This window comes from Enterobacter pseudoroggenkampii, from assembly GCF_026420145.1.
Taxonomy (GTDB): Bacteria; Pseudomonadota; Gammaproteobacteria; order Enterobacterales; family Enterobacteriaceae; genus Enterobacter; species Enterobacter pseudoroggenkampii.
Window position 1 is genome coordinate 1,024,517 of the sequence record NZ_JAPMLV010000001.1, and the last position, 917,930, is coordinate 1,942,446.

The window sequence follows — 917,930 nt, forward strand, 5'->3', positions numbered from 1 at the left end:
TTTCTTCGGTGAGCTCGGCTTTACCGTGGCGACTGGCCCGGAAATCGAAGATGATTACCACAACTTCGACGCCCTGAACATTCCAGGCCATCATCCGGCACGCGCTGACCACGACACTTTCTGGTTCGACGCTACGCGTCTGCTGCGTACCCAGACCTCCGGCGTTCAGATCCGTACCATGAAGGATCAGGAGCCGCCAATCCGCATTATCGCGCCGGGCCGCGTCTATCGTAACGACTACGATCAGACTCACACCCCAATGTTCCACCAGATGGAAGGTCTGATCGTTGATAAAAACATCAGCTTTACCAACCTGAAGGGCACGCTGCACGATTTCCTGAACAACTTCTTTGAGGAAGATCTGCAGGTTCGTTTCCGTCCGTCCTACTTCCCGTTCACCGAACCGTCTGCAGAAGTTGACGTGATGGGTAAAAACGGCAAATGGCTGGAAGTGCTGGGCTGCGGCATGGTGCATCCAAACGTGCTGCGCAACGTGGGTATCGATCCGGAAGTTTACTCCGGCTTTGCCTTCGGCATGGGTATGGAGCGTCTGACTATGCTGCGTTACGGCGTGACCGACTTACGTGCATTCTTCGAAAACGATCTGCGTTTCCTCAAACAGTTTAAATAAGGGCAGGACAGAACAATGAAATTCAGTGAACTGTGGTTACGCGAGTGGGTGAACACCACGCTGGACAGCGACGCGCTTTCTAACCAGATCACCATGGCGGGTCTGGAAGTGGACGGCGTTGAGCCGGTTTCCGGTGCCTTCAACGGCGTGGTCGTCGGCGAAGTGGTAGAGTGCGGCCAGCACCCTAACGCTGACAAACTGCGCGTAACAAAAGTGAACGTGGGCGGTGACCGTCTGCTGGATATCGTCTGCGGTGCGCCAAACTGCCGTCAGGGCCTGAAGGTGGCCGTGGCGACCGTCGGTGCGGTGCTGCCGGGCGATTTCAAAATTAAAGCGGCTAAGCTGCGCGGCGAGCCGTCTGAAGGCATGCTGTGCTCCTTCTCCGAGCTGGGTATTTCCGACGACCACAACGGCATCATTGAGCTGCCGCTGGATGCGCCAGTCGGCACCGATATCCGTGAGTACCTGAAGCTTGATGACAACACCATCGAAATCAGCGTCACGCCAAACCGTGCCGACTGCTTAGGGATCATCGGCGTGGCGCGCGATGTTGCCGTGCTGAACCAGACCGAACTGAACGCGCCGGACATTGTGCCGGTTGAAGCGACCATCAGTGACGTGCTGCCTATTCAGGTTGACGCTGCGGATGCCTGCCCGCGCTACCTCGGTCGCGTGGTGAAAGGCATTAACGTAAAAGCGGCAACCCCGCTGTGGATGAAAGAGAAGCTGCGTCGCTGCGGTATCCGCTCTATCGACGCCGTGGTTGACGTGACTAACTACGTTCTGCTGGAGCTGGGCCAGCCAATGCACGCGTTCGATAAAGATCGTATCGACGGCGGCATCGTTGTGCGCATGGCGAAAGAGGGTGAAACCCTGGTTCTGCTGGACGGCAGCGAAGCGAAACTGAACGCCGACACCCTGGTGATTGCTGACCACAGCAAAGCGCTGGCAATGGGCGGTATCTTCGGGGGCGAGCATTCAGGCGTGAACGACGAGACGCAAAACGTCCTGCTGGAATGCGCGTTCTTCAGCCCGCTCTCTATCACCGGTCGCGCACGCCGTCACGGCCTGCACACCGATGCCTCTCACCGCTACGAGCGCGGCGTTGACCCGGCGCTGCAGTACAAAGCGATGGAACGTGCGACTCGCCTGCTGATCGACATCTGCGGCGGTGAAGCGGGCCCGGTTATCGACGTCACCCACGAAGCGACACTGCCGAAGCGTGCCACCATTACCCTGCGCCGCAGCAAGCTGGATCGCCTGATTGGCCATCACGTTGCCGATGCGCAGGTGACCGACATCCTGACGCGTCTGGGCTGCGAAGTGACCGAAGGCCAGGACGAGTGGAAAGCCGTTGCGCCATCATGGCGTTTCGACATGGAAATTGAAGAAGATCTGGTGGAAGAAGTGGCCCGCGTTTACGGCTATAACAACATCCCTGACGAGCCTGTCCAGGCAGGTCTGGTGATGGGCACCCACCGTGAAGCCGACCTGTCCCTGAAGCGTGTGAAAACCATGCTGAATGACAAAGGCTACCAGGAAGTGATCACCTACAGCTTTGTGGATCCAAAGCTGCAGCAGCTGATCCACCCGGGCCAGGAGGCGCTGATCCTGCCAAGCCCAATCTCCAGCGAAATGTCCGCGATGCGTCTGTCTCTGTGGACGGGCCTGCTGGGCACTGTCGTTTATAACCAGAATCGTCAGCAAAACCGCGTGCGAATTTTCGAAAGCGGTTTGCGCTTTGTACCGGATAATCAGGCAAATTTAGGCATCCGTCAGGATCTCATGCTGGCTGGCGTCATCAGCGGCAACCGCTATGAAGAGCACTGGGACCTGGCAAAAGGCACGGTTGATTTCTACGATATGAAGGGCGATCTGGAAGCAATTCTGGATCTGACCGGTAAATTATCTGAAATTGAATTCCGCGCAGAAGCCATCCCGGCACTGCATCCGGGCCAGAGCGCAGCTATCTATTTAGACGGCAAACGCGTTGGTTTTATTGGAGTTGTTCACCCTGAGCTGGAGCGCAAGCTGGACCTGAACGGCCGTACCATCGTGTTCGAGCTGGAATGGAACCCGGTGGCTGACCGCGTTATTCCTCAGGCTCAGGACGTCTCCCGCTTCCCGGCAAACCGCCGTGATATCGCGGTTGTGGTCGCGGAAAATGTGCCCGCAGCAGATATTTTGGCCGAATGTAAGAAAGTTGGCGTAAATCAGGTAGTTGGCGTAAACTTATTTGACGTGTACCGCGGCAAGGGCGTAGCAGAAGGTTTCAAGAGCCTCGCTATTAGCCTTATCCTTCAGGATACCAGCCGTACACTCGAAGAAGAGGAGATTGCCGCTACCGTCGCCAAATGTGTAGAGGCATTAAAAGAGCGATTCCAGGCATCATTGAGGGATTGAACCTATGGCGCTTACAAAAGCTGAAATGTCAGAATATCTGTTTGATAAGCTTGGGCTTAGCAAACGGGATGCCAAAGAGCTGGTAGAGCTGTTTTTCGAAGAGATCCGTCGTGCTCTGGAAAATGGTGAGCAGGTAAAACTCTCCGGTTTTGGCAATTTTGATTTGCGAGACAAAAACCAACGTCCGGGCCGCAACCCGAAGACGGGGGAAGATATTCCCATTACAGCCCGCCGCGTGGTGACCTTCAGACCCGGCCAGAAGTTAAAAAGCCGTGTCGAAAACGCAACGCCCAAAGCAGAGTAATATGAACTAACTAAAAAGGCCGCCCACGCGGCCTTTTTTCTTTGCGCTCTCCGGCAAACCCGCCGTAAAATCAATTACATCTCACGCTACTAAAACCGTACACATGCTTGATTATGCCCATCGCCAGCACCGTTCCGATAAGCGTCGCCTGCTTTTGCTGGTGCTATTGCTCATTATCGCCGCGGCCGTGAGCCTCTGTGCCGGAGACCGATGGATAGGGCCTGAAAGCTGGTGGGGGCCGGACGGGCAGCTCTTCGTCTGGCAAATTCGCCTGCCGCGCACCGTCGCGGTGGTTCTGGTGGGTGCCGCGCTGGCGCTGTGCGGCACCATTATGCAGGCGTTGTTCGATAATCCGCTGGCGGAGCCCGGGCTGCTTGGCGTGTCGAACGGGGCAGGCGTGGGGCTGATTGCGGCGGTGATGCTGGGCGGGGGAGACCTCTCCGGATGGAGTATTAGCCTGAGCGCTATTCTCGGCGCATTGCTGATCACAGCGATCCTTCTTCGCTTCGCCAGACGGCACTTATCGACCAGCCGTCTGCTGCTTGCCGGCGTGGCGCTGGGGATCATCTGTAGCGCGTTGATGACCTGGGCGGTCTACTTCTCAACATCTTTTGACTTGCGTCAGCTGATGTACTGGATGATGGGCGGCTTTGGGGGCGTTGACTGGCACCAGGGCTGGCTGATGGCGCTGCTGGTACCGGTCATCGTGTGGGCTGCCCTTCAGGCGCAGCCGCTGAATATGCTCGCGCTGGGTGAAACCTCTGCCCGCCAGCTCGGCATGCCGATTGGGTTCTGGCGTAATGTGCTGGTGATCGTCATTGGCTGGCTGGTTGGCGTCAGCGTGGCCCTGGCGGGCGCGATCGGTTTTATCGGGCTGGTTATTCCGCACATGCTGCGTCTGTGTGGCCTCACGGACCATCGGACTCTGCTTCCGGCCTCGGCGGTCGCCGGGGCCGTCACGCTGCTGGTGGCCGATATCATCGCCCGGCTAGCCCTGACGGCCGCAGAGCTGCCGATTGGCGTGGTGACCGCCACGCTGGGCGCGCCGGTCTTTATCTGGCTACTATTAAAAGCTGGACGTTAAATCAACTAGCCGTAAGACAACCTGAGGGAATGCTATGCAGTCAACTATCCTGAATACTGAAGTGACCACCATTGACGGCGAGAAAACCACGCTGGAAGGCTACAAAGGCAACGTGTTGCTTGTCGTCAACGTGGCATCCAAATGTGGCCTGACGCCGCAGTACGAGCAGCTGGAAAACATTCAGAAGGCCTGGGAGAAAGACGGTTTCACCGTTCTGGGCTTCCCGTGCAACCAGTTCCTCGGCCAGGAGCCGGGCAGCGAAGAGGAGATCAAAACCTTCTGCAGCACCACCTATGGCGTGACGTTCCCGATGTTCAGCAAAATCGATGTCAACGGTGAAGACCGCCATCCGCTGTATGCGAAGCTGATCTCTGCCGCGCCGAAGGCCGTTGCGCCGGAAGGAAGCGGTTTTTATGAACGCATGGCCAGCAAAGGCCGCGCGCCGCTTTACCCGGACGATATCCTGTGGAATTTTGAAAAATTCCTGATTGGTCGCGACGGCCAGGTCGTTCAGCGTTTTTCACCGGATATGACCCCTGAAGATCCGATCGTCATGGAATCTATCAAGCTGGCGCTGGCGAAATAATGTCGTTGCTGATGCAGCTCACGGACGTTGCCGAGAAGGGGCGTCTGGAGGCGATATCCGGTGCCGTCAATGCGGGAGAAATTCTGCATCTTGTCGGGCCAAACGGTGCGGGGAAGAGTACGCTGCTGGCACGGATGGCAGGCATGACCGACGGAGAAGGGCAGATAACGCTGCTGGAGCATACGCTCGCCGACTGGTCGCCGGTCTCGCTGGCGCATCGGCGCAGTTACCTCGTGCAGCAGCAGATGCCGCCCTTTGCGATGCCGGTCTGGCACTATCTGATGCTGCATTTGCACGACAAACAACAAACGTCACTGCTGACGGACGTGGCCGCGGCTCTTGGGCTGGAAGATAAACTGTCCCGGCACGCCAGCCAGCTTTCCGGCGGAGAGTGGCAGCGGGTTCGCCTGGCGGCTGTCATCCTTCAGATCCACCCGGCCGGCAATCCTCACGGGCGGATGCTGCTTCTCGATGAGCCCATGAGCGGTCTGGACGTGGCGCAGCAGGCGGCACTGGATACGCTGTTAAGCACCCTGAGCCGAAAAGGCATTGCCGTGGTGATGAGCAGCCATGACCTCAACCACACCCTGCGTCATGCCCACCGGGTATGGCTGCTCTCGAAGGGAAAGATGATCGCCAGCGGTGCACGGGATCAGGTTCTTACGCCACCCCATCTTGCCCGCGCATACAACATGTCGTTCCGCAGGCTGGATATAGAAGGACATAAGATGCTGATTTCTACCGGGCAGGCGTAACCGTTTCTTGCCTGTGAGCACAATTGCACGCTAAATTACGAAAAGAACAATAAAAGCAGAGGATTCGTCTGAAAATGCGATTCTGGTTTCTCCTGATGGCCACACTCTTTCTTGCGGGATGCAGTAGCCATCGTGCGCCGCCGCCTAACCCACGGCTTTCAGATTCGATCACCGTTATTGCCAGCCTTAACGATCAGCTGAGCAACTGGCGCGGCACGCCTTATCGCTACGGCGGCATGAGCCGCGGCGGTGTGGATTGCTCCGGCTTCGTTCTGATGACGTTTCGCGATAAGTTTGATTTACAGCTTCCGCGCGAAACGCGCAAGCAGGCAGAAATCGGCACTGAAATTGATAAAGACGATCTTCTGCCCGGAGACCTGGTTTTCTTCAAAACTGGTTCGGGTGAAAGCGGTCTTCACGTGGGCATATATGATACAGACAATCAGTTCATTCACGCCTCGACCAGTCGCGGGGTGATGCGCTCCTCTCTTGATAATGTTTACTGGCGTAAAAATTTCTGGCAGGCACGACGTATATAGTCTTTGTCGGATACTTCTCTTATGACGGCATGGTAAGAATAAATCATGCCGTTTTTTCTCAAATAAGATGCTTAAAGTTAAATTTACCTAAAATTAGCGAATCCTGCATGTGTCTGTTTTATCTAAAACTGGCTATTATTCTGCAACCAGGATAAAATTATTTTAGATTCAGGGATAAATCTGAAAATTAATACGGAACTAATGAAATTAATCTTATTAAAATCAAGACAGTGGAATTGTGTCGGCAATTGCTCCAGGATGTCCTCTCTCATCTTTAATGCGGGGCGAGTGCAATGATTATTACGCTAGATAATGCTTACCAGTCTGAACTGCTGCTTCTGCCTGCCCGTAATAGCGCAGGTGAGCTGAAAGGTTTAGAAATTCTGGTTAACTTTACTGGCGTCGGCAGCAATGTGCGGATCCCCACTGAGCTTGTTATCCCTCGGCTTTCAGCGGCTGAAGAGTTAGCGCTGTTTGACGAAAAACTGCAATTGCTTGATACCTGTAAACTGTTTTTTATTCAGCATCAGTTAATTGCATGGATCAATATTACACCTGCAATAGTTGAATTTTTATTAAGTAATGGAAACGCTGTTTCAATCCTTGAGCGTTATCCGTTTCTTGAGTTTACTGTTAATGAGAATTATCCAGGTTTAAATAACGGAAAGGACGACCTGCAGCTGGCGAGAATGGCAATCCATTTCCCGTTGGTCCTGGCAAACTTTGGTGCAGGCGCCGCCTCGCTCAAAGCGGTCTATGATGGATTATTTAAACGGGTCATCCTTGATAAAGGATTCATTCAGCAGCGTGCCCTGGAGCTCTCCTTTGAGCCTTTTATGCGCGCAATCCTCTGGCAAATCACGCCGCACTGCCAGTCAGTGATTGTCTCGGGTATTGACGACCACGGCCTGTTGCAGCGCGTTTTGTCCTTCAATTTTGGTGCAATGCAGGGGGCTCTCTGGCCAGCCGTCTCTGCAGAACACGTCACTACGCTGGTTCAGCAGCGATAACCCTTGCTTTCGCCCGTGTTTAAGTCCGGGTAAACCCTCTACACTAAAAGCAGGAGGACCTATGACCCTGTCTTTTACTGCTCACTGGCATGATGAGTTGCCTGGCTTTTATACCGCACTCAAACCTACACCGTTACACAATTCACGCCTTATCTGGCATAACGATTTGCTGGCTGAAGAACTGGCTATTCCGCCTGAGCTGTTTCAGCGTTCAGAGAGCGCTGGCGTCTGGGGCGGTGAAATGCTTCTTGCCGGTATGCAGCCTCTGGCTCAGGTCTATAGCGGACATCAGTTTGGCGTCTGGGCGGGACAGCTGGGCGACGGCAGGGGGATCCTGCTCGGGGAACAACAGCTTCCCAACGGGGAGACGGTTGACTGGCACCTGAAAGGCGCGGGCCTGACTCCCTATTCGCGGATGGGCGACGGGCGCGCGGTACTGCGTTCAACGATTCGCGAGTGCCTGGGCTCCGAGGCGATGCATGCCCTGGGTATTCCCACCACCCGCGCGCTGTCGATCGTTACCAGCGATACCCCGGTTATGCGTGAAACCGTGGAAAAGGGCGCAATGCTGATGCGTATCGCGCAAAGCCATTTGCGCTTCGGTCATTTTGAGCATTTTTACTATCGTCGCGAGCCGGAAAAGGTGCGCCAGCTGGCTGACTTTGCCATTCGTCACCACTGGGCACATTTGCAGGACGAGGCGGATAAATACGTTCTCTGGTTCAGGGACGTGGTGGCTCGTACCGCAACCCTGATTGCCCGCTGGCAAACGGTAGGCTTTGCCCATGGCGTGATGAATACGGACAACATGTCGCTTCTCGGGTTGACCTTTGACTACGGTCCTTTTGGCTTCCTGGATGATTATCAGCCTGGGTACATCTGCAACCACTCCGACTATCAGGGGCGCTACAGTTTTGACAATCAGCCCGCGGTGGGCCTGTGGAACCTGCAGCGGCTTGCACAAACCCTGTCGCCGTTTATCGACGTTGATGCCCTGAATGATGCCCTCGACAGCTATCAGGAGATCTTACTGCGGGAATATGGCACGCTGATGCGCAACAAGCTGGGGCTGGTGACGCAGGAGAAGGGCGATAACGACATCCTCAATGGCCTGTTTGCCCTGATGGCGCGCGAGGGCAGCGATTACACGCGTACCTTCCGGATGCTGGGGCAGACGGAGCAGTACAGCGCCGCCTCGCCGCTGCGCGATGAGTTTATTGACAGACAGGCGTTTGACGACTGGTTTGCATCCTACCGCACGCGGCTGCAGCAGGAGCAGGTGGATGACGCCGCCCGCCAGACGCAGATGAACGCCACGAACCCCGCGATGGTGTTGCGCAACTGGCTGGCGCAGCGGGCGATTGAGCAGGCAGAGCAGGGCGAGTACGACGAGCTACACCGTTTGCACGTGGCGTTGCGCACGCCGTTTGCCGATCGGGACGACGACTACGTCAGCCGCCCGCCCGACTGGGGCAAGCGGCTGGAGGTCAGCTGCTCAAGCTAGCGATTTTTGCCGGGCGGCGGTGTCGCCTAACCCGGCCTGAACATCACTGCGCGACCCAGCCGCCATCCATATTCCACGCGGCGCCGCGAACGTTCACGGCGCTGTCGCTACACAAAAACAGCGCCAGTTCGCCCAGCTGCTCCGGGGTGACAAACTCGCCCGAAGGCTGTTTTTCTGCAAGGAGCAGATCGCGAGCCTGCTCCGGCGGTACGCCCTCAGCGATACGTTTATCGATCTGCTGCTGCACCAGCGGCGTCAGCACCCAGCCGGGACAGATCGTATTGGCGGTAATGCCGGTGCGCGCGGTTTCCAGCGCCAGCGATTTCGTAAAGCCCACTACGCCATGCTTGGCGGCCACGTAGGCGGACTTCTCTTTTGACGCGACCAGCCCGTGAACGGAGGCGATATTAATGATGCGCCCCCAGTTTTTCTCGCGCATGGCGGGCAGCGCCAGCCGGCTGGTATGAAACACCGAGGAGAGATTAATGGCGATAATGTCGTTCCATTTCTCCACCGGAAACGCGTCAACCGGGGCGACATACTGTATCCCGGCATTGTTGACAAGAATGTCCACGCCGCCAAACTGCGATTCGGCGTAGCGCATCATGGCTTCAATTTGCAACACGTCACGCAGGTCTGCATCGTGATAGCCCGGCTTTTTGCCCAGTTGCGCAATCTCTTCTCGTGCTGATTCGCTGTCGCCGAAACCGTTGAGGATCAGCTGCGCCCCGGCCTTCGCCAGCACGCGGGCGATCCCCAGACCAATGCCGCTGGTCGAGCCGGTCACCAGTGCGGTCTTACCGTTCAGATTCATCTTTCTCTCCTTACACAATGCCGGTCAGATAGAACACGGCAATGACAAAAAGCACTGCCAGACTTTTAATGATGGTGATAGCGAAAATGCCGCCGTAGGCCTGGCGATGGCTCAGGCCGGTAATCGCCAGCAAAGTAATCACCGCGCCGTTATGGGGCAGCGTATCCATACCGCCGCTCGCCATTGAGGCCACGCGGTGCAGCACCTCAAGCGGGATATTGGCGGCGTGGGCGGCGGCGACAAACGAGTCGGCCATGGCGGCGAGGGCAATACTCATCCCGCCGGACGCCGAGCCGGTGATCCCCGCAAGCACCGTCACGCTGATGGCTTCATTCAGCAGCGGATTCGGAATGGCCGCCAGCGCGTGGGATAACACCAGAAAACCGGGCAGGGCGGCGATAACCGCGCCGAAACCGTATTCCGAGGCGGTATTCATCGCCGCCAGAATGGCACCGCTCACCGCGGTCCGGCTGCCTTCAGCCAGACGCCCCCGGATATTGCGAAAGCCAAAAATCAGCACCAGCACGATACCTGAGATCAGTGCCGCTTCCACGGCCCAGATGGCGGTGATCTTGCTCACCTCGGTCACAATCGGTTTCGCCAGACCTGGCAGCGTAAGCTCGTGGGTCGTGCCGTACCAGCCGGGGATCCAGCGGGTAAACAGCAGATTCAGTATGCCCACTACCAGCAGCGGGGAGATAGCAATCAGCGGGTGAGGGAGATTGATGTTGTCCGGCGTCTCCGGTTCATTTTTCAGTTCCGTGCCGTAACCCTCGTTGTTGCTGAGCGCCTTACGACGCTGGCGCTCCAGCCAGAGCAGGCCAAAACAGATAATAAACAGCGAGCCAATCAGCCCCAGCCACGGCGCGGCCCAGGCGTTGGTACCAAAGAAGCTGGTGGGGATAATGTTCTGGATCTGCGGCGTGCCGGGCAGGGCATCCATGGTAAACGAAAATGCCCCCAGCGCCACGGTGGCCGGTATCAGCCGTTTAGGAATGCCGCTCTGGCGGAACAGTTCCGCGGCGAACGGATAAACCGCAAACGCCACCACGAACAGCGACACGCCGCCGTAGGTTAACAGCGCGCACACGAGAACAATTACCGGGATCGCGTGGCGACGGCCGAGGATCTGAATCGCCGCAGCGACGATGGACCGTGAGAAACCGGAAAGCTCAATCAGTTTGCCAAACACCGCTCCCAGCAGGAACACCGGGAAGTAGAGCTTGACGAAGCCGACCATTTTTTCCATAAACAGGCCGGTAAACGTCGGGCCGACGGCGCCCGGGTCGGTCAGCAGCACGGCGCCGAGCGCCGCAATCGGCGCAAACAAAATCACGCTGTATCCGCGATAGGCCGCCAGCATCAGCAGCGCCAGCGCCGCCAGGGCAATTAATACACTCATCACGACTCCTCACTGTCATTATTATTCGGGTACCAACGAGATGTTTAACGCTCAACGGTCAGGGCAATGCCTTGCCCGCCGCCTACGCACAGGGTGACGAGCCCTTTTTTAACGTCACGGCGCTGCATTTCGTGCAGCAGCGTCACGAGGATGCGGCAGCCGGAAGCGCCAATCGGATGACCGAGGGCGATCGCGCCGCCGTTAACGTTCACCCTGCGTTCATCCCAGCCGAGCTGCTGGCCCACCGCCAGCGCCTGGGCGGCAAAGGCTTCATTGGCTTCAATGAGGTCCACGTCATCGAGCGTCCAGCCCGCCCGCGCCAGCGCCGTCTGGCAGGCGCTGACCGGCCCGATGCCCATCACCGACGGGTCAACGCCCGTCACGGCATAGCTCACGATGCGCCCCAGAATCGGCAAACCGCTCTCCCGCGCCTTTTCGCCGCTCATCAGCAGCACCGCCGCGGCGCCATCGTTGAGCGTAGAGGCATTTCCCGCCGTGACCGTGCCTTGCTCCTGCAAAAAGGCGGGGCGCAGCTGCGCAAGCTGCTCGGCGCTGGTGCCTGGCCGGGGCTGCTCGTCACGGCTGACAATAAGCGGCGGCTTTTTACCCTGCCTCACCGTCACCGGCGCTATCTCGGCATCAAACCGGCCCGCTTCGGCGGCGGAGGCCGCTTTTTGCTGCGACCGGGCGGCAAAGGCGTCCTGCTGCTCGCGGGAAATATCATTCTCACGGGCGACGTTTTCAGCGGTGATCCCCATGTGGTAACCGTTGAACGCGTCCCACAGACCGTCCGTAATCATGCTGTCCTGCAGGCCAGTATGGCCAAAACGCAGCCCTGAACGTGCGCCGTCCAGCAGATAAGGGGCATTGCTCATGCTCTCCTGACCGCCAGCGATAACCACATCCGCGTCGCCGCAGCGGATCGCCTGCGCGGCGAGCTGCACCGCTTTCAAGCCCGCACCGCAGACCAGGTTGACCGTTGTCGCTGGAGTGCAGACGGGCAATCCGGCGTTGATGGCCGTCTGGCGCGCAGGGTTTTGTCCGCATCCCGCCGTCAGCACCTGACCGAAAATCACCTCATCTATCGTCTCAGCTGGAAGACCGCTGTTCTCCAGCAGACGACTCACCGCTATGGCCCCCAGCTCAACCGCTGAAAGGGAAGATAGCGATCCGCGAAAACTGCCAATGGGGGTTCGCGTTGCCCCGACAATCATGACCTCTTTCATCGTGAGTCCTCAGCTGAAGCGCATCTCGCGAACGTCGTCCGCCACAATTAATTTCCCGGCGGTCTTAGCCGCAATGTCGTCGATACTGACGCCGGGGGCGTATTCCCGCAGGATGAACGCGCCGTCCGCGATCTCGAGCAGCGCGAGGTCGGTTAAGACCCGGCGGATGCAGCCCGCGCCCGTGAGCGGCAGCGTGCAGCGCGACAGCAGCTTTGATTCACCGTTTTTTGACGCATGGGTCATTACCACAATGATGTTCTGCGCCCCGGCGACAAGATCCATCGCGCCGCCCATGCCCTTCACCATCTTTCCGGGGATCATCCACGAGGCGATATTGCCCTCGACGTCCACCTCAAACGCGCCCAGCACGGTCAGGTCAACATGGCCTCCGCGGATCATGGCAAACGACTGGGCCGAGTCGAAAATGGCCGCGCCTGTCCGTGCGGTCACGGTCTGTTTACCGGCGTTGATCATGTCGGCGTCGAGGCTCTGCTCGTCAGGAAAAGCCCCCATCCCCAGCAGTCCGTTTTCCGACTGGAGCATCACGTCCATTCCTTCCGGAATGTAGTTCGCCACCAGGGTAGGGATACCAATCCCCAGGTTGACGTAATACCCGTCGCGCAGCTCGCGGGCGACGCGCATGGCCATCTGTTCACGGGTTAACATCGTCACACTCCTTCCGTGCGCAGCGTGCGCTGTTCAATGCGTTTTTCAAACTGGCCGACAATCAGCCTGTCGACGTAAATGCCCGGTGTATGAATGGCCGACGGGGGCAGCTCGCCCGGGGGAACAATCTCTTCCACCTCGACGACCGTTATCCAGCCCGCCGTTGCCATCAGCGGATTAAAGTTTTGCGCGGTATGCCGGTAGACGACGTTGCCGTACCAGTCCGCTTTCCAGCCCTTGATCAGCGCGAAATCACCGGTAATGGCCTCTTCAAGGATGTAATGCTTACCGGCAAACTGGCGCACGTCTTTGCCGGCAGCCACGGGGGTGCCGTAGCCGGTGGCCGTGTAAAATGCCGGAATACCCGCACCGCCCGCGCGCACCTTTTCCGCCAGCGTGCCCTGAGGCGTGAGTTCAATCTCCAGTTCACCGCTCAGCACCTGCCGCTCGAACAGCGCGTTCTCGCCGACGTAAGAGGCCACTACTTTGCGAACCTGCCGCGTTTCGAGCAGGAGCCCGAGACCGAAACCGTCCACGCCGCAGTTGTTTGATACCACCGTCAGATCTTTCACCTGACGGCGTTTGACCTCTGCAATCAGGTTCTCCGGAATCCCGCACAGGCCGAAGCCGCCCGCCAGCAAAGTCATCCCGTCCGTCAGCCCATCCAGCGCCTGCGCATAGCTGTCGACGCGCTTATCCAGTCCCGCCATCGTCATTCCTCCTCTTAACCGTGGCGGTATCATTAGGGGCGGCGACTCATTTGTTAATTTTGAATTTGTGACCCACTCATTTGGTTTTTTTATTAATTTCCTGTTAACTAAATTTTTTCAATTAGTTAACAGGATGAAAAATGAGAATGAGTGTCAAACAGTTACGCGCGTTTTTAGCGGTAGCTCACACTCTGAATTTCGCCCACGCCAGCGAACGGCTGAATCTCTCCCAGCCGGCCCTGAGCCTGACGATTAAAGCGCTGGAGGATGCGCTGGGCGGACCGCTGCTGCAGCGGAGCACGCGCAAGGTCGCGCTGACGCAGGAGGGCGAGACGTTTTTGCCGATGGCGCGGCAGCTGCTTGCCGACTGGGATAACGTCGAAGAGGCGATGCACCAGTGCTTTACCCTGCAGCGCGGTAAAATCTCGGTCGCGGCGATGCCGTCGTTTGCCGCGAATGTTCTGCCCGAGGTGCTAAAAGCGTTTCGCGATCGCCATGCCGGGATCAACGTCACCGTGCATGACGTGATTAACGAGCAGGTGATTGAGATGGTGCGGGAAGGGCGGGTCGAGATGGGCATCGCCTTTGAGCCCGCGCCCACGCACAACCTGCTGTTTACCCCGCTGGGCCTCGACCGGTTTGTGGCCATTGTGCCGAAAGATTCCCCGCTGGCGGGCAAAAAACGCCTGACATGGGAAGCGCTGCTGACGCTGGATTTCATCACCCTGCAGCGCCCCTCTGCGGTGCGTCTGATGATGGAAGAGGAGCTGGCGCGAAGCGGCAGAAAGCTGGACGTCGCGCTGGAGAGCCATCAGCTGGTGACGGTCGGGCGGATGGTCGCAAGCGGGCTGGGCGGCAGCGCCGTACCGGCACTATGCAAGACGCAGATGGCGTCGCTGGGCGCGGTCTGTATTCCGCTGGACAGTCCGCCCATTGAAAAGTGTATCGGAGTGATCCATCCCGGGCACACGCAGCTTTCAAAAGCGGCGCATGCCCTGCTGGAAACGCTGAAGGATTTTTACCAGCCCGATTAAGGGGCGAGAAACACCTGCGGCGCGGCGTGAGCCGGATGCCTACCGACGTGAACCTGTGCGCCGTACCAGCGTGCCAGCGTGTCGGCCTGCAAAACGGTTTCCGGTGCTCCCTGGGACACGATTGTGCCGCCATGCAGCAGCAGGATGCGGTCCGCCCACAGCGCCGCCAGGTTGAGGTCGTGCAGCACCGTGCACACGTGCAGATGTCCCCGGCTGGTCAGGGATTTCAGCAGGCGCAGGAGATGCTGCTGGTGATAGAGATCCAGCGCAGAGGTGGGTTCATCAAGGAACAGCCAGCCGCGCGGGGCACCGTCGCACCAGAGCTGAGCCAGCGCGCGGGCGAGCTGAATGCGCTGCTGCTCGCCGCCGGAGAGTGCGGCAAACTGCCTGCCCGCCAGCGGTAAACAGCCGGTGATGGCCATAACCTCCTCAACAACCGACGCTTCTGGCGTGCGGGTCCAGGGCGCTCGCCCCATACCGACCACCGCCTCAGCCGGCCAGTCAAATCCGAGCTGCGTGTTCTGGCGCATCACCGCCCGGTAGCGGGAGAGCCTGTCCGGCTGCCAGGCCGCAAGCGGTGTGCCCGCCAGGCTGCACCGTCCGCCCGCAGGTTTAAGGTAGCCGGTCAGCAGCCGCAATAGCGTCGATTTTCCGGCGCCGTTGGGGCCAATCAGCGCCACCAGCTCGCCCTGAGATAAGGTCAGCGACACGTCGTTAATCAGCGTGCGTTGTCCGGCGCGAAAAACAAGGTTTTCTGCACAGTAGCGCTCAGCCATGCGCACCTCCGCGACGAAAGATAAGCCACAGGAACCACGGCGCGCCGAGAAGGCTGGTCAATAAGCCAACCGGCATTTCCGCCGGGGCGACGAGGCTGCGCGCCAGCGTATCGGCCACCAGCAGGAGTAGCGCACCGGCCAGCACCGAGCCGGGGAGCACGGCCCGATGGTCGGCCCCCAGCCACATGCGCACCAGGTGCGGCACCACCAGGCCGACAAAGCCGATCACGCCGCTGACCGCCACGGCGGCGGCCACCAGCAGGGCGCTGCACAGCAGCAGGATCCGCTGCACGGCGGCAACCTCCACGCCGAGGTAGTGCGCCTCTTCATCGCCCAGCTGCAGCAGGTTGAGGGGCCCTGCCAGACGCCAGATCGCCAGCAGGGTGGGGATCATCAGAGACGCGACGGCCAGCAGCGTCGACCACTGCGCCTGGCCGAGGCTGCCCATTCCCCAGAGGGAAAGCTGGCGAAGCTGGGCATCATTGCTGAGCCATGACAGCACGCCGACGGCGGCGCCGCACAGGGCGTTGATGGCAATCCCTACCAGCAGCAGGCGCGACAGGGAAGCGTCACGCTGCCGGCTGAGCAGGAAAATCACGAAGGTGGCGGCCAGCGCACCGAGAAACGCCGCCAGCATCGGGGCATACAGCATCACCAGGGCAGGCAGCGAGAGCGGAAGCACCACCCATAGCGCAACGGCGAGCGCCGCGCCGCTGCTGATGCCGAGCAGGCCCGGGTCCGCCAGCGGGTTGCGGAACAGCCCCTGCATCACGCAGCCTGCCAGCGCCAGTGAACCGCCGATCGCCAGCGCCAGCAGCACGCGAGGCAGGCGGATCGTCAGCCAGATCTGGCGCAGCGCCTCGTCGCTGCCGTCCCACAGCAGGCTGGCCGGCAGGTGTAATGCCCCAACCCCGGTCGCTGCGAGCGTCATGACGGTCAGGATCGCGGTCAGCATCCATAACGATAAGGCTATCCGCCGGGACATCAGGGCAGTTGCTCCGCTTTGGCACGTAGCTGCCGGATGGCTTCCGGCGTTCGCACGCTGAAGCCCAGCAGCGCCATATCGTCAATTGCCAGCACCTGCCTGTTCCGTCCTGCCGGGGTTTGCGCCAGACCGGGCAGTTTCCACAGATTCGCTTCACCGCCAAGGGCGTTGATCCCGTCCTGCGAAATTACCACAAGGTCAGGCTGGCTGGCGATTGTGCCCTCCTGAGACAGCGGCTGATAGCGGGTGAACCCCTGCATGGCGTTCTGCAGGCCCGCCGCACGAATGGCCGCGTCCGCGCCGGTCTGTTGTCCGGCAGCCATGGCGGTCATCCCGCCGTGGTTAAGAATAAACAGCACCCGCTTATTGAGCGATGACGCGGGAAGCGCCGACAGCGCCTGGCGCAGCGTGCTGCGCAGGACCTCTCCCTCGGCCTCTCGGTGCGTCGCTTCAGCGACGATCCGCACCTTTTCATCAATGACGTTCAGGTCGTTACCGGCAGGAATAGCGATGACCCGGACGTGGCTTTGCTCAACCTGCTTTAGCGCCAGAGACGGCTGCGCCTGGGCGCTGGCCAGCACCAGCGTGGGGCGCATGGACAAAATCCCCTCCGCATTGAGCTGGCGCAGATAGCCCACGTCAGGCAGGTCGTTCGCCGCCTGCGGCCACTGGCTGGTGCTGTCGCGGGCCACCAGCGAAGACGCCGCGCCGAGGGCGTAGACGATCTCGGTGACGTCGCCGCCGAGGGTAACGATTTTCTCCTGCGGCGCAGCAAACGCCAGCAGGGGCAGGGCGCTGAGCAGGGCAAGCCACCGTTTCATGCCGCCAGCCCTTTCGCCGTTAAGGCGTCAATCTGGCTGCGCCACTGGTTCTGCTCCGGTTCGCCTTCCGTACGCTGGCCGTACAGCTGGGCGATCTGCGTTCCATCGGCGGCAAACAGCTCCAGGCTGGTGACATGCCCGTCAGCCGTCGGCTTGCGCGTGACCCACGTCTCCGCAATGGCGTCTTCCAGCAGGTGCAGGGTAAAGGTTGGGTTAAAGATGTTCAGCCAGCCTTTCATCGGCGTCAGCTTTTCCACCGCGCCGGTGAAAATCTGCACGCAGCCGCGGTTGCCAACGAAGACCATGATTTCGTTACCGTCCCGGCGCGCCGCTTCCAGCAGCTGCGCCAGCGCGGTGTTTTCTACCCGGCAGGCCAGATCGTCACCCACCAGGCGAAACGCCTGCTGGCGGCTGAGGTTATGGCGCTTGAGCAGGCTGAAGAACTGATGAACGTCGGTCATGGCGCGCCACTCGTTATCCACGAGAGCAGCCTCCGCATTTTCCGCGTGAGCAGGCGCATCGGGGACCTTCAATGCCAGCGGCGGGTTGTCGGCAAAGATAAAGCGCGTCAGCACGTCGCCCCAGGCGGAAACGTCGGTGTTATCCGTGGCGTAGACCTTCAGCAGGGCATCGCCCTGGTGGTCGAAGAACTGAATGCTCTGCCGCTCGCCGCGGGCGGTGGCTTCACTGATGTGAAACGCGCTCGCCCACTGGTTGAGGAACAGGCGCAGATCCAGCGCGCGCGGGTTCAGCACCAGCCCGGCGTGGCCGTTCAGGTGCTGGTTGGTAAATCTCCCGACCTGTTCGTGAACGGCGTAGTCGTTGCGGCAGATACATTTGGTTTCGCCCACCGCCTCCAGCGCGCCCAGGATCTCGCGGATATCACCGCGCAGTCGCCAGGCGTCGTGACCCACGCGGGCAAAGGTCAGCTCTGCTTCACTGATGTTCATTAACCCCGCGACGTCGCGCGCGTACTTACCCGGATTGGCTTCTTTTAGCTCAAGCCAGCGCGTGTAGTGATTCATTGTCTCTTCCTTCTGAAAAGTTGCCCCGAAGGGAATTACCACTGATAGCTTACGAAAATCTTGCCGTTACGACCGTCCTGTGGAATGCCCTGAGGTGACCAGTATGCTTTGTCGAAGGCGTTGCCGAGTACCAGCGTCGTGGTCACGCCTTTGAGCCGTTCCTGGCCCTTATAGCTGACATAGAAGTCGTTGACCGCATAGCCCGGCTGCTCGCTGTAGCTGCTGCTGATATGCGTTGAGCGATCGACAAAGGTCCCAATCCAGCCGACGGAGAACCCGCTTTGCGCCACCGGAACGTCCAGCTTGCTGGTGACGGTATCCGGGTTGATGCTGGAGATGTACTCGCCCGTATCGGCGTCTTTCCCGCGCGTGCGGTTATAGGCCAGGTCGAGGCTGAAGAGGTCGGCCGAGTATTTTGCCATCATGTCCCAGCCCCAGATTTTGGCGTTCGGGACGTTATAAGACATGGTGGTTGCCGCCGCGAAATCGACGGTGGTGGAGATATAGTCTTTGGCTTTGGTATCGAAATAGCTGGCTTTAAACTCCAGCGCATCGTTGGCAAGCATCAGATCGTCAAAGCGCAGGCCAAAACCAAACTCCTGCGTTTCGTTGGTTTCCGGGCGCAGGTTCGGGTTGGGCACCCAGTAGTTGGTATAGAAGCGGCCAATGGAGAAATGTTTGGCGTCGTTATACATCTCGCCCATGGTCGGCGCACGGAAGGCCTGCGCGTAAGAGCCAAACAGCATCAGCCAGTCGGTCGGGCTGACGGTTAACCCGGCGCGGGATGACCACTTATCGGCATCCACATCGTTGTAGCCGTCGCTGCTGCCGCGGTAGTTGTCATAGCGCGTGCCGCCCAGCAGGGTAACAGGCAGATCGCGCAGGGTGATCTCATCCTGCAGCCAGCCGGAGCTGAAGTCGATTTTCGCGTCCGGGAAGCCGGTGGTTGCCCCGCCCGGATGCTGCTCCTGACGATAGTATTCTCCGCCGTAGGTCAGAAGGTGTGCTGCAACGGTGTCGCTGAACAGGCGGGTGCGGTTTTCCACCTTACCGCCTTTGGTGGTCTGCTTGCGGAACTCGCCGCTGTTGTCGATATTCTGGGCATTAATGCGCGCTTCGGACCAGTAGACCTTCGCGTCGGCGTTCAGCCAGTCGTTACCTTCCGGGGCGATGCGGTAGCCCACCTGCGCGTCACGCTGAATGGTGGAGCGATCGGTCATCGGGTTGCTGCTGTCCGCCCCGGTGGTTTGCGGGTTTTTCGGCTCCTGAGCGGCGTTATTGTAGTAGCGCAGGGAGCCGCTCAGGGTCTGGGCCGGGTCGAGTTTCCAGCTGCCTTTCGCCAGCATGTTGTTGATGGATTCGTCGTTAGGGGCGGTTGCTCCGTCGCTCTGGCGGATGTCACCGCGATCCCGGCTGGACCAGGCCACCAGACCGTCCAGGGTGTCGGTGCGGCCGTAGGCGCTGGCCCCCATCCCGAGGCTGTGATCGCCCGTCGCGCCCGTTCCAAACACGCGGTAGCCGCTGTTTTTACCCGGTTCGAGCAGATCGTTGGCGTCGGCGGTGTCATAGGAAATCACGCCGCCCAGCGCGCCGCTGCCGTACAGCAGTGCCGACGGGCCGCGAACCACTTCGATACGTTTAATCAGCGCCGGATCGAGGAAGGTGCTGTTCAGGTGGCCGGTATCGGTCCCCTGGCGCACGCCGTCAACCAGCACCAGCACGCCGCGACGGTCATAGCCGCGCAGGTTGACGTCCTGCCCGTTGGTGCGCCCGGTGCCGTCCAGCGTCAGACCGGGGACGTTACGCAGCAGGTCGGCCGCCGAGCTGGCGGTTTGTTTCTCCGGCGCGCTGGCGTCAATCACGCTCACCATCATGGGGGCTTCAAAGGCGCTGCGGGCGTTGCCCGTGGCGGTGACGGTAATGTCGTCTGCGGCGGCGAACGCGACGCCCGGCAGGGTGCTGACAATCGCCAGCGCCAGAAGTGACGGACGTAAAGATGTGGAAGGCAGGTGTGGCATAGCAACTCTCCATAAGAAGTGAAAAGTGCTGGCTGCCTGGGGGTTACCTGGGTGGCTGGAGAAGTTTTTTGTGTTGTTTATTTTGTGAGGATCAGTTTTCCGGCATGGGTCTGGCGCAGCAGATAGCGCTGACCGTCATGCTCGATAATGACCCGGCCCTCATCGCCGAGCAGGGTTTTGCTGTCAATCCGACGCTCGGTAGGGGCTGGTGCTGTGTCTGTTTTTGCTGGCGTTGCCGCGCTGTTATCCGTACGTGACATAATGTTTATAAATAACAATCAATGTAACAATGATAATCATTATCAATAAACTGCAAATTCACGGCAAGCATTTTTGTGAAAAAAGGGTGAGGGGATCAAATTTGGGGTGAGATGCGGTCTGATGCCCTCACCCCAACCCTCTCCCACAGGGAGAGGGAGAAGGACTGGATTTTAAAAGCGTGTGTCCACGGCTGCTGCGAGTTTCTCCAGCAGCAGTTCGCTGTCTTCCCAGCTCAGGCACGGGTCGGTGATCGACTGGCCGTACACCATCTGCTGTCCGGCAACGATTTTCTGCGTGCCTTCTTTGATAAAACTCTCGGCCATAATCCCTGCAACGGCGGTTGAACCGCTGCGGATCTGCTGGCAGATCTCGTCGCAGACGTCCAGCTGGCGGCGATGCTGCTTCTGGCAGTTGCCGTGGCTGAAGTCCACCACCAGATGCTCCGGCAGGTCGAACTCGGCCAGCGTTTCACAGGCCGCCGCAATATCTTCTGCATGGTAATTGGGTTTCTTGCCGCCGCGCATAATGATGTGCCCGTACGGGTTACCGCTGGTCTGGTAGATGGTCATATGACCGCTCTTGTCCGGCGACAGGAACATGTGGCTGGCACGGGCTGCGCGGATGGCATCAACCGCGATACGGGTGTTGCCATCGGTCCCGTTTTTAAAGCCGACCGGACAGGAGAGGGCGGAGGCCATCTCACGGTGGATCTGGCTTTCGGTGGTGCGTGCGCCAATCGCGCCCCAGCTGATCAGATCGGCGATAAACTGCCCGGTCACCATATCGAGAAACTCGGTCGCCGTCGGCACGCCCAGCTCGTTGACCTGTAAAAGCAGCTTCCGCGCCAGCTCGATACCGTGGTTAACGCGATAGCTGCCATTGAGGTCAGGATCGGAAATCAGCCCTTTCCAGCCCACCACGGTGCGCGGTTTTTCAAAGTAGGTGCGCATGACGATCTCAAGGCGATGCTGGTACTTATCCCGCAGTCCCTGAAGTCGTTTTGCATAATCCATCGCGGCATCCAGATCGTGGATGGAGCAGGGACCAATCACCACCAGAAGACGTTTGTCTTCACCATTCAGGATTTTTTCAATGCGGCGGCGGGAAGCCGTCACGTGTTCCGCGACGGCGGCGGAAACAGGATGCCGCTGGGCCAGTTCAGCCGGCGTGACAAGGCTGTCAATGCGCGCAGTGCGGAGTTCATCGGTTTTATTCATGGAATGTCTCAGAAAATTTTTGCTTCATCGGCAGACTACCGGGAAGTGATGGGCATCACCTTAAACCAATCCCTGCTGATTTCAAGTTCGGGGCGACACCGCCCCGTGGTTGCAGATGATGATACCTGAATCTGAGTTAATGTACTAGCATATTAGTACATGCGGCGATTAAGCCCCATGATGTCGAGAATTTTGGTGGCAATTTCTTCAACCGAATAGTTGGTGCTGTTCAGCCACGGGATCTGGTTTTTGCGGTACAGCGCTTCCACTTCGGAGACCTCCATACGGCACTGGCGCATAGAGGCGTAGCGGCTGTTCTCGCGGCGCTCTTCGCGGATGGCCGCAAGGCGTTCCGGGTTGATCGTCAGGCCGAACAGCTTGTGCTGCAGCGGCTTAAGGGCGGCAGGCAGCACCAGGTTATCCATGTCATCAGCGATAAACGGGTAGTTTGCGGCGCGAATGCCAAACTGCATCGCCAGATAGAGGCTGGTCGGGGTTTTGCCGCAGCGCGACACGCCAAGCAGGATCACCTGCGCCTGGTCGAGATTACGCAGAGAGATACCGTCATCATGTGCAAGGGTGTAGTCAATGGCGGCGATACGCGCGTCGTACTTGGTCAGGTTGCCGGGGTTCAGCCCGTGGGTGCGGTGGGCGATAGGCGTCGGATCGAGCTTAAGTTCGCTTTGCAGCGGAGCCACCAGCGCCTGCACGATATCCTGGCAGAAGCCTTCACTTTGCAGAATGATGGAGCGAATCTCGGGGATCACGATCGAGTAGAACACCAGCGGGCGGACGCCGGTCTGCTGGTAGATGGCGTCAATCTGGTCCTTCACCGCTTTGGCGCGGCTCTCGTTTTCGACAAACGGCAGCGTGATGCTGTTTATCGAAACGGGAAACTGCGACATCACCGCGTGGCCCAGGACCTCGGCGGTGATCGCCGTACCATCAGAAATATAAAAAACGTGGCGATCGACAGCACTATCCATTTTACTCACCCTGAATATCAGACCTAATTGTCTGAAAGCATAAATTAAAAAAGTAAATTACACAGCAAAGAACTTATCTTAATTATAAATGAAACGGCGTTTTTGATTTTCCTGAAAAGTGGATTTCATTTTTCAAATAGCGACTTTATTTTTGGGGTTTCTGGCTGAAAATATAGGAATCATCGGGTTAATGCCTGGTGGGAAAGTATCCGAAAAGTTGAAATTTTAAATTGCTTACACGATTCACCGTTTTTTTAGCGCTAATAAATATGCCAGTATAAATACGTAGTCAGGTGTTACTTACTCCGATCAAATATCACAAAAGGATTGTTTCGATGTCCAACAATGGCTCGTCACCGCTGGTGCTTTGGTATAACCAACTCGGCATGAATGATGTAGACAGAGTTGGGGGCAAAAATGCCTCCCTGGGTGAAATGATTACAAATCTGTCGGGTATGGGTGTCTCCGTACCGAACGGGTTTGCCACCACCGCCGATGCCTTTAACCTGTTTTTAGACCAGAGCGGTGTTAACCAGCGCATTTACGACCTGCTGGATAAAACGGATATTGATGACGTTACCGAGCTTGCCAAGGCCGGGGCGCAGATCCGCCAGTGGATCATCGACACACCTTTCCAGCCGGAACTGGAAAAAGCCATTCACGACGCGTACAACCAGCTCTCTGCTGACGATGCGCAGGCCTCCTTTGCCGTGCGTTCCTCTGCAACCGCAGAAGATATGCCGGACGCCTCGTTTGCCGGGCAGCAGGAAACCTTCCTGAACGTCCAGGGTTACGATGCGGTGCTGGTGGCGGTGAAGCACGTTTTTGCTTCCCTGTTCAACGACCGCGCCATCTCCTATCGCGTGCACCAGGGCTACGACCATCGCGGCGTCGCGCTCTCCGCTGGCGTGCAGCGCATGGTGCGCTCGGACGTGGGCTCATCCGGCGTGATGTTCTCCATTGATACCGAATCCGGCTTCGACCAGGTGGTGTTTATCACCTCCGCGTGGGGTCTGGGTGAGATGGTCGTGCAGGGCGCGGTAAACCCTGACGAATTCTATGTCCACAAGCCTACGCTGGCCGCTGGCCGTCCGTCGGTGGTGCGCCGCACCATGGGCTCGAAAAAAATCCGCATGATCTATGCCCCGACCCAGGAGCATGGCAAGCAGGTTAAAATTGAAGATGTACCGCAGGAGCAGCGCGACCGCTTCTCCCTGACCGACGCCGAAGTGCAGGAGCTGGCGAAGCAGGCGGTGCAGATTGAAAAACACTACGGCCGTCCGATGGATATCGAATGGGCGAAAGACGGGAACACCGGCAAGCTGTTTATCGTGCAGGCGCGTCCGGAAACCGTCCGCTCACGCGGTCAGGTAATGGAGCGTTATACGCTGCACGCCCAGGGCAAAATCGTGGCGGAAGGCCGTGCCATCGGTCACCGCATCGGTGCCGGTCCGGTCAAAGTGATCCACGACATCAGCGAGATGAACCGTATTGAGCCAGGCGACGTGCTGGTGACCGACATGACCGACCCGGACTGGGAACCGATCATGAAGAAAGCGGCGGCTATCGTCACCAACCGCGGCGGCCGTACCTGTCACGCGGCGATCATTGCCCGCGAGCTGGGTATCCCTGCGGTTGTCGGCTGCGGTGACGCCACCGAGCGCATGAAGGACGGACAGAACGTGACCGTCTCCTGTGCAGAAGGCGATACCGGCTACGTGTACGCCGATATCCTCGACTTCAGCGTGAAGAGCTCAAGCGTGGATACCATGCCGGACCTGCCGCTGAAGATCATGATGAACGTCGGCAACCCTGACCGCGCGTTTGACTTCGCCTGCCTGCCGAACGAAGGCGTTGGCCTGGCGCGCCTGGAGTTTATCATCAACCGTATGATCGGCGTTCACCCGCGTGCGCTGCTGGAGTTTGACGATCAGGATCCGAAGCTGCAGAACGAAATCCGCGAGATGATGAAAGGCTACGACTCGCCGAAAGAGTTCTACGTCGGCCGTCTGACCGAAGGGATCGCGACGCTGGGCGCCGCCTTCTATCCGAAACGCGTGATCGTGCGTCTGTCTGACTTTAAGTCTAACGAATACGCCAACCTGGTCGGCGGCGAGCGCTACGAGCCGGAAGAAGAGAACCCGATGCTGGGCTTCCGCGGGGCCGGACGCTACGTGTCCGACAGCTTCCGCGACTGCTTCGCGCTGGAGTGTGAGGCGGTGAAGCGCGTGCGCAACGACATGGGGCTGACCAACGTGGAGATCATGATCCCGTTCGTACGTACCGTAGATCAGGCGAAAGCGGTTGTGGACGAGCTGGCGCGTCAGGGGCTGAAGCGCGGCGAGAACGGGCTGAAGATCATCATGATGTGTGAAATTCCGTCCAACGCCCTGCTGGCCGAGCAGTTCCTGGAGCACTTCGACGGCTTCTCTATCGGTTCGAACGACATGACGCAGCTGACGCTGGGTCTGGACCGCGATTCCGGCGTGGTCTCCGAGCTGTTCGACGAGCGTAACGAGGCGGTGAAAGCGCTGCTCTCCATGTCCATCCGCGCAGCGAAGAAGCAGGGTAAATACGTCGGGATTTGTGGTCAGGGTCCATCCGACCATGAAGACTTTGCCGCATGGCTGATGGAAGAGGGGATTGATAGCCTGTCCCTGAACCCGGACACCGTGGTGCAAACCTGGCTGAGCCTGGCGGAACTGAACAAGTAACGCCGCGCTGACCCGAAAAGGCGAGGATATTATTCCTCGCCTTTTTTATTTCCCCCTCTTATTTGCTCCCCATCACAAATAAAGTAAAAAACCAAATATCATAATTTGCCTGTCAATTTAGACAATTGTTAGCGCGCAAACCGTTGCTAATACTTGAGCCTTACATGCGCATTTCCCTTCAGATGATGCGCAACTGGTTGAAATACGTTTTAACCTGATAAAAAGGCAAATAACAATGACACTCTCCTCTGTATTGCGTACCAAAGATAAAATAGGTTATGGCTTAGGTGATATGGCCAGCGCGCTGGTCTGGCAAACGGCAACGTTATTTCTCGCCTATTTCTATACGGACGTTTTTGGGCTGCCCGCCGCGATTATGGGCACCATGTTTTTAGTGGTGCGCGTGGTTGATGCGTTTGTCGACCCGTGCATTGGCGCCCTGGTGGATCGCACCCAGACGCGTCACGGTCGTTTCCGTCCCTGGTTGCTGTGGTTCGCCATTCCGTTTGGCGTAAGCTGCCTTATCACTTTCTATGTACCGGACGTGGGACCGACGGCGAAAATCGTTTATGCCTGCCTGACCTACGCGATCTTAAGCCTGATTTATTCCGCCATTAACGTGCCTTACTGCGCCATGCCCGGCGCGCTGACGTTAGACCCGCGCGAGCGTCACTCCCTGCAGTCGTGGCGCTTTGGCCTGTCGTTTATCGGCGGGTTGATTGTGACGGTCATCGCCCTGCCGCTGGTTTCATTGTTAGGCCAGGGCAACGTGCAGAAAGGCTATTTCTATGCCATGAGCCTGATGGGGCTGCTGGGCATTGTGCTCTTTTTCTGCTGTTTCCTGATGACCCGAGAGCGCTATTCGCCGCGCAATGATACCTCCGGCTCTATGCTGACCGATTTAAAACTGCTGGCCGGTAACAGCCAGTGGCGTATTGTGTTCCTGTTTAATATTTTGCTGTTAACGGCGGTGGTGACGCGCGGTTCCGCCACGATGTATTACGTGAACTACGTGCTGTTGCGTCCGGATCTGGTTTTTGCCTTTATTGTTTCCGGAATGGTCGCCTCCTTAAGCGGCGCTTTATTATCTGAACGGCTGCTGGGGAAATTTGATCGCGTACGCGCCTATCAGTGGACCATTATTTCCTTCGTCATTTTCGGCGCGCTGATTTTCTTCCTGCCGCCTTCACAGGTGTGGCTGATTTTTGGCCTCAACATTGTCTTTAGCTTTGTGCAAAACCTGACCACGCCGCTGCAGTGGACCATGTTTTCCGATGTGGTCGACTACGAAGAGCACCGCAGCGGTCGTCGCCTGGACGGGCTGGTCTTCTCCACCGCGCTGTTTGCCATCAAATTCGGCCTGGCGCTGGGCGGCGCGGTGGTCGGCTGGGTGCTTGGCATGGTGGATTACGCCCCGGGACAGGCAACTCAGGCACCCCACGTACTCTCTACGATTAACGCGCTGTTCACCCTTATCCCGTGCGCGCTGTTCCTCTGCATGGTCGCGCTGCTTGCCATCTACAAGCTCAACAGCCGGCTGGTGGATTCCATCGCCCGGGAGCTGGCCAGCAAACGTGAGGTAAGACCCGACGCGGGGCAGCTCAGCCCGGCAACCCCTTCCGCACTACAGGAGTAAAATATGACTGCTATCTATAAGGACGCGGGACGTCCCGTGCACGAGCGCGTCGCCGATTTACTGGCGCGTATGACCCCGGAAGAGAAGTTTGCCCAGATGCATGCGTACTGGCTGATCCTCGATGAAAACGGCAACCACCGCGAGCGCAGCGACCTCAGCGACGAATTCGCCGGCGTGAGCGAGCAGGCAGCGCTGAGCGAACGGCTGAAGCTGGGCGTCGGGCAGATCACCCGTCCGCTGGGCACCCACATCGTTGATGCGAAAACCGGCGTGCGCGCCGCGAACCGCCTGCAGCGGATGATGATGGAAGAGACGCGCCTCGGCATCCCGGCGTTGTTTCATGAAGAGTGTCTGGTGGGGCTGCTGTGTAAAGACGCCACCCTGTTCCCGTCGTCGCTGAACTACGGCTCTACCTGGGATCCGGAACTGGTGCAGCGCGCGGCAGAGCAGATCGGTAAAGAGGCGCGATCCGTCGGCTGCCAGCAGGGGCTGGCCCCGGTGCTGGACGTTTCCCGCGACGTGCGCTGGGGGCGTACCGAAGAGACCTTCGGCGAAGATCCGTGGCTGGTGGGGGTGATGGCGACCGCCTACGTGAAGGGCTTACAGGGCGATAAGCGCGACCTGCTGGCGACCCTAAAACATTACGTGGGTCACTCGTTCAGCGAGGGCGCGCGCAACCATGCCCCGGTGCACCTCGGGTTCAGCGAGCTGAACGATACCTTCCTGCTGCCGTTTGAAATGGCGGTCAAGCTGGCAAACGCCGGGTCGGTCATGCCGGCCTATCACGATATCGACAATCAGCCGGGGCACAGCGACAGCTTCCTGCTGACTACCGTCCTGCGCGAACAGTGGGGATTCGACGGGATTATTGTGGCGGACTACGGCGGCGTCAGCCTGCTGCACCAGCATCACGGGATTTCCCACGATGCGGCCGAATCCGCCGCGCTGGCATTCAACGCCGGGCTGGACGTTGAGCTGCCAAAAGACGACTGCGCGCGCCATCTGGCGGAAGCGGTAGAGCGCGGGCTGATCTCTATGGCGAAAGTGGATGAGATTGTCGCACGTACGCTGACCGAAAAATTCCGTCTCGGACTGTTTGAACAGCCGTACGCGGATGAAAACGGTATCGATCTGCAAAATGATTTGACCCGCCAGGCCGCGCGGGAGGTGGCGACAAAATCGGTCACGCTGCTGGAAAACAACGGCATTTTACCGCTCGGCGGCAAACCCCGCGTGGCGGTAGTGGGGCCGACGGCAGACGATCCGCTGGCGTTACTCAGCGGCTACAGCTTCCCGGTGCATCTGATCATCAGCGATATGGTGGAAGAGACCTTGCAGGTCATGACCCCGCGCGCGGCGCTGGAGCAGTATCTCGGGGCATCGAACGTCCGCTATGCCAAAGGGTGTCACATCATCGAAAAACGGATGGCGGGCGCGCCGGTCTTCCCTGGCGACAGCGGCGGCAAACCGATGCAGCAGTCGCCGGTCTCGCTGAGTACCGCATTGATCCCCGAGGCCGTGAACGCGGCGCTGGAGAGTGACGTGGTGGTTGCCTGCGTGGGCGATCTCGCCGGGCTGTTCCAGAGCGGTACCGTGGGGGAAGGTTCCGACACCGACTCCCTGAATCTGCCGGGCGTGCAGCAACAGCTGCTGGATGCTCTGGTGGCGACGGGCAAACCGGTGATTGTCGTGATGACCGGCGGCCGTCCGTACAACCTTCAGGGGCTGGAAGATAAGGTCGCGGCGCTAATAATGGCGTGGGCGCCGGGGCAGGAAGGGGGCTGGGCGATTGCGGATGTGTTAACCGGGCGTGCGGAGCCGCAGGGGCGTCTGGTGGTGAGCGTGCCGAAAAGCGCCGGGGCAATGCCGTATTACTACAATCACAAGCTCAAAAGCGGTGGTACGCCGTTTGCGTTCCACTTCGGTTCACGTTATCCGTTTGGCTTCGGCCTTGGCTGGACAACGTTTAGCTGGGGGGCTGCCCGCGTAGCTGAAAGCAGCGTGCCGGTCGACGGCGAGGTGACGCTGAGCGTGGATATCACCAATGCCGGGGAACGCAGCGGCAGCGAGGTGGTGCAGGTTTACGTCAGGGATAAGGTCGCCACCCAGGTTCGGCCGCTCCAGGAGCTGAAGGCCTTCCAGCGCGTCACGCTCTCGCCGGGCGAAACCGCCGCGCTCAGCTTTACGCTACCGGTTGAGATGTTCAACTTTACCCGCCGGGACGGGAAACGCATCGTTGAGCCGGGCGAGTTTGAACTGCAGGTTGGCGCATCGTCGGCGGATATCCGCGAGAGGGTGACGGTCAGGGTGACCGGGGAAACCCGCGTGCTGCCCGCCGAGTGGCGGATGCTCAGTACCTGTAAGGTGACACGCGCGTAGTCAGGATAAAAAAAAGCCCATCGTGGGAGATGGGCAAAGACTACACACAGCAATTCGTTGTTTCACTCAGGGGATTTCCATGCTTATAAATCAAGGTGTTGATTTATAACCGTGAGCTAATAGTAGGCATTGTGATCTTTAGCGTCGATCAGATTCGTCTCAATAGTTAAAGAGGTGTAAAGATTTCTTGAGGTTAATCGCGGGTTTAATGCAGAAACGGCGGGTCTGACCAGTGTGCAACGAATAAATACTTTAGCAGTGTTAAAGTATTGTGAGGGGGAATGTAGGCCGGGTAAGCGTTAGCGCCACCCGGCAAAAAACTTAATGCGTGTTCTTCTCTTCCAGCTCTTCCAGTTCGCTCAGAATCACGTCCGGGTCTGTTCCCGGAGGCGGAATTTCATGCACCCAGGCGGAGAACAGGCGCCAGGTAACGGCGAGCAGCACCGGGCCGATAAACAGGCCAATCATGCCAAAGGCAATCAGACCGCCAATGACCCCGGAGAGGATCAGGATCAGCGGCAGGTCAGCACCCATGCGGATGAGGATCGGACGAATGACGTTATCCATGGTGCCGACCACGCAGCTCCAGACCAGCAGCACCGTTCCCCACGTGGTGTCACCCGTCCAGTACAGCCAGATAATGCAGGGAACCAGCACCAGCAGCGGCCCCAGTTGCGCAAGACAGGTCATCAGCATGACAACGGTAAATACGGTGGCGTACGGTACGCCGGAAATCGCCAGACCGATACCGCCCAGCACCGCCTGCACCAGCGCGGTGACCACCACGCCCAGCGCCACCGCGCGCACGGCCTGCGCAGCCAGCAGTACCGCAGCATCACCGCGTTTGCCCGCCAGGCGGGTGGCAAAGTGACGAACGCCTAAAGCGACCTGCTCGCCGCGCCAGTAGAGCAGGGCGCTAAAGAGCAGCATCAGGGTACAGTGCATCATAAACCGGCCGATATGTGCCGCCTGACCGACAAACCAGGTGGTCGTGGTACCAATGTACGGGCGGACTTTTGCCATCAGCGCGCTGCCGCCCATCTCCAGCAGACTATGCCAGCCGCTGTAGAGCTTGGCGCCCACCACCGGAATGCTGTTCAGCCAGGCCAGATCCGGCAGCGTCACGTCGCCGCTGCTAATGGCGCGAATAACCGGGCCACTGGAATCCACCAGGCTATTCACCAGCAGGGCAATCGGAATAATAAACAGCAGGAACAGCAGGAGCGTCATGACCAGCACGGCTAACCCGCGGCGGCCGAACAGCAGCTTCTGCAAGCGCAGCAGCAGAGGCCACGTGGCCACGACCACGGTCGCGGCCCAGGCGAAGCCGAGAATAAAGGGTTGAACAATCCACAGACACGCAATAATCATGAGGGCCAGAAACAGCACCGACAGTAAAATTTGCGCAACATCCCTGGGCTGGCGAAGATTGACCATAAATGAAACTTTCCTTAAAAGAACGCCAGTACGACTGGCGGGAACGGAAAACCGCGTCTCTCTAATCATTGATGATCTCGGCGGTTTTTGACAGGCGGATTTTGCCTGTAATTCAGCAGAGATTATAAGAAAAAAATGTGATAAAACTTTCCAGACACAACGCAAACGATTTTATACACAAAATCATTCGAGTTGCATCAAGGCGGCAAGTCTGAGAATCCCCAGGAGCTTACTGAAGTAAGTGACTGGGGTGAGCAGACGCAGCCAACGCAGAGGCAGCTCGAAGGATGACGTGTATATACAACTCTAATTAGGGTCGACAGTTATGATCCCACAGATTTCTCAGGCACCTGGCGTCGTTCAGCTGGTGCTTAATTTTTTGCAAGCACTGGAGCAACAGGGTTTTACAGGTGATACCGCCACGAACTATGCCGACAGGCTGACGATGGCGACCGATAACAGTATTTACCAGCTTCTTCCCGATGCCGTGGTTTTCCCTCGTTCAACGGCCGACGTGGCGCTTATCGCCCGGCTGGCGACGCAGGAGCGCTTTGCTTCACTGGTCTTTACGCCGCGCGGCGGCGGCACCGGGACCAATGGTCAGGCGCTGAACCAGGGCATCATTGTTGATATGTCGCGCTATATGAACCGCATCATTGAGATCAACCCGGAAGAGGGATGGGTGCGGGTCGAAGCGGGCGTTATCAAAGATCAGCTTAATCAGTATCTCAAGCCTTACGGCTACTTTTTTGCCCCGGAGCTTTCCACCAGTAACCGCGCGACCCTTGGCGGGATGATCAACACGGATGCCTCCGGTCAGGGCTCGCTGGTCTACGGTAAAACCTCCGATCACGTGCTGGGCGTGCGTGCCGTTCTGCTGGGCGGCGATATCCTCGATACCCAGCCGATGCCGGTCGAACTGGCGGAAACGCTGGGTAAAGATAACACCGCCAGCGGACGCATCTATCGTACTGTGCTGGAACGCTGCCGCGACAACCGCCAGCTTATCCTCGATAAGTTCCCCAAACTAAACCGCTTCCTAACCGGGTACGACCTGCGTCACGTCTTTAACGACGACCTGACCCAGTTTGATTTAACCCGCGTGCTGACCGGTTCCGAAGGGACGCTGGCGTTTATCACCGAGGCGCGGCTGGATATCACCCGCTTGCCGAAGGTGCGTCGTCTGGTGAACGTTAAGTATGACTCCTTCGACTCCGCGCTGCGCAATGCGCCGTTTATGGTGGAAGCGAAAGCGCTGTCGGTGGAAACGGTCGACTCCAAAGTGCTTAATCTGGCCAGGGAAGACATTGTCTGGCACTCCGTCAGCGAGCTGATTACCGACGTGCCGGATAAAGAGATGCTCGGTCTCAATATCGTGGAGTTTGCCGGCGATGATGCGGAGCTGATTGAGCGCCAGGTCACCACGCTCTGCCAGCGTCTGGACGAGCTGATTGCGCAGGGTCAGGGCGGCGTGATCGGCTGGCAGCTCTGTAACGATCTGGCCGGGATTGAGCGTATCTATGGGATGCGTAAAAAAGCCGTGGGCCTGCTCGGCAATGCAAAAGGGGCGGCGAAGCCCATTCCCTTTGCCGAAGATACCTGCGTGCCGCCTGAACATCTGGCGGATTACATCGTCGAGTTTCGCGCCCTGCTGGACAGCCACGGCCTGAGCTATGGCATGTTCGGCCACGTCGATGCCGGGGTACTGCACGTGCGTCCTGCGCTGGATATGTGCGACCCGCAGCAGGAGATCCTGATGAAGCAGATCTCCGACGACGTGGTGGCCTTAACCGCCAAATACGGCGGTCTGCTCTGGGGAGAGCACGGGAAAGGGTTCCGCGCGGAATACAGCCCGGCATTCTTCGGCGAACAGCTCTACGCGGAGCTGCGCAAGGTGAAAGCGGCTTTCGACCCGCATAACCGCCTCAACCCGGGTAAAATCTGCCCGCCTGAAGGCGTGGACGCGCCAATGCTGCAGGTGGATGCCGTCAAGCGCGGCACCTACGACAGACAGATCCCGATTGCGGTGCGCTCCTCCTGGCGCGGCGCGATGGAGTGCAACGGCAACGGCCTGTGCTTTAACTTTGATGTGAAAAGCCCGATGTGCCCGTCGATGAAAATCACCAGCAACCGTATCCACTCGCCAAAAGGGCGGGCGACGCTGGTGCGCGAGTGGCTGCGTCTGCTGGCCGACCGCGGGGTGGATCCGCTCAGGCTGGAGCAGGAGCTGCCGGAGAAACGGGCCAGCCTGCGCTCGCTGATTGAGCGCACCCGCAACAGCTGGCATGCCAACAAGGGCGAGTATGATTTCTCCCATGAGGTGAAAGAGGCGATGTCCGGCTGTCTGGCCTGTAAAGCCTGCTCCACCCAGTGCCCGATTAAAATCGACGTGCCGGAATTCCGCTCGCGCTTCCTGCAGCTTTATCACACCCGCTACCTCCGCCCGGTGCGCGACCATCTGGTGGCGACGGTGGAAAGCTACGCGCCGCTGATGGCGCGCGCGCCGAAGACCTTCAACTTCTTTATCAACCAGCCGCTGGTGCGCAAGCTCTCCGAAAAACACATCGGTATGGTCGATCTGCCGCTGCTGTCGGTACCGTCTCTGCAGCGCCAGCTCGTCGGGCATCGCTCGGCGAACATGACCCTTGAGCAGCTGGAGGCACTCACGCCTGAGCAAAAAACGAAGGTGGTGCTGGTGGTGCAGGATCCGTTTACCAGCTACTACGATGCGCAGGTTGTGGCCGATTTCGTCCGTCTGGCGGAGAAAGTGGGTTACCAGCCGGTTGTGCTGCCGTTCTCCCCGAATGGCAAGGCGCAGCACATTAAAGGTTTCCTGAACCGCTTTGCGAAGACCGCGCAGAAAACGTCTGACTTCCTGAATCGCGTGGCGCAACTCGGGATACCGATGGTCGGCGTCGATCCGGCGCTGGTGCTGTGCTATCGCGATGAATACAAGCAGACCCTGGGCGATAAGCGCGGCGATTTCAACGTGATGCTGGTGCACGAGTGGCTGCCGATGGCGCTGGAAGATAAGGCTGTTCAGGATGTCAGCGGTGAACCGTGGTATCTGTTCGGGCACTGCACGGAAGTGACCGCGCTGCCGGGTGCCCCCGCGCAGTGGGCGTCTGTCTTTGCCCGCTTTGGTGCGAAGCTGGAGAGCGTCAGCGTCGGCTGCTGCGGGATGGCCGGTACCTACGGACACGAAGTGAAAAACCACGCCAACTCGCTCGGCATCTATGAGCTGTCCTGGCATCAGGCGATGCAGCGTTTGCCGCGAAACCGCTGTCTGGCGACGGGTTACTCCTGCCGCAGCCAGGTAAAACGGGTAGAAGGCAACGGTGTACGTCACCCATTGCAGGCTTTACTGGAGATAATTGGATGATCTGGAAACGTGCCGTGACGCTGCAGGCGCTGAACGCCATGGGCGAGGGGAATATGGTGGGGCTGCTGGATATCCAGTTTATCCGCATTGGCGACGATGAGATTGAGGCCACCATGCCCGTCGATAGTCGCACCCACCAGCCGTTTGGTTTATTGCACGGCGGAGCGTCCGTCGTGCTGGCCGAAACGCTGGGCTCGGTGGCGGGGTATCTCTGCACCGAAGGGGAGCAGAAGGTTGTCGGACTTGAGGTGAATGCTAACCACATTCGCTCGGTGCGCAGCGGACGCGTGCGCGGTGTTTGCCGCGCGCTGCACGCCGGAAGCCGCCATCAGGTGTGGCAAATAGATATCCTCGATGAGCAGGATCGCCTGTGCTGCTCGTCGCGGCTGACCACGGCGGTTGTGTAAAGTTTTCAGATGTCTTGCCTTTGGTCAAAAACTAGCCAGTACGTTGTGGTATACTGGTCAGGTTTTGTACATAAGCGAGGACATCATGGATACTGAAATAACCCCAACACAGCTGGCAATTGAATATTTACGTCGCGATAAGAGCAACCTGTCTCCGGCGCAGTACCTGAAAAAGCTGAAACAGCTTGAGCTGGAATTTACAGATTTGCTGGCGCTCTCTTCAAATGAGCTGAAAGAAGAGATCTACTTTGCCTGGCGGTTGGGCGTTCACGTCCATTGAGTACATGAGAATCAAAGGGCCGCGAATGCGGCCTTTTTTGTGTCTGACATTCAGTATCGGGCGGGGAGTTTATTGATTTTGATGAGCCTGCCTTCTTCCATTTCGATGAATCCGCCGGTTTTTAAATCCGCCAGAATGCGCATCACGCCGCTGCGGGAGAGCTGGGTTTTCTCTCTGATATACCTTTCCGCCGTCACGCTGAGCCGATAACTCTCATCTTCCTCCATCAGCTTGACCAGCTGCTGGCGAATCATCTCATACGCCGTCGGCGCGCCCTGCGGCATCACGTTGTTATAAAGACGGCTATACACAAAGATGAGCTGCTTAGAAAGCAGTCCCCATAGCGCCTTCTCTTTGATAATTTCATTCACCCGCTCGGTGGTGAGCGTCCCTATCAGACAAGGGCTGACGGTCTTAATATAATCATTGAAATAGATGTCGGTCAGGTTGGCGAGGCCGAACACGGCCGGACTGCGAGCCGTAGACAGCATCATGTCATCGCTTCTTCTGTAGATGGCGATGGTTCCTTCGAGAATTAAATAGCACATGCCCTGACCGTTAATTTGCAGGTCCAGTCGCTCGCCGCGGGCGCTATGTCGTGTTGTGCAATCAGGCAACAGGTGTGAAATAAGCTCTTGCGCGTAGGGAGAACCCCGTTGAGACTTTTCTGGAAGGGACATGGCAGCCGACAACCTTAAAAATAACCTGGCTAATTATAGCGCTTCTCCCGGGTACAGGCACGCTGGCTATCAATATTTTCGCGGCAGATGATGAATGTCAAGCAGCACCCCACGTTCCATGGTGATATACTTCCCGGTCCGCAGTTCTGCCAGAATACGCATAATTCCGCTACGTGAAAGATAGGTCCTGCTTTTGATGTACGCGGCGGCCGTCGTATTTTTCCGTATGGCATCGGGCTCCTGCATGAGTTCAACAAGCTGGAAGCGAATGATGTCGTAGGCAGACATTTGCGATATTTGCGCGCAGTGCTCATACACCCGTGAGGCCGTATAAATCAGCAGCTTTGAAAAGTGCTCCCATAAATCCTGCTGCGCAACAATCTGATTAAACGTCTCCAGCGACACGCGGGCGATTTCTGCCGTCTCCAGGGCCCTGACATAGAGATGCTCCGAAGAAAATTGACTGCTGACGCCAAGAATAAAAGGCGCTGATTCAGAGTTTAAAACAATGCCGTCGCCGCGACGATGAAGCGCCACGCTTCCCTGGAGAAGTAAAAAACACTGGCGCACATCATCTTTATAATAATGTACGGTTTCTCCCCGACAGATGACCATTCTGTCCGCAGCAGGTAGCACTGATTTAATCAGGGTATCTATATGGATAAACGGTTTTAAACCCAGAACGGTTGATTCGTGGTTATTCAATGGCGTGGTTAAACGCGTATTCATAAGATACCTCACAGCGACTACGGGTCTGATCGTTTTTTGATCTGCCTGGAGAATTATCTTAAAAATGAAGGAGTCAGGGAATATTTCGGCAAGGTCCAAAAGTAGACCGTTGAGCATCTGATATCTAACCCCTTGAATGAAAACATAAAGACGATCAAGTCTACTAATAGACCAGGAAATAAGACGTAAGCGTATCCTGAAAGAATTGTTGAAATTACGTTAAATCAGAGTCTACAGCTAGACCATCAAAAAGTTGTATTCACCAAAATGATTATATAAATTTTAATCAGCCAGTCAGAAAAACCTTATAGCGTTAATTAAAAAGAAGATGAATCCACTGTGATTTATTTATCAACTTTCTGCTGCGTACGTTTTAATAATAAATAAAGTTATCCCGTAAACAGGAAAATGAAGATTATGAAAAAGAACATTATTTTAGCGATGGTTGCGACAGGTTCTGCCTTGATGATGAGCAATGCACTCGCTGCTGCAGGAACCGTTAATTTTAACGGTAACATCCTGGATTCTGCCTGCGATGTCGCGGTTGCTTCTCAAAATCAGGTGGTGGTATTAGGCGATTACAATAAAACAGAATTTCCAGCAACAGGATCCCGCACTGCGGCAACGAAATTCGATATCGTCCTGAAGAACTGCCCGGTTACGGTCAACAGTGCCAAAGTCCGTTTTGACGGTACGCCCGATCTGACTAACGCCGATCTGCTTGCTATTGATACCTCCGTCGCCGGAGCGGCAACGGGTGTTGCTATTAATTTGATGACCGCTGATAAAGCGGATCTGCCGTTGCACGGCAGTAACAGCTATAGCTATGTGCTAAGCAGCACCGCCGATAATACGCTGAATTTCTACGCGCAGTATATTTCAACGGCTGCATCGGTGACGGCCGGTCCTGCAAACTCCGTGGCAAATTTCTCCGTTGTTTATAACTAGTCATTAAGCAGAACACGAGTTGGTTCCATGACGTTCTGCGTGGGGGCAGTCTCTGCCCCCGTGTTTCAAGAGGTGTAACATGCATTTTATTAGCAAGGCCCTGCTCATATCGGCCGCCCTGACAGCATCGTTTTCGAACGCTTATGCCGGGGTCATTATTGGCGGTACCCGCGTTATTTTTGATGGTGGGAAAAAAGAGGCATCAATCAGTATCAATAATGCTGATAGCGTGCCTTATTTAATCCAGTCCTGGGTTGACATGCCAGAGGGTAATGCTAATAAAGCACCTTTTATTGTAACGCCGCCTTTATATCGACTGGATGGCGGGCAGCAAAACATTGAACGTATTTTACTCTCGGGTTCACTACCCCAGGATAAAGAAAGTCTTTTCTGGCTGAATATTAAAGCCATACCGTCTGCCTCAAAACAGGAAAACTCACTGCAAATTGCTGTCAAAACGCGCATCAAGCTTATTTATCGCCCGTCAGGTCTGAAGGGAACAACGCCGGAAGAACAAGCGAATAAATTAACCTGGTCGCGTAGCGGGAATAAGTTCATGGTCACCAATCCAACGCAATATGTCATCAACTTTAATGAAATAAGCGTCGGTGATAAAAAACTGGATGAGGTCTCCTGGGTGGCACCGGGTGCAACGGCGGTATTTAGCTTACCCGCAGGTGCCAATGGTAACCACATTTCATTCAAAGTCATTAATGATTACGGCAGCCCCGGAAGAATGTATCAGGCCAGCTTTTAATTCATCAAAAGCGGCGATCCTCATAGCAGGTCAGGTTAATGATGATGGCAACGAAAACTAAAAAAATGCAGCCTGCGCGTCTGGCGATCTGTATCGCCTTTGCGCTGGTAAATGCAATGCAGACTGTTTATGCCCGTGATTCGTTCAACGCCGAGTTGGTTGAACTGGACAATCCGGGCACGGGTAAAGCTGATTTATCTGCTTTTGAATCAGGTTCGCAGGCACCAGGGAAATACCACGTTGACATCATCCTTGACGACCAACTCATCGAGACCAGCGATATTGATTTTACCGCAGTAAAAAGTGGGGAAGAGGGCGATAGCCTTAAGCCTTGTCTGAGTATTGAACAGCTCAACAGATGGGGCGTCAAAACCGCGCTTTTTCCCGACTTAGCCAGTAAGGACGCGTCCTGTGTCAACCTTCAGGCTATTCCTCACGCCAGCACGGATTTTCAGTTTGCCGCGCAGCGACTGATCGTCAGCATTCCTCAGGCCGCCATTGATATGCCGGCACGCGGGTATGTCTCGCCAGCGCTATGGGATGAAGGGATCGCCGCCGCCATGTTGAATTACAGCCTGAGCGGCGCAAACAGCCGGGCAAAACAAAACGGCAGTAAAAACAGCAACAGTCAATATGCCAACCTGCGCCCGGGTCTCAACGTTGGACCGTGGCGACTGCGAAATTACACCACCTGGTCGCGGGATGAAACCGGTCAGGACAAATGGGATACCGTCTACACCTATGCGCAGCGGGCCATTATTCCGCTCAAAGCGCAGCTCACCCTGGGGGATAGCTCCGCGCCAGCCGACGTGTTCGACAGTATGCCGTTTCGCGGCGGACAGCTGGCTTCGGATGATGACATGCTCCCGGATTCGCTGAAAGGCTATGCACCCGTGGTGCGGGGGATCGCGCGCACCAATGCCCAGGTGGTGGTGCGGCAGAACGGCTATCAGATTTATCAGACCTACGTGGCGCCAGGCGCTTTTGAGATTACCGATATGTACCCCACGGGCGGCGCAGGGGATCTGGACGTCACCGTTAAAGAGGCTGATGGCAGTGAGCAACATTTCACTCTCCCGTACGCGTCATTACCGGTTTTACAGCGCGAAGGACGGCTCAAGTATTCAGTAACCGGAGGGCAATACCGTTCTTATAACGGCAGCGTCGATAAGACACCTTTCGGGCAAATCACCGGGATCTATGGTCTGCCGTATGGGCTAACGCTGTATGGCGGGCTGCAGGAGTCGAGTAAATATCAGTCGATCGCCACCGGGCTTGGAAAAAACATGGGTGATTTCGGCGCTATTTCTGCGGACATGACCCAGGCCTGGTCCACCCCGCAGGGTGGTGAGAAATCCAACGGCCAGTCCTGGCGTGCGCGATACAGCAAAAACATTGTGGGGACCGGAACCCATTTCTCGATTGCGGGTTACCGCTACTCGACCAGTGGTTACTACGGTATGCAGGAGATCCTTGATTCGTACGGTGACAGCTCCGCGCTTCAGGACCGACGCCGAAACCGGGCCGAACTTACGATGAGCCAGACGCTGGGCGGTAATCTTGGCTCGCTGATGCTGAGCGCGGCCCGTGAAGACTACTGGAATTCGGGTAAAACGATGGCGTCATACAGCCTGGGCTATAACAACTACTGGCACAACATCAGTTACGGACTCACCTGGACCTACAGTAAAAACGGTAGTGCGGGTTCATATGATAACAATAAACGGTACGACAAAGATCAGCTGCTGGCCTTTAACGTCAGTATCCCGCTGGAGAAGTTTTTGCCGCAGACCTGGGCTAACTATGGCGTGAGCGCCAGCAAGAATAACGGCACCACCCACAACATCGGCCTGAACGGCGTAGCACTGGAAAACCACGCCCTGAACTGGAACGTGCAGCAAGGCTTTGGGTCGGACGGCGTCGGCTACACGGGCAATCTGAACGGTGATTATAAGGGAACCTACGGCGAAGCGACGGCGGGCTACAGCTACGATAAAAACAGCGAGCGCCTTAATTACGGCCTGCAAGGGGGCATTCTTGCTCACAGAGAGGGGATCACGCTTTCGCAACCCCTGGGCGAGACCAATGTTCTGATTAGCGCGCCGGGCGCACACGGCGTCGATATCCGCAATCAGGCGGGCGTTAAAACGGATTACCGCGGATATACGGTGGTCAGCAATCTCTCCGTATACCGTAAAAATGACATCACCCTTGCCCCGGAAAGTCTGCCGGATGATGTTGAGCTGGATATTAATACCCGGACGGTGACGCCGACGCGTGGCGCGATCGTTTTGGCCGACTATAAGGCGAAGGTGGGGCGGCGGGTGTTATTTAATTTACTGCATAACGGCCAGTTTGTTCCCTTTGGCGCGATGGCAAGCCTTAAGGGCGCCGACGGCAGCAGCGTTATTGTTGGCGATAAAGGCCAGGCTTATCTCACCGGCCTGGATACTCAGGGAACCGTCTTCGTCACGTGGGGAGCGGAAAGCGAACGGCAATGCCGCGCACCTTACGTGCTTTCCCCGCAGCCGTCGGCGGGGGGAATTACCGAAATTAACGTCAATTGTCTTTAGGGTTTTTTAACATGCGCTTAATTAACATCATATTCCTGCTGTGTATCGCAGCAGGCTGGAACAGTGCTCATGCAGGAACCTGCACGACGATTACGCCGCAGGAATCAACTTTGTCCATCGGTACAATTACGGTTCAACGTGACGTGGCAGTTGGAACCGTATTATTTTCGCGAAACGCGACAATAACCGGTTCCTATTTAACGGGGTGTGCCAATCCATTAATGCTGGGTTTTAGCATGCGGTATTTGAATGCGACACCGAGTGCTTACGGTAATCATGTTTATGACACGAATGTAAACGGTATAGGCGTGCGTTTTTCGTCGGGTAATTATTTTGAAAACCCAGCCAATACCTTTTCCTATAATGCGCAGGCAAGTTATGTCGAATGGTGGGGCGGTAAAATAGAACTTATCGTTACCGGACCGGTCTCGTCGGGGTCCCTGACGCCGGGCGTGCTGGGGGTAGTGATGCTGCAGGGCAGTGACGGCGTTTACCGTGATGGCCTGACGACCACCCTGCTGGGCGGAACCATTAATGTACTGGCCTGCAATATTACAACACCGCAACTGACATTTCCGATAGGCGATATTTCTGCCGCGCTTTTTGGCTCAACGATAGGCACCACACCGGCTGGCGCTCAAAATACGCAAAATCTCGGGCTTAACTGCGATGCGGGGGCTAACGTCAACGTATCACTCAGCGGCATTCAGAATCCTGACGTTGCAACACCCAGCGTGCTCGCGCTTACGGGGCAGGGTAATACCGGTACGGCGAAAGGGGTTGGCGTTCAGTTGCTCTATAACGGTACACCGCTCACCCTCAATGCGCGTTTGCCGCTGAAGCTTGCGGCAGGGGGGCAGGAAGCGTTCCCATTAACGGCGCGTTATTACCAGACGCAAACGACGGTAGAACCCGGTACCGCAAATGCGTCAGCAACCTTAAATTTGACCTACCAGTAAAGGGGATGACGATGCATATAATGCGCACGGCAGCGTTCATCGCGGCAGTAATAAGCGGCAATGTTATTGCAGCGGATAGCGTTAACGTCAGCGTCGCCGGCAATATTATTGCCTCTCCCTGCGTATTCAATGGGGGCAATACCAGTCTGGATATTAACCTCGGCAATATTCAGGCATCCAATATGGCCACGCCGGGGTCGACATCCGATCCTGTGTTTTTTAGCCTGCCGTTTACCCAGTGTCCGGCAGGCACGCGCAGCGTTACGGTCTCCTTTACCGGCAACCCCGATCCCGTCTCGGGGGCGAGTTACTACATGAACAGCGGTTCGGCCACGAACGTCGCGATTGCGATGAGCGAGGCCGCAACCGGTGCGTTAAAGGGCACAGGGACAAGCATTACGCAGACTATTGCGTCAGACAGAACCGCGACGATGGTCATGCAGGCATCAGTCAAATCTGTCACCGGCGGTGCGACGCCGGGGAGCATCAGTGCCGTCGTGGTCATGACGATGCAATACAACTGATAGGCACGCGCGTTGGTTGTCCTTATTGATATGCAGATGTTGGTAATTGATATGTTGAATATCCTGATTAAAGAACCGGATTCTTTTTTTAAAAATGGCCTGCAATATTTTCTTGTGGATTTTTTCCTGCATAATTTCAGGCATCACATTCATTTTGACACTGAGCTTACTTATGACAGCGTCAGTGCCGCGGATATTATTATTCTCGCTCTATGCCCCGGGGAAACGCTGACCTGTGTTCCTGAATTGAAAGCGCGAAAAAAAGGGATTGTGATTGGGCTGGTGGACGATGAGCGGCGTTTTTCCGCTTTTACATCCTGTTTTCAGGATATCATTTTTATCTCCCGCCGCGCCCCGCTTGGTCAGGTTAGCGAGATGCTCTTTATTGCATGGTACCGTACGCAACTGCCGGGATATCGCTGGCAGCATAACGGCTGTTTCGAGTGCCAGCATAAAATACTTTCGCCGCAGCAGATCCGCGTCACGGTGAATTTTTACAGAGGATTCTCGGTAGGGCAGATTGCTGATGTACTCAGGACGAGTGATAAAACGATATTCACGCATAAGTATTTGCTGATGCAAAAATTCGATCTGCGCAGTGATTATGAGCTTATGGCGCTCATTCACAGGATGGTCGAAAAAAATGCCTACCCGAACAAATTGCGTGACCATCTGATCGGTTTCGACGGATGAGCGGAAAAGACGGTGGGACTGTAGTCGTTTAGTTGCCGGGTGGCAGTGACGCCACCCGACATTTCTTCAGACATTCACCGCACTAATCAGCCGCGACTTCATGGACTGATACGCCGACGCGGCATAGTCCTCCGCCCAGCGCTGGTCCTCAATCGCCTCCAGCTGTACCGCGCAGTACTTCGTTTCCGGCGTTTTGGAGATGGGATCGAGATTATCCTGGGTCAGCTCGTTGCAGGCGCCAATCCACCACTGATAGGTCATATAAACCGCGCCCTTGTTGATACGCTCGCTGATGCTGGCGCGGGTAATCACTTTGCCGCGACGTGAACGTACCCAGACCAGTTGACCCTCCTTGATGCCCAGTTTTTCCGCATCGGCAGGGTGCATTTGCACCCGGCCCGGCTCGTCGGCCAGGCTCTGCAGCGCAGCGCAGTTCCCGGTCATCGAGCGGCAGGAGTAGTGTCCCACCTCGCGTACCGTACACAGCACCAGCGGGAAATCTTCATCCGGGGTTTCCGCCGGCGCGCGCCACGGTGCGGCAAAGAGCTGTCCTTTACCGGTTGGGGTATCGAACTGATTGTCTTTGTACAGGTAAGGCGTGCCCGGATGATCCAGCGTCGGGCACGGCCACTGCACGTGGCCCATCTCGCCCATTTTTTCATACGTCACGCCGAAGAAGAGCGGGCACAGCTCGCGCATCTCATCCCAGATCTGCTGGTTGGAGTCATAATGCATCGGGTAGCCCATCTCGGTGGCGAGCAGGCTGATGATCTCCCAGTCGCGCTTCACGTTGCCGCTGGCCTCAATGGCTTTGCCGAAACGCTGGAACCCGCGATCGGCACAGGTAAAGACGCCGCCGTGTTCACCCCAGGAGGTGGCAGGGAGCAGAACGTCCGCCACTTCTGCCGTTTTGGTCATAAAGATGTCCTGAACCACAACAAAGTCGAGCGCCTCAAAACCGCTGCGAACGAGACCGAGGTCGGCCTCGGTCTGAAGCGGATCTTCCCCCATGATGTAGTAGGCCTTGACCTTGCCTTCCAGCGCCAGATGAGGCACCTCGGTAATGCGCGTCCCGACGCGATCGTCCATTTTATTGACGTCAATCCCCCAGGCGTCGGCGAACTTCTGCCTGACCGCCGGATCGGTCACATCCTGATAGCCGGGGAACATATTCGGCAGCACGCCCATGTCGCAGGCACCCTGGACGTTATTTTGACCGCGTACCGGCCCGACGCCGACGGCAGGGCGACCGAGATTACCGGTCAGCAGCGCCAGGCTGGAAAGCCCTCTGACCACATCCACAGCCTGACCAAACTGGGTCACGCCCATACCCCACATCACGGTGGCGGAAGGGGCCGCCGCGAAGGTGCGCATCGCCTGGCGAACGTCGCGGGCGGGAATGCCGGTAAGATGCTCAACCTTCTCCGGCGCATAGTCTTTCACCGTCTGGCGGTAGGCCTCAAGCCCCTCCGTAAAGCGCGCCACGTAGCTTTTGTCGTACAACTCCTCTTCCAGCAGCACGTAGCCGAAGGCGTTCACCAGCGCCATGTTGCTGCCGTTTTTCAGCTGCAGATGCTGGTCGGCGATACGCGCCGTTTCGATGCGCCGCGGATCGCAAACGATAATTTTCGCGCCGTTTTCACGCGCTTTCAGCACGCGCCGGGCGACGATAGGGTGGGAGTCCGCGCAGTTATAGCCAAACACCAGCAGACATTTTGAGTTTTCAATATCGTTGATGGAGTTGCTCATGGCGCCGTTGCCGAGCGTTTCCTGTAAACCAGCCACGGAAGGGCCATGGCAGACGCGCGCGCAGCAGTCCACGTTGTTGGTGTTCAGCACCGCGCGGGCAAATTTTTGCATCACATAGTTTGTTTCATTGCCGGTTCCGCGGGAGGAGCCGGTGGTCATGATCGACCGGGGCCCGTGCTGCGCTTTAATGCTGCTGAGCCTGTGGGCGGTATAGCGGATAGCCTCTTCCCAGGTTACGGGGGTGAATGCCTCACCTTTGTGGTAGCGGATCATCGGCTGGGTCAGGCGTGGGGTGAGCAGACGGGTATCGTTGAGGAAGTCCCAGCCGTAAAAGCCCTTCAGACACAGGGTGCCCTGGTTTGTGACGCCCTCTGCCGCTTCGGCACGGATGATACGGTTATTTTCAACGACAAGGTTTAATTTACAGCCTGCACCGCAGTAGGGGCAGACGCTGGCGATCTTTTTCATCAATAACAGACCTGTTAAGAAATGAAGCAAAGTTGACTGGAAAACCCAGTCCCGTAAACGGTGTTAAGCAGGAACCGTGCCAGGTTGGCTTTGCTGGTTTTACAGGGTGTTAAGCGGGAAAGACGCGTGTCATCGTCAGGCAGATCGTCAGTTTTGACGATGACACGTTAGGGGCGTGGCGAGCAGGAACTTAGAGATCGTCCATCGTGTAACCCACCACGATTTCCAGCGTCTTACGAATCACATCCGCCTGAACCACGTCGTTAGTGGCTTCCAGCGTCTGAATGAGCCAGAGGATGATCGCTTTATTGGACAGATGACCTTCGGAGGCCAGAACACAGCGTACTGCAGTAGAAAAAACAGCGGACTCTTCAGCAAAACGATCGCCTGCGTGACGGAAATATTCCGACAGCGCACTGTCTAAAAAAGCAGAATGGTATTCGGGTTGAAGCTGAATATTTTGTCTCATTTGTTCTCACCGTAGCTGTTAAATTGCAGTCAATGTATTTTTTTGGGGTCGGACGGTTTTCCACTTCCAAATAACGGCACTACATTGTCTCGGTTATCGTTGAGAGGTCCCTCTCTGTTCGTTCGTCCTTGCGCGGTTCTGCGACGTGTAAAGGCGATGCTGTTTGAGCCGATATCGGCAATCACCACCGCAAGTGTCTCCCGCCGCCGGGGATCCTTTTCATGCTCTTTCATTACCCGCAGACGCTGCAGCAATCCTTCGGTTGTCACTGGTCCCCGCTCTTTCAGAAGAGAAAGAACGGCTTCACCGATAAGCGTGTCGATCAGTCGGTCTGCGTCACTGCTATTCATCACGTTACCGTTCGAAGAGCAGACCAAGCAGCATGTGGTAATGCTCTTCCTCTTCCGGGCCATCGGCCTTTTCGAGGCGGCTGAGCAGTTTGGTACAGAGCGATTTGCGATTAAGGTTTCGCCCGTCGCTGAGAATTTCTACAACCACCTGGCCAAGCGTCTCCTGCTGGGTAGGGAGCGCGGCTTTTTCGAAGTACTGTGCGATTGCTGCTGCGGAATCTGTGGCGTAACCTTTCTGCTGCATGTTTCGCTCCTGTAAAATTTTGTAATCACTAACGTTACAATTAAGGTATACACAATTTCTAAATCTGTACATATAAAATGTACAGATTTTTAATGTTTTTATGATATATTTTATAAATTACTTTGTTTTCATTGTGTTACTGGCTTGTCATGAATCGGTAATGTGACAGGATATATTGTACAAAAAGGTCGGGCGCTGGTAAGTTATACAATCGAGAAGAACGGTCCTATCAACTGCCGTAAATGATTGAGATGTAAATTATTTGTCAGGCAATTAATGTGCTATAAGTGAAAATTACCCACGTCTACTGTGGCCAAAACCCTAACCCCAGGAAAAGCATGCTCACAACCATCATTTACCGCAGTCATATCTGCGAGGACGTTCCGGTGAAAGCGCTGGAATCAATGGTCGCTGCTGCAAATCGTAAAAATCGGCAATCCAATGTAACGGGGATCTTGCTGTTTAACGGCACACACTTTTTTCAATTGCTTGAAGGGCCGGTGGAGCAGGTTTCTGCTATCTATGAGCAGATCTGCAACGACCCGCGCCACCATAACGTGGTCGAGTTAATGCGCGATCACGGCCCTGTCCGGCGTTTTGGCAACGTGGGCATGGAGCTTTTTGACTTGCGCCACTTCGACAGGGACGAGGTGCTGCAGCAGGTGCTCAATAAGGGGACGACACGCTACCAGTTGACCTATAACGACCGCCCGCTGCAGTTTTTCCGCACCTTTGTTGAGGCCACGGAAAAAGCGAACTATTTTGAACTGCCGCCTGCGGATTCCTGGGAATTCGTTCGCGAAGAAGCGCGCCTGTCCGCGCAGCCTGAGGTGGTCGCGAAAGGGGCGGATTGCAGCTTTGCGTTCCAGCCGATAGTCGACCCGTTTATGCAGCAGGTCGTCTCCTGGGAGGCGCTTCTGCGCACTCCTGACGGTGACTCGCCGCGGGCCTATTTCGCCAGCCGCCCCCATGAAGAAGTGTACACGTCTGATTTGCAAAGCAAGCAGGTGGCACTTTCTATGGCCAGCGCGCTGGGGCTACAGGACCAGACGTTATCCCTGAACCTGCTGCCCATGACGCTGGTCAACATTCCCAACGCCGTGGATTTCCTGCTCACCGCGATTGAGGCAAATGGGTTTGTACCCGAACAAATCGTGGTGGAGTTTACCGAGAGCGAAGCTATATCTCGTTTTGATGAATTCACGGATTCGGTCAGGCAGCTAAAAAGCGCGGGTATCAGCGTGACGATCGATCACTTTGGTGCCGGTTTTGCCGGGCTGCAGCTGCTGGCCCAGTTCCAGCCGGACAGAATTAAGATTAATCGCGATCTGGTCGCGAACGTGCATAAAAGTGGCCCTCGTCAGGCCATTATTCAGGCGATTATCAAATGCTGTTCGTCGCTTGAGATCCAGTTCTGCGCGGTGGGGGTAGAGAAGGCGGAAGAGTGGATGTGGCTGGAGTCCGCGGGGATTTCCCAGTTCCAGGGACATCTTTTTGCCAGCCCAAGACACGGGGGTATTCCCGCGATTGCGTGGCCGGAGAAAAAGTTCGACTTCGGATAAAGCTGTACACAATCCGGCAGACTTAACTGTACGAACGGCAAATTTTATACAACAATGTATTAACAGGTGGATGGAACAGAACCCCGTTCACCCGTTCAAAATGCGGTCTTAGTTATACAAATGATGTGTACAATCTGATAAGGTTGGTGCAGTTAGGTATGGAAGTTCTGAGCGTGAGGGAGTTAATGGCCTATTACAGTATCGGCGAAGTGGCCGAACGATGCGGTATCAACCCCGTTACGCTGCGTGCCTGGCAGCGCCGTTATGGATTATTGAAGCCGCAGCGCAGTGAAGGGGGTCATCGTCAGTTTGACGATGAAGATATCCTGCGCATTGAAGAGATCAAACGCCTGATGAAAAGCGGCGTTTCGGTCGGAAAAGTTAAAGCCTTGCTGGAAAACAAGGAAGTGCTGACGCAGGGCAACTGGGTCTCATTCCAGGAAGAGATGATGACCGTTCTGCGCTACGCCAGTCCTGCAAAGCTGCGGGCCAAAATAGGTGAATTCCGCCGCGATCACGCGATGGATGCGCTGATTGACAATATTATCTCTCCCGTCCGTCAGCGTATGAACCAGGATCAAAATACCGTGCGTCACATGGCGAGCCTGTTTGACGGCGTACTGATCGAATTTGCGATTGCAAGCCTGGCGGAGTCCCGCAAAAAAGCCGGCAAAGACGCGCTCCTGATTGGCTGGGAGTGTGATGACCGCACCCACCTGTGGCTGGAAGCCGCGCGCCTGTCGCAAAAGGGCTGGCACATTGACGTGCTGGCAGAGCCCATTGACTCGCCGCGTCCTGAACTCTTCCCGGGGCAAAAAATCTTTGTCTGGACCGGGAAATCCCCAACGCCTCGCCAGCAGGAACAGCTTGACCACTGGCGTGAGCAGGGGTTTGCTGTCTCATTTCATCACTGAGTGTAAGAGGCCTTGAGGGCCTTTTTTTGTCTTTGTCACTTTCCTTGCAAAAAGCTATCTTAAGAATAGGCATTATTCCTGCGGATGAGATTTACCCGGTTAATTTTAAACGGCATCTGCTTTTTTCTGGGGGCTTTGCTGTCGGCAACTTGTTCAATAGGGGACGGTGTCCCCTTATTAATACTCAGCGAGTATGGCGCTCATTCCATGCATCTGAAAATTGAATATTACCGTCAAGAATTCTCCAGGTGATTTTTTCATATTGAATGCTGACACTTTCTATGTGATTCATTTTATCGTTCCCCGCCAGCTTAATATTCGGGACGCTACAGTGGACTCCAGTTAATTTCACATTCTCCATAAGAACGGTGTAGTAGCAAACCTCCTGACCTGCATCATTGATGTGATAAAACCTTATTTCTGCGCTTTTCAGCGTCTGCCCAGTTGCTGCAGCCTTGTAAAGATATGGCGTAGAGCTATCCACTTCTTTCTCGATCATCATGGATGAGTGCTGGCGGGTGCCGGTGATTTTGCCGTTTGCGCTGTCAACGGGTAAATTTATACCGTGGCTCAGACCGATAATTTCAATACTACCTTCACGATCTTGTACATCAACAGATCCTTTGATATCTGCACCGCCATCGTCTTTAAGCCACATATAGGGAGGTATAGGCATTTTATTGTCTCCTTAATTTTTGATTAACTTCATTGTTAAAATATAGAGAGGGGTAGCGATAATTAGCATTGTAAGCCAGTCAATAAGTGAATAGGCATCATACATTGATTCTGCATTTTCATTTCCGGCGATAATGATTGCTGTTGTTCTGGCTACATCATAGTTAATATATAACTCCGGGCCTGGTAGCATATGACCAAGAGCGAGTAATAAAATGAGAAAGTAAATAATTTTACTTGCCCTACGAGCAAGGTTTTTTAATGTAGCCACCCGCTACTACCTCCACCCATCCTCGCTCCATGAGTGACCGCATGCATGGAACCTGAATAAGCGATGTATTCATTAGCGCGTTATGAATCATCGCAAAATCAGACATGTTGGCGATAGTTATGCATCCTTTTGAAACTGTGCCGGGGTGTAGTCGGAAATTTCCACGCTTTACACTTTCTATCCATGTGTAGTCATCTATGCCCCAGTCATCACGCCACAAAGCAAACCAGTCAGATTTACCAAAAGCATTTCGGCCAATAAATCTGTTAGCTTCATCGTGAATCTCCTCTTTTTTTTGTGAAAACCAGTTACCCTCCCTGCGATCTACAATCCAGTATTTCCCTGGGGGAATAGGGCCAGTATTGGCGACATGTCCGCAACTGGCATTGTTTCTGTTGGCCCCCAACCCGGAGTGCGCCATGAACACGCCTACCCCATACAGATTGAAAGGCGCGTAATCTGCACCGTTCAGAATCATCTTTCCCTGTAATGGCATATGCCACCTTATTTCCATTAAAAGCGTATGGTTAATGCTACAGCGATTAATAATGTGATCCAGAGTGAGTGAATGATTTTCAGAAAAAGACTCGCATTATCAGGCTGTCTATTGCTGAGAAGCGCTTTCCTGCTGCGCAACTGAAGCGTAGGCCTTCTACAGCGTGCCAAATCGCATCTGTTAAATTGAGTTTGCGGCAATCAAAGTAGCTATCTCAAAAATAGGCATTTCCGATGCATATTTTACTTTTCTCCTCTCCGTCAAAAATGCCACAACGAAATGCATTATTAATCAATGCATTGAACAATTAAATCCATCCTGCCTGCATCCTGCCACAGGGTCTATGCTTAATAAAAGTAGGCAAAAAGGGCGGTTTAGCCGAATGCCCCTGCTGACAGAGGGTTGAAGTGATAATCGTTATCACTAACATGGTGTTATGCCCTGATGGCTTATCAGATGAGGTGGACCTATGGAACTGCATTCAGAAACCTTTAATCCAGCCGATTTTGCCTGGCGCGGGTTAACGCTCACGCCAGCGGCGGCGGCACATATTCACGAGCTGGTGGCGAAAAAGCCCGAGATCCTCGGCGTGCGTTTGGGTGTCAAACAGACCGGCTGCGCAGGTTTTGGCTACGTGCTCGATACCGTCACCGAACCCGAGAAAGATGACCTGGTATTCGAGACCGACGGCGCGAAACTGTACGTCGCGCTGCAGGCCATGCCGTTTATTGACGGCACCGAAGTGGACTACGTCCGCGAAGGCTTAAACCAGTTATTCAAATTTCATAACCCGAAAGCCCAGAACGAATGCGGCTGCGGCGAAAGCTTTGGGGTATAGGCGGAACTATGTCTCGTAATACTGAAGCAACGAGTGAAGTAAATACCTGGAGCGGTGGGCACCTCAACTATAAAGAGGGGTTCTTCACCCAGCTGCAGACCGATGAGCTGGCAAAAGGCATCAATGAAGATGTCGTGCGGGCGATCTCGGCGAAACGTAACGAGCCGGAGTGGATGCTGGAGTTTCGCCTGAGCGCCTTCCGTGCCTGGCTGGAAATGGAAGAACCGCACTGGCTGAAAGCGCATTATGACAAGCTGAACTATCAGGATTACAGCTACTACTCTGCGCCCTCCTGCGGCAGCTGTGACGACACCTGCGCTTCGCAGCCCGGCGCGGTGCAGCAAACCGGCGCGGAGAACAGCTTCCTCAGCAAAGAGGTGGAAGAAGCCTTTAATCAGCTGGGCGTGCCGGTGCGCGAAGGGAAAGAGGTGGCGGTAGACGCCATTTTCGACTCCGTCTCGGTGGCGACCACCTACCGCGAGAAGCTGGCAGAGCAGGGGATCATTTTCTGCTCCTTCGGCGAAGCGATTCACGATCATCCGGAACTGGTGAAAAAGTACATCGGGACCGTGGTGCCCTCTAACGACAACTTCTTTGCGGCGCTCAATGCGGCGGTAGCCTCGGACGGCACCTTTATCTACGTGCCGAAAGGCGTGCGCTGTCCGATGGAGCTTTCCACCTATTTCCGCATCAATGCCGAAAAGACCGGTCAGTTCGAACGCACGATTCTGGTCGCAGATGAAGGCAGCTACGTCAGCTATATAGAAGGGTGTTCCGCCCCGGTTCGCGACAGCTACCAGCTGCACGCGGCGGTGGTGGAGGTCATCATCCACAAAGATGCCGAGGTGAAATACTCCACGGTGCAAAACTGGTTCCCGGGCGACGGCAATACCGGCGGTATCCTGAACTTCGTCACCAAGCGTGCGCTGTGCGAAGGGGAAAATAGCAAGATGTCCTGGACCCAGTCAGAAACCGGCTCGGCCATCACCTGGAAATACCCAAGCTGCATTCTGCGCGGGGATAACTCCATCGGCGAGTTTTACTCGGTGGCGCTCACCAGCGGCCATCAGCAGGCCGATACCGGCACCAAGATGATCCACATTGGTAAAAACACCAAATCGACCATTATCTCGAAAGGCATCTCCGCCGGTCACAGCCAGAACAGCTATCGCGGGCTGGTGAAAATCATGCCGACGGCCACCAATGCGCGAAACTTCACCCAGTGTGACTCGATGCTGATTGGCGCAGATTGCGGGGCGCATACCTTCCCGTACGTCGAATGCCGCAATAACACGGCCCAGCTGGAGCACGAGGCGACCACGTCACGGATTGGGGAAGATCAGCTCTTCTACTGCCTGCAGCGCGGGATTAGCGAAGAAGACGCCATCTCGATGATTGTCAACGGCTTCTGTAAGGACGTGTTCTCTGAACTGCCGCTGGAATTTGCCGTTGAAGCCCAGAAACTCCTCGCCATTAGTCTTGAACACAGCGTCGGTTAAGGAAAGCACATGTTAAGCATTAAAGATTTACAGGTCAGCGTAGAAGACAAAGCCATCCTGCGTGGCCTCAATTTTGACGTCAAGCCGGGGGAAGTCCACGCCATCATGGGGCCGAACGGTTCCGGGAAAAGTACGCTTTCTGCGACGCTGGCGGGGCGCGAAGATTATGAGGTGACCCACGGCTCGGTCGAGTTTAACGGCAAAGATCTGCTGGAGATGTCGCCGGAAGACCGTGCGGGCGAGGGCATCTTTATGGCCTTCCAGTACCCGGTCGAAATTCCGGGCGTCAGCAACCAGTTCTTCCTACAGACGGCGCTGAATGCGGTGCGTAAGTATCGCGGGCTGGAGGCGCTGGACCGCTTCGACTTCCAGGATCTGATGGAAGAGAAGATTAAGCTGCTGAAAATGCCGGAAGATCTGCTGACCCGCTCGGTGAACGTTGGTTTTTCCGGCGGTGAGAAAAAGCGTAACGATATTCTGCAGATGGCGGTTCTGGAACCCGAGCTGTGCATTCTGGATGAGACCGACTCCGGTCTGGACATCGATGCCCTGAAGATTGTCGCTGACGGAGTGAACTCCCTGCGCGACGGCAAGCGCTCGTTTATTATCGTCACCCACTACCAGCGCATTCTGGACTACATCAAGCCGGATTACGTCCACGTGCTTTACCAGGGACGTATTGTGAAATCCGGTGATTTCACGTTGGTTAAACAACTGGAGGAGCAGGGTTATGGCTGGCTTACCGAACAGCAGTAATGCACTCCAGCAGTGGCACCGGCTGTTTGAAGCCCAGGGGGGCACGCGCTCCGAGCAGGCGCAGCAGCATCTTCAGCAAATGCTGCGTCTCGGGTTGCCGACACGTAAGCACGAGAACTGGAAATACACCCCGCTTGATGGCCTGCTGAACGCCGAGTTTGTGACCCGTCTGGCGGATCTCACCCCAGCACAGCGCGACGCGCTGGCCTTGCGTGTCGATGCCCTGCGCCTGGTGTTCGTCGACGGTCAGTTCCGTCCGGAACTGAGCGACACGGTTCAGGAGAGCGGCTTTGAGATTGAGATAAACGACGATCGCCAGCGCCTGAGCGCCCCGGTTCAGCCTGAGGTCTTCCTGCACCTGACCGAGAGTCTGGCCCGCAGCGTGACGCACATCCGCGTGAAGCGTAACCAGCGTCCGGCAAAACCGCTGCTGCTGATGCACATCACTCAGGGACTGGACGGCGATGAAATCAATACCGCGCACTATCGCCACCATCTGGAGCTGGCGGAGGGAGCAGAGGCCACGGTCATCGAACATTACGTCAGCCTCAATGAGACGCGTCACTTTACCGGATCGCGTCTGACGATGAATGTTGCCGCGAATGCGCAGCTTCATCATGTCAAGCTGGCGTTTGAGAATGCGCAGAGCCACCACTTTGCCCATAACGACATTGTCCTTGGCCAGGATGCCGCGGCGTACAGCCACAGCTTCCTGCTCGGCGGGGCGGTGCTGCGCCACAACACCAGCACGCAGCTTAACGGTGAAAACACCACGCTGCGCATCAACAGCCTGGCGATGCCGGTTAAATCGGAAGTGTGCGACACGCGCACCTGGCTGGAGCACAACAAAGGCTACTGCAACAGCCGCCAGCTGCACAAAACCATCGTCAGTGATAAAGGCCGCGCGGTGTTTAACGGACTGATTAACGTGGCGCAGCACGCCATTAAAACCGACGGGCAGATGACCAACAATAATCTGCTGTTAGGCCGCCTTGCGGAAGTGGACACTAAACCGCAGCTGGAGATCTACGCCGACGACGTCAAATGCAGCCACGGTGCGACGGTCGGGCGAATCGACGACGAGCAGATGTTCTACCTGCGCTCGCGCGGCATCGACCAGCAGGCGGCGCAGAAAATGATTATCTACGCGTTTGCCGCCGAACTGACGGAAGCGCTGCACGATGGTCAGTTAAAACTGCAGGTGCTGGATCGGATCGGTCAGCGCCTGCCTGGAGGCGAAGCATGAGTTTTCCCGTCGAGAAAGTACGGGCAGATTTCCCGGTTCTGACCCGTGAAGTAAACGGTCTGCCGCTGGCCTATCTGGACAGCGCGGCCAGCGCGCAGAAGCCGAATCAGGTGGTGGATGCGGAAGCCGAGTTTTATCGCCACGGCTACGCCGCCGTGCATCGCGGTATTCATACCCTGAGCGCCGAGGCGACCCAGCGGATGGAAAACGTGCGTACGCAGCTGGCCGCCTTCCTTAACGCCCGCTCGCCGGAAGAACTGGTCTTTGTTCGCGGAACCACCGAAGGGATTAACCTTGTCGCTAACAGCTGGGGCAACGCTCAGGTTCACGCGGGGGATAACATCATCATCACCCAGATGGAGCACCACGCCAATATCGTGCCGTGGCAGATGCTCTGCGAGCGCGTGGGGGCGCAGCTGCGGGTAATCCCGTTAAATGCCGACGGGACGCTGCAGCTCGAGCAGCTAGACGCATTGCTTGACGATAAAACGCGGCTGGTGGCGGTCACCCAGGTCTCCAACGTGCTGGGGACGGAAAACCCGGTGGCGGAGATCGTCGAAAAGGCCCACCATGCGGGCGCGAAGGTGCTGATTGACGGTGCCCAGGCGGTGATGCATCACGCGGTTGACGTCCAGGCGCTGGACTGCGATTTCTACGTCTTTTCAGGCCACAAGCTCTACGGGCCGACCGGGATTGGCGTGCTGTATGTGAAAGAAGATATCCTGCAGGCGATGCCGCCGTGGGAAGGGGGCGGGTCGATGATCGCCACCGTCAGCCTGACGGAAGGCACCACCTATGCGCGCGCGCCGTGGCGTTTTGAGGCGGGCACGCCCAACACCGGTGGGATTATCGGTTTAGGGGCGGCGATTTCTTATGTCTCCTCAATCGGCCTTGATAGCATTCAGGAGTACGAACAGCTGCTGATGCACTATGCGCTTGAGGAGCTTGCCAGCGTGCCGGATCTGACCCTCTACGGGCCTGCCGACCGGCAAGGGGTAATCGCGTTCAATCTCGGGAAACATCACGCCTATGACGTGGGCAGTTTCCTCGATAACTACGGCGTGGCGGTCCGTACCGGGCACCACTGCGCCATGCCGCTGATGGCGTTTTACCAGGTACCGGCAATGTGCCGCGCGTCGCTGGTGATGTACAACACAACGGAAGAGGTCGACAGGCTGGTGGCGGGGCTTAAGCGCATTCATCAGCTGCTGGGCTAACGGAGAGGCGAAAGATGGCAGAACTGCCGGACAAAGATAAACTGCTGCGTAACTTCTCGCGTTGCGCAAACTGGGAAGAGAAGTATCTCTATATCATTGAGCTGGGACAGCGCTTGCCGCCGCTCAGCGAAGAGGCGCATACCCCGGAGAACAGTATTCAGGGCTGTCAGAGCCAGGTGTGGATTGTGATGGCGCAGTCGGATGACGGCACTGTCGAACTGCACGGCGACAGCGATGCGGCCATTGTAAAAGGGCTTATTGCGGTCGTCTTTATTCTTTATCACCGGATGTCGGCGCAGGATATTGTCGCGTTTGATGTCCGCCCGTGGTTTGAAAAAATGGCCCTGACCCAACACCTCACCCCGTCTCGTTCCCAGGGACTGGAAGCGATGATTCGCGCCATCCGCGCCAAAGCTGCAATCCTTAGCTAGACTTACAGAACAGCATTCATTCTGTTTCGCGAGGTGGTTCCCGCCTCGCTGGTTTTTCAGCTTTCTGGCGTTCTGTCAGTGAATAAGGAATCTCAGCATGAAGCGCGCGTCTCTAATAACTCTATTACTCCTCAGTTCGCTCGGCGCCCTTAATTCGGCCCGCGCGATGGACTATCCGTTGCCGCCCGCAGGCAGTCGTCTGATTGGGCAAAATCAAACCTACACGATACAGGAAGGGGATAATAAGCTGCAGACCATCGCCCGTCGGTTTAATACGGCGGCACAGGTGATCCTGGAAACGAACAATACCATTGCGCCGGTAAACCCTGCGCCGGGAACCGTGATTACCATCCCGTCGCAGATGCTGCTGCCGGACACGCCGCGCGAGGGCATTGTGGTGAACCTCGCAGAGCTTCGGCTCTACTACTTCCCGCCGGGAGAAAACATCGTTCAGGTCTTCCCGCTCGGCATCGGACAGCTGGGGCTGGAAACGCCGGTCACGACCACGCGCGTGAGCCAGAAAATCCCGAATCCCACCTGGACACCTACGCCGGGCATCAGAGCACGCTCTCTGGAGCAGGGAATTAAATTACCTCCGGTGGTACCTGCCGGGCCCAATAACCCCCTGGGACGCTTCGCACTGCGTTTAGGCGTGGGCAATGGGGAATATCTCATCCACGGCACCAGCGCACCGGACAGCGTCGGCCTGCGGGTCAGCTCCGGCTGTATGCGGATGAATGCCCCGGACATCAAAGCCCTGTTCGAACAGGTGCGGGTGGGTACGCGGGTACAGATCATCAATGAACCCGTTAAGTTCTCTGTGGAGCCGGATGGTAAACGCTATATTGAAGTCCACCGCCCGCTGGCGCAGGCTGAGGGAGAAAACCCACAGGTCTCGCCCATTACCCATTCCGCAGACTTTGCGACCTTTGTTTCTCAGGCGGGAAGCGACAAGGCGCTGATTGATAAAGCCCTGTCACGTCGCGCCGGGATCCCGGTTATCGTGTCGTCAGGCAGCGGCCCGTCCGTGTTGTCGGTGCAGAACAGTCGGGTGTCCGCAGCGGTAGCGGAAGATGAAGGGGAGAAGGTGACGCAGTAGTGGTTTGACGCAGACAAAAAAAATGGCGCACAATGTGCGCCATTTTATTAACAGGTACTATTACTTACGGTATTTAGTAGCCTGGTTGTCCAGACGCTGGTTAGCGCGAGCTGCGTCGTCTTTAGCAGCCTGAACGTCGGAACGCATTGCGTTCACGTCGTTGCTCAGCTGGTCAACTTTAGCGTTCAGAGTCTGAACGTCAGAAGACAGCTGATCGATTTTAGCGTTGCTGGAGCAACCAGCCAGCAGAGTAGAACCCAGGATTACCGCGCCCAGTACCAGTTTAGTACGATTCATTATTAATACCCTCTAGATTGAGTTAATCTCCATGTAGCGTTACAAGTATTACACAAAGTTTTTTGGGTTGAGAATATTTTTTTGATGGGAATACACCTATTTTTGATCGTTCGCTCAAAGAAGCATCGAATCAGCCCTTTTCGGGCAAAAATCTAAGTAAAAAAAGGCATTTATCATCGGATTCATCTTAGATAATTCGCAATTAAATAGAAAAACCCGATTTGCAATTTGAATGACTTTGGCTAATGCGAGGAATAAAAAAAGCGCCCGGCGGGCGCTTTTTATCAAAATTAATTCGTTCGGGAATTATTACAGCACGTGAACAGATGCAGTATTGGTGGTTCCGCTTGGTACCAGCGCACCAGAAACCATGACCACAACGTCACCTTTCTGTGCCAGACCACGATCCACCAGCTCCAGCGCCACTTCTTTACCCAGACGGTAGAAATCATCCGTAGACGCGATCTCTTTCACCAGGTGAGGGATCACGCCTTTGCTCAGCACCAGCTGACGGGCAGTGGTTTCGTTAGTGGTCAGCGCCAGGATAGTCGCATCCGGGAAGTATTTACGCACCGCGCGAGCAGATTTACCGCCCTGGGTGGCAACCACGATCAGTGGTGCTTCCAGTTTCTCAGCCGTCTCTACAGCACCGCGGCATACTGCTTCGGTGATGCGCAGCTTGCGGCTGTCGTTGTTGTAGTCCAGACGGCTTTTCATAACGCGGTCGGTACGTTCGCAGATGGTGGCCATGATGGACACCGCTTCCAGCGGATATTTACCTTTCGCGGATTCGCCGGACAGCATAACGGCATCAGTACCGTCGAGGATGGCGTTTGCCACGTCGCCTGCTTCAGCGCGGGTTGGGCGTGGGTTTTTGATCATGGAGTCCAGCATCTGCGTTGCGGTGATAACCACTTTACGCGCGCGCACACATTTCTCGATCATCATCTTCTGCGCGAAGATCACTTCTTCGACCGGGATTTCTACGCCCAGGTCGCCACGTGCAACCATGATGCCGTCAGAGGCTTCGAGGATTTCGTCGAAGTTGTTCAGGCCTTCCTGGTTTTCAATTTTGGAGATGATCTGGATCTTCTCGCCGCCGTGGGCTTTCAGGTGCTCACGAATTTCAACCACGTCGGAGCGCTTACGGATGAAGGAGGCAGCAACGAAGTCAACGCCTTGCTCGCAACCGAAGATCAGGTCCTGTTTGTCTTTTTCAGCCAGGGCTGGCAGCGCGATGGAAACGCCCGGCAGGTTAACGCCTTTGTTTTCGCCCAGGTCGCCGTTGTTCAGCACTTTACAGATAACCTTGTTACCTTCGATCGCGGTGACTTCCATACCGATCAGACCATCGTCTACCAGCACGGTGTTACCGACGGACAGATCGCTGGTGAAACCTTCGTAGGTCACTGCAACGATTTCGCTGTTGCCGACAACAGTTTTGTCGGTGGTGAAGGTGAAGGTCTGGCCCGCTTTCAGAGAGACGTCGTTACCGCCTTCCAGTTTGATGGTACGGATTTCTGGACCTTTGGTATCCAGCAGGATCGCGGCTTTTTTACCGGTCTTGCTCATTACGTTGCGCAAGTTCTGGATACGCTGACCGTGTTCTGCGTAATCGCCGTGGGAGAAGTTCAGACGCATCACGTTCATGCCGGCGTCCAGCATTTTGGTCAGCATCTCTTCAGATTCGGTTTTCGGGCCGATAGTACAAACAATTTTCGTCTTTTTCATGACAGTCTTAGTCTTTAAGTTGGGAAGGATATGGAAATCTCGCTCCGGGGGCGCACCGCCGCGGAGTCAAACCTGTGTTGCAAAAGAGTATATGACACGCACTAAGGATAGGAGACAACAAATGAGCGTGCAGAAGAAAGTGTGCCTGAGTGACAGCCCAACGAAGGAGTGGAGAAGTTGTACGTTGTTTTTTGTATTCCAAGCGCTGAAACCATTCACCAGGGATTTGGCGCGCATTATACGCTGATTTTAAGATAAAAGGAAAATGGAAGCGGTGTTTCAGAAATAATCTGTGCTGTTTCTCATAATATTGTTATCAAGGCGTTAAGCCATGATGACAACTTGTGGCGGCAGGTGATAGACCTGCCGCCATTTGCTTATTTCTGCAGCGCCTGGCTGAGGTCGGCAATCAGGTCTTTGGGATCTTCAATCCCGACTGACAGACGGATCAGCTGCGGCACAATGCCGTTTGCCAGGCGTTGCTCCAGCGGAATCGAGGCGTGCGTCATGCTGTAAGGCTGACTCACCAGACTTTCCACGCCGCCCAGGCTCTCCGCGAGGGTGAACAGCTTCAGGTTGCGTATCACCTCGGTGGCGCGTTGCGCATCGCCTTTGACCACGACAGAAATCATCCCGCCGGGCAGGGCCATCTGCGTACGGGCAAGCTGATATTGCGGATGTGATTCCAGGCCGGGATAGAACACCTTTTCGACCAGAGGATGCTGATCGAGCCATTGCGCAATCGCCAGCGCGTTGGTGCTGTGCTTTTCGACCCTCAACGCAAGCGTGCGAATACCGCGCAGCGTCAGGAAGCTGCTGAACGGATCCAGTACGCCGCCCACCGCGTTTTGCAGATAGCCCAGCTTATCCGCCAGTTCCTTGTTGTCCCCGACAATCGCCAGCCCGGCCACCACGTCAGAATGGCCGTTCAGGTATTTGGTGGCGGAGTGCACCACAATGTCGAAACCCGACTCCAGCGGACGATGGATCACCGGCGACGCGAAGGTGTTATCCGCCACGCTGATGACGTTATGACGACGGGCGATTGCCGCGATGGCCGCCAGATCCGCCAGCTTCAGCAGCGGGTTGGTTGGCGTCTCGACCCACACCATGCGGGTATCCGGGCGAATGGCGGCCTCAAGCCCGGCTAAGTCGTCCGGTTTAACCCAGCTGACCTGCAGGCCGGTGCTGCGCTTGCGCACGTTCTCGATCAGACGGTATGTGCCGCCGTATACATCATCAATAGCGACGATGTGGCTGTCTTTATCCAGCAGTTCGAGCACCGTGGAGATGGCCGCCAGACCGGAGGCAAAGGCGTAGCCGCGCGTGCCGCCTTCCAGTTCGGCAATCGCCGTTTCCAGCGCATGGCGGGTAGGGTTGCCGCTGCGGGAGTACTCATATCCGGTATGCTCCCCGGGCGCGGGTTGCGCAAAAGTCGAGGTGGCGTAAATCGGCGGCATGACGGCGCCGTGCTGGTCGTTAAACTCGCCGCTGTGGACGCTGAGGGTGGCCAGATTTTTCATCATTAATTCCTTTATTGCTGAAGACGGTTGCGCCAGGCGGTCAGAACGTCGCTGCGCGTAATCAGACCGAGAAAACGGTCGTTGTCATTAATCACGGCCACCAGACCGCGGTCGAAGATGGCGTTCAGGGCGCTTTCCGGGGCGTGTTTATCCAGGAACTCCACCTGACGCGTCATGGCTGCCGTCACCGGAAGCGCGAAGCGATCGCCGTCGCCGCCAATGTGCCGCAGGAGATCCCACTCGTCGATAATGCCCACCACCTTGCCGTTCTCCAGCACCGGCAGCTGGGAGATGTCATACAGGCGCATCCGTGCCAGGACGGTGGAAAGCGTGTCGTCCGGAGCGGCGGTGACGGTGGCGCCTTCATCGTGGCGAAGGGCAATGTAGTCAGAGAGATCGCCGGCCTGGGGGCGCGTGATGAGTCCCTGCTGTCGCATCCAGTCATCGTTGAACATCTTCGAGAGATATTTATTGCCGCTGTCGCAGGCGAAGGTCACCACCCGCTTCGGCGCGGTCTGCGCCTGGCAATACTTCAGCGCGGCCGCCAGCAGCGTGCCGCTGGAAGAGCCCGCCAGAATGCCTTCCGTTTTCAGCAGATCGCGCGCGGTGGTGAAGGCTTCGCGATCGGTAATGCGCCAGGCGCGATTCACCCCTTCAATGTGGGCCAGCGGCGGAATAAAGTCTTCGCCAATACCCTCAACCAGCCAGGAGCCCGCGTCGTGGTAGCGTCCGGTCTCCACCTGGTCGGCGAGAACGGAGCCGGCCGGATCAGCCAGGACAAACTCCGTGTGTGGAGAGTGCTCGGCGAACCACGCCTGGAGGCCGCCCAGCGTGCCGCCTGAGCCGACGCCCACCACGATGGCATCGATTTTGCCGTCAAGCTGTTCATACAGTTCCGGCGCCGTGGTGGTGCGGTGCGCCAGCGGGTTGGCTTCGTTATTGAACTGGTCGATGTAAAACGCGCCGGGCAGTTCGTTCGCCAGACGCTGGGCGTAATCCTGGTAATAGGCAGGATGGCCCTTGTTGACGTCGGAGCGGGTCAGCACCACCTGGGCACCCAGCGCGCGCAGGTGGAAAATCTTCTCGCGGCTCATTTTGTCCGGCACCACCAGGATCAGCGAGTAGCCTTTCTGGGCGGCGATCAGGGCCAGACCGAGGCCGGTATTGCCCGCCGTGGCCTCAATAATCGTGCCGCCCGGCTGCAGCTGCCCGGTGCGTTCCGCTTCGTTAATCATCGACAGCGCAACGCGATCCTTAATCGAACCGCCCGGATTCTGGTTCTCCAGCTTCAGGAACAGCGAGCAGGGACCGGTATCAAGCTTATGCAGCTGGATCAGCGGGGTGCGACCAATCAGTTCAGTGACGGAGTGATAAATCGTCATGATGTTTTCCTTTCTGGATGTCATGACGGGATGATAGGGCGGTGAAATTTTCTCAATAAAGAACCATTCACTGCTCTTTAGATCAGAAAGGAATATAAATGTCATTTTTGGAAGTCAGGACAGCAAGAAGTAAAGTTGTCTGGATGTGAGGATGGCTATATTGGCATGAAATGCTGAAAAAATGACCATTTTTCGCGGGCATTCGCCAGCAGATATGCATCCGGCAGATAATCATTGCTGAAATTGGTCTAAATGCATCCCACCCGGTAAATCCGCTGTTTATTTCCGAAAGTTATAACAAATTCTTTTTTGTTCATTTAAAAGCTGATAACGCCTGTTTACTATCGTTTGGACATCCATACTGCTAAACCGCCATGAGCGGCACGGATAACGAATAAGAATGATTGTACTGAGCAATATTTCGAAGGTTTTTGACAACGGAAAGGTGGCACTCACAGCCGTTGATAACGTCAATTTGACGATAGCACAGGGACAGATATACGGGATTATCGGTTACAGCGGGGCAGGTAAAAGCACGCTGATTCGTCTGCTCAACGGCCTGGAAAAACCCAGCGCCGGTAGCGTCACCATTAATGGACAGGACATTTCGGCAGCAAAAGGTGAAGCGCTGCGTCAGGCGCGCCTGAAAATCAGCATGGTGTTTCAGCACTTCAACCTGCTGTGGTCGCGCACGGTCAGCGAGAATATTGCGTTCTCGATGCAGATTGCCGGCGTGCCGAAAGCAAAAATCACCGCCCGCGTCGCCGAGCTGGTGGAGCTGGTCGGTCTGAAAGGCCGCGAGCATGCCTACCCGTCTCAGCTCAGTGGCGGCCAGAAACAGCGCGTCGGCATTGCCCGCGCGCTGGCTAACAATCCTGACGTGCTGCTCTGCGATGAAGCCACGTCCGCGCTTGACCCACAGACCACCGATCAGATCCTCGATCTGCTGCTCGATATCAACCGCCGGTTCAAACTGACCATCGTGCTGATCACGCATGAGATGCACGTGGTGCGCAAAATCTGCGACCGCGTGGCGGTGATGGAGAACGGTAAAGTCGTGGAAGAGGGCGACGTGCTGAGCGTCTTTACCCATCCGCAGCAGCCGATTACGCAGCAGTTTGTCCGTCAGGTGAGCCAGTACGCTGAAGAAGAAACGTTCAATACCGAACTGGCAAACGATCTGGAAGGCACGGTCATCAGACTGACCTTTACCGGGCACAGCACGCATAAGCCGATCGTGGGTGAACTGACCCTGCGCTATGGCCTGCCGTTTAACATCCTGCACGGGAAAATGACGCAAACCGCCCACGGCGTGTTTGGCCAGCTCTGGGTACATGTAGTGGCATCCGATGAACAACTGAACAATATCCTCGCCGACCTGAAGCACAGCGATATTGAAGGCGAGGTGATTAAACATGGCTGAGGATCTCTTTCCGCATCTCAAGTGGGACCAGCTCTGGGCGGCGACGCTGGAGACGCTGTACATGACCGCGCTGTCCGGCGTGGCGACTTTTGTACTGGGTATCGTGCTGGGTCTGGCGCTGTTTTTAACCGCACGCGGCGGGCTGTTCCACAACCGCACGGTCTACAGCGTCATTTCGATTGTGGTGAACGTGTTCCGCTCGATTCCGTTCATCATTCTGATTGTCCTGCTGATCCCGTTCACCAAGACCGTCGTCGGCACCATCCTTGGTGCCAACGCGGCGCTGCCGGCGCTGATTGTGGGTGCCGCACCGTTCTACGCACGCCTGGTGGAGATCGCCCTGCGTGAAGTGGATAAAGGCGTTATAGAAGCAACGCGCTCGATGGGCGCACGACTGAGCACGTTAGTGTTTCGGGTTTTACTGCCGGAATCATCACCTGCACTGGTATCAGGTATTACGGTGACGCTCATTGCGCTGGTGAGCTACAGCGCAATGGCGGGGGTGATTGGCGCCGGTGGGTTGGGAAATCTGGCTTATCTGGAAGGATTCCAGCGCAACCATGGTGACGTCACGCTGGTGGCAACGGTGACCATTTTAATCATCGTTTTCATTATCCAGTTCTGCGGCGATGTCATTACTTCACTGTTAGATAAACGCTAATACCCGTCATATTTCGAGCCTCAGGCGCGTTGGCTGCATTCGTTCACCCCAGTCACTTACTGTATGTAAGCTCCTGGGGATTCACTCACTTGCCGCCTTCCTGTGACTCGAACTATTTAGGGTAACAACAACACACAGGAACCACATCATGAAAAAGACACTGACACTGATCGCTGCCGCAACCCTGAGCGCCCTGAGCTTCGCTTCCTGGGCTGACACCCTGACCGTGGGCGCATCCAACACGCCGCACGCCGAAATTCTGGAGCAGGCAAAGCCGATTCTGGCGAAGCAGGGGATCGACCTGGAGATTAAACCGTTCCAGGACTACATTCTGCCGAACACCGCGCTGGCGGGTCATGACATCGACGCGAACTATTTCCAGCACATTCCTTACCTGAACAGCGTGCTGAAAGATCATGCGGGCGATAAAGACTACGATTTTGTCAGTGCGGGCGCGATCCACATTGAGCCAATCGGCATCTACTCCAAAAAATACAAGTCGCTGAAAGACCTGCCGGAAGGCGGCAAAATCATCATGCGTGACGCGGTTTCTGAAGAGGGGCGTATTCTCTCTATCTTCGAAAAAGAGGGCGTGATCAAGCTGAAGCCGGGCATCGATAAAGTGACCGCACGCATCAGCGATATCGTCGAGAACCCGAAAAAGCTGAAGTTCACGCCTAACGTTGAAGCGTCTCTGCTGCCGCAGATGTACAACAACAACGAAGGCGACGCGGTGGTGATTAACGCCAACTATGCGATTGACGCGGGTCTGGATCCGGTTCACGACCCGATTGCGGTTGAGAGCGGTGAAAACAACCCGTATGCCAACATCATCACCGTGCATCGCGGTGACGAGAAGAAGAAAGACATCGTCGCGCTGGTGAACGTGCTGCACTCAAAAGAGATTCAGGACTGGATCCGCACCAAGTACAAAGGCGCGGTCATTCCAGTAAACAACTAATTTACTGATTTTACAGATGAAGCCCGGCGAGTCTCTCGCCGGGCTTCTTTTTTGTATCCGGCTGGAGAATCATTTAAGCTCAACGTTTAACAGGCAATGGAGTGATGACGATGGGTAACGTGACCAAAGATGAAGCGCTGTACCAGGAGATGTGCCGGGTGGTCGGGAAGGTGGTGCTTGAGATGCGTGATTTAGGGCAGGAGCCAAAGCATATTGTCATTGCCGGAGTCCTGCGTACCGCGCTGGCGAACCAGCGCGTGAAACGCAGTGAATTGACTACCGAAGCGATGGAAACGGTGGTTAAAGCGCTGGCCGGGTAAGACGCCAGCGCTTCGCAAGCTGCTCAAGCGAGCAGCAGAGCAGGTAGTAGACCACGCCCGTAAAGATAAAAATGGCCGCCGGGTAGATTTGCACCCGGTTGTTGACCTGTCCCGCCACCGTGGTCAGTTCCGGGACGTTCACGATAAACGCCAACGACGTATCCTTCAGCAGGCTGATAAAAATCCCCACCAGCGACGGCAGAATGTTCCTCAGCGCCTGCGGCAGCAGCACGCGCCACAGGGTTTGCTGCGTGCTGAATCCCTGTGACAGTGCGGCTTCGTACTGCCCGGACGGTAGCGCATTAAGTCCGGCCAGTACCGAGTGCATTACGGTAGCCGCCGTAAACCAGGCCAGCGCCAGCGTGACGGTCAGCGCCCCCGGCAGATCGCCCCCGGTAATGAGCGGCAGGAGATACCACATCCAGAAAATTACGAAGATGAGCGGGATACCGCGAATCAGCTCTGCCCACAAAAAGAGGGTCTTGCGCACGAGCCCGGTAAAGCGCCAGGCCAGACACGCGAGCACTATCCCACCGGGCAGAGCAATGACGGCGGCCCCAATCGCCATCATCAACGAGAGCAACACGCCCCCCGGTTCACCCGTTGCCGCGCGTCCCCACAGCAGATAATCGAGGTTATCGGTGATGACATTAAGTCCGGCAATCATGTTTTTCACTCCCTGAGGTGGCGACGTTTGGGCGTTTACGTTTCGCTTCAGGTCCAATGCGAACCAGCACCATCCCCATGACCAGGCCGGTCAGCAGATAGAGTGCGGTTCCGAAGGTAAATGCTTCCAGCGCGTGCGCGTTATAGCTCTCAATCTGCCTGACCTGATAGGTCAGCTCGGCGAAGCCAATCCCGCTGGCGAGCGAGGAGAGCTTCATCAGATTAAGGTACTGGCCAACGACCGGCTGCCAGGCGTTGGCCAGCCCCTGCGGCAGCAGGATGTAGCGAAACAGGCGCCACGCGGAGAATCCCTGAGCGAGCGCTGCCTCCCGCTGTCCGGCAGGCACGGAACGTAAGCCCGACTCCACCTCTTCAATTAAAAACGCCGAGGTAAAGACACCCAACCCCCAGGCAGAACATAAAAATTCGGGCGTAAACCACCAGACGTCGCCGGGCAGAATTGACCAGCTGTGATCCGCGTTCACCGCGTCGCGGAACGCCTGCGGTAGACCGTTCCAGGCGGCAAAATACCAGAACAGCAGTTGCACCAGCAGCGGCGTATTGCGAAACAGCGACACCCAGCTGCTGACGACCACGTTCCCGAGGCGTCCGCCGGAAAGGCGCAGAAGCATAAAGAGCAATGCAAGCAGGCTGGCCAGCATCATCCCGGCAAGCGTTACCCACAGTGTGGTGAGGAATCCGGAGAGTATCCACTGCAGAGGCTGTCCGGTCAGTACCCCCTGCCAGTCGAGCGCGGGCATTACAGATGCTCCTGATGCAGCGGGTTGAGCACCTTTTGCAGGAACCGCTGCGCGCGCGGATGCGAGGGCCGACTGAAAAATTGCGCCGGCGGCGCAATTTCCAGAATTTGCCCCCCGTCGATAAAGACGACTCTGTCGGCAATCTCCCGGGCGAACTGCATCTCATGGGTTACGACAATCATCGTGATCCCGCTGTGGGCGAGAGCTTTCATCACAAACAGCACTTCACCAATCATCTCCGGATCCAGCGCCGATGTGGGCTCATCGAACAGGATGATTTGCGGTGAAGAGGCCAGGGCACGGGCAATCGCGACGCGCTGCTGCTGCCCGCCGGAAAGCTCTGCCGGAAAATGATGGGCTTTTTCCAGCATCCCGACCTTCTCCAGCAGGGCCAGCGCGCGCTCCTGGGCAGGCTGTGGCTTCCAGCCGTGAACGTGCTCCAGTGCCAGGGTGATGTTCTGGCTGGCGGTGAGATGGGCGTAAAGATTGAACTGCTGGAACACAAACCCCACGCGGCTACGCAGCTGACGCAGCCCGGTACCGGAGAGCTTTCCGGTAGGCTTGTTATCGATCAGAATCTCCCCGCCGCTCAGGGTTTCAAGCTGGTTGATGAGACGAATCAGGGTGGATTTACCGGAACCCGACGGGCCGAGGATGGCGACCACTTCACCGGGGGTGATGGTGAGATTAATGTCGTTTAAAACCTGATGGTCACCGTAGCGTTTGTCCACATGACGAAACTCGACGCTGGCCTGTTCCAGATGTGAAAAATCCGCGGCGCCGGCCGCGGAGTGTGAAAATAAACCTGAGAGCATAATTATCTGGCTTCTATTTTAAAGGCGCGAGGCTGCGGGGCAGGCGTGTTTGGGCCAAACCAGACATCGTAGATTTTTGCTGCCTGACCGTTCTTCTCGAGATTAACCAGCTCGTCGTTAACGGCCTTCAGCAGCGCCGTTTCACCTTTCTTCACCCCCACGCCAATCTCTTCTTTACTGAGCAGATCGGGCAGGATTTTGAAGTTCGCTTTATCCGGCGCCTGCGCCAGCAGACCGGCCAGAATGGTGCTGTCCTGGGTAATGGCCTGGACGTTACCATTGCGCAGTGCGGTCAACGCCAGGGGAATGTCGTCATAAGAGAGGACGCGGGACTGCGGGAAACGCTGGTGCAGCGCCTGCTCGCCCGTCGTGCCTTTGACCGCGCCAATGCGCGCCCGGCTATAGTCATCGAGCTTGTCCGGTGATTTCACCGGAACGAGGAACTGCTGGCCGGTGACGAAGTAAGGCGTCGAGAAATCAATCACCTGCGCGCGTTCCGGGGTGATGGTGATATCTGCCACGATCAGGTCTGCTTTCCCGGACTGCAGCAGCGGAATACGGTTGGCCGGATTGGTGGCAACCAGTTCAAGCTTCACGCCGAGCGATTTTGCCAGCGCTTTGGCGAAGTCCACGTCGTAACCCACGATCTCGTGCGTTTTGGCATCAATCGAGCCAAACGGCGGGTTGGCGTCAAACGTGGCCACTTTCACCACCCCTGCGGCCTTAATATCCGCCAGCTGATCGGCCTGTGCCTGCGCTGAAAGCAGGCTCCCCGCCGCCAGTAATCCCAGAACCAGTGTCCGTTTGGTAAACCCTTTCATGTTTGCTGCCATAGTCATACGCCATCCCGTTGTTTTTGTTTTACTCCGCTACGCTCCCATAAGCGAAAGCTATCGCCAAATAAGAAATCGTTCTTTGCTTTGAGCAAAAAAGCATTAGTGAACAAGGTGTTAATGAAGCGTGAAAAGAACGGGAGGCTATTTGCAAATCCTGCACATGGACAGTGGATTTTGGTATTTCACCCGCGCGGCATTTGAGTGCTTAACTGAGGTCAGACACGGCGAGAGAGGGTAAGGCGATGAAAAAGTGGATAAGCACGTTACGGCGGTTTTTTGCGACCCGACCAGTGAATGCGGAGAACAGCGCGCAACGTGTTCTTGAGTCAATACTGCCTGTCGCCAGCCTGTATGGCGTGGACGTTGCCAACATTGACCCGGAGTGGTTCCATGATAAAACGTCACGCTGAACTGCGCCGCACGCGCGAAACGTACTGGAACGAGGTGTGCGTGACGTTTAACGAGTGAAATAAAAAAGCACCGGTTTCCCGGTGCTTTTTTATTAGATCTTGCAGGCGTCGCCGCAGTCGTCGTCGGCGACAATCGCCTGCGCTTTTTTATCCGCGTCGTCCAGACGTTCCGCATTACGCTCTTCTGCTTCATCCAGACCGTTAAAGACTAAATTATCGAGATCAATTTCCATGTTGCACCTGCTCTGTTCAGTTTTCGATACTGGCACAGTATAGGGTAAAAAAAGCCAGCAATGTACCTCGCAGCACATAAGGATAATCCCTGCCATACTCAGTGCTTTATCGCTGAGGAGAGCACATGATTACACTCTGTAAAACCTGCGGAACGGCTTACGATACACGGCCTGAGAAATGCCCGATCTGCGAGGATGAACGCCAGTATGTCCCCAGCACGGGGCAGGCGTGGACCGATCTCGATACCGTCACCGCCACGCATAGCAACAAATGGCAGCAGCTGGAGCCGCGATTGTTTGGGATCAAAACGGTCCCGGCGTTTGCGATCAACCAGCGGGCGCTGCTGCTGCAAACGCCCCACGGCAATATTCTCTGGGACTGTATCGCCAACCTCGACCCCGCAACCAAAACGCTCATTACCGCCCTCGGCGGCATCAGCGCGATTGCGATTTCACATCCGCACTATTACACCACGATGCAGGAGTGGGCTGCGGCGTATGATGCGCCGGTGTACCTGCACGCCAGCGACAGCGAGTGGGTGATGCGCGACAGCCCGGCCATTCATTTCTGGGAGGGGGATGCGCTGGAGATTTTCCCGTCGGTCACCTTGCTGCGTCTGGGGGGGCATTTTGCCGGGGGAACGGTGCTGCACTGGCAGGAGGGGGACGGGGTGCTGCTGGCGGGCGATATTCTGCAGGTCACGCCGGGTAAAGACGCCGTCTCGTTTATGTGGAGCTACCCGAACTATCTTCCACTGCCGGCCCGCACCGTGGCGTCGGTCGTGAATCATCTGGAAGGCAGAACGTTTGAACGTCTGTACGGCGCGTTCGAAGGGCAGAACATCCTCGCTAACGCGGACGAAATTGTGCAGCGCTCGGGCCAGAAATATATTGCTTGTCTGAAGTAAACCACGATGGGTAAACTTTACGAGTGTGATCTCGATCATACCTAAACTAAAACAGATAAAAGAGACATTGCTATGCAACATATCATTGAAGGTTTTCTCAGCTTTCAAAAAGAGATTTTCCCGCAACGTAAAGAACTCTTCCGCAGTTTAGCGTCCAGCCAGAATCCCAAAGCGCTGTTCATCTCATGCTCCGACAGCCGTCTGGTCCCGGAACTTGTCACCCAGCAAGAGCCAGGACAACTCTTTGTCATTCGTAATGCTGGCAACATCGTGCCGCCGTTCGGACCCGAGCCTGGCGGTGTGTCCGCTACCATCGAATACGCCGTTGTGGCGCTGGGCGTCACGGATATCGTGATTTGTGGTCACTCCAACTGCGGCGCGATGAAGGCGATTGCCGATAACGCGAACCTGGAGCCGATGCCTGCCGTGTCACACTGGCTGCGCTATTCCGACGCGGCGAAAGCCGTGGTGGAGAAAAAAACCTGGGATAAGCCGATCGATAAGGTCAATGCGATGGTGCAGGAGAACGTGTTTGCGCAACTGAGCAACATTAAGACCCATCCTTCCGTCGCGGTGGGCCTGCGTAATAACTCCATCCGACTGCACGGCTGGGTGTACGACATTGAAAGCGGCGAAATCCTCGCCCTGAATAAAGAGACGAAAACCTTCGTTTCGCTGTCGGAAAACCCGGAAGTCTTCTTCGAGTAATCCGCGACAGCAGGGCACGGATGCCCTGTCAGTTTTCAAAATAGGGCAATCTCCGCCGCACCCCCGACGCGGGTTTTTCCGCCGCTTGCGCCATCGCCTCTGCAATCTCTGCACACTCCGCCAGCCCCTGAACGAAGGGACGATCGTGCATCAGCCACGGTATCGCACCGAAGGTGATGCGCCCGCGAACGGTGTCAGGCGCTTTTAAGGTGTAATCCTCGCCGATATCGGGTATCTCATCGCCGGTCGCTTCCAGCTGTTTTCGCAGCGTCGGGAAGGGCAGATCTTTCGTTTTGAGCGGCTTTTGCCCGCGCGCATCAATAAAAACGTCGAAGCGGTAAACGGTCTCTTTTGTGGTTATCACCGTTTGATCTCTGCCAACATCCAGCGTGTAGTCGTCACCGAGCGCGGCCACGCTGATGATGCCGGCTTCGCGAAGCGCGAGCAGCCTGCGGATAGACTGCGGAGGGATGGCGGCATAGTTGTCGATAAATACCCGAGCCAGCCCCTGTTTGAAGCGTTCAACGTCTCGATCGGTGAGATGGGGAACGATCTCCTGAACCACTTCATGCAGCCGAAGCACGGTATAGCGCCAGGCCACGGTACGGCGTTCGCGTTTATTTTTCTCAACTTCTTTCAGGTTATCTTCCGCCCAGGTAAAGGGACCGTGCCGTTTACGATCCTCAAACCATGCCTCACGAAGGGTGTCCGCATTCAGCGTATGCAGAGACATTTTCTCGCTCCACGCAGGGTCAGCGAGCTGAAGCTCTTTGACCATCAGGACAAAGATACGATCGAGCAGGCCATCCGGTCCTTTGGCAACCTCGCTTTCCACCACGCGTTCGGTCAATACCGACAGCGGCTCGTAAGGAATAGGGCAGTAAAAATCGGCTTCCGGCAGAATGCCTGTCCGGGACATCAGGACAATCTTCAGCGCCTCGCAGCCTTTATTCAGCACAAATTTATCATCGCGAAACGCACCGTGCTGCATTACGACCGCCATGGCCGCGTCGAGACCGCTTAACGATGTCCCCATAATACCGACGCGACAGGGAGGAATACTGGCGTCCATCAGACCGGACCACGGGCTGGGGAAGAACGTGCGCGTGGCTTCATCCTCCTCTGGCCAGACGTGGCCGGTGGCGATAACCGCAAGGTCGAAGCGTTCAGGAAAGGCGCTGCCGTTGACGGAAAGCGTAACGCCTTCTTTCGAGGGCACGATATCGGTGACCTGGGCGGATTCATGGACATCAACCTGAAATCCCCGTTTTTTCGCCTCTTTTACGATGGACCGAAAGCTGTCGCGGAAATACTCACCCAGCAGGAGCCGGGGCAGGAACTGTCGGTCATGCAGGCGGGCTTTATCAACCTTAAAGCGTGCCAGATGGGCTTCGCTCTGGCCCTTGAGCCAGTCGAGGTAGGTCATAAAAATGGGTGGGATTTCAATACTTGCGATATTTGCCAGCATCAGACGAGAGTTATCGTCGTCGTTATAGGGCATACCCACGCCCGCTTCATCACTTTGTTCAAAGACGGAGACCGAAAGCGGCTGCGCGTTTTTAAGAAGGGCGTAAAAGGTATAAATCCCTGTTGGGCCGGAACCGATAATGGCGATTTTCTTCATCGACGGTTGTCCTCTCTTTTTTCCATGAGAAAAGCGTAGCAGGAGAACAGTAATGAAAATGAAGGATTAGGAAAATTCAGGCTATCAGAGGAGAATTTGCACCATTTCAGGACTGAAATGGTGCGTCCGAGTGGACTCGAACCACCGACCCCCACCATGTCAAGGTGGTGCTCTAACCAACTGAGCTACGGACGCAGAATGGTGCGTTCAATTGGACTCGAACCAACGACCCCCACCATGTCAAGGTGGTGCTCTAACCAACTGAGCTATGAACGCAACGTGTTGTCGGTGACAACGGGGACGAATATTAGCGGCACAGCACCGAGGTGGCAAGAGGGAAAATGCAATTTTCTCTCTGATTTCACGCGATTGCTGTATTACCGCGCAAAGTGAAGAGAAAGTAGCCGCCGGGTGGCGGCTACTGCGTATTTAACGGGCAGCGCGTTGCAAAATGATCGTTGACGGCTGGCGCTGCAGGAAGCGCATGCGCATCATCATCATAATCGCCGCCGACGTCAGGCCAATGATAAAGCCCATCCAGAACCCCGCCGGTCCCATGCGGTCAACCACAAGGTCGGTCAGGGCCAGAATATAACCACACGGCAGACCCAGTACCCAGTAGGCGATGAAGGTGATAAAGAAAATGGAGCGCGTGTCTTTATAACCGCGCAGCACGCCGCTGCCAATCACCTGGATGGAGTCCGAAATCTGGTAAATCGCAGCCAGCAGCATCAGGTGCGATGCCAGCGTAACGACTTCCGGATTGTCGTTATAGAGCAGGGCAATCTGCTCGCGCAGCGCCACGGTGAAAAGCGCTGTGCAAATGGCCATGCAGACGCCGACGCCCAGTCCGGTCCGCGCGGCGGTTTGCGCATCGAGCGTCGAACCTTGTCCCAGGCGGAAGCCCACGCGAATCGTCACTGCCGCGGCCAGCGACATTGGCAGGACGAACATCAGGGAGCTGAAGTTCAGCGCAATCTGGTGCCCGGCCACGTTCACAATGCCCAGCGGGGAGACCAGCAGGGCAACCACGGCAAACAGGGTCACCTCAAAGAACAGCGCAAGGGCAATCGGCAACCCTAACTGCACCAGACGCGTCATGATGCTCCAGTCCGGCGTGCTGAATCTGTTCTCGTTGCGAATGTCGCGCATGGAGCGGGCGTGCTTCACGAAGGTAAGCATCGAGAAGAACATCACCCAGTAAACGGCTGCTGTCGCCACGCCGCAGCCGACGCCGCCCAGTTCCGGCATCCCGAAATGACCGTAGATAAAGATATAGTTAACCGGGATGTTGACCAGCAGCCCGATAAAACCCATCACCATCCCGGGCTTGGTTTTCGCCAGGCCTTCACACTGGTTACGCGCTACCTGGAAAAAGAGGTAGCCGGGCGCACCCCAAAGCAGGGCACGTAGATAGCCCACGGCTTTATCCGCCAGGGCCGGGTCAATGTTATGCATAGCGCGGATGATATGGCCCGCGTTCCAGAGCACGACCATGATCAGCACGGAGACAAACCCTGCCAGCCAGAACCCCTGACGGACCTGATGGGCAATGCGCTCGCGACGACCCGAGCCATTGAGCTGAGCGATAACTGGCGTGAGCGCGAGCAGCAGACCGTGGCCGAACAGGATGGCCGGAAGCCAGATTGACGTACCGATAGCCACGGCCGCCATATCGGTGGCGCTGTAGCCACCTGCCATTACCGTATCCACAAATCCCATTGCGGTCTGGGCCACTTGCGCGATGATCACTGGTATAGCCAGTGCCAATAACTGGCGCGCTTCATTCATGTACTTCTGCACGTGAACACCTTTATTTTGTTGTTATTTGAGAGACTAAAAAAGCCGCCGAAACGGGCAGCGAGAAGAAAATGCAGGGGGGTGCCAGCTATTGTAGCGGGCTTTAGCTATTTATCTAGTGAAAAAATCGCCAGAAAATGCGCTCCGCTGGCAACCTGTTTTTCCAACTGTTATTGTGGTGGGATTAAACGGTGTCACCACCGTCCGGAAAAAACAGGAGTTGTAAGCATGTTTACTGGTATTGTGCAGGGCACCGCCAAAGTGGTGTCCATTGATGAAAAACCTAATTTCCGTACTCATGTTGTTGAGCTGCCGGAATATATGCTTGAAGGCATTGAAACCGGTGCGTCGATTGCGCATAACGGCTGCTGCCTGACCGTGACCGAAATTAACGGCAACCAGATTAGCTTTGATTTAATGAAAGAGACGCTGCGCATCACCAACCTGGGCGAGCTGGCGGTGGGCGATACCGTCAACGTTGAACGCGCGGCGAAGTTCAGCGATGAGATTGGCGGCCATTTGATGTCGGGGCACATCATGACCACTGCCGAAGTGGCGAAAATCGTGACCTCGGAAAATAACCGTCAAATCTGGTTTAAAATGCAGGATCCGTCATTAATGAAATACATCCTCTATAAAGGATTTATTGGCATCGATGGGATTAGCCTGACGGTGGGGGAAGTGACGCCAACGCGTTTTTGCGTGCATTTAATTCCTGAAACGCTGCAGCGCACCACGCTGGGCGCCAAAAAACTGGGGCATCGCGTGAATATCGAAATCGATCCGCAAACCCAGGCGGTGGTGGATACGGTTGAGCGCGTGCTGGCAGCAAAAGAAGCCGCAATAATAAAGACCACTGAAGAAGAATAAAAAATAACCCCGGATATCCGGGGTTATTTTTTAGCGTGCGACACGCAGTCCGTGTTCAATCCCCCGGCTGAATACCACCTGCCAGAGCTGAATATCCCGTGCGCGAAACGCCCCCGCGCAGGCATTCAGATAATAGCTAAACATCCGTTTGAATCGTTCAGAATAGTTGCCCGCAATCTCAGGCCAGGTCTCCTGAAAACGCGCATGCCATGCCATCAACGTGGTGTCGTAATCCGCGCCAAAGTTATGCCAGTCTTCCATCACAAAATGGGATTCGCTGGCGTTGGCAATCTGGCGAACGGACGGTAAACAGCCATTCGGAAAGATGTATTTATTGATCCACGGGTCAACGTTATTGTCGGTCCGCTTAGAGCCGATGGTGTGCAGCAGGAAGATGCCGTCCGGTTTCAGATTACGATCCACCACCTCAAAATAGGTGTCGTAGTTTTTTGGCCCCACGTGCTCGAACATGCCGACGGAAACGACCCGGTCAAACTGTTCATTCAGATCACGGTAATCCTGCAGCCGGATATCCACATCGAGACCCTGGCAGCGCTCCCGCGCCATTTTTTGCTGTTCCGCTGAAATCGTGACGCCCACTACGCTGACGCCATAGTGCTTCGCCATAAAATACGCCAGCCCACCCCAGCCGCAGCCGATATCCAGCACGCGCATGCCGGGCTGTAGCTGCAGCTTCTCGCTAATCAGACGCAGCTTTGCCTGCTGTGCTTCCTCAAGCGTCGACGCGTCTTTCCAGTAGGCGCAGGAGTACTGCATGAACGGGTCCAGCATACGGCTGAACAGGTCATTGCCGAGATCGTAATGCTCTTTGCCGACGATCCACGCGCGTTTTTTACTTTGCAGATTGAACAGTCGGGCAGAGGCGACGCGCAGGGTGTCTTTCAGATTGCGCGGGAGTTGGTTTTCCAGACCGGCACGCAGCACGCTGGCAAAAAAGGTATCCAGACGTTCGCACTCCCACCAGCCGTCCATATAGCTTTCTCCCAGGCCTAACGATCCCTCCCGCAATACGCGTTTAAAAAAGTCGGGATGTTTAACCTGAGGATCGGATGGCGATGATCCATTGATAGTGATGCCTGCTCGACCTAACAGTTCACTGACGATCCGGGACCAGTTATCGTCCGGAACGCTGACTTCTTCTATACACGATGAACTCATAGCTTCTCCATCACCCTGATGTGATCAGAACCTTCAAACAGCGTAGACGCTTTTTTTGGTTTGTGAGAAATCTCACGGTAAATACCGCGAGGCTAATATCCGACGTAGAACAGAGGAAGGGAGATAACCCTTGCCGAAATGCCTTCCATGGTAAAACGGGAGCGCTCCGGCTCCCGTTAACACTTAATATTTATCGTATTTAATCGAACCAAATTTAGTATAGGCCTCAAAATTTGGTGATTCAATAGAAAATTGTTAGCAACCTAATCACTGAAATGTAACATGATTTCTGGCGCAATCAGGCATGTGAGGTTTCCACCTGAGCGCCGCTATCCTGCTCACGCTGCGCGGAGGCCTGCATGCGATAGCCCATCACCGCCAGCGCAACGGTGACCAGCATCACGCTGGTGGTGGTTAACAGCGGCGTCGCAATCAGCGCCGAGACCACCAGGCTTGCCAGGAAGCACAGACCCAACTGCAGGGTATTTTGCAGCGCGGCGGCGCGGCCTGTCGCCTGCGGGAACGGACGTAACGCTTGTGCCACCACGATCGGGTAAATCGCCCCGTTCGCCACGGCCATCACGCAGAAGGGGATCAAAATTTCAGCCAGGCCCGCGCCCGGAATAAACCCGACGGCCCAGGTGCCGATGACGCTCAGCGCATACAGCACCAGCAGCCATGGCAGCATCTGCTGACCTTCCCATTTTTGCAGCGCCGCGCGACAGCCGTACCCGCCCACCAGGAAGGCGATAGTCTGCGGAACATAGCTCAAACCGATGGCCGCCGGGCTGTAGCCCATATCGTGCAGAATGAACGGCGAGCCGGTAAGCCACGCGAAGAAGCTGGCCGAACAGGCGGCGTAAATCAGGACATTGCCGCGATACGCTTTGGCGCTCAGCAGGGAGGTGAAGGTAATCGGCTTCGCATCCGCATGCGCCTCTTTTTTATGCGCGGGCTTAAGGGCAAACGCCGGCAGCATCAGTACCAGCGTGATGGCAAACAGCGTGGCAAAAATGGCCTGCCAGTCAAAGTGCGCGAGGATCCAGCTGCCCAGCAGCGGAGCCAGGGCAGGGGAAAGACCCACCAGCGGCATAATGGTGGCGAAAATACGGTTTGTGCGGTTAGCCGGATAGTAGTCGGTCACCAGCGCCTGCCAGGTCACCGCCGCAGCACAGACGCCCACGGCCTGAATAAAGCGCAACACCAGCAGCCAGGTGGCATCGCGCACCCACAGCATCCCCAGGCAGCCCACGGCAAAAATGGCCAGACCCAGCAGCAGTACCGGTTTACGACCAAAGCGATCCGAGAGCGGTCCCCACAGGAGCTGCGCGAAAGCGAAACCGGCAAGGAACAGGCTCAGGCTGGCGCTGATGGCCGCCGCAGGGGTTTGCAGGTCTTCCTGCATCGCGGCAAACGCGGGCAGGTACATGTCGGTGGCCAAAAAGCCCAGCACGCTTAAGCCGCCGAGCCAGACTAAAAATCCTTTCCTGGGTTGCATTCTCTTATTCTCCTGAGGAGGCAGGTGTACGTTGGCGCAGAGTGTAGGGAGTGCAAAGCCGCTTGTGAAACGCTAATATTTGGCGGGTGCATTCAAATTTTTTGCAGGCAGAAAATGTGGTCAGATTATTCTCTTGAAGTGGTCGATGCTGTCGCGCGTAACGGCAGCTTTAGCGGTGCAGCGCAGGAGCTGCACCGCGTCCCTTCGGCCATCAGCTACACGGTGCGTCAGTTGGAGGAGTGGCTGGCGGTTCCGCTGTTTGAGCGGCGCCATCGTGATGTGGAATTAACGCCCGCAGGGGCGTGGTTTTTGAAGGAAGGGCGTTCTGTTATCAAAAAAATGCAGATCACCCGCGAACAGTGTCAGCAGATCGCTAACGGCTGGCGGGGGCATCTTTCCATCGCGGTGGATAACATCGTTAAGCCGGAACGTACCCGGCAGATGATCGTCGATTTCTATCGTCATTTTTCAGATGTCGAGCTGCGGGTCTCGCAGGAGGTGTTCAACGGCGTCTGGGATGCGCTGGCGGACGGCAGGGCAGAGATGGCAATCGGGGCCACGCAGGCGATCCCGGTCGGGGGACGTTACGCCTTTCGCGATATGGGGATGCTGAGCTGGAAGTGCGTGGTGGCAAGCGATCATCCGCTGGCGGCGATGGAGGGGCCGCTCAGCGATGATACGCTACGCAACTGGCCGTCGCTGGTGCTGGAGGATACCTCCCGTTCATTGCCTAAGCGTATCACCTGGCTTCTGGACAACCAGCGGCGGGTGGTGGCCCCTGACTGGGAATCGTCGGCGACGTGCCTCAGCGCCGGACTGTGCGTCGCGATGGTGCCCGTTCATTTCGCGCGTCCGCGCATCGATACCGGAGAGTGGGTTGAGCTGACGCTGGAGAATCCGTTCCCGGATGCGGCCTGCTGCCTGACCTGGCAGCAAAGTGATGTCTCGCCTGCGATGGCCTGGCTGCTGGATTATCTGGGAGACAGCGAAACGCTAAACCGGGAATGGTTACGGGAGCCAGCATAGCTGGCCCCGTAAAGCGATTAACGACGGTAGTCGCGGAACGGACCGTCCGCAACGGAACGGCGTTCGATAAGACGCGGGTGAACTTCAATGGACTGCGACTCTTCACGTTTGTTGACGATCCTGTCCATCAGCATATTGAAGGCCGTTTCGCCCAGCGAATCTTTCGGCTGGTGAATGGTGGTCAACGCTGGCGTGAAGAAACGCGCGTTACGCACGTTGTCATACCCGATCACGGAAATATCCTGCGGTACGCGCAGACCCAGCTCGTCGGCAGCGCAGAGCGCGCCCATAGCCATGATGTCACCCCCGCAGAAAACGGCGGTCGGACGGTGTGGCTGGGAGACGATCTGCTGCATTGCGCGGTAGCCCGACTCCGGCTCAAAGTCGCCCTGCACAATCCAGTTTTCCGGCACGTTGATCAGCGCTTCTTCCATCGCTTTCATAAAACCGGCCAGACGGCCCGCGCCGGTGTTGCGCTCCAGCGGACCGGGGATCACGCCAATCTCGCGGTGACCGCGTTCGATCAGATAACGACCGGCCATATAGCCGCCTTCAAAGGCATTATCGATAACGGAATCAGTGAAATCCGCGCGCGCTTCACCCCAGTCCATGACCACCATGGGAATATGGCGATACTCTTCGAGCATCGACAGCACGGATTCCGGGTACTCGGAACACATTACCAGCAGGCCATCAACGCGCTTTTGCGCCATCATCGACAGGTAGGCGCGCTGTTTTTCAATGCTGTTCCACGCGTTGCCCAGAATCAGGGTATAACCTTTCTGGAAGCAGTTTTTCTCAACCGCTTCAATGATCTCGGCAAAATAGGCCGCTTCACTGCTGGTGGCCAGCAATCCAATGGACTTGGTGTGATTAACCTTGAGGCTGCGCGCAACCGCACTTGGCGAATAGTGCAGCTCTTTGATCGCTGCCCAGACGGCGTTGCGCGTCTCTTCCGCCACAAAGCGGGTTTTGTTAATTACATGTGATACGGTTGTAGTGGAAACGTTTGCGCGTTTTGCTACGTCTTTAATTGTTGCCATTAAATGTCACTCCAGACCATATCCTAAACTCCTGAAAAACTTGAAGGTAAACGTTTGCCTTCTCTCACCCTTATCACGCAATCTTGAATTGCGGCACGCCGGGAAAACGACACGGGACGTCAGGAGGGGGTCAATGGCCGGTACGCTAATAAATTTAGCGTGGAATTTTGTCCTATCTTGATGAAAAGGGGAAGAGGTAAAGTGTTTATCAGCCTAAATCCAGGAAGATTTTTGACGTAAATTATGCAAAAATGAGCAGGCTCACTTTTCGTGGGGGGATTAAAAGGAGAAAAATTGATGAGTTCCGATCTGAAGTTTTCGCTGTTCACCACCGTTATTGTGCTGGCTCTGATTGTCGCGGCCGGTCTGACGGCTGCGCTGCACTGATTTACGTGGAGGGAGAGCCTTCTCCCTCCCGATCGACCCGATTGTTACTTCTCTGGCAAAAATCTTTTGCCATTTTGTTAACTTCTCATTTTTTGTGATTGATGTCATGCTTTCCGCTTCTTTGTTCTGTGTCACCACATGACACGGCATCCGGAGTTGACGCATGAAAATCAATTTTCCCCTGCTGGCCCTGGCGATTGGCGCTTTTGGGATTGGCACTACTGAATTCTCCCCGATGGGGTTACTGCCCGTCATCGCCCGCGGCGTGGATGTCTCGATCCCTGCGGCAGGGATGTTAATCAGCGCCTATGCTATCGGCGTGATGGTGGGGGCGCCGCTGATGACGCTTCTCCTTTCGCACCGCGCGCGCCGCAATGCGCTGATTTTCCTGATGGCGATTTTCACCCTGGGCAACGTGCTTTCGGCCATTGCGCCGGACTACACCACGCTGATGTTGTCGCGTATTCTGACCAGCCTTAACCACGGCGCGTTCTTCGGGCTGGGATCGGTCGTGGCTGCCAGCGTGGTGCCAAAACATAAGCAGGCCAGCGCCGTAGCCACCATGTTTATGGGGCTAACGATTGCCAACATTGGCGGGGTGCCTGCGGCAACCTGGTTGGGCGAGGTTATTGGCTGGCGGATGTCATTCCTGGCGACGGCTGGACTGGGCGTGGTCGCGATGGTGGCGCTGTTCTTCTCCCTGCCGAAAGGCAGCGCGGGTGAACGTCCTGACGTGCGCAGAGAGCTGTCGGTGCTGGTGCGCCCGCAGGTGCTCTCCGCGCTGCTCACCACCGTGCTGGGGGCAGGGGCGATGTTTACCCTCTACACCTATATTTCACCGGTATTGCATGACATCACCCACGCAACGCCTCTCTTTGTGACCGCGATGCTGGTACTGATTGGCGTGGGCTTCTCGATTGGCAACTATCTCGGTGGGAAATTTGCCGACCGTTCCGTAAGCGGCACGCTGAAGGGCTTCTTAACCCTGCTGATTGTCATCATGATTGCCATTCCGTGGCTGGCGCGTAATGAGTTTGGCGCCGCGATCGCGATGGTCGTCTGGGGAGCCGCCACCTTTGCCGTGGTGCCGCCGCTGCAGATGCGCGTGATGCGTGTTGCGCATGAAGCGCCGGGCCTCTCATCGTCGGTCAACATCGGCGCCTTCAACCTGGGCAATGCGCTCGGTGCGGCGGCCGGTGGGGTCGTGATTTCAGGGGGACTGGGGTACAGCTTTGTGCCGGTGATGGGGGCGATTATTGCCGCGCTCGGCCTGCTGCTGGTGATGATGTCGGGTCGTAAACAGCCTGAAGCAGCCTGCGCTGCGGAATAAACCAAAAACGCAGAAGGGCGAACCCTTCTGCGTGTCTCTTACGCGGCGAAGTTCTTCGCCACAAAGTCCCAGTTAACCAGTGCCCAGAAGTGCTCCAGGTAGTTCGGGCGCGCGTTGCGGTAATCAATGTAGTAAGCGTGTTCCCATACGTCCACGGTCATCAGCGGCTTAGCGCTGGTGGTCAGCGGAGTGCCTGCGTTAGAGGTGGACACGATAGCCAGTTTGCCATCCGCCTCTTTAACCAGCCACGTCCAGCCCGAACCGAAGTTCTTGATGGCTGCATCGGTAAATTTCGCTTTGAAATCCGCGAAGCTGCCAAAGGCGGCGTTGATAGCGGTAGCCAGTTCACCGGCAGGTTCGCCACCGGCGTTTGGCGCCAGGCAGTGCCAGTAGAAGGTGTGGTTCCACACCTGAGCCGCGTTGTTGAATACGCCACCCTCTGAGCTGCGGACGATCTCTTCCAGCGTTTTGCCTTCAAAATCGGTGCCCTTGATCAGATTGTTCAGGTTGGTGACGTACGTCTGGTGATGCTTGCCGTAATGATATTCCAGGGTTTCCGCAGAAATATGCGGTGCCAGGGCGTCTTTTGCATACGGTAGTGCAGGTAATTCGAACGACATTGCTTCTCTCCTTATTGTATTTTGCGTTGTCAAATAACCACACAGACAACAAGGACAGGATAGCAAATTGAAAGGGTATGCAAAAGAGGAACTTACCCTGCCACGGGTGTGGCAGGGCAGGGGTTAGCGAATGGTTTTCGGCGTCATCACGCGACGTGCGCCGACGTAATGGCGTACCCAGTAGTCTTCACTGAGAGAGGTGATCTGAATATCCTGGCCGCTACGCGGTGACTGGATGAATTTTCCGTTACCGACATAGACGCCGACGTGGTCAGCCGTGCCGCGACCCTGAGTGCGGAAGAACACCAGATCGCCGTTTTCCAGCTCACCGCGGTCAACCGGTGAGGCATCGCGCAGGTGGTACATCTCATTAGCGGTACGAGGAATGCGGAACTTGACCAGATCTTTATAGGCGTAATAGACGAGGCCGCTGCAGTCAAAGCCGGTACGCGGCGAGCTGCCACCCCAGTGATAGGGTTTGCCAATCTGCCCCATCAGTTTGTTCATCGCGGTTTTTTGCGCTTTCTGTACGCGCACTTTATGCACTTCCGCTATTTTCGTGACCTTCGTGCATTTCGCCTTATGGCCTTTACGCGTGATGCATTTTTCAGTAACAAGGTTAGCGGCGGTTTGCGAAGCTTTACTTTTGGCGGAGTGGGCAGTACGGGAAGGTTTGGTTTTCGTCTTGCTGGAAGCGGTCTGTTTCGTCTGAGCCGGTGTTTTTTTCTTGTCGTTCTTAGCGGTGGTTTTTTTCTTACGTTCTGTGGCTTTCACCAGATGGTTTTTTTGTACAGCAGAATGCCGCGCCTGCTGAGAGGCGTTTGCCACTGGCGTGAAAGTGAGTGAAGTAAACAGTAAAGCACAGAGCGTGATCGAGATTTTATTTATCCGCGCCACTGGGCAGTCCCCTGATAAATGCAGGTCATCAATAATACCCGCGTGTGATTTACAAAGCCCGTCGATTCTAATCTATAAAAAGCCAGAAAGTTAATAGCATTTTTCAATCTACAATCGTGTTTCGTAAGCAAGTGCAAAAAAATTCATCGTTCTGTCGCTCATTTGCCCATTCCCTAAGCAAAACCCTGACCGCCGCAGGGGTAAACACCATTTGCAATGCAACTTTTCCTGACTCGGAGTAGAATGTATAAACGTGACAAAAATGTTATTTTCCGATGCCAGTCTGAACCGCTACAATGTCAGACGAATGCCGTAACAGAAGTTAAAGGAAGCAAGACATGAGCACCACTATTGAAAAAATCCAGCGCCAGATCGCTGAAAACCCGATTCTGCTGTATATGAAAGGTTCTCCAAAGCTGCCAAGCTGCGGCTTCTCCGCGCAAGCGGTTCAGGCGCTGTCTGCCTGTGGTGAGCGTTTTGCTTACGTTGATATCCTGCAGAACCCGGACATCCGCGCTGAACTGCCGAAGTACGCGAACTGGCCGACGTTCCCACAGCTGTGGGTTGACGGTGAACTGGTTGGCGGCTGCGATATCCTGATTGAAATGTATCAGCGCGGCGAACTGCAGCAGCTGATCAAAGAGACGGCAGCGAAGTACAAAACGGAAGAGCCGGACGCAGAGTAATTTTCTGCGGAAATAAAAAAGCGACCAGATAAGGTCGCTTTTTTTTTTATTCTTCGCTGTCATCCATCGGCAGCGGCCAACCGCCCAGACGCTTCCAGCGGTTGACGATCTCACAGAACAGCTCTGCGGTACGCTCCGTGTCATATAGCGCGGAGTGCGCCTGCGTGCCGTCGAACGGAATGCCAGCCGTAATACAGGCCTTTGATAACACCGTTTGTCCCAGCGCCAGGCCGCTCAGCGCGGCGGTGTCGAAGGTGACAAAAGGATGGAAGGGGTTGCGTTTAAGCGACGCGCGCTCGGCGGCGGCCATGGTAAAGCTGTGATCGAAGGTAGCGTTATGGGCCACCATAATGGCGCGGCTGCAGTTACTCTCTTTCATACCTTTACGCACCATTTTAAAAATGGCGTGCAGCGCGTCATATTCACTTACTGCACCACGCAGCGGGTTATGCGGATCGATACCGTTAAACGCCAGCGCTTCCGGCTGTAAGTTTGCCCCTTCGAAAGGTTCAACGTGGAAATGCAGCGTGGTGTCCGGTGTAAGCCAGCCCTGTTCATCCATCTTCAGCGTGATGGCGGCAATTTCGAGCAGCGCATCGGTTTTAGCGTTAAATCCGGCTGTTTCTACATCAATGACAACGGGATAAAAACCACGAAAACGGTCGCACAGACCGCTAAATTGAGCGTTATCGGACATCAGGGTCTCTTACATGGGGAAAAAGCAGAGCGCATTATGGCAAATTTTGCGGGGGGATGCAGTAAAACTACGGGCGCACGTTGCGCCCTGAGGGATCAGTTGCCCAGACCGCGACCGGCGTCTTTGGCTTCAATCAGCTCGATTTTGTAACCGTCGGGATCTTCCACAAACGCAATCACGGTGGTGCCACCTTTTACCGGACCCGCTTCGCGCGTGACGTTACCGCCGTTGCTGCGGATGCGCTCACACGCTTCGGCCGCGTTGTCCACTTCCAGCGCGATGTGGCCGTAGGCCGTGCCCAGCTCATAGCTGTCAACGCCCCAGTTGTAGGTCAGCTCGATCACCGCTTCATCCGTTTCCGGGCCGTAACCCACGAACGCCAGCGAGTATTTGTATTCAGGGTTTTCGCTGGTGCGCAGCAGCTTCATGCCCAGGACGTTAGTGTAGAAATCGATAGAACGTTGCAGGTCGCCAACGCGCAGCATGGTGTGAAGTAGGCGCATAATTTCCTCATTAACCAATGAAATAGACTGTCTTTTTGAACAGAAACGATGTTTTAGTATAGCGGCGAAATATCGCCGCTATCAATGAACAATGGCGAGATTACAGAGAAGGGTAGTCGGTGTAGCCTTCCGCGCCGCCGCCGTAGAAGCTTTCCGGGCGCTGCGGGTTGAGCGCAGCTTTTTTCTGCAGACGAGCAACCAGGTCCGGGTTGGCGATGTAGTCGCGGCCAAACGCGACGGCATCAATCAGCCCTTTGCCGATCAGGTCTTCGGCTTTCTCCGGGGTATAGGCGCCTGCACCGATGATCACGCCGTGGAAGCGCTCGCGAACTTTCTGACGGAAAGCATCCGTGTAAGGCTTACCGCCGGCCCAGTCAGGCTCGGACATGTGCAGATAAGCGATGCCACGTTTAGCCAGTTCTTCGATCAGGTACAGAGCATCCGCTTCCTCGTTCGGGCCGTTGTCGACGTTCTGGAAAGACCCGATTGGGGAAACGCGGATCCCGATACGGTCCGGGCTCCACTCCTTGCATACCGCATCCACCACTTCCAGCACCAGACGGGCGCGGTTTTCGACGCTGCCGCCGTACTGGTCGGTGCGATGGTTAGACGACGGTGACAGGAACTGGTGCAGCAGATAGCCATGCGCGGAGTGCAGCTCAATCAGGTCAAACCCGGCTTCACGGGCGTTTGCCACGGCCTGGCGGAAGTCGTTAACAATCCCCGGGATTTCGTCCAGCTCCAGCGCACGCGGCATAGAGGTATCCACGCGGATCGCATTGCCGTTTTCATCGCGCAGGGACGTACGGGTATTGGCGCTCAGGGCCGAAGCGGAGACCGGTGCCTGGCCGCCAGGTTGAATGCTGCTGTGAGAGATACGACCGGTATGCCACAGCTGGACCGCAATGCGACCCTCTTCAGCGTGGACGCCCGCGGTGATTTTCTGCCATGCGGCGATCTGTTCCGGGCTGTGAAGACCCGGCGCACCCGCATAACCCTTCGCCTGAGCAGAAATCTGCGTGGCTTCGGTGATGATCAGGCCAGAGCTTGCGCGCTGACGATAGTATTCACCCATCAGTGGGGTTGGGATGTCACCCGGCTCAATGCTGCGCAGACGGGTCAGCGGAGCCATGAACACGCGGTTTGGCGCCGTGACGGCACCCACTTTCAATGGGGTAAACAGTTTTTCAGCTGACATAAAGACTCCTGAGTAGACCAGTCGACTAGTAATAAGGTAAATAAAAAGCGCCCATTATACGTCAGGCGCAGTAATGCTGTTTTTCACATGTGCCAGCGCGCTTTCCAGCGGCACGGCACTGCGCGAAATTTTTGCCTGCAGGTTGGCCCCTAACCAGAGGGAATAGAGCACCTGAGACTGCATCAAGGGGTCGCCGGTAAAGGCCAGCGTTTTTTCGTCGCGGCCTTTTTCCAGCGCCTGAGCCAGCAGGGCGATCACGCCGCGGGCACCTTTATCCATCGCTGTGCGCATATCTTCAGAAAGATCGCACACTTCTGCAGACAGTTTAACGGTCAGACAACCGCTGATAATGCCCTGCTGACAGAACTGGTTCAGCGTTTCCTGATAGTAGTTCAGAACACGATCCCGGTAGTTACCTTCACCCGATGCAAAGTGGGTCGCCAGACGCTGGTGGTAGCCAGCATAATGACGTTCCAGCATCGCTACGCCGAAGGCCTCTTTGGACCGAAAGTAGTGATAAAACGACCCCTTCGGTACCTCGGCGGTTTTTAATAACTCGCTCAACCCCATACCGGTAAACCCGCGATGCATGCAAAGTTGCTCGCCGGTCGCCAGTAGATGTTCGCGGGTATCGTGTTCAGTATTTCTGCTCATGGCCGCACTCTAATAGACCGTTCGGTCTAATGCAAGCGAGTTTACTGACGACATGCACTCAGTATATCCAGCTGCTGTTGATAAACCGTTGATTTCACGTCCATCATACCCAGCACGGTCGAGAACAAATTGTCCTGAGAAACCGCATTTTTTGCTGCATGGTCACGCAAACACTGTTCGTTGATGCCAAAGTTTTTCGCGTAATCCGGTGACAGCCAGAACATAAATGGAATATGCGTTTGCTGCTCCGGCGCCAGCATGTACGGTGTACCGTGCAGATAAATACCGCTTTCACCCAGTGATTCACCGTGATCGGAGAGATAAATCAGCGCGGTGTTCATGCTCGCCTGACGGGCTTTCAGCGCATCAATGGTTTTGCTGACCATGCTGTCGGTGTAGAGGATAGTGTTGTCATAGGTATTCATCAGCGCCTGATGATCGCAATCCTGAATCTCATTGGTGTCGCAGGTTGGGGTGAATTTACGGAAGTTGTCCGGGTAGCGGCGATAGTACGCTGGACCATGGCTTCCCATCAGGTGGATAACCAGCACCGTGTCCTGCTTCAGACCATCCAGCACGTTGTCCAGACGGTAGAAATTCACATCGTCAATACAGGATTTGTCTTTGCAGAATTGATCCAACTGCCACTGCGTCATGTCTGTATGGGGCACGCGATCGCAGGCGCCTTTACAGCCGCCGTCGTTGTCGCGCCACAGCAGGTTGATACCCGCATGCTTGAGCACGTCGAGCAGCCCCTCGCGATGGTGAGCCAGGTCGGCATCGTATTTGCTGCGCGTCATGCCGGAGAACATGCACGGCACGGAAACCGCGGTTTCGGTGCCGCATGAGGAAGCCTGCGGGAAGTTAATCACATCCTGCTTTTTCAGCTCCGGGTTCGTTTCACGATCGTAACCATTAAGGGAGTAGTTCGCCGCGCGAGAGGCTTCCCCAACGACCAATACCAGAACGGTTTTCTTTTGTTGACCGGTAATCAGTGGCCCTTTATGGGCATCTTCACCAATACGCACCAGCGTTTGATCGCCAGCAAACCAGCGCATTTTGCTGTACTTCACCACGGCGCTGACATAGTTCGCCGGGGTGACCATTTTGACGATGCTTTTGTTATTGCGGAACAGCGACGCGTAGTCTTTATAAAACAGCGCGGCAATCAGGATAATCACCAGCAGAGCGCCGAGCATCGCGGCCACACGCGTCAGCAGCGCGTACCACCATTTTCCGGTACGAATACGGGTCAACGCCAGCACCACGGAAGGCACGAGGCCAGCGATGACAATCCACAGAATCATCTGCGGGGTCACCAGGGCCGTCGCTTCCTGAGAGTTGGTTTCGAACACGTTCACAATCATGTTCTGATCGATCACCGCGCCGTAGGTGTACATAAAGTAAGTTGCCGCGGCGCAACCGATCGTTAAGACGATCAGCAGCGGCTTACGGATATAGGGGATATTCAGCAGGCTAAACACAATCACCCAGCCGCAAAACAGCACCAGCGGTACGGAGGCGGCAAAGAGGATGTCGTGCAGGTGCGCAGGGGCAATAATGGCCCAGCTGCGCTGGATAAACAGTCCGTTGATTAGCGTAAAGAAGAGTGCACAGCCCAGAGTAAATTTAATGTCGTTGCATTGTAACTTTTTGATTAACCACATCGATCGATGAACCTGTCATTATCATGATGGGCTGAGTATAAAGAGGGAAGATTAGTGAAACCTTAATGCCACAAATCTGTGGTACAGGCCTTGCACGTGGCGCGTTTAGCGTCTTCACTGTAGGTGAGAGTGGTTATCTGGAGGTGAGTGTGGCAGAGCAGCTGGAGTTTTTCCCCATCCAGAGCCCGTGCCGGGGGATTTGTCAGGTGGATGAACGCGGATATTGCCGCGGGTGCATGCGTACCCGCGATGAGCGTTTTAACTGGCAAAACTTTAGCGACACGCAGAAGCAGGAGGTATTACGCCTCTGCCGTCAGCGTCTTCTGCGCAAAATACGCGCAAACAAAGCCGGTGAGACCGAAGAACCCCAGCAACCTTCACTTTTTTAACACGGTAATTGCGTATACTCATGACATCACGTCCTTGAGGAAAATGTTATGGTTCAGCGAATTACCCTTGCCCCCCAGGGGCCAGAATTCTCCCGTTTTGTGATGGGCTACTGGCGCCTGATGGACTGGAATATGTCCCCCCTCCAGCTGGCGAGCTTTATTGAAGAGCATATCGATCTGGGCGTCACCACGGTCGACCATGCGGATATTTACGGCGGTTACCAGTGCGAGGCCGCGTTCGGCGAGGCGCTCAAGCTGGTCCCGGCACTGCGCGATCGCATGGAGATCGTCACGAAGTGTGGAATTGCCACCACGGCAAAACCAGAACACGCCCTCGGTCATTACATCACTGACAGCGCGCATATCATCAAGAGCGCCGAGCAGTCGCTGGTCAATCTGGCGACCGATCGTATCGATCTGCTGTTAATCCACCGTCCGGACCCGCTGATGGATGCCGATGAGGTGGCGGAAGCCTTCCTGAACCTGCACCAGAGTGGGAAAGTGCGTCACTTCGGCGTTTCTAACTTTACCCCGGCACAGTTTGCGCTGCTTCAGTCTCGTCTGCCGTTTACCCTGGCCACTAACCAGGTTGAGATCTCCCCGGTACACCAGCCGCTGCTGCTGGACGGTACCCTCGACCAGCTGCAACAACTGCGTATTCGCCCGATGGCCTGGTCGTGCCTGGGAGGCGGACGCCTGTTTAATGATGATGAATTCCAGCCGCTGCGCAACGAACTGGACACTATCGCCCGCGAGCTGAACGCGGAGAGCATCGAACAGGTGGTTTATGCCTGGATCCTGCGTCTGCCGTCAAAACCGCTGCCCATTATTGGTTCCGGCAAAATAGAACGCGTGCGTTCTGCACTGGCCGCTGAAGAGCTGCAGATGACCCGCCAGCAGTGGTTCCGCATCCGCAAAGCCGCGCTGGGTTACGACGTGCCATAAACCGCCAGAAGGTGACTTTCCGGTGAAATCTTTGCCCCTGGTATACACTTAATGGGCAAAAAATAACCCGCGGAGGTCATTATGAAGCGTTTTGCTCTGGCAATGGTCGCGCTGGTTGTTTGCGCAGGGGCGCAGGCAGCCAGCGACGAAGTGGAAATGAATCTCGTCACCTCTCAGGGTGTGGGTCAGTCCATCGGTACGGTGAAAATCACGGAAACCGACAAAGGGCTGGAGTTCGCTCCCAACCTCAAAGCACTCCCTCCCGGTGAGCATGGTTTCCATGTTCACGCCAAAGGCAGCTGTCAGCCCGCATTAAAAGAGGGCAAAGCGTCGGCAGCAGAAGCGGCAGGGGGTCACCTCGATCCGCAGCATACCGGCAAGCATGAAGGCCCGGATGGAATGGGGCATTTAGGCGATCTGCCCGTGCTGGTGGTTAATAACGACGGTAAAGCCACCGATCCCGTTGTCGCGCCGCGTCTGAAAAAGCTGGATGAAGTCAAAGGCAAAGCGCTGATGATCCATGTCGGCGGCGACAATATGTCCGATCAGCCTAAACCGCTTGGCGGCGGCGGGGCGCGCTATGCCTGCGGCGTGATCTGATCCCCAATCGTACCCGGCGGTGGGGCCTGCTCCAGCTGCGACAGCGAGCAGTGCAGCCGCCAGATTATCGAGGCCAAATCACGGGCGGCGGGAAGATGATGTCGTGCAAGCGTATCGCAGATCCGCTGCAGTTCATTCAGCGTGGCTGCCAGCGGCCGCTGCTGAACACCGCGCTCGCTCATTACATCGCGCAGCAGGGAAATACACACATCACGAACCTGCGACAGCGGATCGGAACGCGTTTCCCACGCGCGAAGCTGCCAGACCACGTGCGAGCAGTTCAATAGCACCACGCCCCAGCGCAGCAGCCAGCGTCGGGACAGCGCGTCCTGGCTGTTATTCAGCTGGCTGACGTGGTGATACACCAGCGATTCATACTCGTTTTCACCCAGATGCGGTTTACGGCTGAGCTGGTCTACAAACCCCCGGCGTAACTCCCGGATATGCCTGCGGCTCTTGCGGGCATCGGAGCCGGGACGCAACACCGCGAAAGCCAGCCACGCCAGCCCCACGCCAAGGATTTTCGCCAGGTTGTCATTGAGAAAATCGGCGTAATCGTACACCGGCGGATTGGTCACGGAGATAAACGAGCCCATAAAGACAATCAGCTGTCCCCAGAGGCCCGCCTGTTTTGGCATTTGCAGCTTAAGAAGCTGCATGGTGGTTAACAGGGGAAACAAAAACAGCAGGAACTGCCACAGATCGCTTATCTGCACCATCAGGCCAAACTTCACCACAAAACTGAACAATGACAGCAGCACCAGGGTGCGCAGCAGCAGCGTCAGCGAGTTGAACGGCGAGGCTGCGACGGAGTAAAGCACGCAGCTGATGGCGGCAAGCGTCAGGGCCGCCGTACCGGACTCCCACTGCGTGGTGATGCTCCACGCCCCCACCAACATCAGCGCGCAGAAGGTGCGAAAACCGCTCCACAGCGCTTCGAGGTAGTCGGTATGGCGGGCGAGAGCCGGGCTCCCGGGCACGTTGAACTCCGTGACCGGCGTGGCATTCTCAACCGCGTTAATCCAGCGGCTGCTGCGCAGGTACAATCGGCAAAAGTAATTCAGACGCTGCCAGAAGGCGCGATGGCGATAGTCGTATTCATCAACCGGGGCGAGCGGGGCGATGATCTTCGCAACGGTGTAGATGTCCGCATCCGGGCGCGCAAGGGCCGCGAGCAGCGTTTCGATGACGGCACGGGTGTTTTCCGGCGGCGTCGGCCAGTTGAGCAGCATCCGGCGCAGGCTGGAGATGGCGCTGGTCATACGCAGCTGCTGGTGCAGCAAATAATTTAGCAGGGTGTTCTGACGACGAAAGCGGTAGTGGCTCCAGAACGCCTGAATACGCAACAGATTCATGGTCAGAATCTGCCCGATCACCTTTTCATGCGCGAGGCGGATCTCATCGCTGGTATCCGGTTGCCACAGCAGGCTCGCGTGCTCAAGCAGCCGTGTGTGCATAGTCTTGAGGGCGGTGATAAGCGCGGTGCCGTCGGAGGTGCTGGGGAGGATCATCATCATGAAGCCGCCGCTGAGGATCCCGACAATGACTTCACAGACGCGCGCCTGCGCGATATCCCACAGCTCGGTGGTGTCGAGCACGTTGACGACCGGGAAGGCAATAATGGCGGCGGTATAGCCCGCCAGCTGGAAAGCGTAGGCGACGTTATTGGTAAAATGGGCGCAGGCCCAGGTACAGCATCCCAGCCATGCCGCCATGCTCAGCAGGAACAGCCACGGATCGTTCAGCGTATGGCCGGCGATAATTAACGCCGCGGTGGCGCCGAGCAGGCTGCCTGCGATACGGCCAAGGCTTTTACTGATTACCCCGCCGACCGTAGGAAAACTCACCACCGCGGCAGACGTCATCGCCCAGTAGGGTTCATCCAGGTTCAGGTAGTAGGCGACGGTCAGCGCCAGGCACATGGCAATGCCGTTACGCAGCGCGTAGCGCCACTGGGGACGCGTCGCTTTCATCCACGGGGTGTTGTGCCAGGAGAGTGCCGGCAGCTTCATCACCGGTTTCCGATGGAGACGGTGCAGGTGGTGCCGGAGACCAGGGTAATGTCCTGCGGTAAACGGTCAAATTCTACGCGAACCGGAACGCGCTGGGCCAGGCGCACCCAGGGAACGTTTGGCTTAATGTCCGGCACCAACCCGGAATCTGTTTCAACGCTTTGATCGTAAATGGCGCGGCCTATGCTGGATACGTGACCCTGTAACTTCTGCGAGCCGCTGTAAAGCGTAATCGCGGCGGGGGATCCCTCGCGGATATGGCGAAGCTTGGTCTCTTCGAAATAGCCCACGACGTAGAAGGAGTGGCTGTCGACGAGGGCAAAAACTGGCTGGCCGGTAGTGGCGTAGTTACCCACGCGGGCGGAGAGGTTGGTCACCCATCCATCGACCGGTGCCGTAATCACGGTTTGGGTCAGTTGCCACTGCGCCTGCTTCAGCGTCGCCTCCGCCACGTTGACGCTCGCCTGCATGGCCTTAACGTTGATATTCGCGGTGTCTAAATCTTCTGCTGAGATGTAGTTTTGCGACAGGTGACGGCGGCGGTTGGCCTCGTTGTTGGCCTTTGCCTGGTCAGACTGGGCTTTCGCCAGCTGCGCCTCGGCGTTCAGAATCGCAATGTGGTACGGGGTGTCGTCAATTCGGAATAAAACATCTCCCTTTTTGACGAACTGGTTATCCTTAACCAGTAGCGTCGTGATACTTCCCGACACCTGAGGGGTGATGCTGACCTGTTCAGCGCGAACTTTACCGTCACGCGTCCAGGGCGACTGCATATAAAAATTCCACATCCACCAGCCCGCGACCAGCGCGAGGGCGAGAACAAACAGGGTGGAAAAGTACTTTAGCGTTTTCAGAGGCATAGTCACCACACCATCAAGACAGCAAGGCCCAGACATACGGAGAGGGCAAACAGGGAAAGATCCATCAGCATGGGATGCCAGATTTCGCCGGAGTACATCCAGTCGCGAAGCAGACGATGCGCGATGAGCCAGAGAATAAAGCCCACCAGCACGGCCTTAAACAGGGGGGGAAAGTAGACTGACGCACCGAAGATCAGGTCCTGAAGGGGTAACCCCTCTGAGCGATGAAAAAACGTCACGGGCAGAAATCCTTTGCAGTGAACAGAATGCCGCGTTGGCTTGTCATAGTATGATGAAGCATCACAATTCAGTGTAAGTCATACTTTTAAGTTCGATGAATGCAGTATTGCATTTGTTTTGGCAATACAAATGCTGCACACTATTCTAAAATCAGTATAATAACTTAGCAAGCTAATTATAAGGAGATGAAATTGGAATCGCCATTAGGTTCTGATCTGGCAAGGTTGGTACGCGTCTGGCGTGCTCTGATTGACCATCGCCTGAAACCTCTGGAACTCACACAGACGCATTGGGTCACGCTGCACAATATCCATCAGCTGCCGCCCGATCAGTCGCAAATTCAACTGGCAAAAGCGATAGGCATTGAGCAACCGTCGCTGGTGCGCACGCTTGACCAGCTGGAAGAGAAGGGGTTGATCTCGCGGCAAACCTGCGCGAGCGATCGTCGTGCGAAACGGATTAAACTCACCGAAAAAGCGGCGCCTATCATCACGGAAATGGAAGCCGTGATTACCAGGACGCGCGGTGAAATCCTGTCAGGCGTTTCACCGGCGGAGCTGGAAATGCTCATCAGCCTCATTGGGCGTCTTGAGCAAAACATCCATGAACTGCAGTCGCGAGACTGACAAACAATAAGGCCTTGCAGCAGCAAGGCCTTTTTTTACTTAAAGACGACCACACGGTTACGACCCGTCTCCTTTGCTTCATACATCGCCTTGTCGGCACTTTCCACGCACGTTTCTGCGGTTATCGTTGATGACGTTGCCGTAAACACCCCCATACTGATGGTGATGGGCTCCTGCAACTGACCGCCGCTGCTGGTTTTATCAAAGCTGCTTAGCTTCAGGCGTATGCGCTCGGCCACCTGGTACGCGGAGTCTGACGACGTGTTGGCCAGCATCAGCACAAACTCCTCACCGCCGATACGGGCCGCGATGTCCTGCGGGCGCACGGAATCCATTAGCAGGTTGGCGACAAACTGCAGGACTTTATCGCCCTGGAGATGTCCGTAGGTGTCGTTAATACGCTTGAAGCGATCGAGATCGCTGACGATGACGGAAACGGGGCGATTGGGTCTGGCGATATCCAGCGCCTGGTTTAACGATTCATAAAAATAGCTGCGGTTATAAAGGCGCGTGAGCGGATCGCGGATTGAGTTCTGATAGGACTGCTGATATTTTACGTGCGAGTCGCGATACAGTCTGAAGACATCGTAAAGCAGAACAAAAATAATCAGCAGCGTGGCGACAGTTTCAAATAACCGGGCGCGGTACCAGGAGATATCTTCGGCATGTCCACCCGCTAACAGCATTGAAAGCGTGACGATATAGCAAACGCACAAAAAATTTCCGCCTACCCAGAATAAATTGCGCACGCGCGTGACAAACATCAGCGCTACTAATGTTATCACCCAGAAAACAATTAAAGATATATTAATGCAATGGCTCCAGAGGACCATAAACTGCCGGGTTTCATTATCAACCAGGTCAATGGATAACAAGGGCGAGTGGCTGGAATATATCCAGGCCAGTCCCACTGTACAGGCGGTAAAAAGAGACGCCCCGCTCACAATTGAGATATGCGCCAGCCGTGAAAGAGGGTAATCGCGCATGGGATAGAGTATTGCTGCCACGATAAACAGCACCGCCATTAAAAAGTGGCGGAACATATAGTAGATCATCGCATCGTTGTAGTTCACGACGTTGAACTGATAGAGATCCAGCCAGGCGGGGAAGCTGGTCAGCGTTCCGACCATCAGCAGTGCGGACCCGGCAAAGGCAAAGGCGATTGCGACCAGATACAATCGTCTTTTGTCACACCAGTATTTCATCGCCATAAAACAGGCAATAAACAGGTGAAACACCAGAAGAAAAATGGTGAGCGTAGGGAATAAAAGCGGTGAAAAGGACGGAACCCATTCAACGAGTTTTAAAAACAGCGCGTGTAATATCCCGATAACAACAAGGCAACCGAGACAGAACGTAATATAACGGCTCGTTAGAGCGCGACGATTCGCAAGCATAGAATTTTTACAAATTATAATGAATAAAGAGAAGGTGGTTGCGAAGAGTCTAATCAATTAGTGCAATAAATACTTTGCGCAGAAACAATATAAGGCGTGATTAATAATGGATGAGGTGAATGTATTTTGTAATTATATTTGTGAGAGTGATATATATTGTAAATGGATGTGGCCCGAGGACCACATCCACTTTTAATTAACGTGGGGAAACGGTCACCTGGCTTCCGTTGCTCGCCAGCACAACGCGCTGGCCTGCAGAGAAGCGGGTGCTGCCCTGTTTCTGAACAACCATGATAGTGCTGCCGTCGTCTTTACGGATTTCCAGCTCTACGCCCTGGGTTTTGTTCATCGCACCCTGAACGCCCTGGCCGGCTACGCCACCCGCAACGGCACCTGCGGCTGTTGCCAGAGAGCGACCCGTGCCGCCGCCGACGGTATTACCCAGGAAACCACCCAGGACGGCACCGCCAATTGCGCCCATCACGTTGTTTTCATCGCCACCCTGAATCTGTACAGGGCGTGCGTTAACAACGGTACCGTAAGTCACGTTCTGAACCTGTTTCGCTTCAGAAGCGCTGTAAACGTCGCCAGAAAGTGAACTGTCATTCACACAGCCAGCCAGAGTTAAACCAATCAGCGAAACGCCCAGTACACGTAAAATCATTTGAATCTCCTGTTCACCAAAAACGCCCGATTGAGGGCATCCGTTATGGCTAAATTATATGGCATAAGGAGCCATAGTTCATATCTTTGCATTAACAATAGGAAAATTGTACTTGAATTTGACTTAACGAGACATAAACAGGTCCGCCTGTGTTACCCGTCTGACATTGTTAAAAAATATTATTGCCGGATGGCAAAGCGGCGCCGTTTATGGTTGAGTGGATATCCTTAGCCCACGCAACGTAAGGAAAGCGCATGAAATCGGGTCGCTACATTGGTGTGATGTCAGGCACCAGTCTGGATGGGGTAGATGTCGTTCTGGCCGCCATTGACGAAAACATGGTGGCACAGCAGGCGAGCCTGACCTGGCCAATCCCCATTTCACTGAAAGAGGATATTCTGAGTATCTGTCAGGGGCAGAAGCTGACCCTCTCCCAGCTTGGACAGCTGGATGTCCGCCTGGGAGCGCTGTTTGCGGATGCGGTGCAGGCTTTGATGCAAAAAGAACATCTTCGCCCGCAGGATGTGGTGGCCATCGGGTGTCACGGACAAACGGTCTGGCATGAGCCCATCGGAGAGGCCCCGCATACTCTGCAAATCGGCGATAACAACCAGATTGTGGCGAAGACGGGCGTGACGGTAGTAGGCGATTTCCGTCGTCGCGATATCGCCCTTGGCGGACAGGGCGCGCCGCTGGTGCCCGCGTTCCATCAGGCGTTACTGGCGCACCCTTCAGAGCGGCGCATGGTGCTCAACATTGGTGGGATCGCCAATCTGTCGATGCTTATCCCGGGACAGCCGGTCCGCGGCTACGATACCGGCCCGGGCAATATGCTAATGGATGCCTGGATCTGGCGTCAGTGCGGCCAACCGTATGATAAAAATGCGGAGTGGGCGAGCGGGGGGAAAGTGATTCTTCCGCTGCTGCAGTCGATGCTAAGCGATCCTTATTTTGCTCTGCCGGCCCCTAAGAGCACGGGGCGTGAATACTTCAACCTGGGCTGGCTTGAGCGTCAGCTGGCGCCATTCCCGGCGCTCGCGCCGCAGGATGTCCAGGCGACGCTTGCTGAGCTGACGGCCGTGTCGATCTCCGAACAGGTTCTGCTCAGCGGTGGTTGTGAGCGCCTGCTGGTGTGCGGCGGAGGAAGCCGTAACCCGCTGGTGATGGCGCGTCTTGCGGGGTTACTGCCGGGTACCGAAGTGTCGACGACCGATGAGGCTGGCATCAGCGGTGATGATATGGAGGCGCTGGCCTTCGCATGGCTTGCCTGGCGCACCATTGCCGGACTGCCGGGCAACTTGCCGTCGGTAACCGGTGCGCGTGAAGCGAGCGTCCTCGGGGCGATTTTCCCGGCCAATCCTCGTCATAATCAGAGTTAACTGAAATTCAGCGCGGCGCGTCGTCGTTAGAATGGAACGAAACAGGGGGGCAGCCATGCCCTCCAGGACCAGGAAAGTCTTCGGAATACGCCCATGAAAAAACTTCTTCTTATTGCCGCCCCTTTGTTGCTGTCAGGATGCAGCGTCTATAACCAGTTCCTTGAGCGCATGCAGACCGATACGCTGGAGTATCGCTGCGACGAAAAACCGTTGACCGTGAAGCTGAATAATCCACGTCAGGAAGCCAGCTTTGTTTACGACAATAAATTGCTGACGCTGAAGCAGGGTATGTCGGCCTCCGGCGCACGTTACTCCGACGGTATCTACGTCTTCTGGTCGAAAGGCGACAGCGCCACGGTCTACAAGCGCGACCGCATTGTGCTGAACAATTGCCAGCTCGAAAACCCGAAGCGTTGAGATTTTTACAGGGGCGGCGCACAATAGCGCCACCCACTCTCAATGTCAGCTAACGCCATGTCAGATAACGATGAACTGCAGCAAATTGCGCATCTGCGCCGTGAATACACAAAAGGCGGCCTGCGTCGCCAGGATCTGCCCGCTGAACCCCTCGTGCTTTTTGAACGCTGGCTGAAACAGGCCTGCGAAGCGAAACTCGCCGATCCAACGGCCATGGTTGTCGCGACGGTAGATGAAAACGGTCAACCGTATCAGCGCATCGTATTGCTAAAGCATTATGACGAGAAAGGACTGGTGTTCTATACCAACCTTGGCAGTCGCAAAGCGCACCATTTAGAAAATAATCCGCGCATCAGCCTGCTGTTCCCGTGGCATATGCTGGAGCGTCAGGTGATGGTCACCGGCAAAGCGGAACGTCTCTCGACGCTGGAAGTGGTGAAGTATTTCCACAGCCGCCCGCGTGACAGCCAGATTGGCGCCTGGGTATCAAAACAGTCCAGCCGAATTTCCGCCCGCGGCGTACTGGAAAGTAAATTCCTGGAGCTGAAACAGAAGTTCCAGCAGGGTGAAATTCCCCTGCCAAGTTTCTGGGGCGGTTTCCGTATCCCGATTGAGCAGATGGAGTTCTGGCAGGGGGGCGAACACCGCCTGCACGACCGCTTTTTATACCAGCGCGAGAATGGCGGCTGGAAAATCGACAGACTGGCACCGTAATCCCCGAAATTTGTTGATTTAAGCGCTAGCGCACACCGCGCTTGCGCTTTATTCTATGGTCCTTTCGCATCAGGCGAAAAGTCGTGTACCGGCAAAGGTGCAGTCGTTTATACATGGAGAATTTGATGGCAAGCAGTAACTTGATTAAACAATTGCAAGAGCGGGGCCTCGTGGCCCAGGTGACGGACGAGGAAGCGTTAGCAGAGCGACTGGCGCAAGGCCCGATCGCGCTCTATTGCGGCTTCGATCCCACCGCTGACAGCTTGCATTTGGGGCATCTTGTTCCATTGTTATGCCTGAAACGCTTCCAGATGGCGGGCCATAAGCCTGTTGCCCTGGTGGGCGGCGCGACCGGTCTGATTGGTGACCCAAGCTTTAAAGCCGCTGAGCGTAAACTGAATACCGAAGATACCGTGCAGGAGTGGGTAGATAAGATCCGCAAACAGGTTGCACCGTTCCTCGACTTCAACTGTGGTGATAATGCCGCCATTGCCGCGAACAACTACGACTGGTTTGGCAGCATGAACGTGCTGACCTTCCTGCGTGATATCGGCAAGCACTTCTCTGTTAACCAGATGATTAACAAAGAGGCCGTGAAGCAGCGTCTGAACCGCGACGACCAGGGTATCTCCTTTACCGAGTTCTCCTACAACCTGCTGCAGGGGTATGACTTTGCCTGCCTGAACAAACTGCACGGCGTTTCCCTGCAGATTGGCGGTTCCGATCAGTGGGGTAACATCACCTCCGGTATCGACCTGACCCGTCGCCTGCACCAGAATCAGGTCTTTGGTCTGACCGTTCCGCTGATCACCAAAGCCGACGGCACCAAATTTGGTAAAACCGAAGGCGGCGCGGTGTGGCTCGATCCGAAGAAAACCAGCCCGTACAAGTTCTACCAGTTCTGGATCAACACGGCGGATGCCGATGTTTACCGCTTCCTGAAGTTCTTCACCTTTATGGACATTGAAGAGATCAACGCGCTGGAAGAAGAAGACAAGAACAGCGGTAAAGCACCGCGCGCTCAGTACGTGCTGGCGGACGAAGTGACCAAACTGGTTCACGGTGAAGAAGGTCTGGCCGCGGCAAAACGCATTACCGCAAGCCTGTTCAACGGTACCCTGAGCGATCTGAGCGAAGCGGACTTCGAACAGCTGGCGCAGGACGGTGTGCCGATGGTTGAGATGGAAAAAGGGGCTGACCTGATGCAGGCGCTGGTGGATTCCGAGCTCCAGCCTTCCCGCGGTCAGGCGCGTAAAACCATCGCGTCTAACGCTATTACCATCAACGGTGAGAAGCAGGCCGACCCGGAATACACCTTCGTTGACGGCGATCGTCTGTATGGTCGCTACACGCTGCTGCGTCGCGGCAAGAAAAATTACTGCCTTGTCTGCTGGAAGTAATTAACAGTCTTCAGGGGCGTGGGAAACCACGCCCCTTTTGTTTTTTCAGGGTTTGGTAAGAAAAAAATGAAGAACATCCTCGCCATTCAGTCCCACGTTGTTTTTGGACACGCTGGCAATAGCGCCGCGGAATTCCCGATGCGTCGCCTCGGCGTCAACGTCTGGCCCCTTAATACCGTGCAGTTCTCTAACCACACGCAATACGGCAAATGGACCGGCTGCGTGATGCCGCCTTCGCATCTCACTGAGGTTGTGCAGGGGATTGCCGATATCGACCAGCTCAAACGCTGTGACGCCGTGCTGAGCGGTTACCTCGGCTCAGCGGAGCAGGGGGAGCATATCCTCGGCATCGTGCGCCAGGTGAAAGCCGCCAACCCGTCGGCAAAATACTTCTGCGACCCCGTCATGGGGCATCCGGAGAAAGGCTGTATCGTGGCGCCAGGCGTTGCAGAGTTTCACGTCCGTCACGCGCTGCCCGCCAGCGATATCATTGCGCCAAACCTGGTCGAACTCGAAATTCTCTGCGAGCGTCCGGTTAACAGCGTAGAAGAGGCCGTAAGAGCGTCCCGCGAGCTTATCGCGCTGGGGCCTGACGTTGTGCTGGTAAAACACCTTGCGCGCGCAGGGCTGAGCCAGGACCGTTTTGAAATGCTGCTGGTAACGAAAGATGACGCCTGGCATATCAGCCGTCCGCTGGTGGATTTCGGCCAGCGCCAGCCGGTTGGGGTCGGAGATGTCACCAGCGGTCTGCTGCTGGTGAAATTACTGCAAGGGGCGACAATGCGCGACGCGCTCGAGCATGTTACTGCGGCGGTGTACGAAATCATGATTGCGACGAAAGAGATGCAGGAATATGAACTGCAGGTGGTCGCGGCACAGGATCGTATCGCGAAGCCGGAGCACTATTTCAGCGCTACCCAGCTTTAAACGATGCCGGGTGGCGCTGCGCTTACCCGGCCTACAAAACCCGTAGGCCCGTGCAAGCGAAGCGCCGCCGGGCGATATTAGCTAAGACCTTCCGCTTTCAGCGCCGCAGCCACCGCAGGACGCTCTGCCACGCGTTTCATATACGCTGCAATATGGTCTAACCCTTCCAGGTTAAGCTTAACCGCGCGCGCCCAGCGCAGCACGGTGAACAGGTATGCGTCGGCAATCGTGAAGCGCGGACCCGCAATCCACTGATCGTCTTTCAGCGATGCGTTAACGTACTGCAGCTTTTTCTCAAGAAGGGCGCGCAGGGTCGGTTTGAACTCCTCTGGCGTATCCGGGCGGAACAGAGGGGTAAAGCCTTTGTGCAGCTCGGTGGCAATGTAGTTCAGCCATTCCAGCGTCTTATAACGCGAAATGGTACTGACCGGCGCCAGCAGATGGCGATCGGGTACGCTATCGGCCAGGAACTGCATAATCGCCACGCCTTCAGTCAGCAGAGTACCGTCGTCCAGCAAGAGCGCCGGAACTTGTCCTTTCGGGTTGATGGCAAGAAAATCATCGCCGTTTTCCAGACGTTTTTTCATCAGGTCAACGCCATCCAGCGTGAAATCTTTGCCGCTCTCGCGCAGGGTGATATGGGAAGCAAGAGAGCACGCACCCGGTTTGTAGAACAGTTTCATCGGTAACTCCTTTTTGCTGAGGTTTCAGCTATGTTAGTGCGCAAACGGATAAAAAAAAAGCCGCTAATGCATTAGCGGCTTCTGGTCAGTCGTTTCTCACGGAAATCACGCGGTAGCGGTGTTTGTCGCTTTAGCGGTCTTGTCGTCGTCCTGAGTCATACGGTTCAGTTTCGGCGCGGTCAGCAGCATCAGAGCGGCAATTACCGCAGTCGCGATACCAATCTGCATGAACACGGTACCGTAGACGTTCAGGGAAAGCAGTGGATCGGTTACATTTTCCGGAACAGCCATCAGGTTAGCAATCTTACCCGCGATGATTGCCGCACCGGCAGTGGTCAGGAACCAGCTACCCATGATGAAGCCCATCAGACGCTGAGGAACCAGCTGCGCAACCATGGCCAGTCCCAGGCCGGAGATCATCAGCTCGCCGATAGACTGCAGCGCGTAGCTCAGGATCAGCCAGTTAACGGAAACGATACCTGCGTCGGACGCAAATTTGGTACCCAGTGGCAGTACCAGGAAGGCACCAGAACACAGCACCATACCCAGCGCAAACTTGTGTGGCATCGGCAGACGGTCACCCATCTTGTTATAGATAGCGGCCAGAATTGGGGAACCAATCATGATCCAGAACGGGTTCAGTGCCTGGAACTGCTCAGGTTCAAACGCGATACCCAGAATGGAGTGCTCTACGTTACGGATGGCGAAGAAGTTCAGTGAAGTTGGCATCTGGCTGTACAGCACGAAGAAGATAATCGCTTCCAGCATCAGAATGAACGCCACAATCATCTTGCGACGGGCCGCACCCTGCATGGCGAATGCTTCTTTTGCAAAGATGACCACGATACCCAGCGCAACCACGCCCAGAACGGCACGTGCGATACCCTGGTTGTGCAGCAGCCAGGTGGCGATGGCCGCGAGGACAACAACGCCCACGATGGTGGCCAGCAGTTTGCCCATATGCACAGGCTCGAAGTCAGGTTTTGAACCGTAATCTTTAACCCAGCTGCGGCAGAACAGGAAGTTCACCACGGTGATCAACATACCCACGAAGCTCAGTGCAAATGCCACGCTCCAGCCGAATTTCGCCGCGAGCCATGGGGTTGCCAGCATAGAGAAGAACGAACCGATGTTGATGGACATGTAGTACATGGTAAATGCACCGTCCAGGCGCGGATCGTCTTTGTTGTAGCAGGTCGAAAGCAGAGAGGACGGGTTCGCTTTGAACAGACCATTACCAACGGCAATCGTCGCCATACCCATATACACGACAGCGGCATCATGCCCTGACCATGCCACCAGACCATAGCCAATCGCCAGGACAATGGCGCCCAGCATGATGACGCGTTTAGTCCCGAGGACTTTATCGCCCAGCCAGCCGCCAATCGCGACCAGACCGTACACCAGAGCACTGAAGGAAGAGAACAGCGTGATGGAATCGGCTTCGGACATACCCAGCTGTTTTACCAGGTAAACCGCCATGATCCCTTGCAGGCCGTAATAACCAAAACGCTCCCATAACTCGATAGAGAAGATGAGATAGAACGCTTTAGGTTGTTTAAAAGCGTTAAGACTCACGCTTTCATCTGTTGGTTTATTGTTTGCAGTAGACACATATACCTCTTTTTTTACATCCCATATTAATGGGGGTGTTCATAGCGTGATGGCCGTAGTCCATACGCCTTATAGTTATATTGGGAGGAGAAACGGCGGGTAATGTTCACTATCCTGCCCCGTCTGGCAATACGTTTGTAATAATCTGTTACATATATCTGGAGTGGTATAATCGTCGGTTCATGCAAATGTTATTCAGCGTTAAATTTCATACGATGAGTAAAGGTAGTTTTTTCGACTGGTAATGACTCGTCCGGATCGGCTTTTGGCGATATGTTCTGCTATTTGTCGCTTTACGCAGTGATATAGCCCATATTCTGAAAAATAGCTGGTCTTATCTTCGGTGATGGGAGGTGAGTATCTTGTCAGACAAAGGGTTTAGGCCGATTTTGACAACAAAAATTCAACATGAAGTTATCAGGGTGATCGCGATCACAGATGTATAGAAATTTTTGGCCATGAAAAAAGTATTAACCTGTTTGAGCGTTAAACAACCGAACAAGTGATAGGTCAGAGTAAGCGAAAGACGGACAAGTAACGGCCAAAAGAAGAGCATTCGATAGCCCTTCCTTTAATATGGTATTGGGGCGATCAGGGATACACTTTTTCTTTGTATTCGCAGAGATCTTCGATAATGCAGGAGCCGCAGCGAGGCTTGCGGGCAATACAGGTATAACGGCCGTGCAGAATCAGCCAGTGATGGCAATCCACCTTAAATTCTGCCGGAACCACTTTCAGCAGCTTCTCTTCGACCTGCTCGACGTTTTTCCCGGGCGCGAAGTTGGTCCGGTTAGACACGCGAAATATATGCGTATCCACGGCGATAGTGGGCCAGCCAAACGCAGTGTTAAGCACCACGTTTGCGGTCTTACGCCCCACGCCCGGTAAGGCTTCCAGCGCAGCGCGGTCCTCCGGCACTTCGCCTCCGTGCTGTTCCAGCAGGATCCGGCAGGTCTTGATGACGTTCTCGGCTTTGCTGTTAAACAGGCCGATGGTTTTGATATACGACTTCACGCCTTCCACGCCCAACTCCAGCATGGCCTTCGGCGTATTGGCGACCGGATAGAGCAGGGCAGTGGCTTTATTGACGCTCACGTCGGTCGCCTGTGCAGAAAGCAACACCGCGATCAGCAGCTCAAACGGGGAGGTAAAATTCAGCTCCGTCGTCGGGTGCGGGTTCTCGTCCCGCAGACGGGTCAGGATCGCAATGCGCTTTTCTTTATTCATGAAGCCTTCTCGGGTGTCCCTTCCAGAACGCTACGCTCAGCCGCGCGGCGCTTACGTTTTTCATCAATCAGGTATTTTATCGCCAGCATCATGCCAAGGCCAATAAATGCGCCAGGCGGCAGCATCGCCAGCAGGAATGGCGTATCGGTGTGGAACACTTCAACGCGCAGCGCTTTGGCCCAGCCGCCGAGCAGCGCATCTGCGCCGTCAAACAGCGTACCGTTACCGAGGATCTCGCGCAGCGAGCCCAGCACGAACATGGCGCATGTGGCACCCATGCCAATGGAAAACCCATCCAGCGCCGACATGGCGGGGCTGTTTTTCACCGCGAAGGCTTCCGCGCGCCCGACAACGATACAGTTAGTGACGATAAGGGGAATAAAGATCCCGAGCGACTGGTACAGGCCAAACGCATAGGCGTTAATCAGCATCTGAACGATACTGACCACCGACGCAATGATCATGACGTAAATCGGAATACGAATTTCCGACGGCGTCCAGCGGCGCAGGGCAGAGATGGAGAGGTTGGTCAGGGTCAATACCAGCGTGGTTGCCAGACCCAGACCGAGCGCGTTGGTGGCGGTGGACGTTACCGCCAGCAGTGGGCACATGCCCAGAAGCTGTACCAGCGCGGAGTTGTTCTTCCACAACCCCTGGACAATAACCTCTTTAACCTGGCTCATGATTACTCCTCACAGGCCGGAAGATTGTTGATTTGCGCGGGCAGCGTTTCAGCATACAGCCCGGCTCGTTTTACGGCATTCACCACCGCACGTGGGGTGATGGTCGCCCCGGTGAACTGGTCGAATTCGCCGCCATCTTTCTTCACTGCAAACGCGGTGTCACCTTCGCCATGGATCACTTTACCGGCAAAGTGCAAAATCCAGTCGCTCAGGCGGGTTTCAATTTTATCGCCAAGACCCGGCGTTTCATGGTGTTCCGTCACGCGGGTGCCCAGTATGGTGCCGGAGAAATCGCTGCCCACAAGCAGCTGAATGGCGCCGGAATAGCCGTCAGGCGCCGTCGCTTCCATCACTGCGCCGACCGGTTTATCCCCTTTGCGGGCGATAAAGAGGCGGTGTGGGCCTTTCCCAAGCTGCGGCGCGTCTACCACAAAGCAGCTTTTTTGCAGGTCATTATCGTAGAAATCGGACGGGATCACCTGATCGAACAGCGCCTTTTGCTGCTTCGAGGCCTGTTCTTCGATTGTCGTTTTGGTCAGCGCATTAACCAGTGCCGTCAGCCCCGTCAGGACCGCGGCGAAGACAGCCAGCGTGACGCCGTGTTTCTGCATCGTTTTTAACATGGCGAAACCCTTAACGATGACCGTACACGCGTGGACGCGTGTAATAGTCGATGAGCGGAACGGTAATGTTGGCGAGCAGGACGGCAAAAGCCACGCCGTCCGGGTAGCCGCCGAAGCTGCGAATGAGCCAGACCAGCAGGCCTGCCAGCGCGCCGAAGATCAGGCGTCCGCGGTTAGTCGTTGAGGCCGTTACCGGATCCGTCAGGATAAAGAAGGCACCCAGCATGGTCGCGCCGGAGAGCAGGTGCATCTGCGGGCTGGCCAGTGATTCAGGAGAGAAGACCCAGCCCAGCGTGGCGCAAACCGCCAGCGTCACGAGGAAGCTGACCGGAATATGCCAGCGAATGGCTTTCTGCTGCAGCAGGAACAGGCCGCCCAGCAGATACGCCAGGTTGACCCACTGCCAGCCTGCACCCGCCAGCATGCCGCTGTAGATCGCGGACTTCATGATCTGCTCAACGCTGTGCCCGGCATGCAGGGATGTTTTAAAGGTATCGAGCGGCGTCGCCTGGCTGATACCGTCCACGCCCATGCGCAGCGCGTTCATATCCGCACCGAGCGCCGTATGGCCGGTAAAGATCACGTGCAGGGCATCCATAAAGCCCGGAACCGTGGCCGCAATCTCATGCGGAGGCAGCCAGCTGGTCATCTGTACCGGGAAGGAGATCAGCAGCACCACGTAGCCAATCATCGCCGGGTTGAACGGGTTATGGCCGAGCCCGCCGTACAGCTGTTTGGCAATGATCACCGCAAACACGGTACCCAGGACCACCATCCACCATGGGGCGAACGGTGGGATACTGATGGCCAGCAGCAGGCCGGTCAACAGCGCGGAGTTATCGGCAAGAATGCGGGAGACAGCCGCCTTGCGCAGCTTAAGCACAAGCGCTTCCGCCGCTAAGGCGCTGGCACAGCCCAGGATTATCTGGAACAGGGTTCCCCAGCCGAAAAACCAGCACTGAACGGCAATGCCCGGCAGCGCCGCCAGGCAGACCAGCATCATGATGCGCGATGTCTGGCGCTGATTGTGGGTGTAAGGGGAGCTTGCGATTCTGAAAACCATTTAATCCTCGTTAACTGCTTGCTGTGCGGCTTTCTTCGCCTGAACGCGCGCAATGGCGGCGGCGACGGCGGCCTTGCGCGGGTCATCGTTGGCGGCCTGCGGTTGCTCATCCTGCTGCGCCGCTTTACGGGCTTTAGCGCGGGCAATCGCCGCTTCGACGGCGGCTTTACGCGGGTCGACCGGCGCTTCGGGTTCTGCGGTTTGTGTCTGCTGCGCCGCTTTGCGCGCTTTAGCACGGGCAATCGCCGCTTCGACGGCCGCTTTGCGAGGGTCGACGGCTTCCTGCTCGACCACCACATTCTGCTCACCGGCTTTGCGGGCTTTAGCGCGGGCTATTGCCGCTTCAACGGCGGCTTTACGCGGGTCGATCTCCGCCTCTGCCTGGACCGTTTGCGCTTTTTCAGCCTGACGGGCGCGCGCTGCGGCCTTACGTGCTTCACGCGCGGCAATCGCTTCGCTGTTGTCCGGCTTCTCGCCGGCCGGGATCACCACAGGCTGCGCTGCAGTGGCTTTTTTCTCGCGAACGCGCGCCAGTGCGGCGTTAATCGCATCCTGATCTTTCTCGGCAGGCTGAACGGCGGCCTGCTTATGGCGCTCCTGACGGGCGATTTTTTCGCGTTCCAGTCGCGCCTGGCGCGCTTCGAAGCGCGCTTTGGCTTCTGCCGCGCGTTTTTCTTCCATGGAGATGGCATAAATTTCAGCCTTCTCCTGGCGGAAATACTGCACCAGAGGAATATTGCTAGGGCATACCCAGGCGCAGGCACCGCATTCAATGCAGTCGGCAAGGTTATGGGCTTTCGCCTTGTCGTGCAGCTGGCCTTTGCTGTACCAGTACAGCTGCTGCGGCAGCAGATCCGCCGGGCAGGCGTCGGCACAGGCGCTGCAGCGGATGCAGCCTTTCTCTTCCTGCTCCTCGCCCATTTCGGTCGGAGAAGGCGCGAGCAGGCAGTTGGTAATTTTCACTACCGGCACGTCCAGCCACGGCAGGGTAAAGCCCATCAGCGGGCCGCCCATGATCACCATCTGGTCGCTGCCCGGGCAAAACTCAGCCTGTTCCAGCAGATGACGCACCGGCGTACCCAGACGCGCCCAGACGTTGCCCGGACGAGAAATTGATTCCCCTGTCAGCGTCACCACACGCTCGGTTAACGGTTCGCCGTCAATCACCGCGCGCTTCACGGCATACGCGGTGCCGACGTTTTGCATCAGCACGCCGATATCCGAAGAGCGTCCGCCATGCGGGACCTGCTTGCCGGTGAGAATTTGCGTCAGCTGTTTTGCGCCGCCGGAAGGGTACTTGGTCGGGATAACGCGCAGGCTAATATCATGACTGCCCGCCAGCACGGCGCGCAGCATTGAAATAGCCTGCGGTTTATTGTCTTCGATACCGATCAGCACTTCCCGCGGCTGCAGAATGTGCGCGAGGATGCGGATGCCTTCCACCACCTGGGCGGCGCAGTCCTGCATCAGACGATCGTCGGCGGTGATATACGGCTCGCACTCGGCGGCGTTAATAATCAACGTCTGAATGTTATCGCCACCGCCGCGGAGTTTGACACCGGTCGGGAAGCCTGCACCACCCAGACCAGCAACGCCGAACTGATGAATGCGCTCGATAAGCGCTTCGCGACTGCGGGCGCGGTAATCGCTCCAGCCGTCACGGTCAATCCAGCGGTCTTCGCCGTCGGCTTCAATCATCACGCTCAGCTCTGAGAGCGCGGACGGATGGGCCACCGTATGGGGCGCGATGGCGACCACCTTACCGGAGGTGGGGGCGTGCACCGGCAGCATACGTCCGCGACCAAAGGTCAGCGGCTGACCGCGAAGGACGGTATCACCTTCTTTCACGCACAGCTCACCCTCCGCGCCGATGTGCTGCTTGAGCGGCATAACGAAACGGGTCGCCAGCGGAATTTGACGCAGCGGCGTGCCGTTAGACTGGGTTTTCATCTCCGGTGGATGAATACCGCCGTCAAAGTCCCAAATCTTCTCTTTTCTGAAAGCAGAAAATAATTTAAGCATGTTGTTCCACAGGAATATTGCGAACCGGAATGGCTTGAAGATCCCACTTCCAGCTTTCGGTAGTCGTTTCAACCGGGCGCAGCTCGATACATTGCGTCGGGCAGGGTGCTACGCAGAGGTTACAGCCGGTGCACAGGTCCGCCACCACGGTGTGCATGGCGCGGGTTGCGCCCACAATGGCGTCAACCGGGCAGGCCTGAATACATTTGGTGCAGCCGATACAGTTGGCTTCGTCGATCACGGCCAGCGCGCGGACCGGCTCCTGTACGTCCGCATCGCCATCAACAGGCTGCGGGTCAACGTTAAGTAGGGCCGCAATTTTCAACATCACCGCTTCGCCACCGGGCGCACAGCGGTTAATTTTTTCACCCTGAATCCCTACCGCTTCGGCATAGGGGCGGCAGCCGGGATAGCCACACTGTCCGCACTGGCTTTGTGGCAGAAGCTCATCAATTTTTTCTACAACGGGATCGTCCTCTACCGCGAAACGGCGGGAGGCGTAGCCCAGGATAAGGCCAAACACCAACCCCAGAACGCTGATAGAGGCGATGGCAATCCAGATAGCATTCATTACAACTTCACCAGACCACTAAAGCCCATAAAGGCCAGAGACATTAAACCTGCGGTCACCAGCGCAATCGCGTTACCGCGGAAGGGCGCAGGGATATCCGCTGCTGCCAGGCGCTCGCGAATGGAGGCGAACAGCACCATCACCAGAGAGAAACCGACTGCCGCAGAGAGACCATACAGCGCCGACTGCATAAAGTTATGGCCAAGGTTGATGTTCAGCAGTGCTACGCCGAGAACCGCACAGTTGGTGGTGATCAGCGGCAGGAAGATACCCAGCAGGCGATAAAGCGCCGGGCTGGTTTTACGCACCACCATTTCGGTAAATTGCACCACCACCGCGATAACCAGAATAAAGGCCAGCGTACGAAGATAGGTTAATCCCAGCGGGATGAGGATCCAGGTATCGATCCACCACGCGCAGATGGACGCCAGCGTCATCACGAAGGTCGTCGCCAGCCCCATGCCCATTGCCGTTTCCAGCTTTTTTGAAACGCCCATAAACGGACACAGGCCAAGGAACTTCACCAGAACGAAGTTGTTAACCAGCACGGTGCCGACAAAGAGCAGTAAGTAATCGGTCATTATTTAGCCTGAAATAAAAAAGCCGCCTATTATCGGACAAACCGACGCAGGCGACAACAGGTTATCTGTAGGGTTATTACGGGTTCACGAAGGTGTTTTTCACCCGCGTCGAACGTTTGAAATAGGGCACCAGCAGCGCCGCAGCCAGCAACGGGAATAGCAGCTGACGAACGGCCAGCGCGTCTGATACGGGCGAAAAGGCAAACGCTTTCACTGCCAGCAGGACCGAAATCAGCAGCCAGATAATGTAGTGCTTAGGCACACTCTTGCGGCGCTTAAAGAAGGCGATGGTCAGCCACAGCGTGTAGTACCACATTCCAATCGCGAAAACGAACGACACAAACCACAAAGCAATATTCAGCACGCTTTGCGACATCAGGGTCTGGATGGCGTGAGGGGTAATCAGTGCGGTGGTATACAGCAGCAGCGCAAGCGATGCGCTTAATAAGGCAACCAGCAGCCATGCCAGTGGGGCGATTAACCAGCCTCCAATGCGTTCTCCAGGCGTTGCGGTCATGAACTCTCCCATAATCTGCGCGAAATGTTGTACAGCCAGTTTGCAGGGCGGTGAGTATATAACATTTCGCGCGGATGGCTACTTTCTTATAAAACGTAACGCCATACAGACTTAGGCACTTCACCGACGTTGAACAAACGACCACCGGAAACCAGCTCCGCGCGGCGATGGTCTGCGGCGCGATACATATTAATGATGTCCTGATTATCCGACAGGGTGTAGTTCAGATGGTCAAACAGTTTTTCCAGGCTCTCAAGCGAATTGATCTTGCGAAATTTTAATAAATAGTCCTGAACTGTCATATTAATAAGTTTCCATATAAAAGTGAGTAATACCAGTTAAGGTAATTCGGTCGAATAATAAACGGATTAATAAAGACGTAAACAGCCCACTCAGGTAACGCGACGAAATTAGGAGTTTTCTTTGCTGAAATTCAGGCATCAGACGATGCCTGGAAGAGAAGGTTAACCGTGTTCACCAGGGCTGGCAATACGAAACTGACATATTATGTCACTCTTTATTGCAGTAACCGGTTATTTAGGTTGGGCGATGGTGACAGGCTCCGGCGGCTGGTAGTTATCGATATGGCTGGCGACGCCCAGCAAAATGACCGAAACTCCAAGGACAATCCATCCCGCTAATTCAATGATTCGATTAATAATTGACGTCATAATGCGTAATTGTACTTTATCCATAAAGACAGGGCGCAAATGTTACAGTGACGTCTCCCTGACGGCAAGCGCTTTGGGAACGGTTCCCTTAAACAAAATCAGTAGGTTAATACTATGTAACAAAAACAACCCGTACAACCTGCTATTTTAAGTCATAGTGCACATTATTAATCTGTGCTCATGCCAGGTTAGCCAGTGTGAAATAAGAATGTCATAAAAGAGGATGGCACTATGAGTGATAATATCCGCGTCGGGCTTATCGGCTACGGGTACGCGAGCAAAACGTTTCATGCGCCTCTGATAGCCGGGACGCCGGGGATGGCGCTGGCGGCGGTATCCAGCAGCGACGCTGCAAAAGTCCATGCCGACTGGCCTTCCGTGCCGGTTGTCTCAGAGCCGAAACATCTTTTCAACGATCCGAATATTGATTTAATCGTCATCCCCACACCGAACGACACCCACTTTCCGCTGGCAAAGGCCGCGCTGGAAGCCGGTAAGCACGTAGTGGTCGATAAGCCCTTCACCGTGACGCTGTCACAGGCACGCGAGCTGGATGCGCTGGCAAGGAGTCTGGGCAGGCTGCTGTCGGTGTTCCATAACCGCCGCTGGGACAGCGACTTTCTGACGGTAAAAAGGCTTCTCAGTGAAGGCACGCTAGGGGAGATCCTCTTTTTTGAATCGCACTTTGACCGCTTTCGTCCGCAGGTGAGAAACCGCTGGCGCGAACAGGCCGGTCCGGGCAGCGGCATCTGGTACGATTTAGCTCCGCATCTGCTGGATCAGGCCGTCAATCTTTTTGGTCTGCCGGTGAGCATGACGGTCGATCTGGCCCAGCTCAGGCCCGGCGCGCAGACAACCGATTACTTCCACGCGGTGCTCAGTTACCCGCAGCGGCGGATTGTGCTGCACGGCACGATGGTCGCGGCCGCAGAATCGGCCCGCTATATCATTCACGGTACGCGCGGGAGCTACGTGAAGTTTGGTCTCGATCCGCAGGAAGACAGGCTTAAAAACGGTGAACGTCTGCCGCAGGAAGACTGGGGCTATGATATGCGCGACGGCGTGGTAACGCGGGTCGAAGGCGAGGAGCTGGTCGAGGAGACCTTGCTGACGATACCGGGTAACTATCCGGCGTATTATGCCGCTATCCGCGATGCGCTGAACGGCACGGGAGAGAATCCGGTTCCTGCCAGCCAGGCGATTCAGATTATGGAGCTGATTGAGCTGGGCATCGAATCTGCCAAACATCGCGCGACGCTCTGCCTGGCATAGTTTTTTAATATTTTGTAGGCCGGGTAAGCGTCAGCGCCACCCGGCAACGGTGTTAACCGCGAGCCACTTTATCTTTCAGCGCCTGTTTCTCAGCAGGCGTCAGGAAGGCAATTTCCAGCCCGTTAATCTGTGCCTGACGGATCTGCTCGCGGCTCAGACCCGCCTGCGGTGCGGCGATGTTGTACTCGTGGATAATATCCACGCCCTGAACCGCCGGGTCGTCAGTGTTCAGCGAGGCCAGCACGCCGTGCTCGAGGAACGTTTTTAGCGGGTGATGCGCCAGCGTCGCCACGGTGCTGGTCTGAATGTTAGACGTCAGGCACGACTCAATCCCGATACGCTGCTCTGCCAGGAAATCCATCAGGGCGCGATCTTCGACCGCCTTCACGCCGTGACCGATACGCTCGGCGCCCAGCTCGCGGATGGCCTGCCAGATGCTTTCCGGGCCTGCCGCTTCACCCGCATGCACGGTAATGTGCCAGCCGGCATCGCGCGCGCGGTTGAAGTGGGAGAGGAACAGGCTGCCCGGGAAGCCCAGCTCGTCGCCGGCGAGGTCGACGGCGGTGATGGCGTCGCGATGGGCCAGCAGTGCTTCCAGCTCCTGCAGGCAGGCGGCTTCACCGAACGTACGGCTCATAATGCCGATCAGCCGAGCCTGAACGTCGAAGGTTTTACACCCTTCGCGCACACCTTCAATGACGGCTTCCACCACGCCTGCAACGGGCAGGTTGTGGGTCATCGCCATATAGCCCGGCGAGAAGCGCAGCTCGACGTAGTGCAGGCCGTTGCGGGCTGCATCTTCGATGTTCTCAAACGCCACGCGGCGGCAGGCATCCAGCGACGCCAGCATCTTCACGCCCCAGTCGAGTTTGCTCAGGAAGCTGACCAGGTCCGGTTCATTAGAGGTCACCTGTACGTGAGGGATCAAGGACTCAAGGGTCTGAGCAGGAAGCGTTAAATTGAACTGGCGGCCAAGATCAAGGATGGTTTGGGCACGAATGTTACCGTCAAGGTGACGATGAATATCAGTTAAAGGCAGGCGTGTATCAATCATGGTCGCACTCTTTTCTGGTTAAAGTGCGCCATATTATAAAAACAAAACGGGGTAAAAAGCTATTTGCGCAAGGGAATATTCCGTTGCGCAAATTGATTACAGGAGCGTGTTAATCCCGGCAATGAGGCGTTGCACGCCTTGTTCCAGCTTGCTGCGCGGGCAGCCCGCATTCAGGCGAACAAAGCCATTTCCTTCTTTACCGTAGGTATATCCCGGCATGATGGCGACTTTTTGCTGCTCGATCAGCACTTTTTGCAGCACCCGATCGTCAATGTTCAGCGGACGCAGATCGATCCAGGCCAGATAAGTCGCTTCGGGCGGCTGCCAGTTCAGTTTCGGAAAAGCGCGGTTTACTTCCTGCGCGATATACAACAAATTCTCTTCCAGATAACCCCGCAGGGCATCCAGCCACGGCTCCCCCTGCTGATAGGCGGCGATATGCGCCGTCAGCGCCAGCACGGAAGGGGAAGAGAGCCCGTCCCGGCCTTTTAGCGCGCTGAGGTAACCGTTACGGCTCTCTTCATCGCCAATCAGGCCGTAAGCGCCCGTCAGCGCCGGAATATTAAAGCTTTTCGAGCCGGAGGTGAGAAGCGCCCATTTGCCGCGCGCCACCGCGTTCCACGGCGTGTGACGATGCTCTCCCCACACCATGTCCATATGGATTTCATCGCTGATAACCGCCACGTCATAGCGTGCGCACAGTTCCGCCATCTGCGTCAGCTCATCCCGCGTCCAGACCTTGCCGGTCGGGTTTTGCGGGCTGCACAGCAGTAAAATTTTGTTTTCCGGTTTCGCCAGCGCCGCTTCGAGGGCCACCATATTGCCCTGCCAGCCTGCAGCCTGCTTTTCCATCTCAACCGCCACAACACGACGCGCGTTACCCTCTATGGCTTTATAAAACGCATCGTATGCCGGGGTGTGGACCACCACGCCGTCGCCGGTGTTTGACCAGAGACGAATCAGCTCTGACACCATGTAGATAACGGAAGGGCCATAAACGATCGATTCGGTCTCAATCTGACTGTGAAAGCGCTGCTGGAACCAGTGCGCAACGGCGGCGAGAAACTCATCGTTCTTCCAGCGGCTGTAGCCCAACACGCCGTGATTGATGCGCTGATGCAGCGCGTCGGTAATGCAGGGCGCGGTGGCGAAATCCATATCCGAGATGGTGAAGGGCAGCAGGTCGGCCGCGCCAAAGCGGTCGGCGACGTAGTCCCACTGCGTACACCAGGTGCCGTGTCGATCCACGACGGTAGAGAAATCAAACATGACGTTAATCCTTAAAGTAAAACCCCCTCATGAGAGGGGGCTGAGGCATCAGGCTTCTACTGTTCGCATCAGGGTAGCCAGCTCATCCTTCACCGACTGTACCTGCGGGCCGATAACCACCTGCAAATTGTGCTGATTTAACTGTACCACGCCGATAGCCCGGTTGGCTTTCAGGGCGTTGGTATCCACTTTTGACATATCCGCCACCGACAAACGCAGGCGGGTAATGCAGTTATCCAGCGAGGTAATGTTATCCGCACCGCCCAGCGCCGCCAGAATGGCAGGGGTGTTGTAGCCGGATTTGCCCACGGTACCGGCAACCGCCTGTTCAACGCTGGCGGCCGTATCGGTATCGCGGCCTGGCGTTTTCAGGTTAAAGCGGGTGATGGCGAAGCGGAAGATCCCGTAGTACACCACGAACCAGATTGCCGCCACGACCGGGACCAGATACCACTTGGTGGAGAGGCCGTGCAGGATGCCGAAGACCACGAAGTCGATGACGTTACCGTCGGTATTACCGATAGTGACGCCCAGCACCGCCATCACGGTAAAGCCCAGACCGGTCAGCACAGCGTGAATCAGATACAGCACCGGCGCAACGAACAGGAACAGGAACTCGATTGGCTCGGTGGTACCACCTACGACGCAGGCGATCACGCCGGAAATCAGCAGCCCTTTAATTTTATGACGGTTTTCCGGGCGTGCGCAGTGGTACATCGCCAGCGCGGCACCCGGCAGGCCGCCGAGGAAGGCAGGCATTTTACCCTGAGACAGGAAGCGGGTGGCGCTTTCGGAGAAGCCGTGGGTGGTTGGGCAGCTCAGCTGCGCCTGGAAGATGGTCAACGCACCGCTCACGTCGTGGCCGCACACCTCCATCGTCCCGCCCGCTTCGGTGAAGCGAATCAGGGCCACCAGGATGTGCTGCAGGCCAAACGGCAGGAGCAGACGCTCGCCGGTGCCGAAGATCATCGGACCGAAATCTCCCGCGCCGTTGATGATGCGGCCAATGCCGTTGATGCCCAGCGCAAAGACCGGCCAGATCAGCGGAATGATCAGACCAAACAGGCCCATCACCACCAGGGTGATAATCGGCACGAAGCGGGTGCCGCCGAAGAAGGCCAGGGCATCCGGCAGACGGATATTGTGGAAGCGCTCGTGCAGCATCCAGATAATCACACCCGCGATCACCGCCCCGAGGATCCCGGTATCAATAGACTGGATGCCAATCACGCTCTGAATGTTGTTGGCCTTCAGCACGGCAGCGTCGGTGGTCGGCAGTATGCCTTTCGCGGTCAGCCAGAAGTTAACCGCGAGGTTCATCACCGCGTAACCCACAAAACCGGCAAACGCCGCGACGCCTTTATTTTCGCGCGCCAGGCCCAGCGGGATAGCGATACAGAACATGACGGGCAGGAAGCTAAACGCAAAGGAGCCGACTTTACTCATCCAGATAAAGATGGCCTGCAGCACGGGAGTACCGAGGAACGGGATCAGCGTGATGACGTCTTTACTGCTTAGCGAGCTGCCGATCCCGAGCATGATCCCGCAGAACGAGAGGAGTGCCACGGGCAGCATAAAGGTTTTACCCAGTTGCTGGAAAAATTCCCACAGCGATATTTTTTGTGCTGCTTTCGCCGTCATAAAACGACTCCTTTATTGTTAAAATCAGTTTGTCTGCTTCAATGCTGCGAGAAGATAAAACGTTTTATCAAAGTTTAGTGCGCGCTAAATCACATTCTCAGGCTTTGACTGGTAGTATAAAGATAACGTATTGATAAAACGTTTTACCGATCTCATTTCAGGGAGTCACGCCGACACATGGCTGTAGCGAAAAAAATCACCATCAACGATGTCGCGCTTGCGGCGGGCGTTTCCGTCAGCACCGTTTCTCTGGTGCTAAGTGGGAAGGGGCGCATCTCTCCTGCCACCGGTCAGCGGGTGAACGAGGCGGTTGAACAGCTGGGCTTTGTGCGTAACCGTCAGGCGTCGGCGCTGCGCGGCGGGCAAAGCGGGGTGATTGGCCTGATTGTTCGCGATCTGACGTCACCTTTCTATGCGGAGTTAACAGCCGGGTTAACCGAAGCGCTTGAAGCACAGGGGCGGATGGTCTTTCTGCTTCACGGCGGTCGCGAGGCCGATCAGCTGCTTTCCCGGCTCGATATGCTGCTGAACCAGGGGGTGGACGGGGTGATCGTCGCCGGGGCATCGGGCGTGGGCAGCGAACTGTGCGAGCGTGCCGCTGAAAAAGGCGTGCCGCTGGTGTTTGCCTCGCGCGCCAGCTACCTCGACGAAGCCGATACGCTGCGCCCGGATAACATGCAGGCCGCGCAAATGTTGACCGAGCATCTTATTCGTCGCGGGCATCAGCGCATTGCCTGGCTGGGCGGTAAAAGCTCGTCCCTGACCCGCGCCGAGCGGGTAGGCGGCTACTGCGCGACGCTGATTAAATTCGGCCTGCCGTTCCACAGCGAGTGGGTCGCGGAGTGTGAATCCAGCCAGAAGATGGCGGCGGAAGCGATAGGCGCGCTGCTGCGAAGCAGCCCGACGATCAGCGCCGTGATTTGCTATAACGATGTGATCGCTATGGGTGCCTGGTTTGGCCTGATCCGCGCCGGGCGTCAGAGCGGTGAGGGCGGGGTGGAAACCTTCTTCGGCCACCAGGTAGCGCTCGGGGCGTTCGCCGACGTCGGTGAAAACGCCCTCGACGACCTGCCGATCGTCTGGGCCACCACCCCAGCGCGGGAGATGGGTTACACCCTGGCGGACAGGATTATGCAGCGCATCGACAATGCGGATGTGCAGGCCGGGCACCAGATTGTGGCAGCGCGGCTGGTGACGGTGAAATAATATCAGGTGTACTGCGTAAGCGGGTTGAGCAACAGTTCGGCCTCAAGTGCTTCCACAAATTTTCGTACTTTTGCCGGGATCAGGCGGGAGGTCGGGTAAACTGCCCACACTGCCAGCGATTCCGGCTGGGCATCCTCCAGGACGACCCGCACGAGTTTACCCTCTCTGAACGCCGGTTCTACGTACCAGCGAGATAAATTGGCGATGCCCATCCCTCCCAGGCAGGCTTCGTAAATTGCCTCAATAGAGTTCGCGGAGAATCGGCCAGACACCTTTTGCTTGTAGCGCTGTTCGCCCTGTTCGAATGACCAGTGGACGGTATCTGACGTGGTCAGACAGCTATGTGCCGCCAGATCGTTAAACGATTTTGGATAGCCTTTTGCGGCAAGATACGTCGCGCTGGCGCAAAGATCGCGAGGGTTGTGACACAGGCGATGAGCAACCAGCCTGTTATCGCGCAGAGGCGCAATGCGTAGCGCTACGTCTATGCCTTTTCCGACAATATCAACCTGTTCGTCGGTGGCGAGTAAATCGACCTGCAGGGAAGGATGTTGCTGCATGAACCGGGTCAGCATGGGAGCAACGATCTTTCGTCCAAACCCCGCTGAGGCGGTAATGCGCAGGCGTCCGGTAAGATGCGTCCCCTCGGGAAACAGATCGGCAAGCGCATTGTTTTTATCTTCCAGCAATGCCTGTGCATGCGGCAAAAAAACGTCCCCATCGCTGGTGGGAGAGAGAGAACGCGTGGTGCGGTGTACCAGCCGAACCCCCAGTTCCGCTTCGAGATGAGTTAGCGCGCGCGATGCTGTCATTGCGCTCATTGAGAGCCGACGCGCGGCACCGGCGAGGCTACCCGCTTTGACGGCTTCGACAAACACTTCAATATCTTCGAGTCTCATTATATCGTTTTTCGTTATGCTGCCTTATCAAATTACATATCTACATTATTTGTCGTTACGCTGCCATAGTCTCTTCACATCCTGATAAACATAAATTTGGAGTGAAGATGAAAAAGTTGAAAACGATTCTTGCGTTCAGCGGCCTGCTCTTTGCTGGCACATCGTGGGCAGATGCTCCCGCGCAGGTGAAACAGCAGGTCCCGGGCTATTATCGTCTGGCTGTAGGGGAATACGAGGTGACGGCGCTGTTCGACGGCTATAACGATCTTTCGCCAACGCTATTGCAAGGGCTTTCACCTGACAAGGTTCGCAACCTGTTGGCGCAACACAAAATCGATGCCGAACGCATGCCGACGTCTTTCAACGCGTTTCTGGTTAATACCGGTAAACATCTGGTCATGATTGACAGCGGGGGTGGCCACTGCATGTCAGAAACGGCCGGTCAGCTAATCGGCAATATGAAAGCATCAGGGTATCGCCCTGAGCAGGTCGATACGGTTTTCCTGACCCACCTGCATCTTGATCATGTGTGTGGCCTGAGCGATGCAGACGGTAAGGCGCTGTTCCCGAATGCCACCGTCTACGTACCGCAGGGGGAGGCCGACTACTGGCTTGACCCCGCAAAAGAAGCGAGCGCGCCGGCTAATGCGAAGGCGTATTTCGCTATCGCCAGGAATGCGCTGTCCGCGTATAAAGCCACCGGGCACCTAAAAACCTTCGTCCCGCCAACTTCACCCATCCCGGAGGTCCAGACGACATATGCCATTGGCCATACGCCTGGCAGTACCGTTTATCGCTTCGCGTCTCAGGGTACGGCTATTAACTTCATTGGGGATCTTATCCATGCTCCTGCCGTCCAGTTCCCGCACCCTGAAGTGTCTATTCGCTTTGATGTCGATCCGAAAAAAGCCATCTCATCCCGGGCGCAGGAGTTTAACGCGCTGGCGAAAGACGGAGAGTGGATGGCCGCAGCGCATCTGCCTTTCCCTGGTATTGGGCATATCACCTCCTGGCAGCAGGGCTATAGCTGGAATCCTGTAAATTACGGTCCTTATCAACGTGCGGCCAACGTGCCTCTGCTGAAATAAAGTGCGGTTACGAACATGAGAAGTTACACCGTAACGGCGAACGGTATCCGACAGTTCGTCGTAGAAGAGGGTGAAGGCGCACCGGTTATTCTTCTGCATGGTTTTCCAGAAACAAACTATGCCTGGCGCTACCAGATACCCGTTTTGTCCCGACACTATCGTGTGATTGCACCAGATTTACGCGGGTATGGGGAAACGGATAAACCGGCCTCCGGTTATGATAAACGAAACATGGCGCGGGACGTCCGGGAACTAATGCGAGTGCTGGGTCTGGAGAAAGTGGCGCTGGTGGGGCACGATCGTGGAGCTCGGGTTGCTACCCGCTTTGCTAAAGATTATCCCGAGTTAATCGATCGTCTGGTGGTGATGGATAACGTACCAACCCGTATTGTGGCGCGCGATCTGAATGCGTCGATTGCGCGTGCATACTGGTTCTTCCTGTTCCATCTTGTACCAGACCTGCCGGAAGCCCTGATTGCAGGTCGAGAAAACGTATGGCTGCACCACTTTTTCTCGGACTGGACCTACGATCCGTCTACCATTAGCGGCGAGGCGTTTGACACCTATGTTCGGGCGTATCAGGCGCCGGGTGCCGTGCGCGGCGCGATGGCTGACTATCGCGCCAACGCAGAGGATGTGGCGCAGGATATGGCAGACGCTGAGGTGAAAATCACCTGCCCGGTAATGTCGCTGTGGGGTAATGATTTTCATGCGGTCGGCAAGCTTTTCGATATGAAAAGCGTCTGGGCCGAAATGGCGGAAAACCTGCGGGCGTATGGTATTGATGAGTGCGGCCATCTGCCGCAGGAGGAGCAGCCAGAGAAAGTGAATGCGCTTCTGCTGGATTTCCTGGCTGGATGGAAAAGTTAGGGGGCAATAAAAAACCCCTCATGCGAGGGGTTTTGACGTTTACTGCTGCGGTGCCGCCGGTTCGGCTGGCGCTGCCGGTTCAGCCGGTTCCGGCATCCCCAGAGCAGGCATACCGAACATGCCGACGAAGTCTTCCAGCGGCATCTTGTCGCCGTTGAGCGTGACCTGGCCGTTGGCGTACTGCAGGCTGGTGGAAATCGTGTTGTTTTCCACTTTGGTGATGCGGAACATCTGGCCCATTGCCGCCAGACCTTTCACCTGCTGGTTCGCCAGCTTGCCGGCATCTTCATCGCCGTAGCCTTCCAGTTTCGCAATCTGGGTCATAAACTCGGTCGCCATATCCATCGGGATGGTCAGCTTGCTGTCGAGCGACTTCACGCTGCGATCCACTTCCTGCGCCAGCGTCTGCGGTTCACCCGTTGCGGTGGCCGGATCTTTCAGGAACAGAGACAGGTTGAAGCTGGTTTCGCCTTTGCTGTTTTTCCAGCTCAGCGGCGCAACGGTTATCACCGGCTCGCCTTTCAGCAGGATTGGCAGGTTGTTGAACAGCACCGCCATCGCCTGCTGCTGGTACACTTCCGGGTTCTGCTGCAGCGCGGTATCGGTCAGCAGCGCCTGGCTCTCTTTACTGTATTTCTGGCTAAACTCGTGCCACGCCAGGCCGTCGATATTGCCGATCTTCAGCGACAGTTTGCCGGTGCCCAGATCCTGATTCTGCACTTTCAGGCTCTTCAGCGTGTAATCCAGCTGGGTATTGATGCTCTTCCCGTCTTTGGAAACGTCGGATTTGCCGTTGACGTCCATGCCTTCCAGCACGGCCATCTCTTTCCCTTCAACCGCAATGGCGACTTTATCGAGAGACAGTTTTTGATCGCCGATACGCTCCTGGAAATCGGTCATTCGGCTGTTGCCGTCGGCTTTCAGGTTGCTGAAGGTGAGCTGAACTTTTTGGTTATATTCGTTCACGGCATTGACCAGGCCGCTCTCCGCTTCACCCGTCAGGGAGAACACGTTTCCGTCGCGGTCAGCATCGAGTTTGAAGTGGCCGCCGCTGAAGGCGACTTTTTCATTCTCTTTCTCGTAGTTCAGCGCTTTCAGCGCAATATCGGAACTGGTGTCACCGGCATAGCTAATTCGGGTATTAATGTCGAAAGGCGATTCATTCTTTGCCAGGTCAAACAGCGGTTTGGTGACGTCGTTATTCACCAGCACGGTATGAACGGACGCCATCGACGGGATCAGGTTAAAGGACTTCAGCTGCGCCAGCGGCAGCGGACCGTGGCTCACCACCTCGTCCAGCACCACGCTCTGGCCCGGTTTCAGCCAGCCGTTTTCAGCTCCGGCAACCGGCTTCACCACCAGCTGCATACGGCTGGTAAACACACCGCGGTGATAGTTCTGGTAGCTCAGTTCCAGACCTGCTTCCGGCGCGCTGCGCTTAATCTCTCCGTTAGCCTGCGCCACCATCTCAGCCAGACGGCCTTCCAGCTGTTTCCCGGTAAACCAGGAGGCACCCGTCCAGACCACGCCTAACGCTACAATCACTCCAACCGCTACGACCGATTTTTTCATTGCGACTATCCCTAAAATGAAACCAGGCGGTAAAAACCGCCTGGAGATATTAAGCCTGCAACTAGCTTAGCAAGAGTTGTTAAAAAATTCAGTAAGTGCTTAAAGCTTATTGAAAACGCGCGCCAGGCGACCGGTGCCGCTCACGCTGACCGGGGACTCATTGGCTGCAACGAATGCTGACTCACCGGGCTTAAGCACCAGACGCTGTTCGCCTTTGCGCAGCGTCGCTTCGCCTTCAACGCAGAACAGAATCGCCGCGCTCTCCTGAGCCACCGACGTTTCGGCGCTGCTCAGGTCATGCAGGGAGAAGGCAAAATCCTCAACCGGGATCGGGAAGTCCAGCTCTGCGCCGTTTTTCACCGGCTGAGTCAGCAGCTCCGCGGCAGGTTTCGCCACGAACTTCACGTTGGCAACCAGCTCAGGAATGTCGATGTATTTCGGCGTCAGGCCCGCGCGCAGCACGTTATCGGAGTTGGCCATCACCTCCAGCGCCACGCCCTGCAGGTAGGCGTGTGGGGTTTCCGCGAACAGGAACATTGCCTCGCCGGGGTTCAGCTTCACCACGTTCAGCAGCAGAGGGGAGAACAGGCCGCTGTCGTCCGGGTAGAATTCGGAAATCAGACGGATAGTCTCCCACGGTTCACCTTGCTGGCTGTCCAGGGCGGCTTTCAGCACCGCCAGCGCGTGGGATTTCTCTTCACCCTGCATATTCAGCAGGCTGGCAAACAGCTGGCTCAGCGCGTCGGCGTTCGGGTTTTCGAGGAAGTGGGCGATAGCCTTGTTGGCACCCGCGACCGGTTGCAGCAGAGAAATGATCTCCGAAAACTCGCGGAAGGCGTTCATCGCCAGGAACGGCGTCAGCGCGAACACCAGCTCCGGCTTGTGGTTGGGATCTTTGTAGTTACGCTCGGCGGCGTCTAACGGGATACCCGCCGCGTTCTCTTTCGCAAAGCCGATTTCGGAGGCTTGCTTGTTCGGGTGAACCTGAATGGAGAGCGGCTGGTCGGCGCACAGCACCTTAAACAGGAACGGCAGTTCGCCGAAGCGGCGAGCGACCTTGTCACCCAGCAGCGCGGCTTTATCGGCATCAATCACGTCGCGCAGGCTGCGTACCTGGCCGCTGGCGTCTTCAATTTTTGAGCTGATCTTCGGGTGCGCGCCCATCCACAGTTCTGCCATCGGCAGGTTGTTCGGGTTCGCGATACCGTAGAGATCCGTTAACGCAGTTTTACTTCCCCAGGCGTAGTTTTGCACTGAGTTAATGAGTTTTTGCATTATCAAGCCCTGATTCAATTGTGGAATTAACTCCGGGTATTAAAGCAATAAACCTCATGGAAGTAACCTGTGGATGTAAAAAGTCGTACTAGTCTCAGTTTTTGTTAAAAAATTGTGTAGGATAAGCTGACTCGCTTTTAAGCCGGGCAGCGGAACATCTGCCCTGAATAAACAGACCGAAGCAGTAAGTGAGAGACCAATGTCGAATAAACCCTTCCATTATCAGGATCCTTTCCCCCTCAGTAAGGATCAGACCGAGTATTACCTGTTAACCCGCGATCATGTCTCCGTTTCTGAGTTTGAAGGACAAGAGATCCTCAAAGTCGATCCGCAGGCGCTGACGCTGCTGGCGCAGCACGCTTTCCACGACGCCTCGTTTATGCTCCGTCCTGCGCACCAGCAGCAGGTGGCCGATATCCTGAGCGACCCGCAGGCCAGCGAAAACGATAAATACGTTGCCCTGCAGTTCCTGCGTAACTCCGATATCGCGGCGAAAGGCATTCTGCCAACCTGTCAGGACACCGGCACGGCGATCATCGTCGGTAAAAAAGGCCAGCGCGTCTGGACCGGCGGCGGTGACGAAGCGGCGCTGGCGCACGGCGTTTATAACACCTACACCGAAGACAACCTGCGCTATTCGCAAAACGCCGCGTTGGACATGTACAAAGAGGTCAACACCGGCACCAACCTGCCAGCACAGATTGACCTCTACAGCGTCGACGGTGATGAGTACAAATTCCTCTGTATCGCCAAAGGCGGCGGTTCAGCCAACAAAACCTATCTCTACCAGGAAACCAAAGCGCTGCTCACCCCGGGCAAGCTGAAGAACTACCTGGTTGAGAAGATGCGCACCCTCGGCACCGCGGCGTGCCCGCCGTACCATATCGCATTTGTGATTGGCGGTACCTCGGCTGAAAGCACGCTGAAAACCGTCAAGCTGGCCTCAACCAAATACTATGACGGCCTGCCTACCGAAGGTAACGAGCACGGCCAGGCGTTCCGCGACGTACAGCTTGAGCAGGAACTGCTGGAAGAGGCGCGTAACCTGGGTCTCGGCGCGCAGTTTGGCGGAAAATACTTTGCCCACGACGTGCGCGTGATCCGTCTGCCGCGTCACGGTGCCTCCTGTCCGGTCGGGATGGGCGTCTCCTGTTCTGCGGATCGCAACATCAAGGCCAAGATCAACCGCGAAGGCGTGTGGATCGAAAAACTGGAAAACAACCCGGGCAAATACATTCCGGAAGAGCTGCGTAAAGCAGGTGAGGGTGAAGCGGTTCGCGTTGACCTGAACCGTCCGATGAAAGAGATTCTGGCGCAGCTTTCGCAGTATCCGGTCTCGACCCGTCTCTCCCTGAACGGCACGATTATCGTGGGGCGCGACATCGCGCACGCGAAGCTGAAAGAGCGTCTGGACAATGGCGAAGGGCTGCCGCAGTACATTAAAGATCACCCAATCTACTACGCTGGCCCGGCGAAAACGCCTGAAGGCTACGCCTCTGGCTCGTTAGGCCCAACCACGGCAGGACGTATGGACTCGTACGTTGACCAGCTGCAGGCCAACGGCGGCAGCATGATCATGCTGGCGAAAGGTAACCGCAGCCAGCAGGTGACGGACGCCTGCCACAAGCACGGCGGCTTCTACCTCGGCAGTATCGGCGGCCCGGCAGCGGTGCTGGCACAGGGCAGCATCAAGAGCCTGGAGTGCGTGGAATACCCGGAACTGGGTATGGAAGCGATCTGGAAAATTGAAGTGGAAGATTTCCCGGCGTTTATCCTCGTGGATGACAAAGGCAACGACTTCTTCAAGCAGATCCAGTCGTCCCAGTGTTCGGCGTGTGTGAAGTAATTCTATAAATTGCCGGGTGGCGCTGACGCTTACCCGGCCTGCATTCTCGTAGGTCGGGTAAGGCGCAGCCGCCACCCGACACCAAAAAGAGCGCACAAAGCGCCATAACGTTTCTCAGAAGTCATCAATACTTATCCCTTAAGCATGTGAGCAATCCCTCTTTTGTTATCAAGGAGAAAGTAATGACCACGGTACGCCATGAGAAAGATTCGATGGGCGCCATCGACGTCCCGGCCGACAAGCTATGGGGCGCGCAAACCCAGCGTTCGCTGGAGCATTTCCGTATCTCGACTGAAAAAATGCCCGTCTCGCTGATTCAGGCGCTGGCGCTCACCAAACGTGCAGCTGCGAAAGTGAACCAGGATTTAGGCCTGCTGACGGCAGACAAAGCGACCGCCATCATCAACGCCGCCGACGAAGTGCTGGCGGGCAAGCATCCCGACGAATTCCCCCTCGCCATCTGGCAGACCGGTTCCGGCACCCAAAGCAACATGAACATGAACGAAGTGCTGGCGAACCGGGCAAGCGAACTGCTGGGGGGCGTGCGCGGCATGGAGCGTAAGATCCATCCGAACGATGACGTCAACAAAAGCCAGAGCTCTAACGACGTCTTCCCCACGGCGATGCACGTGGCGGCGGTGATTGCTATCCGCGAGCAGCTTATTCCGCAGCTCAACGTTCTGAAATCCACGCTCAATGAGAAAGCGCAGGCCTTCCGCGAGATCGTTAAAATTGGCCGTACGCACCTGCAGGACGCCACGCCGCTGACGCTCGGCCAGGAGATTTCCGGCTGGGTGGCGATGCTGGAACATAACCTGAAGCATATTGAGTACAGCCTGCCGCACCTGGCGGAGCTGGCGCTCGGCGGGACGGCGGTCGGGACCGGGTTAAACACCCATCCAGAATACGCGGTGCGCGTGGCGAAAGAGCTGGCAAACATCACCGGGCAGCCGTTCGTCACGGCGCCCAACAAGTTCGAAGCGCTGGCGACCTGCGACGCGCTGGTCCACACCCACGGCGCGCTGAAAGGGCTGGCGGCATCATTAATGAAAATCGCCAACGACGTGCGCTGGCTGGCCTCGGGGCCGCGCTGCGGCATTGGTGAAATCAGCATTCCGGAAAATGAGCCGGGCAGCTCCATCATGCCGGGTAAAGTCAACCCGACCCAGTGTGAAGCCATGACCATGCTCTGCTGTCAGGTACTGGGCAACGACGTGGCCGTCAACCTGGGCGGTGCATCCGGCAACTTCGAGCTGAACGTCTATCGCCCGATGGTGATCCACAACGTTCTGCAATCGATTCGTCTGCTGGCGAACGGGATGGAGAGCTTTAACGAGCACTGTGCGGTAGGGATTGAGCCGAATCGCGAGCGTATCAGCCAGTTGCTCAATGAATCCCTGATGCTGGTGACGGCGCTGAATACCCATATCGGCTACGACAAGGCCGCCGAGATCGCTAAAAAAGCGCATAAAGAGGGGCTGACGCTGAAAGCCTCCGCCCTGGCGCTGGGCTATCTGACGGAGGCGGAGTTCGATGCCTGGGTTCGCCCGGAAGCGATGGTTGGCAGCCTGAAATAATCAACCCGCCACATACAGGTGCAGCCGCGGAATAATCAGCTGCAGCGGCTGCGCCTGAGGTCTGTAACGGTGCTGGACATTGTCCGCATCGTAATTCAAAAGCTCACCAATATCCGGCACGATGGCCCCCTGGTCGGCATCAAAGAGCGCAATCAGCGGCGTCGGACAGGCATACTGAACCTGTTTTTGCTTACCGGAATACCAGACGCGGGCGATAGGCTGCACCTTCACCGGGCGCTTAATTTTGAGGCGCGTATCCGCCGGTAGCGAGGCGATGCTGTGGTACTCCTGCTCCAGGCGCTCAATCCACTGCTCACGCGACCACGGCGCGACGGTGCGCGGCGTCTTCAGGCTTTTTTCCAGCTGCGCCAGAATTTCATCCCGGGTGAAGTTTTTAATGATGTGCTTATTCGCCCAGCCGAAGCGCAGCGTGGCGGGGTGACGCAGTACCGTCAGCGTGCGATAGGCATTCAGGGTAATTAACCCAGGAAGCTGACGGTGCACCCATTCAAACCGGGCGGCAGGGGCGAGGCCGGACTCTTCGGTAACGATCTTTTCAAATGCCGCTTTCAGGGTGTTGATATGGGTAATCCGGGCTTCCAGCGCGTCGCGCGTTGTCGCATCGGTTTGCAGGCAGATCACGCCGGGCAGACGCACGGCCGCCTTACTGCTGCGGTTTTCAGACTGCTGCTGGATAAACAGGCGACGATAGTGTTTCAGCGCCAGCTCAAGGGCGGCGCTGCCGATGTGCTGTTCAACCTCGATGGTGTCCAGCGGGTCGTGTTCTGCCCCTTTAGCTACCTCGGGCAGGGTAAAGACGCGCGCGGCCAGCATACGGCAGGTCTGCAAACGTTCAGTCAGGGTCAGGAGCTCGTGTTCTATTTCCCGAAACGTGCTGTTCAGCCGTTCGAGAAGATCGTAAGTCGCCATAAACACTCTCATTAGTTACAACATACTTATCATATAGCACAGCACGCCGGGTCAGGCCAGCGTGCGGTTTAGGTCAGACAGGAACGGGAAGGGCGATGTTATGGTATACCGGCCAGCTAAAGCAGAAGCGCGCGCCGCCAAGCTCGCTCTCCTCGCAATGCACCGTGCCGCCCATTGCCTGCGCGATAGAGTAGACAATCGCCAGCCCCAGGCCACATCCGCCAGTAGCGCGATCGCGGCTGGGGTCGAGGCGGACAAACGGTTCAAACACGGTTTCTCGCGCTTCCGGAGCTATCCCCGGGCCGTCATCCTCCACCGTCAGGCTTGCCTGACTGCCCTGCAAATCCAGCCCAATTTGTAGCGTACTTTCGCTGTAGCGCATGGCGTTGTTCATCAGGTTGTCCAGCACGCGTTCCATCAGGCGCATATCGAGTGCGCCGTAATCACCTGGCGTCACGCGGGTCAACAGCGTACGCTGCGGGTTCACGCTCTGAACGTCATCAATGTGGGTTTGCAGCCAGGCAGGAAGATCTGGCGTGCTGAGGTTCAGCTCGTTTTGCGGACGATCGAGGCGCGCGTAGGTCAGCAGTTCCTCAATCAGCGCCTCAAGCTGGCCAATGTCGCGGTTAAGCGCCTGAGACTCCGCTTCCGTCAGATTTTCGCTCATCTCCAGACGATAGCGCAGGCGCACCAGCGGCGTGCGCAGCTCGTGCGCAATTCCGTCGATCAGCTGCTTCTTACTGGCGATCAGGGCATTGATGTTATCGGCCATCTGGTTAAAGGCCACGCCCAGACGTTCAAAGCTGGAACCGCTGTCGAAGTGAATGCGCTCGGTAAAATGCCCCTCGCCAAAACGCTGCGCAGCGGATTCCAGCTTCAGCATGTCCTGCCAGTGCGGGCGCATCCAGATAAAGACCGGAAACGCGAGCGAGATGGCGATAAAGGCCATCAGCGCCATGTCCAGCAGGCGCATCTGGTGCAGATAATAGAGATAGGGAACCGGGCCGACGGCCAGCACGTAATGGCTGCGCGGGATACGCTGGATAAAGGTGTATTTCTCATCCAGCGCGACGATGTCCCCGTCGCGCAGACGCTGCATGGCGGGTGGGTCCAGCTCAAAATTTTTTAAGGGCTCGATGCGTAAATCGAACGAGAGATTCAGATCCAGCTCTTTCAGGGTTTTCGCCCAGTCGTGCGGCGGGATCTCTCTTAGCTCGCTGCGCATCAGATAGAGCGAGCTTTTCATCAGGTCGTCCAGCGACTGCCTGCCTGCACGTTCGGCGGTGAATTTATAGACCAGCCCGACCAGCATGGTCATGACCAGGAAGCAGACAAACAGCAAAAGATAAAACTGCACAAACAGCTTTTTCATTAAATATCACCGGGAAATCAAATAATTAACTACTTTGTTTTTACCTTCAGGGGCACTATAGGGGCATTTGCATATCCGCCAAAGCGCTGATTCAAAAATGATACCTGATCGCTATCGAGAGCATTTATCCACGCAGAGTATACATGGAAGACCATCTCTGCATTCTCATGACCCATCTGATTCGCTATAAAAGCAGGATTAGCACCTGCCGACAACATCCAGCATGCGTATGTATGACGCAGCTGATAGGGGCGTCTGCGGCGAATTCCCGATCGTCTTACTGTAATATCCCATAGTGACACAATTGAGCTGACTGAATAGTACGCAGCTTGCTTGCCTTTCTGAGGTCGAGGCATAAACACAAAGTGCAGTTTCTGCGTTTCCGTTTTACCGAACTCCCGGTGGTGAAAAGTGATTGGTACCTTAGGGGCACTCCCGGTGAGTTCCTTTTGAGCTCGCAAAGCTTCCAGAGCCGGCTCCAGTAACTTTATCGTCCGGTATCCAGCTTCGGTTTTGGGTGGTCCAAATAAGCCTTCCTGAGTTAGATTGCGCGCAATGTTAGCTTCACCAGAATTAAGATCGATATCCTCCCAGGCAAGAGCGCAAAGCTCCCCGGGCCGAACGCCGGTATAAGCGAAAAATTGCCACATGTTTTTCTGCTGAGCCGGAGCCGTCTCTTTCAACTGCTCAAACTCATGTCTAAGAAGCGGATCTGGTTTTGTTTGCCCTTTGCGAAGCCTTTTTATCCCGACATATGGTTGATATGAAATGACTTTATTTTTAACCGCATAGTCGAGGATTTGTCGCAGGATGGCCAGATAATAATCTACTGTTCTAACGGCGCGGCCGGTTTTATTTCTCCTCTTTTCGGGAGCATAGTTAGTCTCGCCAGTCAGTAATTCCTTTCTCCAGCCCAGAATGTCGCTGTTGGTGATGGATGCAACCGGCGTTTCAGGGCCGATTAGTTTTGTTAACGTTCTTACAGCTATCCCATAGCTTCTTGTGGCATTGGGGGAGAGATCGATTTTATGGTTTTCATACCAGGTTGATGCAAGTTCGGCGAACGTCGTAATATTTTTAGATGCATAAAACTTTGCTGCTACCTTTGACTCCGGAAACACGCCCCGGTAGTCAAAAGTGCCCAGCTGAATCTCGCTTACAATTTTGGCCCTTAGATTCCCGGCTTTTTTGAGATTCGAAGCATTCACGATCCATCCTTTCAATGTTTCTCGACATCTAACGCCCTGAAACTTGAAACTTATTCGTATCTTATTGTTGTGGATCTCAACACCCGTTGGCATTGCAGCCATTATGCCTCCTTCACAAACCTGTTAATGTTTGGGATGTTGTACCAGACAAGTCCTCGCTCTTCGGAGCTGCTTCCATCCAATGGGATTCTCTTAAAATGAACACCTTCTACCCATGAGGTTTGGCGATAGCTTTTAATCTGACGATCTGTAAGGCCTGTCTTCTCTTTTAGTTTTGAAGCAACGCCCCATTCTGAATCGTAAATTACCTGCGACATGGTTCACCTCAGGTAACCGGCATGAGTATAGATATGCCGGTCTTTAGTCGTTGATATTTCAGTTTCAGTTTGCCTGGCCGGGCAGGGAACGCAGTCGGCGCATGCCGGTCATTGCTGTGGCCACGTAGCTTGCCTTGCAGTTGACCACTTCAACCCAGACCTTCACGCCTTCCACTTTCACCGTATAGGTCTCTTTCATCTTGCTGCGCCCATAGTCACCATATCTTTGCTGGTGGGCTGCGAGTGCGATTTCACATGCCTGGCGAGCTAAAGGGGATTGCTTACTGCCTCGATTAATCAGTCGCATTTCTTCTCCTTGAGGGAGGGTTTCCCCTCCCGATCTCGTTAGTCCACGTATTCCGGTTTCATATCCGCCAGGGTGATGCTGAACTGACCATGCAATTCGTCGCCCAGATGGCGTTTAGACGATGCAAGAACGCGCTCTACTTCTGCGAACCGCGCAGCTGCATCGGGCTCATCTGAAGGTGGCAAGGAATTGATGGCTGCTTCGACTTTGTTCCGGGCATCAACAAGGTAATAACGCTTCACGGCCTTGTTTTTCAGCTCAGTGAATAGGGCAGAACCCAGCGTTGCTTTCACGGTTTCAATATCTGCTCGCAGAGCTTTAGCGCTATCCACATCCTGAGCCGCCTCGATGCGGTCACGGAAATCATCAGCAAGTGCATCGATGTTTTGAGCTGATTCCTGAGCCGTTTGAGTAGTAGTTACGTTGTCACCTGAAATGTCTGCAAGGCTAACGTGCTGCGCCGGTGCCGGGTTTACCTCTCGTTCTTCACGACGATCATCGAGTTCATCAGGGGTATAAACGCCCAGAATCACATCCGGGCAGAACAGTCTCGCCCAACGTTTGACGGCCAGGTACGCCAGCTGCTGGCGAGGGTCGTCAGCCCAAAGGGTAGAGTTTCGGGTACGGGCCTGAGCCAGCAGCAAATCGAGTTCTCTTGGCTGATCTTCGCCTTTAAGCGTTGCGCGGATAATGATGCCGATCCCGGCTTCGTCAGCCAGGGTCCAGCCCGGGACGCGGTACTCGCCTTTGTCTCCTTTACGGATATGGAATTTCCCAACGACCTTTTCCCATGGCCCGTACCACTCATATTCAAAACGACTTGCCAGCACGCCGCTGCGCGAAATCACGGCATTAACCAGCTGCGCTTCATACCCGAGTACACCATTAATCAGGTGCGTTTTTTGGGCCACGGCAAAGGGATTCATCTGCCACTGTGCCGCTTGCATCGCTACAGCCATGCAATCGGCCTGATTGCCCTGCAGGTGCTTAGGTACAGTAGCGGTGCCCTGGGCCATAATCTGCGCGAACGTGCTGATGGCGTTCAGATACTGGGAATCGAACAAAGCCACGTTGGAGTTAATAACGGTGTTCTGGTCAGCAACGGTAACGTTTGTGTTATGCATATATCCCCCTTAAGCCTGAGCGCGCAGCGCTTCGAGGCGGCGCAGGTCGAAGTCGTTCAGTTCATCGGTGTAATCGGTAGTGATCGGCGCTGGCCATTCGCCCGTGTCGAATCCGGTTGCGATGGCGCGCATCGTTTTGCGGTACTCGAGCATGCCCAGTTCCAGCAGTTCGGTTGACGCCTCGATGATGGCGATCCAGTGGTAGTTCTCGTCTTTGTTGACGAAAATCCAGAAGAACTGGTCCAGCGCCGCGGTCTCGCAATACATAGCCGCACTGAGGTGGTAGTCCCGGTCAATGATTTCCCGATGCAGCCTGGCGCGCATACTTTCTTGCTTCACATTCCACATGCTGATGGTTTTCAGGTCAGCGCCGATGCGCACGCCGTCCAGTTCAATCTCGAGGTCAGGGCGTACACGCACTTCTAATCCGGTTTCGTCGTCGAAACCGAAATAGCTCACTTCAACGGCGCGGCTTGGATGTGTCAGCAGCATGCCCGCGGTCGGGTGCGCCAGTAGTGCGGACTGAATTGCCCGCGCTGTGGCCAGTTGCTGGCGGGTAACCAGAATCTTTTCGCCAGGGTTGTCGCGCCAGGCATCCAACAGTTCGTCGGCGAATATGGCATCGGGCTTAACTAATTTAACTATCTGGATCATGTCTGCTTTGGTACCGGACACTTTCAGCGGTGTCGGTTTCTGCGCTTCTTGCGCCACCAGATCAGGATTGATGATCGCTAATTGCTCGAGTAGCGCATCACGGCTGCCGCTGGTTTTAACCGGCGACGGCAGAGTGGCGTTGTACTCTTTGATACATGCCTTCATTGCCGTTGCCGTTTGCTTCTGGCCTTCTTCAATACGCTGGTACTCAGCAGGGAGAGCCATATAGCTTTGAGCCGTTTCTTCCAGGCTGGCGCCAAGCGGCACTGGAGCGGGAAGGGACGCGTTATGTTCTTCAAGCAACGCTTTAATCTCGTCAGCGTTTAGCAGCGCCGGCAGGCTGGCGTTGTACGCGTAGATGAACTCGCGCAGAGTTGCGGTGGTGGTGAAAGCTCCCTCCGGGATCTCAGGTTCTACGCTGAACTCTGCTTCGAGATTTTCAGGCTGCAGTGCTAAAGCATGCACCAGGTTTCCCATGTCGAGCACTTTGGATGCTGTTCGCGGGATGGTTTTAGCCACATGGCGCGCGTTAAAGTACATCAGGCTGACGCGGGCATCTTTCACCTGGGTTGAGCTAATGCCGTTTGCTGCGTGATAAACATCATTCGGCAGACCTTCGTAGCGGCCAGGCTCGAAGTAAGCCGGGTATTCGATTACGGGTTCTGACTGCTGCTCTTCCGGCACTATGGAATCTGTCTGCGTATTAGCTGCATCAGTGCTTTCGCCCGGTGGTATCGAACCAACATCTTCGTCTTTCTCTGGCTTAGCCGTTTCCATCTGCACATCGCTGGTGGTCTCCGCTGTGTATTTCGTTTTTTCGACTTCATTTGAGGAGGTATTGACGGCCGGTTCGGTATTTCCATCCATCAGCCCATCGATGGAGAACACACCGCTACCGAGATTTTCAACCTGCGGTTGTGCAACTGGAGCTTCGGTCTCAACAGCCGGAGTAGACAGCGGCAGTAAATCCACAGCAGAGTTAAACTCAGCAGTCATGGTTTTATTCACAAACTCAAGATGAGCCGCTGGCGTGTGGTGGATGTTTTCCGGCGCTATGCGGATCAGATTGAAGATTGCCGCACGATTCACCGCCAGTACGCCGGGCTGATTACGCAGGATGGCGCTCCATGACTTCCATGGCTCTTCTTTCTTCCCCACGATTTCTTTGGCGCGACGTAAAACGCTTGATGGGATTTCAAAGTGATGGAAATCCATAGGCAGCAGGGCGCATGCGATCTCAAGATCGAGAGTGTCCAGAGTGTGGTGAGCGCCTTCGCCGCGATCCGTTACATAGCCGCCGTCTGCATTGGTACCTGAATCAGTACGCTGCACGTTGCTGATGCGGCTTCCGGCTGACCAGTCGCGAACGAGAATTCCGCGGTCAATATAATCAGTAGCCGCCCAGATTCTGGTGAAACGGAGAACCAAAGCGAGTTCGTGACGCTTAGACGGCAAAACGGACCGCTGGCGTGCGGTTTTCAAGCGGAACAATCTCGACGGTGGTTTCGACTTTAACGGTCGGTTCCGGTGCGGCAGTGTTGTCCACGGCTCCAGTTGACTCAGCACCAGCTTTTGGCAGCCAGGTGCGTCCATCGTCCTGCAGTTCGTAGCGTTTGCACCATGAGTAATCAACTGTGCTTTCTTCAGGCAGGTCGCCATAAACCGGAAAATCGGTGCGAACCGGCTTGCTATAATCCTTGCCCCGGCCGGTTTCAATGCCAGCATCTTCCAGCTCTACATCCAGCTGCAAATTGGCTCGTGCTTCTGATTTAGCCGTGAACCAGATAACGGCATCTTCTTTGCCGGATTTCTGCGTTGCCTTGATTAAATGAAAGAATTCCATATCGGGTCCTTAATTTTGATTGTAAGATACCCGCAGCTAGTGATTGCCGCTTTGGGTAGTGGTCATTGGTCAAAACTCGATTCCGGAAAGCTTTGGTCGGCTGACCGGGTACTTAACCCGCCTTGCGCGGGTTTTGTGCTTTTAAGGGCTGGTAACAGCCATTGGTCATAACTCGATTAAAATTTGAAAGCAGGCTGGTGGTCGTCAGCCGGTCTATATGGGTAACACTCTCCTTTAACGTGCTGCTCTTTGGCAGCTGCATCACAACCAGATTCGGTCTGATATACACCGAGCATGATGTCTGAGCACTCCCCGGTGAGGGCGCAGACGGTAACGATCAGGGCAAAGAACGAGCTCATGCTTTTAGCTCTGGATTGCCTTTTTGCGCCAGTAAGTAGCAAAGCTTGCGAATCCATACTTCCGCCGCACTGAGGCGGATAGCTTGTTGTCTTGAAGGTGTTCGTGCAAAGTCGATCATTTATCTTTCCTTTTAATTCTGACTGTCGTATCGCGGTCCTAACTTCAGTGCTATTGTGGTTATTCCCGCACTCTAATGAGGGAATTAACTGTGGAAAAAGAAGAGAAAGTCTTGTATTTAACTCGCTTAGCGGTTGATACATATAACTCTTACCGTTCTGCTCAAATCTCTTCTGGCCGGAATCTTTCTGACCCCCACGATCCGGTGGAAGAGATAGAAAAAATCTATGCAAAATTCGAAGTCTTTCTTGACCAGAAACTCTCAGAAGACGAATGGAAATAGGGTTATATGCTTCCCCAGCTAGACCTATTTCTCCAGAGTGAGCTGTTGCAATGTGCATAAAGCTCACTCTTTCTTATGACCGTGTCATCCACAATTTTTCCCCCTATATGCGCCTGTAACGCCGGCCAGCGGAACGTTTAAACCTGATGCGCGTTAATCTCTCCACCTCATCCGACTATTCGTATGCCGTCGGCGGCTACTTCGTGGGCGTCCTGCCTTGGTAGTTCGTAGTGCGTCTTAGTGAGTTAGATTAAACACAAAGTTTAAGTCGTAGTCAACAAAATGAGTAATTTTAGATAAACAAAATGTTTATGTGGTGCTTATGGAGAGTGAAATTTTGTCCTTTGGAGGAAAAAAATTCGACGAAATGGTGCGTGCCGGAAGTCCGCGGAATGGTCGCTTAGTACAAAAGATGTGCTAGTTATTAGAGGGGCATAAAAAAAGGCCACTTCATGGCCATTTCTTATGGTGGATCTTTACGATTCATTGCTGAAAGGATTACTCAATCATCCTGCGAACGAATCCGGCCTTTCATATACTTATCATATAGTTCGTCCAGCTCTTTCAGGCGAAGTGCGAAGATGCGAAGCATGTTCTGTTGCTCTTCTTCGGGAAGCTGACGGTAAAGTTCCAACAGCCGTTGTTCGTCCGGCTTCAGTCCATCTTTTTTGCCAACATCTTGGCCAAGCAGCCACTCAAGGCTCACCCCAAGCGCATCCGCCAGCTTAATCGCTGAACTTTTACCAATCGTCCCACGAACAAACCAGTTATTGACCGACTGAGCACTGACGCCGCATATACGGGCCATGTCTGATTTGGTCAACTTCTTGAGCTCAAGAACCTCGTTAAGCCGCTGAACTTGGGGGTGGTTAATCTGATGAGTTTTTTCTTTCATGGACGAATTCTAAACCAAATGTTTATTAGCTCAATATTCAAAATGTTGACACAAACATAAACAATATGTTTAATTGCGTTGTTGTTACAGGAGCTATTTATGAAAGCAATTGATAAAGCAATTACCAAAGCAGGAAATGCTACGCGCTTAGCCCAACTGCTAACCGTAAGCGCCATGACTGTTAGTCATTGGCGAAATCGATATCAGGGTGTCGTACCGGCAGATCGAGTTTTGCAAATTTATGGGGTTACCGGCGTAACTCCGCACGAGCTGCGCCCAGATCTCTACCCAAACCCAACAGACGGTTTACCTAAACAGGATCCTTAACTATGCAAACTGTTTCATTTCAACAGAGTAGCAGAGCTTCCTCTAATCCAATGATATTCCCGTGTCATCAAAGCGAATCGGCAGAGCAGGATCTTGATCATCGAGATATTTGTTCTGCAGTCAGGGCGTGGGCAGCGGCAGAAGGGCGCGTAGTTGTTGCGCTTCAAATCCAAGAAGCGGCGGAAGAACTTCAACTTGATGGCGTAGATTTTTCTGGCCAGGCCGATGTCTGGAACGTGAAGCTGTTCCGCTGGCTCGACAACAAAGAAGACTCCGCATCGTACCGAAAGAACGTTGAACTGCTGGTGCCAGCGATCATGTCCGTATTACCGCTTCGATACCGCGACCGTGTCGTAAAGAACGACTCCTTTGCACATCGCATGGCCAGATTAGAAAAAGAGGTAAGTGAGGCGAAGCAAGCTTTGATGCTCGATGCACCGAAGAGGGAAAAGCTTAAGGAGTTAGGCGAGGGGATTTTCGAAATGTTCAGAGTCGATCCGGATCTTACAGCGCCGCTGCTGGCGATGGTCACAACCATGCTGGGGGCGATATGAAGACTTCAGAAAAGGCGAAAGCCGGTCTGCGCGAACAGAACCGACTTTCAGGTGCAAAAACGGAGTGTAATTGCGGAGCTAAGTATGTCAAACACAGCTGAAATTATCAATTTCCCTCACAGAACCGAACAACCGGGAGGTCGTATGGCCGACCTGTCGAACGGGTATACCAAGGTTGCTAACGAGATCCAACAGCTCAAGCCTCGTCTGAGAATGTCAGGCCGGGAGTGGCAGTGTTTTGAGGCGGTGATCTGGCTTACCTACGGCTGGAACAAGAAACAAGACCGCGTTACGAACACGGTGATCGCTGAGCTTACAGGGCTGAGTGATTCGCATGTCTCTGATGCGCTCAAATCGCTCGCAGAACGCAAAATTATCTTCAGTCAGAAGCAGGGCGTGATGAAAATCGTCGGTGTAAATACTGACCTTTCTGCCTGGATTTTAGACAAACCGAAAACGGGAAAAACCTTCCCGAAATCGGGAAAAGTGTTACCGAAAACGGGAAAAACCTTCCCGGAAACGGTAGACACCCAAGACTATAACAAGAACAATATTAAAATATCCTCGTCTCGGAATTCTGACGAATCCCGAAACCAGAAAACTCAAAAATTTCTCTCACGTTATCCAGAAGCTGCCGCCGGGATATACACCCCGGCAGGTAAATCATGGGGATCCGCTGACGACCTCAAGGCCGCGCGCTGGATTTACGACAGGCTTCTCACCGTCAACGCATCGCTATCTGAACCCAACTGGGCTGAATGGGCAAACACCATCAGGCTGATGCGTGTCCAGGACAAGCGTACTCACTACGAAATCTGTGACCTGTTCCAGTGGGCCAACCGGGACGAATTCTGGAAAGACAACATCCTGAGCCCTTCAAGTCTGCGCAAGCAGTGGGATCTGCTCACCACGAAGCGGCTGCGTGTAACCGGAACGGCAAAGCCATACCGGGGCGGCATTGACCTGCATAACACCGACTGGATTGATGGGGTGCTGGAATGAAAAACCTAGCCGAGAGCATTCGCAATTTTGACCGGGAACAGGCTCGCCGCGTGGCGCACAACATGCCAGAGCAGTACACCGAGCGCGAACAAACGCAGCAGGTGGCGCAGATTATCAACGGGCTGTTCGTACAGCTGGCGGCCGCGTTCCCGGCAAGCCTGGTTAATCGCAGCCAGGAAGACGTGAACGAGATCCGCCGTCAGTGGGTGCTGGCCTTCAAAGAAAACGGGATCACCACAATGGAGCAGGTTGAAGCGGGCATGCGCATGGTGCGTCGTCAGGAGCGTCCATTCCTGCCTTCGCCAGGCCAGTTCATCAAGTGGTGCAGGGAAGGGCGCAGCGTGCTGGGGATCACCACCGCTGACGTAATGGCTGAATATTGGAAGTGGCGCAAGCTGGTATTCCGGTACCCGAGCAGCGAGCAGTATCCGTGGCCTAAGCCGGTTTATTATCACATCTGTCTGGAGCTGCGTCGCCGCGGAACCGATGGCCAGCTGTGTCACAAAGAACTCGAGCGCGAGGCCGGTGATCTTCTGGGTATGTGGGAAAAGCGGGTGCTAGCCGGGAAACCAATCCCGCCTGTTCGTCGTGCGTTGGCAGCACCAGTGGCTCTGAGGGGGCCAACGCCAGCTGAACTTCTGAAGGCTAAATACGCGCGCCTAAAAAATGAAGGGAGAGTTTAACTGTGCGAGCAAAGATTCTTCAGATTCGTACCATACAGCGAATGAGTAGAAGGCTTTGTTTCCACAACGTGTTATAAACAAGTTACAAGTCGCCTCCTCTGGCGACAAAGAGGCATGGCATGAAATTACGAATCACAAGAGCAATCGGCCTCAGCAAGTTCTCGCCACGTTGGGTTAAGGTTATCTGTTTACGGTTGACTAAAAACGATATTGAGCGCTCCCTCAACGCGCTTCTGGCCACAATTGATGAAACTGAACTCTCTTCGGAGAAAGTCAAAGCATTGAGGGAATGCGTTGACAGAATCAACCTGGCAAGGGGAAAGGGGATGCAAGCGTGAGCGCTACTGCTATTGAGCCGAAAGAGATTTTTTATACCACATGCTCATTGCTGAACACATAAAGCGTAGCTGAAGTGACTGATGCTGACTGAGTGATGCGCGGAGAAATAGTTGTCTAATAACTCAATCATATTAATCACTTTTCCCATGGTACCTTTTTTATCTTGAGGATTAGGCAGTACGAAATCCTAGCTTTGGCCGCTCTATTGGATCCTACACCTCTGAACTGCTAAGGACGGAATATGAACGGATGAAAGCTAGCATGAGGTGCGAGTGGTGTTGAGAAAGGTCCACTGGACAATCATTTGAATAATTCTGTGAAAAATTCATTTGTATAAAGAGTCTTCTCCTTCTGGGCGCGTTTTGAACCTTCGATGCATCCACAGGTATTGCTCAGGGGCGCGGAGGATTTCACGCTCGATGATTTTATTCATATAAGCAGCTGCAGCGATATTATCGTCCTCCGGATATCCTAACAATGGATTACTGATATACATATGATAACCTTTTTTATCGCTCCGTCGAATCATGCTAAGTGTGATCAAATTTGCTCCAGCGAGTTTTGAAAGTGCGTACGTTCCGTTCGTTGTGGCTGCTTTTTTTACCGAGAAAAAGGGTGCGAAAACGCTCCCCTTAGGCCCGTAATCCTGATCTGGTGCAAACCACACAGCTTCACCGGCCTTGAGTGCATGAACTAAGCGAGATAGATTACGTCGATCAATCATAGCTTTATTTGAACGCATACGTCCTTTTGTCTGAACCCATTCCATCAATGGATTGTTGTGCGGCCGATATGTTGCCATCATTGGATGGCATAACCCCATTACTCTTCCGCATAGTTCAAGCGACATGAAATGAATCCCGACAACCATTACCCCTCCGGTTGCGTTAGCCAAGTTTTCAATCCCTTCTACGTCAAACCACTTTTTGACTCTCGCATCGCTCCAGAACCAGGCCATGCCAGTTTCCATCAGTCCCAGCCCGAGAGAAACAAAGTTATTATTTATCATCTGGCTTCGGGCAATCGGAGTCATATCGGGAAAACAGAGTTCAATATTCCTAACCGCTATACTTTCTCTACGTTTTAAAAAGGGCCTGGAGATTTTTCCAAGACCGGAACCAAGAGTATATAAAACCGGATAAGGAAGTTGGACTATAACCCACAGAAGTGCCAAGCCTGCCCAGGAAAACCAGTGGCGGGGATGAAGTAATTTGTATGTAAAGAGCTGTGACATAAATTTCCCTAAGCTAATGAAGGTTGTAATGCACATGGATAATTTGAAGAATTTGTTTTTCAGCGGAACGTTTCATTTAGATAATTGAGTTTTTTTCTGAATTCAGGGGGACAGATTGCGTGTGGGAGTGGATGCTCACTAAATGGTTTAGTGAGGCGAAAAAATTCTTTTTCTATAAGACTCAATGGGTTATTAACGATATTCGAGGAATTGCCTTCTGGATTCATCCTCCCCGACATACTCAAAAGATAGAAGACGAATTGGGATTAAGTTATAAAACCAATAGCAATCATTTCGTTGAATAACTTCGCCTGGCTTGAAACATATCCCTGATGCTTCCCGAACAATTGCATATTTACCATTGCTAAATTTCACTCTGTGGATATAGAAATGTTGACCGATCTGTCCATGACAGCTGTTCGAAAGTATATCTCCTTCAATAAAAACAGATTTTTTATCTTTCATCATAATGCCCTCTACCACTATACTATAAAAGGAATGTTGGCATTTACAGATATCAGTTAAGTTGCAGGAACTGTTCAGCCGCCGATGCACCAGCATTCTGATGGCCTGAACAACAGTCCGCAGGCAGGACATTCCAGAACAGCATTTTTTCTTAGTTTACCTGCTTTCTGATTGGCTCTGTATGCGCATACCGGGCAAGCAACATGGACCGGTCTTTCTTTAAAATGTCTAAGTCCCTCTGTAAATGACATAAAATAACCTCTGAAAAATATAATATTTATTATACGCTTTAAAATATAAATTATCGGGTTAAATTATGAATATTTATTGCTGAATAAAATATGAGCTTTTAGAAAACAACAGTTTGATTTATGTTACAATATCCTTCCATGAGAAATTTATGATGAAATCAGAAGACACTCTTGACTGGTACCCAGCGCAGTTGCCGCCAGTAAAAATTATTTTAGGTGAAGCAGTGCTTGCTGTGGGTAAACAGGGAAGGCCGATTAATACACGGACCTTGCTCGAGTATCTTCAAGTCATGCAAGGTAAGCAAAAAAGACGTGATGATCAAGTTGCTATGCAGACTGCGATTGAAGTGCTTAGAGACAATCAGCGCATTAACGGTAGGCGTTAATGCGCTCTTAAGATCCCTTAGTTCTGAGTGATCTCTACTATGTGTCTTTGACCATCCTGCTTTAAAGGTATTCGGTCATCAGACAGTTCGATACCATCTAGTATAACCTGATACTCCCCGTTGCCACGTGTAATGGTAATCTCGTAATAACTTTCGTCATGTTGATATGTCAGAGAAAAAGACTCCCACTCTGCTGGTAACAGGGCATGTATGGTCAAGACATCACCGGAACGTTTTATGCCCATCAATTCTTCTGTAAGAAGACGATAGGCCCAACCCGCTGATCCGGTGTACCAACTCCAACCTGCACGTCCAGTATGTGGCGCGATGCTGTAAACATCTGCACTCATTACGTATGGTTCTGCTCTGTAAATCGCAACTTCTTCGTCAGTAGACGCGTGGTTTATTGGATTGATCAGTGACCAGAGTTGCCACGCACGCTCTGCATTTCCCATTCGGGCAAATGCCATCACGGCCCAGATAGCACCATGAGTATATTGCCCGCCATTTTCACGCACACCAGGCACATAACCCTGAATGTAACCGGGATTTGGTCCGTGTCCATCGAATGGAGGCGAAAGTAGCTTTATCAACCTGGATTCGGAGTTTACCAAATGCTTGTCCAGAGCCTGCATTGATTTACCGGCACGTCCACAGTCTGTCGCACCGGATAAAACGGACCAACTTTGAGCTATTGCATCAATCCGGCAGTCTTGAGAACTTTTGGATCCTAAAGGCGTTCCATCGTCAAAATATCCACGCCGAAACCATTCCCCGTCCCAGGCTGTCGCATTCAGATTTTTTTGCAAGTGTTCCGCCTCCGTGCGACACAGCGATGCTACAAGCTTATCTTGCTGACGCTCAGCGTGCGTCGCGAAACGCTTTAAAATATCGAACAGGAAGAACCCGAGCCAAACGCTTTCACCTTTTCCTTCGATGCCGACCCGGTTCATCCCATCGTTCCAGTCGCCAGCACCCATTAGCGGCAGACCATGTTGTCCAAAACGAAGCCCATGCTTAATGGCTTTAACGCAGTGTTGCCATAGCGTCTCTTCGGTGTGGCTGATTAGTGGTGTATCGTAAACGGACTCTTCTCCAGGCTGGAGCTGACGCCCTTCCAGATAAGGAATCATCTGCTCTAGTATTCCGATATCCCCAGAAGTGTCGACGTAGTGACAGACGGCGAGCGGGAGCCAGAGAAAATCATCTGAACATCGCGTGCGTACGCCGCTACCGTGAGGTGGATGCCACCAGTGCTGCACATCGCCTTCAATAAACTGTCTTGACGCACATAGTACTATTTGGTCGCGCAGGCGTTCCGGTGCAGCGTGGGTCAGTGCTAATGTATCCTGGAGTTGATCGCGAAAACCAAATGCGCCACCCGATTGATAATAGCCACTGCGCGCCATGAGACGACAGGCCATTGTCTGATATAGAAGCCAACCGTTAACTAGCTTATCAACTGAATGGTCTGGTGTTTTGACCACTATCTTATCCAGCATGCGGTGCCAGTGACGATGGACATTGTCCAACTCCTGTCGAACGATATTTTCATCCAAATAATGATCGAGTATAGTCTGAGCCCGGGCGGAGTTTTCCTCGCTGCCGAGTACAAAAATGAAGGTTTTCTGATCACCGTCAATTAGGGTGGTAACAGACTGAACTGCACCGCATGGATCCAAACCAGCGCCTGTATTTCCCGATAAACTGCGAAGCTTCATTGCGGCCGGTTTTTGCAAAGAGCCATTGCGGCCAATAAACTCTCGGCGATCACCTGTCAACGAACAATTAGGATCGTTGACAGCGAAAAATGCAATGCGTCCTTCGCCGTTAGCTCCGTAAAAGTTATTTGCTGTAACTCCACTACCACCCGGCACGACCACCGTATGTGTAACGATATGGGGAGCAGAACGCGAGCGTGATTCCCCAAGCGTCCACTCTACGTACCCTGTGACCGATAATTTGCGCGTGCGGCCCGAATTGTTACTAAGCGTCAGAAGTGCCAACTTAACAGGATCGTGTTCGCCAACCAGTATTGTCAACTCGCTATCTATACCACTATCGCGGTGCGCGAATACGCTGTAGCCAAAACCATGACGGGTTAAATAATCCCCGCGGCCACGAACAGGTAACGTCGTGGGTGACCATACCGTTCCGCTCTCTTCATCACGAATATAAAAAGCCTCACCGCTACGGTCGCTTACTGGATCGTTTTCCCAGGGGGTTAAACGATATTCATGAGCGTTCTCATACCAACTGTAAGCCTGTCCGGCTTCTGAAATGACGCTACCAAAACAGGAGTTTGCCAGCACATTTGACCAAGGGGCCGGCGTTGGAACATTTTCCTTCAGGATAATCTGATACTCCCGTCCATCCTCTGAAAACCCTCCATGCCCATTGAAGTTGAACAGATGTTCTATATGCGGCGTCCAGTCTTCCTGTCGATTGCTTCCCTCAGTGACAAAAGATACAAATGGCCTTTGCGGTTTAATTGGCGAGTGGAGCCGCTGATTAAGTTGTTCGTTTAGCCCGCCGGCGCGATCGTCAAGATACATACATGCAACGCTCATCAGCAATTGCTTATCTTCAGAAGACAAATGCTCCCCGTTACGGACAAAAATGCCGCCCGGTTTATCCAGCAGGCTGGCTTCTGAACCGGCATAGATTAAATCCATAATCAGTGTTTGAAGGGCCTGCTGATAGCCACCTGCGCTGTTATTGAGGATAACAAGATCCACTTCAAGCCCTTTTAGTCGCCAGTAACGATGAGCCTGAATCAGTGTAGTGATAGAGGTCATACTCTCATCGCTGGTCACGCTATGCAGTACAATCGGTAAATCACCTGAAATACCCCAGCCCCACAGTCCGGACTGACCGCGGCGGTTACGGCTTATGACTTGATCGTCGGCGCGTAATTCGTGACAGGGATAGAGCACAGCACTAGCGAGTCGGTTAAACAGCGTTGCGTCATCTTCGCTGGCATTTATCTGCCTTAGCACTACCAGACTGTGCGACCAAGCAAGCTCAAAAACACGCTCAGCGATTGGGTAATCACGGTATTTTTCCAATAATGCCTTGCTTTGCTGACGGCTCTCACTGATGCCATAAACGATATCAATCGTTATCGGAATGCCTGGCATGAGTCTCACAACTTGTCGGATCGCTAGGACAGGATCCAGCACGGCACCGGAAGTATTGCTGAGCGGCCCGTTAGCATAGATAGCAGCGGCATCAGCCGGACTTCTGCCCCTTCCAATAAACTTAGCTCGGTCTGTTTCAAACGAGGCTTCATTATGATCATTGCTATGCACCACCATCATGTGAAACAGAAATGGGCTCGTTTCATCTGGAGAACGCGGTCGTCGATGGCAAAGAATAGCTTCCCGACTGTGATCAATCTCAGTTTCGATGAACAAATTACTGAATGCCGGATGCGCTAAATCACTGGTTTCTGGAGCAATCACCACTTCAGCATACGTTGTTAGCTCGAGCGTTCGCGGTAGACGGCCATGGTGTACCAGGGTGACACGCCGCAGCTCTATATCATCCTCCGGGGAAACCACAACCTGTGTCCTAACGCTAAGGGCTCCGAAGGTACGCCTGAATTCTGCGCCTGCGTCGGTGAAGATTATCTCATCGCTGCTATTCGCATTTCCGCCCATGGGCTGCCAAGTATTGCTCCATACCTCATTCGTATGCGGATCGCGGATATAACAGAACGATCCCCAGTTATCACGGGTTGTATCGCTGCGCCAGCGGGTAACTGAAATCGAATTCCAGCGGCTGTATCCTCCACCACCTGGCGTCAGCATCAAGTGGTAATGCCCATTTGAGAGCAGCTGTATTTCTGGAGTGGGGCTGTCTACATGACTGAAAACTCTCGGTTCATATCGCACCGGTTTAACCCTTCCTTCATGGGATTCAAAATGACGGCGAGGGCTGTAAAGATCGACTGCATCCGGGACGCGTTCCTGCAATAGAAGATTCGCCGACATAAAGGTGGGGCTTGCCATAAATCGCTCGATCATCGGGGCATCAAGCAGGATATGCGCTAGCGCCTGGAATCCCATCCCTTGGTGGTGTGCCATCCAGGACTGTACAACCGCGTACAGTTGCCCGGTAGCAAGCCGTGATGGCGTGTAGTCCAGCGCTTCATAAAACCCGTATTCGCCATGTGCACCGCTCTGCTCCAGTCTAAGTAAGTTTTCGCAGGCCTTCTGGGGGTAAACGAGCAGAGCCAGTAGTGTTGCATACGGCGCGACTACCATATCGTCCGCAAGTCCTCGGCGAAGACCGAGTCCAGGTACCCCAAATGCCTGATACTGATAATTACGCTGGACATCAAATGCATAATAGCCGGACTCAGAAACGCCCCATGGTACGCCACGTTCCTTGCCCCAGTTAATCTGACGTGTCACCGCGGATTTGCCCATTTCATCAAGCAAACTGCCGCGCCAGTTTGGCATCACAAGATTCGGCATCAGGTATTCAAACATCGAGCCGCTCCATGACATTAACGAGGTCTCATTGTCGATATTGGTGAACAACCTTCCCAACGCATACCAGCTTTTCATCGGAAGCTGATTTGTCGCGATAGCGAGATAACTTGTCAGCCTGATTTCAGAGGGCAGAAGGTCATAGTGGCTTTTATCGGCGGTATTTGTGTCGCAGTTATATCCGACACTGAGCAGGCTGGTAGCTTCGCTGTAGAGAAAGGCAAAATCCATTCGCGCATGGTCATTTAACCTCTTTTCAAGTTCGCTGATGATATCCAGCCGCAAACGGGCGTGAGTAATAACTGATGCAGGAGGCGTTCCTTCTCCGGTATCGGTACTCTGCGCCAACCAGCTTAGTGTTGGCAATGTCTCGCTTGGGTATGTAGGGGGTAACCACGCGAGCAGATGTGACCATTCGTGGCATAATTCAACCAACTGATGCTCCAGATGCTCGGCCCAGCGCACCACAAGATCACCTTCCTGCTGACTCGCAGCGGTAAGATATTTGCACTGAGTACGCATTTTTTTAAGTTCGCTATAAAGAGCTCCCGAAGGAAGTTCCACTGAGCTGAAACACTGCTTTTGAAGCTCTTTAAGTGTATCCGGTGCCCCCGGCCCCCAGTGTTTTTCAAGAAGTAATAATGTATCGTTTAACCCTGCAAGTATTCTTTCGCCATTCAAAATCGGCTGGTTTCGCATGGCTAATAACCCTTCACGCAGAGTCAATAGATGTCCAGCCATATTACCGCTATCCACGCTTGATACGTAACGCGGACTGAGCGGCGCAAGTGTTCGAGTGTCATACCAGTTATATAAATGACCACGAAAATGTTCCATATTATCAAGAGAGTCGAGCGTGAGCGTTATGCGTTGTAAGACGCTGCCGCCTGGCAAATAGCCAAAATCCCAGGCAGTAAGGTTAGCCAGTAGTGATAACCCAATGTTGGTAGGGGATGTACGGTGCGCGATCGTCGGCTGCGGTATTTCCTGATAATTATCGGGGGGGAGCCAATTTTCTTTCGCTGTGGCGAAGGTCTCAAAAAAAGACCATATTTCTCGGCTTGTCTGTCTCAGCAGAAGTTTCTGCTTATGATCTGGCAAAAAGGGCTTACGAGCGGGTTGGCGGCTCAGCCAAGCCATAATAATGGGAGCTATGCACCACCCGAAGCTAATGGGCAATGCGATGAACAGCATCAGCGGATCAAACACCAATGCTAGTGATGTGAGACTCAGACCGCAGGCAACATTCAGCCACATTTCCCGATAAAAACCTAAAACAGAGACACTGGATTGGTAGTTATCTGGGTTATAGCTTACCCATTGGTTGAGGTTACGCTGGCTTACACCAAGTCGCCAAAGCGTAACTCCAATAGCGTATAATGAGTAACCGGCCTCGTGGGGTAGTATCATAATCGTGAGACCGATACGTGAAATGCGCTTCAAGGCTCCAGCTGAGACCAGTTGCAGATGTTGTTTAAGGGGACGACGGTGCGGTTTATGAACGAGATCCCATGCTATGCTAAGCGCCGCAGGAAGAAACCATATTAGCGTAAGCACGCTAAACCAGTATAAAGGGTTGGGGAGCCAGAGCAGCGTGCTCAATACAAGCAGCATGATCGACGGCGCTACCAGGCTGCGTCGGAGATTATCCAATAATTTCCAACGAGAAAGAATGGACAATGGATTTTTTTCCCTGCTTCCGTCAGCTTTTCTGACCCGAACCCTTAACCAATTGAGCAGTTGCCAATCTCCGCGGATCCAGCGCGTACGACGTGCGACGTCTGAGATATAATTAGTTGGATATTGTTCGTAAAGTAAAACGTCGCTCAGCAGACCAGAGCGGGCGTAACATCCTTCGAGCAGGTCGTGACTGAGTACGAGATTTTCCGGACAGACGTTGGCAGTGGACTGGACAAAAATATCTACATCATAGATACCTTTGCCTACGAACGATCCCTCGCCAAAAAGATCCTGATATATATCTGAAGACATCATCGAATAGGGATTATTACCCGGGATGCTGCTGCGCATGGCGGCGTAGTGCCCCTGACCGTAAAGAGGCATTTCCTCTGCTAAGCCTGGCTGTAAAATTCCGTACCCTTTAACGACTCGTTGGAACGTTGGATCATATTCTGGTTTATTCAGCGGATGCGCCATTGTGGCCACCAGTTTATGGGCGGTATCGCGAGGAAGGAGCGTATCACTGTCAAGAGTGATGACGTATTTAATCCGTCCGGGCAAAGCCTGCGAGGGAAAGCCTGCAACGCTCGAAAACTGGGTTCCCGGTTGGCGTAACCAGCTGTTAAGAAGAGCTAGTTTGCCCCGCTTGCGTTCATATCCCATCCAGATTCTCTGCGAATCGTTCCACACCGGCTGGCGGTGCAGTAGATAAAATCGAGATCGGCCGCTAGGGTTGCGCCGATTAAGTCTCTGCGTCTCAGCAATCGCTTGCCTTAAAAGGACAGTGTTTTCCTCGGTATCCTCAGTTAATGAATCCGGAAAATCGGTAAGAAGTGCAAAGCAGAGATTTTCATCTTGATTGCCAAGGCTGCAGACTTCCAAACGAGAGAGAAGTTTGCTGAGGCTTTCATAGCTTGTCAGCATGCAAGGGATCGCAACCATTGTGGCATATTCAACTGGTATCCCACTTGAAAAGTCCATCCGCGGCAGAGGTCTGGGAATACGAAAGCGTGTCGTTGCTTCGCTAAGCATATCGCTGGCGAGTTGACTAATGGCAACAATAAGGGGGAGTGCTAGGGGGATGAGCAACCAGAATATACCCTGTAGTGCAGTTTCATACAATATGGTAGCCGTAGCGGCCGTGGTCAAGAGACTCAGGCTACCAAGCCATGACAGAAGGGGCGATTTATTCATACTCTGCCGCAGCCATTTCAATAGAGACCTTTCAACTGACAACAGTTGTTCGAGTTGTGGCCTTCCACCCCCAAGCAGAAAATAACCGATATGTCGGTGCTCAGGATCTAGACTCGGTTCGCAAGACATTGCCAACACGCGGTTTGCAACTTCCGGTTCACTCAAGCTCGCATCCCTGGCAAGCGTTTCAATCACATGGCGATAATGATCTCGGGTGTCGAAGTGCATGCGAGGATATATACCAGCTGGGTCAAGGCGTAAAGTTTGCTCGACTACGCTGATGGTCTCTGCAAAATCAGACCAGTTCGTTTCACTCAGCAGACGTAAACCCGAAATACTGTTACTGACGGAAAGCTGGCTGGCGGCAAGCTGCTGATTGAAGCGATGAATCAGGATCTCAGTTGTAACACCTTGCTCTGCAAGACGTTGTTCAATCCAATTCAGAGGGAGTGCAAGAGCATTGCCATGTCCCTGCAGACGACGAACCATTTCAGAGACAAAGGCACTGCTCAGTGGAGGATGATTACGCGCCATATCGGCAACAATCAAAATTAGGTCGGCGGGAGCATTCTCTGCACAATCAAAAATCCGCATTATCCACATATCTGCAAGATTTCGCTCCTGCTGGGCCTGGGTCACTTCGTTGCTCACACGACGCAGGTTTTCTATCAGCGCTAGACGCAGCATTCCTGGCAAAGCCCATATCTCCCCCAACGTCAGAGGTGTCACCTCTTGATAGGCGGAAATATAACTGGTAAGGCTGCTGCTGTCCCAGCGTCCGTCGCCATGCGCTATGGCCTCTGAGGCTAAGTCATAAATTCTGGGACATCTATGTGGATAGGCTAGTACCGGAAGACCCTTACCAAAGCTTTTCGGTAAGTGCTGGCGTACCATGCGAATCTGCTCTTCAATCAGGTAATAGTTGTCCAGCAGCCACTCACCTGCGGGCATGATACTCGTTTTTTTTCCTGCATTGAGTAGATAGCAACATCGCGTAATTATCGTTTCATTGTCAGTTAGTCGTTTAAGAAGGTAGTACGGGAGTATTTCCGGAGACAATTTGTGCGTACGAGCCAGTTTTCTTCCAAAGCGTTCCAACTGAGGGGTAGAAAACAGTTCCGAACGTAAATAGTTTTCTCCTCCCGAATCGTTGGCTGGGGCTGATATGTGTGCGCTGCCTTCGGGCAGAATACGAGAACGCTTAAACCACGCAATAGGTTTCATTTTCATTGGGTTGCTCTTTTGCTACGTTAACGCGCAGGAGCAGATGCGAAATCAGTTCAGAAACGTTCTCTCAGGATGGGCGTAAGGCATCGGGGATTTGACAACTGCTGATATTATATTAAGTGTAGAACATCGGCTGTGAAGCTAGCGCGGAGAGATAAAAAGTGCTTTACACCCCGGACAAAGCATGGGGCTTTTTAGACGCAGTTTAGAGGAAGGCTGAGCGGATTTTAAGCCGCAAACAGGGCAGGTGACAGTTGTGGTTAATACGCTTCCAAAAAGTTTCATTGTGTAATCGATAACGGACATGATTATTAGCCTCTCAATGAATGTATTTCACTCTATCACATTTGGCTAAAATTAAACCAATTTAATAATCACCCAATTTTTTAACATAAGTGAGGTTTTCTTCTCTTTTCTAACTCATCGCTTTCATGTCCGTTTTTGAAGCGAATGAATTCCAACCTTTTAAAATCCTTATGCTATTTTGCAACGCAAGATGAGTTTTATCTAGGTTACCGCCTGGATTGAACGCTTGATTTTTTTCTACAAGAAAAATCGGTTGATTCACATTCGATGTTCTGAAAGCGTTGCAAAATCCGTAAGATAAGTTTATATATATACTGTATATGCATACAGTAATTCATTGTGGAGGGAAAAATGACAATCGAGTTAACCATTGATCGCATGAAGAAACTTCCTGATGGAGCTATACCTGCGCTAGAGTCAGAACTCGTCAAAAAACTCAGTAAACAGTTTGATGATTACCAGCTTACGATTAAGCGTGGCGGCAATGATGGGTTGACTGTTTTCGGAGGCGACAAGAAGGAGGTCGAACATATCCAGCAGGAGACCTGGAAAAGCGCGGACGAGTGGTTTTATTAATCGCGTGAATCTCACTGGAGCAGTTTCAAAGAGTATCGCTGTTTGCGTTCCCCTGGCTGTTCCCGATTACTGTTTACCGCGTCAATAAGTCGCTCTGGGGGAAATAGTGTGTAGTGCAGGTGCCTTTAATGCAGATGATCAATGGTACGACGTGGTCAGAAGGGCCGATAAAGCAGTTATCTATAGCTTCCCGGCGGAAGGGAGATATCTGGTTTATCGAGTAAATGGAATAGTTTCATTACGACCGTTACTTGAGGATGAAGAGATCTTCACTCTTAACGGGTTCATGCAATTTGCAAAACGACTGGGGTACCGAGTTACATCACCGTCTGATATTATTCTTTCATAGGCCTGAACAACCTATACCTGATGCGCCACGGAGAGAACCATGGCGCTAGAATTACAACTTATCAAACACCATTCAGGAATACTGATCCCGGCCACACCCGAGACCAGCGATATCCTGCAATCCAAAACCCGGCTCGGCGATGTTCTTGTTGCCGAATTCAGGCGGGTACGAAACCCGGCATTCCACCGGCGCTTTTTCGCGCTTCTTAATCTCGGATTTGAATACTGGGAACCAACCGGCGGGGCTATCTCGAGTAACGAGAGGAAGCTGATTACTGGCTACGCCAAGTTCCTGGCTTCGTATGCCGGCAATGAGGGCGCGCTGATCGATGCTGCTGAGCATTATCTTGAGCAGGTTGCATACCGCCGGGTCACAAATGGCATTAGCCTGTGCAAATCCTTTGACGCTTACCGCTCCTGGGTGATCGTCGAAGCAGGGCACTTTGATGCCATTCAGCTGCCAGACGGAACACTCAAAAAACATCCTCGAAGCATCTCGTTTGCCAACATGGATGAACTCGAGTTTCAGCAGCTCTATAAAGCTGCGCTCGATGTCCTCTGGCGCTGGGTCCTGTCCCGTTCATTCCGCAGTCGTGATGAGGCCGAAAATGTCGCCGCGCGGCTGCTTGGCTTCGCGGGGGGATGGGGATGAAGAAGACCTGGTTCCATCATACCGATTGCAGCACCGAACAGGCCGACGAGCTGGTTAAGCGTTACAAAGCTCGTGGCGTCCGGGTTGAGCGCAGCCTTAACCCGGATTATGTGACCTGGACTGTCAGTGCTTTCCTTCCGACCTCAAATACTCCAGCGCGCCCGGATAGCCGCTGGCGAAACCGGATGTGGGAGTGAACGTGAAGACATATCAACTCACTTTGCCCTGGCCGCCGAGCAACAACCGGTATTATCGGCACAACCGCGGGCGTACACACATTAGCGCTGATGGCGTTGCGTACCGTTATGCGGTCGCAAGTGTCATTCGAAGCGCCCGGCTTAATATCCGCACGGCCGCTCCACTCAAAATACGTATTGAATGTCACATGCCTGACCGCCGGCGCCGCGATCTGGATAACCTGCAGAAGGCTGCATTCGACGCTTTAACCAAGGCGGGGTTATGGCTGGACGACTGCCAGGTTATTGACTATCGCGTTGTGAAAATGCCTGTCGTTAAGGGCGGAAAATTAGAACTCACCATTACTGAGCTGGAGACCGCATGAACCTTGAAAACACCCTCAAATATCACTTTGCCAAATCGACAATGATTAGCGACTCTCCGCGCGCTTCGGCGTCAGACTTATTAACCGGAACGGATATCATGGCTGCGATGGGCATGACGCAGGAACGGGCAGCATTGGGTTACAGCGCTTTTCTCGGGAAGATGGGTATCAGCAAGAATGACCGGGAGAGGGCGATCGAATTGCTGGCCCAGTATGCGCTGACCAGGTGCGATCGGGTTGCTGCACTGCGCAAACTGGGTGCCGGGGTTAAGCCACTGGTGATGCATCAGCTGGCCACCTTCGCGTTCGAGGACTATTCCCGCAGCGCCGCCAGCGTGAAGCAGTGCGATGGCTGCAATGGGGAAGGGTTTATCGACGCTGAGGTTTTCAGCATGAAGTCTCATACTCCGGCAAAAGAGAAGAAGTTCGTGAAGATGTCTTTGCACATGGGCGCGGAGAATAATCGTCCTTCTGAGTATGAGGTGCATAGACAGGTCAGGGAGGTAGCGCGCGTTCTTTGCCCTCGGTGTAAGGGGAAGAAGGTAGTAAGCTGTGCCTGTAAAGATTGTCATGGCCGCGGGAAAGCTGTTAGTCAGACTCTTAAAGAGCAGCAGGGCGTTCCGGTACTGGCTGATTGCAAGCGCTGCAGTGGGCGAGGGTTTGAGCGAATTCCATCAACTGAGGCTTACGCCGCGGTGTGCCAGATAACGGATGCAATCAGCCTCGACACCTGGAAGAAGTCTGTTAAGCCATTCTACGATCAGCTAATCACCAAGTTTGACATCGAAGAGGCCTGGGCTGATGCGCAGCTGAAGCAGATAACAAAATAGGGCGTTATTTTATCGTGAGCTATTTACTTTTCCCGAATCTGTGGTAATTTTCCTCTAACGATGGGTTATTGCCTTCGTTTAAAGCCCTGCGGTTAACTCCGTGGGGCTTTTTGCTTAATAGCGACTTAAGAATATCTAAAACCATTCAACCCTGCGGTGACTTATAATTTCCCCAACAACGCAGGAGGGAATATGGAAGAAGGTTTCTACTGGATTCAGCACAACGGTAGGATTCAGGTTGCTTACTTCAGCAATGGCGTTACTGAAGACCTTGAGACGGGACTTACTTTTAATGGTATTTGGCATCTGACACAGGGTGACGACATCTGCGACAACGGAGAAGCTGAGGTGATTGAAGGCCCTCTCCCTCTACCATTTAGATGAATATATTCATCTGATTATGCGGCAGATTCTTCATACTGCACATATGCTTCTTAAGCATCCTGCGGAATGGATGTTTCTGAAAGCGTTTTTGTGGTGGATCCCCCTAAGCGGAGGGGCGGTTCAGCAGGACATTTCTCCAGAGTGTCCAACCAGCGCGCGGAAATGAATGCTGTGATCATTTCCACCGGGAGGCACCCGGCACCACTCCCTCAGTTATTGCCAACTTAGCTATTTATGCCTGCTTGTCCGAGCAGGTTTTTTTTTATTTCTCCCTTGTGTTTTGTAAGAGACCTCAGAGCTAAGAAAGGGTGCTAAACCTCAGTACGTGTTTTAGCAAAACGATCCTCGAAACATTACAAGCTCGTCTGAGACAAAAAAGCGCGGAGAACGACATCACTCCTCTCCGCAATAATAATTCCATCTTCTGCCCGATTGTCTTTCTTTTATCCACAAAAGCTAAAGTTATGAGTTAATGTAAATAATAACAGCTTTAAACTATGTGAGCAGTTAATTATTTTTTTGTTTAAATGACTCTCCTTAAGGATTGTTTAATCTATTGCTTTCCTAAGGGAGAAAGAAGCGCCGAAGAGTATCAATCATCATCAGGCTGCCGTATGGCAGCCTTTTTTATTTTTATCAACAGCACCCGCACTTAGCGAGGTGAGAGACCATGAAAATGAATGATTCAGGGAACATCTTCACGCAGTTCTTCGCGTGGGTAGCAGCTCTGGCGTCAGCCATTGGATTTACCACTCAGGATCTGGTGTTCATGTTCTTTGGCGCTGCTGGTCTGCTTATCTCGCTAGCCTCGTACATTAACGGGCGGGTAGATGCAAACCGCAGGCGTAGAGAGGATGAGAAGCGAACAAAAATGGTCAATGACTACCTGAAAGGCGTTGGTGATAAACCCCTTCAAGAGCGTCCTGCCGCTGCAAGCGTGGTCGTTGAGGCATTACAAAAGGAAGGTGAGTGATGGGATCCAGAGCAAAGTTGAGTACTGCAGTTCTGGGGCTGGTACTGGCTGGTGCTCCTGCATCCGTCATTCTCGATCAGTTTCTAAATGAGAAAGAGGGTAACAGCCTCACGGCCTACAAGGATGGCGGCGGTATCTGGACTATTTGCCGCGGCGCAACGATGGTTGATGGTAAACCGGTTGTGCAGGGCATGAAATTGACTCAGGCCAAATGCAATCAGGTGAACGCCATCGAACGCAATAAGGCTCTGGCGTGGGTTGATCGCAATATTACGGTACCGCTTACCGAACCTCAGAAAGCTGGGATAGCTTCTTTCTGCCCGTACAACATCGGGCCAGGTAAGTGCTTCCCGTCCACGTTCTATAAGCGCATTAATGCCGGTGACCGCCGCGGGGCATGCGAGGCAATCCGCTGGTGGATTAAAGACGATGGTCGCGATTGCAGCATGACTAAAGGTCAGAAGAACGGCTGCTACGGTCAGGTAGAACGGCGAGACCAGGAAAGTGCGCTGGCGTGCTGGGGGATAGACCAGTGAAAATTAATCCGGGTATTATCGGCGTTGTCATTATTGCTGGCCTTTCGGTCGCCCTCGTTAAGAGCTGTTTGGAGGCCAGTAATCTTCAAAGTGAAAACGACGTTCTGCGAAGTGACAATTCTCTGCAAGGGCAGGTTATCGCTACCCAGACATTCAACTTCAATCGATTCAATCAGGTTGCAGAACATGCCAATAGGCTCAACTCCCTGATTGACACCAGCACCGAAGAAACCGTAATCGAATACCGGGAGATTCTCCGCCGTGAAAAAACCTGTGATCTGCCTGTTCCTGCTGACATTGCTGGTGGGCTGCTCAAATACGCGCACCGTTTACGTGCCAGCGCCATGCACACCGATTCCAATGGACCTTACACAGCCGATGATCGTGCCGTTGCCACCAACTCCATGACGTACTGCCAGGTAGTATTGTGGATTAAGCCGCTACTGGCTGTAATTGAAAAGGGCAACAATAATTTCGCTGGCATAAGGCAGATCGAGTTGGAAAGAAAGAATTAGGGATGGCTCGTCCTTGAGCACACGGGTATTCCTGAACGACGGCTTTACCTGACATAGCAAAGCACTATTAAATTGTAGAAAAGACTCAATATTTAACAAGCGAAGCGCAGCATTGTAAAAAAATGCCCTCACAAGGAGGGCTACCAGAGTCTCAGTTTCACTTGCTCTTTTTATGGATGTTTCCCTGGAGTTGGCAAACTCCTCATCAGAGTCTTGAATAGTCTGGCAAGCAGTCCGTAATCAACAAGCATAAGCGGTAGCTATTAGGATGATTCTGAGTTAATCACTTGGGATAGGCAGTAATATGGAATCCTCTAGCTAACTGTAGGGCTGACATAGTAGCCGCTAAGGTATAGTGTTGAGATGTCTTTATGGAATGAGGATTAATATGAAAGGTAAAGTGTTTATCGCTGCTATGGCTTTTGTATCTTTCAGTGCTCTTGCCGACGAGGGGCAGTATCTTTCTGATTTCGCCAGTGCAAAAAGCACGTCTAAAAGCTACTCCCAGGTGATTAGTAAAAACAAACTACCTGCATGGGTAAAAAGTGGTGGCACGAGCACGCCATCAACCGAAGTAACAGTTGCGGGCAAAAAGTATATTGCACTGTCAGGGTGTAAACCACACAGTTGTCCAGAACAGAATATTGCTGTTCTCTACTCACCTGATAGCGGTGATATTCATGGTGTGTTTTCTGATTTCAATGCAGAAAAGAATCGTGAGACATTGACCTGGTTAAACGTGGATCCGATTGATTCTAATGCGATGAAAAATGCGCTTTTCAATCGACTGTACGGCAATTAAATAACCCAAGCTTCAAACTGTAATCCACCAGTTTGAAGCTTCAATACACAAATCAATCGTCTCACAGTGTGTTTGTCGCTCACATCGCACCCTCATTCCTCTTAACTTTAGCAATGAATTCCTCTGTGATTGATAGACCCGCTATGATTTCCGAATTTAAGACGGAAGCACCAAATTGGCTTACAAGGTCCAGAAGCGTTTCATATGTCTGGATGAGTTCCATTAGATCGGAAATCACTAATTGATCATGCTCAGTGCGCAAATGAGACCGGGCAGAGGCTTGATGCACTATCCACTCGAGATTGGCCTTGATTTTCTGTACGTCATCGTAGTTATACTTATTTCATAAGCTTAAATCCTCATTTCAAGATTTCTTTGAGAAAAAATACTCCATTGCTTCAAATACTGAAGCTGTGAGTGACGTCTAAAGTTCATTCAGTTTAGAGGTAACAATGGCTAAGCCGGATTGGGGCGAACTGCAGAAGCGGTTCCTGTCTGATCACGCTGCTACTGGCATATCCCCTAAGGAATGGTGCGAGGCACATAACCTTAATTATGTAACTGCTCGCCGCTATATCAAGAAAACTGCTGCGCAAAATACAAAAATTTACCCGCGAAAGATAGTGCGCACTGCGCAGAAAGATAAGAGCGCAAATGAACTGGTGGATGATGATGGACTTACTGCTCAGCAGCGCTTATTTGTCGCGGAGTACCTGAAGGACAACAACGCCACTCGGGCTGCTATCCGGGCTGGCTACAGTAAAAAATCAGCTGAACAAATCGGCTATCAACTCCTTCAGAAAACTTCAGTTGCGCAGGCTATTGCGCAGCAGCAAAAAGCGTCCATTGTGCGCACTATCGGGAGTGCCGATGAAATCCTCGCTCAGATGTGGCAGCTCGCCACCTTCGATGCAAACCAGCTTTCACAGTATCGTCGCGGCGCGTGTCGTTACTGCTGGGGCTTCGGTCATCACTACCAGTGGCGCGATGCAGTTGAGTTTGAAGAGGAAACAGCAAAGGCTGAGGGAAGGGAAGGAGCCAGGCAACCAGATGACACAGGCGGCTATGGCTACGACCACACCCGAGAGCCAAACCCTGAATGCCCACGCTGCAATGGTGAGGGCATCGGTCAGCCTTATTTCCCCGATACGCGCAAACTCCCGGCAGCTTCTCGGCTCGCTTATTCAGGTGTGAAGGTCGGCAAGAATGGCGTTGAAATCACTGCTATCAGCCGTGAGCGCATGTTCGAGGCGGTAATGAAGCGCCTGGGCCTGGCCGATAGCGAGTTCGCGCAGCGCCTGCAGCAGATAGAAATCGAACGCCGGCAGCTGGAGGTTGAGAAACTCCGTAAAGAGCTTGCGGGTGATGGTGACGACGATGAACCAACCCCAGTGCAGATCAATATCAACGTAGTGGACGCGAGGGCGGACGATGGGGATCAGCCCGACACTTAACATTCCTCAGGCGCGCTTCCTCGCGATGCAGCACAAATTCAAGGCCTACGTTGCCGGGTTCGGTTCGGGTAAAACGTGGGTGGGTTGTGGCGGCATCTGCAAAGGGATGTGGGAGCACCCGAAGATTAACCAGGGCTATTTCGCGCCGACGTACCCGCAAATTCGTGACATCTTTTACCCGACGATTGAAGAGGTGGCCTTCAACTGGGGGTTAACCGTCAAAATCAACGAGGGGAACAAAGAGGTCCACTTCTACGAGGGGCGAAGGTACCGCGGGACCACAATCTGCCGCTCTATGGAGAAGCCCGGCTCGATAGTTGGTTTCAAAATCGGTAACGCGATGGTGGATGAGCTTGACGTCATGGCGGCTGCCAAAGCGCAACAAGCCTGGCGAAAAATCATCGCTCGTATGCGTTACAACATCCCGGGCCTGAGGAATGGAATTGACGTAACGACAACGCCGGAAGGGTTCAAGTTCGTCTACCAGCAGTTCGTGAAGGCGGTACGTGAAAAGCCAGAGCTTGCGGCTCTATACGGACTGATTCAGGCCAGCACGTTCGACAATGCGAAGAATCTGCCCGCGGATTACATCACGTCGCTGCTGAGCTCTTACCCTGACGAACTGATTCAGGCATACCTGCGAGGGAAGTTCACCAACCTCAACAGCGGGACCATTTACCACACGTTCAACCGTAAGCTGAATAACTGTTCTGACGAGATTCAGGATGGTGATCCGCTATTTATCGGCATGGACTTCAACGTTGGAAAAATGGCCGCGATTGTTCATGTTAAGCGTAATGGCCTGCCGCGTGCGGTTCGTGAGCTGGTGAAAGTCTACGACACGCCGGCGATGATTAAGCGCATTCAGGAAGAGTTCTGGCGCTACGAGGATGGACGCTACGTGAAGAGCCGGGAGATTTACATCTATCCAGATGCCTCTGGCGACTCACGCAAATCGCAGAACGCCAGCAAGACCGATATTGCCCAGCTTAATGATGCCGGGTTCAGCGTCATTGTTGATGATGCCAACCCGCCGGTTAAAGACCGCATCAACTCAATGAACGCCATGTTCTGCAACGCCAACGGAGAACGCCGCTATCTGGTGAACGTTCAGAACTGCCCGGTTTACACCGAGAGCCTCGAGCAGCAAATCTGGGCGGCTAATGGCGAACCAGACAAATCAGCTGATAACGATCACCCCAATGATGCTGGTGGGTACTTCATCGTGAAGGATTACCCCATCGTGAAACCGGCATACTCAATCACCATGGATACCACTTTCTGATATGGCAAACGACGACATCACCTGGGTTCGACCAGAACACCGGGCGGCTTCTGCTGCCTGGAGGAAATACAGGGACTTCTGCAAAGGAGCTGAGGCCGTAAAAGCGGCGGGTAATAAGTATCTGCCGTATCTCGACCCAACCGATAAATCCACACGCAATCGCAAGCGCAATGAGGACTATCTGAGCCGCGCGGTGTTCTATGCGATTGCCGGTAATACGAAGATCGGCATGCTTGGGATGGCGTATCGCAAGGACCCCACGTTTAACGGTCCGGAGAAGCTGAAGTACCTGTTGGACAATGCGGACGGAGCCGGTACCAGCATCTATCAGCAGTCGCAACTGGTGGCAGAGAACGTGCTGGAGGTTGCGCGAGAGGGCATTTACGTCGATTACGCTGAAGAGTCCGACGAAGCAATCATCCTCCGCTATCCGGCAGAGAACATCATTAACTGGCGAACAAAGCGTATTAACGGGCGCGATCAGCTGGTGCTGGTGGTGCTGCGGGAATGCGTAGAAGAGCCGGATGGTTATGCTTACAAGGATGAAATCCAGTATCGCGAGCTGGCGCTAGAAGAAGGGCGGTTCATATGCCGTGTATGGCGCCGGGCTGGTGGCACCGTAAGCGGAACCTACACCGTTGACAGTGAGTACCACCCTAAGCCGAAAGGAAAGGACTACTGGGATGAAATCCCGTTCACCTTTGTCGGTGCCCAAAACAATGATCCTACTATCGATGATTCGCCGCTGGCCGCGCTGGTGGAAATAAACCACGGACATTACCGCAACAGTGCTGACTATGAAGACAGCGTATGGTTCTGTGGCCAGGTACAGCCGTATATGACCGGGCTTGATACCAACTGGCGCGATCACCTCGAGAAGAAGGGCGTGAAAATTGGTTCCCGATCACCTCTTTTGCTTCCCAAGGAGGGTTCGTTTGGTTATGCCCAGGCGCAGCCGAACATGCTGGCTAAAGAGGCCATGGATAGCAAGCGCGATTACATGGTGCAGCTTGGCGCCCGGCTGATTGAGCAGAACGCCACGGCAAAGACGGCAACCCAAGCGAGCGGTGAGCAAACATCCTCAACATCGGTGCTCGGTATCTGCGTTTCAAACGTTTCTGAAGCCTATACGCTGGCGCTTGGCTGGTGTGCGAAATACCTAGGCATTAAGGGAGAATCGACGAGTTACACCATCAACCAGGAGTTCATAGCGAAGGTCGCGGAGTCTGGCATGGTAGCCTCATGGTGAAGTGCTGCTGATGCACCAGGCACATCTACCGATAAGGTTTTCTCAACTACCGTACCGTCTTTAAGTTCGGTACGTCCTCCCTCAAAAACTGCCGTCGGCATGACTTTCATAAGCTCCTGTGCAATAAAACCCTGCCCAGGAGGTGCATCATCCAGACGCTCCCAGGTATATCCATGCATCATTCGCATTTTATCAAGCGGGTTTTCTATAACCTTTATGTTGGTTTTGATCTCTTTATCGGAATTGCTCAGCCATGAGCCGGCATTCGCAACAGCGTTTCCTGACAACTGGAAATCCCAAGAAACGTTACGTGACGCAGTATCGATTCCCATGATTACGTTACTGACCTCATAATCTCCTGAGGTGTTGTACTGCATGATGACATAACCATCAGATGCAGGACGTTTGAAAACTAATCCCGAACCATTTTTCACACCGGCACCGGGAATAAAAACATTAAGTTCAACCGTGCTTCCTAGTTGTGGGTCAACTTTTAGAAGTTGCTTTCTGATACCACTACTGTTTTCAGTTGCCAGATCTCCCAAACCGACGTTTTATAGATTGCTCCTGAGCGGCCTAGCCGATAACTTCACCTGATTTTTTTGCAGAAATAACTGGGTGAAAAATATGCAAATTGGCTATGTAAGGGTGTCAACAAATGACCAAAATACGGATCTTCAGCGGCAAGCGCTCGAACGCGCAGGATGTGAACAGATTTTCGAAGAAAAAATGAGCGGAACTGTGGCAAACCGGCCAGCACTCAAAAAGCTTCTAAAGGCATTGAATGAGGGGGATACGCTGGTGGTTTGGAAGCTGGACCGCCTTGGGCGCAGCATGCGTAATCTGGTGCTGCTGGTGGACGAACTCCGGCAGCGCGGGATCCACTTTAAGAGCCTCACGGACAGTATCGATACATCCAGCCCGATGGGGCGCTTTATCTTTCATATCATGTCGGCCCTGGCGGAAATGGAGAGGGAGTTGATTGTGGAACGCACCCGGGCAGGTCTGGCTGCAGCTCGTGAGAAAGGGCGAATCGGCGGCAGGCGTCCGAAGCTTACCCAGGACCAATGGGCGCAGGCCGGGCGGTTGATAGCGAACGGTGTGGACAGGAAGCAGGTAGCGATAATTTATGACGTTGCCGTCTGCACGTTGTATAAAAAATTCCCAGTTTCAAAATCGGCTTAAATCTGTTCACACTGAGTTGCGGCCATAAAATTTACAAAACTCATAATTCGAAGTTGGATAGAAACTTAGAAACGAAACGGCGAAGCTTTAAGCAGAGACGGTAGTGTCTCCATCTTGCGGACATTTACAAATAAAACTACTGTATATAAAAACAGTATTTGAGGTGTGTGCAATGGAATTCATCAGGCCAACAGAACTGCGAGAAATTATCGCTCTCCCGCTTTTCAGTGACTTAGTACAGTGTGGTTTTCCAAGCCCTGCTGCTGATTACGTTGAACAGCGTATCGATCTCAATGAGTTACTGGTTTCCCACCCGAGCTCAACATACTTCGTCAAAGCCGCGGGTGATTCAATGCTCGAAGCCGGGATCAGCGATGGTGATCTGCTGGTGGTGGACAGCTCGCGCACAGCTGAGCACGGTGACATTGTCATTGCCGCGGTGGAAGGGGAATTCACTGTTAAGCGTCTGCAGCTGCGCCCGACCGTGCAACTCAATCCTATGAACAGCGCTTACTCGCCGATAATTGTCGGCAGCGAGGACACGCTTGATGTGTTCGGTGTCGTGACTTTCATCGTGAAATCGGCGAGCTGAACATGTTTGCGCTCTGTGATGTGAATTCGTTCTATGCATCATGCGAGACGGTGTTTCGGCCCGACTTAAAAGGGTGCCCAGTGGTTGTTCTTTCGAATAATGACGGCTGTGTAATAGCACGCAGCGCCGAGGCCAAAGCCGCTGGAATTACTATGGGAGAGCCATTCTTTAAGCAAAAGGATCTATTCCGGCGCGCTGGTGTGGTTTGCTTCAGCAGTAATTACGAGTTGTACGCAGATATGTCGAACCGGGTAATGACGACGCTTGAGGAAATGAGCCTCCGCGTCGAAATTTACAGCATCGACGAAGCTTTTTGCGACCTGACTGGCGTTCGCAACTGCCGGGACCTGACTGACTTCGGGAAAGAAATCCGCTCTAAGGTTCTGAAGCGTACACACCTGACTGTCGGGGTTGGCATTGCTCAGACAAAAACACTCGCTAAACTGGCAAACCACGCCGCCAAGAAATGGCAGCGCCAGACTGGTGGGGTGGTTGATTTGTCCAATATCGACCGGCAGCGTCGGTTGTTGGCTATTGTGCCTGTAGAGGACGTGTGGGGCGTCGGCAGGCGTATAAGTAAGAAGCTTAACGCCATGGGCATCAAAACGGCTTTGGACCTCTCAGAACAAAGCACCTGGATTATCCGCAAACACTTTAACGTGGTACTCGAGCGAACGGTCAGGGAGCTGCGCGGCGAGCCATGCCTCGAGCTGGAGGAGTTTGCACCAGCTAAGCAGGAAATCGTCTGCAGCCGGTCTTTTGGTGAACGCGTCACAGAATATGAGCAGATGCGTCAGGCCATCTGCAGCTATGCGGCCCGTGGTGCTGAAAAGCTTCGTGGTGAGCACCAGTATTGCCGGTTTATCTCTGCGTTCGTGAAAACCTCTCCCTTTGCGCTTAACGAGCCGTATTACGGTAACAGTGCGTCCATGAAGCTTCTTACCCCCACTCAGGATTCACGCGACATCATTAACGCCGCGGTAAAGTGCCTGGACAAAATCTGGAAAGACGGACACCGTTACCAGAAAGCCGGCATTATGCTGGGTGACTTCTTTAGCCATGGTGTGGCCCAGCTCAACTTGTTCGACGAGAACGCGCCGCGCGCTGGTAGCGATAGGTTGATGGAAGTTCTGGATTATCTGAACGCGAAAGATGGAAAGGGAACGCTTTATTTTGCCGGGCAGGGCATACAGCAGCAATGGCAGATGAAACGGGATATGTTATCTCCACGATATACTACGAGGTATTCAGACCTAATAAAAGTTAGATGATTCTTTAAACGGTATATTCATTCGAACCTAATTATCGGCTATGAGTATTAAGAGTAATATGTCTACTACTATGCTTTTGTAATGTAAATAAGCCCCTGCAATTATACAGGGGCTTATGGATATGATGCCGGGTGCCTCCCGGTGAGTCATTGAGCTAACCACTCGTGACTCGCTGCTTCAGAAATTCACGATGAGACGCTTGATATACAAATCATCAGGTTAGTTAGCCCTGCCCCTGAGGAGGATTCATCATAAAACCGAATGTAACAGCAATGCTTAGCAAATGATACAAAATTTACTGATGTGCCTCATGATTTTCTTTCGCAGTTTTCACGGTCACGGTATTTTCAGATGGTGAAGGTTAAAATATCGATGTTCATTTTTTTACTTTAAGTCTTGAAACAAAGGTTAAGGTTTTATCTTCTGGGCAAATCATTAGAAAAATTGCTGTGGGAGACTCTTCTAAACGTGTAATTCCATGCAGCATCTGGTAGAGTCTTTTTTTTAGTTTTTCTGCTCCATCTTTTTCAGACTCCCACTCTAAAACTGCCTGACCCTCTGAACCAATGAATGCATGGGATGGAAGTTTAACGCCTCGGTTTGACTTACTTGAATAGTTTCGGTCATGCAAGAGACCTAAGATAAGAGGATTGATATTATTATCTGAGAATGGGGCTTCAATAACTATTAATACTGTGTAATATAGAATTTTCATGGAAGCCTTATGGTTTCTTCAGCAATAAAGTCATATTGCCATGGTGTTGGATGTACATGTCTTAATTATAAATGTTTGTGTGGGGGTAAAAAAAAGCCTGCGTTAAGCAGGCTATAATAATTAAACGTAGTTATAATAATGATTTCATGAACGTTGGCGTTGAATCCCTTGCGTCAAAGATACTTCTGCGCCGCATCTAATATTTCCTGAGAGGTAAGCTCTCGATCTGATGCCACATAGACCACTTCATGGTCACCTGTTAAAGAGGGAAAACCTGCTGACATTATCTGAAGGTTTATCACTTCTCCATTAGGATATTCTTCGCGTATTGATGTCACACCTTTAAGCACAGTGATAACTTTACTTGGCTTACCATTAAAAAAAATGATTACTTTTTTCATATATCACCATGTATTTTGATGGCTTTTAGCCCCTGCAGGTGTTCGAAAGGGGGCTGTTTGTTCATTTTTTTTGCCTCTATCGAAATTAAAACAAGCATTATACTGACTTAACGTGTACTGTAACGGTCCATTTGAACTGGAGAAGTCTATGTCAGCACGTAAAAACACTCAATTCCGCCGAAATTATTTAGTAAAATGTCCTTGTCCAAACTGCTCAAAAGATTCCGAACATAGTTACAATCGTGTACAAAAGGGGGCTCAATTGGTGTGCCCATACTGCTGTGCTTTATTCAAATCTCCCCAGCGCTTCTAAAAAAATTAAAAAAATAAGAAGTGATGCTTTTAGAGGCTGCCTAACCTCTTACGCACTTTAATATTTTATAAGCAGTTAGCTTCTGCTTTGAGACTGTTCATGCAGCAGTCCTGCATTTCATCACATCGGTCAGCAAACTTTATGGTAAGTAAATATGCTGGCCTGTTGTAATGATGTGCGTAACCGAACAATCACCTTTCACTGATAAAGTCATGCTGGCTTAAGTAAACCATCTAAAAATTATCTATCGCAAAGTGTTACATTGGCAGCGACTGGACCTTTAGTTCCAGCTATGATAGCGAATTTGACTTTTTGTCCTTCAAATAGAGTATCAAATGTTTCTCCCAGCAGGGAAGAAGTGTGAACAAGAACATCTTTACTTCCATCGAGTGGGGAGATAAAACCAAACCCCTTATCTTCGTTAAACCACTTAACAAGACCTATGATTTTAGATGACATACAAACTCAGTTTGAACATTTCAAACTGACAAGCAAGCTCATGATAAGAAACGTATGCTGGTATATGTATGGACTCAAGAGGAGGAGGTATCAGAGATAACACCTGGTTATGAGAACGGCTTTTGGAAAAGTTAGATTCATCATCGCAACGAATCAGCCAAACCATTAAGGCACGTGTTGAATGATTAAGCAAATTTTATTTTAGCCTTCCAGAAGGCCGTTAAAATAGGATTAGCTATTATTAACTAATCCTGTATAGTCAAATCTGGATTACCATTAGGAAAATATTTGTCTCGTAAAATGACAGGAATTGTCAAAAGTTTTGACTTCAAGAGCGGAAAGGGATTGATTATCCCATCTGATGGCAGAAAAGATGTTTTTTTACATGTTTCTGCATTAAGTAATAGTGAAAGCCAAACGTTAAAGCCAGGTGTTCGTGTTGAATTCTATCGTATAAATGGACTTAGTGGTTCGATGCCTGCAAATATATTCCTTTCTTAAGATAAGATAATATTTAACCAAATATAAAGTGCGCATCAAAAGTACGGCAGATTATATATTTGTTTGTTCTATCAATTTTCTCCCCTGATTTTGTACATTTCCAACATCACGGGCCACTGCATGCCAGATAAACATCTCAGCTGGCACAGTGCCGTCGGCTGCGATCTCTTCAGCTTCTTTCCCACCAATATCCTGCCGCATCCACTCACGTGCCGCTTCTGGTGACAAAACAAGTGGCCGGCGGTCGTGAATGTCGACCAGACCTTTATCCGCTGCCGATGTCACTATAAGAAAACCCTCAGCTTCATCACCACGCTCAAATGGTGTGCTGCCGATCGCTGCCATAAATATTGGTTGGCCATTGGCACGGTGAATGAAGTAGGGCTGTTTTTTGTCACCTTCTTTTTTCCACTCGAACCATCCATCGGCGAAGCAGATCGCGCGGCCATGTTGCCATAGAGGTTTAAACATTCTGCTGGTGGCCGCCGTTTCGACGCGCGCATTAATCAGGGGTGCTTTATCCCACCATCCCGGGGCATAACCCCATAATACAGGATCAAGATGTAACTGCTCGTTTCGTTCGCTTAGCAACAGGACCTTCGTGCCTGGAGCCACGTTGTAACGTCCAATCGGCTCAGGGTCGAATGCGATGTCTCGATCGGCTTCATCTGCGAGGTATGCCAGATATTCTTCACGGGTTTGGGCTTGTGCAAAGCGTCCACACATAGAAACCTCCAGCCAGATATCAGACTGAAAGTATAGGGCAGGGAGAAAAAGAGGTGCGCTGGTTAAGTCTTACAAACGAATTCGTGGCGACCATGCTGATCAGATAGAGAGACGTAAAGCAGAGTGTTACGAACCCGGAAGGAGCTTCGCAAAACAGGGGAATATTGGGGGCAAATTTGGGGGCATTTTGAAAGAAGGGACACCGATAGGGGCATCAAAAAGACCGTGCATGTCCGTATATGTCCGTTAAACGTTTCTGGCTAACTCACTGATACCATGACAAATAAAGCCATTTCAATGAGTTGCGAATTTTCTGCACACTAAAACTGCACAAACAGCTTTTTCATTGGATCTCACCGAAGAAACGCTTTGTGCAGAATATACATGAAACCCGCCGATATTTTCATGTCTGTGAAGCGCATTACATCGCGTGCGCACTTCTTTTTACCTTGGCGATGAGTGTTTCCGTTACGGCCAGGCCTTCCGCAATGTGCGTATCAATCACGACAGTTCCAAATTCATTAATTAAATCCAGAAGTATTTCGTAAAACTGGATGAGTTCAAGGAGATCAAAGAGCGCTTTCCGATCGGCGCGTGAGGGAGAGGCATGGCTAAGCGCTGCCTGATTAACAATCCATTCAAGATTGGTTTTGATGGCTTCAACCTGACTGTAGCTATACATATTTCATGGGCTTAAATCCTCATATCAAGATTTTATGGGAGGGGTTTCGTGAGAGCTTCACGGTGAGAAAGCGTTGTAGCCGGGTCAGTGCCAGCTGAAGAAAGGACAGTAGAAGGTTTAATTATGGGATAGTTCGCGTGCTTAGCAAGTTAATTGTTGCGCAAACGGATAAATAAAGGCGCGATAGAGAGGACATCACTGTGTAATGCCTTCATTTCGCGCATGTTATGCTAACCGGATAACGGAATCAGGTTTCCCAGGCGTGGGGGGCAAACAGGTAACCCTTATTACGCACGGTTTTAATGCGGTAGGGCTCTGTAGCGTTATCCTGCAGCTTTTTGCGCAGACGCGAAATCGCCACGTCAACGCTGCGGTCCATTCCGTCATAGCTCACGCCACGCAGATTTTTCAGCAGCGCGTCGCGGTCCATGATTTGCCCGGCGTGCGTTGCCAGCTCCCACAGCAGGTCAAAATCTGCGGTGGAGAGGGCGATAAGCTCGCCAGAGAGCAGCACCTGGCGGTTAATGGGGTCAATAGACAGCGTACCGAAGCGCATCGCTTTGTGCGGCGTCAGAGACGCCGCGGGCGCTTCGCGTTCGATGCTGGCGTGCTGGCGCAAATGGAGGCGCAGGCGAGCGAGCAGGACGGCAGGCGGTGTGGTTTTCAGAATGTAGTCATTGGCACCCATCTCCAGCGACAAGATATGGTTCATATCGCTGTCCAGCGAGGTGAGCAGGACGATAGGGCCCTCCCACCGGGCGCGCAGGTCACGACAGAGCGTCATGCCGTCTTTGCCTGGCAACATGATATCCAGCAGCACCAGATCCGGGTTTTCACGGACGACCACCTCTTCGGCACGATCGCCGCGAGGTTCAACAATGACGTCCATATCATGTTTACCCAGATAGGCGGCGATCAACTGCCCGACTTCGGGTTCGTCTTCAACATAAACAATCTTATTCATACAGCGTCTGTTTTCGTGAAAAAAGCCAACATACACCGCGGAACCTTAACCTTCCATTAATCTTTCAAAATTAACGTCGGTTCCGTAATTCTGGCTGTTATTCGTTTTCACTAGCGCAGCGGGCGGCCGCCGTCCACGGCAAAGGTTCTGCCGGTGACATAGCAGCTGGTGAGCAGGTAATCAACGAGGTCGATGACCTCTTTCTCGCCAGGGGCGATTTTCATAAGCGACTTATTCAGCGCCTGCTGGCGATACTCCGCATCATCGTTTTCGTTAAACAAAATCATCGCCGGGGCGATGGCGTTCACCTTCACCTCGGGCGCAAGCTTGCGGGCAAACGAGCGCGTCATATTATCCAGCGCGGCTTTGCTGGCCGCGTAGGCGATGTGCTTGTCGCTTCCGCGCTCCACCACATAATCAGTGAAGTGAATGATGTCGCCCGCAGCATGCCCATGGCCGCGCAGCAGATCCTGCAGGGCGTGGTTGAGCAGATAAGGGGTATTAACGTGGATCTGCAACATGGCGGAGAGCGTTTCGCTGAGTGACGTACCGGGTTTTTCGGCACGCCATGCGCTGGCGTTATGGATCACAGCGCGCAGCCCCGTCGTGGTGGACTTCACCTCTTCCGCGAAAGCCAGAATGCCTTCATCGGTTGAAAAATCAGCCTGAATGCAGACCGCTCCGGCTTTGCGTAACCCTTCAATCGACGGGTATTCCGTACGGTAGCTGACAATGACAGGATGGCGAAGGTTGAGAAAGTGATGGGCAAGAGCGAGGCCGATACGGCGGCCTCCACCGGTAATCAGTATTGGGCGAAGCGGTGCATTTCCCATCGTATTCTCCTTTACAGTTCAACAATGGGAAAGGCGATGCTATCCCATTAACATCCAGGTTGCCGGCAGGGCAGCAACCAGTAGCAGTCCAATTAATGCCATCTCACGGCGTTTCAGCGCATTCTCCAGCTGATGCGTGCGGCGGGCGTAGATAAACACCAGCAGACCCGGTGCGTACAGCACTACCGACAGCAGCAGATGCATAGGTCCGGAAGCATACAACAACCACAGGCCGTAAATACAGGCTCCGACACCCACGACATAATGCGCCGGGCGTGTGGCAATTTTTAACAGATACGCACCCACTAAGAAATAGGGTACCAGAATCATCTCCGAGGCGATGGTCAGCAGCGTGTTATAGTCTGAACCTGTGAGCCAGATCAGCACCAGGCAGACCTGAACGCTGATGTTGGTCAGCCAGAGTGATGCCGACGGCGCGCTGTTTTTGTTTTGACGGGCGAACAGGCGTGGAAACGCCTTGTGCGTCGCGGCCAGGAACGGCACTTCAGCCGCCATGATGGTCCAGCTCAGGTAAGCGCCGCAGACGGAGACGATCAGTCCTGCGGCAATCACCACATCGCCCCAGGGACCGAGCATTTTCACCATCAGGCCTGCCATTGACGGGTTACGCATTTCCGCCAGCTCAGGACGCGCCACCACGCCCAGCGACAGCAGCGTCACCAGCAGATAGACCCCGAGCGCGGCCAGTACGGCCAGCAGCGTGGCGCGGCCCACATCGCGTTTATTCCGCGCACGGGCAGAAACCACGACTGCACCTTCCACACCGATGAACACCCACAGGGTAATCAGCATCGTGTTTTTCACCTGCTCCCAGACGGGAACACCCAGCGCAACGCCGCTGAAATCGAGCTTGAATACGTCCATACGGAACGCAATAAAGGCCAGAATAATAAACAGGCCGAGCGGAACCAGTTTCGCCAGCGTCGCCACCAGGTTGATGCTGGCGGCCGTTTGTACGCCGCGTAATACCAGCCAGTGGACGAACCACAGCAGCACCGAGGCGCCCACAATAGACTGCCAGGTATTCCCGTCGCCAAAGAGACGCAGCTCTGGCGTATCGGTAAAGAAACTGAGCGCCGAGAAGACGATCACCAGATAGGAGACGTTGGCGATAACGGCACACAGCCAGTATCCCCATGCGGAACAGAAGCCAATCAGCTCGCCGAAACCTTCACGTGCATAGGTGAAAATGCCGCCGTCCAGATCCGGGCGAATGCGGGTGAGGAGCAGCATGGCGAAGGCCAGCAGCAGTATTCCGACACCGGTAATGCCCCAGCCAATGATGAGCGCGGAAGGGCTCGCAACGGCCGCCATATTTTGCGGCAAACTGAATACGCCTGCACCCAGCATTGAGCTTAAAACGAGTGCAGTCAGAGCACTCAGGCCAAGTTTCTTTTCCATTGGCTTCCTGTTATGAAAGGTCAAAATCCAGAATAATTATTTCGCTCAGGCGCATAAAAATGGTGGATCACACTAAGGCGCGGGATTTTACGGAGTGTAACGAAAGCATGCAATGACGTGTGGCAGAAATTCAAAAAAAGTAACAAAAAAGGCGGCATTGCGCCGCCTTTCGTAAACGATTTTGTTACTTGTACAGATCGGCGCTGATGGTCACGTTATTACCACGTTCCTGCCACTGGCGGGTGATGTGGTAGTACTTCGCCCCTTTCTTAGCCGCACGCTTCGCGACCTGGTAAGAGACTTCCGTCATGTTGCCGTAGTTGCCGGTAAACTTGATGCTGTCGAACGGCACCATCTGCGCTGCAGTGGCGTTGTTCAGCTCTTCAATTTTGGTACCGTCCGGCAGCGTAACGGAATAGCGGCCACCTTTCGTGGACTGCGTTTCGAAGAAACGGCCCACTTCAGCGCTTGGGGCAGCCGTCGTTGCTACGCCTGGAATTTCAACTTTCTTCGCTTCTTCGCCGCCTTTTGCTATTGCCGCGCGACCTGCTTCTGAATTCGCCGGGATGGCATCCGGGCTCTGCAGAACACGTTTTTTCGCATCTTTTTTATAGATGAACGCGGTAATACGCTGGTTGCCACCCTGGTTAGCATCGACCTGACGCACGATGAAGAACGAGTAGGCCCCTTTCTCTTTCGCGGCTTTGGTGATGGCATCGTTCACTTCAGGCTGGCTGCGATAGAAGCCCTGAACAGTGACGGTGTCGTAAGGTTCCAGCTCAATCGCCTGATCTTTCGGCAGTTCAACAACACCGTTGATCACGCGGTTTTTCGGTGCGTCAGCTTTTGGCGCATTGTCTTTGAACAGCGCAATGGTCACGCGCTGGTTACCGCTGTTGCCGTAATCGGACTGGTCAACGACATAAAACGAGGCAGCCCCGTTTTTATCAGCAGCTTTTGATGCCGCGGCGACGGCGTCGCCAATAGAATTATAACGACCCACAATGACCGTATGGTCAAAAGGTTTTAACGCTGCCGCTTGCTCCGGCGTTAACTCTGTTGCGGCATTCGCAGACAGGGCGGTCGCGGAAAGAAGTGCGGACGCCAGGAGTGTGTTCTTAAGCTTCATAAAAATGATCCTTCGCCTTGCGCAAACCATGTACTGGTATTGTTGTTAATTTGAGACGGTCCCGATTATTGCATTTAAAACCCGTCGCTGTCTGCGCCATTTTTCACTGCCCGTGCTTACTGAATCACCTTATTCGATAACATTTAGTGATATGTTGAAAAAACACGCGTTTGACAAGTAAAACTGATAAAGCATATGACTTTTACAAGTTAATTTAATGTTAACAAGTTGTTCTCTTATGGCGCTATATCATGTTTTTACCGCTTCGTTTGCGCGATTTATCGGTTCTGGCGATGAATTTAAGGTAAATATCACTGTCAGTGACGCCGATCGCTTATTTTTCACAGATAAAGTAAGAAATAGTGTTTTCTGGCGGTAGATCACGGGCGCTATTTTCAGTAGGTTATAGACAGTTTGTTACTGTTTTATTTTCCGGGGTTAATCATATCTCGTCGCTCGCGCGATGGCGAAAATTGATACAAACCGCGGGCATTTATCGATAAACCATCATCAAAAACCGATGGAAGGGAAAACTATGCGTATTGGGGTACCAAAAGAACGGTTAGCCAATGAAACCCGCGTAGCGGCAACACCGAAAACGGTGGAGCAACTGCTTAAACTGGGTTTTACGGTCGCGGTCGAAAGCGGCGCAGGCAAACTGGCGAGTTTCGATGACGAGGCCTTTATCCAGGCTGGCGCAGAAGTGGTCGACGGTGCTGACGTCTGGCAGTCGCCGGTGATTCTGAAGGTCAACGCACCGGAAGAGAGTGAAATTGCGCTGCTGAATCCGGGGACGACCCTGGTGAGCTTCATCTGGCCTGCGCAAAACCCGGAGCTGATGGAGAAGCTGGCGGCCCGTGGCGTGACCGTGATGGCGATGGACTCCGTGCCGCGCATTTCGCGCGCGCAGTCGCTGGATGCCTTAAGCTCCATGGCAAACATTGCCGGCTACCGCGCCATTGTTGAAGCGGCCCACGAATTTGGTCGCTTCTTTACCGGTCAAATCACCGCCGCGGGTAAAGTCCCTCCGGCGAAAGTGATGGTGATTGGTGCGGGCGTAGCGGGCCTTGCCGCCATCGGTGCGGCAAACAGCCTGGGCGCTATCGTACGCGCCTTTGACACCCGTCCTGAAGTAAAGGAACAGGTTCAGAGTATGGGGGCCGAATTCCTTGAACTGGACTTTAAGGAAGAGGCAGGCAGCGGCGACGGTTACGCGAAGGTGATGTCCGAAGCCTTTATCAAAGCCGAAATGGAACTCTTCGCTGCCCAGGCGAAAGATGTCGACATTATTGTCACCACCGCGCTTATCCCCGGTAAACCGGCACCGAAGCTGATTACCCGTGAGATGGTTGACTCCATGAAATCGGGCAGCGTGATTGTCGACCTGGCCGCCCAAAACGGCGGTAACTGTGAATATACCGTACCGAATCAGGTGACCACGACCGCTAACGGTGTGAAGGTGATCGGCTATACCGATCTGCCGGGCCGTCTGCCAACGCAGTCTTCTCAGCTGTACGGCACGAACCTCGTCAACCTGCTGAAGCTGCTTTGCAAAGAGAAAGACGGCAACATCACCGTCGATTTTGACGATGTAGTGGTGCGCGGCGTCACCGTGGTCCGTGAAGGTGAAATTACCTGGCCTGCGCCGCCTATTCAGGTTTCTGCTCAGCCTCAGGCGGCAGCGAAAGCGGCGCCCGCGCCTAAAGAGCCCGCCAAACCGGCTTCTCCGTGGCGCAAATACGCGATCATGGCGCTGGTGATTATTCTGTTCGGCTGGCTGGCTGACGTCGCGCCGAAAGAGTTCCTCGGCCACTTTACCGTCTTCGCGCTCTCCTGCGTCGTAGGCTACTACGTGGTGTGGAACGTCTCCCATGCGCTGCACACGCCGCTGATGTCGGTAACCAACGCCATCTCCGGGATCATCGTAGTGGGGGCGTTACTGCAGATTGGTCACGGCGGCTGGATCAGCTTCCTGAGCTTTATCGCGGTGCTGATCGCCAGTATCAATATTTTCGGTGGTTTCACCGTGACTCAGCGCATGCTGAAAATGTTTCGTAAAGGCTAAGGGGTAGCATATGTCTGGAGGATTAGTGACAGCCGCATACATTGTTGCTGCAATCCTGTTTATTTTCAGTCTGGCGGGGCTTTCCAAACACGAAACGTCTCAGCAGGGGAATAACTTTGGTATCGCCGGGATGGCTATTGCGCTGATTGCCACCATCTTCGGGCCGGATACCGGCAACGTGGCGTGGATCCTGGTAGCGATGATCATCGGCGGCGCGATTGGTATTCGCCTCGCGAAACGCGTTGAAATGACCGAGATGCCGGAGCTGGTCGCTATTCTGCACAGCTTCGTGGGTCTGGCGGCGGTGCTGGTGGGCTTCAACAGCTACCTGTATCACGAACCGGGCCTGGAACCGATTCTGGTGAACATCCACCTGACGGAAGTGTTCCTCGGTATCTTCATCGGTGCGGTGACCTTCACCGGTTCTATTGTCGCGTTCGGCAAACTGCGCGGGAAGATCTCCTCTAAACCGCTGATGCTGCCAAACCGTCATAAGCTGAACCTGGCGGCGCTGGTCGTGTCGTTTGTACTGCTGGTGATCTTCGTGCGTACCGAAAGCGTCGGTCTGCAGGTGCTGGCGTTGCTGGTGATGACCATCATCGCGCTGGCGTTCGGCTGGCACCTGGTGGCGTCCATCGGCGGTGCGGATATGCCGGTGGTTGTCTCGATGCTGAACTCCTACTCCGGTTGGGCGGCAGCGGCGGCAGGCTTTATGCTGAGCAACGACCTGCTGATCGTCACCGGTGCGCTGGTGGGTTCTTCCGGTGCGATCCTGTCTTACATCATGTGTAAGGCGATGAACCGTTCGTTCATCAGCGTTATCGCCGGTGGTTTCGGGACCGATGGGTCTTCTTCCAGTGCGGATGAAGAAGTGGGGGAACACCGTGAAATTTCTGCGGAAGATACTGCAGACATGCTGAAAAACTCGCATTCCGTGATCATCACTCCGGGCTACGGCATGGCGGTGGCGCAGGCGCAGTATCCGGTTGCGGAAATCACCGAGAAGCTGCGCGCGCGGGGTATTAAGGTTCGCTTTGGTATTCACCCGGTGGCAGGGCGTTTGCCTGGCCATATGAACGTGCTGCTGGCGGAAGCGAAAGTGCCTTACGACATCGTGCTGGAAATGGACGAGATCAACGATGATTTCGCCGACACCGACACCGTGCTGGTCATTGGCGCCAACGATACCGTTAACCCTGCTGCACAGGACGATCCTGGTAGCCCAATCGCCGGTATGCCGGTTCTGGAAGTGTGGAAGGCGCAGAACGTGATTGTGTTTAAACGCTCCATGAATACCGGCTATGCCGGGGTTCAGAACCCGCTGTTCTTCAAAGAGAACACCCACATGCTGTTTGGCGATGCCAAAGCCAGCGTGGATGCGATTCTGAAATCACTCTGACAGGGTAAAGCCCGGTGGTGCAAGCTTACCGGGCCTACCAAACCCGTAGGCCGGGTAAGGCGAAGCCGCCACCCGGCAAAAAAAAACCGCCGGTTCCCCGACGGTTTTTTTTCATCTTGCTGGTTAATCGTCTTCCGGATCGTCCAGCTCAACCGGCGTCTGGTACTCATCCGGCTTAATGACCAGCAGGTCGCAGCGCAGATGGTCGATTACCTGTTCGGCGGTATTGCCGAGGAAGGCGGCAGAAATACCGGTCCGGCCAATGGTGCCCAGCACCACAATCCCCGCCTGCAGGTGTTCCGCCAGGTCCGGGATCACCTCTTCAGGCAGTCCTTTTTCCACGTGGGTCATTTTCTCATCAATGCTGAATTTCTGGCGCAGCGCTTTCATGGCCAGCAGGTGCTGACCGCGGATCGCGTCGTTGTACACGCTCGGGTCAAATTCAGGCAGCTCAATGGCAATGTTAATCGGGGTGACCGGATAGGCGCCCACCAGATGCACTTCGGTATGATTCACCTGATCGGCAAGCTGGAGGGTCTCCTTCACCAGCTTCTCGTTCAGCGAATTGTGGTAATCCTCTTCGCTCGCGAGGTTTACCGCCACAACGGCTTTTCCGCCTTCAGGCCACGGCTGGTCTTTCACCATCCAGACCGGGCAAGGGCATTTACGCAGCAAGTGCCAGTCGGTCGGGGTGAAGATCACGGATTCCAGCTTGTCGTGCTGGTGCGCCATCTTCAGCAGCAGGTCGTGCCCACCGGCGACAATCTCCTGGATGATGGCTTCGAAAGGTCGGTTATGCCAGACCACTTTAATATCAATGGGCACACCCGCTTCCAGGTAATACTTCGCCTGTTCACGGATCCACGCGGTACGCTGGCTGATGACGCCCTGACGCATAGCGGTGCGCTCGTCAGGCGACAGAAGGGTGGTCATCTCATACGAGAAGTCATAGATCGGCAAAAACGCTTTGATTTTGCCACCAATCCGTTGATGTAAATACACAGCACGTCGTAATGCCGGCTGATCGTCCTGATTCGGATCGATAGCTACCAGCATGTTTTGATACTTGGCCATACAGGTCTCCTTACTACTGTCACCACAGTCTGTAATTAAAAGAGTAACCTATATATCCTGAATGAAACAGAGGGGAGGTTTTGCCAGATCAATAATTCATGAAAATTTATCAGAGGAAAAGCACTGTGGTCGTCACCGCGATAAACGCAATAAACAGCAGCACCATCACCGCTATCGCAAAGGTCGTGGAGTCCTGAACGTAGGTTTTTTCCTCCCCCTTCATTGGGCCGACAAGCATGATCCAGATGAAGATAAAGGTCACTGAGGCGATCACGACTGAAACGAAAAACAAACTTTCTCTCAATTCATAACCTCAACGAGAACCTTTCGGGCGCTGTGTGGGGACGTACTACGGTGAAAATATCTTGAAACGAAAGTGATTATACCAGACCAATAAATCACAAGAATTTATCAGTCTGGTCATCAACAGGTGGAAAGTTATGCCACGTTGCGGGCGTGCCCGGCAAGAACGGCCAGCGCTTCACCGTTTTCGATAGTGATGTATTTACCTTTAACGGCCAGCATCCCGCTCTTCTGGAAACGACCCAGCAGACGGCTGATGGTTTCCACGGTCAGACCCAGGTAGTTACCGATATCGCCACGCGTCATCGTCAGACGGAATTCACGCGGCGAGAAGCCACGCTCGGCGAAGCGGCGGGAGAGGTTGTAGATAAACGCGGCCAGGCGCTCTTCTGCATTCTTTTTGGAAAGCAGCAGGATCATGTCCTGATCGCCTTTGATCTCACCGCTCATCAGACGCATCATCTGCTGACGCAGGTTAGGCATCTTACCGGAGAGATCGTCCAGGGTTTCAAACGGGATTTCGCAAACCATCGAGGTTTCGAGTGCCTGAGCAAAGCTCGGGTGATGGCCCGTGCCGATGGCATCAAAGCCCACCAGGTCGCCCGCCAGATGGAAGCCGGTGATCTGCTCATCACCCTGCTCGGTGATGGTGTAGCTCTTGATGGTGCCAGAACGGATAGCATAGAGCGATTTCAGTTCGTCTCCCGCTTTAAACAGCGTCTGCCCTTTCTGAATAGGCTTTTTGCGCTCGATGATATTATCAAGCTGATCGAGTTCATGCTCATTCAGGGTAAACGGGATACAGAGCTGGCTGATGCTGCAATCCTGGCAATGGATAGCACAACCGCCAGACTGAATGCGTCGTATAATTCGCTTTTCCGGGATCATAGGTTTGCTCAAGCCTTAATTGATATTGGTCAATTTTAACATCTTTTTGGTAAGTACGTAAGCCTGACAAACCCTCAATAAGGACAAGAGACGACAATGCGTCGCCATCTTCTTGAAATTCCACAGCTTGATTATGGATTTTTAGCCTAACCGGTAGAAAATTAAGCACAAAAAGCCTGGGAACTAGAGCAAAAGATACCCTTCGTGACGCAGTAACCACTCTTTTCGCTGCACGCCACCGGCATAGCCGGTCAGGGTACCGTTGCGGCCAATAACGCGATGGCAGGGCACCACGATGCTGACCGGATTAGAGCCGTTCGCGGCGCCTACTGCGCGTGCGGCCCCTGCGCGGCCTAGCTGCTCCGCAAGCTGGCCGTAATGCATGACCTGCCCGCATGGAATCGAACGTAGCGCCTGCCACACTTCGCGCTGAAAAGGAGTGCCTGCCGTGGCGGTCGGCAGAGTATCGATGATGCTGAGATCGCCTTCGAAGTACGCTGCAAGCTTGTCGCTCAGCCCGCCCGGATTGGTGGCGCGGATACGTTCATATCCCTGTGAGCGGTAGTGAATCGCAAGCAGTTCTTCCATGCGGTCGCTGTGCTCTTCCCATTCGACGGCGCGCAGGCAGAACTGCTCGTCCGCGATCACCCACAGCGGGCCGAGCGGCGTCGCAATCTTGTCTTCGAGTAATCTCAGCATCCTCATTCCTTTAGTTCAGCCTCGGGTAAATCCCCGGTCCAATCGGCAGGCCGACAAGATACCATGCCACCAGCATCACCAGCCATACCCCTAAAAAGATAAGCGGGTAGGGTAAAACCAGCGAATAGTAGGTACCCAGTTTGGCCTCGGGTTTATAGCGCTGCAGGAAGCCTAAAAACAACGGAACAAACGGCGAAACCGGCGCCAGCGGAATAACCGAAGAGTCCGCGATGCGGAACAGGATCTGCGCGAAAGCCGGGTGGAACCCCAGCATCATAAACATCGGTACGAAGATCGGGGCCAGAATCGACCAGATGGCGGAGCCGCTGGCGATAAACATGCACAGCAGGGATGACAGCAGCGCCAGGCCGACAAACGCCGGTACGCCGCTTAATCCGGCAGCCTCCAGCGCGTCGGTCAGGCCCACGGCCATAAACTTGCCCATGTTGCTCCAGTTAAACATCGCCACAAACTGCGCCAGCGGGAACACCATCACGATAAAGCCCGCCATCTCCTTCATCGGCTCGATCATCAGCTGCGGCAAATCGCCCTGACGGCGGATTTTGCCGGTAGCGATACCGTAGGCGAGCGAAACGACAAAGAAGAAGAGGATAATCAGCGGCACAATGCCCTGAATAAACGGTGACGGCAGGACCGTATGTTTAACCGGATCGCGCAATATGCCGTTTTCCGGGACCACCATCAGCGCCACCAGCGCGATAAAGGCCAGCGAGACCACGCCAGCCACGCGCAGGCCGAAGCGCTGCTCTTTGCTCAGGGTCTCCAGCTTTTCATCGCTACGGCCTTCCCATTTGCCCAGGCGCGGCTCGACGATCTTATCGGTAATCAGCCCGCCGACAATCGTCAGGACAATGACCGAGCTTGCCATAAAGTACCAGTTGTCGATCACGCTGACGTGCATAGCCGCATCAATGGTCTTTGCCGCCTCCGTGCTGATGCCCGAGAGCAACACGTCGGTGGTGACGATAAGCAGGTTAGCGGTGAATCCGCAGCCCACCCCCGCAATCGCCGACAGCAGGCCCGCCACGGGATGACGACCGACGGCGAGGAAAATCAGCGCTCCCATCGGCGGCATGATCACCAGCGCGGCGTCGGAGGAGATATGGCTGAAGAAGGCGATAAACAGCACCATGTAGCTCGCGTACCGCGCGCTGACGTGGGAAGCCATCTTCACCATTAATGCGGGCAGCAGGCCAACGCGTTCTGCCAGCCCGGCACCCAGCACAAGCGCCAGAATGGCGCCCAGCGGGGCGAAACCGCTGAAGTTTTTGATGACGTTAGGTAAAAACCAGTGCAGTCCGTCAACGCTGAGCAGGTTTTTCACCGCCACCAGGCTGCCGTCAGCCGGGCTGCGCACGCTCACGTCAAAGGCGGAGAGCACGGCGGTGGCGACCATCAAAATCACGATCAGATAGATAAACAGCAGGAAAGGGTGCGGCACTTTATTGCCGATCCTTTCAACCCAGCCATAGAGCTTACCGGATGGGGAATGCGAAGGTATGGATGACATACTCATGGGCGTTCCTCGGGAGTGTTGTGTTGTTGTGTTTTTTTATTTTAAAGGTGACGGTGTCACGCCCTGTGGGATCGGACACGCGTACGGTTTTTCTTGTAATTGTTGTTCGAACTCTTCACGGCATTTGTTCAGCAGCGCTGCGTCCAGCAGCAGATTGAGCGCGGTCGCACCCATCACTTTTCCGGCCAGCAGCATGCCTTTGTGAGCAATGGAAGTACGCCCCTGGGACACCAGCTGCCAGGTGTGCAGCGGCGTGCCGACGGTAAAGCAGGGGCTGAAGCACTGGGCGACCGGCATTTTCCAGCTGACGTCGCCCACGTCCGTTGAGCCCGCCAGCACGTTGTCGGTAATAGCGTAGGGCGCGACTTCATCCACCAGCAGCGTCGCCTGATGACGACGGGCAAAGGCTTTACCCGCTTCGCCACCCGTGGCGGCAATATTTTTCAGGCTGTTTTGCAGATCGTTCGGCGTCAGCGTGGCGCGGATCTTGCGGGCAAACTCGCGCTCCTCGTCGGTCCACTCCGGCGTGCCGTAGTGCTGCAGGGCGCGATACATCGCCGCCTCAAGCGTGCGGTTCGGCAGATAGCTGGAGCAGGCTTTATCAAAGCGGCATTCGACGGTGGTTTCGGTCATCAGCGCCGCGCCCTGGGCGATTTTCTCGATGCGCTCGTAGATCTGCTGCGCATCCGCCATCTCCGGGGCGCGGATCAGGTATAGCACCTCGGCCTGCGCCTGCACCACGTTGGGCGAAATCCCGCCGGTATCGGTAATGGCGTAATGGACGCGTGCTTTCTCGATAATGTGTTCGTTAAGGAAGTTGGTGCCGGTGGTCATCAGCGTCACGGCGTCCAGCGCGCTGCGTCCCAGATGAGGGGAGTTGGCCGCATGTGCCGCCACGCCGTGAAAACGCCAGGCGGCCTGAATATTCGCCAGCGTGCTGACGTTAAACATCCCGGCAAAGGCTTCCGGGTGCCAGGTGACGGCGGCATCGACGTCATCAAACAGCCCTTCGCGCACCATAAAGGTTTTCCCGGAGCCGCCTTCTTCGCCGGGACAGCCGTAAAAACGCACCGTTCCGCTGCCGCCGTGCTGCTCCAGCCAGCTTTTCACCGCCACTGCGCCCGCAAGCGCCGCGGTGCCTAAGAGGTTATGCCCGCAGCCATGGCCGTTGGCTCCCGGCGTGGCAGTCTGCGCGGTCGCGCAGTGTGCCTGCTGGCTTAACCCGGCCAGCGCGTCGTACTCGCCCAGCAGGGCGATAACCGGTTTCCCGCTGCCGAAGCTGGCGATAAACGCGTTGGGGATGCCGCCTGCCTCGCGGATCAGCGTGAAGCCTTCTGCTTCCAGCTCGCTGGCCAGCCGTTCGGCGGACCAGAACTCTTCAAAGCGGGTCTCGGGACGATCCCAAATCGCGTCGGCAATATCGGTTAACGTCCGACATCGCGTGTCGATCGCATCGGCAATAAAAGCGTAGTTCTCCTGCATTACACACCTCGCGTCCACGGGAAATTGAGCGCAGTTCGCGCCAGCGTTTCGATGGCGACAGGCATGACCTGCTCATCGAAGTCGAATTTTTCGTTGTGATGTCCGGCGCTCAACTCCGTGCCAAACACCATATAGGACGCCATACCGCCGTTCTGCTGCACGCGGGCCATCATCAGCGTGGCGTCTTCGGAGCCTGCTGGCGCCTTCACCTTATTGATGGCGTGAACAACCCCGGAAACCTGACTCGCCTGCTCGCGCAGATAATCCACCCAGGCCGGCGTCGGTGCGCTGGAGGTGGCTGCCCCCATCAGGCGCACCTCGGCGCTCACGCCGTAGAGCGCCGCCGCGCCGGTAATCACCGCCTGCGCGCGTTCAAAGACATACTGATTAATCGCTTCGCTTTCACCGCGGGTTTCAACCTTAATCAGCGCATTCGCGGGCACCACGTTGCGTCCGCTGCCCGCCTGCATCACGCCGACGTTTACCCGGGAGGCACCTTCGCTGTGCGGGGCGATGCTGTGCAGGGCGAGGGCGGCCTGCGCGGCGGCGAGCAGGGCGTTACGACCGTCCTCCGGCTTACCGCCCGCGTGTGCGGCCACGCCGGTGAAGCTCACGTCGAACTTGGTGGTGGCCATAAAGTTATCGCTGCCGCAGATCACCGTTCCGGCAGGCACGCCAGTACCAATATGGATAGCCGTGAAATAGTCCACGTCGTCCAGCGCCCCGGCGGCAACCATGGCGCGCGCGCCGCGCGTACCTTCTTCGGCGGGCTGGAAGATCAGCTTGATGGTGCCGTTCAGCCGGGCTTCATTCTGCTTAAGCACCTGCGCCAGCCCCAGACCAATGGTGGTGTGGCCGTCGTGCGCGCAGGCGTGCATCATTCCCGCGTTGCAGGAGGCAAACCCGTCGCGGAACGGACGATGGCTGTCGTCGAGCGCTTCGCTTAAATCAAGGGCGTCCATGTCGACGCGAAACGCCAGGGTTGGGCCAGGGCGGCCGGTATTGAGGGTCGCCACAATGCCGGTAAAGCCGCCTTCAAACGGCGCCAGCCATTTCTCAGGCGCGCCCTGCGCCCGCGCGCGGGCAAACTCATGCGCCAGGGTAGCGGTATCGGGCAGCCCCATCCGGCTTTCGGCATCGACCACGTCGCGACCCATCGCCAGTTCGTAACCCAGCGAGTCCAGGATTTCCGCGACTTTCGCGGCGGTACGAAACTCTACCCAGCCGGATTCCGCGAAATGGTGAAAATCACGACGCCACGCGCTCAGCTGCGGGGTTAACGTCTGGATGTACTGTGCCAGTGTGTCCATATCTGTTCCTGTCATCATTAAAATATGTGAACTGCTTCACGATGTGATAGTTTTTACTTATCACTAACCGATTTTTCACAGTTTTAACCGTTCAGGAATTACCCTCGCACATCCCTTTCCATTAAAGTAGATGACAGTTTCTTTACTCTGATAAACAACGGTTATCGGTCGGGCTATGACATTCCAGATTAAATTTCATCAAATCCGGGCGTTTGTTGAAGTCGCGCGTCAGGGCAGCATTCGCGGTGCCAGCAGAACGCTGAATCTTTCCCAGCCGGCGCTGACCAAATCCATCAAAGAGCTGGAGGAGGGCATGGCGGCGCAGCTTTTCGTGCGCAGGAGTAAGGGCGTCGCGTTGACCGAATGCGGTGAGGGTTTTTACCAGCGCGCCAGGTTGATCCTGGAAGAGCTGCGCGCGGCGCAGGATGACATTCGTCAGCGGCAGGGGGAGCTGGCCGGGCAGATCAACATCGGGATGGGGGCCAGCGTTTCACGCAGCCTGATGCCCGCCGTCATTACCCGCTTTCACGCGCAGCATCCGCAGGTCAAGGTGCGGATTATGGAAGGGCAGCTGGTATCGATGATCAATGAATTACGCCAGGGCGAACTGGATTTCACCATCAATACCTATTATCAGGGGCCTTACGACCAGGAATTTACGTTTGAAAAACTCTTCGAAAAACCGTTTGCGGTATTTTGTCGGGAAGGGCATCCGGCGACGGGAGCAACGTCGATTAATGAACTTCTGCATTATAACTGGACAATGCCGACGCCGCGGGGAAGCTATTACAAGCAATTAGAAGAGGTATTTAGCGATCGCTCGCAAATACCGCGAATTGGTGTGGTCTGTGAAACCTTTTCCTCCTGTATTAGCCTGGTTGCGCAAAGTGATTTTCTAAGCATATTGCCGCAGGAGCTAGGGTGTGACCCGCTGCTGGCGCACCGCCTGGTCATGCTGCCGGTTGTCGAGTCGCTTCCAAAAGCAGCATATTATTTAATTCAGCGCCGTGATTCACGTCAGACGCCCCTTGCCGAATCATTAATTACACAGTTCAGAAGGGAAGCGAGGAAAATAGCCGTGGCGTGAAAAGCCGACCATAAAAAACAGGGTCTGTCCGACATCTGACAGACCCTCCAGTACACACAGCAGTGCGTCCTTTCGCCAATCCTGAGTATTATATCCATGAAGCAGGTATATTTAGGTATAACACCTTTCCCGCAAAATGAAAGGATATTGAGTGTTTGATTTTACGAAAATTTAACACAAATCACTTATTTCATCTTTGCTGAAATTTTAGTTAAGTCATATTTAAGTTTATTTTATAAATACTATATATATTCATCAGGTTAATATTTGTTGCGCACGACGGCCTGTAACGGTGATTGAGGCCTGTCTCGGGCGCAGGTATAGTACCGTCCTCAGCTGTAGCCGGAGGATATCCATGAACCCTGACGACAAATCCTTTTTTCTTGACGCCATGGAAGATGTCCAGCCGCTGAAGCGTGGCCCGGATATTCACTGGCAGCCCAGCCGCAATACCCGGGTGCGCGAGGAGGTGGATAATGAACAGCTGGATAACTTCCTGACGCTCGATTTTCTTGACCTTCTTCCCCTGGAAGAACCGCTGGCGTTCCAGCGCGAAGGGGTGCAGCAGGGCGTTATCGATAAGCTGCGCTCGGGTAAATATGCCCGCCAGGCCAGCTTAAACCTCCTGCGTCAGCCTGCCGAACGCTGCCGTCAGATGCTGTTTTCTTTTATCTGCCAGGCCAGACGTGACGGGTTACGTAACCTGATTATTATTCACGGGAAAGGGCGGGAGCAGAACTCGCATCCGAATGTGGTGCGCAGCTACCTGGCGCGCTGGTTGACCGAGTTCGAGGAAGTGCAGGCCTTCTGCGTGGCGCTGCCGCATCACGGCGGCAGCGGGGCATGCTATGTCTCGCTGCGAAAATCCGATGAAGCAAAACAGGAAAACTGGGAGCGGCACGCCAAGCGCAGCCGCTAGCGGGCGATATTCTCGCCCGCCTGAGACTCAGAACGTTTCCCAGTTGCTGTCGGTGGAGGGGGTTGTCGTTGCCGGGCGCAGCAGCTGTGGCGTTTTCAGATTGGCCGGGCGTGGAGCGACCGCTTTTTCTTTGCCGTTCAGACGAAACGCCGCTACCGCCTGGCGCAGCTGCTCGGACTGATCTTCCAGTGCCGCAGCCGCCGTGGCGGACTCCTGCACCAGCGCGGCGTTTTGCTGCGTCACGCTGTCCATCTGCGAAACGGCCAGGCTCACCTGCTCAATACCGCGGCTCTGCTCGTCAGAGGCAGAGGAAATCTCGCCCATGATATCGGTCACGCGGGTGACGGCAGCGACAATTTCCTTCATGGTGGTGCCGGCCTCGCTCACCTGCTCAGAACCGGTATTCACCCGGCTGACGGAGTTCTCGATAAGCCCTTTGATCTCTTTCGCCGCCTGCGCGCTGCGGCTCGCCAGCGTACGGACCTCGCCCGCGACAACCGCAAAGCCACGCCCCTGTTCCCCGGCGCGTGCGGCTTCCACCGCGGCGTTAAGCGCCAGAATGTTCGTCTGGAACGCGATGCTGTCGATCACGCTGGTAATATGCGCAATTTGCTGCGAACTGTCGGCGATTTCGTTCATGGTGCGAACCACGTTATCCACGACGTGACCGCCGCGCGCGGCCGTTTCAGAGGCGTTTTTCGCCAGCAGCGTGGCCTGACGGGCGTTATCGGAGTTCTGTTTAACCGTCGCGGTCAGCTCTTCCATGCTGGCGGCAGTCTCTTCCAGCGAGGCGGCCTGCTGCTCGGTGCGGGCGGACAGATCGTTGCTTCCTGCGGCAATTTCGCCTGCGCCGGTGTAGATGGAATCGGTGCTTCCGCGCACGGCGCTGACGGTGGTCACCAGCGACTGCTGCATCTCATGCAGGCCAGCGGCCAACTGACCCATCTCGTTGCGGCCAGATATTGCGATATCCTGCGTCAGGTCGCCCCCTGCAATGGCGCGAATATGGTTCATAATGGAGTGGAGTGGTTTTAAAAGCAGGTGCTGTAAACCCTGCCAGATGACCACCAGAACCGCGATAACTGCCAGCAGAATTGCCGCCAGGGTCCACTGCATCTGCGTGAAGCTGCTCTGGTTCTCTTCGGTTGCGGCCTTCAGCAGGGTGTTGTTTTCGGCGCGCCAGCGGTTATAGACCGCTTCCATGTCGTCCTGCGCCTGCTGCGCGTCCAGATCCCCATAGGCCTGATAGTTGTCGGCACGCAGATACTCAATCGATAAGCGCATCACTTCGTGCATCTGGTTCCAGGATTTCTGCATCTCGTCGGTCAATGCCGCCTCCTGGCCCTTAACCTGCGGCAGTTTCTGCCACTCTTTGTTATAGGCTTCGGCTTTTGCCAGCGAGTCGCCTGCGGTGCCAAGCAGCTTATTGATCGCCGCCAGGGAAGCCGGGTCACGCTGGTTTTTCAGATAGCGGATCGCCACGCGGGTGACGGTGACGCGCGTTTTCACCAGCGTGTTCACGCTGTCGCTCAGGCTTTCCTGCTGGGCATTGAGCACGCCGGAATTCTGGAAGTTATGGCGATCGTTACTGACGGCAGAGTAGAACAACCCTCCCGTGACAACTTGCAGCAGACAGAATATGGTGAGGGCAAAGATAATACCGGTAATCACGTGCAGATTTTTCAGCATAGCGGTCGTCCGTTAGAAAGGATGCAGAGGTACACCAATACTATCGTCGTATAGAATTTAAACTTTAATTTAACTCGCGCTTAACTAAGGGCTCCCTGAGGGAACCTGTTGTAAATCCGGATCATTTTTATGAGGAAGGTCAACATGAGCAGCATTGATAAAAGCGGGACGTACGCGCTCGGGACGCGGACGGTGAAACGGCTGGGCTACGGTGCGATGCAGCTGGCCGGGCCTGGCGTCTTTGGGCCGCCGAAGGATAAGCAGGCCGCGCTGGACGTGCTGCGCGAAGCGGTGGCGGCGGGGGTGAACCACATTGATACCAGTGATTTTTACGGCCCTCATGTCACTAACCAGCTGATCCGCGAGGCGCTTCACCCGTACCGGGACGATCTGACGCTTGTCACCAAGATCGGCGCCCGTCGCGATGACAAAGGCGCCTGGCTGCCGGCCTTTTCCGCGCAGGAACTGACGCAGGCGGTGCATGACAACCTGCGTAATCTGCAGCTGGACGTGCTGGACGTGGTGAATCTGCGGATCATGTTTAGCGCACACGGGCCGGCGGAAGGATCGATTGCTGAACCGCTTTCCACCCTGGCCGAATTACAGCAGCAGGGGCTGGTGCGTCATATTGGCCTGAGCAACGTCACGGCCACCCAGGTCGCGGAAGCCCGGAAGCTGGTGCCGGTGGTGTGCGTGCAGAACATGTACAACATTGTGAACCGGGGTGACGACGCGCTGGTGGATCTGCTGGCGCAGCAGGGGATTGCGTATGTACCGTTCTTCCCGCTGGGCGGCTTTACGCCACTGCAATCTTCCGGGCTGCAGGCTGTCGCCGACTCGCTGGGCGCAACGCCAATGCAGGTTGCGCTGGCATGGCTGCTGCAGCGTTCCCCAAATATCCTGCTGATCCCGGGCACCTCTTCCGTGGCGCATCTGCGGCAAAACCTCGCGGCGGGGGAACTGCAGCTGCCGCCTGACGCACTGGAAACATTGAATACGCTGATGGACTGATCGTCACAGGCGCAAAGCCGGAAGGGCGCTTCCGGGCTTTGCGCGTTTTAAATCTTCTGACACTTCAACGCGTTTGGGTTCGCCTCCGGAAATGACCTTGATCCCTGGCCATAATCCGTAATACTGTATTTATATACAGTACCTGGCGAGAAAGGCATTATGGACACTCTCTTTTCTTATCATCCAAACCAATCTATTGAATTACCGTTGTTTGCAGAGCGTGTAGCCTGTGGCTTCCCCAGTCCGGCGCAGGACTATGTGGAAGATCGTCTCGATCTTAACCGGCTGGCAGTGAGACACCCCAGTGCGACCTATTTTATCAAGGTGAGTGGAGACTCCATGATTGGCGCGGGGATCGGTGACGGCGATCTGCTGGTGGTCGATCGTTCGTTAAATGCCGAACATGGGGACATCGTCGTGGCGTCGGTCGCCGGTGAGTTTACGGTGAAAGAGCTACAGACCCGCCCGGTTCTGAGACTTCTGCCGCATAATGCCCGCTATCAGCCGATTACCTTTCAGTCCGAAGAGGAGCTGCAGATCTTCGGCGTCGTCACCCACACGCTTAAAACGCATAAACATGTTCGCGCTGGTTGATGTGAATAGCTTCTATGCCTCCTGCGAGAAGGTATTTCGCCCCGATCTGCAGGGGAAGCCCATCGTGGTGGTGTCCAATAACGACGGCTGCATTATTTCACTGTCGCCGGAGGCAAAGCAGTTCGGCATAAAAATGGGGGAGCCCTATTTTAAATTCAAAGAGAAGGGCTATCCGTCGCGGGTTTACGTCTTTAGTTCGAACTATGCGTTGTATGCCGATCTCAGCAGTCGGGTGATGCAGACGCTGACGGATCTCGCTCCGGCCATAGAAATTTACTCGATCGACGAGGCGTTCGTGAACGTTTCAGGGATCGGTAACTGCCTTGCACTGGAAGCGTTCGGACACCAGATGCGCACGCAGGTCTATAAAAATACGGGCTTAACCGTTGGCGTCGGTATTGCCCCGACAAAAACGCTGGCGAAGCTGGCCAACTATGCGGCGAAGCGATGGGCTGGCACCGGCGGCGTGGTCGATCTCTCAGGCCGGGAGCGGCAGCGTAAACTGCTGGCAAAGGTGCCGGTAGAGGAGGTGTGGGGGGTAGGGCGGCGCATCACGAAAAAACTGAACGCAATGGGGATTACCACGGCGCTGGAGCTGGCGGAGGCCTCCTCGTGGGTCATTCGCAAACATTTCAACGTGGTACTGGAACGCACTGCGCGCGAGCTTCGCGGCGAGCCCTGCCTTGACCTGGAAGAGTACACCCCCACGAAGCAGCAAATCATCTGTAGCCGTTCGTTTGGACACCGCATTACCCAATACGAAGAGATGCATCAGGCGATTTGCGCCTACGCGGAGCGCGCCGCAGAGAAACTGCGCGGCGAGCATCAATACTGTCGTTTTATCAGCGTGTTTGTGCGCACCAGCCCGCACGCTGACAACGAAATTTATTACGGCAATCAGGCTTCTGTCACCCTGATGACGCCCACCAATGACTCGCGCGATATCATCCGCGCCGCCACGGAGGGGCTGGGGCGGATATGGCTCGACGGGTATCGCTATATGAAGGCCGGGGTCATGCTGGCGGACTTTTTCAGCAGCGGCGTCGCCCAGCTTAATTTGTTTGACGATAATCGTCTGCGCGCCAACAGCGCGGCGCTGATGGAGATGATCGACAGCGTAAATCACTCCGGCAAAGGGAAGATATGGTTCGCCGGGCAGGGGATTGAGAAACCGTGGGCGATGAAGCGTGAGATGTTGTCACCGGCCTATACGACGCGGTACGCCGATTTGCCGGTGGCGAGGTAGAGGATGGTTGCGTTATTTCTTTTGCATCAACCAGGTTGCCGCAGCCGCCAGCACGCCGATCAGCGGCATTTCGCCCGCTCCGGACAGGAAGTTATGGCGATCGATCTCATTATTTTTACGGATATCCGCAAGGCGGGTAAGTGCCTCTTTTTCATCCGCAGCGCCGATCTCCTCAAACTGTTTTTCAAACCCCTGAGCGATGAGCTGAGCGGCCGCATCGGTGTTTGCGCTCTCAATCGCAATGAGGTTCGGGCCTTTTTGGAAAAAACGGTAATCCGGCATACGTGCTCCAGAAAGAGGGAATACGGTAAAAACACTCTATTCTTTGCGATTAAAAAATGCACGTCATTTACGGCGGAAACAATCAGTTTTTCTTTATTATTTCAGGCAGTAAATGCTCAATCACGCTGACGACCTTTCTGACGCGCTGCGGAATAAAGCGGGCGTCAGGATAGACGGCATAGAGGAAGCGATCGGGTAACCGCCAGTCGGGCAGCACCGGTACCAGCGTGCCGGTTTGCAGCGCGCGTGTCACGAGCGGCTGCTGCATGCCGCCGATACCAATGCCGGACTCAAGCGCCTGCAGCAGCGCGTCGCTGGTGTTGGCACGGAAAACAGTATTCACGTTGACCTCGACCGTCTCCTCGTCAGACATCAGGCGCAGGGGAGCACCCAGCGGAATGCCGCTGAACCGCACGTGTGGCAGCGTCGCCAGCTCGCTGACGGCGCGTACCGCCTGAAAGCCGGGGGCGGCAAACAGCCTGGTTTCAATACGCCCCAGCACGCGCGCCGCATGCGCCTGCGGGGGCTCACTGCTCAGCCGTATCGCGACATCCACGCCCTCCGTCACCAGATCGGCAAGGCGGTCATCCAGGGAAAGCATCAGCTGCAGCTCGGGATGCAGACGCTGCAGCGCCAGCAGATGCGGCAAAAAAATCTGCCCCAGGCCGCTCGGTAACTGGACATGGACGCGCCCCTGAACGCTATGATCGACAGGATGTAAACGCCTCTCCGCTTCCCCCATGGCGTCCAGCACAAGCTGCATATCACGCCGGTAACGTTCACCCTGTTCGGTCAGCTTCATCTTACGCGTCGTACGGTGCAGCAGTACCACACCCAGTGATTCCTCAAGCGCCGCGATCTGTTGACTGACGGCGGACTGCTTAATACCGGTCTGACGGGCGGCCGCTGAAAACGAGCCCGCTTCAGCGACGCGCAGAAAGGTAGAAATGGCATTGAGCTTGTTATTCATTTAATGATTCTGCTTATAAGTGCCATCAGTTTCATGGGATATCTCCAGAAAAAATAATATATCACACTGCGTCTGTCACCCTTTCCGGAGAAACATCATGAATAAGATGCAGCAACACAACGTCGCCCTGGTCGCGGGCGCCAGCGGCATTGTCGGCAGACAGCTGGTCAATACGCTCCTGCACCATCAGTGGGAGGTGATCGGCCTTAGCCGCCATGCCGCGTCTCATCCTGACGGCATCCCCGTGGTGAACGTCGATTTACTGGATGCGCAGGACACTGCACGGGCGCTGCACGCCCTGAACGGAGTCACCCACATCTTTTACAGCGCCTGGGCGAACGCGGCGAACTGGGCAGACATGGTTGAGCCGAACGTCACCATGCTGCGTAACCTGGTCAGCACCCTCGAAACAGCGGCACCGCTGCAGACGGTAAGCCTGATGCAGGGCTACAAAGTCTACGGTGCGCATCTGGGGCCGTTTAAAACCCCGGCGCGGGAAAGCGATCCCGGCGTAGCGGGTGCCGAATTTAACGCCGCGCAGCTCACGTGGCTCAGCCAGTTTCAGCGGGGGAAAGGCTGGCACTGGAATGCCATCAGGCCGGGCGTGGTGGGGAGTGCGGTGCCGGGCAATGCCATGAACCTTGCGCTGAGCATCGCTCTGTACGCCTCCCTGTGTAAGGCGCTGGGTTTACCGCTGCGTTTTCCCGGTTCAGAACAGACCTGGCACAGCATTGTTGACCATACCGACGCCGGGCTGCTGGCCGAGACAACGCTGTGGGCCGCCACGTCACCTGCGGCACAGAATCAGGCCTTCAACGTAAACAATGGCGATATCTGGCGCTGGAGCGAGCTGTGGCCGCGCATCGTACGCTGGTTTGAACTGGACTCTGCGCCGCCGGTGAGGTTGTCATTTCATCAGCTGTTTAACGACTATCGCGGCGTATGGCGCGAGCTTGCCGAAGAGCGGCTGGTGGAAGCGGATATTTTGCAGCTAAGCGACGGGCGGTTTGCCGATTTTGTCTTTAGCTGGGATTACGACATGTTCGGTGACGGGAGCAAGCTGCGCAGGGCGGGCTTTACGCAAATGCAGGCGACCGATGAGATGTTTTTCCGCCTGTTTGCGCAGCTGAGAGCCGCGCGGATTATTCCCTGAGAACAGATGGCGTCCTGATAACCGTCAGGACGCCGAGGGCTTACTCAACCGCTAACAGATTGACGATCTCGGCCACGCTTTTCACGCTGCGGATGTTCCCAATCCCCGTGCCGAGCGCGATATAGCCTTCATCGGTGTTATTTTCCAGCATGCCCAGACGCAGGCCCCGTAATCCTCCCATCGCCTTGCCCAGCGCGTCGTTGCTTGCGCCTGCTTTATCCATCGATGCCAGTTTTTCCGCCAGCTTGCCGGGAAGCGCGCGGTAGTAATGGGGCACGGTGCGAAAAAGGAGTAAGTCCAGGCCGTTGGCGGCAACAATTTTCTCTTTGACCCCCTGCGGCACGCGGCTTTCTTCGGTACTGATAAAGACCGATCCGGCAAACACGCCTTCCGCACCTAACGCATGCGCCGCTCTGGCGGTGCGATTATCGGTAATACCGCCCGCGGCCATCACCGGGATGTGCTTCACGGCATCGGCAATCAGCGGCACGATGGAAAAGGTGCCAAGCGCCGTTGCGGGTAACGTTCCGCCTTCATCAAAACCGGTGGCGACGATAATGTCTGCCCCCAGATCTTCTGCGAGACGGGTGTTTTCCGGCGTGGGATTGATGTCGCGGTAGATAATAGCGATCCCTGCCTCTTTTAACTCACTGAACAGCGAGGGAATAATGCTGCCTTCCCCATAGCCTGTATATACCACGGCCCTGACGCCTTCCTCTTTTACCACCTTAAGAATTGGTCCAGTCCAGACGTCATTAACGGCGGTGGGGATCAGGTTCACGCCAAACGGTTTTTCGGTCAGCCGTTTGGTTTTACGAATTTCTTCGCGCATTTTTTCGGCTGTCGCTTCCGGCGTGGAGACCGCGGTGTCGGCGGTTAAGCCTGCATTGGGTCCCAGCACGCCGAGCCCGCCGGCATTGCTGACCGCGGCAACTAAACGGGCATCGGTAAGCCAGGATAACGGCCCCTGAATAACAGGCTTTTCGATACCCAGGATCTGACAGATACGGTTATTTTTCATAGCAGACTCTCCCTTACGTTTGAATGGAGGAGAGTGTAGGGTGCAATATTGTTAGGAAAAATAGCCCAAAAGATTCATCACTGTTATAAAATCAATAACAATATCCCGTTCGCGGTTTGAAATCCTTTATGCAAATAAATCTCTTTGAATCTATTCGAATTTTTATTGAAATTGTCGAGTCAGGTAGTCTTACCCAGGCGGCGGAGAATCTGCAGGTCCATCGCCCTGCAGTCACCAAAGCGTTACAGCTTCTGGAGCAACACAGCGGCACGCGGCTCCTGCAGCGCACAACGCGTCGGATTAGCCTGACGCCGGATGGGGAGGCGTTCTATCGCCAGAGTAAACCCCTGCTGGCGCAGGCGGACGAATTACTGGAGTCGTTTGGTACGGACCGGGCAATACACGGTCAGCTGCGTGTGGATATGCCGGTCTCTTTTGCCACGCTGCGGGTGATACCCAATCTGCCTGATTTTTATCGTCAGCATCCTGAGATCGACATCATTCTGAGCAGCTCTGACCGCCGTCGGGATATGCTGCGGGATGGTCTGGACTGCGTGCTGCGGGTGGGAGAGCTGGACGACGGCGATTATATCGCGCGTAAAATCGGGAACATCAAAATCACGACCTGCGCCAGCCCGGCCTGGCTGGCAAAACACGGTACGCCAGAAACGCCGGATGATTTACGCAAACATCAGGCCATCAACTGGATTAATACCAGCAGCAGACATATTCATCCGTGGACGTTTACCACGCCAGAAGGCGTCGCGGAGATGACTTTACCCGGTAAGCTTGTGGTGGATAACTCCGAGGCCTACATCGCGGCAGGCCTGGCCGGGCTGGGGTTAATGCAGGGGATGAATCTCTTTCTCCAGCCTTACATTGACCGCGGCCTGCTGGTTGAGGTCCTGCCAGCCTATCGCTCGCCGGACCGCAAGCTGTCACTGCTCTACCCACACCGTCACCTCTCCCGCAAAGTGCGGGTATTTACCGAGTGGCTGGAGAGTCTGGTGTGAAAACGGCCAGTTCATGGCATAGGGCCCCAATCTGCCCTACGGCATTGAGCAGGCGGGGCGTCGGTTCGTTTGCGCAGTTTAGCCGCAGAAAGTGCGTGAGTTCTGCGCCAGGAGAAAACAGGGGGCCGGGGCTGACGCCAATACCCAGCGCCAGCGCGCGACGATGCACCTCCAGGGCGTTGATCTGCTGAGGCAGTTCTACCCACAACAAAAAGCCGGCTGCGGGTACGTTTACGCGGGTTCCGGGGGGAAAACTGGCCTCGACCCGCGCCACGACGGCGGCTAATCCCACCGCGATCCGCCGCTTGAGCCGCCGCAGGTGACGGTCGTAGTCGCCGCTTGCCAGCATCTCGCTCGTCGCGGCTTCCAGCAGCGGTGCACCAGCCCAGTCTCCGGCCATGCGGGCCTGCAAGACCTGCGTGTGGTAGCGTCCGGCGGCAATCCAGCCGATTCGCCACCCCGGCGCAAGCGTTTTAGACAGGGAGCTGCAGTAAATCACATTCCCGCTCTGGTCGAACGCCTTGCAGGCCGGAGGGCGTTGCCCCTCACCGACCAGATCTCCGTAAACATCGTCCTCAATCAACGGAATTTCTGCCTCTTCAAGCAGGGCAACCAGTTCCTGCTTGCGTGCGACGGGCATGCTGGCACCCAACGGGTTTTGCACGGTGGGTGAGGCCAGGACGGCAGCGGGGCGATGGCAGCGAATGGCGTCAGCCAGCGGCTCCAGCAGCAGGCCTTCCACAGGGTCGGTGGGGATCGCTAAGGCCTTCAGGCCTAAATCCTCCAGCAGCAGGAGCGTGCCAAAGTAGGCGGGCTGCTCAATTGCCACCACATCACCTGGCTGACACACGGCCCGAAGTGCCAGGCGCAGCGCCTGCGTCGCGCCCGAGGTGATAATGAGATCGTCCGCGCTGAACCGGGCTCCCCATTGCGCAGAGCGCGCGGCAATCTTACTTCGTAGGTCTGCTCTTCCCGGGGGCAGGCTGTAGCTCTGTCCATGCGCTTCCAGACGACGGCCCGCGGAGTGCAACGCCCGCTGCAGCGCGTCTCCTGGCAGCCACGCGGGATCGGGCAGGGCGGCGCCCAGCGGGATCAGCCGGGCTTCTGCACTGCTGAACAGCGACCGGGCCACGGCGGATAGGGTGACGGGGACCGGACCGGGTGAGGAGCGCGCGGGCTCCACGCGCGGTGACAGGCTGGTCTGGCGGATGTAGTAACCTGAACGCGGGCGCGCAACGATCAGCCCTTCAGCCTCGAGGCAGCGAAGGGCCTCCAGCGCCGTCGGAAGGCTAACGTGCTCGCGCTCGGCCAGTTTACGCGCGGAGATCATCCTGTCACCGGCGCGCAGCGCGCCAGACGTCAGCGTGAGGCGCAGCATCTCGGCAATTCGGCGATAGTGTGGGGACGACTGGGACGGGGCAGACATGGGTATCTGTTCAGGCTAATTTTCGATAAAACTGACTATACAGCCAATGATGCGCGCCATCTATAGTGTCCGGCATGTTCAGGACAAGGAGGCATTATGCATAGCGATAATTTTAACATTTCCACCTATTTCAAACGCATAAACTACACCGGACCAGTGGCTGCCGATACGGCCACCCTGCATGCGCTGATGCGTCATCAGCTCTTTTCCGTTCCCTTTGAAAATCTGGACGTGCAGGCGGGTAAAATTGTCTCGCTGGCGCCAGACGACATTGCTGATAAGGTGTTAACGCAGGGGCGCGGCGGCTACTGCTATGAGGTAAACGGGCTTTTTGCCATGGCGCTGGCGGCGTTAGGGATACCTTACCGTTTCGTGGCGGCGCGCCCGATGTTCTACCCCGCGCGGCGGCCGAAAACCCATATGGCGTTGATTGCCGAGGTGGAGAGCCGACAGTGGCTTTGCGACCTCGGGTTCGGCAGCTACGGCATTCGTGCGCCGATGGCGCTGGACACGCTTGATGTGGATATCACGCAGGATTTCGACACGTTTCGGCTAAGCCGCAGTGCGGAGGGCGAATATCTGCTTGAGGCGAAGGTGGAGGGGGAGTGGGCCCGGCAATACGGCTTTGATCTCACGCCTCAGGAATGGATTGATTTCGTCCCGGCCAACTACCTTAACTCCACGCACCCGGATGCGATCTTTGTGCAGAAGCGGGTGGTGGTACAGCACAGCCCGGAAGGACGTCAGATTTTACTGGGCGATATGCTGAAAACCATCACCGCGAACGGCACTGAAGCGCGGCAGCTGGCGGAGGATGAAATCCGCCATGTCCTGAAAGACCGTTTTGCGTTGACCGCCGCGTAATCAGCCGGGAAACGGTGGAGCCTCAGCGCAGTTCATCTTCTGTGGCTTTGCGCTGAGCGCCCCACTGTAACAGCAGGCTAAACGACGCGGGTAACACGGTCAGCGTCACCAGCGTCGCAACCAGCAGCCCGCCGATGATGGCATAGGCCATTGGACCCCAGAAGACCTGGTGAGAAATGGGGATCATGCCCAGAATGGCGGCACAGGCGGTCAGACAGATGGGTCTGGCCCGGTGTTCCGCAGCCGCCATAATCGCGGCATCGTTTGTCATCCCCTGAGCAAGATTGCTGTCAACCTCGCTAATCAATATCACCGCGTTCCGCACGATCATCCCCGCCAGGGCGATAACGCCCAGCAGCGCGACAAACCCCATCGGCGTTCCGCCGGGCAGCATAGCCAGCACGATCCCCGGTAAACCAAACGGGGCCATCAGGAGGGCCAGCAGCATCCGGGAATATTGCCGCAGCTGAAGCATCAGCAGCAACAGCATGATGACCAGCGTTACCGGAAGAACGGTAAAGACGGAGCTGTTCCCCTTATCCGATTCGGCAACCGCGCCGCCTTCTTCAATGCTGTAACCTGCCGGCAGATTCGCGCGCAGTTTATCCACCGCCGGACGCAGCGCCGCGGATACCGCTTCAGCCTTCAGCCCCGGGGCAAGATCCGTTTGCACCGTGATAAAGGGCACGCGCTGGCGACGCCAGATGACCGGATCGTCCACGCCCCAGACCGGCGTCGCGACGGCGCTGAGCGGAATTTTTTTACCGTCGTTCCCCTGAATCGTGAGTGAGGAGAGGGTGGCGGTGCTGTGGCGCGCATTGTCTGTGGCCCGGAGCACCACGTCGACAAGGCGGTCGTTATCTCTTATGGACGTGACAACGCTGCCGGACCAGACGGTGTTCAGCGTGCGGGCGAGGCTTTCTGACGATATTCCCGCCGCCCTGGCCGCCGTCTGATTCACCTCAAGGGTGATGACCCTCTCCGGCTCTCCGGCCGTCTGGTTAACGTCGCGTGAGTACGGGGACTGCCCAATCGCGTCCGTGAGACGGTTCGCAAACGCCCGGACCTGCAGATAATCGGGCCCGCTCACCCGGTATTTGATTGGCCAGCCGACGGGCGGCCCCAGCTCAAGGGGCGACACCCGCGTGATGATGTCGCTAAACTGCGTCGCCAGGATCCTGTTGAGCTGCGCATGCAGACGATCCCGCGCCTCAAGGTCTTTAGCCACCACAACCATCTGGGCGATATTTTCATTTTCCAGCAGCACGTCCATCGGCAGGTAAAAACGGATGGCCCCTGAGCCAACGTACGTCGAAAAGCGATCGATATTGCCGTTGTCGGCCAGCGCTTTTTCCAGCTTTTCCACCTCTCTTAACGTTTCCGCCTGCGACGCGTTGGCCGGAAGCGTCAGGCTGACCAGCAGCTCAGGCCGGTCCGAGGCGGGGAAAAACTCGCCCTGCATAAACGTCGTGCCGTACGCTGACAACCCCAGCGCGGCAAGCGCAATCAGCACGGTGGAGAGCCGGTGGCGGAGCGCCAGGCGTAAAAGCCGTCCGTACCCGCGCGCGATCCTTCCCGGTCCCGCCGCGTGATGTCTGACTTTTTCCGGCAGCAGCCACGTACCCGTCAACGGCGAAAACAGGATCGCGACAGCCCAGGAACAGAGCAGGGCGATGAGCACCACCGCAAACAGGGAAAAGCAGTATTCACCGGCGCTGGAGGCCGCAAAACCAACGGGAATAAAGCCAGCAATCATCACCAGGGTACCGGTGAGCATCGGGAAGGCCGTCGTTTTGAATGCATGGGTGGCCGCATGCCGACGGGAATCCCCGGCTTCCAGCCGGGAGACCATCGTTTCGACGGCGATCATGGCGTCATCCACCAGCAGGCCCAGGGCAATGATCAGCGCCCCGAGCGAGATACGCTGAAGGCCGATGCCTGCGAGCATCATGCCGGCAAACGTCATGGCGAGCACCAGCGGGATGGCCGTCGCCACCACCAGTCCGGCCCGTAAACCCAGCGAGACAAATGAGACCGCCAGCACGATAACAACGGCTTCGATAAGCACCCGGATAAACCCGCTTACCGCATCACTCACCACCGCTGACTGATCGGCGACTTTCACCATCTCGATACCGTGCGGCAGCCCGGCGCTGAGGGTCGCCATTTTTGCATTCAGCGCAGCACCGAAACGCAGCATGTTGCCTGTCGGCGCCATCGAGACCGCCAGCCCGATAGCCGGTTTGCCGTTCACCCGGTAGGCCGGGGCCGGTGGCTCGGCGTTTTCCCGGGTGACGGTGGCAATGTCGGTCAGCGGAATATAGCGATTGTTAACGTGCAGCGTGACGGCGCGTAAACTCTCTTCGGTCGTGAGCGCCCCGCTGACCTTTATCGCCATGTTCTCCTGCCCGGTACGCATCGTTCCTGCCGGGACAACGGCGTTTTGCGCCCGGAGGGCGTCGGCGACCGCCTGAATATCCAGCCCCATACCGGCCAGGCGCGCCGGAGAAAAGGCGAGAACCCACTGCTCCTGCTGTTCGCCCAGCAGGGTGGTTTTACCCATATCCGGCAGAGACATGAGCTCGCGCCGTATTGTCTCTGCGCGATCCCGCACCTCCCGCAACGTGAAGCCTTCGGGAATAAAGGCGTAAATTGTGCCGAACGTGTCGTCAAACTCGTCGTCCACGGCAGGACCCTGCACCCCTTCGGGCAGGGACGGCGCGATGTCCTGCATTTTTTTGCGAACCTGATACCAGATATCGGGCACGCTTTGCGGGGGCGTATCGTCACGGAGGTTGACGTGGATAACGGTGCGTCCGGCACGGGTTTCACTTTCGAGATAGTCCAGCCAGGGCGTTTCCTGCAGCTTTTTTTCAAGCGTATCGGTCAGCAGGCGGGTGGTATCCGTCACGGAGGCTCCCGGCCACTGTGCGGAGACGACGGCCGTTTTAATGGTGAATGCCGGATCTTCGTTACGCGGCAGCTTCTCATAGCAGAACACGCCCATCGCAATCACCAGCAGCATGAAAAAGCTGACCATCTGCTGGTTCTTCAGCGCCCAGGCAGAGAGGTTAAATTTGGTTTCCGATCCTGTGTTCATGGCTGAACCTCTCCGGCCATCACCGGCTCGCCGGATCGTAATGTGCTCACGCCCGCCGTAATCACCCGATCGCCGGACTCAAGGCCGGAGGCAATCATGACGGAGGAGGCCGTATAGCCGACGGGCACCACCACGCGCAGTTGCGTCCGCGACTGCGGGGTAATGACGAAAACGGCCGGTTTGTCGCCGACGCGGGTCAGCGCCGACGCGGGAAGCGCGTACCCATGCGGGGCGGCGGAGGGCAACGTCACGGTGACGCTGGCGCCCAGCGCCATGGCCGCCGGCGGGTTTTGCAGGGTGGCTCTGACGCGCCAGGTACGGGTCTGAGGATCGGCCTGCGGGGTGATATCCCGCAGTAGGGCAGACGCCTGTACCGACGGGGCGCTGAGGAGGGAAACCTGCAAAACCGCTTTATCCAGAGACGGGATCGCATCGGGCGCGGCAATGTCAAACGCCACGTCGCGGACTTCCCCGGTCGCCAGCGTCAGCACGGACTGGCCGTCGCTGACAACCTGTCCCGCAGAGGCGCTCACGGCCGTGATGACGCCCGCTTGCGGCGCGATCAGGCGCGTCCAGCCGAGACTTTCGCGGGCATTTCGCCATGCGGCCTCGCTGCTTTTTAAGCGCGCCCGGGCGACAAGCCAGTCCGCACGGGCGCTGTCGAACTGCGTGCGGGCTATCGCGCCTGTTGGCATAAGCTTTTGCATGCGACTGACGTTAAGCGCGGCGACCTGGGCTGAGGCTTTGGCGCCTTCATAGTCGGCCGCGGCGCTGTCGAGCTGGTTTTGCCCGGTCGTATTATCAAGCGTGGCCAGCAACTGTCCGGCAGTGACCCGGTCGCCAATATCAACGCTACGCGTCAGTATCCGGCCTCCGGTGCGAAAGCTCAGGGTCGTTTCATCGTGGGCATGGATCTCACCGGTTCTTTCCAGCGCGGGAAGGGAGTGGGCGGTGCCAACGACGACGTAGCGTACCTTACGCACTGGGTCAGGTTTGTTTTCGTGTTTATCACCGCAGCCGGTCAGCGGAAAAATCGCCAGCGCAAGCAGGGCCAGGGGAAGAAAATGCAGCCAGGAAAGGGTGCGCGCCACGCCGTACAAATGATGCAGGCAGTGGCGGAGGGAGAGAAAAAATTCGTCTGACATAACGCCGCTCCATAAAGGGAATGGCGTTATTAAATGCGCGCTACGTCGAGAAAGATTCGATGTTCTGTCAAGGCTTTATCAAGAGGGGAGATTTTCATTATCGGACGGATGCCAGGGCAACAAAATGCACACCGCAAGGCCGCCGGTTTCCGGTAATGACGCGCTAATCTCACCCCCATGCGCCTGGCAAATCGCCCGGGCGATGGACAAACCAAGGCCGCTGCCGCCGGAATGCCGCGCGCGGGACTGCTCCTCGCGGCTAAAGCGTTTAAACATTTCCGGTAAGAACTGGGGCGACACGCCCGGCCCGTCATCGGTGAATTCGAGGATGTAATGCCCGCTGGCGTAATGTAGTGCCACCTCAAGGTGGCCGCCTTCGCGTCCGTAACGTAGCGCATTTTCCATGAGGATGGTAACGACCTGCCCCATACGGAACGCATCGCCCCGGAAGGGGCTGGTGTGCGGGTTACGTAGCGTTATCCTGAAATGATGCGCATCCGCCTGGGGCATGATCCAGGCAGCCCGCTCCTGAATCAGCTCATCCAGACAGAACGGCTGGTCCTCCAGCACAAGGTTACCCGCGTCTGCCAAAGAGAGAAGGTGGAGTTCATCGGTGAGGCGGTTGAGGTGCTGGAGCTGTTTCATCACCATGCCCAGCTGCGCCGGGCTGGCATCAAACACGCCGTCTAGCATGCCCTGCAGACGCCCGATGGCGGCCGTCAGGGGCGAGCGCAGCTCGTGCGCCATCGCGACGTGCGAGGCGCGGAGCTCTTTCTCATAGCGGGCAAGTTGTCCTGTCATAGAGTTAAAGTCGGTCGCAAAGCTGACCATTTCTGCCGGTGCATCTTTGATCAGCTCTGCCTGACGGCCAAACTGACCTTCGGCGACATCCTTGGCCGCATCGCGAAGTCGGCTGAACTGCAGTGCCAGCGGGCGGGCGTGTTTGAGCCCCATCACCACAATAAACGGGATCATCACCAGCACCAGCAGGGCCACCGTGACCCAGTCCGCTGAGGCGATGGACGGCGTGGAATAGCTCAGGCCCCACCAGGTGTCCACAATCGAGTGGAAGCGGGCCGGGTTGGCCTGCGGGTTCTGGCTGAGCGTAAGAAACTCCTGCCGGACCGCTGGCGGCATCCTGCCCATGATCCAGTAGTTCTGTACCGCATAGCGCAGCCACATGCAGGTGGCAATGACGATCACGCTGCCGATGGCCAGCGCTAAAATGCGTGCGCAAATCCAGCGCCACAGAGAGGCGTGTCGGTTTTTTATCATGGCTGTCTGAACCTGTAACCCACGCCGCGAACGTTGATCAGTACGCCGGAAATACCCGCCGCTTCAAGTTTTTTACGCAGGTTATAAATATGGGTGTCCACCACGCGCTCCAGCGCCTCGCTTTCCGGCAAGCAGTGTTCCAGTAAATACTGGCGGGAGAACGGGTGCGCAGGAGAACGCAGCAGCGTTGCCAGAAGCGAGAATTCCGTTGGCGTAAGATCGAGCATCACGGGGGCGTCGTCGCCGTTATCCACGCTCGCCACAATGGCGGCGACATCCACCTCCAGCGTTTGCCAGCGAAGGATCGCTTCGTCTGTCTCTTTTTTACTGCTGCGCCGCAGCACCGCCTGCACCCGCGCCACCACTTCGCCCGGATGATAAGGCTTCACAACGTAATCATCGGCACCGTAACGCAGGGCGCCAATGCGATCGGGAGTATCCCCCATGGCCGTAACCATAATCACCGGCACATCGCTTTTACGACGCAGGCCCGCCAGCACCTCGGTGCCGTTAAGCCCCGGCAGCATTACGTCCAGCAGAATGAGGTCGGGCTTCCACCGCTGCGCCATATCCAGGCCGGAAAGACCGTCCCCGGTAATGGTCACGTCGTAATTTTCACGCCGTAAATAGGCTTCGAGCACGCCAGCCGCATCGGCGTCATCTTCAATAATCAGCACTCTTCTGGACAACATCCGTTCACCTTGACCATTTCTTAACACTATCCCGACGATTCATTGATTCAGCCAAATCATACTGCGCCAACATTGTGTGGTCGCCCCTGAATCAGGAGACGCCAGCGTCTGTATGGAGAGCAGTATGATAGCGATAAAAAAAGTCCTGTATATGTCCGTCCCGCTTCTGATGGTCGTGACGTCTGGCGTGCAGGCGGATGATGGCACCGCGTCCGATTCCTTAACCGTCGGGCTGGGAGGGCAGTATGCCCCGCGTTACTCAGGCTCAGACAAGCAGGTGTGGCAGGTGGTTCCGGTGCTGCAGGGTCGTAAAGGCGCTTTCTTTATTGATGCGCAAAAAGGGGTGGGATATGACCTGCAAAATGACAGCGGTTGGTATTTCGAACACACGCTGGGCTACGACTTTGGAAGGGCTGAGAAAAATTCTGGCTGGCGTGAGGGGGCAAACAATCTGAAAGGGATGGGGGACATTGATGCCACCCTGAATACCGGCCTTGCCGTAGGCTGGCAGACCGAGCCATGGCTGAGTATGGAAGGCAAAGCGACGCTGCCGTTAACGGACAGCCAGGGGGTAAGCTATCAGGCCTCCGTGACGCTAATCCCTTTACAAAATAACCAGGACACGGTCGCCTTGCAGTCTGCGGCCCTGTTTGGCGACAGCCGTTATCTGAATACGTGGTATGGGGTCAGCGAGCAGCAGAGTCGCCGCACTGGATATCGCCGCTATTCAGCGCCGGGTGGATTTTATGGCGTCGATACCAGCCTGACCTGGAGCCATCAGTTCGATGCTCACTGGGGGACGGTCCTGAGCGCGGACTATACCTGGCTTAGCGATCGTGCGAATAACAGCCCGATCGTGATGCGGCGCAACGAGGGGTCTGCAACCGCCGCTATCACCTGGACATTTTAAATTCGCAGAGCACGATGTGAGCGAGGGGAAGAGGATTACTTCTTCTTATCCATCATCGCCTTTAAATCGGCAAACGGGTTAAACGTGGCAACGCCCACGTCTTTTTGCGCGTCTTCCCCGGCGACCACGGTGGTGCCGTACTGATCCGCTTCGGTGTATTTCGAATGCTCGTGATCGTGGCAAAACAGGCACAACAGCTCCCAGTTGCTGCCATCTTCCGGGTTGTTGGTATGGTCGTGATCGATATGGTGAACCGTGAGTTCACGCAGATTGGAATAGACGAACTCGCGCGAGCAGCGTCCACACACCCATGGATAGATTTTTAATGCTTTTTCGCGATAGCCGCTTTCCAGCCGCGCGTAGTTTTTGGGGATCAAAGCCATTGCCGGTTTTACCTGCCATGAAAAAAGTGGGGGATATTATATCCCATTATGGCGCGTAATGACGCCCCGCTCAATTCTGTCAATTTATTTGAATCACTCCGTTAAATAAACGGCATTTATTCTCACCGGGTAATGCGTAAAGTGGACAGAACGCAACGCATTATCAGGACACATGGTTATGAAAAAGATCGGGTTTTTATCCTTTGGCCACTGGACGCCTTCACCGCAGTCCGGCACGCGCTCGGCGGCAGACACGCTGCTGCAGTCCATCGATTTAGCCGTGGCGGCTGAAGAGCTGGGGGCAGACGGCGCGTATTTCCGCGTGCACCACTTTGCCCGACAGCTTAGCTCGCCGTTCCCTCTGCTGGCCGCTATTGGCGCAAAAACGAAGACCATCGAAATCGGCACCGGCGTGATCGATATGCGCTATGAAAATCCGATGTACATGGCTGAAGATGCGGGCGCGGCGGACCTGATTTCCGGTGGTCGCCTGCAGTTGGGCATCAGCCGTGGCTCCCCGGAGCAGGTTATTGATGGCTGGCGTCATTTCGGCTATGTCCCGCAGGAAGGGGAAAACGAATCGGACATGGCGCGTCGTCATACCGAGGTGCTGCTTGAGGTGCTGCGTGGGGAAGGGTTTGCCAAACCGAACCCGCAGCCAATGTTCCCGAATCCGCCGGGGCTGCTGCGCCTGGAGCCGTATTCTGAAGGGCTGCGCGAGCGTATCTGGTGGGGCGCCGGTTCAAATGCGACGGCCGTATGGGCCGCAAAGCTGGGAATGAACCTGCAAAGCTCAACCCTGAAGGACGATGAAACCGGTGAGCCGTTCCATATTCAGCAGGCAAAACAGATCCGCGCGTACCGTCAGGCCTGGAAAGAGGCAGGGCATACGCGCGAGCCGCGGGTGTCGGTCAGCCGCAGTATTTTTGCGCTGATGGACGACCGCGACCGGATGTATTTCGGTGCCAGCCGCAACGACAGCGATAGCGTGGGTTATCTTGATGAGAAAACGCGCGCCATCTTCGGCCGCAGCTATGCCGCGGAGCCGGACAAGCTGGTTGAACAGCTGAAAAAGGACGAGGCGATTGCCGAGGCGGACACGCTTTTACTGACCGTACCGAACCAGTTGGGTGTGGATTATAATGCGCACGTGATTGAGTCTGTTCTCAAACATGTCGCACCGGCAATGGGCTGGCGCGAGTAGTTCCGCTAGCAGCCGTGAGATCGTAATGGAAAACCTGGCCCTCTGGTATCGCCATTTTGGCGAGCCAGAAACCGTTCTGCAACCTGAAACCGCGCCGCTGGGGGCGCTTGCGCCGGGTCATCTCCGCGTGCGAATGCTGTTTTCTCCGGTGAACGCGTCCGATCTCATTCCCATTACCGGCGCCTACCGTCACAGAACCTCTTTACCGGCGGTCGCGGGGTATGAAGGTGTCGGTATTGTCACCGGGGCGCCCGCCTCGTTTAAGCATCTGGTGGGGCAGCGCGTCCTGCCGCTGCGCGGTCAGGGCACCTGGCAGCGCTATGTGGATTGCCCGGCAGAGTATGCGATACCCGTTCCGGACGTTGTCGACTCGCACCTGGCCGCGCGGGCCTACATCAACCCGCTGGCGGCGCAGATGATGCTGACCCGCTACCCGCCTCGTGGAAAGCGGGTGCTGCTCACGGCTGCCGGGTCGGATTGCGCCATTCTGCTGGGGCAGTGGGCGCGTCAGGCGGGGGCGGAAGCGGTGTATGGCATTCACCGTTCTGCCGTGCATGCTGAACGGCTGGAGGCGATGGGGATCATTCCCGTCGCGCAGCATGACGCAAACAGAATCGGCACCGTCGCCGCCCGCAGCGATATCGTCTACGATGCCACCGGCGGGCCGCTTGCGGAAGCGATCCTCAGCGTGATGCCCGAGCAGGGCATGTTTGTTTGCTACGGCCTACTCTCCGGGCAAACCTTCAGACAGCAACGGCCCGTGCCGCGCGTGGCGTGGTTCCATATCCGAAACGGTCTGGACGCGCTCAGCGCTGAGGCGTGGCGCGCCGAGTTTGACCGCATCTGGCTTAATTTGCCCAACAGTGGGTACAGCGACGTCACGGTGTATCCACTGGCGGAATGGCAGAGAGCGATCGGTACGTATCGCGAAGGTGGAAGGACCCGCAAGCCCCTCCTGTCGATGGCGGACTGACCGCTATTGATGGCTCATATCGCTCAGCAGCACGGCGATACTTTGCCCTCCCGCCGTCTGCTCCAGACCAATCTTGACGATGATGGTCAGCGGGACGGAGAGCAGCATCCCAACGGGCCCGAGCAGCCAGCCCCAGAATATCAGGGACAAAAAGACCACCAGCGTGGAAAGTCCCAGCCCTCGCCCCATCATGCGTGGCTCAAGAATATTACCGAACACCAGATTGATGACCAGGTATCCGGCCAGCAGGATCAGCGCGTCATAAAGCCCGCTGAAAACCAGCACCTGAAGGATAGGGGGGATCGCCGCCAGCACGGAGCCGATGTTGGGAATGTAGTTAAGCGCAAATGCCAGCAACCCCCAGACAAACGCAAAGCGAACGTCCAGCGCCAGAAGCATCACCCAGACGACACCGCCCGTGACCAGACTAATGGCGGTTTTCAGCACCAGATAGTGGGAGACGCTGTCCAGCGCGCGTTGAATCGCCCCCATCCCTTCAACCGGACGGACCATCATCTGCTGCAGCTTTGCCGGCAGCTGCGGCACCTCCAGCAGCATAAACACCACCGTTAAAAACAGCAGGAAAATGGATGTCATGGCATTGGAAAGCTGTGCCAGCAGGCTGGTGACGATCGTCATGGCCGCATTGGGGTCGATATATTTCAGGAGTTCCTCAACCGAGACTTCGATACCCGCGCGCTGCAGCCAGGGTTCAAGCTGCAGCAGCGGTATCGCCAGCGAAGAGCGGTATTTTGGCAGCGTTCGCGCCAGTTCGTTTAGCGAGGTCCCCAGATACGCCACCAGCAAGACCATCGCCACAATAATGATGCTGATAAGCAGCGTGATGGCCAGCACGCGCGGAATGCGTAGCCGCGTCATGCGCTGTACCAGTGGATTAAGGATCACTGCAACAAACAGGGACAGAATAAAAGGCACAATAATGTCGGCGGCAAAACGAACGCCTGTCAATATGATCACCAGCATGCCCAGCATGATGACAATTTTTAACCCGTTCAGGGTAATGATGGGTTTAGCCATGGTGACTCCGGAAAATCTTTTTATTTATAATAAAGGTGAAAGGCATTGCAATAAACTAACCAAAATCAAACGGGATGGGTAAAGAATTGCAAAGACTTTGAGTAAAACCCTGGCTTATGGTACAAATTTAGTGTGTTTAACTACCGAGGACAATTTTCATCCGCAAAGACGAGAAGCAACAACGCGGATAATTGTAATTTTATGGACAATATGTTCAGGACGTACTCTTCAAACAATACCGCTGTATACTCCACCTCCTTCTGCCTGCTTTCTGGTGAGCAACACTGGCGCACCGCACTATAGTCATCTCTTCTGCCTGAGCTGGCGCTAAGCGCTTAGCTGTCTGATTTCAATTCGTATTTTTTGGTTTGCTGCACGCAGCGGGCCACGATGGATTATATTCTCAAGCAGGAGAAAAACATGTTTTACTGGATCCTATTAGCGCTGGCAATTATCGCTGAAATTACCGGCACGCTGTCTATGAAGTGGGCAAGCATCAGCGATGGCAACACCGGTTTTATTTTGATGCTGGTGATGATTTCGCTTTCTTATATTTTCCTCTCGTTTGCGGTGAAAAAAATTGCGCTGGGCGTCGCGTATGCACTGTGGGAAGGGATCGGTATTTTGTTGATTACGCTGTTCAGCGTGCTGATATTTGACGAAACATTAACACCAATGAAGGTCGCCGGGTTAACGACGCTGGTCGCGGGTATTGTGCTGATTAAATCCGGTACCCGAAAACCTGGCAAACAGCAGAAGGAGCAGAACCATGCAACAGTTTGAATGGGTTCATGCGGCCTGGCTGGGGTTCGCCATTGTGCTGGAAATCCTGGCGAACGTTCTGCTGAAATTCTCTGATGGTTTTCGCCGTAAACTCTACGGCCTGATGTCGATTGCCGCGGTTCTGGGGGCGTTCAGCGCCCTGTCTCAGGCGGTAAAAGGGATCGATCTTTCGGTGGCCTATGCGCTGTGGGGCGGTTTTGGTATCGCCGCCACGCTGGCCGCAGGCTGGGTACTCTTCGGCCAGCGTTTAAATAACAAGGGCTGGATGGGGCTCATCTTGCTGCTTGCCGGCATGATCATGATAAAACTCGCCTGACAGACCTCAAACCATGATTTACAGGCAGCGAAATTCGCTGCCTGTATTACGCTTAGAAAAGCAAAACATGAAGAGGATGGCTGATGTATCGCACATTAAGCTGGCGCAATATTCCCAATGCGAGAACGTTGTTTGCCATGGTCTTCATGGCGGGGATCGGCTTAATCATCTCCATCATCGCACTGCTCTATCTTTCCCTGCATCTTATCAGCACCAAAACCAACGAAATTGATGAACACCGTACGGCGCTTTCCGTGCAGGGGGCTATTCAGACCTCGGTTAATCGCGTCTCCTCGCTGGTGCTGGATAACGCCGTCTGGGACGATGCGGTGCGGGAGGCCTACCGTCCCACGCTCGATACGGACTGGTTGTATAACACCTGGGGTGCTGGCTTTAAAATCAATAACCTCTATGACGGGACCTTCGTGCTGGATGAGCATTTCAATGTCATCTGGGGATCGTTTAAAAGTCAGCCTTTTCAGGAGACGAATCTCGATTTTTTTGGTAAGGGGCTGAAAGCCCTTATTACTCAGCACGCGCGCGACTTATCAAGCGATAAAAATATCTATGCCGGGATCAGCAAAACACGCAGCGGCGTCGCTTTTGTGGGCATTGGATTGATTCGCCCGATGGTTGGAAGATTACAGGTTACCGACGGAACACGCCGCTATCTGGTGATCACCCGTCATCTGAACGCCAGAATCTTATCCGACCTGGGAGCGACCTTTCAGATCGATAACCTTCACTTTACGCCGGAAAAAATTAACGAGCTGAGTATGCCGCTGCGCAGTTCGGCTGGGGAGCTGCTGGGCTATCTTAACTGGCAGGCGCGGCTTCCGGGGGCGCAGGCCGCCCAGGCGGCATCTTCTGATATCAGGCAGATTGTGGTGCTGGCATCGGCCCTGATCCTGCTCTTTATTCTGGTGAGCAGCGTGGGGCTGTACAAGCTTGCGCGAGGAGAAAGCCAGGCGCGTCTGGTTGCCAGAACGGACTGGCTAAGCCACTTGCCTAACCGGCGTGCACTCATCGAGGCTCTGGATCGGGTGCGTTTACGCGGTGATACCGACGTCAAAAGCGTGGTGTTTATCGATCTCGATGGTTTTAAGGATGTGAATGATATCTATGGTCACAGCGTGGGGGACGATCTCATCGTGGCGATTGCGAAAACGCTGAGTGAACGCGTGCCGCCGGGCGGGATGCTGGCGCGGATGGGCGGGGATGAATTTGCCATGACCATCGGCGGTGATGATGCAGAGGCGCTGGCTACCGCCTTTGCCGTTTCGGTGCTGGATTTTCTCACCACCCCGGTTCAACTGGGGGAACGCACCATCCATATCGGGGCCAGTATCGGTATCGCCAGCGGAACCCTGACTGAATGCAACAGCTCAGAACTGTTTCGCCGCGCCGATATTGCCATGTATCACGCCAAAATGAGCGGGAAAGGGCGTATTACCCACTATGATGCGGAGTTGAACAGCGTCCGGGAACGCAAGCTGGCGATTGAAAATCAGATTCGTGACGGTCTGGCACGCGATGAGTTTGAGGTCTGGTATCAGCCGATTATTGACGCCCACAGCCAGACAATGAGCAGCGTCGAGGCGCTGGTCCGCTGGCCGCGTCGTCCGGACGGGCCGCTTGGGCCGGATATTTTTATCACCATCGCGGAGACCAGCGGTCTGATTTACAAGCTGGGCCAGTTTGTGTTGCAGCGGGCCTGCCAGGATCTGCAGCCGTACGGCGACTTAAAGCTCTCCGTAAATATCTCCCCCGCGCAATTTCGCGATCCCGCCTTTGAAGAAAAAGTGGCCAGCGTGCTGGAGACCACCCGTTTTCCGGCCCACCGACTGCAGCTTGAGGTCACGGAGTCCTACGTGCTGGAAAACCCGGAGCGTGCCCGCATGGCGATAGCCAATCTTAAAGCGTTGGGCACCGCGGTGGCGCTGGATGATTTTGGTACCGGTTATTCCAGCATTGGCTATTTGCGGCGTTTTAACTTCGACACCATCAAGATCGATAAATCCCTGGCCGGGCTGGTGGACCACGATGAACAGGCGGCCGCGCTGGTGAGCGGCACGGTGCGGATCGCCAATGCGCTGGGCATGGCGGTGGTGGCAGAAGGGGTGGAAACCGAGAAGCAAATGAAACTGCTGCGGCTGGCTGGCTGCGATCAACTGCAGGGTTTTTGGTTCAGCCAGCCGATGCCGATTGAGTCAATCAGAGCGTTACGTAAGGTCAGACGCTGCTGATTTACTGCTGCGCCAGCGCTTCCAGCTTGTCGCGAAAACCGGTCACGGACAAGGCCCGGTTATCGGCGCGCCAGCGATCTTTCGCCGCCGGGGCAGAGCTCTGCACACCGATCAGCTGCCAGCCGTTATCTGTTTTCAGCATCAGCGGTGAGCCGCTATCGCCCGGTAACGTATCGCACTGATGGGAGAGCACGCTGGTTTGCGCCCAGCCCGTCACAATACAGTCGGTATGCGTATAAAGCGTATCCAGATGATCGACAGGATAGCCCGATTGCGTCACCTTCCGGTCGGCGGCTTTCAGCGCGGCGGTGAGTGCGGCTTTGTCGCCCTCAAATAACGGCAGCGGCGTAATGCCTGAAGGCGGGTAGCGTAAAACGATCAGGCCAAAGTCCCATGAGGCAGCCCCCGGCGGCACGATCCAGCCGTCACCATCCGGTTTCAGGCGTTTGCCAAGAGAAGGATCAACCCGACCTTCAATGCCGTGGATTTCATAGCGCCAGGTCCCTTTTTGCGACACAAACCGCAGGGCAACCGCTTTATCCGGCTTGCCGTTTGGTGGAGTTAACAGACAGTGGCCTGCCGTCAGGGCAAGCTGCGGGGTGATCAACGTCGCAGTACATAAGTTACCGCTGGCGGTTTCCAGTTGACCTATAGCATCCCAGGGGGCCTGAGTGGGATCGGCGACGCGCGTGCGATCGTCATGACCGAAAAAAAGCGTCTTTAGCTCTTTCGCGCTAATGGTGTCATCACCGCCATCATCCGCATGTGAAAATCCAGAAAAAAGACCAAACGTTCCCAGTAACAACACAACAGATTTACGCATATCACACTCTGGTGGGGGTAATTATGATTATTAAAAGTGAACCCTATGAAAATACTATAGACGGGACAGCGCTAAAGTGGGAGTAAAATCAGCGTGCTACAATCAGGAAAGATAAAAATGGCTGGCGATGAGCGCGCATAAAATAAGCAGGATCAGAATCAGCTCAAACCGATAGCGTCGCAGCATACGCCCTCCGGATAAAAAAAACGGCGCGGAACCTGTTCCGGTTCGGCGCCGGTTTACCAACGTGCCCCGAAGGGCACGGTTTAGCTTGTACTCTTACGCAGCTGGCTGTGCAGCTGGTTTAGCAGCTTCGTGTTTTACTGCTTTTTTGTGATGCTTTTTAGCAGCCTGAGCTTTCTGCTCTACAGCCGGTTTAGCGGCTTTTTTGTGGTGGTGTTTTTTAGCAGCCTGTGCTTTCTGCTCTACAGCCGGTTTAGCGGCTTTTTTGTGGTGGTGCTTTTTGGCAGCCTGAGCTTTCTGCTCGGTTGGTGCTGCGGTTGCAGGTGCAGCGGCTTCTTTTTTCGCTGCAGCTTTGTGATGTTTCTTATGGTGAACCGCTTTTGCTGGGGCAGCGGTGGTGGTTGCAGCAGGTGCGGCAGCCGGTGCAGCAGTTGCGGTAGTGTCAGCAGCAAATGCAGCAGAAGACAGACCCATAGCAGCGGCAACAACCAGAGCTAATACTTTATTCATTCTCATACCCTCGAATTTGGTTTTTCATTTAACCCCACTGCGGGGCCGTTGAAATAACTATATCCCTGTAAATTCGAGGTTTCCGTGAGTGATTGGTATCGGCGTGTAACCATATGTACATTGCCGGGGGGCTAGCACAGACGGCCCACATTCCATTGAGGGAGAGGGCTGGGGTGAGGGGGGAACATACGGCTCTTTTACCTGAGATCCCTCACCCCCGGCCAAACAGATTACAAATAACGGGAGGTCAGATGTTCGCGGAAGTAACGGATGTTCAGATCCTCGCCCGTCGCCTGGGTGATTAACTGCGACGTGCTGAAGCGACTGCCGTGCTGCCAGATGTTCTGACGCAGCCATTCAAAAAGTGCAGAAAAATCGCCTTCAGCGATGGAGGCCTGCAGACCCGGAAGCGCCGTTTTGGCCGCATGGAACAACTGTGCGGCATACATGGCTCCCAGCGTATACGACGGGAAGTAACCAAAACCGCCGTCGGTCCAGTGGATATCCTGCATGCAGCCGTTGCGGTAGTTGTCTTTGGTAGATAACCCGAGCCAGGCCTGCATTTTCTCGTCCCACAGGGCAGGGATATCGTCCACTTCGATCTCGCCGTTGATCAGCGACCGCTCAATCTCATAGCGCAGCACCACGTGCGCCGGGTAGCTCACTTCGTCCGCATCGACGCGGATATAGCCCGGCTTCACGCGCTGGTTCCAGGCGATAAAGTTCTCTTCGCTGAACGCCGCCTGGCTGCCAAAGCGGGCATGCACCGCAGGGAGAAGATGCTTGAGGAAGGCTTCACTGCGTCCCAGTTGCATCTCAAAGAACAGGCTCTGGGATTCGTGGATCGCGGTTGAGCGGGCCAGCGCAATCGGCTGTCCTGCCCATGCGCGCGGCAGGTTTTGTTCGTAGCGCGCGTGTCCGGTTTCATGGATCACGCCAAACAGCGCGCTGAGCAGTTCATCCTCGTCATAGCGCGTGGTGATGCGCACGTCCTCCGGTACGCCGCCGCAGAACGGGTGCGCACTCACGTCCAGGCGACCACCGTTAAAATCGAAGCCGAGCATCTTCATGGCTTCCAGGCCCAGTTCACGCTGTGTTGCCGTCGGGAAAGGCCCCTGAGGAGGAACAAACGATCGCTGAGCCTGCTTTTCCACGACGTTTGCCAGCAGGTCCGGCAGCCAGGACTTCATGTCGCCGAACAGCACGTCCAGACGGGCGCTGGTCATGTCGGGTTCAAAAATATCCAGCAGCGCATCGTACGGCGTACAGCCTTTGGCTTCCGCCCGCAGGCGCGCCTCTTCACGGCTGAGTTTGACCACCTCTTTCAGGTTGGCGGAAAAACCCTGCCAGTCGTTGGCGGGACGTTGTGTGCGCCAGGCGTGTTCACACCTGCTGCCCGCCAGGGATTTGGCTTCCACCAGCGTTTCCGGCAGTAGCGAGGCCTGCTGATAGTGGCGCGTCATTTCCCGCAGGTTGGCCTGTTCGACGTCATTCAGATCTTCCCCTGCCGCCGCCGCTAACAGGTCGCCGACTTTTTTATCGGTCAGGAGCTGGTGCTGCAGGACGCTCATCTCTGCCAGCGCCTCGCCGCGCGCGGCGCTGCCGCTGGGCGGCATCATGGTGAACATGTCCCAGCTGGCGATGGAGGAGAGGTGCGAGAAGCGGGAGAGACGCTGGAAGGTTTTGACAAGTGACTGATAGGCTGATGTTTTTTGCAATTCTTATTTCCTCATGCCGGGGATGTGTTTCAGGGAGCATACAATGAAACGGACCAAATTCCCCAACATTTCCCACGCGGAGGAAATCTGAGCAGATCTCCTCCGTTGAAACCGTCCCCGGCATTCCGGGAGACGGTTTTTGGTGGGCACTCAGGACTTATCGCGCATAACCTGTTGCAGGATCGCCAGCGCCTGGTTGAACTGGGCATCCGGGATGGTCAGCGGATAAAGGAAGCGGATCACGTTGCCGTACTGGCCGCAGATCAATAGCAGCAGGCCCTGAGCGAGCGCCTTTTGCTGGATCGCCTGCGCGATGGCGGCTGAAGGTTCACGGCTCTCGGGGTCAAAAAACTCCGCCGCAATCATCGATCCTCTTCCCCTTATCGCCACGAGCGCAGGGAAGGTGCCCTGAATCTCCTCCAGCGTGGCTTTCAGCCGATCGCCCAGCTGACGGGCGCGCGCGCACAGCGACTCGTTGTCGATAATCTTCAGCACCGCGTGCGCGGCGGCCACCGCAAGCGGGTTGCCGGCATAGGTTCCCCCCAGGCCGCCGGGAGCCGGCGCGTCCATGATGTCGGCGCGGCCCACCACGCCGGACAGCGGCATTCCGCCTGCAAGGCTTTTAGCCATCGTCATCAGGTCGGGTTTGTCCGCGTAGTGTTCCATGGCAAACAGCTTACCCGTACGGGCGAAGCCGCTCTGCACTTCGTCGGCAATCATCACGATCCCGTGCTCATCACAGATGCGGCGGATGGCGGCCACCAGCTCTGGCGGGGCGACGTTGAATCCGCCTTCACCCTGAATGGGTTCAAAAATAATCGCCGCCACCTGTTTCGCCTCAATATCTGCTTTGAACAGGCGTTCTATCGCCGTGATGGCATCCTGCGTCGTGATGCCGTGCAGCTCGGAGGGATACGGCACGTGATAAACCGACCCCGGGAAGGGACCAAATCCGAGCTTGTAAGGTGCGACCTTGCCGGTTAACGCCATGGTCATATAGGTTCGGCCGTGAAAGCCTCCCCCGAAGGCTATCACACCCGGTCTGCCGGTGTGGGCCCGGGCGATTTTAATGGCATTTTCCACCGCTTCCGCGCCCGTGGTGAAGAACGCCGTTTTGGCCGGGCTCTGCACCGGGGCCAGCTCGTTAAGTTTTTCGGCCAATGAAACGTAGCTTTCATACGGCACAATCTGGTAGGCCGTGTGGGTGAACTGGTGAAGCTGTTTTTCCACGGCAGCCACCAGTTCAGGATGACGATGGCCGGTATTCAGTACCGCGATCCCGGCGGCGAAATCAATATAGTCGTTGCCTTCCACGTCGGTAAGCGTGGCATTCTCCGCCGTGCGGGCAAAGAAATCACACATTACGCCTACGCCGCGCGGGGTGGCAGAAAGTCTGCGCTGATGAAATTCCTGGTTACTCATATCAGATACCCTTTTGTCGAAAACGATCATACGCCAAGACGATCGCGCAGGCTGTAGTACGCCGCGCCCATCGCCGTGAATGGAATCCGCAGGCTGCGGCCGCCCGGGAAGGGGTAGTGCGGAAGGTTGGCAAACGCATCAAAGCGCTCAGCGTCACCGCGCAACAGTTCCGAGATCAGCCGTCCGGCCAGGTGGGTGCAGGTCACGCCGTGGCCGCTGTAGCCCTGCATGTAATAGATGTTTTTATCCAGACGACCAAACTGCGGCATACGCGACAGGGTCAGCAGGAAGTTGCCCGTCCAGCGGTAGTCGATTTTGACGCCTGCCAGCTGAGGGAAGGTCTTGAGCAGCTTTGGCATCACCAGGCGCTCGACATCGTCCGGATCGCGCGCGCCATACACGACGCCACCACCGTACAGCAGGCGGTTGTCGGCGGTGAGACGGTAGTAATCCAGCAGGTAGTTACAATCTTCCACGCAGTAGTTATTGGGGATCAGCGTGCGGGCGACCTCTTCCGGCAGCGGGGCGGTGGTCACCACCTGAGTGCCGCAGGGCATGCTGCGTTTTGCCAGTTCCGGTTCGATCTTATCGCCCAGATAAGCATTCCCGGCGACGATCACGTAGCGGGCCGTCACCTGGCCATGCTGCGTGCTCACCACGGCCGGGCTGGTGTGCTGAATGGCGGTCACCGGGGACTGTTCATATACCCGCCCGCCGTTCAGGCGAATGGCGTCTGCTTCGCCGATCGCCAGGTTCAGCGGGTGAATATGCCCCCCGCTGCGGTCCAGCAGCGCGCCGGTATAGCGTTCGCTGTCGACTTCCCGGCGGATGGCGCTGGCGTCCAGCAACTCGAGCTGCGTGTTGCCGTAGCGTTCCCAGTTGGCTTTTTGCTCCTCCAGCGTCTCCAGCTGCTTATGGTTTAGCGCCACAAACAGCCCGCCGGGACGATAGTCGCACTGAATCTGATAGCGCTGGATACGCTCCCGGATGATTTCCCCGCCTTCAAACATCATGCTCCCGAGCATTCTGGCGGCATCGGGTCCGTAGTTTTTCTCGATCACGTCGATATCGCGGCTGTAGGAGTTAACCAGCTGGCCGCCGTTGCGTCCGCTGGCGCCGAAGCCGATGCGCGCCCCTTCAAGGAGCACCACGTCGTAGCCCATTTCGGCGAGGTGCAGCGCGGAGGAGAGGCCGGTATAGCCGCCGCCCACCACGCATACGTCACAGCTGATCGACTCGTTAAGCGTCGGGAAAGGTTCGTAAGCGTTCGCGCTGGCCGCGTAGTAGCTGGTGGTATGTTCGGTCATGATTGAGGCTCCAGGGCAATCCAGATGGTTTTCAGTTCGGTAAATTTTTCCAGCGCGTGCAGGGACTTATCGCGACCGTTGCCGCTCTGCTTATAGCCGCCAAAGGGTACGGTCATATCGCCGTCGTTATAGTTATTGACGAAGACCGAGCCTGCTTTCAGGCGGCGGCTCATGCGGTGCGCGCGGGAGAGATCGCGGGTCCATACCGCCGCGCCAAGTCCGTATTCACTGTCGTTGGCCAGCGTTAAGGCTTCTTCTTCGGTTTTAAATCGGGTAACGACCAGCACCGGCCCGAAAATCTCTTCCCGGCACAGCGGGGAGTCGGGCTCGAGGTCGACAAAAATGGTTGGACCGACTGCGGAAGGCCATGATTGTTCCCGCCCGTCCAGCAGCAGCGAGCCTTTCCGGGTTCCCTCGCGAATAAACGTGTGGACGGCATCGGCGTGTGCAGCGTCGATGAGCATGCCCATCGTGCTGTCGGGGTCGAGCGGATCGCCTGGCTGCCAGTGACGGGCCTGCGCTTTCAGCTCTGCCAGGAACGCATCGGCGATGCTGTCTTCGAGCAGCAGGCGGGTACCGGCGATACAGACTTGTCCCTGGTTATAAAAAATCCCGGCGGCGGTCGCGCTTACGGCCTTGTCCAGGTCCGGACAGTCGGCAAAGATAATGTTGGCGCTCTTGCCGCCTGCCTCCAGCCAGACGCGCTTCATGTTGCTTTCACCCGCGTCCTTCAACAGCTGCTTGCCGGTACGGGTAGAGCCGGTAAACGTCAGCACCTCAACCTCCGGATGCAGCGCCAGCGCCTGGCCCGCTTCGTGGCCGTAACCGCTTATCACATTCAGCACGCCGTCCGGCAGGCCCGCCTCTTTCGCCAGCCCGGCCAGCCGCAGGGCGGAGAGCGGCGATTTCTCCGACGGTTTCAGTACCACGCTGTTGCCCGCGATCAGCGCCGGGCCCAGCTTCCAGCAGGCCAGCAGCAGCGGGAAGTTCCAGGGGACGATGGCCGCAACAACCCCGATGGGCTCGCGCACGATCATCGCCAGCTCGCCCGGACCCGTAGGCGCCACTTCGCCGTAGACTTTATCCGCCGCTTCGGCGTACCAGCGAATAGCGCGAGCCGCGCCGGGAATATCGTCGCGCAGGCTGTGGCGGATGGGTTTACCGGTGTCCAGCGTTTCCAGTAACGCCAGCTCTTCGCTATGGCGTTCCATCAAATCGGCGAGCTTATTTAGCACGGCCTTGCGCTGCGCCGGAGACGCCTGTGACCAGTCACCGCGCTCAAATACCTCACGCGCGGCCTGAACTGCACGGTCCACGTCCGCCTGCTTGCCCCGGGCCACGTTCGCCAGCGTCTTTTGGGTAGCGGGATTGACGGTGTCAAATGTGGCATTATCGGCGGCGTCACAATAGGCACCGTTAATAAATAACCGGGCCTCAATGGCGCTGTTTTTTGCTTTATCCTGCCAGTAAGTCAGGTGCTTAAAATGCATATTCACTCCTTTCTTTCGCAATCAGATAAATAAAGGCATGGCCGTTTCAGGCAATACGAAGCCGTGAGGCATCCCGGGAATTAACCCGTTGAATGCCGACATCGATCGTTTTTATGTGTCCCGGCGTAAGCGTGCTTACGCCGGGACTGAGTGGTAATTAGAACGTGGTGGGGGTGTGGGCACTGATAATGCGGCAGATGCCTGCCGAGGTGTTGCTGAAGCTGTGCGGTATGCCGGTATTGATGGCATAGCTTTGCCCCGCAACCAGGTGATAAGGCTGGCCATTAATGGTCAACAATATTTCACCTTCCAGTATCGTACCGATCTCCTCACCCTGGTGTTTGATCCTCTCTCCGGTCGTGGTTCCAGGCTGGTAAGTTTCAAAAATCATCGCCAGCGTACGGTTCGGATTTCCGTTATGAACCAGCTTCATCGAAACCCCCTGACTGCCTATTTCGATAAGGTCTTCCTGATTAATAACCACCTGCGGTTCATCAGGTTTTTCCGGTTCCGAAAAGAATTCCGAGAGCGACAGCCCATAGACTTTCAGTAGCTTTTGCAGCGTACTGATGGCAGGACTGACTTTATCCTGCTCAATGGTGCTGATGGCACTGTGTGTTAACCCAGACAGTTCGGCGGCACGCCGCTGCGAGAGACCCAGCTGCTGGCGGATCTCTGACAGACGTTTCCCTGGCGCCAGTCCGTCATCGCTCATAGTTGCATTTCCTTTACGATAGTGGTCAAAGCCGTTGCTTCTCGGCAACGTGGCTTTGACAGGCGGTGATAAAACCTTCAAACAACATGCGTGACAGGGCGTACTCGCTGCTGTTCCATTCGGGGTGCCATTGCACGCCGAGGGCAAAAGGGTGGTCATGAACGCTAACCGCTTCGACCAGTCCGTCCGTCGAGCGGGCCTCCACGCGGAGCCGTGGTCCTAACGTTCGTGCGCCTTGCCCGTGTAACGAGTTTACCCAAAATTTGTTACAGCCTGGTATTATTTGAGACAGCAGTCCTCCTTCCTGAACCTGAACTTCATGAGAAGGGGCGTATTGTAGCTCAACCGGCAGTTCAGGATCTTCCCGATGCTCGAGCAGGTCGTTCTGCTCGAACAGGCGGCGATACAGCGTTCCTCCCGTCGCAACAACCAGTTCCTGCAGCCCCCGGCAGATGGCGAAAATGGGGATGCGCCTTTCGAGCGCGGCGGCAATCAGCGCCATACTCAGAAGATCTCGCCCGGGATCGGCGTTAGGCTCATCGCCGTTTTCACCATAAAGGTGCGGCTGCACGTTACTTGGGCTGCCCGGCAGGTAAATCCCGTCCAGGGTTGGCAGCAGAGCGTTCATTAGCTCTGGCTCTGCCAGCGCATGCGGTAAGGCAATAGGTAAGCCCCCTGCGTTAATAACGGCATTCAGGTACTTTTCTTGCAGGGTTTGGGTCTCATGACCCTTAAGCCTGTTTCTGCACATCACCACGCCAATAACTGGCTTGTTCATTATATTTTCCATGATCGCCCTCACAAAGTGGACTAAATTTAGGCCATTCTCACCTCTGAAACGGCCTTTTCGTTCAATATTTTCTCAATCTAGCAACGGGATCTGCCTTTTGCAAACTTAATTTAACATTTGACAAACAATTTGTTTGCATACAGATTCGATAGGGTGGACATTATATTTGACAGTCCTGAGCAGCGAACGCAAAACCCAAAAACGGTGGTAAATCATGGAAACCAATATCGTAGAAGTTGAGAACTTTGTGCAGCACACGGATGAGAGGCGGGGCAGCGCCTTTACGCAGGAAGTGAAGCGCTATTTAGAAAAGTATCCTGACACCCAGTTTATTGACGTCCTCCTGACCGACCTGAACGGCTGTTTTCGCGGCAAACGCATCCCGGTTGCCGGACTGAGCAAACTTGAAAAAGGCTGCTATTTCCCGGCATCGGTTTTCGCCATGGACATTTTGGGTAACGTCGTGGAAGAGGCGGGACTGGGGCAGGAGCTCGGCGAGCCGGACTGTATCTGCGTGCCGGTACCGGGCACCCTGACACCGTCCGCCGCCGACCCGGAATACATTGGTCAGGTGCAGCTCACCATGGTCGATGAAGATGGCGCTCCCTTTGACGTTGAGCCGCGGAACGTACTCAACCGACTCTGGCAGCAGCTGCGCCAGCGCGGTCTGTTCCCCGTGGTAGCGGTAGAGCTGGAGTTCTATTTACTTGACCGTAAACGCGATGCCGACGGCTATCTGCAGCCACCCTGTGCGCCGGGCACCGACGTGCGTAACACGCAGAGTCAGGTCTACTCGGTTGATAACCTGAACCACTTTGCTGACGTGCTGAACGATATTGACGAGCTGGCTCAGCTGCAGCTGATCCCCGCCGACGGGGCAGTGGCCGAGGCCTCCCCGGGCCAGTTTGAGATTAACCTGCACCATACGGAAAACGTGCTCGATGCCTGCGACGATGCGCTGGCGCTAAAACGTCTCGTCAGGCAGATGGCGGAAAAACATAAGATGCACGCCACGTTTATGGCAAAGCCGTATGAAGAGCATGCGGGCAGCGGGATGCATATCCACATCAGCATGCAAAACAACCGAGGCGAAAACGTGCTCGCAGACGCCAACGGCGAGGATTCCGCGCTGCTGAAACGCGCGCTGGCCGGGATGATCGATCTGATGCCGGCATCCATGGCGCTGCTGGCACCGAACGTCAACTCCTACCGACGTTTCCAGCCGGGAATGTACGTGCCGACGCAGGCGTCATGGGGACACAATAATCGCACCGTTGCCCTGCGTATCCCCTGCGGCGATCGCCATAACCATCGGGTTGAGTACCGGGTGGCGGGCGCTGACGCGAATCCGTATCTGGTGATGGCGGCGATTTTTGCCGGCATTCTACATGGGCTGGATAACGATTTACCCCTGCAGGAAGAAGTGGAAGGCAATGGTCTGGAGCAGGACGGACTGCCGTTCCCGATCCGTCAGAGCGATGCGCTGTGGGAATTTATGCAAAACGATCATCTTCGCGAGCGGCTGGGCGAGCGTTTCTGCCACGTCTATCACGCCTGCAAAAATGATGAATTGCTGCAGTTTGAACGCCTGATTACCGAAACTGAAATTGAGTGGATGCTGAAAAACGCCTGATAACGTGCCCCGGTAAGGGGCCGCTTTGTTTTATCGCATACGTATCACCCAACGGCCTGCGCGGAGCCTGGCCTAACTGTTCGCTGGCACGCCAGCTATCTCCCGGGAGTCGCGTTATGGAGCGCAGGCGGCACAGGGATTTTCTTAACGACACTGTGTGACGAGGTAGGAAATGATGCAGATGTTCAACTATCCGCAGGGCGAAGGGGGCCAGTCAGGCGCCTGCTGTGAGTGCGAGAAAGAGACGGTGCGCTGGTACGATCGCGTGTGTTCTTTACAACTTCCCCCTTTGCTAAGCAGGTTTGCGTTAAGGACAGCGCGATTGCAAACCACGGTAAGCATGGGGGGGACGGTTTATGGCGACTAACACCTCTCTTGACTCGCCGCGTGTGGCCGGAAGAACCCGGCTGCGCAGTTCCCTCAAGCTCTGGCAGGTGGTCATGATGGGGCTGGCTTATCTCACCCCCATGACCGTGTTTGATACCTTCGGCATTGTGTCCGGTATCAGCAACGGCCACGTGCCCGCCTCGTATCTCCTGGCGCTGGCTGGCGTCATGTTTACCGCCATCAGCTACGGCAAACTGGTACGGCAGTTCCCGGAAGCGGGCTCCGCGTATACCTACACGCAGAAATCGATCGGCCCCCACTTAGGCTTTATGGTCGGCTGGTCATCGCTGCTGGACTATCTCTTCCTGCCGATGATTAACGTGCTGCTGGCGAAGATCTACCTTTCCGCGTTGTTCCCTGAAGTCCCGCCGTGGGTCTGGGTGGTGGGGTTTGTGACGATCCTGACGCTGGCGAACCTGAAGAGCGTGAATCTGGTCGCCAACTTTAACACCCTGTTTGTGCTGGTGCAGGTCGCCATCATGGTGGTGTTTGTCATTCTCGTGGTGCATGGCCTGCACAAGGGGGAGGGCGTCGGCACGGTCTGGTCGCTCCAGCCGTTTATCAGCGAGAATGCACACCTGATCCCGATTATTACCGGTGCGACTATCGTCTGCTTCTCTTTCCTCGGCTTTGACGCGGTCACCACGCTGTCGGAAGAGACGCCAAACGCAGCGCGGGTTATTCCCAAAGCCATTTTCCTGACCGCACTGTATGGCGGGCTGATATTCATTGTTGCCTCATTTTTCATGCAGCTCTTTTTCCCGACGATCGCCCGCTTCAAGAACCCGGACGCCGCGCTGCCGGAAATTGCGTTATACGTGGGCGGCAAGCTCTTCCAGTCGGTGTTTCTGTGTACCACGTTTGTGAATACGCTCGCTTCAGGCCTGGCCTCGCACGCCAGCGTCTCGCGCTTACTGTATGTGATGGGGCGTGACAACGTCTTTCCGGAGCGCGTGTTTGGCTACGTGCATCCGAAATGGCGTACGCCGGCCCTGAACGTCATTATGGTTGGGATAGTGGCGCTGTCGGCTCTGTACTTCGATCTCGTGACCGCGACGGCGCTGATCAACTTCGGCGCGCTGGTGGCATTTACGTTTGTTAATCTCTCGGTGTACAACCATTTCTGGCGGCGTAAGGGGCTGAACAAAACGTGGAAAGATCGGTTCCACTATCTCCTGCTGCCGCTCATTGGTGCCGTTACGGTCGGCGTGCTGTGGATAAACCTCGAAGCGACGTCCCTGACGCTTGGCCTCATCTGGGCGGCACTGGGGATCCTTTACCTGACATGGCTAACGCGCCGTTTCCGAAAACCGCCTCCGCAGTTTGAAGCCGGTAAGATAGAGCAGGCCTGGGATTCCTGAACGTGAAAAGGCACCAGTACGCTGGTGCCGTTTTTCGGGAAACGGACATCCGCCCGCAAGCCTATTATTTCAGACGTTTATGAAGACTTGCGCCCACCAGCAGTGCGGCACAGAGCATCAGCGCGATAAACCCGCCCACGCCGTTCCAGCCGTAGTTATGCCAGAATACGCCGCCGAGCGTCCCGGCGATGCTGGACCCCAGGTAATAGCTAAACAGATAAAGAGACGATGCCTGACCTTTGGCGCGACGCGCGCGCGGACCAATCCAGCTGCTGGCGACCGAGTGAGCGGCGAAGAACCCCGCGGAGAAGAGCAGCATGCCGGCAAAAATCAGCCACAGGGAGGAGAAGAGCGTCAGCAGCAGGCCGACCAGCATCACCGCCGTGAAGAACAGCATGACCGGGCCGCGTCCATAGCGTGCGGTCATCGCCCCGGCCTTCGGAGAACTCCACGTACCGGTCAAATAAGCAACCGAGAGTAAACCGACAATCGCCTGGCTCAGATGCCATGGCGAGAGCATCAGGCGGTAGCCAATATAGTTGAACAGCGTGACGAAGGAGCCCATCAGCAGGAAGCCGACCAGAAACAGGCGCGGCAGCCCTTTGTCACGCCAGTGCAGGCGGAAGTTGATAAACAGCGTTTTTGGGCGCAAAGAGGTCGGGCGGAAATGACGCGATTCCGGCAGGATTTTCCAGAACATCAGGGCTGATGCCAGCGCAAAACACCCGATGACCGCCAGCGCAATACGCCAGCTAAAGAAGTCCGTAAAGACCCCGCTCAGCAGGCGTCCGCTCATCCCGCCAATCGAGTTCCCGCTGATGTAAAGCCCCATAGAGAAGGCAACAAAGCTTGGGTGGATCTCCTCGCTGAGGTAGGTCATCCCGACCGCCGCCACGCCGCTGAGCGACAGCCCAATCAGCGCGCGCATCACCAGAATACCGTGCCAGCTGGTCATCATGGTCGAGAGTAATGTACAGACCGAGGCCAGCATCAGCGCGGTCACCATCACCTGTTTACGGCCAATGGCGTCGGACAGCGGCCCGGTAAAGAGCAGGCCAATCGCCAGCATGCCGGTAGAAATAGAGAGTGAAACGCTGCTGCTGGCAGGCGATACGCCAAATTCATGCGAGAGGACGGGCAGGATCGGCTGAACGCAATAGAGCAGGGCGAAGGTGGCCAGACCGGCGGAAAAGAGCGCCAGCGTGACGCGCATAAATTGGGGGGTACCACGTTTAATGAACTGGACCGGCTGCGATGCTGCAGGTAAATCATTGATATCTCTTGCCGGATCGATATCAATAGTAGTTGTACGACTCACACAGTTTCCTTGCTTAAACATCCCCGTGATTTCTGGTGACGGGTATGACCACCTCTTCAGGGTAGGAAAATGTAAATATTCTGTCTAATATATTAATAATCTCAAATGATACTTTAAAAATATGAATATCGAGCTGCGTCACCTCCGCTACTTTGTCGCCGTCGCCGAAGAGCTGCATTTTGGCCGCGCGGCGGCACGGCTGAATATCTCTCAGCCCCCGTTAAGCCAGCAGATTCAGATCCTGGAGCAGCAGGTTGGGGCGCGCCTTCTGGCCCGTACCAACCGCAGCGTGAGCCTGACGGCGGCGGGCAAGCAGTTCCTGAACGACAGCCGACAAATTCTGAGCATGGTCGAGGACGCCGCCGCCCGGGCAGAACGGCTCTATCTCGGGGAAGCCGGAGAGCTGCGGATCGGGTTTACCTCGTCGGCACCGTTTATCAGCGCCGTCTCGGAAACGCTGTCGTCATTCCGCCGCCATTTCCCGGATGTTCATATTCAGACGCGCGAAATAAACACCCGCGAGCAGATTGCGCCGCTGAATGAAGGTTCCCTGGATCTGGGACTGATGCGTAACACCCAGCTGCCGGATACGCTGGCGTGGGAGGTGATCCTGCGCGAGCCGCTGATGGCCATGATCCCACACGATCACCCGCTGGCGTCGCGTCCGGCGGTTTCGCTGGCAGAGCTGGCAAAAGAGCCGTTTGTCTTTTTTGACCCGCAGGTCGGAACGGGTCTGTATGACGATATCCTGGGGCTGATGCGCCGCTACGATCTTGCCCCGGTCATCACCCAGGAAGTCGGGGAAGCGATGACCATTATCGGTCTGGTCGCCGCCGGGCTGGGCGTGTCTATTCTTCCGGCCTCCTTTAAACGGGTCCAGTTGCGCGAAATGCGCTGGGTGACCATTGCCGAAGAGGATGCCGTTTCCGAAATGTGGCTAGTCTGGTCAAAACACCGCGAGCAGAGCCACGCCGCACAGCGCTTCAAACAGCAGTTAATAAGCGCCTCTGCCGGGCGGCATTTTCCGGGAAAAGGGGGCAAAAATGTGCGGTAAATCACATGGCTAAGTAAATATTTGACGGCAGCCATGCAAGTGCTTCACCATAGCAAACAGTTTATTTCGAAGCTCGAAAATAAGGGAGTACGAGGTGGTTGCTGATAGTCAGCCAGGGCATATCGATCAGATTAAGCAGACCAACGCTGGCGCGGTGTATCGCCTGATTGATCAGCTTGGTCCGGTTTCGCGTATCGATCTTTCGCGCCTGGCACAACTGGCACCTGCCAGTATCACCAAGATTGTCCGCGAGATGCTGGAAGCGCACCTGGTTCAGGAGACGGAAATTCAGGAGCCGGGCAGCCGTGGCCGTCCGGCAGTCGGGCTGGTGGTTGAGACGGAAGCCTGGCACTACCTGTCGCTGCGCATCAGCCGCGGCGAGATCTTCCTTGCGCTGCGCGATTTGAGCAGCAAGCTGGTGGTAGAGGACCGCCTTGAACTGCCACTCAACGCGGAGGAACCGCTCCTCGACGCGATTGTCTCGCACATCGATCGCTTCTTTATTCGCCATCAGCAGCGGCTTGAACGCTTAACGGCGATTGCCATCACCATGCCGGGCATTATTGATACCGAAAATGGTATTGTTCACCGCATGCCGTTTTACGACGATGTCAAAGAGATGCCGCTGGGCGAAGTGCTGAAAAACCATACCGGCGTGCCGGTCTATATTCAGCATGACATCAGCGCCTGGACGATGGCGGAGGCGCTGTTCGGCGCGTCCCGCGGCGCGCGGGATGTGATTCAGGTGGTCATCGACCATAACGTCGGGGCAGGCGTGATTACCGACGGACGTCTTCTCCACGCCGGAAGCAGCAGCCTGGTGGAAATTGGCCACACCCAGGTCGACCCGTACGGTAAGCGCTGCTACTGCGGCAACCACGGCTGTCTGGAGACCATTGCCAGCGTGGAAAGCGTGCTGGAGCTGGCGCAGGTCAGGCTCAGCCAGTCCATGAGCTCCTCGCTGCACGGACAACCCTTAACGGTGGATTCACTCTGCGCCGCCGCGCGCCAGGGCGATCTGCTGGCGAAGGACATTATTACCGGGGTGGGGAATAACGTTGGCCGCATTCTGGCGATCATGGTGAACCTCTTCAACCCGCAAAAAATCCTCATTGGCTCACCGCTCAGCCAGGCGGCGGAGATCCTCTTCCCGGCGATTACGGCCTGTATTCAGCAGCAGTCGCTTCCCGCCTACAGCCGGAACATTGCGGTAGAAAGCACCCAGTTTTCCAACCAGGGTACGATGGCTGGCGCGGCGCTGGTCAAAGATGCCATGTATAACGGCTCGCTGTTGATCCGCCTGTTACAGGGTTAACTCTTTTCCGCAGATGTAAGAAAAATTGCGCTATCTCAAGCCGGGTAGCGCATGCATCCCGTAGACTTCCTCCACTGAATTATTTACCTGGTTTATATTTTCGAAGCATACCCAAGAGGTGGAGTGAGTCATGCTTAAGCGTTTCTTTGTTACTGGTACAGATACCTCTGTCGGCAAGACCGTCGTATCCCGCGCATTGCTGCAGGCGCTGGCAGCAAGCGGTAAACGCGTGGCAGGGTACAAACCGGTCGCAAAAGGGAGTAAAGAGACGCCAGAGGGATTGCGCAATAAAGACGCCCTGGTGCTGCAAAGCGTCTCGTCACTGGAGTTGCCCTATCACGCGGTCAATCCCATTGCGTTAAGCGAAGAGGAGAGCAGCGTAGCGCACAGCGGCCTGATTAATTATCCCCTGTTGTCCGACGGCCTGGCGAACCTGAGCGAGAAGGTTGATCACGTCGTGGTTGAAGGGACGGGCGGCTGGCGCAGCCTGATGAATGATTTGCGCCCGCTGTCTGAATGGGTTGTGCAGGAGCAGCTTCCGGTGGTGATGGTGGTGGGTATCCAGGAAGGGTGCATCAACCACGCGCTGCTGACGGCGCAGGCGATTGCCAATGACGGCCTGCCGCTGGTTGGCTGGGTAGCAAACCGCATCAACCCGGGCCTGGCGCACTACGCGGAGATCATCGACGTGCTGAGCACCAAACTGCCCGGACCGCTGGTGGGCGAGCTGCCTTATCTGCCACGCGCCGAGCAGCGCGAGCTAGCGCAGTACATCGATCTCTCTGCCCTCGGTGGCGTGTTGACCGTAGACAGAGTCGTGGCGTAACGTCCGCGACAATACGGACGCCAGCACGCAGGCGACCAGCAGGCCGGGCAGTAAAAAATACTGTCCGGTCATTTCACAGACCATCAGCGCCGACATAATGGGCGCATGCGTGGTCGCGGCAAGTAGGGTTGCCATTCCTGCCAGCCCCAGCAAAATTGCCGTCTCAGAACCCGGCAGCCACAGCGCGAACAGCTGTGCAAACAGCATGCCTGTCGCCATGCCGACAAACAGCGTCGGCGTGAACACCCCGCCCGGCGCGCCCGATCCGCTGCTCGCCAGTACCGCCAGCAGTTTGCAGATAAACACCCCGGCAATCACCGACAGCAGCGGCGGCGCGAGCAGAAAAGCCTGAACCACGCTGTAGCCATTCCCCCACACCTTCGGCGTCAGAAGAGACAGCAGCCCGACGATCGCACCGCCCAGCGCTAATTGCCACGGTGGCGAAAGCTTGAGGCGCAAGAAAAGACCGTGGCTGAACGCCATCAGCCACATCAGCAGCGGCCCGCAGAGACCCGCCACCAGCCCCATCGCGACCAGCAGGGCATAATCGGTAGCGGTGAGGATACCGCTCAGATGGACCGCGTAGAGCGTGTCGGTACCCGGCGCCAGAAGCTGCGTGGTGAGAAGCGCCACCACCGCCGCGATAACCACGGGCCCGAGCGAGGCCAGCATCAGGGTGCCAAACAGAATCTCAGCGATGAACAGGCTTCCGGCTAAGGGAGCATGGTAGGCGCTGGCCATCCCGGCGGCGGCACCGCAGGCTATCCATAATTTCCACTCGGATTTGGGCGTAAAGCGCCGGGCGAAAAGGGAGGCGGCGAGGGCGGCAAGCAGGATCATCGCCCCTTCACGCCCGATGGCGCTTCCGCTGGCAACGACCAGCAGTGAGGCGAGGGATTTAACCAGGCTGGCGCCGTAGTCAAACTGGCCGTCACCGGTCTCCAGCGCTTCCATGTAGTCAGTGGGGGCATGAGGCCGTTGCGCGGTCAGCCGTTGCCATCCCCAGAGCAGCAGCCCGGCCGCCAGACCACCCAGCGCTGGCGTCAGCGCGCGCCGCCAGGGGGAGAGCGACGCGGCGGCATTCACCAGGCTGCCGCTGTCGTTGCTGAGAAGCAGCCACTCCAGCAGGTACATGCTGTGGCGGAACACCGCCACGGCCAGCGCGGCCAGCACGCCGGTAACGGTAGCAATCAGCAGTCGGCGAAACATCGCGCGGATGTCGGGGTACGTATGAAGACGTTGCATGAGTCGCGAGTCAACGGGAAAGATACAATATTGTGGCGGCAAATCGTGGGGTTAGCAAAAGGTATGCGTGCGGAAAAGCCGGGCAATGCCCGGCCTGAAAGGTTAACTGTCGCTATGAATATTCAGCGCCCGGCGCGTACGCCCTGAACTCAGGTACTCGGCAATATAGTCCTGAGAAATCTCGCCGTTGTAGCGCCCGTCCTCATCCACGATCGGCATCCAGCTGGTGTTGCTCTCATACAGGCGTGACAGCACCACGCGCAGGTTGTCTTCCGCTTTGCCGGTCATGCGGAACGGATGCAGGATGTCGGCGCAGGTCCCGCTGGCGTTACGTGCTTCGCGACGCTTCACAAAGCCCAGCGGTTTGCCGTGCTCGTCAACTACGGTAACGGCACGAATGTCATTATCATCCATGGTCGCAAAGGCTTCAGGGAGCGGCGTAGAGCCCCGCACCGTAATGGTCGGCTGCTGGTCGGTGACGTCGCCCGCCGAGACCAGCAGCAGACGCTTCAGGGTGCGGTCCTGACCGACAAACGAGCCGACAAACTCATTCGCCGGTTTCGCCAGCAGTTCATCCGGACTGGCGCACTGCACGATTTTCCCCTGACGGAACACCGCAATACGGTCGCCGAGCTTGAGGGCTTCGTCGATATCGTGGCTGACCAGCATGACGGTTTTTTTCAGCTTGCGCTGCATCTCCAGGAATTGATTCTGGATCACCTCGCGGTTGATCGGGTCCACCGCGCCGAAGGGTTCATCCATCAGCAGTACCGGAGGATCCGCCGCCAGGGCGCGGATCACGCCGATACGCTGCTGCTGGCCGCCGGACATCTCGCGCGGGTAGCGATTCAGGAACTTATGCGGATCCAGCGCCACCATATCCATCAGCTCTTCGGCACGGGTTTTACAGCGTGCTTTATCCCAGCCCAGCATGCGCGGCACGACGGTAATGTTCTCTTCGATGGTCATGTTCGGGAACAGGCCAATCTGCTGGATCACGTAGCCAATGTTGCGGCGCAGGGTGACGGTGTCCATCCCACTGGTGTCTTCGCCGTTAATCAGGATTGTCCCGCTGCTGGGGGTAATGAGGCGGTTAATCATCTTCAGGGTGGTGGTCTTCCCGCAGCCGGACGGGCCGAGCAGGACGCACATTTCCCCTTCGGGCACGTTCAGGTTGACGTTGTCCACGGCCTTAAAGGTCTGGCCGTGCTTCTGTGAAAATTGTTTGGTGAGGTTTTCCAGTTTTATCATTATCGAATCCCCTTTGGAGTCAGAACCACCTGCAGACGATGCAGCAGCCAGTCGAGCACAATCGCTAAAAGACAAATCATCAGCGCGCCCGCAATCAACATGCGAATATCGCTTCCGCCGATGCCGTTGAGCAGCAGCAGGCCCAGACCGCCCGCGCCGATCACCGCGGCAATCGCCATCACGCCGATGTTCATCACCACGGCGGTGCGGATCCCGCCGAAAATCACCGGCAGCGCCATCGGGATTTCGACCCAGCGCAGCCGCTGCCAGAAGGTCATGCCGATGCCGCGTCCGGCTTCGCGCAGGCCCGGCGGCAGGCTGTCGAGCGCGGTATGGGTGTTACGCACAATCGGCAGCAGCGAGTAGAGAAACACCGCCGTGATCGCGGGCAGGGCACCAATCCCCTGACCGATCAGCGAAAACAGCGGGATCATCAGGCCAAACAGGGCGATAGACGGAATGGTCAGCACGATGGTGGCTATCCCCAGCACCGGCGTTGCCAGCCACCTGTGGCGGACAATCAGAATGCCCAGCGGTACGCCGATGATGATGGCTAAGCCTACGGCCAGCGCCACCAGCCACAGGTGCTGCAGCGTCAGGGTTAAGAGGTAATCCCAGTTGTCCAGAATGTAGTGAATCGTCTCCATAGCGCCTCCTACAGCAGCTGTTTGCTACGCAGGAAATCGCGGGCGACCTGCTGCGGTGACTGATGGTCGATATCCACCTTTTTGTTCAGCTCGGTGATAACGTCGTTGTTGAGCTGGGCCGAGAGGGTGTTGAGCGCCTCTTCCAGGCCGGGGTTGGCCTCCAGCGTGTCCTTACGCACCACCGGGGTGACCGCATAGCTCGGGAAGAAGCCTTTATCGTCTTCCAGCACCTTGAGGTCGAAGCCCTTCACGCGACCATCGGTGGTATAAATCAGCCCGGCGTCAACGAAGCCGTCGCGCACCGCGTTATAGACCAGGCCGGGGTCCATCTGACGGATCTGCGGGCGGTCCAGCTCCATCTTATAGGCCGCCTGAAGCGGCTTCATGCCGTCGCTGCGCCCGGCAAACTCCAGGTCCAAGCCCAGCAGCCAGTTTTTGTCCGGGTTGGTTTTACGGATCTGCTCAATCTTCGCCACCATCTCCGACATGGTGTTGATGTGTTCCGCCTCGGCGCGCTTGCGCTGCATGGCGAAAGCATAGGTGTTGTTCATATCGGCGGGCTTGAGCCAGACCAGACCGTGCTTCGCGTCCAGGCGTTTTACCGTCTCGTAAGACTCCTGCGGCGACATGCGCTTGTTGATGTGGTTAAAGATGATCAGCGACGTGCCGGTGTACTCCCAGGTCATGTCAATCTGCTTGTTGATCATCGCGTTGCGGGAGATCACCGTGGCAATGTTGGTTTGCGGCTGGACCTGAAAACCTTTCTTTTGCAGGTACTGCACGGTCATCGCCGAGAGAATGTGCTGCTCGGTAAAGCTCTTGGTCGCCAGAATCAGCGGGGCCGCCATCGCCTGGCTGGTGAACAGCGCCGCGGCACACAGCGCCGTCAGGCCGGAAAACAGTCTCATAAAAGCTCCTTGTTATTGTTATCGAGCGAGATGGGGACTCATCACGCGACCCAGCGCCGCCAGCAGGGTATCGAGGATCAGTGCGAACAGGGCGGTGGCCGCCGCGCCGAGGATCAGGGTCGGGAAATCGTTCAGATAAATGCCGGGGAAAATCAGCTCGCCGTAGCTGCTGGCGCCAATCAGGAACGCCAGCGGCGCGGTACCGACGTTAATGGCGGTGGCGATGCGGATCCCCGAGAGCATGACCGGCCAGGCGGCTGGCAGCTCAACCTGACGCAGACGCTGCCATTTGGTCATCCCGATGCCGTTTGCCGCTTCCAGCAGCGACGGCGGGACCGAGCACAGCCCGGCATAGGTGTTACGCACGATCGGCAGCAGCGAGGCAAGGAACAGGGCGATGATGGCGGGCGTATCGCCAATGCCAATCACCACCATTGCCAGCGCCAGAACGGCCAGCGGCGGCAGCGTGTTGCCGACGTTGAAGATTTGCATCACATATTCGGCGATACCCCGCGCGGCCGGACGGCTCAGCAGAATACCGGCTGGAATACCCACCAGCAGGGCAAAAAACATGGATGAGAAAACCAGAATCATGTGCTGTTGCCCGAGATAGACCAGGTCAACCTGACGCGCCTTTATCGTCTCCATCCCGATACCCCAGACGAGGAGGGCGAGGACCACAATAATGGCGCCGACAAACAGCAGCGAACGTTTGAGTAATGGGTGCATTGCGGTGTGTCTCCCTGTGCGCATGCGTTATAGCAACCACCGGTTGCCTGTTGTTATGCCATGTTTCGGCAGGGGTATTTCACCTATAGCAAGCGTTTGGGAAGGGTTCCAGCGAAGGGGTAAAATCAGTAACCCTATGAAAACAGTGACAACCTCGGGTTAAGCCTTATGGCGTAAGGGCTGATTGAGGAAGAGGCAGAATAGTCCTAAAGACGAGAAGTGAAAGTGACGTTGTCACGAGTAATGGCCGCACCTTTGTCGGTGCGGCAGTGCATTTACGCTGTTTTGTGCGCTTTTGATCTCCATTCCTGCCAGATGTTTTCAAGACCGTGCCGGTATGAAGTGACGGGAAAGTCGGGAAAATGCCGCTTAAACTTCGTCGAATCAAACAGGTTGTCAACGTCGTATCTGGGCAACAGCTCCCGCATTTCGCGCGCGCCCTGCGAAAACAGTGCCGTCGCGGCGAAGGCCAGCTCGCCCAGCACGGCGTAGTCCGCCTTCTGGCCGAAGATATCGCAGGCGAGGGTAACAAACTGTTGATACGTCAGCCTTTCGTCGCAGCAGGGCAAATGCCACGTCTGCCCGTATGCCTCAGGCGTATTGCCCAGCAGGGCGAGCGCGCGGCTGGCATCCGGCGTCCAGATGAGGGTGCGAAGCGTATCGTCACGTACCGGAACGCGCGGACGTTTGTGCTGCTTCAGCCTGTCGATAATGAGCGTATTCGTGAAGCTCTGCGTTCTCTCAGGCCCGTAAAACTCCGGGGCCCGACCGATGAGGACGGGAATGTCGCCCCGCTGCATTTCGGCAAGCACCCGGTTGGCCATCAGCGCACGCACGTTGCCTTTCCGTCCCCGGGGCGCAAAGCGCGTCTCTTCAGTTTGTGGCACGTCGCTCTGGGGGTACATGTAAGTATTGTCAAAATAGACGAATCTTGCGCCAGCCTTTCGCGTGGCCTCCAGGGCATTGTCCAGCATGGTTGGGAACTGACGCTCCCACAGCGCGGAATCAGGCGGCAGACCAGCGGTAAAATAGACCGTATCGCTGCCGTTAACCGCCTCCTGCGTCTGCTGAGCATCCAGAAGATTGGCCGCAGCCGTGATATCGCTGGCGTGGACTTTCTGCGGATGGCGGCTGACCAGCCTGATATCGTCGGTATAGGCGCGTTTTAATTCGCGGGTCAGTTCACGGGCGATTTGCCCGCTGGCACCCAGAATAGTTTGCATATGAGCTCCCTGATGAGATGACGATCCGGTTGACCGTATAAAAAGTTTAAGCTTAAAGTTAACTTTAAGGTCAAGACGTAAGAGCAGATCAAATGAGAATTGGCGAGCTGTCGAAAATGACGGGGATTTCCCCGTCGCGCATTCGGTTCTATGAGGCGGAAGGTTTACTACCGAGACCCGTCAGGCAGGGGAACGGCTACCGAACGTATTCTCAAGAGGCGGCAGCGCTGCTGAACATCATCGACAACGCGCAGCGTACCGGGTTCTCACTGGAGCAAATACGCTGCTTCCTGCCGCAGCCGCAACAGCACTGGGATCATGAGGGACTGATCCAGTCCCTGAAAACGCGTATTGCCGAAATAGAAGCGATGCAGAAGCAGCTTGAGGAAAACCGCAGAGAATTGCTGACGCTGGTCGCGAGTATCACCAACCGTCCGGATGGGATCTCCTGCGACGACAACATGCAGCGCCTGCTGGGGCAGCTGCAACACTCAGACGGTAGCGCGAACCCGTCGAACCCGCGTCGAGACGGTGATAATTGAAACGATAGCGATCACGGCAAGCATCAGTCCGAGCGCCAGCATGGCGTTAAAGCCAATCCATCGGAAAAGCAGCAGCCCCGCGATACCGCCCGTAATAAACGAAAACAGGGTGGTTAAGTGGGTTTTCAGCTGACTTTTTTGCGCCGCCGTATCTTTGGAGTAATCCCTGCGCATCATCGCCACCAGTACGGAGGCCAGGGATATCCCCGCGTCCGTCAGCGTGCCGGTAATGTGCGTCGATCTCACCCGTCCGCCGGAAAGCTGCGTAGAAGTGGAATTATGAATGCCCATCAGGCCGCACAGGAAAAGAATAATCTCGCGGTTGCTGGTGAGGGCATGAAAATACATCTCGTAGAAGGAAACGCCGGTCAGTAATATCCCCTCGACAAAAAGGATCTGGCAAAAAACCAGCCTGACGTTATGGATAATACCCCATATGACGATCGTGCGCGCAATAATGGCGCCAGCCACAAAAGAGAGAATTATCGAGCCGAAGAAAATAATATCGCTCAGATCGGTAGAAGAAACTTCGCTGGATAATTGTGAGGTGTTGCCGGTCATGTGTGAGGGGAAAAAGCCAAATGCCCCGAGGGCGATGGCGTTCAGCAAACCTGCTGAGGTCGCCAGCCAGAGAGCAAGCCGGCGATCCTCCTGATGCGTTCGTTCTTTCTTGAGTTTAATCAGCAAGAATACCTCCGGGTTGAGCTTTGCCTGACTATTCAGGCTAGCAAAGCGGTGCAACGGGCTGTCCAGGATATGGCTTAATTATTATTCCCTCTGACGACAATCAGGGTTTCGTAATTAAAAAAACAGCCTCGTTGCGGTATTCATTCAGGCATTAAGTTTTACACCATGCCGTTATTGCCGTGACGCAAAAATGCCGGACGCTGGTTAAGGCGCTCGAACCAGGCCTCAATGGCGGGCACGTCTGGCTTATCAAACGGCGTCATTTTCCAGCGATTCACCGACAGCCCAAGCACCACGTCAGCGAGGGTAAACGTCTCGCCCGCCGCAAAGGCCCCGGTGCGCTGTAACTGGTTTTCCAGAATGGTGATGCAGTGGTTCCACTCTTTGATTCCCGCCGCAATGCGCTCAGGGTCGTTAAAGTCCGGGTTTTTACGCCCCAGCGCCGGGAAGACATAGCGCCAGGCGTTGTTAAATTCAGTGGCCTGCCAGTCCATCCAGCGCTCAACGTTGGCGCAGGCCTGCGGTTCTGCGGGCAGCAGATCGTGACGTTCGGCCTTGCGCGCCAGATAACGGCAGATGGAATTGGACTCCCACAGCACGAAATCGTCATCGATCAGCACCGGCACCATGGCGTTGGGGTTCAGGGCGCGGAAGGCATCCGTTTCCGTCGAGGCAAAACCGCTGCCGTAATCTTCCTGTTGATACGCGAGGCCTGTTTCTTCGCAGGTCCAGAGTACTTTACGCACGTTGATGGAGGTGGTTTTGCCGAGGATGGTGATCATTGCGCAGGTGTCCTTTAGAGGAATGAATTGTCTAAAAACAATACACCAGTTGCACGGGGAAGGTTGGGGCAAAATTTGGTGGGGAGTGCTCTGTCTGGCCCCGGTAAACGTTTCTGGAAGGCGCCTCGCAAACCGCAAAGTAACCTTGTGAAATTCAGTGTTATGACTTTTCCTCAACGGAGCGCAGTCGTAAAGTGCCTGCGTTGCGGCACATCCGCAATCGGGCGTAGGAACCCGTCAACCATATAGTGACATTACGTATGTCGCAGCAGTGCCGATCTCGTTACAATAACGGTGGCGCTGGCGGAGCAGCCGTAAGGCTGGCCGTTTTTCTATATGGGCGGTATTCCTACCTCTGTCAGCGCTACCCCCCGAGCGTAGGAACTCACTGGGTGGTTAAATGAATTGCATATAGAAGGATGCCTTGTATGGCTACTATCCCAACCCTGACTTATCTTCCATCTGACGAAAACGTCATTCTGCAACTTATCTCCCGGCCGCTTCCGGCTGATGCCGATCTGTTTGTCGTCGCCGACAACTGCGCCGCACTGGTGAGCGTGCTGGTCGAAATCGATGATGTCGCGAGCCGCACTGCGCTGTGCGAGCGTCTCCTTCAGACCCTGCGCAAGCTGCGTGAGCTCTGCGATGCCGATCTTCCGCCATACCTGATTGAACAGTTGATCATGGGTGAGAAAATCAACTCCTGCGTGCCGGACTGCTGGCAGGACACCCTGACTCAGGTGGACTACGTTCTGGCGCTGACACAGGCGGTGATGGGGGGAACGCTGCCCGCTCACGTAGCGAAAGAGCTGACGGGCCTGCTGCACGATATGGTGTGGCTGCTGGCTGAGTTTGTGAGAGAGCCACGCATCACTACACATTAAGGGCTCAGGCGTGGAGGGGCGGCAGTGCCCCTTTGAAAGTGTGATTAACGCGATCGGTTCCCGGTATCCAGAAGCGACGTACCGTAAGAGTTGTCGATGGTACAAAGCCAGCGACCGTCGCTTTCCTGTCGAAAAACATAGGTCGCGCGGCGCGACATTTCTGTTATTCCACCCTGACCATCAGGAAAACGCAGAACGGTTTCCATGATAACGAGGGCATTACCGCCACCTTCGATCACCTGCATCTCCCCTTGTTCGACGATCAGCTGATCCTGAAAATAATCAGAGATGGCAATAAACGCGCTGCGGATGTTCTCTTTGCCTTTAACCGTCATGCCTGGCTTGACCACCAGAGCTGCGTCTTCGGCGTAGTACTCCATCAGGGCGTCATAGTTTTTGGTGGTGATGGCGCGATCGCAGGATTCGATGATCTGGCGTAGCGGATGCGGGGTCATGCGCGTTTCCTCGTTGTAGTGGGTAACGCGTATTAACATAACAGTCTGGTGTGTTTGTATAGCTACCAGGTTTTGTGGCGGGGCGGCATGATATACGGCAGTTATTGTTCAAGCGATTGATCCAGGCTTAAGAGAAACCGGCTTACGCCGGTTTTTTTACATGTACCAGCCCTTAGCTAGTGTGACATGAGTTACAACAGTAATAGCAACCATTAATCCTGTTATTCGGCCAACGGCGTTTGGCATCAAGAACAGCGCCATGACAAGATGGATGAAAACCTAATGAAATTTGATTTTCTGAAGCGGGCATATAGGTACAACCATTAGTCACATCATGTACTTCATGGTCACCATTGGCTTGCTGATTTTTGTTAATAACGTAATTAGGCATAACACTCACCTCATTCTGAGTATGAAAATAGTGTGCAGTGCTCTTTTCCGGAGGAGGTACTACTCGCCTTTTTTATGGTCGTGCTCTTTCAAACCTGGATGCTTTGGTTTGTTTTCAGGCGTAACTCTTTGACGTTTATCTTCTTTACCAGTTGATTTGGCAACCGGCTTTGGACCAGGTTTAATCCCCATATAAATCTCCTGAGTGACAAGTAGATTTGAACTTACGTGCTGTGGTAGTAATACCATAAATAGTTATGGGGATAATTCTTTATAAAAACAACTGGAGCGTATTTAAAAGCTTGGGCTTTGTCACACTGCAGTGGAATAATTTATCTGTAAAGTCCAAAAAGAGCAGAAGGCTTAGCCTTTCAAACTAGCTCGGGACTTTTCAGGATTAACCAGCATTAACCTTGTTTTTAAAGAGATGTTCAGTGAAAAATTTATCTATCGCTCTCAGTCTGGCCATTATTGTGTCCCTATCCGGACAGGCGGCTCAGAATAACAACCTGCAGTCCCCAGAACGAGGAGTGCTGTGTGATCGCTATATGTGTGCCAGTGGCACAGAAGGTATTTCACAAGCACTGACTGAAAAATATCTTGGTAAAAAAGTAGCTGCCAGCCTCTTTGCGCAGGGTGACTTTGACAGGACTGAGTTTACTTTTTCGAACGGCATTTTTTGCGATACAAAAGAGCAATTATGTCGCGGGGACCGCTACTATGGAGCTGATGGTAAACGCAGCGGGACTAGTTCAGACAAGTACACAAAATTACTCTTCGGCCACCCCGGGAATTAAAATAACCCTAGCCCCCCTCTCGGAGGCTGATTTAAACCAAATCAATTTGATGTCATGAGCTTATCCTTCTAATCGCCCACATCCCTTGTGTAAATACAGCTCACAGCTATCCGGACAGGACATCCACGTGCATTCGGGTTACGGGCGCAGTTGACATACACTCAACGCCCCCGGTCAGCTCCCTGCAGGTTAAGCGGTATGGAAGCTTTGCCGTACTTACTCGCGTTAGGTGGCAAGAGACGAAAATGTGAAATGCGAAGACGCTTCAGAGAAATAAGCGAATGAATATATAATGACATTACTTCCGCGTTTCCAGCCGTAGCGCCTGCGTCGGTTCTCGCGATAATAACGTACACACCGTCCCCTGACCCGAATCCGCATAGATAAACCGGAATCCATTACTCACCGAAAGAATATCCCCATTGGTAAACGTATAAAAACGATTATTCTGGCTGCGTCTGGCATCGGAAATATAAAACAGATTGTTCTCCCACAGCACGCTGACGTGCTGGTATGAATGGAATGTCACTTCCGCCCAGCCTCTGTCTGGGCAACGTAACGTCACTTTCTCCCCGGCTAATGCCGGCAGAGGCTGCAGTAATAAGGCAACCAGTGCCCTTTTCATTATTGTTGCCATGGTTATTATCGTTCTCATCCTGATATCGTTGTGCGATAAGGTAATCAACCCCGCAGCTGACGCATTGGATCACAGCGACATTTTGCATAAACTGACGGACATCTGCAGAATAAACGCCTCTGTAACTGGCTAAAGGAGACCGCCACAGTGACGGAACAGACGCGCGATATTTCCTGGCAATTTATCGATGAGATAGATAATTTTTCTGAGGGATGGACAAACGGCGGCGGGCCGGAACTGAGTATAGGGATCCTGCTGTGGCCCGAGTTTCCCCTGATGTCACTTGCCGGATTGCTGGATGCACTGCGTCATGCGGCGGACATGGGCGACAACAGCCAGCAGGTACGCTGTTCGTGGACAATCCTGAGTCACGATCCCGGGCTTCGCATGGCGTCGAGTTCCGGCATCACCATTCAGCCCGACAGCGGCTATCTACCGCCGGAAACCTTCGACTATATCGTGGTCATCGGTGGGCTGCTGCGTAGCCTGCACCTGGGGAGCCCGCTTAGCAGGGAGTATCTGCACGTCGCGCGCGCCGCGGGCGTGCCGATCGCCGGGGTGTGTACCGGTAGCTTTGTGCTGGCGGAGGAGGGGCTGCTGGCAGGAAGGCGGGCGTCACTGCATCCGTTCCATATTGCAGATTTCCGTGCCCGCTTCCCTGACGTGTATGCCAAAACGGGGAGCGATTTCATTGATGACCGGGGCGTGCTGACCTGTCCGGGCGGGATATCCACCATTGGTCTGGCGAGCGAACTTATCCGTCGCCACTGTGGGCCGGATCGCGCCACCAAAGCGATTCACCAGATGGCGGTACCGAACCGCATTGATGCTGCGCCGGTGTCCGTTTCGCGCGCGATTGGCTTCACCCGCGTGGCGGATGAACGCCTGCGCCGGGCGGTGTTCCTTATAGAGCAGTCACTGGTGCGCCCGATCAGCACCGGGTGGCTGGCAGACCAGGTAAATATTAGTGCCAGGCAACTGACGAGGTTGTTCCGCCAGGAGTTCGAACAGACGCCCGGCGAGTTTATTCGTGCTGTGCGACTGAAATATGGCCGCTGGCTGCTGAAGAACTCAGCGGAGAGCGTCACTGAGATTGCGCTGCGTACCGGTTTCAGCGATTGTGCGCACTTTATTCGCGCCTTCCGTCAGCGATACAAGTGCACACCGGGGAATTACAGAGCTTCGCGCGAGCCAGAAAATGGCCAGAATCTGTTTTGAGCGAGGAGCGGAAGTTTAAGTTTCTACTATTTTTAGCTGCCAGATTCTGGAAAAAATAATACATAGCATACTATTTTTGCGACCCCAACCAGTACTCCGGATATATTGATCGTATGCGTAAATTACAAAAACTAGTTGCAGCCGAGCGTACCCCCTTTTCACCGTACAGCAGCCTCTCTCCGAAGGAGATATCTCGTATTGCATCTAAATGTCGGAGAGATGAAGTTGCCGATGCGCATATCTTGATAAAGGAGTTCATGGCTGAGTTGGCCACAGTTCCTGATTGGGATGGTGATACACATGATGACATCTGGAGGTCCATCGAGCTGTTCAGAGCAATCCTGCAAAAGGTGAGATAAAAAATGATGCTAGCGTCCCTTCCCGGCACGATGTTGCAACAGCAGCTACTTTGGGTTTGACCAGATCACAGCCTCTGGCCTGGAAATTGACGGCGAGGTATTGCGAACCTGCTCTTTGCGTTTCAATCTAGGTTTAGACGCAGGTTTTACAGGGCTAAAACAAGGTTTCTGATCTTTTCAGCCTTTTCAAAATGGTCCAGCTTCATCTCCATAATCCACCAGTGCGCCACTTCCATAAGCAGTTCAGGATCGTCGTTTTTATTAGCAAAAAAAGCATAAAACGAAAGCCCAACATCGCTTCCCTTAGCGGCGATTTTTGAATCACAGATCCTGATGATTTTTTCCTTCATTCCTTGCCGCACGTCATCTCCTTTACGCTTTTCATGTTCGGGCTAAAAAAAGCCGCAAGCAGATGGCTGCTTACGGCTCCAGGGTCGGTGATAATTTTTCTGACAATCAGGCCGCTTTCACAGCCCTGATTTTTTTCGTGTCAGCCGCGTCGGATTCAGTTTTATCCGTTGCAGCTGGGGCATTGAGATCGGGAAGCTTGCTGGTACGCAGAATATGCTGCACGGTCTCCTTCTGCTCGGCGAGATACAGGCCAAGATTTTCAGCCTGCGTTTCATCCATCTGCATTCCGCTTTGCAACAGCCAGTCGGTGAACGCGTCTGCCATATCGAGCAGCTTGTCGTGAGCGTCAGCCTCTTTCTTACTGGCAAATGTCATTTTCTCTTCACCTTTTCTTACGACAACAAATTTTGTTTCAACAGCCATTATGCGCACCTCATACTGTAATTATATACAGTATAGCAGCTCCGGGCTTATGATGCAGCTAAAAATTGCTCACATTTTAGCGGGCAGGGGGCACATTCGAAAAGCGTGCGCTGATCGCATCACGTTCATAGCCCTGCGGCTGCGTCAGTATCTGGTATAAATCAGGGCGGCGACCGTGGATCCAGCGGCGTCCGGTGCTCATAGCAAGCAGGCTTAAATCGAGTTCAGCGCTCACCATCGCATCTTCAGCCGCCCAGGTTTCGTTCACGATCCTGCCATAGGGGTCGAGGATCATGGCATTGCCCGTGCGCACTTCGTCATCATCGGCACCGACACCGTTGCTGAAAAGAAGGAATAACCCGTTGTCATGCGCGCGGGCTGGCAGCCAGCGCATGAGCCATTCCCGACCGCCTGGCCCTTTGAATGCAGCCGTAATTTCTTCCTTGCGCGTTTCCCGCTCCTCCCAGAGCGCCAGCGGAATGGGCTTCATCCCGTGAGGGCTGCGGGAATCAGTACCGCCAGTTTGATGCGGTGCGAGAAGAATATCGGCACCCAGCAGCGCCGTCGCGCGCACGTTTTCGACCAGATTATTGTCCCAGCAAATCAGGATACCGACCTTCACGCCCCACGGCGTATCAAAGACGGTAAAGCTGTCCCCGCTGCTGATGGCCGGATGTTCAAATGCATGGAGTTTACGATGCGTATGCATTGAGCCATCCGGCATACAGGCAACATACGCATTGTAGAGTCGGCCATCGTCGGCGCGTTCAATAAGCCCGGCGCCAATAAGCATTTGATGTTTTATCGCCAGGGAACGAATGAGCGTCAGGGAAGGGCTGTCTGCAACCGGCTCTGCCAGCGCAGACACCTCCGCTGCGGTGAGCTTAGGGACATGCCAGTAGCCGGTGATGCACATTTCAGGGAAAGTGAGAACGTTCACCTGCTCAAGCGCCGCCTGTTCAATAAATTTCTCCATTATCAGGAGATTGTATTTTTTGTTACTGGCCTGATGCTGAAACTGTACGGTTGCCGCCTTTAAGGATGTCAGTTCGTTCATGTTGCGTCTCCGGTTGTCATCGAGACTGAATTACATAACGATTGCCGATAACTGTATAATCAAATCATTTCCGAGTTCGATAACCATCTGGAATGCAAAAATGAACACCCGGTTGCTAAAGGCCTTTTTGATACTGGCTGAAAAGGGAAATTATGCCGATGCGGCGCGGGCGCTGTTTATCTCGCAGCCGGCATTAACCAAACAGATTAATCTCCTCGAATCCCTGGTGAAGATGTCGCTTTTTTCACGAGGTCGTCACGGCGCAATACTGACGGCCAGCGGGAGGCGTTTGCTGCCAGAGGCTGAAAAAGTGGTCAGGCAGACCCGGCAATTTATGCAGCATGCTGAGCGGGTATCAAAAGGCGTGGAGGGGCATATCGCCGTCGGGTTCGGACTCTCAAGCTTTTATCTGGCGCCACGCTGTATCGCTGATTTTCGTCGAGACTATCCGGAAGTAGAGATGTCATTGACGGATCTGCCTTCCTTCCAGCAGTACGAGCGATTGCAAAATGATGAGCTACAGGTCGGTTTTGTCAGGGTTCCTCCTCCCGTGGAGCTCGAATACCTGCCGTTATTTACCGATCGGCTGGTTCTGGTTGCGCCCGCCGCGTCGCCAGCAATGTCTGCTGCAGAGTGGCTCACGAAACGCCCTCTGTTGCGGCTGTATGATGAGCGAGGGCGGGGTTTAAACGCGCAGATTGACCGCTTCCTGCATGACAACGGTCTTTTCATCTCTTCGACTCAGCTGACGGACGATATCCAAACTATCGTCGCGATGGTGGTTGCGGGTATCGGCGTGGCCATTCTGCCCACCAGCGTGACGCATATCGCGCCGCCGGAGCTGGCGATTATTCCGCTAACGGGGGAGTCAATCAGCTGGGAGGTGGGTATTGCCTGGGACGCAAGCAGGGAGGATGTCATCCGTGACAATTTCATTGCTAGCGTAGCTGCTGCGTTTCCGGGCCACCCATGCTCCGCCGCCATGCCCCAGGCGCCTGACCATACTGACGCTTAAAGCTGCGGTTGAAAGACTGCTGGGAGTCAAAGCCAAGTGCTATCGCCACGTTCAGAATCGGTTCATCGCTGCGGGTTAAGCGCTCAACCGATTTTTGCAGCTTTTGCGCGCGAATATATCCGGCGAGGGGATAGCCCGTATGCTCTTTGAACAGGCGCTGGAGGTGCCATTTTGAGTAGCCGGAACGCCTGGCGACGGACTCAATGTCCAGACGGCTATCCAGGTTGTTGTCGATCCAGTCGAGTAAATCATGCATAAATGCGCCAGTGTTCATCTGGTTACCCTCACGCTGCTTGTCTAAACGTATCTTTGTCTGTTGCATTAAAAGGTGGCGCGTTTTTGTAGTAATTGCAAGTTTTATTGTTGCATTTAAATCCCTGAGCGAAACGGGTCTTTTTACATCCGCTCAAATAGCACATAAAGTGCAACAATTATTCTTGCACTTAGTTAAGCGCCTTCCTACAATCGCCGCGATAGTGTACTCGCAACTGTTACAGTTTTGTGGCGATGAACGACACAAATGGCCTTGAGACAGCCACCGGACAAAGGAAGTGGCGCGGTGCCTCCTGCTGCGTCTTGCCCGGCGGCGATAATGACTGGAATAAAAATAATGAGCCTGCAAAAAACCTGGGGTAACTTTCATCTGAACGCGCTGGGGGCAATGTTGCTCTCCGTGCTGCTCGTCGGATGCGATAACAGCGTCGCGCAAAATGCCGCGCCGCCTGCGCCCGCCGTCAGCGCTGCTGACGTGGTGGTGAAATCTATTAGCCAGTGGGATAGCTTTAACGGACGGATTGAAGCGGTGGAGAGCGTTCAGCTACGTCCGCGCGTTTCCGGCTACATTGATAAAGTGAATTACACCGACGGCCAGGAAGTGAAGAAGGGCGAGGTGCTGTTCACGATTGATGACCGAACCTATCGCGCCGCGCTGGAACAGGCGCAGGCGAACCTGGCGAGAGCCAAAACGCAGGCCAGCCTGGCGCAAAGTGAGGCTAACCGTACCGATAAGCTGGTCAATACCAACGTTGTCTCCCGTGAAGAGTGGGAGCAGCGTCGTTCGGCCGCCACTCAGGCGCAGGCCGATATTCGCGCCGCGCAGGCGGCAGTGGACGCCGCGCAGCTCAACCTGGACTTCACCAAAGTCACCGCGCCTATTGATGGTCGCGCCAGCCGGGCGCTGATCACCAGCGGGAACCTGGTGACTGCGGGCGACACCGCCAGCGTCCTCACCACGCTGGTCTCGCAGAAAACGGTTTACGTTTACTTTGACGTGGACGAGTCAACCTACCTTCACTACCAAAACCTGGCCCGCAGCGGGCAGGGGGCGTCCAGCAATCATACGGCGCTGCCGGTTGAGATTGGCCTGACGGGCGAGGAGGGCTATCCCCATCAGGGCAAAGTGGACTTCCTTGATAACCAACTGTCGCCAGGTACCGGCACCATCCGTATGCGCGCGCTGCTGGATAACGCGCAGCGTCAGTTCACGCCGGGACTGTTTGCCCGCGTACGCCTGCCGGGCAGCGCCGAGTTCAAAGCTACGCTTGTCGACGACAAAGCGGTGCTGACCGATCAGGATCGTAAATACGTCTATATCGTGGATAAAGAGGGGAAAGCGCAGCGTCGTGACATCACGCCGGGACGTCTGGCAGACGGTTTACGCATCGTGCGGCAGGGGCTGAACCCAGGCGATAAAGTCATCGTCGAGGGTTTACAAAAAGTGTTTATGCCGGGCATGCCGGTTAACGCGAAAACCGTTGCCATGACCGCCACCAGCGCCCTCAACTGATCCCTTGACCTGAGAATCCACCCATGGACTTTTCCCGCTTTTTCATCGACAGGCCGATTTTTGCCGCGGTCCTGTCGATTCTGATCTTTATCACAGGGTTAATCGCCATCCCGCTGCTGCCGGTGAGCGAATATCCTGACGTCGTGCCGCCAAGCGTGCAGGTGCGTGCGGAGTACCCGGGCGCCAACCCGAAAGTGATTGCCGAGACCGTGGCGACGCCGCTGGAAGAGGCGATCAACGGCGTTGAGAACATGATGTACATGAAGTCCGTCGCGGGTTCCGATGGCGTGTTGGTCACTACCGTCACCTTCCGTCCGGGAACCGATCCGGATCAGGCGCAGGTTCAGGTGCAAAACCGCGTCGCGCAGGCCGAAGCGCGTCTGCCGGAAGACGTGCGGCGTCTGGGCATCACCACCCAGAAACAGTCCCCGACGCTGACGCTGGTGGTGCATCTGTTTTCGCCTAACGGTAAGTACGACTCCCTGTATATGCGTAACTACGCCACGCTGAAGGTGAAGGACGAACTGGCGCGTCTGCCCGGCGTCGGCCAGATCCAGATTTTCGGCTCGGGTGAATACGCGATGCGCGTCTGGCTGGATCCCAACAAGGTGGCGGCCCGCGGGCTGACCGCTTCGGACGTGGTCACGGCGATGCAGGAGCAGAACGTGCAGGTCTCCGCCGGACAGCTTGGCGCCGAGCCGCTGCCGAAAGAGAGCGATTTCCTGATCTCCATTAACGCCCAGGGGCGTCTGCATACCGAAGAAGAGTTCGGCAATATTGTCCTGAAAACAACGCAGGACGGCACGGTCGTCCGCCTGCGCGACGTGGCACGTATCGAAATGGGCTCTGGCAGCTATGCGCTGCGTTCCCAGCTGAACAATAAAGACGCGGTCGGGATTGGTATCTTCCAGTCGCCGGGGGCGAACGCCATCGATCTGTCTAACGCGGTGCGCGCGAAAATGGACGAGCTGTCCACGCGCTTCCCGGCGGACATGAAGTGGGCGGCACCTTACGATCCGACGGTCTTTGTGCGCGATTCGATCCGTGCGGTGGTGCAAACGCTGCTGGAAGCGGTGGTGCTGGTGGTGCTGGTGGTCATTCTGTTCCTGCAAACCTGGCGCGCGTCGATCATTCCGCTGATCGCGGTGCCGGTGTCGGTGGTGGGTACTTTCAGCATTCTCTACCTGCTGGGCTTCTCGCTGAATACCCTCAGCCTGTTCGGGCTGGTGCTGGCCATCGGTATCGTGGTGGACGACGCCATCGTGGTAGTGGAAAACGTCGAGCGAAATATCGAAGAGGGGCTTGCGCCACTTGCGGCGGCGCATCAGGCGATGCGCGAAGTGTCCGGGCCGATTATCGCTATCGCGCTGGTGCTGTGCGCGGTGTTTGTGCCGATGGCGTTTCTGTCGGGCGTTACCGGCCAGTTCTACAAGCAGTTTGCGGTGACGATCGCGATATCTACGGTGATTTCAGCGATTAACTCGCTGACGCTCTCTCCGGCGCTGGCGGCACTGCTGTTAAAACCGCACGGCGCGCCGAAAGATTTCCCGACCCGGCTTATCGATCGTCTGTTCGGCTGGATTTTCCGTCCGTTTAACCGCTTCTTCCTCCGCAGCTCGAACGGCTATCAGGGGCTGGTGGGCAAAACGCTCGGACGACGCGGCGCGGTATTTGTGGTGTATCTGCTGCTGCTCTGTGCCGCAGGCGTCATGTTTAAAGCGGTGCCCGGCGGGTTTATTCCGACACAGGACAAACTGTACCTGATTGGCGGCGTGAAAATGCCGGAAGGTTCATCGCTGGCGCGCACCGATGCGGTGATCCGCAAAATGAGCGAAATCGGGATGAATACCGAAGGCGTGGACTATGCGGTTGCGTTCCCGGGGCTGAACGCGCTGCAGTTCACCAACACGCCGAATACCGGGACGGTGTTCTTCGGCCTGAAGCCGTTCGATCAGCGTAAACATTCCGCGGCGGAAATTAATGCGGAGATTAACGCGAAAATCGCGCAAATCCAGCAGGGCTTTGGCTTCTCCATTCTGCCGCCGCCGATTTTAGGGCTGGGTCAGGGGTCGGGCTATTCCCTGTACATTCAGGACCGCGGTGGTCTGGGCTATGGCGCGCTGCAAAACGCGGTGAACACCATGTCCGGTGCGATTATGCAGACGCCGGGAATGCACTTCCCGATCTCAACCTACCAGGCTAACGTGCCGCAGCTGGACGTGCAGGTTGACCGCGATAAGGCGAAAGCGCAGGGCGTGTCGCTGACCGATCTCTTCGGGACGCTGCAAACCTATCTGGGCTCGTCGTACGTCAATGACTTCAACCAGTTCGGGCGCACCTGGCGCGTGATGGCGCAGGCCGACGGGCAGTTCCGCGACAGCGTGGAAGATATTGCGAATCTGCGCACCCGCAACAGCCAGGGCGAAATGGTGCCGATAGGCAGCATGGTGAACATCACGACCACCTACGGGCCGGATCCGGTGATCCGCTACAACGGTTACCCGGCGGCGGACCTGATTGGCGATGCCGACCCGCGCGTGCTTTCATCTGCGCAGGCGATGACGCAGCTGGACGCGATGTCTAAGCAGATCCTGCCGAACGGGATGAACATCGAATGGACGGACCTGAGCTTCCAGCAGGCCACCCAGGGGAATACGGCGCTGATCGTCTTCCCGGTCGCGGTGCTGCTGGCGTTCCTGGTCCTGGCGGCGCTGTATGAAAGCTGGACGCTGCCGCTGGCGGTGATCCTCATCGTGCCGATGACGATGCTTTCCGCGCTGTTTGGCGTCTGGCTGACCGGGGGCGATAACAACGTCTTCGTGCAGGTAGGGCTGGTGGTGCTGATGGGGCTGGCCTGTAAAAACGCCATTCTTATCGTGGAGTTTGCCCGCGAGCTGGAAATTCAGGGCAAAGGCATCATGGAGGCCGCGCTGGAGGCGTGCCGCCTGCGTTTACGCCCGATTGTGATGACCTCCATCGCCTTTATTGCCGGGACCATTCCGCTGATCCTTGGTCACGGCGCGGGTGCAGAAGTGCGCGGCGTCACCGGGATCACGGTCTTCTCCGGGATGCTGGGCGTGACGCTGTTTGGCCTGTTCCTGACGCCGGTGTTTTACGTGACGCTGCGTAAGTTAGTGACGCGTGGTAAAGAGGAAAGGGAAGTTCTGCCTGCCTAGGGATATTGCAGATAATAAAAAACCGCCTTCATAGTGAAGGCGGTTTTTTTCGCAACAAATAACGCGTTACGACGTTTTTTGATACTGGGCAATGAGGTCGGGGAGCGGATCCCATCCGCTGCTGTCGGCATTTTTGACCGCTTCCAGGGCGCTTGCCACGGTATGGCGGGCCAGTACCGCTAACGACGCCTGCTCAGCTTCTTCGGAAATCGATTTGAAATACCAGCAGGCGTTCGCGCTGACCACGCAGCGGGCCGGTACGTCAGGGCGCGACGCCCACAACTTTTTATCTTCGATGACCGAAAGGTAGATGTCGCGCAGGGAGATCTCTTCCGGCGGGCGACCAAGGTGAATTGAGCCGTTACGGCCAAGCGTTGAGACGATAATGCCGTCACGCGTCAGCGGAACCATCAATTTGCGGATGAAGCTCGGGTTCGCTTCCAGACCGTAGGCCAGAATCGCACTCGTAGAACGTTCACCCAATTGCTCCGCCATCGCTACGCTGAGAACCATCTGCAAAGCTGTCGGGAAGCGGTAATCTAACATTTTTTGTATCCTGGGTTGCGGTGAATCTTGTTCTTTTTGGCACCGCAGAGGTGAATAAGCAATAAACAACAATATAACAAATACGGTAATTATTTTGAAGCAATCTGCGGCATTTGCGATCAAACCCCCTGTTCTGCTTTAGCTAAACGTGCGGTTCGGGAAGTCAACCGTCACCATGAGGCCTCCTTCAGCGGAAGTGCTCAGGTTTACGCTGCTGCTGTGTTGCTGCGCCACCGCTTTGACGATGGCAAGCCCTAGCCCGCTGCCGCTTTGCACCTGATTGGGATCGCGGAAGAAGCGGTCGAACACGCGCTCCCGCAACTCGGTCGGAATGCCGGGGCCTGCATCTGAAACGCGAAGCCGCGCGAAGCTATCTACTACACGGACATCGACCTGAATCCGCCCGCCCTCGGGGCTGTACTTCACGGCGTTCTCAATAAGATTATCAATGAGTGACACCAGACGTTCCCTGACGCCTGAGATCCAGATTTCATCCTCGGCGAAGAATTCCAGCTCAATGTCGCGCGCAGACGCTAGCGGCTCCAGCTCGGCCATTCGTTCCTGAATAAGCGTTGTCAGCGGCACGGGCTCCATAGCCGTATCAATACGCGCTTCACTGTGCATCATCAGCAGCAGTTGGTTGACGAGACGCGCGGCGCGGCTGTTGCTGCGAACCACTCCCGCAAGCAGCTCCTGCTGGTTCTCGCTGATGACCCAGGACTGCAGCGCTTCCACGTTGATGCGCATCGCCGCGAGGGGGGTACGCAGCTCGTGCGCGGCATCCGCAATGAAAACCCGTTCCCTTTCCGCGCTTTCACGGACTCTTGCAAGGAAGTCATTGATCGCGTCCACCATCTGACGAAGCTCCCTGTGCCTGGGAACGGCTTTTAAGGGGGAGAGATCGTCAGGCGTGCGTAACGTAATTTCATTGACCACCTTACTCCAGGGGCGCATCGCAATGCGTATTGACAGCCATGCGGGAAACAGCAGAAAAGGGAAGCAAACCAGCAGCGGCAGGATGTAGTAGCCACGTGAGTTCAGATAGATAAAGAAGTTCCAGCCGCTGGCTGGGGTGAAAAGGGTAACCTCCACATCGGAGTGAGGGGATTTGAGGGTGCGGCTGGTCCAGGTACGATCTCCACTCTGAACGTGCTCCAGTTCGCCGAACTGGGTGTTTGTTATCCCCGCGGGCGCACCGTCTGAGGCAAAAATAACGGTATTATTTTTGCGAACGATGAGGTTAATCGACAGCACGGGATCGTCCCCGCCGCCGTAACCTTCACGAAGGGCCTGGCTGAAGTCTTCCAGCACGGCGGTACGGTCCTGCGGGCGTCCGTCCATACGCTCGGCCAGGGTAAAAACGGTGTCGTACGTTTTACTGCCCGTGAGGATGGGAGGGCTGCGCAGGTCCTCCCAGAGAATGAAGGTTAAAAAAAGACACCACAGCAGGGTCAGCAGCAGCATCTGGGCGATGATAATTCGACGTACCAGCGTCGGGCGTCTCAGGTGATACCAGACGTTTTGCATCAGCCGGTCACCTTCTGAATGGATACGGTATCAATGACGTACCCGACGCCCCGCACCGTTCGCACATAGCCGTCGCCGATCTTTCGCCGCAAATTCCCCATATGCACGTCGAGCGCATTACTGAGGTTCTCTTTGTTGCCGAATATCCGTTCTTCCAGAAACCGTCGCGTAATCACGCGGTCAGCGCGCAGCATCAGCGTTTCCAGTAGCGCGTATTCACTGGCCGTCAGATCGATATGGCGCGCACTTACCGTCACGCGACGCGTCGGGACATGAAGAGATAAGCCTCGAATTTCTATCGCCTCATTCTCGAAACCGTAGCTGCGCCGCGCCAGGGCTCTGACTCGCGCGAGCAGCTCGGCGAGAATAAAAGGTTTGACGAGATAGTCGTCTGCACCGGCATCCAGCCCGCTCAGCCGATCCTGCAACGTGCCTCGCGCCGTCAGGATGATGACCGGGATTCCCTTGAGCTGCTGACGCAAACGCGTCATCAGGCTCATGCCATCGCCGTCAGGCAGTCCCAGGTCGAGCAAAATAAGTTCCGGCACGCAGACGTCCAGCTGATGCAGCGCATCCTCTTTACGGCGGACCCATATGACGTCAAATCCTTGATCTGAGAGGGCGATACGTACGCCATTGCCGAGATCGAGGTCGTCTTCGATTAGTAGAATTTTCACACTGGTAACTGTATCAACCGTGAATGAAGAACATCTTAAGAAAAAAACGGTATCAGGAAATCTGTCCGGGTTACAGCATCTGCTCGCGCTTCAGTGTTTCTTCATTTTCGGCTCATCAGAACCTTAGGGTCAGTATTCAAAATGGGCGTTCTGGCGGTTAACCGCATGCATTGTCATCATTTGAATCCAAAAGGGCTTCTGTAATGAGAAACATCGAACTGCGTCATACGTTCCCCCATTTACTTTCGGGCCGCAGCCTGAAAAACATCGCGCCGGGCGTCGTTCTGGCGTTACTGGCCGCGCCCGTACTGGCGGCAGAACAGAGTCAGGATAACGTCTTAACCCTGGGGGGCGGCGTGGACGTCGCGCCACGCTACTCGGGTTCAGATAAAACTCGCGTCAGCGCAGCTCAGGTGGTGGATTACGCCATGGCCAACGGTTTTTTTATCGGTACCACGCGGGGGATCGGTTACGGCAACAACATTGGTAACCTGGATTACAGCGCAGCGCTGAGCTATCGAGTTGGTCGTAAAGATAAAGACGTGAGCAGCGATTCGATCAGCTCCGGCAGCGACGAGCTACGGGGGATGGGCGAGATAAAAGGCTCGGCTGTCGTTGTGCCTGGGCTGGAGTACAAGGTGACCGACTGGCTTCATCTGCAGCTGCAGGCTGAGGTACCGGTTTCTGAAAGGGACAACGGTGAAGCGGTACATTTCGGCATTTCCAGCCCGTTCTACACCTCACCAAAAAATGCGGTGACGCTGGCGCTGACCGGCAGTTGGGGTTCCGGCAAGTATATGCAGACCTACTACGGGGTAAACGCCGCCCAGTCGGCCGCATCGGGATTTGCCCGACATGACGCCGGGGCCGGGATTTATGCCTGGTCGATGAACCTTGACTGGACCCACAAGCTCACCTCTCGCTGGAGCGTGCTTGCCTCAGCGGGCGTTACGCAGCTGACGGGGGATGCGGGTGATAGCCCGATTGTGCATCGTAAAACGTCGCCTGCGGGGAGTTTGAAGGTGACGTACAGTTTTTGATGGTTGGCCGTGGTGGCTTAACGTTTTGAGCGCGCACTAACAGTGTAGATAAACCGCTCCGGTTGAGATGGCGGGGCGGTTATCCTTGCTGATAGTTACAGCACTGCACACGTGGTTGTCGGATTTATCTAAAGCTCCATTGTGCTGTAATGACAAACACGGAGGGGATGATAATATCCACATCCATTCCAAAATAAGACATAAATCTATAGTTTATTGAGTACAGTTTTATTTCATCGGCAGAGCAGCCTCCAGGTATAATGTCCGCTCAGATAAACGGCAAAGAGGGTGTGATAAGATGCTGACATATATCACCATAGGTACAAATGACCTTCAGCGCTCCGTGGCGTTTTATGACGCTGTTTTTAGAGTGCTTGGCTATTCACGTGTGCCTGCCTGGACAGAAGGTTGGGCAATGTGGGGAGATGAAAATAATACGGAGGAGGGTTTCAGCTTCTGTATTTGCCCTCCTTTTGACGGGCATACCGCAACGGCGGGAAACGGGACAATGTTCGCATTCCGTGCCGATAACGCGGACCTTGTCAGACGGTTCCATGCGGCAGGCCTCCTTGCGGGCGGGAAGAATGAAGGCGCGCCGGGTACACGAACCGCGTACGGACCCGATTTTTATGTTGCCTACCTGCGCGATCCTGATGGGAATAAGCTGGCATGTGTTTGTCAGCATTATTCTCCGGAGGCAGATGAGGATTCAAAGGAACAATAGTTTCTCCATGGATGAAATTTAGGATGTTTGGCGGTGACTAAATCAGCCGTGTAATAGGGCGTTCCCTACGAGTAATCTCAATTCAGAACACGGCTGGCGCAGTCCGCCTCTGGCTCGATGCGGACGATCTGACTGTGCTTAAGGTCCGCAGTGAGCGAAAAGCGGACCTTAGTGTTGTCCGCCGATTGGCCATGTTTCGGCGAGTCGCGTGGTATTCCGTACCGGAAACGTCGCCAGTACCTTACTGGCGCTGCTGGTAACGACGTTATGGTCAATCACCTGCTTTTAACAAGCCGATTGCATGGTCAAGTTGCTTGTAGAGCTTGTATCTCAAATCATCTAATGCGTCATTTTCTCGAATTAGAGGCAGCCCATTTTTATGGAGAACAATATCGTTAAATGATCCCATCCCGCCGTAAAGTTTTTTCAATGAATAAATGGATGATTCAAAATCAATATCGAGTTCGATCGCCAGTTTTTCAAATGTTTTTGCCCATGAATCCTCCTCATTGGAGGATAGTATTTTAATGATCTCAATTACTGTTTTCTTTATTTCATTTTTCATTTCCAGTCACCACTTCCAGGTATCTTAACGCCATTTTCTTTAAAAATAAGAAAACTGCATATAGCCAATATCCATACAGAAACTGAACCATAAATCATCACCCATCCGAAACCTTGAGATAGCGCTCCCTGGACAGTAGTACTGGAAATGTTCATAACTGGGGTGATCTGTTCCATCATCGTAATATTTCCTGCAGACAGCCCCTCAGCCAACTGACGCAATTGCGTGAAATCTGTTGCTCCTGATAATGTGGAACGAAGGTGGTCGGATATCCCTTCGACAAGAATAAACCCCATCAGTGCAATATTGATGGCAAGGCTGATCATTCGTGCGCTGATGTCAATGCCAGAAGCCATTCCAGCGCGCTCATTCGCCACTGAACCTGTTGTGGTATTCGTCACTGGCGTATTGGTAATACCCAGCCCAATACCCGCCAGCAGACATCCCGGCAGCATTGTTAACCAACTTGCAGACTCCAGGCTACTGCCCCATTTCATCAGAAGAAAACCTGCTCCTATAGTAAATAGCCCGGCCGGAATGACAACCTCTGCACGGTATCGTAGGGACAACTTTTCGCCCACTGGTGGAAATACCAATGTTGGCAATGTATAGGCCAATAGTGAGAGTCCTGCAGCGACATTGCTATAACCTAAAACATTCTGAAAATACAGTGGGATATATATCATGAAGGGCCAGAAGCTGAAGTTCATACCAACCGAACCGAGCAATGCTCCAGAGAAGCGACGGATACGAAACACCGAGAAGTCAAACATAGGCGCACTATTACTCCGTTCTGCCATGATAAAGATGACCAAACAGAGTAGCGTTGCACCGAGGAGAGTAATGGCAACAGGACTTATGAAGCCTAATGTGGGTGCCTGAGTGATGTACCAGACAAGTCCAAATACGGACAGTGACAGGAATACGATACCTTTGACATCAAGACTGCGTTCCTGAGGGTCACGAGATTCCTCAACCCCCATAAATACAAGTGCTAACGCGATAATAGCTATCGGAACATGAACGAGAAAGACCCATTCCCAACTTGAAATAGCGACAATTGCGGCGCCGATAATCGGACCAAAACCCAGCCCCAAGCCAAAAACAATGCCCCATGAGCCAAAAGCCTTTCCACGTGCCCCACTTTCAGTAAACTGATTGGACAACACTGCGATCTGGCAAATTAACATGGCTCCTCCCGCCATACCCTGCAAAAAGCGACCGGCAATGAGAACTGACGTATTTGTTGCCAGTCCGCAAACTAACGTCGTCACGCTGAATAACATCAGGCTGACAACAAAAAGGCGTTTGCGCCCGTAACGGTCAGCCAAAGTGCCAATAGCCATCAGTATAGCGGTGCAGGCGAGCGTATAGGCATTCATAATCCACTGCAATTCTTTGAAATCACTAAGCAATACTGTTTCAAGTGTAGGTAGTATCACTGGAATGCTTGATATTTCCAGACCGAACATCAACGAAGCCAGACAGACAGCCGCAAGAGTTAATGCGTTTTTGGCTGAGGGGGAGATGGTCATGGTGGTTCCCTGTAGCTTGAGATAGCTGAACATTAATTCCCGGCTTTAAAACAAGCCGGACATTATTATCATGAGGTGCAATTAATATTTGAGCTCTTATTTTGGCGTCATTGACGCTATGACGGAAATGATATAATTTCGTTACATTAATTAAATTTCATCATTAATCGTAGATATGGACTTTGACACCAATCTTTTACGGGCTTTTATCGCAGTCAAGGACACTGGGAGTTTCACGAGGGCGGCTCAGCGAATGAACCTTACCCAATCCGCCATCAGTCACCAAATCCGTCGCCTTGAAGAGCAGGCGGGCACGCCTTTGCTGATGCGAACGACACGTAGTCTGACTCTGACAGAAGATGGAGAAGACTTCGTTCGTTACGCCGATCAGGTTTTACGTGCTCAGGATGCTTTGGTCCGCCGTTTCCAGCGTTCCTCAGTCTCCGGCGTGGTGCGGTTTGGTGTGCCCGAAAACTTCATGGGAAATCGGCTTCCGCCTCTGTTGTCAAGATTCGCCCATCTTTTTCCGGATGTTCGACTTGATGTCACTGTGGATACTTACTTGAACTTGCAGTCAGAAGTCGATGCTAACGGGCTGGACCTGGCAGTGGTGATGTCTTTGTCAGGTAAGCACGATGATGGCATGGTGTTACGAAAAACACAGTTTGTCTGGGCAGCAGCGCGATCTTTTGAATATAAGTGTGACACGCCACTACCTCTGGCATTTGCTCCGGAACCTTGTGTTCATCGACAGATTGGAGTTAAAGCCCTGGACGGAGCCGACGTTAAGTGGCGTATGGCCTTTACATCACCAAGCCAGCAGGGATTGCGTGCTGCGGTTCTGGCTGGACTTGCTATTACGGCCATACCACATAGTGACCTGGAGCCGGGGATGACCGTTTTTGACAGACAATACGGTTTACCAGAATTGCCGACCGCTTACTTCACTCTCATTTGGAGTAGGAGGGGAAAGACTCCTTCCGCTATTGAGTTTGGAAATCTTCTGTATGAGATGGCAGGTGTTGTTTCCGAATAAAAAGTTCAGCTTGCCTGCTCCCCATTGCTCCACACAAACAGTTATTCGTTACGTCCCCTCCTGGCACGAAGCGGACAAGATGGCTAGGCTGAAGGTCTGTTGTGAGCGAGGAGCGGACATACTTGTACAAAGCATAGCGTCGGATTACAGTGAGGACATTGATTGATAAGTAAGTCGAATCAAAGCTGTAGCCAATGAAACAAAAACTTCGCAAACGTAACCAGGACTGGATATCAAGGCAATTGCAACGTGCGCACAAAGAGGAAATGCCGTTAAGTTTCTTTATTAACTTTCCCTCAATACGAGCAAGTTTGTGTAATGGTGAGCGCCTTAAACGGCGTGGTCGTCTCAAGCCGGACTGGGGTCGCGCGTTGTTTCATCAAGGATGGGGAGAAGGGCCGATGGTTGGGCCACAAGGCTCAGTGTATTGGTTTAACGGGTTTGATAAGGAACAATTACCTGTAGAATTGTTGCCACTGTGGAAAGATCTCTGATTGTTTAGAATTTGATTAAATAGCTTTCAGTGTAACGCCTCAACCACGCATAAGACAGCGAGGAGTAGAGGCCAATTCTACGCAAAGATTACAGTATTCCTGTTGGCCATTAAACGATATTGTCTAGTGAAAGATAATCTACATCGCTGACCGAATCTGCGTATCCCCAAATCCTATAACCGGTTGAGGTCTCCATTCCAGGGAGATGAATAGCACGAAGAATAGTACCTACCGTGGTATGCTGTTCAACCGTGTTGGTAAAAATATCAAGATACCGGATTTCCAAATAGCCACCTCCACTGAAATGGTAAAACCACTCGCCATCAAGTGCGGATTCATAGCCATTGAGAAGAGTGACTTTCCATAAGGGAGGTGATTCCATGCTAACCATTGCGACGCGGATCTCATTCCATTTTGTATTATTCATGCAGCTATAAAGCATTCGAACCTCCCAAGGTATGCTCCAGAAAGAATAACACGCACCTGGATAACAACGTCAGCGCTTGGCACTTTGCAGTCATGAGATTGCTTATACTGCTCGGACCAGAACCCAGGCCCAATCAGAGCTACAGAGAACACGATAGAAAGGTTTCACGCGGCATTTCACAAAATCAAGAATTTCTGCTTCGCTCCTCGCTGAGGCCCTAGAGGGGTAGCCAGGCCCCCAATCATCATAGAGATCATCGTATATGCGGTAAAACTGCCAGCAGATTTTGCTGAGGATACGAGAACCCGGAGATGAGTGAAACGCTGGGATTTGATGCAGCCGTAACTCTAATTCTTTGGAAGTCTCGGCATGCATCAGAAACCAAGCTTTGATCCTTAGCCACGTCATTGCACTAGCGTTAATGTTGGGCATAACTATGTTTTGTTCAAACATATATGCACAAAGGTAGCGCTCAATTTCATCTGAATCAGGACGTTTATCTAAATTGAGGGAGGCTAAAATTAACAATGATTCAGAACTTTTGCCGTAGAGTAGCTCTCTTTCTGCCCACTCAATGATCATCTTGTCATAATCATCGACGCGATAAGCCTCGAAAGATTCACCAAACGTTTTCAAACAAAGAATTTCGTGAAGGTCAAGTATGTATTTATTTTCCATAACGTCTTTCAATCCTTGTTGTTAAGAGGGGCAAGTGGTTGGCTTCGTTGAGACGATCCGGTGCAAATTGAGCGTACGCCATTGCCATCTTAATATCAGCATTAACATCCTTGCAAAACTACCGTTCCGCTATTAAAGAGTCTCCGGCACTCCAACTTCCGCTCCTGGCATAAAACTGACATTGCAGAAATAGTAGGTCAGTTTGGATAGAGGAGCGGAAGTATGCAATCGCTATCATAGCTGATGTCAGCGGCACGCATGTCAGCCCAAGAAATGTTGTCAGTTACTCTATCCAGGGGACAGGTTCACCAATATAGGTGTGTGTGCAGCAGCGGCAAGTTACTTTCACGTCCTTTCCCGTAATTGAAGGATTTACCTGTTGCAGAATTCCATTCTCATCAACAAACAGACCCGGATAAAAACTACTTTCGCCAATGCAGACTAAATCTCTTCGCTGATGCTCATGTCGTGCAACTAACCAGAATACAGGCTCGGTAGTATCAAGACGCCCACATACTTCACTGAATATTTCATCCCATGGTTTGCCAATGTGTTTGATCAGAAAATGAAACAATGGTGTGTAATCTCGGCCACGCTTCTGTCTGCCATGTATTGTCCCGCGCTTTGCAAGTAGCTCTTTTCCGACTTTTTTACAATTGCGCTCCCAGCGATACTCAGCACCAGGATTATTAGAATGGTGTCGTGTAGTGGTGTTGACGCTGCGATACAGCTTACGGGACTTATTCTGTTGATGAGTACGCATAGCTCGATCTCGGGCATCCTTTCTTTTGTGGGTCGGTAGCGCCTGCCGGAGCTAGATTCAATAGTGTGTGGCTGTATTAAAAACAACCATGCTTACAGACAGGTGCATTATGCTGAAATACAGTCCTACTGAAACTACCAAAAAATCCGCTCATGACATAAAGAGTACATGGCCTGAAGCAGCATGGCGGAGTTGAGCAAAGCGCGCCATTCAACACATAATCATGATGCTAGCCGCGCATGTCGAAGCCGGATTTTTGAAAATCTCTATAAACTTCTGGATTGCTGAAGGCCGGGAATTTGGCTTTATGGGCGGCTGATTTTATCGCTTCGCAATAGGCTCTATTGCCGTTACTGGTTGAGATGCTTAAAGGTGTGCCATCCTGAGCAAATTCCATATGCAACCTGCATTTTTTCCCTTTCCAGTTTTGTGGCTCTTCAATTTCGGCGTTTATTGCCGCCCTGATTGCCCGCGCCTGCGCGCCCCATTCATCCCGATCGTCCCAGCGTCCTGAACCGCAATTACCCGTTGCCGTGGTCTTATGGCAACCGGAAGGGTGTAGCGGCGCGCATCCCGCGGCCAGGTTCACCAGTATAGCCGCCATAGCGATTTTCTTTACTGCTTGAGACATTCCCACTTCTTACCCCGCAATCCATTTAAGCTTCAGTAATGTTTAAATATTCTTCCGTAATTCCTGGCCTCTTTTCAACTACCAATAACGGGTTACAACGTCGGCGACCTGGCTGCCGGTTCCACCTCCGACTAACCGTTCGTTTTTGAACTATGTTTAACACCAGTCAGAATAATAAAATGGTTAAGCATTTACAGGACCTGAGCGGCGGGGCCTCCGTCCGGAGCATTTGAAAGCCAGAACCTCACATAAAAGTGTGCCAACATCTCGTGGGTAATATTAATGTCCGGAGAATAACGTGGTCGGAAAGCTATTGTTGAACTACATGCCAGGGCTACAAAATTTGTTAGCCTACGATAAAAGCTGGCTAAAACATGATGTTAAAGCCGGGTTATCCGTTGCGGCTGTCGCGCTACCCGTTGCTATTGCTTATGCTGAGCTGGCGGGGGTTGGGGCAATAGTAGGACTGTATTCCTGCATTTTACCGATGATAGCTTATGCACTGTTTGGCTCTTCACGTCAGCTTATTGTTGGCCCTGATGCTACGACCTGCGCGGTGATTGCGGCCGTCGTGTTTCCTCTCTCTGCAGGTAACCCCGAACTGCACTGGCAACTGACGATCATCATGACATTGATGATGGGCGGGTGGTGCCTCCTTGCCAGTAAATTTCGCCTGGGCGCACTTGCCGATCTGCTTTCTCATCCCATTCTTACGGGTTTGCTGAATGGCGTAGCCGTGACGATTATTGTCGGGCAATTAGGCAAGGTTTTTGGGATTAAGCTAGATGAAGCGCAGGTTATTGAGAAAATAATGGCCTTGCCAGGCCGACTTTCGGACAGCCATTTATTAACGATAGGGATATCGCTTATAACGTTAATTATTTTAATGGTTATCAAAACGTACCGCAGCCAGTGGCCAGCACCTTTAATTGCCATTGTGATAACAACGGCACTGGTATGGGGGACATCTGCGCAACAGTATGGTATTGCCACTATCGGTGGGGATGGCTTCCAGTCTGGTTTACCCGTCGTTCACTGGGGGGCGTTCCAGCCCGGTCCGATGCGTGATTTGGTGATCCCGGCGCTGAACCTGGCGTTGGTGAGTTTTGTCAGTCTGATGCTGACCGCCCGCAGTTTCGCTGCGAAAAATGGCTATGAAATTAATGCTGATGCCGAGTTCCGGGCTCTGGGTATTGCGAACATTATGTCTGGGTTATCTCAGGGGTTTGCTATCAGTGGCGCCGATTCCCGGACCGCGGTTAATGATTCGGTTGGTGGGAAAAGCCAGCTAGTTTCCGTGGTCGCAGCCTTACTCATCGGTATTGTCGTGGTGTTTTTCACTCAACCATTACAATACATTCCGGTATCTGCGTTAGGTATTGTTCTAATGTATGCATCGTGGTCATTGATTGATTTACGAGGGCTATGGAACCTGAGGCGCAGAAATAAACAGGCATTTCGCCTGGCTTTCTTCACCTTTGGCTGTGTGTTAATTATCGGCGTTATCCAGGGGATCGGCCTTGCGGTGTTGCTTGGGCTGTTACAGTTCCTTCGTACGGTGTTTCGTCCCTCTGAGCACCTGCTGGGCACTGACGAAGATGGAATGATTCACTCGTTAGGGAATACCACCGATATTAAAATGGTTCCTGGCGTACTGATGTATCGATTTAACTCACCGTTGACCTATTTTAATGTGGCTTATTTTAAACGCCGGGTATTGAACCTGGTTGATGGTGCCGCTTTACAGCCTAAATGGGTGGTGATTGATGCCGTTGCCTGCTTCACCTATTCAGACATCAGTGTCCTGGCAACCATTAATGAGTTAAAGCGTGACCTGAAAGGTCGACAGATTAAATTAATCCTCGCGGGCAGGAAAACGGAATTAACACGCTGGTTTAAAGACAGTCGGCCAACAATGAATGATGATGACATGATTCTGGCGCCAGACCTCTACCTGGCACTTCGGTTCATTCAAAGTAAAGAGAGTGCGAGTGAGGGGGAATCAGTCGGTGACACATAACCAAATACTGGTTAAAGGCTTGTAACGCATGCTACTGGCAGGCAGGGAACCCTCACAATTTCTACCACCGAGGCTCAGCTACTGTTGGCCTGGACAGTGAGATGTTCCTTGCCTGTCTTACTTTCTTCTGCCATCTATCTCAGTAAAAACTGAATCAGCTGAACAAAGATATACACTGCCGCCGCCACTCGTATTGCCTGCCAACCCCATCTGAGATAGCGCCATTCATAGCGTTCTCTGGCATTAGCCTCTGCTATAGCGGAGTCATAACGCTTTTTTTTCTTTCTCCTGACTTCGTCTATTACCCACAGGATGAGAATAAAGATAATGATGGTTTTCTGAAATATGGGATTATCCACTAAAAATGACTCCGGCTTGCTCGCTGAAAAAGCAGAATAGATGAACAGCCGTCACGTATCCACCACTAAATGTGGGGGTGTGAATGAAATTTACCCTGATTCGATTTTGAGATGACCCTCCCATAGCCGGTTTCTCCGCTGTGAATGCGCAATCTCTGGTGCGAAGTATCAGGCTGACGGCTATAAGCAAGGAGCGGACCTTAAGTACCATTCATTTTCGCCGGAACAAAAATAGATAGGGTAGTGCCTACAAATAAATGAACTCATAATTCACAATGTAACTTCCAATATTATTCACACGTGCCGTTACCCACACCCCAGTCATTCCCTGCTTACGATGGCTGTGCAGATATTCTTTGTTTGTACAAAGCTTTATCCATCTGTTGGTGTTCTGATCTTTTAACCAGAGACCCGCTTCACAATGGCCATACTTACCTCTCGAAGGCCCCGGAAAGACAACCTCATATTCAGATTCATAGCCAATTATTTTGTCCGGGAAGAGATAGACATAAATATCATAACAATTTAAGCTCAATACAAAACCAAGGCAAAAGCCGCTAAAAAAAGCATTGGCAATATATTCTAATGTTTTGTTAAAAGTGCGCAGATAAAAAGCGCGCATAACAAAAATTGTTCCAATCAAAACGCCAAGTGAAATATATGTCATCCATTCAGGAACGGATTTTTTTAATATAGTATTATGGGAGATGCCAGATGCCCATGACATATACCAGAGCCATCCACCTAAAACGATGAATATCACGGCTGTAACAAGTAATTTCTTGCGTTTATCTTCGAAGGAATAATTTTTAGTCATGGTTTTGTTTTGTATGTATCAAACGAAAGTGTTGACCTTACCAGGAAAAGCTATTTTATATTATTAAATTCAATATGCCTCCTGTTTCGAGTTAAATTTTTTAAGCCTCCTCTTTTGACCGTAGCTTGCCCGCAAACCGCGAGCAAGCCACACCCCTTAGCGATACAGCGTCTTTTCCGCAACCGGAATAAGCAGCCCGGATCGCCAGTCCGCAAGCGTCAGCTGCGCAAGCTTACCCAGCGCGATATAAAACGGATGGTTGGCGTTCTCGACAAACACCGTCAGGAAGCGGGTGCTCCACGGCAGCAGGTGCCACGCCAGAAGCTGAGCGCACTCCGCCTCGCGGCCGTTCTCGGCCAGCCATGCCGCCAGCAGCAGTAATGTCCCGAAGTGATCTTCCGGTTCATTCTGCTGCATTTCAAATGCGATATTGTTCTCCCGCATCCACTGGCGCAGCGCGAGGGTCGAGTCGCCAAACAGCACGGATTCGCGGTCCAGCCAGACGGAGCCCCACGGTGGAGCGGGCAGGGCGTAAGGGCCAATAAACAGTCGTTGCCAGGCGTCCGCCAGCGGCTCATCGGCAGACGCGGCAAAGGTGTCGGCTACGGGCCGCAGCGTTTCCGGCGGCAGAGGCCAGTCCTGAACCCATTCGCCCGCAGTGAGGGCCTGCACCAGCGGCGCGGCCTGCTCGCTGTCTGGTGCGAAATAAAACAGCGCACCCAGCACCCGGGCGCTGAACGCGAACGATTCACGATGTGAGACGTCTTTCATTACATCTTCCTTGTTCGCGCGGAGGGTGTCCGCGCGACGGTGTTAAACGATCATACAAACCATAGAATAAACTACGGTCAAGCCATTAACCCGCTACACCTTCTCGATCTGTACCAGATTGGTGTGCTGCGGGTTGCCTTTCGCCAGTGGTGAAGGGCGGTGTGTGGTCAGGGTGTTGATGCATGAGCCGTAGTCGATACGATCGCCACTCATATTGGCGTCGTGCCAGGCGCCCTGGCCCATGGCGCTCACGCCGGGCATGATGCGCGGCGTCACTTTTGCTTCAATTCTCACCTCGCCGCGACGATTAAAGACGCGCACCGTATCGCCGTTCTTGATGCCGCGCTTTTCTGCATCGACGGGATTAAGCCAGACCTCCTGACGGCAGGCCGCTTTCAGCACGTCGACGTTACCGTAGCTCGAGTGGGTACGGGCCTTAAAGTGGAAGCCAAACAGCTGCAGCGGAAACTGCGCACGCTCGGGCGCATCCCAGCCGTCGAAGGTTGATGCGTAGACCGGCAGCGGGCTGATGGTTTCATCTTTTTCCAGCTCCCAGGTGGCCGCAATCTCCGCCAGCTTACTGGAGTATATTTCAATCTTGCCCGATGGTGTTTTCAGCGGATTGGCTTCCGGGTTCTCGCGGAATTTTTTATAGGCCACGAAGTGTCCGTTTGGATCTTTACGCTTGTAAATACCCATTTTTTTCAGCTCGTCATAGGACGGCAGTTGAGGGTCTTTTTCGAGCATTTTGGCATACAGGTACTGCAGCCACTGTTCCTGCGTGCGTCCTTCGGTAAATTTCTGATGAATATCCGGTCCGAGGCGTTTCGCCACTTCGCTCATGATCCAGTAGATCGGCTTGCGTTCAAACTTCGGCGCGGTCACGGGCTGGAGGAAAATCAGATAGCCCATATTGCCCGCATAATCGTTCGGAATGATGTCTTCCTGCTCGACGGTCATCAGGTCCGGCAGCACGATATCGGCGTACTTCGCTGACGAAGTCATGAAGTTATCGATGACCACGATCATCTCGCACTTGCTTTCATCCTGCAGGATTTCGTGGGTTTTATTGATATCGGAGTGCTGGTTGATGATGGTGTTGCCCGCGTAGTTCCAGATGAACTTAATCGGCACGTCCAGCTTATCTTTCCCGCGCACGCCGTCGCGCAGGGCGGTCATCTCCGGCCCGCGGGCGATGGCGTCCGTCCAGCTGAAGCAGGAGATTTGCGTTTTGACCGGGTTGTCCGGCAGCGGCATACGTTCAATGGTGATGGTGTAGGTTGACTCACGCGCGCCGCTGTTACCGCCGTTGATCCCCACCTTCCCAGTCAGAATAGGCAGCATGGCGATGGCGCGGGACGTCAGCTCGCCGTTTGCCTGGCGCTGTGGTCCCCAGCCCTGACAGATGTAGGCCGGCTTCGCGGAGCCGATTTCGCGGGCAAGCTTAACGATGCGATCCGCCGGAATGCCGGTGATGCGTGAGGCCCACTCTGGCGTTTTCGCCGTGTGGTCATCACCCTGGCCGAGAATATAGGCTTTGTAGTGACCATTAGCGGGCGCGCCTTCCGGCAGCGTTTTTTCGTCATAGCCAACGCAGTATTTATCCAAAAACGGCTGGTCGACCAGGTTTTCGTCGATTAACACCCAGGCAATACCCGCCACCAGGGCGGCATCGGTACCCGGACGGATTGGGATCCACTCATCTTCGCGCCCGGCTGCCGTATCGGTATAGCGCGGGTCGATGACGATCATGCGCGCGTTGGACCGCTCGCGAGCCTGTTCCAGATAGTACGTAATCCCGCCGCCGCTCATGCGCGTTTCCGCCGGGTTATTGCCGAACATGACCACCAGTTTGGTGTTTTCGATGTCGGACGTGCTGTTGCCATCGTTGCTGCCGTAGGTATAGGGCATCGCGCAGGCGATTTGCGCCGTGCTGTAGGTGCCGTAGTGGCTCAGAAAACCGCCGTAGCAGTTCATCAGGCGCGCCACCAGCGAAGCGTAAGGGGAGGAGCGGGTGATATTGCCGCCGACAATGCCGGAGGAATAATTAATATACACCGCTTCGTTACCGTATTTGGCCACCACGTCTTTCAGGCTGGCGGTAATGGCGTTCAGTGCCTCATCCCATGTTATGCGCTCGAACTTGCCTTCACCGCGTTTGCCCACGCGCTTCATCGGGTAGTTCAGACGGTCAGGGTGATTGATACGACGGCGAATTGAACGTCCGCGCAGGCAGGCTCGCACCTGATGGTTACCGTAAATATCCTCGCCGGTGTTGTCCGTTTCGACCCAGTACACTTCATTGTCACGTACGTGCAGACGCAGCGCACAGCGGCTGCCGCAGTTGACCGAACAGGCGCCCCACACCACGGTATCTTCAGGCGGCTGGACGGCGTTCTTCACCGCCGCGGCGGCGCTTTTAAGACCAAACGGAAGCGAGATCCCACCAGCGGCAAGCGCCAGAGAACCAATTGCGGTAGATTTCACGAGAGTTCGACGGCTAATTCCGCCGTGATGTTCAATATCGGACATGGCTCACCCCATCATTATAATTGCGTATTATTTTTCCCGAAATGATATCCGGGCTAATGATGGGGTGAGTGTTACTGATTTGGGGGGACTAAATATTAATCCTCATCAAATCAAAGGGGATTGAGGGTCAATTACTGAGGTTCAGCTGCCGCACCACTGCCTGTGCGGGTGTACAAAATTTTAAAGGTGTCGTTCGCGCAGTGGCCCACCACCTGCGTGCCCGCCTGATCGGCCTGGTCGTTAGGCACAATGCTCAGCGTAAAGCCTGATTCAGGCACGCCGTTATTGATAATTTTCTGCTGAATGTCGCTTTTCACGCGCTCGCAGGAATCCGGTGCCGCCAGCGCGGCCGTTGAGGCACTCATTAACAGCAGGGCGGTAATCCAGGGTAACCGTTTCATCTGTAGCTCCTTTTCTCTGTGTAGAGATTAATTTTAGCAGGCTTCGTGTAAACAACTGTATTTGCTAATATGATTGGGAATAATCTCCCTGTACGGTAATAAATGTGAAGAAATACGCAGCGATAACGCTACTGGCAGCAACACTGGTGGGGTGCGACAACAGCTCCGCGCCGCTGTCGTTTACGCCCGAGATGGCGAGTTTTTCGAACGAATTTGATTTTGATCCGCTGCGCGGCCCGGTCAAAGACTTTACTCAGACGCTGTTCAACGAGAAGGGCGAAGTGTCCAAACGGGTCACCGGCACCGTCTCGACAGAAGGGTGTTTCGATACGCTGGAGCTGCACGACCTGGAGGCCAACACCGGCGTGGCGCTGGTGCTGGATGCCAATTACTATCTTGACGCAGAAACCCAGCAGCGAAAAGTGAAGCTCCAGGGGAAATGCCAACTGGCCGAACTGCCGTCAGCCGGGGTGACGTGGGATACCGACGACAACGGTTTTGTGGTGGCGGCGCACGGCAAAGAGATGGAGGTGAAGTATCGCTACGATGCGGATGGCTATCCGCTGGGCAAAACCACCGTCTCCGGCGATCAGCACCTGTCCGTCCAGTCGACGCCGTCTAAAGATGTTCGCAAAAGAATGGATTACTCGGCGGTGAGCATGTTGAATGACAAGCCGCTGGGTAACGTCAAGCAGAGCTGCGATTACGACCGCCACAATAACCCGGTGAGCTGCGATCTGACGATCACCGACGACAGCGTCAAACCCGCCGTTGAGCGCAAGTACACCATCAAGAACACGATTGATTATTACTGAGAATAAAACCGCGCAGGTTACTGCGCGGTAGGTTTCAGCAGGCTGGCGCCTGACGGCTTGTGCCCGGCCAGGTGCTGATGCTGGAAGATGCACATGCGAATGGTATTGCGGTATTCACCGTTGATAAAGAACTCGTGAATCAGCTCGCCTTCCACCATAAAGCCCAGCTTGCGGTAGATATGGATCGCTTTCTCGTTCTCTTTGTCCACAATCAGGTAAAGCTTGTAGAGATTCAGAACGTTGAATCCGTAATCCATTGCCAGCTTCGCTGCCCGTGAGGCAAGGCCTTTTCCCTGATGCTCAGGGGAGATGATGATCTGGAACTCCGCCCGACGGTGAACGTGGTTGATTTCAACCAGCTCAACAAGACCGGCTTTTTCGCCTTCACACTCCACCACAAACCGACGTTCACTCTGATCGTGAATGTGCTTATCGTAGAGATCGGATAGCTCGACAAACGCCTCGTAAGGCTCTTCGAACCAGTAGCGCATCACGCTGGCATTATTATCGAGCTGGTGGACGAAACGAAGGTCTTCACGCTCCAGCGGACGGAGTTTAACGTCGCAGGATCCAGACATTACGGGGCTACCGTGCGGCCAGTGCGGCGATCCAGGCAGCGCAGGGTGTTAGGCTCCCAGTAGGCATTGACGTTTGCACTTTGCTGACACTTATCGCGCGCGTCAAAAGCGACATCTTCTTTGTCCCACTCTTTTTCAGCACGTTTGTTGACCTTCTGACGAAGGTTACGGGTGTCATTCCATTGTTCTTTGTCCATGGCGGCGTTCTGACGGCTTTGCGCGCTGTCACCAGACTCAATAATGAGCTTGCTGGTTTCCGCTGTCGCAGAGGCGGCAAAGGCGAACGATGACAGCGCCAGCAGGGCTGTCAGACAAAGGCGTTTGCTTAATGTGGTCATAGCGTTTCCTTTTAAATGGGTGCAGATAATCAAGTTACCCCGTACAGATTCTACACTAAAGCGAAATGACGGCATACCCGCGGAGCAAGTATGGAAAAGTAAAGGGCATCATCAGGTATGATGGTTAAATAAATCCTCACCTGACGTGAAATATGCTTAAAACGACGCTGCTTTTTTTTGCCACCGCGCTATGCGAAATCATCGGTTGCTTCCTGCCCTGGCTCTGGCTGAAGAAGGGAGGATCCGTAATGTTGCTCATCCCGGCAAGCGTCGCGCTGGCCCTGTTTGTCTGGCTGTTAACGCTGCATCCGGCGGCCAGTGGGCGCGTCTACGCCGCTTACGGTGGTGTTTATGTGTGTACTGCGCTGCTGTGGTTACGCGTGGTGGACGGCGTCAAGCTCAGCGCATACGACTGGGCCGGGGCGCTGATTGCCCTGTGCGGTATGCTGATTATTGTGGCGGGATGGGGGCGCGCCTGAGTCCCCGGGTTTTGTGATCGCTAGCTGATTTTATGATCATTATACTTGTATGGTAGTAGGGTTGATGGGTAGATTTCCAGCATCACAACGAACGATGTAAGGAAAGGAATTATGAAGATTGTCGCAGCTGACGTGTTTGTTACCTGCCCGGGGCGGAACTTTGTCACCCTTAAAATCACCACCGATGAGGGGATTGTCGGTCTCGGTGACGCTACGCTAAACGGACGCGAGCTCTCCGTGGCCTCTTACCTGAAGGATCACCTTTGCCCCCAGTTGATTGGCCGCGATGCGCACCGCATCGAAGACATCTGGCAGTTCTTTTATAAAGGCGCCTACTGGCGTCGCGGTCCGGTTACCATGTCGGCCATCTCCGCCGTGGATATGGCGCTGTGGGATATCAAAGCCAAAGCGGCCAACATGCCGCTCTACCAGCTGCTGGGCGGCGCCTCCCGGGAAGGGGTGATGGTCTACTGCCACACCACCGGGCACACCATTGACGACGTGCTGGAAGATTACGCCCGTCATAAAGAGATGGGCTTTAAGGCGATCCGCGTGCAGTGCGGCGTGCCGGGCATGAAAACCACCTACGGCATGGCCAAAGGGAAGGGGCTGGCCTACGAGCCTGCGACCAAAGGTGACTGGCCGGAAGAGCAGCTCTGGTCCACCGAAAAATACCTCGATTTCACGCCGAAGCTGTTCGACGCGGTGCGCAGTAAATTTGGCTTCAATGAGCATCTTCTGCACGACATGCACCACCGCCTGACGCCAATTGAAGCGGCGCGCTTCGGCAAGAGCATCGAAGCATTCCGCATGTTCTGGATGGAGGATCCAACGCCTGCGGAAAACCAGGCCTGCTTCCGCCTGATCCGCCAGCACACCGTCACCCCCATTGCGGTAGGCGAAGTGTTTAACAGCATCTGGGACTGCAAGCAGCTTATCGAAGAGCAGCTTATCGACTATATCCGCACCACCATTACCCACGCGGGCGGCATTACCGGCATGCGTCGCATCGCCGATTTTGCCTCGCTCTATCAGGTGCGTACCGGTTCACACGGTCCGTCGGATCTGTCGCCCGTTTGCCATGCCGCCGCGCTGCATTTCGACCTGTGGGTGCCGAACTTTGGCGTGCAGGAATACATGGGCTACTCCGAACAGATGCTGGAAGTCTTCCCGCACAACTGGCGCTTTGATAACGGCTATATGCATCCGGGCGATAAGCCGGGGCTGGGCATTGAGTTTGATGAAAAGCTGGCGGCGAAATACCCCTACGATCCGGCCTATCTGCCGGTGGCCCGCCTTGAAGACGGCACGCTGTGGAACTGGTAAGCGAGGAGCAAACGATGAAAAGCGTAGTGATTCAGCAGCCAAACCAACTGGTGATTGAAGAGCGGCCACGCCCGGAACCAGGCGCAGGCGAAGTCCGCGTGAAAATCACGCTGGCGGGTATCTGCGGGTCGGACAGCCACATCTATCGCGGCCATAATCCTTTTGCGAAATACCCACGCACGATTGGCCACGAGTTCTTTGGCGTGATTGACGCCACAGGCGAAGGGGTTGACGCTGCCCGCCTGGGCCAGCGCGTCGCGGTTGACCCGGTGATCAGCTGCGGGCACTGCTACCCGTGCTCCGTGGGAAAACCGAACGTCTGCACCTCGCTGGTCGTGCTGGGGGTGCACCGTGATGGCGGCTTCAGTGAATATGCGGCAGTGCCCGCTCAAAATGCCTGGGCCATTCCGGATGACATTCCCGATCGACACGCCGTCATGGTTGAGCCCTTTACCATCGCCGCCAACGTAACGGGGCAGGCGAAACCGACGGAACAGGACGTCGCGCTGATTTACGGCGCTGGCCCGATGGGACTGGTCACCGTGCAGGCGCTGAAAGGCGTCTATCAGGTGAAGCAGGTTATCGTGGTTGACCGCATAGACGAGCGCCTGGCGATGGCGCGGCGCAGCGGCGCGGATTGGGTCTTTAATAACGGCGAGCAGTCGCTGCAGGCCGCGCTGGAGGAAAAAGGCATCAAACCGACGTTAATCATTGATGCCGCCTGCCACCCATCTATTTTGCAGGAAGCGATAACCCTGGCCTCTCCGGCGGCGCGCATCGTGCTGATGGGCTTTTCCAGCGAGCCTAGCCAGATTGTTCAGCAGGGCATTACCGGCAAAGAGCTGGCGATCTTCTCCTCGCGCCTGAATGCCAATAAATTCCCGGTCGTCATCGACTGGCTGAAGAGGGGGCTGATCGACCCGGAAAAACTGATCACCCATACTTTTGACTATCACCACGTAACAGACGCCATCGAACTGTTTGAGAAAGATCAGCAGCAGTGCTGCAAAGTCTTACTCACGTTCGGCCAATAATCATTTACGCGATTAAGAGCCTGCGCAGACAGGCTCTATGTGGTTCGCATCTTACCTTTCAGAGATAGCCATCATGACACAAGTACAACCGCAACGATCCACCGCCGATCTGGTGAAAGCCGCCGTTTCCGGCTGGCTTGGCACCGCTCTGGAGTTCATGGATTTTCAGCTTTACTCGCTGGGGGCCGCCCTGGTCTTCCATGAGATCTTCTTCCCCGAACAGTCTGCCGCGATGGCGCTGATCCTGGCGATGGGGACCTACGGCGCAGGCTATATTGCGCGCATCGTCGGGGCCTTTATCTTCGGCAGAATGGGCGACAGCATTGGCCGTAAGAAAGTGCTGTTTATCACCATCACTATGATGGGGATCTGCACCACGCTGATTGGCGTCCTGCCGACCTACGCGCAGATCGGGATTTTTGCCCCGGTTCTGCTGGTGACGCTGCGCATTATTCAGGGTCTGGGCGCCGGGGCTGAGATCTCCGGGGCGGGGACCATGCTGGCGGAGTACGCGCCGAAAGGGAAACGCGGCATCATCTCCTCGCTGGTGGCGATGGGCACTAATTGCGGGACGCTGAGCGCAACGGCGATCTGGGCCATCATGTTCTTTGCCCTTGACCGTGAAGAGCTGCTCGCCTGGGGCTGGCGCGTGCCGTTCCTCGCCAGCGTCGTGGTGATGATCTTTGCCATCTGGTTGCGTATGAACCTCAAGGAGAGCCCGGTCTTTGAGAAAGTGAACGATGCACAAACCGTGCAGCCGGACACGTCGCTCGGTTCAATGGTGAAAAGTAAATCCTTCTGGCTGGCGACCGGCCTGCGTTTCGGCCAGGCGGGCAACTCGGGTCTGATCCAGACGTTCCTCGCGGGCTATCTGGTCCAGACGCTGCTGTTCGATAAGGCCATCCCTACCGATGCGCTGATGATCAGCTCCATTCTCGGGTTTATCTCTATCCCGCTGCTGGGCTGGCTTTCCGATAAAGTGGGGCGCCGTCTGCCGTACATTATCCTCAATATCTCCGCCATTCTGCTCGCTTACCCGATGCTGTCGATCATCGTCGATAAGAGCTATGCGCCGGGGACGATCATGCTCTCTATCATCGTTATCCATAACTTCGCCGTTCTGGGGCTGTTCGCGCTGGAAAATATCACCATGGCGGAGATGTTTGGCTCGCGAAATCGCTTTACCCGTATGGCTATCTCGAAAGAGGCGGGCGGTCTGGTAGCTGTGGGCTTTGGTCCGGTACTGGCGGGGATCTTCTGCAATATGACCGGCTCCTGGTGGCCGATTGTTGCCATGCTGGTGGCCTATTCCATGATTGGGCTGCTCTCGGCGATCCTGATGCCGGAAGTGCGCGACCGTGATTTGAGCGCGGCGCAAGACGCAGCGGAGTCCTCACCAGAAGAGCGTGTGGGTTACGGTGCGATCTCCTCGCGGCGCTGACGGTTTATATCTTGAGCGACTTATCACACAACTTTATGTTTATGTCACACCACATGAGCAAAAGTTAATATAAATCAAAATCTCAAACGTCAGTATCAGTATGGTTGATGGCAGTTATTTTTTTACCCCAACTGCCATTCTAGTTGGTGTAGTCAGCAGGCGCTGCCGCTTCAGAAGGAGCGGCAGCGAACCACAGCTTTCTAATTAACGAGTCTTAATCATGGAAAATACCTTATTACAGGCCAACGCGACGCTGCCTCAGTACGATCGCGACAGCCTTAAAGCACGCATCGTTCATTTAGGCTTTGGCGCATTTCACCGGGCGCATCAGGCAGTGTATGCCGATATCCTCGCCGCTGAGCACGGCAGCGACTGGGGTTACTGTGAGGTTAACCTGATTGGCGGCGAGCAGCAGATTGCCGATCTGAACGCGCAGGATAATCTTTATACCGTGGCGGAGATGTCTGCCGATGCATGGACCTCCCGCGTGGTGGGCGTGGTCAAAAAGGCCCTCCATGCGCAGGTAGACGGGCTGGAGACGGTGCTGGCAGCGCTGTGTGAACCGCAGGTGGCGATTGTCTCGCTGACCATCACCGAGAAAGGGTACTGCCACTCACCAGCGACCGGGCAACTGATGCTCGATCATCCGTTTATCGTCGCCGACCTGCAAAACCCACACCAGCCGAAATCTGCGCCGGGTGTAATCGTGGAAGCGCTGGCGCGTCGCAAAGCGGCGGGTCTGCCGGCGTTTAGCGTGATGTCCTGTGACAACATGCCGGAGAACGGCCACGTGATGCGCAATGTCACCTGCGCGTACGCCCGGGCGGTAGACGGTGAGCTGGCGGACTGGATCGAGGCTAACGTCACCTTCCCGTCAACCATGGTGGATCGCATCGTGCCCGCGGTCACCCCCGATACGCTGGATAAAATCGAACGGCTGACCGGCGTGCGCGATCCGGCGGCAGTAGCCTGTGAACCGTTCCGTCAGTGGGTGATCGAAGATAACTTTGTTGCGGGCCGTCCGGAATGGGAAAAAGCTGGCGCCGAGCTGGTGTCGGACGTGATCCCGTTTGAAGAGATGAAGCTGCGCATGCTCAACGGCAGCCACTCGTTCCTGGCGTATCTGGGCTATCTGGCCGGATACCAGCATATCAACGACTGTATGGAAGATGAGAACTACCGCCTCGCCGCGCACGCGCTGATGCTTGACGAGCAGGCGCCTACGCTGAAGGTCAAAGGCGTTGATTTAGGACGCTATGCCGATCTCCTGATTGCCCGCTACAGCAACCCGGCTCTGCGCCATCGGACATGGCAAATTGCGATGGACGGCAGCCAGAAGCTCCCGCAGCGTATGCTGGACTCCGTGCGCTGGCATCTTGTGCATCAGAAACCTTTCCCACTTCTGGCGCTGGGCGTGGCAGGGTGGATGCGCTATGTCGGCGGCGTGGACGAGCAGGGTAATGCGATTGACGTGAGCGATCCGCAGCTGGCGGTGATTCAGGCGGCGGTGAAGGGCAGTGCGGAAGGGGAAAGCCGGGTCAAGGCGCTGCTCGGTATCGAGGCCATCTTCGGTAAAGAGTTACCGCGTGAAGCAGGCTTTGTTGATGCGGTGATGAAGGCATACCAGACGCTGCTGCAACAGGGCGCGAAAGCGACCGTGGCCCAGTACGTCTCTCAACGGTAATTCAGCACATGCCGCCGTTCGCGGCGGCATGTCTGCGCACAGCTTAGTGCATCCCCAGGCGAATCAGCTCAATCGGCTCGAACTTACCTTCGCATCCTTCCACTTCAACCGTTTTGCTGCGGCGCACCTGCGCGGCATCCAGCCCGTCGCTGTGGATCGCTTTAATCACGCCAGTTTTGCCCGTGCCGCTAATCATGACGCGGCTGCCGGTGGTGATTGCATTGCGGTTACGGTCGTATGTCATCATGGTATTTTCTCCTCTCTAACCTGTTCGTTACGGCGCTATTTCAGGGTTGCCGTTCACGGAGCATATAAATACGCCTGTCTGCATCACATGTTTTTGTTTTTGATCAAACTCACACTTTTTTCTTTATTGTGCCGGGCGCTGACGATTCACGACAGCAATTTACAAAGCAGACCGTTATTTTCATTAATTGATAGTTTCGGAAGGGTAGCGTTGAGGGTTGGTTTATATTCCCGGTGCCATTCTGGGTACAGGAAATAACCCTTTCATCGGAATAAGGAGTCAGGCTTATGTATAAGAAGATTTTGATGCCTGTTGATGTGTTTGAAATGGATTTGAGCGACAAAGCGGTTCGCCACGCGGCAAACCTTGCGAAGGCAGAAGGCGCCTCGATTACCCTGGTCAATATTCTGCCGGCCAGCAGTCGGTCCCTGCTGCGCGGATTTAACGCCGATATTAAAAAGTTCGAAGAATATATGACTGAAGAATCCGGGAAGAAAATGAACGCGTTAAAAAGACTGTTCGATATCTCGCCGGAGAAAATTGACACCCTGGTTCTCTTTGGCAACGTCCGCGATGAAATTATCAGGCTGAGCAAGGAAGGGGAATATGACGTGATTGTCATCGGGTCGAAAAATCCGGGCATCACTACCCATCTTCTGGGATCAAATGCGGAATCTATCCTGCGCTACGCCACAATTCCGGTGTTAGTCGTTCGCTAAACCCATCGCCGCACCCGAAAGGGGCGGCGAATATCACTCTTCGCTAAACCACTCGCTATTTTCCTGACGAATCAGCTGCACGGATTCGCTGATTTCCTGCAGATGCAGCGTCATCGCTTTTTCCACAGCGTCCGCATCGCGTTTTTCCAGCGCGCTGAAAATATCATGATGCTGTCGGAGCAACATTTCCGGCGGGGAGACGTGATCGAGGCTCATGTAGCGCACGCGGTCGATGGTGGCCTTGATGTTCTCGATGGTGTCCCATGCAAGCTGACAATCGGCAATCTGCGCCAGTTTCTGGTGAAATTCATCATCAAGCTGGAAGAAGTCATTCAGCTGCTTACGGTCAATCGCAATCCGCTGCTGATGCAGGTTCTGCTCCAGCAGGTAACACTGGTTGTCGTTGATGAGCGTTGCGGCACGGCGCGCCACCGCGCACTCAATGGCCTGGCGAACGAAACAGCCGTTGCGCACCTGAGAGAGTGAAATTTTGTTCACGTAGCTGCCGCGCTGCGGGCGGATCTGAATTAGACCGTTTTCCGCAAGCTTAATAAACGCTTCACGCACCGGCTGCCGGGAAACGTCAAACCGCACGGAGACCTCTTTTTCTGAAAGCGGCGTTCCCGGTGGGATCAGGCAATGGACAATATCACGTCGCAAAATGCGATAGATTTGCTGGTTTACGGGCTGGGTGGGATTGAGTTGCGATTCAGCGGCCATGAGTTGTCATTTCTCAGAGAGTTAGCCCGAACATACTACCATTCTTTTATAACCCGAAACAGACCCGGCCCGCAGGCCGGGAAGGGCAGCGTTAGCCACGATGGACGCTAAGTCCGGCAAAACTCTGGCTGACCGGCATCATTTCTACGGTATTGATGTTGACGTGTTTTGGCAGCGTCGCCACCCACCAGACCGTTTCGGTGACATCTTCCGGCGTCAGGGCGTTCGCGTTTTCATAGGTTTTGTCTGCTTTCGCGTCATCGCCTTTGAAACGCACATTGGAAAACTCGGTGCCACCCACCAGGCCCGGCTCGATGTCGGTGACGCGAATGGCGGTGCCGTGCAGATCGGTCCGCAGGTTAAGGCTGAACTGGCGCACAAACGCTTTCGTCGCCCCGTAGACGTTACCGCCTGCATAGGGCCAGCTTCCGGCGGTGGAGCCGATATTGATAATGTGGCCATGATTGCGCTCGACCATGCCCGGCAGCACTGCGCGGGTCATATAGACCAGCCCTTTGTTGTTGGTGTCGATCATGTTTTCCCAGTCTTCCACGCTGGCTTTGTGGGCAGGCTCCATGCCCAGCGCCAGACCGGCATTGTTGACCAGCACGTCGATAGCGCGCCATTCTGCTGGCAGATTCGCAATCATCTCTTCGATCGCCGCGCGGTTACGCACGTCCAGCTGCGCGGTCAGGATGCTGTCGCCTAGTTCGTCTTTGAGCTCCTGTAAACGCTCCTGACGGCGGCCGGTCGCAATAACCTTGTGCCCGTTGGCGACGAAGCGACGCGTGATGCTTTCACCAAAACCTGCCGTTGCCCCGGTAACTAAAATAATCATCTCACTGTTCCTCAACGCTTTTTGTGTTGTACTAACATAGCACGGCCGCAGAGGGTGCGTTAAGGCAACATTTGTATGACAGCGTTGCAGGGGATGGCGGCCTGGCCTACTCTGGGAGGATACCCGTACTCAGGAGCGAAAGATGACGGCCACGAATCCCTTTTTCAACATCAGCCTGTTGCCTTACCAGGCCCCCCATTTTGATGAGATCAACGACAGCCACTATCGTCCGGCCTTCGATGAAGCCCTTCGCCAGAAGCGGGCGGACATTGACGCGATTGTCGCTCAGGCCGCTGCGCCTGACTTCGCTAACACCGTGCTGGCGCTGGAGAAAAGCGGCGCTTTGCTCCAGCGCGTCAGCAGCGTGTTCTTCGCCATGACTTCCGCGCACACCAATCCGTATTTACAGGAGCTCGAGGAACAGTTCTCCACCGAGCTTGCCGCGCTGGCAAACGATATCTGGCTGAATGACGTACTGTTTGCCCGCGTGGAGAGCGTCTGGCAGGACCGTGCCGTGCTGGACGCTGAATCCCGTCGTCTGGTCGAGGAGACGTATCAGCGGTTTATTCTGGCCGGCGCGCGTCTGAATGAGACAGAAAAGGCCGAGCTAAAGGCGTTGAATACCGAGGCGGCCTCCCTGACCAGCCAGTTTAACCAGCGTCTGCTGGCTGCCGATAAAATGGGTGGGCTGGTGGTGGATTACGCGCACCAGCTTGACGGGCTAAGCGCCGGTGAGATTGCTGATGCGGCGCAGGCTGCCGCGGAGCGAGGGCTAAACGATCGCTGGCTGATCCCGCTTTTGAACACCACCCAGCAGCCCGCGCTTTCCGCGCTGCGCAATCGTCAGACGCGCGAAAACCTCTTCAACGCAGGCTGGACGCGTACCCAGAAAGGGGATGAAAACGATACTCGCGCGCTGATCCTGCGTCTGACGGCGCTACGTGCGCGACAGGCCCGTCTGCTGGGCTTTGAGGATTACGCCAGCTGGAGCATCGCCGATCAGATGGCGAAAACCCCGGCCGCCGCGCTGGAATTTATGCGCGGCATTGTGCCTGCCGCCCGCGCCCGCGCGGAACGCGAGCAGGCCGACATTCAGAACGTTATCGACGATGAGCAGGGCGGTTTCACCGTGGAGGCCTGGGACTGGGCCTTTTATGCGGAGCGCGTGCGCCAGGCAAAATATGCCCTTGATGAGTCGCAGATCAGGCCCTACTTTGCGCTCAATACCGTGCTGCAGGATGGCGTATTCTGGGCAGCCAGCCAGCTGTTTGGCATTCGCTTCGTCGAACGCTTCGATATCCCGGTGTACCACCCGGACGTCCGCGTATGGGAAATTTTCGACCATACCGGTGAGGGCATGGCGCTGTTTTACGGTGACTTCTTTGCCCGTGATTCCAAGCAGGGCGGGGCATGGATGGGGAATTTCGTCGAGCAATCCTTCGAGTTTGCTGCCCGTCCGGTGATCTACAACGTCTGTAACTACCAAAAACCGGCGAATGGCGGTGTCGCGCTTCTCTCCTGGGATGACGTGATAACCCTGTTCCACGAGTTTGGCCATACGCTGCACGGTCTCTTTGCCAGCCAGCGGTTCGCCACGCTTTCCGGCACCAATACGCCGCGTGATTTTGTTGAGTTCCCGTCGCAAATCAACGAGCACTGGGCCAGCCATCCACCGGTGTTTACCCATTATGCGCGCCATTACGAAACCGGTGAGCCGATGCCGGACGCGCTGCGGGAAAGCATGCTCAACGCGACCCATTTCAACAAGGGTTATGATATGACGGAGCTGCTGGCTGCCGCGCTGCTGGACATGAACTGGCACGGCATCAGTGAGGCCGTTTCGAGCGTAGACGCATTTGAAGCGGCAGCCCTGAAAAAAGAGGGACTGGATCTGCCCGCCGTACCGCCGCGCTATCGCAGCAGCTATTTTGCCCATATTTTTGGCGGCGGCTACGCGGCGGGATATTACGCCTATCTCTGGACGCAGATGCTCGCTGATGATGGCTATCAGTGGTTTGTTGAACAGGGCGGCCTGACCCGTGAAAACGGGCAAAAATTCCGCGAGGCGATTTTGTCCCGCGGGAACAGCACGGATTTAGCTGAGCTGTATCGCACCTGGCGCGGGCACGATCCGAAGATTGAGCCGATGCTGGAGAATCGCGGGCTGAGCGAATAGAGTCAGTCTCATCAGAAAAAAAGAACCGGGCTTTACGCCCGGTTTTTTTATACGTTTCATCGTTCCTGTGACCGCTACAGCAAAAAATAGTCTTAATATCCATTCTGTGTAAATACAACCGCTGAGGTGATAAGTTACTTTGACCGGTATATTTAATTAACCGAATTTAGGCTGTAAAAGAGTTAATGATTAATAATTTGATCTGGGTTGTAAAAACCACATATTCTTTAGCTTCAGATTTTTTGCTATAAAATTTTATTATTTTTTGCCGATAAATGGAGGTGGCATAAATATTGACGTAATAGCAGTTAAGAAGGCGAAAGATGACCCTACCTCTGAACAATCCGGCTTTCACGGATACCGAGCCTTCTAAAGGCCTGATAAATAAAACCTTTACCTATATTGTTACGTTGTTGATAAGTATTTTCATCGCCGCAATAATATCTCTGCTAATAATAAAAGATAATGTTAATGAAATCAGCGATAAGCACGATGAATTTTTGTTAAGGGAAGCGCTGGATACCCGCCAGGAAAGCATGCGAAGTCATTTGAAAGACAATGCAGAGTGGGGAGATGCCTACAAATATCTTCATCTGAACACTGACGTTCACTGGGCATGGGATAAGCAAAACCTGGGTAAGTCCCTCTATGACAACTTTGGCTACGAAGGGGTGTTTGTTCTCTCCCCGGAAGGGAGAACGCGGTACAGCGTGGTTGACGGGAAACTGAAGCTTCAGGATCTGGATCGCTGGTTAGATAAATCCACCAAAGACCGTTTACTCCGTGAGGTGAGCCTAAAAAATGGATTGCCGGTTTCTATGCTAACGCTTATCGATTCCGTTCCGGCCATTGTTTCTGCGGAATGGATAACGACGGGCGATGATACGAGCGTGCAGCCCTTACCGGGGAAAGCTTCGACAATGGTGTTTATAGACAAGCTAACGGCTAAAAAACTCCTCACGATTGGGCAGGATGCCGGCGTCAAAAATGTTCGTACTTCACCCGATCCAGTCACTTCTCAAATAAACAACCAGACTGAATTTACCTTAAGTGCCCAGAATGGTGATGTGCAAATTATCTGGGACAGCGAAAACCCAGGCCAGGCGTTGATTATTTATTTTTTACCCTTACTCATCCTTTCAGTCATTCTGACGGTATCGATGACGGTTATTCTCATGCGTCATATTATGCAGAAGGCGAGAATGCTTGACGAAAATACCTTTCTCCTCGAGCAGGCACGGTTAAATCTCATCACGAGTGAAAAACGATTCCGGGACGTCAGTGAAACAACCAGCGACTGGTTCTGGGAAACAGATTTATCGTTAAAGATAACGTGGCTTTCAGGTCGTTTTTCTACAGTGACGGGATATGAAAATAGCGAATGGATAGGCCGCAGGTTGGATGAACTCTTTCCCTCGACAGCTGGATTATTACATGGCTGTGTCAGCCGCCGCGAGTTAACTGAACGCTTTGAATTTAAGAACTGCCCTTATACTCACGCGCAACAATCCACGTCCTATTGCACGCTTCTGGCAAAGTTTTCTGCACAGCCTGACGGAACGGTGGTGTTGCGGGGCGCGGCAACCGACGTCTCTCAGGAAGTTGAAGCAACAAAACGTGTGGAGTTCCTGTCACGCCATGATGAATTAACCGGTCTGCCGAACCGGTATCATATTAAGGAGTTTCTTGCAGGCCAGTTCGCTAAAGAAGGCGTCAATCATTATCCCTTTGCCATGATTTGCCTCGATTTAGACAAGTTTAAACCCGTCAATGATATTTTTGGGCATTCCGCGGGCGATGCTCTGCTTGGCGAGGTCGCTTTACGGCTTAAAAACTGCGTTCGTCGAGGTGATTTTGTCGCAAGGCAGGGAGGGGATGAATTTATGCTGCTCCTCGGCAACAGCAGCCAAAAAGAGCACATTGAGGAGGTGTGTCACCGCATCGTGCAAGAACTTAACCGTCCTTTCTCCATTGAGGGCAATGATGTGGCGATAGGCGTAAGCATGGGTATTGCGCTGGCTCCCCAGGATAGCAGCAGCGCAAACGATCTTTTACGCTATGCGGATATTGCGCTTTACCAGGCGAAACAATCCGGCAGAAACAGATGGGTCTATTATCGCCCGGATATGTCGGAAAAATTGACCGAACGGAGAAAACTGGAATTAGAACTGAAGACAGCGATTCGCGAAGAGCAACTCTATCTGGTTTACCAGCCGCGTTATAACCTCCGATACTCGAAAATAGACGCCGTCGAAGCGCTGGTACGTTGGAAGCACCCGCAGAGAGGGACTATGATGCCCGATCAGTTCATCACCCTGGCGGAAGAAACAGGCCTGATTATTAACCTCAGCAACTGGGTCATACGCACAGCGTGTGCGGAAACAAAAGATAAATTGCCGGGGTTATCGGTATCCGTAAATATTTCTGCTATCGAATTTCAGGCAAGCGATCTTGCCGAAAGGATAAAAGAGATACTTCACGAAACAGGGCTTGAGCCTAACCGTCTGGAAATAGAAGTGACTGAAAATGTCACGCTTTCCGATCCAGAAAAAACCTTGCAGACCATGAAGTCTCTCAAAAAAATGGGTGTCCGCATTCTGATCGACGACTTCGGTACCGGCTATGCATCCCTGAGCTATCTCCGGAAGTTTCAGTTTGACGGGCTCAAGCTCGACAAGAGTTTTATTTTTACCCTAGGCGATTCACCGCAGAATCAATCAGTCGTAGAGAAAATTATCGATCTGGGTAAAGCCTATTCGATGGCGGTAACCGCAGAAGGGGTGGAGACTGCCGAACAACTCTCTTTTCTTAAAAAAAATAAATGTGATGAAGTTCAGGGCTACTTGCTTGGAAAACCGGCCGCTATTACGGACTTAAATTTAAACGCAAACAGAGTCAATCTCTAAAGCGTGCTTTCATTCAGGGAAACGTAAATGAAAAACCGGGCTTTGCGCCCGGTTTTTTTATCTTACAACCAGCACAGGGCATTTCGCATGCCGCACCACTGCCGCAGCGTTTGAACCCAACAGATAGGTCGATATGTCAGGCTTATGGGAGGCGATGATAATCAGGTCGGCGCCGATCGTGTCAGCGAGCTTAAGGATTTGATCCTTAGGGGATCCCGTCACGGCGTGAGTCTGAATCTTATCTGCAGGGATTTTGAATTGCTTAACAATTTCATCCAGTTTAGCTAAAGCAGCGTGCTGGAACTCTTTCATCTTCGGCATTTCTACGGAGTAGGCCAAACCTAATGATGAGTAATAAGGAAGAGATGGAATAACAGTAAGAAAGTGAACTTTAGCTGTGTTAAGTGCTGTATGTGCCTGAACGAAGGGGATAACCATGTGCGTCAGGCTATCCTCGGAGATATCAATGGGAACCAAAATTGAATTGTACATGTGTCCCTCCTGAGTGTTTTTTGCACAGCTCAGGGTAAACCGTTATTTCCAGCAAAACAGAGAGCAGGCTTTCATAACGGGGACAAATTTCGGTTCTGTGATTTAGGTACAGTTGAACCTGCCTGTCATTCCGTCGTGACAATGAACATTCTTGCTTCCTGGGCGAGCTGGCGTTCAGCCTTAATCGGCGCATATTTTTCCGAATGATAGAAGGCAATGGCCTGATCTAACGTCGGGAATTCAAAAATGCCTGCATAGGGTAACGGCGCTACTTCCCCTTCCAGTACCTGTGCGACAGCTCCAAAATGGACAATTTTTCCGCCTGCTTCCTCTAATGCCGACGTGAAGCGAGGGGCCAGGCTGGCCTGTCTGGCAGGGTCAATGACCCGTAAGTTGATATGAACAAAGGCAGGCATAATGGTTCCTCAAGCAGTATAAATAGTGTATATACAGTATTAACTTTAGCATTGCTTGTCGAGATGAAATGATGAACAACATTGATGTGGCGCTGTTGGAGAGCATTCCGGAGGTCTGTCCGGCGTTTCAGGCGCGCGCTACCGCTCGGGCTATTACGCGCTATTACAACGCCTGCTTCAGACCGTTTGATCTGACCGCTGAGCAGTTCAGTCTGATGGTTGGCATCGGGGGTTCTCCTAATGAAACCGTTGCGGAACTCGCCGCCAGAGCAGGAGTGGATGCGACAACACTGAGTCGTAATATCCGTAGTCTGGAATCCCGGGGCATTATTGACTCGGCTGGAGGCCGTGGACGTGCCGGAAAACGACTCACGCTGACAGCTGAAGGCTGGCGTCTGCTTGAAGAGGTCATGCCGGTATGGCAATCCGCTAAGCAGGAGTTGTCCCAACTAATGGGCAGCGAGCAGCTTAGCCTGACGACGGAGATGATGAAACGTCTGGCTAAAATCAGTGCTGCCTTATGAAGCTCTCCGCGTTATTGTCAGAGGCCGTGCAAAACGGAAAGGTTATACCGGGCGTAATGCCCGGTAATAGACTTAAATTGCGTGACAGCTGACGGACGCGATAATTTTATTCCCGCCGATATTACCCATAATCAGATCGAGTAATTTCCCGTATTCCTCCCGGGTCATCACCTCGGCCCGAATTTCAGTTTTACCTTCTGCTTGCGCCGTATCGCAATAAATGGATTTCAGGCTTAAGGTCAACTCTTTCGCCATGTTTACCACGCTCTGTCGGACCGCATCTTCATGCTCATCATTGCAGGTGATTTTCAGGACATAGCATTTTTCGCCTTCATGGAGCGCGGGCAGTTGATTAATCCGTTGCGCAGCTTCGCGAAGCAATATGTTGGCACAAAGAATAATCACGCTGGCCATACCGGCATTCCAGAATTGACCTAAGCCGCACAGCACACCAATTCCGGCCGAACACCATAGCGTTGCGGCGGTATTTAGACCACGAATATTCATTCCTTCACGCATAATGACGCCAGCGCCAAGGAAACCTATTCCGGAGACGATCTGCGCTGCAATGCGTCCCGGGCTATCGGGTGACGTCGAGATGGAACTTAAAATAAACACGGCAGCGCCCGTCGCAACCAGTGCATTGGTACGAAGCCCGGCCATACGCTGGCGCCACTGTCTTTCCGCGCCGATAATTGCGCCCAGCAGCATCGCTGCGAGCAGATGAGAGATATAAGGGAACATCAGCCTGTCGCCTGTTAACATGATTAAACGATAAGCGTCAGTGCTTCACAAAGCACAGTATGACGCCGTTAAAACGCAAAGCATGTCAGCGCGAGGGTGGCGGAAAGAGTGAATGATTAAACATGAACATCGTGATGCCCCACAAATTTGGTCGTTCTTAATGTATTGGGATGCAATCACGTAAAGAGGATTGCTGCCCACCGTAAAGGTAAGCAGCGAAAAAATCGCGTCAGCTTACCTTCGTATCGACGATAAAATAACTTTCCAACGAAGGACTCCTGTGAAAATTTATTGCCAGTATAGTCAGGGTCGATAATGAGTAAAGTGAAAAAACAACGTCCGTTATGAATTGTTTAAGTTCGGAAGACATATTTTTTAAGACGTCATCTGATTTTCAAAAATACCCGGTATACTACATTTCCTTTTTTACAGGCGATAACAGACAAAGGCAGGATGTATGTCTCTTCGTTCGCTGCGGGCGTTATGCCTGACAAGTTTTTTCATTGCGGATGTCCGCGATGGCCTGGGGCCTTTTCTCGGTATTTTTCTGACCGAACGCCACTGGACCCCTGATGATATTGGCATCCTGATGACGGCCGGCGGGCTGGCGGGGTTACTGGCCACGCTGCCGGCGGGGTTCATCACCGACACCTCCCGCAATAAGCGTGCTGTGCTCGCGCTGCTGTGCATTCTGATCACACTAAGCACGCTTCTGCTCTGGTTTAGCCAGCAGAGCGGCGTGGTCGCCGTGTCGCAAATCGTCACCGGTATCTGTGCGGCATTTGTCGGGCCGTTGATCGCCGGGATTACGCTGGGGCTGACCGGACAGGGTGGGTTCAGCGCGCAGATGGGCAGAAACGAGGCGTTCAATCACGGCGGCAATTTCATGACCGCTCTGATTGCAGGCGGAATTGCCTGGTACTGGGGCGTGGGCGGGATTTTCCTGCTGATGACCTGTACCACGCTGCTAACGCTGTGTGCGCTGCTTGCCATTCGCAACAGCGATATCGATAACGACGCGGCGCGCGGGCTGTCCTCTTCAGCGAGCCTGCCGGTCCCCGGTTTTGCGATGCTGATGAAAAACCGGGCGCTGTTTGTGACCGGGCTGACGCTGCTGCTGTTCCACCTGGCGAACGCCGCGCTATTACCGATGCTGAGCATGAGGGTGGCTGCGGCACCCGCCACGATCAACCCCGGTTTGTACGCGGCGGGTACCGTCATCATCTCGCAGGCCGTGATGATCCCCGTCGCCATCTGGGCTTCGCGCCGGATCGAACATTTTGGCTACTGGCGCTTAATTATGCTGGCGCTGCTGGTCATGCCGGTACGCGCGGCGCTGGCGGCATCCACGGACGCGCCGTTAATGATGATCCCGGTACAAATTCTCGACGGCCTGGCCGCCGGGATCCTCGGTGTCGTCGTACCGTCGTTTATTGTGGTGCTGCTGCGCGGAAGCGGGCACGTCAATGCCGGGCAGAGTGTGGTGATGCTGATGCAGGGGGTTGGGGCATCCATGAGCCCGGCGTTAACCGGGACGATCGCCGGTCATTACTCGTTTGCGACGGCATTCAGTGTCCTGAGCGCGATTGCGCTGGCCGCCGTTCTGATCTGGTGGCGCGTTGCGCACCGCAGTTGGGAAACAAACGCGCCGGGTGAGGCTTAGCCACCACCCGGCTTAGCACTTAAGCCAGTTCGTTAGGGCACGGCTCACCCTTTTCTAACTGCTGAAGATTGCCCAGCGTGGTTTCCGAAATGCTGATCAGGGCTTCGGCAGTCAGAAACGCCTGATGTCCGGTAAACAGGACGTTATGGCAGGCAGAGAGGCGACGGAACACGTCGTCCTGGATGACATCATTAGACTTATCTTCAAAGAACAGATCGCGTTCGTTCTCATACACGTCCATCCCCAGCGCGCCAATTTTCTGGGTTTTCAGCGCTTCGATTGCGGCCTGAGAGTCAACCAGTCCGCCGCGGCTGGTGTTGATGATCATCACGCCATCTTTCATCTGGTCAAACGCCGCCTGATTGAGCAGGTGGTAGTTTTCCGGCGTCAGCGGACAGTGCAGGGAGATCACGTCGGACTGCGAGAACAGCGTCGGCAGGTCAACGTACTCCACGCCCAGATCCAGCGCTGCGGCGCTTGGGTACGGATCGAATGCCAGCAGACGCATGCCAAAGCCTTTCAGAATGCGCAGGGTAGCCACGCCAATTTTACCGGTGCCGATCACGCCAGCGGTTTTGCCGTACATGGTAAAGCCGGTCAGCCCTTCCAGCGAGAAGTTGGCGTCACGGGTACGCTGATAAGCGCGGTGAATACGACGGTTGAGGGACATCATCATGCCAATCGCATGTTCCGCGACCGCTTCCGGGGAGTACGCCGGAACGCGAACCACCTTCAGACCCAGCTCTTTTGCCGCATCGAGATCCACGTTATTAAAGCCCGCACAGCGCAGGGCGATGTACTTCACCCCCTGTTTTTTCAACTCTTCCAGCACCGGACGACTGCCGTCATCGTTTACGAAAATGCAGACGCCTTCACAGCCGTGCGCCGTTTTGGCGGTTTTTTCGGACAGCAGAAAGTCGAAAAATTCAAGCTCAAACCCGTAAGCCTCGTTAACATGTTGCAGATACTTTTTGTCGTACTGCTTTGTGCTGTATACCGCGAGTTTCATAAGACTTTCTCCAGTGATTTTGCATTCACGTTAGCATGATTAAAATTATCTTACAATTTATAAAATATTATTGAATTCAATAAGTTCTATCAATTATTCTAGAGCATATGTGCACCCTAACTCCATGATATTCTTACTACGAGAAATCTTCGGCGCGGATCTGATCAGGACATATAGCGGAAAATGAAGTGGGTAGAGGATGCGAGAAACGCCTGTCTGAATTACGTTAAAGAATGGCAAGAGGGTGCGAAAACTGCAATCCTTCCTGATGTGATGGGACGATATCAGAAACTGGGTGAGTTTCTGATAAAGAGGGAGAATGATGCATGTCTCAACAATTGGAATTGTCCTTATCTCCGCCGATGCTGCCTGCTTTATGCTATTTTATTGTTTCTATTGTGATTTTCTTCTTATTGTACTTCGGGAAATTGAAAGTTAACCGGCTCCGGAAATATCCACTGTTCATTGCTTATACGCTGTTTGTGATAGCCATTGCTGCCATTCAAATTAACGTTTTTGCCAACGGCTATGAGTTTGTTCGCGCATTTTTACTTATTGATTTTGATCCCTGGCGGTACAACTCGGTGTATTGGGGGTCGTTGATATTCGCCATGCTTTACCTTCTGGCGTTGCCTCGGAACAGGCCCTAGTTTCGCAACTTAACGTTACAGCATCTATTCTTAAACCTGGCTTTGACTTCAACTGACCAGCTAAACATGCGACAATGATCGGCACTGCCGGCTTAATTCTTTTGCTAAATCAGGATATTAACTGCCCATGAAGGGTAAATACAAAGCCGCTCTTGCGCTTTTACTGCTGTTCATATTGTTGCCGCTGACGCTGCTGATGACGCTCGCCCAGTGGGTACCGACGCTCGCCGGGATCTGGCTGCCCGTCGGGACGCGCATCGCTTTCGAAGAGAGTCCGAAACTGACTCGCCACGCGCTGGTGATCCCCGATCTTCGCTATCTGGTTGAAGACTGCGAAATTGCCCGCATCGATAACGTGACGCTGTCACATCCCAGCCGCTGGAAGCTGGATATCGGCGCGCTGGATCTTAACTCCGTTTGCCTGAGCAAAATTCCCCAGTCCGCGCCGTCAACGGTTGCTCCCAAAACGCTGGCCCAGTGGCAGGCGGTATTGCCCAATACCTGGCTTACGGTTCACCGCCTGACGCTGTCGCCCTGGCAGCAGTGGCAGGGTGAGCTTAATGCGTCGCTGACCCCGTCCAGCCAGGAGATCGCCTATAAAGGCGAGCAGGTCAGCATTAAAGGCACGCTTCGCGGCCAAACGCTCTCGGTCAGCCAGTTTGATGTACAGCTCCCGGACCAGCCGCAGCCGATTAAGCTGGTGGGCGAGTTTACTTTGCCGCTGGTTCCGGACGGCGTGCCGGTGAAAGGCCACGCGGTGGCGACCTTTAACGTGCCACAGTTAACGTCCCTGGTCGACGCCGATCTGGACTGGGAAGAGAATCAGGGACAGCTGGTGGTGATGGCGCGGGACAACCCCGATCCGCTGCTCGACCTGCCGTGGCAGATCACGGCGGAGCAGCTGAACATCAGCGACGGGCGCTGGAACTGGGATCTCTCGGGTATGCCGCTGAGCGGGCGGGTGTCCCTTCGTGCAGACAACTGGCAGCAGGGGCTGGAGAAAACAACCCTGACCGGACGACTGAATGTGCTGACGCACGGCGATGCGGGGAAAGGCAACGCGGTACTGAATATTGGGCCCGGCAGGCTCAGTATGGAAAACAGCGACATGCCCCTGCATCTCAGCGGCGAGGCGAAGCAAAACGATCTCATTCTTTACGCCAAATTGCCCGCTACGCTGACCGGCAGCCTGTATGAACCGCAGCTGGCCTTTGAGCCGGGCGCGCTGCTCCGCTCGCGCGGGCGCATCATCAATTCGCTCGATATCGATGAAATCCGCTGGCCGCTGGCGGGCGTGAAGCTGACGCAGAAGGGCGTGGACGGTCGTTTACAGGCGATTCTGCGCGCCCATGAAAACGAGATGGGTGATTTTGAACTCCACCTGGACGGCCAGGCCAATGACTTTTTACCTGATAACGGCCTGTGGCAGTGGCGCTACTGGGGAAAAGGCGGTTTTACGCCGATGCATGCCCGCTGGGATGTCGCCGGGAAAGGCGAGTGGCGCGACAACCTTATTGAGCTGACGGCGCTCTCCACCGGTTTTGACAAGCTCCAGTACGGCACGATGGAGGTCAGCAAGCCGCGTCTGGTGCTGGATCAGCCGGTACGCTGGTTGCGCGATGCCGAAAAACCGGCCTTCAGCGGCGCGCTGTCGCTCAATGCAGGACAAACCCGTTTCTCCGGCGGCAGCGTGTTGCCGCCCTCGGTCCTGACCTTCAGCGTCGACGGCACCGACCCGACAATTTTTCAGTTTAAGGGCGACCTCCATGCGGACAAAATCGGTCCGGTACAGGTGAACGGTCGTTGGGATGGCGTGCGCCTGCGCGGGCAGGCCTGGTGGCCGAAACAGTCCCTCACCGTATTCCAGCCTTTGATCCCGCCGGACTGGAAAATGACGCTGCGCGACGGGGAGCTTTATGCGCAGGTCGCCTTCTCGGCGGCGGCCGATCAGGGCTTTGAAGCGGGCGGGCACGGCGTGCTGAAATCCGGCAGCGCCTGGATGCCGGACAACCAGATTAACGGCGTCGACTTTGTGCTGCCGTTCCGCTTCAGCGAGGGAACCTGGTCCCTCGGCACGCGCGGTCCGGTCACGTTGCGCATCGGCGAAGTGGAAAACCTGGTGACCGCGCGCAACATTACTGCAGATTTACAGGGCGATTATCCCTGGACGGAGGACAGTCCTCTGCTGCTCACCAACGTGAAGGTGGAAACCCTCGGCGGGAAGATCACCATGCAGCAGCTGCGGATGCCGCAGCACGATCCGGCCCTGCTGCGGGTGGACAATATCTCTTCGAGCGAGCTGATTAGCGCCGTCAATCCGAAGCAGTTTGCCATGTCAGGGCCGGTGAGCGGGGCACTGCCGTTCTGGCTGGACAACGAAAAATGGATCATTAAAGATGGCTGGCTGACCAACCCGGGGCCCATGACGCTGCGCATCGACAAAGATACGGCCGACGCCATCGTGAAAGATAATATGGCTGCGGGTGCCGCGATTAACTGGCTCCGCTATATGGAAATTTCGCGTTCGTGGACGAGAATCAATTTAGATAACCTGGGTGAATTAACCATGCAGGCGACCATCAAGGGGACCAGCCGGGTCGATGGCAAAAGCAGCTCCGTCAACCTGAACTATACCCACGACGAGAATGTCTTTACCCTCTGGCGCAGTCTGCGTTTTGGGGACAACCTGCAAACCTGGTTTGAGCAACATGCGGCGATACCTGCTCCCCGCAGTTCGACTGGCAAGGAAAGTGAGGAACAACAATGAAAAAGATGGCTGGTGTGCTCACCGTTGCCGTTGCCGCGCTACTGTCCGGCTGTACGCCGCGTATTGAAGTCGCTGCGCCAAAGGAGCCGATTACCATCAATATGAATGTCAAAATCGAACATGAGATCCACATCAAGGTCGATAAAGATGTTGAAACCCTGCTGAAATCGCGCAGCGATCTGTTCTGAGGACGCCATGAAACGAGTAGCTCTGATTTTGCTGGCGCTGGGGATGAACGTGCAGGCAGCTGCGCTGACCTTAAACGATGCCCGGGCCCAGGGGCGCGTGGGGGAAACCCTCAGCGGTTATCTTGCCCCGGTTCAACAGGACGCGGAAACGCTGGCGCTGGTTAATCGCATCAACGCGGCGCGCACGGAAAACTACCAGAAGCTGGCTGACAGCAATAATTTGCCGGTCGATGAAGTGGCCAAAATGGCAGGGCAGAAACTGGTTGCCCGCGCGCAGCCGGGCGAATACGTGAAGGGCATTAACGGAAAATGGCTCAAAAAGTAGCTAGCGGTAGCGCCTGCGGTATTCACCAGGCGAGACGCCAAAACGCTGCTTAAACGCCGTTGAAAAATGGCTATGGTCGGTGAACCCCCAGCTGTAGCCAATGCCCGCCAGCTTTTCATCATCACCGGCAGCGCGCAGGACCTGCGCGCAGAGATCCAGACGACGGTTTTTGATGTACTGCGCCACCACCAGCCCTTTCTCGGCAAACATGCGGTAGAGGCTGCGCACGGACATACCGCTCTCGGCGGCAATCCATTCCGGGCGCAGCGATTCAGACTGAATATGGTCGTCAATCAGCGCCACCACATGCTGGAACTGGCGCTCCTTGCGCGGCTGAATGATTTCACGCTGCTGGAAAGCGGGACGAAGCAGACAGATCATCGCCTCGAGCGCCGCTTCACTTTCGCGGTCACTCAGGTCGGGATTGCTCATGCTCTCCATCAGCAGGCGATGGCTCAGCTGTACCGTGGGCAAGGTGCGCGAAAGGGCGGTCGCGCAGCTTATCTCCTGGAAACGACACTGCTGCTCAATTATCTGACGGGGAACCAGCAGCGAAATCTGGCGGGACTTTTCCCGCCAGTTGATCGAGCAGGGACGCGACGCGTCAATCAGCGTGATATCACCGGTCCTGAGTAGCGCGCGACGGTCATCCTGTTCAATTTCCGCGCTGCCTTCTAGCTGGAACACGGTATAGAACCAGGCATCGTTACTCTGCGTGATCTCCTGACGGGAGCGGAACAGATTAACGCCGCCTGCGGTCACGGTACTGAGCTTCAGGCTGCGCGCATAGCTGGTCTCCAGCTCGCCGTAGAATTTTCCCTCGGTGGGCTGCGCGTTAAAACGCCCGCAAACCTGGTTAATTTGCGCCAGCCACTGCTGATACTGTTCCTGCTCGCTTGCACACGCCATCGTTTCTCTCACTGCACCGTCAACGTTTTCGCATTGTTACATTTGTGTTGCATTTTGTCAGAGCTATGAGGCTGACTATAGGAAAGAACACTCACCGGTAACAGCGATATAAGCGGCAATTATCGCGATTTGCGGAGCCTGTCACAGGTGGCAAAGCGAATGTCACAGAGACAAAAGCGAGAATGCAAAACCCCACTTAGACTGGATGGACACCCTGCGAAGAATAACGAAGGAGTATCCTATGTCTGAATCACAGGTGGCCATTCAGCCTGCCGTACAACAATTTTTAGACCGACAGCATGGCCTGTGGATTGAAGGGCGTCAGGCCGCATCGGACAGTGAAAAGCGGCTGAACGTCTACAACCCGGCCACGGGCGAAGTCATTGCCTCGACTGCCGATGCCAGCGTCGACGACGTTGACCGTGCCGTCATGTCCGGCTGGCGCGCGTTTGTCGCCCGCAGCTGGGCCGGAAAACTCCCGGCGGAGCGCGAGCGGATCCTGCTCCATTTCGCCGATCTGGTGGAACAGCACAGCGAAGAGCTGGCCCAGCTTGAAACGCTGGAGCAGGGGAAATCCATTAACATTTCCCGCATGTTTGAAGTCAGCTGCACCCTGAACTGGATGCGCTATACCGCCGGGCTGACCACCAAAATTACGGGTAAGACCCTCGACCTTTCCATCCCGCTGCCGCAGGGCGCCCGCTATCAGGCGTGGACGCGTAAAGAGCCGGTTGGCGTGGTGGCCGGGATTGTGCCCTGGAACTTCCCGCTGATGATCGGGATGTGGAAAGTGATGCCTGCGCTGGCCGCGGGCTGCTCTATCGTCATCAAGCCGTCAGAAACCACGCCGCTGACCATGCTGCGCGTAGCGGAACTGGCCAGCGAAGCGGGCATCCCGGACGGGGTGTTCAACGTGGTGACCGGGAGCGGCGCGGTGTGTGGCGCAGCGCTGACCTCGCATCCGCATATTGCAAAGGTGAGCTTCACCGGCTCAACGGCGACGGGTAAGCAAATTGCCCGTGCGGCGGCGGACACGCTAACCGGCGTGACCCTGGAGCTGGGCGGGAAAAACCCGGCTATTGTACTGAAAGACGCCGACCCGGCGTGGGTGATCGAAGGCCTGATGACCGGCAGCTTCCTGAACCAGGGGCAGGTGTGCGCGGCGAGCTCGCGCATCTATATTGAAGCGCCGCTGTTTGACACGCTGGTCAGCGGGTTTGAGCAGGCGGTGAAATCCCTGAGCGTCGGGCCGGGCATGTCGCCGGAGGCGTTTATCAACCCGCTGGTGTCGCGCGCCCACTGTGACAAGGTGCAGACCTTCCTTGATGAGGCGAAGTCGCGCAACGCGGAGCTAATCGTCGGTAACCGGGGGCCGGAAGGCAAAGGCTATTACGTTGCGCCTACGCTGGTGGTGAACCCGGATGCCTCGCTGCGCCTGACCCGCGAAGAGGTGTTTGGCCCGGTGGTCAACGTGGTGCGCGTCGCCGACGGTGAAGAGGCGCTTCAGCTGGCAAACGACAGCGACTATGGCCTGACGGCCAGCGTCTGGACGCAAAATATCAGCAAGGCGCTGGAGTATACCGACCGGCTGCAGGCGGGCACCGTCTGGGTAAACAGCCATACGCTGATCGACGCCAACCTGCCGTTCGGCGGCATGAAGCAGTCCGGTACGGGGCGTGACTTTGGTCCGGACTGGCTGGACGGCTGGTGTGAAACCAAGTCGGTGTGCGTGCGGTATTAAAAACATTGCCGGGTAACGCTGCGGTTACCCGGCAGGCTTTAACCCGGCGGCTATTTCAATGCTGCGGCAATGACCGATGGAATAGCGTCAAACGCCTGCGCAACGCCTTTAGTCCTGACTTCTTCACTGCGCGTAGCCCCTTCAGCACGGACAAATTCCACTCTGTCGATACCCAGAAAACCAAAGAATCGCTGCAGGTACCTCTCCTGAAAATCCATGTCTTCGATTGGCGTACCGTGATATATCCCGCCGCGGGTTGAAACGACAATAATCCTCTTGCCGGTCGCATGCCCCACCGGGCCCGTCGGGGTATAGCTAAAGGTTTTTCCCGGCTGGGCGAGTCGATCTAACCAGGCTTTAAGCTGAGTTGAGACGGAGAAGTTATACATAGGCGCACCTATCACGATGAGGTCGCTATTGAGAAATTCGTTCACAAGTTCCCCGGACAGCGCGTGTTCGCGGACATCTTCAGCCGTCGCATCGGTGGCTATCCGCAGCGGCCGGAACCCAGCAGCAACGGTGCCGGTGAGATGGGCGATGGGGGTTTTAACGACGTCGCGATAGACCACCTTCTCTGACGCGATCTGGCGAACCACCTCTGCCGTCAGCTGACGTGAAAGTGAGAACTCGCCGTTAATACTTGAATCTATATGCAGGATATTCATTTCTCTGTTTCCTTTGCGTCGGTTTGGGTTGCTTGTTCGATAAACTGACTCACGGCGTGCGGGTGGGAAATCATCGACATATGGCTGCTCTTAATACGCAGGACGGTGGCGTTCATGGTGCCGGCGAGCTGCTGCTGGATACCGGGAGAGAGGGCGCGATCCTCTTCGGTTATCAGATACCATGAGGGTTTTTCACGCCATGCTGCATGTTCTACCTTCTCGCTGAAGGCGCTTGCCGCGATAGGCTGCTGCGTTGCCGTCAGCAGTTTTACGCGTTTGAGGGGCAGATCGTTGGCCATCGTGCGCTGATAGGCAGCAGGATCGTCCAGCCAGATTAACCCTTTTTTATCCGGGCGCATGTCGGCCATCGGGGCGTTGAGGCGGGTAAGAAGAGAGGTAACCGATTCACCGCTGTCGGGGGCAAGGGCGGAGAGAAAAACCAGTTTTTTCACCTTCGGGTTATTGCCTGCCTGAGTGATGACCGCGCCGGCCCAGGAGTGGCCAACAAGCACTACGTCCCCTTGCTGACGGTCGATGACACGCTCTGTGGCGGCGACGTCCTCTTCAAGCGAAGTCAGAGGGTTTTGCACTGCCGTGACGTGGTAGCCCCGGGTCTGCAAACGGCCTATCACTTCCTGCCAGACGGAACCATCGGTAAAGGCACCATGCACGAGGATGATGTTATTAATCCGCGCCTGCACAGACTGCGATGCAGCCATGCAAAGCAAGGAAAGAAGAACGGGCAAGCGTGTCGGTTTCATAAGCGTGACGTAATTTCCTGAGAGACGTTGAATCACAGTGTAACGAGAGACGCAAAGAGGCTTGTAGTGTCTGAAATGACTGTTAACATACGAAATCAGACATTTTACTCAGGCCTGAATCATGAGAATTGCCATTTTAGCGTTACCCGGAAGCATGAAATCCGCCGTGGCTGGGCTCTGCGACATGTTCTGGCTGGCTAACGAAGTGATTGCCCAGCAGCCGGACGGCGAGGGCATTTCGCCTTTTGAGGCGGTCATCATCACGGCGGAAGGAAAACCGGTCCCGGACGCGCAGGGGCGGCCGATCGAGGCCGAAGCGAGCTTTGTTACCGGAGGAACCTTCGATCTCGTGATTGCCTGCGGGATGAAGCTTGACGAGCAGAAACGCCCGGTCTCGCCAGAGGCCGTCCTTGAGGCTGGCGCATGGCTGCGCGGCCAGTATGATAAAGGCGCGATGCTTGCGGGAGCCTGTGCCGGTGGGTTGGTTCTCGCCGAGGCGGGGATCCTCAATGGCCGGGCATGCACGACGACCTGGTGGCTTTACCATACTTTCCGCCAGCGTTATCCGCTGAGCAAACCTGTCTGGGGTAAAGCGCTGGTGCAGGATGCACGGGTTATCACATCCGGTGGCCCGCTCTCGTGGGTTGACCTGGCGCTGCATATCATCCGTCTGCACGCCGGGCAGAAGCTGGCGCGTCTGACGGCCGATATGGCCGTGGCTGACAGCCAGCCGTTATCTCAGCAGGTTTACGCGCCAGCAGGTTTTTTAAATTCAGTCCATCCGATGATAATGAAAGCGGAACATATCGTCCGGTATGAAAATCCGGCGATTACCGTAGAACAGCTTGCCCGGGCGCTGAATATGACCACTCGTACCCTTCACCGAAAAATGGCGGAGGAGATGAATGAAAGCCCTAAAAACTTTTTGACGCGCATGCGCATTGAAAAGGCAATGCGTCTCCTGGAGCAACCGGGGTACGCAATAACGGAGATTGCCAGCGCTTGCGGTTACGCTGACGACACGGCATTCAGGCGCGCTTTTACGGGGGTGACGGGCATGTCGCCCGGTCAATACCGCAAATGGATCGCCGAGCGTCATGCGGAATAGCCGCCGTTCTCACCGGCATACTCGATCCCGCCCGGCCTCCTTGGCCCGATACAGCGCAGCATCGGCGCGGGCGATGATCTCGGTGCCTGCTAACCCCTCCGCCATGCTCGCAATCCCCATGCTCACGGTGACATGGTCGCTAACGGTTGACGCGCTGTGTGGTATGGCTTCCGCGCGCAGGCCGTCCTGAATACGCAGGGCAACCTTTTCCGCGATGTTTTCCGGGCAATTGAAGAGAATGACCACGAACTCCTCGCCGCCGTAGCGCGACACCACATCGTCAGGTGTGCGCACCGACTGCTTCAGCACCCGCGCCACGCGGGTCAGACAGTCGTCGCCTGCCTGGTGCCCGTAGGTGTCGTTGTAGAGCTTGAAGTAATCGATATCCAGCATAATCACCGAGAAGGTTTTCTTCTGCTCAACCGCGTTTTCCAGCACCACCTCCATTTTCCGGCGATTGGCGGTTTTGGTTAACGGATCCTGATGCGCCAGCGCATCCAGTCTGGAGATCAGCAGCTGATTTTGCTGATTACGCCGCCAGGCCTCGTCAAACCAGCTCAACAGAATGAAACGCCCGCAGATCAGGATCAGCGTAAAGACGCTCCAGATGACGACGAAGTGAAGGTTGAGGCCATCGTTCCGTATCCAGCTTGCTATCGGCAGGGTGATCCAGAGCGGGAGCACAAAGGCGAGCAGCCCTTCAGGATAAAAATAGAGCGCCGTTAAGCCGGCGAGTAATAAAATGACGCACAGCGGCCAGACGTGAGGCAGCAGCAGCTGGGTGATAAACCAGAAGCAGGAGACCGACCAGATGGCGCTACAGATAAACAAGACCACGCTGATACCGGCGATACGCCGCCAGGCCATCAGGATCAGCGCTGCTGAGAGGATGATAATGCCAAGCATGGAGGCATCGACCATTCTCGTCAGCTGCGGCGAGTGGGGATAAAGGGGATCGCTGGCCTTAAGCAGAACGTGTCGCAGCAGGATCATCACCGCGAAGCTGATATTGACGAAGGCCAGCCACGGCAGGTTCATCGCCAGCCCGTGCATGACCATGGCATGGCGCGTTGGCCAGGTTGCCCGTTCAAGTCTCGGTTTTTTTCTTTTTTCCATTGACGCTTTTTACCCTGTCTGGCGAACACGTGAAGCAGGAAAGGGCGGACGAACCGCCCTTTTGCATGCACCGTTACGGTGTCACAATGTTAAACCAGAAATCAAACTTATCCATGTAACTAAGCATGGCATCAAGTTTCGCGCTGTCGCCACTTATTTTGACATTTCCGCTGTCCTGAGCCTGTTTCAGCGTCACTTCCTTGAGAATGATTTTATTCAGGGTGTCACGGTTGAGCGTCAGCGTCGCATCCGCATCTTTTGCTTCTGCGTTCGCCGTGTGGTTCAGCACGCCATTTTCCAGCTCGAGTTTGTACTTCCCGCCATCGCTGCCCAAATCAATGTTAAACACCGATTTAGCCTCACCGGCTTTCTGGCCATTGATATGGACTGCCAGGTAGTCAAAGAACATCTCTGGCGTCATCGCGCGTACCGTATCCGGGCTGGCGGTATTCGGCGTTGGACCTTTCACCACGCCGTTACGCAACTCCTGCGCACCGGTCAGGTAGAAGTTACGCCACGGGCCGGATTCAGCCTGATAGCCAAGCTGTTCCAGCGCATCCGCTTCCAGGTTACGTGCCGCCTGATTGTTTGGATCGGCAAAGACCACTTTACTCACCACCTGCGCCACCCAGCGGTAGTTCCCCTGGTCGAAGTCGGTTTTCGCCTTGTTCAGGATGGCATCCGCGCCGCCCATATACTCAACGAATTTCTTCGCGCCTTCTTCCGGCGGCAGCTCATCCAGCGTCGCCGGGTTGCCGTCAAACCAGCCCAGATACAGCACGTAGGTGGCTTTGACGTCATGGCTCACCGAGCCGTAGTAGCCGCGGTTAGCCCAGGTATGGGCCAGTGAATCCGGGAGCGTAAAGTTCGCGGCAATTTCGTCGCGCGTCAACCCTTCGTTCGCCATACGCAGCGTCTGGTCGTTGATGTAACGATAGAGGTCACGCTGGCTTTTCAGCAGTTTGACCACGTTTTCGTTGCCCCAGGTCGGCCAGTGGTGTTGTGCCATGATGATTTCGGCCTTATCACCCCAGCGCACAATCGCCTGGTTAATGTATTTCGACCACGGCAGCGGCTCGCGGATTTTCGCTCCGCGCAGCGAGTAGGTGTTGTGCAGAGTGTGGGTCACGTCCTCTGCGGATTCAATGACTTTTTTCTCTTCGATATACCAGAGCATTTCCGATGGCGCTTCGGAGCCAGGCGCAAGCATAAAGTCGTAGGTCAGGCCGTCGATTACCTCTTTCTGCCCATCTTTCTCGATAATATTGGTCGGGGCAATCAGCGTGACCGTCCCGGCGGAGGTTGTTGTCCCAAGACCGGCACCCACCTGACCTTTGGCATCTGGCTTCAGCAGGTTGCCATACATATAGCTGGCGCGGCGGCTCATCACATTACCCGCCATGATATTCTCGGCAACGGCCGCTTCCATAAACCCGGCAGGCGCGTAGACCTTCACTTTACCGGACTTCACGTCCGCTTCATCCACCACGCCGCGCACGCCGCCATAGTGGTCAACGTGGCTGTGGGTATAAATGATGGCGACGACCGGTTTCTTGCCGCGATGTTTAAAATAGAGATCCATCCCGACCTTCGCCGTTTCTGCCGACACCAGCGGGTCAACCACGGTAATACCGTCTTTCCCTTCAATGATGGTCATATTTGACAGGTCAAGATTTCGGATCTGATATACGCCGTCGGTCACTTCAAACAGGCCGCTAATATTAATCAGCTGAGATTGACGCCATAAGCTTGGATTAACGGAGTCCGGTGCTTTATCGCCTTCTTTAATAAACGAATACTGCTGCGGGTTCCAGATGATATTGCCTTTTTCCCCTTTGATAATTTCCTGAGGAATAGGGGCAATAAAGCCTTTATGGGCGTCCGTAAAATCGGTGTTATCGGAGAAAGGAAGCTGATTAAACAGGGCGTTATTGGCTTGTTGCGTTGCGGCCGTGGCATCCTTCGGGGCTTCTGCGGCATACGCGGAGCTAACGGAAATAACAAGTCCAGCCAGAGCAAGACTCCTGACGATCAAATTGAATTTCATCCTAACCTCTCAGTGGTGTATTACGTCGTTCGTGGAAACTTCGTGTCCTGGCTGAAAGTGGTTCAAGAAATGCAATGGGAATAAACGAGGTAGAAATAACTATAATCGGGGAGAGGCATTCAGCAAGTAAATAGATGAAAAACCGGGCATTGCGCCCGGTGCGTTATTTATTTCTGTTCGTCTTTCTTTTTCCCGAGCGTTGGCGTCTCGTCGAAGAAGTTCCACGGTTTAAGCAGGGTATGCACCCATTCCGTCGGCATGATCGGCCACTCCTCCGCGCGTGCCACGTGGGTGGTGCCGGTGGTCATCCAGACAACATCGTCCTGATCGTTGAGCGACTCGTTATCTTTGCTGTACTGACCCAGGCCGGTGTCGTGCACGGAGCGGTTCGGGAATTTTCCTTCCGGGTAAAGTTCATCCGGGTGGTAACGGGTCACCCACAGCTGTTTGTCCATAAAGCTCAGGCGATGGTAGATCCACTCGTCCGGGGCAAATTTCGCGCCGGTCGCCACCGGGTGCGTACCGCCCGCGTAAGGGATAATCTGGTACGAGACCGGGTTGCCCATGCGGTTCTCTTTACGGGTGTTGCTCAGCAGGCGAATCGTGCCCGGGTCGAATTTCTGCGCCGCCTGCTGCTCGGTATCAATATCGTACTGATTGATCTGCATGGTGCTGGTGCGCGGGCCACCGGCGGTATTCGGCTTCACTTCCGGATCCATGGCCACCAGCTTGTTGTTGATGCCGTCCACGTCCATATCAAGGCGGAAGTTGTAGATGTGCTGGTGCGTGGTGCCCACGATGTTATGGTCGATCAGCGTGCCGTATTTTGTATCGTCTTTGGCGGTGGCGTCGTGCATGGTTTTCGCCTGCACGCCTTTCACCGCTTCGATACCCGTCGCGCCGGCGTCAATGCCGATGGTGCCATTTTCATGGAACACCCAGTCGAAGATGTAATCGTAATTGCCCACGGTACTCACCCAGCGCACCACCAGTTCGCGGCGCTCGGTGCTGACGTTCGGCTGGCCCATCTCCTGGTGCTTGTATTCCGGGCCCGCGTAGCGTTCGAAAATGGCGATCGCGCGCGGGATCTCCATCGGCGCGCCGGTGTAATCCGGGATGGTTTCATTGAGCATCACGGCGTTGGACGGCACGTCTTTACCGCGTACCAGCGGTGAGGTCAGGGTGCCCATGCCGTAGTCGCCGGAGTCGAGATAGGCTTTAAAGTACCAGCCCACGTCCGGATCGCCGTAAGGAACGATCATGCCGCCGAGCGACCCCTGATACATAATCTGGCGTTTTTTGCCGTTGTCGTTATAGGTGACGGTTGAGATCATCGGGCCGACGCGGGAGTCCAGGCTCAGGTGGAAATCCCAGTTCTGCCAGTGCACCATATCGCCGGTGATGGTGTAGTTCTTGCCTTCCGGCTCAATGATGTCGAGCGGTTTTTTCGGCATCTCTATACGGTCGCGGCCATCGTAGGGGCGCGGCGTCATCGGAACCGGAACAACGGCGCCTTCCTCAATCTTCTGGATTTTCTTCTGCTCAAGATCGACCACGGCCACCAGGTTTTCAATCGGGTGCGCCCAGTAGTTGCCGTCGCCAACGTCCAGATAGCTCACCACTTTCAGCAGGCGATCTTCCTGCTTCAGGCCATCTTTACCGTCGAAATAGCCGACGGTCAGCGGCGTGGTAATCACTTTTTTCGGGTCGGTGATGCCGTGTTTTTTAAGCACCTCGGCAAACTCCGTGCTGTCGTTGATGATTTGCTGAACCGCGGTGAAATCATCCAGCAGCACCATGCCGTGCGCGTCTTTCACAGGCTCCCAGCGCAGGATTTTTTTATCCTTCAGATCCACCAGGCTTTCGATAACGTGCTTTCCGTCGAGCATCACGATCTTCGCCTGACGCGGGGCATCCACCGCCGTACCGTTAAGCACAAAGTCCCACACTTTGGCTTTCTCTGGCTCAGCAAGGGCAATCTGGGTAAAGCGGGTATTCGGTTTAAAATCCGCCGAGGCTTTGACAATCTCAACGGCTTGCTTAATTTCGTCCGCCGTCAGCGCGTTTAGCGGGTGAGGGCGTTTCTCAACCTGGAAGGTCTGATCGAGGCCTGACTGGAAAACATCGTTGATAAAGGTATCGGAAATAAAGGCTTTCTTGCCTTTCATCACCACCGGCACCTCGAGCTTGAGGGTTTTACCGTTGACGATGGCGGTTTTAGCGCCCGGTTTGACCTTCACAAAGGCGCCGTCTTTTGCAATGGTGAACATCTGTGCGTAATCATCCCACTGAACGTCGGCGCCAAAGTCCTGCAGCGTTTTGTCCATCGGGACCATATGCGCCTCACTGCCGTGGGCGAAAACAGGGGATTGCCAGGCGCAACACAGCGCAACGGCCATAGCCAGCGCCGTTCTACGGGCAGAAAAAGAAGAATTGCTTCCCATCGTAGACCTCATCTTGTTGTGTTTATTGTGTTGTGACAGCCTTATCCTGACAGGCGCCTGAGAAAAGCGTTTGCCTGCATCTGCCAGATTATTTGTCAGCCTTGCCAGGTTAAAAAAAGAGCGGGGGTAAATCACATGCCGGGCCATTTCCCCTCCCCATTGAGGCTGAGGGAACCCCACAAATGATGTCAGCACAGACGGCCCCCTCTCCCTTGAGGGAGAGGGCTGGGGTGAGGGGGAACATACGGCACTGGTGGTCATTCCGTTCACTTTATGTTCCTAGCTACTCTGTAACGATATGGCCTGTGAACGTGCCAGGGTGGCTCAGTCGCCACCACCCTGGCGACCCGGGCTCCCGGCGGTAAATCGCCGCTGCGCGGTACCTTCGGCTTATTCCTTCCGGCTTATCGGGTACGGGCGGAGGTAACATCCCTGTAAAGCCCGCCCTCTCGGCGCATCCCGGCGCCTCGCCCCGGCCGGAAGGCAAACGCCTCAGCGATTTACAGCCGGACCAGGGCATCGCTGAAGGCCCTCAGCCATTCTAAAAGCAGCGTTATTGCTTCTGCTTGCACATTACTTGAGAGCGCTCAGCCATTGTGGAGAGGATGAGGAGCAGGGAACTTAGCTGAAATCACCCTGCTGGCGCGCCACCAGCGTCAGAATGGAGTAGAGCGCCACGGCCTGCTGGTGCTGGTTGAAGATCTCAACCGCCCACTCCACCACGCCCGTCGGTTTTTCCTCCGCGGTACGCTGTTTCTTCAGCGTTTTACGTTTGCAGGTCAGACGCACCTGAATGGTATCGCCCGGTTTAACCGGCTCGATAAAGCGCAGGTTCTCCATGCCGTAGTTAGCAATGACCGGCCCGACGCCCGCATCAACAAACAGCCCCGCGGCGGCGGAAATCAGGAAGTATCCGTGCACCACGCGCTCGCCAAAGATCGACTCTGCCGCGCCGATCTTGTCCATATGGGCGTAGAAGTGGTCGCCGCTCAGGCAGGCAAAGTTCACGATGTCCGCTTCCGTGAGGGTGCGGCGCGGCGTCAGCAGGCTGTCGCCCGGCTGCAGCTCCTCAAAGTATTTGCGGAACGGATGCACGCGATCTTCCTGCACCGCTGCGCCACGCACCCACTGTTTGCCGATGGCGGCCAGCATGGTCGGACTGCCCTGAATGGCGGTGCGCTGCAGGTAGTGCTTCACCGCGCGCAGGCCGCCCAGCTCTTCGCCGCCGCCCGCGCGCCCCGGGCCACCGTGCACCAGCTGTGGCAGCGGGGAACCGTGGCCGGTGGACTCTTTCGAGGCTTCCTCGTTGAGGATCTGAATACGCCCGTGGGCGCGCGCCGCACCGGTAATAAACTGGCGGGCAATGTCCAGGTCTGCGGTGACCAGCGTACCCGCCAGGCTGCCGCCGCCCGCGCGGGCAAGCTGCATTGCGTGGCGCGCGTTGCGATACGGCATCAGCGTCGCGACCGGGCCAAAGGCTTCGGTTGAGTGCACTGCCGGAGTTTCATCCGGCTGCGGGCAGAACAGCAGGGTCGGCGGGTAGAACGCGCCCGCGGCCTGCAAATCCGCTTTGCCACCCAGGCGGACCTGGCAGCCTGCGGCGATCAGTTGCTCCACTTTCTCCTGCACGTCCGCACGCTGTTCGGCGTTGACCAGTGCCCCCATCTTTACCCCTTCCTGCGCCGGATCGCCCACCACCACCTTTTCCAGCCGGGCAACCAGCGCCTGGCTCACGGCGTCAATCTGGTTCTGCGGGACGATAATGCGGCGAATGGCCGTACATTTCTGCCCGGCTTTGGCGGTCATCTCGCGCACCACTTCCCGAATGAACAGGGCAAATTCCGGCTGCTCCGGCGTGACGTCTTCCCCCAGCACGCAGCAGTTCAGGGAGTCGGCTTCCATGGTGAACGGAATGGAATTCGCCACAATATTCGGGTGCACGCGCAGACTTTGCCCGGTGCTGGCGGAGCCGGTAAAGGTCACCACGTCCTGGCTGTCGAGCTGGTCGAGCAGATCCCCGGCGCCGCCGCAGATCAGGCTGATGGCACCGTCCGGCACCAGCCCGCTGTCGACGATGGATTTCACCATCGCCTGAGTCACCTGCGCGGTGGCGGTGGCGGGTTTGATGATGGCAGGCATGCCGGCAAGCCAGGTCGGCGCCAGCTTTTCCAGCATTCCCCAGCAGGGGAAGTTAAAGGCGTTGATGTGCACCGCCACGCCGGATTTTGAGGTCAGGACGTGGCGCGCCGCAAAGCCGCCTTCTTTTGACAGCGGGATCAGCTCGTCTTCCGGCCACACGGTGTCATCCGGCAGCTCGCGGCTACCCAGGCTGGCGTAAGTGAAGAGGGTGCCGATCCCGCCTTCGATATCGACCCAGCTGTCCGCTTTCGTGGCGCCGGTCTGGGCGGACAGGGCATAAAACGTCTCTTTCTCGCTAAGCAGGTGCTTTGCCACCGCCTTCAGCATGGCCGCGCGTTCGATAAAGGTCATCGCGTGAAGCGCTTCGCCGCCGCGCTCAATCGCATAGCGACGGGCGGCCGCCATGTCCAGCCCTTCGCTGGTCATGCTCCACAGCGCTTCGCCACTGATGGCGTGATGAATAGTGCGTTCACGGCCCCGGCCAGACTGCCAGGTACCGGATAAGAAGCTGGCTAACTGCTGCATCGCTTATCTCCAAATGTTACGTAATTTACCCATTAATAGTTTGATCATGAATCATAAAAATCAAGCTGAGTTTTAATGAATTGTTAACATTGTGATCCGCTCTGATGAAACGCGGCGCGCGAGGACGCTCTTCAGTACACCTGCAGTAAAAGCCTTGCGAGCGATATCACAAAACAAGGAAACAATTCTTGGGGTTATATTTAACCTTTGTGTAACTTTTAAAAAACAAAGTGATTCAACATTACGCTTTAATTTGCAAACTAACGAATCATAAAGGTGATGACGTGACGCAAGAACAACGGTTTGAGCAGCGCATAGCGCAGGAGACGGCGATTGAGCCTCAGGACTGGATGCCTGACGCCTACCGTAAGACGTTGATCCGCCAGATTGGTCAGCATGCGCACTCCGAAATTGTCGGCATGCTCCCGGAAGGAAACTGGATCACCCGCGCCCCGACGCTGCGTCGAAAAGCGATCCTGCTGGCGAAGGTGCAGGACGAAGCCGGACACGGGCTCTACCTCTACAGCGCGGCGGAAACGCTGGGCTGCGCGCGGGAAGACATCTACCAGAAGATGCTCGACGGCAAAATGAAGTACTCCTCTATCTTCAACTATCCGACCCTGAGCTGGGCCGATATCGGCGTGATCGGCTGGCTGGTGGACGGCGCGGCCATCGTCAACCAGGTGGCGCTGTGCCGAACCTCCTACGGTCCCTATGCCCGCGCGATGGTGAAAATCTGTAAAGAAGAGAGCTTCCACCAGCGCCAGGGCTTTGAAGCCTGCGTGGCGCTGGCGCAGGGGAGCGAGGGCCAGCGCCAGATGCTGCAGGACGCCATCAACCGCTTCTGGTGGCCGGCGTTGATGATGTTCGGGCCGAACGACGACAATTCGCCGAACAGCGCCCGCAGCCTGGCGTGGAAAATCAAACGCTTCGGCAACGACGAGCTGCGCCAGCGCTTTGTCGACAACACGGTGCCGCAGGTGGAGATGCTGGGCATGACGGTGCCCGATCCCGACCTGCGTTTGGATGAAGAGAGCGGTCATTATCGCTTCGGCGAGATCGACTGGCAGGAGTTTGACGAGGTCATTAACGGGCGCGGCATCTGCAACCACGAACGCCTGGCCGCCAAACGTAAAGCCTGGGAAGAGGGGGCGTGGGTGCGGGAAGCCGCACTGGCGCACGCGGAAAAACAACACGCCCGCAAAGTGGCTTAAGAGGAATCACGATGAGCAATGTCTACTGGCCGCTGTACGAAGTGTTCGTACGCAGCAAACAAGGGTTATCCCACCGTCACGTGGGCAGTCTGCATGCCGCCGACGATCGCATGGCGCTGGAAAATGCGCGTGATGCCTACACCCGCCGCAGCGAAGGGTGTTCTATCTGGGTGGTTAAGGCGAGCGAGATTGTCGCCTCCCAGCCGGAAGAGCGCGGCGAATTCTTCGACCCGGCGGAAAGCAAGGTTTACCGCCATCCGACGTTCTACACCATCCCTGACGGCATCGAGCATATGTGAGGCAAAGAATGAATTCAGTGACTGCCTATGCCCTGCGTCTGGGCGACAACGGTCTGGTGCTCTCCCAGCGTCTCGGCGCCTGGTGCGGCCACGCGCCGGAGCTGGAGATCGACCTCGCGCTCGCCAATATCGGCCTCGACCTGCTGGGACAGGCGCGCAATTTCCTGACCTATGCCGCGGAGCGGGAAGGCCAGGGCGATGAAGACACGCTGGCGTTTGGCCGCGACGAGCGCCAGTTCCGCAACGTCCTGCTGGTGGAGCAGCCGAACGGCAGCTTCGCCGACACCATTGCCCGCCAGTACCTGATGGATGCCTGGAACGTGGCGCTGTACGAACGCCTGACCCAAAGCCGCGACGGCCAGCTTGCCGCCATTGCCGCCAAAGCGATTAAAGAGGCGCGCTACCACCTGCGCTTCAGCCGCGGCTGGCTGGTGCGTCTGGGCGACGGGACCGAAACGTCCGCGCAAAAAATGCAGCAGGCCATCGACAGCCTGTGGCGTTTTACGGCCGAGCTGTTTGAGGCCGATGACGTTGAGCTGGAATTGATTCAGTCCGGCGTGGCGGTTGACCCGCGCACGCTGCGCCAGCCGTGGGAAAGCGAAGTGTATGCCGGTCTGAATGAAGCCTGCCTGCAGGTGCCCGCAGAGGTGGCATACCGCACCGGGGGCAAGCAGGGGCTGCATACCGAACATCTGGGCCCGATGCTGGCGGAAATGCAGTATCTCCAGCGCGCGTATCCCGGTCAGCAGTGGTAAAGGAGAACGCTATGCAACGCCTCGTCGACATCGCGCCCGCGCAAATCCCGCAGATCTGGGCGCTGCTAAGCCAGATCCCGGACCCGGAAGTGCCGGTGTTAACCATCACCGATTTAGGCATGGTGCGCAGCGTGAAGGCGCAGGGGGAAGGCTGGGTTATCGGCTTCACGCCGACCTACTCGGGCTGTCCGGCGACGGAACACCTGCTGGGGGCGATCCGCGAGGCGATGACCGCGCACGGCTTTACCCCGGTGCACATTGTGCTTCAGCTTGAACCCGCCTGGACCACCGACTGGATGACCGCCGACGCGCGCGAGCGCCTGCGGGCGTACGGCATCAGTCCACCGGTGGGGCATAGCTGTCACGCGCACGCGCCGGTGGAGGTGAGCTGCCCGCGCTGCGCCAGCACCGACACCTCGCTTATCAGTGAATTTGGCTCGACGGCCTGCAAAGCGCTCTACCGCTGCAATACCTGCCGTGAGCCCTTCGACTATTTCAAATGTATTTGAGGCTGCCATGACAACGTTTCATTCATTAACAGTGGCAAAAGTGGAACCCGAAACCCGCGACGCGGTGACCATCACTTTCGCGGTGCCGCAGGCGTTGCAGGAGGCCTACCGATTCCGTCCCGGCCAGCACCTGACGTTAAAAACGACGCTTGGCGGAGACGAGCTGCGCCGCTGCTACTCCATCTGCCGGAGTACCGCCCCGGGCGAGATCAGCGTGGCGGTGAAAGCGATTGAAGGCGGGCGCTTCTCCCGCTATGCCCGGGATGAGATCAAAGCGGGTATGGCCCTGGAGGTGATGGTTCCTCAGGGGCAGTTTGGCTACCAGCCGAGGGCTGACCGCGAGGGCCACTACCTGGCGATTGCGGCAGGCTCCGGGATCACCCCGATGCTGGCGATTATCTCCGCCACGCTGGCGACCGAGCCCAACAGCCATTTCACCCTGATCTACGGCAACCGCAGCAGCCAGAGCATGATGTTCCGCCAGGCGCTGGCGGACCTGAAGGACAAATACCCGCAGCGGCTGCAGCTGGTCTCCATCTTCAGCCAGGAGCGGCTGGACAGCGATCTGCTCTATGGCCGCATCGACGGGGAAAAACTGCAGGCGCTGGCGAAAACCCTGATCAACTTCCGCCAGTATGACGAGGCATTTATCTGCGGTCCGTCGGCGATGATGGACGACGCCGAAGCCACTCTGAAGGCGCTGGGGATGCCGGACAACTCCATTCACCTTGAGCGTTTTAACACCTCCGGAATTACCGTTAAGCGCGCGGTGCACGTACAGGCGGAAGGCCAGAAAGTGACCGTTCGCCAGGACGGGCGCGACCGTGAAATCACCCTGACGGCGGACGATGAAAGCATCCTGGATGCCGCCCTGCGTCAGGGCGCGGATCTGCCGTATGCCTGCAAGGGCGGCGTCTGCGCCACCTGCAAATGCAAAGTGCTGCGCGGGAAGGTGGACATGGCGACCAACTACAGCCTGGAGCCGGACGAGCTGGCCGCCGGGTATGTGCTGAGCTGCCAGTCGCTGCCGTTAACCGCCGACGTGATTGTCGACTTCGACGCGAAGGGGATGGCATGAGCGAACTTATTGCTACCCGTCATGGCCGCGTGCTGCAGCTGACGTTCAACCGTCCGGCGGCGCGCAATGCCCTCAACAACGCGCTGTTAACCCAGCTTGCGGAACAGCTTGAGGCCGCCGCCGTGGATGCCGACATTGCCGTCTGCGTGATTTACGGCAGCGAGCGCTGCTTTGCCGCCGGGGCCGATCTCAACGAAATGGCGGAGAAAGACCTGTCTGCCACCCTGAACGATATTCGCCCACAGCTGTGGGCACGCATTAACGCGTTCAGCAAACCGCTGATCGCCGCCGTGAACGGCTTCGCGCTGGGCGCGGGCTGCGAGCTGGCGCTGCTGTGCGACGTGGTGATTGCCGGTGACAACGCCCGTTTCGGCCTGCCGGAAATCACGCTCGGCATTATGCCCGGCGCGGGCGGCACCCAGCGTCTGATTCGCAGCGTAGGGAAATCCCTGGCCAGCAAAATGGTGCTGACGGGCGAGAGCATAACTGCACAGCAGGCGCTGAGCGCCGGGCTGGTGAGCGATGTTTTCCCGGCAGCGCTGACGCTGGAGTATGCCCTGAAGCAGGCGGCCCTGATGGCGCGCCACTCGCCGCTGGCGCTGCAGGCGGCGAAACAGGCGCTGCGTCAGTCTCAGGAGGTACCGCTCCAGGCCGGGCTCGCGCAGGAGCGCCAGCTGTTTACGCTGCTTTCCGCCACCGAAGACCGCCGGGAGGGCATCGACGCCTTCTTACAAAAACGCACCCCCGACTTTAAAGGACGCTAATTGTGGAATTTATTCTCAGTCATGTAGAACAGGGCGTGATGACCATTACGCTGAACCGTCCGGAGCGTCTGAACAGCTTCAACGACGTGATGCACCAGCAGCTGGCCGAGTGCCTGAAACAGGCCGAGCGTGATGACACCGTGCGCTGTCTGCTGATCACCGGGGCAGGACGGGGTTTCTGTGCCGGTCAGGATCTGAACGACCGCAACGTCGACCCCAACGGCCCGGCGCCGGATCTGGGGATGTCCGTTGAAACCTTCTACAACCCGCTGGTGCGCCGCCTGGCAAAGCTGCCGAAGCCGGTCATCTGTGCCGTTAACGGCGTGGCGGCAGGTGCGGGGGCCACGCTGGCGCTCGGGTGCGACATGGTGATTGCGGCCCGTTCCGCCAACTTCGTGATGGCTTTCAGCAAGCTCGGCCTGGTGCCGGACTGCGGCGGTACCTGGCTGCTGCCGCGCGTGGCGGGACGCGCCCGCGCCATGGGGCTAGCGCTGCTCGGGGACAAACTCAGCGCCGAACAGGCGCAGGCGTGGGGGATGATCTGGCAGGTAGTGGATGACGAGCAGCTCTCAACCACGGCCCAGCAGATGGCGCTGCATTTTGCGTCGCAGCCGACCTTCGGGCTGGGGCTGATCAAGCAGGCCATCAACGCTGCAGAAACCAACACCCTGGACGACCAGCTCGATCTGGAGCGCGACTATCAGCGTCTGGCCGGACGCAGCGACGATTACCGCGAGGGCGTCAGCGCCTTCCTGGCGAAGCGCGCGCCGAACTTTACGGGGAAATAAGATGCTCAATATACGGACTGTCGCCGTGATCGGCAGCGGCACGATGGGCGCAGGGATTGCCGAAGTCGCCGCCAGCCACGGTCATCAGGTGCTGATCTACGACATTTCCAGCGATGCGATATCGCGCGCCATCGACGGGATCCGCCAGCGTCTGGCCTCCCGGGTAACGCGCGGAAAACTCTCCGCCGATGCCGGGAGCCAGATCCTGGCCCGGCTGGTTCCCGTCACGGATATCGACGCGCTCTCCGCGGCCGATCTGGTCATAGAAGCGGCCTCAGAGCGTCTGGAGGTGAAAAAGGCGCTGTTTGCTCAACTGGCTGAGATCTGCCCGCCGCAGACGGTGCTGACCAGCAATACCTCTTCCATCTCCGTCACGGCGATTGCGGCGGACGTCCACCACCCGGAGCGGGTCGCAGGGCTGCACTTCTTTAACCCGGCGCCGGTGATGAAGCTGGTGGAGGTGGTCAGCGGGCTGGCGACCTCTGCGGAAGTGGCCGACGCGCTGTGCGAGCTGGCGCTGAACTGGGGCAAACAGCCCGTTCGCTGCCAGTCAACGCCGGGGTTCATCGTCAACCGCGTCGCCCGTCCGTTCTATTCCGAAGCCTGGCGCGCGCTGGAGGAACAGGTCGCTCCGCCGGCGGTGATTGATGCCGCCCTGCGGGAAGGCGGCGGTTTCCCGATGGGGCCGCTGGAGCTGACCGACATGATTGGTCAGGACGTGAACTTTGCGGTGACCTGCTCGGTATTTAACGCCTTCTGGCAGGAGCGTCGTTTTCTGCCTTCGCTGGTGCAGCAGGAGCTGGTGCTGGCAGGAAGGCTGGGCAAAAAGAGCGGGAAAGGCGTTTATGACTGGCAGGGTGACAAACCTGACGTGCAGTGGGTTGAGTCGGTGAACGACAGCTATAGCCCGATGCGCGTGGAAAAAAGACGTGACGGTGTCACGGAAATAGATGATGTCTATCTGGTTGAAACGCAGGGAGAGACCGCGCAGGCGCTGGCGCTACGGCTCAACGGCCCGGTGGTGGTGGTGGACCGCATTGAGCGTGACGTGGCGGTCATTGCCGCCGCGGCCAGCAACCCGCACACCGCGACGCAAAAAGCCATCCGCTACCTGCAGCAGCAGGGGCATCGGGTGGTGCAAATTGCCGATTATCCCGGCCTGCTGATCTGGCGCACGCTGGCGATGATTGCCAACGAGGCGCTGGATGCCCTGCAAAAAGGGGTCGCCAGCGAGAAGGACATCGATACCGCTATGCGCCTCGGCGTGAACTACCCGAGCGGGCCGATCGCCTGGGGCGAGCGCCTGGGCTGGCAGCGCCTGCTGACGCTGCTGGAGAACCTGCAGCGTCATTACGGCGAGGAGCGCTATCGCCCCTGTTCACTGCTGCGCCAGCGCGCGCTTCTGGAGAGTAGCTATGAGTCATAACGCCTGGCATAACGCCCGCGCGATGTACGAACGGGACGCCTGCGCGCAGGCGATGGGGATGGACATTGTCGAGATGGACGAGGGCTACGCGGTGGTGACTATGACCATCACCCCGCAGATGCTGAACGGCCATAAAACCTGCCACGGCGGCCAGCTTTTTTCGCTGGCGGACACCGCTTTTGCCTACGCCTGCAACAGCCAGGGGCTGGCGGCGGTAGCCTCCGGCTGCTCGATTGATTTTCTGCGTCCGGGCTTTGCCGGGGACACGCTCACCGCCACCGCGCGGGTGAAGCATCAGGGCAGGCTGACCGGCGTGTATGACATTGAAATCCAGAACCAACAACAGAAAACCGTCGCCCTTTTTCGCGGAAAATCTCACCGCATCGGCGGCAGCGTGACAGGAGAGACAGATGCGTGACGCATTTATTTGTGATGGCGTTCGAACCCCGGTGGGGCGCTACGGTGGCTCGCTTGCCGCAGTCCGAACCGACGATCTCGGTGCCGTGCCGCTGCGCGCGCTGCTGGCCCGCTACCCGCAGCTCGATCTGGAGCGGATTGACGACGTGATTTTCGGCTGCGCCAACCAGGCGGGGGAAGATAACCGCAACGTGGCGCGCATGTCTTCCCTGCTGGCCGGGCTGCCGCAGACGGTGTCCGGGACCACCCTTAACCGCTTGTGCGGGTCCGGGCTGGACGCGATTGGTTTTGCCGCCCGCACCATTAAGGCGGGCGACGGCGACCTGCTGATCGCGGGCGGCGTGGAGTCGATGTCCCGCGCGCCGTTTGTGATGGGTAAAGCCACCGCCGCGTTTCAGCGTCAGGCGGAGATCTTCGATACCACCATCGGCTGGCGATTTGTGAATCCGCTCATGCATCAGCAATTCGGAACTGACAGTATGCCGGAAACGGCAGAGAATGTAGCTGAATTGTTAAATATCAGCCGTACCGATCAGGACGCGTTCGCGCTGCGCAGCCAGCAGCGTACCGCGCAGGCGCAGCAGAACGGCATTCTGGCGCAGGAGATTGTGCCGGTGCTGGTGCCGGGCAAAAAAGGGGCAGTCACAGCGTTCAGCGTGGATGAACATCCGCGCGCGGACACCACGCTCGAGCAGCTTGCCGGTCTGAAAACGCCGTTCCGTAAGAACGGAGTGGTTACGGCGGGAAATGCCTCCGGCGTCAACGACGGCGCTGCGGCGCTGATCGTCGCCAGCGAGAAGATGGCGCTGGCTCAGGGGTTAATCCCGCGCACGCGGATCGTGGCGATGGCGACGGCGGGCGTGGAGCCACGTCTGATGGGGCTCGGCCCGGTACCGGCCACTCGCAGGGTGCTGGAGCGCGCCGGACTCAGTATTAACGATATGGACGTGATCGAGCTTAACGAAGCTTTCGCCGCGCAGGCGCTGGGCGTGCTGCGTCAGCTGGGCCTGCCGGATGATGCCGCGCACGTCAACCCGAACGGTGGCGCGATTGCGCTGGGCCACCCGCTGGGCATGAGCGGTGCCAGACTGGCGCTGGCCGCGAGTAACGAACTGCACCGACGCGGCGGGCGCTACGCGCTGTGTACGATGTGCATCGGTGTGGGTCAGGGCATTGCCATGATCCTTGAGCGTGTTTGAGCATAAAAACAATGTGAGTACCCTACAATGACAAATACAACAAAGCTTGATCCGATTGAAACGGCCTCCCTTGACGAGTTACAGGCGCTGCAGACCGAACGTCTGAAGTGGACGCTGCATCACGCCTACAGCAACGTGCCGATGTACAAACGCAAGTTTGACGCCGCGGGCGTTCATCCTGACGATTTCAAAGAGCTGGCGGATATCCGTAAGTTCCCGTGCACCACCAAGCAGGACCTGCGGGATAATTATCCGTTCGATACCTTCGCCGTGCCGATGGAGCAGGTGGTGCGCATTCACGCCTCATCCGGCACCACCGGCAAACCGACGGTTGTCGGCTACACCCAGGGTGACATCGACAACTGGGCCAACCTCGTGGCGCGCTCCCTGCGCGCCGCGGGCGGCAGCGCGAAGGACAAAATTCACGTGGCGTATGGCTATGGCCTGTTTACCGGCGGGCTGGGGGCACACTACGGCGCCGAGCGTTTAGGCGCGACGGTGATCCCGATGTCCGGCGGCCAGACGGAGAAGCAGGCGCAGCTGATCCGCGATTTCCAGCCGGACATGATCATGGTGACGCCATCCTACTGCCTCAACCTGATTGAGGAACTGGAGCGTCAGATGGGCGGCGATGCCAGCACCTGTTCCCTGCGCGTGGGCGTCTTCGGCGCCGAGCCGTGGACGCAGGCCATGCGTCGCGAAATTGAAAAACGCTTAGGCATTACCGCCCTGGACATCTATGGCCTCTCCGAAGTGATGGGGCCGGGCGTGGCGATGGAGTGTATCGAAACCGTCGACGGCCCGACCATCTGGGAAGACCACTTCTACCCGGAGATCGTCAACCCGAACGACGGCACGCCGCTGGATGACGGTCAGCAGGGCGAACTGCTGTTCACCACGCTGACCAAAGAGGCGCTGCCGGTGATCCGCTACCGCACCCGCGACCTGACGCGTCTGCTCCCGGCAACCGCGCGCAGCATGCGCCGTATGGACCGCATCAGCGGCCGCAGCGACGATATGCTGATCATTCGCGGCGTCAACGTCTTCCCGTCGCAGCTGGAAGAGGAGATTGTGAAGTTCGAACATCTTTCGCCGCACTACCAGCTGGAGGTGAACCGTCGCGGGCATCTTGATTCACTTTCCGTGAAGGTGGAGCTGAAAGAGAGCAGCCTCACGCTGACGCACGAGCAGCGTTGCCAGGTGTGTCACCAGCTGCGCCACCGCATTAAGTCGATGGTGGGGATTTCCACCGACGTGACGATCGTGAACTGCGGCAGCATTCCGCGCTCGGAGGGGAAAGCCTGCCGGGTGTTTGACCTGCGTAAAGCGGCGGCCAACGGTTAAGTTTTCCCTCACCCCGGCCCTCTCCCTTTGGGAGAGGGTTAGGGTGAGGGTCCTGTGCTATGATTCATCCAGGACAAAAATAACAACAGAATGAATCACATGAATAAACTTGACGCCTTTATCCAGCACGCGGTCAGTTCCGTTCCCGTCAGCGGGACCTCGCTTATCTCCTCGTTATACGGTGACGCGCTTTCCCATCGCGGCGGAGAGATTTGGCTCGGCAGCCTGGCCGCGTTACTGGAAGGGATGGGATTTGGAGAGCGCTTTGTACGCACCGCGCTGTTTCGCCTTAACAAAGAGGGCTGGCTGGATGTTTCCCGCATCGGGCGTCGCAGCTTTTACCGCCTGAGCGATAAGGGGCTGCGCCTGACGCGCCGTGCGGAGAATAAGATCTACCGTGCGGAACTGCCCGCCTGGGACGGAAAATGGCTATTGCTGCTCTCAGAAGGGCTGGACAAAACCACCCTCGCCGACGTCAAAAAACAGCTGATCTGGCAGGGGTTTGGCACGCTGGCACCGAGCCTGATGGCCTCGCCGTCGCAGCATCTGGCGGACGTGCAGTCTCTGCTTCACGATGCCGGGGTGGCGGAAAACGTGATTTTCTTTGAAGCCCACTCGCCGCTGGCGCTCTCCCGCGCCGCGCTGCGTTCACGCGTAGAAGAGTGCTGGCAGTTAACCGAGCAAAACGCGATGTACGAGTCGTTTATCAGCTCGTTCCGGCCGCTGCTCCCGCTGCTGAAAGAGGCCGCGCCGGAGGATCTGACGCCGGAACGCTGCTTCCAGATCCAGCTGCTGCTGATTCATTTTTATCGTCGCGTGGTGCTGAAAGACCCGCTGCTGCCGGAAGAGTTGCTGCCCGCGCACTGGGCGGGGCAAAGCGCCCGACAGCTCTGCATTAATATCTATCAACGTGTCGCGCCGGGGGCGCTGGCGTTTGTCAGCGAGAAGGGCGAAACCTCCGTGGGCGAACTGCCCGTGCCCGGCACGCTCTACTATCAACGCTTTGGTGGTCTTACAAGCGCATAAGGAGTGAAGATGCCTGTTTATCAAATTGATGGTCTGACGCCGGTGGTACCTGACGAGAGCTACGTTCACCCAACGGCAGTGCTGATTGGCGACGTGATTCTGGGCAAAGGCGTCTATGTTGGTCCTAACGCCAGCCTGCGCGGTGATTTTGGCCGTATCGTGGTGAAAGACGGGGCCAACATTCAGGATAACTGCGTGATGCACGGCTTCCCGGAGCAGGACACGGTGGTGGAAGAGGATGGGCATATCGGCCACAGCGCCATTCTTCACGGCTGCGTGATCCGCCGCAATGCGCTGGTGGGCATGAACGCGGTGGTGATGGACGGGGCGGTCATCGGCGAAAACAGCATCGTCGGCGCGGCGGCGTTCGTGAAGGCGAAAGCGGAGATGCCCGCCAACCATTTGATTATCGGCAGCCCAGCCAAAGCGATTCGCGCGCTGAGCGAGCAGGAGCTGGCATGGAAGCAGCAGGGGACGCGGGAATATCAGGTTTTGGTGGAACGCTGCAAGCTCACTATGCACCAGGTGGAGCCGCTGCGCGAGGTTGAGCCTGAACGGAAACGGCTGACGTTTGATGAGAATTTAAGGCCGAAGTCGGCGGTGTAGGGGTAAGGCCGTCTTTTTTCGCCATATCCATCAATAGCGCGATGCCAATGTAATTACTCCAGTTAAAGGTATTTTGCAGCACCACTACCGCATTGCCTTTTTCTTTGTCATAGCCGATAAAGCTGGAGTAGCCGCCGATATAACCGACCTGATAGGTGATTTTTTCCAGACCGATAAAGTCGGTGGTCCAGGCAATACCCTGTACCCCGTCGGGACGTTGAATATCGGTATTTCTCACTTCGGCAAAGACGCTGTCCAGCAGGGGATTGTGGGTCGTTGAGACGTGATAGCGGGCATAGGTAGCCAGATCTTCGGCGTTACTGTATAAGCTCGCTGCCGCCACCATGTTGTTGGAAAAATGCCAGTCCGGGGTGAGCTGCCCGCGCGGGATAAACTTCGGCTGATCGCCCGCGTGGCCAAGCGCCCGCTGTGGATACCCTTTTAGCTGCCGGGGCGTAAAGCTGCTGTTAGCCATTTGCAGCGGATGGAAAATATAGCGCGAGGCTAAACTCTGGATATCTTCGCCGGTTTTGTGTTTCAGGATATAGCCGATCAGGGCGTAGCCGGTATTGGAGTATTGCGGCACTTTATTCTTTGGCGCTCGCCAGTCGGCGAGGTAGCGCAGCACGTTATCGCTATCCAGCTCACCGTAGAAATTATCGCCCGTGCTTAAGTAGCTTATGAATTTTCCAAGCATCGGAACATCCATATTCTGACGCGGCAGGCCGGAGGTGTGGGTTACCAGTTCAAGCAGGGTGATTTTTTGTGCATCCGCGCTAAGCGGCGTCCCCGACGGAAGCAATGTCGCCAGGTTATCGTTCCAGTTCAGTTGCCCTTCATTCACCAGACAAGCCACCACTTCCGCCGTGATCCCTTTGCTGAGCGAGCCAAGCGCAAACAGGGTATCGGGCCTGACCGGATAGCGATTGACCGCATCGGTTACGCCCCAGGTGTAAAACTGCGGTGAGCCGTGATTATGGATCACCGCGACCGTCATCCCGGGAACGGATTTTTGCGCCATATAGTGACGCACCACGCTGTCAACGTCGCCATCCAGTGAATTATGGGTGAGAAGTTCCTGAGTACCTTCCGGGGAGGACATTTGCGAGAGCGTGCCACAACCGCTGAGGAGTGGGAGAGTAAGCAGAAGCCAGATAATTTTTTTTGTTATGTTCTGCATACCTGGTAGCGAGTGTGGTGGTCATTGGCGCGCCAGGAATGTATCACAAATAGCCTGCGTGAATGTAAACTTTCTACACGGTGGCGGCTCGTTGATGGTTACCGTGACTTTTCGGCCTGCTTTGAGGATTTCAGTATGACTCGCTTTTATCAACTTACCGCCACCCGTATGGATGGGCGGCTTATCTCAATGGCCGACTATGCAGGAAAGGTGGTTTTGGTCGTTAATACCGCCAGCCAGTGCGGCTTCACGCCACAGTACGGTGGCCTTGAAGCGCTATACAAGAAATACGCCGATGAAGGATTAGTCGTGCTGGGCTTCCCCTGCAACCAGTTCGGCAAACAGGAACCTGGAGGCGCCGACGAAATCTCGAAAACCTGTTACATCAACTACGGTGTGAGCTTCCCGATGTTTGAGAAAGTCGAGGTTAACGGTAACGCAGCGCATCCGCTGTTTCGTTATCTGAAAAACGAACTGCCCGGCGTGCTGGGCGAGCGGATTAAGTGGAACTTTACTAAGTTTCTAATCGGACGCGACGGTAAACCGCTCAAGCGTTTTGCACCGATGACTACGCCCGAGAAAATGGAGGGGGCAATTGTTGAAGCGCTGAGGAGGTGATAGTTTGGTGCCCGGAACTATCTTACCGCGTCATATTACCCTCGTTTTGGCTTCGAGCAAGCAGTCAATTATAAACCAGCCTGGAGAAAGAGATAACAAAGTCTTCTTCAGCCATATTTATTATGATTTTCATATCGTTTTGCATACACCCTTAAGCCTGTGTACGTCAGGTGACCGACTGTATGACTATTCCTGATGTTTGCTTCTCGCTCATCGCAGACCGCTCGGCACTTCAGGCGGTCCGCTACGTGCCATGGGAGAGTAAGCAGAAGCCAGCGCATTCCCTTTCATGATCGTTGCAAAATACCACTGACTCTTTATATATTTTCCCCCTGAACTGACGGTATCTCTGTGCCCGCAGACTCTTTATGTTTGCAAGGGAAAGCCTTTTTTATTAAAAGGATAACATATAGTAAATGTATCCCCGCTCTTAGCATTCGAGGTACAAACCAATTGGCATTGATGGTTTTTGATATACTCCATAAAACGAACATAAAGACAACTTTGTAAAATTTTGGTGAGCCATGCTCATCAGGTAACAAAAGTAAATAAATATCATCAAAACCTTTGACTAATGCCTGCACTTCATTGGCAGAAATAACCTCATCAAATTTACTTTGCGAGTAGTAAATGGCTATATCATTTCTAATAATGTTAATTCTTGGGAAGTGCTCGTCCAGGAAGTTATAAAGCGAGTTTTGCGAATCTTTTAAGGGGTGTTTTTGGGAAATCAAATATGCAAGTATATCTTTCGTAATTTCCGGCGACCTGTCAAAAGACTGACGGTCGTGGAAAAAATCCACAAGCGGTGTTCCTGTCATCGTTATTGATTTAATTCTTGCGTCAGTGCAGGTATCTTTTAATGCAAAGTAACCACTAAAGCTTATTCCTACAACATGGCATATTTCATCATCAGCAAAACCTATCGAATCAATGATGTGCGAGAATAGATTAAGTGATTTATTATCGTAGGCTTCGCGATTTTCACCTACGCCGGGCATTTCATACAGCACTACTGAGCACCCCAACTTATTGAAGGTTTTTAATGCCCGTATCCATTGTTCTTTAAGAGAGATTATTCCTCCGCAAATGATAACTGTGACTTTTGACTTTCCCTTTTTGTAATAGAAGCTTGATTTTCCATTATCTGTCTTCTTCTTTTCCAGAAAGCCTGTTTCTACGTATTCTTTATGGAATAGTGAAAGATAGCGTTTATATGCTTCTTTTTGGACGGGAGTATCTGCATACGGGAATCGTGCAATGTTTAAGTAACCTAATGCTTTCTCCGTTTGATTTTTCTTTAATTGTTTGTCAGCCTCCTCTGAAAACACTCTTGCCCAACCATGGGGTGAGTCGTCGGATAGCGTAGTGATTAGGGATAATGAATTAGTAAAATCCTTCCCGAGGTTTAATGTCTTAGCATGCAAAGAGACAAATTTCTTACATTCATTCAACGAATACATCTGTTTGCCCTAAATCATTTAAATGTTTAGAATAAAAGGTTTTTATCTTGTCCAGAAGATTTGAAGCTTGAATGCCATCAATAACTCGATGATCGTAGATCATGACAATATTAAACAAGCACTCATCTGCATCTAAAATTTTGGGGGATCCTAATTGAAATGTAAACGTTGAGCCTGATATAGGGATGCACAATTTTAAACTTTTTTTCCCTAAGGAGGTGACAGTAAAGCTCCTGAAAAAATCACGTTGAACGGCAGGGTGAAAGTAAAAAATGAACTTCGAAACCCATTTTGCAAAAAAAAATGGCAATCTCTGTAACATCCTAATTCGTTTGGAGTCATCAAAACTGCTTATTCCTTTGCTTTTTAAATCAGATATGGCTCTGTATACTTCTAACGTAGACATATTATTTGTGTTGGTGATAACAGAAGAGTAGACTCCAGTCGATAGACCATCGTTTTCGTATGATACGGTCAATCTCGCAGATATATCTTGTAATTCGATCAGTTTATTGTCGCTTCCGTATTTAATCATGCAATTTAGATGTCGTTCCTCATCAAGAGCGTCACTAATCGACTTAATAAGGAGTGATGTGGCATATTTTGTGTATTGTCGATGGGATTTTATTTCATCGATTAATGCAACACCTCTGATGGCTTTAGCCAGCTCCAGAAAAATAAGAGTTTGCTTTCTGTTGCTATCAATTTTTTTGTATTTCATCATTTACAACCTTTAATATCTTACGCAAGGTGTTGCATTTTAATATTTTTTCAACATTTAATGTGATGCTATTTCTGAATTCCAGTTCCATTATTGTATATACAAAGGTCAATGAATCCCACTCAGCGATTTGAGTCAAATCGGTGTCAACCTGGTCATGCTTCAAATTCATGCCAGTTTTTTGATTAAGAAAATCAATAAATTCATTAGGTTCCATTTTAATTCCTTAGTATAGTGATATTTTTACATTTTTCAGAAACATCAAGATCATCGATGTCTATGCTAAATATATTATTGCTAATTTTTCCAAAGCCACATTCAGTATAAAAATTCTTGAATTTTTTATTTTTAATCGTTGCAATAAAGCTGCCGATTAGTTTAGAACAACCTTCTGCTGAAGCAAAAGAACCTATGGATTTTATGATTGCAAACTCGACCCCTCGTTCAAATACTCTGCAACTCAAGACAATGTTTTCGATCAAACATGCGTTTGCTTCAATTTTTAGAAATGAGGCGCCAATGATCCCATAACTACCAAATCTATCACTGAATCTGAAAAGCAATATTTGTCCTGAATGTTCCGACACGTAATTTTGAACATCTGTGGTATCCATTCGCATGGTTGTCAGGTTAAACTGATTGGTACGCATAGTTAGATCGGAAGTTCTGGGGTGATTCTCTGGGGTACAATTACTGACAGATAATTCCATGGATATGTTTTTTAAAAAATCGTCTTTGGAATTATTGCTCCTATAAAACTCATCTCTTTTAATGTTATTGGCAAAGCTTTCATTCCTGAGGCGGTCTTCTAATGTGATAGCACCTTTAATAAAAAAATCGCTATTAACTAACTTGAATATGTTTTCATCTATATTTTTAGAAAAGTGGAATGTATTAATGTTAGGTATGGCGTTGGTTACTTCCTCTAACTCAAAATCACTATCATCTACAAAAAGAACATGCTCAGGGCTTAAGTTGAGGTTTTTGCATATTTTTAAAATATTATCACTTTTATTATCCCAGTTTATCTCAGGGAACGAAAAGTCCGACCACTGAATTTCCAGCGCGTGTGTCTTTTCTGAGAAAAAGTCTTTTATTACATGAAAATCATTTTTACTGGATATTGAGAGGATAACACCTTGTCTGTGCATGCATTTCAACCACTTTTGATATTTCCTGTAAGCTCCCTGGTTATACAAGTCATTATTCTCATACTCTCCCTCAGCAGCTACACCTCCCCAAACAGTGTTATCCAGGTCTGTGATTATGCACTTTAATGATTTACCTTCGCTTAAACGAAGGTAACTTATTGATTTTTCACTAAAGAAATTGAGGTAATCTAAACTGGCTACTGTGTTGTGTTCAGAATATATATTCTCAATGCTTTTACCTCTAAACCCTGCCATGCTTACGAGGTGTATGCTGTGCTTGCTTTCATCCCTCTTTTTAGCAAGAAACATATTGAAGTCAAAAACCAAATCGGACAGTGCGTTCCTTTCATCTAAACTTATATATTCATTTATGCACTCACTGTTTAAATAAAGAGTTGAAATTACAATGTCTATTTTATTGCAAGTCAACTCCTCTAGTATCTTCAGAGAGGCGTTAATTTCATCTTTTAATTTTGAAAGGTTCTGTCTGGCTAATGCAATGTCCTCGCAATGACCAAACTCATCAAGATAGTAGTTTTCATCCAAAAGAATATATATATTCTGAAGGTTGTAACTCTTTAGATCTTCCTTTTTGAAATTTAGAAGGGTAAAGAAATCACTGTATTCAATATCTATAAAATCAAGAAATACACCAAGCGCTGAAGCGCCATGCTTCATGAGAGAAAGCCCAGCTTTGTGACTGAGGTTACATAAGAAAAGACTATTTATTTTTTTCATTCCATTATAGTTTTTTGTTTTCTCTTCTCTTATTTTTTTCAATAAGTCGAGGTTCATTTTAATATTCCTTTTTTAAATATAAACCAGAAGATAACCACCGTGATGATTCGATTGATATGGCAATCCCTTCATCGCCTTCATCTGATAGATCAAAAAACTCTTTCAGTTGAAAATACAAAGCTGCATTTGCGCAATTACCGATCTCATGAACAAGCGAAAGGATTTTACTCTCATGAATGTTCATGCCATTACAAATATTATTAACCATACGTCCGGACAGCTGAGGAGGCATAAACCATCTGATGTCTCGTTTGGATGAGTATTTGTTTTTTAACTCAGTATATGTCTCATTTGTTAATTTAGGGACTAAACATTCAATTAATTTATATTCCTCTTTAAGCATAGGTTGCCCATCATCAAAATCTTTCCTTGAGCCGCTCCAGTTAGCCAGTTGGCCAATTTTTTCCTGCAATCCATTGTATTTGTAATCAATACCCTTCACATAGACAGAACCCGAAGTTCTTTCAGAGCTAACAATACAACCACCAACGCCATCACCAAACAGACAGTAGTTAACCATTTCTTTCGGTTCAACTTTAGTCTTGGTTTCATCAAATAGATTGAGGAACTTGTTTGAACATTCGACGCCAATTACTAACCCTTTATGGTGCAGGCCACTTTTGAGCATATAATCAGCCATCTTTAATGCTTGTACGGCACCAGAGCAACCACCAATGATTTGGTAGGTCTCAATATTTTTGAACCCTATCATGTTACACGCTTCATTGATGCTTGTGGGTAAAAGCAAGTCAGGAGTAGCTGTTGATACCAGGACAAAATCAATGTCCCTCATTCCATTATCATTTAACGAAATAAGCTTTTGCATCATTAAGTGTATTAAATCAGTGCACGATGCTGTGTTCTCTCCCGTTTTTAGATTGGTTGAGAAGTGACGCCCATAGTTCCCAAATAATTTTTCTATTAACTGAGGTTTGAAGTTTAATCTACTCCCAAGCTCTTCATTGTTGATATTACATCCTGGTAAGTACGTATCAATATACGATATATGCATCATCCATTCCTCATCTATATATGGCGTTAAAAAGTAATACTCTTGATTAAAAAAAATGTAAAGCATTAAAAAAATTTATATTTAGCTAACTAAATATTCCATTGTGAAACTTATATAATGAAATGAAAAGGAATTGTTAATTATATGTGGCGACAGATTTCCTGCTCGTGCTCAATTAAGAAAAACTTCCGCTATTAAATAGTTAGTTAGTAATGTAATTCATCACACATCTTACTGTGTTATATTTAGCTTTAACATCTTGTTGAAAGAGGGCAGAAACTTGCCGGTTGAATGAGTTATAAAAACAATTTGTCGGAAATGATTGCAACACCAGATGTTAACTTTTTAACAGGCTTTAGCGATTGCGAGGTGCAAGCTTTTTATAAGCAGAGGGTGAGTTAGCGTTATAACTAACAAATGTAGTTACGATAGATTTAACATCAGCAATACAATATTAAACCCGAACGATCTCCGCGCGGATTGAACAATAAGAGTCAATTCCTAAATTTTTATAGATAATCCGGATGGTTCGAAAACAGGTGAGAGCTTATTTAATATTAAGAAAAAACCGCTATATTTAGCGGTTCATTGCCTGGTCCACGCGCGCTCAAAGCAGACATTGCCCTTATGCAAGTCTGCTTCGCGCTATAAGACATTATCCCCGCAACCACGGCGTAATCGTCAGCCCGGTAAGCAAGCCTTCCGGGCTGAGCAGGCGAGTGACGGTTTGCCCCCACGGTTCCATACGGTTAGCCACCAGTAACCGATAGCCTTTTTCACTCAGAATACGGGTAGCAGAATCGAGATCCTGTACTTCGTATTCAACCCATCCCTGCGGTATCGGGTGCTCTGCGGGCCACTGTTCTTCGCCAAAACATGACATAGCCGCCTGTGCGAGCGGCCAGACGGCAAAATGCTTCACGCCTGCCAACTGGCCCCCTTCAGTGAGCAGATAATCGGTATTCCCCTCCATCGGCTTCAGCGGAAGGCCGAGTGTCTGGACATAAAACGCGGTGCTGGACTCCGTATCCCGAGAAATGGGCCCGAACCCGGCGACAAACAAGACATCCATTCCCGCTAACGTCTGCGACATATCTACTCCTGCGTGAGGTGAAATTCACCCTGAATTTATATTACGACTGGCTGAAATACGACTCTCAATTCTGGTATCGCATTCATCGTGCCTGCACGCCCACGACGGGTTTAAAATTCAACGCGATGACGATCAGCAGCACGACTCCCGCACTCATGATCAGCCATGCGCTGGTCAGCGAGACCGAACTGTCGCGAACGATCCCCGCAATTAACGGCATAAGCGCGGCGATCATGTATCCACCTCCCTGAACTTTTGACAGTAACTTCCCGGCCTGCGCGGGCGTTCGCGCATGATCGAACGTAACGATGAGCGACAGCGGGAAGAGGGCGCCGATCCCGATGCCAAGCAGTAGCGTGGATAATACCGGCGTTGTACCCGGCGAAAAGACCAGACACAGGAGTCCCGCCAGCAGCAGCAACAATACGGCGATCAGCGGCACGCGACGGTCGGGGAATTTACCGATCAGCGCGGAGACGGCAAACCCTGCGACAACCTCGGTTAACGTCAGCCAGGCCAGCATGTAGCCGCTGCTGCGTGCGGACCATCCCGCCTGAATATAAAGCGGGGGCAGCCAGGCCAATACCAGCGTATAGGCTCCCGTTCCCACGCCGAAAAAGAGCAACAGCAGTGCCGTACGGGAGGAGGAGAGCGTAACGGTTTCGGGTGCTGTTTTTTCCCCCTGAGGATGCTTAACCAGGGTTAACCACAGTATCAGCGCCAGCAGCGCTAACAGCCCGGCCATTGCCAGCGCGGGCTTCAGCGTCAGCCATGAAAACAACGGCTCGGCGCTGGCGGCGGCGACTGCCGCACCGGCCATAATGCCCGTGCTGAATAGCGACATTACCGTGCTGGCCGTTTGCGTATATTCCTTTTTTATCAGGGCAGGCATTAAGGCCTGGATCATGCCGATACTGGCCCCGCCCAGTAACGCGGTGCCCATCAGACTCTCCGGTGAGGCGCTAAAACCGCGTAATAAACAGGCCATAAGCAGGATGAAGAGCCCGAGCATAATTCCCCGTACGGCACCGACTCTGGCTAAAAGCCAGGGGCCACACAGGGCAGCCAGTCCCATCATCGCGACCGGCAGGGTGGTCAGCAGGCTAAATTGCGTAGCCGTTAGCCCCGCTTCGCGCTGCAGCACGGAAAACAACGGTCCGACAGAGGCCAGAATGGGGCGCAGGTTCAGCCCGACGATAAAAGCGATAGCGGCGAAGAGTAAAGGCGATGTGCGTTTCAACAGGAGATCCTTTTCGGTTGTGAATGGCCGGGCAAATTGCCACAAGCATTTATCTTAACGTTAAGATAAAATGTGTTTTTGCGTAAGATGTACCGCACAACAGGATAAATACCCACGCCATCAGGGGGTGAAAATGAAAGACCATGTAGACTTCGTTGTCGGCCAGTGGAGCCGTGCCATGCCGGAACTGGACGCCTCATCGATGAAAATTTTTGGCCGAATGCTCCGGCTGATGAAGCATCTGGGAAAAGAATGGGCGGAGGCGATGGCGCAGTTTGGTTTTCGCGAGGGCGAGTTTGACGTGCTCGCCACGCTGCGCCGCGCCGGTGAGCCGTACTGCCTTTCCCCCACACAGCTGTATAAATCGCTGTTGATCACCTCAGGGGCGATGACGAACCGGCTCAGCCATCTCGAAAAGCAAGGTCTTATCAGGCGAATTGCCGATCCGGATGACAAGCGCAGCACGCTCGTAAGCCTGACACCGCACGGGCAGGAGCGTATCGAACAGGCGCTGATCGTGCACACTCAGACGCAAAATGCGCTGCTGAGCAACTTGTCTGATGCGCAGCACGCGCAGCTTGAGTCCCTGCTGAGGGAATTGCTGCTGGCGTTTCCGGCTGAGAAATGGGATGAAACGTCACCGTGTGCCGATAATACATAAACTGCATGATTACACCTTACAAAAAGGGAATGTATGTCTTTACCGCCACTGTATGCGCTGCGCGCGTTCGAAGTTGCCGCACGGCTGAACTCCTTCAGCAAAGCGGCTGAAACACTCCATATCACGCCGGGGGCGGTCAGCAGGCATGTCCAGACGCTGGAAATGTGGTTCGACTGCGAGCTGTTTAAACGACAGGGGCCGAGAGTGGAGGTCAGCGATGCCGGACGTATTCTGGCCGGGCAGCTTAGCGAAAGTTTCTCGAATATTGAGTGGGCCTGTCGTGCATTCAAAAGTGAAAACCACCTTCTGCGCCTTAAAGCACCCAGCTCGCTGACGATGCGATGGCTTCTGGATGTGCTTAAATCCTTCCGCGAGAACCACGCGAAGCCCAAAATCGAAATTGCCAGCGTCTGGATGGACTTCGATACCGTTGATTTCAGTCGTGAGCCTTACGATTGTGCGATCCTCCTCGGTAACGGCTATTTCGGCGAGTCAACAGAAAGCAGGCTGCTGTTCAGCGAATGGCTTATTCCCGTTTGTACTCCGTCTTTGCTGGAGTCTGCCCGGCATACGCTTCCAGATTGCGATCTTATTCATCCGTCGCCGGACAGACGGGACTGGAAGCGCTGGCTGAAAAGGACGGGCTTATTCCCCGGCCTCGACATGAGCGGCGGAATCGTGTTCGACACCCTGGAGCAGGGGAGCCTTGCGGCCATGCACGGACACGGCGTGGCGATGGCCGATCTCCGGCTCACGCTCGACGCGCTGAAAAGCGGCCTGCTCGCGCTGCCTTTCAGGGAGGCGATAGCAACAGGGGACGGTTACTATCTTGTCTGGCCCAAAAATTCGCTCAGAGGACAGAGTATTGAACGGCTGCTGGCGTGGCTTAACCTTAACGTGCCGGTGGTGCCTTCTTTGGATATCGTCTGTCTTGATTACAATGAAAAGCGGGTTTAATAAATAGCGGAATATTTATTATGGGGTATCCCGCATATTGAACGTATTTATGCGTAGGGAATATTCGCCATCTTTTTATATCTTTCCGGCAGGGCGCTGTTCAGGTTAAGTAATTTATCGAGAATATAAAGCGCAGGCGTCCCTTTTGCCCGTTCAGCATCGATCAGCGCAGTGCGTAACAGATTGGCAGCCGAGGTCATGGCACGGAAATACTCCTCGGATTCACGCGTCTGAACTTCGCCTGACGCAGCGTAATGCACCTTTGGCCACTGCGCAAAGTCAAGCAGCGGAAGGATCCCATCCTCTTTTGGTAAATGCGCTGAGAGCAACTCTTTGGCGTTGCCCGGATTGCTTTGGGCGAAAGAGAGGAGGTGCAGTCGGTGGATGAAAGGTGAAAGCGCTTCTGAGCTTTCTTTTTCTGTTGAAAGTAACGTTATCAACTCATGCACATTTGCTTGGGCGCTAAATTTATGAGGCGAGATAATGTTCATTACATGGAATAAAACATCGAGTGTCATAGGTGCTCCATACAGGCTTGGTATTATTTATTTTTTCTATCCCAGGGATGAATGGATGGTATTTCAGGGCGTCACTTTTGAAAAACGATAAATAGTGGGAATCAATGTGAGTTTTACTCAACATAGGGTTTAATATCCTATGCGTTTCTTAGAGCCTGATGATTACCTTACAATGAGTGGTAAAACTTCTACGCAGAAAGAGTCTACAAAGCGAGCAAACATGAAATTCGAGAGTGCATCAGTTTTAGAAGAACTCCGGACCACACTAAGACCCGCATCGGTCGCGCAGGTAGGTGGGTTCCGGCCGTCTGAAGATCCCATGACATCCTGGTTTCTAAAGGGCGTTTCTCTTGCAGATGAAGGATTACCCACCTGGAAGGGCAAGCCGATGTTTCCGCTTCTTCAGATTCGGGTGGACGAGCTTCCTGTTATTCCCGACCAGTTAAAGGGGATAGCCCTTCTGGTGTTATTCCACAATTTGGAACAACATCCCTTTGACGAACCGCACGGTGAAGGATGGTTAATCCGCGAGTATGCCACCCTTGAAGGGCTTCAGTTATTGCCTGAATTGGACACTCCGTATCGCGCGTTTCCTGTTCAATGGCTGAGTGTCATTGACGATGCACCTGGATGGGAAGATGCCTGGGACATTATTGATCTCTCTTGCGTAAATGATGATGAGCAGGCCTGTGATAGTTTTTTTGAGGACTTTAATCGCTACAGGGGAACCAAGGTCGGGGGATTTCCGGCTGAGATACAACACGGTGTGGGAATCGACGATTTTGTTTTTCAGGTTGGGTCGGAAGAAAAAGTAAACTGGATGTGGGCGGATAATGGTATCGGTTACTTTCACCGGTCATCAGAAGGGGAATGGCGATTTTCATGTCAGTTCTACTGATGATCCTCCTGCCGGGAGATATGAAAGCTTATCCATGCAGCGATTTGTTTCACAAATGCCATCGCCCATCAACCGTTCAGGATGGTATAACGTCTTGCGGCAATCGGGTTGCCGTCAGATGACCCCATTCACAAAGGTGTATATGAAACAAATTACTTTCAGTGACCTGCAGCAACAAAGCGAGCAGGCTGCAAATTCTCCTCGCTTACGCGCCCATCGCAATTTACACCCTGAGCTGAGCGACCCGGTGCAGCGCCTGGCCATCGCGATGGAACCCGGTACCTATGTTCGCCCCCATCGCCACCCGCACACGTTTGAACTGCTGACGGCGCTGAGTGGTCGCTTTCTGGTGTTGAATTTTGATGACAGCGGTAACGTGACCCAGCGCGTGGTGTTAGGTGAAGACTGCAAAGTGCTGGAGATGGATGCCGGTACCTGGCATGCCGTGCTGTCGCTGGATAAAGGCGGCGTTATTTTTGAGGTAAAACACGGTGGCTACCAGCCCGTTCCTGAGCACGATACCGCCCCATGGTCACCGGCTGAGAACGCACCCGGTAGCGCGGAGTTGATGAAATGGTACGCTCAGGCGCAGGTGGGTGACGGTGGTTTTACCCTGTAATTGTGCACTTATGTCCCCGGCGCGCAAAGGCGCGCCGGGGAAGAGAGAGACGAACCCGCCAACTCAACTCGCCCTATTAAAATGCCAGTCGCGGGCAGTCGACAGCGTCACGAACGGACCTGCCAGGGTGCTGTTGTGATGGGCAATAATGTCGCTGGCGGATAAATAGTCATTATCCATTGTGGTATGCGCATCAGAAATCAATACCGTCCTGAACCCCAGATCCGGTGCGGCCCGACAGGTCGTATCAACGCAAAATTCTGTTTTCATCCCGGCAATGACCAGCTGTTTGACACCTCGCTGATTAAGTTCTCGCAGCAATACCGTATCCCTAAAACAGCTGGGATAGCGCTTGGTGAAAACAACATCCTGCTCCTTCACGCCCAGCTCGGGTATCAGCTGTGTTAACGGACCCTTCTCTGAGAGCGGGGAGTCGTCTGGTCCAATATGGCGGGCAAAAAAGATGGGCACCTGCGCGCGTCGCGCGTGGGTGATTAACAAACGGATATTTTCCAGAACGGCATCGGCGGAACAGGGGGAAACCGGGCCCCGGAAGAGGCCCTGCTGCATGTCGATAACCAGGAGTGCATTGTCAGACGAAACCATTTTATTTCTCCATTCAGAGGGTGGTGAACGGAGAGATATTTCCCCGTCCAGAGTGGCGGGGATTGAGGTTCTGTTTGTCAGTCGTTTGCTACAGATACACTCACGCCGCCGAAGGTTCCGGTGGTGGTGAGCGTGGTTGTTGGCTGAACTGACTGATACATGCAATGACCTTTGTTTATTTCGCTGTAAGCGCAACTATCGCGTACAGTTATAGCGCTGGTGAGAGATTCTCTTCAATACACCAACATCAGTAGGTGCAACGTTAGCGTTGCGCCGGGATGATATTATAGAATTCTGCCGAGCCCTTGCAGGAATTCCTCAACCTGCTCAGGCGTCGCCGTATCTGCCTGGTAAAGGATATCGAGCTTAACGTTCTTCAACCCGCAGAAGCCAAATACACCTTCGATAATCTGCGTCTGAATCGCCGTCGAATAGCCGTGTTTATCAAATCCGGTGAGATCGCTGCCGCCAGTGGCAATCAGGCGGACGGGAACATCCCGTAAGTTGCCCACAATCCGTCCGTCATCGGCCACCTTATACGCCCAGTTCAGGGTTAATACGCGATCGAACCAGCCTTTCAACAGCGCGGGGACCGACCACCAGTACACGGGGAAGACAAACACCAGCATATCCGCTCGCTCGACGCGCTGCTGCTCGCGCAGAATATCGTCGGGAAGGGCGCTCGGATCGCCGTGATACAAATCAAGGTCGGCGCGAGACATGGCCGGATTAAACCCTTCAGCATGCAGATCGGCGATCTCAACCTGCGTACCTTGCTCGCGTAATTTTCCGGCAATATGGGTTGCCAGCGAATGGGATAATGAATTGTCGACAGGGTGAGCCGTCACGATCAGTGCGTTATTAATGGCATGTGTAGCAGACATAGCGACCTCAGAATGGGGGAGAAGTGATACCTATATTACTATTGGTAACTTAGGTGTCAATCCGCCCCCGACGATCATTTTGTGCTATTCGCGTAGGTCTCCAGCACGCCGGTCATGGCGCCGCTGAGCATATCTTCCGCAATATTTCGGGCGAGTACGCCGTTGCCCGCCGCGGTGCTGAGCGCGTCCGCCGCGCCAATGATGGCCGTCAGTACCGCTTCCCCCTGAACGCCTTTTAAGACGATAAAAGGGGAAAGCGCGGTACGCAGGCAGTCGGCACATTCGGCCACGCATGCCTCACGAAACGTCTGCAACGCGTGGGAACCGGACAGCGCAGCCGCGATTGGCCCGGTTTCAGGCCCGGCAGTAATGGCGCAGTCGATATAGGCGGCGCTGAAAAAGCGGATCGTCTTTTCCAGCGTTTTGCTGTCGACCGCCAGCGTCTCACGGAATTTCGCCAGCTGCCGATCGCTATAATCCTGGTACAGCGCCATCAGCAACCCTTCACGATCGCCAAAGTGGTCATAGGGGATAGGCTTGGTGACGTTGGCCCGCTCGGCCAGGTAGCCAAGCGTCAATGCCTCCGTGCCTTGCTGGCGAACGATTCCGCGCGCAACTTCCAGCAACTGCACGCGGCGGTCCTCTTTTCTTAAGCGCTTAACAACCATACTTTCCTCAAAACTGTTATCTACTCATGGTAGTTTACACGCTTTCTGCGGGGCGCTGCACGCGTTGTTCCACAGGGCGGATCCGGAACCATATCGCATACATCGCGGGCAGGAAGACGAGCGTGATGATCGTCCCGCCCAGCGTCCCGCCGATCAGCGTCCAGGCCAGCGTGCCCCAGAACACCGAATGCGTCAGGGGAATGAACGCCAGCACGGCCGCCATGGCGGTCAGCAGGACCGGGCGCGCGCGCTGGACCGTCGCTTCAACCACAGCCTGGAACGGCTCGAGACCGTCCTTCTTGTTATGATCGATTTGACCGATCAGGATCAGCGTATTGCGCATTAGAATGCCGGAAAGGGCGATCAAACCGACCAGCGCGTTGATGCCAAACGGCTGATTGAAAATCAACAGTACAGGCACCACGCCAATCAGCCCCAGCGGAGCGGTTAAGAACACCATCACCATCGCTGAGATTGAGCGCACCTGCAAAATGATGATCAGCAGCGTCAGGGCAATCATGATCGGGAACAGCGGCAACATGGCCTGCGTGGCTTTGCCCGATTCCTCAATCGAACCCGCCATGTCGATACGGTATCCGGCCGGCAGCGCATTAACAATCGGCTGGAGCTGCTTCATGATGGCGACCGACACATCCGGTGGTTGAAGATTGTTAGCGATATCTCCCCGCACGGTTATCGTCGGGGTGCGATCGCGACGACGCAGGATCGGATCTTCCATACCAATCTCAATCTTGCCGATTTGAGACAGCGGAACGCGCTGTCCCGCATTGCCGACAAGGGTAAAGCCCTCGATTTTTGCCGGGTCAAGACGGATATCTCCCGCCGCGCGGCCAATCACCTCTACCGAGCGAATATCTTCCCGCACGGAGGTGACGGGCACACCTGACAGCAGGAACTGAAGCTGCTCGGCAACGGCACTGGAGGTTAAGCCGGTCGCCTGCAGGCGGTTTTGATCGAGGGTGAAATGCAATACGGGAACGCGTGACCCCCAGTCGGTGTTGACGGTTCTCATCATCGGGCTTGCCTGGAGCACGGCTTTCACCTTATCAGCGATGTCATGCACCTGTTCGACATCCGGACCCGTCACGCGCCAGGCAACCGGGAAGGGCGAGTAAGGGCCAAACACCAGCTGGGTCACCCGCACGCGCGCTTCAGGCGCAAGGCCGTTGGCGACCGCTTCTCTCAGCCGGAGCTTGAGCGCCTCGCGTGACGTCTCGCTGTCCGTCAGGATCACGATTTTCGCAAAAGACGGATCGGGCAGTTCAGGCGCCATCGCCAGATAAAAGCGGGGCGAACCCTGACCAATATAGGCGGTAACAATTCTGGCTTCAGGCTGCTGGCCCAGCCACGCTTCTATTTTTGCCGTTGCGGAGCTGGTTTGCGCTATCGAGGTGCCGTAGGGCATCTGCACTTCAACCAGCACTTCCGGGCGATCGGAGGTCGGGAAAAATTGTTTTTTTACCAGCCCCATGCCGAGCACGGCCAGGATGAATATGGCGACCACAGCGCCGGCCACCCGCCATTTCCTGGCGATAACGCGGCCAAGCAGCTGGCGAAAACGGTTATAGCGAGGCGTGTTATAGATGGCGGCATGACCGCCTTCTACTTTGGGGATCGCCGGCAGGATCTTCACCCCAAGATAGGGCGTGAACACCACCGCGACAAACCACGATGCAATCAGGGCGAGGCCGACAATCCAGAACATATTGCTGGTGTATTCCCCGGCGGTCGACTGGGCAAAACCATTCGGCATAAAGCCAATGGCCGTCACCAGGGTTCCGGCCAGCATGGGCGCGGCGGTATGGCTCCAGGCGAAGGCCGAGGCTTTGATTCTGTCGTAACCTTCCTCCATTTTTACCACCATCATTTCGATAGCGATAATCGCATCGTCAACCAGCAGGCCGAGGGCGAGGATCAGGGAGCCCAATGTCACGCGGTCAAAGTTTATTCCCGCGGCTTCCATCACCACGAAGACGACCGCCAGCGTCAGCGGGACCGCCGCCGCAACCACCACCCCCACGCGCCAGCCCATGCTGACAAAACACACCACCATGACCACAAGCAGGGCGACGAAGAATTTGATCATAAACTCATCGACCGACGAGCGAATATTCACGGACTGGTCGGTGACTTTGGTCAGGGACATGCCAAGCGGCAGGCTATCATTGATTTTTGCCGTTTCCGTATCCAGCGCTTTACCCAGCGCCAGACCGTTCCAGCCTTCGCGCATCACGATGCCCAGCAGAAGGGCGGGTTCATGCTGATTACGTATCAGCATCGTCGGGGGATCTTCGTAGCCTCGCTCAACCGTTGCCACGTCGGACAGCTTGAGCGTTTTGCCCTGAGCAACAAAAGGCGTATCGCGGATTTTCTGCAGTTCATCGAACGCGCCGTCCAGGCGGATAAAAATTTGCGCGCCTCGGGTCTCAATGGAACCCGCCGCGGTCAACGCGTTCTGGCTGTTGAGCGCATTGAAAATATCCTGGGGTGAGAGCCCTATCGTCGCCAGACGGTCATGGGAGAAGGAGATATAAATCCGCTCGGCCTGTTCGCCGATAATGTTCACTTTTTTCACGCCGGGAACGTGCAGAAGCTGCTGGCGCAGGCCTTCGGCATCACGTACCAGCTGCCGCTGCGGTTCGCCTTTCGCTTTCAGGGCAAAGAGGGCAAAGGTGACATCCGAGAATTCGTCATTGATCATCGGGCCGATGACGCCCGCCGGAAGACGTTGAGATTCATCTCCAAGCTTCTTACGCGCCTGATAGAACTCCTCCTGCACTTCGGCAGGCGGGGTCTTGTCCTGCAATGACAACGTGATAAACGCCATGCCGGGACGGGTATAGGTTTCGGTACGGTCGTACCATTTGAGCTCCTGCAGGCGCTTTTCCAGCGGTTCGGCGACCTGATCCTGGATCTCCTGCGCGGTGGCGCCAGGCCAGACGGTTATCACCGTCATTTGCTTTACCGTGAAGGGTGGATCTTCCGCGCGACCGAGCCCAAAGAAGGCGTAAATTCCGGCAATGGTGACCAGAACGATCAGAAACAGCGTGATGGAACGTTCGCGGACGGCCAGCGCTGACAGGTTGAAGCGGCTTCCGCTCATGGTGTGTTCTCCGCCAGGGCGGCGTTGCGTTGTTTGGCAAGCCTGACGACCTCACCTTCGTGCAGAAGATGGGCGCCTAACGCAACAATTTTCTCACCGGGCTTCACGCCGCCCGTGACCTGCACCGCATCTTCACCCACGCTCAGTACCTTGACGGGCGTCCATGCGACTTTTGCCGGCTGGGCGGAAATACGCCAGACGCCGGGACCTTTTCCTGCATCATAGAGTGAAGCCAGCGGAACCTGCATGACCTGACCTTCCGCTTTATTGTCCTGAATGTTCAGCGTGACGGTCGCCCCCAGCGGCGCGTTTGCCAGCAGGCCATCCAGCACGTAGCGGGCTTCATAAGTGCGGGTCGCGGCATCGGCAGAGTCAGACAGCAGGCGCAGCGTTGCGGTGACCGGGTTTTCTTCTTTGCCATAAAGGGTGGCCTGCGCCTCGCTGCCGACGGCAGGGCGCAGCGTTTCCGGAAGCTGCACGAGCGCTTCGCGTTGTCCCGCTCTGGCGAGCCTGATCACCACCTGTCCGGCACTGACGACCTGACCCGGCTCGGCGAGCGTCTCCATGACCACGCCGTCTGAATCCGCCAGCAGTACGGCATAGCCCGTGGCGTTTTGCGCCACGTTGGCCTGTGCCCGGGCGGCGCTGAGATCGGCTCTGGCCGTATCGGCCGCCGCCTTGATCTGGTCATACTCCGAGGCAGATACGGCGCCGGATGCCACAAGGCCGCGATAGCGCGCTTCATCGCTGGAGGCTTTTCGCGCACGCGCCTGGGCAGCATCCACCGCACGCTGCTGCGCCTGAGCCTGTAATTTCAGGTCAACGGGATCCAGGCGCAGTAAGGGCTGCCCCTGTTTGACGGTCTGCCCCGTATCAACCAGTCGCTCAAGGATTTTTCCCTGAACTCTGAAACCCAAATCGCTTTGCGTTCTCGCGACCACAACGCCCGTGAAGGCGCGGGCGGTATTGTTCGCAAGCTCGACGGAAGCGGATCTGACGAGCGGTGGCTTTGTGCGCGGATCGTCACTCGCGGAAATATCGCCGCATGCCACCAGGGCAAACGGCAGGAGACAAACGGCAACGCGGGCTGAAGTGAGCCTGAGCATGGGAAACCTTTTTGACGTAACGGGACGGTATCCGCATTCTCTGACTAGTGACCAAAAATGTCAATGGTCACAATTTAGGGGGCCAGGCTTCTTAAAATCAGTGAAGAGAGAAGCACCGCCGCGGTGGGGGCCATTTCGAGGTTGTACTGCAGCTGGATGGGATTGATAAAAGGACACATCACCATGTGGATAGCCTGTGTGACCTCGTCCAGCGGCGTTTTTCTCTCAAACTCTCCGGCCTGCCTGCCTTCGATAATGATGCTCTCAATTAGCTTCATCAGGCTTTCTGCATACCGTTCTGTCGACGGCCACTGCTCGCGTGCGGCGACGGCGGCAATGTCGTACAGCTTACGGTCGTGGAAAAACAGCTCGCTTCCCGCTTCGGTGAGCGCTTTGAAAAGACGGCGTAATTTTTCGCTTGCTGACGGCACATCCTTGATGGCGGAAAGCACCGCCGCCATGATCAACTCCAGGCGGTTAGCGCAGATCACCTCGCCGATAGCCTGTTTGGAATCGAAAAACTTATAAATGTAGGACTTAGAAAAACCGATGGATTTAGCCAGCTCGGCGACGGTGGTTTTTTCATAGCCGTAGTGACCGAAGTGCTCAAAAGCGGCTTCGACGATTTGCTCTCTGACAGCGTGGTCAAGTGGACCACGTGCTGATGGGGGGTTCATATTTTTAGTCATTATTTAAGCTTAGCGTGACAGGCTACGATTAACAACGAGTGACCATTTCGTACTTTGGTTACCGTCATTCATCATGCGCCCTTCAGACGGGACGATCAACCAGGTGGGGTAAGTGTATCACTGTTTTTCGCGCACTATGGCATCTATCTGTCTGCGATAAGCGAGGATTTCAGCGCAACTCCCTTGCACTGAACAGAGCCGTTTTTGCTTAAGCCGAGCGTGGACGCAATATTTTTTCAACGATGAGCACCAGACGCTTTCGCGTCACGAACCGGTGTAGCTGCCCCAGAAGCCAGTTACCGCATCCGGTAATCAGGGTGCTACGGTTACTCTCCACGGCCTTTAGCGCCAGGGCGACCACCTTGTCTGCGGGCATTCTTTTACCTACCGAGGCTTCCTCCGCATTCACCACATCAAAAAAGGCCGTATCCGTTGCGCCGGGGCAAAGCGCCAGAACGCGGATGCCCTTTGAGCGATACTCACCCCACAGCGCATTCGAAAACGAGAGCAGGAAGGCTTTAGTTGCGCCATAAATCGCCATATAGGGATCCGGCTGCATCGCGGCCGTTGAGGCCACGTTAATAATCATCCCCGAGCCTTTCTGGAGCATTCCCGGCAGCATGGCGTGCGTCAGCTCCACAGGGGCCAGGCAGTTCACGTTTATCTCATCACGCTGCCTGTCGATAGAGAGCTTTTCGAATGGCCCATAGGTGGCGAACCCGGCGCAATTGATCAGAATGTCGGGGCAACGCCTTAAGGTTTCAAGCCGTTCCACAATGTGGGGAATGGCCTCCGGTTTCACTAAATCCTGCACAATAATCGTGATGGATACGCCATGCTTTCTGACTAACTCTGCGGCAAGCGCCTGCAGCTTTGGTTCGGAGCGGGCGATCAGGATCAAGGCCACGCCGCGGGCCGCGAGCTGCCTGGCAAAATCACGACCTATGCCCGAAGACGCTCCGGTAACCAGCGCTGTTTTTCCTGTATAATCAAAAGAATTCATATTTTTAATCCCGTTTCCCTAATGTATGCCGCACAGGATAAACCGTGCACTTAGGTACACGGTCAAGCGTGATTTTTACAAGGTGAGGGCGGCGCGATGCGAATTGGTGAACTGTGTGCGAAAACGGGATTATCGAAAGAGACGGTGCGTTACTATGAGCGGCAAGGGCTATTAGAGAATATCCCGCAACCTAATCGCAGCAATAACTACAAAGTCTATTCCGCCGTCGATTTACAGCGTTTAAACATGATCAAGCATGCCAAAATGCTGGGTTTTACCTTAGCCGAAATCTCAGAGGTTTTAGCTGTCTGGATTGACGACAAATTTACCGCTGAGCAAAAACAAGCGTCCCTGCGCCGCAAGCTGCAGCAGCTGGAAGAGAAAGAAGCGGCGTTAATTGAACTCAGAGCCAGGATAATCAATGCGATTAATAAGGTTGGTCAACCTTGTATCGACGAGTTTTGAGCGGAGGCCGCAAAACCGATGCGGCCTTATCTATCACGCAGCCAGTTCAGGCATCTGTTCCTTCACGAAATTCAACACCCTCTTCGCGTCCAGGGACGCATAGGGCAGGCTCTCAATAATGGCGATTGAACGCGTATTACCCACCGTCTCTTTTATCTCATCAAGTTTGTACTGAATGTGCGGTGCGACGAGGAAACCATCGAAAGCGGGAGCGACACTGGCGAAGTTATCCAGCCCAACAGCGCTAATCATCAGCGGATAGCCTTCACGTTCTGCCAGAGACTGCATCTTTTTGGCGAGAGAGTTTGCGGTATTACCAAACAAACAACATATCAGAAGCTTTTTCATGTTTTGTACCTCCTGAAAACCGCTCCCAGAGTAGTCCTGAGGTTGTCACCGAAATGCGCGCTATCTCTTATTTTGATGTTTTATTAATATGTCATGGCGGGGTCAGGCCATCTCTTTCCACTGATAAAATTTTTTCGAGGCAAGCGAGAGCATGTCTAAATCTTCCTTCGTATCGCCATAGGCATAGATGATGTTGTAGGAAGATAAATCATAATGATCAATTATCTTCGTTTTTTTTAAGCGGGCGCTGCAATCACCCTTTTTGTATTTTCCGGTTGCTTTTCCACCTGAAAATGCCACTTCACTGCATAAGAGTTCCAGACCATTCTGCTCGCACCACGGTTTAAGGTATAAATCAAGCGAGGCTGAGACCACTACCACCGTATCCCCTTGAGACTTATGCCAGCTGATTTTCTTCATGGCATCCTCCCGCAACAGGGCAGGAATTTCGGTTTTACTGTAGAAAAGCCCGGCCTTTTTTAATTCAGCTTCAGATTTGCCAGCTAACGCTATTCTTACCACTTTTTTTCGTAAAACCGACCCCGACAACGCACCCATTTTATAGGCGAGGATGTAGGGAAGAAGGCGCAGCTTTCCACGCCGTAGCGTTTTTTCATCAACAGAGCGATAAATAAACGGGGTGAAGGTGTCGGAAAACGTTATCGTTCCATCGAAGTCGAAAAAAGCAATATTTGTAGTCATAAGCCGTTAAGACGGGATAATGAGTTGTATCGGGCGAGTGTATCACTGTTTATTGCGTTATTGTTTTTTTAGCCAGTCGAGAAAAAACTGGCTAAACGCCGTGACCTGAAGCGGCTGCAGCTTGCGCTGCGGGTAAACAAACTGCAGCCCGACATCTTTGCGATCGTACCGACTAAAACCGGTGAAGCTGTCGGCAAACAGTACCGTGAGTCTGCCTGTATCAACATCGTCTTTTACATCCCACCACGATTTCCCCGCGATGCCAGCCCCGCTGAGCGCCCACTGGCGAAGCAATGCTCCGTCGTCGCACACCATGGCAGGCTCTACGCGTACAATGCTTTCTTCGCCATTGGTTTCAAAGCGCCATTCGTTCATCACCACACCCTGAGACTCAAGTGCCAGGCACCGATGCTGAGCCAAATCTGCAAACGTGGCGGGGATGCCGCGTTCGTTAAGGTACCCCCCGGAGGCGACCAGTACCCGATGGTTCGGGCGGATGTTTCTGACGACAAGGCTGCTGTCCGGCAGGTTGCCGAAACGCACGCTCATATCCAGCCGGTTAGCGACCAGGTCCTCAACGTGTTCTTTTAACGAGATGAAAAATTTAACGTCAGGATGGCGTCGGGAGAATTCCACGACGGCGGGGCTAAGATACTGTCTGCCAAAGTCCGAGGGGGCAGAAAGGCGAATGTTGCCGCTGAGCACGCCTTCTTTTTGCGTCAGTAACGACTCGGCGTGATGCATCTCCTCCAGCACGCGAAGCGCGGCATGGTAAAACTCTTCCCCGGCGCGGGTCAGCGTGATGGACCGCGTTGAGCGGTGAAACAGACGGGTCTGGTAACGCTCCTCAATCGCCTTCAGCCTGGCCGTCATGGTGGCGGGGGAAAGCGACAGGCGTCGTCCTGCGGCAGAAAGACCGCCAGCCTCGGCCACTTCAACCAGTAATGCCATGTCTTCGAGTTTGCCCATTATTCATGTTTTCCGAAAAGTGCATCTGCTTTTAGCGTAATTATCAAAACAAGATGCCGTCTGTAAAGTGATTTCGTCCAAACCATAAGGGATGAAAACATGCAACGTACCTCACTTTTTGAACGCTACAGGCTGGGGCAGCAAGACCTGAAAAACCGTATCGTCATGGCGCCGATGACCCGCGCACGCTCCCTTCAACCGGGCAATATTCCCTCCCCGCTGATGGAAGAGTATTACCGGCAGCGGGCCGGCGCCGGATTAATCATCACGGAAGCCACGCAGATCTCGCCTCAGGGCCAGGGATACTCATGGACACCCGGCATCCATTCGCCGGAGCAGGTTTCAGGATGGCAGCTCACGACGGGTGCCGTGCATCAGGCGGGCGGGGTTATTTTCTCTCAGCTCTGGCACGTGGGGCGAATGTCGCACGCCCGTTTTCATCAGGATGGTCAGCCCGTTGCGCCGTCAGCACTGGCGCCGGACGCGCAGGTGTGGGTGGTGAATGAACAGGGGGAAGGCCAGATGGTTGACTGCCCGCAGCCAAGAACGCTCTCGCGCAAGGAGATTCACAGCATCGTTGCGGACTATCGTCAGGCGGCACTGAATTCCGTCCAGGCCGGGTTTGATGGCGTGGAGATCCACGGCGGAAACGGCTATCTGATCGACCAGTTTCTGCGTCAGACATCCAATAAACGCACGGATGAGTACGGCGGCACGCTGGCGAACCGGATCCGCTTTGCTCAGGAGGTGTTAAGCGCCATTGCTGAGGCCATTGGCCGCGAGCGTACGGGCATTCGCCTTTCCCCGTTTATTACCCAGCGCGGGATGAACGATCCGCAGGTGACGGAAGCCATACTCGCGCTCGCGGCCTGGTGTGAGCAAAAAGGCATTGCTTTCATCCACCTGGCGGAAGCCGATTGGGACGATGCGCCGCAGGTACCTGAACAGTTCCGTCGATCGCTTCGCGAGACGTTTAGCGGAACCCTTATCGTTGCGGGTAACTATGACCTTGAAAAAGCGGAAAAGATCCTTGCTGCCGGCTATGCCGATTTGATTGCCTTCGGACGACCGTTTATTGCCAACCCGGATTTACCGCACCGGCTGGCGCACCAGCTGCCTCTGGCCCAGGTGCGCGACCCCGCCACGCTGTTTGGCGGCACCGCGACGGGCTATACCGATTACCCCATTTACATCCTGCAGGAGGAAACGTTATGACCCGTAAAACCTTAATTATCGGCGGCGCGTCCGGCATCGGTTTCGCCGTGGGCAGCCTGCTTGCCGGGCGAGGCGAGGAAATTATTCTTGCGGGCCGCGACGGCGCGAAGCTGAACGCTGCGCGGCAACGGCTGAGCACCCACGCCGCCTCTGTTCACACCCTCGTGCTGGATATCAGCCGTGAGGCAGAGCTTGTCGCGCTCGGTGAAACGCTGGGTGAGGTCAATAATATCGTCGTTACCGCAGGTTCACAGGCTCCGGGAGGGCTTCTTTCCGGGCTTGATCTCCGCGCTGCAAGGCTGGCCTTTGATACAAAATTCTGGGGAAGCATCAATGTCGCCCGCTATCTCAGCGGGAACATCGCTCCCCGCGGTACGCTGACGTTCACCAGCGGGTTCGTGGCGCGTCGCACCGTGGCGGGCGCCATTGTTAAAACGACGATGAATGCCGCGATTGAGGCCGCGACAAAAGCGCTGGCGAAAGAGCTTTCACCGCTGCGCGTCAACGTCGTGAGTCCGGGGCTGACCGACACGGAAGCGTACGCGGGCATGGACTCCGCCGCGCGGGAAAAAATGCTCGCCGGTGCGGCGGAAACCCTGCCAGCCAAAGCCTGGGGAAGGGCGGAGGACATCGCGCAAGGGTATCTTTTCGCCATTGATAATCCCTTTGTCACGGGGTCGATCATTGATATTGAGGGCGGGGCGTTAATTAACTGACCCTCGCGGATTTGAACCGCAGGAAATCGACTGCGGGTAATGTAATACTCTATTGAGAAATATCATGAAATATACGACGTGTTTTCGTCCAGCTGTGGCGATGCTTATTCTTGCCGGTCTGTCCGGCACCGCATTTTCGGCGCAGCTGGAATGGCTTCCACCGAAACAGCTTATTGTTGATAAGAGCCTGCCCCAGGCGCAATTAAGGGCGAATGAAGCCGTTGCCAGAGAATATGCAACGTTCTGGAATACGGGAGAAGAGTCCCTGGCGCGTGATGCGCTGGCGGTGAATTTCATCGATAAAACGCCTCCGGAAGGTCGTAAGCAAGGTCCCGAAGGCGCTATTTTAGCCTCCCGTGCGTTTCGTACAGCCGTGCCTGATTTACGCTGCGACGTTGAGCAAATGATTATTTCAGGCAATCGCGTGGTCTCGCATTTACATTTTCACGGCACCTTCACCGGGACATTTGGCAAGCTGAAGGGAAAGGGGCAGAAAATAGATTTTATCGCCACGGATATTTATGAGATCGCTGACGGCAAGATTGCGGCTAACTGGCATATTGAGGACAACCTGACGCTGATGAAACAGCTGGGCGCATTGTAAATTCACCACTCCGGGACGGCCCGGAGTGATGCGAAAATCCTATAAGCCAAGATCGCTCAGCGAAGGGTGATCGTCCGGGCGTCTGCCCAGCGGCCAGTGGAACAGCCGCTCGGATTCTTTTATCGGCATATCGTTTACGCAGGCAAAGCGTCGCTTCATCAACCCGTCCGGCTCAAACTCCCAGTTTTCATTGCCATACGAGCGGAACCAGTTGCCGGAATCATCATGCCATTCATAGGCATAGCGCACCGCGATGCGGTTATCCGTAAATGCCCAGAGCTCTTTAATCAGACGATAGTCCAGCTCTTTTTTCCATTTCCGCTCCAGAAACGCCCGGGCTTCTTCACGGTTAGTGGCGAACTCCGCGCGGTTGCGCCATTGGGTATCCAGCGTATAGGCCAGCGCGACCTTCGCCGGGTCGCGGCTGTTCCAGCCATCTTCTGCCAGCCTGACTTTTTCGATGGCGCTTTCACGCGTGAAGGGCGGTAAAGGAGGACGTGTGTTCATGGCGATTACCTCAGTGTTATATTATGTAGACAGGTCTGTCTACATGCGGTAATCTATGCCTGTAAAATAACGCTGTCAACATCCGTTTTGAGGCTACCAAAAAGTGAAAACAGAATCTGCAGGCAACGATACCAAAATCAGCGTCAGAAATAAGATATTACTTACGGCGCACGATCTGTTTTATTCCACAGGCTTCAGGGCGACAGGCGTGGATACGCTTATTAAAGAGGCTAAAGTGACGAAGGTGACGTTTTATCGTCATTTTCCGAGTAAAAGTTTACTTATTCTCGCCTATTTGCACTATCGGCACGAAATATGGATTGGCTGGTTTGAATCCACGCTGCGTCGACATCTTGATGAAGGTGAAATACCTTCTGATGCTATATCGGCAACGCTTTACGAATGGTTTATTTCGCCTGAGTTCCACGGCTGCGCATTTATTAATGCCAGCGCTGAGGCAAAATCGGAAGATATTGAAAGCGAAATAAAAGAGATATGCCGCGATCATAAAATCGAAACAAAGAATATTATTGCGTCGCTGACGAAGATCGCGGATGAGCGCGTCGTCAATGAAATCATGCTGCTCATTGACGGTGCCATTATTCATGCGCAAATGGGCATGGAGACGGATGATGTCATCACTCCGTTGAAGCGGGCATTAGCCGGGTTAACGGGATTTCCCCTTAACCCTCGTCGCGATGGCTGATAAACGTTTTAAGCATTTCTCCGGCACTAAGAATATGTCGCACGACTTCAGCTCGTGCATTCCCGGCATCCCGTTCCCTGCAGGCTGTAAGGATACCTGCATGGTCATCCTGAAAAACCGGTGTTGCGGAAAGGAGCTTTCGCTGAAGGTATTCATACCGCTCTATCTGATTGCGGGTATCATTAATCAGCCTCAGCAGGCGTTGGTTTTTGCACCCACTGTAGACAAGATCGTGGAACTCCCGGTTAAGTGTGCCCTGCATGTCAAATTCAGTCGTTCTGGCGAGAAGCGTATGCGTCAGTTCGGCCCTCGCCAGTGTATCAGAGCTCAGGTTTTTCACGCTTTGAAAGACGGCTTCCCCTTCCAGTAAGGCACGCAGGGAGTAAATCTCATCCAGATCATCAACAGAAAGCGTTCTGACAACAGCGCCGCGGTTCCTGAAAATTTCCACCAGCCCATCGCGTTCAAGCTGCCTGATTGCTTCTCTCATTGGGATTCGGCTGACAGAAAAATGACTGGCAAGATCCCTTTCAACAAGCCTCTCTCCATCACGCAGACGACCGCTGTTTATCATCTTTCTTAATTCACTGGCGAGCACGTCCGGGGTCGAAAGGGCGTTAAGCTGCATACTGTTTCTCCTGAAAAGATGGAATAATGGTATACCATCTGATAGCTTACGTCGAGACAGGTGATTGCGAACAAACATCGCCAGCAAAATCCATCGGATATCATTATCGGGAGCATCAAGATGAGCCATCGTGAGCATCATTATCAGGTTAAGGTCGAGTGGAAAGGGAACAAAGGCCGTGGGACGGAATCCTATAAAGCCTACGATCGTCTTTATGACATCACGGCGGGTGATAAATCTCCGATTTCAGGTTCATCAGATCCTGCATTTCTGGGGGATGCATCATGCTGGAATCCTGAAGATCTTCTTGTCGCGTCAGCCTCTGCCTGTCACAAATTATGGTATTTGCATCTTTGCGCGGAAGCGGGGATAAGCGTTTATACCTATATTGACCGGGCGGAAGGAACGATGCGCGAAGGAGAAAAGGGGTGTTTCACCTCTATTGTCCTGAAGCCTCAAATCACGCTTCGCCCAGGGGATGATATCGATCGCGCTGTGGCACTTCATCACCGCGCGCATGAGCTGTGCTTTATTGCTAACTCACTGAATTTCCCGGTGACCTGCCAGCCAACCATACTGCATAGCGCCCGTTCATCCGTCGATGAACAATAACGCTAAGCGTTGCATAACCTTCAACCGGGAATAAGCAAATGGCTTCTAACCGTACTTTCGCTCTCGATATAAGCTGGAAAACGCTGCTGAAAGACGCGGGGCTTGAGCCAGAACGCATTCTCCGCAGGGCAGGATTACCTGACGATCTCTTTTTACAAAAAGCGCGGGGACTCGATACGAATGAATACATTCGCTTCTGGAATGCACTGGAGGCTGAAACGAACGATCCTGCCTTTCCCGTCCCGCTCATTGAGTTGATCTCTGCGGATGTGTTTGATCCGCCACTTTTTGCCGCACTGTGTAGCAGCAATATGATGCAGGCTGTCCAGCGCCTGGCCAGATATAAACAGCTTATTGCTCCCATGGTTCTGGAGACAACGGTCGACCAAAACGGCAACCTTACCGTCTCACCGCGTTGGCTTTTTGCGACAACTATTCCGCCGTTTCTCCAGGTGGCAGAGCTGGGCTTCCTGCTCAAGCTTCTGCGTCTGGGAACTCGCGAACCGGTTAACCCCTTACGGATCTGCGTTTCTGCGCTACCGTCATCGGTTCAGAACAGCCACTTTTCGCGTTTCTTTGGTATTGACGTGCAATACGGAGAACAGCCCGCCATAAGCTTTTCCGCAGCCGATGCGCTTCGACCCTTTTTAACGGTCAATGAGGGGATGTGGCAGGTGTTTGAACCGGAACTGCAGCGTCGTCTCGGTCAGTTAAATGAACGGGCTTCAACCGCCGAGCGCGTACGAGCGGTACTCCTGGAACTTATTCCCGGTAACGAAGCGACTATTGAAAAAGCGGCGGAGCGTCTGGGAATGAGCAAACGCACGCTGCAGCGCCGGCTTGAGCAGGAAGGGGAAAACTTTCGCAACCTTGTCAACGCGTGTCGTGAACACCTGGCCCGTCATTATCTTCGCAATACGCGTCTTTCCGGGTATGAGATCGCGTTTTTGCTGGGTTTCGAAGATCCTAACTCATTCTATCGCGCATTTATGACCTGGACGGGCCAGACTCCAGAAGCGGCCAGGACAGCCATGCGTCTTGAGTAAACACGTGCGTATGTATCGCTCTGATGGCGCAGTTTGCGAGTCATATGGCGCGATACGCTAGTTAACATGAGGTCGAAGGAGAGCAAACTAGCCACAGTCTACTCACCGAGGTATCTATGTTTACTCAGGACAAAAAAACTGCGCTGGTCACCGGTGCATCGTCAGGTATGGGCAAAGCCATCGCCCGTCGTCTTATTCAGGATGGCTATCAGGTTTACGCTGCTGCCCGTAGCGTTGAGAAAATGCACGATCTCGCCCAGCTTGGCGCGTACCCTCTGCGGATGGATATCTCACGTGATGAAGACATTGTGGTTGCCGTGAATACCATCATGTCGCAGACAGGTGGGGTTGACGTGCTGGTCAACAACGCGGGTTTTGGGCTCTATGGACCGGTAGAAGAGATCGGTATTGATGAAGCTCGCTATCAGTTTGAGGTTAACGTGTTTGGTGCGGCCCGCCTTACGCAACTGCTGATCCCGGCCATGCGCGCCAGACGCAGCGGTTACATTATTAATATCACCTCTATGGGGGGTAAGATTTACACCCTTCTGGGAGCCTGGTATCACGCAACGAAACATGCGCTTGAGGGATGGTCTGACTGTCTGCGTCTTGAAGTGGCTGAATTTGGCATTAAGGTTGTGATTGTTGAACCGGGTTTAATCGAGACAGGCTTTGGTGATGTGGTCAGCGGCAATATAGTTAAACGTTCAGCAAATGGCCCTTACGCTCGCCTCGTGGAGAAGGTGGCTAAATCGGTCAAAAATGCATACGGGAATGGCAGAGGCAGCGACCCGAAGGTGATTGCGGACGTGGTTGCCCGCGCCGTTAAAAGCCCTCATCCGCGTACACGCTATGCAGCCGGCAAGTATGCAAAGATGCTCATCCGCATGCGTCTCTGGTTGGGAGACCGTCTGTTCGATCGCGTTATCCTTGGCCAGACGCTATGACCCAGGCGCCGAGGATGAAAACATCCTCGGTGTCAGTATGTGCCCTTACACAAGGCTGTAAACCCCCGCTCCCCAGTAACCGGTACCCGGGGAAGTCTGTTCTTTCCAGCCTGATGCGATCAGTGCCTTCGCAATAAACCGATTGATCATTCCGTGCCCCATGAGCAAGATGGGGCCGTCAGATTCCTTCGCGACATTCACCAGAATTTCTGCCGCCTTAACGGCACGTTTTTTTGCGACGCTCACGCACTCTGCCTCGCCAGACAGGCCGCAGAGCCAAAGAACGCGAAACAGCGCTGCCCAGTAAAAAGGCGATAGCCGTAACCCCGGAATACGGAACACCGGCAGCTCTGCTTCCCGAAAAACCTCATCAATTAAACCCGGTTCACACCCCAGCGTTTTCAACGATGAAAGGGCTCGCGGGAGAGGGCTGCTGAGAAACGTGAGCGCGCGGTACGCCTGAATTTGAGCCCTTTCAGGCGGCCTGTCGCTGCCCGTCGAAGAGAGGTTATAGCTGTCGATCCATTCGGTCATTTCCCTGCACGAGACCCTTGGCGCCCCCCTATAATGGGGTTCTCCATGCCGCATCAAAATAATCTCCATACGTTCTAATCGCTAGTCCTGGTCATCCATTCAACACAGGCAGACTAGCGCGATCTGGTGAGGGTTTTCACCCACCCGTTTTGGTGTGTCGGGCGAGATCCATAACACGCGGGCTGTACTTAACGTCGTTCACCGCAATAATATATGCGGCAAGAATGTAACTGTTTTGTCTTTCTCGTTTCGCACGGCATCACACCTAAAGCGGTTAGTAAGGATACCCTCCATGTCTCTTCGAATTCGACAGGCCACCGGGGCCGATTCAACGCTGTTAAGCGAGCTGGGATATCGCATCTATCCCGCCCATTTTCAGCATCTGTGGGTGTCAAAGGCAGAGATGAAGGATTTTCTGCACGGAGAGTACGCGCGTTCTGTAGTTGAACAGAGCCTGAAAGATAACTCTGTTTCCTGGTATGTTGCAGAGACCGATCGGCCAGTGGGATTCATGAAAGTGACCTGGGAAGCCATGCTTCCAGAAACGGACAAGAAGGGTGTTCTCCTCAATAAGCTCTACCTTGATCCCGCCGCAACCGGCAAGAACTATGGTCAGGTGATGTTCAACAACATCACAGACATGGCCCGGAGCAGGGGGAAAGACTATCTCTGGCTGGAGGTGCTTGAGCAGAACGCAGGAGCGTACCGGTTCTACCAGAAGCAGGGCATGCTCTGCGTTAAGAACGTCCTTTTCGAAACCGCCTCACAGCAGAGCATACTCAGGATTATGGGGATGCCTCTTTAGAAAGCGTGTCATGCTGTGCCAGCGACAGCGCGCTGGCGCTGGCGGGATCGAACAGCGAGAGGCTCTCAATCTGATTGAGTAAAATCACTTTGCGGAATGACATGGCGCTGCGGGGTTCCGAGTCGAGCGTGATGTCATGCTCCGCATACCACCTGCTGTAATTATTCTCGATGCGAAAGTTCATCGTCTTCGCGTCTCTGTACCCGCTTAACATCGGGATCAGCACGATGTTGGCCGTTTTTTCATATTCCAGCGTCGCGGTGTGGATCATACCCACGTAAATCCGCCTCGAGCGCAGCGTGACCTGCGCCAGCTCGCCTTGCTCCATACACTGGTACAGCAGCTGTTCAATACCGCTCGACTGCGCCAGCCGTTTGTAGAGCTTTTTCCGGCTTTCACCGTCCAGCCTGGCGCTGCCCGCCCAGTTAGAGCGGTAGAGGCAAAACAGGATGGCAAACGCCAGCATTACGATCACCGGCGCCTGAATGCCTAAAAAGCTCCAGTTCATAAAGTCGATTTGCCAGTCGGTGTATTTCGGTGAGGCAAAGTGAAAAGCGTTGTTGGCGGCGGAAAGGGCGAGCAGCAGCAGCCAGAGCAGCCCCGTGGCAATCACGCCCTGCAGAACGAAAATACAGCCATAAAGCGCAACGAGAAAATAGACATCCCAGCCGAAGGAACGTTTGATTTTAAAGCGGGTCGACAGGTCGCGGCTGGTGTACCAGTACCCGCATACCATCAGCACCATAAATATCGCCGTTCCCATATCAGGCCCTCTTCAGCGTGTTGACGTGACGCAGAAAATCTTGCCTCACCTCGTTGCTCTTGTAGTTCACCGAGGCGTTCCCGTCCTGGTCGATAATGATGCGATCGCCATCTTCCACGGCTTCAATAATTTCCTGCTGGCTCATCACCTGCAGTAAGGATTCCGGGCTTGAGAAAAGGGAGAGGAAGAAACGTTTCATACGGGCATCCTTTTGAATAAAAAGGATAAGCCTGGAAGAAGACCGACGAATTTGCCTTAAGGATATCCTGAAAGTGAAAGCCGGGTGGCGGCTACGCCTTACCCGGCCTACAAAACCGTCAAACGATTGAGTTATCAAGTTATTGATATTGATAGGTAATAAAAAATAAATTTGCACAAACTTGGACAAATAACGTTAATTGTGTAAGTTTTAATTATGCGATTACGCCACGTTGTTTACAGCCAGGATGTGACCCATGAGCACTTTGCCCTCTGTCGTGAGTCGGTTTGTCGAGTACTACGCCGCACTGGATAGCCAGCCGCCGTCCGCGCTGGCGGGGCTTTATCATTCGAACGCCACGCTTATCGATCCGTTTGGTGAGCACAACGGTATTTTTGCGCTTCAGCGCTATTTCACCCATCTGCTGGCCAACGTCGAGAACTGCCGTTTTTCTATCGATCCGCCGCTGTGCAGCGGAAGCCGGTTTGTTGTCACCTGGGTGATGCACTGGTCGCACCCGCGCATTGCCGGAGGCGAACCGCTCGACCTGCCCGGATGTTCAGTGGTGCGGACGGAAAACGATCTCATCACGCACCAGCGCGACTACTACGATGCGGGAGAGATGATCTACGAACATCTTCCTCTGCTGGGCTGGGCGGTACGCGGCGTTAAGCGGAGGGTGAAATCATGAAGACGGTGCTGATTACCGGCGCAAGCTCGGGCATTGGCGCCGGGCTGGCAAAATCCTTTTCCGCTGACGGCTACCATGTGATTGCCTGCGGGCGAGATCCGGCGCGTCTGGAAGCGCTGCATCAGACCTGTCCTAATCTCACCGTTCGCCTGTTCGATATGACGGACAGGGACGCCTGTCGCCAGGCGCTGACCGGCAGCTACGCCGACCTGATTATTCTCTGCGCCGGTACCTGCGAATACCTCGACAGTGGAGTGGTGGATGCGGCGCTGGTGGAGCGGGTGATGGCAACCAATTTCCTCGGCCCGGTGAACTGCCTTGAAGCGCTCCAGCCGCAGCTGGTGGCAGGTAATCGCGTGGTGCTGGTGAGCTCGATGGCCCACTGGCTGCCTTTCCCACGGGCAGAGGCCTACGGTGCGTCCAAAGCAGCGTTGAGCTGGTTTGCCGAGAGTCTGCGCCTGGACTGGGAGCCAAAAGGGATTGCCGTCACGGTTGTCTCTCCGGGCTTTGTCGATACGCCCCTGACGCAAAAAAACGATTTTGCCATGCCGGGCAGGGTGACCGTCGACGAGGCGGTCAAGGCGGTCCGTATCGGACTGGCGGCTGGGAAAATGCATATTGCGTTTCCTGACGGGTTTGGCTTCATTTTGCGGCTGCTCTCCGGGCTGCCTGCGTTTCTTCAGCGCGCGCTGCTGCGCAGGATGGTGCGTTCATGAACATTGCGATTATCGGCAGCGGCATTGCCGGGCTGACCTGCGCCTGGCGGCTGGCCGGGCACCATCAGGTGACCCTGTTTGAAGCAGGCGCCACGCCGGGCGGCCATACCGCAACGGTTGACGTGACAACGCCACAGGGCACATACGCGATCGATACCGGGTTTATCGTCTATAACGATCGCACCTATCCGCGTTTTATGGGTCTGCTCAGCGAGCTGGGCATCAGCGGGCAAAAAACGCAGATGAGCTTTTCGGTGCACAATCCCGCTACGGGGTTTGAGTACAACGGACACACCCTGACATCGCTGTTTGCCCAGCGTCGAAACCTGGTGAATCCGGCATTCTGGCGGCTGCTGGGCGAGATCGTTCGCTTTAATCGCCTGGCGAAAGCGGCGCTGGACGGGGAGGTGGACCCGAACGCCACGCTGCAGACGTTTTTGCAGCAGCACGGCTTCAGGCCGTTTTTTGCGCGACACTACATTCTGCCGATGGGAGCCGCCATCTGGTCCTCGTCGCTGCAGGAGATGACGCGTTTCCCGCTGCCGCTCTTCCTGCGTTTCTTTCACCACCACGGCCTGCTGGATATCACCCATCGTCCGCAGTGGTACGTAGTGCCGGGCGGCTCGCGGGAGTATATCCGCGCCATGCTGGATAAGCTGGGCGACCGGCTGACGCTGCACCTGAACGCGCCGGTGCAGCGTGTGAAACGCCATGCGGATGGCGTCACCCTCCAGCTCGACGACGCCAGCCATACCTTCGACCAGGTGATCTTTGCCTGCCACTCCGCCAGTGCTCTGGCGATGCTTGATGACCCGACGCCCGCCGAGCGCGAAGTGCTGGGTGACATCGGCTGGCAGCGCAACGAGGTCGTTTTACACAGCGATCCGCGCTGGCTGCCGGTGCGGCCGCGCGCCTGGGCCAGCTGGAACTACCGCCTGAGCGAGCAGGCGCAGGCCAGCGCCTGCGTCACCTACAACATGAACATCCTGCAGGGGCTGCCTGCGGGCAGTCCGCTGTTCTGCGTCACCCTGAACCCGGACGCGCCAGTGGATGAACGCTTCGTTCTGCAACGCTTCGTCTATGAACATCCGCTGTTTAACCCGCAAAGCTGGCGGGCGCAGGCACGGCGCGGCGAGATCAACGGCCACCGGCGGAGCTGGTTCTGCGGGGCCTACTGGTACAACGGGTTTCATGAAGACGGCGTGCGCAGCGCGCTGGACGTGGTCAATGCGATAGCGGCCGGAGAGGGGAACTGAGATGAACAGCTGCCTTTACCACGGCATCTTACGCCACCGCCGCCTGCAGCCGAAAACCCATGAGTTTCGCTACAGCGTCTTTATGGCCTGGCTGGATCTCGATGAGCTGCCGCTACTGGCGTCCGTCGGCGTGCGGCACAATGGCTTTGCCGCCGCCTCGTTCCACGACGCGGACTACCCGCTCGGCACGCCGCTTAAAGAGAACGTGCTGAGCAGGCTGGAGAGCCTGACCGGGGAACGTCCGGACGGTCGGGTCATGCTCCTGACGCAGTTGCGCTATTTCGGGTTCCATTTCAATCCGGTCAACTTTTACTACTGCTATGACGGGAAGGGTACCCTGCGCTGGGTGCTGGCGGAGGTCCGCAACACGCCGTGGAACGAGCGTCATTATTACGCGGTCGACGGGCAACATGCCCAGCCCACGGAAAAAGCGTTTCACGTTTCTCCCTTCAACCCGATGGACATGATCTACCACTGGCGCTTCAACGACCCGGATAACACGCTGCATATGCACATTGAAAATCATCAGGAGGCGAAGGTGTTCGACGCCACGCTTGCGCTGCGCCGGGAGCCTCTGACGCACCCCGCGCTGCGTTCGCTGCTCCTGCGTATCCCGCTTATGACCCTGAAAACCGTTTTCGCCATTTACTGGCAGGCGCTGCGCCTGTGGCTCAAGCGCGTGCCGCTGTATAACCATCCCGTCAGCAGGAGTGAACGCTCATGACCGATCCCGTCTTTGCGTTAGAACCCGATATCCCGCGCAACGTGCGCCTTGCGCGCTGGCTGCTTTTTCGTCTGTTAAGCGGCATTCGCGGCGGCTCGCTCACGCTGCGTGAAGGGGCACAGACCTTTCATTTTGGCGAGACATCCTCCGCGCTGCATGCTGACGTGCAGATCCTTACGCCCGGCGTTTACTGGCGCGTCTTAACGGGCGGGAGCCTTGCCGCGGCAGAAGCCTGGATGGACGGCGAATGGGAAACAGCGCACCTCACGCCGCTACTGGAACTTCTGGCGCTCAACGGCGAGGTGCTTGGTCGTCTCGAAAACGGGTTCCGTCTGTTCGGCAGGCCGCTGGAGCGGCTACGCCACTGGGCGCGGCGGAACTCCCGCGCGCAGGCGCGTGAAAATATTGCCGCCCATTACGATCTGGGTAACACCTTCTATGCCCATTTTCTGGATAAGGAGCTGCTCTATTCCAGCGCGCTGTTTACCGCTGACGAGCAGGATCTCACTGCGGCTCAGCAGGCCAAAATGGCGCGCCTGTGTGAACAGCTGGCGCTAAACCCGGGTGACCATCTGCTGGAAATTGGCACCGGCTGGGGCGCGATGGCGGAATACGCGGCCCGTCATTATGGCTGTCGGGTGACCACCACCACGCTATCGCAGGAGCAATACGTCTGGGCGACCGAGCGGATCGCCCGCGCCGGGCTGCAGGATCGGGTCGAGGTGCTGCTCTGCGACTATCGCGACCTCACCGGACAGTACGACAAGCTGGTCTCGATAGAGATGATCGAAGCCGTCGGGCAGCGCTATCTGCCCACGTTCTTCCGTACCTGCCAGGCGCGGCTGCGCCCGGGAGGTCGCATGGCGATTCAGGCCATCACTATTCAGGATCAGCGCTATCGCGACTACAGCAAAAGCGTCGATTTTATCCAGCGCTATATTTTCCCCGGCGGCTTCCTGCCGAGCATTACGGCGATGAACGAGCTGATGACGCGCCACACCGATTTCGTGGTACGCAATCTGTTCGACATGGGTCCCGACTACGCCCGCACGCTGGCCCACTGGCGGCAGCGCTTTGTCCACGCCTGGCAGGAGATTGAAAAGCTCGGCTTTGACGAGCGGTTTCGCCGCATGTGGCTGTACTACTTTGGCTACTGCGAAGCCGGGTTTAACGCCCGCACCATCAGCGTGGTGCAGCTGACCGCCGAGCGCGTATGAAACGATATCTTCAGGTCTTTCTGCTGGCCGTCGCGTTCGATCTTTACTGGGCGCTGGTGGTGCTCTTTCGCGAACAAGGCCTGATTATCTGGCTCGCGCTGGCGATCCTGGCATGCCTGCTCTTGCCGTCTGTATACCGTTTTTACGCCATTGGGCTGGCCGCGGCGGGCAGTTTGCTGGATACGCTCTGGGCGCTGACGGGACTGATAGCCTTCACGGGCGACTCCCTGATGCCGCTATGGATGGTGGCACTGTGGCTGATGTTCGCCACCGTCTGGACGCAGCTTACGCGCACCACCACGTTGCCCGGCTGGCTGCTGACCCTGCTGGCGGCCGTAGGAGGCCCGGTGGCGTACCTTATTGGCGAGCGGCTGGATGCCATCACATTTCTGGAGCCGACCTTTATCGTCGTCAGCTGGATGGCGCCGGGCTGGCTGGTTTTGATGCTGTTTTTCCACCTGCTGATGGGGAGACAAAAATGAGAGCTGCGATTTTGCTGCTTTGGCTCATCGCCATGCCCGCGGCACAGGCCGCCGACTGGCTGGCATGGCGTAAGGTGGGCGATGCCACGCTTACCTGGGGGCCGTTCACCGTCTATACCTCCCAGTTGCGCACGCCGGACGGGCGTTACGGTCGGGAGAACCAGGATCAGGCGCTGATAATTACCTATGCGCGCGACATCGATCGCGATGAGCTGGTCGAGGCGACCCGCGACCAGTGGCAGGCGCAGGGGATCCTGGCGCAGGAACCGCAAAGCGAAGCCTGGCTGCGGATGCTCCGGACGCTGTGGCCGGATGTTCGACCGGGCTCACAGCTGGCGTTTGTCCTTGATGACCAGCAGGGGCAGTTCTGGTACCGCGATCCGGCCCTTCAGAAAACCTTTATTCCCCTGGGACCACGCCAGTCAGAAGCGTTCAGTACCCGCTTTCTGGCCATCTGGCTGGCTCCCCGTACGCAATATCCTGAGCTGCGTCAGCAGTTAATCGGAGGCCAAAAATGAAACGTTTTCTGATGATGGTGCTGGCATTAACGATGCTGCTGGCGGGCTGTAGCACAGAGGTGACCGAATACCGCCAGCAGCAGCCGCGGCTTGATATTTTCCATTACTTCCAGGGAAAAACCGAAGCGTGGGGGATGGTGCAGGATCGCAGCGGCAAGCAGATCCGACGTTTTCACGTGGAGATTGCCGGAGACGTTATCGGCGATACGCTGACGCTCAACGAACATTTTGTTTACGACGACGGTGAGAAGCAGCAGCGGGTCTGGCATATCCGGCGCCTGGGGACCGATCGCTATGAGGGCACGGCGGGGGATATCGAAGGGGTAGCGACGGGGCAGGCCGCAGGCAACGCGTTCAACTGGCATTACAGCATGAGCGTGAAGGCCAACGGCAGCACCTGGCTACTGAACTTTGACGACTGGATGTACCTGCAGGATGAGAACCATCTGTTTAATAAAACCGAGATGAAGAAACTGGGCGTCACCGTCGCCACGGTGACGCTGTTTTTCACCAAGGGATAAGGGATCCCCACTCAATTTGTAACCAGAAGCGATTCGGATTTTTTAAATGACATGATTATTTTGCAGCGATGACCTGGTCCGGCTGTAAATCGCTGAGGCGTTTCCTGCAGGCCGGGGCGAGGCGCAGGGATGCGCCGAGAGGGCGGGCTTTACAGGGATGTTACCTCCGCCCGTCCCCGATAAGCCGGAAGGAATAAGCCGAAGGGACCGCGAAGCGGCGATTTACCGCCGGGAGCCCGGGTCGCCAGGGTGGTGGCGATTGAGCCACCCTGGCACGTTCACAGGTCATGTCGTTACAGAGTAGCAAGGAACATAAAGTGAACGGAATGACCACTACAGCCGTATGTTCCCCCTCACCCTAACCCTCTCCCCAAAGGGGCGAGGGAACTGTTTCGTGTCTACGCTGTGTCCGCAAGGTGTGATGTCATGCCCCGGCAGAACGGGTTTTACTACCCGAGTAAATAAAGACAAGCGCAATCCCCAGGCAGACTACCGCCCCCAGACGACTCGTTGAAAAGGAAATGGCGGGATTACCCAGCCAGCCAAAGTGATCAATCAGCATGCTCATGGCGAGTTGGCCAAAGATCACCGCCACCGTGGCGACGGCAGTGCCGATGCGCTGTACGGCGAGTACCATAATCACGATATAGGGCACGCCGAATATCGCCCCGAGAAGCTGCCATTTCGGCACGTCCAGCAGCGTGACCACCTGCTTAGGCTCAAAGAAGAAAATGAGCAGGGCGGTCACCAGTGCGCCGACGGAAAACGTCAGAAACGCGCTTTTAAATACCCCCACGCTGCTGCCGAGCTGTCCGTTAATGGCGGCCTGAATGCTCAGCGTTGCGCCGCCGCAGACGGCCAGAAGGATCATAATCAGTGTCATACGTTACCCCTGTGCGACCAGAACCAGTGCCGCAATGATGAAAACCAGTGCAATAATGCGCTTCGCGTTTATCTTCCTGTGCGGCGAACCCAGCAGACCAAAGTGATCGATGATCAGGCTTTTAAAGACCTGCCCGGCCAGAATGCCAATCATGGTCATGGCGATGCCGATGGTGGGTGTCGCCACGGTCAGGATGACCACGTACACCGGCCCGAGCACGCCACCGAGCAGCTGCCAGCCGGGCTGTGCGAAAAATGACGGGCTGTTGCGCGGGCTGAAAAACAGCATCAGCAGAAACGTTAGCGCGGCGCCGACGCCAAAAATGCTGAACGTCGCCCACAAATCCCCGACCTTTCCCCCCAGCGGTCCCAGCAGTCCCGCTTCGACGGAGAGGCCCATCCCGCCGGCAATCACCAGTAAAATCAAAACAAACTGCATTCTTCTTCCTCCGTTTTCAGGCGAAGAAGATTACGTGGGTTGTTCAATGAGAAAAATGCCATAATGCTGGAAACACCTTTGCGAGAAATGCATTAATGGTTGACGCCAGCAACATCAACATCCGCGCGCTGCTGATCTTTATCGACGTGTATGAAGCGCAGAACTTCTCCGTCGTGGCGCGGCGGCAGGGGATATCGGCCTCGCAGATATCGCGCGTGATCCACCAGCTTGAGGACGCGCTCGGGCAGCAGCTTTTCTATCGCAATACGCGGGCCGTCATTCCCACGGAAAGCGGTCATCTGTTTGTTCGCTACGCCCGGTCGATGGCGGAAAATCTGGAAGAGGCGCGCCGGGAGCTGGACGCGCGTGCGGTGGAACCGTCCGGTGCGATCCGCATTAACGGACCGGTGTTTTTCGGCCAGAAGCACATAGCCCCAGGACTTCCCGGCCTGTCGGAACGCTATCCTCGCCTGAGCGTAGAGCTGACGCTGACCGATGATTTTATCGATCCCCACCGGGATGCGGCAGACCTTATCTTCCGCATTGGTGTACTGACGGACTCCTCGTTTCATGCGCGGGTGTTCGGGCAGCAGGTTTATCATCTGGCCGCGTCGCCGGACTACGTGCGTAAACACGGTGCACCTGAAGGACCGGACGATCTGAACCGTCATCACTGTCTTGTCTATCGCGGATCGTCAGGGCCAAACCGCTGGCTCTTTCGCAGGAAGGGCGAGGCGTGGATACACTATCCCGTGACGCCATTGATGACCTCCAATAATGCGGAGGCGTTACTCGCTGCGGCGCTGGGCGGGATGGGGATTGTGCTGTTCCCGGACTGGCTGGTGAGTGAACAGCTCCAGCGCGGTGAGCTGATTTCGCTCCTGCCCGCGCTGGAGTGTGCCATCAATACGGAACAGCAGGCTATTGCGGCGATCTATCCTGATGCCCGACATCCGCCCCTGAACGTCAGGGCGGTAATTGATTATTACGTCGAGCGTTTTGGCACGCCGCCGTACTGGCAAACGTAAGGGGATTACGCGCCAAGCTCTTTGCGGATAATCTCTGCGCCAGCGCTAAGTGCTTTCAGCTTGCCGTTAGCGACCTCACGGGAGAGGGGAGCCATACCGCAGTTGGTTGACGGATACAGCTTGTCGGCGTCGACAAACTGCAGCGCTTTACGCAGCGTATCGGCCACTTCCTCCGGCGTTTCAACCGTGTTGGTTGCCACGTCAATCGCCCCAACCATCACTTTCTTACCGCGGATCAGCTCCAGCAGATCCATCGGCACGCGGGAGTTGTGGCACTCCAGAGAGATGATGTCGATGTTAGAGGTCTGCAGCTTAGGGAAGGCCTCTTCGTACTGGCGCCATTCGGAGCCGAGCGTTTTTTTCCAGTCGGTATTGGCCTTGATGCCGTAGCCGTAGCAGATGTGTACCGCGGTCTCGCACTTCAGCCCTTCAATGGCGCGCTCCAGCGCGGCGATACCCCAGTCGTTCACCTCGTCAAAAAAGACGTTAAACGCCGGTTCATCAAACTGGATAATATCCACGCCTGCGGCCTCTAGCTCTCGCGCTTCCTGATTGAGGATTTTGGCGAATTCCCAGGCCAGCTTTTCGCGGCTTTTATAGTGCGCGTCGTAAAGGGTGTCGATCATGGTCATTGGCCCCGGCAGAGCCCATTTGATCGGCTTATCCGTAAGCTGACGTAAATATTTAGCATCGTCCACGAAGACCGGTTTCTGGCGCGCGACGGCGGAGACCACGGTCGGCACGCTGGCGTCATAGCGGTTACGAATGCGCACCGTCTGGCGGTTCTCAAAATCGACGCCGCTCAGGTGTTCAATAAAGGTGGTGACGAAGTGCTGACGGGTCTGTTCCCCGTCGCTGACAATATCGATTCCTGCACGGATCTGCTCATCCAGAGACAGGCGCAGCGCATCCTGCTTGCCCGCCAGCAGTTCCTGATCCTGCAATTTCCAGGGTGACCACAGCGTTTCAGGTTGCGCAAGCCAGGTCGGCTTAGGCAGGCTGCCAGCCGTTGAAGTCGGGAGCAATGTTTTCATAATAAAAGACCTTTTTTGATGTATTAAAGCGTGTAGTTATCAGACCACTGCTCAAGAATGTGTTTGTAAGGCTTAATGAAGTACTCTTCGGTAAATCGACCCTGTTCAATCGCCAGACGGCTTCGCTCTTCCCGGTCATACACAATTTTGGTTAAGGAGTGATCCTGCTGGTTCAGATCCGGTCGGTAGCACAGTCCGGCCGCCGAGTTGGCGTTATAAATTTCCGGGCGATAGATCTTCTGGAACGTCTCCATCGTGCTGATGGTGGCAATCAGTTCCAGATCGGTGTAGTCGCTCAGCAAATCGCCGGTAAAGAAGAACGCGAAAGGCGCCACGCTGTGTTCCGGCATGAAGTAGCGCACGCTCAGGCCCATCTTCGCGAAGTACTGCTCCGTGAGCGATTCGCCATCCGGCTGATACTCAACGCCCAGCACGGGGTGCTGATTACCGGTGCGGCGATAGGTATCTTTGCTGGAGACGCTCAGGCAGATCACCGGTCCCTTTCTAAAGTTCTCTTTGTATTCCGGTGAGTTCACAAAGTGGTGGAAGATATTGCCGTGCAGCTCGCCAAACTTTTCCGGAATGCTGAAGTGCTGCTGGTTCTTGTTATGCTCCAGCAGCAGGACGCTGAAATCATAATCCCGCACGTAAGACGAGAAGTTATTCCCGACGATGCCAGGGAGACGCTGGTTGTTTTTCTTGTCGACAATATACGTTTGCAATATCTCAATGGCCGGGAACGGTTTTTCCGCGCCAATGTTCAAATCGACAGAGATGATTTCAAGCTCTACCGCGTAGCGATCGGCGGTTGGGTTATCCCAGCGCGCTAAGGCGTTGAAGCGGTTGTTGATCATCACCAGCGTATTGCGCAGGTTCTCCTGACGTTTTTCCCCGCGGGCCAGGTTGGCAAAGTTAGTGGTCGTACGCGTATTTTCTGACGGGTTGTAATTCTCATCGAAGCAACTGCGCTTAAGGTTATATGTGAAAGCTTTGCTCATTGTGGTTATGCATCCTAAGTTCATGTTGCTAAGAAGTTACCAATGCATAATTTATGCCTGACCCCGCGGCGCAGGGGAAGTGACTTAATTTCACTGCAACATGAGCGAACTTCATGAAGGGTAGTCCGCGAGGTTTCGCTGCCTTCTTGCCGGGTGGACCCGACCTACGATTCTGCTAATGTCGCACTCTTTCCTCAATTCCCGCTATAATCCCCAAAATTTCCAACCGGTTTAGAAACAATCATGACAAAACTCACCTTACAAGAGCAGATGCTGAAAGCGGGCCTTGTCAGCAGCAAGAAAGCGGCGAAAGTGCAGCGTACGGCAAAGAAATCACGCGTTCAGGCGCGTGAGGCCCGTGAAGCGGTCGAAGAGAACAAGAAGGCGCAGATCGAGCGTGACAAGCTGCTGAGCGAGCAGCAGAAGCAGGCCGTGCTGGCGAAAGAGTTTAAGGCGCAGGTGAAGCAGCTGATTGAGATGAACCGCATCACCGTGGCGAAAGGCAACATCACCTTTAACTTTACCGACGGTACGCTGATTAAAAAGATTGAAGTCGATAAGCAAACGCAGACCCAGCTGATCAACGGCCGTCTGGCGATTGCGCGTCTGGTGCTAAATGCTAACGGTGACTGCGACTACGCGATCATTCCGGCAGTGGTGGCCGATAAAATTGCCCAGCGCGATGCCGACAGCATCGTGTTAAACAGCGCGCTCAGCCAGGAAGAGCAGGACGAAGACGATCCGTACGCGGACTTCAAAATCCCTGACGATTTGATGTGGTAAACCGCATTCAGAACGGGGCGGCGTGACGGGCGTTAACCGGCTCGCCGCTCACGGGATGAATAAAATTCAGCTCGCTGGCATGCAGCATCAGCCGGGGCGTTTCTTCAGCGCCCGGCACGTCAAGACCGCCATACAGATCGCAGCCCAGAATAGGGTGCCCCAACTGCTGGCAGTGAATACGCAGCTGATGGGTTCGCCCGGTCTCCGGGATCAGTTTCACCCGCGTTAACGGCAGCCCCGTCCCCTGATAAAACCGTTCCACAACCCGATAGCGGGAGCGGGCGGGTTTACCGGTGATGGCGCAGATCGACATCAGCGGGAACAGCGCCGGGTCTTTGGCAATCGGCGCATCGATTACACCTTCGTCATTTTCCACATGTCCGCAAAGCAGGGCGCTGTAGGCTTTCTCCACGCTGCGCTGGCTGAACTGCTGGCACAGCGCCGCGTTGATGGCTTTATTGCGCGCAACCACCATCAGCCCGGACGTGCCAAAATCCAGACGGTGCACCAGCGTGCAGCCGGGGAACGTCTGAACCAGACGATAATGGACGGAATCAAGGTTTTGCGGATTTTTGCCCGACAGGCTGAGCAGGCCGGAAGGCTTATCGATCAGCAGCAGATGCTCGTCCTGCCAGAGAATTTCGATCTCATCGAGACAAGGTGGGGCAATAAAGTTATCGACGATTACAGACATCAGGCCGCCCGGCTGGAGAGTGGGAGCGGATGATAACGAAAAGCGGGGAAAAGAAAAACCCTCCCACCGGGCGGTGAGAGGGTGAAGTCTTACGCTGCAACCAGGCTGTCGATGGCGGCTTTCGCGTCGGTTTGCGCTTTGGTCGCCACTTCCGGACCGTAAGCGATACCTTCCGCGAACACGAAGTTCACGTCAGTGATGCCGATGAAGCCCAGGAACAGGCTCAGGTACGGCGCAACCAGGTCGGTTGGGGTGTCTTTATGGATACCGCCACGGCTGGTCAGTACGATCGCACGCTTGCCTTTCACCAGACCTTCCGGGCCGTTCTCGGTGTAACGGAAGGTTACGCCAGCGCGAGCCACCAGGTCGAAGTAGTTCTTCAGCTGGGTTGGGATGTTGAAGTTGTACATTGGGGCGTTGATGACGATAACGTCATGCGCCTGCAGCTCAGCAATCAGCTCGTCGGACAGGGCCAGGGCTTCCTGCTGGCGTGGAGACAGCGGTGCATCGCTTGGGCGCAGCGCGCCAACCAGCTCGCCATCCAGCACAGGAATTGGGTTTGCAGCCAGGTCACGCACGGTGATTTCGTCAGCAGAATGCTGTTCACGCCACTGTTCAACGAAGTAATCAGACAGCTGACCAGACTGAGAGTACCCTGCCAGAATACTGGATTTCAAAACTAATACTTTGCTCATGGGTGATTCCTGTTGTTGCATTTGATTGAAGGGGGTTGCCCCGTTGCTTGTTGACACTCTATTCACAATCCTGCCACAGAGATAGCGCAATATATCGAAGCCTATGTTCGAATTTTTTGAATAAGGCGCCAAAGGCGTCAGTGTGGTACTCTATAGCAATCATGAAAAAGAGAGTTTATCAGGGCGTGTACTGCCCTTTAACGCTATGACAGAACAACAAAAATTCACCTTCCCGATGCTCCTGCAACAGCTCGATTCTCTGACGCTGCGCGACAAACAGCGCTTCGCCCGCCGTCTGCACGGCGTCAAGAAGGTTAAAAATCCTGATGCACAACAGGCCATTTACCAGGAGATGGCGAAAGAGATTGAACAGGCTGCAGGGAAAGTTGTGCTGCGCGAAGCCGCACGTCCGGCGATTACCTACCCGGAAAACCTGCCCGTCAGCCAGAAGAAACAGGACATTCTCGAGGCCGTACGCGACCACCAGGTGGTGATTGTCGCGGGGGAAACCGGTTCGGGGAAAACCACCCAGCTGCCGAAAATCTGTATGGAGCTGGGCCGCGGGATCAAAGGCCTGATTGGCCACACCCAGCCGCGTCGTCTGGCGGCGCGCACCGTTGCCAACCGTATTGCCGAAGAGCTGCAGACGGAGCCGGGCGGCTGCATCGGCTACAAGGTGCGCTTCAGCGACCACGTTAGCGATAACACCATGGTCAAGCTGATGACCGACGGTATTCTGCTGGCGGAAATCCAGCAGGATCGCCTGCTGATGCAGTACGACACCATCATCATTGACGAAGCGCACGAGCGTAGCCTGAACATTGATTTCCTGCTCGGCTACCTGAAAGAGCTGCTGCCGCGTCGCCCGGATCTGAAAGTTATCATCACCTCCGCGACCATCGACCCGGAGCGCTTCTCGAAGCACTTCAACAATGCGCCGATTATCGAAGTCTCTGGTCGTACCTATCCGGTCGAGGTGCGCTATCGCCCGATTGTGGAAGAGGCGGACGATACCGAGCGCGACCAGCTGCAGGCCATCTTCGATGCCGTCGACGAGCTGGGTAACGAAAGCGCGGGCGACATTCTGATCTTCATGAGCGGCGAGCGTGAAATTCGCGATACCGCCGATGCGCTCAGCAAGCGCGACCTGCGCCACACCGAGATCCTGCCGCTGTATGCCCGCCTGTCCAATAGCGAACAGAACCGCGTATTCCAGCCGCACAGCGGACGCCGCATCGTCCTGGCGACCAACGTGGCGGAAACCTCGCTGACCGTACCGGGCATTAAATATGTGATCGATCCGGGTACGGCGCGCATCAGCCGCTACAGCTACCGTACCAAGGTTCAGCGGCTGCCGATTGAGCCCGTTTCGCAGGCGTCTGCTAACCAGCGTAAGGGCCGCTGTGGCCGCGTGTCGGAAGGGATCTGTATTCGTCTCTATTCCGAAGACGATTTCCTGTCGCGTCCGGAATTTACCGACCCGGAAATTCTGCGCACCAACCTGGCGTCCGTTATCCTGCAGATGACCGCCCTGGGGCTGGGCGACATCGCGGCGTTTCCGTTCGTCGAAGCGCCGGATAAACGCAACATCCAGGACGGCGTGCGTCTGCTGGAAGAGCTCGGGGCGATCACCACCGACGAGCAGGCGACGGTCTACAAGCTGACACCGCTGGGCCGCCAGCTCAGCCAGCTGCCGGTCGACCCGCGTCTGGCACGCATGGTGCTGGAAGCGCAAAAGCACGGCTGCGTGCGCGAGGCGATGATCATTACCTCGGCGCTCTCCATTCAGGATCCGCGCGAGCGTCCGATGGACAAACAGCAGGCGTCAGACGAAAAGCACCGCCGCTTCCACGACAAAGAGTCCGATTTCCTCGCCTTTGTGAACCTGTGGAACTACCTCGGCGAGCAGCAGAAGGCGCTCTCCTCGAATCAGTTCCGCCGCCAGTGCCGCGTAGATTTCCTCAACTACCTGCGCGTGCGCGAGTGGCAGGATATCTACACCCAGCTGCGCCAGGTGGTGAAAGAGCTGGGTATTCCGGTCAACAGCGAACCGGCGGAGTACCGCGAAGTTCATATCGCGCTGCTGACCGGCCTGCTGTCCCACATTGGGATGAAGGACGCCGAGAAGCAGGAGTATACCGGCGCGCGTAACGCCCGTTTCTCAATCTTCCCCGGTTCCGGCTTGTTCAGGAAGCCGCCGAAATGGACCATGGTCGCGGAGCTGGTGGAAACCAGCCGCCTGTGGGGACGCATTGCCGCGCGTATCGATCCGGAATGGGTGGAGCCGGTGGCGCAGCATCTGCTGAAGCGCTCGTACAGTGAACCGCACTGGGAGCGCGCGCAGGGCGCGGTGATGGCGACCGAGAAAGTGACCGTTTACGGCCTGCCGGTGGTCGCCGCGCGTAAGGTCAACTACAGCCAGATCGATCCGGCGCTCAGTCGCGAGCTGTTTATCCGCCACGCGCTGGTGGAGGGCGACTGGCAGACGCGCCACGCCTTCTTCCGTGAAAACCTGAAGCTGCGCGCCGAAGTGGAGGAGCTGGAGCACAAGTCCCGCCGCCGTGACATTCTGGTGGACGATGAGGCGCTGTTTGAGTTTTACGACCAGCGCATCAGCCACGATGTGATTTCCGCCCGCCACTTCGACAGCTGGTGGAAGAAGGCCAGCAAAGAGACGCCGGACCTGCTCAACTTTGAAAAGAGCATGCTGATTAAAGAGGGCGCGGAGTCGGTCAGCAAACTCGACTACCCGAACTTCTGGCATCAGGGCAACCTCAAGCTGCGTCTGACCTATCAGTTTGAGCCGGGGGCAGACGCGGACGGCGTGACCGTCCACATTCCGCTGCCGCTGTTAAACCAGGTGGATGAGAGCGGGTTCGAGTGGCAAATCCCCGGCCTGCGCCGCGAGCTGGTGATTGCGCTGATCAAATCCCTGCCGAAACCGGTGCGCCGCAACTTTGTGCCTGCGCCAAACTACGCGGAAGCGTTTTTGGGCCGCGTCACGCCGCTGGAGCTGCCGCTGCTGGACGCGCTGGAGCGTGAGTTCCGCCGTATGACCGGAACGACCATCGACCGCGACGACTGGAACTGGGATCAGGTGCCCGATCACCTGAAAATCAGCTTCCGCGTGGTGGACGATAAAAATAAAAAGCTGCTGGAAGGGCGTTCCCTGAGCGAGCTGAAAGAGGCGCTGAAAGGCAAAGTCCAGGAGACGCTCTCTGCGGTGGCGGACGACGGCATCGAGCAGAGCGGGCTGCACATCTGGAGCTTTGGTCAGCTTCCGGAAAGCTACGAGCAGAAGCGCGGCAACTATAAGGTGAAAGCCTGGCCTGCGCTGGTGGACGAGCGCGACAGCGTGGCGATCAAACTGTTTGATAACCCGCAGGAACAGCAGCAGATGATGTGGCGCGGGCTGCGTCGTCTGCTGCTGCTCAACATCCCGTCGCCGATCAAGTATCTGCACGAGAAGCTGCCGAACAAAGCCAAGCTGGGGCTGTACTTTAACCCGTACGGCAAGGTGCTGGATCTGATTGACGACTGCATCTCCTGCGGCGTGGACAAGCTGATCCATGAGGCGGGCGGCCCGGTCTGGACGGAAGAGGGCTTTGCACAGCTTCATGAAAAGGTGCGCGCGGAGCTGAACGACACCGTGGTGGAGATTGCCAAACAGGTCGAGCAGATCCTCACCGCCGTGTTCAATATCAACAAGCGCCTGAAGGGGCGCGTGGATATGACCATGGCGCTGGGGCTCTCGGACGTGAAGGCGCAGATGGCGGGGCTGGTCTATCGCGGCTTTGTCACCGGCAACGGCTTTAAGCGCCTGGGCGATACGCTGCGCTATCTGCAGGCGATTGAAAAACGTCTGGAAAAAATGGCTATCGACCCGCACCGCGATCGCGCGCAGATGCTGAAAGTGGAAAGCGTGCAGCAGGCGTGGCAGCAGTGGCTCAACAAGCTGCCGCCAGCGCGCCGCGACGATGAAGACGTGCATGCGATCCGCTGGATGATTGAGGAGCTGCGCGTCAGCTTCTTTGCCCAGCAGCTCGGTACGCCGTATCCGATTTCGGACAAGCGTATTCTGCAGGCGATGGAGCAGATTTCCGGTTAAAACCCTTGCCCGGTTTTCGCCCTCTCCCTGTGGGAGAGGGCCGGGATGAGGGCATCAGCCCGCACAATTATCACCCGTTCACCATTGCCAGCGTAAACCCATCCCATCCCTTAACCCCCACCGTTTGCAGCGCGGTGGCGGTTAAGCGCGGGTTATCCCCAATCATCTCGATAAACCGCCGCACGCCCAGCACGCGCGCGTCGTCGCTTTGCCCGTTAATGACCTCGCCGTCGCGCACCACGTTATCGCCAATGATTACCGTGCCGGGACGGGAATAGTGCAGCGCCCACTCCAGATAGCCGGGATTGTTTGGCTTATCGGCATCGATAAAGATCAGGTCGAACGACGGAACCTCACCGAAATTCTCCAGCGAACTCAGGGCCGGGCCTTCAATTAATTCAATACGTTCGTCTAGCCCCGCGAGGTGAATATTCTGGCGGGCAACCCCGGCATGCGTCGGATTGGCCTCAAGCGTAATCAGCTTACCGTCCGGCGGCAGCGCACGCGCCATCCAGATTGAGCTGTAGGCACCCAGCGTCCCAATCTCAAGAATGCGTCTTGCCTGCGTCATGCGCACGAACAGTGCCAGCAGCTGCCCCTGATTGGCGGCGACATCGTGTTCGGGTAGCCCGGCGCGCTTGTTGTTTTCCAGAACCTGGCTCAGTACGTCATCGTCAGGAATAAGCGAAGAAATCATGAAATTATCAACTGCAGACCACTGTTGTTGCATAGATTGTCTCCTGAGGGGGAATCGCCGGGTGGCGGCTGCGCCTTACCCGGCCTACGTGACGAAATCCAGGCCCGTTAAGCGCCTTCAGACATTGACCCAGCCGCCGCCCAGCGCTTTATACAAATCAATCTGCGCCAGCAGCAGGTTATTTTTCACCTGCACCACGCTGGTCTGAACCGAGTACAGCGTGCGCTGCGCGTCCAGCACGTCAAGATAGGAGGAATAACCGTTGCGATAGCGATTCTGCGCAATGCGCAGCGTCTCCTGCGCCACATCCTGCTGGGCAAGCAGCTCCGTCAGCTGTTCCTGATAGCGACTTATCGCATCAAGGCTGTTGTTGACTTCGGCAAACGCGTTACGCACGGTTTTTTCATAGGCGTACAGCGCCTGGTTACGCTGGGACTGCGAAATGTCTACCTGCGCATTCAGCGCCTGGCGGTTCAGCAGCGGGGCGAGAATACTGCCCCCGACGCTCCAGAGCTGAAGCGGGTTGTCCAGCAGGCCGGATAGGGTGCGATCCTGAACCGATCCGCTGGCGGTCAGGTTGATCGACGGCAGCAGGCTGGCGCGCGACGCCGCGAGCGAGGCGTCAGCCGCCACCAGCTGGCGTTCGGCCTGGACGATATCCGGGCGGCGGTTCAGGAGCGCAGAAGGCAGCTGCGACGGCAGCGTCAGCGGCGTCAGTGCCGCGAAGCTTGCGCTGCGCGCCACGTCGCCGGGGTTGCTTCCCAGCAGCAGGCTCAGGGCATTCTCCTGCTGTGCAATCTGGTGCTGCAGCACGGGCACCTGCGCCCGTGTTGAGCGAAGCTCGGAATCCGACTGCATCAGCTCCAGGCGCGAGCTGTAGCCCGTCTCAAACTGACGCTTCGCAAGATTAAACGCCTCTTCGCGCGATTTCAGCGTGGATTCGGTCACGCGCAGCTGTTCGTCAAGCGAGAGCAGGGTGACGTAGCCGGATGCAACGGACGAGGCAACGGTCAAATCCGCGGCCGCGGCGGCGGCTTTTTGCGCCTCCAGCGAGGCTTCGGCGGCATTGGCCGTGCTGCGGTTGACGCCCCAGATATCCACGTCATAGCTCGCCGTCAGGCTCCCTCTGTACAGCGTGCCGTAGACCGGCAGCCCGGTCGCGGCGGATTGCGAACGGGCGCGCGTCCCCGTTACGCCCGCGTCAAGCGAAGGAAACAGGCTGCCGTCGGCCGCGAAGACCCGCGACTGATACTCGTTAATTCGTTCGCGGGCGATCAGCACGTCGCTGTTATTCTTAAGCGCCTGATCCACATAGCGGTTGAGGTTGTTATCATGGAAATTGCGCCACCAGAGCTGCTCCGCCGGGCTGGCAGGGCCGGCGTCAGCACGCCATTGGGTGGGGATGTGCAGCGTCGGCTGCGCCGGCTTGACGTCAACGGACTGGCATCCGGCCAGCATGACCGCCGCCACCAGCACGGCTATCGGGCGAAGGATCATTACTTCGCCTCCCGCGTATCAATGGTCACCTGTACCGACATACCCGGACGCAGTAGCGCGGAATCTTCTGGCTTACCGAGCACCTCAATGCGCACCGGAATACGCTGGGCAATTTTGACAAAGTTGCCGGTGGCGTTGTCCGGCGTGATGGCGCTGAACTCCACGCCGGTTGCCGGAGAGATGCTCTCCACGCGTCCCTGATACGCTTTGTTGTTCAGGGCATCAACGGTGAATTTCACCGGCTGACCGACGCGCAGCTCCGCGAGCTGGGTCTCTTTAATATTGGCAATGACCCAGTGCTGCGGCGGCACCAGGGTGGTGAGGTGCGTCCCGGCGGTCACGTAGGCCCCGAGACGCACGGCGATCTGGCCGAGCTGACCGTCACGCGGTGCCACAATGCGGGTGTTTTGCAGGTCAATCTGTGCCAGCTCCAGAGCGGCTTTGGCGTTTTCAACATCCGCCTCCAGCGCACCGCGATTGACAATCACCGTCTGCAGATCCTGACGCGACATCTCAAGCGCGGCTTTCGCCTGGTCAATGTCGGCACTGCCCTGAGCGGCACTGGCCAGCGCCGCGTCGCGTTCGCGAATGGAAAGCGAGCCGTCAGACGTCAGCTCTTTCACCCGCTTTAAATCCGCCTGGCTTTTCAGGCTCTGCGCGCGGGCATTTTTCAGCGCGGCGTCATTTTTGGCGATCGTTGCTTCGGCGCTTTTACGCTGCTGCAGGTTGTTATTCAGGGCGGCAATTTTCATCGCCAGCTGCGCCTCGGCCTGGTGCACGCGCTGACGGTAGATACGGTCATCAATCTGCAGCAGCAGGTCACCTTTTTTGACCTGCACAAAGTCCTGAACCTTCACCTCGGTGATATAGCCGTTCACCTGCGGGCTGATAAACGTCGTCTGGCCGCGCACGTAGGCGTTATCGGTAAACTGCGCGTGACGGGTGAACGGCGGCAGTTGCCACGCATAAAGGATCACCAGTACGCCGACGATACCGATGGCTGCGGCGGTGAAAACGGAAACAATGCGCACATTTTTGCGGGTGTTGGCCTGCTCTTTGGCGGCATCCTGCTGACTCATAAACTCTCCAGAACTCTTTCAATTATTTGTTGCCGGTGGCGTTCTTCAGCGCCAGACGGGCAGTGATGCGCAGGCGCAGCAAGCGCCATAAAATCCAGACCAGCGTGGCGGCAGCGATGCTCGCCGTCAGCAGATAAGTATCGTTGTAGGCCAGAATATTCGCCTCCAGCGCGGTCACCGTTTGCAGCTGCGTTATCGCCTGGGTGCCCAGCAGCGCGCTGTCGCCAATCAGGCTTTTGTACATTTGGGTATAAAGCTGAATTCGCTCGTTGACCAGCGGGTTGAGCGTGGTGAGCTGGTCCGCCAGCAGGCTGGAGTGGTACTTCTCGCGCCAGGTCTGGAAGGTGCCGAGGATCGCGGAGCCCAGCAGGCCACCGAGGTTCTGGCTCATGCCAAACATCACCGAGAAGCTGACCAGGTTACGCGGGTCGGCGATCACCCCGCCAATGGCGGCCAGCATAGCGGGCGCCAGGAAGAAGGCGCTGCCGAAGCCCAGCAGGAACTGGCTTACCATCAGCTGATCCGGACGGGTCAGGTTGTTGGACTGGCTGTCCAGCAGCGAGGCAACAATCATCAGCGCCAGAGACGTGATGATTGGCCACGCCAGTTTCGTTGGCTTGATGGTGAGACAGCTGGTGACAATCCCGCAGACGATCCCGGCGAAAATAGACCACGCCAGGTGCGTCATCTGCTCGTTCTGTAAGCCCACGTACTGCAGCCAGCCGATGACGCCGGTGTTTTGCTCGGCCAGCACGATACGGATCAGCAGCATAATCAGCCCCAGACGGACGATGCTGCCGCTCGACAGCCAGCGGGTGTTCAGCAGCGGGTTGCTGCGGTTATGTTCAAAGACGATGGCTGCGACAATCAGCACCAGCGATAGGGCCAGCGACCAGCCGATCCAAGGCGCTTCGAACCACCAGTCAAGGCGGCCTAAAGAGAGCACGGCGCAGAGGAGGGCCATCCCGGGGGCCATTAAAAAGAAGGTGATAAAGTCTTTTTTCTCGAAGACCTTGCGCCGGTCGCCCGGCGGCAGTTTTAAGGCGATTACGCAGGCCAGGGAGATCAGCGCCAGCCCCAGTTCGAAGAAATAGAGCCCGCGCCACTCGTCCAGCTGCAGCAGCTCGGTCGAAAACAGGCGGGCCAGCGGGATGGCGAGCGACGATCCGGTGATGCCGATGGTCAGCGCCTTCAGGCGGTGCTTCGCAGGCCAGGCCTGGATTTGATAGTAAATCCCCAGTGAGCTGAGCGCGGCGGCCACCATGCCGTGCGCGGCGCGAACCATCAGCGCCGAGCTGAGATCGTTTACGAAAAGATGGAAGAAGGTGACCAGCACGTACAGCACCAGAAAACCTTCCGTAAAGGCGCGCAAACCGTACTGCTGGCGGAATTTCACCAGCAGCAGGTTGATGGAGATGTTGGTCATCACATAGACCGCGGGCAGCCAGGCGATTTCGGTTGACCAGGCGCCGAAGGTTCCCTGCAAATTTTGCAGGTTGGCGGTCACCACCGCATTCCCCAGCGCCCCCGTCAGGCAGACCAGCAGGCCCACGACGCCGTAGGCAATGCGTTTTGGCGTACTGTGTTCGGGCGTGGAGGGCGAACCCAGCAGGGCGGGTTTCTCATGTGGCTGCCACTCGCGAGGAGCATAAGGGTCGCGTTCGGGCAGGCGCATAACGTCGTTTACCTTAGAAATGATTGAATAATTAGCGGGCTAGCGATTCTACGACTCCCGCAAATGATAATTCAAGTGAATATGATTTACGCATGTTAATCAAATGGTGAAGGGAAATTTAAGGAAAAAGAGCGGCCCGCAGGACGGGCCGGGAAGGGTCAGAGACGTTCGGGCTGCGCCTGGATGAGAGTGGCGCGCTTAACGCGGCTGGCGCAGAAAATCGCGATTAAAGAAATGGTCACCGTGACGGCAAGATACCAGGCCACCGGCACCCAGTCGCCGTCGTATTTTGCCAGCAGTCCGGTCGCAATCAGCGGCGCGGTACCGCCTGCCAGCGCGGCACCCAGCTGATAGCCTAGAGTAATGCCGGTGTAGCGCACGTTTGCACTAAAGATTTCAGAGCACAGCGTGCCCAGTACCGCGGTGACAGGGGCCCACAGCACGCCAAAGGCGATGATCGTCGCGAGCACGATACCCCATGTGGTGCCGGTATTGAGCAGCATAAACCACGGTACGATAAACAGGCCCAGCACGAAGACGCTGATCGCGTACATGCGCTGACGGCCTACCTTATCGGAGAGCAGCCCCATTAGCGGGATCATAATGGTCGCCACCAGCGCACCCAGCGTCACGGCTTCCAGCGCCTGCGATTTCTGATACGTCAGCGTGCTGGTGGCATAGCTCACCACGAAGGTCGAGAAGATGTAGAAGGGGGCGGTTTCAACCACCTTCAGACCGGCGGCAATCAACACTTCACGCCAGTGATGCTTCAGCGTATCGCGCAGCGGGGCCTTAGCCACCTGACCGGACGCTTTGACTCGCTTAAAATCGGGCGTTTCATCAATATCTTTGCGGATCCACAGGCCGAGCAACACCAGAACCGAGCTTAGCAGGAACGGGATGCGCCAGCCCCAGGAGAGGAAATCCGCCTCGCTGAACAGGGTCATCAGCGAAACGATAAAAGTTGCCATCAGCATACCGATGGTGACGCCCGCCTGCGGAATACTGCCGAAGAAGCCTTTACGTTTTTCTGGCGCATATTCATAGGCCAGCAGTAGCGCGCCGCCCCATTCACCGCCAATGCCCATCCCCTGAATGATACGCATCAGGATCAGCAGAGCGGGCGCCCACAGGCCAATCATCTCATACGTGGGCAGCAGGCCAATCATGACGGTTGCACCTCCCATCAAAGAGAGGGTCAACACGAGGGTTTTTTTACGTCCGATGCGGTCGCCAATGTGGGCGAAAAGTACCCCACCAATGGGGCGAATAAAGAAGGTTAAGGAGAAAGAGAGATAAGAGAGAATGAGTCCGATCACCGGATCGACCATCGGGAAAAAGATCTTATTGAAGACCAGCGCGGCCGCCGTACCGTAGAGAAAATAGTCAAACCATTCAATGGCGCTCCCGGTAAGGCTGGCGATTAACACCTTTTTATTTTTTCGTAATACCGTCGTCGTACTTTCATGTTCTGTCATGACCAGAAACCCCGCCACGTTGATGATGAGAGAGGTGTCACCTGGCGCGCTTCAGGTGCAACCTGTGATGATGAAAAAGGTTGTGAAATTGTTAAGCAACTTAGGGTTGGATGTTGCGTTTGGCAAGCGCAGGGGGGATAAAACTGGTCAGATCACGGTGAAATAAGCAGCGCTGGGTGCTTTTTCATGACGCCTGTACAATACAATGTTTTGTAAGGCTGGAAATCAAAAGCATAATAGGCAGGTGCAACCCGATGATTTTTGGATGTTTCTGGTTATTTCAGAAAAATGATAAATTCGGTGCTTCAACAACGTGAGGAGTTCACCATGGTTCAGCCCCATTTTCCCGTTCTGGCGAATGCCACGCTGGCGGCCATCAATACTGTCGGTGAATGGCTGGCGCAGGATGACCTGAGCGCGACGCGTCCGCTCCCGGAAGTCGATGCGGTGATTCTGGCAGGAAACGCGGTGATCCCAACCATTGACGCGGCCTGCCGGATGGCCTCTCAGCAAGACGTGCCGCTTCTGATTAGCGGCGGCATCGGGCATTCGACTAGCTTTTTATATACCGCGATTGGCAATCATCCGTGTTACCACACCGTACCGGTCACCGGGCGGGCTGAAGCGAGCATTCTTGCCGACATTGCGCGGGCGTTCTGGCAGATCCCCGAGGCGCAGCTGTGGGTTGAGGATCGCTCCACCAACTGCGGTGAAAACGCGCGCTTTAGCTGGAACATGCTGAAACAGCATCATCGAACGACCGGGCGGGTGCTGGTGGTGCAGGATCCGACGATGCAGCGCCGCACGATGGCGACATTTGCCCGCGTTTGTCGGGATGAGCCCGTTTCACCGCAGTGGCTCAGCCATCCGGGGTTTACGCCGACACTGCAAAACGGAAACGAGGGCGTGGAATTCAGCGAGGGCAACACCGGCCTGTGGCCCGTTGACCGTTACCTTTCACTGGTTATGGGGGAACTGCCGCGCCTGTATGATAACGCCAACGGCTATGGCCCGGCCGGGCGGGATTATATTGCTCACGTTGAATTCCCCGAGGCCGTCACCGCCGCATGGAAACAGCTGCAGCAGGATCCTGTCCTGAAGGGCGCACGTAAAATAATTTAGGCACGGAACAATCCCCTCGCCCCTTTGGGGAGAGGGTTAGGGTGAGGGGTGGGTGGGAAAAATCACAGCGCCGCAAACTTATCCAGCGTCCGCACCAGCTGCGTCACAAACCCATACTCGTTGTCATACCAGGCAACGGCTTTCACCAGTTGAAGGTCTCCCGCTTCTGACACCTCCGTCTGCGTGGCGTCAAACACTGAACCATAATGTGAACCAATCACATCTGACGACACGATCTCTTCATCGGTATACCCGAACGATTTATTGCCCTGCGTCGCCTTTTTCAGCGCGGCGTTGATCTCCTCAACGGTCACTTTCTTGCCCAGAATGGCCACCAGTTCGGTAACGGAGCCCGTTTTAACCGGCACGCGCTGCGCGTGGCCTTTCAGTTTGCCGCTGAGCGCAGGGATCACCAGACCAATGGCTTTGGCGGCGCCGGTGGTATGCGGAATGATATTCTCTGCCGCCGCCCGCGAGGCGCGAAGATCTTTCCCGCGCGGGCCATCCACCAGCGCCTGCGTGCCGGTATAAGCGTGAATGGTGGTCATGGTGCCCACTTTTATTTCAAACGCATCGTTCAGGGCTTTGGCCAGCGGGGCGAGGCAGTTGGTGGTGCAGGAGGCGACGGAGATGATGGTATCACCGGCGTCAATGGTGTCGTCGTTCACGCTGTAGACGATGGTTTTCATGTCACCCGCAGGGGCAGAGATCAGCACTTTCTTCGCGCCGGCGTCCAGGTGCGCCCGTGATTTCTCTTCAGAGGTATAAAAGCCGGTGCACTCCACGACGATATCCACACCGGCGGTTTTCCACGGAATGTGCTTCGCCTCTTTTTCGGCGTACACCGCAATGGTTTTACCATCAACAATCAGCGCATCCTCGGTGAAATCTACGCTCCACGGGAAGCCACCGTAGTTGGAATCATGCCTGAGCAGGTAGGCCAGTACTTTCGGGGAGGTGAGGTCGTTGATGGCGACGACGGTATTACTGTCCTGGGTTTCAAGAAGGCGACGCAGGACAAGGCGCCCAATGCGTCCAAAGCCGTTAATGCCAATTTTACTCATGGTGTTCTCCTGTAAACGTGTCGATGCGACAGTTTGAACTCATCCAGGCTTAGACCATCACGGGCAGGGCGGCAATTGAAGATGCTTCATGCGGGGGGAAGTATTTGAAAATCCATACAGAAAAGTTAATGAATTTTTAAGGAAAGGGGATTATGTTGGCGCGGTAACTGTTTATAATCGAGAAATCACATGCGCACTAAATATACAAGCCTGCAAATCGGCATCCACTGGCTGGTGTTTCTGTTAATTATCGTCGCCTACTGCGCCATGGAGTTCAAAGGTTTCTTCCCGCGCACCGCGCGTCCGGCGATCAATATGATCCACGTCTCATGCGGGATCGGTATTCTGGTGCTGATGGTGACGCGTCTGCTGGTTCGCCTGAAGTTCCGCTCGCCCCCGATTCAGCCGAAGCCAAAAGCGATGGTGACGGGGATGTCTCATCTGGGGCATCTGGTGGTGTATCTGCTGTTTATTGCGCTGCCGCTGATTGGGATTGTGATGATGTACAACCGGGGCAGCGACTGGTTTGCCTTTGGCCTGGCGATGCCGCATGCGGCGGAGTCCAATTTTGATCTGGTGGATACGCTGAAGGCGTGGCACGAGACGCTGGCAAACCTGGGCTATTTTGTGATTGGCCTGCACGCGGCGGCGGCGCTGATGCATCACTATTTCTGGAAAGATAATACTCTTCTGCGCATGATGCCGAAAAAGCGTTCGTAGTCTTCTCGCCCGGCGGCGCTTCGCTTGCACGGGCCTACAAACGGCTCTGAATCGTAGGCCGGGTAAGCGCAGCGCCACCCGGCTTGTTTTTTAACCCAGCAAAGCACGCTCTTCAGCCGTTAACGCCAGCGCCTGCGTTGACCCCGTCTCCGATGGCTTCACCGCCGCTTCCAGCACGGCCATGACCGCCAGCGCCTCAACAGGGTGGACAGGGTTGGTGATTTTCCCGCGTAACGCATCACGTACGTTGATGTAATACTGGCGCTGATCGCCTTTCGGGGTAGGGATCGTCTGTGGTGCACCGTCAGCCCCAAAGAACACCATACTGTCGCTGTCTTCGCCCCAGGTTTCACTGCCCGGGATCACCCCTGAGAGCAGCTGCGCTTCCTGCTGATCGATTCTGGCCTTCACCACGCTGCCTTTGTCCCCGTGAGCGGTAAAGCGCGCCGTACCGCCAGCCACCAGCATGCTGGCGTGCAGAATCACCTTATGCTCCGGGTAGTTTAAGACCACGTGCGCCCAGTCGTTAATTTCTGCGCCGTCGCGCAGCGTCGCGATATTCCCCTGAACCGACTGCGGCAGGCCAAAGAGCTGTAGCGTCTGGTCGATAAGATGTGGGCCCAGGTCAAACCACAAGCCGCTCCCGGGGACGTTCTGCTCGCGCCAGCGCACGCGCACTTCCGGGCGGAAGCGGTCAATATGCGACTCCAGGTGTTTAACCTTGCCGAGCGTGCCTTGCTCAATAATCTGCTTAATGCCGAGGAAATCGCTGTCCCAGCGGCGGTTATGGAAGACGGAGAGCAGCAGCTGCTTTTCGTCCGCCAGCGCAATCAGGTCGCGGGCTTCCTGCATGTCGAGGGTGAAAGGCTTATCCACGACCACGTGTTTACCCGAGTTCAGGGCCAGCGTCGCCAGCGGGGCGTGCGTGGCATTGGGGGAGGCAATCACCACCAGATCGATATCAGGATGCTGAATGGCCTCTTCCGGTGTCGCCACCACCTGTACGTCCGGCAGATCGCGTTTAACCTTCTCTTCATCACGAGAAGAGACCACTGCCAGCTTAATCCCGTCCACAGACTGGATCAGCGGGGCATGGAAGGTTTTACCGACAAATCCATACCCGATCAGCGCAATGTTGATTGTTTGAACGTTATTCATGACCTTCTCCACGTTAATTCGCGCACACCGTGACCTGCAGTGCGCTATGGTCCCCAAGCTCAGGCCAGGGACGATCTAAAAAGAGTTGTTGAATGCTGGATAACCCGGATACCAGATACGGCTCGCAGCGGTTAATTTTCAGGTGATCCGCGACAATCCAGTGCGCATGGCTGGCGTCGAGCATCGCGCGTTTCACCTCGGCATCCGCTTCTTTACCGGCGCTCAACCCCAGTTCGGCATGAATGGCGCATGCCCCGAGGATGGCGATATCTGCCCGATAGCGGGACAGTAAAGACAGCGTGGCGCTGCCGGCAAACAGGCGCTGCTTGTGGTCCCATTTTCCACCGAGCAGGATCAGCTCAACGTCTTCCCGGTCGCTAAAGTGCTGGGCGATATCCAGCGATGTGGTAATGACGGTGAGCGGCCCCTGAAGAAAGGTGGCGACGGCCATCACCGTGCTTCCGGCATCCAGAAACAGGGTGGAACCCGGTGGAACCCGCTGTGCGACCTGTTTACCCAGGCGCTGTTTGGTCTCTGGCAGCAGCGTATTGCGGCCCTGACGGTTCATGGCGGAGAGGTTGAGCGCGATGGCTCCGCCGTGGTTTTTCTGCGCAAGGCCCTGGTTTTCCAGGTCGGTCAGATCCCGACGGATAGTATCGGCTGAAACCTGCAGCTTTTCGGCCAGGTCGGTGATGCTGGCCTGGCCATGCTCGCTGAGGATATCCAGGACGTAGCGTTGACGAGCGGTTTTGTGCATGTGAGTACATTCCTGCAAAATGTCGCAATAGTTTGCATAATACAGCATTTTGACGCAGAGAGAAGAGGATTGTGGTCATGACGATGTACAGCGGTGTGATGATTCAGATAGGTGATTATTAAAATTTTATTAAGCAGGTATAAGGAAGCCGTTTTGAATGTTAATCACAATGTTATTGTTATGTTTTATTTAACGATTTGGGCTATGTAACCAACGTATTGTCATTGTGTGGTTTTAAATGCTGTTAAATTAAAATAATGCAGTTTTTAATTGCTTTAATTAGTTTTTTAAAAGCTTTTAATTTTAAATATACCCCTTTGGTTACTTAAATTGACATTTCTTTGAAAATCTTTGTGTCTGACCCGCTATGAAATTAACGCAAAAATGTGCACAGAAAGAATTAAGAATTTTCCTTAGATAACAGGAGGTTTATATGTTTCATCTGAAAGGAGACTTTTAGAGTTTTGTCCAGAAACCCCATGTTTTTTCTTACTTGTAACACCACATTAACATTGTGGGTGTAGTGGGCTATACCACATTTTGTTATGCTGCTAACCAGTTTAAGAAATAAGTAAATTCTTAATTGAAATAAGACGCAGGCAGATCTCATCTCCAATGGAAATGGGTATGGGGATTATTACCTAAAATTCAGCATGGTAGCTTAATAAGATATTTGTCTAATTATCTGTACCTCTTTTTGGGTATTTGCTTGAGTATCACTCAGAGTCAGGGAGATAACATGACGATATTACGAAAGCCTATGTTACGCCGATTTACAGCAGCACTGGCATTCATTTCATTAGCCATAAATACGGCGTACGCCAATAGTAGTCAGGTGGGAATTGCCCCGGTGGCAACCACAACCTTAAAAGAAAGTATTCTTTTTGCTATCGATCGCGATCCATCAATTAGTCAGCAAGCCGCGCAATTAGGTATTGGCCAGGCACAAATAGATGAAGCGCGCAGCGGCTGGATGCCGCAAATATCGTTGAACGGGAGTACAGGGCACAGCCAGACCACCGATTCCAGCGGGTCGCTGAAGAATTCAGCCGCCTGGGGGCTGAGCCTGACGCAGTTGCTGTACGATTTTGGCAAGACCAACAACAGCATTAGCCAGTCTTCCGCCCAGCGTGATAGCTACCGCTATCAGCTGATGGGCACGCTCTCGGACGTGGCGGAAAAAACGGCGCTGAGCTATGTAGAGGTCAAACGCTATTCCGATCTGCTGCAGGCGGCAAAGGAGAATGTCCTGGCGCTCAAAAACGTTGAGCAGTTGGCAAAGCTGCGCGCCGACGCGGGCGTGAGTTCGACCTCCGATGAGCTCCAGACCCGCACGCGTATTGCCGGCATGCAGGCGACGGTCGCGCAGTATAACGCCGCCTTAAACAGCGCGCGCGCAAGACTTGCGGTATTAACGGGGATGCAGGCAGAAGCCTTTTCGCCAGTGCCTGCGAACCTCGCGGTTGAGCCAGATTCGCTCAACCGTATTGATTATTCGTTGATACCGGCTGTGATGGCCGCGCAGAACATGGAACGTTCGGCTCAGTATGGCGTGGAAACGGCGAAGTCCCAGCACTGGCCGACGTTAAGCCTGAAAGGGGGGCGCACCCGTTATGAATCGGACAACCGTTCATACTGGGACGACCAGATACAGCTCAATATCGATGCTCCGCTGTATCAGGGGGGCGCGGTTTCCGCTCGCGTTCGGCAGGCGGAAGGCGCACGGGCCATGGCCTCCTCTCAGGTCGATCAGGCGCGTTTCGATGTCCTGCAAAAAGCCTCCGTCGCGCAGGCGGACTGGACCGGTGCACGGGGAAGAATGGAGGCCGGGAAACAGCAGCTGGAAAATGCGCTGCGCGCCCGCGATGTTTACAAAAATGAATACACCCTGAGCAAGCGGAGCATTAACGATCTGCTCAGCGTTGAGCAGGATGTCTGGCAGGCCACGTCGGCGAAAATAATCGCTGAGTATGATGGCTGGAGTTCGGCAATTAATTATGCTTCCGCGGTTGATAATTTAATGCCGCTAATTGGAATAGAGAAAAACGCTGCCGCAAAATTACCTGACTTGAGTTAAAAAAAGACGCGCAGTGTTGCGCAAAAATAAGTCTGAAAATAATGGGTGTTTTTTCCCAGGGATAGCTACATCCGTCTGGTGGACATATCCACAGGAATCCGCACACCTGCAAGGAGAAGAAATGAGTAACGTAAAGGTTGTTGATGTCATCATTCGCAAAACGGCGGAGAAAACGAAATTAACCGGCGAAGGAAATCTGTCAGTCTCTATTTCATCGCCGAGCGTGATTGAAATCCAGGGTTCTGCTCAGGATGTGGCGCGTTATGTCCGCCAGGGGAAAGACCTCCTCATTTATATGAAAGATGGCAGCGTTATTCGCTGCAATAACTATTTTGTCGAAGATCCAGAGACGCATAACCAGTCAGAACTGGTATTCAACGACCGTCAGGAACTGACACATATTTCTTTTGCCGATGCCGGGGAAGCGTCAGGCGTTGCGGTGACCGAGTTAACCGCGCAGGCCACACCGATTAGCAGCATTCAACCTTTCCTCGAGCAGGAAAGTGTTTTAAGCGACGCGCCGTGGGGCTGGATTGCGGGAGCTGCGTTAGGCGGCGGTGCCATCGGGGCACTGCTGGCAAACGGCGGTGACGGCGAGACGAAAACAAAAGTCATTGATAATACCAAAGAAGTTGAAAGCGCCACGCCGACCTTCCTGCTGTCGGATAAAGCGGGTGACAAGCAGGGCGTGCTGAGTGCAAACGAGATCACGGACGACAGCAACCCAACCTTTAGCGGTACCGGTCAGCCGGGCGCGACCATTCAGATCAAAGACAGCAGCGGCAGCACCATTGCCAGCACCATGGTCGGTAAAGACGGCACGTGGACGGTAATATTACCGACCCAGACGGACGGGGAGCACACCTGGTCGGTCGTGCAGATCGACGGCAGTAAAACCACCTCTGCGGGCAGTATTACCGTGACGGTCTCTACCGCCGAGGCCGCCATTACGCTTGCCACCACGGCGGGCGATAACGTGCTGAACGCCAGCGAGCAATCTGCGGGCTTTACGCTCTCCGGTGCCAGCAAAAATCTGGCGCAGGGTACCGAACTCATCGTGACGCTGAACGGCAAAACCTACGCGGCTGAAGTTGGGGCAGACGGCGCGTGGAGTGTTAACGTACCTGCGGCAGACGCGCAGGCGCTGGGCGATGGTACCTGGACCGTCAACGTCAGCGGCAAAGACGCGGCGGGTAACACCGTCAGCGGAAGCCAGACGATTGGCGTGGATACCACCGCGCCAACCCTCTCTGTCGATACCCTCGCACAGGACAACATCATTAATGCGGCTGAGCATAATCAGCCGCTGACGCTAACCGGTAAAACGAATGCGGAAGCCGGTCAGATCGTCACGGTCACCCTGAACGGTAAAAATTATAACGCCACGGTGGGCAGCGACGGCACCTGGTCCGTCACGCTGGAGGTGGGCGACGTGCAGGCGCTCAGCGAGGGCAATCACACCCTGACGGTGAACGTTAGCGACAAAGCGGGCAACGGCTCGTCCGTGACGGCAGATTTCACGGTGGATACCGTCGCGCCGGTCGTCACCATCCATACCGTGGCGGGCGACGATATTCTCAATATCAGCGAGCAGGGTCAGGCGCACATCATTTCCGGCCAGGCGAGCGGTGCCGCCGCGGGCGATGTGGTCACCGTAACCCTTGGCGGTCAGACCTTCACCGGCGTGGTGCTGGCGGACGGCAGCTGGAGCGTGGGCGTTCCGGCGTCCGTGCTGGGCGCGCTGGGTGAAGGCAACCATACGATTTCAGTTTCCGTGACCGACGCGGCAGGCAACACCGGCAGCGCCACGCACGGCATTACGCTGAGTGGACATCCGCCAGAATTTACGATTGACGCCATCAGCCAGGATAACGTCCTGAATGCCCAGGAGGCGATGCAGCCGCTGAGCCTGACCGGCACCAGCAACCTGCCGGACGGCACCACCGTCACCGTGACGCTGAACAACGTCAGCTATCAGGCCACCGTCGAAAACGGTATCTGGGCGGTCCAGGTGCCGGTGTCCGACGTCCTGAATCTGGCGAACACGCTTTACACCGTCAGCGTCAGCGGCACCGACAGCGTGGGTAACAGCGGTTCTGCCGAAGCGAATCTGCTGGTGGATACCGTCCTTCCGCAGGTCATCATCAATACGTTTGCGGGCGACAACCTGGTCAATAACGCCGAAGCGGGCGTCGATCAAACCCTCAGCGGTCGCGTTACCGGCGCGGCGGCGGGTGATACCGTCTCCATCACCGCAGGCGGCAAGAGCTACACCGCAACGGTTGGCAGCGATCTGACCTGGAGCGTGAAGATCCCGTCAGCGGATCTTCAGGCGTTCGGCGACGGCGATTTAACCTTCACCGCGTCGGTGACCAACGGGCACGGCAATACCGGCACCGGCGAGCGTGATATCAATATCAACGCGGAGCTGCCGGGTCTGCGCGTGAACACCATTTCCGGCGATGACGTGATCAACGCCATTGAGCAGCAGCAGGATCTGAGCGTCACCGGCTCCAGTACCCATCTGGCCCCGGGCACGCAGATTGTCGTCACCATCAACAACGTTGAGTACGTCACCGCGGTTAACGCCAGCGGCAACTGGCAGATCGGCGTTCCGGCGGCAGACCTGCAGGCCTGGACGGCGGGCGGCATGACGGTGAGCGTCAGCGCGGTAGATGCCTGGGGCAATCCCGTTGCGGCTGAACACCCGATTGAACTCGATCTGAACGCCGTGGCGGTCACCATTGATACCGTCTCCGGCGACGACCTGCTGAATGCGGCAGAAAAAGGCGGTGATTTAACCCTTTCCGGCCAGACGCAGGGCGTGGAAGCGGGGCAGACCGTGGTGGTGAAATTCGCTGACCAGACCTTTACCGCACAGGTGCAGCAGGATGGCTCCTGGAGCCTGACCGTACCCGCCAGCGCCATGGAAACCCTGACCGACGGGCGCGCGCAGGTGAGCGTCAGCGTCACTAACGTCAGCGGCAACAGCGCGGACGCCTCGCGCGTTGTCACGGTGGATACGCAGCCACCGGCGATTACGCTCGATAACCTGACCGCCGACAACATCATTAATGCGGCAGAAGCGCAGCAGGATTTACTGTTAAGCGGCAGCAGCAGTGCGGAACCCGGCCAGACTGTCACCGTGACGCTGAACGGCAAAACGTATCAGACCACGGTCCAGACGGACGGTAGTTGGCAGCTGAGCGTCCCGGCGGCTGACGTCGGCGCCCTGACGGACGGCATCGTTACCGTGACGGCAACCGTGAGCGACGTGGCGGGCAACAGCAGCAGCGCCGATCGCGTGGGTCTGGTGGATGCGACCGTACCGCAGGTGACCATTAATGACTTTGTCACCGACACTAACACCGTTAACCAGCTCGCCCATTCACAGGCGCAGATCCTGAGCGGCTCCGTCACCGGTGCGGCAGCGGGCGACCTTGTGACCATTACCATTAACAGCGTGGATTACACCACCGTGGTGGATGCGGCGGGCAACTGGAGCCTCGGCCTGCCGGCGTCCGTCGTTCAGGGGCTGACGGACGGCACATGGACCATTGACGTCTCCGTGACCGACCGATCCGGCAACACCGGAAGCAGTTCACTGGATGTGGTGGTGAATACCGTGACGCCTGTTATTGGTATCAGCACGCTGGCGGCGGACGACGTAATCAATGCGACCGAGAAGGGCGAAGATCTGCTGCTCTCCGGCACCAGCAACCAGCCGGAAGGCACGCGCGTCACCGTTAACCTGAACGGCATCAACTACACCGCCACCACTGACGCCAGCGGCAACTGGAGCGTGACCGTACCGGCCTCGGCCGTAAGCATCCTGGGAGAAGCTCATTACACCGTGACGGCGAGCGTCACGGATAGCGTAGGCAACAGCGCCTCAACCTCACACGATGTGCTGGTGGACAGCTCGCTGCCGGTGGTGACGATCGGCACGCTGGCGGGCGACAATATCGTTAACGCGGCGGAAGTGGCGGCAGGGCAAACCCTGTCCGGTAAGGTGACGAACGCGGCGGTAGGTGACACTGTCACGATTATCCTCGGCGGTCAGACTTACACGGCTACCGTGCAGGACGATCTCACCTGGAGCCTGCCGTTAAGCGAAAGCCAGTTAACCGCGCTCGGCAATGGCGACCTCACCGTATCCGCCAGCGTGACCAACGCGCACGGTAATACCGGTTCTTCTTCTCTCGACTTCAGCATCGACGCCCAGCTTCCGGGACTGCGTATTGATACGGTCGCAGGTGACGACGTGATTAACGTCATCGAACACGCCCAGAATCTGATTGTCTCCGGCACCAGCACCGATCTGGCGGCGGGCAGCGCCGTCACCGTGACCATTAACGGCAAAGCGTATTCCGCAACGGTGCTGGCCGACGGCACCTGGCAGGCCGCGGTACCGGCGGCGGACGTGTCCCAGTGGGCGGATGGCTCGCTGGATATCAAGGCAAGCGCGCAGGATGCCTCCGGTAACCCGGTGACCATCGGCACCGTCGTGGACGTCGATCTCGCGCCGGTCGCCATCACCATCAGCAGCGTGACCGACGACAACGTGCTTAACGCGGCGGAAAAAGGCCAGGACCTGGTGCTGTCCGGCACCACCGCCAACGTGGAAGCGGGCCAGACCGTCACCATCATCATTGCAGGGAAAACGTACACCACGACGGTGGATGGCAACGGCGACTGGACCTGGACCGTTCCGGCTGCCGATCTGAGTGCCCTGAAGGACGGTGGCGCCAGCGTGCAGGTCAGCGTCACCAACGTGAACGGTAACGCGGCGTCTTCGGTGCAGGCATTCAGCGTCGACACCACCGCGCCGACGGTGACCATCAACACCATCAGCAATGACAATATGCTGAACGCGGCAGAGGCGGCGCAGGATCTGACCCTGAGCGGGACGTCTACTGCCGAAGCGGGCCAGACGGTCACCGTGACCTTCAACGGCAATCAGTACACCGCGCAGGTGCAGGCGGACGGCAGCTGGACGCTCGACGTTCCGGCGGCGGATCTGGCGGGCATCACCGACGGCAGCGCGGCGGTCACGGCGACCGTGTCCGATAAGGCAGGTAACCCGGCCAGCGCAGGTTCCTCGGTGCTGGTCGACACCACCGTGCCGCAGATTTCGTTCAACATCGTTGCGGGCGACGACATCGTGAATATTGCCGAGCACGGCCAGGCGCTGATCGTCTCCGGTAAGGTGACGGGCGCGCAGGCGGGCGACGTGATTACCGTGACCCTGAACGGCAAAGACTACACCGCTATGCTGGACGCGTCCGGCAGCTGGAGCGTGGGCGTTCCTGCGGCGGACGTGGGCGCGCTGGCAAACGGCGAGCAGACGATCTCTGCGACCCTCACCGACAAAGCCGGTAACAGCACCACCGCGACGCACGAGTTTGACGTCTCCCTGACCGCGCCGGTCATTGCCATTAATACCCTGGCGGTTGACGACGTGATCAACGCGACTGAGAAAGGCCAGGATCTGCAGGTGTCCGGCACCAGCAACCAGCCGGACGGAACCACCATTACGGTGACCCTGAACGGCATCAGCTATACGGCCACCGCCGACGCGAGCGGGAACTGGAGCGTGACCGTTCCGGCGGCAAACGTCTCTGCGCTGGGCGAAGCGAGCTACGCCGTGACGGCGAGCGTGACCGACAGCGCGGGGAACAGCGCGAGCACCGGCCACAGCGTGCTGGTCGACAGCGCGCTGCCGCAGGTCACCATCAACCCCGTCGCCACGGACGATGTCATTAACGCGGCGGAAGTGGCTAGCGGGCAGACCCTCAGCGGAAAAGTGAGCGGCGCAGCGAGCGGTGACACTGTCACTGTTTCAGTCGGTGGCAATACCTGGACCGCGACGGTTCAGGACGATCTGAGCTGGTCGGTCAACGTGCCGTCCTCGGTCTTAACCGCCATCGGTAACGGCGATCTGACAGTGTCAGCCAGCGTCACCAACGGCCACGGCAACACCGGCACCGGCGAGCGCGACATCAGCATCGACGCAAACCTGCCGGGCCTGCGCGTCGATACCGTGGCAGGCGATGATGTGATCAATAGCATCGAACACGCTCAGAACCTGATTATCACCGGCTCAAGCGAAGGCCTGGCAGCGGGCGCGGCGCTGACGGTGACCGTCAACGGCAAAACCTACGCGGCAACCGTACTGGTGGACGGCACCTGGACGGCGGCCATTCCGGCGGCAGACGTCAGCGCGCTGAATGCGGGCACGGTTACCGTGACCGTGGAAGGCCAGAGCGCGGCGGGCAACCCGGTTTCCATCAGCCATGACGTGAAGGTCGATCTGGCGGCAGTCGCCATCAGCATTGACCCGATTGCTTCGGACGACGTGATTAACGCGGCGGAGAAAGGCGTGGACCTGGTGCTGTCCGGCTCCACCACCAACGTGGAAGAAAACCAGACCGTTACCATCACCTTCGGCGGCAAGTCGTACACCGCGACGGTGGATGCCAGCGGCAACTGGACGGCGACCGTACCGTCCGCCGATTTGGGCAGCCTGAAGGACGGCGATGCCAGCGTGCAGGTGAGCGTCACCAACGTGAACGGCAACAGCGCGTCGGCAGGCCGCGAGTACAGCGTGGACGCGACCGCGCCGACGGTGTCTATTGAAATTGTCAGCGACAACAACATCATCAATGCGGCCGAAGCGCAGCAGGATCTGGTGATTAACGGCGTGACCAACGCCGAAGCGGGCCAGACCGTCACCGTGACGCTGAACGGCGTGGACTACACCACCACCGTTCAGGCCAACGGCAGCTGGAGCGTGACCGTACCGTCCGCGGATCTGAGCGGTATTACCGACGGGAACTACACCGTCAGCGCCGCCGTATCGGACAAAGCGGGCAACCCGGCCTCCGCGGATCGCGACGTGCTGGTGGATACCACCGTTCCACAGCTGACCATTAACACCGTATCCGACGACGACGTGATCAACAGCGCCGAGCATGCGCAGGCCCTGATTGTCACCGGTTCCGTGACGGGCGCGGCGGCGGGCGACGTGGTCACGGTCACCCTCAACGGCAAATCGTACACCGCCACCCTGGACGCCTCCGGCAACTGGAGCGTGGGCGTGCCTGCGGCGGACGTCACCGCGCTGGCCGCCGGGGATTACACCATTACCGCGGCGCTGACCGATAAAGCGGGCAACAGCAACAGCGCCACGCACGGCGTGGCGGTGAACCTGACCGCGCCGGGGCTGACCATTGACACCGTTTCCGGTGACGATGTGATCAACAACACCGAGAAAACCCAGGATCTGACCCTCTCCGGTACGGCTTCCGGCCTGGCGGCAGGCGCGGTGGTGACCGTGATGCTGAACGGCAAAGCGTACAGCGCGCAGGTGGACGATAACGGAAAATGGACCACCACCGTTCCGGCGAGCGAAGTCGGTCAGTTGGGCGAGGCGCTTTATACCGTCACCGCCTCGGCAACGGACAGCGTCGGCAACAGCACCAGCGCGTCGCACACCGTAAACGTGGAGTCCGTTCTGCCGGGCGTGATCGTCAACACCATTGCGGGCGACGACGTCATTAACGCGGCGGAGCTTGCAGCCGGCCAGACCATCAGCGGTAAGGTGGTGAATGCCGAAGCGGGCAACACCGTGACCGTGACGATTGGCGGTAATATCTACACCGCAACGGTGCAGAGCGATCTCACCTGGTCCGTTAACGTGCCGTCGGACGTGCTGACCGCGCTGGGCAACGGCGATTTGACCGTGTCAGCCAGCGTGACCAACGGCGTCGGCAACAGCGGATCCGCTGAGCGCGAGATCGTGATAGACGCTAACCTGCCGGGCCTGCGCGTGGATACCGTGGCGGGTGACGACGTGATCAACAGCATCGAACACGGGCAGAACCTGATTATCACCGGCACCAGCGAAGGGCTGGCGGCGGGGGCGGCGCTGACCGTGACCGTCAACGGCAAAACCTATCCGGCGACCGTGCTGGCGGACGGCACCTGGCGCGCGGCGATCCCGGCTGCGGACGTGGGTGCGCTGAATGCAGGCACGGTTACCGTGACCGTTGCGGGCCAGAGCAGCGCCGGTAACCCGGTTTCCATCAGCCATGATGTGACGGTGGATCTGGCGACCGTTGCCATCAGCATCGATGCGATTGCTACCGACGACGTGATTAATGCCGCCGAGAAGGGCGCGGATCTGGTGCTCTCCGGGGCGACCTCGAACGTTGAGGAAAACCAGACCGTTACCATCACCTTCGGCGGCAAAAGCTACACCGCGACCGTAGGCGCCGATGGCAAATGGACGGCCACGGTGCCAGCCGCCGACCTGGCGGGTCTGAAAGACGGCGACGCCAGCGTGCAGGTGAGCGTCACCAACGTCAACGGCAACAGCGCCTCGGCAGGCCGCGAGTACAGCGTGGATGCGACCGCACCGTCGGTGACCATCAACACGCTGGCGACGGACGACATTCTGAATGCCACCGAAGCGAAGAGCGATCTGACCGTTTCCGGCACCAGCACCGCCGAAGCGGGCCAGACGGTCACCGTATCGCTGAACGGTAAAGACTACACCACAACCGTCAGCGCAGACGGCAGCTGGACGCTGAACGTTCCAGCGGCGGATCTGGCTGGATTAACCGACGGCAGCGTGACCGTCACCGCATCGGTCAGCGATAAAGCGGGTAACCCGGCGTCCGTGGATCACAACCTGGCGGTAGACATCACCGCGCCTGCGGTGACTATCAATACCGTTGCGGGCGACGACGTCATTAACATTGCAGAACACGGCCAGGCGCAAATCATCAGCGGCACCGCCACTGGCGCAGCAGCGGGCGATAAGGTCACCGTCACCATCGGCGGCCAGACGTACACCACCGTGCTGGACGCGGCGGGCAACTGGAGCGTCGGCGTCCCGGCCAGCGTGATTTCAGGCCTCAGCGACGGCACCGTGACCGTCACGGCGTCGGTCACCGACGCGGCGGGCAACACCGGCACCGGCACGCATAACGTGACCGTCGATACCGGCCTGCCGTCCGTGGCCTTCAATGCCATCAGCGGCGACAACGTGCTGAACGCGGTGGAAAAAGGTCAGGATCTGAGCGTCAGCGGCACCAGCGCCAACCTCGCGGAAGGCACCGTGGTGACCGTGACCCTGAACGGCAAAAACTACACGGCGACGACCGCCGCAGACGGCACCTGGAGCCTGACGGTTCTGGCAGCAGATCTGGCCGGTCTCGGTCAGGCCAACTACACCCTGAACGCAACCGCCACCAACGACGTGGGCAACAGCGTGAGCAACACCGCGAACCTGCTGGTGGACACCGCGCTGCCAACGGTCAACATCAACACCGTGGCGGGCGATAACGTCATTAATGCGGCGGAAGTGGCCGCAGGCCAGACCCTGAGCGGCACCGTGGCGAATGCCGAAGCGGGCAATACCGTGACCGTGACCATTGGTGGCAACAGCTACACCGCAACGGTGCAGAACGACCTGACCTGGTCCGTCAACGTGCCGTCTGACGTGCTGACCGCGCTGGGCAACGGCAGCCTGAGCGTGACGGCGACCGTTACCAACGGCCACGGCAACACCGGCACCGGCGAGCGCGAGATCGCGATCGACGCTAACCTGCCGGGGCTGCGCGTCGATACCGTCGCGGGTGATGACGTGATCAACACCATCGAGCACGCGCAGAACCTGATCGTCAGCGGATCCAGCGACGGGCTGGCACCGGGCACGGCGCTGACCGTCACCATCAACGGCAAAGACTATGCGGCCACTGTACTGGCGGACGGCACCTGGAGCGCGGCGATCCCGGCTGCGGACGTGAGCGCGTGGCCGGAAGGCACCGTCAAAATCAGCGTCACTGGCGACAGCGCTGCGGGCAATCCGATTACAATCAGCCACGATGTGACGGTGGATCTGGCGACCGTTGCCATCAGCATCAATGCGATTGCGACCGACGACGTGATTAACGCGGCGGAGAAAGGCGCGAATCTGGTGCTGTCCGGTGCGACCACCCACGTGGAGGCCGGGCAAACCGTGACCATCAGCCTGAACGGCAAAATCTACACCACCACGGTGGACGACAGCGGCAACTGGACCTGGACCGTACCGTCTGCGGATCTGGCTGGCCTGAAGGACGGCGATGCCAGCGTGCAGGTGAGCGTCACCAACGTGAACGGCAACAGCGCCTCGGCGGGCCGCGAGTACAGCGTGGATGCGACCGCGCCGAGCGTGACCATCAACACTCTGGCGACGGACAACATTCTTAATGCCGCCGAAGCGAAGAGCGAACTGACCGTGTCCGGCAGCAGCTCTGCCGAAGCGGGCCAGACGGTGACCGTGTCGCTGAATGGCAAAGACTACACCACCACCGTCAGCGCGGACGGCAGCTGGACGCTGAACGTTCCGGCAGCCGATGTTGCGGCCCTGACGGACGGCAGTGTGACCGTGACCGCATCGGTAAGCGACAAGGCGGGCAACCCGGCATCGGTTGATCACAACCTGACGGTAGATGCGACCGTTCCTGCGGTGACCATCAATACCGTGGCGGGCGACGATGTCATTAACCTCGCAGAACACAGCCAGGCGCACATCGTCAGCGGCACCGCCACCGGCGCGGCGGCGGGCGATAAGGTGACCGTGACCATCGGCGGCCAGACTTACACCACCGTGCTGGACGCGGCGGGTAACTGGAGCGTGGGCGTCCCGGCCAGCGTGATTTCCGGCCTCAGCGACGGCACCGTAACCGTGACTGCGTCCGTCACCGACGCGGCGGGCAACACCGGCACCGGTACGCATAACGTGACCGTCGATACCGGCCTGCCGTCCGTGGCCTTCAACGCCATCAGCGGTGACAACGTGCTTAATGCGGTGGAGAAAGGTCAGGATCTGAGCGTGAGCGGCACCAGTGCCAACCTGGCGGAAGGCACCGTGGTGACCGTGACCCTGAACGGCAAAAACTACACGGCGACGACCGCGGCAGACGGAAGCTGGAGCCTGACGGTCCCGGCGGCGGATCTGGCGAGCCTGGGCGAAGCCAACTACACCCTGAGCGCGGCCGCGACCAACGGCGTGGGCAACAGCGTGAGTAACACCGCGAATCTGCAGGTGGATACCGTGCTGCCGGGCGTCACCATCAACACCATCGCAGGCGATAACGTTATCAACGCGGCGGAAGTGGCCGCGGGCCAGACCCTCAGCGGCAAGGTAACGAACGCGGAAGCGGGCAATACCGTCACCGTGACCATTGGCGGCAACACCTACACCGCGACGGTGCAGAGCGATCTGACGTGGTCCGTGAACGTGCCGGAGTCCGTCCTGACGGCGCTGGGCAATGGCGATTTGACCGTGTCAGCAACCGTCACCAACGGCCATGGCAACACCGGGACCGGCGAGCGCGAAATCGTTATCGACGCTAACCTGCCGGGCCTGCGCGTTGATACCGCGGCGGGCGACGATGTGATCAACAGCATCGAACATACTCAAAATCTGATCGTCTCCGGCACCAGCGACGGGCTGGCGGCAGGCACAACGCTCACCGTGACCGTCAATGGCAAAACCTATGCGGCCTCCGTGCTGGCAGACGGTTCCTGGCGCGCGGCGATCCCGGCGGCAGACGTCGCGGCCTTCGCAGCAGGTACGGTCACCGTGACCGTTGCAGGCCAGAGCGCGGCGGGTAACCCGGTGACCATCAGCCATGACGTGACTGTCGATCTTGCGGCGGTGGCTATCAGCATCGATGCGATTACCACCGACGACGTGATTAACGCGGCGGAGAAAGGCGCGGATCTGGTGCTCTCCGGCAGCACCTCGAACGTGGAGGAAAACCAGACCGTTACCATTACCTTCGGCGGCAAGACGTATACCGCGAAGGTGGATGCTGACGGCCGCTGGACGGCCACCGTGCCGTCTGCGGATCTCGCGGGCCTGAAGGACGGTGACGCCAGCGTGCAGGTGAGCGTCACCAACGCGCACGGCAACAGCGCCTCGGCGGGCCGCGAGTACAGCGTGGACGCGACTGCGCCAACCGTGAGCATTGATACGGTCGCTGGCGATAACGTGATTAACGCCAGCGAAGCGGCTGCGGGCGTGGCCATTTCCGGCACCACCACGGCGGAAGTCGGGCAGACGGTCACCGTGACCCTGGGCGGTAAGAGCTATACCGCCCAGGTGCAGCAGGGCGGTATCTGGAGCGTGAACGTGCCGGGCAGCGACCTGTCCGCACTGGCGGATAACGGCTACACCGTGCAGGTCAGCGTGAGCGACGCAGCGGGTAACCCGGGCAGCGCGGGCAAAGCGATTACGCTTGATACCACGCCGCCGACCGTCAGCTTTAACGCTGTCGCGGGCGATGACGTCATTAACAGCGTGGAGCACGGCCAGGCGCAGATTGTCAGCGGTACGGCAACCGGCGCGAGCGTCGGCGATAAGCTGGTCATCACCATCGGTTCGAACCAGTACACCACCACCGTTGACGCCAGCGGTAACTGGAGCGTGGGCGTTCCGGCCAGCGTGATTTCCGCGCTGACCGACGGCACCGTGACCCTCAGCGCGACGATTACCGACGGCGCGGGCAACAGCAGCACCCAGACTCACGATGTGGTGGTGAACACCGCCTCCGTGGCGCTGACGGTGAACACCGTTAGCGGTGACGACGTCATCAACGCGGCGGAAGCCGGTTCGTCCCTGGTAATTAACGGCTCCAGCGCCCAGCTCGCCAGCGGGACGCAGGTTACCGTGACGCTGAACGGCAAGAGCTATACGGCCACCATCCAGAGCGACGGCAGCTGGACGACCACCGTTCCGGCCGCAGACGTGGGTGCCCTGGCCGATGGCGCGCGCTATCAGGTGTCCGTGTCGGCGCAGGACAGCGCGGGCAACAGCGCGTCGGCGACGCACGGCATCAGCGTGGATACCACTGCGCCGGTGGTGAGCATTGGGACGCTGTCGGTTGACGACATGCTGAACGCCGCGGAAGCCCAGCTGCCGCTGACCGTGCACGGATCTTCCAGCGCGGAGGCGGGTCAGACCGTTACCGTGACGCTGGGCGGCAAAACCTACACTGCGCTTGTCGGCAGCGACGGCACCTGGACGCTCGACGTTCCGGCAGCCGATCTGGCTGCGCTGAGCCAGGGTGCGCTGACGGTGACCGCCTCGGTCAACGATAAAGCGGGTAATAACGGCCAGACCACGCACACCTTAACGGTAGACACCGTCGCGCCAACCGTAACCATCAGCACCGTGGCCGATGACGATATCGTCAACAACGCCGAGCAGCTGGCGGGCCAGACCATCCGTGGCACGACCACGGCGGAACAGGGCCAGACGGTGACCGTCTCCTTCAACGGGCACAGCTATCAGGCGACCGTCGGGGCGGACGGATCGTGGTCGGTCTTCGTGCCGGGCCGTGATTTCCTCGGCCTGAGCGACGGGGATTACACCATTACGGCTACGGTAAGCGACAGGGCGGGTAACCCGGGCAGCGCGACGCACGACGTGACGCTGAACGGCGATGTCCCAACCATCACCATTAATACCTTTGCGCAGGACGATATCGTCAACGCCGCCGAGCACGGCACGCCGCTGGTCATCAGCGGCACCACCGACGCGCCTGTAGGCCAGACGGTGACCATCACGCTGAACGGTAAAACCTATACGGCGACCGTACAGAATGACGGTACCTGGAGCTACACGGTGGGAAGCGCTGACGTGACCGCGCTGGCAGACGGCGGCTCGTACGTGATTAACGCGCAGGTCAGCAATACCATCGGCAACAGCGCCATCGATAACCATACCGTCACGGTGGATCTCACCGCGCCGTCGATGGGGATCGCTATTGATTCGCTGCAAAACGACACCGGCCTGAGCGCAACGGATTTCATCACCAACGACAGCCAGGTCGTCGTCAACGGCTCGCTGACCGCGCAGCTCGGCAATAACGAGAAGGCGCAGATCAGCCTCGACGGCGGCGTCACCTGGATCGACCTGACCGTGACCGGCACCACCTGGCGCTACGCCGATGGCCGCACCCTGACGGACGGTACGTATCAGTACCAGGTCCGCGTGATTGATAACGCGGGCAACGTGGGGGCTACGGACAGCCAGGACGTGGTGATTGACCTGACGAAGCCTGTGGCAACGACGATTACGGTCGACTCCATCACTCAGGATACCGGCCTGTCCGGCAGCGACTTTATCACCAGCGACAACCAGATCAGCCTGAAAGGGACGCTCGGCGCGGCGCTGGGCAGCGGCGACCACGCGCAGATCAGCCTTGACGGGGGCGTCACCTGGACCGACGTCAGCGTCAGCGGCCTGAGCTGGACGTATGTTGATGGCCGCACGCTGGCCGACGGGGATTACAACTACCAGCTGCGCGTGATTGACGACGCGGGCAATATCAGCGCCACCGCCAGCCAGGTGGTGACCATTGATACGGTTGCGCCGGACGCGAGCAAAACCATCGCCATCGACAGCATCAGTGACGATACCGGTCTGAGCAGCAGCGACTTTATCACCAACGATACGTCCCTGACGCTGCACGGCTCGCTCGGCGCGACGCTGGCCGACGGCGAGTATGCCCAAATCAGCATCGACGGCGGCGTGACCTGGCAGAACGTCATCGTCACCGGCAACAGCTGGTACTACGTCGATGGCCGCACGCTGGGTAACCAGACCTATGACTACTACGTTCGCGTGGTGGATGCGGCGGGCAACGTGGGTGCCAGCGCCCATCAGCAGGTGACCGTCGATACGGTCGCCCCGGATGCGGCGATTACGGTGACCGTGGATAACATCACCGTGGATACCGGATTCGACAATAACGACTTCCTGACCAGTTCGACCTCGTACACGCTGCACGGAACGCTTGGCGCAGCGTTAGGGGCGGGAGAGTACGTGCAGGTGAGCATGGACGGCGGCACGACCTGGGTATACGCCACCGTCAGCGGGACGCAGTGGAGCTATAGCGACACCCGTACCCTGACCGACGGCAGCCATAACTACCAGGTGCGGGTCGTCGACCAGGCGGGGAACGTCGGGGCAACCACCTCGCAGGCGGTGACGGTGGATACGCAGGCGCCGCAGTACGGCGTCACCATCGACAGCATCAGCGAAGATACCGGCCAGTCCGGGAGTGATTTCATCACCATGGACACCACGCTGACCATCAACGGTTCGCTGGGCAGCGCGCTGGCAAGCGACGAGCGCGTACAGATAAGCCTGGACGGCGGGAACACCTGGCTCGATACCACGGTCACCAACCAGCGCTGGAGCTACACCGATACCCGCGATCTGCCTGACGGAGACTACACCTACCAGGTGCGGATTATCGACCAGGCGGGCAACGTCGGCTCCACCGCCTCTCAGGTGGTGACGGTGGACACCACGCCGCCAACCACGGTGGGTACGGTCGTGAGCTATACCGACGGTGAAGGCGAGCGTCAGGGCACCTTTGGCAGCGCGGTGGCAACGGACGATAACTCGCCGCTGATCAACGGGACGCTTAACCGCGCTCCGGACGACGGTGAAATTGTGCAGCTCTATCGTGACGGGGTCCTGCTCGGTCAGGTGACCATGAACGGCAGCGCAAGCTGGTCCTTCCAGGACAACGGCCTGAGCGACGGAAATCACACCTACATTGTGCGCGTCACCGACAGGGCCGGTAACTACACGGAGTCTGACGGCTTTGTGCTGAACGTTGATACCAGCATCCCGACCACCACGGCGGCGATTACCGCGCAGACCACGTCGGACACCACGCCGATTGTCACCGGCACCGTCTCCGCTGACCTGGTGAACGGTGAATACCTAGTGGTGACGGTGAACGGCAAAACCTACACCTCCCAGACCGGCGGCGCGGTGGTGGTCGATCCGGATCACAACACCTGGTATCTGCAGATCCCGGACGGCGATGCGCTGAGCGTGGCGAGCTACAGCGTGACGGCGCAGGTGAAGAGCAGCGCGGGTAACGGCAATACCACCGGTACGGCAACCGGCAGCCTGGTGATTGACACCACTTCGGTGAATACCGACTGGGCGACCACGGCGGGGAACAGCAACAACTCCACCATGACCCTCGGCATGAACAGCAGCGGTCTGTGGAACATCATTGCTAACGGCCAGTCTTATTCCAGCAGCGATAGCTCGACCTATGCCGGGAATACCCTGACCAACACCCGCGGCTATTACGTGGTGAGCCAGACCGCCGCCGACTTTGACCGTAACGGCACGCAGGACATTTTCGCCACGGAGACCACCTACTCAGGATCCACGCAGGTGATGTGGACCTACGATGGCAGCACCTATAACGCCAGCCAGCTGGCGATGGGGACCACCATCTGGTACGGCGGCGTGATTGCGTACGACAAAACCGGGGATGGCTATCTGGATCTGGCGTACGGTGACTCCGGCGCGGACTCCATTACCTATCTGATCAACAACAACGGGGTACTCTCGCCTGACGGCACGTACGGCGGTGCGGGGTTCTGGGGACAGTTCACCACCATGCGTGAAATCTCCGGCGTCGATATTAACAATGACGGCACCGTGGATGTGGTTCAGCACACCAACCGCAGCGGCGCGTACTCGTTAACCGTGATCAACAACAACGGTAACGGCACGCTCTCTATCGGTCAGAACCTGACGAATGTGTTTGTGGCCAACGCCTCGAATACCACCACGGCGGCGTCCATGACGTGGGCGGACTTCAACGGCGATGGCTACATGGATCTGTACCTGGGCAGCAGCTACAACAACAACGGCGGGGTGATCTACTACAACGACGGTACCGGGAAGCTCTCAACCACCAAGAGCGCGGTCGAGGCCTCTAACGCCACGGCGGGGTATCTGTCGGTGGCGGTGGACTGGAACGGTGACGGGCAGATGGACATCGTCAAGCTCAGCACCTATGGCGGCTCGCAGACGGCAACGCTGTTCACCAACAACGGTTACGGCTCGACCTGGACTGCAAGCCAGCTGGCTTCCGGACTGGCGAACGTCACCGGCGTGGCGGCAGTGGACTACAACTGGGACGGTGCGCAGGATCTGCTGGTCTCTCAGCAGAACGGCAAGGTGGTGCTGGTACAAAACAGCAAAACCATTGCTGACGGCACCGCGATGCACCTGCACATTGTCGACAGCGAGGGCATCAACGCCTACTACGGCAATACGGTCAATCTGTACAACGCCGCGGGCGTACTGGTGGCCTCGCAGATCATCAACGCCCAGTCCGGTATCGGTTCGAACGATACCTCTGCGCTGGTGAGCTTCTACGGGCTGGATCCGAATGAAACCTACTCGGCCGAGATCCTGAAGATCACCAACGGCGTGTCGGATAACGTCACCTGGAGCGGCCTGGAGGCGGGCAACGGCAAAGAGGGCTACGTCCTGACGGCCGAAGCGGCCACCGGCGGCCACAGCGGAACCATTACCGGAACCGGGTATAACGACACCTTTATCGCAGAGGATGGCACCTATACCTACAACGGTTCCGGCGGCTGGACTACCCATTCCGACCATGACACCTGGAGCAACACCGGTGGGATGGATGTGGTGGATTACCGCAATGCGACCTCCGGCGTAACCGTTGATTTGCGCCTTTCTACCGCGCAGAACACCGGGTTCGGTACGTCACGACTGCTCAACATTGAAGGAATTAACGGCTCGAACTTCGACGACGTCATTACCGGCAACAGCGGTGATAACCGGTTCGAAGGCCGGGGCGGGAACGACACCTTCAACATCGGCAGCGGCGGTCACGATACGTTGCTCTACAAGCTGATCAACGCCTCGGATGCCACGGGCGGTAACGGTCACGACGTGGTGAACGGCTTTACGGTCGGCACCTGGGAAGGGACCGCGGACACGGATCGTATTGACCTGCGCGATCTGCTCTCCGGCAGCGGCTATACCGGCACGGGTTCGGCGAGCTACGTGAACGGCGTGGCCACGCTGGACAGCAGCGCGGGCAATATCAGCGATTACATCCGCGTGGTGCAGAACGGCAGCAATACCGAGATCCAGGTTGACCTGGACGGTACAGGCGGTCAGTTCTCGCCAACCACTCTGGTGACCCTGAACGGCGTGCAGACGGATCTGGCGACGCTGCTGGCGAACCATCAGCTGTTAATTGCGTAAACCAACGCCGCGGGGAGCGATCCTCGCGGCCTTTTGGCGTTTCTTTACACGAATTGCGTTAACCCGGAGATTATGAAGACACATCCACAGTACGAACCCTGGCTGCAGGGCATGCTTATCATCGCGAAACATTATCGGCTGGATTTCTCAGCGGAGCATGTTCGGGTCACGATTAACCATGAAAGCCAGTCTCCGCGCCAGCTGGTGCTGGAGGAGATGGCACGCCAGCTTGGGCTGGGGATGCGTATGGTGGCGGCGGAAGCGGTATCCCTCGATCCGTGGCGCCTGCCGCTGCTGGCGGAATTCACCGGCGGACAAATCGCGGTGATCAACCGCATGGACAGCGAAGGCAACGTCAGCCTGCAGTTCAGCGGCGACGCGGGGCTGGAGACGACGCTGACGCGTGACGAGCTCGGGGCGCGGCTAAAGGGGCTGATGGTGTTGCGCCCGCTCGAATCCACGCCGGATGCCCGCGTGGACGACTACATCAAACCGTATGAGAAAAACTGGTTCTGGCAGCTGGCGCTGAAGGACTGGCGACGCTACAGCGACATTATGCTGGTGGCGCTGGTCGCCAACGTGCTGGCGCTTTCCGGCATGGTCTTCTCCATGCAGGTATACGACAGAGTGGTCCCGTCGCAGTCGGAAGCCACGCTGTGGGTGCTGTTTGGCGGCGTGATGATTGCCATCGTGTTCGAATTCATCATGCGCATGCTGCGCGTGCATATTTCTGACGTGGTGGGCAAACGCGCCGATCTGCGTATCTCTGAACGCGTGTTTGCCCACGCGCTGCGGATTAAAAACGGCGCGCGATCAAAATCAACCGGATCGTTTATCGCCCAGATCCGCGAGCTGGAGTCGGTGCGGGAGCTCATCACCTCCACCACGATTGCGGCTATCTCCGATCTGCCGTTCTTCCTGCTGTTCGTCTTTATTCTGTGGATGATTGGCGGCCCGCTGGTGCTGGTGGTTCTGCTCGCGGTTCCGCTGCTGCTTATTCCGGGCCTGCTGGTGCAGCGCCCGCTGGGGAAACTCTCCAGCGAAGGGATGCGTGAATCCGCCATCCGTAACGCCACGCTGGTGGAAGCGGTGCAGGGCATTGAAGACATCAAGCTGATGCGCGCCGAGCAGCGTTTCCAGAACCAGTGGAATAACACCAACGACGTCGCCGCCAGCGTCGGCATGAAGCAGCGCTGGCTGACGGGCCTGCTGCTCACCTGGACCCAGGAGGTGCAGTCTATCGTCTATGCGGTGGTACTGCTGGTGGGCTGTTACCTGGTCATCAGCGGTGACATGACCACCGGTGCGCTGGTGGGTACCTCGATTCTGGCGTCACGGACCATTGCGCCGCTGTCGCAGATCTCAGGCGTGCTCTCGCGCTGGCAGTCGGCAAAAGTGGCCCGCAAGGGGCTGGACGATCTGATGCAGCGGCCGATTGACGATCCGCAGCACGGCAAAAAGGTGCACAAGGCCCACCTGCGCGGCGACTACGCGCTTGAGGACGTCGGGTTTTATTACGACGAGGAAGAGAAACTTACCGTACTTAACATCAGCAAGCTGCAGATCCGCGCCGGAGAGCGCGTGGCGGTGCTCGGACGTAATGGCTCCGGTAAAAGCACGCTGTTACAGCTTCTGGCGGGCATGCAGGAGCCGCAGCAGGGCAGCATTCTGCTGGATGATATTGCCCTCAATCACCTCGACCCGGCCGACGTGCGTCGCGACATGCAGCTGCTGAGCCAGCAGGCCCGTCTGTTCTTTGGCTCCGTGCGGGACAACATCCTGATGGGGAACCCGCTGGCGACCGATGACGAAATTCATCAGGCGCTGGTTAACAGCGGCGCGCTGGAGTTTGTGCGCAAACAGAAAATGGGGCTGAACTATATCATCAACGAGGGCGGGGCTGGCCTCTCCGGCGGACAGCGTCAGGCGCTGCTGCTGGCGCGTGCCCTGATCACCTCGCCGACTATCCTGCTGCTGGACGAGCCAACGGCCTGGCTGGACGAAATGAGCGAGAAGCAGTTTATTCAGCATCTTCACACATGGCTGGGTAAACGCCGGACGCTGGTGGTGGCGACGCATCGCCTGCCGATCCTGGACCTGGTCGACCGCATCATCGTGCTGGAAAACGGCAAGGTGGTGATGGACGGCCCGCGCGACGCCATCCTGCACCAGCACGGAATGGCGCCGCAAAAGACAGCGCAGCGCACCGTGACCATGAAGCCGGCGGCGGTTGCCGAGGAGGGCGCGGCATGAATGATTTCTCCCGTTTCAATAGCCGACTGAAGGAGCCACGCCTGCCGCGCTCTACCCTGGTGGCATGGTCCCTGTTCGCCCTGCTGGCGGCGTTTATCGCCTGGGCGAGCCTGTTCCATCTTGATGAGGTGACGACCGGCAGCGGCAAGGTGATACCGTCTTCGCATGAGCAGGTCATCCAGTCCCTGGAAGGCGGCATTATCCACAGCCTGATGGTGCGCGAAGGCGACATTGTGGAACGCGGCCAGCAGCTTGCGCAGCTAGACCGGACAAAAACCGAGTCGAGCGTGCTGGAGAGTGAGTCTCGTCTGAATGCGGCGATGGCCACGGCTGCGCGCCTGAAGGCCGAGGTGAACGACACGGAACTGGCGTTTCCGGGTGAGCTGGATGACGACGTTGAACTGGTCAAGCAGGAAACGGCACTCTACCAGTCCCGTCGTGAAAGCCTCGAAAAAGGGCTGGCCGGGTTGCGTCAGGGTGCCGAGCTGGTGCAGCGCGAGCTGTCGTTAACCCGGCCGCTGGTGACCCAGGGGGCGGCCAGCAAGGTTGAGGTGTTGCGTCTTGAGCGTCAAAAGAATGAGCTTGAGAATAAAATCACCGAGATGAAAAACCAGTATTACGTTCGCGCCCGTGAAGAGCTGGCGAAAGCCAACGCGGAGATTGAAGCCCAGCGTTCGGTGATGAAAGGGCGTGAGGACTCCCTGACCCGGCTGACCTTCAATGCGCCGGTTCGTGGGATCGTGAAGGACATTGACGTCACGACCGTGGGAGGCGTTATCCCGCCGAACGGCAAGCTGATGAGCCTGGTCCCGCTTGACGATCAGATGGTGGTCGAAGCGAAAATATCGCCGCGCGATGTGGCGTTTATCCATCCCGGTCAGAAGGCGCTGGTGAAAGTGACGGCCTATGACTACTCCATTTACGGTGGGCTGGAAGGGGAAGTGACCATGATTTCCCCGGACACCCTGCAGGATGAGGTGAAAAGAGATGTCTACTATTATCGCGTCTATATTCGTACCGACAGTAACCATCTGACCAATAAGCAAGGGCAGGAATTTCCGGTCTTTCCGGGCATGATTGCTACCGTTGATATTAAAACCGGCAGCAAAACCATTCTGGATTATCTGTTGAAACCGCTGAACAAGGCAAAAGAGGCGCTGCGGGAACGATAGGTGAAGGGCGTTCGGGAGACCGAACGCCTGGAGGATTATACGGTTGACGTCACGTTGTGAGCGTGGCGTCGCTCTTTGGGTACTACGTTGATGTAATGCGTAACATAGGCAAAATATAACCCGGCATAATTTTCGACGAGTTCGATAAACGCCGGGTATATCGATAGCCGACCATCGCCCCGATCTTTCAGGTAGCCTGCCTCCTGAGCCGATTTGATAATCCGGTTGACGTGGATACGCGAAACGAAAAATTCTTTTGCGAGCGCGCTGGCTGAATAGTCGATGATGGCACCATGGGCAGATTTATTTTTCATAGCCTGCAGGTAAAGATAAAGCATAATCATACGTCCGCCATCTTTATCGATAAATAATCCCACTTCAGGCAACACCTTCCTGAACGTTAATCCCCGAAAAAGATATTCTGCCGCGCGGCGGAAGAAGTTATTTCTCAAAATATCATTGTCCAGCAGGTTCACATTAATATTGAATGTCGGGTAAAGAATACTGACGGGCAAAAAAGCGCCGGACATATAGCGCTTAAGTTCATTCAGGCCTTTTTCAGTTGGCGCGATTCTCGTTTTGCGTCGGTCTTCCGTGCAGCGCCAGGTCTTGATACGCCCGGTGGTTCTCAGTATCGTAATGATCGCAATAACGCTGTTGGGACTGGCAATCTTATAGCGAGAACATAAATCTTTAATCTCTGAAACTGACTCCGCCTGATTTCCAAAAATAAAACAACACATAGAGAGGATAATGTTAAATCGTGATTCCTGCAGCATTGTCTTGTAGAAAAGAGGTTGTTTTTTATAGATGGTGTCATTAATTGTGTAGTGCTCTAATATTGCCTCACCGAATCGTGGATTGTTCTTTATAACATCCCTTCGATGTAGCAAGGCCCTGGATGAGATGTGATTATCCATAGCATTTTTCTCGTATTTTAATGAGCCGATAGATGAAGTGTTCAGTCTTCTTTTTCGGAATTCTCATTATACCCTGAGAATGAGATATTTGCCGTTGTTATTTGCAAAGAAAAGTATATTTGCGAACTGGTGATTAACGCAAAGATGTTCCAGTGAATCAGGCTGATAACTGTATCTTACCCTGAGGCTCCAGGATAAAATTACTGTTCTCAACGTGTGCAATAAATTTAATTTATTCACAAATGGAAACGGCGCTTTTGGTGCCCAGGAGCAGGTTATGATCCACAAAGTTTCTCTCAGAAATGGGGCGTGCGATGAACATAAATTTGTCGTTTCAGCCTGCGCGTTCACATTCCAGGGATATCGCGAGATCCTTAGCAGGTACGGAGTACAGGCCACGCATATTCACTTTGAGGGGGATGAGGTCTCTCAACAGGAACTGCAAAATATCCTTATAAATCAGAATACTCATATTGTAGCTTTTCTCGGCAAAGGTATTGTCGATCTTCTGGAGAGCCTGAAGCGACTGGCATCCGTTCTCAATGCACTCCCCGTTATTCGACGCGTCACCCTGTATGGTGACATACCGGATGGCTGGTTGTATCGCACCCTTAGCAGTCTTTTAAATAACCGCTATCAATTGTCATTAATTCGTATAGCCCATGTTTCAGATGTAATAACCTGTTTTCACACCCACCATAACGGGTTTAAGGACCGCTCACGTTTATTACGCGAACGCAGTACGGATATTTCTCCGCATGAAAATATTAAATGGCTTACAAAAAGAGAGATTGATGTATTGTTAAATTTCTACCGCGGCATGTCCGTAAAAGAAATGTGCGATAGAATGGGGCTCTCTAATAAAACGGTTTACACCCACCGCAAGGAAGGTGTGCTGAAATTAAGGTTAATTAAGCAATGGCTACACGATCCGCACAATTTAAAAGCGGAGGGAAGTATTAAACGGCGAAGTCAAAAAACGGAATTTACGGATAAGGAAGCAGAAATCTTCAATGCGTTGCATAACAAAGAGATATTTCCTGCCTATCAAATCATTACCGATCGTGATAAAAAAGGTGTAGGGTTTGAGATACTCATTCGCTGGAATAAGAATGGTAAGATTGTCAAACCAACCGGTTTTCTTACGGATATTTCCAGTTATGAGATATGGCTAAAAATAACGGCGCTAGTCATCCATGCCGCCGTATCAGGAATTAATAAGTATAACGGGAAATACTATTTTTCAGTGAATATCCCGCCTCGTCTGGCTTCCGGCAATGCCTTGCCAGATATGGCGAGAAAAGCCATCGGCATGCTGCTCAAACCGCAGTGGGCCGAAAAGCTGGTCTTTGAATTTGCAGAAGATATTGACGTGACGAAGGACAAAAGGATCCCTGAAACCATGCGGCATTTACGCAATACGGGGTGTCGATTGTTTCTGGATGACTGTTTCTCTAACCACCAAACCATGTTCCCGGTGCGCCAGGTGCATTTTGACGGACTCAAACTGGATCGGGACATTGTCGAGCATTTTGTGGCAAACGACAATGACTATAACTTGATTAAAGCGATACAGATTTATAGCGACATGACCGGGGCAGACTGCATTGCAGAGGGGGTTGATAGTGAAGAGAAATTCGAAAAATTAGTCGCGCTGGGCGTCAAAAACTTTCAGGGTTATTATTTATCGCGTGCTGTGAAAGAAGAAGAGTTAGACCGCATGGTCAGGTTGTTCAGTTAACAAAAAATAAAGCCCCGAAGGGCCTTTTATTATTTTCGACCCAGCAACAGGCCGAGAACAATACCGACCGCACCCGCTGCGACGAGGCCGGTGAGGGGATTATTTCTGACCGCTTCAGTAACATCGGAAACAGCATCGCTGGCCTGCGCGGCATATTTTTTTGCCGCACCTTTTACCTGATGCTTTGGTGAATCAACGAACTCACCAAACTGCTGCTGCGCCGAACCTGCAAGTTCATCAAGTTTATTTTTTGCTTTGTCTTCAGCAAACTGGGTGTTTTTATCAGTACCGATATCAGACATTTTTGCCTCCTTTTGTTGATAATTAAAGGATAGCCGTTCTTTGCGGATGTGAGAGACGAAAGGTTAATTTCAGCACCCAACAGGGTGGTTTTCGGATATATCTCTGTGCGGGGGACTCCCACAGAGAGTGGGGGTTGGCGCGTCATTCCGGGCTGTCCGGCTCCCAGGAGAGGATATCGCCCGGTTGACACTGCAGTGCCTCGCATATTTTCGCCAGCGTATCAAAACGTATCCCTTTCACCTTGCCGGACTTGAGCAGCGACAGGTTTTGCTCAGTGATCCCCACAAAGGCTGCCAGTGCTCTGGACGTCATTTTCTTCTCTACCAGCATTTTGTCCAGATGAACCACGACAGCCATAATTAGATGAACTCCTTATTTTCTTCTTCCGCTTTGATCCCTTCGACCAGGGAGTGAAAGGTTACCAGCAGCAAACCGCCTGTTAATAGCAGAACAAAATCCCCAAGCAAAAGGGTGACCTGGTAGTAATGTCCCGGCCACGCGATCGTCAGCGGGATCAAAAAGCGACAGACCGGCAGTGCGATCCCAAGGCTTAACATCGCGATGGCAATCTTGCGAACGCTGTTTGCCAGAGCCCGGGAGAGGATCTGTTTTTGACGAACCTGCCGGGTGACGCTCATTCCCTGCCAGACAGCAAAGGCAAACAGCCCCGCCGGAAGATAAAGGATCGCCAGCAGGAGTATCTGGCGCAGCGACGAAACCGTTGCAACAGCCAGATCGTCTTTCTGAACCTCGGCGAGCTTTAGCAGAGTGGAAATAAAAAACGACTCGCCGGTGAAATAAATCCATAAAGGGGTGATTAATGCCAGGATGAGAAATAGCGGCAGCACCCCTGCGATGAACACCAGACTGAGTTTACCCCTCGCACCATTCACATCGAACCTTCCTGAGTGTTTCATATTATTTTAAGACCAGCACGCACAAGCATGACATAAGCATTAGCGCGATGGCAATCTTACCGCCGTTCAGCCAGTTAGCGGCGCGTTTCATCCAGGGTTTTGGCCACACATGATAGACGCAAAAGGCGAGATAAGACGCCTGAATCACCCAGGTGAGCATTCTGAACAGGTAGCCTGAACTGCTCAGATGGGTGATGGTCTGCATCATTTCCATGCAATAAAGAATGAGCCCAACGGTCAGCATTGTGTTCATCAGCCGAAGTTTATACTGCGCGGCCCACGTTCCGCGCCCAAACAGCAGGGCCGAAACAAAGGTCAGTATCGCCCAGAGAATATCAATCCAGTTCATGATGCGCCTCTGCTGTATGAGATGACTGGGTTAATAGCAGCCGCATGGCCGGGACAACCACCGGCCACGCGGTGTCGGAGAGGATCACCACGGCGCTTTTACGCTGTCGGTCGAAGGCGATAGCGGAAGCGAACCCCGACGATTCACCATCATGCCAGGTGATATCGCGCCCCTGAATGCGTGTGGTGAACCAGCCATAGCCCACGCGTGAATCGGGATCGTCAGTTGCAAACTGCGGCGTCATTGCGTCGCGCCATGCGAGCTGTCCTGCCAGCAGCGACTGAGCGTAATGGGCCATGTCGACAATGGTTGAACGCACGCCTCCGGCAGGGGTAAATGCGTGCATTATCCACGGCGCTTCGCTCAGGCCGGAAGCGGATCGACCCCGGCTGAACGTGGAAGAGGCGGGCGTTGTATCACTGGCGACGACAGAACCTGTCATGTGCGCCTGAGCGAATACGCGCGTTTGCAGGAGGTCAGCAAAAGATTGATGCGATGCACGCGCCAGCGCCAGTCCCAGCAGCGCATAACCGGTGTTGGAATAGTCAAATCCGGCCGGGCGTTCGACGCTGGCTTTATTCACCATGTCTATTAATGTCTCCTCATCGAAGTCCCAGAAATTGTCACGCAGGATGATGGACTTAATAACCTGAACTTTCTCGGGTAACGACGTCGCCAGCGGCGGCAGGCCGGAGCGATGTGAAGCCAACTGCGCCAGGGTAATATCGCTCGCCGGGCCTGCGATCTCCGGAATAAGTTCACCGACGCGGGTTTGCGGAGTCGCCTCGCCGCGTCGCTGCGCCTCAATCAACAGGCTGCTGGTCATGGTTTTGGTCAGGCTGGCGATTTCATACTGTTTTGTAAAATCGCTGTCCCACAGGGCGTACTGCACGCCTTTTGGCGTGATAAGTGCGACGGCAACGCTGCCACGCGCCCCGCTGAGGAGTGGCGTCAGGAACGAGACGATGGTTGCATCACCCGTCTGGCGCGGGGACGGCGTGCTGACGCCCGGCTGCAGGTAGATGCCTGTGGCAATCAGCGACACAAAAACCACCCCTGCGGCTAACACTCGCCTGCGGCTGTATACATACTGTTTATTCATGGTCTGCGCCTCAGAACTCGTACTGGATCATTGATGACAGGGTGTACTGCATGCGGCTGTTAACCAGCGGGCTTTTACCCGCTTCATCAAGCAGGCAGGCTGCGCGACCGGTCACCCCAGCCGCCAGATTTTCACTGATGTGCCAGACCAGTTCGCTATCGACTCCAGCTTCCTGTAAACCCGAAGATGGGGAATACGCCTCAAACCCGGTGCGCTGAGACTGGTTCGCGGTGACGCCATAATGGCGCTGCTGATAGCCGCTGTTCGCCCAGGTGATGTCACCTGCGACCGAAAATTCGACGTCCTGCCCGCGCCAGAGGGTGGACTTTACGCCGCTGTTCACGGTCCTCGCCAGCTGCTGCGTCTCGCCACCGTACCGGTGTTTTTGCGTTGCACTTAACGCGCGCAGCCATATCGTCCAGTCCTCGCGTTGATAACGCATTTCCGCGCCCGCCATCAGCATGTCGGCCATATCACCCATTCCCTGGAGATCACGGTTTTTTCGAGAGGAGAAGGGATAGTTAACCGTCTCTTTTCGCCCCTCATCAGAGGCCAGCAGCAGGCTCACGGCAAACGGGGCGTCGGGGTGATATGTCCATGCCAGCCCCTCCGTGGAGAGATCCCATTGCCCCCAGTCTTTACTCTTCAGACTCAGGCCGCCCTTCAGTAGCGGTCCGGGTGCGTAATGCCGCGATCCCGAATAAACGGGACTGACCGCGACGCCCAGACCCGCGTAACCGGACAGCTCCGCACCGTGTAAGGGGGCGCAAAGCGCGATCCCCGCGAGCAAAACGCCATACAGCAGACTTCTTTTCATTCGATGCCTCTCCAGGCAAAAAGTAAGTTGAAGTGCGTGCAGGCTAGCCTGGAGTTTATCGTTTAACAATAAACATTTATTGTTTTACACTAAAATTGGTAGAGCGATAAAGCTCTCACTACAAAAAGAGATGCGACCGGGGAGGAAAGTACGATATCGTAACTCTATGATTGAATGAGGAGTTCGCAGGAACGCCGTTGCAACAGGACGATAAATGATTGATGACATCCGTTATCTGATAGTGTTTGCAAAGATTGCTGAAGCTGGATCCATTTCAGGTGGGGCAGAAGCGTTAGGGCTTACAACCGCAACGGCAAGCACGCATTTATCAAAGCTGGAAAAAAATCTTGGCTGCGCGCTGCTCTACAGAAACACCCGCAAACTTTCTCTGACTCACGATGGCGCAAATTTGCTGGAAACGGCCAAATCGATGCTGGCGCTGTATGAGCAAGGGGTTATTGAATTTAAGCAGCGTTCGATATCAACGGCGAATAAGCTTACTGTTTCACTTCCTGCCGTTTTTTTAAAGAGTGCGTTTACACGGCATCTGGCCGATTTTATAAAGCGACATCCGGGCATTGTACTGAATATCTCTTACAGTGATACGCGCAGAGATATTATTGCTGACGGTATTGATGTTGCATTTAGAATCGGCGAACTTCCGGACAGTTCACTGAAAGCACGCCATCTTTTTGTGCTGCCGCGCCAGGTCGTTGCTTCCCGGGAATTGCTCAGCCATTACCCGACGATTACGCATCCTTATGACCTGGCGCAACTGCCATGGATTGGACTCAATATGCGGCAGAATAGCCGGGAATTTCGCCATAAAAATGGGGAAGTGGCGGTCGTAACGTATACGCCTGGCGTGTATGTAGATAATGTCGAAGCCGCTTATGCGCTTGCCAGGCAACAAATTGGTCTCGCAGCACCTCCCCGTTATTTAAGCGAAGAGGACGTTAAGCGTGGAGACATGCAGGAAATACTCCCTGACTGGTCATTAGAACCGCTGAAAGTCTATGCCGTATGGCCTTCTAATATGTCGACCAGCAGTATTGCCTACAAATTGATTAACGATATTTATAACGCGATTGAGTTTCACTCGTTATAAAGGGTTTAAAATGCTAAAGCGAGCATGTAACACGCCGTAATAAGCAACAGTCCGCCCATCAACACGTTAAACGTACGGATCTGCTGTGTGCTCCTGAGCAGCACCGACACCCTTGCTCCCATTAATGCCCATGCGGATAGCGACAGGTAACAGACTAAAAAATAGACCGTTACAAAGACGAATGCTGTCGCAGGGTTTGAGGGTTCGGAAAACATCGCTGCCCCTGAGGCGCACGCGGTCCATGCCTTAGGGTTGATCCATTGCATGACAAAACCCTGAGCAAAACCAGGAGAATCTGTTTTTGTTAATGATATATCGGGACGGGATGACGCTATCTTATAGCCCAGATACATTATAAATAAAGAACCGACAATATTAAGGTAACGGAAAAACAAAGGGTGTTTTTCGATTGCAGCGTAAAAACCGAAACAAATAAAGATAAGTAATAACGTAAACCCTATTGTTGCACCGGAGACAAATGAGAAGGTCTTTCTAAAACCGTGAGCGGCCCCAGACGATATAATTACCATATTAACGGGGCCAGGGGAAAATGAAAGCGTCAGTGAAAATATAAACATTGTGAAAATGAACAGCATTTTATCTCCGCGTGTTGGCTTATCTGCATTAGAGGTGCTGCGACAATTAAGTCGCGACTTTAATTCGTCATGTTTCTGAATACTAGCTGGGAACATACGTCAGAGTAAGTGTCATTTATCTAAAGGTGTGTTTGATTTTTTGCACAGATCGCGCAGTTGCGGGGTAGCGCCTGCCACAAGCAATCGGCAGGCGCGGGTGGCCCATAAGTAACGGATCCTAATATAATTTATGTAATGCGTGTGGTTCCTGAGTCAGGCATATAACAGCGCTTGTGATAAAACGGAAATAAGGTGGTAAACAAGGGATCGTCAATTTAACGGCAGGTAGATATCCGTTTGCAGCGTATGTTCTGGCACCTCGTGAATAAAGTTGAGGTAGTGGAAAAATACCGGGGCATCGCGCAGCGTTTCGCCGCTGGCTGGCAGCCAGTCGCGAAACATCGCCCACACCGTGGCGGAAATGGTATCCAGAGAACCCGTGTGACGGCCGACGGCGTAACGTCCGCCGTCGATTTCACCATTGGAAACCCCAAATTCATTCTCTGGTATGGCTTCAGCGATACTGCCGCAGATATCGAAACGAAAGGCGTCTGCTGGCGTGGTTGCCGGGTCATCCCAGGCAATGCCAAACGTGCTGCTTTTGTGCACTGGCGATAAGCCCGTGGTTTTACGCCAGGCGATAAATTTCGCCGCGCTGTCATTAACCCGATCCGGGCTGCCACGGTGCTGCAGCATTGCCACTCGGGTCTGTGGGAAATCGACAATCTTAACTTCCATCGTTTTTTGCTCCTGAAAGGTCATTTTCGGTACGCGCTGGTGCCAGTTCAGCCAGTCCGGCTGTTGCCGAAACTGACGCGGGCTTTTTCCAAACGCATTTCTGAAGGCGCGACTGAACGATTCAGGGCTCTGGAACCCGGCATTGAGCGCAATATCAATCACCTTATCCTGAGGGTTAAACGCCAGTCGCCAGGAAGCATGACGCAGGCGTAGCCACTGGATATAGCGATACAGAGGCTGACCGCTAAATGCCAGAAACTGCCGGTGAAAATGATAAGGCGAACAGCAGGCTAACGCGCTGAGCTTCTCCAGCGTGAGCGGTTCATCGAGATGGCGGGCGATATAGTCGCACACCATCGTGAAACGCTCGCGGTAAGCCGTTTTGATTGCATCGTTCATTGCATCCTCCTGATGACCCACTTTGCCTCACCGAACGGCCAGAATCCTGACCGATCTTGCTAATTATGGAGAAGTTATACTGGCCGCATACCGTTGTGCGGCAGCAATCGCCCTGTCGTCAAAAATATACTGTTCGAAATGATGGCTCGCATCGGTGACGCGATAAATTTTCCATTTACCGTCTTCTATGCGCAGATACACTTTTAGCTGCAGTTTCCGCTCATTACCCACACCCAACTGAACGTTAACAACTTTCCCGGACGCAGAGTTAATCGCATTGCTTACGCTTAGGTCAGGGATCCACTCAGCCGCATAGTCCTGCGTATAGGTAAAATAGTCGGAACCGATAATTTCTTGTTCATAGAGAGAGGAAATTTTCTGCAGTCGGGAGAGTGTGTCTTGCGCAATATAGTCACGCATTTTTGGTGAATCGAGATTATCTTCTTTGCTGTCTGTAACGAAAGCAGTGAGGTAAAACTTGTAAAAGTCATGAGTACGTTTTTCCGGCGCATCCATTTGTGTTGAACATCCCGTAAGAAACAGGCACATCAAGAGAACGTTGCGCATCAAAGCATGTCCCGCCGCTGTATGTTTGTTCCATGCCATATGTTAACTCCTGTTGTATATGAAAACGTCACTAAACAACGAGAGTGAGCATCCGTTTAGGCAATAAATGTTATTGAAAAACAATATATTTTAGTCGCTTATACCTTTCTGTACTTTATCTGCACGGGTGATGAGTTCCTGAAGGTGTGTTATTGCTATCGCATCCAAAAATGGAAGGTTTACATCGCCGGATAACTAAAATACCATACCCCCCTATAGTATCAGGAGGGCGTATGCCGCATTCACCCGAAGATAAAAAACGTATTCTTACCCGCGTCCGTCGCATTCGGGGACAGGTTGATGCCCTTGAACGCGCGCTGGAGTCGGGCGACCCCTGTCTGGCCATCCTGCAGCAAATTGCCGCCGTGCGCGGGGCTGCCAATGGCCTGATGGGCGAAATGGTTGAAATTCACCTCAAAGACGAGCTGGTAGCGGGGGAAACCACGCCGGATCAGCGAGCCGTACGCATGGCTGAAGTCGGCCATTTGCTGCGCTCTTATCTAAAATAAACCCACACACCTGACAAAAAGGGAAGACATGATGAAATCTCGCGCTGCAGTTGCATTTGGTCCCGGCCAGCCGCTGAAAATCGTTGAAATCGACGTGGCACCGCCAAAGAAAGGCGAAGTGCTGATCAAAATCACCCATACCGGCGTGTGCCATACCGATGCGTTTACGCTGTCGGGGGACGATCCTGAAGGCGTCTTCCCGGCGGTACTCGGCCATGAAGGCGGCGGGATTGTGGTGGAAGTGGGTGAGGGCGTGACCAGCCTGAAGCCGGGGGATCACGTGATCCCGCTGTACACGGCGGAATGCGGCGAGTGTAAGTTCTGTAAATCCGGCAAGACCAACCTCTGCCAGGCGGTGCGCGCCACCCAGGGGAAAGGGCTGATGCCGGACGGCACAACCCGTTTCTCTTATAACGGCGAGCCTGTTTATCACTACATGGGCACCAGCACCTTCAGCGAATACACCGTTTGCGCGGAGATCTCGCTGGCGAAGGTAAACCCGCAGGCGCCGCTGGATAAAGTCTGCCTGCTGGGCTGCGGCGTGACCACCGGTATTGGCGCGGTGCATAACACGGCAAAGGTCAAAGAGGGCGATACCGTGGCGGTGTTCGGTCTCGGCGGCATTGGTCTGGCGGTGATTCAGGGCGCGGTGCAGGCGAAGGCCGGTCGTATCATCGCGGTCGACACCAACCCGGAGAAATTCAGGCTGGCGGGTGAAATGGGCGCGACCGATTTCGTGAACCCGAAAGATCACGAGAAGCCGATTCAGGACGTCATCGTCGAGATGACCGACGGCGGCGTGGACTTCAGCTTCGAGTGTATCGGCAACGTCAACGTGATGCGTTCCGCGCTGGAGTGCTGCCACAAAGGCTGGGGCGAGAGCATCATCATTGGCGTGGCCGGAGCGGGTCAGGAGATTAAAACCCGTCCATTCCAGCTGGTCACCGGGCGCGTATGGCGCGGTTCCGCGTTTGGCGGCGTGAAGGGGCGTACCCAGCTTCCGGGTATGGTTGAAGATGCCATGGTCGGCAAGATTCAGCTCGATCCGTTCATTACCCATCGCTTACCGCTGGAGCAGATCAACGAGGCGTTTGATCTGATGCACGAAGGAAAATCCATCCGTACCGTTATCCATTTTGGCGACAAGTAACTCTTCTGCCAGCGGTTTTTCGCCGCTGGCGTTTCTTTAATAATCTTCTCTAAAGTGTGACCAGTGCGGCGTTTTTAGCCGTAATCTTAATCTGTGCCGTGCCGATGACTATTTAACAGGCGTGTTTTTACGCATCTTACCTACAAGAGAGTCGACGGTCATGGACAACACTACTTCGATGCTGGCGCAGCGCAAGCTGAGCTTCTTGCATCACATCAGGCTGGTTCCGCTGTTTTCCTCCATTCTCGGTGGCATTATTCTTCTGTTTGCCTTGAGCTCGGGTCTGGCGGGTTATTTCCTGCTGCAGGCCGATCGCGATCAGCAGGATGTCACATCCGAAATTCAGGTGCGTATGGGGCTGTCGAACAGCTCAAACCATCTGCGAACCGCGCGTATCAACCTGATCCACGCCGGTGCGGCAAGCCGTATCGCGGAGATGGATGCCATGAAGCAGAACATCAGCGAGGCGGAAACGCGCATTAAGCAGTCCCAGGAGAGCTTTACCGCCTATATGAATCGTGCCGTGCGCACCGCTGAGGGTGAAGCGCTGGAAGCGGATCTCAAGGCGCGGTACGACGCCTATATCGCGGGCATGCAGCCGATGGTGAAATTTGCCAAAAACGGCATGTTTGAAGCGATCATCAACCACGAAAACGAAACGGCGCGCCCGCTGGATGACGCTTACAACGCCGTTCTGCTGAAGGCGATTAAGATCCGTACCGACCGTGCCAATGCGCTGACGACGCAGGCGCACAGCCGCACGCAGCTGGGCCTGATGTTTATGGTGGGCGCGTTTGTGCTGGCGCTGGTGCTGACGGCCATGACCTTTGTCGTGCTGCGCCGCACGGTAATCAATCCGCTGCAGCGCGCAGCGAAACGTATCGAGAATATCGCCAAAGGCGACCTGACCATGCCGGACGATGTGGTCGGGCGCAGCGAAATTGGCCGCCTGGCGCGCGATCTGCAAACCATGCAGCACTCGCTTGAAAATACCGTGGGCACCGTACGTCAGGGGGCGGAGGAGATCTACCGCGGCACCAGCGAGATTTCAGCCGGTAACACCGATCTCTCTTCGCGCACTGAGCAGCAGGCTGCGGCTATTGAGCAGACCGCCGCGAGCATGGAACAGCTGACCGCGACGGTGAAGCAGAACGCCGATAACGCCCATCATGCCAGCAAGCTGGCGGAAGATGCCTCCGGTAAAGCCAGCCGCGGCGGCCAGATGGTCTCCGGCGTGGTCAAAACCATGGGCAATATCTCCAGCAGCTCGAAGAAGATCTCTGAGATTACCGCAGTGATTAACAGCATTGCGTTCCAGACCAATATCCTGGCGCTTAACGCGGCGGTAGAAGCGGCACGTGCGGGTGAACAGGGGCGCGGATTTGCCGTGGTGGCAAGTGAAGTGCGCACTCTGGCAAGCCGCAGTGCGAATGCCGCAAAAGAGATCGAAAGCCTGATTAACGAATCGGTATCGCTGATCGACCAGGGCTCCGGCGAGGTTGTTGCCGCCGGTAACACCATGAATGAAATCGTCGAAGCGGTGAAACGCGTCACCGACATCATGCTTGAAATCGCCGCGGCGTCCGATGAGCAGAGCCGCGGTATCGTCCAGGTGAGCCAGGCGATTTCGGAGATGGATAAAGTGACCCAGCAGAACGCCTCGCTGGTGGAAGAAGCCTCCGCTGCGGCGGCGTCTCTGGAAGAACAGGGCGCGCGTCTGACCGAGGCGGTCGGTGCGTTTAGGTTGAACGGTGCAAAGTCGGGACGCGCGGTCATCTCTGCACCAGTGGCGAAGAACGCACCGCTGCGCCCGGCGGCGGCAGTTTCCGGGGATAACTGGGAGACGTTCTGAGTGGCGTGTTGTGTCGGGTGGCGGCTTCGCCTTACCCGACCTACAGAATCTGACCTACAAAAAAGGGACCTTTCGGTCCCTTTTTCACATCTTATTTCTTATCGGGTAACGCGTACGCGATAACGTAATCACCGCGATCCGGCGACTGGCGGGCGCCACCGGCGTTAATGATGATGTACTGCTTACCGGTTTTCGGCGACACGTAGGTCATCGGGCCGGACTGGCTGCCAACCGGCAGGCGGTCTTTCCAGATCTCTTTCCCTGTGGCGGTATCAAACGCGCGCAGGTAGAAATCCTGGGTACCGGCAAAGAACAGCAGACCGGACTGGGTAGAGAGCGACGCGCCCAGGGTCGGCATACCGATTGGGATTGGCATGTGCATGCGAATGCCCAGCGGGCCGGTATCTTCCACCGTGCCGACAGGAACCTGCCACACCAGCTTGCCGGTTTTCAGGTCAACGGCTGACATGGTGCCAAACGGCGGCTTCTGGCACGGAATGCCCAGCGGTGACAGGAAGCGTTCACGCATCGCGCCGAACGGCGTGCCGTCCATTGGAACAATCCCCATCTCGATGCCGCTGGCGTTTTTCGCTACGTTCGCGCGCGGCACCATATAGTTTGCCAGACCCAGGCGCATATCGTTGACGAACATCAGGCTGTTGTTCGGGTCAACGGAGACGCTGCCCCAGTTCATCCCACCGAGTGAGCCAGGGAACTGCAGGGAACGATCGAGACCAGGCGGGGTAAAGACGCCCTGATGACGCATCTCTTTAAACTGAATGCGGCACAGCAGCAGGTCAACAGGCGTCGCGCCCCACATGTCGGATTCGGTCAGCGTCTGGTTGCCAATCATCGGCATGCCAACGGAATACGGCTGGGTTGGGGAGTAGCGTTCACCCTCAACGTTACCCGCCGGAACGGGGCGTTCTTCCACCTTCGCCACCGGCTTACCGGTTTCGCGGTTAAGCATGAAGATCATGCCCTGCTTGCTGGTCTGCACCAGCACAGGCGTGGTGCCGCCTTTACCGTCTGGCAGATCGTACAGCAGCGGCTGGGAAGGCAGGTCGAAGTCCCAGAGATCGTGGTGGGTGGTCTGGAAATGCCAGCGGACCTGGCCGGTGGCCGCGTCGACGGCGACGATGGAGGAGCTGTACTTATCGTCCAGCGCGGTACGCTCACCCGCCCAGAAATCCGGGGTGGCGTTGCCGGTTGGCAAATAAATCAGATTGAGTTTTGCATCATAAGACATGGCTGACCAGACGTTCGGCGTGCCGCGGGTGTAGGTCTGGCCTTCCGGCGGCAGGCCGGTCAGGTTCGGATTACCCGGATCCCACGCCCAGGCCAGCTTACCGGTGTGGACGTCGTAGGCGCGCACCACGCCCGGCGGTTCTCCGGTAGAGTAGTTATCCGCGACGCGACCGCCGACCACAACAACGTTCCCGGCAACCAGCGGCGTGGAGGTCTGCTGATAATACCCGGGCTTGATCTCGCCCATGCCGACGCTCAGATCCACGGTGCCATGGTCGCCAAAGTCTTCGCAGACCTTGCCGTTATCCGCATTGATGGCAATCAGACGGGCATCGGTGGTGGGCAGGAACAGGCGACGAGGGCATGCCGCTGGTGATGTCCCTGTCTGTGACGCTGTCACGTTTGCATGATCTTCAAAGTAGCCCAGACCGCGGCAGCGCTGCCAGTTCGGTGCGGTGGCTTTGGAATCATAACGCCATTTTTCTTTACCGGAATCCACGTCCAGCGCCAGCACTTTGCTGTATGGGGTACAGACATACAGCGTGTCGCCAATCTGCAGAGGCGTGTTCTGATCCTCCGCGCCCGAGCCGTTGCTCTGCGGAATATCGCCGGTATGCGCAACCCACGCGACCTTCAGCGAGCTGACGTTTTGCTTGTTAATCTGGTCCAGCGCGGCGAAACGGTCGCCGTGGGTTGTGTTGCCCCAGTGTTCCCAGTTCTTTTGCTGCTCGCCGGGTGCGACGGGTTTCACCGGCACGGGTTCGTTCGCTGCCACGAGGGTTTGCGGCTTAAACATCCAGCCCAGGCTGACCAGCATGGCCAGCGCGAGCACGGCCGCGACGCCAAAAGCGGGTGCCTTGTTCGCGGCGCTGCGGTTCGCAGCACGCAGGAAAGGCCAGACGATGGCGCAGAGGAAGGCCAGAACGGCAAAGGTAAACAGGCGAGAGAACAGCGGCCAGAAATCCCAGCCCGCATCGCTTACCGCCCAGAACAGCGAGGCAATAAATGCGATGCTGTAAAGCACGATCCCGCTGGCGCGGTTGAGGAAAATCAGGATCGCGGCAATCACCATCACCACGCCCATGATCAGGAAGTATCCACTTCCGCCTACGGTGGCGAGCTTAAAGCCCAACCCGCCGACCGCCAGACCGATGAGCATCATCAGTCCGGCAAGAAGCCACTGCAGAATACGAGGTATCCCACGCGGCGCGCTGCCAAATGCCATGTCTTTCTCCTTTCGATCCCCCCGCAGCGTCGGGTATGTACCAGTTGGGTAATAATTGCGGGAAGAATAATGATTAATACGAGTGAATTCGGTTTTATAAAATGATTTGCGAACCATTTGGTGAATTCGCCGTTATGATAAAACTGTTAAATTGTTTTACGCAATTGTTAATGAATTATTCCGCATTAATTGATTAACGCACGGGCTAGTCTCCTCTCCCATAAGGGGAGAGGGTTAGGGTGAGGGGTAAAAAAGGTGTTATACCGGCATTGATTTACGGATAGCGCTCAGCAGCGTCTGTGCGCCCGTGGAAAGGGGGGTATCCACCCTGGTCAAAATGCCGATGGGTTCGCCGGCTCCAGGGGAGGTAATCGGCAGGGCGATCAGCGTTCCCTGGCGTAAATCATCTTTTACCGCGCCGGAGGGGACGAACCAGACGTAGTCATAATCCAGGGTGAGCTGGCGTGAAAGCGAGGCCGACAGCGTTTCGATACACCCTGAAGGGAGCGTACATCCCTGCATCTGCAGCAAGGATTCGGCGGTCTGGCGGGGGACGGTCCCTTTCGGGCACACCACTACCGGCCACTCCATAACGCGGCTTAGCGTCACCGTGTCCTGCAGCAGGGGATGATTGGGACGAACCACCAGCTTCAGGGACTCCAGGAACAGCAGTTCGTAATTGAGACCGCCCATCAGTTCAGGGTCGGACATGCGACCGATTCCGATATCCAGCTCGCCCGATTTCAGCCCCGCGAGCAGCATGGTGTTATTCATGGTGGCTACCTGAATTGTGGTATGCCGCTGCTGCTTGTGGAACTGGCCGATAACCGGCGGAAGAATACCCAGCGCTGCGGTAGGCAAGGCGCCCACGCGTACCACCTCACTGGATTGCGCTTCTTTTCGATGCAGGGACTGGCCCGCGGTATTGAGCGCATCCAGCACTTTTACGGCGTGCGTAAGGAACTGTTCGCCCACGATGGTAAGCTGTGCGCCCAGCCGCCCGCGGTCAAAAAGACGGGCACCGGTCAGCTGTTCCAGCTCGTTGAGGGTTTTCGAGAGCGCAGGCTGGCTCAGGTTAAGAGTTTCAGCCGCACGCCCCAGCGTTCCCTGTTGAGCGACGGCCACAAATGTATGCAAATGGCGCAAGCGTATGCGCTGACTGAACAGACCATTTTTTTCCATAGGCGATGTTAAAAACAGAGCGATGCGGGTGACAAGTTAAGTTGTTTAATTTTGATAACCTGATAGCAAAATATTTTTAACATTTGATCTGTTTGAGTTACAACATGTTTTTCGGCAGGGGAATAAGAGCGAACGTCCTTGTTCATTTATTGCTCATTACTGAGGGGAAAGGGTTAAGCGGTTAGATCACGCCGTCACCGCCGTCAGAACACCACACCTGGCCGGACGTAAATGAACATTCATCCGAGGCCAGCGTAACGTACAGCGGGGCAATCTCGACGGGCTGACCTGGACGCCCCAGCGGTGTATCTCCGCCAAACTCCTTCACTTTTTCCATCGGCTGCCCGCCGCTGGACTGCAGTACCGTCCAGTAAGGCCCAGGGGCAACCGCGTTGACGCGAATGCCTTTTGGACCCAGCTGTTTGGCTAAGGATTTGGTAAATACCGCCAGACAGGCTTTCGTCTGGGCGTAGTCCAGCAAAACGGGGCTGGGCTTCACCGCCTGAACGGAGGAGGTATTAATGATAACGGAGGAGGCTTTCAGGTGGCGCAGGGCCGCTTTGGTGATCCAGAAAGGGGCATAGACGTTGGTTTTAAACGTCGCGTCAAAATCCTCGGTGGTCAGGTCTTCAAGCGATTCACGGAACTGCTGACGCCCCGCGTTATTGACCAGAATGTCCAGCCCGCCCAGTTTCGACACGGCTTCTTCGACCAGATTCTGACAGAAGGTTTCGTCCCGGACATCCCCAGGCAGCGCGACGGCCTTGCGACCTTCCGCTTCGATCAGGTCGATGACCTCAGAGGCATCTTTTTCTTCTTCAGGCAGATAGTTGATGGCAACGTCAGCGCCTTCACGGGCATAGGCGATAGCCACCGCGCGACCAATACCGGAGTCTCCGCCGGTAATCAGCGCTTTTTTGCCGGCAAGGCGGCCATGTCCTTTATAGCTTTTTTCCCCGTGGTCGGGGACAGGCTGCATTTCGGATGCCAGTCCCGGCGGCGTTTGCGGCTGTTCCGGGAACGGGGGCTGCGGGTAAGCGTTCGTACGTTGTTTGGTATCACTCATAGCTGACTCCTTAAGCCAAGGGGTGAGATTTGATGGATAACTGCAGCGTTAACGCTTCGCTGAATTATTTTTGCAAACGATCAACACGGACGACGGCAGGAGATGATTTTTTATCAAGCGAACCGTTGATACTGATCATCTGGTCGGGTTTTACCGTTCTGCCGTCGAAAACTGCCTGGGGAATAATAACGTCGATTTTTCCGGTTTTATCCTGAAATACAAACTTATCGCCGCTACCATCAATAAGATTACCGCGTAATGAAATTGTCGCACCGTCGTGCATTTGTTTTGCCTGATCGATGGTCATAATACGCGCATCGTCGGTTCCGCGATATCCGCTATCAAGCGCGTGCGGTGGCGGCGGGGCTTCACCTTTTTGTAACCCGCCGTTATTATCAGCCCATGCGGTTGGAACCAGAAATATCAATAAAGCGGAAATAAGTGATAATTTCATCCGATATCCTTCATTTTGGGTGTCTTGACTTATTAAGTATTGTTGCTATTCCTTTATGTGGCAAATGTGATAAGTCCTAAAAACATTCGCGTGAAAAATCAAACTTATCGGATAATAAGCGAAACGGTGACGATGACCATGAGGCGTGAAAATGAAAAGTTACCCGGGATAGATGAGCGTTATCGTTTGCTGGCGTTTGAATACGCGTTTCGTCAGGTCGGTTTTATTGTTCTGTTGGCTATTATCGTCGCGGCGATTGCCGGTCTGTTTTCCAGCGGAATGGTCAGCGACACGGTCAAAATGAATTCCGCTAAATCACTGACCATAAACTATGAACGCTTTGGACGGCGGGAGACAGAGACGCGAATGGAGCTGGCGTTCCCGGTGCAGACAGAGGGAAAGTATGTCCTCAGCATGACCAGCGAGAGCAGCGAGGTTTACGAGCCTGGCAGCGTCTGGCCGCAGCCTGACAGCATGTTCAGCCGAGGGAAGACCCTCTATTTTGTCTATAACAATCTGAAAAAGTCAGACAGCTTCACTGTGTTACTCTTCACGACACCTTCCAGAGCCGGTAAATGGAACACAGTCATCCGCGTCAACAGCGAGCCGGAGATTAACATCTGGCAATTCATTTACCCGTAGGAGGCTGATATGGATATGGTCTTTCGCGCGCTGGCGATTTATCTGTTCCTCATGGTGGTATTTAAAGTGGCCGGACGTCGCGCGCTGTTGCAGATGACCAGCTTTGATCTCATTCTGCTCCTGATAATTAGTGAAGCTACTCAGCAGGCGCTTCTCGGACAAGATTTCTCCGTCACCGGCGCGATGATTACCATTACCACGCTGGTGGTGGTAGATATTATATTCGGACTGATGAAGAAATATTTTTCCCCGGTTGAGAATATTCTGGATGGCACTCCCGTGATTCTGGTTGAGAAAGGCGTGCCGTTAGCCGACAAACTGAAAAAAGTGGATGTCTCCTGCGATGATATTCTGGTGTCAGCCCGGCAAAATAATGGCATTACAGAAATAAGTGATATTAAATATGCCATACTTGAACGCAATGGACATATTTCGATCATTCCTTTCGAGAAATAAGAGGCGGAAAGATGAGCAATCTTTTTCACGACAACAATTATACCGTGGGTGAACTAACAAAAAAGCTGGCAAGCAAATTAACCGATCTCGGACTTCGCTTAACCACAGCGGAATCCTGCACGGGCGGCAAGCTCTCGGTGGCGCTTTGCGCAGAGGAAAACACCGCCGAATTTTATGACGTCGGCCTGGTCGTGTTCAGCGATGAAGCCAAGACGCGGATCCTCGGCGTGCGCCCTGAAACGCTCGCGCGCTATACCGCCGTCAGTGAACAGACGGTGACCGAGATGGCTGCCAGTATTCGCGACATCGCCCAGGCGGATATCAGCATCGCCATCAGCGGCTACGCAGGCCCGGAAGGGGGCGACGACGGCACGGCGGCGGGGACGGTCTGTTTTGCGTGGAACATCCGCGGCGAGACGAAGACTCGCACCGTGCTTTTCTCCGGTGACTGTCAGGACGTGGTGGAAAAAGCGGTGCATTTCTCGCTGGCCGAGCTGCTGGCAGCATTGTCGGACGGGCATAACGGTTGATTTCACGTGGAGGTTCTATGGCGGTCATAGTGATTACCGGTGGGACGGCGGGTGTAGGAAAAGCCACGGCGCTGCACTTTGCAAAGGCAGGTTACGATGTCGGGCTCATCGCCCGCGATGAGGCAAGCCTGCACTCCACCCAGGAAGAGTTGCGCCGCTTCGGCGTGAATGCGCACGCCGTGCAGGCTGACGTCGCCGACAGTCAGGCGATGGTGGATGCGGCTAACGAAATTGAGTATCGCCTCGGCGCAATTGATGTCTGGGTGAACAACGCCATGGGGGCCGTGCTGGCACCGTTTCGCACCCTTACGCCGGACGAGTTTCGTCGCGTGACTGAGGTGACGTACCTCGGCTACGTGAACGGCACCCGCGCCGCTCTCGAACTGATGATTCCGCGCGACAGGGGCGTGATTATCCAGGTGGGGTCCGCGCTGGCCTACCGTTCCATTCCATTGCAGTCAGCCTATTGTGGTGCCAAAGCGGCGATCCGCGGGTTTACCGATGCGGTGCGTACGGAACTGATGCATGAGAACAGCCGGGTTCAGCTTTCGATGGTGCAGATGCCTGGGCTCAATACTCCGCAGTTCGAATGGGCGAGGAACAAGTTCGCCTGGGCGATGCGGCCGGTGCCGCCGGTCTTTGAGCCTGAGGTGGCCGCCAGCGCTATCTTCAGGGTGGCGCAAAAACCGGTTCGCGAGCTGTGGGTAGGCAGCAGCACCATTCAGTCGATTGTCGGGCAGTTTCTCTTCCCGGGTTTTCTGGACCGGCTGATGGTCAGGAAAGCCTGGGAAGGCCAGATGACCGACGACCTCAATGCGCCGGATCGCCGGGACTACCTCGACCAGCCGGTTAACGATCTGCATAAAATCCATGGCCGCTTTACCGACGAGGCGAAAACCCGCGCGCCGTCCGTTACCTCCGGCATGCCGGGTAAAGTGGCGCTGGGCGCCCTCGCGGTGGCAGGGATAGTGCTGACGCGTCTGATAACCCGCCGGAAACCGTAATCAGCGCAGCGCGCTACGGTGCGTCCAGAACCAGCGATAGCCGTAGCCGCCAAGGCTGAGCTCAACGGTTTTGCCGCAAATCAGCGCGTCATCGTAGCGCTTGTCCTCGAGACAGGAGGTCCAGGTGGCGTTGCGGATCCCTTTTGCCGTGAACTGCACCGGCTGGTCGCTAAAGTTGACGAAGGTCAGGATGCTGCGCTCGTCGGTCTCGTAATAGATCCCCAGCACTGCGTCATTATCGATTGTGATAAGTCGAAAAGGCGCAACGGCAATTTCGGGGAACTCCGAGCGGGTATTGGCAATATCGATTATCCGGTGCAGGAGCGAGTTGTGGTGAAGCAGCGAATCGGCGACGTTGACTTTCTGATAGCGGTAAGGGCCATGGTCGATAATCGGGGCGATAAATTTTTCAGGGTCGGCCGCGGAGAAACCGCCCCCTTGTGACCCCGCCCACTGCATCGGGGTGCGAACGGCGTAGCGCTCCTCCAGCTCCAGGTCGTCACCCATACCTATCTCGTCGCCGTAGCGCATCACCGGGACACCCGGCAGGGAAAACAGCACCGCGTGACAGAACGCCAGCCGCTTCCGATCGCCATTAAGCATCGGCGCCAGGCGGCGGCGGATCCCGCGCTGATAGACGTTCATCTCCTCATCAGGGGCGAAGGTATCGAGTACAAACTGTTTGTCTTTCTGGCTGATGCCTTCCAGATCCAGTTCGTCGTGATTGCGCAGCCAGTTGGCAAAACAGCAGGCGTCAGGCGGGACGATCATCTTCTTCACCGCGTTGCGCAGCGGGCGGGCGCTTTTGCGGGCCAGGCTGACGTAGAAATACTTGTTGAGCCAGAAATTCAGCACCAGATTCAGGCGGTCATTATTGCCAAAGTAGTCCTGATAGGCCTCTACCTCGACGTCCACCTCACCCAGCAGGATTGCGTCCGGATTCCGCTGTTCGATAAGACGGCGCATATGCTCGAGGATCCACAGGCCCTTTTTTTCATCACCGTTTCCCGCCTGCGTGGTCAGGTGGGAGGCGGCATCGAGACGAAATCCCGACACGCCCAGCTTGAGCCAGAAGAGGATGATATTCTCAATCTCTTTCAGCACCGCGGGCGAGGTGAGGTTCAGATCCGGCTCGTGGCGATAAAACATGTGCCGGTAGTATTGTCCCGCCTCGTCGTCCCAGCTCCAGATGCTCTTCTCCACGCCGGGGAACATGGGGGGCGTATCGTCCTCGTCGTTATCCGACCAGAGGTAATAATCACGATAGGGTGACGCCGGGTTGCGGCGCGCCTGCTGGAACCAGGGATGTGCGTCCGACGTGTGCTGGATCAGCAGCTCGATAATGACCTGCATGCCCAGCTCGCGGGCCTGTTCGATAAAGGCGATGATATCGGCCAGCTTTCCGAAGCGGGGGTCCACCTGAAGATGGTCGCTGACGTCATAGCCTTCATCGAGAAAAGGGGTCAGGTAAAACGGGGTGATCCAGATGACCGTCGCCCCCATCCGGCGAATGTAGCGCAGCTTGGCCGCGATCCCGGCGATGTCCCCGCAGCCATCGCCGTTCAAATCATAAAATAGCGCGGTATCAATCTGATAAATAATGGCTCGTGTATGCCAGTCCGTCATAGCGTTCCTCAGTGATAGCCTTCAGTATCCGAAACTTTTCCCCGAAAGACGTAGTAGCTCCAGGCGGTGTACACCAGGATCACCGGAATAATCAGTAATGTTCCTATCAGCATAAACAGCTGGCTGGCAGGCGGGGCTGCGGCTTCCCACAGGGTGATGCGCGGCGGAATAATGTTCGGCCAGAGGCTGATGCCCAGCCCGCTAAACCCGAGGAAAATAAGCCCCAGCGTCAGCAGGAAAGGGCGAGAGTGGCTGTCCGGATTGCGGGTCAGGCGCCAGATCAGCACGCTGAAAAGCCCGACCAGCAGAGGAACAGGCAGGAACCAGAAGAAGTTGGGCAAGGTAAACCAGCGGTCGGCCACGTACTGCCAGCCGAGCGGCGTCCAGATGCTGACTACCGCGATAACCACCATCAGGGCCAGCAGCACGTGGCGGGTTAGCTCGCGCATGCGGACCTGCAGCGCGCCTTCGCTTTTCATAATGAGCCAGGTGGTGCCCAGCAGCGTGTAGGCGACGACCAGTCCGATGCCGCAGAAGAGGTTGAAGGGGGTGAGCCAGTCCAGCGCAGAGCCGACAAAACGTCGGCCTTCCACGTCAAAGCCGTTGATCACGGCCCCCACCACCACGCCCTGGCTGAAGGTGGCAAGCAGGGAACCGCCGGCAAAGGAGTAGTCCCAGAATTTGCGGTGCGACGGCGTGGCTTTGAAGCGGAACTCGAAGGCGACGCCGCGAAAGATGAGACCGATCAGCATCGCGGTGAGGGGGATCGTCAGCGCATCAATAATGACCGCATAGGCCAGCGGAAACGCGCCGAACAGCCCCGCGCCGCCGAGTACCAGCCAGGTCTCGTTGCCGTCCCAGACGGGCGCCACGCTGTTGACCATCACATCGCGCTCTTTCGCATCGCCCACGAAGTTAAACAGCAGGCCAATGCCCAGATCGAAGCCATCCATAATGATGTACATCAGCGTGGCAAACACGATGATGGCAAACCAAATCACTGAGATATCGACGCCCATCAGATTCTCTCCTCTTCCGGAACAGACTCAGCGGCAGACAGCGGACGGGCAGGCGTGCCCGAGGTGTTTGACGTCAGCGTATCGACGGGCTGAGGTCCTTTCTTAATCAGCCGGATGAGATAAACATAGCCCACGCCAAACACGGATGAGTAGACGACGAAGAACGCCAGCAGGCTGATGCTCATCTGTAGGGTACTGTGCAGCGATACCGCGTCGATGGTGCGCAGGTAGCCATAGACGACCCACGGCTGACGGCCCACTTCGGTTGTCACCCAGCCGGCAAGCAGCGCCAGCAGCCCGGCAGGCCCCATGCAGAGGGCAAACCACTGGAACGGACGCGAGTGGTAAAGTCGATGGCGATAGCGTAGCCAGAGGCTGACCAGACCAAGGGTAATCATCAGCAGTCCCATCCCGACCATCACGCGGAACGACCAGAAAACGATGGTCGAGTTTGGGCGATCCTCTTTCGGGAAGTCTTTCAGCGCCGGGACCTGCTTGTCCAGACTGTGCGTCAGGATCAGGCTGCCGAGCGCGGGGATTTCCAGGCCGTATTTGGTGCGCTCTTCCTCCATATCCGGCAGACCAAACAGCAGCAGCGGGGTGGCTTCACCGGGGGGATTTTCCCAGTGACCCTCAATCGCGGCAATTTTTGCCGGCTGATGTTCAAGCGTGTTAAGGCCGTGCATATCGCCCACCACCGCCTGAATGGGTGCGACCAGTAGCGCCATCCACATCGCCATCGAAAACATGGTGCGGACGGCAGGCGTATCGTTACCGCGCAGCAGATGCCATGCCCCCGATGCCCCGACAAACAGCGCGCTGCTGAGAAACGCGGCGATAGCCATATGGATAAGGCGGTAGGGGAAGGAGGGGTTAAAGATGATGGCCAGCCAGTCCTGCGGGATCACCTGCCCGTTTTCGATAGTGAAACCCTGCGGCGTATGCATCCAGCTGTTGGAGGCGAGGATCCAGAAGGTCGACATCAGCGTGCCGAGCGCTACCATGCAGGTTGAAAAGAAGTGCAGGCCGGGACCGACCTTATTCCAGCCGAACATCATGACGCCGAGGAAACCGGCCTCCAGGAAGAAGGCGGTTAAGACCTCATAGGTCAGAAGCGGGCCGGTAATACTGCCCGCGAACTGGGAGAACCCGCTCCAGTTGGTGCCAAACTGATACGCCATCACCAGCCCGGAAACGACGCCCATGCCGAAGTTAACGGCAAATATCTTGAGCCAGAAATGGTATAGCGATCGCCAGACGTCGTTTTTGGTGCGCAGCCACATGCCCTCCAGCACCACCAGATAGCTGGCGAGACCGATGGTGATCGCGGGAAACAGGATGTGGAACGAGACGGTAAAAGCGAACTGAATTCTGGCCAGATGAAATGCATCGAGTTCGAACATGGTCCGTACCTCTGAGACGATGGGGCACGCGAATTGCCGGGCAGTTCAGGCCTGCCCGGCAAACCGATTACGGTTTAGTCTTACCGGCACCCAGCTCGGCACCGGTCAGCGGGTCGGAATGTGGATCGGATTTCGTGCGGGCAGACATCGCCTTGACCAGGGTTGCCTGCTCGGTTGTGAGCGTGACGCTGGCACTGCCATCGCCGCCATCCACCGCAGGCTGGGGGGACTCAACGTAATCGAAGTGTTTATCGCTGTTCCAGCTTCCGCGAACCTCTCCACCTTCAGACATATTGTAGTACTTGTTGGTGAATTCCTCGATTGGCGGCAGTTTCCCCGGTGGGAAGTTATTACGGATGGACTGCAGAGCCTTCTCAAAGGAGAGCTGATGCGCCGCCTCACGCGTCATCAGAAACGCCAGCGCGTCCTTTACGCCGGGATCGTCGGTCACGTTGATCAGCCGTTCATAGATGATTTTCGCTCTGGCCTCGGCCGCCACGTTTGAGCGCAGGTCCGCCGTCGGCTCCCCGATGGTATCGACGTAGGCCGCGGTCCAGGGTACGCCCGCAGAGTTAGTGAGCGGGGTACCGCCGCCATAGAGCAGGGAGGTGATGTGGCTGTCATTCCCGTTTTCGGTCATGGAGCGATACAGCTCGGCCTCATTTTCCACCCCTTCCGCCAGCGCGCCCTTGGCACCTTTATTCAGCATTCCGACCAGGGTACCGATGATTTCGAGGTGGCTTAACTCCTCGGTGGCGATATCCATCAGCATATCCTTGCGGCCCGGATCGTCATCGCTCAACCCTTGCGTAAAGTAGCGGCAGGCGGCGGCCAGTTCGCCCTGCGGCCCGCCAAACTGTTCCAGTAAAAGGTTGGCAAGGCCGGGGTTGGGTTCGGCGACGCGAACCGTGTATTGCAGCTGTTTGACGTGTCGAAACATAGGCACTCTCCTGTGGATTATTTTTTCGCTTCGACACCCGATGCGTCTGAGCGCAGCAGGAACTGTTCCGTCGTTTGCGGGATATGGCGAATCAGCCAGTCGGCCATTTCGCGCTCTTCTGCGAGGATCGTCTCAATAGCGGGTATCGAAGCGGTGTCCCCGGCTTTTTTGGCCGCTGCCAGCAGGGAGGTATAGCAGGCGATTTCAAACTGTTCGAAAACATATCCGCTGATCGAGCCCTTCACGATTTCGTCTGAAGGGAACATGCCGCCGATGGATTGCCCCAGCGCCGCCATTTTGCTCATCGAGTCTTTTAAGACCGAACGAGAAATATCATTACGGTCGAGGATTTCCTCCAGCAATGTGATTTGCCGTTTTGTCTCATTAATATGCTGTTCAATTCTGGCGCGAACATCAGGATAATTATCGATACGGCTGGCCATGGATTCCAGCATAGATTCGGCTTGCTTTTCCATCGCATGGGCATCGCGTAGCCAGTCATGGTAGTGTTCTACGTGATTCATCATTGTATCCTCATTAGGGTTCGCTTATTTGGTCTCACTTTCAGCAGCCTGATCGGCACGCGCGGCACTGTAGCCAGATAAATGGCCGACAATATTGGCGTAAATACTGATGATAATGACCCACAGCACGCTGTTCTTCCACCATATTACGGAAGGGATGGCGAGAATGAACCATATTATGGCTGCCGTTAAATGGCACCGTTTAATTGTCCTGGGACTGATGCTCATTTTATTTAACCTGTATTATTGCGTCATTTCTGCGCTTTTTGGTTAATATTTCCAACGGCCAGGTCGGTGAGTTTAAGGTCGGTCTCTTTTTCTTCTTCCAGGGTTTCGGCAAGAAGTTTAATGGCTTTTTTATAGCCCAGTTGTTCTGCTAATGTGGCAAGGGTACCGTAGCTGGCTATTTCGTAATGCTCAACTTTTTGTGCAGCAGCAATTAACGCGGCATCACGCACCTCGTTTTTTTCCGTGCTTTCGATGACTTCGTTGGCTTCTTCAATTAAGCCTTCCATCGCCACGCACTTCATGCGTTTGATCTTAATACCGTCTTCCTGCTCGACGATCTGGTCAATACGTTCAATCTGGCCCTGCGTCTCTTCCAGGTGTGCGGTAAAGGCGGCGCTCAGCTTCTCGCTGGACGCGGCGCGGGCGAGCTTGCTCAGTGCACGGGTAAGCTGCTTTTCTGCGCTGTAGGTATCCGACAGAAGATGAATAAATACATCCTCAACACTTTTCATATTCATAATAATTACGCTCCGGTAAAATAAAGAAAGGGTACTGCGAGCTTTTCAGCCCGCAGCATGCTCTCTGGTTTTATTAAAAGAGTTTTAAATAAGATCAGGAGTTATCAGACTTACGGCCTCCGCCGTGACTGTTCTGTCCCCCTTTCTTACCCGCTTCAGATGCGCGTTGCGGATCGTTTTTAAAATTACCACCGCTGTGCTGGCCACCTTTACGTCCAGCTTCTGATGCTTTTTCACGGTCTTCAGCGAAATTACCGGAACCACCACGATGCTCTGCCATATTAAACCTCATAGTCATATATTGGTTATGTCAGTACGATACGAAAATATTTCCGTATCACTCGTCGTTCGAGTAATAACTCTAGTCGCTGTACGTCATCCGTCAAATGCGTTTTGCTATTTGCGGTTGCGTTATTTTTAAGTATTTGTAAATTTGCGCTTCGCTTAAAATGGAAATATGGATAGGCAGGAAGGACTTGTAAACGACCATTCGGATTAATCCTAACTTAGAGCTAAAAATTTGAAAGGTGAGGATAAAAATAATGGCATGCTCAAATTGATTAATTTGCAGTCAGGAGAAAAACAAAAAATACTCCTTTATAGCTAGAAAGCGGAACCCTAAATAATTATAAGGAAAATCCTGGATAATAGCGTTCAGGTCGAAAGGGCGGTTCCGTTCGGATCCGTTCGGGGGCCAGTAGCACACGGTTTGACCACTGTCGTCTTAAGATCACAAATCAGAAATTCTTCCCCCCGGAAGGAACGGGTTTCTCTACACTCCAGGTAATATTCACTGGAGGCATGACATCATGGCGAACACCATCACGGCTGATGACATTCGGGAACACTTTTCGCAGGCTATGTCGGCGATGTACCAGCAGGAAGTTCCGCAGTACGGCACCTTGCTCGAACTGGTTGCGGACGTAAACCTGGCGGTTCTGGAAAATAATCCACTATTACATGAACAACTGGCTAACGCCGATGAGCTTGCGCGCCTGAACGTTGAGCGTCACGGGGCGATCCGCGTCGGCACGGCACAGGAACTTTCAACCCTGCGCCGTATGTTTGCCATTATGGGCATGTACCCGGTCAGCTATTACGATCTCTCTCAGGCGGGGGTACCGGTCCACTCAACGGCGTTTCGCCCAATCGATGATGCGGCGCTGTGTCGAAATCCGTTTCGTATCTTTACCTCGCTGCTGCGCCTTGAGCTGATTGAAAACGTCGCGCTGCGCGAACGTGCCGCAGAGATCCTCTCTCACCGGAACATCTTTACCCCCCGCTGTCTGGAACTGATCGACCTCCACGAGTCGGAAGGGCACTTTACTGACGCACAGGCCCACGAGTTTGTACAGGAAGCGTTGGAAACCTTCCGCTGGCACCGCCATGCGACGGTCGATCAGGAGACCTATCTGGCCCTGAGCAACGAGCATCGCCTGATTGCCGACGTGGTCTGCTTCCCGGGCTGCCATATTAACCACCTCACGCCGCGCACGCTGGATATTGACCGGGTGCAGGAGCTGATGCCGAAGTACGGTATCGAGCCAAAAATTCTGATTGAAGGCCCGCCGCGTCGCGAGGTGCCCGTCTTACTGCGTCAAACCAGCTTTAAGGCACTGGAAGAGCCGGTGCTGTTTGCCGGGGAACATAAGGGCACCCACACCGCGCGCTTCGGTGAGATTGAGCAGCGCGGCGTGGCGCTGACGCCGAAAGGCCGGGAACTGTACGATAGCCTTCTCGCCCAGGCCGGTACCGGCAAAGATAACCTCACGCACCAGCTGCATTTGCGGGAGATCTTTGGCGCTTTCCCGGACAGCGAGCTGTTAATGCGCCGTCAGGAGCTGGCGTATTTCCGCTACCGTCTGACGCCTGCGGGTGAAGCGCATCGCCACGCGTTCCGGCCGGGAGACGATCCGCAGCCGCTGATTGAGCGCGGATGGGTGGTTGCCCAGCCGATCACCTACGAAGATTTCCTCCCGGTCAGCGCTGCGGGGATTTTCCAGTCTAATCTCGGGAACGAAACCCAGGCCCGCAGCCACGGTAACGCCAGCCGCGATGCGTTTGAAGACGCGCTGGGCTGTCCGGTGTATGACGAGTTTGCGCTCTATCAGGAGGCTGAAACCCGCAGCAAACAGCGTTGCGGTTTGCTCTGAAATCGTTACTCTGCTGGGGTGTGATGGAAAAAATAAGGTCGTTATGCAAAATCCTTCCGCCCCTGTGGTTGAAACGCGCCAGGGCGCACTCTCTGGTTTAACCGATGAAAATGTCCACGTCTGGTGCGGTATTCCCTACGCCGCACCGCCCGTGGGGGAGTGGCGCTGGCGCTCTCCTCGGCCGCCTGAACGCTGGGATGGCCTGCGCGAGGCTACGGCTTTCTCGCTCTCAAGCTGGCAAAGCAGCGAATATTGTCAGGAGCTGGGCGGCGGCGATCCGGGCCAGTTTTCCGAAGATTGTCTCTACCTTAACGTCTGGTCCCCCAAAGAGCGCACCGGGGCGCTTCCGGTTATGGTCTGGCTGCACGGGGGCGGGTTTACGATTGGTGCCGGAGGCCTGCCGCCGTATAACGGCAAAGCGCTGGCCACGCGCGGCGTGGTTGTCGTGACGATCAACTACCGTCTCGGTCATCTCGGCTTTTTCGCCCATCCCGCGCTGGAAGGCGAGGAAGGACGCGTGGTGCATAATTTTGCCCTGCTGGATCAAATCGCCGCCCTCGAATGGGTGCGGGAGAACATCGCCGGGTTTGGTGGCGACCCAGACAATGTGACCCTGTTTGGTGAATCCGCCGGCGCGCGCAGCGTGCTCTCTCTGCTGGCCTCGCCGCTGGCAGCAGGATTATTCCATAAGGCGATAGTGCAAAGCGGATACACCTTGCCGGACACGCCGCGTGAACAGGCGCTGCAAAAAGGGGAAGCGCTGGCCGCCCATTTTGGCCTGGAAAAGGCGACTGCTGAGCAGCTGCGTGCCATTCCGCCTGAGGCGTTCTGGCCGCTCACCGCGCCGCTGAACGTCGCCCCGGCGCCCATCGTCGGGGACTGCGTTCTGCCCGAAGCGATGCTGGACGTCTTTTTCGCTGCCCGCCAGCATCCCGTGCCGGTGATGATTGGCTCCAACAGCGATGAAGCCAGCGTGATGGCGGTGTTTGGCATCGATCTCGCCAAACAAATTCAGAAGCTTCGCCGGGAGCGTCGCTTCGGGCTGGGGCTGATTAAGCTGCTCTATCCGGGCGTGAAAGGCGATGAAGAGTTGGGCAGACAGGTATGCCGCGACATGGCATTTACCACGATGGGCTATGTGGTGATGCAGGCTCAGCAGCGCGTGGGTGGATTGTGCTGGCGTTACTGGTTTGACTATGTCGCCGAGGCGGAACATGGCACGTATATCAACGGCGCCTGGCACGGCAACGAAGTGCCCTACGTCTTCGATACCCTCGGCCAGGTGGAGCCTTCACGCCAGTATGTCAACGAACGGGATCTGCAGTTTGCAGCCCAGGTGGCGGATTACTGGGTGAGCTTCGCGCGATACGCAGGGCTTCGCGACAGCCTGCCCGGGCCGACGCACTGGCCCGCGTGTCGCAAAGGGCGGGACGTTCTGTTACGCATTGGTGTGAATAAACATGCAGCTTTCAGGCTTGAAAACCGTTTTATGCGCGCCCGCATGAGCCTCTTCAAACGGGTGATGAAGCACCACGTCAGCCTCGATTAAGCAAACAGGCGCGAAACGCCGCCAGTCCATTTTCTTCGCCTGGCGTTTCGCGCAGCACCAGCCGGTAGCTTGCGCCGGTTTTTATGCTGGTTCCATAGGGCCGTAGCAGCCTTCCCGCGCGGACATCTTCTTCCACCAGCGTTTCGTCGGCAATGGCAACGCCCAGCCCCTGAATGGCGGCCGTAATGGCGAGATCCATCGTGTCGAAGTGTTGATTTTTGTGCATGACAAAGCCCGGACCTTCCTGTTTCGTCAGCCACAACGACCAGTCTGTCTTATCCCTTGTGGGGTGCAGGAACGTCAGCGAGCCCAGCGCTGCTCCTGCCCGCACCGGGCTTATCACCGGGGTGAGCGCCTCCTCAAACAGCAGATCGCCTGCGCTCATGTGCGTGCCGAACACGATGGCCGCGTCGTAAGATTCGGTTTTGAAATTGACGTTGTGATCGGTGGTGGTGGTCAGCGCAATTTGCAGATCCGGATGCTCGCGCTCCACCTCCAGCAGGCGCGGCACCAGCCAGCGCATGGCGCAGGTGGGGGCCTTGAGCCGGATCACGGTGTGCTGGCTGCGGGCCTGGTCGGCCACGGACAGCAGCTGCTCGAAAGCGGACTGCAGCTCCGGAAGCAGAGCGCTGCCCTGCGGTGAGAGGCGCAGCCCGCGCGCGTGGCGTTCAAAAAGCGGAAAACCAAACCACGCCTCAAGGGAGGCAATCTTGCGGCTCACGGCCCCCTGCGTCAGACACAGTTCTGCGGCGGCATGGGTCAGATTCAGGTGACGCGCGGTAACTAAAAATGCGTCGATGGCGTTAAGCGGGAGCGAACGGCGCGACATGGAAAATCCTCAGCTATGCATTTTTCTCATGGCTATTATGACAACAATTCGATTGTCCCGACAGCACAGATGTTGTTTGAATAGTTATGCAATGTCCATGAGAAGGGAAAGAGGATGACTTTACGAACGCCTGTGCAAACGCGCTCCAAACTGCCCGATGTGGGCACCACCATTTTTACCGTTATCGGCCAGCTCTCGGCGCAGCATAACGCGATTAACCTTTCTCAGGGCGCACCGAATTTTTCCTGCGACCCGAAGCTGATTGCGGGCGTCACCCGCGCAATGGAGGCGGGGCATAACCAGTATGCGTCAATGACCGGCCTGCAGCCGCTAAAAGAACGTATTGCCGATAAAATTGCCACGCTCTACGGCACGCGGTATGACCCTGCCAGCGAGGTGCTGGTAACCGCCAGCGCCAGCGAAGGGCTCTATTCGGCAATCAGCGGGCTGGTGCATCCGGGTGATGAGGTGATCTACTTTGAGCCGTCATTTGACAGCTACGCGCCGATTGTCCGTCTGCAGGGGGCAACGCCGATTGCCATCAAGCTCACCGTGCCGGATTTTGCCGTCAACTGGGATGAGGTCCGTGCCGCGATCACCCCGCGCACGCGCATGATTATCATCAATACGCCGCACAACCCGAGCGGTCAGGTCTTCTCCGCCAGTGACCTGCAGCAGCTGGCGGCCCTGACGCGCAATACCGACATCATTATTTTGTCTGACGAAGTGTACGAACACGTCGTTTTTGATGGTGAACCGCACCACGGGATGGCCACGCACCCGCAGCTGGCGGAGCGTAGCGTGATTATTTCCTCTTTCGGAAAAACCTATCACGTCACCGGGTGGCGCGTGGGTTACTGTGTTGCCCCGGCGGTACTGATGGACGAGATTTGTAAAGTCCATCAATTTTTAATGTTTTCTGCCGATACGCCAATGCAGCACGCGTTTGCTGAGCATATGGTCGACCCGCAAACCTGGCTGTCGCTGTCGGCGTTTTACCAGCGTAAGCGCGATCTTCTGCACAGCCTGCTGGCCGATTCGCCGTTTACGCTGCTGCCGAGTGCCGGATCGTTCTTCATGCTGGCGGACTACAGCCAGTTCAGCGACGAGCGCGACAGTGAGCTGGTGAAACGGCTGATCGTCGAGTACGGTGTTGCCACCATTCCGCTGTCGGCGTTTTATGCGGACGGTACGGATAATAAATTGATTCGTCTCTCTTTTGCGAAAGATGAGGCGACGTTACGGGCAGGTGCCCAGGCCCTGTGTCGGGTTAAACCACGCTAAGGAGTATGAGATGAAATTACGCGCGCTAGTTGTCGGCATGGGATTGCTGTGTACCTTTTCCTCCTTCGCGGCGTCCGAGCTGCGTTACGGTCTGGAAGCAGAGTATCCGCCGTTTGAAAGCCGCAATGCGGCAGGCGAGCTGGAAGGGTTTGACGTTGAGCTGGGGAATGCCATCTGCAAAGCGGCAGCGCTGAAGTGCAGCTGGGTGGAAACCTCATTTGATGCGCTGATCCCGGGGCTGGTGGCGAAGAAATTCGACGCCATCAACTCGGCGATGAACATTACCGAGCAGCGCCGCAAGAGCATTGATTTTACCCAGCCAATTTACCGTATTCCGTCACAGCTGGTCGGCAAGGCCGGTACGGCGGTTGAGGCGACGCCTGAAGGGCTGAAGGGCAAAACCATCGGCGTGCTGCAGGGCTCCATTCAGGAAACCTATGCCAAAGAGCACTGGGAAAAGCAGGGTGTCACCGTGGTGTCTTATAAAGATCAGAATATGGCCTGGGGCGATCTGCTGAATGGCCGTATCGACGCCTCGCTGGTCATGTCCGCGGCCGGGCAGGCAGGTTTCCTCAGCAAGCCGCAGGGGAAAGGGTTTGGCTTCATCGGCAAGCCGGTGTCTGACGACACTATCCTCGGCAGTGGGATCGGTTTTGGGTTGCGTAAGGGTGACGAGGCCACCAAAAAGCAGCTTGATGCCGCAATTGATAAAGTACGTGCCGACGGCACGATCGCTAAACTCGCTGATAAGTACTTCCCGGGTATCGATGTCAGCGTAAAATAACCGCCTCATTGGCCCCGGCGAACGATGTCGCGCCGGGGCATTTTTATACACATTTTCCAGGCTTTCTTTACACCACTTTCGGGCCGTTCTGGTCGACAGAAAATATTTCTCACTTTGTTCAGATAATCACCGGCCAACAATTGGATTCTTAACCATTTTTGTTTAGGCTGTGCGTTCTTTCTTGCCGTCATTTCGCCGAGCGCGGAACACATTCACACGACCATAAGGACGTTTTTCCAGGCATGAATCGCAGACGTTTTCTAAAAGGCTCGCTGGCAGTGGCAGCCCTGAGCGGCACATCCGGCCTTGCTTCCCTGTTTTCCAAAGCGGCATACGCTGCCGACTCTGACATTGCTGACGGCCAGAGCCGTCGTTTTGACTTCTCCGTACTGCAATCCATGGCGCATGACCTGGCGAAAACCCCGTGGGGTGGCGCACCGCGTCCGCTGCCGGAGACGCTGGCGACGATGACGCCGCAGGCGTACAACGCCATCCGCTACGATGAAAAACAGTCACTGTGGAACAACATTGAAGGGCGTCAGCTGGACGTGCAGTTCTTCCATATGGGAATGGGGTTCCGCCGTCGCGTGCGGATGTTCTCGCTGGACCAGTCCACCTCTATGGCGCGCGAGATCCACTTCCGCCCGGAGCTGTTCAGCTACGGCGAAACGGGTGTGGATACCAAACAGCTGGAAGGGCAAAGCGATCTCGGCTTTGCGGGCTTCCGCGCGTTTAAGGCCCCTGAACTGGCGCGTCGCGATATCGTCTCTTTCCTGGGCGCGAGCTATTTCCGCGCAGTGGATGACACCTACCAGTACGGCCTTTCCGCCCGCGGTCTGGCGGTAGATACCTTTACCGACACGCCGGAAGAGTTCCCGGACTTTACCTCCTTCTGGTTTGAAACCGTCAAACCCGGCGATACGACCTTCACCGTCTATACGTTGCTCGACAGCCCGAGCATTACCGGCGCCTATAAGTTCGTGATCCACTGCGAGAAGAGCCAGGTGATCATGGAGGTGGAAAACCATCTCTATGCTCGGAAGGATATCAAGCAGCTCGGCATCGCGCCGATGACCAGCATGTTCAGCTGCGGCAATAACGAACGCCGCATGTGCGACACCATTCATCCGCAAATTCATGACTCCGACCGCCTGGCAATGTGGCGCGGCAACGGGGAGTGGATCTGTCGTCCGCTGAACAACCCGCAGAAGCTGCAGTTCAATGCCTATATGGACAAAAACCCGAAAGGGTTCGGCCTGCTGCAGCTCGACCGCGATTTCTCGCACTATCAGGACGTGATGGGCTGGTATAACAAACGCCCAAGCCTGTGGGTTGAACCGCGTAACGACTGGGGTAAAGGCGCGGTTGGCCTGATGGAGATCCCGACCACCGGTGAAACGCTGGATAACGTGGTCTGCTTCTGGCAGCCGGAAAAAGCTGTCAAAGCGGGCGATGAGCTGGACTTCAAATATCGCCTTTACTGGAGCGCGATGCCGCCGGTGCGTTCCCCGCTGGCCAACGTCTATGCCACCCGTACCGGCATGGGCGGCTTCCCGGAAGGCTGGGCACCGGGCGAAAACTACCCGAAAGTGTGGGCCCGTCGCTTTGCCATCGACTTCGTCGGCGGCGACCTGAAGGCCGCTGCGCCAAAAGGCATCGAGCCGGTGATCACGCTCTCCAGCGGTGAAGCGAAGCAGGTGGAGATCCTCTACGTTGAGCCGTTTGACGGCTACCGCATTCTGTTTGACTGGTACCCAACGTCGGATTCGACGGAGCCGGTGGATATGCGCCTGTTCCTGCGCTGCCAGGGCGACGCCATCAGCGAAACCTGGCTGTACCAGTATTTCCCACCGGCGCCGGATAAACGTCAGTATGTTGATGATAGGGTGATGCGTTAACCCTTGTGCCGGGTGGCGGCTTCGCCTTACCCGGCCTGTGTTTCGATACTGTAGGCCGGGTAAGCGCTAGCGCCACCCGGCAATTGAGAGGCACCATGTCTTCAGAAATCATTCCCGTTTCACAACACATCGAACTGCGTTCCGTCGAAGAACATTACGCCACCGACCTGCACAATCTCGTCGTCAAAAACAAAACCTTTCTGCAAACCGCCTTTGACTGGGCGCAGCACGTGGGCAGCGAAGAGGATACCCGCCGTAACGTGCAGAGTAATCAGATGCTGCACCAGCGCGGCTACGCCAAAATGTTTATGATCTTCAAGGATGGCGCGCTGGTTGGCGTGCTTTCGTTTAACACGATTGAACCGACCAACAAAACTGGCTACATCGGCTACTGGCTGGATGAAGCCCACCAGGGGCAGGGCATTCTCTCCCGGTCTTTGCAGGCATTTATGCGTTACTACGTCGAACGCGGTGAGATCCGCCGTTTTGTGATCAAGTGTCGGGTGGCGAATCAGCACAGCAACAGCGTTGCCGTGCGCAACGGTTTTACGCTGGAAGGGTGCCTGCGGGAAGCGGAATACCTGAACGGTCGCTTTGACGATGTGAATATCTACGGCAGGATCTGTACCCTATAACGCCCCCAGCAGCGGCGTGCGGGTGATGCGCTGGTCGCCGTTAATCACTTTTTCGCCGCGCAGGTGAATGCTCTCGCCGGCAAACGCTTCAATGACCGCATCGTCGGTGATTTCAACCCGATGCTCGATAAGCACATCACCGCTGATGCGCGCGCGTCCCTGGATCACCACTTTGTCATCCAGCATGATCGGCCCGCCGCGCAGCCACGCCTGACCGCCAATCAGGACGTGGTGCTTGATGATGCAGTTTCCTTCCACCACGGCATTCTCCGCAATCTGCGAGCTGTAGCGCACCGTCGGAATGGCATCGTCGTCAAAACCGGCAATCACGCGGGCGTTACCATAGACTTTTGCGCAGTCGCACACCCAGACGTTGTTCAGATCGTTACCCTCGAGGATCGCGTTGTCAAAGACCTCGGCCCGGTGTTCAACAAAGGCAAAATTGACCATCGCCTCGCCGTAGATTTGCGCCTGGTGCACAATCCGCGACTGGCTCACCGTCGCCTTGTCGTAGATTTGCAGGATCTGTTCATGGTCCGGCGTTAACCCTTTGGCAGCAATCACCACGCTGTGATGCAGCACGCGCGCTTCGCCGTAGATATGACACTCGCCCCGTACGCAGGACTGCTGAATGGTGACGTTGTCACTTATGCGCGCCCCGTGGCTGACCTCCGCGCCGTCCAGCCAGCAGCTGTCGCCGATATGCGCGTCATGGCTAATGATGCACGGAAGGGTAAGGCGCGCGTTGCCGGACACGGTTGCACCCGCGAACACCACGCTGTTTTCGTCGTAGATCCAGCAGTCGCCGTCCTGCGCGAGGGCGCGCTCATCGTCAATCCAGCCGCCTTTCGTGCCGGCCGTCACGTCGTTAAAGTCCGCCGTCGCGACGATCTGCCGCAACGTCGCAGAGTGGGTGGTTTCGCCGTTTTTCCATTGCCAGAGGCGGGTTTCATCGCTGAGCCGGTATTTTTTCATCGTTTGATCTCTGGTATGCGTCTTCACTAAACGTAGCAAATTTTTCGGTTTTAGAACGGCTGGCAACCAGACGGTAAACACCTTAAAATGGCATGTAAAATGCAATTTCACTTTATGCGAACGCAGGAAAAACAATGACCGTCGATGAGAATTACTTCACAGAGAAATATGGCTTAACCCGTACCCATTCAGAGGTGCTGTACAGCGCGGAAATTGTGAAGCCCGGTAAAACGCTCGATCTGGGCTGCGGCAACGGCCGTAACAGCCTGTACCTCGCGGCCAACGGGTACGACGTGACCGCATGGGACAAGAACCCGATGAGCATCGACAATATCGAGCGCATCAAAGCGGAAGAAGGGATCGCTAATCTGCATACCGCGATTAAGGATTTGAACAACCTGAGCTTTGACGGCGAGTACGATTTTATTCTCTCCACCGTGGTGCTAATGTTCCTGGAGTCAAAAACCATCCCAGGCCTTATTGCCAACATGCAGCGCTGCACGAGGCCGGGCGGTTACAACCTGATCGTTGCCGCCATGGATACGGCGGATTACCCGTGCACCGTCGGCTTCCCGTTTGCGTTTAAAAGCGGTGAGCTGAGCAACTACTACGAAGGCTGGGAGTTGCTCAAATACAACGAAGACGTTGGCGAACTGCACCGTACCGATGAAAACGGCAACCGCATCAAGCTGCGCTTTGCCACAATGCTGGCGCGCAAGCCCGCTTAACGGGCGGCCAGCAGGCAGAGCTGGAGAGCAGTCTTGTAAGACGCCTCGAACGACGACAACGGCAGGAATTCAAACTTCGAGTGGAAGTTATGCGCCCCGGTGAAGAAGTTCGGGGTGAGTAGCCCTTTAGCCGAGAGCGCCGCGCCGTCGGTGCCGCCGCGCATCGGCGTCGGTTTCGGCGCGATGCCTAGCGATTCCATTGCCTCGAACATCAGATCGATGGCGCGTCGGTCTTCGCCAATCGCATTGCTGATATTGCTGTAGGTATCTTCAATGCGATAGTCCACCCTGGCTGTTGGATGTTGGGCGGCAATCAGCGCGGCAACGTCGGCAATCTGCTGCTTGCGGGCGGCAAAGCTGTCCTTGTCAAAGTCGCGGATATTGGCCTTTAGAACGGCCTCGTTCTGTCCGGCCTGAATGCCGTTAAACCAGATATAGCCTTCACGCCCCTCGGTGCACTCCGGCGTTTGCTGGCGGTCAAAATGGTTGATGTAGTCAGTCGCCATCAGCAGGGGATTCACCAGCACGCCTTTGGCGGACATCGGGTGCGCCGTAACGCCGGTAAAACGGATCTCCGCGGCCGCCGCGTTAAAATTCTCGTAGACAATTTCCCCCAGCTCGCAGCAGTCGATGGTCCAGGCAAAATCGACGTCAAAGCGCGTAAGATCCAGCGCTTTGGCGCCGTTCAGGCCGATCTCTTCGTCAGGCACAAACGCCACGACGATATCCCCATGCCGATGTTCTGCCGACAGGTTTTCCAGCACCGTCATGACCACCGTGACCGCCGATTTATTATCCGCGCCCAATACGCTGGTTCCGTCGCTGAAAATAATCTCCTCATTCGGATAAGCCAGAATTTCCGGATGCTCTTTAACCCGCAGCCAGATGTCTTTCTCTTTATTCAGACAGAGATCTTCACCGGTAAAGGTTAATATTTGTGGATGAATATCCGGTGAAAGTCCCACGTCGACGGTATCAATATGGGTAATAAAGCCGATGCGCGGCGCACCGGGCACGTTGCCTTTTTTTACCGCCGTTACCGTGGCGAATTCATCAATCACAATATCGTCTAACCCCAGCTGTGCCAGCTCCTGCGCAAGCTCCCGCGCCATGTCGTGCTGGCCCGGCGTTGAGGGCAGGGTTTTGACTTTGGGATCGCTCTGGCTGGTGATCGCGAGATAGCGGAAAAAACGGTGCGTTAATTGTCTGGAAAGCGGCGAGCCCATAGTGATTTATTCCTTATTTATTTTTCAGGTGTTTGCCACTTCACTTTAATGTTATTTATGAAATGGCAAAAGAATTAATTAGCCGTCGAATTAAAAAGACAGGAATAAATGATGAAAAGCAACCTCACAACTATAGCGCTGGCACTCGCTGCACTCACGGTCAGTTCCGCCGTTGCCGCGAAAACGCTGGTGTATTGCTCCGAAGGATCGCCGGAAAACTTTAATCCTCAATTATACACCTCGGGAACCAGCGTGGACGCCAGCGCCGTGCCGGTCTATAACCGGCTGGTCGATTTCAAACCCGGTACCACGGAGCTGGTGCCGAGCCTGGCGGAGCGCTGGGAGGTGAGCGACGACGGCAAGGTTTATACCTTCCATCTGCGTAAAGGCGTGAAGTTCCAGAGCAATAAATCTTTTACGCCGACCCGCGACTTTAACGCCGACGACGTGATTTTCTCGTTTATGCGGCAGAAAGACGTGAACCATCCCTACCACAACGTCTCTAACGGCAGCTACTCCAACTTCGAAAGCCTGGAGTTTGGCAGCCTGATAACCAGCATTGATAAAGTCGATGACCATACCGTGCGTTTTACCCTGGCGCACCCGGAAGCGCCGTTTGTCGCCGATCTGGCCTGGTATTTTGCCTCAATCCTTTCAGCGGAGTATGCCGACGCGATGCTGAAAGCAGGCACGCCGGAGAAGGTGGATATGGAACCCATCGGCACCGGGCCGTTTAAGCTGGCGCAGTATCAGAAGGACTCCCGGATCCTGTTCACTGCGTTTGCCGACTACTGGCAGGGGAAATCGAAGCTGGACAGGCTGGTGTTCAGCATCACCCCGGATGCCTCAGTGCGTTTTGCCAAAATTGAGAAGAATGAATGTCAGGTGATGCCGTTCCCGAATCCGGCCGATCTGCCACGCATGAAGGCCAACAAAGACATCAATCTGATGAGTAAGGCGGGGCTAAATACCGGCTTCCTGGCGTTCAACACGCAGAAGCCGCCGCTGGATAACGTGAAGGTCCGTCAGGCGCTGGCGATGGCCATCAACAAACCGGCGATTATTGATGCGGTGTTCCACGGTACCGGAACCGCGGCGAAGAATCTGCTGCCGCCGGGCGTCTGGAGCGCCGACAGCGAGCTTAAGGATTACGACTACGATCCTGAAAAAGCCAAAGCGCTGCTGAAAGAGGCCGGTTTTGCCAGTGGCGTGAGCGTCGACCTGTGGGCGATGCCGGTACAGCGTCCTTACAATCCGAATGCGAAACGCATGGCGGAGATGATTCAGGCCGACTGGGCGAAAATCGGCGTACAGACCAAAATCGTCACCTACGAATGGGGTGAATACCTTAAGCGCGTGAAGGGCGGCGAACATCAGGCCGCGCTGATGGGCTGGACGACCGCAACGGGCGATCCCGATAACTTCTTTGGTCCGCTGTTTACCTGTACCTCGGCAAACGGCGGCTCAAATTCGGCGAAATGGTGCTATAAGCCCTTTGATAAAATTATTGCGGAAGCAAAATCAACGACCGATCGCGATAAACGCGTGGCGCTGTATAAAGAGGCTCAGCAGATTATGCATGACCAGATGCCCGCGGTGATGATTGCGCATTCAACCATTTTCGAACCGGTGCGCAAGGAGGTGACGGGCTATGAAATCGACCCGTTTGGCAAACATCTGTTCTGGCAACTGGATATAAATCAGTAATTTTTCACTGCCCGGTGCGCCTCCGGGCAGTCTTTTTGCAATTTGTGCTCACCACATCATTTTTTGTCACAACAAACCCGCCAGTCTTTTGCTATAACTTCAAATGCATACTTGCAGATAACATGGAAAACTATCATGCGTACTCAAACTTTTTTTAAAGTTGCAGTGCTTACTGGTCTGTTGGCGTTGGCCGGCTGTTCTTCAAAAGTCGCCGCTCCAGAACAATACTCCGGCTTTTTAAAAGACTACTCAGGCTTGCAGCAGACAACGTCTGCGACGGGTAAACCAACGCTGCGTTGGGTCGACCCTTCTTATAATGAAGCTAACTACGACAGTATTCTCTGGACACCGATTACCTATTATCCAACGCCAAAACCTACCACGCAAATTGGTCAAAAAACGCTTGATGAGCTGTTGAACTACACCAATAACAAAATGAAAACTGCGATTGGTACGCGTAAGCCGGTTGTGACCACGCCGGGTAAACATAGCCTGATTTTCCGCGGCGCGATTACCGGGGTGAGTTCGCAGAAAGAGGGGCTGCAGTTCTATGAAGTGGTGCCTGTTGCGCTGGTGGTTGCCGGGACGCAGATGGCAACCGGACACCGAACCATGGATACGCATCTCTTCTTTGAAGGCGAGCTGATCGATGCGGCCACCAATAAACCGGTCATGAAGGTGGTACGTAAAGGCGAAGGTAAAGAGCTGAATAACGAAAGCACACCAATGACCTTTGCAACGCTGAAGCAGGTTGTTGATGACATGGCGACGGATGCCACCATGTTTGATGTGAAAAAGACCGCAAAATAAAATAAAACGGCCTGCGTAATGCAGGCCTTTTTATTTATGCCATCCGTAAGCGCCTGAACCAGGTTTCCGGTTTGGTAAACATCACCATATTTCCTCCCAGAATCAGCACTAACCCCACGATACCGTTGATATGCCAGACGTACCCTTCATACACCGTGGAGATGGAGAGCGCCACCAGCGGGAAGAGCAGCGTGCTATAGGCCGCTTTACCTGGACCAATGCGTCCCACCAGCGTGAAGTAGGCACCAAAAGCAATCACCGAGCCAAACAGAGCCAGATACACCAGCGCACCAAGATAGCTCACCGTCCATTCCGGCACAAAGCTGTCGCCTCTGAACAGGGCAATGCAGCCCATCACCAGCGTGCCATAGAGCATCGCCCAGGCGTTGGTGGTCATGGTTTCCAGTCCTCTGCGCTGATGGCGCATGCTGATCATATTGCCCAGCGAGAAGCCGTAGGTACCGAGTGCGGAAAGCCCAATCCCGGTCAGGAGTGACGCGCTCCAGCCGCTGGCCAGCAGATCGTCCCAGAAGAGGGTGATGATCCCAACCAGCCCCAGTGCCGCCGCTGTCCAGAAACGCGCGGGCGGGCGCTGCCCGAAGAAAATAAAGCTGTTAATGGCGTTATAGAGCACGGCCATAGAGAAGATCACCGATTCCAGCCCGGTGTTGATATGCGAGGCTGCGGTGTAAAAACACCAGAAGTTAAAGCAGAAAACGCAGCATCCCTGGAGTATGCAATATAGGTGATCCCGCAGCGCCAGCGTGCGCAGGCGTCGCAGGGCGATTAACACCATCATCATCGTGAGGCTGGCGACGGCGAAACGCCAGAAAATAGAGACGGGCGCCGCCACGGGACCCTGCTGCAGAAAAATGGCAATCCAGGTGGTTCCCCAGATGACCACCACCAGTCCATAGAGTAATGCGTTCATATTTTTCTCTTCTCAAACCCCGAAAGCACGCAGTATGGCGCTGAGTTGCGTAACGGGCTTTCACCGGCTTGCGGGTGACTTGCAAAATCTTGCGCTTTTTTCTTCCGCGGGGACTGGCAACGGGAGACAACTCTTCTTAGACTGAGATTCCGATCAATCACGCGCTAACGGTTATGTCTCACGCTTACGATACCTTTGAAACGCTTTGCCAACAGAATGCGGTCCTGCGGGAAACCGTCTCGCTGAATTCGGGTATTCAGCTGGCAGCGTGGTACAACAAGCACGATACGATAACGGTAAAAAGCAACCATCATACCCTCAGCCTGTACGTGGCGGACGGCTACGAAAGCTATCAAAAAACGCCGGGCGGCTGGAAGAACGGCGGGGGGCCGGACCGTTTCTGTTTGATGCCCAAAGAGAGCGAATCGACGTGGGATATCCGTGATGACCTGTCGTTTGTGCATCTCTACTGCACCGATGAACACCTGCGCGACGTAGGGGAAAAAATCTGGGACAAGCGCCCGCTATCGCTGACCCTGGACGAGCGCATTTTTGGTAGCGATCCGAAGATTACCACGCTGTATCGCCAGTTTTTACTGGGCTGCGACTGGCTGCAGCACGCCAACCAGCTCACTCTGAGCACGGCCTCCACGCTGCTGCTGACCCATCTGCTGCAAAACTACTCAAACGTGCAGTGGAAGCTGCCGGTTGTCACGGGAGGGTTGTCGCCGTTTGTGCTGCGCAACGTCCTCGCCTTTATCGAAGAGAATCTCGGGCAGCCCCTGACGCTGGCCGAACTGGCGGCGCAGGCTGCCCTCAGCGAATACCATTTTGCACGCATGTTCCGCCAGTCGACGGGGTTGGCGCCGCATCAGTATGTGATGCAGAGGCGAATGGATAAAGCGAAAGCCCTCGTCCAGCACACCTCGACGCCGCTGACGGAGATCGCACTTGCCTGCGGGTTTAACTCCGCCAGCCACTTCAGCAACCGCTTTCGCAGCGCGACGGGCATGACGCCTTCGCAGCTACGCGCGGCGAGCGCGTGAAAACAGGGCGTAGCACACCCCGCCCAAGACCAGCCCCCAGAATGCCGAACCGATGCCCAGGATCGTGACGCCGCTCGCGGTCATCAGGAATGTAACGATGGCCGCATCGCGCTCCGCTTCGTGGCTTAATGCCTGATATAAACTCCCGCTGATGGTGCCCAGCAGCGCCAGACCGGCGAGCGTCTGGATCCAGCTAAGCGGCAGCGCGGCCATCAGCCCGGTAATGGAGCCGCCGAAAATCCCCGCCAGCAGATAAAACCCTCCGGCTGCGATGGCCGCCAGCCAGCGTTTATCGGCATCCGGGTGCGCATCCGGGCTTTGACAAATAGCGGCAGTAATGGCCGCAATGCAGATAGAAAAGACGCCAAACGGAGAAAACAGCAGCGCCAGTCCACCCGTGACGATGATGAGCGGTGAGACCGCCAGCGGGTAACCGGAGGCCTTCATCGTGGCGAAACCAGGCGCATTTTGCGAGGCCATGGTCACCAGGAAGAAGGGCACGCCAATACTCACCAGGCTTGTGAAGGTGAAGGCGGGTGCAATAAACTCAGGCATCACCAGAGAAAGCGTGAGCTTATCGGTGACAACGTCACCTCCCGCCCAGGCCACAATACCGCCGACCAGCAGCGTAACGACGATGGCATAGCGAGGAGCCAGCGCTTTTGCGATCAGCCACGCCGCAATCATGCTGCCGCACAGCAGAAAGTGCCCTTCGAGATGCGCAAACGCGTGCAGGCCAAACTGCAGCAATACCCCCGCCAGCATGGCGGCAGCAAGCGAATGGGGGATCAGCTTCATCAGGCGGGCGAAGAGCCCGGTAATGCCGCAGAGCAAAATAAGCGCGTTCGCAAAGATGAACACGCCGATGGTTTCCGCCAGCGTGACGCCGTGCAGGCTGGTGGCGAGCAGCGCCGCGCCGGGCGTCGACCAGGCGGTCAGGACCGGCGCCTTGTACCACCAGGAAAGCGCCAGCGTGCTGACGCCCATCCCAATTCCCAGCGCGGTCATCCAGCCCGCAATCTGCTGTGCGCTGGCGCCTGCCGCAGCGGCAGCCTGCCAGATGATGGCGGCCGAGCTGGCGTAACCGACCAGCACGGCGACAAATCCAGCCAGTGCGACTGGAACAAGGTGAGAGGAAGGGCGCATGAAAACTCCGTTGTGCGTTATAGCATCCGGGATAAGGTAGCACTGTGCGCTATAGCGTACAAGTGGTATGCTGGTCGTCACCAGGAGGGAACATGGACATCACACGACATCTTGCAACCACATTGAAAACGCTGCGCCAGGCGCGCGGCTGGAGTTTGTCGAAGCTCGCAGACGAGACCGGCGTGTCAAAGGCCATGCTCGGGCAAATCGAGCGCAATGAATCCAGCCCGACGGTGTCGACGCTGTGGAAAATTGCCACGGGACTGAACGTTCCGTTTTCCGCCTTCATCACGCCGGAGGCGGACCAGCAGGCGGTATTTGACCCCCAGCAGCAGGCGATGGTCGTCAAGCCGCTCTTTCCGTGGGACGAGACGCTCAGGTTTGATTATTTCTCCATTACCCTGGCACCCGGCGCGCTGAGTGAATCCACGCCGCATGAGGCCGGAGTGATTGAACATGTGGTGGTGGTCAGCGGCGAGCTGGAGATGAAGCTTGACGGCAAGTGGCAGATGATTTCTGCCGATTCGGGCGTCCGTTTTGCCGGCGATAAACCGCACGCCTACCGCAACAGCAGCGACCGGACGGTGCATTTTCACTCCCTGATTCATTATCCCCGCTGAGGCTACGCAAAACTGTTTCGCTGACGCATACTTCTGACTACAATAGCCGCCATTTTGACCATAACGGATAACGACGAAGTATGCGCCTGCAATCCCATCATCTTGAACTTTTAAGCCCGGCCCGCGACGCCGCCATAGCCCGTGAAGCGATCCTTCATGGCGCTGACGCCGTCTACATTGGCGGCCCAGGCTTCGGTGCCCGACATAACGCCAGCAACAGCCTGAGCGATATTGCTGAACTGGTGCCGTTCGCCCACCGTTTCGGGGCGAAAGTGTTCGTGACCCTGAACACCATTCTTCATGATGATGAGCTGGAGCCTGCGCAACGTCTGATTACCGATCTCTACCAGTCCGGGGTGGATGCCCTGATTGTTCAGGACATGGGCGTGCTCGAGCTGGATATTCCCCCCATTGAGCTGCATGCCAGTACCCAGTGTGATATCCGTACGGTCGAGAAGGCGAAATTTCTCTCCGACGTCGGCTTTTCGCAGATCGTCCTCGCGCGCGAGCTGAATCTGAATCAGATCCGCGATATTCATCAGGCGACAGACGCGACGATCGAGTTCTTTATCCACGGCGCGCTGTGCGTGGCCTATTCCGGTCAGTGCAATATTTCCCACGCCCAGACGGGCCGCAGCGCCAACCGCGGTGACTGCTCTCAGGCCTGCCGTCTGCCGTATACCCTGAAAGACGATCAGGGCCGCGTCGTGGCGTTCGAAAAACACCTGCTCTCCATGAAGGATAACGATCAGACTGCCAACCTGGGCGCGCTGATCGACGCGGGCGTGCGTTCCTTCAAGATTGAAGGGCGCTATAAAGATATGAGCTACGTGAAGAACATCACCGCGCACTATCGCCAGATGCTGGACGCCATTATTGAGGATCGCGGCGACCTGGCGCGCGCGTCGGCCGGCCGCACCGAGCATTTCTTTATTCCGTCGACGGACAAAACGTTCCACCGCGGCAGCACGGACTATTTCGTGAATGCCCGTAAAGGGGATATCGGCGCGTTTGACTCACCGAAGTTTATCGGTTTACCGGTCGGCGAAGTGCTGAAAGTGGCGAAAGATCACCTTGATGTTGCAGTGACGGAGCCGCTGGCGAACGGCGATGGCCTTAACGTGATGATTAAGCGCGAAGTCGTGGGCTTCCGTGCGAATACGGTCGAGAAAACCGGCGAGAACCGCTACCGCGTATGGCCGAATGAAATGCCGGCCGATCTCTACAAGGCGCGACCTAACGCGGCGCTTAACCGTAACCTCGATCATAACTGGCAGCAGGCGCTGCTGAAAACCTCCAGCGAACGACGTATCGCCGTGGATATTGAGCTGGGCGGCTGGGAAGAGCAGCTAATTCTGACCATGACCTGTGAAGACGGTATCAGCGTGACGCACACGCTCGATGGTCTTTTCGAGGTGGCAAACAACGCGGAAAAAGCGCTTAGCAGCCTGAAGGATGGCGTGGCGAAGCTGGGCCAGACGATTTACTACGCGCGCGCTATCGACGTGAATCTGCCGGACGCGCTGTTCGTGCCGAACAGCCTGCTTAACCAGTTCCGCCGAGAAACGGCAGAGATGCTGGATGCCGCGCGCCTGGCACAGTATCCGCGCGGTAGCCGTAAAGCCGAAGCCGTCCCTGCGCCAGTATACCCGGACACCCATTTGTCCTTCCTCGCCAACGTTTACAACCATAAAGCACGTGAATTCTATCATCGCCACGGCGTGCAGCTGATCGACGCGGCCTATGAAGCGCATGAAGAGAAGGGCGATGTGCCGGTGATGATCACCAAGCACTGCCTCCGCTTTGCGTTTAACCTGTGTCCTAAGCAGGCTAAAGGTAACATTAAGAGCTGGAAGGCCACCCCAATGCAGCTGGTAAACGGTGACGAAGTTCTGACCCTTAAGTTCGACTGCCGTCCTTGCGAAATGCATGTGATTGGCAAGATGAAAAACCACATCTTCAAAATGCCGCAGCCCGGCAGTATTGTGGCATCCGTCAGTCCGGACGACCTGATGAAAACCCTGCCAAAACGCAAGGGCAGTTAATTACCTGACGTGCGTGTCCGGTTTGCGCGACTTCTGCCACAGGTGGTGTTCGCGCAAACCCTCCGCCGACTCTTCCGCAGCGCTTCGCAACTCATCGCTGTCGGCTTCATGACGAAGCTGATGCGCCACGTTCTTTACCCATAAATATTCATGTCCTTTGTGCCCGGCCATAAGCTGGCCTGAAAACAGCGCACAAATAAGCATTATGAAAGATAACCCTTTTTTAATCATGGATTCCCCGCTGAAAAACAATGCCGGATAATCATGTCGATTATTTCCTGGTGTTATTATTTAAAAATTAAAATTAGCGAAAAGAAAATGTCAAATAATGTGGGTTCGGAATAGTGATTAGGATATTTCCTAAAATTCATCCTAATCTTTGTAAAGCTCCATTTCTGGACCACAATTGGATGTTTGCATTAAGGATTAATCTTATATAATAGTTATCTTGGGCTAAGGAACAGGTCATTTATAAATGAAAAAAATAGTAGCGCTTGCGCTTCTGGCGGCAGCTGTTATAGCCGTTGCAGGGGTTCGTTATGCAGGTAATGACGAACCAGAATATATTCAATCTGCAGAAATTCGCGTGGGTTCCTATTTAACCAGCGACTATGGTGGCGTTGCCTGCACCAGCAAAAAAGTGAACGATCAGCGTTGGGAATTAGATTGCACTCATCAGGCAAGAGGAAAAACATTCCAGTTCGCGGTGTATCCCTCTGAAAAAGCACCTTATGGTGTCGCACGCTCCTTTTATCTTGAAGCCATTAACGATGACGCAAAACAGAGCGCTGAACAGGGGCTTATGCGTTATTTGCAGATCAATACCCATGCAGGTTAATAAGACTGTTTAACCTTCGTTAAGACAACGGGTGTTAGGTTGTAAGGGATCCGCAGCCCGGCCATGGAGTGTCGGGACGTAGAGACCAAAATACAAATCTATCCATGCAAGCATTTACCGCCATTTTTGGCGGTTTTTTTTTGCTCAGTGTTTACCGTGGTTTTATGGCTTCAGTCGATAGTGTGACTGTACCAGGCCAGAAGGGAAGCTGCGGCTTGATACCAGCGTCAAATCGATATCTCCGGGCAGGGCGCCGAACAGCGATTTTCCCGATCCAAGCAGAACAGGAACGGTCGTGATCACCATATCCGCTACCAGTCCTTCGCGCAGGAACGACTGGATCACCTGTCCACCATCGAGATAGACGCGATGGACGTTCTGCATCGCCAGATCGTCGAGCACCTCCTTTGGCGTGCGGCCGGAAAACTGTACTTTGCCCCTCAATGCGTCGGGTACGGGCGTGTCGGCCAGCTGTCGGGAAAGCACCAGCACGGGCCGGTCATACGGCCATGTGTCAAAAGTCAGCACCTTCTCATAGCTCCCCCGGCCCATCACGATCCACTCTTTGTCCGCGATGAACGCCGCATAGCCATGATCCTCAGTCGGGTCATCGCGCTGCAGCAGCCACTCGATATCGTCATTCTGTCGGGCGATGTAGCCATCAAGACTGACCGCGATGAAAACGTGTGTGGTGACCATCAGGTGCTCCGTATTAACCATAAAACTAACGCCTCAGCGGGCGGTACCAGTACGTGAAAATTGTTTGCGATACTGAGCCGGGGAGAGCGCGAACTGCTGGCGAAAATGATGACGTAATGTCGACGCCTGACCAAATCCGGTCTGTTCCGCGATGCTGTCGATGCTTAACCGGCTGCTTTCCAGATAATCTTTCGCTCGCAGCAGGCGCTCATTGATCAACCAGCGTGCGGGCGTCATTCCCGTTGCCGCCTCGAAGCGGCGAAGAAAGGTGCGCTGGCTCATTCCGACCCGACGCGCCAGCGAGTCGACGCTATGCGCGTCGATAAGATGCGTGTGCAGAAAATCAAACAGCTGGCCGAGACGTTGACTCTCCCGCAGCTGCGCCACCGGGCGGCTCAGCTGCTGCGGCTGAGATCCATCCCTGTGAGGGGGAATGACCAGCCGACGCGCCACGCTGTTGGCGGTTTCCATGCCATAATCCCGACGCACAACGTGCAGGCAGAGATCGATCCCCGCCGCGCTGCCCGCAGAGGTCAGTATATCGCCCTCGTCCTGGTAGAGCACATCCTCAACCACGTCGATGTCAGGGTAACGGGCTTTTAACGCGTCAATGTAGCGCCAGTGCGTCGTGGCTTTACGTCCGTTCAGCAGCCCCGAGGCGGCCAGCACAAACACGCCCGAGCAGATAGAGAGCACCTGACACCCGCGCGCGCTGGCCTGACGCAATGCGCCGCAGAGCGCATCCGGAACCGGTGAGTCCAGCCCCCGCCAGCCCGGAACCACAATCAGATCGGCAGACTCAAGCAGGGAGATATCGCCATCGGTAATGATGCGGATCCCGCCCGTCGCCCGAAGTTCACCGCTGTCCACGCCCGCCACGGCAAAACGATACCATTCGTCGCCCAGCTCGGGGCGAGGCAGGCCGAAGATTTCCACCGCCACCCCAAACTCAAAGGTACACAGACCGTCATACGCCAGCACGACCACCTTCGGGCGGGCAAGTTGTCTTAAGTTTGTCATCTTTTTGCTGTTTTCTGGCATAAGCGAGCGCATTCACGGGCTGAATTTGTGGATAGAGTAGTGTTAACACAAACGCCAAAGATGAGGAAGGATCATGAGCTATGTTACTGAATTTCCGGCTGCCGAGCCGCAGGAAGCTGTTACCCATTTTCTGCGTCGCCTGAGCGTCGAAACCGACTGTGCCGATGTGCATCATGCCATCGCCAATAATGAGCAGGACTTTGTTTTGCTGCATGTGGTGGGGAGCCCGGAGCAGTTTTCCCGTCGTCACGTACCTGGCGCATTGCATCTGCCGCGGAGCCAGATTACCGCTGAGCGCATGGCTCAATGGCCTGAAGGCACGCTGTTCGTTGTCTACTGCGCAGGGCCGCACTGTAACGGCGCGGACAGAGCCGCGCTCAAGCTGGCGCGCCTCGGGCTGCCGGTCAAAATCATGCTCGGGGGGATCGCCGGCTGGGAAGATGAAAAGTTCGCCTTTGCCAGCAGCGAAACCTCCGCCGCGCTGTGAAGATGAATTTTTTTCAATGCCCGTGAAATTTTCTCGTTTGCCGACGCCGGTGAGGTATGACATTGTTTTTGGACATTTAGACATCCAGAAGTCTGAAGCTTCAAATAATGAATTATCACTGCTGGCAATTACCGTCGGCAGACTGAGGAGATTTCCATGCAACGACACCACGCCCCGTACCGCGCCGATGTAGTCGGCAGTTTTTTACGCCCGGATGCCATCAAACAGGCGCGCCTGAAGTTCGCCAGCGGCGAAATCGATGCCGGACAGCTTCGCGCGGTAGAGGATGAGGCCATTCGCCACGTCGTTGAGCAGCAGTGTGCGTGCGGCCTGCACGTGGTCACCGACGGCGAGTTTCGTCGTGCCTGGTGGCACTTCGACTTCTTCGACGGACTGCAGGGCGTTGAACGTTACGATTCACAGCAGGGCATCCAGTTTAACGGGGTGCAAACCAAAGCCCACGGTGTGCGCGTCACCGGCAAGCTGGGATTCGGTGACCATCCAATGCTCGAAGATTTTCGCTATCTGAAAAGCATCAGCGGGAACGCCCAGCCGAAAATGACCATTCCCAGCCCGAGCGTGCTCCATTTCCGCGGCGGTCGCAAAGACATTGATGCGACAGTGTATCCGGACCTGAACGTCTATTTCGACGATTTGGCCACCACCTGGCGTGATGCCATTCGCGCTTTCTATGACGCGGGCTGCCGTTATCTGCAGCTGGATGACACCGTCTGGGCCTATCTCTGTTCGGACGATCAGCGCCGTCAGATCCGCGAGCGAGGCGTTGATGCCGATGAGCTGGCGCGCATCTATGCCCGCGTTCTGAACAAGGCGCTGGAAGGCAAGCCGGACGATCTGACCATCGGGCTGCACGTTTGTCGCGGTAACTTCCGTTCTACCTGGATCTCCGAAGGTGGCTATGAGCCGGTGGCGGAAGTGCTGTTCGGGACGGTCAACGTTGACGCGTTCTTCCTTGAATATGATAACGACCGCAGCGGGGATTTCGCGCCATTGCGCTTTGTTCGACCGGGCAAGCAGCAGGTGGTGCTGGGGCTGATTACCACGAAAAACGGCGAGCTGGAGAACCCGGGAGGAATTAAAGCTCGTCTGGAAGAGGCGGCGAGATACGTGGCAAAAGAGCAGATCTGCCTCAGCCCGCAGTGCGGCTTTGCCTCTACCGAAGAGGGCAACAGCCTGAGCGAAACCCAGCAGTGGGACAAAGTCCGTCTGGTCACGCAGATCGCCAGCGAAGTCTGGTAAAACCTTCCTCCTCCGCGCTGCATTATAAAAGTGCAGCGCTGTGCCATTCTGAGACGTTCTCTTTACATCCGGCGTTCCCCTCCCAGAAATAGCGCTATCTTCATTCTGGCATCCTTTTTGCTCCTGCTTCGCTGACACTTTTATTTCCGCGTCCACGCCGTAACGGACGTTTTCGCACAGCGTTCTTTTTCAGGAGTGAAAATATGCAGCGTCGTACCTTATTAAAAGCCTTTGCGTTATCCGCGTCCGTCGTAGCGATGGGCATGAGTTTTGGCGTGCAGGCGGCCGATACCATCAAAGTGGGGATCATGCATTCTCTTTCCGGCACGATGGCCATCTCCGAGACCCCGCTGAAGGATGTCGCCCTGATGACGATTGATGAAATCAACGCCAAAGGCGGCGTGCTGGGTAAGAAACTGGAGCCGGTGGTGGTGGACCCGGCCTCAAACTGGCCGCTGTTTGCCGAGAAAGCGCGCCAGCTGTTGAGTCAGGATAAAGTGGCTGTGGTATTCGGCTGCTGGACGTCTGTTTCGCGCAAATCCGTACTGCCGGTCTTTGAGGAGCTGAACGGCCTGCTGTTCTATCCGGTGCAGTATGAGGGCGAGGAAATGTCGCCAAACGTCTTCTATACCGGCGCGGCGCCGAACCAGCAGGCGATCCCGGCGGTGGAATACCTGATGAGTGAAGACGGCGGCGCGGCGAAGCGCTTCTTCCTGCTGGGCACCGATTACGTTTACCCGCGCACCACCAACAAGATCCTGCGCGCGTTCCTGCATTCGAAAGGGGTGGAGGATAAGGATATTGAAGAGGTTTACACCCCGTTTGGCCATAGCGACTACCAGACCATCGTCGCCAATATCAAAAAATTCTCAGCGGGCGGCAAAACCGCCGTGGTGTCGACCATCAACGGCGATTCCAACGTGCCATTCTACAAAGAGCTGGCTAACCAGGGACTGAAGGCGACGGACGTGCCGGTGGTGGCGTTCTCCGTGGGTGAAGAAGAGCTGCGCGGGATCGACACCAAACCGCTGGTGGGCAACCTGGCGGCATGGAACTACTTTGAATCCGTGGATAATCTGACAAACCAGGCCTTCGTGGCGGATTACAAAGCCTATGCCAAAGCGCATAAGCTGCCGAACGCCGATACCGTGGTGACCAACGATCCGATGGAAGCGACTTACGTGGGGATTCATATGTGGGCGCAGGCGGTGGAAAAAGCGGGCACTACCGACGTGGATAAAGTGCGTGCGGCGATGGCCGGTCAGTCCTTTAAGGCGCCGTCAGGCTTTACGCTCACCATGGATGCCACCAACCACCATCTTCATAAGCCGGTCATGATCGGTGAAATCGAAGGCAACGGTCAGTTCAACGTGGTGTGGCAGACGGAGCAGCCGGTACGCGCCCAGCCGTGGAGCCCGTTCATCGCCGGGAATGACAAAAAGCCCGACCAGCCGATGAAAACCGCCAGCAACTAAGTCATCACCGCAGGGAGAAACGTCATGAACGCCATGCGCCTGTTCATCGCTCTTGTATGGCTTTCCGGACTGCTGCCAGGGATGGCGCAGGCATCGGATGCCGATCGTTTTGTTGCCGCCAGCCGCAGCCAGCAGGCGGATTTGTTGACGCAGTGGGCCGCCGCGCCGGACGCGTCAAGACTGCCGCTCCTTGAGGCGCTGCAAAAAGAAAACCTCTACGTCGATACGCAAAAGCACGCCTTTGCACAACGCAATGGTAACGTCATCCCGCTGGGGGAAAGTCAGATGGCAGAGGGCCCAACCAAAGCCGTTCGTCTGACCAACCGGCTGCGCGTACTGGCCGCCACGGCCATCGCGACGCATCAGCTGGTGAGTGACAGCGTCACCGAAAGGCGATCGGCGGCACGTCAGCTTCAGCGGGATGCCCAGCCCGGGATGCTCGCTTTTCTGGAAAAGCGGGTAAACGAAGAAACGGACGCGGTGGCGCGTCAGGCGCTGCTGCTGGCGGTGGCAAATCTCCAGCTAGCCAGCCCGCTGGCCGAGGTGCGCCGCAAGGCTGTTGAATTATTAGGGCACTCTGACGATCCGGACGTGGAGTCCAGACTTACCCCGTTTACCCAGCCACAGACAGAGCCGGATAGCGGCGTTCGAGCGGCCGCCGAAGAGAGTCTTAGCCAGATCCAGCACCGCCTGATGTGGGGCGATCTGCTGGGCCAGGCGTTTATGGGGCTGTCCCTGGGGTCGGTGCTGCTGCTGGCGGCGCTGGGGCTTGCCATCACCTACGGCCTGCTGGGGGTCATCAATATGGCGCACGGCGAAATGCTGATGCTGGGCGCGTATGCCACGTGGATGGTGCAGCAGGCGATGGCCGGGCTTGCGCCCCAGTGGCTGGCGCTCTATCCCGTTATCGCGCTGCCGGTCGCGTTCTGCCTGACGGCGGGCATCGGGATGGTGCTGGAGCGCACCGTGATTCGCCATTTGTACGGTCGTCCACTGGAAACGCTGCTGGCGACGTGGGGCATCAGCCTGATGCTTATCCAGTTGGTGCGCATGACCTTTGGCGCCCAGAACCTCGAGGTGGCGAACCCGGCATGGCTGTCCGGCGGGGTGCAGGTTTTTGCCAACCTGACGCTGCCATGGAACCGCATTGTGGTGCTGGGCTTCGTGCTGCTGGTGCTGTTCTTCACCTGGCTCATTCTGAACAAAACCCGTCTGGGGCTCAACGTGCGGGCGGTGACGCAAAACCGCAGCATGGCCGCCTGCTGTGGGGTACCGACAGGGCGCGTCGATATGCTGGCGTTTGGGCTTGGCTCCGGGATTGCGGGGTTAGGCGGCGTGGCGCTATCACAGCTCGGTAACGTCGGGCCGGAGCTGGGCCAGGGCTATATCATCGACTCCTTCCTTGTGGTGGTGCTCGGAGGTGTAGGCCAGCTGGCAGGCAGCGTGGCCGCGGCGTTTGGTCTGGGGATCTTTAATAAAATCCTTGAACCACAGATGGGTGCGGTGCTGGGCAAGATCGTGATTCTGGTGGCGATCGTGCTGTTTATTCAGAAACGCCCCCAGGGGCTGTTTGCGCTGAAAGGGAGGGTGATTGACTGATGAGCCAGCCACTGACCTTAACGCTGGCGCGCAAAGCGCCACGCACAACGCAACTTGCAGGCAGCCTGCTGGTGGTGTGTCTGCTGATATTACCGTTTTTCGCCTTACTGCCTGCGACGCATCCGCTGGCGCTGTCGACCTGGATGCTGACGCTGATTGGCAAGATCCTCTGCTACGCCATCGTTGCGGTGGCGCTGGATCTGGTGTGGGGCTATGCCGGGATGCTGTCGCTTGGGCACGGGATCTTCTTCGCGCTGGGCGGCTACGCGATGGGGATGTACCTGATGCGCCAGGCCGCGGGCGACGGTCTGCCCGCGTTTATGTCGTTCCTCTCCTGGAGCGAGCTGCCGTGGTTCTGGTGGGGAACCCAGCATTTTGCCTGGGCGCTGGTGCTGATTGTGATGGTGCCGGGCCTGCTGGCGCTGGTGTTTGGCTGGTTTGCCTTCCGCTCAAAGATCAAAGGGGTCTACTTCTCGATTATGACCCAGGCGCTGACCTATGCCGGGATGCTGCTGTTCTTTCGCAACGAAACCGGCTTTGGCGGCAATAACGGCTTTACCGGCTTCACCACGCTGCTCGGGTTTTCGGTGACGGAAACGACCACCCGTATCGCGCTGTTTCTGGCCACCGTGCTGTTGCTGCTCCTGGCCCTGGGCACAGGGTTTGCGCTGGCGAAGAGCAAGTTTGGCCGCATCCTGACCGCCGTTCGCGATGCCGAAAATCGGCTGACGTTTTGCGGCTACGATCCGCGCGGGTTCAAGCTGCTGGTCTGGACGCTCTCTGCCGTGCTGTGCGGCCTGGCGGGGGCGCTGTACGTCCCGCAGGTAGGTATTATCAACCCTGGCGAAATGTCGCCGACAAACTCGATAGAAGCGGCCATCTGGGTTGCGCTGGGCGGGCGCGGCACGTTGGTGGGGCCGGTGATTGGCGCGGCGCTGGTGAATGGGGCGAAAAGTTTCTTCACCGTCGCGATGCCGGAATACTGGCAGCTGTTTCTGGGGTTGATTTTTATCGCCGTCACGCTGTTTTTACCGCGCGGCGTCTATGGTCTGTTTCGAAAGGGAGATAAATAATGCAGCCAGCCGAAGGGTTATTTACCCGCCAGTTGCCCGGCGATCGTTACCGCGAGCAGACCGACCCGGTGCTTCAGCTTGAGGCGATTAACGTCAATTTTGATGGCTTTCAGGCCCTGACCGATCTCTCGCTGAATATCGGCGTGGGTGAGCTGCGCTGCGTGATCGGCCCCAACGGAGCCGGTAAAACCACGCTGATGGACGTCATCACCGGCAAAACGCGTCCAGAGAGCGGCAGGGCGATTTACGATCAGTCCATCGATCTGACCGCGCTGGAGCCTGCGGCCATTGCCCGCCAGGGGATCGGGCGTAAATTCCAGAAACCCACCGTTTTTGAAGCGCTGACGGTGTGGGAAAACCTGGAGATCGCCATGAAAACCGATAAGTCCGTCTGGGCGAGCCTGCGGGCAACGCTCAACGGTGAACAGCGCGACCGGATCGATGAGATGCTGGTTTTGCTGCGCCTTAGCAGCGAGCGCGACCGCCGCGCCGGGCTGCTTTCGCACGGACAAAAGCAGTTTCTGGAAATCGGTATGCTGCTGGTGCAGGACCCGCATCTGCTGCTGTTGGATGAACCCGCCGCCGGGATGACCGACGCGGAAACGGAATATACCGCCGAGCTGTTCAAAACGCTGGCGGGCAAGCACTCCCTGATGGTGGTGGAGCACGATATGGGCTTTGTTGAAACCATCGCCGACCATGTGACGGTGCTGCATCAGGGGCGGGTGCTGGCGGAAGGGTCGCTTCGCGAGGTGCAGGCTAACGAGCAGGTGATTGAGGTCTATCTGGGACGTTAAGGAGAGGGAATGTTACAGGTCAACGAACTGAATCAGTATTACGGCGGCAGCCATATCCTGCGCGGCGTGAGCTTTGAGGCTAACACTGGCGAAGTCACCTGCCTGCTGGGGCGCAACGGCGTCGGGAAAACCACGCTGCTGAAGTGTCTGATGGGGCTGATCCCGGCGAAAACCGGGGAGGTCATCTGGCAGGGTAAAAAGATTACCCACAGCAGGCCGCATCAGCGGGTGCAGACTGGCGTGGCGTATGTTCCGCAGGGGCGCGAGATTTTCTCGCGCCTGACCGTGGAAGAGAACCTTCTGCTGGGGCTGTCGCGATTTTCCGCCCGCGAGGCGAAGCAGGTGCCCGAAGAGATCTGGCAGCTGTTCCCGGTGCTTAAAGAGATGAAGCATCGTCGCGGGGGCGATCTCTCCGGCGGGCAACAGCAGCAGCTGGCGATTGGGCGCGCGCTGGCGAGTCGTCCGCAGCTGCTGATTCTGGATGAGCCGACCGAAGGCATACAGCCGTCGGTGATTAAAGAGATTGGTCAGGTGATCCGCACTCTGGCGGACCGGGGGGATATGGCGATCCTGCTGGTTGAGCAATTTTACGACTTTGCCGCCGAGCTGGCAGACAGCTATCTGCTAATGTCGCGCGGCACCATTATTCAGCGCGGACGGGGTGAGAACATGGAGCAGGAGGGCGTGCGCGGCCTGGTTGCGATCTGATATGTTATAATATAACATTCTCGTTCTTATCAAACGGAATGAGGGTGTTATGTTGACTGCACATATTGGAAAATTTGCCATGACTCTGGGGGCGCTGCTGGTCAGCGGCCAGTTGTTTGCTCACTCGCACGGCCATCAGATGACTGAAGCGGAACAGAAAGCGGCGAACGGCGTGTTTGAGGATAAAGACGTGAAGGACAGAACGCTGTCTGACTGGGACGGGACCTGGCAGTCGGTCTATCCGTTCCTGCTTGATGGTTCGCTCGATCCGGTCTTTAAACAGAAAGCGCAGAAAGACAAAAGTAAAACCTTTGACGAGGTGAAAGCCTACTACCGAACGGGTTATGCGACGGACGTGGATGCCATCGGCATCGAAAATAACGTGATGGAGTTCCATCAGGGTAAAGCAGTCAGCCGTTGTCAGTATGATTACAGCGGCTACAAAATTCTGACCTACGCGTCAGGTAAGAAAGGCGTTCGCTATCTGTTTGAGTGTAAGGATGCCGCTAGCAAGGCGCCGAAGTTCGTGCAGTTCAGCGACCATACCATCGGACCGAAGGCCTCGTCTCACTTCCATATTTTCATGGGCAATATCTCCCACGAGGCGCTGCTGAAAGAGATGAATAACTGGCCGACCTATTACCCGAACGAGATGTATAAAGAGCAGGTGGTGGAGGAGATGTTGCACCACTGATGCTTTATTGCCGGGTGGCGGCTGCGCCTTACCCGGCCTGCATTTGCTACGCCGCTTTGGGCGACTCGCACCACGACTTCACGCTCATCCCGCGCAAAATCATCAGCCATGCGACAACAATGGCGACCATCATGATGACAAACAAGGACCAGTGCGGCAGGTTGGTCAGGATGATACCGGTGATCATCGGGTTTGCCGCCGCGCCGAGCCAACCCAGCGCCTGCGCGGAGAAATAGCTCGCCTTCATTCCCGGTGGCGCAATGTTGTCGATCAGCATGTATTCACCCGGCGCATAGATAATCTCACCCAGCGTGAAAATGGCGGCAGCAATGCCCCAGTAGACCAGGTTCTCTCCGGAGAGCATAAAGCCGCCCAGCCCCACGATAAAAAACAGGGTGGCGAGGGTCATCAGCGGGCGGATATTGCTGGCTGAGATTTTGCGGCCCAGCGCATATTGCAGCGTCACCACCACGGCGGCGTTGACCGGGAGCACCACGGCCACCACCTTTTCGGCGAAATCACTGTCCGCATGCGCGGCCAGAACGTATTGCGAAATACAGCTCGCGAACGACCCGCCCACGTAGGACGCCAGCAGGCCAGAGAGTGTGTACCAGAACAGCGCGCGGTCTTTCAGTAATACCGACGGCTGCCAGGGCGTCTTCTCCTCGGTAGTATCGAGCGCCACGCTTTTTTGCACAAAGAAATGGATAAAGCCCAGCGGCAGCGCGGCGCAGAAGGCCGCCAGCCAGAACGGTAGCTGCAGGCTGTACATCACCAGCAGGGTGCCAATTGGTGGTCCGATCGTCCAGCCAATGTTCAGGAAGCTGTAGTTCAGCGAGAAGACGCGCGCTTTCTGGCTCGCGGTGAGCACGTCGGAGAACCAGGCCTTCAGCACCGTCGAAAAGACGGAATAGGCGCAGTTGATCAGCGCAAAGAACAACACCACCAGCGTGACGTTATCGACCAGCGGGATCGCGACAAAGCCGGCGATAAAGGCCACGATGGCGATCAGCATGTAGCGTTTTTTATCAAACTTATCGGCAAGAATGCCAAATCCCAGGCTGAACACCACGCCGATAGTCAGCGCAATCGTCAGGGCATAACCAATATTCTCGACGCTCATGCTGTAGACGCGCGTGAGATAGATGGTCATAAACGGCAGCGTTGCCCCTCGACCAATGGTTAACAACAATGACGATGCCAGCAGCGCTGCGGTTGAGCGCCTGAGAGATGGTTTCATATTCCTGCCCGACAGTTGCTTATGCTTTTATTAGATGTGTGTTAACAGGATTACCATGACATAAGGGGCTTGTATAGCACCTGATTTATCCCTAAGTGCTTCAGCTGCCTGCCAGAAATAATGATCTTCTCTCGGCGCACTTTTTTCTGTTACCTTGAAGTGTTAACAAATTATTAATAATTCAGGGGCTGGGTATGACGCGTAAAGACGGGCTGCTGGCGTTGCTGGTGGTCGTAGTATGGGGGCTCAACTTTGTGGTCATTAAGCTGGGGCTGCACAACATGCCGCCGCTGATGCTGGCCGGTTTACGCTTTATGCTGGTCGCTTTTCCGGCCATCTTCTTTGTCGCCCGCCCGAAGATCCCATTGAAACTGCTGCTGGGCTACGGTCTGACCATTAGCTTTGGCCAGTTCGCGTTTCTCTTCTGCGCCATCAAGTTCGGTATGCCGGCGGGTCTTGCCTCGCTGGTGTTACAGGCGCAGGCGTTCTTTACCATTATTCTCGGGGCGTTCGTGTTTGGCGAGCGTCTGCAGGGCAAACAGCTGGCGGGGATCACCCTGGCGGTGTTCGGCGTGCTGGTGCTGATCGAGGCCAGCCTGAATGGTCAGCATGTGGCGCTGCTCGGGTTTATGTTGACGCTGGCGGCGGGGCTGAGCTGGGCCTGCGGGAATATCTTCAACAAGCTGATCATGCAGCACGAGGCGCGCCCGGCGGTGATGTCGCTGGTGGTGTGGAGCGCACTGATCCCGGTTATTCCGTTTCTGCTGGCGTCGAGTATTCTGGACGGTCCGGCGGTGATGTTGAACAGTCTGGTTGACATCGATATGACCACGATCCTTTCTCTTGTCTATCTGGCCTTTGTCGCTACCATTGTGGGCTACGGGATCTGGGGATCGCTGCTGGGACGGTATGAAACCTGGCGCGTCGCACCGTTATCTCTGCTGGTACCGGTGGTAGGGCTTGCCAGTGCGGCACTCTTACTGGATGAAACGCTAAGCGCGCTGCAGCTGTTTGGCGCCGTGCTGATCATGGCCGGGCTGTACATTAACGTGTTTGGTCTGCGGGTTCGTCGGACGACGCGGGTAAGCGAAAAGGCATAAAAAAAGCCCCGCGTCTGCGGGGCAAAAACGAATCAGAGGCCGTGCTGATTATAATAAGGCACGCCTAATTCGTCGGATTTGTCGCTACCAGCACCCATATGGTTGAAATCATAAGGCGACTGGTCATGTGCTGACGGCAAAATCATCGTATCAGGATTATTTTGCTGCGTTGCACGAGGGGTTTGCTCCGCGAAGGTCTGGCTGGAGAACAGCACCAGCAAGGCGAGGGCGGCGGAGGCGATAACTTTCATGATTTCCTCGGTTACGTCTGTTACAGGCGATGATTAACTACAGTGTTTTAACGGATACAGGTATCGGGATTCGCCCGGCACGCTGGTGATTCGGTACTTATGAGGCGGCACGTCAAAATAGTTCTTGAACGTACGCGTCAGGGTTTGCTGCGATTCAAATCCGTAACGCTCCGCCAGATAAAGGATCGGCTCATTGCTTTCTTTCAGTTTCTGGGCAATTTCCGTCAGCTTGCGGCTGCGAATATATTGACCTAATGAATGACCGGTCTCTTTTTTGAACATCCGTTGCAGGTGCCATTTGGAGTAACCCGAACGCTCTGACACTTTTTCAAGGGAGAGCGGCGATTCCAGGTTATCTTCGATCCAGTCCAAAATGCTATGAATGGTAATAGCGTCAGTATTGCGTCTGGACATCGTCATACCTCTTTTTTCTGTTTACGGCAGGATTTTCTTCAGCAAAAGCTCAAGGGTTGCCACTTCATCTGCCGTTAAGTTTTTTGTTAGTTCCTGATGCAGTGTTTGTCCTACTAATTGATGACATTGCTCGCACATGTCCGCGCCATCGCTGGTTAGCTTCACCAGTACGCCGCGTTTGTCATTCGGGTTAGGGCTTCGTTCTATCCATCCTTTGCAGACGAGACGATCGAGCATGCGGGTTAACGCGCCCAGATCGACAGAGAGCACCTTTTTCAGCTCAACCGGCGTGATACACACTTCGCAGCGAATGGAACACAGCACTTTGAACTGTGTTGCGGTGATATCCAGCGGTGACAGGTAGTCATTGAGCAGGCGATCTTTTTTCTGATTGACCATATGAATAAGACGACCCAGCGGAACAACGTCGTTAAAGATATCACTGGTGCTTTTCACAATGGTTGCCCTGGCAAGTAATTAGTCACGGCAGATATTATTGCTCAGGCAAGTATAAGTCAACTGAATGAGTCAGCCGATGCCACGAATTGCTAAAACGTTTCATGAACTTTTTTTGAGGTCTTTCAAATCAGATAGATAACTGACAGTTATCTTTTCAGAAGGGAAATAATCGTTACGTTACACCCATGGCTGAATGTCACACTTTCACCCTATAATTGCTGTGTTAAATATGGATAAGGACAACAACGCACTATGTTGGATTTAATTAAAGCAATCAGCCTTGGGCTGGTGGTCTTGCTGCCGTTGGCTAACCCGTTAACGACGGTGGCGCTATTCCTCGGGCTGGCAGGGAATATGAACAGCGCCGAGCGCAACCATCAGTCGATGATGGCCTCGGTGTATGTGTTTGCCATCATGATGGTGGCTTATTACGCCGGACAGGTGGTGATGAATACCTTCGGGATTTCCATCCCGGGCCTGCGTATCGCCGGGGGGCTGATTGTGGCCTTTATTGGTTTCCGCATGCTGTTCCCGGCGCAAAAAGCGCATGAGTCGCCGGAAGCGGCCAGCAAATCGGAAGAGCTGGAAACCGAACCGAGTGCCAATATCGCCTTTGTGCCGATTGCCATGCCGAGCACGGCGGGGCCGGGTACCATCGCGATGATCATCAGCTCCGCGTCGACGGTGCGTGACAGCGCAACCTTCCCGGACTGGGTACTGACGGTTGCGCCACCGCTGATTTTTGCGATTATCGGTCTTATCGTGTGGGTGTCGCTGCGCAGCTCTGGCGCCATTATGCGCTGGGTAGGCAAGGGCGGTATCGAAGCGATTTCCCGCCTGATGGGCTTCTTACTGGTCTGTATGGGCGTGCAGTTTATTATTAACGGCGTGCTGGAAATTATTAAGACCTATCATTGATGTCTATCATTGATGTGATTGCCGGGTAAGGCGTAGCCGCCACCCGGCAAGAAGGCTCACCCGTGCTGCCCCTGTTCCTCCAGCGCCACCGGCCATTTACGGAAGATGAGCACCGACCAGACAAGCGCCACCAGGGCCGGAATAGCCCCCAGATAGCCAATCGCCGACATCGACACGTGCAGTATGACCTGATTTCCCACCAGCGCGCCCGCGCCAATCCCCAGATTGAAAATCCCGGAGAATAGCGACATGGCAACGTCCGTTGCATCCGGCGCCAGGGCCAGCACTTTCACCTGCATGCCCAGACCAATAATCATGATCGCCACGCCCCAGAATAGGCTGAGGATCGCCAGATGGCTCTCACTGCCCGCGGCGGGCATCAGCAACAGCAGACAGCCCAGCAGCAGGCCGATGGCGCTGCTCACCAGCAGGGAGGCGTGCCGGTTACCCAGCTTGCCAAACAGTACGCTGCCAATAATGCCCGCGCCGCCGAGGATCAGCAGTAAGACGGTAGCAAAGTTGGCGCTAAAGCCCGCCACCACCTGCACAAACGGTTCAATGTAGCTATACGCCGTGTAATGGGCCGTCACCACAATGACGGTCAGCAGGTAGATACTCAGCAGCGCCGGGCGACGCATCAGCAGCGGCAGGCTTTTCAGCGAGCCGGAATGTTCGCTCGGCAGCGCGGGCAGCAGTTTAATCAGACATACCAGCGTAACCAGCGCACCCATACCGATGGCGAAGAAGGTCGTACGCCAGCCGAAGTATTGCCCCACGATGCGGCCAATTGGCAGACCCAGCACCATCGCCAGTGCGGTACCGGTAGCAATCAGGCTCAGCGCCTGCGCGCGTTTCCCTGCCGGCGCCAGGCGAATCGCCAGCGACGCGGTGATAGACCAGAACACCGCATGGGCAAAGGCGATGCCGATGCGGCTCATGACCAGCACCGTAAAATTCCACGCCATAAATGACAGCACGTGGCTCGCAATGAACAAGACAAACAGACCGATCAGCAGCCTGCGCCGCTCCATCTGGCTGGTCAGCAGCATAAACGGCAGGGACATTAGCGCCACTACCCAGGCGTAGATGGTCAACATAATGCCCACCTGAGCCGTTTCCATCTGGAAACTTTCAGCGATGTCAGACAACAGCCCAACCGGAACAAATTCTGTGGTATTAAAAATAAACGCGGCAATGGCCAGCGTGACAACGCGTAGCCACGCAACCCTGCGGGAAACTGTGTTCATTGTCATAGGGATGTCGGAGATTCGTTGCTGTAAAGAAGAGGAGACGATCTTAAAACGTCAAACGGCGAAAACTCAACCATTATGTGATGCAGATCTCAATATTTACCTTATAAAAGCGGTAGCCGGGAACGCTGTTTTCATTGAATATAAAAGAACAACATAATAAAAACAGGCGGTAAGACAATGCAGGAGATTGATTTTTATCTGGTCGATGCGTTCAGCGATACCTCGTTCGGCGGCAACCCGGCAGCCGTTTGCCCGCTGAAAGCGTGGTTGCCCGATGAGACCTTACTGAAAATGGCGCAGCAGCATAATCAGTCGGAAACGGCTTTTTTCGTCTGCAGTAAAGGGGGCATTGAGCTCCGCTGGTTTACCACGCTCACCGAAGTCAATCTCTGCGGCCACGCTACGCTGGCGGCCGCGCACGTGCTGTTTACCGAGCTGGATTACCCGGATTCGCGGATCCACTTTGAAACCGCCTCTGGCCGCCTGACGGTCAGCCGGGAGGGGGAGTGGATGACGCTGGACTTCCCGGCATGTCCAACCCATGAAGAGATGCCCCCGCCTGAGATGCTCTCGGCGCTGGGTATCAGCCGCTACGTTGAAGCCCGTAAAGGGCGCGCCTGGGTCATCGTTCTTGAAAATCGCCAGCAGGTCGAGGCCCTCGCGCCACACTTTTCGGCGATGACGCCGGGCGAGCATAAGGTGAGCGTGACGGCGCGCGGTGAGGGGGAATACGATTTTGTCAGCCGCTTTTTCTCACCGGGCGTTTCCGTCCCGGAGGACCCGGTCACCGGCTCCGCGCACACCATGCTGATCCCGTACTGGAGCGAAAAGCTGGGCAAAACGACGATGTTTGCCCGTCAGGTTTCAGCGCGCGGTGGCGATGTGCGCTGTGAGCTGAAAGGCTCGCGGGTGCTGATGAGCGGGCAGGCCACATTTTATCTGAAAGGCACAGTTTTTCTGCGCTAAATAGCCATAACAAGAGAGGAAGAGACAATGCAGGAAATTGATTTTTATCTGGTGGATGCCTTCAGCGACAAAACCTTTGGTGGCAACGCCGCAGCGGTATGTCCTCTGGAAGAGTGGCTGCCGGACGAGACGCTGCTCAAAATGGCGCAGCAGCATAACCAGTCTGAGACCGCCTTTTTCGTGCGCACCGACGGTGGGTTTGAGCTGCGCTGGTTTACCACGCTGGATGAAATTAACCTCTGCGGACACGCTACGCTTGCCGCATCGCACGTCATTTTCGAATACCTTGATTACCCGCATACCGAAATCATCTTCACCACCCGCTTCGTGGGCGAGCTGACGGTTAAGCGCAGCGGCGACTGGCTGACGCTGAACTTCCCCGCGTGGTCGACGGAGGTTGTGGATAATCCTCCCGAGGTGCTGTTTAGCGCCCTGGGCATCACGGCGGCAAAAGAGGTGCGCGAGGGTCGGGATTACATGGTGGTGCTGGAGAGCCAGCAGCAGGTGGAGGCGTTAACGCCGGATATCGGTGCCATGCTTCCGCTGGATAAGATGGTCTGCGTGACGGCGCCGGGCGAAGAATATGACTTCGTCAGCCGCTTCTTCTGCCCGGGCGAAGGGGTGCCGGAAGATCCGGTTACCGGATCTGCCCACAGCATGCTGATCCCGTACTGGAGTGAAAAGCTGGGCAAAACGTCGCTCAATGCCCGCCAGGTGTCGCACCGTGGAGGGGATCTGCGCTGCGAGCTGAAGGGCGACCGCGTGCTGATCGGCGGTCAGGCCACCCTGTATCTGAAAGGGCGTGTCTTTTTGCGCTAACAGGGCGGAGCGATAAGTTAATACTATGTAGCACCCTGGCAGGCCTGCGCTATGTTGAAATTTAGCCTCATAAAAAAGCAAGGAGCCTGCCATGTATTCCATTACCTCTGAATCTGCACGTCACCCGGACATTCTTAGCCTGATCGCGGCGCTTGACCGCTATCAGAGCGAACTCTATCCCGCTGAAAGTAATCATCTGCTCGATCTGGCTGCGCTGCCGGAAGCCTCGCTGATCCTGATGATCATTCGCGACCAGCAGCTTCAGGCCGTTGGCTGTGGCGCTATCGTGCTCAACGGCGACGGTACGGGCGAGATGAAGCGGGTCTATATTGACCCGGCCCATCGTGGCCAGCATCTGGGAGAGATGCTGCTGGCCGCCCTGGAAGATGAAGCTCTGAGCCGTCATTGCCATACGGTACGGCTGGAGACGGGCATCAAGCAGCATGCCGCGGTGCGTCTTTATGAACAGTGCGGATACGATTTGTGCCCGGCGTTTGCCCCGTACGTTGACGACCCGCTCAGCCTGTTTATGGAGAAGGCGCTGGTTGAAGACGTTCGTTTAGCAGCGCTATAAAGGCCTCCAGCTGGCGGGTCATCGCCCCGCGTCGCCACACCAGCCAGGTGGTGAGCCAGCGCCAGTTTTCTGCCAGCGGCCAGGCTTCCACCTGATGATGCCCAGGCATACTTTCCAGCATCGAGCGCGGCATCAGCGCGATGCCCGCGCCCGCAATAACGCAGGCGAGCATGCCGTGATAGGACTCCATCTCATGAATGCGGCCGGGCGCGGCGCGGTCAGCGTGAAACCAGCTCTCCAGGTGTCGGCGATACGAGCAGTTGGCGCGAAAGGCATAAACGTCGCTGCCGCTGACCTGCGCGGCGCGCGTCACCTCAACATGCCCGGCAGGCGTGACCAGCATCATCTCTTCCCGGTAGACCGGCATGCCTTCCAGCTCCGGGTGCGAAAGCGGACCGTCGACGAAGGCGGCGCTTAGGGTTCCCTCCAGTACGCCATCAATCATCGTCCCGGAAGGCCCGGTAGAAAGGGCAAACTGAATACGCGGATAGCGCTGGTTAAACTGCGCCAGCGTTTCAGGAATGCGCACGGCGGCGGTGCTTTCCAGCGCGCCGAGGGCAAATAACCCCTGCGGCTCATCCCCCGCGACAACCATGCGCGCTTCATCCACCAGGGCGAGGATCTGCCTGCTGTAGCGCAGGAAGTTATGGCCAGCCGGGGATAAGCGCAAACGCTGGTTCTCACGAATAAACAGCTCAACGCCCAGATCGGCTTCCAGCTGGCGGATGCGGGTCGTCAGGTTAGACGGCACGCGATGCACCTTCTGCGCCGCCTGGGTGATGCTGCCCGTCAGCGCGACGGCGTTAAACATTTCAAGCTGGGTTAAGTCCATGGCATTCTCGTTTCGTGAATAAGGTGGTTAGTATTATTCATTTTTAAGAAATAGCAGAGTGAGCCACAATCAATCAACCGAAATGCGTGGAGAACATCATGAAATATTCATCTGCTACACATGCCCTCTCTGTTAACCCGGCAACGGGTGAAACCCTCGCTGCGTATCCCTGGGCGACGCGGGAAGAGGTTGAACGCGCGATTTCTCAGTCCGACGCGGGCTATCGCCAGTGGCGACGCGAAAGCGTGTCCCACCGGGCGCAGAAGCTGCGGGATCTCGGCGCCGCGCTGCGAAACCGCGCGGAAGAGATGGCGCAGATTATCTCCCGTGAAATGGGCAAGCCCATCCTGCAGGCGCGAGCGGAAGTGGCAAAGTCCGCCGGTCTGTGTGACTGGTATGCCGAGCACGGCCCGGCAATGCTGCGTGCGGAGCCGACGCTGGTGGAAAACCAGAACGCGGTCATTGAATACCGTCCGCTGGGGCCGATCCTCGCGGTGATGCCGTGGAACTTTCCGCTCTGGCAGGTGCTGCGCGGCGCGGTGCCAATTCTGCTGGCCGGTAACAGCTATCTGCTCAAACATGCGCCCAACGTGCTCGGCTCTGCGGATCTTATAGGGCAGATCTTTGCGGATGCGGGTTTCCCTGAAGGCGTGTTCGGCTGGGTGAACGCCACCAATGACGGCGTCAGCCAGGCGATTAACGATCGTCGTATTGCGGCGGTGACCGTCACCGGCAGCGTGCGTGCCGGGGCAGCCATTGGGGCTCAGGCAGGAGCCGCGCTGAAAAAATGCGTTCTTGAACTGGGCGGCTCAGATCCGTTCATCGTTCTCAACGATGCCGACCTGGATCTCGCCGTGAAGGCGGCGGTAGCGGGTCGCTACCAGAATACCGGGCAGGTGTGCGCGGCGGCAAAACGCTTCATTGTGGAAGAGGGTATTGCGGATACCTTTACCCAACGCTTTGTCGATGCGGTTGCTGCCCTGAAGCTGGGCGCTCCGGACCAGGAAGAAAACTACCTGGGCCCGATGGCGCGTTTTGATCTGCGTGATGAACTGCATCAGCAGGTGCAGGCGACGCTGGCAGAAGGTGCAACGCTGCTGCTGGGCGGTGAGAAAATCAGCGGCGAGGGGAATTACTATGCGCCAACCGTGCTGGCCAATGTCACCCCGTCGATGACGGCGTTCCGCCAGGAGCTGTTTGGTCCGGTCGCGGCCATTACCGTCGCGAAAGACGCGGAGCATGCCTTGATGCTTGCCAACGACAGCGACTTTGGCCTGTCCGCCACCGTCTTTACCGCTGACGCAGCGCTTGCGGATAAATTCTCCCGCGAGCTGGAGTGCGGCGGCGTGTTTATCAACGGCTTTAGCGCCAGCGATGCGCGCGTGGCTTTTGGTGGCGTGAAGAAAAGCGGTTTCGGCCGCGAGCTTTCCCACTTTGGCTTGCACGAGTTCTGTAACGTGCAGACGGTGTGGAAGGATCGCGTGTAATTCTTAATTTCGGCCCTCGTCGTGAGGGCCGTTGTCATTATTCTGCCATGGTTCTGTCATTTTCATTTCGTAGACTCGCACGCGTCTAACGCATTGTAAATGAAGCTAATTATGAACCTAACGCAAATTTTTCGCCGTATTGCGCAGCGTCTCACCCCTCGTCACTTTGGCCTGTTGACGGGCATCTTTTGCATCATTGGCCTTTTCTCCGCGCTGCAGCTCTCCTCGTCACTCCTGCTTAACGCCTCCCTGAACAACGCCCAGCGCAACGAGCAGCTAAATCTGCTGGCCTGGCAGCAGCAGAGCAAGCTGGATCTGGCCCGTGTTTCCCTGCTGGCGGCAAGCGATCTGCTTAACCGGTCCGGCGTCTGGTTTATGCAGGATAAAGAGACCGGATCCGACGGAAGCTGGCATAGCCTGATGGACGATGCGCAAAAGGCGCTGACGGTTTCTCAGCAGGCGTGGAAGGCCTGGCTGGCGCTGAATCCGCCGAAAGATGACGCGCTGGTGAACAGCTATCAGCTTTTCTACGGTGCGATCAACGAGCAGGCTGAAGGTCTGGTAAAAGACAACACCATCGACGCTTTTTTTGCCGTCCCGGCGCAGGCGTTTCAGACGGATTTTAACGACAACTATGCGCGCTATCAGCAGGCAAGCGAGAAGCAGGCCATGCAGGGGCGTCAGAGCTTAATGGCACAGCTCTCCGGTCTGCAAACGTTATTCCTGTTTGCGCCGGTGCTGTTGCTCGCCATCGCCGCTGTCGTCTGGTTCGGCATGTCCAGATGGGTGATCACGCCGCTGCGTCGGTTGATTGCGCATATCAACCGGCTGGCGGCAGGGGATCTCTCCGGCACGCCGCCGGACGTCATGCGCTTCAACCGGGAGATAGGGCAGCTTAGCGACAGTATTGCCACGATGCAGCACGGTCTTCAGCAGCTGGTCACGCAGGTCAGCCATGCCACGGCGACCATGGTGGAGAACATTGGCTCCCTGGCGCAGGGTAACCAGAAGCTGTATCAGCAGTCGGCGCGTCAGGCGAAAGAGCTTGAGGATGTGACGGCGCATATCGCGGCGCTGGAAAACCATGTGGAAGGGAATACCGGCTATGCCAGACTCGCCAGTTCGCGGGCCGATGAAGCGCGTCAGGCCGCCGTGGGCGGAGACCAGATGATGTCGACGGTAAACGCGTCCATGCAGGCGATCGTCGACCGATCGTCCGAGATGCGCGGGATCGTGGCGATGATCGACAGCGTGGCGTTTCAGACCAACATCCTGGCGCTGAATGCGGCCATCGAGGCGGCCCATGCCGGAAACCAGGGGCGCGGGTTTGCCGTCGTCGCCCGGGAGGTTGGATTGCTGGCCAGAAAGAGCAGCCACTCGACGCAGACCATTCAGCAACTGATCAACCGCTCGGTTCAGGGGATTGAAGACGGTTCCCGTGCCGTCACCCGGATGGAAGAGAATCTGCAGCAGGTTACCGGTCTGGTGGGCAATTTAAGCAGTTTGCTGAATGAGATCTCCACCGCCACCCTCAGCCAGGGAGAGAGTATTCACCAGATGACGCGTCAGCTTCAGGCACTGAACCAGGTCTCCCGTCAGACGGACCTGCTGGTCTCTGACGCCTCGGATGCCTCTGAGCGACTGCAAAAGCAATCCGATCTTTTATTGCAGGCCGTTTCGCGTTTTCGTCTTAGCGCCTGACGCAATACATAAGCCTCTGTTATACTCGCAGCCCGTTTTAGCCTGAGGGCAAGGAGCAAAGTGTGGCTGCGGTCATCCATAATGAGATGTTGGACGAGATTCTGGCGCAGGTTCGTCCGTTAATTGGAAAGGGGAAGGTTGCCGACTATATTCCGGCCCTTGCCTCGGTCAGCGGGAATAAGCTGGGCATTGCTATCTGTACTATCGACGGACAGCGATACCAGGCAGGGGATGCAACAGAACGTTTTTCCATTCAGTCCATTTCGAAAGTGCTCAGTCTGGTTGCGGCGATGCGCCAGTATGAAGAAGACGAGATCTGGCAGCGGGTGGGCAAAGATCCGTCCGGCCAGCCTTTTAACTCGCTGCTTCAGCTCGAGATAGAACAGGGTAAACCGCGAAATCCCTTTATCAACGCCGGGGCGCTGGTGGTCTGCGATATGCTGCAAAGCCGCCTCAGCGCACCACGTCAGCGAATGCTTGAGATTGTGCGTCAGCTCTCGGGCGTTGATGATATTACCTATGATACGGTTGTGGCACGCTCGGAGTTTGAACACTCTGCCCGTAACGCGGCCATCGCCTGGCTGATGAAATCCTTCGGTAATTTCCACAACGACGTGGCGACAGTGCTGCAAAACTACTTCCATTACTGCGCCCTGAAAATGAGCTGCGTTGAGCTGGCTCAGACGTTTCTGTTCCTTGCGCACCAGGGGCACGCGCCGCATCTCGATCAGGAAGTCGTTTCGCCGCTTCAGGCTCGTCAGGTTAACGCGCTAATGGCCACCAGCGGGATGTATCAAAACGCCGGCGAGTTTGCCTGGCGCGTTGGGCTTCCGGCTAAATCGGGCGTTGGCGGCGGGGTCGTGGCGATTGTGCCGCATGAAATGGCGATAGCCGTCTGGAGCCCGGAGCTGGATGAAACGGGAAATTCGCTTGCCGGCGTGGCGGTTCTGGAGAAACTGACCCAGCGCCTGGGACGTTCAGTATACTGATGCCCGATCTGGATCCTCTCTTTTCCCGTCTGGCGCGATCGACATTTCGCTCGCGCTTTCGTTTAGGCGATAAAGAACGACAGTACTGCTGGGACAAAGGCCCCGAAACCATTGACCAGCATGCCGCGGATTTTGTCGAAAAGCGCCTTGCGCCTGCACAACCCGCAAATGACGGTAAACAGACGCCTATGCGCGGTCACCCGGTGTTTATCGCCCAGCATGCCACCGCCACCTGTTGTCGGGGCTGCCTGGCAAAATGGCATAACATTCCACAGGGTGTAACGCTCACCGCGCCGCAAAAAAATTATATCGTCAGCGTTATCCACCACTGGCTGGTGCTGCAGATGAACGCCTAAATTTGACGAGTTATGCTCCAGTGGTATTTGTGTTATAGATGCATCCTAAGTTAGTCCCGATCATGCTGACGACCGCAATAATTGCCATAAGCTTTCATATGGAATGATATTTAATGCGTTCTGCTCTTACCGCTTTCAGGCCGTTCCAGCCTGACACGCCGCTGCGAAATGCATCGACGATCTTCATCCTCACCACCTTGTTCTATTTTGTGGGCGCGGAATTACGGCTCGTTGAGGCCCTGTCGCTGTTCTGGCCGCTGAATGGCGTCATGGCAGGGATCTTCGCCCGCTATGTCTACCTTAATCGCCTGCATTACTATGCGGTATGCTATGTCGCGATGCTGTTGTACGACGCGGTGACGACCAACTGGGGTATAGCCTCAGCGGTAATCAACCTGTCTAACATGATCTTTATTGTTGTCGTCGCCGTACTGGTTCAGCGCGACAAGCGACTGATGAAGAAAACCCCCGATCCGCTTAACGCGCTACGCCTGTTTAACTACTGTCTGATTGCCGCGCTGCTTTGTGCCTTGCTCGGCGCGGCGGGGTCGGTCGGGATTGACAGTCACACCTTCTGGCCGCTGTTTGCCGACTGGTTTAGCGAGCAGTTCTCAACCGGCGTGCTTGTTGTGCCCTGTATGCTCACGTTACGTATGCCCGGGCGTGATCTCAGGTTACGTCTGGAGCAGCTGCTGCCGGTGATGGCGCTGATCGTCTCGGTGGTCGCGTCGGTGGTGATTGGCGGAGCGGGGAGCCTCTCGTTTCCTCTGCCAGCGCTTATCTGGTGTGCGGTTCGTTACTCATTGCCTGCGACCTGTCTGCTGACGTTTATCACGGGTGCCACTGAAATCATTTTGGTCGCCAACTCGATTATTAATATTGCCGTGGCGACGCCGTTTACGACGCCAATGATGTTTTCAGCCCGGCTGGGTATCGCCACGATGGCGATCTGCCCGGTGATGGTCTCCGTCAGCATGGCGGCGATTAATTCCCTGATCCGCCAGGTTTCACTGAGGGCGGATTATGACTTTTTAACACACGTCTACTCGCGTTCCGGGCTTTATGAGGCGTTAAAGCATGAAGAGACGTACCGGCATACCCGTTTTTTGACCGTCATGCTGCTGGATATTGATTATTTCAAAAGCATTAATGATAACTACGGCCACGAGTGCGGAGATCGCGTGCTGGCGTCGTTTGCCCGACAGGTTCAGCAGGTCGTTGGCGAAGACGGCATGGTGGCGCGCATGGGCGGGGAAGAGTTCGCTGTGGTGGTTCATTCAGGCGATGCGCAGCACGGTTTTGAACTGGCTGAGCGTATCCGTTCCACCGTTGCCAGCCATCCTTTTACATGGCGTCACCAGACGCTCTTTCTGACGGTCAGTATTGGCCTCGGCAGTGGAAAGGCTGAGTCATGGCAGTTGACCGAGGTCTTCAACAAGCTCATGGCCGAAGCGGACGATCATCTCTATCGTTCAAAAAAAGCGGGTCGAAACCGTACCAGCGCCCGGGTGGCGGACGAGCAAATTGCCGCGCCCACCGGGAGTGAAACATAGCTGCGTTAATCGTCATAAGGCATTGACGTGAATAGTAAGCGACTTAACAGGCTGTCAGAACGCTGACAATGCCTCTGTTTAAGCTACGCTTTTAGTAACGCTTTACGTCAGGAGACATTATGAAAGCACCTGCAACCCCTGAAAATGAAACAGACAGACTCAACTCGCTACGAGAATCCGGTCTGCTTGAGATCGACAGTTCCCCGGCGTTTGACCGGTTAACGCGTCTGGCAAAACGCTTCTTCCAGGTGCCGCTGGCGATGGTCAATCTCATTGATGAGCATTCGCTAATCGTTAAGTCCGCTGATGGTCAGGCACCCGGCTCCGTTCCGCGTAACATCTCATTTTGTGGGCATACGATCCTCACCGAAGCGCCGCTGGTGGTAGGGGATATGCTTCAGGACGATCGTTTTGCGGATAACCCGCTGGTGGCCGGTGAACCTCGCGTGCGGTTTTACGCCGGCTTCCCGCTGCGCCTGCGTGACGGCGCAAGCGTTGGCTCGCTGTGCCTGATTGATTATGCTCCCCGGGAGTTTTCTGCCGCCGACCTCGCCGTCCTGGGAGATCTTGGCGCGCTGGCGGAAGATGAATTTGCTGCCATCAGCGCGGCGACCACGGATGAATTAACCGGGCTATTCAACCGTCGGGGCTTTAATCAACTCGTGCGCTTCACGCTTTCCGTTGCCCGGCGCCGGGCAGAGCCGCTGACGCTCGGCTGGCTGGATTTGGATCGCTTTAAGGAAATTAACGATCGCTTCGGGCATGAAGAGGGGGATAAGGCGCTGAATGCCATGGCGCAACTGATGCGTGCCTCTTTCCGCGAAGCGGATCTGCTGGTTCGTTTTGGCGGGGACGAGTTCGCCGTGCTGTTCGCGGATACGGATGAGCAGGGCGCCTGGATTGCCATGCAGTATCTCGCCGAGCAGGTAGAAAACTATAACGCCCGCAGGTTACACCCCTGGTCGCTTCACTTCTCATGGGGGCTAAGTGAATTCGATCATAACGACAACGACCTGCAGCAGTGGTTAAAAGATGCCGATGAAAAGATGTATGCCATGAAGCAGCAGCGCCAGCGCGCCCGGTGACATAACAAAAGCCTATGTCCGATCCGTTTGCGTTAAGAAGATGTTAAATGCACAGTGATGGTATTCAACGTAAGGAAAAACAATGAATACCTCACTGCAAATCAAAAACCTCACCCGAGACGAAATTCTCACCCACCTTGATGCGCTGGCCGGGATCCTCGAAAATTGTGTGAACGGCGGGGCATCCGTCAGCTTTATGCTTCCCTTTAGCCTGGAGAAGGCCCGCTCTTTCTGGCGCGGCATTGCTGAAAGCGTAGGGCGCAATGAGCGCCTCGTGCTGGCCTGTGTCGACCCGCAGGACGGCGTCATCGGAACGGTGCAGTTAATCACAGACCAGCCGGAAAACCAGCCGCATCGCGCCGATGTGGCGAAGCTGCTGGTTCACGAGAAAGCGCGCCGGAAAGGTGCCGCGATGGCATTGATGGAAGCGCTTGAAGCTGAGGCTCGGGCCAGAGAGATTTCGGTGCTGGTGCTCGATACCTCCACCGGCAGCGGGGCCGAGACGTTCTACCAGCGCGCCGGATGGCAGAAGGTGGGGGAGATCCCGCGCTATGCCCTTATGCCGGACGGCGCCATGACGGCCACGTCTGTGTTCTATAAGTTCTTATGATTATTTTGTACAACTACGCCGTGGATTGATCAAAACAGGGTTCCTGGTCGTTAAGTTTTGATAAGTTATCGTACCAATATTATCAGGCTGTATGACTAATCATAAAAGGAACCCCCTTGTGAACACGCTCAACCGTCGTGATTTTCCCGGTGCTCAATACCCAGAACGCATCATTCAGTTTGGTGAAGGCAATTTCCTGCGTGCGTTCGTCGACTGGCAAATTGACCTGTTAAATGAACATACCGATCTTAATGCCGGTGTGGTTATCGTCCGTCCTATTCAGAGTGACTTCCCGCCGTCGCTGAGCACTCAGGATGGTTTGTATACCACTATCATTCGCGGCCTGAACGAGCAGGGTGAAGCGGTGAGTGAGAGCCGTCTTATCCGCTCGGTTAACCGTGAAATCAGCGTCTACGCCGACTATGACGCCTTTCTGAAACTGGCACACAACCCGGATATGCGCTTTGTTTTCTCGAACACCACCGAAGCGGGTATTAGCTACCACGCGGGTGACAGATTCGACGATGCCCCTGCTGCGAGCTACCCGGCAAAGCTGACGCGACTGCTGTTTGAGCGCTTTAACCATTTCAACGGTGCAACGGATAAAGGCTGGATCATCATTCCGTGCGAACTGATTGACTACAACGGTGATGCACAGCGTGAACTCGTCCTGCGCTATGCCCAGGAGTGGGCGCTGCCTGCGGCCTTTATCCGGTGGCTAAACGACGCAAACAGCTTCTGCTCGACGCTGGTTGACCGTATCGTGACCGGTTACCCGCGCGACGAAGCGGCTGTACTTGAAGCTGAGCTGGGTTATCACGATGGGTTCCTTGACACGGCTGAACATTTCTATCTGTTCGTTATCCAGGGGCCGGCATCCCTTGCTCAGGAACTCCGTCTGGATAAGTACCCGTTAAATGTACTGATTGTCGACGACATCAGGCCCTACAAAGAACGCAAGGTTGCCATTCTGAACGGGGCGCATACGGCGCTGGTGCCGGTCGCCTTCCAGGCCGGGCTGGATACGGTGGGCGAGGCGATGAATGATGCGGAGATCTGCGCGTTCGTCGAAAAAGCAATTTATCAGGAGATCATTCCGGTCCTCGATTTGCCGCGTAACGAGCTGGAATCTTTCGCCAGTGCGGTAACAGGGCGTTTTCGCAATCCCTATATCCGACACCAGTTGCTTTCCATTGCGCTCAACGGCATGACCAAATACCGCACCCGCATCCTGCCACAGCTACTGGCAGGGCAGAAGGCAACAGGGCAATTACCGGCACGTCTGACGTTTGCCTTAGCCGCGTTAATCGCGTTCTACCGCGCAGAGCGTAACGGGGAGAGCTATCCGGTGCAGGATGATGCATGCTGGCTGGAACGTTATCAGCAGCTCTGGGCGCAGCACCGCGATCGGCAGTTGAGCACCCGTGAGCTGGTGCAGTCGGTGCTCAGCGCACGCGAACACTGGGAACAGGACTTGACGCAGGTAAGCGGTCTTGTCGACCAGGTCACGCTGGACCTTGATGCCATTCTGCTGAAGGGAATGCGCGCTGCGGTTAAACCGCTTTGCTAACGTTCACCCGGCTGCGGCCGGGTTTAAACATACTTCATTTTAGTTACAACATACTATGTGCTTTGTTTTTAAAAAACACATGCAGCACTGTGCAAATTTCGCTAATCAGGGGAGAAAATGCAATGTCCCGTTAACAAACTTGCAACGGTGACGGGGATCACGTTTAATAGCCTCGCTCTTTTCTTTCCTGAAACTCACTATGATCGTTCGTCCTAAACAGCACTGGCTACAACTGATTTTTGTCTGGCACGGTTCGGTACTGCCTAAGATCTATACCCGACTGCTGCTCAACTTCCTGCTTTCTATTGCCGTTATCCTGATGCTGCCGTGGTATACCTCACTGGGCATCAAATTTACCGTGGCGCCATTCAGCATACTCGGCGTGGCGATCGCAATCTTTCTCGGTTTCAGAAACAACGCCTGTTATTCACGCTACGTTGAGGCTCGCCTGCTCTGGGGGCAGTTGATGATAGCGGCGCGCTCGCTGTTTCGCGAGGTAAAAAACACCTTGCCTGACGATAAGCATCTGGGCGAATTTGTCCGTCTGCAGATTGCTTTTGCTAACTGCCTGCGCATGACCCTGCGCCGGGAGCTGAACGCCGAGCAACTCTCTCGCTATCTTGCTCCGGATGATTTACGTCAGGTGATGAAAGCCAACTCACCGGCGAATCGTATTTTACTGATCATGGGGGAGTGGCTGGCCGTACGGCGGCGTAACGGGCAACTCTCAGACATTCTGTTTCACAGCCTGAACAATCGTCTGAACGATATGTCCATCGTCCTGTCCGGCTGTGAACGCATTGCGACCACGCCGGTACCGTTTGCCTATACGCTGATTTTGCACCGCACGGTGTATCTGTTCTGCATCATGCTGCCGTTCGCGCTGGTCGTGGACCTGCACTACATGACGCCCTTTGTCTCAGCGCTGATCTCATACACCTTTATCTCGCTGGACACCCTGGCGGAAGAGCTGGAAGACCCGTTCGGCACTGAGAATAACGATCTGCCGCTGGACGCCATCTGCAACATGATGGAACGCGATCTGCTGCAGATGAACGATGAAGAGAACATTCCGGAAAGGCTGATGCCGGATAAGCACTATCAGCTCACCTGACGGGCGTTCCACTCGTCGCGGGTGATCTCCCACAGCTCGGAGTCCAGCATCCCGCTAACGTAGGCTTTCTTCTCCGTCCTGATAAGCCGCATGCCGCTACTGTCCGAAATACGCCGGGAGCGGCTGTTGGCAGCGGCTTTCGGGGCGCGTAATACAGGTTTGTTTAGCGTATTGAACCAGTAATCCGTCGCGGCAATGCTGGCCTCGCGCATGTATCCCTGGCCCTGAAACTCCGGCGCGAGCCAGAACCCGCGGTTGTTATCCTCGACGTCGTACAGGCAAATAATGCCCATCAATTCATCCGGCACCTCACGTCGTCGGATGCTCCAGAACCAGGCAATCCCTTTCGCCACATCCGGCAGCGCCACGTTATTGACATAGTTTTCCGCGCCGTTATCCGGGTAGGGCCAGGGCACGGAAGAGACCATATAGCGGACAATCTCCCAGCGCGGATAAAGCTTTTGTATCTGAGCCGCATCTTCGGCAACCAGCGGTTTTAGCAGTAAGCGTTCTGTCATGAGCGTCGGTATAGTCATCCGCAGATCTCCCTTTTTAGGCGTTATGCTTTTGTTTGCGTTCTGGTATTTTCATCTCTATCACATTTAGTTGAGGCGTGCTGGGTTCATTCCCTACCAGAAATGGGCATCATTTCTTTAATGGCGAAATTTTGATGAGCTTTTTGTCTCTTTTAACCGGACGGGTTTTCCAGGATCTCCTGCAGCATGGCAAAGAGATAGAGGAGGCTATTGCTCATCGTGATATCCATCTCTTGAATCATTCCACGCCCGAGCTGGAACGGTATTTTTCGCGTCCACTCAGCGAGCTTCCGCGTCAAAATCCTTATCCGGTAGCTATGCTGTTACCTCTGTTTTTAGTGGCGTTTGCGTTAAACCTTCTGCCTTTTCTCAGCACGTTGCAGGGTTTGTCACCTTTGCATCATGCATTGAGCTTTTTCTTACCATCATCGACGATGACAGGCGCGCTCATTGTGACAAGCGTACTCCTGGCACGTGGTAAGACGTCGGGATTGTCGGGCTTTATGGCGTTGTTCATCATCCTGCTGATAACGACCCTCGTTCAGGTTTTACATTTCCTGCTTTCGCATGACGGAGGTCTTTGGCCGCTGGTCATCGCATCATTCGCGCTATTACTTTGTCGGGTGGTGATGAACAGCAGCGGCTTTGTGCTGTTTACGCTCTATTGTCGTACTCAGCGTCTTGCCAGGTCGGCACGGGAAATGCGGCTAAAAAGCCGTTAAAGGAGGAGGTTATGACATTACGAAAAGCCAGGCCACAGGAAGCCGAAACGCTCTGGAATATTCGCAATCAGGCGATTCGTCACGGCTGTAAAACCAGTTACGACGCAGAGGTCATTGCGCGCTGGACGCCAGATCTCATGCCCGAACGCTTTCGGAAGATGATCATTGAATACCCTTTTTATGTGGTGGAAGATGAAAAGGGCGATGTTGCGGCAACCGGCTATCTCGATCTGGATACCCATTGCCTGGAGGCGATTTTCACCTTGCCTGCAGCCTCCGGAAAAGGCATGGCAACCCGGATTATTGAGGCGCTCAAACAGGAAGCCCGCAGCCGGGGGATAACCCGTCTGACGCTCGATGCGACGCCTAACGCCCAGTCGTTTTATCAGAAGCAGGGGTTTGTTACGCTGAGCGAAAGCTATCATCACTCGCGTATGGCGGGTGTCGATTTACGCTGTTTCGAAATGGCGATCAATTTGTAATGTGAGGAACACATGGCTGTCACGGTAAGACCTCTACGCGCAGACGACTATTCCCAATGGCGACCGCTGTGGGATGGTTACACCCATTTTTATGATTGCTACCTCGAGGAATCCGTCACCGCAGCGACGTGGGAAAGGGCGCTATCAGCGCATTCCCAGATGTTCTGCCGGGTGGTAGAGAAGGACGAAAAGGTCATCGGTTTCGCGATGTGCATTCTGCATGAAGGAACCTGGTCAACGGCTCCCGTCTGCTACCTGGAAGATCTGTTTGTTGATGCCGACGAACGCGGAGCGGGTGCAGGTAAGGCGCTTATTGATGCTCTGATTGAGGAAGGCAAGCGCGAAGGGTGGTCGAAACTGTACTGGGTCACCCGGGAGAACAACCCGGCGCGTAAACTCTATGACAAATATGGCGAAGCTGACGATTACGTCCGCTACCGACTCTCCCTTTAAGGCGACAACGCCTGTGTTTGTATCACACTGTATCAGCGTCCCGGATACATACACAGGCTTGCAATAAACCCGCTTTCGCACATATCCGCTATACATTGCAGTGTTGTTATATCCCCGTGAATTGTACTCAACCGGAGATACCAACATGTTTAGCAAACTCGCGTACTCAACTCTTGCACTGACCGTTTCACTTGGCACCGTGATGTCCTGTCAGGCCGAAGTCACCGGCACAAACGTCGCCGCAGCATTTGACCATCCCCAGCAAATCAATGCCGGCGATCTGAATGTCGGCTATGTCGACATTGGCCCGAAAGACGGTCAGCCGGTTATTTTACTGCACGGCTGGCCGTACGATATTCACAGCTATGCCGAGGTTGCACCCGCACTGGCGGCAAAAGGGTACCGGGTCATTGTGCCGTCTCTGCGCGGTTACGGCACCACGCGCTTCCTTTCAGCAAAAACGCCGCGCAACGGCCAGCCTTCGGCGATGGCGAAAGACATCGTCAACCTGATGGATGCCCTGAATATCCGGCAGGCGGTGTTTGCAGGATATGACTGGGGCGCCCGGACGGCGGATATCGTTGCGGCGCTGTGGCCCGAGCGCGTGAAGTCACTCGTTTCAGTGAGCGGGTATCTCATCAGCAGCCAGCAGATTGGCAAACAGCCGCTGCCGCCAAAAGCGGAGCAGCAGTGGTGGTATCAGTTCTATTTCTCTACCGCGCGCGGTGCTGAAGGCTATGCCAAAAACACGCATGACTTCGCCCGTTTAATCTGGTCTCAGGCCTCACCTGACTGGAAATTTAGCGATGCGGTCTTTAACGCCAGCGCCAAATCACTCGATAACCCGGACCACGTCGCGGTGACGCTCAGTAATTATCGCTGGCGTTTAGGGCTGGAAAAAGGCGAGCGCAAATACGACCGCTACGAGCAAAAACTGGCTACGCTGCCGAATATCACCGTACCAACGATCACCATCGAAGGCGGCAACAACGGCGCGCCGCATCCGGCACCGCAGGCCTATGCAGCTAAATTTACCGGCAAATATGAGCACCGCACCTTCGGCTCAACCGTGGGGCACAACCCGCCTCAGGAAGATCCGCAGGATTTCGTCAAGGCAGTTATCGACGCGGATAAGCTGTGAAATGTGCTATTTTCAGTACGTTACCCTTCGGTCTGGAGAGTTCGGTGGAACATATTGACCACATCCTTGTCGTCGATGACGACAGGGATATTCGTGAACTGATTGTCGATTATCTCGGTAAGTCTGGCTATCGCGCGACGGGCGCGGCCAACGGCAAAGAGATGCGTAGCGTACTGGATAAACAGCATATCGACCTGGTGGTGCTGGACGTCATGATGCCCGGCGATGACGGTCTCACGCTATGCCGGCAGCTACGCAGCGGCAAACACAAAGATCTGCCCATCCTGATGCTGACGGCGCGCAATGAGGAAACGGACAGGATCCTGGGCCTGGAGATGGGCGCGGATGACTACGTGGTGAAGCCGTTTGTCGCCCGTGAGCTTCTGGCACGCATTAAGGCGATTTTACGGCGTTTTCGCACGATGCCGCCCAATCTACAGGTGACAGAAGCAGGGCGGCTGGTGATGTTTGGTCAATGGCAGCTCGATACCGTCGCCCGCCACTTAATCGACCCGGAAGGGGTGATTGTGGCGCTCAGCGGGGCGGAGTATCGTCTGCTGCGCGTTTTCCTGGACCATCCGCAGCGCGTGCTGACCCGTGACCAATTGCTCAATCTGACGCAGGGGCGTGACGCCGAGATGTTTGAACGTTCTGTCGACCTGCTGGTTAGCCGGGTCCGTCAGCGCCTGAATGAAGATGCCCGCACGCCCGTCTATATCAAAACCGTGCGCAGCGAAGGCTATGTCTTTACGATGCCGGTGACCATCAAAGAGGTTAACGAATGACGCTCTGGCCACGCTCGCTGCTGGCCCGTTTGCTGATCGTCGTGCTGCCCGGTTTGCTGCTGGCTAACGCCCTGAGCCTGACGCTGGTCATGATTGAACGCATGCACAGCGCCCGCACGGTGATGCTCGGTAATCTGGAAAACGACGTCGCAACCAGCGTCGCCATTTTAGACCGCTTACCGGCCAGCGAACGCGCCGCCTGGCTGCCGCGGCTTGAACGGGGTAACTATCGCTATATTCTGGGCACAGGGGAACCCGGCGCAGCGCCGACGGATAAGCGTTCGCAGGATGCTATCCGAACCTTAAAAGCGACGCTCGCGGCACAATATCCTGTCAGCTTCACCGCCGTTCCCGGCGCCATTTCACATATCCAGGCGCATCTCACGTTACGCGATGGCTCGCCGCTGACCATTGACCTCATCCCGCGCATGCCCCCCGTCGCCAGCTGGTTACCCGTTGTGCTCATCCTGCAGCTGCTGCTCCTGGCGGCCTGCTCGTGGATCGCCGTGCGGCAGGTGGTTCGGCCTTTTTCACAATTTACCCGCGCGGTGGATTCACTTGATCCGGCGGCCAGCACGCCAATGACGGAGAAAGGGCCGCTGGAGCTGCAGCGCGCAGCCCATGCCTTCAACGCCATGCAGGCGCGCATTCAGTCTTATCTCAGGGAGCGCGCACAGATCCTGGCCTCTATTTCTCACGATCTCCAGACGCCCATTACCCGCATGAAGCTTCGTGTAGAAATGACGGAGCAGCCTGAACTGCGGGACAAGCTCTTAAACGACCTTGATAACATGTCGCGTCTGGTGCGGGAGGGTATTGCGTATGCCCGGTCATCAGAATCACTGGAAGAGACGTCGCTGAAGTTGGAATTGAACGCCTGGGTCAACAGCATCGCCAGCGATTATCAGGACATTGGTAAAAACGTGCAGTTTCAGGCAAACGAAGTCCGTTTGCCGATCGTCACGCGTCCGCAGGCGCTTCGTAGAGTAATGACTAATCTGCTGGATAATGCCCTGAAGTTCGGCGACTGTGCCGTCATTGCCATTGATGATTCGTCTGCCGAAGAGGTGGTGATTCACATTGTGGACGACGGACCGGGAATACCCGAAGCCGAGCTGGAGGCGGTTCTGCAACCATTTTATCGTGTTGAAACCTCGCGTAACCGCGATACCGGCGGGACAGGACTCGGCCTGGCGATTGCCGCGCAGCTGGCCGCACAGCTGGAAGGAAAACTCAAACTGGCGAACCGAGCCGGGGGGGGACTGGATGTCGCCATTACGCTACCGCGCCGTTAATTGTACCGCTCTGTATCTCCCGGCGTGGGGATACAGAGCCAGACAAAACCAGCGTTTTTACACATATCCTGAACATATCCGCACGATGAAATAGCCTCACTGCAGTGTCGCAGGACGTGTAATGTGAGGTCATTATGTTTCTGGTAATCGCTTTTCTGGGCGGGATGATAAGCCTGCTCAGCCCATGTACGCTCCCGGTTATTCCACTCCTGTTCGCCGGTTTCCAGGGGCAACGACGCCATATTCTGGCCCTGCTCGCCGGGATGGTCGTGATGTTCACCCTGGTGGCGATGGTCATCACCGTCGCCAGCGAGTGGATAACAGCGGCAACCATTGTTGGGCGCTGGATCGCCATCGTCATTCTGGCCACCGCCGCGCTGGCCTTAATTTTCCCGTCTTTCGCCCAGCGTATCGCGGGACCGGCCGTCAGCGCGGGAAATGTTCTCAACACCCGAAGCGGGCAAACGCGCGGAATGACATCGGCTTTTCTGGCCGGGCTTGCGGTCGGGCTACTCTGGTCTCCCTGCGCGGGCCCCATCCTGGGCGCTATTTTCAGCATTAATATCGCGGGCCACTCGGCCATCGCCACGGGCGCACTGCTCGCTGCCTATGGCAGCGGATGCGCGCTGATGCTGGGCCTGCTCGTTATCGGCAGCCGCACGCTGATGACACCGTTAAGGGCAAAGTCTGCGCTGATGGCGAAGCTCCGTCAGGGGGCAGGAGTTGCAATGTTAGCGGCAGTCGTCCTGAACGCGACGGGGATGACCTCGCTGCTGAAAGGGGCTAACGGCGTCGCAGACCGTCTTGAGACCGCGCTCTTAAATCTGGCAAAACCCCCAACCGCGCCGGTGAAGCTCCAGCCGGTGGCGATCGCTGAGCCCAGCAGCCAGCTGCCTTCGTTAAGCGGTGGAACAGGGTGGATTAACGGTGACCCTGTCACGTCTGAAGCATTACGAGGGAAGGTTGTTCTGATTGATTTCTGGACGTGGGATTGCGTTAACTGCCAGCACACGCTCCCGCATGTGCGAGACTGGGCCACGAAGTATCAGTCGCAGGGCCTGGTGGTGATTGGGGTTCACACCCCAGAATACCCCTGGGAAAAACCGCTTTCGTCGGTACAAAAGGCAGTAACGAAATGGCAGTTGCCGTATCGGGTTGTGACGGATAACAACTATCAAATCTGGAATGCGTTCGGCAACCAGTACTGGCCAGCGCATTACTACTTTGATGCCAAAGGGCAGCTGCGCTATACCGCCTTTGGCGAGGGTGATTATGCGCAGCAGGAAAAGGTTATCCAGCAGTTGCTCAAAGAAGCCCGCCTATAATCGGATCAGGGCTGGCGTTGAGCCACGATAAACAACCGAGGAAAAGCCAGTAGTATCTGCCCGTTTTCCTGGAGCGGATACTGCTCTTCCAGCAGTTCATGGTAGCGTTTCAGGAAACGTTTCTGCTCGCTCTCGTTCAGTTCCTGGAGCCAGGGGCGCAGGCCGGTGGCGCTTACCCAGTCAATAATGGCCTGATGAGAGCTCATTTTGTGATAATAGGTCGTTCGCCAGATATCCACGTCACAGCCAGCCTCCGACAGAATATCGTAATAAGCATGTATACCCGGCAGAGGTTCGCGGCCACGGTCCGGGTAGTCTTGCTCCAGCGCCACTTCACGCATCGCCACATGGGTGGGTTCCAGCCAGTTATCGGGCATCTGGATCGCCAGCACGCCATTTAACTTAAGCAGGGAGACAAGATGAGGCAGGAGATCGTAATGGTCCGGAACCCATTGCAGCGACGCGTTAGCATAAATCAGGCTCAGCGGCTGGCCAGGGTTGTACTGACGGATATCGGCCTCAACAAAGTGGCAGTCAGGTAAGGCAGCGCGTGCTTCCCCGAGCATGGCAGGGGAGTTATCGACCCCGGTGATGTGCGCAGAAGGCCAGCGATGCTTTAACAGCGCCGTGCTGTTACCTGGACCGCAGCCCAGATCGGCGATAGTAGCGGCTTCATCAAGAGGAATTCTGGCGAGCAACTCGGCTGCTGGACGCGTTCTTTCTGCGCCAAATTGCAGGTAAAGAGAAGGGTTCCAGTCGGCCATCATCAATTCTCCGTCTTACATGATTCAGCAAGAATAGCACAGGCAGATGCCTGTAAAGCGGTACCGACGATGGTTTTGGGCAGATGAAGTCAGCAGATTCTGTAAAATGAAGGGGAAGGTGGGAAAAATAAGCAATCGGAAATATTACCCCTTAAAAGATTAAGGGGCAATGTTTTTATTGTAATTACTTTATGATTATTGTTTTTTATTATTTTATCGGCAAAGTGCTTCTTATGCTCTGTACCCGAAACTTTAAATATTAGATAATCATCGATGGGTATATCCCTGGTGTTTCGTAGGTCTTTGACCTCCTGACCGCTTAGTTTTGCGAGAACTTCGTGGTCAGGTACTTTTTAAGTATAGGGAATATGCGGCACAATGAAAGCTGTCCTAAAAGACAGGTGATGATAGTTTCAGGTGTTATTATCAGGAACAAGAGCATGATTTCTGTCATTGAATTTTTTTTACACGACTACGATGATTTACCTCCAGCACTAGCGCACGAACTCTACCGACTCAGAAGAAAAACCTTTCGGGACCGACTCGACTGGAAAGTGGAATGCGTCGAAGGGATGGAAAAGGATCAATTTGATTCCCATAACACGACATACTTACTGGGTATGTATGATGGACAGCTGTTATGCGGCGCGCGATTTATTAACTCAACGCAGCCGACAATGATAAGCGAAATCTTTCATAATTATTTCGATAATCCCATTGTTTTTCCAGCCGATGTTCCCTGCTGTGAAGTGAGTCGTTTATTTTTAGATAAAGAAACACGAGACTCTGCAAGTTTGCAGGGCGTGCCCGCCAGTAAAGCATTGTTTCTTGCAATGAATATTTATTGCATAAAGAATAAATACCACGGAATGTACGCAGTAGCCAGTCGCGGTATGTATGCCATATTTCGCCATGCGAACTGGAAAGTTGAAGTTATTCAGCGCGGTGTTTCTGAAAAAGGGGAGGTTATTTACTATATTTATATGCCTGCCAGCACCCGCGTTATTGAAGATATTATTAGTAAAGACAAATCCAGCCACTGGCTTCGCGAAATGCTCGGGCATTTACGCTATCTATAACCAGTGTCTGAGGGTCAGTCGTCCAGTAACCGGAGTTCTGTTCCAAGCTTTATTGCATGTCTGGCATTATTCACACCGAGTTTTTTCATTATATTGCCCATATGGAATTTAACGGTGCGTTCAGCAATAGATAAAATAACAGAAATTTCTGCATAGGTTTTTCCGGCGCTGACCCATTTGAGGATTTGTCGCTCACGTGGCGACAAGAACACATTCTTTTTCTGCTGATGCTGACTATACAGATTGAGTGTCTTCTGATGTAACTGAACAAGGAAGCGTAGAAATTGCGGCCGATATTTCTCTATGTCAATACCAGAATGCTTAGGACTGATGACGGATAAGACAACAAGATTATTCAGATAGTCATGTAGAGGAAAAGTCTGCCCCTGGTATATATCATACTGAACGCTTTCGTCGAAAATGCGTGTCAGGTTATAACCATCCGACAGGACGACATCGCTTTCCCAGAAAAAGTCTTCAACACAGCGCAAAGCCCGAATAATGACAGGGTCAATGAACTGATATTTTCTTTCAAGGTAGATATTAAACCACTCAGGACTGTTATTGAGTATCCTCATCTGTGAAGGATCTTTCTTGTTCATAATAGCGTAGGCAAAGACGATCCCTTTGAAGTCCTCAAAAAACGCGTCCAGCTCACTCTGAATTAGCGTATTGATCGTTATGTCGTTGTAATATGTATCCTTCACGTGAGTTGCTGCCTCCTGTTCGAGTGGAGGAGCAAGTATAATATGCTTCGTTATCTGTAGCGAGTCGCATTTTAATCCAATCAACAGATAAGACAGGCTACCTCTGCAGGCAGCCTTGTGAACGTTTGGCATTTTTGAATGGTAAATGCAGATGACTCAGGGAAATGTTTATGATTTTATCGAATTTCGAAATCGTTCACTAAATATAGTAGGCTGCAAAATTTAGGAGGTTTCCCGCATTCCATCCGCGTAACGGACAAGCGCACCAACTCATGCGCCTTCAAATCAGGATTCAAACCAGTAGGTTAAAGAATACCTTTAAGGGCCACATGATAAAGCAGCATGATGGTTTTCCCGTCGACGATTTTTCCCGTCTCAATGCCGCGTAATGCCTCTTCAAGCGTCATTTCCAGCACGTCGATATCTTCTCCTTCCGCCTTGATCCCACCGCCAGCGCCGGTTCTGTCTCTCGGCTGGTACTCGGCAAGGTAAAAATAGAGCTTTTCCGTAACGGAGCCCGGGCTCATATAGGCTTCGAAAATTTTCTGCACGCGTGAAACGTGAAATCCGGTCTCTTCTTCCGCTTCTGCTTTGATGCGGCTCTCGGGATCCATGTTGTCCAGCAACCCTGCAGCGGCTTCAATGAGATTGTCCTCATGGCCGTTGATAAAGACGGGGAAGCGGAACTGGCGAGTCAGGATCACCGTCTTTTTATCACGGTTGTAGAGCAAAATCGTCGCGCCGTTGCCACGGTCATAGACTTCCCGCTGCTGCCGCTGCCATTCGCCATCACGTCGCTGCAGGTCGAAGGTATATTTTTTAAGGACGTACCAGTTATCTGACAGTGTTTCACTGTTAATGATGCGCACATCTGCACGTTTCGATTGCACGTTTGTTCCTCCTTACGTAGAGTAATTATCATAAACAGCATTATCGTGCATTTACAAGATAAAACATGCAATTTCAGGAATTCATGATGCTCACCAGTCAACGAAAACAATTGATCCTCGAAAAGCTCGGCGCCGAAGGTCAGGTCCAGTCAAAAGCGCTCAGCATTCTCTTTGACGTCTCTGAAGACACCATCCGGCGCGATCTGCGCGAGCTGGCGGCAGAAGGGCGCTTGCAGCGGGTTCACGGTGGCGCGCTGCCGTCATCTTCCGCAATTGCTCCGTTTGCTGAACGGCAATCCGTGAAAATGGATGCGAAAAAAAGAGTGGCCCGCAAAGGCGCGCAGCTGATTTCATCAGGCCAGGTGGTGATCGTCGATGGTGGTACGACAACGTCGGAGCTGATTACGTTTCTCCCTCCCGAGCTTCGTATCACTGTGGTGACGCACAGCCCGAGCATTGCCCTGGGGCTTGTCGATCATCCGTCCATTGAGGTGATTCTGATCGGCGGTCGCTTGTATAAACACTCTATCGTTGCGGTCGGCGCTGCGGCCATCGAAGGCATCGAAAATATTCATGCAGACCTGTTCTTTATGGGCGTGACCGGGATCCATCCTGAAGCTGGATTAACGACCGGTGATTTCGAAGAGGCGTGCATCAAACGTGCATTTTCCGGCAGAGCCGCGGAGACTGTTGTTCTGGCTTCTCCGGAAAAGATCAACACAGCGTCTTCGTTTGTGATTGGTGATGTGTCATCGGTGAATACCATCGTCGTGGAAGACAATACCGCTAAGGACTGGATCCGCGCAGTATCAGAAAAGGGGGTATCCGTCGTGTTAACCTCAGATCGTGATACTGTCTGACAGCCAGCCTGAGAGCATAGCCTGGCTGTCGGTTTTCCTTAAGCCTCAGGAATGTCCTCAAGCGCGGTATAAACCCTGAGGCCGTATTTTCTGGCGACCTCAATGTCCATATCGGCACCTTTAGATGCACCGGCGATACGATAAATTGCATCGCATTTAGCTATGAGCCGGTGAGCAACGGGGTAGAGCATCGCTTCGCTGATTTCATCACCAACGGTTTTCGAGCCCGCGGCCTTTGCCAACGGCAAAGCAAGCCATTCACCTATGATCGGAATGTGACCACGCTGGTAAACGGCTAATGCTGCGCTTTCGAGACGCGCCAGATTCTCATCAATGCGCGCCTGAACGCCGTCGGTTCCGCTGCGGTAGGGGCCGGCAATTAGAATCAACTGTTGTGTCATAAATACCTCTGTCAGTGTTATTGCATGAAGTTGCACGATTACAGCCCATACCTTACGGGATTAATGTGGCTTAATGAAGCACTTTCGTGCATAAGCGTGCAAATAGACGCATGACAGATATTTAATGACATCTGACGCTACAGACTTTGCGGCGCATGGCACACCGCCTCGATATTATGACCATCAGGCGAGATGACAAACGCGGCATAGTAATTTTCACCGTATGACCTCAACCCCGGCCCGCCGTTATCACGTCCGCCGGCGCGCAGTGCAGCATGGTAAAAATCATCAACCTGCTGACGCGTATTGGCCACAAACGCCAGATGCAGAGGCGCGGGTTTGTCATTTGTATGGAAAAGGCAAAGTGAAACATCGCCGGAACTCATTTCTACACCATACTCCGGCGTGCCTTCATCGATGAGTTCTACACCAAGCGGGCGAAGCGCCTCGAGGAAGAAGGTTTTACTTTTTTCATAATCGCTGACGCCGAATTTCACATGATCAAACATTATCGACTCCTGAAAAGAGATAGAGAAATGAAGAGTATAGGAGGTGAGTGGAGTCGAAGATGATCAAAGGCGTGTCAATGTGACTGATATCTCGCTACATAACAGACCGTTTACGTCCAACAAACGTCCAGCGCAGATAGTCGTAAAGCCAGTTAAACAGCATCGTGTATGGCAGGAAAAACAGTACAAGACCAATCTCAACAAAAAATGCCTCAGTCATTGTAAGATTCAGCATAATCATCGCGACAGGCATTAAGGTTATGATGAGTCCCGCTTCAAAACCTACCGCATGGATCGCACGAATGAGAAATGTTCTTTCAAACTGGTATTTTTTCTGCAGGGAATCAAAGAGCTTATTAAAAATAAAATTCCAGACCGTTGCGGTAAGTGCGGATATGACGGACAACGTGCCTGACTGAAGTACAGACACATTCATCAGCCAGGCAAGTGACAGGGCGATAATAACGTTGGCCGTCACCTCAAAAATGACAGCATGGAAGATTCTCTCTTTAACACTTTTATTTAATTCAATTTCCATTTGATTAGGGCTGCGTTTTTCAAAAGCTTAAGTATATCAGACATCTTTCAACTCTTTCTAAACAGCAGGTTATGTTAAATACAGCCCAAACCAACTAATGTGGAATGTACGGCCTCATTAAGAGGGGTCTGCGGTTCATGTCCTAAAAAGGCAATCAGTTTTGAATTATCCATCTCTATTGTCTGCTCCCAAAGATAGCGCATCTCCCGCATTTCATGCAGCGTAGCGTTAAAGGGACTCATCGCAGAGATAAGCCACCAGGGAAACGATTTCACTTTCGCCTTTATACCGGCACGCTCCACGACGAGCTTTATGGCGGCGGTCATCGCTGTCCCATCAGGATCCCAATGCCCGCGCATATGGAAACTGGCAAACGGTTCGAGCGCATCCCGACGCGCCAACAGTGCTGCGAGCGTTTCGGCGACATCCGGCAGATAAGCCCACTGGTGGTCTGCGCCGGTTTTGCCGGGGTTTTTAATGACCCGCGGTGGATGCCCCGGTTTGACCAGTCCCTGTGAAAACCAGTTGTTGCCAGCATGGGGACCAAAAAAGTCTCCAGCCCGCAAAATCAGCACCTTTCCGCCACGCTGTGCATAGGCTGCGAGTTCCTGCTCCATTTGCACGCGTATGGCGCCTTTTCGGGTAACCGGATTCTGAGGGGAATCCTCGCGTAAGAGGGGAAAAGCATCCGGACCGTAGTTATAAATCGTGCCCGGCAGAACGATTAATGCACCGTTTTTCTCCGCTGCGCTGATGGTGTTATGCAGCATGGGCAAAACGAGCTGTTCCCAGTTTCGATAACCCGGCGGGTTAACGGCATGGACAATCACGCTGCATTCTGACGCCGCCGCCTCAACCTGTTCAGCATTCAGCGCATCTCCGCTTATCCACGAAATGCTATTGTTGCGATCGGCATTTTGCGGAGTGCAGCGGCGCAATGCACGCACATCCCATTCGTCCCGGATCAATTTACGGGCTATTTCGCCACCGATCCCACCCGTTGCGCCCAGTATTAGTACCTTATTTGTGCTTTTCATCATCTGACCCTTATTGGATATCTGCTTGACATCTTAATGACCGCACGGGCTAAATGTAATTGCATAATATAAGCCAGCAGGTATGCATTTTTGTATGAAGCTAAATATCCCGTGGGAATGGTATCGCACATTTTTGGCCGTGATGAGGGAAGGGTCTCTGTCAGGGGCCGCACGCAGGCTTGCCATTACCCAGCCAACCGCCGGACGTCATATTGCAGCACTGGAATCAGCCCTCGGCCTTGTTTTATTTACACGTTCACAAACAGGATTGCAGGCTACGGACGCAGCCGTCGAGCTGAAGGGCCATGCACAAGCGATGGAAAATACGGCCATGATGATTGAGCGGTCGGCTGCCAGCTTCAGCTCCGGCGCAGCCGGATTACGAGGCGTGGTGCGCGTTGCCGCAAGTGAAATCATCGGCACTGAGGTTCTGCCTCCAGTGATCGCACAAATAAAGGAGGCATACCCGCAAATAACCGTTGAACTGGTTCTGTCTAACCGCGTTCAGGATTTACTGAACCGGGAAGCGGATATTGCTGTACGCATGACCACACCGGTGCAGGAGCAACTGATTGCTCGTCGGATGGGCAGGATTGAAATAGGTCTGCATGCCGCGCCAGCCTATGTGTCACGACATGGAGCACCGGAAAGTATTGATGCGTTATTCACCCATACGCTTGTGGGTTTCGATAATATGACGCCCTTTATTTTACAAGCACTTAAACAGTACCCACAGCTAAACCGCGAGCTGTTTACCGTGCGAACCGACAGCGATATTGCACAATTAAACCTCATACGTGCCGGAGCAGGTATCGGTATGTGCCAGGTGCATCTGGCCGATTTTTCTCCGCCGTTACAGAGGATAATGCCTGATTTCTTTGCATTTCATCTCGACACCTGGCTGGTGATGCATGAAGATTTACGCCACAGCCAGGCCTGTAAAACGGTGTTTGATTTTCTTGCAGAGGGTTTACAGGCTTATATCAACAGGGAAAAACGGTAAGTAAACCTGGGAAGAATAACACCGTTAAGCCGGCATGCGCTGGACGCGTTGTGAGATAGCCGGCGAAGACGCTTTCAGAAGCCAGGCCAACGATGTCCGCAAAACGCCAGATTTTCCGTGATTTCATATGAGTGCGCATAATGTATATTATGTTAAATCATGTTTATTGTTAACTTACGCTGTTTTGTACCACTCACCTTCAGCCAACAGCGCTGACGCTATACCTGTTCTAAAAGCCTCTCTGCCCGGCGGTTGCCGGGCAGCAGCAGCCAAATATTAATCTTCGCCTTTCATGCACTCGACTTCAGTTCATTTGCGGGAACAGTATTAAAAGGCAGCGGCCCTAACTGCATCACGCTTCCCGCCTGCTCGCCTAGCTGTTGCCACTGGCGTTTCATCGCGCTCAGCCTCAGTGCCAGATACCCTTTTGAACTCTGCTGCAGGTCGGCCAGCGTTTGCTGGTAGCTATCAGCAACGGTCTGCCATCCGTTGACCAGCAGCTTAGCGGCATCAATGGCAGACTGAGAAAGTCTTTCACTGGCCGTCAACTGGTTATAAACCGTGTCAAAAACAGCCACTTCCAATTCAAGCCCGACGAGATTGGTCAACGTTGTGCTGTACTCTTTTTGCGCTTTGACGATATCGGCAGAGCTTATGGTCATCGCCAGCGTTCCGCCCGCGACCAGGGTAATACCTGCAGCCAGAAGCGTTTGCGTTGCCCCACCGGTTTCGATAATTGTTGTGGCCGCAATGACAATCATGCCGATCCCTATAATGTCGCTCACCGCTCCCGCCGAAATCTGCACAATATCTGCATCCATCTGTTTATTCAGATCGTTTAGCTTCTGCCGAAGTGCCGATATTTCCCCTTTATCACCGGTAATTTGCGTCTGCACGGTTTCTTTAGCCTCTTTAAATGTGCTCTGACTGCTGTTGATCCCATTCACATAAACCTGGACGTTATCGACAAACACCCCCGTGGAAGTGACGTTTTTCTGAGCAAGAAAAAGCAGCTGCTGGATGCCCTGCTGGATATAAGGAAGTTGGCTTTTATCCCCCATGTCATATTTTTGTGCCGCCGGAAGAAGTGCATCGACATAAGCCCCCACCTGATTCGAAAAATTACGCACATTCACCAGAGAAGAAATGGCCGCCGGATTAATCGAGGACAACCATTCCTGCGCCTGATCGCGCGCAATAGCCTGCTGTGCAGGAAGATCAGGTAAAATATCTAAATGAATGTTGGGTTGACATAATACAGTGCTCGCATAAGTCTGTTGAGCAATCGATGAAGCACCAATGCCCTGAATACCTGTCATTAAGGTATTGGTTGATGATGATTCAGTATCATTTTTCACAGCTGCAATGGCTTGCATGATCATAATGAAAACCTCAAAGTCGTTAATTGGTTTTTGCCTTACTGCAATTGCTCAACGGTGCGCATCACTTCCTGCCAGTTCGCCTGCACGGTATTAACCGAGACGATAAGAAAATCCGCAGTCACCTGTTGTTGGGTGACCTCCGACAGCTCGGCCGTCACGGTTTGCCAACCATATTGAAGAGATTGTGTCAGGCCACACAAAATAGCGGTTCCTTTGGTCAATGCGTTCAGTGCATCACTGGTGGCGCCGAGCTGTCCTATTTCCTGATAAAGCCTCTCCTTTTCCTGTTGCGCCTGGCCAATCGCCCGCTCTGTGCTTTGCACATAGCCTGTTAATTCCATAATGGCGGCGCCAATCCCAAGAGTAAAAATGCCGATGATAATTTCCATCCTCTTTTTACTTTCAAGCTCAGCATTCAGCGCATTCAGCTGAGCGTTAAGAGCCTCTAATCTTGCCCGATCGGCAGCTAATAACTGTTGCGCCTTTTGCTGATCGGCTAGTAAGTTCCTTGAGTCCGACGTAATGTCATTATTAAAGGAAATAACAACTTCATTGAAATTATTCAGAGAGGCGGATAGCGGCGTGCTGTCGGAGAGTAATTGCTTAATCTGCCCCTGAGCTTTTGCGAGATATTCCTGTCCGTCAGGACCATTTAATTCAGAACGGATGTTAGCAACCGTAGAATCCAGCGCGTCTCCAAACCTGATAACGTCGGAATACAACGAATCCATTTTCACCACAATGTCAGACAGATAATAATTCGCATGATTGTGGACGGAGACAATATTTTCATTCAGGTCGGAGATCTGCGGATCGTTAATGGGCGGAAGCTGTTCTAATTGTTGTGCGACCTGCTTCATCTGTTGACGCACATTTTGTTGAGCCGCTAATGCCTGAGTAAAGCTGACTTTTAATGCTGGCATACTCTGAACCTTAGACATGGGTCTTTTATTGGCATCATCGTGAAACGATGCGTCCGGTTTTTCTGTTAAAACAATCAGACCCTCACGGGCCTGATTGATGATTGATGAACGCTATGCAGCAGCCAGCCGTGCAAACGTCGCCGTTGGATTAGGTAACAGGATTCCACTGCTGGTAACCGAAGCGTTGCTGACAGGTAAAGAACCATAATCCAGGAGTTTACGGGCATGATTGCCAACGTCATCCCAGTCCGCTTTCGCCGCATTGAGTTGCGCGATCAGGAAATAACCTAAATCGGGGGTCGCGCTGGTCAGCGCCGACTGGAAGACAATAAAGTCCTGTTCTAGCGTCTGCCAACCTGCCAGTAAAGAACCCGCGGCCTGAACCGCAGCGGATGCCTGGCCTGAAAGGTTCTGAACAATCGTATTCACGTTTTTGGTGGCAGAATACTGTTGTTGTAGTTTTGTTCTGGTCGTAATGGCCGTGCTGAGCGCACTGGTTTGCTTGGCATAGTCAACTCCCCCGGCAATGGCAACACCAGCACCGGCTCCAACGACCACCAATCCACCGACAATCAGTGCGGTACTGACGCCTGCGGTCGCAATTTCCGCCAGTGCCCCCACGGCAATCATTAATCCCCCTACCACTGCGGCGGTTGAACCCGCTGCAATCATAGTCAAGTCTTTACTCATGGCGGAATTAATAGCGTCGATTTGTTTCCCCAGTGCGGCAATTTGCCCGTCTTTACCGGCTAATGCCGCCTCTGCCGTCGAAAAATCACTGGCGAAATTGCGGGCATCTTCGGCAAGCGTGGTCTGGAACCCCCCCACTGAATTAACCACGGTATGCGTAGCGGTTTGTTTTTGAGCGACCAACGCCTGAAGTTGCTGAACACCCAGTTTAAAAGTATTAATTGATGCTGTGTCCGAAGGGTTTTGCTGTATTTTTACCGCCAGCTTAACCAAAGGATCATAATAGGAATCAAAATTGTTAGAGAAGCTCACAATATCCGTATTGGTTGAGATCATTTGCGGCTGTATGACATCACGCCAGGATGTGGCATGGTCTCTGGCCTTTGCCTGATGTTCCGGTAGATCGGGTAATATATCAGGCAGAGAGAGATCGGCCTGTGTTAAAATGGTGCCGACATAGTTTTGAATAATCACAGCTGCCGTGGTTGAGGCATCAGCACTCGCTTTCATGTTATTACTGTTAATCGACGGATTAGTGCCGGCCTGTAGAATATGATTTAGCATTATTAAATACCCTTTCTGTTACTAAGATCGCAGTGAACTCTTAGAACTCAGTTAAATATAAAACATATTGACCGTGGCTAATCAGGTCATTTCATACCAAGGAAATCGTGTTTTAAGCTCACGACTTCTTTCAATAAGTGGATTAAAGCAAAGCCAAGTTAATAAAAAGCACTTATTTACGAAAAGACCGTCAAAGCCTGGAATGTTTTCCTAAATCACGCATTGACACAGTATTGATTGAAAGTTCAGATTCGGGTGATCCCGACAATATGCGGAGCCCCCTGCAAAGGCTGGAAGATTTCAACAATAGACTCCCACACCACTAAAGCAGGCGGAATTGAAGCAAGGCACTTGAAGCGATAATTTGTCCCGGCCACTAACTGCGTTGAGACGGCCTGCGGCTCATACGTTACACCAACAAATCCCGCCATGGCTTCTTTAAATACCTGCCAATCTTTTTCGGTCAACGTATGATAAGCCGTCCAGCCACCAACAATAGTCTCTTGATTCGACATGATATTGCCTCGATATTAGTCATCCTACTCATTTGGCTTTTCGGAGTTCGCCCCATCTATTTTGAAATGGTTTCTGGAATCCATTTATTTTCATACATATTTGTAAAGAAAAAACCACCAGCTTCAATCTGGCAGAAGCTGCTTGTGATATATTTTATATTTTAGCCAGTGCAATAACTGGCAATCAGAACGTTCTTAAATATGAGTGGTGCAATCACTTCCCGCAACTGACTTTAATAATACGGAATTTCATTTTACTGCACCATGGGTTACATGGTGTAATGTGCCACTTTATAACATAAGTAAAGTATCAATGATGGTTTTTTCATCTTAATCCAGGGCAATACCTCAAGTGATTAATTATTATCAGAATAAACACCCCCTCCCCCAGAAAAAGGCAAAGAAAAATCGCTTTTGTTTTAAATTAACAATTAAGCAATTGTTAATGGTTAGTTTATTTATTAATCAAAGCTTAATTGTATAAATATTTTAAATTTTGATTTGTAGGCCTTTTTTCGGCTGAAATAAAAAACCCGCAAAGTCACCTGCGGGTTTTCAAATTGCCGTGCCGCCCATTTTCGCGACCACATGCAGACGGTACACTTCAGCAGGATCGATGGAGGGTTTACGGCCTCGAGAGGCTAAGCAGCGGATTAATTCTCTGTCATCTGGCGACGATGTTGTTGCGCCTGCTGCTGATGGCTGACCGAAGACTGACCGTTATTCGCCGTCTCGTGTGCAATCGCCGCTTTCTCGTGTTCATTCATCGCGGAAAACGACGTCGCTGTTTCGTTAGTACCGCATGGACGGGTTTTGATCATCTCCTTATGCATTTCCGCCATGCTCTGGCTCGAATCCGATGTGTTGCTTTGCATCATGTCATGGGGCAGTGCTGCCTGTTTGTTGCTGTTTGTCTCTGCCGCCCAGCTGGATGCAGAAACCGCCAGGAGGGCAATAACAGATAAAAGGGTCTTTTTCATAACGGTATCTCCGAAGTTAAAGCGCCCAACAGTTGGAGGCCTTCTTTATAATGAATTATAAAAACCGGCTACTGTTTATCGCATGACTGGCGGGTGACATTTCTGTCACTCTATGAGCTTATTCCCTACCCTATTCCGGCACTCAAGGAATGAGAGATACAAAACGTTGATTATTCAAATAATTAGAAATTTATCCCGTCACCTGCAACACTGTAACGAGGTGGCTACCAGCATAAGCAATGCCTCCCCGACACAGCTGCAACAGCTAAAGACTCAGTTGGCTGAAAAAATGGGCAAACCTGTAGGCCTACACACCATGGGGATTCCCGCGGCAATCAGTACCCTCGGGGTGATTGTCAGTTTCGCCATTCCGCAGCTGTGGCTGGGGTATGGCGTACTCGCCGAACTCGACCAGCCAGCGGGACACGTATTCGTCTGGGTTGTCCTGATCGCCCTTCTGTTCGCTGGGCTTAACGGCGTGACGATGTTTATGATTGGCAAAGGCAGCATGCGCGCCGTGAGGTTACACCTTACGCTGGCGGTGATAAGCCTGGTATTAACGGCAGCCTATCTGCTGGTCGCGCTGAGCGGTAGCGCTGCTCCGGGCGTCAGTCTGACCGCGGCGCTAGTGAGTATCGTCATGCTACTGCTTAGCGGCAGCTGTATCCTTTCCACCGCCTTCTATAAGATGCTGCTGTTTACTCTGCATAATCGTGCCTGCCGCAAGCTTCTCAGCCAGACGCGTGCTAAAACAGCGCGCTAAGCGTTCATCCCGTAAAAAACCCGCCATCGCTGGCGGGTTTTTTTATGGCTTTTTATGCCTGCGCAACCAAATTAACTTATATGCCGCAGGAATAATAAACAGCGATAGCAGCGGAGCCGTGATCATCCCGCCAATCATGGGCGCCGCTATCCGGCTCATGACTTCTGACCCGGCACCGGTACCCCACAGAATGGGCAGCAGACCGGCAATAATCACCGCGACGGTCATCGCCTTTGGCCGCACGCGCAGCACCGCGCCATGATAAAGAGCGCCATCTAGCCCCTGTTCGGTGAACGTTTCCCGATGGGATAACGCCGGGTGTGCTTCAATGGCATGACGCAAATACATCAGCATGACCACCCCAAATTCTGCCGCTACCCCGGCCAGAGCGATAAAACCGGTGCCGGTTGCCACAGACATATGGAAGCCCTGCCAGTAGAGGAACCATATTCCTCCGACCAGGGCGAACGGCAAGCTCATCAGGATCAGCAACGCTTCATCCACGCGACGGAACGCCAGATACAGCAGAATGAAGATGATCATCACCGTCATCGGCACCATCAGCTTCAGTTTCTTGTTGGCGTGTTCGAGCAGTTCAAACTGTCCGGAGAATGAGACGCTGGTACCCGGTCTCAGCTTTACGTTCTGACTGATAGCCGTTTTAATGTCGTTCACCACCGACACCATATCCCTGCCGCGGGCATCGATATAAATCCAGCTCGCAGGTCGGGCATTCTCCGTTTTTAGCATCGTGGGGCCGGAACCCACGTTGATATCCGCCACATCGCCCAGCGTGATCTGCTGTTTCATCGGCGTGAGGACAGGCATCTGCTTCAACGCGCTCGGGCTGTTCCGGTAATCCTGAGGATAGCGAATATTAATCGGGTATCGGGCGACGCCTTCCACCGTTTCACCCACCGTCGCCCCGCCGATGGCCGAGGAGACAAAGAGCTGCACATCACCCACCGTCATCCCGTAGCGGGAGGCTTTTTCCCGGTTGATATCGACATCAATGTAGCGCCCGCCCTCCAGACGTTCAGCCAGGGCAGACACCACGCCCGGCACCGTTTTGGCTACCGCCTCAATGCTCTGCGCCGTGGCGTCAATATCCGACAGAACGGTACCTGACACTTTGATACCGATGGGGCTTTTGATCCCGGTCGAAAGCATGTCTATCCGGTTACGAATGGGCGGAACCCAGAGGTTCGCCAGGCCAGGCAAACGAACGGTCTTGTCTAGCTCGTCAACGATCTTGTCAATCGTCATGCCGGGCCGCCACTGATCCTCAGGCTTGAGCTGAATGGTGGTTTCCACCATTTCGAGCGGCGCGGAATCCGTTGCCGTTTCGGCCTTGCCGGTTTTGCCAAACACCGAGGCCACTTCAGGCACGGTTTTGATGAGTTTGTCCGTGGTCTGTAACAGCGCGGCAGCTTCAGCCGGAGAGACGCCCGGCAATGTTGACGGCATATACAGCAGGTCACCTTCATTTATCTTTGGCAAGAACTCGCCGCCCACCTGGCTCAGGGGCCAGATCACCGTGAAGATGGATAAGGCCGCAGCCAGCAGCGTTGTTTTAGGCCAGTGGAGCACACGAATCAGTAGAGGATGATAGGCTTTAATCAGTAGCCTGTTCAATGGGTTACTGGTCTCTGCGGGGATTTTACCCCGGATCCAGAATCCCATCAGGATGGGGATAACAATGATGGCCAGCGCGGCCGCGCCCGCCATGGAGTACGTTTTTGTGAAGGCCAGCGGACCAAACAGCCGCCCTTCCTGACCCTCAAGGGTAAAGATAGGAATGAAGGATAAGGTGATAATCAGCAGGCTGATAAACAGCGCGGGGCCAACCTCGACAGAGGCGTTGGTGATCACCTTCCAGCGCGTGGCGTTATCAATCTGCTCTCCCGGATGCAGGTGATCCCACTCTTCCAGCCGTTTGTGCGCGTTTTCAATCATGACGATAGCGGCATCCACCATCGCGCCGACGGCAATGGCAATGCCTCCCAGCGACATGATATTGGCGTTCAGTCCCTGGAAATGCATGACGATAAAGGCAATACACAGGCCAAGCGGCAGAGAGATAATCGCCACCAGCGCCGAGCGAACGTGCCACAGGAACAGGGCGCAGACGATGGCCACCACGATAAACTCTTCGAGCAGCTTGGAACTCAGGTTGTCGATTGCCCGATCGATGAGCTGGCTGCGATCGTAGGTAGTCACAATCTCAACACCTTCCGGCAGGCTGGCCTTCAGCGTCTCCAGCTTATCTTTCACCGCCGTAATGACCTCGCGCGCGTTTTTACCCGAACGCAGGATCACCACGCCGCCCGCCACTTCACCCTGCCCGTTCAGCTCGGCAATACCGCGCCGCATTTCCGGCCCCGTTTGTACGCGGGCAACATCACGAAGGTAAATCGGTATCCCGTTATCGCCGGTTTTCAGGACAATGTTATTGAAATCGTCCATCGTCTGCAGATAGCCGCTGGCCCGGACCATATACTCCGCTTCCGCCATTTCAACTGACGATCCCCCTGCCTCCTGGTTAGACGACTCAAGGGCCTGCTTAACCTCCGGCAGACTAATGCCGTACTGAGCCAGTTTTAACGGATTGACCTGGATCTGATACTGCTTCACCACGCCGCCGACGGAGGCCACTTCAGCCACATTCGGGATCGTTTTCAGTTCAAATTTCAGGAACCAGTCCTGCAACGAGCGTAACTCGGCGAGATCGTGTTTTCCGCTGCGATCCACCAGCGCATACTCAAATATCCAGCCCACGCCGGTGGCATCAGGACCGATCTCTGAGCTCACACCGGCAGGCAGTTTGCCCTGAACCTGGTTCAGATACTCCAGCACGCGCGAACGGGCCCAGTACAAATCGGTACCGTCTTCAAAAATGACATAGACATACGAATCACCAAACTGCGAAAAACCGCGCACGGTCTTTGCGCCGGGAACCGACAGCATGGTGGTGGTGAGTGGATAGGTGACCTGGTTTTCAACAATCTGCGGAGCCTGGCCGGGATAGCTGGTTTTGATAATCACCTGAACGTCAGACAGATCGGGCAAGGCATCGACCGGGGTGTTGATGATGGTCCATGTCCCCCAGACGCTGAGGAAGAGCGCCCCCATCATGACCAGGAAACGGTTGGCGACTGACCGCCGGATAATCCATTCAATCATCATCGTCTCCTTAATGGCCAGAATGCGCGCCGTCAGCCGTTTCAGCGTGACGCATGCGCTCCAGCGCGCCGGTAATATTGGCCTCCGAGTCAATCAGGAACAGACCGCTGACCACTATCGACTCTCCCTCTGCCAGTCCGCTACCAATGCCGGACTGCTGCTGAGCTTCATGCAGAACGTGGATCCTTTTCGGCACAAAATTCCCGTCCGCATCAACGGTAATAACGCGCTGTTCTTTGCCGGTATCGATTACGGCCTGGGAGGGGATCAGCAGCATTTCCTGGCTTTGGGTATTCAGCTTCAGGTACGCATTCATGCCCGGTTTCAGCAGTTCATCCTTGTTGGAGACCTGCAGGCGCACCTGCAGCGTACGGGTGGTTTGATCCACGCTCGGCAGAAGACTCCACTTTTCAACCGGGAAGGATTTATCCGGATAAGCCGGTATGGAAACAGCAAACTGCGAGGTATCTTTCAGCAGATAAGCGATGGATTCAGGTACTGCCGCGCCGATCCAGACCGGATCCATTCCCTGAATTTGCGCCACCACCTTATCTTTGGAAATATTCATCCCGGTACGCAGGTCAAAGGCCGTGATCACCCCGTCGATAGGCGCCTTGATGGTAAACCGGGTCTGGATCGTTCGGGTCGCACGCAGCCTCTGAATATCGTCATCCGGCATTCCGGCCAGGCGAAGACGCTCCAGCACACCTTTTATTTGCGTTGGCGTTCCACCGGTGCCGGATAGCAGCAGAAACTCGCTCTGCGCTTCGACCCAGTCCGGAATGGTAATATCAATCAGCGGCGTGCCTTTCTTCACCTTATCGCCCGTCGTCAGCGGATACACTTTCTCCACGAACCCTTCCGCGCGCGCCTGCACAATGACAAACTGATAGTCGTTATAGCTGACGTTGGCCGGGATCGTCTGGGCATAATTCAGCGTTCCGCGCGTCACCTTTTGCGTTTTTAATCCCAGGTTCTGAACCTGTGTCGGGTCGATACGTATTCCGGTGCTGCTTTTATCGTCATTTTCATCCGCATATTTAGGCACCAGATCCATATCCATAAACGGCGATTTACCAGGCTTATCGAATTTCACGTCAGGCTTCATCGGGTCATACCAGAAAAGCACCTTTCTTACAGAAACGCTCTTTTCTGTTTTTTCAGACGAATGAAAAGCCTGCCATGCCGTCACGGATATCAGCCCTCCCGCAATCAGGCTGCTGACTATCATGGCAGCATATTTTATTTTTAATGAGGCCATGCCGTATCTCGCTATTTAATGCTCTTCAGTAAAGAGATATTGCCCTGCTGAACAAACGAAAAATCAACGTGACTGCCGACCTTTAAGGCGTTAATGCTCTCATCGGCCTGAATAAAGGTGAAACGCATGGTCATCGCGGGCCAGCCAATCGCCGGGATGGCCTCATGAGAAATCGTGACTTTTTTATTCGTGAGATCAATGTCCTTCACGATACCGGTCCCGGTGATGAGCTGCTCTGAGCTCCCTTCGCTGGCAGCACTCATCCCCTCGTGCTGATGAACTTCAGCCTGGAGGCCAGCAGAAAACACAATAGAGATCGCACCGAATACAACAGCCTTAAGTGAATTGCGCATATTTCTTTTCCTGTTTAATTAAATACCGTTATTCGACCCAACCGCCGCCGAGCGCGGTGAAGAGATTAATTTCATTAACCTGCCGGGCATAAATAAGGTCGAGAATATTTTGCTGCGTGGAGAAAAGAGAACGTTCCGCATCAAGCACTTCGATATAGCTGACCGCCCCGCTGGAATATAACCCTCTGGCCCGCTGCAGGGTAATGCGTAGCGAATCAAGATACCGCTGTTGCGCAGCAAGCTGCTGGTTAATGCTGTCCCGCAGCGCGAGCGCGTCGGCAACCTGTTTGAAGGCGGACTGAATTTTTTGTTCGTAATTAACAACCGACTGCTGCTGGCGAATTTCAGCCAGCTTCAGGTTGGCCTTATTCCTGCCCGCATTGAAAATGGGAATTTCGATTTTAGGAATAAAATTCCACATCCCGCTCCCTGACGTGAACAGGCTGGATAATTCCGTACTACCTGTGGAAAGCCCGCTGGTTAGTGATATGGACGGGAAAAAGGCGGCACGCGCCGCGCCGATATTCGCATCCGCCGCTTTAAGCTGATACTCCGCCTCCATAATATCCGGGCGCTGCAGCAGTATCGCTGAGGAAAGATGGGGAGGCAGTTTTACCGGCGCAACGTCGCCGGCATTCATGCCGCTGTCGCCCGGGAGCGCGCGATACGTGCCGAGGACCAGCTGCAGGGCATTATTGGCCTGCGCCAGCTCTCCCTCTCGTTTGGCAATATCTGCCTGCGTGCTTTCGATCTGTCCCCGGGCCTGTTCCAGCGCCAGGACGTTCGTACTGCCCGTCACCAGCTGCTGCTCAACGAACGCATAAGACTGCTGGTAATTTGTCAGCGTTTCCCGCGCAATACGCAGCTGTTTATACGCCAGCTGCTGGTTGAAATAGCTCTGGGAAACGTTAGAGACGAGCAGAATATGCACCGCGCGACGGGCCTCTTCACTGGCGAAATAGTTTTGTCGGTCAGCCTCGCTCATGTTTCTCAGCTTGCCGAAGAAGTCGAGTTCATAGCTAAGCGCAAGTCCCGCGTCGTACTGCTGCGTGGTGGGTTTGTCACTTTTAAGCCCGCCGCTGTACGTGATACCCGAAGAGGCATTCAGCTGAGGATAACGGTCTGCATCCGTCACGTTGAACTGCGCCCGCGCCTCTTCAACCTTCAGGGCGGCCATTTTTACATCGCGATTGTTATTCAGGGCTTCCGCAATCAGCCCCGCTACCTGCGGGTCGACAAAAAAGGTGCGCCAGCCGGTGTCCTGATAACCCGCCACCGCGGGCGTCAGACCGTTGCGCGAGAGTGAAAATTGCTGAGGTACCGGTGACGCCGGGCGCTGATAGTCGGGGGCCAGCGAGACGCAGCCTGCCAGGATAAATACCGTACTGATGCTTAGTCGTTTTAACAGGAACATAACGGTCCAGATGAAGTCCAGAGTATTTTTAGGGCTACTCTACGGAACACATCCTGTTTGACGGGTGACAGGATAATGACAATGTTGTCATTTTTAACGTAAGTCATTGTGAACGGTCGCGGGCGCCATAGAATGTCATCAGCAGCCATTCTGGGGAGCATGATGAAAATACTGATCGTCGAAGACGAAATGAAAACCGGTGAGTACCTGAGTAAGGGGCTGACTGAAGCGGGGTTTGTCGTAGACCACGCGGATAATGGCCTGAACGGCTACCATCTCGCCATGACCGCTGAATACGATCTGCTGATTCTGGATATCATGCTGCCCGATGTGAACGGCTGGGACATTGTCCGTATGCTCCGCTCTGCCGGCAAAGGGATGCCCATTCTGTTACTTACGGCTCTCGGTACGATTGAACATCGGGTTAAAGGGCTGGAGCTGGGCGCGGATGATTATCTGATTAAGCCTTTCGCCTTTGCCGAGCTGCTCGCCAGGGTAAGGACGCTGTTAAGACGCGGAAATACGGTGATCGCGGAAAGCCAGCTTCAGGTGGCAGATCTTACGGTTGACCTCGTGTCGAGAAAGGTCAGCCGGGCCGGAAGTCGCATCATGTTAACCAGCAAAGAGTTCAGCCTGCTGGAGTTTTTCATGCGCCATCAGGGAGAAGTGCTTCCCCGCTCCCTGATTGCCTCCCAGGTGTGGGACATGAATTTTGACAGCGACACAAACGCGATTGATGTGGCGGTAAAGCGGCTGCGCGCGAAAATCGATAACGATTTTGAACCAAAGCTGATCCAGACGGTGCGCGGCGTGGGCTATATGCTGGAGGTGCCGGATGCACGTTAAGCTTCCCCGGCGCCCCTTTTCTCTTGCCCTGCGGCTGACCTTTCTTATCAGTCTCTCCACTATACTGGCCTTTTTCGCCTTTACCTGGTTTATGCTCCATTCCGTTGAAAAGCATTTCGCCGAGCAGGATATCAGCGATCTGCAGCAAATCAGTACTGCGATGCACCGCATACTGCAATCACCGGCCGATCCCGATCAAAAGAAAATCAGCAAGATTAAAGAGTCGATCGCCAGCTACCGCAACGTGGCCGTCCTGCTTCTGGATCCGCAGGGCAATACCCTGTTCAGCTCGGCGCAAGGGGCGGCTTTGCGCCCGGCAATGAACACGGCGAACTTTAGCGAACACCGTCGCGCACAGGATGTGTTTCTCTGGACGGTAGAAGACCCGGCCAACCCCATGCACGCCGGGTCCGACATGAAAATGGAAACCTACCGGATTATCGCCTCTTCAGGCACGGCGACGCTGCAGGGAAAAACCCAGGACTACGTCATGCTGATCGGGCTCTCCATTAATTTTCATCTCCACTATCTTGAAGCGCTGAAAAAGAATCTCCTGGCGATTGCAGCGGTTATCAGCCTGCTGATTATCCTTGTCATTCGCATCGCGGTGCGCCAGGGACATTTGCCTCTGCGTAACGTCAGCAACGCCATAAAAAACATCACCTCTGAAAATCTGGATGCACGACTGGAGCCGTCCCGCGTACCCGTTGAGCTGGAGCAGCTGGTCATCTCCTTCAACCAGATGATCGAAAAGATTGAAGATGTCTTTACCCGTCAGGCTAACTTTTCCGCCGACATCGCGCACGAAATCAGAACCCCCATCACCAACCTGGTGACGCAAACGGAAATCGCGCTGAGTCAGAACCGCACTCCGAAGGAGCTGGAGGATGTGTTGTACTCCAGCCTGGAAGAGTACAACCGGATGACCCGCATGGTCAGCGACATGCTTTTCCTGGCGCAGGCGGATAACAATCAGCTCATCCCTGACCGGGTGATGTTTGATTTAAGCGCCGAGGTCATGAAAGTGTTTGATTTCTTCGAAGCCTGGGCGGAAGAACGTCACATCGCGCTGAAGTTTAACGGGATGCCCTGCCTGATAGAAGGCGATCCGCAGATGTTCAGAAGGGCCATAAATAATCTGTTATCCAACGCCCTGCGCTATACACCAGCGGGCAAAACGGTGACGGTCACACTGCGAAAACAGGATAACGACGTTGAGCTGGTGACAGAAAACCCCGGCACGCCGATCCCGCAGGCGCATCTGCCGAAGCTGTTTGACCGTTTTTATCGCGTCGATCCGTCCAGGCAGCGTAAAGGCGAAGGCAGCGGAATTGGGCTTGCTATCGTGAAGTCCATTGTCACCGCACATCAGGGAAAAGTCCGCGTGGAATCGGATGCGGTGTCGACGCGCTTCATCCTCACCGTGCCGGGGAAAGTGCTCTGAGCGTCAGCAAACATCACGGCACACCTCAAGGACCTTTTCCCTGAGCCACCGGTGCGCCGGGTCCCTCTCCATGCGCGGATGCCACATCTGTGAAACCGTTATGGTCCGGGTCTTAAAGGGCAGTTCAAAGACGTGCACGCGCTCGGTCATCGCCTGATTGAGCAGATATAACGCCGGCACCATGGCAATCAGATCGGACGCCAGCGCCACGGATAACGCCGTCGGGAATCCAGGCACCACGCTGGCGACCTTGCGCTTCATCCCGCGCTCCGCCAGCGCCTCATCGACAAACCCGTGCAGCGATCCGTCCGGCGAGGCCACCACATGCCCCCAGGCGACATAGTCACTCAGGCTGACCTCCGGCTGCTCTGACAGCGGATGCCCCTTACGCACCGCGCCAACAAACCGATCCTGAAAGAGCCTTTGCAGCCGTATTTCAGGCCCCATATTGCCCTGCACGCCGATCTCCAGGTCGACCAGCCCCTCACGCAAGTAGCGCGACGTTTTTTCCGGTTTCGGTGAGAAGCGGATGCACACCCCGGGCGCGACGCTCGCCACCGCAGCAATGAGCAGAGGCCCAAACGCCACCACAAAACCGTCGTTAGCCCGGATGGTGAACAGTCGTTCAAGGCTTTCCACCTTCAGCGTGTCGGTGGAGGGCTGCAGCACCGCCCTCGCCTCGTGCACGGCGCTTCTGGCGCGGTCCCGGGTGGCTTCGGCCCAGGGCGTCAGCACCATATGACGACCGGCCCGTACCAGAATAGGATCGCCGGTCACCTCCCGCAGCCGGCTCAGGGTGCGGCTCATGGCGGAGGTGCTCAGGCTCAAACGTCGCGCCGCGCCCGCCACGCTGGCTTCTGCCAGCAGAACGTCGAGCGCAACCAGAAGGTTAAAGTCAGGATCGGACACGATGCCTCCTCAGATGTGGCGTTACGTGCAATGATTAAGTGCAAATGCTGCGTCTTCCGCCTTGTATACCGCATGATTATAGTTTCGTCATCACGATTCTTATCCGGAGTAACGACGATGACGCTATTTACCAACCTGCCCGGCGATGAAGGTTTACCCGGGCACGAACGCGCCAGGGTCCTGGCCGCCGTTATGACCACCACGCTGATGGGCGTTTTTGACGGTACCATGATCAACATCGCGCTCCCCTCCATGGCAAGAGCGATGCAGGTCCCTGCGAACGTTGCGGTCTGGTTCGCCAACGGTTATCTGCTGTCAGCGGCGATGACGTTGGCCATCTTCGCGGCGCTGGCAGCCCGCGTGGGCTATCGCCCAATCTTTCTGGCCGGGCTTGCGACCTTTACGCTCACCTCGCTCGGTTGCGCGCTGGCAAAAACGCCGGAAATGTTAACCGCGATGCGAATTCTGCAGGGCATCGGCGGCGCGGCGACCCTGAGCATCGCCCCGGCGATCCTGCGCTCCGTTTTTCCGGGCCGGTTGCTGGGCCGCATTCTGGGGCTACACGCCCTGCTTATCGCCTCCAGCACGGCGATTGCCCCGGTGCTCGGCGGAACAATACTGGACGCCCTGAGCTGGCAATGGCTGTTCGCCATTAACCTTATTCCAGGCAGCATCGCCCTGCTGCTGGCATGGTGGGCCTTGCCGCGGGAATCGGCCGCTGACCGCACTCCCTTTGACGCGCCGGGCGCCGTGCTCTCCGCCGTGCTGTTAGGTTCAGCGATCATGCTGGCCGACAGCCTTCAGCATGTGACGGAGCACATTAACCGGCAGGCCGTCTGCTGGGGCGTTGTCGCGCTGGTCGGCGCCTTCGCCTTTACCTGGCGTATCCGGCGCGCGCAACATCCGTTACTGCCGCCGGTGATGTTCAGAAACGGGCGCTTCACCCTCGCCGCGCTGACCTCGCTGGCGTCGTTTGTGAGCCAGGGGATCACGTTTGTCGCGCTGCCGTTCCTGTTTCAGAGCGTGTATGGCTACAGCCCGGTGGTGTCGGCGCTGCTGTTCACACCGTGGCCGATTGGCATCGTGCTGATCGCGCCGCACGCGGGGCGCTGGGCGGATACGATCTCCGCGCCGCTGATCTCGACCCTCGGGCTGGTGATTTTTGTGGGTGGGTTGGTCCTGCTGGCCACGTTGCCGGACAATCCTTCCGTGTGGAATATCTGCCTGCGCAGTCTGGTATGCGGTATTGGATTTGGCTGCTTCCAGAGCCCCAATAACCGGGAAATGCTCACTAACGTCGCGCGGGAATATGCCAGCTATGCCTCCGGCGTGTTGTCGATTGTGAGGACATTCGGCCAGTGTCTCGGCGCCGCCGTGGTGGGGGTGCTGCTGGCTGTGACTACAGGGTCAGATCATCAAACGCTTGATGACCGGGCCGTGCATCTGGCGCTGTGGATTGCGGTGATTGCCTCAACGGGATCGGTCTTATTTAGCCTGAGCAGGCTGCGCCCTGCTGTTCGGGCATCAGCGTAAACTATTGCAGCGCCGAGAGGCGCTGCTCGTTTTTACGCATATATGTTAATTAATCTCTTATTCCATTGGCTATGAGGTTAATTACAGGCATGATCGCTACACCATCTGCATAGAACAGATCAGAATTAGTGAATGAATAAACCTTGCCAGTGATTTTTACATTTACCGTGCCCCCATAAACTGAAGCCGTAACATTGCTTGTGTTGGCTTCAAGGAATGGTGATCGATCTTCAAGGGCTTTCATAATGTTCCCGCTGTTGTCTTTATCTAAGTAGAAGCGGTAAACACCCGACACCGTAGCGCCCCCATCATCATACTTTGTTATGTACAGTGTGACGGTATCAGAGAGTTTCTGTTTGCTGACAAAACTATCGTGAGGAGGTGCATTAAAATAGTATTGATATGTCAGAAACCCACAAACAACGAGCAATAGAATCGTTGTGAGTAAGAAATGAAGCCGTTTAATAACCGTATTTCTTTGCATATTCTATACCTTGCCTTATCCAAAACTGATCGTGAGGATCATCCCCATAAGGCGGTTTTTGATACCAGTGCCCCCATTTCTTTTTGGAGGTTTTAGCTCTTTCCTGCGCCCATCCAGCCCCCATCAATAGCGTTTTTGATGGTATCCCGGCGGCATAACCAGCCGAACCATAATTGAAGTTCCCAAAGGTTGTAGGGATAGCCATGTTTCTACTCATACCATGCGCTCTTGCAATCCTCATGTTTGCCAACACAAGTGCGATTCCTTCTTTAGGCAACAAAGGTATAACAGCCATATTAACCATCCATCCACTGTGGGTATGTGGCCGAGTATCGTACACTTTTGCGATGGTAAAAAAGATATCTGTTTCCAAAGAAATGACGGAAAAATATCCGACTAAGGTATTAATCGCATTAAAAATCAAAGAAATTTAGGCTGCGCTCTGCTCGGCCTACAGGCAAGCGTTGCACAATGTAAGCCGGGTAAGCGCAGCGCCACCCGGCAAGAAAGACGACTCGTTTGTTTACTCCAGCGCCAGCAGCGCAAAGCTCGCCAGCCAGTGCCCGCCGCTATAGTGGCTGCCGACGACATGCCCGACGCTGGCAGCCAGATGTTTCGTCACCGCCTCGCGCAACGCCGGTTGCGCCGGGTGGCTGGCAGGAAGCACTTTCGCAATGTGCTTCATACACCACGCGCGGCTGAGGTTTAACCCGTCCAGATGGGCAATTTTCGGGTCGGTACGGTCGCTCACCTCCGCCGGGTTCATCAGTGCCGTAACGGCGCTCACCTCCGGCAGAAACGCATCAAACCAGGCCGGGAAGTCTTCAGACACCTTGCTCATCAGCAGCGCCTCCGTCAGCGCGCCGGAAATATACTCGTCTCCGCCGGGTTCATAGTGTGCCGGATAGCGCGTGTCGGCGAGATAAAACCGCTCCGCTGCCGCCAGAATCGCCTGCTCAAGCGCCTTGTCTCCCACTGCGCGACCGTAATCGAGCGCCAGCGCGAGTGCAAACGCGGTGTTGTAGTGCGTCCCGACGCGGATCGGATAGGTGAGCTTACCGAGGTAATCCACCAGCCGGTTGCGAATATCCTGGGTGAGCGGTGCCAGCGTCTGGTACCAGCTCGCGGCCTGCGGCAGCGACGACTGCTTCAGCTCCTGGGCCAGCGCCAGCAGCCAGCCGTAACCATACGGGCGCTCAAACGAGGCGCGGAACGGCGCGGTAAAATAGGCCAGCTCCTTCGCCACGTTCTCTTCGGTCATGTGCTCGTCAAAAAGCGCGACGATCGCGTCCCGGCACGGTAATTCTGGATAGAGGCGCACGCAGCGCAGCAGCAGCCAGTAGCCGTGCACCGCCGAATGCCAGTCGAAACAGCCGTAGAAAATCGGGTGCAGTTCGCGAGGCGGCAGAACGTCACCATCATCATTCAGCAGGTGCATGATGTGGTTCGGGTATTCCTGGCGCAAATAGGTCAAAGGCATGCGGGCAAACGCGTCAGCCTGATGTTGCGTTAATTCCATAACAGCTCCTTAGCGAAACACGAGGAAATACATGAGGAACACGTTCACCACCAGCAGGGTTAACGCGGTCGGGATCTGGATCTTGATCACCTGATATTTGTCTTTCAGCTCCAGCAGCGCGGCGGGAACGATATTGAAGTTCGCGGCCATCGGCGTCATCAGCGTGCCGCAGTAGCCTGCGTACATGCCAATCGCCAGCAGCGGCGCAGGGTTGCCGTGATGCACGTTGATCAGAAACGGCAAGGCGATACCGGCACTTAATACCGGGAAGGCCGCAAAGGCATTACCCATTATCATGGTAAACAGCGCCATACCCACGCAGTAAATCACCACCAGCATAAAGCGGCTATCCGGGTTCACAAACAGGCTCACCACCTTCTGTACCGAGTCGCCCGTGTTAGCCACCACGAACACGCCGCCGAGCATGGCCAGCATCTGCGGCAGGATCACCGCCCAGCCGATAGTATCGACAAGACGACGAGACTGACGAACGGCATGCAGCGGCGTGCCTTTGGTCAGCCACCAGCCGGTGAGGATCGCCGCGACGCAGGCTACGCAAAGCGCCGCCAGTGTGAGCTGCTTCTGATCGAGCAGAAACACGCCGCCGACCGTAACGCCCTTCAGGAATAACGTGCCCAGCACCGTCACCACCGGGATCATCAGCGCGGGCAGGAACAGCCAGTTTTTGAGCCGGTTCGATGAGGCAACGCGCTCCTCCTCGGTCGACATTTTATAGTGCCCTTTCCCGACCAGACCAAACCCCGCCAGCAGCGCGATGGCGATAACGCCGCCGCCGATAATCCGGTACGCCAGCGATTTGCCGAGTTCCTGAACCATCAGATCGCCAAACAGGAAGATCCCGCCAAACAAGAACCAGAACAGCGCGGTGGTAAAGCGCTTCGGATTGGCGCGATCGCGCAGGGTCATCACAACCAGCAGCATCACGACAAAGCCAATCAGGTAGTACACGCGGTTAATGGTGATAAGCGTCATCATTGCGCGGCCTCCTGCGTACCCTGCTCTGCACGCCAGGCCATCACGTCGCGACGGATACTTGCATCGAGGCGCAGCAGGCGCGTCATATGAATAATCAACGCCGCAATGGCGGTTGGAATGGCCCACAGGCCGATATGCAGCGGTTCAATGCCCTGAATGCCATTCTCTTTCAGGAACGCGTCGATCAGCAGCACCGCTCCAAAGGCGATAAAGATATCTTCCCCAAAGAAGACCGCGATGTTGTCGCACGCGGCGGCGTGGGCTTTGATTTTGTCGCGAATGTGCTGCGGCAGCTCGCCATATTCGTTCAGCGCCGCCCCTTCGGCCATCGGCGCCAGCAGCGGGCGCACCGTCTGGGCGTGACCGCCCAGCGACATCAGACCCAGCGCGGCGGTACCTTCACGGGCGACAAAATAGAGCATCAGAATACGCGCTGAGGTGGCGCTGGCGATCTTCGCCACCCAGGCCTGGGCGCGCTCTTTAAGCCCGTAATATTCCAGCAGACCAATCACCGGCAGGATCAGGATGAAGGTGGCCAGCGATCGGCTATTGACGAATTTCTCGCCGAAGGTCTCCAGCAGCATGCCGAAATCCATCCCGACCAGCAGACCCGTCGCCAGCCCCGCCACCACGACCACCAGCAGCGGGTTGAAGCGCAGTGCAAAACCAATAACCACGATCGGTATCCCGATCAGCGGCAGCAGCGTAGTACCGTCCATAACGTTTACCCTATCGAAAGTGAGCGTTGCGCGCCGACGGCTATTTTTTTAATTTGCGGCGAGCGATGTTGTGTTTTGTTGGCAGGCTTCGCAAAACCTGCGCTAAAAAGCTATATCTGAACCTCAAAAACATGTAAACAAATTATCAATAAAATGTTCTTATTTTATCGATGAGTTTACATTTCTGGCTAAGGAACGTTATGACCTCAGAAAAGAGTGCTTCACCCGATCGCGACGATATCAACGATGGCCGGATCGTCTCTTCCCGCCATCTGGTATCCGAGCGCTGCGCGGAGTTATCAGAGCTGGAATATGCGCTGATCATGACCAGCAACGCGTTTAACAAATGGATGGTGCGGTGCATGACGGCAGCCGGCGAGCCCGATATGGGCGCCTTTGACGTTTCGCTGCTGCATCACGTGAACCACCGCGACCGCAAGAAAAAGCTGGCCGATATCTGCTTCGTCCTCAACGTGGAAGATACCCACGTGGTGACCTATGCCCTGAAAAAGCTGGTCAAAGCAGGCTACGTGACGAGCGAGAAAGCGGGTAAAGAGCTCTTTTTCTCTACCACGGAGGAAGGGAAAGCGCTGTGCATGAAATATCGGGACGTGCGGGAAGCGTGTCTGATTGCGATCCACGCGGAGAGCGGCATTGCCGGGAAGTCGATTGGCGAGACCGCGCAGCTGTTACGCACGATCTCCTCCCTGTATGACACCGCCGCCCGGGCGGCGGCGTCACTGTAACTAAGGTCGTCGGAACAGCGTAATGCTGCGACCGGCCAGTTCATATTCTACGGTTTCGGTGATCGCTGTCCCGGTGGCAGCGTCATCCGCCGTAGACAGCTCCAGCACCCATCCCCCTTCGCCAAACTGCGGGATCTGGAACGGCACGGTGCCTTCAAACGGGTTGAACAGCATCAGCACGTCGTGCCAGATACCGTCCTCCTGCCGAAGATCCGGCCTGCTGATGGAGACCCCAAGCGTCGAACCTTCATCCCACTGCTCGGCCTGCTGTGGACCGCCTCCGGCATTGAACCAGCGGATCTCCAGCCCGTCGCGCCAGCTCTCACGACGCAGCAGCGGCTGTTGCGCGCGCAGGGCAATCAACCGCCGGGTGAACTCGCGCAGCGCGGCGTCATTTTCGGACAGCCCTTTCCAGTCGATCCATGAGATCTCACTGTCCTGGCAGTACCCGTTGTTGTTCCCCTTCTGCGTACGGCCAAACTCGTCCCCGGCCAGCAGCATCGGCGTGCCGTGGGAGAACAGCAGCGTGGTCAGGAAATTACGCTTCTGCCGTTCTCGGGTAGCAATAATATCTGGGTTCTCCGTCGGCCCTTCTTCGCCATAGTTGTAAGAACGGTTATCGTTATGCCCGTCGTTATTGTCCTCGCCGTTGTCGGCGTTATGCTTTTCGTTGTACGACACCAGGTCATTCAGCGTAAAGCCGTCATGGGCGGTGATGAAGTTGACGCTGGCCCACGGACGACGTCCGCGCAGATCGTACAGATCGCCGGAGCCGAGCAGCCGCGCGGCAAAGTCCGTGGAGACGTTATCCCCCTTCCAGTACTCGCGAACGGTGTCGCGGTACTTATCGTTCCACTCCCCCCAGCCCGGCGGGAATCCGCCCACCTGATAGCCGCCGGGACCGATATCCCAGGGTTCACCAATCAGCTTGAGTCGGGATAAGACCGGATCCTGAGTCATGGCATCGAAGAAACCGCCGCGCGGGTCAAACCCTTCAGGCTCGCGGCCCAGAATCGTCCCCAGATCGAAACGAAAACCGTCAATGTGCATCGATTCCGCCCAGTAGCGCAGGGAGTCCATCACCATCTGCAGCACGCGCGGGTGCGAGGTGTTGACCGTATTTCCCGTCCCGGTGTCGTTGATGTAATACCGGTGCTGGTCCGGGAGCGTGCGGTAATAGCTGTAGTTATCAATCCCCTTAAACGAGAGCGTCGGGCCAAGCTCGTTCCCTTCCGCCGTGTGGTTGTACACCACGTCCAGAATCACCTCGATGCCCGCGTCATGATAGGCGCGCACCATATCGCGAAAGCCCTGAATCCCCGCCGGGCCGTAGTAGCGCGACGCCGGAGCAAAGAAGCCCAGCGTGTTATAGCCCCAGAAGTTCTTCAGGCCGCGGTCGAGCAGATGCTGATCGTCCGGGAACCAGTGAACCGGCAGCAGCTCCACTGAGGTAATGCCCAGGCTTTTGATGTAGTCGACCGAGGCTTTATGCCCCATCCCCTCAAACGTTCCGCGCAGCTCGGGCGGAATGGCCGGGTTCATCTGGGTAAAGCCCTTCACGTGGCTCTCATAGACAACGGTATGCGGCCAGGGCACGTTCGGCCGGTTGTTGTCCTGCCAGTCAAAGGCGTTCGGGTCGATGACCCTGCCTTTCGGCGTAAACGGCGCGCTGTCTCGCGTATCAAAGCTCAAATCCAGCTCGTCATGCCCCAGCTCATAGCCGAAATGGGCGTCGTTCCAGTCGATGTCACCCACCAGTTCGCGGGCGTAGGGGTCGATAAGCAGCTTATGCGGGTTGAAGCGATGACCGTTTTCCGGGTCGTAGGGGCCGTAGACGCGATAGCCATACAGCGCCCCAGGCTTCAGGTCGGGCACATAGCCGTGCCAGACCTCATGGGTATATTCCGGCAGTTCCAGCCGGGCGATTTCGGTTTTCCCGGACGGGTCAAACAGACAGAGTTCCACCCGCTCAGCGTGAGCGGAGAACAGCGCGAAGTTGACCCCCTTCCCATCATAATTCGCACCCAACTGCTGGCCATGACCGGCCCGAATTTCAAACGTTGTATCCTTTGCCATTTTCGTTCTCCACGATTATTCGCAGGTAAGCAGAACCAGTACACATCCCTTTTCTGACGTTAAATCCAGCGTTTCTTGCAGCATGCGGCTTTCGCCGCTGAACAGATCCCGATAGCGCTTCCCGGCCAGTTCGTCGGGTAACGCGACCGTGGTATTGACCCACAGCTGATGATTATCGGTGACGTCAAAAACCAGACGCGGCACGGCAACAATCAGCACCTCGCCGTCCTTAACGCGCGCATAGACAATCAGGTTATCCTCGCGATCGCCGCTGACCTTAAGCGGCAGCCAGTCGCCGTAGCGGAAAAGCGCGTCGTAGTGCGGTCGAAGCCGCAGCAGCGTGGCGGTAACGAACTGTTTGACCCTGCCGTCACGCCAGCATATCGGGTTGTCAAACACCCCGGCATCCGCCGCGCTGAGGTGCTGCACCAGGGCCGGAAAGTCCGGCTCCCGTCGGTTATCCGGGTCGACAAGGCTAAAATTAAGCGCCTCGCTGCCCTGATAGATATCCGGGACGCCGGGCGCCGTCAGCTTGATCACCGTCTGGCTGAGGCTGTTCATCAGCCCGGCGCGGATAAAGGGCTGCATCGCCTCGCTGAAATCGTGCAGGAACAGGGTGTTGTCCGGTGAAAGCAGGTGCCGTGCATAGCTCAGCACCACGCTCTCATAGCTCTCGTTGCTGTCGATCCAGTCGGTGCGCTGCTTCGCCTCGCGCAGCGCTTTCTCAAGGAAGCCAAGGAAACGTTCTTCCAGTGATTTCAGCCCGTCGGCGTCGTCCGGTGACAGCGTGGCGGGCCAGACGCCCGCCAGCGCCTGGTAGATCATCCAGGTATCGGCGGCGTTCGGCGCGGTACCGTCATTGAGAAAACGCACCTGGGTCTGGTTCATCTGCCGCCAGCGGGCCAGGTTTTCACCCCACCGTTCCGGGGCTTCCGTCAGGGTGTAGAGACGCGCCCGGGCATCTTCCCCGCGCTTGGTATCGTGCGTGGAGGTGCCCAGCAGCGCGTCGGGCTGACGGGCCTGGCGAATACGCATCTCCTGGTGGAAGCGGGATAATGAAAACGCGCGCGGCGTCGGGTCGGCCCCCACTTCATTGAGCGCCAGCTCCAGGTTGTGGCGGAAGAACAGCGTGTCTTCAACGGATTTCGCCATCAGCGGCCCGGTGAGCTGCTGGAAGCGGGTCCTGAACAGCGCGGCGGTGTCGCAGCACGCTTCCGGCAGGTCGCCGGTAAGAATGCGCACGATCAGGCTGAGCGCCGCTTCCGACGTCTCCACGCTGGCAACCACGCGGTTAAGCAGCGCCACGTCCGTCTGGGTTAACCCCTCGCGAGTGCCATAGGTGCGGTAGACCGGAAACGCAATAAGCAGTTCGCGCAGCGCGTGGCGGATTTCCTCGCGCGGCAGCGCAACCTCATTGCGGCGGGCCAGATCGTCAGCAAGGTTCAGCAGCGTGGTGAATTCACCCTCAAAATTACGATCGGCCATCAGGCCTTTGGCATCGCGCAGTTCCGCGTGGCGATCGACCGTGATGCCCAGCGTCTCGTCGTGGATGGTCTCCAGGCGCGACAGACTATCGTCGTCGACCAGCACTTCCGCCAGCGAGGCGATAAACTCGTAGCCGGTGGTACCGGATACCGGCCAGTCAGAGGGGAGCTGTTCCCCTTTGGCGAGAATCTTTTCGACCGTAATGTAGCAGTCGGGCCCGGTGGCCTGCCGCAGGTGCTGCAGATAGCCCAGCGGATCCGCCAGGCCGTCGACATGGTCAATGCGCAGGCCGTCCACCACGCCCGCGTGGACCAGCTCAAGGATCAGCCGGTGCGTGTCGTCGAAGACCGCATCATCTTCAACCCGAACGCCGACCAGCCCGGTGATCTCAAAGAAGCGCCGCCACGAGAGCTGCTTCGGCGCTTCCCGCCAGGACATCAGCCGCCAGCTTTGCGCGTCGTGCAGCTCGGCAATGCTCTTCTCCTCGCTGTACGTGCCGGGGTTGAGCGGATACTCGGCGTCGTAGTAGACCAGCGCGGCCTTTTTCGTGACAGTGTCACGTTTTAGCGTGATAGCTCCCTTCTCCAGCTCCGCCTCAAAGGTGTCGCCAAGAAACGGCAGCGTTAGCGGTCGCGACCCGTCGATATCGAAGTAGCGGAAATAGCGGCTCTGCTGGCCATATTCAATTACGTCGCGCCACCAGAGGTTTTCCAGCGAGGTGGACATATGGTTCGGGACAATGTCCAGAATCAACCCCATGCCGGCCTGCTTGAGCGCGGCGGCCATGCGGTCAAACCCGTCTCGCCCGCCGATGGCGGGGTCGATTTCATTCGGGTTGGTTACGTCATAGCCGTGGGTGGACCCCGTCGTGGCAGTGAACACGGGCGACGCGTAAAGGTGGCTGATGCCGAGGTCCTTCAGATACGGCACCAGCGCCACAACGCGGTCAAACGTCATGCCGTTACGGAACTGAATTCGGTACGTGGCGGAAGGGATCATAACGATGCTTCTCCATTAGCAAAGCGAACGACAATACCGTTCGGCGGTAATACGTCGGTGACTTCCGGCGAGGCAAAACGCGTCTCCCCCGCCAGAGCGGGCAGCGCGACGGGCTTAATGCCGATATTCAGCGCCAGAGAGAGCGTCCCCGACGGAAAGCGCCAGCACACCGCTACCATGCCGGGCGCGGTCTTGAGCACATGGCCCTCAACGGCGCCGCACGGATGCAGAAGCGGAACGATATAGCGATGGCGCAGCGTCAGCAGGTGGCGCGTGTAGCGCAGCCACGTCTTGCCCTCGTCGGTGGCGACTTTATGCCAGTCGAGCTTTGAGCGGATAAACGTGTTCACGTCGTTCGGGTCCGGGACGGTTTCATCGTGCCCGGCATGACCGGTAAACTCTTTCGCGCGCCCTTCCCGCACCGCCTTTGCCAGTTCGCCGTGAAAGTCGGTGAAGAACAGGAACGGATGCGTTTCCCCAAACTCCTCGCCCATAAACAGCAGCGGGATATGCGGGGAGAGCAGCAGCGCGGCAAGCAGCACCCGCGTCTTGTCGGCACCCGCGAGGGAGATAAGCCGCTCGCCCTGGGCGCGATTGCCGGTCTGATCGTGGTTTTGGATAAAATCGACGAAGAACTGCGGTGGCTGCGTGCGGCATTCCACCCCGCGAGACTCGCCGGTTTGCAGAGATACCTCGCCCTGGTAGACAAAGCCTTCCGCCAGCGCCCGGGCGAACTTTTTCTCCGGCTCAAAGGCAAAGTCCTGGTAGTAGGCATGCGTCTCGCCGGTGGCAAACACGTGGGCGGCGTTGTGGAAGTCATCGTTCCACTCGCCGGTAAACAGCGGCGCGTTGCCTTGTTCATCGCGCGGATGCAGGAAAATCAAATTGCGGCTGTCTTCCGTGGTCAGGTGAACGTGACGGTGCGGAATGACCTCGCGGATCCTGGTGGCAATCTCCTCGAGAATATGCGTGTCGGAGCCGTCTTTTATCTGGTCGATGGCATCAAACCGCAGGCCGTCAAGGCGGTATTCCGTCAGCCAGTAGAGCGGCGCGTCGGTCATGTACTGCCTCACCGGCCCGCGCTCGTAGGCGATGCCGTTGCCCCAGGGCGTCATCCGCTGTGCATCGAAAAACGCGGGCGACAGCAAAGGCAGATAGTTCCCCTCCGGCCCGAAGTGGTTAAGCACGATATCCAGCACCACCGAAAGCCCCAGCCCGTGCGCGGCGTCGATAAACGCGTGGAAATCCTCCGGCGTACCGTAGGCTGAGTGTGGGGCATATAACAGCACACCGTCGTACCCCCAGCCGCGGGAACCGCCAAACTGAGAGACGGGCATCACTTCAAGCTGGGTAATCCCGAGTTCTGCCAGATACGGCAGCTTGTCGATGGCCGCCCGGAAGGTGCCCTCCGGGGTAAAGGTGCCCATGTGCAGTTCGTAAATAACCGTCTCTTCCCACGGACGCCCTGCCCAGTCGCGGTTGACCGGCTGGTAGCGTCGGGGATCGATCACCACCGAGGGGCCGTTAACGTCGCCCTTTTGCGCCCGCGAGGCGGGATCGGGCACCGCCATGCCGTCCTGAAGAACAAACTGATATTCTGCACCGTGCGTGACGCCGGGGACGTCTGCCTGGAACCAGCCGTCGCCCGTTGCCGTCATCGGCACGTCGGCGGTGGCCAGACGTAGCGTAAGTTCTTTCTGTCCTTCTGCCCAGACGCGAAAACGTACAACGTCATCGGAAATAAACTCAGCACCCCACCGCTTTTGAAATGTCCTGAATTCCATTCATTGTCCTCGAATGACCCACATTTTACGCGGAACGAAGTACAAGCTTAGTTCAGGATTAAAAGTGTGTTAGCCCAGCGGATTTAACCGCTTCGTCTATTCTTTATGAAATAACTCACTACCGGGAAAATTATGCAGATTCGAAAAGGATTAAATACGGACCTCGTCCGTCTTGAATGTTGTGACTTTTCTTTCACCATTAGCCACATTGCGCGAGAGCCCTTTATCCATTGTGATTTGCATATCGAAGCCGTCGCCGAGCCCTGGATAAAAACCTACGAGCTCGACATTCAAACCCTTGAAAATCACTGCGTTAATCCGGACGCCATATTTCTTGTTGCGGAAACGGATGACGGTGAAATAGCCGGATTTATTACCGCTTCAATTGGCTGGAATAAATTTATCTCAGTGGATTATATCGCCGTTGAGCGTACAAAACGCAGAACCGGCGCCGCACAAAAATTGATGGCCGCCGCCCACGTGTGGGCCCGCAGCGTAAACGCGCCGGGATTACGGCTTGAAACACAAAACGTAAACGTCTCTGCCTGTCTGTTTTACCGTCACTACGGATTTACCCTGGGCGGATACGACCGTTATCTCTACAACGCATTGCCGGAAAAAGACGAGGTCGCCCTGTTCTGGTATTACATGCTGGTCTAGCGACGCGACCGTCATATTTCTGTCATTGAATTTCATTACGCTTTCGGGATTTTAACCAGGGTGTTGAGGAAAAAAGCGTGAATTCAATGGCTAAGGCATTACTGCTGGCATTACCTGTTATGAGTGCAGCGGCAACCTCGACGGCTGCCGGGCGCGACCTGTGTGAACCGAAAGCGTACGAAATGGCGCTGCGCTATCAGCAGAAATCGGCAGAGATTATGGCCCTTCAGCTGCAAACCTATCGGTTTGCCACCGAGCGTTTCAACGAGAAGTTAAAGGAGCTGAAAACGCCCGAAAATTACGCCGTGGTGATGGACCTCGACGAAACGGTGCTGGATAACACCCCTCTGCTGGTGCGCGACGCGGAGCAGTGTCACGACTATACACAATGGGACACCTGGAGCGACTGGGAGAAGCAGGGAAAACCCGGCTTAATCCCGGGGGCGAAAGCGTTTCTTGACCACGTGAATCAAAGCAAGGTCCGGATCTACTACGTCTCGGATCGTATGCAGGAAAATAAAGCCGACACGCTGAAGACGTTAAACGCTCTCGGCCTGCCGCAGGTGTCTGACGAAAGCGTGCTGCTGGATACGGTCAGCAAGGAAGAGCGCCGCCAGAGCATCCTCAAAAAGCAGCAGATCGTGATGCTGTTCGGTGACAGCCTGCCGGACTTCGCCGTGCAGTTTAAAAACAAAAAGCCGAGCGAGCAGCAGCGTGAGCTGGTTGAAGCCAGCGCCGAACATTTCGGCAACGACTGGATTGTGCTGCCTAATGCCGCTTATGGCGCCTGGTCCAAAGCCACGCTCGATAGCTGGAACGCACCGCTGAAAAAATAAGGTCTTACGGGCTGGAAAAGGCATTGCCCGCCTTCCCGGCCCTTCGGTTGGCTATCCATCCCGTTTATAGGTCCTATCATTTCTGGGCAGGTTCTTATAATTTTACGGAGCAGTAAGATGAGCACTTTCAAAGGAGACTCGTATGCTTACCGTGAAAAAACTTGCTCTTTCCACGCTGATTTCCAGTTCACTGCTTTTCTACCCTGCGCTCCAGGCTTCGGCAGAGACGCCCCAGCACGTCGTTAAACAACCGGCGGGCGGATACAGCGTTCAGGTTGGGGACGTCCTGGTCACCTCGTTTACCGACGGGACCGTCGCGCAGGATCTGCACAAGCTGCTGCGCCGGACTACGCCGCAAAACATTGATGCGCTGCTCGCGAAAAACGTCCAGACCAACCCGGCTGAGGTCTCCATCAACGCGTTCCTGATTGCGATACCCGGACATAAAATTCTGGTGGATACCGGCTCGGGCCAGCTCTTTGGCCCCGGTAACGGCGGCCGTCTGATTGAGAGCCTCGCCACGCAGGGGATTAAACCCGAGGACATTACTGAAGTCCTGCTAACCCACGCCCACTCCGATCATGCCGGTGGCCTGGTGAAAGATGGCAAGGTGGTGTTCAGCAACGCGCGCGTTTTTGTTGGTAAACCGGATATCGACTTTTTCTTTAACGACGACAATCAGAAGAAAACCGGCTACGGCAAGAACTACTTTGACGTCGCGCAGAAGACCTTAAAGCCCTATCTTGACGCGGGGAAAGTGGTGCCGTTTAGCGGCACATCGGAGATTATCCCGGGGCTGACCGGCACGGTTCATCCCGGACACACGCCGGGCTCAGCCTTCTACACGCTGACAAGCAAAGGCGAGAAGATCACCTTTGTCGGCGACATCATTCACGCCGCGGCGGTCCAGTTCCCGCAGCCTGCGGTGACCATCACCTACGATGAAGATCAGAACAAAGCGGCAAGCGTTCGCGAGCATGCGTTCGCTGACTTTGTGAAAAATAAAGATCTCATTGCCGCCCCGCACCTGCCTTTCCCGGGCATCGGCTATGTAACGAAAGGCGAGAACGGCGGCTATGCCTGGGTCCCTGTCACCTATACCAACCGGGACGCCAGCGGCGCGAAATAGAGCGATGACGCGGATATCTGACATGGACATAGACCTGCTCCTGACGCTGGACGCCCTGCTTCAGGACAGGAACATCACCCATGCTGCCGCGCGGCTGGGCATCAGCCAGCCCGCGCTGTCTGCCCGTCTCGCGCGTCTGCGCTCGCTGTTTGGCGAACCACTGTTCATTCCCTCCCCGCATGGACGCGGGGTATTACCCACGCCGCGAGCGGAAGCGCTCAAGCCGCAGGTGGCGAACGTGCTGCGCGGCATCAGCGCGATGTTTGCCTCCACGGCATTTGATGCGCAAACCAGCAGCCGGACCTTTGTTATCGCGCTGCATGAGAACCCGGCGCTGATGCTCGGCACCGGACTGCTTAACCAGGTGGGAACCGATGCCCCCGGCATCCGCCTGCGCTTCGCCCTGCCGGAGATGGCTGACCTGCCGCAGCAGCTGGAAAACGGGGATGTGGACATCTACATCGGCGTGAGCGCGGGCGCTCATGACGGCTGGGTGAGGCGCAAACTCCTCGACGACGCGTTTGCCACCGCCCAGCGTAAAGGCCATCCGCGCGGAACAGGTCCGTTAGATCTGGAAAGCTACTGCGCGCTTTCCCATCTGGTGGTGTCGTCGGCGGGAGATCCGTTTACCGGCTTTATCGACCAAACCCTTGCCGGGCTGGGCTATCAGCGACACGTCGCCATGTCCACCCAGAGCTACGCCATGGCGCCACCGCTGGTTGCCGGTACCGACCTGGTCTGTACCCTGCCGGAACGGATGCTGCGACAGTTCGCCAGCACGCTGGATATTTTCCCACCGCCGCTGCCGCTCCAGCCAATTACCATCAACATGTACTGGCACCCGAAAAACAGCCAGGATCCGGCAAATGCCTGGCTGCGTGAAAAGCTGCTGCGGGCCGCCGGACGTCAGGTGTGATCGAGGGTAACCAGAAACTTTTTAAGCACTTCTGAGCGAATAATCCGGTGGCAAACCAGGGTGAGTTCGCTCTCCCGCAGCCGGTCGAGAATGTCCACGTAAACCACATTCTCGACGCTCACCGCCTTTGCCGACGCGGGCAACAGCGCCAGCCCAAACCCTGCCGAAACCAGGCTTATCACCGTAGGCACGTCGGTCGCGTTTTGCACCACGTCCGGCTGAAAGCCCGCCCCGCTGCAGGCGTCATAGAAATACTGTTCCAGCCCCATTCCCTCCGGGTCGCGCAGGGAGATCCATTTTTCGTCTTTCACCGACGAAAGCGTCAGTGCGGCGGACCCGGCCAGCGGATGCTGACGATACAGCGCCAGCACCGTTTTCTCCGAGGTGAACGGACGACTTTGCAGATCGTCCGGCAGCGACGGCAGCGGCGCGCGGATGATGGCCACATCGAGCTGATTGCTCTGCACGGCAGCATAGAGCGTCTGCACGTTTCCCGTCATCAGCGACATGGTAATGGCCGGCCAGCGGCTGTGCATCTGGCGAAGCGCGGCGGGCAGCCTGCCGTCGAACATCGCGCTCGACACGCATCCGAGGTTTAACACCCCCTGCTCGCCCCGTGCCGTTTGTCTGGCGTCCAGCACCGCCTGCTCGGTGAGGGAGATGGCGAGCCTGGCTTTTACCAGGAATGCTTCGCCCGCGGGCGTCAGGGTTAAGCGGCGATTCGCACGGCTGAAAAGCGTGACGCCTAAACGCTCTTCCAGGGCCTTTATTTGCTGGCTCAGCGCCGGTTGCGCCATGTTCAGACGCTCGGCGGCCCGGTGCATGTGGAGCTCTTCGGCCACGACGATGAAGTGGCGCATCTGACGAAACTGCACGAGACGCCTCCTTATATTGATATTAATTTACTTATCAATTTAACATTAATGATGCAATTGATGCTATTGGCCATTGCCATAAAAATGGAGGTATTCAACCGAGGGAGGAAAATATGGAAAACAAGATTAACGATCTCCGCAGCGCCATCGCCTTACTGCAGCGCCACGAAGGGCACTATCTTGAAACCGATCGTCCGGTCGATCCCAACGCGGAGCTGGCGGGTGTCTATCGCCATATCGGCGCAGGCGGCACGGTCAAACGCCCAACCCGCACGGGCCCGGCCATGATGTTCAACAGCATTAAGGGCTATCCGCACTCCCGCATTCTGGTGGGCATGCACGCCAGCCGCGAGCGCGCGGCGCTTCTGTTGGGCTGCGAGCCCTCTGAACTGGCAAAACACGTCGGCCAGGCGGTGAAAAAGCCGGTTGCGCCGGTTGTCGTTCCGGCCACACAGGCCCCCTGTCAGGAGCAGGTCTTCTACGCTGACGATCCTGACTTCGATCTGCGCAAGCTGCTTCCGGCTCCGACCAACACGCCGATTGATGCCGGTCCGTTCTTCTGTCTGGGGCTGGTGCTGGCAAGCGATCCGGAAGACAGCTCGCTGACGGATGTCACCATCCACCGCCTCTGCGTGCAGGAGCGCGACGAGCTTTCCATGTTCCTTGCCGCCGGGCGCCACATCGAAGTGTTCCGCAAAAAAGCGGAGGATGCCGGAAAACCGCTGCCGGTGACGATCAACATGGGACTCGATCCCGCCATCTATATCGGCGCGTGCTTTGAGGCCCCCACCACGCCATTTGGTTATAACGAGCTGGGCGTCGCCGGGGCGCTGCGCCAGCAGCCGGTTGAGCTGGTGCAGGGCGTGGCGGTCAAAGAGAAAGCCATCGCGCGGGCGGAGATCATCATCGAAGGCGAACTGCTTCCGGGCGTGCGCGTGAGAGAGGATCAGCACACCAACACCGGCCACGCGATGCCGGAGTTCCCGGGCTACTGCGGCGAGGCGAATCCCTCCCTGCCGGTGATCAAAGTGAAAGCCGTGACCATGCGAAACCACGCCATCCTGCAAACGCTGGTGGGGCCGGGGGAAGAACATACCACGCTGGCCGGATTGCCGACCGAGGCCAGCATCCGCAATGCCGTTGAGGAGGCGATTCCGGGCTTCCTGCAAAACGTCTATGCCCATACCGCGGGCGGCGGCAAGTTCCTCGGAATATTGCAGGTGAAAAAACGCCAGCCGTCAGACGAAGGACGTCAGGGCCAGGCGGCGCTTATCGCCTTAGCCACCTATTCGGAGCTGAAGAACATTATTCTTGTCGACGAAGACGTGGATATTTTCGACAGCGACGACATCCTGTGGGCAATGACGACGCGCATGCAGGGTGATGTGAGCATCACCAATATTCCGGGGGTCCGCGGCCACCAGCTGGATCCGTCCCAGTCGCCGGATTACAGCACCTCGATTCGCGGCAACGGCATTTCCTGCAAGACGATCTTCGACTGCACGGTGCCGTGGGCGCTGAAGGACCGCTTCGAGCGCGCGCCGTTTATGGAGGTGGATCCGCGTCCGTGGGCGCCGGAGCTGTTTGCCGCTAAAAAATAGAGAAAATCACGCGCGTATGGCCCACAGGTCATACGCTTATTTTCTTTTCAAGCGTGGCGATATTTTCACCCGCCACGCGTTTCACAGTGAAACGATCGACGCTAAGCAAAATGAGCATCAGCCCCCTGCCGCTCTCCAGCAGCGGCGACATTTCGCAGAAACGGTCTCGCCTGGCGGCCTCAAGCCGATCCTGCGGGAACGCGTCACCCGCGTCGCTAAAAACAACGCAGACGTCATTACCGCGGACGTCGAACTGTACACGAAAGATGCGCGAGTTATCCTCATGAAGCGCGTAGCGGATGATATTCGTCGCCACTTCACAGGCGGCGAGATCGAAGGCGAAACGCCACTCATCATCTACGGGAAGCGCGCTCAACCTGACGCCCAGCCAGCCGGACAGCGGCGTCAGGGACGCGATCGCCGCCGGAAATTCAGCCTGCTCCGGCGTCTGCATCTACTGCCCCAGCTGCGCAAGTGCGCTGTTTTTATCCGGATAGATGCGGAATATGCGATCCATTCGGGTCAGGATGAACATATTCGTGATCCCGGGGTTCAGGGAGCAAAGCGCCATTTCGCCTTTCCCGTTCATCAGCTTAAACAACGACACCAGCATCCCCAGCCCGCTGCTGTCGATAAAGTCCACTTTGCTAAAATCGACAATTAAGGCTTTACGATCGCTGCCAATTTCTTCCGTGACAGAGGCCTTAAACGCCGCGGCAATGGACGCATCCAGCCGCCGAACTGCGGGGGTGAGAATATTGGCATGTGGTAATCGTTCGGTGTTAATAATCATTCTGTTCTCCCTGACGCTCAATCACGAGCAGTGACACGTCATCGGTTAAGGCGATGGGTTCATCACGATTTGCATTGCGCCAGTCGGTCAGGTGGTCACCAAACCGCGGCAGGAGCTGGTCAACCGGGAGCCGGGCATGCTCATGAAGCCAGCGTTCGAGACGCTGCGGGCCAAACTGTTCGCCGCTGACGTTCTCACACTCCGTAATACCGTCACTGAATAAGCATAAGCGATCCCCCGGATTGAGGGTAAACGCGACGTCCTCCCAGCTCAGGTCTGGGATCAGCCCGACCGGCGGGCCGCCATCGCCCACGGACGTGACTTCGCTGTCTGCGTTCACAATGACGGGAGTGGGATGCCCGGCCTGACACAGCAACCCCTGCCCAGTTTCTGGATCGATCACGCCGTAAATGAGCGTGAAATAACTGGTGATGTCGCTCTCTTCACTGCAAAAGCGGCTGTTCAACATCCTGACGACCTCCGCAGGTGACTGAATACCGCCCTCATCGGTAAACAGAAAGCGATCCACCACACGGCCATGTAAAAACTGGCGAGCCACCGCGAGGGACATCATCGCGGCCCCCACGCCGTGACCCGAGACATCAACGCAATAGAATCCCAGATGGGAATCCAGCGGAAAGATATTGAACACATCGCCCGAGACCCAGGCTGACGGTAGGAAAAGCCAGTCGGAGAAGTAGTCACCATAGCGTAAGCGGTGTGAAGGCAGCACCGAGTGCTGAACGCGCGCCGCCAGTTCAAGATCTTTTTCAATCTGATGTAACGCTTCACTCAGGCGCTTGTTATGCGCCGCGAGAGTCGCCTCCAGCGTCAAAATACGGACCCCGGCGTGGAGCCGCGCCCGAAGTTCAGCCTGTTCTACGGGCTTGCTTAAAAAATCATCCGCCCCGGCATCAAACCCCTGCGTCAAGTCCCCGGCATTCTCGCGGGCCGTCAACAGGATGATATACACATAGTGGCCAAACTGACGGTTACGGATCGTCTGACAGAGCGTAAGTCCGTCCATTTCCGGCATTTCCCAGTCGCTTATCACCATGCTAACCGGCTGACTGGACAAGATTTCCAGCGCGGCGACGCCATTTTCCGCCTCGCTCACGAGATACCCCCACTGGGTGAGCATCCGGGAGAGTAGACGACGATAAATCAGCGAATCCTCAACAATTAACACGTGCAGAGCCGACATGTATCCCTCCTATAGCGGTAAGAACCAGATGAGGCTCACGGTCCCTTCCCTGAATTTTGCGTTACCGTTGCCATGCCCCGGATAGCGCGTCCCCGCATAGTTAGCATACTGAACAGAGAACGATCCCGGCGTATAGCCCGCGTAGCCAAAGCTGTAGCTGTAATCGCCGTTCCAGGGCTGCTGCTGGCTGCTGTCCGGAAACCAGAATGCCGTCGCACGAACGAAGAAATGTTGTTTGAAGGTGTAGCCGCAGCCGCCCAGCATGACGTTTTTATTTTTGCGGATGTCATCGCTGCTGAGATCGTAGTAGCGCGGGACCCAGCTGTACCCGACCTGGCAAATAATGGAATCCCCTTTGTTTATCAGCAGCGAATTTTCTATCGGTTTGGGCAAGGAAAACTTATAGGCCAGCGTAAATGCACCCTGTTCGAAATAGGTATGTCTCCTGCTACCCGACGTCCAGAAGTGGTTATCGCCGTAGTTTCCGTAAACCAGGCTAAACGTATTTGCATGCCAGTCGTCATAGCCGAAACTATAGCGAAAGTCCGCGGTGTAGCGGTTGGTATCCCTGACGGGCAACCGGGAGGTAATGTTGGCAAACCAGAAGCTGTACGGGGAATACTGAAGACTCAGATTCAGCGTCTGGTTAATTTTTTTCTCCTGCGCGGCGCTGTCCGAGCTATTGGGCACGCTCACCATCTGCTCTTTCAGCCCTGAACTGAAGCTCAGAGCCCCTGAAAATTTCTTGTCATTTCCCGAGAACAAACGCCCCCACCGGCTGGTAAACACGCCTGCCTGAACGGGTTCACCGTTCTTATCGCGCAGGGTTTCTTTATCATTGCTTTGTGCCGCCTCTGCGGCGGGGATCGCGGCGAGCAGCACGCCCGCCAGAAGCCATTTTTCGCGCATAACCGCCATCCTTAGTTAGGTATCCAGCGTGCGCCGACGTCGTATTTTGCCATCAGCCACAAAATACCCAGTGCCGCCGCATGCACTAACGTGTTCTCTATCCAGGCGTGACGCCATAAGTCGAAGGTGATGAACTGGCTCACCAGCAGCACTACGTACACATGCAAAATAAAGGTATAAAGCGAGTGCTGGCCTAGCGGGATCAGGAACCATCCCAGCAGGCGGTTGAGCGGCGTCCAGCAATATGTCAGCACCAGGTAGACGGTAACCATCAGGGCGATATCGTTTAGCACCCGCACCGGGCCCAGCCCATTCTTCGCCGCCCAGGTGTGATAAAAGGTATTGAAGCTATCAGGCGGAATCACATGCATCAGCAGCGCGGGGGGCATAAACGGGTTGGTATGGTTCTGTGCAACGAACCCCAGAATGAGCGCCACCATCACCAGCGCAACCACCACCACTTTACCTGCTGACGTGCGTGCGAAAGAGATCAGTTCGGCTTTATACCAGCCGCTGACCATGCCCAGCACAAAGATGAACTGCCAGGCCAGCAGCGGAAAGGCAAATTCGAACTCCGACGGGGTCAGCCGAAGCGGCCACCTCTGCCACAGGCCGTACACCAGCAGCGACAGCCCTAACAGCCACCAGACTTTCCCTTTCTGCAACATCCCTAAAAAAAGGGGGCTAAAGAGCAGCAAAAAGATATACAGTCCCAGAATTTGCGTCTGATGGGGGCCGATCTGCAAATAGAGAATAATGTTGAACCAGGTCTCTTTAATCTGCGGCGTAACAGGATAAAGCGACCAGCTTTGCCCCGAAAAACGGTCGGTAAAATGGGTAACCTCGAAAATATTAATATGTGGGATATAGGCCAGAAGAATAAATGACACTATGACAATGATATTTACGCGATATATTTTCCACGCCCTGAGATAAAGCCCCCAGGAAACCGTGAGTAAAACCACTTTTTGCAGACGCGCGCGATTCAGCATTCCCAGCATAAACCCCGAGAGAATAACAAACCCTTCAGCACCTGTGGTCAACCCGAAGCGCTCCCAGGAGAATATATTAAATACCGACATTACCTCCGTATGCGCCACGACCATCATGACGAGGGCAATGCCGCGCATAAAGTCAATTCTCAGATCCCGGGCACCTGCAACAGCATAACGCCATGCTATTGATTTAGCGGCATCTTCTTGCGCGATGGACGGCGCAACATGGCTCATAGGGTGTCCTTTGCCTGAAAACGAACATTAAGGTCTAAATAAAGTAGATAGCCTAAAGGAATAGTAACTGCAATTTATCGGCGACAGATGAAACATATTAAGCAGAATTAAAGCTGAATTAACCCCTGCTACATATTAATAAAAACGCGGCTGGACACTTTTATTCGGCGTTCTACACTTATCTTAAATCTTGTTTAATCGCTATTTTCTTTCTCTTTTGGGCAACTGTCTGCGCAGCAGAATGGGTCTGCATTTTCACGGAATCAGGAACGCCGGAACTATGGATTTTTATTTTTCCCGTTTTGAACATCGTCGTCCTCCGGAGCCGTTAACAACACCGCGTTGGGTAATGATGACCTGGCAGGTGTTAGCGGTCGCGGCGCTTATTCTGGGCGCCAATTATATTTACTGGCGCTGGACCTCCTCCCTGAATACGGACGCGTTATGGTACGCCATACCGCTGGTTCTCGCCGAAACGCTGGCGTGGATCGGCACAGTGCTGTTTACCATCAATTTATGGAAAGAACAGGATCCTCCCCAGTGCCCGCCGCCTGGCGAAATTAACGAATGCCTGTCGCCAGAAGAGACCGTAGAACCTCGTCCTGTAAAAGTGGATCTGTTCATTGCCACCTACTCGGAAGATACCGAACTGGTCAGGCTATCCATTCGCGACGCCCTGAAGATGGCGTACCCGTTCCCGATTGACTACCGGATCCACGTGCTTGATGACGGCCGTCGCCCGGAGATGAAAGCCGTTTGCGATGAGGAAGGCGTCAATTACATCAGTCGACAGACCAACATCGGCTTTAAGGCCGGTAATCTGCGTAATGGCCTTGAGCAAACTGACGGCGATTTTATTGTCATCTGCGACGCCGACACCCGGGTATTTCCCACCCTACTCAGCCATACGCTGGGCTATTTCCGCGATCCGGACGTAGCCTGGGTGCAGACACCGCAGTGGTTCTTCGATCTTCCGGAAGGTGAAAATTTGTCACGCTGGGGCCAGCGGAAAGCGGGAAAAGTGGGCTACGGTCTGGGCTGGCTGATTCAAAAGTGTGTTGGCCCGGTCACGATAGGCCGCGACCCGTTTTTTAACGATCCACGCATGTTCTATGACGTGATCCTGCGGCGGCGAAACTGGGCGAACGCGGCTTTCTGCTGCGGCGCGGCCTCCATCCACCGTCGCGAAGCGGTCATGCAGGCCGCGCTGCGCAGCTATGTCTGGTCCGTCGAAGAGGAGATCCATCGCCATACGCGCGATATTCGCGATGACGAAACGCGGGAAGCGCTGCAGGAGGCAATGCGCCCGCACGTAGCGTTTGACACTGAGCTAACGCCCTACAAATTCCACGTCTCGGAAGATATTTACACCTCGGTGCTGCTGCACGGTGACGCCGCACGACGCTGGCGCTCGGTCATGCACCCGCGGGTGGAGTCGAAGATGCTCTCTCCGCAGGATATGCTGACCTGGATGATCCAGCGCTTTAAGTACGCCGCCGGCTCGCTGGATATTTTGTTCCATGACAACATCTTCAGCCGTCGCCGCTTCAGGCTTTCCCTACCCCAGACGCTGATGTATGCCACCACCTTCTGGTCGTACATGGCCTGCGTGTGGAACACGGTGTTTTTGATTTCACCCATAATTTATCTGTTCACAGGCATTCCGCCGGTATCCGCCTGGTCGACGCCGTTTTATCTCCACTTTCTCCCGTTTTTTATTTTCTCTGAACTGGCCTTTATGTTCGGGACATGGGGGATTTCGGCCTGGGACGGCAGGGCCTCCTACCTCTCCTTCTTTTCCATGAACCTGCGCGCGCTCAATACGGTGCTGCGGGGCGAGCAGATCAAATTTCACGTTACGCCAAAAGAGCGGCAGACGGGCCGCTTTCTCTACCTGGTGAAGCCGCAGATAGCCATCGTGGTGCTGACCCTGACAGGACTCGTCTGGGGCGGTATCCAGGTGGCGCGTGGACAGGTGGACGACCCCTCCGGCTACGTCATCAATATTTTCTGGGGAGGGGTGAACATCGCCGCCATGCTGCCGCTAATTTTCGCGGCCATGTGGACGCCCGCTGAAGAGGACGAGGTCACCCAATGAGGATACGTGATGCCCTGCTGCCCGCTCGCAGCTACCTCACCATTTTGCTCGGGTTCCTGCTCGGCTTTGCCATTGTGGTCTGGGTGGAGAAACAGATGCCCACGCGTGTGGAAAGCAGCGGCGGCATCGCGCTCAGTAAAGACTTCCCACCGCTGCCTGCGAAACGGGCGCTGACCTATGACGAAGCCATCTGGGCGCGGGTCGCCTGGCAATACTACGTGAATAATACCCAGCCAAACGGCCTGGCGAACGCCAGCGACGGTGAACCGTGGCTGAGTCTATGGAGCGTGGGGAGCTATCTGTTTGCGACTGCCGCCGCACAGCAGCTCAACATCATTTCCACCGATGAGTTTGACGAAAGGGTCAGCACGGCCCTGTTTACGCTGGGGCAGCTGCCGCTCAACGAGCGAGGCCTCCCTGCCGCGTATTACCATGCTGACACACTCAAGATTCTGGGCAAACCTGACGTCTCCGCAATCGGTCTGAGCAGGCTGCTGACGGCATTACAGACCCTGCTGTGGCGCTATCCGCAGCACGCGGCGGCCATCCGCGATTTGTTGAGCGTGTGGCGCACCGCGGCGCTGATTGAAAATAACACCCAAAGCCAGGCTTCGGTGCCGCTCCATCACTGGACGCTGACCGATGACGAACAGCGGGACAGCTTTGGCTATAGGCTCTATGCCAGCCATACGCTGCGCTTAATTGACAGCGCGGCAGGCCTCGCGGTGACCAACCCGCCTGAAGGGCAAAAGATGATCGATCTGGACGGCGTGATGGTGCCGGATGAAGGGCTACGCACGCCCTGGGGCAAGCAAACCTCCCTGATCAGTCTCCCCTATCTGTTAACCGGCCTTGAGCTGGGCTTTGACGCGCAGAGCGCTGAAATCGCGTGGCGGATTATGCAGATCCAACAGCGGCGTCATAGCCTGCGTACCCCAAAACCGCCGGTCAGCACGGATTATGCCGAACCGGCGCCGGATTATGTTAACGATCTGCCTAACAGGCAGCCGGTTCAGGCGCGCAACCTGCGCGACGAAGTGCCGGAGAAGGTGGCGATTACCTCCACACGCACCGCGTTTGCCTGGTACGCCCTGTTCCGCAACAGCTGGAGCGAAGCGCTGCGCCAGCAGGTTCTGCCGCTTCAGGTGCCGGGTAAAGGCTGGCAGCGCGGGTTAAATCTCAACAACAGCGTCAATGCCGTCGTAGACGCCGATACCAATGCCATTGTGCTGGAAAGTCTGTCTTACATCGCGCATGGCCAGATGCTCTGTCTGGCCTGCCTCTCCACTTCCCCCTCAGCAGGAGCAACGCCATGAAGCCACGATCCCCGATCCTTTTCCACCTGCTCACGGGAATAACGATCTGCTGGCTGGCCTTATCGACCGTGCGTGCGGACACCGAGCTTCCTGCATCAGGTTACTCCCCGCGTAGCGGCGAGCTGACCGCCCGAGAGATGACCATCGCGAAAAACGCCTGGCAGTATTTCGTCTCCAACTATCAGCCCACGACGGGCCTGGTGAATGCGGTCAACAAATACCCCTCCACCACCATGTGGGACAGCGCCTCCTATCTGGCCGCCCTGACGGCGGCGCGCGAGCTGGGGATCATTGATAAAGCGGAATTTGACCGCCGGATGCTAAAATTCCTCGCCACGTTAAACACCCTGGTACTGTTCCGCAACGAGCTGCCCAACAAGGCATATAACACCATCAGCGGCCAGAAAGTGGACTACACCAACAAGTCCGGTGAAATTGGCTTCTCGGCGCTGGATATCGGGCGAATGCTGGTCTGGCTGAAAATCATCAAAGAGCGTTATCCGGAGTACGGCAACAGCATTGATAACGTGGTGCTCGGCTGGGATTTCAGCCACGCGATCGACCCCTGCGGCACGCTGTACGGCGCCTATCTGGAGAACGGCCAGCCGAAATATGTTCAGGAAGGTCGGCTGGGCTATGAAGAGTACGGCGCGGCCGGTTTCCAGCTGTGGGGGTTTAATACCTGTAAAGCCAGCCGTCCGCAGCCTTACGAGCTTGCCGAAATCTACTGCGTGCTGGTCCCGTACGATACACGCGACCCGCGCAACACGTCGCAGCATAACTACGTGGTGACGGAATCCTACCTGCTCTACGGGCTGGAGTTCGGCTTTGATAAACCGACCGACCGGGATAACGCCCCGCGCGACTACTCCCTGACGTGGATGAAAAACTTTGCTGACCGCGTTTATCAGGCTCAGGAGAACCGCTATACCATTACCGGCGTCCTCACCGCGCGATCTGAGCACCAGCTCGATAAAGCCCCTTACTTCGTCTATGACACCGTCTTCAGCGACGGGTACAACTGGAACACCATTACCGATAAAGGCCAGTTCGTCCCTAACGCTGCCGCGATATCGCTTAAGGCGGCGCTGGGCATGTGGGTGCTGTGGAACTCCCCCTATACCGACCGCCTGCTGAACACCATTGAGAATGCCAACGAAGAGGGAAAAGGCTACTACGAAGGGCTGTATGAAAACGGTGACGGGCCGATCAAGGAGTTCACCGCGAACAATAACGGCATCATGCTGGAGGCACTGCTGTTCAAAAAAGAGGGAAAACTGCTGGCCTTCAACACCGACAACCCGAAGAGCAAGGATTTTGCCCCATCGCTGTGGGATCAAAAGCTGCTCGATCAGTTTGAAGAGAACAACGCGCTGCGCAGTCGCCCGTTCCTGAGCAGCACGCCGGCCGTAAAAAGCTGGTGCGACCGGACCGGCGTCACGCAGCGCACCAGACCCGCCTGCCAGGCCTGTCAGTGCGCGTCATGCAACGTGGACGAGCCCGTTAAACTGCCACCGGTGACTGCGCAATGCTTAAAACCATAGCCAGAGGGCTCGCGGGATTACTCCTCGCAGGCGCGATCGTCTTTGCTCTGTTTGGCCATCAGGGAGCAGGCTGGCGCTGGCTCATCAACGGCGGCTGGCACTCCAGCGCGCGTATCTCTGCCCTGACGCCGGAAGAACAGAAATGGGCGGCAACCGCCTGGCGCTATTTCGTCAATAATACCCAGCCGCAAACGGGGCTGGTCAACGGGAGCGACAAACAGCCCCGCGTCACGCTCTGGCAAATGGGCGATACGCTTATCGCCCTGCTGGCGGCAAAAGAGCTGGGGCTAATTGATGACGCCGAGTATGACGCTCGTTTAACCCGTCTAATGGGCACCCTTAACCGCCTGACGCTGACCGAGGTCCGGACGCCGGGCCGGCTCTATTCCAGCCAGACGGCGGCGCCGATCGATTTTAGCGGCAACCCCGTCAAAAATGGCTGGTCCGCGCGCGACATGGCGCGTCTGATGCTCGCCCTGCGCCTCACCGCTGAGCGGGAGCCGCAGTACAGTGAATACCTCGATAAAATTATCCTGCGCTGGAATTTCTGCCCGGTCATCGACGGTGAAGGCGAACTGTGGTCATCTTCGCTGCAAAATGGCCAGCCGGTGGTCCGGGAAGAGCTACGTCTGGGCGAGAGCGAATACGCCGCGACGGCGTTTCATCTGTGGGGTTTTTCCCCGGATAAAGCGTTTACGCCGCCGATGAACCACGTCATCATCTCTCAACGGCGGCTGGCCGTGGATGCCCGGGATCCGCGCACCACGTGGCAGCCCTCCCTGATTACCACTCTTCCCTATATGCTGCCGGGCCTGGAGTTTGGCTGGGAGCCCGAAAGCGTTGCGGCCGATCTGCAAAAACGTCTGCGCAAGCAGGCCGAAAACGTCTGGCTAAGCCAGAAGACCCGTTGGGAGACCGATAAGATCCTGACGGCCAGGGCGGATTTCTCGCTCTCTCAGGCGCCCTGGCATATTCAGGATACCGTCTGGGGAAATGGCTATGCCTGGAACTCTGTCGGCGACGATGGCCGGGACTACACCCGTTTCGCGCAGGTATCGACCAAGGCAGTCTTTGCCCTGTGGGCCCTGTGGGACACCCCGTACACCGACGTGCTGATGACGGTTACAAAACACCTTAACGATCCGCAGAAAGGCTGGTACGAGGGCCGTCAGGAAGCCACGGGTGATACCAACGCTGCCTTAACCCTCTCAACCAATGCCACGGTTCTGGAAGCCCTTTTCTTTAAACACAACGCCGGGCCGCTGTTTGACGTGCGTCGATCGAAGAAAGAGAGCTATTTTTCACGCCGTCTGGCAGAGGAATACACGCCCATCGGGCACTGTCTACCGGGCGAAAGCACCCTAAGGAGGACGCCGTGAAGTTTTATCGCGATCTGTTTGAATCCAGCCTGAACCGCGTCTTTCCGAATAATGAAAAAACCGCGTTTTTTCAGACGTTCTATGACGCCTTCGTCCACATGTCACCCGAAACTGAAGCGCATTTTTCTCGTCTGCCGGATCGGGAAGGTCAACAGACCCTGTTTAAAAGCTTCTTCGCCATGCTTGCGGTAGACGGCGCATTAATCGTGCCTGATTTTCTCGAACGCCTGGCGCGGGAGCAAAGCGACGACGGTCTCCACCTCCCCCCGCGATTTTTTGCCCTGTGGCGCGAAGCGATGTTGAACGCGGTGAGCCTGCGCGATCCGCAGTGCGACGATGAGATCCTGACGGCCTGGGCCATGGCGATCGCGCCCGGGTTGGAATACCTTCGCCGACAGGCAGAACTGCACTACCGCGCGTAAGGAGGATCACGATGAGCACATTCACGTACGATCTTAACGCGCTGCCGGCCGCCGTCATGATTTATGACTGCGAGGAACGCCTGCAGGCATGGAATCACAACGTTGCCCTGTTTTATCCGGTCATAACCCCGTGGCTGAAGGTGGGGACGACCCTTGAGGCGCTGGCGGAACGCTTTATCGATGCCGTTTACAACGTCGACCCCGGCCTGCGTCAGACGCTGCGGGAGTCAGTGGTACGCAACTGTCGACAGGATAAACACTGCGAAGTGCGGCAGGCAGGCCAGCGGCGGATCTTCGTTCAGCATCAGCGGCTTTCGGACGGCGGTATTGTCAGCCTGCACAGCGATATTACGGAGCTGGATGAAGCGCAGCGCGCGCGCCACCAGCTGCATGACGACTTTCTGCTGACGGCGGAATCCATTCATATCGGGATCTGGGACTGGCAGGTTTCCGGTGACACGCTCCAGGTGAACGACACCCTGCTTGCCATGCTGGGCCAGTCGCGCACACAGTGGCGATATCCGGTGCGGTTTTTGCTGAATCAGGTCCACGAGAACGATCGCGCAGCGCTGCGCAAGGCGCTGCACGCTTCGAAGCAGGATCACCGTCCGGTCTTTGAATGTGAAATTCGCGTACATCATCCTACCGAAGGACTGCGCTGGATGCTGCTGTCAGGCCAGGTGGTCACGCTCTCCATTGAGGGAAACGCCGAGCGCGTTATTGGCACGCTGCAGGATATTACGCGGCGCAAAGAGGCTGAAATTCAGGCGTTCGCCTCGGCCCTTGAGGCACAAAAAGCCAATGAGGCAAAAAGCGCGTTCCTGGCGAATATGAGCCATGAAATTCGTACCCCGATGAACGGAATTATTGGCATGACCCAGCTGTGCCTGGATACGTCTCTCAGTGCCGATCAGCGCGATTACCTGACGCTGGTGATGAGTTCTGCCCAGTCTCTGCTGCATATCATCAACGATATTCTCGACTTTTCCCGTATCGAAGCCGGCAAAGTAGAGCTGGAGACGGACCCTGTGCCTGTCCGCCCCTTCATTCAGTCGCTTATTCGCCCGCACATGCCGGGGGCGAGCGAAAAAGGCATCGAGCTGCTGGTTGATATTGCGCCCGACGTTCCCGACGTGCTGCTGGTCGACGGCGCGCGACTGCGCCAAATCCTGACCAATCTGCTGGGCAACGCGCTGAAATTTACGCATCAGGGAGAAGTGATCCTGGTTGTTGAGCCCGACGATAGCGCGGATCGATGGCGTTTTCGCGTGCGCGACAGCGGCATTGGCATACCGGCAGATAAGCAGAAGGCCATTTTTGAAGCCTTCAGCCAGGCGGATAACTCAACCACACGCCGCTATGGCGGTACGGGGCTCGGGCTAACCATCTCTGCGCGACTGGTTGCGGCGATGGGGGGCGAATTAACGGTCTCCAGCGAGCCGGGTAAAGGCAGCGAATTTTCGTTCTCGCTGCCGCTGGTGGCACAGACCCTGGCGCCTGGCGAGCGCCCACATAGCCATCGCTTTAACGGTGACCCCGTGCTGGTAGTTGATGATAACGAGACCAACCTGCGGCTGCTGGCAGCGATGCTCAGCCAGATGGGGCTGAAACCCACCTGCGTCAACAACGCCAGCGAGGCCATCACCCGGGTTAAAGCTGGAACAGTATGGCCGCTGATCCTGCTGGACGCACAGATGCCGGATATGGACGGCGTGTCTCTGGCCCTTGAGCTTTCAGTTCTGCCGCAGGTTGCTGAGAGCCATATCATCATGCTGAGCTCCATGAGCCGGCATTTTGATATCAATATGCTGAAGCGGATCGGGATCAAGAACTATCTGCATAAGCCTATCGCCCAGGATGAATTACATCAGGCGATTGCCGCCGCGTTTGAACGTTCGCCGGCACCCGTGGGTGAAAGCACGCCCGCGCCTGTCGCCTCGCCAGGGGCTACGGGACTGCGGATCCTGCTGGCAGAAGATAATCTGGTTAACCAGAAGGTCGCCGCTCGCCTGCTTGAGCGGCTCGGGCACACCTGTCAGATCGTCGATAATGGCGTCTCGCTGCTGGAACGCTGGCGCGCGGGCGCGTGGGACGTTCTGCTGATCGACCTTCAGATGCCAGAGATGGACGGTGAGACCGCCATTCGCCTGCTGCGTGAAGAAGAACGGTCCCGGCCTGGCCCGGCTCAGCCCACCGTCGCCATGACCGCACACGCCATGCAGGGGGACAAAGAGCGCTGTCTTAACATGGGTTTCGACGGCTACATTGCCAAACCCATCAGCCAGGAGCGTCTCGCTGAAGAGATTGCTCGCGTGCTTCAGCGCCACGAAGATTCCTCCGGTCTTCCGGATGAAGCTCGCCTGCTGAAGCAGTGTGCTGACGACCCTGACCTGGTACAGGAGCTGCTGGCCCTATTTGGCGAAGGGCTAAATGAAGCAATCAAAACCATTACCCAGGCGATCGACAGCAACGACCGCGAGGCGCTGCGCCGCGCGGCCCACAAGCTGCGGGGAGAAGCCGTCACCCTGGACTTCAGCACGCTCGCACAGCAGCTACAGGTGCTGGAAAGCGACGCGCATGCGCTGGATGGGCAACAGCTTGCGGCCCTGAATGAAAACCTTCGCCAGGAATCACGGCGCCTGACGGCATGGCTCACCGCGCGCGGGGTAAACGCATGATGACTCGCAACTGCGCGCTGCTTTTTGCCCTGTTGGCCCCCCACACGGTGGCGAACTCTGCGCCGGTCAGCTGGTCTCTGGCTGGAGAATGGCAGGTTCAGGACGCCAATGACAGTGCGCATCCTGCTGCATCAGGCTGGCGCCCGCTTCAGGTTCCTGCCAACTGGTACAGCGCCGGGTACGATCACCAGGGCGCGCTGTGGTACAAGCACGCGTTTTCCCTGCCCGTGCAGCCCCCCGACGTGATGAGTACCCTGGTGTTTGACGGCGTCGATTATCTAGCAGAGGTGACGCTAAACGACCAGCCGCTGGGCAAGCATGAGGGCTATTTTCAGCGCTTTTCGCTGGATGCCCGTTCAGCGTTACAACGTCACAACCAGCTCGTGGTCAGGGTCGACAGCCCTTACGAAGATCCCACTAAGGTCTGGCCGCTGCATAAAACGCTCATGAAGGGGATCCTTAACCAGCATGACACGCGTCCCGGTGGGGCCTGGTCGCCGCAAGGACAGGACGCCAACTCGGGGGGCATCTGGGCACCGGTCAGGCTGCATCTTAGCCGGGGCGCTACCCTTGATGAGACCATCCTGCGGCCCGACTGGACGCAGGGGCTGACTCGTCCGGCGCTAAAGGCGGAGATACGCTATCGCGCGCTCGGTCAGGGCCCGGCGACCGTGCGGCTCACCGCCACGCCCGCCAATTTCAGCGGCAAGCGCTATCAGGCTGACTTTCCGGTTACCCTCGAAAGCGGCGCCCATTCCGTGCAGGTGACGCTGCCCATGCCGAAGGCAAAACTGTGGTGGCCGGTCGGCACGGGGAAACCGCACCTGTATACCATTCGCGTGGCATTACGCGATGAAAACGGCCTGATGGATACGGCGGTCACCCGCACCGGGCTGCGTAAGATCGTCGAGCAGCCCGACAATAAGGGCTGGCTCATTAACGACAGACGCCTTTTTATTAAGGGCAGTAATTACATCGGTTCCCCCTGGCTCAGCACCATGACGCGAGAAAAATACCGTCGCGATCTTCGTCTGGTGGAGACCATGAACGCTAACGCCATACGCGTGCACGGACACGTTGGCGGGCGCGCGCTGTATGACGTTGCCGATGAGATGGGGATGATGATCTGGCAGGACGTCCCGCTGCAGTGGGGCTACGACAGCCGTGACGCCTTTACGAAAAACGCGGTTCGCCAGACGCGGGAGATGATCGAACAGTTTGGCAATTCCCCCGCCATCATCGTCTGGGGCGGGCATAACGAACCGCCCTGGAATTCGCCGTGGATGGAAAAACGCTTCCCGGACTGGAATAAAGATCTGAATCGCGAGCTCACGCAGCGGGTGGCGGACACGCTCGCCGAAGATACTTCCCGCATCGTGCATCGCTTTTCCGCCGTTGAGGAGCATTACTGGGCGGGCTGGTACTTCGGCACCGTGAGCGACCTGCTGACGCCGGCCAAAACGGGGATCATTACCGAGTTCGGCGCGCAGGCGCTTCCCCGCTTGTCCACGCTAAAAACCATCATCCCGGCGGCGTCCCTCTGGCCAAAAACGACCGCCGCTGACGATCCCGGCTGGACCGCCTGGAAATACCATAACTTCCAGCCGTTCCAGACCTTTAAATTTGCCGCTATCCCGCGTGGAAACAACATTCAGGAAATGATCCGCAATACTCAGGCGTATCAGGCGCGGCTGGTGGCCACTGCGGCCGAGAGTTATCGCCGACAGCGCTACCAGCCGGTGACGGCCCTGTTCCACTTCATGTTTGTGGAAACCTGGCCCTCCATCAACTGGGGCGTGGTGGACTACCTGCGTAAACCTAAGGCCGGGTTTTACGCGCTACAACGTGCGTACCAGCCTGTTCTGCCGTCCATTGAACCGGTCACCGCGCAGTGGCAATCCGGGGCGGCGGCGACCGTGCGTCTGTGGGCCATCAACGACACCTGGAAACCGTGCCGCGAATGCCGTCTGACCTGGCACATCACCCAGCGCGATAAGATGCTGGCAAAAGGCACGACGACGATGACGATCGCAGCAGACTCGGGAACAATGATTAAAACGCTGACGGCCACGCCCGCTGGCCAGGATGACGTGTCGATTCGGTTTACGATAAAAAACAGTGCGGGAAAAATTGTCGGCGAAAATCAGCGCACGGAGTCCGTCATAAAGTGAGCGAGGGGAAAAGGAAAATTGCCGCTTCCCCTGCTTTCTTGTACCCTTTCAGCGTTTACCCCAATCCCCTAAAAATCGAGACATCCGGACGCCTATGACTGCACATATTTCCAAAGATCCTTTGCATGGCGTAACGCTGGAGATGATGGTCAACGCCCTGGTGGCGAAATATGGCTGGAGCGAGTTGGGCGACCGCATCAAAATTAACTGTTTCAGAAAAGACCCCAGCGTTAAATCGAGCCTGAAATTTCTGCGCCGCACCCCGTGGGCGCGCGCGGAAGTGGAAGCCCTGTATCTGGACTCCCTCAACGATGAGGGAAATACAGCGCAGGCGGCGCCCGCCTTTAATCCCTGGGCCAACAGTCGGATTATCAAGAGCTAATACGCAAATGACGCGACACGTAAAACGGATTGGTGCGCTGGCTGCCTGCGCGCTTTTACTTGTGAGCTGCTCCTCAAAACCGCCAAAGTCACTGGTTACCCCGCTCCCCACCGCGAGCAAGCCGACGCCGCAGGCAAACGAGCCGATGCGCGGCATCTGGCTGGCGACCGTCTCGCGTCTCGACTGGCCGCCGGTCGCGTCGGTGAATGGCCGCAGCGCGGACCAGCGCATCGCGATGCAAAAGCAGGCGCTGATCGCAAAGCTCGACAACCTTAAGCATCTCGGCATTAACACGGTCTTTTTCCAGGTGAAGCCGGACAGCACGGCTCTCTGGTCATCAAAGATTCTCCCGTGGTCGGATATGCTGACGGGCAACGTCGGCGAATATCCGGGATACGACCCGCTGCAGTTTATGCTCGATGAAGCGCACAAGCGCGGCATGAAGGTCCATGCCTGGTTCAACCCCTATCGCGTGTCGACCAACACGAAGCCGTCCACCATCGCCGCGCTAAACCGGACCGCCTATCAGACCCCGTCCAGCGTCTATGTTCAGCATCCGGAGTGGGTGCGCATCTCAGGCGACCGCTTTGTGCTCGACCCGGGCATTCCCGAGGTGCGGGACTGGATAACCAAAGTGGTGACCGAAGTGGTGGCGAACTACCCCGTAGACGGCGTGCAGTTTGATGATTACTTCTATGCCGAATCGCCGGGCTCCGCGCTGAATGATTCGCAGACCTGGCGGCAGTACGGCCAGGGTTTTGCCTCAAAAGCCGACTGGCGAAGGCACAATACGCAGCAGCTGATCGTCCAGGTCTCCCGCGCAATCAAGCAGACAAAGCCCGACGTTGAGTTTGGCGTCAGCCCGGCGGGGGTATGGCGTAACCGCTCCTTTGACCCGGCAGGCTCCGACACACGGGGCGCCGCGGCCTATGATGAATCCTTCGCCGATACCCGTCAGTGGGTGCAGCAGGGCCTGCTGGACTACATCGCGCCGCAGATTTACTGGCCCTTCTCCCGGGATGCCGCGCGCTACGACGTGCTGACCAGATGGTGGGCCGACGTCGTGAAGCCGACCCACACGCGCCTGTATATCGGCATTGCGTTCTACAAGGTGGGCGAACCGTCGAGAAACGAGCCGGACTGGACGGTTCAGGGCGGCGTGCCGGAGTTGAAAAAGCAGCTCGATCTCAACGATTCGCTGCCCAACGTCAACGGCACCATCCTTTTCCGGGAAGATTACCTGAACCAGCCGCAGACCCAGCAGGCGGTAAACTACCTCCGTGGACGCTGGGGTAGCTAAGTGATTACCAGGCAGAAACGCCCGTTTCTGCCTGTATTTTTTTACGGCTTCGGCCCGAACATCGCCTCGAGCTGCTGCGCATCCGGCATTCCCACCACCTGCTGCAGCTCATTTTCCGCATTCAGATAGTAAATGGCCGGCGTGGCGTTAGCGCCCAGGCTGTCCATCAGCGCCTGATGTTTCTGTAGGATCTCAACCGTTTCGCGGGAAGCCTCGCCTTCAGGCTTGGGCAGTTTTTTGCCGCCGGAGAGCTCATATTCGCGCCAGGCCGCAACCGGATCTTTCGCATTCAGAATCGCCGAGGTGTTACGTCCGCTGTTGGGGTTGAGAAACGCCACCAGCAGCGTGTTGAGCTGTACCTTGCCCGCCTTCACCCACGGCTGTGCTTCGGCCCAGAACTGCTTGCAGTACGGACAGAACGGATCGGCGAAAACAAAGACTTTACGCGGGGCGTTATCCGCCCCTTCCTTCAGGGGATGCGCCGCGTTGAGGTTCTTCCACATCTCGCGGCCCATCGGGGCGTAGATCTCTTTCTGGAAATAGCCTTCGCTGAGGTTCTTCCCTTTGTCATCATAAAGATATCCCGAGATCACGTGCTTGCCGTCCGGCGTAAGAAAAAGCGTCACGCCCATATCCTGATACTGCCCCAGCCATGCCGGTACGCCGCCAGGCGCATCCAGCTTCTTGATGATTTTGATGTTCTGCTGCTCGCTGAAGTGCTTCACCACATCCGGTATGGCTTCAGCCGCCTGTACCAGCCCTGACGCCGCCAGCGCTGAAAGTAACAGTAATTTTTTCATTTCCCTCTCCGGTTTGTCGGGGGCATCACGCCCCCTTCAGGTTAGCGGTTTTTCAGTGCTTCACTGACCATTTCGTCGAACTGTTCGTACGGCACCCAGCCGGGCAGCAGCCCCTCGCCAATAAGCGTGGCGGGCGTGCCCTGGATCCCCATTTTTTCCGCCACAATGAGGCTGCGCCTGATCGTCAGAAAACTCTCCTCGTCCGGCGTCGTCACGCTCACGCCCGCCCGCCTCTGCGCCTCCTGAATGCTGGCGTCATCGTGGTACCCCTTTTTCGCCATCAGAGTGTGGTTCAGCTTCATAAACTGCCCGGGATCTTTTCGCCAGAGCGTTAAGGCGTCTCGCGCGGCGGTCAGCGAACTTTCCGAGCGGAAAGGTAAAAACTTAAAGACCACCGCCACGTCCGGGTGTTTTTCGACAATCTTCTCCAGGTACGGATCGAATTTTTTACAGTACGGGCAGTTGTAGTCGGTAAACACCACCAGGGTGAGCTTTGGGTTTTTCGCGCCGATGCGCGGGGAGTTCGGATCGTTAAACAGGAAGTCAGCGATCATCTTCTGCGCGCGCTGCTCCTGGTCCGGCGTCAGCGGCTGGGCAGCAAACGCCTGAAGCGGGGCAAGCAGGAGCAGAAGCGTAATAAAGAGTTTATTCATCATACCGTTAGCCTTTTGCATTGTTCAGGGTGGTGACCAGGGTGCGCTTGTCCAGCAGCGGCGAGAGGATTTCCCCTTCAGGCAGGCCGGGGCCATACACCGCGTTAAACGGAATGGCGTAACGGTTTCGCTTCACCAGAAAATCCGCGATAAATGCGGACGGCTGGCTCCAGTCTCCGCGCAGGGCCACCACGTCCGGCTGGCGCAGCGCGGCAATAACGTCCGGCTGACCGAGTACGCGGTGCTCGTTCACCTTACACGTCACGCACCAGTCCGCCGAGATATCTACAAACACCCGTTTCCCCTGCGCCAGCGCCTGCTCAATGGCCTCTTCACTGAGCGGCTGCCACGGGATGGTTTGCGCAACGTTTTGTGCCGGTGCGTCAGGCGGCGCGTTAAGTAGACCGCGCAGCTGATACCCGCCGAACGCCGACAGCGCGATGACCACCAGCCAGAACAGCGGCGAAGATTTTTGCTCCTTCAGCGCGAACAGCACCAGCGCAGCGGCAGTCAGCGCCAGCATCACGATCTGGCTGACCGCCTCGCCCAGATGCACGCTCAACAGCGTCGCCAGCCAGAGGCTTGAGACCAGCATCATCATGCCGAGGATGACCTTGAGCGTGTTCATCCAGCGGCCGGGTTTCGGCAGCAGCATGGCCGTTTTCGGTACCAGGGCAACGAACAGCCACGGCAGACTCATGCCCACGCCGAGCATCAGGAAGATCAGCCACAGGGCGTGCAGCGGCGCGCCAAGGGCAAAGGCGACCGCGGTACCGAGGAACGGCGCGGAGCACGGCGTCGCCAGCAGGGTGGCGAACATTCCTTCGCAGAAGCTGCCGCCGATCCCCGATCCCCCTGCCGTCGCCAGCCGTCCTGCGGCAGAAGAAGGGAGAAGCATTTCAAACGTCCCAAACAGGTTCAGCGCAAACAGGAAGGTCACGGCGACCATCAGGCCGATAAACCACGGGTTCTGGAACTGGATGCCCCACCCCAGCGACGCCCCGGCCAGCTTCAGCGCGGTGACCATCCCGGCCAGCAGCATAAAGGAGGTGAGGATCCCGGCGCTGGTGGCCAGAAAGCGCAGCCGGATGGCGCGGCTGTCCGATCCCGCCAGCAGGATGCTGTTAAGCTTCATGCCCATCACCGGCAGCACGCAGGGCATCAGGTTCAGGATCAGCCCGCCCAGCAGCGCAAAGAGCACCATTTTTCCCGTGCTGTCCGGTACGGAGGTCTCTTCGGGCGCGGTCCCAACGGTCATGGTGGTTTGCTGCGCCCGTTCGCCGTTGGTCAGCACAAACGACAGCCTTTTGCCTGCCAGCGAAGCGGGTTTATCGCCCCATTCGTCGGTCACGGGTACCGTCACCCGAAGCGTAGTGCCGTCGTGTTTAATGACCGGCTCGCCGGGCAGAATGTCACTCTCCAGCGGGTCAAAGTAGATCCCCGGATTGTCCCATTCCCCGTCCGTGGTGCCGGTAATCACCAGCTTGTCGCCGGAGAGCCAGGCGGAAAGATCCGACGACACGCCAGACGTGCCCGGCACGGCGCGCATCGCTTGCTCGAAGGCGCTGTGGAAGCCCTCATCCACCGGCTGGGTAAAATTGAGATGCAGCGGGTAGTCCGTCAGCAGACAGACGTTGCTGCAGGTAGAGAGCGTCAGCGTCCCGTCGAGCGTGTCGCCCTTCGCTCCGTCGAGCGTAATCGGGATCGTCACCTTATCGTGATAGCCCTGCGTGGTCATGCCGGAGATATCGAAGCGCGACGGCACCGGCCAGGACCAGCTGTCCGTTACGCCTTCCGGCCAGCTGATTTTCGGCGCGACGCCGCCCTCGCCCGGCGATCTCCAGTAGGTTTTCCAGCCGGGCTTTAGCTCAACGGTGAGCAGGCCTTTAACATGCGTTTGTTCCCTCTCCGCCTGAAAGCGGATGCGGGCGTGATCGTTTTGGGGGGAAACCAGCCAGCCGGTGTCCGCCGCATGGACAATGCCGATGCAGGACAGCCACAGGAAGACGAATCCCCTGAAGAGGTTAACCATGTTGTACTCCGTGAACAGTGAAAAATTATCGTGTGATGACGATGTTTTTCATTCACGGAAAACGCAGTTTTTAAGGTGTATTCGGGGAGGCGGCGCCTGAACGGGCTGTTCCACGGGAGCCAATGCCCGCCCTTGCGTCAACAGCTGCAGCAGCGCGAAGAAGATAATAATGGCCGGTAATGCACCGTCGAAGAACAGCGGCTGGGCGCAAAGCAGCGAGTGCGCGCCGAGCTGACACGGCGACGGGCCGGGTTGTTCAGTGCTGCTGGTTTGAGCCGGGGCATCTGCACTCAGTGAAATCTGCGGATCCAGTCCCTGTAAAAAATGGTTGAGCATCACCGCACGCTGCACGAGGCAAAGCGCCATCGCGAGACAGGTGATAATCAAAAGCCATTTTCCGAGGAGCTGACGGTTGCGCATAACATTCCAGAGTGACAAGACGCCCCGATCATAAACGATAGTGATGAATCTACAAGTGCCGGAAGTGTAAGGTTTTGTCTGTCGCCGCTATTCGCCCGTCAGCGCGTCATAGACGTCCCGCAGCCGCGTGCGCAGAAACAGCACCGCCTTGTGCTTGCGGGATAACAGCGCCTGTTCGCTGGCGCCGGTCTCCTCTGCCAGCATTTTAATGCTGTAGCCGTGGAGCTCGGTCTTTTCAAACGCCTCCCGCTGCGGCGGAGGAAGTTCAGACAGCGCCTGCCCCAGCTCTTCCCACAGCAGCGTCTTGAGGTACTCCTCCTCCGGCGTGTGCGGTACGCCGAACAGGGTTTCGGCCAGCTCGTCTTCCGGAAAACCGTCGTCATCTTCGCCCGTAAAATAGCCGGAGAGCGACACCTCGCGCTTTTTACGCGCCCGGTCGGTCATCTCGTTACGCGCCGCGCGGAACAGCCAGGCGGCGACGTTTTCGACCGGCTGCTCCACTTTCATCAGCTGATACGTCACTTCCTGCAAAATGTCGTCGGCATCATCGCGGACGGACGTCCGCCCGCGAATGAAGGCTTTCAGCCGGGCGCGGCAGGCATTGAGCGCCGACATCAGCATGGATCCGCCCGCCTCCCCGGCTTTCATCTCGCTCACTCCGCGTCCGGCGCTTTTGGCGTGGCGTCATCGCGCTTATCGTCACGATGGCCGTGCCAGCCGCAGTGGCCGCGACCATGGCGACCGAACCCTTCGCGGCGCTGCTGAATAAACGCCTCGCGCTGCTCGGGCGTCATGTTCATCCAGCGTTCGTGCATCCGGCGGTGCGCGCCAAACATCCCCGGGCGGAACCCCAGCCCACCGAACAGAATGCGGCTCAGCACCAGAATGCCCAGCGCCTGCCAGAATCCGATGGCCTTAACGCCGAGGATGGCCGGGAGCAAGGCGTTCCACAGGGTCATCACCAGCAGGCCGAGCACGATGAAAATCACCGCGCCGATGACTAACCCCTTGCCCATACGGTGGCGACCAAATCCGCGTCCGTGACCTCTGCCGTGCAGTTCAAAATCTCTCATGGTGTTTACCTCGTTTACAGTAACTGATTATGGCTTGTGATGAGGTAGACGGATGAGGAAGGGAAATATTGCTGGGATGAATATAAATTTTTTTGTGCTGCCGAATTTGCACTCATAGCGGTAACGGCTGGCGGATGCTATGCGTCGCTTGCAGGCAAATCACTGCTTATGAAGAATTCGCTTAACCAATGCGATAGCAATGACGGCCAGTATGATTGAAAACAATGCCAGGAAGATGAGCAAGGATAATAGTGGATTTAACAAGCCACCTAAACTAGTGAAGTCGCTGATACGGCCGAGTTGCTCGGACGTGCATACACGCAGAATGATCTCAGGGATAATAAGCAAAAATATAATTACGGTCAGGACATAAATCAGAGCACTCTTGCGCTTTCCCATTTTCGATGTTGCCCCTAAGTTCATGTTGAGAATTAATTCTTCCAATGCGCGGTTCCGGTTTCTGATTACGCTGCGGTTTACGTTGCCGGTAAAAAACGAAGCTTTTTATTTCCTGAAGCCAATTATGCTGAATTCAGGCGAATCCTCAAAGCAGTTAAGCCATTGCAGGCGCTTGTCCATCGTTTAAGACCAGTTAAGCGCAATCTTATGCCTTATTTCCAGGATTTTATCTGCACACTCTGCCGCTGATAAAACGGCTGTGTCCAATATGAGATGTTCTCTCCCCCAGGGTTCGTACTCACGGTTTTTTACCTGTTCCCAGTCAGGAGGCATGAGCCCTGGGATATCAGAGACTCTGTTCTCTACGCGATAACGATGTTCTTTTTCGTCTGAGCAGACAATTTCAACTTCCAGGAAAGGGACATTCAACGACAGAGCAATATTGCGGAAAGCATCTCGCACAAGGTTAATATCATTAACGGAATCGGTCACAACGGTGGAGCCCAGCTTAAGATTCTCACTTGCTAAACCATAGATGGCAAAATATCCCTCCGGTCCAATTTTTTGACCAGGTTCCGAGACCGACCGAATGGCCTGCTCAACGGTATCAACCCGCAGATAAACAGCCCCCAGCCTTTGAGTAACGATTTTTGCAATAGTGCTTTTACCACTGCCGGGTAGCCCACTAAAAATAATTAACATAATTTTCCCTGGCGATAATTACTAGTAGATTCGTGCTGCCTGTAGAGACGTCCTGAATTATACAGAAAGGGTTACACCAGATACAAAAAAGGCTCCCCCAGGAGCCTCCTTCATACCATCAAGCCTGCACCGGCAAACTAAAACTCGAAATACTCCGTGAAAGCTGCTGCGCCTGCTCTTCCAGCGAGGCCGCTGCCGCGGCGGACTGCTGCACCAGCGCGGCGTTCTGCTGCGTCACGCCGTCCATCTCGGTCACCGCCTGCCCAACCTGGCTGATCCCGCGGCTTTGCTCTTCGGAGGCGACGGAGATCTGCTCCATCAGCGTATTCACTTTATTCACCGATGAAATGATCGAGTCAATCACCTCGCCCGAGCGGCTCACCAGCTCCGCACCGTTTTTCACGCTGGAGACCGACTGGGCAATCAGGCTTTCGATGTCCTTGGCCGCCACCGCGCTTTTCTGCGCCAGGGTGCGGACTTCACTGGCCACGACCGCAAAGCCGCGGCCCTGCGTGCCGGCGCGCGCCGCTTCAACCGCCGCGTTCAGCGCCAGGATGTTGGTCTGGAAGGCGATGCTGTTAATCACGCTGGTAATGTCTTCAATGCGCTTCGAGTTCGCCGCGATGGTATTCATTGTGTCGATCACTTCACGGGTCACCGCTTCACCGGTGTGGGCATTTTTCACAGCGTCCTGCACCAGCTTACCGGCCTGATACACGTTATCGGTATTGTTCGCCACCGTCGCGCTCAGCTCTTCCATGCTGGCCGCCGTCTGGGTTAACGCCGAAGCCTGCTGCTCGGTGCGTGACGCCAGGTCGATATTACCGGAGGCAATCTCCTGGGCTGCGTGCGTTACGGTATGGCTCGCATCGCGCACCTGGGCGATGGTCGCCAGCAGCGCCTGACGCATCTGCTCCATCGAGCCCATCAGGTGGTCGATTTCGTTGCCTGTACTCCCCTTCACCGGCACCGGAATGTCCAGCTTGCCTGCCGCAATCTGGCTGCAGTGCTCGCGCGCCAGGTTGACCGGCGCAAAGACAAAGCGCTTCATCAGCAGGCTGACGGCGACAATCACCACCACAAACAGGCTGGCGATAGCGGCAATGATCGCCAGGCCAGAGACGAAGTTACTGCTCGCATCTTCGTTCAGGCTTTTGGCGTATTTCTGGTGGACGGAAAGGACCTGGTCGAGAACGATCTCGTACTGGCGGTCGAGGCGGGAGACTTCCGGGATCAGCGCGTTAAATTTGGCGACATCGTGCGCCTCGGCGGCATCGATCAGCGGCGCCAGCCCCTGGTTGCGGTAGTTTTGCCAGGCGTCCTGATAGGCAGTGACCAGCGGCGCTTCATCGCTCAGGCGCGGCGACGCCATAAAGGCCGCAAAGGCGTGGTCCGCTTTGGTCAGCGCCTCTTTCACGGCGGTAAGCTTTGCAGCGCCGTCCGCCGCGTTGCCCGCTTCCACCATCTTCACATACTCCATCACCCGCACGCGCAGCGTACGGCTATGGTTGATCGGGTCAATAATGGACAGCACAACCTGGATCTCTTTGTTGACGTTATCCAGCGAATTATTACTTTTAATGATGAGGCCAACGCTGGTGACGGTGCTGACAACAAAGAAGAAAAGCAGCGAGAACAGGACAATCAGGGACGACTTTTTCAACGACATAAACCAATACCTCAAGGAGAATTATTCCTTATGGTTATCGGCGCTTCCAAAACTTAAATTAATTAAAGTTATTGATGTATCGGTCCGGGCTATATTGCTCACTTATAGCGCCGCTGCAGGGTGGCAGACAGCTTGCGTTGCAACGGTTCCGGGGTCTCCCCCTCGATCAATTTGCTAATCAAATCAAAGCAGTGCCACGCCAGCTGGCGATTATCCTGGCGGATGGTATCCACCGGGATCGTCAGCGAATCGTAGAGATAGTGATCGTCAAAACTGGCTAACCTGATATCGCTCTGCAGCAGGTTATGCTGGCCCATATAGCGCAGCACCCCTTCCAGCAGCCCGCAGGCGGCGGCGAAGAGCGCTTTCGGCGGACGCCCCAGGCGTGCGCAGAGTTCAGCAAACATCTCGTACCCGGAGCTCGGGTGATAGTTGCCGTGAATGATCCACTCGGGGCGCAGCGCCACACCGGCATCACGCAGCCCTTGCTTAAACCCTTCCAGACGGTCGCGTGTGGGCGACAGGCGGGGCTGGCCGCCGAGAAAGTAGAACTCATCAGGATGCTGGCGCGCAATGTCGGCCACCAGTTCGGTCGTCGGGGTAATGGAATCGGTGATCACCAGCGGCAGCGCGCTGTCGTTGATGTGGCGGTCAAACAGAACCACCGGCAGCTGCTCGCTCAGCTTATGGTAGTCCGCGTCGTTGAGCATGCTGGAGGCCACAATCAGCCCGTCCACCTGGCGCGCCACCATGTTGTTCACCACCACCGTCTCCTGCCCCGGGTTTTCATCGCTGCAGGAGATCAGCAGCTGAACGCCCGCCTCGCGGCACAGCGTTTCCAGCTCATGAGAAAAAACGGCAAAACCGTAGTTGGTGATCTCCGGGACCACCAGACCAATGGTGTGGCTGCGGTTATCCCGCAGCGACCGGGCGTGAATGCTGGGCTGATAGTGGTGCTCTTTTGCAATCGCCAGCACGCGCTCGCGCGTCTCTTCCGCCACGCGTAGCTCTTTGCTGCGCCCGTTCAGGACCAGGCTGGCGGTGGCTTTTGACACACCCGCCAGCTCCGCGATGTCTTTAATGGTGACGCGTTTTGTTTTTCTCACAACGACTTAGATCCGGCTGCCAAAACCCTCATTCTATCATGCAGGCGCGCAGCGACCAGTAGCGTAATGTGATATCGGACGCACCTTCGAATCGCATCCGGGCCGGATGGTCAGGAAAATAGCGGCTGCTCATCACCCCTTCACCGTGATTGATGAAAATTTCAACGCTGGAACGGTCGCACAGAACGCGCAAATGACGGACGTCGCCCTGCCAGTAGCGGGTCAGCGTTTCACCGGTTTTCAGGCTCGCGCGTTCCAGGCGTATACCCTGCTCATCGAGCGTGAGACGCAGCGCACCGCCAAAATCGACATTCACATGCGATGCGCCCAGCTCAAACTCCAGGCGCGTCGCGTCCAGGTCCGGCGCGTCGCTGGCGTGCCCCTGCCAGCGCTGCTCATCTTCACGCAGCGCCGTCAGCTCGCGCGCCGGGGTCTGCCAGAGCCTGCCGTCGCGATAGCGTAATTCGCGCGGGCAGGTCATCTGGTGCATCCAGCCGTGCGCCCGGGTTGGCTGAAGCATCTCTTCCCCGTCCGGTACGCCCATCCAGCCGATCAGAATGCGGCGTCCATCTTCCGCCAGCGCAGTTTGCGGCGCGTAAAACTCAAACCCCGCGTCCAGCTCGTGCAGCTCGCCGTGATCGAATGCGGCGCTGGCGTAATCAAACTCCCCGCTCATCCAGGTGGCCGGATAGGTATTGAGGTAGCGATGCGGCTCGCGCGCCAGCCCTTGCGGGCAGCAGATCAGGACGTGCGTCCCGTCGAGAGCGAACAGGTCCGGACACTCCCACATATAACCCGCGTCCGTCAGGCCGTTAACCCCGTGACCAGCGATCTCCCCGCAGGACGTCCAGGCGTGCAGATCGGCAGATTTAAACAGCAGCACCTTGCCGCGCTTCTGCACATCCTGCGCGCCGAGCACCATGTACCACTCCCCGTCGTGCTGCCACACCTTCGGGTCGCGCACGTGGCCGGTGTAGCCTTCCGGCAGCGCCAGCACCGGCCCCAGCTTCGTAAAGGTTCCGTCCGGCTGTTCCACTGCCAGGCACTGCCAGGCCGTGCGGCTGCCGTCATCGAACTTAACGTTTCCGGTGTAGCACAGGGTCAGAACACCCTGGTTATCCACGGCGCTACCGGAGTAGCAGCCGTTGCGGTCATACGCTTCGTCAGGCATCAGCGCCAGCGGCTCATGCCGCCAGTGCACCAGGTCCGCAGAGCTCCAGTGCCCCCAGCACTTAAAGCGATGCTCGCAGTCCAGCGGGTTCCACTGATAGAACAGATGGTAGCGGCCGGCAAACCAGATAAACCCGTTCGGGTCGTTCATCAGCCCCGTCACCGGCGCGGGGTGCCACTGCGGATAGTGGCTATCCGCCAGCGCCCGTGGCTGACCTTTCATAACGGCCTGCAGGATCGCAGGCCAGCGGGAAGGCAACGTCATTATTCAGAGTCCGTTTTATATTTCAGCAGCAGTGAGACGGTAAACGCCACGCCGAAGGCAATCACCATGCCGATAATATAGTTGAGCAGCGAGCTGGCCTGCACGATGGCCATGCCCGGAATGGCGGTCAACCCAACGGCGGTCATGTAGACATGAACCGAGACCACCCAGGCCCCGCCCACCGCGCCGCCAATCAATGCGGCGATAAACGGCTTAACGAAGCGCAGGTTGATACCAAAAATGGCCGCTTCGGTGATGCCCAGCATCGCAGAAAACGCCGACGGTAAGGTAATGGCTTTGATTTTGGCATCTTTGGTTTTGAACCACACAGCCAGACAGGCGCCACCCTGCGCCACGTTCGCCATGGCCCAGATAGGCAGCAGGAAGTTAACGCCAATCGACGGGTTACCCAGCAGCCCGGCTTCAATCGCGTGGAAGCTGTGGTGAATACCGGTGATCACAATCACCGAGTAAAGTCCGCCGAACAGCAGCCCGGCCAGCCAGCCAGCGTGGGCGATCAGCGTGCTCAGAACGAAGGAGATACCATCCCCTAAGGCGCGCCCCGCCGGACCGATAATCAGCAAGGCGATAAATCCGGAGATAACGACGGTGAGGAACGGCGTCAGGATCAGGTCTAACGCATCCGGGATCGCGCGGCGCAGGTTTTTCTCCACGATGCTCATAAACCAGACGGCCAGCAGCACCGGGAATACCGTACCCTGATAGCCAATCATCGCGATCTCAAGGCCGAAGAAGTTCATGGTGTGGAAGCCAGAGGCCACGCCCCAGGCGTTGGTCAGCGCCGGGTGGGTCAGAATCCCGCCCAGCGTCGCGCCGAGGTACGGGTTACCCCCAAATTCGCGCGCGGCGGTAAAGCCAATCAGAATAGGCAGAATGATAAACGCCGCCGAGCTGCACATGTCCAGCATGATGTAGATGGCGTTATCCGCATTGACCCAGCCGTAGGTTTTCACCATGCCGAGCAGGCCCATCAGCAGACCGGACGCCACAATGGCGGGGATAATCGGCACAAAGATGTTGGAGAGCAGACGGGCAATGCGCTGGAACGGGTTGAGCTTGCGCGCCGCCAGGTCCGCGGCTTCCGATTTGCTGGATTCGCTGATCCCCGCCGCCTGAATAAACGCGGCGTACACCTTGTTAACCACGCCCGTGCCAAAAATCACCTGCATCTGCCCGGCGTTACGGAAGCAGCCTTTCACGCCGTCGACCTTGCCGATAGCCTGCTGATCCGCCAGCGCGTCATCAACCAGCACCAGACGAAGACGCGTTGCGCAGTGCGCCGCGCTGGCGATATTTTCCTTGCCACCGAGCAGTGGAATAAGCTCGCGGGCGATTTGATTAAAATCCATAGATACCTCTGCCTGACTTCTTTTTATGATGTGCGAAACGCTCCCGCCAGGCGGGAGCGTGATGGGTTAAAACCAGGTTTCCATCTGGACCCCAAAGTTCCATTCCCCGCCGGCGTTGAAGCCGCTGCTGCCAAAGGCATCATCGCTGGCGTAATGATCCAGTTTGCTGCTCCAGTCCATCCAGGTGGCAAACAGGCGCAGCTCCGGACGGCTGAAGAAATCGCCGATTTTGCTCGCTTTTAACGTTGGCGCAAAGGTCAGCTTGTAGAAACTGCCGTTCACGGCGTTGCGGTCCTTATAACCTTCCGGATTTAAATCCATGTACTGATAGCTTCCCTCAAACGCCAGCGCGAAGTTCTGCGTCACCTCTTTAATCAGGCGAGTGTTGAGCGTTACCCACTCATAGCTATCGCCCTTGACGTAGCGATCTTTACTGCTCTGTGCCAGTACGGCTGGCGCAACGCTCCAGCCACCGCCGATCGGCGTGACACCGTAACTTGCGAAGCGCCAGGTATCCGCCTCAGACAGCAGCGCGCCGTCGGAGCCGATGCTTTTCACCTCCGCACCCAGCCCGTGACCATAAAGCAGCGCCGTTTTGGCGGTCCCTTCGCGCAGGCCGTAGAAGCTGTCATTATGCAAGCCCACCAGCGCATGAACGCCGGTATTGGCGGCATCCGTTTTGATGAGATCGCCATTGGTATCTTTACGGTCGTCGTTATCTTTCGCCCGCAGGCCGCTCACCATCAGCTGGAACGGGCCGGCGAAGTGGTTCATGCTGAGGATATAGTTCTGAACGTTGTTGTCGGTCTGCTCCACGCTGCCGAAGTTGCGGCCATAAATGGAGAAGTTGCTGCGCAGCGAATCGTTCCACTTCACGTCATAGACGCCGCCGCCGGTACCGGCGAGGAACACCACGTCGGAATCCAGCCAGTGAATGTCAAAGTTGTCGCGGTCAAAGCGTTTACCCGCCCAGAAGGTGCTGCCCTTCAGCGCGCCGGTAAAATCAGGCAGGTTGCCCAGCTCCGCGAAAGCCTGGCGAATATTGAGATCGCTGGTATCGGCTGACCAGTCGTTATAGGTTCTCTGACCGTCGGCCAGCATCGCTTTAAAGCGCGTGGTCGCCCCGTTGTCCAGGGTTTGCTTGTGCTCCAGATTCAGCTCCACGTAGGTATCGGCTTCGTTACCCAGACGCCCTACCGCACCGCCGGTTTCACCGGCCGGGGTCAGATAAGGACCGCTTTTGCTGCTGGAGGCCGCATCGTTCATCAGCAGGCCAGAACGGGCATAGCCGTGGAACTCAAACCCACCGGTCTGATCCGCCTTCTTCTCCAGCGCGGTGGTGCGCTGCGCCACCTCCTGGGTTGTCGTTTGCGCCTGCTGCTGGGCGGCAACCAGCTGCTGCGTTTTTTGTTCTGCATCGGTGGCGCGCTTCTCAGCCACCTGCGCACGCGTTTCCGCCGCCTGGAGGCGTTGCTCCATTGCGGCAAGACGCGCTTCGATACTTGTCATATCCGTTTGGGCAAAAACAGAGGTACTTCCGGCCAGCATGCCTATCATCACGGCAAGTCTGCGTTTTTTATACATTTTGTCGCATCCCTAAAAGAAGTCATTAAACGTGCTAAATTGCTAAACCGGTTTAGGTTGCTGATACTAAACCTCTGGATTTTGGATCGGCAATCTTTTTTGCTAAACCGATTTAGTAAGTGTGATCGAGGCGACAATTCAGGCCGCCGGATGGCGGCCAAGAGAGGAGAAATTACAGGTCGTGCTGCCAGGGCAACGCGGTCATCGCCCCTTTGGCCGTGGTGGCCAGCGCGCCGCAGCGCTGGGCGAGCGCGATAACCGGAGGCAGTGCCTGACCGTCAGCCAGACCGTAGAGCAGCCCCGCGACGAAGGCGTCGCCCGCGCCGGTTGTATCGACACACTGAACGGGGGTGGCCGGATAATGTTTCACAGTGCCCTCATGCCAGGCAATCACCCCCTCTTTACCCTGGGTGACCAGCACCAGACGCGCCGGGCAGCGCGCCATCAGCGTGTCCAGACCGACGTTTACCTGCACATCTCCGGTTAAAAACGCCAGCTCTTCGACAGAGAGTTTCACCACGTCTGCACTCTGCAGGGCCTGCTCCAGGCAGCGACGCAGTTCGTTCTCATCCTGCCAGAGGTCCGGGCGAATATTGGGGTCGAAACTGACGTAACCGCCCGCCTCCCGGATGGCGGCCATCGCCTGAAAGGTCGCAGAACGGCTCGGCTCGGCGCTTAAGGCGATGGAGCAGACGTGCAGCCACTCCCCGGCGCTGAACGTCGGCAGATCGGCAGATTCCAGAAACAGATCGGCGCTCGGGCGCACCATAAAGGTAAACGAGCGTTCGCCGTGGTCATCCAGATCGACCACCACCGTTGAGGTGCGGTGCGCCGGGTCAAGGCGCATATACTTCACGTCGACCCGCTCGTCGGCTAATGTCTTAGACATAAAACGCCCAAAAGGATCGTCGCCAACCCTGCCGATAAAGGCGCTCTGGCCGCCCAGCCGGGCAATGCCGACCGCGACGTTTGCCGGTGCGCCGCCGGGACACTGCAGTAATCTGCCTTCTCCATCGGGCAGCAAATCCACTACCGCATCGCCAAGTACCCAGATTTTTTTCATGTAACCCTCTCAGCTAAACTATGTTAAACCGTTTTAGCTATTTAAGCACAGGCTGGGCAAAGGGGAAATAACGGGAGGGAAAATTGACTTAACGCACCAGATGCGGCCAGTGGATATCGCCGACGCCATTAATCTGCGGACGGGCAAACAGAAAGCCCTGGAAACGGCGGATCCCGGCAGATTCGAGCCAGCACCACTCCTCTATTTTCTCGATGCCTTCGGCTACCAGGGTAATTTCAAGATCGGAGCAGCAGCTGACGATGGAGCGCACGATCGCCTGCTTCGGGCCGCTGAGGTGAATGTTGCTGACAATTTCCCGGTCGATTTTAATTTTATCAGGCTGGAACCGGGTCAGAAGCGAAAGTCCGGCATAGCCCGAGCCAAAATCATCGATCGCCAGGCCAATCCCCTCACCGCGAAGCTGCTTGATGGCACTATTAAACTGGTTGAACCCGGAGATCATCTCGTTTTCCGTGACTTCAATGACCACCTGCTCCGGCTGAAGCCCATGTTGTTTAATCTGATCGACCAGAAATTCCACTGCGCCGGGGACATTCACCAGCGACATGGGCAGCAGGTTTACCGCTATTTTATGGCTGCCAATGCCCAGCTTTTCCGCCAGCGCAAAGGCATACGCTTTCGTCTGGAGATCAACTTCGTAGACGTTGTCCGGGTCGACAGTGCTGAAGAAATGCTCCGGACTGCCGCCGTCGTTACCGCGGATAAGGGCCTCAAGGGAGCTGATCTTCCCTTCCGAGGGCTCGACAATAGGCTGCAGCGCAAACTGGCAGGTTTGTCCGGTAAACAGGCCCAGATGTTCGCCAAAGGGTAACGCCTCGGGTGAAAGCGTCCATTTTTCAGGGGTGTAGCGCGCGCCCGATGGGGCCGGACGTTTGCCCATGATAAACGTCTGAATAAATTTGAACACCCGATCGTCAGAGGTGAGATAGCTGTCCAGCTTGCTGTAATGCAGGACCGACTGCAGCACCTCTTTCGGTGACTGCGTCTGCAGATCGAACAGCAGCATCCCGACGTTTTCGAATCGTCTGCGCGGGCCATAATCCCGCATCAGTTCAACCACCCCGCTGTGCCGCTTGTCCTCACGGATGGTGTGGAACAGTTTGACCACACTCTCTTCCGACCCTTCGAGGATTTGCAGAACGTCATTCCCTTTTGCCAGGAGGACGCCGGTGATATCCAGTTTTGTGTTGCGGCCCCTGGCGCGATCCACCAGCTCCCGCAGTTCGGTGGACGGGCGGGATAAATTCAACTGGCTTCGGTAGATCAGAGTAGTCAGCACAAAAGTGGGTTCCGATGAGAGAGAGGTGCCTTGAAGCTATTATTTAACATACTTAATCAATGCGACCTAACATATTCACGCCACAGGGGAACGTTACTTTTTCGCGTCCCCGATCCGGCTGTTAATCCTCTCCTGCATGTAGTCGTAAAACGGGTTCGAGGTGACCCGCATCAGCGCCTCCTTTCCAACGCTCAATACAGACGTTTCGCCCCAGAGCGCAATCGTCCCCAGGCTGATGCCATAGCGGTTTTTCACCCCAGGCTCGCAACCATAGAGATCGTCATCCGGCGGGAACGGCACGGCAACGTGCGACAGGGAATAGACATCCTGCGGCCAGGCCTGCGTAAGCGGCACGACCGTCTCGCGGGTGCTGCCTGCCGGAGTTGTTTTCGCTACCGCCGAGAAACTGTGCTCGTCCGCATTGGTGATAACCGTGACACCGTAACGTCTCTGCGCAACCGGCAGCAGCGCCGTGGTGGCCGTCCATGATGACGGTTTAAAGAGCGGACGGAAGCTCGCCGCCTGGTTGATATCGAACATCACCAGCTCGCTGCCGTTTGCCGGAAGCTGGTCAAACAGGCCGCTGACCACCGCGCGAGTGCTGACCGTAGAATCCATCACCGACTGGAACGCCAGAACCGGCGGGAGCTGCGCCAGCCGTTGCTCCCGCGCCGCGCGGCCAATTTGCTCCTGCAGGGCCTTCGTCAGCAGCCACGACTGGCGGGCGGCGTTCACCGGGAAAGAGTTGTATTTATACGGATTATATTCCGGGGAGATATTCAGCCAGGCCGCTTTGGCAAACGGCGGCAGCAGCGCCGGTAGCCCGGCAAAACCGGCGAACCGCGCAAAGGCCGTCACGCCAATCATCGGTGAGAGCAGGATCACCTGCTGCGGTTTACGCAGCGCTGGCGCGTCCAGCGCATCGAGGGCATATTTCATCGCCAGCGCCCCGCCGTTGGAGTAGCCCACCAGATGCAGAGGCACAGCATCACCCGCCAGGCGCGTGGCTTCCCGTACGGCAAGGCGCGTGGCCGCCAGCCACATTTCCCAGTCAACATCCGTCAGCGCGCCGGGCGCGGTGCCGTGTCCGGGAAGACGCGGGACCACGGCCACAAAGCCGTGCTGCTGATAGTTCACGGCAAGGCGCCTGACGCTGTATGGCGAATCCGTCAACCCGTGCAGCAGCACCACCGCGCCGAGGGGCTTGCCGGCTGGCATCAGCACAAAGGAGCGGTTGGCATCGGGGGCAAACTGACCGGGCCACACCAGGCTATGACGGTAATAGCGGTTTAACGGGGTTTGTTCCTCGCCCGCTGTTTTCGCCGTCACCGCGTTATCCAGATCGGTGAAAATCGCCTTTTCCCGCGCGAGGTACCCGGCAAAGTCGGCGTTATCCAGCTCGCGCACGGACATCTCATCGGCCCGCCAGGTATGCCAGAGATGCAGTTCCGGCCCCTGCTGCGAGAGATACACCCGCACCGCCAGCAGAACGACCAGAACGATCCCCACGACCATTCCTGTTTTCTTTGCAAGCGCGATCAGGCGCACGCTGACTCGCCAGGGCAAATTCGCCATGAGGGATCCCTTTTATGTTCTCAGTGCTTCTATCTTATCAAAAATGTGAACAGGCTGACGTATTCACCAAATTCATACCTGTCCGGTCAGCCAGTGCACCAAAAGTGAACTACGCTGCACAAATGTTGATCATTGGTTAACCAAATATTGCATGAAGTTTACTGCGCAGCGGGTTTTCGCCCTCCTGTGAACATGGCACGCGTCATGCATTGTTAACCAGGTAACACAATTTCGGCCATTGACAGCCTGTTAACAGCGAGGCGGTATGACGACGAAACCTGAGATGTTGAGCCGTATCGAAGCGACCTTCAGCCAGCTGACACCCAGCGAAAAGCGGGTCGGGAGCTGGCTGCTGGCGCACGCCGCGCAAATCCCGTTTGAAACGGCGGAGAGCGTCGGGCTGGCAAGCGGGACCAGCGGAATTACCGTCGGTCGCTTACTGCGCAAGCTGGGGTATCGCAACCTGGAGGATGCCAAAAAGAGCCTGCGCGATCCTTACCAGCCCTGGGGCATGAACGAGCGCCTCGACTCCTGGCAGCAGCAGCGCCCCCTGCCCAACCGCCTTCAGCACGCCCTGTCGCTGGAAGTGGACGCCATTACGCAGGTGTATCAGCTGGCGCAAACGGACGCTTTTCGTCAGGTGGTGCACCATCTGGCCCACGCGGACGCGGTCTTTGTGCTGGGGATCCAGTCCACGCGCGGGATCGCCAACGCCTTCTTCAGTCACCTTGAATACCTCCGCCCGCGGGTGAGTTACTCCGAAGGGGCATCCGGCAGCTGGGTGGAATCCCTGAACTCGGGGTTTGCGCACCCTTATGTCGTGCTGACCGATACGCGTACCTACTCCACGATGGCCCGACAGTACTGCCGCGTCGCGAGCGAGAAAGGCATTCCGCTGGCCTTAATCACCGATATCTGGTGCCCGTGGGCGCGGGATTATCCGATTGATTTACTGCAGGTGAAAACCGATACCGGTCATTTCTGGGATTCACTTGCCCCCGTGAGCTGTCTGTTCAACCTGCTGCTGTCGGGCGTGGTGGAAGCGCTGGGTGAGGCGCTCCCGGCGCGTCTGGCGGTAAACCGACAATTACAACAAGAGTTTGGTCAATTCGAACGCTAAAGGAGCGGAGCTATGCCCGAAGAGAGTGAACTGATTGATGTGGCGAAGACGTTTCCCACGCTGCATATCGATCTGAAGTACGCCACCGCCGACAACATCACCGGCCGCCCGATCTATCAGGAGGCGCTGTGCCTGCTGCATACCGACGCGGCCACCGCCCTGGCAAAAGCCATCAGCATTGCCTCTCTGGCCGGTCTGAAGCTGGTGGTCTACGACGCCTATCGGCCGCAGCAGGCGCAGGCTCAGCTGTGGGATGCCTGTCCGAACCCGGAATACGTGGTCGACGTGGCGATTGGCTCCAATCACAGCCGCGGCACGGCCATCGACGTTACCCTGATGGATGAACATAACGCCGAGCTGGATATGGGGGCCGGTTTTGACGAAATGCATGACCGATCGCATCCGTATCACCCCTCCGTGCCGCCGCACGCCCAGCGCAACCGTCTGCTGTTGAACGCCATCATGTTTGGCGGCGGTTTTGTGGGTATCAGCAGCGAATGGTGGCACTTTGAACTGCCGAATGCCGCCAGCTACCCGCTGCTTGACGACCGTTTTGCCTGTTTTCCACTGACGCACACCCCTCTTTAAACCTGGAGCACTGCCATGAAAACATCGCTTATCTCGACGCTGATCGCCGCCACGCTGGCCCTGAGTGCCCCGCTGGCGCTGGCTGCCGTCCCGAAAGACATGCTGGCGATCGGTAAAGCCGCTGACCCACAAACGCTCGATCCGGCCATCACCATTGATAACAACGACTGGACCGTCACCTATCCGTCCTACCAGCGTCTGGTCAAGTACAAGCCAGGCTCTACCGAGGTGGAAGGCGATCTGTCGACGGGCTGGAAGGCGTCCGACGACCAGAAAGAGTGGACCTTTACCCTGGCGGATAACGCCAAATTCTCCGACGGCACGCCGGTCACCGCCGAGGCGGTCAAACTCTCCTTTGAGCGCCTGCTGAAGCTCAGCCAGGGGCCATCCGAAGCCTTCCCGAAAGATCTGAAAATTGATGCCGTTGATGAGCATACGGTGAAGTTCACCCTCAGCCAGCCGTTCGCGCCTTTCCTCTACACCCTGGCGAACGACGGCGCCTCCATCATTAACCCGACGGTGCTGAAGGCCAATGCCGCGGACGATGCGCGCGGCTATCTGGCGCAAAACACCGCCGGCTCCGGACCGTTTATGCTGAAGAGCTGGCAGAAAGGCCAGCAGCTGGTGCTGGTGCCAAACCCCCACTGGCAGGGTGAGAAGCCACACTTCAAGCGCGTCTCGGTAAAAATTATCGGTGAGAGCGCATCGCGTCGTCTGCAGCTTTCCCGCGGTGACCTGGACATTGCCGACTCCCTGCCGGTCGATCAGCTGTCGGCCCTGAAGCAGGAAGGGAAAGTCGCCGTCGCCGAATACCCGTCCCTGCGCGTGACTTACCTCTATCTCAACAACAGCAAACCGCCGCTCAATCAGGTCGATTTACGCCGCGCGGTCTCCTGGGCGACGGACTATCAGGGGATGGTGAAAGGCATTCTGAGCGGCAACGGCAAGCAGATGCGCGGCCCGATCCCGGAAGGCATGTGGGGCTTTGACGCCACGGCAATGCAGTACAGCTTTGACGAGGCCAAAGCCAAAGCGGCGCTGGAGAAGGTCAAAGATAAGCCCGCCAGCCTGACCTTCCTCTACTCAGACAACGATCCGAACTGGGAGCCTATCGCCCTCTCGACACAGGCCAGCCTTGGCAAGATCGGCATTAACGTCAAGCTGGAAAAACTGGCCAACGCCACCATGCGCGACCGCGTCGGCAAAGGCGATTACGACATTGCCATCGGCAACTGGAGCCCGGACTTTGCCGACCCGTACATGTTCATGAACTACTGGTTCGAATCGGACAAAAAAGGGCTGCCGGGCAACCGTTCGTTCTATGAGAACAAAGAGGTCGACTCCCTGCTGCAGGCGGCGCTGAAAACCACCGACCAGGCGGAACGCACCAAAGATTATCAGCAGGCGCAAAAGGTGGTCATCGACGAGGCGGCCTACGTTTATCTGTTCCAGAAGAATTACCAGCTGGCGATGAACAAAGAGGTCAAAGGCTTCACCTTTAATCCGATGCTCGAGCAGGTGTTCAACATCGCCACCATGAGTAAATAACGGTTCTCGCCGGGGGAAAGTGTATGACGTTCTGGAGCATCGTGCGCCAGCGCTGCTGGGGGTTACTCCTGGTGGTGGCCGGTGTCTGTATTATCACTTTTATTATTTCACACCTGATCCCCGGCGATCCGGCCCGTCTGCTGGCCGGCGATCGCGCCAGCGACGAAATCGTGCAGAACATCCGCCAGCAGTTAGGGCTGGATCAGCCGCTGTATATACAGTTTGGCCGCTACGTGGACGCCCTGGCCCACGGTGATTTAGGCACCTCCATCCGTACCGGACGTCCGGTCGCTGAAGACCTGAAGGCCTTTTTCCCCGCCACGCTGGAGCTGGCCTTTTGTTCTCTGGTGCTGGCGCTGGTCATCGGCGTGCCGCTGGGGATTTTGTCGGCGGTTTACCGCAACCGCTGGCTGGATCATCTGGTGCGTTTAATGGCGATGACCGGGATCTCCACGCCGGCCTTCTGGCTCGGTCTGGGCGTCATTGTCCTGTTCTACGGGAATCTGCAGATCCTGCCGGGCGGCGGCAGGCTGGACGACTGGCTCGACCCGCCTGCCCACGTCACCGGCTTTTATCTGCTGGACGCACTGCTGGAAGGTAACGGAGAGGTCTTTTTCAATGCGCTGCAGCACCTGATTTTGCCCTCGCTGACGCTGGCGTTTGTTCACCTGGGCATCGTGGCGCGTCAGGTCCGTTCCGCGATGCTGGAGCAGCTTAGCGAGGACTATATCCGCACCGCGCGCGCCAGCGGCCTGCCCGGCTGGTATATCGTCCTGCGCTACGCCCTGCCGAATGCGATGATCCCATCGATTACCGTGCTCGGGCTGGCGCTGGGCGATCTGCTGTACGGCGCCGTGCTGACCGAAACCGTCTTTGCCTGGCCGGGCATGGGCGCCTGGGTGGTGACCTCCATTCAGGCGCTCGATTTCCCTGCCGTGATGGGCTTTGCCGTCGTTGTTTCGCTGGCCTACGTGCTGGTTAATCTGGTGGTCGATCTGCTTTACCTGTGGATTGACCCGCGAATCGGGCGCGGAGGTGCCGAATGATGTTAACGCAGGAAACGCCCGTCCCGGTTAAAACCGCCAGACAACGCATCAACTGGGCAAAGCTGTTCTGGATGCTGCGTCAAAGCCCGCTCACGATCGTTGGCGGCGTCATTATGATGGCGATGCTCTTTCTGATGGTGACCTCACCCTGGATAGTCCCGCATGACCCGAACGCGCTGGATCTGACCGCCCGCCTGCAGGCGCCTTCTGCGCAACACTGGTTTGGTACTGATGAGGTAGGTCGTGACCTGTTCAGCCGCGTGCTGACGGGCAGCCAGCAGTCGATTACCGCTGGGCTGGCGGTCGTGGTGATTGCGGGCGGCATTGGCTCGCTGCTGGGCTGTTTGTCCGGCGTACTGGGCGGGCGCGGCGACGCCATCATCATGCGGGTGATGGACATTATGCTCTCCATTCCCTCCCTGGTGCTGACCATGGCGCTGGCCGCAGCGCTCGGTCCGAGCCTGTTTAACGCCATGCTGGCGATTGCGATTGTCCGCATCCCGTTTTACGTCCGCCTGGCACGCGGCCAAACCCTGGTGGTGCGCCAGTTTACCTACGTGCAGGCCGCCCGCACCTTTGGCGCCTCCCGCTGGCATTTGATCCGCTGGCATATCCTGCGCAACGCCCTGCCGCCGCTGATTGTGCAGGCGTCTCTGGACATCGGCAGCGCCATCCTGATGGCCGCCACGCTGGGGTTTATTGGCCTGGGGGCGCAGCAGCCGACCGCCGAATGGGGCGCGATGGTGGCCGTCGGCCGTAACTACGTTCTGGACCAGTGGTGGTACTGCGCGTTTCCCGGTGCGGCGATTTTGATAACCGCCGTGGGCTTTAACCTGTTTGGCGACGGTATCCGCGATCTGCTGGATCCGAAATCGGGAGGGAAACAGTAATGACCGAACCGGTATTACGTATTGAAGACCTGCATCTGAGCTTCCCGATTTTTCGCGGCGAGGTCCACGCGCTGAACCACGTCTCGCTGGAGATCGGCAGGGGCGAAATTGTCGGCGTGGTGGGCGAGTCGGGATCGGGTAAGTCGGTGACCGCCATGCTCGCCATGCGGCTGCTGCCGGAGGGCAGCTACCGCATTCATCATGGTCAGGTTAAGTTACTCGGCGAAAACGTCCTGACGGCGTCCGAGAAGCAGCTTCGCCAGTGGCGCGGCGCAAAGGTCGCGATGATTTTTCAGGAGCCGATGACTGCCCTCAACCCGACGCGGCGAATTGGCAAACAGATGGTGGAGGTGATCCGCCAGCATCAGCCGCTTTCCCGGCATGAGGCACAGCAGAAGGCGATTACCCTGCTGGAAGAGATGCAAATCCCGGACGCGAAACAGGTCATGGCGCGCTATCCGTTTGAACTGTCCGGCGGGATGCGCCAGCGGGTGATGATCGCCCTTGCCTTCTCCTGCGAGCCGGAGCTGATTATCGCCGACGAACCGACCACCGCGCTGGACGTCACCGTCCAGCTGCAGGTGCTGCGCCTGCTGAAGCACAAGGCGCGGGCCAGCGGCACCTCGGTGCTGTTTATCAGCCACGATATGGCCGTGGTGTCCCAGCTCTGCGACAGAATGTACGTGATGTATGCGGGCAGCGTGATCGAGAGCGGTGCCACGCAAACGCTAATCCATCAGCCTGTTCATCCCTATTCCATCGGCCTGCTGCAGTGCGCGCCGGAAAACGGCCAGCCGCGCGCCCCGCTTCCCGCCATCCCCGGCACGGTCCCCAACCTCAGCGAGCTTCCGCAGGGATGCGCGTTCCGCGAACGCTGCTTTGCCGCCGGGGCGAAATGCAGCGAAACGCCGCGCCTGCAGCCCCATGGCGCAGAAGGCCAACAGGCTGCCTGCTGGTATCCACAACGGGAGAAACACCATGTCTGATGTACTGCTGGAACTGGATAGCGTGCACGTGAACTTTGCGGCGCGCAAAAACTGGCTGGGTCGCGTGACGGAACAGGTCCATGCGCTCAACGGGCTCGACCTTGAAATCCGTCGGGGAGAGACGCTTGGCATTGTCGGGGAGTCCGGCTGCGGGAAAAGCACGCTGGCCCAGCTGCTGATGGGCATGCTTAAGCCCAGCACCGGTGCCTGCCAGCGGACGCACCACGCGGGCGGCATGCAGATGGTGTTTCAGGATCCGCTCTCCTCGCTCGACCCGCGCCTGCCGGTCTGGCGCATCATCACCGAGCCGGTGTGGGTACAAAAGCGCAGCAGCGAGCGCGAGCGCCGTCAGCTGGCTGAAAACCTGGCGCTGCAGGTGGGCATTCGCCCGGAATATCTCGACCGACTCCCGCACGCCTTCTCCGGCGGGCAGCGCCAGCGCATTGCCATCGCCCGGGCGCTCTCGTCCGATCCGGATATCATCGTGCTCGATGAACCCACCAGCGCGCTGGATATCTCCGTGCAGGCGCAAATCCTCAACCTGCTGGTGACCCTGCAACAGAAGCGTAATCTGACCTACGTGTTGATCTCACATAACGTCTCGGTGGTCAGGCACATGAGCGACCGCATGGCGGTGATGTACCTTGGGCAGATTGTGGAGCTGGGTAGCGCCGCGCAGGTGCTTGGCGAGCCGCGCCATCCTTACACCCGTCTGCTGCTCGACTCTGTTCCCCGCACCGGTGAACCGCTGGATGAGACGCTGGCCTTACGCAAAACGGAGCTTCCCGGCAACCGCCGCCTGCCCGAAGGCTGTTTCTTCCGCGACCGTTGTCCGATGGCAACGCAGGGGTGTGAGCGTCCCCAGCCGTTACAGCCCTCTCACGAGGGCCGTGACGTCCGCTGCTGGCGCAGTGTGGGTTAAATTTGCGCCATCCCGCCGTCCACGAACAACTCCGTGGCGTTAATAAAGCTGGCCGCGTCGGAGGCCAGAAACGCCACCGCTTTACCCACCTCACCCGGCGCGCCTAAACGGCCGAGCGGCACCTGAGCGGCCAGCGCGTCGTACAGCCCCTGACGATGTTCTTCCGGCACCAGATCGCCGAGACCAGGGGTTTTGATCGGACCCGGGCTCACCACGTTGACGCGGATCCCACGGCCCTGCAAATCCAGCGCCCAGGAGCGGGCAAAGTTGCGCACGGCGGCCTTGCTGGCGCTGTAGACGCTAAAGTTTGCCGTCCCCTTAATGGACACCGTCGAGCCGGTCAGAATAATTGAGGATCCGGCGGAGAGCAGCGGCAGCGCCTTCTGTACCGTAAACAGCACCCCGCGGACGTTGGTGCCGAAAATCCGGTCAAACTGCTCTTCGGTTATCGCGCCCAGCGGCAGCATATCGCCGCCACCCGCATTGGCGAACAGAATATCGAGGCGGCCTTCTTCTTTGGCTATCCGGGCATAGACCTCGTCCAGGTCCGCCAGTTTTGACACGTCAGCGCGAATGCCCACTGCCGTTGAAGCGATTTCAGCCACCGCCGCGTCCAGCTCGGCCTGACGTCGTCCGGTGATGTACACCTTCGCGCCCTGGGCCGCCAGCTCCTGCGCCGTGGCAAGACCGATGCCGGTGCTGCCGCCGGTGACCAATGCGATTTTTCCTGAGAGAGTCGTGTTCATGTCATTTACCTTTTGTTGGGTTTGCGTTGGACAAACTTTAGCCCTTGCAGGATTAGTGAAAAACCGGCAAAAATGAAAATGACTATTCACATACAGAAATAATCAGGGGAGCCTAATGGACCAGCTCATGGCGATGCGCGCTTTTACCCGGGTGGTGGAAACCGGCAGCTTTACCCGCGCGGCGGACTCGCTGAACATGCCCATCGCCACCCTGAGCAAGCTGGTGAAATCGCTTGAGGCGCATCTGGAGATACGACTCCTGCACCGGACGACTCGTCGGGTGGTCGCGACGCCGGAAGGGATGGAATACTATGAAAAAGCGCTCAGGATCTTGATAGATATCGAAGATATCGACACCGCGTTTCGCGTTTCCCGCGCGACGCCCAAAGGGCATTTGCGGGTTGACGTGGGCGGCTCCACCGCCCGGGACGTTCTTATCCCTCGGCTTCCGGATTTTATGCAGCGTTATCCGGAAATCCGCATCGATCTTGGGGTAGCCGATCGTCCGGTGGATCTTATCAGCGGTAACGTAGACTGCGTCATCCGCGGCGGCCCGCTGAACGACTCGACCCTCATCGCCCGCCATATTGGCAACGCCGAAATGGTCACCTGCGCGACGCCGGGTTACCTGAAAAACCATGGCGTTCCGGCCTATCCGCAGGAGCTGTGCAACGGCCACAAGCTTATCAGCTACCTTTCGCCCGTCACCGGGCGGGCATTTCCGTTTCGCTTCAGAAAAAACGGCGAGGCGCTGGAAATCAATATTCCGCATTATCTCGGCGTAAACGAAAGTAATGCTCACCTGGCGGCGGCTGCGGCGGGGCTGGGCATTGTGCAGACATTTGAGTATTCGGCAAACGCGTATTTACAGGCGGGTACGCTGACGGCGATCCTGAGCGACTGGCGCCCTGCCGCCTATCCGTTTCATGTGGTTTACCCTCAGAACCGGCATCTGACGCACCGTCTTAAGGTGTTTATTGCGTGGCTGGCGGAGGTGTTTCCCGCCGCGCTGAAGGGTAGCCGGGCGTAAACCCGGCTGTGGCTTAGTTAAGTTTATAGTCCAGCGTAATCTCAGCCTTCAGGAGCTGCGATACCGGACAGCCCGCTTTGGCTTTCTGAATAATACCGTCGAACTGCTGCGGGGCGATGCCGGGAACGGTCACCTTGCTTTTCAGGGCAACCTTCGTAATAGCAAAGCCGCCGTCGGTCTTATCCAGTGAGACGTCCGCAGTGGTATCAATAGAGTCAGCGGTATAACCCGCTTCGCCGAGCATCAGCGACAGCGCCATCGAAAAACAGGCCGCATGTGCCGCGCCGATCAGCTCTTCCGGGTTGGTCCCCTTTTCACCCTCAAAGCGGGTGTTAAAGCCATAAGGCTGCTGATTGAGAACGCCGCTCTCGGTGGAAACCGTTCCTTTTCCGCGCTTAATGTCGCCAGACCAGTGTGCCGAACCGTGCTTATGAATAGTCATTCTTGCTCTCCTTTTGGCTTACAAAGGGTTAAGTATAGAAGGCTGTCCGGATTCTGCGGGCAAGACAGACGAGTTTTAGTCACTGAGTAAATGGTGCGCCAGCGCGTCAAGGAACACCCGCAGCGCGGCAGGCTGGTATTCACGGGACTGATAAATGCCATGGATGGCCAGCGGTTTCGGCTCCAGTGTCTCCAGTACCGGCACCAGTATTCCCTGCGCCAGCGCGGTTCGCGCCTCACGCTCCGGCAGCATAGCGATACCGCAGTGCTTAATCGCCGCATCCATCAGCAGCGAAGAGATGCTGGCGCTCAGGTTGCCGCTGACGGCCACGCTCAGGCTCTCGCCTTCCGGCGTCAGGAAGTGCCAGGACTGCCCGGCGAAAAAGCTGTAGTGCAGGCAGTTGTGCTGCGCTAATTCTTCGGGGCTGACGGGGGTACCGTGCTGCGCCAGATAGTCCGGCGAGGCGCAAAGCACCGAGCGACATTCCCCCAGCCGGCGGGCAATCATGCCGGGTTCAGGGTTATCCGTAATGCGCACGGCGACGTCGATGCGCTCTCCCACCAGGCTGACCGGGTGGTTATTCACGTCCAGCTCAATGCGCAACTGTGGGTAGCGCGAGAGCAGACCGGGCAGTACCGGCGCAATCAGGTGCATCGCGGTAAAGTGCGCGCAGGCCACCCGCAGCGTGCCGGACGGGAGATCTTTCTCCGACTGGCCTTCAATTTCCTGCGAAATCTGCGAGAGCGTCCGCGTTTTTTGCAGCACCTTTTCCCCTGCCGCGGTCAGCGTCAGCTTGCGCGTGGAGCGGTTTACCAGCCGCGTTCCCGCCCACTTTTCCATTTGTTCAAGGTAGCGGCTCACCATCGGTCGGGAAATGCCCAGCGCGCGGGCCGCCGCGCTCAAGCTTCCCAGCTCGCATATCCGGTTGTAGACCTGAGCGGCGATAACGCGATCCATATAAGCTCCATTTGCTCGATTTATGAAACTAAGCATGTCCTGTTTCAGGAATTCTGGCAAATGCGAATATCCGTACAATAGAGACATTCCTGAACAACAGAGACAACAGCATGAAATTCACTCACCTTGCCCTGCTTTCCACCCTTATCACGCCGGCTGTTTTTGCCGCGCCGTTGAGCATTGATACCTATAACCCGCAGGAGAAAGGCATTTTCGCGGTCTCCTCCACGCTGGTTTCCGGCCCGAAAGAGGCTGTGCTGTTTGACGCGCAGTTCAGCGTGAAGGATGGCGAAGCGCTGGTAGAGAAAATTCGTCAAAGCGGTAAGACCCTGAACAAGATTGTGATCACCTCCGGCGATCCGGATTTCTATTTTGGCCTGCAGCCGCTGGTCAAAGCCTTCCCGAACGCCAAAGTGGTGGCCACGCAGCACGTGGTTGACCACATCAAGGCCACCAAAGACGCCAAGCTCGCCTTCTGGGGTCCGCAGATGAAAGACGGCGCGCCAACGGAGCTGGTCGTCCCGCAGGTGCTCGCCTCCACCACGTTTATGGTGGACGGGGAAAAGATCGATATCGAAGAGCCTGACAGCTACGCGGCCTATGTGTGGATCCCGTCAGCGAAAACCATCCTCGGCGGCACCGGGGTAGCCTGGGGGATCCACGTCTGGACGGCTGACACCCAGACGGCGGCAAGCCGTAAGCAGTGGCAGGAAACGCTGGTAAATATGGCGGCGCACAAACCCGAGCGCGTGATCCCGGGTCACTATCTGGGTACCCCGCCAGCCGGCGCGGGTGCGATTGATTTTACCCGTGACTATCTGCAGCGCTTTGAAAAGGCCTTATCCGTTCATAAAGATTCTGCAGGCGTCATCAGCACCCTGAAAAAACAGTATCCGAACCTGGCTGAAGAGAGCTCGCTGGAATTAAGCGCCAAGGTGAATACCGGCGAAATGAAGTGGTAATGTAAACTCTGCTCCTGCTATATTTTCGTGATAGCAGGAGCACCGTTATAATATCCTCTCAACGCCACTTCAATTTACCCCCCCACATTTCAAAAGCACACAAAAGCATACACTTATGTCATTTTTATTTCTAAGATGAATCTGAGCCACAACCGGGAAAATATTTGCCATTCTGTTTATGAATTAAATTTTTTGCGAGCCGTACCATTAAACAGACAACGACACGGAGGCAGCATGTTTACTTATTACCCGGCTAATACCGCAGCAGCACAACCTGAACTCGTTAACGCGATTGCGCAGGGTCTTCACGCCGAGCACGGTGCTGTGACTGAAGATGACATTTTGATGGAACTGACCAGGTGGGTGGAATCCACAGATAATGACATCCTCAGTGACATCTACCAGCAGACCATTAACTACGTAGTCAGCGGGCAAAACGCACCCTTGTAAAAACCTGCTAAGCTGGATCAGCAACCTAAGGGGTTACATTTCGTTTGCGTAAGCAAACTGGTCCTTAAAACTATCAACAGGATTGAGGAGTTAACATGAAATCGAACCGTCAGGCACGCCATATTCTGGGACTGAACTACAAGCTTTCTAATCAGCGTAAAGTGGTGATTGAAGGCGACCATGAAACGCAGGTCACTCACGCCACCGGCAGAAAACGCCACGCGGGCAAGTAAGTTCCAGACTGAGATCCAGAACACCATCGGTAATCCCGATGGTGTTTTTGTTTATGTGTTGCGGTAATTAATATTTAGCTCCTTTATAATACCGCCTGACCGCCTCCCAGCGCACAGGCCAGAAAGATGACAAACAGCAGTGTCAGGGACGGATCTTCATAAAAAGAGTGAGTGACATGGACAACAAACTGAAAAAACATCGTTCCTTATACATCCCATACGCCGGACCGGTTTTACTCGAATTCCCCCTGCTCAACAAAGGCAGCGCCTTCAGCATGGAAGAGCGCAGCAGCTTTAACCTGCTTGGCCTGCTGCCGGAAGTGGTTGAGACCATTGAAGAACAGGCGGAGCGCGCGTGGATCCAGTATCAGGGTTTCAAAACCGAAATCGACAAACACATCTACCTGCGTAACATTCAGGACACCAATGAAACCCTCTTCTATCGCCTGGTGCAGAACCATCTCGAAGAGATGATGCCGGTGATCTACACCCCGACGGTGGGTGCGGCCTGTGAGCGTTTCTCAGAGATCTACCGTCGTTCACGCGGGGTATTCATCTCTTATCAGAACCGTCACAACATGGACGATATTCTGCAGAACGTGCCGAACCACAATATCAAAGTGATTGTGGTAACCGACGGCGAACGTATTCTCGGCCTTGGCGACCAGGGCATTGGCGGGATGGGGATCCCAATCGGTAAGCTCTCTCTCTACACCGCCTGCGGCGGCATCAGCCCGGCGTATACCCTGCCAGTGGTGCTGGACGTTGGCACCAACAACCAGCAGTTGCTCAACGATCCGCTCTATATGGGCTGGCGCCACCCGCGCATCACCGACGATGAGTACTATCAGTTTGTCGACGATTTCATTCAGGCCGTGAAGCACCGCTGGCCGGACGTTCTGCTGCAGTTTGAAGACTTCGCGCAGAAAAACGCGATGCCGCTGCTGAACCGCTATCGCGATGAGATCTGCTCCTTTAACGATGACATCCAGGGCACCGCATCCGTGACCGTGGGTACGCTTATCGCCGCCAGCCGCGCAGCCGGCAGCCAACTGAGCTACCAGAAAATCGTCTTCCTGGGCGCAGGCTCTGCGGGCTGCGGTATTGCCGAGCAGATTATCGCCCAGACGCAGCGTGAAGGGTTAAGCGAAGAGCTGGCCCGCTCCCGCGTCTTTATGGTTGACCGTTTCGGCCTGCTGACCGACGGTATGCCAAACCTGCTGCCGTTCCAGACCAAGCTGGTGCAGAAACGCGAAAACCTGAAAAACTGGGATACCGACAACGAAGTCCTTTCCCTGCTGGACGTGGTGCGCAACGTGAAGCCGGATATTCTGATCGGCGTTTCCGGGCAAACCGGTCTCTTTACCGAAGAGATCATTCGCGAGATGCACAAGCACTGTGAGCGCCCTATCGTGATGCCGCTGTCTAACCCGACTTCCCGCGTGGAAGCGACGCCGCAGGACATCATCGCGTGGACCGAAGGTAACGCGCTGGTCGCGACCGGCAGCCCGTTCGATCCGGTGGTGTGGAAGGATAAAACCTATCCGATTGCCCAGTGCAACAACTCGTACATCTTCCCGGGTATTGGTCTGGGGGTGATCGCCTCCGGCGCGTCTCGCATTACCGACGAAATGCTGATGTCGGCGAGCGAAACCCTTGCGGGTTACTCTCCGCTGGTCAATGACGGTGAAGGGCTGGTGCTGCCGGAGCTGAAGGACATTCACAAGGTGTCGCGCGCCATCGCGTTTGCGGTAGGTAAAATGGCGCAGCAGCAGGGCGTGGCGGTGAAAACCTCTGCCGACGCGCTGCAGCAGGCCATCGACGACAACTTCTGGAAGCCTGAATACCGCAGCTATCGCCGTACGTCGATTTAATCCGCTCTGCCCGGTGGCGCTTCGCTTACCGGGCCTACGGGCTGGCTGTTTTCCCTCTCCCTGTGGGAGAGGGTCAGGGTGAGGGCAACAAACCGCACCATCGAATACCCACTAGCCAAACCCCTTTTCCCCCGCTACACTCCCTTTATCCATTAACCCACTGAATATATAAGGAGGCCAATTATGCTGTACTGTGAAATTTTCAATGTTTCACATACATTTGGTGATCGCACCAGCTCAAGCGTTATCGGTATCGTGCTGCGATAACTTCTGCTTGAGCGAAGACACCAACCCCTGAAATCCCTTCTCTCGGGCTTACTGAGTTATCGTCAGCGATGTTTGACGAGGCATAAACATGCCTGTAACTCTTGGGTAAGCAACAATGAGCACTTTACTCACTGCACAATCTTTACGCGTTGATACGGCGTTTGGCACGCTCTTCGACTCACTCTCCTTTACGCTGAAAAAAGGCGACCGCATTGGCCTGCTGGGCGACAACGGCTGCGGCAAAAGTACGCTGCTGAAGGTGCTGGACGGCACGGACTCCCCTGCCGCCGGAACGGTAGCACTGGCCGGACACTGCCTGATGGCGCGCGTGGAGCAACATCTCCCGGACGCTATTTTTCCGCTGACCATGCTGGATGCCGTCCTGGCCCAGTTGCCCTCAACTGAACGGGAGAGTCTGCGCTGGAAAGCCGAAACGCTGCTGGCGAGCATGGGCTTCACGCCGCAGGATATGATGCTGCAATCCGCCACGCTGAGCGGCGGACAGCACACCCGCCTGCTGCTGGCGCGGGCGCTGATTCACGAGCCGGATCTGCTCCTGCTGGATGAACCCAGCAACCACCTGGACCTGCCGACCATGCTCTGGTTGGAACACTTCCTACAGAACTGGTCGGGCAGCTTTGTGCTGGTCTCGCATGACAGACAGCTGCTGGATGCCGTCACCAACGGCAGTTGGATCCTGCGCGATAAAACGCTGCACTACTTCGCCCTTCCCTGCACGGCCGCCCGCAAGGCGCTTGAAGCAAAGGATGAAAGCGATGCCCAGCGCCACAAGGCCGAGCAAAAGGAGATCGATCGCGTGACCGCCAGCGCGAAGCGGCTGGCGACCTGGGGCAAGGTTTACGACAACGAAGACCTGGCCCGCAAAGCCAAACAGATGGAAAAACAGGTCGAACGGCTGAAGGAGAGCCAGACGGCGCTCACGGCAGGCAGCCAGTGGACGTTAACCCTGCGCGGCGACGCGCTGCGGGCTGACCGTCTGCTGGAGATGGAAAACCTCAGCGTCCCGCCTGCGCCCGGGCTACCGCCGCTGTTTAACATCGACATGGCGCGGCTGAAAAGCGGCGATCGCGTAGCGATTGTCGGGCGTAACGGCTGCGGCAAATCGTCGCTGATGAGGCTTATCTGGCAACAATTTGCTGATGAGTCCGCAGACAGCGGGTTGAAAATCCATCCGCGCGTGTCGCCAGGCTATTACGACCAGACGCTTCATCAGCTGCCGGATGACGCCACGCTGCTCGACGCGCTGGAACCTTTCGCGCCGGATCCGCAGAACCGCAAAATGGCACTGATAAGCGCGGGTTTCCCGTGGGCGCGCCACGGACAAACGGTCAGCACGCTCAGCGGTGGTGAACGCTCGCGCCTGCTGTTCGTAGGCCTGACGCTCGCCCGCTATAGCCTGCTGATGCTGGATGAGCCGACCAACCACCTCGACATGGAAGGCAAAGAGGCGCTGGCGCAAACCCTTCAGCAGTTTGAAGGCGGCGTGCTGCTGGTCAGCCACGATCGTCAGCTAATTAGCCAAAGCTGCAACCGTTTCTGGCTGATTGAAGGGGGAAAGCTGAGCGAGTGGCACGATGCAGAAGCGGTGTTTGAGCGTCTGCGTGAAAGCGCGGGGCTTATGACATCCGCTGCGCCCGCTGTCGCCGCGACGATTCAATCCTCGCCGTATGACGATCTGCTGGAGCGGTTGATCGCGCTGGAAACGCTGCTGGAAGACGATCTGGCGCGTAAGCCGAAGCATCAAAAGCCGCAGTTACAGGCGCAATGGCGTAAAGAGATAGAGGAGATAGAAGCACAGCTGTAAGTCTGCGCCCGGCGATCATCTCGCCGGGCCAGAATTTTCCCCCTTAATTATTAGAGGAACGCCGTATTCTTAATCTGAAATCGAATCAAATGATGACATTATGTTGCCGCAGCCTTGCATTACCAGGCTAATGTATTAATCCTTAAGAGGTACTACACCTGCTATGCAGATTCTTATCATGAACAAGGAGATACACATGAAGGCTGCTGTTGTCACTCAGGATCACCAGGTCAACGTTACCGAAAAAACCTTACGCCCGCTAAAGCACGGGGAAGCCCTGCTGAAGATGGAGTGCTGTGGCGTATGCCATACCGACCTCCACGTGAAGAACGGTGATTTCGGCGATAAAACCGGGGTTATCCTGGGCCATGAAGGGATTGGTATCGTAAAAGAAGTCGGCCCTGGCGTGAAGTCGCTGAAAGTCGGCGACCGCGCAAGCGTGGCCTGGTTCTTTGAAGGCTGTGGCCACTGCGAATACTGTAATACCGGCAACGAAACCCTGTGCCGTGACGTGAAAAACGCCGGTTACTCCGTTGACGGCGGGATGGCGGAAGAGTGCATCGTCACCGCAGATTACGCGGTAAAAGTACCGGACGGTCTGGATTCGGCGGCGGCCAGCAGCATCACCTGCGCTGGCGTCACCACCTATAAAGCAGTGAAGGTGTCGGGTATTAAACCGGGCCAGTGGATTGCGATTTACGGTCTGGGCGGGCTGGGCAACCTCGCGCTGCAGTACGCCAAAAACGTCTTTAACGCCAAAGTCATCGCCCTTGACGTTAACGACGAACAGCTGAAGCTGGCGGCCAGCATGGGTGCGGATCTCACCATCAACTCCCGCAGCGAAGATGCCGCTAAAATTGTGCAGGAGAAAACCGGCGGCGCGCATGCCGCAGTTGTCACTGCCGTCGCAAAAGCCGCCTTCAACTCAGCCGTTGATGCCGTGCGTGCCGGTGGCCGCGTGGTCGCCGTTGGCCTGCCGCCGGAAGCGATGAGCCTCGACATTCCGCGCCTGGTGCTGGACGGCATTCAGGTAGTGGGTTCGCTGGTTGGCACCCGTCAGGATCTGCAGGAAGCCTTCCAGTTCGCCGCTGAAGGCAAGGTCGTGCCGAAAGTCACGATGCGCCCGATCGAGGACATCAACGCCATCTTTAAAGAGATGGAACAGGGCCAGATCCGCGGCCGTATGGTGATTGACCTGCGTTCATAATCACCCACCGTTCAATTACCGCTCCTGACAGGGGCGGTTTTTTTATAGCCATTTTCCGGCAATCCTTATCTTAATTCCTTTGTTCCCTTGTTTTCCCCCGCGCCCGATGATGAATCCGACGCTAACAAGAAGATAACAAAGGAATTCACCATGCAAACCCCATTTCGTCTGCAGCTGCTGACGGCGCTCATTCTGACGACAACCGCAGCCTGGTCCGCGGATGCGCCCGTCAAAGGCGGCACGCTGATTTATCTGGAGCAGCAGGCGCACACCAACCTCTATCCGCCTGCCGGTGGCTTTTACCCGAACGGCGGCATCCTGAACCAAATCACCGACAAACTGACGTGGCAGAACCCAAAGACGCTGCAGGTGGAACCCTGGGTGGCCGAAAGCTGGACCACCAACGCCGATAAAACCGAATACACCTTTAAAATTCGCCCCGGCATCACCTTCTCCGACGGCACGCCGCTGGACGCCAACGCCGTAGCGAAAAACTTTGATACCTACGGCTTAGGTAACAAGGCGCAGCGACTGCCGGTGTCAGAAGTGATCAATAACTACGATCGTAGCGAAGTCATCGACCCGCTGACCGTGAAGTTCTACTTCAAAAAACCGTCGCCTGGGTTCCTGCAGGGCACCGCCACAATCGGGTCGGGCCTGGTCTCGCTCAGCACGCTGAAGCGCAACTTTGAAGAGCTGGGTGATGCCCGGCATATCATTGGCTCCGGCCCGTTTGTAGTGAAGGACGAGAAGCTGGGTCGCGAAGTGACGCTGGAAGCGCGTAAGGACTACCAGTGGGGACCGAAAAACCTGGCGCAGCAGGGGCCAGCCAATCTTGACGGCATCAAGTTTATCGTGACCCAGGAGGACAGCGTGCGCGTCGGCGCCCTCCTGGCCGGTCAGGCAGATTTTATTCGTCAGGTGCAGGCGTATGACGAAAAGCAGGCGACAGATCAGGGCTATAAAATCTACGCCGCCCCGACGCGCGGGGTGAATGACAGCATCAGCTTCCGCCCGGATAACCCGCTGGTCTCTGATATTCGCGTACGCCAGGCGCTGCTGCATGCCACCAATGCAAAACAGGTGGTCGAGACCCTCTTCTCGGCCAACTATCCGCAGGCGAAGTCGGTGATTGCCGATTCCGCCGCAGGCTTTGTCGATCTCAGCGATAAATTGACCTTTGACCCGGCAAAAGCCAACCAGCTGCTGGACGAGGCGGGCTGGAAAGCGGGTGGCGACGGGATCCGCGCCAAAGACGGCCAACGTCTGGCATTGACGGTGTATGAATCCCTGCCGCAGCCGCAAAATAAAGAGGTGCTGCAGCTGGTTGCCCAGCAGTGGCGACAGGTGGGCGTGGCGCTGAGCGTTAAAGCCGGTGACGCAGGCAGCCGCACGCTGGATAACCTTGATCCGCTGAAAACCCCGTTAACCGTCTCCGAAGTAGGCCGCGCCGATCCGGACGTGGTGAAAAGCATGTTCTACCCCGCTAACCGCGACGCGCTGCTGCAAAAAGGCGGCTCCAGCGACAAGGTCAAAAGCTTCCGTGACGACAAGCTGAATGAACTGCTGGTGAACATTTCTGCTGAAGTCGATCCGAAAAAACGCCTGCAGCTGACCGGCGATGCCCAGCGCTACCTGCTGGATAACGCCTACGTCATTCCAATTTTCGAAGAGCCGCAGGTCTTTGCTGGTGCGCCGTGGCTGAAAGGCGTCAATTTTGAAGCGGTCGGCCGCCCGTCGTTCTACGGCGCGTGGATTGAGAAACACTGAGGAGCTGACGATGCGCCACGCACTTCTTCAACGCTTTGGGCACGGGCTGCTGGTACTGTGGGCCGCCTTTACCCTTTCGTTCGTGTTGCTCCAGGTGCTGCCGGGCGACGCGGTGCTGATTAAATTTCAGAACCCGGACCTGGGCTTGAGCCCGGCGCAAATCGAGGAGATGCGCGTGGCCTATGGCGCGGACAGCCCGCTGTGGCAGCAATACGGCCATACGCTGCTGGCGATGCTGCGCGGGGATTTCGGCTATTCGTTACAGGCCGGGGTGCCGGTCAGCGAGCTGATTGCCAGCAATCTGCCGGATACCCTGAGCCTCGCCCTGCCCGCGTTTGTACTCGCAGTCCTGCTGGCATTTGCGCTGGCCTTTGCGTCGCGCCTGCCGGGTCTGCGCTGGCTGAGTAATACCCTGCAGTCGCTGCCGGTCCTGTTTATCTCTTTACCGACGTTCTGGCTGGGGATTGCCCTCATCCAGCTCTTTTCTTTCCAGCTGCGGCTGATTCCGGTGATTAACCCGACGCCGCTGCAGGGGCTGATCCTGCCGATTGTGACCGTCGCGATCCCGATTTCCGCCCCGCTGGCACAAATTCTGATGCGCAGCCTGGACCAGGTGGCGACGCAGCCGTTTGTCGCCGTGGCCCGGGCAAAAGGGCTGAGTGAAACCGCCGTCCTGTGGCGTCACGTTACCGGCAACGCCCTGCTGCCGGTCCTGAATATTGCCGGATTGCTGCTGGGCGAGCTGATTGCCGGGGCGCTGATCACGGAAACCGTTTTTGGCCGCAGCGGGCTCGGACAGCTGACCCAGCAGGCGGTAAATAACCAGGATATCGCCGTGCTTCAGGCGGTCGTGATGATTTCCGCCCTCGGTTTTGTCCTGATCAATCTGCTGGTGGATCTGCTGATGCCGCTGCTGGATCCCCGCCTGCAAACCGTTACCGGAGGTGCATCATGAGTCTGGTCGATTACGCTGCCGCCGCGCGAAAACGCGTTCCGGCGTGGCAGGGGATGGAATGGCAGCCGGGACTGTGGCTGGCATGGGGGGTGATTATTCTCGCCGTTTTTGCCGCCGTGGCGCCCGGCCTGTTAACCCACTACAGCCCGATTGAGGGCATCGCTGGCGCACAGCGCCTGGCGCCTCAGGCGGAACACTGGCTCGGCACCGATCAGCTTGGCCGCGATGTTTACACCCGTATTATTTATGGTGCGTCCCACTCCCTTAGCGCGGCGCTCGCCGCTGTCACGATGGGGCTGGTGGTGGGCACCGGTCTGGGGGTGATCGCCGGGGCATTCGCCGGACGCGTCGAGTCTCTGCTGATGCGTTTCGTCGACGTGCTGTTGTCCATCCCGTCTCTGCTGCTCTCGCTGACGGTCATTATTCTGCTCGGGTTTGGCACCGTTAACGCCGCGATTGCCGTGGGCGTTGCCTCCATTGCCAGCTTCGCCCGCCTCGCGCGCGGTGAAGTGGTACGCATCCGCCATACGGATTATGTCGAGGCGGCGTTTGGCAGCGGCGGGACGTTTTTCGCCGTGCTGTGGCGACACATCCTGCCCAACGCGTTAACCGCCGTCCTCGCCTTTGCCACGCTGCAGTTTGGTCAGGCCATCCTGGCGCTCTCCACGCTGAGTTTTCTCGGTTACGGCACCCCGCCGCCCGTGCCGGAATGGGGCTTATTGATTGCCGAAGGCCGTAACTATCTCTCAACCGCCTGGTGGTTAACCACCTTCCCCGGCGTCGTCGTCATCGCCGTGGTGCTGGCCACCAACCGTATCAGCCAACAGTTCAGCGGAGGTCGCTAATGACCGTTCTCTCAGTGGAAAATTTGACGATCAGCTACCGCACCGCACGCCAGTGGAGAGAGGTGGTGCATAACGTCAGCTTCACGCTCGGGCGAGGGGAAATGCTGGCGTTTGTCGGTGAATCCGGATCCGGTAAAACGACCACGGCACAGGCGATCATTGGTCTGCTGGCCGATAACGCCCGCCGTGATGCAGGAAAAATCGTGCTCAACGGCGAGGAGATTAGCCGGTGGTCCGCTAAGCGTCTCGATACCCTTCGCGGGGCGCGAATTAGCCTGGTTCCGCAGGATCCGGGTAATTCACTCAACCCGGTGAAGACCATTGGCGCGCAGGTCGGAGAGATTATTCAGCTACACCAGAAAGTGACCCGCGCCGAGCGCGACGAGCAGGTGCTCGCCCTGCTGACAAAGGTCGGCCTGAGCCACCCCGAACAGCGCATGACGCAGTATCCCCATCAGCTCTCCGGTGGGATGAAACAGCGCGTGCTGATTGCCATCGCCATTGCCCTGCGCCCGGACGTGATCGTTGCTGATGAGCCCACCAGCGCGCTGGACGTGACGGTGCAAAAACGCATTCTCGATCTGCTGGATATCCTGCGGCGGGAATCGGGCACTGCCGTTCTGTTTGTCACCCACGATCTGGCCCTGGCCGCCCAGCGCGCGGACAGGCTGCTGGTTTTTCGCGATGGCGAAATTCAGGAGCAAGGCAGCACCGTCGATATTGTCCGTACGCCGCAGCACGCCTACACCCGTCAGTTGCTGAGCGATCTCCAGGGCCAGCGCCTGACCATTGCCCCGGTATCAGGTCTTCCGCTCGCGTCACCGGCCATTCGCGCTCGCGCCATCAGAAAACAATTCTCGCTGGGCAAAGGTCATCAGCTTCAGGCGCTGGATCGGGTGACGTTTGACGTCAGGCGCGGCAGCACGCATGCGCTGGTCGGTGAATCCGGCTCCGGGAAGACCACCCTCGCCCGTATTTTGCTGGGTTTTGAACAGGCGGACAGCGGACAGGTCATTATTGATGATATTGATGCCACCACGCTCAGCCGCGAGGCCCGTCGTCAGCTGCGCCAGAAGATCCAGTTTGTCTACCAGAACCCGTTTGCCTCTCTCGACCCGCGTCAGACGCTGTTTGACATCATCGAAGAGCCCCTGAAGAACTTTTCTCGCCTCGGTAAGGCGGAGCGAAAGGTTCGGGTGGAAACCGTGGCGCAGCGGGTTGCCCTGCCCGTCGAACTCCTGGGCCGCACCGCCCGGGAACTTTCAGGCGGACAGCGTCAGCGCGTGGCCATCGCCCGGGCGCTGATCCTGGAGCCGACCATTCTGGTGCTGGACGAAGCCACCTCCGCGCTGGACGTCACCGTGCAGGCGCAGATTCTGGCTCTGCTTCAGCAGCTGCAGCAGCAGCTGGGATTGACCTACCTCTTTATCACGCACGATCTGTCTACCGTCCGCCGGATCGCCCACAGCGTCACGGTGCTGCGCAGCGGTCAGGTAGTCGAACACGGCGACGTCGGAACCTTATTTGCATCGCCGCAGAACGATTATACCCGCGAGCTGATTGACGCCATTCCCCATTTTTCACCCGCTACGGAGGAGTTCGCATGACGCGAAAACGCCTGGGATTTTTCACCCGCCTGCTTGACGACGCTACGCCGAAGGAGCGCTATCGTCTGGCAACTGAACAGATCCGCCACGCCGAACGCCACGGTTTTGACAGCGCCTGGATTGCGCAGCACCACTTTCACGAAAGTGAAGGTGGACTGCCGTCACCGCTACTGTTTCTGGCACACGTAGCCTCACATACCGAAACCATCCGCCTGGGTACGGCTATCATTACCCTGCCGATGGAAAACCCGCTGCGCGTCGCAGAAGATGCCGCCGTGCTGGATTTACTCGCCAATGGCCGTCTTGAAGTCGGTTTTGGTTCAGGCGGCACACCGACCTCATTTCTGCCGTTCGGCCTGACGTTTGAGGAGCGCGGCGCGGCCTTTGCCGACCATTTGCATGTTATTCAAAGCGCCTGGCGCGGGGATTCGCTCACCCATCCGGATAACCACCTTTACCCGCCAGCGCCACAGCTTGCTGACCGGATTTGGATTGCCACCTTTTCGGTCGACGGTGCCGTTCGCGCCGCGCGGGCCGGACACGGTTTAATGCTCTCCCGCACGCAGCCGCGCCCGGCAGACCAGTTGGATTTAACGCTCGACGCGATCCAGAACCCTATTGTGGATGCCTACCTTGAGGCGCTGCCCGCGGGCAGCGCACCGCGCATTCTGGCTTCCCGTACGGCATTCGTCGCCGACAGCGACGACTATGCGCTCAAGGTCGCCACACCGGGTCTGACGAAACAAGCCCAGCAGCATCGCGCTGCCGGGCATGCGGTTAAAGGTGACACCGTCACCGATTTTCATCGCCAGTTCGACGCCCATATCGGTTCGCCCGAGACGGTGCTGCGTTCGCTGCAGGCCGATTCCGTTCTCCGGCGCGCCACGGACATCTCATTCCAGGTCCATTCGGTCGAGCCCACCCATCGCGACACGCTGCGCTCCATCGAACTGATCGCAGAACACATTGCCCCCCATATACGTTGAGGAGATACCTATGTCATTAAGTCACGACATTCTCGCCGAGCTGGCGGAAATTAAACCCGGTTCCCCTCTGGCAGAGGCGCGCGCCACACGGGACGCCGCCACGCGCCACGCACAGGGCAGCTACGAAATCTTATTTACCCAGCAGGATAGCGATTTTGCGCTGGACGAGCGCTTCGCCGTCGCGGCAAAAGTCGCCAGGTGGCACAACGCGGAGGCGCTGGCCGCGCACTATGCGGGGTTTGGCCTGGCCGACCCGACCTCTGAACGCCTGACCCCGGCGCTCAATTTCGCGCGGCTGCTGACCTTCTCCCCCGTCGAAGCCACGCCGGCATCGTTAAGGGCGCTGACCCAGGCGGGATGGAGCAAGGAAGGCATCGTGACCCTGGCGCAGCTTATCGCGTTTGTCAGCTTCCAGAGCCGACTGATTGCCGGGCTGCGGCTGCTGAACGACAGGCCTGTCGCCAAAAGCGATGCGCCGGTGGCGGCAGGCATCTGGCACACGACCGCCACCACGGCCACCGGAAAGGCGGCTCCCGTCGCGTTTACCCAGCAGGAGCTGGGATGGGAGCCATGGATAGCAGCAAAACCGCTGGCGGATTTTCGTGACGATGAGGTTGCCATCCTTGCAAAATTTGGCCATACCGATTCCGACTATTTCCGCCTGCTGGGGCGCAACCTGCCGGTGCTTGAACAGCGCACGCTAACGGATAAAGGGATTTTTTATACGCCGGGGGGATTGCCGCGCGCCGAGCGCGAGCTGGCGGCAACGGTCGCCAGTAAAATTAACGGCTGCATTTACTGCGCATCTGTCCATGCGCGGAAAGCCAGCCAGCTGTCAAAGGATGACCCGGCGGTAGAGGCCCTGCTGGCCGTGCGTCCGGGACAATCCCTGAGCGAGGGGCAATCTGCGCGCTGGCAGGCGGAAATCGATTTTGCAGCGGCGCTGTCGGTTACCCCGCCTGCCGCCACGCCGCTGCACCTTGCCGCGCTGGAAAAAGAGGGGCTGGACACCTTAGCCCAGCTTGATCTGGTGCAGTCCGCCGCGTTCTTCGCCTGGGCCAACCGCCTGATGCTGACCCTGGGTGAGCCCTGGCTTGCCTGAATTCAATCAGGCTAGCGCACGCGCGTTAGCCTGAGCCCGTCTGGCCCGCAGGTAACCGTAGATCAACAGCGCGCTCATGGCAGAGAACGAGAGTATCGCCGCAGGCAGCGTGACGTAGCGCCAGCTAAAGCCGAGGGTAATCATCATCCCGCCAAAGTACGCCCCGATCGCGCTACCGAGATTAAACGCCATCTGCCCCCCAGCCGCCCCCAGCATTTCGCCACCCTTCGCATTTTGCAGAAGCAGGATCTGCAGCGGCGCAGAGAGCGCGAACAGCCCGGCACAGCAGATAAAGCCCATGATCAGCGAGGCCGTTTTGAGTTCACCACAGGCGAAAAGCAGCAGCAGCGAGGCGACAATCACCATGTCGGTGGTCGCCGCAATGCGCAGCGGGCTAAAACGCCCCGAGAGTTTGCCGCTCAACAGGTTGCCCAGCACCATGCCAAGCCCCATCAGCATCATGATGATCGTCATCACGCCTTCGGTGAAGCCTGAAACGTTGACCATAAACGGTTTAACGAAGCTGAACCACGCGAACACCCCGGCGTTGCCAAACATGGTGGCGGCAAAAATCAGCCAGGGTTCTGGTTTTTTCAGAAAGTGGAACTGCTCGGTCAATTTGATTTCCGATGTGTCGTGGATGTCCGGCACCCAGAGCAGAACCGAGAGGATCACCAGCGCGTCGAACACCGCAATCAGGAAAAAGGTATAACGCCAGCTGAACTGGTGCCCCAGCCAAGTACCCAGAGGGACGCCTACCAGGTTGGCCACGGTCATCCCGGCGATCATTCCCGCCACTGCGACCGTCACCTTCCCCGGCGGCGCAATTTTAGAGAGGATAATCGCCCCGACGCCGAAAATCGCGCCGTGCGGAAAACCGGAAATTAAGCGTCCCGTCGCCAGCCAGAAATATGATGATGAAAAGGTAAACAGGGTGTTCCCCACCGCGCACAGGGCAACCAGAAACAGCAGCGTCGTTTTTAACGAGAACTTGCCTGAGAACAGCGCCATAATCGGGGCGCCAATCACCACGCCGAAGGCATAAAACGAGATCATATTCCCGGCGGAGGGAATCGAAATACCGGTGTCATGCGCCAGCTCGGTTAACACGCCCATAATGCCAAATTCGGCCATGCCCAGGCCAAATGTGCCAAGCGCCAACGAAAATATTGTCTTTTTCATACCTCAACCACGGGTTAATCACTCGCAGCGGGCATTATTGAATAATCTTGTATGGTGAGCCAGTTCAAACTGGCAGACTGACACGTTAATCCATTTATACAGCGTAGACTGTGAATATTGTCAGCCGATAATCGCGATGCCAAGGCGTTCCATAATTTGCGACACCTGATAACTGTCCAGCTTAACGCCCTGTAGATCAGTGCCACGCACGTCCAGTTCACCCAGTTCTGAATTGGTTAAATCGCAGTGTGTGAAATTTGCTGCACGCCAGTCAAATGAAGAAAACTCGCCACCTGACATATCCGAACCACTGAAAGTTGCCCCCAGGATCTGCGCGCCGTTCCAGCGGTTTTCCCACAACTCGCATTTTTCCAGAACCACCTTCGAAAAATTGGCATAGCTCAGGTTGCTTTTTGTTATATAAGCACTGCAAAACCAGGTACGCGTGGTGATCATGTTCATAAAACTGGCACCGCGAAAATCAGCCCCTTGCGCCCTGCATTCACGGATTTCGATGCCTAAGGCATTCGAATGCCTGAAATCTGCCATCGATAAATCGCAGCTTTTGAAGATCGCGTCCTTAAGTTGCGCCCGGCTAAAATTTCCGCCGATCTGGCGTTCACGATCGTAAAACTGACAACCGATAAATGCTGTGCCGGTCAAATCTGTGCCAGAGAAATCGCAATGACGAAAAACAGCATTTTCAATCTTTTCACCGGTAAAACGGTTACGTCCAATTTTTTCGCCTTCAACAATCAATGTCATAACAATCCTGTTTATTTATACAGTTATTTTTAATCATTTTAACCAGCGATTCGCGAAAGAGAAAGTCTTGACTGCGAAAAAAGTCCGCTGAGATTTCCACTCAGCATTACACTTCAAAGTGTTAGTTCCTTCTAAGCACATCACACGTTCCGGAGATGAGGATTATCATGGGAAACGCAAAACAGAATAAAACCAAAGCAGTGACCGTGACCAAAGCGAGTGTAGATAGCGTGGTTAAACCCGTGCTGAAGACCAAAGAGTACGAAAAAGAACTTCGTCGCCTGCACGTTGAACTGGTTAAGCTCCAGCAGTGGGTCGTCGCCAAAGGACTCAAAGTGTGTATTGTTTTTGAAGGACGCGACGGTGCCGGTAAAGGCGGCACCATCAAAGCGATCACCGAGCGCGTCAGCCCTCGCGTGTTTCGCGTTGTTGCGCTCCCTGCCCCAACTGAAAAAGAAAAAAGCCAGCTCTACTTCCAGCGCTATGTGCCGCACCTGCCTTCAGCAGGCGAGATCGTGATATTCGATCGCAGCTGGTATAACCGCGCGGGTGTTGAACGGGTAATGGGATTCTGCACTGAGGAACAGGTGGAGAAATTTTTGGATGGCGCACCGGTGATGGAAAAAGCGATGGTCGATGCCGGAATTATCCTGCTGAAGTACTGGCTGGAGGTGACGCCTAAAGAGCAGGAGCGTCGCCTGCGCGACCGTATTAACGATGGTCGTAAGATCTGGAAGCTATCGCCGATGGATATTAAATCCTTTAACCTGTGGGACGAGTATACCCTCGCGCGCGACGCCATGTTTGAAGCCACCGATACCGCATGGGCGCCGTGGTTTGTGGCACGTTCAGAAGATAAAAAACGCGTGCGACTGAATATTATTTCGCACCTGCTTTCGCAGATCCCGTATAAAGAAATACACGTAGACAAGGTGGATTTACCGAAACGCAAAATCGGCAAAGTCAAACCCACAAAATACCCGTTCCGGTATGTGGAGGAGCGGTTTTGATTTGAAGAGTAGGCCCGCGCAAGCGCAGCGCCGCCGGGCAGAGCCGACGGCGCAGGGTTTACTTCAATCCTTCCGTACTTTCCTGTTTCGCTTCAAGACGCTCCACATCGCGATACCAGCGCGGGTGGTGTTTCTGCGCCCAGCGGCGGCTCACCTTCCCTTCAATCATCCCTTTAATCGAGCCTTTCACCCAGAACGCCATATACATATGGATCAGGATGGCATGAATCAGGATGATGGCCGACGTGGCGTGGATAAGCAGCGCGTAGCGGATCACCTGAATCGGGAAATAGTGCGCAAAATACGGACGCCAGATAATCACCCCGGTCACCAGCAGCACAAAAATCATGCTCATGATGGTCCAGAACATCATCTTCTGGCCGGCGTTGTATTTCCCCACCTTCGCCACTTTATGCTCGTTACCTTTCAGGACTTCAACAATCCCTTTCACCCACGGGATATCCTGCTTGTCCGGGATGTTGTGATGAACAAAACGCACGAACATAAACATCAGCACCACAAAGATCAGCACGCCGAAGAATGGGTGCAGAATGCGCCCCATTTGCGGCGTACCGAAGGTTTCGGTCAGCCACTGCAGCGTCGGGAAGAAGAACGAAATCCCCGACACCGCCACCAGGAAGAAGCAGATCACCACCGTCCAGTGACAGGCGCGATCGACAAACTTCGTGCGCACTATCATTTTCGACTTACTCATGATGCGCCTCCTCGTCGTCATCCACCTCTTTGTTTGGCCCAATACCGATGTAGTGATATATCAGCCCCGCAAAGGTCGCGATAAAGCCCGCCGCCGAGAGCGGTTTAAGCGCCCCTTTCCACAGGTTAATGGAGGTGTCGATCGCCGGATCCTTCGGCAGATTGTGGTACAGCTCCGGCTGATCGCTATGGTGCAGCACGTACATCACGTGCGTACCGCCCACGCCCTGCGGGTTGTAAATGCCCGCTTTGTCGTAGCCCCGTGCTTTGAGCTTATCGACGCGCTGCTGCGCTACGTCCAGCATCTCTTTTTTGGTGCCGAAGTGGATCGCCCCGGTGGGACATGTCTTCACGCACGCAGGCTCCTGCCCGACGCTGACGCGGTCCACGCACAGGGTGCATTTGTATACCCGGTTATCCTCTTTATTGAGGCGCGGGATATTGAACGGACAGCCCACGATGCAGTACCCACAGCCGATGCAGTTGTCCTGCTGGAAGTCGACGATCCCGTTGGCGTACTGAATAATCGCGCCCGCTGAAGGGCACGCCTTCAGGCAGCCCGGATCTTCACAGTGCATGCAGCCGTCCTTGCGGATCAGCCACTCCAGCCTGCCGTTCTGGTCGGTTTCGCTAAAACGCATCACCGTCCAGGATTTGGCGCTCAGATCCGCCGGATTGTCGTAGACACCCACGCAGTGCCCCACCTCGTCGCGAATGTCGTTCCACTCTGAGCAGGCCACCTGGCAGGCCTTGCAGCCCACGCAGGAGGAGACGTCGATAAGCTTGGCGACTTCTGCCTTGTAGTCCCGCGCGCGAGGCGCGGGCGTTATCGGGTTAGTCGCGGAGCGTTTGATAATGTCTTGTGTTTCCATCGCCATTGAATCGCTCCTTACGCTTTCTCGATGTTGACCAGAAACGCTTTGTATTCCGGCGTTTGCGAGTTGGAATCGCCGACGTTTGGCGTCAGGGTATTGGCGATGTAGCCTTTCTGCGCCACGCCTTCAAAGCCCCAGTGAAGCGGGATACCGACGGTTTCCACCTGCTGACCATGCACGTTCAGACTTTGCAAACGACGGGTCACCACCGCCACCGCGCGAATAAAGCCGCGCTTGCTGCTCACCTTCACGCGGTCGCCGTTGGCAATACCTTTCGCCTTCGCCAGCGTCTCGCTGATCTCCACAAACTGCTCCGGCTGCGCGATGGCGTTCAGCCGCGCGTGCTTGGTCTAGGTGTGGAAATGCTCGGTCAGGCGGTAGGTCGTTCCCACGTACGGGAATTTGTCCTTTTTGCCTAAGCGCAGGACGTCGTCTTCGTAGATACGCACCACCGGGCTGGAGACCACGTTCGGGTGCAGCGGGTTGGTCCCCAGTGGCGTTTCCATCGGCTCGTAATGCTCCGGGAACGGCCCTTCCGCCAGCTTGTCGAGCGCAAACAGGCGCCCCAGCCCTTCCGGCTGCATGATAAACGGCCCGGTGTTACTGCCCGGCGCGGCGGTGTTGTAGTCCGGGATATCGTTCCCCGTCCATTTCGCCCCGTTCCACTGGATCAGCATGCGCTTCGGATCCCACGGCTTGCCGTTTACGTCTGCAGACGCACGGTTGTACAGCACGCGACGGTTCAGCGGCCACGCCCATGCCCAGCCCAGCGTATTGCCCAGCCCGGAAGGGTCAGCGTTTTCACGGTTGGCCATCTGGTTACCCTGCTCCGTCCAGCTGCCGGTGTAGATCCAGCAGGACGACGCCGTCGTGCCGTCGTCGCGCAGCAGCGCGAAGCTGTTCAGCAGCTGACCTTTCTTCGCCACCAGATTGCCGCTCGCGTCATACAGATCCGCCAGCGCCATGCCGTTGTTCTCTTTCGCGACTTCTTCAGACTCGGGACGTTCCGGCTGCTTGTAGCTCCAGCTCATCTTCAGCAGCGGCTCCGCGCCTTTGCCGCCTTCGGTGCGATACATTTCGCGCAGGCGGTGGTAGATCCCGGCCAGGATCTCGCCGTCGTTGCGCGCTTCACCCGGGGCGTCCTGGCCTTTCCAGTGCCACTGCAGCCAGCGGCCGGAGTTGGCAATGGAGCCATCCTCTTCCGCAAAGCAGGTGGACGGCAGGCGGAACACTTCGGTCTGAATCAAGGCCGGATCGACATCGTTTGATTCCCCATGGTTCTGCCAGAAGGTGGAGGTCTCGGTCACCAGCGGATCGATAACGACCATGTACTTCAGCTTGCTCAGGCTGCGAACGACTTTGTTCTTGTCCGGGAAGGAGGCCACCGGGTTGAAGCCCTGGCAGATATATCCCGTGACGTCGCCCTTATCCATCATGTTGAAATACTTGATGACGTCGTAAGCCTGGTCCCACTTCGGCAGCCACTCAAAGCCCCAGTCGTTTTCTTTCTGCGCCGCGTCGCCGTAGAAGGATTTCATCAGGCTGACGTAGAACTTCGGATAGTTGCTCCAGTAGTTCACCTGGTCCGGCAGCGTCGCTTTTGGCGTATTCGCCGCCAGATAGCTTTGTAGATCGACCTGCTTTTCAGACGGCAGCGTCAGGTAGCCCGGCAGGCTGGTCGACAGCAGGCCGAGGTCGGTGAGCCCCTGAATGTTGGAGTGACCCCGCAGCGCGTTTACGCCGCCCCCCGCCATGCCCATGTTGCCGAGCAGCAGCTGGATCATCGCCATGGTGCGGATGTTCTGCGCGCCAACGGTGTGCTGCGTCCAGCCCAGCGCGTACAGGAACGTGGTGGTTCTGTCGGCGGCGCTGGTGGAGGCCAGCACTTCACACACCTTCAGGAAGTCCGCTTTCGGCGTGCCACAGATGTTTTCCACCACGTCCGGCGTATAGCGGGAAACGTGCTGTTTCAGCAGGTTCCACACGCAGCGCGGATGCGTCAGGGTTTCATCCCGCATCGCATAGCCGTTTTCATCGAACTGATAGTTCCAGGACGTTTTATCGTACTGGCGTTTTTCGGCGTCATAGCCGCTAAACAGTCCGTCATCGAAGGCAAAGTCATCCCGCACCAGCAGGTTCGCGTTGGTGTAGTGCTTAACGTATTCCGCGTTAATTTTGTTGTTTTCGATCAGGTACAGCAGCACACCGGACAGGAACGTAATGTCCGTACCGGAGCGGATTGGCGCATAGATATCGGCCACTGATGCCGTACGCGTAAAGCGCGGATCGACGACGATAAGCGTCGCATCGTTGTTGTTTTTCGCCTCCATCGCCCAGCGGAACCCCACCGGATGGGCTTCAGCGGCGTTACCGCCCATCACCACCACGACGTTCGCGTTTTTGATATCAACCCAGTGGTTGGTCATCGCACCGCGACCAAATGTTGGAGCAAGACTTGCTACCGTTGGTCCGTGTCAGACGCGCGCCTGGTTGTCTACCGCCAGCATGCCGAGAGAGCGCACAAATTTTTGCGTCAGCATGCCGGTTTCATTACTTGCCGCAGACGCGCACAGCATCCCGGTGGAAAGCCAGCGGTTAACCGTTACGCCCTGCGCGTTCTTTTCTATAAAGTTGGCGTCGCGGTCGGCTTTCATTAATTTGGCAATACGGGAGAAGGCCTCATCCCAGGAGATACGCTGCCATTTATCAGAACCCGGCGCGCGGTATTCCGGGTAGCGCAGGCGATTTTCGCTGTGAACATAGTCCAGCAGCCCCGCCCCTTTCGGGCAAAGCGCCCCGCGGCTCACCGGATGATCCGGATCCCCTTCAATATGGTAAATCGCTTCTCTGGCGTTCTTTGCGCCATCGCCCAGGCTATACATCAAAAGCCCACAACCTACGGAGCAGTATGTGCAGGTGTTACGGATCTCTTTCGCGCGCAGCAGCTTATAGTTGCGTGCCTGAGCCAGCGCCATTTTGGGAGCAAATCCCAGCATTGCGGCTGTTGTTCCGGCCATACCGCCCGCGCAGATTTTAAAAAATTGTCTGCGGCTGACGTCCATCGTTGTCCTCGTATTCGTATAAGACTTCGCGCCGCAAACTAGCAGTAAAGTCCCTGTTTTTTTTGCGTCAAATCAAGGTCATCTGTCTTCCCCCCCTTAATAGTCACCCCCGGTACATTTCATTACTCCTTTTTGATTAACGGCTTAAGAGAATAATTCACGACAGCGACAGGCGTAATGCGATACATTTTTCCTTTGATTTTTATTGCAATGGCGAAGTAATGGACAGAAAAAAGGCAACGCTTATTGGGCTGGCGGCAATACTGTTATGGAGCACCATGGTCGGCCTTATTCGCAGCGTGAGTGAGGGACTGGGGCCGGTAGGCGGTGCGGCGATGATCTACACCCTCAGCGGATTACTGTGTCTGGTGACGGTAGGATTTCCTGATATCAGACGGTTTTCACCCCGCTATCTTATTGCGGGCAGCGTTTTATTTGTCAGCTACGAAATATGCCTGGCGCTGTCGCTGGGCTATGCTGCAACGCGATCGCAGGCGATTGAAGTCGGTATGGTGAATTACCTCTGGCCGAGCCTGACCATTGTGTTTGCCATTTTGTTTAACGGACAGAAATCCACCCTGTGGGTGATCCCCGGCCTGGTCATATCGCTGCTGGGCGTCTGCTGGGTATTGGGCGGTGAACAGGGTTTACATCTTGATGAAATAACCCGCAATATCGTTTCCAGCCCGCTGAGCTACGCGCTGGCGTTTGCCGGGGCCTTTATCTGGGCCGCCTACTGCACGGTCACCAGCAAATTTGCGAAAGGACAAAACGGCATCACCCTGTTTGTTTTACTGACCGCGCTGAGTCTGTGGGTGAAATATGCCCTGAGCGATCAGCCAGAGATGGTGTTCACGCTTCCGGTGGTGGTGAAACTCGTCATGTGCGGCATTGCCCTTGGGTTTGGGTACGCCGCATGGAATATTGGCATCCTGCACGGTAACGTCACGGTTCTGGCTGCCGTATCCTATTTTACCCCGGTCCTTTCAGCCGCGCTTGCCGCCGCAGTGCTGAGTTCCCCCCTCTCATTCTCGTTCTGGCAAGGCGCCCTGATGGTCTGCGCCGGGTCGTTACTCTGCTGGTACGCAACAAGAAAATAATGCTTTCTCGCACGGCCGGGTAAATTTCAACCCGGCAACATAATTAACATAAATTTAAAGTGTGATCGCACCTCAGAATATTTATCCTAATAATAGGATGTCTGTTTAATTTCGGTTTATATTTAGCACCTTCTGTAAACGCTCAACAAGATAATTGACACAAACTGACAACGACATGAAACTAGTCAACCATGAATATTAACATTATGGATAGCATTGAATGTAATAATTCAATTCTGACACATCCATGCAAATATTCGCAATATACGTTTAAACCCTCCCCTAACTCACTGTTATTAAGCTCAAAAACTAATAGCACCCCCTCAACACATCGGGAATACCGAAATCTAACTTAATATACTAAAACTCACAGAAATTATAGCGATGGCAATAGTCCCGCAGATAACATAATTAATAATCGTATAAAATTCGGGCGCTTTGTTTGAATAAGCGCCTTTTCACACGATCGAGATCACACTAATTGAAATTACCTTTAATAATTTGAAACTTATTATTGAAATAAGACTACGAGATTTTTAAAAATAGCATGCCATTGACGAGCAGCCTCGTTTAGAAATCGTTCACAGTGGTTCAGGAAATACTGAAAAAAAATTATAAGGAACATTTAAGATGAAACTTAAATTAGTTGCAGTGGCAGTCACTTCCATGCTGGCAGCAGGCGTTGTTAACGCTGCCGAAATTTACAACAAAGACGGTAACAAGCTGGATCTGTACGGTAAAGTAACAGGTCTGCACTATTTCTCTGATGACGCAGGCGCAGATGGCGATAAAACCTACATGCGTATCGGCTTCAAGGGTGAAACCCAGGTTAACGATCAGCTGTCCGGCTACGGCCAGTGGGAATACCAGATTCAGGGCAACCAGGAAGAAGGCGACAACAAGTCCTGGACCCGTGTTGCGTTTGCAGGTCTGAAGTTTGCTGAAGCAGGCTCCTTTGATTACGGTCGTAACTACGGCGTAATCTACGACGTAACTTCCTGGACAGACGTTCTGCCAGAATTTGGCGGCGATACCTACGGCGCTGACAACTTCCTGCAGCAACGTGCTAACGGCGTCGCGACCTACCGTAACCAGGACTTCTTTGGTCTGGTGGACGGCCTGAACTTTGCTCTGCAGTATCAGGGCAAAAACGGCAGCGTAGAGGGTGAAAACACCAGCGGTCGCAGCCTGCTGAACCAGAACGGTGACGGCTATGGCGCATCCCTGACTTACGATCTGGGCGAAGGCTTCAGCGTAGGTGGTGCAATGTCCTCTTCCCGTCGTACCGCTGACCAGAATGCGGCTGGCGTATACGGTGAAGGCGACCGCGCTGAAGTATACAGCGGTGGTGTGAAATACGACGCGAACAACGTTTACCTCGCGGCGCAGTACTCTCAGACCTATAACGCAACCCGCTTCGGTACCTCTAACAACAAGCGTACCGACATCTACGGCTTTGCAAACAAGGCGCAAAACTTCGAAGTTGTGGCTCAGTATCAGTTCGACTTTGGCCTGCGTCCATCCATCGCTTACCTGCAGTCTAAAGGCAAAGACATCGAAAACTTCGGCGACCAGGATCTGGTTAAATACATCGATGTTGGCACGACCTATTATTTTAACAAAAACATGTCCACCTACGTGGATTACAAAATCAACCTGCTCGACGACAACAAGTTCACTCGCCAGGCAGGCATCGGTACAGACAACATCGTGGCGCTGGGTCTGACCTACCAGTTCTAAATATTGTCACTACAAAAGCCAGCTGAACAAGCTGGCTTTTTTTATCTTCCTATCCGGCTGACGACTCTCCGTTCGCCGCCCAACGAAGCCAGGTTTGCAGCAGCTTGCCGTCCTCGGTCATCTCTGAATCTGAACGCACGCAGAGGTGATAGTCGCGCCCGTCATCAATGGGTAAGTCAAATATCTTCACCAGCTCGCCGCTCTCAAGATACGGCGCAATCAGCGGCTCACGCATTAGCGCACAGCCCAGACCAGCCTGTACGCCCGCCAGCGTCAACAGTCCGTCTTCAAACAGCGGGCCGCTGCGCCGGAGTGGACGTTTTACCCCCTGCAACAAAAACCACTGCGTCCAGCTCGTACGCTCTTCATCGTGCAACAGCGGCATTTGCAGCAGTTGCTCAGGCGTGTCGATGTGGCCATGAACACGCAAAAACGCACGGCTGCACACCGGCACCATCTGACCGGAAATCAGCTTTTCACTCTGATAGCCCGCCCACTGCCCGTTGCCAAAACGAATCGACATATCCGACGCGTCGCTCAGATAGTTACGGTGGTTGGCATACACCACGTTGATCTCGGTTTGGGGATTGGCGCGCATGAACGCAGGTAAACGTGGGATGAACCACCCCATGCCAAAAAGCGGGATCAGGCTGATGGTGACCTGACGCGTTTGCGCCTGCTCCGCCAGGTGCTCCGTTGCCTGGCGCAGCACGTTAAACGCCGCGCGGATCGAGCGGTAATATTCACGTCCGTGCTGGCTCAGCACCAGCCTGCGCCCCTGACGTTCCGTCAGCGGCATTTGCAGGTATCCTTCGAGCACCTTGAGCTGATGGCTTACCGCCGACGGAGAGATATCCAGCTCCTGCGCGGCCAGCGTGACGCTGCCCAGCCGGGCGATGGCCTCAAAGGCACGGACAGCCCGAAGCGGAGGATCGTTTGCCATGCGACTGTCTGCATACGCGGACAAATCTGCCGATTGTTCTGTTTTATTCATATATTGATTTCTTTAGGCTTTTTAGCCGGGAACGCGATTACATTATCTTTATATAAATCATTAAGATAAAGCAATGCCGGTTTATCATAAGAAATAATATATGTGTATTTTACAATTTAATTCATTTATTGGATGGTAGCCGCTGAAACAGCACTTTGCGGGTACAGACGTTGGATACACTCATACAACAACTGATCAACAGTGTGATGCTGGGAAGCATCTACGCACTGATCGCGCTGGGCTATACCATGGTGTATGGCATCTTGCGCATTATTAACTTTGCTCACGGCGATATTCTGATGGTCGGTGCGCTCACCACGCTTTCCGCCATTAACACCCTGAATACCACCTTTCCACACATGCCGCTGCTGTTGCAGCTTGGCGTTGCCCTGATGATTGCCATGGCCGTTTGCGCCCTGCTGGCGATGGCCGTGGAGCGGTTTGCCTACCGTCGACTGCGTAACGCCCCACGCCTGGCACCGCTGATCTCGGGTATCGGCGTCTCGGTCCTGCTGCAAACCGTGGCGATGATTATCTGGACGCGTAACCCGCTGATGTTCCCGCAGATCCTGCCCATGGATCCGATCGCCGTGACGGCAGGAAGTGAACTGCATCCCCCTGCCATTGTGACCGTCACCGGCATTGTTACCGTGGCGCTGGCGCTTACGGTGATGACCGGGCTATGGCTGCTGGTGGAATACACCCGCCTGGGCCGCGGCATGCGCGCCGTGGCGGAAAACCCGCGCGTGGCCACACTGATGGGTGTTAACCCCAATGCCATTATTACCCTGACGTTCGCCATTGGCGGCGTATTTGCCGCGCTGGCAGGCGTCATGATGGCCAGCAACTACGGCAACGCCAGCTTCTCAATGGGCTTTTTGCCCGGAATCAAAGCCTTTACCGCCGCCGTGCTGGGAGGCATTGGTAACATTCGTGGCGCAATGATTGGCGGGATCCTGCTCGGCATTATCGAAGCGCTGGGCGCAGGTTATCTGGGGGAACTCACCCACGGCGTCTTTGGCAGCAACTATCAGGATGTCTTTGCCTTTATGGTCCTGATTCTGGTGCTGGTCTTCCGTCCGGCAGGCCTGCTGGGCGAGCGCGTGGCGCACAGGGCGTAAGGAATACCATGACAACACTTCAACTTCAGGCCCCGACGACGACGCGCAAATTCTGGTCAGGCATGGTCCTGTTCTGCCTCGCGCTGCTGATTGCTCCCGTAATGGCCACGCAGCTTGGCGGCAACTACTGGGTACGTGTGATCGACTTCGCCCTGCTCTACATCATGCTGGCACTCGGGCTCAATATTGTGGTCGGCTATACCGGCCTGCTGGACATGGGCTTTATCGCCTTTTACGCGGTCGGCGCCTACCTTGCGGCACTAATGGCCTCCCCACACCTGCTGGCGGTATTTCCTGTCCTCAGCGTCTGGTTCCCGGACGGGCTGCACACCTCATATCTGCTGATTATTCCGCTGGCAGCGCTCGTCGCGGCGGTCTGCGGCATTTTACTCGGTGCTCCCACGCTGAAGCTGCGCGGGGACTACCTGGCGATAGTAACCCTCGGCTTTGGCGAAATTATCCGCATTCTGATGCGCAACCTCGACCGACCGGTGAACATCACCAACGGTGCGAAGGGTATTACCGGGGTGGATACGCTCAACCTGTTCGGCCGGAAGTTTAGCGGCGTATACCACTGGTTTGGATTCAAAGTGCCCGCGCTTTGGCTGTGGTACTACCTGCTGATGCTGGTGATTGTGGCGATTATTTTTGTCTGCCTGCGCCTGCAGCATTCCCGCATTGGTCGCGCCTGGCACGCCATCCGTGAAGATGAGGATGTGGCGCGCGCGATGGGCATCAACGTGCGTAACTATAAGCTGCTGGCCTTTGCGATGGGTGCCTCTTTTGGCGGCGTGGCGGGTGCCCTGTTCGGCGCGTTTCAGGGCTTTGTCTCCCCGGAATCCTTCACGTTACAGGAATCCATTGCCGTGCTGGCGATGGTGGTGCTGGGCGGTATGGGACACATTCCTGGCGTGATCCTGGGCGCGATACTGCTTACCGCCCTGCCGGAACTGCTGCGCAGTCAGGCAGCGCCAGTTCAGCAGGCGCTGTTCGGTACGGTACTGATTGACCCGGAAGTGCTGCGTCAGCTGTTCTACGGCCTGGCGCTGGTGCTGGTGATGCTGGTGCGTCCTTCAGGCATCTGGCCGGTTCGCCACAAGGAGGTGAAAGCATGAGCCTGTTAACCGTACGCAACATGTCAAAACGCTTCGGCGGGCTTACCGCCGTGGATGACGTTTCGATCGCCGTGAACAAGGGTGAGATCTACGGCCTGATTGGTCCCAACGGGGCGGGAAAAACCACCTGTTTTAACCTGATCACCGGGCTTTATCCGGCGGACAGCGGCGAGTTTTCGATAGCGGATAAGCCCTATTTCCCAAAACACATAGAGAAAGTGACCGCCGCCGGGATTGCGCGCACCTTCCAGAACGTGCGCCTCTTCAACGACATGTCGGTACTGGAAAACGTGATGGTGGGCCGCCACGTCCGCACCCGTAACGGCCTGTGGGCCGCGCTGAGCCGCCACAAACGCGCCCGTGAGGAAGAGAAACAGACCCGCGAACTGGCCTGGCACTGGCTGGACTATACCGGCATTGCGCAGTTCGCCCACTATCGCGCCTGCGATCTGGCCTATGGCCATCAGCGCCGCCTTGAAATCGCCCGCGCGCTGGCAACGGATCCGCTGCTGCTGGCGCTGGACGAACCCGCCGCCGGGATGAACGCGGCGGAAAAAGTGGCGCTTGGCGAGCTGCTCATCCGCATCCGCGATGACGGCAAAACCCTGCTGATGATTGAACATGACGTCAAGCTGGTGATGGGCATCTGCGACCGTCTGACGGTCCTTGATTACGGCAAAACGCTTGCCAGCGGCACGCCGGAAAATGTGCGGCGCGATCCGGCAGTGATCGCCGCCTGGCTTGGAGGCAATGCCCATGTCTGAATTACTGAAGGTAGAACGTCTGGACGTGCATTACGGCGGCATTCAGGCCGTACGCGATGTCTCCTTTACCCTGCGCGAGGGCGAACAGGCTACGCTGATCGGCGCGAACGGCGCGGGGAAAAGCTCCACCGTACGCGCCATTACCGGGCTGGAAAGTTTTAGCGGCAGTATAGAATTCCGCGGTAAAGACGTCCGCAGACACAGGCCCGAGGCGCTACTGCGCGACGGACTGGTGATGGTCCCGGAGGGCCGCGGGATCTTCTCCCGCATGACGGTCCTGGAAAACCTGCAGATGGGCGCCTGGCTCAGGCGTGACACTGTCACCGTTAATCGCGAAATGAACGAGATATTCGAGCGCTTCCCGCGCCTGGGCGAACGCCAGCATCAGCTTGCCGGCCTGCTGTCCGGCGGTGAGCAACAGCTGCTGGCCCTAAACCGCGCCCTGCTCAGCCGCCCGCGCCTGCTGATCCTCGACGAGCCGTCGATGGGCCTCGCGCCGAAGATGGTTGAAAACATTTTTGCCGTCATTGCCGGCCTGCGCGAGCGCGGCGTTGCCCTGCTGCTCATCGAACAAAACGCCCGTCTCGCGCTGGAAGTCACCGACAGCGCGTGGGTGATGGACAGCGGCAGCATTGTTCATCATGGCGAATCGAAAGCGCTGCTCAATGACGACCAGATTGCACAGATTTATTTGGGCGAAATGCCCGTTTAACCACACCAGCCAACATCAGGGAAATACAATGAAAACAGTAAAAATCAGTGCGCTCAGCGCCGCTATCCTCCTCGGCAGCTTTGCCTCGCCGGCCACGTGGGCCGCTGACAGCGAAACCGTGGTCATCGGTCTCGCGGGCCCGCTCACCGGCCCGTCTGCCCGTATCGGTAAAGATCTGGAGAACGGCGCGCAGCTGGCCATTGACGACATTAACAAGCAGCACCCGACCATCGGCGGCAAAGCGGTGACCTTCAAACTGCAGTCCGAAGACGATCAGTCCGACCCGCGCACTGCCGTAGCCGTCGCGCAGCGTCTGGTGGATAGCGGCGTGGCGGGCGTCGTCGGTCACTGGAACACCGGTACCAGCATTCCTGCCGCACGTGTCTATCACGATGCGGGCATCGCACAGGTCGCACCGGTCGCGACCGGTCACGCCTATACGCAACAAGGTTTTGATACCAGCTTCCGCGTGATGGGACACGACGATGACGGCGGCCAGCTCGCCGGTCAGTACGCGGTGAATACCCTGAAAGCCAAACGCATTGCGGTGATCGACGACCGTACCGCATTTGGTCAGGGTCTGGCAGACCAGTTTATTAAATCGCTGGAAGCCCAGGGCGTGAAAATTGTCGATCGTCAGTACGTGGATGACAAAACGGTGGACTTCAGCGCCGTACTGACCGCCATCCGCAGTAAAAACGCCGATCTGATCTTCTTCGGCGGCGTCGACAGCCAGGCCGCACCGCTGGCGCGTCGCATCAAACAGCTGGGCATGAATGCCACGCTGATGGGCGCAGGCGGATTCGTCAGCCAGACATTCCTCAAGCTGGCGCAGAAAGAAGGCGAAGGCGTTGTGGCGCTGGAGCCGGGTCTGCCCGTTGACCAGATGCCGGGCGGCAAAGCGTTCGAGCAGGCGTACCAGTCCCGCTACCACACCCATATCGAACTGCACGCCCCGTTCGCCTATGACGCCACCCGCGTGCTGGTTGCGGCAATGGAAAAAGCAAACTCCGTTGAGCCGTCCGACTATCTGCCCGCCCTGCGCGCCATCAGCTATTCCGGCGTCACCGGACAGATCGCGTTTGATAAAGAGGGCAACCTGAAATCGCCGTCGTTCACGGTCTACAAGGTGGTCGACGGCAAATGGCAGCCGCAGACCGTGCTGGGCGGCGCAAAAGCGAAGTAACGCAGCGAGGCAATGTGATGAGTGATAATAACGAGCTGGGCATTCTCGCCCGCCGCAAAATTGAAGCCGAAATTATTAAGCCAATTTATGAAATCCTGGTGCGCGAGATAGGGAAAGCCCGCGCCCAGGCGGTGATTGGCGAGGCCATTGAGCAGGCCGCGATTGACGCTGGCAAAGCGTTTGCCAGCAAAGAACCCAACGGCGCGAACATCAAGAGCTTTATCGCCCTGCAGTATCTGTGGGAGAAGGATAACGCCCTGGACGTGAAGGTGATCGACGCCGACGACAAGCAGTACAACTACAACGTGACCCGCTGTCGCTACGCGGAGATGTATCACGAAATGGGGCTGGGCGAGATTGGCCATCTGCTCTCCTGCGCGCGGGATGAAAAATTCATCGTTGGCTATGCGCCGGACGTTGAGCTAACCCGCACCACCACCATCATGCAGGGCGGTGCGTGCTGTGATTTCCGCTACCGCAGCAGCAAGGACAAGCCATGATCCGCGTCAACGCCGAACGGCTGTGGTCAACGCTTGAGATGATGGCGCAGATCGGCGGCACGCCCGCCGGTGGCGTCACCCGTCTGGCATTGAGCGAGGAAGATCGTGTCGCGCGTAACCTGCTGCGCGACTGGGCGATGGACGCCGGTTTTACCTGTGACGTCGACAGCATGGGCAACATGTTTATCCGCCGCGCGGGAAAAAACCCGCAGCTTGCCCCGGTCATGACCGGTTCGCACGTGGATACCCAGCCGCTGGGCGGGAACTACGACGGGGTTTACGGCGTGCTGGCCGGGCTTGAGCTGCTGCGTACCCTCAATGACCATCACGTTGAGACGGAGCGTGACATCGTGCTGGTGAACTGGACCAACGAAGAAGGCGCGCGATTTGCGCCAGCCATGCTCGCTTCAGGGGTCTGGACGGGGCAGTTTAGCGAAGCGTACGCCCACGCCCGCGCGGATAGCAACGGTATCACCGTGGGTGAAGCGCTGGATAACATTGGCTACCGGGGTGAAGCCCCTGCCCGCGCGTTTCCTGTTCACGCCTGCTACGAGCTGCACATCGAACAGGGCCCGATCCTGGAAGATGAGGTCATCGATATCGGGCTCGTCCGCGCGGCAATGGGCCAGCGCTGGTTTACCCTGACGCTGGGCGGATTCGCCGCTCACGCGGGCACGACGCCGATGCACAGCCGCCGTGACGCGCTGACCGCCTTCGCTGAGCTTGCATTGAAAGTGGAAGAGATTGGCTATCGGCATGCGCCGGACGGACGCGCGACGATCGGTATGGCGAAGGTTACGCCAAACTCGCGCAACGTCGTGCCGTCTCGTGTGGAATGCAGCGTGGAGTTTCGCCATCCGGCGCAGCAGGCTCTGGAAGCCATGGAAGCGGCGCTGCATAAGGTGGCTGAAAGCCTGAGCCTGCGCGGCGTGTCGGCTCTCGTTGAGCGCATTTTTGACTACGCGCCCATCGCGTTTGATGCCGAATGCCTCGCTCGTACGGAGAAGGCCGTGGCGGAACTGGGCTATTCGTCGAAACCGATGGTCTCCGGTGCGGGACACGACACCTGCTATGTGAGCAAAATTGCGCCCGCCAGCATGATCTTTATCCCCTGCGTGAAGGGCGTCAGCCATAACGAAGCGGAAAGGATCCTGCCGGAGTGGTCGGAGAAAGGGGCGAACGTGCTGTTGCACAGCGTCCTGTCCGCGGCCCAGGAGAGCTAGAACGGCGCGAAAGCAGCCCCCTGCTTTCGCGCGACGCTAGACGGCAACGCGCCGGCTGATTTCAACCACCCGATCGCTGGGAAGGTGGTAGTGGTTGATGACGTGCGTGCAGTTGCGCTTCATGAAGGCAAAAATGTGCCGTTGCCAGGCCGCCATACCGGCCCCGCCTTCGCCTGCCACAATGGTTTCATGCCCGACATACCAGGTGGCATCATCCGTGGCAAAAAGCGCGTTAATCTCGCTGACCCCCTGTAACAACCGCGGAATGTCCGGGTGTTCCATAAACCCATATTGCGCAACGCCGTGCCAGTAGCCCGGCGCGCGCTGCTCCACCCTGATACGCTGCTCTTCCCCGACGTAGGGCACATTGAGTATATCAATGGTCAGCGACAACACATCCTGCTGTAGCGCCCGATTTCGCGCGACATGCCAGCGCATGACTGGTGGGATATTGTTCTGTGTACGGGTCAAAAACACGGCCGAGCCTACCACTCTGGGCACCGTCTTTTGCTGAAGCTGGGCAAAGAACGCATCCACGCTGACGCCCTTCTCGCCCACCGATGCGGAGACCGCCTTAACGCCGCGGTGCCAGATTAGCATCACCGTACAAATGGCTGCGGCCATCAGCAGCGGGATATAGCCGCCCTCCAGGACTTTAATTAGATTGGCAAACAAGAAGGTGGCATCAATCACCAGGAAACAGAGGGCAATAAGCGCGCTGCTGACCCGGCTCCAGCGCCACACTTCCCGCATCGCCACAAACAACAGCCCCGTGGTCATCAGCATGGTTAACGACACGGCGATGCCGTACGCCGCGGCAAGCTTATCGGAGGATTTAAAGAACACCACCAGCCCGATGGTCACCACCATCAGCAGCCAGTTTATTATCCCGATATAAATCTGACCGTAGCTTTCTGCCGCCGTCTGTTTGATGCGTAACCGGGGTAACCAGCCAAGCTGAATGGCCTGGCGCGTCATGGAAAACGCGCCGGTAATAATCGCCTGACTGGCGATTATCGTCGCCAGCGCGGCAAGAATGATGAGCGGAACCTGGAGAACAGGCGGACAGAGCGTGTAGAAAAGGTTTTGCTTGCTGTCGGCACCGGCCAGAATCAGCGCTGACTGGCCAGCATAGTTGAGCAGCAGCGAAGGAAAGACGATACCGTACCAGGCAAGCCAGATGGGCTTTTTACCGAAATGCCCCATGTCTGCATACAGGGCCTCGGCCCCCGTCACGCAGAGAAAAACGCCGCCCAGGACCAGGAAACTGGTGTACCCGTTCGAAAACAAAAATGCGATGCCGTAAGCAGGATTAAGGGCCAACAGTACCGAGGGGTGCTGAACGATCCCCCGCACGCCCAGGGCCGCAATCGCCAGGAACCACAGCGCCATGACCGGGCCAAATATTTTCCCTATGCGGGCGGTACCAAAAGGCTGGATAAGAAACAGCGCCAGCAACACTGCCACCGTCAGGGGTAATATGTACGGCTGGGACTCAGGGATCACCATCTCCAGCCCTTCAAGGGCAGAAAGCACGGAGATGGCCGGGGTTATCGCGCCGTCACCGTATATCAACGCGGCGCCAATCAGGGCGGCAAAAATGACCCAGCGCCCGCCTTTGCCTTTCTCCACCAGAAGCGACATTAAGGCCATGATGCCCCCCTCGCCATGATTATCAATTCGCATGGCGAAGGCGGCATATTTTATGGATGTCACCAGGATGAGTGTCCAGGTGATCAGGGAGAGTAGGCCCAGTATGACGCCGGGCGTAGGGTCATGCTCAGAGAGCGAAAGTACCGTCCGGAAGGTATAAAGCGGGCTGGTGCCGATATCACCAAAAACGACGCCCAGCGCCCCCCCTGCAAGCAGGGTTAACCGGGAGAGCGGTTGGGACGGTTCACTGCTGTGGCGAAGGCTCATATTTTCCAGCAAGAGTCAGATAATCCTGTAAAAAACATAGCTCATCTGCCCCGCCCGCGCCAACCGCTGCCCCTGTTTTACCGCGCGGTTTACTGCGGATTGACCTTCGCCAGGCTGAACCAGATCCCCACTGCCAGCAACAGCAGCATGCCGCCCGCACTGCCCAGCGCCACGCTGTGGGAGGTAATAAACGCACTTTTCGCCGCCTCAATCACCGGCTCCGCCAGGGACGGCGTCAGATCCTGCGCCACCTTCATCGCTTCCCCAATCGATGACGAGGCTTTATCGATGAGCGAGGCATTCAGCCCCTGCGGCAGGTCAATCGACGCCGAGAAGCTGCGGGTCAACAGCAGACCAAAAATGGCGATCCCCAGCCCGGCCCCCAGCTCATAGGACATGGTTTCAATCGCCCCTGCAGCGGCGGCTTTCTCCTTCGGCGCGGCAGCCATAATGGCGGAAGTCGAGGCCAACAGCGCGCTGGCGGCACTGAAGCCGAGCAGCACCATCAGCCCCCACGCCTGCCACTGCTGTGTGCTGAAGTCGAGCATCGACAGCCCGATAAAGCTGACGGCGCTGAGCCCCATGCCGCCGGCCGCGACGATGCGTAGCCCTAATCGCCCAACCAGCACGCCTGCGATCGGCCCGCTGAACCCGCTGGCGACCATCACCGGAAGCATGAACATGCCCGCTTCAAACGGCGTAAAGCCATGAACAAACTGCAGCTCCTGGGCCATCAGCAGCTCAAACCCGACCAGGGCAATCATGGCGGTCATCGCCATCACCACGCCGCTCAAAATGATGCGATGGCAGAACAGACGCATGTCGATCATCGGTACGCGAGCGCGGAGCTGAATACGCACGAAGATAAACAGCAGTACCGAGCCGGTAATCAGCGCGGACGCGACTATCCACGGTGACAGCGCGCCTTTCAGGGCGGTTTTCGCACTGTAGACCAGCAGTAAAATCGCCACAATCAGCATAATGGCATGGCTAATATTCAGCGGCTGCTCCGGGCGGCCGTGCTGAGGAGGCACAAAACGCGCGGCCAGCGAAACCACCACCAGCACAATCGGCACGTTAATTAAAAACACCGATCCCCAGTAAAAATGCTCAAGCAGCATACCGCCAATCAACGGGCCAAACGCCGCCCCACCGGAACCGACCGCCGCCCAGACGCCGAGCGCAATATTACGATCCCGCGCGTCGATAAACAGCGTACGGATCCCAGCCAGCGTAGCCGGAATAATCATCGCCGCACCAATTGCCAGCGAGGCGCGCGCCGCAATCAGCCACCCTGCTGACGGGGCAAACGCTGCCGCCAGCGATGACAGGCCAAACAGCGTACTGCCAATCATCAACAGCCGTTTAAAACCGATACGGTCACCCAGGGCGCCCATAGGCAACACCATACCCGCCATCACCAGCGAGTAAATATCGATGATCCACAGCAATTCATTGCCGCTGGCACCCAGCGTCATGCTCAATGTCGGCGCCGCCACGTGCAGCACCGTCGCGTCGATCGCCACCGGGATATACACCAGCACGATAATCACTAACGCTAACCACTGACGAAACATAAATTTCCTTTTCTTTTAAAACATGGACACATGTCCAGGATGCGATCCTACGTAAAGTTGAACGCATGTCCAGCTTTTTGTTACACTCGTTTCGTTCCCATTGAGAGTGAGTAAACATGCGATATCTGAGCAAGGATGAACGGCGGGAAGCCATCTTACAGGCCGCCATGCGCGTGGCGCTGGCAGAAGGACTGGCGGCAATGACGGTCCGCCGCGTTGCGGCTGAAGCCGGAGTCGCCACCGGACAGGTTCACCATCATTTTACCTCCGGCGGGGAGTTAAAATCGCTGGCCTTCGTACGGTTGATTCGCGAGCTGCTGGATGCGGATGTCGCGGGTAAACAGGCCGGTTGGCGGGAGCAGCTTCATGCCATGCTCGGCAGCGATGACGGGAGGTTTGAGCCCTATATTCGCCTGTGGCGTGAAGCCCAGATCCTTGCCAGCCGTGATGCCGACATCAAGGGCGCCTATGTGATGACCATGGAGATGTGGCATCAGGAAACGGTGGCGCTTATCAAAGCGGGAACGGAGGCCGGGGCATTGCGTCCGGGCGATCGGGCAGAAAATATTGCCTGGCGCTTGATTGGTCTGGTGTGTGGTCTTGACGGGATGTATATCTTAAACATGCCCGAAATGGACGAGGCCGCGTTTAACAGGCATCTCGATACATTAATTACGCTCGAGTTGTTTACTACCCCGTCTGAGCAGTGATGTTGCCGGGTGGCGGCGACGCCTTACCCGGCCTGCGTTTCACCATCTCCTCATCCGTTAAGACTGCAGCATGCCGTGCTGCATCAGGAATCCCCACCAGGGAATGCCGAGGAACATGTGGATTAAAAACGTGCACAACGCCACGAGCGTACCGATAGTCCACCATGACCTGATGTCGTTGTACCCCGCAGCGAAGATAATCGGCCCCGCTGCGCCGCCATAATGCGTGATGCAACCCCCATAGGAGTTGGAAAACAGAATGGCGAGAGCAAGCAGAACGGGTGCCGTTCCGGTAACCAGCCCCACGGTGGCAAAGACCGGCACCATCGCCGCGACGTACGCCCCGCCGGAGGCAAAGAAATAACGAACCAGCACGCTGAGAAACACGATAATAACGATGGTCATATTCCCCGCGCTGAGAAAATTGAGGTGCGCTGACAGGAAATCAGCCAGCCAGCGGAAAAATCCCTCCTTGCTCAGCGTGGCGCTCAGACCGATGATGCCCCCGTACCACATCAGGGTATTCCAGCCGCCTTTGTTTTTCTGCACATCGCTCCAGCCGATAATATTAAACAGCAGCGCCGCGCCCATTGCGATAATGGCGACGGCGGATTCATTGAGCCCAAGCTGACGAGAAAAGATCCAGCCCAATAAGGCAGCAATAAAAATAACGACCAGGCCCTTCTCTTTGAGGCTCATTGCCCCGAGACTTTGCAAGCCGTTGGTAGCAATAGCGACATTATCAATTTTTTTAATTTCCGGGGAGGCAACGCGATAGCAAATATAGGGGATGATACACAGCATCAATAACCCCAACGGTGCTCCCGCCAGCATCCAGCCTATCCAGCTAATATGAACATGGAAGATATCGGAAATTAGCTGTAGCGCTAACGCGTTTCCGGCAAAGCCCGTTAAAAACATATAGCTGGTCGTTTTAGTCACCATATAGACATTGACCATTAAATAACGGCCAGCCCTGCACGGCGTCTCTTTTGGCGTTGAGCCTAATACCGTCGCGATACTGTTAATAATAGGGAAAACCACGCCACCTGCTCGCGCGGTATTTGAGGGTGTCGCCGGCGCCAGCACCAAATCCAGCAAGGCGGTCACATACCCCAGCCTCAGCGTCGTGCTGCCAAACTTGAGGATAAACCAGTAGGCAAGGCGTTTCCCCAGACCGGTAGTAACAAAAGCCGCGCTAAGCGTAAAGGCGCTAAACACCAGCCAGGTTGTACCTGAGGCGTATCCGCTCAGGACATCCATTGATTTGACAGGAGAATCCGGGAATTTTGTTACGGTAAAACAGGTTAATGCCACCGCGACCAGCATAATGACGGGTTCGGGATACGGTTTAATGACCAGCCCAACGATAGCGGACAGATATATGCCTGCCAGTATCCACGCCTCTTTGGTTAATCCATCAGGCGGAGGAATAAATATTGATAATAATATTATTGCGGCAAGTAAGATTGTTTTTAAAACATTGGAGTTAAGCATATCTCACCCATGAGAAAAGGGTCCCTGAATAGCGGAGGCCGCTCCTGAGAGAAGCCTCCACCGATTAAATACATTTATCAAATAAATAACTTAGAATTACACACTAACAATATTGATATTATCACCTTCCCTGGACTGATATTCGGTCAAAGCATCAAAACTGAGATGGCGATAGATATTTTCATGCGCATCGTGAAGTTTATCCGTATAGCTAAAATAGTCTTCCACGGTTGGCATTTTCCCGAGCATGGCCGCGACGGTGCTTAATTCAGCTGAGGCAAGGAACACTTTCGCATTCGTTCCCAAACGATGCGGGAAATTTCGGGTGGACGTCGATACTACGTTGCTCCCTTCACGCACCCTCGCCTGGTTCCCCATGCACAGGGAACAGCCCGCAGGCTCGATTCTCGCCCCCGCTTTAATAAACTGATTAAAATAGCCCTCGCGGGAGAGTTGTTGGGCATCCATTTTTGTCGGCGGTGCGAGCCACAAACGCGCCTGGCTTTCGCTGCCACCAGCCATGATTTCACCCGCAGCGCGGAAGTGACCGATATTTGTCATGCAGGAGCCTATGAAGACCTCTTCAACAGGAGTGCTGGCAACCTCCGAAAGTAGCCGGGCATCGTCCGGATCGTTCGGGGCGCAGACCACCGGCTCGGTGATGTCATTGAGATCGATCTCAATGACTGCCGCATATTCCGCGTCAGGATCGGCGCGGAGCAGCGACGGGTTAGCCAGCCACGCCTCGATTTCAGCAATGCGTCGTTCAAGCGTGGCGGCGTTCTGATACCCCTGCTTAACCATCCAGCGCAGAAGAGCCGCATTGGAGCGCAGATATTGCGCGACATTCTCTTCCGCCAGGCGCATAACGCACGCGGCAGCGGAGCGTTCGGCGGAGGCGTCAGCCAGTTCAAACGCCTGCTCTGCGCTTAATGTTTCCAGGCCTTCAATTTCGAGGATCCGGCCCGAGAAAACGTTGCGCTTATTCTTTTTCTCGACCGTCAGCAGCCCCTGCTTTCTGGCGTAGAGCGGAATGGCATGCACCAGGTCGCGCAGGGTGATCCCTTTCTGCATCTCGCCCTTAAAGCGCACAAGCACCGATTCAGGCATATCCAGCGGCATAATGCCGGTTGCGGCGGCGAACGCCACCAGCCCGGAGCCGCCCGGGAAGGAGATCCCCAGCGGGAAGCGGGTATGGGAGTCGGCACCCGTGCCTACCGTATCCGGCAGCAGCATGCGGTTAAGCCACGAGTGGATAATGCCGTCACCCGGCTTGAGCGCCACCCCATTCCGGCGGGTGATAAACTGCGGCAGGGTTTCATGCAGTTGCACATCTACCGGCTTAGGGTAGGCAGAGGTGTGGCAGAAAGACTGCATCACCAGGTCGGCTGAAAACGTGAGGCAGGCCAGGTCGGTCAGCTCGTCGCGCGTCATCCCGCCGGTGGTGTCCTGAGAACCGACGGTAGTGATTTTCGGCTCGCAGTATTGCCCTGGACGGATCCCCGCTACGCCGCAGGCTTTACCCACCATTTTCTGCGCCAGCGTAAAGCCGGTTTCGGATGGCGCAGGCAAAGCGGGCGTGCGGAATACCGCGGAAGGCCCAAGCTTCAGCGATTCCCGCGCTTTCGCGGTCAGGCTGCGTCCGATAATCAACGGGATCCGCCCGCCGGCGCGTACTTCGTCCAGCAGCACCTCGGTTTTAAGGGTAAAGGTCGTCACCAGCCGCTGGCTTTCTGTCTCACGAATTTCGCCCTTGTACGGATAAAGATCGATCAGCATCCCGGTCGTCAGCGCGGAGACATCCATCTCTATTGGCAGCGCACCGGAATCTTCCAGCGTGTTGAAGAAAATGGGCGCGATTTTGCCGCCAAACACAAACCCGCCGTTACGTTTATTCGGCACGTACGGAATATCGTTCCCGATGTGCCAAAGGATGGAGTTGGTGGCGGATTTACGTGAGGATCCTGTCCCCACGACGTCACCGACGTACACCAGCGGCCAGCCCGACGCTTTGAGTTCTGCCAGCTGGTGCAAAGGGCCACGTACGCCGGGTTCATCAGGTGCTACCCCTTCCCTGACGTTACTGAGCATGGAGAGCGCGTGCAGCGGAATATCAGGACGTGACCACGCCTCCGGTGCCGGAGACAAATCGTCGGTATTGGTCTCACCGGGAACCTTAAACACCTTCAGGGTAATTTTTTCAGGCATGGCCGGGCGGCGCGTGAACCACTCGGCATTTGCCCAGGAGTGAAGCACCTCTTTTGCCCGGACGTTGCCGCTCTTCGCTTTGGCTTCCACCCGGCTGAATTTTTCAAAGATCAGGATGGTAGAAGAGAGCTGCTCAGCGGCCAGCGGTGCCAGGTTCGGATGGTCAAGGAGCTCAATCAGCGGCTGGACGTTATAGCCCCCCTGCATGGACCCCAGCAGCGTCGTAGCCGCTTCAGGAGAAAGCCCGTTAACACGGTATTCCTGCAATGCCACCTTGAATAAAAAATCGGCTTTTAGCTTTGCCGCAGGATCGACGCCCGGCGGGACGCAGTGGGTTAATAAATCGATTAATAGCGGATGATGCGCGGGCGCATCATTTATTAAACGATAAATAAGTGCATCGGTTTGTTCCGCTGTTAACGGTTTCGCCGGAATACCCGATTCAGCGCGCGCTTTCTGGTGCTGATGATAATCATCTAACATAGGTTCTCCTGTTAAAGCTAAAGTTGTTCACAAAATTCTGTTAATCGTTCGAGTCCGTAAGGCCATTCGCCAAAACCGGACTCAGAATTAATATGTCCGGCCTCACCGATATCGATGAGATGGCCGCGCCAGCACGTGGCCCAATAGTGAGCGCGGGCAAAAGGCATCAGAGGATCGTTTCGGCTGGCAAATATGATGCAGGGGACGGGTAATGCCGTTGGCTGAATGGCCTCTTCAAGTCCGAAAAAAGCAGGCTCTGCCGGTGCGACCATCACCACCCCGGCTACGTTTACCCGCCGCGTTTGCAGCAGCCGACATGACGCCAGCGCGCCAAAGCTGTGGCCGACGAGGATGGCGGGCAGCGGGCACATTGCCAGCTCGCGGGTAATGGCGGAGACCCAGTTTTCGATATCGGGCTCAAACCAGTTTTTCTGCTGGATCCGTTTCCAGAAGGGAAAACGCCGACCCCAGCAGCTTTGCCAGTGATGTTCATCGCTGTCTCTGAGACCCGGGACCAGAACAAGGGTATAACCCTTACTGAGCTGCTGCAGGCGTTGTTCAATCATGACGTTTTCCTGTTACGCTATTCGCGATTAGTCGGGTGGAAATTGCGACAATAGCCAGCCAACGGAAATAAGATCGGCGCTACCGCCGGGGCTTAAATTGCGTTTGATAAATTCCGCGTCCATTCTGAGCAGCGCGATAACTAATTTATCCGCCGTGAGACGTTTTATTTTTAATAACCGCCTCGCATAGCGTCTGGCGTAGTTCAGACCTTCTATTCCCCCACGGGAAACCAGATTGGTATCCGGATTCGCCGCCATCAAACCCAGCAGCATCCTCAAGAGCGCTACGTCTTCGGATTCGCCCTGACCTGACGCGGTGTGCAGGTGCGGGAGACCCGCCTGGCGAACGGTGATAAAACCGCTGGCCGCTTCCCCTCTCGCCCCGGTAAACCCGTATGTCTGGAACTGCTGCTCGCCCTTCGTTCTGGCGATACCGGTCGTTTTCAGCTCCTGTTCAACGATGCCGGTACAGATAATGCGGGTCTCGCGGCATAAGCTGCGCTGTGTAAGCGTTTCATCCCTTTGCGTCAGACGTCCCGCCGCGGCACACAGCAGCCCCAGAGAGAAGATCCCGCCTTTATGGGTATTTATCCCGCCGGTGGCGTTAAACATCGCCTGCTCGCAGGCCAGGCCTGTTGGTCTTATGGCCCGCAGCGTTTGCGGGCCAGTAAGATGAGCCGTCTCTCTGCCAACGTTAAAGAACGTTGAGAACCAGGGCGCAATCGCCGCGATGCTGGTCATGAACAGCGCAAAATCCATGTCGCGATGCGCCCCGCTGTTTACACGATCCACCAGACCTGGCTTCGGGGTTAAGCGAATTTCCCGATACATGGCCTCGGTAGCCAGCTCAGCGAAGGTGCGCTGAACCTCTGGCGCATTACATCTGGCAAGCGAAGTAGTCATCGGTTAACGCCTCGATTACGCGCGTGAGTTCGGCCTGCGAATGATGCCGCGCACGCGAGCAAACATGGGCCGGTTCATGACAGATAAAGCATCGGCGCATCGGCTGCTGGATGGCGTTTCTTTTTAACAGTCCCGTCTTCGGACAAAACACGTCGATGTCCCACAGGCGTCCCAGAGGATGGTTATCTTCCAGATGCGCCGTGACGTGTTTTATCATCCACGCGGGTGCCGACACCGACCAGAGCGCTTCTGGCCCCGTGACCGGCTGCAGGATCTGATGCCGACAGACCGTCCACTGATGCGTACGGAATACCTCGCCGAGGGCCTGATTCGCGACGGCCATCACCCGTCTGGTCAGGTCGGTATCCTTCACCTCCCCCGGCCAGACCAGCGTGACGGATACAACCGTATGTTCGGACTGAAACAGCCACGCCTGCTGGCGACGGGCTCGCTGTTCTCTGGCGCTCAACACCTGTTCCAGAGTGACTTTCACGTTCGAGGCTTTATCCGTCATGACGATTACTCCTTCACCTGACGAACCACGTCAATCACGCTGCCGTCGCGGTAGCGCACCACGCCGACGATCCGGTCAGTGAACTCAACAGGCTTGGGTTCACCCGAGATGAGCAGCGCCTTTTGATACAGGGCGTCGATGTCTACGACGGTCAGCCCGGCGTTAATCAGGCGTTCGCGAATTTCCGGGCGCGCCGGATTCACGGCAATACCGTGATCGGTAACCAAAACGTCAATACTTTCGCCCGGCGTCACCAGAGTCGTGACCTGCCTGACGACGGTAGGAATGCGGCTGCGGATCAGCGGGGCAACCACAATGGTGAGATTGGCCGCCGCGGCGACGTCGCAGTGTCCGCCCGACGCACCGCGCATCACGCCGTCGGAGCCGGTCAGGACATTGACGTTGAACTGAGTGTCCACCTCCAGCGCGCTGAGGATGACCACGTCCACCCTGTCGCAGCAGGCAGCTTTTGCAGCCGGGTTCGCATAGACGTTGGTGGAAATTTCCACGTGTTCGGGATTGACCGCCATAGAGGCTGCCGCCGCGCCGTCAAAGCTTTGCGTATCGAGGATCTTCTCGATTAACCCTTTCTTATGCAGATCGACAATGCTGCCGGTGATCCCGCCGAGCGCGAAGCGGGCAACGATATTGTGTTTGCGCATCCGGGTTTCCATAAACCGTGTACAGGCGGTTGACGCCGCCCCTGAACCGGTCTGAATCGAAAAGCCGTTGCGGAAATAGCCGGAGTGTTCGATAACGTCGGCAGCAGAGCGGGCAATCATCAGCTCGCGCGGATTGCTGGTGACCCTGGCGGCACCTACGCTGATTTTTGCCGGGTCACCGACGCTCTCAATCTGCACCACATAGTCAACCTGATCCTGAATAATACTGGCTGGCAGGTTGGGGAACGGCTTCAGGGTTTCGGTAAGCAAAACCACCTTTCTGGCATATTTTGCGTCGACCATCGCATAGCCGAGAGAGCCGCACTGCGATGTGCCGCCGTTGCCGCTGGCATTGCCATATTCGTCGCTGCACGAGACCGCCAGAAACGCGACATCAATGGCAATTTCGCCCTTCTGAATCAAATTTACCCGCCCGCCGTGGGAGTGGATTTGTACCGGCTCGTCCATCAGCCCGTGTGAAATCGCATCCGCCAGTTCGCCGCGCATCCCGGAGGTGTAGATTTTGCCGATCACGCCATTGCGTATGTGATCTATAAGCGGCGTATTGCAGGACATTAATGAGCTGGACGCGAGCGTGATGCCTTTCAGGCCGCGCTGAGCCAGTTTGTCCATTACGTAATTGATGACCTTATCCCCTTCGCGGAAGGCGTGATGGAAAGACACGGTCATGCCGTCATGCAGATCGCAGCGGGCCAGCACCTCGTCCACGCTGGCAAACAGTTTGCGCTGTGACTTTTGCTGGCTGTCAGCAAGATAAGGCGTCGCCGCGTTAGCGCCGCTGAAGGCGACGTATTCACGGCGAGAGCCAGGAATGTGATGCAGGGTTTCAGTTAGGTTTTTCATTGTTCATCCTGTCGCTTGCAATAGGGGATTACTGACGAATGCCGGAGGCATTTTTGCGTTCGATCACCACGCGGGCATGGTTGATGATTGGCGCATCGATCATTTTGCCGTTCAGCGAAATCACCCCCAGTCCGTTGCGTTCCCCCTCCTCTGCGGCGGCAATCACGCGCTCGGCGTAGTCCACTTCTTCCTGCGTTGGCGCGTAGGCGTTATGAAGAATTTCAATTTGGCGCGGATTAATCAGTGATTTTCCGTTGAAGCCCATCCGGCGGATGAGATCCACTTCTTTCAGGAAACCGGCCTCATCATTCACATCGGCGTATACCACGTCGAAGGCGTCAATACCGGCCCCGCGCGCGGCATGTAATACGGCGCACCGGGCATAGAAGAGCTCTGTCCCGTCGCCCCGCTCTGTTTGCATATCCATCACGTAGTCAAAGGCGGCCAGCGCAATACCCATTAAGCGGTCGGAGGACTTCGCAATGGCGACAGCATTAATCACGCCCACGGCAGATTCTATCGCCGCCATTAATTTGGTTGAGCCAACGGGACGTCCACAGGTTTCTTCGATGCGGACGATTTCACGTTCGAGCTGATGAATATCTTCCGGGGAGTCGGTTTTGGGTAAACGAATGACATCGACACCCGCCCTGACGGCGGCTTCGAGATCTTTTAATCCAAAAGGCGTATTCAAAGGATTAATTCTGACAACGGTTTCAATATCGTTGTACATAGGATGTTGCAGGGCATGAAATACCAGAAGACGGGCGCTGTCTTTTTCTTTTAACGCGACGGCATCTTCCAGATCAAACATTATGGAGTCAGGTTTATAGATAAATGCCGTCGAAAGCATGGCGGCACTTGAACCGGGAATAAATAACATACTGCGGCGTAACTTTTTCATTATAACGTTTCCCATGTGATGTCTTCCCGGACCATTCCTCTGAGCAGAGCAGCCTGCACGCGGGCGCGGATCACGCAATCCAGCGCGCCTTTATCATCAACGACGATCAGCCCCTGCTCGATGTTGAACGAAGCCAGGGTTTCATTGACAACCTCTGTAATACGTTCGCCAAATTGCTTATACACTTCGCTCTGGATGACCACATCCAGCCCGCTCTCGACGGGACTCACCTTCACCATCAGGTCGCTGGACTCCAGCGTCCCCGCCATTGCGGCTTGCACAATTTTCATATCAATTTTCCTGTGATCATGCGGTTAAACCGCTGCCGACATCGGTTCGGATAAACAAGGCTGATGCTGTACCTCTTTATTCAGAAACGCGCGCGTGGTGGCCGGCACCATACGGCTGGCGGCAGAGATTTTGTTTTCATTCAATAAACGACGAACGGCTGAAGCCGACACCGGAACATTATTGCCATCGGTTTTTCTTTCTATTTCTTGCACACTAATACGGGCCGCCGTACTCGTTTCATCTTCCAGCCAGCGATGCATCGCCCGGTTATACTCCGCGGTTAACGGGCAAAACGGTTCGGTACCGACAAAACGATGGTTAATATTCAGCGCGGGGGCGATGTAATTTCTGAAAAGCATGAGATCAATGGCAGCGTAGGCTTTATCAATAACCTGCTTTTCCTTCAGGAAATAGCCCGGGAATGTGCCGCGGGAAATAATATACGCAGACCCCGGATGAACCGTGACATTAGGGAGATGCTGCGATCCGTTCCTGACCATCGCAAACCGTTCTTTAAACGAAAAAGCGGAGACATCTTCCTGAACAACGAAAACATGCAGCCAGTCGCACTGGCGTGCCGCATGCTCGATTAGATATTGATGGCCCAGGGTGAATGGATTGGCGTTCATCACGATCGCGCCAATGTTTTGCCCCGGCACGAAATGATGGCGACGCAGCTGGCTGCAGTAACGATGAATACCGACCGGCGTATTCTCCATTAATGCCGCACAATTCTCGACTGTCACCAGCGGGTAAAACCCGCATCCGCGAAACGACTTTACGTTATCCGGGCAGGTAAAAAGAAAGAGCTGATGTTCGCCGTTTTGTGCCGCCAGAAGCTCGGCCTCATGAATTAACGTCAGGCTTAACGACGTGCCCCGCCACACGGCATCCACGGCAATGCACTTTAGCGTGTTACCCGCAATACCGGTGCAGGCAACAAGCTGACGCCGATCGCGCGCAACGATAAATTGCTCGATATCGTTATCAATGCCTAAACCGTTGCGGGCCAGAAAACAGGCAACCTCCTCTCTGGCCTTCGCGTTACCGGCGTTAATCACCTCAAATTCTGGCGCTGTGGCGGTGTACATCGTCTCTCTCCTGAGCGTTTAGACGGTCAATTCTTGCTGCTGGGGTTGCGCTTCCACGATGGTGTTCATCAGGCGGCCAATGTTTTCGATTTCGACTTCGACACGATCGCCATCGCGCATAAACAGAGGCGGATTACGTTTTTTCCCGACGCCACCGGGCGAGCCGGTGATAATGACGTCCCCGGCGCTGAGGGAGGTGAACGTACTGATATAGGCGATGAGATCCGCGACTTTGTGGATCATGCTGCCGGTGGAATCATTCTGAACCAGCATGCCGTTCAGCCAGGTGTGGATGGTCAACGCGTGAGGATCGGGGATCTCATCCGCCGTGGTCATATAGGGGCCGAAGGCGCCGGTCTGCTTCCAGTTTTTACCGGCGGTGAACCAGGCGTGCTGCCAGTCGCGGACGGAGCCGTCCATATAGCAGCTGTAGCCCGCGACATGGCCGAGCGCTTCTTTAGCGTCAATGCCGCTGCCAGACTTGCCGATGATGACAGCCAGCTCACCTTCATAATCAAATTCACTTGAGAGAACTGGTTTCATGACTGGCCGCGCGTGGCCCGTTTGCGAGTCTGGAAAACGAATAAAGAGCGTCGGCGCATTATTCGTCTCAGCAAACTCTTTTCGTTTTTCAGCGTAATTCATTCCCACGCAGAAAATTTTTCCAGGCTCTTCTATAACGGGCAGGAAGGTAATGTCTTCAGGCATAATATCCACAGGGTAATCGTGATATTGTCTGGCAACCTCGACCGCATCCCATTGAAGGAGATCTTTCAATGTCGCATATTGATGGCCGATTTTATTACCCAAATCGATAATGCCGTGTTGCGTATAAATCCCGTAGCTTTTGCGGCCCTGATGAATATAACTTGCTAATTTCATAATGATACCTGATTGATATTCGTACTCATTCTGTGTTCACACCCAGGGCGTGAACACATTGTCATGCTATTTATTCTGCTGACTGCGCTGGAACCAGTACCTGCTTATTACCGGATGCCAGATACGTAGCCACGACTACGCCAACGCCAAGTAATGCCAGAATAAATCCGGTCATTCCCTGCCAGCCCATTGAATGGAAGACAAAACCGTTGATAAAACCAATCACCGAACCGCCCATGTAGTAGAAGAATAAATAGAGCGCGACGGCCTGGCCTCTTGCGTGCGTGGCATTTTTACTGACCCAGCTTAAACCGATAGAATGGCAGCCGAAGAAACAGCCGGTAAAAATCACAGCGCCAACAATAAAGGTGACGACATTCGACGTCAGCGTCAGCAGCATCCCTAAGGCCATCACCAGGAACAGCACGCGCAAGACTTTCATTGCGCCATATTTCGCCGATAAGCGACCAGCCTGTGGCGCCGTAAAGAAACTCAGGGCGAAGCTAAAGGAAAGCAGACCCGCGTTTGCCGGTGAAATATGGAACGGCTCGCCTTTCAGGAAGAAGGCCAGATAGTTATACAGTGATGTAAATGCGCCGAAAATAATGAAGCTGATGACAAACGCCAGCGCCAGATTTTTGTTTTTGAAATGCGATGCCGCCCCTTTCACCATACGCATAACGTTAAGGTTCTGCGTAGGCGTAAAGTTTTTCGATTCCGGCAGCAGGAACTTCACCAGAATGGCAACTGCAATCAGACTGACCGCAAACCCGTAAAAGATCACATTGATTGAAACGTGGTCGATCAGCTGGCTAGCCACAATACGCCCGGACATGCCGCCCATTGAGTTACCGAAAACAAAGTATCCCGTCACGATGCCTGCCGCCACCGGTGCGACCTCTTCGCTGATATAGGCCGTTGCTGCCGCAGCGATGCCGCTCAGTGCCAGACCAATCACCGCACGCAGCGCCACCAGCATTGCCCAGGATTGAACCAGCGGGCAGAGCAGCGTCAGAATGCCGCCCAACAGGAGAGAGACAATAATTAACCGCTTCCTGCCGTAGTGATCGGATAATGTTCCGGTAAACAGCAGTCCAATTGCCAGCAATGCCGTTTCTGCGGATAAGATAATACTCACCTGGCTGACCGGGACATTATATTCCACAGCAAGCATCGGCAGCAGTGGTTGGATAAAAAACAACGAAGCCAGCTCCGCAAGTCCGGATAAAGCCAGGGCCAGAATCACGCGAATATTTGCGCTGGCTTTTGCCGGATCGGGTGCTTTCAGGGTATTGTTAGCATGCGTTAACGCCATAATAACCTCAGTATTATAGTTAAGGTACAGAATGTATTATTTAAGATGGTTAATTTTTTATTTGAGACTTTATTCAATCAACTTCAGAGAGCATTTTTTCAGGTACACAAACCACACCTTCAAATAACTTTCGTGAAGTTCGAATAACCGCAGCACGGGTATTTTCGATATTGTCATCCTCTCTTAGCAATGACACCGATATTTTTCCACTTGGGTGTTCAATATCGATAATGTTGGTAAAACGTTCCTTTGGACGATCGGCAACAATTTTCGCGGCGACGGAGCCTTCAATAAGCGTCGCGGTCGAAATACCAATCGAGCCGGTAATCGCCAGTGATTTATGGCAGGTATGCGGCATGAAATAACGCACCTGAAGCGTTCCGCCGTTACGCGCCCGGCTAAGAAGAACCGGTTTAGGGATCACTTTGTTGGATACATCCCCTAAGCCCATCGCCTCGCCAGCCTGACGGCGCAGGTTCTCCAGCCTTTCCTTAAACGCCCTATCGCCATCTAATTCTACAGGTGACTCCCCGCCTGTTTTGCCCAGCGCCGACGCGTCAATCAAAACCATCGGCATCGCCATATCAATACAGGTGACTTCAATACCGTCGAACACGTTTGTCACGCTACCGGTCGGCAGCAGTTTTCCCGTTTTGGAACCCGCAGAATTCAGGAAGGTTAAGCCTATCGGTGCCGCTGTACCCGGGACACCGTCGATTTGAGTTTCGCCTTCATAAACGACGCGATAATCAGGCGTTTGTACTTCGGCATCGACCAGCGTTCCGGTGTTCAGATTGCGGATACGCACCGTCGTCACCGGGCTTTGCGCCTTGACCAGCCCCTTTTCAATGGCAAAGGGGCCCACGGCACAGAGCATATTGCCGCAGTTCGGCGTGGTATCAACGCGACGTTCGTTCACCATCACTTGTGCGAACAGATAATCCACATCCGCGTCCGGACTGTCGGACGGACTGACGATCGCCACCTTACTGGTTTGCGGACTTCCCCCGCCAATACCATCAATTTCGAGTTCATGCCCAGCGCCCATCAGGCTGAGTAAAACTGCATCACGCGCTTCGGTTTCCGCTGGCAGGTCGCTGGCCAGAATGACCGGGCCTTTGGAGGTACCGCCACGCATTAATACGCAAGGGATCTTTAACATGTCTTTTTCTCATTTCGCGTTTATCAGGAACGCAATTAGGTTTTCACACTCCTGTTGATAACTCTAATGTCGAAAAAAGCAGGATTAATACGCTTTGCGTATTAATAGCCCTTACGTTATCGTGGATTTAGGAAAACAATAATCAGGTGCGGATATGCAGCATGAATTACAGGGAATACAAGCGTTTGTAAAAATTGCAGAAATCGGATGTTTTACAAAAGCATCTCAATTTCTTCACATTTCACAACCAGCTTTAACACGCAGAATTCAGAAGCTGGAAGAGAGCCTGGGGACCACGCTGTTTGAACGTTCCACGCGCAGCGTTAAGCTCACAACTGTGGGACGGGAATTTTTACCTAAGGCAAAGAATTTAATCGATTTTTATGAAAGCTCGATCCTGAGTATTAAAGAGATGGCGACGCATCAGGCAGGGGTTATTACCGTTTCCTGTATTCCAACTGCCGCGTTCTATTTTCTGCCTTCCGTGATACGAGATTATAACAATGACTACCCAAACATCCGTATTCGCATACTTGAGCACAGCGCCAGCGATTGTCTCGAAGCGGTGTTAAATGGCGACGCAGATTTCGGCATAAATATGATAAACATCACACATCCCAATATCGATTTTGCGCCGCTGGTGAACGAACCCTTTGTCCTGGCATGCCGACGGGATAATCCGCTGGCAAAAAAACCGCTGGTCACCTGGGACGATCTGGCAGGCATGAAGCTGATTGGCGTCAGGCGCTCCAGCGGAAACCGTTCGCTTATCGATCAGGCTTTCGAAAAGATGGACTGGAAACCGAACTGGTTTTACGAGGTGCGTCATCTTTCAACGTCGCTGGGGATGGTAGAGGCGGGTCTCGGGGTGTCTGTTGTGCCGAGTCTGGCGATGCCAACCGATGAACATCATGTCCTTGTCAGCCGCCCGCTGATAGAACCGGTTATCCGACGAACGCTGGGGCTGGTACAGCGCCGGGAAACCCCTCTCAGCCCGGCGGCGGAAAAATTCAGAGAGCTGCTTGTTCAGCTGTGGTCAGCGGAAAACAACAGCCCGTGGATCGGCAAGTTTACTCAACTGTAAGCCATGATACGACAAAGGGGCTGAGGCCCCTTTCCGCATTATTTTCCCGCCTGAGGATGTGTATCGAAACCGGCCATCACTGCCGTCAACTCTGCAAGTGAAAAACCGTGCTTAGGATCGTCAACGCCCAGCCCAAAGCGTTCCCGCATCAGTTGGTAAAGCGACTCAGCATCCGGCAAGTGGATCTGCTCCTCCACATGGCCATTCTGCCAGTGGGTAAAGTTGAAGTTAGTTAACGTCAGCTTGCCGCCGTCAGGCAGATGGCGGCACATCAACAGATGATGACGGAAGTGCGACTGCGGCCAGTGCGCTGACCAGAAATTCCCCATCACGTAATCACTGAAATACTGTGTCGTCAGGTCAAACTGGTACATCGACTGCCAGTGCTCGTGGTGACGGAACTGCAGCACCCAGTCATTACCCTCGCTCAGCAGACGATACAGCCCGTGCGGCGTATCTTGTTCTTCACTGGCGAGCAGACGAATCGGCGCCGTCAGCGTCTGGCCGCCAAACCCCACGTCCGCAATCCAGCGCTCGCCGTTAAGCTCAACCAGCAGCAGGCGGTGCGTGCGCGGCGGCATTTGCGTCGGACTCGCTAATACCACGCGTCCCAGTACGCTACGCACGGTAAACCCGACCTCACGCAATACGCGTTCGAACAGACCGTTTTGCTCAAAGCAGTACCCTCCGCGACGCGCGGTGACCAGCTTGTCGACCAGGCACCGATCGTCAAGCTGGATTTCGCGTGGCAGAACGACATCCATATTCTCAAAAGGGATCGCACAGTTGTGATGTAAATGCAGCGCGCGCAGGGTATCAATATCAACAGCGGTCGGTTGCGTCCAGCCGATGCGGGCGAAATAGGCGGTCAGGAATGGGGACATTAATCAGTTTCCTTTGATTGTGATGTTCTGTTTATAAACTAATTTTACGCACTCACTTTGATTTACGTGCTTTTTCGTCATACTCATCGATGTAGATGAGGAGATCCTATGAGCCACTTTCGCCCTGTTGAATTACGTCATGCCAGCCGTCTGCTGAACCACGGCCCTACTGTGCTTATCACCAGTCGGGATGAAAGCCTCGACAGACGCAACGTGATGGCCGCCGCATGGTCAATGCCCGTTGAGTTTGAGCCGCCGCGCATCGCAATCGTGGTGGACAAAAGTACCTGGTCGCGCGAGCTGATTGAACGCAGTGGGAAATTTGGCATCGTCATCCCCGGCGTGGCGGCGGCCAACTGGACTTACGCGGTCGGCAGCGTCAGCGGGCGCGATGAAGACAAATTCAACTGCTACGGGATCCCGGTCGTGAACGGTCCTGAACTTGGCCTGCCGGTGATTGAAGAAAAATGTCTGGCGTGGATGGAGTGTCGGTTATTACCTGTAACTTCTGCGGCAGAAAAATACGATACGCTGTTTGGAGAAGTGGTTTCAGCGGCAGCCGATGAACGCGCGTTTGTCGCCGGACGCTGGCAGTTTGACGAGGATAAGCTGAATACCCTGCATCATCTTGGAGCCGGGACATTTGTGGCGAGTGGGAAGATGGTGAAGGCGCTGGATTGATTTTCTAAATGATATCTTACTGAATTATATTAAATTTCTATGGCATTTTATGTTTACTATTGCGTGGTAAAACGGAGGATATTTCCGGAGTTGCTGCATTAGCATTCTCGCATTAAGGAAATATCAATGACATGGAATAAAGATGGCGCAATCTCATATGCCAAATCACACGCCCAACCTAAGAGCACGGGGTATTGTGCTCACTACGTCACCGAAGCGATCAGAACGGGGGGAAGATTAAAAATCCCCAATACGCGTCTGGCAAAAGACATGGGGCGTACATTGGTCAACGCTGGATTCCGCCTGGTATACGATCAACCTCATGCCGGTGACGTAGCCGTTATCCAAAATATTGTGGGTCACGATAGCGGGCACGTTTGCATATACGATGGTCAGCAATGGATAAGTGATTTTGTACAACGCACTCTGTATTCAGGACAGGCTTACCGAAACATACAGCCCCATTACGAACTGTTCAGGCATGACTAATGAAAACACTCTGCTTTTTTCTTTTAGCCCTGTCTCCCTTCGCGGTCGCAGATAGCATCTCTTCACCAGACCAGGCAGCACTTAAATTCAATCAATGGTATATCGCTCAGCTGAATCAGGACAAACCGCCGGTGCTGAAACCAGACATCATGAATGAATATGTTGCCTCAGGGACCATTGCAGCGATTAAAGAAATGTACTCTGGCGACAGTAACGAAAAAGACATGCCCGATGCTGATATGTTCATCAAATCGCAGGACTGGGATGAAGACTGGAATCAGATAACCGTCTTACACTCTGATTTTGATGCCGTTTGCACAAACGTCTATCTCGCATTTGGTAAGAAACAAGATCACGTTGTAGCAGATTGTCTCGTTCAGGAAGAAGGGAAATGGAAAGTTCGATCGGCCACGCTGATCAAGTAATAATCGGATATGAAAGCCCTCTGCTACAGCGGCAAAAGCACACGGTAACCCAGCGGCTACCGTGTGCAATTCATTAACTACTTCGCACGTCGTGAAATAATCTCATCCGCAACATTCCGCGGGGCTTCCGCAAAATGATGGAACTCCATCGTATACGTCGCGCGTCCCTGGGACATCGAACGCAATGTGGTGGCATAGCCAAACATCTCTGCCAGCGGCACGTCAGCACGAATAATCTGGCTGCCGTACTGCTCCGCCATCCCCTGCACCATGCCGCGTCGTGAAGAGAGATCGCCCATAATGTTACCGGCGTACTCTTCCGGTGTTTCCACCTCCACGTGCATGATCGGCTCAAGGATCACCGGATCCGCCCTGCGGGCGCCCTCTTTGAAACCGAGGATCGCCGCCATGCGAAAGGCCATCTCCGAGGAGTCGACATCGTGATACGAGCCAAACGTCAGCGTCGCTTTGACATCGACGACCGGATAGCCTGCCAGTACCCCGCTGTTCATTGCTTCCCGCAGCCCTTTCTCAACGGACGGGATATACTCACGCGGCACCACGCCGCCCTTAGTGGCATCTTCAAATTTAAAACCACTTCCGGGCTCCAGCGGCTCCAGGCTCAGCACCACATGACCGTACTGGCCTTTACCGCCGGACTGACGGACAAATTTGCCTTCGATATCCTTCACCGTTTTACGCAGGGTTTCACGATAGGTCACCTGCGGACGACCGATATTTGCCTCGACGCCAAACTCACGTTTCATGCGGTCGACGATAATCTCGAGGTGTAGCTCACCCATCCCGGAGATAATGGTCTGGCCGGACTCTTCGTCAGTATGCAGGCGGAAAGACGGGTCTTCCGTTGCCAGACGCTGCAGCGCGATCCCCATTTTCTCCTGATCGCCTTTGGTTTTCGGCTCAATCGCCAGCGAGATCACCGGATCCGGGAACTCCATACGCTCAAGCGTAATGACGGCGTTCGGATCGGTGAGCGTGTCGCCGGTGGTCACGTCTTTAAGCCCGACACAGGCCGCGATATCCCCGGCACGCAGTTCGTCCACCTCGTGGCGATCGTTAGCATGCATCAGCACAATACGTCCGATACGCTCTTTCTTCCCTTTCACCGGGTTGTACACCGCGTCGCCTTTGCGCAGCACGCCAGAGTACACGCGGATAAAGGTCAGCTGCCCGACATACGGGTCGCTCATCAGCTTGAACGCCAGGGCCGAGAACGGCTCATCATCGCTCGGATGACGCTCCGCATGCTGCCCTTTTTCATCCACGCCATCAATGGCCGGCACGTCCAGCGGCGACGGCATGAGCTCAATAACCGCATCGAGCATGCGCTGTACGCCTTTATTCTTGAACGCGCTGCCGCACAGCATCGGCTGGATTTCGCCCGAGATGGTGCGAATACGCAACCCTTTGATGATTTCCGCTTCCGTCAGGTCGCCCGTCTCCAGGTACTTATCCATCAGTTCATCGCTGGCTTCCGCCGCCGCAGAGACCATTTTTTCCCGCCATTCCCGGGCGGTGCTGACTAAATCATCCGGCACGGGCGCATAGGTAAACACCATGCCCTGCGTCGCATCGTCCCACAGAATGGTGCGCATCTTGATGAGATCCACCACGCCGGTGAAGTGATCTTCAGCACCCACCGGGATGACAATCGGCACCGGATTGGCCTTCAGGCGTTCCTGCATCATCCGCACGACGCGGAAGAAATCGGCACCCGGACGGTCCATTTTGTTGACGAAGGCCAGTCGCGGAACGTGATATTTATTGGCCTGACGCCAGACGGTTTCTGACTGCGGCTGCACGCCGCCCACGGAGTCATACACCATCACGGCACCGTCGAGTACGCGCATGGAACGTTCCACTTCAATGGTGAAATCCACGTGCCCCGGGGTGTCGATGATGTTAATCCGGTGCGGCTCATATCCTCTGTCCATACCCGGCCAGAAGCAGCTGACCGCCGCGGAGGTAATCGTGATCCCGCGCTCTTGCTCCTGCGCCATCCAGTCAGTGGTTGCCGCGCCATCGTGTACTTCACCCAGCTTGTGGCTCATCCCGGTATAAAACAGGATGCGCTCAGTGGTGGTGGTTTTACCGGCATCGATATGCGCGGAGATACCGATGTTGCGATAACGTTCGAGAGGGATGGGTCGGGGCATGATATTTCCTTAAGTCTTATGACTTGTCTGTGACGACCAGGATGGTCGTGCATTCGTTCGTTTGCTATAATAGTCCTATTGTACGAGTATTATCGAACTATTTTTTAACGGTTGACCTATTGTTGATATAGCTCAATCTGACGCCATACGCAGGAAAACGATGATCCCAAACCACCCTGAAACTGAACAAATACTGCTGGAAAATGTGCTGTTTGCCCTCGGCAACCCGCTCCGGCTGTCGATAATTCGCCGGCTGGCCGATGGCAGCGAACTCAGCTGTAACGCGCTGCGCCCGGAAGATGTGGTTAAGTCTACGATGACCCATCACTGGCGCGTATTGCGCGACAGCGGCGTGATCTGGCAGCGTCCGCAGGGACGAGAAAACATGATTTCATTGCGCAGAGAGGATCTGGATGCCCGCTTTCCGGGGCTGATGGCGATACTTTTACAGGCTAAATCATAAGGGCATATCGGGTTAAAGCCCCTTAATGATGTAAGGGGCATATCGTCAGCAAAGGGATTTACCTTACCTGCATACGATATTCAATCATTCCACTTTTTTTCGCAATCCAGTCATACAATCGTTGCCCGCGATAGTTGGCTTCATGCGTATGCCAGTAAAGATGACTGGCATGATGTTTTCTGGCTTCTCTCTGAACATATTCTATTAACTGTTTGCCAATATGTTTGCCCCTGACAGCTTCGCAGACATATAAATCTTCGAGGTAGCAGTAATCGCTCTCAGCCCAGGTCGAACGGTGAAAGAGATAATGCGCAAAACCCACTATTTCTCCATTACATCGTGCCACCACGCAGAATAGCGGCTCAACGGGGCTGAAAAATCGTTGCCAGGTTCGTTCTGTAATCGCCCCGGACAGATCGACGTTGTAAAACGCCTGATATTTTCCCCATAGTGGCATCCAGCTTTCAAAATCACGTTCTTTAACTGCCTCAATTGTCACGATCGTACTGTTCATATTGCCTCTTCTCTCACCCGTTTATTCGTTTCAGGAAGAGTGTATTCGCTGAATGGCACGTTTTGCCCCGCCAATTCTCGCCATCAAAGCAGACCAATTTTTCATCCTGCTGCATGCAGTATTGCTTTAGAATCAAGAGACACAGAGGAAAAGTGGACAACGTAATGTTTAAGCACGCGCAGCTTGAAACGGTTAAGGCATGGATTATCGACCCCGCTAACGGATCGCTACCGCTTCATGAAAGGATCCAGAGAGCAATACGGACGCTGATACTGGAAGGGGTATTATCTCACGGTAAGGCCCTTCCTGCTTCACGCGCTCTGGCGGCTTCTCTCAGCGTTTCCCGGGATACCATAGAAGTGGCCTACTCCAGCCTGCATGCCGAAGGTTTTATTGAGAGACAAACAGGCAGAGGGAGCTTCGTCTCTTCCAGCGCGCGCTTTTTAAAACCCCGTCCTCGACAGCATCAGCCAACCGCTGAGATACGAAAAGCAAAACTCAGCGTCCGAGGTAAGATCGTTTATGAAAGCGGCGGGATCCGCGAATTTTCCTCCCCTCGTCCCCTTGCGCCCGGCATTCCAGAAACCCGCATGTTTCCCATTTCAACCTGGGAGCGTCTTCAGCGACAGGTCCTGAAGGAGTTTCAGCATCAGGCATTAGAGCAAAGTCCACCACAGGGTATAGAGCACCTGCGACGGGCCATTGCGGAATATGTCAACCTTGAGCGCGGGACGCGTGCGAGGGCAGAACAGATCATCGTTCTGACAAGTTCTCAACAGGCGCTTGCGCTCTGTTCCCACGTGCTGATGGATGCCGGAGACGGCATTGTCATTGAAGATCCCTCCTATCAAGGGGCACACAAAGCGTTCAACGCCGCAGGACTTCGCTGCATTCCGGTTCCTCTTGATGAAAAAGGCATCTCGGTTGACGGTCTTAATTCTCTGACCGAGCCAGCCAGGGCGATATACCTTACGCCTTCTCATCAGTACCCTACCGGGGTGACGCTCTCTCTTGACCGACGACTGTCAGTTGTCAAATGGGCAAACCGTTACGGGGCCTGGATCATTGAGGATGACTATGACAGTGAGTTTCACTACGAAGGTAAGCCTATGGCCAGTCTTCAGGGGCTTGATACGTACAACCGGACAATTTATATCGGCACGTTCACCAAGTCTCTGTTCCCTGGGCTGCGTATTGCCTACATGATCGTTCCCTCAGAATTGACAGAGCCCTTTACCATGGCGAGGACATTGATGGATGGTCACACCGCCTCAATAACCCAGCTGACGCTGGCTAAATTTCTGGAGGGAGGCCATTTTGGTGCCTATGTTCGTAAGATGCGGGGAATTTATGTTGCTCGTCGCGACACGCTGGCAAGCCTGATGGATGCGTATCTTTCTGAGTATGTTGCCTCTGAAACGCCTGCGGGGGGAATGCAAATGCCTTGTCACCTCAAGCACGGAATATCCGAGAAAGAGATAGCCACCGCCGCCCGCCGTGCGGGTGTTGATATACTTGGGCTTACCGATTTATATGCAGGTCCCCCCGCGTCCACCGGTTTTTTGATGGGATTTGCTGCTTACACGGAAAGGGAAATAGAAGACGCTGTAAAAAAACTGGCCGCCATTTTCCGTCATGTTTGATGCAGTCGACCGCTCAGCGGCGAATACTCATTCCGGGCGAGCAAGGCTATATACGGGGATCCGTCGGCTGGTCTTTGTCAGCGTATCAAAGACTTCGGTCTCCGACGTCACAATTCTCACGCCCATTTTCCTTAACCTCTGTACATCCGCCGCAATGCGCTGAATGCCAAACCAGAAAAGCCCGTCAAGTGCCGTCACAGACAGGCCGTTTTCCAGCGCCAGCTTGAGACGTTCCTTTGGGGCTTTGACCTGCTGGGCAATTTGCCTGTAAGGCACTTCATTACATCCTGTCGCGTCACTGCGCTGGATCCGCGTTTTCAGCTGATAGGTAAACTCGTCAGGTATTCCATCGAGATCCCTTTTCAGGCTATAGACGCAGCCAAAGCGCTTGCCGTTAAACAGAACATTTTTCTGACTGAGCTGAAGCTCTTTTCTGACAACGTCTATTAACTGGGGCGCACGGGTGAGAAGTAGCCTGAAGGGCAGCTCGAAGCTGGTGACGTAATCCACATTAAGCAACGCGAGACGCAACCGCTCCTCTGCCCCGGACTTTTGCTCACGACACTCTTCCATCACCTCCGCCCACTGGCGCGTCAGGCGCTCCGGCTCGGCGGCTTCGGTAAGGAGATATTTTTCAATCTGATAATCAACTCTTCCGGTCATCGTGTGGTATCCCGTCGCTGTGGATGCGGTAATTCTATACAGTACGGTGATATTTATAAAGGACTGAACCGCAGCGACATCCTGAAAATGTCGTTGCGATTCAGTATCCTGACGTTTCGAATCAGTGCGCCATAATCCAGCCCATCAGCAGCGTGGCGAAAATCACCGTCGACGCGCCGCCGATGCGGGTGGCGATCTGCGCGAACGGCATGAGCGACATCCGGTTAGACGCGGACAAAATGGCCACGTCCCCCGTTCCGCCCAGCCCGCTGTGGCAGCAGGTTACAATAGCCGCTTCCACAGGATACATATTCAGACGCGACGCGATAAAGTAGCCGCTCAACGCCATTGCAATCACAACCGAACCGCATACCACCACGTATCCTACCGAGAACACCGACACCACGCTCTCAAGCGGCACGTATAACATCCCAAGGCCGATCATCAGCGGCCAGACCAGCGCAGCCGAGACGAATTTATAGCAACTGTGCGCGCCCTGCTCCATTGAGGCCGGGATCACCCTGAAGTATTTACACAGAACAGCAATCAGGATCATCAGCACCGGGCCGGGAATGTGGACCAGTTTTTCAAACAATCCGCCGACGATGAAAAACGCGCACACCATCAGTAACCCGCCGCCCATCAGATGAAAATCCGTCTGCTGCGTGCTTTGCGCTCCGGCAAACAGGCTGGCGTCGTCTTTACTCCGCGTGAGCATGCCATTTCCCGAAAGCGCAGGACGTTTCGCGCCGAGACGCGCCAGCGAGCCCGCACAAATAATGGCGAAGATATTCCCGACGACCGCAGCGGGTGCCAGCTGTGCAACGTAGACGTCCGGCGTCTGCCCCAGTATTGCCGAATAGGCCAGGGACAGCGGCAAAATGCCCTCGCCAATTCCGCCGCCAATGATGGGCACAATGATGAAGAAGAAGGTGTGGTAAGGCGTATAACCAAACAGTGAGCCCACAATGAGGCCGCTCAGCACGGCCATGCATGTTCCCGCCACCAGCGGAACAAACATGCGCATCATCCCCTGGATCAGCAGCACCCGGTTCATCCCCAGAATGCTGCCGACCACCAGGCAGGCAATCACGAAATAGAGCAGGTTCGCCTCTTTCATCAGCAGATGCACGGTATCAAGGGTATGTTTCCCGAATACGCCAAAATAGACCAGCACGGAGGGCACCATCAGGCACAGGATCGCCGGGCCGCCGATATCTTTCAGCACCGGGATTTGACGCCCTACTTTCGCAAACGCGAAACCGAGGGTCATGATCACCGCGAGGCCACCTATCATATTTTTCGGCAGCAGCCCTGCCCAGGCGGATGTCGCCACAATCGCGGCAATCCCGACGAACAGCATCAACGGGACCGTGCCCACCTCGGTATTGTTGAGCCCAAAGGCAAAACGCGAGGTAGACAGCTCAGAAGTCGGTACAGGATTATCTTTCATATAATCACCTGAAAATTGTGTTCGGATATACAGAGAAAGGAATAACTGAAACTATTCCTGATACGAAAAAATGTTCTTAAATATAAATAATGATTTAGATGGCCTTTTCTAAAAACAGGCTCAGGGTGAAATTATCACGGGCCTGCAGGGAGAAATGTGAACAATTCGGCTCTTTGCCTTTAAATAACTTAATTCAGCGTTAAGTAACTAAAGTTATTTATGGCAACTCATGTCGCATTCTTGCGTCTTATCAATTTTTAACGAAAGTATTACTTATCCAACTAATGCAATCTTTTTGAAATTAATAAAACCAGAGAGAGTGTGACACTTGTCACTCCTGCCCTGCTATCTAAGCGCTAGATTAGCGCTAGATTAGCGCTAGATTAGCGCTAGATTAGCGCTGCAATAAAACACATAAAATACCCTACAGGAAATACTATGCCTTCATTACTATTACAGTCACTGTTTCCGCTCGTCTTTATTATGTTACTTGGATGGCTAAGTGGAAAGCTGGGATATTCCCGGCGTGAAGATGCAAACGTCATGGCAACCGTGGTGATTCGTTTCGCCCTTCCTTTTCATCTTTTCATTGGTGCATTGCATACCGATCCCAATAAAATTAAAAACCTGACCTTTATGGCCGTCCTGGTTGTCGGTTTAATGGGGTCGTATTTACTGACGCTGTTTATTTCACGCTATGTTTTTCGCCACGATATCAAAACCAGCGCCATTCAGTCTCTGGTTTGCGCCTTTCCTGATATGGCCTACTTTGGCGCGCCGGTCCTGGCGGTATTGATTGGGCCGGAAGGATTTATCGGTGTGCTGATAGGTAACATTATCACCAGCGTTATCATGATCCCTCTGACTATCGTCCTGATTCGTATGGGTGATAAAAACGGTCATGATGGCCTGGAGGCGCTGCACCCGGGGGCGATGATCGTGCAAAACCTCATCAAAGCGGCTCGCAACCCTATCGTCTGGATCCCGGTCTCCGGCGTCTTGCTCAGTCTCGCCGGTGTGCAAATCCCTTCCATTCTCAGCATGCCTATTGAGATGGTTGGCAAGGTTTCCGGCGGACTGTCCCTGTTTGCCCTCGGCCTGCTGTTTTACGGTGAACGTCCAAAACTGAACGTGCAGACATTTACCAATATCAGTATTAAAAACCTGATTCAGCCGGCAATGATGGCCGCCGCAGGGATCGCCTTTGGCCTGAGTCATACCTTACTGCAGCAGGTCGTAATTATTGGCGCAACGCCTTCCGCTATTGCCGCAGGGATGTTTGCTTTACGCAGCGACACCTATATTGATACCGCATCCTCTTCCATATTAATTGGTACTGCCGTCGGGGTCGTGACCGAAGGCATTATGATCTATTTCATCTCTTAATCTGTTTTATATAAAAAATTCAGGAGTTAACCATGTCCCGGAAAGAAGTTCTGTACACCCCTTACAATGGGGCCGTATTGCTGGAGAATCCGCTATTAAATAAAGGACTCGCTTTTATTAAAGAAGAGCGTGATAATTTTAATCTGCATGGGTTATTGCCGCACAACGTTGAAACCATTGAAGAACAAACCGAGCGCGCCTGGGTACAGTTCTGTCATTTCAAAAGCGATATCTCGCGTCATGTTTATCTGCGAAATATTCAGGACACCAATGAAACTCTCTTTTACAATCTCTTGCGTTCGCATCTGAAAGAGACGTTACCGATTATCTATACCCCGACGGTCGGTGAAGCCTGCGAGCATTTCTCTACGATTTATCGCCGCGCGCGCGGCTTGTTTATTTCATGGCCTAACCGTCATCGTATTGATGAGATGCTGCAAAGTTTTTCACGCAACGACGTTCGCGTGATTGTGGTGACGGACGGGGAACGTATTTTAGGGCTTGGCGATCAGGGTATCGGCGGTATGGGCATCCCGATTGGTAAGCTGTCGCTGTATACCGCCTGCGGGGGGATCCATCCGGCCTCTACCCTCCCGATTATGCTGGATGTCGGCACCAATAATCAGCAACACCTCGACGACCCGATGTACATGGGCTGGCGTCATCCGCGCATCAGCGACGACCAATACGCTGAGTTTATGGATATGTTTGTCAGCACCGTGAAAGCACGCTGGCCCAATGTTCTCCTGCAGTTTGAAGACTTTGCGCAGAAAAACGCAACTCGCCTGCTCCAGCGCTACCGCGACCAGCTGTGCTGCTTCAATGATGATATCCAGGGCACGGCAGCGGTCACCGCAGGTACGCTGATGGCGGCGGCCCATGCGGCAGGCACCCGCATTCGCGATCAGCGCGTTGTCTTCCTGGGCAGTGGTTCTGCCGGATGCGGGATCGCTGAAAAAATTGTGGCGCTGATGGTGGATGACGGCCTGAGCGAGTCCGAAGCGCGCAGCCGGATCTTCATGGTCGATCGCTTCGGTCTGCTGACCGACGACATGACCAACCTGCTCGATTTCCAGAAAAACCTGCTTACCGCGCGCGACGCCGTTAGCCGCTGGCAGGTAGAGGCGAAGAATATTTCCCTGCTGGACGTGGTGAAGAACGCGCATCCTACGGTGATGATCGGCGTTTCAGGCCAGCCGGGTCTGTTCAGCGAAGAGATTGTCAAAGAGATGCATCGCCACTGCCCCCGTCCGATTATCATGCCGCTCTCAAACCCGACGTCGCGGGCGGAGGCCCAGCCTCAGGATCTTATCGCCTGGACCCAGGGAGCCGCGCTGGTGGCCACCGGCAGCCCGTTCGCGCCGGTATTCTGGGAGAATGCACACTACGAGATTGCCCAGTGTAATAACGCCTATATCTTCCCTGGTCTGGGGCTGGGCGTTCTGGCCTGTAACGCGCGCCGGGTCACGGAAGAGATGCTGATGGCAGCAAGCCGCAGCCTGGCCGCGCAGTCTCCTCTGGTCACCACGGAAAAAGGTGGATTGCTGCCGCCGGTAGCTCAGATTGAAACGGTCTCACGCCAGATTGCCGTCGCCGTCGCCCGGGCTGCGATTGAACAGGGCGTGGCACCGGCGATAGATGATGAGACGTTGATGGCGCGTATCGAGAAGACGTGGTGGCAGGCGGACTATGCGCCGTACCGCCGATCCGCGCTGTAGCGACGGTCATGCCCTCACCGCAGGGTGAGGGCATCGCTGAGGCTTTAGTGCTGTATGCCTGAGCGATCAGAAAAATCGCTGGCGGAGAGAATATCACCCCGTGGGGCCACGCTCTTGCGGCGGTCATACCGGTCAGGTACACCTTCAGGACGCGTTTTGAAGCGCCGGTGCAGCCACATATACTGTTCTGGCGCCATCCGTACAGCGTGTTCAATCGCCCTGTTCATCTGCGTCGCCACGGCTTCTTTATCGCCGCCCTGCAACGCCTCGCTGATATCTTCCAGAATGATCAGCTCGTAACCGGTGCCATCCGCCTTGCGGCGCGGCACAAAGGGAATGACGGCAGGCTTAGCGCTTTTGACCAGCATATAGCTTCCAGCGGTCGTCGCGGCATCCGGCACCGCAAAGAACGGCACAAATACGCTATTGGTTTTGCCATAGTCATGGTCCGGGGCGTACCACAAAATTTCATTTTGCTTCAGCGAGCGGATCATGCCCTTTAAATCATGACGATCGAGCATGGTTTTATTGGAACGCAGGCGCCCGCGCGTCTGAAGCCAGTCCAGCAGGGCATTATTATTAGGACGATACACCCCGATACCCGGGTTAAGCATGCCAAATATCCGCGCGCCCAGCTCAAGCGTCAGAAAATGCATCCCCACCAGCACCACGCCCTTTCCCTGCGCCCTGGCCTTTTCCATGTGCTCATAACCCCGCACGGTAAAGTATTTCTTCACCCGCCACTCGGGCCAGAACCATGCCATCCCGGTCTCGACCACCCCCATTCCTACCGATTCAAAATTACGCTGCAGCAATGACTCTCGCTCCGCCTTTTTCATCTCCGGGAAACAAAGCTCCAGGTTGCGGCGGGCAATTTCGACGCGGCGGGGAAGCAGGCGCATCGCCAGTCGACCAAGGCAATGACCGATTCTGAACAGAAGCGGATAAGGGAGCAGCATGATGAGCCACAGCGCGGCAATGCCGGCCCAGCTTAGCCAGTAACGGGGATGAAGAAAGGCGAATGAAAAACGGGGTAATTTTGTCATCAGAAAATTATCCTTTAACGTGTCTGTCCTTAATTGATTCTGTTGAAGATCTTTCCTAAGGATTAATAATATGTCAGCCAGAAACGTTAAGTGTAGCGGATAAGACAAAACGCATTTTTATCGATTTTTGCGAAAAACGGGAAAACAAGCCGGGGAGGACTTATTCGCTCCCCGGCAAAGATCTTACATCGAATACCCGGGCTTCTTAATAAGCTCCTCCAGCTTCGGTCCAATTTCGGTATCCCAGACCTGCGCCTTCCAGTCTTCAGGCGCGATCTGGTTCAACGCCACCGACACGGAACTGTCTTTGCTGTTGAAATGGCGAATAATCACGTCGGCAATATCCGCCGCCAGGGCCGTTTTTTGTTCGTCGTTCAAATCACGGGGAAAACATTTGATATCTACGTGTGGCATGTGCAGGCTTCCGGTTGTGAATGTGGGTTACACGTTATCAGATAATATTGTTTGCCTTTAACACCTTGTGCAGTTCCGGTAGCTGACATACGGTGTCCGCAATTGCCGTGAATTTAGGGGTGTTTTCGGCAAACCAGGCGTGACGAGGCCCCCAGGTGCGCGCCACCGCAATATACACATCCAGCAGCGTCAGCCTTTCCCCCAGCGCAAACGGGGCGGCCTTAAGCTGACTTTCGAACCACAAATAGAGGGATTTCCGGTATTCGATGCAGTTTTTCTGCAGCTGTTCCGGCGCATCCGGCACCCAGCGTTCGGGATAGTCTGCATACGTAAATGTGGGATAGACGTTGGCCACAAACCAGATCAGCAGACGCTGAAACTGCTGGCGTTCGGCCTGCCCCACGGGCGGAGCAAGGTCGGGACATCTGTCGAGCACCATCAGGGCAATCGCCGCCGTTTCGGTCATGATGGCACCATTTTCCAGCGCCAGCGTCGGCACCTGACACAGCGGGTTGAGCTTTTGCAGGAGCTCACGCTGCGGGCCGGGCTGGTCAAACCCGTCCACGTTGATAAATTGATAAGGGATATCAGCCAGGGTCAGCATCACTTCACCGATCGCCGAGCCCCAGCCGGGTACGCCATAGAGTTTAATCATGTTGCCCCCTCAGGAGTGAAAATCCTAAGTGTAGAGCACCATTAGTAGGTTATCCCAGGCGGGTTGACCTCCGACTGTGCCACCGCTTCGCCCTGTTCGCCCCAGCGCGCCAGCACCTTCTGGTAATCTCCCCGCTTGATCGCGCCGTCCAGCGCCGCCTGTAACGCGTACACCAGCTCATTGCCTTTTTTGGTCGTGGTCGCGACATAGGCTTTTTTCGGCCCTAAACCGACCACGCGGGTTTTACCTGTGAGCGCCGCTTTATAGGCTGAAACCGACTGCGGCCCGAAGAACACATCCGCCCTTCCGGACTGGATATAGAGATTGCCCGAGGCATCATCGTGGAGATAAACCGGCAGCGCAGGCTCGCGCCCCGCCTTTTTGTTCTCTTCGTTCCAGCCCAGCAGAATGCGTTCCTGATTCGTACCGGAGCCGACAATCACCCTTTTCCCGGCCAGATCTTCCGCGCTTTTGATTGACTGGATCTCGCTCGTGGATTTCACCGAAAACGCCAGCGAGTCGACGCGGTAGGTCGCAAAATCAAACTTCTCTTTACGCTGTTCGGTCACCGCAATGTTCACCAGCGCCACGTCGTAGCGCCCTGAGGCGATCCCCAGCGGCCAGTCTTCCCACGCCGTCGGCACCAGCTTCAGCTTCAGCCCCAGGCTGCCCGCCAGCAGGCGGGCGATATCCGGGTCGCTGCCAATGCGCGTACGGTTATCGCTGGCCAGCAGCGCCAGCGGCGGGGAGTTCAGCATTGAGACGGCGACCGTCAGCGTACCCGGCTCCACGAATTTGTAACTGGCGGGGATCTTTGCCACGGCCTGACGATCCACCGTCACCGGCAGCGACTGCTCGTTGGCTTTCAGATCGATGCTGGCGTGGCTCGCCGTCGTGAAGACCAGCCCCGCCAGAAGTCCGTATTTCATTGGCACTCCTTATAAGACTTTGGAGAGAAACTGGCGCGTTCGCGCATGTGACGGACGGTTTAATACCTCGTCACTGCTTCCCTGCTCGACAATTTTTCCGTCGACCATAAATACCACCTGATCCGCCACTTCCCGGGCAAAGCCGATCTCGTGAGTGACCACCACCAGCGTAGTCCCGGACCGGGCCAGTTTTTTGATTACGTCCAGCACTTCCCCTACCAGCTCCGGATCCAGCGCCGAGGTGGGTTCATCAAACAGCATCACGCGAGGACGTAACGCCAGCGCACGGGCAATGGCAATACGCTGCTGTTGCCCGCCGGAGAGATGCCGCGACCAGGCATCGGCTTTATCCCGCAGCCCGACCACGTCCAGCAGGCTGTACGCCCTTTCTACCGCCTCTTTTTTGCTGAGCTTTTTATGCGCGATGGGCGCCTCAATCAGGTTTTCCAGCACCGTGAGATGCGGAAAGAGATTGAAGTTCTGGAACACATAGCCCACGTTGACGCGCTGTTTGAGGATCTCCTTCTCCTTCAGCTCGTAGAGCCTGTCTCCCTGACGACGGTAGCCAATGTAATCCCCGTCGATCTGAATAAAGCCTTCATCGACGCGCTCCAGGTGATTAATGGTGCGCAGCAAGGTTGATTTGCCTGACCCGGACGGCCCGAGAATGACCGTCACGGACCCGGGCGGGATCTCAAGCGAAACGTTGTCGAGCGCCTTATGGCGGCCAAAAAATTTGCTGACGCCGGTAATCGAAATATGTCCTTCAGGAGAGGCTTGCATGGATAGGCTCCTGTGCTGGCGTGGTGGTGACAGAACGGGTACGACGAGCGGCACGGTTCTGATTAACGGCAGAGCGGCGTTCGCTGCGGGCAAGTGCGCGTTCAACACCGTACTGGATAGCGGACAGGACGGTGGTGATCGCCAGGTACCAGGCGGCACCGACCATCAGCAGCGGGATCACCTCCTGCGTGCGGTTGTAGATCATCTGGATGGTATAAAACAGCTCCGGCATCGCCAGGACGTACACCATCGCCGTGCCCTTGGCGAGGCTGATGATTTCATTGAACCCCGACGGCAGAATGGTGCGCAGCGCCTGAGGCAAAATGATGCGCACCGTGCGGCGCCAGGCCGGCAGGCCGAGCGCGGCGGCGGCCTCATACTGGCCGTGATCGACCCCGAGGAAGCCCCCGCGAATGATCTCGGCGGTATAGGCGCTCTGCACCAGGGTTAGCCCCACCACGGCGGTAGAAAATTGCCCCAGCACGTTGATGGTTTCAAAGCTGCCCCAGGTGATGCCGGTGAAAGGCACGCCGAGCGAGAGCGTGTCGTAGAGATATGAAAAGTTGTACAGAATGATCAGCACCACAATCAGCGGCAGCGACCGAAACAGCCAGATGTACGCCCACGCCAGGCTGCTGAGCAGCCAGGATGAAGAGAGTTTCGCCAGGGCCAGCATGCCGCCAAACACCACGCTCAGCGCGGTGCCGATCAGCGTCAGCAGCAGGGTCTGTCCGACACCTTCGAGGATCACCGGGTCGAAGAACCAGCGGGCGAACACCGCCCACTCCCAGCGCGGGTTAAAGGCCACGGACTGAATCACGACCGCCAGGACAAACAGCGCCACCGCGGCGCCGACGGCCCGCAGCGGATAACGCGCCGGGACCACCTTAATGGTTTCAACGTTGCTCATCGTCGTTCCTCATGCGGTTTTACTGAACGCTTCACGTACCAGCGTTTTGGTGAAACGCAGCCGACCGTCAAACGGCGGCTGGCTGTACTCTTCCGGATCGCGGTTCAGATCGAACTGCGGCTGATAGCCCTGGCTAAGATAGAGCCTGACCGCCTCCGGCTGACGAAAGCCGGTTGTCAGGTAGATCTGACTGTACCCTGCCAGCACCGCCCTGCGCTCCAGCTCCTGCACCACGCGCCCGGCAAGCCCCTGCTGACGCAGGGTTTTGTCCGTCCAGATGCGTTTGATTTCCGCGGTGCGTTCGTCGAACGGTTTGTACGCGCCGGTGGCGATAATCTTCCCGTCGCGCTCCAGGACGATAAACAACCCCTGCGGCGCTAAATACCACTCGGTGAGCTCCACTTCCGCGTCTTTAGAGAAGTAGTCCCCGTAGCGGGCGGCATATTCACCGAACAGCCCCTCGATAATGGGCTGAAGTTCGGCATCTTCCGGTGATACATCACGAAATCGTTCGCTCATCACGCCTCCTTAATCGCCCAGGCCAGCCGGGTTCACTTCGGACTGAGGAATGCGCTCAACCCCTTCCCCCCAGCGGTTGAGCACTTTGTCGTAATCGCCGTTTTTGATGACGCCGTTCAGCGCGGTTTGCACCGGCTCAACCAGTCCGCTGCCTTTTTTCAGCGTCACCGCGATGTGCGCCGCCTTCGGCCAGCCGCCGTCGACGCTGCCCACCAGTTTGGTTTTCCCGTTCAGCGCCGCTTTCCAGGCGCCAATCACGTTCGGACCGAAGTAGGCATCCGCGCGCCCGGACTGCAGCGCCAGGGTTTGGGCCGCATCGTCTTTGGTGTAGATCGGGGTAAAGGGCTTCAGCCCCTTCTTCAGGTTTTCGGCATTCCATGCGAGCAGAATGGCCTCCTGGTTGGTGCCGGAGCCGACGATAATCCTCAGCCCGGCGATGTCCTCAGCCTTCTCAAGCGACTTGATCGGGCTGGTTGATTTCACGTAGAACCCGAGGGAATCTTTTCGGTAGGTGGCAAAATCAAACTTCTGTTTGCGCTCTTTAGTGACGGTGATGTTGCTGATGGCGGCATCGTATTTCCCGGAGGCCACGCCCAGCGGCCAGTCTTCCCAGGAGGTGGGCACCACGTTCAGCTCCAGCCCGAGGCTGTCGGCGACCAGACGGGCGACGTCAACCTCGCTCCCCAGCAGCGTTTTGTTGTCGTCGGAGAAGACCGTCAGCGGCGGTTGATTGAGCCCCGCAACCGCCACGGTAAATTTCCCCGGCACGGCAAAGCGATAGTCTTTCGGCAGCTGTGCCACCGCATCATTGTTTTTGGCAGTGTTAACCGGCGTTTTATTGGCCTCGATGCTCACGCCGGTGCCGTTAATATTCACATTCTCTGCCCAGACGGCAGGGGTAAAGGCCAGCGCGAGCGCCAGAATAAGCGATGATTTCTGCATAGCGGGGTTCTCTTTTATTGTTGTGTGAACTGGTTTTTCGGTTGGTCTAAACCCAGGCTTTCGCGCAGCGTGGTGCCCGGATAGTCGGTACGGAACAGGCCGCGGGCCTGAAGAATGGGCACCACCTGGTCAACAAAGCGCGGGAAGGTATCCGGCGTACCGCCCTGAATGATGAAGCCGTCAGCGGCATAGCCTTCAAACCAGGTCTGCAGACCGTCAGCCACCTCTTCCGGCGTGCCGGAAAAGCGCGGGCGCGGTGATGCAGCTTCAAGGGCTACCTGACGCAGGGTTAAGCTGCGCTCGCGGGCGTTACGCTTAATTTCATCGGTGGTACTGCGGAAGCTGTTTTTGCCTAAATCGCCGATATCCGGGAACGGCTCGTCGAGCGGATACTGGCTGAAATCGTGATGTTCAAAATAACGCCCGAGGTAATTGAGGGCATCGTTAATCGACACCAGCGCCGCCGTGGTCTGGTACTGGTTTTCCACGTCTTCGGCATCGCTACCCACAATCACGCTGACGCCCTGGAATATATGCAAGTCAGACGCGCGGCGACCGTTTGTTTCCAGCTGCTGCTTCACGTCGCGGTAAAAGGCTTTTGCCTCATCGAGCGTCTCGTGGTGGGTGAAAATGGCGTCGGCATGTTTCGCCGCCAGCTTTTTCCCGTCGTCCGACGCCCCGGCCTGAAAGACAATCGGACGCCCCTGCGGGGTGCGGCCAATATTCAGCGGCCCGGCGACCTGGAAGAAATCACCGTGATGATCCAGGGTGTGAAGCTTTGACGCGTCAAAGAATTGCCCGCTCTCTTTATTACGTACGAACGCATCACCCTCCCAGGAATCCCACAGCCCTTTCACCACGTCGAGATACTCATCCGCAATCCGGTAGCGCAGCGCATGCTCGGGGTGTTTTTCGCGGGAAAAGTTCTTCGCCGACCCTTCCAGCGGCGAGGTCACCACGTTCCAGCCCGCGCGTCCGTTGCTGAGGTGGTCGAGGCTGGCGAACTGGCGCGCCGTGGTGAAGGGTTCGCTGTAGGAGGTGGATAAGGTTCCCACCAGCCCCAGGCGCGAGGTGATGCTGGCGAGAGCAGATAACACCGTCAGCGGTTCAAAGCGATTTAAAAAATGCGGGATGGATTTCTCGTTTATATAGAGACCGTCGGCAACGAATAAAAAATCGAGTTTGCCCTCCTCCGCCTTTAACGCCGTCGCTTTGACGAAATCAAAATTGATACTGGCATCGGCGACGGCCTCAGGGTGACGCCAGGCGGACATATTTCCGGATGCACCATGCAAAATGGTCCCCAGCCGCAGTTGACGATGTGCAGACATAATCACCTCTTAAGAATTAAACGTGTTGCAGGGCTTTTTCCGCAAGCTGTGCAAAATAGCGGGCAGCGGGCTCAATTAAGGCTTCATCCGGATTAAATGCCGGATGATGTAAACCGTACGGGCTGTTGCTGCCGATGCTGACAAACGCCCCCGGGATCTGCTGCAGATAGACCGCAAAATCTTCCCCGCCCATATGCAACTCGGCGTGCCGGGTTTCGTATCCGGCGTCCCTGGCGACCGAGGTGGCGAAATCGGCCCAGCGTTCGTCATTCACCAGCGCGGTGGGCCCGGCATACCAGGTGATATCAATCTGCGCGCTGAAGGCGCTGGCAAACCCGGCAGCGATTTCGCCCACGCGGGCTTTCACATTCTGCTGCACTTCCGTGCGATGGGTGCGCAGCGTGCCTTCCAGCTCGACGCTTTCCGGCAGCACGTTCCAGGTGTTACCGCCTGCAATGCGCGTCACGCTCAGCACCACCGAATCCAGCGTGTTGACGTTGCGGCTGGCGACGCTTTGCAGCGCCGTCACCAGCTGGCTCGCCAGCACAATGGCGTCGTTGCCTTCATGCGGACGTGCGGCGTGCGCGCCCTTACCGGTAATGCGGATCACAAAGCGGTCGACGTTGGCATAGAACGGACCGCCTCGGGTAGCGAACTCACCGACCGGCAGGCCGGGCTCGTTGTGCATACCGAAAATCGCGCTGACATCGCGTAAGGCACCGGCGCGCACCATGCTCTTCGCACCGCCGAAGTTCTCTTCGGCAGGCTGAAACAGGATCCGCACCCGGCCGTTAAGCGAGGCCTCTCGCTCTTTCAGCTTTAACGCGGCGCCGAGGATGACGCTGGTGTGGATATCGTGTCCGCAGGCATGCATTACGCCTGCACGCTGCGAGCTAAACGGCACGCCGCTGCGCTCTTCAATCGGCAGGGCATCAATATCCGCCCGCAGCGCAATCAGTTTGCTGCCCGAGCCGATTTCCGCCACCAGCCCGGTAGACAGGTCGTAAGGCTGCGGGGTAATCCCGGCATTCGTCAGCCACTGGCGCAGGCGCGTCGTGGTCTCCACTTCCTGGCCGGAGAGCTCCGGGTTCTGGTGCAGTTCGCGACGCCAGGCAATCAGCTGTTCGCCAAAGCTCATACGGTGACCTCCCTGTTAAGACGCGCCTCGGCCAGCAGGCGCAGCGACGCGACGCGCGTTGCTCCCTCCGCTACCGGCGTGTCGATGATAAATTCGTCAATGCCCCACTGCTGATGCAGCGCGTTGAGCTGTTCCACTACCGACTCAGCGGTGCCCGCCAGCAGCGACTGCGCCCGGCGTGCAATGCGCACCGGCTCGCTGCCCGCCTGGCGTGCAAAGGCGTAGGCCTGCTCTTCGCTGGCCACGGTGACGCGCTGCCCGTTTGCCAGCTCAACGCCCCACACCTCGACCTTCTGCGCCAGCGCGTCTGCCTCGGCCTGCGTCGGCGCGACAATCGCCTGTACTGCCACTATCACGTCCCGCGCGCTGTTCTCACGCCAGGTCGATACCACCTCGCGCAGCAGATCCGGGTCACCGTTCAGGTGTGCGGCAAATACAAAGTGCCAGTCGAGCCTGGCGGCCAGCAACGCGCTTTCGGTACTCGCGCCCAGCAGGAAACCTTCAGCAGGCAGCGGCGGCAGCGGCGTGGCGCGGACGGCTTCTTCAATAGCGTGATGCTCAGGACGGATCCAGCGGTCGAGCTGGGCCAGCTGTTCGGCAAAGCTGCCCTTTTCCTGTTGATTCAGGCCCTGCTGCAGCGCGCGGGTTGAGAGCGGTAATCCGCCGGGGGCTTTCCCGACGCCGAGATCCACGCGGCCAGGCGCCAGCGCGGCCAGCACGTTAAAATTCTCGGCGACTTTATAGGGGCTATAGTGCTGAAGCATTACGCCGCCGGACCCGACGCGAATGCGCGTGGTTTGCCCGAGGATCCAGGCAATCAGCAGCTCCGGGGAAGGGCTGGCAAGCTGTGGGGTGTTGTGGTGTTCGGCAATCCAGAAGCGGTGATACCCCAGATTTTCTGCCTGCTGCGCCAGCGCCAGGGTACGCGCCAGTGCATCGGCAGCCGTTTCGTTTTCAGCGATGGGGCTTTTATCCAGAATGCTGATTCGCCATGACATGTTGCGTTCTCGTTTGACTTAACATGTCGTCATTATTAAAGGCGCATTTCACCACTGAGAAACAATTAATTTACATTTAGTTTGCCGGAAAACAGATATATAAAACCATGCTAAGAATAAGACTTTAAGGAGGCAATCAGCGTTTCCACCTGCTCCCGACGGGTAATGCGGACGAAGCGAATATGGCTATATTGCGGGTTTTGCAGATCGGCTTCATAGCGCGTGCGGTTGTTACGCCAGGTTTTCATCGTCCAGATGATAATCGATTCTCTGCTGAAGAACGCGCGCCGGAAACTCTCTTTATTCCCCGTTCCCGGCCAGAGCTCGTGCTTATGCCAGGCCCGCTTTATTGCTCGCGTGACGGCCTGCCAGAGGGTGCGGATAAACCCATAATCCACCCACACCACCACATCTACATCGCGCCATTTCACAGGCCGCGTGCGGTTGTAGTTACCGTCCAGCACCCAGTCTGGCGACGCCTGTAGCGCCTGCTCCAGCTTTGCCTGAAACTCGTCGTCCGGCGTGCCCTGCCAGTCAGCCTGCCAGTAGAGTCTGTCCATCTCGATACAGGGAATAGCCAGTTCGGTCGCAATCCGCTTCGCCAGCGTGCTTTTTCCACTTCCGCTGGTTCCTATGACGTTAATTTTCACCTCAGCCTCCCTGTATTTATGAAAATGAGACCAAATTATAGCGTTTTCATCCTGTTAACGAAACGCTATTTCAGCATGACAATTTTTCCCGGGAAGCGATCTCCCTCTTACAGTTTGGCTTATGTCATTTATTTAAAGCGTCTCCCAAAAACGCCTCTGAAAATATTTTCATTTTTATTACATTCGATAGCGTTAACCGTTTAAAAATAATATGTAGCGAGTATTTCAGACAGCCAAAAATTCAGAGAGAATAAGCAGCAGACAGTTATAAAAATAATCTCATTAATCTTGCCGGAGTGCTTTCCGGACGTTTTTTTATTCTTGCACAACATCATGGAGTTACTCATGAGGCGTAACACACCCGTTACACAAAACGAGTATTTACTTAACGCTGGTTCGACGTTAATGTCCACCACCGATACAAAAAGTCATATTACCTATGCTAATTCCGCTTTTATTGAAGCCAGCGGATATAAAGAAGAACATCTACTGGGTGAGCCGCATAACCTCATCCGCCATCCCGACATGCCTGCCGAAGCGTTTGGCGACATGTGGTTTACCCTGCAGCAGGGCGAGACCTGGACAGGGCTGGTGAAGAACCGTCGTCATAATGGCGATCACTACTGGGTGCGGGCCAACGTGACGCCGGTCTGGCAGGGTGGATCCCTGACGGGCTATATTTCGGTGCGAAATATCCCCGCACGGGAAGAGATCGCAGCCAGTGAAAAACTGTATGCAAAAGTGCGTAATAACGAATTAAAACATTATCGTTTTTATAAAGGACTGTTGGTTCGACGCGGTTTATTTTCCTTTATGTCGCTTTTTAAATGTCTCAGCACCTGTAAACGAATCCATCTTGGTATTGCAACGACAGCGTTACTCTCCTGCCTGGCGGTGTATTTCTTCCCTGATAAACTTGTGCAGTCGGGGAGTCTGGCGCTGCTCTTTTCTGCCCTTGCCTGTTATCTTCACGCGCAGATCGCACGGCCGGTAAAATCTATTGTTCAACAGATGCAGCGCGTGGTTTCAGGACGTAAAACGGACTATTACCATTTTGACAGGATCGATGACATCGGGCTGATGATGCGCCTGGTGAATCAATCAGGTTTGAACCTGAATTCGCTGGTTGACGATGTCGGGGCGCAAATCAGCGGGATTGGCACCATCAGCCAGCAGGTCGCGAAAGAAGGTGCGGCGCTGCAAACGCGCTCTGAAGAAACCGCAGACTTTCTGCAGCAAACCGCATCTGCGGTGGAAGAGATCGCCAGCGCGGTGAAGCAGACGGCAGAAACCGCGAATGAAGCGATCCAGATGGCGGATCGCACCAGCGACAGCGCCCACTGCGGTGAAGCGATGATGAAAGAGACCATCGGTATGATGCAGTCCGTGTCGCAGGATAACGGCCAGATCGTCGATATTATCAGCGTTATCGATCGCATTGCCTTCCAGACCAATATTCTTGCGCTGAATGCCGCCGTGGAAGCGGCGCGCGCGGGTGAAGCCGGGCGCGGTTTTGCCGTGGTGGCGGCTGAGGTGCGCAATCTTGCGCAGCACTCCGCGACGGCGGCGAAAGAGATCAAAGCGCTGATCGAGAAAAACGTTGCCAGCGTCAACGCTGGCGTGGAGAAGGTGGTACAAACCGAATCACAGCTGACGGTCATGATCGACCATGTTCTGCAGGTTTCCACCTTGATTAAGGAGATCGGCCACGCCACGCAGGAACAAACCCAGGCGCTGACGCTGATCAACGCCTCCCTCTCCCGTATCGGCGCAATGACCCAGAGCAATACGGGGATGGTGGATAACGTCACTCACGCCGCGAATCACCTGACGCAGCGGACGACGCGCCTGCAGCACGCGATTGCAGTTTTTGGCGGTTAGCCGTTCGGGTACTGCTCGTCAGTCACTTTTTCCAGCCATGTTACCGGGCTGCCGTTTACCGCTTCGGCGATGGCAAGATGCGTCATCGCCGTTTGCGCATTTGCGCCGTGCCAGTGCTTCACGCCGGGTGGGATCCAGGCGATATCGCCCTGATTCAGGATTTCCGCCTCTTTGCCCCACTCCTGTAACCAGCCGCGCCCCTGCGTCACAATCAGCGTTTGTCCCAGGGGATGCGTATGCCAGGCCGTGCGCGCGCCCGGCTCAAAGGTTACGGTTGCCCCGCCGACGCTGGCAGGTTCGGTCGCCTGAAAGGGTGCGTCAATCCGAACAGTCCCGGTAAACCAGGCTTCCGGTCCTCGTACTGAAGGTATTGAACCGCTGCGGATAATTTTCATCTTTTGCTCCTCGTTGACTGTTGCGTTAACAGTAGCGCAAAGCACTCGGCAGCATTAGGGTGCATAATCAGATAGGACACATGACTGAAACTCATAAATAGAACCGCGATGCTAAAAGATAATTTCAACGATCTGCTCTCCTTTATGGTGGTGGCCCGCGAACGTAGCTTTACGCGCGCAGCGGCGCAGCTGGGCGTCTCGCAATCGGCACTGAGCCATGCGATGCGCAAGCTTGAGGCGCGATTAGACGTTCGCCTGTTAACCCGCACAACCCGCAGCGTGGTTCCGACACCCGCGGGTGAGCAGCTTTTTTCGCGCCTCAGCCCGCATCTGCTGGAGATCGAACAGGAACTCACGGCGCTTCGCAGCACCCGCGACAAACCCGCAGGCGCTATCCGCATCGTCGCCGGCGAGCACGCGATGGATGCCGTGCTCTGGCCGGTCCTGAAGGCTTTTATGCTGCAATATCCTGACATTAACGTCGAAGTGATGGTCGACAATGGCCTGACAGATATCGTAGATGGCCGCTTCGACGCAGGGGTTCGCCTGGGTGAACAGGTGGCAAAAGACATGATTGCGGTGCGGATTGCGCCGGACATGCGCATGGCGGTCGTCGGCTCCCCGGATTACCTGGCTCGTTTTGGCGTGCCGCTCGTGCCGGAGCAGCTGGGTGAACACCGCTGTATCAATCTCCGCCTGCCCACCCGAGGGGGATTGTATAACTGGGAATTTGAGCGCGACGGGCGCGAGCTTCGCGTGCGGGTTGACGGACAGCTTACGCTGAATAACCTGTCGCAGCGCATCGACGCCGCGGAGAATGGTCTCGGATTAGCCTACGTGCCCGAGTCCTCGGTTCTGGACGCTCTGAATCAGGGACGGCTGGTCAGGGTCCTTGAATCGTGGTGCCCCACGTTTGAAGGATACCACCTCTATTATCCGAGCCGCCGGCAGCACACAACCGCGTTCAGGTTACTTCTCGATGCCCTGCAGCAGCAAAAATTTATACCATCTGGTAATAATTAAGAGAATCTGATGATTAAATAATCAACCTCGCCATTGTTTTGACTAAAAACTCATCACGATTCAGCGTGTTGTGATCCCCGTCTGCTCTGACCACACGATTTCCTTCGACGTGCATCACTTTCGGCACGGTTATATTTTGCGTCGCTTATGAATTGCAGGTAGGATGCCTCGCCATGTTTCGCCTTATCCATACGCAGAATGACTGGGAAGGCGACATGTGTTTGCGCAGAAGCAATCGTTTGTATTGCTTTCTGCCAGGCAGGACTATCACGATAATGGTTCAGACAGGCAAACAGGTAACTCAATGAAAACAAGCAATAAAAGCGCAGCCGATCATCATGCTGCTAAACGTCGCTGGTTGAACTCTCACGAAGAGGGCTACCACAAAGCGATGGGCAACCGTCAGGTTCAAATGATCGCCATCGGCGGCGCTATCGGAACGGGTCTGTTTTTAGGCGCTGGTGCACGCCTGCAGATGGCTGGCCCGGCTCTCGCCCTGGTCTATCTGGTGTGCGGGATCTTCTCTTTCTTCATTCTTCGTGCACTGGGCGAACTGGTACTGCATCGCCCTTCCAGCGGAAGCTTCGTCTCTTACGCCCGTGAATTCCTCGGTGAAAAAGCGGCCTACGTTGCGGGCTGGATGTACTTCGTCAACTGGGCGATGACGGGTATTGTCGATATCACCGCCGTTGCGCTGTATATGCACTACTGGGGCGCGTTTGGTGATGTGCCGCAGTGGGTCTTTGCGCTTGGCGCGCTGGCGATTGTCGGCACCATGAACATGATCGGCGTGAAGTGGTTCGCGGAGATGGAGTTCTGGTTTGCGCTGGTAAAAGTGCTGGCCATCGTGGTGTTCCTGGTCGTGGGTACCGTCTTCCTCGGCAGCGGTAAGCCGCTGGATGGCAATGCCACCGGCTTCCACCTGATAACCGATAACGGCGGATTCTTCCCGCACGGTCTGCTGCCTGCGCTGGTACTGGTTCAGGGCGTCGTGTTCGCCTTCGCCTCTATCGAACTGGTGGGCACCGCGGCAGGTGAATGTAAAGATCCGCAGACGATGGTGCCAAAAGCCATCAACAGCGTGATCTGGCGTATCGGTCTGTTCTACGTCGGTTCCGTGGTGCTGCTGGTTCTGCTGCTGCCATGGACTGCCTATCAGGCGGGCCAGAGTCCGTTCGTGACCTTCTTCTCTAAGCTGGGCGTGCCTTACGTGGGCAGCATCATGAACATCGTGGTCCTGACGGCGGCGCTCTCCAGCCTGAACTCCGGCCTTTACTCTACCGGTCGTATCCTGCGCTCCATGTCGATGGGCGGTTCCGCGCCGAAGTTCATGTCGAAGATGAGCAAGCAGCAGGTTCCCTATGCAGGGATTCTGGCCACGCTGGTGGTTTACGTCTTTGGCGTGTTCCTGAACTATCTGGTGCCGTCCCGCGTATTTGAGATCGTTCTGAACGTGGCTGCACTGGGGATTATCGCTTCCTGGGGCTTTATCGTGGTCTGCCAGATGCGTCTGCGCAAGGCGATTAAAGAAGGCAAAGCGGCTGATGTGAGCTTCAAGATGCCGGGCGCACCGGTGACCTCCTGGCTCACCCTGCTCTTCCTGTTCAGCGTGCTGGTGCTGATGGCGTTCGACTATCCGAACGGTACCTACACCATCGCGACGATTCCGCTGCTGGCGGTACTGCTGATTGCCGGCTGGTTCGGCGTGCGTAAGCGCGTTCACGAGATCCACAGCACCGCGCCGATTCATCACGACGATGAAAAACACGACGCACCGCTGGTGGAAGAAACCTCGCGTTAAGCATCCAGAAAGCATTAAAAAGGGAAGGCAAATGCCTTCCCTTTTTTTATCTTACAGCGCGATACGAATGACATCGTCAGGCTGGGTGGCTTCCTGCTGGCGGGTGGATTTTTGTTTCACCGTCACATACAGCGTTTTACCATCGGCAGAAAGCGCCAGGCTGTTCGGGTAGACCGGCGTGTCGAACGTTTTAGTCACCTTATACGTTTTCGCATCAATCACGCTCACCTTGCCGGCTTCACGGTGGGTCACGTAGGCTTCGTTGCGGGCCGGGTTAAACAGGACCGCCAGGGATTCCGGCGCGGTGATTTTCTCGAGCACGCTGCCGTCTTTCAGGCTCACTACCAGCACTTCCGGCTGTTTTGAATCAGTCAGGAACGCACGCTGACCGGCAGCGTCGAGGCTCAGGTTCAGATAGAAGTGCTCTTTCCCGTCGTCCTGCACTTTTTTACGGCTGATAATCTTGTTGCTGGCCGTATCAATCGTCACCAGTTCACCGTCCGCATTCGTGGTATAGAGACGTTTCGCCTGCGCATCCAGCGCCAGACCGGTGCTGTAGGTGCCAGTATTGGCAATGGTCTCTTTCAGCTTCAGCGTTGCGCCATCCACGACCCAAATCACGCTCTCTTTGCCGACACCGGTGATGTAAATCGTGTTGCTCGCGTCATCCGCCACCAGCTGGCGCGGCTGCAGCGGTTTGACGGTTTCGCTGCGTTGACGCCCGTCCAGCACCAGACGTCCTTTTACGTCGCCCGTTTTTGCATCAATCGCGGTTACCGCGCCGTTGATGGTGTTGCCAAACCACAGGGTTTGCGTCGCGCTGTCGAGAGTGGCACCAAAGGGTTTCAGATCGCTGTGAATCGCCTGCGTCACGTCCAGCGTGACCGGATCAAGACGGTAAACAACCCCGCCCTTGTCGGTTTTGCGGCTTTGCGAGGTCGCCACCCACAGCGCATTCTCCTGCTGGCTCACGGCCATTTCATACGCCCCTTTGCCCACCGCTTTACGCAGCACCTCTTCGGCGGCATGCGCCTGGAACGTCCCGGCAAGCAGTAAAGTGGCAGACAGCAGTGACAGACTCAGACGCGGCGAGCACAGATGACGTAAAGACATAACAATTCCTTTTCTGAAAAGAGGGGGTTGGGCTGACATCACTTCCGGCAGGCAACGTCATGGCATCGCCTTTTGATAATGAGAATAGTAATCATTAATCAACTGAATGTGGAGTTTTTCTTTCCCATACCACCTTTCATTAACGCAATGTGCGGTTATAGTTTTCAAAACATTTACAAAACCTTTAACATGTATGGACATGTTCCATTTGGTTCGTTTACACACCACAACCGGTTTTATTCATGAAAATCATTTCTGCCCGTAAGGCCTCTCTCCCGCTGCTGCTGGTTCCCGTTACTTTCGCGCCGCTCACCGCTATAAGCGCAGAAGAACAGACCATGATCGTCAGCGCCACGCCGCAAACCGTATCGGAGCTGGATACCCCGGCCGCGGTCAGCGTCGTCAATGGCGATGATATGCGCCACGCCGCGCCTCGCATCAACCTGTCTGAATCCCTCGGCAGCGTCCCGGGACTGCAAATTCAGAACCGCCAGAACTATGCTCAGGATCTCCAGCTTTCGATGCGTGGGTTTGGCGCCCGCTCAACGTTTGGCGTGCGCGGTATCCGTATGTACGTCGACGGTATCCCTGCCACCATGCCGGACGGACAGGGCCAGACCTCCAACATCGATCTCTCCAGCGTGGAGAGCGTTGAAGTGCTGCGCGGCCCCTTCTCTGCCCTGTATGGCAACGCCTCTGGCGGCGTGATTAACATCAACACCCAGACCGGGCAGCAGCCGCCAACCATTGAAGCCAGCAGCTATTACGGCAGTTACGGTACCTGGCGCTACGGCATGAAGGCCACCGGTGCGATGGGCGACGGCACCCACGCAGGCGATGTGGACTACACCGTTTCCACCACCCGTTTCACCACCCAGGGCTATCGCGACCACAGCGGCGCGCGGAAGAATCTGGCCAACGCCAAGCTGGGCGTGCGTATTGATGACGTCAGCAAGCTGACGCTAATCTTCAACAGCGTAGACATGAAGGCCAACGATCCGGGCGGTCTGAGCTATCAGGAGTGGCAGAATAATCCGCGTCAGTCTCCGCGTGGCGATCAGTACAACACCCGTAAGACCATCAAACAGACCCAGGCCGGCCTGCGCTACGATCGCCAGCTCAGCGCTCAGGACGACCTCAGCGTAATGATGTACGCCGGCGAGCGTGAAATGACGCAGTACCAGTCGATTCCGTATCAGCCGCAGCTAAAAGCCACTCACTCCGGCGGGGTGATTGATATGCAGCGCCACTATCAGGGCGTGGATACCCGCTGGACGCACCGCGGCGAGCTGCTGGTTCCGGTGACCTTTACCACCGGTCTGAACTACGAAAACCTGAGTGAAGATCGTCGCGGCTACGAGAACTTTGTGATGAGCAACGGCGTGCCGGACTACGGCGTCAAAGGCGATAAACGTCGTGACGAACGTAACCTGATGTGGAACGTCGATCCTTATCTGCAAAGCAACTGGCAGCTGACGCAGAAACTCTCTGTCGATGCGGGTGTCCGCTACAGTTCGGTCTGGTTTGATTCCAATGACCATTACGTTACGCCGGGCAACGGCGACGACAGCGGTGACGCGAGCTATCACAAGTGGCTCCCGGCGGGCGCCGTTAAGTATGCGGTGACTGACGGGTGGAACCTCTACGCTGCCGCAGGGCGTGGATTTGAAACGCCAACCATCAACGAACTCTCCTACCGTGCCGATAATCAGGGCGGTCTGAATATTGGCCTGAAGCCATCCACGAACAACACCTATGAAGTGGGCAGCAAAACCCGCATCGGCAACGGCCTGCTGACGGCGGCGTTGTTCCGCACCGATACGGATGATGAGATCGTGGTGGACTCCAGTTCCGGCGGCCGCACAACCTATAAAAATGCCGGGAAAACACGCCGTCAGGGTGTGGAAGTTTCTCTGGATCAGCAGTTCGCTGAGAACTGGAAGCTGAAGATGGCGTGGACGTACCTGGATGCCACCTACCGTACTAACGTCTGCAGTGACGCAGACTGTAACGGTAACCGCATGCCGGGGATTGCGCGCAACATGGGCTTTGCCTCGTTTGGCTGGCAGCCGGAGGAAGGCTGGTACGCGGGCACGGACGTGCGTTACATGAGCGACATCATGGCCGACGACGAAAACACCGCGAAAGCGCCGTCGTACACGGTAGTCGGGTTGAATACCGGGTATAAGTTTAACTACGGCAACTGGGGAATGGATGTCTTTGGCCGCGTCGATAACCTGTTCGATAAAGAGTACGCGGGCTCGGTTATTGTCAACGAGTCCAACGGCCGTTATTACGAACCTGCACCAGGCCGTAACTATGGCGTCGGGCTGTCGGTCTCTTATCGCTTCGAGTAAGAAAAAGAAAAGTTTATTTTATTAATGAAATAACCCTCCTGATGGCTTATTGCCATCAGGAGTTATTCACCAGATAAATAATTAGGTGCAGTATATAGTCGCTCTGTTAAATAATCTCTCAGTTAAAATATTGTCGCTGTAAAAGAAAATCCGCTTCATCAATCAACTTATCAATTGCCTTTTGGCTGGCATCCCCATCTCTCCGCTCAAGGGCTGAAAGAAGCTCATCATAGTGATACGTTGACGTTTTGATGTCGTTAAGTTCCTGATGCAGGTAGTTCATACAGGGTCCGATGCGCACCCATAACTGTTCAATTAAGGCATTAAGCGTAGGCATTTCCGCATATTGATAAAGCGTAAACCGGAAGATGCGATTTGCATGCAATGCCTGCTGAACGTTTCCATTGCGCATAGCCTCATGGAAGGCCTCTGACATTTTGCGCAACGCCTCCAGCTTGCCGTCTGACATATTCTGGCATGCAGCAGCAACCGCCATCGGCTCAAGCTGTTTTCTGATGGCGTTAATCTCGTTATAACGCTCCAGCGTCACCTCAGGGACCAGAAATGCCTGCGCTGGCGTGGCGTGAAGCGCGCCTGAGGAGACCAGACGCAGCAGCGCTTCGCGGACCGGCGTAATACTGGTGCCTAATTTATCAGCAATCTCTTTCGTAATCAGTCGTGCTCCTGGTTTGAGGGAACCTGTAATTAACGCCCCTTTCAAACTGTGTTCAACCTGCATGGTAAGGCTAACCCTTTGGGCTTTTTCTAAGTGATCCAAATCAAGCATGTGGAATTCCTGTAGCTAAAACTTAATGCTATTTTTAAACGCCAGTTTTAATAAAACGGCGCCGGTACGATATATCCTGTATCGTCATGCCTGGTGGTGGGAAGTACGTAAAACAGCCAAAAAAAGCAAACATCATTTTTTTATCGTTTTCGGCCTCATCCGGGATGATGGCGCGAAAAACCCTGTCCAGTAATTAAAGACAATATATCGTATCTTCACAAATAAATATGGCGGGAAACCCCGCCATTGTGCGCTTTATTTATTGTCACTCGCGACGCGAATCACGACTTTGCCGAAGTTTCGTCCTTCCAGCAGGCCAATCAGCGCCTCGGGGGCGTTTTCCAGCCCGTCCGTCACCTGTTCGCGATAGTGGATTTTCCCCTCCTGCACCCAGCGCCCCATCGCCTCCTGGAACTCATGAATGCGGTGCCCGTAGTCCTGGCCGATGATAAAGCCCTGCATACGAATGCGTTTCTTCAGGATGGTCGCCATCAGGAGCGGGAGGCGATCTGGCCCTTCGGGCAAGCCCGTCGCATTGTAGCCGCTCACCAGGCCACACACAGGCACGCGCGCAGAGGTATTCAGTAACGGCAGAACGGCGTCAAACACTTTCCCGCCGACGTTTTCATAATAAACATCAATGCCTTTCGGACAGGCGTCTTTGAGCTGGTCGGCAAAATCCGCCGCATGGTGATCCAGACACAGGTCAAAGCCGAGAACCTCAACGGCATGGCGGCATTTCTCTGCGCCACCGGCCACGCCGACCACCCGGCAACCTTTGATTTTGCCGATCTGCCCGACTGTCGCGCCAACCGGGCCGGTCGCCGCAGCCACCACCAGCGTTTCACCCGCTTTCGGTTGCCCGATATCCAGCAGCCCCATATAGGCGGTAAAGCCCGGCATACCCAGTACGCCCAGCGCCCAGGAAGGATGAGACGGATTTTCGCCCAGCTTCACCAGGCCGCTGCCGTCCGAGAGTTCATACTCCTGCCAGCCGCTGTAGCCCAGCACCCATTCGCCAGCTTTGAAGTCGGGATGGTTTGACTGCTCAACGCGGCTGACCGTTCCCCCCACCATCACAGCACCGATCTCAACCGGCGGTGAATAGGATGGCGCATCGCTCATGCGACCCCGCATATAAGGGTCCAGCGACAGCCAGACGGTACGCAGCAAAAGCTGCCCCGCACCCGGTTCCGGAACAGGCTGCGTTTCCAGACGAAAATTGTCCGCGACCGGCGCACCCTGTGGACGAGAGGCCAGTACCCAGCGGCGATTTTGCGAAACAGGTTGGTTCATCAGGATCTCCTTCTGGTACAAATATCATTACAGCCTGGCTCACGATCGGCGTTATCGCATTAGCATTACGAGCCAGACTGGTTGAGGCGTACAACCAGATAGATGCAGGTTTCATTCGTCTCGTTGATGAACCGGCAGTCATTCGGCGGCCCCAGCTCGAGACAGTCTCCGGCGTGCATCTCGTGGCGCGTATCGCCCTCCTGAAACACCAGCTCACCGGACTGGAGCCAGATAAGCTGACGTGCCAGCGCGTAAGAAGAGGCAGGCATAGGAACATCGCTGCCCGCAGGCAGTTCAACCTGAACCAGGTCGATGGGCAGATCGGTACGGGGAGAAACATGGCGGCGGAGGTAGTGCGTCTGCGGATCGCGCCAGACGGGCTGGTTTGCCAGGCGTAGCAGCTTGCCTTCCTGCATTTCGGCCCGGGCAATCAGCATTGACATGCTGATGCCAAACGCGCCAGACAGGCGGGCAAGCAAGGTGGCTGTTGGGCTGCTGTCTCCGCGCTCTATCTTGTGGATCATCGCGCGCGAGACCCCTGCCCGGTCAGCAAGCTCGCTGAGGGACCACCCGCGAGACTCGCGTTCAAGGCGAATTCTTGCGCTAATCCGTTGATTCATCGTGTCTGTTATGGTGTTCATGACGTCATACTATAGTGTATGAACGGCATTTCAATGGGCTTTTGATAACAAAAAAATATGGCTTATGCCGTAGCGATCGGGGGATACAGTTGTGTAATATCGTAGCGATAACGTAATACTATAGTGAACAACACACAGAGGCTTCATCATGATCGTTCGTCATGCCTGCAAAGAAGACTGCGCTGCGATAGGCGAGATTTACAACCACGCGGTGTTGCATACTGCCGCGATCTGGAACGATAAAACCGTCGATACCGATAACCGAATCGCGTGGTTTGAGGCGCGCACGCTGGCGGGTTATCCGGTTCTGGTGAGCGAAGAAGACGGTGTCATCACCGGTTACGCCTCTTTCGGCGACTGGCGCGCCTTCGACGGTTTTCGTCATACGGTTGAGCATTCGGTCTACGTCCACCCGGCCCATCAGGGCAAAGGGATTGGCCGCACGCTGATGAAGGCGCTGATTAACGAGGCCCGCGCCATCGGTAAACACGTGATGGTGGCCGGCATTGAAGCGCAAAACCATGCCTCGATTCATCTCCATGAGACGCTCGGCTTTGTGACGACCGGACAAATGCCGCAGGTGGGAACCAAGTTTGGCCGCTGGCTGGACTTAACCTTTATGCAGCTGCAGCTGGACGAGCGCAGCGATCCGGACGCTATCCCATGAATCAGTCATTGACGCTGGCGTTTCTGGTGGCGGCGGGCATCGGTCTGGTGGTGCAAAACACCCTGATGGTGCGTATCACCCAGTCCTCCTCCACCATTCTCATCGCGATGCTGTTGAATTCGCTGGTCGGCATTGTGCTGTTTGTCAGCATTCTGCTGCTGAAACAGGGCGTGGCCGGATTCAGCGAGCTGGCCGCAACGGTGCGCTGGTGGACGCTTATCCCGGGGCTGCTGGGGTCGTTTTTCGTGTTTGCCAGCATCAGCGGCTATCAGAACGTTGGCGCGGCGACGACCATCGCCGTGCTGGTCGCAAGCCAGCTGATTGGCGGGCTGGTGCTGGACGTGCTGAGGAGCCATGGTATTCCGCTTCGCGCCCTGATTGGCCCGGTGTGCGGCGCGGTGATGCTGGTCGTGGGGGCCTGGCTGGTGGCGCGACGCCAGTTTTGATCGTTACAGTATGGTGCCGCCTTTCGTCAGCTGTTCCTCGCGCGCGTCCATCTCTTCTTTATGCTGCTTACCGTGATGCGAAATCGCGGTGCGCAGACGCTGCTGCTGGGTGTAGCGATCTTCACGGCTCAGCTCTGCATCATCGCTTAATTCAATCAGCAGTTCGTTCATGTGGGTGATGACGCTCTCTTCGATGGCGGCATCGACGCGGGCAGTAACTTCGTTTAAATGTGACATTGTCACTCCTTGTGAATTGCCGGGTGGCGTCTACGTCTTACCCGGCCTACAGGGGGAACCGTAGGCCCGGTAAGCGCAGCGCCACCGGGCACACGATCAGTTCAGCTTCGCTTTCGAGAAATCGCTGCCCATCAGGCTTACGCTGTACCCGGTCACGTTGCTGCGGGTCGCGTAGAACGTTTTCCCGTTGGCCAGCGCGATCCACGGCGCCTGCTGATAGAAAATCTCCTGCGCTTGGCTATAGAGCTTCGCGCGCTCGGCCGGGCTGCTGGTCAGCTTCGCTTTTTGTACCAGGGCATCATACCCCTTATCGCACCAGCGCGCGGCGTTTGAGCCGGTTTTAATGCTGTTGCAGCCGAGCAGCACGTCGGCAAAGTTGTCCGGGTCGCCGTTGTCGGACATCCAGCCAAACAGCGCGGAGTCATGTTCGCCTTTACGCATTCCAGAGAGATATTCGCCCCACTCGTAGGAGACAATTTTGGCCTTCACGCCAACTTTGGCCCAGTCGCTCTGGATCATCTCCGCAATACGACGAGAGTTCGGGTTATACGGACGCTGAACCGGCATTGACCACAGCGTGACTTCCGCGCCCTTCTCCAGGCCCGCCTGCTTCAGCAGGGCTTTCGCTTTTTCAGGATCGTAGCTGTAGTCCTTCAGGTCTTTATTGAAGCCCAGCATATTTGGCGGGATCGGCGATTTTGCCACCGTGCCCGATCCCATAAAGACCGCATTAACGATGGCCTTCTTGTCGGTCGCGTAGTTAAGCGCCTGACGCACCAGCACGTTATCAAACGGCTTTTTCTCGGTGTTAAACGCCAGATAACCGACGTTCAGCGCATCGACCGAGTGCAGCGTCAAGTCTTTGTTGTTCTTGATGGCGTCAAACTGAACCGGGGACGGCGCAGGAATGATCTGGCACTCGTTGGTCTGCAGCTTCGCCAGTCGGGTTTCCACGTTTGGCGTAATGGAGAAGATGAGATGCTTCGTCGGCACTTCACCTTCCCAATAGTTCGGGTTCGCAACGTAGCGGATCAGCGAATCCACTTTGTACTGCTGCAGCACGTAAGGCCCGGTACCAATCGGCCAGGTGTCCACGTTCTCAGGCGTGCCTTTTTTCAGCATCGCGTCGGCGTATTCAGCGGAGAGAATCGAGGCGAAATCCATCCCCCAGTCGGCCAGGAACGCGGCGTTGGGCTCGCTCAGGGTGAACTGAACGTGGTAATCATCGACCTTTTTAACGTCCTGGATCAGCTTATCGAGACCCACATCGTTAAAGTATTCGTAGTTGCCCTGCGACACGTTGTGGTACGGGTGTTTAGGGTCTTTCTGACGCATGACCGAGAAAATGACGTCATCAGCATTAAAGTCGCGCGTCGGTTTGAAGTATTTGTTGCTGTTGAACTTCACTCCTTTACGTAGGGTAAAGGTATAGGTCTTGCCGTCCGGTGAAATCGTCCAGGATTCCGCCAGCGACGGCACCGGGGTGTTTTTCACCGGGTCGAAATTGATCAGGCGGTTGTACAGTACCTGAGAGCTGGCCACAAAAGACGGGCCTGAGCTGGCAATTTGCGGGTTGAAGGACTCGGGGGACGCTTCTGAACAGTAAATAAGCGTGTCGTTGTTTGCCGCCCATGCGGCACCGGCTGGTAACAGCGCGCTCAGCGCAAGGGCGAGCAGTGTTTTCCCTGTAGACATGGTTATAACCCTGACAGTTTTATTATATAAGACAGTAATAACAGCACAGGCGGTATGACCTGGCAAATAACGAAACACTATCAGGTTATTCTAAAGCCGCCTTTTTCGCTGTTTTAACCGCCAGCGTCCAAAAAGGTGATTTGCCTTGAGGGCCATTATTCGTCAAGCACAACCGTCACTTTCTATGCCGCAAGAAATCGGCCCTTTTAGCGTCTCTTCCCCCGTTTGGTTGCTTCCTCGTTTCGTTAAAGTAATGGTGTGAAGAAGTATATGGGATCAAATCGTGGCAAAAACTCTTTTACGCAGCGGTAATCTGGATGACTTTCAGGCCGTTGGCGGCGGCGGACAAGCCGTTTTCGAATCAGCGCTACAAATCCGGGAAGCGCTCCGGTTGCGCAAACAACAGGCCATCGTCGACTGTCTGGCAATTCCTCAGGTCAACGACAGCGGTGACCGCGTGGACTGGTATTCCCCTGTCGAAGGGAGCGTAACCAGCTGGAAAGCGGCCGATGAAGATGACCGTTATCGCGCCCTGCGCTATCTGGAAAACACGCTCGCCAGCGTCGAGTCGTTGAGCAAGAAATGCCTGCAGTCGCCCAAAACCGCGCAGCAGCTTTTTGGTTCTCTGCTGTCGAAGGCGTTTCAGTTCCCGGGTGAAAACTTCCTCTTCCTGGTAGACGGGAAGCCGGTCATCAGCTTCTGGGGGTTTGTAAACCTGAACGAGAGTGCGCGCGACGATGTCCTCGACTGCCTGCGTGAATCGCTGGTCCCTGAGCCTGCTCCCGTTGTCATTGAAGATCCTGAACCGGAACCTGAGCCAGAACCGCTGGTGACCTTTGAACAGGCTGACGAGCCGCTGATCGCCCCTTCCATGGTGGTGCGCATTACTCCGGAAGATCTGTATGAGCCTGAACCGGCCCCGGTCGTGGCGCAAGCCGTTCAGGAAACGCCCCCGGCGATTGTCGCGAAAAAGCGCCGCGTCCCCCTGTGGACGCTGCCGGTTGCCGCCGTGATCGTCGCCGCCATTGCCGCTCCACTGCTGTGGCCAAAACAGTCGCCTTCCGCTGAGCCCGCTCCAGCGCCTGCACCAGAGCCCGTCGAGATTGCGCCAAAACCGATCAAAGCGGTTGAGCCACTGGCGATGAAATTACCGCTGCATCAGGCAGAGGTCGTGGCCAGCAAAGAAAAAGAAGCAGTTCCGGCGCCTGCACAAACAGCCGCTCCGGTGGTGATTGTCGCCATCCCGAAAGATGCCATGGTGATGGAAGCGAATCAGGTAAAAGCGGGATCGACGCGTTTCCTGAACGGCACCTGGCGTGCGGTTCTTGACGTGAAAGATCCGGTCACCGGCAAGCCGCCATCAATGCGCTATCAGATCCAGAACAACAAAGGTTTCGCCCGGGTTGTCCATGGCGATAACGTGGTCTGCCGTGCGGAGGTCTTTTCCGGGCTGCACAGCAATGGCGAGCTGATGATTAAAAGTCGCGGAACCGCCCGCTGCACCGACGGTTCCCGCTACCCAATGCCGGAGGTTGCCTGTAAAGCCGGCACCAGCGATATCGCGGATTGTCGCGCCCGTTATGATGCCAACACCGTCGTCCCACTGACGTTCAAGAAAGCAGGTGCCTGATCCTATGCTGGTTAATCTTTGCGACTATAAACAAAGCGTCACGCTTATTGCCAACAGCGGCGTGCAGTTCCTTGATTTCGGTCTGACGCCGCAGGACACCGCCAGCAACGGGCGCTTCGTACGTAAAACCGCGAACGGCCCGCTGTTGCGCCTCGATTTCGACCTGGTCAACGGTCGCTATACCCTGCCGGGAACGAACGGCGGGCAGCCTGAAGTGGTCAAACCGGAAACTACCATCCCGCTGCATCAGTCTCTGACGGTGCTGGACGGCGTCTGGCTTCCGGTTCCGTTCCTGCGCTTTAACCCACCGCGAACCTTTGTTGAGGGGCCGGATAACTGGGCACGCGTTCAGGTGCGCAGGCTTGATACGCCCGATACGGCAGGCAATACGCACCGCGTCACTCTCGCCCTTGACAGCCAGATCGCTGAACACGCCACGTCAGCCTTGTCCCCGGTTGAAAACGATATTCTCAACGGGACCCGTTTCGCGCTGGCCTGGCGCGATAACGAGGTAGAAAGTTTCCTCGATCAGACCTGGATTGACGGCTGGCTGCGCGAGGCCTTTACCCAGTATGCCGACGGCGTTGAAAACCGCTCAGAACGCGATCTCCAGCAGGCGATGCGCGGATTTGAGTATCAGGCCCACTGGCTCAACGTGCTGACCATGCTCGGTGAACAGCTCACCGTGCCGGAAGTGAAATTTGTTACCCATACGCTCAGCACGCCAGCCATTCCGGTTGACCTGATCCTCGACGTGGGTAATACCCACACCTGCGGCGTCATTATTGAAGACCACGGCGATGCGAACGATGGGCTGCGCCAGACCGCCGAGCTGCAGGTTCGCTCGCTCAGCGAGCCGCAGTTCCTGAACGAACCGCTGTTCACCAGCCGTCTCGAGTTTTCGGAAGCGCGTTTTGGCAAGCAGCACTTCTCGGTTGAAAGCGGTCGCGAAGATGCCTTTGTCTGGCCGTCGATTGTGCGCGTCGGTGATGAAGCCCGCAAGCTGGCGATGCAGCGTCTGGGAACCGAAGGCAACAGCGGTATCTCCAGCCCGCGTCGCTACCTGTGGGATGAAACGCCGGTCGTGCAGGACTGGCGCTTTAGCCAGATGAACAGCAAGACCCAGCGTGAACCGCTTGCCACCGCATTCCCGCTGATGAACCTGATGAACGATGACGGCGAGCCGCTCTTCACGCTGCCGCAGGACGAGCGCCTGCCGGTCTTCTCGCCGCAGTACAGCCGCAGCACCCTGATGACGCACATGCTGTGCGAGCTGCTGGCGCAGGCGCTGGGACAGATCAACAGCGTCGCCACGCGCTTGCGTCTGGGCTTCCCGGCATCGCCGCGCCAGTTGCGCACCCTGATCCTGACTCTGCCCTCGGCCATGCCAAAGCAGGAGCGCGAGATTTTCCGTCGCCGCATGTTTGAAGCCATCGCCATTGTCTGGAAAGCGATGGGCTGGCACCCGCAGGATGAGGATTTTGTCACCCGCAAACAGCAGGAAAAAAGCGTGGTGCCGGTACCTGAAATCCAGATGGAGTGGGATGAAGCCAGCTGCGGTCAGCTGGTCTGGCTGTATAACGAAGCCATCTCCCGCTTTGGCGGTCAGACCGAAGCCTTCTTCGCCTCCCTGGCCCGCCCGGACCGTGAGCCTGAGCCGGGTAGCCAGCCGGGACGCGCGCTGCGCGTCGCGTCCATCGACATTGGCGGCGGGACAACGGATATGGCGATCACCCATTACCAACTGGACGACGGTTCCGGCAATAACGTCAAAATCACCCCGCAGCTGCTGTTCCGTGAAGGCTTTAAGGTCGCGGGTGACGATACGCTTCTGGACGTGATTCAGCGCTACGTGTTGCCCGCTCTGCAAACGCAGCTGCAGAAATCCGGTATCGCGGATGCCTCGCTGCTGATGGCCTCGCTGTTCGGTGACTCCGGGCGCATTGATACCCAGGCCGTGCTGCGTCAGCAAACGGCGCTGCAGCTCTTTATGCCAATTGGCCATGCCATTCTTGCCGGATGGGAATCCAGCGACGTTGACGATCCGCTGGCCGGTCTGCATGCCACCTTTGGCGATCTGCTGCCGCAGAAGCCGACCCGCAACGTGATGAATTACCTGCAGCAGGCGATCGATCATGCCCTGCCTGCGGGTTCAGACGCTTTCGATCTGTTCGCGGTGCCGCTGCATGTGAACTTCCGCGAAATGCAGGATGCGATGCTGGCCGGGCAGTTTACGCTGGCCTCCCCGCTCCACGCGGTGTGTGAGGCGATTTCCCATTACAGCTGCGATATTCTGCTGATCACCGGACGCCCCGGCTGCCTGCCTGGGGTTCAGGCGCTCATTCGCCACCTGCAGCCGGTGCCGGTCAATCGCATCGTCTGGCTGGATAAATACCAGGTGCACGAGTGGTATCCGTTCAGCCAGCAGGGGCGCATTGGCAACCCTAAATCGACAGCCGCGGTGGGCGCCATGCTCTGCAGCCTGGCGCTCGATCTGCGTCTGCCGCGCTTCAACTTTAAAGCCGCGGACATTGGCGCGTATTCCACCGTGCGCTATCTCGGCGTGCTGGATAACACCGTCAATACCCTGCGCGAGGAAAACGTCTGGTATCAGGATATCGATCTCGATAAGCCCGGCGCGAAGCTTGACGCGCGTCTGCACTTCCCGCTGCGCGGTAACGTCACTCTCGGCTTCCGCCAGCTGGCAAACGCGCGCTGGCCTGCCACGCCGCTCTACACGCTCAGCATTAACTCGGCTGAACTGGCCAAAGCCATTGCCGGTGACGGCGTGCTGAACGTGCGGCTGAAACTCTGCGGCGGCAGCAAGCAGGAAGGCCCGGAAGCCTTCGAGCTGAGCGACGCCTGGCTGCAGGACGGCACGCCGGTTGCGCCTGACGCACTAACCTTCAAACTGAATACTTTGGCCGACCGCCGACACAGCGGCAGCCACTACTGGATCGACAGCGGGAGCGTATACCTGAAATGACAGCGACCACGACCACCACTCAGGCCTTAATCGGGTGGATTAATGAGACGCGCCTGAACGCCCCAGTGCTGGATAACGATGCTGACGCCCTGCTTGCTCGCATCAACGCGGCGCAGGCGCGGGAGCAGGCCATTGAACGCGCCATGACTCGCCAGAGCAGCATTGGGCTTTACGGTCATTCGCAGAGCGCGAAAGCGCACCTGCTGCTGTCTCTGTGCGGCAGCGGCAATGGACGCCTTAACGTGACGCCAGGCCAGCGCACCTTTGACTATTTTTCGCATATCAATCCGGGACATGCCCTGACCAACATGGCCGTCCGCTTCACCCGGGAAACCCCGGAGGTGGCTGATGAGGCGTTCCCGCTGCGTCTGCGTCTGGTCACCGAGGCCGAGCTGGTACAGCTGTTTATTGCCCGCACGACCCTGCACCCGCAGATGCGCGCGGTGGATAAGGCGGTCATTGAGACACGTCTGGAGAAATGGCGCGGGCTGCGCCAGCCGCAGGGCGTGCCCGGTATCACTGCTCAGGAGGTGGGAGCGATTGCCCGCTTCTGGCAAAGCACCGTACCCGCAGCGAAACAGCAAATTGATGATGCCCTCTGGTATGAGTTTGCCCAGCTGGTGCCATCGCTCGATCTCAGCACGCGGGCCAGCGTCTGGTCCCTGCTGTGGGGCGAGCAGCAGGAGTTGACCCAGCAGTGGTTAAAACTGGCACATGTGCTGCACCAGACCAGCCATGTCAGCGATCTTGCTGCCCCGCTTAGCCTGCTGGTGGACAGCTTTGGGCTGCCGGGTGAAGGATTCCTGACGCACGACGGCACGTTAGACCTTCAGGACGCGCAGGAGACGCTGCTTCATCCGCTGAATAGCGGTGAAATGCTTAACGCCATCAGTATCCCCGTCGATGTACTGGCCTTCCTGACCCGCGAACTGGTGTTGCCGGTTGAGAACGGCGCGCTGGATAACGTCGATATTATTGATATTCCGGTTTTTGAAGATAACCGTGCCGACCCGCTACGCCAGGCGAAATCCCAGTGGCTGCTCGAGCATTACCGTCAACAGCTTCAACCTGATGTGCTGGTGATTTGTAACGCGACGGCGCAGCACGAACAGACGGCCAAAAAAGCAAAAGTGTTGATGAACTGGGTGAAGGAGACGCAGCCTGCTGAAGAGTCTGCCCTTCCAGGTCTGGTGTGGGCGATCACCCCGCATGACGCCCGCTTTACTACCCGGCAGAACCTCGACGAAGCCGTACAGCATTTGCTCGGTAAGCCGGGCTTACGCTGGGGCACGCTGCAGGCCCTGGACAGCCACAGCATGCAGCGCGTCATCGAGTGGCTGTCTCAGGCCACGCTGCCCGCGCAGCGACAGAAGCGTCTCAGCACGCTGAAAGGCCTGCTGCGACAGGAGCTCTCATCGCTGATGCAAAGCTATCTGACGCCGCTGGTTGAGGAGCCAGGGACAAGACGTGCTCAGGCCGAAAACATGGTGCGCACGCTGCAAAGCAGCGCCGCCCGCCACGGCGAACTGCTTGAAGGCCTGCTGCCGCCGCTGAAGGCCTTTGAAACGCTGCTCGCCGTTCAGCAACCTCGCGAGGAGCAGGTGAACGGGCTGTTTACGGACACCATTGACCTGTTTGCCGAGAATGCACAGGAAAGCAACGGCCTGTTCCAGACAAAAGACAAAGCGCGACTGGCGCACAGAGTCTGGATAAATCATCTGCGCCAGTGGAGCCGCAATGAGGCAGCGGCCGTCCGCCTTGGGCTGGAATCTGCGGTGTTACAGCAAATCGCGGATGTGCTGGTGACCACCAGCTACCGGCTTGATCTGCCTCAACAGCTTCAGCGTATCGTCGAAGCGGATAAAAGTAGCGCTGCGCAACTGCATGCCGTGATGGGCAATTTCATTGGCTGGCTGGGTTACGACCAGACGCCCGTGGCGGTACGTCCGGCAAGCCGCATCCGCAAGGGCCAGGCCATCTTCGTCACGCCAGTGGTCAGCAGCGCCGTGCCTCGTCTGACGCGCCTGGGAGAACAGCCTGTGCATGCGGCCACCGCGTACGTTTACGACTGGCTGGTCGCCCTCTATAGCCGCGCGATAGAGAACATTGATTACCAGCATCCGCATGATGTTCAGCCTGACGCACGTCAGGCACTGCGGGCTTTAATAAAGTAGCCGCCCTTCTTGCCGGGTGGCGCTGCGCTTACCCGGCCTACATTTTGCAACGATAATAAATTGCACAACGATCACACCGTCATACACTCAGCTAACGTCTGTGCCAGCGCAGACGGGTTTTCCCACGACATTGAATGCCCCGCCGCAGGGATAATTTTTACCTCAACACCCTTCTGCTCTAGATTTTCCACATCGTCATCCGGCAGAGAGAGCTCGCCGAAAATCAGCGTCACCGGGCAAGGAAGTGACAGGAACTGCGCTTCCCATTCCGGTTCAACGCCCGCCACCAGACTGGATGCACCGCGCCAGACGGCATAAGCGGCATTGCTCTGCAGGCACCCTGCCCACGCCGTTTTTTCTGAGCTGAGCATGGCGTCATAACCTTGCTGCAGAAACTGCTGCTCGGTTTGCGCCGCTATAGACCGGCTGAACATGCCCCCACCCGCGTGAAAATTGGGCTCTGACACCATCAGTCCCTTCACGCGCGTTGCCAGCAGCCCTGCCGTTTCGATAGCAATACTGCCGCCCATGCTGTGGCCGTATAACCAGAAGGCATCCAGCTCAAGATGGTCAATCAGTTCCGCGACAACGTGGGCCTGGTCAGTGGTTTTATAGCTGTAGTGCTCAGGCTTATCGCTGTAGCCGCTGCCGGGCAAGTCGATGAGAATCGCTCTGCGTTCGCCAAACAGCGGGTCACGAACGACGCGGGGATATTCATAGGAAGAGGCGCAGCCCAGCCCGTGAATGAACACCACGGGATCGCCGGTACCGGGCAAGTCGTGCCAGCGCACGGTGCAACCGGCCTGCTGCGAGTAAAAACTGTTCATAAGCACTCCTTTTATGATGCACTGTGTATTTATACAGTCATCGCATCAGGAATGCTATGTTCATCTTTTAAAACTGGAAGCGTGCTTCAGAAAAGCGAGACCAGCAGCGCAACGGGAAAGCTCATTGGCCAGGTTGACCCCACCAGGAAAGCGCTGAGCAGGCGGATACGTTTGCGGTCTTTGGAGAGGAACCAGGTGATTAATGCGCAGATGGAAGCCATGATTGCGTAAAAAACCAACATCTTTTGATACAACGTCATTCTGTATACCGGAGCCGAAAAAATAACCGCACGCAATATGCGTCATATGTTGACACAGATCAAGTTTTTTCGTTACAGAATAACCACTTAAAAATTATGGCTAATAACAATTGAGTATCTTACGTAACACATGTGGCGGGCAAGGAGAGCGCCTGGCCGCAAATGCGACCAGGCTGAGCGGATTAGTGTTTGATCATCACATGCCGCACGACCGTATAATCCTCAAGCCCGTAGACCGACATATCTTTGCCGTAGCCGGATAATTTCATGCCGCCGTGCGGCATTTCGCTCACCAGCATAAAATGGGTATTCACCCAGGTGCAGCCGTACTGCAGGCGCGCGCTCAGGCGATGAGCGCGGCCCACGTCTTTCGTCCAGACCGATGACGCCAGGCCGTATTGCGAATCGTTCGCCCAGGCCAGCACCTGCGCCTCGTCGTCAAACTCGGTGACGCTCACCACCGGGCCAAACACCTCGCGCTGAACGATGGCGTCGTCCTGTTTTGCCCCCGCCAGCAGGGTTGGCTGGAAGTAGTAGCCTGCCCCCTCTTTTTTGCTCCCGCCGGTGACAACCCGGATATGGCCGAGCGCTTTCGCTTCATCGACGGCCTGACAGACGCGAGAAAGATGGGCGGCCGAGCTGAGCGGTCCTAGTTCGGTAGAGGCATCCTCCGGTGCACCCATTTTAAGGCTGGCGACCGCTGCGCCCAGCTTTTCCACCAGCGCGGCATAAATGCCTTTCTGGGCATAAATACGACAGGCCGCCGTACAGTCCTGTCCGGCATTGTAGAAACCAAACGTCCGCACCCCTTCGACAACCGCATCCAGGTCGGCATCATCAAAGACAATAACCGGCGCTTTACCGCCCAGCTCCATGTGGGTGCGTTTAATGGAGGACGCCGTATGGCCGATGATATGTTCCCCGGTCGCAATCGAACCGGTCAGCGAAACCATGCGGACTTTTTCATGCCCGGTCAGCGGATCGCCGACCGTTTTCCCCCGCCCAAACAGCACGTTCAGAACGCCTGCCGGGAAGATATCTTTTGCCAGTTCTCCCAGCTTCAGCGCGGTCAGCGGGGTGATCTCTGAGGGCTTAATCACCACGCAGTTTCCTGCCGCCAGCGCGGGCGCGAGCTTCCACGCCGCCATCATCAGCGGATAGTTCCATGGTGCAATAGAGGCAACCACGCCCACCGGGTCACGGCGAATCATCGAGGTGTGTCCTTCAAGGTATTCCCCCGCTGCCAGGCCGTTCAGGCAGCGGGCCGCCCCGGCAAAGAAGCGGAAAACGTCCACCACCGCCGGAATTTCATCACCCAGAGCGCAGTGCAGTGGCTTGCCGCAGTTGAGGGATTCCAGCTTCGCGAAAGTGTCGGCATGTTCTTCGATGGCGTCAGCCAGTTTCAGTAAGCACTCTGCACGGGCTTTCGGGGTGGTTTGCCCCCACTCGATAAAGGCACGATCGGCAGCCCGAACGGCAGCATCGACCTGCGCGGCAGAGGCTTCAGCGATGTCCAGCAGCACTTCTCCGGTGGCGGGATTGTAAACCGGCTGCTTTTCCCCTTCGCCAGTAATCAGTTCACCATTAATCAGCAGTTGGTTTTGCATAGCGTTGTCCTGTTTAAATCGAAGTTATTTCCCGCCACCAGCGATGTTCTCGCCGTCGCGGGTGAGCCACCAGGCTCCCAGAATGGGGAGAGTTGTCACCAGCATCACCAGCAGAGCAACGACGTTGGTGACCGGCACGTCGCGTGGACGCCCGAGCTGATTGAGCAACCACAGCGGTAACGTGCGCTCGTGTCCCGCGGTAAATGTCGTGACGATGATCTCGTCAAACGACAGGGCAAACGCCAGCATTCCCCCGGCCAGCAGCGCGGAACCCAGATTGGGCAGCACCACATAGCGGAAGGTTTGCCATCCGTCGGCCCCGAGATCCATCGACGCTTCCACCAGGCTCCAGGAGGTGCGTCTGAATCGGGCAATCACGTTGTTAAACACCACTACCACGCAAAAGGTGGCGTGTCCGACCACGATGGTGAAAAACCCCGGCTCAAGGTTGATCGTTTTGAAGGCCGTCAGCAGCGCCAGACCGGTGATGATCCCCGGTAATGCAATCGGCAACAGCAGCAACAGCGAAATCGCATTCTTGCCAAAAAACTCGCTTCGCCACAGCGCCGCTGCAGCAAGCGTGCCAAGCACAAGGGCAATTGCGGTAGATAGCGCCGCAATTTGAAGTGACAACGTCACGGATTCGATGATATCGCCGCGCCCCGCCGCCACGCTAAACCACTTCAGCGTCAGCCCCTGCGGCGGAAAGCTGAAGGCAGCGTCTTCGGTGTTGAAGGCGTAGGTCGCGATAATCAGCAGCGGGAAGTGCAGGAAGATGACGCCTCCCCACGCTGCCACTTTCAGGAACAGCGGTGCGCGTTCAGAGTGCATCGAATGCTCCCAGACGTTTCACGAACGCCAGATAAAGAGAAATCAGCACGATGGGCACCAGCGTGAACGCGGCGGCCATGGGCATGTTGCCAATGGCACCCTGCTGCGAGTAGACCATGTTACCGATGAAGTAGCCCGGCGGCCCCACCAGCTGCGGAACGATGAAATCTCCCAGCGTCAGAGAAAAGGTGAAGATTGAGCCCGCCGCAATGCCCGGAATGGCCAGCGGCAGAACGACATAGCGAAAAGTCTGGCGAGGACGCGCGCCAAGGTCGGCTGAGGCCTGCAGCAGCGAGGCCGGCAGGCGTTCCAGCGCCGCCTGGACCGGCAGGATCATAAACGGCAGCCAGATATAGACGAAGACCAGAAACCGTCCCAGCCCGGAGGTGGACAAGGTGTTGCCGCCAATTGACGGGAGCGTAAGGAGTGAGGTCAGGATCGGCTCCAGCCCCATATGACTAAGAAACCACTGCGCTACCCCGTCCTTCGCCAGCAGCAGCGTCCAGGCATAGGCTTTGACGATGTAGCTCGCCCACATTGGCAGCATCACGGCGATATAGAAAAACGCTTTCCACTTGCCGCGGGTGAATCGTGCCATGTACCACGCCATCGGGAATGCCAGGATAGCGCTGGCAATGGTCACCGCAATCGCCATCGTTAACGTGCGCAGGATGATGTCGTAGTTTGCCGGGTTGAAGAGCGCCAGAATGTTCGCCAGGGTCAGGTCCGGCGTGACGGCCATGGTGAAATCGTCAAAGGTGTAAAACCCCTGCCACAGCAGCGTCAGCAGCGATCCTAAATAGACGATGCCAAACCACATCAGCGGCGCGAGCAGAAGCAGGAACAGGCCGAGCGACGGCTTGCGCCAGAACAGTGCGGTCATGCGGCTTAAGCGGCCGCGCGAGGCGGGAGGATGCGCGACACTCATATCCATTTCACCTCTCCTCGTGCAGGCGAATCATCGCCTCGCGTGACCATGACGCCATGACCGCCTGCCCCGGCGCAATGCCGCTCAGCGACGAGGTTTCACTGAGATTAGCCTGGCTCACCAGCAGTTTGGCACCATCGGCGAGCTTTAGCTCCAGACGCGTGGCCGCCCCCTGATACTGAACGGCCTGCACGACGCCCTGAACCTGAACGTCTCCGCCCTCATTAAGGCGAATATGTTCCGGGCGCAGGGAATAGCTGCCTTCCATGCCGCATATTTTCTGCGCAAGGCCCGCATCGAAGACGTTAGAGGTGCCGACAAAACCGGCAACAAACGGCGTGCGTGGACGCATGTAGAGATCGCGCGGGGTATCCACCTGCTCGATGCGCCCGTTATTGAACACCGCCACCCGATCTGACATGGAAAGGGCCTCGCCCTGATCGTGGGTGACAAAAATAAAGGTGATACCAAGTTCCTGCTGAAGCTTCTTCAGCTCAAACTGCATCTGTTCCCGCAGCTTGAGATCGAGCGCCCCTAAAGGCTCGTCCAGCAGCAGGACGCGCGGTTCATTCACCAGCGCGCGGGCAATGGCGACACGCTGACGCTGGCCGCCGGAAAGTTGAGAAGGTTTGCGGGCAACGGCAAAGCTGAGGCCCACTTTTTCCAGGGCATCACGGGCCTGGGCATGGCGTTTTTTCTTGTCGACGCCTTTGACCATTAGCCCGTAGGCGACATTGTCGAGGATCGACATATGCGGGAACAGCGCGTAGTCCTGAAACACGGTGTTTACATCCCGCTCCCAGGGAGGCAGCTCGCTCGCCTCTTTGCCAAAGATAGAGATCGTGCCGCCTGACAGCTGTTCGAAGCCGGCGATCAGACGCAGGCAGGTGGTTTTGCCAGAGCCCGAAGGCCCCAGCATGGAGAAAAACTCTCCGTCACGAATCGCAATGGTGACCCCATCCACCGCCCGGACGTCGCCGTACAGGCGGGAAACATTGTTAAACTCGACCGCGTACGTCATGTTCTGCTCCCGGGCAATTAACGACCGCCCATGATGGCGATGTAATCCTGCGTCCAGCGGCTGTAAGGGACAAATTTGCCGCCTTCTGCGATGGGGGTTTTCCAGAACATGATTTTGTCGAACTCGTTATAACCGTTTGTTTCGCAGCCTTTATCGCCCAACAGCGTGCTGGCTTTACACCCTTCCGGAACCACGGGCAGGGAACCAAACCATGCTGCCAGATCGCCCTGCACTTTCGGCGTCAGCGACCAGTTCATCCATTTGTAGGCGCACATCGGGTGTTTAGCCTGCGCGTGGAGCATGGTGGTGTCCGCCCAGCCGGTTACCCCCTCTTTCGGGAAGACGGTAGCAATGGGCTGGTTCTCGGCCTTCAGGGCATTCGCCTGATACGGCCAGGCGCTGGAGGCCACGACGCCTTCATTTTTGAAGTCGCTCATCTGGACGGTGGTGTCGTGCCAGTAGCGGTGGATCAGGGCATGCTGGTCGCGAAGCACCTTAAGCACGGCGGCATACTGTGCTTCGGTGAGCTGGTACGGGTCTTTAATACCCAGCTGCGGCTGCGTGGCTTTGACGAACAGCGCCGCATCGGCGATGTAAATCGGGCCGTCATACGCCTGTACGCGTCCCTGATTGGTTTTACCGTCCGGCAGATCCTGTTTAGTAAAGACCACGCTCCAGCTGTCCGGCGGCGTCGGGAAGGTTTTGGTGTTGTACATCAGCAGGTTTGGCCCCCACTGGTACGGCGTACCGTAGACCTTGCCCCCGACGTTAAACCATTCTCCTTTCACAATCCGTTCGTCGAGGGTTTTCCAGTTGGGGATGAGGTCGGGGTTAATCGGCTGGACGCGTTTGCCCATGATCAGTCGCAGGGAGGCGTCACCCGAGGCGGTGACCAGATCGTATCCCCCTTTCGCCATCAGGCTGACCATTTCATCCGACGTGGCTGCCGTTTTGACGTTGACCGCACACCCGGTCTCTTTTTCAAACTGGGTGACCCAGTCGTAGTTTTTATCCGTCTGTCCCCGCTCGATGTATCCCGGCCAGGCGATAATATCCAGTCGGCCTTCCCCGTCGCCAATGGCCTTGGGGGGTTCTGCGGCTTGCGCTGTCATGATAGTCATGCCGAGCGCACACAGGCTGCTGCGGGCAAAATTTTTGCTCATAAGAGTTACTCCTGTCGCAATGAAATTTAGCGGCAGCCGTGCCGTAAAAATATCTCCCTTATTAAACGTAGACCGCGCAAATGCGCCGCACCGTACGGCTTCAGGAAATTTCATCAAGGTGTGACCGAGGGCGCATTCCCCGTTAACTGGATTATAGACAAGGAGTTAGGCGCGAGAGACGGTATGCAGATTTCCTATGACAGGTCACCGCGAAATATTCGCAGTGCCGTCATCAGGATAAGAATTGATTATTTAAATAACGGAGAAAGGATTATTCCAGCATCGTGCTAATTAATTTCCCTAACTGAATGACCGCCTGCTCTTCCCGCTCTCCCCAGGCCCAGGAGGTATTAAAACGAAAGAATGGCGTCCATGCGTCAGAGGTAGAAAACATCTTTCCGGGAGCAATGCTGATGTGGTGCGTTAAGGCCTTTTCGCTCAGCAGCCCCGCATCCAGCTGTGCCGGAAGCTCCAGCCACAAAAAATAGCCGCTGTCGTTATGGTGAATTTTGACGCCGGCAGGCATATGGCGCAGAAGTGACTGCCAGGCCTGCTGCTTTCGCTCGGCCAGCGTACGCCGCAGGCGGCGCAGGTGAGCGTCGTAGCGTTTGGTCGCCAGGTAATCCACCAGCGCCAGCTGCATGGGAGAACTGGTTGAGAGCGTGCTCATCAGCTGTAGCTGCTGAATGCGCCGCGCGTGTTTTCCTGCCGCCACCCAGCCGATGCGAAAACCGGCCACCAGACATTTTGAAAAGGACGAGCAGTGAAGCGTCATGTCCTGACGATCCCACGCTTTCGCCGGGAGCGGCTTATCGCGGCCAAAATAGAGCTCGCTGTAGACATCGTCTTCAATCAAGGGGACATTGTGCTGCGTTAACAGCGCGACAAGCTGCGCTTTTTTCTCCGCGCTCAGCGTGAAGCCGAGCGGGTTCTGGCTGTTGGTCATGATCCAGCAGGCTTTAACCGGGTACTCATTCAGCGCCTGTTCAAGGGCATTCAGGTCAATCCCCTCGCGGACGTCTGTCGCAATCGACAACGCCTTAAGCTTCAGGCGTTCCAGCGCCTGCAGCGCGCCGTAGAAACAGGGGTTTTCGACGATCACCCAGTCGCCAGGCTCGGTCACCGCCTGCAGGCTGAGATTCAGCGCCTCGAGGGCGCCTGCGGTGATCACGATCTCTTCCGGGGAGATGTTCATCCCCTGCTGCGCGTAACGACGGGCAATGGCGTGGCGGAGATCGACGTTACCCGGCGGCAGGTTCTCAATCACGCTCATCGCCGTCGCGGTTTTACTGACGTTCGCCAGCGAGCGGTTGAGCTGCTGAAGCGGGAAAAGACGGGGATCGGGAAACGCGGAGGCAAAAGGAACAACGGACGGGTCGCGGCTGGCCTGTAAGACGTCGAAGATGTAGGTATTGATATCCACCGCTTCGTCACGCATCACCTGAGCGGGTGGCGCAGGCTGTTGTGCGGTCGGGCGGGAGGCAACGTAATAGCCCGACTGCGGTCTGGCGACAATGCGCCCCTGACTTTCCAGCATCTGATACGCGTGGCCAACGGTCATAAAACTCATGCCGCTGCTTGCCACCTGCTCTCGCAGGGAAGGCAGCTTATCACCCGGCAGCCATACGCCAAGCTCAATCTGCGAGATAATTTGTTGCGCCAGACGCTGGTATTTTTTCATCAGATTCTCCTTATGACCGACAGTGTATATCAGCAGGAGAAAAAGAGAAGATTTAGCTAACTGTTATAGTCTGGAAGATGAATTACTTACGGTATTCGGTCACGTGGCTCTGAGCGGAATGCGCGGCGGCCAGGTGGTCGAGCGTGATCATCGGCGATTTGCAAAAAATGCATTTCGCGCCAAACGGGTTTTTCTCAGACACATCAAAGGCTGAGGTACGGTACTGCGAACCATGGCAGCATGGGCAGCGAAAATGGATATAAGAAGTCATAGGATTCTCCTGAAACGTTAAAACGTAAATTACTAATGGGCCGATTGGGCATAATGGTTTTAAACAAAACGAATCGGAATGTAGATAAAGACCCAAGAGAGGCTGCGGAGAGGCACAACGTGATGAGAACTGCTTTATAAAACTACGTCAGATATTTATTTGGACTCAAAACCAGAAGACCATTAACGCACGGCGCTGACGACAAAGCAAGCGGTTTAATGCGGAAAATTCATAAAAAGAATGTTTTTATTCCCTGATGCTCGTCCAGCTTTTTAAATATTGATGTTTACAATCCTCGACCATACATACATAACCACATGAAATATAAACATAATATATAACATTTTTTGCCTACTCATCTCACCAACCACAGAGTATTAACAACAGGCTAATGAACACTCTGCTACTTGTCTTGCTCAAGCAGGAATTGCGCCCTTACCTTACAGAAAGGAATTATCAATGAGTTGGAATAAAGACGCGGCTGTTTCTTACCTCCGCTCGCATGCGCTTGGACACTCTCATAACGAATGCGCGAAGTTTACACGTCGTGCCATAATCGCTGGCGGCATTACGCTTGAACGCACACATGATGCGAAGGATTATGGACCAAAACTTTTGCGTGCAGGTTTTAGGGAGGTTCCTCCCGGTTCGACGTTGCTTAGCGGAGATGTCGCTGTAATTCAGCCCTATCCTGGGGGAAATTCAAGCGGCCATATGACAATGTTCGACGGCACCCGGTGGATCTCAGATTTTACCCAGCTCAGTATGTACCCCGGGCCGGGTTACCGCCGCGCACAACCAACCTATAAGATTTACAGGATGAGTAGATGATGAGGGGGATTATAATTACTTTGCCGTTATTATTATCAGCTTGTACGTGCGTACCTCAGCAGAATGCTGCCGAACGAGCGGAAGAATTTTATTCCACATATCTGACGTTTTTTGCGGAAAGTGATAGTGAATACCCTCAGCTTAGAGAGTACGTTGCGGCAGATACACTATCCCGACTTAACGAGATAGAGTCGATTCCTGAACAGGAAATCCTGGGGTCAGATTATTTCGCTTATATTCAGGATTATGATCCCTCCTGGGTGAAGCGGCTTGAGGTTGGTGTGGCGCATCAGTTCATCAATGGCGAAGTTCTTCCTGTCAGGATTGGTATTGAGAACGGCGGGTTTCTTAATCTTGAAGTCTATATGCGTCGTGAAGACGGAAAGTGGAAAATTTACCGCGTGAGTGACGTAACCGATCGCTACGAGCACCCCATATTTAATGCTGGAGCAATTACTCGAGCAAAGTCATTAACGGAAAGCGGACTTTAAGCACATCTATAAATAATACACTGGCAAACTGTTATAGGTAAATATGCCGGGTCTGTTTCTGCAACCCAGAGCTGGCGCGGCTTAGAATGGCATCGACATAATTACATCGCGGAGTTTTGCATGTTTGGTTTAGATGCTTTTCACCTTGCACGGATACAGTTTGCCTTTACCGTATCCTTTCACATTATTTTCCCGGCCATCACCATTGGTCTCGCAAGCTACCTTGCCGTACTCGAAGGGCTGTGGTTGAAAACTAAAAATCCGGTCTGGCGCTCCCTGTACCATTTCTGGTCGAAGATTTTTGCCGTCAACTTTGGCATGGGCGTGGTCTCCGGGCTGGTGATGGCCTACCAGTTTGGCACCAACTGGAGCGGCTTTTCGCAGTTTGCGGGCAGTATTACCGGCCCGCTGCTGACTTATGAAGTGCTTACCGCCTTCTTCCTCGAAGCCGGTTTCCTCGGCGTAATGCTGTTCGGCTGGAACAAAGTCGGGCCGGGACTGCACTTTTTCGCCACCTGCATGGTGGCGCTGGGAACCATCATTTCAACCTTCTGGATCCTCTCCTCGAACAGCTGGATGCAGACCCCGCAGGGCTATGAGATCGTCAACGGACAGGTGGTACCGGTAGACTGGTTCGCCGTGGTGTTTAACCCCTCCTTCCCATACCGTCTGCTGCATATGTCGATAGCCGCGTTCCTGAGCTGCGCCCTGTTTGTGGGCGCATCGGCGGCATGGCATCTGCTGCGCGGCAATAATACCCCTGCCATCCGCGCGATGTTTTCGATGGCGCTGTGGATGACGCTGATTGTCGCCCCCATCCAGGCCATGGTTGGCGATATGCACGGGTTGAACACCCTAAAGCACCAGCCCGCTAAGATCGCCGCCATTGAGGGCCACTGGGAAAACCCGCCGGGTGAGCCAACCCCGCTGCTGCTGTTTGGCTGGCCGGATATGGAGCAGGAGCGTACCCGCTTTGGGCTGGAGATCCCCGCGCTCGGCAGCCTTATTCTGACGCACAGTCTGGATAAACAGGTACCGGCGCTCAAAGAGTTTCCAAAGGAAGACCGCCCGAACTCCACCATCGTCTTCTGGTCGTTCCGCATTATGGCGGGTCTGGGCATGCTGATGCTGCTGCTTGGGGTGACGGCTCTCTGGCTGCGCTATAAAAAGCGCGTTTATTCTTCCCGACCTTTCCTGTGGTTTACGCTGTTGATGGGACCATCCGGGCTGATTGCTATTCTGGCCGGGTGGATCACCACCGAAGTGGGTCGCCAGCCGTGGGTGGTCTATGGGCTCCAGCGAACGAAGGATGCGGTGTCTGCCCATGGCGATCTGCACATGAGCGTGAGCCTGCTGGCCTTCTTCGTTGTCTATACCTCGGTATTCGGCGTGGGTTACAGCTATATGGTGCGCCTCATCCGAAAAGGCCCGCAGCCGCATGAATCTTTCGCCACCGAGTCCGACGGACGTCCGGCGCGCCCGCTTTCTGCCGTCACAACTGAACACAAGGAGCAACCATAATGGGTATCGATCTTTCCATTATCTGGTTTGTCATCATCGTCTTTGCCACGCTGATGTATATCGTCATGGACGGTTTTGATCTGGGGATCGGCATTCTGTTCCCGGCAACGCAAAACGCCGACGATCGCGACGTGATGGTCAACAGCGTCGCGCCGGTCTGGGACGGAAATGAGACCTGGCTGGTGCTCGGCGGAGCCGCCCTGTTCGGCGCGTTTCCGCTGGCCTATGCGGTCATCGTTGATGCCCTGACCATTCCGCTGACGTTAATGCTGATCGGACTTATTTTCCGCGGGGTGGCATTTGAGTTTCGCTTTAAAGCCACCCCGGCTCACCGTCCCTTCTGGGATAAGGCGTTTATAGGCGGTTCAATTCTGGCGACGTTTACCCAGGGCGTAACGGTAGGCGCCGTCATTAACGGCTTTGCCGTCACCGGTCGGGCCTATACCGGCGGCCCCTTTGACTGGTTTACCGCGTTTAACCTGTTTTGCGGCGCGGGGCTGGTGGTGGCTTATGCGCTGTTAGGCTCGACCTGGCTGGTGATGAAAAGCGAAAACGCATTGCAGCAGCGGATGCGTGAGGTGTCGAAAACGCTGTTAATCGTGCTGCTGGCGTTTATTGCGGCGATCAGCCTCTGGACGCCGCTGGCGCAACCGGCCATCGCTGCGCGCTGGTTTACGCTGCCGAATCTGTTTTATCTGCTGCCCGTCCCGGCGCTGGTGGTGATTTTTAGCCTGTACCAGTGGCGCTGCCTGAATAATCCCGACAGCCATAGCCGTCCGTTTATTCTGACGCTGGGGCTGATCTTCCTCGGCTTTAGCGGGCTTGGGATCAGCATCTGGCCGCATATCATTCCACCGTCGATCACCCTGTGGCAGGCGGCCGCACCGACGCAAAGCCAGGGCTTTATGCTGGTCGGCGCGCTGTTGATCATTCCCGTTATTCTGGTCTACACCTTCTGGAGCTACTACGTATTTCGCGGCAAAGTTCAGCATGGGGAGGGTTATCACTGATGCAACAACCGGTCTGGAAAAGATTGCTGTGGCTGGCCATTATCTGGGGCGGCAGCGTACTGGCGCTGGCTGCTGTCAGTATGCTCTTCCGTATGCTGATGACGGCGGCAGGGTTTAAATCGCATTAACGTCATTCCGGGCAACCGCTGCGTTGCCCGGTACCTCCCCCCGCACTTTCAGATAAACCCCATTAACGCACGGCAGAGTATCGTTACACTGGAAAAAGATTCACAGTATTTATAGTTTGAGAAGAAAAATGAAAAAGCTCATTGCGTTAGGTGTTATTAGTCTTGTCCTTACCGGGTGCGTTAATCCGGGTAAAGCCTCCGTTCAGCCGGAGCAACTTCAGAACCACCGCTTTGTGCTGGAAAATGTAAACGGTAAGGCAGTGAAGAGTGCGACAACGCAACCTGAGATCGGTTTTAGCGCGCTGCCAGATATCAGCCTGGTTAATAACATCAGCGTTTCTGGCCAGATGTGTAACCGCTTCAACGGACAGGGGAAATTGTCCGAAGGCGAGCTTAAGGTTAAAACGCTGGCCATGACGCGCAAGCTATGTACTGAACCGCAGCTGAATGAGCTGGATCAGGCCATCGGCGACATGCTGCGCAAAGGGGCGCAGGTCGACCTGACTGAAGACCAGTTAACGCTGGCCACGGCCGATAAAACGCTGATGTTTAAGCGTGCAGAATAATCAGTAGTTACCGCAGCTTCCAACGGCAAGCGACTGTTCGCTACAGCGTTTGCCATTTGGCAAGGCGCACATCCCAATAGCAGAACCATCCAGCTGACGGGCGACGGACAGCGAACCGCCAATCATTGCGCAGTTAGCCTGACCCGAGCTGGACATCGCCGCCTTCATTCCCGGCGCCACGTGGGCTGCCGTTGCCTGCTGAACGGGTTCACTGCTACATGCCGACAACAATAATGCGGCACACCCTAACCAAAATGCTGAGCGCATGCTCTCTCCCCCATGAATAAAGCGAAACCTATGCATAATAGGCATCACATCCCGTGTCGTCGAGAGCGAAAGTGCGTATTTATGCGCTTCAGAAACAATTTCTCGCAATTTTTTCGCCAAAAGTTTGATCTACTCATTGATGGCGAGAATACCGAGGACACAAAAGCGAAAATCGTAAAATCACCCATTTGCTAGAATACATAGATAATATTCAGGGTTTGTTGCCGTAATACAGACCCCTATTTTTTGCGCAATGTAAGGGTGTTGTCCTATGCAAACTATTGACGGTAATGGTGCAGTTGCCTCAGTCGCGTTTCGCACCAGTGAAGTTATCGCCATCTACCCAATTACGCCAAGTTCTACCATGGCTGAGCAGGCGGACGCCTGGGCGGGTAACGGGTTAAAAAACGTCTGGGGCGATGTCCCGCGAGTGGTTGAAATGCAGTCGGAAGCCGGTGCGATTGCCACGGTGCACGGCGCGCTTCAGACCGGCGCGCTTTCCACGTCGTTTACCTCTTCTCAGGGATTATTGTTAATGATCCCGACGCTGTACAAACTCGCCGGTCAACTGACGCCCTTCGTTCTGCACGTCGCGGCGCGGACCGTTGCCACCCACGCGCTCTCTATCTTTGGCGATCACTCAGACGTGATGGCCGTACGCCAGACCGGCTGCGCGATGCTGTGCGCCAGCAGCGTTCAGGAAGCCCAGGACTTTGCCTTAATTTCGCATATCGCCACGCTCAAAAGCCGGGTGCCGTTTATTCATTTCTTTGACGGTTTCCGCACCTCTCACGAAATCAACAAAATCGTCCCGCTGGCCGACGATACTATCCTGAATCTGCTTCCGCAGACGGACATCGACGCGCATCGCGCCCGGGCCCTTAACCCTGAACACCCGGTTATTCGCGGCACATCGGCGAACCCCGATACCTATTTCCAGTCGCGCGAGGCCACGAACCCGTGGTACAACGCGGTTTACGACCATGTTGAACAGGCGATGAATGACTTTGCCGCCGCGACCGGCCGGGAATACAAACCCTTTGAGTACTACGGCCATCCACAGGCGGAACGGGTCATTGTGTTGATGGGCTCGGCCATTGGCACCTGCGAGGAAGTTGTTGATGAGCTGCTGACGCGCGGCGAAAAAGTTGGCGTGCTTAAAGTACGTCTCTATCGTCCGTTCTCGGCGAAACATCTGCTCTCTGCGCTGCCGGAGACCGCGCGTACCGTTGCGGTGCTCGATCGCACCAAGGAGCCGGGCGCCCAGGCGGAACCGCTGTATCTGGATGTGATGACTGCCCTGGCCGAGGCCTTTAATCACGGCGAACGTGAAACGCTGCCGCGCGTGATCGGGGGGCGCTACGGTTTGTCCTCCAAGGAGTTTGGTCCGGACTGCGTGCTGGCGGTATTCAACGAGCTCAGCGAAGCGAAGCCCAAGCCGCGCTTTACCGTCGGCATTTATGATGATGTGACGAATCTGTCCCTGTCGCTGCCGGAAAACACCCTGCCCTCAACCGCCAAACTTGAGGCGCTGTTCTATGGTCTGGGCAGCGACGGCAGCGTCTCCGCAACCAAAAACAACATCAAAATCATCGGCAACTCCACGCCGTGGTACGCCCAGGGGTACTTCGTCTATGACTCCAAGAAAGCCGGCGGTTTGACCGTTTCCCACCTGCGCGTGAGCGAACAGCCCATCCGCTCTGCGTATCTTATTTCTCAGGCTGATTTTGTTGGCTGTCACCAGCTGCAGTTTATCGATAAATACCAGATGGCCGAGCGCCTGAAGCCCGGCGGTATTTTCCTCCTGAATACGCCATACAGCGCGGACGAAGTCTGGGCGCGCCTGCCGCAGGAAGTGCAGGCGGTGCTGAACCAGAAAAAAGCCCGTTTCTATGTGGTTAACGCCGCAAAAATTGCCCGCGAATGTGGCCTTGCTGCACGTATTAATACCGTAATGCAGATGGCCTTCTTCCATCTGACCAATATCCTGCCGGGCGACAGCGCGCTGGTAGAACTGCAGGGTGCGATTGCCAAAAGCTATAGTAGCAAGGGCCAGGAGCTGGTCGAACGTAACTGGCAGGCGCTGGCGCTGGCGCGCGAGTCGCTGTTCGAAGTCCCGCTGCAGCCGGTCAATGCCGCAAGCCCGAACCGCCCTCCGGTCGTGTCCGATGCGGCGCCTGATTTCGTGAAGACCGTGACGGCGGCGATGCTGGCCGGGCTGGGTGATGCCCTGCCCGTCTCTGCGCTGCCGCCAGATGGCACCTGGCCGATGGGCACCACCCGCTGGGAAAAACGAAACATCGCCGAAGCGATCCCCATCTGGAAGGAAGAGCTGTGTACCCAGTGCAACCACTGCGTGGCAGCCTGCCCGCACTCTGCCATACGTGCCAAGGTGGTTGCACCGGAAGAGATGGAAACTGCACCAGCCAGCCTGCATTCGCTGGATGTGAAATCCCGCGATATGCGCGGACAGAAATACGTTCTGCAGGTCGCGCCGGAAGATTGCACCGGCTGTAACCTCTGCGTCGAGGTCTGTCCGGCGAAAGACAGGCAGGATCCGGAGATTAAAGCCATCAATATGATGTCGCGTCTGGAGCACGTTGAAGAGGAGAAGGTCAATTATGACTTCTTCCTGAATCTGCCGGAAATCGATCGTAGCAAACTGGAACGCATTGATATTCGTACGTCACAGCTGATTACGCCGCTGTTTGAGTATTCCGGAGCCTGTTCCGGCTGTGGTGAGACGCCGTATATCAAGCTGCTTACCCAGCTGTACGGTGACCGCATGCTGATTGCCAACGCTACTGGCTGTTCGTCTATCTATGGCGGTAACCTGCCCTCCACACCGTACACTACTGACGCCAACGGTCGCGGTCCCGCGTGGGCAAACTCGCTGTTCGAGGATAACGCCGAATTCGGCCTGGGCTTCCGCCTGACCGTTGACCAGCACCGCGCACGCGTGATGCGCCTGCTGGAACAGTTTGCCGGGCAGCTCCCTGCTGAGCTTAATGACGCGCTTCACGCGGACGCGACGCCTGAAGAACGGCGTGAGCAGGTTGCTGAGCTGCGTCGCGCGCTTCAGGGCGTGGCGGGCGCTGAACAGCTGCTGACCGACGCTGACGCCCTGGTCGAAAAATCGATCTGGCTGATTGGTGGTGACGGCTGGGCTTACGATATCGGCTTTGGTGGGCTGGATCACGTGTTGAGCCTGACTGAAAACGTCAATATCCTGGTTCTGGATACACAGTGTTATTCCAATACCGGTGGCCAGGCGTCGAAAGCCACACCGTTAGGCGCTGTGACGAAATTCGGTGAACACGGTAAACGCAAGGCGCGCAAAGATCTCGGTGTGAGCATGATGATGTACGGTCACGTTTACGTCGCGCAAATCTCGCTGGGTGCCCAGCTTAACCAGACGGTAAAAGCCATCCAGGAAGCGGAAGCGTATCCTGGCCCGTCGCTGATCATTGCCTACAGCCCGTGTGAAGAACACGGCTACGATCTGGCACTCAGCCACGACCAGATGCGTCAGCTGACCGCGACCGGCTTCTGGCCGCTGTACCGGTTCGACCCGCGCCGTGCGGACGAGGGTAAGTTACCGCTGGCGCTGGATTCACGTCCGCCGTCAGATGCCCTGGCCGAGACGTTGATGCAGGAACAACGCTTCCGTCGCCTTAACGCGCAGCAGCCGGAAGTGGCCGAACAGCTCTGGAAAGACGCCGCGGCCGATCTGCAAAAACGTTATGATTTCCTGGCGCAGCTGGCGGGTAAAGCCGAAAAATCGACCAGCGACTAGTTTCTCAGCCCGGCGTGTCCGGGCTTTTTTTTGCCATAAAAAAACCCGGTGTATTCACACCGGGCGAATCCAGATAATCAATAAATATCTATTTAGCTTCCTAAATATTATTCACGCGAATTATGGATAAATAATCTTAAAGGCATATAACGCTGCCAAGAATAGCTTAATTAACGCCTGATTAATAATTTTAATTTATTATGTTTTGCATTAAAACATTCATCAAACAGATGACTATTACCATTGATTTATTCGGTTTAGATTTTACTTAGTTCGTAACAATTATAATTTATTACTCTTACTCAGGAGTGATTTAGCATGAGACAACTTTCTCATTCAGGAAGTTCAACAGGTAATTAAATAAAAACAACTGCAAAGGAATATCACAATGCAAAGAAAAGTACTGGCCCTGATGATTCCGGCTCTGTTAATGGCTGGCGCAACTCATGCAGCAGAGATTTATAATAAAGACGGCAACAAATTAGATCTGTACGGAAAAGTAGATGGTCTGCACTATTTCTCCGATGATAAAGGCGCTGACGGGGATCAAACCTATATGCGTCTGGGCTTCAAAGGCGAAACCCAGATCAACGACATGATGACCGGCTACGCACAGTGGGAATACAACATTCAGGCCAATAACACCGAAGGGTCTGATAACCAGTCCTGGACGCGTCTGGCCTTCGCTGGTGTGAAGGTGGGCGACTACGGTTCCTTTGATTACGGTCGTAACTATGGCGTGCTGTACGACGTTGAAGGCTGGACCGATATGTTGCCTGAGTTCGGCGGTGACTCCTACACTAAAGCCGACAACTTCATGACCGGCCGTGCCAACGGCGTGGCCACCTACCGTAACACCGATTTCTATGGTCTGGTGCAGGGTCTGAATTTTGCGCTGCAGTATCAGGGCAAAAATGAAGACGCCAGCAACAATCAGGAAGGTACCAACAACGGTCGCGACACGCGTCACGAGAACGGCGACGGCTTCGGTATCTCTACTACCTATGACTTCGGCATGGGCATTACTGCGGGTGCAGCCTACACCTCTTCTGACCGTACCAACGAGCAGGTGATGCATACCACAGCGGGCGGCGACAAAGCGGATGCATGGACTGCGGGCCTGAAATATGACGCCAATAACATCTATCTGGCGGCAATGTATTCTGAAACCCGCAATATGACGCCGTACGGTGATAACATCGACGCCGTGGCGAACAAAACCCAGAACTTCGAAGTGACCGCGCAGTACCAGTTCGACTTCGGCCTGCGTCCGACCCTTTCATACCTCCAGTCTAAAGGTAAGGATCTGGGCAACGGTCAGGGCGATCAGGATCTGGTTAAATACGCTGACGTAGGCGCGACCTACTACTTCAATAAAAACATGTCCACCTACGTTGATTACAAAATTAACCTGCTGGATGAAGATGACAGCTTCTACAAAAACAACGGCATCGGCACGGATGATGTCGTCGCGTTAGGTCTGGTTTACCAGTTCTGATTGCCAGAGCCCGCATTATGATGCGGGCTCGATTTTTTTGAAGTCCGTCACAAAAGACAGTTTCAGAAAGGGATTGGTTGAGGGTAAGTTGAAAGAAAGCTGGTTAAACTCAGGTGATAGCCCTTTCGTCACTAAGGATAACAGCGTTGTTTAGTCGTGTATCCCTTGCCGTTCTTACCCTTTTAGCCGCGCTGTGGATGGCGTTAATTTTCGATTTTGCTGATGTTGTCGGGCATCTCGGCGCACTGTTAAACCATCTGGATGGCGGTTAACTGTGTTCCGTAAACAAAAAGCCACCAGCAGTGCCGGTGGCGGATAAACGCACAGGTCGCGTTATTTTTTCACCGGTTGAGGCTTTTTATCCCCTGATTCAGGTGCCTCTCGCGGATCGTCTTTTTCAACACAGAGCATAGTCTCTCCTGTTTCAGATAACCACCCTCCACTATAGCCAGGCTGATTAAAGAATGGCCAGGCGGCAATTACGCCTCAACTGTCCCTTTCTTGCGAAAAGAGAGATAGCCAAACACCCCGCTGTCTCCATCCGAGGGATGGTTTACCCCGTCCATTACCTTCACCTCAGAGAAATCGAACGGTGAGACGTTTTCAAAGCAGGCAACATTCACGCCGTATTCGTTTGGATTGGAACGCCGCTGATGGAACGTGTATATCCCGCACACCGAGCAGAAGAAATGCCGTGCCGTTCCCGTGTTAAAACGGTACTCCGTGAGCTTATCCTCACCTTTCGTCACGGTAATCCCTGACAGCGGCGCAGAGACGACGACCGCACCCCGCATGCGACAAAAGGAACAGCTGCAGCGCCGAGCGGTGTTCAGGCCATCGGTAAGCTCAACGGTGAATGCCACCACGCCGCAATGGCACTTCGCATTACGTCTTTCAGCCATAGGCTATACCCCTTTTCTCACCAGCTCGGCGGCTTTCACGAAAACCTCGTCTTCTACACCATCGCCTTTTTGCCTGCCCAGCCTGACCAGCTCATCGACAATACTGTTGCGATGGATCGGTTTCTGCGCTGAAACCAGCCCAATGACGGCGGCCCCAATCGCCAGCCCCACTAATCCGGTTTGTTCATCTTTGTTTTTCATATTCATGCTCCTGGTACAAGAGACAAGCGTAGCAGGAATACGGTAAAACGGAATGCCGGGCACATGCTCTGTGAATATTATTTAAACAGCTCAGGCAGGTACGACTTCTAAAATCGACAGATACGAACGGGTGTCTATTATTTTGTTCAACTTCAGATTGGTCTGTTCAAACAAGGCCTGATACTCAGACTCTGTTCGTGCCCGCCCTCCATCAAAACTTGTTAACAGAAGAAGGTCAATTTCAAATCGTCCCTGTTCATTATTTTCTTTTTTAATAAGCGGCTCAAAAATTAATAGCCGGGAGTTTTCTTTCATAGCCTTTCTGCAGCATTGAAGTATCTGAATGGCCTTCTCATCAGGCCAGTCCATCAAAATATATTTAAGCAAGTAAATGTCCGCTACAGGACAGGCTTCAAAAAAGCTACCCTCAACGGTCTTCCATCGACGATTATCCTTTAACAGGTGCAGTCGATTCCGCTCAAGCACGTCTTTTTGATCGAAGAGGATCCCCGTTAAGGTCGGATTTCGACGTAAAACGGCCAACAATAAGTTACCCAGCCCACCGGCAATATCGGCAACGACAGCGTTTTGAGGGAACGAATAGCTATCTGCGATGACTTCATTCTCTACGGATGACATAGAGGCCATACCCGCATGAAAAATGTTGCTGTCAGTCATCGTGTCATCATGCTGCCAGTAGTCGTAAAAAGGCTTGCCAAACAAATCATTAAAAACAGGTTTGCCTTGCAATATTTCATCCATTTTAGCCGCTGGCTGCCAGAATGTTGGGTCTGTCAGCATGAGCACCGCCGCACGCAAGGAAAATTCATGCTCAGAACAGAGGAATTGTGCTGAATGGCTAAGACTGTATTCAGCTTCAGATAATTCGTTGAACACCCCGCGAGAGGACAATAAGCGCATGATCCGATGAAGATAGTCGCCATCGACACTAAGCTCCTCCGCCAGTTGCGTAACGGATTTTTTTCCTTCAACCAGACGATCTGCGACCCCTAATACCGCGACCGCCCGAAGTGCTGCCTGCCAGACAAAACCCATGCTTTGCTCTAACAGGCACATTCCCTCTTTACGGCTTAGTAAATCCAGACTATTACGTTGCGACATATTCTGCTCCTTACCAGTAAAGATGTGCTGAACAACTAAAACGCCGCTAGCAAGCGTAAGTCTGGTAGTGAGCTTTATCCATAATGTCAGAAAGGATTATTTGTGCGGTTTCGTACCGTTTTGCATACAGTCCATTTCAATACGTAAAAAAACAGGGCCACTTACTCCTTATTTTGATTAATAACACCACGACACTATTATTTCATAAATGATTACCATGATAGAAGTAATACCTGTCGCGAGACAGACATTTCATCGTTAGAATCTCGGTGCCAGCCCGTATTTTGGCGTTTTGATATTTGCCGCCCAAATTTTGATATCGTTTTGCAGGAGAATAGTGAAATCAGAGTTCAAATGCGTCACCATGCCATTGACGCTTTCCGCATCCACAACTGAAAAATGTTCAATTCTGTTCTTCCCTATCTGAACACAATCATATTTGGCGGGCAGCACTTTACCATTCACATTGAGTGGCAGCTTATTCTCACCACAGCGCCCTTCCGTAATATATGAGACCAGCAAATTAGCGGATTTCCTCCCAGGCTGGGATACGCTCACCATGACGGGATAACCTTCCGAGGTCTGCGTCATATCATAAAGCACCGCATTTTTCATATACCAGGTATTATATTCCCGCTCCTGAAAAGCGGACCAGCAAGGCGCAGAAAAAAGCGCCAGCACTGCCAGCGTAATAGAGACTATTTTCATGGAATGTTATCGTCCGTGGTGTTGCACGTATTATTCAGATTGTGCAAAAAACAGCAACAACTTAAGAATAGTCCTACTACTATTGGCAGTGATGGAGGATCAATTAACGACGCGCGACGCGGTCTGTTTCCTGTTGCTAACGTATCTTCGCTTTATTTATTCCGACTGGCCGTTCGGATCGCTTCCAGACCGACGCGCTGTCCGAATGACAGCTCTAACGTGTTTCCATCGGGATCGGCAAAAAAGACATAGTATCCGACGGGATCGCCTACATTCTCAGGCGCCTTCCTTAGCACACCTTCAGCGGTGGCCATCGCGGTTTTTCTGTCAATTTCTTCGCGGGTCGCGCAGGCAATTCCCAGATGCCCGAAACTGCCCAGCGGCGTATCGGTCACGGTATCGGCCTGTACCAGAACCAGTGCAAAAGGACGGGTATGGTCGCTAAGCCATGCGACTTTTCTGGCATCAGGCATGTCGGGTTCACGCAAATGAATGACCTCCATACCGGCATAGCGACGATAGAAGGCAATACTCTTTTCCAGGTCCCTGACCATAAACGCGACATGAGTGAAACCTACATCAATGTCTTTCATTTTAAGATGTTACTCCTTTATCAACGTGGTGCTGACATCTTAAAAGCTCAAGTTAACTTGATGTCAATACGCTCATAAAGAAGAAACAGGCGAGAAATGGTAAACCGCCGTCATCACGGCAATGCTAACGACAATGCTTAAGAAAAAGTAGGTTTTAAAGGGCTGCTTTTGCGTTTTATGGCGAAAGAGTTGCTGGCCCACAATCGCGCCAGGCCAGCCGCCGGTTACGCCAAATACCAGCAGCGTGGCTTCCGGTACCCTGCGCATACCCTTACGCGCTGCCTGTTTATCGGCGCCATACATAGCCATCGTCAGCACATTGATCAGCAGAAACCACATAGCCAAAGGGTTAGAGGCAAAAAGGCTGCCGATTGCAGCAAAGATCAGGAGTGAATAACAAAAGCGATTGAGGGTCATAGTAGCGGCCAGAGGATTGTTAAGCAGTTTTCGACGCCGCATTATACGCTACTTGCGCATATATCAGGCGGGAAATGCAGACAACTGGGAAAACGTTACTCCACCCTCACTTTAACCTTTGGCTTCGACAAAAGGATTTTTACCAACTCCTTAAAAGGAACAGGTTTGTAGAAGAAGTAGCCCTGTAAAAACGTGATGTTATTGCGGATGAGATAATCAAGCTGTTGCTGGGTTTCAACCCCTTCCGCAACAATACGGATTGACAGTTTTTTTGCCAGTTCCAGTACCGAATCCAGGATCAGGGTGGAATCCTCATTGGCATTCACTCTGGCAACAAAGCTTTGGTCGATTTTGATGTAATCAATGTGCAGGTCCTGCAGGTAGGACAGGCCAGAATATCCCGTTCCAAAATCATCCAGCGCGATTGCAAATCCGTTGTTATGCAGCTCATTCAGGGTCTTAACGAGATGTTCATCTACGTGGAGGGGCTCGCGCTCGGTCACCTCAACGACAAGGTTAAGATCCTGTTGCACAAAGCTGCGCTTGTAATTCAGGCACTCTTCAAAAAAGGTAGAGGAAACGATATGAGATGCACTGAAGTTAATTCCTACATGGAATCCTTCCGGCAGCAGCGAAGAAATTGAATTCATCTGCATTGCAACCTGACGCATTAAGCTTTGGGTTAATGGAATAATTAACCCTGATTTTTCAGCAAGAGGAATAAACGACGCGGGAGAAATAAACCCGGATTGCGGATGCTTCCATCTGGCCAGCACCTCGACACCGCGCAAGGTGCCCTCTTTTCCGCTCACGACGGGTTGGTAATAGGGAATAATTTCATTTCTGTAGATGGCAGTGCGCAGTGAATCTTCAGGCGATATATCCTTAGAGAGATAGCGTTGCAGAAGATAAGCAGGAAGAGAGGAAATGAGCAGCAGAAATAACAGCACCCCACCGGCCTGGTCGAATAATCTCGTCAGGCTAAAAAGAGGCGGAGCGTTAAATTGAATCGCGAAGGGATAATCAGCGTCTTTTACCGTCAGTACATCTTTGTTTGCATGGGGTGCCGTCAACACATCGCCGGATTGGCCTAAACGACGATTGCCGACTTGCAGTGAATACGCCACGCCACGTAATGGCATATTCAGCGCATCCCGGATATGGCTGTCGCTGATGCTCACCATGATTCGGCTTCCGGCATGGTTTGTCTGGTATAAGAGAACCGGCAGGCCGTTGACCGTACTTTTCGATGGAACAAGTAGCAATGATGCCTGAGGCAGCGCTGAGCCGTTAACCAGCAACACGCGATTTCCCGGTAAAGAGGAGCACCAGACCGCATCTTGTTTCAGAATAACGATCGTTCTCAGATGGGGTTGTAATGCCGCTTCAGTACCGAGCCGATACTGCCCTTCAGCATCACACTCATTCTCAGCAAGCTGCATTGCTATCTGGGTCGCATGACGAGCTTCTTTAAGAATGACGTTCATGTTTCGCACGACATAGTGCGCCCCTGCAAGGCTGTCAGCGCGTGCAGAATACCAAACCTGTAAATTGATGATAAAAACGCCCAGCATAAAAATTGCCGTGGCTGCAGCTAAGGAGATAGGTGCATGGCGCATTCAGGGTTCTCGACTCGAGTGACGTTGCCGCTTCGGTGATGCTGAAGTGATTGAATTGTCTTCGTCTTAAGCATGGTTGATAAAGAAAGAAATACCATGTCAGGCGTCAGAAATTTTCCCGCAAACCAGGCTCCATCTTTGCACCTTCTCAAATGGGGAAATAAAAAGGCCGCCGAACGGCAGCCCTGGTTGATACGTGCATATTAGTATTGCTTTATTGTCTTGACCGGTGTTCTTTCTGACCAGTCAGGCCGCTCGCCTGCCATGATTGCACGCTGTTGTGATGGCGTCACAGACTGCGTTATTTCAGGCATCGACTTGTATTCAGGTTGCTGAGGTGGGCTGAGAACCAGATCGGAGCTACAGCCTGACAGTAGCAACACCGCCAGTAGCGAAGAATTAAGCTTGAACACGTTAACCCCTTCCAATGGGATAAAAGTTACAGAAAAAGCGTGGTGTCGGTTCTATCCCGGTGACTTTTCTTTGTTATACAACATCACTCGCCTGGCTACCGGCCATAGATTCACCACGCAGATAACCCCACAAGGATATATTTACTCGAGCAATAAGCGCAACGCTTTGTTTTCCCTGTCCACCAGTGAAAAAAGGTGTCAGGAAAGCAGAGTACGCTTCTGGTATCGACGATGTTTATGCTAAAACCGCTGGTATATTTCTTTTGATAAAAGCTATGAGGGAAGTTGAATGGTGACGGTTGAGGAATTAAAAATGAAATACCCGGGCGCACAGGCCTGGCAAATGGGTGACCGCCCGGAACTGGCAAACGAGCTTGCGAACCTGATTAAAAAAGGGCTCAAAACGGCCACCTGCGGATCTTTTGCCTCGTACTCGCAGGATGTGTCTGCTCCACGGATAGGAAGCTACAACATAATCCTTGATGGTCAGAATGTCCCGGTCTGTGTGATCCGGCTGGTTTCCATGCGACTGGTGCGTTTTTGCGATGTTAATGAGGAATTCGCTCGTAAAGAGAGTGAAGGTGATTTAAGCCTTGAATACTGGCAGAAAGAGCATCAGCGATTTTTCTTCCGCGAAGGCCATTTTTCTGAAGATATGGAACTGGTCGCAGAAGAATTTGAATTGGTTGAGGTGCTGTAAGCGGAGATAAAGTGCCAGAGGTGTATCTGTTACTTAAGCAGGCTTACCAATATTAAGCTCATAGACTACGCATTCCGTATCGTAATGCTGCTCTATTGCTTTATAAGTCATACCTAACCTTTTCATAACACGCTGCGATGCGATATTTTCGGGATCGGCCACGGCCACCAGATAAGATGCTCCCACCCGTTCTACAGCATAATCAACGATCGCTTTCGCTGCCTCTGTAGCATAGCCTTTGCCATTGTGTTCAGGAACGAGGCGCCAGCCAATCTCTAATGGTGCACCCTCCACGTTTGCCAGGTGCTGGAGGCATGCTGCACCAACGATCGCACCAGAAGATTTCTCTCTGATAGCCCACCACGAGAAGTGATACTTATCCCAGCGAGCCTGCACCCTTCTGATGCCCTCCCAGGTTTCTTCGGGCGTTTTAACGATACCCTTATTGATATAGCGCATCACCTCAGCATCACTATCCATTACCCTTAAGCCTTCATAATGTGAATCATTATAGGGTTCCAGGATTAAGCGGACCGTTTCTACATTCATCTTAAATTCCTCTTACATTAAGCCAGTGCCTTCATTGAACTCGTCCCGATAAAACACCATGACGCCGGAGGTAGCTTATTGGAATCGTTTTAATCTAGTAGAATTCAACTTTCGTATGCGCTGTCATTGAAACTGGTTTCGGCGCCGGATTACCTGCGTTCTGTACTGTGGCATTACATATTTCAGGTACAAGCATTTCGTTATAATGACAAGAACTGGTTGCTGTATACCCCTCCGAGAAAACTGATGAGTTTATTAGTTTATAATCAAGAGGCTTTCTTTTTTTATCAACATAAGATATTTCATTTTTAGACATAACGCTTTCTGAACTATAAAATTCAGAGCGCGTCAAATTATCGTCTTCATCATAAAAATGTTCAGATATTTTTTTACCTAAAAAATAGGTGTCTTTAATTAATCCATTCGGGTAAAGAGTGTAACGCAACTCGTCACCGTTTTCATTTTTACTCAAAATGTGACATTTTTCATCAAGTTGTATTGAGAGAGGCTTGCCATCTCTATGGCCAATAAGACTTCCATTTGTATATTTTAGAATGGTTTCATGTCCAGAAGAAACATTATCAAGATTTAAGCTATCAACACAACCATTTTTATCCAGTCTGATGGAGATTTTATAAGTGATTTCTCCATTCTCCTCAACATCAGTATCTAAGGATTTAACAGCCCCCTTAACTGGATTAAAATCAAACATAGTCGATAAATTATAAAGTAGAGGTATGTAGTGATTTTCTGCAAAAGCCATGCTTGAAAATAAGGAAGTACAAAGGAAAAGAGTAGAAGTTTTTATCATTTTTAAATCTAAGCTCAAGTTACCCTCAAATTAAGTAAGCTCATTACAGCATGCTTACTGCTAATCTTCAACATTGATACTGGCGGAGATGATTGCACCACAACTGCGCCGTTTGCCGTAAAGTCGCTATCGTATCCAAACGTCTGAACGCTACCCTTTATCACGTATCGGCGCCAGATTTCACGCAGCCGTAAAACGTGCTGGCCTGAATCAGTCCATACAGCGCCGCAAGCTCTGGCTTTTCACGCACCGCCTTCACGAACTGCTGGTAGACGAACTTGAACACTTCTGGCGTCGTCGTTACATCGATGCCATTTCGCAGCCCATCGACCTTATAACGCATACGGGCGATGATTTTTCGCCAGGCCTGCTGCGCTTTGGCAGCCGCCATGACGTCCAGCTCATCCACCATCGCGTTACCAATTTTGAAACCAACTATCGAGCCGGGCTTCTCCATCGAGCGGCAGATGGTTGTCCCGCGGTAGCGCCATCCCTCGTAGAAGTGAACTTCTTTGTTCCCCTCGTTGATTTTGACGCTCAGCCCCCAGTCAAAGGCCACCTCTTCAATCGTCGGGTAGAAGATGTCACGGATCTGCGGATATGTTGGCGCGAAATAGCCCTGGTTGATTTTAGGGTGCTCCCACATCCCCTTACAGATGCCGCTATAACCCACCCACGTCTTACCGGAACCGAACCCGGCAACATAGGCTTTGAATTTATGCTGCATTGCCAAGAACCGAGCTTGAGGGATATTAAGTGTCGGGCTGATCCCCATCGTCCGCCCTCGCGTCCACTACGTTGATATTGATTTGAACTGGAGTTGGCTCGTCATCGTCACCATCACCCGCCAGCTCCTTGCGGAGTTTCTCGACCTCAAGCTGCCGGCGTTCGATTTCGATCTGCTGCAGACGCTGTGCAAACTCGCTATCAGCAAGGCCAAGGCGCTTCATTACCGCTTCGAACATACGCTCGCGGCTTATTGCTGTGATTTCGATGCCATTTTTGCCGACCTTCACGCCTGAATAAGCGAGCCGTGAGACTGGAGGAAGTTTGCGAGTATCAGGGAAATAAGGCTGGCCGATGCCGTCACCGTTGCAGCGCGGGCATTCTGGGTTTGGTTCTCGGTTATGGTCGTAACCATAGCCGCCAGTATCCTGCGGCAGCCTGGCACCTTCCCTTCCCTCGACTTTTGCCGTTTCCTCATCAAACTCAACTGCATCGCGCCACTGGTAATGGTGACCGAAGCCCCAGCAGTAACGACACGCGCCGCGACGATACTGTGAAAGCTGGTTTGCATCGAAAGTGGCGAGCTGCCACATCTGCGCCAGGACTTCATCGGCACTGCCAAGCGTGCGCACAATGGAGGCTTTCTGCTGCTTCGCAATGGCCTGGGCAACGTTAGGATTCGCTATGAGCTGACGACCATAATTTGGGTCGCTATAACCAGCACGTGCAGCTGCGGCTGTGGCGTTATTGTCCTTCAGGTATTCAGCAATAAAGCGCTTTACCTTCGCGCTTAACTTTATGTCCACCAGCACTTCTGCGCTTTGTTCGTTCTGCGCAGTGCACATTTTTTTCTGCGCAGTTTTTTGCGCAGTTTGCGCAGAAGTTTTTTTGATATATCGACGGGCGGTAGCGTAATTCAGTCCCTGCGCTTCACACCATTCCTTAGGTGATACGCCGGTTTCGGCATGTTCGGACAGGAACCGTTGCTGAAGCAAGCCCCAGTCCGGTTTCGTCATTTTTTATACCTTTACTAAAATTTTGATGGGTTATGCCGATATAAATCAATGGAAAGGGCAATGAAAAAAATTTAATTTTTGTCGGTAAGACTTGTAGCGTAAACACAAAAGGAAAATTTATGACTTGGGTAACAATTTTTGATGGCGTGGTTATGGGTGATCACATCAAGGTTCAGCGGTATGTTGATGAAGATTCTGAAGAAGATTACCCTGTCAGAGTGAAAGCCACAGATAAAAACCCTCCACAGATTACCCCACCTATTGTTGAAGAAGGAGCCATTATGATTCCTTTGCCTCCGCACAATCCTAATCATAGATTCACATTTGATTATGACAATATCAATGATATGTATAACAAATTCGCAAGCGATTCAGGGAGAGACACGGAATTCACAGATGCTTTAGAAAAAGCCATTTTAGGAAACTAAAACTAATAAAATATTATAGCCATCACCACGTATTATCTCTTGATGATGGCTATAAAACCGCCTTCAGACGGTTTGTAATGAAAGCAATGTGTGCGGTAACCACTTAAGAATAATTTTTCTTAAAATGACGATCGCAGTATTCATCAGATGTTGCTACCTGAAGTGGTCCAGGGTTGGGCGATAATTGAACCTGCCGTTGGAACCCAGAACTTTGTTCGCTTTGCCAGTCAAAATCAATTTTATCAACGATATAGACGTTACCCCCATCTTCCTGCTTTACTATAATCTTATCAACAAAGAAAGGATGGGCACTTTTATCAGTATAAACTTCATATCGAATACAGACGTCATTTTTATCATACAGGTAAGTTTTTTCTAGGGTTAACCGCACATTCTGGCTCATGTCACATCTCCATTGGAATGAGACGATACTTTAGCGCCATAATTATATTTTTTACAAACACATTACGCTTAAAATATGGCATTGATCAATGTCCTCTTCAGAAAAACTACGGAATAATCCGCATAATCGGTTAGCTATCTAAGGCACTGAATATTGATGTAATCCTGCAGATAGCCGACCTGCTTCGTCACAGTAGTGATTCGTTCTCTGAGGGTGAAATAATCCCGTTCAGCGGAGTCAGTAAGTCTGGGGGTGGAAGCATCGCCCAGGCCGCCGGTGCTGGCCGTTCCGTTCGCGGGACATCTTGCGTTGACGTGCAGCCCACACTTGCCAGAGCTAACACAACGCTGCAGATCTTCAAGCTGAGATTTCGCATCAGCTAATTCCTTCGTGTATTTAGCATCCAGTGCAGCGACATCTCGCTGCCGGGTCTGCATATCTTTGATGGTGGCGTTCGCCAAGCTGAGTTTATCAGTCGCCTTATCGCGCTGCTCTTTGTATGTGATGGCGTTGTCGCGGTAGTGATTGATCGCACAAGCCATGGAAACCAGCAGGCAGATAACGACAGTGCAGATGATGCCTGTTAATCGGCTCATTTCTAACCCCACTCGCAGACTTCGCGCTCAATCTCGCGTCGAGTGATCAAACCCTTCCACTGTTTTCCACCGGCATTCAATTTCTTCAGCAGCGTCGATCTGTTAAACGCTCCAGTTCCCACGTTGTAAGTGAAGGAGTAAAGTGCGGCACGAGTGGTTTCGGGAACATGGACCTTTATCAACGGGTCGATAGCTACAGCGACCTTGCGCAGGTCGGATTGAAGCAAAGCATCACATTCTTTATCGGTGTAGCGGTAGCCGCGGCGAATATCAGCGCCAGTGTGCCCGTCACAAACAGTCCAGACACCAACTACGTCTTGATAAGCGTAATAGCGTCTTCCTTCAAGTCCATCCGCATTGCCCAGCATCACAGCTGCAATAGTGATTGCGCTGGCTCCGCCAACAACGGCGCCCACCAGCTTATTTCGGAGTGTCGGGTTCATCTCGGCTCCTGCTGCGGCGGTTGTCTTCGCGGATTTTGAAATAGAGGTTTGTCAGGTACGTCATCACTGCAATGATGATACCCACCAGCACGCCGATAGCGTTCCACTGCTCGGGGCTATAGGCATTCAGCATACCGTTTAGGATGCTACCGGCTGAAGCGCCATATGCAGCACCTGTGGTTATTTTGTCCATGCGATACATGCTCTCACCTCGCGATGCTGCGGGTGTTGAATGTTTGAAGATGATTAGCCGTAATGACTAAAGCTGAGAGTGTGTTCTACCGATATTGATATGAACATTTAATCTGGGAAATTTTATGCAGACAGTATCTACTTACAAAGATCTTGCAAAAGCAATAGCCTGTGATTCAAACAAAATTGAAGTCACTGGTGATATCACCAAGGGAACGGTAAAAATCGTGGCCAGTGGCGCGGTTTCCTGGGCAATTGCTATCGGCGCAATCAGCATCGCATACGCTGCATTTGTTATGACGCCTGCGACGGGGGGAACTAGCTCAACTTTATCATTAATGTTTGCACCGGCAGCTGTTGCCAGCATTGGATTACCAGCAACTACCGCAGCAATTGCAATTGTAACTGGCGCAGGATCCTTAACGGCGATTAAAAACTTAAGGAAATATAAGGTTGAATCTCTTGAAGATGGTAAAGCTATTTTAGTTAAAAAATAGTTTCATGAGTTCCTAGCTGGTGTACAGAGTTGTTTTGAAGGTATAAAAAAAGCCCCACGGGGCTAACCGCAGGGCTTTAAACGAAGGCAATAACCCATCGTTAGGGCAAAATTACCACAGATTCGGGAAAAGTAAATAGCTCACGATAAATTCATACCCTATTTTGTTATCTGCTTCAGCTGCGCATCAGCCCACGCCTCTTCGATATCAAACTTGGTGATGAGCTGGTCGTAGAATGGCTTAACAGACTTCTTCCAGGTATCGAGGCTGATTGCATCCGTTATCTCACTTAAAGCTGCGTAAGCCTCAGTTGATGGAATTCGCTCAAATCCCCGCCCACTGCAGCGCTTGCAATCAGCCAGTACCGGAACGCCCTGCTGCTCTGTAAGAGCCTGATTAACAGCTTTCCCGCGTCCATGGCAATCTTTACAGGCACAACTTAAAACCTTCTTGCCCTTACACTGAGGGCAGAGAACGCGCGCTACCTCCCTGACCTGCCTGCGCATTTCATACTCGGAAGGGCGAATATTTTCCACACCCATGAGCAAAGACATCTTCACGAATTTCTTCTCTTTTGCCGGAGTGTGGGACTTCATGCTGAAAACCTCAGCGTCAATAAACCCTTCCCCATTGCAGCCATCGCAATGCTTCACGCTGGCGGCGCTGCGGGAATAGTCCTCAAACGCGAAAGAGGCCAGCTGGTGCATCACCAGTGGTTTAATCTCTGCATTAAGCTTACGTAATGCCGCAACATGGTCGCACTTAGTCAGCGCATACTGGGCCAGCAGTTCGATCGCCCTCTCCCGGTCGTTGTTGCTGATACCCATCTTCCCGAGAAAAGCGCGGTATCCCAGAGCTGCCCGTTCCTGCGTCATACCCATAGCGGCCATGATATCCGTTCCGGTTAATGAGTCTGATGCCGTTGCACGCGGAGAGTCGCTAATCATTGTCGATTTGGCGAAGTTATATTTGAGTGTATTTTCAAGATTCATGCGGTCTCCAGCTCGGTAATGGTAAGTTCTAATTTCCCGCCCTTAACGACAGGCATTTTCACAACGCGATAGTCAATAACCTGGCAGTCGTCCAGCCAGAACCCCGCCTTGGTTAAAGCGTCGAATGCAGCCTTCTGCAGGTTATCCAGATTGCGGCGCCGGCGGTCGGGCATGTGACAATCGATACGGATTTTGAGTGGTGCGGCCGTGCGAATATTAAGCCGGGCACTTCGAATGACGCTGGCGACTGCATAGCGGTACGCGACACCATCAGCGCTAATGTGCGTGCGCCCGCGGTTGTGCCGGTAATACCGGTTGTTGCTCGGCGGCCAGGGCAAAGTGATTTGATATGTTTTCACGTTCACCCCCATAACCGGTTTCGCCAGCGGCTATCCGGGCGCGCTGGTGTATTTGAGGTCGGAAGGAAAGCACTGACAGTCCAGGTCACGTAATCCTGGTTAAGGCTGCGCTCAACTCGCACGCCGCGCGCTTTGTAACGCTTAACAAGTTCGTCCGCCTGTTCGGTACTGCAGTCGGTATGATGGAACCATGTAGACTTCATTCGATCACCCCGCGAAGCCAAGCAGCTGCGCTGCGACATTTTCGGCCTCATCGCGACTGCGGAATGAACGGGACAGGATCCAGCGCCAGAGGACATCGAGCGCAGCTTTATAGAGTTGTTGAAACTCGAGCTCGTCCATGTTGGCAAACGAGATGCTGCGGGGATGCTTTTTGAGTGTGCCGTCAGGTAGCTGAATGGCATCAAAGTGCCCTGCCTCAACGATCACCCATGAGCGGTAAGCATCGAAGGATTTGCACAGGCTAATACCATTCGTGACGCGCCGGTAAGCAACCTGATCAAGATACTGCTCAGCAGCATCGATCAGCGCGCCCTCATTCCCGCCATAAGAAGCCAGGAATTTTGCGTAGCCGGTGATCAGCTTCCGCTCGTTGCTAGAGATAGCCCCGCCGGTTGGTTCCCAGTATTCAAAACCGAGATTGAGAAGCGCGAAAAAGCGCCGATGGAATGCCGGGTTACGTACCCGCCTGAACTCAGCAACAAGAACATCGCCGAGCCGGGTTTTGGATTGCAGGATATCGCTGGTCTCGGGTGTGGCCGGGATCAGTATTCCTGAGTGGTGTTTGATAAGTTGTAATTCTAGCGCCATGGTTCTCTCCGTGGCGCATCAGGTATAGGTTGTTCAGGCCTATGAAAGAATAATATCAGACGGTGGAGTTACTCGGTACCCCAGTCGTTTTGCAAATTGCATAAACCCGTTGAGAGTGAAAATTTCTTCCTCTTCGAGTAACGGTCGTAATGAAACTATTCCATTTACTCGATAAACCAGATATCTCCCTTCCGCCGGGAAGCTATAGATAACTGCTTTATCGGCCCTTCTGACCACGTCGTACCATTGATCATCTGCATTAAAGGCATCTGCACTACACACTTTTTCCCCCAGAGCGACTTATTGACGCGGTAAACAGTAATCGGGAACAGCCAGGGGAACGCAAACAGCGATACTCTTTGAAACTGCTCCAGTGAAAATCACGCGTTTAATAAAACCACTCGTCCGCGCTTTCCCAGGTCTCCTGCACGATATGTTCGAACTCTTTCTTGTCGCCCCCGAAAACAGTCAAACCATCATTACTGGCACGCCTAATCGTAAGCTGGTAATCATCAAACTGCTTGCTGAGTCTTTTAAGCAGTTCTGACTCGAGCGCAGGTATACCTCCATCAGGAAGTTTCTTCATGCGATCAATGGTTAGCTCAACTTTCATGGTGGCCTCCTTTGCATGTACTGTTTTTTTATACAGTATACCTGCATGGGGAAATGGTCAACTTCTTAAGAGCACTTTTTGGTAAAGCTAGCCCATTGTTTATCATCCAAAATTTCAGTTTTTAGAAGGAGAAGCCGCGCGCATAGGGCTCTCAGGTGGAAGAGTGATTCCTGTAAAATTTAACTTTCCGCAATGTGTCACATCACTATTTTGTTCTTTTCCGACTACACGTATTACAGCAATGCACGCTACCCACGAGCTTCTGTAAGGTAAGTTAAGTATGAGTTTAAACCCCCAAGGAAATACTGTATATTAAACCAGTATCAATTGGAGAGTGGTAAAGGGCTTTGGGGCTGGATTTTAACATCTGAAAGGTTGTAAAATCATCAAGCTAACCTTGTATTTCAACCACCATCAGACTCACTGATATGCGTCTGTGGCGGTAGCGTGCCAGAAACAATCTTGCAGCAAACCCATTCCATCTCTTTACGTATCTGTTTATTGCCAATGAGTTGTTCGATGTGTGTAACTACACGAAAAGTACAACTTTAGCGATGCTAAGATGAATATTAACCCGAGAGATGAAGCCATGAAAAAAAGAACAGGATTAAAGTATGCATTATATATATTGTCACTATGGCTATTATTTGTATCACTTTTTATAATGTCATATGACAAGAATCTTTTTGTAAATATATCAACATATCTGGGCAGCAGAGATACTGGAACATTGCTTTCAAGCATCACACCTAAAAATATAGTTTTTATTTCCAGCTTTGCAATGATTGTAGCAGGTGTTTTAATCTTTCTATATTTATTATTTTCCTTTAACTCTGGTTGGTCAGTAGCGTGCACGGTTTCTGATGTTAGAAATGAAAGCCATGAGCACCTTGAATTTTTAACCACCTATGTTATGCCTTTGGTATTTACTGATGTGAACAGTAAGAGGACTATGCTGAATCTTTTGATCATGATAGTAGCAATAGGAATGATTTATGTAAAAACAAATCGTTTTTATTCTAATCCATCGTTAGCATTGCTTGGATTTAGAATTTTCAAAGCTAATATAAATGACAGAGGAACCAAAGAGTTTGTAATCATTTGCCATGGCGAAGTTGATAACAACAGCAGAATAAAATATATCAGACTAGATAACAACACATGTCTTGCTAAAATTACTCAATAATCGAGGATGAAATGTTCACAGCAATTGATAATATATTAAATTCAGCCCAACTTTCAGGTGAGGCTTATTTTGTCACAGAACGCCAAGGGCAAGTAGATATTTTCAGAGTATCTCTAGAACTAGGTGCAGAACAGAAATTAACACAGTCTTTCAGTCTATCACTTAAGCGTGATGTTGTTGATCCAAACACTGGACAGAACGCCTTGCCGTTAGTTTCTTCTCTGCTAAGTCGAGATAAGCAGGTGCATGAATATGATCACCAAGTAATAAACCATCTGCCACCTGCTCTAGCAAAGATGGCGGACGTGCTTACCTTTGGAGTTAATAATGCACCCACTGACTTTGACTTTGCTCAGCAAAACCTATCAACCGTTAAAGGAATAATTTATTATCTTTGTGATGGTCAAGGTAACGGAGTTGTTGTTTACCAAAACAAATATCCAATCGCACTACATAAAAAAACAAAATTGTCATATTTTTCTGCGAATGGTAGAACCCTTGATGAGGTCACCCATGATAGCATTGACATAAATGGGAATGTGGATTTCTTTTACTTTAACAACAAGTATTATGCACTAAATATTAACTTACTTGAAAGAGCATATGGCCTTGAACAGGTCATAAACAATTTAGCGGCAAATGCAACCCCTTATATAATCGCACTGAACATCCTGGACGTATCAAACCATCCGAACCCTGCTGACATTTTCAATGACATGCATCGAAATAGAAACTTCATGCGCAGACTTGCCACCACAGCCAACAGCCCACTAATACAGAATGGAACTATTAATATAGCCAACATTCAGACATTAATTCAAAACTTCCCGATTCTTGGGAGGAATATAATAATCAATCAATCTGGATTGATAGAATTATCCTCTCAAAAGCAGAAATTATATTTCATTCGCCTGCTAAATAATGAGGCATCTTTCACAGCATTAAACCAAGAGCCTTTTCTTGCGGTCGGAAAAGACTCAGCGGCATAATGTATTTCAAAATAGTTATTAATCCCTAGGTTTTATTGACATCAACACTCTCCCCAGTAGTATGCAGATACAATCGGGTCGGATTCACTCGCCGCGAGAAACGTGTCGCTTTCAAACATTTTCTGGCGCCACATCCGATTGATGTGATGCTGCTGGCGGCGCTGATGGTGCGCCGGTAGGTTCCCGGCGTTTTCAATCTGGCTGTAGACCATACCGACCTATGCAAGCCACACGGTTTCTGATATGTCCACCAGCAGCAGGCTTTCAAGTTCGGCTACACGACGGCAGGTATATTTGAGCAATGGATCCACTATTTCGCCTCCTGCTGCGGTGCGGCTGCGAGCATTGCATCTTCGAACGCACTCACCGAAATTGATAGCGCGCCCCCCTGAATGTTCACTGCCTTACCGATTGAGTTGATAAGTGTGTGGTAGCCGAAATGACCTTTGGACCATCCAAACTGCACCGGAGCGCCAGCGCGAAGCATTGCGGAGTGATGCGCTTCCCACCCTGCCTGGAAGAACTCACGCTGCGTCATAACGCCGACTTCCTAGTCAGGCATTATGCCGCTCATTTTGGGCGGCGCGGCGCAAGCTTACGCCACTTCCAGTATTCAGCCATGACGTCAGCAGCGGTGATCCCCAGCACGCATCGCCGTTCCCTGCACCACTTGATGAACTGGCCAGGCGACGGCAGGAATGGACGCTCCTGACGGCGCACCATGCGCATACCGGCATCAACCCGCTCCATGGTCGTACATCGCCGAGCCGGGTTTTGGATTGCAGGATATCGGAACTACTCACTATTTCCCCCAGAGCGACATATTGACGCAGTTAATCGTTATCGGGAGCAGTTAAAAAAACGCTAACAACGAGACGCTTCGAAACTACCCCTATAAAATTCACGCGATCAATAAAACCACTCGTCGGCGCCCTACCGCGTTTCCTGAAGGGTATCTTAAACTAATTTTTATCACCTACAAAAACGGTAACTGCATCGTTGATAGCGCTTTATAGTCAGCGTATAAAGATAAGAATCTTTGCATAAACGAGTCAGTAGCTCACACTCTAATACACTTACTGCACCATCGACTAGTATATAACCCCATGAGAACTTACCTTTACCATTCCTTGGGGGGCAAGTAGGAAAAATAGTGGTAACTTACCACAATGGATATTAATTTATTATTGACACATATAGAGCAGACATCTAGTTTAAGTTAAAGTAGCTATAGCATTCACATTATCGAAGAATTAAAAAAGCATATTGACTTTATTTTTTAAAAAATGAAACAAACGCAACCAGCTATTTACTGATTGCGAAGCACAACACCATATAACAACAATCAAAACCACAATCAATTCAAGTGATATTTTTTTTTGCAAACTAATCTACAATTGCACCATACTGTTTTGCAATACATAATCTTGCCTTACCATATTGAATATTTTTGTATTCTTCCGGCTCGAATTCCAAAAGATCAGCCAACTCGATATTAAATTCAAGTTCACTTGCATAAGTAGATTTACGAGCAACAAAACTTTTTATTTTCCTAGCCAGATAAAATGCCTGGGAAGCATAATGTTTATACCGATTTTTTAATTGAAAAGTTGAAATTGACATATTGGATAAGCTAAAGTTATGTTTCGCATCAACAGATAACAAATAATTTTCCGGACGTAGTTGCAATGAAAGTGCAAGTGCTACTAGTTCTTCATCAACTTCAGCAGGGCGGAGCTCAAATTCGATTGACTCGATATCAACAAGTGGATTCAGATGAGGAACCTTCGCAAAATCAATGGAGTGTTTCATTTGGCTTCCATTGCATTTTTCGCAACACGGAATGAAGTTTGACAAGGTCAACGCAAGAAACGGATAATCTGATTTTGTATAATAATGATCAATAGGAGGTCTATAACCTTTGCTATGTTTATCTGGTAGGCTAGTTTCAGTGCTCACCATATGACAATAACAACATATGTTATATTTTGCCAGTTCACAAAGCTCATAAGCTGTCCATGATTTATCTGATTTCGCTGAAAAGCTTGCATAATCAAAAATTTTGGTTAACTTTTGCAAAACACAAAAATGTAGAATATCTCTTCCAAATCTTTTTTCATAATCTAATATACAACCAGCTAAATCTGAAGGCGTCCCCTCAACTATTACACTTCTGTTTGTTTGAATGAAATCCTTGATGACCACATCTAAAAATGAGTTTCCTAAACTGCCTATACCTCGGTCGATTAGTGAGTTTAAATAATCATAGTGTTGAGTGCAGGCATTTTCCCAAACATCTGAAATGTTAATTACCATTGCCGAGACTCCTTTTGAGGGCTTTTTTTACGGCAACATCCCCAATAGAATCAATCAAATTTAGGTCATATTTAGTAGCATTCCCATTTAAGGCTCGCTTATATATCTTATTAATGTTGGTGGCCGCAAACTCACCAATAGAATTAGAAGAGAAGGCGGTTGCTATTACTTCATCAAGTGGTGCAGCAAATGTATTTGAAAACTCATTCGAATCAAGGCTTGTGACAAAATCCCCCGGAATATCGGCAGCCAGCAGCGGTGAGTGAGTAGCTATGATAAGTTGCAAATTATTTAAATCACAACTTGATTTGACCCCTCCCAAGAATTTATTAAGCATAGATATATATTTTCTCTGCCAGTCTAAATGCAAGTATGCATCCCCTTCATCGATTAATAACAAAATAGATTTGTAATTCTTATCGACGGCTTGTTTTATTGATTTTTCGATTAAAGAAAACTGTTCCACTAATGCTTGAATACCTGAGCTTTGATTAGACCATTCAATCTGAATCGAAGTATCAAGATTATTTATCTTATTTGAAAAATTTATGTTGTTAATTCTGAATTTAATAGAGTGATCATCAGCTTCATAGCTTATAGACTCACAGCATTCAGAGATAAAATTATCTGAAAGATAAACTACTCTTTTTAATTCGTCTAAAGCAGAAAAATTTGAATCATCATCAATAATCCCCAAATAGCTAAGAAAATCTAACGCAACAGATCTTGAAACCCCTCCCCCTAACTTGCCATGGATATATTCTAGGGAAGCAAGATGCAGTAGTGTTGAATATCTTCCATACCGTTTACGGATTAAACTCTCTAATACAACCTCAATATTATTTAAAGAAACTTCTCTTTTTTGGTCTATTATTAGATAATCATTATCTTGAGAATTCCTTGATAAATCCTCGTATTTGTATGTAAGCTCCTTCAATTTATCAGAGTTTACCCTGCCATGAGATCTAATTGCAGGAATAAGGATAGTTCTAAAAACCTTTTTGGAATACCTCAAAACCGCTACTAGTTCGGTGTTAACTCCTAATGCCTCAGAAATAACACCATACTTTTGAAGACTATTTATATCAGTAGATTTTCTGGTATTAGGAGATGCATCAATTACACCTTTTCTTTTAGTAAGCTTTCTTTTATAAGGCAACGCTGTATAGTAAATTGCACAAAGTTCATTATTATAAGGCGCAGTGGGTTCATAGTTACCATTTGGCGTGCCTTGAAAATAAAATTGAAAAGAATCATCTTGAGATGAAACAACAGCATTTGCCAGTGAATGCAGCATCCTTGTTTTACCCGAGCCGTTTGTCCCCAATAATAAACTGATACTATCTATTTCAAATAGTGGGCCATAAAGCTCCGCTTTATGTGGTATGAGCTGTATAAGCTGCTCATCAATTCTCACTGCCATGATTTTTGACATCGCAATATCCTTAATGCTGTTTAATTTTGAGTTATATAGTAATCGAGTCGTTAATCACCGTCAATCCCATAGACTTACACATCCAAAAAATCCTTTTTTAAATTTTAATTCATGCATGAGACATCCATAGTATTTAACTAAGAAAATCTAAAATATCAGTTAGCCAATATAATTTGCCAATTATATGCTATAAACACGCACTATGTCCTTTGGCATACTCAATATGCAGATAGTATGAACCTTTAAATCAGTGTTAAAATTTTTCCTGTGTCAATCCTCACACATGCAAAATGGTCACCCTCACCCGCCACAACATCCCTAGTCTAATTAGCTCAAAGCGGTCACTAATTCGATGATCTGGGCGATTATCATTTCCACTTTGCAATTATACCGCCAAAGCATCGCTTACCCTCCCCCTCATGCTTTCATGCGCTCATATTTTGCTTTAAGCAATTCAGCAGGCGTAGGCCCTTTTGGCGTCACTGGTGCTGCTAACGCGCGCCGTACGGGTGGGATCGGTTTCCCAGCCATTACGCGCTTTTCCCACATAGCAATAATATCTCCAGCCTCATGCTCCAACTCTTTGTGGCTCAGCTGACCATCCGTTCCGCGGCGCCGCAGTTCGAGGCAAATGTGGTAGTAAACCGGCTTAGGCCATGGATATTGCTCATTACTCGGATACCAGAACACGAGCTTGCGCCACTTCCAGTATTCGGCCATAACGTCAGCGACGGTGATCCCCAGCACGCAGCGCCCTTCCCTGCACCACTTGATGAACTGTCCCGGTGAAGGCAGAAATGGACGCTCCTGGCGACGCACCATGCGCATGCCGGCTTCAACCTGCTCCAGAGTGGTGATCCCGTTTTCTTTGAAGGCCAGCACCCACTGGCGGCGGATTTCGTCAACGTCTTCCTGGCTGCGATTAACCAGGCTTGCAGGAAACGCGGCGGCCAACTGTACGAATAGCCCGTTGATAATCTGCGCCACCTGCTGCGTTTGTTCGCGTTCGGTGTACTGCTCAGGCAGGTTGTGCGCCACGCGCCGAGCCTGTTCCCGGTCAAAATTGCGAATGCTCTCGGCTAGGTTTTTCATTCCAGCACTCCATCAATCCAGTCGGTGTTATGCAGGTCAATGCCGCCCCGGGATGGCTTTGCCGTTTCGGTTGCACGCAGCCGCTTCGTAGTGAGCTGATCCCATTGCTTGCGCAGACTTGAAGGGCTCAGGATGTTGTCTTTCCAGAACTCATCCCGGTTGGCCCACTGGAAGAGGTCACAGATTTCGTAGTGAGTACGCTTGTCCTGGACACGCATCAGCCTGATGGTGTTTGCCCATTCAGCCCAGTTGGGTTCGGATAGCGATGCGTTGACAGTGAGAAGCCTGTCGTAAATCCAGCGTGCGGCCTTAAGGTCGTCAGCGGATCCCCATGATTTACCTGCAGGGGTGTATATCCCGGCGGCTGCTTCTGGATGGCGTGAGAGAAACTTTTGAGTTTTCTGGTTTCGGGATTCGTCAGAATTCCGAGACGAGGATATTTTAATATTGTTCTTGTTATAGTCTTGGGTGTCTACCGTTTCCGGGAAGGTTTTTCCCGTTTTCGGTAACACTTTTCCCGATTTCGGGAAGGTTTTTCCCGATTTCGGTTTGTCTAAATATGTGGACATTCGCAGTTTATACAGGTGTCCGTCATGGAGAGCTTGCAGCTCTTGCCTGGGAAGATATCGACTGGGAAAAAGGGACGATTCATATACAGCGCAACCTTAATGCGCTAGGAATGTTCGTCCCACCAAAAACCGATGCAGGTGATCGAGTTATCACGCTATTAGAGCCAGCACTAGAGGCCTTGAAGGCACAGCGTACACTGACTTCGTTACAGCCCAAAACCGAGATTGTTTTTCATCACCGTGAGTATGGTGCGATGGAATATCAAAACCTACGATTTGTTTTCATGCCCAGGATGCGCAAGGGCATACAGAAGGCCTACTACTCTTTATCGAGTATCGGCTCCAGATTTAACGCAGCTGCAAAACGTGCTGGCATTCGCCGCCGGAATCCGTACCATACGCGGCATACAATTTTTGCCCCTGCTGGCTCCGAAGGTAGTACTCAATGCAAGAGAATCAAGAGATTAACAAAAAAGAGCAATACAACCTGAACAAACTGCAAAAGCGACTGCGCCGTAACGTGGGCGAAGCCATTGCAGACTTCAACATGATTGAAGAAGGCGATCGCATCATGGTTTGCCTGTCAGGGGGTAAAGACAGCTACACCATGCTGGAGATCCTGCGTAATCTTCAGCAAAGTGCGCCGGTGAAATTTTCCCTGGTGGCGGTCAACCTTGATCAGAAGCAGCCGGGTTTCCCGGAACACATTCTGCCGGAATACCTCGAGAAGCTGGGCGTTGAGTACAAAATCGTCGAAGAAAATACCTACGGTATTGTGAAAGAGAAAATCCCGGAAGGGAAAACCACCTGCTCTCTGTGCTCTCGCCTGCGCCGCGGCATTCTGTATCGTACCGCGACGGAGCTGGGCGCGACCAAAATTGCGCTGGGCCATCACCGCGACGATATCCTGCAAACGCTGTTCCTCAATATGTTCTACGGCGGCAAAATGAAAGGCATGCCGCCTAAACTGATGAGCGATGACGGTAAACACATTGTGATCCGCCCGCTTGCCTACTGTCGTGAAAAAGACATTGAGCGTTTTTCTCAGGCTAAAGGGTTCCCGATAATTCCATGTAACCTTTGCGGCTCTCAGCCGAACCTGCAGCGTCAGGTGATTGGCGACATGCTGCGCGACTGGGATAAGCGTTATCCGGGTCGTATCGAAACCATGTTTAGCGCGATGCAGAACGTTGTCCCTTCCCATCTCGCGGATGTAGAACTGTTCGACTTCAAAGGCATTAACCATGACTCAGACGTGGTGAATGGCGGCGATCTGGCGTTTGACCGGGAAGATATTCCCATGCAGCCAGCCGGCTGGCAGCCGGAAGAAGATGACAATCAGTTTGAAGAGTTGCGTCTGAACGTGCTTGAAGTGAAGTAAGCGATTAGCGTCTCAGAAACATCTTCTGAGACGCTTAATGCTTTATTTCAGCAGACGTACGCGACAGGTTTTACCCTTGATTTTCCCGTTCTGCAGCTGCTTCCATGCCTTATGGGCCACCGCCTGGCGAACCGCTACGTAGACATGCGCCGGATGAACTGCAATCTTACCGATATCCGCTCCGTCCAGACCCACATCCCCGGTCAGCGCGCCTAATACGTCACCTGGACGCATCTTGGCTTTTTTACCGCCATCAATACACAGCGTCGCCATTTCGGCTTCCAGCGGTACCAGGCTGACGCCAACTGGGGCATTCATCCAGTTCAGCTTAATCTGCAGCATCTCAGAGAGAATATTGGCGCGCTGCGCCTCTTCCGGTGCGCAGAGGCTGATCGCCAGACCGCTGTTTCCTGCACGTGCGGTACGGCCAATACGGTGCACGTGCACTTCAGGATCCCACGCCAGCTCAAAGTTCACCACCAGCTCAAGGGATTTAATATCCAGACCGCGCGCAGCGACGTCGGTTGCGACAAGAACACGGGCGCTGCCGTTAGCGAAACGGACCAGCGTCTGATCGCGATCGCGCTGTTCCAGATCGCCATGCAGCGACAGTGCGCTCTGCCCGGCGGCATTGAGGGTATCACAGACCGACTGACAGTCTTTTTTGGTATTACAGAACACCACGCAGGAGGCCGGCTGATGCTGGCTCAGCAACTTCTGCAGGAGCGGAATTTTCCCCTGCTGCGAGGTTTCAAAGAACTGCTGTTCGATAGCGGGCAGCGCATCTACGCTGTCGATTTCAATGGTGAGTGGATTTTTCTGCACGCGGCCACTGATGGCGGCGATAGCGTCCGGCCAGGTTGCGGAGAACAGCAGCGTCTGGCGATCGGCAGGTGCGAAACGGATCACCTCGTCAATCGCATCGCTGAAGCCCATATCCAGCATCCTGTCTGCCTCATCCATCACCAGCGTTTGTAACGCATCCAGCGAGACGGTGCCTTTTTGCAGATGATCGAGCAGGCGGCCAGGTGTGGCGACAATAATGTGCGGCGCATGCTGGAGTGAATCACGCTGCGCGCCGAACGGCTGTCCGCCGCAGAGGGTTAAAATCTTGGTATTGGGCAGGAAACGCGCCAGGCGACGCAGTTCACCCGCAACCTGATCTGCCAGTTCGCGGGTCGGGCACAGCACCAGAGACTGGGTCTGAAAAAGCGCCGCATCGATATGCTGCAACAGGCCGAGGCCGAATGCCGCCGTTTTCCCGCTGCCCGTTTTCGCCTGTACGCGCACGTCACGGCCCTCGAGGATGGCAGGCAACGCGGCCGCCTGAACAGGCGTCATCGTGAGGTATCCCAGCTCGTTGAGGTTATCGAGCTGGGCAGCGGGCAAAACATTCAGGGTAGAAAAAGCGGTCACAATAGTCTCTCGTGGTCATCTTTGCAGTCAGATGGCGCGTATCCTCGCAGATCTCGCGGTTCGATGCGACAATTTAATCGGTTCTTCATCGGGCGGCGGGTCGGGCATTGGCTGTGGGCGCGGGATGGGATCGGGCATGGGCACCGGATCGCTGGGGATAGGATCGGATTGACGCGATTGTTGCAGTAGCAGAGCGTTCAGGATGCTCATCATTCCCTCCAGAATTTACTGTCGTCCCTTTTAGGGTAGACGTTGAGAATCAGGAGGCAAAAAAAAGCCGACTATGAAGTCGGCGTCGTACGAATCAATTGTGCTATGCAGTAATTCAAAAAAGGAAGTAAGACAATATGGAGCGCAACGCCCATCGCTTGACGTTGCATTCACCTGCGGGAGTAATATTGCACCTTACGGGGTAGATGTTTATTGACTTCGCTCAATTAAAAGAGCGTTTTGATCCCGGTAAAAGCTGGAAAAAGCGTAAATTTACAGCCATTTACTACGATGCAACCACCATGCAACACCGCCTATCAAAACAACTAACATGACGCAAAACGCGGTAAAACCATAGCGATAGGCATTGCCCGGGATACCGCCCAGGTTTACGCCAAACAGCCCGGTAAGAAACGTGCTGGGCAAAAAGACCATCGCCATCAGGGACATCGTGTAGGTTCTTCTCGCCAGCGACTCCTGCATCACCTGCGCGATCTCGTCCGCCATCACCGCCGTTCTGGCAATACAGGAATCAATCTCGTCCAGCCCGCGCCCCAGCCTGTCAGCAATATCCTGCATTCTGCGTCGCTGATCGTCATTCATCCAGGCAAGTCTTTCGCTGGCCAGACGCGCGTACACGTCGCGCTGCGGCGTCATATAGCGGCGCATCACAATTAGCTGCTTACGCAACAGGGCCAGAAAACCGCGCGGCGGGATCTGCTGATCGAGCAGGTTATCTTCCAGGTCGATGATTTTGTCGTGCAGTTCTTCGATAAATTCGCTCGCGTGATCGGTAAGCGCGTCACAGACGTCCACCAGCCAGCTGCCGCAGTCGATCGGCCCGGTGCCCTCTTTCAGATCGTTTACGATGTCATCCAGCGCCAGGACTTTACGCTGTCGGGTGGAGACAATCAGTCCATCGTCCATATATACCCGCATCGCAACCAGCTGGTCCGGACGTTCATCCGTGCTGCCGTTAATGCAGCGCAGGGTGATCAGCGTACCGTCCCCCATTCGGCTCACGCGCGGCCGCAGGCTTTCACCCGCCAGCGCATCGCGCACGTTATTTGGCAAGAGCGGGGTCGAAGCGAGCCAGTCAGCGCTGTCCGGGTGGGTATAGTTCAGATGTAGCCAGCAGGGATGCGCACTGTCGATCACATCATTATCTTCCAGCGGTCGCGCACCGCCGCGGCCGTCCAGCACCCACGCAAAAACTGCGTCAGGAACGTTAAGTTCAGATCCTTTAATGCTTTCCACAGCGCCTCCACCTTTTAAGCTCTTTTGGTGTCAGTCTAGCGTCCATCGGGGGTTAAGCAACAACTATGTCTCCCATCGCGCTGATATCGTTCAGGAAATGTACATGCTGGCCAGAGGCGTAAAAAAAAGCCTGGCATGCCAGGCTTTGAGATTCAGTCAGAGTGAGTGCTCTGGCCGCTGGAAGAAGGATGCCGAGCCGCCTGGTAATGAGGAAGAAGAGCCCTGGTCAAGTCTGAAATTACGCGTGCGGGCCTGCAGCTCAATGACCTGATTGCGCAGGACATCAGAGGATCCGTTGAGTTCCTCAGCCATCGCCACGTTGCTTTGCGTGACCCGCTCCAGCTCCGAAAGCGCCAGCGTGATCTGAGAAATGCCTTTTTCCTGCTCTGACGTCGACGCGGAAATGTCGTCCATCAAGCGACTGACATTCCCAGAGCCCGTCACGATTTCATGCATATTCTTCTCTGCCTGCGACACAACGGTAGCGCCCTGCGTGACGTTACTGCTGGTGACTTCAATCAGCGCTTTGATATTCTTCGCGGCCTCTGCGCTGCGGTGTGCCAGATTTCTTACCTCTTCCGCAACGACAGAAAAACCTTTTCCATGATCGCCTGCCCTTGCCGCCTCAACGGCCGCGTTGAGCGCCAGAATATTGGTCTGGAACGCAATGCCGTCAATCAACGAAATAATCTCCGTCATCTGCTGGGCGCATTCGGTAATGGACTGCATATTGTTGGCGACCTGCCCCATCAGCTCCCCGCCCTTGCGCGCCTGCAGCGTCGCCACATTAGCCTGTTCGCTCGCCAGGCGGGTGTTATCGGCATTGTTTTTAGTACTCGCCGCCATTTGCTCCATGCTGGCTGCGGTTTGCACTAAAGACGCAGACTGCTGCTCGGTTTTCACCGAAAGCTGAGCGCTACGTGCCGAGAGTTGATCCGATAAGGTCATCGCGGTCTGCGACGACGCCCTGATCTCGCGCACCAGCGTCGCAATGTTGCCGGAGAGGCTGTTTATCCCCGGGATGAGTCGGCCGGCACAGTTATTGCCAAATTCAGGGATAGAGACACCAAGATTACCTGCTGTCACCTCTTCAATACTCTTCTTCACCGTATTGATCGGCGTCACAAGATACTTCGTCATATAGACCCAGAGCAAAAATAGCGCAATGAAGTTGATGACATTAAGCGAAATAAAGAGAGAAGGATTGCTGGAAAATAGAACAACGACACCTGCATTCACCAAAAAAAGAGATAAAAGGAACCCAATAATAAAGGTCCTGACACTAATATTTTTTAGCATGATAATACCCACGTTTTATATTTTGGTCGGCATTAAGACTTATAGCATTGGCTCAGACGTTTTTCCTCGCAAACTTCACGGGTTTGTTTTTTCGCCGTTAGCATCCTGAGATTTGTCTTAAGTCAGACAAAAAGAGTGTATTAGTGAAAATGTTATGCGCAGGATGCTGTGATACTGGTCTCTCGCCATCTTAAGCGATAGTATCGCCCGCGGTGAGACGATACGATCGCCCTCATATTTAAGGAGCTTTGCTACTTTTATCCGTTTTTGTTTAGCAATGCTTAATACATTAACAATGGAATATATTTTATATTCTTAATAAGTTTTAGAGTATTAATATGACTGGTCATTTTTCACGATAAATAACTAATATGGTTTGAATGCGCATGTTCGTTGCCCGATAAAGATGTACCCGGCAGGCGAAATCGGTAACCCTCTCAGGCGTGGGATTGCATAATGCTCAATATATCGTGGGACCCTGTGTTAATCGCTATCTCTTATCTGGTGGCGTTTATCGCCTCCTTTGTGGCGCTGGACAGCGCCGGAAAGATCCCCCTTTCCAGCCGAAAGGCTGCCCTGTTCTGGCGCATTGCCGGTGGGGTTACGCTGGGCATTGGCATTTGGTCGATGCACTTTATCGGCATGCTGTCGATGCAAATGCCCATGATGATGAGCTACGACCTCTGGTTAACCCTTGCTTCACTGGGCGCCGCGGTGGTTGCATCGACCACGTCTCTGAACATTGCCGTCGTGGGCAAAAAACGTTCTTCCTTTCGACTGATCCTCGCCACGGCTATCCTGAGCGCTGGCGTGGTGTCTATGCACTACATCGGTATGGCGGCCCTGATGCTGGATGGCAGCATCATCTGGGATCGCCGTATTGTGGGGTTGTCCGTGGTCATTGCCGTGGTGGCTTCCGGCACGGCGCTGTGGCTGGCTTTCCGTCTGCGAGATAAACACAAAGGCGTCTTTATCGATCGTCTTCTCGCGGCCCTGGTCATGGCCGCCGCCATTTGTGCGATGCACTATACCGGCATGAGTGCCGCGCATTACCCGGAAATGTCGCATACCCTCCCCGGCGGGATCGGCGAACTGGGGTTATCCATCTGGGTTTCGGTCACCACGCTCTGCCTGCTTGGCGTGATGTTAATTATTTCCCTTGTCGATTCTCACCGACGCACCGGCCGGCTGACGGACAATCTGCGGCAGCTCAATCGGCAGCTTGAGCTACAGGCGCGCTTTGACGCGCTCACCGGACTCGCGAATCGCCACCAGATGGATCTCCGCATGCAGGACTGCCTGCGCAGCGCGTTGCTGAGTAACAGGCAATTTGCCGTCATTTTCCTGAACGTCGATCATTTCAAACGCGTCAACGATACCTGGGGTCACAGCGTCGGCGATGAGTTATTGATCACCGTCGCACAGCGCATCACGGCCCGACTCACGCGTGAGATGACCCTGGCAAGACTGGGAGGAGACGCCTTTATCCTGCTGGTGCCGGAATGTGATGACGACAAGCTCAACGCCCTGCTCACTTCACTGCTCGGGGATGTACGACGCCCTCTGTCTGTTTGCGGACATACGTTGAGCACGACGATCAGCGCGGGCGTCAGCCTCTATCCTCAGGATGGCGAAACGCTGCACGAGCTCAAACTTAAGGCGGATGCAGCCTTACATCATGTCAAAGACGATGGGCGCAACGGCTGGGCGATTTATCAGTCCGAGATGTCAACAGCGATCCCAGCGAAACCCGGTTTCCTGCAGGAACTTTCTCAGGCGCTTGAACGCGATCAGTTTGAACTGTGGTACCAGCCCACCTGGCATGCGGGAGAGAAAACCATTCATGGTTTTGAAGCCCTTCTGCGATGGCGGCATCCTGAGCAAGGCGTTGTGCTGCCTGGTCTGTTTATCCCCTCGCTCGAACAAACCGGCTTAATTATCCCGGTGGGCAACTGGGCCATTGAAGCGGCATGCCGGCAGCTGCATTTCTGGACTGAACAAGGGTTCAGCCAGTGGACGTTGTCGCTCAACCTATCCCCCGTCCAGTTCGAACAGCCGGACATTTTCCCTATCATCTCGTCGATGCTGGAAAAATATAACCTGTCTCCGTCCCGGCTGATCCTTGAGGTAACGGAGAGCACCGCGCTTAAAAATCTCGACCGCAGCATTGAGTTGCTCAATACGTTTAATCACGCAGGGATCACCGTCTCGATTGATGATTTCGGTACGGGCTATTCCAACCTGCTGATGCTGAGCGTGCTTCCGGCTAAAGAACTTAAGATCGACAGAAGCTTCGTAACCTCGATGCTGGAAAATGAAAAAAGCTACAAGCTGGTTGAAACCATCATCAGTATCGCCCGGACCATGGAAATGAATGTGGTGGCAGAAGGGATCGAAACGGAAGAACAGCAGGCGGTCCTCACCCGTCTCGGCTGCGATTATCTGCAGGGGTACCTTTTCTCCCGCCCCTTACCTGCCGAACAGGTACCGTGGCTGCTGCTGCAGATAAACTCCGACAAACAAATTATACCAATTGGTAAAATTCATTCGGAAAACGCATTTGCTTCACAAAAAAATCATGCCTGACGGGATGAAGTGGAGTATGTTTCAAAGCAGTACACGCGAGTCAATTCTGTCATACATGTCAGCCACAGTGTGCCAATGAACAGGAAATGCCTATGTCGCAACCTTGTTTTGATGCGTTGAATGTAATTAAAACACCCGTGTGGCTCATTTCACCCGTGTCGGAACAGATCATTTTTGCGAATGTGGCCGCAACGCAGGTCATGGGGGATAAAACGCTCGATGACCTGCGCAAAGGCACCTATTCTGCGAATGCGCAACTCCTCCTGTCGATGTATGTACCTGAACTGAAAACAGATCAGGAGATCGTCGAAATCTGGACAATCAGCTGGGATGGCCAGGATACGCCGTTAAGCTGTCGTCTCTCGCTTGCCCACTACGCCCCCTGGGGTGACGTGATTGTTTTCGAGGGGACCTCACCACAATTACTCTCAGGATTGAAGGCCAGCCGTTCCGCCACCTACCGGCGGAAAAAACAGGGATTTTACGCGCGCTTTTTTCTGACCAACAGCGCCCCGATGCTGCTGATCGATCCTGCCCGCGATGGTCAAATCGTCGATGCGAATCTGGCCGCACTCAATTTTTATGGCTATTCACACGACGACATGTGCAGTAAGCATACCTGGGAAATTAATACCCTGGGGCGGGATGTGATGCCCATTATGACGGCGATTGCCGCGCTGCCCGGTGGTCATAAGCCGCTCAATTTTGTTCACCGCCTGGCCGATGGATCCACCCGCCACGTTCAGACGTATGCCGGGCCCATTGAGATCTACGGCGACAAGCTGATGCTGTGCATCATTCACGATATCACCGAGCAGAAAAGGCTGGAGCAGGAACTGGAGCATGCGGCGTTACGTGACTCCATGACCGGGCTACTCAACCGGCGCCAGTTCTATGCCATTACCGACCAAAACAGCCTCAATTATCTTCCTGCGCAACAGCAATTTAGCCTGCTGCTGGTGGATACCGACCATTTCAAAAATATTAACGATCTGTTCGGTCATCTGAAAGGTGATGAGGTGCTTATCGCCCTCTCGCGAACGCTCGAAGCCTGTAGTCGGGAGGGCGACATGGTGTTCCGCTGGGGTGGTGAAGAGTTCGTAATTCTGCTGCCGCGCACTTCTCTCGACACCGCGTTGCAGATTGCCGAGTCGATCCGTGCAGCCGTAGCCCGCATTACGATTCCGGGCTTACCGCGGTTTACCGTCAGCATTGGCGTGGCGCGGCACGATCAGGGGGAGAGTATTGATGAGCTGTTTAAGCGTGTGGACGATGCCCTGTATCGTGCTAAAAATGACGGACGCAATAAAGTCCTTGCTGCATGAAACTGGAGTATCCAGTAAAGCCCCGCTACAATGCCCAACTCGAATCAATTAGCTTCAGGTGGGTTAAAGCTGCAATGGGAAAAACAGAAATAATACTCACCTTAATTATTTTACTCCTTATTATATTTGGCTTCTGGTTTATTTTTAGCGGTGAGGTCTGGTATCTCGTCGAATTCCTTGAAAATAGCCTTTACCCGACCTTCGACGCACCGTAACGCACGTTTAATCGCTTGTTTCACCTACCGAATATGTCAGGTATCTGCTTCCCTTACAGCCGCGTAAAATACGCGGCGTTATCCTCCAACAACGTTGATAACGAATCACTTATTCATTTGCTTATGTTGCCCGTGCTCTGACGGGCTTTTTTATTTCCGGCAATTCAGCCACGCCAGGCTATATCTTAATCATCTTTATTGAAAAAGGTGAGGAATGATGAGCAAGAAGATCCTGATGCTGGTTGGCGACTACGCCGAAGATTACGAGACCATGGTGCCTTTTCAGGCTTTGCAGATGATTGGCCATCAGGTGGATGCAGTCTGTCCCGATAAACCAAAGGGCGACTACATCATGACGGCAATCCATGATTTCGACGGCGCCCAGACCTATAGCGAAAAACCCGGTCACCGCTTTACCCTCAACGCCGACTTTTCCACCGTCAAGGAACAGGATTACGACGCGCTGCTCATCCCCGGCGGGAGAGCGCCCGAGTATCTGCGGCTAAATGAGGACGTGTTAAAGCTGGTGCAGGCATTTGACGCCGCGCGTAAGCCGATTGCGGCAGTGTGCCACGGCCCGCAGCTGCTCGCTGCCGCGGGCATCCTGAAAGGACGAACCTGTAGCGCCTACCCGGCCTGCGCGCCTGAGGTGCGCCTCGCCGGAGGACACTACGCCACTATCGGCATCGATCAGGCCCACGTAGACGGCAACCTGGTGACGGCTCCCGCCTGGCCCGCGCATCCGCAGTGGCTGGCGAAGTTTAGTGCGTTATTAGCACAATAGCGCGCCGGTATCAGCCCGGGCGAATACCGTGCGGGTGGAGCGGAGCCATGTTTTCAGGACTGGCGCGAGGATGCGTCAGTTCTCGTTTTAACCGTTGGCACATCCCGCTTTCTCCCCTAAAAGCAATGTGATATTAGCCCATCAACACCTGCAGGGCATCCTGCCGATTGGCCTTAATAGAAAAAATACGATCCATCCTGGTCAGCTTAAAGAGATCGTGTGTATTGCTGTTAAGCGAACACAGCACCAGCTCACCCTTGCCGTTTAAACTCTTGAGTATGGATACCAGCGCGCCGAGACAGCTGCTGTCAATAAAATCTACGTGGCTGAAATCCAGCAATATCTTTTTATTACTTTTTTCAATCACCTCCAGCACCTGCTGCTTAAAGGTCTGCTCGACAGAAGCATCCAGCCTGCGAACCAGCGGAACGACAATCTGTACGTCATTTTCACTCTGTATTTCAAAGTTCATAATCACCCTCACATCAGGCGTAACGTGTTCCCGAATGCAGATCTAAGTGCACCGGCATCGCTCCCGGAAGGCAACCGGAAGCATGACCCTCAGCAATTTATTCCCCAAATATCCCTTGCATATCCCTGAATGGTTCTGTCACTCGAAAACTCCCCCATTCGGCTAATATTTAGCAACGCTTTTCGATGCCACTGGCGGGGATGTTCAAAATCCGCCATTGCCTGACGTTGGGTTTGACTGTAGCTGTCAAAATCCAGCAGATGACAATAATGATCGGCTGTTGTCAACATATGGTGTAGCTGTGCAAAAATTTCACGATCCGCGGTAAATTCGCCAGAAATAAGCGTATCCACTATACGCATCATTCGAGGATCGCTCTGACGATAGAAACGATTATTATCGCCATTTGAACGCATTTCATTGATTTCTTCAGCCGTCGCGCCGAAAAGATAGAAGTTTTCTACCCCAACAGCATTAAGAATTTCAATGTTGGCACCATCATACGTACCCATTGTTAACGCACCATTCAGCGCGAACTTCATATTACTGGTTCCAGATGCCTCCGTACCTGCTGTGGATATTTGTTCAGACAGGTCTGTTGCCGGTATTATGCTTTCGGCTAAGGAGACTTTGTAATCCTCAAGAAAAATGACTTTCAGCTGTCCGGCAATACGCGCATCGCTGTTGATTTTATTCGCAACAGCATTAATTAACTGAATAATAAGCTTTGCCATTCGATAACCGGGTGCCGCTTTACCTGCAAAAAGATGCACCTTAGGCGCTATGGTTCTCCCATTCTCTTTAATATCAATATAGAGAGAAATGACGTGAAGAATATTCAGAAGCTGGCGCTTGTATTCGTGAATGCGTTTTACCTGACAATCAAACATTGCCATAGGGTCCAACATAATCCCATAACGTTGAGAAACAATCTGGCTCAGCGCGGATTTATTTTTGAATTTAATGCCGCGGATATGATCGATCACCCCCGTATCATCCGCATGCTTCTCCAGCTGTCGAAGCATATGTAAATCCGTCGGCCATCGGGTACCCAATTGCTGATTCAGAAACGCGGCAAGATTTGGGTTAGCCTGCTGCAACCATCTGCGCGGTGTAATGCCGTTGGTCTGATTAATGAATTTATCTGGCGTAATAAAATAAAAATCGGGAACCAGGTGCGTTTTGATAAGCTCGGAATGGAGCATCGCCACCCCATTTACACAATGACTCCCGACGATGGCCAAATTTGCCATCCTGATACTTTTCTCGTTGTCCCCCGAAAACAGAGACAAGGAGGTCAACAAATGCGGTTTGTCGGGCCAACGGGAGGCGACATCCTCAAGAAAACGGTGGTTAATCTCAAAAATAATCTGCAAGTGCCGCGGCAACAGTTTTTCAAACAACGCCACTGGCCAGGTTTCCAGGGCCTCAGGCATCAGCGTGTGGTTCGTGTATGCACAGGTTCTTTGGGTGATATCCCAGGCCTGGTGCCAGGGAAGGTTATGTTCATCTACAAGTATTCGCATCAACTCGACAACAGCCAGCGCGGGATGCGTATCATTAAGCTGGATAGCAACATGCTTCGGCAATAAAGAAATATCCGTTTCAATTTCAGTATATTCACGAAAAATATCACGCAAAGTACATGCCACAAGAAAATACTCCTGAGTAAGTCTGAGCTCCTTACCTGAGAGAATTTCATCAGAAGGATAGAGTATTTTTGAGATATTTTCAGAAGCTATTTTTTCACTAACTGCTTTTATATAATCACCATGATTGAAAATATGAATATTGAAAGAGTTAGAAGCTACGGCACTGTATAAACGAAGTTTATTAGTGGTGTTACCTCTGTAACCAGAAACGAAATAATCATTAGGAATGCCTACGATGGTATTCCATCCCATCCACATTGGATTGTAATTACCATTAACATCATCTGAATGTTCAATGAAACCACCAATGGGGATCAGCATAGCCTGGCTATGGTGTTCAACTAGCCAGGGGGAGTGCATGGAATGCCAGTCATCTGGATGTTCGACTTGCTGACCATTCTCAAACGTCTGCCTGAATAAACCATACTCGTATTTGATACCATGCCCTGAAGCAGCAATATCTAACGTAGCCATAGAATCGATGAAGCAGGCGGCCAGGCGCCCTAACCCCCCATTCCCAAGTGCCGCATCGGGTTCTTCATCAAAAATATTATCAAAATCAAATCCGAGCTCATTGACAACCTGACGCATATCATCTAGCAAATTCATATTCATCAGGTTGTTACGCAATGACTGCCCGAGTAAAAATTCCATTGAGAGATAATAAACGCGTTTTTTCTTTTCAGCGCGCTGCCGGGCCTGACTATCGAGAAAGCGATCTTGCTGAAAATACCGCACTGCCAGCGCCACAGCATTGAATATATCGCCGTTGGTAGCCTTGTCCAGGCTAACGCATAACGTATATTTTAATTGTGTTTCGACAAGTTCACGCAACTCTCTGTTAGTGAAAGACATATTGACCTCACTGGAGTTACTGCATGTTTTTAATATGCAGAACACAAGATATTATTTTGTTCAAGTGTAGATGGCGATTTTCAACACATGCAATTTTTACCCACAATTACGTATTGTGTTTTTTGAATCGCCTGATAAATATCAGCGCGAGTATCGTCAGGAAAGTGTTATTTTCTGCTGTGGCGGGAGAGGATCAGAAGGAGCAACTGGCGCTGTACTCCGCGCCAGTTCTGGATTTTGTAGTAGTTAAGTCCTGGGCGTCAGTGTTTCTCAATATACATTGTCCGGCTATACGCCACGTCTTCCGGGTTATTGATGGGGTAGCCTTTCACCCAGGGCTTAATCAGACGACCATTGGTGTACTGATAAATTGGCGCGATGGGCGCTTTCTCCATGAGGATTTTCTCCGCCATGTTGTAGTCCGTATTACGCGCTTTCGCCGTGGTTTCCAGCGTCGCCTGATGGATAATTTTATCGTAGGCTGGCTCATTGAAACGCGAGATATTGCCACTGTGGGTTGAGGTCAGCAGGGACAGGAAGGTCGATGGCTCGTTGTAATCGCCTACCCATGACGCGCGGATCACATCAAAATTACCGGTATTACGGCTGTCGATATAGGTTTTCCACTCCTGGTTTTGCAGCTTGACGTCCACACCGAGATTTTTCTTCCACATTGACGCCACCGCAATGGCGATTTTCTGGTGGTTTTCCGAGGTGTTGTACAGCAGGGTCAACTTCAGCGGACGCTGAGGACCGTAGCCTGCGGCCTGGAGCAAGGTTTTCGCCTGAGCATTCAGCTCCTGCTGCGACATCTGCTCGAACGGTGAAGGTTCAGGCGTGAAGCCCGCCGTCACGTCAGGAGTGAAATGCCAGGCCGGCTTCTCACCGGTACCTAATACCTTCTCCGCCATAATGCGGCGATCGATGGTCATGCTCAGGGCAAGACGAACCCGTGCATCGGCCGTCGGGCCCTTTTGCGTGTTAAACGCGTAGTAATAGGTTCCGAGCTGAGGCGGCGTATACACCTGTCCCGGAATGTCCTTCAGGAGCTTCTGATACATGTTTTTCGGGAACGATTCGGTGATATCAATATCCCCCGCCAGATAGCGTTTGGTGGCGGATGATTCCTGATTGATCGGAATGAAGGTCACTTTTTGCAGGACAGTTTTCGCATTGTCCCAGTAGTGGGTATTCGGAACGACAACCAGTTTTTCATTCACCACGCGGTCGTTCAGGACGTATGCGCCATTGCCCACCAGGGCACCCGGACGCGTCCACTCTTTACCGCTTTCAACGTTCGCTTTTTGTACCGGATAGAAGGCGAAGTTTGCCGTCAGGTTGCTGAACCACGGTAGCGGTTTGTCCAGCTGGACGCGTAAGGTTCTGGCATCCACCGCCGTCACGCCCAGGGTGTCAGGCGCCGCTTTACCATCGATAATGGCCTGCGCGTTATTGATACCCGCCAGCGCCGCAAACCAGGCAAACGGAGACGTGGTTTTCGGGTCAACCAGACGCTGCCAGCTGTAGACAAAATCCTGCGCGGTGACGGGCGTACCGTCAGACCATTTCGCGTTGTCACGCAGGGTGAACGTCCAGATACGGTTATCGTTGCTCTGCCAGCGCGTCGCCACGCCCGGAGTTAGCTCCCCTTTCTCGTTCTGATTCACCAGCCCTTCGAAAAGATCGCGAATCACCTGAATCTCGGGCAACCCCACCGCTTTTGCCGGATCGAGCGAGGCAGGTTCGTCTTTAATATGCCTGACCAGCTCCTGTTTTTGCGCCAGAATCGTGCCCTGCGGCACATCAGCAGCGTATGAGAGTGTAGAGAGCCCGCACAGACACAGTGCGGTAAAAAGACGCGAAACAGGATGCTTCATAAGATCCCCTTTAATAAATTCAGGTAACAAGCAGATGCGTAATTATTTGTTTCGACAATAAGAAATGCAAATAACTTACGCCTGAATAGTGATTTAAGGCAATTATCAGCCGCTACGGAAACTATTTGATTAACAGCGGCTTTTGCACAACACTGCCAGTAGAGACTTTTTTATCAGGATTTCGTATGGCAACCACCCGACCACGCGCGGAACGCGGCGCCTTTCCTCCGGGCGCGGAACAATATGGCCGCTCATTTTTAGGCGCATCGCTGATCTGGTTCCCGGCACCCGATGCCGATCGCGACAGCGGTTTGATCATTGCCGGCACGCACGGTGATGAGAACTCGTCTGTCGTCACGCTCTCGTGCGCGCTGCGGACGCTGACGCCGTCATTACGACGCCATCATGTGATTCTTGCCGTGAATCCGGATGGCTGCCAGCTTGGATTACGGGCAAATGCGAGGGGGATCGACCTGAACCGTAATTTCCCGGCGGCAAACTGGCGCGCCGGAGAAACGGTGTATCGCTGGAACAGCTCAGCCGAGGAGCGGGACGTGGTGCTGCTGACGGGAGACAAGCCCGGCTCGGAGCCTGAAACGCAGGCGCTGTGCCAGCTTATCCATAAGATCCACCCCGCCTGGGTTGTCTCCTTCCACGATCCGCTGGCCTGCATTGAAGATCCGCGTCACTCCGACCTGGGCGCGTGGCTGGCACAGGCTTTCGGCCTGCCGCTCGTCACCAGCGTGGGGTATGAAACACCCGGATCATTCGGAAGCTGGTGTGCCGATTTGAGCCTGCCCTGCATCACCGCTGAATTCCCGCCGATATCCTCCGACGAAGCCAGCGAAATTTACCTAAAAGCGATGATGGAGCTTCTGCGCTGGCAGCCTCAGAGATGAAGCACGCCGCTGGTAAATTTAAGGGCCGGTGAAACGTCAACCGCCAGCCACGTCGGGCCATCCAGATCGGCGAAACGAACCTGGTTGACCAGCGGCAGCGCCGCGCCGATCGCCCGGGAGGTGCAAAGCATGCATCCCAGCATCAGGGCGAACCCCTGCGCCCGGGCTTCCGCTGCCAGGGCCAGGGCTTCTGTCAGTCCGCCAGCCTTGTCGAGCTTGATATTGACCATCTCATAGCAGCCCTTAAGCTCGCTCAAATTTTCGCGGGTGTGGCAGCTTTCATCCGCGCACACGGGCAACGGATGGATAAAATTCTTCAGCGCTGCATCCTCTTTTACCGGCAGAGGCTGCTCCAGCATCGCTACGCCCAGATCGGCCAGCAGCTGGCATCGTGCGGCCAGCCCCTCGGGATGCCACGACTCGTTGGCGTCCACAATCAGCGTGGCTGAGGGTACCGCCGAGCGAATAGCGACCATCCGCTCGCTGATCAGACGATCGTCGAGCTTCACTTTTAACAGCGTGGCCCCGGCGTCATAGAGCGCTTTCGCACTGGCGGCCATTTGCTCCGGCTCACCAATCACGACCGTCTGCGCCGTCACGATCGATTCCGGCACGACCACACCCAGCAAGGACGTCAGCGATTTTTGCTGCTTAGCGGCTTCAAGGCTCCAGAGCGCACAGTCGATGGCGTTGCGCGCCGCCCCAGCGGGTAAACGCTGCTGTAACGCCTCGCGCGTGAGACCTTTTTGCAGGTCAGGCACCAGGGTCATGATCTGCGCCATCACCGACGCAGGACTTTCTCCGTAGCGCGGGTAAGGCGTACATTCCCCGACGCCTTTCATACCCTCTTCTTCGATTTCAACTACGACCACGCTGGCTTCACTTCGGCTGCCGCGAGAGATCACAAACGGGGTATGCAATGGCCAGGCTTCTTCATAGACCTTAACGCTTCTCATCACTGACTCCTTGCGGCCCGGTAAGGCGAAAAATTTGGTTTGCCGTGTTATCCGCTGATGGCATACACTAGCCCCGACGTTAACTTTATGTAAACAGGAAGATATCTATGTCACAACTCGTTCATTTCCAGGGCAACCCGGTTGCTGTAGCAGGTTCCATTCCGCAGGCTGGCAGCAAAGCGCAGGCTTTTACTCTGGTGGCTAAAGATCTGTCTGACGTCACACTGGCTCAGTTTGCGGGCAAACGCAAAGTACTGAACATTTTCCCAAGCATTGATACCGGTGTTTGTGCCGCATCCGTGCGTAAATTCAATCAGCTGGCGACTGAAATGGACAACACCGTTGTGCTGTGCATTTCCGCTGACCTGCCGTTTGCCCAGTCCCGTTTCTGCGGTGCCGAAGGCCTGAGCAACGTTATTACCCTCTCCACCCTGCGCAGCGCAGATTTCCTCGAGAAATATGGCGTCAGCATTGCTGAAGGCCCACTGAAGGGTCTGGCAGCACGTGCTGTACTGGTTCTGGATGAAAACGACACCGTCGTCTTCAGCGAACTGGTTAACGAAATCACCACCGAGCCGGACTACACTGCCGCGCTGGACGTGCTGAAAGCATAATAAGTCCTTAGCATTCTATACAACTTATTCTCAACCTCGCTGCGGCGGGGTTTTTTATTACCTCAAAGCTGAATCGTTAAAGCTTAAATGCTCGTAAGTCACATTAATCATGCAATAACTTAGGCAATATGTAACATGAGCGTGATCAATAACGCATAATAATCGTTAAAATTCCCTATTTTCATCCCCAGTGAAGCACATCACATTTCCCTTTTTGTCTAAACATTAGATTTGCTTACGAAAGAAAATAATCGTTTCAGCAAAAAGGATAATATATGAAGATTAAATTCGCTTTTACGCTCCTTGCGGTCCTGATTTCTGGTCATGCTGCGGCTAAAACCTGGGTGCTGACAAGCGCTGAAAGCAGCGTAGAGAAAGGAAACTGGAAGATTTCCAGTGACGAGCTGAAAGTTAAGAATCAAACGTTCAGCATTGAGCAAAAAGTCTTACATGGCGGCAAGCAGGAAGGCAGCAAAGTCATCATTATTAGCAGCAAAGATAGCCTCACCATCACCCTGAGCCCGACCCGCGGGATGAACCTTCTGCACGTAGAAGGCTTTGGCACCCGACTGGGTTGGAATTCCCCCGTCAAAGAGGTCGTGAACCCGGCTTATATCAATCTTGAAAGCCGCAACGGTCTCGGCTGGCTGGATGGTTTCAACGAGATGATGGTGCGCTGTGGCTATGAGTGGACAGGGCACCCGGTCACCGCGGACGGGCAAATTTATACCCTGCATGGCAGAGCCGGTAATACACCGGTATCGCAGGTAGAGGTCGAGGTTGCGGATGCCGCTCCGCATGAGATCCGCGTTCGGGGTTTGATCAAAGAGAGCACGTTCAAAAAAGCGGATCTGCAAACCATGACCGAACTGCGCTACGTCCCCGGAACCAACCAGTTCAGCCTGCATGATGTTCTGACCAACCATGCAGATTACCCTCATGATTACCAAATCATCTATCACAGCAACTTCGGCACGCCAATCCTCGAAGAAGGCGCCCGATTCCTTGCGCCTGCGGTGAGCGTGAGCCCATTCAATGACTACGCCAAAGCGGGCATTAACGACTGGCAAACCTACGCCGGGCCGACAAAGGGCTTTGATGAGATGGTCTTTAACATTAAACCGCTCGCAGACAACAACCACGAAACGCTCGCGGCAGTGGTCAACAAAGCCGGAGATAAAGGCGCATCAATCCAGTTTGATACGCGCCAGCTGCCTGTGCTGACCTTATGGAAAAATACCGACACGCTGAAGCAGGGTTATGTCACGGGCATCGAACCGGGTACCAGCTACGCCTACCCCGTGACGATTGAACGCGAGCAGAAGCGGGTTAAGCAGCTGGAGCCAGGCGCCAGCGCGCAGTTCGATCTGACCTATACCCTGCTGCACAGCCCGCAGCAGGTGAAAGACATCGAAAGCAGGATTGCGTCGATACAGGGAGAGACAAAAACAGAAATCGTTAACACGCCGATGGCGAAGGAATAAACGTAAAGTAAAAAGCCTCTTTGCAGAGGCTTTTTTGTTATTCGTCACCTTTCTTATGATTCAAACCGTACTCACGCAGCTTATTCGCGATTGCGGTGTGCGAGACGCCAAGACGTTTTGCCAGCTTGCGGGTGCTGGGATAGCTGCGGTACAGCTGCGTCAGCACAGAACGCTCGAAACGGCTGGTGATATCGTCCAGCGACCCTTCCATCGCCTCTTCGCCTACCGATACCGTTCCGGCATCGTAATCCGGCAGCAGGATATCCTGCGGGCGCAGCTCATACCCTTCAAGCTGGGTCAGCGCGCGATATACGGCGTTTTTGAGCTGACGAATGTTGCCCGGCCAGCCGTAGCGCATGAGCACCGTGCCAAGATCGGCAGACAGTTTCGGACGCGGCACCCCCTGCTCGTCGGCAAAGCGGGCGACGAACAGCTCCGTAAGCGGCATGATGTCCTGGGGGCAATCGCGCAGCGGCGGAATATTCAGCGTCAGGACGTTGAGGCGGTAATAGAGATCTTCGCGGAAGATCCCCTTTTGCACCAGTTCAACCAGGTTTTTCTGGGTGGCGCAAATGACGCGCACGTCCACATGCACTTCGTGATCCTCACCGACGCGGCGGAACGTTCCGTCGTTCAGGAAACGCAGCAGCTTAGCCTGCATACGCGGCGACATTTCGCCGATTTCGTCCAGCAGCACCGAGCCGCCGTTAGCCTGCTCGAAGAACCCTTTCTTGCCTTCCGGCGCGTGACCAAACAGCTCGCTTTCAACGGCATCTTCCGGAATAGAGGCGCAGTTAAGTGCCAGATAAGGTTTGGCTGCACGCGGACTCGCCTGATGCACGGCGTGAGCCAGCAGGTCTTTCCCGGTGCCGGTATCCCCGGTAATCAGCAGCGGCGCGGTCAGGCTTGCAAGCTTGCGCGCCTGATCAACCACATGGCGCATTTTCGGGCTGACGGCGATAATCTGGCTGAATGCGCCAACGTCCTGACTGGAGAGGTTTTGCAGCTGGCGACCCATGCGTAACGTCGAGCGCAGCATGATCACTGCCCCGGTCAACACGCGAGTATTCCCTTCCCCTTTCAGATAGACCGGCGTGATCTCCATCAGGAAATTCTGTCCGTTAATCACCACATGCTCACTAAGCGTGTTCTGCGGATTGCTGTCCAGCCAGCGCTGGAAGTTAAAGCCGGGGATCAGCTGCGCGGCGTTATGATTGCTGAGCTTCTCCTGGCTCTGCGCGAACAGCTGGCAGCTCGCGTGGTTAACGCGCTCAACTTTGCTCTTCAAATCCAGGGAGAGGAACGGCTCGGGCATGGCTTCCAGCAGCGCGCTCAGGGCCAGGTGCTCACGCTCAGAGGGCATCCAGGGAATGGTGCGTACATCCGTAACGCCAGCGATACGGCGGATTTCCGCCATCAGGCTGCTGAAGGTATTAAATTCAATTTCGGCAAAATTGAGGTAAATTCGCCCGACAGGATCGATCTCAATGCCACGTAAATCAATGCTACGTAAAACAAGAAGATCGAGTAATTCGCGGGTCAGACCGAGACGGTCTTCACAGAAGACTTCAAGACGCATGGGAAATTCACCGTTTTAAGCCAATAACAGTAAAATGATATGTCAGAACACGGTGATCCGGAAGATGGCTGTCAACAAATATTGACAGCCAGCACGATTAGTGAACAAAACCTCACGGAGTCGGTTTTTTATTGAGCGTCTCTTTGAGCTGGCCGATCAGCTCACGCCTGAAATCCCCCAGCCGGGGCTTATCGCCATCAATCCACGGCAGCGGACGGCAGACCTCCATCGCTTTAATTCCCAAACGCGCCGTTAATAATCCCGCGCCGATACCCTGAGCGGCACGGGCAGAAAGACGCGCCGCCAGATCCTGCGACATCCAGTCCATGCCCACTTCGCGCACCAGTTCACTCGCTCCGGCAAACGCGATATTGAGCAGGACCAGTTTGAACAGTCTCAGCCGACTGTAGTAACCCAGCTCTATGCCGTAAAGGTTCGCAATACGGTTGATCAGGCGCAGGTTGCGCCAGGCGATAAAGGCCATATCGACCAGCGCCAGCGGGCTAACGGCAATCATCAGGGTGGATTCCGCCGCAGAGCGGCTGATCTCGCGTCGCGCCTGGGCATCCAGCACCGGCTGAACCATATGGGAGTAGAGCGTCACCACTTCCCGGTCATTCTGGGTTTCATGGATGGCGGCATACCAGCGCTGAAGCGCCGGATGCGACTGATCGATGCCGGCCTGGCTGGCCAGCTTTTCACAGAACGCGCGACCTTTCCCGGTGCCGTGGCTGTGAAGCAGATCCCGCGCTTCATCACGCTCATGCGCGCGCTGGCGCAAACGCCAGAGCCGACGCCACTCGGTGGCAACCGACCCGATGCCCGCCCCCACAATCAGCGCGCCCGCGGCACATCCGCCCAGCGCGACCCAGTCCTGAGTATGCCAGGCATTCATCGTCCACTGCACGCCCTGCCCAACCACGCTTACGCCAAACAGCGCCAGACCGGCGGTGACCATCTTGCGCCACAGACTGCGTTTTGGACGCAGAGCGGCTTCCACAACCGCCTCCGCCGGCCCTTCTTCGACGCCAGGCTCCTCAGTCAGGGCCGGGGCAAAGTTATCCGCCTGCGTGCCGCTGAACGTCTGCGCGGTTTTGAACGCCTCCTGAGGATCCTGCTCAAGCGTTCCGGTAAAGTCTATGCGCGGTTTTAACGGTTCCGTCATCGCAATTTATCTCCAATCAAAAACTCAAGCGCCGCATCCAGACGGATGTGTGGTAATGGCCTGTCGACGCTCATTGCCTGCGGGCGGAAGGCTTCAAACTGGAAGCCCTGGTTCTGCCAGAAGGCCTGACCCGGCAGCCGCGCAGGCACTTCGCCCGGATACACGGTAAGCGGTTCACCGTCGCTGAGCCGGTTCCCGCGTAATGCCGGTATTTTCTCACCGTTAAGGTCAATCAGCCCGCTTTGCGTCGCCTGCACGGACGCGAGCCCAAGGCAATCCATGCCGATCCCTTCGAAGGCGGCGTTTTGCCAGGCGTCCTGCACCAGCTGCTGCAGCAGCGACACCATATTGGCATGCTGGTCGACCGTGACGTGATCGGCCTTCGTGGCCGCAAAGAGCAGTTTATCGATTACCGGTGAGAACAGACGGCGAAACAGCGTCCGCTGCCCGTAGTGAAAACTTTGCATCAGCTGCGTCAGCGCAAGGCGCATATCGTTGAAGGCCTGTGGCCCGCTGTTAAGCGGCTGCAGACAATCCACCAGCACAATCTGGCGGTCAAATCGCAAAAAGTGGTTTTTATAGAATCCCTTGACCACTTTTTCACAGTAGTAATGGTAACGCTCACGCAGCATCCCTGCGTTAGTGTGCTTATCCGCCTGCGCCAGCGTCGACTCGCCCACCCCGTCCACATCCGGCCAGGGGAAGAACTGAAGCGCAGGCGCGCCCGCTAAATCACCCGGCAGAACAAATCGCCCCGGCTGAATGAAGTGTAACCCTTCCTGCTTGCACTGGTGCAAATACGCCGTCCAGGCGTCGGCAATGGCCGCCAGACGGTTCTCATCTGCCGTCGCAAGCGGGTCCAGACCTTCGCACAGCTGTCGCCATTTGGCCGACCACCCGGCGCGCTGCCCCTGCAACAGGCCCGTCATCTGGCGGGACCAGCTAAGGTAATCCTGCGCCAGCATCGGCAGGTCGAGCAGCCATTCGCCGGGGTAATCGACGATTTCCAGGTACAGCGTGGAGGTATCCTTGAAGTGGCGCATCAGGGATTCATTCGAGCGAAAACGCAGCGCGAGGCGAATTTCACTGACCCCTCGCGTCGGCGTCGGCCAGGTGGGCGGATCGCCATAGAGCTGCGCCAGCCCTTCGTCATAGGTAAAACGTGGAATACCAAAATCCCGCTGTGGGACGCGCTTCACGCCCAGCAGGCGTTCTTCCCGCACCGCGCTAAGCAACGGCAGACGCGCCCCGGCGTGCAGGTTCAGGAGCTGGTTTACCATCGCGGTGATAAACGCCGTCTTACCGCTGCGGCTCAGCCCCGTCACGGCCAGACGCAGATGACGGTCAACGCCACGGTTCACCAGTGAATTGATTTCGTTCTTAAGTCGCTTCATCGCCGTCCTTCGTTGCCTGGAAGCCTTGAATGCATGGCTTCAGAATACAATAAATGGGGGCAGATCGTTGATTATCAATTCTTATTTATTGCTATTGCCGTTTTCTCTCCAGTAAGATGAACGGCATTGCTGTCAGTCCGGAGTGAGTAAGGTGTATGTCACCCACCATCTATGATATCGCACGGGTTGCGGGCGTATCGAAATCAACCGTTTCCCGCGTTCTGAATAAACAAACGAATATTTCTCCCGAAGCACGTGACAAAGTGCTGAAGGCGATTGACGAATTAAATTATCAACCCAACAAACTGGCTCGCGCCCTGACCTCTTCAGGCTTCGATGCCATTATGGTTATTTCGACCCGTTCAACCAAAACCACTGCCGGTAATCCCTTTTTCTCCGATGTCCTTCATGCCATTACGGCTAAAGCGGAAGAAGAAGGGTTTGATGTTATTTTGCAAACCTCAAAAAGCAGCGAAGACGATCTGCTGAAATGTGTAAGTAAAATAAAGCAGAAAATGATCAAAGGGATCATTATGCTGAGTTCACCCGCAAATGAATCCTTTTTCACCACGCTGGATGCATATGGCGTACCGGTAGTAGTTATCGGCAAAGTGGAAGGTGAGTATCAGAATATTTATTCCGTCGACACGGATAATTTTCATGACAGCGCCACGCTGACCGAAACTTTTATAAAAAACGGTCTCCGAAAAATTGCCTGTCTGCATGCGCCACTTGATTATCATGTTTCGATCGATCGTCTGGCGGGCTATAAAGCCAGTCTGGAAAAGCACCGTATTGCCATTAACCCGGACTGGATCAGGGATGGCGGTTATACCCATGAGAGCGCGCTCACGGCAGCTCTGGAACTGTTGTCGTCACCCACGCCGCCTGATGCGGTATTTGCGACCGACAGCATGAAGTTGCTCAGCCTCTATCGTGCGGCGGATGAGTTGAATCTGATGATCCCGGAACAGGTGGTGATAGCCGGATACAGCGACCCGATGCTGTCTCTCATTTTAACGCCCGCACCTGGCGGCTTTGATATCCCCACACGAAAACTGGGGGAAGAGAGCTGCGATCTTCTTTTCAGGCGTATTGCGGGTCAGCCCGCCCCGCAAAAAGTGCTGGTTGATACCCACTTTTTGTTGGCTGCTTCCCTTCGCTAAAACCAGGGGCTTAGTGCCCCTGGCGTGTCGTCGGTCAGAACGCGTAGTTTACGCCAACCCCCGCATAGTGGAAGCGGTCGTTTTCACCCTCGTCATGATTTTCCCACTCATAGGCGTATTCCAGCGTCATGGATAAACCGTTGTTGAAGTCATAGGCGTACTGCATACCCAGTCGGTTGAAATTATGCCCTTCACGCTCAGGATCGTCCTGCCAGTCCCAGTTCGTCCAGCGATCAAGTCCCAGTCGAGTGTAAGGCGTTAGGGTCGTCTGGCCCAATGAAATAGGCAGATAGGCGCGAATTTCCTGGGTGGAGAATTCACCGTTATTACGGGTACTGTCCATATTGAAGCCGCGCTCTAAATAGTAATTCACTTTAGCCGCAAAGGTTTCGTTAATGGTCCATGTAAAGCCCGTTTCGGTTTCGACGCGGCTGTCAGCATAGCCGGTTTTTTCCAGATCGTTGGCAAACTGATACATGGCAAACCAGCCGCTAAACCGCCAGTCATCGGTTAATTTAATGTCCCAGTCAGGCTGAATTTTGTAGCGCTGCATATTCGCGCTACCGTCTTTGGCACCGTGTTCATCTTTAAAATGATAACTATAATTTCGGAAACCACCGGTCAGACCGAAAGTAAAATCATCGGTTCCGATAAAGCGATAGCGTAATTCAAATTCAGGACGGTCAAAATAGGTTCCACGGGTCATACTGCTGTAATCAACCGGCCCCTCCTGATACATCGCCAGAGAAATAGTCCACGCATCCCAGGTTGCATTAAACCACACGGAGGGTTCATATAATCCATCTTTATCGTCGGCCTGACCTTCAACGTTTTCTATTTCATACATCGCGCCAATATTAAATTCCCACTGTTTAGCTGTTTCTGATGCTTGTGCGCAGCTAACCCCTGCGCACAGAACGAGCGCAGCACTTCTTAGTAGAGTACCCATTAAATATTCCCTTTATAATTTACAAACAAAAAAACCGGAAATTTGCATTTCCGGCAAACACCTTTCTTATCTAATAGCCGCTTCGGTTTCAGCGTCGAAGAAATGGCACTTACTCATATCGAACTGGATGTCGATATTATCCCCAGCGGCATAGTCATTCGCGGCGCCTGCGCGAACCACCAGTTCATGGCCGCCAACGGTGGCATAGAGCATGAACTCCGCGCCGGTCAGTTCGGCGACGCTGACTTTCGCCGCGATGTTTTCACCGCAGCTCTGCAGAGTGAGAATATCTTCCGGGCGGATGCCAAAGACCACGGCTTTACGCTGATACCCTGCGGCATTCAGTGAAGCGAGCGTGTCTTCCGGGATCGCCAGACGCAGCGTTTCCGTGACGAAATAGCGGTCATCGATAGCGCCGCGAATGAAGTTCATGGCTGGGGAGCCAATAAACCCTGCGACAAACATGTTCGCCGGTTCGTTGTACACCTGCTTCGGGGCACCGACCTGCTGAATAATGCCGTCTTTTAAGATCACGATGCGGGTTGCCATCGTCATGGCTTCCGTCTGATCGTGGGTCACATAAATCATGGTGGTATTAAGCTTCTGGTGCAGCTTGCTGATTTCAGCCCGCATCTGCACGCGAAGCTTGGCATCGAGGTTGGAGAGCGGTTCATCCATCAGGAACACGCCCGCTTCGCGCACGATCGCCCTGCCCAACGCCACGCGCTGACGCTGTCCGCCGGACAGCGCGCCGGGTTTACGCTTGAGGTACTCGCGCAAGCCGAGGATCTGTGCCGCCCAGTGAACGCGCTCTTCGATAACCGCCGGGGCGATTTTCTGCATCTTCAGGCCAAACGCCATGTTGTCGTAGACCGTCATATGCGGGTAAAGCGCATAGTTCTGGAACACCATCGCGATATCGCGAGACTTGGCGGGCACGTCGTTCATGCAAACGCCGTCAATGACCAGTTCACCCGCGCTGATCTCCTCCAGACCGGCAATCATACGCAGCGTCGTGGATTTACCGCAGCCCGAAGGCCCGACGAAGACGATGAACTCCTTGTCTTCGATTTCGAGATTGAAATCCTTAACCACGTGGACCTGGTTATCATAAATTTTCTGAATGTGTTTCAGAGACAGTTGAGCCATTGTTAATTCCTTATCAATACGTCCGGGATGCCCAAAACTCGGTCAGACATTTCCAGGTCAGTTCCCGCGTTGAATCAAGTTGTAATCCCGCATGGTTCAGGCCAGATCCAATCCCAACCGATAGCATTCCCGCCGCGTTGATCGCCTCAACGCCTGCAGGTGCATCTTCGATACCCATCGCCTCTTCAGGACGCACATTCAGGCCAGCACAGGCGGCGAGGAAGATCTCCGGGTCAGGCTTCGAACAGATAATGAGGGAAGCATCGGCGCAAAAATCAAAAGCGTGCTGAATGCCCAGGGCGCGCAAGATGCCAGGGGCATTCAGGGAAACGGAGGCGAGCCCAATTTTGACGTTCGCCGTACGGATATCCGCCAGCACGTCGCGAATACCGGGAAGCAGTGAATCTTCCGTCAGTGACGCCAGAGACTGGACATAGAACGCGTTTTTCTTCGTCGCCAGCGCCAGGCACTGCTCATCGCTAAACGTTCCCTCTTTCCCGCCATGCTTCAGGATGCGCTGAAGGGAATCCATGCGGCTAATGCCCTTCAGCTGTTCGTTAAACACTTCATCGATGGTGATGCCGATTTCCTCCGCCACTGCATGCCAGGCCAAAAAATGGAGGTGTGCGGTATCGGTGATCACACCGTCCAGATCGAATACAACAGCCTTAAGCGTCATGGTGCACCTCCGTGGTAGCGGTCCCATTCACAGATGTAAGAAAGTCCTTACAGGCACAAACTTTATGCCCCGATACGTGTAGCGTTTTGCCCCACAGCGTCAGCGTGACAGGTGCCGAAGCTTCAATGGTTAAAACCTCGTTTTCGTACGTAAAGCGCAGCGTTGCGTTCCGCCAGCGCAGGGGGAAAGCAAGTCTTCGCCAGTGGGCCGGCAACCTGGGCGCAAGGTGCAGTTCCCCTTCCACTATCTGCATACCGGCAAAGCCCTGAATGACGCCGGACCAGATAGCGCCGGTCGCAGCAGCGTGAATCCCGTCATCGCAGCTGTGCGGGTCGTCCCCAAGGTCAATGGCGACGCCATCACGCCAGAAGGCGTAGGCACCTTCGGTGTCACCGCAGCGGGCGGTAACAATGCCGTGAATGGCCTTGCTCAGCGAAGAGTCATGGATTGTGCGGGGCTCGTAAAACGCCAGATTGGCGGCACACTGCTGCGGGGTAAACCACTCCGGCAACAGGTAGGTAAGCATCACCACATCGGCCTGCTTAAGGATCTGCATTTCGTTGACTTCCGCGCGGGAATAATCGAGCAGAATGGTCTGCTTACCCGCTTTGGCTTTGTAGCGGCTCAGATCGATGGCAGGTTTTGCCATGAAGGTATCATCCTGGGGGATCACACCGTCCGCGTCAGCCTCTGGTAGCCATAAGCGCGCCAGGAACCGTGAAGCATTCTGCGTAAAACCTTCATCCTCGCGCCCAAACATCGCCATAAAATGGCGTGCGCAGGCAACGTTATGCCAGGCCAGATAGTTGGTATAAGCGTTGTTGTTCACATGCTCGGTGTATTCGTCCGGTCCGATGACGTCATGGATTTCGAGACGACCATTGATTTCCGTTGCGCGGCCCATCCAGAACGCAGCGGTTTCCATCAGCAGCGTCAGACCTTCATTCCGCATAAAGGCATCATCGTGTGTCGCCTGCCAGTAAGCGACGACGGCCCAGGCAATGTCCGCCACGATGTGGTGTTCCGCCAGCGCAGAGGCCACCTTCTGGCGCGTGCCGGTTCGGATGTTGATCGCCGCGAACTCCGGCGTCTCCTCTTTGCCGCTCGCGGCGCTCTCCCATGGGAATAACGCACCGGGCCAGCCGTTGCGACGGGCTTTTTCCCGTGCGCCTGAGAGATTAAGCCAGCGATAGCGCAGCAGGCTGCGGGCGGTTCGGGGACGCGTGAAGAGATGGAAAGGCAGCAGGAAAATTTCGGTATCCCAGAAGACGTGGCCTTTATACCCCTCGCCCGTCAGCCCCTTGGCGGCGATACTGCTCCGCTCATCATGAGCAGGTGTCATGGTGGTCAAATGCCAGACGGCGTAATCCAGCGCCATCTGATCCTGATACTCCCTAGAGTCCACTTCCACCCGAGCGTCACGCCAGACCTCTTCCCAGGCATACGATGAGCTCTCAAGCAACGCGTCGTAGCCTCTTGCCGCACAGACCTTAAGATCGGCCAGCGCGTTGCGAGCGAAAGAGGCCTGCGACAGTGCTTTATCACTGCGATGCGTCACCCAGACGATCTTTTCTAACGTGACAGTGTCACCCTTCGCAATCGTCAGCGAATGATGAACGCTGAGACGACGATTTTTGGCGGTGAAGCAGCTGTCGCTCTTCGCAGAGAGCTGACAAAATGCCGAAACAACAACTTCTGACGCACGGTCCTGCGTTTCATACACGCCCTGCATGTATTGCTGGTCAAACACTCTGACCGACATTTCATCCAGATGCTGTCTGCCGCTGTTCGTTTGCGTTGCATCAATGCCGGTTTTCAGCACGGCCTGCGTGACATCATCAAGCGGTGTGATCGAAAGCTGCATGGCCACAAGCGGCAGCTGATCCAGAGAGACAAAACGACGGCTTTCCAGGCGATAGCGCTTTCCGTTGGGGGAGCGCCAGACGACGCGGCGATGAAGTTCGCCGTTGGCAAACGCCAGCTCGCGCTGCCACTCGAGAATTTCGCCTGACAGGAGCGTGAAATTGACGCCATCCAGCTCAACATCAATACCGGTGATATCCGGCAGATTGATCAGCTCAGTGGTCTCGTTACGACCCGCCTGATGATAGAGACCCGCAAGATACATGCCTCGGGTTTGCTGGGTGTAATCTTCTTCATGCGCAGCGCGGATCCCCATGTAGCCATTACCGCAGGCCATGATAGAGGCGTATTTATTCAGACTGTGTGGACAAAAGCCCGGGTCGGTTAATACAGACACGTTTAGCATAAGGTCACGCTTTCCCCTGTTTCTGCTGATTCATACAGCGCGGCGACAAGCTGCTGAATAACCAGCCCCTGCTCCGCATCAGCTATCGTGACGGGCTCTCCCAGCACATGCCGTACGAAGGCATCCATACTGCGCATATGACGCTGGTCGTCAGCTTCTTCACGCTGCGTAAGGGTGACTAAAACACCGCCTTCATCGTTGTAGATGTGCGCTGGGAACAGCGTAGCGCCCGCCTTTTCTCCGCAGAATGCGACGTTCATGATCGATTGCTCCCGGATATTGAGTGCAAACGATGTGTCCAGACGCAGAATGCCGCCGTTGCAGAATTCAATGGTGCCAAAGAGGGCGTCCTCAACGGTAAACTGCGTGGGATCCCACTCGCCAAACTGGCCGCTGCTTTTACGGTTTCCCAGCTTCTGGAAGCCGTGTGCCGTCACCTTTTTTACCGCCGGGAACCCCAACACGTACATTGCGGCATCGAGCATATGGATACCGATATCAATCAGAGGCCCACCGCCCTGTAGCGCTTTGTTGGTAAAGACGCCCCAGCCTGGAACCCCGCAGCGGCGTAGCGCCTGGGCCGTGGTGTAATAAACTTCTCCCAGCGCCCCCTTCATCACAGCCTCACGCAGCAGCTGCGTATCGAGAGCAAAACGATGGTGAAAATCATACGCCAGCACTTTCCCCGCCTTGCGCGCGGTCATGCGCATCCTATCGGCCTCCTGCGGCGTCATAGCCGGCGGTTTTTCACACATTACGTGGCAGCCCGCTTCCAGCGCGGCCATGACGTGCTCGAAATGGAACCGGTTAGGCGAACAGACGCTCACCGCATCCGGCTTAACCGCCTCGAGCATCTCTCGCGCATCCTGCCATACCGAGGGAATACCATGACGCTCCGCAAACGCCCGAGCCTGTTCAGGATGGCTGTCCATGACAGCCACCATCTGAACATCACTGCGCGTGGCGTAATACGAGGCATGCACTTTGTCCGCGACCTGCCCGGCGCCAATAATGGCGACGCGCAGAGGCAAAGGTGAAGAAGCACTCATCACGCTCGTCATCCTTAGCATTCACGCAAATAAGTGAGGGAGTCCTGATAAGCCTGCGCCGGATCCTCGGCGCGGACACGGCACTCATACACCACGTAACCCTGGTAATTATCCGCACGCAGCTGATCGAACAGGCTGGCAAAATCGAGGCTACCGCTGCCCGGCTGATAGCGGTGGTTATCTGCGATGTGCACATGGCCCAGCAGATTGCGGTGCTGATGCAGCGCATCCGTCAGCGAGTCTTCTTCGATGTTCATATGATAGAAATCGCCGATGATCTGCACGTGCTTCAGGCCGTTCTCTTCGATATAGCGACGCGCGTCAGCAAGGGTGTTGATCATATGATCCTGATAGCGGTTCAGCGGCTCCAGGTAGATGGTCGTCCCGGTACGCGCCGCGACCTCATCCAGCCAGCGCAGGGAGGCGCTTACCGTGTTGCGGTCTCCTTCCAGGCTGCGTGGGGAGGTCATTGGCGGGAGGCGGAAGGTAAACATTCCCCAGGCAGCAGGCACGATAATGCCCTTGCCGCCCACCTCAGCCAGCGCTTCCAGAATGCGTTCAATCTGCTTTAACCCGTTCAGACGACGTTCTTCGATGAAGTCGCCAATCCAGCCATCGTATCCACCGCAGGCCGTCGTCACCGGCAGACCGGTGGCTTTGATGGCCGCTTTTACCTCGGCGAGGTTTTCTACCAGCAGTCGGCCATCAATTTCATAGCCATCAAAACCCATCGCTTTGATGTACTCGAATTTTTCCATGATATCGGTCGGGAAAAAGGCCTGGTTTTGCGTTGCGATTTTCATGATGTGCTCTCCTTAGCTTAAAAAGTGACGCCCATTTTGATACTGAGTTCCGGGTGCTGATCGACATACGTCATGTAGCTTTCCGGGCTGGTGGTGAAGGTCACGACCGGGTCAATCAGATCCTCACAATTCAGATAGCCGTTCATCAGCAGTTCCCAGCAAGTCTCTTCAATACGTTTGCGGCTCCAGCGCGGGTAGTCCGGGTTGGGTTCGCTGCAGGCGCGGGAGAAGACAATCTTCGCGTTGTTGAAATGCGCTTCGCGGCCGAGGTTAAAGCCTTCCGCGAACGGTTTTGCGAAGGCTACGTAGGAGATGGTGCCGCCATAGGCAAGTCCGCGCAGCGCGGACTGCAGTGCATCTGCATAGCCGCTGGTTTCGATGATCACGTCCGCGCCCTGCTTCCCGGTCAGCTTTTTGATTTCCAGACCGACATCCGTGCCGATTGGGTTCAGACAGTGGTCTGCCCCATGACGACGGGCGATCTCGCAGCGGTGTTCGATTGGGTCGACACCGATCACAACGGACGCCCCGGCTTTTTTGGCCAGCTGGACAGCAATCTGCCCAATCGCCCCCAGCCCCACCACGACTACAAAATCGCCGACCCGCACGTTGGCATCACGCACGCCGCTCATGGCGAACTGCGCTGGATCGTAGCAAACGGCGTTTTTCCAGGAGGCACCCTGCGGCATTTTGCGCAGCTTGTAGTTATTTACCGCGTTAACGATCACCGTTTCCTGCAGCGGTGCGTAGCAGCAGACGCTGTCGCCGATCTGATATTCAGTGACGTCATCACCGCATTCGATAATGTCGCCAACAATCATGTTGCCCAGCTGGAACTTACCGAATTCGATCCCGCGGGCAGAACCCTCGTCACGCGGGGTAAACATCTGCCACTCCGCGTTGAACTCTTCATCGATAAACGGACTGGCGGCGCGGAAATCCACCACTTCGGTACCGTGTTTCGGCGCGCCAAAGCGAGCGCGAATTTTCACTTCATGAACCGCAACCGGACGATCTTCATATTCCACCAGCGCCGCCACACGAGGCGCTGTCGCAACTAATTTTTTCATGACTGACTCCTTGTTAAAATTGGCCGCCTCAGCCCTTCACGCCACCGGCGGTCAAACCACTTTTAATAAAACGTTCAGACAGGGCGTACATGATGACCACCGGAAGCGCCGTCACCAGCGATGCCGCCATCATGCGACCCCAGATATAATCTGGCGTGCTAAAGAGCGTGTTCAGCCCGACCGGCAAGGTGAAATTGCTGGCGCTGGACAGGAAAATGGACGCAAACAGGTAGTCGTTCCACGCCACCATGAAGCAGTAGACAAACACCGACACGAGCCCGGAAATCGCCAGCGGCACGGTGATGCGGAAGATGATTTGCAGGCGGTTCAGGCCGTCCATCATCGCGGCTTCTTCGATTTCGTCCGGGATGGTGTCGAAATAGCTGCGCAGCATGAACACCGCGGTCGGTAACGTTTGGGTCACCATGGTGATAATCAGCGCCAGCTCGGTGTCGTAGATCCCAAGGGCAGTGATGATTTTGAACAACGGCACCACCAGCAATATCCCGGAGAACATGTAGACGGTGTAAAAACTCGCATTGATCGTCGTGCGGCCCTTAAAACGCAGTTTTGACAAGGCGTAGGCCCCCAGCGTGCCGAGAAACACGGCAATCACCGAGGAAGTCAACGACACCACCATGCTGTTTTTGAAGTAGTCCACAAACGGGAAAATCAGCGGGTTAAAGATGTCGACGTAATGCTGCAGCGTCCACGCCTGCGGCAATATGGTCGGGTTAAGCGATATTGCCTCTTTCGCACTCTTAAATGACGTCATTAGCATCACGAAGAACGGGAACAGCGTGATGACCAGAAACACCGCCAGCCCCAGATAAAAACCAATGCGGCTCAGTACGCGTTTATTTGTTGCCATTGAGGTTTACCCTTTTTCTGGTCAGCAGAATCACCGCGAAGATGATCACGAACAGCACGACGGAGATCGCCGCTGCTTTACCCAAATCATTGAATGCGAATGCCGTTTTGTAGAGGTATACGCCCAAAATATCGACCTTGGTCGTCAACAGGTAGACATCCGCAAACATGTAGAACATCCAGATAGTGCGCAGCGTCACCACCGTTGCCAGCACCGGCATAATCGCGGGTAGCGTAACGATTCGAAAACGCTGCCAGGCATTCGCGCCGTCCATTTCCGCCGCTTCATACAGCGACTTATCAATGGTCTGCAAAATCGCCAGGAACGAAATGAACGCGTACGGGAAGTAACGCCAGATGGCGAACAGCACCACCAGTACAAAACTGCTGCCAGGATTGTCGAACCACAGCGGCGCCTGGTCATACAGATGCAGCAGGTCAACGCCCAGATAGTTCACAATGCCGTAGCCGTTGTTGAACATGTATTTCCATGCAAACACCAGCGAAATGGACGGCGTAACGTAGGACAGAATTACCAGTGAACGCGCCGTTTTCCGCATACGGAATTCACGGTTAAAGAAGATCGCAACAGCCAGCCCCAGCCCCGTGCTGCCAATCACCACCAGCGCGGTGTACCAGAAGGTCATCCACAGCGAGTGCCAGAAAGCAGCATCCCCGAGAATGCGGATGTAGTTATCGAGCCCGACGAACACCGCATCTATACGCGGGTTCAGTGGCAGACGTAAGAAACTGATTTCAATATTGGAAATCATTGGCCAGGCCACTAGGCCCCCCAGCAAAATCAGGCTGGGGGCCAACAGCAGCATGGCGAAAGGCATATCTGAACGACCAGAAAACAACGTCTTCATAATTTCCTTCCGCAGAGCGCTCCTATCGTTGTGAAATCAGATCAGTCAGTCGCTTCTGGCTGTCACTAAGCGTGTTGCTGAGATCTTGTTTACCTACCGTGACGTTATGCACCATGGAACTGATGATGCCGGACCCGGTTACATCGCCCATGCGGGTGAAGTTTTTGTCGCCCACGGCACCAAACACCTGAACATTTGGGAACTGCGCAATCAGTTCGTAAGGCAGTTGCCCAAACGCTTTAATCACATCGTTGTTTTTCCAGGTATCAGTGCCCACCACCAGCTTGTTCACCGGCAGTGCCGCGCCAGGCGACATCATGACCCAGTCGGTTGCGTTTTGAGCCTGCTCCATCCAGGTCACAAACTTTTCAGCCGCCTGAGTTTCATCTTCGGTTTGACCGGTGGTAATCGTCAGCGACGTGACCATGCCGTAAACTGCAGAAGATGTTTCTGTTGGGACGACGAAGCCCAGGTTGGCAGGGTTTCCATCCTGGAATACCGCCGGCAGGATGTAGGTGGAGTAAACCGCCATCGGCGCAGAACCGTTCATGAAGGCATCTTTGATCTCCATGACGTCGTTTGAACCCGGCATGGTGGTCGCGGCCAGGGCTTTATAAAACGCCAGGGCCTTTGCCATTTCAGGGGTATCGATGTCGACGTTCCCTTTGGCATCAAAAACGTTCGCGCCGCCGGAAAGCGCAAACTGGGAGAATGCCTGCTCTGTCATCACGCTTTCCGCGGTGGGCAGCGCAATGCCGTAATGTTTTTTGGCCGGGTCGTTAAGGCTCTGGCTGGCTTTCAGCAGCTGTTCCCAGTTATGCGGCTCCTGGATACCCGCTGCAGCAAGCACATCTTTGTGATACCAGACGCCGGATAGCCAGGCACTGACTGGCACCCCCGTCCAGGCAGAACCATCTTCCGTACGCACAACACGCAAGATGCCGTCATAGAAGGTGTTCTCGCCTACCGCTTTAATGGCTTCACCAATAGCTTTGCGATCCAGCAGCTGTTCCTTGTCCATGACTTTCGCGTAGTCATGACTGACTTCAATTACCTCAGGCAGTGCGCCCGTTCTGGCGAGCGTAATAACCTTGGTGTTGTAGGCATCCTCTTCTACCGGCACCTGTTTCACCGTGATGTCGGGGTTCTCTTTCTCAAATTTTTCGATCAGCTTCGTGATAACCGCCTGACGCTCCTGCTCGACAGATGAGTGCATAAACTCAATGGTGACAGCAGACTTTTTGTCATCCTTGCAGCCTGATAACAGGGCGCACGAAACCAGTGATGATATCAGCACAATTCTGGGCATTTTCATTTTTAAGGTCCTTTTTAGTTTTCTTTAATCCACAACACCTGCCATGGATATAGGGTCAGCGTTTTATCTGTAATATCTTTTCCGGCAATCAACTCCGTTCCGGATTGAATATCGGACTCCACCGTTTGAATGCCATCGCTGAAATTAAACAGCGCCGTTATTTTTTCGCCACAATCCGCCACGCGAACGATTTTTAATACATGCTCACCTGACGCACTAAAATAAGCTTCACTGTCAGGATGGAATGCTTTTTCCGCCCGACGCAGCGCGATTAACTGGCTTAATGCGCAATAGACCTGAGAGCGCAGGCTATTTTTATCTTCAAGCACGCTATCAATTTGTCCTGCAATGTATTTTTCACGATTTATCGCGCGGTTGTATCCCAGACGTTCAACACCTGCATAATCATTACGCGAGCCGAGAATACTCTGGATATAAACCGCGGGCACGCCGGGGAAACTTAAGAGGACGGCATGCGCCAGAATAAACCGGGCAATCCGATGGCTATCAAGACTGTCACGTGTACTTAATGCATCCAGATAGGTCACATTAATTTCATAAGGACTGCGTGTACCATCCGGGTTATTTTTCCAGTTAACCAACGCCCCTTCAGCCTGAAGTTTCTCCACAAGAGAGAGGATTTCCGACTCAGGTAAAATTCCGCGCAACGGATTCAGACCAATCCCATCATGCGAGGCCAGGAAGTTAAACCAGGTGGTTTTCGTCGAAGGCAGCCTCAGCGACGCTGCCCACTGGCTCAGCGTCCGGACGTCCTGACAATGCACCGCATGCAATACCAGCGGCGGCAAAGAGAACTGATAAACCATCTGCGCTTCATTTTCACCGTCACCGAAGTAAGCGACGTTATCTTTATGCGGAACGTTCGTCTCGGTGATAATCACCGTCCCCGGGGCGACAGCTTCAGTGATAGCGCGGAAAAGCTGGATAAGCTGGTGGGTTTGCTCAAGGTGGATGCAGTTTGTTCCGGGTATTTTCCACATGAAGCCCACAGCATCCAGACGAATGTATCGCGCCCCTTCAATCAGGTAATGCAGCAACACGTCCACCATCGCGATCAGCACCTGCGGAGAGGCAAAGTTAAGATCAACCTGGTCCTCGCTGAAGGTGGTCCACAGGTGTCGCACGCTGCCATCATGCAGCGTGAAAGGTGTAAGAAGCGGTAAGGCACGCGGACGCGTCACCGCGGATAAATCTGTTTCAGGATCGACAGAAATAAAGAAATCATCATAGCCAGGCGTTTGCTTCAGATAATTAGAGAACCATTTACTTTTGGATGACATGTGGTTGCAGACGAAATCGAACATTAAGCTGGTGGACTGTTTTAATTCAGCTACATCTCGCCACGTACCCGTTTCAGGCGCAACCTCATGATAATCAATAACAGAAAATCCGTCGTCCGAAGACCATGGATAAAAAGGCAAAAGATGGACATGAGAAAAAGATTGGGAAAGCCATTTGTTATAAAAACGTGTAAAAACCGGCAGCGCCTTCTCCCCTTTCGCTGAAAACTGATCGGCATAGGTAATCAGAACAACATCTTTTTCATCCCATCCCGTTTTACGCTTCTCTGTAATAACAGAAGCGGCCTTTCCAATATTTTCCATCAGCACCTTAAACTGGGCTTCAGAAAACGTTACCCCATAAACAAGATTAATGAGTTCTTTAATTTTTGCCTTCATTTCATTTTCCATGGTAGCGGTCCCACGAAGTGGCAATCTACTCCCATGAAAAATATCTGTCAACGGACCTGGAAGAGGAAAAAGGTGATTGCAAAGCAGCTCAGCGTAATATTGTGAGCTGCCGCAAAGAAAGCACGGGAAAAAGAGAAAATGCGGTTAACCGTCGTCAGTCCCTCTCCCGGAAGGGAAAGGGCTAACGCCAGCGGGGGTTATTGGGATAAGTAGCGGCGAGAAAGCCGTTTTGCCACCTTTTGCAACAGCGGTTCGAGCGCCACGGCCAGCACCATTCTGACCGGCTTGCGGGCAACGGATTTTATTGCCCACCCCGCCACACCTGCCGGTCCGAACCGTAACGCGGTCAGCAGGACCAGTTTACCTGCGATTTTCAGGCCGGGTTTTACCTTCTGACCGGCCTGTTGCCAGTGTTGTTTCATCTCATCTCTCTCTTAAAGCTGACGAAAACGACTTCTCAGCGTAAAGGTATCCGACGTGACATAGCGTTCCATTTCCCGTAGCCGCTTCTCACCGGCGGAGAGTTGCGCATCAACCGCATTGAGAAGATCGCTGCTGGTGGGGGCACCTTCCGCAGCCAGTTCTCCTTCCGGCATCGGGTCAAGGACAAACGACAGGACGATATATGCCACCAGGGTAATAAACGCCAGTCCGAAGAAGATCGATAGCACCGTGACCACGCGCACCAGTTTTACCGGGACATCAAGATAATGAGCCAGCCCGGCACAAACGCCGCGCACCATGCCCTGCTGCGGAATACGCCACAACTTTTTGTTCAGATTCAGTCCAGACATTAACGGTCCCTCCAGTTTGGATGTTCAGCATCCAGGATGGCTTCCAGCGCCTGAATGCGTTCGCGCATTTTGTTCGCCTCATCGGAGAGCTGAACCAGACGCTGTTGTTCACTCTGGGAAAGTTCGCCCCGTGAAGAACGGTTGCTGTAGTGCAGCCATAGCCAAATCGGCAAAACGAACAGCACGAAAATTGTCAGGGGAATGGCCAGAAAAAGCGCGCTCATGTGTACTCCTTGTCTTACGATGCGGCACGCTCAGGTGCCGCAGGAATTATTATTGGTTGTCTTGCTTCATTTTGGCTTTCAGTGCCGCCAGCTGCTCGCTGATTTCATCATCGGCCTTCAGGTCGGCGAACTGTTGATCCAGCGACTTCTGCTTACCGATGCCGTGGCTTTCGGCTTCCGCTTCCATCTGGTCGATACGACGTTCAAACGATTCAAAACGCGCCATCGCTTCATCAAGCTTACCGCTGTCCAGCTGGCGACGCACGTCGCGGGAAGAGCTTGCCGCCTGGTGACGCAGGGTCAGCGCCTGCTGACGCGCGCGGGTTTCGCTCAGCTTGTTTTCAAGCTCACCAATCTCTTTCTTCATACGGGTGAGCGTGTCATCCACCAGCGTCACTTCATGCTCGAGCGTCGCGACCAGCTCTGCCAGCTTCTGTTTTTCGATCAGCGCCGCACGAGCCAGATCCTCTTTATCTTTACGCAGCGCGAGTTCCGCTTTTTCCTGCCATTCGTTCAGCTGAGCGGTAGCTTGTTCAATACGACGCGTAAGCTGTTTTTTCTCCGCCAGCGCACGGGCGGAGGTAGAACGCACTTCAACCAGCGTGTCTTCCATCTCCTGAATCATCAGGCGAACCAGCTTCTGCGGATCTTCCGCCTTCTCAAGCAGTGAGTTGATGTTGGCGTTCACGATGTCGGCAAAACGAGAAAAAATACCCATAATTAAATCCTCATAGTTCTGTTATCGGGCTATGCCCTGCTGTACAGATAATACAAACATCATGCCAAGTTTTTATCTTATTGATTTTACTGAGACTGATTGATTTTCATGCAGTAAAGAACTATTCTTGCCTGGTGAATATCACTAAGGAGTGGTTAATTTCATCATGCCTGGATACAAAGACAATTTACTCGGCGAAGCAAACAGTTTTCTGGAAGTGCTGGAACAGGTTTCTCGCCTGGCGCCGCTCAACAAACCGGTACTGATCATCGGTGAACGCGGAACGGGAAAGGAATTGATAGCTAACCGTCTGCACTATTTATCCGGGCGCTGGGACGGCCCCTTCATTTCCCTTAACTGCGCGGCGCTGAATGAAAACCTGCTCGATACCGAGCTCTTCGGCCATGAAGCGGGCGCGTTTACCGGTGCCCAGAAGCGCCATCCCGGACGCTTTGAGCGCGCCGACGGCGGTACGCTGTTTCTTGATGAGCTGGCCACCGCGCCCATGCTGGTGCAGGAAAAACTGCTGCGCGTGATTGAATACGGCGAGCTGGAGCGCGTCGGCGGTAGCCAGCCGCTGCAGGTCAACGTGCGCCTGGTGTGCGCCACGAACGCCAACCTGCCGGAGATGGTGGCGGAGGAGAAATTCCGTGCCGACCTGCTTGACCGCCTGGCCTTTGACGTCGTTCAGCTTCCTCCGCTGCGCGAGCGCAAAAGCGACATCATGCTGCTGGCAGACCAGTTTGCGATTCAGATGTGCCGCGAGCTCGGACTGCCGCTGTTCCCCGGCTTCAGCGATTATGCACAGGAGACGCTGCTTGCTTACCACTGGCCGGGAAATATCCGCGAACTGAAAAACGTCGTGGAGCGTTCCGTCTATCGCCACGGCAGCAGCGAGACCGAGCTGGACAACATCATTATCGACCCTTTTCAACGCAACGTGCCGTCGCTGACCGTGCCAACGTCTTCAGGCGATCACCCTACTCTCCCCCTTGATTTACGCCAGTTCCAGCACGACCAGGAGAAACAGCTGCTGGAGCAAAGCCTGAAGATGGCGAAATACAACCAGAAAGGGGCGGCTGAACTGCTGGGTCTGACCTACCATCAGTTAAGGGCATTGCTTAAAAAGCATCAAATGCGCTGACAATATCAGCATTTAACAGCAGACATTTTATAAAGCCAAGCCTGGATAACTGCTCTACTCCTTAGGACAACAAACAATGCCATTCAATAATAAAAACCTATTTATTACTTTTCTATCCCTCTGCTCATTTCAGACTTATGCAGCACAATGCACAGCGGAAACTTTCGCTAAAAACAAACTGAACAACTTCATCCTCCTGAACCAGCAGACAAGAACCGAAATCCCTAAGTCAGTGGAAATCACTGTTGATAGCCCTGATGGGTATATCCGCGCATCGGTTCAAAGCAACTTTAATCCATGCGGTGAGCTCACTGGCAGCAGTGTTAAAGAGGTCAAAACCTCACCGGGCCCGAAAAATGTTTTCACGACTACCAATGAAATTCAGTTAAACAGAACGGAATTTGGCTGGCGCATTCAGTTGGATGCGAACGGCGTAATAGTCGATAACAACAGTCAGAAGGCCACACAATTATATCGGCAGACGCTGGAGGGAATGTACCAGCTGAACAACAAAGGACTTATCAGCCACGTGGTTAATCGTTCGATTATTGCGGCCACAAAACCAGGAGATAAAGATAAAACCACAGTGGGCACAATAGACTACGTATTCAATTCATCAGGGTTGCTGGCAAGGGTGGTAAGCAAAGGAAGTTTGGCAATAGATAACAATACAACTGTATACAGCTATGATGACAATGATCGCCTGATCAAAACCGAGTCCCCCTCAACCATAGAAGAGTATGCCTACGATAACGAGGGCCGTGAGCTGTCCCTGAGCAAGACCCAGACGTATTTCACCATTGAAAAAAACCTGACAACGTGTGAGGAGTGGAACTCGCATGGAGAATGCACACGCGCCAATATGGATACCACGATTGTCCCAGCCGATCGGACGGGTAAACAGTATGTGGAAAAACATAAGGCCGTGATGACGACGAAATATGAATACTGGAACTGACCATTCAACCCGCCAAATAGGGTAGCCAAAATGGTATTTGCATCGAAATTGATGTTCGTGGTGTACCTGACTTCAGTAAATGTGGTGTGAGATGAAAATCATAAAATTCGTTGTTTTACTTATTGCCTGTTTTATCCTCTTACCGGACAGCTGGATTAATGATGTTTTCATGCAACATATCCAGATATCAGGCGATGGTGAAGAAGCCATGAATAACTATGATTTCACAGCAATTCTGATCAAGTTTGGCCTGTCTGCAATGATAGCGTTTGTACTGATGATGCTTATGAAAGTGCTGAAAAAATGAACCAGGGTGGCAGGTACGCACGTAACAACAAAGTGAGCATTTTTACTCTATGCTATTTAGACTGTGCGTATGCCATTGCCTTACCCGTACTTGATCTGCTCTCAGATCTGGTGATAAACGGCCGCATTTTAACAGCTATTTTTCTTCAGAAAGTATGATCCCAGATCTGATAGCGACAACATGTCTTCCTGTCATTCGCGACATACATTCACAAGCTTGATGCTATCCGCCGGAGCGAATCCTTCGTTTATAGCGAGTCAGATGCGCCACGAAAATGCTAAGATAGTCCATGAGGTATATTCAAAGTGGATTGCAGGTATGAACGTGCATCTGGTTGTGACGCTGAGTGACCGACTGCAAACGTTACTGCCCCCATTATGCCCTCAGGCTTAAACGACACTGGATAATGTCGTTTAAAATTAGTAGGATAGCCACTTCATATATAATACCTTAAAAATTATGCGTCTGGTTTTATCGTCCTTTTTTGCACTTGGTCTGTTTAGCAGCCTGGCCTTTGCCGCGCCCGGGCTAGCGCCGCAGCCTGACATTCGTGACAGCGGCTTCGTCTATTGCGTAAGCGGCCAGGTGGATACCTTCAACCCGCAAAAAGCGGGCAGCGGCCTGATTGTGGATACCCTTGCCGCGCAGCTTTACGATCGTCTGCTTGATGTTGACCCGTACACCTACCGTCTGGTGCCTGAGCTTGCGGAAAGCTGGGAAGTGCTGGATAACGGCGCAACCTACCGTTTTCACCTGCGCGATGACGTCGCGTTTCAACGCACACCGTGGTTTACCCCTACGCGCAAGCTGAACGCAGATGACGTGGTCTTCACCTTCCAGCGTATCTTTAACCGCAACCACCCGTGGCATAACGTTAACGGCAGCAATTTCCCCTATTTCGACAGCCTGCAGTTTGCCGACACCGTGAAAAGCGTGCGCAAACTGGACAACCGCACGGTTGAATTCACGCTGACGCGCCCGGATGCCTCCTTCCTCTGGCACCTGGCAACCCACTATGCGTCCGTCATGTCGGCCGAATACGCGGCTCAGTTGACGAAAAAGGATCGTCAGGAACTGCTCGATCGCCAGCCGGTTGGCACCGGTCCGTTCCAGCTGGCCGAATATCGCGCCGGTCAATATATTCGTCTGCAGCGCCATGAACACTTCTGGCGCGGTACGCCGCTGATGCCGCAGGTGGTGGTGGATCTCGGCTCTGGCGGAACGGGACGTCTGTCGAAATTGCTCACCGGGGAATGTGACGTCCTTGCCTGGCCCGCGGCCAGCCAGCTCACCATTCTGCGCGACGATCCGCGCCTGCGTCTGACGTTACGCCCCGGGATGAATATCGCGTATCTGGCCTTTAACACAGATAAACCGCCGTTGAATAACCCTGCCGTTCGGCACGCTCTGGCGCTGGCGATTAACAACCAGCGTTTGATGCAGTCGATCTACTACGGCACGGCGGAAACCGCCGCCTCAATTTTACCGCGCGCCTCGTGGGCCTATGACGGTGAAGCTAAAATTACGGAATACAATCCGGCAAAAGCGCGTGAGCAGCTGAAAGCGCTGGGGGCGGAAAATCTGACGCTGCAGCTTTGGGTGCCCACCAGTTCCCAGGCGTGGAACCCCAGCCCGCTCAAGACCGCCGAACTGCTGCAGGCAGATATGGCGCAGGTGGGTGTCAAAGTGATCATCGTACCGGTTGAGGGCCGTTTCCAGGAGGCGCGCCTGATGGACATGAATCATGATTTAACCCTGACCGGCTGGGCGACCGACAGTAACGATCCGGACAGCTTCTTCCGGCCGCTACTGAGCTGTGCGGCGATAAACTCGCAGACCAACTACGCCCACTGGTGTAACCGGGAGTTTGACGCCGTGCTGCAAAAAGCGCTGGCTTCCCAGCAGCTGGCCTCACGTATTGACGCCTATGATGAAGCGCAGAAGATCCTCGCCCAGGAACTGCCGGTGTTGCCGCTGGCCTCTTCCCTGCGTCTTCAGGCCTATCGTTATGATATTAAAGGTCTGGTACTGAGTCCGTTCGGCAACGCCTCGTTCGCTGGCGTGTCGCGTGAAAAAGAACAAGAGGTGAAAAAACCATGATTATTTTTACCTTACGTCGGCTCCTTTTGCTGCTGGTGACGCTCTTTTTCCTGAACTTTGTCGGCTTCAGCCTGAGCTATTTCACGCCCCATGCCCCGCTTCAGGGGTCGTCGCTGTGGGATGCCTGGCTCTTCTGGTTTAACGGGCTCCTGCACTGGGATTTCGGCGTGTCCAGCATTAACGGGCAGCTGATTTCCCAGCAGTTGAAAGAGGTGTTCCCGGCCACGATGGAGCTGTGCATTCTGGCCTTCGGCTTTGCCCTGATGGTTGGCATTCCCGTGGGCATGCTGGCCGGGATCTATCGCAACAAATGGCAGGATAAGTTTATCAGCGCCCTCGCCCTGTTCGGCTTCTCCATCCCGGTATTCTGGCTGGCGCTGCTGCTGACGCTTTTCTTCTCGCTGACGATGGGCTGGCTGCCGGTTTCGGGGCGTTTTGACCTGCTCTATACGGTTAAAACGGTGACGGGTTTTGCCATTATTGACGCGTGGCTGTCCGATTCGGTGTGGCGCCACGAGATGATCGTCAGCGCCCTGCGCCATATGGTACTGCCGGTGCTGACCCTGGCGGTTGCGCCGACAACCGAAGTGATCCGCCTGATGCGCCTGAGCACCATCGAGGTATTTGACCAGAACTACGTCAAAGCCGCCGCCACGCGCGGGTTGTCACGCCTGACCATACTGCGTCGCAACGTCCTGCACAACGCGCTACCGCCGGTTATTCCGCGTCTTGGATTACAGTTTTCCACCATGCTGACGCTGGCCATGATCACCGAGATGGTCTTTAGCTGGCCAGGCCTTGGGCGATGGCTGATTAACGCCATTCGCCAGCAGGACTACGCCGCTATTTCTGCGGGTGTGATGGTGATTGGTTCGCTGGTGATTATTGTCAACGTGTTGTCCGATATTCTGGGTGCTATGGCTAACCCATTGAAGCATAAGGAATGGTATGCCTTACGATAGCGTATACAGTGAAAAGCGCACGCCCGGCGTGCTGCGTACCGTGTGGCGTAAATTCTATGGTGACACCACGGCAATGATCGGCCTTTATGGCTGTGCCGGTCTGGTGTTGCTGTGCGTCTTTGGCGCGTGGTTTGCACCGTACGGCATTGACCAGCAGTTCCTTGGCTATCAGCTGCTGCCACCGTCCTGGTCGCGCTACGGTGAAGTCTCTTTCTTCCTGGGAACGGACGACCTCGGACGTGACGTGTTGAGCCGCCTGCTGAGCGGTGCAGCCCCGACGGTTGGCGGCGCATTTGTGGTGACGCTCGCGGCAACGATCTGCGGGCTGGCGCTCGGTATTTTTGCAGGATCCACGCATGGCCTGCGCTCGGCGGTGCTTAACCACATTCTGGATACGCTGCTGTCGATTCCGTCCCTGCTGCTGGCGATCATTGTGGTTGCCTTTGCCGGTCCCCATCTGTCGCATGCCATGTTCGCCGTCTGGCTGGCTATCCTGCCCCGCATCGTGCGCTCGGTTTACAGCATGGTGCATGATGAACTGGAAAAAGAGTATGTCGTCGCAGCCCGTCTGGACGGCGCGACGACCTTCAACATTCTGTGGTTTGCCGTGCTGCCTAACATCGCCGCCGGGCTGGTCACTGAGATCACCCGCGCCCTGTCGATGGCGATCCTGGACATCGCGGCGCTCGGCTTCCTCGACCTCGGAGCGCAGCTGCCGTCGCCCGAATGGGGTGCGATGCTCGGTGACGCGCTGGAGTTAATTTACGTGGCACCGTGGACGGTTATGCTGCCGGGTGCGGCCATTATGGTGAGCGTGCTGCTCATCAACCTGCTGGGCGACGGTATTCGCCGTGCAATTAATGCGGGGGTGCAATAATGCCGCTTCTTGATATTCGCAACCTCACCATCGAATTCAAAACCGGTGAAGGCTGGGTTAAAGCCGTCGATCGCATCAGCATTACCCTCGCCGAGGGTGAAATTCGCGGGCTGGTGGGTGAATCCGGCTCAGGCAAAAGCCTGATCGCCAAAGCCATCTGCGGCGTAGCGAAAGACAACTGGCGCGTCACCGCAGACCGTATGCGTTTTGATGATATCGATCTGCTGCGCCTCTCCCCCCGCGAGCGGCGTAAGCTGGTCGGGCATAACGTCTCGATGATTTTCCAGGAGCCGCAGTCCTGTCTCGACCCGTCCGAACGCGTGGGCAAACAGCTGATGCAGAACATCCCCGGCTGGACCTATAAAGGCCGCTGGTGGCAGCGCGTTGGCTGGCGCAAGCGTCGCGCCATCGAGCTTTTACACCGCGTTGGGATAAAAGATCACAAAGATGCGATGCGCAGCTTCCCGTACGAGCTTACCGACGGCGAATGTCAGAAAGTGATGATTGCCATCGCGCTGGCTAATCAGCCGCGTTTGCTGATTGCGGATGAGCCCACCAACGCGATGGAACCCACCACGCAGGCGCAAATCTTCCGCCTGCTGTCGCGTCTCAACCAGAATAACAACACCACCATTTTGCTGATCAGCCATGACCTGCAAATGCTCAGCAAATGGGCGGATAAAATTGACGTGATGTACTGCGGGCAAACGGTCGAAACCGCGCCGAGTGAAGACCTGATCACCGCGCCGCATCATCCGTATACGCAGGCGCTTATCCGCGCGATTCCGGATTTTGGCAGCGCGATGCCGCATAAAAGCCGCCTGAATACCCTGCCGGGGGCGATTCCGCTGCTGGAATCCCTGCCGATAGGCTGTCGTCTGGGGCCGCGGTGTCCCTATGCTCAGCGTAAATGTATCGAGACGCCACGCCTGACCGGGGCGAAAAATCATCTTTACGCCTGTCATTTCCCGCTGAACATGGAGAGAGAGTGAAATGGTCGAAACTTTACTGGAAGTCCGCAACCTGAGTAAGACCTTTCGCTACCGCACGGGGCTGTTTCATCGCCAAACTGTCGACGCGGTGAAGCCGCTGAGCTTTACGCTGCGTGAAAAACAGACGCTGGCGATTATTGGCGAAAACGGTTCCGGGAAATCCACCCTGGCGAAAATGCTCGCTGGCATGGTTGAACCGACCGCAGGCGAAGTGTTAATTGACGATCATCCTCTGACGTTTGGGGATTACTCTTTCCGCAGCCAGCGCATCCGCATGATCTTCCAGGATCCGTCTACCTCGCTTAATCCACGCCAGCGCATTTCGCAGATCCTCGATTTTCCGCTGCGTCTGAACACCGACCTGGAGCCAGAGGCGCGCCGTAAGCGCGTATTTGAAACTCTGCGCATGGTTGGGCTGTTACCGGATCACGAAAGCTACTACCCGCATATGCTGGCCCCCGGCCAGAAACAGCGTCTGGGTCTGGCGCGTGCGTTGATATTGCGGCCAAAAGTGATCATTGCTGATGAAGCGCTTGCCTCGCTGGATATGTCGATGCGCTCTCAGCTGATTAACCTGATGCTGGAATTGCAGGAAAAACAGGGGATCTCGTATATCTACGTCACCCAACATCTGGGAATGATGAAGCATATCAGCGATCAGGTGATGGTCATGCACCAGGGAGAAGTGGTCGAGCGCGGCAGCACGGCGGATGTGATGGCCTCCCCGCTTCATGAGCTGACAAAACGACTGATAGCCGGTCATTTCGGTGAAGCATTAACCGCCGATGCATGGCGCAAAGACCGGTAAACAAACGTTGCACCGCTCAATAAGGATTAAATAGCCTTTACACGCTATTTAATCCTTTAAATTTTCGTCTCCATCCCTGCTCCATCTTCTAAGCAATATCAATCAACAGTTCTTCTCCAGAATATCCGGACATTACGGAGGAGAAGAAATGAACAACGCCACTTACGTTCTCAAATATACCGAGTATCTCATCAGAAAATGCCGTTCATTCTTAATGACGGACCTGTACTTTCATACTGTGAGGCTCAAGAAAACATCCGGGACAAAACCTGACATTCAATCACCCACGACGTTGAGTGAAAAAATATGTCATCGTCTGGTCTATGACCATAATAACCTCTACACGATGCTTGCCGATAAACTCGCCGTTCGGGCATACGTTTCCTCCAGAACAAAGCGCGTGAAAACGGTGCCATTAATTGGCGTTTATACCAGGGCGTCGCAGATTGATTTTTCCATGCTCCCTGACAAATTCGTCCTTAAGTGCAACCATGATAGTGGCAGCACAATAATATGTACGAACAAAGCGCAATTTAACGACAAGAAAGCGCGTAAAAAACTGAGCCTCGCGTTAAAGAAAAATTTGTACTACACCACGCGTGAGTGGCAGTACAAAAACATTACGCCGAGTATACTTTGCGAACCGTTCGTCGATCTCTTCGATGGTGCTGACAGGAATACGACGCCCGAAATGCTGAGGATCCATTGCTTTCATGGCGTCGCCCACTATGTTGAAGCGGATTTTACGGATGATAACGGCAACGGTTTTATCAACGTTTACGACAGGCACTGGAACTTACAACCCTTCCAGATGGAGTATCCGAATACTTCAGTAAATCCAGACGAACCGGTCTTGTTCCGACAAGCGTTGCTGGCATCCCAGGAGCTGGCGGATGGCATTGACTACTGCCGCGTTGACCTCATGCTAAAAAAAGAAGACATCTATTTCAGTGAAATAACCTTAAGCCCGAGACGCGGTAAACTGACGATTACCCCGCAGGAATGGGATGCTAAGTTAGGAAAAATATGGCATTTATCGCCGGCAGGTGCATTTGACCTGCCGCTGAAACTCACGAGTCGGGCCAGGTAAGTTTAAATATCGAGTGGTTTTGCGTCGATAAGGTATAGGTAACATCGCCACCATGCGCCAGCATGATGGCTTTTACCACTGACAAGCCCAAACCACAGCCTTCCGGGTTCAACTGTCTGGCGCCATTATCGCGCTGAAAGGGCTGAAATAAGAAATCATGAAATTCCCTGGGAATGCCCGGTCCCCCGTCCTGAATAAGGATATAATTGCCTTTATCAGAAACGCCATTTTTCACAATGAGTTTGCGCGAGGTTGAATAGTGTAAGGCATTGTCAAATAAAACGGTCAGACACTGATTGATGCGTAACGGATCGAATACGCATTGCTGATCCCTCAGTTCTGTATTGACGGTAAATGCCTTACGGCTGAACTCGGGCATGAAGGTATCGAGCGCGTCCTGTATTGTTCCTTTTAAATCCGTTCTGGACTGGTATAGCGTGTATCCCGCCCCGCCATCCGAACTGACAACCCGGAGATCTTCAATCAGGCGGGTTAACCCTTCCGTCTGTTTGAGAAGATTATTAAACAGCACCGGGTCCGGGGTAAAAACACCGTCAACCAACCCCTGAAGCCTTCCGCGTAAGATCGTGACCGGGGTTCTCAGCTCATGCGCAATAGCCGCATTCCAGGATTTCCTCTGAATATCCAGCGTCTGTAATTTTTCCGCCATTTCATTGAAATCCGTCACAAGGTGATTGATCTCACCCAGCCGGGAACTGGCACAGAATGCCCGGGCATCCAGATCGCCCTGAGAAATCTTTTTCAGGCTGGACGCGACCGCGTTTAGCGGGGTGAGTATTCGCGATGACAGTTTGACCGTGAAAAAGAGTGCAATAATCATACTGATCGTAGTCGCGGTCCCAATCCATGCCCAGTCCCACATCGTCATCTGCTCATCATCGCCCGCAGCAGGGCCGCCCGGGAGGTGATCCAGAATAAAGGAGTAAAAAAACCAGGAGCCCAGGATGGCGATGGCAATTATCGTAAACGTCAGCAACAGCATATACGTTAAGATCTGACGACTCAGGACAGACTCTTTATTCATTTCTTTTCCCCAAGCCGGTAGCCCATGCCTCTGATGCTCTCGGGAACACCGTAAAGACCGGCAAGCTCCAGTTTTTTACGCAACTTGCTCATATGGCTATCGACCGTTCTGTCGAGCGTATCGCCTTCCGGCAGACACGCGTTGAGTAACTCTTCACGGGAACAGACCTTTCGCGGATAACGCACCAGCCAGGTAAGTAATTTAAATTCGGTTGTCGTTAATACCGGGGAGATAACCTCTTCGCCCACGGTGACTTCCACGTAGAAATCATCCGGATAGACCGTAATAAAGGGCGTTCTGAGCGGCAGGGAACCCGCCTGCTGAAGCGCAGGTTTTGTCCTGCGCAGCACCGCCTCAACCCGTGCGACAACCTCAGAGGGGTTAAAGGGTTTGATTACGTAATCATCCGCCCCGAGCCTCAGACCCATAAGCTTATCGACGTCCTGATCGAGAGCGGAAACCATAATGACGGGGACAGCACTTTCATGGCGAAGCGTAGTAAGCACGCTCCAGCCGTCACACACGGGCAGGTGAATGTCCAGCAAGATGAGATCCGGTTTATGGAGGCGATTAAGCGTTATCGCCTGCTCGCCCTGCCTGGCCCTCAGCGTTTTCATTCCCGAACGCTCTAAGTAGCTCATCAGTATATCGGCGATTTCGTCTTCATCTTCAACAACAAGGATCAGCGTATTTTTGTTCATATTATCTCCGCGGGTGAAATCCCTTTAAGCACGCTATCAGATATCTTTAGCACAATAAGACACAGCCTCCGGGAAAAAGTGCCGTAGTCACGAAAATTTCCCGGTTGATTTAAATGCCCGGTTATTTCTCCACACAGCCTACACATTCAGTCAATAAAGACTCGACAATGTCCGTTCAAAATCGCTATTGAGACATAACGCGTTGTGCATTGCGCGCTGCAAATTACCACTGTTTCTTAAAGATTTTATGAAGTTGGCTGCAATAATGAACATGGAACTTTCAAAATATTTTTCTCCTAAAAAACTGGGCATATATTCCCTGTTTCTGCTGCTGTCGTGGGGATTACTTTATACCTGGCTGGTGCTGGTACACAGAGTGGATGAAAAAGTCGCCTCGACGTTGCTCTCATCACCCATCATCTATGGCTGTATCGCATTGTCGGTTGTCACTTTGATAATCCAAAATAAAGCTGGTGCGCTAACTGAGCTATTTGTCGTCGCCTTCTGGCTGATGGTGATTTTTGTTTATCTCATTATTACGTTCACCGTGCTGTTAAACGCGATGCCCGATATCGAGGATCTCGTCTTTTATTACGAGTGTTATTTGATCATTTTTTTTGGCGGATCACCGCTGTACCTCATTATGAGAATGATTTGAGCCCTTGATCCACACGGCCTCCATAAACCGCCCACTTCCGCTAAACAGGTGCGCGGTAGAGTCTCTATCTCACTCTTTTGCACAAAAATAACTCAATGCCTCTTTTTTTTATCGAACGTCCCATTTTCGCCTGGGTAGTGGCGCTGTTTATCGTCCTGACGGGTCTCCTGTCTATTCCTCGTTTGCCGGTTGCGCAGTATCCGGCGGTGGCACCGCCAGGCATCATCATTTCCGTCAGTTACCCGGGGGCCAGCCCCGATATCATGAATACGTCGGTGGTGTCGTTAATCGAGCGAGAAATCTCTGGAGTCGATAACTTGCTCTATTTCGAATCATCCAGTGACACAACCGGCTCGGCATCGATTACCGTCACGTTTAAACCCGGCACGGACATCAAGCTGGCACAGATGGATCTACAGAATCAGATTAAGATCGTCGAGCCTCGTCTTCCTCAGGCGGTAAGACAAAATGGCATTAACGTCGAGGCCGCTAATTCTGGATTTTTAATGATGGTAGGGCTGAAGTCCACCAACGGTCAATTCGAGGAAGCCGACTTAAGCGACTATTTTGCCCGAAACGTCAGTGACGAGCTTCGTCGCGTGCCCGGCGTAGGGAAAGTTCAGCTGTTTGGCGGCGAAAAAGCGCTGCGCATCTGGCTGGATCCAATGAAGCTCCACAGCTACGGCCTTTCGGTGAGCGATGTGCTTACTGCTGTTGGCCAGCAAAATGCCCTGGTTTCGCCCGGCAAAACGGGAGATGAGCCCGCATCTGAAGGACAAGGGGTAACGTATCCCATCACCGTAAAGGGACAGCTCTCCTCGGTCGAGGCGTTCAGGAATATCACCCTGAAATCTGACGCATCCGGCGCCCGCCTGAAATTATCCGACATTGCGCGGATTGAATCCGGCCTGCAAAGCTACGCTTTTGGTATCCGTGAAAATGGCGTGCCCTCGACGGCGGCGGCAATCCAGCTGTCGCCAGGCGCCAACGCAATGAGTACGGCTTCAGGCGTGCGTGCGCGCATCGACGAGCTTTCCCGGGTGTTACCCGACGGAATGGTGTTTACGGTTCCTTTCGATACCGCGCCGTTTGTGAAACTTTCTATCGTGAAGGTTGTTCAGACATTTGTGGAAGCGATGGTCCTCGTCTTTCTGGTTATGCTGCTGTTTCTGCACAAGATACGCTGTACGCTTATACCGGCGATTGTTGCTCCCGTCGCACTTCTTGGCACCTTCACGGTGATGTTATTGAGCGGATACTCCATCAATATTCTGACGATGTTCGGCATGGTGCTGGCGATAGGGATTATCGTTGATGATGCCATTGTGGTTGTGGAGAACGTTGAACGACTGATGGAGGAAAAAAGTCTGTCCCCACGGGACGCTACCCGGCAAGCCATGCAGGAGATCACCCCGGCGATTATCGGGATCACGCTGGTGCTCACCGCCGTCTTTATCCCCATGGGGTTTGCTGAAGGATCCGTCGGGATCATCTACCGGCAATTTTGTATTTCCATGGCAGTCTCCATACTGCTGTCCGCGTTTCTTGCCCTGACGCTGACGCCTGCCCTGTGCGCTACGCTACTCAAGCCGCATCAGGGAGTAAAGAGCGGAGGTGGGCGGTTCGCGGCAGGGTTTAATGCGCGCTTTCATAGGCTTACCACCTGTTACGAAGCCGGGCTGGGTGCCGTTCTGAAGCGAACCGGGCGTATGCTGCTCCTGTACGTTGTGCTTTGTGCTGCGCTGTTTTTGGGGTTGTCTTCGTTACCGTCGTCCTTTCTGCCGGACGAAGATCAGGGCTACTTTATGTCCTCAATCCAGCTGCCTTCTGATGCCACGATGCAGCGCACCCTTAACGTGGTAAAAAAGTTTGAAGAGGAAATTACGGCCCGGCCGGATATTGAAAGCAACATTATGATCCTGGGGTTTGGATTTTCAGGTTCAGGACCGAATTCGGCTATGGCCTTCACCACGCTGAAGGACTGGAAAAACCGGCAGGGCTCGACGGCCCAGGATGAAGCCGACCATATACAGGACAGCATGGCGAACGTTACTGATGCCGTCACGATGAGCCTGCTCCCGCCGGCCATTTCGGATATGGGCACCTCCTCGGGGTTCACCTGGTACGTGCAGGACAGAGCAGGACTGGGCTACGAGGCGTTAAAGCGCGCTGCCGACGCGCTGGTCCTGCAAGCCAATCAGCGTCCTGAACTGAGTGACGTCTATATAGACGGTCTGCCGGAAGGAACCAGCCTTGCGCTCCAGGTTGACCGGGAAAAAGCGGAAGCGATGGGCGTCTCATTTGATGAAATCAACCAGACGCTCTCCGTTACCCTGGGCTCAAATTACGTTAATGACTATACGAACAACGGCCGCGTTCAACAGGTGATTATTCAGGCCGATGCCCCCTACCGAATGCAGCCTGAGCAGATACTGAAACTATCAGTGAAAAACCGGATGGGTGAGATGGTGCCGTTATCAACGTTCGTGACGATCTCCTGGAACGTTGCGCCGCAGCAGTTGACGCGCTATCAGGGTTATTCTGCTCTTCGCATTACCGGAAATGCGGCGTCAGGAGTATCCAGCGGCACCGCAATGAAGGTTATGGAGAGTTTGTCCAGAGAGTTACCTCAGGGCATGGCGGGCGAGTGGGCCGGGAGTGCATTGCAGGAGAGAAAATCGGAATCTCAGCTTCCGGGCCTTATTGTCCTGTCGATACTGGTCGTGTTTATGGTGCTCGCCGCCCTGTATGAGAGCTGGTCTGTTCCTTTTGCGGTCATGCTGGTCGTTCCGTTGGGTCTTATCGGCGCGGTGATAGCGGTGTTTGTTGCCGGCATGACGAATGATGTTTTCTTTAAGGTCGGCCTGATTACGCTTATCGGCCTGTCGGCCAAGAACGCCATTCTGATTGTTGAATTTGCCAGGCAGCTCCATCGCCAGGGGCAGCCCCTGCTGGCGGCAACCATTCATGCCGCCAGCCAGCGCCTGCGTCCGATTCTGATGACATCGTTAGCCTTCAGCTTAGGGGTTGTTCCGTTGATGCTGGCCAGGGGGGCGAGCGACAGTACGCAGCATGCCATCGGTACCGGCGTATTTGGCGGCATGATTAGCGGTACGCTTCTCGCGATCTTCTTCGTACCGGTTTTCTTTATCGTCATTGCGCGTTTCGTCGACAACATCAGGAAAGCGTGAATACCCTGGTGGAATCACGCTGCCTCTCTGGTTGGATGAGGCGAAGCTGTTGCCGGGTGATATACTGGACGAATGCTGAAATTTTGAGCCCCCGCGAGTCCGCGGTGCATTCTTCGGGGCAGGCGTCTTCGGAGAAGTGCGAGAAATATCGTGACACAAGGGGCTGTGAGTGGGCTATAATTTCGAGCTAATTTCGAATGATTTTGAAATACTGCCTGTAACGCTATGAATTACAAGGCAAAATTAGCAATGAATATAAGGATTAAAGCTATGGGTTTTCTTTCCGGTAAGCGCATTCTGGTGACTGGCGTTGCCAGCAAACTGTCCATCGCATACGGCATCGCACAGGCAATGCATCGCGAAGGCGCTGAGCTGGCGTTCACCTACCAGAACGACAAGCTGAAAGGCCGTGTTGAAGAGTTTGCCGCGCAGCTGGGTTCCAGCATTGTTCTGGAATGTGACGTTGCACAAGACGAAAGCATCGACGGCATGTTTGCTGAACTGGCAAAAGCATGGCCTAAATTCGACGGTTTCGTTCACTCCATCGGCTTCGCTCCTGGCGACCAGCTGGACGGCGACTACGTGAACGCGGTTACCCGTGATGGCTTCAAAATCGCGCACGACATCAGCTCCTACAGCTTCGTTGCGATGGCGAAATCCTGCCGCGCGATGCTGAACCCGGGCGCAGCCCTGCTGACCCTGTCCTACCTGGGCGCTGAACGTGCTATCCCTAACTACAACGTTATGGGTCTGGCTAAAGCGTCTCTGGAAGCGAACGTACGCTACATGGCGAACGCAATGGGTCCTGAAGGCGTGCGCGTTAACGCCATCTCTGCAGGTCCTATCCGCACCCTGGCCGCTTCCGGTATTAAAGATTTCCGTAAAATGCTGGCACACTGCGAAGCGGTTACCCCGATTCGTCGTACCGTTACCATTGAAGATGTGGGTAACTCTGCAGCATTCCTGTGCTCTGACCTTTCCGCGGGTATCTCCGGCGAAGTGGTTCACGTTGACGGCGGCTTCAACATCGCTGCAATGAACGAGCTGGAAATTAAATAAGCTGTGACTCTCTTCCCGCCCGGGAAGAGAGTATTTCCCCCCGCGTCACCCCTTCGTTATTCCGTTCTGCTATTTGTTATCACCTAACAATATTTTTCCCTTTATCTGCCTTACGCCAGGATATTGATCGCCATTTTGAGATCAAGGAACGCACATGGAACAACGCCGTTTTTCCGGCAAAGGCCACTGGTATCACGAAACCCAGTCAAACCACGCGCAGACGGATGTTCTGCCCTTGGTGCCCGAAGCCGCTAACGTCGACGATCGTTTTTTGCTCGATTTAGCCTTGCCTGATGAGATTGTCGCCGCCTGTTCTGGCTGGCTTACCCCTGCCAGAGCCTTATGCCACCAGCTGTTTCCGCTCTCGATCCCCGTGAACCGCCTGCATACGCTCAGCGCTTACGATCGGCTCAGTACCGCGCTAACGGTCGCACAGGCCTGTGGCGTTCAGCGGCTCTGTAACCATTACGCCGCCCTCCTCGCCCCGCTTCCCGGCCCGGACTCCTCGCGCGAAAGCAACCGCCGCCTGGCACAGATCACCCAGTATGCCCGCCAGCTCGCCAGCTCTCCTGATGTCATTGATGATAAAGCGCAGAACCAGCTTGATGAGGTGGGTCTGTCCACGTACGACATCGTGGTGATTAACCAGATTATCGGGTTTATCGGTTTTCAGGCGCGCGTGGTCGCGATTTTTCAGGCGCTGTTGGGACACCCTGTTCGCTGGTTGCCAGGCCATCATATTCAGCCGCACACGCTTCCCGCGAGCCACGATGCATGGGTGCCGCTTTTGCCCGTCGTGGAGCTGCGCTATGCGAGTGCGCATCAGCTTGAGTCGCTGTCTCGCTGGCAGGCCGAACCCGCGCTGGAGGCGCTGACGCCGGTGCTTTGCCATGAGCCGTCGCTGCTCGACCTGACCGGAGAGATCCTGTTAAACAGCCGCGCAGAGATCCCGCAGACGTCACCCGCACTTTCGGCGGCGGTCGAACTGCTGACCCGCTCTCCGGACCGCTTCAGCGCCGCGCAGTTTACCCCGCTCACGGATCAAGGACTCCAGGGCGAATATGCCATCACGCTGCTTACCCAAAGTGCGTTTGATGGCTGGCTCAATCGTCTGAAAGTAGCGTTTGGTAAAGAGGAATAACCACACTCATTACCCAAAGACCGCTTGCTGAGACAGTGAGAATCGCGTAAAACTGTCAGCCGCTCAATGGCTACGAAAATAGAACATTATGTTTCAGGACAACCCGCTGCTAGCGCAGCTTAAACAGCAACTGCATTCCCAGACGCCGCGTGCAGAAGGGGTCGTAAAAGCCACGGAAAAGGGCTTTGGCTTCCTTGAAGTTGACGCGCAGAAAAGCTACTTCATTCCGCCACCGCAGATGAAGAAAGTGATGCATGGCGATCGCGTCATGGCCGTCATTCATACCGAGAAGGATCGCGAGTCCGCTGAACCAGAAGAACTGATCGAACCGTTCCTGACCCGTTTTGTGGGTAAGGTGCAGAGAAAAGACGATCGGCTTTCTATCGTGCCGGATCATCCCCTGCTGAAAGATGCCATTCCCTGCCGCGCCGCCCGTGGCGTTGAGCATGATTTTAAAGAAGGTGACTGGGCCGTAGCAGAAATGCGCCGTCATCCTCTGAAAGGCGATCGCGGTTTTTATGCTGAGTTGACTCAATTCATCACCTTTGGCGCCGACCATTTCGTGCCATGGTGGGTCACGCTGGCACGCCACAATCTTGAAAAAGAAGCGCCGAACGGCGTAGCGACCGAGATGCAGGACGAAGGTCTGACGCGTCGCGATCTCACCGCGCTGGAGTTTGTCACCATCGACAGCTCCAGCACCGAAGATATGGACGATGCGCTCTACGCTGAAGAGAGCGACGATGGCAAACTGCACCTGACCGTTGCCATTGCCGATCCCACCGCCTGGATTGCCGAAGGTAGCAAGCTGGATGACGCGGCGAAAATCCGCGCCTTCACAAACTACCTGCCGGGCTTCAACATTCCGATGCTGCCGCGCGAATTGTCAGACGATCTTTGCTCGCTGCGTCCAAATGAAGTGCGCCCGGTCCTTGCCTGCCGCATGACCATTGCTGCGGATGGCGCGATTGAAGACGATATCGAGTTCTTTGCTGCCACTATCGAATCGAAAGCCAAGCTGGCCTACGATAACGTGTCCGACTGGCTTGAAAATACCGGTAGCTGGAAACCTGAATCAGACGCCATTGCCGCGCAGATCCGTCTGCTGCATCGCATCTGTCTCAACCGCAGCGAGTGGCGTCAAACCCATGCGCTGGTGTTCAAAGATCGTCCGGATTATCGCTTTGTTCTGGGTGAGAAAGGCGAAGTGCTGGATATCGTGGCCGAACCGCGACGCATTGCGAACCGCATTGTTGAAGAAGCGATGATTTCCGCCAACATCTGCGCCGCACGCGTGTTGCGCGACAAGCTGGGCTTTGGCATTTACAACGTCCACACCGGGTTTGATCCGGCGAACACCGAAGCGCTGGCGGCCCTGCTGAAGAATCACGATGTGCATGTTGATCCGGAAGAAGTGCTGACCCTGCCAGGCTTCTGCAAGCTTCGCCGCGAACTGGACGCGCAGCCGTCGGGCTTCCTGGACAGCCGCATTCGTCGCTTCCAGTCATTCGCGGAAATCAGTACCGAGCCGGGCCCGCACTTTGGTCTTGGCCTCGAAGCATACGCCACCTGGACATCGCCAATCCGTAAGTATGGCGATATGGTTAACCACCGTCTGCTGAAAGCGATTATCAAAGGCGAAACCGTTGCTCGTCCTCAGGAGGACACCACGCTGCAGATGGCCGATCGCCGCCGTCTGAATCGCATGGCGGAACGTGACGTTGGAGACTGGCTGTACGCTCGCTTCCTGCAGGATAAAGCCGGGACGGATACACGTTTCGCCGCGGAGATCATCGATATCAGCCGCGGGGGAATGCGCGTCCGCCTGGTCGATAACGGTGCTGTCGCGTTTATTCCTGCGCCGTTCCTGCATGCGGTTCGTGACGAAATGGTCTGTAGTCAGGAAAACGGTACCGTGCAAATTAAGGGTGAAACAGTTTACAAGGTCACCGACGTGATTGACGTCACTATCGCCGAAGTTCGCATGGAAACCCGCAGTATTATCGCGCGCCCTGTCGCCTGATAACCGGTTCAATTGTCGGTCCTTTCCTTCGCGGAAAGGCCGACAATTTTTCTTTTTATCCCCGCCACAAAATCATTATTTTTCCTTACTATTTTCAGTCTCCCTTCGCCCAAATTCGCCATAATTATCTACAGTAAAAGAGTGTTGTTATATTCGGTTACGTGAATTTTTATACGCTCCGTATCCTTTTTTGCCTGACTCGTTTTATTATAAGAAATTAGGGAAAAACAATAAGTTCACTTCGGTTTTGCCGCTGTTTCTCAACGGAAAAGTCGACTGCAAATGAATAATTTGTGCGCTAATGAAAGCTGCGGGAGAAAACATGATGGACGATCTGGAGCCGAATTTGCTGTTTCGCTACATGGGGACTTACAGCCCGTGGTGGCGCTTGTCAGCTGACAGCAACGCTCTGCACCTTTCCACCAGCGAAAATGCCGATGTCACTCAGGTCGTGGCGCTGGACGATGAACAGGCCGATCTCATCCGTCATTTAACCGTTATTACCTCCAGTATTTCAATGTCGCTCTCCCTCTACGGTGAAGATGTTCCGGTTCATCTTGTGGGCCGTAAAATTACCCGTAACGAGTGGGCCGGAACCGCTTCTGCCTGGAACGATACCCCCTCCGTGGCACGCGATCTGGCTCAGGGGCTCTCTTTCGCGGAACAGGTTGTCTCAGAGGCTAACTCCGTCATTGTTATTCTCGATCGGCACGGCAATATCCAGCGTTTTAATCGGCTTAGCGAAGAGTACACCGGCCTGAAAGAACATGAAGTCATTGGCCAGAACGTCTTTAAGCTGTTTATGAGCCGCAGCGAAGCGGCAGCTTCAAAGCGCAATATTACCGGTTTTTTTCGCAACGGCAGCTCCTACGAAGTCGAACGCTGGATCAAAACGCGTAAAGGGCAACGGCTGTTTCTGTTCAGAAACAAATTCGTTCACAGCGGCAGCGGTAAAAATGAAATTTTCCTTATCTGTTCCGGGACCGATATTACCGAGGAGCGCCGCGCTCAGGAGCGGCTGCGCGTGCTGGCCAATACCGATACCATCACTGGCTTGCCAAATCGCAATGCGATCCACGACCTGATTTCTGACGCCATCGCCAACCGCGGGGACACGCAGGTGGGCGTGGTGTATCTCGATCTGGATAATTTTAAAAAGGTCAACGACGCTTACGGGCATATGTTTGGCGATCAGCTGTTACAGGCCGTTGCCCTCGCCATTTTGAGCTGCCTGGATGAGGAACAGGTGCTGGCGCGACTTGGCGGTGATGAGTTTATCGTCATGGCCACCAATACCTCTCAGGGCTCTCTGGAGGCGATGGCATCGCGCATTTTAACCCGTCTGCGCCAGCCGTTCCGAATCGGGCTGATTGAGATTTATACCGGTTGCTCCCTGGGCATCGCCCTCGCCCCTCAGCATGGCAACGACCGGGAAAGCGTCATTCGTAACGCCGATACCGCCATGTACACCGCCAAAGAGAACGGCCGGGGCAAGTTCTGCGTCTTCTCGCCCGAGATGAACCAGCGCGTGTTTGAGTATCTCTGGCTGGATACCAACCTGCGTAAGGCGCTGGATAACGATCAGCTCCTGATTCACTACCAGCCGAAAATCACCTGGCGCGGGGAGGTCAGAAGCCTTGAAGCGCTGGTCCGCTGGCAATCACCAGAACGGGGTTTGATCCCGCCGCTGGAGTTTATCTCTTATGCCGAGGAGTCGGGGTTGATTGTGCCGCTGGGCCGCTGGGTGATGCTCGATGTGGTTCGCCAGGTGGCGAAATGGCGTGATAAGGGAATAAACCTGCGCGTGGCGGTGAACGTCTCTGCACGCCAGCTGGCCGACCAGACTATTTTCAGTGACTTAAAGCAGGCGCTGAAGGATCTGAATTTTGAATACTGCCCTGTCGATGTCGAATTAACCGAAAGCTGTCTTATCGAGAACGAAGAGCTGGCGCTGTCCGTGATCCAGCAGTTCAGCCGACTCGGGGCGCAAATTCATCTGGATGATTTTGGCACCGGCTACTCTTCCCTTTCTCAACTGGCCCGCTTCCCTATCGATGCCATTAAACTCGATCAATCGTTTGTCAGGGATATTCATAAGCAGTCCATCTCCCAGTCTCTGGTGCGCGCTATCGTCGCGGTGGCGCAGGCATTAAATCTGCAGGTGATTGCCGAAGGTGTGGAAAGCGCAAAAGAAGACGCCTTTCTGACCAAGAACGGCGTCAACGAACGGCAGGGTTTTCTGTTTGCTAAGCCGATGCCCGCTGCCGCATTCGAGCGATGGCTAAAACGATATCAAGCGCGAAATCAACGTTAACTGGCTTTACGCAACCCCGCCGCGTGATGGCGGTTTTGCAGCGTGACCAGACGCTCCATGTAGGCGATATCTTTCGGCTCAAGGCAGAAAGCGGCATCAACCCAGTCTTCCGTGATATCCATCAGTTCACTGCGGGGCAATTGCAGAACGCGCGTACGCGCGCGCAGCATCGCCCTTACGCCATTCAGTTTTGGCCGCAGAGTATCGATGAAGGTTCGGGTGGAGACATAGCTTTGTCCGGGTTCAAACAGGACATCCACCAGCCCGTGCTGTTCATACCATTCAGCCGTATGGGATTCCCCCTTATAGATGAGTTCCTCCGCCAGCTTCATGCCAGAACGGCGTGCAACCAGGGAATATCCCCCCATACCCGGAAACAGGTTGAAGGCAATCTCCGGAAAACCCAGACGGGCATCGCGCTGAGCCAGGACAAAATGGTGCGCCAGAGCGGCCTCAAACCCGCCCCCTAAAGCACTGCCTTCGACCATCGCCAGAGAGATGGCCCCTGTATCAAACCCCCGTGAGGCCGCATGGACGCAATCAACGCAGGCGCGAGCGTACGCCCGTAACGCCTCCCGACGTCCGTTCTGAATGCACTCGACGAAGAACTGTAAATCACCGCCCACATTGTACATATCGGGAACCAGCGAACCGGTTACCCAAAAATCAACCGCAAAGCCAGACTGGCGAACCAGCCATGAGAAGTTCATGATCTCCTCAATTAACGCATGGTTAAAACAAGGCCGTGGCTGGGCCCGCAACATCATCCAGACGGTGTGACGCTCCGCTTCGTAATACCCTGACAGCTGCGTGAACCGTTCAGTATCGGTAAACAGTGTGCAGGTAGGCTGATTGATAACTGTCATAGTCTAATTCCTCTTATAAAAAAGCGCCTTGCGCGCCGTTTTAGACTAATCCACTCAATAAGCCCACTGCATGAGGGGGAATAAATTTATCACTTACGTTTATGTAATTTAGTTATTGCATTTTTTCCCTTCTCTTTTGATCCTAATTTCTGCATCATTGAAAATATTAACTTTTCGCGCCTGGGGTGAGATTATGTCTACTATTGACGCACAAGCTGTAGCACAACGAATTGATACCGTGCTGGATATCCTGGTGGCGGGCGATTATCACTCTGCTATCCGTAATCTCGAGATCCTGAAGTCTGAACTTCTTGCTCAGAATGGTGCTGACAACGCGCCTGAAAACAGACAGCCAAAAGCGCCGTGGGAAGTTTAACCCCACCGTCTCCGACCTCGTTTCGCTTTATTAAATGGATGCTATGAATTCCCGACAACAACTCATTTTGCAGATGGTCATCGATCAGGGACGCGTAAGCGTAGTCGATCTCGCTAAAACCACCGGCGTGTCTGAAGTCACAATCCGTCAGGATCTTAATCTGCTGGAAAAACAGAGCTACCTGCGTCGCGCGCACGGATATGCTGTCCCGCTGGACAGTGATGACGTTGAGACGCGCATGATGAATAACTACGCGCTCAAACGTGAACTGGCGGAATTTGCCGCGTCCCTGGTGAACAACGGCGAGACCGTTTTTATTGAAAACGGCAGCAGTAATGCCCTTCTGGCACGCACGCTTGCCGATCAAAAGGACGTTACTATCATCACCGTCAGCAGCTATATCGCGCATTTGCTCAAAGAGACGCGCTGCGAGGTGATTCTGCTCGGGGGTATTTACCAGAAAAAAAGCGAAAGTATGGTAGGCCCGCTGACCCGTCAGTATGTCCAGCAGGTTCATTTCAGCAAGGCCTTTATCGGGATTGACGGCTGGCAACCGGAGACAGGTTTCACCGGTCGGGATATGATGCGCTCTGACGTTGTGAATGCTGTGCTGGAAAAAGAGTGTGAAGCCATTGTGCTCACCGACAGCTCTAAATTTGGCGCCGTTCACCCGTATACGATGGGCCCCGCTTCACGCTTTAGCCGCGTGATTACCGACGAAAGATTGAGCGACGCGCACCGAAATAAACTGGAAGATGACGGACTGATCGTCAATATTATTAAAACGACCGCCTGAGTTCCCTCCGCGCCCGAATTTCGGGCGCATACGCCCTTCTTTCTCTGAGATGATTCTTAACCCTGCTTTAAGAGTTTTTACCTGTTTAACCCGCCTTAAAGTCGTAAAATTAATGTTAGCGATATAACAGGAAGTGACTATCACCTGCGTGATTACGTAACGCCTGCGCGACCAGCTTTCACGGAGAACAGAATTAAGTATTCGATTCGTCTATACTTAACGTGTACATCTTTCCGTGAATCGATAATTCAGGAGAAAGTATTATGACCTTAACCAGCAAAAAATTAGCCGCCGCTGTTCTGGCAATCACTGTAGCAATGTCCCTGAGCGCATGCTCTAACTGGTCTAAACGTGACCGTAACACCGCTATTGGTGCCGGTGCCGGTGCTCTCGGTGGTGCAGTATTAACGGATGGTAGTACGCTGGGTACATTAGGTGGCGCTGCTGTCGGTGGTATTATCGGTCACCAGGTTGGCAAATAATTATTATCTAAGCCTTCCTCGATATTGCGGTATTTAAACGCATTTCAGGTCTGACATACGCACGTATATAACACGAGCCACGGCATCTGCCGTGGCTCATTTATTTTAGCCGCCTGCCAGTTTGACTTTCATGCCTTTGGCTTCCAGCAGCGATTTTATTAAATCGCGTTTATCACCCTGGATTTCAATAATGCCATCTTTCACGGCACCGCCGCAGCCACATTTCTTTTTCAACTCGGCCGCCAGCGTTGTCAGTTCAGCATCATCCAGGTCAATGCCGGAGATCAGGCAAACGCCTTTCCCTTTTCGTCCGCTGGTCTGGCGCTGGATCCGAACGATGCCGTCCCCCTTAGGACGTTCCACTTTCGCTTTCGGTTCGTCTATACGCCCACTCTCGGTTGAATAGACCAGACGACTGTTGGAATCGGTCATTACGCCCCCTTTTTCAGCGATGCGTTGATAGCCTTAAGCGTCTCAGCAGGGTTTGGAGACTGCGTCACCGGACGACCGATGACCATGTAGTCAACGCCTGCAGCCAGCGCCTGCTCAGGCGTCATAATGCGGCGCTGATCGCCCACGTCGCTGCCTGCAGGGCGGATCCCCGGCGTGACCAGTTTAAAATCCCGGCCCAGCGCTGATTTGAAACGAACCGCTTCCTGCGCGGAGCAGACGACGCCATCCAGGCCACACTGCTGCGTCAGACGCGCGAGACGTTCGGCATGCTCCGCAGGTGACAACGTCATGCCAAGGTCGCGTAAATCACTTTCGTCCATACTGGTCAGCACGGTGACTGCGATCAACAGCGGCGCATCTTTACCGAACGGCAGGAGCGCCTCACGGGCGGCGGTCATCATTCTTGCCCCGCCCGACGCATGGACGTTGACCATCCATACGCCCAGCTCTGCGGCTGCGGCAACGGCGTGGGCCGTAGTATTCGGGATATCATGGAATTTGAGGTCGAGGAAAACGTCAAAGCCGCGCTGTTGCAGATCGCGAACGATTTGCGGTCCAAACAGCGTGAACATCTCTTTGCCAACTTTCAAACGGCAGTCGCGAGGGTCGATACCGTCGACAAACGCCAGTGCAGCGTCACGCTTATTGTAATCAAGCGCAACAACAACAGGAGAATCCGTAATTACGCGGGAAGTGGAGGATGTAACAGACGTCATGACCAGCCCTTTTCGTCTATGGGCGCGCAGCGGCGCGGAACAGATAAACGGCCAGCATTCTACCTGCCGACGCCGCAAATTGACAGGATCCTTTTACGCGCCTGCTAGGCTGGCAAACCGCACGGAGTAAAGGATACGGTAAAAACCATCAGTATGTTGTAACTAAAATGGGGCGTTTTAAAAAATCACTGCCCGTCCAGGCCACGAATGGGCTTGATGGTGGACCAGGCACGGCAGGAAGGACAGTGCCAGTAGAGCGTATACGCGGTAAAACCACACTTCTGGCAACGATAGCGCGGCTTGCTGCGCACCTGCTCGCCAACCATGTCGCGCAGGACCATCAGGCTCTCTTTGGCGCGCCCTTCTTCAGCATCGTTCAGGTGGTAATCCATCAGCTTATGGAACACCCGCATGGTCGGATGACGCTGCAGCTGGCGCGTAATATACACCTGCGCGGTGTCGCTTCCCTCATACTGCTCAACAACGTCTGAGAGCATCAGTTCAGCGGTGGCACCGGTATTTTCTTCCACGCAGCGACGCAGGAATGCCACCCACTCTTCCTGCTTGTCCAGCTGTTGATAGCAGGTTTGCAGCATTTCCAGCGTTTCACTGACCAGCTCTTTATCCTGGTCGATAACCCGCAGCAGGCTTTCAACGGCTTTGGCATAGTCGCCATTCGCCATAAAGACGCGTCCCATCATGATGGAGATTCGCGCGCTGTTGCGGTCCGCGGCGGCGCCTTTCTTCAGCAGCGCCATGGCTTTATCCATGTCGTCGTTACCCATCTGCTGAAGCGCAAGCTCACAGTAGAAATGGGCTATCTCAACGCGCTGCTTATCTTTACCCAGCTTCACCAGGCGTTCAGCCGTATCAATGGCTTTTTGCCAGTCGCTGGTGGCCTGATAAATCTGCAGGAGCTGCTGCAGCGCGCCGATGCGGAAATCTGTTTCATCCACCAGCTGCGCGAACATATCTTCGGCGCGATCGTACAACCCCGCGGCCATGTAATCACGCCCCAGCTGTTGCACCGCAAGGAGACGTTGATCGTAGGTCAGCGAGGCGCTTTCCATCAGGGTCTGGTGAATACGAATGGCGCGATCGACCTCGCCGCGCGAGCGGAACAGGTTACCCAGGGTGAGATGCGCTTCAACCGTCCCTGTATCCTCTTTCAGCATATCGAGGAACAGGTCTACCGCTTTGTCCTGCTGATTGCTCAGGAGGAAGTTCACCCCCGCAACGTAGTCGCGGGAGAGCCGGTTGGCCTCATCCTGTTTTGTTTGTTGCGCACTTCTGCGGCCCATATACCAGCCATAGGCTGCGGCTACAGGCAAAAGCAGAAACAACAACTCCAGCATAGTCGATTATTCCTTCACGACCGGCACACCAGAGCTTTCCGGGATGTCAGACGCAGGGGCAATGTTATTTTCGAGTCGCTTAATTTTACGTTCAGCGCGCGCAAGAGAAACACGGACTTTCAACCAGAACAGACCGCAAACCAGCCAGCCAATGGCAAAACCAGCAGCAAATAAGACCGCCAGCAGGCTCGAGACGCGATACTCACCCTGAGCCAGCAGATAGTTAAACGTCACCTGCTGATCGTTTTGTGCACCCAACGTGACTGAAATGACAAAAATCGCCAATACCAGTAAGAAAATGAGTAAATATTTCACATTACTTCCCGTTATGTGGTTCAAGCGAATAAAGTGTGTTCAACTCACCGCAATCAGCCTTATAAACTACCATTTTAGCGACGGGCGCGAAACGGAAAAAGTGACGCGCCAGTCATGTATCTATGGGCATAATACGGTTTATCAACCGTCAGGCGTCCGTTTGGTCCCTTTCGGCTATTTCTTCTTTCTCTTCTGGCGGTGGTGTAAGCGGGCCGCAGAATCGTTCAGCGAGCCAGGTCGCCAGCGTCACCAGCAGCCATGAGATAAGCGTGGCAACGACCAGGTCCCGCGGCCAGTGCATCCCCAGCAGTAAGCGGCTGCCCATAACCCCTGTCGCCCAGACAAGTAAAATCACGAGCGTGACCGTTCGACGCCTTGGCCACAGCAGCCCCACCCCCAGTAACGCCCAGCTGGCCGCAAACATGGTGTGACCGGAAGGAAACGCGAATCCCGTCTCTTTCTGCCAGTGTTTACGCAAGAATTTCGGGATATCCTGCTGTTCCGCAAGCTGTTCTTTCACCAGGGTTCCGCGATCTTTACGCTTTAAATTGTAGAACTCATCCACCGGAACATGATGCGTTTTTTCCAGCCAGACGACAAAAGGACGCGGTTCCTGAACGCGATCTTTTACCCAGGACTTCACGCCCTGACCAACAAGGATAGCGCCTCCGAGGATCGCAAAAAGCATCAGCGCCGCACGCAAACGAAAGCGCAGGCACCACAGAAACCAGGCGCAGAGGAGGACATGGGTAATAATTCCCCACGGCTGGGTGACCGTTTCCGTTATCCAGTATAACGTTTTCAGCCACGTGGCATTCTGCCCCGGCTGCCACATCCAGCCTGAGAGCCATACGGCCAGGGGCATAATCAGTAAAATGGCCGCGCCTGCTGCCGTACGTCTGGCGATTGAAAGCATGTCTTCTCCTTTTTCGCTAAGCCTCACAATCATAACTGAAATTCATTCGATGGGTGGATATGTCGGATCGTGCGTTTAACGTTCATATAGCATGGTGCCTATTAGGCGAACCTGCTGAGCTTGTGGCAAAATGAACTGATACAGAAAGCAAAACAGGGCAAAGGCACGAAACGTGTCAGCCTACTCTGGAGAATCACATGCAGCTTAAACGTGTGGCAGAAGCCAAACTGCCAACCCCATGGGGCGATTTCCTGATGGTGGGTTTTGAAGAACTGGCAACCGGACAGGATCATGTCGCGCTGGTGTATGGCGACATTTCAGGGCAGACGCCGGTGCTGTCCCGCGTCCATTCAGAGTGTCTTACCGGCGACGCGCTGTTCAGCCTGCGCTGTGATTGTGGTTTCCAGCTGGAAGCCGCCCTGTCTCATATTGCAGAAGAAGGCCGCGGCGTGCTGCTTTATCACCGTCAGGAAGGTCGTAATATTGGTCTGCTGAATAAAATCCGCGCTTACGCGCTTCAGGACCAGGGCTACGATACGGTGGAAGCAAACCATCAGCTCGGCTTCGCCGCTGACGAACGCGACTTCACCTTGTGCGCCGATATGTTCAAGCTGCTGGGCGTGGACGAAGTTCGTCTGCTGACCAATAACCCGAAAAAAGTGGAGATTCTGACCGAAGCGGGGATCAACATCGTTGAGCGTGTACCGCTGATTGTCGGCCGTAACCCGAAAAACGCCCACTACCTGGATACTAAAGCTGCCAAAATGGGCCATCTGCTGAAAGAGTGATATAAAAAGCCCGGCACGCGTGCCGGGCTCGTTCATCAATCCAGCATCTTACGAATCACGTAATGTAAAATGCCGTCGTTCTGGTAGTAGGTCAGCTCGGTTGCCGTATCAATACGGCATCGGCACTCCAGCACCTCGGTTTTGCCGTCTGCCCGCGTTAACGTTACCGGCACCGTTTTACCCGGCTGCAGGTTTTGCAGGCCGCTAATGTCAATCTGCTCTTCCCCGGTCAGGCCCAGCGTTTTACGCGTCACGCCCTGCGGGAACTCAAGCGGCAGGATCCCCATACCAATCAGATTCGAGCGGTGAATACGTTCGAACGATTCGGCGATGACCACGCGAACGCCAAGCAGACGCGGACCTTTCGCCGCCCAGTCACGGCTGGAGCCGGAACCGTACTCTTTCCCGGCAATCACCGCCAGCGGCGTACCTGCCTGTTGATATTTGACCGCCGCATCATAAATCGACACCACTTCCGTCCCCGGCAGATAGCGCGTCATGCCCCCTTCCACGCCCGGCACCATTTCGTTACGAATGCGGATGTTGGCAAAGGTCCCGCGCATCATGACTTCATGGTTACCGCGGCGCGATCCGTAGGAGTTAAAATCACGGCGTTCGACGCCCCGGCTTTGCAGATAACGACCCGCCGGGCTATCGGCTTTGATACTCCCCGCCGGTGAGATGTGGTCCGTCGTGACAGAATCCCCCAGCATCGCCAGAATGCGCGCGCCGTGGATATCCTTAAGCGGCGCCGGCTCGGCCTGCATCTCATCAAAGAACGGCGACAGACGAATATAGGTCGAGTCATCCTGCCAGTCATAGGTATCAGAGCCAATGACGTTGATGGCTTTCCATTCCGGCGTGCCTTCAAAGACCTCCGCATACTCTTTGCGGAACATCTCGGTTGAGACTTTTTCAACGGCCAGCGCGATTTCCCGCGAGGATGGCCAGATATCTTTCAGGTAGACAGGATCATTCTTGCGATCGTGGCCAATCGGATCGGTCACCAGGTTGATATTCATGTTCCCTGCCAGGGCATAAGCGACCACCAGCGGCGGCGAGGCGAGCCAGTTGGTTTTCACCAGCGGGTGAATACGCCCTTCAAAGTTTCGGTTGCCGGACAGGACCGCGCCTACCGTCAGGTCACCCTGCTTAATCGCCGTTTCAATGGGTTCAGGCAGTGGACCAGAGTTACCAATACAGGTCGTACAGCCGTAGCCCACGAGGTTAAAGCCCAGTTCGTCAAGGTACGGCGTCAGTTTGGCCTGAGCCAGGTAATCCGAAACCACTTTGGAACCTGGTGCCAGCGAGGCCTTGACCCATGGCTGAGGTTTTAGCCCAAGCTCTACCGCCTTTTTAGCCAGCAGACCGGCTGCCATCAATACGCTGGGGTTGGACGTGTTGGTGCACGAGGTAATGGCGGCAATCACCACCGCACCATCCGGAAGCTGATACTGATGTCCGTTCAGAACATAGTCGACGGGACGATGGTCCTTCTGCGCCACGTTTACTTCCAGCGCATTGCTGGCGGCAAAGGCTTTTGGCACGTCACTCAGCGCAACCCTGTCCTGCGGGCGTTTCGGCCCTGCGAGGCTCGCTTCGACGCTTCCCATATCGAGTTCAAGCGTGCTGGTGAAAACAGGCTCATCGCCCGGATTGCGCCACATGCCCTGCGCTTTGGTGTACGCTTCCACCAGCGCGACCTGCTCTTCGCTACGTCCGCTAAGACGCATGTATTCCAGCGTCACATCATCAATAGGGAAAAAGCCGCAGGTTGCACCGTATTCCGGCGCCATATTGGCAATGGTGGCGCGGTCGGCCAGCGGCAGTGAATCCAGTCCGTCCCCGTAGAATTCGACAAACTTGCCTACCACACCATGCTTACGCAGCATCTGGGTGACGGTAAGCACCAGATCGGTGGCGGTAATGCCTTCAGACAGCCTGCCGGTGAGCTTGAAGCCCACCACATCCGGGATAAGCATGGACACCGGCTGGCCGAGCATGGCCGCTTCCGCTTCGATACCCCCGACGCCCCAGCCCAGCACGCCCAGACCGTTGATCATGGTGGTATGGGAGTCCGTGCCCACCAGCGTGTCCGGATAGGCGACCCATTCTTTATCCTGCAATTCGCTCCAGACGGCTTTACCCAGATATTCAAGGTTAACCTGGTGACAAATACCGGTACCTGGCGGGACCACGCTAAACCGGCTGAACGCCTGCTGCCCCCATTTCAGGAACACGTAGCGCTCGTGGTTACGCTCCATCTCCAGACGCACGTTCTCGCCAAAGGCGTCATCATCACCAAAGCGATCGACGGTTACGGAGTGGTCAATAACGAGGTCAACGGGGGAGAGCGGATTCACTTTTGCCGTATCTCCGCCGAGACGCTTAACGGCCTCGCGCATCGCGGCCAAATCAACGACGGCAGGGACGCCGGTAAAGTCCTGCATCAGCACCCTTGCCGGGCGGTAGGCGATTTCTCTGTCGGCATGGGCTTTTTCAAGCCACCCTGCCAGCGCCTGGATATCATCGAGGGTGACAGAGTCACCGTCCTGCCAGCGCAATAGATTTTCCAGTAAAACTTTCAATGACTTGGGTAAACGCGAAATGTCCCCAAGCGTTCTGGCAGCCAGCGGCAGGCTGTAGTAATGCCAGGTTTTATTTTCTGCCTGTAATGTGTCCTTACTGGCTTCGCGTAGGGTTAACGACATAAGCTCCTCCTTAATCACAGAGATGCCCCGACAATCATCAGGGCCGTAATTAAAGATAACACAAAGATGTCGTAACGTTTTGATAACAACCCAAATTGATAAATTTAGGATTGGTCCAGAACAGGAAAACAAAAAACCCCGCCTTAGCGAGGTTTTACAATTTAGTGGAGGGCCAACCAGATGAGCTGGCTCCAGAACAGAATCGACACGGTAAAAACGCCGATCCATGACCAGTATTTGTGAGACGTCATGTTATTCATCATAGGGACACCAGGCATTATTTATAAAACGTTCCGAGGTTTGACCTCAGTGCTATATTGCTGATGTGTATTTATTAAAGAGTACAAAAGTGCAGAGTCGATATTCAGACTATTTGCATCATTACGCAATTAACTAAATTATTGTTTTTTGGGTTCGTCTTCTGCGAACACATCAATAAACGCTTGCTGCTGCGGCGTCAGTTTCCAGGACGCGGGTACAACAGTCGCAGGTGCTTTACGCCCTCTGTGGCCATTGTCACGATGCTGACACATCTGTTTTACCGAAGCTGTACGTACCGTCACTGCCATATTTAACCCCAATATTTCCAGGCCAGGAGAGCAACCACCACCCAAAACAGGGTAGAGACGAGAAAGACCGCCAGCCAGGCTTTACGCTTGAGCGCAGGATCCCTTTGCGGTTCTTCACTTCCTGAAGGCATTGCTAACCTCATACAATCGACATCGCTTATCATTTAGGACCAAACAATTGGTACAATTAATCATCTGTTGAGATAAATCCTAAAGAAACTTTAGCCGAAAAGCCAGTGAATTTACGCACCGGGAGGTATGAAATATTCAATCTTTTGACCAGAAATAAATAATTGAAAAGAAAAATTTGCGAAGGCGTAAATTAGTTTCTACTTTTGTCGCCAATTCACGACATTATAACCTTACGGATTAAATGGATAATGACATTATATGACAGGGGATACGTAGATGATGATAATTCTAATTTAGCTTTGAGGCGTTATTTCGGTATCTTTCCCTGAGGGAAAGATACCGGGTGTGATTATTTTTCGGGGAGTTTGATGTCTTTAAACATCTCTTCAATATCTTCATTTGAGCGTAATGCAACGGCGGTATCAACCACATCACGCGTTAAATGAGGGGCAAAGCGCTGAATAAAATCATACATATAGCTGCGCAGGAAGGTGCTGCGACGGAATCCAATCTTTGTGGTGCTATGACTGAAAACATCGTGCGCATCAAGACGCACCAGGTCAGGGTCTGACACCGGATCCACCGCCATGCTGGCAATGACGCCCACCCCCAGACCAAGCCGCACATAGGTCTTAATCACGTCTGCATCCGTCGCGGTAAAGACAATGCGCGGCGTTAGCCCTGCCCGGTTAAAGGCCGTATCAAGCTCGGAGCGGCCGGTAAAGCCAAACGTATACGTCACCAATGGATACTGCGCCAGCTCTTCAATAGAGACCGACCCTTTACCCGCCAGGGGGTGATCCGGGGTCACCACGATGGAACGGTTCCAGTGATAGCATGGAAGCATGACCAGATCGTCGTAGAGGTGAAGCGCTTCGGTGGCGATGGCAAAGTCTGCATTACCCTTGGAAACGGCTTCAGCAATTTGCGTTGGCGAGCCCTGGTGCATATGCAAAGAGACGCGGGGATAACGCTCGATAAAGCCTTTGATGACACCGGGAAGCGCATAGCGCGCCTGGGTATGCGTCGTGGCAATATACAGCGAACCTTTATCCGGCCAGGTGTGTTCCCCTGCCACTGACTTAATCGCATCGACTTTAGAGAGGACTTCCCGCGCAATGCGGATGATTTCCTGACCCGCGGGCGTCACCTGAGTGAGATGCTTACCGCTGCGGGCAAATATCTGGATACCTAACTCATCCTCCAGCATACGAACTTGTTTGCTGATGCCCGGTTGCGAGGTATACAACCCCTCGGCGGTAGAAGAGACGTTAAGGTTATGATTCACCACCTCAACGATATAACGAAGCTGCTGTAATTTCATGCCAGACCATCCGATTTAGCGCATGCGGTCAATCGCTTAAGACGATTTAATAATAAGAAACAGGTTAACTATAACCACTATATCATTTATAGCCTGACTGTATAGTACGGAACAAAAAATAATAACAAGGCAATAAAAAAGGGCCGGAAATCCGGCCCTTTTACAGGTAAGTTACGGTAAGGGAAGATTATTTCTTGCCTTCAACCCATTTGCCATCGACAAAGAAAGCTGACCATCCGGTCGCTTTACCCTCTTTCTCGGCCGCAACATACTGCTGCTTGGTTTTACGGCTAAACCGTACCACGGTTTTGTTGCCTTCCGGATCCTGCTGTGGCGCATCGGCCAGATAACGCAGTTTCTCAGGCAGACGATCGCGGAAGCGATGCAGCTCTTCCACCAGCGGCGCGCGCGTTTCACGCGATTTCGGGAAGGTGTTGGCGGCCAGGAAGACACCCGCAGCGCCGTCACGCAGCACAAAGTACGCGTCGGATTTCTCGCACGGCAGTTCTGGCAGCGGAACCGGATCTTCCTTCGGCGGAGCCACTTCACCATTACGCAGAATTTTGCGCGTGTTTTTACACTCGTCGTTGGTACAGGCCATGTACTTACCGAAACGCCCCATTTTCAGGTGCATTTCAGAGCCACACTTCTCGCACTCTACAATCGGGCCGTCATAGCCTTTAATGCGGAACTCGCCCTCTTCGATCTCATATCCGTCACACGTTGGGTTGTTACCGCAGACGTGCAGCTTACGTTTTGGATCGATCAGGTAGCTGTCCATTGCCGTGCCGCATTTTTTGCAGCGGCGTTTGGCACGCAGAGCGTTAGTTTCCGCATCGTCACCTTCCAGCACGTTGAGAACTTCGTTCTCAGGCACCAGGTTGATGGTGGTTTTACAGCGCTCTTTTGGCGACAGCGCGTAGCCGGAGCAGCCAAGGAACACGCCCGTCGTGGCAGTACGGATCCCCATCTTGCGACCACAGGTTGGGCAGTCGATGCTGGTCAGAACCATCTGGTTAGGCAGCATGCCACCCTCTTCAGGATCCTTCTCCGCTTTCTCAAGCTGGTCGGTAAAGTCGCTGAAGAAGCTGTCGAGGACCTTTTTCCATTCCGCCTGATGGCTGGCAACCTGGTCGAGGCTGTCTTCCATTTGCGCGGTGAAATCGTAGTTCATCAACTCGCGGAAGTTAGCTTCCAGACGGTCGGTGACGATCTCACCCATTTTTTCCGCATAGAAACGACGGTTTTCAGCGCGTACGTAACCACGGTCCTGAATCGTAGAGATGATCGAAGCGTAGGTCGACGGACGGCCAATACCGCGTTTTTCCAGCTCTTTTACCAGAGATGCTTCACTGAAGCGTGCAGGCGGCTTGGTGAAGTGCTGGGCTGGCACGAGATCAACCAGCGAGAGCTCATCCCCTTTGTTCACTGCCGGCAGCGTTCGGTCTTCATCACCTTTACGCAGCGCAGGCATCACTTTCGTCCAGCCGTCGAAACGCAGGATACGTCCACGCGCTTTGAGACGGAAATCACCCGCACCAACGGTCAGCGTGGTGGAATCATACTGTGCAGGAGTCATCTGGCACGCCACGAACTGACGCCAGATCAGCTGATACAGCTTCTGTGCGTCGGCTTCCATATCTTTCAGCGATTCAGCGAGCACAGAGACATCAGAAGGACGAATCGCTTCGTGCGCTTCCTGAGAATTCTCTTTGCTGGCAAACTGGTTAGCGCTTTCCGGCAGGTATTTCTTACCGAAGTTGTCGCTGATGTAGCCGCGCACCATGTTGACCGCGTCCTGGCTCAGGTTGGTTGAGTCGGTACGCATGTAGGTGATGTAGCCCGCTTCATACAGGCGCTGAGCCATCATCATGGTCTTCTTCACGCCGTAACCCAGACGCGTGCTTGCAGCCTGTTGCAGCGTTGAGGTAATAAACGGCGCACCCGGCTTGCTGCTGGTCGGTTTGTCTTCACGTTCCAGCACCTGATAGCGTGCTTTTTCCAGCAGCGCTACGGCGGCCATGGTCTGGTCGCGGTTTTCTGGACGGAAAGGCTTATCGTTCTGATGGCTGACCTGCAGCGGCAGAGCGTCACCGCCCGGCGTGGTCACATTGGCGTCAACTTCCCAGAACTCTTCCGGCACGAAAGCTTTAATTTCGCGCTCACGCTCAACGACCAGACGCACGGCAACGGATTGCACACGCCCTGCGGACAGGCCACGGGCAATCTTCTTCCACAGCAGTGGAGAAACCATGTAGCCCACAACGCGGTCCATAAAGCGACGTGCCTGCTGTGCGTTTACACGGTCAATATTCAGTTCGCCCGGCTTCTCAAACGCCTGACGAATCGCATTCTTCGTAATTTCGTTAAACACTACACGACTGTAGCGTTTGTCATCACCACCAATCACTTCCCGCAGGTGCCACGCAATGGCTTCCCCTTCGCGGTCAAGGTCGGTTGCGAGATAGATGTGGTCTGCTTTTTCAGCCAGCTGCTTCAGCTCGTTAACGACTTTTTCTTTCCCGGGCAGCACTTCATATTGTGCGTCCCAGTTATGCCATGGGTTAACACCCATGCGGTTGACAAGCGCGCTACGTTCATCCTTTTTAGGCTTTTTAGCCCCTTTGGTGGAGGTAGAGTCTGCGCTCTTTTTGCTGGCTGAGCCACTGGTCGGCAAATCGCGGATATGACCCACGCTGGACTTAACCACGTAGTCATTACCCAGATACTTATTGATCGTTTTGGCTTTTGCCGGGGACTCAACGATGACGAGAGCTTTACCCATATTCACCTTTACCTAATTTAATTCTTCCAGGAATACGCCGCACGTTGATTTCCCTTCCGCTGACGACGAGCCAATGATATTGCGACTGCGTCAGGAGATATCAACCCCTTTGTCTTACCGGGCGTTAAAGAAAAGACGCCCAGGTGATTGAGTTCTCGGGTATTTTTCTCACATCTCGTGTAATTCGTGACGAATTCCCGGTTGAATGTCAAGCAATTCTGTTGCCAGAATGACGAAAGCGCACACTCTACCTGATAAAATTCGTTACGCAACTTTATTAGCATGCAAAAGCAAATCCCGCCAGCCAGGTCCCTGTACCTTATCCCCTCACATTACAGGGAAAATTTGCCCCCAAAGCGCCCTCGGCGTAGACTATTGTCACTGTTTAAGGAGTGGATTATGCAGAATACGACCCAACCTATTGACCGAGCCTCTCTGCTTATCGAAGCAAACAAGCTTATCCGTGACCACGAAGATACGCTGGCGGGCATTGAAGCCACCGGCGTAGAGCAGCGTAATGGCGTGCTGATTTTCAGCGGCGAATACTTCCTTGACGAACAGGGGTTGCCGACCCCGAAAAGCACCGCCGTGTTTAACATGTTTAAATACCTGGCGCATACGCTTTCCGAGAAATATCACCTGGTCGATTAACGCAAAACGCGAGGCATGTGCCTCGCGTTTTTGTTTACAGCAGCGGTTTTTGTCCGCGCTGTAGCCAGCGCAGCAGCAGGCGGTCCGCGCTTTCTGCCGCACTGTTGGTAAAGCGGTCAAGAAGTCGCTTACGCTGGGTAAAGCGCACTCCCACCAGTTCCCGGCCTTCCATCAGGTTGAGCAGCAGATCGTCGCTGGTTCCGACTTCATCCACCAGCCCTTTCTCCTGCGCCTGGACGCCGTACCAGTGCTCGCCTGTCGCGACTTGTTCAATATCGAGCGTCGGGCGCATACGATGTACAAAATCTTTAAAGAGGTGATGCGTTTCGTTGAGATCTTCACGGAACTTTTGACGCCCTTCTTCCGTATTTTCCCCCAGAAGCGTCAGGGTACGTTTATACTGACCCGCCGTGTGAAGTTCGATATCAATCTCTTTATTTTTCAGGAAGCGGTTAAAGTTCGGAATTTGCGCGACCACGCCGATCGAGCCAATAATAGAAAACGGTGCGGCCACAATTGTGTCCGCCACGCAGGCCATCATGTAGCCTCCGCTGGCCGCCACTTTATCCACGGCCACGGTCAGCGGGATCTGTTTTTCACGCAGGCGCTGCAGCTGTGAGGCGGCCAGTCCGTAACCGTGAACCACCCCGCCCGGGCTTTCAAGACGCACGACAACCTGATCCTGCTGTGTCGCCACGGCCAGAACGGCAGTTACTTCCTCCCGCAGAGAAGAAACCTCATGCGCATCCATACTGCCTTTAAAATCGAGCACATAGACACGCGGCGTGGCCTTATCCTGCAGCGCATTGAGCTTCGCTTTTGCCTTTGCCGCTTTGGCTTCCTGTTTATGCTTTTTCTTCTGCGCTTTCAGCCAGAGTTTCTGTTGATGACTATCAAGCAGCGCCAGAGACATCTCTTCCTGCATCTCTTTATACTGCTCACTCAGGCGGGTGATGCGTAACTCCCCTCGCTGACGCTTGCGCTGCGTCAGGTTGACAATCAGAACGGCAACCACCGCAATGGCAATCACCACCGTCGCGATTTTGGCCAAAAACAACCCATATTGAGAAAGTAATTCCACGCGTTCCACCTTGATTTAACCACGAATCTTTCACGGCAGTGTACATCAGCCCTGCCCATGCGTCTCGCTCGTGACATTACCTCTGCGAGCCGCCTTCAGGAATCCCCGCACTGGCGTTTAAATATTTGCAAATTGTTAATTTTACAGTAATGCGTCCTGTAGACTGATTGAATTATTAGGCTAATTCGGGCATAAAGCCGAAAAGTCATCATAAAGGCGCCATTGCATCATCGGTCGCCTGAGGAGTCACCGTGCATTATCAACCGCAAAAAAATCTGCTGCAAAACCGGATTATTCTTGTCACCGGTGCCAGTGACGGGATTGGCCGCGAGGCGGCCCTGACCTACGCCGATTACGGCGCGAACGTCATTCTGATCGGGCGCAACGAAGAAAAACTGAAAAACGTCGCGCAGGAGATTGAGGCTGTATGCGGCACACCGGCCCCGTGGTATACACTCGATTTACTGACCTGCACGCCCGAAGTATGCCAGGAATTAGCCCGGCGCATCAGCGCCCACTATCCGAGACTCGACGGCGTACTGCATAACGCCGGTTTGTTAGGCGAAGTGCGTCCGATGGATGAACAGGATCCTGATATCTGGCAGCAGGTGATGCAGGTCAACGTCAACGGCACGTTTTTCCTTACGCAGGCATTGCTTCCTTTATTACTCAAATCCGAGTCAGGGTCACTGGTCTTTACCTCTTCCAGCGTTGGCCGTGAGGGACGCGCAAACTGGGGAGCCTATGCCGTATCAAAATTCGCGACCGAAGGCATGATGCAGGTGCTGGCAGAGGAGTACCAGAGCCGCCATCTGCGCGTAAACTGCATCAACCCGGGCGGTACGCGCACCAAAATGCGCGCCAGTGCGTTCCCGAGCGAAGATCCGCAGAAGCTGAAAACCCCGGCAGACATTATGCCGCTCTATCTCTGGCTGATGGGCGACGACAGCCGCCGCAAAACCGGGATGACCTTTGACGCCCAGCCGGGCCGTAAACCAGGAATTTCGCAATGAGTGAAGAACGTCATCAGCAGCGCCAGCAGCGTCTGAAAGAACAGGTCGATGCGCGCGTCGCGGCGGCACAGGACGAGCGTGGGATCGTCATTGTCTTTACCGGCAACGGCAAGGGGAAAACCACCGCCGCATTCGGTACGGCGACACGCGCCGTCGGACACGGGCAAAAAGTGGGCGTGATCCAGTTTATTAAAGGCACATGGCCCAACGGCGAGCGCAATTTGCTGGAGCCTCACGGCGTCGAGTTTCAGGTAATGGCAACCGGGTTTACGTGGAATACCCAGAACCGGGAAACGGATACCGCCGCCTGTCTCACCGTCTGGGAGCATGCAAAGAGAATGCTGGCCGATCCTTCGCTGAATATGGTTCTGCTGGATGAGATAACCTATATGGTCGCCTACGACTACCTGCCGCTGGAAGCCGTGCTGGATGCTCTGAAGAACCGTCCTGTACACCAGACGGTTATCGTCACGGGGCGCGGATGTCATCGGGATATTCTGGAGATGGCCGATACCGTCAGCGAGCTGCGTCCGGTCAAACATGCGTTTGATGCGGGTATCAAAGCGCAAATTGGCGTTGATTACTAAAGAAAAAAGCCCGGTGAGTTCACCGGGCTTTTACATTAACCGTTGTTATTACGGCTGCCGGAGCGGCGACTGCTGCTCACCTGGCTGTGGCGCTTCACCGCGCGACGGATCTGATTCGCCTTCATGCGACGACGATCTTTTTCCACCGCCACTTTTGAGGTGGTTTCCGGCGTCAGGCCGACCAGCTCGCGCAGGTAGTTGGTTTGGGTCAGATCCAGTTCGGTATAACCACCGCGTGGCAGACCTTTCGGCAGTAGTATATCGCCGTAACGGACACGGATAAGACGGCTAACCTGTACGCCTACCGCTTCCCAGAGACGACGCACCTCGCGGTTGCGGCCTTCGGTCAGGGTCACGTTGTACCACTGGTTGATGCCTTCCCCACCGGTAAATTTGATGGTTTTGAACGCCGCAGGACCGTCTTCCAGCTGAACGCCACGCGACAGATCGCGCAGCTTATTCTCGTCAACCTGGCCGAACACACGCACGGCGTATTCACGTTCCACTTCACGGCTTGGGTGCATCAGACGGTTTGCCAGTTCACCATCGGTGGTAAACAGCAGCAGACCGCAGGTGTTCACGTCCAGACGACCAACGGCAATCCAGCGAGCACCGCGCAGTTTAGGCAGACGGTCAAACACCGTCGGACGACCTTCCGGGTCGTTGCGGGTGCACAGCTCGCCTTCCGGCTTGTAGTAAGCCAGCACGCGACAGATTTGTTCAGCGGACTCTTTCACGGAGATAAGATGACCGTCGATGCGGATCTTCAGCCCCGGTACGATTTCAACGCGGTCACCCAGCGTGGCGATTTTACCGTCCACACTCACGCGACCCGCTTCAATAATGGCTTCGATTTCACGGCGTGAGCCGTGGCCGGCACGCGCCAGCACTTTCTGTAACTTCTCGCTCATTGAGCTTCCTCAGGTGTCGCCTTCACAGGCGTCGAATCAGGTCAAAAGAGGGCTGAGCCCTGCTTTGATGGCCGCGTAGTATATCTGCTTATACCATTACAAGAAAGGCTTTACATCGCCCACGCCCTCACGAATCACTTCCGGTGCATCTTCGGTTAAGTCGACCACGGTGGTCGGCTGCTGGCCGAGATAGCCGCCGTGAATAATCAGCTCGACTACCTTCTCCAGACGATCTTTGATCTCTTCCGGATCGGACTCGGTAAATTCACTTCCCGGCAGCATCAGCGAGGTAGAGAGCATCGGCTCGCCGAGGGTTTCCAGCAGCGCCTGCGCAATCGGGTTCGACGGCACGCGCATGCCGATAGTCTTACGCTTTTCCTGCAGCAGGCGGCGCGGCACCTCTTTCGTCCCTTTCAGGATGAAGGTGTAGTTGCCCGGCGTGTTGTTCTTAATCAGGCGAAACGCCACGTTATCGACATACGCATAGGTCGACAGCTCAGAGAGATCGCGGCACATCAGGGTAAAGTTATGGCCGTCCGGCAGCTGGCGAATACGGCAAATGCGTTCCATCGCCCCTTTATCTTCAATTTTGCAGCCCAGCGCGTAGCCTGAATCGGTCGGGTAGACAATCACGCCGCCTTTGCGGACGATCTCCACGGCCTGGTTGATCAGACGTGGCTGCGGGTTATCCGGATGGATATAGAAAAACTGACTCATACTTCCCTCTCTTCAGTTTGCTGCGGCTGTTCCCAGAGCTGCCAGATCGGCTCAACGCCAGCAGGCAGCCAGAGCTTGCGCCCCAGTTCAATCCAGGCGCAGGGCTGATGGAAATCAGATCCCTGTGACCCTAGCAGGCCGAACTGGCGGGCATAGGTCGCGAGCTGCGCGCGCTCGTTGGGCGCCTGCTGACACTGGGCGACTTCCATCGCCTCGCCACCGCATTCGGCAAAGTGCGCCAGCAGTCTTTTCAGCCATTTAGCAGAAAGATTATACCGCCCCGGATGGGCCAGTACGGCCTTACCGCCAGAATGATGAATCACATCAATAGCTTGTTTTATTGTACACCACTGTGGCGGAACGTATCCGGTTTTCCCGCGCGCCAGATACTTTTTAAAAACATCCGCCATGGTCGTCGCTTTGCCTGCTTCTACCAGAAAACGGGCGAAATGACCGCGGGTGACTGCCCCGCCGTTCGCCAGCTTTTGCGCACCTTCCAGCGCGCCCGGAATATGCGCCTTTTCCAGACGCTCGCCGATCATCTCTGCGCGCTGGTTGCGGCGCGTTTTTTGTTCTTGCAAAAAGGCAATAAGTGCCGGATGGTCTATATCGATGTTCAGGCCAACGATATGAATCTCATGGTTTTCCCAGACGGTCGAAATCTCAACGCCGGACACCAGATTTAGCGCCAGCCCGCTGCGGGCGATCTCAGCGCGCGCCGCCGGAATAGCATCTGTCGTATCGTGATCGGTTATCGCCAGCGTACCGACGCGCATTTCAACGGCACGATGAACCAGGGCTTCGGGTGTCAGCAGGCCATCAGAGGCCTGAGTATGGCTGTGTAAATCATAAATAATGGCGTAGGTGGTATCGCTCAAAGCACTTCCCATAACAGGTTGGAGACATCCGAAAACCCCATGATACCGACTTCACGCGAAATTCTGAAATCAAGGGTTGACAACACGCCATCGAACTAGTTAACTAGTACGCAAGTTCACACGAGAAAGGTATCTGAAAATGACAGCACATTTCACTCTGCACGGTTGGTGGCGTACTTCCTGATCATCGGGCAGTGTCACGCGTCTGCGAAATGCAAACAGATACCCGCCCGCTACTCAGCGGGCTTTTTTTTGAACAGAATAAATGAGAACACCAACATGCAAACAGCCAAACCTCATCTCGAATTGCTGACCTGCGAGGCGGCCTATCGCCACAACCCCACCGCGCTGTTTCATCAGGTGTGCGGGGCACGTCCGGCAACGCTGCTACTGGAATCGGCAGACATCGACAGCAAAGACGATCTCAAGAGCCTGCTGCTGGTCGACAGTGCGCTGCGCATTACCGCTTTAGGTGACACTGTCACAATTAAGGCGCTGTCAGATAACGGCGCATCACTGCTGCCGCTGCTGGATGCAGCCCTGCCTTCAGGCATTGAAAACGAACGTCATCCAGAAATGCGTATTCTGCATTTCCCGCCGGTGAGCCAACTGCTGGACGAAGACGCGCGCCTCTGCTCCCTGTCCGTTTTCGATGCCTTCCGCCTGCTGCAGAACCTGGTTACCGTGCCGGAAGACGAGCGTGAGGCGATGTTCTTTGGTGGGCTGTTTGCTTATGACCTGGTCGCCGGATTTGAAGATTTGCCGGAAACCGAGCAGGGTAATCGCTGCCCGGACTATTGTTTCTATCTGGCTGAAACCCTGCTGGTGATCGACCATCAGAAACAATACACCCGTATCCAGGCCAGCCTGTTCACGCCTTCGACAGCCGAGAAAAACCGTCTTGAGCACCGCATCGCGCAGCTCCAGCAGCAGATGACGGAAGCGCCCCCTGCGCTTCCGGTGCAGCGGGTGGAAAAAATGACCTGCGATGTGAACCAGACTGACGATCAGTACGGCGCCGTGGTTCGTCAGATGCAAAAGGCGATTCGCGCCGGGGAAATTTTCCAGGTGGTACCGTCCCGTCGCTTCTCACTGCCCTGCCCGTCGCCGCTCGCCGCCTACGACGTGCTGAAAAAGAGCAACCCGAGCCCGTACATGTTCTTTATGCAGGACAACGACTTCACGCTGTTCGGCGCCTCGCCGGAAAGCTCGCTGAAGTACGACGCCACCAGTCGTCAGATTGAGATCTACCCGATTGCCGGAACCCGTCCTCGTGGACGTCGCGCCGACGGCTCTCTTGATCGTGATTTGGACAGCCGTATCGAACTGGAAATGCGTACCGACCATAAAGAGCTCTCCGAGCACCTGATGCTGGTTGACCTGGCGCGTAACGATCTGGCCCGTATTTGCACCCCGGGCAGCCGCTACGTGGCGGACCTGACTAAAGTCGACCGCTATTCGTTCGTGATGCACCTGGTCTCTCGCGTGGTTGGTGAGCTGCGCCACGACCTCGACGTCCTGCACGCCTACCGCGCCTGCATGAACATGGGCACCCTGAGCGGTGCGCCGAAAGTGCGCGCCATGCAGCTGATTGCCGCGGCCGAAGGACGCCGTCGCGGCAGCTACGGCGGCGCAGTGGGCTACTTCACGGCCCACGGTGACCTCGATACCTGCATCGTGATCCGCTCCGCCTATGTCGAAGACGGCATTGCCACCGTCCAGGCGGGTGCCGGGATTGTTCTTGATTCTGTTCCGCAGTCTGAAGCTGACGAAACGCGCAGCAAAGCCCGTGCTGTCCTTCGCGCCATTGCTACCGCACACCATGCACAGGAGATTTTCTGATGGCTGACATTCTGCTGCTCGATAATATCGACTCCTTTACCTATAACCTGGCAGATCAGCTGCGTGCGAATGGCCACAACGTCGTTATCTACCGCAACCACGTCCCGGCGCAGACCCTGATTGACCGTCTGGCAACCATGCAAAACCCGGTGCTGATGCTCTCCCCGGGGCCAGGCGCACCGAGCGAAGCAGGCTGTATGCCGGAGCTGCTGACCCGCATGCGCGGCAAGCTGCCGATTATCGGCATCTGCCTCGGCCATCAGGCGATTGTTGAAGCCTACGGCGGCTACGTCGGCCAGGCGGGTGAGATCCTGCACGGTAAAGCGTCCAGCATTGAACATGACGGCCAGGCAATGTTTGCCGGGCTGCCGAACCCGCTTCCGGTCGCGCGTTACCACTCGCTGGTCGGCAGCAACATTCCCGCCGGGCTGACCATTAACGCCTCGTTTGAAGGGATGGTGATGGCGGTACGTCACGATGCAGATCGCGTCTGCGGCCTGCAGTTCCATCCGGAATCTATCCTGACCTCCCACGGCGCCCGCCTGCTGGAGCAGACGCTCGACTGGGCGTTACAGAAGCTGGAGCAGACCAATACCCTGCAGCCGATTCTGGAAAAACTGTACCAGGCGCAGACCCTGAGCCAGCAGGAGAGCCACCAGCTCTTCTCCGCCGTGGTTCGCGGCGAGCTGAAGCCGGAACAGCTGGCGGCCGCGCTGGTGAGCATGAAAGTCCGCGGCGAAAGCCCGCAGGAGATCGCCGGTGCCGCTACGGCCCTGCTGGAAAATGCCGCCCCGTTCCCGCGCCCGGACTATCAGTTTGCCGATATTGTTGGCACCGGGGGAGACGGCAGTAACAGCATCAATATCTCCACCGCCAGCGCCTTCGTGGCGGCGGCGTGTGGTTTAAAGGTCGCGAAACACGGTAACCGCAGCGTTTCCAGCCGGTCTGGTTCTTCCGATTTGCTCGCCGCATTCGGTATTAATCTCGATATGAACGCCGAGCGTTCCCGTGAAGCGCTGGATGACCTGGGCGTCTGCTTCCTGTTTGCGCCGAAGTATCACACCGGTTTCCGCCACGCGATGCCGGTTCGTCAGCAGCTTAAAACCCGCACGCTGTTTAACGTGCTCGGCCCGCTGATCAACCCGGCGCACCCGCCGCTGGCGCTGATTGGCGTCTACAGTCCGGAACTGGTACTGCCGATTGCCGAGACGCTGCGCGTGCTGGGTTACCAGCGTGCCGCCGTGGTGCACAGCGGTGGTATGGACGAAGTGTCACTGCATGCGCCAACGCTGGTAGCCGAACTGCGCGACGGCGAAATCCTGAGCTACCAGCTGGAAGCCGCTGACTTTGGTTTAACCCCGTATCACCTGGAAGCGCTGGCCGGCGGTACGCCGGAAGAAAACCGTGACATTCTGACGCGCTTATTACAAGGTAAGGGAGAGGTCGCTCATGAGGCCGCCGTTGCTGCCAACGTCGCCATGCTGATGCGTTTGCACGGTGAGGAAGACCTGAAGGCCAACGTTCAAAAAGTTCTGGATGTACTGCGCTCCGGTGCAGCTTACGATCGCGTTACCGCACTTGCGGCAAGAGGGTAAAGAATGCAGACCGTTTTAGCGAAAATCGTTGCCGATAAGGCCATCTGGGTGGAAGCCCGCAAGCAACAGCAGCCGCTTGCCAGTTTCCAGAACGACGTCGTACCAAGCCAACGTCGTTTCTATGATGCCCTGCAGGGTGCGCGCACCGCGTTTATTCTTGAGTGCAAAAAAGCCTCCCCGTCAAAAGGCGTTATTCGTGACGATTTCGACCCGGCACGTATTGCCGGTATTTATAAGCATCATGCGTCAGCCATCTCCGTGCTGACGGATGAGAAATATTTCCAGGGCAGCTTCGATTTTCTGCCGATCGTCAGCGGCATCGCGCCGCAGCCGATCCTGTGCAAAGACTTTATTATCGATCCGTATCAGATCTGGCTGGCGCGCTTTTACCAGGCCGACGCCTGCCTGCTAATGCTCTCGGTACTTGACGACGAGCAGTACCGCCAGCTTTCCGCCGTGGCGCACAGCCTGAACATGGGCGTGCTGACCGAAGTGAGTAATGAAGAGGAGCTGGAACGCGCAATTGCGCTGGAAGCCAAAGTGGTTGGCATTAACAACCGCGATCTGCGTGACCTGTCCATTGACCTGAACCGCACGCGCCAGCTGGCGCCGCGTCTGGGCGCTGGCGTCACGGTCATCAGCGAATCCGGCATTAACAGCTACGCCCAGGTGCGCGAGCTGAGCCACTTCGCCAACGGTTTCCTGATTGGCTCCGCCATGATGGAACATGACGATCTCAATGCGGCAGTACGTCGCGTGCTGCTGGGTGAAAACAAAGTCTGCGGCTTAACCCGCGAACAGGACGCCCAGGCCGCGTATGAAGCCGGAGCGATTTATGGCGGGCTGATTTTTGTGGATTCCTCTCCTCGCGCGGTCAGCGAAGAGCAGGCGCGTAAGGTCATCGCCGCGGCTCCGCTCAGCTTTGTTGGCGTGTTCCGCAACGCAGACATCGCAGAGGTGGTTGAAAAAGCCGACGCGTTATCCCTGAGCGCAGTGCAGCTTCACGGCGATGAAGATCAGGCCTATATCGATGCCCTGCGCGCCACGCTGGCACCGCAGGTACAGATCTGGAAAGCGCAACGCGTTGACGATACGTTGCCCCCGCGTAACCTGAACCACGTGGATAAATACGTCCTCGATAACGGCCTGGGCGGAACCGGCCAGCGTTTTGACTGGTCTCTGCTGAACGGCGAAAAGCTGGACAACGTTCTGCTGGCGGGCGGATTAAGCCCGGACAACTGTGTAGAAGCCGCGAAAACCGGCTGCGCAGGCCTCGATTTCAATTCAGGCGTAGAGTCCCAGCCGGGTATTAAAGATGCCAGCAAACTGGCCTCGGTTTTTAAAACTCTGCGTGCATATTAAGGAAGAGAAGATGACGACATTACTTAACCCGTATTTTGGTGAGTTCGGCGGGATGTACGTCCCGCAAATCCTGATGCCCGCGCTGCGCCAGCTGGAAGAAGCGTTTGTAAGCGCGCAGAAGGATCCGGCGTTTCAGGCGGAATTTACCGACCTGTTGAAAAACTATGCAGGCCGCCCAACGGCCCTGACCAAATGCCGCAACCTGACGGAAGGCACGAAAACCACGCTGTATCTGAAGCGTGAAGACCTGCTGCACGGCGGCGCACATAAGACTAACCAGGTGCTGGGCCAGGCGCTGCTCGCGAAGCGTATGGGTAAAACCGAAATCATCGCCGAAACCGGCGCAGGCCAGCACGGCGTGGCCTCGGCGCTCGCCAGCGCCCTGCTCGGCCTGAAATGCCGCATCTATATGGGGGCGAAAGACGTTGAGCGTCAGTCTCCTAACGTTTTCCGTATGCGTCTGATGGGTGCGGAAGTGATCCCGGTGCACAGCGGCTCCGCGACGCTGAAGGATGCCTGTAACGAAGCGCTGCGCGACTGGTCTGGCAGCTACGAAACCGCGCACTATATGCTCGGTACCGCGGCGGGCCCGCACCCGTTCCCGACCATCGTGCGTGAATTCCAGCGCATGATCGGGGAAGAGACCAAAGCGCAGATCCTCGAAAAAGAGGGTCGCCTGCCGGATGCGGTCATCGCCTGCGTCGGCGGCGGATCTAACGCCATCGGTATGTTCGCAGACTTTATCGACGACACCAGCGTGGGTCTGATTGGCGTCGAGCCTGCGGGTCACGGCATTGAATCGGGTGAACACGGCGCGCCGCTGAAGCATGGCCGCGTGGGGATCTACTTCGGCATGAAATCCCCGATGATGCAGACCGATGAAGGCCAGATTGAAGAGTCTTACTCTATCTCTGCCGGCCTCGATTTCCCATCCGTCGGGCCGCAGCACGCCTATCTGAACAGTACCGGTCGCGCGGACTATGTCTCCATTACCGATGACGAAGCGCTGGAAGCGTTCAAAACGCTGTGCCGCAGCGAAGGGATCATCCCGGCGCTGGAGTCTTCACACGCTCTGGCCCATGCGCTGAAAATGATGAAAGACAATCCGGAAAAAGAACAGCTGCTGGTGGTGAACCTTTCCGGTCGCGGTGACAAAGATATCTTCACCGTTCACGATATTCTGAAAGCACGAGGGGAAATCTGATGGAACGCTACGATAACGTATTTGCAGAACTGAAATCCCGCCAGGAAGGCGCGTTCGTTCCCTTCGTCACCCTGGGCGACCCTGGCCCTGAACAGTCGCTGAAGATCATCGACACCCTGATTGAAGCCGGTGCCGATGCGCTGGAGCTGGGGATCCCGTTCTCTGACCCGCTGGCGGATGGCCCGACCATTCAAAATGCGACGCTGCGCGCGTTTGCCTCGGGCGTCACGCCGACCCAGTGCTTCGAGATGCTGGCGGCGATCCGTCAGAAGCACCCCACTATCCCGATTGGCCTGCTGATGTACGCCAACCTGGTATTCAACCGCGGTATCGATGAGTTTTACGCCGAGTGCGCGCGCGTGGGCGTCGACTCCGTTCTGGTGGCCGACGTGCCGGTTGAGGAGTCTGCGCCATTCCGCCAGGCTGCGATGCGTCACAATGTCGCCCCTATTTTTATCTGCCCGCCAAACGCGGACGATGAGCTGCTGCGCCAGATAGCCTCTTACGGGCGCGGTTACACCTACCTGCTCTCCCGCGCAGGCGTGACCGGTGCCGAGAATAAAGCCGCGCTGCCGCTGCATCACCTGGTGGAGAAGCTGGCCGAGTACCATGCCGCGCCTCCGCTGCAGGGTTTCGGGATTTCATCCCCGGATCAGGTCACCGCAGCGATTGAGGCGAAAGCGGCAGGTGCCATCTCCGGCTCTGCGATTGTGAAGATCATCGAAAAGAACGTGGACAAGCCAGAGCAGATGCTGGTCGAGCTGAAAGCGTTTGTGACTGCAATGAAAGCGGCGACGCGTAAAGCCTAACCCTTCGACCGTCTGGCATCCCAGCCAGACGGTCCTTTTTTTTACACACTCTCTTCATTTCCAGCATTCATATCAGTTGCAATAAATAGCACACTAATACTTAATTCATCCCTTCACTAAACAAGTAGTCAACAATATCTCTTTGTCGATTTACATACTGCAAAGAATGTATAAAGTATGCGTATATCTGTTATTGCAAAAAAAATATTTGGTTAAAATGTTAAGAAGTTTAATTTGTGGATGGGAAGAGTGTGACCTGAGTATTTATCGTCAGGCTTATTCTGTTTATGGCGGAAGTGTATGCACACACCCGGATGTGCTAACTTACCTGGCAAACAAACGAAAAAAAGACATTCGTTTTTTCTGTAGAAAAAAAGATGGTATTATTGTCTCATCTACTTACTCCATCAGTGGATCCCTGAATCTCTATTCAAAATCGCACCCGTTTGTTTTTGAGGACATAATATTACCCAGCGCCCCTCATTCAAAATTTTTCCTTCCCGTCAGGACAAAAAAACTTTCACCATTACAGAAAAACTCGTTCATCAATTCATTCAGCAGTAAAATGCTGAATGATGAGATATGTCATATGAAATCTGTATTTTCTTCAAAAACGATTAAGAAAAGAAATGGCGAAAGGAATCGTTTCCTCAAGCTTGGAGGGGAAATACTGGATGTGAATACTCTTTCTGCTGAGGAAATTTGCGACAGTTACATAAACTTATTTAATGCTCGCTGGCGCGGTAAGATATCACCCTATCCAAGAGAGAACCTGCTGGATGCTATTGAAAATCTGAGGCATATGGTTTTTGGCTCCGCGCTCGCATTCAATAAAAAAATCATAGCAATTGATTTAATATTCAAAACTGAATGTCCAGAATGGATTTATTTCGATGACATCAATGGTGGATATGATCCCCAATATAATGACATTGGTGCGGGGAGCGTCTTGCTCTGGGAAAATTATAATCGCGCCCGGGAGCTGTGTGAGCGGGATGAGAAACAAATCATATTCTCATTGGGAAAAAACTTCTCCGGAATGGAGTATAAAAAACAGTGGTGTAATATCATTCCTCTGAGACGTGTATTTTGATGAAATTTTATGACGTACCTTAGCTGTACGTCTTATAAAAAATAAGACTACGGCCACTCGGATCTTTGCAAACTTCTTAGTCCATTATCTGCTGAGCACTTTTCATGGTGACATTTTTGTTTGCAATTTCTCTTGCGGCCTCTTTAAGGGCTATATTCATCGCCACCGTTGTTACTGGCTTTGCAACGCCTTTTACGCGATTTGATTTACTCTGAAAAACATAGATATCCAGGGGGTTAGCCAGCTTTCTTTTATTAAATAATTGCCGCAGTATCTTGCACAGTCTCACTGTCCGCGACTCAAATTTTGGTGTTGCCGCGAGATACAACAGATCATCGTTAATATCACTGTATTTTATGTTTACAACCCGGCAGCTTTCAGTACGTAAAAAAAATAACGTCAACCATAAATCACCCCACGTCTTTGAAATTCGGTACAACTTCTGATGAATGACCATGAATTCATCAGTGGTTATAGAATCAGTTTTCGCCATTGAAAACGCCTGCATCAAGCTTTAGCATGCCTTAACATAACATTAACTATTTAAATATTTATTCAACGCCTGTGCTGTCGCCTCCTGAAGCCAGGCGTGGCTGAATAAGCCGCTCGGTTTAATGATAAAAGTCATGAAAAAGAGATGTATTTTAGAGAAAGGCATCAGCGAGGTTTTAGAGTAAGGAAAAAAGTTATATATTCCAGTCCGTTAATTCCACATATTCCTTCTGAGTTCAGAGGCTTCTTCATGTCATGGCAATTCTTCAAACAGACTTACCTGGTTAAGTTCTGGTCACCTGTTCCGGCCGTTATCGCGGCAGGCATTCTCTCTACTTATTATTTTGGCATTACCGGTACCTTCTGGGCCGTAACCGGCGAATTCACCCGCTGGGGTGGCCAACTGCTGCAACTCGCTGGCGTACATGCCGAAGAGTGGGGCTACTTTAAACTCATTCATCTGGACGGTACGCCGCTCACCCGCATCGACGGGATGATGATCATCGGCATGTTCGGCGGCTGTTTCGCGGCGGCGCTGTGGGCAAACAACGTTAAGTTGCGTATGCCCAAAAGCCGGATCCGCATTCTGCAGGCGATTATCGGCGGCATAATTGCCGGATTCGGCGCGCGCCTGGCGATGGGGTGCAACCTTGCCGCCTTCTTTACCGGGATCCCTCAGTTTTCTCTTCACGCCTGGTTCTTTGCTGTCGCCACGGCCATTGGCTCTTACTTTGGTGCAAAATTCACTCTACTGCCGCTGTTTCGCATTCCAGTGAAAATGGTAAAAGTCAGCGCAGCGTCTCCGTTAACCCAGAAGCCCTCTCAGGCACGCCACCGTTTCCGCCTCGGAATGCTGGTCTTTTTCGCCATGATCGCATGGGCGCTCTGCACCGCTCTGAATCAGCCCAAACTCGGTCTGGCGATGCTGTTCGGTGTGGGTTTTGGTCTGCTCATTGAACGCGCGCAGATCTGCTTCACCTCCGCGTTTCGCGATATGTGGATCACCGGGCGCACGATGATGGCGAAGGCGATTATCGCCGGGATGGCGGTCAGCGCCATCGGCATCTTCAGCTATGTTCAACTGGGCGTCGAACCAAAAATCATGTGGGCCGGTCCTAACGCGGTCATTGGCGGCCTGCTGTTCGGCTTCGGGATCGTGCTGGCTGGCGGGTGTGAAACCGGCTGGATGTATCGCGCCGTCGAAGGCCAGGTGCATTACTGGTGGGTGGGTCTGGGAAATGTGATTGGTTCTACGATCCTGGCGTATTACTGGGATGACTTGTCTCCCGTCCTGGCCACCAGCTGGGACAAGGTCAACCTGCTGAATACCTTCGGGCCTCTCGGCGGCCTGTTGGTCACCTACGCCCTGCTGTTGGTCGCTTTTTTACTGGTCGTCGCACAGGAGAAACGCTTCTTCCGCCGTGCCACTGTCAAACCTGAAACGCAGGAGAACGCCGCATGAAAGAGATCGTGCCTGATTACCGTCTGGATATGGTCGGTGAGCCCTGTCCTTATCCGGCGGTTGCTACGCTTGAAGCACTACCGCAGCTTAAGAAAGGTGAAATTCTGGAGGTAGTCAGCGACTGCCCGCAGTCCATCAACAACATACCGCTGGATGCGAAAAACCACGGTTATACGGTGCTGGATATCCAGCAGGATGGCCCCACCATTCGCTATCTGATTCAAAAATGATCGTTAAGGGCCTCGTAAGGGGCCTTTATCGTATTGAATTATAAGACATCTTGATCCACGGCAAAAACGCAATTTTCGACTTAAGTAAAATCTCATTTCCCTTTTGAAGGAGGTTTTCGCGGTTTGATGTATTTACGAGCTTTACTGGTTTTCGCCTTATTGATTCCCTTCCATGCGCTGTCCCTGAATTTCTCTTCTACCTTCCTGCGCCTTAATTGTCCGCAAAGAGGACTTGTCGAGGTTATTCTTCACGTTTATGACCACACCCAGGAACGATGGCACGGTCATTTTGAAACCGGCGCGGGGCACAAACGTGCGGGTGATACCGAAATTATCCCGTTTGCCAACGGCGATATTCTCTTCCATTCCCTGTCGAGCGACGCTTTCAGCTATTTATATGATGGGGAAACGATCCTGAGGCATTGCGTAAAGCTTGATGAGCGGCCGGTTTATCCGTCGTTTTGAAGTGAGCAAAGCAAACTGGCCACCCTGTGGCCAGTTTGACGGCGGATCAGAAACGATAACCCGCAGAGAACATGAACACCCACGGATCCAGGCGAGTATTGATACTTTGCTGCTGACCGCCCGCCTTGAAGCGTACGTCCGTATCAATATCCATGTACCAGACCGAGGCGTTGATCAGCCAGTCGCGATTAATCAGGTAATCCAGACCGACCTGTCCCGCCATGCCCCACGAATCTTTCAGGCTGAGATCCGTCAGGCCCGCCTCTTTACCGGTATCGTTGAATTTCTCATCAAAGAAGGTGGTGTAGTTCACACCGGCACCAATATAAGGGCGCACCTTGCTGCTTGAGTCACCAAAGTACCATTGTGCCATCAGCGTTGGCGGTAAATGGTGAACCGTGGCGATATCACCGGTCGGCCCGAGACCCACGCGATGACGGAACGGCGTTGCTGCCAGAAGCTCAACACCAACATTATCCGTCGCCATATAGGTGAACGTTAAACCTAACTGGGTGTTATTACTGACGCTAAAACCGCCCATACCCAGCACGTTATCCGATCCTTCAGTTGGGCGAACCGTAGCCGAACCGGCACGAATAAAGAATTCGCCTGCTTCATGCGCATACGCGCCGCCAGAGAGACTGCTTAATACAAGGGCTGCCACCGCTAATTTTTTCATATCCGCTCCATCGTTGTGGTTTTAATCGCGGGTGAGAATATACTCACAAAAGGGTAATAAGTGATCTGCCACAGATCACATTAAAACCAGTAACTTAACATTCATTGATCTGGATTAATTTTTTGTTACGCATCCAAAACCAATAAGTTGTTTCCATGTCAATTTTTGGCATTTCACGGTTACAAAATTTTCCCTTTTCCCCCTCTTGCTCTTCCTCTGGCGGCTGGATAATTTATCGCTTCACAAGTTGATTTGATGCGTTCTTCTTTTGCAGGTGTGCCATGAGTGATATTAACCCGTGCATGACGTGCGGAGCCTGTTGTGCGTATTTTCGAGTCTCTTTCTACTGGGCCGAAGCCAGCGATGGCGGCGGTAGCGTTCCGGTTCATCTTACCGAGCCGTTAACCCCCTTTCTGCGCTGCATGAGCGGCACAAACCAAAAGCAGGTCCGCTGCGTCGCGCTACAAGGCGAGCCTGGGGTCTCTACCCGGTGTTCTATCTATGAGGATCGCCCCAGCCCGTGCCGGGAATTTGCCATGTCGGGGGAAGATGGGCAGGTCAACGAAGCCTGTAACCGCGCCCGCGCCCGCGTTGGATTACCGCCGCTTTACAAAGATATGCTTTTCCATACAAGCCTTGATGCTGCCACAGCAGGTGCATCCGGTGTACAATTGCCGGCTAATTAACACCTGCAATACTCAAGGAGAGTGCATGTCTATCACGGCGAAGTCTGTCTACCGTGACACGGGAAACTTTTTCCGCAATCAGTTCATAACCTTTTTACTGATCGCGTTGCTATGTGCCTTTATCACGGTGGTGCTGGGCCATGCCTTCTCACCGAGTGAAGAACAGATTGCCAGCCTCAGCCAGGGCGACCACCTTGCGGGTAGCGTGGGGTTGTTTGAACTGGTGCAAAACATGACGCCTGAGCAGCAGCAAATTCTGCTGCGCGCTTCTGCCGCGTCCACGTTCTCAGGCCTGATTGGTAATGCAATTCTGGCGGGCGGCGTTTTGCTGATGATTCAGCTGGTATCGGCGGGTCACCGGGTCAGCGCCTTGCGGGCGATTGGTGCCAGCGCGCCGGTCTTACCTAAGCTGTTTATTCTGATCTTTTTGACCACCCTGCTGGTGCAGATGGGGATTATGCTGGTCGTGGTGCCGGGTGTATTACTGGCTATCGTGCTCTCATTTGCGCCGGTGATGATCGTGCAGGATAAAATGGGGATTTTTACCGCGATGCGCAGCAGCATCCGACTGGCATGGGCTAATATGCGTCTGGTGGCGCCCGCCGTGATCGGCTGGCTGCTGGCCAAAACGCTGCTGTTATTGTTTGCGCCGAATTTTGCGGTATTAACGCCCAATGTTGGCGCGGTAGTGGCGAATACGCTGAGCAATCTGATTTCAGCGGTACTGCTGGTCTATCTGTTCCGCCTGTATATGTTAATTCGTCAGTAATCCCGAGGCGGGGGGCATCGCTGTCTCCCGCCCCGCTCAGAAGATGGAATCACAGAATGAAGCAGTTTCTTGATTTTTTACCGCTCGCGGTTTTTTTCGCTGTCTATAAGTTGTACGACATTTTTGCTGCAACAAAAGCATTAATCGTTGTGACCGCCGTTGTGCTGATCTATAGCTGGATTCGCTATCGCAAAGTCGAAAAAATGGCGCTTATTACGTTCATCTTGGTGGCGGTGTTCGGTGGATTGACCATTGCCTTGCATGATGTTGAATTTATTAAGTGGAAGGTGACTGTTATTTATGCGTTGTTTGCAGCAGCATTACTGTTCAGTCAATGGTTCATGAAAAAGCCCCTTATCCAGAGCATGTTAGGTAAAGAACTAACGCTGCCGCAGGTAGTCTGGTCGCGTCTGAATACTGCCTGGGCAATCTTCTTTATTCTCTGTGGTCTCGCTAATATCTATATCGCCTTCTGGCTGCCGCAGGATATCTGGGTCAACTTTAAGGTCTTTGGTCTGACTGCGCTGACGCTTATCTTCACGCTGTTAAGCGGTGTATACATCTATCGTCATATGCCGCAGGACGACAACCACTGATTACTGACTGACCAGAACGTCAACGACAGGTGTTCTGGTCTATTCTCTCCGCTGTGAAATCATAGTAGCATCCCGCCTGAAGTCTTCCGTTACGAGTTAAAACAATGACAACAACTAACGCCCCTCAGGGCGAACTGGTTTTACGCACACTGGCAATGCCCGCTGACACCAATGCCAATGGCGATATTTTTGGCGGCTGGCTGATGTCGCAGATGGATATGGGCGGCGCAATTCTGGCAAAAGAGATCGCCCACGGGCGCGTGGTGACGGTGCGGGTGGACGGCATGACCTTCCTGCGCCCGGTTGCGGTAGGGGATGTGGTTTGCTGCTACGCGCGCTGCGTGAAACGCGGCAATACCTCCATTTCCATCAACATCGAAGTCTGGGTGAAGAAAGTCTCTTCTGAGCCGATTGGGCAGCGTTATAAGGCCACTGAAGCGCTGTTTATTTATGTCGCAGTGGACAGCGAGGGTAAACCTCGTCAACTTCCACAAGCCTGATCGACAGGCAAAAAAAAAGCCTCCTTTCGGAGGCTTTTTTTATTCCATCTGCGCCCCGCCGTTCAGGCGGAAAACGATATTAACGATCAATCCGCTGCCCGGCTTGCCTGGCTCATAGCGCCATCTGCGCATGGCAGATTTCACTTCGCGCTCAAACATATTAGAAGGCTGAGCAGACAAGATTTCCACGTTATCCACGCGGCCATCCGCAGTGACATCAAATTTCACCCGTACGCGGCCTTCAATACGCAAGGCCTGAGCTCGCGCCGGATACTGAGGCTGATTGCGGCTTACGGCTCGCGGGCCCGCCGGTGCGGTAACCGTTGGCTTTGAAGTCGTTGCCGTATTGTTCATCACCGGACGTGAAGGCGCTGCATTTTCGACCGGCTGGGTCGCGCGCGGTTCAACCGGACGTTCCTCGCGTTTCGGACGCTCTTCGACCTTCTTCACCGGTTTTGGCTTCGGTTCAGGCTTGTGGATCACCACCGGGGCTTCCTTCGGTGGCGCCGGAACAGGCTCGGGTTCAGCCACCGGCTGTGGCGGCGGAGGGGCAACCTGCGGCGGTTCAAGATCCGCTGGCGAGACCATCGTCACCGAAATCGGCTGCGCGGGCGCTGGCATTTCAATAACCTGATGAACCGAGGTATACAGCAGACCCGCCACAACGGCACCGTGAATCACGACAGAAAGCAGCGTCGGCCAGGGAAAGCGGCGAGGTAAATCAAGGGTCATCGAAGTCATAGTCATCAACGTTAAAAAACCGAACACTGATTTTAAATGCAAATAGCAATCATATTCAATAAGACACTTTGTTCTGACGCAACTTTAGCGCATGAGAGGCCAAAAAAGGCGCATTCAGATCAGGGTATTAACATTGTTTTTATTTTACATTGCAGTCGTTTGCCCTTTCACATAACGTAACTGACACTTTTACCGGTTAAGGAGCTTCGCCGTGTTTTACGTGATTTACTCTGAAGATGTTGCTGATTCGCTCGAAAAACGCCAGGCTGTGCGCCCTGCGCATCTGGCACGTTTGCAGTTGCTTCAGGATGAAGGTCGATTACTGACCGCCGGCCCTATGCCTGCAGTAGACAGTAACGATCCGGGCGCCGCCGGTTTTGCCGGCTCTACGGTTATTGCTGAGTTTGAATCCCAGGAAGCCGCTCAGGCCTGGGCTGACGCAGATCCGTATGTTGCAGCAGGTGTGTATGCGAAGGTGACGGTTCGACCGTATAAGAAAGTGTTCTGATACCAAAGCGGCTCCGCAAGGAGCCTTTTTTATAGCGCCGGTTGTGCGTCTTTATACCGGGTAAACTGCTGCTCTGTAATCAGGCTTCCCCACTGGTCGCCTTCCCACTCTTTTACCAGCGTAAACCCAAACGACTCGTACAGACGCCGGGCGGCGGTCAGCTTATTGAATGTCCAGAGGTGCACGGCTGAAAAACCGGCGCTGTCGCAAAAACGCATCGCTTCATTCAGCAGTTTTTTCCCCACGCCGTGTCCCCGGCAGCCATCATCAAGAATAAACCAGCGAAGATGGGCTTCACCCGGTGCCAGATCCTCGCCATCGATCGCCACTGACCCCACTATCCTGCCGTTCATCATTGCCAGCCAGATCTGGTTGCACGGCTTATCCAACCGTTCACTAAATTCTGCGAGTCCTGTCGCCACTTTGGCCTCAAAAAAGCGGCCAAAATGATGTTCACGAGCGTAATAACTCCCGTGCATTTCCGCTATACGGCCAATCATGCCGGGGATATACCCCTGCACTATCGTAAGCTCGTCTGGGTGCGTCTCGTTGCCCGACTCACGGCATGCCTGCAGCGCATTGGCATAAAGGGTGAGCCCCTCCGAAATGGTCTGCTGCTGGGCAGGAGCAAGGCATTTTATTGCTGAGACCACGCGCTCATTGCTGAAGGCATTAATTTTGCTGACCGTCTCGTGACCTTTCTCGGTCAGCCTGAGGCTCTTTGCTCTCGCGTCCTCAGTAGAAATAACTTCCTCGAGTTCGCCTGCGGCAATCAGGCGAGACAGCATCCGGCTGACGCTGGACTTTTCCAGGCCCAGCAGTTGCACCAGCTGACTCGCCGTCATCTGTTTGCGTAAGGCGATTTCGACCAGGGTATGGACGGCCGAAGGTGAGTAGCTCGTTGAGGCCAGGGTTGAACCCATAAAACCTAACTCTCGCACCATGAGGCGCGAGGAACGTCGAATAACGCTGACTACCGGGGTTTCGCTGTGCATGTTCTGTCCTCATCATTTAGTTGTACTATACAACTAAATGATGAGGGATTGTCAAACAGAATAAAAAGGCTCCCGCAGGAGCCTTTCATTCATCAATGCAGCGACGCTAACCTCGCCGCAAACCCGACAAACAGCAGCCCTATCAGCCCGTTCCCCAGCTTTGCCAGTTTCTTTTTCGTTTTGAGATAACGCGTGACAAACGCACCGGAGAAGATCAGGAAGCTCATGTACATGAAGCTTATCAACTCAAGCGTCGTCGCGAGGATAAGGAAAGAGGTGCCGGTGCTCTGTGCGTTCACGTCAATAAACTGAACGAAGAACGATACGTAGAACAGAATCGCTTTTGGATTGGTCAGGCTCAATACCAGCGAACGTTTCATGATCATACTGGCAGGTTCGGGGCCGCTCTCATGCGCGTTTTTCTGACGGTTCACCACCGACCAGAGCATTTTGCCCCCCAGCCACAGCAGATAAAAGGCGCCGAGATAGCGCACGATGTTAAACAGCACCGGCGTGGTCTGGATTAATGCTGCGACACCCGCCCAGGCCAGAAACATCAGAACCGCATCACCGATAAATACGCCTGTGGCGGCGAGATACCCTTTTTTAACGCCGTGTCCAATCCCGGTTTTCAGCACAAACAGGGTATTCGGCCCCGGTACCAGCACGATAAAAAACGCGCCAACAACATACGTCCAGAAATTCAGTACGCCAAACTCCGCAAACACTTCTTCTCCCTCCTTTTGCTCAATACAGCAGGAATAGCGCTGCAAATACGCTACTCCTAAAAATCAGACGCTATAAAATCAGCGGGCACCATTACGGTGCCCTCATGGTACTCAGATATCCTGGACTGCGAACAGCAACGCGTTGCGATGCCGGGTCATTCCACATTTTCTGATGGCGTGAATACGCATATTGCGGCGGGATTGTGCTTCCAGCCAACGAGCCTTGCGACGACTCACCTGTCGCAACATGCGCCAGCGCCCTACTTCTGTTCTACTGCGCTTCATGTCTACAACTCTTTCTCTAACACTTTTTCTCTAAAAGAAAGACCATTATAAACCCAACCCTGCGGCAAACCAGCGCTTTTACCTGGCGTTTTTATTTGCCAGATGAATCCTGATGCGTACACTCATAACAATACGCTTTCAAAAGGATTTTTTTACCTATGACAACCTTCTACACCGTGGTGAGTTGGCTGGTCATTTTGGGATACTGGCTGTTAATCGCAGGTGTGACATTACGCATCCTGATGAAGCGCAGAGCCGTTCCCTCTGCCATGGCCTGGCTTCTGATAATTTACATCCTCCCGCTGGTGGGAATTATTGCCTATCTCTCTTTCGGCGAGCTTCATCTGGGTAAACGCCGCGCAGAGCGGGCCCGTGCAATGTGGCCCTCAACCGCAAAGTGGCTGAACGACCTAAAAGCCTGCAAACATATCTTTGCCGAGGAGAACAGTAGCGTCGCCTCGTCACTGTTTAAGCTGTGCGAGCGCCGTCAGGGGATTGGTGGCGTTAAGGGCAATCAGCTCCAGCTGCTGACCTCGTCCGACGACGTCATGCAGGCATTAATCCGCGATATCCAGCTGGCGCGTCATAATATCGAGATGGTTTTTTATATCTGGCAGCCCGGCGGGATGGCTGACCAGGTCGCTGAATCGCTGATGGCCGCGGCGCGACGCGGCATTCACTGCCGTCTGATGCTTGACTCCGCAGGCAGCGTGGCATTTTTCCGTAGCCCCTGGGCGGGCATGATGCGTAATGCTGGGATCGAGGTGGTCGAGGCGCTGAAGGTCAATCTCCTGCGCGTGTTTCTGCGCCGGATGGATCTCCGCCAGCATCGCAAAATGATCATGATCGATAACTATATTGCCTACACCGGCAGCATGAACATGGTTGACCCGCGCTTCTTCAAGCAGGACTCTGGCGTGGGCCAGTGGGTGGATTTGATGGCGCGAATGGAGGGGCCGATTGCCACCTCGATGGGCATCGTTTACTCCTGCGACTGGGAGATAGAAACCGGCAAACGCATTCTGCCGCCACCGCCGGACGGCAATATTATGCCGTTTGAAGAGGCCAGCGGTCACACCATTCATACCATTGCTTCCGGGCCGGGCTTCCCGGAGGATTTGATTCATCAGGCGCTGCTGACGGCAACGTACTCGGCGCGTGAATACCTGATCATGACGACGCCCTACTTTGTTCCCAGCGATGACCTCCTTCACGCGATCTGTACCGCGGCGCAGCGCGGCGTCGATGTGAGCATTATATTGCCGCGCAAAAATGACTCCCTTCTGGTGGGCTGGGCCAGCCGGGCCTTCTTTAGCGAACTGCTGGCCGCAGGGGTGAAGATCTACCAGTTTGAAGGTGGATTGCTCCACACCAAAAGCGTGCTTGTCGACGGCGAGTTAAGCCTGGTGGGAACGGTCAATCTGGATATGCGCAGCCTGTGGCTCAACTTTGAAATCACGCTGGTTATTGATGATGCCGGCTTTGGTGGCGATCTCGCCGCGGTGCAGGATGATTATATCTCCCGCTCGCGGCTGCTGGATGCCAGACTGTGGGTAAAACGTCCGCTGTGGCAGAGAATTGCCGAACGACTGTTTTACTTCTTTAGTCCGTTGCTGTAAAACGTGCCCAACGATGTTTAACAGGTAGTCATCATGGAAATGGATCTGAACAATCGCCTGACCGAAGACGAAACGCTCGAGCAGGCCTATGACATTTTTCTCGAACTGGCGGTTGATAACCTCGATCCCGCAGACGTGATCCTCTTTAATCTGCAGTTCGAAGAGCGCGGCGGCGCTGAATTGTTCGACCCTTCAGAAGACTGGGCTGAACATGTGGATTTCGATCTGAATCCTGACTTCTTTGCCGAAGTGGTCATCGGACTGGCCGATGAAGACGGTGGCGAGATTAACGATATTTTCGCTCGCGTCCTGCTCTGTCGAGAGAAAGACCACAAGCTGTGCCATATTCTCTGGCGCGAATAATAAAAAAGGCTGCGATTGCAGCCTTTTTTATTTACTCCGGCAACGCACTTCCGCAGCGGTTACAAAACCGCGCGTTAAGGTCATGTTCACCCTGGTGACATGCCGGACATTTGCGCTGCTGCTTGCGGCTCTGAAATGCGCTGCTCATGTGCGTGGTAATAAGCCCGGTCGGAATAGCAATAACCGAATAGCCAATCAAAATCAGCACTGAGGCTACAATGCGGCCCAGCGGCGTATGGGGCGTTATATCACCGTACCCCACGGTCGTCACGGTTACTATCGCCCAATAAACGGACGCATTGAGCGTCGTGAAACCATATTTCGGCCCCTCTATCAGATACATCAGCGCGCCAAAAACGATCATGACGATGGCAATAAACGAGTAGAAGAGAATAAGCTGATGCCGCGCGCTGACAATTGCGCTCCAGAACACGCGCAGTGAGGGCATAAAACGCAGTAATTTCAGAATACGTAATACCCGAATCACGCGCATCGCCCGCCAGGCAAAAACATAGCTCAGGCTGATTTCCGGCCACAGCCACATGACGTAGAGCGGCAGAATAGTGGCTAAATCAATAAATCCCCAGAAGCTGAAAACATATCGGGCCGGGTTGGGCCACGCAATTACTCTGAGCAGATATTCAGCGGTAAAAACCAGGGTAATCGCCAGCTCAAGCCAGACAAAGACATGCCATTCGTCAAACGTCAGGTGGTATTGCGTCCCGGCACCCGATTCAATAAAAATGACCACCACGCTGAGGAGCGCAAATAACCCACAAAGACCTTCGAATCGTCGTCCGGATACCGTTTCAGGATCGAATAAAACATGATAAAGCCGCCGACGGGCTGACGTGAATAAACGCGACACAGTAACCTCGCAAAAAATAAGGGCTGACATCATGTCAGCCCTTGCGATTATAACGGGTCTACTTTCAGGCAGGAAACCGCATGTCGGAAACTGCCTTCGAGAACCGGTCGCGTTTTTGCACATTCCGGCCCGGCCATTGGGCAGCGCGTGCGGAAGACGCAGCCCGACGGCGGGTTAATGGGTGAGGGTAATTCCCCTTCCAGAAGCTGGATAGTCTTATTCTTTTCCAGATCGGGATCGGGGATCGGTACCGCGGACATCAGCGCTCTGGTATATGGGTGCAATGGATTGTGGTACACCTCGTCATAGGTGCCCAGCTCCACGGCGTGACCCAGGTACATCACCAGCACGCGGTCAGAGATGTGTTTCACCACGGCCAGGTCATGCGCGATGAAGATCAGCGACAGCCCCATTTCGCGCTGCAGCTTCTGCAGCAGGTTAACCACCTGCGCCTGAATGGACACGTCGAGCGCGGAAACCGGCTCATCACAGATAATCAGCTTCGGTTCGAGGATCAGGGCGCGCGCAATACCAATACGCTGACACTGACCGCCTGAGAACTCGTGCGGATAGCGGTTGATGAGGTTAGGCAACAGGCCGACTTTCAGCATCATCGCCTTAACGCGATCGCGCACTTCCTGACGGGACATCTTCGGATGATAGGTCCGCAGCGGCTCGGCAATAATCTCACCGATGGTCATACGCGGGTTTAATGACGCCAGCGGATCCTGGAAGATCATCTGGATATCGCTGCGCACCTCGCGCCACTCGTCGGGTTTCATGCCCAGCAGATCTTTACCCAGCCAGGCCACTTTACCGTCGGTGGCTTTCACCAGACCGATAATGGCGCGCGCAAAGGTCGATTTACCGCAGCCGGACTCGCCCACCACGCCCAGGGTTTCCCCTTCATACAGGCGCAGCGTGACGCCGTCCACCGCTTTCAGGGTCTTCGACGGCTGCCAGAACCACTGTTTGCCGTCTTTGATGTCGAAATGCACCTTAAGGTCAGCAATCTCGAGCAGCACATTGCGTTTTTCATCTAATGCGTTCATACCAGCTCCTCCTGCGGCTTAAAGCAGGCGCGCAGACGGCCTGGTGCAAACTCTTCCAGCGGCGGTGCGCTGTTGCAGATTTCCATCGCGTGCGGACAGCGCGGCTGGAACGGACAGCCTTTCGGCAGGCGCAGCAGGTTTGGCGGGTTGCCCGGAATGGTGAGCAGGGATTCCCCTTCCGCATCGAGGCGCGGTACCGCGTTCAGCAGGCCAATCGAGTAAGGATGAGCAGGCTGATAGAACACGTCACGCGCTTTGCCGTATTCCATGGTACGACCGGCATACATCACCAGCACTTTGTCACAGATGCCCGCCACCACGCCCAGGTCGTGGGTGATCATGATAATCGCCGTGTTGAACTCACGCTTCAGCTCGTTCAGCAGGGTCATGATTTGTGCCTGAACGGTAACGTCCAGCGCGGTGGTCGGTTCGTCGGCAATCAGCAGTTTTGGTCGGCACAGCAGCGCCATCGCAATCATCACGCGCTGGCGCATACCGCCAGAGAACTCGTGTGGGAACATACGCATGCGCTTGCGCGCTTCCGGCATTTTCACCGCATCGAGCATTTTGACCGACTCTTCGAAGGCTTCCGCTTTACCCAGGCCTTTGTGCAGCATCAGAACTTCCATCAGCTGCTCGCCGACGCGCATGTACGGGTTCAGCGAGGTCATCGGATCCTGGAAAATCATCGAGATCTGCTCGGCGCGCAGCTTGTTCAACTCGTGCTCCGGCAGGTTGAGGATTTCGCGACCGTTGAATTTCGCGGAACCGCCAATCACACCGTTAGCGGCCAGCAGGCCCATTAGCGCAAAGGCGGTCTGGGATTTCCCGGATCCGGATTCACCCACGATGCCGAGCGTTTCGCCCGCTCGCAGGTTGAAGTTGAGATCGTTCACGGCGGTCACATCACCGTCCGGGGTCTTAAAGGTGACGCGAAGATCTTTTACGTCCAGCAGAAGGTCGCTCCGCTGCTGCGCCTGTGGCGCGGTTGCCGTTTCAATGATTGTCATGACGGCGCTCCTTAACGGTCTTTCGGGTCGAGGGCATCACGCAGGCCATCGCCGATAAAGTTAAAACAAAACAGGGTAACGACCAGGAAACCCGCCGGGTATAACAGCAGCCACGGTGACACTTCCATTGAGTTTGCACCGTCACTCAGCAGCGCGCCCCAGCTGCTCAGCGGCTCTTGCGTACCCAGACCGAGGAAGCTCAGGAAAGATTCAAACAGGATCATGCTTGGCACCAGCAGTGAGGCATAGACCACCACCACGCCCAGCACGTTAGGAACGATATGGCGAACCACGATATTCCCGGTAGAGACACCGCCGACCTGCGCGGCTTCGATAAACTCTTTGCGTTTGAGGCTCAGGGTCTGGCCGCGGACAATACGCGCCATATCCAGCCAGGAAACCATCCCGATGGCCACGAAGATCAGCAAAATATTCTGACCGAAGAAGGTCACCAGCAGGATGACGAAGAACATAAACGGGAAGGAGTTCAGGATTTCCAGCAGACGCATCATTACCGAGTCTATTTTGCCGCCAAGGTAGCCGGACAGTGAGCCGTAGAGCGTACCCACGATCACCGCCACCAGCGCGGCAGCAATACCGACCATCAGTGAGATACGGCCACCGATAGCGACACGCACCAGCAGATCGCGTCCTGAGGAGTCCGTGCCAAAATAGTGGCCTGATTCCATATCCGGCGCGCTGGACATCATGCCCCAGTCGGTGTCGAAATAGGTAAATTGCGACAGCATCGGCGCCAGGGTCACAAACAGCGCGATGATCACCAGAACAACCAGACTGGCAACCGCCGCACGGTTGTGCATGAAGCGACGGCGCGCGTCCTGCCAGAGGCTACGACCTTCTACTTCCAGTTTTTCACTGAAGTTTTCCAGCGCCTCGCTGTTTTTCTTACTCAACATCATGGCGTGCTCCAGTTAGTAACGGATTTTCGGGTCGATGACGGCGTACAGCACATCGACGATTGCGTTAAAGAGAATGGTCAGCGCACCGACGAGAATGGTCAGGCTCAGTACCAGCGAATAGTCGCGGTTGAGCGCGCCGTTAACGAACAGCTGACCAATGCCCGGCAGGCCGTAGATTGTTTCGATAACCATCGAGCCGGTGATGATCCCGACGAATGCCGGTCCCATGTAGGAGAGCACGGGCAACAGCGCCGGTTTGAGCGCGTGGCGGAAGATAATCCGACGCATCGGCAGCCCTTTAGCGCGCGCGGTACGAATGAAGTTCGAGTGCAGCACTTCGATCATTGAACCACGGGTAATACGCGCGATACTGGCGATGTACGCCAGAGATAATGCCACCATTGGCAAAATCATGAACTTCAATGCCCCGCCGTTCCAGCCGCCACCCGGCAGCCACTTCAGCGTGATGGCAAATATCATCACCAGTAATGGCGCAACAACGAAGCTGGGTATCACTACCCCGGTCATTGCCACCCCCATTACGGCATAATCCCATTTGGTATTTTGTCTGAGCGCGGCGATAACGCCTGCGGTGACCCCGAAAACGATGGCCAGAATGAATGCCGCAGCCCCCAACTTAGCCGAAACCGGGAAGCTGGACGCCACAAGGTCGTTAACGGAATAGTCTTTATATTTAAATGACGGTCCAAAATCACCGTGAGCCAGCTGCTTCAGATAATTGAAGTACTGGGTGGAGATGGGATCGTTTAAGTGGTATTTCGCTTCGATATTCGCCATGACTTCTGGCGGCAGCGTACGTTCACCGGTAAATGGACTTCCCGGCGCAAGGCGCATCATGAAGAAGGAAATCGTGATGAGAATAAATAGCGTTGGAATCGCTTCAAGACAGCGACGTAGGATAAATTTCAACATTGCCCGTACCTTCTGGCGTGTGCCTATATTATGTGACGTTGGTTAGACACCGTGGGGCGAGCACGCCCGCCCCACTCATTGCCATTAATGCTTGATAATATACAAGTTTTTAACGTAGATATTATCCATCGGGTCTTTACCGGTATACCCACCTACCCATGGTTTCACCAGACGGGCGTTAACGTAGTAGTAAACCGGAACGATCGCGGAATCTTTATCCAGCTGCTGCTCGGCCTTAGAGTACAGTTCCGTACGCTGTGCTTCGTCAGTGGTTTTCAGCGTGTCGCCAATCAGCTTGTCGAACGCCGGGCTCTTATAGTGCGCGGTGTTGTTCGAGCTGTCGCTCAGCATGGTATTCAGGAAGGAGGTCGGTTCGTTATAGTCCGCACACCAGCCAGCACGTGCCACATCAAAGGTGCCCTGATGACGGCTGTCGAGGAAGGTTTTCCACTCCTGGTTCTCCAGCTTCACGTTCGCGCCCAGGTTTTTCTTCCAGATCGAAGCGACGGCGATAGCCAGTTTTTTGTGCAGATCGGAGGTGTTGTACAACAGGCTGAAGGTCAGCGGCTTATCTGCGGTATAGCCCGCTTCGGCCAGCAGTTTCTTCGCTTCTGCGTTACGCTGTTCCTGCGTCTGTTTGAACCAGTCTGGCTCGGTCAGTTTTGCACCATCGGTGTATGGAGGGGTATAGCTGTATGCCGGCAGATCGCCCTGGTTTTTCACTTTGTTTACGATGATATCGCGATCCAGAGCCAGCTTCAGCGCGGTACGTACACGTACGTCGGTGAACGGTGCTTTCTGGTTGTTGATTTCATAGTAGTAGGTGCACAGGTACGGATCGACGTGAACTTCTTTAGGGATCTCTTTCTTCAGTTTCTGGAACAATTCAATCGGCATGTTGTTATAGGTCATGTCGATTTCACCGCTGCGGTAGCGGTTAACGTCAGTCACTTCGGACGAAATTGGCAGGTAGGTCACCTGATTAATGACGGTTTTCGCGTTGTCCCAGTATTGCGGATTACGCTCAAGCACCATACGCTCGTTGACCACCCAGTCTTTCAGCTTATAGGCACCGTTGGTCACGATATTGGCAGGCTGCGTCCATTTTTCACCAAATTTTTCCACGGCGGATTTTGGTACCGGGGAGACGGACGGGTGAACCAGCAGCTTATAGAAGTACGGAACAGGTTCGCTCAACGTCACTTCAAAGGTATTCGCATCAATCGCTTTTACGCCCAGGTCGGTAACAGGTTTTTTACCCGCGATGATGTCATCAATATTGGCGATGTGGCCATATTGCAGGTAGCTCGCATACGGAGAAGCGGTTGTTGGGTTCGCCAGACGCTGCCAGCTATAAACGAAATCTTCGGCCGTGACCGGTGTACCGTCGGACCATTTCGCATCTTTACGCAGATGGAAGGTCCAGACTTTGAAATCTTTGTTTTCCCATTTTTCGGCTACACCCGGCGCCGGGTGGCCGTCTACGTCTGTCACCAGCAGGCCTTCGAACAGGTCGCGGTTAACGTTAGACTCAGGAACACCTTCAATTTTGTGCGGGTCAAGAGACTGAACTTCCGCACCGTTGTTACGCACCAGCGTTTGCTTCTCAGCCAGTTGAACACCTGCAGGAACGTCCGCAGCCATTGCAGCGTTGCCCGCGATTAGCGCAGTTAAAATCCCCGCCGCTACCAGATTTTTTTTTGTGATGATGGACATTGTGTTGGTACTCCACTCATTATAATGACTGGCCTTCGCCAGCTGTGTAATCCCCTGTTGGGGCCTGTACAGCGCAGGAGTTTTTTTTTGCTGCTGTCAGGTTCTTCTTTTACTGCTTGCTATCACCGACTTTTTTATTACTGACCGCTCGTATGGCCGTCTTGCGTCGATTCTTTACAGGCCACCCTGTTTGAGACCTGCGTTGGATATCTGAGAAGAGAACCATATGAAAATAATTCTCATCTGTTTGTTTTATGCTGCAAAATATTAGGCCGGAAAGTATCAAATGGCGTAAACGTGCGCCAATACATTTTGCAAATTTGTTAAGCAATTCTCTTTTACGGTGAGTACCGCATCGTTGAGGGCAGCCCTGCCGGACATCGAACATCAATTAAAAAACATGATATTCAACAAGATAGAGAAATTTTTCTCTACAAGCGCGTCGCTGCGCTATCATCGAGTGACTTTGTACAAAAATTTAACAACTGGTTATTATTTAGCACATTCATCTAGGGGAATGTTGAAATTACTAATATCATTTCGGTTATCTCTCAGCAAGCCCCAGAGTATCATGTGAGTAAAATAACAGAGCGATCGAAGATTTTCTGCGCAGGCGGGTTTGAGGGGAATTAATAACTTGTTGAAATACAAGCAATGAACATTATTAGTAGAATTTATTATGATATGTGAGCATTTCAACTTTAGTTATAGGATTTACTGATAATGATGTAAAAAAACGGAGCCGTGGCTCCGTTCTTTCATATGCAATATCAGTGCAGCAAACCGGGGAAAATGCTTTTAATACCTGTAACGATAAATTCAATCCCTAACGCCATCAGCAGCAGGCCCATGATACGCGTTATGACGTTAATGCCCGTCTGACCCAGTAAGCGCACCAGCCAGGGTGCCATGCGGAACACGCCCCAACAGCAGAGCGCGAAAATGGCAATCGCCACTGAAAAACCAATCAGGTGCATCAGGCTATGATAGCGCGTCCCCCAGACAATGGTTGAACTGATGGCACCAGGACCGGCCATCAGCGGTAAGGCCAACGGCACTACGCCAATGCTTTCGCGGATAGCGGTTTCTGACTTCTCTTGTTTATTCTGCTTATCCTCGCCCAGCTTACCGCTGATCATGGACATGGCGATGGTCACCACCAGGATCCCACCCGCAATGCGGAAAGAGTCGATCGAAATCCCGAAGAGCTGGAGAATGGCGTCACCCAGAAAAAGAGAGGTGAGCAATATGATCGCCACTGACAGGTTAGCGGTCAGGTTGGTCTTGTTCCTGGCCGCCGCCGTCTGGTAACTCGTCATACTAATGAAGACAGGAATGATCCCCACCGGGTTGACCAGGGCAAACAAACCAATAAAAAATTTAAAGTACGTTGGAAAATCAAAGAGCGTTTGGATCACGTTTTGCTCCGCTTATACACATGCCCTGGACTGACAATTCGTCATGAGAAATCGCGCTGAAGATACCCTTTTTATTAGCATACTTCACTCGAAATCTGTGCCAAAACGTTATCATTTCAGGATGTTAAACATATGTATAATCAATGATAGCGCCGCTTCCAATACTTACGTAATTATTTAACACTGGAAAAATCAGCACGAAATAACCCTGCTGAAAGGTATCAGCTTGGGGGAAAATTGACACAGATCATGATTTCCGTACTCAGAAGTGAGTAATCTTGGTTACACCCCCAGGGAGATCACCTGACAAAAGGGATGATGCCAAGGTAAGGCTCTTTTAGTAAATTAGTGTGCTGACGCAGAAAGTAACTCTTTGTTTTACTTTGTGTTACGCAAGTCGTATCGGCTCTGTCTATACTGTGTGACGTATCGAGCGCTGGTTTACTAAAAGAGTTTAAACATTATCAGGAGAGCATTATGGCTGTTACTAATATCGCTGAACTGAACGCCCTCGTCGAGCGCGTTAAAAAAGCCCAGCGTGAATATGCCAATTTCACCCAAGAACAGGTTGATAAAATCTTCCGCGCGGCCGCACTGGCTGCTGCAGATGCTCGAATCCCTCTCGCTAAAATGGCCGTTGCCGAATCCGGCATGGGTATCGTGGAAGATAAAGTGATTAAAAACCACTTCGCTTCCGAGTATATCTATAACGCCTATAAAGATGAGAAAACCTGTGGCGTGCTGTCCGAAGACGACACCTTCGGTACTATCACCATCGCTGAACCTATCGGCATCATCTGCGGTATTGTTCCGACCACTAACCCAACGTCTACCGCTATCTTCAAATCGCTGATTAGCCTGAAGACCCGTAACGCAATCATCTTCTCTCCACACCCACGTGCGAAAGACGCGACCAACAAAGCTGCGGATATTGTCCTGCAGGCGGCGATCGCTGCTGGCGCACCAAAAGATCTGATCGGCTGGATCGACCAACCTTCCGTTGAGCTCTCCAACGCCCTGATGCATCACCCGGACATTAACCTGATCCTGGCGACCGGTGGTCCTGGCATGGTTAAAGCGGCATACAGCTCCGGTAAACCAGCCATCGGTGTGGGCGCCGGTAACACCCCTGTTGTTATCGACGAAACCGCTGACATCAAACGTGCCGTTGCGTCTGTACTGATGTCTAAAACCTTCGATAACGGTGTGATCTGTGCATCTGAACAGTCTGTTGTTGTTGTTGACTCCGTGTACGACGCCGTTCGCGAACGTTTCGCCAGCCACGGCGGCTACCTGCTGCAGGGCAAAGAGTTGAAAGCAGTTCAGGACATCATCCTGAAAAATGGCGCGCTGAACGCCGCTATCGTGGGTCAGCCAGCGTACAAGATTGCTGAACTCGCAGGCTTTACCGTTCCGGCAACAACTAAAATCCTGATCGGTGAAGTAAAAGTTGTCGACGAAAGCGAGCCGTTTGCACATGAAAAACTGTCTCCAACGCTTGCAATGTACCGTGCGAAAGATTTCGAAGACGCGGTAGAAAAAGCCGAGAAGCTGGTTGCCATGGGTGGTATCGGTCACACCTCTTGTCTGTACACTGACCAGGATAATCAGCCAGAGCGTGTTGCTCACTTCGGTCAGATGATGAAAACTGCCCGTATTCTGATTAACACCCCTGCTTCTCAGGGTGGTATCGGTGACCTGTACAACTTCAAACTCGCACCTTCCCTTACTCTGGGTTGTGGTTCCTGGGGTGGTAACTCCATCTCTGAAAACGTTGGTCCAAAACACCTGATCAACAAGAAAACCGTTGCTAAGCGAGCTGAAAACATGTTGTGGCACAAACTTCCGAAATCTATCTACTTCCGCCGTGGCTCACTGCCAATCGCGCTGGATGAAGTGATTACTGATGGCCACAAACGTGCGCTCATCGTGACTGACCGTTTCCTGTTTAACAACGGCTACGCTGACCAGATCACCTCTGTGCTGAAAGCGGCTGGTGTTGAAACTGAAGTGTTCTTTGAAGTTGAAGCTGACCCTACCCTGAGCGTTGTGCGTAAAGGTGCTGAGCTGGCTAACTCCTTCAAACCAGATGTGATTATCGCACTGGGTGGTGGTTCCCCAATGGACGCCGCGAAAATCATGTGGGTCATGTACGAACATCCTGAAACCCACTTCGAAGAACTGGCGCTGCGCTTTATGGACATCCGTAAACGTATCTACAAGTTCCCGAAAATGGGCGTAAAAGCGAAAATGATCGCGGTCACCACCACTTCCGGTACCGGTTCAGAAGTCACGCCATTCGCGGTAGTAACGGACGATGCGACAGGTCAGAAATACCCGCTGGCTGACTATGCCCTGACCCCAGACATGGCTATCGTCGATGCGAACCTGGTCATGGATATGCCGAAGTCACTGTGTGCGTTCGGTGGTCTGGATGCGGTAACTCACGCCCTGGAAGCTTACGTTTCTGTACTGGCGTCTGAGTTCTCTGACGGTCAGGCTCTGCAGGCTCTGAAACTGCTGAAGGAAAACCTGCCAGCGTCCTATAACGAAGGGTCTAAAAACCCGGTAGCACGTGAACGCGTTCACAGTGCAGCAACCATCGCCGGTATCGCGTTTGCGAACGCCTTCCTGGGTGTTTGCCACTCTATGGCGCACAAGCTGGGTTCACAGTTCCACATTCCTCACGGTCTGGCGAACGCCCTGTTGATCAGCAACGTTATTCGTTATAACGCTAACGACAACCCAACCAAGCAGACTGCTTTCAGCCAGTACGACCGTCCGCAAGCACGTCGTCGTTATGCTGAAATCGCAGACCACCTTGGTCTGAGCGCACCGGGCGACCGTACTGCTGCGAAGATTGAAAAACTGCTGGCATGGCTGGAAAGTCTGAAAGCTGAGCTGGGTATTCCTAAATCTATCCGTGAAGCGGGCGTACAGGAAGCTGACTTCCTCGCTCATGTAGATAAGCTGTCTGAAGATGCATTCGATGACCAGTGTACAGGTGCCAACCCGCGCTACCCACTGATCTCCGAGCTGAAACAGATTCTGCTGGATACTTTCTACGGTCGTGAGTTCAAAGAAGGTGACGTTGCCGCTGTGAAAACAGAAGTTCCGGTCATCAAAGCTGACAAGAAAGCGAAGAAAAGCGCTTAATTGACAGCAAATGAAAAACCCGCCTTTATGGCGGGTTTTTTTATGTCTGAATAACAAAGCTGACGTTATTTTCTGTTGTCGTGCTGAATCGCCGTCAGCGAGCCTACAGACAGCGCTTCTTTATAATGCTTACGACAGACCGATACATAGCGTTCATTACCGCCTATAACCACCTGCTCACCATCTGCATAAGGTTTTCCTGCCTGGTCGAGACGAAGCACCATACTGGCTTTGCGACCGCAGAAGCAGATCGTTTTTAATTCGACGAGTTTATCCGACCAGGCGAGCAAATACTGACTCCCGGCAAAGAGCTCACCGCGAAAATCCGTCCGCAGCCCATAGCACAGAACAGGGATATCAAGCTCATCAACCACCTCGGAAAGCGCGTGAACCTGTTCACGCGTCAGAAACTGGCTCTCATCGACCAGGACACAGTGAATAGGCCGCTCAGCATGTTCCGTGCGAATGTCCTCAAACAGATCGGTTTTCGGGTTAAACAGCCTGGCAGGTGACGAGAGTCCTATTCTGGAGCTCACCTTCCCTGCGCCAAAGCGATCGTCAATCTCAGCCGTATAAACAACGGTACGCATCCCGCGCTCCTGGTAATTGTACGAGGATTGCAGCAGCGCGGTGGATTTACCGGCATTCATCGCCGAATAGTAGAAATACAGTTGTGCCATTGGCCGTAAAACCCTAATCAATGTGTAATATTCCCGATGAGTCATTGTACCATATTTTGTCAGGTCATCAGCGATACAGCGCACAGAGGATGTAGTTCAGCGCGGCGTTCAGAACCTTCTGTTTTCGAAAATAATCCGTTAAAACATGAAGTAAACGCATGCAGCCAGGCCAATATGTTATATGTTAAGCCCAACATAACACTTGTTTTTATAGTGGAATCACCGTTCATTAAAATTCACCATTTATTAACTATTTCAGCCTTAACATCACGGGGGGGTACTAATACAAAAGGCTGATATTTATCCGCCGCAACTATAATTCCTGCGGTAAATGTCACAAAAAAAAGAGGCAATCAACCGGACAAAGCAGGTTGATGTGATAACAAGCGAGACTGTCGGGTGATGAAATTTAAGTTAGCGTAATTAATAATAGTGAGACGATTTAGTATTTTTTGAATTCCTTACATTCCTGGCTATTGCACATATGAATTTATGGCTCTATTATTAGGTCAACAAACCACCCCCCCATTATAAGTTTGAGATTACTACAATGAGCGAAGCACTTAAAATTCTGAACAACATCCGTACTCTTCGTGCGCAGGCAAGAGAATGCACCCTCGAAACGCTTGAAGAAATGCTGGAAAAATTAGAAGTTGTAGTTAATGAACGTCGCGAAGAAGAAAGCGCTGCTGCTGCTGAAATCGAAGAGCGTACTCGTAAACTGCAGCAATATCGTGAAATGCTGATTGCTGATGGTATCGATCCAAATGAATTGCTGAACAGCATGGCTGCGGCTAAAACCGGTACCAAAGCCAAGCGTGCTGCTCGTCCTGCTAAATATAGCTACGTTGACGAGAACGGCGAAACTAAAACCTGGACTGGCCAGGGTCGTACTCCTGCTGTTATCAAGAAAGCCATGGATGAGCAAGGTAAACAGTTGGATGACTTCCTGATCAAGGATTAATCACGGCACATTCAGAGAAATCCCGCATATTGCGGGATTTTTTTTAACCTAAATTTGTCCCAAACATCCTCTTACACTCTGTCATAAAGCATTATTTAACAACTTTATCGACTGTACTTTCAGACAGGTTTTCGGGAGTGGTACAGGCATAAAAAAACCGGTGGGCAGCGCCTCACCGGTTTCGAACATTTACAACCGTGGCTTATTTCTTAATACCTACGCTCTCTTTGAGCCAGGTTTTAAATTCTTCGCCAAGGGTATTGTGGCGGATACCATATTCAACAAACGCCTGCATATAACCGAGCTTATTACCGCAGTCATGGCTCTTACCTTTCATATGGTAGGCCTCAACGGTCTCTTTCTCGATCAGCATATCGATGGCATCCGTCAGCTGGATCTCATCACCCGCTCCTGGAGGCGTTTTAGCCAGCAGAGGCCAGATTTCAGCACTCAGGACATAGCGACCTACAACAGCAAGGTTTGAAGGGGCTACATCGGCTTTAGGCTTCTCTACGACGCCAACCATTGGCACACTTTCACCCGGCTCAAGGTTAACGCCTTTACAGTCAACCACACCGTATGCCGTTACGTCTTCAACAGGCTCAACCATAATCTGGCTGCTGCCGGTTTCGTCGAAACGTTTGATCATTTCAGCCAGGTTATCCTGAGAAAGATCGGATTCGTATTCGTCCAGAATAACGTCAGGCAGAATTACCGCTACAGGCTCATCACCCACAACAGGATGCGCGCACATAACAGCGTGACCCAGACCTTTAGCCAGCCCCTGACGAACCTGCATAATGGTGACGTGTGGAGGGCAAATAGACTGAACTTCTTCTAACAGCTGACGCTTAACACGCTTTTCCAGCATGGCTTCAAGTTCAAAGCTTGTATCGAAATGGTTTTCGATAGAGTTTTTAGATGAATGCGTAACCAGCACAATTTCAGTGATGCCGGCTGCAATGCATTCATTAACGACATACTGGATTAATGGCTTATCAACCAGAGGCAACATCTCTTTAGGAATCGCCTTAGTTGCTGGTAACATCCTGGTCCCCAATCCCGCTACCGGGATAACGGCCTTTCTGACTTTCGAATTTAGGGCAGCCATTCAAATTCTCCTGAGCTGTTCAAGTTTTGAACTTTTATGCAATAAATAACGCGTTGAGTATATCAGCCTCGCCCCGCAGTCCGGGTCTGAAAAGAACGCGTTGCCGATCAATTAGGATAAATACGCATGAAACCGGGCAGCGATAGTAGCACTCCCCGCAAAACACAGGTAAAGCAATCTTAAAATTACGATCCAATTGCTTATTCCGTGGACAACATTAAGCGTAGCCGTCCCCCGGCGCCCCAAATTTGGCACTGCCAGGAGGAACAGCGGTGGCTAATTTGATTAAGATACGCCGTTCCCAATGTCCCAAGCGGCACACCGTTACTCACCTGAATATGGTGTTCACCGGTATTCAGTGATGCATTGAGACCGGCTGAAACGAGGATCAGATTCTTTAAACCGCTGTGGTAATAGCCGACCAGCAGCGGGAACTGTCCTGGCAAATTGGCCTGACGAAAAAGCTGGTTTACCTGTTTGAGTAAACTGCCTAACTCCGGCAACCGTTGCCCCTGATGGGATAACTGTTCCTGCAACAAGCCATTAAATAGCGCACGAAGAAGTAACGCGGCTAATACACCGTTATCCCCCGCCCGGGTGACATCCAGAGAATAAAACGCAAGGTCGGAATCTGACAGTGGTGCAATATCAAGCACCAGTCCTGGCTGATCAGCGGCCACCAGCTGGCGATAATTTACACGGCAGTGTGAAATAGTTTGCTGGACGGGCGGCTGGAGTTCTTGCAACAGTTTCGCCGCAGCAGGCGGATTACTCACCAGAGCGTCCCAGTCCTGGAAAAGACGCTCCTCTTCCTCTACCCGGGAATTAAACATATTCGGATAAAGGCACGCTAAGACCGTTTCCCGCAATCTATGCAAATCCTTGACTGGTTTGAGCAGAATATCCTGTACCCCAAGACGTAATGCTTTGGCGATATCCGCCATGTTCTCGGTGGCAGAGATCACCAGAATCGGCGTCTGATTACCTTCGTTACGCAGATGTTCAACCAGCTTCAGTCCATTCATGCGCGGCATCGCAATGTCGCAAATCATCAAATCGGGCGTAATGCTAATCATTTTTTCCAGGGCGTCGATGCCATCTTCAGCCAGTGACGTCATTGCGCCCAGCGAGGATAACCACGAATCCAGTAGCGATCGGAAAACGGGCTCGTCTTCAACAATCAAAATGTGTTTTCCGGCCAATGGCTGCGTCATGGTTCCTCCCCTGGCTGACAGTAACTAAATAGTGGCATGCGATCGGCACTATCGCCTGTCAGATTTTGCTGAAGTAGTCAAAAAAAGGTGCTTAACGTGCGGTCTGCACAAAAGGCAACAATTCGTCCATTTTCTTTTCGACGGCTAACGAGCCCGCTGCGATGGCGGCCTCAGCCCGATGGAAATCAAGGGTAGAGATTTGCGGACAGTACGGCTGAATAAGAATATCCGGAGGATCGCCTGCCATACGGTTACGTTTAAGGCGGTTCTCAAGTACCTGAATTGACGTGGTCATGATTTCTATCGCCGTCGGTGCGGTAACCGAGCGACGTGCGGCCATACGCCCGATTCTTCCGCGCAGGCGTTCATGCCAGGCCAGTTTCTCGCCCTCAACATCTTCGCTCTGGAGATTGACCGGCATGAGATCCTGCTGCATCAGGTGGGCGTCGTGCTGCAGGTCGACGGCAATCACGATATCCGCCCCCATTGCGCGCGTCAGAGAGATGGGAACCGGGTTAACGACGCCACCGTCGACAAGCCAGTAACCGTTGTGTGGGACAGGCGCCATGAGCCCCGGCATACTGCAGGAGGCACGCACGGCAAGATGGATATCCCCTTCGGTGAGCCAGAGCTCGCGTCCTGTACTGAGGTTCGTCGCGACGGCGCCGAAAGGCATCTGACAATCGGTGAAGTCTTCGAGAGGCATAACCTGGCGGAACTGGTTAAACACGCGTTCGCCGCGCAGCAGCCCACCACGCTGCCACGAGAGGTCCATCAGACGCAGCACGTCCCAGTAGCTGAAGGAGCGCACCCACGTCTCGAGTTCCGGAAGCTTCCCGCACGCGTAAGCGGAGCCGACAAGCGATCCTATTGAACACCCTGCGACAATATCAATGTCAATGCCCATCTTGTTCAAGGCATTAATTACGCCGATGTGTGACCACCCCCGGGCTGCACCTGAGCCCAGCGCCAGTCCAATTTTAACCTTTCTCATTAGCCCTGTTTTACTTCCCCTGGATTCCTGACATAGCGTCAACGCAACAGCTCAGTTAACATAGTGCTACCCGAAGCGTTTAACGCCTTTATTTTTTGTTCCAGGAAGAGAATCGTGTCTCAACTCTGCCCCTGTGGTAGCGCTCTGGAGTATAGCCTATGTTGCCAGCGATATCTGTCTGGCGATCAGGTTGCACCAGACCCGTCACACCTCATGCGTTCACGGTACACTGCTTTTGTGATCAAGGACGCAGACTACCTGATTAAAACCTGGCATCCATCCTGCCGCGCAGCCGATTTCAAACAGGACATCGAAGCCGGGTTCGCGAACACGCAGTGGCTCGGCCTTACCGTCTATGAATCCGCAACAGGCAGTCATGTTGACGAAGGTTACGTCAGCTTTGTTGCCCGTTTTAGCGAGAATAATAAACCGGGTGCCATTATCGAGCGTTCCCGGTTCTTAAAGGAAAGCGGGCAATGGTATTATATTGACGGAACGCGCCCACAGTTTGGTCGTAACGATCCCTGCCCGTGTGGTTCAGGTAAAAAATTTAAAAAGTGTTGCGGGCAGTAATGCCTGACAACCCAGACTTCGCAAATACAAACAGGATTTCCCGGCGATGCAATCATTACAACGTAAAGTTCTGCGCACCATCTGTCCCGATCAAAAAGGACTGATCGCACGAATTACCAACATTTGCTACAAGCATGAACTGAATATCGTGCAGAACAACGAGTTCGTTGACCACCGTACCGGTCGCTTCTTTATGCGTACCGAGCTGGAAGGTATTTTCAACGACACCACCCTGCTTGCCGATCTGGACAGCGCGCTTCCGGAAGGTTCCGTGCGCGAACTGACCCCAGCGGGTCGACGCCGCATCGTGATCCTGGTGACCAAAGAAGCACATTGTCTGGGCGACCTGCTGATGAAAGCCAACTACGGCGGTCTGGACGTTGAAATTGCTGCCGTTATTGGTAACCATGAGACGCTGCGCACGCTGGTCGAGCGTTTTGATATTCCGTTCGAGCTGGTGAGCCACGAAGGCCATACCCGTGAAGAACACGACGATCTGATGGCGCAGGCCATTGAAGCGCATAACCCGGACTACGTGGTGCTGGCGAAATACATGCGCGTGTTAACGCCATCCTTCGTAGCGCGTTTCCCGAACAAGATCATCAACATTCACCACTCGTTCCTGCCAGCCTTTATTGGTGCGCGTCCTTACCACCAGGCGTACGAGCGCGGCGTGAAGATCATCGGTGCGACCGCGCACTACGTGAATGACAACCTGGATGAAGGTCCAATCATCATGCAGGACGTCATTCATGTGGATCACACTTACACTGCTGAGGACATGATGCGTGCGGGTCGTGACGTTGAGAAGAATGTGTTGAGTCGTGCGCTGTATCAGGTGCTGGCGCAGCGGGTCTTCGTGTACGGCAACAGGACCATCATTCTTTAATCTTTCGGAAAATGAATTGATTAGCTTTGCGCCTTTACGGATAAAAAGCAGGCAAACGACTTCATTTCCCTAAAGGAATGCTTTACAGGGGCGTCTCATTTGATATGATGCGCCCCGCTTCCAGCAGGAAGTAGGCCAGTAAAAAAGCATTACCCCGTGGTGGGGTTCCCGAGCGGCCAAAGGGAGCAGACTGTAAATCTGCCGTCATCGACTTCGAAGGTTCGAATCCTTCCCCCACCACCATCTCTCAGCACGACCTCAAAATTTGAATTACCCCTGGTGGGGTTCCCGAGCGGCCAAAGGGAGCAGACTGTAAATCTGCCGTCATCGACTTCGAAGGTTCGAATCCTTCCCCCACCACCATCACTTCCAAACGACGCTAAACCTTCTGTTCGCACCAGGCATCATGTATTTCCGTAACGGGGAAGGATGAGAAGCTTCGACTAAGGTTCGATTCGAGCGTAGCGAGAAAGCGTTGCCGCAGGCAACGACCCGAAGGGCGAGGCGCATCGCGCCGAGTCATCCTTCCCCCACCACCATCACTTTCCCAACATAAAAAACCGAGTCCGCCTTCGTAGGCCGGGTAAGGCGCAGCCGCCACCCGGCGACAGAAACCTACATCGGCGGCAAACGGCGCTTCACCGGCGAGCTCTTCACAATCGACGTATTACACTGGGCATGTTCCGCCAGGCCGTCCAGCAGCGCATCAAGCTGTTCGATTGACCGCACCACCAGCCTAATCACAAAGCAATCTTCCCCGGTGACTTTGTCGCTCTCAATACACTCCGGCATCGCCTGAATGTACTTATCCACCTTATGCAACAGCCCCGGCAAAGGCCGCACGCGCACCAGCGCCTGCAGCGTATACCCCAGCGCCGCCAGATTCACCCGTGCACCATAACCCTGAATCACACCGCGTTCTTCCAGCCTCTTCAGGCGTTCTGCCGTGCTGGGGGACGTCAGACCGATGCGGCCGCTGAGCACCTTCAACGACATGCGCGCATCCTCAACCAGACAGGCTAAAATTTGTCGGTCGATATCATCGATAAGGCATTCCATTCTTTTCACCTAATTTTAAAAAGTCATTTACCTTTTCAACCTTATATCACCCCTGTAAAACCCGACAGCGATTTTCGACAATAGCGTCATTAATCAGGAGGTGGATGATGCGTGATTTACATAAAGGCGTCTGGCAAATGAGCCTGGCGATGTTAATTTCCGGCTCTATCGGCGCGTTTGTTTTGCTCTCCGGTCTGCCGGTGACGGAAGTGGTGTTCTGGCGCTGTCTTATCGGAGCTATGGCGCTTTTTATTTTTATCCGGGTAAGTCAAAAGCCCTTCAGTCCCCTCACCCGCACCACGCTGCTGCTGGCTATTCTCGGCGGCGCGGCATTAGTGGTGAACTGGCTGCTGCTCTTCGCCGCCTATGAGCGGATCTCTATTGGTCTTTCTACCGTGGTGTATAACACCCAGCCGTTTATGCTGGTACTGATGGGGATGTTTTTAGGTGAACGCGTCAGCCTGGTGAAATGGGGCTGGCTGTTCCTCGCCTTTGGCGGCGTGGTGATACTGCTCTCCAGCGAGCTGACCGGCGCGCATGGCGGTGAATGGCTCGCCGGAATCGGTCTGGCGATGGCCGCGGCCTTCTTCTATGCGGTCACGGCCATTATTGCCCGCAAGCTCAGATCCGTTGCGCCGCAGCATATTGCCTTTATCCAGGTACTGACGGGCGTCGTGATGCTTTTGCCGTTTGCCAGCCTGCCGTCATTTTCCGGTGATTTCCCCTGGCCGATCCTGCTGACGCTGGGCATTGTCCATACCGGCATTATGTACCAGCTGCTCTACAGCGCGATTCAGAAGCTGCCTACGCCCATTACCGGCTCCCTGTCGTTTATCTATCCGGTGGTGGCAATTGTTGTTGATAATCTGGTGTTCGGGCACGCGCTGAATCTGACGCAGCTGGCGGGCGGCGCGCTGATCCTGTTTGCTGCCGCTGGGAACAACCTGGGCTGGTGCGAAAAAAAACCCCGCGAGTGCGGGGTTGGTATCAAAACGGCAAATTAGCGACGGGCGCGTACTATCTGGTATTTGCGCGTCAGGTACTCCACCGGCGCGCTCCAGATATGCACCAGACGAGAGAACGGGAACAGCACAAACAGCGTCATCCCCAGCACCAGGTGAACGCGGAAGATAAAGGCCACGCCGTCCAGGTGCGCGGAGGCTCCGCCGTGGAAGGTCACCACGGACTGTGCCCAACCCACCAGCTTCATCATTTCGCTCCCGTCCATATGCTGCGCCGAGAATGGAATGGTCAACAGACCCAGCGCACACTGCACCATCAGCAGGGAGAGGATCAGGATGTCCGCTGCAGTCGTGGTCGCACGCACGCGCGGGCTGAACAGACGACGTTTCAGCAGCAGCAGGCCACCGACCAGGGTCATCACGCCGCAGGCACCGCCGGCGATCATCGCCATCTTCTGCTTCACCTCAATCGGTAGCCACGTTTCATACATCCAGTGCGGCGTCAGCATTCCCAGGAAGTGACCGGCAAATATCCCCAGAATACCGATGTGGAACAGGTTAGAGCCCACATGCATTCCCTTACGATCCAGCATCTGGCTGGAGGCAGCACGCCAGGTGTACTGACCGTAGTCATAACGCAGCCAGCTTCCCACCAGGAACACGGTGCCCGCGATATACGGGTAAATGTCAAAGAAGAACATATTCAGGAAGTGCATTAGTGCCGTCCTCCGTTAGAGATATTCAAATATTGCGGGGCAACCGCGCCGGCAAAACGACGCTGGTGAGCGGAGATTTCAGACTCGCCGCAGTTCTGGTCAGCAAAGAATTTCACCTGCTCTTCTTCCCAGACCGCATCCAGCGCTTGTGGCGTATCATCGCGGGCTTCATCCGCAATTTTCTCCGCCACTTTTTCACTGTCGACCGCGGCGTTGGCCAGCTTCACCAGCAGATCGAACAGAACCGCATAGCGGCTCTCGCGCTGCTGAAGACGCGCGCCGAGCAGCGCCAGGATCGGCGCGATGTCCTGCAGACCGCCCAGCGCCTCTTCTTTCGGCAGCTGCGCCAGATACTCCAGATACAGCGGCAGATGATCCGGCAGCTCGCGGCTGTCGAGCTGCAGGCCGTGCTGTTCATACTGTGCCATCAGATCCACCATCGCCTGACCGCGGTCGCGGGACTCACCGTGAACGTGTTCAAACAGCAGCAGGGACGTTGCACGTCCACGGTCAAACAGCTGGCTGTAGTCCGACTGGGCATCCAGAAGGTCGCGCGCCAGCAGGTCGCGGAGGAAAACACCCAGCTTCTGGGCATCGTCCTTATCCAGGTTTTCAGATGACGCGAGTGCATCAAAGAGTTCCTGCTGATGCTGCGCAAGCGCAGCATCCGGATACTCGAGCAGACGCGAAACAATGACGAGTTCAATCATTGGTGCGGCTCCGTTTTGCTGGTCACATCCATGGCATCAATGCGGCGGCTGTTGAACAGGTTGAATTTGCTGTCTGACCCGTGGCAACCGTCGCCAAAGGTAAAGCCACAGCCATTTTTTTCCGGGAAGGCTTCGCGGGCCAGCTCACGGTGGCTGCTCGGCACCACGAAACGGTCTTCGTAGTTAGCGATCGCCAGATAGCGGTACATTTCCTGCGCCTGCGCTTCGGTCAGACCGACCTCTTCCAGCGCGCGGGTATCGGTTACGCCATCCACGGTTTCGGCACGCTTGAAGTGGCGCATCGCCAGCATACGCTTCAGCGCCAGCAGTACCGGCTGGGTATCGCCTGCGGTCAGCAGGTTTGCCAGGTACTGCACCGGGATACGCAGGCTCTCCACGTCCGGCAGAATGCCGTTGCTGCCCAGCTCACCCGCGTCAGCCGCAGACTGAATCGGCGACAGCGGCGGCACGTACCAGACCATCGGCAGAGTGCGGTATTCCGGGTGCAGCGGCAGCGCCAGCTTCCAGTCCATCGCCATTTTGTACACCGGCGACTGCTGCGCGGCGTCAATCACGCTCTGCGGAATGCCGTCCTTCAGCGCCTGCTCAATCACCTTCGGATCGTTCGGATCGAGGAACACGTCCAGCTGACGCTGATAGAGATCTTTCTCGTTCTCGGTGCTCGCTGCGTTTTCAATCGCGTCCGCGTCGTACAGCAGCACGCCGAGGTAGCGAATACGGCCTACGCAGCTTTCGGAGCAGACGGTTGGCATCCCGGCTTCAATACGCGGATAGCAGAAGATGCACTTCTCGGATTTGCCGCTCTTCCAGTTGAAGTAGATCTTTTTGTACGGGCAGCCGGTGATGCACATACGCCAGCCGCGGCACTTGTCCTGGTCGATCAGCACGATGCCGTCTTCTTCACGCTTGTAGATGGCGCCGCTCGGGCAGGTCGCCACGCACGCCGGGTTGAGGCAGTGCTCGCACAGGCGCGGCAGATACATCATGAAGGTATTTTCGAACTGGCCGTACATCGCCTTCTGCATGTTCTCGAAGTTCTGGTCTTTGGCGCGTTTCTCGAACTCGCCGCCCAGAATCTCTTCCCAGTTTGGACCGCTGGTAATTTTGTCCATGCGCTGGCCGGTGATCAGCGAGCGAGGACGGGCGATCGGCTGGTGTTTGCCTTCCGGCGCGTTGTGCAGGTTCTGGTAGTCGTAATCAAACGGCTCGTAGTAATCATCGATGCCCGGCAGATGCGGGTTAGCGAAGATTTTTCCCAGAAGCCAAGCGCGGTTACCCATGCGCGGCTGCAGCTTGCCGTTGATTTTGCGGATCCAGCCGCCCTTCCACTTCTCCTGGTTTTCCCAGTCGGTCGGGAAGCCGGTGCCCGGCTTGCTTTCCACGTTGTTGAACCAGGCGTATTCCATACCTTCACGGCTGGTCCAGACGTTTTTACAGGTGACCGAGCAGGTATGGCAGCCGATGCATTTATCCAGATTCAGCACCATGCCGACTTGTGAACGAATTTTCATTTTACGCTCTCCTGTACCTGGTCATTACCTTCGCCGTCTAACCAGTTAATATTCTTCATCTTACGTACCACCACGAACTCATCGCGGTTCGATCCTACGGTGCCGTAGTAGTTAAAGCCGTAGGCCAGCTGCGCATAGCCACCGATCATGTGGGTCGGCTTCGGCGTAATGCGGGTCACGGAGTTGTGGATCCCGCCGCGCTGCTCGGTGATCTCTGACCCCGGCAGGTTAACGATACGTTCCTGCGCGTGGTACATCATGGTCATCCCGGCCGGTACGCGCTGGCTCACCACCGCACGCGCCGTCAGGGCACCGTTGCTGTTGAACACTTCGATCCAGTCGTTATCTTCAATACCCAGATCTTTGGCATCCGTTTCGCTCATCCAGACAATCGGACCGCCGCGCGACAAGGTCAGCATCAGCAGGTTGTCACTGTAGGTGGAGTGAATACCCCACTTCTGGTGCGGCGTCAGGAAGTTCAGCGCCTTCTCAGGGTTACCGTTCGATTTCACCCCCATCACGGCTTTCACGGAGCGGGTGTCGATTGGCGGACGGTACACCAGCAGGCTTTCACCGAAGTCGCGCATCCACTGGTGATCCTGATACAGCGACTGGCGGCCTGACAGGGTGCGCCATGGGATCAGCTCGTGAACGTTGGTGTAGCCCGCGTTATAGGACACATGCTCATCTTCCAGGCCTGACCAGGTCGGGCTGGAGATAATTTTGCGCGGCTGGGCCTGAATATCGCGGAAGCGGATTTTCTCTTCCTCTTTATTCGTCGCCAGGTGGGTATGGTCGCGACCGGTGAACTCGCTCAGGGCCGCCCAGGCCTTCACCGCGACGTGGCCGTTGGTTTCCGGGGCCAGGGTCAGGATCATCTCTGCGGCATCAATAGCCGTGTTGAGCATTGGCTGGCCTTTGGCCGGACCGTCCGCTTTGGTGTAGTTAAGCTTGCGCAGCAGGTCCATCTCGCTCTGGGTGTTCCAGGCGATCCCTTTCCCGCCGTTACCGATTTTCTCCATCAGCGGGCCGATAGAGGTAAAGCGTTCGTAGGTTGCCGGGTAGTCGCGTTCAACCGGAATAATGTGCGGCGCGGTCACGCCCGGGATCAGGTCGCACTCGCCTTTTTTCCAGTCCTTCACGTCCAGCGGCTGCGCCAGTTCGGCGGCGGAGTCGTGCTGGATGGGCAGCGTCACCACGTCGGTCTCTTTGCCGAGGTGCCCCACGCAGACTTCGGAGAATGTCTTCGCGATGTCTTTGTAGATTTCCCAGTCGCTTTTTGATTCCCACGCCGGGTCAACGGCCGCAGACAGCGGATGAATAAACGGATGCATGTCCGAGGTATTCATGTCGTCTTTTTCGTACCAGGTGGCGGTAGGCAGCACGATGTCGGAGTAGAGGCAGGTGCTGGACAGGCGGAAGTCGAGGGTGACCACCAGATCCAGCTTGCCGTCGAGACCGTTGTCTTTCCACTCCACCTCTTCCGGCTTCACGCCGCCCTGCTTGCCGAGATCTTTCCCCTGGATACCGTTTTCGGTACCGAGCAGGTATTTCAGCATGTACTCGTGGCCTTTACCGGACGAGCCCAGCAGGTTGGAGCGCCAGATAAACAGGTTACGCGGATGGTTTTTACCGTTCTCCGGCTGTTCCGCCGCGAAGCGAATTGAGCCATCCTTCAGGGATTTCACGGTGTAATCCACCGGTGACATGCCTGCCTGCTTTGCCGCTTCCGCAATGCGCAGCGGGTTAGTACCCAGCTGCGGCGCAGACGGCAGCCAGCCCATGCGCTCGGCGCGCACGTTGAAGTCAATCAGATGGCCGCTGTAGCGGGATTTATCCGCCATCGGCGACAGCAGCTCCTGCGCGGTGACCGTCTCGTAGCGCCACTGGCTGGAGTGGTTATAGAAGTAGGAAGTGCTGTTCATGTGGCGTGCCGGGCGCTGCCAGTCGAGGGCAAACGCCAGCGGCTGCCAGCCGGTCTGCGGACGCAGTTTTTCCTGGCCCACGTAGTGCGCCCAGCCGCCGCCGCTCTGACCTACGCAGCCGCAGAAGATCAGCATGTTGATCAGGCCACGGTAGTTCATATCGAGGTGATACCAGTGGTTCAGACCCGCACCGACGATGATCATGGAGCGACCGTGGGTCTTGTCGGCGTTATCCGCAAACTCGCGGGCGATACGCACGATCTGCGCGCGTGGAACGCCGGTGATTTGCTCTGCCCATGCCGGGGTGTAGGCTTTCACATCGTCATAGCCGGTGGCGCAGTTTTCATCGCCCAGACCACGTTCCAGGCCGTAGTTCGCCATGGTCAGGTCATAGACGGTGGTGACCAGCGCGGTAGTCCCGTCGGCCAGCTGCAGGCGTTTCACCGGCAGCTTGTGCATCAGTACGTTTTTCAGTTCAACCTTGTTGAAGTGCTCGGAACCTTCACCGCCGAAGTACGGGAAGCCCACCTCGGCGATCTCGTCCTGGCTACCCAGCATGCTCAGGCGCAGCTCCGTCTCTTCGCCGGTCGTGCCGTTACGCTGCTCAAGGTTCCACTTGCCCTTCTCGCCCCAGCGGAAGCCGATAGAGCCGTTTGGCGCCACCAGCTCGCCGTTGCTGTTATACGCAACGGTTTTCCACTCAGGATTATTTTCCTGGCCCAGCGAGTCCACCAGATCGGCAGCGCGCAGCGTACGGCCAGCGGCATAGTAGCCCTCACGCTCTTCCAGCATGACCAGCATCGGCATGTCGGTATAGCGGCGGACGTAGTCGGTGAAGTACTGGCTTGGTTTATCCAGGTGGAACTCGCGCAGCATGACGTGGCCCATAGCCATCGCCATCGCCGCATCGGTACCCTGTTTCGGCGCCAGCCACAGATCGCACAGCTTGGCGATTTCGGCATAGTCCGGGGTCACCGCCACCGTTTTGGTGCCTTTGTAACGGACTTCGGTAAAGAAGTGCGCGTCCGGCGTACGGGTCTGCGGCACGTTAGAGCCCCAGGCGATGATGTAGCTGGAGTTGTACCAGTCCGCGGATTCCGGCACGTCGGTCTGCTCGCCCCAGGTCTGCGGAGACGCGGGCGGCAGGTCGCAGTACCAGTCGTAGAAACTCAGGCAGGTACCGCCGATTAAAGAGAGATAGCGCGCGCCGGAGGCATAAGAGACCATCGACATCGCCGGGATTGGCGAGAAGCCCGCCACGCGGTCAGGACCGTAGGTTTTGACGGTGTAGACGTTGGAAGCGGCAATCAGCTCGTTCACCTCTTTCCATGAGGAGCGAACGAAACCTCCGCGACCGCGGGCCTGCTTGAAGCTTTTTGCTTTGTCAGCGTCTTCAATGATGGAGGCCCAGGCATCCACCGGATCGCTGTGCTGCACTTTCGCTTCACGCCACATTTTCATCAGGCGCTTGCGCATCAGGGGGTATTTCAGACGGTTCGCGCTGTAGAGATACCAGGAGTAGCTGGCGCCACGCGGGCAGCCGCGCGGTTCGTGGTTCGGCATATCCGGGCGGGTGCGAGGATAGTCGGTCTGCTGCATTTCCCAGGTCACCAGACCGTTTTTAACGAAAATCTTCCAGCTACATGAGCCAGTGCAGTTCACGCCGTGGGTCGAACGGACGACTTTGTCATGCTGCCAGCGCTGGCGGTAACCGTCTTCCCAGTCCCGGTTGGTATCCAGAACCTGGCCGTGCCCATCGGCAAACGTTTCACCCTTCTGCTTGAAGTAGCGAAACCGGTCCAAAAATTTGCTCATCGGGTATCTCCTGTGTGGAGCCTGTGGCTCTCTAAATCGACATTGCTGATTTGCAGCGAAGGTAACGCCCTGAAAGAGGGGGAGAATTGATAACGATCAAGACGAGGAGGGACTTTCAGGCGAGGGATTACACCGAATACCACCAAAGCGGTATCTTTTGAAACTTCATATCCACATGAAATATATCGTTATTTTTATTTTATCGTACAAACCGCCAGGCAAAATTTAACTTCTCAGGTATTAAGGGGTAGAGCGACCTGTAAAGCGATGGCGATCACAGCGTTACCCGTGGGCTTTCTCTGTAAACCCATCAGTATGTTGTAACTATAACCAGCACAAAAAAAACGCGGCCCGAAGGCCGCGTAAACGGATAATCAACTTACTTTTTATTTTTAGAATTACGCCCGTATACCGCCCAGGTGATCACAACGCAGGCGATATAGAAGACGAGGAAGACTTTCATGGCACCGGCCGGAGAGCCGGTCAGGTCCAGAGAAATACCGAACGCTTTCGGGATAAAGAAGCCGCCAATCGCGCCGATGGCAGAGATAAAGCCCAGCGCCGCAGCCGTATCCGTCGCCGCTTCGCGCATGGCCTGCTCTTCGCTCCCGCCCTGTGCTTTTACGCGGTCCATGGTCAGCTTACGGAAGATCACGGAGATCATCTGGAAGGTTGACGCGCTCCCCAGCCCGGCCGTCAGGAACAGCACCATAAACACGCCGAAGAAGGCGATGAAGTTACCGCCCTGTCCGTCGGCTGGCAGCGTGAGGAACAGCAGCGCACAGAAGACAGCCATCACGACAAAGTTAACCAGCGTCACGCGGGTACCGCCCAGGCGGTCAGACACCATGCCGCCCAGCGAACGTGCCAGGGCACCAATAAACGGCCCGAAGAAGGCAAAGTGCAGGATCTGAATCTCCGGGAACTGCGTTTTCGACAGCATCGCGAAGCCCGCTGAGAAGCCGATAAACGAACCGAAGGTGGCCAGATACAGCAGCGCCATCACCCAGAGGTGTCCACGCTTCAGCACCGGCAGCTGTTCGCTCAGCGACGCCTTCGACGCGGACAGGTCATTCATAAAGAACCAGGCTGCGAGGGTGAAGACCACGAGGAACGGTACCCAGATCCAGGCTGCATTTTGCAGATAGAGGGAAGAACCATCCGCCTGCTCAACGCCACCGCCGCCAAAGGCTGCAAAAATGGAGACCGAGATCGCCAGCGGGGCAATGAGCTGCATCACGCTCACGCCCATATTCCCCAGACCGCCGTTAATCCCCAGCGCGCCGCCCTGCTTCGCTTTCGGGAAGAAGAAGCTGATGTTCGCCATGCTGGAGGCGAAGTTTGCACCCGCAAAACCGCACAGCAGGGAGATAATCACGAATACGCTAAATGGCGTAGAGGTATCCTGCACCGCGAATCCGAGCCAGACGCAGGGAACGATCATGATGCCTGTACTGAACGCCGTCCAGCGACGACCGCCAAACACCGGCACCATAAACGCGTAAGGCACACGCAGCAGCGCGCCTGACAGCGACGGCAGCGCGGTCAGCATAAACAGCTGATCGGTCGTGAACGTAAAGCCGACTTTGGGCAGATTTACCGCCACCGCGCTAAACAACATCCATACGCAAAACGCTAATAACAGGCACGGCACGGAAATCCACAGATTCCGGCTTGCTACACGATGGCCGCGCTGTTGCCAGAACGCCGGATCCTCTGGACGCCAGTCTGTAATAACGGCACCATTTTCCCTTTCGGGAGCGGATGAGTGACTCATAGACACCTCTGATTCTCGAATGATGCTGCAAACATTAGGGTTTTAGGGCGGCGGTAAGTTGATATAAATCAAAGGAAAAGTGGGAGGATTTGCGGCGCAAAATAAGGCCTCACCCTTAGTGAGTAGGCTAATTCGGTAAAAAAGACGTGGTTTTTCACGGCGCTGACGGTTTCTGGCTACCCCCACCTCCTTCCCCCTACTCCGTTGGCAATTTAGGGGTAATCCTTTATTGGTATGGGTATACTCCAGGGTATGCACCAGAATAGCGCCATTCCTGCAAGCAGGCCACGTCAGGAGCACGCCACCTCTATGTTAAAAAGATGTTTATCTCCGCTGACGCTCGTGAATCAGCTCGCCCTGATCGTTTTGCTGTCCACCGCCATCGGTGTGACCGGCATGGCGATCTCCGGCTGGCTGGTACAGGGAGTACAGGGTAATGCGCATGCTATCAACGAGGCAGGCTCGCTACGCATGCAGAGCTATCGCCTGCTGGCATCGGTTCCCCTGACGCAGGACGATCGTCCCCTGATTGATGAAATGGAGCGCACGGTCTTCAGCCCCGAGCTGGAAAACGCCGCCATCCGCGCCGGTCAGCAGTCCCAGCTTAACGCCCTTCAGGGCTACTGGCACACCCAGCTGCAGCCCGGGCTGAAACAGGCGCGCAGCACGGAAACCGTCGCGCAGGACGTGGCGGGGTTTGTCTCCCGCATTGATGCGCTGGTCTCCGCTTTCGACCAGACCACCGAATTACGCATCGACCGGGTGGTGATGGTACACCGGGCCATGGCGCTGTTTATGGGGCTGCTGCTGATCTTCACCATCGTCTGGCTCCGCGCGCGGCTGCTGAACCCGTGGAAACAGCTGCTGGCCATGGCCCGCGCGGTCACCGCACGCGACTTTACCCAGCGCACGCACATCAGCGGGCGCAATGAGATGGCCATGCTCGGCCAGGCGCTTAATACCATGTCGGCAGAGCTCTCAGAGAGCTACGCGGTGCTTGAACAGCGCGTTCAGGAAAAAACGGCCGGGCTGGAGCAGAAAAACGAGATCCTCTCCTTCCTCTGGCAGGCCAACCGTCGGCTGCACATGCAGGTACCGCTATGTGAACGTCTCTCGCCGGTGCTGAACGGTCTGCAAAATCTGACCCTGCTTCACGACCTTGAGCTGCGGGTCTACGATGTGGAAGACGAAGATAACCACCAGGAATTCACCTGCCAGTCCGATATGTCCTGCGATGACAAAGGCTGCCATCTTTGCCCTCGCGGCCTGCCGCCGCTGACCTCCGGCGGCACGACCCTGAAGTGGCGCCTGACGGACAGCCACACTCAGTACGGCATTCTGCTGGCAACGCTGCCAGCCGGGCGTCACCTGAGCCACGACCAGCAGCAGCTGGTGGATACGCTGGTTGAACAGCTGACGGCCACGCTGGCGCTCGACAGGCATCAGGAAAAGCAGCAGCAGCTGATCGTCATGGAAGAGCGCGCGACCATTGCCCGCGAGCTTCACGACTCTATCGCCCAGTCGCTCTCCTGTATGAAAATGCAGGTGAGCTGCCTGCAGATGCAGGATGCGGAGATGCCCGAAAGCAACAAGCAGCTGCTCAGCCAGATCCGCAACGAGCTGAACACCTCCTGGATACAGCTGCGCGAGCTGCTGACCACCTTCCGCCTGCAGCTGACCGAGCCGGGCCTGCGCCCGGCGCTGGAATCCAGCTGTCTCGAATTTAGCGCCCGGCTGGGGTTCCCGGTGAAGCTGGATTACCAGCTGCCGCCGCGGTTTGTCCCCTCCCATCAGGCCATACATTTACTGCAGATCGCCCGCGAAGCGCTGAGCAACGTGCTTAAACACGCTGACGCGACGGCGGTCACGGTCACCGTCAGCCAGCACGATAATCAGGTCAAACTGACGGTTCACGATAACGGCCGCGGCGTGCCGGAAAATGCCGAACGCACTAACCACTATGGTTTAATCATTATGCGAGACCGCGCCCAAAGCCTGCGCGGTGATTGCCAGGTTCGCCGGAGAGAGACGGGCGGCACGGAAGTTGTCGTCACCTTTATTCCCGAGAAACCGCTCACAACTGCTCAAGGAGAAACCCATGACTAATCAGGAACCGGCATCCATCCTGTTGATCGACGACCATCCGATGCTGCGTACTGGCGTGAAACAGCTGGTCAGCATGGCACCCGATATCACCGTGGTGGGCGAAGCCAGCAACGGTGAACAGGGCATTGAGCTTGCCGAATCCCTCGATCCCGATCTGATCCTGCTCGATCTGAATATGCCCGGCATGAACGGTCTGGAGACCCTCGACAAGCTGCGGGAAAAATCGCTTTCCGGCCGCATCGTCGTCTTTAGCGTGTCCAACCATGAAGAGGATGTGGTCACGGCGCTGAAGCGCGGGGCGGATGGCTATCTGCTGAAGGATATGGAGCCGGAAGACTTGCTTAAGGCGCTACAGCAGGCGGCGGCGGGCGAAATGGTGCTCAGCGAAGCCTTAACGCCGGTTCTGGCCGCCAGCCTGCGCGCCAACCGCGCCACCTCTGACCGTGACGTCAGCCAGTTAACCCCGCGCGAGCGCGATATTCTCAAACTCATTGCCCAGGGGCTGCCGAACAAAATGATCGCCCGCCGTCTGGACATCACCGAAAGCACGGTCAAAGTACACGTGAAGCATATGCTGAAGAAAATGAAGCTAAAATCCCGCGTTGAAGCCGCCGTGTGGGTGCATCAGGAACGCATTTTTTAAGGACTACTCATCCGGCAGCAGCTTCCAGCGCGGATCGTCGTCAGGCGGCAATGCGACCAGCGGCTGCACCACGGCAAGCGTGATCTCATTGGACGAGACGCGCTGGCCTTTCTCATCTTCCACCACCGCCGACAGGTGCCAGCGGTTTGTCGCCCCTTCCCGGTCATCCCAGGCAGGGATAATCACGCTCCAGCCGTCGGTGCTGTTGCTTTTCGCCGGCGACGTCAGGCTCAGTGCCTGCGTATCCCCCTGCCAGTGGATCTGACGGATGCCGTGCGTGCTGCGAACCTGAAGCTTCAGCATCACGGTCTCGCCCCCTTTCAGATCCCACGGCGGCGTGGCCAGCCAGACGGACAGCGTTTTACGCTGGCGGAACTCTATCACCGGCAGGCTGGTGCGCTCGGGCGAGTCATAGCGGCTGCCGCGCAGGGAGCGCGTGGCGGCGACCTCATCGGCGGAAAGCTGCTTAGCCAGCGGCACGCCAAAGCGATAGTTGAGCTTCAGCCCGAGGTTATTCTGGCTCTCGCCGCTTTCGCCCTGCTTGTGCCCGGCGGTCAGCGTCACCAACGGAACGGGGGTATAGTTAAGCCCCAGATTCACCGCCACAGGATTGTGATAGCCGGTTCCGCTGTTGAAGAGGTCGACGTTATCGCCAAAATATTGCTCGAAGCTAACGCTGGTATTGAGATGATGGAACCACGGCAGCCAGGCTTTAGCGGTGACGTCATATCCGCGCGCCATGCGCTGCTCCTGCACGTCGGAGCGATCGCGCCAGCCGGCAAAGGGCTGATAATAGTTGGCTGACAGACGCAGATTTTCCCCCCACGCTTCCGCCCCCAGCCCGGCACGCTGCAGGTTTTCATCCAGAAGGTTATCGTAAAACGTGTTGTAACCCAGCAGCCATTTCCCGGCGACCCAGCGCTGACCGATTCCTGCATTACTGACCAGACCATCCGTCTGCTGGGTCAGGCCAAGCTGGCTCCAGCTCAGATAACGGTTTTTATCGTTCCAGGGGATAAACCAGCTCCCGCTGCTGCCGTTAAATTTGCCATCGTTATCCACCAGCAGGTTCACGCTGGCGTTTCCCCAGGGCGACAGCCAGGACTCAATCTGCTGGTTCACTTCCCCGCTTACCGCGTCGCGCACCTGACCAAAGGCAAACTGACGCGCCTGCTCGCCGGTCGTCAGGCCATTGTCGGTCATGCTGGCTTCACCAAAGGCTTTCGCCATTTCGGCCAGATGCTTCTCCCCCTCGCCCGTAGGCGCCGCCAGGCCGAGGTCGGGCAGACTGTCCCCGTTATTATCAAAGGGGTGCTGTGCCTGATGCATAAAGGAATTCTGCGCACCGTGAACGGCTCCGGCCGACAAAAGGGAGAGTAATAGCAGAGAACGAATGCGAGACGATACAGCCATCAACGTCGGGTTTAGCGCCTGGATTTTTGTAAAAGACGTCTTACCTTAACGCTATTAAGAAAGAATTGCAGCCTTACGGGAAATTTCAGGAATATCCTGAAGTTTATTGACGGCTGCAGGCAGCGTAAACTCGGTAAACCCTATATTATTCGTGCCTTTATAAGAACAGGAGTCAACATGCAAAAGATTGTTATCGTCGCCAACGGTGCGGCCTACGGGAGTGAATCCCTTTTTAACAGCCTGCGCCTGGCCATTGCGCTGCGCGAAAAAGAGAGCGACCTGGCGTTACGCCTCTTTTTAATGTCCGACGCGGTCACCGCCGGGCTGAAGGGACAAAAACCGGCCGAGGGTTATAACATTCAGCAGATGCTGGAGATCCTGACCGCGCAAAACGTGCCGGTGAAATTGTGCAAGACCTGCACCGACGGCCGCGGCATTACCGGACTTCCGCTGATTGATGGCGTAGAAATTGGTACGCTGGTTGAGCTGGCCGAGTGGACGCTGTCCGCAGATAAAGTATTAACTTTTTAATAATAAACACGTAAAAATATTATTTTCTTATGGACGCGGTTTCAGCATCAAGTTTACCTGCGGGGTTGCCGATAGGCATGGAAACAACACAGCAGGTATTTCACTTATGTTCAGATCGATTCGTGCACGCATCATCGCGGCGACGGCAGGCTGTCTGGTCGTCGCCCTTCTCCTCAACACCGTTATTAACTTCCAGGTCACACGCCAGGATAACCAGCAGTCACAGCGCGATATCCTGACCAGCACCAGCGCCAGCCATAACATGGCGATTGCCGACTGGGTCAAAAGCAAGATGACGGTGATTGCATCCGCGCAGACCGTCGCACTGAGTGACGATCCGGTTCCGGTGTTTAAACAGCTTGCACAGGCGGGTGGATTCACCAACGTTTATGTCGGCTACGCCAGCAAAACGGCGAAATTCTCTGAACCGGCGGGCGTTCCGGCGGATTATGACCCGACCATTCGCCCGTGGTATCAGCAGGTAGTCAGTACGGACGGTCCGGTTGTCACCGCGCCCTACGTTGACGCGGGGACCGGTAAACTGGTGGTGACCTTCGCCGTGCCGGTGAAAGAGAATGGCACACTGAAAGCGGTGGTGGCGGGCGATGTGGCCATGGACAGCGTGGTGGCGAACGTACGCGGGATCCATCCAACCCCGGCCAGCAGCGGGTTGCTTCTGAACAGTGACGGCAGCGTGATTGCCGCTAACGATCCGGCTCTGACGCTTAAACCGTTTGCTGAGACCATCAAAGGCATCGATTTTGCTGCGCTGAAAAGCGGTAACCCGGTTGACGGCACGCTGAACGATGCTGAAAAAACCTTCGTGGCGACAGCCGTGCCGGGCACAAACTGGCTGCTAGTCGTCGCCCTCGACAACGGCGACGCCACCTCCGGCATGCGTTCCCTGCTTAAAGCATCGGTGATTTCGCTGGTGATCCTGGCACTGCTGAGCGCGGCCATTGTTCACCTCCTGATTGCCCGCCTGCTGAAGCGTCTGTCCGACATTCGCGACGCGATGCACAACATTGCCAACGGGACTAACGATCTGTCGCAGCGTCTGCCGGACAGCGGCGAGGACGAGGTGGCGCAGATTGCGCAGGCCTTTAACGCCTTCAGCGATAAGCTGTCGGTGGTGATGGTGCAGCTCCGTGATGCCAGTGAATCGGTGAAAAACGCCGCCCAGGAGATTGCGGCGGGTAACCAGGATCTCTCCGGACGTACCGAGCAGGCGGCGTCCAGCCTGCGCGAGACGGCCAGCGCCGTGGAGCAGATCACCGCCTCCGTGACCCAATCGAACGAGTCGGCGGCAGAAGCGAACGACCAGGCGAGCAAGGCCTCAGCGGCCGCGGCGCGCGGCGGCGAGGTGGTATCCCAGGCGATCAGCACCATGCAGTCCATCGAAGTCGCATCGGCTAAAATTGGCGATATCACCAGCGTGATTGACGGCATCGCGTTCCAGACCAACATTCTGGCGCTGAACGCCTCCGTCGAGGCGGCCCGTGCCGGGGAGCAGGGTCGCGGGTTTGCCGTGGTGGCAGGCGAAGTGCGTAACCTGGCAAGCCGCAGCGCCCAGGCGGCGAAAGAGATCAAATCGCTGATCGATTCCACCACCGACAGCGTGGCCACCGGCTCCCGCTACGTGCATCTGGCCGGGGAAAGCATGGACGAGATCCGCTCCAGCATCGGCAGCGTCTCCGGCATCATGCGCGAAATCTCCATCGCCACCAGCGAGCAGATGAAAGGCATTCATGAGATCAATCATGCGGTGACCCATCTCGACAGGATGGTCCAGCAGAACGCCGAGCTGGTAGTGGAATCCGCCGCCGCCGCGGGTGCCCTGCAGAGCCAGGCTGGGGACCTTGCTGAAACCGCCGGCCATTTCCGCATTTAATTTTATTCCGGCGCGGGTTTACCGGGTAAAACCCGCGCCAGCTGAATGCTTTCAGGAATTTTGTCATTTTTGTTTAAACGTTATGCCATTTTTTGATCAAAATCATCATCCCTCGCCCCCCGCTTTGGTGTTATGCAATGAGTAATTTGTGAACAATATCACGCTCGGGATGGGCAAAATCGACGGGGTAAAAAAATGGCACTGGTAAAAACAAGTTTGAAACTGTTTGGCGGGGATACGGTAGTGGTGCGTTGCTCAGAGCGCTGTCGTATTCACCTGATGAGTGCGAAAGCACATAAACAATCCCAGGCGGATATTCTCACCGTGCAGGATGATAAAGCGTGGCTTACCGTACCGTATACCGGCACGTGGGATGTGCTGATCGACAGCCACAGCCAGTCGCTGGAGCATTCCGTCAGCTACGTGGCTGCATAATAATAAACGCCCGGCGAGCCGGGCGTATCATCAGGCAAAGCCCGGTCGCAGCGTGCCGTTGAGCGGGTTCCCTTCCAGCAGCGCCTTCACCTTTACCACCAGCTCATTCAGACAATCGTCTTTCATGCCGAGGCGGGTCAGCTCCTGATCCAGGGAGAAGAGATATTGTGCATTGGTCCCCAGCGGTCCGCTGGCGGCAGCAATCAACGGGGCTATGACCTGCGTGCGAGTGTCCGCTTCATACAGCGGATGACGCGGGTCCATAATAAACACCAGCGCATTGACGGTGCGTCCGTCGTCCAGCTCCAGCTTGCACCAGCTCGGCATATAGCAGCCGGTGATCATCTCACGCTTCCAGAGCAGCGTAAGCTCCTCTTCCAGCGAGGCATCAGGAAGGCGATACGCCACGCCCGTGGTGCGCCCGCCCTCTTTCAGTGCAAGCATACGTCCCGGCTGGCACGCGCTGCCGCGTCCGGCCGTCAGACGCAGGCAAAATGCGCGATGCCAGCCAGGCAGCGTTCCCGTTGCCGATTCGACAAATTCCAGAGCCGGGTTCCACATCAGGGAACCGTAGCCAAAAATCCATACCGGGCCATCATCCGGGCGGCAGGCAAGCGTGGCAGCAAGTGACGCCGCACGTTGTTCAGCTGACCAGAGAAGCGATTCCTCAATAGCACCAAATGCCGTCTTACAATCTGCCTTCATTAAGAAATCACGCGTTAACACTTTACACCTCCGCCACTGCATGCTTCCTTGCGACATCTGTAATTCGCCTTCCCGACATTATGTGCTGGTCATTTTGCCAGCAGTTAAATAACGATAAGCAATTAGCGGACCAGTTGCAATACAACGGCCGTTCAACCGCCTGAAAAGTCAAAATGAAGGCAGCGAATTATTTCACGGCTATTTCTTTTTATGCCATTTATCGTCGTCTCCTTTTTCATATTCATGTTTTACGGCGGCCCAGGCGACTTTGTGCGCTGTCTCTTCACGGCTGGCATCATCCCGGCGATCGTCCTTATCTTTGTATTGTTCCCAGGCGCTGTTAAACGCCTCTTTGTAGATATCCTGCGCGTGAGCGGGCAGCACGTTTTGCACGTTATCGGGTAATTCGCGTTTCGTTTTATATGGCATCACTCACCTCTCTTTTGCTTAAAGAGATAAGTGTGGACGACGATATGGCAGCGTGCCACCCGGCCTTAATTTATGGATTCAAACCAAATTTAATTTATTGTTATTTAATAAGTATTATATTAAAACCGTCAATTACAGGAGCCAGGTATTAAATTTATGACAAAGGGTAAAATTAAGTAAAAAATAAAGGGTATTTAACAGAGATCTGTTAGTTTAATGACCTCAAAAATCTATCTATAATTACAAGCACCTGCATTGATGGAGAAGCACATGACAGCAACACACGAGGCGGTAAAGACCCGCCACAAGGAGACGTCACTCATTTTCCCGGTTCTGGCACTGGCTGTGCTGCTCTTCTGGGGAAGCAGTCAGTCACTGCCAGTGGTGGTTGGTATCAATATTCTTGCCCTGGTCGGCATCTTAACCAGCGCATTTAGCGTCGTTCGCCATGCGGACGTCCTGGCCCACCGTCTGGGCGAGCCGTACGGATCGTTAATTCTCAGCCTTTCCGTCGTTATTCTCGAAGTCAGCCTGATTTCCGCGCTCATGGCGACCGGCGATGCCGCGCCGACGCTGATGCGCGACACGCTCTACTCTATCATTATGATTGTGACGGGCGGCCTGGTGGGCTTCTCTCTGCTGCTGGGCGGGCGCAAGTTCGCGACCCAGTATATGAACCTGTTCGGCATTAAACAGTATCTGATCGCCCTCTTCCCGCTGGCCATTATCGTGCTGGTCTTCCCGATGGCGCTGCCGGGCGCGAATTTCTCTACCGGTCAGGCACTGCTGGTCGCACTGATTTCCGCCGCCATGTACGGCGTGTTCCTGCTGATTCAGACCAAAACGCACCAGAGCCTGTTTGTGTATGAGCATGAAGACGACAGCGACGACGATGACCCGCACCACGGTAAGCCGTCGGCCCACAGCAGCGCGTGGCATACGGTTTGGCTGATCGTACATCTGATTGCGGTGATTGCCGTCACCAAGATGAACGCCAACCCGCTGGAAACGCTGTTAACCGAGCTGAACGCGCCGGTAGCGTTTACCGGCTTCCTGGTGGCGCTGCTGATCCTGTCTCCTGAAGGGCTGGGCGCGCTGAAAGCCGTCTTAAACAATCAGGTGCAGCGCGCAATGAACCTGTTCTTCGGCTCCGTGCTGGCGACCATTTCACTCACCGTGCCGGTGGTGACGCTGATTGCCTTTATGACGGGCAACGAGCTGCAGTTTGCGCTGGGTGCGCCGGAAATGATTGTGATGGTGGCCTCGTTGCTGCTGTGCCAGATTTCGTTCTCCACCGGGCGCACCAACGTGCTGAACGGCGCGGCGCATATGGCGTTGTTTATTGCGTACTTAATGACGATTTTTGCGTAAGATTGATCCGGTGCGGCCCGATGCCCTCACCCCAACCCTCTCCCACAGGGAGAGGGAGAAAACATAAAAAAACCCGCCGAAGCGGGTTTTTTATTATTTGCTGGTATCCAGCTCGTCGAAGCTCTTCACCAGATCGTCAATCGCTTTGATCTGTTTCAGGAACGGCTCCAGCTTATCCAGCGGCAGCGCAGATGGGCCGTCGCATTTTGCGTTATCCGGATCCGGGTGCGCTTCAATAAACAGACCTGCCAGACCGGTTGCCATACCGGCACGCGCCAGTTCGGTCACCTGAGCACGACGGCCACCGGACGCGGCGCCAAACGGGTCGCGGCACTGCAGCGCGTGGGTCACGTCGAAAATCACCGGAGACTGGCCGGAGACATTTTTCATCACGCTGAAGCCCAGCATGTCCACCACCAGGTTGTCATAACCGAAGTTAGCGCCACGGTCGCACAGGATCACCTGATCGTTACCGCCTTCGATAAACTTATCGACGATGTTACCCATCTGACCCGGGCTCACGAACTGTGGTTTTTTCACGTTGATCACGGCACCGGTTTTCGCCATCGCGGCGACCAGGTCGGTCTGGCGAGCCAGGAATGCCGGGAGCTGAATCACGTCTACCACGTCTGCCACCGGCTGCGCCTGAGAGGCTTCATGCACGTCGGTGATCACTTTCACGCCAAAGGTCTGCTTCAGCTCCTGGAAAATCTTCATCCCCTCTTCCAGGCCCGGGCCACGGTAAGAGTTGATGGAGGAGCGGTTGGCTTTGTCAAAAGAGGCTTTAAACACGTACGGGATGCCTAGCTTCTGGGTCACGGTCACGTAGTGCTCGCAGATACGCATGGCGAGGTCGCGGGATTCCAGCACGTTCATGCCGCCAAACAGCACGAAAGGCAGGTCGTTTGCTACCTTGATATCACCAATGCTAACCACTTTTTGTTTCATAGGATCGCCTTATTCAGGTGTGAATCGGAATTAAGATTAATGCAGTGTAATTTGCTTGTGCGAGATCGCGTTGATCTGCGCACGAATCATTTCGCTAATAGGATCTTCCGGACACTGCTCGACGAAATAATTCAAATCATTCAGCGCCACGTGCTCACAGTCGAGCTGGGCATAGATCAGCCCGCGATCGCGAATTTCGTACGGATCTTCCGGGTTGAACTGCAGCAGCACTTCGCTGGCGCGCAGGGCCAGCTCCATCTGACGCTCTTCCATTAATGCAGACTTCAGCGTATCCAGCAGCTTGCGAATGACCTCTGCGTTGTCCGCCTCGTCGAGATCTTCGTTGAAGAGTTCGGCCACCGGGCTGATATTGCCTTTCAGCCACACGTCCAGCGTATGTTCATCCAGCGTGTCGCCGTTGAAGGGATTAATGAGCCACATTTCGCCGTCCAGCCACTCTGCACGCAGGATCATCTGCGTCGGGAAAATGACCGGCACCAGCGGAATATCCAGACGCTGTGCGACCCATAGTAAAATAGACCCCAGTGCCACGGCGCTGCCCTGACGATTTTTTAAGACCTGGTCCAGCCATAATGCGTCAGACAGGCGATATACGCCCCGCGTGTCGCAGAAACCCCATTCGCCGTAGAAAAGCTCCAGCAGCTTCTCTAGTTGCCAGTCTTGCGGGCGAGCCTGATTAATCTCTTCACGCGCCAGGCTGACCAGATTCTCCAGCTCATCATAGACAAACTGCGACGTAAAATCGTCGCGAATCATCTCTGAAATCAGGATCATGCCATCGCAAAGCGGCACTTTATTAAATTCGAAATCGGCTAAGGACCTCATGACTTACCCCAGTAACACCTGAGCGAACAATGACGCTCAGGCGCGATAAAACTCAAAACGATGTAGATGATAACGCCAAACTGCCTTTCAGTCAGCCTTACGCCTTTATCAGTAAATGGCAGATACCCGGAACTCAAGACCACCGCCCCAGCGTCAGGCGTTCGTTGCCGCCGTAGTCGCGGCAGGTTTCGACAGCGTCATAACCTGCTTGCGTAAACAGTGCCCGCACGGCTTCTCCCTGCGTCCAGCCATGCTCCACGAGCAGCCAGCCGCCGGGAAGTAAATGTTCCCGTGACGTTGTCACAATGTGATCAAGATCGGCTAATCCCGCGTTGGCGGCCACGAGCGCCGTCAGCGGTTCGAAGCGAACATCTCCCTGCGCAAGGTGCGGGTCATGTTCATCGATGTAAGGAGGATTGCTGACAATCATCGCAAATATGCGATTCTCCAGCGCGGAAAACCAGCTGCTTTGCAGCACCGTCACGTTGCGGACCCCGAGACGTTCCACGTTACGCTGCACCAGCGTCACCGCGTCGGGCATGACATCCACCGCCGTCACCGTACAGTCGGGCCGCTCGGTGGCGAGCGCCAGCGCGATAGCACCTGTTCCCGTCCCGAGATCGAGAATACTGCAGGCCGCCGCCGGTAAACGCGCCAGCGCCTGCTCCACCAGACACTCGGTGTCCGGACGCGGGATTAGCGTCGCCGCCGAGACGAACAGCGGTAACGACCAGAACTCACGTTCACCGACAAGGTGCGCCACCGGCTCGCCGGTTTTACGACGGGCAAGCAGCGCGGCGAGCTGCGCTTCCTGCTCCGCGGTCAGTTCGGTTTCTCCAAAAGCCAGCAGATACGTGCGGGCTTTACCCGTCACATGCTCAAGCAAAATTTCGGCATCGCGTTTCGGGCTTTCGCTTTCGGAAAGCTCACCTGCCGCCTCACGTAACCAGCGCTGAAAATCCATTATTCCTGCTCGGACAGTGCCGCCAGCTGGTCGGCCTGGTATTCCTGCACGATAGGCTCAATCAGCATGTCCAGCTTCCCTTCCATCACCTCGTCCAGACGGTACAGCGTCAGGTTGATGCGGTGGTCGGTGACGCGGCCCTGCGGGAAGTTGTAGGTGCGGTTACGGTCGCTGCGATCGCCGCTCCCCAGCAGGTTACGACGCGTAGACGCTTCCGCCTGCTGGCGTTTCGCCATTTCGGCCGCGTGGATACGCGCGCCCAGCACGGACAGCGCTTTGGCTTTGTTTTTGTGCTGTGAACGCTCGTCCTGACATTCGACGACAATGCCGGTTGGCAGGTGGGTAATACGGATGGCGGAGTCGGTGGTGTTAACGTGCTGACCACCCGCGCCAGAGGAGCGGAAAGTATCAATACGCAGGTCCGCCGGATTGATGTCCGGCAGTTCCGCTTCCGGCAGCTCCGGCATCACCGCCACCGTACAGGCGGAAGTGTGGATACGGCCCTGGGATTCGGTGGCCGGTACGCGCTGCACGCGGTGACCGCCGGATTCAAACTTAAGACGACCGTACACGCCGTCGCCGCTGATCTTGGCGATAACCTCTTTGTAGCCACCGTGTTCGCCTTCGTTGGCGCTCATGATCTCCACGCGCCAGCGACGCGACTCGGCGTAGCGGCTGTACATGCGGAACAGATCCCCGGCAAACAGTGCCGCTTCGTCACCGCCGGTCCCGGCGCGGACTTCCACGAACGCGTTACGCTCGTCGTCCGGATCTTTTGGCAGCAGAAGCACCTGAAGCTGCTGCTCCATCTCCTCAGAACGCGCTTTCGCATCCTGCAACTCTTCCTGCGCCATCTCGCGCATTTCAGGATCGTCGAGCATCATCTGCGCGGTTTCGATATCTTCCTGAACCTGTCGCCAGTCGGTAAAGCATTTAGAAACATCACTTAACTGCGCGTATTCACGTGAGAGCGCGCGAAAACGCTCCTGGTCCGCAATGGTCCCGGCATCGCCGAGCAGCGCCTGGACTTCTTCATGGCGCTCGTGCAGAGCTTCCAGTTTAGCGACGATAGAAGGCTTCATAGGCGTAAGTGCACCTTGTCTTAGAAAATGGGTATAGGGCGCTATTCCAGCCCGAGGCTGTTGCGCAGAATAGTCAGGCGTTCATCATCCCCGTCACGGGCAGCCTGCTGAAGAGATTTGGTTGGTGCATGGATCAGGCGGTTGGTCAGTTTCCACGCCAGGTCCTGCATAATTGCATGTGCGTCGCCGCCCTGTTCAAGGGCCGCTAACGCTTTGGCTGTCAGGTCGTCACGCACCTGCTCCGCCTGTCCGCGATACTCGCGGATGGTCTCGCTGACGCTTTGCGCGCGCAGCCAGGCCATAAACTCACTGGTTTCCTGCTCAACAATGGTTTCCGCCTGCACCGCCGCCGCTTTACGCTGGGCGAGGTTGTGCGAAATGATGCTTTGCAGGTCATCCACGCTGTAGAGGTAGGCGTTAGGCAGCTTGCCCACTTCCGGCTCAACATCGCGCGGGACGGCAATATCCACCAGCAGCATCGGCTGATTACGACGGGACTTCAGCGCACGCTCCACCATCCCTTTTCCGATAATCGGCAGCGGGCTGGCGGTCGAGCTGATAATAATGTCCGCCTCTTTCAGACGTTCATCGATGTCGCTCAGGGCAACCACCTCTGCGCCCACTTCATCCGCCAGCACCTGCGCGCGTTCGCGGGTGCGGTTAGCGATAATCATCTTTTTCACTTTATGCTCGCGCAGATGGCGCGCCACAAGTTCGATGGTTTCGCCCGCGCCCACCAGCATCACGGTGACGGTGGAGAGGGATTCAAAGATTTGGCGCGCAAGGGTGCAGGCCGCGAAAGCAACGGAAACCGCACTGGCACCAATGTCGGTTTCGGTTCGCACACGCTTCGCCACGGAGAACGACTTCTGGAACATGCGCTCCAGCTCGCTGGCCTTCAGATGCCCTTTTTGCGAATCCGCAAACGCTTTTTTCACCTGCCCCAGGATCTGCGGTTCGCCGAGCACCAGCGAATCCAGCCCGCTGGCCACGCGCATCAGATGGCTGACGGCATCGTTGTCCTGATGCCAGTACAGGCTGTTGCGCAGCTCGTCTTCATTGAGATTGTGGTAGTCGCATAACCAGCGGATCAGCGCTTCGTGCAGGTTATCCTGCTCTTCCACGCTTAAATAGAGCTCGGTACGGTTGCACGTCGAGAGCACCACGCCACCCTGCACCATCGGCTGTGCAAGCAGGCTGTCCAGCGCCAGGTCGAGCGTATCTGGCGAAAACGTTACGCGTTCTCGCAGCGAAACCGGGGCCGTTTTGTGGTTGATGCCGAGTGCTAATAGGGTCATGTTGAGCGGGAGTAGTACCAGCGTTAATAAGGTTAGCAGAACGCATCATACAGGATGCGCGAGATCAATAAAAGAGACAGCCCCCTTTCGGAGTAATAGCTTATACCCGTCATACTTCAAGCTGCATGCGCGTTGGCTGCGCTCGTTCACCCCAATCACATAGTTATCTATGCTCATGGGGATTCACTCTCTTGCCGCCTTCATGCAGCTTGAATTATTTAGGGTAGATACAACGCTTTGAGATAATTTGAACGTAGACGGTAGCCCCCTTCGACGCTAGCATTAACAGTTATAACTGCAACGTATCTCAAGGATTTGTCCTCATTATGACCCGACTGATTCGCCTGCTGCCGCTGGCAGCACTGGTTCTGACCGCGTGTACCGTCACCCAGCCAAAAGGCCCGGGCAAAAGCCCTGATTCACCGCAGTGGCGTCAGCACCAGCAGGACGTCCGTAATTTGAACCAGTATCAGACCCGCGGCGCGTTCGCTTATCTCTCTGACGAACAAAAAGTTTATGCCCGCTTCTTCTGGCAGCAGACGGGTCAGGACCACTATCGCCTGCTGCTGCTGAACCCGCTGGGCAGCACCGAGCTGGAGCTTATCGCGAAACCGGGTGAAGCGCAGATCACCGATAACAAAGGTCAGCACTACACCGCGACCGATGCCGAAGAGATGATTGGCAAGCTGACCGGGATGCCTATCCCGCTTAACAGCCTGCGCCAGTGGATCCTCGGCCTGCCAGGTGACGCCACCGACTACACCCTGGACGATCAGTACCGTCTGAGCCAGGTGAACTACACCCAAAATGGCAAAACCTGGAAAGTGGTGTACAGCGCCTATGACAGTAAGAGTAAACCTTCGCTGCCATCGAATATGGAACTGACCCAGGGCAGCCAGCGTATCAAGCTGAAAATGGACAACTGGATCGTTAAATGATGACCCAATGGCCCTCTCCGGCAAAGCTGAACCTGTTCTTATACATCACCGGCCAGCGCGCTGACGGTTATCACACCCTGCAGACGCTGTTTCAGTTTATTGACTATGGCGACACGATCTCCATTGAACTGCGCCAGGACGGGCAGATTTGCCTGCTAACGCCGGTCGAGGGCGTGGCACATGAAGACAACCTGATCGTGCGCGCCGCGCGTATGCTGATGAAAGCCGCAGCGGAATCGGGCCGCCTGCCTGCGGGAAGCGGTGCGGATATCCGTATCGAGAAGCGCCTGCCGATGGGCGGCGGTCTGGGCGGCGGCTCATCTAACGCCGCGACCGTGCTGGTTGCGCTGAACCACCTCTGGGGCTGCGGGCTGTCGACGGACGAACTGGCAGCCCTGGGCTTGACGCTGGGGGCGGATGTCCCGGTGTTTGTGCGCGGTCATGCTGCCTTTGCCGAGGGCGTGGGTGAAATCCTCTCCCCGGCTGAACCGCCTGAGAAGTGGTATCTGGTTGCTCACCCCGGCGTGAGCATTCCAACCCCGGTCATCTTTAAAGATCCTGACCTGAAAAGGAATACCCCGGTTCGGTCAATAGAAACGTTATTAAATTGTGAATTCAGCAACGATTGCGAGGATATCGCAAGAAAACGTTTTCGCGAGGTTGATGCGGTGCTTTCCTGGCTGTTAGAATACGCGCCGTCGCGCCTGACTGGTACAGGGGCCTGTGTCTTTGCTGAATTTGACACCGAATCCGCCGCTCGTCAGGTGCTTGAGCAAGCGCCGGTTTGGCTGCATGGTTTTGTAGCGCGTGGGATGAACATTTCCCCCCTACAGCAGGCCATTCTGGCGCAGACTGAGTTTCGGTGACAACGTCACCCTGTTCCAGACGTTGCATCGCGCTCTTTAATACACCGCCTGGATAGCCTTCGCCTGGCCCGCACAGTTTGCGGCGAACGCTATCCACCACTGGACGCATGCCTGAGGTTCTTCTCGTGCCTGATATGAAGCTTTTTGCTGGTAACGCCACCCCGGAACTAGCACAACGTATTGCCAACCGCCTGTACACTTCCCTCGGCGACGCCGCCGTAGGTCGCTTTAGCGACGGCGAAGTCAGCGTACAAATTAACGAAAATGTACGCGGTGGTGATATTTTCATCATCCAGTCCACCTGTGCTCCAACGAACGACAACCTGATGGAACTGGTTGTTATGGTCGACGCCCTGCGTCGCGCTTCCGCAGGCCGTATCACTGCTGTAATCCCTTACTTCGGTTATGCCCGCCAGGACCGTCGCGTCCGTTCCGCGCGTGTGCCAATTACCGCTAAAGTTGTCGCTGACTTCCTGTCCAGCGTCGGCGTTGACCGCGTACTGACCGTTGACCTGCACGCAGAGCAGATCCAGGGCTTCTTCGACGTCCCGGTTGATAACGTATTCGGCAGCCCAATTCTGCTGGAAGACATGCTGCAGCTGAACCTGGATAACCCAATCGTGGTTTCTCCGGACATCGGCGGCGTGGTACGTGCCCGTGCTATCGCTAAGCTGCTGAACGATACCGACATGGCGATCATCGACAAACGTCGTCCGCGCGCTAACGTTTCTCAGGTGATGCACATCATCGGTGACGTGGCTGGCCGCGACTGCGTGCTGGTCGACGACATGATCGATACCGGCGGTACGCTGTGTAAAGCGGCTGAAGCGCTGAAAGAGCGTGGTGCTAAGCGCGTATTCGCCTACGCCACCCACCCGATCTTCTCCGGCAATGCCGTAAACAACCTGCGCAACTCCGTTATTGACGAAGTTGTGGTATGCGATACCATCCCACTGAGCGACGAGATCAAGGCACTGCCAAACGTGCGTACCCTGACCCTGTCCGGGATGCTGGCCGAAGCGATTCGTCGTATCAGCAACGAAGAATCTATCTCAGCAATGTTCGAACACTAATCGAACACGGCCGAAAAACCCGCTGCGGCGGGTTTTTTTGTCTCTGGGTTTTATTTGTATGATTAATGCCTCCTTCACCTGCCATTGATATGACAGATGATGCGCATACGGATGATAGATAATTGTGAAAAACGTAGCCTCCTCACATGTTCTGCCCTTTCGCGCCCTCATCGACGCCTGCTGGAAAGAGAAGTACACCTCGTCACGCTTTGTGCGTGACCTGATTGCCGGGATCACCGTAGGCATTATTGCCATCCCGCTGGCGATGGCGCTGGCGATTGGCAGCGGCGTTGCGCCGCAGTACGGTCTGTACACCTCGGCCGTTGCCGGGATAGTCATTGCCCTGACGGGCGGCTCTCGCTTTAGCGTCTCCGGCCCGACCGCCGCCTTTGTGGTGATCCTCTACCCCGTTTCGCAGCAGTTTGGTCTGGCAGGCCTGCTAGTCGCCACCCTGATGTCCGGGGTCTTTTTAATTCTGTTTGGCCTGGCCCGCTTTGGGCGGCTGATCGAGTACATCCCCCTTTCCGTGACGCTAGGGTTCACCTCGGGGATTGGTATCACCATCGGAACCATGCAGATTAAGGATTTCCTCGGCCTGCAGATGCCCCACGTACCGGAACACTACCTGCAAAAAGTAGGCGCGCTGTTTATGGCGCTGCCGAGCGCCAACCTGGGCGACGCCGCCATCGGGATTGTGACGCTGGGTACGCTGATCGTCTGGCCCCGTCTGGGGATCCGTCTGCCGGGCCACCTGCCCGCGCTGCTGCTGGGCTGCGCGGTGATGGCTATCGTCAATATGTTCGGTGGTCACGTCGCGACTATCGGCTCGCAGTTCCACTATGTTCTGGCGGACGGCTCGCAGGGTAGCGGCATTCCACAGCTGTTGCCGCAGCTGGTGCTGCCGTGGGATATGTCCGGCTCCAGCTTTACCCTAAGCTGGGATTCCCTGCGCGCCCTGCTTCCCGCAGCGTTCTCTATGGCAATGCTGGGGGCGATTGAATCCCTGCTCTGCGCCGTCGTTCTGGACGGGATGACCGGCACCAAGCACAAAGCTAACAGCGAGCTGGTCGGCCAGGGATTAGGCAACCTTGTCGCGCCGTTCTTCGGCGGTATTACCGCAACGGCAGCCATCGCCCGTTCAGCTGCAAACGTGCGCGCGGGGGCAACCTCACCCGTTTCGGCGGTTATCCACTCCGTGCTGGTGATCCTCGCCCTGCTGATCCTCGCCCCGCTGCTCTCCTGGCTACCGCTTTCCGCCATGGCCGCCCTGCTGCTGATGGTGGCCTGGAACATGAGTGAGGCGCATAAGGTGGTGAACCTTCTGCGTCGCGCGCCGAAAGACGACATCATCGTGATGCTGATCTGCATGTCGCTGACCGTGCTGTTCGATATGGTTATCGCCATCAGCGTCGGGATCGTGCTGGCTTCTCTGCTGTTTATGCGCCGCATTGCGCAAATGACGCGCCTCTCCCCGGTCAACGTAGAGGTGCCTGATGATGTGCTGGTTCTGCGCGTGATTGGCCCGCTGTTCTTCGCCGCGGCGGAAGGTCTGTTCAGCGATCTGGAGTCCCGCATCGCGGGTAAACGGATTGTGGTGCTGAAGTGGGATGCCGTACCGGTGCTGGATGCAGGCGGCCTGGATGCCTTCCAGCGCTTTGTTGCACGTCTGCCGGAAGGCTGTGAACTGCGGGTGAGTAACCTGGAGTTTCAGCCCCTGCGCACCATGGCGCGGGCGGGCGTGCAGCCGATCCCTGGCCGCCTTGCCTTTTATCCTAACCGTGAAGCCGCATTAGCGGATCTGTGAGCCACCTGATGCAGAGAAACGTCTTTGCATCATCACCCCGATCGCCTGCTGGAGCCAAGCAAGCACGGCAGGCGTCATCCAGGTTCCCTTCATCAGATGCGGCTCCTGCTGCATGGCCGTGCGAAACTTTTGCTGAGTCTCCGGGCTGGTGCCCGCGTAAGACTGGAACAATGTCAGCCAGTTTTCAGCCAGCTTTTGCGCATCGTCAGAGGCGGGGTCGATATTTTCCCGCTGCGCCTGATGTAGTTTTGCCACCAGCGGCGGCCACTCCATCATGCGGTCAAAGTAGTGTGCCCGGGTAAAGGCCATCTCTTCGGCAGTGAGATACTTCTCCCATATGTTGAGCTTTGATTCCGCAAACGCGCGCGTGATGTAATCCGTCATCTCCGGCGTGATACCGGTCTGCACCTGCATCTGCGGTTCAACGCTATGCATTTCATTCAGCCGGGTGAGAAATTCCGGCTTGCCCGCCGTATCCTGCTCCAGGCGTTCCATCCAGCGCGTCGCCAGGTCCATGGCCCGCGGGTCCGTAACGGGTATGTGCTGTTTCAACAGCGTGTTTGCCTCTGCAACCAGCCCTGACCAGATAGCCGCCAGCGCATCCTTCTGCACCGCAAACGGGAGCTGCTGTAACTCTTCTTTGCTAAACCAGCGATCGTACATATTCATTAACTCCAGAGTCTGTAGCCAGGATTCCAGATCCGGCGTCGCATCGTCAAGAAGCCCGGTCCGCAGCTCCACCAGCCGGTCGCGCAGCGTATGTATGCTGCGCAGCTGTTTATCCAGCAGCGTGATTTGCGCATCGAGTAACTCGGTTAACGACAGCGACTCCTGTTCCAGGAAATCCCTGATTTCAGCAAGTTCCAGCCCCGCTTTTGCCAGCGCCTGAATCATGTGCAGACGCTGGACATCCGCCAGGTTGTAAAGCCGATAACCTGCCGCGCTTCTGGCAGAAGGCAGCAACAACCCTGTTTGCTCATAGTGGTGCAATGTCCGCACGGTGATCCCGGCACGTTTCGCCAGCTCACCCACCTGAATCAACATAACTGCTCCTTTTTCTTTGCCAGTGGCATCACTCTGGAGCCTTACGTTACGTGAGGGTCAACCCTTGATGCAAAAAAAAACGACTCCCTCAGGAGCCGTTTCGGTGTTCTTTATCATAGCACTAGCTGTGCTTATGCTGATCGCGACGACAGCGTTTATCGTAGTGGCGCACCCACCAGTATTTGTCACACACTTCCTCATGGCCACTCACGCGTGCTCCCGCCAGCCACAACACTGCACCAATGAAGATGCTCAATATCGCGCCATGCGCAAAGTATTGCGGGAGATCAAGCTGCGGCAGCTGGTTTAAAATTGAATAACCCACGCCGGCTACCATCACGAACAGCCCCAACCCCATCAGCACGTTACCGAGTAACGAAGCGTTTTTGCGTTTCATGTGTCACCTCCGGAACTTTGGGTTGTCAGGGGAAAAGCCCCTAATCCTTGTGTGTAAAGTATAGACAACGCCCCTTTTATGAGTTGCGTGAATGATCACAATTACAGATAACTCCCAAACAAAAGTTTACAAATAACACTTTGAACAGCTTGAAATTCTAATTGTTCAAATCAGAAATTATTCGTATTTCGCTTCGACGATCGCAGAATTTTGTCAAGCGGCGCGCCAGACAGTAAACTACGCGCCAGATCTGGAACCCATTAGGAATTGAATCGTGACGATTAAACTGATTGTCGGCCTCGCCAACCCGGGCGCAGAATATGCGGCTACCCGCCACAATGCCGGGGCATGGTATGTCGATCTGCTGGCCGAGCGGTTACGTGCTCCCCTGCGTGAAGAACCTAAATTCTTCGGATATACCTCACGTATCAACCTTGCTGGCGCGGATGTTCGTTTACTGGTGCCTACCACCTTTATGAACCTGAGCGGTAAAGCCGTGGCGGCAATGGCAACGTTTTATCGCATCAACCCGGATGAAATTCTGGTGGCTCACGATGAGCTGGATCTCCCGCCTGGCGTAGCAAAATTCAAACTGGGCGGCGGGCACGGCGGCCACAACGGTCTTAAAGACATCATCAGCAAGCTGGGCAATAACCCGAATTTCCACCGTTTGCGCGTCGGAATCGGCCATCCGGGCGATAAAAACAAAGTTGTCGGTTTCGTACTTGGTAAGCCCCCGGTTTCTGAGCAGAAACTGATTGACGAAGCGGTAGACGAAGCGGCGCGCTGCACCGAAATCTGGCTAAAAGACGGGTTAACCAAAGCGACAAACCGCTTACACGCTTTCAAAGCGCAATAATCTGCCCGATCCGGCTTTTTTACCGCGCGTCATGCGGGTTACGTGTATAATAGGCGTAGTTATTTACTTTTCATCAATCGGTTATCGTTAACGGATTGATTATCAAGATATTAAGGTGATTTAGAAATGGGATTCAAATGCGGTATCGTCGGTCTGCCAAACGTGGGCAAATCCACCCTGTTTAACGCGCTTACCAAAGCGGGTATCGAAGCGGCGAACTTCCCGTTCTGTACCATCGAACCTAACACTGGCGTGGTGCCAATGCCGGACCCGCGTCTGGACCAGCTCGCGGAAATCGTGAAGCCGCAGCGCATTCTGCCAACCACCATGGAATTCGTGGACATCGCGGGCCTGGTAAAAGGCGCATCCAAAGGCGAAGGTCTGGGTAACCAGTTCCTGACCAACATTCGTGAAACCGAAGCGATCGGCCACGTTGTGCGCTGCTTCGAGAACGACAACATCATCCACGTTAACAACAAAGTGGATCCGGCTGACGACATCGACGTCATCAACACCGAGCTGGCGCTCTCTGACCTCGACACCTGCGAACGCGCGATTCACCGCGTGCAGAAGAAAGCCAAAGGCGGCGACAAGGATGCGAAAGCGGAACTGGCTGCGCTGGAAAAATGTCTGCCACAGCTGGAAAACGCGGGCATGCTGCGCGCGCTGAAAAACCTGACTGAAGAAGACAAGGCTGCGATCAAATACCTGAGCTTCCTGACCCTGAAGCCAACCATGTACATCGCCAACGTTAACGAAGACGGTTTCGAGAACAACCCGTATCTGGACAAAGTGCGTGAAATCGCTGCGGCGGAAGGTTCTGTGGTTGTTGCCGTGTGCGCGGCCGTTGAATCTGATATCGCCGAGCTGGACGATGCCGACCGTGAAGAGTTCATGGCCGAGCTGGGTCTGGAAGAGCCGGGCCTGAACCGTGTGATCCGCGCGGGCTATGAGCTGCTGAACCTGCAGACCTACTTCACCGCTGGCGTGAAGGAAGTGCGTGCGTGGACGATTCCTGTGGGTGCGACTGCGCCTCAGGCTGCTGGTAAGATCCACACCGACTTCGAGAAAGGCTTTATTCGTGCGCAGACCATCGCATTTGAAGACTTCATCACCTACAAGGGTGAGCAAGGCGCGAAAGAAGCTGGCAAGATGCGTGCAGAAGGGAAAGATTACATCGTTAAAGATGGCGATGTGATGAACTTCCTGTTTAACGTCTGAGTCGTCTTGAGTCAAAAAAATCCACGCCCTGGCGTGGATTTTTTATTGCGGGGGTCAAAACACATTTTCCAGGAGTTCTGTCTTCATACTGGCTTCAAAAGGAATGATTTCGGCAGTCGCAAGTTTTAACCTCTGAAAAGGATCCTCGCGTAAGCGCTCTTCAAGAGAGGCAAGGCTCTCACATTTCGCGAGAATGACCCCACCGTTTCTTGGGATCCGTCTACCGGACGCCAGGAAAATCCCCTCTGCGTACCCCTTTTTAAGCCACTCAATATGAGCAGGTATCGCTGCGTCAATCTCTTCGAGTGGTTTTATATAGGTCAAAATGACAATGTGAACCGTGCTCATCCTTTGCCTCTCAGTTAGGTTTTTACGCCGATTGCTGGAACTGCTTATGCAGTTCCTCTGTTGCCATCGGGTATCGTTATCATTTTGGGCACATTTGATCTTAATATGCAGGGCCCGATCGAGACAACGCGTTATTCTTCCTATTCCACGAATAGAACCAGTCATGCCAGCCGTTTTGCTTTACCACATAGCTACAGGCCACAATTACTTCCTTTGACTGGTTGAAAGTTAAGTAATAGAAAATAGCGCCTTCAGGAGGTGCAGACCAAAATAGTTTTTCGCCCTGAGCACTGAAGATGGTCAAAATAGTTGGTAATGGCTTTGGTTCGCTTAACGCAAAGACTAACTGGCGTGTTGAGTCGACCATTGCAGAGTCTAAAAATGGCATCCTAACCCGTATGTTACGTTCAGCACACGCCCACTGAAGCAGGTCATTTTCTTTAATACAAATGAGATTTTCAATCATCGGTAAACCTCAACTTTTAAAGTTTGATCTGTTTCAAATCACCTTCAAAAAGCCCCACAAGATATACCCGGTATCGTGCTGGCTGCACTTCTTTATACGTTAATACAGTAGAAAATTCCTTTACACACTTTGAACAAGTGTTTTTCGAAACATATAATTGGCTTTCATCGTAGATATACTTCTTATGTTCACTAACAAACTTCACACCTCTCATTTTCTTAACAAAAAAGTCTTTCACCTCTTCAGAGAGCGAGTCAAATTCATATGAGTTTACGATAGAATAGATTATTACTCCCTCGCATTCAGGGCATGCTATTTCTGCGCCAGAATCTAAAAAGTCATTATCTATGCCATCCAGGACTAGTACCTTCTTTTTCAGTCGATTAGTTATTCTCATTTTCTATAACCTTTTAATTTTATTAATCAATAATGTCATTCAGTCAAACATTCCATTCGATATAAATTCCACAGTCGAAGCTTTTCTCATTAGACTGTACAATAATGCTTCCCCACTCATGATGCCACTGAGTTCCGTATGGAGGCGTACTAATTTTAAGTTTAGGGCGTGAGGTTATTTCACTATCAACCCATGCTGTCAAGCGCTGTTCTTCTTCAGATAAATTACGCAAATTGGCTCTTTTATCCCAATCCCATAAAGTTTTATAAAAATTCCCATTCTTACTGGTAAGGAATATGCAAGGAGAAAAAGAAAACACAGAAGGCCTCAGTTCTAATATGAAAGTTTGATCTTTCCAATCGATATTATCAATAGAGAAATAATAAGAGCCTATTGTATTCAACGGAGAGAATAACATGTAAAATTCGGAGTTTTTAAAAGTCTCAACATCCTTTAACTCGAGGGGGTAATTGTTAATAGCCACAAAGCCACTATTAACATCAAAATTCATTTCTAACATATCTAAACCACCTTGTCTGGAAGTGACTACATTATATTCCAGGTTAAATATATCCCGTGATTAAATGATTTTATCTCATATGAGACAGAAACCCGCCCCCATTCAAAGCGCCACCTAATCATGTCTGTTTCCGTGGTATCAGGCGTGTCCAGATTGAGTGATTCTTTTAGCCAATCAGATAAGCTTTTCACTGATTCATTTAGCATGTGAATATTAGCTCGCGCATTCCAGTCATTTAATGCGTTATAATACTGACTGTTTTTATCAACAAGATGAAGCATAAAAGGAAAACCATAGCACAACGGGCGTATAGTAACTTGAAATTCTTTGTCGAAAAACGCTACTGAGTCAACAAGGTAGTGATTCGGCATGGTTTTATTTACAGCTTTTCGCTTGTTTAATTCGTGGTATAATCCACTCTTACAAAATCCTTCTTCAGTATCAATTCCCAAAGGAAGATCATCAAACGTCAGATCACCGGTAATCGGATTTAAATTGAATTCAATCATGTTCCCCTGCTTTACTTTTGACTGTCTAACAAGATCTTAATGATATAGTCGACTTAACATGATAACAACTATATGACGATAATTTTCCGTGTAAAATCACATTTGTTATAACATTTACAATAATATCCACATAGCAATAAAGTCTTATTGCCAATGGTGCAATAAGTCAATCCACATTTCTTTTTCCCCAGCGATAACTTTTATGCCATCTTTATTTTGTTTTACATACTGCATGTATGTTTCATAAATAGCTCTTATCATCACCGTTTTTTCAGAGCGAGATCCTTCAATCAAAGTCATTATTTTTTCTAAATAAATTGATGAATTCACTCTTTCGTTGAAAAAAACAATGAGGTAATCGAGTACTTCGTTATATGAATCGTAATTCATGACAGGCTTCTCTGAGCTCTTATTTCGATTTATTTTAGTACATCCAACTTTTGGTTGCGCCTAAAACAGTGTTTCCATTTAACAAAGGAGTCATGTATGCAAGCGTTAATTGATACTGGAACGCTACGCATGGAGATTCTGGTTGGTTTGTACACCAGTTTAAGCAATAAAAACTAATCATTTTCTATGTCAGGAGGAGGAGTCGTAATGCCAAGAACATCTCGCCCAAATCGAATTTCTTCGTTGGTTTTCTTTTTTAATTTTAGGATTATAACACCCAGTAGAGCATTGTTTTTATCTGAATAAATTTTAAAGGAAAATGACTTAGTTAGGATATTAATTACTAAGACAGTTTCTTCATCATAGTTTTCAAGAGCAATAATTAATTCATCAAGTCCTTCTACCTTCAACCCTGTAAGTTTTGTATTATTTTTATGCGCTTTCATTATTCGCAACTCATCTTGAGTATTGTTTATAAATGATGCACATTGAAGATTATTCTTTTTATTTAGAGAAGAACTATATTCATCCGGAATTTTTTCTCGCGCATACTCAATAAGGTCATCATCATTTATCATGGTAAATTCGCCTCAACGTAGCCTCTTAGAAGTCCTTTCAGAATGATTTCATGTTCCTTCATGCGTCAAAAGAAGACTCCCACGACCACGAGTCACCTTGTAAAGGAGTCTATTGAAAGTGCAGTGTCTATATCTGATCCACGCGACCACGCTGCCATCTCTCTTCATTTCTGTACCTCAGAGTAATCGGCCAGTTCAAAAAATACCGAAACTGATTGTCGTGCAACCCTGCCGGTGCATCATCGCCGTCAATACGCGGAAATGAGCGATCGAGACGGTAGAATTCATCGCATGCGCTCAACAGCCCTGCGTGCGGAAGGGAAAAATTGCATCGTTAAAGATGGCGACATAATGATCGCCTTCTTTACGTCTGATTCTTTATAAATTAATCTTCTTTGGTTAGCTTTAAATTTAAAAAACACCTTCTTTAAGAGGATGATTTTTTAATCCACCCCAGGGATCGTCTAGCAAAAACTTAGCTGCAACAGTTTCTTTTGTCGGTACGAGCGTGAAATTATAATAAATTTCATCTCCTTCACAAACTTCATAAAACAGTGAATAAGTTTTATCATTTAATCCTAAGCTTAAATCAAATTTTTCAGTTGCTGAAGCGACTTGTAATTTATGTTGTTCCGTAACAAAAAATGGCACAACGATGCAGCGCTGAGAATTATCATCTAAATTGAAAGATTGTTCTACTTTAATATTCACGTTTGCGCCAAATGCATCATCTGGTAATGGATCAAATATGACATAATCCTTATGAAGTACAGCACCTTGTGAAATATTTCCTTTCCCCCACTGACTCAGTTTCTCATCATAGTCTCGGGATCGTAACAATATTTGACTATGCGAAATCAGTAGATTAACTATTTGTATGTTTTTATTGTTCATTACCTTACCTCGATTTTTATTCTCGTTACACCTGACTGCTCTGATAAAAATGTTACCAATATTACAACATGCACCACAATTACTGCTCTTTGATATCCGTCATCTCTTGCCAGTTTTGATTATAAAAATTTATTGCCATATATTGAACAACTGCCTCCATATCTCCTGTTCCTCATGAGCAATGACTCTATAATCTTGAGTCTTTCGTCTATATACCATAAAGCATGAGTCTATAGATCGAATAGAAACCGTTTTTTCTTTTCGACAACCCTCTAAAATAGATTGCATATCCTGGAGGCAATTATAATCAAGAATATATTTTTGAAAAAATAATTCCAGAAAATCCAATGCTTCATTATAAGATTGCAAATTTATCATAGTTCCTCTGAGAAAATATCAATCTTGTCGTAATTAATAACTCTATTTTCAGCATGCAGCTGTTGAACACGACCCTGGTCGTATTCAGGGTATGAACTGGGAGCTACAGACAACATTTACTTCCTTTGACTTTTTCAATTTTAAGTAAAAAAACGCCTTCAGCCGGTAAAACAAAAGTATTTTTTCTTCCTGTACTTTGAAGATTATCTGAATGGTTGATTAGTGCTCTTCAGAATTTATTTTATGAGGGATTATCTCTCCTCTATATGGTATGTATTTCTATTACTCCAGTAAATAATTTTATATTTACCAAATTTGATGTTTTGTTCTTTATAATACTCTATTACTTCAGATGGATACCAACCATGTCCAAATAAAAAAAGAGCACCTTCGTCAACTAACAGTCTTATTATTCTTTGTTTATTCTGTTCGTCAATTACAGGTATAACCATAAACTCATCTTTTAATGAAAAACCTATCGCCTGCATTTTTTTAATTAAACCACTTCCCAAAACACGTATTTTTATACTAGTCCCAGCCACATCAATAACAACAATTGAATTATCTGGCATCTTATTCAATTTACATTTACCCTTATTAATTGTAGTGAATATATTGCTAACATTCAATGGCTTCTTATGAAAGATCTTCTTCTGTTACCAATCCATTAACAAAGATGGAAAATGAATTTGTCAGATATCTTTGAAGTTTTATATGATTCTCTTGCATAGTCAAATACTCATCAAAAGAATCTGTAGCAAAGTATACAATTGAGTAATTATCTAAATCCAGACAGAAGAAATTCCCTCCCCAATCATTTGCGAAGGGAAAAAGGTTTTTTGGGATCACTTGCCTATCCAACATGCTGACATAGCAACCATCAATTAAAGATCTAGGGTCATCATTTGTCTGACTATTATAAATAAACGGTTTAAACCCAGCCACCTCTACTGGTTCAAAATCTTCATCATCGGCCCACCAACTTTTCTCAGGAGTGCCACCATTAAATTGCAGATAATGTGAAATGAAATCATCAGGAAGAATAATAGATAATTCTTCTTCATTTTTAGCAATATCTGCACGTCCAATCTTTTTTTCACAGTTACTGAAATGATTCATATATTATTTGGCCAGATGATCAAAAAAATCGCGAATTTATTTAAGGTGTTTATGAGCTGTTGCTGTATGAAAATTAGCTTAGGAAGCCCGCCTCCCCTGATGATCAAATATTTATCAGAACATTGTCGACAAGCTCAAAGCCTGAAACCCCCATTGTTGTGTAATTTGGATATTCAGCAACAGATAAACGCCTGATTTCGTCCTCCCCATCATATAAGCCGCCAGCATAATTAAATATTTTTAATTCTTTTTTTTCTTCAGTAAGATTAGCGTGGCCAATAATTTTCCAAATGCCTTTGCTAATATTCTGATTGCCAGTGAAAACAACCTTCATCTCTTTGCCAAACTTTTCAAAAGATAAAGGTCTCAGTGAACTGTTATCTTCAAGCTCCTCCGTATTCTGTATTGATAAAATGCAGAAACCTATTGCTTGCTTAAACTTTTCTTTTGGAGCAAATACAATCTGGCAAATCGCAAATTTCCCATTACTCATCGGAATGACAAAGATGTCACCCTCTTTGTATTTTACTTTCATAAGCTATTACCTTTCAGAATTGATAACGCATCTTTCAATACTTTTCCACCCCAATCACTGTTATGACCCGCAATATCCTATGTGCTAGCATTTAGGTTATAAGGACTAAATGATCTGATTTTATTTATGAGATTTTTTAAGGAGATCACTGACTTAGCTCCACCATTAAGAACCATAATCCTTTGTACCAGGAATTTAATTTCCGCTTTGGTCAAATTATTATCAAATATAATCAACTGTTGCAAATGTGATTTACCCGGTGTATTCGCATGGCTATTCAAACGAGCTGGAGCTTCCCCACGTCCTCCATAGATAATATTCTTTTCATCGTGAAGGGTTATCGTCCCGCTCTTCCCACACCAGGTTATTGCGGCAATCGTAATCCAGGCAGAGAGACCAGCGGTGGATCGCAGGTGTGGAAGGGGAAGATTATATCATTAAAAATTGCGATTTGATAAACTACTTTTTACTATTTGATTTGTTTTGAAAAAAATTCACGATTTGACGAGGATTTTTCAATGTTCTGAACTAGATGATTAATAAATCAAGCATTATAGCCTAAATATGCTATTACTTTCTTTATCCATGTCCAGACTTCCTAACGCTCCAAGATCTAAAGAATAAATCTCATCAGTACCTTTACGCAAATTCAAAAAGTATCCCAAATCACCATCTTGACCAATCAATAAAACGTCAGGCTCCACCGATTGAATTGTGTATGTATTATTTCTTTCAAGCAAGTCAAAACAATTGAAAACATAAAGCTGGCCACCATTTGCTCGTTGAATTTCATAAGAGTAGCTATCTTTGACGTTCTCAATCATAAAGCGCTTATATTCAGAAGGTAAAGACGTGTGTATAATCTTTTCAACTTCATTTAACTGATCAATTAAATCTTGCTTTTCCATATCGGCTTACCTATAAATGAATAAATCCTATATTAAGATAAATATTATCTCCATTAGGTTCGCATTTATTGAGGAATTAGTTGTAATTATTAATAAGGGCAATTATTGTTTCTTTCCTGAAACTAACCAGCCATTAATGCATAATAAAAAATGGAATAAAAAAACCAATTTTTCTTATCAATGTTCTATATATTCAGCGCAATGGTTAAAGATTGATAGAATCTTTATTTATAAACACCAAGCTCTTCAGATCTTGAAATTAATTCATCTTGTAAGGAGCCTTGTATTTCATCGCCGTCATATTCAAGTTTAAAATCCCCATCAATATTTGGAGGGAAACGTGAACCATCGATTGTTCCGAGAACAGTAGAAGTTGTATCTACAATGACCAACCTAAGGAAATTGAAAATTTTCTCCTGTTCTTCTGGGGATAGTTTATGAATTACACTTCTTGCCCGCGAATAAGGATCTTCATCACCATTTGACTTGGATAAATCAGATAGATTATCAATATAATAATTTAGCGTATCGCCTAAAAGCTCGGCAAGTAATGATCTCACAACTAACTCATCTTTATTCACATTATCTCCTACAATTACTTTTACCTTTAGGTTTTGATTTTCTCATTTCAAGATACATTGCTTTATTTTTTGCGATTAATTCCTGAAGAACGCTGTTTGCAATGTCTTGATAAACTCGCCTTAATTCTAAGATGTCTCTAGCAAGCAGTTCCCTCGCATTAGCAAATGGTTAGCCAGTTGAAGGATTAATTTTCTTCGTGAAACAATACCGACACCTTCTTTTGATATAGTATGGCTTTCTTAAGGTACTAAAATTGACGGGCCAGTTTTAGGGTCATAACCTTCTACAAGATCTTTCATAGTAGCTTTTTGCCCCGCTTGATGAGCATCAAGTCCTGTGTTACCTCGCAAAACTATATCTCTCAAATCAGTGTAGACGTAGGTCAGCGTCACGTCTCCATGCAGTTCCTTCAGCAGGCTGAACCCTTCCCGGACAAACCAGGTGGTCACCAGCTTACCGGCGGGCTGTCCGCCCAGCACCTGGCGGCTCGTTGGCGGGTAAAACATCCCGGCGATGCAGAAGCCCGAGGAGGTCGTACTCGCTGCGGGTGGTCAGCAACTACGGGGGCTATCCTGAGGTTGGGGTTATTCGTCACGAGTATAATGACCGATTATGGAGGTTAAGAGTAAGCAAAGTGCAAAAAAGCAAGCAAGGTGCGTGCAGAAGGAAAAAGAAAATTGTTAAAAATGACTATGTGATGAACTACTTGTATTATTCTATTTTTTCATTCAAAGATAAACTCCCTCTTCTAATGAGTTTTCAGTAATCGTTACTTTTGCAAAGGAAATTAGAATATTTGAATCTTGCTTTTTATATTTAACTTCGTAACTACCAGGTTCTAAAGTAATAAACTCACCTGAAATGGCATCTGAGTCGTCAGGCTCAAGATCTCCGCCAGTGACATCTTCTCCCGCCCCAATGAAAACCTTTCCAGAAGGTACGTTTAAAAATAGCGACCCGGTACATTCATCAACATCTCTTTTAATATGGACTTTATAGGTTCCATCATCTCCAAGATTGAGAAATAACACATTACCTTTATTTATTTCTTCAACTTCATCTTCTGGAAGGCTCCACCAATCTACATCATCGTTAAGTCTATGTTTTAGTGACATTAAATCATAAATCACAATTGTTGCTGTATTTGTTTGGAAATGTATTATTGCATGCATAATTTTCAATACTTAATCTTTTATGAAATAATTAAAAACACTATTATGTCAAGTTATAATCTGTAGTATCAATCCCAACTCACATTTCAGCGTTATATTTTTTGAGGATTCCAGTCAGAGTAATCAGCTACACGGATTTCATTAAGAACGAGATCCAGTGGAACATGTGCAATGCTATCTGCGATTTCATCATAAGGCGCTGGCAACTCAAATGAAAAACCAAAGTCGTCATTTATAATAATGAAACCATTAAAAATGCGTTGTTTATTAGTCAAGTCGATTATTTGCCTCATCGTTTGACCTGGTTGTAATATGTTATTATACCTCCCCTTATAGCTTACATTACAACCAATCGAAATGATCGTTCCATCTTCAAGGGTAGCGATTGTGATAGTGTCATCTACAATATATACAAGCCTTTTCTCATCATCAGGCAAAAAATAATCAAAGTAATTTACCTTAAACCCGGTATATAACTCATTCATATATTTACTTATATTTTCACCCAAAAACACGTTACCTAGCGCTCTCCCTGATAAAATATCAGCATTAAAATCAATCATTTACACCCATCCATTCGGAAAAAGAATTAAATTATAGTAAATTCCATCTCCTTCACAATTCAGCGCAATGGTTAAAGATTAACATGATGCATCTACCATTGCACACTCAAAAAAAATGGTATGTTGGAAATATATTTTTACCCTTTAGTGATTACAATGCTCCTATGATCTGTCTCATTTTTTATCCATAACATTTCATCTTGAGGTAACGATCCATCACTGCAGAAATCTACAAGTTCACCTTGCCAATCATCGGGAACATATTTGTGATAATGCATACTTTCGACATATTGGGAATATAGTCTTTTATTATCAAAGTCTATAAACAAATCTGGCATTAGATCATATATATCCCACCAGGTGGTTTTTTGCGAAAGCCTATTATAAAACTCCTCAGCTATATCATCCTTATTATATAAATAAGCATCTTTAATTAAACCATCAATGAATATCTTTGCGTTTTCTTCATTTACAACTGGTATGTTATATCTTTCCTTATGAATATCCTGTAGGTTTATTTCCATCCCACTTCTCACAAAATCTTCTACCCATTTTGCTCTGTCTAAAACCCACATTTCTTTAAAGGCCACGAACCAATAAAATCTTCCTTCGTTCTTTATTATCACAAGGAGTTCTTCATCTTTATTAATATTCATATAATAACCTATTTTACACTCCCCGAGACTGGAATCGCTACTTCGTCAAGCCATTCTGCCCATATTGATGGTAATTCATACGATCTAACTGGCGTTGTCGGATCCACACGCTTAGGAATTAATCCCTCTTGATGTAACGGATTAGTACGATAACCAACCTGAGGTATTGCACTTTCTTCTTTTAAATCCGCCATCCGCTTAGGGACTTTAAAGGAGAATACATTTGCCTCGCTCATGTAGATATTTTTAAAAGTTACAAAATGACCCTTTTCCCACATGAATTATCCGTAATACTTGGCGGAAATAACAAATTATTTTTTCCAATAAAGAATCTTCTGGTTAAGAAAATAATCCGCACGATTAATAGAGGCATCCGCCAAGGCACGGTATGAGAGATACCAAGTTTTCAACTTACAACGAGCAAACCGTAAATCTATTGTCCTGCCATGGTTTGGCCTTCAAGAATCGAGGGCTCTACAGCGGTTTGAACATTCAAAACCTAATGCCCCCGACAGTGATCTAACATTAATGCCTTAAATCGAATATATTAAATTAAAAAGCATTCGACCTTCATTTTTTTCAAGGCTGATGTCATATTCATTGCCAACCACCTTAAATATCTCGTCTTCATTCACAAAAAAAACTCTGTACACTATTGAAGAAATTATTTGTCTAAACATATCTGAAGAAACATGTCTTCTTAAAGTTTTGAGATCAGCCAAATTATTTCTAACAATATAATACGAATAATTCATTAGAATGAAATTTGATATTAGTAAATTCTTCGTGGATTGATACTTGTCAAAACAATGTTCCAAGGCTCTATAAATTGTTTTTTTAGATTTCTCATAAGTATTAATAAAACTATCAGGATCGCAAAGGTAGCAGTTTTTATCATTAAAAGACAGGGAACTTCTATCGTTGTTCGCAACAAACAAAAAATTCAGCACTGATAATTGATAATGTTTTATAGACTTAATATCTTCAAAGTTTTTCTTTTTTTCAAATTGTACATAAAATTGCTCAAGCAAAGACAATATTGAGACATTATCATGCTGAGAAGTATTTATATAAATCCCATCTTTAGTAATGCATAGCAAATTATAAGAGTCATCATCCATGCCCATTTCAAAACACAAAAATCTTAAAAAAAAGCTTTTTGCTTTTATAGCGTAATCTTCTTCGTTATCTTTTAAAGAAAACAGTTGATAGATATAAAACAAGATAAAGATATCTTTATCTATACGCTGTCGGTTATCTATTTGAAAAAGATAACCTAATCGAGAAAGGAAAACTTCAAATGCATACTTACCATCTTCACTTAGGCCTAACTTGTTTAACGCACGCTGAAACATAACTTTAGGAAAGCAAGTTTGCCAACGACTCAACTCTACATGCTTCCCATTTTCTTTTTTAAAACAAACGGGGAATAGGTCCGGTTCATCCTGAACATAGATATATTTTCCGAAACTTTCAATCTCTGCTCTCGCATTAGTGAAGTGTTCAATTTTATGTATAAACATTTCAAAAATCATTACGTAATCCTCTTACCACATTTCTTCCAATTACCTTTAGCATCTTTCTTTTCAATCTGGAATGAAGTGATTTTCTCATTAAAACGAGGAAGGATATTTTTATCCAGGGTTAAATCCTGGTCGGCTATCATGATTAACCCATATGGCTTTATCACCTCGATTATTTGGGACCAATCCACCTTTACCACCACGCTCAGAAGCTGATGCAATCGCTTCATCTTTACTCGTATAGCGTATAACTTCCTCTTGTTTTAATCCCAGAAGGTCTATTCGCGTAAGACTATTTGCACCATACAGGTAAAGATTTATCTCCCCCGCCAGCCCTATCGGGTCCTTCTGCGTAAACCGTCCGCAGTCCGGGTCGTAATACCGGAACAGATTGTCGTGCAACCATCTCACAATGCAGGTGTTGACCCTGCATCCGCAGGTTCTGGGAATATTCTGATCCCTGCGTCTCGCTTTCCCGCAACAGCTTGCCCCAGGCGCAGTTCACCCCTTCCCAGCGCACCTGCCCTTCGATATCCGTCATCCGCTCTGGCGTGCCGTTGGACTGGCAGTGGAACCAGAAGATCCCCGGCGCTTCCACGCCGTCAATTCGCGCCAGCGGGTCGTAGCTGTCCTGGTCGCTGTAGACATAGGTCAGAGGCACGTCTCCGTGCAGCTCCTGCAGCAGACGGAACCCTTCCCAGACAAACCGGCTTGCCGGTTAGCTGTCCGCCTTGCATTTGGCGTCGCATTTTGCTGATGCGTGGTCCGAGCGGGTCGTAGCGGAAGCTGACCTGCATCTGCGGCCTGTTGCGATCCCGCGGCTGGCTGATAACCTCCGTCAGGCGGTGTTCGGCGTCGTACCGGTAGTGCCAGCGGATCTGGCCGTTATCCTTCTCTACGGTACGGCCGTGGATGTCATAACGCCACTGAATACCGTTCAGTTGCGTGACCCGGTTATGGGCAATCTTCTTTCCAGCGCCCTCTAACGGATTACCAGCCGCATCCCAGCGTCACTGCTCCTGACCGGGCAGCGAGCCGTCCTGAGCGAGCAGGCCCCGGCGCTGTCGTACTGCCAGCGGTTCCAGTTAAACGGGTTATCGTCCCGTTCTTCCCGCACCAGGTTATTGCGATAATCGTACTCCAGGCGCCGGGACCAGCGGCGCGGCGACGGGCGCTGGGCATTGCCGGTAAAGTTGTCCCATCGATAAAGATTACATCGTTAAAGATGGCGACGTAATGAACTTCTTGTTTAACGTTTGATTTGTTTTGAATGAAAAAAAACCAAGCTTTGGGATGGTTTTTTTCAATATGGGGGACTCATTGCGCCCCCCGAATACTACTTATAATTGAAGTGGTTTATAACTTATAATTTTATCCGCAATTTCTTCTGCGCTAAGTTCTTCATAATAAATATAATTAGCTGCCTGAGGATCTGCGACACTTCTACAAAGGAGGTCGATGTCATTATCAGCTTCTTCTTCTGTCCCTTCGCTGTGTTGGATTTTCCTTATTAGTTCGATAAGCACTTGTCTTTGCATATTATACCTCAAAAATGATAAGCACGATCTAGAATGTCAAGGTGATATTTTGTTGTAACGATTACTTGATTATCAATCATCATAAATACCGCCTCCATGTTGGATAGGGGTTCTCTGGTGTAGGACATAAGATCTATTTTTCCCGCTCCACTGTGTATCATGCACTATTGGAGCTTTTCCGCCCCGCATTCCAGAAACGACAGAGCGTGGGCTTTTGTCAAGGCATTTCGATTTGGTTGCTTAATTAAGCGAACTGCTCATCATTATTAAAATCATGTTCTATATGTGTCATTTTCCCTATAATAATTCACCTCATCGATAAACCATTTATTCCCATGACCTCCACTATTTTTATTCTTCACCATATAGTTCAAAGAACTGACTAACATCCATCCTTTCAAAGAAAAAGTTTCTACTGCTAAGGGCATTTCCAGACCCTCTTCATCAAGGTATATTTCGTCATCCTCCAAACTTTGGATATAATCCCAAGAGATATAAAAGAAGTGAGTATCTTCAGGCCGTGCTTCCCATGTATTTATATTAGTATAAATCCATTCACCAGGCTCTAACTGAGAAAGACTTGCTATTAATTCATCTATAGATGTATATGTATTCATTATACCCTCACAATTATCTGCATCGAGACCCCCCCAAGTTTTTCTTCCACCATATCCTTTCGGGTCATAATCCAGATGCCTTGAGTTATGATCTGGCCAATCAACCAATTGTAACAACCCACCAACTCGCTCATGATGATGCCAAGTTGTTTCCCAACCAGAACCTGTTGGAGCTGTTCTTAGGAGCGCGCCACGCTTACCTGGTGAAACCTTTTCAAATATGCCCGGGAATTTTTCCTCAAGGGAAGCTCTATATGATGGGTCATTATTCATTTTATAATATAATTGTCTGTTCGCTTTCTGGAAGTGTTTTCCGTCACTCATTCTAAACATGTTTTTAGGTAAGTTTTTTTAATATTGACTTTATAGGCGCCATCATCCCCAAGATTGAGAAATAATACACTCCCTTTATTTACCTCTTCTACTTCATCTTCTGGAAGACTCCACCAATCTACGTCTCCATTTATTCTATGCTTTAATGATATCAAATCATAAATAACTAAAGTGGTAGTATCTGTTTGTATGCTTATGATTTTTCTCATTCCGTAAGCAAAGGCCGGAAATACCTCCACGGTCTAGCCTATTAGTTAACAAAGCTTTCTATAGATTTTATAATGCTTTTATAGAATTGAATCGACTCTTCACCGACTGGTATATTCTCAGTCGGCAATTCAATTGGCACTCCATGCTGATCATATATTTTATTTCTGACAGGATTTTTAAAATAATGCTGTGGTAAAATATCCACTTCGCTCGTTTCGATAGTTTTAAACGTTACGAAAGAACCGTTTTTCCAACATGAATTATCAGTAATAATTGGTGGCAATAGCAAATTATCTTTTGCCAATACAGCATCTTCTTGAAGCGAAGATGTAAAATAGTCATATATATATAACTATAGTATTTTTGAATGGGCCGACATCTATTTTACCCAGGGCGACCATACCATAGCCTAATCGATCATCATTTAACTGGAAGTAAAAAACATCGCCTTCTTTTGGCCACTTTTTTTGCTTTTCATTTCCTGACACTACTGTAAGTCTGTCGGCCATTTTACATTAACCCCATTGTTTTTAAGCCAGTTTCCACCCCACAAAACAGCATCCGAGTATAACTTTCTTGTAGGACTTATGCTATTGATAGAATTTTCAAAATGGGAATTATTGTGAATAACTGCTTATTCTATGCTCCGTGCATGACCGCGATTTAGCCTTCTTCAGTGATTCTAAATCCTAAATACACATGGGTATTATTCCCACCTTTTGCCTTTCTTTTAATCCAGTCAGCAAATGACATGTTTCTCACTGACCGTTAGGGCTTCCATTTTTGCAAGCGGTTAAACCTATAGGATCCCCCCAGCGCATTCGGCGCATACTGGTAAAGATTTATCCCCCCGCCAGCCCTATCGGGTCCTGATGCGTAAACCGTCCGCAGTCCGGGTCGTAATACCTGAACAGATTGTCGTGCAACTCTCTCACAATGCAGGTGTTGCCCCTGCATCCGCTCGTTCTGGGAATATCCTGATCCCTGCGTCTCGCTCTCCCGCAGCAGCTTGCCCCAGGCGGTGTTCGCCGTCGTACCGGTAGTGCCAGCGGATCTGGCCGTTATCCTTCTCTACGGTACGGCCGTGGATGTCATAACGCCACTGAATACCGTTCAGTTGCGTGACCCGGTTATGGGCAGTCTTCTTTCCAGCGCCCTCTAACGGGTTACCAGCCGCATCCCAGTGCCACTGCTCCTGACCGGGCAGCGAGCCGTCCTGAGCGAGCAGGCCCCGGCGCTGTCGTACTGCCAGCGGTTCCAGTTAAACGGGTTATCGTCCCGTTCTTCCCGCACCAGGTTATTGCGATAATCGTACTCCAGGCGCCGGGACCAGCGGCGCGGCGACGGGCGCTGGGCATTGCCGGTAAAGTTGTCCCATCGATAAAGATTACATCGTTAAAGATGGCGACGTAATGAACTTCTTGTTTAACGTTTGATTTGTTTTGAATGGTATAAATTACTGTTCTTACGCCTTCTTACGCAGATAGAACTCAAGATATTTTTTAGGTCTATCCTGAAAAGCACGCTCTTTGCCGTAGTTATAAGCATCGTTAAAATATTTATACGCTTCATTGAATTGATTCAACTCGTAACAGACCATACCCAAGTCGATTAACGGTGCAGTGTCTATATCCGATCCACGTGTCCGTAAAGCCGTCTCTCCCCATTTCTTTGCCTCAACGTAATCCGCAAGATCAAAATATGCGCTGTACATGCATGCAGAGATCCAGTTGGCAAATTCTGATTCGGACTTTGGTTCAGGAAGAGCTTGCCAGGCCTTTTGGTATTGTTCTAAAGCCTCGGCGTATTTTTGGCTGTCGTGTAACTCGTTTCCTTTTTCAATAGTATTTGTTATAGATATTTTCATACTCAAGCGCCTGTCCTTTTAATTAAAAATCCTTTTCTAAGCAACAATCGAATTCAATAAAATGCATTATTAAATTATCATTTTATATTATAAAATTATTACATTGCAATCGATCATCTTATAGCAAATCTTTTTAAGTATCAATGACTCTATAACATCCCAATCACCTCCACCGAGGCCAGCGCCTATTCTTGGCATTTGTACTGAAAGGCGGTTTACTAAAGCAAAGTCAGATAACTTTTCAAGACAAACTTCCAGGGATGCATAACATACGTATTGATTTTTGTCATTGACATTTTTCTTAATACCATCTTGTGCATACATATTAGCAATAAATATCTGTTCTTTAGCATCAACCAAGACAAAATCAACCGTACCTAATTCTGGGGTGTTATTTCCATTGAAGCTATTGAGATAGTATTCCTTTGCAGAAGGATATTTATTTGAAAGAGACAGAACAAAGCCTTTACCCCATTTCCCTTTATTATTCACAATGTGAGCAATAACTATGGATTTTTTCAAAGGTTCCACAGCATTTCCAGACAAGAGCTTTATTTGTTTTTTTTCTTGCAATGAACTCGTTGATGTTTTCCAGAAAGTTTCAAATTCCTCATTCGAAATTTCTTCAGTATCACTTAAGTCCAGATCGCTTTTTTTACCATCATACAGCAGAAAACCAACTTTCTCGTTTTTATCTAGCAAAGAGGAAGATGCATAACAATCGCCATCTATAATATTTATTTGTCGTGTGGCCACCTCCCCTATGAATTCATTGAGAATAATTCCTTCACCTGCAATAAAATCAACGTTACCTTTATAGTATTTTTTCACATCAACCACAACTCCTCGCACTTTTAACAATTCTTTCGGAGACATCAAGATCTTTTGTGTTTAAGATAAAGAATGTATTTTTCCGGGGTTCAATTACATCCAGGCCAGTAACATCTATGTCAACAAAATGGCTTATACCTTTTTATTTTCTCGTTTAGGATGGCAACTGTCCAATTTATATTGGAAACACTATGATATAGTCATATAAGTAACTTCAATTGAATCATATATTTTACCAGTTCTCCACTTACAATTCATGAGGGTCTAAGCAATAGTGGCAGAGAATTGTTCCTGTTAGGTTATGAGGGTCATAAGCAGCATCAACATGTCCCCACTCCCTTGATACAGGAAGAACAATAGTAGATTTAGTTTTGAACCATTCCCTTAAACATCGGGTGACTTTCCCTTCGGTTCTATTCTGTTTTCCCATCAATAATTTTTCTGGGGCGAAGCGCCAACTACGAATTATTGAGTTAGGATCATTGGGAACCAAGAAGTCAATTATTAGATATATATCTCCGAACTCATGGTCACCTTTAAGGATAGTTCTGTATGAGACTGTTTTATTGTCTTTTTTTTCAGGCCACCCCTCCCACCTTACATTTGTATTATTAAACAACTCTGTCTTAGTAACTCTTGGTCCTAATAGAACCCTTTTATTAAATTTAAGAACACCAGTTTCTGCGTCAAAATTCATTTTCACATCCCAATATCAAATGGAAGACCAATAGGTTCCAGAACTTTTTTATAATTCGAAAGGAAGAATTGGGTACCGCCACCGCTTCCTAACATTTCAGTATCTGGTGACAAAGCTTGTCCCGTACCAGCAATAGCATCTCGTTTGACTCTATACATCTGAATCTTACTTCTAAACCCATATTTTTCATGAGGTAGAACTTGTAAACTTTCCCATAATTTTTGTCGACTACCACTAGCAGTTTCTAAAGTGGCTTTGTCGAAATAAAATCCTGACTGCCCAGGTGCTCCACCATAAACAATATCGCCTTCTTTAAGCATTGTGTTTGACCAAGAATAACGACCTTGATAAATCCCTCTTCCTTGCCACTGCCTACCAAATGCCGCCTGGTTATGGTCATTTTATCGAGTCGGTGCACACTTCGCTTTCAATCCTAATGGATCAACCCAATTCAACGGATTAGTGGCGTAAACGTAAGTATTTATACCGCCATTAAAACCTATCGGGTCATCGGAACGATTCGGACGCCATCATACTTTTTAACACGTTAAATAATAAAACGCCGGGAAGATTTGATGCTCTTCCCGGCCAATTATTATTGAATATTATTCATAAACTCTTGCAGCCATTAAAATATCTGCAATAAATGTCCAGTTAACATTTTCTGGAACAGGTAATTTTTGATTTAAATAATATCCATCCATATCTTCAACCCAAGATGCCATCGATTCAAAATATGAGGGTAAGTCTTTGCTCTCCCACTCACTTAGATTATTTCTGGCATTTGAAGATAAATTCTCAAGAAATTTAATAAAATCGTCTCTAGTATTTATTCCTTTAGTATTCATAACAATATTACTCCAGTACTTTTTTATTCCATCACCCAATTTGAAAATAATCGACTTACCATCTGTTTTTGTTGTCATTTTCCACATCTGATCAGCAGCTTCACTAGGTGAGGCCCATTTAAATGGAACTCGTTTCCTTTTTCTACAAGAGATGTAACTTTTTCATCAAATTTATCGAAACCGTTTTTCATATGCTTATTCATTATCAATCGAAAAGAGACCTCCTTGCCTATATAAAAGTGGTTTTAAGCGAAAAATGTTGTCAGAAGTAAGGAGGGTTCTAAAAGTGTTAGTTTTTATTATTAACCTAGCCAAAAAAGAATTGCTTAAAACCTTCCGCCTCAACATCCTTAAGCTTGCTTTTTAGCATTAAATCGATATCTTCCAGAAAGTCCTCTCTGAAATTAAAATCATCATCTGTAGCATCACCATCATATTTACTTTGTTCGATCTCAATGGCAGAACAAAAAGCATCCAAAAAGTCGGCTAACGAATTGGAAATAATGAAATTTCTTTTTTGAATACTACCATAAACAGGAGATGTGATATTTTGGGTATCACAAAAAAGAACATCTCCATTTCGTTCAGCAAAGATTATATATTCATCGCGCCAGGTCGTGTCATTTTGAACTCGCCAGCCTGATAACATTTTATTAAGCTCTTGGGGCTCAACAATCTGTATAATGAATGCACCATCAAATGTTGGGTGGTCTTTTAAAATCAAATGGCTATAAAAAAATCGAATTTCACCATTTAAATTTACAGGAAAAGAAGTTTCATTTTCATCGTCTGCATAGTCTATCTCTCCCATATTTAAATCATTCATTTTGAATTTCTTGACAAAGTCTTGGATAGTATTTTTTATATGCATTATTCCTCTTTAAGAGTTATCATTATTGGCTACGCTTAAAATTACCATATCCATAGTTGAAAAATGTACTCATAATCCAAAGAACTTCTTCGCGCCATTAAAAAAGAAAAACAAAGAATCAATAATGGCACGACACCCTTCAATATTAAGGTAGTTTATTGCCCTTTCTTTTACGATTTGAGTGTATTTCGTAGAAATAATCTTCACAAAAAACGTCTAAAGCATTTTCCAGTGGAACAAGTTTCAACCCCCGGAATCCTTTACTGTCTATAACTTCCTTGACCTCTTGTTTAACAATGATAAAACCACCTAACAATGTGTCGTTCAACGAAAGTATATCATTTTCTAGCGCATCATCCTTGAATTCAATTTTAAAAGGTATGGTATCTCCGAACTTATCCTCTTCGAGAATAGATTTATCCTTATCTATAACATCGCCGCCTGGAAAATATGCATATTTAAAATCATCCCGAAGAACTTGACCATTCCCAATCGAAACTGGTGTAATATCTCGGCCAAAAAAAACATTGTGCTTATAATTTTCAAAAATCGAAAATAAAGACTTATCCATCAAGTGTCCAAAGTCTTTTTTATAATAGTCAAATTTCAAAGCCCCAACATTTTTATTGCACAACAAATAAATATGGTCTGGGCATGCATCGTCTGTTATTCGATAAGGGAAGGGAAAGGCAGAGCCTTCTATTTCCCAGTTTTCATTAACCTGTAATCTTTCATCAACCATGCCCTGTAAATTTCTTGGCATGCGTGATGATTCAAAGTCATTCATGATCACATAATAGGACATTAATTCATTCCCCTGATTTTTTTGTGGGAACATGACCCATCCAAATTTTATTCTTCATATCAATCTGGATCCGCCTTTTAGCTATCCTCGCCCCTTTAGCATCTAATCTTCCAGAAATATATCGTTACTCAACACGAGCAATGCGCCGACGGAGAATGTCACTATAGTTATGATAATTACTGCTATGGAAGATATCCATACCTTTCCCTGCATCTTGTTTCATCGCTGATGCGCTACCTGGAAAATTAATACCATTAAACGCAGAGTTCATGTCTTTTCCGATGCCAATATTATTGAAGAATGATTGCTCCTCTTTCCACACCTCAACGGGTATAACATGGTGAGCAGAATTCGCTCCGGCGTGCCGTTCGGCTGGAAGTGGAACCAGAAAATCTCCGGGGCATCAACGCCGTCAATACGCGCCAGCGGGTCGTAACTGTCCCGATCGCTGTAAACGTAGGTCAGCGGCACATCCCCGTGCACTTCCTGCAGCAGCCGGAACCCTTCCCAGACAAACCGGTTGGTAACCGGCTTACCGGTTGGCTGTCCGCCCAGCATCTGGCGGCGCGTTTTGCTGATGCGGCGACCGAGCGGATCGTAGCGGAAGCTGACCTGCGTCTGCGGTTTGTTGCGATCCCGCGGCTGGCTGATGACTTCCGTCAGGCGGTGTTCGCCGTCGTAGCGGTAGTGCCAGCGGGTCTGGTCGTTATCCTTCTCCACGGTGCGGCCGTGGATGTCATAACGCCAGCGAATGCCGTTCAGCTGCGTCAGGCGGTTGTGCGTGACCTTATCAGCGGAACCTTCAAGCGGGTTATCAGCACAATATGACAACCTTATTTAATAGTTAATTCCACGTTAAATAAATACCGCAATTAAATGATTTAATATCATAGCAAATAGTTATATCACCCCATTCCAAGTGCCACATTATACTATGTTTTTCTTTTTCATCTGGTTTGCCAAGATCATATTCACCCGACACCCATTGATATAAAAATTCGACTTCTTTATTTAGCATATCAATGTTAGAAACCTTATTCCAATCATTTATTGCCTTATAATACCCTCCCTCTTTATAAATTAATTGCACCGTAAATGGCAAATTACTGAAGCATAATGGTTGTATTATAATCTCGAATTCCTTTCCCGACCAAAGAACGGTATTAACTGTATAATGATGGGGAATTAATTTCTGCATTTTATTTTCTGATTCAAGATATTTGTAAAGATCAGAAGTTAGAAATTCCTCCTCCCTTTGTATTAAAAGACATTTATTGTCTAACTCAACCTTACCATTTACCATGTTAATTTTAAAATTAATCATATGCTAATGACCTTCCCCGGTATCAAAAGATTTCTAAATTCCTCAGGGATAAAGAATTGCCCCCCCCTCGACCATATATCTCATTAGCCAATGCTCTTCCATATGCTACATCAATATCCTCACTTACATAATAAGCTCTAACTTGCGTTCTTAATGTACGATGAGGATCTATTTTAACCTGAAGTGCTTCATGGTAGCCTATAGCATTTCCTTTATTTTGCCTAACGGTTGGATAAGTCACTGCATATGATGGAGGAGTATCACCGTTTGGATATAATGCATACAGAATCGTGCCTTTTTTCAGTTTCCTGTTTTTGTAGACATCTATACTTTGTAATCACCTTGACCTTGCCATCTCGTAGCTTCTTTAGATGGATCCTTACATTTACGGCTCAACCCCCACGGATCCACCCACCCCAGCGCATTCGGCGCATACTGGTAAAGGTTTATCCCCCCCGCCAGCCCTATCGGGTCCTGCTGCGTAAACCGTCCGCAGTCCGGGTCGTAATACCGGAACAGATTGTCGTGCAGTCCTGTCTCACGGTCCAGGTATTGCCCCTGCATCCGCAGGTTCTGAGAATATCCTGATCCCTGCGTCTCGCTCTCCCGCAACAGCTTGCCCCAGGCGGTGTTCGCCATCGTACCGGTAGTGCCGGATCTGGCCGTTATCCTTCTCTACGGTACGGCCGTGGATGTCATAGCGCCAGCGAATACCGTTCAGTTGCGTGACCCGGGCTTTGATTTTAATATATTAAGCCAGCCAATAGTGTTCTTTTATTAAAAATTATCTGTTTTCTGTTGTTTGAGTGAGCACTTCAAAAACAGACGCTGCTTAATTATAACCTCGCAAAAATCAATCCTTCTCTTTGCTTAATATCAAGGCATCATTTTTTTAATATCAAGTGCGTAATTAACAACATCATCTAAAAGTTTTTCTTCCCTGAGGGAAAAGTTTGCGTATTGAGCCATAGCTCTGCATGTTGACAGACTTTCAATTATTTCAAATGGAATTTTGTCTCCAAAAATCATTATCTGTTCATAACGAGTTTGAAAAAAATTTACCGATTCATGTTTACCATTGGCATTAAGTTCAAAAATTATTTTTTCAAGTGCATTTTTTAAGTTATTCAATTTCATTACCAGGGAACCCTTAAAGTTTTAACCACCCATGCTCTTGGAAGATTTGATACCACAGCCTGGTATCCCATCCCAGGATATCCTGCCCCTTGAGCTGCAGCAGGACCTTCACTCACCCACGTTCCTTTAGGAACTCTAAACTCTGATACATTAGTAATATTAACACCCCAATCATGGCGAATAGCTAGCTTTTCTCGCAAAACCTCCTCGGAATTGTATTTTTCATTTGTCAGCCAAGAAATTTTTCTTCCTGTTCTATTATTTACACCATGATATTTATAAAAAGTCTCGTCTCTTTTCAGCTGCCTGTTTTTATAAACGCTTTTATCAAATGTTTCTGCAATTCCTCCAGGAAGTTGCGGCCCTGGTTTTTTCCCTGTATTGCATCGGCTTAACCCCCACGGATCCACCCACCCCAGCGCATTCGGCGCATACTGGTAAAGGTTTATCCCCCCCGCCAGCCCTATCGGGTCCTGCTGCGTAAACCGTCCGCAGTCCGGGTCATAATACCGGAACAGATTGTAGTGCAGCCCTGTCTCACGGTCCAGGTATTGCCCCTGCATCCGCAGGTTCTGGGAATATCCTGATAGCTGCGTCTCGCTTTCCCGCAGCAGCTTGCCCCAGGCGCTGTTCACCCCTTCCCAGCGCACCTGCCCTTCGCTATCCGTCATCCGCTCCGGCGTGCCGTTGGGCTGGCAGTGGAACCAGAAAATCTCCGGCGCTTCCACGCCGTCAATACGCGCCAGCGGGTCGTAGCTGTCCTGATCGCTGTAGACGTAAGTGAGCGGCACATCCCCGTGCACTTCCTGCAACAGCCGGAACCCTTCCCAGACAAACCGGGTGGTGACCGGCTTGCCGGCTGGCTGTCCGCCCAGCATCTGGCGGCGCGTTTTGCTGATGCGTCGCCCGAGCGGATCGTAGCGGAAGCTGACCTGCGTCTGAGGTTTATTGCGATCCCGCGGCTGGCTGATGACTTCCGTCAGGCGATGTTCGCCATCGTAGCGGTAGTGCCAGCGGGTCTGGCCGTTATCCTTCTCCACGGTACGGCCGTGGATGTCATAACGCCAGCGAATGCCGTTCAGCTGCGTCAGGCGGTTGTGCGTGACCTTCTCAGCAGATCCTTCGAGCGGGTTACCGGCAGCATCCCAGCGCCACTGCTCCTGGCCGGGCAGCGTGCCGTCCTGAACGAGCAGGCGCCCGGCGCTGTCGTACTGCCAGCGGTACCAGCTGAACGGGTTATCGTCCCGCTCTTCGCGCACCAGGTTATTACGGTAGTCGTAATCCCAGCGGCGGGACCAGCGGCGCGGCGACGGGCGCTGGGCATTGCCGGTAAAGACGTCCCGGCGGTGCAGTCGGCCGAGGCGGTCGTACTCGCTGCGGGTGGTCAACAGCCCCTGGGTGCGGCTGGTCTCACGGTGGAGTTCGTCGCGAGTAAAATCGGAGACCGAGAGCTTATCGAGAGCAATGCTGAGCAGATGTCCGCTGCCGTAGTAGAACTGCTTCAGCTCGCGGCCATCGGGCAGCGTGACGGAGGTGCGGTTGCCCAGCGCGTCATACTCCCACGCCAGCTCGCCGTGCTCGCCCGCCTCGCGCGTCACGCGACCGAGCGCATCATACTCAAAGACGAGCTCCTGCTCTGCCTCGGTGCTCCACGCGTCGGCTGAAAGCGCAGGATGCAGCCCAATCCGGCTTAACAGCCCGGACGGCGTGTAGTGGTAGCGTGTCTGCCCTTCCGGCGTGGTGCGGGCGACCAGCTGACCGCTCGCGCTCCAGGCGAAGGCGTGGGTGATGGCCTCCGGATGGCCGGCGGCAAAGGTGCGCGCAATCGTGCGCCCGCAGGCATCATAGCGATACTGCGAGGCTACGCCATCGAGCCCCACCTCTTCCAGCAGCAGCGAGTCTGGCCCCCAGCGGAACTGATACGCTTCGCCGTTCTCGTTTTCCAGGGCAATCAGGCGCCCGCGGCTGTCCCAGCGGCGGCGCACCTCTTCACCCTGCGTGTTACGGGTGGCGGTTAAGCGCCCCGCCTCATCGTATCTGAACTCGCTCTCTTTCCCGTCGGCGCCCGCATGCTTTACCGGCAGGCCACGTTCGTTCCATTTGAGCGATTCCGTCCAGCCTTCCGGGCGATCGAGCTGCACCGGACGCCCTGCGGCGTCGTAGCGGTAGCGCGTCTCTTCACCGTCGGCGCCAGTCTCGGCCACCAGCCAGCCCAGCGGATGATAGCGATAGCGGGTAATTCGCCCGGAACAGTCCGTCGCACGAACGATCTGCCCGGCCTCGTTGTACTCCTGGTAGCGGCTGTTGCCTGCGGCATCGACCTCTTCCACGACCAGGCCGAACGCGTCCCGGCGCAGCTGCGTAGTCTGCCCCATCGGATCCACCACGCGCTTCAGCCCGTGGTGTTCGTCGTACCAGAACCGGGTGGCGCTGCCGTCGGCTTCGATAATAGCCGCGGGAAGCGCGCGGTGCTCCAGCCAGGTGGTGGTGCGGATATTGCCGTCGGCATCGGTCTCCTGCACCCGGTTGCCCATCTCGTCGTAGACGAAGGTGACGGCGTTGCCGAGCGGATCGATGCGACGCGTGAGAAGCTCGTTATCATCCCACTCGTAGCGCCAGTTTTCACCGCGCTCGTCAACGTAGCGGACAATCAGATTCTGCGCGTTCCAGTAGTGGCGGCGCGTCTGACCATCGTAGTGCTCGACGGTCGTCAGCCCGGCGGCTAAATCATAGCTAAAGCGGCAGCCGTCGCCGGTGCTGGTGCGGTTTTCCACCACGCGCCAGTGGTCGAATTTTTGCCAGCGGTATTCGCTCTCCAGACCGCCCGGCAGGCAGTGCCAGACCATCAGCCCGTGCTCGTTATAACGGTATTCACGCGTCACCACGCCGGAGGCATCCGTCGCGCTCGCCAGCTGGCCGCGCGCGTCGTAGCCCCACTGCATCAGCGGCCAGGTTTGGTTGCCGTCGAAATGGCTGGCCGAGGTCACGCGCAGCGGGAAGTGCTCATCTTCATAGCGCAGGGTGACGTCTATCGCCCGCGGCTCATCATGGATACCAACCAGCCTGCCGTGCTCGTCCCACGCCGTCAGCAGCGCGTTGCCGTATTCATCGCTAAGGGAGGCCAGACGCAGGATAGAAGGATTGATGCGGGTCGGTTTGTACAGACGCCACACTGCACCGTCATCGTCGGCAATCGCCACGTCGCCGTTCTCATTGCGGCGGATAATGATGCCTTCGCTGATGCTGTAAAACGCACGGTCGACAGGCGGCAGTTCAAAGCTCAGCTCGCGCCCGGTTTCATCGAACCAGGTCGCATTGTTATCTTCCAGCGTCAGATAGCTGTCAAAAGTCGTTGCCCAGCCCAGACCAAACAGCCCTTCGCGGGTCGTCAGGCTGTTGTAGCTGCGCTGCCAGCGAAGCGGGAAGCGCCCCGGCAGCGAGAAGTCGAGCTCATCGTCGTCGTTCAGCACCTTCACGCCGGTGGCGGCGTGGACCGGGTGCGAGGAGCCAAACACGGCGTTGACGGCCATATCCGCCAGCATCCCGCCGCCGGCCGCCGCCAGCGCGCAGGGCATGTTTTTCAGGAGCTTGCCCGGACGCCCGCGCAGCAGGGAGAGCGCAATCATCCCCAGCGCCAGACCCGGCGTTTTACCGCTTTTGATATCGCGAACCGTGAGCGTGTCCCCGCCGATGATCACGTTCGGGGAGACGTCGTCGGACACGGTGCCTTCGCAGGTGGTGCGATCTTTCGCGCGCACCGCGGGCTGTCCGTTGATGAAGACGCTTTTAGAACCTTCCGCCAGATACTGCGGCCCGGAGTGCTTTTCACACGCCACCTTGTCTTCTTCCAGCGGCGAGGTCCCCGCCGCGGCAGAGGCCACGCTCGGCTGCCACATTTCGCTGCCAAACTGTCCGGCAGCGGAAAGCAGCATGCCCGCGTAATCGGCAAAGCTGCCCGGCGACTGCGGCTCAGGGGACGGTGTATCGGCGGGCGTCAGCGTGCCTGCCGCGCGGGCGGCGGGGATTGCGTTGGTCAGAACGTTGTTCGAGCCGGTGGTAATTTTACCCGCAGGCGACGGCGGGAAGAGCGCATTGCCTAACCCTTCCGCGGCGTTGCTGATATCGTCGGTGATCCCCGCCACGTTCGCCAGCACGCCGCCAATAATCCCGCTTAACAGACAGCTGGATCCGACTGCCGCCACGCCTGCTGCGGCGGCTCCAGCACCGAGGAGTGGCGCGGCGGCCGTAGCCGCCAGCCCCACCGCCGCGCCAATCACCGCATAGGCGGCACCTTCCGCCACAATGCTGGTGATGTCAGCAAAAATGCTAGAGTGAATAATCTCGTCGCCCTTACGGGCCGCGTTGTTATCGCTCATGCCTTACACATTCCGGTTGTCGTTTAGCGTCAGGCTCTGCTTAAGCGCGCTCCAGCGCACCTCGTCCTCTTCGGTAAAGGCTCTGAGTGCCGAGAGGGTAAAAATCAGCAATACCGGTTTGCCCGGCGTCTGCACGGCCAGCTGTTTTTGCCACAGGCGTTGCCCGTTACGGTCAAACGTGGTTTCAACTTCCAGCCCGTTAATGTTTCCGTCAGGCCCGGCTTTTACGTCCCGGAATTCGCTCTGGGCGATCTCACCCATCTGAGGACGCAACACATCCCACTGGCTGTGAAACTCTTGTTTGTAGTCGCTGCCATCGGGAATCACACCGCGGCTGACCACTACGGACAGCCCGCTTTCGTCATCGCGAATAATGTTCATACTGTTATCCTGCCAGGCAGCAGGAAAAAGGGAAAACGAGCCTTCCTGGAGGGTGTATTTCATAAGTGAACTCGGGATGCTTAATATTGAGAGAAACAAGAAGGCCAATCGATGCTGGCCTTTTGGCTGGCTATAGTTATTTAAGCCACTGGCCTGACTGTTCGACTAAAACATGGCTGCCTTTGCTGACAACCAATTTCACGGGTGCATACGTGACGGTATAAGCGATCTCGCCGTTCTTGTACGTTGAGCCGATTATTTTACCTGCGGGGTCGTGTAACGTTTTTCCCTTTAAGGAGATCGTACTGTTATCGCTTTTGCGCACACCGAGATAAACCATCTGGTCACATTCACCCTCGAAACGCCCGCACTTGTTTATCAGAGAGATAGTGAACTTTTCGGTGTCGAGTTTTCTGGTTTCCGCGTTTTGAACCGAAGCGGCTTTACGTAACGTATAACGCAGCGGAGCAAAATCATTTCCTTTTTGAGGAGGAGTAACTAAACGCCATTCCATTTCACTCCCCTTTAGTTCCAGAACAGCCCGTCCGCCTGCGCCGCCAAACGATGAGTTGAACTCAACGTTCGCACGGTTTCCCGCGATCGTACCGCTAAGATTATGCTCATCATCTTCCGGGCAATCGATGCGGTTTCCTCTCCGGGAGACATAGCAATAAGACCCGGTGATACGGTTGCCAGATTCAGCTAGCCGCAGGGTTAACGTCGAGTCGTTCTCGAATTCACCAGCCCACTCCCCGTCAAACGCGAGTCCTGATTGGCTGCTTTTTGCAAACTGCATCGTATTGAATCTGGCGGCCCATTGCTGAATATCGGCATTAATGGCCTGACTATTATCAGATGACTGGTAATGGATAACGTTTGATTCTGGAACCACCCAGGCCGCAAAGATTTTGCCGTCAGGATTGATGACCAGCGCGGATGCGTTCTCCAGATAAAGATCTTTTAGCCAGCCCTCAACAAACAATCCGCCACCTGGGGTGGTATGCGGTTCGCCGAATACATCAAAGTTATCAATAAAGGTCTGGTAATGATCTCCCAACGTCTTCCTGAGATTGTCTGTCACTTCGCTGTCGTTAACGATGCGTCTGACCGTATTGAGGTTATTGTATTGCGATAACTCTAACGCAGATGACGTTTCAACTGCGCCTGTCAATAAAGCCGTGAACAATACGGTTGCAACATATTTTTTGGTCATAAATTATTCTTGAGAATCATTGTTGTAATTCATCGTTATTTTTATAACGTTGTCGCCTTTTATCTCAAAAGAGAGCAGTTTTTTATCCAATTCGTAGGTAATCCACTGCTCCCCGGCATCATTTTCGACCTGACCGGTACCGTATGCGCTGTTCAGTTCCTTTCTCGTTGAACCCACATGGACACCGCGCGGCGTTGCGAAGTCTTCGGCAGTCAGCGTAATTTGAGACACGATATAATCATCAACGCTTCTTTCCGCTTTATCCCACCAGAGGTTGGAAGTGAATATTTCTACTCCAGCGTTTTGATGCTGAAAGAATTTATATTGGACTCCATCAAAAGGAACCTCACCGGTAAAACTGCCTTCCACCGGCACGCCAATTTTACGGGCAATATCAGGCGTCCATCTGTCGCCCAGGGCGACAGGCTGGTCTTTGATCTGCACAGAAAAATCCCGTTTTGTCAGAACGGGAGGCATCACCTGAGCCAAAACCACATTGCTGCCGAGACAGGTAAACATCAGGACGGAACAAAGAAATATCGGCGTGTGTTTTTTCACGTTAATCGTCATTTATTGAATGTGTATGGCCATTATCACCCTGAAGAAACCGTCAGGACATGAGTGCAGTATTTCTTAGTCGGCGCTAATGACGACTGAACCCAGACAGTGAGGATTTTTCACGCTGAAACTGAAGCTCACTTTTTGTCCATTCATATCTTTTCGGGCTGTATAGCTGGTCACTTCGTTCTCCGAACGGCCGCGCGGATAATCAGTTAACCTCAGCTGCGGATAGCGCTTTTTAACGGTATCAAGCGTTATGCATTGACCTGAGGAAGGTGAAAAATTCAGTAAAGGCGCCATGCCGTCGTTTTGTTTGCTTAAACGTAACCCAATTGCGGTTATGTTCGTTCCATCAGCGAGTTTGATATCGTCGGCATTGTAGAAATTGATATATTCATTTTGCCTGGTCATCTTAAACGATAACGGCGCGTTACTAAGGGTTGTAACGGATAACGTCTTAAGCGATGCACTCATCCCGGAAATAAACATCCAAAGATCCTTTTTCTGCGCATCTCCTCCAGCCATTCCCGTCGTTAGTAACGCGATAAGCACCGCACCTGCTTTACTCATCTTTGGCCGTAAATTTCGCCTGCACCGCCGCATCAATATCCCCTTTATGCCCCGATCCCGGCGCCGTGGTGCCCGGTTTTGTACCAGAGGTATTCAGATGCAGCTTACCGCCCGTGGTGATATACCCATCCCCTTCCACGAAGAAGTTAAACTCTTTGCCGATGAGGTTAATCTTGCCGTTAGCATTCAGCTCAATGGCACTCTCACCGGAGACCAGCCGCAGCTTCGTCCCGGAAGCAATGACGTACTGCTCCACCGCCGCATCCAGCTTGCCTTTCCCCGTCAGGATCTCGGTGCCACCTTTCACGGCCTGAGTCTGATTCGCTTCCACGCGATGCAGTTCATTTTTCTTCACGTAATGGCTGCGCTCGCCGCCGACGCTGTGCGTTTCATCATTTTTAACGCTGGTGTCCATGTTACGCTCGGCCTGGATCCACACCTGCTCTGCACCCGCTTTATCCTCAAACCGCAGGGCGTTGGCGTTGTCCACGGAACCGTCTTTCGTGCGGCTCATAAAGCCCATCTGCGTCGCCGCAGCCGGCAGCGCCCACGGCGGCATGCTCGCGTCGTTGTACACGCGCCCGGTAATGATCGGACGGTCCGGGTCGCCGTTGATAAAGTCCACCACCACCTCATCGCCGACGCGCGGGATCTGCACTCCGCCGTAGCCCTGGCCCGCCCACGCGCTCGACACGCGCACCCAGCAGGAGCTGGTGTCATCGCCCTTCGCCAGACGGTCCCAGTGGAACTTCACCTTCACCCGACCGTATTTGTCCGTCCAGATACTCTCCCCGTTCGGCCCCACCACTTTCGCCGTCTGCGGGCCGTAGGTGCGCGGCCACGCCGTGCTCTGCGCCGGACGGTACACCACCGCCGACGGGATGACCGTGAAATCGGTCCGGTGAATGGTCTCCCCCTCGCCGCTGGCATAGCGGTTCTCTTCGAGGTGGTAACCCGCCGCCGTCACCAGATACTCACCGTTGTCGCTGAAGAACGGCGCGTTGGTTAAGGTGAAGGTGTGCCCCGGCGCAATCCCCGCCGCCGTGGCGGTGGCCTGAATCTGCTGGTGCTCCACCTGCCAGCGCTCCTGACGGATGCGGGCATAGAACTCCCCGTGCCCCTTGTCCACAAAGCGACCCGGCCAGTCGTACACGTCGATGCTGCCCGGCTTCGGCGACGCCGGGTTCTGCTGGGCCTGGAACAGCCACGCGTTCGGCTTGCGGAAGTCATAGTCGTCGAGGCTGTAAATCCCCGGCGTCACGCTGTCCTCCAGCGCCCACTGGCTGATGCCCTCTTCATCCGTACTGCCGCCTGACGGCGTCTGGTGGTAAGGAATGACCTCATAGCCGCTGAATGGCTGGTACTGCGTGGCGGCGTCGGTGAGCACCAGGGTGTGCTTGTCCGCCTCATGGCGGAAGTGATACGCAATCCCCTCCAGCTCCATCAGGCGGCTGATGAAGTCCAGGCTCGACTCCTGATACTGCACGCAGTAGTCCCACACCCGGTAGCTGCCGGTGAGTTTGTCCTCAACGTTAACCTGATGCTCGCCGAGAAGGGTTTTCACAATCTGCGGCACCGTCTGCCCCTGGAAAATACGCAGGTTACGGTCGCGCTTCATCGGCCACAGGTCCGGCTCCACCGTCAGCTGGTACACCGCATAGCGGGTGCCCGTCAGCTCAACGGCGCTGACCGCCACGCGGGTAATCTTGCCGTTAACATAGCGGGACGTCAGCAGGCTCTGCGTCGGGATGGTCACCGTGACCGACTGGCCCAGCAGCTTACTGCGGTCAATGCGCGCGTCCGTGCCGAGCACGGTCAGCGTCAGCGCGAACGACTCGGACATCGCCTCACGGCCCGTCAGTTTCCAGAACAGAAGCCCCTCCACCGGGAGCTGAACGGTAATTCGGTTGAGCATAATCTTTATTCCACTATGGACTAATCTCAGTGCCAGAAGTTAACTCATTTCAATACGCAAAGCGTAAACGCTGCTGGTTTGATAATGAGTAGCTGTAAGATTGACTTCTCATGCCACAAAAAAACAACTTTTCCTGAATTTTCATCGAGATAAACAGTTACAAGAAAGTGTCTTCAGGGGCTCTATCGAACAATTCACCAGCCATTTTGGCGATACGTTCATGTTGTACGAGTTTATTTTTCCACTCCTGCGGAATAGCGGAATAACCATATAATGCTCCCGCTATTTGTCCCGCCGTCGCCGCAACGCTGTCAGCATCATCGGCAAGGTTGGCTGCCAGCAGAATGGCATCACGGAAATTATCCGTTTTCCATACGGACCACATCGCGGCCTCAAGCGTATCGATAACGTAACCGCTTGAACGAATCTGATCGCGAGTTTTTTGCTTATACTCACCCGCGTTAATGATCATTACACGTGGCTGAAGCGGCATAACGTGTGGTGTAAAAACAAAATCTTTATTGCTACCGTTAATCATATGCACAAGCAAAAAACTTAAATACTGCGTGCTATTTATTGCTTCCGCGGCACCGTGTGTTGCGATACATTGTTTTTTAGCTTCATAAAACGCTTTGCTTAATGATTTTCTAAAAAAAATAGAGACAGGTGCTTGTCTGATCATGGAAGCATTACCGGCAGTTTCTGGCGAAGTATTACCGTTCCACCCAGGACCAACTATTAAATATTGTTCTAAAGCAAACCGAGTTGTATTGCCTATATCAAAACAGACGCCATTTGAACTGTTATAACCATGCTGATACCATTCCAGAAGCTTATTCCTTAAGCATATAGTATCAGCATCACCCTTCTCAAGGAGCGTTTCCGCAAGACATAACGCCATGGATGTATCATCCGTCCATTCGCCGGCACGAAGTCGAAATGGCCCACCACCTGTCATATCTTTGACGTGTGCTTTGTCACGAGGTAAAAATTCGAGCGTCGTACCTACAGCATCTCCAACAGCAAGACCAATAAGCGTACCTACCGCACGATCCCGTGATTGCGCTAGTGAGATATTACATGGTGGTGTTAAATCCCATTGTTTTTGTACATCACTATTTGAGGATGATTCTAATGGCTTATTATCATACGTATACTGCATCCTTCGCTGGACTGAAGGTCTGCTAATGGGTAAGTATTTACGATATCTATCAACATATTTTAACAAGGCATTTAAATCAGCATGTAAGTCAATCACCTTTCACCCATAATAAAAAATATTATTCATATGAAATACTAAAATTCATCAGGGAATTTCTTCATGAGGTTTTGTTTCTTTTTATTATAGTTGGTATCGACCTCATGCGGCAGCCTAACCTTTAACCCTCGGCGGATTTGATCCACAATAAACCAGGCATCTGACAACCTTTCAAAAAACAACTCATCAGAATGATCAAACTCCTTCCCTGCATACATACCGAACGTCATATCCCATAATTTCGCTCTATCCTTTTCCTTGCCTTCGATTAAATCCCGTAGAAATAATAATTGTTGTACAATAGAGTCGTACATTTGCAAAAGCGGGGATTGGGGATCACGATTCTTGACGTCTGCATATCTTTTCTGTGCTAAAGTTAATGCTCTATCAACGTAACCATACATTGTCATTTCATTCATTGCAGTAGATTCAGTTAACTAAAAATTCCATACCTGATCGCAAGTCATCATATGCCCTCGCTTACCCTTGGTAATTCTAACTATAAAAAATTATCCTCAGGTGCTCTATCGAATAGTTTACCCGCCATTGTGGCAATACGTTCGTGTTGTACGAGTTTATCTTTCCAGTCCTGCGGGATAGCGGAATAACCATACAACGCCCCCGCTATTTGTCCCGCAGTCGCCGCGACGCTGTCAGCATCATCGGCAAGATTGGCAGCCAGCAGAATCGCATCACGGAAATTGTCAGTATTCCATACGGACCACATCGCGGCCTCAAGCGTATCGATAACATAACCACTTGAACGAATCTGATCGCGAGTTTTCTGCTTATACTCACCCGCGTTTATGATCATTACACGCGCGCATAATGGGAAAACATGAGGCGAAAAAGCTTCGTCTTTTTGATAACCGTTAATTAAATAGTGCAATACTAATCCGAGAAATTGGCATGCATTAATTGACTCTACTGCACCATGAGTTGCTCGACTCTGAGCCTGGGATTCGAAGTAAATCGCACGCAGCGATTTTCGACGGAAGATAGACACCGGAGCTTGACGAATAACCCCAGCATTACCAGCCGTGTGCTTTTCTGTATTACCATACCAGGAAGGTCCGACAAGCATATACTGTTCAAGCGCGAATCGCGTCGTTTTACCGATATCAAAACAACGACCATTACTGCTGTTCTCCCCATTGAGATACCATTTCAGGAGATATTTTCTAAGTACATCGGTATGCATTCTTTTTTCTGAAAGATAAGTTTCTGCCAGACATAATGCCATAGACGTATCATCTGTCCATTCACCGGGTTTTAATTCAAAGGGCCCGCCACCAATCATATCCACTACATGTTCACTATCTCTGCGTTTAAATTCAAGAGTAGTGCCAACTGCATCGCCAACAGCCAAACCCACTAACGCCCCAAGTGCTTTATCGCGTGAAACATCTTCATTTGTGATTAAAGGTAATGTTTCATCCCATACATGAGAGGAATTTGAATCATCAATGCTGTTTCTTATTACCTTACGAACATTAACTGGCATGTAGTTATTATAACGATCGGCATAATGATTCATTACTGAATCTTCGCTGTAAAGATCTATCATCCCGCACCCTTTAATCAAACGTTGTTTACCACTTGCGATACCGTCTTTGCCTTTTCAAATACTCAACGTCTTGCTCATGAGGGAGAATAAACTTCAATCCTTTTCCCATTTGCGAAGCTATATAATTAACATTGGACAAATGCTGAGCAAGTTCTGCATCGGTTGTATCAAACTCTTTTGACGCAAGCACTCCAAGATTTAATTTGTGCAATTTACTTTTATCTTTCTCAGACCCCGTTAGAATAGACTTAATATAGTCCAACTGATTCTTTGCCATAACATATAAAGAAAATGTAGGATTTTCTTCTAATCGATGATTAATTGCATCAATAGCATCATTGATATAATCCAGCGCGGTGTAATTTTCTTTACTCATGAGTCACCTCAAATACTGCCCTGGCGGTGGCCTGAACCTGCGGATACTCCACTTCTACCTGTTACACAGCATAGTGCGTGCCCGTTCTCTCAACGGCACCGTTCGCCACGTGGATAATCTTGCCGTTAACATAGCGGGATGTCAGTTTTCAGAACAGAATATCCACTCCCGCGAGCTGAACGATAGTTCAGCTGAGCATGATTTTTTATTCCACGATGATCTGTTCTCAGTGCCTGAAGTTAACTAATTCTCAGAACGAAGGCGGTTATGATATTGTTTCTGTGAAACAAAAATAAAACCACATTTCTGTGGTTTTATTTAGATGGTCATGAATTAACTTTGTCAGCTCATCGTTTTTCTATGCGAAACGTAGAAAGAATGATTTCCATGCATCGTTTATTGGCTTCGTAATAATAATCCTGATGATTACGATGAGGCCCAACCACCTCAACGTAACACCACAAATCATTAATTTTAAAGATACGCATATCGTAATAAGCCCTGATATTCTCAGCAGCACTGACTACCTCTCCCGTACAGCTATAAAGATCGCCTGTAAACGTGGGATTGATATCATTTGGGATGCTGGCAATGTCCGATGTCGTAAGAGAGACCGCACTATCGTGGCGGTTAAAGCGCGCAGTTGCTTCATCGAAAATAGCCTGCGCAGCGGGATAATCAGCCTGACGGAAAAGACAGAAATTAATCACTCCATGGTTGACGTTACCTATTGTGTGTTCAATTACCAGACGATTATCATCCAGCGTATTCACCAGCCATGAATCCGGAATTTTAAATCCACTGTCATTTTTGTTGCTAAGGCTGACTGTTTTCAACAGTTCTGAAAGCATCAAATTGCTGCGATGCAGTAAATCCCAGTTGATAGCAATCAGGAAAATAGTATCGGCAATCGTGTTGTAATCCTTCGACGCACAAGCCGTTTTCAAAAGGAAGTAATTTCCCCCACCATTTACAGGATTATAATCCTTCTGCACCGTATATCGTGAAACGACCTCATCACCCGATGGCATCATTTTAATGGACAGGATATCCGCAAACTTCCCGCTTCCTGAAGGATGAGTAATTATCCTTTGGCTCAGTACTTTCTCACCCATTAAATCGAGCTTATTGATAAGCCAGTCTGACGCATTCATCTCCCACTGACAGTGTTCATATGCAGCCCAGACTTCAATATAGGGGCCGGTGTCATCGGCGATGTATCGTCCGATATTCGTCAGCCCAACCTCCTGAAACGTGATCGGCTTTAACTCTGCTGGCTTAACATTCTGGGGTAACAATAGCCAGTAATGAAGCATCTCTTTTTCTGCAGAGGTATAGAGACATTTCCAGAAATTTTCCCGAATCTCTTTTTCCTGATCCTTTATCTCAAGAGGAAAAAAATATTGTTTTTCAGTAACCATAATGCAACCTCACTCGTCGCGCTTACTTAAGCCATAAACCCGAAAACATAAGGAAGCTTCCGAGGGTAATTAAGCTTTTAGCAAAGATAAGTAAGCCAGGCGCCACGGCACGTGTCATAGACGATAATTTTTCATAATTTTCCGCGTTGTATCTTTTGTGCCCCCCCATAATGCCGGAAAATAACGTGCAGAGCAGCACTACTGTGATCTTTAATCCCCAAACACACAGGAAAGACATGGATAAGATGATCGAATAATGCTTGGCCGTTGCGACGGAAAATAATGACATTGACTGAGCAAGCCATTTCAACGTAAAGCCAATGACGACCGTAGCCACTAACACCAGAACGAACATTAACCCCGCAAGGAGCCACTGCTTTTTGTTAAATAAATCTTTTCCATTCCAGATAAGCGCTAGCGTCCAAATCATAAAGAGAATAAAGAAAAACCAATGCATCACAACGTTCCCCATTTACACATTTTAATCTCCTATCAGGACTGTAACACAGCCAGTCTTAATCACACCATCGCCACTGCCCGCCGCTGGGGACGGCTTACTTTCATCATCGTCATAAATCCAGTCAAGGATCGGTTTGAGAGCAAATTTGATACTGGCATCCCCTCCCAGACCGAGCGCCGCTGCAAGCTCACCGGACACCTTAAGGTTAAATGAATAATCAGTGCTATCAATCCAGGTTCCCACGCCTGCAGAAGCGCCAGCGCTCCCTGCACTCCCTGAAAGTTTGCCATCGGCAACGACTACGCCATAAAAATCGGCTTTAGCCGTCGCCTCTCCTTTGACCGCCGCGGCTTCTGCGCCAAGTTCAACATTAAAACCATAACGCCCTTTATTTCCGTCATATAGTTCACTGACGGCCTTCGCTTCAGCGGTTGCCAGGTATACATCCCCACCGACGCCGCCGTATTGTTGCCCTTCTTTTCCAATGCTTCCCGAGGCGCCATATTGTATCGCGGTGGCGTTTGCATTGAGATTAATCGCCCCGTAATCAGCTCGATCGGTCACTAACGTGCCACTGGCAGTCGCCACCCCTACTTTAGTACGTACCTCGCCTTTATATTTATCCTGGCTTTTTGTATTCCCGACCGTGATATCGGCAAGTGCGAATCCGGCTGAAGCCGTATCAGGTTTTCCAAAGCCGGATTTATCTTCAAGGCTTGCATAGGCGCCAAGCACACGGGCGTCGTAAACATCACCATGTATAGCACCATCTTTACCCGCATCCTTCGCCGCCGTACCGCCCCAGTATTGCGGAGGTGCGGGTTGAGTGGATGCGACCGCAGGGGTCGCTGAGGTATTGCAACCCGTCTTGTCACCTTCCCTGGCGAGAGGCAAACCGTTCACAAATACCGTTGTTGAACCACTGAGAATACTTCCCTGACCATGTTGGGAGCATGAAAGCGGGTCACCTTTTCGTGCTGCCGGAAATCCGCCAATAATTACGTTGGGACTTCCGCTTTGAATTGGGCCAGTATGTGCGCTGGAATCAATGCGCGCTCTGGCGGCTGGTTTTCCCATAATAGCGTTCTCTGTACGCAGATTAACTGTTAACTTTTACAATCGCGCCCTTAATATCGGTAAGGTTAGTTCCCGTTATACTCACCGTATCATTTGCCTTGAGCTCGGTATTGATCCCATCACCTAGTTTTGTAAGCTCATCACCTTTGAAGATGGCTTGTTCCACAGCCTCTGCTTTGAGGTTGCCCTGGCCTACGTGAATCTCAATGGTATCCGGGGCGATCAGAATATAGTTGTCTTTAACTTTGAGTTTAATCGTGGTCACAGATTCCAGCAGCGCGTTACCCTCTTTATCCATGGTCAAGACGGTTTGATCTTTCCCAACGTTTATAACGTGCTTGTTACCAATATTATGCGTTTCATTATTACCTACATCTGATTTCAGGTTCCGCTTAATCGTAATATTCTCATCCTGTCCGATGGTTTTTCTACGATCGACACCGACATCATGAGTTTCAGAATTTTCAATATCCGTATCCATATTTTTTTCTGCATGGATCCAGATCTGCTCGTGCCCGGCTTTATCTTCAAAACGGAGAATATTGGCATTGTCTTTATGGCCATCTTTGCTGCGGCTATAAAAGCCCATCTGCGTCGCCGCAGCCGGCAGCACCCACGGCGGCATGCTCGCGTCGTTGTACACGCGCCCGGTAATGATCGGACGGTCCGGGTCGCCGTTGATAAAGTCCACCACCACCTCATCGCCGACGCGCGGGATTTGCACCCCGCCGTAGCCCTGGCCCGCCCACGCGCTCGACACGCGCACCCAGCAGGAGCTGGTGTCATCGCCCTTCGCCAGACGGTCCCAGTGGAACTTCACCTTCACCCGACCGTATTTGTCCGTCCAGATACTCTCCCCGTTCGGCCCCACCACTTTCGCCGTCTGCGGGCCGTAGGTGCGCGGCCACGCCGTGCTCTGCGCCGGACGGTACACCACCGCCGACGGGATGACCGTGAAATCAGTCCGGTGAATGGTCTCCCCCTCGCCGCTGGCATAGCGGTTCTCTTCGAGGTGGTAACCCGCCGCCGTCACCAGATACTCACCGTTGTCGCTGAAGAACGGCGCGTTGGTTAAGGTGAAGGTGTGCCCCGGCGCAATCCCCGCCGCCGTCGCGGTGGCCTGAATCTGCTGGTGCTCCACCTGCCAGCGTTCCTGACGGATGCGGGCATAGAACTCCCCGTGCCCCTTGTCCACAAAGCGACCCGGCCAGTCGTACACGTCGATGCTGCCCGGCTTCGGCGACGCCGGGTTCTGCTGGGCCTGGAACAGCCACGCGTTCGGCTTGCGGAAGTCATAGTCGTCAAGGCTGTAAATCCCCGGCGTCACGCTGTCCTCCAGCGCCCACTGGCTGATGCCCTCTTCATCCGTACTGCCGCCTGACGGCGTCTGGTGGTAAGGAATGACCTCATAGCCGCTGAACGGCTGGTACTGCGTGGCGGCGTCGGTGAGCACCAGGGTGTGCTTGTCCGCCTCATGGCGGAAGTGATACGCAATCCCCTCCAGCTCCATCAGGCGGCTGATGAAGTCCAGGCTCGACTCCTGATACTGCACGCAGTAGTCCCACACCCGGTAGCTGCCGGTGAGTTTGTCCTCAACGTTGACCTGATGCTCACCGAGCAGGGTTTTCACAATCTGCGGCACCGTCTGCCCCTGGAAAATACGCAGGTTACGGTCGCGCTTCATCGGCCACAGGTCCGGCTCCACCGTCAGCTGGTACACCGCATAGCGGGTGCCCGTCAGCTCAACGGCGCTGACCGCCACGCGGGTAATCTTGCCGTTAATATAGCGGGACGTCAGCAGGCTCTGCGTCGGGATGGTCACCGTGACCGGCTGGCCCAGCAGCTTACTGCGGTCGATGCGCGCGTCCGTGCCGAGCACGGTCAGCGTCAGCGCGAACGACTCGGACATCGCCTCGCGGCCCGTCAGTTTCCAGAACAGAAGCCCCTCCACCGGGAGCTGAACGGTAATTCGGTTGAGCATAATCTTTATTCCATCTAGCTTATGCGATGCAGAAAAGGGGTTCGCATCTGTGATAAAGCGTCATTCAAGAAAGGGGCTTTTCCCTCTTGATCATCCAAAAAACAAGAGAGTAGATTTTCAGTAATTCTGAAGTGACAAATAAGCCTACATTCAACCAGATGTTTGAAATATCAAACATACTTACTAAAAGAGGGAAAAATGAGACCGAACATCTGAATGAAATCAAGCGAAATACTTCCTGAGCAAGGGCAAATTTAATCGCTCCGATCTTTCGCTTGAAGAATAACCAGGCCGAAGCACACAAAGAGAGTAATAAAAGTAAGTCAAGCACAAAAAAAAGCATGACCAAAATGCTGAAACCATCACCTGCATAATAATGCAACGAATCACTAAACGCTTTTGCATCAGAAATGAATGGAATTCTGTCGTGGCGAACTGAATTCACGCAATAAAGCAATATTGCGAGAAGATCCATACTTCCCCAGAAATACCATAATTTGCTATTTAAATGAGCGAGGTTGTTTTGTGTACGCCCGATATTATTATTTACAAAAATGGGGAGGCACATGTTGGCTTCAACTCAACTCTCCAGATTAGGGTTAAATTCAAAACGCATAAACAGGAGAGACAACCTTCTCACATTCCTTTGGATGTGAAGCCTCTGGCTTCGAAGATTGTACACTTCCATAGTATCTCCTGTTTATATTCCTACGGATTCACCAGCCAGGTGCCCGGCTTGGCAATATCCAGCGTCTGGCCACGCGTTCTTCCGTTGCCCTGCAGTTCAATCTTCGCCTCACCGGCCGGCAGCTTGAGCGATGCATAGCCGTTGGTTCCCGGGCGCAGCGCTTTTGGCTCGCCGTTTACTTTCAGCGTTTCGCCGTCGAGGATGCGGATATAGACCAACGCAACAGGGCTCGCGGCAGGCGGTGGGGTCTGCTGTGCTGTCGCCGGTTCGCTCACCTTCGCCGTTTCTGGCTTCACGTCTGGGGCGTTCGCGGCAGTTTCGGTTGGACGCGTCTCTGCCGGTGCCTGCGCAGCCTGCTCTGGCGCATCGTTACCGCCGCTGAAAATCATCGCCCCGGCGACAATACCCACCAGCACGCCCGCGGCAACCATGCCCGGGATCTTGTAGCGGCGCCAGTCGAGCAGCGAAGCCGGTTTCTCGTCTTCAACCGGAACCAGCATCGTGCCGGGCTTTTTCGCCGTCAGCACGTCGTTGATCCCGGCGACCGGCATCTCAATCAGCGCGGCGAACTCGTCGATGGACTGCGGACGATCCTCCATGTGCAGCGCCAGCGCGCGGTCAATGGCCTGCAGCAGCGGGATGGAATAGCCCTGCGGCATGATTTCTACCAGCGGTTTGCAGGTATCCTGAATAGAGCGCACCACGCTGACCGGCGGCGGAGAACCCACAATCAGGGTACGCAGCACGGCGCCGAGGGCGTAAATATCCGTCCACGGGCCCTGCTCGCTTTCGTTGTCGTCGGTGTACTGCTCAATCGGCGCAAAGCCCGGGCGCAGCATGGTTTCCGTTTCGTCGGAGAGGTTACCGATGGTGCGGCGCGCGGAGCCGAAATCGAGCAGCACCGGCAGGCCGTTATCCTGGATCTGGATGTTATCCAGAGAGATGTCGCGGTGCAGGTAGCCTTCGTCGTGGATGGTCTTGATCGCACCGAACAGCATCGGCAGCGTGCGGCGGATCCAGGCTTCGTTGATCAGCTCCGGCTTTTCTTCACGCAGGCGTGACAGCGTGGTGCCGCTGTAAAACAGCGTCCCCATGTAGGCCGTGTCGTTTTGCACCCAGAAGCGCAGGACGTGCAGCAGGTTCGGGTGGTTAAAGCGCGCCAGCAGACGCGCTTCCTGAATGAAGCTGTTCAGGCCCGCGGAGAACGCTTTGCCAAAGCGCTCGCTGCGCAACACCAGGGTCATGTCGTCGCCGCGTACGGCGAGCGAGGAAGGCATAAATTCTTTGATAGCGATAGTGCGTTCGAGCTGGTGATCCCACGCGCGATAGACAATGCCAAAACCGCCGCCGCCGATCACCTCTTTGATTTCAAACTCGTTGAAGCGGTACCCGACCGGGAGCGCGTTTGGGACAGTCCGATTGTTATCATTATCCGTCATCTTTTACAGTTCTCTTGATGATTATTACGCGGCAAACTGACAGTGAAACTCGCCCTGCTCGCAGGTGACGTGCAGACGTCGGTACTGCTCGTCGCTGCGGCTGGCGGTAAGTAAGATCTGGCTCATCTGAGGCAGCAGAGTGTTGGTCAGAATAGCGTCCACCATGCGGCCGCCGGACTCCACCTCGGTACAGCGCTGAACAATCTGTTCCACCACGCTGTCGTCAAACTCAGAAATAATGCTGTGATTCTCTTCCAGACGACGCTGAATGCGCTTGAGCTGCAGGCGAACAATCTGCCCCAGCATCTCGTCGCTGAGCGGGTAATACGGCACCACCAGCAGACGGCCCAGCAGTGCCGGTGGGAACACCTCCAGCAGCGGCTGGCGCAGCGCGCCGCTCAAGGCGTCCGGCTCCGGCACCAGCTCCGGATCGGCGCACATGGCGCTAATCAGGTCGGTGCCGACGTTAGACGTCAGAATAATGATGGTGTTACGGAAATCAATGTGGCGCCCCTCTCCGTCTTCCATCCAGCCTTTATCAAAGACCTGGAAGAAGATTTCGTGGACGTCCGGGTGCGCTTTTTCAATTTCGTCCAGCAGCACCACGCTGTACGGGCGGCGGCGCACGGCCTCGGTCAACACGCCGCCTTCACCATACCCTACGTATCCCGGAGGCGCACCTTTTAAGGTGGACACGGTGTGTGCTTCCTGGAACTCACTCATGTTGATGGTGATAACGTTCTGCTCGCCGCCGTACAGCGACTCCGCGAGCGCCAGCGCGGTTTCGGTTTTACCGACGCCGGACGGGCCGCACAGCATAAAGACGCCCACCGGTTTGTTGGGATCGTCGAGCTTCGCCCGCGAGGTTTTCACGCGGCGGGCAATCAGATCCAGACCGTGACGCTGGCCGATAACGCGCTGGTTCAGCGTGTCGGCAAGGTTGAGCACCGCGTCGATCTCGTTTTTCACCATCCGGCCCAGCGGAATCCCGGTCCAGTCAGAGACCACCGCGGCAACCACGTTTTCATCCACCGCCGCAAACAGCAGCGGTTCATCACCCTGTAAGGCGTTCAGCGCCTGCTGCTGTTCCGTCAGCTTGCCGCGCAGCTCAGCGGTATATTCCTCGCCCGCCGCGAACAGCGCGGCGCGCAGACGGATAATCTCCTGCACCAGACTGCGCTCTTCTTCCCAGCGCCGGGACAGGGCTTCGCGTTTTGTCTCATACGCGTCGCGTTCGGCGCGTAACGTTGCTACGCGCTCAGCGTCTCCGGCACCGACGCGCGCCTCGCGTTCTGCGATCTCAATTTCCACGTCCAGCGCGGCAATATGGCGCAGGCAGTCTTCCAGCTGCGCAGGCGGCGCGCTCTGGCTGACCGCGACGCGGGCGCAGGCGGTGTCGAGCAGGGCAACGGCTTTGTCCGGCAGCTGACGCGCCGGAATGTAGCGATGCGACAGCTTCACCGCCGCGCTGACCGCTTCGTCAAGCAGCAGAACCTGGTGGTGCGTCTCCAGCGGTGACACGGTGCTGCGCAGCATCAGAATGGCTTTCGCTTCGTCCGGCTCGTGAACCTGCACCGTCTGGAAACGACGGGTCAGCGCCGGGTCTTTCTCGATGTACTTTTTGTATTCCGCCCAGGTGGTGGCGCCGATGGTGCGCAGCTGACCGCGCGCCAGCGCGGGCTTAAGCAGGTTTGCCGCATCGCCGGTCCCCTGCTGGCCGCCTGCGCCAATCAGGGTGTGGATCTCATCAATAAACAGAATGATCGGCGTGGCGCTGGACTGGACTTCGTTAATGAGCGCCTGCAGACGGGCTTCAAACTCGCCTTTCATGCCTGCACCGGCCTGCAGCATGCCGATATCCAGCAGCCACAGCTGAATGTTCTGCAGCGGCTCCGGCACGTCGCCGTCGGCGATACGCAGCGCCAGAGCTTCCACCACCGCCGTTTTCCCGACCCCGGCTTCCCCGGTCAGCAGCGGGTTGTTCTGGCGACGACGCATCAGGATATCCACCATCTGGCGGATCTCCTCGTCGCGCCCGACAACCGGGTCAATCTTCCCGTCGCGGGCGCGGGCGGTCAGATCCTGGCCGTACTGGGCCAGCGTCCCCTGCGCAGCCGGTACTGCACCCGCCGGTGCATCGACGGCAGCAGCGGCCTGCTGTGTCTCTTTGCTGTTGGCGCAAATAGCGTCGAACTGCTCAATCAGCACCTCGACGTTAAGGCGGGTGAACTGCGACGAGATGCTTTTCAGCACGTTGGCCAGATTCCAGGTTTTCAGCATGCCGATCAGCAAATGGCCGCCGCGAATACGGCTGACGCCAAACTTCAGCGAGCCGAAGACCCAGGCGCGCTCCACGGCGCTGTCGATGTGTTCGGAGAGATCGGAAACGGAACTCGCCCCGCGCGGAAGGACATCCAGCGCGGCAACGATATCGCGCGTCAGCTGCTGTTCATCAAGGGCAAAGTGGCGGATGACCTGCTGCAGATCGCCATCCTGCTGCTGCATCAGCTGATGCAGCCAGTGCACCAGCTCAACATAGGGGTTGCCGCGCAGCTTGCAGAACGCAGTGGCGCTTTCCAGAGAGGTAAATAACAGAGTATCCAGTTTGCCGAAAAGCACGGCACGGCTTATTTCTGACATGTTCGGTTCCATTGATAACAATGCGTTAGAAAAATTATCGCTCTGCGCAATACACCAGATCGCCACGCGGGACAGGCCGCGGCTGAAGGCCCAGCCAGGTGTTGTAGCCTAATCGCCCGGCACCGCCGAGCGTGGTGCCCTGCACCGCGTCTTCACGCAGGATCACCCGTGTTTCCCATTCAAACTCCACCCCGGCGTACTGACGCACCCAGTCACGCAGCTCGGTGACCCACGCTTCCCCCGGCAGAAAACGGTTGTACTCCTCCGCGCTCAGCGGGCCAATCTCGATGCGAAACTTATGCTGCACGTCGCGGACGGCGACGCCGAGAAAGGCGGACTCACCCATGCGCGGCATGCGGCGTCCTGCTCCCAGTTGCGCCTGCTCGCGCGTGGAAAGCGGCATCCACTGCGGCACGTTGCTCACCAGCTTAACCGGCGCCTTAAAATAGCTGCGCAGGATCTTCTCCAGCCCCTCCGGATCCCGCCCGTGACGGGTCAGGTGTCCGGCGTGGGTAAAGCGGGCATGCGAGCTCAGGCTGCCTTTGTTCATCTGACCCGGCTGCCCCATGCCAATCAGCGACGCCAGGTAGCCTTCAAAACGCCTGTTATCGGCGCGATCCAGTGAGACAGTGGGCTGCGCATCCGCCCAGGCACGGTAAAACAGCAGCGCAAGGCGGTGATGGAACAGATCGGCAAACGCGCTGAGGCTGGTGTCCTGATGATGATAAATACGCTCGCGGGCGTATTCGGTCATGTGGACCGGCAGCGGGCCGTTCGGGCCAAACAGGCCGAAGCTGAGGATAGATACCTCATGCAGCCCGCTTTCCTCCCGCTGACGCACCTTAGCCAGCGTCGACGGCGCAAAACTCATCGACGGCTGCTGGCCGATGCGCAGCGGTTCAAATTTCGGCAGCGGCGCGCGGCCCAGCGGGTAGCGCTCGCCGCCCTGGGCATCAATGCGCCTTAACAGCTGAAACAGATCGTAGCGCCAGGGCGTCTCGCGCACCCCGTGCCAGAACGCATCCGGCAGCTTCGTCAGGCGATGCACGCGCAGCGGTACAGTGGCGGCGTCACTCATATCAGCGCCCTTTTACCCATGCGCGGCGCCCAGTAGCCAATCTCGCCGCGCTGCTGACTTTTCAGGGTGAACTCCGTAAAGCTGTTGATCGACACCAGACGGGCAAAGAGACGCTCCATCACGCTGCCGAAGAGCCACGGACTGGCGCCGGAAAAGGCTCGCTCATCCACCGTCAGGGTAATGCCGATCCCGCGGGCGAAAACGACCGGGCCGGGTTCAGGCACGCGGCGGTGAACCGGCTCCAGCACGCAGTGACGAACGCCTTCCACCTGACGCGCCACGGGCGTTTCTGCCAGGTTGGCGTACAGCCCTAACAGCTGTCGCAGCGCGACTGCGCCCTCTTCGTTTTCGCTGTCCATCAGGCTGAGGTAGTTCATCTGCAGCTGGCTGATGAGCCGCCAGGTGCTGAACCCTTCGGCCAGCGCCGGACGCGGCGGCGTCGGGCCTTTACGCAGCGTGAGGGATTTCACCGGCATGGAATCGGCCATAATGAACTGCCCGAGCTCCTGCTGCAGCATCAGCGGCAGATCGCGGCTGGTGCAGAGCACCTCGGCAGAGATATAGCGCAGGTTTTCCTGCCAGGGGGCGTGCTGTTCATCCACCAGCGAGACAAAGACCTCCGAGCCGATATAGCCGGTACGCGTACCGTAGCGCAGGGCGTGTTCGGACAGCACGCGCTGTTCGCGGCGCAGGGAAAAATAGGCCCCGTAGTTGCCCGCATCGCCGCTCCAGGTGCTCCAGAACGGACGAAACGTCTGGTCATCACGCTGGCCGTCCGCGCTGCCATAGATTTTTTTGACCGCGTAAATTTCATAATCCAGCGGACGGATGTTATCCACCACCAGATGGTATTCATGCTGGCCTTCATTCAGCTTCTGACGCGCCGCGACCTTGGGGAACAGGTTGATGACCGGCGTGCAGTGCAGCGCCAGGTGGCTGGCATCGACCACGCGCTCCAGCTGCTCATCCGACTTATCCAGCAGAATGAAGATGTCGAAGGCTTTTTCGTCTTCACAGCGCTGGATAAGCGTGCTCAGGCCGCTGAGGCTAATGAAGCGGAAACGGGCCGGAAACGCGAAATACTCCTGCAGCAGGCGATAGCCGTCAAAGTTGCGCAGATCGTCCGGAAGCAGCGCCTGGTCAGGCTCAAAACCCTCCTGGCGCAGCGCATCCGACGCCAGCAGCTGTCGCTGCGGCTGCGGGCCGACCGTCTGACAGACGATCCCAACGTGGTGCTCCATCACCAGCTCCAGCAGCTTCAGCGCTTCAATATCCGGACCGCCGAGGAAAAATTCCAGACGGTCGAAATCCAGGTGCCCGAGGTTTTGCGGGCCGTCGCAGGCGATGCGGATCCGCAGAGCGCTGCCGATCCCCCGCTGGCTCAGCCCCAGCTGCGCGAGCGGCAGATCGGCGGGCACGCCGCCCAGCTCGACCTTGTCGATTTTCAGCGGCAGCAGGTTGACCTCGTGGGCCGTGGTATAGCTGCAGGTCACGCCGGTTTTTTTCAGCGCCAGGCTGTCCATCATGGTACCGCGCGGCACAATGAAGCCCTTGCTCAGGTCACCCCTGCTGCTGTCGGGCTCAATCTCCGCGATCGCCATCGACGGCGTGGGCGCAAGATAGTTCGGCGCAATCATCTCCAGCAGACGCTGGGAGAAGCGCGGAAACTCCGCGTCCATTTTCATCTGCACGCGGGAGGTCAGGAAGGCGAAGCCCTCCATCAGACGTTCGGTATACGGGTCCGCCACCTCGATGCCGCGCATGCCCAGCCGCCCGGCGACTTTAGGATAGCGTTCGGCAAACTCGGCCCCCATTTCGCGCAGGTAGGCCAGCTCGCGGTTGTAGTATTCGAGCAGTTTACTTTCCATGATTACCCCGCATCTTTCAGTTCAAAATGGCCGTTTTCCAGATCGACATCGGTACGAAACAGAAACTCCAGCGGGTAAGGCACACACCATAAACGCCCTTTGATCTCGATGGAGAGCACGTTGTGCAGATCCAGCGAGGAGGTATCCGACACGCAGCGGACCTGCAGCCCCTGCGGCAAAATGCGCGGTTCAAAATTGATGATGGCCTCGGTGAGCTTGCGCTGAATGTCGTGCCATTCGATGTCCGACATTCTTTTCCCGGCCAGCGGCGCGACGCCGAAGTTAACCACCGAGCGGCTCACGTGCGGTAACGCGCTCAAATCACCGGAGGCATCGTGGTTGATGGTATTAAACAGCCACTGCAGATCGCGCAGGACATTGCGGCGCAGGGCGGCATGGGTGATCAGATTGCTGTTGGCCGACTCGCGCTTTTTTTCCGGGTCGTTATCAGTGAGGCGATCGAGCAGCGAAGGCTGCATTTTGTCGCGCGCCCCCACCTTCTCCTGCTTGCTGCGGGCTTGCCAGCCGCTGCGCAGCAGATCGCCTTCGCCAGCGGGATTACTCATCGGCTCCATCCGTCGCGAACGTCACGAGGCTCAAGGACAGCAGCGGGCTTTCGCTTTGCTCGCTCAGCCAGGCCTTCTGGCCCTGGCCTTCATACAGCGTGCCGTCAGTATCGAGCGGGTGCCAGTCGGTGGTGCGCCCCAGTTTGACCGCATCAGAGGCATCGGCTGCAAACGGGTAACGCGCCGGGATCTGACACACCTGTTCCGTACCGTCGGTCAGGCGCACCAGCGCGTGACGCCAGACCAGATCGGTGACGCTGGCAGGCGCCTGGAAACGGATCTCCGCGATGGCGTTAAACGGCAGCCAGAAATAGCGGCCGTTGACGATGGTTTCGCACACCGGGCCGAGACGGGCATCGCCGTCCATCAGCCAGTCAAAGGCCTGCGTCTCCTCGTTTTCAAGGGTGACACTACCAGGGTTTGCCTGCGCCTGTTCAAGGGCTTCCAGACGCAGCGCCTGCGCGCGCTCGCCCTCCTCGCTCAGCGCCGCGGCAAGGGTGGTCAGCCACGGCCACTGGGTTTCAGGCATCGCCGGACGCGCCTGTCCCGCCATCACCTGCGCGCGCTGCAGCTCGCCCTGAATGGACTGCTCCAGCAGCGTGACGGTGGGCTTCGCCTGCGGCTTCAACGCCAGCCAGCTTTTCAGCTGGGTCAGGGCACGCGTCCAGTTGCCGCTGAGGGTTAAAAACTGCACGAACGCGGCGCGGAGGTCGGCATCCGCCGGACGGGCTTTGATTTCAGCTTCAAGGCGCGCGAGCGCGTCGTTAAGCGACTCACCCGCCAGGTGTTGATAGAGCGTATTCATTGCCATTCCTTAATTTGCCGCGCGCCATGCGCCGACGGCCGGATCGCGCAGCTGAGGACGCAGGGTGTCAATCAGAACGATATTCAGCGGCGTGCCGGGTGCGACCCAGGCGCTCCAGGTTTTTTTCACCGCCGCGATACGCGCCTGCAGTTTTGCATCATCGCTGGCGGTTTCACGGGAAATCTCCACCGCGACCGTGCCGTTGCTCTTCCAGCTGTTCAGGGCATTGTCGTAAGGCAGGATCATCCAGCTCTGGTCGCTGTTTGGGGTGCTGAATACCATGCGCTCTTTGTTGACGGAGGTGATCAGCGCGTTTTCCGGGTCGGCGCTTTGATTCAGCCCGGTGACCGGGAAGCCATGAATGTAGGTCACCGCCATCTCTTTCTGCCCGCCGTTGCGGGACTGCGACACAACGGTGTGTCCGCTCAGCCAGCTGCCGTTCCCGCAGCGGGTGGTGTCAGAATCCGGAATAAAGAGCGCCGGTGCAGAAGCGCCCCCTTCCCAGAAGGTCCGCAGGTGGCAGCCGTCCTGAAGCGTAAACTCCTGCCACGGCGTACGGTCGGCGGCAACGGTGCGGGAAGCCACGTTCTGATCGGGCGGCAGTAACGCGCCGCTGGCTGGGGTGGCGGTGACGATCGCGGCAGACGCGGCCTGCTCCTGTTTCACCACCAGCGCCCAGTCCTGCGCTTTGCCAGCCGTGCCCTGCGCCAGCGTGGTACCCGCCGGATCGTTGAGCGTCCAGCTGAGTTTATTCACTTTGCTGCACTGGTGTTCCAGCAGTGAGCCAAGACGCGGCACAAAGTTCTCCAGCACGGAGACGTCTTTCTTGCCGTTCGCCACAATACGCAGCGCCACCTCAGGCTTACACCAGCTCTGCGGCGTGTTGTCTTTGATGTTGTCGATCCAGATATCCAGCTTCTGCGCAGGAGACTGCACGATGCGGAAATTTTCAGCCTGCGCGGTGGAGGTCGCCGCCAGAAGTGCCAAACCCGATAGCCAAAGTTTCATATCGTTCCTTGTGTGTCTAATCAGTTCCGCAGGGAAGAAATTGTGCTGCGTCAGAGAGGGTGTGCAGCAAAGTGGTGTCCTGAGGGTTGCCCATCCATACCGCCAGGGCAGTATAGTTATCCTGAGCATTCCCCTCCTGTTCGCCATTCTTTTGAATGATTTGGTTCATTAAGGTCAGCCACTCCTGCGGCGTATTGACCATATGCAGCGACTGCTTCATTTGCTCTTCGCTGACGCCGTGCCAGAACCCGTCGGTGCACAGTAAAAAGGCATCGCCGTCCTCAACCTGCACCACATCGCTGTAGCTCGCTTCCGGCCCGCCGTTTTCAATCCCCAGCGCCAGATAGAGCAGGTTGCTGTTCAGGTTGTCGGTCTGGTGCCCGGCATCTTTCATCTGCTGCACCAGGCTGTGGTCGGTAGTCACATGCCACAGCCATCCCCGGCGAAACAGGTACAGGCGGCTATCTCCGGCGTGCGCCCAGTAGGCCAGCCCGTAATCACGATCAATGAACAGGCTGACCAGCGTCGTGCCCATCCGGCGATAGTCCTGTACGGCCTGCTGTTCGCTGAGAATGGTGCGGTTCGCCGTCTGCACGTAGTCGCGGATGTGCTGCGCATTAAGATGTTTGTCGCCATCGAAGCGGGAGATAATGCTGTTGCGGGCCAGCGCTGCGGCCACCTCGCCGCCCGGCAGCCCCGCGATGCCGTCGCAGACGACAAAGCAGGCTGAACGTTCCCCTATGGTTTCTCCCGTCTGATCCTGGTTGCTGGCGCGCGTCCCCTGGCGGGAGAGAGAAGCCGTTGCGATATTCATTTGTCTTCCGATCCGCTCTGTGAGTCTTTGTACTGATTGACCTCCATGTCATACGCATGAAGGAAGGCCTCGCCGAACAGGGTGTGGAAGTCGTCCTCAATCTCGCCCGCCGTCTCGCCATAGCTGCGAACAAAGTAGTCCCACAGGGCCGCTTTGCGGCTGCCCGGCAGCGCCAGACGCGAGGTCATCCCGTTCTGCTTCGCCTGCTCTTCCAGCTGCTCCGGGTTAAAGGACTGCAGCATCGCGGCGATAATGGCGCGGATGCCGGAGATCATGCCCAGCTGGTGCGCCTGCAGATCGATCAGCGCGTCGCGCACCGATTTGGTCGGCGGCATAAAGCCCGGCATCGGTGTGCCGAACATCTGGATCAGCACGGTTTTGCCGGTCGGCAACAGCTTGAACGGGTTGTTGGCATCGTCCAGCACCATGGTCATATCGGCTTTCACGCCGCGCTTGAGGATAGAGCGCGAGGAAAGCAGCGCCACGGTCCCCTGAGAGAACATGCCGAGGATCTGCCCCAGCTGACGCATATTTTCACGGTCAAACTGCGGGACGGGCTGCATTTCGCTCAGCCCCATCCCCTCCAGCAGTGCCTCCAACAGCTCACCCTGCAGCACTTCGCCCTTCTCACCGCTGTTTGCCGTGGTGGGCGAGGCGGCGTTATTGACCGGGTCGATGCGCAGGCGGCCCTTCGGGGCCTGCGCGCTGCTGCGCGCAACGGCCTGTGGCGTAGGCATGGTGAAGCCTGCGTAATCCGGTCGCGCGGGCTCTTCTTCAGCACGCGGTTCTTCCTGCGGCTCTGGGGCGAACAGCGGAGAATCGGCCAGCACGTCCTCTTCCTGTTCAGGTTCAGGTTCCGGCACTGGCGCAGGCTTCTCGGCAATAATGTCATCCGGATGGGTTAGTGGCGCGCCGCCCATCAGCCCGAGCGGGTCGTCATTACGCGCGGCTGGTGCGCTGGCCTTACCGCCAAACAGGGCCAGCGGATCGAGCTCATCCGTCGCCTCTTCTTCTGGCTTCACGGGGCTCGTCTCGCCCGGCGGCACCAGCGTTGACGGGGTGACGTCGTCAAAAATACTCTCTTTTTTGAACAACGCTTCGTCGCTGAACAGCATGTCCGGGTCGACATGCTTACGCTCGAGTTTTGGATCGCTGTCGTTGAACATCGCCAGCGGATCTTCGGCGTTACGCTCCGGGGCCGCAGGCTGGGAGAACGGATCGTGCGATGCAGCAGGCTGCGGTTTTGTACGGTTGCTGGAGATGCTGTCGGAGATGGAGAACTCCTGCATCAGGCTATCCCAGATCTCCGTTGGCACGGCGGTCGGCTCGGCTTTCCCGCGCGGTGCGGCACTTGCCGGTTTCGGTTGAGAAGCTGGCGCGGTCGCGGGTGCGGCTGTCGGACGCGCCTGCTGGTGCAGGCTGGCCGCCATACGGCTCACGGGCTGGGTATCGTGGATCAATTCGGTCACTTCGATACGGTAGTCATCAATACCGAGAATGTCGCCATCCTGCAGTTCAACCTGGCGCCCTCGCTCCAGCGGAATGTCATTTAATACCACGCGGGTGACGCTGCCGCGGTTGGTCACGCGGCATTCGCCCTGGGCGTCCACGTGAACAATGGCCTGCAGACGAGAGATGGTGCGGTCATTATCCGGCAATACCAGATTGTTATCCGTACCGCGCCCAATGGTGCCGCCCGGGGCGTAAAAATCACAGCTGCTTTGCGGCGGCTGATGACCGGGTTTCGTAGAAATAATCGTGAATCGCATGGCGTATTCCTGCTGGTATGATTAGCGCTCAAACGCTGCCGCTCTCGGGGCGAGAACGGCGGCGTTTGGGGCCGGATTCCATTGATTCTATTTTGCGGTTTTGAGCGGACGAATCGCGTCGCTGTTGGCGATTAAGCTGCACTTTAAAACCTGATATTGACCCGGTTCGGTACCGCCTACTTTCTCTTTCAGTAAAGAAACAATCACCTTGTCAGCTTTTTCAAAATTCTCTGCAGGGAGATTGCTTGCTTCCAGCCATGCGGCCGCGCTGGCCTCTGCATCGTCTTTCAGACTTTTACTGTCCGCAATCTTACTGATGCATCGATTTTGCACCCAGTTTTCAAAGATTTGTTGCTGAGAAAAAGCGCTGACATCAGGCAGGGTTTGGGCATAAACAGCAGAGGCATTTATAGCCAATACCAGCAGTAATAAACGTTTCATTTCAGGCTCCAGAATGTTGCGTTGGTCGGAATAAACGAACCATTACCCGGTGAGCCCAGAAAATGGCAATCATCAGAGCAAATATTACCATTCCAGAGTGTGACATGCCCGGTTGCGTCGCTCCAGCCGTGCCCGGTAAAGATGATAATGCCTTGTTTGCCTGCAAATTGCGCAGGAGTGGGAGAAGAGACAGACATATCGGCATTGCCCAGTACCGTGGGTAGAAATGCAATCATATCTTTAACGCGGAACATATAGCGCTTTTTGTCGTTTCCGGTCACTGTCGCATATTTACTGTTAGAAGGAATAGGAATGCCACAGTAATTTAAAACGTAGCTCATACGAATTGGGCAGGCATTTTTAAAAATACCGGCGTCGATATTATGCTGAACTTTTCCACCCAACAATTTGCCAACCTGTTCTACGCTTACGTTCACTTCTCTGAATCTGTTCCAGGCGGCACCAAAAGCAGGACGCATTTGAGACATCTTGTTTCTCCTTGAAAGAAGCTCCGGATAAAGTGAGCCCTTTCGGGCCCACTATTATTACGCTTCTTTGTTCTCTTTGATGTTCCAGCCAGCGCTGCTTTCAGCACCTTTACCACCCGACGTGGTCTGCTCCCAGTACTGCTGTTTCACTTTCGCAGCCTGGAATGCATAGGTCACACCAACAGTGTCGCCGTTGTCAGCACCGGTGTACTGAACAGAGGTCACCAGCACATCTTCCAGCGTAATGCGGGAGTATTCCACCTGCTGGCCACCGGCTTTACAGACGGACAGCTCAACTTTGGTCAGGTGTTTACCGCTGGCGCAGTGTTTCAGGATAGCGGTGGTGGATTTGTCGATCAGCGCGTTAACGTGCAGGTCGTTAAAGTTAACTTTACCGGCACCGCCGCCACCGCCAACGCTCATATTACCTGGCTGGGAAGCGCCCCAGGAGAAGGAGGTAATATCAGTCCAGCCGGTGTGGTTAGAATCTTTCGATTCGCCCGTAACACCCTCGACCTTCAGAAACATATCAATAGCCATAATATCTACTCTTCGTGGATGAACAATATTGCTTTCGAAAAAGCACTTATATGGCAAACAGGAAAGCATGGGGCTGAATAAAACCGTCCATATTTTACCTCTGCCTCATATCAAATGACCCGTGTCATTTGACAGTCTTACATTCCCCCTGAATGAACGGAAAGAATGTGAAGTCTTTTACTACTCTGGGTTATCCTGGATCCAGCTACGGTCAGGATCGCCAATGATGACCTGCGGAACCAGTTTGTTCAGTTCGTCGCTATGATAAAGACGTATACAGTTTAAGGTTACGCCTTTGACATCGGGTTTTCGCTCTGAATGAAAACCATTAATTTGATTTTTATATTTTTCGATGAGGGCATTCACTTTATCCGTGCCATTTTCAGCATCAAAAGGTATCCACTCAATAAATGCGCTCGCACTTCTGGCCGCATCAGCAGAAAACTGACTGCCTTTATCTGCCACCTGAGCAAGACAGCGCGCCAGAACTAAATCTTTTAAAACCTGCCGGTATGTTTGCTGCTGATAAAAATCAGGATAGTTATTTCCGGCCCACACATAAAAGGTCATAAATACGAGGAAAAAACAGAAATGTTTCACCTTATATCCTTTGCCATCGGCCCCACAGCGCATCAGCTATCCAATTCCAACCGGTTCAGCAGTGGAGCGTTCTATAAGCCAGTCCGATGTTGACAGGGGCTTAATTCTCCCATTGCATCGGTAATGATTTCAGAAGCCCGCCGTTTGCTCTCCTGCTCAGATAAATGGGCAAAGCGAGAGTAAAGAAATTCATGAACCGTATTGGGCAAAACCGGATGACCTTTACACCAGGCCTTCCCCTCTGATGCATCAACCACGCCTAATAGATACATATCCGCCTTAATGCGCTCGCGTTCATTCGTTTTTGAAAGCCAGGCACTGGCGAAGCGCGCTGCGCTGAGATTGAAATCGTACCCCGTTAATAAGCCCGGGTCGCGAAGCAAATTTGACGTATCATCCTGCGGTAATGCTGTTGCGTCAGGATAAGAATAATTTCCCGTTTGTGCTTCAGCCAGAGACGCGATAAACAACAAAGCGATTGCAAACAGGTTTATTTTATTCATTGTAATATCGCGTTAGTGGAATGCCTTAATTAAATACAAGCCAGCACGAGGTATTAACGTTTCTCTTTCCATTTCTCTGCAACAACGTAGATACCTATCGCTAATGCATTAAGTCCGGCACATAAGAATCCATGCATTGCGATTCGCGGGACATCTTCTGGCCAGTCAAAGATAAACAGATAGTAGCCGGATACCGTCACAAAAAGCATGAATGAAATAATTAACAATGCATAAACCATTAAATAGATGATGAATTTTCTTGTTATCGCTTTCACAGGTAAATTCATTAGCTATCTCGTACTCACAATAAGGCTGCCGGCCCCAGGAGGCCGGCTATCTGCATCACGCGTCTTTCGTCTTCAGCGACGGCAGTTTAGATACCAGACGCAGAGAAACGGTCAGTCCTTCCAGCTGGTAGTGTGGACGCAGGAAGAACTTCGCGGCGTAGTAGCCCGGGTTGTCCTCAATCTCCTGCACCTGCACTTCCGCAGCTGCCAGCGGTTTACGGGACTTGGTCTCCTGAGAGGAGTTCGCCGGGTCACCGTCGACGTAGTTCATGACCCAGTCGTTCAGCCAGCGCTCCATCTCTTCGCGCTCGCGGAAGGAGCCGATTTTGTCGCGCACGATGCACTTCAGGTAGTGGGCAAAGCGGCAGCAGGCGAACAGGTACGGCAGACGAGAGGCCAGACGCGCGTTAGCGGTCGCATCCGGATCGTGGTACTCCGCCGGTTTCTGCAGAGACTGCGCGCCGATGAAGGCGGCAAAGTCGGAGTTTTTGCGGTGAACCAGCGGCATAAAGCCGTTTTTCGCCAGCTCGGCTTCACGACGATCGCTGATGGCGATCTCGGTCGGGCACTTCATGTCCACACCGCCGTCATCGCTCGGGAAGGTGTGGCACGGCAGGTTTTCCACCGCCCCGCCTGACTCCACGCCGCGAATCGAGGTGCACCAGCCGTACTCTTTAAAGGAGCGGTTGATGTTGGCTGCCATCGCGTACGCGGCGTTCGCCCACGAGTAGCTGTTGTGGTTCGCGCCGTCGGTCTGCTCCTCAAAGTCAAAGCTGTCGACCGGGTTGGTGCGAATACCGTACGGCAGGCGCGACAGGAAGCGCGGCATCACCAGGCCCAGATAGCGGGCATCTTCCGATTCACGCAGTGAACGCCATGCCGCGTATTCGGTGTTCTGGAAGATCTTGGTCAGGTCGCGCGGGTTGGCCAGCTCCTGCCAGGACTCCATCTGCATTACGCCCGGTGCGGTACCGGTAATGAACGGACAGTGCGCCGCTGAGCCGATGCGCGCCATTTCACCCAGCAGCTCAACGTCCTGCGGGCTGTGGTCGAAGTAGTAATCGCCCACGATGCAGCCAAACGGCTCGCCGCCGAACTGACCGTACTCCTGCTCGTAGATTTTCTTGAAGATCGGGCTCTGGTCCCAGCCCACGCCCTTGAAGCGCTTCAGGGTACGGCCCAGCTCCTGCTTGGAGATGCTCATAAAGCGGATCTTCAGCATCTCGTCCGTTTCAGTGTTGTTCACCAGGTAACTCAGACCGCGCCAGGCGCTCTCCAGCTTCTGAAACTCTTCGTGGTGAATGATCTGGTTCACCTGCTGCGACAGCTGCTCGTCGATACCGGCAATCAGGTTCTGAATGGTACGGTAGGTATCGTTCGAGAAGGTGACGGTATTTTCCAGCGCCTGCTGCGCCAGGGTTTTGACCGCGCTTTCGACGGCGGAGCGGGCCTGATCGGTTTTCGGGCGGAACTCTTTGTTCAGCAGCGCGCTGAATTCATCCTGGCTGAACGCCTGACCCGCCTGCTGCTCGTGTTGTTGAGTCTGGTTGCTCATCGATTATTCCTCGCTACCTTTCGCGCTTTCGTCATTTTTCGGCAACTGGCTCAGGGATTTGAGCAGCGTCGGATCCTGCAGAATTTTAGCGATCAGCTCTTCCGCACCGTTTTTGCCGTCCATGTAGGTCAGCAGGTTAGAGAGCTGGGTACGCGCTTCAAGCAGCTTGTTCAGCGGCTCAACCTTGCGGGCCACCGCATCCGGCAGGAAGTCGTCCATGCTGTCGAAGGTCAGATCCACGTTGAGCTTACCTTCGCCGGTCAGGGTGTTATCCACCTGGAACGCCACGCGCGGCTTCAGCGCCTTCATGCGTTCGTCAAAGTTGTCGATGTCGATTTCGAGGAATTTACGCTCGTCGACGGCCGGCAGGTTTTCCACCGGTTTGCCGACCAGATCGGCCATGACGCCCATCACAAACGGCAGCTGAATTTTACGTTCTGCACCGTAGATCTCTACGTCGTACTCGATCTGCACGCGGGGAGCACGGTTACGTGCGATGAATTTCTGCCCACTGTTACTCATTGCCATGATGTTCTCCATCAAAGATGCGCGGTGAAGGTGAAACGGCAGGCTCCATGCCTGTCGTCATAATGCCTGGACGCGCTATTCGCGGCGCCCAAAGATGTTTTCCAGTTGGTTAACGCCGTCTGGCGCCAGGTCGCGAATAATGTCCATAAAGTTAAGTTCTGACAGCCGCTGCACCCGTTCAATCATCAGCGGTGCGGGGTGGCTCGGTTCGTACTGCGCAAAATACTGCTTCGCTTTTTCCAGCATCAGCTGCGCGTCGGCGCGGCTGGTGACCTGCACGCTTCGCCAGTCGGTGACCGGCTGAACGGGCTGCGTTGCCGCCGATTGCTGCCCGGCCTGTGGTTCTGCCTGCACCTCACGGTTCGGCAGCAGCTTGCTGATGTCGGTCACCTGACACGCGCTGGCTACCAGTCCGACGGTTTTCAGCAGCTGCTCCATCTCGGGCACGCCGCTTTCACCGAGATGCCCGGTGAGCAGCTCGCGAATCGCCAGCAGCCGTTCGTTAATGACGATAACCGCTGCGGTTCCCGGCTGGTCGCCGCGGGCCAGCTCGTCAATCAGCCGTGGACGGCCGCCGGGATAGTCCGGACATTCCGTCTTACTGCCGTCCAGCAGGGCCTGGGCATCCCGGAGCGAAATTTCATCGCCGTTTGAACGCAGAAGCGAGGCGTTTCGCACGGCGACGGTGAGGTCGGATTTATCGCTGAGCCCCGCCAGGGCGTTAATGCGATAGAACGGATCGGTTTCGCCATACTCTTCCAGCAGCGGATAGAGCGGCTCCCAGTAGCGGGCGATCGCCTCCTGCACCAGCAATAATCCGTCCGCGTAGCCCGCCAGCCCGCGGCGGCGCGTCCAGGCATGGGTTAACGCCAGCAGGACGCGAAGATCTTTGGTGCGGGTCAGCAGGCTGGTGGCGTATTTTTCTACCGTATTCCAGTCTGCGGGCTCTGCCGGGATAATGGTGTCGCCAAACTGCTGTTCCGCTTTCCCAAGACTTGCCTGATTCATGATCTGGAAGTCAGCGTCGTACTCCAGGTTTTCGCCGCAGGGCTTGTCGGGGCTTATTGGCGCGAGAAATTCTTCGATATTCATAAGATCCCTGCTTATTCAAACATGGGCGGATAGAGACCGTGACGCCCCGGACGGGCGCCCCCTGCCGGGTCGAACAGCAGGGTGAAAAGCTGCCCGGTAAAGTTACCGCTGTGCACGTGGGTGTATAGCGGGTAACCGTCGCAGCGGTTGGTCCACCAGTAGCTGGTCTGACGTAGCGGATCAAAACACTCCGCCGCCTGAGGCCAGCCCAGCGTGCTCTGGCCGTCCTCGTCATAGCCAATCACATCCAGGATGTCGGAGCGCTTTTGCGGCTCGACGGGCTGCGGCGCCGGAATGGTCATCAGCATCTCATCCAGCTGCGAGGCGGAAAAACTGTTGCGCACCGCGTGCAGCCCCAGGCGCCCAATCTGCTGGTACCAGCTTTCGGCCTGGCTGAGCAGGCTGGTCGACCACTCTGACGGGGCGAAGCTCAGCTGAAGGCAAACCGGGTACTGTCGGCCAACGCTGTCGCGGCCGGGCAGCAGACAGCCCATCTGGATCATCTGGCTGCCCAGCATGGGCGGTACCACATAATTCCAGACTGGCGCTTTCTGGAACTGGCGCTCGCCGCTGCGCTGCTCTTCCTGCTGCCAGGCCAGCAGACCGACCTGAAACCAGTGTGACCACTGGCGCTGTAAAGTGTCAGGAAAGCGACGCTGCAAAAAATCTCCGGCGCTGGGTAATTTGCCATACCAGCTGTAGCGGTTCATCGCAGGGGTATTCGTCATACGGCTGTCCTTGCGGTTATGGGCATGAGAAACGGGGAAGCTGGAACGGGTTGCGAATGCTGTTTGGCGCAAACTCCAGCGTGACCTGATGTCCGTCTACGTTGAAGGTGGCCTGACGGCTCAGGCTACCCGCGCCCGGGCTGGTGCTCGCTTTATCGAAGAAGCGGTTGAGCGCCCAGGCGCCGTTGGTGACCAGCGTCGCCGTGCTGCCGTTCGCCAGCCCCAGCTGCATGCGTACCTGGTTGGTGCCGCCCGGCCCCGGCCAGTTCATGATCTGCACGGCCTGCGGACCGTGGCTGTAGCGCAGCAGCTGGCCGTCAACGTCCAGGGTCAGGTTCAGAATGGTGTTATCCATTCGTACGGTGCGAACCGTCACCTTGAAGGACGGCGTCGTTGCGCCATTAGCAAAGAAGGCGTCGCGAATCGACTGGGCCTGCTGGAACGGTCTCAGCAGCCCTTCACTTCCCGGCAGCGTTTTCCCGTCGATGCCCGGCATAAAGCGCCAGTTGGCCTGCGTGGTGTCCACCTTATTGGTCAGATTGTCGCGGAAGAAAGCGTCCATCAGCCCGGTACCCGGCGCAAACATGCGCGCGAGATCGTCAGGGGTGACCTCGGTGCTGGCGCTGCGTACCAGCGGGTAGCGACCGGCAATCGCCTGACGGCAGAAACCGCCCACTTCAACGTTAATCCGCTTACGCACGTTTTCCAGATCACGACGCTGGGTATCGCTGCTGGCGCCCACCGCCATGTTGCTGAACATGGTTTGCAGCCCGCCCGGCAGACGACCGGCGCTGGCCTGCAGACGGCTGATCGCCTCGCCGCCCGGTGCCGGCATCCCGCTATTGGCCGCGTCCTGGACGGCGGTCAGGTAACGATAGAGTTCATCCACCTGCTTGAGAAAATCATCAAATACGATGGTCTTCCCCCCCTTCTCCAGCGGCTGCGCCAGCTCAATCATCGGCGCATAGTGGTCGGTGACCAGCTGTTCCGGCGCCTGGGTGACCACGGCGGCCTGGGTCGGCGCTGCGTCATTGTTGCTGAACAGGGCTTCCAGCGTACGGGTGGCGCGGTTGCTTTGATCCTGCGCTTTGCCTGCATCTTCTGGCGCTGGCGCATTGCGTGACAGCGTCAGGACCTGGCTCAGGTTCTGCACCAGACGGCGCAGCGGCGAATTGCCGCCGGAGAGCAGGCGCGCGGTGTTGATGCGCTGGGAAAGGTCGGCGCTGTTATTGAGCTGGATGTCGGCGAGGAAGCGATCCCAGTTGGCGATAAAGTCGCGCATGTAGAGCTGGCGCACGGCGTTATCGATCTGCTGTTTATCTTCCTGCGCCGTGGCGGCCCCCAGCACCCAGGCGTCATCCTCGTGCAGGGCGGTGGTAACGCTGTCAATCTGGCCGTTAAAGCTTTTCCAGTAGCCGTCCGGCGTATAAAGACCCGGTACGCCTTCGCTCACCGGCTTGCCGCTTTTGCGGGAAAATACCAGCTCGCTCTGCGGTCCGCCGAGGTCGGAAAGTGAGACCGGCTTCAGGTTGTCATCATGTTCCAGCAGGCGCTTGAGGCGACCGTAGACGCGGGTTGAAAGCGGCTGCTGGTTGATCATCGCTCTTTCGCGGGCAACCAGAGATTCATCCTGCGCGTACGGCGAGGCCTGAATTTTCGGTTCCAGCAGCTGCGTCAGGTGCCATTCAAGCTGCTGCAGCTGCGCCTTCGTGACGTTCTGCGGCAGATTCCGCTGCAGATTGAGCATCACCCACGAATGCAGGAATTTGCCGTCATAGTGCTTCGGCTGATACAGCATCTGATAGGCTTTCAGCGCTTCATAGCTGTATTCCACATCGCTGCCGTTGTCGTTGCGAAGCCAGGTAGTGATGTGCATGGCGACGGCAGGGAGCAGCATCTGATCCAGCGCTTTCTGGTACAGAGACTGCGCGGCATCGCTGACGTCATCCCCGCGATAGAGCCCCATGCGGCGGGATACGGGCGGATCGTTCACATCAAACGCGTCGCTTTTCGGCAGGTCAACCAGACCATTCAGCAGCGGCAGCAGATCGAACAGGTCACGCTGCGGCTGGTTCTGTAGCGCTTTGCTCTGCTGGTCGAGCAGCGGCACCTTCGCATCCACCTCTGCCAGATAGGTCTTGTTCTTGGCATAGCTGGTGAGCCACAGACCGCCGAGGATAACCAGCAGGGCCAGCAGCGCCGCGTAACCGGACCAGATCACCGCCCGGTTGCGCAGCTCCCACCAGCGGTTTTCACCTGCGATCCCGGCTTCCTGGAAGATGACATTTTGCAGCAGATTCTTAATGAAGAAACTCTGGCCTTTAGCACCCGGGATAGGCGCTTCTTTGCTGACCGAATCCCAGTTATCCGCCTCGCCCCCTTCCGGCAGCGACAGGGCGCGGTTCAGTTCGCCCATCACCCGGTCGAACGGCATGCCTTCCTGCGTCCCGCTGGCGAAGTAGATCCCGCGCGGAGAGAACTCGGTTTCGAAGTTGGAGCGGGCAAAGACCGTGCTCAGGTAGTCTGCCAGCAGCGGACGCAGCGCGGCGAACTCCTGCGGGAAGAGATACGCTTCTGCGCGGGTTTTCGCGTCATGCTCTTTCAGCATGGTTTCCGGCAGCCCGGCATCAAGGCGCTGCTGTAGCAGAGAAAACTCCTGCTGGAAGTTGCCCATCAGGTCGTAATCAGCGTGTTTGGTTTGCTCCCACGGCAGCGTAAAGCCCCAGATCTGGTCACGCTGGGCTTTATCGTAGTCGGCAAACCACGCGCGGAAGCCTTTAAGCAGGTCGGCCTTGGTCACCATCACGTACACCGGGAAGCGGATACCCAGCTGTTCATGCAGCTCGGACAGACGCTGGCGCAGGTTCACCGCCTGCTGGCGGGACGCCTCGGCGGACTGGGTGAGCAGGTCAGAAATGCTGATGGTGATGATGACGCCGTTGATCGGCTGGCGGCGGCGATACTTACGCAGTAACCCCATGAACTCCAGCCATTCGCCGGCGTCCTGCACCTGCTCGCTCTCCTGGGTGGTATAGCGGCCCGCCGTGTCCAGCAGCACCGCCTCATTGGTGAACCACCAGTCGCAGTTGCGCGTGCCGCCAATGCCCCGCAGCGCGGTCTTACCGAAACGATCGGCC

The 917,930-nt window shown here is 54.8% G+C and carries 895 protein-coding genes, 4 tRNA genes, 2 other RNA genes, 12 pseudogenes and 1 other annotated feature (2 of these 914 running past the window's edge); of the genes and pseudogenes, 384 read left to right on the plus strand and 529 right to left on the minus strand.

Translation table 11 applies throughout. From position 1 onward, the window contains the following. The 9 genes from pheS to selO all read left to right on the plus strand — a co-directional run. Positions 1-631 carry the 3' portion of a phenylalanine--tRNA ligase subunit alpha gene (gene pheS / locus OTG14_RS05015; protein ID WP_010426091.1) on the plus strand. The gene continues 353 nt to the left of window position 1, outside the view, so the window shows 631 of its 984 coding nt (coding positions 354-984); its start codon lies off the left edge, out of view; its stop codon occupies positions 629-631. Positions 632-646: 15 nt separating this feature from the next. Next, the gene (gene pheT / locus OTG14_RS05020) at positions 647-3,034 is read left to right on the plus strand and encodes a phenylalanine--tRNA ligase subunit beta (protein ID WP_267214676.1); all 2,388 of its coding nucleotides are present in this window, start codon (positions 647-649) and stop codon (positions 3,032-3,034) included. A gap of 4 nt (positions 3,035-3,038) precedes the next feature. Further along, the gene (gene ihfA / locus OTG14_RS05025) at positions 3,039-3,338 is read left to right on the plus strand and encodes an integration host factor subunit alpha (protein WP_003857805.1); all 300 of its coding nucleotides are present in this window, start codon (positions 3,039-3,041) and stop codon (positions 3,336-3,338) included. A 103-nt stretch (positions 3,339-3,441) separates the two neighbouring features. Further along, positions 3,442-4,422: a vitamin B12 ABC transporter permease BtuC gene (btuC, locus tag OTG14_RS05030; RefSeq protein ID WP_248272207.1), complete on the plus strand. Its 981-nt coding sequence runs from the start codon at positions 3,442-3,444 to the stop codon at positions 4,420-4,422. Positions 4,423-4,456: 34 nt separating this feature from the next. Then, on the plus strand, positions 4,457-5,008 hold the full coding sequence (locus OTG14_RS05035) for a glutathione peroxidase (RefSeq protein ID WP_248164139.1): 552 nt from the start codon (positions 4,457-4,459) through the stop codon (positions 5,006-5,008). Continuing rightward, entirely contained in the window at positions 5,008-5,763 is a 756-nt protein-coding gene (gene btuD, locus OTG14_RS05040; protein WP_024909428.1) for a vitamin B12 ABC transporter ATP-binding protein BtuD, read from the plus strand. The genes OTG14_RS05035 and btuD overlap by 1 nt, the downstream gene beginning before the upstream one ends. A gap of 74 nt (positions 5,764-5,837) precedes the next feature. Continuing rightward, positions 5,838-6,302: a C40 family peptidase gene (locus tag OTG14_RS05045; protein ID WP_023335377.1), complete on the plus strand. Its 465-nt coding sequence runs from the start codon at positions 5,838-5,840 to the stop codon at positions 6,300-6,302. 293 nt (positions 6,303-6,595) lie between these two features. Next, positions 6,596-7,312 carry an EAL domain-containing protein gene (locus OTG14_RS05050; RefSeq protein WP_248164141.1) on the plus strand — a complete coding sequence of 239 codons (717 nt, stop codon included), beginning with the start codon at positions 6,596-6,598 and terminating at the stop codon, positions 7,310-7,312. Between the two features lie 61 nt (positions 7,313-7,373). Next, positions 7,374-8,816 (plus strand): protein adenylyltransferase SelO, encoded by a 1,443-nt coding sequence (selO, locus tag OTG14_RS05055; RefSeq protein WP_267214677.1) that lies wholly within the window; start codon positions 7,374-7,376, stop codon positions 8,814-8,816. 43 nt (positions 8,817-8,859) lie between these two features. Here selO and OTG14_RS05060 read toward each other — a convergent pair whose 3' ends face one another. From OTG14_RS05060 to OTG14_RS05080, 5 genes are read right to left on the minus strand one after another with little or no spacing between them, the layout of a single operon-like run. Further along, positions 8,860-9,630 (minus strand): 3-hydroxybutyrate dehydrogenase, encoded by a 771-nt coding sequence (locus tag OTG14_RS05060; protein WP_048991578.1) that lies wholly within the window; start codon positions 9,628-9,630, stop codon positions 8,860-8,862. A gap of 10 nt (positions 9,631-9,640) precedes the next feature. Then, positions 9,641-11,035: a GntP family permease gene (locus OTG14_RS05065; RefSeq protein WP_208763791.1), complete on the minus strand. Its 1,395-nt coding sequence runs from the start codon at positions 11,033-11,035 to the stop codon at positions 9,641-9,643. A gap of 41 nt (positions 11,036-11,076) precedes the next feature. Then, a complete protein-coding gene (locus tag OTG14_RS05070) occupies positions 11,077-12,258 on the minus strand; it encodes an acetyl-CoA C-acetyltransferase (RefSeq protein WP_208763792.1) in 1,182 nt (393 codons plus the stop codon). A 9-nt stretch (positions 12,259-12,267) separates the two neighbouring features. Beyond that, positions 12,268-12,924: a CoA transferase subunit B gene (locus OTG14_RS05075; protein ID WP_024909422.1), complete on the minus strand. Its 657-nt coding sequence runs from the start codon at positions 12,922-12,924 to the stop codon at positions 12,268-12,270. Between the two features lie 2 nt (positions 12,925-12,926). Then, the gene (locus tag OTG14_RS05080) at positions 12,927-13,634 is read right to left on the minus strand and encodes a CoA transferase subunit A (RefSeq protein ID WP_267214678.1); all 708 of its coding nucleotides are present in this window, start codon (positions 13,632-13,634) and stop codon (positions 12,927-12,929) included. A 140-nt stretch (positions 13,635-13,774) separates the two neighbouring features. Between OTG14_RS05080 and OTG14_RS05085 the strand changes: the two genes are divergently transcribed. Further along, the gene (locus OTG14_RS05085) at positions 13,775-14,668 is read left to right on the plus strand and encodes a LysR family transcriptional regulator (RefSeq protein ID WP_032645461.1); all 894 of its coding nucleotides are present in this window, start codon (positions 13,775-13,777) and stop codon (positions 14,666-14,668) included. Here OTG14_RS05085 and OTG14_RS05090 read toward each other — a convergent pair. From OTG14_RS05090 to ppsR, 8 genes are all read right to left on the minus strand, one after another. Continuing rightward, positions 14,665-15,444 (minus strand): heme ABC transporter ATP-binding protein, encoded by a 780-nt coding sequence (locus OTG14_RS05090; RefSeq protein ID WP_267214679.1) that lies wholly within the window; start codon positions 15,442-15,444, stop codon positions 14,665-14,667. The genes OTG14_RS05085 and OTG14_RS05090 overlap by 4 nt on opposite strands. Further along, positions 15,437-16,429, minus strand: coding sequence for a FecCD family ABC transporter permease (locus OTG14_RS05095; protein WP_048991572.1), 993 nt, complete (start codon positions 16,427-16,429; stop codon positions 15,437-15,439). Before OTG14_RS05095 ends, OTG14_RS05090 begins: the two co-directional genes overlap by 8 nt. Beyond that, on the minus strand, positions 16,429-17,250 hold the full coding sequence (locus OTG14_RS05100; RefSeq protein WP_148768551.1) for a heme/hemin ABC transporter substrate-binding protein: 822 nt from the start codon (positions 17,248-17,250) through the stop codon (positions 16,429-16,431). Before OTG14_RS05100 ends, OTG14_RS05095 begins: the two co-directional genes overlap by 1 nt. Further along, positions 17,247-18,275 (minus strand): hematinate-forming heme oxygenase ChuS, encoded by a 1,029-nt coding sequence (gene chuS / locus OTG14_RS05105; RefSeq protein ID WP_267214680.1) that lies wholly within the window; start codon positions 18,273-18,275, stop codon positions 17,247-17,249. Before chuS ends, OTG14_RS05100 begins: the two co-directional genes overlap by 4 nt. 35 nt (positions 18,276-18,310) lie before the next feature. Then, complete coding sequence (locus OTG14_RS05110; protein ID WP_267214681.1) at positions 18,311-20,293, minus strand: TonB-dependent hemoglobin/transferrin/lactoferrin family receptor; 1,983 nt, start codon at positions 20,291-20,293, stop codon at positions 18,311-18,313. Between the two features lie 77 nt (positions 20,294-20,370). Continuing rightward, positions 20,371-20,553: a hemin uptake protein HemP gene (gene hemP, locus OTG14_RS05115; RefSeq protein WP_024909414.1), complete on the minus strand. Its 183-nt coding sequence runs from the start codon at positions 20,551-20,553 to the stop codon at positions 20,371-20,373. Between the two features lie 171 nt (positions 20,554-20,724). Next, positions 20,725-21,771, minus strand: coding sequence for a 3-deoxy-7-phosphoheptulonate synthase AroH (gene aroH / locus OTG14_RS05120; protein ID WP_021241096.1), 1,047 nt, complete (start codon positions 21,769-21,771; stop codon positions 20,725-20,727). Positions 21,772-21,923: 152 nt separating this feature from the next. Then, positions 21,924-22,757 (minus strand): posphoenolpyruvate synthetase regulatory kinase/phosphorylase PpsR, encoded by an 834-nt coding sequence (gene ppsR / locus OTG14_RS05125; RefSeq protein ID WP_023311315.1) that lies wholly within the window; start codon positions 22,755-22,757, stop codon positions 21,924-21,926. A gap of 335 nt (positions 22,758-23,092) precedes the next feature. Here ppsR and ppsA point away from each other — a divergent pair, with 335 nt between their 5' ends. The 3 genes from ppsA to OTG14_RS05140 all read left to right on the plus strand — a co-directional run bounded on the left by ppsA (position 23,093) and on the right by OTG14_RS05140 (position 29,486). After that, the gene (gene ppsA, locus OTG14_RS05130) at positions 23,093-25,471 is read left to right on the plus strand and encodes a phosphoenolpyruvate synthase (RefSeq protein ID WP_024909413.1); all 2,379 of its coding nucleotides are present in this window, start codon (positions 23,093-23,095) and stop codon (positions 25,469-25,471) included. A gap of 235 nt (positions 25,472-25,706) precedes the next feature. Beyond that, positions 25,707-27,107, plus strand: coding sequence for an MFS transporter (locus OTG14_RS05135; protein WP_024909412.1), 1,401 nt, complete (start codon positions 25,707-25,709; stop codon positions 27,105-27,107). Positions 27,108-27,110: 3 nt separating this feature from the next. Then, positions 27,111-29,486 carry a glycoside hydrolase family 3 N-terminal domain-containing protein gene (locus OTG14_RS05140; protein WP_267214682.1) on the plus strand — a complete coding sequence of 792 codons (2,376 nt, stop codon included), beginning with the start codon at positions 27,111-27,113 and terminating at the stop codon, positions 29,484-29,486. A gap of 5 nt (positions 29,487-29,491) precedes the next feature. On the opposite strand, the gene rprA is transcribed toward OTG14_RS05140, so the two are convergent. Beyond that, positions 29,492-29,599: antisense sRNA RprA (gene rprA, locus OTG14_RS05145), an RNA gene on the minus strand. Positions 29,600-29,807: 208 nt separating this feature from the next. Further along, positions 29,808-30,923, minus strand: a complete 1,116-nt coding sequence (ydiK, locus tag OTG14_RS05150; protein ID WP_024909410.1) for an AI-2E family transporter YdiK — start codon at positions 30,921-30,923, stop codon at positions 29,808-29,810. 325 nt (positions 30,924-31,248) lie between these two features. On the opposite strand from ydiK, the gene ydiJ reads away from it, so the two are divergent. From ydiJ to OTG14_RS05165, 3 genes are all read left to right on the plus strand, one after another. After that, positions 31,249-34,305, plus strand: coding sequence for a D-2-hydroxyglutarate dehydrogenase YdiJ (gene ydiJ, locus OTG14_RS05155; RefSeq protein WP_090417282.1), 3,057 nt, complete (start codon positions 31,249-31,251; stop codon positions 34,303-34,305). Further along, the gene (gene menI / locus OTG14_RS05160) at positions 34,302-34,712 is read left to right on the plus strand and encodes a 1,4-dihydroxy-2-naphthoyl-CoA hydrolase (RefSeq protein WP_023311321.1); all 411 of its coding nucleotides are present in this window, start codon (positions 34,302-34,304) and stop codon (positions 34,710-34,712) included. Before ydiJ ends, menI begins: the two co-directional genes overlap by 4 nt. A gap of 85 nt (positions 34,713-34,797) precedes the next feature. After that, a complete protein-coding gene (locus OTG14_RS05165) occupies positions 34,798-34,992 on the plus strand; it encodes a YdiH family protein (RefSeq protein WP_003857766.1) in 195 nt (64 codons plus the stop codon). A gap of 50 nt (positions 34,993-35,042) precedes the next feature. Here OTG14_RS05165 and OTG14_RS05170 read toward each other — a convergent pair whose 3' ends face one another. Both OTG14_RS05170 and OTG14_RS05175 read right to left on the minus strand, forming a co-directional pair. Next, positions 35,043-35,672 carry a helix-turn-helix domain-containing protein gene (locus OTG14_RS05170; RefSeq protein WP_090417278.1) on the minus strand — a complete coding sequence of 210 codons (630 nt, stop codon included), beginning with the start codon at positions 35,670-35,672 and terminating at the stop codon, positions 35,043-35,045. A 69-nt stretch (positions 35,673-35,741) separates the two neighbouring features. Continuing rightward, positions 35,742-36,401: a winged helix-turn-helix transcriptional regulator gene (locus OTG14_RS05175; RefSeq protein WP_090417276.1), complete on the minus strand. Its 660-nt coding sequence runs from the start codon at positions 36,399-36,401 to the stop codon at positions 35,742-35,744. Between the two features lie 417 nt (positions 36,402-36,818). On the opposite strand from OTG14_RS05175, the gene OTG14_RS05180 reads away from it, so the two are divergent. The 6 genes from OTG14_RS05180 (at position 36,819) to OTG14_RS05205 (ending at position 42,855) form a co-directional block, all read left to right on the plus strand. Then, positions 36,819-37,349, plus strand: coding sequence for a fimbrial protein (locus OTG14_RS05180; RefSeq protein ID WP_024909406.1), 531 nt, complete (start codon positions 36,819-36,821; stop codon positions 37,347-37,349). 79 nt (positions 37,350-37,428) lie between these two features. Next, entirely contained in the window at positions 37,429-38,106 is a 678-nt protein-coding gene (locus tag OTG14_RS05185) for a fimbrial biogenesis chaperone (protein WP_267214683.1), read from the plus strand. A 44-nt stretch (positions 38,107-38,150) separates the two neighbouring features. Further along, on the plus strand, positions 38,151-40,679 hold the full coding sequence (locus OTG14_RS05190) for a fimbria/pilus outer membrane usher protein (protein WP_267215192.1): 2,529 nt from the start codon (positions 38,151-38,153) through the stop codon (positions 40,677-40,679). An 11-nt stretch (positions 40,680-40,690) separates the two neighbouring features. Continuing rightward, complete coding sequence (locus tag OTG14_RS05195) at positions 40,691-41,638, plus strand: fimbrial protein (protein WP_048991562.1); 948 nt, start codon at positions 40,691-40,693, stop codon at positions 41,636-41,638. Between the two features lie 5 nt (positions 41,639-41,643). Further along, on the plus strand, positions 41,644-42,162 hold the full coding sequence (locus tag OTG14_RS05200; protein WP_420278150.1) for a fimbrial protein: 519 nt from the start codon (positions 41,644-41,646) through the stop codon (positions 42,160-42,162). 51 nt (positions 42,163-42,213) lie between these two features. Beyond that, positions 42,214-42,855: a LuxR C-terminal-related transcriptional regulator gene (locus OTG14_RS05205; RefSeq protein ID WP_024909401.1), complete on the plus strand. Its 642-nt coding sequence runs from the start codon at positions 42,214-42,216 to the stop codon at positions 42,853-42,855. Positions 42,856-42,921: 66 nt separating this feature from the next. Here the strand turns inward: OTG14_RS05205 and fdhF are convergent, their stop codons facing one another. The 4 genes from fdhF to ycgZ all read right to left on the minus strand — a co-directional run bounded on the left by fdhF (position 42,922) and on the right by ycgZ (position 46,135). Beyond that, positions 42,922-45,072, minus strand: a complete 2,151-nt coding sequence (gene fdhF / locus OTG14_RS05210) for a formate dehydrogenase subunit alpha (protein ID WP_267214684.1) — start codon at positions 45,070-45,072, stop codon at positions 42,922-42,924. A gap of 190 nt (positions 45,073-45,262) precedes the next feature. Continuing rightward, positions 45,263-45,541, minus strand: a complete 279-nt coding sequence (locus tag OTG14_RS05215) for a biofilm development regulator YmgB/AriR family protein (protein WP_023617825.1) — start codon at positions 45,539-45,541, stop codon at positions 45,263-45,265. Positions 45,542-45,570: 29 nt separating this feature from the next. Then, a complete protein-coding gene (locus OTG14_RS05220) occupies positions 45,571-45,891 on the minus strand; it encodes a hypothetical protein (protein WP_032650984.1) in 321 nt (106 codons plus the stop codon). 4 nt (positions 45,892-45,895) lie between these two features. Then, entirely contained in the window at positions 45,896-46,135 is a 240-nt protein-coding gene (ycgZ, locus tag OTG14_RS05225; RefSeq protein ID WP_024909397.1) for a regulatory protein YcgZ, read from the minus strand. A gap of 338 nt (positions 46,136-46,473) precedes the next feature. On the opposite strand from ycgZ, the gene OTG14_RS05230 reads away from it, so the two are divergent. Both OTG14_RS05230 and OTG14_RS05235 read left to right on the plus strand, forming a co-directional pair. After that, complete coding sequence (locus OTG14_RS05230) at positions 46,474-47,697, plus strand: diguanylate phosphodiesterase (RefSeq protein WP_267214685.1); 1,224 nt, start codon at positions 46,474-46,476, stop codon at positions 47,695-47,697. Between the two features lie 185 nt (positions 47,698-47,882). Next, the gene (locus tag OTG14_RS05235; protein ID WP_032650989.1) at positions 47,883-48,611 is read left to right on the plus strand and encodes a MerR family transcriptional regulator; all 729 of its coding nucleotides are present in this window, start codon (positions 47,883-47,885) and stop codon (positions 48,609-48,611) included. Positions 48,612-48,795: 184 nt separating this feature from the next. Here the strand turns inward: OTG14_RS05235 and OTG14_RS05240 are convergent, their stop codons facing one another. The 3 genes from OTG14_RS05240 to OTG14_RS05250 are packed head-to-tail and all read right to left on the minus strand — an operon-like array spanning position 48,796 to position 50,053. Further along, positions 48,796-49,287 carry an Hcp family type VI secretion system effector gene (locus OTG14_RS05240; protein ID WP_048991558.1) on the minus strand — a complete coding sequence of 164 codons (492 nt, stop codon included), beginning with the start codon at positions 49,285-49,287 and terminating at the stop codon, positions 48,796-48,798. A gap of 12 nt (positions 49,288-49,299) precedes the next feature. Then, complete coding sequence (locus tag OTG14_RS05245) at positions 49,300-49,557, minus strand: hypothetical protein (protein ID WP_075201550.1); 258 nt, start codon at positions 49,555-49,557, stop codon at positions 49,300-49,302. Further along, positions 49,529-50,053, minus strand: a complete 525-nt coding sequence (locus OTG14_RS05250; RefSeq protein WP_267214686.1) for a DUF2778 domain-containing protein — start codon at positions 50,051-50,053, stop codon at positions 49,529-49,531. Before OTG14_RS05250 ends, OTG14_RS05245 begins: the two co-directional genes overlap by 29 nt. Positions 50,054-50,522: 469 nt before the next feature. On the opposite strand from OTG14_RS05250, the gene sufA reads away from it, so the two are divergent. From sufA to ldtE, 7 genes are all read left to right on the plus strand, one after another. Beyond that, a complete protein-coding gene (gene sufA / locus OTG14_RS05255) occupies positions 50,523-50,891 on the plus strand; it encodes a Fe-S cluster assembly scaffold SufA (protein ID WP_008500631.1) in 369 nt (122 codons plus the stop codon). 8 nt (positions 50,892-50,899) lie between these two features. Then, entirely contained in the window at positions 50,900-52,390 is a 1,491-nt protein-coding gene (gene sufB / locus OTG14_RS05260; protein ID WP_024909392.1) for a Fe-S cluster assembly protein SufB, read from the plus strand. Between the two features lie 9 nt (positions 52,391-52,399). Next, the gene (gene sufC, locus OTG14_RS05265) at positions 52,400-53,146 is read left to right on the plus strand and encodes a Fe-S cluster assembly ATPase SufC (RefSeq protein WP_014831592.1); all 747 of its coding nucleotides are present in this window, start codon (positions 52,400-52,402) and stop codon (positions 53,144-53,146) included. Then, entirely contained in the window at positions 53,121-54,392 is a 1,272-nt protein-coding gene (gene sufD, locus OTG14_RS05270; protein WP_267214687.1) for a Fe-S cluster assembly protein SufD, read from the plus strand. The genes sufC and sufD overlap by 26 nt, the downstream gene beginning before the upstream one ends. Further along, positions 54,389-55,609, plus strand: coding sequence for a cysteine desulfurase SufS (sufS, locus tag OTG14_RS05275; protein WP_267214688.1), 1,221 nt, complete (start codon positions 54,389-54,391; stop codon positions 55,607-55,609). Before sufD ends, sufS begins: the two co-directional genes overlap by 4 nt. A 14-nt stretch (positions 55,610-55,623) precedes the next feature. Further along, a complete protein-coding gene (gene sufE / locus OTG14_RS05280; protein WP_048991554.1) occupies positions 55,624-56,040 on the plus strand; it encodes a cysteine desulfuration protein SufE in 417 nt (138 codons plus the stop codon). Between the two features lie 97 nt (positions 56,041-56,137). Then, positions 56,138-57,139, plus strand: coding sequence for a L,D-transpeptidase LdtE (ldtE, locus tag OTG14_RS05285; protein ID WP_267214689.1), 1,002 nt, complete (start codon positions 56,138-56,140; stop codon positions 57,137-57,139). Positions 57,140-57,199: 60 nt separating this feature from the next. On the opposite strand, the gene lpp is transcribed toward ldtE, so the two are convergent. The 5 genes from lpp to OTG14_RS05305 form a co-directional block, all read right to left on the minus strand. Continuing rightward, positions 57,200-57,436, minus strand: a complete 237-nt coding sequence (gene lpp / locus OTG14_RS05290; protein WP_001082307.1) for a murein lipoprotein Lpp — start codon at positions 57,434-57,436, stop codon at positions 57,200-57,202. Positions 57,437-57,745: 309 nt separating this feature from the next. Continuing rightward, positions 57,746-59,167 carry a pyruvate kinase PykF gene (gene pykF / locus OTG14_RS05295; protein WP_024909386.1) on the minus strand — a complete coding sequence of 474 codons (1,422 nt, stop codon included), beginning with the start codon at positions 59,165-59,167 and terminating at the stop codon, positions 57,746-57,748. Between the two features lie 7 nt (positions 59,168-59,174). Beyond that, positions 59,175-59,369 carry a protein YnhH gene (gene ynhH, locus OTG14_RS23775; protein ID WP_425340234.1) on the minus strand — a complete coding sequence of 65 codons (195 nt, stop codon included), beginning with the start codon at positions 59,367-59,369 and terminating at the stop codon, positions 59,175-59,177. A 175-nt stretch (positions 59,370-59,544) separates the two neighbouring features. Next, positions 59,545-60,690 (minus strand): trans-sulfuration enzyme family protein, encoded by a 1,146-nt coding sequence (locus tag OTG14_RS05300; RefSeq protein WP_024909385.1) that lies wholly within the window; start codon positions 60,688-60,690, stop codon positions 59,545-59,547. 11 nt (positions 60,691-60,701) lie between these two features. Continuing rightward, complete coding sequence (locus OTG14_RS05305; protein ID WP_148769567.1) at positions 60,702-62,072, minus strand: pyridoxal-phosphate dependent enzyme; 1,371 nt, start codon at positions 62,070-62,072, stop codon at positions 60,702-60,704. 400 nt (positions 62,073-62,472) lie between these two features. On the opposite strand from OTG14_RS05305, the gene OTG14_RS05310 reads away from it, so the two are divergent. The 4 genes from OTG14_RS05310 (at position 62,473) to fumD (ending at position 65,437) form a co-directional block, all read left to right on the plus strand. Continuing rightward, positions 62,473-63,495 carry a methionine ABC transporter ATP-binding protein gene (locus tag OTG14_RS05310; RefSeq protein WP_024909383.1) on the plus strand — a complete coding sequence of 341 codons (1,023 nt, stop codon included), beginning with the start codon at positions 62,473-62,475 and terminating at the stop codon, positions 63,493-63,495. Continuing rightward, positions 63,488-64,156 carry a methionine ABC transporter permease gene (locus tag OTG14_RS05315; protein ID WP_024909382.1) on the plus strand — a complete coding sequence of 223 codons (669 nt, stop codon included), beginning with the start codon at positions 63,488-63,490 and terminating at the stop codon, positions 64,154-64,156. Before OTG14_RS05310 ends, OTG14_RS05315 begins: the two co-directional genes overlap by 8 nt. Positions 64,157-64,304: 148 nt before the next feature. Then, positions 64,305-65,117 (plus strand): MetQ/NlpA family ABC transporter substrate-binding protein, encoded by an 813-nt coding sequence (locus OTG14_RS05320; RefSeq protein WP_008500616.1) that lies wholly within the window; start codon positions 64,305-64,307, stop codon positions 65,115-65,117. Between the two features lie 110 nt (positions 65,118-65,227). After that, positions 65,228-65,437 carry a fumarate hydratase FumD gene (gene fumD / locus OTG14_RS05325; protein ID WP_008500615.1) on the plus strand — a complete coding sequence of 70 codons (210 nt, stop codon included), beginning with the start codon at positions 65,228-65,230 and terminating at the stop codon, positions 65,435-65,437. Here the strand turns inward: fumD and OTG14_RS05330 are convergent. The 4 genes from OTG14_RS05330 to OTG14_RS05345 are packed head-to-tail and all read right to left on the minus strand — an operon-like array spanning position 65,418 to position 68,512. Continuing rightward, positions 65,418-66,104: an amino acid ABC transporter permease gene (locus OTG14_RS05330; protein ID WP_267214690.1), complete on the minus strand. Its 687-nt coding sequence runs from the start codon at positions 66,102-66,104 to the stop codon at positions 65,418-65,420. The genes fumD and OTG14_RS05330 overlap by 20 nt on opposite strands. Next, complete coding sequence (locus OTG14_RS05335; RefSeq protein WP_267214691.1) at positions 66,088-66,864, minus strand: amino acid ABC transporter permease; 777 nt, start codon at positions 66,862-66,864, stop codon at positions 66,088-66,090. Before OTG14_RS05335 ends, OTG14_RS05330 begins: the two co-directional genes overlap by 17 nt. Then, positions 66,864-67,679, minus strand: a complete 816-nt coding sequence (locus tag OTG14_RS05340; protein ID WP_267214692.1) for an amino acid ABC transporter ATP-binding protein — start codon at positions 67,677-67,679, stop codon at positions 66,864-66,866. Before OTG14_RS05340 ends, OTG14_RS05335 begins: the two co-directional genes overlap by 1 nt. Positions 67,680-67,681: 2 nt before the next feature. After that, positions 67,682-68,512 (minus strand): ABC transporter substrate-binding protein, encoded by an 831-nt coding sequence (locus tag OTG14_RS05345; RefSeq protein WP_193745651.1) that lies wholly within the window; start codon positions 68,510-68,512, stop codon positions 67,682-67,684. Between the two features lie 245 nt (positions 68,513-68,757). Between OTG14_RS05345 and OTG14_RS05350 the strand changes: the two genes are divergently transcribed. Then, a complete protein-coding gene (locus OTG14_RS05350; protein ID WP_014831607.1) occupies positions 68,758-68,925 on the plus strand; it encodes a hypothetical protein in 168 nt (55 codons plus the stop codon). Positions 68,926-69,017: 92 nt separating this feature from the next. Here OTG14_RS05350 and OTG14_RS05355 read toward each other — a convergent pair whose 3' ends face one another. Next, complete coding sequence (locus OTG14_RS05355) at positions 69,018-69,158, minus strand: hypothetical protein (RefSeq protein WP_003857665.1); 141 nt, start codon at positions 69,156-69,158, stop codon at positions 69,018-69,020. A gap of 125 nt (positions 69,159-69,283) precedes the next feature. On the opposite strand from OTG14_RS05355, the gene OTG14_RS05360 reads away from it, so the two are divergent. Continuing rightward, complete coding sequence (locus tag OTG14_RS05360; protein ID WP_090417258.1) at positions 69,284-70,066, plus strand: MBL fold metallo-hydrolase; 783 nt, start codon at positions 69,284-69,286, stop codon at positions 70,064-70,066. A 72-nt stretch (positions 70,067-70,138) separates the two neighbouring features. Continuing rightward, positions 70,139-70,774 (plus strand): carbonic anhydrase, encoded by a 636-nt coding sequence (locus tag OTG14_RS05365; RefSeq protein WP_024909376.1) that lies wholly within the window; start codon positions 70,139-70,141, stop codon positions 70,772-70,774. A gap of 28 nt (positions 70,775-70,802) precedes the next feature. Here OTG14_RS05365 and OTG14_RS05370 read toward each other — a convergent pair whose 3' ends face one another. From OTG14_RS05370 to mdtK, 4 genes are all read right to left on the minus strand, one after another. Further along, positions 70,803-72,398 carry an FAD-NAD(P)-binding protein gene (locus tag OTG14_RS05370; RefSeq protein WP_267214693.1) on the minus strand — a complete coding sequence of 532 codons (1,596 nt, stop codon included), beginning with the start codon at positions 72,396-72,398 and terminating at the stop codon, positions 70,803-70,805. 118 nt (positions 72,399-72,516) lie between these two features. After that, positions 72,517-72,593 (minus strand) — tRNA-Val (locus OTG14_RS05375). Positions 72,594-72,597: 4 nt separating this feature from the next. Next, a tRNA-Val gene (locus tag OTG14_RS05380) sits at positions 72,598-72,674 on the minus strand. A gap of 153 nt (positions 72,675-72,827) precedes the next feature. Further along, positions 72,828-74,201, minus strand: coding sequence for an MdtK family multidrug efflux MATE transporter (gene mdtK, locus OTG14_RS05385; RefSeq protein ID WP_024909374.1), 1,374 nt, complete (start codon positions 74,199-74,201; stop codon positions 72,828-72,830). A 225-nt stretch (positions 74,202-74,426) separates the two neighbouring features. Between mdtK and OTG14_RS05390 the strand changes: the two genes are divergently transcribed. Then, a complete protein-coding gene (locus tag OTG14_RS05390; protein ID WP_032651017.1) occupies positions 74,427-75,068 on the plus strand; it encodes a riboflavin synthase in 642 nt (213 codons plus the stop codon). Between the two features lie 30 nt (positions 75,069-75,098). Here the strand turns inward: OTG14_RS05390 and cfa are convergent, their stop codons facing one another. Further along, on the minus strand, positions 75,099-76,247 hold the full coding sequence (gene cfa, locus OTG14_RS05395) for a cyclopropane fatty acyl phospholipid synthase (RefSeq protein ID WP_032651018.1): 1,149 nt from the start codon (positions 76,245-76,247) through the stop codon (positions 75,099-75,101). 298 nt (positions 76,248-76,545) lie between these two features. After that, entirely contained in the window at positions 76,546-77,745 is a 1,200-nt protein-coding gene (punC, locus tag OTG14_RS05400; RefSeq protein ID WP_061715420.1) for a purine nucleoside transporter PunC, read from the minus strand. Positions 77,746-77,859: 114 nt separating this feature from the next. Here punC and punR point away from each other — a divergent pair, with 114 nt between their 5' ends. Then, complete coding sequence (punR, locus tag OTG14_RS05405; RefSeq protein ID WP_024909370.1) at positions 77,860-78,771, plus strand: DNA-binding transcriptional activator PunR; 912 nt, start codon at positions 77,860-77,862, stop codon at positions 78,769-78,771. A 17-nt stretch (positions 78,772-78,788) separates the two neighbouring features. Here the strand turns inward: punR and purR are convergent, their stop codons facing one another. Continuing rightward, positions 78,789-79,814, minus strand: coding sequence for an HTH-type transcriptional repressor PurR (gene purR, locus OTG14_RS05410; protein ID WP_023335431.1), 1,026 nt, complete (start codon positions 79,812-79,814; stop codon positions 78,789-78,791). A gap of 297 nt (positions 79,815-80,111) precedes the next feature. Between purR and cydH the strand changes: the two genes are divergently transcribed. Together cydH and OTG14_RS05420 are read left to right on the plus strand one after the other, a co-directional pair. Further along, positions 80,112-80,201 (plus strand): cytochrome bd-I oxidase subunit CydH, encoded by a 90-nt coding sequence (gene cydH, locus OTG14_RS05415; protein WP_020688313.1) that lies wholly within the window; start codon positions 80,112-80,114, stop codon positions 80,199-80,201. Between the two features lie 163 nt (positions 80,202-80,364). Then, positions 80,365-81,531: an MFS transporter gene (locus OTG14_RS05420; RefSeq protein WP_048991253.1), complete on the plus strand. Its 1,167-nt coding sequence runs from the start codon at positions 80,365-80,367 to the stop codon at positions 81,529-81,531. A gap of 38 nt (positions 81,532-81,569) precedes the next feature. On the opposite strand, the gene sodB is transcribed toward OTG14_RS05420, so the two are convergent. Together sodB and OTG14_RS05430 are read right to left on the minus strand one after the other, a co-directional pair. Further along, entirely contained in the window at positions 81,570-82,151 is a 582-nt protein-coding gene (gene sodB / locus OTG14_RS05425; protein ID WP_023311353.1) for a superoxide dismutase [Fe], read from the minus strand. Between the two features lie 123 nt (positions 82,152-82,274). After that, positions 82,275-83,048: a C40 family peptidase gene (locus OTG14_RS05430; protein WP_023311354.1), complete on the minus strand. Its 774-nt coding sequence runs from the start codon at positions 83,046-83,048 to the stop codon at positions 82,275-82,277. A 338-nt stretch (positions 83,049-83,386) separates the two neighbouring features. Between OTG14_RS05430 and grxD the strand changes: the two genes are divergently transcribed. Continuing rightward, a complete protein-coding gene (grxD, locus tag OTG14_RS05435) occupies positions 83,387-83,734 on the plus strand; it encodes a monothiol glutaredoxin 4 (protein WP_003832760.1) in 348 nt (115 codons plus the stop codon). A gap of 46 nt (positions 83,735-83,780) precedes the next feature. On the opposite strand, the gene rnt is transcribed toward grxD, so the two are convergent. The 5 genes from rnt to eptA all read right to left on the minus strand — a co-directional run bounded on the left by rnt (position 83,781) and on the right by eptA (position 88,453). Then, positions 83,781-84,431 (minus strand): ribonuclease T, encoded by a 651-nt coding sequence (rnt, locus tag OTG14_RS05440; RefSeq protein ID WP_024909368.1) that lies wholly within the window; start codon positions 84,429-84,431, stop codon positions 83,781-83,783. Positions 84,432-84,526: 95 nt separating this feature from the next. After that, positions 84,527-84,934, minus strand: coding sequence for a lactoylglutathione lyase (gene gloA / locus OTG14_RS05445; RefSeq protein WP_013096923.1), 408 nt, complete (start codon positions 84,932-84,934; stop codon positions 84,527-84,529). 100 nt (positions 84,935-85,034) lie between these two features. Beyond that, positions 85,035-86,132, minus strand: a complete 1,098-nt coding sequence (gene nemA, locus OTG14_RS05450; RefSeq protein WP_024909367.1) for an alkene reductase — start codon at positions 86,130-86,132, stop codon at positions 85,035-85,037. Between the two features lie 54 nt (positions 86,133-86,186). Further along, positions 86,187-86,786, minus strand: coding sequence for a TetR/AcrR family transcriptional regulator (locus OTG14_RS05455; protein ID WP_024909366.1), 600 nt, complete (start codon positions 86,784-86,786; stop codon positions 86,187-86,189). A 41-nt stretch (positions 86,787-86,827) separates the two neighbouring features. Continuing rightward, a complete protein-coding gene (gene eptA / locus OTG14_RS05460) occupies positions 86,828-88,453 on the minus strand; it encodes a phosphoethanolamine transferase EptA (protein ID WP_048991248.1) in 1,626 nt (541 codons plus the stop codon). A gap of 149 nt (positions 88,454-88,602) precedes the next feature. Between eptA and OTG14_RS05465 the strand changes: the two genes are divergently transcribed. The 3 genes from OTG14_RS05465 (at position 88,603) to sodC (ending at position 90,387) form a co-directional block, all read left to right on the plus strand. After that, positions 88,603-88,842, plus strand: a complete 240-nt coding sequence (locus OTG14_RS05465; RefSeq protein ID WP_008500587.1) for a DUF1289 domain-containing protein — start codon at positions 88,603-88,605, stop codon at positions 88,840-88,842. A 48-nt stretch (positions 88,843-88,890) separates the two neighbouring features. Then, complete coding sequence (locus OTG14_RS05470) at positions 88,891-89,787, plus strand: aldo/keto reductase (RefSeq protein ID WP_021241132.1); 897 nt, start codon at positions 88,891-88,893, stop codon at positions 89,785-89,787. An 81-nt stretch (positions 89,788-89,868) separates the two neighbouring features. Next, the gene (sodC, locus tag OTG14_RS05475) at positions 89,869-90,387 is read left to right on the plus strand and encodes a superoxide dismutase [Cu-Zn] SodC (protein WP_048030739.1); all 519 of its coding nucleotides are present in this window, start codon (positions 89,869-89,871) and stop codon (positions 90,385-90,387) included. Here the strand turns inward: sodC and OTG14_RS05480 are convergent. The 3 genes from OTG14_RS05480 to OTG14_RS05490 are packed head-to-tail and all read right to left on the minus strand — an operon-like array spanning position 90,366 to position 93,498. After that, positions 90,366-92,399 (minus strand): FUSC family protein, encoded by a 2,034-nt coding sequence (locus tag OTG14_RS05480; RefSeq protein ID WP_267214694.1) that lies wholly within the window; start codon positions 92,397-92,399, stop codon positions 90,366-90,368. The genes sodC and OTG14_RS05480 overlap by 22 nt on opposite strands. Further along, complete coding sequence (locus tag OTG14_RS05485; RefSeq protein WP_267214695.1) at positions 92,399-93,259, minus strand: efflux RND transporter periplasmic adaptor subunit; 861 nt, start codon at positions 93,257-93,259, stop codon at positions 92,399-92,401. Before OTG14_RS05485 ends, OTG14_RS05480 begins: the two co-directional genes overlap by 1 nt. A 2-nt stretch (positions 93,260-93,261) precedes the next feature. Further along, complete coding sequence (locus OTG14_RS05490) at positions 93,262-93,498, minus strand: DUF1656 domain-containing protein (RefSeq protein WP_024909360.1); 237 nt, start codon at positions 93,496-93,498, stop codon at positions 93,262-93,264. A gap of 186 nt (positions 93,499-93,684) precedes the next feature. On the opposite strand from OTG14_RS05490, the gene slyA reads away from it, so the two are divergent. After that, complete coding sequence (slyA, locus tag OTG14_RS05495) at positions 93,685-94,125, plus strand: transcriptional regulator SlyA (protein WP_032651029.1); 441 nt, start codon at positions 93,685-93,687, stop codon at positions 94,123-94,125. 35 nt (positions 94,126-94,160) lie between these two features. On the opposite strand, the gene OTG14_RS05500 is transcribed toward slyA, so the two are convergent. Both OTG14_RS05500 and slyB read right to left on the minus strand, forming a co-directional pair. Continuing rightward, complete coding sequence (locus OTG14_RS05500; RefSeq protein ID WP_267214696.1) at positions 94,161-95,522, minus strand: sensor domain-containing diguanylate cyclase; 1,362 nt, start codon at positions 95,520-95,522, stop codon at positions 94,161-94,163. Between the two features lie 196 nt (positions 95,523-95,718). Then, positions 95,719-96,186 (minus strand): outer membrane lipoprotein SlyB, encoded by a 468-nt coding sequence (gene slyB / locus OTG14_RS05505; RefSeq protein ID WP_008500578.1) that lies wholly within the window; start codon positions 96,184-96,186, stop codon positions 95,719-95,721. A gap of 254 nt (positions 96,187-96,440) precedes the next feature. On the opposite strand from slyB, the gene anmK reads away from it, so the two are divergent. From anmK to pdxY, 5 genes are all read left to right on the plus strand, one after another. Further along, positions 96,441-97,565, plus strand: a complete 1,125-nt coding sequence (gene anmK, locus OTG14_RS05510; RefSeq protein WP_157189019.1) for an anhydro-N-acetylmuramic acid kinase — start codon at positions 96,441-96,443, stop codon at positions 97,563-97,565. 93 nt (positions 97,566-97,658) lie between these two features. Continuing rightward, positions 97,659-97,982, plus strand: a complete 324-nt coding sequence (mliC, locus tag OTG14_RS05515) for a C-type lysozyme inhibitor (protein WP_024909356.1) — start codon at positions 97,659-97,661, stop codon at positions 97,980-97,982. Between the two features lie 57 nt (positions 97,983-98,039). Further along, positions 98,040-98,696 carry a pyridoxamine 5'-phosphate oxidase gene (gene pdxH / locus OTG14_RS05520; protein ID WP_024909355.1) on the plus strand — a complete coding sequence of 219 codons (657 nt, stop codon included), beginning with the start codon at positions 98,040-98,042 and terminating at the stop codon, positions 98,694-98,696. A gap of 125 nt (positions 98,697-98,821) precedes the next feature. Continuing rightward, a complete protein-coding gene (gene tyrS / locus OTG14_RS05525) occupies positions 98,822-100,096 on the plus strand; it encodes a tyrosine--tRNA ligase (protein ID WP_023335449.1) in 1,275 nt (424 codons plus the stop codon). 66 nt (positions 100,097-100,162) lie between these two features. Further along, positions 100,163-101,023, plus strand: coding sequence for a pyridoxal kinase PdxY (pdxY, locus tag OTG14_RS05530; RefSeq protein WP_267214697.1), 861 nt, complete (start codon positions 100,163-100,165; stop codon positions 101,021-101,023). A 77-nt stretch (positions 101,024-101,100) separates the two neighbouring features. Here pdxY and gstA read toward each other — a convergent pair whose 3' ends face one another. The 12 genes from gstA to blr all read right to left on the minus strand — a co-directional run bounded on the left by gstA (position 101,101) and on the right by blr (position 111,266). After that, complete coding sequence (gene gstA, locus OTG14_RS05535) at positions 101,101-101,706, minus strand: glutathione transferase GstA (RefSeq protein WP_048991235.1); 606 nt, start codon at positions 101,704-101,706, stop codon at positions 101,101-101,103. Positions 101,707-101,811: 105 nt separating this feature from the next. After that, positions 101,812-103,320: a dipeptide/tripeptide permease DtpA gene (gene dtpA, locus OTG14_RS05540; protein ID WP_024909352.1), complete on the minus strand. Its 1,509-nt coding sequence runs from the start codon at positions 103,318-103,320 to the stop codon at positions 101,812-101,814. A 591-nt stretch (positions 103,321-103,911) separates the two neighbouring features. Continuing rightward, positions 103,912-104,547 (minus strand): endonuclease III, encoded by a 636-nt coding sequence (gene nth / locus OTG14_RS05545; protein ID WP_008500570.1) that lies wholly within the window; start codon positions 104,545-104,547, stop codon positions 103,912-103,914. Continuing rightward, on the minus strand, positions 104,544-105,230 hold the full coding sequence (locus OTG14_RS05550; RefSeq protein ID WP_023617347.1) for an electron transport complex subunit E: 687 nt from the start codon (positions 105,228-105,230) through the stop codon (positions 104,544-104,546). The genes nth and OTG14_RS05550 overlap by 4 nt, the downstream gene beginning before the upstream one ends. A gap of 2 nt (positions 105,231-105,232) precedes the next feature. Then, positions 105,233-105,853: an electron transport complex subunit RsxG gene (gene rsxG / locus OTG14_RS05555; protein WP_032651034.1), complete on the minus strand. Its 621-nt coding sequence runs from the start codon at positions 105,851-105,853 to the stop codon at positions 105,233-105,235. Between the two features lie 10 nt (positions 105,854-105,863). Further along, on the minus strand, positions 105,864-106,916 hold the full coding sequence (rsxD, locus tag OTG14_RS05560) for an electron transport complex subunit RsxD (RefSeq protein ID WP_032651036.1): 1,053 nt from the start codon (positions 106,914-106,916) through the stop codon (positions 105,864-105,866). Beyond that, positions 106,917-108,938, minus strand: coding sequence for an electron transport complex subunit RsxC (rsxC, locus tag OTG14_RS05565; protein WP_267214698.1), 2,022 nt, complete (start codon positions 108,936-108,938; stop codon positions 106,917-106,919). Continuing rightward, complete coding sequence (gene rsxB / locus OTG14_RS05570; protein ID WP_267214699.1) at positions 108,931-109,509, minus strand: electron transport complex subunit RsxB; 579 nt, start codon at positions 109,507-109,509, stop codon at positions 108,931-108,933. The genes rsxC and rsxB overlap by 8 nt, the downstream gene beginning before the upstream one ends. Further along, positions 109,509-110,090 (minus strand): electron transport complex subunit RsxA, encoded by a 582-nt coding sequence (rsxA, locus tag OTG14_RS05575; RefSeq protein ID WP_267214700.1) that lies wholly within the window; start codon positions 110,088-110,090, stop codon positions 109,509-109,511. The genes rsxB and rsxA overlap by 1 nt, the downstream gene beginning before the upstream one ends. A 76-nt stretch (positions 110,091-110,166) precedes the next feature. Further along, positions 110,167-110,607 carry a DUF2569 domain-containing protein gene (locus OTG14_RS05580; RefSeq protein WP_024909347.1) on the minus strand — a complete coding sequence of 147 codons (441 nt, stop codon included), beginning with the start codon at positions 110,605-110,607 and terminating at the stop codon, positions 110,167-110,169. An 86-nt stretch (positions 110,608-110,693) separates the two neighbouring features. Then, positions 110,694-110,909, minus strand: a complete 216-nt coding sequence (ydgT, locus tag OTG14_RS05585; protein WP_013096896.1) for a transcription modulator YdgT — start codon at positions 110,907-110,909, stop codon at positions 110,694-110,696. Positions 110,910-111,140: 231 nt separating this feature from the next. Next, positions 111,141-111,266 carry a division septum protein Blr gene (blr, locus tag OTG14_RS05590; RefSeq protein ID WP_169814161.1) on the minus strand — a complete coding sequence of 42 codons (126 nt, stop codon included), beginning with the start codon at positions 111,264-111,266 and terminating at the stop codon, positions 111,141-111,143. A gap of 243 nt (positions 111,267-111,509) precedes the next feature. On the opposite strand from blr, the gene OTG14_RS05595 reads away from it, so the two are divergent. Continuing rightward, complete coding sequence (locus OTG14_RS05595; RefSeq protein ID WP_048991230.1) at positions 111,510-112,550, plus strand: oxidoreductase; 1,041 nt, start codon at positions 111,510-111,512, stop codon at positions 112,548-112,550. A 52-nt stretch (positions 112,551-112,602) separates the two neighbouring features. On the opposite strand, the gene add is transcribed toward OTG14_RS05595, so the two are convergent. The 3 genes from add to malX all read right to left on the minus strand — a co-directional run bounded on the left by add (position 112,603) and on the right by malX (position 116,514). Then, the gene (gene add, locus OTG14_RS05600; RefSeq protein WP_032651041.1) at positions 112,603-113,604 is read right to left on the minus strand and encodes an adenosine deaminase; all 1,002 of its coding nucleotides are present in this window, start codon (positions 113,602-113,604) and stop codon (positions 112,603-112,605) included. Positions 113,605-113,700: 96 nt separating this feature from the next. Continuing rightward, positions 113,701-114,873 carry a MalY/PatB family protein gene (locus tag OTG14_RS05605; RefSeq protein WP_267214701.1) on the minus strand — a complete coding sequence of 391 codons (1,173 nt, stop codon included), beginning with the start codon at positions 114,871-114,873 and terminating at the stop codon, positions 113,701-113,703. A gap of 48 nt (positions 114,874-114,921) precedes the next feature. After that, a complete protein-coding gene (gene malX / locus OTG14_RS05610; protein WP_048991221.1) occupies positions 114,922-116,514 on the minus strand; it encodes a maltose/glucose-specific PTS transporter subunit IIBC in 1,593 nt (530 codons plus the stop codon). Between the two features lie 177 nt (positions 116,515-116,691). Here malX and OTG14_RS05615 point away from each other — a divergent pair, with 177 nt between their 5' ends. Further along, on the plus strand, positions 116,692-117,720 hold the full coding sequence (locus tag OTG14_RS05615) for a Mal regulon transcriptional regulator MalI (RefSeq protein ID WP_248272168.1): 1,029 nt from the start codon (positions 116,692-116,694) through the stop codon (positions 117,718-117,720). A 2-nt stretch (positions 117,721-117,722) separates the two neighbouring features. Here the strand turns inward: OTG14_RS05615 and OTG14_RS05620 are convergent, their stop codons facing one another. Then, the gene (locus tag OTG14_RS05620; protein ID WP_061715404.1) at positions 117,723-118,619 is read right to left on the minus strand and encodes a LysR family transcriptional regulator; all 897 of its coding nucleotides are present in this window, start codon (positions 118,617-118,619) and stop codon (positions 117,723-117,725) included. Positions 118,620-118,726: 107 nt separating this feature from the next. Between OTG14_RS05620 and OTG14_RS05625 the strand changes: the two genes are divergently transcribed. Both OTG14_RS05625 and OTG14_RS05630 read left to right on the plus strand, forming a co-directional pair. Further along, on the plus strand, positions 118,727-119,707 hold the full coding sequence (locus OTG14_RS05625) for an MBL fold metallo-hydrolase (protein ID WP_248272167.1): 981 nt from the start codon (positions 118,727-118,729) through the stop codon (positions 119,705-119,707). A 15-nt stretch (positions 119,708-119,722) separates the two neighbouring features. Further along, positions 119,723-120,577, plus strand: a complete 855-nt coding sequence (locus OTG14_RS05630) for an alpha/beta fold hydrolase (protein ID WP_090417227.1) — start codon at positions 119,723-119,725, stop codon at positions 120,575-120,577. A 39-nt stretch (positions 120,578-120,616) separates the two neighbouring features. Here OTG14_RS05630 and OTG14_RS05635 read toward each other — a convergent pair whose 3' ends face one another. Together OTG14_RS05635 and manA are read right to left on the minus strand one after the other, a co-directional pair. Beyond that, a complete protein-coding gene (locus OTG14_RS05635; RefSeq protein WP_248272165.1) occupies positions 120,617-122,149 on the minus strand; it encodes a YdgA family protein in 1,533 nt (510 codons plus the stop codon). Between the two features lie 99 nt (positions 122,150-122,248). Beyond that, a complete protein-coding gene (gene manA, locus OTG14_RS05640; protein ID WP_267214702.1) occupies positions 122,249-123,424 on the minus strand; it encodes a mannose-6-phosphate isomerase in 1,176 nt (391 codons plus the stop codon). A 199-nt stretch (positions 123,425-123,623) separates the two neighbouring features. On the opposite strand from manA, the gene fumA reads away from it, so the two are divergent. Both fumA and fumC read left to right on the plus strand, forming a co-directional pair. Next, positions 123,624-125,270, plus strand: a complete 1,647-nt coding sequence (gene fumA, locus OTG14_RS05645; RefSeq protein ID WP_061715401.1) for a class I fumarate hydratase FumA — start codon at positions 123,624-123,626, stop codon at positions 125,268-125,270. A gap of 182 nt (positions 125,271-125,452) precedes the next feature. Then, positions 125,453-126,847 (plus strand): class II fumarate hydratase, encoded by a 1,395-nt coding sequence (gene fumC / locus OTG14_RS05650; protein WP_248272164.1) that lies wholly within the window; start codon positions 125,453-125,455, stop codon positions 126,845-126,847. Here the strand turns inward: fumC and tus are convergent, their stop codons facing one another. The 10 genes from tus to OTG14_RS05695 form a co-directional block, all read right to left on the minus strand. Continuing rightward, positions 126,848-127,777, minus strand: a complete 930-nt coding sequence (gene tus, locus OTG14_RS05655) for a DNA replication terminus site-binding protein (protein WP_248272163.1) — start codon at positions 127,775-127,777, stop codon at positions 126,848-126,850. A gap of 73 nt (positions 127,778-127,850) precedes the next feature. Beyond that, on the minus strand, positions 127,851-129,149 hold the full coding sequence (rstB, locus tag OTG14_RS05660; RefSeq protein WP_024909335.1) for a two-component system sensor histidine kinase RstB: 1,299 nt from the start codon (positions 129,147-129,149) through the stop codon (positions 127,851-127,853). 29 nt (positions 129,150-129,178) lie between these two features. Then, positions 129,179-130,459: a site-specific integrase gene (locus tag OTG14_RS05665; protein ID WP_267214703.1), complete on the minus strand. Its 1,281-nt coding sequence runs from the start codon at positions 130,457-130,459 to the stop codon at positions 129,179-129,181. Continuing rightward, positions 130,459-130,674 carry an excisionase family protein gene (xisR, locus tag OTG14_RS05670; protein WP_047647992.1) on the minus strand — a complete coding sequence of 72 codons (216 nt, stop codon included), beginning with the start codon at positions 130,672-130,674 and terminating at the stop codon, positions 130,459-130,461. The genes OTG14_RS05665 and xisR overlap by 1 nt, the downstream gene beginning before the upstream one ends. Before the next feature lie 64 nt (positions 130,675-130,738). After that, on the minus strand, positions 130,739-130,981 hold the full coding sequence (locus OTG14_RS05675) for a DUF4060 family protein (protein ID WP_048979543.1): 243 nt from the start codon (positions 130,979-130,981) through the stop codon (positions 130,739-130,741). Positions 130,982-131,019: 38 nt separating this feature from the next. After that, complete coding sequence (locus OTG14_RS05680; protein WP_047647991.1) at positions 131,020-132,105, minus strand: RecT family recombinase; 1,086 nt, start codon at positions 132,103-132,105, stop codon at positions 131,020-131,022. A gap of 9 nt (positions 132,106-132,114) precedes the next feature. Next, positions 132,115-134,241: an exonuclease family protein gene (locus OTG14_RS05685; RefSeq protein WP_425340235.1), complete on the minus strand. Its 2,127-nt coding sequence runs from the start codon at positions 134,239-134,241 to the stop codon at positions 132,115-132,117. Next, entirely contained in the window at positions 134,204-134,602 is a 399-nt protein-coding gene (locus OTG14_RS23780; protein ID WP_425340236.1) for a RecE family exodeoxyribonuclease, read from the minus strand. Before OTG14_RS23780 ends, OTG14_RS05685 begins: the two co-directional genes overlap by 38 nt. A 176-nt stretch (positions 134,603-134,778) precedes the next feature. Next, positions 134,779-134,961, minus strand: coding sequence for a DUF1482 family protein (locus tag OTG14_RS05690; protein ID WP_125913603.1), 183 nt, complete (start codon positions 134,959-134,961; stop codon positions 134,779-134,781). Next, a complete protein-coding gene (locus tag OTG14_RS05695) occupies positions 134,958-135,080 on the minus strand; it encodes a hypothetical protein (RefSeq protein ID WP_258321457.1) in 123 nt (40 codons plus the stop codon). The genes OTG14_RS05690 and OTG14_RS05695 overlap by 4 nt, the downstream gene beginning before the upstream one ends. 90 nt (positions 135,081-135,170) lie before the next feature. On the opposite strand from OTG14_RS05695, the gene OTG14_RS05700 reads away from it, so the two are divergent. Continuing rightward, positions 135,171-135,362, plus strand: a complete 192-nt coding sequence (locus OTG14_RS05700; protein ID WP_059311999.1) for a hypothetical protein — start codon at positions 135,171-135,173, stop codon at positions 135,360-135,362. A gap of 502 nt (positions 135,363-135,864) precedes the next feature. Here OTG14_RS05700 and OTG14_RS05705 read toward each other — a convergent pair. Then, positions 135,865-136,257, minus strand: coding sequence for a helix-turn-helix domain-containing protein (locus OTG14_RS05705; RefSeq protein WP_059311998.1), 393 nt, complete (start codon positions 136,255-136,257; stop codon positions 135,865-135,867). Positions 136,258-136,356: 99 nt separating this feature from the next. Between OTG14_RS05705 and OTG14_RS05710 the strand changes: the two genes are divergently transcribed. From OTG14_RS05710 to OTG14_RS05730, 5 genes are all read left to right on the plus strand, one after another. Then, positions 136,357-136,584, plus strand: coding sequence for a transcriptional regulator (locus tag OTG14_RS05710; protein ID WP_072250700.1), 228 nt, complete (start codon positions 136,357-136,359; stop codon positions 136,582-136,584). Between the two features lie 2 nt (positions 136,585-136,586). Further along, entirely contained in the window at positions 136,587-137,138 is a 552-nt protein-coding gene (locus OTG14_RS05715; RefSeq protein ID WP_267214704.1) for a toxin YdaT family protein, read from the plus strand. Positions 137,139-137,222: 84 nt separating this feature from the next. Further along, positions 137,223-138,140, plus strand: a complete 918-nt coding sequence (locus tag OTG14_RS05720) for a replication protein (RefSeq protein WP_267214705.1) — start codon at positions 137,223-137,225, stop codon at positions 138,138-138,140. After that, positions 138,137-138,823 carry a replication protein P gene (locus OTG14_RS05725; RefSeq protein ID WP_101744521.1) on the plus strand — a complete coding sequence of 229 codons (687 nt, stop codon included), beginning with the start codon at positions 138,137-138,139 and terminating at the stop codon, positions 138,821-138,823. Before OTG14_RS05720 ends, OTG14_RS05725 begins: the two co-directional genes overlap by 4 nt. A gap of 119 nt (positions 138,824-138,942) precedes the next feature. Then, a complete protein-coding gene (locus OTG14_RS05730) occupies positions 138,943-139,161 on the plus strand; it encodes a hypothetical protein (RefSeq protein ID WP_267214706.1) in 219 nt (72 codons plus the stop codon). 326 nt (positions 139,162-139,487) lie between these two features. On the opposite strand, the gene lpxP is transcribed toward OTG14_RS05730, so the two are convergent. Both lpxP and OTG14_RS23785 read right to left on the minus strand, forming a co-directional pair. Then, complete coding sequence (lpxP, locus tag OTG14_RS05735) at positions 139,488-140,396, minus strand: kdo(2)-lipid IV(A) palmitoleoyltransferase (protein WP_047647981.1); 909 nt, start codon at positions 140,394-140,396, stop codon at positions 139,488-139,490. A 539-nt stretch (positions 140,397-140,935) separates the two neighbouring features. Continuing rightward, a complete protein-coding gene (locus OTG14_RS23785; RefSeq protein ID WP_213730113.1) occupies positions 140,936-141,112 on the minus strand; it encodes a YnfU family zinc-binding protein in 177 nt (58 codons plus the stop codon). 152 nt (positions 141,113-141,264) lie between these two features. On the opposite strand from OTG14_RS23785, the gene OTG14_RS05740 reads away from it, so the two are divergent. Next, positions 141,265-141,498, plus strand: coding sequence for a hypothetical protein (locus OTG14_RS05740; RefSeq protein WP_048979563.1), 234 nt, complete (start codon positions 141,265-141,267; stop codon positions 141,496-141,498). Positions 141,499-141,515: 17 nt separating this feature from the next. On the opposite strand, the gene OTG14_RS05745 is transcribed toward OTG14_RS05740, so the two are convergent. Both OTG14_RS05745 and OTG14_RS05750 read right to left on the minus strand, forming a co-directional pair. Next, complete coding sequence (locus OTG14_RS05745) at positions 141,516-150,098, minus strand: glycoside hydrolase family 94 protein (protein WP_267214707.1); 8,583 nt, start codon at positions 150,096-150,098, stop codon at positions 141,516-141,518. Between the two features lie 138 nt (positions 150,099-150,236). Next, a complete protein-coding gene (locus OTG14_RS05750) occupies positions 150,237-150,401 on the minus strand; it encodes a YnfU family zinc-binding protein (RefSeq protein ID WP_214551156.1) in 165 nt (54 codons plus the stop codon). 351 nt (positions 150,402-150,752) lie between these two features. Between OTG14_RS05750 and OTG14_RS05755 the strand changes: the two genes are divergently transcribed. The 13 genes from OTG14_RS05755 to OTG14_RS05820 all read left to right on the plus strand — a co-directional run bounded on the left by OTG14_RS05755 (position 150,753) and on the right by OTG14_RS05820 (position 160,567). After that, entirely contained in the window at positions 150,753-150,977 is a 225-nt protein-coding gene (locus tag OTG14_RS05755) for a DinI-like family protein (protein WP_048979547.1), read from the plus strand. Positions 150,978-151,365: 388 nt separating this feature from the next. Continuing rightward, positions 151,366-151,977, plus strand: coding sequence for a DUF1367 family protein (locus OTG14_RS05765; RefSeq protein ID WP_101744524.1), 612 nt, complete (start codon positions 151,366-151,368; stop codon positions 151,975-151,977). Continuing rightward, positions 151,968-152,174 carry a hypothetical protein gene (locus tag OTG14_RS05770; protein WP_075204790.1) on the plus strand — a complete coding sequence of 69 codons (207 nt, stop codon included), beginning with the start codon at positions 151,968-151,970 and terminating at the stop codon, positions 152,172-152,174. The genes OTG14_RS05765 and OTG14_RS05770 overlap by 10 nt, the downstream gene beginning before the upstream one ends. Before the next feature lie 2 nt (positions 152,175-152,176). Continuing rightward, entirely contained in the window at positions 152,177-152,539 is a 363-nt protein-coding gene (rusA, locus tag OTG14_RS05775) for a crossover junction endodeoxyribonuclease RusA (RefSeq protein WP_048979564.1), read from the plus strand. Continuing rightward, positions 152,536-153,369 carry an antitermination protein gene (locus OTG14_RS05780; RefSeq protein WP_267214708.1) on the plus strand — a complete coding sequence of 278 codons (834 nt, stop codon included), beginning with the start codon at positions 152,536-152,538 and terminating at the stop codon, positions 153,367-153,369. Before rusA (OTG14_RS05775) ends, OTG14_RS05780 begins: the two co-directional genes overlap by 4 nt. Before the next feature lie 192 nt (positions 153,370-153,561). Continuing rightward, complete coding sequence (locus OTG14_RS05785; RefSeq protein WP_047958756.1) at positions 153,562-153,753, plus strand: hypothetical protein; 192 nt, start codon at positions 153,562-153,564, stop codon at positions 153,751-153,753. Positions 153,754-154,423: 670 nt separating this feature from the next. Further along, positions 154,424-154,726 (plus strand): hypothetical protein, encoded by a 303-nt coding sequence (locus tag OTG14_RS05790; RefSeq protein WP_028013330.1) that lies wholly within the window; start codon positions 154,424-154,426, stop codon positions 154,724-154,726. Next, positions 154,726-155,262 carry a lysozyme gene (locus tag OTG14_RS05795; RefSeq protein WP_267214709.1) on the plus strand — a complete coding sequence of 179 codons (537 nt, stop codon included), beginning with the start codon at positions 154,726-154,728 and terminating at the stop codon, positions 155,260-155,262. Before OTG14_RS05790 ends, OTG14_RS05795 begins: the two co-directional genes overlap by 1 nt. Then, on the plus strand, positions 155,259-155,777 hold the full coding sequence (locus OTG14_RS05800) for a hypothetical protein (protein WP_101744526.1): 519 nt from the start codon (positions 155,259-155,261) through the stop codon (positions 155,775-155,777). Before OTG14_RS05795 ends, OTG14_RS05800 begins: the two co-directional genes overlap by 4 nt. A 388-nt stretch (positions 155,778-156,165) precedes the next feature. Continuing rightward, positions 156,166-156,579: an Ivy family c-type lysozyme inhibitor gene (locus OTG14_RS05805; RefSeq protein WP_267214710.1), complete on the plus strand. Its 414-nt coding sequence runs from the start codon at positions 156,166-156,168 to the stop codon at positions 156,577-156,579. Between the two features lie 452 nt (positions 156,580-157,031). After that, on the plus strand, positions 157,032-158,033 hold the full coding sequence (locus tag OTG14_RS05810) for a terminase small subunit (protein ID WP_267214711.1): 1,002 nt from the start codon (positions 157,032-157,034) through the stop codon (positions 158,031-158,033). Further along, positions 158,011-159,318 carry a terminase large subunit domain-containing protein gene (locus OTG14_RS05815; RefSeq protein ID WP_267214712.1) on the plus strand — a complete coding sequence of 436 codons (1,308 nt, stop codon included), beginning with the start codon at positions 158,011-158,013 and terminating at the stop codon, positions 159,316-159,318. Before OTG14_RS05810 ends, OTG14_RS05815 begins: the two co-directional genes overlap by 23 nt. A 1-nt stretch (position 159,319) precedes the next feature. After that, positions 159,320-160,567 (plus strand): DUF4055 domain-containing protein, encoded by a 1,248-nt coding sequence (locus tag OTG14_RS05820; protein WP_267214713.1) that lies wholly within the window; start codon positions 159,320-159,322, stop codon positions 160,565-160,567. Here the strand turns inward: OTG14_RS05820 and OTG14_RS05825 are convergent. Beyond that, positions 160,504-161,112, minus strand: coding sequence for a tail fiber domain-containing protein (locus OTG14_RS05825; RefSeq protein ID WP_267214714.1), 609 nt, complete (start codon positions 161,110-161,112; stop codon positions 160,504-160,506). The two genes, OTG14_RS05820 and OTG14_RS05825, sit on opposite strands and share 64 nt — an antisense overlap. A gap of 82 nt (positions 161,113-161,194) precedes the next feature. Here OTG14_RS05825 and OTG14_RS05830 point away from each other — a divergent pair, with 82 nt between their 5' ends. The 3 genes from OTG14_RS05830 (at position 161,195) to OTG14_RS05840 (ending at position 163,615) form a co-directional block, all read left to right on the plus strand. Then, positions 161,195-161,752 (plus strand): recombinase family protein, encoded by a 558-nt coding sequence (locus tag OTG14_RS05830; protein ID WP_100122122.1) that lies wholly within the window; start codon positions 161,195-161,197, stop codon positions 161,750-161,752. Between the two features lie 172 nt (positions 161,753-161,924). Next, positions 161,925-162,344, plus strand: coding sequence for a translesion error-prone DNA polymerase V autoproteolytic subunit (locus OTG14_RS05835; RefSeq protein WP_100122046.1), 420 nt, complete (start codon positions 161,925-161,927; stop codon positions 162,342-162,344). 2 nt (positions 162,345-162,346) lie between these two features. Next, the gene (locus OTG14_RS05840) at positions 162,347-163,615 is read left to right on the plus strand and encodes a Y-family DNA polymerase (RefSeq protein WP_267214715.1); all 1,269 of its coding nucleotides are present in this window, start codon (positions 162,347-162,349) and stop codon (positions 163,613-163,615) included. A 376-nt stretch (positions 163,616-163,991) separates the two neighbouring features. Here the strand turns inward: OTG14_RS05840 and OTG14_RS05845 are convergent, their stop codons facing one another. Then, positions 163,992-164,330 (minus strand): hypothetical protein, encoded by a 339-nt coding sequence (locus OTG14_RS05845; RefSeq protein WP_126328652.1) that lies wholly within the window; start codon positions 164,328-164,330, stop codon positions 163,992-163,994. Positions 164,331-164,503: 173 nt separating this feature from the next. Next, positions 164,504-164,731, minus strand: coding sequence for a hypothetical protein (locus OTG14_RS05850; protein WP_025910815.1), 228 nt, complete (start codon positions 164,729-164,731; stop codon positions 164,504-164,506). 148 nt (positions 164,732-164,879) lie between these two features. Between OTG14_RS05850 and OTG14_RS05855 the strand changes: the two genes are divergently transcribed. Next, positions 164,880-165,044, plus strand: coding sequence for a YnfU family zinc-binding protein (locus OTG14_RS05855; RefSeq protein WP_213758942.1), 165 nt, complete (start codon positions 164,880-164,882; stop codon positions 165,042-165,044). Between the two features lie 240 nt (positions 165,045-165,284). Here the strand turns inward: OTG14_RS05855 and OTG14_RS05860 are convergent, their stop codons facing one another. Further along, complete coding sequence (locus OTG14_RS05860) at positions 165,285-165,503, minus strand: cold shock domain-containing protein (protein WP_267214716.1); 219 nt, start codon at positions 165,501-165,503, stop codon at positions 165,285-165,287. A 288-nt stretch (positions 165,504-165,791) separates the two neighbouring features. Between OTG14_RS05860 and cspF the strand changes: the two genes are divergently transcribed. Then, entirely contained in the window at positions 165,792-166,004 is a 213-nt protein-coding gene (gene cspF / locus OTG14_RS05865; RefSeq protein WP_267214717.1) for a cold shock-like protein CspF, read from the plus strand. A gap of 51 nt (positions 166,005-166,055) precedes the next feature. On the opposite strand, the gene OTG14_RS05870 is transcribed toward cspF, so the two are convergent. The 6 genes from OTG14_RS05870 to ydgH all read right to left on the minus strand — a co-directional run bounded on the left by OTG14_RS05870 (position 166,056) and on the right by ydgH (position 171,760). Further along, complete coding sequence (locus OTG14_RS05870; protein ID WP_267214718.1) at positions 166,056-166,730, minus strand: SOS response-associated peptidase; 675 nt, start codon at positions 166,728-166,730, stop codon at positions 166,056-166,058. Positions 166,731-167,151: 421 nt separating this feature from the next. Continuing rightward, positions 167,152-167,412, minus strand: a complete 261-nt coding sequence (locus OTG14_RS05875; RefSeq protein ID WP_090417218.1) for a hypothetical protein — start codon at positions 167,410-167,412, stop codon at positions 167,152-167,154. A 247-nt stretch (positions 167,413-167,659) separates the two neighbouring features. After that, a complete protein-coding gene (gene rstA, locus OTG14_RS05880) occupies positions 167,660-168,376 on the minus strand; it encodes a two-component system response regulator RstA (protein ID WP_024909333.1) in 717 nt (238 codons plus the stop codon). 110 nt (positions 168,377-168,486) lie between these two features. After that, positions 168,487-169,209: a dihydromonapterin reductase gene (folM, locus tag OTG14_RS05885; RefSeq protein ID WP_061715397.1), complete on the minus strand. Its 723-nt coding sequence runs from the start codon at positions 169,207-169,209 to the stop codon at positions 168,487-168,489. Positions 169,210-169,248: 39 nt separating this feature from the next. Continuing rightward, entirely contained in the window at positions 169,249-170,631 is a 1,383-nt protein-coding gene (locus tag OTG14_RS05890; RefSeq protein WP_048991207.1) for an amino acid permease, read from the minus strand. Positions 170,632-170,815: 184 nt separating this feature from the next. Further along, positions 170,816-171,760 carry a DUF1471 family protein YdgH gene (ydgH, locus tag OTG14_RS05895; protein WP_024909331.1) on the minus strand — a complete coding sequence of 315 codons (945 nt, stop codon included), beginning with the start codon at positions 171,758-171,760 and terminating at the stop codon, positions 170,816-170,818. A gap of 535 nt (positions 171,761-172,295) precedes the next feature. Here ydgH and pntA point away from each other — a divergent pair. Continuing rightward, positions 172,296-173,825 carry a Re/Si-specific NAD(P)(+) transhydrogenase subunit alpha gene (gene pntA, locus OTG14_RS05900; protein WP_024909330.1) on the plus strand — a complete coding sequence of 510 codons (1,530 nt, stop codon included), beginning with the start codon at positions 172,296-172,298 and terminating at the stop codon, positions 173,823-173,825. Between the two features lie 10 nt (positions 173,826-173,835). Further along, positions 173,836-175,224: a Re/Si-specific NAD(P)(+) transhydrogenase subunit beta gene (pntB, locus tag OTG14_RS05905; RefSeq protein ID WP_267214719.1), complete on the plus strand. Its 1,389-nt coding sequence runs from the start codon at positions 173,836-173,838 to the stop codon at positions 175,222-175,224. 123 nt (positions 175,225-175,347) lie between these two features. On the opposite strand, the gene uspE is transcribed toward pntB, so the two are convergent. The 7 genes from uspE to OTG14_RS05940 form a co-directional block, all read right to left on the minus strand. Continuing rightward, a complete protein-coding gene (gene uspE, locus OTG14_RS05910) occupies positions 175,348-176,298 on the minus strand; it encodes a universal stress protein UspE (protein WP_024909171.1) in 951 nt (316 codons plus the stop codon). 109 nt (positions 176,299-176,407) lie between these two features. Further along, complete coding sequence (locus OTG14_RS05915) at positions 176,408-176,590, minus strand: hypothetical protein (RefSeq protein WP_014883604.1); 183 nt, start codon at positions 176,588-176,590, stop codon at positions 176,408-176,410. Positions 176,591-176,736: 146 nt separating this feature from the next. Beyond that, positions 176,737-177,489, minus strand: coding sequence for a fumarate/nitrate reduction transcriptional regulator Fnr (gene fnr, locus OTG14_RS05920; protein WP_006174991.1), 753 nt, complete (start codon positions 177,487-177,489; stop codon positions 176,737-176,739). 183 nt (positions 177,490-177,672) lie between these two features. Beyond that, on the minus strand, positions 177,673-178,188 hold the full coding sequence (ogt, locus tag OTG14_RS05925; protein WP_048991206.1) for a methylated-DNA--[protein]-cysteine S-methyltransferase: 516 nt from the start codon (positions 178,186-178,188) through the stop codon (positions 177,673-177,675). 10 nt (positions 178,189-178,198) lie between these two features. After that, the gene (gene abgT / locus OTG14_RS05930; RefSeq protein ID WP_048991204.1) at positions 178,199-179,725 is read right to left on the minus strand and encodes a p-aminobenzoyl-glutamate transporter; all 1,527 of its coding nucleotides are present in this window, start codon (positions 179,723-179,725) and stop codon (positions 178,199-178,201) included. A gap of 36 nt (positions 179,726-179,761) precedes the next feature. Next, the gene (locus OTG14_RS05935) at positions 179,762-181,207 is read right to left on the minus strand and encodes a M20 family metallopeptidase (RefSeq protein ID WP_061715394.1); all 1,446 of its coding nucleotides are present in this window, start codon (positions 181,205-181,207) and stop codon (positions 179,762-179,764) included. After that, positions 181,207-182,517 (minus strand): M20 family metallo-hydrolase, encoded by a 1,311-nt coding sequence (locus tag OTG14_RS05940; RefSeq protein ID WP_048991201.1) that lies wholly within the window; start codon positions 182,515-182,517, stop codon positions 181,207-181,209. The genes OTG14_RS05935 and OTG14_RS05940 overlap by 1 nt, the downstream gene beginning before the upstream one ends. A gap of 175 nt (positions 182,518-182,692) precedes the next feature. On the opposite strand from OTG14_RS05940, the gene OTG14_RS05945 reads away from it, so the two are divergent. Both OTG14_RS05945 and smrA read left to right on the plus strand, forming a co-directional pair. Beyond that, positions 182,693-183,604: a LysR family transcriptional regulator gene (locus OTG14_RS05945; RefSeq protein WP_267214720.1), complete on the plus strand. Its 912-nt coding sequence runs from the start codon at positions 182,693-182,695 to the stop codon at positions 183,602-183,604. A 355-nt stretch (positions 183,605-183,959) separates the two neighbouring features. Continuing rightward, positions 183,960-184,523: a DNA endonuclease SmrA gene (gene smrA / locus OTG14_RS05950; RefSeq protein WP_048991196.1), complete on the plus strand. Its 564-nt coding sequence runs from the start codon at positions 183,960-183,962 to the stop codon at positions 184,521-184,523. A gap of 27 nt (positions 184,524-184,550) precedes the next feature. Here the strand turns inward: smrA and tcp are convergent, their stop codons facing one another. Further along, a complete protein-coding gene (gene tcp, locus OTG14_RS05955; protein WP_090417214.1) occupies positions 184,551-186,212 on the minus strand; it encodes a methyl-accepting chemotaxis citrate transducer in 1,662 nt (553 codons plus the stop codon). A gap of 144 nt (positions 186,213-186,356) precedes the next feature. Between tcp and OTG14_RS05960 the strand changes: the two genes are divergently transcribed. The 3 genes from OTG14_RS05960 to umuC all read left to right on the plus strand — a co-directional run bounded on the left by OTG14_RS05960 (position 186,357) and on the right by umuC (position 189,063). Continuing rightward, on the plus strand, positions 186,357-187,223 hold the full coding sequence (locus tag OTG14_RS05960) for an aldo/keto reductase family oxidoreductase (protein ID WP_048991192.1): 867 nt from the start codon (positions 186,357-186,359) through the stop codon (positions 187,221-187,223). A gap of 159 nt (positions 187,224-187,382) precedes the next feature. Then, a complete protein-coding gene (umuD, locus tag OTG14_RS05965) occupies positions 187,383-187,817 on the plus strand; it encodes a translesion error-prone DNA polymerase V autoproteolytic subunit (protein WP_024909162.1) in 435 nt (144 codons plus the stop codon). Beyond that, entirely contained in the window at positions 187,801-189,063 is a 1,263-nt protein-coding gene (gene umuC / locus OTG14_RS05970) for a translesion error-prone DNA polymerase V subunit UmuC (RefSeq protein ID WP_048991191.1), read from the plus strand. Before umuD ends, umuC begins: the two co-directional genes overlap by 17 nt. Before the next feature lie 12 nt (positions 189,064-189,075). On the opposite strand, the gene OTG14_RS05975 is transcribed toward umuC, so the two are convergent. Both OTG14_RS05975 and OTG14_RS05980 read right to left on the minus strand, forming a co-directional pair. Continuing rightward, entirely contained in the window at positions 189,076-189,345 is a 270-nt protein-coding gene (locus OTG14_RS05975) for a hypothetical protein (RefSeq protein WP_032651072.1), read from the minus strand. Between the two features lie 82 nt (positions 189,346-189,427). Continuing rightward, positions 189,428-190,315: a LysR family transcriptional regulator gene (locus tag OTG14_RS05980; RefSeq protein ID WP_048991190.1), complete on the minus strand. Its 888-nt coding sequence runs from the start codon at positions 190,313-190,315 to the stop codon at positions 189,428-189,430. A 97-nt stretch (positions 190,316-190,412) separates the two neighbouring features. On the opposite strand from OTG14_RS05980, the gene OTG14_RS05985 reads away from it, so the two are divergent. Beyond that, positions 190,413-191,468 (plus strand): SDR family oxidoreductase, encoded by a 1,056-nt coding sequence (locus OTG14_RS05985; RefSeq protein WP_090417213.1) that lies wholly within the window; start codon positions 190,413-190,415, stop codon positions 191,466-191,468. Between the two features lie 40 nt (positions 191,469-191,508). Here OTG14_RS05985 and OTG14_RS05990 read toward each other — a convergent pair whose 3' ends face one another. After that, positions 191,509-192,489 carry an NAD(P)H-dependent flavin oxidoreductase gene (locus tag OTG14_RS05990; protein WP_048991186.1) on the minus strand — a complete coding sequence of 327 codons (981 nt, stop codon included), beginning with the start codon at positions 192,487-192,489 and terminating at the stop codon, positions 191,509-191,511. Between the two features lie 128 nt (positions 192,490-192,617). Here OTG14_RS05990 and OTG14_RS05995 point away from each other — a divergent pair, with 128 nt between their 5' ends. Then, positions 192,618-193,502: a LysR family transcriptional regulator gene (locus OTG14_RS05995; RefSeq protein ID WP_048991185.1), complete on the plus strand. Its 885-nt coding sequence runs from the start codon at positions 192,618-192,620 to the stop codon at positions 193,500-193,502. Here the strand turns inward: OTG14_RS05995 and OTG14_RS06000 are convergent. Next, the gene (locus OTG14_RS06000) at positions 193,474-194,928 is read right to left on the minus strand and encodes an aminotransferase-like domain-containing protein (RefSeq protein ID WP_267214721.1); all 1,455 of its coding nucleotides are present in this window, start codon (positions 194,926-194,928) and stop codon (positions 193,474-193,476) included. The genes OTG14_RS05995 and OTG14_RS06000 overlap by 29 nt on opposite strands. 96 nt (positions 194,929-195,024) lie before the next feature. Between OTG14_RS06000 and OTG14_RS06005 the strand changes: the two genes are divergently transcribed. Continuing rightward, positions 195,025-195,792, plus strand: coding sequence for an arylamine N-acetyltransferase family protein (locus tag OTG14_RS06005; RefSeq protein WP_248272148.1), 768 nt, complete (start codon positions 195,025-195,027; stop codon positions 195,790-195,792). Positions 195,793-195,814: 22 nt separating this feature from the next. Here the strand turns inward: OTG14_RS06005 and OTG14_RS06010 are convergent, their stop codons facing one another. The 4 genes from OTG14_RS06010 to OTG14_RS06025 all read right to left on the minus strand — a co-directional run bounded on the left by OTG14_RS06010 (position 195,815) and on the right by OTG14_RS06025 (position 202,004). Then, positions 195,815-198,892, minus strand: a complete 3,078-nt coding sequence (locus OTG14_RS06010) for an efflux RND transporter permease subunit (protein ID WP_267214722.1) — start codon at positions 198,890-198,892, stop codon at positions 195,815-195,817. Beyond that, positions 198,889-200,037, minus strand: coding sequence for an efflux RND transporter periplasmic adaptor subunit (locus OTG14_RS06015; protein WP_267214723.1), 1,149 nt, complete (start codon positions 200,035-200,037; stop codon positions 198,889-198,891). Before OTG14_RS06015 ends, OTG14_RS06010 begins: the two co-directional genes overlap by 4 nt. A 78-nt stretch (positions 200,038-200,115) precedes the next feature. Next, on the minus strand, positions 200,116-201,312 hold the full coding sequence (locus OTG14_RS06020; RefSeq protein WP_196346220.1) for a sensor histidine kinase: 1,197 nt from the start codon (positions 201,310-201,312) through the stop codon (positions 200,116-200,118). Beyond that, complete coding sequence (locus OTG14_RS06025) at positions 201,309-202,004, minus strand: response regulator (protein WP_048991176.1); 696 nt, start codon at positions 202,002-202,004, stop codon at positions 201,309-201,311. The genes OTG14_RS06020 and OTG14_RS06025 overlap by 4 nt, the downstream gene beginning before the upstream one ends. A gap of 124 nt (positions 202,005-202,128) precedes the next feature. On the opposite strand from OTG14_RS06025, the gene OTG14_RS06030 reads away from it, so the two are divergent. After that, complete coding sequence (locus OTG14_RS06030) at positions 202,129-202,914, plus strand: MipA/OmpV family protein (RefSeq protein WP_061715379.1); 786 nt, start codon at positions 202,129-202,131, stop codon at positions 202,912-202,914. A 35-nt stretch (positions 202,915-202,949) separates the two neighbouring features. On the opposite strand, the gene yajD is transcribed toward OTG14_RS06030, so the two are convergent. Beyond that, positions 202,950-203,297 (minus strand): HNH nuclease YajD, encoded by a 348-nt coding sequence (yajD, locus tag OTG14_RS06035; RefSeq protein ID WP_003857471.1) that lies wholly within the window; start codon positions 203,295-203,297, stop codon positions 202,950-202,952. Between the two features lie 178 nt (positions 203,298-203,475). Here yajD and OTG14_RS06040 point away from each other — a divergent pair, with 178 nt between their 5' ends. Together OTG14_RS06040 and OTG14_RS06045 are read left to right on the plus strand one after the other, a co-directional pair. Continuing rightward, positions 203,476-204,501 (plus strand): LLM class flavin-dependent oxidoreductase, encoded by a 1,026-nt coding sequence (locus OTG14_RS06040; RefSeq protein WP_157189044.1) that lies wholly within the window; start codon positions 203,476-203,478, stop codon positions 204,499-204,501. A gap of 25 nt (positions 204,502-204,526) precedes the next feature. Continuing rightward, positions 204,527-205,474, plus strand: a complete 948-nt coding sequence (locus OTG14_RS06045; RefSeq protein WP_267214724.1) for a zinc-dependent alcohol dehydrogenase family protein — start codon at positions 204,527-204,529, stop codon at positions 205,472-205,474. A gap of 3 nt (positions 205,475-205,477) precedes the next feature. Here the strand turns inward: OTG14_RS06045 and OTG14_RS06050 are convergent, their stop codons facing one another. Then, complete coding sequence (locus tag OTG14_RS06050; RefSeq protein WP_267214725.1) at positions 205,478-206,512, minus strand: AI-2E family transporter; 1,035 nt, start codon at positions 206,510-206,512, stop codon at positions 205,478-205,480. A gap of 132 nt (positions 206,513-206,644) precedes the next feature. On the opposite strand from OTG14_RS06050, the gene OTG14_RS23790 reads away from it, so the two are divergent. From OTG14_RS23790 to OTG14_RS06065, 4 genes are all read left to right on the plus strand, one after another. After that, positions 206,645-206,815 carry a protein YdgV gene (locus tag OTG14_RS23790; protein ID WP_085930315.1) on the plus strand — a complete coding sequence of 57 codons (171 nt, stop codon included), beginning with the start codon at positions 206,645-206,647 and terminating at the stop codon, positions 206,813-206,815. 117 nt (positions 206,816-206,932) lie between these two features. Then, positions 206,933-207,295, plus strand: a complete 363-nt coding sequence (gene mdtJ / locus OTG14_RS06055; RefSeq protein ID WP_024909145.1) for a multidrug/spermidine efflux SMR transporter subunit MdtJ — start codon at positions 206,933-206,935, stop codon at positions 207,293-207,295. After that, positions 207,282-207,611, plus strand: a complete 330-nt coding sequence (mdtI, locus tag OTG14_RS06060; protein ID WP_008502462.1) for a multidrug/spermidine efflux SMR transporter subunit MdtI — start codon at positions 207,282-207,284, stop codon at positions 207,609-207,611. The genes mdtJ and mdtI overlap by 14 nt, the downstream gene beginning before the upstream one ends. Positions 207,612-207,694: 83 nt before the next feature. Then, positions 207,695-209,857 carry a bifunctional diguanylate cyclase/phosphodiesterase gene (locus tag OTG14_RS06065; RefSeq protein WP_267214726.1) on the plus strand — a complete coding sequence of 721 codons (2,163 nt, stop codon included), beginning with the start codon at positions 207,695-207,697 and terminating at the stop codon, positions 209,855-209,857. Between the two features lies 1 nt (position 209,858). Here OTG14_RS06065 and OTG14_RS06070 read toward each other — a convergent pair whose 3' ends face one another. The 9 genes from OTG14_RS06070 to puuD form a co-directional block, all read right to left on the minus strand. After that, positions 209,859-210,680, minus strand: a complete 822-nt coding sequence (locus tag OTG14_RS06070) for a trypsin-like serine peptidase (RefSeq protein ID WP_032651094.1) — start codon at positions 210,678-210,680, stop codon at positions 209,859-209,861. A 102-nt stretch (positions 210,681-210,782) separates the two neighbouring features. Continuing rightward, positions 210,783-210,866: a small membrane protein YdgU gene (gene ydgU, locus OTG14_RS23870; protein WP_021241182.1), complete on the minus strand. Its 84-nt coding sequence runs from the start codon at positions 210,864-210,866 to the stop codon at positions 210,783-210,785. Positions 210,867-210,959: 93 nt separating this feature from the next. Further along, positions 210,960-211,373, minus strand: coding sequence for an acid resistance repetitive basic protein Asr (gene asr / locus OTG14_RS06075; protein ID WP_032651095.1), 414 nt, complete (start codon positions 211,371-211,373; stop codon positions 210,960-210,962). Positions 211,374-211,603: 230 nt separating this feature from the next. Beyond that, positions 211,604-213,091 carry a carboxypeptidase M32 gene (locus OTG14_RS06080; protein ID WP_267214727.1) on the minus strand — a complete coding sequence of 496 codons (1,488 nt, stop codon included), beginning with the start codon at positions 213,089-213,091 and terminating at the stop codon, positions 211,604-211,606. A gap of 150 nt (positions 213,092-213,241) precedes the next feature. Beyond that, positions 213,242-214,513: a 4-aminobutyrate transaminase gene (gene puuE, locus OTG14_RS06085; protein WP_048222882.1), complete on the minus strand. Its 1,272-nt coding sequence runs from the start codon at positions 214,511-214,513 to the stop codon at positions 213,242-213,244. 26 nt (positions 214,514-214,539) lie between these two features. After that, positions 214,540-215,820, minus strand: a complete 1,281-nt coding sequence (locus OTG14_RS06090; protein ID WP_063621496.1) for an NAD(P)/FAD-dependent oxidoreductase — start codon at positions 215,818-215,820, stop codon at positions 214,540-214,542. Then, positions 215,817-217,310, minus strand: coding sequence for an aldehyde dehydrogenase PuuC (gene puuC, locus OTG14_RS06095; RefSeq protein ID WP_267214728.1), 1,494 nt, complete (start codon positions 217,308-217,310; stop codon positions 215,817-215,819). The genes OTG14_RS06090 and puuC overlap by 4 nt, the downstream gene beginning before the upstream one ends. Positions 217,311-217,467: 157 nt before the next feature. Further along, a complete protein-coding gene (gene puuR / locus OTG14_RS06100; RefSeq protein ID WP_058661265.1) occupies positions 217,468-218,025 on the minus strand; it encodes an HTH-type transcriptional regulator PuuR in 558 nt (185 codons plus the stop codon). Positions 218,026-218,050: 25 nt separating this feature from the next. Continuing rightward, on the minus strand, positions 218,051-218,815 hold the full coding sequence (puuD, locus tag OTG14_RS06105) for a gamma-glutamyl-gamma-aminobutyrate hydrolase (protein ID WP_248272138.1): 765 nt from the start codon (positions 218,813-218,815) through the stop codon (positions 218,051-218,053). Positions 218,816-219,029: 214 nt separating this feature from the next. On the opposite strand from puuD, the gene OTG14_RS06110 reads away from it, so the two are divergent. Continuing rightward, positions 219,030-220,448: a glutamine synthetase family protein gene (locus OTG14_RS06110; RefSeq protein WP_028012975.1), complete on the plus strand. Its 1,419-nt coding sequence runs from the start codon at positions 219,030-219,032 to the stop codon at positions 220,446-220,448. A 356-nt stretch (positions 220,449-220,804) separates the two neighbouring features. Then, positions 220,805-222,196, plus strand: a complete 1,392-nt coding sequence (locus OTG14_RS06115; protein WP_024909134.1) for an APC family permease — start codon at positions 220,805-220,807, stop codon at positions 222,194-222,196. A 64-nt stretch (positions 222,197-222,260) separates the two neighbouring features. On the opposite strand, the gene OTG14_RS06120 is transcribed toward OTG14_RS06115, so the two are convergent. Beyond that, positions 222,261-223,514, minus strand: a complete 1,254-nt coding sequence (locus OTG14_RS06120) for an MFS transporter (protein ID WP_267214729.1) — start codon at positions 223,512-223,514, stop codon at positions 222,261-222,263. 121 nt (positions 223,515-223,635) lie between these two features. Between OTG14_RS06120 and OTG14_RS06125 the strand changes: the two genes are divergently transcribed. The 3 genes from OTG14_RS06125 to bioD all read left to right on the plus strand — a co-directional run bounded on the left by OTG14_RS06125 (position 223,636) and on the right by bioD (position 226,709). Beyond that, the gene (locus tag OTG14_RS06125; RefSeq protein ID WP_048989573.1) at positions 223,636-224,568 is read left to right on the plus strand and encodes a LysR family transcriptional regulator; all 933 of its coding nucleotides are present in this window, start codon (positions 223,636-223,638) and stop codon (positions 224,566-224,568) included. Between the two features lie 94 nt (positions 224,569-224,662). Then, a complete protein-coding gene (gene mlc / locus OTG14_RS06130; RefSeq protein WP_024909131.1) occupies positions 224,663-225,883 on the plus strand; it encodes a sugar metabolism global transcriptional regulator Mlc in 1,221 nt (406 codons plus the stop codon). Between the two features lie 130 nt (positions 225,884-226,013). After that, on the plus strand, positions 226,014-226,709 hold the full coding sequence (bioD, locus tag OTG14_RS06135) for a dethiobiotin synthase (protein ID WP_024909130.1): 696 nt from the start codon (positions 226,014-226,016) through the stop codon (positions 226,707-226,709). Here bioD and clcB read toward each other — a convergent pair. The 6 genes from clcB to OTG14_RS06165 all read right to left on the minus strand — a co-directional run bounded on the left by clcB (position 226,644) and on the right by OTG14_RS06165 (position 232,712). Continuing rightward, a complete protein-coding gene (gene clcB / locus OTG14_RS06140; RefSeq protein ID WP_267214730.1) occupies positions 226,644-227,954 on the minus strand; it encodes a voltage-gated ClC-type chloride channel ClcB in 1,311 nt (436 codons plus the stop codon). The two genes, bioD and clcB, sit on opposite strands and share 66 nt — an antisense overlap. Before the next feature lie 102 nt (positions 227,955-228,056). Further along, the gene (gene osmV / locus OTG14_RS06145) at positions 228,057-229,205 is read right to left on the minus strand and encodes an osmoprotectant ABC transporter ATP-binding protein OsmV (RefSeq protein WP_267214731.1); all 1,149 of its coding nucleotides are present in this window, start codon (positions 229,203-229,205) and stop codon (positions 228,057-228,059) included. Next, positions 229,205-229,852: an osmoprotectant ABC transporter permease OsmW gene (gene osmW / locus OTG14_RS06150; RefSeq protein WP_023311514.1), complete on the minus strand. Its 648-nt coding sequence runs from the start codon at positions 229,850-229,852 to the stop codon at positions 229,205-229,207. Before osmW ends, osmV begins: the two co-directional genes overlap by 1 nt. Before the next feature lie 8 nt (positions 229,853-229,860). Then, positions 229,861-230,760, minus strand: coding sequence for an osmoprotectant ABC transporter substrate-binding protein OsmX (gene osmX, locus OTG14_RS06155; RefSeq protein ID WP_024909127.1), 900 nt, complete (start codon positions 230,758-230,760; stop codon positions 229,861-229,863). 18 nt (positions 230,761-230,778) lie between these two features. Then, positions 230,779-231,489, minus strand: a complete 711-nt coding sequence (gene osmY / locus OTG14_RS06160; RefSeq protein ID WP_047061706.1) for an osmoprotectant ABC transporter permease OsmY — start codon at positions 231,487-231,489, stop codon at positions 230,779-230,781. 275 nt (positions 231,490-231,764) lie between these two features. Then, the gene (locus tag OTG14_RS06165; RefSeq protein WP_267214732.1) at positions 231,765-232,712 is read right to left on the minus strand and encodes an NAD-dependent epimerase/dehydratase family protein; all 948 of its coding nucleotides are present in this window, start codon (positions 232,710-232,712) and stop codon (positions 231,765-231,767) included. Positions 232,713-232,804: 92 nt separating this feature from the next. On the opposite strand from OTG14_RS06165, the gene OTG14_RS06170 reads away from it, so the two are divergent. Continuing rightward, entirely contained in the window at positions 232,805-233,254 is a 450-nt protein-coding gene (locus OTG14_RS06170) for a MerR family transcriptional regulator (RefSeq protein WP_267214733.1), read from the plus strand. Here OTG14_RS06170 and OTG14_RS06175 read toward each other — a convergent pair. Both OTG14_RS06175 and OTG14_RS06180 read right to left on the minus strand, forming a co-directional pair. Continuing rightward, positions 233,204-233,941, minus strand: coding sequence for a YoaK family protein (locus OTG14_RS06175; protein ID WP_267214734.1), 738 nt, complete (start codon positions 233,939-233,941; stop codon positions 233,204-233,206). The genes OTG14_RS06170 and OTG14_RS06175 overlap by 51 nt on opposite strands. A gap of 158 nt (positions 233,942-234,099) precedes the next feature. Next, positions 234,100-234,723: a glutathione S-transferase family protein gene (locus OTG14_RS06180; RefSeq protein WP_267214735.1), complete on the minus strand. Its 624-nt coding sequence runs from the start codon at positions 234,721-234,723 to the stop codon at positions 234,100-234,102. Positions 234,724-235,151: 428 nt separating this feature from the next. On the opposite strand from OTG14_RS06180, the gene OTG14_RS06185 reads away from it, so the two are divergent. Further along, positions 235,152-235,607, plus strand: coding sequence for a hypothetical protein (locus tag OTG14_RS06185; protein WP_248164271.1), 456 nt, complete (start codon positions 235,152-235,154; stop codon positions 235,605-235,607). Between the two features lie 44 nt (positions 235,608-235,651). On the opposite strand, the gene OTG14_RS06190 is transcribed toward OTG14_RS06185, so the two are convergent. Both OTG14_RS06190 and OTG14_RS06195 read right to left on the minus strand, forming a co-directional pair. Then, positions 235,652-236,062 carry a YybH family protein gene (locus OTG14_RS06190; RefSeq protein ID WP_248272129.1) on the minus strand — a complete coding sequence of 137 codons (411 nt, stop codon included), beginning with the start codon at positions 236,060-236,062 and terminating at the stop codon, positions 235,652-235,654. A 450-nt stretch (positions 236,063-236,512) separates the two neighbouring features. After that, positions 236,513-236,644 carry a hypothetical protein gene (locus tag OTG14_RS06195; protein WP_267214736.1) on the minus strand — a complete coding sequence of 44 codons (132 nt, stop codon included), beginning with the start codon at positions 236,642-236,644 and terminating at the stop codon, positions 236,513-236,515. Positions 236,645-236,886: 242 nt separating this feature from the next. On the opposite strand from OTG14_RS06195, the gene OTG14_RS06200 reads away from it, so the two are divergent. After that, complete coding sequence (locus tag OTG14_RS06200; protein ID WP_198313997.1) at positions 236,887-237,249, plus strand: YcgJ family protein; 363 nt, start codon at positions 236,887-236,889, stop codon at positions 237,247-237,249. Between the two features lie 298 nt (positions 237,250-237,547). Here OTG14_RS06200 and OTG14_RS06205 read toward each other — a convergent pair whose 3' ends face one another. Continuing rightward, positions 237,548-237,874 carry a hypothetical protein gene (locus OTG14_RS06205; protein WP_157189061.1) on the minus strand — a complete coding sequence of 109 codons (327 nt, stop codon included), beginning with the start codon at positions 237,872-237,874 and terminating at the stop codon, positions 237,548-237,550. Positions 237,875-238,033: 159 nt separating this feature from the next. Here OTG14_RS06205 and OTG14_RS06210 point away from each other — a divergent pair, with 159 nt between their 5' ends. After that, positions 238,034-239,104 (plus strand): GlxA family transcriptional regulator, encoded by a 1,071-nt coding sequence (locus tag OTG14_RS06210; RefSeq protein WP_267214737.1) that lies wholly within the window; start codon positions 238,034-238,036, stop codon positions 239,102-239,104. 113 nt (positions 239,105-239,217) lie between these two features. Then, positions 239,218-239,463, plus strand: coding sequence for a hypothetical protein (locus tag OTG14_RS06215; RefSeq protein WP_267214738.1), 246 nt, complete (start codon positions 239,218-239,220; stop codon positions 239,461-239,463). A 146-nt stretch (positions 239,464-239,609) separates the two neighbouring features. Here OTG14_RS06215 and OTG14_RS06220 read toward each other — a convergent pair whose 3' ends face one another. The 3 genes from OTG14_RS06220 to OTG14_RS06230 all read right to left on the minus strand — a co-directional run bounded on the left by OTG14_RS06220 (position 239,610) and on the right by OTG14_RS06230 (position 241,294). Next, entirely contained in the window at positions 239,610-239,825 is a 216-nt protein-coding gene (locus tag OTG14_RS06220) for a DUF6500 family protein (protein ID WP_135346244.1), read from the minus strand. 94 nt (positions 239,826-239,919) lie between these two features. Continuing rightward, positions 239,920-240,237, minus strand: coding sequence for a YebG family protein (locus OTG14_RS06225; protein WP_032657529.1), 318 nt, complete (start codon positions 240,235-240,237; stop codon positions 239,920-239,922). Positions 240,238-240,313: 76 nt separating this feature from the next. Then, positions 240,314-241,294 carry a nitrilase family protein gene (locus OTG14_RS06230; RefSeq protein WP_248272126.1) on the minus strand — a complete coding sequence of 327 codons (981 nt, stop codon included), beginning with the start codon at positions 241,292-241,294 and terminating at the stop codon, positions 240,314-240,316. 100 nt (positions 241,295-241,394) lie between these two features. Between OTG14_RS06230 and OTG14_RS06235 the strand changes: the two genes are divergently transcribed. Next, positions 241,395-242,309, plus strand: a complete 915-nt coding sequence (locus tag OTG14_RS06235; RefSeq protein ID WP_196761056.1) for a LysR family transcriptional regulator — start codon at positions 241,395-241,397, stop codon at positions 242,307-242,309. Here the strand turns inward: OTG14_RS06235 and OTG14_RS06240 are convergent. Continuing rightward, positions 242,233-242,583 carry a helix-turn-helix domain-containing protein gene (locus OTG14_RS06240; RefSeq protein ID WP_061715355.1) on the minus strand — a complete coding sequence of 117 codons (351 nt, stop codon included), beginning with the start codon at positions 242,581-242,583 and terminating at the stop codon, positions 242,233-242,235. The genes OTG14_RS06235 and OTG14_RS06240 overlap by 77 nt on opposite strands. 336 nt (positions 242,584-242,919) lie before the next feature. On the opposite strand from OTG14_RS06240, the gene oqxA reads away from it, so the two are divergent. Then, the gene (oqxA, locus tag OTG14_RS06245) at positions 242,920-244,095 is read left to right on the plus strand and encodes a multidrug efflux RND transporter periplasmic adaptor subunit OqxA (RefSeq protein ID WP_148769459.1); all 1,176 of its coding nucleotides are present in this window, start codon (positions 242,920-242,922) and stop codon (positions 244,093-244,095) included. A gap of 23 nt (positions 244,096-244,118) precedes the next feature. After that, complete coding sequence (oqxB, locus tag OTG14_RS06250) at positions 244,119-247,271, plus strand: multidrug efflux RND transporter permease subunit OqxB (RefSeq protein ID WP_024909113.1); 3,153 nt, start codon at positions 244,119-244,121, stop codon at positions 247,269-247,271. A 66-nt stretch (positions 247,272-247,337) separates the two neighbouring features. Here the strand turns inward: oqxB and oqxR are convergent, their stop codons facing one another. The 3 genes from oqxR to OTG14_RS06265 all read right to left on the minus strand — a co-directional run bounded on the left by oqxR (position 247,338) and on the right by OTG14_RS06265 (position 250,021). Further along, positions 247,338-247,817 (minus strand): efflux pump transcriptional repressor OqxR, encoded by a 480-nt coding sequence (oqxR, locus tag OTG14_RS06255; RefSeq protein ID WP_024909112.1) that lies wholly within the window; start codon positions 247,815-247,817, stop codon positions 247,338-247,340. A gap of 138 nt (positions 247,818-247,955) precedes the next feature. Continuing rightward, positions 247,956-249,344, minus strand: a complete 1,389-nt coding sequence (locus OTG14_RS06260) for a sensor histidine kinase (RefSeq protein WP_267214739.1) — start codon at positions 249,342-249,344, stop codon at positions 247,956-247,958. Then, positions 249,344-250,021 (minus strand): response regulator, encoded by a 678-nt coding sequence (locus tag OTG14_RS06265; RefSeq protein ID WP_061715351.1) that lies wholly within the window; start codon positions 250,019-250,021, stop codon positions 249,344-249,346. Before OTG14_RS06265 ends, OTG14_RS06260 begins: the two co-directional genes overlap by 1 nt. A gap of 203 nt (positions 250,022-250,224) precedes the next feature. Here OTG14_RS06265 and OTG14_RS06270 point away from each other — a divergent pair, with 203 nt between their 5' ends. Next, positions 250,225-251,061, plus strand: a complete 837-nt coding sequence (locus tag OTG14_RS06270) for a MipA/OmpV family protein (RefSeq protein WP_267214740.1) — start codon at positions 250,225-250,227, stop codon at positions 251,059-251,061. A 298-nt stretch (positions 251,062-251,359) separates the two neighbouring features. After that, the gene (locus OTG14_RS06275) at positions 251,360-251,785 is read left to right on the plus strand and encodes a VOC family protein (protein ID WP_267214741.1); all 426 of its coding nucleotides are present in this window, start codon (positions 251,360-251,362) and stop codon (positions 251,783-251,785) included. Positions 251,786-252,056: 271 nt separating this feature from the next. Here OTG14_RS06275 and OTG14_RS06280 read toward each other — a convergent pair whose 3' ends face one another. Both OTG14_RS06280 and OTG14_RS06285 read right to left on the minus strand, forming a co-directional pair. After that, positions 252,057-252,350, minus strand: coding sequence for a DUF6966 domain-containing protein (locus OTG14_RS06280; protein WP_061715348.1), 294 nt, complete (start codon positions 252,348-252,350; stop codon positions 252,057-252,059). Continuing rightward, on the minus strand, positions 252,347-253,885 hold the full coding sequence (locus tag OTG14_RS06285) for an MFS transporter (protein WP_061715347.1): 1,539 nt from the start codon (positions 253,883-253,885) through the stop codon (positions 252,347-252,349). Before OTG14_RS06285 ends, OTG14_RS06280 begins: the two co-directional genes overlap by 4 nt. A gap of 175 nt (positions 253,886-254,060) precedes the next feature. On the opposite strand from OTG14_RS06285, the gene OTG14_RS06290 reads away from it, so the two are divergent. Together OTG14_RS06290 and OTG14_RS06295 are read left to right on the plus strand one after the other, a co-directional pair. Then, positions 254,061-254,921, plus strand: coding sequence for a LysR family transcriptional regulator (locus OTG14_RS06290; RefSeq protein WP_248272121.1), 861 nt, complete (start codon positions 254,061-254,063; stop codon positions 254,919-254,921). A gap of 194 nt (positions 254,922-255,115) precedes the next feature. After that, complete coding sequence (locus OTG14_RS06295) at positions 255,116-255,415, plus strand: hypothetical protein (protein ID WP_157189069.1); 300 nt, start codon at positions 255,116-255,118, stop codon at positions 255,413-255,415. Between the two features lie 109 nt (positions 255,416-255,524). On the opposite strand, the gene OTG14_RS06300 is transcribed toward OTG14_RS06295, so the two are convergent. The 4 genes from OTG14_RS06300 to OTG14_RS06315 form a co-directional block, all read right to left on the minus strand. Beyond that, positions 255,525-255,857: a DUF6678 family protein gene (locus OTG14_RS06300; protein WP_157189070.1), complete on the minus strand. Its 333-nt coding sequence runs from the start codon at positions 255,855-255,857 to the stop codon at positions 255,525-255,527. Between the two features lie 87 nt (positions 255,858-255,944). After that, the gene (locus tag OTG14_RS06305) at positions 255,945-256,520 is read right to left on the minus strand and encodes a hypothetical protein (protein ID WP_267214742.1); all 576 of its coding nucleotides are present in this window, start codon (positions 256,518-256,520) and stop codon (positions 255,945-255,947) included. A gap of 283 nt (positions 256,521-256,803) precedes the next feature. Then, a complete protein-coding gene (locus OTG14_RS06310) occupies positions 256,804-257,283 on the minus strand; it encodes a hypothetical protein (protein WP_157189072.1) in 480 nt (159 codons plus the stop codon). Between the two features lie 229 nt (positions 257,284-257,512). Further along, entirely contained in the window at positions 257,513-257,914 is a 402-nt protein-coding gene (locus OTG14_RS06315) for a cell envelope integrity TolA C-terminal domain-containing protein (RefSeq protein ID WP_267214743.1), read from the minus strand. A 298-nt stretch (positions 257,915-258,212) separates the two neighbouring features. Here OTG14_RS06315 and OTG14_RS06320 point away from each other — a divergent pair, with 298 nt between their 5' ends. Beyond that, the gene (locus OTG14_RS06320) at positions 258,213-259,934 is read left to right on the plus strand and encodes a SulP family inorganic anion transporter (RefSeq protein WP_024909105.1); all 1,722 of its coding nucleotides are present in this window, start codon (positions 258,213-258,215) and stop codon (positions 259,932-259,934) included. A 134-nt stretch (positions 259,935-260,068) separates the two neighbouring features. Here OTG14_RS06320 and OTG14_RS23740 read toward each other — a convergent pair whose 3' ends face one another. The 5 genes from OTG14_RS23740 to OTG14_RS06345 form a co-directional block, all read right to left on the minus strand. Continuing rightward, positions 260,069-260,293, minus strand: a complete 225-nt coding sequence (locus tag OTG14_RS23740; RefSeq protein WP_024909104.1) for a hypothetical protein — start codon at positions 260,291-260,293, stop codon at positions 260,069-260,071. Between the two features lie 247 nt (positions 260,294-260,540). Beyond that, complete coding sequence (locus OTG14_RS06330) at positions 260,541-261,110, minus strand: hypothetical protein (protein WP_267214744.1); 570 nt, start codon at positions 261,108-261,110, stop codon at positions 260,541-260,543. A gap of 156 nt (positions 261,111-261,266) precedes the next feature. Further along, complete coding sequence (dmsD, locus tag OTG14_RS06335; protein ID WP_267214745.1) at positions 261,267-261,881, minus strand: Tat proofreading chaperone DmsD; 615 nt, start codon at positions 261,879-261,881, stop codon at positions 261,267-261,269. A 93-nt stretch (positions 261,882-261,974) separates the two neighbouring features. Beyond that, complete coding sequence (gene ynfE / locus OTG14_RS06340; protein ID WP_267214746.1) at positions 261,975-264,413, minus strand: selenate/tellurate reductase subunit YnfE; 2,439 nt, start codon at positions 264,411-264,413, stop codon at positions 261,975-261,977. Between the two features lie 131 nt (positions 264,414-264,544). Then, positions 264,545-264,814 (minus strand): DUF1161 domain-containing protein, encoded by a 270-nt coding sequence (locus tag OTG14_RS06345; protein ID WP_024909100.1) that lies wholly within the window; start codon positions 264,812-264,814, stop codon positions 264,545-264,547. A gap of 104 nt (positions 264,815-264,918) precedes the next feature. On the opposite strand from OTG14_RS06345, the gene OTG14_RS06350 reads away from it, so the two are divergent. Further along, the gene (locus OTG14_RS06350) at positions 264,919-265,629 is read left to right on the plus strand and encodes a YnfC family lipoprotein (protein WP_048989545.1); all 711 of its coding nucleotides are present in this window, start codon (positions 264,919-264,921) and stop codon (positions 265,627-265,629) included. A 17-nt stretch (positions 265,630-265,646) separates the two neighbouring features. Here the strand turns inward: OTG14_RS06350 and speG are convergent, their stop codons facing one another. Beyond that, positions 265,647-266,207: a spermidine N1-acetyltransferase gene (speG, locus tag OTG14_RS06355; protein WP_024909098.1), complete on the minus strand. Its 561-nt coding sequence runs from the start codon at positions 266,205-266,207 to the stop codon at positions 265,647-265,649. Next, entirely contained in the window at positions 266,207-266,545 is a 339-nt protein-coding gene (locus OTG14_RS06360; RefSeq protein ID WP_023335541.1) for a DUF1283 family protein, read from the minus strand. The genes speG and OTG14_RS06360 overlap by 1 nt, the downstream gene beginning before the upstream one ends. A gap of 152 nt (positions 266,546-266,697) precedes the next feature. On the opposite strand from OTG14_RS06360, the gene OTG14_RS06365 reads away from it, so the two are divergent. From OTG14_RS06365 to OTG14_RS06385, 5 genes are all read left to right on the plus strand, one after another. Continuing rightward, on the plus strand, positions 266,698-267,024 hold the full coding sequence (locus tag OTG14_RS06365; protein ID WP_267214747.1) for a YnfA family protein: 327 nt from the start codon (positions 266,698-266,700) through the stop codon (positions 267,022-267,024). 111 nt (positions 267,025-267,135) lie between these two features. Then, positions 267,136-268,350, plus strand: a complete 1,215-nt coding sequence (rspA, locus tag OTG14_RS06370) for a starvation-sensing protein RspA (RefSeq protein ID WP_048222955.1) — start codon at positions 267,136-267,138, stop codon at positions 268,348-268,350. A 14-nt stretch (positions 268,351-268,364) separates the two neighbouring features. Then, positions 268,365-269,384, plus strand: coding sequence for a Zn-dependent oxidoreductase (locus OTG14_RS06375; RefSeq protein WP_267214748.1), 1,020 nt, complete (start codon positions 268,365-268,367; stop codon positions 269,382-269,384). Positions 269,385-269,457: 73 nt separating this feature from the next. Next, positions 269,458-270,825 carry an MFS transporter gene (locus OTG14_RS06380; RefSeq protein WP_267214749.1) on the plus strand — a complete coding sequence of 456 codons (1,368 nt, stop codon included), beginning with the start codon at positions 269,458-269,460 and terminating at the stop codon, positions 270,823-270,825. 220 nt (positions 270,826-271,045) lie between these two features. After that, entirely contained in the window at positions 271,046-272,509 is a 1,464-nt protein-coding gene (locus OTG14_RS06385; protein WP_267214750.1) for a mannitol dehydrogenase family protein, read from the plus strand. A 43-nt stretch (positions 272,510-272,552) separates the two neighbouring features. Here OTG14_RS06385 and ydfZ read toward each other — a convergent pair whose 3' ends face one another. Continuing rightward, on the minus strand, positions 272,553-272,756 hold the full coding sequence (gene ydfZ / locus OTG14_RS06390; protein WP_014883679.1) for a putative selenium delivery protein YdfZ: 204 nt from the start codon (positions 272,754-272,756) through the stop codon (positions 272,553-272,555). 287 nt (positions 272,757-273,043) lie between these two features. Here ydfZ and OTG14_RS06395 point away from each other — a divergent pair, with 287 nt between their 5' ends. Continuing rightward, a complete protein-coding gene (locus OTG14_RS06395; RefSeq protein WP_267214751.1) occupies positions 273,044-273,475 on the plus strand; it encodes a universal stress protein in 432 nt (143 codons plus the stop codon). Between the two features lie 33 nt (positions 273,476-273,508). Here the strand turns inward: OTG14_RS06395 and OTG14_RS06400 are convergent, their stop codons facing one another. Together OTG14_RS06400 and ydfG are read right to left on the minus strand one after the other, a co-directional pair. Beyond that, positions 273,509-274,195 carry a GntR family transcriptional regulator gene (locus tag OTG14_RS06400; RefSeq protein ID WP_090417139.1) on the minus strand — a complete coding sequence of 229 codons (687 nt, stop codon included), beginning with the start codon at positions 274,193-274,195 and terminating at the stop codon, positions 273,509-273,511. 91 nt (positions 274,196-274,286) lie between these two features. Further along, positions 274,287-275,033, minus strand: a complete 747-nt coding sequence (ydfG, locus tag OTG14_RS06405; RefSeq protein WP_252073375.1) for a bifunctional NADP-dependent 3-hydroxy acid dehydrogenase/3-hydroxypropionate dehydrogenase YdfG — start codon at positions 275,031-275,033, stop codon at positions 274,287-274,289. A gap of 142 nt (positions 275,034-275,175) precedes the next feature. Between ydfG and dcp the strand changes: the two genes are divergently transcribed. Then, on the plus strand, positions 275,176-277,209 hold the full coding sequence (gene dcp, locus OTG14_RS06410) for a peptidyl-dipeptidase Dcp (protein ID WP_267214752.1): 2,034 nt from the start codon (positions 275,176-275,178) through the stop codon (positions 277,207-277,209). 323 nt (positions 277,210-277,532) lie between these two features. Further along, positions 277,533-280,115, plus strand: a complete 2,583-nt coding sequence (locus OTG14_RS06415) for a bifunctional diguanylate cyclase/phosphodiesterase (RefSeq protein WP_048989535.1) — start codon at positions 277,533-277,535, stop codon at positions 280,113-280,115. A gap of 57 nt (positions 280,116-280,172) precedes the next feature. On the opposite strand, the gene uspF is transcribed toward OTG14_RS06415, so the two are convergent. Then, the gene (gene uspF, locus OTG14_RS06420; protein ID WP_023335555.1) at positions 280,173-280,607 is read right to left on the minus strand and encodes a universal stress protein UspF; all 435 of its coding nucleotides are present in this window, start codon (positions 280,605-280,607) and stop codon (positions 280,173-280,175) included. Between the two features lie 125 nt (positions 280,608-280,732). Next, entirely contained in the window at positions 280,733-281,023 is a 291-nt protein-coding gene (locus OTG14_RS06425) for a DUF1330 domain-containing protein (RefSeq protein WP_048989534.1), read from the minus strand. Positions 281,024-281,094: 71 nt separating this feature from the next. On the opposite strand from OTG14_RS06425, the gene OTG14_RS06430 reads away from it, so the two are divergent. Beyond that, positions 281,095-281,547, plus strand: a complete 453-nt coding sequence (locus OTG14_RS06430) for a MarR family winged helix-turn-helix transcriptional regulator (protein ID WP_090418200.1) — start codon at positions 281,095-281,097, stop codon at positions 281,545-281,547. A gap of 72 nt (positions 281,548-281,619) precedes the next feature. Here OTG14_RS06430 and OTG14_RS06435 read toward each other — a convergent pair whose 3' ends face one another. Next, on the minus strand, positions 281,620-282,291 hold the full coding sequence (locus OTG14_RS06435) for an MgtC family protein (RefSeq protein ID WP_267214753.1): 672 nt from the start codon (positions 282,289-282,291) through the stop codon (positions 281,620-281,622). Between the two features lie 457 nt (positions 282,292-282,748). On the opposite strand from OTG14_RS06435, the gene OTG14_RS06440 reads away from it, so the two are divergent. Continuing rightward, entirely contained in the window at positions 282,749-283,954 is a 1,206-nt protein-coding gene (locus OTG14_RS06440) for an MFS transporter (RefSeq protein WP_267214754.1), read from the plus strand. Positions 283,955-283,973: 19 nt separating this feature from the next. Here the strand turns inward: OTG14_RS06440 and OTG14_RS06445 are convergent, their stop codons facing one another. After that, a complete protein-coding gene (locus tag OTG14_RS06445) occupies positions 283,974-284,963 on the minus strand; it encodes a 2-hydroxyacid dehydrogenase (protein ID WP_024909491.1) in 990 nt (329 codons plus the stop codon). Positions 284,964-285,289: 326 nt separating this feature from the next. Here OTG14_RS06445 and OTG14_RS06450 point away from each other — a divergent pair, with 326 nt between their 5' ends. From OTG14_RS06450 to OTG14_RS06465, 4 genes are all read left to right on the plus strand, one after another. Next, a complete protein-coding gene (locus tag OTG14_RS06450) occupies positions 285,290-285,613 on the plus strand; it encodes a hypothetical protein (RefSeq protein ID WP_267214755.1) in 324 nt (107 codons plus the stop codon). A 127-nt stretch (positions 285,614-285,740) separates the two neighbouring features. Continuing rightward, complete coding sequence (locus tag OTG14_RS06455; RefSeq protein ID WP_267214756.1) at positions 285,741-288,380, plus strand: YdbH family protein; 2,640 nt, start codon at positions 285,741-285,743, stop codon at positions 288,378-288,380. Next, on the plus strand, positions 288,377-288,568 hold the full coding sequence (locus OTG14_RS06460; protein WP_114977366.1) for a YnbE family lipoprotein: 192 nt from the start codon (positions 288,377-288,379) through the stop codon (positions 288,566-288,568). Before OTG14_RS06455 ends, OTG14_RS06460 begins: the two co-directional genes overlap by 4 nt. A 7-nt stretch (positions 288,569-288,575) precedes the next feature. Beyond that, positions 288,576-288,893 carry a YdbL family probable chaperone protein gene (locus OTG14_RS06465; protein WP_024909488.1) on the plus strand — a complete coding sequence of 106 codons (318 nt, stop codon included), beginning with the start codon at positions 288,576-288,578 and terminating at the stop codon, positions 288,891-288,893. On the opposite strand, the gene feaR is transcribed toward OTG14_RS06465, so the two are convergent. Beyond that, positions 288,894-289,802: a transcriptional regulator FeaR gene (gene feaR / locus OTG14_RS06470; RefSeq protein WP_048989522.1), complete on the minus strand. Its 909-nt coding sequence runs from the start codon at positions 289,800-289,802 to the stop codon at positions 288,894-288,896. A gap of 241 nt (positions 289,803-290,043) precedes the next feature. Between feaR and OTG14_RS06475 the strand changes: the two genes are divergently transcribed. After that, positions 290,044-291,543, plus strand: coding sequence for an aldehyde dehydrogenase family protein (locus OTG14_RS06475; RefSeq protein ID WP_024909486.1), 1,500 nt, complete (start codon positions 290,044-290,046; stop codon positions 291,541-291,543). Between the two features lie 50 nt (positions 291,544-291,593). Here the strand turns inward: OTG14_RS06475 and OTG14_RS06480 are convergent, their stop codons facing one another. Together OTG14_RS06480 and OTG14_RS06485 are read right to left on the minus strand one after the other, a co-directional pair. Then, entirely contained in the window at positions 291,594-292,208 is a 615-nt protein-coding gene (locus OTG14_RS06480; protein ID WP_048989521.1) for an FMN-dependent NADH-azoreductase, read from the minus strand. Then, positions 292,205-292,969: an alpha/beta fold hydrolase gene (locus OTG14_RS06485; RefSeq protein ID WP_425340237.1), complete on the minus strand. Its 765-nt coding sequence runs from the start codon at positions 292,967-292,969 to the stop codon at positions 292,205-292,207. Before OTG14_RS06485 ends, OTG14_RS06480 begins: the two co-directional genes overlap by 4 nt. 121 nt (positions 292,970-293,090) lie before the next feature. Here OTG14_RS06485 and OTG14_RS06490 point away from each other — a divergent pair, with 121 nt between their 5' ends. Next, positions 293,091-294,077: a GlxA family transcriptional regulator gene (locus OTG14_RS06490; RefSeq protein ID WP_267214757.1), complete on the plus strand. Its 987-nt coding sequence runs from the start codon at positions 293,091-293,093 to the stop codon at positions 294,075-294,077. Positions 294,078-294,086: 9 nt separating this feature from the next. On the opposite strand, the gene OTG14_RS06495 is transcribed toward OTG14_RS06490, so the two are convergent. The 4 genes from OTG14_RS06495 to paaZ form a co-directional block, all read right to left on the minus strand. Next, complete coding sequence (locus OTG14_RS06495) at positions 294,087-295,193, minus strand: GGDEF domain-containing protein (RefSeq protein ID WP_267214758.1); 1,107 nt, start codon at positions 295,191-295,193, stop codon at positions 294,087-294,089. A 73-nt stretch (positions 295,194-295,266) separates the two neighbouring features. Continuing rightward, entirely contained in the window at positions 295,267-297,240 is a 1,974-nt protein-coding gene (locus OTG14_RS06500) for an alkyl/aryl-sulfatase (protein ID WP_267214759.1), read from the minus strand. A gap of 167 nt (positions 297,241-297,407) precedes the next feature. Further along, positions 297,408-299,684, minus strand: coding sequence for a primary-amine oxidase (gene tynA / locus OTG14_RS06505; protein ID WP_248164335.1), 2,277 nt, complete (start codon positions 299,682-299,684; stop codon positions 297,408-297,410). 621 nt (positions 299,685-300,305) lie between these two features. Further along, a complete protein-coding gene (paaZ, locus tag OTG14_RS06510) occupies positions 300,306-302,348 on the minus strand; it encodes a phenylacetic acid degradation bifunctional protein PaaZ (protein WP_267214760.1) in 2,043 nt (680 codons plus the stop codon). A gap of 284 nt (positions 302,349-302,632) precedes the next feature. Between paaZ and paaA the strand changes: the two genes are divergently transcribed. The 13 genes from paaA (at position 302,633) to paaY (ending at position 313,773) form a co-directional block, all read left to right on the plus strand. Beyond that, positions 302,633-303,562: a 1,2-phenylacetyl-CoA epoxidase subunit PaaA gene (paaA, locus tag OTG14_RS06515; RefSeq protein ID WP_267214761.1), complete on the plus strand. Its 930-nt coding sequence runs from the start codon at positions 302,633-302,635 to the stop codon at positions 303,560-303,562. 11 nt (positions 303,563-303,573) lie between these two features. Continuing rightward, a complete protein-coding gene (paaB, locus tag OTG14_RS06520) occupies positions 303,574-303,861 on the plus strand; it encodes a 1,2-phenylacetyl-CoA epoxidase subunit PaaB (protein WP_008502380.1) in 288 nt (95 codons plus the stop codon). Between the two features lie 8 nt (positions 303,862-303,869). After that, positions 303,870-304,616: a 1,2-phenylacetyl-CoA epoxidase subunit PaaC gene (paaC, locus tag OTG14_RS06525; RefSeq protein ID WP_024908042.1), complete on the plus strand. Its 747-nt coding sequence runs from the start codon at positions 303,870-303,872 to the stop codon at positions 304,614-304,616. Between the two features lie 11 nt (positions 304,617-304,627). Further along, positions 304,628-305,125 carry a 1,2-phenylacetyl-CoA epoxidase subunit PaaD gene (gene paaD, locus OTG14_RS06530; RefSeq protein WP_157189095.1) on the plus strand — a complete coding sequence of 166 codons (498 nt, stop codon included), beginning with the start codon at positions 304,628-304,630 and terminating at the stop codon, positions 305,123-305,125. Between the two features lie 7 nt (positions 305,126-305,132). After that, positions 305,133-306,203, plus strand: coding sequence for a 1,2-phenylacetyl-CoA epoxidase subunit PaaE (gene paaE, locus OTG14_RS06535; RefSeq protein WP_267214762.1), 1,071 nt, complete (start codon positions 305,133-305,135; stop codon positions 306,201-306,203). Then, the gene (gene paaF, locus OTG14_RS06540; protein ID WP_267214763.1) at positions 306,200-306,967 is read left to right on the plus strand and encodes a 2,3-dehydroadipyl-CoA hydratase PaaF; all 768 of its coding nucleotides are present in this window, start codon (positions 306,200-306,202) and stop codon (positions 306,965-306,967) included. Before paaE ends, paaF begins: the two co-directional genes overlap by 4 nt. Next, positions 306,967-307,755, plus strand: coding sequence for a 2-(1,2-epoxy-1,2-dihydrophenyl)acetyl-CoA isomerase PaaG (paaG, locus tag OTG14_RS06545; RefSeq protein ID WP_090417101.1), 789 nt, complete (start codon positions 306,967-306,969; stop codon positions 307,753-307,755). Before paaF ends, paaG begins: the two co-directional genes overlap by 1 nt. A gap of 1 nt (position 307,756) precedes the next feature. Then, entirely contained in the window at positions 307,757-309,181 is a 1,425-nt protein-coding gene (gene paaH / locus OTG14_RS06550; RefSeq protein ID WP_267214764.1) for a 3-hydroxyacyl-CoA dehydrogenase PaaH, read from the plus strand. Beyond that, positions 309,171-309,599, plus strand: coding sequence for a hydroxyphenylacetyl-CoA thioesterase PaaI (gene paaI, locus OTG14_RS06555; RefSeq protein ID WP_267214765.1), 429 nt, complete (start codon positions 309,171-309,173; stop codon positions 309,597-309,599). The genes paaH and paaI overlap by 11 nt, the downstream gene beginning before the upstream one ends. Next, positions 309,592-310,797 carry a 3-oxoadipyl-CoA thiolase gene (gene pcaF, locus OTG14_RS06560; RefSeq protein ID WP_267214766.1) on the plus strand — a complete coding sequence of 402 codons (1,206 nt, stop codon included), beginning with the start codon at positions 309,592-309,594 and terminating at the stop codon, positions 310,795-310,797. Before paaI ends, pcaF begins: the two co-directional genes overlap by 8 nt. A gap of 27 nt (positions 310,798-310,824) precedes the next feature. Continuing rightward, entirely contained in the window at positions 310,825-312,141 is a 1,317-nt protein-coding gene (gene paaK / locus OTG14_RS06565) for a phenylacetate--CoA ligase PaaK (protein ID WP_024908034.1), read from the plus strand. Positions 312,142-312,231: 90 nt separating this feature from the next. Next, positions 312,232-313,167 (plus strand): phenylacetic acid degradation operon negative regulatory protein PaaX, encoded by a 936-nt coding sequence (gene paaX, locus OTG14_RS06570; RefSeq protein ID WP_024908033.1) that lies wholly within the window; start codon positions 312,232-312,234, stop codon positions 313,165-313,167. 9 nt (positions 313,168-313,176) lie between these two features. Continuing rightward, positions 313,177-313,773, plus strand: a complete 597-nt coding sequence (gene paaY, locus OTG14_RS06575) for a phenylacetic acid degradation protein PaaY (protein ID WP_032651188.1) — start codon at positions 313,177-313,179, stop codon at positions 313,771-313,773. Here paaY and OTG14_RS06580 read toward each other — a convergent pair. Further along, the gene (locus OTG14_RS06580) at positions 313,682-314,953 is read right to left on the minus strand and encodes a serine hydrolase domain-containing protein (RefSeq protein ID WP_267214767.1); all 1,272 of its coding nucleotides are present in this window, start codon (positions 314,951-314,953) and stop codon (positions 313,682-313,684) included. The two genes, paaY and OTG14_RS06580, sit on opposite strands and share 92 nt — an antisense overlap. A gap of 135 nt (positions 314,954-315,088) precedes the next feature. On the opposite strand from OTG14_RS06580, the gene OTG14_RS06585 reads away from it, so the two are divergent. Continuing rightward, entirely contained in the window at positions 315,089-315,571 is a 483-nt protein-coding gene (locus OTG14_RS06585) for a glutathione peroxidase (protein ID WP_267214768.1), read from the plus strand. A gap of 317 nt (positions 315,572-315,888) precedes the next feature. On the opposite strand, the gene OTG14_RS06590 is transcribed toward OTG14_RS06585, so the two are convergent. From OTG14_RS06590 to OTG14_RS06620, 7 genes are all read right to left on the minus strand, one after another. Next, positions 315,889-317,034: an alpha/beta hydrolase family protein gene (locus OTG14_RS06590; RefSeq protein ID WP_267214769.1), complete on the minus strand. Its 1,146-nt coding sequence runs from the start codon at positions 317,032-317,034 to the stop codon at positions 315,889-315,891. Continuing rightward, positions 317,018-317,758 carry a hypothetical protein gene (locus tag OTG14_RS06595; RefSeq protein WP_248272094.1) on the minus strand — a complete coding sequence of 247 codons (741 nt, stop codon included), beginning with the start codon at positions 317,756-317,758 and terminating at the stop codon, positions 317,018-317,020. The genes OTG14_RS06590 and OTG14_RS06595 overlap by 17 nt, the downstream gene beginning before the upstream one ends. After that, positions 317,736-317,972, minus strand: coding sequence for a hypothetical protein (locus OTG14_RS06600; RefSeq protein WP_090417092.1), 237 nt, complete (start codon positions 317,970-317,972; stop codon positions 317,736-317,738). The genes OTG14_RS06595 and OTG14_RS06600 overlap by 23 nt, the downstream gene beginning before the upstream one ends. Position 317,973: 1 nt before the next feature. Continuing rightward, entirely contained in the window at positions 317,974-319,701 is a 1,728-nt protein-coding gene (locus tag OTG14_RS06605; RefSeq protein WP_267214770.1) for an HAD-IIIC family phosphatase, read from the minus strand. A 1-nt stretch (position 319,702) separates the two neighbouring features. Next, positions 319,703-320,719, minus strand: a complete 1,017-nt coding sequence (locus OTG14_RS06610; RefSeq protein WP_208763852.1) for a 3-oxoacyl-[acyl-carrier-protein] synthase III C-terminal domain-containing protein — start codon at positions 320,717-320,719, stop codon at positions 319,703-319,705. A 652-nt stretch (positions 320,720-321,371) separates the two neighbouring features. Beyond that, entirely contained in the window at positions 321,372-321,809 is a 438-nt protein-coding gene (locus OTG14_RS06615) for a VOC family protein (RefSeq protein ID WP_267214771.1), read from the minus strand. A gap of 82 nt (positions 321,810-321,891) precedes the next feature. Then, positions 321,892-323,049 carry an MFS transporter gene (locus OTG14_RS06620; RefSeq protein WP_267214772.1) on the minus strand — a complete coding sequence of 386 codons (1,158 nt, stop codon included), beginning with the start codon at positions 323,047-323,049 and terminating at the stop codon, positions 321,892-321,894. A 133-nt stretch (positions 323,050-323,182) separates the two neighbouring features. Here OTG14_RS06620 and OTG14_RS06625 point away from each other — a divergent pair, with 133 nt between their 5' ends. Then, positions 323,183-323,710 carry a MarR family winged helix-turn-helix transcriptional regulator gene (locus OTG14_RS06625; protein ID WP_267214773.1) on the plus strand — a complete coding sequence of 176 codons (528 nt, stop codon included), beginning with the start codon at positions 323,183-323,185 and terminating at the stop codon, positions 323,708-323,710. Positions 323,711-323,743: 33 nt separating this feature from the next. Further along, positions 323,744-324,667: a LysR substrate-binding domain-containing protein gene (locus tag OTG14_RS06630; RefSeq protein ID WP_267214774.1), complete on the plus strand. Its 924-nt coding sequence runs from the start codon at positions 323,744-323,746 to the stop codon at positions 324,665-324,667. 47 nt (positions 324,668-324,714) lie between these two features. On the opposite strand, the gene OTG14_RS06635 is transcribed toward OTG14_RS06630, so the two are convergent. Beyond that, complete coding sequence (locus tag OTG14_RS06635; RefSeq protein ID WP_267214775.1) at positions 324,715-325,185, minus strand: hypothetical protein; 471 nt, start codon at positions 325,183-325,185, stop codon at positions 324,715-324,717. 319 nt (positions 325,186-325,504) lie between these two features. On the opposite strand from OTG14_RS06635, the gene OTG14_RS06640 reads away from it, so the two are divergent. Next, positions 325,505-326,083, plus strand: a complete 579-nt coding sequence (locus tag OTG14_RS06640; protein ID WP_267214776.1) for a DUF1963 domain-containing protein — start codon at positions 325,505-325,507, stop codon at positions 326,081-326,083. A 142-nt stretch (positions 326,084-326,225) separates the two neighbouring features. Next, complete coding sequence (locus OTG14_RS06645; protein WP_014883727.1) at positions 326,226-326,702, plus strand: WbuC family cupin fold metalloprotein; 477 nt, start codon at positions 326,226-326,228, stop codon at positions 326,700-326,702. A 63-nt stretch (positions 326,703-326,765) separates the two neighbouring features. On the opposite strand, the gene OTG14_RS06650 is transcribed toward OTG14_RS06645, so the two are convergent. From OTG14_RS06650 to OTG14_RS06680, 7 genes are all read right to left on the minus strand, one after another. Continuing rightward, a complete protein-coding gene (locus OTG14_RS06650; RefSeq protein WP_267214777.1) occupies positions 326,766-327,308 on the minus strand; it encodes a cysteine hydrolase family protein in 543 nt (180 codons plus the stop codon). Between the two features lie 284 nt (positions 327,309-327,592). Continuing rightward, positions 327,593-328,192 carry an NAD(P)H-dependent oxidoreductase gene (locus OTG14_RS06655; RefSeq protein ID WP_267214778.1) on the minus strand — a complete coding sequence of 200 codons (600 nt, stop codon included), beginning with the start codon at positions 328,190-328,192 and terminating at the stop codon, positions 327,593-327,595. Between the two features lie 74 nt (positions 328,193-328,266). Next, a complete protein-coding gene (locus tag OTG14_RS06660; protein WP_024908017.1) occupies positions 328,267-328,860 on the minus strand; it encodes a TetR/AcrR family transcriptional regulator in 594 nt (197 codons plus the stop codon). 34 nt (positions 328,861-328,894) lie between these two features. Further along, positions 328,895-331,984: an efflux RND transporter permease subunit gene (locus OTG14_RS06665; RefSeq protein ID WP_090417078.1), complete on the minus strand. Its 3,090-nt coding sequence runs from the start codon at positions 331,982-331,984 to the stop codon at positions 328,895-328,897. After that, positions 331,981-333,090: an efflux RND transporter periplasmic adaptor subunit gene (locus tag OTG14_RS06670; protein ID WP_024908015.1), complete on the minus strand. Its 1,110-nt coding sequence runs from the start codon at positions 333,088-333,090 to the stop codon at positions 331,981-331,983. Before OTG14_RS06670 ends, OTG14_RS06665 begins: the two co-directional genes overlap by 4 nt. Before the next feature lie 74 nt (positions 333,091-333,164). After that, a complete protein-coding gene (locus tag OTG14_RS06675; RefSeq protein ID WP_267214779.1) occupies positions 333,165-333,779 on the minus strand; it encodes a TetR/AcrR family transcriptional regulator in 615 nt (204 codons plus the stop codon). A gap of 208 nt (positions 333,780-333,987) precedes the next feature. Then, positions 333,988-334,782, minus strand: a complete 795-nt coding sequence (locus OTG14_RS06680; protein ID WP_048993124.1) for an SDR family NAD(P)-dependent oxidoreductase — start codon at positions 334,780-334,782, stop codon at positions 333,988-333,990. A 96-nt stretch (positions 334,783-334,878) separates the two neighbouring features. On the opposite strand from OTG14_RS06680, the gene OTG14_RS06685 reads away from it, so the two are divergent. Continuing rightward, positions 334,879-335,247, plus strand: a complete 369-nt coding sequence (locus tag OTG14_RS06685; RefSeq protein ID WP_024908012.1) for a MerR family transcriptional regulator — start codon at positions 334,879-334,881, stop codon at positions 335,245-335,247. A 33-nt stretch (positions 335,248-335,280) separates the two neighbouring features. On the opposite strand, the gene OTG14_RS06690 is transcribed toward OTG14_RS06685, so the two are convergent. The 3 genes from OTG14_RS06690 to OTG14_RS06700 form a co-directional block, all read right to left on the minus strand. After that, positions 335,281-335,595, minus strand: coding sequence for a PTS sugar transporter subunit IIB (locus tag OTG14_RS06690; protein ID WP_024908011.1), 315 nt, complete (start codon positions 335,593-335,595; stop codon positions 335,281-335,283). Positions 335,596-335,697: 102 nt separating this feature from the next. After that, the gene (locus OTG14_RS06695; RefSeq protein WP_267214780.1) at positions 335,698-336,297 is read right to left on the minus strand and encodes an HAD-IB family phosphatase; all 600 of its coding nucleotides are present in this window, start codon (positions 336,295-336,297) and stop codon (positions 335,698-335,700) included. Positions 336,298-336,354: 57 nt separating this feature from the next. Further along, positions 336,355-337,266 carry a LysR family transcriptional regulator gene (locus OTG14_RS06700; RefSeq protein ID WP_090417070.1) on the minus strand — a complete coding sequence of 304 codons (912 nt, stop codon included), beginning with the start codon at positions 337,264-337,266 and terminating at the stop codon, positions 336,355-336,357. A 99-nt stretch (positions 337,267-337,365) separates the two neighbouring features. Here OTG14_RS06700 and OTG14_RS06705 point away from each other — a divergent pair, with 99 nt between their 5' ends. From OTG14_RS06705 to OTG14_RS06715, 3 genes are all read left to right on the plus strand, one after another. Then, a complete protein-coding gene (locus OTG14_RS06705) occupies positions 337,366-338,481 on the plus strand; it encodes an alkene reductase (RefSeq protein WP_267214781.1) in 1,116 nt (371 codons plus the stop codon). After that, positions 338,478-339,197, plus strand: coding sequence for an SDR family oxidoreductase (locus OTG14_RS06710; protein ID WP_090417067.1), 720 nt, complete (start codon positions 338,478-338,480; stop codon positions 339,195-339,197). Before OTG14_RS06705 ends, OTG14_RS06710 begins: the two co-directional genes overlap by 4 nt. A gap of 64 nt (positions 339,198-339,261) precedes the next feature. After that, a complete protein-coding gene (locus OTG14_RS06715) occupies positions 339,262-339,801 on the plus strand; it encodes an ester cyclase (RefSeq protein ID WP_032647031.1) in 540 nt (179 codons plus the stop codon). Positions 339,802-339,840: 39 nt separating this feature from the next. Here OTG14_RS06715 and OTG14_RS06720 read toward each other — a convergent pair whose 3' ends face one another. Beyond that, entirely contained in the window at positions 339,841-340,308 is a 468-nt protein-coding gene (locus OTG14_RS06720) for a nuclear transport factor 2 family protein (RefSeq protein WP_032645324.1), read from the minus strand. A 103-nt stretch (positions 340,309-340,411) separates the two neighbouring features. Here OTG14_RS06720 and OTG14_RS06725 point away from each other — a divergent pair, with 103 nt between their 5' ends. Then, entirely contained in the window at positions 340,412-341,014 is a 603-nt protein-coding gene (locus OTG14_RS06725; protein ID WP_061715228.1) for a TetR/AcrR family transcriptional regulator, read from the plus strand. Here the strand turns inward: OTG14_RS06725 and OTG14_RS06730 are convergent. Then, complete coding sequence (locus tag OTG14_RS06730) at positions 340,992-341,642, minus strand: GntR family transcriptional regulator (RefSeq protein ID WP_061715227.1); 651 nt, start codon at positions 341,640-341,642, stop codon at positions 340,992-340,994. The genes OTG14_RS06725 and OTG14_RS06730 overlap by 23 nt on opposite strands. Before the next feature lie 120 nt (positions 341,643-341,762). Between OTG14_RS06730 and OTG14_RS06735 the strand changes: the two genes are divergently transcribed. The 3 genes from OTG14_RS06735 (at position 341,763) to OTG14_RS06745 (ending at position 344,247) form a co-directional block, all read left to right on the plus strand. Further along, entirely contained in the window at positions 341,763-342,254 is a 492-nt protein-coding gene (locus OTG14_RS06735) for an OsmC family protein (protein ID WP_048989728.1), read from the plus strand. 38 nt (positions 342,255-342,292) lie between these two features. Further along, on the plus strand, positions 342,293-343,300 hold the full coding sequence (locus tag OTG14_RS06740; RefSeq protein WP_267214782.1) for an AraC family transcriptional regulator: 1,008 nt from the start codon (positions 342,293-342,295) through the stop codon (positions 343,298-343,300). 116 nt (positions 343,301-343,416) lie between these two features. Next, positions 343,417-344,247 (plus strand): oxidoreductase, encoded by an 831-nt coding sequence (locus tag OTG14_RS06745; RefSeq protein ID WP_047748967.1) that lies wholly within the window; start codon positions 343,417-343,419, stop codon positions 344,245-344,247. A gap of 45 nt (positions 344,248-344,292) precedes the next feature. Here the strand turns inward: OTG14_RS06745 and OTG14_RS06750 are convergent, their stop codons facing one another. Beyond that, entirely contained in the window at positions 344,293-344,835 is a 543-nt protein-coding gene (locus OTG14_RS06750; protein ID WP_267215194.1) for a histidine phosphatase family protein, read from the minus strand. A 238-nt stretch (positions 344,836-345,073) separates the two neighbouring features. On the opposite strand from OTG14_RS06750, the gene OTG14_RS06755 reads away from it, so the two are divergent. Beyond that, the gene (locus tag OTG14_RS06755; protein ID WP_267214783.1) at positions 345,074-345,586 is read left to right on the plus strand and encodes a GNAT family N-acetyltransferase; all 513 of its coding nucleotides are present in this window, start codon (positions 345,074-345,076) and stop codon (positions 345,584-345,586) included. On the opposite strand, the gene OTG14_RS06760 is transcribed toward OTG14_RS06755, so the two are convergent. Together OTG14_RS06760 and OTG14_RS06765 are read right to left on the minus strand one after the other, a co-directional pair. Beyond that, complete coding sequence (locus OTG14_RS06760; RefSeq protein WP_267214784.1) at positions 345,567-346,349, minus strand: hypothetical protein; 783 nt, start codon at positions 346,347-346,349, stop codon at positions 345,567-345,569. The two genes, OTG14_RS06755 and OTG14_RS06760, sit on opposite strands and share 20 nt — an antisense overlap. A 1-nt stretch (position 346,350) precedes the next feature. Further along, positions 346,351-346,548 (minus strand): hypothetical protein, encoded by a 198-nt coding sequence (locus OTG14_RS06765; protein WP_024908361.1) that lies wholly within the window; start codon positions 346,546-346,548, stop codon positions 346,351-346,353. Between the two features lie 256 nt (positions 346,549-346,804). On the opposite strand from OTG14_RS06765, the gene OTG14_RS06770 reads away from it, so the two are divergent. The 8 genes from OTG14_RS06770 to OTG14_RS06805 are packed head-to-tail and all read left to right on the plus strand — an operon-like array spanning position 346,805 to position 352,673. Beyond that, positions 346,805-347,239: a nuclear transport factor 2 family protein gene (locus OTG14_RS06770; protein ID WP_061715222.1), complete on the plus strand. Its 435-nt coding sequence runs from the start codon at positions 346,805-346,807 to the stop codon at positions 347,237-347,239. After that, the gene (locus tag OTG14_RS06775; protein WP_267214785.1) at positions 347,236-347,955 is read left to right on the plus strand and encodes an SDR family NAD(P)-dependent oxidoreductase; all 720 of its coding nucleotides are present in this window, start codon (positions 347,236-347,238) and stop codon (positions 347,953-347,955) included. The genes OTG14_RS06770 and OTG14_RS06775 overlap by 4 nt, the downstream gene beginning before the upstream one ends. Continuing rightward, the gene (locus OTG14_RS06780; protein WP_267214786.1) at positions 347,952-349,211 is read left to right on the plus strand and encodes an NAD(P)/FAD-dependent oxidoreductase; all 1,260 of its coding nucleotides are present in this window, start codon (positions 347,952-347,954) and stop codon (positions 349,209-349,211) included. Before OTG14_RS06775 ends, OTG14_RS06780 begins: the two co-directional genes overlap by 4 nt. Position 349,212: 1 nt before the next feature. Continuing rightward, positions 349,213-349,935: a DUF1365 domain-containing protein gene (locus OTG14_RS06785; protein ID WP_267214787.1), complete on the plus strand. Its 723-nt coding sequence runs from the start codon at positions 349,213-349,215 to the stop codon at positions 349,933-349,935. Continuing rightward, entirely contained in the window at positions 349,932-351,152 is a 1,221-nt protein-coding gene (locus OTG14_RS06790; protein WP_267214788.1) for an SAM-dependent methyltransferase, read from the plus strand. The genes OTG14_RS06785 and OTG14_RS06790 overlap by 4 nt, the downstream gene beginning before the upstream one ends. Continuing rightward, positions 351,149-351,634 carry a DUF2878 domain-containing protein gene (locus tag OTG14_RS06795; protein ID WP_061715217.1) on the plus strand — a complete coding sequence of 162 codons (486 nt, stop codon included), beginning with the start codon at positions 351,149-351,151 and terminating at the stop codon, positions 351,632-351,634. Before OTG14_RS06790 ends, OTG14_RS06795 begins: the two co-directional genes overlap by 4 nt. Next, on the plus strand, positions 351,631-352,152 hold the full coding sequence (locus tag OTG14_RS06800) for a chalcone isomerase family protein (RefSeq protein WP_061715216.1): 522 nt from the start codon (positions 351,631-351,633) through the stop codon (positions 352,150-352,152). Before OTG14_RS06795 ends, OTG14_RS06800 begins: the two co-directional genes overlap by 4 nt. Then, positions 352,149-352,673, plus strand: coding sequence for a DUF3833 domain-containing protein (locus tag OTG14_RS06805; RefSeq protein WP_061715215.1), 525 nt, complete (start codon positions 352,149-352,151; stop codon positions 352,671-352,673). The genes OTG14_RS06800 and OTG14_RS06805 overlap by 4 nt, the downstream gene beginning before the upstream one ends. Before the next feature lie 424 nt (positions 352,674-353,097). Here OTG14_RS06805 and OTG14_RS06810 read toward each other — a convergent pair whose 3' ends face one another. Both OTG14_RS06810 and OTG14_RS06815 read right to left on the minus strand, forming a co-directional pair. Continuing rightward, on the minus strand, positions 353,098-353,556 hold the full coding sequence (locus OTG14_RS06810) for a DMT family transporter (RefSeq protein ID WP_061715214.1): 459 nt from the start codon (positions 353,554-353,556) through the stop codon (positions 353,098-353,100). 3 nt (positions 353,557-353,559) lie between these two features. After that, the gene (locus OTG14_RS06815) at positions 353,560-353,994 is read right to left on the minus strand and encodes a DMT family transporter (RefSeq protein ID WP_061715213.1); all 435 of its coding nucleotides are present in this window, start codon (positions 353,992-353,994) and stop codon (positions 353,560-353,562) included. A gap of 95 nt (positions 353,995-354,089) precedes the next feature. Between OTG14_RS06815 and OTG14_RS06820 the strand changes: the two genes are divergently transcribed. After that, the gene (locus tag OTG14_RS06820; protein WP_061715212.1) at positions 354,090-355,022 is read left to right on the plus strand and encodes a LysR family transcriptional regulator; all 933 of its coding nucleotides are present in this window, start codon (positions 354,090-354,092) and stop codon (positions 355,020-355,022) included. A gap of 5 nt (positions 355,023-355,027) precedes the next feature. Here OTG14_RS06820 and OTG14_RS06825 read toward each other — a convergent pair whose 3' ends face one another. After that, complete coding sequence (locus OTG14_RS06825; RefSeq protein ID WP_048990893.1) at positions 355,028-356,056, minus strand: methionine synthase; 1,029 nt, start codon at positions 356,054-356,056, stop codon at positions 355,028-355,030. Positions 356,057-356,079: 23 nt separating this feature from the next. Further along, positions 356,080-357,054 (minus strand): DUF1852 domain-containing protein, encoded by a 975-nt coding sequence (locus OTG14_RS06830; RefSeq protein ID WP_048990895.1) that lies wholly within the window; start codon positions 357,052-357,054, stop codon positions 356,080-356,082. Positions 357,055-357,297: 243 nt separating this feature from the next. Here OTG14_RS06830 and OTG14_RS06835 point away from each other — a divergent pair, with 243 nt between their 5' ends. Next, positions 357,298-357,837 (plus strand): DUF2058 domain-containing protein, encoded by a 540-nt coding sequence (locus OTG14_RS06835; RefSeq protein ID WP_008502315.1) that lies wholly within the window; start codon positions 357,298-357,300, stop codon positions 357,835-357,837. A gap of 7 nt (positions 357,838-357,844) precedes the next feature. Here the strand turns inward: OTG14_RS06835 and OTG14_RS06840 are convergent, their stop codons facing one another. Beyond that, entirely contained in the window at positions 357,845-358,531 is a 687-nt protein-coding gene (locus OTG14_RS06840) for an RluA family pseudouridine synthase (RefSeq protein ID WP_048990896.1), read from the minus strand. Between the two features lie 89 nt (positions 358,532-358,620). Beyond that, a complete protein-coding gene (azoR, locus tag OTG14_RS06845; protein ID WP_008502313.1) occupies positions 358,621-359,226 on the minus strand; it encodes an FMN-dependent NADH-azoreductase in 606 nt (201 codons plus the stop codon). Between the two features lie 205 nt (positions 359,227-359,431). Here azoR and hrpA point away from each other — a divergent pair, with 205 nt between their 5' ends. Beyond that, on the plus strand, positions 359,432-363,334 hold the full coding sequence (gene hrpA / locus OTG14_RS06850; protein WP_061715211.1) for an ATP-dependent RNA helicase HrpA: 3,903 nt from the start codon (positions 359,432-359,434) through the stop codon (positions 363,332-363,334). Positions 363,335-363,404: 70 nt separating this feature from the next. On the opposite strand, the gene OTG14_RS06855 is transcribed toward hrpA, so the two are convergent. The 5 genes from OTG14_RS06855 to OTG14_RS06875 all read right to left on the minus strand — a co-directional run bounded on the left by OTG14_RS06855 (position 363,405) and on the right by OTG14_RS06875 (position 369,760). Continuing rightward, positions 363,405-364,064 (minus strand): O-methyltransferase, encoded by a 660-nt coding sequence (locus tag OTG14_RS06855; RefSeq protein ID WP_061715210.1) that lies wholly within the window; start codon positions 364,062-364,064, stop codon positions 363,405-363,407. 84 nt (positions 364,065-364,148) lie between these two features. Beyond that, on the minus strand, positions 364,149-365,528 hold the full coding sequence (locus OTG14_RS06860; protein WP_267214789.1) for an efflux transporter outer membrane subunit: 1,380 nt from the start codon (positions 365,526-365,528) through the stop codon (positions 364,149-364,151). Beyond that, positions 365,528-366,607 (minus strand): HlyD family secretion protein, encoded by a 1,080-nt coding sequence (locus OTG14_RS06865; protein ID WP_048223106.1) that lies wholly within the window; start codon positions 366,605-366,607, stop codon positions 365,528-365,530. The genes OTG14_RS06860 and OTG14_RS06865 overlap by 1 nt, the downstream gene beginning before the upstream one ends. Positions 366,608-366,629: 22 nt before the next feature. Beyond that, positions 366,630-368,282: an MFS transporter gene (locus tag OTG14_RS06870; RefSeq protein ID WP_045910485.1), complete on the minus strand. Its 1,653-nt coding sequence runs from the start codon at positions 368,280-368,282 to the stop codon at positions 366,630-366,632. Between the two features lie 158 nt (positions 368,283-368,440). Beyond that, positions 368,441-369,760, minus strand: a complete 1,320-nt coding sequence (locus OTG14_RS06875) for an MFS transporter (protein WP_090418188.1) — start codon at positions 369,758-369,760, stop codon at positions 368,441-368,443. 327 nt (positions 369,761-370,087) lie between these two features. On the opposite strand from OTG14_RS06875, the gene OTG14_RS06880 reads away from it, so the two are divergent. Continuing rightward, a complete protein-coding gene (locus tag OTG14_RS06880) occupies positions 370,088-370,882 on the plus strand; it encodes a YdcF family protein (RefSeq protein ID WP_090417049.1) in 795 nt (264 codons plus the stop codon). A 62-nt stretch (positions 370,883-370,944) separates the two neighbouring features. On the opposite strand, the gene gap is transcribed toward OTG14_RS06880, so the two are convergent. Beyond that, positions 370,945-371,946, minus strand: coding sequence for a type I glyceraldehyde-3-phosphate dehydrogenase (gene gap / locus OTG14_RS06885; protein WP_024908382.1), 1,002 nt, complete (start codon positions 371,944-371,946; stop codon positions 370,945-370,947). Positions 371,947-372,135: 189 nt separating this feature from the next. Here gap and cybB point away from each other — a divergent pair, with 189 nt between their 5' ends. After that, complete coding sequence (cybB, locus tag OTG14_RS06890) at positions 372,136-372,666, plus strand: cytochrome b561 (RefSeq protein ID WP_061715205.1); 531 nt, start codon at positions 372,136-372,138, stop codon at positions 372,664-372,666. A gap of 90 nt (positions 372,667-372,756) precedes the next feature. Here cybB and OTG14_RS06895 read toward each other — a convergent pair whose 3' ends face one another. Further along, positions 372,757-373,824, minus strand: a complete 1,068-nt coding sequence (locus OTG14_RS06895) for an oxidoreductase (RefSeq protein ID WP_267214790.1) — start codon at positions 373,822-373,824, stop codon at positions 372,757-372,759. Between the two features lie 13 nt (positions 373,825-373,837). Beyond that, on the minus strand, positions 373,838-374,581 hold the full coding sequence (locus OTG14_RS06900; RefSeq protein ID WP_048990916.1) for a DeoR/GlpR family DNA-binding transcription regulator: 744 nt from the start codon (positions 374,579-374,581) through the stop codon (positions 373,838-373,840). Positions 374,582-375,320: 739 nt separating this feature from the next. Here OTG14_RS06900 and OTG14_RS06905 point away from each other — a divergent pair. The 4 genes from OTG14_RS06905 to OTG14_RS06920 all read left to right on the plus strand — a co-directional run bounded on the left by OTG14_RS06905 (position 375,321) and on the right by OTG14_RS06920 (position 398,210). Then, positions 375,321-376,658, plus strand: a complete 1,338-nt coding sequence (locus OTG14_RS06905; RefSeq protein ID WP_090417047.1) for a TolC family outer membrane protein — start codon at positions 375,321-375,323, stop codon at positions 376,656-376,658. Positions 376,659-376,779: 121 nt separating this feature from the next. Continuing rightward, positions 376,780-394,785, plus strand: coding sequence for an Ig-like domain-containing protein (locus OTG14_RS06910; protein ID WP_267214791.1), 18,006 nt, complete (start codon positions 376,780-376,782; stop codon positions 394,783-394,785). Between the two features lie 72 nt (positions 394,786-394,857). Then, positions 394,858-397,038, plus strand: a complete 2,181-nt coding sequence (locus OTG14_RS06915) for a type I secretion system permease/ATPase (RefSeq protein WP_248164459.1) — start codon at positions 394,858-394,860, stop codon at positions 397,036-397,038. Further along, complete coding sequence (locus OTG14_RS06920; RefSeq protein ID WP_024908389.1) at positions 397,035-398,210, plus strand: HlyD family type I secretion periplasmic adaptor subunit; 1,176 nt, start codon at positions 397,035-397,037, stop codon at positions 398,208-398,210. Before OTG14_RS06915 ends, OTG14_RS06920 begins: the two co-directional genes overlap by 4 nt. A gap of 35 nt (positions 398,211-398,245) precedes the next feature. On the opposite strand, the gene OTG14_RS06925 is transcribed toward OTG14_RS06920, so the two are convergent. Continuing rightward, the gene (locus OTG14_RS06925; protein ID WP_248164466.1) at positions 398,246-399,130 is read right to left on the minus strand and encodes a MarR family transcriptional regulator; all 885 of its coding nucleotides are present in this window, start codon (positions 399,128-399,130) and stop codon (positions 398,246-398,248) included. Positions 399,131-399,407: 277 nt separating this feature from the next. Between OTG14_RS06925 and OTG14_RS06930 the strand changes: the two genes are divergently transcribed. After that, on the plus strand, positions 399,408-400,871 hold the full coding sequence (locus tag OTG14_RS06930) for an EAL domain-containing protein (protein ID WP_148768780.1): 1,464 nt from the start codon (positions 399,408-399,410) through the stop codon (positions 400,869-400,871). Between the two features lie 29 nt (positions 400,872-400,900). Here the strand turns inward: OTG14_RS06930 and OTG14_RS06935 are convergent, their stop codons facing one another. The 6 genes from OTG14_RS06935 to OTG14_RS06960 form a co-directional block, all read right to left on the minus strand. After that, complete coding sequence (locus tag OTG14_RS06935) at positions 400,901-401,173, minus strand: ElaB/YgaM/YqjD family protein (RefSeq protein ID WP_024908392.1); 273 nt, start codon at positions 401,171-401,173, stop codon at positions 400,901-400,903. A 142-nt stretch (positions 401,174-401,315) separates the two neighbouring features. Beyond that, the gene (locus OTG14_RS06940; protein ID WP_024908393.1) at positions 401,316-401,531 is read right to left on the minus strand and encodes a helix-turn-helix domain-containing protein; all 216 of its coding nucleotides are present in this window, start codon (positions 401,529-401,531) and stop codon (positions 401,316-401,318) included. Between the two features lie 2 nt (positions 401,532-401,533). After that, the gene (locus OTG14_RS06945; RefSeq protein WP_032645327.1) at positions 401,534-402,091 is read right to left on the minus strand and encodes a DUF2975 domain-containing protein; all 558 of its coding nucleotides are present in this window, start codon (positions 402,089-402,091) and stop codon (positions 401,534-401,536) included. Between the two features lies 1 nt (position 402,092). Next, on the minus strand, positions 402,093-402,440 hold the full coding sequence (locus tag OTG14_RS06950; RefSeq protein ID WP_267214792.1) for a hypothetical protein: 348 nt from the start codon (positions 402,438-402,440) through the stop codon (positions 402,093-402,095). Then, positions 402,427-403,542 (minus strand): serine hydrolase domain-containing protein, encoded by a 1,116-nt coding sequence (locus OTG14_RS06955; protein WP_267214793.1) that lies wholly within the window; start codon positions 403,540-403,542, stop codon positions 402,427-402,429. Before OTG14_RS06955 ends, OTG14_RS06950 begins: the two co-directional genes overlap by 14 nt. Positions 403,543-403,552: 10 nt before the next feature. Next, positions 403,553-404,359 carry a MipA/OmpV family protein gene (locus OTG14_RS06960; RefSeq protein ID WP_267214794.1) on the minus strand — a complete coding sequence of 269 codons (807 nt, stop codon included), beginning with the start codon at positions 404,357-404,359 and terminating at the stop codon, positions 403,553-403,555. Between the two features lie 214 nt (positions 404,360-404,573). On the opposite strand from OTG14_RS06960, the gene OTG14_RS06965 reads away from it, so the two are divergent. Continuing rightward, positions 404,574-405,467: a LysR family transcriptional regulator gene (locus OTG14_RS06965; RefSeq protein ID WP_267214795.1), complete on the plus strand. Its 894-nt coding sequence runs from the start codon at positions 404,574-404,576 to the stop codon at positions 405,465-405,467. Positions 405,468-405,472: 5 nt separating this feature from the next. Here the strand turns inward: OTG14_RS06965 and OTG14_RS06970 are convergent, their stop codons facing one another. The 3 genes from OTG14_RS06970 to OTG14_RS06980 form a co-directional block, all read right to left on the minus strand. After that, complete coding sequence (locus OTG14_RS06970) at positions 405,473-406,063, minus strand: LysE family translocator (RefSeq protein ID WP_267214796.1); 591 nt, start codon at positions 406,061-406,063, stop codon at positions 405,473-405,475. Positions 406,064-406,372: 309 nt separating this feature from the next. Then, positions 406,373-407,239 (minus strand): AraC family transcriptional regulator, encoded by an 867-nt coding sequence (locus OTG14_RS06975; protein WP_267214797.1) that lies wholly within the window; start codon positions 407,237-407,239, stop codon positions 406,373-406,375. A 63-nt stretch (positions 407,240-407,302) separates the two neighbouring features. Then, positions 407,303-407,845: a YqhG/Tai3 family protein gene (locus OTG14_RS06980; RefSeq protein WP_267214798.1), complete on the minus strand. Its 543-nt coding sequence runs from the start codon at positions 407,843-407,845 to the stop codon at positions 407,303-407,305. Between the two features lie 233 nt (positions 407,846-408,078). On the opposite strand from OTG14_RS06980, the gene OTG14_RS06985 reads away from it, so the two are divergent. From OTG14_RS06985 to OTG14_RS06995, 3 genes are all read left to right on the plus strand, one after another. Further along, a complete protein-coding gene (locus tag OTG14_RS06985) occupies positions 408,079-408,354 on the plus strand; it encodes a metal/formaldehyde-sensitive transcriptional repressor (RefSeq protein WP_021242544.1) in 276 nt (91 codons plus the stop codon). A gap of 31 nt (positions 408,355-408,385) precedes the next feature. Next, positions 408,386-409,504 carry an S-(hydroxymethyl)glutathione dehydrogenase/class III alcohol dehydrogenase gene (locus OTG14_RS06990; protein WP_021242543.1) on the plus strand — a complete coding sequence of 373 codons (1,119 nt, stop codon included), beginning with the start codon at positions 408,386-408,388 and terminating at the stop codon, positions 409,502-409,504. 160 nt (positions 409,505-409,664) lie between these two features. Beyond that, positions 409,665-411,356: a methyl-accepting chemotaxis protein gene (locus OTG14_RS06995; RefSeq protein WP_267214799.1), complete on the plus strand. Its 1,692-nt coding sequence runs from the start codon at positions 409,665-409,667 to the stop codon at positions 411,354-411,356. A gap of 91 nt (positions 411,357-411,447) precedes the next feature. Here OTG14_RS06995 and OTG14_RS07000 read toward each other — a convergent pair whose 3' ends face one another. The 4 genes from OTG14_RS07000 to OTG14_RS07015 all read right to left on the minus strand — a co-directional run bounded on the left by OTG14_RS07000 (position 411,448) and on the right by OTG14_RS07015 (position 416,531). Next, positions 411,448-413,829, minus strand: coding sequence for a glucose/quinate/shikimate family membrane-bound PQQ-dependent dehydrogenase (locus OTG14_RS07000; protein WP_267214800.1), 2,382 nt, complete (start codon positions 413,827-413,829; stop codon positions 411,448-411,450). Positions 413,830-414,087: 258 nt separating this feature from the next. Further along, the gene (locus OTG14_RS07005; protein ID WP_024908406.1) at positions 414,088-415,011 is read right to left on the minus strand and encodes a LysR substrate-binding domain-containing protein; all 924 of its coding nucleotides are present in this window, start codon (positions 415,009-415,011) and stop codon (positions 414,088-414,090) included. Between the two features lie 181 nt (positions 415,012-415,192). Further along, complete coding sequence (locus OTG14_RS07010) at positions 415,193-416,077, minus strand: SDR family oxidoreductase (RefSeq protein ID WP_048991107.1); 885 nt, start codon at positions 416,075-416,077, stop codon at positions 415,193-415,195. Positions 416,078-416,141: 64 nt separating this feature from the next. Continuing rightward, positions 416,142-416,531, minus strand: coding sequence for a YdeI family stress tolerance OB fold protein (locus tag OTG14_RS07015; RefSeq protein WP_024908408.1), 390 nt, complete (start codon positions 416,529-416,531; stop codon positions 416,142-416,144). Between the two features lie 138 nt (positions 416,532-416,669). Here OTG14_RS07015 and OTG14_RS07020 point away from each other — a divergent pair, with 138 nt between their 5' ends. The 4 genes from OTG14_RS07020 to OTG14_RS07035 are packed head-to-tail and all read left to right on the plus strand — an operon-like array spanning position 416,670 to position 419,163. Further along, entirely contained in the window at positions 416,670-417,173 is a 504-nt protein-coding gene (locus OTG14_RS07020; protein ID WP_267215195.1) for a hypothetical protein, read from the plus strand. A 9-nt stretch (positions 417,174-417,182) separates the two neighbouring features. Continuing rightward, positions 417,183-417,629, plus strand: a complete 447-nt coding sequence (locus tag OTG14_RS07025; protein WP_248272052.1) for a DUF421 domain-containing protein — start codon at positions 417,183-417,185, stop codon at positions 417,627-417,629. Positions 417,630-417,640: 11 nt separating this feature from the next. After that, positions 417,641-418,159: a 2-oxo-tetronate isomerase gene (locus OTG14_RS07030; protein WP_032647124.1), complete on the plus strand. Its 519-nt coding sequence runs from the start codon at positions 417,641-417,643 to the stop codon at positions 418,157-418,159. Between the two features lie 17 nt (positions 418,160-418,176). Next, entirely contained in the window at positions 418,177-419,163 is a 987-nt protein-coding gene (locus OTG14_RS07035) for an SDR family oxidoreductase (RefSeq protein WP_267214801.1), read from the plus strand. Here the strand turns inward: OTG14_RS07035 and OTG14_RS07040 are convergent, their stop codons facing one another. The 8 genes from OTG14_RS07040 to OTG14_RS07075 all read right to left on the minus strand — a co-directional run bounded on the left by OTG14_RS07040 (position 419,164) and on the right by OTG14_RS07075 (position 425,701). Further along, positions 419,164-420,789, minus strand: coding sequence for an alpha-amylase family protein (locus OTG14_RS07040; protein WP_267214802.1), 1,626 nt, complete (start codon positions 420,787-420,789; stop codon positions 419,164-419,166). It abuts the gene before it with no gap. Between the two features lie 8 nt (positions 420,790-420,797). After that, positions 420,798-421,808 (minus strand): cytochrome d ubiquinol oxidase subunit II, encoded by a 1,011-nt coding sequence (cydB, locus tag OTG14_RS07045; RefSeq protein ID WP_090417003.1) that lies wholly within the window; start codon positions 421,806-421,808, stop codon positions 420,798-420,800. Beyond that, on the minus strand, positions 421,808-423,211 hold the full coding sequence (locus tag OTG14_RS07050; protein WP_267214803.1) for a cytochrome ubiquinol oxidase subunit I: 1,404 nt from the start codon (positions 423,209-423,211) through the stop codon (positions 421,808-421,810). Before OTG14_RS07050 ends, cydB (OTG14_RS07045) begins: the two co-directional genes overlap by 1 nt. A 67-nt stretch (positions 423,212-423,278) precedes the next feature. Further along, complete coding sequence (locus OTG14_RS07055; RefSeq protein ID WP_008502274.1) at positions 423,279-424,151, minus strand: manganese catalase family protein; 873 nt, start codon at positions 424,149-424,151, stop codon at positions 423,279-423,281. Positions 424,152-424,168: 17 nt separating this feature from the next. Further along, on the minus strand, positions 424,169-424,675 hold the full coding sequence (locus tag OTG14_RS07060; RefSeq protein WP_014883791.1) for a ferritin-like domain-containing protein: 507 nt from the start codon (positions 424,673-424,675) through the stop codon (positions 424,169-424,171). Positions 424,676-424,699: 24 nt separating this feature from the next. Continuing rightward, positions 424,700-424,903 (minus strand): hypothetical protein, encoded by a 204-nt coding sequence (locus OTG14_RS07065; protein WP_013096662.1) that lies wholly within the window; start codon positions 424,901-424,903, stop codon positions 424,700-424,702. A gap of 23 nt (positions 424,904-424,926) precedes the next feature. Beyond that, entirely contained in the window at positions 424,927-425,421 is a 495-nt protein-coding gene (locus OTG14_RS07070; RefSeq protein WP_267214804.1) for a YciE/YciF ferroxidase family protein, read from the minus strand. Positions 425,422-425,515: 94 nt separating this feature from the next. After that, positions 425,516-425,701: a con-10 family general stress protein gene (locus OTG14_RS07075; RefSeq protein WP_004150795.1), complete on the minus strand. Its 186-nt coding sequence runs from the start codon at positions 425,699-425,701 to the stop codon at positions 425,516-425,518. 529 nt (positions 425,702-426,230) lie between these two features. Between OTG14_RS07075 and hglS the strand changes: the two genes are divergently transcribed. Continuing rightward, complete coding sequence (gene hglS, locus OTG14_RS07080) at positions 426,231-427,574, plus strand: 2-oxoadipate dioxygenase/decarboxylase HglS (RefSeq protein WP_032647139.1); 1,344 nt, start codon at positions 426,231-426,233, stop codon at positions 427,572-427,574. Positions 427,575-427,617: 43 nt separating this feature from the next. Further along, positions 427,618-429,123, plus strand: a complete 1,506-nt coding sequence (locus OTG14_RS07085; RefSeq protein ID WP_267214805.1) for a carboxylesterase/lipase family protein — start codon at positions 427,618-427,620, stop codon at positions 429,121-429,123. On the opposite strand, the gene OTG14_RS07090 is transcribed toward OTG14_RS07085, so the two are convergent. Then, positions 429,110-429,952: a LysR family transcriptional regulator gene (locus tag OTG14_RS07090; RefSeq protein WP_048991120.1), complete on the minus strand. Its 843-nt coding sequence runs from the start codon at positions 429,950-429,952 to the stop codon at positions 429,110-429,112. The two genes, OTG14_RS07085 and OTG14_RS07090, sit on opposite strands and share 14 nt — an antisense overlap. A 114-nt stretch (positions 429,953-430,066) precedes the next feature. Here OTG14_RS07090 and OTG14_RS07095 point away from each other — a divergent pair, with 114 nt between their 5' ends. From OTG14_RS07095 to rimL, 4 genes are all read left to right on the plus strand, one after another. Beyond that, on the plus strand, positions 430,067-431,236 hold the full coding sequence (locus OTG14_RS07095) for a pyridoxal phosphate-dependent aminotransferase (RefSeq protein WP_208763891.1): 1,170 nt from the start codon (positions 430,067-430,069) through the stop codon (positions 431,234-431,236). Positions 431,237-431,246: 10 nt separating this feature from the next. Next, positions 431,247-432,020, plus strand: coding sequence for a transporter substrate-binding domain-containing protein (locus OTG14_RS07100; protein WP_021242531.1), 774 nt, complete (start codon positions 431,247-431,249; stop codon positions 432,018-432,020). 242 nt (positions 432,021-432,262) lie between these two features. After that, entirely contained in the window at positions 432,263-433,918 is a 1,656-nt protein-coding gene (locus OTG14_RS07105; RefSeq protein ID WP_047075337.1) for a glucan biosynthesis protein D, read from the plus strand. Between the two features lie 95 nt (positions 433,919-434,013). Further along, positions 434,014-434,553: a 50S ribosomal protein L7/L12-serine acetyltransferase gene (gene rimL, locus OTG14_RS07110; protein ID WP_024908422.1), complete on the plus strand. Its 540-nt coding sequence runs from the start codon at positions 434,014-434,016 to the stop codon at positions 434,551-434,553. Here the strand turns inward: rimL and ydcK are convergent. Beyond that, positions 434,548-435,528, minus strand: a complete 981-nt coding sequence (gene ydcK, locus OTG14_RS07115) for a YdcK family protein (protein WP_267214806.1) — start codon at positions 435,526-435,528, stop codon at positions 434,548-434,550. The two genes, rimL and ydcK, sit on opposite strands and share 6 nt — an antisense overlap. Before the next feature lie 134 nt (positions 435,529-435,662). Between ydcK and tehB the strand changes: the two genes are divergently transcribed. Continuing rightward, positions 435,663-436,256: a tellurite resistance methyltransferase TehB gene (tehB, locus tag OTG14_RS07120; RefSeq protein WP_048991127.1), complete on the plus strand. Its 594-nt coding sequence runs from the start codon at positions 435,663-435,665 to the stop codon at positions 436,254-436,256. On the opposite strand, the gene pepT is transcribed toward tehB, so the two are convergent. Beyond that, on the minus strand, positions 436,253-437,482 hold the full coding sequence (gene pepT / locus OTG14_RS07125) for a peptidase T (RefSeq protein WP_267214807.1): 1,230 nt from the start codon (positions 437,480-437,482) through the stop codon (positions 436,253-436,255). The two genes, tehB and pepT, sit on opposite strands and share 4 nt — an antisense overlap. A 111-nt stretch (positions 437,483-437,593) precedes the next feature. On the opposite strand from pepT, the gene OTG14_RS07130 reads away from it, so the two are divergent. Further along, on the plus strand, positions 437,594-439,189 hold the full coding sequence (locus tag OTG14_RS07130; protein WP_267215196.1) for an ABC transporter substrate-binding protein: 1,596 nt from the start codon (positions 437,594-437,596) through the stop codon (positions 439,187-439,189). 135 nt (positions 439,190-439,324) lie between these two features. Next, positions 439,325-439,999, plus strand: coding sequence for a DUF3313 domain-containing protein (locus tag OTG14_RS07135; protein ID WP_045910520.1), 675 nt, complete (start codon positions 439,325-439,327; stop codon positions 439,997-439,999). A 34-nt stretch (positions 440,000-440,033) separates the two neighbouring features. Here the strand turns inward: OTG14_RS07135 and OTG14_RS07140 are convergent, their stop codons facing one another. Further along, complete coding sequence (locus OTG14_RS07140; protein ID WP_032647160.1) at positions 440,034-440,930, minus strand: DMT family transporter; 897 nt, start codon at positions 440,928-440,930, stop codon at positions 440,034-440,036. 173 nt (positions 440,931-441,103) lie between these two features. Between OTG14_RS07140 and OTG14_RS07145 the strand changes: the two genes are divergently transcribed. Continuing rightward, positions 441,104-441,976 (plus strand): helix-turn-helix transcriptional regulator, encoded by an 873-nt coding sequence (locus OTG14_RS07145; RefSeq protein ID WP_267214808.1) that lies wholly within the window; start codon positions 441,104-441,106, stop codon positions 441,974-441,976. Here the strand turns inward: OTG14_RS07145 and OTG14_RS07150 are convergent. Further along, a complete protein-coding gene (locus tag OTG14_RS07150) occupies positions 441,956-443,143 on the minus strand; it encodes a benzoate/H(+) symporter BenE family transporter (RefSeq protein WP_267215197.1) in 1,188 nt (395 codons plus the stop codon). The genes OTG14_RS07145 and OTG14_RS07150 overlap by 21 nt on opposite strands. Before the next feature lie 71 nt (positions 443,144-443,214). Here OTG14_RS07150 and OTG14_RS07155 point away from each other — a divergent pair, with 71 nt between their 5' ends. Beyond that, positions 443,215-443,742, plus strand: a complete 528-nt coding sequence (locus OTG14_RS07155; RefSeq protein ID WP_061715163.1) for a helix-turn-helix domain-containing protein — start codon at positions 443,215-443,217, stop codon at positions 443,740-443,742. An 80-nt stretch (positions 443,743-443,822) separates the two neighbouring features. Then, entirely contained in the window at positions 443,823-445,787 is a 1,965-nt protein-coding gene (locus tag OTG14_RS07160; protein WP_024908432.1) for a peptidase U32 family protein, read from the plus strand. Here the strand turns inward: OTG14_RS07160 and OTG14_RS07165 are convergent, their stop codons facing one another. Beyond that, complete coding sequence (locus tag OTG14_RS07165) at positions 445,788-446,018, minus strand: DUF2554 family protein (protein ID WP_024908433.1); 231 nt, start codon at positions 446,016-446,018, stop codon at positions 445,788-445,790. A gap of 244 nt (positions 446,019-446,262) precedes the next feature. Between OTG14_RS07165 and OTG14_RS07170 the strand changes: the two genes are divergently transcribed. After that, a complete protein-coding gene (locus OTG14_RS07170; protein ID WP_061715161.1) occupies positions 446,263-446,625 on the plus strand; it encodes a hypothetical protein in 363 nt (120 codons plus the stop codon). A gap of 162 nt (positions 446,626-446,787) precedes the next feature. Here OTG14_RS07170 and OTG14_RS07175 read toward each other — a convergent pair whose 3' ends face one another. Further along, complete coding sequence (locus tag OTG14_RS07175; protein ID WP_267215198.1) at positions 446,788-447,324, minus strand: dihydrofolate reductase family protein; 537 nt, start codon at positions 447,322-447,324, stop codon at positions 446,788-446,790. A gap of 33 nt (positions 447,325-447,357) precedes the next feature. Continuing rightward, on the minus strand, positions 447,358-448,365 hold the full coding sequence (gene ftrA, locus OTG14_RS07180) for a transcriptional regulator FtrA (RefSeq protein WP_148769201.1): 1,008 nt from the start codon (positions 448,363-448,365) through the stop codon (positions 447,358-447,360). 73 nt (positions 448,366-448,438) lie between these two features. Between ftrA and OTG14_RS07185 the strand changes: the two genes are divergently transcribed. The 8 genes from OTG14_RS07185 to zinT all read left to right on the plus strand — a co-directional run bounded on the left by OTG14_RS07185 (position 448,439) and on the right by zinT (position 456,458). Continuing rightward, complete coding sequence (locus OTG14_RS07185; RefSeq protein ID WP_267214809.1) at positions 448,439-448,852, plus strand: rhodanese-like domain-containing protein; 414 nt, start codon at positions 448,439-448,441, stop codon at positions 448,850-448,852. Between the two features lie 156 nt (positions 448,853-449,008). Then, entirely contained in the window at positions 449,009-450,112 is a 1,104-nt protein-coding gene (locus OTG14_RS07190) for a cobalamin-independent methionine synthase II family protein (RefSeq protein WP_267214810.1), read from the plus strand. 203 nt (positions 450,113-450,315) lie between these two features. Further along, positions 450,316-451,587: an urea ABC transporter substrate-binding protein gene (urtA, locus tag OTG14_RS07195; RefSeq protein ID WP_267214811.1), complete on the plus strand. Its 1,272-nt coding sequence runs from the start codon at positions 450,316-450,318 to the stop codon at positions 451,585-451,587. Between the two features lie 24 nt (positions 451,588-451,611). Then, positions 451,612-453,186 carry an urea ABC transporter permease subunit UrtB gene (gene urtB / locus OTG14_RS07200; protein ID WP_267214812.1) on the plus strand — a complete coding sequence of 525 codons (1,575 nt, stop codon included), beginning with the start codon at positions 451,612-451,614 and terminating at the stop codon, positions 453,184-453,186. Then, positions 453,186-454,259 (plus strand): urea ABC transporter permease subunit UrtC, encoded by a 1,074-nt coding sequence (gene urtC / locus OTG14_RS07205; RefSeq protein ID WP_064672494.1) that lies wholly within the window; start codon positions 453,186-453,188, stop codon positions 454,257-454,259. Before urtB ends, urtC begins: the two co-directional genes overlap by 1 nt. Continuing rightward, a complete protein-coding gene (gene urtD, locus OTG14_RS07210; RefSeq protein WP_032647183.1) occupies positions 454,259-455,056 on the plus strand; it encodes an urea ABC transporter ATP-binding protein UrtD in 798 nt (265 codons plus the stop codon). The genes urtC and urtD overlap by 1 nt, the downstream gene beginning before the upstream one ends. A 9-nt stretch (positions 455,057-455,065) precedes the next feature. Continuing rightward, positions 455,066-455,764, plus strand: coding sequence for an urea ABC transporter ATP-binding subunit UrtE (urtE, locus tag OTG14_RS07215; RefSeq protein WP_024908443.1), 699 nt, complete (start codon positions 455,066-455,068; stop codon positions 455,762-455,764). Positions 455,765-455,816: 52 nt separating this feature from the next. Further along, on the plus strand, positions 455,817-456,458 hold the full coding sequence (zinT, locus tag OTG14_RS07220; RefSeq protein ID WP_267215199.1) for a metal-binding protein ZinT: 642 nt from the start codon (positions 455,817-455,819) through the stop codon (positions 456,456-456,458). A 46-nt stretch (positions 456,459-456,504) separates the two neighbouring features. Here zinT and ydeE read toward each other — a convergent pair whose 3' ends face one another. After that, positions 456,505-457,698, minus strand: coding sequence for an efflux MFS transporter YdeE (ydeE, locus tag OTG14_RS07225; protein ID WP_267214813.1), 1,194 nt, complete (start codon positions 457,696-457,698; stop codon positions 456,505-456,507). A gap of 194 nt (positions 457,699-457,892) precedes the next feature. Between ydeE and eamA the strand changes: the two genes are divergently transcribed. Further along, positions 457,893-458,798 (plus strand): O-acetylserine/cysteine exporter, encoded by a 906-nt coding sequence (gene eamA, locus OTG14_RS07230; protein ID WP_061715153.1) that lies wholly within the window; start codon positions 457,893-457,895, stop codon positions 458,796-458,798. 32 nt (positions 458,799-458,830) lie between these two features. Here the strand turns inward: eamA and marB are convergent, their stop codons facing one another. Genes marB through marR form a run of 3 tightly spaced genes read right to left on the minus strand, consistent with a single transcriptional unit; the run spans position 458,831 to position 459,919 of the window. Beyond that, a complete protein-coding gene (gene marB / locus OTG14_RS07235; RefSeq protein WP_023335698.1) occupies positions 458,831-459,049 on the minus strand; it encodes a multiple antibiotic resistance protein MarB in 219 nt (72 codons plus the stop codon). 33 nt (positions 459,050-459,082) lie between these two features. Further along, the gene (gene marA, locus OTG14_RS07240; protein ID WP_008502237.1) at positions 459,083-459,463 is read right to left on the minus strand and encodes an MDR efflux pump AcrAB transcriptional activator MarA; all 381 of its coding nucleotides are present in this window, start codon (positions 459,461-459,463) and stop codon (positions 459,083-459,085) included. Positions 459,464-459,484: 21 nt separating this feature from the next. After that, on the minus strand, positions 459,485-459,919 hold the full coding sequence (gene marR, locus OTG14_RS07245; protein WP_032647191.1) for a multiple antibiotic resistance transcriptional regulator MarR: 435 nt from the start codon (positions 459,917-459,919) through the stop codon (positions 459,485-459,487). A 255-nt stretch (positions 459,920-460,174) separates the two neighbouring features. Here marR and OTG14_RS07250 point away from each other — a divergent pair, with 255 nt between their 5' ends. Next, positions 460,175-460,840, plus strand: a complete 666-nt coding sequence (locus OTG14_RS07250) for a MarC family NAAT transporter (protein WP_024908448.1) — start codon at positions 460,175-460,177, stop codon at positions 460,838-460,840. Positions 460,841-460,896: 56 nt separating this feature from the next. Here OTG14_RS07250 and OTG14_RS07255 read toward each other — a convergent pair whose 3' ends face one another. Continuing rightward, entirely contained in the window at positions 460,897-462,093 is a 1,197-nt protein-coding gene (locus OTG14_RS07255; RefSeq protein WP_267214814.1) for a sugar transporter, read from the minus strand. 177 nt (positions 462,094-462,270) lie between these two features. Between OTG14_RS07255 and OTG14_RS07260 the strand changes: the two genes are divergently transcribed. The 3 genes from OTG14_RS07260 to OTG14_RS07270 all read left to right on the plus strand — a co-directional run bounded on the left by OTG14_RS07260 (position 462,271) and on the right by OTG14_RS07270 (position 464,452). Next, positions 462,271-463,059: a PhzF family phenazine biosynthesis protein gene (locus tag OTG14_RS07260; protein ID WP_267214815.1), complete on the plus strand. Its 789-nt coding sequence runs from the start codon at positions 462,271-462,273 to the stop codon at positions 463,057-463,059. Positions 463,060-463,086: 27 nt separating this feature from the next. Continuing rightward, complete coding sequence (locus OTG14_RS07265; RefSeq protein WP_267214816.1) at positions 463,087-463,878, plus strand: PhzF family phenazine biosynthesis protein; 792 nt, start codon at positions 463,087-463,089, stop codon at positions 463,876-463,878. Between the two features lie 91 nt (positions 463,879-463,969). Continuing rightward, a complete protein-coding gene (locus tag OTG14_RS07270) occupies positions 463,970-464,452 on the plus strand; it encodes a GNAT family N-acetyltransferase (RefSeq protein ID WP_267214817.1) in 483 nt (160 codons plus the stop codon). On the opposite strand, the gene ptrR is transcribed toward OTG14_RS07270, so the two are convergent. Then, positions 464,406-465,284, minus strand: coding sequence for a putrescine utilization regulator PtrR (gene ptrR / locus OTG14_RS07275; RefSeq protein WP_267214818.1), 879 nt, complete (start codon positions 465,282-465,284; stop codon positions 464,406-464,408). The genes OTG14_RS07270 and ptrR overlap by 47 nt on opposite strands. Positions 465,285-465,382: 98 nt before the next feature. Between ptrR and sad the strand changes: the two genes are divergently transcribed. From sad to OTG14_RS07320, 9 genes are all read left to right on the plus strand, one after another. Further along, entirely contained in the window at positions 465,383-466,771 is a 1,389-nt protein-coding gene (gene sad / locus OTG14_RS07280) for a succinate-semialdehyde dehydrogenase (protein WP_267214819.1), read from the plus strand. Positions 466,772-466,882: 111 nt separating this feature from the next. Beyond that, a complete protein-coding gene (locus tag OTG14_RS07285; RefSeq protein WP_267214820.1) occupies positions 466,883-468,472 on the plus strand; it encodes a methyl-accepting chemotaxis protein in 1,590 nt (529 codons plus the stop codon). A 62-nt stretch (positions 468,473-468,534) separates the two neighbouring features. Beyond that, positions 468,535-469,461: a glutaminase B gene (glsB, locus tag OTG14_RS07290; protein ID WP_024908464.1), complete on the plus strand. Its 927-nt coding sequence runs from the start codon at positions 468,535-468,537 to the stop codon at positions 469,459-469,461. Continuing rightward, positions 469,461-469,817 carry a DUF4186 domain-containing protein gene (locus OTG14_RS07295; RefSeq protein ID WP_024908465.1) on the plus strand — a complete coding sequence of 119 codons (357 nt, stop codon included), beginning with the start codon at positions 469,461-469,463 and terminating at the stop codon, positions 469,815-469,817. Before glsB ends, OTG14_RS07295 begins: the two co-directional genes overlap by 1 nt. 113 nt (positions 469,818-469,930) lie before the next feature. After that, the gene (locus tag OTG14_RS07300; protein ID WP_048991643.1) at positions 469,931-471,370 is read left to right on the plus strand and encodes a sensor domain-containing diguanylate cyclase; all 1,440 of its coding nucleotides are present in this window, start codon (positions 469,931-469,933) and stop codon (positions 471,368-471,370) included. Between the two features lie 119 nt (positions 471,371-471,489). Then, positions 471,490-472,455 (plus strand): sensor domain-containing diguanylate cyclase, encoded by a 966-nt coding sequence (locus OTG14_RS07305; protein ID WP_024908467.1) that lies wholly within the window; start codon positions 471,490-471,492, stop codon positions 472,453-472,455. Between the two features lie 82 nt (positions 472,456-472,537). Then, complete coding sequence (locus OTG14_RS07310; RefSeq protein WP_267214821.1) at positions 472,538-473,065, plus strand: GNAT family N-acetyltransferase; 528 nt, start codon at positions 472,538-472,540, stop codon at positions 473,063-473,065. A gap of 118 nt (positions 473,066-473,183) precedes the next feature. After that, positions 473,184-474,635: a tagaturonate reductase gene (locus OTG14_RS07315; protein WP_267214822.1), complete on the plus strand. Its 1,452-nt coding sequence runs from the start codon at positions 473,184-473,186 to the stop codon at positions 474,633-474,635. A 199-nt stretch (positions 474,636-474,834) separates the two neighbouring features. Further along, a complete protein-coding gene (locus OTG14_RS07320) occupies positions 474,835-475,749 on the plus strand; it encodes a bestrophin family protein (RefSeq protein WP_048991640.1) in 915 nt (304 codons plus the stop codon). Here the strand turns inward: OTG14_RS07320 and OTG14_RS07325 are convergent. Then, positions 475,737-476,285, minus strand: a complete 549-nt coding sequence (locus tag OTG14_RS07325; RefSeq protein WP_048991639.1) for a GNAT family N-acetyltransferase — start codon at positions 476,283-476,285, stop codon at positions 475,737-475,739. The genes OTG14_RS07320 and OTG14_RS07325 overlap by 13 nt on opposite strands. 134 nt (positions 476,286-476,419) lie before the next feature. On the opposite strand from OTG14_RS07325, the gene OTG14_RS07330 reads away from it, so the two are divergent. The 7 genes from OTG14_RS07330 (at position 476,420) to OTG14_RS07360 (ending at position 482,488) form a co-directional block, all read left to right on the plus strand. Beyond that, entirely contained in the window at positions 476,420-477,007 is a 588-nt protein-coding gene (locus OTG14_RS07330; RefSeq protein WP_267214823.1) for a hypothetical protein, read from the plus strand. An 11-nt stretch (positions 477,008-477,018) separates the two neighbouring features. After that, positions 477,019-477,489 (plus strand): GNAT family N-acetyltransferase, encoded by a 471-nt coding sequence (locus OTG14_RS07335; protein ID WP_148769176.1) that lies wholly within the window; start codon positions 477,019-477,021, stop codon positions 477,487-477,489. A 12-nt stretch (positions 477,490-477,501) separates the two neighbouring features. Further along, positions 477,502-477,942 carry a GNAT family N-acetyltransferase gene (locus OTG14_RS07340; RefSeq protein ID WP_267214824.1) on the plus strand — a complete coding sequence of 147 codons (441 nt, stop codon included), beginning with the start codon at positions 477,502-477,504 and terminating at the stop codon, positions 477,940-477,942. A gap of 145 nt (positions 477,943-478,087) precedes the next feature. Continuing rightward, on the plus strand, positions 478,088-479,083 hold the full coding sequence (locus OTG14_RS07345) for an alpha/beta fold hydrolase (RefSeq protein WP_048991635.1): 996 nt from the start codon (positions 478,088-478,090) through the stop codon (positions 479,081-479,083). Positions 479,084-479,127: 44 nt separating this feature from the next. Beyond that, positions 479,128-479,868: a response regulator gene (locus OTG14_RS07350; RefSeq protein WP_267215200.1), complete on the plus strand. Its 741-nt coding sequence runs from the start codon at positions 479,128-479,130 to the stop codon at positions 479,866-479,868. Further along, positions 479,865-481,163, plus strand: coding sequence for an ATP-binding protein (locus OTG14_RS07355; protein ID WP_267214825.1), 1,299 nt, complete (start codon positions 479,865-479,867; stop codon positions 481,161-481,163). The genes OTG14_RS07350 and OTG14_RS07355 overlap by 4 nt, the downstream gene beginning before the upstream one ends. A gap of 134 nt (positions 481,164-481,297) precedes the next feature. Continuing rightward, complete coding sequence (locus OTG14_RS07360) at positions 481,298-482,488, plus strand: cytochrome c biogenesis protein/redoxin (protein ID WP_267214826.1); 1,191 nt, start codon at positions 481,298-481,300, stop codon at positions 482,486-482,488. A gap of 5 nt (positions 482,489-482,493) precedes the next feature. Here the strand turns inward: OTG14_RS07360 and tam are convergent, their stop codons facing one another. After that, the gene (gene tam / locus OTG14_RS07365) at positions 482,494-483,252 is read right to left on the minus strand and encodes a trans-aconitate 2-methyltransferase (protein WP_267215201.1); all 759 of its coding nucleotides are present in this window, start codon (positions 483,250-483,252) and stop codon (positions 482,494-482,496) included. 440 nt (positions 483,253-483,692) lie between these two features. Here tam and OTG14_RS07370 point away from each other — a divergent pair, with 440 nt between their 5' ends. After that, a complete protein-coding gene (locus tag OTG14_RS07370) occupies positions 483,693-484,331 on the plus strand; it encodes an acyl-homoserine-lactone synthase (RefSeq protein ID WP_048991632.1) in 639 nt (212 codons plus the stop codon). Between the two features lie 14 nt (positions 484,332-484,345). On the opposite strand, the gene OTG14_RS07375 is transcribed toward OTG14_RS07370, so the two are convergent. Then, on the minus strand, positions 484,346-485,038 hold the full coding sequence (locus tag OTG14_RS07375) for a helix-turn-helix transcriptional regulator (protein ID WP_024908481.1): 693 nt from the start codon (positions 485,036-485,038) through the stop codon (positions 484,346-484,348). Between the two features lie 305 nt (positions 485,039-485,343). Further along, positions 485,344-485,928 (minus strand): NUDIX hydrolase, encoded by a 585-nt coding sequence (locus tag OTG14_RS07380; protein ID WP_024908482.1) that lies wholly within the window; start codon positions 485,926-485,928, stop codon positions 485,344-485,346. 86 nt (positions 485,929-486,014) lie between these two features. Between OTG14_RS07380 and OTG14_RS07385 the strand changes: the two genes are divergently transcribed. Beyond that, the gene (locus OTG14_RS07385; RefSeq protein WP_267215202.1) at positions 486,015-486,788 is read left to right on the plus strand and encodes a DeoR/GlpR family DNA-binding transcription regulator; all 774 of its coding nucleotides are present in this window, start codon (positions 486,015-486,017) and stop codon (positions 486,786-486,788) included. A gap of 38 nt (positions 486,789-486,826) precedes the next feature. Here the strand turns inward: OTG14_RS07385 and OTG14_RS07390 are convergent, their stop codons facing one another. The 4 genes from OTG14_RS07390 to OTG14_RS07405 form a co-directional block, all read right to left on the minus strand. After that, positions 486,827-487,189, minus strand: coding sequence for a TIR domain-containing protein (locus OTG14_RS07390; RefSeq protein ID WP_024908484.1), 363 nt, complete (start codon positions 487,187-487,189; stop codon positions 486,827-486,829). A 137-nt stretch (positions 487,190-487,326) separates the two neighbouring features. Beyond that, positions 487,327-487,698, minus strand: coding sequence for a VOC family protein (locus OTG14_RS07395; protein ID WP_024908485.1), 372 nt, complete (start codon positions 487,696-487,698; stop codon positions 487,327-487,329). Positions 487,699-487,792: 94 nt separating this feature from the next. Beyond that, the gene (locus OTG14_RS07400) at positions 487,793-488,236 is read right to left on the minus strand and encodes a PACE efflux transporter (protein WP_024908486.1); all 444 of its coding nucleotides are present in this window, start codon (positions 488,234-488,236) and stop codon (positions 487,793-487,795) included. 74 nt (positions 488,237-488,310) lie between these two features. Beyond that, on the minus strand, positions 488,311-489,273 hold the full coding sequence (locus OTG14_RS07405; protein WP_267215203.1) for an NAD-dependent epimerase/dehydratase family protein: 963 nt from the start codon (positions 489,271-489,273) through the stop codon (positions 488,311-488,313). A gap of 94 nt (positions 489,274-489,367) precedes the next feature. Between OTG14_RS07405 and OTG14_RS07410 the strand changes: the two genes are divergently transcribed. Continuing rightward, positions 489,368-490,276 carry a LysR family transcriptional regulator gene (locus OTG14_RS07410; RefSeq protein ID WP_148769184.1) on the plus strand — a complete coding sequence of 303 codons (909 nt, stop codon included), beginning with the start codon at positions 489,368-489,370 and terminating at the stop codon, positions 490,274-490,276. A 290-nt stretch (positions 490,277-490,566) separates the two neighbouring features. Here OTG14_RS07410 and OTG14_RS07415 read toward each other — a convergent pair whose 3' ends face one another. The 6 genes and pseudogenes from OTG14_RS07415 to OTG14_RS07440 form a co-directional block, all read right to left on the minus strand. Next, entirely contained in the window at positions 490,567-491,658 is a 1,092-nt protein-coding gene (locus tag OTG14_RS07415; RefSeq protein ID WP_024908517.1) for an HBL/NHE enterotoxin family protein, read from the minus strand. 35 nt (positions 491,659-491,693) lie between these two features. Next, positions 491,694-492,581 (minus strand): HBL/NHE enterotoxin family protein, encoded by an 888-nt coding sequence (locus tag OTG14_RS07420; RefSeq protein ID WP_267214827.1) that lies wholly within the window; start codon positions 492,579-492,581, stop codon positions 491,694-491,696. A gap of 111 nt (positions 492,582-492,692) precedes the next feature. Next, the gene (locus OTG14_RS07425; protein WP_267214828.1) at positions 492,693-493,835 is read right to left on the minus strand and encodes an HBL/NHE enterotoxin family protein; all 1,143 of its coding nucleotides are present in this window, start codon (positions 493,833-493,835) and stop codon (positions 492,693-492,695) included. A 245-nt stretch (positions 493,836-494,080) separates the two neighbouring features. Next, on the minus strand, positions 494,081-494,350 hold the full coding sequence (locus OTG14_RS07430; protein WP_024908520.1) for a hypothetical protein: 270 nt from the start codon (positions 494,348-494,350) through the stop codon (positions 494,081-494,083). A gap of 558 nt (positions 494,351-494,908) precedes the next feature. After that, a pseudogene (locus tag OTG14_RS07435) lies at positions 494,909-494,986 on the minus strand (recombinase family protein); the annotation flags it as partial. Positions 494,987-495,003: 17 nt separating this feature from the next. Then, positions 495,004-495,330 (minus strand): Silver-binding protein, encoded by a 327-nt coding sequence (locus tag OTG14_RS07440; protein ID WP_248164608.1) that lies wholly within the window; start codon positions 495,328-495,330, stop codon positions 495,004-495,006. Positions 495,331-495,508: 178 nt separating this feature from the next. Here OTG14_RS07440 and OTG14_RS07445 point away from each other — a divergent pair, with 178 nt between their 5' ends. After that, on the plus strand, positions 495,509-496,093 hold the full coding sequence (locus tag OTG14_RS07445; protein WP_267215204.1) for a hypothetical protein: 585 nt from the start codon (positions 495,509-495,511) through the stop codon (positions 496,091-496,093). 42 nt (positions 496,094-496,135) lie between these two features. On the opposite strand, the gene silA is transcribed toward OTG14_RS07445, so the two are convergent. The 4 genes from silA to OTG14_RS07465 are packed head-to-tail and all read right to left on the minus strand — an operon-like array spanning position 496,136 to position 502,304. Continuing rightward, positions 496,136-499,276: a Cu(+)/Ag(+) efflux RND transporter permease subunit SilA gene (silA, locus tag OTG14_RS07450; protein ID WP_267215205.1), complete on the minus strand. Its 3,141-nt coding sequence runs from the start codon at positions 499,274-499,276 to the stop codon at positions 496,136-496,138. Positions 499,277-499,286: 10 nt separating this feature from the next. Further along, complete coding sequence (locus OTG14_RS07455) at positions 499,287-500,537, minus strand: efflux RND transporter periplasmic adaptor subunit (RefSeq protein ID WP_267214829.1); 1,251 nt, start codon at positions 500,535-500,537, stop codon at positions 499,287-499,289. An 11-nt stretch (positions 500,538-500,548) separates the two neighbouring features. Further along, positions 500,549-500,890, minus strand: coding sequence for a cation efflux system protein CusF (gene cusF, locus OTG14_RS07460; protein WP_024908525.1), 342 nt, complete (start codon positions 500,888-500,890; stop codon positions 500,549-500,551). 28 nt (positions 500,891-500,918) lie between these two features. Continuing rightward, a complete protein-coding gene (locus OTG14_RS07465) occupies positions 500,919-502,304 on the minus strand; it encodes an efflux transporter outer membrane subunit (protein ID WP_267214830.1) in 1,386 nt (461 codons plus the stop codon). A 162-nt stretch (positions 502,305-502,466) separates the two neighbouring features. Here OTG14_RS07465 and OTG14_RS07470 point away from each other — a divergent pair, with 162 nt between their 5' ends. Then, positions 502,467-503,150, plus strand: coding sequence for a copper/silver response regulator transcription factor (locus tag OTG14_RS07470; protein WP_069719214.1), 684 nt, complete (start codon positions 502,467-502,469; stop codon positions 503,148-503,150). Next, complete coding sequence (locus OTG14_RS07475; RefSeq protein ID WP_148768649.1) at positions 503,140-504,594, plus strand: Cu(+)/Ag(+) sensor histidine kinase; 1,455 nt, start codon at positions 503,140-503,142, stop codon at positions 504,592-504,594. The genes OTG14_RS07470 and OTG14_RS07475 overlap by 11 nt, the downstream gene beginning before the upstream one ends. 3 nt (positions 504,595-504,597) lie before the next feature. Here the strand turns inward: OTG14_RS07475 and OTG14_RS07480 are convergent, their stop codons facing one another. Continuing rightward, complete coding sequence (locus tag OTG14_RS07480) at positions 504,598-505,503, minus strand: LysR family transcriptional regulator (protein WP_267214831.1); 906 nt, start codon at positions 505,501-505,503, stop codon at positions 504,598-504,600. 117 nt (positions 505,504-505,620) lie between these two features. Here OTG14_RS07480 and OTG14_RS07485 point away from each other — a divergent pair, with 117 nt between their 5' ends. Beyond that, entirely contained in the window at positions 505,621-507,036 is a 1,416-nt protein-coding gene (locus tag OTG14_RS07485; RefSeq protein WP_267214832.1) for an MFS transporter, read from the plus strand. A 49-nt stretch (positions 507,037-507,085) separates the two neighbouring features. On the opposite strand, the gene OTG14_RS07490 is transcribed toward OTG14_RS07485, so the two are convergent. The 5 genes from OTG14_RS07490 to OTG14_RS07510 form a co-directional block, all read right to left on the minus strand. Continuing rightward, complete coding sequence (locus tag OTG14_RS07490; protein WP_267214833.1) at positions 507,086-507,520, minus strand: hypothetical protein; 435 nt, start codon at positions 507,518-507,520, stop codon at positions 507,086-507,088. Then, the gene (locus tag OTG14_RS07495) at positions 507,498-507,815 is read right to left on the minus strand and encodes a polymorphic toxin type 44 domain-containing protein (protein ID WP_267214834.1); all 318 of its coding nucleotides are present in this window, start codon (positions 507,813-507,815) and stop codon (positions 507,498-507,500) included. The genes OTG14_RS07490 and OTG14_RS07495 overlap by 23 nt, the downstream gene beginning before the upstream one ends. 228 nt (positions 507,816-508,043) lie before the next feature. Then, complete coding sequence (locus tag OTG14_RS07500; RefSeq protein WP_267214835.1) at positions 508,044-509,039, minus strand: DUF2891 domain-containing protein; 996 nt, start codon at positions 509,037-509,039, stop codon at positions 508,044-508,046. 9 nt (positions 509,040-509,048) lie between these two features. Then, positions 509,049-510,035, minus strand: a complete 987-nt coding sequence (locus OTG14_RS07505) for a DUF979 domain-containing protein (RefSeq protein WP_267214836.1) — start codon at positions 510,033-510,035, stop codon at positions 509,049-509,051. Next, the gene (locus tag OTG14_RS07510) at positions 510,032-510,754 is read right to left on the minus strand and encodes a DUF969 domain-containing protein (RefSeq protein WP_008501655.1); all 723 of its coding nucleotides are present in this window, start codon (positions 510,752-510,754) and stop codon (positions 510,032-510,034) included. Before OTG14_RS07510 ends, OTG14_RS07505 begins: the two co-directional genes overlap by 4 nt. Positions 510,755-510,954: 200 nt before the next feature. On the opposite strand from OTG14_RS07510, the gene OTG14_RS07515 reads away from it, so the two are divergent. Continuing rightward, the gene (locus OTG14_RS07515) at positions 510,955-511,500 is read left to right on the plus strand and encodes a winged helix DNA-binding protein (RefSeq protein ID WP_024908533.1); all 546 of its coding nucleotides are present in this window, start codon (positions 510,955-510,957) and stop codon (positions 511,498-511,500) included. Here the strand turns inward: OTG14_RS07515 and glgX are convergent, their stop codons facing one another. From glgX to treZ, 3 genes are read right to left on the minus strand one after another with little or no spacing between them, the layout of a single operon-like run. Next, the gene (gene glgX / locus OTG14_RS07520; protein WP_157189199.1) at positions 511,501-513,576 is read right to left on the minus strand and encodes a glycogen debranching protein GlgX; all 2,076 of its coding nucleotides are present in this window, start codon (positions 513,574-513,576) and stop codon (positions 511,501-511,503) included. A 15-nt stretch (positions 513,577-513,591) separates the two neighbouring features. Beyond that, positions 513,592-516,060, minus strand: coding sequence for a malto-oligosyltrehalose synthase (gene treY, locus OTG14_RS07525; protein WP_267214837.1), 2,469 nt, complete (start codon positions 516,058-516,060; stop codon positions 513,592-513,594). Next, positions 516,057-517,844, minus strand: coding sequence for a malto-oligosyltrehalose trehalohydrolase (gene treZ, locus OTG14_RS07530; protein ID WP_267214838.1), 1,788 nt, complete (start codon positions 517,842-517,844; stop codon positions 516,057-516,059). The genes treY and treZ overlap by 4 nt, the downstream gene beginning before the upstream one ends. Positions 517,845-517,976: 132 nt before the next feature. Here treZ and OTG14_RS07535 point away from each other — a divergent pair, with 132 nt between their 5' ends. The 4 genes from OTG14_RS07535 (at position 517,977) to OTG14_RS07550 (ending at position 521,385) form a co-directional block, all read left to right on the plus strand. Then, positions 517,977-518,504: a GNAT family N-acetyltransferase gene (locus OTG14_RS07535; RefSeq protein WP_032647299.1), complete on the plus strand. Its 528-nt coding sequence runs from the start codon at positions 517,977-517,979 to the stop codon at positions 518,502-518,504. An 86-nt stretch (positions 518,505-518,590) separates the two neighbouring features. After that, positions 518,591-519,340, plus strand: coding sequence for a 5'-nucleotidase, lipoprotein e(P4) family (locus tag OTG14_RS07540; RefSeq protein ID WP_280924584.1), 750 nt, complete (start codon positions 518,591-518,593; stop codon positions 519,338-519,340). Positions 519,341-519,482: 142 nt separating this feature from the next. Beyond that, a complete protein-coding gene (locus OTG14_RS07545; protein WP_267214840.1) occupies positions 519,483-520,469 on the plus strand; it encodes an MBL fold metallo-hydrolase in 987 nt (328 codons plus the stop codon). Between the two features lie 4 nt (positions 520,470-520,473). Further along, positions 520,474-521,385 carry a LysR family transcriptional regulator gene (locus OTG14_RS07550; RefSeq protein ID WP_267214841.1) on the plus strand — a complete coding sequence of 304 codons (912 nt, stop codon included), beginning with the start codon at positions 520,474-520,476 and terminating at the stop codon, positions 521,383-521,385. Here the strand turns inward: OTG14_RS07550 and OTG14_RS07555 are convergent. Further along, the gene (locus OTG14_RS07555; RefSeq protein ID WP_090416892.1) at positions 521,376-522,260 is read right to left on the minus strand and encodes a LysR substrate-binding domain-containing protein; all 885 of its coding nucleotides are present in this window, start codon (positions 522,258-522,260) and stop codon (positions 521,376-521,378) included. The two genes, OTG14_RS07550 and OTG14_RS07555, sit on opposite strands and share 10 nt — an antisense overlap. 113 nt (positions 522,261-522,373) lie before the next feature. On the opposite strand from OTG14_RS07555, the gene OTG14_RS07560 reads away from it, so the two are divergent. Beyond that, positions 522,374-523,861: a UbiD family decarboxylase gene (locus OTG14_RS07560; protein WP_267214842.1), complete on the plus strand. Its 1,488-nt coding sequence runs from the start codon at positions 522,374-522,376 to the stop codon at positions 523,859-523,861. Between the two features lie 28 nt (positions 523,862-523,889). Here OTG14_RS07560 and OTG14_RS07565 read toward each other — a convergent pair whose 3' ends face one another. Genes OTG14_RS07565 through opgC form a run of 5 tightly spaced genes read right to left on the minus strand, consistent with a single transcriptional unit; the run spans position 523,890 to position 527,996 of the window. Continuing rightward, the gene (locus OTG14_RS07565) at positions 523,890-524,315 is read right to left on the minus strand and encodes an ATP-binding protein (protein WP_267214843.1); all 426 of its coding nucleotides are present in this window, start codon (positions 524,313-524,315) and stop codon (positions 523,890-523,892) included. Further along, positions 524,316-524,654, minus strand: a complete 339-nt coding sequence (locus OTG14_RS07570; protein ID WP_148768723.1) for an STAS domain-containing protein — start codon at positions 524,652-524,654, stop codon at positions 524,316-524,318. It lies immediately after the preceding gene. Continuing rightward, positions 524,644-525,858, minus strand: a complete 1,215-nt coding sequence (locus OTG14_RS07575; protein ID WP_267214844.1) for a PP2C family protein-serine/threonine phosphatase — start codon at positions 525,856-525,858, stop codon at positions 524,644-524,646. Before OTG14_RS07575 ends, OTG14_RS07570 begins: the two co-directional genes overlap by 11 nt. A 9-nt stretch (positions 525,859-525,867) precedes the next feature. Beyond that, positions 525,868-526,767, minus strand: a complete 900-nt coding sequence (locus OTG14_RS07580; RefSeq protein WP_090418176.1) for a hypothetical protein — start codon at positions 526,765-526,767, stop codon at positions 525,868-525,870. Positions 526,768-526,778: 11 nt separating this feature from the next. Next, positions 526,779-527,996, minus strand: coding sequence for an OpgC domain-containing protein (gene opgC / locus OTG14_RS07585; RefSeq protein WP_090416886.1), 1,218 nt, complete (start codon positions 527,994-527,996; stop codon positions 526,779-526,781). Between the two features lie 280 nt (positions 527,997-528,276). Between opgC and OTG14_RS07590 the strand changes: the two genes are divergently transcribed. From OTG14_RS07590 to OTG14_RS07630, 9 genes are all read left to right on the plus strand, one after another. Then, positions 528,277-530,094, plus strand: coding sequence for a glycosyltransferase family 2 protein (locus OTG14_RS07590; RefSeq protein WP_090416884.1), 1,818 nt, complete (start codon positions 528,277-528,279; stop codon positions 530,092-530,094). Continuing rightward, the gene (locus OTG14_RS07595) at positions 530,091-531,410 is read left to right on the plus strand and encodes a DUF3131 domain-containing protein (RefSeq protein WP_090416882.1); all 1,320 of its coding nucleotides are present in this window, start codon (positions 530,091-530,093) and stop codon (positions 531,408-531,410) included. The genes OTG14_RS07590 and OTG14_RS07595 overlap by 4 nt, the downstream gene beginning before the upstream one ends. After that, positions 531,407-532,954, plus strand: coding sequence for a DUF3131 domain-containing protein (locus OTG14_RS07600; RefSeq protein ID WP_267214845.1), 1,548 nt, complete (start codon positions 531,407-531,409; stop codon positions 532,952-532,954). The genes OTG14_RS07595 and OTG14_RS07600 overlap by 4 nt, the downstream gene beginning before the upstream one ends. Further along, a complete protein-coding gene (locus OTG14_RS07605) occupies positions 532,939-534,333 on the plus strand; it encodes a DUF3131 domain-containing protein (protein WP_267214846.1) in 1,395 nt (464 codons plus the stop codon). The genes OTG14_RS07600 and OTG14_RS07605 overlap by 16 nt, the downstream gene beginning before the upstream one ends. Continuing rightward, positions 534,330-534,755 carry a globin family protein gene (locus tag OTG14_RS07610; protein ID WP_028013202.1) on the plus strand — a complete coding sequence of 142 codons (426 nt, stop codon included), beginning with the start codon at positions 534,330-534,332 and terminating at the stop codon, positions 534,753-534,755. Before OTG14_RS07605 ends, OTG14_RS07610 begins: the two co-directional genes overlap by 4 nt. A gap of 11 nt (positions 534,756-534,766) precedes the next feature. Then, a complete protein-coding gene (locus tag OTG14_RS07615; protein ID WP_267214847.1) occupies positions 534,767-537,433 on the plus strand; it encodes a hybrid sensor histidine kinase/response regulator in 2,667 nt (888 codons plus the stop codon). Continuing rightward, positions 537,433-539,604, plus strand: a complete 2,172-nt coding sequence (locus OTG14_RS07620; protein ID WP_425340240.1) for a glycoside hydrolase family 2 protein — start codon at positions 537,433-537,435, stop codon at positions 539,602-539,604. Before OTG14_RS07615 ends, OTG14_RS07620 begins: the two co-directional genes overlap by 1 nt. 94 nt (positions 539,605-539,698) lie before the next feature. Beyond that, entirely contained in the window at positions 539,699-539,986 is a 288-nt protein-coding gene (locus OTG14_RS07625; protein WP_045415848.1) for a VF530 family protein, read from the plus strand. Positions 539,987-539,993: 7 nt separating this feature from the next. Next, positions 539,994-541,286 carry a glycoside hydrolase family 10-like protein gene (locus OTG14_RS07630; RefSeq protein WP_267214849.1) on the plus strand — a complete coding sequence of 431 codons (1,293 nt, stop codon included), beginning with the start codon at positions 539,994-539,996 and terminating at the stop codon, positions 541,284-541,286. A gap of 41 nt (positions 541,287-541,327) precedes the next feature. On the opposite strand, the gene dsbG is transcribed toward OTG14_RS07630, so the two are convergent. The 16 genes from dsbG to OTG14_RS07710 form a co-directional block, all read right to left on the minus strand. Further along, entirely contained in the window at positions 541,328-542,086 is a 759-nt protein-coding gene (gene dsbG / locus OTG14_RS07635; protein ID WP_267214850.1) for a thiol:disulfide interchange protein DsbG, read from the minus strand. A 41-nt stretch (positions 542,087-542,127) separates the two neighbouring features. Further along, positions 542,128-542,739: a DsbA family protein gene (locus OTG14_RS07640; protein ID WP_048992378.1), complete on the minus strand. Its 612-nt coding sequence runs from the start codon at positions 542,737-542,739 to the stop codon at positions 542,128-542,130. A gap of 7 nt (positions 542,740-542,746) precedes the next feature. Then, positions 542,747-544,771, minus strand: a complete 2,025-nt coding sequence (locus OTG14_RS07645; protein ID WP_267214851.1) for a protein-disulfide reductase DsbD family protein — start codon at positions 544,769-544,771, stop codon at positions 542,747-542,749. Positions 544,772-544,819: 48 nt separating this feature from the next. Beyond that, complete coding sequence (locus OTG14_RS07650) at positions 544,820-545,191, minus strand: hypothetical protein (protein ID WP_048992352.1); 372 nt, start codon at positions 545,189-545,191, stop codon at positions 544,820-544,822. Between the two features lie 87 nt (positions 545,192-545,278). Continuing rightward, the gene (locus OTG14_RS07655) at positions 545,279-545,839 is read right to left on the minus strand and encodes an RNA polymerase sigma factor (RefSeq protein ID WP_023327516.1); all 561 of its coding nucleotides are present in this window, start codon (positions 545,837-545,839) and stop codon (positions 545,279-545,281) included. 5 nt (positions 545,840-545,844) lie between these two features. Then, complete coding sequence (locus OTG14_RS07660; RefSeq protein WP_048223304.1) at positions 545,845-546,264, minus strand: hypothetical protein; 420 nt, start codon at positions 546,262-546,264, stop codon at positions 545,845-545,847. A 159-nt stretch (positions 546,265-546,423) separates the two neighbouring features. Then, on the minus strand, positions 546,424-546,708 hold the full coding sequence (locus OTG14_RS07665; RefSeq protein ID WP_267214852.1) for a hypothetical protein: 285 nt from the start codon (positions 546,706-546,708) through the stop codon (positions 546,424-546,426). Positions 546,709-546,846: 138 nt separating this feature from the next. Further along, positions 546,847-547,365 (minus strand): P-loop nucleotide/nucleoside kinase family protein, encoded by a 519-nt coding sequence (locus tag OTG14_RS07670; protein ID WP_061715086.1) that lies wholly within the window; start codon positions 547,363-547,365, stop codon positions 546,847-546,849. A 118-nt stretch (positions 547,366-547,483) separates the two neighbouring features. Further along, a complete protein-coding gene (locus tag OTG14_RS07675; RefSeq protein ID WP_024909531.1) occupies positions 547,484-549,034 on the minus strand; it encodes a methyl-accepting chemotaxis protein in 1,551 nt (516 codons plus the stop codon). A gap of 98 nt (positions 549,035-549,132) precedes the next feature. Then, positions 549,133-550,140 (minus strand): LacI family DNA-binding transcriptional regulator, encoded by a 1,008-nt coding sequence (locus OTG14_RS07680; protein ID WP_024909532.1) that lies wholly within the window; start codon positions 550,138-550,140, stop codon positions 549,133-549,135. Positions 550,141-550,168: 28 nt separating this feature from the next. Then, positions 550,169-551,575, minus strand: a complete 1,407-nt coding sequence (locus tag OTG14_RS07685) for a sucrose-6-phosphate hydrolase (protein ID WP_267214853.1) — start codon at positions 551,573-551,575, stop codon at positions 550,169-550,171. Further along, complete coding sequence (locus tag OTG14_RS07690; RefSeq protein WP_024909534.1) at positions 551,575-552,945, minus strand: sucrose-specific PTS transporter subunit IIBC; 1,371 nt, start codon at positions 552,943-552,945, stop codon at positions 551,575-551,577. Before OTG14_RS07690 ends, OTG14_RS07685 begins: the two co-directional genes overlap by 1 nt. 66 nt (positions 552,946-553,011) lie before the next feature. After that, positions 553,012-554,529, minus strand: a complete 1,518-nt coding sequence (locus tag OTG14_RS07695; protein WP_024909535.1) for a carbohydrate porin — start codon at positions 554,527-554,529, stop codon at positions 553,012-553,014. Between the two features lie 172 nt (positions 554,530-554,701). Further along, a complete protein-coding gene (locus OTG14_RS07700) occupies positions 554,702-555,592 on the minus strand; it encodes an aminoimidazole riboside kinase (protein WP_061715084.1) in 891 nt (296 codons plus the stop codon). 88 nt (positions 555,593-555,680) lie between these two features. Beyond that, positions 555,681-556,892 carry a diguanylate phosphodiesterase gene (locus tag OTG14_RS07705; protein WP_148768632.1) on the minus strand — a complete coding sequence of 404 codons (1,212 nt, stop codon included), beginning with the start codon at positions 556,890-556,892 and terminating at the stop codon, positions 555,681-555,683. Between the two features lie 93 nt (positions 556,893-556,985). Then, positions 556,986-558,467 carry an alpha/beta hydrolase gene (locus OTG14_RS07710; protein ID WP_267214854.1) on the minus strand — a complete coding sequence of 494 codons (1,482 nt, stop codon included), beginning with the start codon at positions 558,465-558,467 and terminating at the stop codon, positions 556,986-556,988. A gap of 265 nt (positions 558,468-558,732) precedes the next feature. On the opposite strand from OTG14_RS07710, the gene OTG14_RS07715 reads away from it, so the two are divergent. From OTG14_RS07715 to OTG14_RS07745, 7 genes are read left to right on the plus strand one after another with little or no spacing between them, the layout of a single operon-like run. Beyond that, complete coding sequence (locus OTG14_RS07715; RefSeq protein WP_267214855.1) at positions 558,733-559,587, plus strand: MurR/RpiR family transcriptional regulator; 855 nt, start codon at positions 558,733-558,735, stop codon at positions 559,585-559,587. Positions 559,588-559,599: 12 nt separating this feature from the next. Beyond that, entirely contained in the window at positions 559,600-560,175 is a 576-nt protein-coding gene (gene ddpX, locus OTG14_RS07720) for a D-alanyl-D-alanine dipeptidase (protein WP_267214856.1), read from the plus strand. 15 nt (positions 560,176-560,190) lie between these two features. Further along, on the plus strand, positions 560,191-561,723 hold the full coding sequence (locus OTG14_RS07725) for an ABC transporter substrate-binding protein (protein ID WP_267214857.1): 1,533 nt from the start codon (positions 560,191-560,193) through the stop codon (positions 561,721-561,723). 23 nt (positions 561,724-561,746) lie between these two features. Further along, positions 561,747-562,769, plus strand: a complete 1,023-nt coding sequence (locus tag OTG14_RS07730) for an ABC transporter permease (RefSeq protein ID WP_267214858.1) — start codon at positions 561,747-561,749, stop codon at positions 562,767-562,769. Further along, complete coding sequence (ddpC, locus tag OTG14_RS07735) at positions 562,766-563,659, plus strand: D,D-dipeptide ABC transporter permease (protein WP_157189223.1); 894 nt, start codon at positions 562,766-562,768, stop codon at positions 563,657-563,659. The genes OTG14_RS07730 and ddpC overlap by 4 nt, the downstream gene beginning before the upstream one ends. After that, entirely contained in the window at positions 563,659-564,645 is a 987-nt protein-coding gene (locus tag OTG14_RS07740; RefSeq protein ID WP_248271981.1) for an ABC transporter ATP-binding protein, read from the plus strand. The genes ddpC and OTG14_RS07740 overlap by 1 nt, the downstream gene beginning before the upstream one ends. Further along, positions 564,638-565,567: an ABC transporter ATP-binding protein gene (locus OTG14_RS07745; RefSeq protein ID WP_267214859.1), complete on the plus strand. Its 930-nt coding sequence runs from the start codon at positions 564,638-564,640 to the stop codon at positions 565,565-565,567. The genes OTG14_RS07740 and OTG14_RS07745 overlap by 8 nt, the downstream gene beginning before the upstream one ends. On the opposite strand, the gene OTG14_RS07750 is transcribed toward OTG14_RS07745, so the two are convergent. Next, the gene (locus OTG14_RS07750; protein WP_008501706.1) at positions 565,564-566,313 is read right to left on the minus strand and encodes an SDR family NAD(P)-dependent oxidoreductase; all 750 of its coding nucleotides are present in this window, start codon (positions 566,311-566,313) and stop codon (positions 565,564-565,566) included. The genes OTG14_RS07745 and OTG14_RS07750 overlap by 4 nt on opposite strands. A gap of 115 nt (positions 566,314-566,428) precedes the next feature. On the opposite strand from OTG14_RS07750, the gene OTG14_RS07755 reads away from it, so the two are divergent. Further along, complete coding sequence (locus tag OTG14_RS07755) at positions 566,429-567,343, plus strand: LysR family transcriptional regulator (RefSeq protein WP_248271978.1); 915 nt, start codon at positions 566,429-566,431, stop codon at positions 567,341-567,343. 13 nt (positions 567,344-567,356) lie between these two features. On the opposite strand, the gene OTG14_RS07760 is transcribed toward OTG14_RS07755, so the two are convergent. Together OTG14_RS07760 and OTG14_RS07765 are read right to left on the minus strand one after the other, a co-directional pair. After that, positions 567,357-567,785, minus strand: coding sequence for an OsmC family protein (locus tag OTG14_RS07760; protein WP_023311893.1), 429 nt, complete (start codon positions 567,783-567,785; stop codon positions 567,357-567,359). A gap of 75 nt (positions 567,786-567,860) precedes the next feature. Then, complete coding sequence (locus OTG14_RS07765) at positions 567,861-568,742, minus strand: LysR family transcriptional regulator (RefSeq protein WP_048992329.1); 882 nt, start codon at positions 568,740-568,742, stop codon at positions 567,861-567,863. Positions 568,743-568,852: 110 nt separating this feature from the next. On the opposite strand from OTG14_RS07765, the gene OTG14_RS07770 reads away from it, so the two are divergent. The 12 genes from OTG14_RS07770 (at position 568,853) to OTG14_RS07825 (ending at position 582,825) form a co-directional block, all read left to right on the plus strand. Next, positions 568,853-569,704 (plus strand): Vmh family MBL fold metallo-hydrolase, encoded by an 852-nt coding sequence (locus OTG14_RS07770; RefSeq protein WP_267214860.1) that lies wholly within the window; start codon positions 568,853-568,855, stop codon positions 569,702-569,704. A 234-nt stretch (positions 569,705-569,938) separates the two neighbouring features. After that, positions 569,939-570,154, plus strand: a complete 216-nt coding sequence (gene bdm, locus OTG14_RS07775; protein ID WP_008501713.1) for a biofilm-dependent modulation protein — start codon at positions 569,939-569,941, stop codon at positions 570,152-570,154. 95 nt (positions 570,155-570,249) lie between these two features. Then, positions 570,250-570,387 (plus strand): stationary-phase-induced ribosome-associated protein, encoded by a 138-nt coding sequence (gene sra, locus OTG14_RS07780; protein ID WP_008501714.1) that lies wholly within the window; start codon positions 570,250-570,252, stop codon positions 570,385-570,387. A 176-nt stretch (positions 570,388-570,563) separates the two neighbouring features. After that, positions 570,564-572,261, plus strand: coding sequence for an NAD-dependent malic enzyme (locus tag OTG14_RS07785; RefSeq protein WP_024909550.1), 1,698 nt, complete (start codon positions 570,564-570,566; stop codon positions 572,259-572,261). Positions 572,262-572,643: 382 nt separating this feature from the next. Next, positions 572,644-574,353 (plus strand): ABC-F family ATP-binding cassette domain-containing protein, encoded by a 1,710-nt coding sequence (locus tag OTG14_RS07790; RefSeq protein ID WP_267214861.1) that lies wholly within the window; start codon positions 572,644-572,646, stop codon positions 574,351-574,353. Positions 574,354-574,549: 196 nt separating this feature from the next. Next, positions 574,550-575,560, plus strand: coding sequence for an alcohol dehydrogenase AdhP (gene adhP, locus OTG14_RS07795; RefSeq protein ID WP_032647362.1), 1,011 nt, complete (start codon positions 574,550-574,552; stop codon positions 575,558-575,560). A 150-nt stretch (positions 575,561-575,710) separates the two neighbouring features. Beyond that, complete coding sequence (locus OTG14_RS07800) at positions 575,711-577,330, plus strand: TIGR04028 family ABC transporter substrate-binding protein (protein WP_267214862.1); 1,620 nt, start codon at positions 575,711-575,713, stop codon at positions 577,328-577,330. A 10-nt stretch (positions 577,331-577,340) separates the two neighbouring features. Beyond that, complete coding sequence (locus OTG14_RS07805) at positions 577,341-578,285, plus strand: ABC transporter permease (protein ID WP_024909556.1); 945 nt, start codon at positions 577,341-577,343, stop codon at positions 578,283-578,285. Further along, the gene (locus tag OTG14_RS07810; protein ID WP_267214863.1) at positions 578,282-579,130 is read left to right on the plus strand and encodes an ABC transporter permease; all 849 of its coding nucleotides are present in this window, start codon (positions 578,282-578,284) and stop codon (positions 579,128-579,130) included. The genes OTG14_RS07805 and OTG14_RS07810 overlap by 4 nt, the downstream gene beginning before the upstream one ends. Continuing rightward, positions 579,130-580,737 carry a dipeptide ABC transporter ATP-binding protein gene (locus OTG14_RS07815; RefSeq protein WP_267214864.1) on the plus strand — a complete coding sequence of 536 codons (1,608 nt, stop codon included), beginning with the start codon at positions 579,130-579,132 and terminating at the stop codon, positions 580,735-580,737. The genes OTG14_RS07810 and OTG14_RS07815 overlap by 1 nt, the downstream gene beginning before the upstream one ends. Beyond that, on the plus strand, positions 580,734-581,723 hold the full coding sequence (locus OTG14_RS07820; protein ID WP_267214865.1) for a putative FMN-dependent luciferase-like monooxygenase: 990 nt from the start codon (positions 580,734-580,736) through the stop codon (positions 581,721-581,723). Before OTG14_RS07815 ends, OTG14_RS07820 begins: the two co-directional genes overlap by 4 nt. A gap of 10 nt (positions 581,724-581,733) precedes the next feature. Continuing rightward, positions 581,734-582,825 carry an alkylhydroperoxidase domain protein gene (locus tag OTG14_RS07825; protein ID WP_032647371.1) on the plus strand — a complete coding sequence of 364 codons (1,092 nt, stop codon included), beginning with the start codon at positions 581,734-581,736 and terminating at the stop codon, positions 582,823-582,825. A gap of 6 nt (positions 582,826-582,831) precedes the next feature. Here OTG14_RS07825 and araJ read toward each other — a convergent pair whose 3' ends face one another. Both araJ and OTG14_RS07835 read right to left on the minus strand, forming a co-directional pair. Next, entirely contained in the window at positions 582,832-584,007 is a 1,176-nt protein-coding gene (gene araJ, locus OTG14_RS07830; RefSeq protein ID WP_267214866.1) for an MFS transporter AraJ, read from the minus strand. Positions 584,008-584,127: 120 nt separating this feature from the next. Beyond that, complete coding sequence (locus tag OTG14_RS07835; protein WP_267214867.1) at positions 584,128-584,772, minus strand: Qnr family pentapeptide repeat protein; 645 nt, start codon at positions 584,770-584,772, stop codon at positions 584,128-584,130. A 167-nt stretch (positions 584,773-584,939) separates the two neighbouring features. On the opposite strand from OTG14_RS07835, the gene ppk2 reads away from it, so the two are divergent. Continuing rightward, positions 584,940-585,782, plus strand: a complete 843-nt coding sequence (gene ppk2 / locus OTG14_RS07840; RefSeq protein WP_032647376.1) for a polyphosphate kinase 2 — start codon at positions 584,940-584,942, stop codon at positions 585,780-585,782. Positions 585,783-585,840: 58 nt separating this feature from the next. Here the strand turns inward: ppk2 and fdnI are convergent, their stop codons facing one another. The 3 genes and pseudogenes from fdnI to fdnG all read right to left on the minus strand — a co-directional run bounded on the left by fdnI (position 585,841) and on the right by fdnG (position 590,433). Next, entirely contained in the window at positions 585,841-586,497 is a 657-nt protein-coding gene (gene fdnI / locus OTG14_RS07845; RefSeq protein ID WP_136194917.1) for a formate dehydrogenase-N subunit gamma, read from the minus strand. Further along, on the minus strand, positions 586,490-587,374 hold the full coding sequence (fdxH, locus tag OTG14_RS07850) for a formate dehydrogenase subunit beta (protein ID WP_267214868.1): 885 nt from the start codon (positions 587,372-587,374) through the stop codon (positions 586,490-586,492). Before fdxH ends, fdnI begins: the two co-directional genes overlap by 8 nt. A gap of 11 nt (positions 587,375-587,385) precedes the next feature. Continuing rightward, positions 587,386-590,433, minus strand: a pseudogene (fdnG, locus tag OTG14_RS07855) (formate dehydrogenase-N subunit alpha). Positions 590,434-590,654: 221 nt separating this feature from the next. On the opposite strand from fdnG, the gene yddG reads away from it, so the two are divergent. Both yddG and OTG14_RS07865 read left to right on the plus strand, forming a co-directional pair. Continuing rightward, on the plus strand, positions 590,655-591,533 hold the full coding sequence (yddG, locus tag OTG14_RS07860) for an aromatic amino acid DMT transporter YddG (protein WP_267214869.1): 879 nt from the start codon (positions 590,655-590,657) through the stop codon (positions 591,531-591,533). A 630-nt stretch (positions 591,534-592,163) separates the two neighbouring features. Continuing rightward, positions 592,164-593,273: a porin OmpC gene (locus tag OTG14_RS07865; protein ID WP_024909569.1), complete on the plus strand. Its 1,110-nt coding sequence runs from the start codon at positions 592,164-592,166 to the stop codon at positions 593,271-593,273. Between the two features lie 49 nt (positions 593,274-593,322). Here the strand turns inward: OTG14_RS07865 and OTG14_RS07870 are convergent, their stop codons facing one another. Continuing rightward, positions 593,323-594,267 (minus strand): LysR substrate-binding domain-containing protein, encoded by a 945-nt coding sequence (locus OTG14_RS07870; RefSeq protein ID WP_061715067.1) that lies wholly within the window; start codon positions 594,265-594,267, stop codon positions 593,323-593,325. A gap of 170 nt (positions 594,268-594,437) precedes the next feature. Here OTG14_RS07870 and OTG14_RS07875 point away from each other — a divergent pair, with 170 nt between their 5' ends. Genes OTG14_RS07875 through OTG14_RS07905 form a run of 7 tightly spaced genes read left to right on the plus strand, consistent with a single transcriptional unit; the run spans position 594,438 to position 600,888 of the window. Continuing rightward, complete coding sequence (locus OTG14_RS07875; RefSeq protein ID WP_267214870.1) at positions 594,438-595,388, plus strand: branched-chain amino acid ABC transporter permease; 951 nt, start codon at positions 594,438-594,440, stop codon at positions 595,386-595,388. A gap of 8 nt (positions 595,389-595,396) precedes the next feature. Continuing rightward, complete coding sequence (locus OTG14_RS07880; protein WP_267214871.1) at positions 595,397-596,503, plus strand: branched-chain amino acid ABC transporter permease; 1,107 nt, start codon at positions 595,397-595,399, stop codon at positions 596,501-596,503. Further along, complete coding sequence (locus tag OTG14_RS07885; RefSeq protein ID WP_048992038.1) at positions 596,500-597,267, plus strand: ABC transporter ATP-binding protein; 768 nt, start codon at positions 596,500-596,502, stop codon at positions 597,265-597,267. The genes OTG14_RS07880 and OTG14_RS07885 overlap by 4 nt, the downstream gene beginning before the upstream one ends. After that, on the plus strand, positions 597,260-597,979 hold the full coding sequence (locus OTG14_RS07890; RefSeq protein ID WP_048992036.1) for an ABC transporter ATP-binding protein: 720 nt from the start codon (positions 597,260-597,262) through the stop codon (positions 597,977-597,979). Before OTG14_RS07885 ends, OTG14_RS07890 begins: the two co-directional genes overlap by 8 nt. A 28-nt stretch (positions 597,980-598,007) precedes the next feature. Further along, complete coding sequence (locus OTG14_RS07895) at positions 598,008-599,165, plus strand: branched-chain amino acid ABC transporter substrate-binding protein (protein WP_267214872.1); 1,158 nt, start codon at positions 598,008-598,010, stop codon at positions 599,163-599,165. A gap of 17 nt (positions 599,166-599,182) precedes the next feature. Next, on the plus strand, positions 599,183-599,665 hold the full coding sequence (locus OTG14_RS07900) for an L-2-amino-thiazoline-4-carboxylic acid hydrolase (RefSeq protein ID WP_157189243.1): 483 nt from the start codon (positions 599,183-599,185) through the stop codon (positions 599,663-599,665). Then, the gene (locus OTG14_RS07905) at positions 599,662-600,888 is read left to right on the plus strand and encodes a Zn-dependent hydrolase (RefSeq protein WP_267214873.1); all 1,227 of its coding nucleotides are present in this window, start codon (positions 599,662-599,664) and stop codon (positions 600,886-600,888) included. Before OTG14_RS07900 ends, OTG14_RS07905 begins: the two co-directional genes overlap by 4 nt. Before the next feature lie 36 nt (positions 600,889-600,924). Here OTG14_RS07905 and OTG14_RS07910 read toward each other — a convergent pair whose 3' ends face one another. Together OTG14_RS07910 and OTG14_RS07915 are read right to left on the minus strand one after the other, a co-directional pair. After that, positions 600,925-602,808, minus strand: coding sequence for a potassium transporter Kup (locus OTG14_RS07910; protein WP_248164762.1), 1,884 nt, complete (start codon positions 602,806-602,808; stop codon positions 600,925-600,927). Between the two features lie 89 nt (positions 602,809-602,897). Continuing rightward, complete coding sequence (locus OTG14_RS07915) at positions 602,898-604,385, minus strand: MFS transporter (protein ID WP_267214874.1); 1,488 nt, start codon at positions 604,383-604,385, stop codon at positions 602,898-602,900. Positions 604,386-604,501: 116 nt separating this feature from the next. Between OTG14_RS07915 and OTG14_RS07920 the strand changes: the two genes are divergently transcribed. After that, positions 604,502-605,095: a TetR family transcriptional regulator gene (locus tag OTG14_RS07920; RefSeq protein ID WP_267214875.1), complete on the plus strand. Its 594-nt coding sequence runs from the start codon at positions 604,502-604,504 to the stop codon at positions 605,093-605,095. A 57-nt stretch (positions 605,096-605,152) separates the two neighbouring features. Here the strand turns inward: OTG14_RS07920 and OTG14_RS07925 are convergent, their stop codons facing one another. The 12 genes from OTG14_RS07925 to OTG14_RS07980 form a co-directional block, all read right to left on the minus strand. Then, entirely contained in the window at positions 605,153-606,592 is a 1,440-nt protein-coding gene (locus OTG14_RS07925) for an anion permease (RefSeq protein WP_267214876.1), read from the minus strand. A 96-nt stretch (positions 606,593-606,688) separates the two neighbouring features. Beyond that, a complete protein-coding gene (gene acnB, locus OTG14_RS07930) occupies positions 606,689-609,283 on the minus strand; it encodes a bifunctional aconitate hydratase 2/2-methylisocitrate dehydratase (protein WP_267214877.1) in 2,595 nt (864 codons plus the stop codon). A gap of 17 nt (positions 609,284-609,300) precedes the next feature. Then, a complete protein-coding gene (locus OTG14_RS07935; protein ID WP_267214878.1) occupies positions 609,301-609,849 on the minus strand; it encodes an RBBP9/YdeN family alpha/beta hydrolase in 549 nt (182 codons plus the stop codon). Positions 609,850-609,876: 27 nt separating this feature from the next. After that, positions 609,877-610,752, minus strand: coding sequence for a triphosphoribosyl-dephospho-CoA synthase CitG (gene citG / locus OTG14_RS07940; RefSeq protein ID WP_267214879.1), 876 nt, complete (start codon positions 610,750-610,752; stop codon positions 609,877-609,879). Further along, positions 610,727-611,266, minus strand: coding sequence for a citrate lyase holo-[acyl-carrier protein] synthase (gene citX, locus OTG14_RS07945; RefSeq protein WP_267214880.1), 540 nt, complete (start codon positions 611,264-611,266; stop codon positions 610,727-610,729). Before citX ends, citG begins: the two co-directional genes overlap by 26 nt. A gap of 5 nt (positions 611,267-611,271) precedes the next feature. Further along, positions 611,272-612,792 (minus strand): citrate lyase subunit alpha, encoded by a 1,521-nt coding sequence (citF, locus tag OTG14_RS07950; protein WP_248271956.1) that lies wholly within the window; start codon positions 612,790-612,792, stop codon positions 611,272-611,274. Between the two features lie 28 nt (positions 612,793-612,820). Next, complete coding sequence (citE, locus tag OTG14_RS07955) at positions 612,821-613,696, minus strand: citrate (pro-3S)-lyase subunit beta (RefSeq protein ID WP_237423100.1); 876 nt, start codon at positions 613,694-613,696, stop codon at positions 612,821-612,823. Continuing rightward, the gene (citD, locus tag OTG14_RS07960; RefSeq protein ID WP_248271954.1) at positions 613,696-613,986 is read right to left on the minus strand and encodes a citrate lyase acyl carrier protein; all 291 of its coding nucleotides are present in this window, start codon (positions 613,984-613,986) and stop codon (positions 613,696-613,698) included. Before citD ends, citE begins: the two co-directional genes overlap by 1 nt. Before the next feature lie 24 nt (positions 613,987-614,010). After that, the gene (gene citC / locus OTG14_RS07965; protein ID WP_267214881.1) at positions 614,011-615,078 is read right to left on the minus strand and encodes a [citrate (pro-3S)-lyase] ligase; all 1,068 of its coding nucleotides are present in this window, start codon (positions 615,076-615,078) and stop codon (positions 614,011-614,013) included. 18 nt (positions 615,079-615,096) lie between these two features. Continuing rightward, positions 615,097-615,960 carry a fumarylacetoacetate hydrolase family protein gene (locus OTG14_RS07970; protein WP_237423098.1) on the minus strand — a complete coding sequence of 288 codons (864 nt, stop codon included), beginning with the start codon at positions 615,958-615,960 and terminating at the stop codon, positions 615,097-615,099. 70 nt (positions 615,961-616,030) lie between these two features. Next, the gene (locus tag OTG14_RS07975; protein WP_032647424.1) at positions 616,031-617,275 is read right to left on the minus strand and encodes an MFS transporter; all 1,245 of its coding nucleotides are present in this window, start codon (positions 617,273-617,275) and stop codon (positions 616,031-616,033) included. Positions 617,276-617,348: 73 nt separating this feature from the next. Next, complete coding sequence (locus OTG14_RS07980; protein WP_267214882.1) at positions 617,349-618,437, minus strand: 4-oxalomesaconate tautomerase; 1,089 nt, start codon at positions 618,435-618,437, stop codon at positions 617,349-617,351. 154 nt (positions 618,438-618,591) lie between these two features. Here OTG14_RS07980 and OTG14_RS07985 point away from each other — a divergent pair, with 154 nt between their 5' ends. Beyond that, positions 618,592-619,521, plus strand: coding sequence for a LysR family transcriptional regulator (locus OTG14_RS07985; protein ID WP_090416788.1), 930 nt, complete (start codon positions 618,592-618,594; stop codon positions 619,519-619,521). A 38-nt stretch (positions 619,522-619,559) separates the two neighbouring features. On the opposite strand, the gene nhoA is transcribed toward OTG14_RS07985, so the two are convergent. Continuing rightward, positions 619,560-620,405, minus strand: a complete 846-nt coding sequence (nhoA, locus tag OTG14_RS07990) for an N-hydroxyarylamine O-acetyltransferase (RefSeq protein ID WP_267214883.1) — start codon at positions 620,403-620,405, stop codon at positions 619,560-619,562. 108 nt (positions 620,406-620,513) lie between these two features. Between nhoA and OTG14_RS07995 the strand changes: the two genes are divergently transcribed. The 3 genes from OTG14_RS07995 to OTG14_RS08005 all read left to right on the plus strand — a co-directional run bounded on the left by OTG14_RS07995 (position 620,514) and on the right by OTG14_RS08005 (position 622,000). Further along, positions 620,514-621,086 (plus strand): flavin reductase family protein, encoded by a 573-nt coding sequence (locus OTG14_RS07995; RefSeq protein WP_248237736.1) that lies wholly within the window; start codon positions 620,514-620,516, stop codon positions 621,084-621,086. Positions 621,087-621,212: 126 nt separating this feature from the next. After that, positions 621,213-621,575 (plus strand): CHAP domain-containing protein, encoded by a 363-nt coding sequence (locus OTG14_RS08000; protein WP_267214884.1) that lies wholly within the window; start codon positions 621,213-621,215, stop codon positions 621,573-621,575. After that, the gene (locus OTG14_RS08005) at positions 621,575-622,000 is read left to right on the plus strand and encodes a DUF3828 domain-containing protein (protein WP_061715058.1); all 426 of its coding nucleotides are present in this window, start codon (positions 621,575-621,577) and stop codon (positions 621,998-622,000) included. The genes OTG14_RS08000 and OTG14_RS08005 overlap by 1 nt, the downstream gene beginning before the upstream one ends. A gap of 77 nt (positions 622,001-622,077) precedes the next feature. On the opposite strand, the gene fusA is transcribed toward OTG14_RS08005, so the two are convergent. Then, the gene (gene fusA / locus OTG14_RS08010; RefSeq protein ID WP_267214885.1) at positions 622,078-624,177 is read right to left on the minus strand and encodes an elongation factor G; all 2,100 of its coding nucleotides are present in this window, start codon (positions 624,175-624,177) and stop codon (positions 622,078-622,080) included. A gap of 160 nt (positions 624,178-624,337) precedes the next feature. Here fusA and OTG14_RS08015 point away from each other — a divergent pair, with 160 nt between their 5' ends. Beyond that, on the plus strand, positions 624,338-624,640 hold the full coding sequence (locus tag OTG14_RS08015; protein ID WP_024909591.1) for an ArsR/SmtB family transcription factor: 303 nt from the start codon (positions 624,338-624,340) through the stop codon (positions 624,638-624,640). Between the two features lie 58 nt (positions 624,641-624,698). Here the strand turns inward: OTG14_RS08015 and OTG14_RS08020 are convergent, their stop codons facing one another. Continuing rightward, the gene (locus tag OTG14_RS08020; RefSeq protein ID WP_090416782.1) at positions 624,699-625,154 is read right to left on the minus strand and encodes a GNAT family N-acetyltransferase; all 456 of its coding nucleotides are present in this window, start codon (positions 625,152-625,154) and stop codon (positions 624,699-624,701) included. A 164-nt stretch (positions 625,155-625,318) separates the two neighbouring features. Between OTG14_RS08020 and pdxR the strand changes: the two genes are divergently transcribed. After that, entirely contained in the window at positions 625,319-626,797 is a 1,479-nt protein-coding gene (gene pdxR / locus OTG14_RS08025; protein WP_267214886.1) for a MocR-like pyridoxine biosynthesis transcription factor PdxR, read from the plus strand. Positions 626,798-626,824: 27 nt separating this feature from the next. On the opposite strand, the gene OTG14_RS08030 is transcribed toward pdxR, so the two are convergent. Together OTG14_RS08030 and OTG14_RS08035 are read right to left on the minus strand one after the other, a co-directional pair. Next, on the minus strand, positions 626,825-627,460 hold the full coding sequence (locus OTG14_RS08030; protein WP_024909594.1) for an ECs1377 family protein: 636 nt from the start codon (positions 627,458-627,460) through the stop codon (positions 626,825-626,827). A gap of 121 nt (positions 627,461-627,581) precedes the next feature. Next, positions 627,582-628,913, minus strand: a complete 1,332-nt coding sequence (locus tag OTG14_RS08035; RefSeq protein ID WP_033145663.1) for a 2-hydroxycarboxylate transporter family protein — start codon at positions 628,911-628,913, stop codon at positions 627,582-627,584. Positions 628,914-629,351: 438 nt separating this feature from the next. On the opposite strand from OTG14_RS08035, the gene OTG14_RS08040 reads away from it, so the two are divergent. Then, positions 629,352-630,299, plus strand: coding sequence for an AEC family transporter (locus OTG14_RS08040; RefSeq protein ID WP_024909596.1), 948 nt, complete (start codon positions 629,352-629,354; stop codon positions 630,297-630,299). 32 nt (positions 630,300-630,331) lie between these two features. Then, the gene (locus tag OTG14_RS08045; protein WP_267214887.1) at positions 630,332-632,017 is read left to right on the plus strand and encodes an NAD-dependent malic enzyme; all 1,686 of its coding nucleotides are present in this window, start codon (positions 630,332-630,334) and stop codon (positions 632,015-632,017) included. 44 nt (positions 632,018-632,061) lie between these two features. Here OTG14_RS08045 and OTG14_RS08050 read toward each other — a convergent pair whose 3' ends face one another. The 11 genes and pseudogenes from OTG14_RS08050 to OTG14_RS08100 form a co-directional block, all read right to left on the minus strand. Then, entirely contained in the window at positions 632,062-633,063 is a 1,002-nt protein-coding gene (locus OTG14_RS08050) for a Kdo(2)-lipid IV(A) acyltransferase (RefSeq protein ID WP_267214888.1), read from the minus strand. Positions 633,064-633,246: 183 nt separating this feature from the next. Then, entirely contained in the window at positions 633,247-633,477 is a 231-nt protein-coding gene (pptA, locus tag OTG14_RS08055) for a tautomerase PptA (protein ID WP_024909599.1), read from the minus strand. A 37-nt stretch (positions 633,478-633,514) separates the two neighbouring features. Further along, a complete protein-coding gene (locus OTG14_RS08060; RefSeq protein ID WP_267214889.1) occupies positions 633,515-634,132 on the minus strand; it encodes a glutathione S-transferase family protein in 618 nt (205 codons plus the stop codon). 41 nt (positions 634,133-634,173) lie between these two features. Beyond that, positions 634,174-635,061 (minus strand): ABC transporter substrate-binding protein, encoded by an 888-nt coding sequence (locus OTG14_RS08065; RefSeq protein ID WP_267214890.1) that lies wholly within the window; start codon positions 635,059-635,061, stop codon positions 634,174-634,176. Positions 635,062-635,070: 9 nt separating this feature from the next. Next, a complete protein-coding gene (locus OTG14_RS08070) occupies positions 635,071-635,844 on the minus strand; it encodes an amino acid ABC transporter ATP-binding protein (RefSeq protein WP_024909602.1) in 774 nt (257 codons plus the stop codon). Beyond that, on the minus strand, positions 635,828-636,754 hold the full coding sequence (locus OTG14_RS08075) for an amino acid ABC transporter permease (protein WP_267214891.1): 927 nt from the start codon (positions 636,752-636,754) through the stop codon (positions 635,828-635,830). Before OTG14_RS08075 ends, OTG14_RS08070 begins: the two co-directional genes overlap by 17 nt. Positions 636,755-636,763: 9 nt before the next feature. Continuing rightward, positions 636,764-637,273 carry a GNAT family N-acetyltransferase gene (locus tag OTG14_RS08080; protein WP_008501765.1) on the minus strand — a complete coding sequence of 170 codons (510 nt, stop codon included), beginning with the start codon at positions 637,271-637,273 and terminating at the stop codon, positions 636,764-636,766. A gap of 9 nt (positions 637,274-637,282) precedes the next feature. Beyond that, positions 637,283-639,546, minus strand: a pseudogene (locus OTG14_RS08085) (NtaA/DmoA family FMN-dependent monooxygenase). A gap of 16 nt (positions 639,547-639,562) precedes the next feature. Next, positions 639,563-640,684, minus strand: a complete 1,122-nt coding sequence (locus OTG14_RS08090) for a M20 peptidase aminoacylase family protein (RefSeq protein WP_032647454.1) — start codon at positions 640,682-640,684, stop codon at positions 639,563-639,565. Then, positions 640,681-641,682 (minus strand): LLM class flavin-dependent oxidoreductase, encoded by a 1,002-nt coding sequence (locus OTG14_RS08095; protein ID WP_048992004.1) that lies wholly within the window; start codon positions 641,680-641,682, stop codon positions 640,681-640,683. The genes OTG14_RS08090 and OTG14_RS08095 overlap by 4 nt, the downstream gene beginning before the upstream one ends. Positions 641,683-641,792: 110 nt before the next feature. Beyond that, positions 641,793-642,332, minus strand: coding sequence for an AAA family ATPase (locus OTG14_RS08100; protein ID WP_267214892.1), 540 nt, complete (start codon positions 642,330-642,332; stop codon positions 641,793-641,795). 345 nt (positions 642,333-642,677) lie between these two features. On the opposite strand from OTG14_RS08100, the gene OTG14_RS08105 reads away from it, so the two are divergent. Beyond that, on the plus strand, positions 642,678-644,213 hold the full coding sequence (locus tag OTG14_RS08105; RefSeq protein ID WP_267214893.1) for a methyl-accepting chemotaxis protein: 1,536 nt from the start codon (positions 642,678-642,680) through the stop codon (positions 644,211-644,213). On the opposite strand, the gene OTG14_RS08110 is transcribed toward OTG14_RS08105, so the two are convergent. Next, positions 644,210-644,608, minus strand: coding sequence for a (R)-mandelonitrile lyase (locus OTG14_RS08110; protein ID WP_024909649.1), 399 nt, complete (start codon positions 644,606-644,608; stop codon positions 644,210-644,212). The genes OTG14_RS08105 and OTG14_RS08110 overlap by 4 nt on opposite strands. Positions 644,609-644,716: 108 nt before the next feature. On the opposite strand from OTG14_RS08110, the gene OTG14_RS08115 reads away from it, so the two are divergent. Then, positions 644,717-645,631 carry a LysR family transcriptional regulator gene (locus OTG14_RS08115; protein ID WP_157189251.1) on the plus strand — a complete coding sequence of 305 codons (915 nt, stop codon included), beginning with the start codon at positions 644,717-644,719 and terminating at the stop codon, positions 645,629-645,631. Positions 645,632-645,935: 304 nt separating this feature from the next. After that, the gene (ansP, locus tag OTG14_RS08120) at positions 645,936-647,432 is read left to right on the plus strand and encodes an L-asparagine permease (protein ID WP_267214894.1); all 1,497 of its coding nucleotides are present in this window, start codon (positions 645,936-645,938) and stop codon (positions 647,430-647,432) included. A 51-nt stretch (positions 647,433-647,483) separates the two neighbouring features. Here ansP and yncE read toward each other — a convergent pair whose 3' ends face one another. After that, on the minus strand, positions 647,484-648,545 hold the full coding sequence (yncE, locus tag OTG14_RS08125; RefSeq protein WP_267214895.1) for a 7-bladed beta-propeller protein YncE: 1,062 nt from the start codon (positions 648,543-648,545) through the stop codon (positions 647,484-647,486). Between the two features lie 242 nt (positions 648,546-648,787). Between yncE and pqqU the strand changes: the two genes are divergently transcribed. Beyond that, positions 648,788-650,902 (plus strand): TonB-dependent receptor PqqU, encoded by a 2,115-nt coding sequence (gene pqqU, locus OTG14_RS08130; protein ID WP_267214896.1) that lies wholly within the window; start codon positions 648,788-648,790, stop codon positions 650,900-650,902. Positions 650,903-651,020: 118 nt separating this feature from the next. On the opposite strand, the gene OTG14_RS08135 is transcribed toward pqqU, so the two are convergent. The 3 genes from OTG14_RS08135 to OTG14_RS08145 form a co-directional block, all read right to left on the minus strand. Beyond that, positions 651,021-651,689, minus strand: a complete 669-nt coding sequence (locus OTG14_RS08135) for a GntR family transcriptional regulator (RefSeq protein ID WP_267214897.1) — start codon at positions 651,687-651,689, stop codon at positions 651,021-651,023. Positions 651,690-651,944: 255 nt separating this feature from the next. Then, entirely contained in the window at positions 651,945-652,985 is a 1,041-nt protein-coding gene (locus OTG14_RS08140; protein ID WP_032647469.1) for an NADP-dependent oxidoreductase, read from the minus strand. 65 nt (positions 652,986-653,050) lie between these two features. Further along, complete coding sequence (locus tag OTG14_RS08145) at positions 653,051-653,626, minus strand: helix-turn-helix domain-containing protein (protein ID WP_267214898.1); 576 nt, start codon at positions 653,624-653,626, stop codon at positions 653,051-653,053. Positions 653,627-653,774: 148 nt separating this feature from the next. Between OTG14_RS08145 and OTG14_RS08150 the strand changes: the two genes are divergently transcribed. Both OTG14_RS08150 and OTG14_RS08155 read left to right on the plus strand, forming a co-directional pair. Further along, entirely contained in the window at positions 653,775-654,293 is a 519-nt protein-coding gene (locus OTG14_RS08150; protein ID WP_032647470.1) for a GNAT family N-acetyltransferase, read from the plus strand. Beyond that, the gene (locus tag OTG14_RS08155; protein WP_008501299.1) at positions 654,290-654,739 is read left to right on the plus strand and encodes a DMT family transporter; all 450 of its coding nucleotides are present in this window, start codon (positions 654,290-654,292) and stop codon (positions 654,737-654,739) included. The genes OTG14_RS08150 and OTG14_RS08155 overlap by 4 nt, the downstream gene beginning before the upstream one ends. Before the next feature lie 3 nt (positions 654,740-654,742). Here OTG14_RS08155 and OTG14_RS08160 read toward each other — a convergent pair whose 3' ends face one another. Together OTG14_RS08160 and OTG14_RS08165 are read right to left on the minus strand one after the other, a co-directional pair. Continuing rightward, positions 654,743-654,976, minus strand: coding sequence for a YdcY family protein (locus tag OTG14_RS08160; protein WP_032647472.1), 234 nt, complete (start codon positions 654,974-654,976; stop codon positions 654,743-654,745). Positions 654,977-655,072: 96 nt separating this feature from the next. Then, entirely contained in the window at positions 655,073-656,671 is a 1,599-nt protein-coding gene (locus tag OTG14_RS08165) for an ABC transporter substrate-binding protein (protein ID WP_024907249.1), read from the minus strand. Between the two features lie 283 nt (positions 656,672-656,954). Between OTG14_RS08165 and OTG14_RS08170 the strand changes: the two genes are divergently transcribed. From OTG14_RS08170 to OTG14_RS08180, 3 genes are read left to right on the plus strand one after another with little or no spacing between them, the layout of a single operon-like run. After that, positions 656,955-658,301 carry an SrfA family protein gene (locus OTG14_RS08170; RefSeq protein ID WP_267214899.1) on the plus strand — a complete coding sequence of 449 codons (1,347 nt, stop codon included), beginning with the start codon at positions 656,955-656,957 and terminating at the stop codon, positions 658,299-658,301. A 4-nt stretch (positions 658,302-658,305) separates the two neighbouring features. Further along, the gene (locus OTG14_RS08175; protein ID WP_048991988.1) at positions 658,306-661,287 is read left to right on the plus strand and encodes a virulence factor SrfB; all 2,982 of its coding nucleotides are present in this window, start codon (positions 658,306-658,308) and stop codon (positions 661,285-661,287) included. Continuing rightward, positions 661,284-663,461, plus strand: a complete 2,178-nt coding sequence (locus tag OTG14_RS08180) for a virulence factor SrfC family protein (RefSeq protein WP_267214900.1) — start codon at positions 661,284-661,286, stop codon at positions 663,459-663,461. The genes OTG14_RS08175 and OTG14_RS08180 overlap by 4 nt, the downstream gene beginning before the upstream one ends. Before the next feature lie 71 nt (positions 663,462-663,532). Here the strand turns inward: OTG14_RS08180 and OTG14_RS08185 are convergent, their stop codons facing one another. The 9 genes from OTG14_RS08185 to ymcF form a co-directional block, all read right to left on the minus strand. Further along, positions 663,533-664,288, minus strand: a complete 756-nt coding sequence (locus tag OTG14_RS08185; protein ID WP_267214901.1) for an alpha/beta fold hydrolase — start codon at positions 664,286-664,288, stop codon at positions 663,533-663,535. Between the two features lie 86 nt (positions 664,289-664,374). Continuing rightward, positions 664,375-664,548: a GhoT/OrtT family toxin gene (locus tag OTG14_RS08190; RefSeq protein WP_013096478.1), complete on the minus strand. Its 174-nt coding sequence runs from the start codon at positions 664,546-664,548 to the stop codon at positions 664,375-664,377. 182 nt (positions 664,549-664,730) lie between these two features. Then, positions 664,731-666,155 (minus strand): aminobutyraldehyde dehydrogenase, encoded by a 1,425-nt coding sequence (gene patD / locus OTG14_RS08195; protein ID WP_267214902.1) that lies wholly within the window; start codon positions 666,153-666,155, stop codon positions 664,731-664,733. A gap of 24 nt (positions 666,156-666,179) precedes the next feature. Next, positions 666,180-666,986, minus strand: a complete 807-nt coding sequence (locus OTG14_RS08200; RefSeq protein WP_024907243.1) for an ABC transporter permease — start codon at positions 666,984-666,986, stop codon at positions 666,180-666,182. Continuing rightward, on the minus strand, positions 666,976-667,914 hold the full coding sequence (locus OTG14_RS08205) for an ABC transporter permease (protein ID WP_425340241.1): 939 nt from the start codon (positions 667,912-667,914) through the stop codon (positions 666,976-666,978). Before OTG14_RS08205 ends, OTG14_RS08200 begins: the two co-directional genes overlap by 11 nt. A gap of 7 nt (positions 667,915-667,921) precedes the next feature. Continuing rightward, positions 667,922-668,935, minus strand: a complete 1,014-nt coding sequence (locus OTG14_RS08210; protein ID WP_090416751.1) for an ABC transporter ATP-binding protein — start codon at positions 668,933-668,935, stop codon at positions 667,922-667,924. A gap of 17 nt (positions 668,936-668,952) precedes the next feature. Beyond that, positions 668,953-670,098, minus strand: a complete 1,146-nt coding sequence (ydcS, locus tag OTG14_RS08215) for a putative ABC transporter substrate-binding protein YdcS (protein ID WP_024907240.1) — start codon at positions 670,096-670,098, stop codon at positions 668,953-668,955. Between the two features lie 271 nt (positions 670,099-670,369). After that, positions 670,370-671,779, minus strand: coding sequence for an aminotransferase-like domain-containing protein (locus OTG14_RS08220; protein ID WP_157189264.1), 1,410 nt, complete (start codon positions 671,777-671,779; stop codon positions 670,370-670,372). An 82-nt stretch (positions 671,780-671,861) separates the two neighbouring features. Further along, positions 671,862-672,050 (minus strand): cold shock small protein YmcF, encoded by a 189-nt coding sequence (gene ymcF, locus OTG14_RS08225; protein WP_032645155.1) that lies wholly within the window; start codon positions 672,048-672,050, stop codon positions 671,862-671,864. 459 nt (positions 672,051-672,509) lie between these two features. Here ymcF and OTG14_RS08230 point away from each other — a divergent pair, with 459 nt between their 5' ends. The 6 genes from OTG14_RS08230 to hslJ all read left to right on the plus strand — a co-directional run bounded on the left by OTG14_RS08230 (position 672,510) and on the right by hslJ (position 676,597). Then, positions 672,510-672,881, plus strand: coding sequence for a hypothetical protein (locus OTG14_RS08230; RefSeq protein ID WP_045326584.1), 372 nt, complete (start codon positions 672,510-672,512; stop codon positions 672,879-672,881). Beyond that, positions 672,878-673,372 (plus strand): YqhG/Tai3 family protein, encoded by a 495-nt coding sequence (locus OTG14_RS08235; RefSeq protein WP_244319914.1) that lies wholly within the window; start codon positions 672,878-672,880, stop codon positions 673,370-673,372. Before OTG14_RS08230 ends, OTG14_RS08235 begins: the two co-directional genes overlap by 4 nt. Positions 673,373-673,492: 120 nt before the next feature. After that, positions 673,493-674,893 carry a cytochrome ubiquinol oxidase subunit I gene (locus tag OTG14_RS08240; protein ID WP_267214904.1) on the plus strand — a complete coding sequence of 467 codons (1,401 nt, stop codon included), beginning with the start codon at positions 673,493-673,495 and terminating at the stop codon, positions 674,891-674,893. Next, entirely contained in the window at positions 674,893-675,903 is a 1,011-nt protein-coding gene (gene cydB / locus OTG14_RS08245; protein WP_048991969.1) for a cytochrome d ubiquinol oxidase subunit II, read from the plus strand. The genes OTG14_RS08240 and cydB (OTG14_RS08245) overlap by 1 nt, the downstream gene beginning before the upstream one ends. Beyond that, the gene (locus OTG14_RS08250; protein ID WP_008501283.1) at positions 675,903-676,031 is read left to right on the plus strand and encodes a DUF2474 domain-containing protein; all 129 of its coding nucleotides are present in this window, start codon (positions 675,903-675,905) and stop codon (positions 676,029-676,031) included. Before cydB (OTG14_RS08245) ends, OTG14_RS08250 begins: the two co-directional genes overlap by 1 nt. 128 nt (positions 676,032-676,159) lie before the next feature. Continuing rightward, positions 676,160-676,597 (plus strand): heat shock protein HslJ, encoded by a 438-nt coding sequence (gene hslJ, locus OTG14_RS08255; RefSeq protein ID WP_048991967.1) that lies wholly within the window; start codon positions 676,160-676,162, stop codon positions 676,595-676,597. Here the strand turns inward: hslJ and OTG14_RS08260 are convergent, their stop codons facing one another. Further along, a complete protein-coding gene (locus OTG14_RS08260) occupies positions 676,598-676,864 on the minus strand; it encodes a putative hemolysin (RefSeq protein WP_024907232.1) in 267 nt (88 codons plus the stop codon). 271 nt (positions 676,865-677,135) lie between these two features. Between OTG14_RS08260 and nifJ the strand changes: the two genes are divergently transcribed. The 3 genes from nifJ (at position 677,136) to OTG14_RS08275 (ending at position 682,430) form a co-directional block, all read left to right on the plus strand. Then, on the plus strand, positions 677,136-680,660 hold the full coding sequence (gene nifJ / locus OTG14_RS08265) for a pyruvate:ferredoxin (flavodoxin) oxidoreductase (protein ID WP_267214905.1): 3,525 nt from the start codon (positions 677,136-677,138) through the stop codon (positions 680,658-680,660). Between the two features lie 388 nt (positions 680,661-681,048). Beyond that, entirely contained in the window at positions 681,049-682,158 is a 1,110-nt protein-coding gene (gene ompC, locus OTG14_RS08270) for a porin OmpC (RefSeq protein WP_248271926.1), read from the plus strand. A gap of 146 nt (positions 682,159-682,304) precedes the next feature. Further along, positions 682,305-682,430, plus strand: coding sequence for a hypothetical protein (locus OTG14_RS08275; protein ID WP_267214906.1), 126 nt, complete (start codon positions 682,305-682,307; stop codon positions 682,428-682,430). A 61-nt stretch (positions 682,431-682,491) separates the two neighbouring features. Here OTG14_RS08275 and OTG14_RS08280 read toward each other — a convergent pair whose 3' ends face one another. The 8 genes from OTG14_RS08280 to OTG14_RS08315 all read right to left on the minus strand — a co-directional run bounded on the left by OTG14_RS08280 (position 682,492) and on the right by OTG14_RS08315 (position 687,720). Next, positions 682,492-682,569, minus strand: coding sequence for a hypothetical protein (locus OTG14_RS08280; RefSeq protein ID WP_223239581.1), 78 nt, complete (start codon positions 682,567-682,569; stop codon positions 682,492-682,494). 68 nt (positions 682,570-682,637) lie between these two features. Then, positions 682,638-683,060 (minus strand): GFA family protein, encoded by a 423-nt coding sequence (locus OTG14_RS08285; protein ID WP_267214907.1) that lies wholly within the window; start codon positions 683,058-683,060, stop codon positions 682,638-682,640. A gap of 3 nt (positions 683,061-683,063) precedes the next feature. Then, positions 683,064-683,261, minus strand: coding sequence for a hypothetical protein (locus tag OTG14_RS08290; protein WP_023312007.1), 198 nt, complete (start codon positions 683,259-683,261; stop codon positions 683,064-683,066). Positions 683,262-683,351: 90 nt separating this feature from the next. Beyond that, positions 683,352-684,383, minus strand: coding sequence for a methyltransferase (locus OTG14_RS08295; RefSeq protein WP_267214908.1), 1,032 nt, complete (start codon positions 684,381-684,383; stop codon positions 683,352-683,354). A 258-nt stretch (positions 684,384-684,641) separates the two neighbouring features. After that, a complete protein-coding gene (locus tag OTG14_RS08300) occupies positions 684,642-685,091 on the minus strand; it encodes a hypothetical protein (RefSeq protein ID WP_267214909.1) in 450 nt (149 codons plus the stop codon). 152 nt (positions 685,092-685,243) lie between these two features. Then, on the minus strand, positions 685,244-685,684 hold the full coding sequence (locus OTG14_RS08305; protein WP_045908846.1) for a VOC family protein: 441 nt from the start codon (positions 685,682-685,684) through the stop codon (positions 685,244-685,246). Between the two features lie 72 nt (positions 685,685-685,756). Further along, complete coding sequence (locus OTG14_RS08310; RefSeq protein WP_267215207.1) at positions 685,757-686,101, minus strand: DUF1294 domain-containing protein; 345 nt, start codon at positions 686,099-686,101, stop codon at positions 685,757-685,759. Between the two features lie 95 nt (positions 686,102-686,196). Next, positions 686,197-687,720 (minus strand): EAL domain-containing protein, encoded by a 1,524-nt coding sequence (locus tag OTG14_RS08315; protein WP_267214910.1) that lies wholly within the window; start codon positions 687,718-687,720, stop codon positions 686,197-686,199. A 702-nt stretch (positions 687,721-688,422) separates the two neighbouring features. Between OTG14_RS08315 and OTG14_RS08320 the strand changes: the two genes are divergently transcribed. Then, on the plus strand, positions 688,423-688,833 hold the full coding sequence (locus tag OTG14_RS08320; protein WP_267214911.1) for an ASCH domain-containing protein: 411 nt from the start codon (positions 688,423-688,425) through the stop codon (positions 688,831-688,833). A 33-nt stretch (positions 688,834-688,866) separates the two neighbouring features. Here OTG14_RS08320 and OTG14_RS08325 read toward each other — a convergent pair whose 3' ends face one another. The 4 genes from OTG14_RS08325 to OTG14_RS08340 all read right to left on the minus strand — a co-directional run bounded on the left by OTG14_RS08325 (position 688,867) and on the right by OTG14_RS08340 (position 691,935). Next, a complete protein-coding gene (locus OTG14_RS08325; protein ID WP_126533792.1) occupies positions 688,867-689,382 on the minus strand; it encodes a GNAT family N-acetyltransferase in 516 nt (171 codons plus the stop codon). A 94-nt stretch (positions 689,383-689,476) separates the two neighbouring features. Further along, on the minus strand, positions 689,477-690,211 hold the full coding sequence (locus tag OTG14_RS08330) for a YnfC family lipoprotein (RefSeq protein WP_267214912.1): 735 nt from the start codon (positions 690,209-690,211) through the stop codon (positions 689,477-689,479). A 142-nt stretch (positions 690,212-690,353) separates the two neighbouring features. Then, a complete protein-coding gene (locus tag OTG14_RS08335; RefSeq protein ID WP_342453692.1) occupies positions 690,354-690,968 on the minus strand; it encodes a terminase large subunit domain-containing protein in 615 nt (204 codons plus the stop codon). After that, positions 690,946-691,935 (minus strand): terminase small subunit, encoded by a 990-nt coding sequence (locus OTG14_RS08340; RefSeq protein ID WP_267214913.1) that lies wholly within the window; start codon positions 691,933-691,935, stop codon positions 690,946-690,948. The genes OTG14_RS08335 and OTG14_RS08340 overlap by 23 nt, the downstream gene beginning before the upstream one ends. 119 nt (positions 691,936-692,054) lie before the next feature. On the opposite strand from OTG14_RS08340, the gene OTG14_RS08345 reads away from it, so the two are divergent. Beyond that, positions 692,055-692,363: a hypothetical protein gene (locus OTG14_RS08345; protein WP_267214914.1), complete on the plus strand. Its 309-nt coding sequence runs from the start codon at positions 692,055-692,057 to the stop codon at positions 692,361-692,363. Between the two features lie 103 nt (positions 692,364-692,466). Here OTG14_RS08345 and OTG14_RS08350 read toward each other — a convergent pair whose 3' ends face one another. The 4 genes from OTG14_RS08350 to OTG14_RS08365 form a co-directional block, all read right to left on the minus strand. After that, the gene (locus OTG14_RS08350) at positions 692,467-692,766 is read right to left on the minus strand and encodes a hypothetical protein (protein WP_196352175.1); all 300 of its coding nucleotides are present in this window, start codon (positions 692,764-692,766) and stop codon (positions 692,467-692,469) included. 134 nt (positions 692,767-692,900) lie between these two features. Further along, positions 692,901-693,362: a lysis protein gene (locus tag OTG14_RS08355; protein ID WP_267214915.1), complete on the minus strand. Its 462-nt coding sequence runs from the start codon at positions 693,360-693,362 to the stop codon at positions 692,901-692,903. Between the two features lie 2 nt (positions 693,363-693,364). Beyond that, positions 693,365-693,805 carry a lysozyme gene (locus OTG14_RS08360; protein WP_267214916.1) on the minus strand — a complete coding sequence of 147 codons (441 nt, stop codon included), beginning with the start codon at positions 693,803-693,805 and terminating at the stop codon, positions 693,365-693,367. Then, complete coding sequence (locus tag OTG14_RS08365; RefSeq protein WP_196352172.1) at positions 693,783-694,007, minus strand: class II holin family protein; 225 nt, start codon at positions 694,005-694,007, stop codon at positions 693,783-693,785. The genes OTG14_RS08360 and OTG14_RS08365 overlap by 23 nt, the downstream gene beginning before the upstream one ends. 115 nt (positions 694,008-694,122) lie before the next feature. On the opposite strand from OTG14_RS08365, the gene OTG14_RS08370 reads away from it, so the two are divergent. Next, complete coding sequence (locus OTG14_RS08370; protein ID WP_196352171.1) at positions 694,123-694,494, plus strand: hypothetical protein; 372 nt, start codon at positions 694,123-694,125, stop codon at positions 694,492-694,494. A 158-nt stretch (positions 694,495-694,652) separates the two neighbouring features. Here the strand turns inward: OTG14_RS08370 and OTG14_RS08375 are convergent, their stop codons facing one another. From OTG14_RS08375 to OTG14_RS08400, 6 genes are all read right to left on the minus strand, one after another. Further along, the gene (locus tag OTG14_RS08375; protein WP_267214917.1) at positions 694,653-695,486 is read right to left on the minus strand and encodes an antitermination protein; all 834 of its coding nucleotides are present in this window, start codon (positions 695,484-695,486) and stop codon (positions 694,653-694,655) included. Next, positions 695,483-695,845, minus strand: coding sequence for a crossover junction endodeoxyribonuclease RusA (gene rusA, locus OTG14_RS08380; protein WP_267214918.1), 363 nt, complete (start codon positions 695,843-695,845; stop codon positions 695,483-695,485). Before rusA (OTG14_RS08380) ends, OTG14_RS08375 begins: the two co-directional genes overlap by 4 nt. Positions 695,846-695,847: 2 nt before the next feature. Continuing rightward, on the minus strand, positions 695,848-696,048 hold the full coding sequence (locus OTG14_RS08385; RefSeq protein WP_267214919.1) for a hypothetical protein: 201 nt from the start codon (positions 696,046-696,048) through the stop codon (positions 695,848-695,850). Positions 696,049-696,052: 4 nt separating this feature from the next. Beyond that, positions 696,053-696,655 carry a DUF1367 family protein gene (locus OTG14_RS08390; protein WP_267214920.1) on the minus strand — a complete coding sequence of 201 codons (603 nt, stop codon included), beginning with the start codon at positions 696,653-696,655 and terminating at the stop codon, positions 696,053-696,055. Positions 696,656-696,694: 39 nt separating this feature from the next. Beyond that, positions 696,695-696,937, minus strand: coding sequence for a hypothetical protein (locus tag OTG14_RS23795; protein ID WP_224065701.1), 243 nt, complete (start codon positions 696,935-696,937; stop codon positions 696,695-696,697). Between the two features lie 106 nt (positions 696,938-697,043). Continuing rightward, positions 697,044-697,268 carry a DinI-like family protein gene (locus OTG14_RS08400; protein WP_267214921.1) on the minus strand — a complete coding sequence of 75 codons (225 nt, stop codon included), beginning with the start codon at positions 697,266-697,268 and terminating at the stop codon, positions 697,044-697,046. A 562-nt stretch (positions 697,269-697,830) separates the two neighbouring features. On the opposite strand from OTG14_RS08400, the gene kwaA reads away from it, so the two are divergent. Then, on the plus strand, positions 697,831-698,454 hold the full coding sequence (gene kwaA / locus OTG14_RS08405; RefSeq protein ID WP_267214922.1) for an anti-phage protein KwaA: 624 nt from the start codon (positions 697,831-697,833) through the stop codon (positions 698,452-698,454). A gap of 11 nt (positions 698,455-698,465) precedes the next feature. After that, positions 698,466-699,443 carry a Kiwa anti-phage protein KwaB-like domain-containing protein gene (locus OTG14_RS08410; RefSeq protein WP_267214923.1) on the plus strand — a complete coding sequence of 326 codons (978 nt, stop codon included), beginning with the start codon at positions 698,466-698,468 and terminating at the stop codon, positions 699,441-699,443. A gap of 41 nt (positions 699,444-699,484) precedes the next feature. Here OTG14_RS08410 and OTG14_RS08415 read toward each other — a convergent pair. From OTG14_RS08415 to OTG14_RS08445, 7 genes and pseudogenes are all read right to left on the minus strand, one after another. After that, a pseudogene (locus tag OTG14_RS08415) lies at positions 699,485-699,754 on the minus strand (hypothetical protein). Next, positions 699,754-699,981 carry a hypothetical protein gene (locus OTG14_RS08420; protein ID WP_267214924.1) on the minus strand — a complete coding sequence of 76 codons (228 nt, stop codon included), beginning with the start codon at positions 699,979-699,981 and terminating at the stop codon, positions 699,754-699,756. The pseudogene OTG14_RS08415 and the gene OTG14_RS08420 overlap by 1 nt, the downstream one beginning before the upstream one ends. A gap of 38 nt (positions 699,982-700,019) precedes the next feature. Next, a pseudogene (locus OTG14_RS08425) lies at positions 700,020-700,199 on the minus strand (replication protein P); the annotation flags it as partial. Positions 700,200-700,829: 630 nt separating this feature from the next. Continuing rightward, a complete protein-coding gene (locus tag OTG14_RS08430; protein WP_267214925.1) occupies positions 700,830-701,759 on the minus strand; it encodes a hypothetical protein in 930 nt (309 codons plus the stop codon). Then, entirely contained in the window at positions 701,749-703,194 is a 1,446-nt protein-coding gene (locus OTG14_RS08435) for an AAA family ATPase (protein WP_267214926.1), read from the minus strand. The genes OTG14_RS08430 and OTG14_RS08435 overlap by 11 nt, the downstream gene beginning before the upstream one ends. A gap of 417 nt (positions 703,195-703,611) precedes the next feature. After that, the gene (locus tag OTG14_RS08440) at positions 703,612-704,286 is read right to left on the minus strand and encodes a replication protein P (protein WP_267214927.1); all 675 of its coding nucleotides are present in this window, start codon (positions 704,284-704,286) and stop codon (positions 703,612-703,614) included. After that, the gene (locus tag OTG14_RS08445) at positions 704,283-704,855 is read right to left on the minus strand and encodes a hypothetical protein (protein ID WP_267214928.1); all 573 of its coding nucleotides are present in this window, start codon (positions 704,853-704,855) and stop codon (positions 704,283-704,285) included. Before OTG14_RS08445 ends, OTG14_RS08440 begins: the two co-directional genes overlap by 4 nt. Between OTG14_RS08445 and OTG14_RS08450 the strand changes: the two are divergent. Both OTG14_RS08450 and ttcA read left to right on the plus strand, forming a co-directional pair. After that, positions 704,843-705,265, plus strand: a pseudogene (locus OTG14_RS08450) (tyrosine-type recombinase/integrase); the annotation flags it as partial. The gene OTG14_RS08445 and the pseudogene OTG14_RS08450 overlap by 13 nt on opposite strands. A gap of 35 nt (positions 705,266-705,300) precedes the next feature. Next, on the plus strand, positions 705,301-706,236 hold the full coding sequence (gene ttcA / locus OTG14_RS08455) for a tRNA 2-thiocytidine(32) synthetase TtcA (protein WP_061715008.1): 936 nt from the start codon (positions 705,301-705,303) through the stop codon (positions 706,234-706,236). A 42-nt stretch (positions 706,237-706,278) separates the two neighbouring features. Here ttcA and dbpA read toward each other — a convergent pair whose 3' ends face one another. The 4 genes from dbpA to OTG14_RS08475 form a co-directional block, all read right to left on the minus strand. Continuing rightward, positions 706,279-707,652 carry an ATP-dependent RNA helicase DbpA gene (dbpA, locus tag OTG14_RS08460; RefSeq protein WP_267214929.1) on the minus strand — a complete coding sequence of 458 codons (1,374 nt, stop codon included), beginning with the start codon at positions 707,650-707,652 and terminating at the stop codon, positions 706,279-706,281. A gap of 27 nt (positions 707,653-707,679) precedes the next feature. Then, complete coding sequence (ynaL, locus tag OTG14_RS08465) at positions 707,680-707,862, minus strand: proline-rich small protein YnaL (protein WP_071787463.1); 183 nt, start codon at positions 707,860-707,862, stop codon at positions 707,680-707,682. 273 nt (positions 707,863-708,135) lie between these two features. Next, positions 708,136-709,119 (minus strand): zinc transporter ZntB, encoded by a 984-nt coding sequence (gene zntB / locus OTG14_RS08470; protein ID WP_024907164.1) that lies wholly within the window; start codon positions 709,117-709,119, stop codon positions 708,136-708,138. A 156-nt stretch (positions 709,120-709,275) separates the two neighbouring features. After that, positions 709,276-710,418, minus strand: a complete 1,143-nt coding sequence (locus tag OTG14_RS08475) for a methyl-accepting chemotaxis protein (protein WP_267214930.1) — start codon at positions 710,416-710,418, stop codon at positions 709,276-709,278. A gap of 456 nt (positions 710,419-710,874) precedes the next feature. Between OTG14_RS08475 and OTG14_RS08480 the strand changes: the two genes are divergently transcribed. The 4 genes from OTG14_RS08480 (at position 710,875) to OTG14_RS08495 (ending at position 715,328) form a co-directional block, all read left to right on the plus strand. Continuing rightward, complete coding sequence (locus OTG14_RS08480; RefSeq protein WP_267214931.1) at positions 710,875-713,004, plus strand: putative bifunctional diguanylate cyclase/phosphodiesterase; 2,130 nt, start codon at positions 710,875-710,877, stop codon at positions 713,002-713,004. Between the two features lie 92 nt (positions 713,005-713,096). Further along, entirely contained in the window at positions 713,097-714,329 is a 1,233-nt protein-coding gene (locus tag OTG14_RS08485; protein WP_267214932.1) for a sensor domain-containing diguanylate cyclase, read from the plus strand. Between the two features lie 74 nt (positions 714,330-714,403). Continuing rightward, positions 714,404-714,544, plus strand: coding sequence for an Ecr family regulatory small membrane protein (locus OTG14_RS08490; RefSeq protein ID WP_061715006.1), 141 nt, complete (start codon positions 714,404-714,406; stop codon positions 714,542-714,544). Between the two features lie 217 nt (positions 714,545-714,761). Next, a complete protein-coding gene (locus OTG14_RS08495) occupies positions 714,762-715,328 on the plus strand; it encodes a DJ-1/PfpI family protein (protein WP_032647513.1) in 567 nt (188 codons plus the stop codon). 133 nt (positions 715,329-715,461) lie between these two features. Here OTG14_RS08495 and OTG14_RS08500 read toward each other — a convergent pair whose 3' ends face one another. From OTG14_RS08500 to OTG14_RS08510, 3 genes are all read right to left on the minus strand, one after another. Then, positions 715,462-715,800 (minus strand): STAS domain-containing protein, encoded by a 339-nt coding sequence (locus OTG14_RS08500; protein WP_157189288.1) that lies wholly within the window; start codon positions 715,798-715,800, stop codon positions 715,462-715,464. A gap of 89 nt (positions 715,801-715,889) precedes the next feature. After that, the gene (locus tag OTG14_RS08505; RefSeq protein WP_032647517.1) at positions 715,890-718,307 is read right to left on the minus strand and encodes a glycogen/starch/alpha-glucan phosphorylase; all 2,418 of its coding nucleotides are present in this window, start codon (positions 718,305-718,307) and stop codon (positions 715,890-715,892) included. Positions 718,308-718,567: 260 nt separating this feature from the next. Next, positions 718,568-720,184 carry a peptide ABC transporter substrate-binding protein gene (locus OTG14_RS08510; protein WP_061714997.1) on the minus strand — a complete coding sequence of 539 codons (1,617 nt, stop codon included), beginning with the start codon at positions 720,182-720,184 and terminating at the stop codon, positions 718,568-718,570. Between the two features lie 185 nt (positions 720,185-720,369). Here OTG14_RS08510 and mpaA point away from each other — a divergent pair, with 185 nt between their 5' ends. After that, entirely contained in the window at positions 720,370-721,083 is a 714-nt protein-coding gene (mpaA, locus tag OTG14_RS08515; protein WP_208762960.1) for a murein tripeptide amidase MpaA, read from the plus strand. Here mpaA and ycjG read toward each other — a convergent pair. Next, entirely contained in the window at positions 721,074-722,039 is a 966-nt protein-coding gene (ycjG, locus tag OTG14_RS08520; RefSeq protein ID WP_048991947.1) for an L-Ala-D/L-Glu epimerase, read from the minus strand. The genes mpaA and ycjG overlap by 10 nt on opposite strands. Positions 722,040-722,146: 107 nt before the next feature. On the opposite strand from ycjG, the gene tpx reads away from it, so the two are divergent. Together tpx and OTG14_RS08530 are read left to right on the plus strand one after the other, a co-directional pair. Continuing rightward, a complete protein-coding gene (gene tpx / locus OTG14_RS08525) occupies positions 722,147-722,653 on the plus strand; it encodes a thiol peroxidase (RefSeq protein WP_023335907.1) in 507 nt (168 codons plus the stop codon). 275 nt (positions 722,654-722,928) lie between these two features. After that, the gene (locus OTG14_RS08530) at positions 722,929-724,137 is read left to right on the plus strand and encodes an aldose 1-epimerase family protein (protein ID WP_267214933.1); all 1,209 of its coding nucleotides are present in this window, start codon (positions 722,929-722,931) and stop codon (positions 724,135-724,137) included. Positions 724,138-724,174: 37 nt separating this feature from the next. On the opposite strand, the gene tyrR is transcribed toward OTG14_RS08530, so the two are convergent. From tyrR to OTG14_RS08545, 3 genes are all read right to left on the minus strand, one after another. Then, on the minus strand, positions 724,175-725,716 hold the full coding sequence (tyrR, locus tag OTG14_RS08535; RefSeq protein ID WP_148768895.1) for a transcriptional regulator TyrR: 1,542 nt from the start codon (positions 725,714-725,716) through the stop codon (positions 724,175-724,177). A 112-nt stretch (positions 725,717-725,828) separates the two neighbouring features. Further along, positions 725,829-726,881: a YcjF family protein gene (locus OTG14_RS08540; RefSeq protein WP_032647528.1), complete on the minus strand. Its 1,053-nt coding sequence runs from the start codon at positions 726,879-726,881 to the stop codon at positions 725,829-725,831. Then, positions 726,878-728,275, minus strand: coding sequence for a YcjX family GTP-binding protein (locus OTG14_RS08545; protein WP_061714993.1), 1,398 nt, complete (start codon positions 728,273-728,275; stop codon positions 726,878-726,880). The genes OTG14_RS08540 and OTG14_RS08545 overlap by 4 nt, the downstream gene beginning before the upstream one ends. 155 nt (positions 728,276-728,430) lie before the next feature. On the opposite strand from OTG14_RS08545, the gene OTG14_RS08550 reads away from it, so the two are divergent. Beyond that, positions 728,431-729,441 (plus strand): LacI family DNA-binding transcriptional regulator, encoded by a 1,011-nt coding sequence (locus OTG14_RS08550; protein ID WP_248164833.1) that lies wholly within the window; start codon positions 728,431-728,433, stop codon positions 729,439-729,441. A 34-nt stretch (positions 729,442-729,475) separates the two neighbouring features. On the opposite strand, the gene OTG14_RS08555 is transcribed toward OTG14_RS08550, so the two are convergent. From OTG14_RS08555 to pspA, 15 genes are all read right to left on the minus strand, one after another. After that, positions 729,476-730,390: an OmpG family monomeric porin gene (locus OTG14_RS08555; RefSeq protein ID WP_024907150.1), complete on the minus strand. Its 915-nt coding sequence runs from the start codon at positions 730,388-730,390 to the stop codon at positions 729,476-729,478. A 66-nt stretch (positions 730,391-730,456) separates the two neighbouring features. Next, complete coding sequence (locus tag OTG14_RS08560) at positions 730,457-731,539, minus strand: ABC transporter ATP-binding protein (protein WP_267214934.1); 1,083 nt, start codon at positions 731,537-731,539, stop codon at positions 730,457-730,459. Positions 731,540-731,552: 13 nt separating this feature from the next. Then, positions 731,553-732,218 carry a beta-phosphoglucomutase gene (pgmB, locus tag OTG14_RS08565; protein WP_267214935.1) on the minus strand — a complete coding sequence of 222 codons (666 nt, stop codon included), beginning with the start codon at positions 732,216-732,218 and terminating at the stop codon, positions 731,553-731,555. Then, positions 732,208-734,487 (minus strand): glycoside hydrolase family 65 protein, encoded by a 2,280-nt coding sequence (locus OTG14_RS08570; protein ID WP_267214936.1) that lies wholly within the window; start codon positions 734,485-734,487, stop codon positions 732,208-732,210. The genes pgmB and OTG14_RS08570 overlap by 11 nt, the downstream gene beginning before the upstream one ends. Further along, positions 734,481-735,536, minus strand: a complete 1,056-nt coding sequence (gene ycjS, locus OTG14_RS08575) for a D-glucoside 3-dehydrogenase (protein WP_425340242.1) — start codon at positions 735,534-735,536, stop codon at positions 734,481-734,483. The genes OTG14_RS08570 and ycjS overlap by 7 nt, the downstream gene beginning before the upstream one ends. A gap of 14 nt (positions 735,537-735,550) precedes the next feature. Continuing rightward, on the minus strand, positions 735,551-736,339 hold the full coding sequence (ycjR, locus tag OTG14_RS08580) for a 3-dehydro-D-guloside 4-epimerase (RefSeq protein ID WP_267214938.1): 789 nt from the start codon (positions 736,337-736,339) through the stop codon (positions 735,551-735,553). Positions 736,340-736,356: 17 nt separating this feature from the next. After that, positions 736,357-737,409: a D-guloside 3-dehydrogenase gene (gene ycjQ / locus OTG14_RS08585; protein ID WP_090416712.1), complete on the minus strand. Its 1,053-nt coding sequence runs from the start codon at positions 737,407-737,409 to the stop codon at positions 736,357-736,359. Between the two features lie 28 nt (positions 737,410-737,437). Then, positions 737,438-738,280 (minus strand): carbohydrate ABC transporter permease, encoded by an 843-nt coding sequence (locus tag OTG14_RS08590; protein ID WP_023335920.1) that lies wholly within the window; start codon positions 738,278-738,280, stop codon positions 737,438-737,440. Further along, positions 738,267-739,148 (minus strand): carbohydrate ABC transporter permease, encoded by an 882-nt coding sequence (locus OTG14_RS08595; protein ID WP_022648300.1) that lies wholly within the window; start codon positions 739,146-739,148, stop codon positions 738,267-738,269. Before OTG14_RS08595 ends, OTG14_RS08590 begins: the two co-directional genes overlap by 14 nt. A 22-nt stretch (positions 739,149-739,170) precedes the next feature. Next, positions 739,171-740,463 carry an ABC transporter substrate-binding protein gene (locus tag OTG14_RS08600; RefSeq protein WP_267214939.1) on the minus strand — a complete coding sequence of 431 codons (1,293 nt, stop codon included), beginning with the start codon at positions 740,461-740,463 and terminating at the stop codon, positions 739,171-739,173. A gap of 14 nt (positions 740,464-740,477) precedes the next feature. After that, positions 740,478-742,175, minus strand: a complete 1,698-nt coding sequence (locus OTG14_RS08605) for a sugar phosphorylase (RefSeq protein WP_280924536.1) — start codon at positions 742,173-742,175, stop codon at positions 740,478-740,480. A gap of 197 nt (positions 742,176-742,372) precedes the next feature. After that, complete coding sequence (gene pspD, locus OTG14_RS08610; protein ID WP_023312043.1) at positions 742,373-742,597, minus strand: phage shock protein PspD; 225 nt, start codon at positions 742,595-742,597, stop codon at positions 742,373-742,375. 12 nt (positions 742,598-742,609) lie between these two features. Further along, positions 742,610-742,969 carry an envelope stress response membrane protein PspC gene (gene pspC, locus OTG14_RS08615; RefSeq protein WP_090416709.1) on the minus strand — a complete coding sequence of 120 codons (360 nt, stop codon included), beginning with the start codon at positions 742,967-742,969 and terminating at the stop codon, positions 742,610-742,612. Next, a complete protein-coding gene (pspB, locus tag OTG14_RS08620) occupies positions 742,969-743,193 on the minus strand; it encodes an envelope stress response membrane protein PspB (RefSeq protein WP_023312045.1) in 225 nt (74 codons plus the stop codon). The genes pspC and pspB overlap by 1 nt, the downstream gene beginning before the upstream one ends. Before the next feature lie 49 nt (positions 743,194-743,242). Then, entirely contained in the window at positions 743,243-743,911 is a 669-nt protein-coding gene (pspA, locus tag OTG14_RS08625) for a phage shock protein PspA (protein ID WP_021240283.1), read from the minus strand. Between the two features lie 166 nt (positions 743,912-744,077). On the opposite strand from pspA, the gene pspF reads away from it, so the two are divergent. The 10 genes and pseudogenes from pspF (at position 744,078) to OTG14_RS08675 (ending at position 753,149) form a co-directional block, all read left to right on the plus strand. Then, positions 744,078-745,055, plus strand: coding sequence for a phage shock protein operon transcriptional activator (gene pspF / locus OTG14_RS08630; RefSeq protein WP_267214941.1), 978 nt, complete (start codon positions 744,078-744,080; stop codon positions 745,053-745,055). 76 nt (positions 745,056-745,131) lie between these two features. After that, positions 745,132-746,013 (plus strand): hypothetical protein, encoded by an 882-nt coding sequence (locus OTG14_RS08635; RefSeq protein ID WP_267214942.1) that lies wholly within the window; start codon positions 745,132-745,134, stop codon positions 746,011-746,013. Between the two features lie 91 nt (positions 746,014-746,104). After that, positions 746,105-746,320 (plus strand): hypothetical protein, encoded by a 216-nt coding sequence (locus OTG14_RS08640; RefSeq protein WP_024907139.1) that lies wholly within the window; start codon positions 746,105-746,107, stop codon positions 746,318-746,320. Positions 746,321-746,515: 195 nt separating this feature from the next. After that, positions 746,516-746,713 (plus strand): annotated as a pseudogene (locus OTG14_RS08645) (site-specific integrase); the annotation flags it as partial. 66 nt (positions 746,714-746,779) lie between these two features. Further along, on the plus strand, positions 746,780-748,420 hold the full coding sequence (gene sapA / locus OTG14_RS08650) for an ABC transporter substrate-binding protein SapA (protein WP_267214943.1): 1,641 nt from the start codon (positions 746,780-746,782) through the stop codon (positions 748,418-748,420). After that, complete coding sequence (gene sapB, locus OTG14_RS08655; RefSeq protein WP_024907137.1) at positions 748,417-749,382, plus strand: putrescine export ABC transporter permease SapB; 966 nt, start codon at positions 748,417-748,419, stop codon at positions 749,380-749,382. Before sapA ends, sapB begins: the two co-directional genes overlap by 4 nt. Beyond that, a complete protein-coding gene (gene sapC / locus OTG14_RS08660; protein ID WP_024907136.1) occupies positions 749,369-750,259 on the plus strand; it encodes a putrescine export ABC transporter permease SapC in 891 nt (296 codons plus the stop codon). Before sapB ends, sapC begins: the two co-directional genes overlap by 14 nt. Further along, positions 750,259-751,251, plus strand: a complete 993-nt coding sequence (gene sapD / locus OTG14_RS08665; protein WP_008501228.1) for a putrescine export ABC transporter ATP-binding protein SapD — start codon at positions 750,259-750,261, stop codon at positions 751,249-751,251. The genes sapC and sapD overlap by 1 nt, the downstream gene beginning before the upstream one ends. A gap of 1 nt (position 751,252) precedes the next feature. Beyond that, complete coding sequence (gene sapF / locus OTG14_RS08670) at positions 751,253-752,059, plus strand: putrescine export ABC transporter ATP-binding protein SapF (protein WP_023312051.1); 807 nt, start codon at positions 751,253-751,255, stop codon at positions 752,057-752,059. Positions 752,060-752,207: 148 nt separating this feature from the next. Further along, positions 752,208-753,149, plus strand: a complete 942-nt coding sequence (locus tag OTG14_RS08675) for an ATP-grasp fold amidoligase family protein (protein WP_267214944.1) — start codon at positions 752,208-752,210, stop codon at positions 753,147-753,149. Here the strand turns inward: OTG14_RS08675 and OTG14_RS08680 are convergent. Together OTG14_RS08680 and OTG14_RS08685 are read right to left on the minus strand one after the other, a co-directional pair. Continuing rightward, on the minus strand, positions 753,130-754,194 hold the full coding sequence (locus OTG14_RS08680) for an ATP-binding protein (RefSeq protein WP_048991917.1): 1,065 nt from the start codon (positions 754,192-754,194) through the stop codon (positions 753,130-753,132). The two genes, OTG14_RS08675 and OTG14_RS08680, sit on opposite strands and share 20 nt — an antisense overlap. Continuing rightward, positions 754,191-754,895 (minus strand): response regulator, encoded by a 705-nt coding sequence (locus OTG14_RS08685; protein ID WP_024907133.1) that lies wholly within the window; start codon positions 754,893-754,895, stop codon positions 754,191-754,193. The genes OTG14_RS08680 and OTG14_RS08685 overlap by 4 nt, the downstream gene beginning before the upstream one ends. A 247-nt stretch (positions 754,896-755,142) precedes the next feature. On the opposite strand from OTG14_RS08685, the gene crrC reads away from it, so the two are divergent. The 6 genes from crrC to pdeR all read left to right on the plus strand — a co-directional run bounded on the left by crrC (position 755,143) and on the right by pdeR (position 765,281). Continuing rightward, entirely contained in the window at positions 755,143-755,553 is a 411-nt protein-coding gene (gene crrC / locus OTG14_RS08690; RefSeq protein ID WP_080350500.1) for a colistin resistant protein CrrC, read from the plus strand. A 95-nt stretch (positions 755,554-755,648) separates the two neighbouring features. Continuing rightward, positions 755,649-758,744, plus strand: coding sequence for a multidrug efflux RND transporter permease subunit (locus OTG14_RS08695; protein WP_267214945.1), 3,096 nt, complete (start codon positions 755,649-755,651; stop codon positions 758,742-758,744). Between the two features lie 270 nt (positions 758,745-759,014). After that, positions 759,015-759,803 (plus strand): enoyl-ACP reductase FabI, encoded by a 789-nt coding sequence (fabI, locus tag OTG14_RS08700; protein ID WP_003856831.1) that lies wholly within the window; start codon positions 759,015-759,017, stop codon positions 759,801-759,803. A 154-nt stretch (positions 759,804-759,957) separates the two neighbouring features. Next, positions 759,958-760,944, plus strand: a complete 987-nt coding sequence (locus OTG14_RS08705) for a CMD domain-containing protein (RefSeq protein ID WP_024907130.1) — start codon at positions 759,958-759,960, stop codon at positions 760,942-760,944. 88 nt (positions 760,945-761,032) lie between these two features. After that, entirely contained in the window at positions 761,033-762,967 is a 1,935-nt protein-coding gene (locus OTG14_RS08710; RefSeq protein ID WP_267214946.1) for an exoribonuclease II, read from the plus strand. A 322-nt stretch (positions 762,968-763,289) separates the two neighbouring features. Beyond that, entirely contained in the window at positions 763,290-765,281 is a 1,992-nt protein-coding gene (pdeR, locus tag OTG14_RS08715; protein WP_267214947.1) for a cyclic di-GMP phosphodiesterase, read from the plus strand. On the opposite strand, the gene OTG14_RS08720 is transcribed toward pdeR, so the two are convergent. Then, positions 765,278-766,147, minus strand: coding sequence for a crotonase/enoyl-CoA hydratase family protein (locus OTG14_RS08720; RefSeq protein ID WP_032647560.1), 870 nt, complete (start codon positions 766,145-766,147; stop codon positions 765,278-765,280). The two genes, pdeR and OTG14_RS08720, sit on opposite strands and share 4 nt — an antisense overlap. Positions 766,148-766,340: 193 nt before the next feature. Between OTG14_RS08720 and OTG14_RS08725 the strand changes: the two genes are divergently transcribed. The 3 genes from OTG14_RS08725 (at position 766,341) to osmB (ending at position 767,801) form a co-directional block, all read left to right on the plus strand. Next, positions 766,341-766,523, plus strand: coding sequence for a YciZ family protein (locus OTG14_RS08725; RefSeq protein WP_024907126.1), 183 nt, complete (start codon positions 766,341-766,343; stop codon positions 766,521-766,523). A gap of 43 nt (positions 766,524-766,566) precedes the next feature. Further along, a complete protein-coding gene (gene yciT / locus OTG14_RS08730) occupies positions 766,567-767,319 on the plus strand; it encodes a DNA-binding transcriptional regulator YciT (protein WP_048991911.1) in 753 nt (250 codons plus the stop codon). A 263-nt stretch (positions 767,320-767,582) separates the two neighbouring features. Further along, a complete protein-coding gene (gene osmB / locus OTG14_RS08735; protein ID WP_008501216.1) occupies positions 767,583-767,801 on the plus strand; it encodes an osmotically-inducible lipoprotein OsmB in 219 nt (72 codons plus the stop codon). 105 nt (positions 767,802-767,906) lie between these two features. Here osmB and yciH read toward each other — a convergent pair whose 3' ends face one another. The 5 genes from yciH to pgpB form a co-directional block, all read right to left on the minus strand. Next, the gene (gene yciH, locus OTG14_RS08740) at positions 767,907-768,233 is read right to left on the minus strand and encodes a stress response translation initiation inhibitor YciH (RefSeq protein ID WP_061714980.1); all 327 of its coding nucleotides are present in this window, start codon (positions 768,231-768,233) and stop codon (positions 767,907-767,909) included. Continuing rightward, on the minus strand, positions 768,233-768,970 hold the full coding sequence (gene pyrF / locus OTG14_RS08745; RefSeq protein WP_267214948.1) for an orotidine-5'-phosphate decarboxylase: 738 nt from the start codon (positions 768,968-768,970) through the stop codon (positions 768,233-768,235). Before pyrF ends, yciH begins: the two co-directional genes overlap by 1 nt. A 185-nt stretch (positions 768,971-769,155) precedes the next feature. Beyond that, positions 769,156-770,325 carry a lipopolysaccharide assembly protein LapB gene (lapB, locus tag OTG14_RS08750; protein ID WP_023335944.1) on the minus strand — a complete coding sequence of 390 codons (1,170 nt, stop codon included), beginning with the start codon at positions 770,323-770,325 and terminating at the stop codon, positions 769,156-769,158. A 6-nt stretch (positions 770,326-770,331) separates the two neighbouring features. Next, entirely contained in the window at positions 770,332-770,640 is a 309-nt protein-coding gene (locus OTG14_RS08755) for a LapA family protein (RefSeq protein ID WP_023312067.1), read from the minus strand. A gap of 148 nt (positions 770,641-770,788) precedes the next feature. Then, on the minus strand, positions 770,789-771,556 hold the full coding sequence (gene pgpB, locus OTG14_RS08760; RefSeq protein ID WP_032647569.1) for a phosphatidylglycerophosphatase B: 768 nt from the start codon (positions 771,554-771,556) through the stop codon (positions 770,789-770,791). A 197-nt stretch (positions 771,557-771,753) separates the two neighbouring features. Here pgpB and ribA point away from each other — a divergent pair, with 197 nt between their 5' ends. Further along, on the plus strand, positions 771,754-772,344 hold the full coding sequence (gene ribA, locus OTG14_RS08765; RefSeq protein ID WP_008501210.1) for a GTP cyclohydrolase II: 591 nt from the start codon (positions 771,754-771,756) through the stop codon (positions 772,342-772,344). A gap of 35 nt (positions 772,345-772,379) precedes the next feature. Here the strand turns inward: ribA and acnA are convergent, their stop codons facing one another. The 5 genes from acnA to topA all read right to left on the minus strand — a co-directional run bounded on the left by acnA (position 772,380) and on the right by topA (position 779,865). Further along, positions 772,380-775,055: an aconitate hydratase AcnA gene (acnA, locus tag OTG14_RS08770; RefSeq protein WP_267214949.1), complete on the minus strand. Its 2,676-nt coding sequence runs from the start codon at positions 775,053-775,055 to the stop codon at positions 772,380-772,382. 161 nt (positions 775,056-775,216) lie between these two features. Then, positions 775,217-775,315, minus strand: coding sequence for a small membrane protein YmiC (gene ymiC, locus OTG14_RS08775; RefSeq protein ID WP_032623144.1), 99 nt, complete (start codon positions 775,313-775,315; stop codon positions 775,217-775,219). 311 nt (positions 775,316-775,626) lie between these two features. Beyond that, complete coding sequence (locus OTG14_RS08785) at positions 775,627-775,767, minus strand: YmiA family putative membrane protein (protein ID WP_213327741.1); 141 nt, start codon at positions 775,765-775,767, stop codon at positions 775,627-775,629. 338 nt (positions 775,768-776,105) lie between these two features. Beyond that, entirely contained in the window at positions 776,106-777,080 is a 975-nt protein-coding gene (gene cysB, locus OTG14_RS08790) for an HTH-type transcriptional regulator CysB (protein WP_024907120.1), read from the minus strand. A gap of 187 nt (positions 777,081-777,267) precedes the next feature. Continuing rightward, complete coding sequence (topA, locus tag OTG14_RS08795) at positions 777,268-779,865, minus strand: type I DNA topoisomerase (protein ID WP_024907119.1); 2,598 nt, start codon at positions 779,863-779,865, stop codon at positions 777,268-777,270. Between the two features lie 399 nt (positions 779,866-780,264). On the opposite strand from topA, the gene OTG14_RS08800 reads away from it, so the two are divergent. Continuing rightward, positions 780,265-780,516: a YciN family protein gene (locus tag OTG14_RS08800; RefSeq protein WP_023312072.1), complete on the plus strand. Its 252-nt coding sequence runs from the start codon at positions 780,265-780,267 to the stop codon at positions 780,514-780,516. Between the two features lie 34 nt (positions 780,517-780,550). Here the strand turns inward: OTG14_RS08800 and sohB are convergent, their stop codons facing one another. Then, entirely contained in the window at positions 780,551-781,597 is a 1,047-nt protein-coding gene (sohB, locus tag OTG14_RS08805; protein WP_267214950.1) for a protease SohB, read from the minus strand. A gap of 251 nt (positions 781,598-781,848) precedes the next feature. Here sohB and OTG14_RS08810 point away from each other — a divergent pair, with 251 nt between their 5' ends. Beyond that, positions 781,849-782,610 (plus strand): YciK family oxidoreductase, encoded by a 762-nt coding sequence (locus OTG14_RS08810; protein ID WP_267214951.1) that lies wholly within the window; start codon positions 781,849-781,851, stop codon positions 782,608-782,610. After that, the gene (gene cobO, locus OTG14_RS08815; RefSeq protein WP_267214952.1) at positions 782,607-783,197 is read left to right on the plus strand and encodes a cob(I)yrinic acid a,c-diamide adenosyltransferase; all 591 of its coding nucleotides are present in this window, start codon (positions 782,607-782,609) and stop codon (positions 783,195-783,197) included. Before OTG14_RS08810 ends, cobO begins: the two co-directional genes overlap by 4 nt. A 35-nt stretch (positions 783,198-783,232) precedes the next feature. Here cobO and rluB read toward each other — a convergent pair whose 3' ends face one another. The 3 genes from rluB to rnm all read right to left on the minus strand — a co-directional run bounded on the left by rluB (position 783,233) and on the right by rnm (position 785,703). Beyond that, complete coding sequence (gene rluB, locus OTG14_RS08820; protein WP_023312076.1) at positions 783,233-784,108, minus strand: 23S rRNA pseudouridine(2605) synthase RluB; 876 nt, start codon at positions 784,106-784,108, stop codon at positions 783,233-783,235. A 96-nt stretch (positions 784,109-784,204) separates the two neighbouring features. Then, positions 784,205-784,825 carry an L-threonylcarbamoyladenylate synthase gene (locus tag OTG14_RS08825; protein ID WP_003856793.1) on the minus strand — a complete coding sequence of 207 codons (621 nt, stop codon included), beginning with the start codon at positions 784,823-784,825 and terminating at the stop codon, positions 784,205-784,207. Next, positions 784,822-785,703, minus strand: coding sequence for an RNase RNM (gene rnm, locus OTG14_RS08830; RefSeq protein WP_267214953.1), 882 nt, complete (start codon positions 785,701-785,703; stop codon positions 784,822-784,824). The genes OTG14_RS08825 and rnm overlap by 4 nt, the downstream gene beginning before the upstream one ends. A gap of 139 nt (positions 785,704-785,842) precedes the next feature. Here rnm and trpL point away from each other — a divergent pair, with 139 nt between their 5' ends. The 7 genes from trpL (at position 785,843) to OTG14_RS08860 (ending at position 793,608) form a co-directional block, all read left to right on the plus strand. Then, entirely contained in the window at positions 785,843-785,887 is a 45-nt protein-coding gene (trpL, locus tag OTG14_RS23800) for a trp operon leader peptide (protein ID WP_106993556.1), read from the plus strand. Then, positions 785,864-785,957, plus strand: a sequence feature (Trp leader region). (Overlaps the previous gene by 24 nt.) 25 nt (positions 785,958-785,982) lie before the next feature. After that, complete coding sequence (locus tag OTG14_RS08835; protein WP_048990764.1) at positions 785,983-787,545, plus strand: anthranilate synthase component 1; 1,563 nt, start codon at positions 785,983-785,985, stop codon at positions 787,543-787,545. Further along, entirely contained in the window at positions 787,545-789,140 is a 1,596-nt protein-coding gene (trpD, locus tag OTG14_RS08840; protein ID WP_267214954.1) for a bifunctional anthranilate synthase glutamate amidotransferase component TrpG/anthranilate phosphoribosyltransferase TrpD, read from the plus strand. Before OTG14_RS08835 ends, trpD begins: the two co-directional genes overlap by 1 nt. A gap of 3 nt (positions 789,141-789,143) precedes the next feature. Beyond that, the gene (gene trpCF, locus OTG14_RS08845) at positions 789,144-790,502 is read left to right on the plus strand and encodes a bifunctional indole-3-glycerol-phosphate synthase TrpC/phosphoribosylanthranilate isomerase TrpF (protein WP_267214955.1); all 1,359 of its coding nucleotides are present in this window, start codon (positions 789,144-789,146) and stop codon (positions 790,500-790,502) included. A gap of 10 nt (positions 790,503-790,512) precedes the next feature. Beyond that, positions 790,513-791,706, plus strand: coding sequence for a tryptophan synthase subunit beta (gene trpB / locus OTG14_RS08850; protein WP_024907111.1), 1,194 nt, complete (start codon positions 790,513-790,515; stop codon positions 791,704-791,706). Further along, positions 791,706-792,515, plus strand: a complete 810-nt coding sequence (gene trpA / locus OTG14_RS08855; protein ID WP_090416689.1) for a tryptophan synthase subunit alpha — start codon at positions 791,706-791,708, stop codon at positions 792,513-792,515. The genes trpB and trpA overlap by 1 nt, the downstream gene beginning before the upstream one ends. Before the next feature lie 217 nt (positions 792,516-792,732). Then, positions 792,733-793,608, plus strand: a complete 876-nt coding sequence (locus OTG14_RS08860) for a GNAT family N-acetyltransferase (RefSeq protein ID WP_248272260.1) — start codon at positions 792,733-792,735, stop codon at positions 793,606-793,608. A 76-nt stretch (positions 793,609-793,684) separates the two neighbouring features. Here the strand turns inward: OTG14_RS08860 and OTG14_RS08865 are convergent, their stop codons facing one another. Continuing rightward, a complete protein-coding gene (locus tag OTG14_RS08865) occupies positions 793,685-794,101 on the minus strand; it encodes a hypothetical protein (RefSeq protein WP_024907108.1) in 417 nt (138 codons plus the stop codon). A 249-nt stretch (positions 794,102-794,350) separates the two neighbouring features. On the opposite strand from OTG14_RS08865, the gene yedE reads away from it, so the two are divergent. From yedE to OTG14_RS08880, 3 genes are all read left to right on the plus strand, one after another. After that, a complete protein-coding gene (gene yedE, locus OTG14_RS08870) occupies positions 794,351-795,562 on the plus strand; it encodes a selenium metabolism membrane protein YedE/FdhT (RefSeq protein WP_267214956.1) in 1,212 nt (403 codons plus the stop codon). Then, on the plus strand, positions 795,559-795,792 hold the full coding sequence (yedF, locus tag OTG14_RS08875) for a sulfurtransferase-like selenium metabolism protein YedF (protein WP_003856774.1): 234 nt from the start codon (positions 795,559-795,561) through the stop codon (positions 795,790-795,792). The genes yedE and yedF overlap by 4 nt, the downstream gene beginning before the upstream one ends. Before the next feature lie 126 nt (positions 795,793-795,918). Further along, positions 795,919-796,257: a hypothetical protein gene (locus OTG14_RS08880; protein WP_063621876.1), complete on the plus strand. Its 339-nt coding sequence runs from the start codon at positions 795,919-795,921 to the stop codon at positions 796,255-796,257. Between the two features lie 46 nt (positions 796,258-796,303). Here the strand turns inward: OTG14_RS08880 and ompW are convergent, their stop codons facing one another. Then, positions 796,304-796,936, minus strand: coding sequence for an outer membrane protein OmpW (ompW, locus tag OTG14_RS08885; protein ID WP_024907105.1), 633 nt, complete (start codon positions 796,934-796,936; stop codon positions 796,304-796,306). Positions 796,937-797,217: 281 nt separating this feature from the next. Between ompW and OTG14_RS08890 the strand changes: the two genes are divergently transcribed. The 4 genes from OTG14_RS08890 to yciA all read left to right on the plus strand — a co-directional run bounded on the left by OTG14_RS08890 (position 797,218) and on the right by yciA (position 799,487). Then, complete coding sequence (locus OTG14_RS08890) at positions 797,218-797,622, plus strand: YkgJ family cysteine cluster protein (RefSeq protein WP_267214957.1); 405 nt, start codon at positions 797,218-797,220, stop codon at positions 797,620-797,622. A gap of 25 nt (positions 797,623-797,647) precedes the next feature. Beyond that, positions 797,648-798,391: a YciC family protein gene (locus OTG14_RS08895; protein WP_267214958.1), complete on the plus strand. Its 744-nt coding sequence runs from the start codon at positions 797,648-797,650 to the stop codon at positions 798,389-798,391. 56 nt (positions 798,392-798,447) lie between these two features. Further along, on the plus strand, positions 798,448-798,987 hold the full coding sequence (locus tag OTG14_RS08900) for a septation protein A (RefSeq protein WP_028018783.1): 540 nt from the start codon (positions 798,448-798,450) through the stop codon (positions 798,985-798,987). A gap of 104 nt (positions 798,988-799,091) precedes the next feature. Beyond that, on the plus strand, positions 799,092-799,487 hold the full coding sequence (gene yciA / locus OTG14_RS08905; RefSeq protein ID WP_008502796.1) for an acyl-CoA thioester hydrolase YciA: 396 nt from the start codon (positions 799,092-799,094) through the stop codon (positions 799,485-799,487). A 39-nt stretch (positions 799,488-799,526) separates the two neighbouring features. Here the strand turns inward: yciA and tonB are convergent, their stop codons facing one another. Next, positions 799,527-800,219: a TonB system transport protein TonB gene (tonB, locus tag OTG14_RS08910; protein WP_267215208.1), complete on the minus strand. Its 693-nt coding sequence runs from the start codon at positions 800,217-800,219 to the stop codon at positions 799,527-799,529. A gap of 220 nt (positions 800,220-800,439) precedes the next feature. Between tonB and OTG14_RS08915 the strand changes: the two genes are divergently transcribed. Beyond that, a complete protein-coding gene (locus tag OTG14_RS08915; RefSeq protein WP_024907101.1) occupies positions 800,440-800,736 on the plus strand; it encodes a YciI family protein in 297 nt (98 codons plus the stop codon). A 29-nt stretch (positions 800,737-800,765) separates the two neighbouring features. On the opposite strand, the gene OTG14_RS08920 is transcribed toward OTG14_RS08915, so the two are convergent. From OTG14_RS08920 to OTG14_RS08930, 3 genes are all read right to left on the minus strand, one after another. Further along, positions 800,766-801,731: a bifunctional helix-turn-helix transcriptional regulator/GNAT family N-acetyltransferase gene (locus OTG14_RS08920; RefSeq protein WP_267214959.1), complete on the minus strand. Its 966-nt coding sequence runs from the start codon at positions 801,729-801,731 to the stop codon at positions 800,766-800,768. Positions 801,732-801,823: 92 nt separating this feature from the next. Then, the gene (leuE, locus tag OTG14_RS08925) at positions 801,824-802,459 is read right to left on the minus strand and encodes a leucine efflux protein LeuE (RefSeq protein ID WP_023312092.1); all 636 of its coding nucleotides are present in this window, start codon (positions 802,457-802,459) and stop codon (positions 801,824-801,826) included. A gap of 111 nt (positions 802,460-802,570) precedes the next feature. After that, entirely contained in the window at positions 802,571-802,744 is a 174-nt protein-coding gene (locus OTG14_RS08930) for a YciY family protein (RefSeq protein ID WP_021240326.1), read from the minus strand. A gap of 158 nt (positions 802,745-802,902) precedes the next feature. Here OTG14_RS08930 and cls point away from each other — a divergent pair, with 158 nt between their 5' ends. After that, complete coding sequence (cls, locus tag OTG14_RS08935) at positions 802,903-804,363, plus strand: cardiolipin synthase (RefSeq protein WP_008502791.1); 1,461 nt, start codon at positions 802,903-802,905, stop codon at positions 804,361-804,363. A 33-nt stretch (positions 804,364-804,396) separates the two neighbouring features. Continuing rightward, on the plus strand, positions 804,397-804,726 hold the full coding sequence (locus OTG14_RS08940) for an HI1450 family dsDNA-mimic protein (RefSeq protein WP_006810881.1): 330 nt from the start codon (positions 804,397-804,399) through the stop codon (positions 804,724-804,726). A gap of 31 nt (positions 804,727-804,757) precedes the next feature. Here OTG14_RS08940 and OTG14_RS08945 read toward each other — a convergent pair whose 3' ends face one another. The 7 genes from OTG14_RS08945 to OTG14_RS08975 form a co-directional block, all read right to left on the minus strand. Continuing rightward, complete coding sequence (locus OTG14_RS08945; RefSeq protein ID WP_048223634.1) at positions 804,758-805,627, minus strand: ion transporter; 870 nt, start codon at positions 805,625-805,627, stop codon at positions 804,758-804,760. A gap of 14 nt (positions 805,628-805,641) precedes the next feature. Next, entirely contained in the window at positions 805,642-806,646 is a 1,005-nt protein-coding gene (oppF, locus tag OTG14_RS08950; protein ID WP_024907098.1) for a murein tripeptide/oligopeptide ABC transporter ATP-binding protein OppF, read from the minus strand. Continuing rightward, complete coding sequence (gene oppD / locus OTG14_RS08955; RefSeq protein ID WP_045404931.1) at positions 806,643-807,656, minus strand: ABC transporter ATP-binding protein; 1,014 nt, start codon at positions 807,654-807,656, stop codon at positions 806,643-806,645. The genes oppF and oppD overlap by 4 nt, the downstream gene beginning before the upstream one ends. Positions 807,657-807,667: 11 nt before the next feature. Continuing rightward, on the minus strand, positions 807,668-808,576 hold the full coding sequence (gene oppC / locus OTG14_RS08960) for an oligopeptide ABC transporter permease OppC (RefSeq protein ID WP_023312096.1): 909 nt from the start codon (positions 808,574-808,576) through the stop codon (positions 807,668-807,670). Between the two features lie 12 nt (positions 808,577-808,588). Continuing rightward, entirely contained in the window at positions 808,589-809,509 is a 921-nt protein-coding gene (oppB, locus tag OTG14_RS08965) for an oligopeptide ABC transporter permease OppB (protein WP_008502786.1), read from the minus strand. An 84-nt stretch (positions 809,510-809,593) separates the two neighbouring features. Continuing rightward, positions 809,594-811,225 (minus strand): oligopeptide ABC transporter substrate-binding protein OppA, encoded by a 1,632-nt coding sequence (gene oppA / locus OTG14_RS08970; RefSeq protein ID WP_024907095.1) that lies wholly within the window; start codon positions 811,223-811,225, stop codon positions 809,594-809,596. Between the two features lie 770 nt (positions 811,226-811,995). Then, positions 811,996-812,643, minus strand: a complete 648-nt coding sequence (locus OTG14_RS08975) for a YchE family NAAT transporter (RefSeq protein WP_021240330.1) — start codon at positions 812,641-812,643, stop codon at positions 811,996-811,998. 477 nt (positions 812,644-813,120) lie between these two features. On the opposite strand from OTG14_RS08975, the gene adhE reads away from it, so the two are divergent. Then, entirely contained in the window at positions 813,121-815,799 is a 2,679-nt protein-coding gene (gene adhE / locus OTG14_RS08980) for a bifunctional acetaldehyde-CoA/alcohol dehydrogenase (protein WP_032647603.1), read from the plus strand. A 65-nt stretch (positions 815,800-815,864) separates the two neighbouring features. Here adhE and tdk read toward each other — a convergent pair whose 3' ends face one another. Continuing rightward, positions 815,865-816,479, minus strand: a complete 615-nt coding sequence (gene tdk, locus OTG14_RS08985) for a thymidine kinase (protein WP_024907093.1) — start codon at positions 816,477-816,479, stop codon at positions 815,865-815,867. A 550-nt stretch (positions 816,480-817,029) separates the two neighbouring features. On the opposite strand from tdk, the gene hns reads away from it, so the two are divergent. Further along, on the plus strand, positions 817,030-817,443 hold the full coding sequence (gene hns, locus OTG14_RS08990; RefSeq protein ID WP_008502781.1) for a histone-like nucleoid-structuring protein H-NS: 414 nt from the start codon (positions 817,030-817,032) through the stop codon (positions 817,441-817,443). 202 nt (positions 817,444-817,645) lie between these two features. Here hns and galU read toward each other — a convergent pair whose 3' ends face one another. The 3 genes from galU to rssA form a co-directional block, all read right to left on the minus strand. Next, on the minus strand, positions 817,646-818,554 hold the full coding sequence (gene galU, locus OTG14_RS08995; RefSeq protein WP_008502780.1) for a UTP--glucose-1-phosphate uridylyltransferase GalU: 909 nt from the start codon (positions 818,552-818,554) through the stop codon (positions 817,646-817,648). Between the two features lie 200 nt (positions 818,555-818,754). After that, positions 818,755-819,768 (minus strand): two-component system response regulator RssB, encoded by a 1,014-nt coding sequence (gene rssB, locus OTG14_RS09000; RefSeq protein ID WP_032647605.1) that lies wholly within the window; start codon positions 819,766-819,768, stop codon positions 818,755-818,757. Between the two features lie 91 nt (positions 819,769-819,859). Beyond that, on the minus strand, positions 819,860-820,762 hold the full coding sequence (rssA, locus tag OTG14_RS09005) for a patatin-like phospholipase RssA (protein WP_032647607.1): 903 nt from the start codon (positions 820,760-820,762) through the stop codon (positions 819,860-819,862). 114 nt (positions 820,763-820,876) lie between these two features. Here rssA and OTG14_RS09010 point away from each other — a divergent pair, with 114 nt between their 5' ends. From OTG14_RS09010 to OTG14_RS09030, 5 genes are all read left to right on the plus strand, one after another. Further along, complete coding sequence (locus tag OTG14_RS09010; protein ID WP_024907090.1) at positions 820,877-821,335, plus strand: YchJ family protein; 459 nt, start codon at positions 820,877-820,879, stop codon at positions 821,333-821,335. 46 nt (positions 821,336-821,381) lie between these two features. Then, positions 821,382-822,224: a formyltetrahydrofolate deformylase gene (gene purU, locus OTG14_RS09015; RefSeq protein WP_023312104.1), complete on the plus strand. Its 843-nt coding sequence runs from the start codon at positions 821,382-821,384 to the stop codon at positions 822,222-822,224. 158 nt (positions 822,225-822,382) lie between these two features. Beyond that, positions 822,383-822,467: transfer RNA gene (locus OTG14_RS09020), tRNA-Tyr, on the plus strand. A 35-nt stretch (positions 822,468-822,502) separates the two neighbouring features. Next, a tRNA-Tyr gene (locus tag OTG14_RS09025) sits at positions 822,503-822,587 on the plus strand. Between the two features lie 45 nt (positions 822,588-822,632). Next, a non-coding RNA gene (locus OTG14_RS09030) (RtT sRNA) lies at positions 822,633-822,763 on the plus strand. 76 nt (positions 822,764-822,839) lie between these two features. Here OTG14_RS09030 and OTG14_RS09035 read toward each other — a convergent pair. Next, positions 822,840-823,283: an Lrp/AsnC family transcriptional regulator gene (locus tag OTG14_RS09035; protein WP_024907089.1), complete on the minus strand. Its 444-nt coding sequence runs from the start codon at positions 823,281-823,283 to the stop codon at positions 822,840-822,842. A gap of 107 nt (positions 823,284-823,390) precedes the next feature. On the opposite strand from OTG14_RS09035, the gene OTG14_RS09040 reads away from it, so the two are divergent. After that, positions 823,391-824,287, plus strand: a complete 897-nt coding sequence (locus OTG14_RS09040; RefSeq protein WP_024907088.1) for a DMT family transporter — start codon at positions 823,391-823,393, stop codon at positions 824,285-824,287. Here OTG14_RS09040 and narI read toward each other — a convergent pair. The 5 genes from narI to OTG14_RS09065 form a co-directional block, all read right to left on the minus strand. Beyond that, positions 824,284-824,961 carry a respiratory nitrate reductase subunit gamma gene (narI, locus tag OTG14_RS09045; protein WP_267214960.1) on the minus strand — a complete coding sequence of 226 codons (678 nt, stop codon included), beginning with the start codon at positions 824,959-824,961 and terminating at the stop codon, positions 824,284-824,286. The genes OTG14_RS09040 and narI overlap by 4 nt on opposite strands. Continuing rightward, positions 824,961-825,671, minus strand: a complete 711-nt coding sequence (gene narJ, locus OTG14_RS09050) for a nitrate reductase molybdenum cofactor assembly chaperone (RefSeq protein ID WP_032656683.1) — start codon at positions 825,669-825,671, stop codon at positions 824,961-824,963. The genes narI and narJ overlap by 1 nt, the downstream gene beginning before the upstream one ends. Beyond that, the gene (gene narH / locus OTG14_RS09055; protein WP_048989621.1) at positions 825,668-827,203 is read right to left on the minus strand and encodes a nitrate reductase subunit beta; all 1,536 of its coding nucleotides are present in this window, start codon (positions 827,201-827,203) and stop codon (positions 825,668-825,670) included. The genes narJ and narH overlap by 4 nt, the downstream gene beginning before the upstream one ends. After that, a complete protein-coding gene (locus OTG14_RS09060) occupies positions 827,200-830,943 on the minus strand; it encodes a nitrate reductase subunit alpha (RefSeq protein ID WP_267214961.1) in 3,744 nt (1,247 codons plus the stop codon). Before OTG14_RS09060 ends, narH begins: the two co-directional genes overlap by 4 nt. Positions 830,944-831,322: 379 nt before the next feature. After that, entirely contained in the window at positions 831,323-832,720 is a 1,398-nt protein-coding gene (locus tag OTG14_RS09065; protein WP_032647618.1) for a NarK family nitrate/nitrite MFS transporter, read from the minus strand. 309 nt (positions 832,721-833,029) lie between these two features. Here OTG14_RS09065 and narX point away from each other — a divergent pair, with 309 nt between their 5' ends. Together narX and narL are read left to right on the plus strand one after the other, a co-directional pair. Then, positions 833,030-834,826, plus strand: coding sequence for a nitrate/nitrite two-component system sensor histidine kinase NarX (gene narX / locus OTG14_RS09070; RefSeq protein ID WP_248272689.1), 1,797 nt, complete (start codon positions 833,030-833,032; stop codon positions 834,824-834,826). Further along, a complete protein-coding gene (narL, locus tag OTG14_RS09075) occupies positions 834,819-835,469 on the plus strand; it encodes a two-component system response regulator NarL (protein ID WP_008499531.1) in 651 nt (216 codons plus the stop codon). Before narX ends, narL begins: the two co-directional genes overlap by 8 nt. A gap of 3 nt (positions 835,470-835,472) precedes the next feature. On the opposite strand, the gene OTG14_RS09080 is transcribed toward narL, so the two are convergent. Next, positions 835,473-836,882, minus strand: coding sequence for a YchO/YchP family invasin (locus OTG14_RS09080; protein ID WP_267214962.1), 1,410 nt, complete (start codon positions 836,880-836,882; stop codon positions 835,473-835,475). Positions 836,883-837,059: 177 nt separating this feature from the next. Here OTG14_RS09080 and OTG14_RS09085 point away from each other — a divergent pair, with 177 nt between their 5' ends. From OTG14_RS09085 to OTG14_RS09095, 3 genes are all read left to right on the plus strand, one after another. After that, positions 837,060-837,413 (plus strand): DsrE/DsrF/TusD sulfur relay family protein, encoded by a 354-nt coding sequence (locus OTG14_RS09085; RefSeq protein ID WP_008499522.1) that lies wholly within the window; start codon positions 837,060-837,062, stop codon positions 837,411-837,413. 106 nt (positions 837,414-837,519) lie between these two features. Then, on the plus strand, positions 837,520-839,304 hold the full coding sequence (locus tag OTG14_RS09090) for a methyl-accepting chemotaxis protein (protein WP_267214963.1): 1,785 nt from the start codon (positions 837,520-837,522) through the stop codon (positions 839,302-839,304). A gap of 195 nt (positions 839,305-839,499) precedes the next feature. Next, on the plus strand, positions 839,500-839,739 hold the full coding sequence (locus OTG14_RS09095) for a DUF1883 domain-containing protein (protein WP_024907074.1): 240 nt from the start codon (positions 839,500-839,502) through the stop codon (positions 839,737-839,739). Positions 839,740-839,769: 30 nt separating this feature from the next. Here the strand turns inward: OTG14_RS09095 and OTG14_RS09100 are convergent, their stop codons facing one another. After that, the gene (locus OTG14_RS09100) at positions 839,770-840,465 is read right to left on the minus strand and encodes a gamma-glutamylcyclotransferase (RefSeq protein ID WP_032647627.1); all 696 of its coding nucleotides are present in this window, start codon (positions 840,463-840,465) and stop codon (positions 839,770-839,772) included. A 177-nt stretch (positions 840,466-840,642) separates the two neighbouring features. Then, on the minus strand, positions 840,643-840,873 hold the full coding sequence (chaB, locus tag OTG14_RS09105) for a putative cation transport regulator ChaB (protein WP_021240355.1): 231 nt from the start codon (positions 840,871-840,873) through the stop codon (positions 840,643-840,645). 270 nt (positions 840,874-841,143) lie between these two features. Here chaB and chaA point away from each other — a divergent pair, with 270 nt between their 5' ends. Beyond that, on the plus strand, positions 841,144-842,244 hold the full coding sequence (chaA, locus tag OTG14_RS09110) for a sodium-potassium/proton antiporter ChaA (protein ID WP_024907071.1): 1,101 nt from the start codon (positions 841,144-841,146) through the stop codon (positions 842,242-842,244). A gap of 93 nt (positions 842,245-842,337) precedes the next feature. On the opposite strand, the gene kdsA is transcribed toward chaA, so the two are convergent. The 6 genes and pseudogenes from kdsA to hemA all read right to left on the minus strand — a co-directional run bounded on the left by kdsA (position 842,338) and on the right by hemA (position 847,382). After that, positions 842,338-843,192, minus strand: a complete 855-nt coding sequence (kdsA, locus tag OTG14_RS09115) for a 3-deoxy-8-phosphooctulonate synthase (protein ID WP_023312123.1) — start codon at positions 843,190-843,192, stop codon at positions 842,338-842,340. 36 nt (positions 843,193-843,228) lie between these two features. Next, positions 843,229-844,038, minus strand: coding sequence for an invasion regulator SirB1 (gene sirB1 / locus OTG14_RS09120; RefSeq protein ID WP_032647631.1), 810 nt, complete (start codon positions 844,036-844,038; stop codon positions 843,229-843,231). Between the two features lie 41 nt (positions 844,039-844,079). Continuing rightward, positions 844,080-844,163: pseudogene (locus OTG14_RS09125) on the minus strand (siroheme synthase); the annotation flags it as partial. Between the two features lie 8 nt (positions 844,164-844,171). Beyond that, positions 844,172-845,002 carry a peptide chain release factor N(5)-glutamine methyltransferase gene (gene prmC / locus OTG14_RS09130; RefSeq protein WP_267214964.1) on the minus strand — a complete coding sequence of 277 codons (831 nt, stop codon included), beginning with the start codon at positions 845,000-845,002 and terminating at the stop codon, positions 844,172-844,174. After that, the gene (gene prfA / locus OTG14_RS09135) at positions 845,002-846,084 is read right to left on the minus strand and encodes a peptide chain release factor 1 (protein ID WP_021240360.1); all 1,083 of its coding nucleotides are present in this window, start codon (positions 846,082-846,084) and stop codon (positions 845,002-845,004) included. Before prfA ends, prmC begins: the two co-directional genes overlap by 1 nt. A gap of 41 nt (positions 846,085-846,125) precedes the next feature. Then, positions 846,126-847,382, minus strand: a complete 1,257-nt coding sequence (gene hemA / locus OTG14_RS09140; protein WP_024907067.1) for a glutamyl-tRNA reductase — start codon at positions 847,380-847,382, stop codon at positions 846,126-846,128. A gap of 326 nt (positions 847,383-847,708) precedes the next feature. On the opposite strand from hemA, the gene lolB reads away from it, so the two are divergent. From lolB to dauA, 4 genes are all read left to right on the plus strand, one after another. After that, positions 847,709-848,320, plus strand: a complete 612-nt coding sequence (lolB, locus tag OTG14_RS09145) for a lipoprotein insertase outer membrane protein LolB (RefSeq protein WP_024907066.1) — start codon at positions 847,709-847,711, stop codon at positions 848,318-848,320. Further along, complete coding sequence (gene ispE, locus OTG14_RS09150; protein ID WP_267214965.1) at positions 848,317-849,186, plus strand: 4-(cytidine 5'-diphospho)-2-C-methyl-D-erythritol kinase; 870 nt, start codon at positions 848,317-848,319, stop codon at positions 849,184-849,186. The genes lolB and ispE overlap by 4 nt, the downstream gene beginning before the upstream one ends. A 125-nt stretch (positions 849,187-849,311) precedes the next feature. Then, complete coding sequence (gene prs / locus OTG14_RS09155) at positions 849,312-850,259, plus strand: ribose-phosphate diphosphokinase (protein ID WP_003856663.1); 948 nt, start codon at positions 849,312-849,314, stop codon at positions 850,257-850,259. A gap of 124 nt (positions 850,260-850,383) precedes the next feature. Continuing rightward, positions 850,384-852,063, plus strand: coding sequence for a C4-dicarboxylic acid transporter DauA (gene dauA / locus OTG14_RS09160; RefSeq protein ID WP_267214966.1), 1,680 nt, complete (start codon positions 850,384-850,386; stop codon positions 852,061-852,063). Here dauA and OTG14_RS09165 read toward each other — a convergent pair. After that, positions 852,049-853,107, minus strand: coding sequence for a MerR family transcriptional regulator (locus OTG14_RS09165; protein ID WP_148769122.1), 1,059 nt, complete (start codon positions 853,105-853,107; stop codon positions 852,049-852,051). The two genes, dauA and OTG14_RS09165, sit on opposite strands and share 15 nt — an antisense overlap. Before the next feature lie 121 nt (positions 853,108-853,228). Continuing rightward, positions 853,229-853,504, minus strand: coding sequence for a stress-induced protein YchH (gene ychH, locus OTG14_RS09170; RefSeq protein ID WP_024907062.1), 276 nt, complete (start codon positions 853,502-853,504; stop codon positions 853,229-853,231). 274 nt (positions 853,505-853,778) lie between these two features. On the opposite strand from ychH, the gene pth reads away from it, so the two are divergent. Then, positions 853,779-854,363: an aminoacyl-tRNA hydrolase gene (gene pth / locus OTG14_RS09175; protein ID WP_023336005.1), complete on the plus strand. Its 585-nt coding sequence runs from the start codon at positions 853,779-853,781 to the stop codon at positions 854,361-854,363. Between the two features lie 126 nt (positions 854,364-854,489). After that, entirely contained in the window at positions 854,490-855,584 is a 1,095-nt protein-coding gene (gene ychF / locus OTG14_RS09180) for a redox-regulated ATPase YchF (RefSeq protein ID WP_010432886.1), read from the plus strand. A gap of 54 nt (positions 855,585-855,638) precedes the next feature. Here ychF and OTG14_RS09185 read toward each other — a convergent pair whose 3' ends face one another. The 75 genes and pseudogenes from OTG14_RS09185 to tssM form a co-directional block, all read right to left on the minus strand. Then, the gene (locus OTG14_RS09185; protein WP_267214967.1) at positions 855,639-855,932 is read right to left on the minus strand and encodes a YciI family protein; all 294 of its coding nucleotides are present in this window, start codon (positions 855,930-855,932) and stop codon (positions 855,639-855,641) included. Positions 855,933-856,032: 100 nt separating this feature from the next. After that, complete coding sequence (locus OTG14_RS09190; protein WP_024907060.1) at positions 856,033-856,398, minus strand: hypothetical protein; 366 nt, start codon at positions 856,396-856,398, stop codon at positions 856,033-856,035. 16 nt (positions 856,399-856,414) lie between these two features. Continuing rightward, positions 856,415-856,795, minus strand: a complete 381-nt coding sequence (locus OTG14_RS09195; protein ID WP_047958859.1) for a hypothetical protein — start codon at positions 856,793-856,795, stop codon at positions 856,415-856,417. Positions 856,796-856,838: 43 nt separating this feature from the next. Further along, on the minus strand, positions 856,839-857,315 hold the full coding sequence (locus OTG14_RS09200) for a hypothetical protein (RefSeq protein ID WP_061714950.1): 477 nt from the start codon (positions 857,313-857,315) through the stop codon (positions 856,839-856,841). Between the two features lie 26 nt (positions 857,316-857,341). Next, positions 857,342-857,824: a hypothetical protein gene (locus OTG14_RS09205; protein ID WP_024907058.1), complete on the minus strand. Its 483-nt coding sequence runs from the start codon at positions 857,822-857,824 to the stop codon at positions 857,342-857,344. A gap of 144 nt (positions 857,825-857,968) precedes the next feature. Next, positions 857,969-858,214, minus strand: a complete 246-nt coding sequence (locus tag OTG14_RS09210) for a hypothetical protein (protein WP_024907057.1) — start codon at positions 858,212-858,214, stop codon at positions 857,969-857,971. 173 nt (positions 858,215-858,387) lie between these two features. Further along, positions 858,388-858,792, minus strand: a complete 405-nt coding sequence (locus OTG14_RS09215) for a hypothetical protein (protein WP_024907056.1) — start codon at positions 858,790-858,792, stop codon at positions 858,388-858,390. A gap of 411 nt (positions 858,793-859,203) precedes the next feature. Beyond that, positions 859,204-859,686, minus strand: coding sequence for a competence protein ComJ (gene comJ, locus OTG14_RS09220; RefSeq protein ID WP_267214968.1), 483 nt, complete (start codon positions 859,684-859,686; stop codon positions 859,204-859,206). 629 nt (positions 859,687-860,315) lie between these two features. Beyond that, positions 860,316-860,636: a hypothetical protein gene (locus tag OTG14_RS09225; protein WP_071994458.1), complete on the minus strand. Its 321-nt coding sequence runs from the start codon at positions 860,634-860,636 to the stop codon at positions 860,316-860,318. A gap of 64 nt (positions 860,637-860,700) precedes the next feature. Continuing rightward, entirely contained in the window at positions 860,701-861,183 is a 483-nt protein-coding gene (locus tag OTG14_RS09230; protein ID WP_023292200.1) for an SMI1/KNR4 family protein, read from the minus strand. A gap of 103 nt (positions 861,184-861,286) precedes the next feature. Next, positions 861,287-861,718, minus strand: a complete 432-nt coding sequence (locus OTG14_RS09235) for an immunity 26/phosphotriesterase HocA family protein (protein ID WP_024907053.1) — start codon at positions 861,716-861,718, stop codon at positions 861,287-861,289. Positions 861,719-862,269: 551 nt separating this feature from the next. Further along, positions 862,270-862,626, minus strand: a complete 357-nt coding sequence (locus OTG14_RS09240; RefSeq protein ID WP_023292198.1) for an SMI1/KNR4 family protein — start codon at positions 862,624-862,626, stop codon at positions 862,270-862,272. Between the two features lie 224 nt (positions 862,627-862,850). Next, positions 862,851-863,207, minus strand: a complete 357-nt coding sequence (locus tag OTG14_RS09245; RefSeq protein WP_073961520.1) for a hypothetical protein — start codon at positions 863,205-863,207, stop codon at positions 862,851-862,853. Positions 863,208-863,447: 240 nt separating this feature from the next. Further along, positions 863,448-863,657 (minus strand): hypothetical protein, encoded by a 210-nt coding sequence (locus tag OTG14_RS09250; protein ID WP_267214969.1) that lies wholly within the window; start codon positions 863,655-863,657, stop codon positions 863,448-863,450. Positions 863,658-863,936: 279 nt separating this feature from the next. Continuing rightward, positions 863,937-864,380, minus strand: a complete 444-nt coding sequence (locus OTG14_RS09255) for a DUF6386 family protein (protein ID WP_267215209.1) — start codon at positions 864,378-864,380, stop codon at positions 863,937-863,939. A 92-nt stretch (positions 864,381-864,472) separates the two neighbouring features. Beyond that, a complete protein-coding gene (locus OTG14_RS09260) occupies positions 864,473-864,943 on the minus strand; it encodes a hypothetical protein (protein ID WP_267214970.1) in 471 nt (156 codons plus the stop codon). A 137-nt stretch (positions 864,944-865,080) separates the two neighbouring features. After that, on the minus strand, positions 865,081-865,599 hold the full coding sequence (locus OTG14_RS09265) for a hypothetical protein (protein WP_024907047.1): 519 nt from the start codon (positions 865,597-865,599) through the stop codon (positions 865,081-865,083). 8 nt (positions 865,600-865,607) lie between these two features. Further along, positions 865,608-865,877: a hypothetical protein gene (locus OTG14_RS09270; RefSeq protein ID WP_155267927.1), complete on the minus strand. Its 270-nt coding sequence runs from the start codon at positions 865,875-865,877 to the stop codon at positions 865,608-865,610. A 255-nt stretch (positions 865,878-866,132) separates the two neighbouring features. After that, a complete protein-coding gene (locus OTG14_RS09275; protein WP_267214971.1) occupies positions 866,133-867,134 on the minus strand; it encodes a hypothetical protein in 1,002 nt (333 codons plus the stop codon). Beyond that, positions 867,134-868,332 (minus strand): annotated as a pseudogene (locus tag OTG14_RS09280) (RHS repeat domain-containing protein); the annotation flags it as partial. The pseudogene OTG14_RS09280 and the gene OTG14_RS09275, both read right to left, overlap by 1 nt. Before the next feature lie 130 nt (positions 868,333-868,462). Then, positions 868,463-868,660 (minus strand): hypothetical protein, encoded by a 198-nt coding sequence (locus tag OTG14_RS09285; RefSeq protein WP_023292191.1) that lies wholly within the window; start codon positions 868,658-868,660, stop codon positions 868,463-868,465. A 72-nt stretch (positions 868,661-868,732) separates the two neighbouring features. Next, a complete protein-coding gene (locus OTG14_RS23805; protein ID WP_350310066.1) occupies positions 868,733-868,849 on the minus strand; it encodes a hypothetical protein in 117 nt (38 codons plus the stop codon). Positions 868,850-868,932: 83 nt separating this feature from the next. After that, positions 868,933-869,601, minus strand: a complete 669-nt coding sequence (locus OTG14_RS09290) for an HNH endonuclease family protein (protein ID WP_267214972.1) — start codon at positions 869,599-869,601, stop codon at positions 868,933-868,935. Then, positions 869,598-869,849 (minus strand): DUF6386 family protein, encoded by a 252-nt coding sequence (locus OTG14_RS09295; RefSeq protein WP_267214973.1) that lies wholly within the window; start codon positions 869,847-869,849, stop codon positions 869,598-869,600. The genes OTG14_RS09290 and OTG14_RS09295 overlap by 4 nt, the downstream gene beginning before the upstream one ends. 11 nt (positions 869,850-869,860) lie before the next feature. After that, positions 869,861-870,124: a hypothetical protein gene (locus OTG14_RS09300; RefSeq protein WP_267214974.1), complete on the minus strand. Its 264-nt coding sequence runs from the start codon at positions 870,122-870,124 to the stop codon at positions 869,861-869,863. A 34-nt stretch (positions 870,125-870,158) separates the two neighbouring features. Next, positions 870,159-870,329 carry a hypothetical protein gene (locus tag OTG14_RS09305; RefSeq protein WP_267214975.1) on the minus strand — a complete coding sequence of 57 codons (171 nt, stop codon included), beginning with the start codon at positions 870,327-870,329 and terminating at the stop codon, positions 870,159-870,161. Between the two features lie 301 nt (positions 870,330-870,630). Then, positions 870,631-871,206 (minus strand): annotated as a pseudogene (locus OTG14_RS09310) (RHS repeat domain-containing protein); the annotation flags it as partial. 79 nt (positions 871,207-871,285) lie between these two features. Next, positions 871,286-871,687 (minus strand): hypothetical protein, encoded by a 402-nt coding sequence (locus tag OTG14_RS09315; RefSeq protein WP_024907040.1) that lies wholly within the window; start codon positions 871,685-871,687, stop codon positions 871,286-871,288. An 87-nt stretch (positions 871,688-871,774) separates the two neighbouring features. Then, positions 871,775-872,563: a macro domain-containing protein gene (locus tag OTG14_RS09320; protein WP_048991413.1), complete on the minus strand. Its 789-nt coding sequence runs from the start codon at positions 872,561-872,563 to the stop codon at positions 871,775-871,777. Between the two features lie 202 nt (positions 872,564-872,765). Continuing rightward, complete coding sequence (locus tag OTG14_RS09325) at positions 872,766-873,215, minus strand: hypothetical protein (RefSeq protein ID WP_267214976.1); 450 nt, start codon at positions 873,213-873,215, stop codon at positions 872,766-872,768. 2 nt (positions 873,216-873,217) lie between these two features. Next, entirely contained in the window at positions 873,218-873,535 is a 318-nt protein-coding gene (locus OTG14_RS09330; protein WP_267214977.1) for a hypothetical protein, read from the minus strand. Positions 873,536-873,616: 81 nt separating this feature from the next. After that, positions 873,617-873,718 carry an RHS repeat-associated core domain-containing protein gene (locus tag OTG14_RS09335; protein ID WP_080690917.1) on the minus strand — a complete coding sequence of 34 codons (102 nt, stop codon included), beginning with the start codon at positions 873,716-873,718 and terminating at the stop codon, positions 873,617-873,619. Positions 873,719-873,820: 102 nt separating this feature from the next. Next, on the minus strand, positions 873,821-874,141 hold the full coding sequence (locus OTG14_RS09340; RefSeq protein WP_228117518.1) for a DUF7660 family protein: 321 nt from the start codon (positions 874,139-874,141) through the stop codon (positions 873,821-873,823). A gap of 229 nt (positions 874,142-874,370) precedes the next feature. Further along, positions 874,371-874,889: a hypothetical protein gene (locus OTG14_RS09345; protein WP_267214978.1), complete on the minus strand. Its 519-nt coding sequence runs from the start codon at positions 874,887-874,889 to the stop codon at positions 874,371-874,373. 190 nt (positions 874,890-875,079) lie between these two features. After that, the gene (locus tag OTG14_RS09350; RefSeq protein ID WP_232473017.1) at positions 875,080-875,772 is read right to left on the minus strand and encodes an Imm43 family immunity protein; all 693 of its coding nucleotides are present in this window, start codon (positions 875,770-875,772) and stop codon (positions 875,080-875,082) included. A 91-nt stretch (positions 875,773-875,863) separates the two neighbouring features. Beyond that, the gene (locus OTG14_RS09355; protein WP_071994455.1) at positions 875,864-876,061 is read right to left on the minus strand and encodes a hypothetical protein; all 198 of its coding nucleotides are present in this window, start codon (positions 876,059-876,061) and stop codon (positions 875,864-875,866) included. Between the two features lie 26 nt (positions 876,062-876,087). Continuing rightward, positions 876,088-876,558, minus strand: a pseudogene (locus OTG14_RS09360) (type IV secretion protein Rhs); the annotation flags it as partial. A gap of 25 nt (positions 876,559-876,583) precedes the next feature. Beyond that, entirely contained in the window at positions 876,584-877,063 is a 480-nt protein-coding gene (locus OTG14_RS09365; RefSeq protein ID WP_267214979.1) for a hypothetical protein, read from the minus strand. Positions 877,064-877,447: 384 nt separating this feature from the next. Next, positions 877,448-877,796 (minus strand): annotated as a pseudogene (locus OTG14_RS23810) (RHS repeat-associated core domain-containing protein); the annotation flags it as partial. Positions 877,797-877,939: 143 nt separating this feature from the next. Beyond that, the gene (locus tag OTG14_RS09375) at positions 877,940-878,200 is read right to left on the minus strand and encodes a hypothetical protein (RefSeq protein ID WP_267214980.1); all 261 of its coding nucleotides are present in this window, start codon (positions 878,198-878,200) and stop codon (positions 877,940-877,942) included. Next, positions 878,200-882,576: an RHS repeat-associated core domain-containing protein gene (locus OTG14_RS09380; protein WP_267214981.1), complete on the minus strand. Its 4,377-nt coding sequence runs from the start codon at positions 882,574-882,576 to the stop codon at positions 878,200-878,202. The genes OTG14_RS09375 and OTG14_RS09380 overlap by 1 nt, the downstream gene beginning before the upstream one ends. Before the next feature lie 3 nt (positions 882,577-882,579). Next, on the minus strand, positions 882,580-883,020 hold the full coding sequence (locus OTG14_RS09385) for a DcrB-related protein (protein ID WP_267214982.1): 441 nt from the start codon (positions 883,018-883,020) through the stop codon (positions 882,580-882,582). 73 nt (positions 883,021-883,093) lie between these two features. Next, complete coding sequence (locus OTG14_RS09390; protein ID WP_267214983.1) at positions 883,094-884,170, minus strand: hypothetical protein; 1,077 nt, start codon at positions 884,168-884,170, stop codon at positions 883,094-883,096. Positions 884,171-884,173: 3 nt separating this feature from the next. Further along, positions 884,174-884,728 (minus strand): hypothetical protein, encoded by a 555-nt coding sequence (locus OTG14_RS09395; protein WP_073961519.1) that lies wholly within the window; start codon positions 884,726-884,728, stop codon positions 884,174-884,176. Between the two features lie 75 nt (positions 884,729-884,803). Further along, complete coding sequence (locus tag OTG14_RS09400) at positions 884,804-885,301, minus strand: hypothetical protein (protein ID WP_230581877.1); 498 nt, start codon at positions 885,299-885,301, stop codon at positions 884,804-884,806. Beyond that, entirely contained in the window at positions 885,294-887,216 is a 1,923-nt protein-coding gene (locus tag OTG14_RS09405) for a type VI secretion system Vgr family protein (RefSeq protein WP_267214984.1), read from the minus strand. Before OTG14_RS09405 ends, OTG14_RS09400 begins: the two co-directional genes overlap by 8 nt. 157 nt (positions 887,217-887,373) lie before the next feature. Next, a complete protein-coding gene (gene tri1, locus OTG14_RS09410; RefSeq protein WP_267214985.1) occupies positions 887,374-888,474 on the minus strand; it encodes an ADP-ribosylarginine hydrolase Tri1 in 1,101 nt (366 codons plus the stop codon). A 38-nt stretch (positions 888,475-888,512) separates the two neighbouring features. Beyond that, a complete protein-coding gene (locus tag OTG14_RS09415; protein WP_248272678.1) occupies positions 888,513-888,893 on the minus strand; it encodes an immunity protein Tsi6 family protein in 381 nt (126 codons plus the stop codon). An 80-nt stretch (positions 888,894-888,973) separates the two neighbouring features. Further along, a complete protein-coding gene (gene tri1, locus OTG14_RS09420) occupies positions 888,974-890,041 on the minus strand; it encodes an ADP-ribosylarginine hydrolase Tri1 (RefSeq protein WP_267214986.1) in 1,068 nt (355 codons plus the stop codon). A 25-nt stretch (positions 890,042-890,066) separates the two neighbouring features. After that, a complete protein-coding gene (locus OTG14_RS09425; RefSeq protein ID WP_048992422.1) occupies positions 890,067-890,417 on the minus strand; it encodes an immunity protein Tsi6 family protein in 351 nt (116 codons plus the stop codon). A 347-nt stretch (positions 890,418-890,764) separates the two neighbouring features. Next, on the minus strand, positions 890,765-891,838 hold the full coding sequence (locus OTG14_RS09430) for a hypothetical protein (RefSeq protein ID WP_061716464.1): 1,074 nt from the start codon (positions 891,836-891,838) through the stop codon (positions 890,765-890,767). A gap of 22 nt (positions 891,839-891,860) precedes the next feature. Beyond that, entirely contained in the window at positions 891,861-892,295 is a 435-nt protein-coding gene (locus OTG14_RS09435; RefSeq protein ID WP_073961692.1) for a hypothetical protein, read from the minus strand. A gap of 24 nt (positions 892,296-892,319) precedes the next feature. Then, positions 892,320-893,375: a PAAR domain-containing protein gene (locus OTG14_RS09440; protein ID WP_024909805.1), complete on the minus strand. Its 1,056-nt coding sequence runs from the start codon at positions 893,373-893,375 to the stop codon at positions 892,320-892,322. A 22-nt stretch (positions 893,376-893,397) separates the two neighbouring features. After that, the gene (locus OTG14_RS09445) at positions 893,398-895,356 is read right to left on the minus strand and encodes a type VI secretion system Vgr family protein (protein WP_267214987.1); all 1,959 of its coding nucleotides are present in this window, start codon (positions 895,354-895,356) and stop codon (positions 893,398-893,400) included. 64 nt (positions 895,357-895,420) lie between these two features. Continuing rightward, complete coding sequence (locus OTG14_RS09450; protein WP_232473022.1) at positions 895,421-895,831, minus strand: hypothetical protein; 411 nt, start codon at positions 895,829-895,831, stop codon at positions 895,421-895,423. 233 nt (positions 895,832-896,064) lie between these two features. Next, entirely contained in the window at positions 896,065-897,483 is a 1,419-nt protein-coding gene (locus tag OTG14_RS09455) for a serine/threonine protein kinase (RefSeq protein WP_090392343.1), read from the minus strand. A gap of 24 nt (positions 897,484-897,507) precedes the next feature. Then, positions 897,508-900,123: a type VI secretion system ATPase TssH gene (tssH, locus tag OTG14_RS09460; protein ID WP_267214988.1), complete on the minus strand. Its 2,616-nt coding sequence runs from the start codon at positions 900,121-900,123 to the stop codon at positions 897,508-897,510. A 34-nt stretch (positions 900,124-900,157) separates the two neighbouring features. Continuing rightward, the gene (tssG, locus tag OTG14_RS09465; RefSeq protein WP_267214989.1) at positions 900,158-901,201 is read right to left on the minus strand and encodes a type VI secretion system baseplate subunit TssG; all 1,044 of its coding nucleotides are present in this window, start codon (positions 901,199-901,201) and stop codon (positions 900,158-900,160) included. Further along, a complete protein-coding gene (gene tssF, locus OTG14_RS09470; RefSeq protein WP_267214990.1) occupies positions 901,198-903,069 on the minus strand; it encodes a type VI secretion system baseplate subunit TssF in 1,872 nt (623 codons plus the stop codon). Before tssF ends, tssG begins: the two co-directional genes overlap by 4 nt. A 2-nt stretch (positions 903,070-903,071) precedes the next feature. Continuing rightward, entirely contained in the window at positions 903,072-903,635 is a 564-nt protein-coding gene (tssE, locus tag OTG14_RS09475; RefSeq protein WP_024909842.1) for a type VI secretion system baseplate subunit TssE, read from the minus strand. Beyond that, positions 903,628-904,440 (minus strand): type VI secretion system accessory protein TagJ, encoded by an 813-nt coding sequence (locus tag OTG14_RS09480; protein ID WP_039266575.1) that lies wholly within the window; start codon positions 904,438-904,440, stop codon positions 903,628-903,630. The genes tssE and OTG14_RS09480 overlap by 8 nt, the downstream gene beginning before the upstream one ends. Before the next feature lie 9 nt (positions 904,441-904,449). Next, positions 904,450-905,448, minus strand: a complete 999-nt coding sequence (locus OTG14_RS09485) for a hypothetical protein (protein ID WP_267214991.1) — start codon at positions 905,446-905,448, stop codon at positions 904,450-904,452. Positions 905,449-905,464: 16 nt separating this feature from the next. Further along, the gene (locus OTG14_RS09490) at positions 905,465-906,262 is read right to left on the minus strand and encodes a PP2C family protein-serine/threonine phosphatase (protein WP_008502637.1); all 798 of its coding nucleotides are present in this window, start codon (positions 906,260-906,262) and stop codon (positions 905,465-905,467) included. Next, positions 906,259-908,031 (minus strand): type VI secretion system-associated FHA domain protein TagH, encoded by a 1,773-nt coding sequence (tagH, locus tag OTG14_RS09495; RefSeq protein WP_090419872.1) that lies wholly within the window; start codon positions 908,029-908,031, stop codon positions 906,259-906,261. Before tagH ends, OTG14_RS09490 begins: the two co-directional genes overlap by 4 nt. Before the next feature lie 87 nt (positions 908,032-908,118). Next, on the minus strand, positions 908,119-908,472 hold the full coding sequence (locus OTG14_RS09500) for a T6SS amidase immunity protein Tai4 family protein (protein ID WP_061714910.1): 354 nt from the start codon (positions 908,470-908,472) through the stop codon (positions 908,119-908,121). Then, on the minus strand, positions 908,469-908,960 hold the full coding sequence (locus OTG14_RS09505; RefSeq protein ID WP_032645536.1) for a type VI secretion system amidase effector protein Tae4: 492 nt from the start codon (positions 908,958-908,960) through the stop codon (positions 908,469-908,471). The genes OTG14_RS09500 and OTG14_RS09505 overlap by 4 nt, the downstream gene beginning before the upstream one ends. Before the next feature lie 57 nt (positions 908,961-909,017). After that, positions 909,018-909,500 (minus strand): Hcp family type VI secretion system effector, encoded by a 483-nt coding sequence (locus OTG14_RS09510; protein ID WP_008502640.1) that lies wholly within the window; start codon positions 909,498-909,500, stop codon positions 909,018-909,020. Positions 909,501-909,680: 180 nt separating this feature from the next. After that, the gene (locus OTG14_RS09515; protein ID WP_267214992.1) at positions 909,681-910,100 is read right to left on the minus strand and encodes a T6SS amidase immunity protein Tai4 family protein; all 420 of its coding nucleotides are present in this window, start codon (positions 910,098-910,100) and stop codon (positions 909,681-909,683) included. A 71-nt stretch (positions 910,101-910,171) separates the two neighbouring features. Further along, positions 910,172-910,603, minus strand: coding sequence for a Rap1a/Tai family immunity protein (locus OTG14_RS09520; protein ID WP_148769043.1), 432 nt, complete (start codon positions 910,601-910,603; stop codon positions 910,172-910,174). Between the two features lie 53 nt (positions 910,604-910,656). Next, on the minus strand, positions 910,657-910,878 hold the full coding sequence (locus OTG14_RS09525; RefSeq protein WP_267214993.1) for a hypothetical protein: 222 nt from the start codon (positions 910,876-910,878) through the stop codon (positions 910,657-910,659). A gap of 67 nt (positions 910,879-910,945) precedes the next feature. Next, a complete protein-coding gene (gene tssC / locus OTG14_RS09530) occupies positions 910,946-912,445 on the minus strand; it encodes a type VI secretion system contractile sheath large subunit (RefSeq protein WP_014884232.1) in 1,500 nt (499 codons plus the stop codon). A 3-nt stretch (positions 912,446-912,448) separates the two neighbouring features. Beyond that, a complete protein-coding gene (gene tssB / locus OTG14_RS09535) occupies positions 912,449-912,973 on the minus strand; it encodes a type VI secretion system contractile sheath small subunit (RefSeq protein WP_008502644.1) in 525 nt (174 codons plus the stop codon). A 75-nt stretch (positions 912,974-913,048) separates the two neighbouring features. Continuing rightward, positions 913,049-914,065, minus strand: coding sequence for a type VI secretion system protein TssA (gene tssA, locus OTG14_RS09540; RefSeq protein ID WP_048992145.1), 1,017 nt, complete (start codon positions 914,063-914,065; stop codon positions 913,049-913,051). 11 nt (positions 914,066-914,076) lie between these two features. Further along, positions 914,077-914,793, minus strand: a complete 717-nt coding sequence (gene tagF, locus OTG14_RS09545) for a type VI secretion system-associated protein TagF (protein WP_024909832.1) — start codon at positions 914,791-914,793, stop codon at positions 914,077-914,079. A 16-nt stretch (positions 914,794-914,809) separates the two neighbouring features. Continuing rightward, positions 914,810-917,930, minus strand: the 3' portion of a protein-coding gene (tssM, locus tag OTG14_RS09550; protein WP_267214994.1) for a type VI secretion system membrane subunit TssM. It continues 500 nt past the right edge of the window; 3,121 of the gene's 3,621 nt are visible here — the last part of the coding sequence; the start codon falls outside the window, past its right edge; the stop codon is at positions 914,810-914,812.

Bases quoted from the DNA above. Each gene is read 5' to 3' on its own strand.
- paaY (WP_032651188.1), top strand. From the start codon at position 313,177: ATGCCTGTTTATCAAATTGATGGTCTGACGCCGGTGGTACCTGACGAG.
- OTG14_RS05635 (WP_248272165.1), bottom strand. From the start codon at position 122,149: ATGAAAAAATCGGTCGTAGCGGTTGGAGTGATTGTAGCGTTAGGCGTG.
- OTG14_RS07565 (WP_267214843.1), bottom strand. From the start codon at position 524,315: ATGCAGACGCCGGAGCAGGCTGAATTTCCGGCGGCGATCGCGTCCCTG.
- OTG14_RS08835 (WP_048990764.1), top strand. From the start codon at position 785,983: ATGCAAACAGCCAAACCTCATCTCGAATTGCTGACCTGCGAGGCGGCC.
- sufE (WP_048991554.1), top strand. From the start codon at position 55,624: ATGGCAGAACTGCCGGACAAAGATAAACTGCTGCGTAACTTCTCGCGT.
- OTG14_RS08685 (WP_024907133.1), bottom strand. From the start codon at position 754,895: ATGAACAAAAATACGCTGATCCTTGTTGTTGAAGATGAAGACGAAATC.
- OTG14_RS09510 (WP_008502640.1), bottom strand. From the start codon at position 909,500: ATGGCTATTGATATGTTTCTGAAGGTCGAGGGTGTTACGGGCGAATCG.
- OTG14_RS06830 (WP_048990895.1), bottom strand. From the start codon at position 357,054: ATGAGCAAAGCTTTCACATATAACCTTAAGCGCAGTTGCTTCGATGAG.
- hns (WP_008502781.1), top strand. From the start codon at position 817,030: ATGAGCGAAGCACTTAAAATTCTGAACAACATCCGTACTCTTCGTGCG.
- OTG14_RS05995 (WP_048991185.1), top strand. From the start codon at position 192,618: ATGCAAATAAATCTCTTTGAATCTATTCGAATTTTTATTGAAATTGTC.
- OTG14_RS08080 (WP_008501765.1), bottom strand. From the start codon at position 637,273: ATGAGCGAACGATTTCGTGATGTATCACCGGAAGATGCCGAACTTCAG.
- pspD (WP_023312043.1), bottom strand. From the start codon at position 742,597: ATGAAACAACACTGGCAACAGGCCGGTCAGAAGGTAAAACCCGGCCTG.
- ydcK (WP_267214806.1), bottom strand. From the start codon at position 435,528: ATGAAAAAATACCGGCTCAGCGATGAAACCCGCCTCTGGCAATGGAAA.
- OTG14_RS05190 (WP_267215192.1), top strand. From the start codon at position 38,151: ATGGCAACGAAAACTAAAAAAATGCAGCCTGCGCGTCTGGCGATCTGT.
- OTG14_RS07420 (WP_267214827.1), bottom strand. From the start codon at position 492,581: ATGCCAGCATTAAAAGTCAGCTTTACTCAGGCATTAGCGGCTCAACAA.
- menI (WP_023311321.1), top strand. From the start codon at position 34,302: ATGATCTGGAAACGTGCCGTGACGCTGCAGGCGCTGAACGCCATGGGC.
- smrA (WP_048991196.1), top strand. From the start codon at position 183,960: ATGAACCCTGACGACAAATCCTTTTTTCTTGACGCCATGGAAGATGTC.
- OTG14_RS08030 (WP_024909594.1), bottom strand. From the start codon at position 627,460: ATGACCGGAAGAGTTGATTATCAGATTGAAAAATATCTCCTTACCGAA.
- OTG14_RS08640 (WP_024907139.1), top strand. From the start codon at position 746,105: ATGAAAATCATAAAATTCGTTGTTTTACTTATTGCCTGTTTTATCCTC.
- ribA (WP_008501210.1), top strand. From the start codon at position 771,754: ATGCAGCTTAAACGTGTGGCAGAAGCCAAACTGCCAACCCCATGGGGC.
- OTG14_RS08900 (WP_028018783.1), top strand. From the start codon at position 798,448: ATGAAGCAGTTTCTTGATTTTTTACCGCTCGCGGTTTTTTTCGCTGTC.
- slyB (WP_008500578.1), bottom strand. From the start codon at position 96,186: ATGATTTTACGTGTACTGGGCGTTTCGCTGATTGGTTTAACTCTGGCT.
- narH (WP_048989621.1), bottom strand. From the start codon at position 827,203: ATGAAAATTCGTTCACAAGTCGGCATGGTGCTGAATCTGGATAAATGC.
- OTG14_RS08920 (WP_267214959.1), bottom strand. From the start codon at position 801,731: ATGCACAGCGAAACCCCGGTAGTCAGCGTTATTCGACGTTCCTCGCGC.
- OTG14_RS08420 (WP_267214924.1), bottom strand. From the start codon at position 699,981: ATGACGCAGCGTGAGTTCTTCCAGGCAGGGTGGGAAGCGCATCACTCC.
- OTG14_RS07975 (WP_032647424.1), bottom strand. From the start codon at position 617,275: ATGGCGTTAACGCATGCTAACAATACCCTGAAAGCACCCGATCCGGCA.
- OTG14_RS05235 (WP_032650989.1), top strand. From the start codon at position 47,883: ATGGCCTATTACAGTATCGGCGAAGTGGCCGAACGATGCGGTATCAAC.
- OTG14_RS09455 (WP_090392343.1), bottom strand. From the start codon at position 897,483: ATGACGGATAATGATAACAATCGGACTGTCCCAAACGCGCTCCCGGTC.
- pspF (WP_267214941.1), top strand. From the start codon at position 744,078: ATGCCTGGATACAAAGACAATTTACTCGGCGAAGCAAACAGTTTTCTG.
- OTG14_RS06375 (WP_267214748.1), top strand. From the start codon at position 268,365: ATGAAAAGCGTAGTGATTCAGCAGCCAAACCAACTGGTGATTGAAGAG.
- OTG14_RS05750 (WP_214551156.1), bottom strand. From the start codon at position 150,401: ATGTCCGTTATCGATTACACAATGAAACTTTTTGGAAGCGTATTAACC.
- OTG14_RS06635 (WP_267214775.1), bottom strand. From the start codon at position 325,185: ATGACACTCGATGTTTTATTCCATGTAATGAACATTATCTCGCCTCAT.
- tri1 (WP_267214986.1), bottom strand. From the start codon at position 890,041: ATGATAGATCTTTACAGCGAAGATTCAGTAATGAATCATTATGCCGAT.
- OTG14_RS07055 (WP_008502274.1), bottom strand. From the start codon at position 424,151: ATGTTTCGACACGTCAAACAGCTGCAATACACGGTTCGCGTCGCCGAA.
- OTG14_RS07515 (WP_024908533.1), top strand. From the start codon at position 510,955: ATGACCTCAGAAAAGAGTGCTTCACCCGATCGCGACGATATCAACGAT.
- dcp (WP_267214752.1), top strand. From the start codon at position 275,176: ATGACGGCCACGAATCCCTTTTTCAACATCAGCCTGTTGCCTTACCAG.
- OTG14_RS07340 (WP_267214824.1), top strand. From the start codon at position 477,502: ATGGCTGTCACGGTAAGACCTCTACGCGCAGACGACTATTCCCAATGG.
- prmC (WP_267214964.1), bottom strand. From the start codon at position 845,002: ATGGATTTTCAGCGCTGGTTACGTGAGGCGGCAGGTGAGCTTTCCGAA.
- OTG14_RS06765 (WP_024908361.1), bottom strand. From the start codon at position 346,548: ATGAAACGTTTCTTCCTCTCCCTTTTCTCAAGCCCGGAATCCTTACTG.
- tdk (WP_024907093.1), bottom strand. From the start codon at position 816,479: ATGGCACAACTGTATTTCTACTATTCGGCGATGAATGCCGGTAAATCC.
- yedF (WP_003856774.1), top strand. From the start codon at position 795,559: ATGAAAGAGATCGTGCCTGATTACCGTCTGGATATGGTCGGTGAGCCC.
- OTG14_RS06855 (WP_061715210.1), bottom strand. From the start codon at position 364,064: ATGCAACAACAGTGGTCTGCAGTTGATAATTTCATGATTTCTTCGCTT.
- OTG14_RS09215 (WP_024907056.1), bottom strand. From the start codon at position 858,792: ATGATAAATGATGATGACCTTATTGAGTATGCGCGAGAAAAAATTCCG.
- nhoA (WP_267214883.1), bottom strand. From the start codon at position 620,405: ATGTCCCCATTCCTGACCGCCTATTTCGCCCGCATCGGCTGGACGCAA.
- ptrR (WP_267214818.1), bottom strand. From the start codon at position 465,284: ATGGACTTAACCCAGCTTGAAATGTTTAACGCCGTCGCGCTGACGGGC.
- OTG14_RS05875 (WP_090417218.1), bottom strand. From the start codon at position 167,412: ATGTATAGCTACAGTCAGGTTGAAGCCATCAAAACCAATCTTGAATGG.
- OTG14_RS08945 (WP_048223634.1), bottom strand. From the start codon at position 805,627: ATGATGTCAGCCCTTATTTTTTGCGAGGTTACTGTGTCGCGTTTATTC.
- sirB1 (WP_032647631.1), bottom strand. From the start codon at position 844,038: ATGAGGTCCTTAGCCGATTTCGAATTTAATAAAGTGCCGCTTTGCGAT.
- puuE (WP_048222882.1), bottom strand. From the start codon at position 214,513: ATGAGTAACCAGGAATTTCATCAGCGCAGACTTTCTGCCACCCCGCGC.
- trpA (WP_090416689.1), top strand. From the start codon at position 791,706: ATGGAACGCTACGATAACGTATTTGCAGAACTGAAATCCCGCCAGGAA.
- OTG14_RS05195 (WP_048991562.1), top strand. From the start codon at position 40,691: ATGCGCTTAATTAACATCATATTCCTGCTGTGTATCGCAGCAGGCTGG.
- OTG14_RS06065 (WP_267214726.1), top strand. From the start codon at position 207,695: ATGTATCGCACATTAAGCTGGCGCAATATTCCCAATGCGAGAACGTTG.
- OTG14_RS07390 (WP_024908484.1), bottom strand. From the start codon at position 487,189: ATGACACAACAGTTGATTCTAATTGCCGGCCCCTACCGCAGCGGAACC.
- OTG14_RS07900 (WP_157189243.1), top strand. From the start codon at position 599,183: ATGAGTGATAATAACGAGCTGGGCATTCTCGCCCGCCGCAAAATTGAA.
- OTG14_RS06040 (WP_157189044.1), top strand. From the start codon at position 203,476: ATGAAAAAGATCGGGTTTTTATCCTTTGGCCACTGGACGCCTTCACCG.
- OTG14_RS07755 (WP_248271978.1), top strand. From the start codon at position 566,429: ATGGACCAGCTCATGGCGATGCGCGCTTTTACCCGGGTGGTGGAAACC.
- sufA (WP_008500631.1), top strand. From the start codon at position 50,523: ATGGAACTGCATTCAGAAACCTTTAATCCAGCCGATTTTGCCTGGCGC.
- OTG14_RS06745 (WP_047748967.1), top strand. From the start codon at position 343,417: ATGTTTACTCAGGACAAAAAAACTGCGCTGGTCACCGGTGCATCGTCA.
- rsxD (WP_032651036.1), bottom strand. From the start codon at position 106,916: ATGGTTTTCAGAATCGCAAGCTCCCCTTACACCCACAATCAGCGCCAG.
- OTG14_RS06230 (WP_248272126.1), bottom strand. From the start codon at position 241,294: ATGAACGAACTGACATCCTTAAAGGCGGCAACCGTACAGTTTCAGCAT.
- OTG14_RS08035 (WP_033145663.1), bottom strand. From the start codon at position 628,913: ATGAAAGATAATCCTGTACCGACTTCTGAGCTGTCTACCTCGCGTTTT.
- pdxY (WP_267214697.1), top strand. From the start codon at position 100,163: ATGAAGAACATCCTCGCCATTCAGTCCCACGTTGTTTTTGGACACGCT.
- ddpC (WP_157189223.1), top strand. From the start codon at position 562,766: ATGATGTTAACGCAGGAAACGCCCGTCCCGGTTAAAACCGCCAGACAA.
- OTG14_RS05140 (WP_267214682.1), top strand. From the start codon at position 27,111: ATGACTGCTATCTATAAGGACGCGGGACGTCCCGTGCACGAGCGCGTC.
- paaZ (WP_267214760.1), bottom strand. From the start codon at position 302,348: ATGCAGCAGTTAGCCAGCTTCTTATCCGGTACCTGGCAGTCTGGCCGG.
- ppk2 (WP_032647376.1), top strand. From the start codon at position 584,940: ATGGGAAACGCAAAACAGAATAAAACCAAAGCAGTGACCGTGACCAAA.
- OTG14_RS08370 (WP_196352171.1), top strand. From the start codon at position 694,123: ATGCAGACAGTATCTACTTACAAAGATCTTGCAAAAGCAATAGCCTGT.
- urtC (WP_064672494.1), top strand. From the start codon at position 453,186: ATGAGCCAGCCACTGACCTTAACGCTGGCGCGCAAAGCGCCACGCACA.
- ychF (WP_010432886.1), top strand. From the start codon at position 854,490: ATGGGATTCAAATGCGGTATCGTCGGTCTGCCAAACGTGGGCAAATCC.
- OTG14_RS05200 (WP_420278150.1), top strand. From the start codon at position 41,644: ATGACGATGCATATAATGCGCACGGCAGCGTTCATCGCGGCAGTAATA.
- OTG14_RS08150 (WP_032647470.1), top strand. From the start codon at position 653,775: ATGATCGTTCGTCATGCCTGCAAAGAAGACTGCGCTGCGATAGGCGAG.
- OTG14_RS06585 (WP_267214768.1), top strand. From the start codon at position 315,089: ATGACTCGCTTTTATCAACTTACCGCCACCCGTATGGATGGGCGGCTT.
- OTG14_RS07890 (WP_048992036.1), top strand. From the start codon at position 597,260: ATGTCTGAATTACTGAAGGTAGAACGTCTGGACGTGCATTACGGCGGC.
- silA (WP_267215205.1), bottom strand. From the start codon at position 499,276: ATGATTGAATGGATTATCCGGCGGTCAGTCGCCAACCGTTTCCTGGTC.
- OTG14_RS07425 (WP_267214828.1), bottom strand. From the start codon at position 493,835: ATGCTAAATCATATTCTACAGGCCGGCACTAATCCGTCGATTAACAGT.
- OTG14_RS08880 (WP_063621876.1), top strand. From the start codon at position 795,919: ATGTATTTACGAGCTTTACTGGTTTTCGCCTTATTGATTCCCTTCCAT.
- tyrS (WP_023335449.1), top strand. From the start codon at position 98,822: ATGGCAAGCAGTAACTTGATTAAACAATTGCAAGAGCGGGGCCTCGTG.
- OTG14_RS05805 (WP_267214710.1), top strand. From the start codon at position 156,166: ATGAAAGGTAAAGTGTTTATCGCTGCTATGGCTTTTGTATCTTTCAGT.
- OTG14_RS07725 (WP_267214857.1), top strand. From the start codon at position 560,191: ATGAAAACATCGCTTATCTCGACGCTGATCGCCGCCACGCTGGCCCTG.
- OTG14_RS07345 (WP_048991635.1), top strand. From the start codon at position 478,088: ATGTTTAGCAAACTCGCGTACTCAACTCTTGCACTGACCGTTTCACTT.
- tcp (WP_090417214.1), bottom strand. From the start codon at position 186,212: ATGCTGAAAAATCTGCACGTGATTACCGGTATTATCTTTGCCCTCACC.
- slyA (WP_032651029.1), top strand. From the start codon at position 93,685: ATGAAATTGGAATCGCCATTAGGTTCTGATCTGGCAAGGTTGGTACGC.
- OTG14_RS08305 (WP_045908846.1), bottom strand. From the start codon at position 685,684: ATGAAAGACATTGATGTAGGTTTCACTCATGTCGCGTTTATGGTCAGG.
- OTG14_RS06710 (WP_090417067.1), top strand. From the start codon at position 338,478: ATGACCCGTAAAACCTTAATTATCGGCGGCGCGTCCGGCATCGGTTTC.
- xisR (WP_047647992.1), bottom strand. From the start codon at position 130,674: ATGTCGCAGGTAATTTACGATTCAGAATGGGGCGTTGCTTCAAAACTA.
- OTG14_RS06975 (WP_267214797.1), bottom strand. From the start codon at position 407,239: ATGAACGATGCAATCAAAACGGCTTACCGCGAGCGTTTCACGATGGTG.
- hrpA (WP_061715211.1), top strand. From the start codon at position 359,432: ATGACAGAACAACAAAAATTCACCTTCCCGATGCTCCTGCAACAGCTC.
- OTG14_RS07640 (WP_048992378.1), bottom strand. From the start codon at position 542,739: ATGAATAAACTCTTTATTACGCTTCTGCTCCTGCTTGCCCCGCTTCAG.
- OTG14_RS08235 (WP_244319914.1), top strand. From the start codon at position 672,878: ATGATGAGGGGGATTATAATTACTTTGCCGTTATTATTATCAGCTTGT.
- OTG14_RS09265 (WP_024907047.1), bottom strand. From the start codon at position 865,599: ATGAATATTAATAAAGATGAAGAACTCCTTGTGATAATAAAGAACGAA.
- OTG14_RS08705 (WP_024907130.1), top strand. From the start codon at position 759,958: ATGGAACAACGCCGTTTTTCCGGCAAAGGCCACTGGTATCACGAAACC.
- OTG14_RS08440 (WP_267214927.1), bottom strand. From the start codon at position 704,286: ATGAAAAACCTAGCCGAGAGCATTCGCAATTTTGACCGGGAACAGGCT.
- OTG14_RS07815 (WP_267214864.1), top strand. From the start codon at position 579,130: ATGACCGTTCTCTCAGTGGAAAATTTGACGATCAGCTACCGCACCGCA.
- cydB (WP_090417003.1), bottom strand. From the start codon at position 421,808: ATGGGCGTCGATATCTCAGTGATTTGGTTTGCCATCATCGTGTTTGCC.
- OTG14_RS08280 (WP_223239581.1), bottom strand. From the start codon at position 682,569: ATGCTCTGTGTTGAAAAAGACGATCCGCGAGAGGCACCTGAATCAGGG.
- ansP (WP_267214894.1), top strand. From the start codon at position 645,936: ATGAAAACAAGCAATAAAAGCGCAGCCGATCATCATGCTGCTAAACGT.
- OTG14_RS09450 (WP_232473022.1), bottom strand. From the start codon at position 895,831: ATGGATCTTCTCGCAATATTGCTTTATTGCGTGAATTCAGTTCGCCAC.
- OTG14_RS07770 (WP_267214860.1), top strand. From the start codon at position 568,853: ATGAAATTCACTCACCTTGCCCTGCTTTCCACCCTTATCACGCCGGCT.
- tssC (WP_014884232.1), bottom strand. From the start codon at position 912,445: ATGAGCAACCAGACTCAACAACACGAGCAGCAGGCGGGTCAGGCGTTC.
- OTG14_RS08140 (WP_032647469.1), bottom strand. From the start codon at position 652,985: ATGAACCAACCTGTTTCGCAAAATCGCCGCTGGGTACTGGCCTCTCGT.
- OTG14_RS07810 (WP_267214863.1), top strand. From the start codon at position 578,282: ATGAGTCTGGTCGATTACGCTGCCGCCGCGCGAAAACGCGTTCCGGCG.
- OTG14_RS06030 (WP_061715379.1), top strand. From the start codon at position 202,129: ATGATAGCGATAAAAAAAGTCCTGTATATGTCCGTCCCGCTTCTGATG.
- OTG14_RS05595 (WP_048991230.1), top strand. From the start codon at position 111,510: ATGAGTGATAATATCCGCGTCGGGCTTATCGGCTACGGGTACGCGAGC.
- OTG14_RS05500 (WP_267214696.1), bottom strand. From the start codon at position 95,522: ATGCTTGCGAATCGTCGCGCTCTAACGAGCCGTTATATTACGTTCTGT.
- OTG14_RS08385 (WP_267214919.1), bottom strand. From the start codon at position 696,048: ATGAAGTCTACATGGTTCCATCATACCGACTGCAGTACCGAACAGGCG.
- OTG14_RS08725 (WP_024907126.1), top strand. From the start codon at position 766,341: ATGTCTACTATTGACGCACAAGCTGTAGCACAACGAATTGATACCGTG.
- ppsR (WP_023311315.1), bottom strand. From the start codon at position 22,757: ATGGATAGTGCTGTCGATCGCCACGTTTTTTATATTTCTGATGGTACG.
- tonB (WP_267215208.1), bottom strand. From the start codon at position 800,219: ATGACCCTTGATTTACCTCGCCGCTTTCCCTGGCCGACGCTGCTTTCT.
- treZ (WP_267214838.1), bottom strand. From the start codon at position 517,844: ATGGAATTCAGGACATTTCAAAAGCGGTGGGGTGCTGAGTTTATTTCC.
- OTG14_RS07615 (WP_267214847.1), top strand. From the start codon at position 534,767: ATGAGCACATTCACGTACGATCTTAACGCGCTGCCGGCCGCCGTCATG.
- OTG14_RS05070 (WP_208763792.1), bottom strand. From the start codon at position 12,258: ATGAAAGAGGTCATGATTGTCGGGGCAACGCGAACCCCCATTGGCAGT.
- OTG14_RS06000 (WP_267214721.1), bottom strand. From the start codon at position 194,928: ATGTCTGCCCCGTCCCAGTCGTCCCCACACTATCGCCGAATTGCCGAG.
- OTG14_RS07935 (WP_267214878.1), bottom strand. From the start codon at position 609,849: ATGATTGAACAACGCCTGCAGCAGCTCAGTAAGGGTTATACCCTTGTT.
- OTG14_RS05100 (WP_148768551.1), bottom strand. From the start codon at position 17,250: ATGAAACGGTGGCTTGCCCTGCTCAGCGCCCTGCCCCTGCTGGCGTTT.
- OTG14_RS07885 (WP_048992038.1), top strand. From the start codon at position 596,500: ATGAGCCTGTTAACCGTACGCAACATGTCAAAACGCTTCGGCGGGCTT.
- OTG14_RS07740 (WP_248271981.1), top strand. From the start codon at position 563,659: ATGACCGAACCGGTATTACGTATTGAAGACCTGCATCTGAGCTTCCCG.
- OTG14_RS06385 (WP_267214750.1), top strand. From the start codon at position 271,046: ATGGAAAATACCTTATTACAGGCCAACGCGACGCTGCCTCAGTACGAT.
- OTG14_RS06285 (WP_061715347.1), bottom strand. From the start codon at position 253,885: ATGACCATCTCCCCCTCAGCCAAAAACGCATTAACTCTTGCGGCTGTC.
- ydgH (WP_024909331.1), bottom strand. From the start codon at position 171,760: ATGAAGCTTAAGAACACACTCCTGGCGTCCGCACTTCTTTCCGCGACC.
- OTG14_RS06045 (WP_267214724.1), top strand. From the start codon at position 204,527: ATGGAAAACCTGGCCCTCTGGTATCGCCATTTTGGCGAGCCAGAAACC.
- OTG14_RS09380 (WP_267214981.1), bottom strand. From the start codon at position 882,576: ATGAGCGATAACAACGCGGCCCGTAAGGGCGACGAGATTATTCACTCT.
- OTG14_RS06475 (WP_024909486.1), top strand. From the start codon at position 290,044: ATGTCTGAATCACAGGTGGCCATTCAGCCTGCCGTACAACAATTTTTA.
- OTG14_RS07130 (WP_267215196.1), top strand. From the start codon at position 437,594: ATGAAAAGCAACCTCACAACTATAGCGCTGGCACTCGCTGCACTCACG.
- grxD (WP_003832760.1), top strand. From the start codon at position 83,387: ATGAGCACCACTATTGAAAAAATCCAGCGCCAGATCGCTGAAAACCCG.
- OTG14_RS05715 (WP_267214704.1), top strand. From the start codon at position 136,587: ATGCAAACTGTTTCATTTCAACAGAGTAGCAGAGCTTCCTCTAATCCA.
- ydgT (WP_013096896.1), bottom strand. From the start codon at position 110,909: ATGACAGTTCAGGACTATTTATTAAAATTTCGCAAGATCAATTCGCTT.
- OTG14_RS05215 (WP_023617825.1), bottom strand. From the start codon at position 45,541: ATGAGACAAAATATTCAGCTTCAACCCGAATACCATTCTGCTTTTTTA.
- OTG14_RS07985 (WP_090416788.1), top strand. From the start codon at position 618,592: ATGCAGCATGAATTACAGGGAATACAAGCGTTTGTAAAAATTGCAGAA.
- sodC (WP_048030739.1), top strand. From the start codon at position 89,869: ATGAAGCGTTTTGCTCTGGCAATGGTCGCGCTGGTTGTTTGCGCAGGG.
- OTG14_RS05350 (WP_014831607.1), top strand. From the start codon at position 68,758: ATGAAAAAGTGGATAAGCACGTTACGGCGGTTTTTTGCGACCCGACCA.
- OTG14_RS07870 (WP_061715067.1), bottom strand. From the start codon at position 594,267: ATGAATAAAACAGAACAATCGGCAGATTTGTCCGCGTATGCAGACAGT.
- ynaL (WP_071787463.1), bottom strand. From the start codon at position 707,862: ATGAGCATCCTGAACGCTCTGCTACTGCAACAATCGCGTCAATCCGAT.
- fabI (WP_003856831.1), top strand. From the start codon at position 759,015: ATGGGTTTTCTTTCCGGTAAGCGCATTCTGGTGACTGGCGTTGCCAGC.
- OTG14_RS06640 (WP_267214776.1), top strand. From the start codon at position 325,505: ATGACATCCTGGTTTCTAAAGGGCGTTTCTCTTGCAGATGAAGGATTA.
- OTG14_RS09085 (WP_008499522.1), top strand. From the start codon at position 837,060: ATGCAAAAGATTGTTATCGTCGCCAACGGTGCGGCCTACGGGAGTGAA.
- pepT (WP_267214807.1), bottom strand. From the start codon at position 437,482: ATGGGCTCGCCGCTTTCCAGACAATTAACGCACCGTTTTTTCCGCTAT.
- pspC (WP_090416709.1), bottom strand. From the start codon at position 742,969: ATGTCTGGACTGAATCTGAACAAAAAGTTGTGGCGTATTCCGCAGCAG.
- OTG14_RS05975 (WP_032651072.1), bottom strand. From the start codon at position 189,345: ATGCCGGATTACCGTTTTTTCCAAAAAGGCCCGAACCTCATTGCGATT.
- topA (WP_024907119.1), bottom strand. From the start codon at position 779,865: ATGGGTAAAGCTCTCGTCATCGTTGAGTCCCCGGCAAAAGCCAAAACG.
- OTG14_RS07255 (WP_267214814.1), bottom strand. From the start codon at position 462,093: ATGACAATGAACACAGTTTCCCGCAGGGTTGCGTGGCTACGCGTTGTC.
- OTG14_RS09485 (WP_267214991.1), bottom strand. From the start codon at position 905,448: ATGAAACTTTGGCTATCGGGTTTGGCACTTCTGGCGGCGACCTCCACC.
- OTG14_RS06360 (WP_023335541.1), bottom strand. From the start codon at position 266,545: ATGACCACATTAAGCAAACGCCTTTGTCTGACAGCCCTGCTGGCGCTG.
- OTG14_RS07600 (WP_267214845.1), top strand. From the start codon at position 531,407: ATGAAGCCACGATCCCCGATCCTTTTCCACCTGCTCACGGGAATAACG.
- OTG14_RS05090 (WP_267214679.1), bottom strand. From the start codon at position 15,444: ATGGCTGAGCGCTACTGTGCAGAAAACCTTGTTTTTCGCGCCGGACAA.
- osmY (WP_047061706.1), bottom strand. From the start codon at position 231,489: ATGCACCCATTACTCAAACGTTCGCTGCTGTTTGTCGGCGCCATTATT.
- OTG14_RS07895 (WP_267214872.1), top strand. From the start codon at position 598,008: ATGAAAACAGTAAAAATCAGTGCGCTCAGCGCCGCTATCCTCCTCGGC.
- OTG14_RS05390 (WP_032651017.1), top strand. From the start codon at position 74,427: ATGTTTACTGGTATTGTGCAGGGCACCGCCAAAGTGGTGTCCATTGAT.
- asr (WP_032651095.1), bottom strand. From the start codon at position 211,373: ATGAATAAAGTATTAGCTCTGGTTGTTGCCGCTGCTATGGGTCTGTCT.
- OTG14_RS06690 (WP_024908011.1), bottom strand. From the start codon at position 335,595: ATGAAAAAGCTTCTGATATGTTGTTTGTTTGGTAATACCGCAAACTCT.
- citX (WP_267214880.1), bottom strand. From the start codon at position 611,266: ATGACGGATAAAGCCTCGAACGTGAAAGTCACTCTGGAACAGGTGTTG.
- OTG14_RS05940 (WP_048991201.1), bottom strand. From the start codon at position 182,517: ATGGACACACTGGCACAGTACATCCAGACGTTAACCCCGCAGCTGAGC.
- OTG14_RS09490 (WP_008502637.1), bottom strand. From the start codon at position 906,262: ATGAATATCGCAACGGCTTCTCTCTCCCGCCAGGGGACGCGCGCCAGC.
- OTG14_RS07820 (WP_267214865.1), top strand. From the start codon at position 580,734: ATGACGCGAAAACGCCTGGGATTTTTCACCCGCCTGCTTGACGACGCT.
- ycjG (WP_048991947.1), bottom strand. From the start codon at position 722,039: ATGAGAAGCGTTAAGGTCTATGAAGAAGCCTGGCCATTGCATACCCCG.
- OTG14_RS09315 (WP_024907040.1), bottom strand. From the start codon at position 871,687: ATGAAAATATCTATAACAAATACTATTGAAAAAGGAAACGAGTTACAC.
- OTG14_RS07175 (WP_267215198.1), bottom strand. From the start codon at position 447,324: ATGGTCACCACACACGTTTTCATCGCGGTCAGTCTTGATGGCTACATC.
- narX (WP_248272689.1), top strand. From the start codon at position 833,030: ATGTTAAAAAGATGTTTATCTCCGCTGACGCTCGTGAATCAGCTCGCC.
- mdtJ (WP_024909145.1), top strand. From the start codon at position 206,933: ATGTTTTACTGGATCCTATTAGCGCTGGCAATTATCGCTGAAATTACC.
- pgpB (WP_032647569.1), bottom strand. From the start codon at position 771,556: ATGCTTTCAATCGCCAGACGTACGGCAGCAGGCGCGGCCATTTTACTG.
- OTG14_RS05315 (WP_024909382.1), top strand. From the start codon at position 63,488: ATGGCTGAGGATCTCTTTCCGCATCTCAAGTGGGACCAGCTCTGGGCG.
- cydB (WP_048991969.1), top strand. From the start codon at position 674,893: ATGGGTATCGATCTTTCCATTATCTGGTTTGTCATCATCGTCTTTGCC.
- OTG14_RS08160 (WP_032647472.1), bottom strand. From the start codon at position 654,976: ATGTCACATTTAAACGAAGTTACTGCCCGCGTCGATGCCGCCATCGAA.
- OTG14_RS08070 (WP_024909602.1), bottom strand. From the start codon at position 635,844: ATGCAAGCCTCTCCTGAAGGACATATTTCGATTACCGGCGTCAGCAAA.
- OTG14_RS08190 (WP_013096478.1), bottom strand. From the start codon at position 664,548: ATGACGTTGTATCAAAAGATGTTGGTTTTTTACGCAATCATGGCTTCC.
- tus (WP_248272163.1), bottom strand. From the start codon at position 127,777: ATGGCGACTTACGATCTTCTCGAACGGCTGAACAGCACGTTTCGGGAA.
- citC (WP_267214881.1), bottom strand. From the start codon at position 615,078: ATGTACACCGCCACAGCGCCAGAATTTGAGGTGATTAACGCCGGTAAC.
- OTG14_RS06940 (WP_024908393.1), bottom strand. From the start codon at position 401,531: ATGGCTGTCGTGGTTCATCTGGACAAAATGCTGGTAGAGAAGAAAATG.
- hglS (WP_032647139.1), top strand. From the start codon at position 426,231: ATGGCGAACACCATCACGGCTGATGACATTCGGGAACACTTTTCGCAG.
- OTG14_RS07400 (WP_024908486.1), bottom strand. From the start codon at position 488,236: ATGGAAATTGAATTAAATAAAAGTGTTAAAGAGAGAATCTTCCATGCT.
- OTG14_RS06685 (WP_024908012.1), top strand. From the start codon at position 334,879: ATGCGAATTGGTGAACTGTGTGCGAAAACGGGATTATCGAAAGAGACG.
- OTG14_RS06630 (WP_267214774.1), top strand. From the start codon at position 323,744: ATGTCTTTACCGCCACTGTATGCGCTGCGCGCGTTCGAAGTTGCCGCA.
- OTG14_RS07500 (WP_267214835.1), bottom strand. From the start codon at position 509,039: ATGGAATTAACGCAACATCAGGCTGACGCGTTTGCCCGCATGCCTTTG.
- OTG14_RS09375 (WP_267214980.1), bottom strand. From the start codon at position 878,200: ATGAAATTGAATAACTTAAAAAATGCACTTGAAAAAATAATTTTTGAA.
- OTG14_RS09405 (WP_267214984.1), bottom strand. From the start codon at position 887,216: ATGCTCAACCGAATTACCGTTCAGCTCCCGGTGGAGGGGCTTCTGTTC.
- OTG14_RS06610 (WP_208763852.1), bottom strand. From the start codon at position 320,719: ATGATGCATATATCGTATATTGATACGTACTTACCAGGATGTAATATC.
- OTG14_RS07155 (WP_061715163.1), top strand. From the start codon at position 443,215: ATGGACATCACACGACATCTTGCAACCACATTGAAAACGCTGCGCCAG.
- OTG14_RS09425 (WP_048992422.1), bottom strand. From the start codon at position 890,417: ATGAGTAAAGAAAATTACACCGCGCTGGATTATATCAATGATGCTATT.
- OTG14_RS06935 (WP_024908392.1), bottom strand. From the start codon at position 401,173: ATGTCTGATATCGGTACTGATAAAAACACCCAGTTTGCTGAAGACAAA.
- OTG14_RS08315 (WP_267214910.1), bottom strand. From the start codon at position 687,720: ATGCGCCATGCACCTATCTCCTTAGCTGCAGCCACGGCAATTTTTATG.
- sad (WP_267214819.1), top strand. From the start codon at position 465,383: ATGAAATATTCATCTGCTACACATGCCCTCTCTGTTAACCCGGCAACG.
- OTG14_RS06090 (WP_063621496.1), bottom strand. From the start codon at position 215,820: ATGACCGAACATACCACCAGCTACTACGCGGCCAGCGCGAACGCTTAC.
- cfa (WP_032651018.1), bottom strand. From the start codon at position 76,247: ATGAGTTCATCGTGTATAGAAGAAGTCAGCGTTCCGGACGATAACTGG.
- OTG14_RS05330 (WP_267214690.1), bottom strand. From the start codon at position 66,104: ATGATTGCCGGACTTAATGTCATCACCGATAACCTCGATTATCTGCTG.
- OTG14_RS06500 (WP_267214759.1), bottom strand. From the start codon at position 297,240: ATGAAATTCAATTTGATCGTCAGGAGTCTTGCTCTGGCTGGACTTGTT.
- OTG14_RS05230 (WP_267214685.1), top strand. From the start codon at position 46,474: ATGCTCACAACCATCATTTACCGCAGTCATATCTGCGAGGACGTTCCG.
- osmW (WP_023311514.1), bottom strand. From the start codon at position 229,852: ATGGAGACGATTCACTACATTCTGGACAACTGGGATTACCTCTTAACC.
- OTG14_RS08020 (WP_090416782.1), bottom strand. From the start codon at position 625,154: ATGAACAGTACGATCGTGACAATTGAGGCAGTTAAAGAACGTGATTTT.
- OTG14_RS08000 (WP_267214884.1), top strand. From the start codon at position 621,213: ATGACATGGAATAAAGATGGCGCAATCTCATATGCCAAATCACACGCC.
- OTG14_RS08860 (WP_248272260.1), top strand. From the start codon at position 792,733: ATGTTAAGAAGTTTAATTTGTGGATGGGAAGAGTGTGACCTGAGTATT.
- OTG14_RS07605 (WP_267214846.1), top strand. From the start codon at position 532,939: ATGCTTAAAACCATAGCCAGAGGGCTCGCGGGATTACTCCTCGCAGGC.
- mliC (WP_024909356.1), top strand. From the start codon at position 97,659: ATGAAAAAACTTCTTCTTATTGCCGCCCCTTTGTTGCTGTCAGGATGC.
- OTG14_RS07570 (WP_148768723.1), bottom strand. From the start codon at position 524,654: ATGATTATTAACACCGAACGATTACCACATGCCAATATTCTCACCCCC.
- pntA (WP_024909330.1), top strand. From the start codon at position 172,296: ATGCGTATTGGGGTACCAAAAGAACGGTTAGCCAATGAAACCCGCGTA.
- OTG14_RS09415 (WP_248272678.1), bottom strand. From the start codon at position 888,893: ATGAATGAAATGACAATGTATGGTTACGTTGATAGAGCATTAACTTTA.
- ddpX (WP_267214856.1), top strand. From the start codon at position 559,600: ATGCCCGAAGAGAGTGAACTGATTGATGTGGCGAAGACGTTTCCCACG.
- OTG14_RS07535 (WP_032647299.1), top strand. From the start codon at position 517,977: ATGCAGATTCGAAAAGGATTAAATACGGACCTCGTCCGTCTTGAATGT.
- OTG14_RS06125 (WP_048989573.1), top strand. From the start codon at position 223,636: ATGAATATCGAGCTGCGTCACCTCCGCTACTTTGTCGCCGTCGCCGAA.
- OTG14_RS05630 (WP_090417227.1), top strand. From the start codon at position 119,723: ATGAGAAGTTACACCGTAACGGCGAACGGTATCCGACAGTTCGTCGTA.
- OTG14_RS08695 (WP_267214945.1), top strand. From the start codon at position 755,649: ATGCCTCTTTTTTTTATCGAACGTCCCATTTTCGCCTGGGTAGTGGCG.
- OTG14_RS07715 (WP_267214855.1), top strand. From the start codon at position 558,733: ATGACGACGAAACCTGAGATGTTGAGCCGTATCGAAGCGACCTTCAGC.
- OTG14_RS07510 (WP_008501655.1), bottom strand. From the start codon at position 510,754: ATGGACGGTACTACGCTGCTGCCGCTGATCGGGATACCGATCGTGGTT.
- OTG14_RS05860 (WP_267214716.1), bottom strand. From the start codon at position 165,503: ATGTCATCTAAAATCATAGGTCTTGTTAAGTGGTTTAACGAAGATAAG.
- OTG14_RS07325 (WP_048991639.1), bottom strand. From the start codon at position 476,285: ATGACTATACCGACGCTCATGACAGAACGCTTACTGCTAAAACCGCTG.
- OTG14_RS08485 (WP_267214932.1), top strand. From the start codon at position 713,097: ATGTCGCAACCTTGTTTTGATGCGTTGAATGTAATTAAAACACCCGTG.
- OTG14_RS09290 (WP_267214972.1), bottom strand. From the start codon at position 869,601: ATGAGTGACGGAAAACACTTCCAGAAAGCGAACAGACAATTATATTAT.
- OTG14_RS08065 (WP_267214890.1), bottom strand. From the start codon at position 635,061: ATGAAATACGGACTTCTGGCGGGGCTGGTCTTCACGACGGCGAGCCAC.
- OTG14_RS07165 (WP_024908433.1), bottom strand. From the start codon at position 446,018: ATGATTAAAAAAGGGTTATCTTTCATAATGCTTATTTGTGCGCTGTTT.
- OTG14_RS06910 (WP_267214791.1), top strand. From the start codon at position 376,780: ATGAGTAACGTAAAGGTTGTTGATGTCATCATTCGCAAAACGGCGGAG.
- anmK (WP_157189019.1), top strand. From the start codon at position 96,441: ATGAAATCGGGTCGCTACATTGGTGTGATGTCAGGCACCAGTCTGGAT.
- sufC (WP_014831592.1), top strand. From the start codon at position 52,400: ATGTTAAGCATTAAAGATTTACAGGTCAGCGTAGAAGACAAAGCCATC.
- btuC (WP_248272207.1), top strand. From the start codon at position 3,442: ATGCTTGATTATGCCCATCGCCAGCACCGTTCCGATAAGCGTCGCCTG.
- paaB (WP_008502380.1), top strand. From the start codon at position 303,574: ATGAGCAATGTCTACTGGCCGCTGTACGAAGTGTTCGTACGCAGCAAA.
- tssB (WP_008502644.1), bottom strand. From the start codon at position 912,973: ATGGCAATGAGTAACAGTGGGCAGAAATTCATCGCACGTAACCGTGCT.
- glgX (WP_157189199.1), bottom strand. From the start codon at position 513,576: ATGGCAAAGGATACAACGTTTGAAATTCGGGCCGGTCATGGCCAGCAG.
- OTG14_RS06900 (WP_048990916.1), bottom strand. From the start codon at position 374,581: ATGCACAAAACCGCTCGTCAACGCTACGTCCTGGATATCCTCAGCGAG.
- OTG14_RS06330 (WP_267214744.1), bottom strand. From the start codon at position 261,110: ATGACTAAAAATTATTCCTTCGAAGATAAACGCAAGAAATTACTTGTT.
- OTG14_RS07550 (WP_267214841.1), top strand. From the start codon at position 520,474: ATGACGCGGATATCTGACATGGACATAGACCTGCTCCTGACGCTGGAC.
- OTG14_RS09205 (WP_024907058.1), bottom strand. From the start codon at position 857,824: ATGATTGAATTCAATTTAAATCCGATTACCGGTGATCTGACGTTTGAT.
- OTG14_RS09320 (WP_048991413.1), bottom strand. From the start codon at position 872,563: ATGTCTCCGAAAGAATTGTTAAAAGTGCGAGGAGTTGTGGTTGATGTG.
- OTG14_RS05580 (WP_024909347.1), bottom strand. From the start codon at position 110,607: ATGACCGCAACGCCTGGAGAACGCATTGGAGGCTGGTTAATCGCCCCA.
- OTG14_RS05365 (WP_024909376.1), top strand. From the start codon at position 70,139: ATGCAACATATCATTGAAGGTTTTCTCAGCTTTCAAAAAGAGATTTTC.
- gstA (WP_048991235.1), bottom strand. From the start codon at position 101,706: ATGAAACTGTTCTACAAACCGGGTGCGTGCTCTCTTGCTTCCCATATC.
- bioD (WP_024909130.1), top strand. From the start codon at position 226,014: ATGCTTAAGCGTTTCTTTGTTACTGGTACAGATACCTCTGTCGGCAAG.
- OTG14_RS05945 (WP_267214720.1), top strand. From the start codon at position 182,693: ATGACATTCCAGATTAAATTTCATCAAATCCGGGCGTTTGTTGAAGTC.
- sapD (WP_008501228.1), top strand. From the start codon at position 750,259: ATGCCGCTTCTTGATATTCGCAACCTCACCATCGAATTCAAAACCGGT.
- OTG14_RS07015 (WP_024908408.1), bottom strand. From the start codon at position 416,531: ATGAAATTATCACTTATTTCCGCTTTATTGATATTTCTGGTTCCAACC.
- OTG14_RS05550 (WP_023617347.1), bottom strand. From the start codon at position 105,230: ATGAGCCAGGTTAAAGAGGTTATTGTCCAGGGGTTGTGGAAGAACAAC.
- treY (WP_267214837.1), bottom strand. From the start codon at position 516,060: ATGATCCCTTCCGCCACGTACCGAATTCAGTTCCGTAACGGCATGACG.
- OTG14_RS06205 (WP_157189061.1), bottom strand. From the start codon at position 237,874: ATGAAAAGGGCACTGGTTGCCTTATTACTGCAGCCTCTGCCGGCATTA.
- OTG14_RS05045 (WP_023335377.1), top strand. From the start codon at position 5,838: ATGCGATTCTGGTTTCTCCTGATGGCCACACTCTTTCTTGCGGGATGC.
- chuS (WP_267214680.1), bottom strand. From the start codon at position 18,275: ATGAATCACTACACGCGCTGGCTTGAGCTAAAAGAAGCCAATCCGGGT.
- crrC (WP_080350500.1), top strand. From the start codon at position 755,143: ATGAAGTTGGCTGCAATAATGAACATGGAACTTTCAAAATATTTTTCT.
- gloA (WP_013096923.1), bottom strand. From the start codon at position 84,934: ATGCGCCTACTTCACACCATGCTGCGCGTTGGCGACCTGCAACGTTCT.
- OTG14_RS08230 (WP_045326584.1), top strand. From the start codon at position 672,510: ATGAGTTGGAATAAAGACGCGGCTGTTTCTTACCTCCGCTCGCATGCG.
- OTG14_RS07505 (WP_267214836.1), bottom strand. From the start codon at position 510,035: ATGATGACGCTTATCACCATTAACCGCGTGTACTACCTGATTGGCTTT.
- OTG14_RS09285 (WP_023292191.1), bottom strand. From the start codon at position 868,660: ATGCAAAGACAAGTGCTTATCGAACTAATAAGGAAAATCCAACACAGC.
- OTG14_RS06995 (WP_267214799.1), top strand. From the start codon at position 409,665: ATGGACAACACTACTTCGATGCTGGCGCAGCGCAAGCTGAGCTTCTTG.
- oppA (WP_024907095.1), bottom strand. From the start codon at position 811,225: ATGTCCATCATCACAAAAAAAAATCTGGTAGCGGCGGGGATTTTAACT.
- OTG14_RS07160 (WP_024908432.1), top strand. From the start codon at position 443,823: ATGCGCCTGCAATCCCATCATCTTGAACTTTTAAGCCCGGCCCGCGAC.
- umuD (WP_024909162.1), top strand. From the start codon at position 187,383: ATGGACACTCTCTTTTCTTATCATCCAAACCAATCTATTGAATTACCG.
- OTG14_RS05960 (WP_048991192.1), top strand. From the start codon at position 186,357: ATGAGCAGCATTGATAAAAGCGGGACGTACGCGCTCGGGACGCGGACG.
- OTG14_RS06820 (WP_061715212.1), top strand. From the start codon at position 354,090: ATGGTTGACGCCAGCAACATCAACATCCGCGCGCTGCTGATCTTTATC.
- ynfE (WP_267214746.1), bottom strand. From the start codon at position 264,413: ATGTCCGATATTGAACATCACGGCGGAATTAGCCGTCGAACTCTCGTG.
- OTG14_RS08710 (WP_267214946.1), top strand. From the start codon at position 761,033: ATGTTTCAGGACAACCCGCTGCTAGCGCAGCTTAAACAGCAACTGCAT.
- kwaA (WP_267214922.1), top strand. From the start codon at position 697,831: ATGAATATTAACCCGAGAGATGAAGCCATGAAAAAAAGAACAGGATTA.
- OTG14_RS07865 (WP_024909569.1), top strand. From the start codon at position 592,164: ATGAAACTTAAATTAGTTGCAGTGGCAGTCACTTCCATGCTGGCAGCA.
- OTG14_RS09350 (WP_232473017.1), bottom strand. From the start codon at position 875,772: ATGTTCCCACAAAAAAATCAGGGGAATGAATTAATGTCCTATTATGTG.
- OTG14_RS08355 (WP_267214915.1), bottom strand. From the start codon at position 693,362: ATGAGCCGATTAACAGGCATCATCTGCACTGTCGTTATCTGCCTGCTG.
- rluB (WP_023312076.1), bottom strand. From the start codon at position 784,108: ATGAGCGAGAAGTTACAGAAAGTGCTGGCGCGTGCCGGCCACGGCTCA.
- ycjQ (WP_090416712.1), bottom strand. From the start codon at position 737,409: ATGAAAAAATTAGTTGCGACAGCGCCTCGTGTGGCGGCGCTGGTGGAA.
- OTG14_RS05360 (WP_090417258.1), top strand. From the start codon at position 69,284: ATGATTACACTCTGTAAAACCTGCGGAACGGCTTACGATACACGGCCT.
- OTG14_RS07760 (WP_023311893.1), bottom strand. From the start codon at position 567,785: ATGACTATTCATAAGCACGGTTCGGCACACTGGTCTGGCGACATTAAG.
- OTG14_RS06930 (WP_148768780.1), top strand. From the start codon at position 399,408: ATGATCCACAAAGTTTCTCTCAGAAATGGGGCGTGCGATGAACATAAA.
- OTG14_RS05990 (WP_048991186.1), bottom strand. From the start codon at position 192,489: ATGAAAAATAACCGTATCTGTCAGATCCTGGGTATCGAAAAGCCTGTT.
- ldtE (WP_267214689.1), top strand. From the start codon at position 56,138: ATGAAGCGCGCGTCTCTAATAACTCTATTACTCCTCAGTTCGCTCGGC.
- OTG14_RS07075 (WP_004150795.1), bottom strand. From the start codon at position 425,701: ATGGCAGAGCATCGTGGTGGTTCCGGTAATTTCGCTGAAGACCGTGAA.
- aroH (WP_021241096.1), bottom strand. From the start codon at position 21,771: ATGAATAAAACCGATGAACTCCGCACTGCGCGCATTGACAGCCTTGTC.
- OTG14_RS06225 (WP_032657529.1), bottom strand. From the start codon at position 240,237: ATGGCTGTTGAAACAAAATTTGTTGTCGTAAGAAAAGGTGAAGAGAAA.
- lpxP (WP_047647981.1), bottom strand. From the start codon at position 140,396: ATGTCACAGCTCTTTACATACAAATTACTTCATCCCCGCCACTGGTTT.
- OTG14_RS06365 (WP_267214747.1), top strand. From the start codon at position 266,698: ATGCTTAAAACGACGCTGCTTTTTTTTGCCACCGCGCTATGCGAAATC.
- OTG14_RS05205 (WP_024909401.1), top strand. From the start codon at position 42,214: ATGTTGAATATCCTGATTAAAGAACCGGATTCTTTTTTTAAAAATGGC.
- yddG (WP_267214869.1), top strand. From the start codon at position 590,655: ATGGACAGAAAAAAGGCAACGCTTATTGGGCTGGCGGCAATACTGTTA.
- OTG14_RS06955 (WP_267214793.1), bottom strand. From the start codon at position 403,542: ATGAATAAACAGTATGTATACAGCCGCAGGCGAGTGTTAGCCGCAGGG.
- rstA (WP_024909333.1), bottom strand. From the start codon at position 168,376: ATGAATAAGATTGTTTATGTTGAAGACGAACCCGAAGTCGGGCAGTTG.
- sapB (WP_024907137.1), top strand. From the start codon at position 748,417: ATGATTATTTTTACCTTACGTCGGCTCCTTTTGCTGCTGGTGACGCTC.
- OTG14_RS05485 (WP_267214695.1), bottom strand. From the start codon at position 93,259: ATGCCTCTGAAAACGCTAAAGTACTTTTCCACCCTGTTTGTTCTCGCC.
- fdhF (WP_267214684.1), bottom strand. From the start codon at position 45,072: ATGAAAAAGATCGCCAGCGTCTGCCCCTACTGCGGTGCAGGCTGTAAA.
- OTG14_RS06170 (WP_267214733.1), top strand. From the start codon at position 232,805: ATGAGAATTGGCGAGCTGTCGAAAATGACGGGGATTTCCCCGTCGCGC.
- OTG14_RS07440 (WP_248164608.1), bottom strand. From the start codon at position 495,330: ATGAAAAAGACCCTTTTATCTGTTATTGCCCTCCTGGCGGTTTCTGCA.
- OTG14_RS07060 (WP_014883791.1), bottom strand. From the start codon at position 424,675: ATGAATCACGTAGAACACTACCATGACTGGCTACGCGATGCCCATGCG.
- OTG14_RS09200 (WP_061714950.1), bottom strand. From the start codon at position 857,315: ATGTTAGAAATGAATTTTGATGTTAATAGTGGCTTTGTGGCTATTAAC.
- OTG14_RS07790 (WP_267214861.1), top strand. From the start codon at position 572,644: ATGAGCACTTTACTCACTGCACAATCTTTACGCGTTGATACGGCGTTT.
- OTG14_RS08445 (WP_267214928.1), bottom strand. From the start codon at position 704,855: ATGTCCACATATTTAGACAAACCGAAATCGGGAAAAACCTTCCCGAAA.
- trpD (WP_267214954.1), top strand. From the start codon at position 787,545: ATGGCTGACATTCTGCTGCTCGATAATATCGACTCCTTTACCTATAAC.
- OTG14_RS07590 (WP_090416884.1), top strand. From the start codon at position 528,277: ATGGATTTTTATTTTTCCCGTTTTGAACATCGTCGTCCTCCGGAGCCG.
- OTG14_RS07065 (WP_013096662.1), bottom strand. From the start codon at position 424,903: ATGAGCATCAGTCCCAGGACAATTAAACGGTGCCATTTAACGGCAGCC.
- OTG14_RS05690 (WP_125913603.1), bottom strand. From the start codon at position 134,961: ATGAGCTCGTTCTTTGCCCTGATCGTTACCGTCTGCGCCCTCACCGGG.
- OTG14_RS06195 (WP_267214736.1), bottom strand. From the start codon at position 236,644: ATGGGGATTAAACCTGGTCCAAAGCCGGTTGCCAAATCAACTGGTAAA.
- ispE (WP_267214965.1), top strand. From the start codon at position 848,317: ATGATGACCCAATGGCCCTCTCCGGCAAAGCTGAACCTGTTCTTATAC.
- yciT (WP_048991911.1), top strand. From the start codon at position 766,567: ATGAATTCCCGACAACAACTCATTTTGCAGATGGTCATCGATCAGGGA.
- ycgZ (WP_024909397.1), bottom strand. From the start codon at position 46,135: ATGCAGCAGAAAGGTTACGCCACAGATTCCGCAGCAGCAATCGCACAG.
- ogt (WP_048991206.1), bottom strand. From the start codon at position 178,188: ATGCTGAGATTACTCGAAGACAAGATTGCGACGCCGCTCGGCCCGCTG.
- OTG14_RS05220 (WP_032650984.1), bottom strand. From the start codon at position 45,891: ATGAATAGCAGTGACGCAGACCGACTGATCGACACGCTTATCGGTGAA.
- hemA (WP_024907067.1), bottom strand. From the start codon at position 847,382: ATGACCCTATTAGCACTCGGCATCAACCACAAAACGGCCCCGGTTTCG.
- OTG14_RS05830 (WP_100122122.1), top strand. From the start codon at position 161,195: ATGCAAATTGGCTATGTAAGGGTGTCAACAAATGACCAAAATACGGAT.
- OTG14_RS05795 (WP_267214709.1), top strand. From the start codon at position 154,726: ATGGGATCCAGAGCAAAGTTGAGTACTGCAGTTCTGGGGCTGGTACTG.
- OTG14_RS09260 (WP_267214970.1), bottom strand. From the start codon at position 864,943: ATGATTGATTTTAATGCTGATATTTTATCAGGGAGAGCGCTAGGTAAC.
- OTG14_RS09040 (WP_024907088.1), top strand. From the start codon at position 823,391: ATGCGTGATTTACATAAAGGCGTCTGGCAAATGAGCCTGGCGATGTTA.
- rspA (WP_048222955.1), top strand. From the start codon at position 267,136: ATGAAGATTGTCGCAGCTGACGTGTTTGTTACCTGCCCGGGGCGGAAC.
- rssA (WP_032647607.1), bottom strand. From the start codon at position 820,762: ATGAGAAAGGTTAAAATTGGACTGGCGCTGGGCTCAGGTGCAGCCCGG.
- OTG14_RS06180 (WP_267214735.1), bottom strand. From the start codon at position 234,723: ATGATCACCATCCTCGGCAAAACCACCTCCATCAACGTGCGTAAAGTA.
- ppsA (WP_024909413.1), top strand. From the start codon at position 23,093: ATGTCCAACAATGGCTCGTCACCGCTGGTGCTTTGGTATAACCAACTC.
- OTG14_RS07920 (WP_267214875.1), top strand. From the start codon at position 604,502: ATGCGATATCTGAGCAAGGATGAACGGCGGGAAGCCATCTTACAGGCC.
- OTG14_RS07730 (WP_267214858.1), top strand. From the start codon at position 561,747: ATGACGTTCTGGAGCATCGTGCGCCAGCGCTGCTGGGGGTTACTCCTG.
- OTG14_RS07545 (WP_267214840.1), top strand. From the start codon at position 519,483: ATGCTTACCGTGAAAAAACTTGCTCTTTCCACGCTGATTTCCAGTTCA.
- OTG14_RS06495 (WP_267214758.1), bottom strand. From the start codon at position 295,193: ATGGAAAAAAGAAAAAAACCGAGACTTGAACGGGCAACCTGGCCAACG.
- OTG14_RS07310 (WP_267214821.1), top strand. From the start codon at position 472,538: ATGAATACCTCACTGCAAATCAAAAACCTCACCCGAGACGAAATTCTC.
- OTG14_RS07465 (WP_267214830.1), bottom strand. From the start codon at position 502,304: ATGTTCCTGTTAAAACGACTAAGCATCAGTACGGTATTTATCCTGGCA.
- OTG14_RS07750 (WP_008501706.1), bottom strand. From the start codon at position 566,313: ATGAACACGACTCTCTCAGGAAAAATCGCATTGGTCACCGGCGGCAGC.
- OTG14_RS06395 (WP_267214751.1), top strand. From the start codon at position 273,044: ATGTATAAGAAGATTTTGATGCCTGTTGATGTGTTTGAAATGGATTTG.
- osmB (WP_008501216.1), top strand. From the start codon at position 767,583: ATGACCTTAACCAGCAAAAAATTAGCCGCCGCTGTTCTGGCAATCACT.
- OTG14_RS05110 (WP_267214681.1), bottom strand. From the start codon at position 20,293: ATGCCACACCTGCCTTCCACATCTTTACGTCCGTCACTTCTGGCGCTG.
- OTG14_RS08550 (WP_248164833.1), top strand. From the start codon at position 728,431: ATGTCACCCACCATCTATGATATCGCACGGGTTGCGGGCGTATCGAAA.
- OTG14_RS05320 (WP_008500616.1), top strand. From the start codon at position 64,305: ATGAAAAAGACACTGACACTGATCGCTGCCGCAACCCTGAGCGCCCTG.
- OTG14_RS06680 (WP_048993124.1), bottom strand. From the start codon at position 334,782: ATGAATTCTTTTGATTATACAGGAAAAACAGCGCTGGTTACCGGAGCG.
- lpp (WP_001082307.1), bottom strand. From the start codon at position 57,436: ATGAATCGTACTAAACTGGTACTGGGCGCGGTAATCCTGGGTTCTACT.
- OTG14_RS08680 (WP_048991917.1), bottom strand. From the start codon at position 754,194: ATGAATAAAGAGTCTGTCCTGAGTCGTCAGATCTTAACGTATATGCTG.
- citE (WP_237423100.1), bottom strand. From the start codon at position 613,696: ATGAAAAAGTTACGCCGCAGTATGTTATTTATTCCCGGTTCAAGTGCC.
- pspA (WP_021240283.1), bottom strand. From the start codon at position 743,911: ATGGGTATTTTTTCTCGTTTTGCCGACATCGTGAACGCCAACATCAAC.
- OTG14_RS05605 (WP_267214701.1), bottom strand. From the start codon at position 114,873: ATGTTTGATTTCTCTACCGTCGTGGATCGACACGGCACCTGGTGTACG.
- marB (WP_023335698.1), bottom strand. From the start codon at position 459,049: ATGAAAGTTATCGCCTCCGCCGCCCTCGCCTTGCTGGTGCTGTTCTCC.
- OTG14_RS09235 (WP_024907053.1), bottom strand. From the start codon at position 861,718: ATGAAAGTAAAATACAAAGAGGGTGACATCTTTGTCATTCCGATGAGT.
- OTG14_RS05845 (WP_126328652.1), bottom strand. From the start codon at position 164,330: ATGAAAATTCTATATTACACAGTATTAATAGTTATTGAAGCCCCATTC.
- OTG14_RS08135 (WP_267214897.1), bottom strand. From the start codon at position 651,689: ATGCTTGATTTGGATCACTTAGAAAAAGCCCAAAGGGTTAGCCTTACC.
- OTG14_RS07030 (WP_032647124.1), top strand. From the start codon at position 417,641: ATGAGCAATCTTTTTCACGACAACAATTATACCGTGGGTGAACTAACA.
- OTG14_RS05935 (WP_061715394.1), bottom strand. From the start codon at position 181,207: ATGCAGGAGAACTACGCTTTTATTGCCGATGCGATCGACACGCGATGT.
- OTG14_RS06445 (WP_024909491.1), bottom strand. From the start codon at position 284,963: ATGAAACTCGCGGTATACAGCACAAAGCAGTACGACAAAAAGTATCTG.
- uspF (WP_023335555.1), bottom strand. From the start codon at position 280,607: ATGTACAATTCAATTTTGGTTCCCATTGATATCTCCGAGGATAGCCTG.
- OTG14_RS06605 (WP_267214770.1), bottom strand. From the start codon at position 319,701: ATGAACCTCGACTTATTGAAAAAAATAAGAGAAGAGAAAACAAAAAAC.
- OTG14_RS08930 (WP_021240326.1), bottom strand. From the start codon at position 802,744: ATGAAGCGCAGTAGAACAGAAGTAGGGCGCTGGCGCATGTTGCGACAG.
- OTG14_RS07625 (WP_045415848.1), top strand. From the start codon at position 539,699: ATGACTGCACATATTTCCAAAGATCCTTTGCATGGCGTAACGCTGGAG.
- OTG14_RS06115 (WP_024909134.1), top strand. From the start codon at position 220,805: ATGGCGACTAACACCTCTCTTGACTCGCCGCGTGTGGCCGGAAGAACC.
- ihfA (WP_003857805.1), top strand. From the start codon at position 3,039: ATGGCGCTTACAAAAGCTGAAATGTCAGAATATCTGTTTGATAAGCTT.
- OTG14_RS07575 (WP_267214844.1), bottom strand. From the start codon at position 525,858: ATGTCGGCTCTGCACGTGTTAATTGTTGAGGATTCGCTGATTTATCGT.
- OTG14_RS06005 (WP_248272148.1), top strand. From the start codon at position 195,025: ATGCATAGCGATAATTTTAACATTTCCACCTATTTCAAACGCATAAAC.
- lolB (WP_024907066.1), top strand. From the start codon at position 847,709: ATGACCCGACTGATTCGCCTGCTGCCGCTGGCAGCACTGGTTCTGACC.
- urtA (WP_267214811.1), top strand. From the start codon at position 450,316: ATGCAGCGTCGTACCTTATTAAAAGCCTTTGCGTTATCCGCGTCCGTC.
- OTG14_RS08285 (WP_267214907.1), bottom strand. From the start codon at position 683,060: ATGGCTGAAAGACGTAATGCGAAGTGCCATTGCGGCGTGGTGGCATTC.
- purR (WP_023335431.1), bottom strand. From the start codon at position 79,814: ATGGCAACAATTAAAGACGTAGCAAAACGCGCAAACGTTTCCACTACA.
- OTG14_RS08400 (WP_267214921.1), bottom strand. From the start codon at position 697,268: ATGAAAGTTGAGCTAACCATTGATCGCATGAAGAAACTTCCTGATGGA.
- OTG14_RS08605 (WP_280924536.1), bottom strand. From the start codon at position 742,175: ATGGAAAATGAAATGAAGGCAAAAATTAAAGAACTCATTAATCTTGTT.
- OTG14_RS07100 (WP_021242531.1), top strand. From the start codon at position 431,247: ATGAAATTACGCGCGCTAGTTGTCGGCATGGGATTGCTGTGTACCTTT.
- OTG14_RS09445 (WP_267214987.1), bottom strand. From the start codon at position 895,356: ATGCTCAACCGAATTACCGTTCAGCTCCCGGTGGAGGGGCTTCTGTTC.
- pykF (WP_024909386.1), bottom strand. From the start codon at position 59,167: ATGAAAAAGACGAAAATTGTTTGTACTATCGGCCCGAAAACCGAATCT.
- OTG14_RS06015 (WP_267214723.1), bottom strand. From the start codon at position 200,037: ATGTCAGACGAATTTTTTCTCTCCCTCCGCCACTGCCTGCATCATTTG.
- puuR (WP_058661265.1), bottom strand. From the start codon at position 218,025: ATGAGCGATGACGGACTGGCGCCAGGGAAACGTCTGTCAGAGATCCGC.
- fnr (WP_006174991.1), bottom strand. From the start codon at position 177,489: ATGATCCCGGAAAAGCGAATTATACGACGCATTCAGTCTGGCGGTTGT.
- OTG14_RS07630 (WP_267214849.1), top strand. From the start codon at position 539,994: ATGACGCGACACGTAAAACGGATTGGTGCGCTGGCTGCCTGCGCGCTT.
- OTG14_RS06295 (WP_157189069.1), top strand. From the start codon at position 255,116: ATGAAACAAAAACTTCGCAAACGTAACCAGGACTGGATATCAAGGCAA.
- OTG14_RS07005 (WP_024908406.1), bottom strand. From the start codon at position 415,011: ATGGAAAAAAATGGTCTGTTCAGTCAGCGCATACGCTTGCGCCATTTG.
- OTG14_RS05340 (WP_267214692.1), bottom strand. From the start codon at position 67,679: ATGCTCTCAGGTTTATTTTCACACTCCGCGGCCGGCGCCGCGGATTTT.
- OTG14_RS07690 (WP_024909534.1), bottom strand. From the start codon at position 552,945: ATGGATTTTAATCAAATCGCCCGCGAGCTTATTCCACTGCTCGGTGGC.
- fumC (WP_248272164.1), top strand. From the start codon at position 125,453: ATGACCACGGTACGCCATGAGAAAGATTCGATGGGCGCCATCGACGTC.
- paaD (WP_157189095.1), top strand. From the start codon at position 304,628: ATGCAACGCCTCGTCGACATCGCGCCCGCGCAAATCCCGCAGATCTGG.
- OTG14_RS09035 (WP_024907089.1), bottom strand. From the start codon at position 823,283: ATGGAATGCCTTATCGATGATATCGACCGACAAATTTTAGCCTGTCTG.
- OTG14_RS06615 (WP_267214771.1), bottom strand. From the start codon at position 321,809: ATGTCGCAGACGTTAGCGGGAATGGATGTCTTGTTTGTCGCCGGGTTC.
- OTG14_RS09090 (WP_267214963.1), top strand. From the start codon at position 837,520: ATGTTCAGATCGATTCGTGCACGCATCATCGCGGCGACGGCAGGCTGT.
- OTG14_RS08045 (WP_267214887.1), top strand. From the start codon at position 630,332: ATGTCCCGGAAAGAAGTTCTGTACACCCCTTACAATGGGGCCGTATTG.
- OTG14_RS05305 (WP_148769567.1), bottom strand. From the start codon at position 62,072: ATGACGATTTATCACTCCGTCACTGAACTGATTGGTCGCACCCCGCTG.
- OTG14_RS09065 (WP_032647618.1), bottom strand. From the start codon at position 832,720: ATGAGTCACTCATCCGCTCCCGAAAGGGAAAATGGTGCCGTTATTACA.
- OTG14_RS06695 (WP_267214780.1), bottom strand. From the start codon at position 336,297: ATGACTACAAATATTGCTTTTTTCGACTTCGATGGAACGATAACGTTT.
- OTG14_RS07070 (WP_267214804.1), bottom strand. From the start codon at position 425,421: ATGAATATGAAAAGTGTTGAGGATGTATTTATTCATCTTCTGTCGGAT.
- OTG14_RS09270 (WP_155267927.1), bottom strand. From the start codon at position 865,877: ATGTGGGAAAAGGGTCATTTTGTAACTTTTAAAAATATCTACATGAGC.
- OTG14_RS06825 (WP_048990893.1), bottom strand. From the start codon at position 356,056: ATGAAAACATTGCTCCCGACTTCAACGGCTGGCAGCCTGCCTAAGCCG.
- OTG14_RS09165 (WP_148769122.1), bottom strand. From the start codon at position 853,107: ATGTTGATTCAGGTGGGTGAGCTGGCGAAACGTGCCGGGATCACCGTG.
- OTG14_RS08475 (WP_267214930.1), bottom strand. From the start codon at position 710,418: ATGCTAAAAAATATTAGTGTCAGGACCTTTATTATTGGGTTCCTTTTA.
- paaI (WP_267214765.1), top strand. From the start codon at position 309,171: ATGAGTCATAACGCCTGGCATAACGCCCGCGCGATGTACGAACGGGAC.
- adhP (WP_032647362.1), top strand. From the start codon at position 574,550: ATGAAGGCTGCTGTTGTCACTCAGGATCACCAGGTCAACGTTACCGAA.
- OTG14_RS07355 (WP_267214825.1), top strand. From the start codon at position 479,865: ATGACGCTCTGGCCACGCTCGCTGCTGGCCCGTTTGCTGATCGTCGTG.
- OTG14_RS05075 (WP_024909422.1), bottom strand. From the start codon at position 12,924: ATGTTAACCCGTGAACAGATGGCCATGCGCGTCGCCCGCGAGCTGCGC.
- OTG14_RS07170 (WP_061715161.1), top strand. From the start codon at position 446,263: ATGAAAAAAATAGTAGCGCTTGCGCTTCTGGCGGCAGCTGTTATAGCC.
- fdxH (WP_267214868.1), bottom strand. From the start codon at position 587,374: ATGGCGATGGAAACACAAGACATTATCAAACGCTCCGCGACTAACCCG.
- OTG14_RS05085 (WP_032645461.1), top strand. From the start codon at position 13,775: ATGAGAATGAGTGTCAAACAGTTACGCGCGTTTTTAGCGGTAGCTCAC.
- uspE (WP_024909171.1), bottom strand. From the start codon at position 176,298: ATGGCCAAGTATCAAAACATGCTGGTAGCTATCGATCCGAATCAGGAC.
- pspB (WP_023312045.1), bottom strand. From the start codon at position 743,193: ATGAGCGCGCTTTTTCTGGCCATTCCCCTGACAATTTTCGTGCTGTTC.
- OTG14_RS08200 (WP_024907243.1), bottom strand. From the start codon at position 666,986: ATGCACTCTGAACGCGCACCGCTGTTCCTGAAAGTGGCAGCGTGGGGA.
- OTG14_RS07800 (WP_267214862.1), top strand. From the start codon at position 575,711: ATGCAAACCCCATTTCGTCTGCAGCTGCTGACGGCGCTCATTCTGACG.
- fdnI (WP_136194917.1), bottom strand. From the start codon at position 586,497: ATGAGTAAGTCGAAAATGATAGTGCGCACGAAGTTTGTCGATCGCGCC.
- sapC (WP_024907136.1), top strand. From the start codon at position 749,369: ATGCCTTACGATAGCGTATACAGTGAAAAGCGCACGCCCGGCGTGCTG.
- OTG14_RS07595 (WP_090416882.1), top strand. From the start codon at position 530,091: ATGAGGATACGTGATGCCCTGCTGCCCGCTCGCAGCTACCTCACCATT.
- OTG14_RS05790 (WP_028013330.1), top strand. From the start codon at position 154,424: ATGAAAATGAATGATTCAGGGAACATCTTCACGCAGTTCTTCGCGTGG.
- OTG14_RS07455 (WP_267214829.1), bottom strand. From the start codon at position 500,537: ATGGCCTCATTAAAAATAAAATATGCTGCCATGATAGTCAGCAGCCTG.
- OTG14_RS08040 (WP_024909596.1), top strand. From the start codon at position 629,352: ATGCCTTCATTACTATTACAGTCACTGTTTCCGCTCGTCTTTATTATG.
- OTG14_RS05710 (WP_072250700.1), top strand. From the start codon at position 136,357: ATGAAAGCAATTGATAAAGCAATTACCAAAGCAGGAAATGCTACGCGC.
- mpaA (WP_208762960.1), top strand. From the start codon at position 720,370: ATGGCAACCACCCGACCACGCGCGGAACGCGGCGCCTTTCCTCCGGGC.
- OTG14_RS07035 (WP_267214801.1), top strand. From the start codon at position 418,177: ATGGCGGTCATAGTGATTACCGGTGGGACGGCGGGTGTAGGAAAAGCC.
- cusF (WP_024908525.1), bottom strand. From the start codon at position 500,890: ATGCGCAATTCACTTAAGGCTGTTGTATTCGGTGCGATCTCTATTGTG.
- OTG14_RS07825 (WP_032647371.1), top strand. From the start codon at position 581,734: ATGTCATTAAGTCACGACATTCTCGCCGAGCTGGCGGAAATTAAACCC.
- OTG14_RS08390 (WP_267214920.1), bottom strand. From the start codon at position 696,655: ATGGCGCTAGAATTACAACTTATCAAACACCACTCAGGAATACTGATC.
- OTG14_RS09385 (WP_267214982.1), bottom strand. From the start codon at position 883,020: ATGAAATACACCCTCCAGGAAGGCTCGTTTTCCCTTTTTCCTGCTGCC.
- eamA (WP_061715153.1), top strand. From the start codon at position 457,893: ATGACGCGTAAAGACGGGCTGCTGGCGTTGCTGGTGGTCGTAGTATGG.
- OTG14_RS06925 (WP_248164466.1), bottom strand. From the start codon at position 399,130: ATGGATAATCACATCTCATCCAGGGCCTTGCTACATCGAAGGGATGTT.
- speG (WP_024909098.1), bottom strand. From the start codon at position 266,207: ATGTCTGGATCCTGCGACGTTAAACTCCGTCCGCTGGAGCGTGAAGAC.
- OTG14_RS08540 (WP_032647528.1), bottom strand. From the start codon at position 726,881: ATGACGGAACCGTTAAAACCGCGCATAGACTTTACCGGAACGCTTGAG.
- fusA (WP_267214885.1), bottom strand. From the start codon at position 624,177: ATGCCCCGACCCATCCCTCTCGAACGTTATCGCAACATCGGTATCTCC.
- OTG14_RS07010 (WP_048991107.1), bottom strand. From the start codon at position 416,077: ATGAGTGATACCAAACAACGTACGAACGCTTACCCGCAGCCCCCGTTC.
- OTG14_RS07695 (WP_024909535.1), bottom strand. From the start codon at position 554,529: ATGTATAAAAAACGCAGACTTGCCGTGATGATAGGCATGCTGGCCGGA.
- OTG14_RS06185 (WP_248164271.1), top strand. From the start codon at position 235,152: ATGGCTACTATCCCAACCCTGACTTATCTTCCATCTGACGAAAACGTC.
- ompW (WP_024907105.1), bottom strand. From the start codon at position 796,936: ATGAAAAAATTAGCGGTGGCAGCCCTTGTATTAAGCAGTCTCTCTGGC.
- feaR (WP_048989522.1), bottom strand. From the start codon at position 289,802: ATGGCGTGTGCAAGCGAGCAGGAACAGTATCAGCAGTGGCTGGCGCAA.
- OTG14_RS07650 (WP_048992352.1), bottom strand. From the start codon at position 545,191: ATGCGCAACCGTCAGCTCCTCGGAAAATGGCTTTTGATTATCACCTGT.
- OTG14_RS08205 (WP_425340241.1), bottom strand. From the start codon at position 667,914: ATGAGTGTCGCGCATCCTCCCGCCTCGCGCGGCCGCTTAAGCCGCATG.
- OTG14_RS08350 (WP_196352175.1), bottom strand. From the start codon at position 692,766: ATGAGCCAGAATGTGCGGTTAACCCTAGAAAAAACTTACCTGTATGAT.
- OTG14_RS08365 (WP_196352172.1), bottom strand. From the start codon at position 694,007: ATGTATCGCATGGACAAAATAACCACAGGTGCTGCATATGGCGCTTCA.
- punC (WP_061715420.1), bottom strand. From the start codon at position 77,745: ATGCAACCCAGGAAAGGATTTTTAGTCTGGCTCGGCGGCTTAAGCGTG.
- OTG14_RS09080 (WP_267214962.1), bottom strand. From the start codon at position 836,882: ATGGCTGTATCGTCTCGCATTCGTTCTCTGCTATTACTCTCCCTTTTG.
- oqxA (WP_148769459.1), top strand. From the start codon at position 242,920: ATGAGCCTGCAAAAAACCTGGGGTAACTTTCATCTGAACGCGCTGGGG.
- OTG14_RS09400 (WP_230581877.1), bottom strand. From the start codon at position 885,301: ATGAGTAAAGCAGGTGCGGTGCTTATCGCGTTACTAACGACGGGAATG.
- ymiC (WP_032623144.1), bottom strand. From the start codon at position 775,315: ATGAATAACATGACGTCTCACAAATACTGGTCATGGATCGGCGTTTTT.
- OTG14_RS06860 (WP_267214789.1), bottom strand. From the start codon at position 365,528: ATGATCCTTCGCCCGATAGCCGTGCTGGTGGCGGCGGTCATGCTGGCC.
- OTG14_RS08600 (WP_267214939.1), bottom strand. From the start codon at position 740,463: ATGAAAATGCCCAGAATTGTGCTGATATCATCACTGGTTTCGTGCGCC.
- ychH (WP_024907062.1), bottom strand. From the start codon at position 853,504: ATGAAACGCAAAAACGCTTCGTTACTCGGTAACGTGCTGATGGGGTTG.
- OTG14_RS08295 (WP_267214908.1), bottom strand. From the start codon at position 684,383: ATGTCGCAACGTAATAGTCTGGATTTACTAAGCCGTAAAGAGGGAATG.
- OTG14_RS05335 (WP_267214691.1), bottom strand. From the start codon at position 66,864: ATGCCCGCGCTCGACTGGCAGGGGGTACTGACCGGACAGCCTCTGCAG.
- araJ (WP_267214866.1), bottom strand. From the start codon at position 584,007: ATGAAAAAGACAATATTTTCGTTGGCGCTTGGCACATTTGGCCTGGGC.
- OTG14_RS23805 (WP_350310066.1), bottom strand. From the start codon at position 868,849: ATGCGGGGCGGAAAAGCTCCAATAGTGCATGATACACAGTGGAGCGGG.
- OTG14_RS06740 (WP_267214782.1), top strand. From the start codon at position 342,293: ATGGCTTCTAACCGTACTTTCGCTCTCGATATAAGCTGGAAAACGCTG.
- cysB (WP_024907120.1), bottom strand. From the start codon at position 777,080: ATGAAATTACAGCAGCTTCGTTATATCGTTGAGGTGGTGAATCATAAC.
- tssF (WP_267214990.1), bottom strand. From the start codon at position 903,069: ATGGAAAGTAAACTGCTCGAATACTACAACCGCGAGCTGGCCTACCTG.
- OTG14_RS05185 (WP_267214683.1), top strand. From the start codon at position 37,429: ATGCATTTTATTAGCAAGGCCCTGCTCATATCGGCCGCCCTGACAGCA.
- OTG14_RS07540 (WP_280924584.1), top strand. From the start codon at position 518,591: ATGGCTAAGGCATTACTGCTGGCATTACCTGTTATGAGTGCAGCGGCA.
- urtB (WP_267214812.1), top strand. From the start codon at position 451,612: ATGAACGCCATGCGCCTGTTCATCGCTCTTGTATGGCTTTCCGGACTG.
- pdeR (WP_267214947.1), top strand. From the start codon at position 763,290: ATGATGGACGATCTGGAGCCGAATTTGCTGTTTCGCTACATGGGGACT.
- OTG14_RS05695 (WP_258321457.1), bottom strand. From the start codon at position 135,080: ATGATCGACTTTGCACGAACACCTTCAAGACAACAAGCTATCCGCCTC.
- OTG14_RS05455 (WP_024909366.1), bottom strand. From the start codon at position 86,786: ATGAGCAGAAATACTGAACACGATACCCGCGAACATCTACTGGCGACC.
- OTG14_RS05835 (WP_100122046.1), top strand. From the start codon at position 161,925: ATGGAATTCATCAGGCCAACAGAACTGCGAGAAATTATCGCTCTCCCG.
- ydiJ (WP_090417282.1), top strand. From the start codon at position 31,249: ATGATCCCACAGATTTCTCAGGCACCTGGCGTCGTTCAGCTGGTGCTT.
- cobO (WP_267214952.1), top strand. From the start codon at position 782,607: ATGAGTGAAGAACGTCATCAGCAGCGCCAGCAGCGTCTGAAAGAACAG.
- clcB (WP_267214730.1), bottom strand. From the start codon at position 227,954: ATGCAACGTCTTCATACGTACCCCGACATCCGCGCGATGTTTCGCCGA.
- OTG14_RS08825 (WP_003856793.1), bottom strand. From the start codon at position 784,825: ATGAGTCAGTTTTTCTATATCCATCCGGATAACCCGCAGCCACGTCTG.
- nemA (WP_024909367.1), bottom strand. From the start codon at position 86,132: ATGTCAGCTGAAAAACTGTTTACCCCATTGAAAGTGGGTGCCGTCACG.
- OTG14_RS07050 (WP_267214803.1), bottom strand. From the start codon at position 423,211: ATGTTCGAACTCGATGCATTTCATCTGGCCAGAATTCAGTTCGCTTTT.
- OTG14_RS09195 (WP_047958859.1), bottom strand. From the start codon at position 856,795: ATGAGAATAACTAATCGACTGAAAAAGAAGGTACTAGTCCTGGATGGC.
- tssH (WP_267214988.1), bottom strand. From the start codon at position 900,123: ATGTCAGAAATAAGCCGTGCCGTGCTTTTCGGCAAACTGGATACTCTG.
- OTG14_RS06875 (WP_090418188.1), bottom strand. From the start codon at position 369,760: ATGACAGAACATGAAAGTACGACGACGGTATTACGAAAAAATAAAAAG.
- OTG14_RS05240 (WP_048991558.1), bottom strand. From the start codon at position 49,287: ATGCCTATACCTCCCTATATGTGGCTTAAAGACGATGGCGGTGCAGAT.
- paaK (WP_024908034.1), top strand. From the start codon at position 310,825: ATGACAAATACAACAAAGCTTGATCCGATTGAAACGGCCTCCCTTGAC.
- OTG14_RS05420 (WP_048991253.1), top strand. From the start codon at position 80,365: ATGAAAATCAATTTTCCCCTGCTGGCCCTGGCGATTGGCGCTTTTGGG.
- pqqU (WP_267214896.1), top strand. From the start codon at position 648,788: ATGAAAATCATTTCTGCCCGTAAGGCCTCTCTCCCGCTGCTGCTGGTT.
- OTG14_RS07185 (WP_267214809.1), top strand. From the start codon at position 448,439: ATGAGCTATGTTACTGAATTTCCGGCTGCCGAGCCGCAGGAAGCTGTT.
- bdm (WP_008501713.1), top strand. From the start codon at position 569,939: ATGTTTACTTATTACCCGGCTAATACCGCAGCAGCACAACCTGAACTC.
- OTG14_RS07580 (WP_090418176.1), bottom strand. From the start codon at position 526,767: ATGCGCGAAAAATGGCTTCTGGCGGGCGTGCTGCTCGCCGCGATCCCC.
- OTG14_RS05170 (WP_090417278.1), bottom strand. From the start codon at position 35,672: ATGTCCCTTCCAGAAAAGTCTCAACGGGGTTCTCCCTACGCGCAAGAG.
- OTG14_RS06110 (WP_028012975.1), top strand. From the start codon at position 219,030: ATGGAAACCAATATCGTAGAAGTTGAGAACTTTGTGCAGCACACGGAT.
- OTG14_RS07370 (WP_048991632.1), top strand. From the start codon at position 483,693: ATGATTTCTGTCATTGAATTTTTTTTACACGACTACGATGATTTACCT.
- ydcS (WP_024907240.1), bottom strand. From the start codon at position 670,098: ATGAGCAAAAATTTTGCCCGCAGCAGCCTGTGTGCGCTCGGCATGACT.
- OTG14_RS08005 (WP_061715058.1), top strand. From the start codon at position 621,575: ATGAAAACACTCTGCTTTTTTCTTTTAGCCCTGTCTCCCTTCGCGGTC.
- OTG14_RS08210 (WP_090416751.1), bottom strand. From the start codon at position 668,935: ATGACGTACGCGGTCGAGTTTAACAATGTTTCCCGCCTGTACGGCGAC.
- OTG14_RS07785 (WP_024909550.1), top strand. From the start codon at position 570,564: ATGGACAACAAACTGAAAAAACATCGTTCCTTATACATCCCATACGCC.
- OTG14_RS06915 (WP_248164459.1), top strand. From the start codon at position 394,858: ATGAAGACACATCCACAGTACGAACCCTGGCTGCAGGGCATGCTTATC.
- OTG14_RS06240 (WP_061715355.1), bottom strand. From the start codon at position 242,583: ATGAACACTGGCGCATTTATGCATGATTTACTCGACTGGATCGACAAC.
- OTG14_RS06920 (WP_024908389.1), top strand. From the start codon at position 397,035: ATGAATGATTTCTCCCGTTTCAATAGCCGACTGAAGGAGCCACGCCTG.
- OTG14_RS07000 (WP_267214800.1), bottom strand. From the start codon at position 413,829: ATGGCATTTGGCAGCGCGCCGCGTGGGATACCTCGTATTCTGCAGTGG.
- OTG14_RS08530 (WP_267214933.1), top strand. From the start codon at position 722,929: ATGAAGATTAAATTCGCTTTTACGCTCCTTGCGGTCCTGATTTCTGGT.
- OTG14_RS07295 (WP_024908465.1), top strand. From the start codon at position 469,461: ATGCCCGATCTGGATCCTCTCTTTTCCCGTCTGGCGCGATCGACATTT.
- OTG14_RS07805 (WP_024909556.1), top strand. From the start codon at position 577,341: ATGCGCCACGCACTTCTTCAACGCTTTGGGCACGGGCTGCTGGTACTG.
- OTG14_RS05300 (WP_024909385.1), bottom strand. From the start codon at position 60,690: ATGAAAAATCTGGCCACCCTCAGCGTCCACAGCGGCGAGTTTAACGAC.
- OTG14_RS06965 (WP_267214795.1), top strand. From the start codon at position 404,574: ATGATTGATGACATCCGTTATCTGATAGTGTTTGCAAAGATTGCTGAA.
- OTG14_RS06720 (WP_032645324.1), bottom strand. From the start codon at position 340,308: ATGAACACACGTCCTCCTTTACCGCCCTTCACGCGTGAAAGCGCCATC.
- OTG14_RS08345 (WP_267214914.1), top strand. From the start codon at position 692,055: ATGACTTGGGTAACAATTTTTGATGGCGTGGTTATGGGTGATCACATC.
- fumD (WP_008500615.1), top strand. From the start codon at position 65,228: ATGGGTAACGTGACCAAAGATGAAGCGCTGTACCAGGAGATGTGCCGG.
- abgT (WP_048991204.1), bottom strand. From the start codon at position 179,725: ATGAGTATGTCATCCATACCTTCGCATTCCCCATCCGGTAAGCTCTAT.
- OTG14_RS05740 (WP_048979563.1), top strand. From the start codon at position 141,265: ATGAAATCAGAAGACACTCTTGACTGGTACCCAGCGCAGTTGCCGCCA.
- acnA (WP_267214949.1), bottom strand. From the start codon at position 775,055: ATGTCGTTAACCCTACGCGAAGCCAGTAAGGACACATTACAGGCAGAA.
- pdxH (WP_024909355.1), top strand. From the start codon at position 98,040: ATGTCAGATAACGATGAACTGCAGCAAATTGCGCATCTGCGCCGTGAA.
- OTG14_RS07415 (WP_024908517.1), bottom strand. From the start codon at position 491,658: ATGATCATGCAAGCCATTGCAGCTGTGAAAAATGATACTGAATCATCA.
- OTG14_RS07475 (WP_148768649.1), top strand. From the start codon at position 503,140: ATGCACGTTAAGCTTCCCCGGCGCCCCTTTTCTCTTGCCCTGCGGCTG.
- OTG14_RS06980 (WP_267214798.1), bottom strand. From the start codon at position 407,845: ATGGCATGGAACAAACATACAGCGGCGGGACATGCTTTGATGCGCAAC.
- OTG14_RS08340 (WP_267214913.1), bottom strand. From the start codon at position 691,935: ATGACGAAACCGGACTGGGGCTTGCTTCAGCAACGGTTCCTGTCCGAA.
- rssB (WP_032647605.1), bottom strand. From the start codon at position 819,768: ATGACGCAGCCATTGGCCGGAAAACACATTTTGATTGTTGAAGACGAG.
- OTG14_RS06415 (WP_048989535.1), top strand. From the start codon at position 277,533: ATGACCCTACCTCTGAACAATCCGGCTTTCACGGATACCGAGCCTTCT.
- OTG14_RS07655 (WP_023327516.1), bottom strand. From the start codon at position 545,839: ATGAAAGCCGGGGAGGCGGGCGGATCCATGCTGATGTCGGCGCTCAAT.
- OTG14_RS07135 (WP_045910520.1), top strand. From the start codon at position 439,325: ATGCGTACTCAAACTTTTTTTAAAGTTGCAGTGCTTACTGGTCTGTTG.
- OTG14_RS08495 (WP_032647513.1), top strand. From the start codon at position 714,762: ATGAGCAAGAAGATCCTGATGCTGGTTGGCGACTACGCCGAAGATTAC.
- OTG14_RS07710 (WP_267214854.1), bottom strand. From the start codon at position 558,467: ATGGCGAATTTGCCCTGGCGAGTCAGCGTGCGCCTGATCGCGCTTGCA.
- OTG14_RS06485 (WP_425340237.1), bottom strand. From the start codon at position 292,969: ATGAAACCGACACGCTTGCCCGTTCTTCTTTCCTTGCTTTGCATGGCT.
- OTG14_RS07410 (WP_148769184.1), top strand. From the start codon at position 489,368: ATGAAGCTAAATATCCCGTGGGAATGGTATCGCACATTTTTGGCCGTG.
- ycjR (WP_267214938.1), bottom strand. From the start codon at position 736,339: ATGAAAATCGCAACGCAAAACCAGGCCTTTTTCCCGACCGATATCATG.
- sra (WP_008501714.1), top strand. From the start codon at position 570,250: ATGAAATCGAACCGTCAGGCACGCCATATTCTGGGACTGAACTACAAG.
- pheT (WP_267214676.1), top strand. From the start codon at position 647: ATGAAATTCAGTGAACTGTGGTTACGCGAGTGGGTGAACACCACGCTG.
- OTG14_RS07300 (WP_048991643.1), top strand. From the start codon at position 469,931: ATGCGTTCTGCTCTTACCGCTTTCAGGCCGTTCCAGCCTGACACGCCG.
- pntB (WP_267214719.1), top strand. From the start codon at position 173,836: ATGTCTGGAGGATTAGTGACAGCCGCATACATTGTTGCTGCAATCCTG.
- selO (WP_267214677.1), top strand. From the start codon at position 7,374: ATGACCCTGTCTTTTACTGCTCACTGGCATGATGAGTTGCCTGGCTTT.
- cls (WP_008502791.1), top strand. From the start codon at position 802,903: ATGACAACCTTCTACACCGTGGTGAGTTGGCTGGTCATTTTGGGATAC.
- OTG14_RS08570 (WP_267214936.1), bottom strand. From the start codon at position 734,487: ATGCTAAACGTGTCTGTATTAACCGACCCGGGCTTTTGTCCACACAGT.
- OTG14_RS07495 (WP_267214834.1), bottom strand. From the start codon at position 507,815: ATGGCTGTTATACCTTTGTTGCCTAAAGAAGGAATCGCACTTGTGTTG.
- rsxA (WP_267214700.1), bottom strand. From the start codon at position 110,090: ATGACCGATTACTTACTGCTCTTTGTCGGCACCGTGCTGGTTAACAAC.
- OTG14_RS06735 (WP_048989728.1), top strand. From the start codon at position 341,763: ATGAGCCATCGTGAGCATCATTATCAGGTTAAGGTCGAGTGGAAAGGG.
- ydfG (WP_252073375.1), bottom strand. From the start codon at position 275,033: ATGATTATTTTAGTTACCGGGGCAACGGCAGGTTTTGGTGAAAGCATC.
- OTG14_RS07485 (WP_267214832.1), top strand. From the start codon at position 505,621: ATGACGCTATTTACCAACCTGCCCGGCGATGAAGGTTTACCCGGGCAC.
- OTG14_RS07645 (WP_267214851.1), bottom strand. From the start codon at position 544,771: ATGGTTAACCTCTTCAGGGGATTCGTCTTCCTGTGGCTGTCCTGCATC.
- tssA (WP_048992145.1), bottom strand. From the start codon at position 914,065: ATGAATATCGAAGAATTTCTCGCGCCAATAAGCCCCGACAAGCCCTGC.
- OTG14_RS05820 (WP_267214713.1), top strand. From the start codon at position 159,320: ATGGCAAACGACGACATCACCTGGGTTCGACCAGAACACCGGGCGGCT.
- chaA (WP_024907071.1), top strand. From the start codon at position 841,144: ATGACAGCAACACACGAGGCGGTAAAGACCCGCCACAAGGAGACGTCA.
- OTG14_RS08165 (WP_024907249.1), bottom strand. From the start codon at position 656,671: ATGTCTACAGGGAAAACACTGCTCGCCCTTGCGCTGAGCGCGCTGTTA.
- OTG14_RS05755 (WP_048979547.1), top strand. From the start codon at position 150,753: ATGACAATCGAGTTAACCATTGATCGCATGAAGAAACTTCCTGATGGA.
- rsxB (WP_267214699.1), bottom strand. From the start codon at position 109,509: ATGAATGCTATCTGGATTGCCATCGCCTCTATCAGCGTTCTGGGGTTG.
- OTG14_RS06590 (WP_267214769.1), bottom strand. From the start codon at position 317,034: ATGTATTCGTTGAATGAATGTAAGAAATTTGTCTCTTTGCATGCTAAG.
- OTG14_RS07250 (WP_024908448.1), top strand. From the start codon at position 460,175: ATGTTGGATTTAATTAAAGCAATCAGCCTTGGGCTGGTGGTCTTGCTG.
- OTG14_RS06310 (WP_157189072.1), bottom strand. From the start codon at position 257,283: ATGCGTACTCATCAACAGAATAAGTCCCGTAAGCTGTATCGCAGCGTC.
- OTG14_RS05720 (WP_267214705.1), top strand. From the start codon at position 137,223: ATGTCAAACACAGCTGAAATTATCAATTTCCCTCACAGAACCGAACAA.
- lapB (WP_023335944.1), bottom strand. From the start codon at position 770,325: ATGCTGGAGTTGTTGTTTCTGCTTTTGCCTGTAGCCGCAGCCTATGGC.
- OTG14_RS05890 (WP_048991207.1), bottom strand. From the start codon at position 170,631: ATGGAAAAGAAACTTGGCCTGAGTGCTCTGACTGCACTCGTTTTAAGC.
- OTG14_RS07305 (WP_024908467.1), top strand. From the start codon at position 471,490: ATGAAAGCACCTGCAACCCCTGAAAATGAAACAGACAGACTCAACTCG.
- OTG14_RS08490 (WP_061715006.1), top strand. From the start codon at position 714,404: ATGGGAAAAACAGAAATAATACTCACCTTAATTATTTTACTCCTTATT.
- ydgU (WP_021241182.1), bottom strand. From the start codon at position 210,866: ATGCTGCGACGCTATCGGTTTGAGCTGATTCTGATCCTGCTTATTTTA.
- OTG14_RS05035 (WP_248164139.1), top strand. From the start codon at position 4,457: ATGCAGTCAACTATCCTGAATACTGAAGTGACCACCATTGACGGCGAG.
- OTG14_RS06600 (WP_090417092.1), bottom strand. From the start codon at position 317,972: ATGGAACCTAATGAATTTATTGATTTTCTTAATCAAAAAACTGGCATG.
- OTG14_RS08110 (WP_024909649.1), bottom strand. From the start codon at position 644,608: ATGAAAATTATCCGCAGCGGTTCAATACCTTCAGTACGAGGACCGGAA.
- trpB (WP_024907111.1), top strand. From the start codon at position 790,513: ATGACGACATTACTTAACCCGTATTTTGGTGAGTTCGGCGGGATGTAC.
- OTG14_RS07470 (WP_069719214.1), top strand. From the start codon at position 502,467: ATGAAAATACTGATCGTCGAAGACGAAATGAAAACCGGTGAGTACCTG.
- OTG14_RS08590 (WP_023335920.1), bottom strand. From the start codon at position 738,280: ATGGCAACAAATAAACGCGTACTGAGCCGCATTGGTTTTTATCTGGGG.
- OTG14_RS06010 (WP_267214722.1), bottom strand. From the start codon at position 198,892: ATGAACACAGGATCGGAAACCAAATTTAACCTCTCTGCCTGGGCGCTG.
- dsbG (WP_267214850.1), bottom strand. From the start codon at position 542,086: ATGAAAAAATTACTGTTACTTTCAGCGCTGGCGGCGTCAGGGCTGGTA.
- OTG14_RS06870 (WP_045910485.1), bottom strand. From the start codon at position 368,282: ATGCGCCTGCCCGAACGCGACCCTTATGCTCCTCGCGAGTGGCAGCCA.
- OTG14_RS08240 (WP_267214904.1), top strand. From the start codon at position 673,493: ATGTTTGGTTTAGATGCTTTTCACCTTGCACGGATACAGTTTGCCTTT.
- OTG14_RS08410 (WP_267214923.1), top strand. From the start codon at position 698,466: ATGTTCACAGCAATTGATAATATATTAAATTCAGCCCAACTTTCAGGT.
- OTG14_RS07925 (WP_267214876.1), bottom strand. From the start codon at position 606,592: ATGCTTAACTCCAATGTTTTAAAAACAATCTTACTTGCCGCAATAATA.
- folM (WP_061715397.1), bottom strand. From the start codon at position 169,209: ATGGGAAATGCACCGCTTCGCCCAATACTGATTACCGGTGGAGGCCGC.
- acnB (WP_267214877.1), bottom strand. From the start codon at position 609,283: ATGTTAGATGATTATCATCAGCACCAGAAAGCGCGCGCTGAATCGGGT.
- OTG14_RS05730 (WP_267214706.1), top strand. From the start codon at position 138,943: ATGAAATTACGAATCACAAGAGCAATCGGCCTCAGCAAGTTCTCGCCA.
- OTG14_RS08435 (WP_267214926.1), bottom strand. From the start codon at position 703,194: ATGTCAAAAATCATGGCAGTGAGAATTGATGAGCAGCTTATACAGCTC.
- OTG14_RS08545 (WP_061714993.1), bottom strand. From the start codon at position 728,275: ATGAAGCGACTTAAGAACGAAATCAATTCACTGGTGAACCGTGGCGTT.
- OTG14_RS07090 (WP_048991120.1), bottom strand. From the start codon at position 429,952: ATGTCGCGCCGTTCGCTCCCGCTTAACGCCATCGACGCATTTTTAGTT.
- OTG14_RS06315 (WP_267214743.1), bottom strand. From the start codon at position 257,914: ATGTCTCAAGCAGTAAAGAAAATCGCTATGGCGGCTATACTGGTGAAC.
- btuD (WP_024909428.1), top strand. From the start codon at position 5,008: ATGTCGTTGCTGATGCAGCTCACGGACGTTGCCGAGAAGGGGCGTCTG.
- OTG14_RS08675 (WP_267214944.1), top strand. From the start codon at position 752,208: ATGAACAACGCCACTTACGTTCTCAAATATACCGAGTATCTCATCAGA.
- OTG14_RS06260 (WP_267214739.1), bottom strand. From the start codon at position 249,344: ATGCAAAACGTCTGGTATCACCTGAGACGCCCGACGCTGGTACGTCGA.
- hemP (WP_024909414.1), bottom strand. From the start codon at position 20,553: ATGTCACGTACGGATAACAGCGCGGCAACGCCAGCAAAAACAGACACA.
- OTG14_RS09240 (WP_023292198.1), bottom strand. From the start codon at position 862,626: ATGGAAAAGCAAGATTTAATTGATCAGTTAAATGAAGTTGAAAAGATT.
- OTG14_RS06660 (WP_024908017.1), bottom strand. From the start codon at position 328,860: ATGGTTGTTAAGCGCTTAAGAAAAGAGGACCGCCGCGTGCAGTTGCTG.
- OTG14_RS09325 (WP_267214976.1), bottom strand. From the start codon at position 873,215: ATGAATTTTGACGCAGAAACTGGTGTTCTTAAATTTAATAAAAGGGTT.
- OTG14_RS06665 (WP_090417078.1), bottom strand. From the start codon at position 331,984: ATGAGCGGAAGCCGCTTCAACCTGTCAGCGCTGGCCGTCCGCGAACGT.
- OTG14_RS06780 (WP_267214786.1), top strand. From the start codon at position 347,952: ATGAACATTGCGATTATCGGCAGCGGCATTGCCGGGCTGACCTGCGCC.
- tssG (WP_267214989.1), bottom strand. From the start codon at position 901,201: ATGAGTGACGCCGCCACTGTACCGCTGCGCGTGCATCGCCTGACGAAG.
- OTG14_RS08290 (WP_023312007.1), bottom strand. From the start codon at position 683,261: ATGAAAAACAAAGATGAACAAACCGGATTAGTGGGGCTGGCGATTGGG.
- OTG14_RS07140 (WP_032647160.1), bottom strand. From the start codon at position 440,930: ATGAACGCATTACTCTATGGACTGGTGGTGGTCATCTGGGGAACCACC.
- OTG14_RS08375 (WP_267214917.1), bottom strand. From the start codon at position 695,486: ATGAATCTTGAAAATACACTCAAATATAACTTCGCCAAATCGACAATG.
- paaF (WP_267214763.1), top strand. From the start codon at position 306,200: ATGAGCGAACTTATTGCTACCCGTCATGGCCGCGTGCTGCAGCTGACG.
- OTG14_RS08510 (WP_061714997.1), bottom strand. From the start codon at position 720,184: ATGAAGCATCCTGTTTCGCGTCTTTTTACCGCACTGTGTCTGTGCGGG.
- OTG14_RS05620 (WP_061715404.1), bottom strand. From the start codon at position 118,619: ATGAGACTCGAAGATATTGAAGTGTTTGTCGAAGCCGTCAAAGCGGGT.
- OTG14_RS09505 (WP_032645536.1), bottom strand. From the start codon at position 908,960: ATGTCTCAAATGCGTCCTGCTTTTGGTGCCGCCTGGAACAGATTCAGA.
- OTG14_RS07260 (WP_267214815.1), top strand. From the start codon at position 462,271: ATGCAGGAGATTGATTTTTATCTGGTCGATGCGTTCAGCGATACCTCG.
- OTG14_RS05355 (WP_003857665.1), bottom strand. From the start codon at position 69,158: ATGGAAATTGATCTCGATAATTTAGTCTTTAACGGTCTGGATGAAGCA.
- OTG14_RS06800 (WP_061715216.1), top strand. From the start codon at position 351,631: ATGAGAGCTGCGATTTTGCTGCTTTGGCTCATCGCCATGCCCGCGGCA.
- yciH (WP_061714980.1), bottom strand. From the start codon at position 768,233: ATGACCGATTCCAACAGTCGTCTGGTCTATTCAACCGAGAGTGGGCGT.
- OTG14_RS06430 (WP_090418200.1), top strand. From the start codon at position 281,095: ATGAACAACATTGATGTGGCGCTGTTGGAGAGCATTCCGGAGGTCTGT.
- sapA (WP_267214943.1), top strand. From the start codon at position 746,780: ATGCGTCTGGTTTTATCGTCCTTTTTTGCACTTGGTCTGTTTAGCAGC.
- OTG14_RS08105 (WP_267214893.1), top strand. From the start codon at position 642,678: ATGAGGCGTAACACACCCGTTACACAAAACGAGTATTTACTTAACGCT.
- OTG14_RS08360 (WP_267214916.1), bottom strand. From the start codon at position 693,805: ATGAACCCGACACTCCGAAATAAGCTGGTGGGCGCCGTTGTTGGCGGA.
- OTG14_RS07395 (WP_024908485.1), bottom strand. From the start codon at position 487,698: ATGTTTGATCATGTGAAATTCGGCGTCAGCGATTATGAAAAAAGTAAA.
- OTG14_RS07560 (WP_267214842.1), top strand. From the start codon at position 522,374: ATGGAAAACAAGATTAACGATCTCCGCAGCGCCATCGCCTTACTGCAG.
- OTG14_RS09330 (WP_267214977.1), bottom strand. From the start codon at position 873,535: ATGCTTAAAGAAGGCGATATTGTTTATGGTGGAGCACCTGGGCAGTCA.
- azoR (WP_008502313.1), bottom strand. From the start codon at position 359,226: ATGAGCAAAGTATTAGTTTTGAAATCCAGTATTCTGGCAGGGTACTCT.
- OTG14_RS05665 (WP_267214703.1), bottom strand. From the start codon at position 130,459: ATGGCTGCAATGCCAACGGGTGTTGAGATCCACAACAATAAGATACGA.
- OTG14_RS08325 (WP_126533792.1), bottom strand. From the start codon at position 689,382: ATGAATGTAGAAACGGTCCGCTTAATCCTGGAACCCTATAATGATTCA.
- OTG14_RS06650 (WP_267214777.1), bottom strand. From the start codon at position 327,308: ATGGTTTCGTCTGACAATGCACTCCTGGTTATCGACATGCAGCAGGGC.
- OTG14_RS07675 (WP_024909531.1), bottom strand. From the start codon at position 549,034: ATGTCGTTGAAAAAGTCGTCCCTGATTGTCCTGTTCTCGCTGCTTTTC.
- OTG14_RS08940 (WP_006810881.1), top strand. From the start codon at position 804,397: ATGGAAATGGATCTGAACAATCGCCTGACCGAAGACGAAACGCTCGAG.
- OTG14_RS05840 (WP_267214715.1), top strand. From the start codon at position 162,347: ATGTTTGCGCTCTGTGATGTGAATTCGTTCTATGCATCATGCGAGACG.
- OTG14_RS06400 (WP_090417139.1), bottom strand. From the start codon at position 274,195: ATGGCCGCTGAATCGCAACTCAATCCCACCCAGCCCGTAAACCAGCAA.
- OTG14_RS06950 (WP_267214792.1), bottom strand. From the start codon at position 402,440: ATGAACTGGATTGATATTCTCTGGGCGATACTGACCTTTGTTTCGGCC.
- OTG14_RS05370 (WP_267214693.1), bottom strand. From the start codon at position 72,398: ATGAAGAAAATCGCCATTATCGGTTCCGGCCCAACAGGGATTTATACC.
- osmV (WP_267214731.1), bottom strand. From the start codon at position 229,205: ATGATAAAACTGGAAAACCTCACCAAACAATTTTCACAGAAGCACGGC.
- punR (WP_024909370.1), top strand. From the start codon at position 77,860: ATGTGGTCAGATTATTCTCTTGAAGTGGTCGATGCTGTCGCGCGTAAC.
- OTG14_RS07910 (WP_248164762.1), bottom strand. From the start codon at position 602,808: ATGAGCCTTCGCCACAGCAGTGAACCGTCCCAACCGCTCTCCCGGTTA.
- OTG14_RS07320 (WP_048991640.1), top strand. From the start codon at position 474,835: ATGATCGTTCGTCCTAAACAGCACTGGCTACAACTGATTTTTGTCTGG.
- OTG14_RS05705 (WP_059311998.1), bottom strand. From the start codon at position 136,257: ATGAAAGAAAAAACTCATCAGATTAACCACCCCCAAGTTCAGCGGCTT.
- OTG14_RS06905 (WP_090417047.1), top strand. From the start codon at position 375,321: ATGACGATATTACGAAAGCCTATGTTACGCCGATTTACAGCAGCACTG.
- ydiK (WP_024909410.1), bottom strand. From the start codon at position 30,923: ATGGTCAATCTTCGCCAGCCCAGGGATGTTGCGCAAATTTTACTGTCG.
- OTG14_RS06280 (WP_061715348.1), bottom strand. From the start codon at position 252,350: ATGAAAAATGAAATAAAGAAAACAGTAATTGAGATCATTAAAATACTA.
- OTG14_RS08865 (WP_024907108.1), bottom strand. From the start codon at position 794,101: ATGGCGAAAACTGATTCTATAACCACTGATGAATTCATGGTCATTCAT.
- puuC (WP_267214728.1), bottom strand. From the start codon at position 217,310: ATGCATTTTAAGCACCTGACTTACTGGCAGGATAAAGCAAAAAACAGC.
- OTG14_RS07285 (WP_267214820.1), top strand. From the start codon at position 466,883: ATGAACCTAACGCAAATTTTTCGCCGTATTGCGCAGCGTCTCACCCCT.
- OTG14_RS07765 (WP_048992329.1), bottom strand. From the start codon at position 568,742: ATGGATCGCGTTATCGCCGCTCAGGTCTACAACCGGATATGCGAGCTG.
- OTG14_RS06465 (WP_024909488.1), top strand. From the start codon at position 288,576: ATGAAACGAGTAGCTCTGATTTTGCTGGCGCTGGGGATGAACGTGCAG.
- OTG14_RS06490 (WP_267214757.1), top strand. From the start codon at position 293,091: ATGAGAATTGCCATTTTAGCGTTACCCGGAAGCATGAAATCCGCCGTG.
- OTG14_RS06625 (WP_267214773.1), top strand. From the start codon at position 323,183: ATGAAAGACCATGTAGACTTCGTTGTCGGCCAGTGGAGCCGTGCCATG.
- pgmB (WP_267214935.1), bottom strand. From the start codon at position 732,218: ATGACGCTTAAGGCTGTTGTATTCGATCTGGACGGTGTGATCACCGAT.
- tpx (WP_023335907.1), top strand. From the start codon at position 722,147: ATGTCACAACTCGTTCATTTCCAGGGCAACCCGGTTGCTGTAGCAGGT.
- oppD (WP_045404931.1), bottom strand. From the start codon at position 807,656: ATGACAATCATTGAAACGGCAACCGCGCCACAGGCGCAGCAGCGGAGC.
- OTG14_RS09520 (WP_148769043.1), bottom strand. From the start codon at position 910,603: ATGAATAAAATAAACCTGTTTGCAATCGCTTTGTTGTTTATCGCGTCT.
- OTG14_RS06990 (WP_021242543.1), top strand. From the start codon at position 408,386: ATGAAATCTCGCGCTGCAGTTGCATTTGGTCCCGGCCAGCCGCTGAAA.
- OTG14_RS08595 (WP_022648300.1), bottom strand. From the start codon at position 739,148: ATGAAGACGTTGTTTTCTGGTCGTTCAGATATGCCTTTCGCCATGCTG.
- OTG14_RS06705 (WP_267214781.1), top strand. From the start codon at position 337,366: ATGCAACGTACCTCACTTTTTGAACGCTACAGGCTGGGGCAGCAAGAC.
- OTG14_RS06190 (WP_248272129.1), bottom strand. From the start codon at position 236,062: ATGACCCCGCATCCGCTACGCCAGATCATCGAATCCTGCGATCGCGCC.
- tyrR (WP_148768895.1), bottom strand. From the start codon at position 725,716: ATGCGTCTTGAAGTCTTCTGTGAAGACCGTCTCGGTCTGACCCGCGAA.
- yciA (WP_008502796.1), top strand. From the start codon at position 799,092: ATGACAACAACTAACGCCCCTCAGGGCGAACTGGTTTTACGCACACTG.
- OTG14_RS09095 (WP_024907074.1), top strand. From the start codon at position 839,500: ATGGCACTGGTAAAAACAAGTTTGAAACTGTTTGGCGGGGATACGGTA.
- OTG14_RS05675 (WP_048979543.1), bottom strand. From the start codon at position 130,981: ATGCGACTGATTAATCGAGGCAGTAAGCAATCCCCTTTAGCTCGCCAG.
- OTG14_RS08635 (WP_267214942.1), top strand. From the start codon at position 745,132: ATGCCATTCAATAATAAAAACCTATTTATTACTTTTCTATCCCTCTGC.
- OTG14_RS07670 (WP_061715086.1), bottom strand. From the start codon at position 547,365: ATGTTAATTATTTTTAGTGGGCTACCCGGCAGTGGTAAAAGCACTATT.
- OTG14_RS08250 (WP_008501283.1), top strand. From the start codon at position 675,903: ATGCAACAACCGGTCTGGAAAAGATTGCTGTGGCTGGCCATTATCTGG.
- OTG14_RS08505 (WP_032647517.1), bottom strand. From the start codon at position 718,307: ATGTCTTTCACTAACAGAGAGTTGCGTGAACTTGTCGAAACACAATTA.
- cybB (WP_061715205.1), top strand. From the start codon at position 372,136: ATGCGCACTAAATATACAAGCCTGCAAATCGGCATCCACTGGCTGGTG.
- osmX (WP_024909127.1), bottom strand. From the start codon at position 230,760: ATGAGACTGTTTTCCGGCCTGACGGCGCTGTGTGCCGCGGCGCTGTTC.
- fumA (WP_061715401.1), top strand. From the start codon at position 123,624: ATGTCGAATAAACCCTTCCATTATCAGGATCCTTTCCCCCTCAGTAAG.
- OTG14_RS06345 (WP_024909100.1), bottom strand. From the start codon at position 264,814: ATGAAACGGTTACCCTGGATTACCGCCCTGCTGTTAATGAGTGCCTCA.
- OTG14_RS06775 (WP_267214785.1), top strand. From the start codon at position 347,236: ATGAAGACGGTGCTGATTACCGGCGCAAGCTCGGGCATTGGCGCCGGG.
- nifJ (WP_267214905.1), top strand. From the start codon at position 677,136: ATGCAAACTATTGACGGTAATGGTGCAGTTGCCTCAGTCGCGTTTCGC.
- OTG14_RS05780 (WP_267214708.1), top strand. From the start codon at position 152,536: ATGAACCTTGAAAACACCCTCAAATATCACTTTGCCAAATCGACAATG.
- OTG14_RS07970 (WP_237423098.1), bottom strand. From the start codon at position 615,960: ATGAAATTAGCAAGTTATATTCATCAGGGCCGCAAAAGCTACGGGATT.
- OTG14_RS08310 (WP_267215207.1), bottom strand. From the start codon at position 686,101: ATGACCCTCAATCGCTTTTGTTATTCACTCCTGATCTTTGCTGCAATC.
- nth (WP_008500570.1), bottom strand. From the start codon at position 104,547: ATGAATAAAGAAAAGCGCATTGCGATCCTGACCCGTCTGCGGGACGAG.
- OTG14_RS06165 (WP_267214732.1), bottom strand. From the start codon at position 232,712: ATGCAAACTATTCTGGGTGCCAGCGGGCAAATCGCCCGTGAACTGACC.
- OTG14_RS06270 (WP_267214740.1), top strand. From the start codon at position 250,225: ATGAGAAACATCGAACTGCGTCATACGTTCCCCCATTTACTTTCGGGC.
- OTG14_RS06785 (WP_267214787.1), top strand. From the start codon at position 349,213: ATGAACAGCTGCCTTTACCACGGCATCTTACGCCACCGCCGCCTGCAG.
- ydeE (WP_267214813.1), bottom strand. From the start codon at position 457,698: ATGAAACCATCTCTCAGGCGCTCAACCGCAGCGCTGCTGGCATCGTCA.
- urtD (WP_032647183.1), top strand. From the start codon at position 454,259: ATGCAGCCAGCCGAAGGGTTATTTACCCGCCAGTTGCCCGGCGATCGT.
- OTG14_RS06645 (WP_014883727.1), top strand. From the start codon at position 326,226: ATGAAACAAATTACTTTCAGTGACCTGCAGCAACAAAGCGAGCAGGCT.
- OTG14_RS06770 (WP_061715222.1), top strand. From the start codon at position 346,805: ATGAGCACTTTGCCCTCTGTCGTGAGTCGGTTTGTCGAGTACTACGCC.
- OTG14_RS06380 (WP_267214749.1), top strand. From the start codon at position 269,458: ATGACACAAGTACAACCGCAACGATCCACCGCCGATCTGGTGAAAGCC.
- OTG14_RS06750 (WP_267215194.1), bottom strand. From the start codon at position 344,835: ATGCGGCATGGAGAACCCCATTATAGGGGGGCGCCAAGGGTCTCGTGC.
- umuC (WP_048991191.1), top strand. From the start codon at position 187,801: ATGTTCGCGCTGGTTGATGTGAATAGCTTCTATGCCTCCTGCGAGAAG.
- yajD (WP_003857471.1), bottom strand. From the start codon at position 203,297: ATGGCTTTGATCCCCAAAAACTACGCGCGGCTGGAAAGCGGCTATCGC.
- rsxG (WP_032651034.1), bottom strand. From the start codon at position 105,853: ATGTTAAAAACGATGCAGAAACACGGCGTCACGCTGGCTGTCTTCGCC.
- OTG14_RS08015 (WP_024909591.1), top strand. From the start codon at position 624,338: ATGATCCCAAACCACCCTGAAACTGAACAAATACTGCTGGAAAATGTG.
- OTG14_RS06960 (WP_267214794.1), bottom strand. From the start codon at position 404,359: ATGAAAAGAAGTCTGCTGTATGGCGTTTTGCTCGCGGGGATCGCGCTT.
- malX (WP_048991221.1), bottom strand. From the start codon at position 116,514: ATGACGGCGAAAGCAGCACAAAAAATATCGCTGTGGGAATTTTTCCAG.
- OTG14_RS08895 (WP_267214958.1), top strand. From the start codon at position 797,648: ATGTCTATCACGGCGAAGTCTGTCTACCGTGACACGGGAAACTTTTTC.
- OTG14_RS08500 (WP_157189288.1), bottom strand. From the start codon at position 715,800: ATGAACTTTGAAATACAGAGTGAAAATGACGTACAGATTGTCGTTCCG.
- OTG14_RS05770 (WP_075204790.1), top strand. From the start codon at position 151,968: ATGGGGATGAAGAAGACCTGGTTCCATCATACCGATTGCAGCACCGAA.
- OTG14_RS06730 (WP_061715227.1), bottom strand. From the start codon at position 341,642: ATGCAGCTTAACGCCCTTTCGACCCCGGACGTGCTCGCCAGTGAATTA.
- cydH (WP_020688313.1), top strand. From the start codon at position 80,112: ATGAGTTCCGATCTGAAGTTTTCGCTGTTCACCACCGTTATTGTGCTG.
- urtE (WP_024908443.1), top strand. From the start codon at position 455,066: ATGTTACAGGTCAACGAACTGAATCAGTATTACGGCGGCAGCCATATC.
- OTG14_RS06460 (WP_114977366.1), top strand. From the start codon at position 288,377: ATGAAAAAGATGGCTGGTGTGCTCACCGTTGCCGTTGCCGCGCTACTG.
- patD (WP_267214902.1), bottom strand. From the start codon at position 666,155: ATGCAAAACCAACTGCTGATTAATGGTGAACTGATTACTGGCGAAGGG.
- comJ (WP_267214968.1), bottom strand. From the start codon at position 859,686: ATGAACAATAAAAACATACAAATAGTTAATCTACTGATTTCGCATAGT.
- OTG14_RS07880 (WP_267214871.1), top strand. From the start codon at position 595,397: ATGACAACACTTCAACTTCAGGCCCCGACGACGACGCGCAAATTCTGG.
- OTG14_RS05725 (WP_101744521.1), top strand. From the start codon at position 138,137: ATGAAAAACCTAGCCGAGAGCATTCGCAATTTTGACCGGGAACAGGCT.
- OTG14_RS06305 (WP_267214742.1), bottom strand. From the start codon at position 256,520: ATGGAAAATAAATACATACTTGACCTTCACGAAATTCTTTGTTTGAAA.
- tagF (WP_024909832.1), bottom strand. From the start codon at position 914,793: ATGACGAATACCCCTGCGATGAACCGCTACAGCTGGTATGGCAAATTA.
- OTG14_RS05175 (WP_090417276.1), bottom strand. From the start codon at position 36,401: ATGAATACGCGTTTAACCACGCCATTGAATAACCACGAATCAACCGTT.
- kdsA (WP_023312123.1), bottom strand. From the start codon at position 843,192: ATGAAACAAAAAGTGGTTAGCATTGGTGATATCAAGGTAGCAAACGAC.
- oppB (WP_008502786.1), bottom strand. From the start codon at position 809,509: ATGTTGAAATTTATCCTACGTCGCTGTCTTGAAGCGATTCCAACGCTA.
- OTG14_RS06895 (WP_267214790.1), bottom strand. From the start codon at position 373,824: ATGAATAACGTTCAAACAATCAACATTGCGCTGATCGGGTATGGATTT.
- OTG14_RS05680 (WP_047647991.1), bottom strand. From the start codon at position 132,105: ATGCATAACACAAACGTTACCGTTGCTGACCAGAACACCGTTATTAAC.
- OTG14_RS07745 (WP_267214859.1), top strand. From the start codon at position 564,638: ATGTCTGATGTACTGCTGGAACTGGATAGCGTGCACGTGAACTTTGCG.
- OTG14_RS09435 (WP_073961692.1), bottom strand. From the start codon at position 892,295: ATGCATTGGTTTTTCTTTATTCTCTTTATGATTTGGACGCTAGCGCTT.
- OTG14_RS06670 (WP_024908015.1), bottom strand. From the start codon at position 333,090: ATGCTCAGGCTCACTTCAGCCCGCGTTGCCGTTTGTCTCCTGCCGTTT.
- sufS (WP_267214688.1), top strand. From the start codon at position 54,389: ATGAGTTTTCCCGTCGAGAAAGTACGGGCAGATTTCCCGGTTCTGACC.
- eptA (WP_048991248.1), bottom strand. From the start codon at position 88,453: ATGTGGTTAATCAAAAAGTTACAATGCAACGACATTAAATTTACTCTG.
- oppC (WP_023312096.1), bottom strand. From the start codon at position 808,576: ATGATGTTGAGTAAGAAAAACAGCGAGGCGCTGGAAAACTTCAGTGAA.
- citF (WP_248271956.1), bottom strand. From the start codon at position 612,792: ATGAAAAACCTAACTGAAACCCTGCATCACATTCCTGGCTCTCGCCGT.
- OTG14_RS09480 (WP_039266575.1), bottom strand. From the start codon at position 904,440: ATGAATACGCTCTATCAACACCTGGCGGGTGAGTCGCTTAACGACGCG.
- OTG14_RS08155 (WP_008501299.1), top strand. From the start codon at position 654,290: ATGAATCAGTCATTGACGCTGGCGTTTCTGGTGGCGGCGGGCATCGGT.
- OTG14_RS05345 (WP_193745651.1), bottom strand. From the start codon at position 68,512: ATGGCAGCAAACATGAAAGGGTTTACCAAACGGACACTGGTTCTGGGA.
- OTG14_RS07265 (WP_267214816.1), top strand. From the start codon at position 463,087: ATGCAGGAAATTGATTTTTATCTGGTGGATGCCTTCAGCGACAAAACC.
- OTG14_RS07980 (WP_267214882.1), bottom strand. From the start codon at position 618,437: ATGTTAAAGATCCCTTGCGTATTAATGCGTGGCGGTACCTCCAAAGGC.
- OTG14_RS07430 (WP_024908520.1), bottom strand. From the start codon at position 494,350: ATGTCGAATCAAGAGACTATTGTTGGTGGCTGGACGGCTTATCATACG.
- OTG14_RS07105 (WP_047075337.1), top strand. From the start codon at position 432,263: ATGAATCGCAGACGTTTTCTAAAAGGCTCGCTGGCAGTGGCAGCCCTG.
- oppF (WP_024907098.1), bottom strand. From the start codon at position 806,646: ATGAACGCATTAGATGAAAAACGCAATGTGCTGCTCGAGATTGCTGAC.
- paaX (WP_024908033.1), top strand. From the start codon at position 312,232: ATGAATCACATGAATAAACTTGACGCCTTTATCCAGCACGCGGTCAGT.
- OTG14_RS05180 (WP_024909406.1), top strand. From the start codon at position 36,819: ATGAAAAAGAACATTATTTTAGCGATGGTTGCGACAGGTTCTGCCTTG.
- add (WP_032651041.1), bottom strand. From the start codon at position 113,604: ATGATTGATACACGCCTGCCTTTAACTGATATTCATCGTCACCTTGAC.
- OTG14_RS05765 (WP_101744524.1), top strand. From the start codon at position 151,366: ATGGCGCTAGAATTACAACTTATCAAACACCATTCAGGAATACTGATC.
- yedE (WP_267214956.1), top strand. From the start codon at position 794,351: ATGTCATGGCAATTCTTCAAACAGACTTACCTGGTTAAGTTCTGGTCA.
- OTG14_RS09275 (WP_267214971.1), bottom strand. From the start codon at position 867,134: ATGATTTTTGAAATGTTTATACATAAAATTGAACACTTCACTAATGCG.
- OTG14_RS08095 (WP_048992004.1), bottom strand. From the start codon at position 641,682: ATGTCATGGCGAATCAGCATTCTGGATAAAAGCCCCATCGCTGAAAAC.
- OTG14_RS08220 (WP_157189264.1), bottom strand. From the start codon at position 671,779: ATGAAAAAATACCAGCGTCTGGCGCAACAAATTATCTCGCAGATTGAG.
- tynA (WP_248164335.1), bottom strand. From the start codon at position 299,684: ATGGGAAGCAATTCTTCTTTTTCTGCCCGTAGAACGGCGCTGGCTATG.
- oqxR (WP_024909112.1), bottom strand. From the start codon at position 247,817: ATGTTAGATTACCGCTTCCCGACAGCTTTGCAGATGGTTCTCAGCGTA.
- narJ (WP_032656683.1), bottom strand. From the start codon at position 825,671: ATGATTGAACTCGTCATTGTTTCGCGTCTGCTCGAGTATCCGGATGCT.
- OTG14_RS06440 (WP_267214754.1), top strand. From the start codon at position 282,749: ATGTCTCTTCGTTCGCTGCGGGCGTTATGCCTGACAAGTTTTTTCATT.
- ompC (WP_248271926.1), top strand. From the start codon at position 681,049: ATGCAAAGAAAAGTACTGGCCCTGATGATTCCGGCTCTGTTAATGGCT.
- OTG14_RS09255 (WP_267215209.1), bottom strand. From the start codon at position 864,380: ATGCATGCAATAATACATTTCCAAACAAATACAGCAACAATTGTGATT.
- OTG14_RS07620 (WP_425340240.1), top strand. From the start codon at position 537,433: ATGACTCGCAACTGCGCGCTGCTTTTTGCCCTGTTGGCCCCCCACACG.
- OTG14_RS05745 (WP_267214707.1), bottom strand. From the start codon at position 150,098: ATGAAAATGAAACCTATTGCGTGGTTTAAGCGTTCTCGTATTCTGCCC.
- OTG14_RS08145 (WP_267214898.1), bottom strand. From the start codon at position 653,626: ATGAACACCATAACAGACACGATGAATCAACGGATTAGCGCAAGAATT.
- rsxC (WP_267214698.1), bottom strand. From the start codon at position 108,938: ATGCTTAAATTATTTTCTGCTTTCAGAAAAGAGAAGATTTGGGACTTT.
- OTG14_RS05080 (WP_267214678.1), bottom strand. From the start codon at position 13,634: ATGGCGGGACTGGATAAGCGCGTCGACAGCTATGCGCAGGCGCTGGAT.
- ydfZ (WP_014883679.1), bottom strand. From the start codon at position 272,756: ATGATGACATACGACCGTAACCGCAATGCAATCACCACCGGCAGCCGC.
- OTG14_RS06755 (WP_267214783.1), top strand. From the start codon at position 345,074: ATGTCTCTTCGAATTCGACAGGCCACCGGGGCCGATTCAACGCTGTTA.
- OTG14_RS07700 (WP_061715084.1), bottom strand. From the start codon at position 555,592: ATGAAAAAAATCTGGGTACTTGGCGATGCGGTAGTGGATTTGCTGCCC.
- OTG14_RS08800 (WP_023312072.1), top strand. From the start codon at position 780,265: ATGCAGAATACGACCCAACCTATTGACCGAGCCTCTCTGCTTATCGAA.
- OTG14_RS05985 (WP_090417213.1), top strand. From the start codon at position 190,413: ATGAATAAGATGCAGCAACACAACGTCGCCCTGGTCGCGGGCGCCAGC.
- tehB (WP_048991127.1), top strand. From the start codon at position 435,663: ATGACCGTCGATGAGAATTACTTCACAGAGAAATATGGCTTAACCCGT.
- chaB (WP_021240355.1), bottom strand. From the start codon at position 840,873: ATGCCATATAAAACGAAACGCGAATTACCCGATAACGTGCAAAACGTG.
- OTG14_RS09430 (WP_061716464.1), bottom strand. From the start codon at position 891,838: ATGGTTACTGAAAAACAATATTTTTTTCCTCTTGAGATAAAGGATCAG.
- narI (WP_267214960.1), bottom strand. From the start codon at position 824,961: ATGCACTTCCTGAATATGTTCTTCTTTGACATTTACCCGTATATCGCG.
- citG (WP_267214879.1), bottom strand. From the start codon at position 610,752: ATGACTACTTCGCTTGCCAGATGTAATGCGCCAGAGGTTCAGCGCACC.
- OTG14_RS05095 (WP_048991572.1), bottom strand. From the start codon at position 16,429: ATGTCCCGGCGGATAGCCTTATCGTTATGGATGCTGACCGCGATCCTG.
- pyrF (WP_267214948.1), bottom strand. From the start codon at position 768,970: ATGACGTCTGTTACATCCTCCACTTCCCGCGTAATTACGGATTCTCCT.
- OTG14_RS08335 (WP_342453692.1), bottom strand. From the start codon at position 690,968: ATGGGGATCAGCCCGACACTTAATATCCCTCAAGCTCGGTTCTTGGCA.
- OTG14_RS06700 (WP_090417070.1), bottom strand. From the start codon at position 337,266: ATGGGCAAACTCGAAGACATGGCATTACTGGTTGAAGTGGCCGAGGCT.
- OTG14_RS05480 (WP_267214694.1), bottom strand. From the start codon at position 92,399: ATGAAGCTGCCGGCACTCTCCTGGCACAACACCCCGTGGATGAAAGCG.
- tssE (WP_024909842.1), bottom strand. From the start codon at position 903,635: ATGAGTAATCCCGCTGGCGAAGGCGATCTGCTGCGCAGCGGCTGGCAA.
- OTG14_RS05980 (WP_048991190.1), bottom strand. From the start codon at position 190,315: ATGAATAACAAGCTCAATGCCATTTCTACCTTTCTGCGCGTCGCTGAA.
- OTG14_RS07905 (WP_267214873.1), top strand. From the start codon at position 599,662: ATGATCCGCGTCAACGCCGAACGGCTGTGGTCAACGCTTGAGATGATG.
- OTG14_RS05810 (WP_267214711.1), top strand. From the start codon at position 157,032: ATGGCTAAGCCGGATTGGGGCGAACTGCAGAAGCGGTTCCTGTCTGAT.
- OTG14_RS05615 (WP_248272168.1), top strand. From the start codon at position 116,692: ATGGCTGTAGCGAAAAAAATCACCATCAACGATGTCGCGCTTGCGGCG.
- prfA (WP_021240360.1), bottom strand. From the start codon at position 846,084: ATGAAGCCTTCTATCGTCGCTAAACTGGAAGCTCTGCACGAGCGCCAT.
- OTG14_RS06815 (WP_061715213.1), bottom strand. From the start codon at position 353,994: ATGCAGTTTGTTTTGATTTTACTGGTGATTGCCGGCGGGATGGGCCTC.
- puuD (WP_248272138.1), bottom strand. From the start codon at position 218,815: ATGGAAAATATAATGAACAAGCCAGTTATTGGCGTGGTGATGTGCAGA.
- OTG14_RS06675 (WP_267214779.1), bottom strand. From the start codon at position 333,779: ATGACTAAAAATATGAACCCCCCATCAGCACGTGGTCCACTTGACCAC.
- OTG14_RS06810 (WP_061715214.1), bottom strand. From the start codon at position 353,556: ATGACACTGATTATGATCCTTCTGGCCGTCTGCGGCGGCGCAACGCTG.
- tagH (WP_090419872.1), bottom strand. From the start codon at position 908,031: ATGCGATTCACGATTATTTCTACGAAACCCGGTCATCAGCCGCCGCAA.
- OTG14_RS07490 (WP_267214833.1), bottom strand. From the start codon at position 507,520: ATGCAAAGAAATACGGTTATTAAACGGCTTCATTTCTTACTCACAACG.
- citD (WP_248271954.1), bottom strand. From the start codon at position 613,986: ATGAAAATTGTGCAAGCCGCAATGGCGGGGACGCTGGAGTCCAGCGAC.
- yncE (WP_267214895.1), bottom strand. From the start codon at position 648,545: ATGTCTTTACGTCATCTGTGCTCGCCGCGTCTGAGTCTGTCACTGCTG.
- OTG14_RS08300 (WP_267214909.1), bottom strand. From the start codon at position 685,091: ATGAAAATAGTCTCTATTACGCTGGCAGTGCTGGCGCTTTTTTCTGCG.
- OTG14_RS05060 (WP_048991578.1), bottom strand. From the start codon at position 9,630: ATGAATCTGAACGGTAAGACCGCACTGGTGACCGGCTCGACCAGCGGC.
- OTG14_RS06450 (WP_267214755.1), top strand. From the start codon at position 285,290: ATGTCTCAACAATTGGAATTGTCCTTATCTCCGCCGATGCTGCCTGCT.
- sapF (WP_023312051.1), top strand. From the start codon at position 751,253: ATGGTCGAAACTTTACTGGAAGTCCGCAACCTGAGTAAGACCTTTCGC.
- OTG14_RS05470 (WP_021241132.1), top strand. From the start codon at position 88,891: ATGGTTCAGCGAATTACCCTTGCCCCCCAGGGGCCAGAATTCTCCCGT.
- mdtI (WP_008502462.1), top strand. From the start codon at position 207,282: ATGCAACAGTTTGAATGGGTTCATGCGGCCTGGCTGGGGTTCGCCATT.
- OTG14_RS08480 (WP_267214931.1), top strand. From the start codon at position 710,875: ATGCTCAATATATCGTGGGACCCTGTGTTAATCGCTATCTCTTATCTG.
- sufD (WP_267214687.1), top strand. From the start codon at position 53,121: ATGGCTGGCTTACCGAACAGCAGTAATGCACTCCAGCAGTGGCACCGG.
- marA (WP_008502237.1), bottom strand. From the start codon at position 459,463: ATGTCCAGACGCAATACTGACGCTATTACCATTCATAGCATTTTGGAC.
- OTG14_RS08185 (WP_267214901.1), bottom strand. From the start codon at position 664,288: ATGAACAGTTTTTACTCGCAGCAGGCCGGTTGCACCGTGCGCTGGCAC.
- OTG14_RS06715 (WP_032647031.1), top strand. From the start codon at position 339,262: ATGAAATATACGACGTGTTTTCGTCCAGCTGTGGCGATGCTTATTCTT.
- OTG14_RS07405 (WP_267215203.1), bottom strand. From the start codon at position 489,273: ATGAAAAGCACAAATAAGGTACTAATACTGGGCGCAACGGGTGGGATC.
- OTG14_RS06455 (WP_267214756.1), top strand. From the start codon at position 285,741: ATGAAGGGTAAATACAAAGCCGCTCTTGCGCTTTTACTGCTGTTCATA.
- rnt (WP_024909368.1), bottom strand. From the start codon at position 84,431: ATGTCCGATAACGCTCAATTTAGCGGTCTGTGCGACCGTTTTCGTGGT.
- OTG14_RS06425 (WP_048989534.1), bottom strand. From the start codon at position 281,023: ATGCCTGCCTTTGTTCATATCAACTTACGGGTCATTGACCCTGCCAGA.
- OTG14_RS06985 (WP_021242544.1), top strand. From the start codon at position 408,079: ATGCCGCATTCACCCGAAGATAAAAAACGTATTCTTACCCGCGTCCGT.
- OTG14_RS09390 (WP_267214983.1), bottom strand. From the start codon at position 884,170: ATGACCAAAAAATATGTTGCAACCGTATTGTTCACGGCTTTATTGACA.
- OTG14_RS07685 (WP_267214853.1), bottom strand. From the start codon at position 551,575: ATGACGTTGCCTTCCCGCTGGCCTGCGATCCTGCAGGCCGTTATGAAA.
- OTG14_RS07995 (WP_248237736.1), top strand. From the start codon at position 620,514: ATGAGCCACTTTCGCCCTGTTGAATTACGTCATGCCAGCCGTCTGCTG.
- OTG14_RS07660 (WP_048223304.1), bottom strand. From the start codon at position 546,264: ATGAGAGATTTTGAACTGCACGGCAGAGGTCACGGACGCGGATTTGGT.
- OTG14_RS08175 (WP_048991988.1), top strand. From the start codon at position 658,306: ATGCTGGTTAATCTTTGCGACTATAAACAAAGCGTCACGCTTATTGCC.
- OTG14_RS06595 (WP_248272094.1), bottom strand. From the start codon at position 317,758: ATGATGAAATACAAAAAAATTGATAGCAACAGAAAGCAAACTCTTATT.
- OTG14_RS08785 (WP_213327741.1), bottom strand. From the start codon at position 775,767: ATGAGGTTAGCAATGCCTTCAGGAAGTGAAGAACCGCAAAGGGATCCT.
- paaH (WP_267214764.1), top strand. From the start codon at position 307,757: ATGCTCAATATACGGACTGTCGCCGTGATCGGCAGCGGCACGATGGGC.
- OTG14_RS09210 (WP_024907057.1), bottom strand. From the start codon at position 858,214: ATGAATTACGATTCATATAACGAAGTACTCGATTACCTCATTGTTTTT.
- paaC (WP_024908042.1), top strand. From the start codon at position 303,870: ATGAATTCAGTGACTGCCTATGCCCTGCGTCTGGGCGACAACGGTCTG.
- OTG14_RS06580 (WP_267214767.1), bottom strand. From the start codon at position 314,953: ATGCAGAACATAACAAAAAAAATTATCTGGCTTCTGCTTACTCTCCCA.
- OTG14_RS09345 (WP_267214978.1), bottom strand. From the start codon at position 874,889: ATGAATGATTTAAATATGGGAGAGATAGACTATGCAGACGATGAAAAT.
- OTG14_RS09225 (WP_071994458.1), bottom strand. From the start codon at position 860,636: ATGCCAGATAATTCAATTGTTGTTATTGATGTGGCTGGGACTAGTATA.
- OTG14_RS07270 (WP_267214817.1), top strand. From the start codon at position 463,970: ATGTATTCCATTACCTCTGAATCTGCACGTCACCCGGACATTCTTAGC.
- OTG14_RS08075 (WP_267214891.1), bottom strand. From the start codon at position 636,754: ATGAGCAACGTTGAAACCATTAAGGTGGTCCCGGCGCGTTATCCGCTG.
- OTG14_RS06480 (WP_048989521.1), bottom strand. From the start codon at position 292,208: ATGAATATCCTGCATATAGATTCAAGTATTAACGGCGAGTTCTCACTT.
- OTG14_RS08050 (WP_267214888.1), bottom strand. From the start codon at position 633,063: ATGACAAAATTACCCCGTTTTTCATTCGCCTTTCTTCATCCCCGTTAC.
- gap (WP_024908382.1), bottom strand. From the start codon at position 371,946: ATGAGTAAAATTGGCATTAACGGCTTTGGACGCATTGGGCGCCTTGTC.
- OTG14_RS07335 (WP_148769176.1), top strand. From the start codon at position 477,019: ATGACATTACGAAAAGCCAGGCCACAGGAAGCCGAAACGCTCTGGAAT.
- sufB (WP_024909392.1), top strand. From the start codon at position 50,900: ATGTCTCGTAATACTGAAGCAACGAGTGAAGTAAATACCTGGAGCGGT.
- OTG14_RS05855 (WP_213758942.1), top strand. From the start codon at position 164,880: ATGTCAGCACGTAAAAACACTCAATTCCGCCGAAATTATTTAGTAAAA.
- OTG14_RS09440 (WP_024909805.1), bottom strand. From the start codon at position 893,375: ATGGGAAAACCAGCCGCCAGAGCGCGCATTGATTCCAGCGCACATACT.
- tam (WP_267215201.1), bottom strand. From the start codon at position 483,252: ATGGCCGACTGGAACCCTTCTCTTTACCTGCAATTTGGCGCAGAAAGA.
- oqxB (WP_024909113.1), top strand. From the start codon at position 244,119: ATGGACTTTTCCCGCTTTTTCATCGACAGGCCGATTTTTGCCGCGGTC.
- pdxR (WP_267214886.1), top strand. From the start codon at position 625,319: ATGTTTAAGCACGCGCAGCTTGAAACGGTTAAGGCATGGATTATCGAC.
- ycjS (WP_425340242.1), bottom strand. From the start codon at position 735,536: ATGAGTGCTTCTTCACCTTTGCCTCTGCGCGTCGCCATTATTGGCGCC.
- OTG14_RS06835 (WP_008502315.1), top strand. From the start codon at position 357,298: ATGACAAAACTCACCTTACAAGAGCAGATGCTGAAAGCGGGCCTTGTC.
- OTG14_RS09305 (WP_267214975.1), bottom strand. From the start codon at position 870,329: ATGGCCGACAGACTTACAGTAGTGTCAGGAAATGAAAAGCAAAAAAAG.
- OTG14_RS09060 (WP_267214961.1), bottom strand. From the start codon at position 830,943: ATGAGCAAATTTTTGGACCGGTTTCGCTACTTCAAGCAGAAGGGTGAA.
- OTG14_RS06805 (WP_061715215.1), top strand. From the start codon at position 352,149: ATGAAACGTTTTCTGATGATGGTGCTGGCATTAACGATGCTGCTGGCG.
- OTG14_RS08720 (WP_032647560.1), bottom strand. From the start codon at position 766,147: ATGACAGTTATCAATCAGCCTACCTGCACACTGTTTACCGATACTGAA.
- OTG14_RS08060 (WP_267214889.1), bottom strand. From the start codon at position 634,132: ATGATTAAACTCTATGGCGTACCCGGCTGGGGCTCGGCGATCGGTGAA.
- OTG14_RS09190 (WP_024907060.1), bottom strand. From the start codon at position 856,398: ATGATTGAAAATCTCATTTGTATTAAAGAAAATGACCTGCTTCAGTGG.
- OTG14_RS06865 (WP_048223106.1), bottom strand. From the start codon at position 366,607: ATGAGTCAGCAGGATGCCGCCAAAGAGCAGGCCAACACCCGCAAAAAT.
- OTG14_RS09340 (WP_228117518.1), bottom strand. From the start codon at position 874,141: ATGACAACAAAAACAGATGGTAAGTCGATTATTTTCAAATTGGGTGAT.
- OTG14_RS08260 (WP_024907232.1), bottom strand. From the start codon at position 676,864: ATGCGCTCAGCATTTTGGTTAGGGTGTGCCGCATTATTGTTGTCGGCA.
- OTG14_RS07025 (WP_248272052.1), top strand. From the start codon at position 417,183: ATGGATATGGTCTTTCGCGCGCTGGCGATTTATCTGTTCCTCATGGTG.
- OTG14_RS07360 (WP_267214826.1), top strand. From the start codon at position 481,298: ATGTTTCTGGTAATCGCTTTTCTGGGCGGGATGATAAGCCTGCTCAGC.
- OTG14_RS07385 (WP_267215202.1), top strand. From the start codon at position 486,015: ATGCTCACCAGTCAACGAAAACAATTGATCCTCGAAAAGCTCGGCGCC.
- OTG14_RS07145 (WP_267214808.1), top strand. From the start codon at position 441,104: ATGTCTCACGCTTACGATACCTTTGAAACGCTTTGCCAACAGAATGCG.
- OTG14_RS05625 (WP_248272167.1), top strand. From the start codon at position 118,727: ATGAAAAAGTTGAAAACGATTCTTGCGTTCAGCGGCCTGCTCTTTGCT.
- OTG14_RS05310 (WP_024909383.1), top strand. From the start codon at position 62,473: ATGATTGTACTGAGCAATATTTCGAAGGTTTTTGACAACGGAAAGGTG.
- OTG14_RS05050 (WP_248164141.1), top strand. From the start codon at position 6,596: ATGATTATTACGCTAGATAATGCTTACCAGTCTGAACTGCTGCTTCTG.
- OTG14_RS08090 (WP_032647454.1), bottom strand. From the start codon at position 640,684: ATGAGCTTTGGCGAACAGCTGATTGCCTGGCGTCGCGAACTGCACCAG.
- OTG14_RS05815 (WP_267214712.1), top strand. From the start codon at position 158,011: ATGGGGATCAGCCCGACACTTAACATTCCTCAGGCGCGCTTCCTCGCG.
- sodB (WP_023311353.1), bottom strand. From the start codon at position 82,151: ATGTCGTTCGAATTACCTGCACTACCGTATGCAAAAGACGCCCTGGCA.
- OTG14_RS08180 (WP_267214900.1), top strand. From the start codon at position 661,284: ATGACAGCGACCACGACCACCACTCAGGCCTTAATCGGGTGGATTAAT.
- opgC (WP_090416886.1), bottom strand. From the start codon at position 527,996: ATGAGCCATGTTGCGCCGTCCATCGCGCAAGAAGATGCCGCTAAATCA.
- OTG14_RS07835 (WP_267214867.1), bottom strand. From the start codon at position 584,772: ATGACATTGATTGTTGAAGGCGAAAAAATTGGACGTAACCGTTTTACC.
- trpCF (WP_267214955.1), top strand. From the start codon at position 789,144: ATGCAGACCGTTTTAGCGAAAATCGTTGCCGATAAGGCCATCTGGGTG.
- OTG14_RS06970 (WP_267214796.1), bottom strand. From the start codon at position 406,063: ATGCTGTTCATTTTCACAATGTTTATATTTTCACTGACGCTTTCATTT.
- OTG14_RS06435 (WP_267214753.1), bottom strand. From the start codon at position 282,291: ATGTTCCCTTATATCTCTCATCTGCTCGCAGCGATGCTGCTGGGCGCA.
- OTG14_RS07095 (WP_208763891.1), top strand. From the start codon at position 430,067: ATGACTTTACGAACGCCTGTGCAAACGCGCTCCAAACTGCCCGATGTG.
- OTG14_RS06275 (WP_267214741.1), top strand. From the start codon at position 251,360: ATGCTGACATATATCACCATAGGTACAAATGACCTTCAGCGCTCCGTG.
- OTG14_RS08560 (WP_267214934.1), bottom strand. From the start codon at position 731,539: ATGGCTCAACTGTCTCTGAAACACATTCAGAAAATTTATGATAACCAG.
- OTG14_RS09365 (WP_267214979.1), bottom strand. From the start codon at position 877,063: ATGATTAATTTTAAAATTAACATGGTAAATGGTAAGGTTGAGTTAGAC.
- narL (WP_008499531.1), top strand. From the start codon at position 834,819: ATGACTAATCAGGAACCGGCATCCATCCTGTTGATCGACGACCATCCG.
- OTG14_RS23780 (WP_425340236.1), bottom strand. From the start codon at position 134,602: ATGGAATTCTTTCATTTAATCAAGGCAACGCAGAAATCCGGCAAAGAA.
- OTG14_RS06050 (WP_267214725.1), bottom strand. From the start codon at position 206,512: ATGGCTAAACCCATCATTACCCTGAACGGGTTAAAAATTGTCATCATG.
- OTG14_RS07190 (WP_267214810.1), top strand. From the start codon at position 449,009: ATGCAACGACACCACGCCCCGTACCGCGCCGATGTAGTCGGCAGTTTT.
- pptA (WP_024909599.1), bottom strand. From the start codon at position 633,477: ATGCCACACGTAGATATCAAATGTTTTCCCCGTGATTTGAACGACGAA.
- OTG14_RS08320 (WP_267214911.1), top strand. From the start codon at position 688,423: ATGGTGACGGTTGAGGAATTAAAAATGAAATACCCGGGCGCACAGGCC.
- ymcF (WP_032645155.1), bottom strand. From the start codon at position 672,050: ATGACTTCTTATATCCATTTTCGCTGCCCATGCTGCCATGGTTCGCAG.
- OTG14_RS07330 (WP_267214823.1), top strand. From the start codon at position 476,420: ATGAGCTTTTTGTCTCTTTTAACCGGACGGGTTTTCCAGGATCTCCTG.
- OTG14_RS06795 (WP_061715217.1), top strand. From the start codon at position 351,149: ATGAAACGATATCTTCAGGTCTTTCTGCTGGCCGTCGCGTTCGATCTT.
- hslJ (WP_048991967.1), top strand. From the start codon at position 676,160: ATGAAAAAGCTCATTGCGTTAGGTGTTATTAGTCTTGTCCTTACCGGG.
- OTG14_RS06840 (WP_048990896.1), bottom strand. From the start codon at position 358,531: ATGTCTGTAATCGTCGATAACTTTATTGCCCCACCTTGTCTCGATGAG.
- OTG14_RS06215 (WP_267214738.1), top strand. From the start codon at position 239,218: ATGCGTAAATTACAAAAACTAGTTGCAGCCGAGCGTACCCCCTTTTCA.
- OTG14_RS08430 (WP_267214925.1), bottom strand. From the start codon at position 701,759: ATGGTAATTAACATTTCAGATGTTTGGGAAAATGCCTGCACTCAACAC.
- rimL (WP_024908422.1), top strand. From the start codon at position 434,014: ATGTCTTCAGAAATCATTCCCGTTTCACAACACATCGAACTGCGTTCC.
- purU (WP_023312104.1), top strand. From the start codon at position 821,382: ATGCAATCATTACAACGTAAAGTTCTGCGCACCATCTGTCCCGATCAA.
- OTG14_RS05165 (WP_003857766.1), top strand. From the start codon at position 34,798: ATGGATACTGAAATAACCCCAACACAGCTGGCAATTGAATATTTACGT.
- OTG14_RS23785 (WP_213730113.1), bottom strand. From the start codon at position 141,112: ATGTCATTTACAGAGGGACTTAGACATTTTAAAGAAAGACCGGTCCAT.
- manA (WP_267214702.1), bottom strand. From the start codon at position 123,424: ATGCAAAAACTCATTAACTCAGTGCAAAACTACGCCTGGGGAAGTAAA.
- rstB (WP_024909335.1), bottom strand. From the start codon at position 129,149: ATGAAAAAGCTGTTTGTGCAGTTTTATCTTTTGCTGTTTGTCTGCTTC.
- OTG14_RS06880 (WP_090417049.1), top strand. From the start codon at position 370,088: ATGGTTCAGCCCCATTTTCCCGTTCTGGCGAATGCCACGCTGGCGGCC.
- OTG14_RS06655 (WP_267214778.1), bottom strand. From the start codon at position 328,192: ATGTCTGCTACACATGCCATTAATAACGCACTGATCGTGACGGCTCAC.
- OTG14_RS08555 (WP_024907150.1), bottom strand. From the start codon at position 730,390: ATGGGTACTCTACTAAGAAGTGCTGCGCTCGTTCTGTGCGCAGGGGTT.
- ftrA (WP_148769201.1), bottom strand. From the start codon at position 448,365: ATGCCAGAAAACAGCAAAAAGATGACAAACTTAAGACAACTTGCCCGC.
- OTG14_RS06945 (WP_032645327.1), bottom strand. From the start codon at position 402,091: ATGAAACACTCAGGAAGGTTCGATGTGAATGGTGCGAGGGGTAAACTC.
- dmsD (WP_267214745.1), bottom strand. From the start codon at position 261,881: ATGAAAGACGTCTCACATCGTGAATCGTTCGCGTTCAGCGCCCGGGTG.
- OTG14_RS06290 (WP_248272121.1), top strand. From the start codon at position 254,061: ATGGACTTTGACACCAATCTTTTACGGGCTTTTATCGCAGTCAAGGAC.
- OTG14_RS07085 (WP_267214805.1), top strand. From the start codon at position 427,618: ATGCAAAATCCTTCCGCCCCTGTGGTTGAAACGCGCCAGGGCGCACTC.
- ttcA (WP_061715008.1), top strand. From the start codon at position 705,301: ATGCAAGAGAATCAAGAGATTAACAAAAAAGAGCAATACAACCTGAAC.
- adhE (WP_032647603.1), top strand. From the start codon at position 813,121: ATGGCTGTTACTAATATCGCTGAACTGAACGCCCTCGTCGAGCGCGTT.
- OTG14_RS09500 (WP_061714910.1), bottom strand. From the start codon at position 908,472: ATGAAACGTTTATTACTGCTGGTATTGGCTATAAATGCCTCTGCTGTT.
- OTG14_RS05850 (WP_025910815.1), bottom strand. From the start codon at position 164,731: ATGAAAAAAGTAATCATTTTTTTTAATGGTAAGCCAAGTAAAGTTATC.
- OTG14_RS05870 (WP_267214718.1), bottom strand. From the start codon at position 166,730: ATGTGTGGACGCTTTGCACAAGCCCAAACCCGTGAAGAATATCTGGCA.
- OTG14_RS06300 (WP_157189070.1), bottom strand. From the start codon at position 255,857: ATGCTTTATAGCTGCATGAATAATACAAAATGGAATGAGATCCGCGTC.
- OTG14_RS07020 (WP_267215195.1), top strand. From the start codon at position 416,670: ATGAGGCGTGAAAATGAAAAGTTACCCGGGATAGATGAGCGTTATCGT.
- OTG14_RS06235 (WP_196761056.1), top strand. From the start codon at position 241,395: ATGAACACCCGGTTGCTAAAGGCCTTTTTGATACTGGCTGAAAAGGGA.
- OTG14_RS05135 (WP_024909412.1), top strand. From the start codon at position 25,707: ATGACACTCTCCTCTGTATTGCGTACCAAAGATAAAATAGGTTATGGC.
- OTG14_RS07040 (WP_267214802.1), bottom strand. From the start codon at position 420,789: ATGACGGACTGGCATACACGAGCCATTATTTATCAGATTGATACCGCG.
- OTG14_RS06790 (WP_267214788.1), top strand. From the start codon at position 349,932: ATGACCGATCCCGTCTTTGCGTTAGAACCCGATATCCCGCGCAACGTG.
- OTG14_RS06760 (WP_267214784.1), bottom strand. From the start codon at position 346,349: ATGGGAACGGCGATATTTATGGTGCTGATGGTATGCGGGTACTGGTAC.
- OTG14_RS05785 (WP_047958756.1), top strand. From the start codon at position 153,562: ATGGAAGAAGGTTTCTACTGGATTCAGCACAACGGTAGGATTCAGGTT.
- pcaF (WP_267214766.1), top strand. From the start codon at position 309,592: ATGCGTGACGCATTTATTTGTGATGGCGTTCGAACCCCGGTGGGGCGC.
- OTG14_RS05250 (WP_267214686.1), bottom strand. From the start codon at position 50,053: ATGCCATTACAGGGAAAGATGATTCTGAACGGTGCAGATTACGCGCCT.
- OTG14_RS09185 (WP_267214967.1), bottom strand. From the start codon at position 855,932: ATGAGCACGGTTCACATTGTCATTTTGACCTATATAAAACCACTCGAA.
- galU (WP_008502780.1), bottom strand. From the start codon at position 818,554: ATGGCTGCCCTAAATTCGAAAGTCAGAAAGGCCGTTATCCCGGTAGCG.
- OTG14_RS08890 (WP_267214957.1), top strand. From the start codon at position 797,218: ATGAGTGATATTAACCCGTGCATGACGTGCGGAGCCTGTTGTGCGTAT.
- OTG14_RS06025 (WP_048991176.1), bottom strand. From the start codon at position 202,004: ATGTTGTCCAGAAGAGTGCTGATTATTGAAGATGACGCCGATGCGGCT.
- OTG14_RS06020 (WP_196346220.1), bottom strand. From the start codon at position 201,312: ATGATAAAAAACCGACACGCCTCTCTGTGGCGCTGGATTTGCGCACGC.
- OTG14_RS09230 (WP_023292200.1), bottom strand. From the start codon at position 861,183: ATGAATCATTTCAGTAACTGTGAAAAAAAGATTGGACGTGCAGATATT.
- OTG14_RS07915 (WP_267214874.1), bottom strand. From the start codon at position 604,385: ATGTTTCGTCAGTGGTTAGCGTTAGTGATTATCGTGCTGGTGTATATC.
- paaE (WP_267214762.1), top strand. From the start codon at position 305,133: ATGACAACGTTTCATTCATTAACAGTGGCAAAAGTGGAACCCGAAACC.
- OTG14_RS06070 (WP_032651094.1), bottom strand. From the start codon at position 210,680: ATGCGTAAATCTGTTGTGTTGTTACTGGGAACGTTTGGTCTTTTTTCT.
- OTG14_RS08115 (WP_157189251.1), top strand. From the start codon at position 644,717: ATGCTAAAAGATAATTTCAACGATCTGCTCTCCTTTATGGTGGTGGCC.